The organism is Methylomonas fluvii, from assembly GCF_014850975.1.
GTDB lineage: Bacteria > Pseudomonadota > Gammaproteobacteria > Methylococcales > Methylomonadaceae > Methylomonas > Methylomonas fluvii.
Genome location: NZ_JACXST010000002.1, coordinates 115,344 through 1,038,089 on the forward strand (window position 1 = coordinate 115,344; position 922,746 = coordinate 1,038,089).

A 922,746-nucleotide genomic window follows, 5' to 3' on the forward strand; every position below is an offset into this window, starting at 1 on the left:
CATAGAAAGCACTAATAGTCTCTAGGTGCGCTATTTCTTTGTTACTCATCAAACCCTCCAATTAGGATTTCAATAGGCTATATGATATTTTTAGCACCATTTTTAGCAAAAAAGTTAAATCTTTTTACGGTAAGAATAAAATCCAATCCCTGTTTTTTTTCCAAGCTTACCTGCGCGAACGTACCTTTTTAACAAAATAGCAGGCCTATATTTTACATCACCGGTCTCTTCCATAAGTGTTTCCAATATACTCAAACAAATATCCAAACCTATCAAATCTGCAAGCTCCAACGGCCCCATTGGGTGGTTAGCTCCAAGCCGCATGCAATTATCAATAGTTTTGGCATCCGAAATACCTTCCGACAATAGAAACACAGCCTCGTTAATCATCGGAAAAAGCAACCGATTAACAATAAAGCCAGGGGTTTCAGGGATAACTACAGGATGTTTGTTAATTTTATCTAATACATTTAAAGCAAACTCCAAAGCCGCATCAGAAGTCAATTCACCCTTTATTACCTCAATCAATTTCATCGACATAGGTGGATTAAAAAAATGAATCCCTAAAAACCGACTTGGGTTTTCAGTAAAAGATGCAAGCTCCGTGATACTTAACATCGAAGTATTAGTTGCCAGCACTTTGGCTTGCCTAGCAATAGCATCTATCTGCCTTAAAACTATAGCCTTAACTTCCTTGTCTTCCTTTATAGCTTCAACAATAAAGTCGCAACCCTCCATAACGGTTATATCATTTGCATAACTTATGTGCTCTATAACTTTTTTTATATTTTCTTTATTAAAAAATCCAAGTTTTGATTGAATTGTTGCCAATCTAAAAATGTCATTTTCATAACTTGGCTGCTCCTTATGATTCCAGATTATCGTAGCAATATCATGGGACGCAAAAAGTATTGCAAGTTGCATCCCCATATTTCCAGCACCAGCAATGCCAACAACATGATTTTGCATTCACGATACCTCTATCAAATCATATTCAAAATTCAAGCATTCTTTGATTAAATCAGTAGAATTGAACATTAATACATCAATAATAGATAACCAAGGCACAAACACGGAACCGAATTGTTTGTATTCGAATGGCTTCGACTGAATGAATTTCAAATCAACGCCTCTTAGACGGAATATATATTTTGAATATAATTCAATTCCACCTATAGCATTTATGTACGTCTTCGCTCCGATATAATCGCACAACGCGAGAACTTTTTCCTGACTCTTAAGTGAATGATCAATGTCTATTTCGGATGATATTCTGATTTCAGTACTAACACCCAAATAGGCGCAGGTTTTGACAATAGAGTTGTGTAGGAAGCGAAATAAGTTTTCATCCTTAAACGACACTATATGCTCTACCAAGTGAAGTGTTTCGGAAAAATATGGCGCTCCTCGATAGGCTTCGCTGAGTTGATTTAGAAATTTGAGGCGATTAAAATCCGCCGCCACTTCTCGCTGGCAAATATCAAGAGTATCCGAATCGGATTTCAAAGGCAGTGTAAGCATAACATCTCTGCCGTTCTGCAAAATCCGGTTACGATTAATCCACCCCTTCTTTGTGTATTTTATATTATCGTAGACGATGAATACATCAACAGCGCTAATCAACTGAAAATACCCAATATACGGAAAGAAATAGGGTTGCATAATTGCGGCCCTCATTTAATACTCACCAGCATAACTATAGATTGCACGACACTCATCCTCATTGCGCAGAGATTATGCTCGTTATTTCATTGACAATAGCCATATCCAAATCTGGATAGATCGGCAGACACAGAATTTTTCTAGCTGCGTCTGTAGCGATGGGAAGATTCTCTTTATGCGCGGAACTGAAGCCTCTATACATAGGAAACTCAGATATCAACGGATAAAAATAACGGCGGGGATGTATGCCAGCGTCTTTTAACTTCTGATAAAGTTCATCTCGAGTAATAGGATAATCTATATCAACAAGAATAGGAAAATAGGAATAATTTGCTACTTTCTCCCCGGAATCACCCAAACATGTTATTCCTTTTATTCCCACCAATCTTTCCCTATAAGCAATATCAATTTTCTTTCGCGCACCAAGCGCTTGGTTTATATAGTTTAACTGCAACAAACCGAGTGCGGCATTGAATTCACTCATTTTTCCGTTAATACCAGGAGCTACCACTGTCACTTCTCCAACGTGACCGAAGTTTTTAAGCTGATCTATTCTCACTTTAGTCTTTGCATCCGGGCAAACTATCGCACCACCTTCAAAAGTATTGAACACCTTTGTGGCATGAAAACTTAATACTGACAAATCCCCGTGATTTAACACACTACCATTGGCATCTTCCACGCCAAAAGCATGAGCAGCGTCGTAAATCACCCTAAGGCCATAGTTATCAGCTATTTTTTGAATAGCATCGACATCGCAGGGATGCCCGTAACAATGTACCGGCATGATCGCTGCTGTGTGAGGATTAATAGCCGCTTCAATTTTTGACGGGTCGAGATTTAGCGTATTTGGATCAATATCTACAAATACGGGCTTAATATCATTCCATAACAGCGAGTGGGAAGTAGCAACGAAGGAAAGCGGAGTAGTTATAACCTCCCCCCTAATTCTCAAAGCTTGTAAAGCAGTAACTAAAGCAATGGTTCCATTAGCAAATAAACTAATATAATTTACACCCAGAAATTCACAGAGCGCGTCTTCTAGTTTCTGGTGAAAAGGCCCCCCATTGGTTAATATTTTATTATTCCAAATCTCTTGAAGATAGGGAATGAATTCCTCCAATGGCGGCAAAGATGGTTGCGTTACATAAATGTTTTTTTTATTCATAATTAAAATTTTTATGACATTTTATTTAAACGCCTAACAGAAATTTAATGAGTATTTAAAGGTGAAACCATTAAAGCACTTCATCAATGCCCGTTAAAATCTATCAGAGTTAAATTATTTTAAAAGGCAACCAATCATATTTTATATCACTGCATGTCGAAACAGCTCTACTCAAAACCATACATCGCAGAAAACAAAGTCTGCTTGCCTTTAAATACAGCAAAATAGTCAACAGGCAAAAAATATATACAACTCACCTATTCTAATACTCACGATCTATGGTATTCAACGATTAGCAAGCTTGAAAACATCCACATGAATAGCGCTACTAAATAAACTGTCCCATAATCGATAGATACAATATCAAATGACTTTGATGCGGGAGCCACGATTTCTGTTGGCTTCATACTCAAAATGATCAATTTTAGCTGGGAAATTGATTCAACTGCCTGACTATTGCATTCCTTCTTATCTAAAATTTTCTCCCAATAAAGTATTTCATTTTTGACACTATTGAGTTCTTTGTTCAATTTTTGCTGCTGATAATCGACAATTTTCTGACCTAAAGCCGAAACTAAGCGCTCAGCATCGTCAACAGAATCCCAATGGACTAGTATCTTTATTGCTTTATTATTATCGATAGGATGCGTCCTAATTCTTTTTGAGAGCTTATTAGGAGATACGTTATTAGCAGTCGCCACCGCAATTAAGGTTTCTGAGTTACGTAAATATTCGATGGACTCCGCCGCACCAGCAATGGGCGTATTGCTATCAAATTGGCCTAACTTAATTATAATTTGTGCCTCATATTTAATAGGCATTACTTCCAGTAAAATAAAAGCCATTAAAACCCAGAAAAGGAGATTTAAACCTATATATTTCTTATTTTTTATCAGCGCATCAACTAGGCTTTTAAATGTCATGAAAATTTCCTTAAAGATATTAAAACCGGGTAACTCATGATTATCAACATGAAGAACAGGCAAAATGGACGAATATATGCACCAAATGTCAACCCGGTTGATACATCCACGTAATGCTGCGAAAGAAAACTAAATTGATTGAACTCAATTATCGGACCAACCACAAAATCCAGAGGAATCAACAGCACAAACATGATTGCCCTTCTATATTTATTAGCATATCTTCCAATTAAAATTGCACTTAAATATGGCAGTAACAAAATAACTGCATACCCCCCTGGAGAATCAGTAGCTACCATCATACAAAGCAAAACAACTACGCTTAATTGCTCCCAAGTGAAAAAGTGAGCTTTTCGCGCTGATAAAAATAAAATATACGCCGCAACAAAAAGAACAAACCACCTTAAAAAATGCGTAGCCAAATAGAGGATTACCGGAATCCTGTCCTGATAGTAAAAGACAGCTTTCGACCAGGAGCTAAGCGAAGTTGTATACCAAACTTTTTGGAAAAAATCCGAATTAACAGCGCCAGAAAAAGAAAACATATTTTCGAAAATTTGCCTATAGTTTCCATCTTCTAACACAAGCATACTTATTTGATTAATCAATAATGATGCAAAAAAACTCATCAAAAAGTATGTATATTCCCTTTTAAAAAACGGCACAAACCAGAGCACTATCAAATACTGCTTAATATTTATAGCCAACGCGAGAAATACCGCGCCTTTCCAATTGACGCCAAAAGCCTGAGAAAAAGCCAACAACATAAAAGCAACTATAATATAGTTCCCTCTTTCTAACGCATAAAGCCCGGGAAATTGCATCAACAACGCGAGAAATATAATTATCTCAACCGAAATATATTTTATCCTCACCTGCTTTACGATTAGTTTTGTACATAAAAAAATTGCACAAAAATAAAATAAAAATAGCCAAGCGATAGAATATGGCGCGCAATCTCGTAACTCTGCAGGCAAAACAACGGAAGCACAATAATCCGGCACTAACATTTGCGCCAATGCAAATACACTTATCGGATAAATTGATTGCCATATATCATAACGCCCATCATTCAGACTCCAATAATTTGTATTATAGAAGTCCATAAATGTATCTAAAGGCGCAAAGAAAAACGGCGGTATTGCATAACCGCTGGATTCAAAATACTTGACAAAAAAGATCAGAAAAATTAGCTCTGAACAGATTATCCAGACGAACCACCAATCAATATCTTTATTTTTTAAACACACACACTATCAGCTGAAGTCATTCAATATGCCATCCATACTAGATAGTAAATTTAAGATAACTTACTTTGCACACTATTCTTTTTAAAAGAAAATCGGCGATGCAAGATATAACTGCTTATCACAGTAATGGATACTATAATTGCTTGAGCAATCAATGTATGTAGATTAAGTCTCTCGACCAAAAGAGGTAATGCTATTAAATTAAAACCAAAAGCACCAAGGTACACCATATTAAACCTAAAAAATTCTTTCAACCACCGTCCTTTCACGCGAAACACATAAATCCTATAACCCAAATATGCATTAATCACCGATACAAAATGACTTATTATTAAAAGCCCCACATAATGTAAATCATGGTGTAGAAAAAACCAAATAACTGCAAAAAAACCATACCCAAAAGCGGTATTATACAAACCTACAAATAAATAACGAATCTTTTCGTTACCCCAAAAACGTTTAGTTATTGAACCCAACTTGCTTTCTCACGATAAAATTAGGGCGATTCTTCACTTCCTCGTATATCAAACCAATATATTCTGCAACAATACCCAACATAGTAAATAATATTCCGAACATCAAAAACATAACAGTCATAATGGTTCCATATCCAGCAAACGGCACACCCCAGAATATTGCTTTTACTATTGTCCACACTAACAGGATAAAAGACGCCACAGATATGGTTATCCCCAATATAGTAATAAGCTTTAAAGGCACATAAGAATGGGCCAATATGCCTTTTAACGCCAGTTCGATAACCTTGAAAGTATGCGCCCCAGACACCCCGGCAAAGCGTTCCGCACGTTCGTGTTCGACGCCAATGGATTTGTAACCAACCCAGGCAAATAGTCCACGGATGAAGCGATTGCGCTCATGTATGGAATTGATGGTTTCGTAAACTTTTCTATCGATCAGCCTGAAGTCGCTAACATTTCTGGGGACCATGCCGTTGGTCAAACCATTCGCAACCCAATAAAATAATTGCGAGTTAAAACGGCGAATCAGGCCTGTACCATTACGTTTGGTAACGATGCCGTACACATTTTCATATCCCTCTTCCCATTTTTTGATGAATTGGGTTATTAAATGCGGCGGATCTTGCAAATCGGCGGTCATAATCACAGCAGCATCGCCAGACGCATAATTCAGGCCGGCGGTAATGCCACCATCCATTCTAAAATTACGCGCTAGTTGCACAATTTTAAACCGCGGATCTTTCTCATGTACCGCGCAGAGCTTTTCGTAGGTATTATCTTGAGAACCATTCTCTACGATAATAGCTTCAAAATCGTAAGCGCTATTTTCCGCAAATACCGCTGTTAATTGTTTAGCCAATTCATCAACATTGTCCTGCTCGTTATAGGCAGGAATAACCACGGAAATTAATTTTTTATTCATACTGGATATGTCTATTGCAAATATTGCGCTACTACGGCATACAGATTCTCATCCAAATCCGGAGTCATTTGGTGCAAAGGATTTGATTGCATAGAACCTGTTTCCGTTACCCTACTGGTAATTTTGGGAAAATAGGTTTGTTCCGGATCTATCGGCACGACAAACCCAGCAGGTTCATCGCTTGCGAATAGGCGTTGGAATTCCGGGTCTTGCTCGAAATTAGCATGGAGTTTGATACAAGGCAAATTAAAGGCTTTAAATAAAGTTAGCCAATCCGGTAAACCCAATCCCGAGGACTGGTCGCAACCAATATAGGCGCCATTAAAATAATTTCGTTGCGTCATCCGAATAGAGGCATAGCCATTATCGTTAAATATAAAAATTTTCAGATTTAACTTATTAACAGCAACCGTACCCAACTCCTGTAAATTTTGGGCAAATCCGCCATCGCCTTCGACTAGAACGGTCCTGCGCTGCGGATAGGCGAAAGCCGCGCCTATTGCTCCGCTCAATCCGTACCCCATGGATGCCAAGCCCTTGTTGGTAACGATGTGTTGGCCGCGCTGTTGAGCGAAGGTTTGCATCATCACGGTAAAGGCGCCACCGCTACTGCAGGGAATGACGTTATCAGTGTCTCGGCAGTGTACCGACAAACGGCTGACAAAATCGTAAGGCGATACATAATTCTCTGCCGTGTTATTGATCGGCTCGATCAACAGCAATTCGGCTTTCACTTTTTGGCAATAAGCCATCCATTCGGAATGATCGCCAAGGCTGGCTGCCGCTAATGCTTGTAATACTTGATTGGCATCGCCTTGCAAACCGCAATCGACGCGGGGATGGCCTTTATTAAGTTCGGTAGGGTCGCATTCCACTTGCACCACTCTGCCCTTAGGTACGAACTCCTGCCAGTTAAACCCGGTTTGTTGCAGACCCAAACGAGTTCCCAGTGCGACCAGCAAATCGGCTTGTTGCATCAACAAGTTGCTGTAACGTTGTCCCCAGGTATTCGGACGACCAAAATACAAGGGATGATCTGCCGCCACCCTGTCCGCACCATTCCATGTGGTTGCCAATGGAATACCCATGGGCTCCAAAGCCTCGTATATCTTTTCTACCGTCTGCCTGGCAACACCGGCTCCAATCAATAAAAACGGCCGTTTTGCCGTGCGAACATCCTCGATTAGACGTTGGATTTCGGCTGAATCTATAGGTGGAATTGCTTGTTTTGCGGCTGGGGCAACTTCGCATAGTGGATCGTTTACATCGACTGGCGCACCTTGAATATCCAACGGAATTTCAAGAAACACCGGACCTTTGCGGCCTGTAACCCCGGCGTCGATAATCCGGTTAAATGCCTCACAGGAAATCAAGCTATCCATCAGCACCGATTTTGAGGTGATCGGCTTGACGATATCGACACCATCAATCTCTTGAATGCCGCGCTGGCGTACTTGTTGCCGACAAAGATCGGCAGTCTTTACTTGCCCGCCAATCACCAACAATTCCCGGCTCTCCAAATAAGCACCCGCCACTGCGGTGACAATATTGGTTAAGCCGGGACCGGCGGTTACCAAAGCAAAGGCTTTGCCGTCGGCACTTATTTCATTGAAATATTCCGCTGCAATGCCTGCCGCCACCTCATGCACCACGCTAACGCATTTGAAATGACGATTCACGCTGGCGAGAATGTGCATGATATTGCCGCCCGCCACGTAAAAGCAGTGGGTATATCCTCTTTCCTTTAACCAATCGGCCAATAGATCGCTATATTTTATGGTCTTGTTTTGCATTGCTTGTTTGCCAGCTTATTGACGGATACCAAAAAAAATTTCTATTTTTTCGGCAACGAATTCCAGCATCTCTGTGGTCAAGGCCGGATAAATACCGATCCAAAAAGTTTGCCGCATAATTCTATCGGTTACATCCAGCGAGCCGGAAATTCGGTATTGCCTGCCTTTCATATACGGTTGCCGGGTTAAATTTCCGGCGAACAGCAGACGGGACCCGATTTTGTATTGATCCAGGTACTTCAACAATTCCACGCGTTCATGGCCCGAATCCTCCTTCAGCGTGATTGGAAACCCAAACCATGAGGGATCCGATCCCGGTGTCGCTTCCGGCAGAATTAAATACTGCTCGCAAGTGGCCAAACGTTGCTTCAAGAATTTAAAATTACGCTTTCTGATTTCAATCAATTCCGGCGCACGCTCTAACTGCGCTAAGCCGCAGGCCGCCTGCATATCGGTAATTTTTAAGTTATAACCCAAGTGCGAATAGGTGTACTTATGGTCGTAACCGGCCGGCAAATCGCCTAACTGCCAACCAAATCTCTTTTTACAGGTGTTATCCACACCGGGAGCGCAATAACAATCTCTTCCCCAATCCCGAAACGACTCGATGATAGTTTTCAGGCGACGACTACTGGTAAATACTGCACCGCCCTCGCCCATCGTAATGTGGTGAGCCGGGTAGAAACTAAGCGTACCAATATCCCCAAAAGTGCCGACATTGCGGCCCTTGTAGGTTGTGCCTAAGGCATCGCAGCAATCTTCTATCAGCCAAAGATTGTATCTTTTTGCAATTTCGACCACTTGATCCAGGTCAAACGGGTTGCCCAGCGTGTGGGCGATCATGATTGCCTTGGTTTTAGGCGTAATAGCCGCTTCGATTTTACTGGGATCGATGTTATAGGTTGGTATTTCCACATCGACAAATACCGGGACAAGGTCGTAAAGCAGAATGGGATTCACTGTTGTGGGAAAACCAGCCGCTACGGAAATGACTTCGTCGCCTTTTTGCAAGGCCCGGTCTCCCAGTTTTTCGGATGTCAAACAGGCAAAAGCCAGCAGATTCGCAGAGGAACCGGAATTGACCGTCAACGCGCTGCTAACGCCAATAAACTCGGCCAATTGCTTTTCAAACTGGTCGTTAAATCGTCCGGTAGTCAACCAACCGTCTAGCGACGCTTCGACCATATAACTAAGTTCTTTGGCCCCGAGAATTTTACCCGACGGCGGCACTACGGACTGTTCCGGAACGAAAGCTTTTTCGGCATAACGTTCGGCGGCGTATTGTTCAACCAAATCCAAAATCTGCGCTTTTAATGTATTTTCTGTCACTGTCTTATCTTTGTGTTCAATAAAATTAATGTTGATCAGCTGTCAAAAACTGCTCTAACTGCTCCGCGCAGACTTGCTGCATATCCTTGCCTTGTTGATAGGCCAGGTTCCAGTCGACAATCATCGCCAACGCTTGGGCCAGAGTCCAACGCGGCACCCAACCCAGAAGGGTCTTGGCTTTGGAGCAATCAAGCTTCAAATAGTGCGCTTCATGCGGCTGCTCACTAGCATCGATTTGCCAACTTGCGCCATTGCCCCATAAATCCGCCAGTTTTTCCAATATCCACGATACGGGTTGCGCATCGGCTTCGCTGGGCCCGAAATTCCAACCCTCCGCGTATCGACTACCTTTTTTGTATAGTTGTTCGGCTAACAGGACATAACCGGTCACCGGCTCCAGTACATGCTGCCAAGGCCTGATGGCTGTCGGGTTACGAATCGTCACAGCCTCCCCTGCCATGAACGCTTTCATGATGTCTGGAATTAAGCGATCCTGAGCCCAATCCCCGCCGCCAATCACATTGCCGGCACGCACCGACGCCACCGCCACCCCGTGCTCAGCGTAGCGTTCGCTGGGAAAAAACGAATTACGATAGCTGGCAGTTACCAGTTCCGAACAGCCTTTGCTATTGCTGTAAGGATCGAAGCCACCCATCGGCTCATTTTCCCGGTAGCCCCACAACCACTCCTTGTTTTCATAGCATTTGTCGCTGGTGACTATCACAACTGACTTTACCGACGCGGTGTGCCTGACAGCCTCCAGTAAATTAACCGTACCCATCACATTGGTGGCGTAGGTTTCCACCGGCTGTTGATAGGAATAACGAACAAGCGGTTGCGCGGCCAAATGAAACACAAACTCAGGTTGAAAGCTTTGCATTTCCGCCATCACGCTGGTTAAATCCCGAATATCGCCTTCAACGTGCTGCAGTACCGAAGCAATACCGGCCACTTGGAACAAACTGGGTGTGGTCGGCGCCGGTAACGCATACCCTTTGATCTCCGCACCTAACCGATGCAGATATAACGCCAACCAACCGCCTTTAAATCCCGTATGCCCGGTTATAAAAACCCGTTTGCCTCGCCAAAAATCGCTATGTTCTACCATATCTTCCACGGTGCTTTTTGCTGTTGCCAAAGCTGTTCCAAATGCTGCTTATCTCTTAATGTATCCATGGGTTGCCAGAAGCCTTTGTGGAAATAAGCGTGCAGCTGATTGCTGTTCGCCAGACGCTCCATCGGTTCTTTTTCCCATAGCGTTTCGTCGCTATCGATTAAATCGAACACTGCCGACGACAACACAAAAAAACCGCCGTTGATCCAGGCGCCGTCGCCCTGCGGTTTCTCCTGAAAACTTTTGATGCGGCTCCCCACCAATTCCAAGGCGCCAAACCGGCCGGGCGGTTGCACGGCGGTCACAGTTGCGGCGTTATTGTGGGAATGATGAAAATCGATCAGCGCATTAATATCGACATCGCCGACCCCATCTCCGTAAGTAAAACAGAATGTTTCATCGCCGATATAATCGCGAACTCTTTTTAACCGGCCACCAGTCATCGTTAATTCACCGGTATCTACTAAAGTGACTTTCCATGGCTCTGCATATTTTTGATGCACCTGCATCTCGTTATGCTCCATATCGAAGGTCACATCCGACATATGTAGAAAGTAATTAGCAAAATACTCCTTAATAATATAGCCTTTATATCCCAAACATATTATAAATTCGTTAATTCCATAATGAGAATATAACTTCATTATATGCCATAAAATAGGCCTACCACCTATTTCAATCATCGGTTTAGGCTTCACCGAGGTTTCTTCATTAATACGAGTGCCCAACCCACCCGCAAGAATAACCAACTTCATTAATATTTCCTCTTGGTTATAGACACAATCATCTATCCACTACATTTGTTCAAATTACGGATATACTCGGCAGTTTCTAAAATTTGTCGATCTAGGCCGGTTACTGGAAATTCGAACCCTTTTATAATATCTTTAATAGGCTGTTCATTTCCCAAATAGCTATCAGATTCCCCATGTATCATATTCGGACGCTCAACTGTTAAGTCAGTAGCATCCAGTAGCTTGCATACTTTTTCAGCCAACTCACCCACTTCCACCGTTTCATCACCTACGGTGTCGAAACAGACAATTTTTCCGAAACGTTCCGAGAACATCATGCGAATACAGATCAGCAGTAAATCCAGTATGTAAATATAAGACCGAAACACGGGCTTATTTGCCCGAATTAGCACATTTTCTCGGGCAATGACATTCGCAATAATCGAGGACAAGGCATAAGCATTTAGCTTATTGATATATGGCCCGCTTAGATTAAATATTCTCGGGATAAGGAGTTTTATATCGGACTTACTGCATATCTCTTGAAAGAGCAACTCATCTTCATATTTTAATCTACCGTACAGATTTGCAGACTTATCTCTATTGCTATCGTTTAAATAATCGTAGACTGCTCCGGACGACGACAATAGCACAGCTTTTACCTGTGATTGTTTCAATACCTGTATCACCAAGCCCTGAATATCTCTATTCAAGCGAATATATTCATCGTCTGTATATCCGCCAACCTTATCCTTGGTTAAAAACGCAAAGTGAAACAAATAGAGATTGTGTTGCGTATGCCGATGGGTAATTTCCGCCAAAGGTCTAACGGATACTGTACGGCCATCCGCCAATACTATCTGCTGTTCACGCGATCCATAGGCCGATACCCGCTGGTTAAATTCGCCGCCGTACAAAGCGGAAAACAACTCCAGAGTTGCCCGGCCTAACCAGCCGCTGGCGCCCGTCACAGCAATATGAGCCTGCTTACTCAGCAGACGATCCACAATAAATCGATAATCTGCGCCAAACGCTTTTTCGAAATTAAAAGCCATTATTTGTAGCTTTGACTAATAACTGAGCTAATCGCAGACTTCAAATTGACTATATTTGTCTCGGTTTTATCGATAAATAATCGCTCTAATGCTCCGGAATCATTCACACTGATAATAATAAAATGACTGGCGGAATGCTTTTTATCGGATATAAAACACTCAAAGACTTTTTCCACATCAATTCGCTGGATAATTTCTTTCAGCATCGGAATTTCATCCAATAAGCCAATGACATAATCTTTCAACTGTTGAGTATCCGCCGGAATTTGCTTCAGACCACCGCTCACTTGGGCATAGTTAATGGCAATCAGCATGCCTAATCCAACCGCTATGCCATGGCTTACTTCAAAATTGGAAGCACCTTCCAAAGCGTGCCCGAAGGTATGACCAAAATTCAACAACAAACGCTCGGCTTTATCAAATTCATCAATTTCGATAAACCATTTCTTTGCTTTTAAACTTAATTCAATTACATCCGCATACCCTTCTACATTCATATCCATTTGCGGATTTAACTGCATATACTCAGAAAAACACGAACTTCCTTTGGCATAGCAAATCTTCACGGCCTCGCACAATCCGGCGATTTTCTGTTCCGAGTTGAGGGTTTTTACTAAATTGGGATCAATTATAATGGTCTCCGGGGGATGAAAATTTCCAACCAGATTTTTATAACGTCCAACATTGATAGATGACTTACCCCCAATACAAGAATCCACCATACCCAATAGAGTGGTGGGAATATAATCCCATTTGATACCGCGCATATAAATAGAAGCACAAAAGGTAGCTATATCCTGCAGACTCCCACCACCAACAGCCGTCAACTTAGCTTGCCTTGTTAAAGCTAAATCTCGCATCTTTATAATTATATCGGGAACGGATTTCAAACTTTTGGTTTCTTCATTCGCCGGTACAGCAATAACCTTGGCATTCCCGGAAAAAGCCGTTTCAAAAAAGTTATCGCATAACACGGCACTATTCTCATTTTGCCGCTGTACTTCGACAAAAGCACCGCTTTCTATTACCACGCGATAATTTGCAATACTGGATTGAATATCAAACGATACGGACATGACTAAATCCTAAGTCTGCACTAATAAATTGACCTGTTATACCGGTATTTTCCGGAGAACACAGAAAATAAACCATATTAGCTACATCCTCCAACGTCGCTAGTCGGTTAAACTTCGTCGCATCGATTATCTTTTTTAGCTGTTCCGGTGCAAGATTTTGGTGAGTCATTGGCGTATCCAATGCACCAGGCAGAACCGCATTAATTAAATAGCCGTCACGGGCAAGATCGGTTGCCGCGGAAAGCACTAATCCATTCAATGCGGATTTAGTCATACAATACGATAACTTGTCCTGTCTGGCGATATTTTGCCATATTGAACTAATCACCGCTAAACGCGCTTTTTCAGCCAACAAGCCTTCATTTAATAAAATATTTAATGACTTAACAATAAACAAGCAATTGGCTTTATATAACTCAATATTTTTATCTATATCAAATTTATAAATGCTATCGTTACAATTCATCCCTTGCGCCCAACATACCGCATTGAATTGGCCTGCTGCTTTAAGCGCGGATAAATTCAAATTGTCATCGAATGGGTCAAATAAAATATGCTCAGGAAGCGCGCTTTGCTTTCTGGTCGCTATAACGACCTGCCATCCCTTGGTATCGAATAATTGGCAAACATGTGCACCTATTGTACCGGTACCGCCGAAGACCAGAATTTTTTGCATTGCTTCGACCAAATTAATTGCTATCTCTTAATACGTTCCAACGCCCCTCAAGCATCGCTATTCGAGACAGATCTTCCTTGGCAATAATATCGTAATAATCACGTTTATTCTGTAACCAAAGTAATTCAAAATGCACGGCGTTTAACAAGCCTTTTTCAATATCTGGCTTGTCTAGCGAATGGCCGGAAAATATGACTTTTCGAGTCTCAAATCGGGTAAGGTGGACCTGGTTAATTTCTTTCAATGCCGGCAACGCATCAATGGAAACACCACCGCCCACCACAAAGTCCAAACCTTTTTCTTTACACTCTTTGGCAGTGGCAATACAACACTCCGTTACTTGCGGCTGATTAATGGCATCTCTCGAATAGCCACGTGACAAGGAAAAATCCACACGGCCAAACACCATGCCATCGACGCCGTTATCTTGCCTCGCTTGATCGGCCAGGCTTTGCACCACTTGAAACGCTTGTTCGGTTTCAATATTGAATAAAAAATCAGTATCTTGCTGCTCGTCTTCCGTGAATACTTTATTCTTCGCGTCTATATATTTAGACAGCGCGTAAGTGCTTTCAATCATCGGCGCGATGATATGATCCACACCAATTAATTTACTCTCCAATAAATCGCGCATTGCTTCGCAGCCACCTATCTTCAAACCTACTTTCAGATCCGCCCTGCGCACAATTTCGATCAATCTCAGCAATTCGTCTGTTCTGGTTCCTTCCGCTTCAAACTCGGCTTTAATGCCTTCGTATCCATACTCCTGCTTTCCCTTCTTTAGAAGGTCGAGCATTGAGCGTTCTCTTTTATTCATATAACTTCCTCTTTTATTGAAATCAAACCAAGCGGCAGCGATAAACTTTATGCTGCAGTGCAAGCCCGGCGGATATATACATATTAAATGTCAGGCTAACAGGCATCCTTGAAAGTTGCGCCCAGCAAATCCTTGCTCGAAAGTTGCGGCACGCCCTCGAATGGCCAGGCGATTTTCAAATCTGCATCATTCCATATAATGCAACGCTCATATTCGGGTGCATAATAATCAGTGGTTTTATATAAAAACTCAGCTGTTTCGGACAGCGTTAGAAAACCGTGCGCAAATCCCTCCGGTATCCACATTTGCTGCCGATTTTCCGCAGAAAGTATCTCGCCGACCCACTTTCCAAATGTAGGGGAACTCTTACGAATGTCCACCGCCACATCGAATACCTCTCCCTGGACCACTCTCACCAACTTGCCTTGCGCCTTAGGCGGCAATTGGTAATGTAATCCGCGCAACACTCCTTTTTGAGATTTGGAGTGGTTGTCCTGAACAAAATTGACGCTTAAACCTGTCAGCTCCTGAAAGACTTTTTCGTTGAAGCTTTCAAAGAAAAAACCACGTTCATCACCGAATACTTTTGGTGAAAATAAAATGACATCGGGTATAGCAAGTCTGGTTGCTTGCATTAAAACACCTGCTTATTCAGTAGGCCCAGTAAATACTGCCCGTAGCCATTTTTCGCCAATGGCTTGGCCAATTTTTCGATTTGCTCATCTCCAACCCAGCCGCTACGCCAGGCGATTTCTTCCGGGCAGGCGATTTTCAAACCCTGGCGGGTTTCAATAGTTTCGATGAAATTGCTAGCCTCGATCAAACTGGCATGAGTACCCGTGTCCAACCAGGCATAACCGCGACCCATGATTTCGACGCTGAGCTGATTTAGGTCCAGATACATTTTATTGACGTCGGTAATCTCCAGCTCGCCGCGCGGCGACGGCTTTAAATTGGCGGCTATATCGACGACTTGATTGTCGTAAAAATACAAACCGGTCACTGCGTAATTACTTTTTGGCTGAGTCGGTTTTTCCTCTAGCGACGTTGCCCTACCCTGAGCATCAAAGCTGACGACACCATAGCGCTCCGGGTCATTGACATGATAGGCAAAAACGGTTGCACCTGAGGATTGATCGGTCGCGCGTTTCAATTGAACGTGTAAATCGTGGCCGTAAAAAATGTTGTCGCCCAATACCAAAGCGCTGGGCTGTGAACCGACAAAATCCTTACCGATGATAAATGCTTGCGCCAGCCCATCGGGACTAGGTTGCACGGCATATTGCAGATTAATACCCCAATCGCTGCCGTCACCCAGCAAATGCTGAAACAACGGCGTATCTTGCGGCGTGGAAATGATCAAAATGTCGCGAATCCCGGCTAGCATTAGCGTGCTGAGCGGGTAATAAATCATCGGCTTGTCGTAAATCGGCAGCAGTTGTTTGGAAACCGCTTTCGTCACCGGATAAAGCCGGGTGCCGGATCCTCCGGCCAGGATTATGCCTTTGCGCTGGTTCATATTTACTTTCCGTACAGTTCAGACAATATTCGCTCGACACCCTTTTGCCAAGCCGGCAGTTGTAAACCAAACACACTTTGCAACTTCTCGGTGTTCAATCTTGAGTTTAACGGCCGCTTCGCCGGGGTTTGGTAAGCGCTGGTGGGAATTGCCGTAATCGATTGTTTGTCGGTCTTCAGCTCCAGCCCGGCTTGACGAGCATAGTCAAGCACCAAGTGAGCATAGTCGTACCAACTGGTTTCGCCGCTAGCGGTTAGATGATAAACGCCAGCCACTTCCGGTGATTTCAATGCATGACGGATAGCATGGGCACTCACATCCGCCAGCAATTCCGCGCCGGTTGGCGTACCGATTTGATCGTTAATCACCGATAGCTGTTGCCGCTCTTGCGCCAAGCGCAACATGGTTTTGGCAAAGTTATTCCCTCTGGCTGCGTAGACCCAACTGGTCCGAAATATTAAATGCCGGCAATCGCTGGCTTGAATTGCTCGCTCCCCAGCCAATTTGGTTTGCCCATAGACATTCAACGGCCCGATCTGATCCTCTTCCCGCCAGGGTTTGTCGCCGCTACCGTCGAAAACGTAATCTGTCGAATAGTGCAGCAACCAGGCACCGATACGTTTGGCTTCTGCCGCCAAAACTCCCGGCACCACCGCATTGACCGTATTCGCCAAGTCACTTTCCGACTCGGCTTTATCCACTGCGGTGTAGGCAGCGGCATTGACGATGACATCAGGACGCAGCGCGCGAACCGTTTCTGCAATCCCGTTTGGATTGCTTAAATCGCCGCAATAATGCTGATCTAATCTGTCAAGCGCAGCCAATTCACCCAAAGGCGCCAAGCTGCGTTGCAGTTCCCAACCCAGCTGACCATTTTTCCCAAACAGTAAAACTTTCATTCAATCAACCATGCAAGGCACTGTTTACGCAGTGCGCCCGGCATAGTTTTTATCCAACCAGGACTGGTAATCACCGGATAACACATTGCTAACCCAGGCTTGATTATCCAGATACCACTGCACCGTTTTGCGAATGCCGGTCTCAAAGGTTTCCGCCGGTTTCCAGCCGAGCTCCCGCTCCAGCTTTCCAGCATCGATGGCATACCGCCTGTCGTGCCCAGGTCGGTCGGTGACATAAGTAATTTGTTCGGCATACGACTTACCATCGGAGCGCGGTTGCAGTTCATCAAGAATACTGCACAGCGTGTTGACTACATCCAGATTGGCTTTTTCATTCCACCCGCCGACGTTATAAACCTCGCCAAGCTCGCCGGCTTCCAGCACCCGGCGAATCGCACTGCAATGATCCTTCACATACAGCCAGTCGCGAATCTGCTGACCGTCGCCATAAATTGGCAACGGTTTGCCGGATAAAGCATTTTGGATGCACAGGGGGATGAGTTTTTCCGGAAAATGATAAGGACCGTAATTGTTCGAGCAATTGGTGGTCAACACCGGCAAACCGTAGGTATGGTGATACGCACGGACCAAATGGTCGCTGGCGGCTTTACTGGCGGAATAAGGGCTATTCGGTTGATACTGATGGGTTTCGGCAAACGGCGCGTCGGTCTTTTCCAAAGAACCGTAAACCTCGTCGGTAGACACGTGCATTAGACGGAAAGCCTGCTTGGCCGGCTGTTCCAAGTTGTTCCAGTATTGCCGTACTGCTTCCAACAAACGGAAACTTCCGACGATATTGGTTTGAATAAAATCTTCCGGTCCGTGGATGGAACGATCAACATGGGATTCGGCAGCAAAATTGACTACCACCCGAATCTGGTACTTTTGCAGCAAGCTCAGCACCAAGTCGTAATCAGCAATGTCGCCTTGAACAAATATATGTCTGTCATCGCCATGTAGCGAAGCCAAATTCTGTAAGTTACCCGCATAGGTCAATTTATCCAGATTGACGAGCAATTCGTCGCTTTGCGCCAACCAATCCAATACAAAATTGCTGCCGATAAACCCGGCCCCACCGGTGACTAAAATACTCATATTTAAAGTTTTTTTTATTTTTTCTAACCGTCTGCCCGACGAAAAACGCTAATTTTATCGGGGCCATTGTACCTTAGTACCATCCTTCAGTCTCTAATGATTCTGAATCCTTAAGGCAAAAATAGTTTAAACCTCGCCCCACCCAAACGACTTTCGTTATCGATCCGCACAAATCCGTTTTTCCCGGCATTTTTGTGCAGACCGGCCATTACCGACACAAAATACAAACCCAGGCCGGTATTTCCCGACACCCAGTCCAATTCGGCCGTATCGTTTAAGTCGGCGGTTAAAAAATGGGGCGGATAACCCGCACCGTCGTCTTCGATGGCGATGGTTAAATAGCCATCCTCCTCAGCCACGGCAATCAAAACGGTTTTGTGGGTATAGCGCAAAGCATTATTCAAGACAGCTGCCAATGCATTGCTGATGATGGCGTTATCGCAATAGCACATCTCGTCATCGCCACAATCCACTTGTAGATCGATATTGTGCAATCCAGCCAAGCGTGCCTGTTGATGAATCGCTTCATCGAGAATATCGATCACCGGACATTCTTCAATATGCAAACTAAATTTTTGCGAATCGACCTTATACATCACCAGCAATTGCATCAGGCTATGATTAATGCGAGCCGCCTCGAATTCCAACTGATTTAACTCAGCCGATGGGCCGTCTTGTTTGGCAGCAGTTTGCCTAACCAACTCCAGCAAGGTACCCAATGAATTTTTTATATCGTGAACGGTGGACGCGAGAATAGTCGGAAACAAATCGTTGTTTTTAGGATGGGTCTGCATGGTTTTAAGCCTTGACCGCTTGAGACTGTCGCAATTTCACATACTCCATTTGTAATATCCCCAGCTTATGTGGATCAACGCCAATTTGCTTGGCCTTGTTAATTAAAGCCTTGATGCGTTGATTTTTTTCTTCGCAAAACTCATTAACCTTTAAATCATGGATCATGATCTTCAGCATATTGACGATGATGGTTTTGTTATCCGGCATGGTCTGAATGGCTTGTTCGAACAGGTCCAAGGCCTCCTTGAATTTGCCTTGCTTATACAAGGCCACCCCCTTGTTGTTGGTCGCGATCAAAGCCTGCTTGGTTTTTTGAATCAGGATTTCCGAGTGATTATCCATGCCAATGCCGCTTTGCATGCGACGTAAATCATTCAAAAACTGCTCGTCGTCGATATGCGCATGAATCAGATCGTAAAGTATTTCTTCGGCTTTATCGTGTTCATCGCTCAAGAAACAAGTCTTCACCACCTCCAATTGCAAGTCCCTGGGCGCTTTATTACCCAAGCGACTGCATATATCCACGGCTTTCAGCAAAGCCTTCTGCGACAACTCGGCGTTACCCAGGGTTTTATACACATCCGCTTCCACAGTCGAGGCGCGTAATTCCGCCTCGGGATGATTGGCGTATTCCTTGCGCATTTCCTCCAGCGTTTTCAAAGCTTCGTCGGCGGCATTGGTTTTGGCATACAGCTTGGCCAATCCCGAAAAATCACTGCAGGAACGATGCACAGAATGCTTGCCCAGCTTCACCACCGATTTATAGGCTTTTTCGGCGGTTTCCAGATTGCCGTTCTTATCCGCCGCTTCAGCCAATTTTTTTTGCCTGAGTATCGATTGCGGCGACAATTGCAAAGCCTGCTGCAACACACTTTCGACGTCGCTGTACTGATCCAAAGCTTCGTAGGCCTTGCCCAACCAGTCGTAACACTCCATCAACATCGGATTGTCAGCCACCAAGCTCTGAAAACCGGCAATCGCTTGTTCGATGTTATTGTTTTGGAAATCAATCACGCCCAAACCTAAGCGCGCCCAGGGCAGTTCTCTATGCTCCAGAACTTCGTGATATATCTGCCTGGCCTTTTCAAAATCGCCCGCGGAAATCGCCAGTTCGGCACGCATTTTCAGCAAATGCAAATGCATTTTCTTGTCCCCGGACAGCAGTAAGGCATCGCATAACTGAATGGCTTTAGACAAATCGCCGCCGGCCAGCGCCTTATCGACACTAGCCATAAATTCCTTGCGGGCAAAATTACGTGTCAGCCGACTCATCAATTGTTGCGCGTTGAAGGGCTTAGTCAGATACTCATCGGGCTTGCTGTCCATAACACCCAACACCGCGCTGGTAGTCTGCTCGGCGCTGATCAATACAAATACACAGCGATAATCGATTAAATTCCGGTGTCTGGCTTCCTCCAATACCTGCTGCCCATTCTTACCCACACCCAAGTTGTAATCGCACAGCACAATATCGAAACTGCTTTTGCTCATGACATTGATCGCGGCAATGCCGTTATCCGCTTCGACGACAGTGACGGCTTGCAAGCTGTATAGCATGTCGCGCATGGCTTTGCGGAACACAGGATTGTCCTCGACAATCAGGATACTTTTGCCGGCTAAACTAAAACTCATGGCAGGAAGGCTAATAAAACGCTCAAGAAATCGGCTCCATAAAATCTACGTACCGGGCGGACTTGAAAAATAAAATTATCATCCCCAACTCGCCCGAGTCCACTTTACAACCAAATGAGTATAGACATGACTGTTGAGGCAAACAAACAAACCCTAGGTTTTCAAACCGAAGTAAAGCATTTACTGCATTTGATGATTCACTCCTTGTACAGCAACAAGGAAATCTTTTTGCGCGAGTTGATCTCCAACAGCTCCGATGCCGCCGACAAGCTGCGCTTCGAAGCCCTGGCCAACGACAGCCTGTACGAAGGCGATAGCGAGCTAAAAATCCGCGTCGATTTCGACGAAGCCAAAAAGACCATCACCATCACCGATAATGGCATCGGCATGACCCGCGAAGAAGTGCAGGACCATATCGGCACTATCGCCAAGTCCGGCACCAAACAATTCTTCGAGCGCCTGACCGGCGACCAGGCCAAAGATAGCGAACTGATCGGCCAATTCGGCGTCGGCTTTTACTCCGCGTTCATCGTCGCCGACAAAGTCACGCTGACCACCCGCAAAGCCGGCGCGCCGGTTTCGGAAGCGGTACGTTGGGAATCGGCCGGCGAAGGCGACTACACCATCGAGTCGGTCGATAAAGCCACCCGCGGCACCGAAATCGTCCTGCATCTGAAAGAAGGCGAAGAGGAATTTTTGAACAGCTGGAAACTGCGTTCCATCATCAAGAAATTCTCCGACCATATTTCTCTGCCCATCGTCATGAGCAAGGAAATCCCGGCTGAAAAGGACGAAGAAGGTAACGAAACCGCGCCAGCCCGCGTCGAAGACGAAACCGTCAACAGCGCATCGGCCCTTTGGACCCAATCGAAAGACTCGATTTCCGAAGAGGAATACGCCGAGTTTTACAAACACGTCTCGCACGATTTCCAAGACCCGTTAACCCATGTGCATAGCCGCGTGGAAGGCACCAACGAATACAGCCTGCTGTTGTACGTACCCAGCCGCGCGCCGTTTGACATGTGGGACCGCGACGCCAAACACGGCGTGAAACTGTACATCAAAAAAGTCTTCATCACCGACGACGCCGAACAACTGATGCCGCGCTTCCTGCGCTTCGTGCGCGGGGTGATCGATGCCGACAGCTTGCCGCTGAACGTCTCCCGCGAGATATTGCAACAAAGCAAGCAAATCAGCGCGATCAAAACCGGCGCGGTGAAAAAAGTCCTGGGCATGCTGGAAGACCTGGCCGAAAACGACGCCGAGAAATACCAAAAATTTTGGGAGCAATTCGGTAACGTCATCAAGGAAGGCCCGATCGAAGACCACAAAAACAAGGATAGAGTCGCCAAGTTGCTGCGTTTCGCCTCCACCCATACCGACGACAAAACCCAATACGTTTCCTTGGCCGACTATGTCAGCCGGATGAAAGAAGGCCAGGAGAAAATCTACTACGTCACCGCCGACAGCTTCGCCGCTGCCAAAAACAGCCCGCACCTGGAAATCTTCCGCAAGAAAGGCATCGAAGTGTTGCTGCTGTCCGACCGCATCGACGAATGGCTGGTATCCAGCTTGACCGACTTCGAAGACAAGCATCTGCAATCCATCGCCAAGGGCGAACTGGATCTGGAAAAATTCGATACCGAAGAAGAGAAACTTCACCAGGAAGAAATCAACAAGGATTTCGAATCGGTTCTAAAACAAATCCAGGATGTGCTGAAAGACAAAGTCAGCGAAGTGAAAGTCAGCCACCGTCTGACCGACTCCCCAGCCTGCTTGGTCACCGGCGCTTACGACATGAGCTTGAACATGGAACGCATCATGAAGGAAGCCGGCCAATCGATGAACATGATGGGCATGGGCGGCAGCAAGCCGATCTTCGAGATCAACCCGGACCACGCCATCGTCCAAGCCCTAAAAAGCGAGCAAGACGATGCACGGTTTGCGGACATCAGCCATATCCTGTTCGACCAGGCTATTTTGAGTGAAGGTGGTCAGTTGGACGATCCTTCAGCGTTTGTGCATAAGTTGAATGGGTTGTTGCAGGGGTTATTGAAATAAGCTGTTTGATTTGAGAAAGGCCGGGGAAAACCGGCCTTTTTTGTTATAGTTGGGGGTCTGTATATCATGTACTTTTGTGAGATATACAGATCTACTTAATTTCTTGTTAGCCACCACTGGCACAAACATGGCCGTCGATGAAACAAGTCAAATTAAAGCGGGAACATATATGTATTACCACGTAATAGTTGAAACCACGGACAAGAACAAAAAAGGTGACTATGAACGCTCCTATGAATTGGACTGTAAGAATCTTGACGAGATCGTTGATCTGATTATTCGGCCTTATTCAAAAAATGAACAGATTTACATTAACGGCATGTACATCGATCGGCAAAAGGTTCGGTTACTAAAGGTCAAGTCCTCCGAAAAGCCGCTAGCAGAGTTACGCGATATTGCCCAGAGCACCGTAGGTCGCGGAGTGCTTTTTGTGTATACGGAAATATCTGTTGTAAATAGCGATAAATACGTAACCGACATCACCAAGGATACACTCAAATCTGTAGGCGAAATTCGGAAATCAACCATCACCGGTGCAACATCAGTCCCGCCAGATAAAAATAAGGTTTTCATTGTTCATGGCAGAGATGAGCATGCAAAAACAGAGGCGGCACGCTTTGTTGAAAAACTAGGGTTCAGTGCAATTATTCTCCATGAGCAGGCCAATTCTGGAAAAACAATAATTGAGAAAATAGAGGCACATACAAATGTCGGCTTTGCCATTGTGTTGTATACGCCATGCGACGTTGGGTGCATCGTTGGCGAGAAGATCACCAAGCCACGAGCCAGGCAAAACGTTGTATTCGAACATGGTTACCTAATCGGGAAATTAGGACGTCATAACGTTTGCGCCTTAGTAAAAGGTGATGTTGAAATCCCAAACGATATTAGCGGCGTAGTCTATGTTCCGCTTGATAGCCATGGCGCATGGCACTTGGCAGTAGCTAAAGAAATGCGAAACTCTGGCTATGCCGTTGATATGAACAAAGTAATCTAGGCTAATCCCTCGTTCCCACGCGCCGCGTGGTAATGCAGGGCTTGGCCGCGCTGCGGCACAAATGCACCGCAGCGCGGTACATCTGAGTTCCCACGTGACACGTGGGAACTAGAGCAATTTAGCCCAATTAACGATAAATTCCGGAGTGGAGTCTCTCCCGCATGCCGCGCCGAGCACCGGAGCTTTCGGCGGGATCAGCCCGAAGGGGTGCGGCATGGATGCCGCACGTTGACGAAGGGGCAGGAAGCCCCTTTCGTCAACCCCCGGCGAAAGCTTCGGAGCGCAGGATATAAGCGGCATCCGGGCCGCCTTTTCTTTGGATACTTTCTTTTGGCGGAGCAAAAGAAAGTATCGCGCCCGTCGGTGCGAGAACCGACATTAAAATCAGCCGTCGCGCCAGCGACACAACCAACATCAAAGCTACCGAATAAAAACACAATCCCCTATAATCGAACTTACTCAAAATTAACCACCCCAACCATGCCAAGCCCCTTCCAGCGTATCGGTATCATCGGCAAATGCGGCGATCCCGGTATTGCCGCGACGCTGAACGAACTTTTCCGTTACCTAAAAACCCGTGGTCACGACATTGTCGTCGATAGCCAAAGCGCGGAGTTGATAAGCGGTGAAGATATCAACGGCGTGCATATCGAGCGCCTGCCGGAATTATGCGACTTGATTATCGCCGTGGGCGGTGACGGCACTTTTCTGGCCGCGGCCCGCGCCGCTGCCGATTTTGAAACCCCGCTGCTGGGCGTTAACCTGGGCAGGCTGGGTTTTTTGGTGGATATTTCGCCGGAGCAGTTGTCCAGCCGCCTGGATAAAATTTTGGCGGGGGAGTTCAAGAGCGAGCAGCGCCAGTTACTCAGCACCCATATCATCCGCGACCACGAAATCATCCACCAGCAAACGGCCGTCAATGAGGTGGTAGTGCATCGCTGGGTGACGCCGAGCATGATAGAAATCGTCACCAGCATCGACGGCGTTTATTTGAATACCCAGCGTTCCGACGGACTGATCGTCGCCACGCCGACTGGCTCGACCGCTTATTCGCTGTCGGCCGGCGGCCCGATTCTGCATCCTGCTTTGAACGCGCTGGTGTTGGTGCCGTTGAACCCGCATACCCTGTCCAATCGCCCCATCGTCATCGACGACAACGTGGTCATCGAAATCCGCTTCAGCCAGACCAAACAGATCAATGCCCTAGTGACGTGCGATCACATGGAGATTCCGGACGTGCGGATCAACGACAAAATCGTCATCAAAAAAGCCGCCAAACCGATTAAAATTTTGCATCCTGCGGATCACGATTTTTTCCATACCCTAAGAAGCAAACTCAACTGGAGCGGCTACCCCGCCTAAGGCCATGCTGTTAAACCTGAACATTATCGACCTAGCCGTCGTCGACGCGCTGGACCTGGACCTTGACCCCGGCATGTCGGTGCTGACCGGCGAAACCGGCGCCGGTAAATCGATATTACTGACCGCTTTGGGCCTGGCTTTAGGCGACCGCGCGGATTCCGGCTACGTGCGGCCCGGCAGCAAGCGCGCCGAAGTGAATATCGAATTTGATTTAGGCAAAGCGCCGCTGGTCAAGCAATGGCTGATCGATAACGAGTTGGACGATGACGGCCAGTGCATGATCCGCCGCACCATCAGCGATGACGGCCGCTCCAAGGCTTATATCAACAACCGCCCGGTCAACCTGCAAACCCTGCAAGGCTTGAGCCGACAGTTGGTGGAAATCCACGGCCAACACGCGCATTTGACCTTGCTGGACAGCGAAGAACAGCGCCGGCTACTGGATGCCTTCGCCGGCAATCAAGCCTTGCTGGACGATTTGAATACCTGTTACCAAAACTGGAAACACGCACACAAGCAACTGCAACAATTGTTAAAAGCCGGCAGCGATCAAGCCGAGCGCGAGGAATTGCTGCGTTATCAACTGGAAGAATTGCAGCAATTGGATTTGGAAAATTTCGATTACCAAGCCCTGGCCGACGAACATCATAAGCTGGCCAACCTCGGCAAAATTCTCGGCGTCGGCCAACAGCAGCTGGATATTTTGTACGACAACGACCAGCAATCGGTGGCTGACCTGCTGGGCCATGTGATTCATGCCATCAACGAACTGGCGCAATATGCCGGCGAGTTGAACGGCGTTGCCGAGTTATTGAGCGACGCGGAAATCCAGATCGGCGAAGCCACCCAACAATTGCGCCGCTTCCTGGAAAATCAGGAAGCCGATCCGCAACAACTGACTTGGCTGGAAAACCAGATCGGCGTGATTCAGTCGCTGAGCCGCAAGCATAAAATCCAGCCGGAAGAATTGCCGGAATTGGCCGCCCGCTTTGCCACAGAACTGGATAACCTCAGCCACAGCAGCGAACGCATCGAAAGCCTGAATGCCGATTGCGAGCGGCTATTAAGCCAATACCGCAAACTGGCTGGCGAGTTGTCCACCAGCCGCCGCCAAGCCGGCACGGAGTTGCAGCAACGCATTTCCGACGCCATCAAGGAACTGGGCATGCCGCACGGCGAGTTCATCGTCAATCTCCGCACGCCGGAAGACGCTGAGCCACAGCGCAACGGCGTCGACAGCATCGAGTTTTTAGTGAGCACCAACCCCGGCCTACCGGCCAAGCCGCTGGCGAAGGTCGCGTCCGGCGGCGAGTTGTCAAGGATCAGTTTGGCGATTCAAGTCACCACCAGCACTGACAAAACCACGCCAACGATGATCTTCGATGAAGTCGATTCCGGTATCGGCGGCGGCATCGCCGAAATCGTCGGTCAGAAATTACGGCGCTTGAGCAAGAACCGGCAGGTCTTATGCGTCACCCATTTACCGCAAGTCGCGTCGCAAGCCCATCAGCATTTATTCGTCGCCAAGAATCAAAAAGCGGCGGTGACATCGTCCACGGTTCGCCGTTTGAGCGACGACGAACGCGTGCATGAAGTCGCGCGCATGCTGGGCGGCGTCACCATTACCGAAAACACCTTGGCGCATGCGCGGGAGATGTTGGTATCGGGCGGCTTGGCGCCCGATTAACGGTCCGTCACTTCCACGACAAACTCAATACTCCGATCATCACCAAGGCCGCCCCGCCTATCTGCGCGGGCGTCAATTCTTCGCCCAACACATAACTGGCCATAAATAGTCGTCCCTGAAAAAGCCGATATTTTCCGAACACCAGCATTCAGGCCGACAATAAAAACGGCGCGCTCAATGGCCGCGCCAAAATCCGACATGGCGGTCTCCAAAAATGAGGCAAAAAAATCCTCAACTGCCTGAGGATCATACGGATATTGTGACCAGCACCGCATAAGATGGCATGCATGGCATCGCCCAGTTCGCCTTTCAGGTAATTGCGGCCCAGCAATCCGTCGTTTTTGAGGTGCCCGATGACGGGTTCGATGGCATTGCGGCGTTTGAGGGCGCGTTTGAGTCGCCGGGTGTTTATTCCTCTCTTTTGCCGGGCTTTGTAAATGGTCACGTTCGGGACCTCGACACCACGGTATCCTAAATCCACAAAAGCTTCTTTTGCGCGTGTACCGCTTAGAATCTCCGCCTGTTCCAGACACGATTCCAGGGTGTGTCCATCGTAGGGATTACCGGAAAAGCTGCGGGCGCCGAGCACAAAATTACTTTTGTTGGTGACGGTGATGCCCACTTTGACGCCGAATTCATACTTCTTGTGGACTTTGCCTTTGGAAATGCATTCGACTTCCGTGGCGTGGAAACTGTACAGCTTGTTTTTATCCTGGGGTTGTTGGTTCAAAATCCGTTGGGTTTTCTCTAGCGTCTCTTTAAAAGCCAATTTGACTGCATCGGATTGATCCGTCAATTGGCGCTCGATATCTCGGTAAACCCGACCCACCAAAGTTTTGAGCTGTTTGAGCATTTTGCGTTTGCGCTTCATTTGCTTGGCATGACTGTACCGGTTCGCCATCATCAGCAAATAGGGGGCTTTGCGGTTGTAGTTCTGCCGTAGTGTAATCTCATGCTGCTCAGCCAGACGTACCATGTGCTGGCGACAGCGTTCATACAATTTTCCATCGGTCGGATACGTGATGGCTTTCTCTTGCACCGTGCTATCAACCGTCACCGATTCAAAATCCTGTTTCTTCACGGTCTTGCTGGCTACGCCAGCCTGGATCGTCACCGATAACATCCACTCGCAACCTTCTTCTCCGATCCGTTTTCGCCAATAGGTCAGTGACGTGGGGTGGCAAGGTATCTGGTGTTGGAAATACTCTTCGCCACAAAAATATTGCCAATAGGGATTTTCAAGCCACTGTGCCACGACCGCTTCGTCCGAGCGTGCAAACGCATGTTTGAGGTAATGAAGCCCGGCAATAAGACGCGTTGGCAACGCCGGAGCGCCTTGGTTCTCGGTAAAAAATTCACCGAACGCATCATCCAGTACTTTCCAATCGATCAAATTTGCCAGTTGGTAAAGCTCATGCTTCGGATTCAACAGGTCGGCCAGTGGTGTGTTGAATAGATCGATTTGGCCGCTACTTTCTTGGGATTTTGGCTTCATTTTCGATAAAAATTTGCAAGAAATTAATATCTATTTTACTAATTTCTTGCAATTATTGCCCGTCTTTTTCTTCAATTATTTATTGTGTTTCAATGCTTTAGCCGTGAATTTGTGGCTTTTCAGGGGCGACTAAATAAGGTTGCCACCGGCCCCAGCGAGCCGATCAACGAGGTGTGGCTGGAACCTATCATCTTGATCGCTGCCGACAGCATGAACACCGGCAGCACCGTCGAGAAAATCGCCATCAGCAAGCTCAATTGATACACCCGCATCGGCAGCAGCAAAGCCTGCGGCGGATGCGTGAATAAAAATTGCAGCAGCGTCGCCGCACAAGCCACCAGCATCGCGTAAGCGGTAAAGCGTGAGGCTCCGATGCGGACCACCGTTTCGCCAGTGCCGATCAGATAAGCCGCGTAAGTCAGGGTGCTGGCAAATACAAAACCGGCTCCCAGCAATAAATGTTCCGACTGAATATTGATTTCATCAAAAAACACCACACCGATACCGGCATAACTGAGCGCTAGCGCCACGACTTCCTTGCGGCCAAACGGTTTGCCCAGCAGCAACGCCGACAGCACCACGACCATCGTCGGATACAGGAACAGAATCAGGCGCTCCAGCCCGGCGGAAATGTATTGCAAGCCGATAAAATCAAACAAACTGGACAGGTAGTAACCCAGCAAGCCCAATATTAATAGGGCCAGATAATCTCGCCGGTTTAATGGCCTCAGATCCTTTTGGCCGGCATGCCGCCACGCAACGATTAGAAAAAACGGCGCGGAAAATAGCATGCGCAGCGCTAATAGCGTCACCGCATCCACCGGCTGGTAATACGCCAGTTTTACCAAGATGGCTTTGCCGGAAAAGCCGATAGCCGCCAGGGTTGCCAGGGCAAAGCCCAACAAACGGTTGCGGTTGAATGCTGCGGTGGATTTAGTCGTTGCCATTGGGCCTCCTGAGTGATGCGGGCCTTAGGCGAGTGGCGAAGCAACTGCGGCAAGACCCGCGGTTGCTTGATTGTTTAGAAAAACGCAAACACCACGGCGGTAGGCGATGCCCACAGCCATAGGTGTCTGTTTTTTGTATCGATAGGATTACTCATATGTCGAACTATATAAGCGGGCTGATGCCACTGTCAATCGCAGCTGAACAAGACTATCGCTTAAACTGACTCACCAACTCATTCAATTGCGCGGCCAATTTCACCAATTCGTTACTAGCGGCATTGGTTTGCGCGGCATCCTGCGCGGTACGCTCGGTCAGCTGGCCGATATTGGCAATGCTTTGCCCCACGTGCTGCGCAACGCGGCTTTGGTTATCGGCCGCTTGCGACATGCGCGAGTTCAATTGGCGAATCTGCGTCACCCGTTCGGCGATTGCGCTTAAACCCTGGTCGGCGCTTTGCACTTGTTCGCGGCGCTGCTCGGCGCTGTTTTTGGCATTGTTCATCACCGTCACCGCGTCTTTGGCTTCGCGTTGCAATTGATCGATGATGCTTTGAATTTCCTCGGTTGCCTTATGCGAACGCGTCGCCAAGGTGCGGACTTCGTCGGCCACCACCGCAAACCCGCGCCCCTGCTCGCCGGCTCTGGCGGCTTCGATGGCGGCATTCAAGGCCAACAAATTGGTTTGCTCGGCCAAGCCTTTGATCACATCCAACACCGCGCCGACACCGTTACTTTTTTGATCCAGACGTTTGATCACTTCGGCAGCGCGGTCGATTTCATTCACCAGCTCGTTGATGCCGTTGATGGCATTTTTAGTGGTCGCAGCACCTTGCGCGGCTTCCTGGTCTGCTTCCACGGACGCTTGCGCGGCACCGGTCGCCCCGCCGCGCACGTCCTGCACTGAATTTTCCAGTTCGTGTATCGCTTGAATCACCGTTTCGGTTTCGCTGCGTTGTTGCGTGGCCGCTTGCGAGGTTTGCCGAGCCACACCGGATATTTGGTTGGTAGCGGACGCCAATTGCTGGCTGACCGAAGACACCTGCCCCAAGCTACCGGCAAAATTTGCCAACATGGTATTAAACGACTCGCTGACCTGGCCGATTTCATCGCCGGAATCGATTTGCAACCTTTGGCGTAAATCCGACTGTCCGGCTATAGCGTTAACCGTGTCGCGCATGGCCACTAGTGGATTGACTACAATTTTGCGCATCAACATGTTGACCAGCAACAAACCACCGGCAAACATCACCAAGGAAATAGCCGAAGCAATCACCAAATCGCGATTGATCTGCGCATCGAGATTCGCCAACGAAAAACTCACCCGCACTGCGCCCAACACTGTCCCCTCGCTCACCGTGTGACAAGTCAGACAGTTAGTGCCGCGAAAATTGGCGCTAGCCTTAACCGGCTCCAACACGGTGATCAAGCGTCCGTTTTTGTCGTTACCCGGTTGAATGATGCTTTCACCGGCCAGCGCGCGGTCATCCAAATTATCGAGGGGTCTTTGCTCGGTTTTGCCGGGACCATAAAAATCGGTAATCTGCTTGCCGCGAATTAAGCGCACTTCGGTGACATTGCCATGCGACAGGGCTTTTTCGCGCAATACTTCACCCTGCGCCATCGCGCCGGTCAGCATTAGCGTATTCACGCCGTCGAAATAACTGTTGGCAATATCCCGGGCTTTATCGGTCGCCAGAGTTTGTATCATGTCTTTTTGCCTTTCCGCCATGAACAGTGTGCTGACAAACATCAGCAACAAAAATACACTGGCGATGCTTAGCAATATTTTGGATTGGATTGTGGAGTTCTTGTTCATGAGATGAGCCAATGTATTAGAGTGTGTGGTGCTACACCTTGGGTTGTCGGCAGCTTGTGGAAAATCTATATGTAATCTTAAGCTTACCTTTAAAATCCATGCTTCAAGCATAGAACAAATCCTTACCGCACGAGCCTTATATAGCAATCTGCCCGACAAGCGGTTATTCTGAATAGTGACGCCGCTCACGAATACGAGTGCTTTTGCCGGTTGACGCTTAACCCAGCGCCTTGCCCGCGTCACGCGGAAGCCCCGGCCGTAACCTGAAAAGCTTGCTTGATAACCCTAATAACCCGCCGTTTGCCCAGCCTTGGAGAGTTGCCGTGGACGATTTCTTCGGTTTTATCGCTTTTGTCCTGATTTTGGTACCCATCGTCATCATCGCGATGTTGACCGTTTTAATGGGCCGCCAAAGACGCAACCAGGATGACCTTAATCTGACCTTGCGCAAGATAGAAGCAGAGCTGCGCGAAGACCGCAAACTGCTGCGCGAGCTGGCAAAGGCGCCAGTAATGCCCGCCAGCGAAACGCCGCCGCAACCCGCATTATTTGAGGCGCAAACGCCGGCAACGGCACAGGTGATATTCGATATTACCGACAGCCAACTGCCTGCGGAACCGGCGCCACCGAAACCCGCAACGCCGCCGACACCGGTTGCAGAGCCACCTCAGGAAAATCCCTGGAGTCAAAACACCTGCCAACCCGCCGAACCCAGCCGTTTCGAATTGGCGGCGCAGAAAATCCTCAAAGAAATCTGGAACTGGATCATCGTCGGCGAAGGCCACAGGCCGGAAGGCGTGGCCATGGAATACGCCGTGGCCAGCAATTGGTTGCTGCGCATCGGCGTATTGATTCTGGTGACCGGCATCGGCTTTTTTCTGAAATATTCCATCGACAACGGCCTGCTCGGCGAACAAGCCCGAGTAGCCTTATCGGTACTGGCCGGTGTCGGCATGATTGTCGGCGGCGTGCGTTTGGTCGGCGGCACCTACCATCTGTTCAGCCAGGGTTTGCTGGGCGGCGGCATCGCGGTGTTGTATTTCAGCGTGTTTGCCGCGCACAGTTTTTACCATCTGCTGGACGTCTACCCGACCTTTGCCTTAATGATTTTGGTAACGGCTTGCGCCGCGTTTTTGGCGATCAAACTGGATTCCATGTTGGTGGCCATTTTTGCCATCATCGGCGGCTACTGCACCCCCATCATGCTCTCCACCGGCCAAGTCAATTTCCCAGGCTTATTCAGTTACATGCTCCTGTTGGGTACCGGCATCCTGGCGATCAACTGGTACAAGCAATGGCATTTATTAAACTTCCTGAGCTTTTTCTTCAATTACCTGTTGTTCTTCGGCTCGATGCAAAATTATCAGGTCGAGTATTTCTGGCAGGTCTTGCCGTTCTTGACCGGCTTTTTTGTGCTGTATTCCACCACGGTGTTTCTATTCTGCCTGGTCAACCACAGCAAATCGACCCTGCTAGATTTGATTGGCCTGATCGTCAACGCCGCGATCTTCTTCGGCACCGCTTATCATCTAATCGACGAGGCTTACGGCCAGATCTGGACCGCCTTACTGACCGTGGCGCTGGCGGCGTTTTATGTGGGCCATGTGTATTACTGTCTGGCAAGAAAAGTGGCCGATAAAGAACTGCTGATCAGCTTCATCGGCTTGGCGGCATTTTTTGTGACCATCACCCTACCCTTGCTGCTATCCAATCAATGGATCACCGTCAGTTGGTCTTTGCAGGCCTTGGTGATGCTGTGGATGGCGGGCAAATTGCGCAGCGCGTTTTTACAGCAAGTGGCATATCTGCTGTACGCACTGGTGCTGGTGCGCTTTTGTTTCATGGACTTGCCCGGCCAATACGGCATGACAATGGACAGCCAGCAATCGTTCGGCGCCTTTTTGCTAGGCTTGCTGGAACGGGTAATCAGCTTCGGTATCCCCATCTTGTCTTTGGCTTTGGCGTATACGCTAATCGAAAAACCGGCACCCGCTTCGCCGCTGGCTTGCGATGCCGGCAACGATGTGCCGCTGTGGTTGAAAGACAATCTGCTGTTGCAAATCATCCTGTTGATCGGCGGCGGCCTGCTGTTTGTGGTACTGCAATTGGAGTTGTTCCGCAGCTTTGCCTATCTGTATCCACCCTTGCAATTGCCGGTGCTGACCCTGGTCTGGCTGGCCTTGTGCTGGCTGTTGTTGAGCCGTTACGTGGCCGGCACGGGCGATTGGCTGCTACAGGCATTAAGACTATTCCTGATCGGCGTGTTCCTGAAGATGTTGTTGTTCGATCTGCCGTCCTGGGATTTGACGCTGGGCCATATAGCGGCCGGCGACAGTCTCTGGAGCTTGCGTTACGGTGGTGCTTATTCCTTCGAACTGGCCTTGATGCGTTTACTCGATTTCGCGGCGACCATAGCCTTTTTGCTGTTCGCCTTACGCCGTCTGGCCGACCACGAAACCGACAGCGGCACTATCCGCCAGTGGCTGGGCGGCGCGGCGCTGGTGTTGTTATTTACTTTTTTAAGTCTGGAAATCAACTCGCTACTGTATCAATATGTGCCGGGTTTGCGTTCCGGCGGCGTGTCGATCTTGTGGTCGATCTTTGCGTTGACGTTGGTGTTCAATGGCATCAAGCGGCAAATTGCCGGGTTGCGTCTGGTTGGCCTGGCGCTGTTTGCCCTGGTAGCCTGGAAGGTATTTTTCATCGACCTGGCCCGACTGGAGCAAATTTACCGGATCGTCGCTTTTATCGTGCTGGGTATGCTGGCACTGGGCGGCGCGTTTTTTTACATGCGTTATCAACAAACTTTTATCGGCAATGCCGAAAACAAAACATGATCATGATCGCCAAATTTGCAGTGTTATGCAGCCTGTTTTTGACACAGGCTTGGGCTAACGAAACCCCGGCTTACCGGTTCAGCCGGCCAGTGCTGGCCCAGGATAACGGGCAACAAAGCTTGCTGGCCGTGCCGCTGGACAGCGCGGTGTATGCCAACACCGCCGCCGATTTTCGCGACTTGCGTCTGATCGATCAAAACGGCGTCGAAACCCCGTATTTACTACAAAAAATCGCCAGCCAGAAAACGGTCAGTAAGCGCGTAGCCAGCACCAGCAAGACCATCGATTTGCAAAAATTCGGCGACGAGGACGAAGGCTTCGTCGTGACCGTGCAACTGGACAAAAATGCCGCCAACGCCAATGGCCTGAGTCTGCTCACCGACCAGCGCGACTTCGAATACGCCTTGCAAATTCACGGTTCCAACGACGGCGAGAATTGGCAACTTCTGGTCGAGCGCGCGCAGATTTATGATTATTCGCGTTATATGAGTGTCGGTAATCACGATGTCGAGTTGCCGGCGAATAGCTTCCGGCAATTCAAAATCGTCGTCGCCAAAGCCAGCCAAACCCGGGTTGCCGAACTGTTGGAATTGACCCGTACCGTGCGCGGCGGCGAGGAATTGCAACGCCAGGAAACCACACAACAAATCAAAGAACCGCTGCATGTCGAGCGTATAGAGCTCTGGCACAACGTAGGTGAAACCGTGGCCGACACCGATCAGCCATTTGATTACCCAGCCAGTTTTAAAATCAAACTCGATGCCGCACATAAAGCCACTATCATCGACGTCGACACGCTGCGGCAACCGCTGAACGGTTTGAAGCTGCAAATCATGACCCCAAATTTCAGCCGCCAAGCCGAAGTACAAATCCCGCTGACGCAAGGCTTGGAAACTCAAATGCAGACCATCGGCAGCGGCATCCTGGAAGCCCTGCATTATCAAGACATCAATCGCGAACAAACCACCATCGGCTTTCCGGAGCAACGGCAAGCGCGCTACCGCATTGTGATTCGCGACCAGGACAACCCGGAACTGCATATCAACACCGTCGCCGGCACTGGCCCCGGCTATCAAATGCTGTTCTTGCCGCAAACCGGCCTGAGCTACCAACTCAAATACGGCGCCGAAACCGCCGCCGCGCCGCGCTACGACACGGCACCCATCCAAGAATTATTACGCCGCGGTTACCCAAGCAACCGAGCCGGATTGGGGCCGGAAACCGAGGCCACAATCGGCGAACAACCTTTCAATGTCGCTAAACTGCTGAACAGCTCGTGGTTTCTGGGTGTTGTCATCACGTTGATGGTGGTCGTGCTGGCTTGGAGTTTGTTTCGGGTCGGCAAGCGCGTTGCCAATCTATCTGATTCGACTGGGCGGGAATGAAATTAATGTTATAAACCGGTGATAGAAGTCACCGCGCTTTGCGAATCGCGGCTGGATTATTGGGCGCCTAAGCTTATAATGCCCGCCGACAGCGCGATGCAGACTATACAGCTGCATTGGCCGAAATGGGATGGAACGTGTTAGTGGTCTGGGAGTGTGAAACTAGGCCTCAAGAGCGGTTTAGGGAAACAATACTTGAGTTTCTTGGTTGAGGGCGTCGGGGAGTCGCTATTTTTGCCGAAAGATTTTTTCGAGCTTCCCAGCAGGAAAAAATCGGCAAAAATCACGCGACCGCTTATGCCTTCGGCGCCCCGATTCGTCCGCGTCACCTCGTTCCGACCCAACAAGGGGTCGAAACATCGGCTCTCGCATGACTTGACGCCGTGTCGCGTGCCTTGCAGGTTTTCTCCGCTTCGCTGCGAAAACCCGCCCGGCGCTACGGCTATCGGGGACTAAAAATCTTCACTTCGCTGGCGCTCCGTTTCCAAGATTTTCAGCGACAGTGTTACTTTTGGCTGGGTATTAATCAGAGCTTTAACCCGTTAAAATATACGCTGTATTTAACAGTCGTTCATAGCGTTGATGCCCCAATACTCCAAGGATTTCCATGCCTAAGGCAGTTTCCCTCTTCTCCGGATGCGGCGGCTCTGACGCCGGATTGCTTGCGGCAGGGTTTGATGTGCTGATGGCCAACGACATCTTGCCCTATGCCCGAGACGTTTACATTGCCAACCATCCCGGCACTGAATATGTGTTGGGCGATGTCAGAAAAATTGAGTTTTTCCCAAAAGCAGAACTGCTCGTAGGCTGTTACCCATGTCAAGGTTTCAGCCAGGGCGGCGTGCGAGACCCTTCCCGGAAAATCAATACCCTTTACCTTGAGTTTGCACGAGCACTCAACCAAATCAAGCCGAAAGCTTTTATTGTCGAGAATGTCTCCGGCATGGTGCGCGCAAACTTCCGCCATTTGCTGGAAGACCAGTTTAAGGTTTTTTCCGAAGCCGGCTACAACGTGAAAACCAAAGTTTTGAACGCGGCCGATTACGGTGTCCCGCAAGAACGGAGACGTATCTTTATCGTTGGCCTACGAAACGATTTAGGGTTGGAATATGGGTTCCCATTACCAACGCATGGGGAGGGAAGAGCCGAACCGACTGCGACCATAGGCGGTGCGCTTGAGGGAATGCCAGAATGGCCAGAGGGCGAGTTTTACGATTTGGATTTCCATTGGTATTACTTGTCCCGCAATCGTTGGCGCGGCTGGGACGAACCGTCAAAAACCATTGTGGCCAACCCGCGCCACATGCCATTGCACCCCATGAGCCCACATTTGGTGAAGCTTGAACACAATGTTTGGCGCTTTGCCAGTGAAAACAGAGCCAGGCGGTTTAGTTACCGGGAAGCGGCCCGCCTGCAAGGTTTTAAGCGGGGAATGGCATTTCCCGATACGCCAGCGGGCAGCTTAAACAACCGCTATACCGTCGTGGGCAACGCGGTACCGCCACCCTTGTTTGAGGCAGTGGCTAGGGCATTACCGGCGGTTTGGGATTAAGCATATTGAATTTGCAATGCTTCATTTACATAAGGCATATCCGGTAACTTCTGAAATAGGTTGTTCTGTTCGGCAAGTCTGAGCAACCTTAACCTATCAACAAAAATGGCTTGTCCAAGATCGTTTCTATAAGCCCAATCTCCATCTGGAAAGCGAAGGTCTATAGGCATAAAATAATAATTTGCCCATGGATGCATCACAGGAAATTTGGAGCCGTGTTTTGCTAAAGAGGCCTCTAAATGTTTAAATCGCCAATCATCTCTGGAGCAGCCGCATTGGGCGAAAGCAATAGGCATTCCTGCCCTATCATCTGCCATAGGGTGCCAAGCAATTAGGTCGATACCCCCGTCACCACTATCACGTTGGTTAAAATCCCGCTCTTTGAAGGTTGGAACACAACGCAGATCCTTAGCGATTGCTTTCATTTTTTCATATAACGTTCCGGTATATACGGCAGTATTACCTCCATTAGCCCAGGTTGCCCTTACTTCCGAGCCCGGCGGCATTAACGACAAAAAAATTTCAAAACATGTTTCTTCAAAGGCCCTGGCAATTTCAGCTTGCCTATTTCTGGCGATATTCCGCATACACGAGGCAATCAGTAAGCCGACATAAGCGATGTGGGGCAAGCCGCCGTCGAATTCAAAATTAATCGTGTCTTGGTCCTGAGAAATACTGAAAGGGTAAAATTGGTTAAATTCCGCCAGGCGGTTTCCGGAAAAATTCACAATCTCTCGCCATCTTTCCTCAGATTTGAAGCCAGCCATATCTAAGTCGCGGCAACGCTTTTCTATACCGCTTAAATCTCCTCGGCTAAAACATTTGTCGGGGTGGAGAATTGCCCGTAATTCTGCAAAGTCAGTCCAAATAAAGGAATCGTTTCCTCTCGGAGGCGTTTCTAAGTTTTCCAACACTCTTTTAATCCTCCAATTTATCCCGAATATAATTCCGGATCGCTTTTACTTGCTCGAAGACATTATCCGATTGATCCAAGTTGTCATTGGTTAGTGAATTTGTTTTTGGCAGCATATTCCAAACAACGGCGGTTCGTTTCGAAACTTCTTCTAATGCTTTTTCTAGCGCGATTTGCGGCCCGTCGGTATAAAGAAACGCCTCAGAAAGTTTGCCGGTGTCCTCGAGAACAGCGATAGCATCTTCACTTGTAACCACCGCCGCTAACTCTGAAAGGTTGCGAGATTCGCCAAGAACAGTCCTGCCCAATTGGTCTTTGGAGAACATCCAGCCAAGCGCGCGTTTGAGATTTTCTTCGTTAAGGCTTGGTATTTCGATATCCGACTTACCTTCCAAACCCAACCATTCAACAATTTTTTTATAACTAAGCGCGGTTGTAATTAATGAAAACGAAACGTCCTTTTGCTCAATTGGTAACCCGTAAAATTTTGAACTTTCTGCGCGAATATAAAGCGATAACGCGGTTAATAGTTGGGCCACATAATCTGGTTTGCTGCCAATATCATTCGCTAAAGAGCGTATTTGTTCTGCTTTAGCGAGGCTCGGGTAAAATTCATCTCGAAGTTGGGCTAGATATTTTGCTTTTGAAAGAGAGTCCCATTGTTGAACTCCAGTGATATGCCTATAGCCAAGATACCTAAGAATTTCTCGGCGGCTTTTGTAAATCAAGCATGGGAGTTTTTTGGGCGGAGTTACAATAGATTCTGACTTGATTGCAGCAACACTGTTTTTTCTTCGGCTTGGTGGCTGTACTTCGCCATTAAGTAGCTTGACGGCGGCAAGTCTACGGTTACCCTCGATTACGGTATACCTTTCACCTGTTTTTGTAACCAGTAATGGCTCCCCGTCGAAGTAGTATTTTTGACCAATGGACAACATAAGGTCTTGAACTCTTTCATCATCAAGCATTTCTTCAATGACAGCCGCCACTGAGTGGGCATCGTTCAGCCGGTAAAAACGCGGGTTTTCTGGATCAAAATCGATCTGATTGGTATCAATCAATTCGACTTGTTGATTTGGCATTATTTGCTCCAAATGATGTTTAGCGTAAAGCCAACTGTAGCTAAGTATTATCCGTTATCAATCCGTCAGAAAAAAGGCTTTGTTCTGGACAATTATGTTGACTGGCGCTTCTTGTTGGCACATTTGGCAACCATGCAGGACATCGAGACGAGTCAGACGTCGGTTTCAGTAAATTTCGATGAGTTGACGTTGGCAGAGATCAACGCGGCCCTAAGCACTTTGAAACGCCACTTCGCCGGCTTCACGTCGCCGTAGCCCAACCATTGACGGAATATTCTGAAAATGACCAAGGCGCAAGCCGATATAGCCAGTCTCGACCAGCTTCGCCCCAGATTACATTGACTACGGGATTTGCTATCGCGCGACGACGATACCTATATGGCATTAGGTAGCGATATTTAGAGTTTTTGCCTGGATGCCTACGAATCTTTGAAAATTGCCGGCAAAGGCTCGCGGCAGACTTTTCAGCCGACCACCCGGGCCGATCGGCCGCAGCGCCTAGGCCGCTTAGTTTGAATGCTACGATCGCCACGCTTTTTGCTCCTTTCGAATAGCTTTTAGCCTCAACCGGCAGGCGTTTCGGCTTACCCGCAAACCTCAAAACCATTCGCGCCAGGCAAATCGCTGTAAGCTCAAACCTGCCCAAGTCAACGTGCAAATCAAAGTCCTTCTCAGGAATAGCGAATTGCCTTAATCGCCAGCTTAGATAGCCGTATGCACAAGGTAAAAAGCGATTCTGGCAAGCCGAATTGGTTTAATTCCACACCTAAAACCAGCCATTTAAACACCACCTTATTCAGCCCAGGGTACGCGATGCGTACCCTGCCGGCATTTCCAAGATGTCGCTCCCAAGATCCATTGGGAACCAGAAAAAGAAGGATTTCAGACTATTAAAGATCTTTGCCAACGCACCTTATTCAGCCATCAATCCGGCGATTTGGGCTTTGGCGTTACATTGGCCGATGGCCTCGTCTATCTGAGACGACGTGAGTTTATGTTTGCCGGCAAGCGTGCCGTGCCAATCGAATGCTTGATATTCTTTTTGCGCAAAGGTGGCGATCTGGCATTTTTTAGCGGGCGAGTTTGCAAACGGCATTGGGCTATCCGGCGGCAGCGAGTCCATGCCTTCCGAGCTAGGTGCGTAAATTAAAAAATCGCCGTTGATCGCCAGGACCGCACGGTATTGCTGGGCGGTGGTGAAATACAAATCACCGATCTCAATTTCAGCTTCTTTTAGCCACAGATTCTTGTTTTTCTTGCTCTTTTTCATGAGTGATTCATTTTGAAAGGTGTTGGTCCGGCGATAGTCAGGGATTGGGATTCGCGCACAGTTTGGCCAGAATAAAATCGGTATGCGAGACGCCAAGAAGGTCGGCAATCTTCCGCACCATATACTCTTCCTGCGGGTCGATATTGCCGTCCGCATAGGCGATTTGCCAGAGGGATTTAACAAACTTTATTTTTTCCTCAGGACCAAGGCATTGGTTGATTGTTGAGGTAAATTCATAATAATCAACCGCCTGCTGACGCTTGTGTTCCGCATTGGTCATCAAGGCCTCAGCCTGTTCAGCAGAGAGCGAAAAACACTTTTGCACCAAGGACAGAATCTTGGTCCGTTCGACATCCTGACAGACATCGTCCATGGTCATCATTTCTGTCATTAAGGCCGTCAGGGCCTCCTGAAGCTTTGCTTCCGCTACAACCTCGGGTGACGGTAAGGACAGGTGTTTTTCAAAAAACAGTTTAATTTGCTCGAGCATGTTGGTGGGCTTCCTGTATACATTTCAGACAATTAAATAACCCGTTAAGGAGCCTCGGATTAATTCAGTTTTTCAAGAAAAAAAATATGCAAGTCATTGATTTAATTGGCGCAGAAATTCATGTTAACGAATTAATCAGAGGTTCCTTAACCCTATTACACGGCCCCTATTTCGAAGATTGTCATTCCGGCAGGGATTGCCAAAATCCAAGTGCCATGGTTGGTTAAGGTAGCAATAAGAAACCGGCAATAAAGTGGAGTCTCCCGATATTCACCAGCCTGAACGCAATGAACAGCAAAACCGCCAAAATCGACAATCAGAGAGCCAAATTGCCGAAAAAACTCTATATCGCAACCGATGGCTCGTTGAAGTCATGCGTTACCGGGCCATTGCTCGAACTACCCATTGATTTTCAGGCGTGGCCACCAATGGACACCAGCAACATCGTTTTGTTTGTCAGCAAAGCGGCTTAGAAGGCTGGTGAAAAACTCACGAATATTTCCCCTTACCCGCGGTAACCTTGATTTTTTTGCGCTGAAATTGACCACGAAGTCGAGTTTCAGCGGTTATGCCCCCGTTTGGAGAGCTTTTTATTCGCCTGAAGCCGTCTTTGAACGGTTTTCAGGCGTACTCCACGTAGGTAAATGAGTTTACCGCGCCTCCGATAACCGGCAAAGCCGGCGCTAAGCTTGGGCGACGGCATGCGCCGATATTTCAAACATCGCTTAACAGCGGTCGGCTTAATGTTTGGTACCACCAACCGGCCGCTTCACCTTTATTTGCGGTGCGCATTGCCAGCCACACTGGTTCCGACGGACGTGCTTCTTCAACCTGCAATTCCATCAGCGATCCGGTTTCTAGCTCGTGGGCGACTAATTGTCGCGGTAAAAAGCCAAAGCCCAACCCGGCCCGTTGAAATTGGATTTTGGTGTCGATATTCGGAACCGTAATGCGTTTTTGACCGGACAATAAACCTACTGTTTTTGCCGGCAGCGACCGGGCGCTATCGGCGACGGCGATAACGGTATGTCTATGCAGCATGTTGGTTTTAATTGGCTGATTTGATGCGGCCAACGGGTGGACGGGCGCGACGCAAAATGCAAAATCCACGGTATCGATCTGCCTGACTTGATAGCCGCTCCAATTCGGACAATCGCCGACGGCGACGACGATATCCGCCCGTTCCTCACGTAATGCCTCCCATACCCCGCTCATCACTTCCGCGGTGACGCGAATGCGGGTTCCGCATTCCAGGGTATTAAACTCATGCAAATCGTTAATAAACACCCTGCTGGGTATCAGCGAATCAAACACCAGGGTCAGTTCGGCTTCATATCCGGAAGCGATTTTATATAACCGAGATTCGAGGTCGCCAAAGGCGTGCAATAACAAACGCCCTTCGTTTAACAATGCATTTCCGGCCGGAGTTAGCGAAAGCTTGGGGCCATTGCGTTCGAATAACTTCAGATTCAATTGTTCTTCCAATTTGCCGACGGCATAGGAAATGGTGGATGGCACGCGATGCAGCTGTTCCGCCGCGCCCGACATTGATCCGGTGCGGTCGATCGCATCGATAATTTGAATAGCTTCCAGCGATAACTTCATTCGAACTCCAAAACCACTTTCGAAAAAATCGAATATTAAAAGCAAAATAACTCGTTTTAAATAAAAAAAATTCGGGAGTATTCTAATTTCACTCGCTTAAAACCCCAATATTCCATACCAAAGCTGAGTGAATGTTAATTCGAAATTTTTGAAAGGAGCTCGATCATGCTGGAAATTCGTCCCGCCCACCGCCGAGGTAGCGCTCATTTCGACTGGCTATTCTCAAGACACACTTTTTCCTTCGGCAATTACTATGATCCGCAGCAAAGTGGATTTTCCGATTTGTTAGTGATCAACGAAGATATTGTGCAGCCGGGTAAAGGCTTTGGCACGCATCCGCATCGGGATATGGAAATTTTTACCTATGTCATCGACGGTGCTTTGGCACATAAAGACTCGATGGACAACGGCTCGGTGATCGAAGCCGGCGACGTTCAGTTAATGACTGCCGGAACCGGCGTGACTCATAGCGAATTTAATCATTCGCAGAGTGAGTTGGTGCATTTTCTGCAAATTTGGCTGGTGCCGAACAGCAAAGGCGTCGAGCCGCGTTATCAGCAAAGTCATTTTAGCCCCGCGCAAAAACAAGGCCGGCTGGCGCTGATTATTTCGCCGGACGGTGCGGAAGGATCATTGTCGGTTTACCAGGATGTGCGGGTTTACGCCGGCTGTTTCGATGCTGGCGAACAGGCGCAATTAACGCTTGCGGATAACCGTTATGCTTACGTGCATCTGGTAAGCGGCGCCTTGACCGTGAACGGCACCGTATTGCACGCAGGCGATGGCGCCCGCATCCGCGGCGAGAGCCTAATCGACATACAACAGGGACACAATGCCGAAGTGTTGGTGTTTGATTTACGCCCGCATGAGAAACCCAGCCGGTAGTGCGCCATGAACGAAATCAGCCAAACGCCGCTCAACAACGAACAAGTTTTTTTTGCCATCCGCCATCGGCTGAAAAAAGGTAAGCGCAACCTTCAGCAATACGAGCGATGGCTAAGCAAAATCATGCCGATTGCGGCAAGCTTTCCGGGGCATTTGGGGGTACAAGTCGTCCGGCCGCCGGACGGTCACAATGAGTATCTGATCGTGGTGCGTTTTGCCGGTATCCAGGCCTTGGAATTCTGGCAGCTGTCTCCGGAACGCCAGCAGTTGCTTCAGGAAATTACCGGGATTCTGGACAGCGAAGAAGCGATCGACATCAAAACCGGGATCGATTACTGGTTTACCCCGCCGGCGGAGGGTAAGCATCCACGGCGTTGGAAACAATGGCTGGTCACGACGTCGGTGATCTGGCCGTTGACGATGTATGTGCCGCCGGCGATGGAACCTGTGTTTGAAAAGTATCCGCAGCTGGGGGAGTTCGGCATTCGCCAGGGTGTATTAGCTTTGGTTATCGTCGGTTTGGTGGTGTATTTGATTATGCCGCTCTATGTCCGGCTAATCGCGAAATGGTTTTTTAAAAGTTAGTGTACGGATTATGTCTTGGGCGTAAGTCAACGGCAGCGAACTGTGGCAATCGTTACCGCAGTCCTGGTAAAGCTTATTTAAATCACCTTTATTAACGGGACAGATTGAACTATGGGACAAACTACTACCAGCAAAATATTGAACTGGCAGATTGAGGGATGTCATTTTTCTCGCTTCGATATATCGCCAGAGCAGTCGGTTTCACTGGAAAAAATCTTTCACGATGAAATTTCCATTATCGGCTTTTCCGGTGCGGTTTGGAAAAGCCGGCAAAATGGTCAGAACTATCTTGAAACGCCAAATTGTCTAGTGATGCGCGATGCGGGGCAAATATTCTCCCTGAAATCGGCTTTTATAAACAAGGGCGGTGCAATTTGTCGCGAAATCAAAATAAGTCCTCGGCAACTGGTCGATTTTTGCGAAAAACATGAGTTAAGCAAATTTGTATTGGATTTTAAAAATCCGATTGTTGATAACCTATATTTAAGAAATTACTTTGCCGATACGCATAGAGTTTTAGAAGCCAGCCAATGCGCTCTGGAGCAATCGACTTGTCTGGCTCTATTCGTAAATCGGTTTTTGCAGCAAGTGACAGGCAATCATTACGGTTGCCTGCAACTATTAAAGCCTTGGAAAGTGAAAGTATCCATTGAATATTTGCGGACTTTTTATAATCGAAATATTTCGCTGAACGAGCTTTCGGAAGTCACTAAATCGAATCCTTTTGTAATATTAAGAAATTTTAAAAAGTGCTTGGGAATTACGCCCCACGAATATCTGCAAGCGTATCGAATTATTCAAGCCAAAAAGTTTATTTCTACCGGAGTCGCATTAACCGATGTTGCGATATTGTGCGGTTTTGCCGATCAAAGCCATCTAAACCGCGTGTTTAAAAGAAAGGTCGGGGTAACGCCGGGCCAATTTCGAAATGTTTAATCTGGATTGTTTACCTGCCGGATTACTGTCATAGGTTTTGTAGCGCTTTTCCTACCGGCTCAGCCATTTTTTGATTTCCATTTTGTTTACAGGAGCGATATTAAACCATTTTATTTATACGTTAATTGTTAAGAAAAAGTCAATATTGTTCAATACCCAAGTCTCAGAGCTTGGTCAAATACAAGTCCGTGAATTCTGACTTAATCAATCTGGTTTAAAGGAGCAATCAATGAGCGCAGCCACCGAAAAACTTATTACCCCCGATAATTGTGCGTTTATATTTATCGACCATCAACCGCAAATGGCTTTTGGCGTGACTAATATCGACCGCCAATTACTCAAGAACAACGTCGTCGCGATGGCCAAAACGGCCAAGTTGTTCAATATTCCCACCGTGCTCACCGCCGTCGAAACCGAATCATTCAGTGGCTATATTTGGCCCGAGTTGATGGATGTGTTGCAGCAAGACCCGATCGAACGTTCCAGCATGAATAGCTGGGAAGACGAGGCCTTCGTCGCCGCCGTTAAAAAGACCGGACGGAAAAAATTGGTGATGGCCGCGTTATGGACGGAAGCTTGTCTGATTTTCCCAACCATCTGCGCGCTGGCGGAAGGCTATGAAGTCATCATGAATACCGATGCCTCGGGCGGTACTTCGCTAGAAGCGCACAATGCCGCCATCAGGCGCGCCGAACAACATGGGGCGGAGTCGATCACCTCGCTGCAGGTACTCTTGGAATTGCAACGCGATTGGAGTCGTCAAGAAACCTATGTCGGCACAACGGATATTGCCCGCGAACATTTTGGAGCTTACGGCATGGGTATCGACTATGCGGCCAGCTTGGTACACGACTATGGGCAACGCGCCAAATATCCACACAAAATCAATCAATAAACGGCGGCGGATTGAATGCGTTTCCCTGATAAATACATTTGATGAGGTGCGTGGCATATGAAACCTTATAGCCCGGAGACCATTTTATTTAATGGCAAAATCACGACACTGGATCCAGTTCAGCCGGAGGTCAGCGCCATCGCCGTCGCCGCCGGCAAAGTCCTTGCGCTGGGCTCGGATGCACAGATCCAGGCGCTGGCGATCGCCGATACCGTCGCCATCGATTTGAACGGTAAACGGGTCCTGCCGGGCTTGAACGACTCGCACCTGCATTTGATTCGCGGCGGCCTCAATTACAACATGGAGCTGCGCTGGGAAGGCGTCGGCAGCATCGCCGATGCCTTGGCGATGCTGCAACTGCAAGCGGCCAGAACGCCGGCACCGCAATGGGTGCGGGTGGTTGGCGGCTGGAGCGAGTTTCAATTTAAGGAAAGGCGGATGCCGACCCTGGCGGAAATCAACGCGGTTTCCCCTGATACGCCGGTGTTTATCCTGCATTTATACGATCGGGCGTTATTGAACGGCGCCGCGCTACGCGCGGCCGGCATCGGTAAAGACACGCCCGATCCGCCGGGCGGCAAAATTCAGCGCGATGCCAACGGCAATCCGACCGGGATGTTGATTGCCGAACCCAATGCGATGATTTTGTATTCGACCTTGGCCAAGGGTCCGAAATTGCCGCTGGACGATCAAATCAACTCCACCCGGCATTTCATGCGCGAGTTGAATCGTTTGGGCGTGACCAGTTGCATCGATGCCGGCGGCGGTTTTCAAAATTACCCGGAAGACTATCAGGTGATTGAAAGACTGCATGCAGACGGACAGATGACCGTGCGCATCGCCTACAACTTGTTTACCCAAAATAAGGGCGGCGAGCTGGCTGATTTTCAGAAATGGGCCGGCGTTGTCAAACCCTACAGCGGCGACAGTTACTTTCGCCAGAATGGCGCGGGCGAGATGCTGGTGTTTTCCGCCGCCGACTTCGAGGATTTTCTGCAACCTCGCCCGGACATGGCGGCCAGCATGGAAAAAGAGCTGGGCGACGTGGTTCGGTTTTTGGTGGAGAATCGCTGGCCGTTCCGGCTGCATGCTACTTACGACGAAACCATAGACCGGGCGCTTGACGTGTTCGAGGCGATTAACCGCGACACCCGTTTCGACGATTTGCGCTGGTTTTTCGACCATGCCGAAACCGTCAGCGAAAAAAATCTGGCGCGGATCAAGCACTTGGGCGGGGGCATTGCGGTACAACACCGCATGGCCTTTCAAGGCGAATATTTTGTAGACCGCTACGGTAAAAAGGCAGCCGAGCATACGCCGCCGCTGCGAAAAATGTTGGAAATGGGCATCCCGGTAGGCGGCGGCACCGATGCCACGCGGGTTGCCAGCTTTAATCCCTGGGTTTCTCTGTATTGGCTGGTGACAGGCAGAACGGTCGGCGGCTTGCCGCTCTACGGCGAAAGCAATTGCCTGGAACGCGAGGAGGCCTTGCGTCTGTGGACCACCGGTAGCGCGTATAAATCGAACGAAGAGACCGTAAAAGGCGCCTTGTCGCCAGGCATGTATGCCGACCTGATCGTGACATCGCACGATTTCATGACCGTCGCCGACGAGGCCATCAAGGCCATTACTTCGCTGCTGACTATGGTAGGCGGCAGAATCGTTTACGCGGCGGATGATTTCAGCCGGTTCGACACGCCGTTGCCGCCGGCCAGCCCCGATTGGTCGCCGGTGCGCTATTTCGGCGGCCATCAAACGCCGCAAACGCATTATGCATTACCGGCCGCTTCATGCGCAGCGCACGCCTGTGCGATTCACGGTCATCACCCAGGCCAAGATGGCAAACTGTCGCGCTGGTTGGGGCTGGATAATGCTGGAAAACAAGTGCAGTTTGAAAATCCGTGGGCTCTGGGCTGCGGCTGTTTTGCCTACTAATAGCGGCTAGCCTTCATGCAAAACCGCGAATGAGGTCATTGCCAATGAAACCCGGACTCATTCCATTGGCCTTATCGCTGGTTAGCACCGCAGGGATCACGCAAGAGTCCGAGCCGGGTTTTAACAGCAACCGCTGGCAGGAAAATTATCAATACCTTGCCAAGCAAACTCGGCGAAGCAGCTACGAATCGCTCAAATACCTGCCGCTGACCGCCGACCGCGAGGACGTGTATTTATCCTTGGGCGGAAATTTTCGGGAACGTTTCAATAGCTACGACAACGATTTGTTCGGACTGAAAACGCACACCGACGGCCAGCAATTTTTGCATCGCTTTTTGCTGCACGCCGATCTGCATGCCACCGAACATGTCAGGGCCTTTGTGCAATTGGCCAGCTATCTATCTAATGACCTGGGTCTGCGGAAAGGGCCGTTGGATAACGATAGCGCGGATTTGCAGCAGGGTTTTATCGATTTGCAGTATCAAACGTTGACTGCGCGTGTCGGCCGGCAGGAGTTTGCGCTGGGTTCGTCCCGTTTGATCAGCGTACGTGAAGGCCAAAATGCGCGGCGGGCTTTCGATGGCGTTCGGCTTTCGCTAAAAAACGATTATCTAGATCTGGATGCGTTCGGTTTTGAAGAAGTGGCGATAACACCGGCGAGTTTCGACGACCGGGGAAATACCCAAGAAAAACTCTGGGGGCTGAACAGCAAATGGTCGTTCAAGCCAACCGATGTCGAGATCTATTACATCGGCCTGCAGCGCAAAGATGCCCAGTATCAAAATACGGTCGCCGATGAATCCCGCCATTCGTTCGGCAGCCGCGTCTTCGGCAAGCGGTTCGGCTGGGATTGGAATTTTGAAGGCATTTATCAACTCGGCAGCTTCGGCCCCTTAACTATCAATGCCTGGACTGCGGCATCCAACACCGGCTATACCTTTGACATTCCGAGCTGGCGCCCCCGGCTAGGTTTAAGCGCTAATGTTGCCAGTGGCGACAGGAATGCCAAAGATCGGCAGTTGAATACGTTTAATCCCTTATATCCTAATCTGACGTATTTTGAGGAAGCCGCGATACTGGCGCCGCAGAACTTTTTTAATTTGATGCCGAATCTGTCCTTGCAGCCTCTGCCCAGTGTCAGGCTATCGGTCGATTGGAATTTTTACTGGCGCTTGTCAAACAACGATGCAGTTTATGCACGTGGACTTAATCCGTTGGAACAGACGCTAGGCGCCAAAGGTCGATTTGTCACCCAAGCCCTTTCCACCAATATAGAGTGGGAAATCGATAAGCATTTTTCGCTTGGCTTTAGTTACAGCCATTTTTTTGCGGAACAGGTGATTACCGAAGCGGGAGGACGGGATACCGACTACGTCCGTACCCAATTCAACGCAGTATTCTAAAAACAGGTTCCGCTGTGGCTGGTTGATGCAATGGCCGGCGAGTTTGCCCCATAATCGGGGAAATTTCTCCGGCTTTTACGACTAAGTTAATTTATGGCTATCGATTCATCCACCTTGCTAACCCAACCATTCCTAATCTTTGAAACGCCAATATTTACGCTGGGTACGCAATCGGTCAATGTCATTTGGCTGGCTAAATTCACGTTGTGTTTAGGGTTGATGCTGTTGGTCGTCCGCTGGATACGCCATATCCTGAATACGCGCTTGTTGGTCGGCCTGGTTGTCAACGAAGGCGATCGCAAACTGATCGCCAATCTCGCTGGCTTTACGCTGGTGGCGGTTGGTATCGTAGTGATCATGCAAGTCATGGGCATCAAATTCGAGACACTGGCGCTCATTTTCGGCGGTCTGGGAGTCGCAGTCGGCTTCGGCTTACAAGACATCACCAAGAACATCGCCAGCGGCATTACCATGATGAGCGAACGCAAGCTAAAAGTGGGGGATCTTATCTATTTTGCCGGTGGCGAAGGACGCATCCGGGATATTTTTCTACGCTCGACCGTGATTACGTCGTTCCAAGGTTCGGAACTGATCATTCCCAATGTTCAGCTCACCAACAATATCGTGGAAAAGTGGGGGTATCAAGCCAAGCGTGGGCGGGTTGAAATTCCGGTTGTGGTCGAGCAGCAGAGCAATCTGGTATTGGTGACCGAGTTGTTATTGAAAGCCGCCAGCCAGGAACCCAGCGTATTAAGCGATCCGGCACCCAAAGCCTTGCTTCTGGGGTTTGGCGATATCGGATTGAATTTCGAACTTTGGGTTTGGACCGATCATATCGATCAACGTAGCCAGATCAGAAGCGCGTTAAACTTTCGGATTGAATACTTATTTCGACGGCACGCTATTAAAATTCCCTATCATCCGACGAATAACCGTAACCTCTACCCTGCCACCGATGCGGCCGCCAACCTGATCAACGGTTCGCCGGAAGCGGCGAGCATGCCGTCCATACACAATGCTCTCATTGAGCTGCCTTATTTTCAGCATTTCGATGAGCTGGAAATACGCGAACTGATAGAAAAGGGATCGCCGCGTTATTTCAATCCTGGCGAAATTTTGGTTAAACAGGACGAATACTTTCCATTTTTTTGCGTCATGCTCAAAGGCGAGGTCGATGCGATATTCGAGAATGAGAAAGTCAGTCAGCGTTTGTTTAGCCTGCGACATCGCGATTTTTTCGGCGAACTGCCCTTACTCCTAAAGATTCCCTATCCAACATTGATGCGCGCAGTCGGCGAAGTCGTTTTGTTTACAATACCCGAGGATTACTTTGGGGACCTGTTAAGCCGTTATCCGCAAATCAAGGCCGCAGTTAGCGAAGAAATGCTAAAGCGGCAGGAATACATTCAGCTCTGTCAATCGTCGTTGAAAAAAATGGGTTTGCTCCCCGAAGAATTCGACAATAATCCGGTCACATGGCTAAAAAGCCGGCTCATGAAGCTGTGGGGGAATTGATCTTATCCATTTTTGCAGACAAGCCGTAATCTCGGTTGTTGCGGAGACTCGGATCATGCAATATGCCTAACCCCCGCGCCGGATAGAAGAAGTGTTTTTTCAAGTCCGGGCCGATGCGGTTTTCGCCGAGCGCTTCGCGCGTAAAAATGAAGGCGATGCCGCGATTGCCTAATTGCTCCGCCACGTAGCCGAAAGTGTGCAAAGGTCGGAATCGCCCATGGTATGCGCGTCTCCTGGGGACAAAATGCACGCCGATTCGACCCGCACCCCATACCGAAATCACAGCATCGGTCACTTCCAGTAGTCAGCGGGGGCAATTTTCTATTGGGTCACCATAGACATCGTTTCTTTTATTGGTGTTGTCCGGTAAAAACGAGTCTAACAGATAGCCATTGGCGCCGTGAGTTTCCACGCCGTCAAAACCGGCACTTTTGGCGTTTTCCGCGTCCTTGCGTTAAGTCTCGACGATACCTGGAATTTGCCATTGAGATAATCCGGATGCGAAACCCGGCCTACATGCCAAAGCTGTAGAAAAATTCGGCCGCCGGCGGCGTGAACGGCTTGGGTGACCTTGGTCCAGCCGTCGGTTTGTTCTTCCGACCAAATGCCGAGTGTGTCGGGATAGCCAACGCCTTGCGCGGAGACGCTGGTGGACTCACTTATCATCAGTCCGGTTTTCACTAATAATCTCACCCGACACTTGGCAATAATCTTAGCGCCAATCGTCAATGGTTTAAGGAAAACCGCACTGACCCGGGTATCGTTAATAATAAGACGCCTCTATAATCCGCTCTGGCATCCATCGCCCAACCAGCGCCAGCAGCCCTTCATTGGCTTGGTTGATCCCGGCGATTCAGCATCAAGTGAGCAAGGCGATTGCCGGCTTCAATCAAGGGATGGATCACAAAATTGGCGCCCGCTTTTAATAATTGCTGCTCTTCCACACCGTGATAACAAATACTGCTGATTTGCCCCGTGAAACCGCGCTTTCTAAGCTGAGCCACCGCGGTTAAGCGCACCTCGAATGCCGGCACCGTGAGGATGATGCCTTTAACCTTATGCAAGGGTAAACCGCTCCATAACTCAGTGTCCTCGGCGTCGCCGTAGAGCACGCGGCGGCCGGCGGCAAGATGATATTCCAGCACGGTAGGGTCGGCATCCAGGCCAACCACCCGCTGCTCTTGCTGGCACAGGGTTTTATATACCACGCCACCGGTTCGGCCCATGCCTATCACCAGCCATTCGGCGGCGCCGAACGAATCCGGCAGGCGGTCCGGATGGTCGGACTTTCTTTCAAAACGCACCAGCAGTGGCTCGACCCAGGAAAACAAGCGATGGGAATAGCGGTTTAACGGTGCGGCAATTGCCAGCGAACCAGCCACCGCCAAACTGATGATAGCGTTCCATTCCGCTGGCAACAGTTGAGCTTTGACGACCGCACTGGTGGTAATCAGCGAAAATTCGCTGTAAGTCGTCAAGGCCAAAGACGATACGAAAGCAGTACGCGCCCTGAGTCCGGCGACCACAAATAGACCAAAGAACAGCGCACCTTGCAACGGCAACAACGCCAGCAATTGCAAGGCGTCCATGATTTGTGCCTGGTTCGGTAAGTCACTGACACCAATCTGCAAGAAGAACGCCACCAAAAACAGCTCTTTCAAACCCCAGAGCCTATCGCTTAACTCCTTGATCCTGGGATGATTAGCCAACATCACGCCGGTCAACAAAGCACCAATATCGGCGGCAATACCGACACTTTCCGCGGCGACGCCGCCGGCCAGCGCCAGCGTTACCCCCAACAGCAATTTCAGTTCCGAAGATCGGCTGACCGACAATACCCGATGCGCTATCGGCCGTAACAGCGGCACCAGTAACAGAGCCAATGCCCATGGCGTAGGCTGCCTACCTTCCGCCAGGGCCAGCAAACCGATTGCCACGATGTCCTGCAAAATCAGGATACTCATGACATCCCGGCCATGCAGTGACGACAATTCACCGTTATCTTCCAACACCTTAATTGCCAACACCGTGCTGGAAAATGCCAAACTAAGGCCCAGCACCAAGCCACCGGTCACTCGCTGCTCTAGCCACAGAAATACCAGCGCCGAAATCAAAGCCATCAACATTAAATGCAAGCCGCCGACGCTAAGCACTTCGCGACGAATCAGCGAACTGGGCTTGAGTTTTAAACCGACCGAAAACAACAATAATTCAATACCGATCTCCGCCAAATGGTGAAGATCCGGCAATACCGCAATCCCCAAGGCATGCAATACATAACCAGCGACCAAATAACCGACCAGCGGCGGAAAAGACAGGCGGCTGGCTACCAAACCAGCGATATATGCCGTACTAATCCAGATTAATTCCATCATATCTATCAACCAAAATAAAAACGCCGTTTAATATATCGGGATCGTAACCTGTTTTAAAAGGTTACTGGCTAATTTTTAAACAGCTACGCCACTTGAGCCTGGAATTGCCGGACGATCACCGTACTACCGTTTTCGCGGACATGGCGAGTTTTTAGCGGCCCGAGCAAGCCCATTATCTGTACAGAAGGTTGATAGGCCGATTGTTTTACCGCATCATCCCTACAGATTCGCCCCATTTACCGGTACGCACCATGAAGCATCCAGAATTTCCGTTAACCGACGAGCTGATTTATCTCAACCACGCCGCTGTGGCCCCTTGGCCGAAGCGCACAAGTACAGCGGTGATTCAATTTGCCGAACAAAACTGCCAGTTCGGCTCGCATTACTATCTGGATTGGTTGAAAAAGGAAAATGAAATCCGCCGCCAATTGCAGGCCTTACTGAACGCACCCTCGGCCAACGATATTGCGCTGGTGAAAAACACCTCGGAAGCCTTGTCGTTTGTGGCATTTGGCTTACCCTGGCAAGCCGGCGACAACATCGTCTCCAGCAACGAGGAATTTCCCTCCAACCGCCTGCCCTGGCAAGCCTTGACCGAGCGCGGCGTCGAATTTAGAGAAGCCGATTTACGCAGTGCCGCAACCCCGGAAGATGCCTTGTTTGCGCTGGTGGATAGCAACACGCGCTTGCTGACCATCAGCTCCATCCAATTCGCCTCCGGCCTGCGCATGGATCTGGAACGCATCGGCGAATTTTGCCAGCAGCGCGGCATCCTGTTTTGCATCGACGCGATTCAAAGCCTGGGCGCGGTGCAATTTGATGTACAAGCTTATCACGCCGATTTCGTGATGGCCGATGGACATAAATGGCTATTCGGCCCGGAAGGCCTGGGGGTGTTTTACACCAACCCGGCCGCACGCGACCGGCTTAAGCTCAGCCAATACGGCTGGCACATGATGAAAGACACCCACAACTACGAAAACCTGCCTTGGGAGATCCATCCCAGCGCCCGCCGCTTCGAATGCGGCAGTCCGAACATGTTGGGGATTCACGCCTTGTCGGCCAGTTTGTCTTTATTGCTGGAAACCGGCATGCCGACCGTCGAAGCCCTGGTTCTGGAACGCAGCAACTACCTCCGCGACGCCATCAGCGCCAACGCCGAGCTGATTTTGCTGTCGCAGCGGCACAGCCGTTTGCAGTCCGGCATCGTCAACTTCAAACACCGATCCATAGACAATGAGGTGCTTTATAAGCATCTGCAAAAAAATGGTGTGGTCTGTGCTTTGCGTGGCGGCGGGATTCGCTTTTCAGCGCATTTTTACAATACATTGGCGGAACTGGACCGGGCGCTAATACTGGCCGCAGCCGTTTCGGAATAGCATTCGCCGAACTGTATTTGTACGAATATTCTCGCTAACTTTTGCCTGATTAAACGGGCCGAAGGCATAGATGGCCGCTTTGCCCAGACTTCCATAGCACCCGTGCGAGTTTCCGGCCGCTGCGAGGGCATCCTAAAAAGTCCCGGCGGCATATAAAATTCTCTCGCCCACGTCCCCCAATATCCCGAATACACATCCGGCGGCCGCGAAGACACCGCCAACCGGTTCGGCGGTGCCGCTACAAGAACCGGCTGCACCGCTGGACATCTCGAGATTGCCCTCCGAATGTTTTTACAAGCCAACGGCGCCCTTTAAGATGCGGTTGCAGCCGCGGGAAGTGCGGTCTAAGTCATTTGATGAACACGCCGCGGTCGATTGCCCCAACTATTGGATGACGGCTGCTAGAACAAAGGTTTTGTTACGGCGCAGGACCCGCTCCTGATTTTTTTTGTATAAAAATCGGCTGATGCGCTTGATCAATGGGCAGATTCTGCTTGACCGGCATCATCGGTTCTACCTTTCCCCTACCCCTTTGTGCAGTTTTCGCATGTTATCGGCTTCGTTAAACTCAGCCCTTAATGCAGTCCCCCCCAAAAAACAATTAGGAGAATTGAATGAAAAAGACACTGTTTCCGGCTATCGGAATGTTGCTTGCCGGTTTGGCAAACTCGGGCCACGCTGCCGTCACCACCATCGACTTCAACAGCATTGCTTTGCATCCCACTAACCATGAGATTTCAGTGCCCAAACCCTATCTGGAAGACGGCTTCAAGTTGACAACGCTGGCCGGGGTATCATTCCAGTTAAGCGGTGGAACCCTCTACGCGATCATGCCTTCCAGCCCTTATTGGACCGGTAGTGTCGGCTTATATTCCGGAGTGGTCACCAATCACGGTAGCGCCTTTTTGCTGGAAAAACAGGATGGCGGTTCGTTTGACTTGCTCAGTATGGACGCCGCGTCGTTTTGGACAATTGCCAGCGGCCGGCAGTTCTCGGTTTATGGCTACCCGCAAGCAGGCGGTTCCGTCAGCCAGTCATTCCTGCTTGACGCGACCACAAATACGCTGGAAACCCTTTATTTCAACGATTCCTTCAAAAACCTGAATAAAATTATCTTCAGCTCGACCTATGCCCAGGTTGACAACATCAAACTGGGCCTTCCTTCGCCGATTTCGGCCGTACCAGTTCCCAGCGCGGCATGGCTGCTGCTGAGCGGCTTAGGCTTCATCAGTCGACGTAATATGGCCAAGGCATTACGCTGGTCCCGTTAAACTCGACTGTATATACGACTGATTAATTGGTCGTATTTCAAGACCGTAAGGCTAAATCTACAGGGCGGCAATAGACAAAGGCATATTTCGCCCTATGACAGCGGTTTACATGCGGCGCAATACCGTCAGGCTATTGCGCCCTTGACAACGAACCACCATCAATCGGCAAAACAATCCAGCCATCAATCCCGGATTAATCCAGCCAAAGCAATAGCAAGTCTCCCAACAGAAAAGCCTTCTTGATCAACAAATTCGATTGAGCTTTATGTTTTCTTAACGAATATCCCAAGAATTTTTACGACATTTTTACCCACCAATCTGTAGATTAAGACTCAGGCGATCAGCGGCAAAACCGCCAAAAATCTTGGACTGTTTGCCGTATTCGCCTCGTCTAAAAAATGCTTAAGCATCTTTGCAAGAGGTCTATATGAGCGGGATTTATCTATTAAGCGGCGGCTTGGCGCTGCTGGTGTTTATCTATCTGGTGGTCGCTTTGTTTTATCCGGAGAAATTCTGATGAACGAAACCGGCTTTCTACAAATTTTTATCTATCTTTTAGCCTTACTCCTGCTGAGCAAGCCATTGGGAGCTTACATGGCACGGGTGTATCAAGACGAATCCATCGTCGCCAACACCTGGTTCGCCGTGATTGAACGCGGGCTATATCGGCTCTGTGGCATCCAGGCCGAGCAAGATATGCGCTGGCAGCAATACGCAGGAGCATTGCTAGTCTTTAACTTGCTGGGTTTACTGGTGGTTTATGCCTTGCAAACCTGCCAAGACCTGTTGCCACTCAATCCGCAGGCCCTGCCGGCCATCAGCACTGACTCAGCTTTAAATACCGCCATCAGTTTTGCCACCAACACCAATTGGCAAGGTTATGCCGGTGAAGCCAGCATGAGTTACCTCACGCAAATGCTGGGTTTAACTGTGCAGAACTTTTTGTCGGCAGCCAGCGGTATGGCGGTGTTGGTGGCGCTGATACGCGGTTTCAGCCGGCGTAACACCAATAGCATTGGCAATTTCTGGGTGGATATGACCCGCTCGACCTTGTATATCTTACTGCCATTGTCGTTGCTACTGGCCGTCGTCCTGGTGGGGCAAGGCGTGGTGCAAACCTTTGATCGCTACGCTACCGTCAAGCTACAAGAACCGCAGACTTACTCGGCGCCAGCGCTTGACGCGGATGGACACGCTGTGCTGGATGCACAAGGCCAACCCCTCACTCAAACCCAACAAAGCCAGGAACAAACCCTGGCCTTGGGTCCCGCGGCCTCGCAAATCGCCATCAAGCAGCTCGGCACGAACGGCGGCGGATTTTTTAATGCCAATTCGGCTCACCCTTACGAAAATCCCACCCCGCTGAGCAATTTTTTGGAAATGCTCGCCATCCTGTTAATCCCCGCCGCACTTTGCCATACCTTTGGCTTTCTGGTCGGCGATAGCCGGCAAGGCTGGACGCTATTGGCGGCGATGACCTTGGTGTTTGTGGCTTTGATTTTCGTGACTGTGCCTGCAGAACAACACGGCAATCCGGCACTGACCAGCTTGGGTGTGGATCAAGCCGCCTCCAATCAACAGCCTGGCGGCAATATGGAAGGTAAGGAAGCTCGCCTCGGCATCGTCAATTCCGCACTATGGGCGGTAGCAACCACCGCCGCCTCCAACGGCTCCGTGAACGCGATGCACGACTCGTTCACCCCCATCGGCGGCATGATACCGATGTGGTTGATACAGCTCGGCGAAGTGATCTTCGGCGGCGTCGGCTCCGGCCTATACGGCATGCTGGTGTTCGCGCTGGTCGCCGTGTTTATCGCCGGTTTGATGATAGGCCGCACCCCGGAATATTTAGGCAAAAAAATCGAAGCCTTCGAGATGCAGATGGCGGCGGTGATTATTTTGATTCCCCCGCTCCTAGTGCTGGGCGGCACGGCATTGGCGGTGATGACCGAGGCCGGGAAAGCCTCCATCCTCAATCCCGGTGCCCACGGTTTCAGCGAAGTGTTGTATGCCTTGTCGTCTGCCGGCAATAACAACGGCAGCGCCTTCGCCGGCCTGTCGGCCAATGTGCCGTTTTATAACTACTTGCTGGGCCTGGCTATGCTGGTATCGCGTTATGGGTTGATGATCCCGGTATTAGCCATCGCCGGTTCGCTGGCCGCCAAAAAACACGTGCCGGTCGGCCCCGGCACCTTACCCACCCATACGCCCTTGTTCGCGGTATTGCTGATTATCACGGTGTTAATGGTCGGTGCGTTGACCTTTGTTCCCGCACTGGCCTTGGGCCCTATCGTTGAGCAGTTACACATGCACGCTCATCCTTGATTTCCAAACAGGTAAGCATATGACTCACAAAGCGCTCTCTTCTTCTTTATTCGACCCTGACCTGCTCAAGCAAGCGGTTTGGGAAGCCTTTAAAAAGCTAACACCGCAACAACAGTGGAAAAATCCGGTGATGTTTGTGGTGTATCTGGGCAGTTTGTTAACCACGCTGTTGTGGCTGCAAGCCTTGGCCGGTGATAGCGAAGAACCGGCTGGATTTATTTTAACCATCACTATCTGGTTATGGTTTACCGTGCTGTTCGCCAATTTCGCCGAAGCCGCCGCGGAAGGTCGCAGCAAGGCGCAGGCGGCCTTTCTGCGCACCGCCAAGCGTGATATTGCCGCCAAGAAGCTGGATGACCCGCGTTATGGCAGCAACTACACCAAAATCGCCGGCTCCAATTTGGTAAAAGGCGATGTGGTGCTGATCGAAGCCGGGGATTTCGTCCCTGGCGATGGCGATGTCATCGAAGGCGTGGCCTCGGTGGACGAGAGCGCCATCACCGGCGAAAGCGCGCCGGTGATCCGCGAATCCGGCGGCGATTTCAGCTCGGTCACCGGCGGCACCCGGGTATTATCGGATTGGCTGGTGGTGCGGATTTCCGCTAACCCCGGCGAGACCTTTCTGGACCGGATGATTTCCATGGTGGAAGGTGCGAAACGGCAGAAAACCCCGAATGAAATTGCCTTGACCATCTTGCTGGTAGCGCTAACCTTAGTGTTTTTAATGGCCACAGCAACCTTGCTGCCCTTCTCGCTGTACAGCGTGGAAACGTCTGGTGCGGGCCGCCCAATTTCGATCACCGTGCTAGTGGCCTTATTGGTGTGCTTAATTCCGACCACTATCGGCGGCTTGTTGTCCGCAATCGGCGTGGCCGGGATAGGGCGGATGATGCAGAAAAATGTCATTGCCACCTCCGGACGCGCGGTGGAAGCGGCCGGCGATGTCGATGTGTTGTTGTTGGATAAAACCGGCACCATTACTTTGGGTAATCGGCAGGCCGCGGCATTCATCCCCGCCAAGGGCATCAGCGAAAAACAGCTGGCCGATGCCGCGCAACTGGCCTCGTTGACCGACGAAACCCCGGAAGGCCGCAGCATCGTCGTGCTGGCCAAACAAAAGTTTGGTTTGCGCGAGCGCGACGTGCAATCCTTGGGCGCCACCTTTATCCACTTCAGCGCCCAGACCCGGATGAGCGGCGTCAATTTGCAAGGCCGGCAAATCCGCAAGGGTGCCGAAGATGCGATTAAGCAGTATGTGACCGAGCAAGGCGGCCGCTTTCCCGACGAAATCCAGAAAATGGTTGTCGACGTGGCCCGGCGCGGCAGTACGCCGCTGGTGGTAGCCGACGGCAAACAGGCCCTGGGCGTGATCGAATTAAAAGACATCGTCAAAGGCGGCATCAAGGAACGCTTCATCGAACTGCGGCAAATGGGCATCAAAACCATCATGATCACCGGCGATAATCGCTTGACCGCTGCGGCGATTGCCGCCGAAGCCGGCGTCGACGACTTTTTGGCCGAAGCCACGCCGGAAGCCAAGCTGGCTTTGATTAGGCAGCATCAAGCGGATGGACGCTTGGTAGCCATGACCGGCGACGGCACCAATGACGCACCGGCGCTGGCACAAGCCGATGTCGCGGTGGCAATGAATAGCGGCACCCAGGCCGCCAAGGAAGCCGGGAATATGGTCGATCTGGATTCCAACCCGACTAAACTGATCGAGATCGTCGAGACCGGCAAACAAATGCTGATGACCCGTGGAGCGCTGACTACCTTTAGCGTGGCTAACGATGTAGCGAAATATTTCGCCATCATCCCCGCAGCCTTTGCCACCACCTATCCGGCGTTGAACGTGCTGAACGTCATGGGCTTGGCGACACCGGCCAGCGCGATCTTATCGGCGGTAATATTCAATGCGTTGATTATCATTGCCCTGATCCCGCTGGCTTTAAAAGGCATTAAATACCGGCCGCTCGGCGCCGAAAAGCTATTGCAAAACAATTTGCTGGTCTACGGTGTCGGCGGCTTACTGGTACCGTTTATCGGCATCAAGGCGATTGATTTAGTCCTAGTAACGATGAATCTGGTTTAGGGAGAACAACATGACAAGCTATTTCAGACCTGCTGCCACCCTACTGCTGTTAATGACCCTCCTCACCGGTGGCCTTTATCCGGCGCTGGTCACTTTACTGGCGCAAAGCATTTTTCCAGCCCAAGCCAACGGTAGCCTGATACAAGACAAACAAGGCCAAGCCATCGGCTCTGCTTTAATCGGTCAAAGCTTCAGCCAGGCCCGCTATTTTTGGGGCCGGCCGTCGGCAACCGCGCCCTACCCTTACAATGCGGCGGCGTCGGGCGGCTCCAATCTCGGCCCCACCAATCCGGCTTTAAGCGATGCGGTCGCCCAGCGCATTCAGGCCTTGCAGCAACTTGACCCTGACAATCATGCGCAGGTGCCGGTGGATTTGGTTACCGCATCAGCTAGCGGCTTGGATCCGCACATCAGTATTGCGGCGGCCCATTACCAAATCAAGCGCGTGGCCAAAGCGCGCAAGTTGCCGGAAAGCGTCGTGATAGCATTGGTCGAATCGCATAGCGAGCCAAGGCAATGGCGGGTATTCGGCGAACCCAGGGTGAATGTCTTAGGCTTAAATCTGGCTTTGGACGCCGCTGCGCAAACTGCTCAACCATGAACGAACCACGCCTGGACCCCGACCAACTACTGGCCCGCGTCGAACGCGACAAAGCCAAGGCCAAGCGCGGCCGCCTGAAGATTTTTTTCGGCGCGGCGGCCGGGGTCGGTAAAAGCTATGCCATGTTGCTGGCGGCGCGCGAACGCCGCGCGGAAAATCTCGATGTGATTGTCGGCCTGGTGGAAACCCATGGTCGCGCGGACACCGAAGCGCTTTTGGCGGGCTTGGAAATCCTCCCAACCCGCAAGATCGACTACAAAGGCGCCGTGTTGCAGGAGTTTGATATTGATGCGGCCTTAAAACGCCGGCCGGCCATCATTCTGGTTGACGAACTGGCGCACACCAACGCCCCCGGCTCGCGCCACCCGAAACGCTGGCAAGATATTCGCGAATTGTTGGAAGCCGGGATTGATGTGTATACCGCGCTGAACGTGCAACATCTGGAAAGCCTGAACGACGATGTCGGCCAAATTGCCGGCGTCCGCATCTGGGAAACCGTGCCGGACACGGTATTCGAGGATGCCGACGAAGTCGAACTGGTGGATTTGCCGCCGGATGAATTGCTGCTACGCCTGCGAGAAGGCAAAGTTTATCTGCCGCAACAAGCCCAACACGCAATTCAGAATTTTTTCCGCAAAGGCAATCTGATTGCCCTGCGCGAACTGGCCTTGCGGCAAACCACCAATCGCGTCGATGCGCAAATGCTGGATTACCGGGAAGACAATGCCATCCGCGAAGTCTGGCAGGTCAACGAACGGCTGATGGTGTGCATAGGCCCGAATGTGCTGGCCGAGCGCCTGGTCAGAGCCGGCAAGCGCTTGGCAACCAGCCTGCGTTCAGCGTGGATTGTGGTGTATGTGGAAACCCCAGAACTGGCGCGCTTGCCCGCCGAAAAGCGCGACGGCATTTTGCGGGTATTACGGCTGGCGGAACAGCTTGGCGCCGAGACGGTGACGCTCAGCGCGCCGGAGATGAGCGAAGCGCTGATCCGTTTTGCCCGCGAGCGCAATATCAACAAAATCGTGGTCGGTAAACCCAGCCGGCGCGGCTGGCGACGCTGGCTGTTGGGTTCGGTGGTGGATGTATTGATCAGCCACGCCCACAATATCAATATTTACCTGCTGGGCAGCCCGCAACTGGGCGAACGCGAGGAACTGGAAGCCGAGCTGTCTTTATTCAAGAAAACCCCGCTGCCCGGCCTGCGGCAACGCATTCCCAGTAAGACTCGCCGACGCTATCGCGGCTATCTGTGGGCGATGGCGGTGACCTTGCTCTGCACCGCCGTGGGTAAAATGTTGTTCGGCAAGGTGGAACTAGCCAATGTGGTGATGGTGTATTTACTCGGTGTGGTGTTTGTCGCCACCCACTTCGGGCGCGGGCCGTCGGTGTTGGCGTCATTACTCAGCGTCGGCGTATTCGATGTGCTGTTCGTGCAGCCTTTCTATAGTTTGTCGGTAGCCGATAGCCAGTATTTGATCACTTTACTGGCCATGCTGGTGGTGGCTATTGTCATCAGCAATCTGATGGTCAATGTCCGCGCGCAAGCCAAGGTTGCCGCGCATCGCGAACGCCGCGCCGCGGCCTTATACGCGATGAGTAAGGAGCTGGCGGTGGCGCAAAGCGAACGGCAAATCGTCGCGACCGCCGTTAAACATTTATACGCCGAATTCAGCAGCCGCAATGTCATTTTATTTGCCAACCCGGCCGGACGTTTGATCTATCCCAAACAACACAGCCTGCCTCAATCATTGCGCGGCGCCGATTTGAGCGTGGCGCAGTGGGTCTACGATCACAACGAAATGGCCGGACACGGCACCCATACCTTACCTGGCAGCGCGGCGATTTATTTCCCAATTCAAGACGAAGACAAAGCCATCGGCGTTTTGGCGCTGTTACCGGTCAATTTACGCCGGGTGTTTTTGCCGGAACAACAAAAATTGCTGGAAACCTTTTTGCGGCAGATCGGCCAAGCCGTCGCCCGTTTACGCTTTGCCGAACAGGCCAAGTCGACGCAATTGCAAATTGAGGCCGAACGATTGCGCAACTCCTTACTCAGCGCGATTTCTCACGATTTACGCACCCCGTTATCGACGATTATCGGCTCGGCCAGCGCCTTGGTTGAGGACGACGGCCATTTACAGGCCCAGCATCGGCTGGAACTCGGCCGTGCCATCTATGATGAAGCCGAACGCATGGCCAATTTGGTGAACAACATTCTGGACATGGCCAGACTCGACGCCGGTGTGGTGGAATTAAACAAACAGTGGCATCCTGTCGAAGAAATCATCGGCACCGTGCTGACGCGTTTGCAAAAACACCTGGCCCGACGAAAGGTCAGCGTCAGCTTGCCGCCCGGGATTCCGCTGGTGTTTGTCGATGCGGTGATGATCGAGCAAGTGCTGATCAATTTATTGGAGAACGCCGTGCGCTATACCGCTGCAGGCTCCGAACTTGAAGTGTTTGCCCAAAACGTCGGCAATACCATGGAAATATCGGTCGCCGATCACGGCCCCGGTATTCCCAAAGGTCTGGAGGATAAATTGTTCGAAAAATTTTACCAAGCCCGCCATGAATCGGCACAAAGCGGCGTCGGCTTGGGGCTGGCGATTTGCCGGGCCATTGTTGAAGTGCATGGCGGCCGGATTCGTGCCAGCAATAAGCCCAGTGGCGGGGCCATATTTACCTTAACGCTACCCAACGACGAATCGCCGCCCCTTATGGAGCCGGAGGAATGAACGCAACCCCACTGGATTTGGGCCATGGCTAAAACGCATCCCGTCATTGTCGTGATCGAAGACGATCCGCCGATACGGCGCTTTTTGCGTACCAGTCTGGCAACGCACAATTTTGCGGTATTCGAAGCGGAGACCGGCAAACAAGGCCTGATTGAAGCCGGCGTGCGTAAACCGGATTTGCTGATTCTGGATTTAGGCTTGCCGGATATGGATGGCGTCGAGGTGATCAAGAGCGTGCGCGGCTGGTCGGCCATGCCTATCATCGTGCTGTCGGCTCGCAGTAACGAACAGCAAAAAATCGACGCCTTGGACGCCGGCGCGGACGATTATCTAACCAAGCCGTTTGGATTTGGCGAACTGTTGGCGCGTATCCGGGTAGCCTTGCGGCATGCCAGCCGGCCTGCGGAGCATACACAAGACGAAGTGTTTATCGTCGATGCACTGAAAGTGGACTTACGCAACCGGGTAGTCAGCGTTGATGGCAATGAAATTCATCTGACGCCGATTCAATACCGCTTGCTCTGCGTGCTGATTAAGCATGCCGGCAAAGTTTTGACGCATCAGCAAATTTTGAAGGAAGTTTGGGGGCCGTCGTATCAGGAAAATCCGCATTATTTGCGGATTTACATGAGCCAATTGCGGCAAAAGCTGGAAAGCGATCCGACTCAGCCGAAATACCTGCTGACTGAGTCGGGCGTGGGGTATCGATTTAAAGTGGGTTAAGCGAATATCGCCGTCTGATGGCCGCAGTGCGAAAGCCGAATCAATATCCCACTTCTACCCGGTTTCTACCGCGTTGTTTTGCTTGATACATCGCAGCGTCGGCACGTTTGATCAAGGATTCCGGGCTATCGCTACCTTTTAAGGCAGCAACGCCCAAACTGGCGGTCAGATTCAACACATCCATGCCATAGGCCAAGGTATGCGATTCAATATCTGCGCGGATGCGTTCGCCTATGACCATCGCACCGTCGATGTCGGTATCGCTCAGCAAGATCACAAACTCCTCGCCGCCGTAACGAAACACCGCATCACTGCCCCGCACCATATCTTTCAACCAGCCGGCCAATGAGGACAGAGCCAAGTCGCCGCAAGCATGCCCGTAATCGTCGTTGATATGCTTGAAGTGATCGACATCCACAAAAATCACCGACAAATGCTGCGAGTTGCGATGCGCACGTTTGATTTCGCGCAGCAAACAGTCGTTAAACGCCGTGCGGTTGTTGGTTTTGGTTAATGGATCGGTAAACGCCATTTTCAATGCTTGTTGGAACAAGGTGGCATTTCTTAGTGGGTAAATCAGGCAGCACAACAGGCTTTCCAGCATTTTCAGCTCATCTTTGCTGAAGCGATTGCTGCGGGTTAGTTTCAACTCGCCCAGCTGCTGCTCTTCGACTTTCAAGGCATAATTGCAAGAATGACGGGCCATCACGCCGCGTTTGAACTCCAAATCAAACTCTTCGTTGATGTATTCAACGCCGTTGTGCGGAATAGTGTTTTGAATTTTATTGCAGAAAATACTGATCAGCTCGTTGAATTCCAATGAAGTCTGCAAGGCACTACTGATATCGTAGTGATGCAAATTGACAGCGGTGGACGCTTCAAAGGTTTTGTTACTGACTATCGCTAAATCGGCTGCTTTATCTCTCATGACGGTTCCCCGAGTCTTGAATCAAACTTCAAGGAGAATAAAGCCAAGAGCGTGCCAATTATTTTAATACGATAAAATACAATAACTTAACAACAAACAATTGCAAAATATCTCAGCAAGCGGCAATTTTCCGCCGCTTAGCTGCCGCCAACTACCTTTGCCGACTTTTAAAACAAACCCAACTGCACTTGCGCGACTTCTGACATCATTTCCCGCGACCAGGGCGGGTCTAACACCACTTCGACATCAACCGAACTGACGCCGGGCAAGGCGCGGATGCATTTCTCGACATCGCTTTGGATCACCGGACCCATACCGCATCCGGGCGCAGTCAAGGTCATCTGAATATGCACATTGTTACCGCCATCGGCGTTGGGCTTGGCGCTGCAATGGTAAACCAAACCCAAATCGACGATATTGACCGGAATTTCCGGGTCGTAGACGGTTTTCATCACTTCCCAGCAATTCTTTTCGACGGCTTTGCTGTCGGTTTCCGAGACCAAGGTATGCAGATGTTGGGTTTCCTTGCCCAAGGCATCGGCATCGATACCGGCAATCCGCACCATATGGCCGTAATCGGTCACCACGGTGTAATTGCTGCCCAAAGCCTGGTGTATCGTGACTTCCTGGCCTTTACTCAAGGTGCCGTGGTTACCGTCCGGAATAGTGACGATGTTGACGTCGCGGGTTAAAAATACAACTTCTCTGTCTGCCATAAGTTTCTTAAGGTTTAAAAGTTTGGGCGTCAATAATTTGACCGGTCTTGCCGATACTGGCGTCGCTAAATAGGTAAACATACAGCGGGTCCAGACTGCTCATGCTCGGCAGTCTGGTTTTATCTTCGGCTGGGAAAGCTTTCTTCCGCAACGGTGAATCCACCGGTCCCGGTACCAAAGTATTAACACGGATTTTTCCTGCTGCTTCCAGTTCCGCGGCCAGAATACCTGCTAAGCCTTCCAGCGCAATTTTCGCTACGCCGTAGGCACCGGAATAGGCCTGGACTTTACGCGCCGAGGAATCGGAGATAAACACGATGGAAGCATGCTCGCTGCGTTGCAGCAAAGGCAACAACACCCGGCACAGCAGGAAAGGCGCACTGAGGTTGACGTTTAAGGCATGTCCCCAATCCTTGGTTTTGTAGTTGGCGATGGGGCTGTAGGCGCTGAATTCCACCGCCCCATGCAATACGCCATGCAAAGCACCATAGCGTTGTTCGATTGCCTCGGCCATTTCTTCGTATTGCGCTTCACTGGCGCCGGCCAAATCAAAGGGGTACATCACCGGTTCCGGACCGCCGGCAGCCACGATCGCATCGTAGATTTTTTCCAGCTTGGGAATGCTTTTATCCAGCAAAATGATTTGCGCGCCCTGGCCGGCTAAAGCCAGCGCCGCCGTGCCGCCCAGACCGCCGCCGGCACCGGTGATGAGTAAAACCTTATTGCTTAATGACATAAATTAGCGTGTATCCATTCCATCAATTGTGGCGGCTGTTCGATCAGCGCGTCGGCACCCCAGGTGTAGGGTTGGTCGTCGCTTTGCAAATAGCCGTACAAGGCCGCCAGAGTTTTCATATTCGCGCGCTTGCCGGCGGTAATGTCGTGTATCGCGTCGCCGATATACACGCAATTTTCCGGCGCCACGCTGGCCTGCCGACACCCGGCCAACATCGGTTCGGGATGCGGCTTGCTATTGGCGGTGGTATCACCGCTGATAATGCAGGCGGCCCGTTCCGTAAGCTGCATCGCGTCCATCAACGGCACGGTAAAACGGGATCTCTTGTTGGTCACCACACCCCATTTCAAGCCCAGTTGTTCGATCGCCGTCAGGCTTTCGGCTATACCTTGAAAGAAGCGGCTGTGTTCGGCGATATTCTGCTCGTAGCTGTCCAGCATAAAAGCCAGCATCCGCTGCGCCAGACTCTCGTCCACGCTCACGCAATGCTTGATCATCGGCATGGCGCCATGGGAAATGAAGGGCCGCACTGACTCTGTCGGCGCTTCCGGAAAACCATGGGCCAGCAGCGTCTTATTCAAACAGGCGATCAGATCGGGCGCGGTATCGACCAAAGTACCGTCCAGATCGAACAATACGCAATCCAGTTTAAATCCGCTCATGCCGCCTTACTCAGGACGCTGAAACGCAGCGATGTAATTGACGCCGATGTCTTTACCCAAACTAAAACGCTTGCTGAATGGGCTGTATTCAATACCGACCATGCCTTGTAACTCAAGCCCTACGCTTCTGGCCATCTGCCCCAATTCGGAAGGTTTGATAAAGGTTTTGTACTCGTGTGTGCCTTTGGGTACCATTTTCAGCACATGCTCGGCGGCGACGATTGCCAGCAACCAGGCTTTGGGGACCCGGTTCAAAGTCGAGAAAAACACCATGCCGCCCGGCTTAACCAGCGTTGCGCAAGCGGCGATGACGGATGCGGGGTCTGGTACGTGTTCCAGCATTTCCATACAGGTGACATGGTCGAAGCCGGCCGGTTGTTCATCGGCGAGTTGTTCTGCACTGATTTTCCGGTAACTCGCATTCACACCGGTTTCCAAGCCATGCAAATCGGCAATATCCAGCAAGTCTTCACTTAAATCCACACCCAAAGCATCCGCACCAGCTTTTGCCAAACCTTCGGTAAGAATCCCACCGCCGCAACCGACATCCACCACCCGCTTCCCAGGCAAATCAGCGTATTGCTGAATAAACTGCAAGCGCAAAGGATTGACGTCATGCAAGGTTTTAAACTCGCCGTTTGGATCCCACCAACGCTCGGCTTGCGAGCCGAACTTATGAATTTCATGGGGATGTACGTTTTCTGTCGCTGTCATAATGCCAACCTGTTCATAGGGCTATAGTTTACTGTATTACTAGGTTATTCGTCATGCGCCAACTTCCGACCCTGATTTTGAATTCAGTACCACGGCTTAAATGGCCTTTAACAAGGCCTCTCGGCGACTTCCAAAAAAGCTGTTAATTCGCTGGATGTTCTTGCAAGCGTTCTTGCCAAAGTGTGATTTTTTGTCGCAAAGCCGGAACATCAAACGAAGTCAATTCGCGCTTACGCAGTAATTGTTTGCCGTTAACCCAGACATCAGTCACCTGATGCCGGCCGGCGGCATAGACGATCTGCGCCAGCGGATTGAACAAGGGTTGAGTTTCCAGCTCGCTCAGATCTATAGCCACCACGTCGGCCGCTTTGCCGATAACGAGTGAACCGATTTCGGCGTCCAAACCCAAGGCCTTGGCGCCGTTAATGGTCGCCATTTCAAGCGCTGTCGTCGCCGATACCGCGCTGGCATCACCCGCTACGCCCTTACCCAGCAAGGCGGCGGTGCGCATTTCCGACAGCATATCCAGATCGTTATTGCTGGCCGCACCGTCGGTGCCCAAGGCCACATTGATGCCTGCCGCCAGACACTCTGCCACCGGACAAAAGCCGCTAGCCAATTTCAAATTGGATTCCGGGCAATGCACGATGTGACCGCCGGTCTGCGCGTAAAACAGGATGTCTTCACTAGATAGTTGCGTCATATGCACCGCGATGAACGACGGCGTCAGCAAACCCAATTCATGCAAACGTTGTAGCGGCGTTTGGCCGCTTTTGGCTTTTTGCTCGTCGACTTCGTGCGCGGTTTCGTGCAGGTGCATGTGCACGGTCAGATTCATCTCGTCGGCATAGGTGATGACATTACGTAACGGTCCGTCCGACACGGTGTATGGCGCATGCGGCGCAAACGAGGTGCTGATCAAGGTTTCATGCCGGAGTTGCTCATGCAGCGCCAAACCCTTGGTCAGATAGGCGTCCGCGTTTTCCGCCCAGACGGTCGGAAAATCGAACACGATCAAACCAATATTGGCACGAATGCCGTGCTGTACGGCTTGTTGCGCGACAATTTCCGGGAAAAAATACATATCATTGAAACAGGTCGTGCCACAACGCAGCATTTCGGCAATCGCCAGATCGGTACCATCCCTGACAAACGTCTCGCTGACCCATTTTTGCTCAGCCGGCCAGATATGATTTTGCAGCCAGTCCATTAGATGCAGATCGTCGGCAATTCCGCGCAGCAATGACATCGCGGCATGGGTATGGCAGTTAATCAAACCCGGAATCAGCGCATGCCGGTCCAACACTTCGACCTGTCGCGCTTGGTACTTTGACATAGCCTGCTCGATCGGTAACAAATCGACAATTCTGCCGTCATCTATCACAAGACTGGCATGCTCATGGATTGCGGAGGCCGGCTCAACCGGTATAATCCAACGGGCTTGAATGAGAAGGTCGACCAGCATGGGTTCTCCCGATATGCAAAGCGGCAATTATACCTCGTAAGCCGGCTTGCTCGCCTGCGGAGAAACTTGTTGTGGCCCAGGCTATTCATCAGCAACCTATGGACGGCCAGATCTTTATGAGCAGCAACCAAACTGTCGCACCTGCGACTATCCTGATTGTGGACGACACGCCGGAAAATATCACGACCCTTGGCGATCTCCTTAAGCCCTACTGTAACGTGCGTGTTGCCATCAATGGTCCGCGCGCGCTGGCCTTAGCCAACGCCGATCCACATCCCGATTTGATTTTACTGGACGTCATGATGCCGGAAATGGACGGTTACACGGTGCTGTCTCGCCTACGCAAAAACCCTGCGCCCCGCCATCGTGTTGGCACGGATTCGCAGCCAACGGGAAGTAAATATCCCCCGGCAGTAAGCGCAAAAACACCTTAAAATAGCTCCCGTATACCGGACTGCCGCCGCATCTGATTTGCCTTTTCAACGCAAATTGGCCACGCTTTTACCCCAAGCGCATTCGGAGAAGTATCAATTGCCGAGCATTTCAGTGCCTCCTCAAAACTTTATTCTTTAGATTTAGACGACATCATCATGACTACAACCCAAAAACTTTCCGTGCAAGCGTTGCAATGGAGCGGACATAGTTTAAAAGTGCTGGATCAACGCTTGCTGCCAGAAACCATCGCCTACGACGAATACAGCGACGCCGCCGGCGTTACCGAGGCCATTGCCTCGATGCGGGTACGCGGCGCCCCGGCCATCGGCATCGCCGCTGCTTACGGCGTAGTGCTATCGGCGATGCGGCATTATCCGCAAGCCGATTGGCAAGCTGCCGTCGCCGAAGACATTCAACAACTCGCCGCATCCCGGCCGACGGCGGTCAATCTGTTCTGGGCTCTGGATAAGATGCGCAATCTGTTAGCGCAAAATCCACCAGAACCCATCGCGGCGCTGAGTCAATTGGCCGAGCAAATTCACGCCGAAGACATCGCCGCTAATCACGCCATGGGCGAACGCGGCGCCGATGTGATCGGCAACGCCAAGGCGGTGTTGACCCACTGCAACGCCGGCGCGCTGGCCACCGGCGGTTACGGCACCGCGCTGGGGGTGATTCGCAGCTTACACAAGCGCGGCCAATTGCAAAACGTCTACGCCGACGAAACCCGGCCTTGGCTGCAAGGCGCTCGTCTGACCGTTTGGGAGCTGGCGCAAGACGGCATCCCTGCCACGCTGATCGCCGATTCGGCAGCGGCCTGGCTGATGAAATCCGGCAAAATCGACTGGATCATCGTCGGCGCCGACCGGATCGCCGCCAATGGCGACGTCGCCAACAAGATCGGCACGTATTCGCTGGCGGTGTTGGCTAAACAGCACGGGGTAAAAATGATGGTCGCTGCGCCCTCTTCCACCTTCGATTTCAGTATGGAAAATGGCGAAAGCATTGAAATAGAACAACGCAATCCCAAAGAATTGCTTCCAGATTGTTACTTAGAGGAAGGCTCGTTGGTGAACGCCTGGAACCCGGTATTCGACGTCACCCCAGCCGCCCTGATTAGCGCCATCGTCACCGAACGCGGCGTAGTTATCGATCCCGGCCTGCACGGGGTAAGGAGTTTGGCACCATGTTAAATTTACCGCGCGGCAATAACCCTGTCTTTGCGCTGAACTGCTTGTGGCAGGGCGTGAAAATGCTCACCCACCCCGAACTGCGCAAATACCTGTTGATACCCTTGTTCATCAATATGGTGTTGTACACCGGCGCCTTCGTGCTGGGCTACCATTCGGTATCGGCTTTGATTCATTCCTTTATCCCGGACTGGTTGTCCTGGCTGAACTGGATTTTATGGCCACTGTTTTTTATCAGCTTTTTGGTGATCGGCTTCTTCACCTTCACCCTGTTTGCCAATCTGATCGCCGCGCCGTATTACAGCCAGTTAGCGGCGAAGACGCTGCAACTGATCAGCGGCGGCAGTGTCGTCAAAGCCGATTTACCTTGGGATAAGGTGTTTTTCGGGGAATTGCGCAGGGTCGGATATCTGTTGTTGCGGGTACTGCCCGTGCTGCTGCTGTTTTTAATTCCGGTGGTCAATTTGATCGCACCCTTCATATGGGCGGTATTTGCCGCCTGGGGCATCGCCATGGAATTTTTAGCCTACCCGCTGGAAGAACGCGGCCTGCCGTTTCCTGAGCAAAAACAATTCATGCAGCAAACCCGTTGGGGAGTATTAAGCTTTGGTGGTTTGACTGGCTTGGGCTTGACGCTGCCTATCGTCAATTTAGTGATGGGCCAAGCGGCTGTGATAGGTGCAACGATTTACGTGTACCGGCTAGCGGAAACCGAATCCCCAGCAGCAGAGCAACCGATTACTTAGTCGTCCCTGAAAAAGCCGATATTTTCCGAACACCAGCATTCAGGCCGACAATAAAAACGGCGCGCTCAATGGCCGCGCCAAAATCCGACATGGCGGTCTCCAAAAATGAGGCAAAAAAATCCTCAACTGCCTGAGGATCATACGGATATTGTGGCCAGCACCGCATAAGATGGCATGCATGGCATCGCCCAGTTCGCCTTTCAGGTAATTGCGGCCCAGCAATCCGTCGTTTTTGAGGTGCCCGATGACGGGTTCGATGGCATTGCGGCGTTTGAGGGCGCGTTTGAGTCGCCGGGTGTTTATTCCTCTCTTTTGCCGGGCTTTGTAAATGGTCACGTTCGGGACCTCGACACCACGGTATCCTAAATCCACAAAAGCTTCTTTTGCGCGTGTACCGCTTAGAATCTCCGCCTGTTCCAGACACGATTCCAGGGTGTGTCCATCGTAGGGATTACCGGAAAAGCTGCGGGCGCCGAGCACAAAATTACTTTTGTTGGTGACGGTGATGCCCACTTTGACGCCGAATTCATACTTCTTGTGGACTTTGCCTTTGGAAATGCATTCGACTTCCGTGGCGTGGAAACTGTACAGCTTGTTTTTATCCTGGGGTTGTTGGTTCAAAATCCGTTGGGTTTTCTCTAGCGTCTCTTTAAAAGCCAATTTGACTGCATCGGATTGATCCGTCAATTGGCGCTCGATATCTCGGTAAACCCGACCCACCAAAGTTTTGAGCTGTTTGAGCATTTTGCGTTTGCGCTTCATTTGCTTGGCATGACTGTACCGGTTCGCCATCATCAGCAAATAGGGGGCTTTGCGGTTGTAGTTCTGCCGTAGTGTAATCTCATGCTGCTCAGCCAGACGTACCATGTGCTGGCGACAGCGTTCATACAATTTTCCATCGGTCGGATACGTGATGGCTTTCTCTTGCACCGTGCTATCAACCGTCACCGATTCAAAATCCTGTTTCTTCACGGTCTTGCTGGCTACGCCAGCCTGGATCGTCACCGATAACATCCACTCGCAACCTTCTTCTCCGATCCGTTTTCGCCAATAGGTCAGTGACGTGGGGTGGCAAGGTATCTGGTGTTGGAAATACTCTTCGCCACAAAAATATTGCCAATAGGGATTTTCAAGCCACTGTGCCACGACCGCTTCGTCCGAGCGTGCAAACGCATGTTTGAGGTAATGAAGCCCGGCAATAAGACGCGTTGGCAACGCCGGAGCGCCTTGGTTCTCGGTAAAAAATTCACCGAACGCATCATCCAGTACTTTCCAATCGATCAAATTTGCCAGTTGGTAAAGCTCATGCTTCGGATTCAACAGGTCGGCCAGTGGTGTGTTGAATAGATCGATTTGGCCGCTACTTTCTTGGGATTTTGGCTTCATTTTCGATAAAAATTTGCAAGAAATTAATATCTATTTTACTAATTTCTTGCAATTATTGCCCGTCTTTTTCTTCAATTATTTATTGTGTTTCAATGCTTTAGCCGTGAATTTGTGGCTTTTCAGGGGCGACTAGCTATAGGCATGGATTGGTAAATGGGCTGTTTGCGCTCATAAATCTTGCTGCAGACGCCAAAATTAAGCGCCACTCGGGCAGTCTGCCGACATCCATTGCATAACCTCGCAGCGCCTAGCTCACATCGTAATTTTCCAGCCTGCACAGGCGATATTGCAGCGTACTTTTGAATCAAATCAAAAGCCATTGCTCGGGTTATTGCAGTGGATGGCAAGTCCGCCATATCCCCCAGCATAGTGTTAAACATCCTTGTAATTTCAGCTGAGCCTTTTGGCGCTCTATGACGGCAAACATGTCCGGCTAAATATTCATCGCACAGCACGCGTACTGAATAAGCGTTTTCAGAATTTGCCGCCTCTTGTTTTAACGTTAAGGCTTTTGCCTCTAATTTCGCTGCTTGGCTTCTAATACTGAATCCTTGCCAGAATCACGCTAGTTTTTCAAAGCCTCCCAGGCGACAATAGCCAATAGAAACGAAACAGCCAGCCAATGACCAATCGATACCTGCCGAAAGCATCCATCAACAAAGCTTCTATAGCGATAAATCAGGTTCTAACCTTCGCAGACAAACGTATTCCTGGGAAAAGCCATATCCCGCCCCGGTCGCAAAGCTTTTGCGGTGCGAGCGTCGAATTGCATTTGGTATAGTTTTTTTAACGAATGATGGCGCGCGTATAACCTAAATAAACCCATACTAAAACCTACACTACCCGCTAAAGTGCAGATAAATTTTTATAAGTGTCGATAATGTTTTAATAAAAAGAAAAAATATTATTTATATATCAAATATTTAAAAAATGAATAACCAGAAAACACAAGGCACCAAACAAGACGAGAAACTGCAACACACGCCGATGATGCAGGAGCGCATGTATATTGTTTTTCAAGGGGATTATTGACATTTCAACTTAAACCTACACTAAAACCTATACCAAGCAACAACTACCGAAGGCGGGCTAAATTACTTGAAAATCGTGTTTGATTTAACCTTGTGAACCGGCGCGATCAGTTCGGCTTGTCTTCAAGATACATGCATGCGGACATGCAGCCGTTTGCACCATTCAGCAGTAACAACGAACTATTGGATTTTTTACCGGTGGGCTTCCTGCACCTAATCTGCGTGTTTTTAGGCGTTTTCGGGTTTTTTACTATCTTGCTGGTTTGGGCTTGGCACAAGTGGTCTATCGACGTTTGATCATTGATATACAGCATCTAATCCGACTGGGTCGCTAACTATTAAACCGGCCCCGAACAGATGTTGCGTTCGCCCGGAGCCCGTTGAAAGCCAGACTTGCACTACCTTTCCACAGACTCCGGGCGATTAATATCTTAGGGATCGGCTGGCCCTTAGCAGCGCTTAATCGATAGTCATCCGTTGCCCGCTTTTTTTCAGCTTTTTCGCTAGATTCAGCGTCAATATGCCATTCTCATAGCGGGCTTTGCTGGCTTCCTCGTCAATCTCGGCGGATAGTTGAAAGCTACGCGACACTTCACCAAAATAACGCTCGCTGCGCAGCAATTTATCGTCTTTGTTTTCGGTATCCAGCTGGCTGATTTGCGCGCGGATGGATACCACGTTGCCGTCGATATCCACATGGATATTCTCTTTACCCGCGCCCGGAATTTCGGCTTGGACGATAAACTCCGATGGATTTTCCTTTACATCCACTTTGATTTGCGCCGGCAAACCGTCGCCGTGCAGCGGCTTAATGTAATAACCTGGGTTAACATCGCGAAACAGTTCGTCAAACAGACCGCGACTAACAAATGGGCTTAAGTTACTCATGTCGATTCTCCTCTTTGTTGCATGTAAAAACCTGAAGGGTTCTATGCCAATATGGTGTTAGACCACAAGAAATTCAAGAGAAAGACACTTAAAAAACAACAGACAATCGCTGCAAAAAATGGCTTAAAGAAGAGTTATAACTAAATCTGGAGTACAGCCGGACTTGAAGAAAGGTGGCGCCCTCTGCTGAAATGAGATTGTCGAGATCGAATACCAGCAAAATGAGAGACGCCATGAGTAAAGATAATGCAAAAGAGTGGGATAGCGCTAGTGCGCTCAACGACCCTTTGACAGATTTGTTGAAGATGGGCGCTAAGGCCTTGATCCAACAGGCCGTTGAGGCGGAGTTACAAGCGTTTCTGGGCGAATATGCCAAGGTGACCGATTTACGGGGCCGACAAACGGTGGTGCGTAATGGCTATTTGCCGGAGCGGGAAATCGTGACGGGTGTGGGTAACGTGACGGTCAAAATCCCCAAGGTTCGAGATCGTTCTGGCGGCGGGGTCAAGTTCAACTCGTCGCTAGTGCCGCCGTATGTTCGCAAGGCCAAGCGGGTGGAAGCGGCATTGCCCTGGCTGTATTTGCGCGGTATATCGACGGGTGACATGCAGGACGCCTTGTCGGTCCTGCTGGGCACAGAGGCGAAAGGCTTGTCGCCAGCGGTGGTCAGTCGTTTGAAAGCGCAATGGGCCGAGGATTATCAAGCCTAGCATCGGCGGGATTTGTCGAATCAGCGCTATGTGTATGTGTGGGCCGACGGTATTTATTCGACCCTGCGCGGCGAAGATGACCGCTTGTGTCTGTTGGTGATCATTGGTGTCAATGAGCACGGTGAAAAGCGGCTTTTGGCGCTCTCGGATGGCTATCGAGAATCCAAGGCATCCTGGCTGAGCGTGTTGCAAGATTTGCAGACTCGCGGTTTACAGGACGCGCCGAAACTGGCCACCGGCGATGGGGCTCTGGGTTTCTGGGCGGCGGTGAATGAAACCTGGCCGCAGACACGGACGCAACGCTGCTGGGTGCATAAAACGGCGAATGTGCTGGCTGCATTACCGGATTCGATTCAGGCTAAAGCCAAGGCTGGCTTGAAAAATATCTGGCTGGCAGAAACCAAAGACCATGCCAGCAAAGCCTTTGACAGCTTCCGGCGTGACTTTGAGGCCAAATACCCCAAAGCGGTCAATATTCTGGAAAAAGACCGTGAATCGTTACTGGCGTTTTACGATTTTCCCGCTGAACACTGGGTACACATCCGCACCACCAATCCGATCGAATCGAGCTTTGCGACCATTCGCCATCGGACAACGCGGACCAAGAACTGCGTGTCACGGAATTCGCTGCTAGGCCTGGTGTTCCAGTTGGCACTGACCGCCGAAAAAAGTTGGCGCAAGATACGCGGATTTAAACAACTACCGGATGTGATCAACGGCATTCGGTTTCAGGATGGCATTGCCGTCATTACTGAGTCGGATAAAGCGGCAGAAAATCAGCAGATCGCCGCCTGATTCAATTTGCCTATACACCAGATTTGACTATTTCTCCTTAAAGAACTAACGGCGCATTAGATATTTCGTTGGGATTCTCTTTATTTAATGCCGGAAAATGCTGTTGCAATTGCGTAGTGATTTGGGCAATCCCCTCACACGCCTAATTCGAATCAACCTGCCCTAAACTGCGCTTCCATCTGTTTGCAAACCCCTGCCCAAACCGCTTCGCCGACTCTGGCATGTATAGCGCGATCAGCGATAATCTCTACATCACGGTCTGCGAGCAACAAATAAATCAGCACGCCGGAGTTATGCTCGGTATCCCAAATTCGGCATTGCGAAAATACCTCAAGCGCACGTTGTCTCGGCGTCACACCTTGCAATAACTCGCCTATCTCTAATGCACTTTCCACGACAAAACGGATTTCGCCCAAGTGCAATGCTTCGCTTTCAGTGATTGCTGCTTCGATAGCTTGCAAACTGCGCAGGGGAAACGCCAGACGCACACGCCAGGGACCGCTGACAATATGCTTTAGAAATCTAATCACTTGCATAGCCTACCATCTCCCCGACGCACCGCCGCCCCCAAAACCGCCGCCTCCGCCGGAGAATCCGCCACCCGACCCGCCGCCAAAGTCGTTATCGTCGTAAAAATTATCGTTTTGCCGGCCTCGAAAAGCGCGCCTGCCATTGCTGAGCGACACCATAAATGCAAAAAATGCCGCAAGAAATACAACCAGCCAACCTGCGTTCAATAGCCAAGCGATAATGCCGACCACACTCCCATTGATTATCCCGCCGAGAAAGCTTCCAAACAGAGTCCGTAAAATCCAAGCACCGGCCACTGCCAGAAACACCAAGAGCGGCAGTAAGCGTTGCACTCGGCCGTCGACAAACGATGCTTGAGGGGCAGGCAGTGGCACACCATCGAATATTCCAATCAGGCTATCGACGCCGGCATTTATTCCTGCCGCGTAGTCGCCCTGTCGAAAATACGGAATCATGATGTCGTCAATAATCCGCTTGGCCAATACGTCCGGCACCACGCCCTCTAAGCCGTAACCCACTTCGATACGCGTGACGCGGTCGTCCTTAGCCAGCAATATCAGTATGCCGTCATCGACGCCCTTGCGGCCCAGGCGCCATTGTTCGACCACGCGAATAGCATATTGCGCAATGTCTTCCGGCTGGGTGCTGGCAACGATCAACACCGCAATCTGGCTGCCTTTTTGTTGCTCAAAAGCCTGTAAGCGTTGTTCCAGCTTGGTTCTTTGCTGTGCGGATAAGGTGGCGGTCAGATCGGTGACACGTTGTTCAAGATTAGGCACTACTTGCTCGGCATTTAAGGCCGTCGCAAACAGACAAGTCGCCAGAAAAACGGCGCCCCAAAACCCTGAAAACCCTGAAAACCCTGAAAACCCGGCCGTCTTCCACATCTTATTTACCAAAATCAACCACCGGCGCAGTCGAAATGGCTTTTTCGTTTTCGACCGTAAACGAAGGCTTGGTTTTATAGCCGAACAGCATCGCAGTCAGATTGCTGGGGAACGAGCGCACGGTGATGTTGTACTCCTTGATCGCAGCGATATAACGATTGCGCGCCACGGTGATGCGGTTTTCGGTACCTTCCAATTGCGCTTGCAGATCGCGAAAATTGGCATCGGCCTTCAGCTGCGGATAATTTTCCGACACCACCATCAAGCGCGACAAGGCTGAACTCAATTCGCCCTGCGCCGCTTGAAACTTGGCAAAAGCCTGTTCGTCGTTCACCAATTCAGGCGTCACTTGCATGCTGCCCACTTTGGCGCGCGAAGCCGTCACCGCTTCCAATACGTCCTTTTCATGTCCGGCGTAGCCTTTCACCGTGTTCACCAGATTCGGCACCAAATCCGCGCGACGTTGATATTGATTCAGCACTTCCGCCCAACCGGCGTTGATTTGTTCGTCTTGCGTTTGAAAGGTGTTGTAACCGCAACCAGGCAACATCAATGTCGCGATTAGAAGAAAAACCGTTACTATGTATTGCATCGTCCACTCCGTGAATAGAAAAATTTTAATAGTGGCAGCAGCATAACACGCAAGCATTTGCCCCACACCAAGCGTCCTTATGCCCGCTTCCGCAACACCAATAGCCGGTTATTGGCAGGCATGGCGTGGTCGGCCTCTAAGGCCAAACCGATGGTTTCGGCCAAGGCCATGATCGCCTCGAAATCCTTGATACCGCTGCGCGCATCCCGTTCTTTCAGCCATAGGTCGAAACGGGCATTGCTCTCGCTGGTATATGCACCGGCATAATTGAACGGGCCGTAGATACACATCGTCGCTTCGGCACTCAAATGCATCGCCAGCCGCTCGAATAGCAGCCCTACTTCGTCGCTGCTCATGATGTGCAAGGTATTCGCGGTAAATACCGCCTCGACCCGTGCACAAGGCCATTGCGAATCGACCACATCCAAACTGAGCGGCGGGAGTAGATTAACCAGTTGCGCCTCGTCCCGCCATAAATCGATCCCCGGCAGATTTTCCGGCCTATCGGTAGGCTGCCAGGTCAGATGCGGCAGATTCCCGGCAAAATGGCAGGCGTGCTGGCCGGTGCCGCTGCCGATTTCCCACACTGTCATCGGTTGGTCAAAGACCGTTTTGAGAATCTGTAAAATCGGTTCCTTGTTGTTCTCGCAAGCTTGAGAACACGGCTTCTGTGTCGTCATGGGTCATGGTTTGATGGTATTTTGATTCTTTAACTCTACTAAGATTAAAAATGGAAGTAAAACAAATCGCCAGCATGGCGCAAATCGATGCCGCCGAGTGGAATCGGCTGTGCGGACCGGACTACCCATTTCTACGCCACGAGTTTTTAGCCGCACTGGAACAAAGCGCCGCCGTTTGCCCGCAGACCGGCTGGGAAACCGCGCATTTATTGGTTTTCGACAACGAGAAATTATTGGCGGCATTGCCGCTTTATTTGAAAACCCATTCCTGGGGCGAGTATGTGTTCGATCAGCAATGGGCTCAAGCTTATCAGCAGCATGGCTTGGCCTATTACCCGAAATTAATCAGCGCCATCCCGTTTACGCCCTGTCAGGGACAGCGACTGCTATTCGCACCGGATGCAGACCAAACGGCAATCTCTACCTTGTTATTCCGCTTTATCCAACAACTTGCCGAACGACACGGCATTTCTTCCTGGCATTGTTTATTTCCCGAGCCTTCCCAACTTGAGCTGCTGAAATCTTTAGGTTTAAGCGTCCGCGAGGGCGTGCAGTTTCAGTGGTTTAATCGTGGCCACTCAACTTTTACGGACTTTTTACAAACGCTAAGCGCCGACAAACGCAAGATGATCAAGCGCGAACGGCGCCGGATAGCAGAACAAGGTATTGAAATGTTGCGTGTTTCTGGGCAGGCGGTTACCGACACCCAATGGCAGATATTTTTCCGCTTTTACGCAATGACCTATTTAAAACGCAGTTCCGAACCTTATCTCAACCTGGCGTTTTTCAAACAAATTGCGCAAACCATGCCTGAGCAGTTGTTGCTGGTTCTGGCAATTAAAGACGGTACGTATGTCGGCGCGGCCTTGAGTTTTATCGGTGCAGATACCCTATACGGCCGATATTGGGGATGCGAAGCGGAGTACAACGCGCTGCATTTCGAAGCCTGCTACTATCAGGGCTTGGATTACTGTATAGAACACGGCTTGGCGCGTTTTGATTCCGGCGCGCAAGGCGAACATAAAATCTCCCGCGGCTTCGAGCCGGTCACCACCTACTCTGCGCATTGGCTGCAGGATGCCGGCTTTGCCAAGGCCGTTGCGCAATTTGTAGCCCGGGAAAAGCAGGCGATTGCGCATTACAAACAAGACGCGGCGAATTACCTGCCGTTTAAACGCGTTCAGTAAAAATAAGCTGCTTCAGCCTTTTTCCAGCTCGGTTTGACAGGACAAACAATATTTACAGGCAATTGCCTGACGCCGCGCTTCCGGAATCGGTTCGCCGCATTCCTGGCAATGGCTGGCAGATTCGCCGATGTAGATAGCTTTGCGCGTCTCGGCGACGAAAAGCTCAGTCATCTTGTCCATTCTTTCCAGAATGGCGTCGGTACCACCCGCCCAGGCCGTTGACATTATTGGGGCTCCTGAATATGCATAGTTTTGCTTTAACGATGGGCTTCGACCCACGCACCAAAATCCGCGAACGGCATCGGCTTACTGAACAAGTAACCCTGCGCCAAGTCGCACTGGTAAGTGCTGAGTTTGTCCATGATTTCCTGAGTTTCCACACCTTCGGCAGTCACCTGCAGCCCCAAGTTGTGCGCCAAATTGATGGTGGCTTTGACAATAACCGCATCGTTTTCGCTGTGCAACAAATCGACGACAAACGATTTATCGATTTTTAATTCCGTTAACGGCATGCGTTTTAAATAAGCCAGTGACGAATAACCGGTGCCAAAGTCGTCAATCGACAATTTGTAGCCCATTTCATTCAGGCGCTGAATCACTTCCATCGCCCGTTCCGGATCGGTCATGATAGAGCTCTCGGTAATCTCCAGCATCATCCAGCCGGGTTTGATATTTGCAGCCGCCGCCACACCGGCCATCACATCCGGCAGTTCCGGATCGTGTAAATCCTTGGCGGACAGATTAACTGAAATAATCAATTCCCAGCCGCGCTTGCGCCATTCCGCGCAGTGTCTGAATGATTGTTTCAGCACCCAGGCGGTCAGATGCTTGATTACCCGGGTTCTTTCCGCCATCGGAATAAACTCGTCAGGTGAGATAAAACCGTGCTTGGGATGCTGCCAACGCACCAAAGCCTCCGCGCCATACACTTGCCCGGTTTGCACCGACACTTTGGGCTGGTAATAAATATGTAATTGCTCTTTTTCGATAGCCTGACGTAGCTCGCTCATCAAGGTCAGGCGGCGCGGACTGTGATCGTCGTAAGACGGCGCGTAAGTGGTGTAACCTTCGTGCGACGGGCCGGCAACGAACAATGCCACACCGGCTTTTTGCACCAATGTATCCACATCGTCGCCATGCTCGGGAAAATTGACGATGCCGATATTGCTGTGGATTACTAGACTCAGACGCTCGACTTTAAAGGCCGGATCCAAAGCCGCCTGGATATTTTTCGCCAATGTCAGGCCGGCCGTTTCGCTATCCACCGCCGACAACAACACGCTGAAAATATTGCCGTCGATGCGGGCAACACTATCGGTGCCCAACACCACGCTTTGCAACCGCGTGGCGATCTGTTTCAAAATCAAGTCACTGCTGTTACGACCCAGGGTGTCGTAGACTTCCTTAAAATTAGCCACTTCCACCAGTAAAATAGACAGCATTTTGTTTTGATTGCCGGCGGCTAAAATCGCTTGTTCCACCCGGTCGTAGAACAATACTCGGTTCGGCAAGTCCGTTACCGAATCGTGAGTGGTGGAATAACTGACTTGTTTTTCTAATGATTCGGCGCGAGAACGCAATTCCTGGGTCTGATCCAAAATCATCGCCCCGGCTTGATAAGCGATGATCGAGCTGGAATATTGGCCCCAAAATCCGAAAATGAACGGTAGCGCTTCAAGCATCCACAGACCGTAGTTTTCGGTTTGGGCTTTAATGATGCCGTTTAAGGAGATTTCACCGACGTAGTAATAACTCAAAGCCAACAGCGCACTGAGAATGCTGGCAATCGCGATAGCCACACCTTGATAAGTGGTTTTAGATACCTCGCTTTTCAGCACGCGAACATTTTCGTTCAGTATGTTTTTGGCGGGTATCATCTTTTTCCCAGCGTCTGTTTCATGAATTCGCTATCGTCGTTTAGCTGCTGCCGACCAAGCTTTACAAGCTGTGGGCCTCGACAAAATTCACTAAATATAGTTAGCCAAAGCGTTAATTACAAACTCAAGCCCGTCAAATAACCATCTCCGCCTGCAACAATTTGATCTGATCCCTGATCCGCGCCGCATCTTCAAACTCCAGGTTCTTAGCATGCTGGTACATTTTTTCTTCCAGTTGTTTTAACGCCTTCGCAGCCTGTTTCGGTGTCATCGCCTTGTAATTCCCGGCCGGCTCGGCGACTTTTGCCCTGGCATTGGTAATCGAACCGCCGGAACCGGGAATCGCCAATTCCAGAATGTCCGTCACCGATTTGAAAATGGTTTTGGGTTGGATATTGTGTTCTGTATTGAAGGCTATCTGCTTAGTGCGGCGGCGTTCGGTTTCTTCAATAGCCAGTTGCATCGAGCGGGTGATTTTATCGCCGTACAGTATCGCCTTGCCGTTGGCATTGCGCGCCGCCCGGCCTATGGTTTGCACCAAAGACACCAACGAGCGCAGGAAACCTTCTTTATCGGCATCCAGAATCGCTACCAGCGATACTTCCGGTATATCCAAGCCTTCTCTTAGCAAGTTGATGCCGACCAGCACGTCGAACACCCCTAAGCGTAAGTCGCGGATAATTTCCACCCGCTCCACGGTTTCGATGTCCGAATGCAGATAACGCACCTTGACGCCGTGTTCCATCAAATAATCGGTCAAATCCTCCGACATGCGCTTGGTCAAAGTGGTGACCAACACCCGCTCCTGCACGGCAGTGCGTTTAGTGATTTCCGATAACAGATCATCGACCTGACTGGTCGCCGGGCGCACTTCGACAAGGGGATCGACTAAGCCGGTCGGGCGCACTACCTGCTCCACCACCGCGCCGGAATGTTCTTTCTCGTAAGTGCTGGGCGTGGCGGACACATAAATGCGCTGACCGCAGATTTGTTCGAATTCCTCGAATCTGAGCGGCCGGTTGTCCAAGGCTGAGGGCAAGCGAAAGCCATACTCCACCAAAGTTTCCTTGCGTGAGCGGTCGCCTTTATACATAGCGCCAATCTGCGGCACGGTGACATGGCTTTCGTCGATGATCACCAGCGCATCGTTGGGCAGATAATCGAACATGGTCGGCGGTGATTCGCCGTCAGCGCGATTGGACAGATGCCGGGAGTAATTTTCGATACCGGAGCAGTAGCCCACTTCCATAATCATTTCGATGTCGAACAGCGTGCGCTGTTCCAGACGCTGGGCCTCCACCAGTTTATGGTTGTCGCGCAATTGCTCCAGGCGTTCGGCCAATTCAATTTTGATTTTTTCCACCGCACTAAGCAATTGGTCGCGCGGCGTGACGTAATGGCTTTTTGGATAGAGCGTAAAGCGGGCCAGACGTTGGGTGACTTCGCCGGTCAGCGGGTCGAACATCGACAGCCGCTCGATTTCGTCGTCGAACAACTCAATCCGCAAAGCCTGTTCTTCCGATTCCGCCGGAAATACGTCGATCACCTCGCCGCGCACCCGATACGTCGCCCGCCGCAGTTCGGTGTCGTTGCGGGTGTATTGCATTTCCGCCAAGCGCCGCAATATATCGCGTTGCTTGATCATATCGCCGCGCACCAGGTGCAAAACCATCTGGAAGTAAGATTCCGGCTCACCCAAGCCGTAAATCGCCGAGACGGTGGCAACGACGATGGTATCTCGGCGCTCCAGCAAGGCTTTGGTCGCCGACAGCCGCATTTGTTCGATATGTTCGTTTAGCGAAGCATCCTTATCGATGAAGGTATCGGAGGCCGGGATATAGGCCTCGGGCTGGTAATAGTCGTAATATGAAACGAAATACTCGACGCTGTTTTCCGGGAAAAACTCCTTCATCTCGCCGTACAGCTGCGCCGCCAAGGTTTTGTTGGGCGCCATGATCATCGCCGGCCGCTGGGTTTGTTGGATCACATTAGCAACAGTAAAGGTCTTGCCCGAGCCGGTCACGCCCAGCAAGGTTTGATGCAATTCGCCGTCGTTGATGCCTTCCACCAGTTCCGCGATGGCGGTGGGCTGATCGCCGGCCGGTTGATAGCGGCTTTGAATCTTGAACGGTTTATGCGCCGGGCCTTTTTTTTGCGGCCCCGCTTCTTCTACACCCAGAATGCCCGTGATCGCAGACTGACTAATCTCCATGCGCCGTTTATCGCTCATGCCCAACCCTCTGAAATTTGGTTCAACACCGGCTTATTTACAAGCCGTTTCCGGCTGGTCGTACCCCAGGGTATCCAGCTCGGTCTTTGGATGCAAAAATCCTTCGACCGGCGCCACGCTAACCAAAGAACGCGGTGCGGCCAATAATACCGGTTGCCGCAATTGACCGTCCCAGGGACGAAACGACAAGGGGACGCCTTTGTATCCCTGCAGTGCAAACGCTTCGGAGAACACATAATCCCTGATGGCTTGGGTTTGATTCGATTTACTGCGGACGCTGGCCTCGCCTATCGCCCGCACAGCCAGATAGGCCGCATAATCTTCCTCTTCCATCCAGCGGCCGGCGGTGTCCTTGAAGCGATTTTGTAATTGCACCGCGCCCCATTGCTCATGGGTTCTGTGCCAGGCGGTGGCGATCAAACCCTGGGTACCAATCACCGGCCGCGGCTTCCAGGTCCGGTAATCCATATATTCGCCAAACAAGCCTTGCTCATCCGCCACAACCAACACATCGTAATCGTCCACTTGCGTAAAAACCGGCACGTCGGATTGCGCTGTGCGGCGGGCATCGTAAGCGTTGGTCCAGGCTTTCTCCGCGACCAGTTTGATACCAAACTTCTTGGCCGCGCGTTTAATGGCCGCTGCGTATAACTTGTCTTCCGGCGTCGGGCCTATCACCAAAAACCAGTTTTGCCAGCGCTTTTTCAGCATGTATTGCGCCAGCGCATCGGCACGCATGGCCCGGCTGGGTAATAGGTGCAGAACCTGATGGCGGCAATCCGTGTTGCGCAACTCGTCGTCGCTCGTGGCAGCATCGAACAATAATTTGTTTTTCGCGGCCGGCAAGTCGGCGAGTTTGTTTAATTGGTCAGACTGCACGTTCAACACCACCAAACCGACATCGTCGCCTAATTGATTGAAGGCCTGCTGCAAATCGCCGCCCACCGGCACCACAACGTTCTTTAACTCGTAGTGCTGGCCGGTAAATTGCCCGGTGGTATTGTTATCAGCAATGGCCAGTTCGGCACCGATCTGGCCTTTGTTCTGGATAAACGGATCAAGATTGGATAAGGCAGCCGGGGCGGCTCTTTCCTGACTGAAATAGCCGATTTTGACTATCTGCTTGACAGGCTCGGCCGGCTTGGTGATCTGCGGTTTGGCCGGTACGGCTTTCTTGGCAGGCGCGGCAATTGCGCCGCTGATTAGCAGCGCGACAAGCCAGCAAATACAAAATGAAGTAGTCGCAATTTTTCTCATAATCCGGTGCGAAACGATGCAAAAGCGTCATTTTAACGGATTCGGTTCGGCCGGGCTTGATCAATAATCGTCCAGCTCTATTGAATTTTAACGGTTTAACATCAATACTTAGCCACCTTTACATTCGCCGCGTTTGCCATGTCTGAGCCAGATTTCTCTTTAGATTTTCTCGATCAAGAGGTCACGATTGATAGCTCATGGTCTAACAAGCGCAGTGCGGTTCGCTATCGACGCAACGACATCCGTGCCGCTGTCAAAGTCAAAAGTATCTGGTTTCCGCGCTTGTTTCCGGTCGTGTTGCGCGATGTGAGTAGCCGCGGCGCGGCGATATTCAGCGAGAAAAAACTCGGCAAGAATCAGCGGATATTCCTGTATTTATTGTTCGCCGACGGCACACGTTTCGATATTCCCGCAGTTGTTGTGCATTGCGACCGGGAAAACGGCCGTTACGGCATCAAGTTCGACAACATTGAAAAACATTTGGCAGAGCATTTACTGCATACCCAAACCGATCTGCTATTCAGCTAACAGCAAAATAATATGCCGATACTCTGTGAAATTTATATATACCCGGTCAAATCGCTGGCCGGCATTCGCGTAGAACACTGGCCGGTGGACCACAAAGGCTTGCTGTTCGACAGAAAATGGATGCTGATAGACGGCGATAGACAGTTTCTCAGCCAGCGCCGTTTACCCAAAATGGCTTTGATTAAAACCCGCATTGACGATCAACAGTTGATTTTGTCGGCTCCCAATCAAGCGGATCTAACACTGCCTTTGCAATCGGAAGACGGCGACGACATTGAAGTAGTAGTCTGGCACGACGTTTGTGCCGCCAAAACCTGCGGCGCTGCAGCCGATGCCTGGCTGAGCGATTTTTTACAAACCGAGTGCCGGCTGGTATATCAAAGCGATGACGATATTCGCAAAGTCGACCCTAACTATGCGTTGGAAAGCGACCAAACCTCTTTTTCCGACGGCTTTCCATTCTTGATCGTGTCGGAGAATTCCTTAAACGCCCTCAACCAAGCCATGCCGTTGGCTATTGACATGATTCGCTTTCGGCCTAATCTAGTCGTCAGCGATTGCGACAGCTACGCCGAAGACACTTGGCGACGGCTTAGCATCAACGATATTGGTTTTAGATTGCCCAAACCCTGTTCGCGCTGTTCGGTGCCCACCATAGACCCACTGAGCGCCGAAACCGGCAAAGAACCGTTGACGACGCTGAATCGTCTGCGTAAATGGCAAAACAAAATCTATTTTGGGCAAAACGCCTTGCACGACAAACCCGGCAACTTGTCAGTCGGCCAAGCCGTGCTGATCGACGAAATCGGCGAACCGCGGCCTCCACTATCCTCAACTTAGAAAATACCGCACTTTAATTACTCCTCACCCAGCGATTGTCGGTTCGGCAATCACGCCGTCAATCGTGGTGTCCGCGCATTTGGATGCTCCCCATTTGGATGCTTTGTTTACCTGTTTGTTGAAGCTGTTTGCCTCGCTAACAGAGGCTTTTGAAGTTTTACACTAGCCTGACATACTTATTTGTAATTGGTATTTCTAAACTAAAAAGCCTACTTTCAAATACCAGCTCTATCGAGCGAACTCACAAGTCAAACCCCGCCCCGACATAAAAACGATATTTCGTACTTCATGCGACATATCGTGCCAAAACGCTTCCATATCACTCATGCATGCTGAATCCCCCAGTCAGGCATCACCATAAAACATCATAAAAAACATATAGATAAATTATTTTACCGCATGAAATTAATAACTGGCATAAGAATTGGCTATTAATTCCCGTAATACAATTTTTTTGAATAAAACAGAAACAAGTTAATTGAATTTATATAGACATTTAGAAAAGAGCATTTAGCAGAATCAGAAATTATTTTAATTGACTGCTTTTAAATAGTTACTAGACGCCTGAATTTTTTACGCAACAGGTCATTAATATAAATTTTTTTAGCAAAAAATGCCCATTAATAAATCGCCAAATCTAATCAAATATAGAGGTATCAAGATGGAATCAATTAAATTTAAAAAGAGCTTCGGTAGCGATTTTAAGACCCTACCCGCAAACCACGGTATCCGGCTTTGTAATGTCGCATTGGCTATTACATTACTGCTCGGCGCACATTCCGGATCGGTATCGGCTGCGGCTTTTGACAGCAATATTGTAATTCGCGGTTCCGCCGAGTTTGATAGCCTCAGTTCCCCCGCTGATCCTATAAACGCCATCCAGACAGGCTCGCTGACCAGCATTATCGCCGGCTCTACTTCCACCACCACGCTAGTGGGTTCCACGGTCACGGGTCCTGACCCCTTGTCAGGCACCTTAAGCCAAATCGGCGACGGTTTTGGTATCAATTTAAGCGCTAGAGGCGCTGGCGGCGCCGAGCCCTCAAGCATCAGCCCTCTGTTCGGAGACTTAACCTTTTCGATTGAAAACAAATCGGCCGTGGATAGCTTTGTAGTGAACCTGCAATTCCAATATAGTCATCAAGTTGAAGCAACCGACACACTGCCGGCGAATGATAACGGAGAATTTGCACAATCGCTGATCGCTTTTTACAAAACGGACGGCACCGAACTGGCATTTTCTAAAATCATCTCGGATACCATTTTGGGCAACGAAAAACGCATACCCAGCGATCCGAATACGAATATAGCTACCGGTAAAGGCGGCGCGCTATCTGACGTCGGTACTCTGCTGCTGTCGTTTCTGTTAAACCCGGGCGATTTGATCAGCTTTGGCGATAGCAACCCCGATCTGTTCATTTCTGGCGGCGCGGAATCCGGCAGATTTTCAATAAACGCTTCCAGCCTGATTACCGTCGATTCGGTCACCAAGCAAACCAATAACACAGTGCCGGAGCCGGAAACCCTGTGGTTGCTGGCTATCGGCTTGATCTCAGTCCTTACCAGCAAACGCCGTAACTACGCTTTCAATTAATTTTAATTCAATTCAATTTAAAGGTACTCAACATGTCAAAATCATTCAATAAACCACTCTTGAAACTGGCCATGATCGCTATCACCGGCTTACCGGTATCAGCCTCCGCTTGCGGTTCCGACCCCTTTCTCGGCGAGATTTGCACATTTAGCTTTAACTTTTGCCCTCGCGGTTATCTGGAAGCCGCCGGACAGACCCTGAGCATTGCGCAAAATACAGCCCTGTTTTCATTATTGGGAACGCAGTATGGCGGCAACGGGCAAACCACATTTATGTTACCGGATCTGCGCGGCCGTTCGCCAATCGGGGCCGGGCAAGGTGCGGGGCTATCGCCAATATCGGTCGGCGAACAAATCGGCTTAGACTTTGTAACCCTAAGACTAGACCAAATGCCTTCACACAGCCATGGCGCGCAAACTTTTTTAAGTAACGTTTTCGCTACGATGGACGCAGTAGGTACAGCCGGCAATAAGAGCACTCCCTCCGGCAATGTATTAGCGGCCTCGACATCGAGAGATAACGTCTATTCAAGCGACGCTCCCAACGCTTCCCTAAAGGCAAACATCATAAAGTTTACGGGTACGCCAACCACTAGCATTAGCCCTGCGGGAAACAGCCAGCCGTTTGATAACCGTTCACCTGCTTTGGGTATCACTTACTGTGTAGCCACTCAAGGTATTTTTCCTGGCCGAAATTAGCGGCTGGAATTGTATAAACCTGCCTTGTTGATGGCAAATAGTCTGAAGTCATATTCACAACACACCTAGTGCCCACGAAAAAAGTGGGCACTAGGTGCCTAGGCAAAACACGCTGCTGACTGCGCCACATGATCAACCCGCAGCCGGGTAAGCAATAACCGATTTACCCGAGTTTAAATCCCACAAAAAAACCGCCTGCACCACTAACACCCCGACTGGTAAACACCGCCAGCCTATCCAGCAAGAAACTGCCGGATTCTTTAGCAGCCTCCGCGGCCGAGTTAGCCGCACTTTCCAACGCCATATTGTTGATATTGATAAGGTCGTAATACTCAGCAACAAACAAAATCGACACTATTGCCCCGCCTACAAACAAGGCCGTGCGCAGCATTTTTTTAGCGAAATAGCCCACCGCCATTCCCAAAATAAACGGTGCGCCTAAATTACCCAATAAGAAAGCTTCGGAAAAAATATCGTTGGATGCGTGTGTTTCAATGGCGTTATTCATAAAATCCAGTCGTAAAATGTTTAAAAAATTTTCGACGATTTTATAACGAATCCGGCAACATAGAGCATTTACTGCTCAGCAACATCTAAGCCGCCTGCGATGCATAACACGGGCCGGCAAGCGCCTCTGCCTCTATAGCTTGTAAGTCAATCACCCTATCCACCGAGGCAATGGTTTCCGGGCGATGGGCGATAATGATGCGGGTCAATTTTAGTTGCTGCACCGCACCGTTCACCAGTTTTTCACGGGCCACGTCCAAGTGGCTGGTGGCTTCGTCCAGCACTAAAATTTTGGGGCGCTTGTATAAGGCGCGGGCCAGCAACACCCGTTGTTTCTGACCGCCGGACAACACCGTGCCCATGTCGCCTATCAGCGTGTTGTAGCCCATGGGCATGCTCATCACATCCTGATGCACCGCGGCCAGTTGCGCGCAGGTTTCGATCCAGGCTTGATCCGGCTCCGGATCGAAGAAGCAGATATTGTCGGCAATCGAGCCGGCGAACAATTGATCTTCCTGCATGACCGCCGCCACCATATTGCGGTAATCGTGACTGTCGATACGGTTTAAACGTACACCGCCGATCAGAATTTCGCCGGCACTGGGCTGCAACAATCCCAAGATTAATTTGGCCAGCGTGGTTTTGCCGTAACCGGAAGGGCCGATGACCGCCACCGACTCGCCTTCGGCAAAATCCAGGTTCAGATTTTTTAGTACCGGCGGCTCGGACGGCGCGTAACTGAAATCTAGATTGCGGATTTGGATCGATGCCGCCAGTTGCTCGTGACGGGCGCCACTAACATGGTCATCTTCGGGTTCCGCCAGTGCTATATCGGCGACCCGTTCAGTGTGCAGGCCCAGCATTTTGAATTCGATGCCTTTTTCGATGACGCTACCTACCCTATGGGTGAACTGGTCTTTAAAGGACATAAAGGCAAACAGCATCCCCACCGAAAAGCCGCCGTCCAGAATAAACAAGGCGCCCAACCAGATCACCGCGATATTTTCCACGCCAAACAACAAGCTGTTCAATGCCCGGTAAATGAGATTGAGCTTTTGCACACGAATGCCGGCGTTGAAATGATCGACCATCAGGTTTTGATAACCGTGCCGGCGTTGCAATTGCCGATTGAATAATTTCACGCTTTGCATGCCGCGCACCGTTTCCAGCAGATTGGTTTGCTGCTTGGCGGCGCGCAGAATCTGTTCTTCGCTGGCGGCCCGCAACGGCCCGAACGATACCAGACGCAACAGGCCGTAAAGCAGTGCGGCCAGGCTGACGATGGCCGCCAGCTTCCAACTATATACCAGCATCATGCCCAGGGTAACCAACGCCATCACACCGTCGATGATGGCTTCCAGAAAGCTGGTGGTCAGGGTGCGTTGAATCACATTCAACGATTCGAAGCGGGAGACAATATCGCCCAGATGACGTTTCTCGAAAAAATTCATCGGCAACTGCAGCAAATGCCCGAACAGATTGCTCATCATCTGCAAATTCACCGACGTGCTTAGCACCAGCACCACCCAGGAACGCAGCGCGGTAATACCGATCTGAATCAAGGCCAATAATAAAAAACCTAAACCCAGCACCGTCAATAGATTGGTATCCCTAGCAACCACCGCGTTATCCACCACCAGTTGCATAAAAAAAGGCGCTACGATTGCAAACACTTCTATGGTTGCAGCCAATAAAATGATTTGCAAGGTAGCGCTGGAGGCACCATTCAATCGGCCGATGAGGCGGGATAGTTTGATTTGTTGACGTTCGGTTTTGGCGGTAAAGGCTTGCGTGGGCTGCAACTCCAAGGCAATGCCGGTGAAATGTTTGGAGACCTCGGTATAGGGTAGATGCACGGTACCTTTGGCCGGATCGAGTATTGTCGCCACACCGCGTTTGACCTGGGTCAACACCACAAAATGATTGAAATCCCAATGCAAGATCGCTGGCAAGCTAAGTTTGCTGAGTTCGTTCAAATCCACCCGCACCGGCCGCGAGCCCAGATGCAGTTGGTTGGCGATCTGGATCAAATGATTCAAGGTCGAGCCTTTCAAGGACAGGGAAAACTTCTGCCGCAAACTGGCCAGATCCACCCGGTGCCCATGAAAATTAGCCACCATTGCCAGGCAGGCCAGACCGCATTCTGCCGCTTCGGTTTGCAGAATCAGCGGGGTTTTTCTGCGGCCGGAGAAATCGAGGATGTGTTGCATAGTCATGGTTAAACCCGTCCTAGAATGCTGTAAAGAGGATCGAACACCCATTCGATCAGGCGGCGATGATCCAGCCAAATATCGGCATCCAGCAGCATGCCGGATTGCAACGGAATATCCTGGCGATAGGCTTGCACTGCTTGTTTATCAATCTCTACCGTGACTCGGTACACCGGCTCTTGCAACGTCACCGGCAAATCGGCTTCTTTAGGGGTGATCAAGGTTTTGGCAATTTCAACGATACGGCCTTGATGACTACCGAAGCGTTGATAGGGAAAAGCTTGGTACCGCACCGACACCGTCTGCCCCTGCTCGACAAAGCCCACCGCGCTGGACGGCACCAATAATTGCGCTTGTAACTTGGCGCCTTGCGGCAGGATGGATAGCAAGGGATTGGCAGTCGTAGCGTTTTGCCCCTGCTCCGCCAAGATCGTAGTGACGGTGCCGTCGTGCGGCGCGGTGATTACAATATTGCGGCGCGATTCGGATTCGGTAATGTTTTGCGCCAATGTCGAGATATTGCGTTCGATAGCCGCGCGCTGGTTTTTAAATTTCATCTGGCTACTGTCCGCTTCCAGCTCGGCAGAGCGGATGTCGCGTTGCAAAGTCATTTGCACCCGTTGCAAGGCTTGCAATTTGGCTTGATGATCCAGCCATTCGTCTTGTTTTTGCTGGGCTTGCACCGCCGATACAAATTTCGTGGTCAATAGTTGTTGATAGCGCTGCGAGGTCGCGGCGGCACCGGCCAGGCGCTGTTGCTGAGTGTCTATCTCAGTATTCACTTGTTGCAACTCGCGCTGCATGCCATGCAGTCTATCCAACACGGAACGATATTGAATCTGATCAATTTGTTCTTGTTTGACGAGTTCAGTCTCCAGACTTTCCCGGCGTTGTTTCAGTTGTTCTATCGCCGCCGCCTGGGCTTGCGGGGTTTCCCGCGAACTACTCTCGGTGGATAACACGAACAGCGTATCGCCGGCTTTAACCGCTTGCCCCTCGCGTACGTGTTTTTCAATCAATGTGCCGGCCTGCGGCGCATACACTTTGATTAATCCCATGCTCGGCGACAAATAACCGTTCACATGGGCTTTACGGGTGTACTCGCCCCAAAAAGCAAAAGCCATCAGGACCAAGGCACTGCTTACGGCTAAAGCGGTGAGAAAGGCAAACGACAAGGATTCCACGTGAATAACCTCCCCTAAGGGCTTGTCTTTTTTAAAGTCCAAGGCTTGTTGTCGAAATAACTCATGTTTCATAGCGCCGTTTCCTTCTCACCCTTTTTGACATTGCGACCAAAACCCTCAGAGAACGCCGTAGTCGGCTGCTCGCCGCATGTCTTCGGTCGGCTTGAGGTTATTGGTCACCACTTGCGGACATCTAAAACACGCCGAGCGGCCTTCCTGTAGCCACCAACGACACTCGGCACGAATGGCGCACACCGGCAATTGCTCGGTGACTGTCGGCGTAAAGCGCACAACTTTTTCAGCCAGCCGGCATTTGGATTCCGCCTCCGCGTAATGCCCGCATCCACTGCAAGCGCACGGTGCGGAAAAACGAAATACTTCCGCCGGACTGACAGGGCCGGCCAGTTCGAGCAATTGCTCGGTCACCGGTTGCGGGGCATGCAGATAAGCCATTTCAGGCTTATCCGCGGTGCCGGTCATTACGCCGATGACTTGGGCTCCTTCCCATTCCGGCTGCGCGCTGGGGCATAACACTGGGTTTTCCGAGGTCATGGCCCTATCAACCCAGCAGGGTTGCTCCTTGTATACCGCTAGCCAGTCCGCCTGCAGTTGGGTTGATAATGCCGGTGTTCAAGCCCTTAAACTGATCAAACCATGGGCCGCCGGCGATAATGCCTTTGCTAAGCACAACGCTTAATCCGCCACTGACTTGATCCAACTGTTCCTGATTCAATTCCACGCCTGCAGCTTCGCGAGCTTGCAGAGCGCGTTCGATGCCTTGCGCAGCAAAGGCGGATATTTCATCAGCAGAAATTCGAGTAGTTTTATTTGACATAACAGCTCTCCAAAAAATAAAAGATGACTTAAGAGAAATGATTTAGCGAACAACCAATCCAGCAGTGGCTTTAATCACAAACGCCCCTGGATTGATTACCGGCCAGAATTTACGGGGAAACTGGCTTAAATCAGTTCCGACATCGACTAAACCGCCGGACACTTGGCTGATTTCTTCAGGTTGCAAAACCTTTAGACCTTGATCTAATTTGGATTTTTGAGACATTGTCTTTCTCCTTTTAATAAAGTTATGAGGCCGGCATATAGCTGGCCCAACGACTGCGATACCGGCAGCATTGCTTGCCGAACCACATCCCCATCTACCGGTTTGTGAACTTGAGCGGGTATTGATACTTTAGGTGTTCGCCACCCTGGAAAGCTGTGACAAATTCCACTGCGAATCGGGGTAGTTTTTCATTCGACGGGTATTTGGGCCGCTATGGCGGCTACGCTAAAAGCGGAACTTGGCTGGATGCGTAGTTTGCGAAACTTTTTCACCGGCTAAATTTAAAGATCGCCTTCAGCATCTACAATTAGTATCGCGGCCCTTAAATACCGTTGGCCTTAATGCCTTGAGGGTAATGAGTCTATCGAAGGGTCAAACCGCCTAAGGCTTCGATGAGTTCAACCCGAGCGAGGCAGCAGGGATAAATTGGGACGATTTGAATGGCAATATCTTTGATACAAATGACGGCATTTATAGAATTCGGCGACTTTCCATAGCCAAATTGCTCAGAAGCTGCCGTTTGAGCAATTGCCCAAACTCGACACGATTCCGGCTTAGCAGTGTAAGCGAAGCAGACTTCGGCATACGGGCCGGTGGCGCGCAGCCGGGAACACCGGCAGTCCGTGCTTAATTCCGGCTGCACTATCCGGGCCGCTTTTGCTTATTTAAATGCTGCGCAGCATACTGCCCAAGATACGCTAACAAGATCACTTCATAGTTATAGCCATTGACCAAACAACCATGAAAAACACGCCTTCACCCGCGGAACAAACAATGTTATCCGAGGCAGTTGCTCCCTCATTTACCCGAGTTTTAATTTCCAATATCGTGGGTTTGGTGATGTTGCTTGGTCTGGCCCTTTTAATAGGCATGACTTGGCAAAGCGTCACCAGCACTGAAGAAACCACCCGGCGGGAAGTGAAAGAAACCCTGGACCGCGCGAGCGAGCGCCTGCAGACTTTGATTCGCGCGGCGGAGATGACAGCCGAATCCGCTGAACGTGCCGCGATTGCCCCGGAGGTAACGGGCGCCACTTTACAATCGACACTGGAATATTCACTGGCTGCGTTCGAACAACGCCCGGAATTAAGCTATCTGGGCATCTCCCTGGCGGCTTCAGGCGAATACGGCGCGTTGGAACGGACTGCAAATGGCGAGATTTTACTTTGGCTATTCCCGGGTGACCGCACGGAAGGCCCGCTGGCGCGAAAGTTCATATTGACCGAGCAGGGATTCGTGCTCCATCAACAGCTGTACAACCAACACTACGATCCCCGCAGCGACGCGTTCTACGCAGCCGCTTTACGCAGCCCTAGCGGCGACACCTGGGTTCCGGCTTACCGCTGGGCGGCACCTTTCACGGGCAATGAGCCTTTGTGGGGTTTCAGCTACGGCAAAGTGCTGAAAGATGCCGGCGGTCGTTTGATCGGCGTTCTGGATGCCGACTTCGACATCCCGGCATTGAATAGCTTTCTACGCGCCATAGGTACGGAATATCACTCCCGGTTTCATGTCCTAGAGCTGGGAGCCGCCCCACGTCTAATCGGCGATCCGCAGCAAGTAGGCCGGGCACCACTGCCCTTGCCCGCCGAGTTGAACCCTTTGCTGAATTTCACCGGCGAATTATTCCTAGACCGCATGCTATTGGAAGGCGAGCAACGCTGGGTTGCCGCCCGCCGCATGCCGCTGAAAGGCGGCATGTCTTGGTTGGTCATAACCTCGCGAAAAGTGTCTTATATCGAGGACATGCTGCGCCGCCAGCTATATCAGGTGGGCGGTATGGGCGTGGCAATTACCGCAGGACTGGTGCTGGTCTCGATGCGCATGGCCAGGCGCTTTGGCAAACCGCTGGCGGTGCTGGAACGCCGGGTCGCCGGCATCGGCCATACCGAGCTGGAAGCCCCGGCGGCGGCCACTTTCGCCACCAACGAATTCCGGGAAACCCAAATTCTGGGTGAAGCCCTCGACCACATGGCCGTGGCCGTTAAACAACTGCTGGAAGCCAAAGAACAACAAGCCGCTTCTCTGGCCTTAAAAGGCGCTATTTTCGACTCCAGCCACACCGCAATCTTTAGCCTGGATCACCAACTGACCGTTATAGAATGGAACGCGGCCGCTGAACGTTTGTTTGGCCTGGCGCGTGAATACATTCTTGGTAAGACCATCACCGATACCGTGCTTGCACCCGACGGCCGCGCCGATTGGGCCGAGATTCTCAGCACCACCGATTCCGGCGCGTTTCAATTTGTCGGCGCCCAAGGCGTGTTCGACGCGGAATTGCGGGTGGCGGCTTTTAAACGCAACGGATTGGAAGTCCGCACGCTGTTTCTAAACGACATCTCGGAACGAAAACGCGCGGATGCCGCATTGCGGGAAAGCTTGGCCCGCTTCCACGCCGCAACCCGCGCGACCGGCGATGTCGTGTGGGACTGGGACTTCGCCAGCAACAACCTCTGGTGGAGCGAGAACTTTCAAATTGTGTTCGGCTACACCACCGACGAGACTTTGCCTTCATTCGATTTTTGGGCTAGCCGCATTCACCCCGACGACCGCGACCGCGTGGTTGCACATCTTCAAGCCACCGTAGCCGACAGCGAGAACACCTGGTCCGAGGAATACCGTTTTCGGCGCAAGGACGGCAGCTATGCCGACTTGTTTGATCGCGGCCAATTGCTCTGTGACGACACCGGGCGCGGCGTGCGGATGATAGGTGCCATCCAGGACATCACCGCGCGCAAACAGGCCGAACTGCAGATTCGCTATCTAGCCACCTACGATGGCCTCACCGGCCTGCCCAACCGCGACCTGATTCAAGACCGCATTGCCCAAGCCATCGCCCACGCGCGCCGCGCCGGCAACCAGTTGGCACTGTTATATCTGGATCTGGATCGCTTCAAAGTAGTCAACGACGGCTACGGCCATCCCTTTGGCGATGCGGTGCTGAGGGTCGCCGCCGAGCGGCTAGGCAGCCTAGTCAGGGACGGCGATACCGTATCTCGCCTGGGCGGTGACGAGTTTCTAATTTTGCTGACTGATCTAAATAAAGACAGCGATGCCTATTTTCTCGCCCAAAAAGTTGTCCAGCATCTTGATTGTCCACTCCTGGTTCAGGGGCGTAATATCCATTTGTCCGTGAGCATTGGCGTCAGCGTGTTCCCGCAGGACGGTGAAACCGCCGAGGCGCTGATCGACAACGCTGACGTGGCGATGTACCGCGCCAAGGACCTAGGCCGCAACACCTGTCAATTCTTCACCCGCGAGATGAGCGAGGAAACCCTGCGCCGTGTCAATATAGAGACTCGCTTGCGGGAAGCGTTGGCATTGGGACAGTTTCAGCTGGCCTACCAGCCCAAGGTCAACCTGAAAAACGGGCAAATTTCCGGCTGCGAAGCCTTATTGCGCTGGCAACACCCCGAGATGGGTGCGGTGTCCCCCACCCAGTTCATTCCCATCGCCGAGGACTCCGGGCTTATCGTACCCATAGGCGATTGGGTGTTGCGCGCGGCTTGCGCTCAGGCAAAAGCCTGGACAGACGCCGGTTTGCCGCCGATCTGTGTGGCGGTGAACATATCCGCGCGCCAGTTTCTACAACAGGATGTGATCAGCTGGGTGATGAATACGCTCGAAGACACCGGCCTGCCGGCCTCTCAACTCGAACTGGAACTGACCGAGAGTTTGATCGCTCAGGATGTCGAGAAGGTCATCGCCACTTTTAGCCAACTCCGGACCGCTGGCGTGAAGCTGTCCATCGACGATTTCGGTACTGGTTATTCCAGCCTCAGCTATTTGAAACGATTTCGGGTAGATACCCTGAAAATTGACCAATCTTTCGTGCGCGATATGCTCACCGATCCGGAAGATGCCACTATTGTGTTGGCGGTGATTGCACTCGCGCACAATCTGGCGTTCAAGGTGATCGCCGAAGGCGTGGAAACCGAACCACACTGCCAGTTCCTGCGCGAACACCACTGTGACGAAATACAAGGCTATTACTTCAGCAAGCCATTACCGGCATCGGCATTCGAGGCCTTACTGCGTACTGGCAAACGCTTGGTATAAACGGCAGGCGCTTGGCAGGATGGCTTTTGCAAAGTTGAAGCCCGCCAATGCGCTGAGCTCTATTCCCACTATCGCCGTAAAAGTGGTATGTCTGTGATTTAATTGGCCGGTAATCTGTGAAATACTTCACTATCATGACGCAAACTTAGTAAGCTAGGCGTTACATACAAACCAGACCGTTATCGAAAGCGGCACTCTACTAAACCAAGCGGTTATAGCCTCATCATGCAAGCAGAAGTCATCGCCAGTCTGAACCACATCCCCTTTCTCGCCGATCTGCCCGAGGAGGCTTTGGAAGCTTTGGCATCAAGAGCCAAGGTCATTAAATTTCCGAAAAAGGCCATGATCATCGCCGAGGGCGACCAGACCAGTTCGCTTTATATTATTTTGTCCGGCAAGGTGCGGGTGTTCAGCAGCAACGACAAAGACAAGGAAGTCACCTTGTTGATTCAGGAAGCCGGCTCTTATTTCGGCGAATTGGCCTTGCTAAGCGACGAACCCCGGTCCGCCGCTGTGGAAGCCCAGGAAAAAACCGTGTGCGCCGTCATCGCCAAAGCCGATTTCATCCACTGGTTGAAACTACACCCCGATGCGGCGATTGCCTTACTTAAAGTATTGTCGGAAAAAGTCAGATTCCTGACCGAAAAAGTCAAACAAATGGCCTTGTCGAATGTTTACGAACGTACCATTAAAGCGCTGCAAGACATGGCGGAAAAGGAAGGCGACGTCTACGTGATTCATAACCGCCCGACTCAGCAAGAGTTGGCGACAATGGTGGGTTCGTCTCGGGAAATGATTAACAAAGTGATGAAAGAACTAACCAAAGGCGGTTACATCAGCGTCGACGAAAAAACCCTCAGAATCGAAACCACCCCACCGGCCGCATGGTGAGCTGCGTATAGCGATTATCGACAACGCACTATCGCAACTGCACATTGGGCCAATTGACAAAAATAGAAAAATCCAGGGCAAAGTTAATTATTACCTTGATCAGTTAGGGTTTCAGACTTTATCATCCGAAAAAAACATCTTCCGGAGATAAAATGCGCTGCCTTGTGATTTGCTTCATGGTTTTATTTACGCCAATGTGTTTGGCGGAAACCGATGCGACCGCGACAAGCTGTAGTGTGGAAAAAGCCGCCAGACTGGTTTCGCTGCAAGGCAGCTTGTATTACGACGCCGGCGTGAAAGGGCAATGGCAACCGGCACAGTTGGAGCAAACTCTTTGTGAAGGCAGCAGGGTTCGAGTCGAAGCTTACAGCCGCGCATCCTTGTTACTACCCAACGGCATCACGCTGCGTTTGGCCGAAGGCACCGTCTTGACCTTAAACGGCATCGCCCCCAATCAAGCCACATTGGTCGATTTGTTGAAAGGCTTTGTGCATTTCATCAGCCGCACCCCCAAACAGTTACAAATCACCACCCCCATCGCCAACGCCGGTCCGGAAGGCACCGAATTTGCGCTACGCGCCGATGATGCTAGCGCCGAATTATGGGTCTACGAAGGTGCGGTGCGCTTTTTCAATACCTACGGCGATATTCACCTAAAGGCCGGCGAAGCGGGTCAAACCTTGTTGGGCCAAGCCCCGCGCGCGCAAATCGATCTTAAGCCCGCCGATGCAGTGAATTGGGCCTTATATTACCCGCCGCTATCAGCCTATGCCGAGCCGGACGCGCCGATAGCCCCGGCTCTGCGTGCCGCGATTCAGAATTATCGGCAAGGCCGGGTCGATTTGGCGTTAAGCACTTTGGAGCGGACGCCACCGACTGAACAGTCGCCAGAGTTTTTGAAAACCCGTGCAGCAATCAGGCTCACAGCCGGACAAAGCCAACTGGCGATGCAGGATATTCAAGCCCTACGCTCCGGCAACCCAAATGATGCAGAGGCTTTAGCGTTGGAGAGTATTCTGGCACTGACCCAAAATCGCAAAGCTGACGCGCTGAATCTGGCCGAGCGTGCAGTGACGGCAAATCCGCAATCGGCTACTGCTTATTCGGCATTATCGTATAGCCAACAAGCTGGATTCGAACTGGAAAAAGCCTTGGTAACGGCACAGCGTGCCAGTCAGCTAGCGCCTAACGATGCGATGACTTGGGCGCGGCTGTCCGAACTACAGTTGGCGCTGGGCTTGCGTGAAGAAAGCGCACAATCGGCGACTAAAGCCTTTATGCTCGACCCGAATCTGGAAAGAACGCAAACCGTACAGGGCTTTTCGCATCTGTTTCGAGTGGATACTGCCCAAGCCATGCGGCATTTCGAATCCGCCATTCAGTTAGACTCTACCGCGCCTTTACCGCGCCTGGGCTTAGGTTTGGCAAAAATCCGCAGCGGCGATCTGGAAGCCGGCCGCCGCGACCTGGAAATTGCCGCTATTCTCGACCCAAACAATTCCTTGTTACGCAGCTATCTGGGCAAAGCCTATTACGAAGAAAAACGCCCCGCGTTGGCCGGCGATCAATTCGATTTGGCAAAGCAACACGACCCAAAAGACCCGACGCCGTATTTTTACGATGCACTGCGCAAGCAAGCCTTGAATCGTCCAGTCGAAGCACAGCGCGACATGCAACAGGCTATAGAGTTGAACGAAAACCGTGGTGTATACCGCTCGAAACTGCTGTTAGACGAAGACGCCGCCGCCCGCACAGCCAACTTGGCACGTATCTATAACGACTTGGGCTTTGGCCGGGTAGCGTTGAAGGAAGCCTGGAAATCTCTGGGCCACGATGCTACCGATCCCTCCGCTCACCGCTTTTTGTCCGATGCTTACGTCGGTCAACCGCGCTACCGCGTCGCCCGCGCCAGCGAACTGTTACAGGCCCAATTGCTGCAACCGATCAATATTACCCCGGTACAACCGCAACTGACCGGCGAAAATATAGGCATTTTGAACAGCACCGGACCAGGCAGCTTATCGGTCAACGAATACGACTCCTTGTACACCGGCAACGGCGCACATATGGTTTTGAACGGCGCCTACGGTAGCCGCAATACCCTTACCGATAACGCCATAGTCTCCGGCGTCTACGACAAGCTGTCGATGAGTTTTGGGCAATTTCATTACCAAACCGACGGCTTTCGCCAAAACGACGACTATAAACAGGACATTTACGATGCGTTTGCCCAATATGCCATTACCGAAGATTTGAATGTTCAGGTTGAATTAAAGACCGAGGATGTGCGGAGTGGGGATACGCCTTTTCGGTTGAATGACACGCAAGCTTTAAACCAGCGACAAGCAATAGAACAGGACAGCGTGCGAGTTGGTGGACATTACCGAATCGACAACCACCAAGACATACTATTTTCATCTTTTTATACCAGCCGCAAAAATAGTATCAATGACCTTGCGCAATTCAATGTTCTCAGTTTTGGTAGGCCTATTCCTTTAAATCAGTTCACATACAATGAATCAGAAGTCAAAAGCTACCAAAGCGAATTCCAATATATATTTAATTCTGAAAAATTCGATATAACCAGCGGTGCCGGTTATATTAGTGCGGATGATGACACACTACTAAGTAGCCTGACACGCCGTCAGCTTCCACCTTTTAATCTCATCAGCAGCCCGCTCTTTACGTACTCAACGATTGGTGAACGTCAAACCGAATATTTCAATATTTATAGTTACCTGAAATATAATATATCGAGCAACTTAGCTACCACGGTGGGTCTTAGTTACGATTCATATGAAGACCCCGCATTAAAAAAGTATCAATTAAACCCAAAATTTGGTGTTATTTGGAATCCAACCCACAATCTGACACTCCGGGCTTCAGCATTTCGTAGCCTCAAAAGACCATTAGCAAATAATCAAACCATAGAGCCTACCCAGATCGCCGGCTTCACTCAGTTTTATGACGAAAGTAACGGCGCCTCCAGCTGGCAATATGCAGCCGGAATAGATTACAAGCCTATGCAAAATCTGTTTATTGGTGGCGAAGTTAGCTGGCGAGATAGCCAACAATCGGTTGCTGCTACGGTACCCAATAGCACATCTCTATTTACCCGAAATGAAGCGGCACATTTAGCTTATCTTTACTGGTCACCAAGTGATTGGCTAACCTTAAAAAGCGAATATCGCTTCGAAAAATTCAAACGCGAATTTACAAATAGCCTAGACCCGTCGAACCCGCGTAGTGTCGCCTCGCATCAGGTGCCTTTGTCCATCAACCTGTTTCATAACTCCGGGCTATTTGCCAAGTTATCCGGCACTTTTGTAGATCAGCATGCCACATCCAGTAGACTTTTAGCCGGCCTTCCCGCCAATGCGCCCAGATTTACAGGTGACAGTGAGAGTTTCTGGGTTTTCGATGCCATGCTGGGCTATCGTCTTCCCAATAGATTGGGCACGCTAGCGTTGGAAGGCCGTAATCTGTTCGACAACAACTTTGTTTATCAAAGCGTATTCGACGCCAGCGGCCCCCAACTTAGCCCTTTTATCCCTGAACGACAATTGTTCGTCAAATTGAGTTTATTTTATTAACTTGCCGGCTAATTTCGATCAGGTTTTTTTAAAAATAGGAGAAATATAATGAAAAAAATGCAAGCGGCCACTTTTCTATTAATGAGTACTTTAATCATTGCCTGCGACAAAAAAACCGAAACAAACACTCCACCGAAACCGGTCAAACAAAACTCATCAGTTCCTACTCTCCTCAAACAAACAGCCATACTGGCTGAAGGTATCAATTTTAAAACTAATCAATTTCTTGTAGTAGATTCGCTAACCGGTAAAGAAGTTAAGCCGTGCATTCAATCCACAGCTGATAAAGCCGGAGGCCAAACATGCGATACCCGCATAGGCAACGTCGACGAAGCAGTGTTAAATGCGTTAAAAATTGATAAACCTATCGATGGTGTAATCGTAAAGAATAATAAAGAAGTTAGGGCAAAATTCTTCGTCTCGGTGAAAGCCGTATTCGAAGGTTCATTCTGTAATACCTTTTTTCTAAATGGTCAGCAATACGAAACATGTTATACACAAGAACAAATCGACGCTGCGTTTGAATAAAATAAATTAACATTTAATAATTACTACCCCAAAATGTTGAAGTTAGCATTTGAAACTTATTGGATACATAAAATATATTTTCTATATTAGGAAACACACAGATTGATAATCCAATATAGCAACATGCTCAACTCATGTAGTGAATATTGGTGGGCTCGCGTATGCGTCCCACCAAACTCAGATTGATCCCCCTATCTCACGACTGGCAAACTGCTTATGGCCCGTCCGTTACGCATAGCTGTTATTACCGTTCTGGGTTTTTTGCTTAGCACGCTGGTAGATTTAGCTTTCAATACGGAAAGCGAACTGGGCTTAGACACCTTATTCAGAATCCGCGGCCCGCAAACAACACCCGAACAAGTGGTAATTGTCGCAATGGACGAAGCGTCCGAGACTCGCTTGGGCGTGGGTCAAGACTTGACCCGCTGGCGAGAGTTTCATGCAAAACTGCTTGACCAATTGCACCACCAAGGCGCGGGTTTGATCGTGTTCGATCTACAATTTATCGCCGCTAACCCCAGCGTAGACCCTACGCTAGCTAATGCAATGCGCGCGGCCGGCAAGGTCTTGATCAATGAATGTGTGCAAAAATTTCGCCGGGGTGTCGAGGATTTTTATGGGCGGGAAGAATGCTCGGACCACAATAAAATGCCCGCTATTTCCCGCGAAGGCGAACCAGCGACAACTTTATCCGAGCAGTTGGTCGTCATGCGCAAACTGGCGCCAACGCCGGCGATTGCTCAGGCGGCGTTGGATCGCGCGCCGTTTTATCTTATCAACGACTCGGAAAATGCCAGCATTCGCGAGTCCTGGACTTTTTACGATGCCCTCGCCGAAGCTCCCAGCCTGCCGGTTTTGGCCTGGTTTTATTACCAACCGGCAAGCAGCGATTATCCGGTCAACCAACCCTTGTCGGCATGGTTGACCGAGCAGCGCCGGGCGTGTGCAAACGCATCTAAACCGGACAAACCCAGCAAGCAATTGATCTGCGCAGGCGACAGCCGCTACCTGAATTATTACGGCCCGCCGCGCACGCTGAGGATGGAGTCCTACGCCGATGTTTATGAAGGCAAGGTTGAAGACTTACAAGGCAAAGTGATATTCGTGGGCCGCGCTAATCGCCAGTTTTCGCCGGGTAAATCCGACTTCTTTCAAACGCCTTATTCCGACTCGCGCACCGGCAAAATGGCCGGTGTGGAAATCATGGCCACGCAATTCGCCAATTTGTTGGAAGATAATTTTATCGAAATCCCCGTGGCGGGTTGGTTGATTTCATGCCTATTGGGCTTGCTTATCGCCCTGTTGCTGGTCGGTTTTCCCGGTTGGCCGGGCATCGTTCTCAGCCTGCTGTTTACTTTGGCTTACGCCGGCTCGGCTGTGAGCTTGTTCGCTCAGCGCCATTGGTGGTTGCCGCTCGCCGGGCCGTTGTTGATGCAATTGCCGCTGTCCTGGCTACTGAGCTTGGCTTGGTCGCGCTACGATTTAATGCTCGAACGCGGGCGCATACTTGAATTCGTCAGTAGAGTGTTTCCGCAATGGGTGGGGATACTGCCGGCGGCGCCGGGGCAATGGACGGAAGCCGGTATCGCTGGAACTGAAAAAGATGTGTCCGGTTTATGTCTGGCCACCGACATCGAAGGCTATACCAGCATCGCCGCCGAACATTCGCCGCGGGAAATGTGGGCGCTATTGAATACCTATTACCAAGTATTAGGCCGTCCAGTAGTGTCGCATGACGGTGTGATCGCCGACGTCACCGGCGACGCAATGATGGCGGTGTGGTTCGATGCGCCGGCCAACAAGCAACGCCACGCTGCCTGCTTAGCGGCGTTGGAAATGGCCACGGCAGTGGAATCGTTTAATTCATCCTCCAATTTGGCGCCACTCGCCACCCGCATCGGTTTGCATGAAGGCGAACTAACCCTTGGCAGCCTGGATGCCGGCACCTCCAGCCATTACCGGGCTATCGGTGATACGGTCAACATTGCGTCGCGGATTCAGGGGGTGAACAAGTATTTAGGTACGCGGATTCTGGCATCGCACAGCATCGCCGCTCATTTGGACGGCATCGTCTCCCGTCCGGTGGGTACGTTTCGCGTCGTTGGCCGTGCGGAGCCGCTGAGTTTAGTGGAAATCGTCGGGGTAAAACATAGCAGCGATAACCCACAGAACCCAATGCACGCTGTATTTGCCGACGGTTTAGCCGTATTCCAGGAAGGCCTGTGGCCGGAGGCTGCTCACTTATTCCAAGCGGCACTCGCTCTCGACGCCAACGACGGACCCAGCCGCTTTTATCTGCAAAAAACTTTGCACTACAGTGAAATGCCGCCGTTGGCATGGAATGGAATCGTTGTGTTGGAAAGTAAATAAGCCGTAGCAGAGACATCTAAAATACTTCCCTTACTCATTGGCGCTCCAGCAGAACGATCAGAACGTCTTAGCCGCTCAACGGCCATGCATTGAGCCCAGTCCGGCTATTTCATTCGCCAATTCCATACTAAAGCGCGTCAAGCAGCGACTTTGCGCAGCGACACTGGCTTCGGCGCCCTTACCTGCCGCTTCGCTGCATTCGAAGCGTTTGCCAAGCATAACTTGTTCGGCTTTCTTCAACTGCCATTGCACGGAGAAGCGGCTTTGGCCGCTGGCGGTTTGATGTAACTCGAGAATATCGAAGCTGATTTGGTAATCGATAGCCTGACGCGGTGCCCATGGATAGCGAACCACTTGTTCTATTCCCAGTTGCTTGGCTAAAGAAAGCCGCAAAACCCGAGCAATATTGTCATCCAGACGTTCGGCCCAGCGATGTTGGTCGTCCAATTCATACTGATGCTCGCTCAACGCCGTGATTAACTGCGGCCTATCTAAATACGCCGGCAAATGAATCGGGCCCAATCCCAACACCGTATCGGCCGGTAACAGGGCAGTCGACGGCCCGCCGGTTTCGGCGCTGAGCATATAAAACTGTATCGGCTGACTGCTGCAAGCGGCCAACAGCAGCGCTGAAAGTAGCATCGGTAAATAAATGACGTGTTTCATATTCATCCGGTTAAACCTGTTAACAACCCAATCTATTTGCCGTATAGCAAGGACTCTGGCCGCCGCTCTAAGGACTCGGTCAAATCCTTAAGCGAACGTGCGGCATTACGCATTTCCACCAAAGCTTGCCCGAGTTGCGCATCCGGCGCGGCCAAGGTTTCGACAGCATTAAGGGCATTTTGCGAACCTTCCATCATCTTGGTAGCGGCGTTCAGACTCTGTTCGGCGGCTTTCAACACCGGCAACAATTCCTGGTTGAAATCGTGCAAGGTGGTGCGGGTATCGCTTAAAGCACCATTGGCGTTGCTCATCAACGGTTCGATCTGATTGTTTAACGTCGCCATCAAACGCTGAGTTTCCTGCAAGGATTTGGCTAAAGCAGCCAGCGATTTCTTGGTGTCATCTGATTGCAGCAAGCTACGCATTTCGCTGAGCGTATCCGCCAAATTCTTCATCATCTCCTCGACCGGCAGTTGACGCGCGCGATTGAGAATTTCATCGGCGGTATTGCGGATTTCGTCAACGGTGGTCGGCACGCTGGGCAGTTCCGGCAGGTTTTTGTAATCCAGCTTAATCAGGTTGACCGGTTTATCGCTATAAAAATTGAGATCGACATATAACAAGCCGGTCAGCAAACTCTGCGTCTCTAACCGCCCCTTCAAACCGGCATCTATCAGCCGTTGCGCGTCCTGCATACGCTGTTTTTTACTGTGGCCGCTGGATTGTTGTACCGACAAGTCTTGCAACAAGGCTGGATCGATTTCGATCACCACCGGCTTGAAAATCCGACCGGTCGCGGTATCCATCACTAGCGAAATTTCGTTGACATTGCCGATCTGCACGCCTTGCAATTTAACCGGTGCGCCGACATTCAAACCATTCAACGCCGAGTCGAAAAAAATCACGAAGCGTTTTTTATCCTTAAAAAAATCGCTGCCGCCAAAGATCATCACGCCCGCCGTCAGCAGGATCAACGCGCCGACCAAAAACGCGCCGATGGCGAGTGGATTGGCTTGTTTGCTCACGCCTGACTCCTCATGTGTCGATGATTGCTATTTTGCTCGGTTTGATCGCCGCGATTTAAAAATCGAATCACGTTGGGGTGTTTGGATTCGTGCAGCAGTTTTTGCGGGGCACCACCGTCGATATTGGTACGGGTTTCGGCATCCAGAAATACCGAGTTGTTGCCAATCGCGAAAATACTGTCCAAATCGTGGGTGACCACGACGATGGTGGCCGACAAAGCGCTGCTCAGGCTCAGAATCAAATCGTCCAGCAATTTGGCAGTGATCGGGTCCAAGCCGGCGGACGGCTCGTCGAAGAACAGAATCTCCGGGTCCAGGGCCATCGCCCGTGCCAGACCAGCGCGCTTTTGCATGCCACCGCTGAGTTCGGAGGGATAATAATCTTCAAATCCGGCCAAGCCGACCAGCGCCAGTTTATACGAGACAATCTCCCGTACCTTTTTCGGTGGCAACTGGGTGGCTTCGGTAATCGGCAGCGCGACGTTTTCGGCTAAGGTCATCGAGCTGAGCAAAGCACCGCTTTGAAACAACACCCCGGTACGCGCCAGAATCTGCTGGCGAGCTTTGGGATTGGCTTGCCACAGCCCCTGCTCGCCATAACAAACGTCGCCTTTGGCCGGCGATTTCAAGCCTATCATATGCCGCAGCAAGGTGGTTTTACCGCAGCCGTTACCACCCATGATGATAAACACGTCGCCGCGATTGATCGTGAAATTCAGATCACGCTGAATCACAAAATCGCCATAAGTCATAGTCAGATCTTTGACTGTGATGCAGGCCTCGGCCATCGTTAAATCCCCAGCCGGTTGCAGATGATGGTCATGACCGAGTCGGCAACGACGATAAACACGATGGCGGTTACCACCGCCGACGTGCCGGCATCGCCGACCGCCGAGGCGCTGCGGCCGCATTGCATGCCGCGCATGCAACCCGATAGCGCAATCAAAATGCCAAACACCGAGCACTTCACGAAGCCGATTATAAAATCCTTCATCTTCACGGCATGGGCGGTGCGGTCCAGATATTCGGTCAGCGACACATCAAAAAAATTCACCGTCACAAAGCCGCCGCCGATGATGCCCATCAAATCGGCATAAAGACATAAAAGCGGCATGATGATGATCAAGGCCAACATGCGCGGCAATACCAGAAACGCCATCGGGTCCAGGTTCATGGTTTTTAAGGCATCGATTTCGCTGTTGACATGCATCGTGCCGATCTGCGCGGCATACGCGGCACCGGTGCGGCCTGACATAATAATCGCGGTCATCAAACCGCCCATTTCCCGAGTCATGCCCAGACTAACCAGGTTGGCGATGTAAATTTGCGCGCCGAACAAAGACAACTGCACCGCGCCGACGAAGGCCAGAATCAAACCCACCAACAAGCTGATCAACGTGACGATAGGCAGCGCCGATGGCCCGCACTCTTGAATATACAGCCATAAATCCTGGCGGCGAAAGTGAGCTTGACCCCGAATGGTGGCAAAAGTGCTAATGATCATTTCGCCGACAAAAATCAACATCTCCCTACCATGCTGAATGGCTTTGCCGGTGCTGACCGTCAAAGCCCGAGCCCAGGAAGTCCGAGTTTGGTCGCGGTGCGCGTCAACGCGCTCCGGCACGGCGGAAACCAATGTCAGCAAACCTTGAATCGATGCCGGCAAGGTGGTTTTATCCACGGCCACCTGTTTTTGCTCGGCGTAATCAATTAGCTTAATTAATTCAGTCACCAACATACTGTCCCAACGGCCAAGCGCTGCCGTAGAGACGACGATTTTTTCGATAGCCTGGGTTTCAATCTGCGCGAGTATGGGTTCCAAAGCGGGTAATTGCGCATCCAGCACCCAGTCTCCAGATAAGGCAATTTCCAAGGTCTTTGCCTGACGAATCGCGCTGATGGCGCAGCTTGGTGCACTATTGATGGCTGGCGGTAGGATTTTTGAAGTTTTCATCCCTGTTGATACTAATAATACTTAGCCGCAAGTATGCGCAGAACGCCGACGCATGGCAATAGCCGACAGAGAAGTATTTTTCCTAAAAATAGCCGGAAGCAACTGCTCTGACTGAATAGCCTTGCATCTTAAAAAGATGCATGTCGGCAGCAAAAAGCTTATCAGTACCTATCAAGTTTTCGCCAATTCGCGAATTTCCCAGTCGGCCTTGATTTGCAAAATTTGCGGTTGAATATCCAGAAAACAGGCCACCATCGCCGGATCGAAATGCTGCCCGGCACCGTCGCGGATAGTCGCGACCGCCTTATCGACCGGCCAAGCTTCTTTATAAGGCCGGCGCATGGTCAGCGCGTCGAACACATCGGCCACCCCGACGATACGCACCGATTCGGGAATATTTAGGTTTGCCAGCCCATTGGGGTAGCCAGTGCCATCCCATTTTTCGTGATGCGACAAGGCCACTTCGGCCGCCAGTTTAAAAATCGGTGCATCGCTTTTCGACAGAATATCGTAACCAATCTGGCAATGCCGGCGCATGATGCGCCATTCGTCTTCATTCAGCGCCCCCGGTTTACTCAGTACCGCATCAGGCACGCCGATTTTGCCCGTATCATGCATCGTCGCGGCAAACTCCAGCAATTCGGCATCGGCACACGTCCAACCGACATTTAAGGCCAAGGCTTTAGCATAAGCGGCCATCCGCCAAATATGTACCCCGGTATCGTTGTCGTTATAGTGCCCGGCTTCGCCCAACATATAGATGGCATCGCGGTGGCTTTTTTCCAACTGCGTTGCCCTTACCAGCGATAAATGGGTTTTTACCCGCGCGCGCACCAGACTGGGTACTACCGGCTTACTCAAGTAATCCACACAGCCCACCGCAAACCCTTGCTCTTCATCGCCCAAGTCCGATAAAGCCGTGACGAATATGACCGGGATGGTTTCGGTGGCTGGATCGGCTTTCAAAGCCCGACAAACTTGGTAGCCGTTCATATCCGGCATCTGAATGTCCAACAAAATTAAACTTGGCCGGTGTTTGGCAACCGCCAGCAAGGTTTCCTGACCGTTACGCGCAAATACCAAACGATAGGTAGGCTCCAGAATTTCGCGGAGTATCGCCAAATTCGCGGGTTCGTCATCCACGATCAAAATCGGATTATTAGGCATGGGTATCTTACTGTTTTGGTATTTCGAGCTGGTTTATTAACGCCAGAACTAAGCTTTCAGCTTGCCGAAAATTATAGTCACGAATTTGTGTCGCGAGCGGCGCCAATAAATCGGCATCTACCAAACCCTCCAATGTCAGCAATAGGCGCTCGGCATGACCAGGGTTATCTTCATCCAGCGCCGTTAATAATTCGCTTAACAAGGGTTTGATACTATCAGGCGCCTCGCGTTGCACACTATGGTCAAGCGGTGACATGGTGTGTGCGCTTAAGTTACCGATGCTGATAATCACCACGTCAAGCGCCTGTTGCAGCGCTGCGGCGGCCCCAGCCAGCGGCTCACTGTGATGCAAGGCCGTTTCCAGTTCGGCGCTACGTTGGGCTACCTCAGTCAGGGCCAAACCGTAAGCCGCGCCTTTTAACTTGTGCGTCAGAGCCGCAAGCCCGGCAAGCTGCCCTTGCTCGGCAGCGACACTAATGTCCCGTCCGGCTGTGCGATACTGCTCGACAAAGCGTACCAGATAGGCCTGGTACAGATCGCGCTTGTGCCACATTTTTAGGCCGGCGTTAACATCGATTCCCGGCAAATCGCCTTGGCCTGGATTTGTCGGCACAATGAGTGGGGCGGATTGGTCGCTGAAAATTACCTCGTCACACGAATCGCCGGATGCCAGCCCCGTAAGTCCGAGCAGCGATTTGCTTCCTGTCCAACGCCTGATCAACTCCAGCATTTGCGGTACGTTGAAGGGCTTGGCGATAAAATCGTTCATACCCGCTTCCAGCGCTGCATCCTGCAAATTTTTAAATGCGCCGGCCGTGAGTGCCAGGATGGGTAAATCAGACCAGGCCGGATTTTCGCGTATCCGCCGAGTGGCGGCATAACCGTCCATGCGCGGCATTTGCACATCCATCAATACCAAATCCGCGGCGCCAGGATGTTTAAACAACCAATCCACGGCGTCTTGGCCGTCGCTCGCCAGGCTGACTTGCGCGCCCTCAGACTCCAAAATGCGCCTGGCCACTTCGCGATTGATGTCGCTATCGTCCACCACCAATATCCGCAAACCTTGCAGACGCGCGCCTGCCGAATTGGACGACTTATCGGGCAAGCCTAACAGCGGCGGGGATTTCGACAATACCGCCGCGACGGCGTTATACAATGCCGAAGGTGTTACCGGTTTGCTCAATATCCCCTCGACATGCTTCATGTCGGCATCAGCCGCCAGCAGTTCCCGGGAATAAGACGAGCTGATCATCAGGATAATCGCTATGCGCGGCTGATCAGGATTAACCGCCGCCAGCGAAGCGCGAATAGCTTCGGCTGCGCTCATGCCGTCGACTCCCGGCATGGGCCAATCCAGCAACAGCGCGTCATAAGGCTCGGCACGCTCCAAACTGGCTAGCAGTTCGACGATTGCCGCATCACCCGAGGCGACGGCGTTGGCATTCCAATCAAGACTTCGTGCCGAGGTATTGACGGCTTCGCGCGTGGTCTCACAATCATCGACCACCAGCAATTTCAAATGGTGCAAATGCGGGAGAGACTGCACCGGATTGCCGTCAAGATGCCGCTGCAACCGCAGGACAAACCAAAATTCGCTGCCTTGGCCGGCCACGCTGTTTACCCGCAACTCGCCTCCCATCAAATTCACCAGCTGGCGACAAATTGCCAAGCCTAGGCCGGAGCCGCCAAAGCGGCGGCTGATCGTATTGTCTGCCTGGGTAAAGGCCGCAAACACATCGTCCAACTGCGGTTCGGCAATACCGATACCGGTATCGCGCACTGCAAAGCGCACCGCCACCGTGTCGCCGTTTTGCCAGTCATCGACAGTGACGCGCAACACAACTTCGCCGCGTTCGGTAAATTTAATCGCGTTGCCGATTAAGTTAATCAAGACTTGTTGAATGCGCAGGCCATCCCCCATCAGAGCATCGATACTGGCCGGCGGGATGATGATCAATTCCAGGTTTTTGTGGTCGGCTGCCGCCGCCATCAATGCCGCAAGGTGATCGAACATATCGCTGAGCCGGAACGGCAGGTTTTCGATCTCCAGACGTCCTACCTCGATTTTGGAAAAATCCAGAATATCGTTGATGATCGCTAACAGGGAACGCCCGGCATCGCGGATTTTCCTCACCAAACTGCGTTCTTCTTCGTTCAGCGCGTGTTGTTCCAGCAAATAACAAAACCCCAGCACCGCATTCATCGGCGTGCGGATTTCGTGGCTCATATTCGCCACAAAACTGCTTTTTACCTGCGTCAAATGCTCTGCACGTTGCAAGGCTTGGTTGAGCTGTTCCGTGCGTTGTTCGACCAGATTTTGCAAATGATCCCTATATTGCAGTAATTCCATCTCCTGCTTTTTCCGCACGCTGATGTCCTGTACCGTGGCCGCCCGGTACATCACCTTTTGCTCGGCATTTTTTACGCTGACCAAATCCACCGCCACATCAAATTCAGAACCGTCCTTGCGCCGATAAACCGATTCGTAACGTATTTTGCCGAATTGGTCGGCTTCATGCAGACGGCGTCTAGCAAACTCAACGTGTTCAGGCGCATACAGGGACAGAATGAGTTGACCTTCAAACTGATCGGCGTTGTCGTAACCCAGCATCTCGGCAAACGCCGGATTGCAGGTTACCAGCCGGCCGGTCTCGGGGTTGCCTATGGCTATGCCGTGCCCGCAATAGCGGAAAGCATCGATCCAACGCTGCTTTTCGGCGGCCGTGAGCTTGGCTTCGGTGATGTCTTGTACGGTCCCAATCAAGCGCCAGGGTTGCCCATCGGCCGTGGTTTCCAGTTTGGCTTTGGACAACACCCAACGCTGCTGTCCTTGCGGGGTGCAAATACGGTATTCCAAACCGTTACCGCTGTTACCCGCCAAACAGTCCTGATGCCAGGCGAGCCTGGCGGCACGGTCATCGGGATGCACCGTATCAAATAGCTGCTCCATGGATAAGGCTTGATCAGTGTCGGGTGATAGGCCAAACACTCTAAAGGTTTCCTCGCTCCACATCGCTTGGCCGCCAGGTAGGTAGCGGACCCATGAACCAATATGAGCCACGGCCTGGGAATCTGCCAGCAGCCGTTCTTTTTCTCTCAGATCGTGTTCGATTTTTCGGCTTTCGCTGATGTCGCTTTGGATACCTATCATGCGCAAAGGCTGACCGTCCGCATCGCGACTCACCACGACGCCTCTGGCCAAGGTCCAACGGTACTCGCCACGCCGGTCCCGCAACCTGTGCTCGTATTGGTAATGCGGCGTTTCCTGGCGAAAATGGCGTTGTATTGCCGCCAAAGCCCCAGGCAAGTCATCCGGATGCACTCGATCCGACCAATCGTGCAAACTGTCTCCCACATCCTCCTCGGCATAACCCAGCATCGACTTCCAGCAATGGGAGAAAAACACTTTGCTTTCCGCGATATTCCAATCCCAAACCCCCTGATTGCTGCCCTCCAGCGCAAACTGCCAACGCGCTTCGGATGTACGTAAATCCAGCTCGGCTTGTTTCAGATCGTGAATGTCCGTGCAAGTACCAAACCATTTATCGATACGGCCGTTGTCGGCAAACACCGGCACGCCGCGAATCAACCACCAGCGGTAAACACCGTCAGAGCGGCGTAAGCGGCATTCCTGCGAATACGTCGCCAGTTCATCCACGGCATTTTTCCAGGCCTGCACGGCCTGTGGTTTGTCATCCGGATGCAAGGGAATAGTCCAACCCTCGCCGACACTTTGCGCCAAACTCAGTCCGGTATATTCGACCCATTGCCGATTGAAATACACATGCCAACCGTCAGCCCGGGTAATCCAGACAATTTGCGGCATAGATTCCGCCAACAAGCGAAACTGTTTCTCGCTGGTCTGTAGAGCCTTTTCCGTCAGCTTGCGTGCGGTGATGTCTACCACGATACCTCGATACAGTATCGGCTGGCCTTGCTGGTCCAATTCTGGCTGGTCACGCGACATTAGCCAGCGGTCCCGGCCGTTAACTTGTGTGGCAAGCCGCCACTCCACGTTCAACTCGATATTTTGCTGTACCGCTTGATGAATCGCCGCTTGCACCATAGCGCGATCAGCCGGATGCACAGTAGACAGCCAGACGTCGTAGCACGCTTGGCAGGAAAACGGTTCCAAGCCGTACAAGCGCCATAGACCTTCATCCCATTGATTTTCGTTGGTCTGTAAATTCCACTCCCAGATTCCGGCGTTGGCAGCGCGCAGCGCTTGGTGCAAACGCCGGTGATTAACATCCGATTCCACGCTGGCAATGCGCTGTAACTCGGTTTTGGAACGGCGCAATTGTTCGAAAGCCAGATTAAACGACAGCCCCATCAAGGCAAAAATAGCCGTGGAATAGTAATAACGCACCTCCGCAAGGTTAAAACTTCCCACAGGCGGAACAAAAATATAGATACCCATTGAAACGGCGATTGCGGTAGCAAGCAGGCCGCTAAGCAACCCTCCCAAGTAGGCACTTAAAAATACCGCCGGGTAAAACAATATCCAGGTCAGTGGCGACAGCGCGGACCATAGCGACCATTGCAGTAAACCGGCGGCAATAGGTGTCGCCACTGACAGAACTGAAGTCAAGTGGATGGGAATTTGCTGAAAGCGGATCTGCCGAAAACGCTCAACATGCCGATTTCGCTCCTGGTTAACCCTGAGCTTATCGAAGAATTTAGTCAGCCTGTCCTTAATCACCGCGATAAACCCAGCAACATTCAGCGGTTGCGGACTGCATAAAAATGCAAAAGTTATCGATGCAAACAAAGCCGGCCGCCACTTTATTAGCGATGCCGCGGCAATTCAGGTGCGTAACTGCCAGTCTAAAAGCAACTAACGAACGTACTGAATCGCTGACAGTCGCAGCTTTAGACCCGCTGTCTTGCCAACGCTGCTCCGCAAGTACCACCCGGCACGTTTCGTCATCCTCTATGGAAATGTTGTGCGAACCGAAAAGCATATGCCCCCGTGCTTTAGGTGTAGTCCTCTAAAATGCTAGCTTACCAGATCAGTGTGTTTCGGCAAATATCGGGGGGTTTAAGTATCTATAGACAGCGGATGATATGCAAAGTAGGCGTTTCAGACGGCGCAGAACAAATAGATTTTGCGCGCTATAAAAAAAGCCCCTGAGCAGGGGCTTTTTGCTTCTTATCAGGTGTCCGTTAAAACGGAATATCGTCGTCGAAATCGTCATACGAAGCCGGCGCAGCTTGTGGCCCTGAAGGCCCGGACGAGCGATTGTCATAACTGCTGGCCGGCGGCGTGTTGCTGTCCGAGTAGCTGGCAGTGCCGCCGCTTTTGCTGTCCAGCATATGCATGTTGTCGGCGACAATTTCAGTGGTGTATCTATCCTGACCGTCCTGACCTTGCCATTTTTGCGTGCGAATACGGCCTTCTACATAACATTGGCTGCCTTTTTTTAAGTACTCTCCGGCGATTTTTGCCAAACCGCTGAAAAACACTACCCGATGCCATTCGGTTTCTTGCTTGCGCTCTCCGGTTTGCCTATCTTTCCAGCGTCTGTCGGTGGCCAAACGTATCGTGGTAATAGCATCGCCGCTCGGCATATAGCGGACTTCCGGATCGGCGCCTAGGCGGCCGATCAGCATAACTTTATTCAGCATGGTGTTCTCCGTGTAAAAATTGCGAGTAACAGCGGCTTACTGCCACTGCTTCAAAAAAAGACCTAATTGGTTTTTGTCGAGCTGCTGGTTATCGACTTTCAAATACGCGGCGTTTTCTTCAAAATGCAGGCGTACTTCCTCGATGCCGTTAATCGCCAACAATGCCTTGGAAAATTCCGCTCCGCGTTCGGGTATGACCGCCTGCAATGGCAACAGCAAATTGGCCCAATAGCGCGGCGGTGACATGAACAGCGCGATGACGATCCAGCTGGCGGCAATCCCCGCCGAAAACATAAATACCGCCGCAGCGCCGTATTCCCCGTACAACCAGCCGCCGGCGCCACCACCTAAAAACGCGCCGAGGAATTGGGCGCTAGAATATATGCCCATGGCTGTACCTTTTAAGTCGCCGGGTGCGGTTTTGGAAATCAGAGACGGCAAGGTGGCTTCCAGCAGATTGAACCCGCAGAAAAAGATCCACAAGCAAGCGATCAAACCGATCAACTCGCCGTGCAGCAGCACAAAGCCGATGTTGGCGATCACCAAGGTGGCAATCGCGCCGATAAACACTTTCTTCATCTGCCGCTTTTTCTCGGCAATGATCACGAAGGGGATAATCATAGCCATGGAAGTTACCAACACCGGCAGATACACCATCCAGTGACTGCCGCCTTGCAAGCCGGCGTCGCGCATCAGTAGCGGCACCACGACAAAACTGGCCATCAGGATTAAATGCAAGGCAAAAATACCGTAGTTCAGGCGCAACAAATCGGCATTCTTGATGACCGAGCCCAACTCAGACGGAATGTACTCCGCATCGCGGTGGGTGGTAATTTTTTCCGGGTTAGGCACGACGAACAGAATCACCAAAATGGCCAGAGCCGCCAGCAGGGCAATCATCCAGAAAATGCCGGCAATGCCGAAATGATGGGCAATGACAGGTCCCAGCGTAATCGCCACACCAAAGGAAACACCAATGCTGGCACCGATGGTCGCCATGGCTTTGGTGCGGTGTACTTCCTGGGTCAAGTCGGCCAGCAAGGCCATGACCGCGGCGGAAATAGCCCCGCAGCCTTGCAGCGCGCGGCCGATCAGCACGCCATAAATATCGGTCGCCAGCGCCGCCCAGACGCTGCCGGCCACGAATAAAATCAGTCCGATCACAATCACGGTCTTGCGGCTGAACCGGTCCGATAACAAACCGAACGGAATTTGCAGGATAGCCTGGGTCAGGCCGTAGATACCCATCGTCAAACCCACCAGCTTGGGCGTCGAGCCAGGCATTTGCTCGGTAAACAGCGACAAAACCGGCAGCAGCATGAACAAACCCAGCATTCTGAGCGCATAGATACTGGCCAGCGATACGGTAGCCCGCTTCTCCATGGCCGTCATCGGACTGGTAATATCCTGAACCTGTGTCAAACCAAACTCCCCTTTGCCTTGCATCGTTAAAGGTAGCTATAGTACCAGTTTATGGGCGTGGCGCTCCAGCACGGTAATAGCGATTTAGCCAATGCTCTTTGCCCAATGGCTGCCTTAGCCGTATAGTAATCGGTTGTTAAAAATCCCCAGGAATGCACAACAGTGGACACCATCAGCATACGCGGCGCCCGCACTCATAATTTAAAAAACATCGATCTGGACTTGCCGCGTGACAAGCTCATCGTCATCACCGGCCTGTCCGGCTCCGGCAAGTCGTCGCTGGCGTTCGACACGATTTACGCGGAAGGCCAGCGCCGCTACGTCGAATCCTTGTCGGCTTACGCCCGACAGTTTTTATCGATGATGGAAAAGCCGGACGTCGATCATATCGAAGGCCTGTCGCCGGCGATTTCCATCGAGCAAAAATCTACCTCGCACAACCCACGTTCCACGGTCGGCACGATTACCGAAATTTATGATTATCTTCGCTTGTTGTACGCGCGGGTCGGGATTCCGCGTTGTCCGGAGCATGGCGTGTCGCTAGAGGCGCAAACCGTCAGCCAAATGGTCGACCAGGTTCTGGCGCAACCGGAAGGCGAGCGCTGGATGCTGTTAGCGCCGGTGATCAACGATCGCAAAGGCGAGCATGTGTTGCTACTGGAAGATTTGAAAGCCCAGGGTTTTTTGCGCGCACGCATCGACGGCGAAGTCTACGAGCTGGACGAGCCCCCTGCCCTGGATTTAAAGAAAAAACACACCATCGAAGTCATCGTCGACCGTTTTAAAATCCGCGACGACATCCAACTGCGCTTGGCCGAATCCTTCGAAACCGCGCTGCGCTTATCCGAAGGCTTGGCGATTGCTGCGTCGATGGAAAGCGATCAACAATTACTGTTTTCAGAGCGTTACGCCTGCCCGCATTGCGGCTATAGCCTCAGCGAACTGGAACCGCGCATCTTTTCCTTCAACAACCCGAAAGGCGCCTGCCCCAGCTGTGACGGCCTGGGCGTGCGCCAGCATTTCGATCCGCAACTGGTGGTGCACAACCCGGAGATCAGCTTGGCCGGCGGCGCGGTGCGCGGGTGGGACCGGCGCAATGCCTATTACTATCAGATTATTTGCGCCTTGGCCGAGCATTACAAATTCGATCCAGAAGCGCCGTTCTCGCATATCCCTAAAGATGTACAGGGAGCAATTTTGTACGGCAGCGGCGAGGAAAAAATCAGCTTTACCTTTCAGATGGGCAACGGCAAGCCCAAAACCAGCCGCCACGCCTTCGAAGGCATCATTCCCAATATGCAACGCCGTTACCACGAGAGCGATTCGCAAATGGTCCGCGATGAATTGTCGAAATACCTCGCGCAACAGACTTGCTCGGTATGCGACGGTGCCCGGCTGAATATCGGTGCCCGCAACGTGTTTGTCGATGAACAACCTTTGCATCACGTCACCCGCTTACCAATTAAACAAACCTTGGGCTTTTTTCAGGGCTTGAGTATTCCCGGGCACCGTGGCGAAATCGCCGCCAAAATCAACAAGGAAATTCAAGAAAGGCTGGAGTTTTTGGTTAACGTCGGTTTGGATTATCTGACCCTAGACCGTAGCGCCGACACTCTGTCCGGCGGCGAAGCGCAACGCATCCGCCTGGCCAGCCAGATCGGCGCCGGCCTGGTCGGCGTGATGTATGTGCTGGACGAACCGTCGATAGGTTTGCATCAGCGCGACAACGAGCGCTTGCTGAACACCCTGTATCGGTTGCGCGACTTGGGCAACACGGTCATCGTGGTCGAGCACGACGAAGACGCAATCCGCGCCGCCGACCATGTGGTCGACATTGGCCCAGGCGCCGGCGTGCATGGCGGCCAAATCGTCTCGCAAGGCACGCCGGCGCATATTCTGGCCGATCCCAACTCCTTGACCGGCCAGTATTTGTCCGGCGGCTTGAGTATAGACATCCCCAAAAAAACCACGCCGCGCGACCCCAGCAAACAAGTCACTATCCGCAAAGCTAGCGGCAACAATCTGCAAAGCGTCGATGTCAGCTTCCCGGTGGGTCTGATGACTTGCGTCACCGGTGTTTCGGGTTCCGGCAAATCGACGCTGATCAACGACACTTTATACAGTCACGCTGCCCGGTTGATTAACGGCGCCAGTTGCATCCCGGCGCCGTGCGAAGCCATTGAAGGTTTGGAACACTTCGACAAAGTGGTGGACATCGACCAAAGCCCCATCGGCCGCACCCCTCGCTCCAATCCGGCCACCTATACCGGCATCTTCACACCGGTGCGCGAGCTGTTCTCCGCCACGCCGGAGGCCCGTTCGCGCGGTTACACGCCGGGCCGCTTCAGTTTCAACGTCAAAGGCGGCCGCTGCGAAGCCTGCGCCGGCGACGGCGTGATCAAGGTGGAAATGCACTTCCTGCCGGACATTTTCGTACCCTGCGACATTTGCCACGGCAAGCGCTATAACCGTGAGACTTTGGAAATCCGCTACAAAGGCAAGACCATCCACGAAGTACTGGAAATGACTGTGGAAGACGCCACCCAATTCTTCTCCGCCATTCCCAGCCTGGCCCGCAAGCTGCAAACCTTGATCGACGTCGGTTTAAGCTATATCACGCTGGGCCAAAACGCCGTGACGTTATCCGGCGGCGAGGCGCAACGCGTCAAGCTGGCGAAAGAACTATCAAAACGCGATACTGGCACCACGCTGTATATTCTGGATGAACCCACCACCGGCCTGCATTTCCACGACATTAAACAATTGCTAACCGTGCTGCACACCTTGCGCGACCACGGCAATACCGTGATCATCATCGAGCACAATCTGGACGTGATCAAAACCGCCGACTGGATTGTGGACATGGGCCCGGAAGGCGGCAGCGGCGGCGGCCTGCTGGTGGCGGAAGGCACGCCCAAACAGATTGCCAAGCATAAGAGCTCGCATACTGGGACTTATCTGAAGCGTTTTTTTGAATAGCGCCGCTTGCCGACAATCGGCGGACTTATTAGGATGCTTGAATGACGGAGAAATAGCAGGAGAACTATGATGGGGTTAGCTTTAAAAGACCGGCAACAACACACTTACGGCGATTATTTGCAATGGCCGGACGACTTACGCTACGAATTGATCGACGGCGATGCATTTTTAATGTCGCCAGCGCCGGACTTGCCGCACCAGGATGTGGCCGGGGAAATCTACCGTCAAGCAGCCAACGTTTTGCGCGGCAAACCCTGCCGCGCCTTCATCGCCCCTGTGGACGTGCGCCTGCCCAAACGCGACGAGGCAGACGAGCTGATCGACAGCGTCGTACAACCCGATGTGCTGGTAGTCTGCGACGCTAACAAACTGGACAAACGCGGCGTACGCGGCGCGCCGGATTGGGTAGTGGAAGTATTGTCGCCGTCTACCGCCAGCCACGATCAGATCAAAAAGCGCGACCTCTATCAGCGCGCCGGCGTCCGCGAATATTGGTTGGTCCACCCCATCGACCGCATGCTGACCATCTATCGCCTGCAAAACGGCGAATACGGTAAGCCCGAGCTTTATCCATTGGAAGGTGAAACCCAAGTCGGCATTCTGCCGGAGATTGTGATTGGTTGGGACGAATTGGTAGCGCGACTGCCTGACGATTATTGATAACTAACCTGCCCGCCGCGCTTCTCTGGTGACCAAACTCCTGCTTGGTCACTAAGCCTTGAAAACTCCAGCTTTCTCAAATAATTCGGGAAGCGCTAGCTTCCTGGATTGGTATCCAAGCAGGAGCTTGGATAACTGCCAAGAGTAGGCAACTCTTCTCGTTTCTGGATTCCTCCAGACCAACAAGTATATACTGACAGTATTTACATTTTACGGAGTAAGACCATGACCTACGCCCGTATTTTTCAATCCGGCAACAGCCAAGCTGTGCGCTTACCCAAGGAATTTCGTTTTAACGCCGACCGTGTGGAAATATTCCGCCGCGGCGACGAAATCGTGTTACGAGAAACCCCAATCAACGCCACCGCCATATTCGACGCACTCAGTACGTTGCCGGAAGACTTCATGGCCGAAGGCAGGGAAGACAGCCCGCCGCAGGAACGCGAGGCATTTTGATGCCAGTGCGCTATCTGCTGGACACCAACATCTGCATCTACATCGCCAAACATCGTCCGCCCGCCGTGCGCGAGCGTTTCGCTCGCCACTCGGCCAGCGAACTGGCCATGTCGGTGATCACCTTGGGCGAATTGCGCTTTGGCGCTGAGAAAAGCCAGGCACGCGAGCGCGCGATTGCCATTGCAGCCCTAGCCGAATTGACCGGCCTGATTCCAGTCTGCGAGTTACCCGAACCAGCCGGCGACCATTACGGACAGATTCGCGCCGAGCTCCAGAAAATCGGCCAACCAATCGGCAATAACGACTTATGGCTGGCCGCTCAGGCGCGATCACAAGACTGGATTTTGGTAACCAACAACGAACGGGATTTTCTTAGAGTGCCGGGCTTGTGGGTTGAAAATTGGGTAAATTAATTCCTTTTAGTCGCCGAATAACACCGTGATCATCATCGAACATAATCCGGATACGATTTGGACTGCCGACGGGATAGCCGATTGGGCCCGGAAAGCGGCAGCGGCGTCATGTTGATGGCAAAACGCACGTCGAAGCCTAAGGCTTCGCATACCGGGCGCTATCGGCAGCATTTTTTTCGTGAATCACCGCTGACAACATGAATGAACTGCAAGCGGAAATAACTCAAGCGATTTTGGCGCATGCCACAGTCGATGCGATTTATCTATATGGCTCCCGCGCCAAGAATACCGCGCGACCCGACAGCGACTGGGACATCGCGGTGATTTTCAGCGATTTCCAGACCGATCCGCTGGAACGCGCGGTGCGTCCGCAAATGCTGGAAGCCGAAGTCGAACGCGAGTTAAGACGCTACAATCAAATCAGTATCGTCGATCTGGAAACCGCGCCGGTCTTGCTGCAAGTCGGCATCTTGCAATCGGCTGTCAAATGGTACGACCGCAATGTAGCGCACGTCAGACGCATTGAGCAAAGCATCTGGTCGAAATGGGAAAAAGATTATGAGAGATATTGCTTATGAACAGGCGCTGATGCGCCACCGCCGCAAAATGCTGCGCATCCTAAACGAATACGGTCAAGAAAATCCGCATACCTGGACCGAACGTGACCTACTGGCGATTCAGCGTGCACTGCAAGTCTATATCGAAGCTTTCATCGGCATGGCGCGTTATTTCGTCCAGCAAAAATACCAACTGACAGTCAGCCAATCGCGGGAAGCGTTGGACGAATTGAAAAGCCACGGTGATTTACCGGCCGATCAGCATGCCGAATTGATGAAAATCCTCGGTTTCCGCAACGTGCTGGTGCACGACTACCTGGACCTCAACGACGTGATCGTGCAAGCCATCGTCACCGGCAAGCAGTATGCGGTTTTGGAGGAATGGATGGTGGTTTGGCAGGGGGGGCTGGATGGATGTGAGCCGAAATGAATGAATACACTCCTGTGAGCAATCTATGCCTGGTAACAGGAAAAGCACTGCGTTGCGGTAGAAGATGATGCCGCATCAGGGGCAAACCAAGCATTCCAACGTAGCGCGTTGGAATGAAGAAAACTCTCTTGTCTCCTTTCAATGACCAGGACACAACTAATAACGGAATATGACACTCTAGTCGGAAGGTTATCCCAACACAAACACAAATCTCAGGTAAAAGAGCCGATGCTATACTCCTGTTGCCAAACTCAGAGAATTTTGCGAGATGTCAAAACTTAGCCATAACGATGCCCCTATTCATATCGATGCGTTTGGTCAAGGCGAATTTATTCGGCAAATCGCGGACGTGATCAAAACCTGCGATGCGCCAAAGGGCATTGCGATAAACGGTTACTGGGGCAGTGGTAAAACCAGTGCCTTACTTCAATTACATAAGGAGCTAACTGGCGTCTTACCTAACGACACAAATAAACCTTCAAAGCCGGGAATGACTCCAATATGGTTCGAAGCTTGGCGACACCAGAACGAAGCGCTACCAATTGTTGCTTTATTACATGAAATTCGCACAAAACTCGGAGCTTGGAATAAATTCCGAAACAATGCCGAAAAGTTGAGCACCATAACCCTGACTGGAATTTTGGGCGCATTCGATGAAACGTTGAAGGCAGCCAGCGGTGGCGTGATGAGTCCCGCCCTAAGCAAAATCCCCGAGATAGCAGCACAATGGGAAAAAGACAATTACCACAACAAACTTGCTAGCCAGCATCTAAGTCAATTATTGGAAGAAGCTATCGATCAAGCGTTGGGTAAAGATAAGAATAATCCTGATCGCAAGCTAGTGATTTTCATCGACGACCTTGACCGCTGTATGCCAGATACAGCATTGAAGCTGCTGGAAGGCATCAAGGTCTATTTAAACCTACGGAACTGCGTCGTCATATTCGGCATGGATCAACGCCAGATAGAAAACTCACTACGCAAAGCCTTAAATTTAAAAGACGGCTCCAACGATGGCGATCATCATGCGAGAGAGTATTTGGAAAAGATTTGTCAGGATATTTACCATCTACCTATACCGGATAAGCAGCAAAAGTCGGCCTATCTATACGATCTGCTTAAAAACCTGGATTTATCCTGCACTCCCAAACAACAAAGAACGCATCTGGACGAGTTGAAACGAATCCTGGACAATTACGATTGTCTGCCAGCCAATCCTCGTAAGATCAAAGCTCTGGCGAATCGATTGGCAACCGTATTCAGAAAACTACCGATGTTGCCAGCCATGGTTTCGACTACAACGCCGAACGCGTTAATATCCAAAGGCTTAAAAGTCGAATACGGGCTTTTAACAGTTACCGCGATTATTTACACCTTTCATCGAAGCTTAAATGAGCAACTGGCACAAAACCCGACATACATCAGTACCCTGATTGGATACGCCAATAACCCACCACCACCATTAGCTACACCCGATCCTATTTTCGAACCAATGCGCAGCCTCGTTCCATCCTTTAACGGTACAGCGGATTTGCCGGTCAATCCCAGCGATAGCCATGTGTTTCGTCTGCATCGATTACTTATCGATTTGGGCACTGTTATCGAAGCCGAAATCAAGCCATTTCTCAATCTATAGTCATGCTGCTTCCAACATCCCAAACCCTAGCGCCTGCTCAAAAGCCGGATACCGACGCATTTATCGATATAAAGAATAACCATGCCTTACTGAGCTATTTTCAAAAACTGCAGCGGCAGTTCATGGTCGCCAATAACTTCGGCTTGGCGCTGGATGATGAAGACCGTCCAGACACTAAAACCGCACCTGCCTACTTGCGTAACCTGTTTGTGCCGCCACATCTGGGCGAGCGCCACTATGATCCGGAACAACTGATTAACCTTGAAATGCAAAGCCAAAACCAACATTGGCTGGACGCAGTAGAGGTTCTCAAACAAAATCCTAGGATGTTTCTGCTTGGCGACCCTGGTGCGGGCAAATCCACTCTGCTTAGCTGGTTGATGCTGGCGTTTAGTTACAGTGGTGAAAACCTCACAAAAATGCAGCTTGGCGATCGAGTGCCATTTTTGTTGGTATTGCGAGACTTGCCATTAAGTCAAGTTCGCGATTGGGACACCCTTTGGCAGGTGTTTTTGAATAAGCACCTCGATCACCTTGCGGCGCCGTTGCGAGAGCAAACGGCATTAATCAGCCAGCTTTTCGAAAGCGGACAGGCTTTTATATTAATCGACGGCTTGGACGAAGTCACGGAAGAAAAATCCAGAACATATCTGGGTAAGGCGGTATTGGACGGCATAAACCGCTTCCCCCGTTGCGTGTTTATGATGACATCCCGCTTGTTGGGCTTTGATCAGTTGGAATGGTTTGGTCAGAAAGTTACGCGGTATATCCCTGCTTATATTGATAGTGCAATTGAAATACAAAACACAAAAATTCAACTAGATGCGACAGAGGCAGATATGCTTCTAAAAGCATTGGAGTTAACTGAAAAAGCAATCCCGGAGACAATACCACAATATTTCGCCAAAACTATTCATGTTCGAAATACGCATTTTTTCGAATTACCGGTTTTTTATTTGGCCCCTTTCGATTTACCGCAAACTCGCCTGTTCATCGAAAACTGGTATCGGCAATATCTCAGCGCTGACCACGCCTTACCCCAGAGGATAAATGATCTACAAAAGCGGATAGAAACCAATGACGGATTGGGGCGCTTGGCTCGGATACCGGTATTGCTAAACATGATTTGCTTCATTCATTCCCGCCGTGGTCGTTTGCCGGATGGCCGTGCCGAGCTTTACCAACGCATAGCCGAAACCTATTTAACCGGTTTGGATAGAGCCAGAGGACTTAAATTTTTGGGCCGGGAATTCAATTACGACTATCTGGATTTGTCGGAATGGCTAGGTAAACTGGCTTTGCAATTACAGGATAAGCGAGGTGAAGACGATCAGGCCTTGTTGATCGAAAAACCGGACATTGAAACTCTACTTAAGGAGGAGTTACAAAGCCGAGGCATGCCCGCATCGCAAATACCCGAAGAAATCGATTTCGTCCTCCGCTATCTTGCCGAGCGGAGCGGCTTGTTCATACCGCGCGGTTTCAATGAACAAGGTGTCGAACAATACGGATTTACTCATTTAAGTTTTCTGGAATATTTTGCCGCCTACGCCTTGAAACAAGATTCACAAGTTGATAGTGATTGCTTGGCATTGCGCCAGGAAACCACCCAGCTACCGCGTTGGCATGAGTGCTGGGCTTTATTTTTTGAGCAAATCGAACATAGCCGCTTGGCGGATAAATATTTGCAGCTGTTGTTCCCAAGTATCAGCAACGAAGCAATTACCTCGAGATCAAGTCCCGAGCTAAACGAACAGGTACTGGTTGCTAAACTGCTCTGTGCCAAAATCGTAATGGATAGTGCGGTACGATTGGGTTTTCAAGTTCGTCAGAGGGCGCTAAATAGTTTATGGACTTTCTATCTGACTAAACCGATATACTTTTTTAGAGATAATGACAATTATCATGCTCTGTGTGATGTGCTATGGTCGGACCGTTTCGACTCGAAGAACATATTTATTCACCAAGTACGACAGTCGCAAGTTAACTATTTAGAATTAAGTGGAGAAGCGGTTGGCGACTTGTCACCTCTGATTAATTTTGAATTCACATCAATCGATCTTTCCAATTCGGACTCAAACTGCGATTGGTCACATATAAATTCTCGGACATTAGAAAGGCTTAAGCTAAAAAAGGTCGCCATTTCAGACCTAACCGAATTGAAGAATTATACTAGTTTAAATTTTTTAGTTTTAGATCAGCTTCCCATTAAAGACTTATCACCATTAAAGGCATTAAAGTCGCTATATTATCTATACCTATCAAACTGTCCAGAACTTGACATTTGCAGCTTGGAAAAGCTTAAACAGCTGACAAGCCTGACAATTAAAAATCAATCAATAACTGATTTTTCACCGCTCGGAAAACTAAATAAACTAGAATCTTTATCCTTACTTTCAGTACCAATCGACAGCTTTTCTCCTCTTGGAGTTTGCAAAAAACTATCGCAATTACTATTACTTAATGCTGGAGTTTCCCACTGGGCTTCACTGGCTGAATTATCGGCACTCAGAAGCCTTGATGTTTATATTCTTTCGCAAAAAGAGTTCGACCAGTGGTCACCATTGAGGAACCTAGATGAATTAAGCATAAACTCAGCGAGAATAACAGATATAACCCCACTTGTAGAATTTGTTAATCTAACTAGATTAGATTTAAGTGAAACACAAATCACTGATATAACCCCATTAAAATCCTTAAAAAAAATAACTCGACTGCGCTTACCAAGTACAAACATAAAAGGTATTGAGTTATTCGACAAAAACATACTGAAATTCCCCCAGTCTAAACTGGATAATTCAGAAAATACCGGATCGTTACCCTAACAACATAAGCTAGGGAATTAAAAAAGGCACTATCCACAGACACCCATTGAAAAATCCGTCTTTAACATGGCGGATTCAAAACTCAATGATGTTTTGCATGGGCTCAACCTCCGGTGGCGCCTTACAACACAGCCTCCTTAAATCAGCCTACTATGCCCTACCGCATCGGTATCATCTCCGACACCCACGGCTTGCTCCGCCCTGAGGCGCTGGCGGCGTTAAAGGGCTGCCAGCGGATTATCCACGCCGGCGACATCGGCAAACAGGAGGTGCTGCAGCGGCTGAACGAGTTGGCACCGGTTACGGCGGTACGTGGTAACAACGATAAAGGCGCTTGGGCTGATGAATTGCCGATCAGTGCGCGCGTTATGGTCGGACAACTTTCAATTTACGTGATTCACGATCTGGCCGAGCTGCCCATCGATCCGGTCGCGCCTGGAATTCGCGTCGTCATTTCCGGTCATTCGCATAAACCCTCGATTCAAGAACGCGATGGCGTGCTGTATCTCAACCCCGGCAGCACCGGACCGCGCCGGTTTAAATTGCCAGTAGCCGTTGCCGAACTTATCATCAGGGACACAGCAATCGAGGCGCGAATCGTCGAGCTGGCGGTTTGAAACCGATTGCAAGAATTTGTTATCGTTGTCACCTGCAGGATCCTGCTGGCGCACGATTCGTTTCCGTTTAACCGCTTTTTTACTCTACAAGTTTACCCCATGAGTTTTGATTTTAACGCTTACCTAAACCGCATCGGCATAGCCAAACCGGAGACCACCCTCGCCGGCCTCAGCCAATTGCAACAGGCGCAACTCGGCGCTATTCCATTCGAAAACATCAATCCGCTATTAGGTTTGCTGCCCGAGTTGGAAACGGCGGCGTTGATGGAAAAGATCGTCGCCAATCGACGCGGCGGCTATTGTTTTGAATTGAACGGATTATTTGGACAGGCGCTGGATGCCTTGGGATTTGACTATCAGCCGATTATGGCTAGAGTGCGGATGGGCCGCAACGAAGGTGGACCGCGCCTGCATTTGGCGTTTATCGTAGAGACTGAAGCCGAATTCTGGCTGGTGGATGCCGGCTTCGGCGGGCCCAGCCACTATCGGCCACTGCGCCTGAATACTGGGGAGGTGCAAAACCAGGAGCACAACCAGTTCCGGTTGCGCCAGGAAGAGGAATCCGGAGAAACGGTGCTGGAACGGCTACAGGACGGCGAATGGTTTGCCTTGTATAGTTTCGACCGCGCCAAAGTACAACGTTGCGATCTGGATGCGGCCAACCTGGTGTGCACGACATGGGATCAATCACTGTTGTCGCAAAACCTACTGATCTGCCGGAATACCGCCGAAGGCTGGGTGCAATTGTTCAATACCCATTTTTCAAGATACCGCGCGGATGAGAAAATCAGCCATTCAATTGAAAGCCAGGCGCAATTAAATGACTTGTTGGACGAGCAGTTTGATATAGCGCTGAACATTGAGCAATTGCGCCGCCTCGCCGAGCGCTTGGCGTTAAACCAGGATAACTAAGGTTTGTCCGGCGGGATTTATTGGCATTGCAGTGACGTATTTATTTGCACTGTTTTATCAGCACATCCGTGAGCACTTCGAAGCAGAAGAACATTTAATGAAACACCATGGCTATCCGGGTTATACCCAACATGTCGCAACGCACAACCAAATGCTTGACAGATTGAACGACATTTCCCAAACCATTTACCACAAGCGCTGGCAGCCTGCCGACATAAAAAATTTGTCAGGCAATGGGTGTTGGTACATATCCTTGAAGAAGATAAGCTGCTGGGAGAATACCTAAAAATTCTTCCAGGATAGCTCCCAGTTCAAAACCTAGTCCGCATTTGCGAGCAGATGGTCTTGAGATTGCGCCAAATCGCTTAGTAGCGATAGCTCGTCCAACGACAGTACCCGGCTAATCGCCAAAAGTATAATAAATACGTCGTCGACACGGGCCATGGCTTGAATAAAATCGGTGCGAATATCGGTACCGAAATCCGGCGCCGGCTGGATATTGGCGGGCGGAATTTCCAAAATTTCCCGGACTTCATCCACCAACATGCCGATCAGTTGCGAACCCTCGCCCGTTTCAACCGCCACCAACACAATACAACTGCGTTTGCTGACTTCCGAGCAATGCCGGCTTAATCGTGCCGATAAATCGATTACCGGCACCACACTGCCGCGCAAATTGATCACCCCGTGAATATAGTCGGGCGTCAATGGCACCCGCGTCACGTTGGCAATCTCGATAATTTCCTTCACATCCAGAATGCTGACGGCAAAACTTTCCGTCCCCACTAAAAAAGTCAGGTATTGGCCTACCTGCTCCTGAACCGCCACGGCGTGGCCGGTTTCTCTCCGAATCAGATTACTCATGGTCTGCTCTCCAGAGACTAAAAGCGCTCAAAATCTTGGTCGTTAAAATCCAAGGAGTTGTCGGCAAGGCTATTCACCGCCACGGGTTTTTTTACATAGTTTTGTGCCGCCCCGCCGCGAGACTGGTGCTTAGCGGCCGGAGGTGTTTTACCAAAAGATTGCGACCTATTACTGTTGCCATCCAGTTTGAAAAACGCCACTGCATGCTGCAGCTGGGTGGCCTGTCCGTTTAATTCCTCGGACGTAGCGGCTAATTCCTCGGCGCTGGCGGCATTTTGCTGAGTCGCTTTATCCAACTGACGCATCGCTTCGTTAATTTGATTAATGCCACTGGATTGCTCCATGGACGCCGCATTAATCTCCTGCACCAAATCGGCTGTTTTCACAATATTGGGTACTACGGCAGCAATCAAGGTGCCGGCTTTTTCGGCTATCGCTACGCTGTTGGTGGCAAGTTCGTTGATTTCTTCCGCCGTGACGCGGCTGCTTTCCGCCAGTTTTCTGACTTCGGCGGCCACCACGGCAAAGCCCTTGCCGTGTTCGCCCGCAGAGGCTGCTTCAATCGCCGCGTTTAACGACAGCAAATTGGTTTTGTAAGCTATATCCTCGATCAGACCAATTTTTTTGGCGATATTCTTCATAGCCAGAACAGTCTCGTTCACGGCCTCGCCGCCGTCACGGGCTTCGCCTGCCGACTTAGTCGCCATTTGTTCGGTGACATGGGCATTTTCGGTGTTTTGTTGTACTGATGAATTAAGCTGTTCAATCGACGAAGTGGTTTCTTCGACGCTAGCCGCCTGCTCGGTGGCCATCTGACTCATGGACTGGGCAGTAGCACTGACTTCTTGCGAAGCACTGGCCAGCGTGTCGGAATTAGAACGCACTTGCGAAACCACTTGGCTCAGCTTATCGCGCATATCGCGCAAAGCCTGGGCAAGTTGCCCGATTTCATCTTTACCATTCACTTCCAGCTTCGCGGTCAAATCACCTTCGGACAAGGATTGGGCAAATTTGACGCCGACGATAATCGGTACGGTAATCAAGTTGGCCAGGAACATGGCGATGATAACGCCCAAAACCAATGCGGCAATAATGGTACCGATAATGATTTTATTGGCCTCATCGACTAATTCGTCTGCTTGTGCCCTTGCCACCCCTAATTGGGCATAACCCGCTTCTTCCGCACTTTGCGCTTGTTTAATGACGTTATCGCCCAATTCCAGCATTTCTTTTCGGACTATATTCAGCTTGTCGTCGTTATCAATCCAGTTTTGCGCGGCTTGCTGATAATCAAGGGTACTCGCACGCGCAGTCTCAATCAGACGCAAGGCTTCTTCGGAATTAACGATTTTTTGTAAATCATCATAAGCCTTCATCAGTTCGGGCATTAAAACTTGCATCTTTTTCCACGCGATACGGTCTTTGTAATTCACTTCCTCTTTTTCCGCGCGCATGATTTCCATCGCTTTGATATAAATATTGGCGGCGCCAATATAACGCTGAACGTATGGATCCAACTCTTGTGCATTAGTGCCTTTTTTCATGGCCTCCTGATACAAACGCACTTGCCTATCCAAAAAATCATCCGCAGCTTTAGCGACTGAATTACCTTCTTTTACCATTTCTTCCACAGCCGCTTTATTTTCCTTAACCGATACCACCACAGCTCTGAATTTTTCACCAAATTTCAGTGTGCCTTCCCGGGCGGTTTTAGACTGAGTCAATAACTCGGTATTGTTATATTTCTTGGCTACCTGATCGACCTTATCGAGATACTCAAACAAAGTTTTCATGCTGTCTTCGACTTTTTGAGCATCTTCGTCTTTATTGGAAATACGATAGGCCCTCTGCGCCATGATAGTTTGCAGAGCCATTCTTTCCACGCCAGTGGCATATTCCACCGATTTGCCGTTGTTGTCGGTAATACCGAACAATGCGCCGGCGACTTCGCCAATATATATCTTGGACAATAAGCCAAAACCTATCGTAATAGCCACGAGCAGCATCGCCCCCGTCAGGATTTTTGTTTTTATTTTTAGGTCGTTAATATTCATTTGCTGTTCCCTCTAATAGGAATTTGTAACTGTGAGAAATCGTTAACTTACTGAATTCGCTGCGACGTTAAGAATGGTGCCGGTCGGCTTTTATTTTTGATGGCCGCTTGAATTAAACCTTGTACATCCAGAATGAGTGCGACATTGCCGTCGCCCAACACGGTGGCACCGGTGATCCCGTTCAATCTTTCGAACACTTTACCCAATGGCTTGATCACGGTTTGGTGCTCGCCATGCAACTCGTCGACGACAAAACCGGCTTTGGTCTGCCCGGATTTAACCACCACGACGCTTTCGCGCTTTCTGTTGGAATCGGCAATCTGATTATGGAAATAATCGCCTAAACGTAAATATGGCAAGACCTGACCGCGCAGATTGATGTAATGCTGTATGTCGTCTATCTCACATTCGTTAGCGTTCATCTCGATGCATTCGTCTACCATACTCAGCGGGATGATGTAGCGGTCATGGCCGGTGCCGACCATAAAGCCGTCGATAATCGCCAAGGTCAGCGGCAAGCGTATGGAAATGGTGGTGCCCTCGCCTTCTATGCTGTCTATCTCGACGGAACCGCGTAAGGCTTCGATATTTTTTTTCACCACATCCATACCGACACCGCGCCCGGATAAATTGGTGGCTTGATCCTTGGTACTAAGGCCGGCAGCAAATATGAGATTATAAATTTCTTGTTGGGACAAATCGTGATCGGGTTTAATCAGGCCGTTGGCCAACGCTTTGTTGAGTATTTTTTCGCTATTCAAACCGACGCCGTCATCGGCGATTTGAATGACGATATGCCCGGATTCATGATAGGCATTGAGTTGCACGGTACCTTGCGCCGGTTTGCCGGCGGCAAGCCTCTGCGCGGGACTTTCGATGCCATGATCAAGGGCGTTGCGGATCAGGTGGGTCAATGGATCGTTGATTTTTTCGACGACCGTTTTATCCAATTCCGTCTCGCCGCCGCTGATATAAAGTTCGATGTCTTTATTCAGCTCCTTACTAACATCGCGCACGACGCGCTTAAACCGGGAAAAGGTTTCGCCGATTTGTACCATGCGCAATTCCAATGCGGTATCGCGGATACTGCTGACCAAGGCATTCATGCTGGCGGCCACATCGCCGGCATCGCTGAGGCCATGCTTCTCAACAATCAAAGTCATCGCCGCACTGGAAATCACCAGCTCACCGACCAAATTGATCAAATGGCCTAATTTCGTGGCATCTACCCGGATGTAATTGGCTTCGCTTGCCAGTTTTTGTTTGGTCTGTTCTTGTTTTTTCAGCGCTTGATCGACTAAGGGCTGCTGTACAACGTGTTGCTCGACCAGTATCTCTCCCAAGGGTTTACCGGGGACAGCCTGTTCGGAATCAATATTGGCCTGCTGACTTTGCAAGGCATGATTGACATCATTCTGAGTCAGCGCCCCAACCTGCACCAGCATATCGCCCAAGCGATTAACATGATTGTCATCCTGGGCATTCAACAGATTTACATATTCCTCTAGTTTGGAATTGGGCGGCAAAATTTTGATATCGCAATCGTCCGAGGCAAAATCAAATACCGCCTCTATCGTCTGTTTATTCGCGTCGCTCTGAAAAGCAATTTTGAAATGCAAATAGCAGCTTTCCGGGTCCATATCGTCACCGGCCGGCATTTCCGAGGCTACGGTAAGAATTTGTTTGATCTCACCCAAGGTGCGCAGATAGCGAATAAACGACAAGGGATCCATGCCGTTTCTGAAGGCGTCTTTCTGAAACTCTAATGAAATTAGCCAGTTATCGTCCACCGATATTTCACCGCCACCTTCAATTTCCAGCTGGGCGCTATCGTCGCTCTGCTGCATGTCGGTAGTTTGCCGTCCGGTCAATTGCCGGATCAAACGCTCTCCGTCCGCCGCCAAACTTGCCGGTAATGCAGCGTCTTTCTGCGTCAAACAATGTTCGATCAATTTAGCGGTGTGATCCTTACTATTCAATAAGACAGAAATCAATTCCGCGTCGATACCGCGTTCGCCGTTACGCACTTTATCCAGGACCGACTCCGCTTCATGGGTAAAACCGACAATGGCGTTAAAACCAAACAATCCGGAAGAGCCTTTGATGGTGTGCATGGCCCGGAATAAACTATTGATGGTTTCGCTATCGTCCGGTTTGCTCTCCAGAGACAACAAAGCGTCTTCCATATCCGTTAACAACTCTTCAGCCTCTTGGGCGAAAACCGTTAAAGCCGCATCTAATTCGCTCATGATGATTTCCAGTCTGCGGAGATTACGATAGGGTCGCCGAAATGCTTACTCAGGTTGAGCAGTTCCAGCACTTCAACTACCGCCTCGCTGTGCTGAGTAAGACTAAAGCCGATCTCGCGGCTGACGGCTTCCTGCTTCAGAAACATCAGGAGTTGCAAACCGGCACTATCGATTTCGGTGACATTGGCAAGATCGATTTGCACGTCTTTAGCCGAGCTTAGATACTGAGATAGTGCTTGTTTATGTCCAGCACCGAGTAGATGGTCAATTCACCCTGAATGGCTAGATGGGTGACACCCTTTTTTTGTTGTTTCAGGTGGATAGCCAAGGTTTTCTCCCCTTGTGCAACGGAGTTGTTTTTAAGGCAACACCAATTTGGACACCGCGTCGAGTAAAGTGGGGGCTTGAAATGGTTTGGTCAGCCAGGCTTTCGCGCCCGCCGCCTTGCCAGCCTGTTTTTTATCGTCGGCGGCTTCGGTAGTCAGCATCATCATCGGGGTGAATTTGTAAGCCGGTAGTTTTTTGGCTTCCGTAACAAAGGTTATGCCGTCCATATTCGGCATATTCACATCGGTAATGATCAGATTGATTTTTTGTCCGGTTAATTTACTCAGCGCATCCCTGCCGTCGCTGGCTTCGATCACATCGTAGCCAGCGCCTTTAAGGGCAATGCCGACAACCTGTCGAATGGATGCCGAGTCATCAACAATCATGATGGTTTTAGCCATTAGTCAATCCTTCATTAAATTTAGAAAAATGTAATCTCATCGTTGGCGGAAGTGCTTTGGTGACTCACTGCCGTTCCGGAAGAGTGATTCAATAATTCTTCCGGCATCGTGTAACTAAGCTCCATTCTCGACAAGGTAGCACCGACATCGAGGCTATTCGCTTGGCGTTCACCGCTGTTACGTGTGGCGTCTACCGCAGTTTGCAAGCTGTTTAGATTATGTTCGACATGCGAAAGCATTTGGCTGACCCGATCCTGGAACTGGAACGCCGTCAACACCGAGAAAATCTCGTCGCGAATTTGCGCGCTATTACCGCGCAGCTGGTCCGCATCGTTTCTGAACATATCCAAAGCCACCCGTAAATCGTCCAAAGCGGTGCGGATGGCGTGTTCGGCATCGCGGATCGCTTTGTCGTCGGAAGAGCCTGATGCTTCGGACATTTTCAACGTCGAGGCCATGGCTTTGTTGATATCGGCAATCGCGTGGCTGATCTTTTCACCGGTAGATGAGGAGAATCCGGCCAGTTTTCGGACTTCGTCGGCCACAACCGCAAAACCGCGGCCGTTTTCGCCGGCGCGGGCGGCTTCGATAGCCGCATTCAGCGCCAATAAATTGATTTGTTCGGCGACCTTACGCACTTCCTGCGCCATGGTGTCCAGTTGACCGGTATGCGCGGACAGTTTACGAACCTCGTCGACTACCGCGTGCTCAACGTCTTGAATTTGACTTAAAACTTTTAAAACCGCAGTCAAGGCATCCCGGGTTTCGCCGAACAACACGTCGACACTACGGCCCTGACGGCTCTGCGCGCCGCCGGAAATCAGCCTCTCCAATTGATTGACCATAGCGGCGAAACGGCTGGTCAGCACGGTGATTTCTTGCTCGGTATGCGTTCTGGATGTTTGTACTTGTCTGAGCAGAATGGGCACTACTTGCAGAAACAACCGCTCCAGCTCGATGGCATATGCTTCAAGATCTTGCAGCTTTAAGTCTTCGTCGCCACGCCAAGCTTTATTGGCCTCATTCAGCACGGCTTGCTGTTTGTTGTACAAAGTAGACCCAATCAGGACACCGGCAAAACCAAGCGCGGCGGTGGCACCCATGCTGATCAAACTGAAACCGGTTTGCACGCAAGCCAATAATCCACCTATCACTCCCAGCCCAACAGTCAAAGCATAAAAACCAAGTGGACCGGGGCTTTTGGCTACAGGATAAGGTTTTCGAAGCATGGGAATTCCGTTTGGGTTTTGGGTATGCTAAGGATAGTAGAGAGTTTTAGAGTTGCATTCAACCCAGTACCATCTTAGGTTTTTCGTTAATGTTAAGTCCTCAGCAATTCATGTAATTAATTGCTGACATAATTACCTGGCAAATCCTTACTAACGGAGAAAATTCTATTAGCATTGCCCCTATCACGACCGAAGAATTCGAACGCTTCAGACGTCTGATTTACGACCATGCCGGCATCGCTCTGACGCCGGAAAAGAAAGTCATGGTAGCCAGCCGGCTAGCCAAAAGGCTCGACTACTATCAGCTAGAGCATTACGGCGAATACTACCAACTGGCTATCAGTCCCGATTACCCCCATGAATTTCAAACGCTGGTCAACATTCTGACCACCAATGAAACGTATTTTTTTCGGGAGCCAAAGCACTTCGAATTTTTTCAACAGCACATTCTTAAACCCTGGCGCGGCGAGCACTTCAGGGTTTGGAGCGCGGCTAGTTCGACAGGAGAAGAAGCCTATACTTTGGCAATGGTTTTAGCGGAGAACCTAGGCACGCGCAATTGGGAGATTTTCGGTTCCGATTTGAGCACGCGAGTGCTGGAAGTTGCCCGCCATGGCGTCTATCCACTGGATAGGCTGGACCACATGGATAAACGCCTATTGGAAAAATACTGTTTGCGCGGTGTGCGTAGCCAGGAAGGTTTTTTTCGCGTGGACAACAAACTGCGCAGCCGAGTCAAATTTGATCAGGTCAATTTGATGAGTTCACTGCCACCGGCATTGGGTAGATTCGAAGTGATTTTTCTGCGGAACGTTCTAATCTATTTCGACCAAGACACCAAAAAGCAGGTTGTCGAACGACTGATTGGCGCCCTGAAGCCTGGCGGGCATTTCATCATCAGTCATTCGGAAAGCCTGCACCGGGTCACCGAACAGTTACAAATGCTCAAACCTTCCATATACCGGAAACCATGAAAATCCTGCCCTTCCGAGATACCCAGCGTATCGTCATCGACCCGGGCGAGTTCTATGCCTCCCGCCAGCCGGAAGTCATTTCTACGCTGCTAGGCTCTTGCGTAGCTGCCTGCCTATACGACCCGACCAATCGGGTATTTGGCATGAATCATTTTTTGCTGGCTTATCGTTCCTACTCCAACAACATGCCTATCATCGAATCCGACGAGGGCCGTTACGGCATTTATGCGATGGAATTGCTGATCAACGAGATGATGAAACTCGGCGCCAACCGGCTCAATCTACAAGCCAAATGCTTCGGTGGCGGCAACGTGTTAAAACTGCGAGAGGACAAAAACCGCAAGGAAACCGTGGGCGAAGTGAATGTTTTATTCATCAAAGAGTTTTTAAAAAAAGAAAACATTCCTATGCTTAGTGCCTGTCTAGGCGGCAATATCGGCAGAAACGTGCATTTCGTCGGTACTGATTATTCGGTGTTTATCAAAAAAATCGACCACAATCAGCAACTGTCTCTTGAAAACGAAGAGCGCCGCTACTGGAAGAAAAATATCGACGAACATGAAAAATCCAGAAGCAGTGCCGAATTCTGGTAAACCATCCAAGACCATTAACAGGCAACCCCAAAGACACTATGACAGACACAAAAGTATTCATTGTCGACGACTCCGCCGTGGTCCGGCAGGTATTAACCGGATTGCTCGATAGCCTGCCTGGCGTCAAAGTGATCGGTGCTGCGCCGGACCCCATCTTTGCCTTAACCCGCATGGAAAAAGACTGGCCGGATGTCATCATCCTGGACATCGAAATGCCGCGCATGGACGGCATCACGTTCCTGAAGAAGCTGATGCACGAACATCCCACGCCAGTGGTGATCTGTTCGACGCTCACGGCCAAGGGCGCGGAAGTCACTATGCAGGCCATGAGTGCCGGCGCCGTTGACATCATCACCAAACCTACCGTCAACCTGAAAGGCTTTCTGCAAGATTCGAAAACACTGCTGGCGGATGCCATTAAAGGCGCTGCGCATGCCAGAATGCGAAAATCGGCAGCCCCAACCGGCAAACCTTTGGATGGCAGCCCGAAATTAACTGCGGACGCCGTCATTTCCCCTACCAGCCTGATCTCGATGACGGAAACCACCGACCGCGTCGTCGCCATCGGCACGTCAACCGGCGGCACCCAGGCTCTGGAATACGTATTGACGCGATTACCCCGCACCACACCGGGTATCGTCATCGTGCAGCACATGCCCGAGGCATTTACCGCAGCGTTTGCCAAACGACTGGACAGCCTCTGCCAGATCACCGTCAAGGAAGCCGAGCAAAACGACCGGGTCATTCCCGGCCTGGCTTTGATTGCTCCGGGTGGCAAACACATGCTGTTGCGCCGCAGCGGCGCCCAATACCGGGTGGAAATCAAGGACGGCCCGTTAGTCAGCCGCCATCGGCCATCGGTGGATGTACTATTTCGCTCGGCCGCGCAAGCTGCCGGCAAAAACGTACTAGGCATCATCATGACCGGCATGGGCGATGACGGCGCCCACGGCATGAAGGAATTGCACGATACCGGCGCGCTGTGCATCGCCCAAGACGAAGCCAGCTGCGTGGTTTACGGCATGCCCAAAGAAGCGGTGAAACTGGGCGGCACCGACGGTGAACTCCCGTTATCGGCCATCCCTAACTTGATCATTCAATCGCCGAACCGGGCAAAATTCTTGAAAGGTTAAAGGCCGGTTTTATCTACAACCGGCGACAGCGGTAGCCGTAATAAGCGATATACAAGTAGCAAAGAACAGGGATAAAAAAGGCTTGCTGTATACCGATATGATCCGCAAACGCCCCTTGCAGCAACGGTAAAATAGCCCCGCCGACAATGGCGGCGCACAATATGCCGGAGCCTTGGCCGGTATGCCGGCCCAAGCCGGTCAAAGCCAGCGAAAAGATGGTGGGAAACATGATGGAATTGCACAATCCCACTGCCAGTATCGTTATCATTGCCAGTGTGCCGCTACCCAACATCGTTGCCAATACCAAAGCCGCTGCCGCCAAGGCATTAAACGCCAGCACCTTGCCGGGATGGATTTTTTGCATCACCGCCGAACCAATAAACCGGCCGACCATCGCCCCGCCCCAATAAAACGACACGTATTTGCCGGCCTCTTGTTCCGCCAAACCGGCAATATCCGGCTCGCCGAGGAAGTTGACCAGAAAGCTGCCGATAGACACTTCGCCGCCGACGTATACAAAAATAGCCACCGCACCCAACACCAGATGGGAGTAGTGCCAGGCGCTGCCATCCTCTGCATTAGGGCCAGTTGCCTCGGCTTGCTGGTTAATCTTAGGCAACTTCAACATCGCAAACACTGCCGCCATGAAAAACAATACTGCCGCAAGAAAGAGATACGGATTCTGCACCGCCGCCGCTTCCGCCGCTTGATACGCCGTGAGTTGATCGGCATCGAGCAGTTTTATCTCATCAACGCTTTTCACCGCATTCGACAAAATAAACAAGGCACCAAAATACGGCGCCAACGTGGTCCCCAAAGAATTGAAAGCCTGGGTCAAGGTCAAGCGACTCGACGCAGTGTGCGGATCGCCCAACACCGTCACGTAAGGATTGGCAGAAACCTGTAGCAAGGTTATCCCGGACGCCAGCACAAAAAACGCCCCCAAAAACAAGGGATAGGAATGTAGACCGGCAGCCGGATAAAACAATAAACAGCCGCCACCGGCAATCGCCAAACCGACGATGATGCCGCCTTTGTAATCGATTTTTTCCACCAGATAGCCGCTGGGCACCGACATCAAAAAATACGCAGTGAAGAAACAAAACTGAATCAGCATCGCCTGGGTATAGCTCAGCGTGAACACCGCCTTCAAATGCGGAATCAGAATGTCGTTAAGACAGGTGATAAAGCCCCAAATAAAAAACAGCGAAGTCAGAATAGCTAACGAGCCCGCATTAGACTGTCTACCCAGGTGTTGTTGATCCGGCATAAGCTAATCCTGCAAATCGATTTAGGGTTTAACGACCTGGAAACGCGCAACTTCGTTTCCGACCATCACCTCAAACTCGCCCGGCTCGACGATACGCCGCATATCCACGCCGATGAAAGACATATCCTGCGGCGTTAAGCTAAATTGCAAAGTCTGCTCCGCGCCGGGTTTTAACTCGACTTTTTTAAACGCCTTTAGCTGTTTTACCGGCCTTGATACCGAGGCTGCAACATCGTGTAAATACACCATGACGGTTTCCTTACCAGTCAGCGCGCCGGTGTTTTTCAGCTTAACGGTCACGTCGATATTCTCGCCCATCCCAATCTTGTCTTGGCTCAGTTGCAGGCCGCTGGTCTGGAAAGTGGTGTAGCTTAAACCGTGTCCAAACGGATACAAAGGCCGATACTGATTGCTCTCAAACGCCTCTATCGGCTTGTGATCGTACATCACAATATCGTTAACATCGCGCGGATAGGAAATCGGCAGCTTACCGCTGGGATTGGTGTCGCCGAACAAAATATCGGCCATCGCCGCCCCGCCTTCCATGCCCGGCAGAAAGCCCAACACCACCGCCTGCGCCTTGTTGGCAATCTCGGTAATAATGCGCGGCCGCCCGCCGAACACGACTAAAACCACCGGCTTGCCGATTTCAAATATCGCTCTGGCCAATTGCAACTGCACCGGGTCCAAATGCAGGGATTCGATATTGCCTTCGGTTTCGGTATAGGTTTTTTCGCCCAGCGCCAAAATCACCACATCGTGCTGCCGGGCTTGCGTTACCGCCTGCTCGATATTGATTTCATCGCTAAAATTTTTACCGCCAACATACGTGACCTTACCGCTGGTTTTTTGCTGAATGGCTTGCAGCAAGGTGGGCTTGTCTTTGGGGTACAAATGCTCGGCGGCGCCCTGCCACGTGATAGTCCAACCGCCGTTCATTACGCTCAATAAGTTCGCGGTCGGCCCGGTGACTAGGATGCTGGCCTGCTTACTCAAGGGCAAAATATGCTGATCATTTTTCGCCAGAATGATGGCTTCCCGCGCCGCTTGCTGATTCGCGGCCACAGCGTCTTCAGTGACAAAGTTACCTTTTGCCGCCAGCGCCGGTTCGTGTCTGTCAAACAAACCGCTTTGATATTTCACCCGCAAAATACGCGACACCGCTTCGTCGATGCGGGTCATCGGCACTTCGCCGGTTTTGGCTAAATCCAGCAACAAGTCGTAAAACGAGTAATCGAACGGCACCATGCTCATGTCCACGCCGGCCATCACTGCCATTTTTACTGCTTCGCGCGGCGAAGCCGCCAGTTTGTCACGGGTATATAAACGGCTGATGTCCGCCCAATCGGAGACGGTGAAGCCCTTAAAGCCCATTTCGCCGCGCAAAATGGTGTTCAGATAATGATGATTGACGTGGCCGGGAATGCCGTCCACTTCCGAGGAGTTGATCATTACGGTCGGCGATCCGGCTTTCACGCCCGCTTCGAAGCTCGGCAGAAAATATTCACGCAAGGCTCGTTCCCCTATCCAGGCCGGGGTGCGGTCCTTGCCGTTTAAAGGATAGCTGTAGCCAACATAATGCTTCAAACAAGTCGGGGCTTTGTCGGCGTCCGCAAAATTGTCGCCTTGATGCCCTTGGATATAAGCGCTGCCCATCGTCACCGCCAAATGCACGTCCTCGCCGTAAGTTTCCCACAAGCGCGGCCACAACGGTTGCCGGCCGATGTCCATCACCGGCATGAAATTCCAGTCCAAACCCGACGCCTTGACTTCCCGCGCGGTCACTTCGCCTTCCTTGAAAGCTAAATCATGATTAAACGTCGCCGCCATGCTGATGGCTTGCGGAAACAGCACTGCGTTTTCGGTATAAGTAGCACCATGAATCGCGTCGATACCGTACAGCACCGGAATTTTCAGCCGGCTTTTTGCCGCCACCTCACGTATCGCTTGAGTCATGCGCCGCCATTTTTCGATGGGCTGAGTTTGATTATTCGGCGTCGTGGGCGTGTTCAGTATTGAACCGATATGCCGGTTTAAGATGGCGTCTTCGAGTTTGGCCTGATCGATGGGATTGTCGGCTACCTCGCCATTCACGACCGAAACCACGCTGAAGTCGATCTGCGTCATCTGCCCGACTTTTTCTTCCAGGCTCATTTGCGCCAATAAGGCCTGGACCTGCGCTTCAACATTGTCGTTTGTTTCTTCTGCACTCACGCCGGACTCCAACACCACAAATAAGGAAAGAATTAAAAAAGCTAATTTTGTTTTCAAGAGACTGATTTAAGGTTTGATCGATGCCCACGCAATCGTTGTATCAACCTGCCAGCCACACGGCAAAAGTCCGGCCAACGATAGCAAGGCACTCGCAGTTATCGGTAAAAATCGGCACAAGATAGCCGGTGACAAATTCGGTAATGTCGGCGGCACGCGCCCATCAAGCACCCGGAATAGTTTATCCAGACCTGAGGATGCTGTCTTATATTTTAAGAACAGCGGCGACATGCCGGATAAACCAATCTCAGGATTGTCATTCCGGAAACAACTTACCCCGCGCATTCTCCAAAATCGCGGTCACGGCCGGATGCTTGAGTTTACGGCGCATGGTGATAGCGTAAAAACGCTCATGCACCGAGTCGATACGGCCGATGGCTTGCACGCCATATTGGCTTTGAATTTCCGCTTCGACATTACTCGGCGCGACAAACAATCCCACCCCGCCGCCGCCAAAAGTTTTAATTAACGCACTGTCTTCAATTTCAGCCCGGATAGCCGGGCTAATGCTTTCGGCGTCGAACCATTGATCCAGCGAACGCCGCAGCGAAGTGTTGGCGGTGGGCAGCAGGAACGGTGCGCCGCTCAAGCAGCGCGGGAAATTTTGCCTATAGGTCGCGGCCAAAGCCGGCGTGCCGAACACGGTAACACCGCATTCGCCCAGCAGATGGTTAAATGCTTTGGCGCCACTGGTTGGCGTCAGCGGCGCATCGGACAAGACTATATCCATCCCTTGCATCACCATCTCACTCAAAAGTCGCTCGGTTTTGTCCTCGTAACACAGAATCTGCACCGACTCCGGTAATCGGAACGCCGGCGCCAGCAAGCGGTAAACCACCATTTTCGGTAACGCATCCGCCACGCCCACCACCAGACGCAGAGCCCTGCCGGTCGGTCGGCCTTTCAAGGTGTTACTGAGTTCTCTGCCCAGCGAGAAGATTTCTTCCGCGTAATTAAATACCACCCGCCCGGTGTCGGTGAGCACCAGTTTACGGCCTTGTTTATAAAATAGTTTTTCGCCAATTTGCTTTTCCAGCACCGCTAGTTGACCGCTGATGGTCGGTTGCGCCAAATGCAGTTTCTCGCAAGCGCGAGTGATGCTTTCTTCACGCGCGACATTCCAGAAATAAAACAAATGTTGGTAGTTGATACGTTCCATAGCACTCAATGTATAGGAATTTACGATGCATTAATTCTAAACATTCTATTTAACAATATCAAAATGCTGCGTTAGGCTATCAGGTAACCCTAACCCACCCTGAGAACTGCACATGCAAAAGCTAAAAGCACTGCACAGCGAAGACAACGCTCCAAGTACCGGATCCGCATTAGCGGAGTACGACAAGTCAGCGTTTGAATTGGATAACCTCAGCGCCAGCCAAATCCTCAGTGATCGCTTATCGGATGCTCACGGCGACGACAAAGAATTACGCAGTTCGATACGCCTGCTCGGTTCGATCTTGACTAAAGTGCTCACCGCCCAAGCCAAACCGGAAGTAGCGACCGCCGTTGCACAGTTACAACGCAAGTTTGCCAGCTTGATCCGAGAGGGCAGCGCCAATCGCCGCCGCCAGTTTATGGAGATTCTGGAAGGCCTGGATGCGGAAGAAATCGGTGAAGTGGTGCGGGTGTTTAACGGCTATTTCAGCCTGCTCAATATCGCCGAAGAATCGCATAACCTAACTTTACGCCGACAAAACCAGACCGGCCGCTATTGGCCCGGCTCGTTTCATGACACGCTGATCAAATTACGCGACAGCGGCGTCAGTGCCGATAAATTGCAGGTGTTACTGGACGAAATGCTGTATTTGCCGGTGATGACCGCTCATCCCACTGAAGCCAAACGCCGCACGGTAAAGAGCGCTTTGCGCAATGTATTCCTTAGCCAGGAGGCCTTGGACGATCCGCGCTTACGTAGCCAACAACGCAGCGAGGCCTTGGACAAACTACAAGCACAGATTCAATTGCTGTTAAAAACCGACGAAGTGCGCGCCCGTAAACTGGGCGTGGCCGACGAAATCGACGCCGGTTTGTTTTATTTTTCACTGTCACTATTTCAGGCTACCACCTTGGTTTATCGGAACTTACAACGGGCGCTTAGCGATGTGTTCGGCGCCGACGTGGCTAGCCAAATCCGCATCCCCAGCTTCCTGCGTTTTGGTTCCTGGATAGGCGGAGACCGCGACGGCAATCCGAATGTGAAGCCGGAAACTACCGAGCTGGCTTTGCGCATGCAGGCGCAAACCATCATGCAGGAATATCTCGCCCGCCTGGATCAATTGCGCGGCCAGTTGTCGCATTCTTATGGACTTTGTGACTTGACTCCGGAATTTATCGACAGCCTGCACGCCGACCGCGCCATGCTGGGTGCGGCAGTCGCGGACTTGGAAAAACCCTATTTGCAGGAACCTTACCGGCACAAACTGATATTAATGAAATATCGCATGCAATCCACCTTGCAGCGCGTACAACAACAGTTACAGGGCCAAGCGGAACAAGCCAATCGCCTTGCGTATGCCAGCGTCGCCGAGTTTTTACAAGACCTTCGATTGATCGATGCGTCTTTGCGCAGCCACGGCGACGCCAATATCGCCGAGCTGGAATTAGCCGATCTGATCCGCTTGGCCGACGTGTTCGACTTTCACTTGATGCAACTCGATGTCCGGCAAGAATCGACTCGCCACAGTGAAGCAGTCGCAGAAATCTTGGCGGCCGCATTGAACATCGACTACCTGGCACTAGACGAAGCGCAACGTATCGCCTTATTAGCCGAGGCTATTGCCGCACCGGGTGGCTTGATGTTCGATGCCACCGCGCTGACGCCAGCTAACCGCGAAACGCTGGAGTTGTTTACGGTGATGGCGAAAATGCGTCGGGAAATAGGCCCGAATTGCTTTGGTAAATATGTAATTTCGATGACCCATTCCGCAAGCCATGTCTTGGAAGTCTTGCTACTGGCCGCTCAGGCCGGCCTAGTCGGCAAAATTGGCGGACATTGGCATTGTCATATCGGCGTCAGCCCCTTGTTCGAAACCATCGACGATTTAAACCGCATTGCCGACGTGCTGACGCAATTGTTCGATACCGATTGCTATCGGGAGCTATTGCGCGTCAGTGACGACCGGCAGGAAATCATGCTGGGTTATTCGGATTCCTGCAAGGACGGCGGCATCCTGGCGTCGGCCTGGGGCTTGTCGCGCGCGCAACGGCAAATTATTGCGATCAGCGAGCGTTATGGTTTGAAATGCCGCTTATTCCATGGCCGCGGTGGCACCGTCGGTCGCGGCGGCGGCCCAACGCACGAAGCGATTCTGGCCCAGCCACCCGACACCGTGCGCGGCCAGATCAAATTTACCGAGCAAGGCGAAGTGCTATTTTATCGGTATAACAACATGGAAACCGCGGTCTACGAATTGACCATGGGCGTTACCGGCTTACTGAAAGCCAGCGTCAGCCTGGTGCAAGCCGTACCGGCGGATCATTCGGAAGATCTGGCAGTCATGGACGAATTGGCGCGGATCGGCGAGCAAAGTTATCGCGACCTGACCGAACGCACGCCCGGCTTTTTGGATTATTTCTATGAAGCCAGCCCAGTCGGCGAAATCGGCGGCTTGAATATCGGTTCCCGGCCTTCGCACCGCAAGAAACTGGATCGCTCGAAAAACTCGGTGCGGGCAATCGCCTGGGTGTTCGCCTGGGCGCAATCGCGGCAGACGTTTCCGGCTTGGTACGGCATCGGTTTCAGTTTGGCCAGCTGGTGCGCCGGCAAACCTGAACGCCTGGAAACGTTGCGCAGAATGTATCGTGACTGGCCATTTTTCCGCAACCTGCTCAGTAACGCGCAAATGGCGCTGAGCAAGTCGGACATGAACATCGCCCGCGAATACGCGCAATTGTGCAACGATCCGGAAACCGGCAAACGTGTTTACAACCTGATAGCCGGCGAGCATCAGCGCTGCGTGGAGTGGATACTTGAGATAGCCAACGCCGACCATTTGCTGGCGGAAAACCCGGCTTTGGCCGCGTCCTTGCAACGCCGCGATGCTTATCTGGGGCCGCTAAACTACCTGCAAGTATTTTTGATCCGGCGACTGCGGGAAATGAATACCGAGAATCCAGTGGACAGCCCGTGGATGAAGCCTTTGTTGCGCAGTATCAATGCAATTGCTGCAGGTATGCGCAATACCGGTTGATGTTATTAGCCCGGCCCTGAAATACCGGCCGTCCTGAACGGGTCGAAGGACGCGCCCCCTGAAAAGGGGAAAGGGCTTTTCGGCAGACTCTAAAAGGGAGGAGAACCATGCAATACGCCTACGCATTGGCACACTGGTTTAGAGTAATCATCATCAACACCGGGCGCTGGCTGTTTGAAAACAAGCCTGCTATGGCAATCTTGACCCTGATTTTTTTGTATAAATTTGGCGACACCTTGCTACCCTTTCTATGGCACATTCTGCACCTGGCCATTGAGGTGGTCGAGATGTTGTTCGAGCATTTTTTGGAACATGTGTTTGGGGTAACGCCGCGCCAAGCCGAGTTCATTGTATTTTGGACCGGTCTGACTGTGCTCGGTACTATGGTTTGGCGCTTGTCATATAAAGCTTATCTCGTGATCGTGCGAGCATGCGAAACTGCTTGGCAGAACTGGTGTGAAAAAGCCGGCCCGGCCAAATTACTTGCAACCCTTAAGCTGACGCTTTTGCTGAGCATACTCGGCAAGACCATGCTGTTATTCGTTTAAACCGATAGGATTTCGTTACGTATGAGCACCACTGCTGGAAACAAGGAACACCCGCATAGAAAACAGTCAACGCAAACCTTGCTGGGATTCTTATTCGACCTGCTGGAAATCCCCAGTCAAGTCCAAGGAATCCGGGAGCGTTTGCTGGAGTCAGCCGGCGACGACAGCCAGGCAGCGCTGAGCAGCATCGGTGACCATTTGGGTTTGAATATGGAGTGTGCACTGCTTACGCCCATTGCGGCCGCCAACGCCTCTTCCCCGCACACGCCGCTGCTAACCAGCCTCTCCGATGGCTGCGGCTGGCTGGTGTTGTGCGGATTTCGCGGCGGCAAAGTCAGAGTGGCCCTTGCCCAAGGCGAAGTTATCGAAGAGCGCCACGTCAAACCGGCTGACATCGCCGCACTACTGGGCCGAAGCGACGCCGGCATCAGCGAGTGGCTGTTAGTACAAGCCCAGGCGCCGCTGGAGAATGCCGTCAGTCAAGACCATCATGCGCACATGCCGCCATTTAGCCGCTTGCTGGAGCTGTTACGCGCTGATCGCCACGATCTCTGGTTATTGTTGGGCTTGGCTTTGGGCTCCGGATTGCTGGCGCTGGCTTCGCCGGTGGCGGTGCAAGCACTGGTCAATACCGTGGCGATGGGCGGCATGGGCCAGCCTTTAATCGTATTGGCGACCATCCTGTTTTTCTTTCTAAGCTTCGGCGGCGCGGTCTATGTGCTGGAATCTTATCTGGTTGAAATCGTGCAGCGGCGGATTTTCGTGCGCCTGGCCGCCGACCTGGCCTATCGCTTGCCCAGGGTGCGCAGCGATGCCTACGATAGTCAAAACGGCGCGGAACTGGTCAATCGCTTTTTCGATGTATTGACCTTGCAGAAAGCCGGCTCTGCGCTGCTCTTGGACGGTTTGAGCACCGTGGTGCAAACCTGCGTCGGCTTAATCATGCTGGCTTTCTATCACCCCTTCCTGCTGGCCTTCGATGTGGTGTTGCTGTTGTCTATCACTGCCATCGTATTTTTGTTGGGCCGCGGCGCGGTCACCACAGCGATTCAGGAATCGATCAGCAAATATGCCTTGGTCGCCTGGCTGGAAAGCGTTGCCGGGAATATTCAAACTTTTAAATTCGGTAACGGTGCGCTGATGGCCGCCAACCGTACCGACCGTCTGTCGCTGGACTATTTAACCGCCAAACGCCAGCATTACCGCGTGCTGCTGGGCCAAGTCATCGCCTCAGTAGCGCTGTATGCCATCGCTAGCACGGCCTTGTTGGCTATCGGCGGCTACTTGGTCATAGACGGCCATTTAACCTTGGGGCAATTGGTGGCGGCGGAACTGATCGTCTCGTCAGCTTTGCTAGCCTTGATCAAATTCGGCAAACATCTGGAGGGCTTTTACGACTTGATGGCCGGCACGGACAAAATCGGTCATTTACTGGATTTGCCCTTGGAAGAGTCAGCAGAAGTGGACGCAGAATTTAACGGCCCGGCGTCGCTGACAGTCAGCGGCTTAAAATTCGGCTTCGGCGCACAGCGGCCATTGTTCTCGGATTTTGCGCTGCAAATTCAACCCGGCGAAAAAGTCGCGATTTTCGGCGGCCCCGGTAGCGGTAAAACCGCGTTGGTCTCGCTAATCAGCGGGACGCGGCAAGCACAAGCCGGCCAAATACAAATCAACGGCCAGGCACTGGATGAATTGCGCCTGAGTACCTTGCGGCAGAACATCGCAGTAGTCAGCCGACTGGAGATTTTTCACGATAGCCTGCTGGAAAATGTCAGGCTTGGCGATGCGAACCTGAGCGTTGCCGATGTCCAGCGGGCCTTGGCCAAAGTCGGCTTAACCGACTTGGATTTGGATACCGTCATGAGTCCCGGCGGCTCCCCGCTTGCCCATAGCCAAGCCATACAAGTCATGCTGGCTAGAGCCATCATCGCCCGGCCCGCCTTGTTGATCGTGGATGGCATACTCGATGGCTTGGATAGCGGATTACAGCAGCAGTTGGCATCCGCATTATTTGCCGCTGACGTGCCCTGGACGCTATTGTTGCTCACCGGATCGAAAGAATTGGCCGCACTTTGCGGGCGCGAGATCACTTTGCCGGGAGCCGCCCATGACTGATTTACAGATTAGGCTGTCCGCGCTATCGGCGGCCCATACCCCTCGCCTGGTCAGCAGTCTAGCGCGGGCTTGCGTCTGGCTATTTCTGTTGACCCCTCCAGCCCTGCTACTGACACCGTGGCAACAAAACATCAACGGTATCGGCCGGGTCTCCGCCTTTGCACCACTGGAACGCCAACAGAATTTGGATGCGCCGGTTTCCGGCCGCATCGTCAGTTGGCATGCTAAAGAAGGCGCCAAAGTGAAGGCCGGCGATTTGCTGATGGAAATCACCGATGTCGATCCGGAATTGCTGGAACGCTTGCAACAACAACGCGCGGCAGCCGCGGCGAAATTGGCGGCCAAGGAAGACGAACTGCGGGCGTATCGCCTGCAAATCGACAATTTGATTGCGACCCGCGATTTACAAGTAGCTACCGCGCAATACCGGCTGGATGTGGCTCGGCAACGCGCGCGCTCCGCCAGTGAAGCCATTGCCTCCGCCCGTGCCACGCTGGAAACGGCCAGCGTGCAAACCCAGCGGCTGCAACGCTTGATAGGCGACGGCTTGGTCTCGCAGCGCGATTACGAGGTGGCGCAACGCGACGGCATCGTCGCGCAACGCAGTCTGAACAGCGCGCAAGCCAGTCTGGAAGGCGCGCTGGCCGAACAACGCGCCGCCGAAGCGGAAATCGGCCGAATTCGCGCCGATGCCCAGGCGCGTATCGACTCGGCGACGGCCTCTGCCAACAAAACTCAAAGCGAACTGGAAGACAGCCGCAGCAGCCTGTTAAAGAGCGAAGTGGACGTTTCCCGCCAACAATCCCAACAAATCAGAGCGCCGCGCGACAGCAGCATCCTCAGGCTGCTGGCCAATCCGCAGAGCGATATTGTCAGACAAGGCGACCCGTTGCTGGTATTGGTGCCGGATATGGATGTAAAAGCCGTGGAACTGTGGGTAGACGGCAACGATGCCGTATTGATCACCCCAGGCCGGCATGCGCGTTTGCAATTCGAGGGCTGGCCGGCCTTGCAATTCGCCGGCTGGCCGGAAGTCGCCGTCGGCACCTTCGGCGGCTTGGTCGCCTTCGTGGATTCTACCGACGACGGCAAGGGTAAATTCCGGGTGCTGATCGTGCCCGATCCCAACGACCGCCCCTGGCCGACAGAACGCTTCGCCCGCCAAGGCGTCAGAGTAAAAGGCTGGGTGTTGTTGAACCGGGTAACGATGGCTTACGAACTGTGGCGGCAACTGAATGCCTTTCCGCCGCAAATGACTATGGAAGCGCCGGCGACCGATTTGGTCAGGCAAAAACTGAAATAAGCGCTTATGAATCGTTTTGCATCCCATCAACACCCATCAGGGGCTACGGCCAAACACTTGCAAGCCTGCCGGCGGCGTATCGGCGCAATCTTGCTGATACCTTTGCTGGTCAGTTGCGGCCAATATCTCGACACCAGCCCCGACCGGAAACTGGTTAAGCGCGTGGAAGAACGCCTGAAACCTGATGAGGGTTTGCCGTTGCCGGCCATCTCGCAGCTGCCGCCGCAGACCGTCGAACAGGCCTTGCCCAAGTTTAAGGAAGGCCGGCCCAAGTCGGCGACTATTCTGCCACCGCCCAGCGCGACCAAGCCGGAATTACCCAAGGCAGCACCGGAAGCGAGCAAGCAGTTGTCCATCGCGGCGGTGCGCAGCATGGCTTTGGAAAACAATCTGGATTTAAAAATTGCCCAGGCCGACCCGAAAATTGCCGCCACTGCGGTCAGCGAGGAAGAAGCCAAGTTCGATGATTTGATCTTTGCCAAAGCCAAATACGGCAAGAAAAACACGCCGGCGCAAAATCTGGATGTCGTGAGTTTTACGCCGGTTGACCCCAGTTCGCCGCTGAAAAATGAAATCGACAAACTCACCGCCGTGCCGCAGGAAACTGAAGTGCTGGATATGGAGGCCGGGATCGTGATTCCGTTGCGTACTGGCGCCAAAGTAACGCTCAGTTCACCGTTCGACGGCAAACGGCAGTTTCGCGGCGTCGCTTCGGACCAGTATCAAAACGCGCTGCGGTTTTCCATCAGCCAGCCGTTACTGCGCGATGCCGGGATTTCCAATAACGTGGCAGGCATCCGCATCGCCCGTTACGAACAACAAGCCGTCGACGTCAAAACCCGCTTGCAGGCGATTCGGGTGTTGGCGATGGTCGAGCGGGCGTATTGGAGCCTGTATGTGGCTTGGGGCGAATTGGACGTGCGCCGCCAGCAGTACGAAAACGCCTCCAACAATCTGAGTATGGTCAGGAAGCGCGTGGCAGAAGGCTTGACCGCCAGCATCGAAATCAACCGGGCGGAAATCGGCGTGGCCGAACGCCTGGAGTCTTTGATCATCGCCGAAACCAGCTTAAAAACTCGCCAGCGCCAGTTGAAGTTGTTATTAAACGCGCCCGGCCTGGACCTGGATTCGCAAACGCTGCTGATTCCCGAGACCTCACCGACCCTGCTGGAGTTTAATCTGGACCGCGAGCAACTGGCGCAACGCGCGCTGGACGGCCGCTTGGAATTGCTGGAGCTGGAATTGAAACTGGCCGCAGACTTAACCAAAATCGACTACCTCAGCAATCAAACCCTGCCGATGTTCATGCTGGATTACAACTACGCCGCACTGGGCCGCGATACGTCATCCTACGGTGGCGCTTTTGATCAGACCTTGAGCGGCAATTATTCAGATTGGTCGGTGGGCGTGCGCATGGAAATCCCCCTCAGCAACGAGCTACGCCGCGCGCGTCTGGATCGGGCCGTGCAAGAGCGCATGCAACGCCTGACCACGCAACAACTTAGGGAATTGAGCGTACGCCGGGAAATCTACGACTCGCTGGATCAAATGAGCCAGAACTGGCAGCGGATTTTAGCCACCCGGCAGAACGTGGTGCTGGCCGGTTTGAATTACGACGCCGAACTGAAACAATTTAAAGAAGGCTTGCGGACGATGACCGAGGTATTGGAAACCCTGACCCGGCTCGGTGAAGCGCAATTACGCGAAGTACGCGCCATCGGTGATTATCAAGCGTCGATGATAGACCTGGCGTTTGCTACCGGCACCTTGCTGGGGCATAGCAGAGTGGATTTGGGCCTTAGCGCGAGTGCTCAGTAACAACGGTAGAGAGTGAATGTAAGCGATAAAAGCAGCGCGTTTATCGCTTACCGGTTTGCGGCTAGGGAAAGATTACTAGTGATGGCAGCCTGAACCGTGGATATGACCGTGAGCCACTTCGTCGGCTGTGGCAGGTCTGACATCCATCACTTCCACGTCAAACGTCAAATCTTCGCCGGCTAAAGGATGGTTGCCGTCGATGGTGACATCGTCGCCGTCGATCTCGACGATGGTAATAATGCCCGGGCCGTGGCTGACATCGGCGTGAAATTGCATACCAATTTCAATATCCATCCCGTCGAACATTTTCTTGGAAACGACTTGAATCATTTCTTCGGAGACTTCGCCGTAGGCTTGATCGGCGGCTATAGTGACGTTGAATTTGTCACCGGCTTGCTTGCCGAGTAAAGCCGCTTCCAAACCCGCAATAATGTTGCCCGCGCCATGCAAATACAACAAGGGTTCCTCACCTCTGGAGCTATCCAGCTGCTCCCCGTCTTGGTTGGTTAAGGTATAATGAATGGAAACAGCCGTTTTATCTGTGATTTGCATATGCATCTTCGCTGGATGAAAAAAAGCCGACATCATATAACCTTTTCCCCGAAAAAACATGTCACGCTGGCGACCGCCCCGCCCTAAATCTTCACCGTACATCACCGCCGAAGGCTATCGGACCCTGGAAGCCGAGTTGAAACAGCTCTGGGAACGGCGTAAAGATGTCACCATCGCATTGTCAGCCGCCGCTGCGGAAGGAGATCGGTCGGAGAACGCTGAGTACATCTACCGCAAGAAAGAATTGCGGGAAATCGACAGGCGCATTCATTATCTGCAAAAGCGCTTGCCGTCCTTGACCGTGGTGTCTGAGAAGCCGGCTAATCGCAATCAAGTATTTTTCGGCGCCTGGGTGACTTTAGAAACCATTGACGGTGAGGAAATCACTTATCGCATCGTCGGTGCCGACGAAATCGATACCACGGGCGGATTGATCAGTCTGGACTCGCCTTTGGCGACAGCCTTATTGAAGAAGATGCTGGACGACGAAGTGACAATCCGCCATGCCGAGCAGGAAACGCGGTATTACATTACCGCGATCCGTTATTAAAATGAATACGCACGCCACCTTTACTCGGTTCAAATGGTTCGTGATCATTCTGCTGCTGACCATTGTCGAAATCGGCCCCTTTCCGCTGATGGGTTTGACGCTGCTTTATATCGTCGCCTTCCGCCCACGCTGGTTCAAGGCATTGGTCGATCAGATCTATTCATGAAGCACGCGCAATACCTGTTTGTCTACGGTACGCTGTGCAGACACCCGGACGATCAAACTCAACACCCATTCCTGGACGATTGCGAGTACATGGGCCATGCGTTTATGCACGGCAATTTGTATGAAATCGACAGCTATCCAGGCGCTGTCACCAGCTGCACAACGCAGATCAAAGGCGAACTGTACTTACTTCGCGCGCCGGAACGAACGTTGTCGGTATTGGATATTTACGAAGAATGCACTGCGGATTTTCCGCAGCCACATGAATACATCCGCCGCCAACTTTTAGTAAACCTGCCCGACGGACAAAGCGTTTTTGCTTGGACCTATCTATACAACCGTCCGGCGACCGGTTTGCAGCGGATCTTAAGCGGCGACTATATTCATCATCTCAAGGACAAATCATGATCAGCATTATCCAGCGTGTGACCCAAGCCAAAGTCACGGTCAACGGCAACGACATCGGCGTGATCGGCACCGGGATTATGGCGCTGGTGGCTGTCGAGAAAGCCGACACCCCCAAGCAAGCTGACCGCTTGCTGGAGCGGATTTTGAATTACCGCATCTTTGCGGATGCAGACGACAAAATGAATTTGAGTCTGCGCGATATTCAAGGCGGCCTGTTGCTGGTGCCGCAATTTACCTTGGCGGCCAACACCGATACCGGCAACCGACCCAGTTTTGCCTCTGCCGCGCCGCCGGCAATGGGCCAGGAATTATTCGCGTATCTGCAAAAGCGCGCGCTGGAGATCTACCCGACCAGCCAGTTCGGCGAATTCGGCGCCGATATGAAGGTAGCGTTAATCAACGACGGCCCGGTGACTTTTACCTTACGTTGTCTGGAAAAGTAATCTGCATACCTTGTGGATATTTGAATCACTGCCTCACCGATCACACAGTCGAATTAGCAACCCGCCCCTCGAACATTATCGCTCCCGCAAAGGCGCAAGCCCAGCAGCTAGACTAGATTCGCCGTAACGTTCAACGGCTCAAGTCTTCGCGGGCGCGACGAACCTGAGAAAATTAAGGAACGGCTTGGCAAAAACTGTTAAACCTGTGCGCTCGCCATTAAATTATTCTGTGTTAAATAACACAATTTTATTTGCCTAACGTGCATCTTAACCCTACAATTGCGCCTCCTTTATCACCCACAGAGAAATACCTATGAAAATTCAACATTTGCTAATCGCCTTAACCTTGCCGGCTTTGCTGACCCTGACAGGCTGCGAATCCGCAAAACCGGTCGAAGCAACTGCTGAGCCTGCGGTAGTGACGCCTGTAACCGCTGCACCGGCTGAAACTGCAGCCCCCGCGCCAGCGGCACCCGCCATGTCTCCGGAACATTGCGCTAAACACAAAGCCTATGCCGCAGCACATAACTGCGTCGAGCATTGCGCCAAACACAAAGGTAAAAAAGGCAAAGCCTGCCTGAAACATTGTGCCGACAAAGCCGCAGCCGAACACGATTGCGCGAAACATTGCGCCGACCACCCAGGTGCTAAAGACAAAGTCTGCGCCCAACATTGCGCACAAGATGCCAATGCCAGCGCCCACCAATGTGGTGCCGAGCATTGCGCCCATCACGAAGCCGCCGCTGCCGCCAATTGCAGCAGCCACCATTGCGCCCATCATCAAGGCGGCGCAGCCCATGATTGCAGTGCGGATCATTGCAAAAAACACGGCGGCGACATGGCCGATTGCTGCGGCTCCGCGCATAAATGCGATAAGTAATCTGTAATTTCAGATCCGATTGGGCCAACTGCGGTCACTACATCATCCGCAGTTAGGCCCGATCACATCGCCCTCTCGAAAAGTCCAATACCGCTCGCCTTCACGCGGCTATATCCAGCCAGCTCCCCCCCATTTTATTCCGTAGCCGATAAGCGCATCTTTTAGATTGCCGAATCGCTTAAATCTGCGCTAAATTCTGAACTGTGCCACCTCAGGCGGCCGGACATTTTTATCGAGAAGTGGCAATCTGATCGGGCAAATCCTGACTTACGATTCCACCGCACAGTTCCAAAACGGCTGGGTATCGAAAGGCAATTGTTCCGGCACGGTAACGCCGAACGGCGCGAAGATTACCGCAACCTGCACCGATACCATCATGGGCACCTATGTGTCGGCAGGCGTGCGGCAGTAAGACAGGACAAGAGGCAGACAACCACCCCAGGGGATGGCGGTCTACTCTTGAACTAAAACATCTAGCGAATGGCTAACAACGCTCTTAACACATCAACGCGGCTAATCATGCCGACAAACTGATCATTTTGAAAAACCGGGAAACTCCTGGTTGGCGATTCCTGAAATTTGCTGGCGACATCCACCAGACTGGCATCGGCACTCACAAACTGCGGGTCTTTGCTCATGAACTCCCCCACTTTTCCAGCCATGCTTTGGTTGTAAGCGGATTCGACAAACACCTTCATGCCGTCTTTTTCGGAAAATATCCCCACCAACTTACCATCTTGGTCTACAACCGGCACGCTAGTCACTTTGTGGTCCAGCAAAATCTTAACTGCCTGAGAAATTTCTGTATCGGGGGTAACGGTAACGATTTTGGTCGACATGTAATCGACTACAGCTATTTTGGCTAGCATGGTGTACCTCCTGTTATTATTTTTTATTCTACGCTTGGGCAGCCACGGGACTGACCGGTTCAGGGGCCAGGCGACTTCTGCCCTATGCGATTATTATAAAAATTCCCCACACTAGCTAGCTTTATTATTCCAAAGCAGCCGCGACCGAAATACCTGATGATTTCGGCGTCGGCCACCCATTCCGGGCTAACAGATTAATGCTCAATCCCCCCACCCGCCAACTCCTTGTAACGGCCATTTTCAGGAATGTAGGAATTTTCTGCCAGGCCGTTGGGATTTGCGTTCCCGGCCGTGCGGGTACGACGACATTCAACGGCCGGCTTTGTAAGTTGCAAAATGACTATGCAACGCGCGTATCAGTCTAAACTTGTGAAACCGCACATTGACGTTTCTGCTGAAAATGGATACTGCTTATGCTTGATCTCCTTAGTAATCATTCTGGACCCCAGGATTTTTCCTTACGCAAACTGCTGACCATACTGACCGCCACGGTGGCTTTACTGCTGATAGTTGGCAATCTGTTTGTTTGGCTTAGCCATAGCAAACTGGAAACAGCGGAAGCCGAAAAACAGCGTCTGATAAACGCGACGCTGGCGTTTAAAAATGTTCGCTATCACGTCGTACAAATCCAGCAATTTCTCACCGATGCGTCAGCGGTAGGCGAAGACGATTACAGCGACGCCCTGGCGGAAAAAAACGCCGCTCACGCGGAACTGACGAGTTTACTGGCGATGATGCCGGACATGAAACCGGCAATTAAAGACGCCGATAACGCCGTGACTGAGCTTTATGCCACCGGCGAACGCATGGCCAACGCTTATTTTCAGCAAGGCCGTGAAGCCGGCAACCTGATCATGAAAGCGCCGGAAAATGGCTTCGACGCGGCTTCGGAAATTCTGGCCAACAAACTCAATCAGCTTGCCGGCACCTTGGAACAACAAGCCAACGCCGCCTCGCAGCAGCAAAATCAGATGCAAAGCCAAATGTTTACGGTCAGCGCCACGGTTGCCGGCCTAGCTTTGCTATTGATCGTGTCCGCCAATATCTGGCTGACGCGAAAATTATTTCGCGTGTTGGGTGGCGAACCCAGCTATGCGTCGAAAATTGCCGGCAGTATCGCCAAGGGCCAATTAGACATCAAAGTCACCACAGAGAAAAACGATACCAACAGCCTATTGGCAACTATGAAGCTCATGGGCCAGGAACTAACCAGCCATATGCGCGAGATCAACGCGGTTAGCAAGCAAATCGGTCAGTCTTCCTACCAAATATCCAATATTTCCGGCGGTATTTCCAATGCCAACCGCTCGGAACAGGCGAGATCTTCCGAAGTAAAAACCGCTACCGAACAATTACGTACCACCACCGAAGAAGTCGAACGCTTTTCCGTTGAGATTCGCCACCGCACCCAGGAAACGCAAAACACGGCACAAAAAGGCATCGTCGCCGTCAACGAAAATCTTGACGAAATGCGCCGGGTTGTGAAGGAAGTGGAAAACGCGGAAGCTAAAACCGTGGCGCTTCGCCAAGCCAATCGGCAAATTCAGGATATTACCACCACCATCCGCAACATCACCGAGCAAACCAATCTACTGGCCTTAAACGCTGCCATCGAAGCCGCCAGAGCCGGCGAATACGGCAGGGGTTTTGCGGTGGTAGCCGATGAAGTGCGGAAACTGGCGCAAAACGCCTCCAGCGCGACCGCCGAAATCGCCAGCATAATTGGCGAATTAACCAAAATCATCGAAGAAAATACCCTGGCGATGGGCTCGATCATCCAGACCACCAAACAAGGTATGGAAAAAGCCGAAACCACCAGCATAGTCATCAACGAGATTGTGGGTCAGATAGCAGAAAATGCGGGTACGGCGCAACAAATCTCCCAGGTGTCCAAATATCAACTTGATAACGTCAACCAATTGCAGACGCGGGTGGAAGCGTTATTCGACGCACTGGGCCAGAACGAATCCAAAGTGCACATCACTCGAACCATCAGTGATGATCTTTACGTGGTGACCGAAAAAATGCGCACTATGCTGGAACACTTCAGCTTCGATGCGCAGTGGACAGCGACACCCGCCGCCAACGAGAATCGCAAATTTCCGCGCAGCAGCCATTACTTGCTGGCCCATATCGAAATCGCTGACTTGGTTCTCGACGGCGTCACCGCTGATTTCAGCATGTCCGGCGCCTGTTTGCGTCTGCCTTTAGAACTGCCCTGCCCGCTGAACAGCTCGATTGCCATTCAGCTGCGCATTCCGTACGACAATATTCAGCAATATGAATCGCAACTACCGCTGGAACTGGTGTGCAGCATAGTGTGGTACAAGCCTATCGATGGCGAGCACCACTACGGGGTTAAATTCAACGAATTCATGCCGCCGGAAACCGCGCAGAGCTTAAAAGCCTGTTTTGCCTTTTTCAACCACTCCGCAACCTACTAGCCGCGGCTTGGAACTACTTGGCTCAAAAATTCACGCGAAGGCGTTGCAGCAAGGGCATTGCCAATCGACATCCGCTGGCCGCGTCGGGTGCACGTGATTCAGCAGTTTTTTCGAGCCGCCGAAATCATGATAGTTTTGGCAGACTTTTTCGAATGCGGCCTTGGGCGACGCGGCATAGCTAAACTTAAATTTGGGATACCTGCCGACATGTTGCTTCAAGCGGGCGTTTAGGTCGGTTTCCGAACGACCGACGTATTTGACGACAAATTTATTGGTTTTTTGATTAATAATGCCCAAGGCGTAATTGCCCTCAGCGCTTTCGGTGATTAATTCGTTGATTTTGGCATTGCTCAAATCGTAAGCCCCTTGCATATCAAGTGAAGCCATAGTTCCTCCAGTAGCGTCTAGCTATTCTTATAATCAAGTCGTAGGTCTGGCAAATATGCCTGATGACAGGATAATACTCTCATCTGGGCCAAGTATTACTTTAAATATTGCAAGTTCAGTCCGACGCATTTGTAAGGCGCTACTCGACCGGACAGAATATAGCGCTTGGGATTAGTGAATTTTACAGGTGCCCACACCAGGAGTCAGGATGCATCGCTTGATATTTTCGTGGGGTTTGATAAGTGTGGTGAGTTGGCTGCTGGCCTTTCCAGCGCAGGGCACCGAATGGCAAGTCGGCCCGCAGCGCGCGCTTAAACTGCCTAGCGCTGCTGCAAGTCTGGCCAAAGACGGCGATGTCATCAGCATTGATGCCGGGCTATATCAGGGCGACGTCGCTAGTTGGCCGCAAAAGCGGCTGACCATCCGCGGACTGGCAGGCGGCGCCCACCTGGATGCGCTCGGCAAGTCAGCAGAAGGCAAAGCAATCTGGGTGCTAAAAGGCAACGACACGGTCGTTGAAAATATCGAACTTTCGGGGGCCACCGCGCCGGCTCTAAACGGTGCCGGCATCCGCTTCGAAGGTACTCATCTGACGCTGAGAAACTGCCATTTTCATCATAACCAGATGGGTATCTTGACCGGCGTTAACCCCGACAGCGACATCCTGATCGAAAACTCGGAGTTTAACGACAACACCGTCGATTATCCGCGCTACGGTAAACTCGGCCATAACATCTACATTGGCAATATCCGCCGTTTTACCCTGCAAAATTCTTATGTGCACGATGCCAGCACCGGCCATAACGTCAAATCGCGAGCCCGGGAAAACTATATTCTTTACAATCGCATCACCGACGAGCGTAACGGCTCCAGCTATTTGGTGGATTTACCGGATGGCGGTGCCGGCTACTTGATTGGCAATCTGTTTCATCAAGGCGCCAACACCGAAAATGCCGCGATGCTGGCGTTTGCCGCCGAACACAACCAAACCCAGCCGAATCAACAGCTATATCTGGTGCACAACACTTTCGTCAACGATCACCCCGGCGGCTCGTTTCTGCATAATCACAGTATTGCCACCGCGATGTTGATCAACAATCTGTTGATAGGCCAAGCCACCGCAATGATTGGTCCCAACCTGGAAAACCACGACCTAAAGGCCACGACCAACGTGTTAAATAATCCAGCAAGTTACGATTACCGCCTGAAACCCGATGCGCAGGCAATCGATCAAGGCGTCGCCCCCGGATTCGCCGCCAACGGCTTACTGCTTAATCCGCAATTTGTCTACCGTCATCCGCGCGGCAGCGAAAAACGCCGACAACAAGGACCGCTTGATGTGGGCGCCTACGAATTTATCGCCAAACAGCCCGATTAAACTTTAGCCGAACAAAGCCAAAGCCTTTTTCAACGTAGACCACACGCCCCAACTGAGCGGGATCAGCACATAAAGCCAGAAGACCGCCAACAGCCAGGGGCTGGAAGATTTACTCGATGCGGAGTTATTCATAAAAAGTGCCCTGCCTTGCTTAATGTTCGGCTTCGTCAGCCGGATAAATACCGTCCAGCTCATCGAAATCGCCGTGTTTCATATGATGTTTCTCGTGCACCGGCCGGATCGATAGATTGGCAATAAAGCCCACTACCAAGAGTCCGGCCATGATGTACATGGTCACGTTGTAGGCATCGGCCTTAGCCACGCCCTGGCCTATTTGATATTCGCGGATGTAATTCACCAATACCGGCCCCAACACGCCGGCGGTTGACCAGGCGGTCAGCAATCGGCCATGGATGCCGCCGACAAAACGGGTGCCGAAAATGTCCGCGAGATACGCCGGAATCGTCGAAAACCCGCCGCCGTACATACTCATGATCAAAGCGTACAGCAACACGAACAGCGCCATATTGCCGGCCATGCCCATGCTTGGAATGGTCGCGTACAAACCTGCCCCAACGACGAAGAAAATAAAATAAGTATTTTTACGCCCCAGATAATCCGACGCCGACGACCAGAAAAACCGCCCGCCCATATTGAACAAACTCAACAAGCCCACGAAACCGGCCGCCGAGGCCGGGGTTACCGAGCCTTTAAACATCTCTTGTATCATCACGGAGGCTTGCCCCAAAACACCGATGCCGGCCGTCACATTCAAGCACAACACCAGCCACAGCAAATAAAATTGCGGTGTTTTTAAAGCTTGGTCGATATGTACATGCTTATCGGTGATCATTTTGTTTTGCACCAGCGGCGGCGTCCATCCCGCAGGCTGCCAATCAGGCGGCGGGATGCGGATGGTCAAGGCGCCTATCATCATCGAACAAAAATACAAGCCGCCCATCACCAAAAATGTTTGCACTACGCCAACCGATTCGGCCGATTTGAACTGGTCCATCAGCAACACCGATAAGGGTGCGCCTATCATCGCCCCGCCGCCAAAACCCATGATAGCCATACCGGTCGCCATACCGCGCCGATCCGGAAACCATTTGATCAACGTCGATACCGGCGATACATAGCCCAAACCCAAACCGATACCGCCAATCACCCCGTAACCCAGATAAATCAGCCAGATTTCGTGCAGGTGTACACCCAAGGCCGAGATCAAAAAACCGCCGCCAAAACAGCAAGCCGCGACGAACATCGTCAACCTCGGCCCGACTTTTTCCAGCCATTTGCCGCCGAACGCCGCCGACAAACCTAAAAACACAATCGCCAGGCTGAAAATCCAGCCCAGCGTCGTCAGCTTCCAATCCTCCGGCGCGGAGCTACCGACGCCTATCACCCGAGTTAATGGATCGTTGAACACACTGAACGCATAGGCTTGGCCGATGCACAGATGCACCGATAAAGCCGCCGGCGGCACCAACCAACGGCTATATCCGGGCTGCGCGACGCTATGTTGTTTGGAAAAAAATCCCGACATGCTTGAATCCATATATTTAGCTAAATTTTCGATAGTGGCGTTTTACCGCAGCGCCGGCCTGATCAACATTTTAGCATTGCCGGCCGGCAGGCTTTAAGTCCAATATCCGCTGAGGCGCATGCCGATCCTTACTGACCTGATCAGCGCCAAGCCGGCGAAACCAGCCATATACCGCGAACCGGCCCATTTAACTAACATAGATTAATTAAAAAACTCGCACCTTATAGTCCGCAACCCCCGCCGTGTTGGGACTTCCGTTCCCGGCACACTAATTGCTGTCACCGAAAAGCCTTCTAACTTCTAAATACCTGATAAAAACAATGAAAAAAACCAAGTTACAGGATTTTCCAGTTGCCCAAACCGGCCAACTAGCAGGCGTCGCCGCCTTGCTGTTTTCGCTGCACGGCATCGCACACGCCGCCGAGCCGTCGCCAACCGAGGATCTAAAAACCAGCGAAACCAACAGCAAAACCAAAACGGCCAGAACCACTAGCCAAAGCCAAACCAGCGACACCGCCACTACACTGGATACGGTCACCGTAGCGGGAACAGCTCCATTTAATCCACCCAACCAAAAACCGCAACTGGATACCGAAGCCGCTACCGGTAGCCGCTTGGGCCTGACGCCTCGCGAGACACCGGCTTCGATCACCATCATTGACCGGGCAACTTTCGAAAAACGCGGCGCACAAACTACTCAGGAAGCTTTGGAAAAAGCCCCAGGCATACTGGTATCGTCGCAACCCGGCTCGGCCGGTTCTGTATCGATGCGCGGCTTTACCGGCGCGCAAATCACGCAGCTGTTTAACGGCATTACCGTGCAATACGATGTCGTTGCCGCACGCCCCATCGACAGTTGGCTCACCGATAGGGTTGAGGTATTGGGCGGACCGTCCACATTTTTATACGGCCAAGGCGCAGTAGGCGGCTCGGTCAACTACGTCAGCAAAATCGCCCACCGCGGCCCGGATGAACATCACGGATTGGTCTCGCTGGGTGAGTACTTGAATCGCCGTGCGTCCTACGGTTTCAACGGCCAGCTAGGCAATACCGATAACTGGCTGCAAGCCGACATCAGCTATTTGGGTTCCGAGGGCTACATCGACAACACGGAAGCCGATTCCGGCGTGATGTCGTTTTCCTTGTTAAGCGACATTACTTCCAAGCTCTCGCATACAATCGCTTTTGAACACCAAATGGAAGACCGCGATTCTTACTGGGGTACCCCGGTACTGAATCCGGTGGTCAACGGTAGAATCGTCCCCTGGGGTACCGCTGGTTTAGGGCCCCAGGAAGGCCAGATAGACCCAAAAACCCGCTTTAAAAACTATAACGCCACGGGTTCGGTATTTGATCAGCAGGTGTTTTGGTTACGCGATATTGTCGATTATCAACTTTCCGATAATACCCAATTCAAAAACACCTTTTATTATTACAAGGCTGATCGACAATACTTAAACGTAGAAGGTTACGACTGGAACAACACTAATTCCTTGATCACCCGCAACCAGTCTTTCGCGGTCAATCACGACCAAGCCTTGGTTGGTAACCGCTTCGAAATCGTCCATAGCAGTAATTGGTTTAGTCTGCCGTCCAAGATATCCGCCGGCGTCGATATTGCCTACAACAAGCAGACGCGCGCGCCAAGCATGGAAAATGGGGCCACCACGGTCAGTGTCGTCAATCCTTATAATTTCAGCACCGGCACTTACTACGACAACCCTCTGGCTACCGGGCCAATCTCCAACGCCCGCAACGAGCTGTATACCGTCGCGGGCTATGCCGAAAACCGGCTGACCCTGGTTCCGGATTTGAATCTGATCACCGGCGTGCGGGTAGACGATATTCGCCTGGATGCAAAAAATCTGCGTACTTCGTTTGTGCCACCAACCGCCACCAACCCCGCCGCTTTCGGCCGCCGCTGGACCGCGGTCACTTGGCGAGCCGCGTTGATGTACGACATTACCTCCACTTTTAATGTGTACGCGCAATACAGCACGGCGGCCGATCCGCCATCCGGTATTTTGACTACAGGCACGTTTGATGCACTGCGGGACTTCGACCTGACCACAGGCCGTCAAGCCGAAGTGGGCACCAAATTCGATTTTTGGGATGGCAAAGGCTCGGCGACATTGGCCGGTTATTACATCGAACGTAAAAACCTGTCGATGACCGACCCGGAAAACCGCAACCGGCAATTGCCCATCGGCGCACAATCCTCCGGCGGTGTCGAAGCCAATATCGGCGTGCAACTCACCGATCAATGGAGCGTACAAGGCAACATGGCTTATGTAGATGCTCAATACGACAAATTCCTACAAACAGTGGCGGGCACGATAGTATCCAGAAAGGGTAACCGACCAGCCAACGTGGCAAAATGGGTGGCAAACGCCTGGCTGACCTGGGACTTTGATCCGGACTGGCAATGGAATTTCGGCTCGCGTTACGTGGGCGACCGCTATGTAGACCCCGCCAACCTAGTCAAAACCCCAGCCTATGCGGTCTTCGATACCCAACTGTCCTGGAAATTTAATCCAAAAGCCACGGTTACAGCGCGGGTTAAAAACCTGTCCGACGAGCAATACGTCGAGTGGGGTAGCGGCGGTAGCGCCCCGTTATTCTTTGTCGCGGCGCCGCGTACTTTCATGATGGAATTGAAAGTAGACTTTTAATGCTCAACGGGCTCAAGCGCTATCTATACCTGAGCCATCGCTGGCTCGGTATAGTGTTATGCCTGTTCATGGCTATGTGGTTCGTGTCCGGCGTCGTGATGATGTATGTCGGCTACCCCAAACTGACGCCACAGGAAAAGCTGAGCGCCTTGCCTGGCTTGGCGGCTGAGCGTTGCCGGGTCAGCCTGGCGCAAGCCTTGGCAGCCGGCGGCCAAGTCAAAAGCCCGGATAGCATTCGCTTGACCAGCGTAGCCGGCGCGCCGCGTTATGTATTTATTTACGGCAAAACACCAATCGCCGTGGATGCCGAAACCGGGAACCGTATCGATCAGGTGACGCCTGCCCAGGCCTTGGCGTCAGCCGACAGCTTTCTGGCGACGGCTGACGGCTATTATCTGGATCGCATCGACGAAGATGCCTGGACGCATTCCAAAGCGCTGGACGAACATCGGCCGCTGCACCGCGTGCAAATGGCCGACGAGCAAGCCACGCTGCTTTATATTTCCAACACTACCGGCGAAGTGGTGCGCGATGCCAATCGCCACGAACGCACCTGGAACTGGCTGGGCGCCTGGATTCATTGGTTGTACCCGTTTCGCGGCGGCGCATTGGATCGTTACGCGGCGGACATTGTCATTTACACCGCTCTGGCCGGTTCGGTATTAAGTTTGCTTGGCTTAATCGTCGGCATACTGCGCTGGCGTTTTCAGGGCCTTTACAAACATGGCACAAAAACCCCATACCGCGAGGCCTGGATGCGCTGGCATCACCTGCTGGGATTGGGCTTTGGCGTAATCGCCTTCACTTGGATACTCAGCGGCTTATTTTCGATGAATCCGTGGAAAATATTCGACTCCACCGCCGCCAAACCCAAGCTCCAGGCCTACATGGGCGGAGACATTTCGCCGCAGTATTTCCCCTTGTCTGTAGCGGAGGCCTTGGCGCGTTTTCAAAATACCGGGTTTCAGCCACGGGAAATCGAATGGCGCGTATTGAACGGCCAAGGCTATTACATTGCTTTTGATAGCCAGGGCCACAGCCGTATTCAGACGGCGCAGACTGATAGCCGGGTTTTCGAGACATTCGACTGGTCGGCACTGCAAACCGCAGCCGAACGGCTCATGGCTCCGAATAAAATTGCCAGGCAAAGCGTGTTAAACGAATACGACTTTTACTACTACAGCCGCGCCACGCATACCATGACCGGGCACATCGACAAACGCTTGCCTATCCTGCGTTTGGAATTCGCCGACGCAGACAGCACCTGGCTGCATCTCGATCCTTACACCGGTAACTTCAGTAAACTCGATGCCGGTAGGCGCGTCAGCCGCTGGCTATTTGCTTTTTTACACAGTTGGGACTGGCTGCATTTACTGAACAATCGGCCAGTCTGGGATGTTTTGTTGATAGTGTTCAGCACCGGCGGCTTGTTGATTAGCGCAAGCGGCATCGTCATCGGCTGGCGACGTGCGAAGCGCAAGCTGGCTATTCATTATTAACCCGGCCCCTAAATACCGACCTGAAGGGTATTGAGTTTATCGACGGGCGCACCAGCCTGGGCTTCGACGAACCCAGCGCGAACGGAGTACCCGTGACAAAAGGGCCGGGTTAATAAACCGTCCGATGAGTACCGGCGCTTCCGCGCTGGCCGGAGCTATCCATCCCTTATGAGCGCTGGCAAAGCCTGATCGGCTTAATCGTTAGAAAACTTCAGCCAAAACGCTTATTCTGTAGCGGCACGCTTAACCTCGCTGGGTAATCCCCTTCTACTGAAACGCCAAAATACTGCGGATACTAAAACCATGAACGACTCAAGAACCCGCCTGGATAAAATCAATACCCGGATTAGAAACAACCCGGTGCTGTCATTGTTGCTTGCGGTCAGCACGCTGGTTATTGGCCTTTCGACGTTTACCAACGCCACCCGCAACCTGCTGGATCTGTTCAGCGGCGCGGAGCAGCGACCGGCAATCAGCGGATTATGGCAAGCCCAAGTCAGCTATGACTGGCCCAATGCCCATTATCAAGAGCGATTCGATTTCGCCGGCAGCGATAGGCAGTTGTATGGCAGTGCTACATTTACCGGCAGCCCAAACGGCATTTTGGAAGGCGAGATTGCCGGAGATATCTTGCGTTTTATTACCAAAACCCCGGAATCGCTCGGTTCAGGCCCGGTACAAGAGACCATTCATCGTTATCAAGGCAAACTTATCGGCGATGAGATTAAATTTGTGATGCAAACCGAAGGCGGTTATTCGCCACATGTACCTGTTGAGTTTACCGCTAAAAGAACCGGCAATCCGCCGCTTCAGCCGGCAGCCAACTGAGGTTTGCACAGAACATGCTTCGCGCCGCTGACCCTGGCGACATCCCCAAGTAGACACGACGATCCGGTGTTTGTGATCTACAAAATATGATCTGCGTTGATTGGCTCGGCTCGGCAAATTTATTAACCCGGCCCTGTTTAACACTGGTTCACCGTTCGGGCTGAGCCTGTCGAAGCCTGATGTGGCGCGTCCTTCGACAGGCTCAGCCCGAACGGTATTTAAGGGCCGGATTAACAATGAGTTGGTGAAATGTAACCATAACAGTTGTGCGCTTTTTCAAGCCATACAGATTGCTTTTAGCTAATTCTGTACTTAAAAATTAGGCCATAAACTGAATCTGTTTGGCTTTTTCCTTCGTTAGTAAAGTATTCACCGTCGACCAGGCAACGCTGGCGGCCAGAAATACGTCCCTGTATCCATCCCACCGATGCAGGGCATTTTTTACTAATATCCAGGAGAGTTTCATGCCCGCAGTCACCGCACCGGCCCATCAAAAAGGCGATTGTTTTGTCGATTTCGAAGAAAAAGTATTTGAAGACGTCAAAGCCGAGCCCGGCCAGAAAGCCTTGGTCAAATTCCATACCGTCGCCTTCGAAGGATCAATCGGCTTTGTCAATTTGTTGCAAGCAACCCGATTGCAACGCAAAGGCTTCGAAACCTCCATCCTGCTGTACGGTCCTGGGGTGACATTGGGTTTGCAACGCGGTTTTCCGCGCCTGGGTGACGAATCATTTCCCGGCCATCAAAACTACGCCAATCAGATTGCCAAATTCATCGAGGAAGGCGGCAAAGTCTATGCCTGCCGCTTTGCACTGCAAGCTTTGTACGGCCATGGCGAACCGAGCCTATTGCCGGGCATTCGCCCGATCAGCCCATTGGATGTGTTAGATATTGTATTGATCCATCAGCGCGACAATGCTTTTATCTTGGACACTTGGACGCTGTAAATCCTCCAGCCATCAGCACTCGCCCGAATCCAGGTTCGGGCTTTTTTTGACTCGCAGCAGGAGATTGCGTTTTGATCACGTCCACTATCGTCAGAGCCGCCGCCGTGCAAATTGCGCCGGTGTTCGAATCCGCCACCGCCACCGGCGACAAGGTGTGCCAGGCCATCAGCGACGCCGCCGCGAAAGGTGCGCAAATCGTGGTGTTTCCGGAAACCTTCGTGCCGTATTACCCCTATTTTTCCTTCGTGCTGCCGCCGGTCAGCCAGGGCCGCGAGCATTTGAAGCTTTACGATTACGCGCCGACGGTGCCGGGACCGATTACCGAGGCTGTCGCGGCGCAAGCCAAGGCGCACGGCATTGTGGTGGTGTTGGGGGTTAATGAGCGCGACCACGGCAGCTTATATAACACCCAACTGATTTTCGACGAAACTGGCCGGCTGGCGCTGAAACGCCGGAAGATCACCCCGACCTATCACGAACGCATGATATGGGGTCAGGGCGATGCTTCGGGCTTAAAGGTCGTGGAAACCGGCATCGGCCGTATCGGTGCGCTGGCCTGCTGGGAACATTACAACCCGCTGGCCCGCTATGCGTTGATGGCCCAGCACGAACAAATCCATTGCAGTCAGTTTCCCGGCTCTTTGGTTGGGCCGATCTTTGCCGAACAAATTGAAGTGACAATCCGCCACCATGCGCTGGAATCCGGTTGCTTCGTCATCAATGCCACCGGCTGGCTTAGTGACGAGCAAATTGACTCGGTGACCACCGACCCTGGCCTGCAAAAGGCTCTGCGCGGTGGTTGCTGTACTGCCATCATTTCGCCGGAAGGTCAACATGTCGTCGAACCGTTACGGGAAGGCGAAGGCATCCTGATCGCCGATCTGGATATGAATTTAATCACCAAACGTAAACGGATGATGGATTCGGTCGGCCATTACGCCCGGCCGGAACTGCTCAGTTTGCGCATAGCCGACAGGCCGGCGGTACCGATGTTCAGCGACCTGCCAGCCGTTTCAACTCAACCCATCCAGGAGAGCGACTGCAATGACGCTGGCAACACATACTAAAACCGGTGTGGCGGAGCTGATCGCCGATCTGCAATCCTTAGGCTTACGCCTGGAAGGCAGCGAAATAGGCATCTCAGGACGCCGCGGCGGCGCCGGACCTTCCGATCACAAAGCCGTTAACGTGGCCGGCCGCACAGTGATGATACCGATTGCCACGGTTTCGGCTTGCGAATCGCCGTTCGTCGCCAGTCGGCCGAACGCACACGGCATCAGCGAGATTCGTCGCGATGGCGCTGTGGTTAGCCAGGTTCAATTCCCACGCCAACCACGCTTTTATGATTTGCAGACGGCCGACGGCATTCCGTATTCGCAGATTGCCACGCTGCATTCAAGGGATGTGCTGGCGACCACGCTGCTGCAATCGTGTATCCGTTACGGCAAGCGCAAAACCTCCTGCCAGTTCTGCGCCATCGGTCAGTCGCTGGCGGCGGGCAAAACCATCTTGCGTAAAACGCCCGCACAACTGGCCGAGGTCGCGAAAGCGGCGGTGGAACTGGATCAGGTCAAACACATGGTCATGACCACTGGCACGCCGAATCTGACCGACAGAGGCGCGGCACTGTTGTGCGAAAGCGCTGCATCCGTCAAAGCGGCTGTCGATCTGCCGATTCAAGGCCAATGCGAGCCGCCGGATGACGACCTCTGGTTTGAGCGCATGAAAGCCGCCGGCATAGACAGTTTGGGCATGCACTTGGAAGCGGTCATGCCGGCAGTACGCGCCCGCATCATGCCCGGCAAAGCCGGCGTGCCGCTGGAACGTTACATGGCTGCCTTCGACGCTGCGGTGGCGGTGTTCGGTCGCGGCCAGGTGAGTACTTATATCCTGGCAGGTTTAGGCGATACGCCGGAAGCGATTCTGTCGGTCTCCGAGCAGTTGATAGCGAAAGGCGTTTACCCCTTTGTCGTGCCGTTCGTACCCATTACCGGCACACCGTTGCAAAACCATCCGGCGCCGACACCGGCCTTCATGGCGCAAATCCTGCCGCCTTTGGGTGCGATGCTGAAGCAGGCAAATCTGCTATCCCAAGACATGAAAGCCGGCTGCGCCAAATGCGCCGCCTGTTCGGCACTGGCCAGTTATGAGGTGTGAGATGTGGAGCAACGACTTTAAACCGTTTTTTGCCAACGCTTACCTGATCAAATTCGTCACCGAGGATTGGGAACGCAAACAGATGCGGGCGCTGCGCCAAGCCGTGTTCTGTGAAGAACAAGGAATCTTCGCCGGCAACGACCTGGACGACATCGACAACATCGCCACCCCCATCGTGGCTATCGCCTGCGTTGCCGGCCTGCCGGATAGGGTTGTCGGCACCGTGCGGATTCATCAGGAACAACCCGGCATTTGGTGGGGCTCGAGATTGGCGGTGGAGCAAGACTATCGCAAACAAGGCAGTCTCGGCGCGGCGCTAATCAAGCTAGCCGTCACTTCAGCGCACGCTCAGGGTTGCACCCGCTTTCTGGCGCAGGTGCAAAGCCGCAACCAATTGCTGTTTCGCCGGCTGCACTGGAAATCGTTGCAGGAAATTTCGGTACATGGCCGGCCGCATTATCTGATGCAAGCGGACCTGGCTTGGTATCCGCCTTATGCCGATGGAGCTATCGGTTTTGTTACCACGAATCGGGTTGCCGCATGACCTGGCTGGCCGATTTGACTCTCGACATCCGCCAAGGTTTGGGATTGGCGCATAAGCGGGATATTGCCCAGGTGATGAAATACTTATCGCCGCATTCCGCTGAGAAGATTCATTGTTCCCACGGTCTCCGTGGGAACCCCGCTCTGGACGCTCCAGCGTCCCGAACCGCAGAGCGGTTCAGTCTGCATTCCCACGCGCAGCGTGGGAACGATGTACCGATCGGCGACGATTGCGCGGCGATAGCCGATGCCGACGGCTATCTGTTGTTGGCCTGTGAAGGCTACCTGAATCACTTCGTCGCCAGCCAGCCCTGGTTTGCCGGCTATTGCGGGGTGATGGTCAACGTCAGCGACATTTATGCAATGGGTGGTCGGCCTATCGCCGTGGTCGATGCGATCTGGAGCGACGGTGAACATCAAGCCAAACCGATTCTGGAAGGCATGGCGACTGCCGCGCAAGTCTACGGTGTGCCGGTGGTTGGCGGCCACAGCAATCTGCGCAACGATCGCCCGCAATTATCGGTCGCCATCCTGGGGAAGGCGCAAAAACTATTGAGCAGTTTTGCCGCCAAACCGCGACAACAACTGCTGGCAGCCATCGATTTACGCGGCCACTTCCGTGAACCTTATTTATGGTGGGACGCCAGCACTGGCGCACCACCCGAACGCTTGCGCCAGGATTTGGAAGTCCTGCCGACACTGGCGGAAACCGGCCTATGCGCGTCGGCCAAAGACATCAGCAATGCCGGAGTAATCGGCACCTTATTGATGCTGCTGGAATGCTCCGGTTTAGGGGGCGTGATCGACATTAACGCCATACCGCGTCCAGCCGACATCGATTTGGCAAGGTGGTTGCGCTGCTTTCCCAGCTACGGCTTCGTGCTGAGCGTGGATGAGATTAATAGCGAAGCGGTGATTGAACTGTTTAGCCGGCGCGACATTGGTTGCGCAGCCATCGGCAAAACGGACGACAGCGGCCGGCTGCGGCTTAAAGCAGGCGCCGAAGAACAACTGCTCTGGGATTTAAATAGCGAAGCCCTGATCGGCTGCGGCCCAAACCGGCAGGATTAGCGATGCATAGATTACGAATTGCCATGCTGACCCATTCCGTCAACCCACGCGGCGGCATGGTGCATGCGATGCAATTGGCGGAGGCTTTGCAGGATTTGGGACACGACGTGACCTTGATCGCCGCAGCGGAACCGGGCAAAAATTTCTTTCGCGACGCGCGCAGCCAGACAACGCTGATACCGCTACCCAGATTGAGCAGCGAATTGGTCGACGCTGTCGGTCAACGCATTCAGGCTTATATCGATTACTTCAACCAGCCCGATACTGAAGCATTCGATATTCACCACGCCCAAGATGCCATCAGCGGTTGCGCGATGGCCGAACTTAGCGAACGCGGCATCATCGATGGCTTTGTCCGCACCGTGCATCATCTGGATAGTTTCGACGACGCTTCATTGGCGAATTGGCAAAATCGCTCGTTCCTGGCCGCCCAACGAGTCTTGTGCGTCAGCCTTGATTGGCGGGACAAATTGCACAAGCAGCATCGGATTGCCGCCACCCAAGTCAATAACGGCGTCGATACTCAGCGCTATTCGCCCACGCCGCAAGCCCATGACGAAACCCTGCGCCAGTCGCTGGGTTTGACGCGTGGCGGGCCGATCTTCCTGGCGGTCGGCGGCATCGAGGCGCGCAAAAACACTTTGCGCATCTTCGCCGCATTCCGCCAAGTTTTGCAGCACCGCCCCAATGCGCAGTTGATCATCGTCGGCGGCGCAAGCTTGTTAAATCATCACGCATATCGTCAACACTTCAATACCGCCGTCGCCGAGAGCGGTATTCAGGATGGCCACGGCCAACCATTGATAATCACCGGCCCATTGCCCGATGCCGACATGCCGAGTTTGTTCCGTCTGGCTGACGCACTGGTGTTTCCATCATTGACCGAAGGTTTTGGCCTGGTGGTGCTGGAGGCCATTATCTCCGGCACGCCGGCCATCGTTTCGCTACGGCCGCCGTTTACCGATTATTTGCAAGATCAGGACTGCATCTGGACCGACCCGGAAGACAGCGCAGCGATCGCAAACGCGATGCTGACGGCCGTCGATGATTTCCCCACGGATAGCTTGCCAGCTATTGCTAAGCGTTTAAGAGAGCAATTTTCCTGGGCGCAGTCGGCCCATACCCATCTTGAAATTTACCGTTCATTCATCAACGCCAAAGGAACCCACTATGCCTGAAATGCGCTTCCGCGTCCGCTGGCCGGACCAAACCGAGAGCCTGTGTTATTCGCCGTCACTGGTCATTAAGGATTATTTCCAACCCGGACAAAGTTATCCCTTGCCGGAATTCGTCAAGCACAGCCGCGAAGCGTTGGAAATAGCCAGCGAGCGAGTGCGGCAAAAATACGGCTACACCTGTTCCAGCGCGATGAGCCAACTGGCGGAAATCGAAGCCAAGGCCAGCCAATTTTTGGAAAGCGACAGCCCCCAGGTCAGTGTCATCGAATTCATAGAATAAGCCAACACCCCCCACTCAAATAGACGAGGACGACATGAAAGAAAAATCAGAAAACACCCGCCTGCACTATGACACGATTATCGTCGGTGGCGGCCAGGCCGGTTTGTCCGTCAGTTACCATCTGCAAAAGCAAGGCATCAGCCATATCATCTTCGAAAAAAACCGCATCGGCCATTCCTGGCGCAACGACCGCTGGGACAGTTTTTGTTTGGTCACCCCAAACTGGCAATGCCAACTGCCGGACTTTCCCTATCAGGGCGACGATCCGCAAGGCTTTATGCTGAAAGACGAAATCGTCGACTATATCGAGGCATTCGCCAAAAAAGTGAATCCACCGATTATGGAAGGTGTCGCGGTGAATCGGGTCTGGCGTGGCGAGCAAGGCAAGCTGCATGTCAGCACCTCAGCCGGCGAGTTTTCGGCCAACCATGTCGTGGTAGCAACCGGCGGATACGATGTTCCTATCGTGCCGGACTATGCACACAGCTTGCCCAAGCACATCACCCAGATTCATTCGGTCAATTACCGCAATCCGGATCAACTGCCGGCAGGCGAAGTGCTGGTGGTCGGCACTGGCCAATCCGGCGTGCAGTTAATGGAAGACTTGCATCTGGCCGGCCGCAAGGTGCATCTGGCCGTCGGTAGCGCCCCGCGTTCGCCGCGCATGTATCGCGGCCGCGAAACCACGGAATGGTTGTTTGATCTGGGCTTTTATCAATTGACCATCGACCGCCATCCCTTGGGCGACGAAGCCAAGCACAAGACCAATCATTACCTGACCGGGCGTAGCGGCGGCCATGAAATCGACTTGCGCCAGTTTGCCTTGGAAGGCGTGAAACTTTACGGCAGCATGGCCAACATCGACGGCAGCCAATTGGAGTTTTTACCCGATTTGACCAAAAACCTGGACGATGCCGACGACATCTACGTCAATATCCGCAACGACATCGACCGCTATATCGTCGAAAATAATATAGCTGCACCGGTCGAACCGCCGTTCCGCAAAGTATGGGAACCCGAGTTCGATCCTACCCGCATTGATGCGGATGCCGAAAACATCACCAGCATTATCTGGGCAATCGGTTTTAGACCGAACTACCGTTGGATAGAACTGTCCGCCTTCGATGGCCGCGGCTTCCCGCAATATGATCGCGGTGTCAGCAACGTGGAGGGGCTGTATTTTATCGGTCTGCCCTGGCTGCATACCTGGGGGTCCGGACGGTTTCTGGGGATTGCCGACGATGCCGAGTATTTGGCGGATGTGATTCAGCGTAAATTGGCGGCTAAGGCCGTGGCTGAGGTGTAATCGTTAATCGGTGTTGCAAGACGAGCATAGGCTTCACTCTATAATGGCGGTTCTTGATCCAACCAAAACCAGCGAATGCTCGGCGCAGACGCATCGATTGACCTGGATAAATGCATGAAACACTTATACGAAACCGTCGCGGATACGGTGATTGCGCATATCGAGCAGGGTGTTTACAAGCCAGGCGAAAAACTGCCCGGTGTCAGGAAGCTGAGTCAGCAATTGAATGTCAGTATCTCAACCGCACTGGAAGCCTATCGTCTGTTGGAGGACAGCGGCAGGATTCAGGCCCGCTTGCGTTCCGGCTACTATGTCAGCAGCTTTCGCCGGCAGGCGATTGTGGAGCCAAACATTTCCGATGCGCCGGTCACGCCAGCCAAAGTCACCGGCCAGTCGCTGACCCGGCAAATCCTCCGCGCCGCCAAAGACCCGTACCAGATCAACCTGGGTTCGTCGGTACCGCACGCCGATTTCTTACCCACTCATGCGCTGCAACAAGCCACCGGCAAGGTGGCGCGCAGCTTTGGCAAACGCTGTTTTGACGCCGACGAACTATTGGGCAATCAGGAACTGCGCCGGCAAATCGCCAAGCGCATGGTGGAACTGCAATGCGCCGACAGCCCGGACGATATTGTGGTTACCCACGGCGCGCGCGAAGCGGTCAGGTTAGCGTTAATGGCTATTTGCGAACCCGGCGATTTGATTGCCATCGAATCGCCGACCTTTTACGGCTTATTGCAAGTCATCGAATCCTGCGGCATGGAAGCGCTGGAGATTCCCACGCACCCGCGCGACGGTTTGTCGTTGGATGCCTTGCAAATGGCCATCGAGCAATGGCCGATCAAAGCCTGTTTGCTTGTTTCCAATTACAACAACCCGCTGGGTTCGTGCATGAGCGACGAGCGCAAGCAAGCCTTGGTGGCCTTGCTGGAACGACATCAGATTCCTCTGGTCGAGGATGATGTTTACGGCGACTTGGGCTTTGGCTTGCGGCGGCCTTCGGTCTGCAAAGCCTGGAGCCGAAACGGTCAGGTGTTGTATTGCAACTCCTTCGCCAAGACGTTATCGCCGGGCTTGCGGGTGGGCTGGCTGGTACCGGGACGCTATATGGCGCAGGTGGAAAACTTGAAATACATGAAACACCAGGCCGTGCCGACCCTGAATCAGCTGATCGTCGCGCAGATGTTGGAGCAAGGCGGTTACGACCGCTATCTGCGGCATGTGCGTCAGGACTATGCCCGCAATGTTGCATTGACCGTGAAGGCTGTCAGCCTGTTGTTCCCGGAAGGCACCCGCGTCACTCAACCGGAGGGCGGCTTTGCCTTGTGGGTGGAATTACCGACCGGGGTCGATGCTATGGCACTGCACCGCCGGGCCAGCCAGGAAAATATTATTATCGCCCCCGGCCCCTTGTTCTCGGCCACGCAAAAGAAATACAGCAACTTCATCCGCTTGAGTTGCGCCGTGCCTTGGAACGACAGGGTAGAAAAAGCGCTGAAGACGTTGGGGGATATTGCCGGGGATTTGCTGACACAAAATCGCCAGTAACTGCTGTTAATTTTAGACTGTCGGTACAGTGTCTCGCCTATTGAAAAATTGGATAGTGACCGCGGCCGGCGGGTTTGTGCTGCTCGTAACCAATCCATTAGCTCTTGCACTCAAACAGACTAGCGCCCAGCCATATCGGCTTTGTGTGCAATCATTTTGTCGGCCAGCGCATGGGTACCGCCGCTGTCAAGAATGACTTGGCGGATTTCATGCCCGAGCTGCGGCACTTTTAGGGCTTTGAGCTCCGCGGGTTCGACTAGTGTCAACACCAGCTTTGCTCCCCAGGTGGCGATGGCGTCCAAGCGACGAGTGCGCACGCACCTCTGCAATCTGCAGCGGGTGTGTATGGCTGGTCCGCACCATTGTCATATTGCCGTCCTGACGAAATAGTTCACGATGGTTTATTGCTTGAATGCAGGTTTTAGGTATTTTTTATCTAAAGCCTATGTAGGTCGAATAAATTCGGCCTACAGTGAATTGGCTGAGTTTTTAGAATTGAGTTGTCCACACGCGGCCAATACGTCGTCGCCTTTAGTGCCTCTTATTAAAGTCGGGATTCTAAAGGTATCTAAAATTGCTTTAAAGTTTTCGACTTCATTCAGATCAGGACTCTCGTAACGTGAGCCAGGGAAAGCATTAAATGGAATTAGGTTTATATAGGCTCTTTTGCCTGCCAGTAACGCGCCCAATTTTTTAGCATCATCCGCAGTATCGTTTAAGCCTTTTATCAGAATATACTCATAAGTAATAAATTGTTTCTTTTGCAAAGGTATGGCGTCAATATAGGTTAATACTTCAGCTAGCGGATATTTTTTATTAATCGGAATAAGTTCATTCCGTTTTTCAGTGAACGGTGAATGCAACGATAAGGCCAGATTCACTCCAGGAACTTCCTGGAGCCATCTTTTCAGTCCGGGAATATAACCTGCCGTTGACACCGTAATTTTTTGTACGCCAATTGACGTACCACGTTGCGATAAAAAAATTTCACAGGCTTTTTTAACGCCGTCAAAGTTATGTAAAGGTTCGCCTTGTCCCATGAAAACAATATTTAAAATCCGTTCTTCTCCTGGCCTGTTGCTTGCCAACCAACGCCAAGCCTGCAGAAACTGCCCAACCATTTCACTGGTAGTCAAATTCCGTTTAAGCCCTTGTTCTCCGGTAAAACAAAAAGAGCAATTCATTGCGCAGCCAACCTGCGATGACAGACAAATAGAATATTTATTGTTAAACGGAATAAGGACAGTTTCGACTTTGTGCTTGTCTTTTAGCTTAAATAGAAACTTTACTGTTCGATCTTTTGACGACTCTTGCACGGTATCGATTTCCGGCAAGGAAAAATCGAAATGTTTTTCAAAAAACGCCAATGAGGATTTTGAAATATTATCGCGACATTGAATGCTTTCTTTTTTCTTATAATGCCAATTAAATAGAATGCCTGCTACCGATTGATTTAAATTATTCTGCTTTATAACTGCTTCTAAATCAGAATAATTTAAGTCGTAAAAAGATTTTTTCAAAATTTCTCCTGGCAATGCCGACATTTTACCTATCCCTATAGGCTTGAAAAATTGGGTATTATTTTCCGATTGTACGCAGGTCCGCAACGCCTCAATACCATACCCGCACCCCCACGACACCGCGCAAACTGTGTTGGTGTTCGCGGAGTGATTCTTCCTCGACATAGTCCATACCCACGTAAGGCGCAAATTCGCGTTCGATTTCGTAACGCAAGCGAAAGCCGGCTTCAAATTCGGTTATTCCGGCTTTAACGCCGCGATTTTTTATATCTTCAGCCGCTACATTTACTTCCACCCGCGGTTGCAGAATCAGGCGCTGGGTCAAGAGCATTTCGTAACCCAGCGTCAAACGCCCCAGCACGTTGCCTTTCTCGTTAATGAACATCGCACTGTCCACTTCAATAAAATACGGCGCCAGCCCTTGAAAGCCTATCACTGCATCAAAGGTGCGTTCCGGTTCTATCGCTCGCCGCGCACCGATTTGAAAGTCCCAAAACGTATCAATATTTCGGCTATACAGCACTTGCAAATCGGCGCGGCCAAAGATGTTTTGATCGGCGGAATAGTCGCCTTCCGATTTCAACCACAGTTTATTTTCGTCGGTACCGGTCCAGTTTTGCACATCCCATTTGAATAGATGCAAGTCTTGATTACCTTCGTACTCCAGTCTGTCGGCCTTGAAATGATTAAAAATCATCGAACTATCGTGCGCGGTAGCGGCAGAACAATACAGCGCCAGCAGCAGACAGAACCAAACATTTATATGTCTATCAAGCGAGACCTTAGAAGTCATCGTTCCCGTGCAGAAGCAAGCCCAGTCGTCACACTGGATTCCCGCTTTCGCGGGAATGACGACCATGGAGTACTTACGGGTCATCGTGGAGAACCAGGCCTTACTGATGCTCATGTTTCGCCTTTTCTACGATTAATTTACGAAACATGCCGGTATCCATGTGATACAGCAAATGACAATGAAAGGCCCACTCGCCTTCCGCATCTGCCGGCACATCGACGCTGACCGTCTGACCGGGCTTGACGTTGATCACATGTTTTTTCGGGTTGTACATGCCATTCCCATTGTCCAGGTACTGCCACAGACCGTGGATATGGATGGGATGATTCATCATGGTTTCGTTTATATAAGTAAAACGAATTCGCTCGCCAAATTTGACTCGAATCGGCTCTGCATCGGCAAATTTAGTGTCGTCGAACGACCAGATATAGCGCTGCATATTGCCGGTTAGCCTGAGTTTGATTTCTCGGTCCGGCGGCCCCATTAGCGCATGGTTTGGTTGCACGGCGATTAACTGGCTATAGCTCAACGGTTTGGCGGTATCGCTGGCATCCGCCACTGGCATTACATGGCCGGCATGCGGATTCGGAGGGGCATCGGCAGTGGCATGCTGATGGCCGCTGTGCTCTACCATGGTGGAGTCTGGTGCAAGCGCGCGTTCTGCGTGCGAGTGGTCAACTTCCGCAGTAACCGCTGGTTCATCCGGTGCTTGATGAGCAGAATGGCCGGCATGCTCGCCTCCCATATCCGCCAAGGTCAACAAAGTCATGGGCCGCAATGCAGGCAATTCGGCATGCAGGTCCGCGCGCGGTGTCAACGTCGCGCTGACATAACCGCTGCGATCCATCGCTTCGGCAAAAATGCTGTAAGCCTGCTCGGTTTGCGGCTGAACCAAGACGTCATAAGTTTCCGCCACGGCAATGCGGAATTCCTCTACATCTACCGGCTCAACCGGCTGACCGTCCGCGGCAATCACCGTCATTTTTAGACCCGGCAGACGCACATCAAAATGCGTCATTGCCGATGCGTTGATAAAGCGCAAACGCACTGTTTCGCCAGGCTTGAACAGATAGTGCGGTTTCGCTTCCGCAGTTTTGCCGTTGATCAAAAACCGGTAATTGGCGCCGGTCACATCGGCCAGATCGGTAGGCTCCATACGCATTTCGCCCCAGGCCAGCCGATCAGCTATGGTTTCCCAAAAACCCAAGCGTTGAATATCGGCGAAGAAATCACCCACTGTGCGTTGTTGAAAATTGTAATAGTCGCTTTGTTTTTTTAAGCGGGCCATGGTCCGCTGCGGATCGGCACGCGGCCAGTCGGACAGCATCACCACATAATCGCGATCTACCGTTTGCTGCTCCTGTTGCGGGGCGATGATCAGCGCACCGAACAAACCCTGTTGCTCCTGCATGCCGGAATGGCCGTGATACCAGTAGGTGCCGCTTTGCTTGACTTTAAACCGGTAGGTAAAGGTCTGGCCGGGTTCAATGCCGTCGAAACTGATGCCCGGCACGCCGTCCATTTGGTAAGGCAGAATGATGCCGTGCCAGTGAATTGAAGTGGATTCTTTGAGTAGATTCGTGACTTCTAAGGTCACGTCCTCGCCTTCCCGCCAATGCAAGGTGGGCGCTGGCAAAGCGGCATCCGCCAGCACGGCCTGCTGAGTTTCGCCGATTAGATTGATCGACTTTTCCGAAACCGACAAACGATAAACATCGGCCTGCGTCAGGCTGGGCAGCAAATTTGCCAGCATCAGCCATGCAATAGCATATCTATCGACCCGCCCCTTAAACTTCCTGCGCTCATGATGTCCTACGATTGCTTTAAGGGCGGGATTGATAGGGTGGGAAAATACCCAATAGCGCATAACACCCCTAAAATCCGGTTAACAGGTGTTTACTCTAACATTTTTAAAAGAATCGATACTTCTGAGCGCCAACGGGGGGATTACGGCCTTAATCGTCCAGCACAAAGTCGCGCGAATCGCGCATACCTTCCAGAAAATTAAACAAGCGTTGCGGACTGATCAGACAGCCAGCCGCCGCTTTTCGGGGCATGATTTCTACTAATACACCCTGTGCGGTCAGCTTGTTCAAGATTTGATACATGAAAAAATCCAGCGTTTCCGCCACACCTATCATATTTTCCCATTCGCCGACCGCTGCCTCGTCGGCATAACGCCGGTACGGCCAGACCGGCAAGGTTTCGTGACCGTCCACCACCCGCAAGATCCATTGCCGGCTTTCCTTCAAGCCCCAGACTTCGTCCATTTCTACGATACGATACATAAAATATTCCAACAGATCTTCATCGCTCATGGATTGAGCCGCATCATATTCTTCTTGGTAGGGTTCGTAGCGCATAGTACCGATCCGGTAATGGAAAACCACTTTGCAGCAATAATCGCACCACGCTAATCGGCCTTCGCGAGCCCACCAAATTCGGCGAATTGTTGGGTTTACGCGCAAATAAGCCCTATCGCCACGCGTTGACTAAGCGATTTATTGTCGCGTAAGCGACAAAACCTCAAGCAATTGCCGCACAGCGCGTATTTAGCAAAAAAGCCTAATCCGATAAGTTGTATAGTTGCGGGCCTTTAGCATAAACAAGTAAACCTATGAAATTACTGATACGCAATCTTCCCCGCACCACCACCGAAGCCGAATTGCGGGCCATGTTCGCGGAACACGGCAGCGTGCAGTCTTGTTCGCTGGTGATGGACAAAGACACCCATAGCTCGAAAGGCTTTGGATTTGTAGAGATGCCCAAAGCCGGCGAAGCCAAGGCCGCCATCAAAACCCTGAATGGTTTGGAAATAAACGGCAACCGGATTCGCGTGAAAAAGGCCGAAACCAACGTTGGCGAAGCTGCCGATGACTAAACCCGGCAAGCAAGATCCATTGCATGGCATCACGCTGGAAAACCTGCTGACCCGTTTGGTAGAAAAATATGGCTGGGCAGAATTGGCCAGCCGCATCGACATCAACTGCTTTGCCAAAGACCCCAGCATTAACTCCAGTCTGAAGTTTTTGCGTAAAACACCGTGGGCACGGCAAAAGGTTGAGGCGCTTTATTTGCAGAGTTCGTGGGTGGAAGATACCGATTAAGGAGAATTGCATCCCAGCAATTGCAGGCAATATTTGTTTAATGCCAATAAATACCCACCAATCCCACCCAATGATCGCCGGCATAGACATTGGGCCGCTGAACGCCCAACCCCAATCGCCAGTCGCCGACGACGGGATAAAGCAATTTGACCGTCGCCGCCCCCAAAGCATTGCTGCCGGATAAGTAATCGCCATTGATCCGCCACTTGTCGAACAACGGCGCTTCCATATTCACATGCAGACCCACGCTCTGAAAGCCCGCCAAAGCCGCATTGGCGTAATACAGACCTGTATCCAGATCCGTGTCCCAGTTCGGCAAATGTCGCTGATATTCCAGGTAGGAAAAACTCATAAATACGGTAGCTTGCGTCAACAAGCCAAGACCGCTCTGGGTACCGGCGATGATTTGCATATCGTGCGCCAGCCAATGTTTTTCCACGTTCAGCATCACGTCAGGCTGAAATGACACTGAAGACGCGGCAGTGGACGCAAATTGCCCGTTCAGCAAACTCAAGCCCAAGTCCCAACCGGATGCCAAACCGTAATTTGCCGACAGATTAGCAACGGCTGCCGAGCCGAAGATATTAGTCTCTTGTTCTATATCGATAGTCCCGACATCGGTAACATCGATGTCCGGCATATTGCGCACCGGCTTTTTATGCTGACCAGCATCGGCGCGCTCTTTTGCCGGCAGATTGGCGGCAAACACCACCGAAAGCATCAAACTTGTTACCGCGATTTTTGCTTTGCAGCCGTCGTTAACCATATTCCTAAACCCAGGGCCAAATGTTCGGCAGCTTGGCTATTTTGGAGGATTGGGCAAGCCAGAAACAGTCTAAGCTTGTTCTCGCACCACCCTCATAAAAACTATTTGCACAATAAATATTGTATCGATACTATATCGATACAATATTTATCCAGGGGAGTCAGCGATGCGCAAAATAATTATAATAACCGGCATTTTGATGTTGAATTTACTTAGTGCGAATGGCGTTAACGCTCAGCCGCAGTCATTTTCAGAAAACGGAATTCTCGCCAATACCTTGCCCGTGCTGCATACCAAAACCTCCGAGCAGTTTGACAACCTGAAAACCGAATTGAGCATATATTCCTTGATTGCCGGGATATATGCGCTGTATTGGCTCAAACAACGAGCCTAGATCAAGCGCGCCTTACCCGGGAGCCCTATCTGCCAGGTCAACGCAGATTGTCGATCTTGTCAGTGGCGTGAACAGCGGTTTGCAAGTCGATCATGCTCTGCTGGCTCACCCGGATTACGCCTCGATAGGGTCGGTCCAAATCCAGAATAATGAACACCATGACCACAATCAGCCAGACCATGATGTAAGTGACGAACGATGTGCGGTGCCCGGCCAGACCGTTGGTATAACCCACCAGCGCGCCGCTCATGACAAAGGTGATGTACAACAAGCCCAGCACCAACTCGGGTACATGCCGCTTCACCTCGGCATCGCGTTTGCCAAAATTATCGATCAAATCGTTCAAGGCGGGGATAAACAAACCGGTGGTCACCGGACTGGGTGCAAGTTCATTCGCTTGCCGGGCGTAATCCCAAAGCTTCGCTTGCATGCGTCCGGCCTCGGCGATCAGCGTTTCCCTCTGCCCACGCTGGGTTAGATCGACAGTGCCGGTTCTTACCCGCAAATCCACGTAGTCACGTATCAGACTACTGACTTCTGCACCGACCGACTTCGGCAATAATTGGGCGCGCAAATAAGCTGTACCAATGGCATTGGCTTCGTCGACCACCGCCTCGCTACGACTATCGTAACGCTGTAAGGACAAGGAGAACGTAAACCCCAGCAGCAATGCCAGAATGCCGAGTAAAGATCCGGAGATCGAATTGACATGGGCTTTGAAATTATCATCCACCTTAGGTTTAATCCGTAAACCCAAGCGATAACCGAGTTCTATAGTCAGCGCCATGGATCCCAGCAACACACAGGCGATCAATAAACTATCGATGTCGTAAGTAATCTCGTTCATGATTTGAATTGGCGAAAGCACCTGACAGAAAATTTGGGCAAACTTGCCGTTGCTTGATTATGGAGGACAGTTGAAAATTTGTCATTCCGGCATATGCCGGAAGCGAAAAAGTCCTTAAGCTATTAAACCGGCCTTGTTTAAAACGGGTACACCGTTCGGGCTGCGTCTGTCGAAGCCTGATTTGGCATGTCCTTCGACAGGGCTCTCCTGATCGCAGCCGAAAAGCTCAGATACTAAGGCGCAAGCGAAGATCGGTAAGCAGCCTCGCGAGTCCGCTGTCTGAGTTTAACCTGTCATTCAGTTGGACAACTGCTGTTGCTGGGCCTTGGCGTTGAAATGATCAATATCGGTAATCAACTCGCAGTTGCTTAAATCATTTTGCAATTGCGTGTAATAAAAATAAGCGCCGCTGCCGCCCAACCATACCTGGGTGGGCTCACTGCTGACCGAATCTATGATTAGCTGCAATTCGTCGAGAGTTAATTGCTCCGGCGGAGTCTTGACCAAGCCCATGACTATGACGTCCGGCTTTAAATGCTGGCAAGCCTCGATAATATCTTTGGCTGGCAGATCGGCACCTAAGTAGTAACAGTTGTATCCCTGGTTAGCGGCAATCAGACAGCTCACCAAAATGCCAAACTCATGCGGGTCGCCGCTCGGCGTGGCGAACAGCATGCCCGGATTGTTTTTCGAGTGGTGGTGCAAATTGTTCACCATGCTCAACACAATCCGCTTGATACAGCTGGAAAACATGTGTTCCTGGGCGATGTTCAACTTTCCGTCATGCCAAAGCTCTCCCACTGTTTGCAAGGCAGGCAACAAAATGTCTCTGGCGTAGTCCAACGGCTCGGCAGCAATCAGAGCCTTCTTCAACAACTGTTCGCAGCGTTCGATTCTGTATTGTTTCAACGAATCGATGATCTGCGCCAATAGCGGGGACTGTTCTTTCGCCGGTTGTACGCTGACTTGCTTCTGAAAGTCTTGTAGTTGCTGGTTGTCCAGGGTCGCCAGCTTGCCGATGGGATGGCCCTTTCGGGTCAGATTGACCAATAGCGTCAATTTTTCCAAATCCTGTTGCGAATAGAAACGCCGACCCGTGCTGTTCCGCGCCGGCATGATGCAGGCGTAGCGACGTTCCCAGGCTCTTAGTGTTTCCGCTGTTAATCCGGTTAAGGAGGTAATCGCTTTAATTGAGTACATTGTTCAACTTTTGTATAGAAAATACTTTGACAAACATTCTACATTCTAGTAAGTTATTTGCCAACAACTTAAATAACCAAGTGAATTGATTATGTCCAACTTAGCCGCATTGCCAATTGATAGCGAGATGGATTCGATAACAGAATCCCAACCTAACTCACTTGCCGTTCAAGTTGAACAGGCCAGGCAGACTTTGTTAGGGTTGTTACTGGAAAATAAACAAACCAACATATTGATAATTAACAGGTTCTTGAACGACCTCAACTCCGGAGTCGATAGCTCGGATTTGATCGTCGCCAAGAACTCAGACGACTACAAAAGGCTGCTGCAATTACTAGTCAACAGCCAGGCGGTATATAGAAATACCGCAGGCCTTGATGGTGAGAATAACGGACAGGACAAAGTTGTACAAGCTGAGAATGTTGTACAACTTATGGGGTCGGAGTTTGCACAACAATCCCTGATAGCCCGCTCAGTCAATCGCTTGTTGTACAGCCTGCACTTGTTACCGGTATTTTTGATGGACAGTGCGGCACAAGCAGACAGCATATTGACTGTGGACACCGAAGATGGCGCCGATTTCAAAAAACGCTTGGGCAAAGCCAAACGGGAATTGAGAAGCTTGCGCCAGGAAATGATCTCCGCTAACACAGGCTTGGTGGCGTTCGTGGCCCACAAGTACAAAACCAGTAACCTTAGCTTTGAAGATTTGATGCAAGAAGGCCTGGTCGGGCTCATTAAAGCAGTAGACAGATTCGATCCGGATCGCGGCATCTGCTTTTCCACTTACGCTATTTATTGGATCAGGCAGGCTATATCCCGTCTGATAGTCAAACAAGAAAAAATTGTGCGTTTGCCGGTGGCTTTGGCCGAAAAAGCCGCCACCGTATTCGAAGCTATGCGCAGTTGCTACCTTAGATATGAGCGCTGGCCGAGCATCGCCGAATTAAAACTGGCTTGCGATTTATCCGAGCAAGAGATTAAAACCATCAGCAGCTACTATCAGGCCACCCATTCTTTGGATGCGTCTATAGGCGATGATGACGATAACCTGGAATTGATGGCAAAAATGCAGCAGCATCAATTCAGTCTGCCACTCGATGAACTAATTGATCAGGATCTGGCTCAATATGTCGACAAAGCAGTTGCTTCGCTACCGGAAAAACAGGCGGCGATCTTAACCATGCGTTTCGGTCTGCGCGATCACACGGAAATGACCTTGCAGGCAGTAGCGGATCAGCTGCATGTTACTCGGGAGAGAGTCAGGCAAATTCAAAATGAAGCTTTAAAAAAACTGAAACAACAATTTGGCTTTGACCTTATGCTATTTCTCGAACCCAAGGACGGCTAACAATAACAATCATTGACCCAGGTCAGGCTAACACTACAAGAGGAGTGATTATGTCATCAGAAAAACAAAACACCAGTAAGCAAACGCCGCAGTCCGACTGGAAGTTGGAATTGGATAAGCAGTGGAAGCACGTCTCTACCAAAGCGGGCGACTTCTTCAACGATCATAAAAGTATGTTTTCGTTAACCAACATCGCCGCCGCCGTGGGTGGCACGTTGACCGTCGTCTGGCTGGCCAGCGGGGTTTATATCGTGGACCAAGGTAATCGAGGCGTGGTAAGCCGCTTCGGCGCCTATTCGGAAACCACCCTACCCGGCCCACACTGGCATATCCCGGCGCCTATCGAAAGCGTCGCCAATGTCAACGTAGAACAACAACGCTTCATCGAAGTCGGCTACACCGACTCCAGCCGGGTTAACAAATCGTCTGTTATTCCACAGGAATCGCTGATGCTGACCGCCGACGAAAACATTATTACCGTGCGTCTGGCAGTGCAGTATCAAATTAACAACGCTCGCGACTACCTGTTTAACGTCAAAAACAACGAAAACACGTTGAAACAACTGACTGAAAGTGTCGAGCGGGCGGTAATCGGCCGCAACAATATGGACTTCGTGTTAACCGAAGGCCGCAGCCAAATCGTCGCGGAGATTAAAGAACAAATTCAGGAAGCGATGGATGGTTACAAAGCCGGCATCAGCATTGCCAGTGTCAACTTGCAGGATGCACAACCGCCCGAAGAAGTGCAAGGCGCATTCGAAGATGCGATTCGGGCCAGAGAAGACAAGCAACGTTTGATTAACGAAGCCGAAGCCTACAGCAACGAAGTGATTCCTAAAGCACGCGGCGCGGCATCCCGGATTATTCAAGAAGCGGAAGCTTACGAAGCCGAGAAAGTAGCCAAAGCCAAAGGTGAAACCGAGCGTTTCGATCAATTGCTGGTGGAATACGAAAAAAGCCCAGCCATCACCCGTAAGCGTTTGTACCTGGAAGCCAAAGAAAAACTGTACAGCAGCACCAATAAAATCATGCTGAACGAAGATCAATCCAGCCCGATGATGTATATGCCCTTGCCGCAAACAATGACTCAACATGCGCAACCCGCCGCCAGCCATACGGAACCGGAAATTAGTGCTGAACCGCACAACGGCGACAAAAACGGCGTTCGCAAATCAACCGGCAACGAATTACGTCCTAGCAGGAGCAAACCATGAGCAGCAAAACCACCCAAGTTTTAATTCCGGCCGGTTTGACCCTGTGTGTACTGGCCTATATGTCGGTTTTTTACGTCAAAGAAAACGAAAAAGCCATTCTGTTTCGTCTCGGAGAGATGGTGACATCCGATTACACTCCCGGGCTACATTTCAAGACCCCTATCATCAATAATGTCAGCACATTTGATGCGCGTGTGCTGACCTTGGATGCCAAATCCGAGCGTTTTCTTACCTCCGAGAAGAAGAACGTTATTGTTGACTCATTCGTCAAATGGCGGATAGGTGATGTGGGTCTTTTTTACACCACGGTCGGCGGCGACGAGTTTCAAGCCAATCTGCGCCTGGACCAAATCATGAAAGACGCGATGCGTAGCGAGTTTGGTGTGCGGACCATCAAGCAATTGATCTCCGAAGACCGCAACGAACTAAGACAAACCTTGCTGGCCAAATTGGCACCCACTGCCGAAAAATTCGGTATCGAATTAATCGACATCCGCGTTAAACGCATCGATTTGCCGCCTGAGGTCAGCAGCTCGGTGTATCAACGCATGCGGGCCGAACGGGAGCGGGTCGCCAGAGAATTCCGTTCGCAAGGGGCCGAAAGTGCCGAGCAAATCAGCGCGGAAGCCGATAAGCAAAAACACGTGATAGTTGCCAATGCCCAGCGCGATGCGGAAAGCATTCGCGGTCGCGGTGATGCGCAATCAGCGGAAATTTACGCAAAAAGCTACGGTAAAAACCCCGAGTTTTATGCGTTCTACCGCAGCTTGCAGGCATATCAAACGTCATTTGAAAAAACTCAGGATACTTTGGTGTTAAAACCAAACTCAGACTTTTTCAAATACTTCTCCAGCGAAAAGTAAGTTAGGAGACAGCTATCATGAAAAAAATGTTTATTTTTCTATCCATCCTGATCGTAGCGGGGTTGGTGGTGTCGGCGGTGATGAACCGCAACATGCCGCAATACGATCCGCATTATGAAATCTCGTACTCCGACTTTATCGAAGACGTGCGTAATAAAGTGGTTACGGAAGTGGTGATTGACGGCAACTACGTCGACGGTCAGCGTCAAAACGGCACGCGCTTTGCCACCTATAACCCCAACGACTCCAGAATGATTGACGAGTTGCTGGAATACGGCGTGAAAATTAAAGTCGAGAAGCCCCAACAACCCTCCACTTTGATGAATATTCTCATCTCTTGGGCGCCTACCCTGCTGCTCATCATGGTGCTGGTATATTTCATGCGCAAGCAGGCAGCGATGGGCGGCCGCGACGGTCAGATGGGTTTCGGTAAAAGCCGCGCCAAGTTAATGGCTGAAGACCAAATCAAGGTGCGATTCACCGACGTGGCCGGCGTGGAAGAAGCCAAGGAAGACGTCGTGGAAATGGTCGACTTCCTGAGAGAACCGGGCAAATACGAAGCTTTAGGCGGCAAGATTCCGCGCGGCGTGTTGATGGTTGGACCTCCCGGTACTGGTAAAACCTTGTTAGCCAGAGCGATTGCCGGAGAAGCAGGCGTACCGTTCTTCTCCATCTCGGGTTCGGATTTCGTGGAAATGTTCGTCGGTGTCGGTGCCTCCAGGGTCAGAGACATGTTTGAACAAGCCAAAAAGCGCGCACCATGTATCATATTCATCGACGAGATCGACGCAGTTGGCCGGCAACGTGGCGGCAGCGGTATCGGCGGCGGTAACGACGAACGCGAACAAACCCTCAACCAATTGCTGGTGGAGATGGACGGTTTCAGCGGCAACGAAGGCATTATCGTCATCGCCGCTACCAACCGCGCTGATGTACTGGATAAGGCTTTGTTGAGACCGGGCCGTTTCGACCGGCAAGTTCAAGTGGGTTTGCCGGACATCAAGGGCCGCGAGCAAATTTTGAGAGTGCATGGTGCCAAAGTCCCGCTGGCCGAAGACGTCAACATCAACGATCTGGCCCGCGGCACACCCGGATTTTCCGGTGCGGAGTTGGCTAATCTGATCAACGAAGGCGCTTTGTTCGCTGCTCGTAACAAAAAGCGCATAGTCACGATGAACGACTTGGATAAAGCTCGCGACAAAATGATCATGGGTGTGGAAAAACGCACCATGGTCATGACCAAAGAAGATTTGTTGATGACTGCTTATCATGAAGCCGGTCACGCCATTGTCGGTCGCAACGTGCCTGAGCATGATCCGGTCTACAAAGTCAGCATCATGCCGCGCGGTGGCGCGTTGGGTATCACCATGTTTTTACCCGAGCGCGACCAATACAGTGCCTCCAAGGATAAGCTGGAAAGCCAGATCGCCAGCTTGTTCGGCGGCCGGGTAGCGGAAGCCTTGATTTACGGTAAAAACAAGGTTACCACCGGCGCTTCCAACGACATCATGCGAGCCACGCAATTGGCTAGAAACATGGTCACCAAGTGGGGCTTGTCGGATCGTTTAGGCCCCATGGATTACGGCGACAGCGAAGGCGGCTATATGGGCCCGCAGTCTAAACCAATGTCCGAAAAGATGGCCCAAACCATAGATGAAGAAGTACGGGCAGTCATCGACGCGAACTACAACCGCGCCGAAACCATCCTGAAAGAAAACATCGAAGTGTTACACAACATGGCTCAAGCCTTAATGGATTGGGAAACCATCGATAAATTTCAGATCGATGAATTACTACAAGGCAAAAAACTTGCACCACCGGAACCCGAAGTAGAAGAACCAAAATCGTTTGAAGAGATTGAAGACTCAATAAACGAAGAAACCGGCGGTCACCTGGATCAAGGACAAATATTGGCGTCCTAAAAGTCCTCCTCTATGTACCCTCCAAACGCTGTACTCTTGGAGGGTATCTTTTTTTCAGAGGTAGCAATATGCATACTCAATCGATAACCACAAAAACCATGAATTTCCTGCAATTGTTGTTGCAGATTAATTTTAATGCAGCAGTGATTTTATTATTGATCAGCGGTGCAGCCACCATATTCGGCAATACCCTGTTTTTTGAAGATAGCAGCGATCTGTACGGTCCATTGGCAAACAATATGCGGTTAATGATGTTTTATTTGTGCTTAATTCAAATCGCAGCGTACAGCTTTTATAAATTAAGCAACAGCCCTGAAGCATTGGCCGCGTTAGGAGTTTTTCTGCTGTTATTAATCGGTTCGCTGGAGTTTTACTGCTCGATTAATCAAATTGAAATCGACGAAAACTACCGGCAATTATTTATTTATTCGGGATTATCGCACCTGCTTTATGGCGGCTGCGCGGCCATGCGCCACCAGCAAAACTAGGGATTGGTAATTTTCCGTAACAAAGTGGTCTAGAATTAGACACTAAAGTATTTATCTCTACTATTATGGACTTTGCTTCGCACAGGTGTTAAAGCAAATTGATATTTTTTAAAACTCATTGTAATCCACTGTTTAGCTATACGACCATCTCTAAATCGACACCATCGAGGTATACTGAGTCAATACACAAAAAGCCGAACCGCCTGACAGCAATTTAATTGTCTAGATTTAAATAAGGTTTTATCGGCTTTAGGTGTCCAGAAAAATAATAACAACGCTGAGCAGAAAGCTCCGCGAGGGGGGAAACATCAAATGCACATCAAATTTCCGTTTGACTCACATAAGCCCATTGCCGGCGAGGCCTGCATCGATATAGACAAACCTGTTGACGATGTTTTTCAGTATGTTGGTGAAAATTTTTTTGAGAACTATCCGAAATGGGCTGTGGAAATAGTCGATTTTGAACCTCTCGATGGCAAGGAAGTATTCATCGGCGCCAAGGCCAAGCAAATTCGTAACGACAACAACGGCGAAATAGAGTCTGTTTTTGAAATTACTGAATATCAACCCAAATCCAAGCTGATCTTTCAAGGATTGACTCAGCCTTATAAGCACAGCTATCTGCTTGAAGCCATTCAAGAAGATCGCCGACCTACCCGCTTGACGTTTCGCTTTGAGTTTTTGGAGTTGGAGGTATTTATGCGGCCTTTTGAAAAATTAATTCGTTGCGCGATCGAAGACGGTGCGGAAAACACCGTCGAAAACATCAGGAATTTAATATTAGTTGAATGCAACTAGCATATAAAAACTCATAATTATTATAAAACCCGGAGTTTAACCATGGCTTTTATTGTTGAAAAAGATAGCGGACTGATTCCGCAAGTACTTTCCGCTATTTTGGACGAATGCGTAAACGGCGTGACGCTAGCCGACCCTGACATTGAAGATGCGCCGATTATCTACGCCAACAAGGCATTCGAACGCTTAACCGGTTACAGCCATGACGAGATAATCGGCCACAACTGCCGGTTTTTACAAGGCGAAGACAGAGAGCAAGAAGCGCGTTTTAAAATTGTTGAGGCTATGAAAAACCACGAAACTGTGGAAGTCACCTTAAGAAATTATAAAAAAGACGGCACGTTATTCCACAATCATTTGAAAATAACCCCCTTATTGGATAAGAAAAATCGAGTCATTTATTATTTGGGCGTGCAATACGATATTACAGAACAAATAAACGCCAACAACGAAATAAAGGAATTGACAACTTTGCTAAACGCTATTCAAGGGAATTAACAATCCTTACGACAAATTATTGGGGACTTCCATGAATACCACTGCAAATAGCCCGGGCGACAGTAGTCTGTTTTTTAACGAAGCCTTATTCGGCTTAGCGATACTCGCTTTCGTGTTGTTGCTGGTCATAGAGAAAACCAAACCTTATCGTCCATTCCCGGCCAAAACCTATAAAGAGTCGTTTGTTACCAATACTACGGCTTTCTTGGTCAACAATTTAATTTTAACCGCACTTAGAGCCTCATCCTTATTTCTGGTAGCCCAACAATTCGCCAGTTACGGCTTATTAAGCGGTCTGAGTAACGGTCCGCTTAAATGGGTTCTGGCATTTGCATTTTTCGATTTAGCCATTTACCTGTGGCATTACGCCAGTCATCAGTCCGAATATTTATGGCGATTTCATAAAATCCACCATAGCGATAAATGCTTTAACGTTTCCACCGGTTTTAGGTTTCATGTTTTCGATTTATTTCTTGAAATAATTTACAAATGTATATTCGTGGTGGTAATCGGGGTGGATGCTTACCTAGTGCTTTCCATCGAAATTATCGAGTTATTTTTCATCTTTTTTCATCATGGAAACATCCGCGTACCCAAGGAAGCTGCAATTTCTCAAATAATTATCACCCCTTCCCTGCACCGTACTCACCATTCCACTTTGCGCTCGGAACATGACAGCAATTACGGCATAGTTTTGGCGATTTGGGATCGGATGTTTGGTACCCGCAAGGAACTGGTACCCGCTAATATAGGATTGGACTTGATTGAAGCCGAGAATTTTATTCAATTGTTTTCTCTGGCATTTATTACCGAACGTAAAATCCGCCAATTGATGGGCTGGATTCCGAAAGGCAAAAAATAGTGGGACTTCTTCTATAAGTTACCGGTAATCAAGCCATGATTATAAAAACAATAAAAAATATCCCCGGCAGTGAAATTACCGATCCCCTGGTTTTTCAGCAACGCCGTACCCTCATCAAAGCGATGGCGGCGATGATGCTGACCGGCACCAGCATCCGCAGCGGCTGGGCTGACGACTCAAAACCAATTTGGAGCGCGGTATCCAAGAGCCCGTTCTCGGCGCCTGAGTTAACGGTGACTCCGGCGGCAGCCGCAAAAAATTACAATAACTACTACGAATTTGCCTTCAACAAAGAAGACCCGGCCAGTCTGGCCCAAAGCCTGCGCATAGATCCCTGGTCCGTGGAGATCGGCGGTGAAGTAGAAAAACCCGGCACCTACCAGTTGGAAGATATTCTGAGCCGGCACACGCTACAGGAGTACATCTATCGTTTCCGGTGCGTCGAAGCCTGGTCCATGGTGGTGCCCTGGGTGGGCTTTTCGCTGGGCGATTTGCTGAAAACCGCAAAACCTCTATCGAACGCCAAGTTCGTGAAACTCACATCGGTTCAACAACCGGACACTATGCCCAAGCAACATACTAAGGCTATGCTGGACTGGCCCTATATTGAGGGCTTGCGTATCGACGAAGCCATGCATCCCTTGACGATACTGGCTGTGGGTATGTACGGCGACATTTTGCCTAAGCAAAACGGCGCGCCGCTACGTTTGGTGGTGCCTTGGAAATACGGTTTTAAAAGCATCAAGGCCGTCGTCAAAATAGAACTGCTGAAAAGACCGCCAATTAGCAGTTGGAACAAATTTGCCCCCAATGAATACGGCTTTTACGCCAACGTCAATCCGGACGTACCGCATCCGCGTTGGAGCCAAAATAGCGAGCGACTATTGGGCAGCGGCTTCTTTACCCCGCGCCGGCAAACCGAATTATTTAATGGTTACGGGGAACAGGTGGCTCACCTGTATCATGACATGGATTTGAGGCATTTTTTCTAATGATTATGCAAATGAATAATTTGCGGCCTTTAACCATCGCGGTTTCTATTATCCCGCTGCTTTGGATAGTGTTCGATATTGCCTTCGACAATCTGGGCCCAAATCAAATGCAGGCCTTGCATATTCGTTTAGGCGATTGGGCCTTGCGATTTCTATGGATAACCTTAGCCATTACTCCCGTGCAAACCGTCACAAAATGGCGAGGCATGACCGAGTATCGGCAACTATTCGGTTTATTCGCTTTTTTTTACGCCAGCCTGCACATCCTGGTTTATTTAGCGGTAGACCAAGTTTTTGCCTGGCGAATGATAGGTATCGATATTCTCGAAAGCTCGTATATCTGGTTTGGATTAATTGCCTATATGATTGTTTTTTCATTGGGGATTACCTCCTCCAAAGCGTCCAAAAAACTCTTGGGCAAGAGCTGGAAAAAACTGCATCGATTTATTTACATAGCAGCCGGTGCGGCAATGATTCATTATTTCTGGCAGCTTAAAGGTAACCTAGCCGAGCCTTTATTCTATTTGCTCCTGATATTTATGCTGCTGGGTTTTCGCGCAGTAATCTGGATTAAAAACAAGCAGTTAAGCCAAATGATGATCCCAAAAGGCCGCACTTCCACCGATACCGAAGCCGATTAACCCTGCACTCCCAATAAGCGGGTGGAGTTGGATCTCTGTAGTTTCCGGAGCAAAACTTATGAATACAAACTCGATTTTAATCAGCGGCGGCACCGGCTTCCTGGGCAGTGCGCTGACCGAACTGCTTATACAAAAAGGCTATGCGGTGACGATCCTCAGTCGTAGCCGCGAAAAAGTCGCCGCTAGTTTCGGCAACAGCGTGCAAGCGATCAGCACCGTGGCTGATTTGCCGGATGCCGGCACGTTCAAAGCGGTGGTCAATCTGGCGGGTGCTGGCATTTTCGACCAACGCTGGACTGAAGTGCGCAAGCAGTTGCTGCGCGATAGCCGGATTAAACTGACCGAACAGCTGGTAGCCTGGATCGCCTCCTCCACGCAGCCCGCCCCGGTGCTGGTAAGCGGTTCGGCTATCGGCATCTACGGCGATCAAGGCGATAAGTTCCTCACTGAAAATAGCGCGAGCATTGCCGATTTCTCCCAATATTTGTGCGCCGATTGGGAATCGGCAGCCTTAGAAGCGGAAAAATTCGGCAGCCGGGTCTGCCTGATACGCACCGGCTTGGTGCTGGGTGATAATGGTGGCATACTGAAACGCATGTTGTTGCCGTTTCGTTTGGGATTAGGCGGCCGCATGGGGAATGGCAAGCAATGGATGTCCTGGATTCATCTGCATGACTGGCTGGCTATTGTCGAAGCGATGATAGAACAACCGGCAATGCGCGGCCCATACAACGCCACAGCCCCAGAACCGGTCAGCAACCAACAATTCAGCGCCAGCCTGGCCAGCGTACTTAAGCGGCCGCAGCTAATGCCGATGCCGGAAGCAGCCCTTAAATTATTGCTGGGCGAAATGGCGGCTCTGGTCTTGGGCAGCCAACGCGTGTTGCCGGAGCGCTTACTGGCCCAGGGCTTTGCCTTTAAATATTCACAGCTGGATACCGCATTGCGCGATATTTTGCATAAACCCTAGATTTAAAACCGGGCATCTTTATGTTGATCGACAGTCTTTCCTTGCTATTTGCCTTTACCTCTTTCGTCACCTGGTACGAAGCGCTGTTGGTGGCGCTGGCATTGGGCTGCTTGGTATTTTATCTGACACCCTCCCCCGCCCAGGAATGGGAAGAACGTACGCCGGCGACGCTGTATTTTTACCTACAATGGAGCTGGCTGGGTTATCTGCGCTTAAAAGACGCGTTCTATCCGTTTTTTATCCTGTACAACGCCGTATTATTTTTCATCGACTACCGAATTAACGAAGGCAACTTCACCGTCGCCAGCTGGGTGACCATCCACATTATCATGGCGATGCCCCTGATTTACTGGACCGGCGCCGTGTGGCGCTGCTCCGACAAAGGCGCCAGCAGAATTTGGGCCGCAGTGGCGCGCATGATGACGGTAGCGGCGTATTTCGATTTGCTGCTGCGCTGGGTGATTTATCAGTATTACCCCAATATCCTGTTTAATTGCCAACAAATGATTATTCATTGGGGCGACTGCTGAGCCAATGGCGAAAAAACGCTACAAAACCTCACTGTTCATTTTCCGCCGCGATTTACGCCTGGACGATAACACGGCTCTCAACGCCGCGCTAAACGATTCCCGGCAAGTCATCGCCTGCTTTATCTTCGATCCCAGGCAAATCCAAACGCATCCTTACCAAAGCACGCCGGGCTTGCAATTCATGTTGGAGTCGCTGAGTGATTTGCAGCAACAACTGCAACAGCAAGGCGCCCTGCTCTATATTTTCAACGACCAGCCGGCGCACCTCCTCGCGCCATTGAAGCAGGATCTAGGCATCGAAGCGGTATTTGTCAATCGCGACTACAGTCCATTCAGCCGGCAACGGGACAACGAACTGCGCGAACAATGCGAAACACTGCATCTGGCTTTTCACAGCCAAGCCGATTTGCTGCTGACCGAACCGGAGCAAGGTTTAAGAAGCAACGGCAAGCCTTACCAAGTATTCACCGCGTTTCATCGGCAAGCCCGGCTCCAGCCGGTATCGGCTCCGCAGCGCTTGGCACCCGGTAAACTATCGGCAACAGCCTATGCCGGCCACAAACCGGAGCTGCTACAGCAACTGCAACAGCCCCACCAAAACGCGTTGCCCGGTGGCCGACAAGCGGCGTTGGCCCGATTAGCCATTATCGGCAGCTGCAAAAACTACCTTGCGGTCCGCGATTTTCCGGCCATGGCCGCCACCAGCCAACTGTCGGCCTATTCAAAATTCGGCTGTTGCTCGGTACGCGAGATTTTTTACAGCATCCAAGCCGAACTCGATCCCGACCACCCCCTGCTCCGACAACTGTATTGGCGGGATTTTTTCACCCATATCGGCTTTCATTTCCCGCATGTATTCGGTCACGCCTTTGATAGACGTTACGACGGCTTGCTCTGGCGCAACGGCCAGGACGACTTTTGGGCCTGGGCCAACGGCCAAACCGGCTTTCCGATTGTGGACGCGGCCATGCGCGAATTGAACCAGACCGGCTGGATGCATAACCGCTTGCGGATGATCGTCGCCTCGTTTTTGGTGAAGGATTTACACGTATCTTGGCGCTGGGGCGAACGCTACTTCGCGCAACGCTTGCTGGATTACGACCCTTGCGTCAACAACGGCAACTGGCAATGGGCTGCTTCCACCGGCTGCGATGCGCAACCGTATTTCCGGATCTTCAATCCCTGGCTGCAGCAGAAAAAATTCGATCCACAATGTGTGTATATCAAAACTTGGATTCCGGAGTTGCAACGCTTCCCGACAGAAGTCATCCACAAATGGGAAAAGCATCCACAATCCGGCGACTACCCTCGGCCAAGAGTTGACCACGGCGCGCAAAGCCAGCTGATCAAAGCCCAATTCAAAGCCCTGGGCAATACCACGGCTACAGAGGAGTAAACCATGCGTTATCTACCCATACTCTTATTAAGCTTGCTATGCGCCTGCACCGGTATCCCGGAAGGCATCAAAGTGATAGACGGCTTCGAATTGGAACGCTATTTGGGCACCTGGTACGAAATCGCCCGCCTCGATCACAGCTTCGAACGTGGCCTGACCGACATCAGCGCCGAATACAGCCTGCGCGATGACGGCGGCGTCAAAGTGTTAAACAGCGGCTACGACGCCGAGCAAGGCCAACGAAAAATCGCCGAAGGCAAAGCTTACTTTATCGACAAACCGGACATCGGTCGCCTGAAAGTCTCCTTCTTTGGGCCGTTTTACGGGGCGTATAACATCATCGCTCTGGATAAAAACGCTTACCGCTATGTGATGATCGCCGGCCCGGATCGCGATTATTTATGGATACTGGCCCGTAGCCCGGAGCTGGAACCGAGCATCCAACAAGATCTGATTCAACAAGCCAAAAGCCTGGGTTTTGCCACTGACAAACTGATTTTTGACCAACACCCCAAGCAATAACAGGATTAAACATGCAGAAAATTTCGGTGGGCATCAGTGCCTGTTTGTTAGGCCAAGAAGTACGCTACGACGGCGCGCATAAATATCACAGCTACATCGAACGCACGCTGGGTCAATACTTCGAATTTAGAGCATTCTGTCCGGAAGTCGAAGCCGGTTTGGGCATCCCCCGCCCCTGCGTACAGTTACGGGAAACGCCGGACGGCATTCGTTGCGTCGGCGTGAAGGATCATAGTTTCGACGTGACGGAACGCTTGGAACAGGCCTCTGCCCGGCAACACGATTGGCTGGGCGGCTTATGCGGGTATATTCTGAAAAAAGATTCCCCCAGCTGCGGCATGACCCGCGTCAAGATCTATAAAAACGACATCCCCACGCGGCAAGGCACGGGCATTTTTGCCGACTATTTACAGCGCACTTTCCCTAGTCTACCGGTGGAAGAAGAAGGCCGGCTGGGTGATCCCGGCCTGCGGGAAAACTTTATCCAGCGCGTGTTTGTGATGCGCCGCTGGCAGGATTTATGCGAACAAGGTTTGACCGCGCATGGTTTGATTACCTTTCACAGCCGGCATAAATTGATCGCAATGAGCCACGAACAAAACCAGGCCCGCGAGCTGGGGCGGATTATTGCCGGTGTCACTAACGCAGACATTGAAAACACCGCCGCTGCCTATATCGGCGCCTTGATGACCTGCCTGAAAATCGTCGCCACCCGCGGCAACCATGTCAACGTCTTGCAACACATCCAGGGTTATTTAAAGCACAAGCTGGACAGCGACGACAAACAAGAATTGGTGGAAACCATCGAAAATTATCGCATCGGTTTATTGCCGCTGATCGTGCCGCTCACCCTACTCCGCCATCACTTCCGTAGAGAGCCGGATGACTTTATTGACAACTCCTATTACATGCTGCCGCATCCGGCGGAATTGTCGTTGTTGAACAGTATTTAGCCGCTACTGCAGTTGCTCCCGCTCGCGCTGATAGGCGTCGAAACTTTGCCTCCGTTCACAATCGTTGGCCATGGCTTTTTGGCACTGCAATTGTCCGGCATTCTGCAACGCATGATAACCAAGCCGCTGCGGCCAATCCGCACTGCAAGCGCTGCACAAGCCCAACACCCAGGGCACAAAGGTTATGGCTTTGATTCTTCGCATATTTCCGCCTCTACATGCTCTACCTAGTGTATGTTGGACTCAGTGACGATTGACCGATTTCGGGTTACGGGTTACGGGTTACGGGTTACAGAATTCAGAGACAGCTTTCCAGCGATGAATCTGAAGAAGTGACGGTATATGCCCCCCATCCCAAACTTTTCCAGTGAGAGAAGGCGCGGATTTACTTTTTACGACAGCCTCCTCTGGGTGGATAAGCAGGGAAGTTATTTTTTAATTATATCCATAGCGATCTGTTGTATTCGGTCCACCACATTTGGCTTGCCGACTTGACCGACCAGCCCTGCTCGGCGGAGTTTTTCGAAGACATTCGGTCTTGCGCCGCACAGGATTAGTCGGGTTTTGTGCCGTTTGCAATTATCCAGCAAATCCCACAGCGATTGCAGGCCGGTTGCGTCGATGAAAGGCACTTTTTCCAGGCGCAAGACCAGAATTTCGGTATGGCCGTGAATCACTTCCAGCGCGGATTCCAATCGTGCCGCCGCGCCAAAAAAGAAAGGCCCTTCCATGGCAAAAACCACGGTATTGGCTGGCAGCGTAAAATCCGCATCATCGAGTTCTTCCATGACGGCGTCATGCGCTTGCTGCTCTATGCCCACGGCTTCCGACATGCGTTTCATGAATAACAGCGCCGCTAGCATCACGCCGATATTGACGGCGATGACCAAATCGCTGAACACGGTGAGCAAAAAGGTAATCAGCAGCACCGCCACATCCGACTTCGGCGCGGTTCTGAGCATGTGGCCGAAACGGTGCAACTCACTCATGTTGTAGGCTACGACAAACAAAATGGCGGCCAACGCGCTCAGCGGAATCAACGACGCATAAGGGGCCAGCAACATGACGATGCCGATCAAGGTCAAAGTATGCACAATCCCCGCCAGTGGACTGTTGCCACCATTGCGCACATTGGTCGCCGTGCGGGCAATCGCCCCGGTAGAGGCAAAACCGCCGAACAATGGAGAGCATATGTTCGCAATCCCTTGACCGATCAATTCCTGATTGGCGTCATGTTTGGTGCCGGCCATGCTGTCGGCGACCACGGCGGATAGCAGCGACTCAATCGCGCCCAGCAAGGCAATCGTAAAAGCCGGGCCGATTAATTGCAGCACCTCCGATACCGAGATTGCCGGCAACTGGAATTGCGGCAACTGCTGCGGAATGCCGCCAAAGGCGCTACCTATTGTCGCCACGCCATCCCATTGCCATTGCCACTGCGCGCAGGTGGCAATCAGCATGGCGACCAGCGGGGCGGGAATGCGTTTCAGAATCCGGCCGGAAATCAGCAACACCGCCAAGGTCAAGCCGCCTAGCAAGGTGGTTTCAACGTGCAGCCCAGGAAAAGCCTGCGCCAACGACCAAAATTTTTCATGAAATTGCTCGGCACCGGCTGCGGGGCTCAAGCCAAAAAAGTCTTTCCATTGCCCCTCAAAAATGATGACGCCGATACCGCTGGTAAAGCCGACGATGACCGGATCGGGTATATATTTGATGACACCGCCCAACTTGGTGAGCCCCATCAGTAATAATATGATGCCGGCCATCAAGGAGGCTATTTGCAAGCCGCCGATGCCGTATTTGCCGGTAATGCCGGCTAGAATCACGATAAAGGCGCCGGTTGGCCCTGCGATCTGCACGCGGCTGCCGCCAAACAAGGATGTCAGCCCACCGGCCACGATGGCCGTGTATAGCCCCTGCTCGGGTTTGGCGCCAGAGGCTATCGCAAAGGCCATGGCCAGAGGCAGCGCCACTACGCCGACAATCACGCCGGCCAACAGGTTATTCAGCCAATGCGCCCTGGACAATAAACCCGCGCGACTGGCTTCAAGAATTGCAATCATTGGAAAGGTTTTAAATGTTTATCGAGGGGATCCATGATAGCACCCGGGTTGTAGCGATTGCGGCGGGAAACCAGTCGTGACAGCCGAATCGATCATAGCCCCTTGAAAATATTGTGCAGTCTGGTTGGGTACACATCGCGTCACTTGTGCTAGTCGCTACCATAATGACCCTCTATCGGTGCGCGAGCGTACCCTGTATCTGGATTTTGAAACAAACCAAATTATTGTCGGAATACAGCCGGTTTGATGCCATTGGTCTGAGCATACTCAATGGCTCAAATAGGCCGACTGCCGGAAACTACAAAAAAGCGGGAACCCAAGCGAGTCAAAACCCCTGACACTCGCTATCCCAAAAACAAGAAACTGTTCGGTCAGTTCTTTATTCCGTTTCTAACGCGGCACAAGAGTCACTACGCTATAAACAATTACTGCCGGACTGTGTGGAAAATCGCTACAATGCGGCGGAGTTCTGCACGTTTAGGCTGATACAGTGAACATGGAAACCGTCGAAAAATCCGAAAAATACGCCGCCTTTCTCAGCTTGTTAAAGAGCAAGGGCAAACTCTCCGACAGCGATTTGGGTAAAGTCCGCCGTATGCAAAAATCGGCATTGGACGACTCCGTGCCGCAGCTGCTGATCAAACTGGGTTTGTGTTCGGACAGTGACATCGCCGTCAGTTTCGCCGAAGCCAGCGGCATTCCCCGCGTGACGCCCGAGCACTATCCGCCGCAAACGCCGCTACCTGATAGCGTTTCGCAGCGTTTTTTAAAGCAATACCATGCCGTGGGTCTGGCGGCGGACGACGAACAGATCCAAGTCGCGGTGATGGACCCGGAAGATGAATATGTGACGCAAGCGCTGCAACTCGCCACCGGCAAACCCATTAAATTGCAAATCGGCCAGCTTTCGGAAATAGACGCCGCTTTGGAATTGCAATACGGCGAAGGCAAGTCGCAAATGGACAAGCTGATGGACAACCTCAATGTCGAGGAAGAAGGCAGCGAAGACCTGGAACACTTAAAAGACTTGGCCAGCGAAGCGCCCATCATCAAAATGGTGAACTTCATTCTGCAAAAAGCCGTGGAAAGCCGCGCCTCGGACGTGCATATCGAGCCCTTCGAACAAAGTCTGAAAGTGCGCCTGCGTATCGACGGTGTGTTGCAAGACATCGACTCGCCGCCGGTAGCCTCCACCGCCGCCGTGCTGTCGCGGATCAAGATCATGGCCAAGCTCAACATCGCCGAGCGCCGCCTGCCGCAGGACGGCCGGATCAAGTTGCAAATGATCGGCAAGGAGCTGGATTTGCGGGTTTCCACCATCCCGACCCTGCACGGCGAAAGCGTGGTGATCCGTTTGTTGGACAAGGAAAACGCGGTGCTGGATTTTGAAACCCTGGGCTTCGTCGGCAAACAAGCCGAACGCTTCATGGAAGTATTGGCGCAACCGCATGGCATTTTGTTGATCACCGGCCCAACCGGTAGCGGTAAATCCACTTCGTTGTATGCGGCGCTAAAAACCCTGAACACCTCGGAACGCAAAATCATCACCGTCGAAGATCCGGTGGAATACCAACTGGAAGGTATCAACCAAATTCAGGCCAAGCCGCAAATCGGCCTGACTTTCGCCTCCGCCCTGCGTTCCATCGTTCGCCAAGATCCGGATGTGATCATGATCGGCGAGATGCGCGACCTGGAAACCGCGAAAATCGCCGTACAATCGGCGCTGACCGGCCATTTGGTGCTGTCCACCCTGCACACCAACGATGCCGCCGCTGGTGTTACCCGTTTGCAGGACATGGGCCTGGAAGAATACCTACTTAGCTCGACCATCAACGGCATCTTGGCCCAGCGCCTGGTGCGCCGCCTCTGTCCGCATTGCAAACAAGCCCTTCCGGCCTCGGAAACGCTGATCGAAGAAATGAAACTGCGGCAGTGGCAACCAAGCGGCGAAATCCTGCTGCACAAACCGGCCGGCTGCCCCGCCTGCAACGGCATAGGCTATAAAGGCCGGCTGGCAATCATCGAGTTTTTGACGATGACCGACACCATCCGCAAGCAAATCATGAAACACGAAGAAGCCTTCGTGATCCAACAAACCGCCATTCAGGAAGGCATGCAAACCATGTATGAAGACGGCGTCGGCAAAGCCTTGCAAGGCATTACGACATTGGAGGAAGTATTAAGGGTAACGACCGAAGCGTGAGCCGTTTAATCGACGCTCGACAACAGACTTTCTTTGATCTGAACCTAGAAAGGCTTTGAATAACGAAGCCAACATACCGCATAACAAATAGCGTCAAGTGGAATATGACTAAAACCCACTTTTTAATCAACATCATGGATTCAAGATGTACCAAGCGCCAGCCGAGTCTGCAAATAATCCACCGATAGCCAAACGACGTTCGCGCAGCGTTGGTGCCTCTTGCGCCATCTCGGCACTGCTGTTCGGATTTTTTTCAACCGCCGACGCTGCCGTTTGTAACTGGCAAGGTGGGGATGATATTTGGTCTACGCCCGCTAACTGGTCATGTGCAGCAAGCCCAGGAGCCGCCGATGATGCGGTTATCAATGTCGGCCAAAATGTGGCTCTTGATATTTCACCCACTGTGGCAAATTTCAGTTTGGCGCATGCCGGCTCGACTTTGAGCGGTGCCGGCACATTAACCTCAAACAACGACTTTGATATGCAAGCCGGTACGGTCAGCGCCGCGCTGGGCGGCAGTGTGGGCTTGAGCAAAACTACTGCCGGCACCGTCACCCTGAGCGGGACCAATACTTACACCGGCAACACGCAAGTCAACGCCGGCACCTTAGCCTTGGGAGCCAGCGATGTGCTCGCCAATGCCTCCAGCCTGGTCGTCAACGGCGGCATCTTCGATCTGGGCAGTAATAACGACACGGTGACCGGCGTGCAATTATTGTCCGGTTCGATTACCGGCACCGGCACCCTAACCTCGACCAGCACGTTTGATGTGCAATCCGGCACGGTCAGCGCCAACTTAGGTGGCAGTGTAGGCTTGAATAAAACCACCGCCGGCACCATGACACTGAGCGGCGCGAACTCTTACACCGGCAACACGCAAGTCAACGCCGGCACGTTGGCCTTGGGTGCCAGTGACGTGCTCGCCAATACCTCCAGCTTGATCGTTAACGGCGGCACTTTCGATCTGGGCAGCCATAACGACACAGTAGATGGGGTGCAATTAACGTCCGGCTCGATTACCGGCACCGGCACCTTGACCTCGACCAGCACGTTTGATGTGCAATCCGGTACGGTCAGTGCCGCGCTGGGCGGCAGTGTGGGCTTGACCAAAACTACTGCCGGCACCGTGACACTGAGCGGGAGCAATACTTACACAGGCAACACCCAAGTCAGCACCGGCACCTTAGCCTTGGGAGCCAGTGACGTGCTCGCCAATGCCTCCAGCCTGATCGTCAACGGCGGCATCTTCGATCTGGGCAGTAATAACGACACGGTGACCGGCGTGCAATTACTGTCGGGTTCGATTACCGGCACCGGCACCCTGACCTCGACCAGCACGTTTGATGTGCAAGCCGGCACGGTCAGTGCCAATTTGGGCGGCAACAACATCGGGTTGAGCAAAATCAGCGCCGGCACCGTGACGCTAAGCGGCGCGAACTCTTACACCGGCAACACGCAAGTCAACGCCGGCACGTTGGCTTTGGGTGCCAGCGATGTGCTCGCCAATGCCTCCAGCCTGGTCGTCAACGGCGGCATCTTCGATCTGGGTAGTAATAACGACACGGTGACCGGCGTGCAATTGTTGTCCGGGTCTATCACCGGCACCGGCACGTTAACGTCTACCAGCACGTTTGATGTGCAATCAGGCACGGTCAGTACCGCGCTGGGCGGCAACAACATCGGGTTGAGCAAAATCAGCGCCGGCACCGTGACGCTAAGCGGCGCGAACTCTTACACCGGCAACACGCAAGTCAACGCCGGCACGTTGGCTTTGGGTGCCAGCGATGTGCTCGCCAATGCCTCCAGCCTGGTCGTCAACGGCGGCACCTTTGCTCTGGGCCCCCATAACGACACAGTGGCAGGCGTGCAATTGTTGTCCGGGTCTATTACCGGCACCGGCACCCTGACCTCGACCAGCACGTTTGATGTGCAAGCAGGCACGGTCAGTGCCGCGCTGGGCGGCAGTGTGGGCTTGACCAAAACCACCGCTGGCACCGTGACACTGAGCGGCAGCAATACTTACACCGGCAACACGCAAGTCAGCGCCGGCACCTTAGCCTTGGGAGCCAGCGATGTGCTCGCCAATACGTCCAGCTTGATCGTTAACGGCGGGACCTTCGATCTGGGCAGTAATAACGACACGGTGACCGGCGTGCAATTACTGTCGGGTTCGATTACCGGCACCGGCACGTTAACGTCAACCAGCGACTTTGATATGCAAGCCGGCACGGTCAGCGCCAACTTAGGTGGCAGCGTGGGTTTGAACAAAACCAGCGCTGGCACCGTAACACTGAGCGGCAGCAATACTTACACCGGCAACACGCAAGTCAATGTCGGCACGTTGGCCTTGGGAGCCAGCGATGTGCTCGCCAATGCCTCCAATCTGATCGTCAACGGCGGCATCTTCGATCTGGGCAGTAATAACGACACGGTGACCGGCGTGCAATTACTGTCGGGTTCGATTACCGGCACCGGCACCCTGACCTCAACCAGCACGTTTGATGTGCGAGCCGGTACGGTCAGTGCCGCGCTGGGCGGCAGCGTGGGCTTGACCAAAACTACTGCCGGTACCGTGACGCTAAGCGGGACGAATACCTATACCGGCAACACCCAAGTCAACGCCGGCACGTTGGCCTTGGGAGCCAGCGATGTGCTCGCCAATGCCTCCAGCCTGATCGTCAACGGCGGCACATTTGCTCTGGGCAGTAATAACGACACGGTGACCGGCGTGCAATTACTGTCGGGTTCGATTACCGGCACCGGCACGTTAACGTCAACCAGCGACTTTGATATGCAAGCCGGCACGATCAGTGCCGCGCTGGGCGGCAGCGTGGGCTTGACCAAAACTACTGCCGGCACCGTGACGCTCAGCGGGACCAATACCTACACCGGCAACACCCAAGTCAGCGCCGGCACGCTGGCCTTGGGTGCCAGTGACGTGCTAACCAACTCCTCCAGCTTGATCGTTAACAGCGGTACTTTGGATCTGGGCAGCCATAACGACACCGTCGCCGGGGTGCAATTAACGTCCGGTTCGATTACCGGCACAGGCACCTTGACCTCGAACAGTGCGTTCGATCTTCAATCCGGCACGGTCAGCGCCAATTTGGGTGGCAGTGTGGGTTTGAACAAAACCACTTCGGGTACGGTGACCTTGAGCGGCACTAACAGCTACACCGGTAACACGCTGGTAGATGCCGGCGTATTGAATTTTACCGGCAGCAATACCCACTCCGGCAATTTCACCGGTAACGGTACCTTGCAATTCGGCGCAGGCACCCACCAATTCAATGCGGGCACCAGTCTCGGCACGGCTAATATCACCTTTAGCGGTGGGACCAATCTAGTCAACGCCGGCGTTGCGCTATCGGCCACCGATGCGTTGTTCAGCGGCGGAACAACCACTATCGCCGGCGATTATTCGGTAAGCAATTCCACCACGGTATCCGGCGGCACCGTCAATTTTTCGTCCGCGGCGAACAAGCTGCTCAATCTGGGCAGCACCTTTACCATAAACAACGGCACCGTCAATTTGCAGCACACCAGCACGGAGGTCAGCCGTTACGTGCAGACTGGCGGCATATTATCGGGCCCGGGCGAATTAAGAGTACAATCGGCCGTGCTTTCCGGGGGTCAGATGCTGGGCCCCGGCAGTTTGATTATCAGCGGCTCGGGAGGCTCTGCCAGCGATTTATTGCTGAACGGCAATTTCATCCTCAACAATCAATCGACCGTCATCAATTCGGGCAATGTGCGCGTAACCAGCAACGCGACCTTTACCGGCGCGGGCACTTACCGGCAAACCGCCGGCACTACCCAGGTGGACGGCGTTTGGAGCCAGGCTTTGACCGAGATACAAGCCGGCAGCTTCGGCGGCAACGGCAACATCAGCGGTCCGGTCATCAACAATGGCACGGTCGGCATCGCCGGTTCGCACCTAACCTTGAACGGCCCGGTATCCGGCAGCGGTTCTTACGCCGGCACTGTAGACATAAACAACAGTTTCTCGCCGGGACCGGGTGCCAATGGGCAAGGGATAGCGGCTATCAATGCCACATCGGCCGATTTGATCTTCCGCCAATCCAGCAACTTGAATTTGGAATTGGGCGGGGTAAACGGGCAATTGGTGACTGATTCGATTACCGCGCGCAGTATCGATATTCAAGGCGCAAAGCTTAACTTACAACGCTTGGCCAGCCAGCCTAACTTCTCGCCGCAACAGGCCTTTTCGCAGTCTGTGCTGTTGCAAACCACCAGCGGCAGCATCACCGGAAATTTTAACCAGAGCATTACCTGTCCGGAAGGCTCCAGCGATATGTTTATATTTTCCAAACAGGAAAAGCAGTTTTTGCTGACCATGGTGCCCAGATTGCCCAATCTGGTCCCCGCCGACGTGCAGTCCCTGGCCAGTGCCTTACAACAAATAGACTGCAGTGCCACGACTCCGAGCAATCTGCAGAATCTGTTGAACGGCTTGAAGCCCTTTTTAGCAAACGGTACCGCCGACGCCAGCAAAGTAGATCAATTCATCAGCGCGTTGCGGCAAATCAGCCCTGGCCAAATCGCGGCGGAACAAACCGTGTCGAACCAAATAGCCAAACTACAAACCGGCAACATCACTCAGCGACTCATCACCCAGAGATCCGCAAGCGTCGGCGCCGGTTCTCCTTCCAGTTTCAAGTCGTCCCCCACGTTCAACACACCGGTAAGTAGTTCAATGGCTATCGGCAGCGCTTCGGGCAATGTCAGCCTACCCAGCTCAGCCAACAGTATCAGCGCACCGAATGCGTCAAGCAGCATAAACACGCCTAGTAGTGCACCCAGTGCGCCCACCAGTTCAGCCAGCGCGCCCAGTTCTAACGGTATCAGCATTCAGGCTTCAACGCCGGAAAAAGACGGTCAATCCTCATCCAACGCCCCCTCCTCGGTCAGTATTTCCTTGAGCACGGATAACGACAACGACGGCACCGATCTTATCTCCGGCTTCAGCAATTTGGGCTTATTCATTAACGGCCAATTCGAATGGGCTGATAGAACCGCGACGCTAGCTCAACGCGGTTATGCGTCCACGATGTCGGCTGTCACTGCCGGTGCCGACTATCGCTTGAGCAAACGGCTACTCTTGGGTTTGTCTGCCGGCTACGGCAGCAGCACTGCACTGATTTCCCAACAGGGCGGCAGCCAAAGCATAGACGGGTACACCTTATCAGCCTTCGGCTCGTTAAACCTGACCGATAACTGGTACGTCGACCTAGTCAACAACCTGACTTATAACCAATACGATTCCAAACGTGTCACGCTTTATAACGATGCCAACGGCACAGCGATCAATGAAACGGCATCCAGCCAAACCGATGGCTGGCAAAATCGTACCAGCCTCAGCAGCGGTTATGACATAGCGGTAAAAGAATGGACGTTTGGCCTTAGAGGCCGCACGGAATACGGTTACAACTTTGTCAACGGCCGTAAAGAACAAGGTGCCGGTTTAGGTATGAACATGATTGTCGGCGAGCTGGACAACGAGTCGTTGAGCAGCAGTATTGGCGCGATGATCTCGCACGCACTGAGCACGCCGGTGGGCGTGCTGGTTTCGCAAGTGAATGTCGAATGGGAGCATCAGTGGTTCAATAAAAACTCCTTGATTACCACCCGCTTCGTCGATTCACCTAACAATGCCTTTACCACCAACAGTTTTAGCGTCGATAAGGATTACATCAATCTACGTGCCGGTTTATCCGCCCAACTGCCCTTTGGCGGTTCGGCGTTCGTGCAATACGACACCACCTTTGGCCAGCAATACGTTTCCCGCCACGCCTTTAATGTCGGGATACGCATGGAGTTTTGAGATACGCCCGTAACTACTTTATAGTGGCGACCATGTTTTGCCGGCGGAATTGAGCCACGCCAAGCCAAATCTGCGTGATTGACATGCAATGCGATAGACATATTCACGCCACACAACGGTTACCGATTGTCTATGTATTGGCATTACAAAAACATTGCCCACTACCGAAGCGCAAACCCAGCAAAAAAAGCAAACTAACCAAATACATGCCTTTATTCTCCTACAAAGCCGTCAACAGTCAGGGTGTCGCCGAAGACGGTGTGCGTAATGCAGCCGACGAGCAGGCCTTGCTGCTGGAGTTGCAAAACCAGGGCTTGATTCCCATCCGCATTGAGTTGGCGAAAGATAAGACCTTTCTCGGGTTCAAACTAAAGTCTGCTACCGTCAAACTGTCGCAAAAAGAAATCGGTATGCTGACCGGCGAATTGGCGACCTTGCTGGAATCGGGTTTGCCGCTGGATCGGTCGTTAACCATTCTGATGCAGTTGACCGAGGAAAATCCGAAACTGAATAAACTGGTAGGCGAGGTACTGGAAAAGGTCAAAGCCGGCAAGGCACTGGCTGATGCGTTGGAAAGCCAGAGCGGAGTGTTTTCCAAGTTTTATCTGAATATGATCCGCGCCGGCGAAATGGGCGGCAATCTGGGCGGCGTGTTGCTGCGATTATCCGAGTATATGGAACGTTCGCAAGAACTGAAAGATACGGTCAGCACCGCGCTGATTTATCCGGCAATTTTGTTGGTCATGTCATTGGCGTCGCTGTTCGTGATGCTGACTTTCGTGGTCCCGCAGTTTAAGGAAATGTTCGACAGCGCCGGCCAAGCCTTGCCGGTACCAACTCAAATCGTAATCGGCCTGGCCGAGTTTCTGCAAAGTTACTGGTGGGTGCTGCTGATTGTCATTCTTGGCAGCGTGCAAACCCTAAAATCGCAGTTGGCCAATCCGGCCGGCAAGAAAGCCTGGGACGGCCGGCTACTGAAGTTTCCGTTGTTCGGCGACATCATCCTGACCATGGAAATTGCCAATTTCAGCCGCACTTTCGGTACTTTACTGGGCAACGGCGTGTCGATTTTAAAATCGCTGGGCATCGTCCGGGAAACCGTCGGCAACATGGTTTTAGCAGATCTATTGGAACATGCCGAAGCCCAGCTCAAACAAGGCCGGACGATGTCGGACGCATTGGCTCAGCAAAACCTGTTTCCCAAACTAGCCGTGCAAATGATTAAAATGGGCGAGGAAACCGGCAAGCTGGAGGAAATGCTGATGCGGGTAGCCACCATTTACGACAAGCAGCTAAAGACCACCATCCAGCGCATGCTGGCGTTGTTGGAGCCCGCCTTGATCATTTCGCTGGGCTTGATGATAGGCGGCATCATCGTTTCCATCTTACTGGCTATTTTGAGCGTGAACGATCTGGCGGCCTAGGCGCATGGGCGAATAAATTCGCCGGTACCATCCATTTTTATAGAAGGAGTTTTGCAAATGAAACACATGTTACGCCGCCACGGCGGTTTTACCTTGCTGGAACTGTTGGTGGTGTTAGGCATTATCGCCATGCTGGCCGGAATTGTCGGCCCGCAGGTGATGAAACATATGGGTGCATCCAAAACCAAGGCCGCCAGAGTACAAATCGAGGATCTGGCGGCATCGCTGGACATGTATAAGCTCGACGAAGGCCGCTACCCCACCAGCCAACAAGGCTTGACGGCTTTAGTGGAAAGACCGGCCGACACCAAGCGCTGGAACGGCCCTTACCTGCGTAAGGACAAAATCCCGCAAGACCCTTGGAATCAGGATTATCACTACGTCTTCCCCGGCCAGCACGGTAAGTTCGATTTGTTCAGCTATGGCGCCGATGAAAAAGAAGGCGGCGAAGGCGAAGACCAGGACATCAACAGCTGGGAATAAATGATTGCCCTGCCCGCCCGCCACCGCATGCAAGGCTTTACGCTGATCGAGTTGATCATCGTATTGCTGATCAGCGTGCTGGCTTTTGCGGTGGTCGGCAGCAATATCGGCTCCGGCAACCGCAGCACCAAGCTGCAAGCCGTCGCCAGGGATATGGCCTCGGCCCTGCGTTACGCCCGCGGCCAGGCCCTGATGACGCAAAAACCGGTTAGCGTGGCCATCGACCTGCAAGACAATAGTTACAGCATCAGTAACCGCGACAAAACTTACCCGTTTGCCGAAGAGATTGACGTGTCGCTAGTGGTCGCGGAGGAAGAGTTTAGCGAGGGCGAACAAGGCCATATTCGGTTCTTCGGCGACGGCTCGTCGACCGGCGGCCGGATCACGCTGGAATGGGGCAATCAATTGCGCCGCATCGATGTCAACTGGATTACCGGCCAGGTCAGTATTTCCGATGCAGCGGCATAAAGGCTTTTCCCTGCTGGAAATACTGGTCGCCTTTTCCATCATGGCGATAGCGTTGACGGTACTGCTGCGCATCTTCGGCACTGGCGTCAACAATGCGGTTATTTCTGAGGAATACACTATCGCGGTGCAAATTGCCGAATCGCTGATGGCCCGTACCGGCGTGGAGACAGAGCTGACAGCCGGCGAAAGCCAGGGCACGGAAGGCGATAAATACGACTGGCAAATCACGGTCAGTCCGGCGACGCCAGTGCAATCCCGAGCCAGTCTGAGAGATACGGAGCCCGATCAACAAAAGCCGGCGCCGGTGCTGATGTCGGTACGGGTAGTGGTGGCGTGGGGTGAGGATGAACAACCGCGTGCTGTGGAATTGCATACCTTAAAACTACAACAACCAGGTCCGGGCTAGTGTTGCATCGTTCATCGGTAAAAGGATTTACGCTGATCGAAATGTTGATTGCCATCAGCCTGCTAGGGATCATGGTGGTCTTGCTATTCGCCAGTTTACGGATAGCCGCGGAAAGCTGGAACAGCGGCGAAGCTAAAATCAGCGAAGTGAATAAAAAGGCCGTGGTTTACCAGTTCTTCAAACGACATTTAAGCAATACCAAACCCTTCCCTATCATCCAGGAAAATCAAGCACAAAACGCTCAACAACTAGGATCGCAAGAACTGCCGAAACTGGCTTTCGAAGGCTTGCCGCAGAGCATCAGCTTTGTCTCTGCGCTACCGGCCGCATCGGCACGCAAGGGCTTGCAGGTGTTTCATGTCGGCCTGGACCCACAGCAGCCGTCGACCCTGAAAGTCGCATTAACCCCTTACCGGCAAACCGAATCGATACCCGCCGACGCCGAACCGGTCGTGTTGTTGGAAAGTTTACGGCATTTCAAAATCAGTTACTTTGGCGCATCGGCTGACAGCGTTGACGGTAATGGTGCTTGGCTGGACGAATGGCAAGGACAAGCCACCGGCCAGTTACCCAAACTGGTAAAAGTCAGCATCGCGCTAAACGACGACAGTTTTTGGCCGGACATGATATTTGCATTAAAAATCAACGGCCAGCCGAATGCGGAAGCCTTGCTTGGCGAGCAAAACCAGCAGCCCGGCATTGCGAATGAATAGCATGCTCCGTGCGCAGGCAGTCCATCGGCAACGCGGCCTGGCGCTGGTGATCGTCATTTGGATTTTGACGCTGCTGAGCCTGATGGCCGGCAGTTTTGCGCTAAGTATGCGCCGGGAAAGCAGCGTCGCCGCCGCGTTGAAAAACAACGCCCAAGCCCAAGCACTGGCGGAAACCGGTTTAAACATTGCCCAATTCATGCTGCAACAGGCCGATCCCGACCAGCGTTGGCACGCGGATGGCAGCATCTATCGGATACCGGGCAACGATAGCGAAATTCGGATCCGAATTATCGCCGAATCCGGCAAAGTCGATATCAACGCCGCCGAGGAACCTTTACTAAAGGCCTTGCTTAGTTCGGTAAGCGACGACGAAAAGCTAAAGCAGAATTTGTTGGATGCCCTGCTGGATTGGCGGGACGCCGACGATGATCCGCGTCCGCAAGGCGCCGAAAAAAAACAATATCGGCAGGCCGGGCTGGCTTACCAGCCCAGCAATCAACCTTTTCAATCCCTGGAAGAATTGCAATTAGTGCTGGGATTCAACGCCGATATTTTCGAGCAGCTGCAACCCTGGATTACCATCTACTCCGGACAAGCGGAATTAAACTTGCGGCTGGCACCGCCGGAGCTCCTGCAAATGGTGGGTGACAACCTGAAGGAACAGAATATTCATGATGTATACTTGGACAAACGCTTGTCTGAATCGGCTGCGGCGGACGATAACACGGGCGATCAGACCGACCCGGCATTGGCGGATGAAGAGCAAACGTATACTATTATGGTGCAAACCCTGCTGGATGATCAGGCGACGGCCGCTATCGAAGCAGTGGTAAGAATCCAGAACCAAGACCCCAGCCAAGCGCCCTACCAAATCCTGGATTGGAAACAAGGTCAGCAAGTATTGGCCTTATTCGACTCGGCCAAGGAATCCCAGCTCATTACCGTTCAATATGAATTTACAAACCAGCATTGATTTCGATCTGAAACGTTTCTTCCAGTGGTGGGGGCGAGAATTGGCGTTTTTGGTACCGAATCGTCTCAGATCCTTGCTGACAGACCGGAGTGGCGCACTCGTAGTTAGCGCGGCCGACGCGGATTTTCAAATCAGTTTTTACCGCGAGGCCGAACAGCCAACTCCGATGGCATGGCGACTGGACAGCAACCTCGCGGATAGTTATCAATCCTTGAAGGCCCAACATCCGGACTTTGAAAAAGCCGAATGTATCTTACGTCTGGACCCTACACAGGCGCTAAAAAAAATCGTCTATTTGCCCGCTGCGGCGCAAGAGAATCTGCAGCAAGTTGTCGGGTTTGAATTAGACCGTTATACGCCGTTCAAGGCCGAGCAAGTCTATTTTGCCGCCATACCGCTCGGCAAAACAGAGCATGGTCAAATTGAAGTATTACTGGTATTTACACCCAAAACCGTACTGGACGAGCAACTGATCAAACTACAGGCTTTGGGGATACAACCGGTGCGGGTGGATTTTTGCCATGCCAGCACCGTCTGCCCTGCCGATGCGCCCGCCTACAATTTACTCCCGGAACGCTACCGGCCACGCGGCAACGCCTTGGCTCAAGCCATGCACTGGCTGCTGAATAGCTTACTGTTGCTGTTGTTTCTGGCAGTATTGATCTGGCCGGCATGGCAGGAAGGCCAAGCCGTCGATGTATTGAAAAATCACATCAAAACCCTGGAAAAAGAAACTCGCGTAATAGAAGAACAACAGCATGAAATCGATGCCTTACGCCAGCAAACCCAACGTTTGATAGACATTAAAACCCAGTCTCCCGCTCTGGTTGCGGTATTGAATGAACTCAGCACCTTATTAAAAGATGACAGCTGGTTGACGCATTTTCAATTTGCGGACAAACGTCTGCAAATCCAGGGTCAATCGCCGGCCGCGTCTTCCTTGATCGGTTTGTTGGAAAGTTCCGGATATTTCAGCAATGTCAGTTTCGTCTCGCCCTTAACCCAGGATAAATCGACCGGCCGAGAGCGCTTTCAAATTAGTATGGATGTCAGCCCGCCACCGGCCGAGCCTGCTCAGGATGCCGAGGCGACGACCACCAGCGACCCCACCCCAGCTGAGCCTGAGGCAAATGGAGAGTCCAAGCAATGAATGAAGTACGCTATCAGCGCTGGCTGGCGCTGGCTTTGCTGGGATTGGTGTTGTTTACCGTGATATTTTTGGTGCTGCTGCCTTTATTCAGCAGCTGGTTGGATTACCGTGAGCAAAAAAACGACCTGCTGTTTCGTTTGCAACGCCAACAAGCCATTGTCGCCCGCCGCGACAGCGTTGCACAAAACCTGGAATCATTGAATCAGCAATACCAGCAACAAGGTTATCTGAGCGACAGCGACACCGAAGCCCTGGCGTCGGCGGAGCTGCAAAACATCGTCAAAACCGCGGTAACGGAAGCCGGCGGCCAACTGACCAGCACGCAAGGTTTGCCGGGCAAGGCCGAAGAGGATTTTGTGCGCATCGCCGTAAAAGTACGCATGAGCGGCAGCATCGAAGCATTGCGCGCGGTGTTGCATAGTCTGGATACCAATATGCCCTTGCTGCTGGTCGATCAATTGGACATTTCGCCGGTACGCGGCGCGCGTAACCGCAGCACCAATAAAATGGACCCCAGTTCTCAGTTGAATGTCAGTTTTGAAGTGATCAGCTTTATGCGAGCCAAAGCCTCATGAATCAGAAGCTGATCAGATGGCAATTACTGGGTTGCGGCGCCTTGAGCCTGCTGTTGGCAGTAGAATGGACTTATAGTCAATTTACCTTAAAGCAATTGCAAACGCTGCTTGAGCGGCGCCCGCAAACCGAATCCTCGGCTGAGCAACTGCCTAATATCGCCGATAATAGCGGCTCTGCGGAAACCTACAGCGATATTGTCGACAGACCTTTGTTTGTCGAAGGCCGAAAGCCTGTCGCCGAAACCAATCCGACCGATAATTTGCAAACTCAAGATTCCGGGCAAATCGACGATTGGGAGTTAATCGGCGTTTACGATAAAAATAACAAGCCGACCGCCTTGTTTAGAAAGCGCAACGAAGCCAAAAAGTTTTTAAAAATAACCGAAGAACAAAGCATATCCGGCTGGCTGCTCAAGCAAATACAAGCCGACCATGTGCTGCTTCAGCAAGGCGGCCAGGAAAAATCGGTCGTATTGAGAAAACCGCGTGCGCAAGTTAAGCCTCCGGTACCCGGCAAGCCAGCCGTACCGCCCAGACCGCAGCACCCCAACGCCGTTGCCAAACCTATAGAACCAGTACCTAATGAAAATCCCGAGAACATCAATGACAACTAAAAAAATCAACATTTCCCCAATGTTGGCGTTGGCGCTGTCCATGACCGGCTGTGAATTTATCGGCCCGCAATTGCATGAAAAACTGGCTATTGCCGATAACAAACCAGCTCAAGCAGACACCTTGTTGATTCCGGAACTGGCTAACGACGCCAATAAAAACGCCGAAAATAGAATCACCAAGGTCGAAATGTACCCTAGCGGCGATGCGAGCATCGTCCCGCAAGCCAGCCACCAAGGCGGCGGCAAAAGCAGCGGTAAGGGCGAATACAGTTTGAATTTCGATGACGCCGATCTGGGCGAAGTCGCGAAAGTAATACTCAGCGATATTCTCGGCCGGAACTACACCATCAGTCCACAAGTGGTGGGCAAAGTTACTTTGCAAACCTCCAAACCTTTAAGCAAGGACGAGCTGATTCCAACCCTGGATATGCTGCTGAGCTTGAATAATGCCGCCCTGACCGAACAAGGCGGCATGTATCTGATTAAACCGTCCAACGAAGCCTTGTACAGCAGTTCCATCAGCTCGCTGTCCGGCGCCAAAATGCCCAATGGTTATCAGGTGCGGGTGATTCCGGTCAAAAATGTCGCGGCCTCGGAACTGGCCGAGATATTGAAACCGTTATTGCCGGAAAAATCGTTGCTGCATGTCGATCCGAACCGTAATCTGATATTGGTCGCCGGTTCCGGCGCGGAAATCTCCAGGGCGTTGGATGTGGTCAATACCTTTGATGTCGATATTTTAAAAGGCCGCTCCTTTGCTTTGTTTACACCGGCTAACGTCAGCGCCGGCAAAATCATTGAAGAGCTGGAGCAAATCTTCAACACCAAAAAATCCAAAGACGACGAAGCCAGCTTTTTCCGGTTTATCGAAATAGAAAGGCTTAACGCGGTATTAGCCGTCACCCATCAAGCCGGTTATCTGAAGGACATTGAAAACTGGGTATTTAGGCTGGATCGCATTAACACAGCAGCAGCCGGCGGCGTGAATGTGTACCGGGCGCAACATGTCAGCGCCACCGATTTGGCCGAAACTTTAAGCAATATTTTCGGTAGCGGCAATTCCGGAAAATCCAGCAAGGCTTCTATCGCGTCCGGCCGCAAATCATTATCGGCCACCAATAAAAAGTCGGACAGTTCATCCAGCAGCAGTTCAGGCGGCGCCAACCGGCAGCAGGATTCGATGAGCGATAGAACGCTCAGCGACCGAACCAAAGATAAAAGCAGCAGCGGCGCACTCGGCGGCAGCTTAAGCGGCAGTTCGGGCGGCAGCAATAACAACGACATGCCGAATGTGAAAATCATCGCCGACGAAGGCAATAACGCTTTGATTATCGTCGCGACCGCCCAGGAATACGCGGTAATCGAGCGCGTATTAAAACAACTGGATGTGCTGCCTTTACAAGTGATGATCGATGCCACGATTGTGGAAGTTACGCTGAAAGACGATTTAAAGTACGGTTTGCAATGGTACTTTAGCCACAATAACGGAGGAAATAACGATTCAGCAGGAGGCTCGGCACAAGGCTTGAGTCTCACAAATGTTGCTAAAGATGCCATGAAGGCATTTGGCACAAGTGGCTTCTCCTACGCTTTTTCTAGCGGCTCTAAGGACATTCAGGCCGTACTAAATGCCAGTGCTGTCAATAATAACGTCAATGTCATCTCATCCCCTTCGCTGATGGTGTTGAACAACCAGGAAGCCACGATAAAAGTCGGCGACTCGGTGCCGATACGTTCCTCGGTTTCCAGCAATTTGAGCAGCACAAACACCAATAACGGTATCGTGCAAACCAGTTCGATCCAAATGATCGATACCGGTGTGAATTTGTCGGTTAGACCCCGAGTTAACGCCGGTGGATTGGTGCTGATGGACATATTGCAAAGCGTTAACCAGGCTATCAAAACCACGACCAGCGACACCATCGACTCCCCGACCATTCAAAAAAGGGAAATTGAAAGCAGCGTTGCGGTACAAAGCGGTGAAACCATTGTTTTGGGCGGTTTGATCAAGGAAAACAACGATTATTTGCGTGACGGCGTGCCGCTGCTGCACGAGATACCCTTAATCGGGCCGCTTTTCGGCGGTACGACGCGTAACAAGGACAAAACCGAGCTGGTGGTACTGCTTACCCCGCGCGTGATGAAAAGCCGCCAGGATGCTCGGGATATCACCGACGAATTCAAACGAAAACTATCGGGCATCTATTATCAAAAACCTGTTGAAATCAATGTTGAAGTGGAAACGGTGCCTTAGGCCCAAACCTGTAGCCCTTATCTGCCAAAAAACCGGACGATAAACATGAATCCAATCTCGCCGGATCGGCTGATCTCGTTTTGGTCGCTTGCCCAATTGGAAGCCAGCGTGGTGATTCTGATGAATATCGTCGGCGCTCTGTTTTTGGGCATGGTGGTGGGCTACGAACGTTCCTACCACGGCCGAGCCGCCGGCATGCGCACCTATGGTCTGGTGTGTATGGCTTCCGCGGCGGTAACGGTTATCGTCGGTTACCCGCAGTTCTGGTTTGGCGGCTTATTGCCACTCACCACTACCGCAGACCCCACTCGGGTTATTCAAGGCATCGTGACGGGTATCGGTTTCTTGGGTGCCGGCGTAATCATGAAGGAAGGTCTGAACATCAGCGGCTTGACGACCGCCGCATCGATTTGGGCATCTTCGGCCATCGGTATTTTATGCGGCGCCGGGTTTTATTTTGCGGCCATTGTGTTGGCTTTAATTGCGTCGGCGACGATGATCTGGGGCGGGCGAATCGAATCTGCCTTGCCTTCCCGTCATGCAGTGTCGGTCATTTTGCGTTTTCAAACCGGCTATCGACCGAATCAAACCGAGATTAACGATTTGGCAAATGCCTTGGGGTATCGATTGGCCGAAGGCTCGATTAGCGTTATCAGCAACAATAAACACGAAGAATGGCATCTGGTTTTTATTGCAACCGGTAATCATAAAATATCGATTCCGGCGATTGCGGAAAGCCTGGAACGCTGCGATTTTCTCAGCGGTTATCAAGTCGCCTTTGCCCGAAACTGAGCCTCAGGAAACAGGGAATCGATAAGGTACCCTGCTTCCTCGCCGATTTTCTTAATTGAATTACCGGATTATTCCAATACGTTCTTAACACACTGTCTGGCGAAAGTATTAATCGACAGCGTGTCGCTTAAGTATTGGTTGAATAAACCGTTGATATCGACCGGGTTGAGATAGACATAAACTCCGCAGCCGGTTAGCGCGATAAATTGCTGACTCAGCGTTTCAACGAATAAAGTGCGTGTGTTGCTGAGTTGTGTGATTTCGTTGCTTGAGGTTTTCATGACATCCACCTAATTTGCTGGTTAAACCCAACAACCAAGCAGCATGATCCACGCCAAATCGCTCAACGATTAAGCTTCATTCGTCTGAACGCAAACGGGAATCCGTCCAAGTACCGCAAAATCCTGCTTTCTCTAAAACAAAAGAAATCCAGACTGATTCTTTCCCTGGGTTGATGCTTTAAAGGGAACCGCTTTTTCCATGAGCTACAGTTGAAAAACTGTGTACTGACATGGCAATTTTGTCGCAAAAACTGCCAGAGTTGTCACAGAACCGGCATTTTCACTCCACCCCGTCACAGTCGTTTGGCAGGCATTATTTAAGCTGGCAGACAAGTTTCTACCAATCTCACCCAATAGGTCGCGCCCAGGGTCAAAATATCATCATTAAAATCGTAACTGGTGTTATGCAGGGTACACGGACCGGCCCCATGCCCAACACTACGATGATCACCGGAGCCGTTGCCGATGAAGCAGTAGCTGCCGGGTAACTTTTGCAGCATAAACGCAAAATCTTCTGCGCCCATCGTGGCTTTTTGCTCCAAAACATGCCGGTCGCCAACAATAGAGGCCATGACGCTACGCGACGTTTCGACTGCCTCACGGTGATTAACCGTCGGCGGATAGCTACGTTTAAATTCAAAATCACATTCCATCCCATGTGCCAGACAAGTATGACGGGCTACTTCCCGCATACGGGTTTCGATCAAATCCAGCATTTGATTGGTGAATGTACGCACCGTACCGGCCAATTCGCAGGTATCGGCAATAATATTGGTTGCCTCGCCGGCATGCACCATTGTGACTGAAATCAAACCGTTATCCAAGGGATTGGCGTTGCGGGTCAAGATGGTTTGAAACGCCATAATCATTTGCGCAGCTACCGGCAGAGGATCCAACCCCAAGTGCGGCAATGCTGCATGACAGCCTTTGCCCCGAATCACGATGCGAAAAGTATTCAAGGATGCCATCACCGGTCCGGGACTAACGGCAAACTGTCCGGCCGGCAACTCCGGCCAATTGTGCATGCCGTAAACGGCTTGCATCGGAAACAATTTCAACAGGCCGTCCTTGATCATCTCATCGGCGCCGCCACCGCCCTCTTCCGCCGGTTGGAATATTAGATAGACGGTCCCGTCAAAATGATGGAGGGTTGCCAGATATTGCGCCGCAGCCAACAGCATAGCGGTATGGCCGTCATGCCCGCAGCCGTGCATTTTGCCTGGGTACCGCGAGGCATGTGCAAAGCTGTTTTGTTCATGCATCGGCAAGGCGTCCATGTCGGCGCGCAAGCCGATAGCCTTATCCGAACTCCCTGCTTTGATAATCCCGACTACACCGGTTTTACCCAAGCCGCGATGAACGGAAATCCCCCATTCGCTCAATTTTGCCGCGACCAAATCCGCGGTACGAATCTCTTCGAAGCACAATTCCGGATGTGCATGTATATCGCGGCGCAATTGACGAATACCGGCAATATTGGCGACAATTTCCGGTATCAGGACGGCTGACGACAATTCAGCATCGAGTGTATTCATGGGAAGGCAGTGTGCGGTCTAAGCCGTATCGGTTTTGCGCAGTTTTTCCACAAGAGTGGTTCTGCGCATATTTAGCAGTTTGGCGGCATGAGCAACCACACCATTGCATTCTTCAAGAGCCTGCCGTATCAATTCGTTCTCGAGATCGGTCAGATATTCCTTAAGATCGATACCTTGTTCGGGTAAGTGTACGGTCGCGACTGCACCGGGTGTCGGCATCGCCAGCGCCTCCCGCTCAGCCGGCCGCACGATGTGAATATCTTGCTCCGGCAATGCAACCTGCACGCCTTCCGGCACTTCATAGCCCTGAAATTTCTCCGGTAAATCACTGACATCAACACTAGCATCCGGACTAATGATAGCTAAACGCTCGATCAAATTTGACAGCTCTCGCACGTTACCGGGCCAACTGTGCTGCATCAAGGTGGCGATTGCGCGAGGTAATAAACTAACGGTACCGCGGTTGGCGGCTTCCATGCGGGCAACCAAATCGTTGATTAGATAAGGAATATCCTCGGCTCTTTCCCGCAAGGCAGGCACTTCGATCGGAAACACGTTCAGACGGTAAAACAAATCCTCTCGAAAGCGCTTTTCGGCGATTTCTTGTTCCAGGTGGCGATGCGTCGCGGCAATAATCCGCACATCGCAATGGATGGTTTTATTGCTACCGACGCGCTCGAAAGTGCGTTCCTGCAGTACTCTTAACAACTTAACCTGCATCGGCATCGGCATGTCGCCGATTTCATCCAAAAACAGCGTACCGCCTTCCGCCATTTCGAAACGACCTTGCCGCGAAGTCAAAGCGCCGGTAAATGCACCCTTCTCGTGGCCGAACAATTCGCTTTCCAGCAATTCACCGGGAATAGCGCCGCAATTGACCGGCACGAAAGGCCTGTCTCGCCGCGCAGAGGCACGATGTAGCGCTTGCGCCACCACTTCCTTGCCTGTGCCGGATTCGCCCAGTATAAGCACTGTAGCGTCGGATTTGGCAACTTGATCGATTTGAGCACGAGTTTTTTGTATGGCTTTGCTTTTACCCGCCAAGCCCTTATCCGGTGGGGATTTCTTACTGGCTTGAGCGGGCTGCGGCAAACTGTCCAATAATTGAATCAATAGCGGGTAGACAGTCGGCCACTCCAAGGTTTTGTTGACCATTTGCTGAATGGCACTAACCACTTGCGGCCCACCTGCGTCCACGAGTAAAACCACAGGAATATCGCCAACGCTTTCGGTGACCGTTTTGATCAAGCTGGCTTGCTTGTCTCCACCACAGCCGACAAATACCGCATCGAAACTACCATGCTCTCTAAACGCCACTTCAAAATCGCTACTGGCAACCGCCTCCACCCGATATTCCAAAAACTGGAGTATGCCTTCCACTTGCTGACTGCGGTGGGTGTTGTCATCAATGAGCAAAATTTCTGGCAAAGCCATGCGTATAATCTCTGCAAACTACGTTGTTTTAAGGCGGAAGAGGGTTGCTGATTTTAAGTTAAGCATCGAATCCGATTATTGTCAAAATGGCCCCATTTCAAGCTATTGGATAGTTTAGTTCATGTTGTTTACATCGATTGGCTAATCAGCAATCCAATTTTGCGGCTTGACAAATTTTCCACAACATAGAAACTAGCTTGATGTTTAACAGCCAAGAGCCCTGTTGCCTTGAACGACATATCCTTGAGTATACTGTTCGGTATACTGGCAGCCCTACTGATTATTTCAGCTTTTTTTTCCGGCTCTGAAACCGCCTTGATGACGCTGAACCGTTATCGATTGCAGCATTTGGTGAAAAAAAATCATAAGGGCGCGATTAAAGCCCATCAACTCCTAAAAAGGCCGGACCGTTTGCTGGGCCTGATCCTGCTGGGCAACAATTTTGTCAATATCCTGGCATCGTCACTAACAACCTTGATTGCCATCCGCGTCAGCGGAGATAACGCCATAGCCCCGGCTATCGGTCTGCTGACTTTCGGCATGCTGGTATTTTCCGAAGTAACCCCAAAAACCCTGGGCGCCCTCAAACCGGAGTTGCTGGCGTTACTGTCCTCCTGGATTTACATTCCGTTATTAAAGATATTTTATCCCTTGGTATGGGTGATTAATGCTATATCCAGCCTGTTATTGTGGCCGTTCGGCATTAAAAGTACGAATAATACGGCTATCGAATCGCTGAATAAAGACGAGTTAAAAAGTATCGTTTCGGATGCCAATCATTTGCCGACGCGCTATCAAAACATGCTGTTGAGTATTTTAGATTTGGAATCCGCCAGCGTTACCGACATCATGACCCATCGCAATGAAATTGTCGGTATCGATCTGGAAGAATCGGTCGAAGACATTATCGAACAACTACAAAATAGCCCGCATACTCGCCTGCCCGTATACAAAAAAAATATAGACCGGGTGATAGGTTTTCTACATTTACGTACGATTTTGGCGCAAATTAGCGACCCTGATTTCGATAAACACAATATCACCAATAGCCTGTCCAAGCCTTTTTTCATTCCGGCCAGCACCTCGATTCACAAGCAAATGCAAATATTTAAAGCCGAAAAACTCCGTATCGGCTTGGTGGTGGACGAATATGGCGATGTGCAGGGCTTAGTGACGCTGGATGATTTATTACAGGAAATCGTCGGTGAACTGGTCTCGGAAGAACCGGATATAAAAATGCAAAAAGACGGTAGCTATCTGGTAGATGCTGGCGTAACCATCCGCGAACTCAATCGCATCACGCATTGGGATTTGCCCACCGAAGGCCCGAAAACCTTGAATGGCTTGGTAATCGAGTACATGGAGACCATTCCTGAACCGGGCACCAGCGTGAAGTTGCATGGGCATATCATTGAAATAATTAAGCGCGATGAAAACGCGATCAAGCTGATTAAATTCAATCCCAAACGCTGACCAAAATTTATTTTAGGCAAAAAAAAGGCAGTTATTTTTAATAACCGCCTTGGAAGCAATAGGAAGAAATATAACGCAACTTTAAACTATCAAACCGAACGAAAAAGTTAGGTTAATCATAGTGGCGAAAATTTCAAATTTAAATGTGACATATTGTCGCAGGCTGAATTTGGGCTTTAAACAGGTCAAAGGTGGTAAATCAGCTTACCTCAACCATCCCTTCCTTTTAAAGAAAATAAACGGCAATAATACCGAGACAGTCATCAATCCGAGTGCAAAAGGATAGCCAAGCATCCACTGCAATTCCGGCATATTCTCAAAGTTCATACCGTAAATACTGGCAATCAAGGTGGGCGGCAACATTGCCACCGAAGCTACCGAGAAAATTTTAATCACTTTATTTTGATTAATATTGATAAAACCGACGGTGGCATCCATCAGGAAGTTGATCTTGTCGAACAAAAACGCTGTATGGCTATTCAGTGATTCTATATCGCGCAAAATTTGCTGCGCATCTTCCAACTGCGTGGTATTCAGCAGTTTGCGGCGAATCAAAAACGACACGGCGCGCTGAGTATCCAGCATATTCCGGCGGATTCGGCCATTTAAATCCTCCTCTTCGGCAATATCGGTCAAAATATCCGCCGCTTCTTCGTCGCTAATATCCTGGCTCAAAACTTTTTTGCTGACAATTTCCAACTGCTCGTAAATATTCTCCAGCGCATCCGCAGAATACTCGGCTTCGGCACCGTATAAATCCAGCAACATATCTTTACAATCGGAGACAAAGCCTGGCTGCGTGCGCGCCCGTAAACGCTGTAAACGAAACACCGGCAATTCTTCGCTACGTACCGAAAACAACATGTCGCCGCGCAGTATGAACGCGACAGGTACACTGCGCGATTTGCCTTCGCGATCCAGTAAAAAATCCGAATGTATATGAATTTCGTGCTGATCCTCGACGTAGAAGCGGGCGCTAGCTTCCAAATCGGTCAAGTCCAGCGGGTCAGGTAACTCCAGGCCGTAATGTTGCCCAATAAGCAACCTTTGCGCTTTGCTTGGTGCCAACAAATCGATCCAGATCGGCTTGATGGCGTACAAATCGTGGCGGCAGGTGATCGCCACTTTGGCAAGGCGACCTTCAAGCAACTCGAATGCACTCATTTGCCCCACACCACAATGCGGTTCTCGATCACCTACCAATGCTTCGCGTAAGGTATCGGACAATTCCCAAAGTACATCGTCCTGCCTGGATTCCTCGACCTGCTGCCATACCAAGCTCGCATCTTCCAGGTCCAAAGCATGCAAAATTTGCCCTATTTCGATAGCAGACAGCCGCGCCAACAGACTACGCAGTTCCACCATATGCTGCTTTTGTACCAAAGCAGTGATTAACTTGCGGCGCGGCATGGGCTGGTTATTCAGCATGCCTTCGACAAGCTTATGTTTTTTCAACAAATCGTTGATTGTTTGTAGCGACAAGAGCAACTCCGGAATAAAGCAAGCACCGAATTTTTTATTCGGCGGGTATAAAACGGCTAACTTTAAACCAAAACGCTGACAAAAAATCCGTCGCCACTCTTGATCGAACGGCGAACTTCAGTAAATTTAGACAAAAACACTTAATTGTGATGACACATCAAACGTCAGATTTATGCAAACCATTTGTTAGAAATGGCCGAGAATTACTGTCCTGCAAATGATTTACACGATAAACCGTCGCCAAACTGCATACTTGTAGTGAATGTTAGATACGACCGTATTGGTCTTCGTAACGAACGATATCGTCTTCGCCTAAATAGCTGCCGGATTGGACTTCCACCATTTCCAATGGAATCACCCCAGGATTTTCCAAACTGTGAATAACGCCCAAAGGGATATAAATCGATTCGTTCTCGGTGACTAAAATTTTCTCACCGTTTTTATCCACCCAGGCAGTACCTTTGACAACTACCCAATGTTCAGCACGGTGATGATGCTTTTGTACCGATAATTTCGCACCAGGCTTCACAACAATACGCTTGGTTTGATGGCGTTCACCGGCATCGACCAAATCGTAATGTCCCCAAGGCCTGTATACTTTACGATGCACGCTGGCTTCACTGCGTTTCAATTTTTTTAGTTGATCGACTACTTCCTTAACGTCTTGCACCCTATCCTTAGCGGCGATCATGACCGCATCGTCGGTTTCCACCACCACCAAATTATCGACACCGATCACCGCTACCAGCTTATTAGCCGAGTGAATATAGGAATTGCACGTATCTACCGTCAACACATCACCTTTGATGGCATTGCCCGCAGCGTCTTTGTCGGTCACATCCCAAAGCGCAGACCAGGAACCGACGTCGTTCCATTCCGCATCCAACGGAATCACCACGGCTTTATCGGTTTTTTCCATCACCGCATAATCGATGGAATCTGATGGGCAAGTCGAAAAAATCTGTTTATCCAAACGCACAAAATCCAGATCCGGTTTTGCTGCCCGCAACGCCTCTCTACAAACTTCCAGCATTTCCGGGTTGAATTTTTCCAGCTCCCGCAAAAAACAACCCGCTTTAAAAGCGAACATGCCGCTGTTCCAGAAATATTCGCCACTTTCCAGATAGCGCTGCGCGGTTTGCAAATCGGGCTTTTCAACAAATGCGGCAACTTTATAAGCTTCACCATGGCGGGTATCGCCGCGCTTGATGTAACCATAGCCGGTTTCCGGCTCGGTCGCGACGATGCCAAACGTCACCAAAAGATCCTGTTTCGCCAACAGTTCAGCTTGAACCACCGCACGATGAAAAGCGGGGCGATTACCGACCACATGGTCAGCCGGCAAAATCAACAACACATCGTCCTCGGAGCGTGCGCTCAATGCTGCCATCGCTACGGCCGGCGCGGTATTTTTGCCGACAGGCTCCAAAATAATAGCGGCAGGTTTGATGCCGATTTCCCGCATTTGCTCTGCGAGCATAAATCGATGGTCTTCGTTACAAACCGCAATGGGCGCTTGTAAGCCGGCGACGCCATCAAGCCTTAAAATGGTTTCCTGAAGCATGGTGTCTCCGGACACCAAGGGTAAAAACTGCTTTGGGTACTGACCACGAGATAAAGGCCATAGCCGAGTTCCTGAACCACCTGATAATACTACCGGGATCATAATGTCGTTTTCCTTACGGGCTGAATGAAAATGGGTTGGTCTAGTCTAACACTTAGGTAACTGCTGGGGTCAAGCCTTGGATCAGGCAACTTAAGCCGAAAATTTACCTGTTCGTTTTCATTGAATTGTCACAATAAGCTCGGCGCAGCCTTTTAATGACAACAAGCTACCGCAAGCTGTTTCAATTTTTGCCGGGCCAAATCGTAATCTCCAGCCGGGGCTTCGGTATACAACACGACAAGCAATTCAGCGGATGCGTCACCAGACAATCGTTTCAGCAATTGCCACCATTTAGCCAGATAGGCATTGGCGGTATTCTTGTCACCAACCCGGTACCAACGCTCAACTAACAAGCTCCGATGCTTACTGTTTAATACCGCTTCTTCAATATCGCCGCTTTTATCGGCTGCCCACTGCATGGCAATGACGTCGTCATGCAGCATCCGCCATATCGGATGTTTTTGCGGCACCAGATAATTTTGCGAATTGACCAATTCACCGCCTTGGGTTTCATCGCCAAAATTGGCAAAATACATACCGACTATCGTTTGACCATCGCTTAAATAAACTTTGGCATCCGCCACCACGCCCTTAAAATTAGGCTCCCAACCCCAATCAGGCGCTGCAACCGGCTGCCAATCAGGCAAAGACGGCCGGCTAAAGCGCTCGGGTACCTCCACGTGGGCGGCCTGTAGTGCAGATAAGCCATGTGACACAAAGGGCCAAATGAAAACACATAAAGCGGTTATCGTTAAGGCCGGCCAATAATGTTTGTAAATCGTTGCAGCATCAGCAAGGTTGGAGTCGCCAGCCAAATCTGGGGTCGATGCCGCCGCCCCTGCATCCTTATCGTGCCAAAAAGAGCCAAAATAAAACAACGCAAACATGACCATCCCAAAAAACACCCAGCCGTAAACGATGTGATCGACTCCCGCAGCCAGTTTCATGTTACTGAAATGGCCTATCATCACAATCAAATAGGCGCGCAGACCGTTAGCTAGTATCGGGACCAAGAAGGAGAGCGTAATGAAGATGGTCCGCTTCTTATAGCTGCTGTAATTTAGATACGCATATACCGAACCCAGTGTTAACGATGAAATCAAATAACGTAAACCACTGCATCCCTCTACCACCGACCAATTTCCCGAAGTGAGCGTAAAAAACAAGCCTTCCCGGTAAACACTCATTCCCGTCAGCCGTATCAGCGTAACGACAAAGGTGGCGGTGTATTCCATTAAAGGCGGAATAAACGCTTCCCCGAATGGCACCATCAAAAATAAAAACACTATCGGAAATAACATTTGCGCGATGACATGGCTGCCAAGCGCGGCCCAAAAACCACCGACCAAAACTCCAACCACGGCCCATTGCTGAATCACCGCCACATGCACCAAATCGGCAATTAACCAGCCAAATCCGCTAACGATAATAAACAGCAAACCTAATACGCTAAAAGCCGGCCGTAAATCTCGATAGTGTTCCCGGCGCGACCAAATCAACCAAAGACTAACCGGAGCCACTAAAAAACCGTGCGTAAATGTGTCCGACCGAGACCAAATAGCGACAATTGCTGCCCAAGTCTCGAAAAAAGCCGCTACTGAAACCAGTGTAACCAACACGACGCCCAGCAGCGGTTTACGCCAGTGATCAGGCAGTCTTAAAGCTTTTAACATTCTATTTCCTCTGCTATTTAGAGTTTTGTTATGGTTACTCAACTACGGACGCCCGTGTCGTCTGTCTGTTATTGAGCCTAGACTCATTCCAAAGTTTAGCGAATGGCTATTTCCCGCTGCTATCATAGGCCTGCTGATATATCGACCACGTCTAAAGTTTGTGCTGTGTTTTTCAGCTAGTTCACTAATCTCTGCTACGATAAAAGTTCAGTCCGTTGGTCGACACAATATTCAGGCTTTTTAATTATTAAACAAAATCTATGGTAGTTCTGTTTTTTTTAGGTTTCTGGCTGGCCTGCCTTACCGGTTTATGGCTGTGGAAAAAACCCCTATTTATCGCTACCTGGCGTGAGCCCTATTTTGCCGATACGCCGGTTTTAATCGAAAGCGACGACTGGGGTCCAGGTGGCGACTTCCACGCAGCACGATTAACACAGCTTCTCTCCATGCTGGCTCAACACAAAGACTCTGTGAACCGCTCTGCAATACTTACCGCCGATATGGTCTTGGCCGTTCCAGATTTAGCAAAGATCGAATCCACGGGCCAGTATCACAGACGCATGCTGGACAAAGACTTCCCTGCCATTTTTGAAGCCTTGCAACAAGGCATACAACAAGACACTTTAGTGCCGCAACTACATGGTATGGAACACCTGAACGGCAAGGCTTTCGCCGAATTATGTCAGCGGCAAGACCCCCGCCTCGCGACCGCCCGTGCAAGCAAGGATTGGTGGGACTGGGAAAAACTGGATTCACCGCTACAAGGCCACTATGTAGACGGACGCAATTTACCTACCCAGGCCATGGACGCTGCGGAGGCCAATTCACTGGTCGCAAATGCAATGCAATGTTTTACCAGCATGTTCGGCTATCCCAGCCTCAGCACAGTCGCCCCTTGCTATTTATGGAACGATGAGATTGAACAAAGTTGGCAACAGCAAAATATCATCGCCATTCAAACCGCCGGCTACCGCTGTACCGGACGCGATGAAACCGGACATTATTTTCAGGATCCTCCGCTGATTCGGGCCGGCAATACCAATCGCTTTGCACAACTGTACCTCGTTCGCAACGTGATGTACGAACCTGTTGACGGTAAAAACACACCGGCTAGCGCGTTTGCAGAAGCTGAAATGGCTTGTCGCCAAGCCCTGCCTGTGACTATTTCTACGCATCGCTACAATTACACGCGCTCGGAGGAAGAATGCCAACAGGCTATACGTGGATTAGACTATCTTTTAGGGCAAATCAGGGCAAATTTGCCGAATGTTCGCTTCTTGGCGTCCCCGGAACTTGGCGAATTCCTGCAAAACAAAACCGACAATATCGTTAATCGTTTCAATCAGCGTCAATGGCCATCCATTAGGTTAGCGGCTACTTACCGTAAAACCGGTGCATTTCTATACCGTTTATACTATAGGCATAGAAAATTAGCGCTGATCGGTTATTGCACCGGATTAATTGTACCGGCGTGGTTGATCTGCAAAACCAGTTCATAACCATTCTAAAGTATCGAAAACTTTGATTAGCCCAAAATGAAAATCAGCGCCGTCATTCCAGCGTATAACAGCGCGAAATTCATTCGTGCCGCCATCGAAAGCATTCAGGCGCAAAGCCGCAAAGTTGACGAAATCATCGTGGTGGATGATGGCTCAACGGACAACACCGAACAAGTCGTTAAGGAGTTTGCCCATACTGTCATCTATCACAAACAATCCAATCAAGGCCCGTCCGCCGCGCGCAATAAGGGCATAGAATTAGCAAGTGGTGATTGGATTGCATTTCTGGATGCCGATGATCAATGGACTGTGGACAAAACCACCAAGCAAATCCAAGCATTGCAAAGTAATCCGGAACTCCACCTGATAGCCGGCGACATGACGGAAATCGACAACGACGACCAACTGCTAACCCAATCGGTTTTAGCCAAACATCAAATGTTGGAATATTTCCAACAGCTGGCCGGAAAACCAGTTCCCAACGCCCTTGCCGCGTTAGCGAAAAAAAATTTTATACCGACAGGTACCGTTTTGGTGAAGCGCCAAACCTTGCTTGAAGCAGGCATGTTCAATACCGAGATTCGTTATGGAGAGGACTTGGAATTGTGGGCAAAAATTGCCACCTTTCACGCAGTAACGTGCCTTCCCGACATTTTGATGTTGCGCCGTCAGCACGGCAACAATGCCACGCAAGCCGGCGAAGGTATGTTAATAGACTTGACCAAGGTCACGGAGTCTATTCGGAACTTTGCCTCGCCCCAACTAATTGCTCAAGGCATTTCGCCGAATAGTCTGGTGGCGGAGGCGCAATGGACGCTTGGCTACTGGTATTTTAGCGGCGGCAATAATGCCAAAGCCAGAGAGGCATTTAAAAGAAGCCTCTCCCAGAATTTCACACTTAACAATCTACTCTATCTGATTTTCAGTACCATGCCAGCCAGCTTAATTAATGCGCTACGTGTCACTAAACAAAAATTCGCAAAATCCTGAGTATATGAGAATATTCCTTAACGCTTTCTACGCTGATATTGCCAAATTCTGATTCCATGCCGACCAATAACCTCCCAAAAAGAATCATCTATGTCGAAAACGGAATTGGTTATGGTGGCGCCATTATCTGTTTGAGGCATTTAGTCAGAAATCTTGATCGGGATCGCTTTCTACCTCTAGTTGTTACAGGACGCAACGGTCCGCAATATCAGGAGATTGCCGATGAAGCCTTATGGAAACACATCCCGGACCGCCATATAGACATCGTGGCATGGCGTGCAAAAGCCGAATCGGCACAATGGTTAAACAAACTGCCACTACTTAGGTTTTGCGTTAACCAGTTAATAGCCAGAAGCGATGACTTATTTAATTTTTTACCGTTTTTTCTCGACTTGCTTTGGACTGCATGGCGGTTCAAAGCCGACCTGATCCATGCCAATAACGAGCCGCTTTGTAACAGAGCCGCACTCTTGGTAGCCAAGATTTTGCGTATCCCCAGTATTTGCCATGTCCGTGGCAACCCTGACGGACCGCATTCAGCGCGCTGGGCTTATTCTCTACCCGATCATTTTGTGTCCGTCTCCCATTGGGTTGCCAACAGCATGCGTGAAAAATTAGCCGTACCGGAAGATAAAATTAGCGTGGTCTATGATGGCATCGCTTTGGATAAGCTGAACAACCAAGCAAGCGACTCCTTATTCAAACAACGATTCGATTTACCGGAAAATGTCTTTATCGTAGGTTTAGTGGGCTTACTTATTCCTTGGAAAGGGCAGCAACTATTTATCGATGCAGCTAAAATACTGCAAGACCAAATACCACATTTAAAAATGCTGATTGTTGGTGGAACGCCGGACGATTGCATCCCTTACGAACGAGAGCTTAGAGAACGTGTGAGACGGGAATCATTATCAGATACCGTCAACTTTATCGGCCACGTCAGCGACATGATAGAAGCCTACAAAGCTCTCGATATTGTGGTCTCAGCATCCACTAGCCCCGAACCGTTAGGTACGGTCGTCATCGAAGCGATGGCGTTAGGCCGGCCTTTAATCGTACCAAACCATGGCGGTGGCGCGGAAATGGTTGAAGATAATCAAACCGGGCTGTTATTTAACAGCGGTGATGCGGAAAGTTTGGCAGCGTCTATCCTTAAGTTTTACCGATCCAGCGAGTTGATGAATCTGTTAGCCAATAACGCCCGGTCCAAAGCATTAGCAACCTTCGACGTCCGGCAGCACACAGAAGCGATACAGTCCATATATCAAAAGTTTTTATAAAACAGTATTCAAGCAAATTCATGCCCCAGAAAAAAGTCAGATTACTTACATTGCTATTTATTGCCTGTATCCGGAATGTGGCAGCCGACTACCCGAAAACCGACGCCGATTACGCTTTCCTACCACCCTACTGCAAGGCGCGCGCATCCGATCAAAAATCGCCTGACTACCAAAGCTGGAACCGAAAACTCGGCGACGACTTCATTCATATCCACCACTATTGCGCAGGCTTACACACCATGAATTTGGCCTTCAGAACCCATGACGAGGCTGAAAAACAGTATAAATACCGCACGGCAGTGGGAGATCTTCTATATGTACCGGATCACGCCTCGCCTACTTTTAAGTTAATGCCAAAAATATTTTACGATGTCGGTCAAGCCTACCAATTCATGGGCGAAATCGATGAAGCAATTGCTGCCAACTTAAAGAGTATTTCGCTTGATAAAAACAACTCTTTTCCTTATGCCGCCTTGAGTAGTTTGTATCAAAGAAAAAATATGAAAGCAGAAGCTAAAAGCATTTTAGAAAAAGGCTTGGAACACAACCCTAACTCGAAAATCTTGCTTAAACGCATGAAGAATTTCAAATAATCCCCATCTCTAATTAAAAGCTTAACCGCTATCGATTGGATTATTCAGTTAAAATAAATACCCATGTTACGAATCGCCAAAAACTTATACACCTACAGAGAGCTGATAGCCGCACTCACTTGGAAAAACATCGTTATCCGCTATAAACAAGCATACCTCGGAATTTTATGGGCCGTATTAAAGCCTATTATGCTAATGCTGGTATTTACCTTGGTTAAAGGTTTTGTGGGCATAGAAACCGGTGGCTTACCTTATCCGCTTATTACGTTTGCAGCACTAATACCTTGGGTATTTTTTCAGGAATCGGTTTCTGAAGGCGTCAATAGCGTGACTTCTAATGCCAATTTGATCAAAAAAATATATTTCCCGCGTGAAGTGTTTCCGTTAACCGCGATGGTTACCAAACTAGTGGAATTAGTTATCAGCTTTGCTATTTTAGCTGCCATGATGATTTATTATCATGTCATGCCCACTCTGCATGCAGTCTGGATACCTGTTTTCGTGCTGTACACCATGATAGCCGCATTAACAATCAGCTTCTTTGGCGCAGCGATGAATGTATACTACCGCGATATAGCTCAGGCAATACCAATAGCATTATCTTTATTGATGTATGGTTCCCCAGTCATCTATCCGTTGAGCTTGGTGCAAAAGAAATTAGTTATCGAACAAGCAGCCGGCGCGTGGTCTAACGATTTATATTTCTTATACACCCTTAATCCTTTAGTGGGCATTATAGATGGATTTCAAAGTGTTTTAATTCGAGCAACCGAGCCCGATTTAAATGTAATTTATCCGGGGTTAATTTTGATTTTGGTAATACTGCCGTTCAGCTATTGGTTTTTTAAGCGCGCGGAAAGTTGGTTTGCCGATGTCATATAATATTCGGCAAAAAACTTCAAAATTACATCATTAATTAACATATATGGCCATCATAGAAGTCAACCACCTCACCAAGGAATATCAACTCGGTCACCTCACCAGTCTGAAGGAAACCGCTTTAAATACCATGAGACGCCTCGCCTTCCAACCGGTCCACGAGCGCGAGCGCTTCAAAGCACTTGACGATGTCAATTTTCACATCAACGAAGGCGAAGTGGTCGGTATCATCGGCCATAACGGCGCAGGTAAAAGCACTCTGCTCAAGCACTTGGCCAATATCAGCAAGCCGACGAAAGGTAGCGTTGCGGTAAGAGGCAGCATTGCCCCCCTGATTGAAGTAGGGGCTGGAGTAAACCCTGAATTAACCGGGCGCGAAAATATTTTTTTAAATGGCGCAATTTTAGGCATCCCCAAAAAAATAATTCAGAAAAAGCTAGATGACATTATAAGTTTTTCTGAACTGGAGCAATTTATAGACACACCAGTTAAACGTTACAGCTCAGGAATGACAGTAAAACTTGGATTTTCCATCGCTACTAGTCTAGATGCTGATATTTTGATAATCGACGAAGTTCTAGCTGTTGGCGATCTAGCCTTTCAAAGGAAGTGTTTCGATAAAATGGAAAGTATGATTGTTCATCAAGGAAAAACAGTTTTACTTGTTAGCCACAACATTCGGCAAATCGAGAGAATTTGCAAACGAGTCATTTTAATGGACCACGGAAAAATATTGTCTGACGGAAATCCTTCGAAAGTGTGCGGACTATTTTATACTCAAAGTGACGATAAAATAAAAACACAGAGCGGGGGAGGTAATATAAGCTCACGAAAGGAACAGTCAGGAGAAATAGAGTTAATTTCGGTAGAATTAACCAACCAACAAGGCAACATTGTTGACAAAATAGCTTACAATGAAGACGTTACTTTCAATTTAAAATTTAAAATCAATAATATTTTAGAGCATCCTAATTTTGGATTTGGAATTCACACTACTGATTTCCTTTATCTTGCTACTGAAATCACTGAAGAAAAATACAAGGATCAAATTCTATCTCCAGGAAATTATACGCTATCTATAAGGATCCCTAACTTCCCTTTTCTACCCGGAGTTTTTTCAATTCGTGTAGGGGTGCAGGCTGGAAAGATAGCGAGGAATATTTTTTATCAAGAAAACATACTACCATTTCAAGTAAAAAATACCACAGAAGAGCGCACTCAAAGTATGTCAGAAGGCTTTATTCATTTAAATGGGAATTGGAATTTATTTCATAATCTTGGAGATACCCAATGTATTGGAGAATAGAAAAGCTCAAGCACTCAATCATGAGCTTTAGCCTTGAACTAGCAATAAAACTTAGAGCCATATTGTGGAAGATAAAAGAAAAGAATTATCCAAAGTCTAAAGATGGAAAGATTCTTTTCCACATCGGATGTGGCGATATTAATTCACCTGAATTTATTAATATAGACGCACGAAAAGACAAGCACGTTCACATAGTTACGCACAATATTTCCAGATTATGGATGATTCCCTCCGACACTGCTGATCTTATTTACATGTGTCACATTTTAGAACATGTACCGAGGTATCATGTAGCAACAGTACTAAAAGAAATGTACAGGATATTAAAACCTAACGGAAAGTTAAGACTATCTGTACCAGATTTCGACTGTATAGTTGCCATATATCAAGATACAAATAATGATATACAGTTGATTTCACCTCCTCTGATGGGCGGACAAGATTACCCAGAGAACTTCCATTTTGAAGTATACAATAAATCTCATTTGGAAAAAACGCTGCAATTAAATGGATTTTGTAATATTTTACCCTGGGACCCCAACAAAGTAGAACATCACAATTTCAACGACTGGGCATCTAAGACGATTACGATCAGTGATAAAGAATACGTAATCAGTCTCAACCTAGAAGCATCTAAAATTGCATAGCAAACTTACAATGACCCAAAACACAGAGTATTGGCCAAAAATCTCAGTTATAACTCCTTCCTTTAATCAAGGGGGATTTATTGAAAAAACCATAACTTCGGTTTTGTCTCAAAGCTATCCAAATTTGGAATTTATCATAGTTGATGGCGGAAGCTCTGATAACACAGTTGAAGTTATTAAGAAATATGAAAACAGCTTGCATTATTGGGTCAGCGAACCTGACCGCGGCCAGAGCCACGCCATTAACAAAGGAATGGCTATAGCCACAGGTGAAATACTAACTTGGTTAAACTCCGACGACATATATTTACCTGGAGCTCTTCATCGCTTCGCTAGTGCGTTTCAAGAAAACCCAGATATCGGCATTGTGGTCGGTGAAGGAAGAATCGTTGATTTGCAAGGCAAAGAAATCTATTATGCCAGACCGAATGCCGAAATAAACCTAACTAGTTTGTACGGATGGCTGAACGATGGGGATTTCCTTCAACCGTCAAGTGCTTTTTCGCGTACAGCTTGGTATCAGTCAGGGCCAATTGACGAATCAGTTCATATAGCTTTGGATGTTGATTTATGGCTTAGGATGGCAAAAAACGGAGTCATATTCAAGAGTGTCAACGAGCTACTCTCCGAAGCATTAAGCCATCCAAACGCCAAAACCACAGCCTTTGAAAAGCTAATGTTTTTAGACTGCTCCATGGTCATTATCCAGCACGGTGGCAGAAAATATGTAGAAAAACAACTAATTGATTTAGTTAACAAATACTCCTGGTATGACAAAAATTATCAGATTATTGTTAATAATCCAATAATCAAAATCCTTAGACCAATCATAAAACGTATAGCAAGAAATGAAGACCAGTATTGGAGTGAGTTTATTCCGCCTTGGCTAAAGAAATAGATTTATTTAATTAAAACCGAAATTTTAAATAAGTTTAAATATCAATAAAATCTTACTAAATAAATATGCCCAAGTTAAAAACCACAACAAATTATCGAATTCCCTATGCACCAGAGCCTAAAATTTTAGCCTCTAAAACATTTTACTTGGGATTCCCTTACAGCTAAATTCCTTCCCAATATTAAAACCCATCCTTTAGAGATTAAAATCACCAAAAAAGCCTGTTATAATAGAATATGAATATTCAAATAATCAGCATGTGGTTGCCAATGCCCGACCGAGCATCCGCCGATCTTCGTTTTTATACTTTTCTAAAAATTTTATCCAAGTCGCATCAAATTACCATCTGTCCATTTAATTTAAACGAACAAGTTGAAGAAATTGGAGAAGAAGCAGTTCAAGGCTATCTAAATATACTCAAGAACCTTAACATTCGTCTCGGTACTACAGATGTATTAACAACTCTTAGAATCGAAAAATTCGACATTGTTATTTTTGAATATTTTCATTACGTTAATCGCTATATTGACTTTGTTAGATTTTTTCAACCGAAGGCCCGTATTTTAGTTGATTCAGTTGACATTACTTATAATCGATTCTTCTCTAAGGCCAACTTAACCAAAGACCCTGCTGATTTTAAATACGCTGAAACTATAAAAAATGAAGAACTTTCAGCCTATGCTAGATCTGACATGACTATCACAGTAACAATTGATGATGATTTACTGCTTAAAAAAGATATTTCCAATATAAAAACCTGTATTCTTCCTAATATCCATAAGATTCCTGAACGGTTCTCGCGCACTCCACCTTATACCAAATTATTGTTTGTTGGTGCTTTCAAACACGAACCGAATATTGATGCCATTCATTATTTCTGCAACGAGATTTTTCCAAAAATATTAGAAGTCAATCCTAATTTCCAACTGGAGGTAGTCGGACCCAATCCACCAGAATCGGTTCTACAGCTACAATCTGAAAATATTTTTATTCGTGGATTTATTGAAGATCTGGAAGAGCATTACCGTAACGCTCACATATCTATTGCCCCACTACGCTTTGGCGGAGGGATGAAGGGTAAAATAGGTGAGGCATTGAGTTACGGCATACCTGTAGTGACCACCCAAATAGGTGCCGAAGGGTTCGGGCTATCGAATAATGAAAATATTCTAGTCGCAGAAACTCCAAATCAATTTGCCGAACTTGTCTTAAAAATTAGTAGCGATGAAGCGCTTTACGAAAAGCTATCAATCAATGGATATAACTTCATTAAAGACAGATATTCCGAAGATGCAACCACCAAAAGAATCACAGAGATAATAGACTCTATCCCGCTAATTACACCAAAAAAACTAGACTTCATTAAAAGGATAATAATGTTTGCAAAGTTCAGTTACAACCGACATTTTGGTTGGCGGCTAAACAATATTAAATAAATTTAACTTGATCATACTCCGACACTTTTCGTGATTCGACCGCCCCCAAAATGATTACGCCGTACAAACCCAAAAAAATTCTCTTCGTACAACACGGTGCTACCGTGATGGGTGGCGTCGAGCGGCTGTTATTACAAATCTCGGACTCCTACCGAGACAGAGGTATCGAATCCATCGTGGTATTGCCCGAAGACGGGGAGCTAGTGACCCGTTTAAATGCTATCGGCATAAAAACCCATATTGTCCCCAGCATTTTATTCCCTGGCTCAAACAATACCGGCATCAATCTATACCTTGCAGGCACTATCGAACGAGCGCAAGCGGTATTGCAGATCATTAAAGACGAAACAATCGATATAGTTCATACCAATACTGTCTATCCCTTCGACGGCGCTTTAGCGGCAAAAATGGCCAATATTCCGCATATCTGGCATGTGCATAGTAACTTCGATATCGATACCACTCCTACGCTGCTAAGGGCTTATGACTTATCCGATCAATCGATTAAAGCGCTTTACGCCGCTCTCAGCGATACTTTGGTAGGGGTAAGCAGCCGCACGTTGAAATTTTTTGAAGGAGATCACCAAATTTCCTCGCGTGTCATTTTGAACGCAATCAAGATAGACGAGTTTGATCAGAAAACCTTATGGCACAGCGGCGAATCAGACTTACGCAATTTATTGAAACTTAATAGCAATGAACCGATAGTCGGCTTCGTTGGCAGGATATGCGATCAGAAAGACCCTTTAACATTTGTGCGCGCGGCCAAAATTATTTCCGAAAAGAATCCGAAAGCGCATTTTGTAATCATTGGCCCCCCAGATGATAAAACTCTAAAAAAACTAGTCGAGGACGAAATAAGCAGTTCTAGGAATCCAAGCCATTTCCATTTCCTGGGCGAAAGAGAGGATGTTCCTGCGCTGTTGCCGCAATTCAGCGTGATACTCATCACATCGATATTCGAGGGACTTGCCGGCGTCTGCCTTGAGGCCCTTGCAGCACGCTGCCCCACCGTGTCAACACGTTGTGGAGGTTCTGAGGATGTGATTGTTGACGGTGAATACGGTTTTTTGGTCGATATAGGAGATTATGAAACTATCGCGCAAAAGGCTCTGATAATTATTGAAAACCCTGAACTCTCCACTAACTTAAAGATTTCCGGCAGAAAAATAGTTGAAGAAAACTTTTCCTGGGAATGCTTTATCGATAATTTTATAGCTTTATATTCTGAATTACTGAAAAAGAATAATGATCGGCAAAAATCCGGCCCGGCTTTGGAGCTCTGCTTTCATCTCATTGCACAAAATGCTGAGCTTAACTTAAAGCTCGAAGCTCACAATTCTAGACTTATTGAATTAGAAGGTTTTTTTGAGCGGCTGCAAAACACCAATGTATACCGCCTCACCAAGTATATTTATAAAATACTTGGTGGGCATGTAAGATCATAAAAACCAACCATGCATATTAGGCCAAACTAAATGGTGCCGCCATCCATCAGCGTCATAATGGCCGTTTACAATACCGAACGGTATTTAGCTGAAGCCATTCAGAGTATTCTGTCGCAATCCTTCACGGACTTTGAATTGGTGATTGTCGATGACGGGAGCACCGATGGCAGCCCGGAGATTTTGAGAAAACTCGCCCAACAAGATTCGCGTATCAAACTCATCACTCAAGTCAATGCCGGCATAGGCGCAGCAACCCAAAGAGGCATTACCGAAAGCCAAGGCGAATATATCGCCATTATGGACTCCGACGATATTTCCCTCCCCAAACGTCTGGTTTTGCAAAAACAGTTTCTCGATCAGCATCGGGACATCGACGCGGTAGGCAGCCAATGGCGAATGTTGCACGCCGACGGTCGAGATATTGGTATCGATACGCATCCTATTGATTCGGAGAGAATTTCGGTGTTGATGTACGCATTTTTTTCGCTGCATCACCCGACCACGATGATTAGACGACGCGCATTGGAAAAAGTGGGCGGATACTCCTTAGACCGCAGTTGTCTGGTACCCGACTACGACGTATTTATGCGCATGCAATTGGCCGGATCCCGCTTCGCCAATCTGCCGGAAATTCTGTTCATCTGGCGCTTAAATCCAGCCAGTACTACACACCACAAAGCGCGTGCACAGGGTGCCTCAGTAGCGGAGGTTCGCGATGCGGGATTTAACCGACTGCTGTTAAATAATCCTCGGCAAGCAGCGGACACTGCAAAAACGGTTGTTTGTTCTTTTCCAACCGGCACATGGCAAGACGAACGAATCAAGCAACTATTACCCGCGCGCGGGCCGTCCTTGTTGTATCGCACCTGGCTGAATCTGCCAGACGATACGTCGGGAGACCGTCTTAACAAGGCGCTGGTCTTTTGGCTGGAAAAGCCGGAGCTCTATTGCGAAACTTTGCGCGAACAACTGCTCGCCAACGACAAGCCTTGGTGGGCGGCACTACTCAATGCTTACCGCGGCATCGACAACCTAGACCCAACCCTGAACGCCACTATACTGGCGATTATCCCCAGCAATCAGACAGCGGTAAGTTTATTCGTCACTTATGACCAAGCTAGCGAAGATTTCAATCAACGTCTGCAACAAGCCTTCGCCTTGAAGGCTCAAGCCAAGTTTTCGATAGAAATTATTGTAGTTTCGGTCAAACCAGAACTTAGTCTGAAACCTTTTATCCCGTTACTTGCCACTCATGATTGTATCTTCGATGAAAACGGCCTTGCGTGGCACACGGCATTGCATAAAGCTAAAGGTGCTTATTTTGCATATTTGGAAGACCACTTTAGATTCAATATCGATGTAATATTGAAACTCCTTGCACATCACATCCAGCACAAAACATCTATTTCATTTATGCTGGATACTCGCTACTTTAGCGAAGCATGTGATGAAAAAGGTCAGCCGGCTCTAGACAATCAATTTCATCCAGTTTGGACACGTAGCACTCTACTTGGAAATAATCGTGTCCAGTCTAGTCACTTTATTCATCATCGCTCTTTATTAGACAACTTAAAAGGCAATTTAGCAGAGCTGGGTGTGGCAACAGGGCGATACTTGGGTAGATATTTGGCAATTAGAAACGAATTTAACATTATTGATGGAGCTGTTAGCTATTTTATACCTGGAATAATTTTAAATGCCAACCCATTACCTTTATTTCAACAAACTATTGGCGATTGGTATCTGGATTATGGCATGACAAATTTTCCTGATCTTGCATACCATGACAACTTGTCAAAATCTGAAATTGCGTATTATGCTCAAACCCTTTCAACAGCTTGGCTCAACAACAATTTACTTGTATACCCAGGCAATATATCGGTACTGGAAAGCTTCTACCTCAATCGCGTCAATTTAGCGATCAGGATACCATTATTTAGATATTTACTGGCACACAACAAGAAAACTTATTTACTCGCGCTCTGGCGGAAGAAGGATTATCTAAATGCAGCTTTGGCTTTATTTTATTGTGTTTATCAGGCCATAGCCCTTCGTTTGTTTGCTCCGCACAAAAAATGAAAACTCTACATATTTTCCATAATAGTGATTTAAAAAACGGGGTTGATAAAACCACCTGCACCTTGATGGTCGCTTTAAAAAAACTAGGCGTTGAACCTATCGCGGCGGTGCCGAAAGTGGGTAATGTCACTGAATACTTGCAGTCTCATGCGATTCGTTACTCGCTGATCCCATATTCCTGCTGCTTAAGCCGAACAGAGCGGGCGCAATTTAAGTTTTACGGAGATTCTTTCGCACAATTAGACAGTTTAATTACGGTGATACGCCAGGAAATCCCGGACATTATTCATATTAACACCGGTCATTTACTGCATGCCGGTATTGCCGCCGCGCGTCAAAGAGTACCAGCCATTTGGCATATTCATGCACCGTTTGCGGAAGATTTGTCCCGCTATGAAACCAGCATTGGCGCCGGCGGCTATATTCACCTTTTAAGTCAATTGAGCAGCCGCATCATCGGCGTATCAGACGACGTTGCTAAATCGCTATCGGAACATTTGCCGCCAGACAGAATAAATACTCTCTACAACGGCATCGATATAGAAGAATTGGATAGTTCTGCGAAGTCATCTTCAACTGATATTCGCGCCGAATTGGGCCTTCCGGCAGACGCAAAATTGGTAATCGGTGTGGGCCGCATCTCTGCGCAAAAGGACTTTGCTGCCTTTGCCAGAGTAGCCGCCAAGGTCGTTACGCTTAAATCCGATTGTTATTTCCTTATCGCCGGCCCAAAACAGGAACCGGAAGCGGTCCGCCTGTTGGAAGACGAATTAGAGCGTGGCCAATTAAACAACAAGTTATTTATACTCGGACCTCGAGATGACATTTCCGCCCTACTGGCGCAAAGCACTATATTTCTCTCCACGGCAATTTTTGAAGGCCAGGGTATTGCGGCGCTGGAGGCGATGGCTTTGGGTACGCCACCGGTAGCGATGGCGTGTTCTGGACTACGCGAGTGCATCGTTAACGAACACGACGGCATTTTAGTAGAGCCGGGGGATGAACGTTCCGCCGCCACGGCCATTTTGCATCTGCTGGACACCCCAAAATTCGCTCAAAAACTCACCGCCAACGCCCGCATCTCCGTGGCTGAAAAATTTTCCAGCCACGAATACGCTAAGCAATTTCTGAGCATCGCCAACGCTGCGTTGGCCTACGGCCCGGCGGCAATCTCGGATCAAGAACTTGATCTGCTATCGGGATTATTGGGGCAAATTAACAACGCTCATATGCGTTTGCTAGGCTTTGAACAACAAACCTTAAATCAACGTATAAAAGGCATTCTCTGGGAATGGCGCCAACAGTTAAAGGCAATAATCCAATAAAAACTCTAATAGCCACAATTTCATTTAAAATAAATTTCGCACAATCAACGGCCTGATTCAGGCGAATTCAGCATGCGACAAACTACTGATATATCTCAAGCTAAACCACTCATTTCCGTGATTATGCCTTGCTATAACTCGGCACATATCATTGGCAAAACCATCGCCAATCTGTATCAACAAACTTTCAAAAATTTCGAATTGATAGTGGTCGACGACGGCTCCACGGATAACTCGCTAGAGGTTTTGCAGGTAATAACAACGCTGTATCAAAATATAAAAATTATTTCCCAACAGAATAAAGGCCCCGGTCCCGCCCGAAATCGGGGATTGAAAGCCGCATCAGGAAAATTTATCGCCTTTCTGGACTCCGACGACAGTTGGCACCCTGAGTTTCTGGCAAAGCTTCATCATATACTTGAAGAAAAACCGGATTGCGTACTCGCATACTGCGGCTGGCAAAATATTGGTCTGAGCGCCGAACAATGCCAACCTTATATTCCGCCTGATTATGAAGGAAACGATAAGTTTGCCGTTTTGTTGCGCAGTTGCCCTTGGCCAATTCACGCGGCGTTGACGCGAAAATTGGCCATCGATCAAGTTGGAGGTTTTAACGAACACTGGCTAACTGCTGAAGATTTCGATATGTGGATCAGGATTGCAATGTTCGCCAATATTGTCCGCGCTCCTGAAGTATTGGCTTATTATCACCATCAACAAGGCGAACAAATTTCCAGCAACCGACTTAGGGCGATACTAAATCATTGGGGCGTGCAAAAAGGCTTGCTGAGAGACTTTCCGGTAATATCGCTAACGCTGGGTAAAGCTAAAACCAATCTTTTGACAAAAGGCCAGTTATTGCAAAGAGCTTATGAGTTTTATTGGAAAAACGATTTACCGAGCGCACATCATTTATTTAGAAAAACCTTGGGTTTGGGATATTTTGGCATGAACGACTTAAAATATATTCTACCCAGCTTACTGCCACTAACGCTTTACTTGGCTCTAATAAAAAAAATACGGCGATAAAATCCGATTAGCCGCCGCTTATCACTTTCAAGCCGACAAAGATTAATCTTGAGTCCAACATCCTTATTTCGCTTCCCATTCCAGGCTATGGGTACCCAATGCGAAATCCAATTGATTGCCAGGGAGCATAAACAGGCCAAGCGTATTGCCGATATAGTAACAGCCGACGTGCAACGCTTGGAGGGATTGTATTCCCGGTATAAACCCGACAGCCTGCTCTCAAGCATCAATCAAGTCGCAGCCAAAGGCGGCCGCATTACCGTGGATGAGGAAACGGCTGGATTACTGAATTATGCTGCAACCTGTTACCAACAAAGCGACGGCCTTTTCGACATCACGTCCGGAATTTTACGGCAGGCATGGCGTTTTGAATCCGGCCAGTTGCCGGATGAACAACTTATTAAAACATTATTGAAAAAAGTTGGATGGCACAAGCTACGCTGGCAGGCGCCGCTATTGGAGTTTCCACTAGCCGGCATGGAGCTGGATTTTGGCGGCATCGTCAAAGAGTATGCCGTAGACCGGGCTGCGGTTATTGCATGGAATGCCGGCGCTCGCCACGGCTTTATCAATTTGGGCGGCGACATCAAATTGATAGGCCCACGGCCGGACGGCGCCGCCTGGCATGTCGGCATCCATCATCCCCGTCAAAAACAGACATTAGCCAGTACTTTGGCACTACATAGCGGCGCCGTCGCCAGCAGCGGGGACTATGAGCGCTGCATTATCGTCAACGGCCAGCGCTACGGACACATCCTCAATCCGAAAACAGGCTGGCCGGTTCGGCACCTGGCATCTGTCAGCGTCATCGGCGAATTCTGCGTAGTGGCCGGCAGCGCGTCAACCATCGCCATGCTCAAGGAAGAACAAGGCCCAAGCTGGCTGGAACAGTTGGCATTGCCGTACTTGTGGATAGACGTACACGGCAATTCTGGAGGTTCGTTAGCCGTTGCAGACTCAACAACACGCTGAGCTTATTCCCTTACCGATGCGGCACAAATTCAATGTGTCCAAAAATACGGCATATCCCTTGTTCTTGCGGCATAAGCCTCAAAACCGGTACTTTGGCATTACTCATACCCCCGTGCACACCCCGTTGAATGGGAATTTACAATTGGCACATCTATTGCTTTGTATAAATAATAAAGCACTATTTTGTTGCCTGTCCCACCCAATCAATTTCCGGGGTATCAACTAAAGCCCCCGACCAATTCAAGATTTTAAGGACGCGCTAAAGCTCCCTATCGTTGGATGAGGGATAGAGTGCTTTTTACCAGTCGTTAACAAGCTGCCACGGATGGCGGCGCCTTACGAATCGGCAAACCGAGAAACCCGCGACGCAAATTCAAGAAAACATCAGAACAAATAATGGCGCGGTAGTTATTACGCTATATCGCGATAGTGATGTCCGATAAGCCCAGCCGCGCTGAATAGCCTCTGAGCTCCCGCACTCGGACAATTAAAGTAGATGTTTAATGGCTTGTCGTTCTTCTTTTAACTCTACTTCGTTTTGACGCAATCTTGCCAAGCTGAACTCGTTAAGATCCAAGCCCTTAACGATGCCGATCTGCCCATCCACCACCGTCACCGGGAAGGAATAAACCAATCCTTCCTCAACACCATAGCTACCGTCGGATGCGACCGCCATACTCACCCAGTCTCCTTGATCGGTGCCGAAGGCCCAAACCCGCATATGCTCAATCGCCGCATGCGCTGCAGACGCCGCACTGGACTGGCCGCGTACCTTGATAATTTCCGTACCTCGGTACTGCACAGTGGGGATAAATTCATCAACAAACCAGGATTGCTCAACCAATGACAATACATCCATGCCCTTGACTTTGGCATGATGTAAATCAGGATATTGAGTGCAGGAATGGTTACCCCAAACCGCCACGTTTTTCACGTCTCTGCTCAGCACCCCGCATTTCTCGGCCACCTGACTTATCGCACGTTTATGATCGAGCATGGTCATGGCCGTAAAACACTCCGGCGCTAAATCCGGTGCGTTATGAATAGCGATTAGAGCGTTGGTGTTGGCCGGGTTGCCGGTCACTAACACCTTGACATTCCGGTTGGCTACCTCATTCAGCGCCCGACCTTGAGTGATAAAAATCTGCGCGTTATCCAATAATAAATCGCTGCGCAACATCCCCGGTCCGCGCGGCTTTGCCCCCACCAAAAATGCATAATCGACGTTATCGAATGCCACTTTCGGATCATCGGTGATGATAATTTTGTTGATCAACGGAAACGCGCAATCGTTCAACTCCATCACCACGCCTTGTAACTGCTTCATAGCGGGTGGAATTTCCAACAGACGCAATACGATAGGCTGATCCAGCCCTAGCAATTCGCCAGACGCCAAATGAAATAACAAGGAATAACTAATCTGACCAGCTGCACCTGTTACAGCAATATCGACGGGCGTTTTCATCTGCGTTCCTCTTTAATGAATGGATTCTTCCACACCCGACCCAACGGCAGGCTTTTCCAATATGACATAAAGTTTTTAAGCAAACAATCACTAATTCCAGCTTGCCAAAACAGGCTTGGATTCTGCGGCGAGGTAAATATTATTCTGTATAATGCCGCCGGCTAACCTTATCCCACCAGGCCACCATTATTCATATCAGGTAGCTTAATGAAAAAATTGTTATTCCAGTTCGACACCGACACTCATCCCTCGACTTTCGATACCGTAGTCGCTTACGACGGCGGCGCGGACCATGTCATTGGTTACGGCAACATTACCCCCGATATCGTCGGTGGCTTGGTTGACGGCACGATCTTCACTCGCGCCCCCAAGGACAAAAAAAATACTGCGATTTTTATCGGTGGCAGCAATATCGAAGCTGGCCAGCGTTTACTGATAGCAGTGCAAAAGCATTTTTTTCCCGGTTTCCAAGTCTCGGTAATGTTGGACAGTAATGGCAGCAATACCACAGCCGCCGCCGCCGTTGCCAAACTGGGCAGCAGCGCTAGCCTGGCCGGCAAGAAAGCAGTGGTATTAGCGGGTACAGGCCCGGTCGGTCAACGCGCGGCGGCGATGATGGCACTGGAAGGCGCGCAAGTCAGTATCACTTCCCGACACATATTTAACGCGGAAAAAGCCTGCTTCGCGATGAAGGAGCGTTTCGGCGTAGATCTGACACCCGTAGAAGCCGCCGATTACGACAGTCGCGCCGCCGCCATCCAAGACGCCAACATCGTGTTAGCGACCGGTGCTGCCGGTGTCCAATTGTTAAAGCCGGAACATTGGCAAAACAATCCAAATCTGCAATTGTTGGCGGACGCCAACGCCACACCGCCTGTCGGCATTGGCGGCACCGATGTACTGGATCGCGGCGAACAGCGGCACGGCAAAATCGTCTGGGGCGCCATCGGCTTCGGCGCGCTAAAACTAGCCTTACACCGCGCCTGTATCACCAAGCTATTTGAAAGCAACAAGCAAGTGTTCGACGCGGAAATCATCTTCGCACTCGCTAAAGCCATGGCTTAAGGCCCTGCCGGATCGATATGTCCGCAGTCCAGCCAAGTTATCGTGAACACGCAGCCGCCATTTTTCGCACCGGCGTCGCGGCGGCTGATCCGTATCTTGCCGTAAAGCGTTTTCTCAGAGCCGATAGCGAACTGCTGCATATTGGTTCGGAACAAACCGGCTACCGCAGCGGCGACTGGCGGCGCATTCATTTAATATCTTTCGGCAAAGCAGCTTGCGCAATGGCCGATGCGGCACAAACGATAATTCCCGAGGCCTGGCTTGCGGCTAAAGGCATTGTCGTGACCAATTACGACAACATTGATGTCGTCGAAAACTGCCATGTATTCGGCGCCGGCCATCCGCTGCCGGACGCGGCCGGTTTGCACGCGGCAAAGACCATCGCCAGCCGCCTGAGCGACACTAATCCCGGCGAGTTGGTTTTGGTGTTGATTTCCGGCGGCGGCTCGGCATTGCTGCCCTATCCCGTCCCCGGCATCAATCTGGCGGATAAAATCGCCACCACCCGTCTACTGCTAGCCTCCGGCGCAACCATCAACCAGATCAATTGCGTCCGTAAACATCTGTCTCAACTCAAAGGCGGCGGCTTAGCCAGGCTTGCCGCACCCGCCGATTTGCACGCACTGATTTTATCCGACGTACTGGATAACGATTTAAGCGCCATCGCCAGTGGTCCCACCGTCCCCGACGACACCACTTTCGTAGACGCCGTCGCTGTGTTGGAATCGTTCGGCATCTGGCAAAAAATACCATCCAGCGTGCAAAACCATTTACAACAAGGCGCTCAAGGCTTGCAAATCGAAACGCCTAAAGGCAGTGACCCACTCTTCAAAAAGACAAGCCACAGCTTGGTCGGCAGCAATGCCATTAGCGTTGACGCTGCAATTGATCAAGCACGCCAATTGGGCTACGAAACCCAGCTTTACAGCAAACAGTTGTGCGGCGAAGCGCGCTTGGTTGCCGAGCAACTGACGCTGCATGCGCTAACCGTAACAGCAGACATGACGCGACCGACAGCCGTTATCGCCGGCGGAGAAACCACCGTTACGCTAAAGGGCAATGGCAAAGGCGGCCGCAATCAGGAAATGGCTCTTGCCTTCGCGCTGGCTGCCGAAAAATTCGGCCTGAATGGCGCGTGGACTTTTCTTAGCGCCGGCACCGACGGCCGCGACGGCCCTACCGATGCCGCCGGAGGCATCATCGATAGCCAAACGTTGCCACGTATCCGCGCCGCCGGACTCGACCCGGCGGCCCTGCTAGACGATAATGACTCATACCCTGCCTTGCAAGCGGCGAACGATTTACTGCTCAGCGGCGCAACCGGCACCAATGTCGCCGATTTGCAAATACTGTTACTGCATCCCCACGAATAACCCGAACTCACTTTAGGAGACCCCATGTTTAGCGAATCGATGACCATCAAAGGTTTTGATGACGAACTGTTTCAAGCGATGGAACAAGAACGCCAACGCCAGGAAGACCATATCGAACTGATAGCCTCGGAAAACTATGCCAGCCCCCGGGTTCTGGAAGCCCAGGGCACGGTGCTGACCAACAAATACGCCGAAGGCTATCCGGAAAAACGTTATTACGGCGGCTGCGAATACGTCGACATCGTCGAGCAATTGGCGATTGACCGCGCCAAAGAATTGTTCGGCGCCGATTACGCCAACGTCCAGGCCCACTCCGGTTCGCAAGCCAATATGGCAGTGTTCATGTCCCTAATTCAACCCGGCGACACCATCCTGGGCTTGAGCCTGGCCGACGGCGGCCACTTGACTCACGGCGCCAAACCCAATTTCTCCGGCAAAATCTACAACGCCATCCAGTACGGCTTGAACAAAGACACCGGCGAAATCGATTACGAACAAGTCGAAGCGCTGGCCCTGGAACACAAACCCAAACTGATCATTGCCGGCTTCTCTGCTTACTCGCGCATTTGGGACTGGCAACGCTTCCGCGACATCGCCGATAAAGTCGGCGCTTATTTTGTCGTGGACATGGCCCATGTCGCCGGCCTGGTCGCGGCAGGCATATACCCCAATCCGGTGCCGATTGCCGACGTAGTCACCAGCACCACCCACAAATCCCTGCGCGGCCCACGCGGCGGCTTGATTTTGTGCAAAAGCAATCCGGATCTGGAGAAAAAGATCAATTCCAACATCTTCCCCGGCATTCAAGGCGGGCCGTTGATGCACGTGATCGCCGCCAAAGCCGTCGCTTTTAAAGAAGCCCTGACCCCGGAATTTAAAACCTACCAACAACAAGTGGTGAAAAACGCCCGGGCCATGGCCGAAGTGTTTATCAAACGCGGCTTTGATGTGGTTTCCGGCGGCACCGACAACCACTTGATGCTGGTGTCCTTAATTCCCAAAGGCATCACCGGCAAAGCCGCCGACGCCGCCTTGGGCCGGGCCCATATCACCGTCAACAAAAACGCCGTGCCGAACGACCCGCAATCACCGTTCGTCACCAGCGGCATCCGGGTGGGCACGCCAGCACCTACTTCGCGCGGCTTCAAGGAAGACGAAGTTCGCCAAGTGGCGGAATGGATGTGCGATGTGATGGATAACCTTGAGGACGAGAGCGTGATTGATGCGGTTAGGGAGAAGGTGCATTTGTTGTGTGCTAGGTTTCCGGTTTATTCAGCGGGATAGGATTTAGCTGGAACGGATAGACTGCTGTGCAATAGCTTAAGCTAGATATTGTGTCGCTATCGCGATGGGTGTTTTTGAAGTCGGGTCTCGGCCCGACAGCCGAGATACTTTCTTTTGCTCCGCCAAAAGAAAGTATCCAAAGAAAAGGCGGCCCGGATGCCGCTTATTCCCTGCGCTCCTCGCTTTTGAACGGGGTTGCCGAAAGGGGCTTCCTGCCCCTTCGGCAACGCGATGCATCCCTGCATCGCCCCTAACGGGCTGATCTATTCAAAAGCTCCGGTGCTCGGCGCGGCATACGGGAACCAAAACCGTCGCTGAATGTTATGTTTTGGCTGGGCGTTTCAAATTTAGCCATGTATTTCCGAATAGGGAAGCATATTCGCAGGGACCGAGAGATTTAGTTTAAACATAAGTCCGATTACGCTGAGCTAATCGGAACTAAAAATTCTTAAATATTAAAATATCAGGTAGGCATTAAAAATGATGCTCACCTTAGACTAACAGCCTTATCGGCCATCTATTTAGTAAGCAAATGTCTACCCTTCGCACAGTCACCAAGCAACGCTTCGTAGAAGCTCTAGAGGAAAGTTACTTTACGGCAGCGAACTATAAGGTCATTTATCCTGATGAAGATGAAATAGAAATAGTCATCACATTTATACCGAAACCTGAATTCCAATTCTCAGTCACAAAACTCGGGCAAAAACTCAAAACACTGGCAAGCCCGGGGGAGTATTTTCTCACCGAAGACACTCAATTCAGAGACGAAATTGGCGAATGCATTTTTGCCGTAACAGAGTGGACTCAAAGAATTGAAGATGAATACCGCAACAGTAACCCCGTAGTGGACGAGTTCGAAGAATTTCGAAGAATTATTGCTGATCGATTGTATGAACATGTTTTGGACGAGCATGTCCACTTCACCCGAGAAGAGGCAGACATACTCCGCGAAAAGATTGACGGCTTGACGAATAAACTAGCTGGAAACATTGAAAAAACCGAAGTTCTGGAGCGAAGGCTATCTGAAGCAACTTCAGAATTAGAAAAACTTAAATCTGATTTAACAGATATGCCTAAGGGCGCGTGGTATCGCAAAGCAAGCAACAAAATTCTCAGCTTTATTAAAGCAGTGTCCACCTCTAGAGAGGGTAGAGAATTTGCACTTGAAGCCGCAAAGAAATTTCTATTGCCTCCCCCATAGCTTTCAAAATGCATCGCGGATAAATTAAGAACGGAGGACACCCTGAACAACTGATAAGTAGCCTGGACGAAGCGCAGCGGAATTCGGGAAATCGAAGCCATCAAAACCTCGATTTCGTTTCACTCCATCAAGGCTACATCATTTGTTCACTAACTACCTTTCAGTGCCGGGACGGTTTTCTCCCGTATGCCGCGCCGAGCACCGAAGCTTTTGGCGAGAATAGCCCGAAGGGGTGCGGCAGGGATGCCGCACGTCGGCGGAGGGGCAGGAAGCCCCTTCCGCCGACCCTCGTCAAAAGCGAGGAGCGCAGGGAATAAGCGGCATCCGGGTGGCCTTTTCTTTGGATACTTTCTTTTGGCCAAGCAAAAGAAAGTATCTCGGCCGTCGGGCCGAGACCCGACTTTAGAACAATCTGTCGCGATAGCGACACCAAATCGGTAGGTCAAGACTAATCTGAATCAACCCAAGATTTTGATTTTTTTGGGTTACGCTACGCTTTTATGTCCTGTGGGTAAACCCAACCTACATTTAGCTTTTGCTTCAGCATCATAATTTGCAGGCAAAAGTTATAAGACTATTTAAATGTGGTGAATCCTTTCCGGCACAATCAACCCATCTTCCATATAAAGCACATGATCCATCCGTCCCGCCAATTCCGGATCATGCGTCACCACCAAAAAACTCACCTGTAATTCCTGATTCAATTCCAGCATCAGCTGATAAATCTGCTCAGCGGTTTTGCTGTCGAGATTACCGGTCGGTTCGTCGGCCAGAACGCATTTAGGCTTGTTGATCAAGGCGCGCGCCACGGCGGCACGTTGTCTTTCCCCGCCGGAAAGTTCGCCGGGTTTATGCAGCATTCTATGCCCCAACCCGACCCGCTTCAGCAACTCGGCCGCCTGTTGCTGTGCCTGTTTGATCGATTGCTTACCAATCAACAGCGGCATCGCCACATTTTCCAGAATGGTGAATTCGCCCAACAGATGATGGAACTGGTAGATGAACCCCAGTGAGCGATTGCGTAGCTGGCTAAGTTTGCCGGCGCTAATCTTGTTCAAATCTGCGCCATCCAGCATCACTGAGCCGGAGCTGGGTTTTTCCAGACCGCCTAACAGATGCAGCAAGGTGCTTTTGCCGGAGCCGGAAGCACCCATGATGGCGACTCGCTGGCCGGCATGAATCGCCAGATCGACGCCGCGTAACACTTCGACATTCAAATCGCCCTGTTCGTAGCGTTTGGTTAACTGCTGGCACTGCAATACGATGGCATTATTCATAACGCAGCACCTCGGCCGGATTGATGCGTGCCGCCTGCCAAGCTGGATACAGCGTCGCCAGCAAGGACAATAAAAACGCCACGCAGGCTATCCAATACACATCGGTCCAGATCAGTTTTGACGGTACTTCGCTGATGTAATACACGTCGGCAGCCATGAATTGCACACCAAAGGCTTTTTCGATGGCCGGCACGATGGTTTCCACATTCAGAGCCAGTAACACGCCGCCGACGGTTCCCAATAAGGTACCTATGCTGCCGATGATGCAACCCAAAACAATGAAAATACCCATCACCGAACCATTGGATAAGCCCTGGGTTTTCAGAATGGCTATGTCGCCGCGCTTGTCGGTGACGACCATGACCAGCGTCGAAACGATGTTGAACGCCGCCACCGCGACGATCAGCAGTAAGATGATAAACATCGCCCGCTTTTCGGTTTGCACGGCGCGGAAGAAGTTGCTGTGGGCCTTGGTCCAGTCGCTGACCCTAAACTCATCGCCCAGCGTATCGGCCAAGCCTTGAGTGATGCGCGGGGCGTTGAACAAATCATCCAGTTTTAGACGCAAACCCGATACGGCTTGCTCCAGGCGGAACAATTTGCCGGCATCATCGAGATGCATCAAAGCCATGTTGCGGTCGTATTCGTACATACCGACTTTGAATACCCCAACCACGGTAAAGCGTTTCATGCGCGGCAGAATCCCGGCCGGCGTGGAGTTAATTTGCGGCGTTATCACGGTGACTTTGTCACCCATCATTACACCCAGGTAACTGGCCAACTCCGCGCCCAGGACAATACCGAACTCGCCGGGGACTAAATCCTTCAAACTACCGAACATCATTTTGTTGGCAACTTCCGACACTTTGGCTTCGTATTCCGGCAACACACCTTGCAGCAAAGTGCCGCTGACTTGGCGGTCTGCATTCACCATCACTTGACCATGGATAAACGGCGCGGCACCTTCGACATGCGGCATGCTGCGAGTACGTTGCTCTAAAGCCTGCCAATCATCCAGCTGCCCGAAGCGGCCGGTTATAGTGCTGTGCGCGGTCATACCCAGGATGCGTTCGCGCAATTCGGCTTCGAAACCGTTCATTACCGACAGCACGGTAATTAAGGCCGTGACACCTAGGGCAATACCAAGCACGGATGTTAAGGTGATGAACGAGATAAATTGAGTGCGTTTTTTAGCACGGGTATAGCGCAACCCGATATACAGGATGAGAGGTTTAAACATGCTTAGGGTTTTGAGGGTTTACAAGCGGCGCAATAACCGTAAAGGTAAAGGCTGTGATCGGTCAGCGTGTAGCCCAGTCTTAGGGCAATTTCCGATTGGCGTTTTTCTATGACTTCATCGGTAAATTCATCGACTTTTCCACACTTCATGCAGACGACGTGATCATGATGGCCGCCGCTGTTTAATTCGAATATCGAGTTGCCGCCCTCGAAATGATGACGGTTAACCAAGCCGGCAGCTTCGAATTGGGTCAACACTCGGTAAACCGTCGCCAGGCCAATTTCCTCGCCTTCCGCCAACAGAATTTTGTAGACCTTCTCAGCCGACAAATGCCTATCGTCCTGTTGTTTTTCCAGAATCTCCAGAATTTTGATTCTGGGCAAGGTCACCTTTAAGCCCGCATTACGCAAATCCTGAGTTTCCACAAGCCCCCTCCTTTAAACCGATAATCCGCAACATTGTATCGTTTTTTGCGCCAAGCCGCTGACAGAATTATGGGATAATGGCCCATCGTTTGTCGTCAGACTCCATTCTCTTCTCATGAAAAAATCGACTTTTTTGCTAGCGGCCGTCACCAGTTTATCGATTAGCGCTTGCAGCACCATCCTTACTAACTTGCCTGGCGTTTATACCCTGGATATTGAGCAAGGCAATATCATCGATCAAAGCATGATTAACCAATTGCGGCCTAATATGACCAAGCGTCAAGTCTTGTATATCATGGGTTCGCCTATGTTGTCCGATGCTTTTCATGAAAAGCGCTGGGACTATTTATACTCTGAGCAACCGGGCGGCGAAGACCGAGTGCAAAAACGGGTGTCTTTATTTTTCAATGGTGACAATTTGATGGGCGTGCAAGGCGACTTCAGACCCAGCTCGATGCCGGTTGCCAAGGAATCCACGGAAACCAGCGTCGACGTACCAAAACGCGACCTGGAACGCTCGATGTGGGAAAAAATCAGCGGTTTATTCGGTAGCGACGAACCCGATACCTTTGCTCGCAGAAACAATCAAAACGCTACCGAACCCAAAGAAGCCGCCAGTTCCGCAGAGAAAGGCAAAGAATTGGTAGAAGAAGACGCCGATAAAAAATAGGTAAAACGCCCAAACGTCTTACAGCAATAATGCGCCGGCAATGGCAATAAAATTGTCGGCGGCTTGAATCAAGGCCGGCGCGGTTAAACTATGAATGCCATAAACATCGCTGGCAGTACCAAAATCGTTGCGCACCTTTTGCAATAACAACTCGAAATCGCCGTCCCCGGACAATAGAATAATTCGGTCAGCCTGCGCAGCGTAATCAATCACATCCAGCGTAATCCCCACATCCCAATCGCCCTTGCTCGTGCCGTCACGGCGCTGGATATAGGGTTTTAGTTTCACGGTAAAACCAATATTTTTCAGGATTTGTTGAAAACCCTGTTGTTTGCTATCGCCGCGATCAGTGGCGTAAGCAATAGCAGCGACAACCTGTTTACCTGCGGTTGCCTGCTGCCAAAACGCGCTGTAATTGAAATGTTTCTGGTAGCGTTGCCGGGTGGTGTAGTAAATATTCTGCACATCGACAAAAATCGCTACCTTTTCCATCCGGCGCTTACTTCAAAAAAGAACAGCAGTAATCGCTGGCAACACTTACCTTCATGGTGAAGGCGGCATTGCCAGGCACATTAAAAGATTCGCCGCCTTTCACGGTTTGCCAGGCATCGCTGCCAGGCAACAACACTTGCAGTTCGCCCGCCAGTATTTCCATCAATTCAGGATCGGCCGTGTTAAAGGTATATTCGCCAGGCTGCATAAAACCCAAGGTTTTTGAAGAGCCGTCGGCAAACTTAATGGTGCGGCTATTCACTTTGCCATCGAAATAGACATTGGCCTGTTTGACAATGGTGACGTTATTGAATTCTGACATGATGCACATCTATTGCTAGTAAAAAAAGGAGCGCAATCATAGCAGATCGGTTGTTTGCGAATAACAAAAAGCCGCGGCGCACTGGGCTTGTCGTGACTGCTAAGAACAACTTCCGTAGTAAAACGACTTCCATCCAACTGCCTACACCATGCCGCCAACTGCTGGGTTTCCAGATCACCACCATCGTGACCGGGATACGCCAACACCGTCATCACGGCGCGCGGCGCCAACAAGCCAGACGAAGTATTTAAGGCGGCCAACGTCGAATCGATTTGGGTAATCACGGTTTTGTCGGCGCCGGGTAAATAACCCAGATTGAACATCACCGCCCTCACCCGCCCATGCCATTGCTCGGGCACATGCGACAACATATCGGCATGACTGGCCAGGCTTAACGTCACTCGGCGCTGTAAATCATGCTGGAGTAATCGCCGAAAACTGTTGATCAGCGCTTGCCGCTGAATATCGAATCCAAACACATGACCGCTCGCCCCGACGCTCTGCGCCAGAAACACGGTATCGTGGCCGTTACCCAGTGTCGCGTCGAGCGCCACGTCGCCCGGCTCAAGGTAAGAACCGACGACATTGTGGGCAATTTCAAGCAGGGATATAGGTTTTGTCATAGCGGCGTATGTCGCAACCGAGCGGCAAGCCGGCGTGCTGTTGCAAGTAATCGGCAAATCGGGCAGCGTACCAGGGAATCGCCAAGCTGCCCTTGGCGCCAAAGCCATTGAATATATGCAGTTGCGGATATTTAAGATGCGTGCCGATAAACGGCTGTTTATCGAGTGTGGCCGGCCGGATTCCTGCCCGATGTTGATAAACATCAAGGGTTTGATGTTGCGGGCAGACCGCACGCAAGCTCGCCAATAAAGCGGTTTTCGCTGCTTCGGTCGGCACATGATCTACTAGATCTGTTTCGAAAGTCGCACCGGTCTTAAAGCGCCCGGACTCCACTGGAATCAGCCAATGACCGTAATTCAAAATCTGTTGTGGAATATCTTGCCTACTTTCGCAACCCAGTATTTCACCTTTTGCCAATTGAAACGGTAAATACTTGAACCATGGATTGGTAAGCGCCTGATAACCTTCGCAGAAAACGATATGCCGAGGATAAACTTCCTGCCATCGCAGTACCGGCTCGAGATTAATTTCTTCGTATTGCAGAGTGTGTCGCCGATAACAGTGCTTGTTCCGTAAAAAATCACGCAACCGATTCAGCAGAGCCTCGGTCCGCAAATAGCCGGTCTGACCTTGTTGTAACACACCGTAAGGCGCGTTAATTCCCTTGGGGACGGACGTCAATCCCGACAAATAGTCGCGATAATCCGATCGGCTCAAGCGGCGTTCGGCAATTTCAAGCTCTTTGGCGGTGCGCAGAATTTTCAACATCGGCATTTGCTGATAAAAGGCTTGTCCAAACTGCCTCTCAAGCTGCCGATAAGCATGCATCGCGGCCGGCAGCAGATTTTCCACATCCACCTGCTTTACCAAGCGCTGACCGGTAACCGGATTGATTAAACCGGCCGCGACTTGCGAGGCGTTTTCAGCACCATCATCTACCACCACGACGCGTAATTGCCGTTGCCATAACTCCCAAGCCAATAAACTACCAGCCAAGCCCTGACCGATCAGCAGTACATCGATTTTCACCGCAATTATTTGGCTTGCAAGGCCTCGCTTTTAAAAACAATGCCTTCCCAACCATCACGCATAAAGTGTCTGATATTTTGATGATCGTCGCCGGACGGGTTACCCAATACATCTTGGCGATAGTAATCACCGAATAGCGCCAGAGTTTGTTCGACAGTCAGTTGATGCAATTTGGCGAATGCAAAAATCTTGCAGGAACCCTCGTTACGGCCCGGTTCGTTCACCAGAGGCTGTTGCAAGCCGTTACTAAACTCGGTGGGTTGGTAGTGATAGTGCTCGGCAATAAGCGCAATGGCTTCCTGAAATTCGACCGCTTGCCCGGACTTAACACGTTGTAAAAAATCGTTCACTATCACCGCCTTACTCCCAAAGTTTTATTAATTTTTGGTTAATTTACTGTTTGATTCGAACAAAACACACTCATTCCCGGTTATAATCTCATGAAATGTCTGGGTGTTTCTTACCCAAGACTGCGTTTGGGATCGTCTTATTCTTGTTATATTCCGTTATTAAAATCCGGCCCTGCTTTGGCGTTTGGCTCGGAAAGTGCGGATTGCAACCTCAATAACATCATAAAGGAATACATTTTGAAACAGATAATTACTCTTTTCTCGTTTTGTCTGCTTTGCTCTACCACTGCCCTGGCAGAACCGGAAACCCAGATCCCGCCCGCACCGCCAACAGAACCCATTAACGCTACTACAATCAGCCCGGCACCTACGGTGACTATCGAGCAGACCAATTATGCGGCTTATCAACTATCGCCGGGTGACGCACTGGAAATCACGGTCTGGAAAGAAGAAGGTCTACAACAATTGCAAATCCTGATTTCCCCTGACGGCACTATTATTTTCCCTTTGATAGGTACCGTCGGCGCCGCCGGCAAAACCATTACCGAGCTGAAAGATAATTTGACCAGCAGGCTGGCCGATTACATATCCGACCCATCGATTTCGGTTAAATTACTCAACAACCAAGGCAACTCCATTTTCGTGATCGGTAAAGTCAACAAACCCGGACAAGTGTTTTCCGGCAGACGCCTGGATGTGCTGCAAGCGCTAAGCCTGGCCGGCGGCCTGACCGTGTTTGCCAAGGAAGGTTCGATCAGCATTATTCGCCGCACCGGCGATCAAGTTAAAGTGTTTCCTTTCGACTATAGCGATGTGATAGATGGCGAAGATCTGGAACAAAACATCCTGCTGGAACCGGGAGATACGGTTACCGTACCCTAAGCGGAATTAGATAGAAGCACTATCTATGAAGATAAAAACGGATTTTTTGCTACCTGCGTTGGTTTTATTCAGCACCGATGGCTATGCGCTGGATTTGTTGTTCAAACCAGAGTTCAGCTTTAAGGAACGCTTTGACGATAATGTACGCATGCAGCTTCATCCAAAGCATAGCAATTTTATCAGCACCATTTCTCCTGGTGTGATGTTCGGCTATCTTGCGGACGACAATGAGTTGAATACTCGATTCAGATGGAACGAATTAATTTACAGTAGCGATTCGGCGTTGGATTTTTCCGAAAAACTGGTCAATCTTAGCCATAAATACCAGGGCGAACATTTCAAAACCGATCTTGCGGCAAGCTACGCGGAAGAATCCTCGATCAACACCCAATTGGATCCAACCACAATAGACCCTACTCAGATAAATGAAGCAGGTGGTGTGCAGCTTCTCGTCCCACGCAACACCAAATCAGTATCTCCAACTGTCACTTACAACCTGAGCGAAAAAAGCTCCCTTCAATTGGGCTATAGCTACCAGGATGTGACATTTAACAGAGCACAAAACCTGACAAACATCTTCAATTACTCGGATTATAGTTTCCAGCAATATTCGGCAACGGCCAGTCATGCCTACACCGAACGTTTGTCGTTTAACCTGACAGGGGCTTACACTGAATATGAATCGGCTAACCAAAGACCGGGAACTGCGTTTGGTTTCCCCGTGACATCTGGTTTTAGCCAAAAGTCGACAACTATTACCTATCAAGCCGGCCTGCAATACCTGTTTAACGAGCAAACCCAGTTAGCTCTATCAGCGGGTATCCGCGACACAACAACTGACAGTACGCAATTCACTTATTTCAGAGACACCACAATTCCGTTCCCACTTTCTCAACAGTCCTCACTATCTAAAAACACCGTGGGAAACGTGTTTTCGGCAAGTCTGGCCCGTAAAAGCGACTGGGGGACTTTAGCTTAAGTGCCGGACAACAGCTCAGCCCTGCAAGTACTGGCAACCAGCAAACGTCAACCACATTTTCAGCTCGAGGCCGTTACAATCTCACCGAACGCTTGTCTACCGGCATCAACGCCAATTACTTGTTATCTGAATCGATATCCACATTTAGCAACGATACCACCAGAAGCAATAACCGTACTTTCATTACCCTGTCTCCCAATGTTCAGTGGCACTGGACGCCGGAAATCAATTTGAATCTGTCTTATAGCTATCGCCAGCAGGTGCTTGAGTCCATCAACCAGACCATCACCGGCGATAGCGTACAACTACAATTCTCTTATCAACCTCAAATCAATCGTCAGGTGAAATAGCGTGGAAAATCAAGCCATCGACATCAAGGACTATCTAAAAATCATCAAACGACGTAGAAGGTTTTTAGTTATTCCGTTTCTAATCATCGCGCTGATCAGCATCGTTTTGGCAGTACTGTTACCGGCAGTTTACCGCTCTAGTTCCACTATTTTGATCGAAGCCCAAGAAATCCCCGCCGAACTGGTGCATTCGACAGTCACCACCTTCGCGGACCAACGGATTCAGATGATCAGCCAACGGATCATGACCCGACCGAATTTGACCGAGATTATCAAGAAATACGATCTCTACGCCGAAGAACGGCAAAAAAAACCGGAAGAAGTCATTCTGGAAAAAATGCGTAAAAGCATCAAAGTCGAGACCATCAGTGCCGACGTCGCCAATAACAAAAGCGGCCCCGCCCAACAAGCTACCATTGCCTTTACGCTAACATTTGATGATAAATCGCCAGAGCTTGCGCAAAAAGTCGCTAACGAATTGACTTCCTTGTTCCTGAAAGAAAACATCAAATCGCGCACCGAATCTGCGGAAAATGCGGCATTGTTTTTGAGTGAGGAATCCAAACGCCTGAAAGCCAAAATCCAGGAAATTCAACAAAACCTGGCTACGTTCAAGGAAAAGAACCTGAACCAACTGCCGCAAATCAGTGCCATGAACCAGCAAGAACTGACCTCCTTGAGCAATCAGTTATTGCAATTGGATAGCCAAGAACGGACACTGCAAGATAGGCGTTATTATCTTGAAGGTGAATTGGCGCAAATCGATCCCAACACCATGGCTACCAACGCCGTGGGCAATCGGGTGTTCGACATGAAAGACCGTTTGAAGGAACTGCAATCGCAATATCCATCGGTGTTATCTAACCATTCTGCCAACCATCCGGATGTAATTAAAATCAAACGGGAAATCGACTCATTACAAAAAGAAATCGGCTCCAACACCGATCTAAATGCGATGAACGGCGAACTAACCGACAGAAAAGCAGAACTGGCCTTGTTGTTGAAACAGTATTCCGACAAACACCCGGACGTGGTGAAACTGCAAAAACAAATCAGTGCCTTGCAACAGAGCCTGGCTACCGCGAAACAAAGCGACTACAGCAACGCCAGCATTCAACCGGATAACCCAGCCTATATCACCTTGAAATCGCAGTTGGCTTCCGTGAATACAGAAATCGAATCGTTGAATTTCACTCGTGGCCGTGTACAGAGCAAAATGGAAGAGTTACGCTCCAGCCTACGCCAATCGCCATTGGTTGAAAAAGAATACATGGATTTGATCCAGGATCTGGACAATACCAATCTGCGCTACCGGGAAGTGAGCGCGCGAGAAATGGAAGCGCAAATCTCGCAGCAATTGGAAATGGAAAGAAAAGGCGAGCGTTTTACCTTAATCGACCCTCCACAAGAACCGTTAGAGCCGGTTAGCCCGAATCGAATTGCGATTATGGTATTGGGCATGGTGTTGGCTTTGGCGAGCGGTTTGGGCGCGGTCGCGTTGACCGAAATGCTGGATTCGACCGTTAATAGCCCAAAAGCGGTCGCGGCGATTCTGGGTGTGGAACCTTTGGCGTCGATACCTTATTTTGAAAGCCAGAAGGAACATCAAGCTCATAGGAACGAACGACGGATGTTGTTGATAGGCATGGCAATAGCCGGCATTCTGGCTATCGTTGCATTTCATTTTATCGTCATGCCGCTAGATGTATTTTGGTACAAATTACTACGTGTCGTGGGCAATTAATCATTTAAGGGAAAATTCATGAACCCCATTGAAAACCTCGTGGAAAAAAGCAATCCAGCCGCAGCCGGATTGGCCACTCAACCCGGCGACAAAGTCAGCATCGCTTACACCCAAACTCGGGTGCATAGTCCGGATCAAAACTTACTGAAGCAAAACCGGATTATTTCCGCGGCGTTACCTGGAAAATGGCTGGAATCCTACCGCATGCTGCGCACCCGCTGCTTGCAGCAAATGGATGCGATGGAATGGAAGACCATGGCTATCACCAGCCCCAGCGACGGGACCGGCAATAGCTTAACAGCCGCGAATTTAGCCATCAGCATGGCGATGGAACTTGACCGCACTGCCTTGCTGGTGGATGCCAATTTCCAAAATCCCAGCATTAATCAATTGTTCGGCATTCAGCCGGGCGCGGGTCTTAGCGATTATTTGTTGAACGACACCGAATTAAGCTCCATGCTGATTAATCCGGGCATCGAGCGTCTGGTAGTGCTGCCGGCCGGCAAACCTTTATTCAACTCAACTGAGATGTTGCGCTCACCGAAAATGGTACGACTAGTTAACGAACTGAAAAGCCGTTACCCATCGCGTATCATTATTTTCGATATGCCGCCGATTTTGTCGCACGACGATACGCTGGGTTTTTCGCCTTATGTGGATTGCGTGTTGTTGGTGATCGACGAGGGGCATACCAAGACGGATCAATTGAAGCACGCGGCCTCTTTGTTAAAAGACACCAACGTACTGGGGACAGTATTCAATAAAGCCACCGACATTAAAATCGGCTATACCGGCGTTTAAGCCGGTTTGACGTGGCTACCTGCGGTAGCCACGTGCCTACATTTCCTATCAGAGTTTACTCAAAACGTCCTTCGCTTCACTCAAGCCATCGAATTCCACTTTTTTATCGACCGCTTTTTGCAAATATTCGCGGGCTTTAACCGGATCGTTTTGCTTGAAATACACCATACCCAAATGATAATTGCTGATCGGCGATTGCGGATCGCGTTCAATCACTTTCAACAATATCTCTTTAGCCTTATCGTAATTGTTTTGTTTATAGGCAACCCAAGCAACCGTATCCATCATATTAGGATTATTGGTCTGCAATAAAGGCTCGGCCAATTTGGCTGCACGTTCCAAACTATCTGGACTGGCTGAAAAATCCGACAAGTAACTGGCCAGATTATTGACCGCGACCACCGAATCCGGATGCTGTTTGTAAGACTCTTCGTAAAGCGCCAACACCTGCTCATGCTGGCCGTTGCGATGATACAATCGCGCCAAGTCGTCGACCAGCTCCAATGCACCTTTAGTTTTCTCAATCCCTTTTTGGTAGATATTGATGGCTTCGGCTTGGTTTTTTTGTGCCAACTCGATCAAGGCCAAGTTCCGATAAGGGCTATACCACTCAGGTTTGATATTCAAAGCCTTTGTGTAAGCTGTTTTTGCTTCGGCAAATTTCTGTTCGTTCAAATAAGCACCGCCCAGCAAATTGTAAGCAATGAAATGATCCGGCTGCTGTTTAATGACTTGCTGCAATTTGCTGATCGCCTTATCCGACTGCTTCAATACCAAATAGCTTTTGACCATCTCGGTCAAAGGCTCAATCGCATCCGGCTTACGTGCCAAGGCCTGTTGAAACGCTTCTGTGCTGGCTTCCAGCTTGCCTTCCGCCTGATAGCCCAAGCCGGACATGTAAAAGCCGGTGGCGTCCTTATCGGATAACTGCTGCACCTGCTTGGCAATCTCTTGGGCTTTATCCCAATGTTTTTGCGACAACTCCGTTTTAAACAACGCTTCCAAGCCTTTCAGACTTTTCGGATTGGCTTTCATCAGCGCCTCAAGCTGCTGCTTGGCTTGATCTTGGTGCCCAGCTTTCATATGCAAGCTGACCAGATCCAACCTGGCGGTCTCATCACCCGGCGCGATCGCAACCACTTTTTCCATGTTTTCTCTAGCCAGTTCTTCCTCGCTATTGCGAAGATGAGCCGCGGCCAGCATTTTCAATACGCCGACGTTATTGGGTTGATCAACCAATACCGAGCGAAAATCGGCAATTGCGTCGGGAATTTTGTTTTCACCCAAGGCAAACTGGCCACGTAGCGTCAAAGCCTCGGCATCGCGCGGATTGTTATCCAACACTTCCTTGATCAAGGCTTTAGCCTCGTCACCGCGCTTGGTCATTGCGAACAAGGCCGCTAATTTATTTCGTGCGGTGATGCCGCTGGGTCCCAATTTATCCTGATCGACGACTTCTTTCATAGTCGCTTCGGCCTTATCGATTTCCTTTTTGGAAAGCTGGATATTAGCCAGTTTGAATTTCAACTCATACGCTTGCGGCTTTTGCTCTATCATCGGCAACAGCTCGGCAATGGCCACTTCCGGACTGCGCTTTTCCAACAGGAAGTCGACCAAATAAGTTTTGGCGGTATCGTTGTCCGGCAATTTACTGACCGCATCGCGTAGAGTCGCTTCGGCTTTATCGACTTGTTTGGTACCGACCTGGAACAAAGCTAACGTACGGTAATGCTGTAATTGCTGCGGCTCCAGTTTGACAATTTCCACCAGCATGGCCTCTGAATCGGCGATCTGATTGTTTTTAGCGTACAGACCAGCCAGCATGCTGCGCAACGCAACATTATCCGGCTTCTTTTCGATAGTTTGCTTCAATAAAGCAATCGCTTCGCCTACTTTATCCAAACGCGTTTTAATCGAGGCCATCATCAACGTCGCCGGCACATCGTCCGGACTGTTTTTCAAAGCGCGCTCCACCGTCATAATCGCGCCGTCGCTGTTATTTTTGGCTGCTTGGACGCCGGCGAACAATACCAAAGCCTCGACATTATCCGGTTCCTTAGCCAGCGCTTCGCCGACCATTTTTTCCGCATCATCTACCGCTCGATTCAACAATAACAACTGACCAACCCGCACCCGAGCCATCACGTGGTTTTCATTGCCGGCAACCACGGTGCTGTATTCCTTAAAGGCATTTTCGATTTTGCCCTGCTTACTCAGCGCTTCCGCAATCTGGAAGTGAGTTTCCCAATCCTTAGGATCGATTTGCAGCACATTTTTATAGGCAAGCAATGCTTTGTCATAATCACCCGCTTGATATAGCTGTTTGCCTTCTTCCATGTATTTCGCTTTCCGTTCATCGGCGCCGTTACAGGCCACCAAGCCGGTCGATAACACAACAATGCCTAGATTTTTTAAAAAATTTTGTTTCGTTGTCATTAGTCTCTCGATAATTCGTGCGTTTGATTATTTAGCCGCCATGATGGAGCGCCGCTTTTTAGGATTTTAACTTATTTACGCGACCAAGCCTTAAGGCTTTCGGTAAATCGGCGAGGGTCGAGGTGCGGCATGTTGCCGCACCTGAGTACAGAAACTATTGGACGCCAGCCGGCGCTGTGCCGCTATCCGCAGCAGATTGTTTTTGATATTTACCGGCGTTCAACTTGTCCTCATATTCCTGGACGATAGCTTCCATCTCGACGCTGTTGAATTGCAGCAAGGCTTCATTCTGGAACACACTGGCCAGTGCGCCTTTGTTTTCGTAGCGTGCCAGCAATTCCTTCGCGGCCTCGTAAAGCTTCACATTATGAGTATCGCAAACCCCCAATTGCTGCTCGGTTGCTTGCTGCTTGGCAATTAATGCCGTTAATTGCGCTTGCAAATCGGCTTTAGCCTGACTCACTTCCTTATGCTTTTCCATCACGTCTGAGAGTCTGGCATTGGTTTTCTCCAAACGCTCGCGCACTTCGCCGTTGGAGTTTCGCTGCGCCGACAACTCACTGCTGATTTGCTCCTTGGCCGCCACCGCTGCCGAATGGGCTTTTTTCAACTGTTCAAGCTCCTGCAACTCCTCAGTCAATTTGGCAGATTCGGCCTTTGTCGCATCGCGTTCAGCCGTCAGGCTTTTGACCATGGCTTGCAGCTTTAACACGGCGCCGTCGTTCTTGGCGGCCTCACGCGGCGCGGCCTGACTGGCGGACCAGCCGCTGCTGATAAGCACAAACAATACGGCCACTTTGGGAAATGTATTCATCGACAACCTACCTAGAATTGCGTATTGACGTCGATCTGCAACACATCGATACCAAGAGGAGGTCCGGTGATGATGTCCGCACTTAACCAGCGGCCGGTCAACCAGACATTTTTCATCAAGCCATAGTTACCGCCGATGAACCAGCCTTTACTGTTGGTACCGCCGAGGTGGAAGTCAGAATCGGTGAATGCATCCAATACTGCATCGCGCTCCACGTACTTATATGCAGCAAACACATTCCAATGGCCGGCCACTTCGGCTCTTGGCCAACCGAAATCCGCCCTAAACTGCCAGGCGTTGGTTTTACCCTCAACCACAGTGCCGTTCAGCATCCGGCTGACCGCGGCTTTATTAAAGCCGACGTTTTTAGCGTAGTCACCGCTTAGGCGCAGATGATAAGGAGCAAATAGGGTCATTTCATAGGAAACATTGGCGTTGACGATATTGTAATCAGACGCCAAACCGACCATGCCCGGATTGGAGGCCAAAGCGCCGGTACCTTCTCGGCAAATCGACGCCAAGGTATTGCCGCCCTGCATGAATTCGGGCCGCGAAGCGGTGTTGCCGCGCGTATTGAGATCGCAAGTACCTAAAACGCTGGTATTTTGCTTAGCTTCGACGTTGACGTAATCGAAATAAGCCAACGCTGCCTTTAAATTGTCTTGATTGACAAAGCCCCAATCCACGCCAACTTGACCGCCGAACAACCATTTATCGCTGCTCAGCGCTGATTCTTGTAATGGAAACGCCCCGGCTGTCGCAAAAACGGAATGCGTGTGATCGTCGTTAGCCATCAAGCTGTCGGACCCGCCCAAACGGTGGCGCACGGTCCCGGCAAAACCTTCGAAAGATAAATCCGTATCCCATACCAATTCGCTACCGCCGGTAAACTCGCCACCGCCGGTGTACCACGGATTCTTGATCCGCCCGCCCGACAAGGTCAGCCATTTAAATTTATTATCGTCGAGCGCATCGTATTGCAGGTAAGCCCGATCCACGGTGAAATCGTATTTTTGCCCGGTAAATCCTAAAGACTGGTTGGTGGATACCGGATCACGTTGATTACCCGTTGCCAAACGTACACCGGCTTTCATACCATCGGTAATCGCCGCATCAATGCCCAAGCGCAATCGCTCGCGAAAATGCTGTCTGTCGGTAGTGGTATTCAAGAATTGATCCACACCCGCCGCGTTAAGCCCACCTCTTTCGTTAACCGCCTGCCAGTCGATATAAGAATTGGCGATGTTTTCCTTGGCCATCATCTCATGCTGGGAACGTAAACGAATATCGCCAGACAGCTTGAACCGCTTGGTCCACTCCGGCAGCGCATTCGGCATGCCCCATTGCTCATTCTTAGCTTTTTGCATCACATCGCCGACTACTTCTTCGCGCAGCTCACTGCGGACCTGCTGACGAATTTCGTCTTTGACGAAATCAGGCACATAAGCCACCCGCACTTCATCGGCCGGCACCGCTTCCTTGACACCGGCTGCCTTGGCTTCGGCCACTTGCTGGCCGGCTTCGACTTCGGCTTGCTTGATCATCTCGTTGGCAGCCTTGTCGGTAATCACGCCTTGCTTGACCAATTGCTTGATCAAATTAGTGGTGGTATTGCGCAGTTTCAGCAACTCTTCCTTTTCTCCGGCCTGCACGGTGCCGATCAGCCCTGATAGCGCCAGGGCCATCAGCTGTTTCTTATTCGCCATTGTTTTACCTGTGGATACTTAAATACGTGATGAAATTTTTAACTTGATAGGTTGCTGCATACCCGGTGGCGGCGCTTCGGCCACCCGGTCGAACTTGTTCAGCAAGCGACCCAGCAATTCGTCGATGTCAGCATCGTTACTGCCCTTGGCCAGTTCGATGCGCTCTACCGAACCGTCGGCTTTCAGCCAGACCTTGACGATGGCGGTATAGCCCTTGCGGCGCAATTCTTCGTGGCTGCTGAGAATGTTCAGAATGCCGTTCTTGACCAAACCGCCATACCAGGCAAACGGGTTACCGGTCCCACCGCCGAACAGCCCGGTCCCACCCTTGCGGGCCGCCAGACCAAAACCGTCCGATCCGGCCGTGCCCTCGGCATCCAGGCCAAGATCGCGCGGCGGCGCCTGTTCTGGCTCGGGTTCCGGCTCAGGCTCGGGTTCCGGATCGGGTTCCTTGATTTTTTCCTTGATCTCCGGCTCGGGCGGCTTTTCTACTTTCGGCGGTGGCGGCGGAGGGGGCGGCGGTTTAAATAAGGTCACCGGCTGAATTTTTTTCTCGCTTTTCGTCGGCTTTTTGTCGACGAACTCCATAATGATTTTAACGACGTAAAAAATCGCGATAGCGGCGATTACGGCAGCGATGACCATCGGAATATAAACCCGCCAATGTTTCTTGTTTGACATGTCGCAAGGCTTTATTTGGTCAGATTTTGGGTAACCAGACCGACCTGGGTGATTTCCAGTTTGCCAAGCAAAGCCAAAATATCGACGACGCTTTGGTATTGGACCGTGGCGTCCCCCTTAACCACCACCGGCAATTCCGGATTGGCGGCCTTGTATTGCATCAGCGTCGACTCCAGTTGTTCCATTGTCACCGGAAAGGTATCCAAAAACAGGGTGCCGTCCGCCGTCACGGTAATGGCTTTGGTTTGCGGCTTAGCCAGACTGGGCGTATTACTAGCCTTGGGCAGATTGACCTGCACGCCTTGCACGGCCGCCGTGGTCATCAAAATAAACACCACCAGCAACACATAAGCCAAATCCAGCATCGGCGTGACGTTGATTTCGTCGTACGCTGCGTTTTCTTCTTGAACTTTCATTGAATCTTCTCGGGTTTTCGTAGGGTACGCAGCGCGTACCGGCAGACTTTGGCAAGGTACGCATTGCGTACCCTACGCATGTTTGATTAGCTGTGTTGCTCGGCCAGTTTGGCGACGAATTCGTCAACGAACACGTGCATGTCGGCGGTCACGGCCTTGATCATGCTGCCCAAATAGTTGTACGCAAACAGCGCCGGAATCGCCACGCCCAAGCCGGCAACGGTCGCCGCCAAAGCCGCAGCGATACCCGGTGCGATGGCATTAACGTTGACCTCGCCGCTGGCGGCAATCGCCGCAAAGGTGATCATCACCCCGACCACGGTGCCGAGCAGCCCCAGGAACGGCCCACCGGAAATCGCGATAGTCAATAACACCATTTGCGAATTAAGTTTTTGCAGTTCCCGGACCAACACGCCATCCATCGAGGCCTTTACCGCATTCAAAGCCTGGGCGGACAAGCCCTGGTCGGCCGCTTCAGCGCCCACGCTTTTGGCCAGACGTTTGTTCATTTCTTGCACGCCGACGTGGTAGATACGGTAAATGGAAGAACCCGCAAAAGCCGCATGATTGCCGGTCAAGGACAGCAGTAAAGGCGATTCGTCGTAATCCGCTTGGTCTTCTTCGTCCTGGTGATCCAGATTGGTAATATTTTTGGCGCCAAGTTGGCTGAAAGCCTCTTCGAATTTTTTGTTTTCACTAAGCGTGCGATTCAACACAATCGCCTTGCTGACGATCACCAGCGTACTGATGACAAACATCACCCCCAGAATCCCGATGATGACCCAGCCGTCCACGGTGACGTTATCCAGCGTCGACATCAAATAAGACTCACCACCCTCTTCGCTGTCTGGCGTGCTGTCTTCGCCGTAGTTCAACAATGCCGACGACTGGCCCTGCATCAGCGCGGCGAATTGCAGGTAATTTTGATCGCGAGCGACCTTGGCGATGCCGAATTCGTCGATCGCGCCGACCAAGCCGCGCGAACCATCCACCGCCGCGCCGATACTCATATCACCCAACAGCGACGGCACGCTGGCCGGTAAGATACCAACCGGTTTACCATCCACATACAAGGTAAAACCGTCCTTATTACCGGCGACCGACAAATACTGCCAAGTAGCCAAATTCAGATCGGCGGAACTGACCAACTGCTTGCGATTAACCTCCAAAACCGGGGTTTGACCTCTAACAGATAAAATCAGCCCATCGCGCGCAAATATCACCCCGTCAGTTTGCGCCTGATCGATTTTTACCCATGTCGAAACGGTCCAGCCGAATTCGACAGCCATTTGAATCGCAGGCGTTGCCGTGATGCGTATCGATTGACTGCCGTTAAAACCACCCGCTTCGCCAATGGCCCCGCCTTCCAAAACCGTTTGAGTAGCGGTGGCCGGTTGATTGGCGTAGGCCGTAGCGTCTTTCACCGGACCAGCCTCGAAGTGATAAGCAACCGCCTGTGCCACATCGAATATCCCCGCAGATTCCTGAGCATCCACAGCCTTGGGATTGCCGTAATACATCCAGAACATCGGCTCATCAGCACTTGCAATGTCTTTAGGCAACTTCACCCAAATCAGCGCCATCTCGTTGACCGTATCGATCTTTTCGATATAGAACTTCAGCGGGGTTTTATCGTCGCCGGCCATGAAGCGCAGATCTTTGCCGTTTTCACCCAAATCGGCGAAGAAGCTGAAATTGCCGGTATGCAGACGCACCAGCACCAAGCCTTCCGCTACCGGCGTCACGCCGCCCTGCTGCAATTGCTGGGCATCTATGGTTATTTTTTTTCTATAACCCCAGTCGTCGTTCCACCAGGCTTGTGCCAGGCCTGGCATCATCAACAGGGTGATCACTAAAAAACCGATTCGTCTCATGCTTACTCTCAGATCAAAATTTATACGGCAATTATCACAAGGGTTTTTTACATGATTATGACGAGGCGAAAGCTATCGAAAAATTCGCAAAAAAAATGCTTGGCCGCTTTATCTCTAAGCAGCCAAGCAGATTCAAAACCGCGACATTGATAGACGTGTGCTTAGTTCTACTTTGTCAGATTTAAGCAAATGCCGTCATGCCCGCCTGGAATCGGGCATCCAATAACATGGACGGCAAGCTTCGATACATCCATGAGGTCTGGATTCGCTACGCGGTCTAACGGCTCCGGCAATCCCGACGAGATGACGAGCATCCTTGAGAATCTGACAAAGTAGAATTAGGACTATCTTCACCAAAACCCAAAATATCCACGCTCAAGATACCCAGCACATTGGCCGCTGCCTTGGCCAGCTTTTCGGCTGCTTCATTGCCAACGTTGCCGGTGCTATCCAGTGACTTACCGACTGCCGCCGCCACGTTGCTGACGCCGGTCAAACCGGCGGCGATGCTGCCGGTCGCAGCCACCGGTACGCCCACGGCAGAGCCACCAACATCAATATTATCCGCGCCCACAATGGCGGTTGCCGCCAGCGTGATGTTATTGCCTCTAATACCGGCCTCGCCAGCATCAATGATGCCGCGCGGCGCGAACAACAACACGTCGCCTGCTCCCACCGTTCGGATACCGCCGCCCTGCAACACCGGCGATACTTCCAGTACCGGCATCCCCGCCGCGTCGTAACTGACTTTAAGCGGCGGAGCCGCCAACGCGGTTTGCGCGCTCCGGCCGGCATCGACATCACCCTCGGTAGAACCGCCAGTAATATCGCCGTTACCCAATGTCACCACGCGCTGGATGTTCACATCGATGTCGTTGCGGGCCAGCAGATTGGCCTGGCCCTGTTTTTTTACGATCACGCCCAACTCATCGTCTTCCTTTGCCAAACCAATATCGGCGGTCGCCAAGCCGACGGTAATGCCGCCGTTGGGGGTAAACAGATTGGCGTCGCCGCCGTCCTTAGTTTGTATCGAACTTAAAAACAGCGATATGTTGCCTAGCTTGGGTCTGACCAACTCACGGGCGTCGTCTTTCTCCCGGTCGCTGGCGCTGGCAAAGGTTTTGCCCTGCCGCGCCAACTCTGTCTCGATCTTTTGCTGTAATGCGGCATTCAAACTATTCAAGATATTACTGGCGCTGGTATCGGCGTTGACCAATATCCCGTTGGCGGCATCAACGGTGTAATCACTGTTACCCGCCAATAAAGTGGTGCCAGGGAACAGCGATTCGATGGTAGCCAGCAATTTTAGCTCGGCTAGATCCTGCGCCTGTTTGGTGGTGGCTTTGGCCAGCGTGCTTGCATTGGCTTTGACTTCCTGCAAAAACACGGATTGCACGACGCTTAACAGCTTGCTGTCCAGCCGCGCCTTATCCACCGTGGATAGACCGCTAAATGCCAGTTTGGCCGCATCGGCGCTTAACGACGAGTCGCCGGTGATGCTGCGCATTTCCTGTACGAACAGATTCAGGAAGCGCTGATGTTCCAGAGCGTATTTACCGGAATTGGCCATAAACCCTTCGGCAAAACCATTGCTGTTCAGCGCACCGCCGGCCAATCCGGCAATCACGGTGATATTCGCGCCGTCATCGGCCAAAGCGGCGTTGGATTGATCACCCGAAGAAGTAATACCGATGGACGATCCCAGATTCACATCCCGGCCCGCCAGCGCGGTTAATTGTCCGGGACCGGCTACGTCTATGCCTTGATCCGCTTCGATAATATTACCGGTATCGGGGTGAATATTAATCGTGTAACGAATATCCCGGCCGGCATTAAAGATACTGACCGCGTCTGCGTTGTTATGTTGAATGTTGAACGTGGCGCGGACAATATCCTTACCGGCGCTGACCTCGGCCGGCTTGGCTAATACGAATACGATGTCGTCGTCGATACGGCCGATGTTGCCGGTGCCAGTGCTGATCAACACCGGATTCGGATCATTAACGTGCAGCGGTGTGCTGGCATGAATCGCGGTAGGCGATTGCGGCTGCTGAATATCCAGAACCTTCAGCACATTGTCCAAGTCGGTTAAGGAAGTGCCGACGAAGGGCAATGCCGCGCTCGGTAATGCCGCGGGTTCCGCATCGCTCAGAATAATCCGTGGATTGCCCTTACCGGTTAAATTTTCAGCCGCGAATAATTCCAAGCCACCCTGCGCCGAAGGATACAAGGTAAAACTCTTGTCTACCGCAATATTGCCATTCAGTGCGTAAGCGTGCAGGCCGGCAGGATAAACCAAAAATCCCTCGGAAATTTGGGTATTGGTGGCCTTCTTCAAACTGGCGATGTCGTTTTCCAGGTTGATGTCGCCGGATAGCGTGGTCAATGTCACATTACTATCAGGACTGTAGCGGAAAAACCGATTCGATGAGCCATTGATCAAATCGACCGAATCCGGCAAGGTCACGAACATCGGATCGACAATCGCTTCCAGCGCGATGGCCTTGCCGGCACGGATATTAAACTGCGCATCGCCCAAGGCCAATATCGGATTCAAACCCTTGTTGGTACCGGCTTTCAGAGAGCCTTGCGCATAAATGTCCGCCGCACCGCCGTCCACGTAGAACACGCCGCCGGCTATGTCGCCACCTGCCTGCAATTGCAAATTTCCGCCGCCATTCACTTCCACCACATTGGTTTTGAACGTGATGATAGTAGCGTCCGCCACCGGCGCATCCCTCTCGCCGACCTGTTTACCGGTGGTGGGTATCATCACCGACAAGTCTTCGACATTTCCCCCCGCACTGATGCGGACATTACCGCCGCCGAAGGCTGTAACGCTTTGCTGATGCTGACGAGAAAAGCCGCTGGAATCGCTGACACCCAAGGCAACGCCCCAAGCTGTAGGGCGTTCCGAGTTAAATTCCGTGCTGTGCTGATTACTATTAGACCAATCGCCGGTGCGCACCAACGCATCGCTGAGCAATTGCGTGCTCGGTTTGGCGTCTATATCGCGCCCCACCTGAATGCTGATATCGCCGCCGTCCAAGGGATATTCTGCGTAGAACAGCGCGGCCAAATCCGGTCCACCGCTACCCCAGCGTTTGGCATCATCCACATCCGCCCGGCCCGCCGTGTAGATCGCCGAGTTTTGATTACCGTACACCAGGTCACGCGCCGCGCGAATATCAATATCGCCGGTACCGGTCCTAACGCTGACATCGTTGGCTAAACTGACGTCACCACTGCCTGCATTGCTCAACAAACTGGCGGAGGCCATTACTGTCATCGCGTTCGCCGAGTTCAGATCAGCGCCGCCGATCAGTTGGTAACTCCACGAAGCTCCGGTTTGCAAATAATCGCTGACGTTGATTGGTCCAAAATTGGCGGAATTCAAAACGCCGGTGGAAAAACCGTCACTCAAATTCGCATTAATCAACAAATTGCCTCGGGCTCTAAGCGTTAACACCCCCACTAAATCGTTATTCGCGCCATAGCGCCAGGCTTCTCCGCTGTCGAGTTTCCCCAAATCCCAGGTTTCGGCGATGGTCAAATTGCCGCTGCTGCGAACTTCCACACCGGGGATGATGGTAAAACCAGCACCAAAGCGGCTGTTAGCCATATTGGCCGCCGCCAAATCGGCCATATAAGCCAGATTATCGTTATGCATCGCCAGTTGTTCGGCGGCGGCGATACGGCTGTTGTTATAAATGTGCGCGCCTTCAACGGTGACGTCGCTATCGCCAACGATAGTGCCTGCGGCAATGGTCTTGACGTTAATATCCGCCAAACCGTCGCTGTCGGTATCCTCGCGGTCGGCACGTAAATACACGTCGCCCGCCGCGCCGGCTCCAGCCGCTGCGACGTTGATGCGCGCGCCGGGCTGGATGTCAATGCCGGCGCCATCAGCGGATGCATCGATAGACGACAAACTCACCTTGCCGCCGTTGCCGTTCGCCGCTTGCGCGTTCGCCAGAATCAGCGCCGAGCTATTCAGCGTCAGCAGATCTTCCGCCGCCAATGTCACCGAACCGCCATTCGCCCCCGCAGCATCCAAGGTGCCGGCAATGCTGATACTGCCGGTGTCGGCGCTCAGGTTGATCGCATTAGTATTCACGGTTTGCCCGGCATCAACGACGATATCGCCGCTGCGGGTTCTCAGTTCGACAGCGCCGCTAAAACCGGCGGCGGTAAACACCGTATTCAAAGCACTAAAGCCGCCCGCGCTCAAACTGCCGGTATCGATGGCGATTCGGCCACCGTTTTCCTTACCGATGCCATGAGCATCGATAAAACCGTTGAATTGCACCTGGCCGGTGCCGGCTTGCGCGGATAATAATCCGGCCAGCATCTCGGCGTTACTGGCGTTTAACAGCAGCTTGCTGCCCGCTTCGGCGCTGACATTGCCATGCTGAGAACTCAGACTGATTTTGCCGCCGGACAGATTCAGCGGCTTGCTTAAGCCCGCATAAGCAACTGCGCCGGATACGTCAATCAATGCATTCCCGCCCAAGCTCAGATTGCCCTGCAAAGCGTTCATGAACACGTTACCGGTTTGATACAACAATGCGGTATTCAAACCGATGCTATCGGCTTCCAACAGCAATTGCGCGGCGATACCCTGGGTGCCGGCGGTGAGCGTCTGGCTACCACCCGTGAGTAACAAATTATGCCCACTGGCGTTAATGATGGTTTTGGCGCCGTTCTCAGCACTGACGTATGGCGTGCTGACACTTAAGTCGGCCAATGCGGTCAAGGTGCTGTCGCCCTTGCCCATCATGCGCTCACCGGCATTCACATTAACTGCGCTAAAACCGGACAGCTGGAATTTACCTTGGTCCAGCAGCAGCTCTTGCACATTGACGTTCAACACCCCGCTGCCGTCGCCCGGCAATACACTACCCTTCAATTTGCTGTTGGCAATACTCAGGGTTTTTGCATTCAAAGACAGGGTTTTCCCGGCATTAGCTTTACCGGCCAGACCCAAGGCATCAATGCGTAGATTACCAAATTGAAATGGCTGACCCAGCGCATCGGTTTGCAACAACTCTCCGTACAAATTGACCATACCCCGGCTGCTTAATGCCAGATCGCCAACCGCCAAGTGCGCCAGCTGATTGTTATCCAGCGACAAGCCGTTCGTTACGCCGGCGGTCTCACCCAGATTGATGGTTTCCGCACCCAAATATAAAGAACCGCCGACCAAGTTCAGTTCGCCGGCCATTTTGGTTAGCCGAGTCGAATCCAGCGCCACAGAACCCGCGCCGGCCGAAATGACCGCACCGGCATTTATAGTCAAATCGCCTTTCAAGCCGTTGGTGCCGGTACGGTTGATCGTTGCCTGTTTACCTGCCGACGCGCGCAGTAACGCACCGTCGCCGCTCAGCTCCAGCACAGTTTCGCTGTCGGTATCGGCGACCACGCCGCTGGCTTCGATTTTGGCCCCCCGTTCAAGCGTGACCTTTTCGCTGGCAGCCAGCAAGGCCTCCGGCGCTTTCAAGGTCGTGTTTTGGGCTAGCGTCACTGATTTGGCAATGACATCCAGTTTGGTGTGGCCGGTCGTCGCGTCAAAGCTTCTCACCGCACCCAGCAACAAGCTATCCACTCTAAACTTATCCAGATCGCTCACCAACAACTCGACATCGTCGGTGGCGGCAGTAACGCCCAAAGCCAATTTATCCGCCACGATGTCTACCAAACCGCCCCGCCCGCCCTCAACCACATCGGCAACCACGGTAGGTAACTCCAGACGGGTTTTGGCGTTCAAGACCAGTTGTCCGGCGTCTTGCGGCAACCGCGGAATCGCCAGTTCTTTGTTTACCGCCCTATCCGCGAAAAACTGGTTGGCCGAGCTGATGTTGTATTCGCTGCGGGTTTTGGCAATGCTGCCGGCTTCGACGACAAACTCCGACCAATATTGGTCGCGGATGTCGGTTCCGGTAACGCTCCGGTAGCCACTGACGATAGACGCACCATCCACCCGGGTTCTGCTGGCTCCGGGAATTGCATTGGCGCTGCCGGCGACCGGTGACACCAAGTAGGCATTCGGCAATAGCGCGTAACGAGCCGGCAACAGTGCATAGTAACCGGCAGCAAGGCCGCTACCAGCCCCGATATAAATACTGTCGCCAGTTTTCAGGCCGGATTCGGGAAACGATTTGGGGTCGAACGGCGAATAACCGGACATACCCGGCACTACCGCAAAGCGTTGATCCGTATCAAGAACATCTACCGAGCCACCGTCACCGGGAATAAATTCGAAGCCCAATAAATCGCCGCCGCCGGATAAATCCACCAAAGCACCGTCTTCCCGAAGGATTTGCGCGGCTTTAACGGTTATTTTTTTCTCGGGGCTTTCAAACACCCGCTTTTTATCCGTTTCAGCCGGTTTCAGATCAGGGTTGACCACGTTCAGGTTGTTGCCGGTGCCGGCCAAAGGCAACAGCCATTCCATGCCGCCCTGCGTCACGCCCAAAGGAATGATTTGCCCTTTGGCCGAAACCGAAGTCACGCTCTCGGCGCCGAAGGTCACCGATTTTGTCGCATCCAAAACAATCTCGCCCAAGGGTGCGGCCAGTACGCCGTTTTGGACGATATTCGGTGCCTGCACAGTCAAACTGCCCAAGGCGGACAACACCGGTGCAGCCTTACCGCTTTTGTTGAAAGTCAGCGTGCCGTTCGGATCGCCGGCGACCGCCAGGGTAAATTCGGTCAAGGAGGTAGGGTAAACCTGCGCCGCAGTGAGATTAAGCTTGGAAAAGGTTTTAAATTCGCCGACAAAATCCAGTTCCTTACTGTCGATCCGTATGCCTTTCAGGCGAATATCGCCGTCTGCGGCGAGATCGACCGTATTAAAACCGGTCGTTACCGAGCCGCCGACCAAATCGATCAAATCGGCCTTGACCGCTAGCCGGCCAGCGCCGTTGGTGGCTTTTAATACCGGCGCTCGATAGGTGTCCGAACCCAAGGTCACAGAGGTGGCGCTGATTTGCACCTTACCTGTATCGGCAGCGGTGTTCCGCTCCCAACCGAAATTGACCGCGTCCAGCGCGATAGCGTTATTCAGTTTTAGATCGACATCGCCTGTAAAGCGTATTTCGCCTTTTTCGCCGGACACGGCCAGATCCAGCGAGCTAAAACCACCTTCGCTAAGCTGCTCAGCGGCCAGATAACCAAAACCGGTCAACCGGTCGCCGGGCGAATCTTTCCTGGGTAAAGAATCACCAGGTTTAGAAAAAACGGCGGAAAACGGTACATTCCGTTCCTGAGAGATTTTCAAAATACGCGGTGCGCGCGAAAAGATCGAGTTTTCGATGTCCGAGTCGCGGCGATTATCGACGTTCAGAAACACCGACAGTTTACCGCCCGAGGTGCCGGGCGCATCGCCCCCCAAGGCCTGCATATCGCCGTCCAGAAACGCACCCTCGGCAGCGGTAATATTGATGCTGCCGGCGTGCGAACCCACTAAAGTAGCCGCAAAACCCGCGCCTATCGAGGCAGAATTATTAACCGGCAAATCCAGCGTGGCCTGGCTACCGGAAACATTAATCAAGGAGCCGGCCTGGGAAGCAAAAAAGCCGCGCTGTGCATCAACGATTACCTTGCCGCCGTCGAAGACCCTGCCGATACGCCGGCCCATGCCGTCCACGGTAATTTGGCTACCACCCGATACGTCGATGCCGGCAGTTCTTCCTAGCCAAATACCTTGATCCTGGCGGTATTGCGGGTCTACGTCGCTTTGATCGGGAATGAGTTTCAGGGTCACGGTACCACCCGGCGCGACGATTCGACCGTCCATAACCAGGGACGAATCAGATTCCAGCTTAACGCTGCTTAAATCGTCGGCGTTAATCGTCGCGGTAGCCGCCACCAGCAAATTGCTGTTGGCATTAATCCCGGCAGCATGATCGGCTCGTAGCGTCAGTTTGCTGGGTGAACGCAATTCCGGCAACAAAGTCGTCAAATCAGAGAACGTTTCGATACCGTCGGCATTAGCCTGTTGCAGATAGGTGTTGTTCAATACTCTGTTCTGTTGGCGCAACTGAATAATGGCGCCGTCTTCCACCGTCAATCCGTTCAGGTTTGCGCCTATATCGAACTCGGCAAAACCGCCTTCGCCGAAAAACGCAGTGGCAATTTGCAAAGGCTGTACGCCGCCATCGCCTCTGCTTGGCGTCTCTTCTCGGCGAATGGCTACCGCGTTGGCTTTGACGGTAAAACCACCGCCTTGCTGCATGGCATAAGCGTGCATGACGCCTTCCAGCAACACGTTGGCTCCGGCGTTGTCTATGGCAGGTTCGGCGACCAGCACAATGCCGCCTTCCTGCTCTTCATTGCCAACCTTCTTGCTTGTTTGTGCAATACCGGCCTCCAGCCTGCGGTCTTCGTGCAACCAAGCCCCGGCGCTGATGTCGATCAAGCTGCCGGCGCGCAAATTCACGCCGCCGCCATTACCCATGGCCTTGGCAATAAAGCTACCGCCGTCTATCGCCACCGTCTTGCCATCCAAATTTGCCGGCTGGGCGAAATCGTTCACCCATTCCCCGCGCAAATCTATCGTGGCGCCGGAAGCCAGATTAATCTCACCTTGCAGCCCCGGCACGTTGGTTTCGGCGGTTTCCAGTTTTACCGTGGCACCGGCACCGACGATATTGCCGCGCACATCAACCGCGCCGCCTTGCAAAGTCAGATTACCGCCGGCCACCAAGCGCAAGGTCGCATTATCGGCAATACTGATTTTGGCGTTGGTTTTAAACACCGCAGTATGCACGCCGCCGTCAATCAGCTTGTTGGCATCCACGGCCAAGGCCATAGCCAAGCCGTCATTGCCGACCGGCAGAGCCTCGTCGATATCCACATTGATGCTGTTTTGCACACCGGCGGAGAAAATCAATGCCTGCGCATTACTCAGGGTAAACGCGGTATCGACCGTCAGACGGCTGCCCTTGGCCTGCTCGGCCAGCGTCCGTTGCCGCCTGCCGTTGGTGGTTTTGCCTAATAGTTCACCGTCTAAAATGGCGCTGTTGGCTCTAATCATCAGGCTACCGGCGTCCTGGCCTTCCACATAACCCGGCTCGAATCGCGCCAGCGTAAACGGACCGTCGATTTTCCAAACTTTGGTGATACCCCATTTTTGGTATTTTTTGACCACCTCACCGTAAATAGCCTCGTATGGCACCAAAGGATCGGCTTCGCTAATATCCACCAAGCGGCCATTGGCTAGCAGTTTACTGGTGGTAATAAAGCCATCCAGATACGTAATCTCGCCACCGGAAAAGTCCAAAACCGCACCTTTTTCCAGGATGACATCGCCTTCGGAGTTCAGCTCTATCTCGCCGCCTTTCGCCATCCGTTCGGCAACCGTGCGGCCGATACCCGCCACGGTGGGCGCAATATCGGTTAACGGCGTGCCTTCGCGGATGTCCACCAGGACGGTCTTACCTTTTAATATGCCGGTTTTTTGCAGCGGTGCATCTTTCAATTCGAAGTTACGCAACTCGACTTCCAGGACATTGCTTTCCATAGTACGAACGACTTTGTCGGTGCCGGATACGTCGATTTTCGCGCCGGAATCAATCAGGATGCGGCTATCGTTTTTGGGGCTGTTGTCGGCAACCGGATTTAACGGTGACTTGGTCGCGGTAATGGCTACCTTGCCTGAGGGCGCGTTGATTTCCGAACCGGCTTGCAAATGCACTTTATCGGCCATAATCTCGACGCGAGACTGCGGCTGCGCCTGGCCGGATACGGCGGTTTTTTCCACCAATACCTTGACGGTTTCGCCCGATTCCAGGGTTTGCGTTTCCTCAATGTATTCCACCTCCGGCAGAATCTCGGTGGTGCTGCCTTCACCCAAAATCACCTGCGCGGAACGCCCCAAACCATCGCCTTTATCTGTCGTGCGGGTGGTGGCTTTTGCGGCTATTACTGTCTCGCCGCCTTCGGTTTTGGTCGTATATCCTTCCCTAGCCAACAGGCGGATAGTGCCGTTGACGTTGGTGGAAGTCGTTGCCGACACCTTGCCGCTTTGTTTGACGGCAAAACCCATCAGAGTGACATTGCCGCGATTGGCGGCGATGTTACCCAAGTTTTCCACCTTGCCGCCGGTTTCGACTTCCACCAGCAAGCCGCGCACATCGTTGTTGGTTCTATCATCGGCGGTGGGGGCTTCCTGCAAGTACACCTTGTCGGTTGCTGCCGCCATGATCACCTGACCGCCAGGGGACTCCACATCGCCTTTGTTCATGATGCTCGGGGCAATCACCAGAATGCGGCCGCCTTCGCTGGACTTAATCCGCGCCCCGCTTTCCACTTTGATTTCGATGGGAACTTTTTGGCCCTCGGCATCCAGCTTAAAACTGCCGTCGGTATTTTTTTGATAATAATCGCCGGAACCTACAAAAGCGGCGCGACCATCCTTGGAGACAGTGCCGATGGTTTCTTTATCAAAGGTTTTTTCGAAACTGACATCCATCGTCGAAGCCACCAACCCGCGGGCATTGACCACGGAATCCTTGCCGAACACGAAACCGTTTTTATTGACCAGATATATCTGACCATTGGCGGTCACCGAACCCAAAATTTGGCTGGGATTTTTGCTGGGATCAACGATTTTATTTAGCGCGATGGCACTGGCGCTAGGCTGTTTGAACTCGACGGAACTGTCGGCACTGACGTTGAATTTATCCCAATTCAGAATAACCCGGTCGGTCTCCTGATTAATGGTCATATTATTGCCGATGACGGAACGACTGGCGCCGCCCATACTGGCCCAAACCGCGCTGGGCACCGGTAATTCGGCGCAGACCGGCGAGACGAAAGCGATCAGCATACTGCCCGCGACTGCCGACTTTACGCAAGCCGCAATAGGATTTAATCTGAAAAATACCGCGTCGCCATGCTGGTGCTGTTGTCTATTAGTCATAATTCGCCTGTGCCAATCCAAGAAACAACCGCGGAAAAATCGGTTGGCAACCCGGCTGTCTTGATTGACAAGACCCGCGGCTTTCCGCCCCCGCTTCGCAACGGGTTTAGCAATATTTAAATAAAATGGTAAAAATTATAAAAATAATTTTTAACTACCTTAATAAGCATAAAATGCTGAATAAATACTAATTTAAAACCGTCGCATAATAACTGTACGAAAGTAGTATCAAGGCAATATAAAATATTACAAATTTATTACATAGCAGCGTATTTTTAATAAATGTGTAATATTAATTATTAAATAACTAATATCCCGAATCGAATAACCGGAAAATCACTAGTCAATTTGATGCGAATGCCACCAGCCATTCATGGTTCGACAAGCTCACCACCAACGCTGATCAGCAAACTTAACTAGCACGGCTACGGCATCCCCATCGGGAAAGACTCTTCCACCTCGAAAGCGAGCGGCTCGCTCACCGCTACCCGTTTTGTGCCACCGGGTATAACAAGTTACAAATCACTTAGCGATTGCGGCTGAGCGGGATTTTCCCGTTCGTCCTGAGCCTGGCGAAGGATGGACGGGAAAATCCGGGGAATCTCAGCTCACCAACGCCTAAAATTGCGTAGCAATCCTAAAGTCCACTCTATTCTCGCCGCGCCTGACAGTGCCTTGATCCAGTAACGGAATACCGAAATCAAACTCGCCTTGCACATGCTTGAACATATCGAAACGTAAACCCACCCCGGTGCTGGCCAGTGCCATTTCGTTGGCGTTACCCGGCAAGGCATCGACAATCCAGCCTTTCCCGGCATCGACAAACACCAGCGCCCGCATTTTGTCGAACTCATCCCATTCGTCCGGTACCAAGCGGGGGCTATACCATTCCAGCGAGGCGGTCACACCGTCATCCGACAGCGCATTGGTTTCCAAATAACCGCGCACAGTTTGATAGCCGCCCATCGAAAACTGCTCGTTACTGATCAACGGCGAATCGGTGATCTGTCCGGACATGCGCGCAGCTACTTCCATACCCCATGGCAAGTTATGCCGGTAGTCCATGCCACCGCTCAGATAGATAAAGTTGGATCGGGCTAAAAAGCGCTTGTCGGCAAACTGCTGTTCATCGCTGCCCAAGCCGCGTATCGCAAAATTGACGCCCACATTGAACGACAGCAAAGACTCGGCATCGCGGAAATTGCCGCTGTACTGGGCCATGAACGGCAAATAACTGATAGGGGTTTTTAAGGTATCCGAACCTAATAAATTCAAATCTTCCTTAAAGTCTTTGTAATCGACGCCCAGCGTCGCTGTGTGCGTGTAATTATTTAGGGTCTTCAGCGGCGACACAAAACGCGCGCCGTAAATATCACCAGTACCAATCACCGATAACGCGCCGGCGCTGGCAATTTGCGACGTTGAAGACGAACTGACCGCATATAAGGCCAGGCGCTTATCGTCATCAATGACCGGCAGCACATAACTGCCCACCAAAACCTCCACTTCGTCTGGATTTTCCGGCGAGGTTTGATACATAAACGAAGCGCTGTGAAATTTTTGCCAGAGATTGTCGTAACGCAGCGATACCAAGGTCCGTAAGCGGCTGGTGTTTTGCGTATTGTGGGAATTCACTTCCACCTTGCCGTGCAAAGGCAGTTCGTCTTTCACTTTGAGATCCACTTCCAGCGTGCCCGGCGTTTCACCGGCGCGCAGCACCGGCACCACCGTCCGGTCCTGGCTTTCGCCGGCCAAAGTGGTCAATTGCTCCTGCATTTTTTGTAGATTAGGAACATTACCCTCTGCCAGCTCGGGTACTTTGGCTTTAATGGCACCCAACGAGAAATAACGGGAATCGGTGACCCGCAAGCGCGACACCTTACCTTCCGTCACTTGTAAATACACGACGCCGCCGACCACGTTCTGTTCGGGAATATCCACAGAGACGGTTTGATAACCTTTACTGCGATACAGTTCTTCCAGTGCGCTACGCGCTTCTTCCACGGTATCGATGGTTTTTTTCGGGCCCAAAAACCGGTAAACAGTGCGTTCAACCAGTTTTCGGTCCAATAAGGTGCTGCCCTTCATACGCAGCTCCAGTAAATCGAATTGATTGCCAGCTTCTTCCGCCTGGCCAAGCGTGCTGGCTGTTAATAACATCGCCGCGAGACCGAAACGGACCGAGCCTAAAAACAAATGTTGTTTCATTTCACCCATCGCAAAAAAAGACAGCCTCCGCAAGCGAAGGCTGTTTGTATCGAATGCGCATCCTTGCGCGAACCTCCAGCTATTACACTAAAGGTTTGTTACATGCTGATTACATCGGTTTGCTGGTGTTGGTAGATGATTTGATAACCGGCACTTGGCAGTTGCTCAAAGAACCTGAGGCAGCATGCGAGTAAGGCATAACCGGCGCATTGATGTTCAATGTGTCGGTAAAGTTGTTGCCGTTACCGATAGCCAGATAACCTGATTGACCGAATGGGTGAACGAAACCAATGTTCAACTCGGTAGCCAGAATGGTTGGTGAAGCCGCATCCGCAGCGATTTTAGCGATAACAGTGGATTTATCGGCGCTGATACCTTTACGCCATTGGAAAGTTTGCTCAACCCAATCCAGGTATTTTCCTCTGAAGGCTTGTTCCAGAGTCGGTGCTACACCGTCAACTTTAATAAAGCGGTAATGCTTGGCGTGCGTGGCGTTGTTTTCCAAGCTTTGGTGACCGATGGCCCAGCCTCTGTTACCGGCAGTGTTAACCGCAGTGTTGAACACGTCTGGGTTAGTCGTGGTGATTTGTTTGGACACAGCTTCGCCGTCAGCAAAGTCTTCCAGGCACAATTCCATATCACCGGAACCGCTAACTTCATGCTTAACAGGACCCGCTAAATTAGAACCCGTCCAATCAGGTGACAAACCGGCAGAACTGCAGGGGTTGTTCAGGAATTTGACGTATTGTTGTGCGCCGGTACCGGAACCGTCGATACGTTTGCAAAAGTGCACTTTAGTATCGTTAGGCGTAACGTTTCTGACAGTGCCGTCGGAATCGGTGTAAGTCAAACCGGCAGTCAAGCTGGTTAAGGCCGTGCCGTTTACTTTAAACTCGGACCATCTTTTGATTTGACCGGAAATCAATTCAGCGACTTGTTGTTTGCTCAAGCTCGGCATACAGGCTTCGGTGTAATCGCCCGGTGCGCAGCTGCCGCCAAAACCGGCCAGCAGGTTTTGCGCTCTTTGCAAAGCCACATACAAGTTATCGGAAACGGGCACACCAAATACCAAGGCCGCCGCAGGCACCACGTTCAGCGCGGCGTCAGCAGCAACTGGATCAACCGCAGAGGCGTTTGAAGGTTTGTTAGGACCGACGAACAATTTTGGCTCGACATCGGAAATACCGGCATCGGACAGCACGTTGGTCAGGTTAGCGCCGCTGGCGTTGCAAAACCAGGTGTTGGTCGCGCCTTGTTGGGTGCAGTTACCGTTGTCGATACGCATAGCCGCAATCGCCACGCCGTCGATCAGCGGGTTAACGCCTTGCGCAGAACCGCCGGCAGAACGTTTGTGGAACAGGACTTTAGCCGTGGTTGCCGCAGAACCGTTGACGGTCAGGCCGGGCACGTTAGTAGAGTTCAGTGTGCAGAAATAAGCACTATGGTTTTTACCTTCGGAACCCGCTGTACCGTTGTCTTTAAATACATCCAAAGTACCAGCGTCGCACAAATTAACGAACAATGCCGCCAGGGCTTTGTCTTGCGCGCTAGCGCCGGACATGAAGATTTCGATATCCGGCGTGACGCTTGGCGCATGTGCGGATGCACCTTGCGAAAAACCTGCCAGAGAAGCCACTGCGATAGCAGCAGACAATAATTGCTTTTTCATTGTATATCTCTCAATTGATTGAATTTAAAGTTTGAGCCGACCCGTTCATGAAGGGGGAACCAACGAAACAGAATCCGGCCGGCTCAAGCCGCTTGCGGAATTAAACCGCCAGCGATTTACGGCGAGTGGCGCGCAGTACACCCATCAAACCGGCGCCGAACATCCAAACTGCGGCAGGCAGCGGCACAGCAGCAGGCGCAGCTGTGTAGGTCAATGAACCGACATTGCCGTTAATTGCAAAATTCCATGTACCTGGAAAAGTGACTAATTCGCCGGTGTCGAAGTCGCCATCATTGACTTTTTCATGAACAAAGGCCAAAGCCGTGCCCAATTGGCCTTGACCTGTGAATGGCAATGCGGTTTGCAAATCATTACCGTAAACAGCAGTGTAGCCTTGTTGGCCGACTGTTTTGAAGGTGCTCAGGTTGTTGGCATTAGCATCTTGAGTTTGGATATAGCTGACCAAATCATTCCATTTACTCATGGTGTTGCTAATGTCTGCTGCGTTGGTATCGAAAGCAGCAGGTGCAGGAACTACTGAAGTTGTATAGAAACCATACTTAGCAGTATCTGAAGGGTCGTTCAGTAATCCATGTCCACCCGAAACGCCCCAAGCAACGTTATTGCCTGCAGTGTAAGCAGCAGCGAACGATTGGAAGTTGTTGTCGCTCAGCGTGAATGACAATGGTTGGCTGGGGTTAGCCAAAAATTGTTCAACAGTGATGCCCAAATCCAGCGTGTAAGAGTTTTGTGCTGTGTAGTTAACCACGTTAAACAAAAACTCACTACCGTCTGCTGTCGCATCGCCGATAGCTTGGATACGCGCTTCCGCGGCGCCTGAAGCGGCCGCTGCCAATACTGCAACTGCCAACAATTTTTTAGACAATTTCATTTTTAAAACCTCATGTTTAAATTTCGATTAATGACATAAGGTGACAGCCCAGCCGTCTTGACCTGCAAGACCCGTGACTTTCCGTCCCCGCTTCACAACGAGTTTGGCTTTTACACGCTTTAGATTGCACTCGACACCATCTAACATCCTGACAGCGCCGCTTTATTGCCCCCGCTACCATGTTCCGTCTAGCCTCCTCCCTATCCTCTTCCTTCGCCGCTCCTTGTCCGTGCCGTCCGTGTTCCCTAGTTGCTCCCGAATCTTTGTTGAACGGCCGTTCCTCAAACCCTCAACTTGGCGCGAATTATTCCAGAGCAATAGCGGCGTTTCGGTTACAGCATTGTTAAATTCACGTGACATGTAATACATCTGTATTACAAAACCGGCCGCTAACACGGATATTCAGCGGATGCTCGACGAGGGGGCTATGAAATTTAAGACTCTGTTGGCGGGCGAGGCTTCTGGGTATAAATTGTCGTGAGCTCTGATCGGCAGAGCCTTGCTGACTATTGAGTTAATCCAACAATTAGATGCAGGCATCCAGCGCCATGGCAGGCAAGCTTTGAACTATGCGTGCACTTAAAGGCAGGTCAAATAATTGCCAACCTGTTAAACAACGCCCAACAAGACTTTGGCGTTAACGATACCGTCAGCATCTGCCGGTTTTTCCACGTCAATTTGCAGCACCTGCAAACGGTGTTTGGTTTCCAGAATCGCCAGCCAGTACATCAGCTTATCGAAAGGCAAATGCTCCAGCCAGACGCTGACTTTGTCCTCGCCTTCCGGCGACAGATGCTTAATCGCCGCTTTTATCTCTAGCTGCTGGCTACTGAAATCGACTAGCGCCAGCGGCGATTGCTTACTGCCATCTAAAGCCGGAGCATCAACCGTCGCTTGCTGCCGCAGGACCGTCGCTTCGTTGCCAACTTGCTGTAAATAGCTATAGATTTGCCTTTGCGCCTGAATTTTTAGCGTCAGCAAGCGGCTCTGCTCCGCCAGCGGTTGGTAAAACAGCAGGTACGCACCATAAACCAGCACGACCAACAAACCACCCAACCCCAGCACTCGCTCTCTGGGCGATAGTTCGGCAAAGCGTTGGATTAAGTCATTTTTCGCGAATCTCAAGTTGCGCCTCCACACCGTTCGCGCCGCTATCGGCGGATTGAAGTTTCACCTGCATGCTGCTTTGCAACTGCTGTTTAAATTGCTCCAGCTGGCCGATGTCGTCGGCAACTACATGTAGCTGCAAACCACCGTTCAGGAAATTGAGTTTTTGCAAATGCACGGCCGGCGTGTCTTTCAATACCAAGCCGGAACGGTAAAGCAAGCGCATAAAGCCACTACCGACGACGTCGTGTTGCTTTCTCAGCTGCGCCAATTGTTGCTCGGCTTGGGCTTTAACATTGACGATGCGCTTCACCTCGGGAAAGCTTTGTTTGAACAGTGCTTGGGTTTTAGCCTCCAACTCGCTCAGCTCGGCTTGCTGTTGCCAGTAGGTGTGCAATAAGGCGTAGCTCTGCACCGCCAAGGCCACACCCAGAAAAATGGCTGCCGGCAGCCATTGCTGCCAGCGACCTACCTTTTGGCTACTAACGGCATAGGCACCGCTCAACACATTCAGCTCAGCCGGCAACGACTCAACGGCGCTCGCCATGAATGACAAAGGTGCTTGGATAATTGTTTCCAAACCGGTACCAGCCAAACCATCCGGTAGCTTGCTGTCTTCGCTGGCTTTGCATATCAGTAAAGTCTGAAAATCAGCACCTTCGGCACGGGCTTTTTCCAGCAGTGGCAGCAGAAACAGCGCATCCACCCCCCCACCCAAAAAGGCAGCGCTGCGCAAAATAGCGTTGCTGCCGTCGAGCAACAAAGTGGCTTGTCCGGGCTGATACGGCAAGCATAAGGTTTCGGGATATGCGCCATCCAGCAACAAACCAGCTTCCCGAAACGGCGTAAGCCACGCAGATAATGTTTCATGGGTAATCGCCGCGACGGCGAGCTTATCCCGGTCCTGTTTTAGCCAAACCAGATGATAATTTTCCACGTCCTCGGCCAACAGGTCTTCCAAGGCAAACGGCAAGGCTTTTTTCAGTTGCGCCGTGTTTTTTACCGCCAGCTCGATTTCCAATAACAACACCGAGGCAGCCGGCAATAACAGCAGCACGGACTTACCCTCCGCAGCCGCCGCTAACTCGGCCATCGTGCCGGATGCCGGCTGACTATCCGGCTCGGCAAGATTTAACCATTCCAGTTTATCGGCCGATTCGGCGCTGAATCTAACCAGCAGTTTTTCAGCCATGTACCAAGCCCTGGCGCTGCCGCTTCAAGACTTGCGCACCGCCACTGTCGCGTTGCAATTGCGACTGAAACTGCAAATGGGTTTTGCCCATATCGATTTGCCCTTGTAATAAAAAGTTTTGCGAACTGACACCCAAGCCGTATTTACCGATGCCGGCATCGACAACCGCGTCGTCCTTTAAAAACTCGGCGACTTTGGCGAAAGGCTTGCCTCTGGCTCTGAAGATGGATGCCGCCTGATCGGCGCTGATGTCGTCGGCCAAACAGCGCAGCACGGTAGCGCTAGCGGTATTAACATTCAGCGGCGCGTAGCCGTCCACCACATACACATACGGCAATAATTTCGAATAAATCTCGCGCGTCATGCCTTGCACCAGCAATAACTCGCTGACATCGGCAAATTGCCGGTTCGCGGCGCGGTAGCCCGGCTTGGATCGGGTATAGGAGTCGTCTTCCGCACCGTGCGGATAGATAGCGTCCATATCCGCATCGACCCAATCCGTGATTGCCTGGACCAGTTCGGTTTTCAGTTTCAGCACCGCCAGTAAGCGTTCCAGGCGTTTCACATCCGGCGCGGACACTTTACCCTCGACCAATAAGTTGTTCAGATTGAGCCGGCCTTGCAAATCCTCAATCTGTGCTTGCATCGTGCCACCGGTCACCACTGTCGTTGCCAGCGGTTTGGACCAGGCGTCATCCACACCATCGACATCACCCGCCCTGGCATCAGCCGCCAACCGGCCAATCGCCCAGCTTTCCAGGCCATAGGCATATTCCCAGGCTTGCATGCTGCGCAGTTGATTTTCGGTGCGGCGAATATCCATCTGCCGCGCACTGGACATGGACACGACCGCGACAGTGGCGATGGCCAGTATCAGCATCACCGTGATCAACGCTATGCCGTGCTGCACCCATTCTAGCGACTTCATTCCCGCACCAGAAACAGCCGGCGCATGTCGCCCAGGCCAGCCAAGTTAAAATTCGCTTCCACCGCTTTGGGTAAGCCGGTGCCTTCCGCCGGCCAATGCGTCATCCATTCGCTGCCATAAAACCGCAATTCAAGCGCCGCAACGTTCAATAGCTTTTTCCGGCGAAACTGCGTTTGCTGAGTACGATCCAACACGGTCCAGACTTGCCGGTACAAGCTGCCATTTTCCAGGCGATAACTGATACGTTGCAATTGGCTGCGCATCGCCAACGCCGACCATTCCGGCACGCTGCGGGTCAAGGTCAGCAAATCCTCGCCATTGCCACCGGAAAACGCCGGCTGCTCGCTGCCGAATTCGTCCCGTACAGAGCGCGGCAAAGCCTGGGCCAAATCTTCGTTCAGCAAGTACATCGTTTGCTGCAACGCGGCAATGCTGTCCGAGCGTTTTTCGGTGCCGGCCCTGGCATCCAATACCGCACTCAAGCCGGCGTAAGCCATCGCCGCCATGATGGCAAACACGGCCATCGCGATCAGGATTTCCAGCAAGGTAAAACCGCGACTGGCGCTATTGTTCATGGCCGGCCGAAACATAACTAAGCAGACCGGCGTAAGGCGACTTGTCGCCTTCCAGGAACACCTCAATCCGGTAATCCCAGACCGTGCCGCCGAGACTCGGCGTCATGCCGCGCTTGGCCTGCCAATACCAGCGCCGTCCGGCCATGGTTTCCCACCCGTCCAGGTTCTCCGGTTTTTCGGTATCCAGGCGCAATTGCACCGCACGATTGGCGGCTATCGTCGCCGCTATGGTTTTGTTTTCCAGATACCAAAGGTTCTTGGTATTGTCGGCGGTAATTTTGATCAAGCCGGCCATCAGGATGGCTAACAGGGCCAGCGCAATCAGCACTTCCAACAGAGTAAAGCCAGAGTTGCCGGAATATTTCATGGCTTAATGGCGACGCTGGACACCGCTAAGCCCTCTTCCGCCGTATTACTCAGCCAAAACCGGAGATCGCTTTTGGCTAAATCCAAAGCAATTTGGAACACCGCGGAGGCCCCGTCCGGGGTGAAGACAATCTGCGGTTCAGGATGTACTTGGCCGCCAAAACGGTTAGGCAAATACACCGGCTTTTCGTCCATGCTTAAAGCCAAGCGCATACCGGCCGGCAAATCCCGCTGCCTGAATAGCGCGTCGCCGGTCTCCGGCTGCCACTTGCCTTGGTTCGGCGACAGAAACCTATACCCTTGACCGACCAACTCCAGGCCAATAGTTTCGCCGCGTATCATGGCTTCCTGCTCGGCCAGCGCCAGCAGCTTTTCCAGGCGCTGGATTTCCAGTTGTTGCTGCTGACTATGATCGGCATTGCCCATTGCCAGCATCGCCATGCTGCTCATCACACCGATTAAAACCATAGCGATTAACAGTTCTATCAGCGTAAAACCGCGTGCGTTCAAGCTGGGATACGACCTTATTTTTGCGCCCAATTGGTGATGTCCGCGCCAGCTTCGCTGCCGCCTTCCACGCCGTCCGCACCGAAGGAATACAAATCAAATTCGCCGTGCGCGCCGGGCTGCATATAAAAATACGCTTTGCCCCAAGCGTCGACCGGCAACTGATCCAGATAACCGCCCTGCTTCCAATGCGCCCCGGCCGGCAGATTGGCGGGTTTATGCACTAAAGCTTCCAGACCCTGATCGGTGCTGGGATAGCTGAAGTTATCCAGTCTGTACAAATCCAGCGCGGCGCTGATAGCTCTGATGTCTTGCAAGGTGCGCGTAGCGCGGGCCTCGTCCGGTCTACCCATGATTTTCGGGACGACGATGGACGCCAAAATACCCAAAATCACCACCACGATCATCACTTCAATCAGGGTAAAGCCTTGCTGTTTTTTATTGCTCATAACGGTTTAAAGTCGGATTGGTTTAAACACGTCCCGGCGTGCGGGACAACGGGGAGAAGATTAGAAAGCCAACGTGACAGGCGTATGACAAAACCGCTATCTAATCAGCTGGTTCATTTCAAATATCGGTAACAGAATCGCCAGCACGATGGTTAGCACCACCAGACCCATGAACAAAATCAAGGCCGGTTCGAATAAACCCATAGTCAACTCTGTGAGCGCCTGAATATCGCGTTCCTGGTCGTCGGCGGCGCTTTCCAGCATGCGCGGCAATTGACCGCTGGCCTCGCCGCTGGCTACCAAATGTATCGTCACCGGCGGGAAGAAACCGCTGGCTTCCAGCGCTTTGTTCAGGCTCTGGCCTTCGCGAACCTGAATCGCAGTATGCGCCACCGCCTGCCGCATCGCTTCGTTCGCCAACACCTGGCTGGAGATTTTCAAAGCTTCCAGCAACTCTACGCCGCTATTGGTCAAAATTGCCAACGTGCGGGTAAAACGGGCCGTGTTTAAGCCTTTGGAGAACCTAGCGGTAATCGGCATGGTCAGCAACCAACGGTGAAACAGCATGCGCGCCCGCTCCCTGCGCAAAATCAGCTTGGCGGCCACGGATAAAGCCACACCAATAGCCAGCAGCAGCAAACCATTGCTCTGTAAAAAATCGCTGCAAGTAATCAGCGCTTGGGTAATAGCCGGCAACTCGTGGCCCATTTTGTCGAACACACCGGTGATTTCCGGCACCACGTAAGCCAACAGGCCAATCACCACCAATATCGATACCGACGACAGAAGCACCGGATAAATCATCGCCATTTGTAACTTACGATGCAGCTGACCTTTGTCGCTGAGATAGTCGGCGAGTTTTTCCAATACCTGATCCAACTTACCCGAGGACTCGCCGGCTTCGATGGTGGCGCGGTACAAGGGCGGAAAGGTACTGGGAAATGCCTGACAGGCCACGGCTAGGCTTTGTCCTTCCAGAATCCGGCTTCTGATCGCCAATAAAATCCGCCTGGCGCGATTGGATTCCAATTGCCGGGCAATGATGCCAAGCGCTTCGTCTATCGCCAACCCGGACTTCAGCAAAGCCGCCAATTGCCGGGTGATATGCGCCAGCGCGCGCATGCCGATGTTTTGCGCCAATAATGGCGACTGGCCGCTGCGTTCTTTTTTATGAACTTCCTGAATGTCCAGCAGGGTGAAGTCGTTGGCTTTTAATTGCTGACGTGCCGTTTTTATCGTGTCGCTCTCAAGCGTACCTTTAACCGACTTGCCCTTGCCGTTCAGCGCTTGATATTCGAATACCGCCATGGCCGATTTTTAATCTTTTAAGGTGATGCGGATGGCTTCGTCGATGCTGGTATCGCCGTTCAGGACTTTTTCCAGCGCGCTTTGTTGGATGCTGCGCGAGCTAAGTCGCGCATACCGTTCCAATTCCAAATCGCCGGCGCCGTCATGTATCAGCTGTTGCATCGCGCTATCCAGCATGATCATTTCAAAGATCCCGGCTCGGCCTTTGTAACCGTGGTTATGGCATTGCGGACAACCTTGGGCTTGATACACCGTCACCCATTGCTCGGCATCGCCGCTATAACCCAGCTTGGCTAAATCCCGCGCCGGCACTTGCTCTGGTGTTTTGCAATGCGGGCACAATTTGCGCAACAAGCGCTGGGCGATCACCCCAACCAGACTGGACGCCAACAAGAACGGTTCTATGCCCATATCGCGCAACCGGGTGATGGCACCCACGGCGGTATTGGTATGCAAAGTCGATAGCACTAAATGGCCGGTCAAGCTGGCTTGTACCGCGATTTCGGCGGTTTCGCGATCACGAATTTCGCCGACCATCACAATGTCCGGGTCCTGCCTTAAAATCGCCCGCAAGCCTTTGGCGAAGGTCATATCCACCTTGGCATTGACTTGGGTTTGGCCGACGCCATCCAGGTAATATTCGATAGGGTCTTCGACGGTGAGAATATTGCGGCTGCGTTGATTCAACTGATTGACCACCGCATACAAGCTGGTGGTTTTGCCCGAGCCGGTTGGCCCGGTCACCAGAATGATGCCGTGCGGCCGGGCTATCATCTGCTGAATGCTGTTCAGCTCGTAATCCGACATGCCAACTTGCTTCAAGCTCAATTGGTTGGCCTGTTTGTCCAGCAAACGTAGCACCACCCGCTCGCCATGGCCGGAAGGCAAAGTCGATACCCGCACGTCCACAGTTCGGCCGCCGATATTTAAGGAAATGCGGCCATCCTGCGGCAAGCGCTTCTCGGCGATGTCCAGCTTGGCCATGACTTTCAGCCGAGAAATCACCATAGGCGCAAATTCGCGTTGCGGTTCGATAATCTCCCGTAAAGTGCCGTCCACCCGAAACCGCACCACCATGCGTTTTTCGTAGGATTCGATATGAATGTCGGAGGCGTTTTCCTTGATGGCCTCGGTCAGCAGCGCATTGATCAAGCGGATGATGGGCGCTTCGTCCTCGCTTTCCAGCAAGTCTTCCGGCTTTGGCAGATGCTGGGCCATCTCAGACAAATCCAGATTGTCCTGCATATCGGCCACCATTTGCTGGGCATGGCCGGTTTTGTGTTCGTAAACTGCTTGCAACAGACGCTCGAATTCTTCCACACCGACCGCTTCGTAACTAGCCGGCCGGTCCACAAAGCGGCGGATTTCCAACAACGCCGTTACCGTGGCTTTGGGCTGGTAAACGATACGCGCCTGCTGCGCCGAATATTCCGCAACCAGCACGCCGTGGCGCTTGGCAAAACCGTATGACGGCAGCCTGATGTCGGTTGGCGCTGTTGGTTCAGCGCTGGCCATTGCCACTGGCCTCGCCGTTATCTTGCGCGGCCGCATTGTCGTCCGCTAAGTTATCCAGCAGAGGCTGTTTCTGCTCCGGCATCAACAGCACGCCGTCTTCGTTAAACTCTTGCTGCTTGTCGCGAATATAGTTGTATTTGTCGTGGGTTAAGCCGCTGGATTTACCCGCATCCCGGATGATTTGCGGCCGCAAAAACACCATCAGATTCTTCTTGGTGATGGTCGTCGAATTGGTTTGAAACAAGTAGCCCAGATAAGGAATATCACCCAACAGCGGCACTTTATCTACGGTTTCGGTGATGTCGTCTTCGATCAAGCCACCCAATACCAGCACCTTGCCGTCATCGACCAATACGCTAGTTTCGATCTTGCGCTTATTGGTCTGCAAATCCGCCCCGGTAGTGCCTTGCACCACGCTGGAGACCTCTTGCGCCACTTTCAATTTAACCGCATTGCCTTCGTTGATCTGCGGCAACACTTTGAGCTTGATACCGATGTCTTCGCGCTGGATGGTTTGAAACGGCGTGCTCAGGCTGCCGCCGACCGACGGCGTGTATTGGCCGGTGGTTAGCGGGATGTTGCGGCCGACTATCATGCTGGCTTCTTCGTTATCCATCGTCACCAGCGACGGCGTGGATAACACGTTGACGTCGGTATCGCTGGCAAAGGCGGTGAGCAAGGCTTTTAGTTCGCTGCCGGCCAGATAACCGATGCTTAAGCCCTTGCCGGCGGAGGTAATGAATTGCGACAGATTCAAGGAATTGCCTTCACCTTTTCTGCTGGCCGCAAACACGCTGCCATCGTCCTTGGTTTGCCATTCGACGCCGATATTCTGTGATTTGTCGTAGCTGACTTCAGCAATAATCGCTTCGATATGCACTTGCGCGCGGCGCACATCCAATTGCCGGACCACTGATTTCAAGGTCAGCATTAAATCGTGCGGCGCGGTGATTATCAGCGCATTGGCGGCTTCGTCAGCCCGAATATCAAAGTCCTTGGCGGTGGTAGCTTTGGTTTTGGCTTGATCGGCTTTTTCATCCTTCAAAGATCCCACCCCGGTCAGCGTTTCCACCAATTCCTTGGCTACCGCATAACGCATATAAATCACTTCGGTATTGCCGGCTTTTTCGATCGGCGTATCCAGGTTGGCGATCAGGGCGCGCATCTGCAAGCGCATCTCCGGGTCGCCACCCAGAATAATGGAATTGGAGCGTTCGTCGGCCACCATCGGCGGCGGAACGGCGGTGGTTTTACCGGCATTATTGCTGGTCATCAGCGTATTCAGCGGCTGAATCAAATCCGCGGCGTTGGCATGCCGTAGATTGATGATTTCAATGTTTTGTAAATCGCTTTTATCGATTTGCTTGATCATCGCCGCCAAGCGCTTAACATTCGCGGCGGTGTCGGACAGGATGACGGTGTTACTTTCCGGGACCGCGCCGATAAAGGCATATTGCGGCATCAACGGTAACAAAGTCTGCACCAGCTGCGCCGCATCGACGTGATGTACCTGTAACACCCGGGTCAGTTGCTCGTCGCCGTTCTGCGAATTGCCGCGCAACTCGCTTTCCTCGCCGTCCTGCTTGGCGGTGACATTGGGAATAATCTTCACCACATTGCCGTTCGGAATCGCCGAGTAGCCATGTACCTTTAATATGGACAGGAATACATCGTAAACCTGGGCAGATTTCATCGGCGTGGAAGTTACCACCGAGATATTGCCGGTAATGCGCGGATCGATAATAAAGTTTTTACCGGTGACATCGGCCACCGTTTCGATCAGGGCGCGAATATCGACATCTTTCAGATTCAGGGAAAATTCGTCTTTTTCCGCCAGTACCATCGGGCAGAACATGGCCAGCAGCAAGCCGATCAACAAGCGTGTTTTCATTTGCAGTTTACAAGGGAGGGATTATTCGGTGGCGGTTGGTACGCGGACGCTATCTTTTTTTAATAACAAGGATTCCCGGCGTTCGCCACGCTTCAGCAACACCCGGTCAGCTTCGACAGACTGCAACACCGCGCCGCCGGGCAGTTCTTCGCCTAATTTATATTTCTTTTGCTGCCCGTCGTCTGTTTGAATGATGCCGCTGGCATTTTCCGGATTCTTGGATAAAAACATGATGCCCAGCAGTTTGAGTTGCGATTGCGTCTGCATCACGGCGTCGTTATCCAATTCGCTATTCGGGCTTTGTCCAAACAAATGCCAAGTACCAATTTCCGACAAATCCATCGGCGGATTTTGTGTGGCCGTTTCGGTTGAGATGGGCGCTGCTGACTCTGCCGGCATCTGCCCTACATCCGCCAACGCATCAGTCAGATTGGCATACAACACCGCAAGTAAATAAACCGTAGCCAGCGCTGTGGCAAGCCATTGCAGAGAAGCGCCGCCGCCTAATCCACGCGCCGCTGCTTTGCAATCGAAAGCAAATCTTGAAAATCCCGCAAATTTCATCATGCTAGGATTATGCTGGGAAAACATGACTGTTTTATGACAAAGCCGACTAGGCCGATAGCGCCCCATACGCGCCAACGGCTGACTTGCCGACAGCCATCAAGCGCTGATAAAGTCGGCCGAAAAACTGAACCCACCCACATCAACTAAGCATGAATGGATTATCAACCCTGGCACAGGCCTTTGGCAGCGCAGCGAGCCGCATCGAGGGAATCGATAAATTAGCCAGCGATTTAAATCGCTGGTATTTGCAACAGCCGCTGGACCGCAACTTCCTGCATCCCTGCTTAATCGGTGGCAAACCGGCCTTGGTGTGTCAAGCCGGCCTGAGCCGCGATGCCGCTGCGGCTTATGCCGAGTTGGCAGCAATCGCCCGGCGCTACGGTATCTCTCTAAAAGAAGACAGCCGGCAGCGAGACGATAGCGCTATCTTGCATAACCGCCGCCGTGAAGTCAGCCTGGTGTTGAGTTTTTGCATAGGCATGATGGGCTCTTCGCGCATGGTAACCGCCAGCGATTTGCAGCCGGTCAATGCCGTGCAAGCAGCCGCCAGCCAACTGGCCGAGCCGGTCAACCCTATGCAGGCCAAGCTGTCGGTCGATGAGGACGGCGCCGCGACGATACGCTTGCGCCTGCGTAAACCGCCCAGCGCGGCGGAAGTGATGACCGCATACAGCCAAAAGCAGGCCACGCTGAACAGCGATCCGTTGGCGAAAACGGAAATATCCCATTTCCTCAGCGCTATCTATCAGGCCGAGTCCGCCGATCCCGCTAATATCGCCGCAGACTTGGCGGTGATGGCCGATTATTTTTCACACTACCCGCAAGCAGTGAATTTGCTCAGCGAACTGCGCGGCCAAAAGCTGACACTCAAATACCGGCAAAATACCTGGCAAACTCAGGCTTTTGGCAACGAATTTGGCGTGGATAGCGTGACGATTTATTTCGATACCCGCTTGGGTGCGCAATTGCTGAACGATCCGGGCTGCGATAGTACACCCGCCTGTAGCATCTCGCCCGCCGACGCCTTATTGCATGAGTTGCTGCATGCCAAATTGATGTTGCTGGACAGCCAGCATTTTATCGACGGCGGCGGCATGGCCCAGACCCTGTATCCTTTCGAGCACGAACGCGAAGTGATCAATCACGAAAACCGGCTGTACCAAGACATGAACCAATTGGACGGCCGCGCCCGGCCTTTAAGGCACAGACACAGCGGCGAGTTATTGCAAGTCTCCTGCCCCGCCTGCAACCCGATAAAGCAAGTTGCGTCACGCGACCCAAGCCTGTAAAACTAGCGAAATTCCGTGATAAGCATAACAAAAACCACTCAACACAGGAGACACACAATGACGCCCACATCCAGCCGTAATGTTGCCGAAAAATGGCGGTTTGCCCGACTCGGCGGTTTCGATCAGGTTGAATTGAAACGCGGTAGCGATTTAATCGGACTGCCGGAACTGGATCAGAAATTATGGGCGGCGCTGAGTTGTCCGACCCACGGCTTATTCTTCGACAACCAAACCCTGGCGCTGCTGGATACCGATAACGACGGCCGCATCAGAGCCAACGAAGTCATCGAAGCGGTGCGTTGGGTGAGTAAAGTGCTGAAAAACCCGGCCGATTTGATTCAACAAAACACCACCCTGCCGCTGGCGGCGATTAACGACCAGGACCCTGAAGGGCAACAACTACTGGCTTCCGCGATTGAGATTTTAAAAAATCTGGGCAAGGCGGATGCGACCGAAATCACTACCGACGATCTGGCCGACATGACCAAGGTCTTCGCCAACACCCAATTCAACGGCGACGGCATCATTCCAGTTAAAGCCGCCGGCGACGAGGCCGGCCAGCAAGCCATCACCGACATCATCGCTTGCTTGGGCGAAGTTGAGGATCGCTGCGGCGAGCCGGGCATTAATCTGGAAAAAATCGAACAATTTTTTAAAGACGCCGCCGCATACTTCGATTGGTGGCAACAGAGCGACGCCGAAGCTTTGCGGATACGCAATCAAATCGCCGATACCGAAGCGGCGGCGGCCTTGCTGGCGCAAGTAAAACCCAAAATCGACGACTTTTTTACCCGCTGCCAATTGGCGGAATTCGACACCGGCGCGACCGAGTTGTTGAACCCAGCCGACAGCCGCTACGAGCAACTGGCCGACATCGACCTGTCCGCAGGCAACGAAGAACTGGCTAAATTGCCGCTGGCCGCTATCGCCGCCGGCGCTAACTTGCCGTTAAATGCCGGCTTGAATCCGGCTTGGCGGGCTGCGATAGATCAGCTAAAAACTCAGGTGCTGACACCGCTGCTGGGCGCTTTGGATAGCTTGTCCGACGCACAATGGCAAAGCGTGATCGGCCAATTCGCCGATTACCAAGCTTGGTTGCAGAAAAAGCCTGCCAATGCCGTCGAAAGCTTGGGGCTGGAGCGCATCAAAACGCTGCTGCAAAGCGATGCCCAAGCCAAATTGACCGGCTTAGTCGAACAGGATCTAGCGTTGGAACCGCAAGCCACAGCCATCGATTCGGTCGTACGCTTGCTGCATTACTACCGCGATCTTTACACCTTATTAAACAACTTCGTGTCGTTTCGCGATTTTTACAGCCCGGAACCGCACGCTATTTTCCAGGCCGGTACCTTGTACCTTGACGGCAGAAGCTGCCAATTGTGCGTGAAAGTGGACGATGTGGACGGCCACAGTAAACTGGCGGAACTGAGCAAAATCTTTCTGGCCTATTGCGTCTGCCGCCGGCAAGGCAGCAACGAAACGCTGACCATTGCCGCCGCCGTTACCGGCGGCGACAGCGACAATTTGCGCGTCGGCCGCAACGGCGTGTTTTACGACCGCAACGGCGTGGATTGGGACGCAACCATCGTCAAAATCATCGAAAATCCGATCAGCATCAAACAAGCATTCTGGGCACCTTATAAACGCGTCGCGCGGATGATTAACGAGCAATTGGAGAAAAGCGCGTCGGCCCGCGACAAAGCGGCGCACGAAAATACTTTTAAAGGCATTTCCGATGCCGGTGCCAATGCCGGACAAGGCAAGGAACCGCCGGCGCCGTTCGACGTTGGCAAATTCGCCGGGATTTTCGCTGCCATCGGTTTGGCAATTGGCGCGATCGGCACCGCGCTGGCTGCCGTGATAAGCAGCTTCATGGGCCTAGTCTGGTGGCAAATGCCGCTGGCCATCATCGGCGTGATGCTAGCGATTTCCGGCCCGTCCATGTTCATCGCTTATTTGAAACTGCGCCAACGCAATCTGGCACCGGTATTGGATGCCTGCGGCTGGGCGGTGAATGCCAAAGCCTTTATCAACATCCCCTTCGGCCGCTTGTTAACCGGCGTCGCCAAATTACCGAAAGACGCGGAAATGCAAATGGTCGATCCGTTCGGCGAAAAGCAAAGCCATTGGAAAAGCTACTTGTTTTTACTGATCTTGCTGGGTGGCGCGGCCTATGCCTGGCATAAAGGCTATATCGGACCCAAGCAAGAACCGGAACAAGCGGCCCAGGTGGAGGAAAAAGCGGCGCCAGCTAAAGTTGATGCGCCTGCTCCGGCAGCAGCTCCAGCCAAACCAGCGGAACCGGCCAAGTAAACCTTTCTTTGCAAACCACCGGAGCGGCGGCGCTTATCGGCTGTTGCTCCGATCCCGTCTAATATTGGAAATGTAGCGTGTCAATAGGCTTAGCCGTATTGCGCCGCATGTTGGCCTTAAATCTACGCGGACTGGTAATCTATTCGTTTAATATCAGTGGCAGGTTTATCAAATCGGCGTAATGCTCGTTGGTTATTGCGCCTTACGATCTTTGGCGGGACCGGTTTTGTAAACCCCGTCTGAAATTTTGAAACCGATTTTTTAAGCGGAAAAAACTTTCGGGCGGATTGAATAATCCGCCCTGCCCAATAATGCTTCGGCTACATAATGCGGCAAATATCTTTCAGCAACTCAGAGTTGCTTGTGCTTGACATAGTCAAATTACCGCCTAAGTGAGGCGCTTAATGTTTAGCATGCCTTCGCTTTGTGTGTCAGACATAATCAAAATTATTGAAATTTTATGATGAAATTTTTAACCAAACTAACAAAAATCAGCTGCGCACTTATCATGAGTACAATCGTCCTATGTGAATGCGCATATGCGAATGGTAATAACCCTAAAATAAACGAAGACAGCATAAATTTGCAGGCAAAGATATTTCTTGATGAGTTTGTAAGCTCAGATAGCAATACTCGAAAAGCGGCTAGGCTTTATTTGCTTGGCGTTTTAGACGCCACGGAAGGTAAGGTGTGGTGTGGCTTCAAGACGCTAAAAACTGCCACATTAAATGAATTTATATTTGAATATATGAAAAAACTTGAGCCAACTCAATTGGAACGTCGTGCATCCGAGATAATTGAAGAATCACTGAAAAAATCATTTCCTTGTAGAGAAAAGCCATGAAGCCAACATTTCAGACACTTAAAAGCAATCATTACTCATCTGAACCTAGCAGTACAAACTATAAATCTGCCGCAGATGTGTATGCGGAAATTGGCCACAAGCTAAATGACTTATTAGCCCAGAATGCTGGTTATGCTAACACTTGCGCCACTCGAATGAGTATTGCACTTCTTCACTCTGGCGTTTCCTTCACGGGACGATTATCGGTAAAAGCAGGATATTTAAAAGGCAAAAAGATTGAACCAGGGGCAAAGTTATTAGCGGATCAGTTAATGTTAGCGCACATTTTCGGCAGACCAGAAATTATTGATCCGGCAAAAGCTAAAACGTTACTTACAAATAAACGAGGACTCATATTTTTTTGGAAAATCACCGGATATGATGGCGGGCACATTGATCTGATTGAAACAAGCAATAATATCCAGCTATGCAATTCTCACTGTTACTTTAACTGCAAAGAAATATGGTTTTGGGCGCTAACCTAAAAACTTAATATGTTTAAAATTTTTTCCTCGCTCTTTTTTGCCACGACTTTTTGAAACACCTTCACCGGTTGATATTTTTCTGGAAAAACACCCTTTCAATAAATTTCATCGCATTGAATAATCGCCATCATCTGGCGGCAACGTCCAAATGCAATGCAAATGATCGGGCATGATCACCACGGCATTAATATAAAATGGTTTTCGGATTTTTACATACCGAAAGGCTTGGCTTAATACGTCAATTTTCTCAATCAATAATCGATTGTTCTTGCGTTCCGCAAGATTGACGGTGAAAAACCACAAGGCTTTGGGTATATAAAAACGTCGATATTCGGTCATGACTTTTGGCTACTCGATCGATGCGCATCCTAACGTCGGTAGTCGTCCCTGAAAAAGCCGATATTTTCCGAACACCAGCATTCAGGCCGACAATAAAAACGGCGCGCTCAATGGCCGCGCCAAAATCCGACATGGCGGTCTCCAAAAATGAGGCAAAAAAATCCTCAACTGCCTGAGGATCATACGGATATTGTGGCCAGCACCGCATAAGATGGCATGCATGGCATCGCCCAGTTCGCCTTTCAGGTAATTGCGGCCCAGCAATCCGTCGTTTTTGAGGTGCCCGATGACGGGTTCGATGGCATTGCGGCGTTTGAGGGCGCGTTTGAGTCGCCGGGTGTTTATTCCTCTCTTTTGCCGGGCTTTGTAAATGGTCACGTTCGGGACCTCGACACCACGGTATCCTAAATCCACAAAAGCTTCTTTTGCGCGTGTACCGCTTAGAATCTCCGCCTGTTCCAGACACGATTCCAGGGTGTGTCCATCGTAGGGATTACCGGAAAAGCTGCGGGCGCCGAGCACAAAATTACTTTTGTTGGTGACGGTGATGCCCACTTTGACGCCGAATTCATACTTCTTGTGGACTTTGCCTTTGGAAATGCATTCGACTTCCGTGGCGTGGAAACTGTACAGCTTGTTTTTATCCTGGGGTTGTTGGTTCAAAATCCGTTGGGTTTTCTCTAGCGTCTCTTTAAAAGCCAATTTGACTGCATCGGATTGATCCGTCAATTGGCGCTCGATATCTCGGTAAACCCGACCCACCAAAGTTTTGAGCTGTTTGAGCATTTTGCGTTTGCGCTTCATTTGCTTGGCATGACTGTACCGGTTCGCCATCATCAGCAAATAGGGGGCTTTGCGGTTGTAGTTCTGCCGTAGTGTAATCTCATGCTGCTCAGCCAGACGTACCATGTGCTGGCGACAGCGTTCATACAATTTTCCATCGGTCGGATACGTGATGGCTTTCTCTTGCACCGTGCTATCAACCGTCACCGATTCAAAATCCTGTTTCTTCACGGTCTTGCTGGCTACGCCAGCCTGGATCGTCACCGATAACATCCACTCGCAACCTTCTTCTCCGATCCGTTTTCGCCAATAGGTCAGTGACGTGGGGTGGCAAGGTATCTGGTGTTGGAAATACTCTTCGCCACAAAAATATTGCCAATAGGGATTTTCAAGCCACTGTGCCACGACCGCTTCGTCCGAGCGTGCAAACGCATGTTTGAGGTAATGAAGCCCGGCAATAAGACGCGTTGGCAACGCCGGAGCGCCTTGGTTCTCGGTAAAAAATTCACCGAACGCATCATCCAGTACTTTCCAATCGATCAAATTTGCCAGTTGGTAAAGCTCATGCTTCGGATTCAACAGGTCGGCCAGTGGTGTGTTGAATAGATCGATTTGGCCGCTACTTTCTTGGGATTTTGGCTTCATTTTCGATAAAAATTTGCAAGAAATTAATATCTATTTTACTAATTTCTTGCAATTATTGCCCGTCTTTTTCTTCAATTATTTATTGTGTTTCAATGCTTTAGCCGTGAATTTGTGGCTTTTCAGGGGCGACTAAGTAAGGATGAACACGATTTTTTTGTCCAAGCAGAATTAAGGCCGTAAGGCGTGAATAGGCGTAGCAGTATTGCGCCGTATGTTGGTCATAAATCATTCGGCGCATGCGCTTAAGCTAATACGCCCTGCGCGGGCTATTAGCGCACCTTATCGGGTTCAAAATATATGAATAACTTGTGTTTATCGTTTAAGACCAAACCCAACGAACATACCGACAACCAGGGTAATATAAAACACATAACGCATCGCTTTATATCTTTGAAACAACATTGTTTTTAAATTACAAGAAATTAACATAGAAACAGGCATTAAAATCACTAACTCAATGAGGATATTGCGCCAAAGATAAATGTTTTTTATATCGATATGCCCCGCGCTTGGCAAAATTCCAAAAGGTAACTTTATTAAACTCGAATTTATTGGCCAAAACAGCGGCATAGGATGAACGCCCACCAGTAAATCCAATATCAAGTGAGAAAAGCTAGCCATATAAAACAATCCATGAGGAACCGAGATAAAAGTATTTTTTAATAAAAATTTCTTGGCACATGAGGCAATCAAACCAATGACGAAACAAAATAATATTGAATGCGTTACTCTTGGCTCTATTTGATAGTCAAATACCCAATAAACCAAGTAATCCATATCTGGACTTATACCCAGTCCGATAAAAAATATACACATAAAAGCAGCGCCGCCAGATTTAATTTCGTGCTTTCTGGCAAAAATGGCTGAACTGATCAAAGCATGCCCGACAATTGATGACATGTAATGTTTCCCATTTTTAAAGTCAGGTAGGATGGACACAATCTTTGTGCCCACGCGGAATTAAAGCAATCACGTGAAATGGTGGGCAGAAAAGCGTTGCCCACCACATTTGAATATGGCTTGATCAACTGTCTATTCAGACTGGTGTATACAGGTATTTACCCACCACCCAACTTCTTTCCTGCCGAATCCTCACGGCGCAATCATGCCATTGTGCAAATAGCTTTCTTCGTAATTAAACACGATATTCGCATCCGGCAAGACCAGCGATTCGTCCTTGCCTTTGTAATCCAAACGAAACAATAAATCCTTGATGATATTGATCCGTGCGGCTTGTTTATCGTCGGATCTAACGACCGTCCAGGGCGCGGATAAATGGTGGGTTCTGGCGAACATGATGTTGCGGGCTTCACTGTATTGCTGCCAGTGTTTCTGTGCTTCCTTGTCGATGGGGCTGATTTTCCATTGTTTCAGCGGATCTTTTTGGCGTTGTTTTAAGCGTTCTTTTTGTTCGGCTTTGCTGATGTCCAGATAGTATTTCAGCAGCTTGATGCCGGAGCGCACCAGCAGCTGTTCGTAATGCGAGACGGTTTCGATGAACTCGTGGTATTCGTCATCGTTGCAAAAGCCCATCACCCGCTCCACACCGGCCCGGTTATACCAACTGCGGTTGAACAACACCATTTCCTGGGCGGCCGGCAAATGGTGGGTATAGCGTTGGAAATACCAGGTGCTGAGGTCGCGGTCGGACGGTTTGCCCAGTGCCACCACCCGGATTTCCCGAGGACTAAGATGTTGAATGATGCGCTTGATAGTGCCGTCTTTGCCGCCGGCGTCGCGGCCTTCCAGGATGATCAGAATTTTGTCACCATGCTTGATGATGTGATTCTGCAACTTCACCAGCTCCACCTGCAGTAGCTGTAAAGTGTCTTTATAACCTTGCTTGTCGGCTTTGGGTGGGTGCTTTTTGCTCATAGTTACCTACCTATCTAAAATGGTTTCCGCCGTTCCGGCTTATTCAACCGCGTTGTCGCTCACTGCCCATTCTCACCCGCAAAATCAGATTTTTCTTTTGCTTCCTGAGTTCAAGAATGTCTTCGACGTTTTTTTCGTTGAGAATCTGATTCTTTAAATACAAGACGTCGTTACAAATAATCTCGGCAGCTTCCATGCCTGCTTGCAACTGGGTCCAGGAAATTTCGATAATCGGCCGTTCATCGACGGTTTCCGATTCGGCGAGCAGCGCCAGAAAGGTATCGACTACCAGTGGGTCGTAGTCCTTGGCTTTTTTGCTCAGCAACCGCACTTTCACTTGCTCGGTCGTCATCGCGGTGCCGGTGATAGAGCCGTCCAGATAATTGATATAGTCGCGCACCAGGGTCAATATCCTGGCCCCCAAGGGTATCTCCGCGCCAGCCCAACCCAAAGGCTGCCCAGAACCGTCGAAATGTTCGTATTGGGCGGCGATGAGTTCGGCGGCGTTATGCAAGGGTTCCAATCCTTTTAATAGCGTTTGCCCTTCCAAAGCGTGGTTTAGATAGCGTTTGCGTTGCAGGCTATTCATGCTTAACAAAGCCTGGGTCAGCAAACTGTCCGGTAAGCTCATTTTGCCGATTTGCAGCAACAGGCCGGCATAAACCAAATCCTTCAGCTCGGCGGCATCCATGCCCAGCCGCCGTCCAACTTCCCGGGCATTTTCCGCCACATATTTGGCATGACCGCTTTTGATACCCGGCCGCATTTCGATAGTTTTGGCGAACACCTTAACCGAGTCGGCATACTGTCTTTTCAAGGCATCGTGGGCTTGATCGATCATCTGCAAGGACTTTCTCAGCTGCTCGGTGCGCTTTTCGACCTTGTCTTCCAAGCCGGCATTTAGCTCTTTCAGCTCCTGATTTTGCCGGTTGATAATATCGAACAGCTGCCGACGTTCGTCGCGCAAGCGCTTTTGTTCCAGCGCGTTGTTCACCAGAATTTTCAGCTCGTTGTCTTCCCAAGGCTTGCTGCAATAACTGTAGATCTTGCCTTTGTTGACGGCGGCGATGGTCGATTCAATGTCGGCATAGCCGGTCAGTAAAATTCGCACGATATTCGGCCAGCGTTCGGCCGCTCTGGTGAGAAACTCGGCGCCATCCATCTGCGGCATCCGCATGTCGGAGATAATCAGATCGATAGGGTGTTGCGCCAAAATTTCCAGGCCGTCGGCTCCGCCCTCCGCCATATAGACTTGATATTCCGCGCCGCGAAACAAGCGTCGCAGGGCCTTTAAGACATTGGGCTCGTCATCGACGAATAACAAATTGGCAACGGTTTGGGGGTCTGGGGAAAATTCGGTCATGGCGCGGCTGCGATAATCGTTAACTGGCAGGGGTACGGGTCGGCAAATAAATCCGGAAGCGCGTCCCGCGGCCTATTTCCGAATCTATCTCGATACGACCATGATGGTCCTGGATGATTTTGTACGATAGCGACAAGCCCAGGCCGGTGCCTTTACCGACCGGCTTGGTGGTAAAAAATGGATCGAATATCCGCATTCGGGTCGCCTCGCTCATACCTTGGCCGGTATCCTCCACGTCCACCCAAACCCAATCGGCATCCTGATAACCGGTACGCACCGTGATTTTGCCGAAATCTTCAATGGCTTGCGCGGCGTTGACCAATAGATTCATGAATACCTGATTGAGCTGAGCGCCGACGCATTCGAAAGGTTTGATACCGCCGTATTCCTTCACCACTTCGGCCTTGTATTTCAGTTCGTTGTTGACGATATTCAAGGTCGCATCAATACCGGCTTCCAAATCAAACATTTCCCGGCCCTGCTTATCGATCCGGGAAAAATCGCGTAAATCCTGGACGATTTTCTTCGCGCGAGTCGCGCCTTCCATCGACTCTTCCACCAGATCGGCGGCGTCATCTTTCAGAAAATCCAGATCGACCGCATTTTTAAACTGTTTAAACGCTTGCACGTCTGGGTGGTTATCCGCCAATTGCCCGGCCAGACGCTCAGCCAATTCGGCGGCCTTGGTGAGTTCTTGGATGTATTGTTTAAGGCTGTTCAGGTTGGAATAAATATAGCCGAGCGGATTATTGATCTCGTGCGCCACCCCGGCGGCCAATTGGCCGATCGAGGCCATTTTTTCCGATTGCACCAGATGGGCCTGGGTTTCCTGGAGTTTCTGATTGAGCAGGGTTTGCTGGTTTTTTTCCATCTGCAGCGTCTGATTCGCCTCTGTCAGCGCTTGGGTGCGCTCGCGAACCCGTTCTTCCAGTTGTTGGTTCAGTTTCAGCAAAACGGTTTCCGCCTGCTTTTGCGTGCTGATGTCCATCCCGCAGCCCATCAAGCCGGCAAATTTACCGTTCTTGCGCATCCTGGGCACGGCGGTTTCCAGAATCCAGATTTCCTTGGCATCCGCCGTACACAGCCGGTACTGAATCTTGAACTTGGTCAATTCCTGCGCGGCTTGCTGATAGGTCTGCACCACCTTGTCTCTATCGTCCGGGTGTATCGTGTTCAGCCATTGTCGGCGATCGACGAAACCGCGTTCGATGTGAAAGGTTTTAAACCAGAAACGATTGCAAAAAATCGGTAGGTTTTTGGCGTTGGTGATCCAGATCAGGGCCGGCAGATGGTCGGCAAGTTCCTTGAAACGCTCTTCGCTTTCCCGCAAAGCCGAATACAAATTGCTGTGCAAAATATCGACATGTTCATCCTTATCGATACTGACTTGCTCGGCGTCGATGCCCTGATTAAGGCTGATCGCCATCAACTTGTCGGTTTTTAAAATATGGTGGCAAAGCCAATCCACCAAAAAATCCAACAAATCCTTGGAAATGACCGAAACATCGGATTGCGCCTCGACATGCACTTGCTGCATTTTATCGATAAATTCTTGATGTTGCTGGCAATGCTGGTCCTGCATCCGCGGATTGAAGCCTGCCTCCATCATCAGTTGCTCTTCGTGTTGGAAGTGCTCGACGGTGTACTCGACCAACTGCTTGACGGTTTCCAGCACGGTTTGCAGGTCTGCGCCCAAGGCGTTTAGTTCATCCAGGCGATTAATCAGCGCGACCAGATGCCGATGCTGATTATCCACACTGTCTATGCCGACCAGCAGTTGGTCGTTCCACGTTAAAATACTCATCCGCGATCCATTCTCAGGAGGGTCAAGTCTGATTACCGACCATTGGCATTATGGCACAATGCATTTACGCTGTCGGTTATTTCAAAACTCAGGTTTATTGGTATGGATATTCAAGATTTCGACGGTTTACAAGCCTTGCTGGATTCAACGTTTCCGAAAACCTGTCGCAGTTGCGGTTACGTGTATATCTCGGCCGAGCAGTTTTTTATCGAAACCCAAGACATGCCCCATGGTCGTTCATCGTTACGGTCGGCCATCGAGGACGACGGCTTAATTCTAGTGGAAGTATTCAGAAACTGCCGCTGCGGCTCTACGCTGATGGATGAATTCGGTTGTCGGCGCGACCAAAACCAGAACGGCCTGCAGCAGCGTCTGGCTTTTGAGAAGATGTTGCAGGCCATGCAAGCCCGAAACATTCCCGCAGACGTTGCTCGCATGGAGATTATCAAATTTTTACAAGGCCACCCCAATACGCTGGTGGCGCTGCTGAATATTGAACTGTTGCTCTAAGCAGCAACCCGCTCAACCCTGCAGGGCTTCCAATTCATCCCAACGCTGATAGGCCTGGCTTAGATCGGCCTCGGCGGTCTGCAATTGCGCCAGCTTGGCGGCCACCGCCTCCGGACTTTGCTTATAAAAATTGGCCTCGTTCATTTCCGCAGTCAGCTGGGTTTGCAATGTTTCCAGTTGTTCGATCAGCGCCGGCAGTTGTTCCAATTCCCGCTGCTCTTTAAAGCTCAGCTTTTTGGCCGGGCTGGTTTTGGGCTTTTCCTTTTTAACCGCTTGCTCAGCAATTTTTACCGCTTCGGCTTTTTTATTCTGCTCCATCAGGGCAAACCAGTCGGCGTAACCGCCGATGTATTCTTCCACCCTGCCCTCGCCTTCAAACACCAGTACGCTGGTGACGACGTTATCCAGAAACGCCCGGTCATGGCTGACTAATAACAGCGTGCCTTGGTAATCAACCAGTTTTTCTTCCAAAATTTCCAGGGTTTCCAAATCCAGGTCATTGGTCGGTTCGTCCATCACGATCAGGTTGGCAGTTTTGGTGAACAAGCGCGCCAGCAGCAGGCGATTTTTCTCGCCGCCGGACAGGCTTTTCACCGGCGAGCGGGCCCGGGCCGGCGCGAATAAAAAGTCGGCCAGATACGACATCACATGGCGCTTGCCATCCGGCGTATCGACAAACTCGCCGCCGTCCAGTACGCTGTCGGCCACCGAGATTTCCGGGTCGAGCTGTTCGCGCAATTGGTCGAAATAGGCGATTTGCAGATTGGTGCCCAGCTCGATGCTGCCGGTGGTCGGTTGCAATTGGCCGAGCAACAACTTCAACAAGGTGGATTTGCCGGCGCCGTTGTTGCCGATTAAACCGATCTTGTCGCCGCGTTCGATGCGTAGCGAAAAGTCCTTGATGATGGGTTTGTCCTGATATTGAAAATTGACATCGATGGCTTCGACGACTTTTTTGCCGGAGGCTTCGCCTTTATTCAAACTGAGTTTGGCGGTGCCTTGGGTATTGCGGCGTTCCGAGCGCTCGGCGCGCAATTTTTTTAAGGCTCTGACTCGTCCTTCGTTACGGGTCCGCCTGGCCTTGACGCCTTGCCGGATCCAGACTTCTTCCTTGGCCAGTTTTTTGTCGAACTCGGCGTTTTGATTGGCTTCGTCTTCCAAAGCCGCCGCCTTGCGCGCTAGGTAATCCTGATAATTACCGGCCCAGGAAGTCAATTGGCCGCGATCCAGATCGATAATCCGCGTCGCCAGTTTTTGTAAAAATGCCCGGTCATGGGTGACAAACATCACCGCGCCCTGGAAGGCCAGAATTTGTTCTTCCAACCAGGCGATGCTTTCGAAATCCAAATGGTTGGTCGGCTCGTCCAGCAACAACACTTCCGGCTCGATCACCAAAGCGCGCGCTAGTGCGACTCGGCGCTTCCAGCCGCCGGACAGGCTGCCGACCAGCACGTCTGCCGGCAATTGCAGTTTGCTCAATACCGCTTCGACCCGGGTTTGAAATTCCCAGCCATTGTCGGCTTCCAGCTTATGTTGCACATCGCCCAAGGCTTGCAGGGATTGCTCGCTGCCGTCCATATGGCTCAACAATTCATGGTAACGGGCGATTACCCGGCCCAATTCGCCAAGTCCACCAGCGACGGCTTCGTAGATCGTGTCGTTTTCGTCCAGATTGGGCGATTGCTCCAGCCAAGCCAGGCGCAGTTCCGGCTGTTTCCAAATTTCGCCATGATCGGCATGAATATCGCCGGCGATGATTTTCATTAATGTGGATTTGCCCTCGCCATTGCGGCCCAGCAGGCCGACCCGCTCGCCAGCGTCGAGTTGAAAGGCGGCGTTATCGAGCAGCGCGTGGGTGCCGAAGGCGATGGAAACATTGGTTAAACGGATTAAAGGCATTTGTTTTGTAGGTAACGTCTGAGTAAGTCCAGCGCGAATAAAGCCGCCTGGTTTTGTTTGGTTTTAAGGGCGCCATAGGCACTAAGCTGGGTCGAGACCACGCCGCTGGGCGTGGCTAGGGCATTGTAAAGGACTATGGCTTTATCTTTATCCCGGTAATCTTCGGCGCTGCCGCTAAAAAGCTGGATTAAGGCAAAATCGGTTTGCTCGCGGGCTTTCAGTTGTTCAGCCCAAATTTTGGCGATGGGCAGTAAATCACCGCCTCCGACTTCGCCTGCGCCGGTGTTGCGTCCCCAATCCAGATTGATTTCAACGCGCCTCAGCCAGTCGCACCCCAAGCATTTGGCGGCTAACTGGCCCTGACTGGCGGTTTCCAGCAAGGCTAGCGAATAGGATTTCCGGCTCATGGCTTTGCTCACGACGTCCAGCAGATCGCCCTGCGCTTCGTCCAGGCCATCGTTGGCAAACACGTAATCGCCGATTCTGTCAGCCACGGCGGCCACGCAATCACGTTTTTCTTGCTCGGGAAAACTGCTGGCAAACAATAGTTTGGTCTGCACCTCATCGGGCGCTGCACGAAACCCCAGTTGCACACCCGCGGGCACATCAAAATCCGCCAAGCATTGCTGAATCGCCGATTCGCCTATGCCTATGCTGCGCAAGCTAACCAAACACGCCGGCTGCAGCTCAAAACCCTGCAACAATTGCGGCCTGACTAGCGAGGTAAACATATTCTTCATTTCCGACGGCACACCCGGCAAACACACGAACCAGCAGCGTTTGAATCGCAAAGCAAAACCCGGCGCGGTGCCGTAAGCGTTGTCGATACGTATTGCCGACTGCGGCAGCATGGCTTGCTTGCGATTTGCAGGCGGCATGACGCGATTGCGGCGGGCGTAATACTGTTGAATGTCGGCAAAGGCCTGATCGTCGAATCGTAAAGGCTGACCGCTGGCGATACTAACTGCTTCGGCGGTTAAGTCGTCGATAGTCGGCCCTAAACCGCCAGTGCAAATACAGCAATCGGCGCGCTCGGCGATTTCCGTGAACAATGCCACCAAATCGTCCACGTCATCGCCCACGGCGGTGTGGCGTTTCAGCGTAAAGCCCAACTCAACCAATTGCTGGGAGAGCCAGGCGGCGTTGCTGTCCACGGTTTGCCCGCAGACAATTTCCTCGCCTTGCGAGAATATTTCGGCAATCTGTTTCATAACACCCGATACCAGAGCGGTAAGCTCACTAAACTCAAAGCCGTCGTCACCGTCACGGCCATTGCATATAAGCCGCTATCCAGTTTATAGCGGTCGCACAGGACGATGCCCATCACCATACTCGGCATGGCTATATCCATCACGGCCGCCGCCCTGGGCTGACCAGTCAAATTGAGCAGGTTTGCCAGCCACAAGGCAATCAGCGGCATCAACCCTAGTTTAACTAATGCAGTAGGGGCGATGAACGGTAAGTTGGGCAGGCGTATATCCCGCCAGCTAAGCGCCAGACCTAACGAAAAAATCATCAACGGTGCGACCGCTCCAGAACATTTTTGCAGTAAGCCGGCCACCCAGAACGGGATCGGCACCTGATTGAGGTTTAACACGACCGCGACAAACGCGGCCCAGAACGGCGGCGCATTGAAAAATGCCAACACCGATTTTGGTTTGGGTTCGCCGCTAGCGCCGTAATGGCGGGCCAGCATGATGCCCAGGGTATACACTAGGGGCGCTTCGGCAAACAAATCAATTTGGATGACCAAAGACCGGGTCCAGTCGCCGAAAATCTGCTCCAACACCGGCAAGCCCAGATAGGTGACGTTTGGAAAAGCCGCCGCCAAAATCACCGCCCCGGTTTGCGGGTTTTTAAATCTAAACAGCTTAGCAAGCAGCCAAGTCGCCAAAATCGACAACAAGATGCTGATAAAACCCAACGCGGAGTACTGTAGCGATTGCCAACCAATATCGGCCCGCCACAGCACCTCCAGCACCATAACCGGCATAAAAAAATAGTACACCACACTGGTCAATACCAACCGGGTCTGGTCCGCCGTCAAACGGTTAGGGGTTAATACTCGCCAACCGGCACCGCACAGCATCAGCACGGTCATTTGCATCAAGGTTGTATTCATGACGCGCATTTTATCAGGCTGGCGACGCTGCCACGCGGCTAAAGCATGCCGATCAACCAAGGCCCTTAAATTTTCCGGGTGGGTGATTCCCTCAAGAGCGGGGCTACGATAGTTAAAGGCCGGGTATTAATTCCAGTATTGTGACTAATATCGCTCATCGCCGGACGGCGCTTGGGCAAAGGCCTTATCGAGCAACTGTTCGAATTGGTCGGCCGGGACCGGTTTGGAAATTAAATAGCCTTGTCCGTAATCACAGCCCATTCGGTTTAATAGATCGTATTGTTCCTGGGTCTCTATGCCTTCGGCGACGACCTTAATGCCCAATTTGTGCGCCATCACGACGATGGCTTCGCATAAGGCCATATCGCTGGAGCCGGCCACCAGACTCCGGACAAACGCCTGGTCTATCTTGATGTAATCGATGTCGAATTTCTTCAAATACGCCAGGGACGAATACCCGGTGCCGAAATCGTCCAAAGCCACCTGCATCCCGCCATCGCGAAACGCCGACAGTTGCTCGCGCGTACTGTTGCTGGCATCCAATATCAAGCCTTCGGTTATTTCGACGATCACGCTCTGGCCCGGCAAATCCAGCTCTTGCAATAAGGCAAGCCATTGATTGGCTTCCATGGCTTGCCGGCGGAACTGCACCGGCGATTTGTTGACGCTGATCTGGAAATCCGGATGATAGGTTTGCCGCCACTGCTTAGCCTGGCGCGCGGCAGTGTCAAAAACCCAATCTCCAATATCAACGATAACCCCGGTATCTTCGGCGACGGGTATAAATTCGGCCGGGCTGACCATGCCCAGCGTCGGATGCAGCCAACGCAGCAGGGCTTCGGCTTTGGCGATGGTGCCGCTGGCAAATTCGATGATGGGTTGGTAATGCAGTAAAAACTGCTGACGGGCCAGCGCGCCGTGCAAATCGTTGGCTAGCCGCATGCGCAGTTGGGCGTTCTGCTGCATCAAGGCAGTGAAATATTGGTAGCGGTCGCGGCCCTGATTTTTGGCGGCGTACATCGCCTGATCGGCATTTTTTAATAAGGAATCGGTGTCCAACGCATCGTCCGGATACAGGGCAATCCCTATACTCCCTGAGATATAGGCGGTCTCATTGCCCAAACGAAACGGTTCCGCCAAGCCCTGCAAGATATTCCGGGCGATCCGGTTGACGCCATCCACTTGATCCAATTCGCCGAGAATCACGGTGAATTCATCGCCGCCCAACCTGGCGATGCTGTCGCAATCGCGCACGCAGCCGCTGATGCGCCGCGCCGCTTCCTTCAACAAGATGTCACCCATGAAGTGGCCCATGCTGTCATTGACGTCCTTGAAGCGGTCCAAGTCCAGAAACATCAATGCCACATGCCGACCATGCCGAAAAGCCTTTTTGATTTCCTGATTGAGCCGGTCTAAAAACATATTGCGATTCGGCAAACCGGTCAGCGGATCGAAATTGGCTTGCCGCCAAATCAATTCCTCGGATTTTTTGCGTTCGGTAATATCCGCGATCAAGGCCACCCGCCTGTGCACACCGCCGCTCTCATTCAGAATGGAGTTGATGGTGACCCACTGGATGCAATCCTCGCCGTTCTTACGGCGGCCGCTGATTTCGCCTGCCCACTGTCCGTGGGTATTGATCACCCGCAAGACGGTTTTATAGAAAGCCTGATCATGCGGCTCTGCGGTGGTACCGACAAAGGCCCGGCCTATCACTTCGTCCGCCAAATAACCGGTTACCGTAGTAAATGCCGGGTTGACTGTGATGATAGTACCCGTGGCATCGGTAACCATCATCGCTTCGCTACTGTTCAAATACACCAAGGCCGCCAGTTGCATTTCCTCTTCGGCGCTTTTCCGCGCGGTGATGTCCTCGTACACCCCCAACACGCCAATGGTCTGTTGCTGCAAATTACGTAAGGGCACTCTTGAGGTTCTCAAATGCATGGTTTTACCTGCCGGACCCATTAGCGTTTCTTCGTAATTCAATTTTGCTGTATTACTCTCGAGTACCTGCTTATCGTCTGCTCGATATAAGTGCGCTAGATCTCGCCAAACCAATTGCTCATCGGATTTACCGATCAATTCGGCGGGGCTCTCTAGCCCGGCATCTTTACTGAAGGCTAAGTTGGCGCCCAGATAACGGTAATTCAGGTCTTTCCAGAATACGCGGCTGGGGATGGTGTTGATGACGGTTTGCAGCATGTTTACCGAATCGGCCAGTTTGTGCATCGCTTCCAAGCGTTCGGAAATATCGCGCAAAATCAGCAATTGATTGCCTGCCAAGCTATCGCCTAATAAGACGATGTCGACCAACACCATCCGGCACCTGCCATCCTTGCAACAGACTTTCAATTCCGCGGTTTGGCTGGACTCGGTAGCGGACTGGGGAACACGCTGATAAGTATGCCAATTAGCGATGACCTGCTGCCGATATTCAGCGTCGGGATGGGCATGCCACCACCATTCCGCCAAAGTCGGAATATCGCTTAGCGCATAACCGAAGGTTTTCACGAAAGCCGAGTTCAAATAATTAATATTGCCTTGGCTATCATGCAAAGCATAGGCAATCGGCGACTCTTCGATAATGGCGTGAAATTTGGCCTCACTAACGGACAGCGCCTGATGCGCTTGATAGAGCCGCTGGTAAGGCAGTTGGATGCTGTTGAGGAAAACCGAACGGTAAATCAACCCATAGGCGATCAACTTATAGGCATGCCCGAGCAAAATATACAAATCGGTGACGCTGGCATAAAAGGTCGCGAACAACTCGCTCATGGCCATGATCGCAGCAGCCGCAGCCAAACCGGCGGGATCGTAGGTATGTTGACGGCGGGTTTGGAGTAAATAGGCGATGGCGCTGGCAGCATAGACGCCGGCCAATACATATTCGCAGGATTTTTTAAAAGGCGTTAAACCATCAACTGCATTAAAGGTGCGCGGCAACCAATCTTGATGGAAAAACACCAGCCAGCAACTGAGGACAATATAGACCAGCACACCGCTCAGCATCAACGCACGCGATACCGGTGTTATTGGCCGGTTTGGCAGCAACCATCCCATCACCAGACCTATCGCTGCAACCCCACGGGCCATTAGCCAAAAAGCGATGGCTTTTTCCGGATCGCTCTCGGTGATAAAAGCCGGCATGCCGCTGAAAGACAGGGTATGCATTAAATCGAGGACCGCCACCCCCAAGAAGCAGCAGGCCAGCATCAGGAATCCGGCGGAGTTTTCCTTTTGATAAACGCTCCAACCCACCGCGAAAACCAATGCAGAAATCACGATGGAAAAACCTTCCATCAAGGTATGCACGCCCAAGGTGTGGCTGACGAACGGCCATAAGTGGTCTGCTAGCGGAAAATACAAGCTAAGCAACTGCGCAAGTAAAAGTAGTAGCACCGTCCAAAGCAGAGGCCTGGCCTGGTTTTGTTCGCTATATTGCTCCACAGTGTTCCCTTGCTGTTTGCCGGTCTGCCAACATTATGTAGACTTAAGTCTGTTGGCGGCTAGTGTTATTGTTATGTTTTGTCGATGCTGCTATGGGTACTGTAAATTCATCAGCGGGCTCATTCAATACGCTAAAGCTCGCCAATGTTGCCTAAGTTTGTCGATTTGCCCAACGTCCAGTTGCGCGGTGCGGGAATGCTCCCGGCATAAGGCTCCGCGAAAGCCCAAATAATCCGGACCTAACTGCACTAAACCCGGGACATCGTCGACGCGCAAGGAACCGGCCAAGCCACTCAGCAACCCCAGGCTAGCGACTGTATCGACAAAAAGTTGCAATTCGTCCAGCGTCATCAACCGCGTCAATGAACCGAGTTGTTTATTGGCGGTATCCAGCATCACGCCGCGAAAACCGGCCTGGGCTAAAGCATCAATCATCGCAAAATCCGGGCGCGTATCGGCAAACAATACCGCCACCAGGGCCACGCCCCGCGTGGCAATCGCCTGTAAACCATCAAGGCAGGCCTGCCAGTCGCCGCCGGGAAAAAACCCGATTTTCACGTAATTCACCCCGGTAGCCGCCATGGCTTGCACGGCCGGCAGGACCAATTCCGGCTGCATCGGTAAATCGCCGATAGTGGCACTAACGCAGCTACCCGGTTGCAACTGGCGGACAATCTCGGCAACCTCGGCTACATCCAAAGCACCCAAAGCACCGCGAGCCGGTTGTTTTAAATCGATAATATCGACGGCGGCGGCTTCGACCAACAGCGCTTCCGCCAAACTATTCACGCTTGCCAGCATCGCGGTCATACTTGCGCTCCCCGGCGATGTTGTTCAATTGCCGCCATCAACCAATCCCAAGCCTGACGCTCCCGCTCACCGGCGGTTTTATCCAGGCCGATGCGCAAATAATCCAGCTCGGCTTGAATTTTCTCCCAGGGCAATCTATCCAGCCGGCTGATCAAAATCGCCGCTTCCAGCACTGAATATTGCGCCCGATTAAAGCCTTGAAATGGTTTGTGGTTGACCTTATGCACGGCCCGGCAAAACAATTTCGGCCGAGTGTCGTCGTTTTCGATTCGAACCAATTTCAGTTCGGTATGCGCCAAAGTGTCGGCCAAATAATACCCCGCGATTTGCTGGGCCGGCAATAAGGGCCAATCTCGACGGCCGGTCAGGCAACCGGCAAAAATCCGCACATCGTCGCAATAATTGATGACGGCGGTTTCGGTTGCCAGCAGATTATCCAGTGTGGTCGAGGGCCGAAACGGCAAGATAATGTATTGATCTTGTTCAACATGCACCCCCATCGGCGCGATGTGCGTATCGCCTTGCAGATTGACGGTGGTGACGAGGGTTTCTTGAATCATGGTGGTTTAGGTCTATCCTGAAGCGTGAAATGTTGCCGGTTTACCGGCAAACCAACGCGCAATTTTAATCTCGCCGGCTACCCTTGGGGATTTTTTTTCCAGCCGGCGCCTGCAGGATGCAACTTCGATCAACATTAACCAGGCCACACGCTTATGCACGCCATAGATATTGCCGACTTATCGATTTTGCTGATTGAACCTTCGACCACGCAATTAAAAGTCATCATGCAGCATTTACGCGACGAAGGCATTGCCAAAATCGAAGGGGTGTCCAATGCCGCGGCGGCGCTGGAAAGCTTGCATAATCACCGCCCGGATTTGATTATCAGCAGCCTATATCTGCCGGATATGATGGCTACCGAACTGGTCGAGCATCTGCGCGGTGACGAAGCCCTGAGTCATGTCCCCTTCATGCTGATTTCCAGCGAATCGAGTTTCGCGGTACTCGACACCATCCGCCAAGCCGGCGTAGTGGCTATTTTGCCCAAGCCGTTTGCGCATGACGATTTAAAAAACGCCTTACGGGCGACCATCGAGTTCATCGATCCGCAAGAAATCAGCCTGGAACATTACGACATCGAAAATGTGCGGGTATTGGTGGTTGACGACAGTCCGCTGGCCCGCAAGCATATCAGCCGGGTGTTGAACAATATGGGTATCGTCAAAATCACCCAAGCCCATGACGGTAAGGAAGGCGTGGACATATTCAGCCGGGATCAGAACGCGTTCGAGCTGATCGTCACCGACTACAATATGCCGGTGATGGACGGTCAGCAATTGATCAAAACCATACGCCAGGATTTGGGCAATTCCATCGTGCCGATCTTGATGGTCACCAGCGAAGAAAACGAAACCCGCCTCAGCAATGTCCATAAAGCCGGCGTCTCGGCGATTTGCGACAAACCCTTCGACCCGCAAACCGTGAAGGAAATGCTGTTTCGGGTGCTGGAACCGGATTGAAGCTTGCATGCACCAGCTTGCTGAAGCTTTATCTTGTTTAACCGTTCCGCCCGCTAGTAATTAACAGCCCTTGCCATAACTCCTCTTTACCTGCGCGTCTGGCAAGTGTTTGCTCCGGGCAATCGCTTGCCCAGCCTAAGTTTGAACACATAAAACCCGCCTAACCGCTCAAAGCCGCTAGCGTGCAAGCGGCAGTTTTTATAGCTGCCGGATAGTTGCGCTAATCCCATCAAGCGCACTATACTGCTTATAAAAGCAGTAACCATAAAGACAGCATGAAACCACTCACCGACCGCCAACAAGACATCCTGACCTTTATCGAGCGTAGCCTATTACAGGATGGCTTTCCGCCGACCATCGCCGAAATCGCCGCTGCCTTTGGTGTGCGCTCCACCAATAGTATTCGCGGCCATTTGCAGGCTCTGGCGCGCAAGGGCGCGATCGAACTGGTGCCTGCCGCTTCGCGCGGCATCCGCTTGCTGAAAGCGACACCCAGTCCCGAGCAAGGCCTGCCCCTGGTTGGCCGAGTGGCGGCGGGTCAGCCGATTCTGGCCGAAGAACATATCGAGGGTTATTGCCGGCTGGGACCGGAGTTGTTCGATCACCGCGCCGATTATCTGCTGCGAGTGCAAGGCATGAGCATGCGCGATGCAGGCATTTTGGACGGCGACTTATTAGCCGTGCAACGCACGCCGGAAGCCCGCAACGGCCAGATCGTCGTGGCGCGAATTCACGATGAGGCTACGGTAAAACGGCTACGCCTGGAAGGTGTCAAAGCTTTTCTGGAACCGGCTAATCCGGATTTCGCCATCATTGAAGTCGATTTACAGCGCGAGCAATTGGTAATCGAAGGCGTGGTGGTCGGCGTGATTCGCAGCGGGCTATGAATGCAACTTCCCTGGATCAGCTGTTACGCGCCCAGACCGGGATTTGGCGCGGATTGCATTCGCAAAATCAAAACTGGCGAACAATTGCCAGCGGTTTTGCGGAGTTGGATGCCTTGCTGCCCGGTGGCGGCTGGCCGCTGGGCGGTGTACTGGAAATTCTATCGCCCTTGGGCATCGGCGAACTAAGCCTGTTGCTGCCGGCTATGGCCTCCCTGTCTCAAAGCAAGCGCTGGATAGCCTGGATCGCGCCGCCGCAGCAAGTCTATGCACCCGCCTTATTACAGGCAGGCATTGATGCAAGCTATGTTCTGGTAGCGGATTGCCGGCAAGAAGCGGACATTCCCTGGAGTCTGGAAAAACTGCTGCGCAGCGGCCGCTGCGGTATGGCCTTGGCCTGGCCTCGCCGGCTCAGCGACCATCAAATCCGCCGCTTACAACTGGCCGCAGAAGCCGGCTCGGCGCTGGCAGTGCTATTTCCAAAACAGCGCAGCGGCAGCGGTTACACGGCATTGCGCCTGGAAGTCAGACCCGCAAAAACCGGTCTGGCCTTGCACATTTTAAAGGCGCGCGGCAGCTTGCAACGCGCCTCCTTAACCTTGGCACTATAAGACCGGCATGGCCGCCACTGCCAGAGCATTATCGCCAACGCCGCAGAAGCCGGCCGCACTTGGCGTCAAACCCAACGCAGCCGATAAGCAACTTTGGCTATGCGCGTATTTTCCTGACTTGACTTTGACCGCACTACATCTGGATTTAGGTCAGGCCGTCGCCAGTGCGATGCCGTACAAAGGCCAGACTCGCCTGCATACGGTCTCGGCGCCGGCCCGGCAAGCCGGCGTCGAGTCAGGCATGACACCCGCCGCCGCTTTAGCCCTGTGTCCCGGCGTGAGCATTCATAACCGCGACCCATTCGCCGAACGCCAGGTATTACAACAACTCGCCGAAATTGCCCTGGATTTCAGCCCCTGGGTCAGTTTGGATCAGCCGGACTGCCTGCTGCTGGAAATTCGCTCCTGTCTAACCCTGTTCGGCGGTATAGAGCGCTTACAAGATAAGCTAAGAACGGCATGGCAAACCACCAGGCATCGTCCACTCATTGCCATTAGCCCGACCCCCACCGCCAGCAACTTGCTGGCAAGACTCAGCCTGGAAACCACCATCACCGCCCCCCAGGCCTTGTGCTCGGCACTGGGCCCGCTGCCCATCGCCGCTCTGGCGTTGGACGATAGACTCTTACATCGGCTATTGCGCACCGGCATTCGCCAACTCACCGATCTGTGGCGACTGCCGCGCGACGGTTTAGCCAAGCGCTATGGTGCCGGGTTATTGCAACAACTGGACAGACTCGCCGGCCAGCAGACTCAAATATTACAGGCATTCCATAGTCCGCCGTGCTTCCAGGCCAGTCGAGAAATGCCTATCGAGCTGGAACGCATCGAACATTTTTTCCCGGCCATCGAACAACTGGCCGGCGAATTTGCCGCGTTTCTAAAAACCCGCGATGCCACTACATTAGGCATCACGCTGGAACTGCAGCATCACGGCCGCCCGGCCACGTGTTTGGCATTGGATTTTCGCGCCGGTAACCGCGATCCCAAACACTGGTGCGGTTTGCTGTCCGAAAAACTGGAACGCTCGCCGTTGCCGGCCCCGGTGCTGGCTATCGGCCTTCTCAGCGCAGCCATAGTGCCGTTTCAGCCGGAACGCTTCAGCCTATTCCACGACCACGAGAAGCCGGACAGTAACGCCGAATGGCAAGCCGTTTTGGATCAGTTACAGGCCAGACTGGGCCATAAAGCCTTGAAATTTCCCGGTACGCAAGCCGACCACCGCCCGGAACGTGCCATGATCGACCAGCCAAACTGGCTGACCGCCAATCCCGATTTAGCGCCACGGCCTTTGTGGCTGCTGGCTAATCCCGAACCGGTGCGGCTAAACGGCCTTAGCCTGCTATCGTCGGCGGAACGCATCGAGTCCGGCTGGTGGGACGACCAGCCGATCCGCCGCGACTATCACAGCGCCCAAGATCAACGCGGTCGCAAGCTGTGGGTGTATCGCGATTTAAACGCCAGACACCAGTGGTTTCTACATGGCCTGTTCGGATGAGGCCCTCACGCCAAACCTCGGCTTTGCGGAATTACACTGCCTGTCCAACTTTAGCTTCCTGCGCGGTGCCTCGCATCCGGAAGAACTGGTCGAGGAAGCCGCCCGGCTGGGTTACCAGGCGCTAGCGCTGACCGACGAATGCTCGCTGGCCGGCGTGGTACGCGCGCATCTGGCAGCCAAGAAACACAATATCAAGCTCATCATCGGCAGCGAGTTTGTCTTGGACGACGGCCTGAAACTGGTCTTGCTGGCGACCGACAGAAGTAGCTACGGCAACCTGTCCGCGCTAATCACCCTGGCCCGCCGCCAAGCCGAAAAAGGCCGCTATCGGCTAACCCGATCCGATTTAACCGAACACTTTCCGCAAGGCTGTCTGGCCATCTGGTTAGCCAACGATCAATTCCAGACAGATGACGGCCGATGGTTGCAACAGCTGTTTGCCAACGATCTATGGCTGGGAATCGGCCTATTTCTATCCGGCCGCGACGAAATCCATTGCCAACAAGCGACAGCCGTAGCCCGGCAACTCGATATTCCAATTGTCGCCTGCAACGACGTGCATATGCACCATCGCTCGCGCCGCGCCTTACAGGACACGCTCACCGCGATTCGCCTAAGCCAGCCTTTATCGCAACTGGGCTACGCCTTGTTCGCCAACGGTGAACGGCATCTACACCCCCTGCCCCGGCTAGCCGAGCTTTATCCAGCGGCATGGTTGCAACAATCGTTAATCATTGCCGAACGCTGCCAATTTTCGCTGGACGAATTGCGCTACGAATATCCGCAAGAACTGGTGCCGGATGGGTATACGCCCACTTCCTGGCTGCGGCATTTGACCGAAACCGGCATACAAAACCGCTGGCCGCTTGGCGAGCCGGCAAAAGTTCGTGAACAAATCGAGCACGAGTTAGCGCTGATTGCCGAGCTGGCTTACGAGCCGTATTTCCTGACCGTACACGACATCGTCAGATATGCCCGCGCACAAGGCATCCTCTGCCAAGGCCGTGGTTCGGCGGCCAATTCGGCGGTGTGCTTTTGTTTAGGCATCACAGAAGTCGATCCGGGCCGGATGAATCTGTTGTTCGAACGCTTCTTGTCTCGCGAGCGTAACGAACCGCCGGACATTGATGTCGATTTTGAACACGAACGCCGCGAGCAAGTGATTCAATATATCTACCAAAAATACGGCCGGCATCGCGCCGCGCTGGCTGCCACGGTGATTACCTACCGCACCCGCAGCGCGGTGCGCGACGTCGGTAAAGCCTTGGGACTGAACCCGGCACAAGTAGAACGCCTGGCCGATAGCGTGGATAGATGGGACGGCTATCAATTGATGCCGGAATCTTTAAAAGCATGCGGTTTCGATCCGGACAGCCCCATCGTGCAACGTCTGGCCTTACTGGTTCAGCAAATCAAAGGCTTTCCGCGCCATCTCTCGCAACACGTCGGCGGCTTCGTGATCGCCCGCGATGATTTATCCCGATTAGTGCCAGTGGAAAATGCCGCGATGGCCGATCGCACCGTGATCCAATGGGAAAAGGACGATCTGGAAGCGATGGGCCTGTTGAAGGTGGACGTACTGGCATTGGGCATGCTCAGCGCGATACGTAAAGCGCTGGAATATCTCGGCCAATATACCGGCCGGGCCTGGACCCTGGCCGACATTCCCGCCGAAGACCCCGCGGTTTACGCGATGCTGCAACAAGCCGACAGCATCGGCGTGTTTCAAGTCGAGTCGCGTGCACAAATGACCATGTTGCCACGCCTGAAGCCGGCCAATTATTACGATCTGGTCATCGAAATCGCCATCGTCCGTCCGGGGCCGATTCAGGGCGAAATGGTGCATCCTTACCTGGCCCGGCGCAAAGGCTTGGAGCCCGTGGAGTACCCTAGCCCGGAAGTTAAAGCCGTTTTAGAACGCACGCTGGGCATCCCTATTTTTCAGGAGCAAGTCATGCAACTAGCGATGGTCGCCGCCGGTTTCACTGCCGACGAAGCCGATCAACTACGGCGAGCGATGGCGGCCTGGAAGCGTAAAGGCGGTCTGGAACCTTTCGAGCGCAAATTGCTGGACGGCATGCGGGCACGCGGTTACAGCGCTGAATTCGCCCAGCGGATATTTCAACAGATCAAGGGCTTTGGCGATTACGGCTTTCCGGAATCGCATTCCGCCAGCTTCGCCTTGCTGGCTTATGTGTCGGCCTGGTTGAAACGCCATCATCCGGCGGCGTTTTGCTGCGCCTTGCTGAACAGCCAGCCGATGGGCTTTTACGGGCCGTCGCAACTGGTGCAGGATGCGCGGCGGCATGGTGTGGAGGTCAGGCCGGTAGATGTGCAAACCAGCCAGGTAGAGTGCTCACTGGAATTTCCCGCATACGCCGCGCCCGCCTTACGTTTGGGTTTTAATCAGGTCAAAGGTTTATCGGCAATCGCAGCAAGCAAGATTGTCCAACCCCGCAGCGCTAAACCGTTTACCAGTGTCACCGATCTGGCCGCGCGCGCCGGTCTGGATCGGCAAGATTTGGAACACCTAGCGGCGGCCGATGCGTTAAAAACCCTGGCCGGTAACCGGCATCGGGCCTTTTGGGCCGCTGGCGGTGTGGAAATCGCCACGCCGGTATTTGGCGTAGCGGAGATTGCCGAAGCCACGCCGCTACTAAAAGCGCCCAAGCCGGGCCAGGAGGTATTGGCCGATTACGCCAGCACCCGGCTCAGCCTGCGCGAACACCCGCTGGGTCTGCTGCGCGAGCGCTTGCGCCGCCGCGGCGTCACCACTGCCGCCTCTTTATGGCAACGCCGTAACGGCAGCATCGCTCAAGTCGCCGGTCTGGTGATCTGCCGGCAACGGCCGATGACCGCCGCCGGCGTGACTTTTGTCACCCTGGAAGACGAAACCGGACAGGTCAATCTGGTAGTCTGGCCCGCCACTGCCCTCGCTCAACGTAAACCCTTGCTGAAAGCTCGCCTGTTATCGGTGACCGGCACCATTCAGCAGGAAGACGGTGTACTGCATCTGGTGGCCGGCAAGCTGGAGGATTGGAGCAGTTGGATAGGCGATTTGGAAACTAAATCCAGGGATTTTCATTGAAATCTTGAGCAACTCCCAGGACCTTCCCCCCGTTGCGCGGCTCAGGGCTATTCTTCAAGTTCAAGCTGTTTGGCTATTCGTGCTTCGAAAGCGGCAAAACGTTTATCCAATTCCCGTAGCGCCTCCGCCTTTTCCTGGTCATGCAAAAAAGCGTAATCGATACTGTTGTAAACCACGGCCTTCAATTCCTCGTAAGAAGGTTTGTAACGACTGGTAAACAACAGATATTCGTTGCTTAAATTGTTGCGCGACACCCCGGCGTCATCGGTGGAAATCACATAAGGCACGTGATAGCGCCGATATAACAGCAAGGGATGAGCCTCGTATTCCACCCCCAAAATAAACGCATTGCTGGTCAGATTGATCTCGACCGCCACGTCGCCGGTTTTCATCTGTTCCAACAATGGGTAGGCATCGGCTTCATGCACAATGTCCACCGCGTGGCCGATGCGCCGCGCGCCAGCAATGTTTAGCGCTTCGTTGATATGGCTCTTCAAGCCTTCCGGCGGCACCATACCCAACACCAACTCACCGGCATGCAGGGACAGCTTGGTTTCGGGAAAGTGCTGCCGCAAAAAACGTAGCATTTTCATATGCAAGCTATAGTCGCGCATCGCGATATAGCCGTTTTCCGGTCCCACCAAATTAACGCCAACAATTAAAGCCGAATGCTTGGTGGCGGCGAAAGCGGCATACAAACCGGAAAACACCTTGGCCGGAGCACTGTTGCGCGAGACATAGGTCTGAAAGCGCAGCGTAAAGTTGCCATCGTTGATACCGGCGGCCGCTTGTGCATGGGAGACGGCATACTCCTCGACGGCGGCCTTGGCTGCCGGGTCGCTTGCCAGAAAATCGAAATAAGCCTGAAAGGCCGCTTCCATTTCCAGATCGGTGCTGTCGGCGTTTAGGGCATTGAGTGTCTTTGCCAGCGCCGGGTTATCGATGGCCGGCGCGCTTTTCAGCATGGTTTCCAAATACAACACGTTTTCGGCTATAGCCCGTTCCTTAAGCGCCTGCAAACCTGCTTGATAGGAATAGTCCGACACCGAACCAAAGAAACCGAATGTGTCGAAAAACTGTTGGTCCGGCGGGGATTGTTCGTGAAAGTGGTTGGCAAAATCTTTATCCGACCAGCGCTTCAGCAGATCGCGGTAGAAAGCCGAATATTTTTTTTGGGTCCGCAGTTCGCCCGCGCTGACACACGTGCCTGACTTCCAATGCTTGACCACCTCGTATTTAGCCACCGAATCCGGCTCCGCTTTGGTGCCGCCTTGGCAGGCATTGTCCAAGCAAATACAAAAACGGCTTTTATCCACCCAATCCAGATAAGTCTCGGCATACAGCGCACCCGAATAATGGTGGTGAAGATCGCCGCCCTTGGGCAATTGATTGGTAAACAGGGTCAATTCGGCGATGCTGGGTATCGCGCCGGAGATCAGCTCGTGATAGTAATCACGCGTTGCCTGATAATTCAAATCCGGCACGGATTGGACAACCAGGCTTTCGCCGGGAGCCTCCGCCAAATCGGCATGATTGGCACACCCGGAAACCAGAAAAACAGCTGCCAGAAAGGTAAACTTTAGGGTTGAGATCATCCGCCAAATTGCCATTTTTCTAACCGCCCCGGTATAAAAACCTGCTGGAATTGGAACAAACATCGAAAATCGGCCCATGGTAAGCCATCCTGATTTCCAAAGACTAGCCAATTGTTTCAAAGGGTGTTTTACCAAGCCGGACAAAGGGGCACTAATCCGAGTAGCCAGTGAAATCGGTTTGGGAACAAAAACCGCCCTTATTGGCCCACGAACCCAAATCTTTGCGCCGGGGTGCTTTTCAATCAGGTACTTACAGGAACAACGCTTATGCTTAGCTGCTAAGCATCAACTAATCTTTAATTTCATAACCTTAGCAAATCCGACAACCGGTAACACAAGTTTGTTAGACTGCACACTCAATCAACCAATCCCCGCGCGGGAGGACTGTGCCATGACCAAAGATGAACTGCTAGCGAAAATTAATACTTCGATTGACGAACAGCAAGTGAAATTGGAAGAGCTAAAGCAAAAAGCCCTAGACGAATCCCACGAGGCGCTGGATGATGTCCGCGCGGCAATCGCCGAGCTAGAGCCAAAATTGGACCAAGCCAAGGCTAAAGCCGAAGAAATCGCTGCCGTCGCCGACGAAACCTGGGACGATGTTAAAGAAAGTTTTGAAAGTGGCTGGAAAGAATCCGCCGCAAAACTGGAAGAAGGCTGGCACAGTTTCACGGACAAGTTGAAATCCTTCCTGTCTTGATCCGCGCTTAATGCACTACCCCAAAAATGCCGTTCTTCGTTAGGTTAGAGACCTTTAAGCTGGGTTTCCGCTATCGCTCCTACCCAGCCTACGCAATATAAATTTGCGGACGGTTTGTCCCGTATGCCGCGCCGAGTACCGCAGCTTTTGATAGGAATAGCCCGTAGGGGTGCGGCATGGATGCCGCACGTTGCCGAAGGGGCAGGAAGCCCCTTCGGCAACCCCTAGCAAAAGCGAGGAACGCAGGAGTTAAACGGCATCCGGGCCGCCTTTTCTTTGGATACTTTCTTTTGGCGGAGCGAAAGAAAGTATCTCGCCCGCCGGTGCGAGAACCGGCATTCAAAATAAACCTCGCGATAGCGAAACATTGTTTACGTAATCCGCCAATCGCGTGAGGACATGCGCATCGACCGAAAAACAAGACACTTTATTCTTCGGAATAGAGTGGCATTGTTTTTGACTTTCAAAAACTACCAACTATAGTGAGTTGCGAGCAACCTTTGCAGCAACTTTGCTGGTAATCGTTTTGCAAGTGCCGACCGAGCTCCCATCAGCAATTCAATGCCGTGTAAGCATAATCTCAAGCCATTTAGAGCAGAAAAATGTTGAAGAATTTTTTTAAGAAAAAAGTTACGACAATTGAGACGGAAACTAACTATCCAGCGGTCAATCTCACACCAACCGACTTAGAAGAACTCAAAAAGATATTAAGAGCGGCACTTCCGAATATCCAAGCAGAAAATAACCCGCTTGCTTGGTCTTGGGATCCGGACTTATGGGTGTCCGGCAAATTGCATTACCTAATCCCGCACGAGGTCGCTACTACAAAGGATATTGCCGAATTTCTAAGATATATCCGTACCGCTTCACTGATTTTTCCAGGAGGACCATTCATTTGGGATCTCAATTCGCTGGACAATTTAGTGTTTCTACCAACGAGCCACGCGGAACGAAAGCAAAAAACCGGTATCTTTGCCGCAATTTATTCGGCTAGCGACGAACCATACCAAGCCTACTGCCAATTCGTGGCAGAAATTCTAAGAAACATCAAGAACAACCATGACGAAACCTTAGCCAATACCGAGAACAGCGTGCAAAGACGAGCATTGGCCGCTATGAGATCGGCGGCTCAAATTTTGGATTTTCAACGTAGTTTGCGTGCAGGACTTGTCAGCACAAGTCCCGAAAACGTCAAATACTTCCTAAGCGATACCGACGAACTCTTGTTCGGCAGGCCTGATAGGCCGGCAACCGTAAAGGTCAAATTCCAACAAGAATCGGTATCTGTGGTGCTCCCGCACTACGTGCGTATTTCTAAAACGCCCGCCGACCAGATCGAGGCAACCTTTGGCGAGGATTACATCTGTAGGCTTGAAATTTCGAGAGTCCACTCAGATGGTCCGGAATATCCCGAAGAATTTGGAGTATATCTGGTCAAACAATCTGCGGAAAAGCAAGGGATGACGGTCAACTACTCTGCCGACGGCAAGGCGATAATTCCCGTCCCGCCTTTAATAAAACAAGTACGCGACCAACTGCTTCAGGTTTTTCACTTCACTATTGGCACAAAGCGAAGCGTATTCACCATGACCCTGACGTGTCCTCCGCTACAAAATCTTCCAGAACAAGAAAAGACTCGAATCAACCAAATCATTAATGGGGTGATCGCAACGCTGACCGAAGAGAATCCGACCTCAAAACTCCACTGAACTATTAAGATCATCGCGTCGCAGCGGACACGGCTTCCGATTGCAGCATCGATTAGTTCAACGCGACTACAACCCCACAAACTCCATCAAAGCCGCCAATTCCTTAGCCTCCAATTCATAAAACGAATGCGCCCTAACCCGCTCCGGCAAGGTAACATCGCCGTAGCGAACCCGGATCAAGCGGCTGACTTTAACCCCCTGCGATTCCCATAAACGCCGCACCAAACGATTCCGCCCTTGCTTCACCGTGGCATAAAACCATTTATTGGCACCTTCGCCGGCGTAGAAGCTGACGTCTTCGAAATGCGCGGGGCCGTCGTCCAGTTCCACGCCTTGTTTCAGGCGCGCCAGCATCGCATCGTCGACTTCGCCCAATATCCGCACCGCATATTCGCGCTCGACCTCCTGGGACGGGTGCATCAAGCGGTTGGCCAATTCGCCGTTATTGGTAACTAAAATCATACCGGAGGTATTGATGTCCAGACGGCCAACCGCTATCCAGCGGCCGACTTGCAGGCGCGGTAGTTGGGTGAAGATCACCGGGCGGCCTTCCGGGTCGCGGCGGGTAACCAACTCGCCTACCGGTTTGTGGTACACCAGCACCCTGGTCGGTTGCTCAGCGTATTTTTCCCATTTCACGACCCGGCCATTGATTTGCAGATGGTCGTCCGGCTTTAAGTGGTAACCCGGTTGCACCGGGTTGCCGTTGACGGTGAGCTTGCCCTCTTCTATCCAGCGCTCGATTTCCCGACGCGAGCCGACGCCGGCCCGCGCCAGTAGTTTCTGGATGCGCTCGCCGCCGGCTGGCGCGGCTTTAGTGGAGGGTAAGCTTTTCGGTGCCGAGGCCGGCTTCGGCTTGTGGGTCGAACTCGGTTTCCGCGGCTGCGGTTTCTGGCTCCGTTTGTCCTGCGGGGCTGACGGGTTGTTCGATCTCGGCGGTTTGCGGTCTTTCACTGTGGTCCTGCTCGGGTTGCGGTTGAGGCGAGTTGCCGAAATCGAAATTGACGATTTCTTCCAGCGTCGGTAATTCGCTCAATGAGGTTAAATTGAAATAATCCAGAAATTGCTTGGTGGTGCCGAATAAAGCCGGCCGGCCCGGTACTTCCTTATGGGCGATGACGCGAATCCACTCCCGTTCCAACAGGGTTTGAATGATGGAACTGCTGACGCTGACACCGCGAATATCCTCGATTTCGCCGCGCGTCACCGGCTGGCGGTAGGCGATAATCGCCAAGGTTTCTAAAAGCGCGCGCGAATAACGGGCCGGCTTTTCCTCGAATAAGCGGGTGACATAAGGCGAGAGGCCCTCGCGCACCTGAAACCGGTAGCCGCTGGCCAATTGCCGCAGGCCGATGGGTCGGTCAGCGTAGTCGCGGGCGATTTCATCCAGGGCCATTTGTACCGACAAGGTATCGGGTTGTTCCAACTCCGGAAAGGTTTCCTGAATCTGCCTGATCGTCATCGGCCGATTAGCGGCAAACAAAATGGCTTCCACGATGCGCTTGGTGTTCATGTCGCACTCTTTAGTTATTTCAGGCAGTAGACGGTGGCGTTCGACCACGATGGGTTGGTAAGTACTGGCGCGAATAATCTCGGCCCAACGCCGCGGTAAGCGGCTTGCGCGCCTAGACTCGCTAACGGCCGCAGCCTCCGGCATGGGCAGTTGCCAGCTACTCTGCCAACCCGACTGCAAGCGCACCGCGTGCCTAGGGGACGTTGGCAAAACCACCGGCTTGCTTGGTTCTTGGATGTGAACAACCGCGACGCGCGGCTCGCTGGACCAGTTAGCCGGCAAACGCACGGCTCGACGCTTGACCGGCACGAATATCGTAACCGGCTCGGGCTTGATGCGAGGCTTGCGGGGCGCTCTGGGTTTGGCCGTGGGAATAACATCATCAACGACGGTTTCGGCTAGCTGCGGATCAGTCCCCGGTGCCGCTATCGACGCGGATTCTGACGTGGATGCCGGCGTAGGGTTCGGACTGGAAGATGTCGATGATGCGTTCCTTGGAGAGTTCAAGGATGGCAAGAAACGCGACAACCACTCCGTTTTTTCCTTCACTTCGGGTAAAACACGCTGCGAAAGGGAGCTGATTTGCTCCGTTAAGTTTTTCCAAAATGGCTGCCATTCGTTCACGGACTGATAGGGGTTCTTTGGTTATTTGATGGTGGGTAAGCCTCTCGGCGCGCTTCAGTATGTCCTGGAAGGCCAGCAGCAGTTCCTTGAGTTGCACATCCGGCAAAATTTGCTGTACATCCACGGTCGAAGTGTCAACGCCAAATTCAAAGGTGTCGCGCTCGTTTCGCGGCAGCTGGTCGATTTCTTCCGCCACTTTTTTGATCGCTTCGTATTCCTGCAACTTGCGGATCAAAAACGCTCGCGGGTCTTCCTCTTCTTCCTCGCTTTCCGGCTGTCTAGGCAACAACATCCGCGATTTGATCTCCGCCAGCAATGCGGCCATTACCAGATATTCTGCGGCCAGCTCCAGACGCAGATTTTCCATCATGTCGATATAGGCAATATATTGCCGGGTAATCTGGGCGATGGGGATGTCGAGAATATCCAGATTCTGCCGGCGAATCAAATACAACAGCAAATCCAGCGGCCCTTCGAACGCGTCCAAAAATACTTCCAACGCATCCGGGGGAATATAAAGGTCTTCCGGTAAATCCTGATAAGGCTGGCCTTGCACCAACGCCAGAGGCGGCAGCGCGGCTTCAACCGGTAATGCTACTTCGTTCAAAACTACATGCCCGCCAAACTAAAAAATAATTGTTGGGCGTAGTACATCGGATAAGCCAGCAAATATTGCAACACGTCGGTAGCGAGTAATATCAACAAAAAAATAAAACCAAACCGTTCCAAACGATTGTATTGCCAGGCCCAATAATCCGATAGCACCCCGGACAAAATCCGGCTGCCGTCCAACGGCGGAATCGGCAAAAGATTGATCAAAGCCAAAACCAAATTGATGCTGATGCCGGCGACACCGCTGTAAATTAACGGGAAGGAGATATATTCGATTTCCAACATCACACCGATTCTAGCCAGCAAAGCCCAGGCCATCGCCATCAATAGATTGGAAAGGGGGCCGGCTACCGCCACAATCGCCATCGCTTGGCGCGGCTTTTTAAACGCGCGCGGATCGACCGGCACCGGCTTGGCCCAACCGAACACGAAGCCAGTAAAGGTAAGCAATAACAAACCGGGGATAATCAGCGTACCCAGCACATCGATATGTTTGAGAGGATTCAGCGTTAAGCGGCCTTGATCGGCAGCGGTGTTATCGCCCAATTTCTTCGCGACCCAACCGTGTGCCACCTCGTGACCGGTGATCGCAAAAATCACCGGCAGAATCCACACCACGATCCTTTGTATCAGAGTTAATTCGTCCATCATGGCTTTTACTCCAACATCGGCGCAATACCGATACCTTGCCGAACAATGTCAATCGACTTGTCGCCGCAAGCGATGACGGTCGTGGGTTGATATTCGATCACGCCCACGTCTATCACCAGGGCCAACTCTTTTTCCAGCCGCTTTCTGATTTCGTAAGGATCGGCCAAAGGCTCGTCATCACCGGGCATCATCAACGTGGAGGTCAATAATGGTTCGCCCAGCTGCTCGACCAAGGCTTGCGCCACCGGATGGTCGGTGATTCTGACGCCTATGGTTTTCTTTTTCGGATGTTGTAAACGGCGCGGCACTTCGCGCGTGGCATCCAGCAAAAACGTAAATGGACCGGGCGTCAGTTTTTTGATCAAGCGATGAGCTTCGTTACCCATTTTGGTAAAGTTGGAAACCTGCGACAAGTCGGTGCACAACAGCGTGAAGTTATGATTATCGTCCAGCCGGCGAAGGCTGCGAATTTGATCCATCGCCGCCTTATCGCCGATCTGGCAACCCAGCGCGTAGGAAGCTTCCGTGGGGTAGGCTATTACACCGCCTTCGCGCAGGATATTGACCGCTTGTTGAATCAAACGCGGCTGCGGGTTCTTCGGATGAATTTCGAAATATTGCGCCATTGGCTAGAAATATCGGCTTGGGTAAAACGACATTGTACCTTAGAAGAGATTAAAAACGTCGCGAGGCAGTTTTAGTAGCGGGTTAGCGGCGCAAATCTTGCTGTCTTTCCGATTGTTTTTTCGCGACTTTATCACGCAGATAAACCGGCATGGCCTGCTCGACCGGCACAGCCAAACCGCTAGCAAATCCATAAGCGCCCAACTGAGCAATACACGCGGCATGCGGCCAAACCTCAACCTCGACACCCAGCACCCGCTCGGCTAAACGCTGGCCCAACTGCTCCGCATAAACGCCCCAGCCGGAGCCTACGCCAAAGCCGGCAAGATCGGGAAAGATCACTTCGCTGGCTGGCGTCACGGCTTCCGCGCCGATCAACTCCGCCAAGCCTAATTCGTTACGTTGATACACACCCCAAAAAATTTCATCCATCCTTGCGTCCATTGCGGTAAAACTCAACTCGGCATCGGCGCGACGATTAAAAAAATCTTGGGCGATGGCCGCCAACGTCGAAACCGGCACCACCGGCAAGTCCGCACCATAGGCAATGCCCTGCACCACGCCGCCGGCTATTCTGACGCCGGTAAACGAACCGGGTCCGCGACTCAAACCGATGGCGTCCAGTTGTTGCGGTTTAAGCTGGGCGTCGGCCATTAATTGATCGATCATCGGCAAAATCAGCTTGGTGTGCTCGCGCGGAGCGACGGCAAATTTTTCGGCGATCTCGCCATCGACAAACAAGGCCGCCGAACAAGCGTCGGTGGAGGTTTCTACTGCCAATAATTTCAACTACTTTCCTCGCTTGCAAAAAACTGCCGCACGTCGGCTATCTCGCGGCTGCGCTTCATCGCCGGCACGCTATCTAGAAACATCTGGCCGTATGAACGCTTTAATAACCTGGGGTCGCAGACCATTAGCACACCGCGGTCGTTGACGTCGCGAATCAACCGGCCCACACCCTGGCGCAACATGATGATGGCGCTGGGTAGCTGATGCTCGAAAAACGGGTTGCGGCCCTGTTTTTCCATTGCATTCATCCGCGCCTTCAACACTGGATCGCCGGGCGAGGCAAACGGCAGTTTGTCGATGATGACGCAGGACAAGGCGTCGCCGCGCACGTCCACGCCCTCCCAGAAGCTGGCCGTCGCCAACAATACCGCGTTGCCCAGTTCCTTGAACTGATCCAGCAACACGCCTTTTGAGCGAGTACCTTGTACCAATATCGGATGATCGAGCTTACCTTCCAGCAATTGCGCGGCGCGCTGCAAGGCTCGATGACTGGTAAACAGGAAGAACGCCCTGCCCCGGCTGGCTTCCAGCACCGGCAAGGCGAACTCGACAATCTTATCGGTAAAGTCCGGGTCACTGGGCTGCGGCAGGCCTTTGGGATGGTAGAACAGGGCCTGGTTTGGGTAATCAAACGGACTCTCCCAACTCTGGCTGAGCGCGCTACTCAAGCCCAAATTCTTGGAAAAATGCACGAAATTGTTGGCCACGCTCAGGGTCGCGGAAGTGAAAATCCAGGTAGCTTTATGCCGGGCCATGAAACCGCGAAATTCCTTGGCAATATCCAGCGGCGTGCGACTGAGCGTGAAAGACTTGCTATAAGTCTCGTACCATTTGATCCACTGCCCGTCCTTATCGTTGATCAGCGTTTCCAGTTGCGCGTCCAGCGCTTCGGCCCTATCGAAGCATGATTCCAAACCCTTGCTGCGCACCGAGGCGCGTTCCAGTTGATCGGTTAAGCGCGCCAATTGCTTTTGCAAGGATTCCAGTGCACCGGCAATTTTCGGATTGGTTTCGATGTCTTGCCAATCGCCGCGGCGCAATTCCAGACCAAACGCCAAGCGCAAATCCTTGACTTCGTGCTGCAGGTCCTCGCAGGCGGTGCGCAGGTCAGGCATATCCTTGGCGTCGGTAAAATACTCGGCTAGGCTGTCTTCGGCCAGATCGACCAATTGTTTGCCGCTAATCGTCACGCCCAAAAAATTGGACGCAGTGTCGGCCAGTTGATGCGCTTCGTCGATGATAACCACCTCGGCATCCGGCAACAGTTCGCCGAAGCCGGTTTCGCGGATCGACCAATCGGCGCACAGCAGATGATGATTGACCACCACGATCTCGGCTTCCTGCGCCTGCTTGCGGGCTTTGGTCAGAAAGCAATCGGCGTAATCGGGGCAGTTTTGCCCCAGGCAGTTGTCGGTGGTGGAGGTGGCGTGAAACCAGACCGGATCGCCATCGTGTACGTCGGCGACTTCCGAGACATCGCCGGCCTTGGTGCGCTTCGACCAAGCCTTGATCTGCGCCAACGCCGCCGCGTCTTCCTGGCTGTAGCCGAATGCGGAATTCAAGGCCTGCTCCAAACGGTAAGTGCAAAGGTAGTTGGCGCGGCCTTTTAACAAGCTGGCTTTGAACGGCCGTCTGCTCAAGGCTTTGCGGATTACCGGCAAATCCTTGTTGAATAGCTGGTCTTGCAGATTTTTGGTGCCGGTGGAGACGATGACTTTTTTGCCGGACAGTATGGCCGGAATCAGATAGGCAAAGGTCTTGCCGGTACCGGTGCCGGCCTCGGCAATCAGGTTTTGCTGCGACTCGATGGCGTAGGCGATTTTTTCGGCCATCTCGATCTGCGCGGCACGCGGCGAATAACCGCTAATAACCTCGGCTAAGGCACCGCCGTCGCCAAAAACATCGGCCAATTTGCTAGCGGCGCCGGCAAGCGCCGTCGTAGAACCCTCAGCCACTAGCGACCGAAAAAGCTATCCGCCTTGGCTTTAGCTTCTCTGGCCCCTTGGGAGTTTTGCTGCATTTGCCGGGCTTCGGCGATCAGCAACCAGCTTTTGCGTTTCAGATCCAGATCACCACCCGCCAGCAGCGCCGCCTTGCCGGCCAATTCTTCCGCGAGTTGCGGTTTGTTCTGTTTGATTCTGAGCTGCGCCAATTTATACGTCAGCGTGGGGTTGCGCGAATCGATGCGTAGCGCCCGTTCCATGACTACCACTGCTGCATCAAGATCTCCGCTATTGCGGCTGCGGTCGGACTCGCTAATTAAAGCTACCACCGCCGGAGGTGTGCCACTGGGGATACGTGCGTCTTCTATGACAAACCTCGGTGCCGGCGCAGTTGCTGTAGCCACCGCCGCGGGAGCCGGTGCCGACAGAGCCGAACTGGCTGGCGCAGGTGGCGGAATATCGGCCGGCGGCATCAAGGGCTCGGCGCGAAAGGTCGGCAGATTCGGTTCATCTTTAAAGTTATTGCTGACACTTTCGATGGGATAGGTGGCAGTATCGGGAGTAGACACCGGTTTTTTAGCCGTGGTTGCGGGTGCTTTGTTTGCCGCCGATTTTTTAGACGGGGCTTTTTTGGCCGGTACGCTGCCGGCCACCGGCGGTTCTGAGCCGGGATTACTACACGCCGTTAATATCAGTAACAGAGGGCACAAAATTAACAGAGATTTTTTTTTCATTTACGATTTGAGTAGCCAAGTAAAAATTAAAACAGTTCGATTTCATCGTCGTCGCTTTGCCGATTTGCTTGCTGAAACAAGGCTAGCGCTTCATCGACGCTTTTGCCCTGATGGATAGCATCAAACATGACTTTTTCAGATTCCATAGTGTACTGGTTGCGAATGCTTTCCTGAAACTTATACCATTCGGCAGGATTATATAACCTCTGCGGGGTATCGATGATGTCCGACAAGCCTTTTAGATTGTTGGACACGTGTTGCAGGCATTGCTGCAGGCGATCATAAAACTGGAACGCCACAATCGCCGAATAGATTTTATCCTGGGTCGCCACGCAATGCGTAAGAGCCTGGTCGCGGCTCCCGCTCTGCTGAAAACTGCTCAGTAATTGATGAATATTTTTCATATCTTCAACCATACCGGTAAAAGAGTCGGCCAAGGCTGAGACCGACTCGTCGCCGGCTTTCATACTGCCTTCAACCTGAGCAACCGAAACGGTCAACAGTTTGATGGTTTCCCTAATCTGGCTCCAACCCAAGTCTGGCTGGTTTGATGGTGAAAATGTCATAAATAACTATCCTAAAAATACCGATACAAATTAAGTTGTCGCGACATATGCGCTCTATTGTAACCGACTATACAAAAGCAATGACGACGGCTTAAGTATAGAGAAACTGAAGAGTAGTCGATTATTGACGCCAGTATTTTTAAAAAAAGCCGGAATTGACGGTGAAATCGCACTACTCTTTTGCATAGGGTAGCAGCGCTTATCGGGCACAGGCCAAGCGATAGCTCGGTTGACGATAACTCTACAGATAGAGTAGAAATACCTTTAGCGCAGCACCGGGTTTGCATTGAAACCGCCTTTCCACGCTTTTTACAAGGATAATATGAATATTCAATCCGCCGGCAAAAAATTGTTCGTGTTGGACACCAACGTGCTGATGCACGACCCAACGTCCATTTTTCGCTTTCAAGAACACAATGTTTTCATTCCGATGGTGGTGCTGGAGGAATTGGATCACGCCAAAAAAGGCTTATCCGATGTATCGCGCAACGTCCGCCAAGTTAGCCGATTTTTGGACGAATTAATCCGCGATGCCGATCAACAAACCATCAACGCCGGCTTACCGCTGTCGCGCATCGATTATGCTCGGAACGGCGAGCGAGAATTCGACGGCCGTCTGTACTTTCAAACCCGGCAATTGTCGCACCTACTCCCCGCCGACCTACCCGGGCAGATTGCCGATAATTCCATCTTGAGTATCGTATTGGCCTTGGGTAAGGAATACCCGGATGTGAAGGTAATCCTGGTCTCCAAAGACATCAATATGCGCATCAAAGCAGCCGCGCTACAGATCAGTGCCGAGGATTACCATAACGATCAAACCATTGAAGATATAGACCTGCTCTACACCGGCACGATGCCGCTGGACAGCGACTTCTGGGAGGAACACGGCGGCAAGATGGAATCGTGGCAGGAAAACGACCACACATACTACCGCGTAAATGGTCCGCTGGTTGCCGAATGGTATCCCAACCAATATCTGTATATGGAAGGCGAAGATAATTTCGAAGCTATTGTAAAAAGCCGCGAAGGCGACACGGCGGTGTTGCAATTGGCCCGCGATTACCGTACCAAGCACAATAGCATCTGGGGAATTTCCGCCAAAAACCGCGAGCAAAATTTTGCGTTGAATGCCCTACTCGACCCGAACGTGGACTTTGTGACGCTAATAGGCTCGGCCGGCACCGGCAAAACCTTGCTGGCACTGGCAGCCGGCCTGTCTTTGACACTGGAAAGCAAAGCTTATCTGGAAATTATCATGACGCGGGAGACCATGCCGGTTGGCGAAGACATCGGTTTCTTACCCGGCACGGAGGAAGAAAAAATGGCGCCGTGGATGGGAGCGTTGATGGACAACCTGGAATTGCTGGGCAGCCGCTCCGGTACGACCGAATGGGAACAAGGCGCGTCGCAAAACGTCATGATGAACCGGGTAAAAATTCGTTCACTGAACTTTATGCGCGGACGGACTTTTCTAAACCGCTACCTGATTATCGACGAGGCACAAAACTTGACGCCCAAACAGATGAAAACCTTGATTACCCGCGCGGGGCCCGGCACTAAGATCATCTGTATCGGCAATCTGGCACAAATCGATACACCGTATCTAACCGCCACCAGTTCGGGTTTGACCTATGTGGTTGATCGTTTCAAATCTTGGCCGAATAGCGCCCACATTACTTTGCGGCGTGGCGAGCGTTCGCGCCTGGCGGATTTTGCATCCGATAATTTGTAAAGCCATCAAACCAATGATTGACTGATTTCAGCCTTTGGCCACGCCATCAACACCGCTTTAACCAGCGTGGCCAAGGGTATCGCAAAAAACACCCCCCAAAACCCCCACAAGCCGCCAAAAAACAGGATGGCAACAATAATTGCAATAGGATGCAAATTCACTGCTTCAGAAAACAGCAGCGGCACCAATATGACGCCATCCAATGCCTGAATCACCGAATAGGCGATAAATACGTACATAAAGTGATCATTGCCACCAACGCCCCACTGCACATAAGCCACCGCCAATACCGGAAAAGTGACTAATGTCGCGCCAACATAAGGAATCACCACAGACAAGCCCATCAGTACCGCAAGCAACATCGCATAATTCAAACCCAACAACCAGAAGACTATGTAACTGATCGCCCACAGGATAAACACTTCAAGAAATTTGCCCCTAACGTAATTGGCTATTTGCCTATCGACTTCATGCCACACTCGCAGACTAAGGCTGGTATCTCTTGGCAGAAACTGCACAAACCAGCCCAATAAAACCTGTTTATCTTTCAGAAAGAAAAACACCATCAACGGCACCAAAAACAAGTAAATGATCACCGCAACCAATCCGACAAACGATTGGGCAGAGCCGGAGATCAAATCTTGACCATACTTGAGCAAGTCTTGTTGAATGGAAAACATGATTTCGCGAATCCGGACTTCCGAAATCAGTTCCGGGTGGCGTTCAGGGAAGCGCATGATCTCGGCTTGGGTGCTGGAGACAATCTCCGGTATGTGTTGCACCAGTTGCACGGTTTGCTCGGACACTATCGGCACCAGCACGAACAACACAAACCCCAGTACAGCCATAAACGCAAAGAATACGAGATGCACCGAAATCAAACGACCGAGTTGGCGCTGTTCGGCTTTAACCACCAGCCCTTCCAGTAGATACGCCAACACAATCGCCACAAAAACCGGCATCAGCAAATCCAGCAAGCCGTATATCAATAAAAAGCCGCCCAGCAAAACTATGGCTAGGGAAACAACTTGGGAATTGGGTAGAAATCGCTGGAAAAAATTTCTAATGAAATCGGAACTGGAAAAGTCAGTCTGCTGGTTCATGGAGTGTTGGCGGCTAGGCAAACCGTTGCCGGTTTGATCGCGCCATTAGGTTATATAAAAAAGCGGGATTGCTCAGGACAGTGTAAATAATTTATCAAAATTAGCGATTTCCAAAATTTTTTTTACTTCGGTACGCGAATTTTTAATCCGTATTGCCGACTTATCGCCAGCCATCTTATCTCGCAGAACTAACAGCATACCAAGGGCTGAGCTATCTAAGTATTCTGTACCGATCAAATCGACTTCTATCAACTTCACGCCGCTTTCAACAAGCTTGGTGGCTTCGCGAAACTCATTGTGTACACCGAAATCGAACCGGCCGCTTATTTTAATCGACAACACTCCCGCATCAACGCGTGCATCAATACCCATATTTTTTAACCTCACGAATTATCATGTCATCTCTTACCTTTAGACTAAAACAGATCCACATCACCTTCCTCCATGGAAGATTGCGAAACAATATGCGACTTTCTTACTTGCCACTGCTGCTTCATGATTTTCAAGCGATCCGAGCCTTGCCGTAATTGGTCGCGCCAATTAGCATCACTACCGGTTTTGAATACCCCCAAACCTATACTTACCTCGTCGGATAGCGAACCGAAATGCTGTAAATTGAATTGCAAGTATTCGATCAATTGCCGGGCCATATCCTCAAATTGCAGGCCTCTCACCGCATTACCCACATTGAATTCGATTTTATTGGTCAATTGGGAAATTTCGCCAACATTGCTGGAGATATTGGCATTAATGATGGCGATATCATCCATCATCTTGTCGATACTGGCCTTGGAACTAATCGCCACGTTCATGTCTTTGGAGGCCATTACTTCAATCATGGTTTGCGCTTCGCGGATATTATCCTTGGAGGCCTTCACCACGCGCTTAATTTCTTCGCTGAACTTATCGGAGTTTTTTGAAAGATTCCTCACCTCTCCCGCAACCACCGCAAAGCCTCGACCCGCTTCTCCCGCCCTGGCGGCTTCTATGGCGGCATTCAGCGCCAACAAATTGGTTTGATCGGCAATCTTCTGCACGTCGCCCAATAGTTTCTCGACATGAGCCATATGGCCCCCAACGTCATTGATGACCGCGACCATTTCCATGCTCTGCTTACTGATTTGCAGAATATGGTCGATAAAAAACTGCAGGACATCATCGGTTTCCTGAGCAAAACTCGTGAAATTGAGAGTACTACGCCCTTTGTCAGTACTTCCTTCCAGATCAGCTACCAACGAATATACTATCGATGACTGCCCGGACGTCAGACTAGCCAAACTATTGAAGCTGTTGGACATCGTAGTCACCGCATCAGCAAGCATGGATTTAAGCTGTTCCAATTCCGCGCGAAAATAGGAGGCTTCTTGGTCGATACAATCTTTCAAATGTAACAAATAGTCATCAATCGCGCGCACCAATTCCGCGTCACTTAGATCCTTGCTGTTTGTCGAGGCTGACACTTGCGCACGTTGAACACGAAATGCTTTGACCATCCACAATATCGTTGCGATGGGGGGGCTAGCCAATAAACCAGCGCATTGGACGAAAACAACGGCAATAACAAAACTACCAGCGTGAATAAAACCAGGAGCGCGTTGTCTTTTAGGAACTGCAACATATTTTCAATCTACCAGGGCCAGGATTTTTTCCGCTATTTTCCCCAAGGATAACACATGATGCGCGGCCCCCAGTTTGTAAGCTTCGCCGGGCATGCCCCAAACGATACTGGATGCTTCATCCTGCACTATATTGACGGCTCCGGCCTCGCGCATCTCAAGCATAGCTCTGGCACCATCCGCCCCCATACCCGTCAACATAACCCCAACAGCATTGCTACCCACATTCTCGGCAACTGATCGAAACAGGACATCCACGGAGGGCTTATGTCTGTTGACAGGTGGACCATCATCCAGGCGGCACGCGTAACGAGCGCCATCTCTCACAACCATGAGATGTTGATCACCTGGCGCTATATAGATATTTCCGGGCAATATCAGCTGCCCATCGCTAGCCACGCAAGCAGTCATCTCCGAGGCCTCGTTTACATGTTTGGCAAACGAAGCACTGAAGGCGAGTGGTAAATGTTGAGTAATGACAATCGCCGGTGCCGTTCTGGGCAAGCTTTTAACCAGTTCCTTGACCGCTTCGGTGCCGCCCGTTGAAGAACCCAACGCCACAATTTTATGAGTCGTTTTGAAATGCTTTTTCATCGTACCGGTTGCATTTTCATTCACTGAACTAAGGACTGGAACATTAACCCGATTGGTTTCCAAGGCTTTGACTTTTGCCTGAGCGGCCATCCTGATTTTACCAATAATCTCATCGGCATAGGCTCGTAAGCCATGAGAGACATCGATTTTTGGTTTTGCCACAAAATCAACCGCACCGAGCGCCAACGCGTCGAGAGTCACTTCGGCACCTTTTTCGGTCAACGTTGAAATCATGACCACCGGCATCGGCCGTAAGCGCATCAAATTACGTAAAAATGTCAGCCCATCCATACGCGGCATTTCTACATCCAGTGTTAATACGTCGGGATTCAACGCCTTTATTTTTTCCCTGGCAATAATCGGATCACTGGCCGTGCCGACTACTTCAATATCGCCTGCCTCATTAAAAATTTGTGTCAGCATTTGGCGAATTAATGCCGAGTCGTCAACAATCAATAGCTTAATTTTTGTCATCCTGGTTTCCTAAAATAGCTCTACGCTACCTTCAACCGGTGCGTCCTTGATACTGGAACTATATTGCTTCTCGCGCAGGAAGATAGTTTGGTTGTGTAAATCTTTAATTTTTTTCATTCTGACCCGTCCGGTATGCGGAAAGAAATTCACCTTACGCGGGTAAATATCGCCCAAATCATGAGAAACCAGATTCAACGCTTCAGTATCCACATAGTCCAAAACGAATTGAATGTTTCTAGCCCCCACATCACCGAGGGTAGCGATGATTTTGCCACCGCCGAACAACTTAACTTCCAAGTTTTTGCGCTTACCGCCATTTTGCAAAATAGCGTTTATCAAATGTTCCATCGCGTAATTGCCATAGCGTGAGGCATTGCCAACGACGGCTTCGTCTCTGTCGTTCAAGCGACTTTTACTAGTCTCCGGCAACATGAAATGATTCATACCCCCCACGCCGGTCACCACATCCCTTATACAGGCTGCCACGCAAGAACCCAGCACAGTCGTAATCATTTCATCCTGTTTGGTGACGTAGTAGTCACCGGGCATCAATTTTGCCGCCACTATTTGATTTTCTTGATCCCAATACCGATTAACATTTTCGAAGCCGGCGATAAGAGGTCTTTCCACATACGGCTTATGACTCACTTACTCGACTTCCTGTAGATGGTGTTACCTATCAAACTGAATCCGGTATCGAGTTGATGCAAGGACTCTGAATGTCCAATGAACAAATATGAGCCCTCTTCCAATAAGCCGCAGTAACGATTCGCTAACATCGCCTTGGTTTCCCGATCAAAATAGATCAAAACATTTCGGCAAAAAATAAAATCAAAATACCCTTTCAAGGGCCACTCCTGCATCAAATTCAATTGTTTAAACTCTATCAATTCTTTCAATTCCGGTTTAACGCGTACCTTATTCGCTTGTCCACCCATACCTTTTTGAAACCAGCGCTTAAGGCGTTGCTCGGCTATTCCTGTCACGCGATCAGCCATGTAAATACCGGCTGCGGCGGTAGCCAAAACATTCGTATCAAGATCGGTAGCCAGAATACTGATGTTCCAATCAGCCGGGACGCTTTCCTTCAAAGTCATCGCCAAAGAATAAGGCTCCTCACCTGTCGAGCAACCTGCGGACCAAACTTTAATCTGTTTAGTCCCGGCATGTTTTTTAAGCAACCCCGGCACAACCGTCTTGCTTAAATATTCAAAGTGGTGATTTTCGCGAAAAAAAGAAGTAAGGTTAGTAGTAACCGCGTTGATAAACTCAGTAAATTCTGTATCAGGGTTGTCTTTCAGATACTGACAATACTGTTTGAAGGTGGTGAATCCCAGCATGCGGACCCGTTTCGACAATCTCGAATAAAACATGTCGAATTTATCGTCCGGCACCAATATCCCGGAATATTGGTTGGATATTTTCCTTAGAACATCAAAATCTGCTTGGGTATATTCAAACTCGCGCGTTTTTTCTTTCATTTTGTATATTCGGGTCGTACCCCATCAAAAGAAGCCGGATGCAGCTTGATCAACTTCCAGCATTTCGGCAATCCCCAATAATTCCGATGCTTCAATAAATTTATCGGAAGGAAAGTCGATAGAAATGGATTTCTGCAAGCCAATTGCGGTTTGCTTTAAAATCAATAACAGTTGCAAATTGGCCGTATCTATCATCGTCACGCCGGAAGCGTCGATATCGATAGCCTCAAAATTGCTGAGCATCTGCATCAGGTGTTGGTGGAGAACCGACACATTTTGAATATTCAGTACTGGCTCCAACACCAAAACCGCTCTTTCACCTTGAGAGGCGTATGGCTCAGAGGCGTCGGCCGGCGCTTGATCCAAGTCTATCTCAAGGTTTGACGCTGTTTCTGTCGAGCTCGCAAGCTCTGTCGAACTGTCCACTTCCGATTCGCCAACTTCGGCTTTTCGTGAGTCTTGATTGAAATCTGATCGATGCATCCAGGCCAGAGGGTCATAACCGATCAAACTATCTTCATCTTGTTCCGCCATTACATCATCCTCCCTTGTAAAAAGTCTTCAGCAAGTGCCATAAAATCTCGTGCAGAACGGCAGCCGGGGCGATATTCAAAAATGGTTTTACCAAAACTAGGGCACTCTGCGAGTAAAGCCGTTTCCCGAATGGCCGTCGCCAAAATTTGCCCAGGGAAGTATTTTTGTATGACACTCAACACCTCCTTTGAAATACGTCTGGTCGGTATATACCTGGACATGACCAGAGAAAATTTGTAGGGCCTTTTCAAAGCGCTTTCAAATTTCTTAATGGTTCCCACCAAATGCGACAGCCCTTGTAATGCCAAATAATCACTGGTCATCGGCACCAATATTTCGTCGGCGGCAAACAAGGCATTGGCTACCAATACACCGGAAGAAGGGGGGCAATCGATAAAGATAAAATCTTCATCGCGATTGCCGTCAAGCAAAGCTCTGCGAAGCAGATCACCACGTCTGGCTCCACCATCCGTCAATTGCTCAATTTCCTGCAATCTAGGACCGGCAACCACCAAATTCAGATTCTTTCTAACCGGAATTGATTGCTCCGCGAGACTTACCCCTTCCAACAAAACCTTATCAATCCCACTTTTTTGCGGATCTACCGAACCTAGTGAAACGGCCAAATGACTCTGAGGATCAAAGTCTATCACTGTAATTTTCTTACCGAGTTTAGCTAGAGCGTGGGTCAAATTGACCGAAGTGGTGGTTTTTCCTACCCCGCCTTTCTGGTTAAGGACCGCTACAATCCTCGCGCTCATTTACCCTCGGCAATAGCAGCAAGCCCGGCAATATCGACAAACTCTTCCGGATTTAAAAGCTTATCGACATCCAATAACATCACCATATTTTTCTTGCCGACGAACATTCCGCGCATATATTGAGTATTGATTCTCGACCCCAAATTCGGCGCTTCTTTTATATCGGACAGCTTAATATCCAACACATCGGATACTGCATCAGCGACGATGCCCATCACCGAAGTACCAGAAGCAGTATTGACACTCATCACAATAACGACCGTCACCGGCGTATATTCAACTTTTTGCATCTGAAAGCGTTCGCGCAGATCGACAATCGGCACGATGGAACCGCGTAAATTCAACGCGCCTTTAACAAAATCAGGCGTATTGGGAATTTTTCTGATGGGCTCCCAGCCTCTGATTTCTTGGACTTTCAAAATTTCGATGCCATATGCTTCGCCTTCCAACTCGAAAGTCAAAAATTGCTCAACGTGCTGATTGGATTCTAAATCGGCTGTCATGGCGGCTATTCCCTATCTAATGGTTTGGTCAATCAAGCAACTCCGCTAAAAATCCTGCCATTCGTCGTCAGCTTGTGAGGTTTGTTTAAAACTACTCGGCTGACGAATCGGTTGCGATAATGTCGCTCTATTGGCCTCTGCACGAACAACGCTAGAACTATCGGCATGATGAACAACTTTTTGCTGCCCGGATTTTTTTTCTGTTTTGAAAAACGCCAACATCTCGACCATATTCGTCGACAAGTCGCTCATTGAAACACTGGCGGCAGATGCTTCTTCGGCTAAAGCCGCGTTTTGTTGGGTAATTTCGTCCATTTGCGCAACGGCCTGATTCACCTGCCCTATACCCGCAGATTGCTCAACACTTGCGTCGGCAATCTGGGCGACGATTTCACCCACCTTCTGCACGCCTGCCACAATTTCGTTCAGAGCTTTACCGGTTTCGTTCACAAACTCGGTGCCTGCTCTGACTTTTTGCACACTGGTTTGAATCAGCTCTTTACTCTCCCTAGCCGCGGTGGCACTGCGTTGTGCCAGATTTCTCACCTCTGTGGCAACCACGGAAAAGCCTCTACCTTGCTCGCCAGCTCTGGCTGCTTCCACTGACGCATTCAAAGCCAACAAATTGGTTTGGAAGGCAATTTCATCAATCACGCTAATGATGTCAGCGATTTTATTACTGCTCTCGTTGATTTCCTGCATGGCGGAAACCGCCGCCTTGACGACATTCCCACCTTTTTCAGCCAACTCTTTGGCGTTATTGGCCACTGTGTTAGCTTGCTGAGCGTTATCGGCATTATTTTTTACAGTACTAGTCAACTCTTCCATGCTGGCGGCAGTTTGCTGCAAATTCGCAGCCTGTTGTTCGGCGCGTTGCGATAGATTGTTATTACCGCTGGCTATTTCTTGAGACGAGTTGTTAATAAAATGAGCAGACTCGCTAACCTGGCCGAAAATCTCGTTCAGCTTATCGATGGTGGTATTAATGTCGTTCTTGCAGTTTAAATAAACACCTTGGTAATCACTGGTGATTCGATTGGTCAAATCTCCAGCGGCCATACTTTGCATGGTACTGCCAACATCTCTGAATACATTTTCGATCACATCGGTCAGTTCGTTGATGCCTTCGCTGAGCGTTTCAAAAAAGCCTTGCTTATCGGCCATCTCGATCCGGCTGGACAATTCACCGACTTTAACAGCTTCCACTATGCTGGCAATTTCCTGCTCGATTTTTACTTCATGCGTTCTATCCAACCACTCGACCACGATACCGATACGCTCGTTTTCGTCGTTCTTAACCGGATTGGCAACGATATTCATGTGTCTGTCGCCAATCACTAAGGCCGAACTAAACGTGCTGGATAGGTTTGCCAACAGGCCGCGTTGGTGAGCTGGTTTTTTATGGAATTGATCGATGTTGGCGCCCATCAGCTTGCTAGCATTGAAATCAGGCAATTGCTTGCGAATGTCTGCTTCCGCATTTTGGAACATATCGGCCACTGTCTTGTTCATGTATATGATGTCTAAATCGTTGTTAGCCACCATGACACAAGACTGCACATTGTCGAGAGCCTGTTTGATGCGCATCGCCTCCGATGCTACTTGTTTGGAATACGCCAAATCGGAATTCAACTTAACTTGCATGCCGTATAAGGCCCGATAGAAATCGCCGATCTCATCACCACGATCCAAATCTATAGTATTCCGGAATTGCTCGTCCGCCATCCGATAGGAAATCCTAATAGACTTCTCTAATGCATTTACGACACTACGAATCACCGAATATCCCAATATTGAGGCAAATCCCGCCAAGCCCAAAAACAGGAACATCTCCGGGTATTTTTGTTCCATGTAATGGTCGTAAATGGAATTGATCGTCGGCAACAAAAAGATCAGGTAGATAATCCCAACTTTTTTCCACAAGCCCAATTCCAGTAATTTCTTGATGAGCGCATTAATTCCCGTCGGCCGTATTGTGGCTTTATTGGCATTTAGTTTTTCATACAAAGATTCTGCTTGCTGAATTTGCTCCCGGGATGGCGCGTAACGAACCGACAGGTATTCGTGTACTTTGCCATTCTTGAACACCGGTGTTACATTTGCTTCCACCCAATAATAATCTCCGGTCTTGGTCCTATTTTTGACGGGTGCGGTCCAAGGGCGTCCAGCCTTCAAACAATTCCATAAATCTTCAAATGCCGCTGGCGGCATGTCAGGATGACGAACCATATTATGATTCGCCCCCACAAGTTCATCCTTGCTAAAGCCGCTGATTTCGATAAAAGCGTCGTTTGCATAAGTAATAATGCCTTTCAAATTGGTGCGCGTGACCAAAATGGTGCCTGGCTTCATTAAGACTTCGCGATCGGTCACAGGGTGATTGAGTTTCATTGCATATCCTCCGTTACAACCCAGCCATAAACAGCTCTTTTTTCAACTTTCATCTTCACCATCCAGGCCATCAAGTTTTAATAATTTATCTACATCCAACAGCATCACCATTCGGCCGTTTACTGAAACCAGGCCATTGATAAATTCAGTACTGACTTTTGCACCAAAATTCGGCGCGCTTTGGATACTTTTTTTATTGACATCGACAACATCTGAAACAGAATCCACCACAACCCCGATGATCCTGGTTTTATCGGCCATACGCGCTTGCAAAACCACAACTACCGTTAAGGGCGAGTAATCACTGTGTCCCAGTTGAAATCGTTCGCGTAAATCAATGATAGGCACAATCGCACCGCGCAGATTGACCACACCTTTTTCATAAGCCGGCACATTGGGAATTCGCGATACCGGCTCCCAACTGCGAATTTCCTGAACTCGCAGAATATCTACCCCATATTCTTCCTGGCCCAAGGTAAAGCTTAAAAACTGCAAACTAGTATCCAACCGTTTTGCATCTTGCTGGTCTGTAATGCTGAGTTCGATTATTTCCGACATGACACGCTTTAGATTAGGTTTATTGGTTAGCTAAACGCACGAGACCGGGGATATCAAGAATCAGGGCCACCGAACCATCGCCCAGAATAGTTGCGCCAGATACCCCTTCAATCCGCCGATAATTCGCCTCGAGCGACTTAATTACTACTTGCTGCTGACCAAGCAGATCATCCACGAACAAGCCGCAACGCAAACCTTGCCCTTCGACAACCACAATTAAACCTTCGGTTAGCTTGGTGGTTTTCGCGGTAGGCACGTTAAAAATTTGATGCATCCTGATAATCGGTAAATATTGGCCGCGCAACAGGAAAGTTTCCCCTTTGCCCGCCACTCTATTGAGCCTGTCTTCCTTGACGTGAAGTGACTCGATAATAGAACCCAAGGGTAATATGTAGGTTTCATCGCCAACCGCAATCGACTGACCATCCAGAATAGCCAGAGTAAGCGGAAGATGAATGGAAATGGTGGACCCTTTGCCCAACTCGGAAAGAATTTCTATGTTGCCGCCCAAGGCCTGGATATTACGTCGGACCACATCCATCCCCACACCGCGACCGGAAATATCGGTAAGTTTTTCTGCGGTAGAAAACCCCGGCATAAAAATCAGCTCGTATGTTTGCTTATCGCTTAAGATTGCCTCGGGATCGATCAAACCTTTTTCAATTGCTTTGGCCCTTAATTTATCTTTGTCGAGGCCTTTACCATCATCAGTGACTTCAATCACGATATTGCCGCCGCGATGATAAGCTTCAAGGGTAACCGTACCCGTTTCGGGTTTGCCGGCCGCGAGCCTGACATTGGGCATTTCAATGCCATGGTCCAAGCTGTTTCTGACTAAATGAACCAAGGGATCACTGAGCAGTTCGACGACTGTCTTATCCACTTCGGTGTGTTCACCCACCAATTTAAGTTCGATTTTTTTACCTAGTTTGCTGCTGATATCATGCGCCAGCCGTGGGAAACGGCTGAACACGAAACTGATAGGCAGCATACGAATGTTCATCACGCTTTCCTGCAGTTCTCGGGTATGCCGCTCAAGCTGAGAAAGTCCGTTTTTCAATTGATCAAGTTTATTCAATTCGAAATGTTCGCCTAATAAACTGAGCATGGATTGGGTGATGACCAACTCCCCTACCATATTAATCAAGGTATCGATTTTGCTGGTATCCACGCGAATGGAACTTGAACCTTTGGGAGCGGCTTTTACTTCCTCTTTTTTACCGCTTTTACGCTCCGGCGCATTGGACTCAGATTCTGAGGTACTTGCAAACTCAGAGCTTATTTCTCTAGGAACAATGTTTGTAACGGGCTTTATAGCGATGTCTGCTGAGACCTGGGTTTGTGCAGAAGAAGTGGACGTTTTGTAGATCGGTTGTTTAGCCAAATCGCAATCGTCCTCGACCCAGTCGAAAATCTCGTCAATTTCCGCCTCCGGAATATCGCCCAAAACACGCAATTTCCAGGACAAATGACACTCTTCCGGATCCAAATCGTCAAGATCGGGTACACCTTGTAAATCCACGGTTGTCGTCAACTGGCCCAGGGCTGCCAACTCCCTGAACATCCGTACCGGTTCGTTACCGGTCTTCAACAAATGTAAATGCGGACTGAAGGCTATTACCCAGCCGGCGATTTGTTCAGCTTCTTCAGCGGGCAAAACCGCAGCACTTTTTGGCGCTGAAGCTTCCGGAGCGTGTCTCCCAGTCGGGGAACTCGGCACTGCATTATTTAGCTCGTTATCCAAGGCTAATTTATGCTCAGCGACATCAGACTGATCCACTTCGCTGCCGTTTTGTATCGATTGCAGCATATCTCTCAGGCAATCGACTGACCCCAGTAACACATCAACCGCCGGTTGGGTGATTTTTCTACGGCCGTCGCGCATTTCATCGAGCAAGGTCTCCATGACATGGGTAAAGTCGGAAACAGCAGTAAAACCGAAAGTTCCGCTACCGCCTTTTATTGAATGCGCCGCGCGGAAAATTGTGTTGATGTCTTCGACGTTAACATCCCCCAAATCAAGATTGAGCAATCCCGATTCCATCGCGTCAAGTCCTTCGAAACTTTCTTCGAAAAAAACCTGATGAAATTGCGCCATATCGATTGACATAGAATTACCCGGTGCTGATGTCTCTGAAAATGCGGATATTTAGCCCATCACTTTTTTGATCGTTTTCAAGAGCTGGTCTGGATTGAATGGTTTGACTATCCAGCCCGTTGCACCGGCATCTTTGCCCTGCTGCTTTTTGTCCGTTCCCGCCTCAGTGGTCAGCATCAACATTGGCGTAAACTTGTAGTTCGGCAAAGCGCGTAAGTCTCTAATTAATTCAATTCCGTCCTTGTTTGGCATATTGACATCGGTAACCACGCAATCGAAAGCTTGCGCTTTAGCTTTGTTTAAAGCGTCCGCTCCATCAACGGCTTCTACCACGTTATAACCCGCGCCCTTTAAGGTAAACGCCACCATCTGCCTCATTGATGCGGAATCGTCTACAGCAAGAATTGTTGCCACAATTTTCTCCTCAAAAATTTATCGAACATAATTTAAAACTGTTAAATCAGTACAAACTGCGATTATCAGTTCAACTGATTAGAATTTTACATTGCTCAGATTGTAGCTAAGCTCAGCTAAGATTGTAGTTAGAGAAAGCTGATCTTGCCGAAAAACACTCATTTTAAAAATCTAAGACGCCTCGTTGCAGGGATCGCCATTTTGGCGAAAATCTGTAAACACTCACATTGCGATTGTGGTTTAACTCGCATAACTTTGTTGAATCCTGTGCTATCTTCAAATGCGATTCCGATACTTCAATGGCTCCTCCCCAAAATCCATGATTTCATATTTACAGTTTTTTGAGGTTGATGCAGCCATCTGATTTGAATGTAAATTCAAACCAGCAACCCAATTCGAAATGAGCTTATGAAGACTGTACCTTCCGATTATCTAGATGGTTTCACCTTAATAGAATTGATGGTTACCATCACAATTGCGGGAGTTTTATTGGGCGTGGCAATACCAAGCTTTACTTCGATTATCAGCAGCAATCGACTCAGCACATCGACGAATGAGCTTGTAACGGCTCTCAACTTGGCGCGTAGTGAGTCCGTAAAGCGTAGCCAATCTGTGACTGTGCGCAAAGTTGATGATAATTCCTTTACTCACTTGGGCGACACAGCCAATTGGGGGGGGGCTAACTGGGAAAATGGTTGGGATGTGTTTACCGATGCCGACAACGATGGCAATTACGAGACTGGCGATCTATTGATTAGATCTTTTCCCGGATTACATACTAATTTGTCTCTGAGGGGGAATAATAATTTTGCCAATTTCATTCGATTTACACCCAACGGCTTTATCAGCAACTCAGGAGGCGGTAGCTTTGCATTATGTGAAAGCAGCACTATTTCCAAAGCTAAACTAATTATCGTCAAAGGTACAGGTAGGGCACGAATTGCTCCAGATCAAGACCAGGACGGCATTCCAGAAAAAGAAGATGGTACTGAAATTAGTTCTTGCACATCGGGGTTTTAACTTATGATCAAAAGCCACGGATTCACGCTTATAGAAGTATTAATAGCAATATTGGTATTAGCACTTGGCTTACTTGGCATGGCTGGCTTACAAGCTACTTCGTTGAGAAATAATGTGAGCGCCTACAATCGCAGTCAGGCCACGGAACTAGCCTATGACTTAGCTGACAGAGTACGTACCAATATAGCGGGCTTAAACACCTACACGTCCGTACTGCCAACAAGCGCGACTGCCCAGTCAGATTGCTTGGCTGTTAGCACTACCTGTACAGCTGCCGATATGGCTCAAAACGATTTGTATGAATGGAATGGTAACGTGACGACAACCCTTCCAGGGGGAGCGGGTACCATCAGCGTCAACAGCGGCGTCTACACAATTGCTATTAACTGGGACGATAACCGCGACGGTAGCGTAAACAGCAGCGACCCAAACTTTCAGACGACTTTCCGCTTATGAAAACCATCAAACCTCAGCGAGGTATGACCTTAATAGAGATCATGATCGCTTTGCTAATCGGCGCATTTTTACTTACGGGCATCATACAAATCTTTATAGGCAGTAGGCAAAGCTATCGAATGCAAGAAAGCATGTCCAGGCTCCAAGAAAACGGTCGATTTGCCCTGGAGTTTCTTGCTCATGATATCCGTATGGCCGGTTTTTGGGGCTGCCGCAATCCAACCAGTCCTGATATAGATATTGCTGGAACCAATAATAACGCAACAAATGGTGACAACATTGACGATGGCACTGACACATTAACGCTGAAAGGCGCATTCGTGCAAACACCAACTGGAACCTGCGGCGATGCAGTCTTGAGCACTGACGCCTTTTACACCCACGCCACGTCTACCATTACTTACAAAATCAATAATGGTGTTCTACAGCAGGACACAAACGGCTTAAACAATCCTTTGGTTGAAGGGATTGAGAATATGCAAATCCTATACGGCGCTGATACCAACAGCGACAATTCCCCAGATTACTACGTCGCAGCCGGAACTACAGGCCTTAACATGGCTCAAGTCGTGAGCATACGGATAAGTTTATTGGCTGCAACAATTGAGGATAACCTAACCTCGCAATCAACACCTTACACTTACAATGGCGCCACTACAACCCCGTCTGATCTAAAAATCAGGCGAGTTTTCAGTTCAACGATTGCCGTACGAAACAGATTACCCTAAATAGCGCATGCGATGAAGACACTATCAACCTCATTGGCAAAAAACACATATAGCAAGCTATCTGTAAAGCAAAAAAGAATATCGCGTCAATCCGGTGCCGTATTGGTAGTCAGTTTAATCATGCTACTTCTGTTAACTCTAATTGGAGTTACAGGCATGCAAACCACTTCCATGGAAGAAAAAATGGCCGGTAATACTCGAGATCGGAGCATTGCTTTTCAGGCAGCTGAGTCTGCCCTTCGCGATGCTGAAAGGGATATAACACATTCTCGTAACTTGATTGGATATACCGGATTTTCAGTTGGCTGTGGTGGATCTACTGCAAGTACTGGAGACGATGGGCTTTGTTATAACGGAGGCACTGCGTACTCTACCGACATCTGGACAACTATCAGTATGACAGCAGCGCCCAGTGTAGCGTACGGTCAAATTACCCATGCCACAGCCATATCTAATCTATCAGCTCAACCTCGCTATATTATCGAAGGTTTACCGAGCGGCACGGATACTTACTACCGTATCACCGTTCGGGCTCAAGGAGTACTCGCAACAACGGTCGTATGGTTACAAGCGATATATAGGCAATCATGAATATGTTTAATCCCAAGAGGCAACCATGAACATAATACGCATTCTGCTTATTCTGTTATTAAGCAATTTACCGACAGCAGGCAGGGCATTGACGCTCGCCCAGAGTCCTCTGTTCATTGCGTCCACAGAGCCTAGGGTTATGCTGCTGCTATCCAGAGACCACGAATTATCGAAAAAGGCATATACCGACTATACAGATCTAAATAACGATGGATTGCTTGACACTAGTTATAACGACTCAGTTTCATACTACGGCTATTTCGATGCCAATAAATGTTACACATATATAACCGTAAATAACCGGTTTGAACCAACAACAACCGTAATTACTGGCACGCATCAGTGCAACGGAAGTACCTGGAGTGGCAACTTTCTAAACTGGGCCACCATGACACGATTAGACGTGGTCCGTAAAGTATTATATGGCGGTTTTCGATCCACCGATAATACCGGAACATCATTAGGCAGCACAGTACTTGAAAGAGCCTTCCTGCCACCCGATGTACACGCATTTGCTAAGGTCTACGCCCCAAATGGCACAACCGGCAATGGAACCGCAGTGAATCTATATACCCCATATTCTTCGGACTCAGGGATTACTCTATGTAATGTAACCGACATGGCGGCTGGTGTTCAAACTGGTTCTATAAATACCATAAACGGTGTAGGCACCTCTCCAGCTCCATTAATAAAAGTTGCCGCCGGCGGTTGGCCGCAGTGGGCAATGACGGAGATTTTGCAGTGTCAATGGAAAGAACAAACAGTCGAACCTTCACCTCGCCCCAGCACCGCAACTCATAGATTGACTGGCTCTAGCGACTTAACAGCGCGTGTTGCGGTTTGTGTTCCGGGCATGTTAGAGGATCAATGTAAGTCATATTTTACGCGCGCTAGCACACCGGTAGAATCTGTTAAGCCCACAGGTCTACTTCAAAAATATGGCGACGTAGATGCGGAACGCAGAACCCGTTTTGGCCTAATAACAGGAAGTTACAAAAAAAATACTTCAGGTGGGGTATTGCGGAAAAATATTAGACTATTGACGAATAACGCCAATACTTCTTTGACTAGCAGCGCGGTATGCGGTGATAACAATTCTGAGGATGAAATTGACGTTTGCACGGGTCAGTTCATAAATCAAGATGCTGCTGATAACGGCATTGTCGATACGCTCAACCGTATTCATATTGCGGGCTACAAAACGCCTACTGCCGGATCAATCACGAGCACTCAAGTATGCTCTAGTGGATACAACAACAGCGCTCCGTTTGCATGTAACGCAGGCAGCTCAACAGGTGGCTTACTCTCAGGCACTAACGGTACTTGCGTTGACTGGGGCAACCCGTTGTCTGAGATGTATCACGAAGCTCTACGATATTTTGCTGGCAAAACATCAGCTTCCACAGCATATGCTACCGATGATAGTTCGTCCACAGCAGTGATTGCGGGACTTGGGCAAGCCACATGGGATGCTAGCTCTGATCCATTACCGTCAACTGAATGGTGCGCTTTGTCTAACGTTATTGTGCTATCTACGGGTTTGACGTCTCTGGATAACGCCACAATTACCACCGACATTTCAGGACTGGATCCTGCCAATCTGACCAACGCAGTCGGCACAGACGAAGGGGTCGATGGCACGGCACAATTTCTGATAGGCTACAAAGGAAGTGCTTCATCGCCAACTTCTCTGGACTATTTGTGTACAGCCAAAACTTTACCCAACTTGTCATCGGCCAGTGGGATTTGTCCGGAATTGCCACATATGAGGGGGGGATACCTAATAACCGGCCTTGCCAGATCCAACCGTTCCCTTGATCTCCGTCCGGGATATGCTACCAATAGAACTAACCGATGGACGGGAATTAATTCTGACTGGGTAGCTCGGCAACCAATAGGCACCTATACAGTCGGTTTAGCCGAAAACTTGCCAAGCTTCGAAATTTCCGTTGATTCTGGCAAAATCAACTTGGTCCCTGCTTGCCGATCCAACGGTTCAACTACCTGCAGTATGACCGATTTACGCGTAGAGAATTATTCCCCGACCGCTGCCAGTTTCCTTGTGTCCTGGGAAGATGGTTCTGCAGGTAGCGACTACGACATGGATACTATAGGACGCATACAATACTGTGTAGGTAGCGCTTGTTCACCAACAGTCCCCTCTAACCAAATTAAAGTCACCGTATCCTTGGCTCAGTCTGCGACTGGTTCCGGCATGGAACTGGGTTACACCATTTCAGGGTCAAGTACTGATGGAACCACTTTCCCCATTAAAATACCAGGAACCGCAACCTGCGACCCCTCTACAGGGACTGGGGCAAACGCCAATTTTTTTAGCCTACTTACCACACCATTCTCTTCTCGTCCTGCTACTGCATATTTAACTTGGTCAACATGCCCAGCGCCATTTGACACAACGAAACTTCCTAGCGGAATTGTCACTGCCACAGGCTGTCCTAGTGGCAGTAATTGTGGCTGCCCAAAAGCTACAATTTACACACATACAAGTACCCCAGCGGCTGGTTTACTAAAAAACCCTCTCTGGTATTCGGCAAAATATGGAGCGCCGCTAAGTTCTTGGGACTTGCATAATAATATCACTCAGGCTTTGACTCCTGATGGTGAGCCAGATAATTTCTTCGATGTGCGAAATCCAGCTACGCTTTACAACTCTTTGGCAACTGTTTTTGACAGAGCCTCTCAACCGGACGCGTCAGCCGCATCTGTTGCGACCAACTCCACCAGCCTACAGATCGAAAGTAGAGTATTCCAAGCCAAATTTTCCAGTGCAGATTGGAGCGGGCAATTATTGTCTTACCGGATCAATACCAGTGGTACGCTTAGTACTACCGCCGAATGGGATGCAGGAACAATTATCAACTCTCAAGACCCTTTTACTGGAAGAACTATTATCACCAAAGGCGCAAGTGATGGTGTCGCGTTTACTTATGCTAATCTTACCGGACCCTCGACAACTGTAGGAACCGAGCAAAATTACCTCGACAAAAACTACACTGGCATTACAGTTGATAATTGCGGCCTTGAGCGGGTGGATTATTTGCGTGGCGATGCTACCAACGAGGGAGAAACTGGTACTTTGACCTGCGCATCTACCTCTTCAATCAGCAAGTTTCGCCCGCGCGATACCAGTAAATTAGGAGATTTTATTAATTCTAACCCCTGGTACGTAGGACCGCCGGCAGCAGGCTATTCAGATATCCTCCACCCAGGCTATAGTGCATTTAGAACTAGCAAATTAAACCGTAAACCCATGGTTTACGTAGGTGCAAATGACGGCATGTTACATGCGTTTGACGCATCCTTAGATTTTAGTAGTGTGACGGCAGGTGTTCCAACCGCCACATCCGGTAAAGAATTATTAGCTTACATTCCATCAGCTGTATACCCTAATTTGAGTAGACTGACCGCAACGAATTACCGATCTGATCACCGATATTTCGTCGATGGATCACCAATGACCGCAGATGCGGACGTTGGCACAACTTCTACCCCCGATTGGCGGACAGTTCTAATCGGTGGCTTGGGTGCTGGGGGCAAGGGTTATTACGCGCTCGATATATCCGATCCAAGCAGTTTCAGCGAAGCCGAAACCGCACCGGCAAACACTTTGCTTTGGGAATTCGATGATAACGACATGGGTTACACTTTTAATACTCCACCTACCAGCCTTAGCACTAATCAAGCAAAGCAAATCGTTAAACTGGCAAACGGCAAATGGGCGACTATTTTAGGAAATGGTTATAACAGCAGCGCGGGCAAGGCAGTTTTATACGTGTTGTTTATTACAGACGGCATTGATGGTAGTTGGGGTACAACTGATTTCGTCAAAATCATTGCCGATAGCCCTACCGCCGCAGATAATGGGCTTTCAACACCAGTGCCAGTCGATACAGACTTCGATGGATACGCCGACACTGTGTACGCTGGCGATATCAAAGGCAACATGTGGAAGTTCCTTATTGGCCCCAACAGCAGTGACAACACGGTGACCAGCAACACTTCAACTTGGAAAATAGCTTTTTCCAGTGCATCCTGCGCCAACGCAACGCCAAGCACCTGCACTCCACTATTCAGCGCTATGAACAGTAGCAGCCAAACTCAACCGATCTTTTGGCCTCCTGAAGTAACCTCGCATCGTGGCGGACAGCTTGTCATGTTTGGTACCGGCAAGTATTTGGAAACTTCTGATAACACTAGCAACTCGACACAGACCTTCTATGGCATATGGGATAGAAACAACGGTACGACAACGATAGGCACCCGAACAACTGATTTACTACAGCAAACAATAACCAGCAGTTCAACAACTACGGCGGGAACCTTTCGAGTACCAAGCACCAACTCAATCAACTGGCGCCCCAGCACCGGCGGCAGTGCGGCAAATTGTTCAGGAGTCTGTACTCCAACGCACATGGGCTGGTACATAGACTTACCCAGTACTGGAGAACGTGGGACTGGAATCCCAAAATTAATTAATAACGTTATTTTTTTCAACACGTTAATACCTTCGACAGCGGTCTGCGACTCTGGTGGAACAGGATGGCTGATGTCATTGGATTATTTAACCGGAGGAAAAGTCACTACACACAGAATATTCGACACTAACGCTAGCGGCACAATCGATAGCAGCGATATTGAAGTAGGTGGTTTTCAAATTGGCGCTGTTGTAGGTGGCACAACCTTGATTCAAAATCAATTAACCACCAGCAATATCGGTGTTGGCGTGTCAGCGAAAACATCAGGAGCTTTAGCCAGTACACTCATTAACTTTGGTACTAGCGGCTCCGGCGCAAGCAGTACTTTGAATCGCTCAAGTTGGCGCGAGCTTTTTCGATGAATAAGCATTACCAATTAAATATCTATGGGGTAAATAAAAACACCCAAATAACTTAATTAAGGCTTTGCAGGAAACCGACTATGAAACAAACACAAACTGGAGTTACACTTGTTGAGCTAATGATCGCGGTAGCCATCGTGGGTATTCTGGCTGCAGTAGCTTTACCAAGCTATCAAGACAGCATGCGAAAATCGCGCAGAACCGATGTAAAAGCAGTTTTGCTTGGATTATCAAATGCTATGGAACGCCGCTTTACTGAGACAAACAGCTATTGTGACGCATCAAGCACTGGTACTGCAGCAACTGGCTGTGGAACAGCTACCGGCGATACCGGCACACCGTCGATCTACACAATTCCAACGGGAACTGCTGGCTTTTACACTGTAACAATCAGTGCGGCCAGCTCTAGTAGCTACACCCTAAGTGCCACACCGACCGGAGCTCAGACTGGAAACGGCATACTCGAATTGACGAATACTGGAGTAAGGCGCTGGGATAGAAATAATGATGGAGACTTTTTGGATACGAATGAAGCCACTTGGGACTAATTGTTAATACCGCGTTTCGATAACTAGATCATTAACATCGCATCCCCATAGCTAAAAAACCTATACCTTTGCTCAATAGCATGCCGATAAGCATTCATTACCGCTTCATAGCCGGCAAACGCCGAAACCAACATTAATAAAGTCGACTCCGGCAAATGAAAGTTGGTCAGCAGCGCATCTACAGATTTGAACGAATAACCCGGCGTAATAAATAAATCGGTATCGCCGAATCCAGCCTGCAACACACCACTACGTGATGCTGACTCCAACGCTCTTACCGCTGTGGTACCTATAGCCACAACTCTGCCTCCCCTGGCCCTTGCCTGATTAACTGCATCTACACAATCTTGCGAGATGCTATAAGATTCCTTATGCATCACGTGCTCGGATAAGTTTTCGACGCGTACAGGGCGAAATGTGCCGCTGCCGACATGCAAAGTCACGAAATTAAGCGCGACTCCTTTTTTTTCTAAGCGATCCATGGTTAGCTGATCGAAATGTAACCCGGCTGTAGGTGCCGCCACGGCCCCCAGTTGCTCGGCAAATACCGTTTGATAACGATCCAAATCACTCGCTTCGTCAACACGGCTAATATAGGGCGGCAGCGGAATATGCCCCACTTCATCCAATAGCGCCAACACGCCGGCTTCCGTTTCAAACCGCAACCTGAATAAATCGTTATGTCTACCCATAACCCTGCATACCGCGCCATTCTCCAAGGTCAACAAGGCATCGGTCTTTGGCGACTTACTTGCTTTAACATGAGCAAGCGCTGTATGGGCATCCTCGATACGCTCAATCAAGATTTCGACTTTACCGCCGCTTGACTTATGCGCGAACAAGCGAGCAGGCATGACCTTGGTATTGTTAAAAACCAATAAATCGTTGCTACTTATCATGTCGACAAAATCGGCAAACTGACAGTCTGCAATTGCCGCACTTTGTCTATCCAGATGCAGCAATCGACTGGCGCTCCGTTCCGGCAGCGGATACTGGGCAATAAGTTGCTCCGGCAACTGGTAATTGAAGTCGCTCTTTTTCATTCCGAATAGTATTTAAATGACTTTTGAACAATCTTGGGGCTTTATCAGCCGCCAGATTCGTAAAGGAGAGTTTATTTGAAGTTTTTTAATACGTTAGATCAGTTTGTATTGTGAGAAGCATCGATTTTGCAGCCAAATTTTAGCAAAACTTAAACCGGCAAAGCTCTGATTACCAAGACCAGGCTTTTCATACTCTGTTCGCTCGGCAATTGTTCACCCATCAAGTATCGCATCAGTTCCGTGTCTTCAAGTTCCAACATTTGCAAAAACGTCTGTTGTTCCGTAGTGTCGGCGGAGAGGTAACGATTTTCCAAGTACCTGATCAGCATCAAATCAAGCTCAAGGGTACCGCGCCGGCAACGCCAGCGCAGTTTATTGATGTTTTCGTTCACAGATGGTCGCGTTCTACCAAGAGCTTCTTGATTTCGGCAATCGCCTTGGCGGGGTTAAGTCCTTTAGGACAAGTATCCGTGCAGTTCATGATGGTGTGACAACGATACAATTTAAACGATTCATCGAGCTCGTCCAAACGTTCTTTATCGTTTTCATCGCGGCTGTCGGCTAACCAACGGTAGGCTTGTAACAGGATCGCCGGTCCGAGATATTTGTCGCTGTTCCACCAATAGCTCGGACAACTGGTTGAACAACATGCGCAGAGCACGCATTCGTAAAGACCGTCGAGTTTTGCACGATCTTCCCTACTTTGCAGGCGTTCGGTTTCGGCAGGCGCCTCTGATTCGTTGATTAACCAGGGTTTTATCGACGTATATTGTTCGAAGAAATGCGTCATATCCGCGACCAAATCCTTGACCACGGACATATGCGGCAACGGGAATATTTTCACGGTGCCTTTGTAGTCGCTAATCGCTTTGGTGCACGCCAAGGTATTTTTACCGTTGATGTTCATCGCACATGAGCCGCAGACGCCTTCGCGACAGGAGCGGCGAAACGTCAGACTGCTGTCGATTTCATTTTTAATTTTGAGAATCGCATCCAGCACCATCGGTCCGCATTGGTCCATATCGATCTCATAGGTATCGATGCGCGGATTTTCCCCGGAATCCGGATCCCAACGATAAACTTCAAAATTGCGAATGTTGGTAGCGCCATCGGCTTTAAAAGTTTTACCCTTTTTAATCACCGAGTTTTTGGGCAGTGTAAATTCAACCATTAGTAAACCCTCTCTTTAGGCGCAACGACTTCGACTTCGTCGGTGAGCGTATACAGGTGGACGGGGCGGTAATCGATTTTGACTTTGTTGCCTTCCCGCCAGGTCAGAGTGTGCTTCATCCAATTCTTGTCATCGCGTTTCGGGAAGTCCTCGCGCGCATGACCACCGCGACTTTCTTGACGATTACCGGCGGCAGTAATCGTAACTTGCGCTTGGCCAAGCAAATTATCCAGTTCCAGAGTTTCAACTAAATCAGTATTCCAGATCAGCGATTTATCACCCACTTTGACATCGTCAAACGATGCGGCAATTTCGCCTATAGCCTTGATACCTTCGTTTAGCGTGGCCTCAGTTCTGAATACCGCCGCCTTAGACTGCATGGTCGTTTGCATATCCATGCGAATTTCCGCCGTTTTACGGCTGCCGTTGGCATGGCGGATTTTATCGAAACGAGATAACGCTTGATCCGTAGCGTCTTTTGCCAACTGCTTATGCGGCATACCAGGCTTGATCAGCTCTGTGCAACGAATCGCCGCCGCCCGACCAAATACCACTAAATCCAACAAGGAGTTGGAACCTAAACGATTAGCGCCATGCACCGAAACGCAGGCCGTTTCGCCGATGGCCATCAAGCCAGGAACCACATAATCGGGATTACCGTCTTTCAGTGTGACGACTTCGGCCTTGTAATTGGTCGGAATGCCACCCATGTTGTAATGCACGGTCGGCAAAACCGGAATAGGTTGTTTGGTCGCATCGACACCGGCAAAAATCCTTGCGGTTTCGGTGATGCCGGGCAAGCGTTCATGGATGATAGCCGGATCAAGATGCTCCAAATGCAAATGCACGTGGTCTTTCTTAGGACCTATCCCGCGTCCTTCGTTAATCTCAACCGTAATCGCCCGACTAACTACGTCGCGAGACGCTAAATCTTTAGCATGCGGCGCGTATCGGGCCATGAAATGCTCACCTTCGGAGTTGGTCAAATACCCCCCCTCACCGCGCGCGCCTTCGGTCATCAAACAGCCGGAACCATAAATACCGGTTGGGTGGAATTGCACGAACTCCATGTCTTGTAAAGGCAAACCGGCTCTCAAGACCATACCGTTGCCGTCGCCGGTAACCGTGTGCGCCGAGGTGCACGATAAAAAGGTACGACCGTAGCCACCGGTTGCCATTACTGTTTGATGGCCGCGAAACAGATGAATGGAACCGTCATCCAAACACCAAGCCAAGACACCACGGCACTCACCCTCTTCCATGATCAAATCCAGCGCGATGTACTCGACGAAGAACTCAGCATTGTGCTTCAAAGCCTGTTGATACAAGGTATGTAAAATGGCATGACCGGTCACGTCAGCAGCCGCACAGGTTCTCTGCGCCTGGCCTTTGCCGTAATGCGTAGACATGCCGCCGAAAGCCCGCTGGTAAATTTTACCTTCGGCAGTCCTCGAAAATGGCACGCCATAGTGTTCCAGCTCGATGATGGCCGGAATCGCTTCCCGGCACATGTATTCGATGGCATCCTGATCGCCCAGCCAGTCTGAACCTTTCACCGTGTCGTACATGTGAAAACGCCAGTCATCCTCACCCATATTACCCAGTGCCGCACTAATACCGCCTTGCGCCGCCACGGTATGGCTGCGGGTAGGAAATACTTTACTGATACAAGCGGTTTTTAGACCTTTTTCCACCATGCCGAAAGTAGCCCGCAAGCCGGCTCCGCCGGCGCCAACCACCACGACGTCATGTTGGTGTTCGATGATGTTATATGCTGAGGCCATGAGTTACCTTGCGAAAAAAATGATGATAATCGCGAGTAATGCCGCGACACCCAAAACTAAAAAAATCAGATTAGTGGCGCGTATCGCCAAGTGTCTGACCGGGATAGTAGACACATAGTCTTCAATCACCACCTGCACTCCCAAAGCAGCGTGGTAAACCACGGCCACGGTCCAGGCGATAATCGCCAAGGTATTTAGCGGGGAAGATAACCACTCGACTGTATCCGCATACGGCGCGGTCAAGGCTTTATTCAGTAACACAATCAACCAGATCGACAACGGCACCAGAGCCACGGCAGTGACGCGTTGGTACCAAAAATGACCGGAGCCGCTGTGTACCGAGAAAAAATCAGCAGCTTTTTCCAATGTTGCTTTGTAATCCATATCCAGCCCTCTTTTAAGAAACCACGAAGGTAATCAATGTCAACGATGCGGAAGCGATCAGCTCGTAAACCGCATACTTATCCAAGGCCATCCGCTCGAATGTCTTGCAAAAATCCCAAATCAGATGCCGAATGCCATGCACCAGATGAAAAAATAGCGCGTAAATAAAGCCCCAATACACCAGCTTAAACAACCAGTACGACATAAAGGCCTGCATAGCGCCATACGCACCTTCACCAGCGGCAATGGCGAACAGCAAATAAACGAACAACACTAGGCCCATGGAAAGGAACACCCCGGTCATGCGGTGGGTGATTGACACCAAGCCGGTTAAGGGCAATCGATAGACTTGCAGATGGGGCGAAAGTGGTCTGTTTGCTGACATGATTTACCCTGTATTTAAAGTTGAAAAAAAATTTGTTATTAAAAATCGACGCAACGGCCTTTGCGCTCCCAATCGCCAAAGCGAGTAGGCTCCGGCCCTTTCGGGCCATTAATTTCTGTCGGAATGGCAGGATCTTGCTCCGCAGACGGCGTCTTCGCAGATTCTGTCTTAGCGTTCTCAGGCGGTTCTTGCGTATTAGTTTGTGCCGACTTCATGTCGATTTTCTGCATAATTTAGCGATTATTCACAGCTGTATAGTCACGCCGCGGCGGCCCGACGTATAACTGTCTCGGCCTGCTGATCGGCGTACCCGGCTCCTCCATCATCTCCAGCCAATGTGAAATCCAGCCGGCGGTTCGGGCTATTGCAAACATCACGGTGAACATTTCGACGGGGATGTGCAACGCTTTATAGATAATGCCAGAATAGAAATCGACATTGGGGTAGAGTTTTTTCTCGATGAAATATTCGTCTTTCAACGCATATTCTTCCAAGGCCAAGGCCAGTTCAAACAGCGGATCGTTGGTGTTGGTTCTGCTCAACACCTCGTAGCAGGTTTTGCGGATGATGGTGGCGCGCGGATCGAAGTTTTTATAAACCCGATGCCCAAAGCCCATCAAGCGGAACGGGTCGTCGTGATCCTTGGCTTTAGCGATATATTTGGGTACGTTTTCGACGCTACCGATTTGCGCCAACATATTCAAAACCGCTTCGTTGGCACCGCCGTGAGCCGGTCCCCACAACGCCGCTATGCCGGCTGCCACGCAGGCATAAGGATTAGCGCCGGTACTGCCCGCCATGCGTACCGTAGAGGTACTGGCGTTTTGCTCGTGGTCGGCATGCAGAATAAACAACAGATTCAGTGCTTGGACCAGATTGGGATCGATGTAATGTTCTTGATCGATATAGTTTTGCGAGGAACGGGAGAACATCATGTTCAGGAAGTTCTCGCAATAACTCAGATCCATGCGAGGGTAAACAAAAGGCCGACCGATGGAATGCCGGTAAGACGCGGCTGCTATGGTGGGCATCTTGCCTATCAGCCGAGTCGCACAGATCATGCGGCTGGCAGGGTCTTTGATGTTCAGATCACTATGATAGAACGCCGACAAGGACCCCACCACCCCCACCAGCATCGCCATGGGGTGGGCATCGTAATGAAAACCGTCAAAGAATTTGCGTAAAGCTTCATGGATGATGGCCCTATCGCTGATTTCCTCGTTAAAGTCACGCAACTGCACGGCATTGGGCAGTTCGCCGTTCATCAGCAAATAGGCAACTTCAGTAAATTCGCAGTTTTCGGCTAATTGCTCGATGGGATAACCGCGATACAACAAAATCCCGTTATCGCCATCAATGTATGTGATTTTGCTTTTGCAAGCAGCCGTGGCAATGAAGCCCGGATCGTAAGTAAAACACCCAAGATCTTTGTTTAAAGAGCGAATATCGACAGTATCTGCACCCAAAGACCCCTTCAACAACGGATATTCAACTTCTTTTCCGGTGGCGTTGTGCCTGACCAGTAAAGTATCGTTTGACATGGTTTCCTCAGTTTTCTGTTAGCAGAAGCTTAGCAGTTGAAACCGATTATCACACAGGCAATGTGAATAGGCCAAACGCTTATGGCATGAACCCGGCCAAGCTTAAGCCACTACCCATTACTCAAACATACTGTCCCGCACACCACCCGGAAGACCAAGCCCATTGAAAGTTATATCCCCTAGCCAACCGGTTACATCCAACACTTCCCCAACAAAATACAGCCCCGGCACTTGCAAACTCTGCATGGTTTTCGAAGAAATCGCATCGCAATCCACGCCGCCGACGGTTACTTCGGCGGTGCGATAGCCTTCGGTGGCATTCGGTTTGATGGTCCAGTTATGTAGATTTTCCGCGATCGCGTTCAGATCTTTGTCGGCGCAATTGGCAACGGTTGTATCCAACTGCCGCTCGTCCAATAGAGCTTGCAACAAGCGTTTGGGTAAGTAGTCAGCCAGTAGATTTTGGATTTTTAGCTTGCTGCCTTGGCGCCGTTTTTCTTTCAATGTCTCCGCCAGGTCCATATCCGGCAGTAGGTCCACATGCAGAGCTTCGCCGGGATGCCAATACGAGGAAATTTGCAGGATAGCCGGCCCGCTTAGACCACGATGGGTGAATAAAATATTTTCTGTAAACGACTGCTGTTGATTGCTTACTCTGCAAGGTACCGCAATACCGGTCAGCGGGGTAAAGCGCTGTGAGTCCTCCGGCTGCAGAGTCAACGGCACCAATCCGGCGCGCGTAGGCCAAACTTTGATGCCGAATTGTTCCGCGACTTTATAACCAAACGGCGTGGCGCCCATTTTCGGTATCGATAAGCCGCCGCTGGCAATGACCAAGGCCGATGCAGACATAACACCGTTGCTGGTGTGCAGTAAAAAATCGCCGTCGCTAAGTTTCTCCAATCGCTCCACCCGACAATTTAACGCCAGCGTCACGCCAACTTGGCCGCATTCTTTTAACAGCGCATCCAGAATATCCTTGGCACTATTGTCGCAAAACAATTGCCCGTGCAGACGTTCGTGAAACGCTATTTGGTGACGCTGAATAAAGCTCAAAAAATCCCACTGCGTGAAGCGGCTAAGCGCCGACTTGCAAAAATGCGGGTTATTGGAAATGTAATTTTCCGGCGCTATGCTGTAGTTGGTGAAATTACAACGGCCGCCACCGGACATCAGAATCTTTTTGCCCGGCTTATTGGCATGTTCCACTATTTTCACCCGCCGGCCGCGTTTGGCGGCTTCGATGGCGCACATTAAGCCAGACGCGCCGGCTCCGACGATGATGACATCAAATTTATCCATGGCGCGTAACTTGTAATGACTCGAAAAAATAGGTAAAAAGTGGGGTATTCTAACCGCAATACCCGGCATCACGAGACGCCAACAAGGTACCCAAGGCGTTTCCCGCAGCCATCATCTAACATCAACACTTCGACAAGGCCATAATGACTCCAAAATACAGCTATTCATTCAATACGGGCGACGGCAAAAACAAGGCATTACTGGGCGGCAAAGGCGCAAACCTCTGCGAAATGACGCAAATGGGCTTTAACGTACCGCCGGGCTTTGTCATCACCACCCAAACCTGTCTGACTTACCTGGAAAACAAACAGTTACCCGTCGATCTGATGGACGAAGTTCGTCAGCAAATCGCCGAAATCGAGCAACTGAGCGGTAAGTCATTTGGCGGCGCCAACGACCCGCTACTGGTTTCGGTACGTTCCGGCTCGGCCATCTCGATGCCGGGCATGATGGACACCATTCTGAACTTGGGCTTGAACAAGCAAACCCTGGCCGGTTTAATCGAAATGACCGATGACCCGCGCTTTGCTTACGACGCCTATCGGCGTTTCATCCAATTATTCGGCAAGGTGGCGTTGGGTATCGACGACGAAAAATTCGACGTGCATTTCAACAATGTCAAGCGTGCGGCCGGCATCAAAGCCGATGTGGCGTTGACCGCCGACCAACTCCAGGAAATCAGCGAACTGTTCCTGACCGTAGTCCATGAAGAAACCGGCCGGCCGTTTCCGGAAGACGTTTACCAACAATTGGAAATTGCCATTCGTGCGGTCTTCAATTCCTGGTTGGGAAAACGTGCGGTGGATTACCGCCGCGAGTTTCACATCACTCCCGATATTGCCAACGGCACTGCCGTCAATATCGTCACGATGGTATTCGGCAATATGGGCGACGACTGCGCAACTGGCGTCGGTTTCACCCGTAATCCTGGCACCGGTGTCAACGAGATGTACGGCGAATACCTGGTCAACGCGCAAGGCGAAGACGTGGTCGCCGGTATTCGTACCCCCAAACCGGTTCACGAAATGGCGAAGGAAATGCCGGAGCAATATCGGCAACTCGTAGAACTGCGCAATAAACTGGAAGCGCATTATCACGAAGTGCAGGATTACGAGTACACCATAGAGCGTGGCATTCTGTATTGCTTGCAAACCCGAAACGGCAAAATGAACGCGACCGCGATGGTGAAAACCTCCATCGACATGGTAGCGGAAGGCCTGATCAGCAAAGAACAAGCGCTGCTCCGGATCAATCCGGATATGTTGGAACAATTGCTGCATCCGCAATTGGCCCCCAATCACGAAGTCAAAGCCATTGCCCAAGGCCTGCCGGCTTCGCCTGGCGCCGCTTGCGGCCATTGCGTCTTCGATGCAGATACCGCCGTTCGACTGGGTAAAACCGGCCAAGACTTGATTTTGCTGCGCGAAGAAACCAAACCGGAAGACATCCACGGCTTTTTCGCCGCACAAGGCGTCTTGACCAGCCGGGGCGGCAAAACCTCGCACGCGGCCGTGGTGGCACGCGGTATGGGCAAAGCCTGCGTGGCTGGCGCGGAAGACATTAAAGTCGATGTACGCGCCCGCTTGGCTATCGTCGGCGACATCCACATCAAGGAAGGCGACCTGATTACGATAGACGGCAGCAACGGCAATATCTATTTGGGCCGGATTCCGACCATTCCGCCGTCCTTTTCTGAGGAATTAAAAACCTTGCTGGGCTGGGCCGACAGCATTGCCCGCCTACGTGTACATGCCAATGTCGATACGCCGGAAACCGCGAGACTGGCAGTCAGCTACGGCGCCAAAGGCATAGGCCTATGCCGTACCGAACGCATGTTTAATGCTGCAGACCGTTTGCCCTTGGTGGTAGACATGATTCTGGCGCACAACACCGAAGAACGCGAAGCCGCTTTAGCCAAACTGTTCCCGATTCAACGCGACGACTTCCAACAGTTGTTCGAAGCCATGTCGCCGCACCCGGTGACCGTGCGCTTGCTGGATCCACCTATGCACGAGTTTTTGCCTAACGAGCATCAATTGATCGACGAGCTGGATGCGCTGAAACACTACCTGACCATCGTCAAAGGCCAACGCGTCACACTGGATACCCTGGCACATCCGGCGGAAATGCCGGCACCGTTCAACATGTTGAACGAAGACGTAATTTTGGAAGCGATCAGCAAAAAACAGATGATGCTGGATAAAGTGCTGGAGCTTTACGAAGTCAATCCGATGCTGGGTCATCGTGGCGTTCGTTTAGGCATGAGCTATCCGGAAATCTACAAAATGCAGATCCGCTCGATTCTGGAAGCAGCGGCATTATGCGTCAAACAGCGGATTTCGGTCGAACCGGAAATCATGGTGCCGCAAGTGATCACCGCGCAGGAGCTGAAAACCGTTAAGACTTACGTGGACGAAATTCAAGCGGAAGTGGAAGCGCAATACAAGCTCAAGCTCAACTTCAAGTTCGGCACAATGATCGAAACGGTAAGAGCTTGCACCCGTGCCGACCGTCTGGCCGCGACTGCTGCTTTCTTTTCATTCGGCACCAACGATTTAACCCAAGCCACTTTCTCCTTCTCCCGCGAGGACGCCGAAAACAAATTCCTGCCGCTGTACGAAGAATCAGGATTGCTGGAAGACAACCCGTTCGAAACACTGGATGTCGAAGGTTTGGGCAAATTGATGAAAATGGCCGTGGAACTCGGACGTCAGCAACGCCCGGACTTGAAAATTGGCATTTGCGGCGAGCACGGCGGGCATCCGCGTTCGATTAAATTCGTTCATGACTTAGGCTTGAACTATGTATCGTGTTCGGCGCCGCGCATTCCCGTGGCTCGCTTGGCAGCGGCTCATGCCAAACTATTGGAAAAACATTCGTAACTAGACACATGGCAAGGGCCGATCAAACACTGGCCCTTGCCATCATTTCAAACCCGGCGTTTGCCAACCCGGTTTCTACCGGAGGCCTTGGCATCGTATAGCGCCTGATCCGCCGCGTGCAGCAGACTTTCGAAAGACAGGTCGTCACTCGGAACGATACTGGCAACACCAAGACTGATCGTCACAAATTCGGAAATTTTGGAAGCCGGATGCGGCAACCGCATATTCTCGACGGCTTTACGCAGAATTTCGGCCAATACCATGATTTGGTCGGTATCACAGGCCGCTACCACGCAAAACTCTTCGCCGCCGTAACGTGCAATCAAATCGCCCGGCCGTCTAAAGAAACGCTTCAAGGTTTTAGCCACTTGCCGTAAGCAATGATCGCCCTCGATATGTCCAAGATTGTCGTTGTATAGCTTAAAGAAATCGATGTCTATCATGATCATCGAGATAGGGTATTTATGCCGCAAGGCCCGCTTCCATTCCCTTTTTACAAAGGCATCGTAGTAACGACGATTCGGTAACAGGGTCAACGAATCCAGATACGCCAGTTGCATGCGGCTTTTGGCTTTATCCAGGCGCTGGCTCAGTCTGGCTTGCGCCAAATAAGACAACAGCAATACGATCAAACCGATAACTGCCACGATTGCATGAGTGATCATCAAATGCTCCAGGCGCTCGCTCACAAAAGCATCGATACTGGCGCTGGGAATACTGACACTAATACCGCCGCGAATATCGCCGTCTTTGTAGCCTTGCCGCTGATGGCAAACCAGGCAACTCTGATCGACATGCAGCGGCGCCATGTAACGATAAAAAGATTGCCCGTTGATAGTACCGATACTGCTTACGCTTTTTTGACCTTGCTGGAACGCCAACAATGCCTCTGACTCCCATTGGTCCGGCCGATTTTCCGGGCGAAGCGGATTAAAACCGGTAATATGAAAGGCAATACCCGATTCGCCGCCCATTTCCGAGAGCTGCCGAGTCATATAGGCTGGGTTAATCAAAGTCAGGCGCTTGCCATCGGTGGTCTCTACATCGCGATGTGGAACTTCCAGGTAAGGATTGGGCTGAGTAGCCTCGGTGATAGGTACGTAAACGCCGCCGTGCAACGCATTCCATTTTCTGATCAAGACGATATGATCGAAAAACATCTCTGCCTGCCGCGTGGCAATTTTTTGCGCGTACTGTTTGGTATCCGTGACTTGCTGGTAAAGGTTCAGGCTAATCAACAAAATCCATAGCACTGCATAAACCAGGAATGTAATCCTTCTCATTTATTGCCTCAAAATTACTTATAGCCGCTTCGCAAAAGTCCGCCGAGAAACCGCCAAACAACCATACTATGGCGCTTAACCGCGCGCCTTAAAAACACACAAACTCTATTTGATAATCCGATTTGAAATGGGTTGTTTATGCTGGCACTATAACTTACCGCATCCACAAAATGAATGAACCTAATCACCCTTTGTAAAATGACCGACCAAGCAACTTTTCCGGCACCAGAGCATGACCATAACGTATGCATCCACAGGGCGATAAGTGTAGCCGAACAACTTTGCTTAACACGCGGCGTGCAACTGACCCCCATCCGCCATAAGATTTTGGAACTGATCTGGAACAGCCATAAGGCCGTTAAAGCCTACGACTTGCTGGATCAAATCAGGCCGGTAAACGATGCCGCAAAACCTTCGACAGTCTACCGGGCCTTGGATTTTCTGTTGGAACAAGGCCTGATTCATCGGGTGGAGAGTTTAAATGCGTTCGTCGGCTGCCACTGCTCCGGCACCCAACACGATCAACTACTGTTAATCTGCACCGCGTGCCATACGGTTCAGGAACGCGCCGCGCCCTCGGTACTCAACGCGTTATCCAAAGAACTTGGCGATGCCGGCTTCGTACCGCAGCGTAAAACCATTGAAATTCATGGCTTGTGTAAAACCTGCCACCCCGCCACCAATACGGCTGAAGAACAGGCTATTCAATAACCCGCCAAATATTGACCTAGATCAACGCTTATTCCCTATAAAACTTTATATTAAGCCCATGTCACGCGATTTCCTACCGTTGACATGATCCTCTTGAAAGATAGATGCTTCGGCGGGCGAGTTCTCTCTCCCGCCTTTTTTTTGCGATATTATCCTCTATAATCGCCGCCCTACCCGACACATCTATCCCCGGCATGCTTACCGACAGTCAAAAAGCTATTCTTTTACAGACCACCCTAGATCCGAACGATCTTGGTGAGAAACGCTTTTGCGAATTGTGCGCACGCGCGGATTTGCTGCATACCGTCACGGACACTGAATTAGTGACGTTCCTGGAGATTGCCAATACTTTGTATCGCGGCGGCGAACCGATCATCAGCGATGCCGATTACGACTTCGTTTATCTGGCTGAACTGAAAAAACGTCAGCCCGAGCATCCACTGCTGCACACAGTCGAGCCGGAACCCGCTTTCGCCGGCAAAACCGTCGATCTGCCGACCGTGATGCTGTCCACCGACAAAGCGTATAGCCGCGAAGAAGTGGAGCGCTGGGCTGGACGCATCGAAAAAGTCGCTGGCGATCTCGACAAAAACTTTGCCAAACTGATTTTTAAAGTCACGCCCAAATTGGATGGCTACGCCGCCTATGACGACGGCCAAATGCTGTATACCCGCGGCGATGGCCGCAAGGGCACCGACATTACCCGCGTATTCGAGCGCGGCTTGCAAGTCGCCAATCAAGGCCCGCGCGGCCTGGGCGCCGGCGAGATCGTGGTCAGCCGCAGTTATTTCGACTCCAATCTGGCCGACTTTTTCGACAACGCCCGTAACTTCCAAGCCAGTGTGATCAAGGAAAAGGAGCTGGACGAGCACGCCGAACGCGCTATTGCCGACCATGCCGCGGTGTTTTATCCATTTGCGATATTGCCGACCTGGACAGGCGTCTGGCAGGACCTGATCAATAACTTCGACACCATCGTCAAAGACATCTGGCATAAACTGGATTACGACGTGGACGGCGTGATTCTGGAAATCGTCGACGATCAGCTCAAGCAAGCAATGGGCGCCACCCGCCACCACCACCGCTGGCAACTGGCTTACAAGGAAAACCTGGAAACCGCCGAAGTCACCGTCATCGGCGTTACCCCGCAAACCTCGCGTTCGGGCCGCATCACCCCGGTTGCCGAACTGGAGCCGGTGCGACTCAGTGGCGCCCTGCTGTCCAGAGCCACCGCCCATCATTACAAAATGGTGCTGGATAAGGGCATTGGTCCGGGCGCCTTGATCCGCCTAGCCCGCTCCGGGGAAGTGATCCCCAAAATCGAGGAAGTGCTGCGTCCGGCCGAGCCGCAAGTGCCCAGTGCCTGTCCCAGCTGCGGCCACGACTTGATATGGGATAACGACTATTTGATCTGCCCCAACAACCTGGAATGCCCGGCGCAAATCAGCAACAGCATGGAGCATTTCTTCCGGGTGCTGAAAAACAACGACGGCTTTGGGGCAGCGACGATCAAAAAGCTTTACGAATATGGCATCCGCCGCGTTGACCAGATTTACGCCTTAAGCGCCGAACAATTCGAAAACATGGGCTTCGGACCCAAGCAATCGCAAAACCTGGTCGATCAATTAGTGCGCAGCCGCAACGAAGCCATCGAAGACTGGCGTTTTCTCTCTGCGTTCGGCGTTTTTCGAATGGGTTTGGGCAACTGCGAACGGCTGTTGGCGCATTACACCTTGGCGGAGATTTTTAATCTCAGCGAAGCCGAGATCGTCGCTATCGAAGGTTTTGCGGAAAAAACAGCAGCGGTGATCACGGAAGGCTTTGCGAAAATCAAACCCCTTTTCGACAGCCTGATGTCACTGGGTTTTAATCTCACCTCGACGCAAAACCAAACCACTGACAATGCTCATCCGCTGGCCGGCAAAACTTTGGTATTCACCGGCACCCTGCACAGTGGCAGTCGCGACGACTTGAGCAAACTCGCCAAGGGCAAAGGTGCTAAAGTCGGTAGCTCGGTATCGGCGAAGACTGACTATCTGGTAGCCGGCGACAATGTCGGCGCCAATAAAACCAATGCCGCTCGCGAGAAAGGCGTCAGCGTGATTACCGAGCAGGAATTTCTTAAATTACTGGAAGGAGCAGACACATGAGCCGCAATCGCCCAGTGGTACTGTGTTTTTCCGGCCACGATCCTAGCGGCGGCGCAGGTGTGCAAGCCGACATCGAAGCCATCGTCAGCCACCAATGCCATGCGGCTAGTGTGATTACTGCGTTAACCGAACAGGACAGCCGCAACGTCAACAAGTTGATTCCGCAACAGCCCGCAGACATTCTCAGCCAGGCACAAACTCTGTTGGCGGATTTTAAAGTCTCCGCTTTCAAAATCGGCCTGATCGGCGATGCCGACGTGGCCGAAGCGATTGCGCAAATTTTGCGGCAACATCCGGCTATTCCGGTAGTACTGGACCCGGTACTGGCAGCCGGCGGCGGCACCGCATTGGCCGGCCAGCAATTAATTGACGTGATCGTCGAGCAACTGCTGCCGCTGACCACCCTATTAACCCCCAATAGCGAAGAAGCCCGCCGCCTTTCGAGGCAAAGCGATCTAGGCGACTGCGGCCGATTGTTGCAAAGCAAAGGCGCCGAATACGTGCTGATCACCGGCACCCACGAAAGCTCCGAGCTAGTGCATAACCGTTTGTACATGCCCGACAATTTACATGAAACATTTAACTGGGAACGCTTGCCGCACAGCTATCATGGCTCGGGCTGCACGCTGGCCAGCGCTAGCGCCGCGCTGCTGGCTCAAGGTCTTGATGTATTTACTGCTGTCAGTGAAGCTCAGGAGTTTACCTGGCAATCGCTGGCCGCCGCCTACCGCCCCGGACAAGGCCAATACAATCCGGACCGGCTATTTTGGGTAGAAGCATGAAATTTCCGCGCCAAGGCTTGTACGCCATCACCCAACCCGAAAACAAAACTATTACCCAAGTGGTAAAAGACGTAGAAGCGGCTTTGCGCGGCGGTGCAACCGTAATTCAATATCGAGACAAAGATCCGCTGGATGCACCGCAATTAGCGAACCTTTTATTGGACGTCTGCCACGCCTACGATGCTCCACTGTTGATTAACGATAGCGTCGAACTGGCGTTGACAGTTGGTGCTGACGGTGTGCATCTAGGTCGCGACGATGGCGAAATCGCTGCAGCGCGGCGCCTGTTAGGTGCGGACGCCATCATCGGCGTATCGTGTTATAACGATGTGAAAAAAGCGCAGGCCATGGCCGCGGCCGGCGCGGATTACGTAGCATTCGGCCGTTTTTTCCCTTCCGGTTCGAAACCGTTGGCCGCAGCCGCCGAAATTATCAGCCTGCAACGCGCCAAACAATCGATAAACGTGCCCATAGTCGCCATCGGCGGCATTCTGCCGGAAAACGGTGGACAGCTATTGGCTGCTGGCGCAGACTTATTGGCGGTGATAGGTGGCGTATTTGACCATGAACCGGAATCGGCTGCGCGCGCCTACCAAGCCCTATTCAACCATCAACGGGAGTAAACCTCATGCCAGAACATGTCTATCAAAAAGTCGAACTGACCGGCTCATCCAGCCTAGGTATTCAACAAGCCATCGAAAACGCCGTCGCCAAAGCCGGCGAAACCATCCAGAATATGCGTTGGTTTGAAGTGGTGGAAACCCGCGGCCATATCGAGAATGGCAAGGTTGCGCATTGGCAGGTCACCATTAAAGTGGGTTACACGCTGCCGCATTAGGCCTAAACGCCGCTAAAGCGAATATAACGCCTTAGCGGCGAGCCGGCCGCCCAGACGAACGCCTCAGTGTAATAATGCATCAGGGCCAAATAACCAAGAAAACCCAAAGTGACGGCTTTATAAATTTGCGTGGAAAACAAGGTTTGCAGCAATAAATTGACCAGATCGTCGCCATAGGCCTGTAACAGATAAGTCAAAACAAACGACAACAGCGGCAATACCAACCAAACTGGTAATCGAATCGCCGTTGCCGCCCGGAACAAGTTATTTTGCGGCTGTTCGCCATGACGGTTCACGTCGTGAGTCACGTAAAAACTATACGCGGTAATATCGTGCACCAAGCGCGGCATCAAGATCGCCAGAAAATAATACTGCTGGCTGTAAACATACCAACTGCTGGCGACCAGCAGAGTATTGGCCCACAGAAAATACAGCCCAAACCGACTGGGTACATGGCGTTGGCATACCAAGGTACTAATCAACAAACCTGCCGTCAGCACGCTAGCAACCTGCAACACTAACGCCGCTTGCTCCGGCTCCAGGCTATTTTTTAGAAATATCCCCATATAAATAAAAATCCCGGCACTAACGCTGAGCCACAATTGCAGATAAAACGCCCAACTCGGCAATCGACACACCGCCTTGGCGATGCCCTGCTGTTGCTTTAAAACATGATATACCGTCCAGCACGCGGTAATGATGTATAGCGCCCGGTAAGGAATAAACAAACTGCCGATGCCGAAAAAAACCATGATGAACAAAGTCATGGCGATTAATTTGCTTTTAAAGGCTTGCAGATAGTCATGGTGGCTGGCCAACAGAAGATTGCTGGCGATGATATGCGGGGTACCGAACAAAATTTGAAACAACAAAAAATGGGTCGGGCTACTCGGCAGCATATCGCGTAGCGCGAAATTAAAGCCGAATTTGTCTAGCCAAAGCACCAATAAACACAGCGGCACAATGGCGTACAAACTCAGTAAAAAGCGGAAAGACACCGCCAGTTTATTGCTACTTTTTTGCTCGGGGAATGAAATGATCTGTGCAACCACGGTGCCACCTTTTTATTATTTTTTAGGCCGTGGCTATTATCACCATTTTGCGTAATGACTCAATATCTATTTGATTTTTAACCGGTAAAACCGCCAGGAATGCTAGTTGCGCTTGCCTTGCAAACCACCGGTATGGATTGCCACTATCCGCTGCCCAGCCGGGAAATATCTCTTCCGGATTAAATCGCAGAGCGCGAACAACAGCTTCCCGGTGTAAATCGGCTCCAGCTCGATACCGTGCCGCTGCTGAAAATCCTGCATAAACGCCAACAAAGCCGGTGTCGTTTTGGCGAAACCGCCGAAATGGTAATCCACTAGAATTCGCCGGTCCGCATGACTGGTTATTCCCTGTTTATTCAGCAATTGCTCGACATCGTCGATTAGAAAGTCGCCACCCTTCAGCGCGGCCACGCCGATAGCCTGTTGAGTTAGCGGCGAGGCCAGCAAACCTGCCAGAGTGGTACCGGTACCGCAGGCTACGGCCACTATGTCGAAATCGATTTCGATTTCATCGACCAGTTCGGCAACGCCTTGCAAAGCCAAGTCCGTGGCGCCGCCTTCCGGCAACCAGTATTGACCAGCCTGAAGACCAGGCAAGCTGTCATGTGCTTTATAGTCGCGCAATTGCCGATAGTCGTTACGCGACACAAAGCGCAGCTCCATGCCCCAGTCAAGCAGGTCATGCAGCGTCGCGTTGAGTTGCGGGGGCCTCTCACCGCGAATATAGCCTATGGTTTTCAACCCCAAAGCTTTACCGCTAAAAGCCAAGGCATGGAGATGATTGGAATAGGCCCCGCCCATGCTGACTATGCAATCGGCGCCAGCGCATAAGGCATGATTGAGGATATATTTAAGTTTGCGCCATTTATTGCCCGAGATAATCGGATGCAGCAAGTCGTCGCGTTTGATCCACAATTCCAACTGCCGGCCTGCTAATTCCGGGTCGTTAATCCTGGTCAGCGGCGATGCAGCCAATTTCGCCTGCAATACCTGTAGCCGCGGATGGAGTTCGGTCACTGCACCTGCTTGATGGCCCACGCCACATCGGCAGCCTGCCGGTTGGCTTTGACATCATGTACCCGAAACATTTTTACACCCGCCATCACCCCCAGTGCCGTGGTCACGGCTGTTGCGGTTACCAATTCGGAGGGTTCGTTTACATTGCAGATACTACCCATAAAACGCTTGCGGCTGGTTCCCAATAACACGGGATAACCCAAGTCGACGAAGCAGGATAAATGCGCTAAAAGATCAATATTGTCTTGTTTACCTTTGCCAAAACCAATGCCGGGGTCTATCGCGATATTTTCCGCCAACACGCCTGCCGCTAACGCTTCGGCAATACGTTGTTGCAAAGCGGCCAGCACATCAGCCAGTACATCGTCGTAATGCGGCCGGTCTTGCATAGTTTTAGGCGTGCCCTGCATATGCATCAGGATGATGGGAACTTGGGCTGTCGCCGCAAAAGCCAACATTCTAGGGTCGCTCTGCCCGGCAGAGACATCGTTGATGATACTCGCCCCCGCCGCCACCGCCGCTGAAGCAACCTGGCTTAAGGTGGTATCTATACTGATTTGAACGTGGGGATGGCTCGCACGGATTGCGCTAATCACCGGCACCACTCGGCGAATTTGTTCATCCGCCGTGACGGGATCCGAGCCTGGCCGAGTCGACTCACCGCCGACATCAATAATATCGGCACCTTCAGCGATCATTTTTTCAGCTTGTGCTATCGCTGCAGCCACGCCGGTAAACTTACCGCCATCGGAAAAACTATCAGGAGTGACATTGAGTATCCCCATCAGTTGGGGAGCGTTGATAGCATTGAACATGTTTGAAAACTCCTCGATAGCCGCAAACGCGTAGTTTACCGTTGTCGAGTCGTTTTTAGAATTTACCGGTCGTTTTACACCATACCGATAATTGGGCTGCCATCCCGCCGGGCGGCAGGATGGCACTCAGTCGTTAAACTCTTAGCAGAGCTTTTGCGAGTTTTTCTGAAAGCTGCTCTTCAACGAATTGTGGTTCGTTGGGTGGATACAGTTCGTCTTCTTCGATTTCAAACCCGCTTTCCTTAGCCAATAACAGCATTTCCTTGATTTTGACGCAGGCTTTCAGCTTTTCTTTCAGCCCCTCATCGCCTTTGGCTTTTTCAGAAAATTCTTTGATGACCTTAATTGACATTGATAACTCCGTGATAACTCTGAAGGTTGGATAAAACTCAAAGTTACCTAAGCAAAATAACGGCCATTTTTTCAAAAACCGTTATTTTGTTTGTAGTTCAAGGTATTACAAAAAAAGGTATCGCCAAAAACAACAGCTATTCACCTACAGTTCATGCGGCATTTGTCGCAAATACAACAATTGTCGGAGCGTATAGACATAACAAGCGACAGAAAATCTTCAGCCTTGTGTAGCAACCGTTCGATAGGCAGAATGGTAATACAGCAATGGATCACCTTCCCGACAAACTACGTTATCCACTTCACCAATAATCACCCAGTGGCTACCGGCCTGCACCTGTTGCACTACCCGACACTCCAGCGCCGCCAAGGCTTCGCTCAAAATCGGCGCCCCATTCTCACCGACTTGCCAGGCGATACTAGCAAAGCGCTGTTCTTGGGTGGTACTGCCGGCAAATTGATTGGAAACGTCCTCTTGTGCATTATTCAAAATATTCACCGCAAAGCGGCGGCTTTCCAACAAAGCAGCACCAGTATCGGTCGCTTGGTTGAGGCAAACCAATATTTGCGGCGGCTCCACTGACACGCTACTAAACGCCGTGGCGGTCATCCCTCTGGGCTGATTATCGCGCCCTTGGGTTGTCACCACCGTCACACCGCTGGCCCATAATTTAAGGGCATTTTTAAATTCTTTGGCTTCAACGCTCATAATTTTCTCTTAGATCCTATAGCGATAACACGACATAGTCGTCTGATTGTGACATCAGTTTTTGGGACGCATGTGCGGGAACAACAGCACGTCGCGAATGCTAGGCGAGTTGGTAAACAGCATCACCAAACGGTCGATCCCGATGCCCTCACCCGCCGTGGGCGGCATGCCGTGTTCCAGTGCAGTAATGTAGTCGGCATCGAAATGCATCGCTTCGTTGTCGCCAGCCTCTTTTTCCTCGACTTGCTTCTGAAAGCGCTCAGCCTGATCCTCGGCGTCGTTCAACTCGGTAAAGCCATTGGCAATCTCACGGCCGCCGACGAAAAACTCGAAACGGTCAGTCACGTGCGAATCATTGTCGTTGCGACGCGCCAACGGCGACACTTCCACCGGATAAGCGGTAATAAAAGTCGGGTTCATCAAGCGATGTTCGACAGTTTTTTCAAAAATCTCGATCTGTACCTTGCCCAAGCCATAACTGTCTTTAACCGGAATCTTTAAATTCTCGGCGACTTTCACGGCAGCTTCGCGAGTCGTCAGGTCAGCCAGGGTTAATTCCGGATTGAAATGAAGAATGGATTCCAACACCGTCATCCTGGCAAAAGGCTTGCCGAAATCGTATTGATCACCCTGATATTCAATGATGCTGTTGCCAACCACATCTTCAGCAATACCTTTTAGCAAGGCCTCGGTCAAATCCATCAAGTCGCCGTATTCGGCGTAAGCTTGGTAGAACTCCATCATCGTGAATTCGGGGTTGTGGCGGGTCGACAAGCCTTCGTTACGAAAATTACGATTGATCTCGAACACCCGCTCGAAGCCCCCCACTACCAATCGCTTCAGATACAGCTCCGGCGCGATACGCAGATAAAGCTCCATATCCAGCGCATTGTGGAAGGTGGTAAACGGCCGGGCGGTGGCGCCGCCGGGGATGACTTGCATCATCGGCGTTTCCACTTCCAAGAAGTCGCGGGCGATCAAAAATTCGCGGATGTAATTGACGATTTTCGAGCGCATCAGAAAAGTCTTGCGCGTCTCGTCACTCATGATCAAATCCAGATAACGCTGACGGTATTTGATCTCTTGATCGGCGATACCATGAAATTTTTCCGGTAGCGGCCGTAAGGCTTTGGTCAGCAAACGAATATCGTCAAGCCTGACGCTCAGTTCACCCACCTTGGTTTTAAACAAAGTACCCTCGGCACCAACGATGTCGCCGATGTCCCATTTTTTAAACTGGTCGTTGTATACGCCTTCCGGCAAATTATCGCGGGCCACATAGACCTGAATCTGTCCGGACATGTCCTGCAAATGGCAGAAACTGGCCTTGCCCATGATGCGACGCGTCATCATCCGTCCGGCAATCTTCACTCGTACCGGTTCGGCTAATAATTCCTCTTCAGATTTATCGCCATATTCGGCCAACAATTCACCGGCCACCACGTTGCGCCGAAAATCGGTCGGGAATGCGATACCTTCTTCGCGCAGAGCGTTAAGTTTTTCGCGGCGTTGTTTGATCTGTTCTTGTTCGTCGTGTTCGAGTTCTGACATTTTCAAAAATTATTAATAGAGATAAATTAGGCTTAAATTTAGCGACTTAAGGGCAACAACCTTACTCTTTCGCGCAATTCGTCGGCAACGATCAAAGCACCATTATCAAGCTCCGTTTTGAAGCGGTGCAACAATTCAATAGCTCTCGGTCCGAGCACTTGTGGTGAAATATTTTGGGTACGAATTTGAAACACGCTCGGTGCTTCCACACCGGTCAACGCTAACAGCGCGCCAAAATCCAAATCGTGGGTAAATACCACGGCTTCATTTTCCCTGGCCCATTTAAATAACTGGACGTCTGGAGCATCCGCAGGGCCGACTGTGGACCAGTGTACGGCATCGAACCCGGCTTGGTTTAGCACACCTGTCCAAGCAGGGGATAAATTCATGTCCAATAATATTTTCACGCGGCATTCAATGGTAACTCAATCTCCTCGGCCCTCCACGCGGCGAAACGAAGGGCTTCCGTAACATCATCGGCTTCCAAATACGGGTACAACTCCAGTATCTGTTCGGTCGAATAGCCACTGGCTACCAAACCAACGAGCATTCCCGCTGTCACCCTTAGTCCTCGCAGACAGGGTTTTCCGCCCATCACCGTAGCGTCAAACGTAATCCGTGAAAAACCTTTCATAGTCCCTCCAACAGTAAATTCAGAGCTTGAAGTAAAGCGGGAGCGTTTCCCTTTGAATGCCCAGTGTGCGTCAATCAGTTTTAAGTAATGCGATAATCGCAACAATTAGGCTTGCAAATGCTATCACCAAAGAAGCGATTGCGATTTTGTCGCTTGAGCTAAAGCACGCTCGGCCACGCGCCGACGCTCTTCTGCTCTAATCATTTCATGAACCCAAGGGTCTCCAGAATGCCCATACGCATCCACGAGCTCATGATCAGATAAAGATGAAAATTCGTTGTTATTTTGTGTCATTCAAACTCACCAATCATGCTTTGGCGACGACGTAACTAATGATTATCAAACTTACAACCCACTCTTCAAACTAGCCTCAATAAACTGATCCAGCGCCCCATCCAATACCGCCTGGGTATTGCCGGTTTCGACGTTGGTACGTAGGTCCTTGATACGAGATTGATCCAAGACATAAGAACGAATCTGGCTGCCCCAGCCGATGTCCGATTTGGAGTCTTCAATCGCCTGCAAGCCTTCGCTACGTTTCAGCATTTCCATCTCGTAGAGTTTGGCTTTCAGCTGCTTCATCGCCGTGTCTTTGTTTTTATGCTGCGATCTGTCGCTTTGGCATTGGGTCACAATACCGCTAGGGCCATGGGTAATCCGCACCGCTGATTCGGTTCGGTTGACGTGCTGACCACCGGCACCACTGGCGCGGTAAACGTCGATACGCAAATCCGCTGGATTGATGTCCACTTCAATGTCATCATCGATTTCCGGTGAAACAAACACCGAAGCAAACGAAGTATGCCGGCGGTTGCCGGAATCGAACGGCGATTTGCGCACCAGACGATGCACCCCGGTTTCGGTACGCAACCAGCCAAACGCATACGGGCCTTCAAATTTGATGGTCGCGCTCTTGATGCCGGCCACATCGCCAGGTGATTCCTCGATTAACTCAGTTTTAAAGCCTTTGGCCTCGCCCCAACGCAAATACATACGTTCGATCATGGATGCCCAATCCTGCGCCTCCGTGCCACCGGAACCCGCCTGAATATCCAAAAACGCATTATTCGGGTCCATTTCCCCGGCGAACATGCGTTGAAATTCCAACGCCGCGACTTTCTTTTCGTACTCTTCAAGATCGGCGGCCACGGTATCGACGGTGTCCTCGTCGTTTTCTTCCACCGCCATCAACAGCAATTCTTCAGCGTCAGACAGACCTTGTTCCAGTTCTAGGATAGTGTTGACGATGCCTTCCAGCATCGCCCGTTCCTTGCCCATGGCTTGCGCTTGTTCCGGTTTGTTCCAGATCGCCGGATCTTCCAGCTCGCGCAGCACTTCCACCAAACGCTCACTTTTTGTATCGAAATCCAGATAGCTTTTCAGACCGGCGCTACGCTCACGCAGGTCGGCTATCTTGTATTTAATGGGATTAATTTCTTGCATGAACTCTCAAAACCGAAACGGATACCCCAACGGGGCAGCATACGCCGGGCGGCCCCGGCGATTGAAAGTCGGGGATTATAAACGATTAAGCGACAGGCTTGGGCTGATGGTTTTTCATAGCCCAAACGATACAACCAATGCCGGCCAGCACAAACGGTACACTGAGTAACTGGCCGGTGGTGAACATCACCCCGGTGTCGTACATGGCTTGCTCGGTTTTAAAGTATTCCAGGACAAACCGCACGCTGAACAGCATGCTGATGAAACAGCCAAACACAAAACCGGGTTTATCCGCGTGTTTTTTATAAATCGCCAGCGAAATCCCATAAATCAGCAGATAACACGCCGCTTCGTAAAGCTGTACCGGATGGCGCGGCAGCGGATCGATCCGCGCAAACACCACCGCCCAGGGTTGTTCTGACGGAATCCCCAAAATCTCCGAGTTGAAAAAATTACCGATGCGAATCAGCGCGCCGGCCAGGGCTGTGGGAATACTGACGCGATCCAATAACCAAAAATACCCGTCGCCGTATTTACGCCGATATAGGTACAGGGCCAAAATGATACCCAGCGTCGCGCCGTGGCTGGCCAACCCGCCCTCCCAGACTGCCAGGATTTTCAGGGGGTGAGACAAATAATAAGCAGGATCGTAGAGCATGGTATGACCCAGGCGCGCACCGGAGATGGTGGCTATTACCATGTACCAAAGCAAGGTATCCAACTCTTCGATATTTTTGCCTTCGCGCTGATAAATCCATTGCATGGTCAAAAAACTGCCGACGAAGCCGGATGCGAACATCAAGCCATACCAACGGATTTTCAAGAAGCCGAAGTCGACGAGAATAGGGTCTATATTCCAGATGAAGTGTTCCATGATGATGCGGGAGTGGTTACCGTTGAATCGGGAAAGAGCGGGAATTCTAACGCCGACTGGTTTTTTTCGCCGTTTATCTTTTGCCTAGCGCCGTTTTAGTTCGGATTCTCGACTTGTATCCTGCCGTCCACTATCCGCACCGCAAAGGTGGTCACATCTTCATAGGCCGGCGCGCATTTTACCGCGCCGGTTTTCACGCAAAACCGGGCGCCGTGGCGTGGACAGATGATTTCATCGCCGTCCAGCTCGCCACTGGCGATTTCAGCACCATCGTGGGTGCAGACATCTTCGATCGCGTAACATTGATCGTCGATTTTAAAAATCGCCACATCGGTGCCATCGACATCGACCACGACATGCTCACCGTTTGCCAGCGCCGCTTCGGCTACCACATCAATCCAATCACTCATGCTTGCCTCGTTTCGCTTGGGCTGCGTCTGCCCATTTATTTTAGATATACGTCGTATCGGAGCAATTTGCCCTGATAAGTTTCGCTAGGCTTGCCGCCCAGCGGCTCCGCATAATCGGGACTTTTAACGACCACCCGCTTGCCGGTCGCCTGCCAGGCCGCCTCGAACAAATCGGCCCTATCCAGGTCATCACCCAAAATATCGCGCAGTATGGCCATGGATTTACGCGTTGCTGCCGTTTGCTTGCGCTTGGCTGGAAACATCGGGTCCAGGTAAATACAATCCGGCTTATCCGATAAACCTGCTAGTAATTCGATGGCATTTCCCAGCATTAACTTTGGGGTTTGCAACTGCCGGTTTAGCACCCAATCCTTCTGTGCCAAGCGCTGAAAACCATCGGCAATCAGCTCGGCCATCACCGGCGAGCGCTCAATACAGCTCACCTCGTACCCCATACGAAACAAGGCCAAACTATCTTGAGCCCAGCCCGTGGTAGCATCGATGACGCTTTTGGTTTTCTTGCCGATGGCCTGCGCCAACAAGTCTTTTTTAGGGGCTGGGTAGGAATGCTGCTCGCCGGGGCGCGGATCGACATCGACCGCCAAACCGCCTTTTTTCAGGGTTTGTTTATCCAATAACTTCAGACAACCATCCCGATAACAAAGGAAGAACGTTTGCGGGACTTCAGTCGGCGGATTTTGCAAAGCCCAGATGGGCCAACCCAAACGCTCGGCTAGTGCCCGACTAGCGGACAACACCGAGTCATCGGCATAAACTACCGCCCCCTGTTCGGACAAACTCGTCACTCGGGATAGCTTACTCGGTGGAAATCGACTGAGCTTCGTTTTTCAAAGCGGCATCCAAGGTATGCCAAGCCAAAGTCGCGCATTTCACCCTGGCAGGATATTCGCGCACGCCGGCCAACACCGCCAGTTTACCGATGGCTTCCAGATTGATTTCCTCGGTTTTGCCGGTGGTCATTTCGTGGAATTGCTTGAACAAGGCTTCCGCTTCGTCCTCGGTTTTACCCTTGACGATTTCAGTCATCAAGGACACTGAGGCCGTGGAAATCGCGCAGCCGGAGCCTTGGAAACTGGCATCGCTGATCACGTGATCGTCGATTTTCAAAAACAGCGTCAGCCTATCGCCGCACAAAGGATTGAAACCTTCCACTTGGCGATTGGCATTATCCATCACCCGAAAATTGCGCGGATTGCGGTTGTGGTCGAATATGACCTCTTGGTATAGATCGCGTAAATCTTCAAACATTAGCCGAACACCTCTATTAGGGACTTGATGCCTTGCATCAACACATCGATTTCTTGGCGGGTATTGTACATGGCAAACGAGGCCCGCGCCGTGGCGGGTACGCCGTAAAAATCCATCACCGGCATCGCGCAATGGTGACCGGCGCGGATGGCGATGCCCAAACTGTCCAGCATGGTGCCTATGTCGTGTGGGTGAATCCGGTCTAGCGTGAACGACAGGATGCCGCCCTTGTGGGCCGCCTGACCGATGATATTGAGACTCTTGATCTGCTCGGCTTGCTGCGTCGCGTAATCCAGTAATTCAGCTTCATAGGCGGCGATTTTATCCATACCAATCGCGGTGACGTAATCGATAGCCGCACCCAAACCGATAATTTCGGCGATGGCCGGCGTGCCGGCTTCGAACTTATGCGGCAGACCGGCGTACTCGGTTTTTTCGAAGGTCACCTGCCGAATCATATCGCCACCGCCCTGGTAGGGCGGCATGGCTTCCAGCAAAGCCTGCTTGCCGTAAAGCACACCAGTGCCGGACGGTCCGTAAATCTTGTGGCCGGAAAACACGTAAAAATCGCAATCCAAGGCTTGTACATCCACCGCCATATGCGGAATCGCCTGGGCACCATCCAATAACACCGGAATGTTTTTGGCATGGGCCGCGGCAATAATCTGCTCTACCGGATTGATCGTACCCAGCGCATTGGACATTTGAGTGATCGCCACTAGCTTGGTTTTGGCGTTCAACAATTGTTCAAACTCGTCAAACAACAACTCCCCTTGCTGATTCATCGGAGCAACTCTTAGAAACGCGCCGATCTGCTGGCAAAGCATTTGCCAAGGCACGATATTGGCGTGATGCTCCATCGCGCTGATGACAATTTCATCGCCGGCTTTGAGTTGCGATTTGCCGTAGCTTTGCGCGACCAGATTGATCGCCTCGGTGGCACCGCGCACGAAGATGATTTCCTTCGTGCTGGCGGCATTGATGAACGCCCTGACCTTTTCCCGCGCCCCTTCAAACTTATCCGTGGCGCGAACGCTTAAGGTGTGCACGCCGCGATGGATGTTGGCGTATTCATGGCTATAGGTGTGCACGATGCTGTCGATGACCGCTTGCGGCTTCTGGCAACTGGCGGCGTTATCCAAATAAACCAAGGGCTTGTTACGGATGGTTTCGCCGAGAATGGGGAAATCGGCGCGGATTTGTTCGATTGGAAATGTGCTCATCGCTAACTATTTGGTTTAATTGATTTGGTCTGTACTAAACATTAGAATCGAGTAAGTCGATTCGTTAATTGGATAAAACTATGGTTGCCGTCTTTCCGCAGAAACACCTCACGGACATTGCCGAGTGGCATCGCATGGGCGAGGCCGGAATTTTTCCGCCCGAAAGCCGCTTGGAACTCATCGAAGGAGAAATTCTCACTATGTCACCGATAGGGTTTAATCATGCCAGTCACGTCAGTCGTTTAACTCGCTATTTCATCCGGTTACTGGATGACGGCGTATCGGTTCGCATACAAAGCCCCATTCAATTGGGCGACTTATCCGAACCGGAACCTGATTTAGTGTTAGCCAAAGCGGATACCGCCGACTACACCACCCGCCACCCTAGCGCTGCCGACGTCTTGCTACTGGTAGAAGTCTCCGACAGCACGCTGCGCTTCGACCGCACTCAAAAACTGCGGCTGTATGCCACCCACGGCATTACCGAATACTGGATCGTCAACCTGATCGACCAGTGCCTGGAAGTGTATCGGCAACCGCAAGACGGCGACTATCTGGATAAATCGGTACTGACAAAAGCCGATAGCATCGATCTATTGGCGTTACCGGCGCTTCAGGTCTCGGTCGCGGCTATCTTATAAACTGATCGCCGGAAACCGCTCTAATAACTCTTTCAGCAGCAAGGCTTTCAATTCGGCGTTCTCGACCTTATCCACCATCTCATTGGCAAACGCAAACGTCAGAATGTTTCTCGCCGTGGCTTCATCAATGCCGCGCGATTGCAGATAAAACACCGACTTTTCTTCCAACTGCCCTACCGTCACGCCGTGCGAACATTTCACATCGTCGGCATAAATCTCCAACTGCGGTTTGGTGTCCACTTCGGCATCCGCCGATAACAGCAGGTTGCGGTTGTTCATTTCCGAATCGGTACGCTGCGCATCCTCGGCGACGATCACCCGACCTTGAAACACCCCGCGCGCCTTGTTATCCAACACGCCTTTATAAAATTCGCGGCTAATGCCGTGCGGTTTTAGATGGTTAATGCGAGTGTGGTTATCGATATGCTGGCGCTTGCCGGCCACAAACAAACCGTTCAAGGAACATTCCGCGGCGGTATCCAGATCGCTATGAATATCGCTGCGCGCCAAGCCACTGCCCAGCGCAAAATTATGATGCATAAAACGGCTATCCCGCGCCTGTTTCACGTAAGTACCGCCAAAATGTTGGGCTTTTTCAGCTTCGAGTTGCACTTTATACAGCGTCAACGCGGCATTGCCAGCCAGCAAGCACTCGTTAACCGAGGCGGTGAAATAGCTATCGACGCTACCGACATAGGTTTCGATAATTTCTGCTTCCGCCTGCTCATTCAGGACAAACAAATTACGGGTTGCCGCCAGCGCATCGGCTTGGGTCACCAAATGCAGAATCTGCAATGGCCGATCCAACTGCTGCTTGGCCGCCACGTCAATCACCACGCCGTCGGTAAACCAGGCGTTATTGAACGCCACCAAATTGTGTTCGGCGCTAGTCACAGCCTGACCCAAGCGGCTTTCCAGCCATGCCGGATTATCTTGCAAAGCTTGTTTCAGACTCGACACAGACACTTTGCCAGCCAGGTCTTGCAGTCGCGACAAGGATGCGGAAAATTGGCCATTAACCAACACCACACTGGCAGCATCGTCCAAACGATAGCGGTTCAACCAATCTTCATCGACAAGCTGGTTGGCACTGGGTACAAACACGGTTTTATTCAGCGCAGACAGATTGGTATAGCGCCATTCTTCCTCACGATTGCCGGGAAAACCGTTGACCGCGAAAGTCTGCAAGGCCTGATTTCTGAAACCTTGCAACCAAGGCAAATCAAATCCCGGCAGACTCGCCGCCAACTCGGGATACGATGTCAAATATGCCGCGCCACTCATGCCGCTTGCCCTTCCAGCCAGCTGTAGCCGCGCTCTTCCAATTCCAGCGCCAGTTCCGGGCCACCGGATTTGACGATTTTGCCGTCCGCCAATACATGCACCACATCGGGTTTGATGTAATCCAACAGCCGTTGGTAATGGGTAATCATCAGGAACGAGCGCTCAGCATTGCGCAAGGAGTTGACGCCTTCGGAGACTATACGCAAGGCATCGATGTCCAGGCCAGAATCGGTCTCGTCCAAAATGCACAATTTGGGCTCCAATATGGCCGCTTGCAAGATTTCATTACGTTTCTTTTCGCCACCGGAAAAGCCTTCGTTAACCGCGCGGTACAAAAACTTTTCGTCCATTTGCAACAGTTTGACCTTGCTTTTGACGATGGTCAGAAAATCCATCGCATCCACTTCAGGTAGGCCGTGATGCTTGCGCATCGCATTCAACGCGGCTTTTAAAAGGTAGATATTGCTGACGCCGGGAATTTCCACCGGATATTGAAAGGCCAGAAACACGCCTTCGCGAGCGCGGATTTCCGGGGCCAATTCCAGCAAGTCTTTGCCTTGGTAAGTCACGCTGCCTTCGGTGACGGTATACCCGGCCTTGCCGGACAACACATGCGATAAGGTACTCTTGCCGGCGCCGTTGGGGCCCATGATGGCGTGGACTTCGCCTGGGTTTATGTCCAGAGTTAGGCCTTTTAATATGGGTTTGTCGTTGATGGATACGTGGAGATTTTTGATGCTGAGCATACGTTTGGTCACCTAAGTTTTTTAAATAATTCCGAACCTTATCGTTCCCACGCTCCGGCGTGGGAATGCAGTTGTCGACGCTCCAGCGTCAGCGCAAGCTAGTTTTTAAACCACGCTTTTAAATTCGTTAATAAATAGGTTTCGCTAACGCGAAGCTTATTTAAAGTCGGGTCTCGGCCCGACAGCCGAGATACTTTTCTTTGCTTGTCCAAAGAAAAGTATCCAAAAGAAAAGACCCCCGGATGCCGCTTTGATCCTGCGCTCCGAAGCTTTTGAACGGGGTTGCCGAAAGGGGCTTCCTGCCCCTTCGGCAACGCGATGCATCCATGCATCGCCCCTACGGGCTATTCCGCTCAAAAGCTCCGGTGCTCGGCGCGGCATACGGGAAGAAAACCATCCCGAAAGTTAAAGCTATAAATCGAACAAGGTAGGTTCGATTAGCGAAGCGTAATCGGAAGTATGTTTAAAATTGGAGCTATTAATTAAATACCTAAAAAATTATTTCCAAAACAGAAAAACAAATCCTTTATTCAAATTCATTCTTCCGATTACACTTCGCTAATCGAACCTACGCTGCTGGCTATAAAACTCCTAGCCATTGAATTTTTTAGCTGCGTAATAACTAACAGAAATAGCTAAATTCATTCCAAAGCGAGCGAACTCCTTATCCGTAAAACCCAAAGGCTTATGTGCACCCGGACTGATAAAGGTATAAATAGAAGTAATGGCGTCCTCTTCTTTTTTATCAAAAAAAGCATATTCTTTCAAAAAACGTATCGAGTTCCCCCATACCTTTGTATCATTATCACTAACGATAAGACCTCTTTGAATCGCAAGCTCTTTACATAACGTTTCAAGGGCAACGCGCGAATAAGTCAAACACCCATTATAATAATCAGGCGCTGGTTTTCTGAACTCTTCTGCCGACCTTTTTATAAGATCTATAATTTCCTCGGAGGATGGTAAATTTGTTCTACGCAATTCTTTAGCTAAATCATCCTCTATCGGCTCGCTTGACTCGATAAACGGTTCAATTTTAATTATTCTATTACGCTCAACTCGATAGCCATCAAGCATTAAACAGCTTTCAAAATCTTCCCATCTTTCATCAAATGCTGTAGCTGTAGACGTTTTTCTATCTCTGAGCGCCTTTTTTGTAATCACAACCTCAGAGATTAAGCAAGATATTTTGTCATCAGCTACACCAAGTAAAGCTCCTTTAATATTTTCTAGGTTTATATATTCAGCAAAGACATCATGCTTTTCTAGTAAAATAGATATTTGATCCCTTCCAATAAGATCAAGTAACTGACAAAAAGACAATTTCGTTCTCTTTGAAATAACCACTATTTATCCAAAACTTTAAACCATTAATACAAAGCTTGTAGGATGTGCTGAACAGGGTGAAGCGCATCTGTCGCGAACGATGCGCCTCCTTTCTTCGGCACATCCTACAAATTCTTTCCACATCAAAAAACATCCAATCACTTTAAATCCACGGCGGGGGTTATTCCCGTTATTCCGCCCTGAGCATCGCAGTTTTTGGCGAGATCGGCCCGCAGGGGAGCGGCAGGGATGCCGCTCGTTTTCGGAGGGCCAGGGATGGCCCTTCCGAAAACCCTCGCCAAAAGCAAGACGCGCAGGATTAAGGCGGAATTCCGGGTGGCCTTTTCTTTGGATACTTTCTTTTGGCCAAGCAAAAGAAAGTATCTCGGCTGTCGGGCCGAGACCCGACTTTAAAACAACCCGTCGCGACAGCGACACAACCCCTAAAGACGCTGGAGCGTCTAACCCCGCAACCTACAAAAACCAATAATTACGCATACAGCAACCGCCCCTTGGGTTCAGGAATCACTCTACCAAGCTCCAAAGCCGTATCGATCCACTCCTGAATCACCACCTCGGCATTTTTTACAGCCTCTTGGTAACTCTTGCCATCCGCCATACAACCAGACAGCTCCGGCACTTCCACCAGATAGGCTTGATCCGGCTCGCTCCAATAAAGAATCATTTCGTATTTATTCATCGATTTGCCCTAATTGATATTTGACGATAACCTGCCGTACCTGTTTGATTTGATAAGGTTTTGCCTTTGAACCTACAGGTTGCAAATTTAAAATTTCCGAGATGTCTTGCCGAGTAAAAATATGATGATCGCCGCGAATTCTCAAATCAAAATCCATTCGCTGCAATAATTGCACGAGTTCCGCAAAGGTGATATTGCCATCCGATCTGCCGCCGAGAATCTTATACAGCAGCTTATCGTATTTGCCCATTACCCAACCGCCCCTTCCAAACTAATCCCCAACAACGCCTGCGCCTCTACCGCAAACTCCATCGGCAATTCCTTAAACACTTCCTTACAAAAGCCATTCACTATCATCGACACCGCATCTTCCGCAGACAAGCCGCGCTGCTGGCAGAAGAACAATTGGTCTTCGCTGATTTTAGAGGTGGTCGCCTCATGTTCAATCTGCGCGGTCGGCTGTTTCACTTCCACATAAGGAAAGGTATGCGCACCGCATTTATCGCCCACCAAGAGTGAATCGCACTGGGTGTGGTTACGAGCGTTTTCAGCGGATTTGGCCACTTTCACTAAACCACGATAGGTGTTCTGCGCCCGGCCGGCGGAGATTCCTTTCGACACGATAGTGCTGCGGGTATTTTTGCCGATATGAATCATTTTGGTGCCGGTGTCGGCTTGTTGCAGGTTGTTGGTCAAAGCCACCGAATAAAATTCGCCGACCGAGTCATTGCCCAACAACACGCAACTGGGGTATTTCCAGGTGATGGCCGAGCCGGTTTCGACTTGGGTCCAGGATACTTTGGAGTTGTGCCCGCGGCATTCCGCGCGCTTGGTCACGAAGTTATAAATACCGCCTTTGCCGTCTTTGTCGCCCGGATACCAGTTCTGCACGGTGGAATATTTGATTTGCGCATTGTCCAGCGCCACCAGCTCCACTACCGCAGCATGCAACTGGTTTTCGTCGCGCATCGGTGCGGTGCAGCCTTCCAGATAGGACACATGCGAGCCTTCATCGGCGATGATCAAAGTCCGTTCGAACTGGCCGGTGTTGGCGGCGTTGATTCTGAAATACGTCGACAACTCCATCGGGCAGCGCACACCTTTGGGGATGTAGACGAAGGAACCGTCGGTAAATACCGCGGCATTCAGCGCGGCGAAGAAGTTGTCGCCGGTCGGCACTACGCTACCGAGGTATTGCTTCACTAATTCAGGGTGTTCTTGCAAAGCTTCGGAAATCGGACAGAAAATCACGCCGGCATCCTTGAGCTTGCCTTTAAAAGTGGTAGCAACCGACACGCTATCGAATACCGCATCGACCGCAATACCTGCCAGCCGCTCCTGCTCGTCCAGCGGAATGCCCAATTTTTTATAGGTATCCAATAATTCCGGATCGACTTCGTCCAAACTTTTCGGGCCGGCTTTTTTCGACTTAGGGGCCGAGTAATAGCTAATGGCTTGATAATCGATAGGATCGATCTTGAGTTGCGCCCAGTCCGGCGACGGCATGGTTTGCCAATGCCGAAAGGCTTTGAGCCGGTATTCCAACATGAATTCCGGCTCGTTTTTGACTTTGGACAGCCGGCGAATCACGTCTTCGTCCAAGCCGGGCGGAAACGTATCGACTTCCAGCTCGGTCACAAAGCCTTGCTTGTATTCCTGGCTGATCAGATGTTCAATTTCTTGGGCGCTGGTAGACATAATCTTTTCAATAATTAGCGAAACAACTGGTTCACCGGAATCGAGACTTCTTCCGGCGGCTTAAACGGCAAAATCAAATCAGCCAAGGTTACCGACTCGAGCGCGTTGGCAATTTTTTGGTTGATCAAGTGCCAATTGCCTTGTATCCGACAGCCGCTGGCTTGATCGCAACTTTTGTGTGAAACGGTGCATTCGGTCAGCGCTATCGGGCCTTCGAGAGCGGAAATCACCGTGGCCACACTGATCCTATTTGGGTCTTTAGCTAACGCATAACCGCCTTTAGCACCACGCATGGACACCAACACCCCAGCTTTGAGCAAAATTTTCAAGATCTTGCTCACTGTCGGCTGGGCGATACCCGTGGCTTCGGCAATTTCTAAAGCACCATGCACCCGACTCCTGTCCCTGGCCATATAGCTCAAGATCACCGTGGCATAGTCTGTTAGCTTGCTTAACCTTAACATCGCACTCCTTTTACATTTAGGACTATTTTAGTCTTATTTAAATCCTTAGTAAATAGCTTGGTTATTAAAAATCTTACTTTCGCGTGAACATCACTTTTTTGAGTTTTCGCGCACTGCGCTATCTGGCTTAGCATCGCGGAAAAACAGCTTGCGACAACTTTTCCCTGAAAATCTTGGTTTTTTGCAATACACTTCTTTTAAAGAACGAAACATACGCCATTTGATAAAAGCCATGTCCCAAACTCGCAGCCCTATTGTTTTGATGTATCACGGTACGCCCGACGCTCAACCCGAGTCGCATTACTCGATAAGCGCGGACTTGTTTGCGAAGCATTTGCGGTATCTACAGCAAGAAGGTTGGACAACGGTTTTGTTCAAAGACTTGCAAAATACCAAATCGCTACCTGAAAAAAGTGTGGTCATTACTTTTGATGATGGCTACGAAGACAACTATCCGGGGGCTTTTTTGCCTCTGATGGCACTTGGGATGAAGGCCACATGGTTTATCGCCACCGATTGCATCGGCGGCCATGCGCATTGGCTAGGCAAACCATCCACTCAGACACGGATGCTAACGGCGGAACGCCTGCTTGAAATGCATGCAGCCGGAATGGAAATTGCCTCGCACACCTGCTCTCATCCAGACCTATCGGTACTCAGCACAGACCAACAACAATTCGAACTTTCAAAAGCCAAAGCTGTTCTTGAAGATTTATTGTCAACCCAAGTAAGCAGCCTGGCTTATCCCTTTGGCAGATTCAACTCTGATTCAATCACCATAGCCGAACAGACAGGCTATAGCATGGCTTGCACCACCCGTCCCGGCTGGTTCGATAGCGAACCCAACCCTTACCTGGTTAGACGTATTGCCATATTCTCCGGCGACAGCGCCAGCACACTAGCCCGCAAATTAAACTTTGCGGACAACGATGTATCGTGGAAAAAAATGACTCGCTACTATGCGAACCGTGTTTGGGATAAACTGCGTCATACGAGTTGATTGCAAATACCAATGCAGATTTTAGCGTCGCAATGAATCAACAGCGATAAACAGCCCAGAAATTCGTCCCCACCAGAATTCAGAACCTTTACGCCGAGCCCAAAAACCCAGAAGCCTAAGAACATGACTCTGCCCGGCAACTCTTTACCACTCTCTGCATTTAGATATCGAAAATGAGCCTGGAAAAAGCCTCTAAAAAGCTCACATTCGCTTTTTGCACTTACAACCGCGCGGAAAGGCTAGAGAATCTGGTCTTTGCCATGCGCGCGCAATCTTGTCCGATTCCATTTGAAATTCTTGCTGTAGATAATAACAGTAGCGACACGACAAGCGAGGTATTGAAACAACTTCAGCAACTACCCGGCCCGACGCTCCGCTGGGTGCATGAGCCCAACCAAGGCATAGTCGCAGCGCGCAACAGAGCCATACAAGAGGCAATCAATTCAGACATTCTGGTGTTTATCGACGACGATGAACTACCTTTATGCGGACTGTTGGAAACGGTTGCACACGCATATCTTAGCGAAGGCGCAGAATGTGTTGGCGGACGAATCGATATAGACTTTACAGACCATAAGCGTCCAGAATGGCTTGATGACGAATTGCTGGGATTTCTAGGCGCGCTGGATCACGGCAAACAAGCTTTCTGGATAGAAGACAACACTACACCGGTGTGGGCCGGCAACATCGCATATGACATGGCGATATTCCGAAACGATCCGGCATTGCGCTTTGATCGCAGGTATGACCGCAAAGGTAAAACCATAGGAGGAGGCGAAGACGTGATGATGTTTAATGTGCTCCTGCAGCAAAAGCGCCGAATACGTTACCGCCCGGACATGGCCATACTTCACGCCGTGGAACCATGGCGACTCCGGCGGCGCTACTTTTTAGATGTTCATTTTCTGGCCGGCTATCGCGGAGCGATTAATGACTTTCCGGTCTATCATCGCACCTACTTGGGCATACCGCCATTCTTAATCTCGCAAATTGTCCGCCAAACTTGGCAATGGCTTGGGTTGGCGTTCACCGCAAAACATAGCCTGCGCCAGGCAATGAATGTCAGTTATTCTCTCGGGCAAATATGTGGCTGTTTTTCACGCTGGAAAAACAAACTATTAATAAATAATTAAATTAAGCTGACCATTAAAAGCTTAGTTAAGTGCATTAAAACCTACTAAATTAAACTCCGTGCGCGACATAGTTGTTCTTATTTTTCTGATATGCTGCATAGTTGCCGCAATAAAAAAACCATGGTGGGGGGTGCTATCGTTAGCAATATTCAGTTACTTGAATCCGCATGCCTATGCCTGGGGTGCAGTACGTTCGCTACCGGTATACTATGTGTTATTTTTGGTAGTTGTTGTCAGCACGTTCAACACCAAAGATAAACAGCCCATCCCTAAAGATTGGCGAATTTCCGTTTTTATAACACTTTGGTTCTATTTTATATTTACCACAACCCAATCGCCTTTACAGGATATTGCCTGGGAAAAATTTTTGTTCGTCTCTAAAGTATTTGTGCCATTCTATTTCACATGGGTACTCATCAATACCAGAGAAAAACTCTATTATTTAATTTCCACCATAGGTGCCTCTATAGGCATTGTTGCAGTTAAAGGTGGTATATTTGCTATCTTAACCGGCTTTGGTCACCGCGTATACGGACCCCCCAATACGCAATTCGAGGACAACAATTTATTTGCCGTTGCGATGTTGATTGCCGTGCCATTGCTACTAGTATGGGAAAAAGAAGTACAGAAGAGTTGGCTTAAAAAAGGAATATTGCTATCCATTCCTATCATTTATGCCGCTTCATTATCATCATGGTCTAGAGGCGCATTACTTACCATGATCGCTCTAACGTTTACACTGATTTCAAACAGCAAACGTAAATACTTGATGATCCCTCTAGTAATTGGCGGTACATTTTTTGTAATACCCTATTTGCCTGAAGAATGGTTTGGACGTATGCACACCATGGAAACTTACGAGGAAGACCTTTCCGCCATGTCACGAATAGAGGCATGGACAGATGGCTGGAATCATGCGCTGAGCCACCCGTTTACCGGCGCGGGATTCGATGGCTGGATTCATGTCACGATGCGGGATTGGCACAGTTCTTACGTAGAAATGCTTGCTGAACATGGCTTTATAGCATTCGGATTATGGATTTCGCTGATACTGGGTAGTGTCTTTGGCTTAACCCGTTTATCAAGACAAGCGAAACAAGTAGAAGGCATGGAATGGGTGCGCCACTACAGCCTAATGGTCAGAACCTCGATCATTTGCTATATGGTTGGCACCGCTTTCCTCGGCTTATCCTACTGGGATTTGATTTATCATTTAGTATTTATATCGATGTTAATTAAAAAATTCGCACTGCAAGAGTTTTCGGAAAAAGCACGCATAAATGAACAGCAGTACAAAAAAAATCGAAATATAATAATTTAGCCACCAATCATACTTATCCAATCGAATAAAATAGAGATGGAAAAAATACTGGTGTCCCTCTACTGCTCATCTGCTGCCGCACTGCTTTTTACTATTACATTAATCATACTTACCTTACACAACTATTCTCGTACCGGACCCGGCATCCAAAAAGAAATAGAAAAAAAGTTTGGGTATTATGTGGTTTTCGCCCTAACCAGGTTAGCCGCTTGGTTATTTGTCATATTTTTTCTGACATCCTTGCCAGGCTCTATTGCAGCTTATTCAATATCAAAGCTTACTGCATTGATGGAATTTAATTTCATCACAGGTTTAACCTACTGCTTAATATCAACCACGTTAATTACTACCTACTTTTTTTTACACCAGCTCCTGTATACACCGGGCACCATTCAATTATCTTTCCAGTATAGATTTTCCAGATTGTTTGTTATATGGAAGATATTATCTCCCAAAATAATAAGTAGCATAAAGTTTTCATTAATTTTATTACTGTCTATAACATCGGCAATCGCTCTGTTTTTCGCTATCCAAGAAAATAATACGCCGCTAGTGCTATATATACTAGCCTTGGCTGGTTTATATGCTTACATCTATTACGCAACGATAGTTAACGAACCAGCTATCGCTAAAGCATCGCCTCAAACAAAACCCAATGTGATTATGATAGGTTCCGATACATTGCGCCATGACAGACTTGGCGGCAGCAACTATCATAGGAACCTTACCCCCAACATTGATAAATTAAGCGCGAACGGCTTACGACTCTATAAATGCATAACCCCTGTCGCCAGAACCGCACCAAGTATTGCATCCCTATTTACCGGATTATGGCCGCATAACCATAAAATTCGCGATAATTATCCATCCCTGGCAGACTGTAAATTACCGCAACCGTCTTTAATCGATATATTGAACGAACATGGTTACTTGACTGCATGCATCTCCGATTGGTGCGGAGCCGATTTCGCAAAATTAAGTTTTAACTTCAAGGAAATCTCGGTCGCTGAAGATCAATGGAATATCAAACTGCTACTAAGGCAAGGCCCGTCTTTAATCCGAAACGTATTATCGCTATTCACCAATAACGCATTAGGAAAACGCTTCTTACCCGAGTTCTATTATCTGGCCGGCGTGCCCTTGATAAAAAGCTTGAGCCGCGAATGCCGCCAATTAATTGCCCGTTCGGCGAAAAACTCGCAGCCCTTTTTTATTAATTTGTTCACTTCGGCCACTCACGTCCCATTCAATTCGGAGTATCCCTATTACAACTTATTTACTCCAAAAGACTATAAAGGTGAGTCACGGTTTATTATGACCAGACTCGCCTCGGCGGAAGAAATTATCAAAAAACAGGAAAAAACCTCGGAGTTTTTCGACATCCCGCAAATTATTAATTTATATGACAGCTGCGTCAAACAGTTCGACGATGAAGTGGGGAAAATAATAGATTATATTGAAAAGTCGGATTTATCCAATAATACCATCGTAATCATATATAGCGATCATGGTGCGGATTTTTTTGAAACCGGATGCTGGGGCCAGGGCAATACCTTGGTAGGAAACGACCCCAGCGGCAGAATTCCATTGGTGATGAAAGGCCCAGGAGTGCCTAGTGGCGTAAACTTTAAGCCGACTACCCGCTCTATTGACGTAATGCCAACTTTGTTAGATTTGTTGAATATACCTATTCCAACAACGCTCGACGGTATTAATTTGATTCCTTATGTAAAAACACAGACATCACCAGAGCTTTTTGCTTTTCAAGAAACAGGGATTTGGCTAGGAAAAATACCTGGCTTACATCCTGAACAAATCTTATATCCCAATATTGTTGAATTACTGGATATTCCTGATAAAAAATCCGGCACGCTGGTAGTCAACGAAAAACATTATCCCACGGTTATCCGCGCGAAAAGCCGCTCTATACAGAATGAAAAGTGGAAACTAATATATATAGCGACTTATACAAAGCCTGTGTATCAGCTATACAACTTAGAAAAAGACCCATATCGGGATGTGATAGACTCTCATCCCGATATATTTTTGGAGCTTAAAAAGCTATTGGATAGCCATATTCAAAGTGACACTTTATTTGAATCTGCTAATTAAAATACAAAGCTGTTGCACATTTTAAAACTGTGCAATCGGGGTATCAAAAATTATTCACTGATAGTAATCAAGATACCAAGCAACAAACTGTTCAATCCCCTGCTCAATAGTCGTGTTTGGTTTATAACCAACATCCGCCACCAAGGCCTCTACATCGGCAAACGTATCCGGGACATCACCAGGCTGCAACGGCAATAAATTTTTCTCGGCAGTTTTACCGAGAAAACGTTCCAAGGTTTCGATATAAGACAGCAGTTCTACCGGATTCTGGTTACCAATGTTATAAACCCGCCAAGGTGCTCTACTGGTGCCTGGATCGGGTTTTTCTCCACTCCAGTCCGGATTCGGCGAAGCGTTATGATCCATGGTCCGAATCACGCCCTCAACAATATCGTCTATGTAAGTAAAGTCGCGGCGGTGCTTACCGTAATTAAATACATTGATTTTCTCGCCATTCAAAATAGCTTTGGTAAATAAAAACAACGCCATGTCTGGTCGGCCCCACGGCCCATATACGGTAAAAAAGCGCAAACCTGTGGTAGGCAATTTATACAAGTTGCTGTAGGTGTGCGCCATCAGCTCATTGGCTTTTTTTGACGCCGCATACAAGCTCAAGGGATGATCGACATTGTCATGCACGGAAAACGGCATGGATTCGTTCGCGCCGTAAACCGAACTGCTGGAGGCATACACCAAGTGCTCCACCTGATTATGCCGACAGCCTTCCAATATATTGATAAAACCAACGATATTGCTATCGATGTAGGCATGCGGATTCTCGATTGAATAACGCACACCAGCCTGAGCAGCCAGATTAACCACTTTTTGCGGCTGATGCTTTTTAAATAAAGCCTCCATGCCGTCTCTATCGGCAATATCCAATCTGACATCGGTATAGCCGGCAAAATCCTTGATCCGATCCAAGCGACTCAATTTCAGGTTAACATCGTAATAGTCGTTGAGATTATCGACACCAATGACTTCGTCACCACGCTCCAATAATCTCAGCGCCAAATGATTGCCTATAAAACCGGCAGTGCCGGTCACCATAATCTTCATTCTTAAAGCCTTGCGTCTGTTTGATCCGTGGGAAACAAGTATTTCAGATCATATACAATAGCTTGCGGCGTACCTAAAGCTCTGATGTCTGAAATCGCCATTTTTCTGAACTCATCATGGGCCACAGCCAGAATAATCGCGTCGTATTTTCCCGCAACCGGTTTCACTACCGGCGTTATAGCGTATTCGTGTTTCGCTTCCTCGGCATTAACCCAGGGATCGTAAACCTCGACATTGACGCCATAAGTCTTCAATTCGGCAATGATGTCCACCACCCGAGTGTTACGAATGTCCGGACAGTTTTCTTTAAAGGTCAAGCCCATGATCAGGACATTAGCTTCCTGGACATGCACACGCTTCTTCAGCATCAACTTTACTAATTGCGACACGACGTATACCCCCATGCCATCGTTGATTCGACGGCCAGAAAGTATCACTTCCGGGTTATAGCCGATAGCTTGAGCTTTATGGGTTAAGTAGTAAGGATCCACTCCGATACAGTGTCCACCGACCAACCCAGGGCGAAACGGCAGGAAATTCCATTTGGTCCCTGCAGCCAACAAAACCTCTTCAGTATCTATTCCGAGTTTGTTGAAGATCAATGCCAATTCGTTGATCAAAGCGATGTTGACATCGCGCTGAGTATTTTCAATGACTTTAGCAGCCTCGGCGACTTTGATGCTGCTGGCTTTGTGTGTGCCCGCAGCGATGATGCTTTTATACAAAGCATCTACTTTTTCGGCTATTTCAGGCGTAGAGCCCGAGGTAACCTTCAGAATATTGGTTACGCGGTGTTGTTTATCGCCGGGATTAATGCGCTCAGGACTATAACCGACATAAAAATCCCGATTAAAAGTCAAACCCGATACTTTCTCCAGAATCGGTACGCAAACCTCTTCGGTTGCACCAGGGTAAACAGTGGATTCGTAAATGACGATGTCGCCGGACTTTATCACCTTACCCAACAAATCGCTGGCTTTTTGCAGCGGCGTCAAATCAGGTTGTTTATGTTCGTTGATTGGCGTGGGGACTGTGACTATATAAACCGAACAATCGGCTATATCTTGTAAATCAGCGCTGTAAGTCAGCAATTTGGCGCCGGCGAGTTCTTCTTCACTAACTTCCAGGGTATGGTCTCGACCTGCGCGTAATTCCTGAATCCGATGCTGGTTAATATCGAAACCTACGGTTTGATATTTTCGTCCAAACTCGACGGCTAGCGGCAACCCCACGTAACCAAGCCCAATCATACCGATTTTAATGTTATCTAACATCTAGTAAATCCTCCTCCGCCCCGCTCTGAGTTTTAATGACTTGAATTACTTTTTGACTATACAGCCCCATGCCGTCAGCCAGGCTTGTGCCTGATAGCTTTCCGCCGTTTTCGGCAAGTTGCCGCTCAACACCATCGCCAAGGTATGATTGATAATGCCGAAGAAATAAGTGTAGGCCAATAACGGATCCAGTGCCTTCATCTCGCCGTCTTTGACGCCGTTCTGAAAAATCCGTTTTATTTTAATAAATGCGGGCGTTTCCAGCAGGGGCTTAGGTTGAGCCAAAAACTCTTCGCTCTTTACAAATAACAAAAACTCGACGATTTCCGGGGCGTCATCGGTTAATTTGAAGAGTAAATCGACTATTTCCCGCAATTGTTCGGCAGCTTTACGATTCCGGCGGCGAATATCATCAATCGATATGCTCAGACTATCCAGAATATTTTCGTACAAGGCTTGCGCGATGGCTTGCTTGGTTTTGAAATACTGACTAATGCCGGTACTGGTTGTTATACCAGCCGCATCTTTTATATCGGTTAATGAGGTATTGAAATATCCCTTCTTGGCAAACAGCTTTAAAGCGGCCTGCAACACTTCATCCTGACTAATCGTTTTATTCGGTGTATTTTCTAATTCTAATTCTTGTTCCATGCTCTTATATACAGCTTTACCTGCTGTTTACTCTCTGTTGTGGCAGTATCGATACTGCTTTTATTATTCGTTGATGGTGGAGAACGCCGCGACCAGATAATTAACCATAGACCATAAGGTTAAAATCGCCGACAAGTATAACAACCAGTAACCCATGGTATTGATAGGCAGGCCTAATAAATCATCCCGATAAAGCAACAAACTAACTGCCGTCATTTGCGCCGTGGTTTTCCATTTTCCCAATTGCGAAACCTTGACCTTGGCTCGCTGGCCGATTTCGGCCATCCATTCTCTCAGCGACGCAATCGCAATTTCCCTACCGATAATGATAGCCGCAGGTACTGCAAGATAAGGATTGCCTTGAGCCTGCACCACCAATACCAGTACAAACGCCACCATCAATTTATCAGCCACCGGATCCAGGAAGGCGCCGAATGCAGTTTGCATATTCATTTTTCTGGCAAGATAACCGTCCAGCCAATCGGTGAAGCCGGCAACCAAAAATATCGCCGTGCATGCCAGGTTGGAATACTGCCAAGGCAAATAAAACACAACGGCCAACAAAGGAATGAGGGCGATCCGTAACAGGGTTAAGTAGGTCGGAATGGTAAATCTAATGGCCATCTTGATGGTGAAATGTATCGTAAATTCGCTGCGCTAATTGTCGGCTAATGCCATCTATACTGGCTAAAGCATCCACACCCGCGCTGGACACACCCTGTAACCCGCCAAACTGTTTCAGCAAAACCTGTCGTCTTTTCGGCCCCAGTCCGGCAATATCTTCCAGTACCGATTGCTTGTTAACCTTGCCGCGTCGCTGCCTGTGTCCGGTTATCGCGAAACGATGCGCTTCATCGCGAATCTGTTGAATCAATAGCAAGGCGGAAGCACCTGGTGTCACATCCAAAGGTTGCCGATTGCCGACCAGAATGATTTTCTCCATTCCGGCTTTGCGATCAGGCCCTTTGGCGACGCCGACTATCATAACATCGTTTATCTCCAATTCAGCCAAAGCCTTTTCGGCCTCCGCGACTTGGCCTTTGCCGCCGTCTATTAAAAGGATGTCCGGCGCCGGATGCTCACCATTCTTCAAGCGACTGAAGCGTCTAAAAACCGCCTGATGAATCGCCGCATAGTCATCGCCGCCAGCAATGCCATCGATATTAAAGCGTCGATACTCGGATTTCACCGGCCCTTCTCTATCAAACACCACACAAGACGCCACAGTCTGTTCGCCTTGGGTATGACTAATATCAAAACACTCCAGGCGACTGGGGGTGATGTCGCAGTCCAATTCTTGCTGCAAACTGATAAAGCGCCCTTGCAAACCCTGTCGATCAGCCAGCCTAGCGCTAAGCGCACTGCGGGCATTGGTGATAGCCATTTGCAACCACTTCATCCGTTCGCCGCGCACATTATTGGCAATCGCTACCGAATGTTTGGCCTGTTCGGTCAATACCTCGGCCACCAAAGCCGATTCCGGCAAGGCATGGCTGACGATCAATTCGTGAGGTACGGTTTTGTCCAAATAATATTGGGCGATGAAAGCCTGCAAGATTTCCTCGGGCTGATTTTCATCGCCCACTTTCGGAAAAAACTGCCGGTTGCCCAAATGCTGGCCGTTGCGGATAAAAAATACCTGTACGCAAGCCGCGCCGTTTTTAGCCGCGCAAGCGACAATATCCACATCGCCTTTTTCGCCTTCCACACAATGCTTTTCCAACACCGCCCGCAAGCGGGCGATTTGGTCGCGATAGGCGGCGGCTTGCTCAAATTCCAATTGCGCGGCCGCAGCTTCCATCTTCGCTACCAAGCGATCGATTAGTAAGCCACCCTGCCCCTCCAAAAACAAAATGGTATTCTCCACATCGGCGGCATAGATATCCTTACTGACCAGCCCAACACACGGCGCGGTGCAGCGCTCAATCTGATGTTGCAGACAAGGCCGAGAGCGGGCACTGTAATAGGAATCTTCACATTGCCGCACGGGGAAAATTTTTTGTAATAACTTCAAGGTTTCTTTCACCGCACTGGCGCTGGGATACGGCCCGAAATACTTGCCCCGCCGCTTCTTGGCGCCGCGATGAAAGGTCAGTTGCGGAAAATCGTGGAAACTGGAGATGAACACATAGGGATAGGATTTATCGTCGCGCAAACTGATGTTGTAGCGCGGCTTGTGGCGTTTGATCTGCTGGCTTTCCAGCAATAAGGCTTCGCCCTCCGTGTGGGTAACGGTTACTTCTATCCCGGCAACCTTGGCCACCATCGCCTGCTGTTTGGGCGAGGCATTTTGAGTTCTGAAATAACTGGAAACCCGATTTTTCAGATTCTTGGCTTTGCCGATGTAAATAATCTCGCCTTTCTCGTCCAACATCTTGTAAATGCCGGGACGCTGGGTTAGCGTCTTCAAAAAGGCTTTGGCGTCGAATTCGCCCGGATGAGTTTCAGTCACGGGCAGCCAGCAAATTTTGAATGGTTACAAACACCGCCGCCAGCATCTCCATGCTCAGGCGCTTGGTCTGCACGTTATAGCGACTGCAATGGTAAGAACTGACCAGCGTGTTACCGTCCGGCAATTGAAAGCTGACATGATGAGCGAATTTAGCCGCACTACTCTTTAAACCATAAGCACGCAATACTGCCTGATGGGCGATATTGCCCAAGGCCAATATCACCGAATGTTTCGGTAGGGTTTTAATTTCCGCAGTCAGATAAGGATTGCATTGTTTAATTTCATCGCCGGTAGGTTTGTTTTGCGGCGGCAAACATTTCACGGCATTGGTAATCCGGCAATTGCTAAGCTGCAAACCATCGGCCAAATTTGTCGATGCCAATTGATTGCTGTAACCGAAATCATACAAAGCCTGATACAGCAACAAGCCTGCATAGTCACCGGTAAACGGTCTGCCGGTGGCGTTCGCGCCATGCATACCCGGCGCTAAGCCAACGACTAGCAAGCGCGCTTCCGGATCGCCGAACGGCGCCACCGGTAAGGCATGATAATCGGGATACTTAGCCCGCACCTCGCCGAGAAATTCGCTTAGGCGCGGGCATGCCCGGCAGTCTTGCTTGAAATAGGATGAATAAGTCATAAAACGATAAACACTCAAATTAGCGGAATTTTACCTGAGCCCAAGATTTCTTGCGTCGCTCGCTTTGCTTATTAATTAGTCTGTAAAACATCCTTACTTCCGTCTTCGCCGGAATGACCTTCTCTGGAGAGAACAAGCGACGGCTTGACCGTAAGCAGTCCGAGTCCGGACTTTCAAATCCAAATTAACCAAGTCTGGAAACATCTGGACCGGAATACCGCAAATACCGGCACCGGATAAACCTAAACGTTTGCTAATTGATAAAATTGTGGTATTTTTACAACATGCTGAGCAGAATCTGCAATTCTCTTTGATTTTTAAAGCCTAATTTTTCTAACCATGGCTTTATTAGTCCCTCTCAAAAGCAACCAATTATCTATTTTTACAAATAACAAAGGAGTCTTTATGTTGAAGAAAAGTTTACTGGCAATCGCCACGATGGCGACGCTCGGTTCCGTGTCGACGGCACAAGCCGACGAGTTCCTTGACGATAGATGGTACGCCGCGCCCTTCGGCACTTTCGTACAACCGGGCGGTGATCGTAATGCACATAGCGGTTGGGGTGGCGGCCTGGGCTTGGGTAAGATCATCAACGAACATCTGAACATCGAAATCAGAGGCTTATACCAAAATCTGGAAGGCGCCAAAACCAATGGCAACTGGGATTTGACCGGCGGTACTGTCGATGCGCAGTATTATTTGTTTAGGGATAAATTCTCGCCTTATGCAGTAATCGGTGTGGGCGGTATAAACACTACGCACAATGGCGACAGCGGCGCAGGCTTCATCGGCGAAGCGGGTGCGGGTTTTACCTATGAACTGCACGATAACTTCCTGATTCGCAGCGACGTCCGCTATCGTTACAACAACAACTTCAACGCCAAGTTACAACCTGGTACTGAAGAGTTTCACGACATGACGGTTAACCTGGGTTTCGTGATCCCGTTCGGCGAAAAACCTAAAGCCACTGTGGTCGCTAAAGCCGAGCCGACTCCGCCTCCAGCACCGATGCCGGCTAAACTCGATTGTTCAAAAATGGATGACGACAAAGACGGCGTGAACAATTGCGTCGATAAGTGCCCAACGACACTACCGGGTGTTGAAGTCAGTATCTATGGTTGCTGGATTGTCGATGTGAAATTCGATAACGACAAAGATATTATCAAACCGCAGTACTTCCCAAAACTGGATAAAGTCGTTGACCGCATCAAACAGTATCCTGACATGGCGTTTGAAGTTCAAGGCCATACCAGCAATACCGGTTCGTACAAACACAACCTGGACTTGTCGGAGCGCCGGGCATTGGCGGTTAAGAAATACCTGACCAAAGGCAGCCACTCTCCCAATATCACTTCACACGGTTACAGCTGGGATAGACCTATCGATACCAACGAAACCGAAGAAGGCCGCGCCAATAACCGCCGGGTGCAGTTGGAAGTGGATGGTAAAGCCCAACATACTGTGAAATAGTCAGCAAACCTGGTCAAGTCAATTGATTCAGCGCAAAAACCCGCCGTAAGGCGGGTTTTTTATGCGCGCGAGAGGAAAAGCAAAAAATTACAAACTCAAGGCCCTAAATTCCGCGCATGCGCTTGAACGCTGCCAGACCCGCTCAAACTCTTCGCGCAACGGCCGGTGACGCGCCGGCAAATTAGGACTCCAAAGCCCTTCGTAGCGATTACCCAGCAAACGAAATAAATAGCCGTCGCTATCGTTGACGACAAAAGCAGACGCATATTGCAAATCTTCGGTTTCATCGGGCACACGAATCAGAAAATATGACGGCAAGCGCTGAGCCAATTCCACGACAGGATGAACCTGATTACGCAGGCTGGTTGGATCCTGGACAATGATCTGCACACTGGCGTTACGATTGCTGAGAGCAAATTGTTTCAGAGCCTCGACAAGGTCTTTTTGTCCATATAAAGCAAAATCCAGATCCCGGCTGTAGATATAAATCTGCCGACGAGCCGCCATCACCAATTGCCGGGTAGCGATTAAGGTCGATTCGACTGTCTCCAGCCGGACAGCGTCAACAGAAACTTCTCGGGTCTGAGGTACTGATCGCACCGTTTGCTCAGGCGGCTGCAATATAAGCCGCATAGCCTGGTGCGGAATGCCGGCTTTAGCAAACACTTCGCCTTCCGCGGCAAAACCGAATTTTTGGTAGAACCCCAATGCACTAAGTTGCGCGTTGGCGGTAACGTTGGTTAGCCCCAAGTTACGGGCTTTGTCGATTGCTGCACGCAATAAAGACTCGCCGACGCCTTGACAACGCCATTCGCGCAGAACCGCCATTCGTCCAACCTTGCCCTCCGGCGAAAGTCGACACGTAGCAATTGGCCGATAATCCGCATCCCGCACCAGAAAATGATGGCAATCCGCATCAAGTTCGTCGAACTCTACCTCTAACGGTATTTGCTGTTCGACGACGAACACCAAATGCCGCACATAACGTATATCCTCAAAATCAACGGCGTAGCTGGCTGGCTCGAGATAACAGTTGGCAATTTGCATAGCGCGATGGATGAGTAGTAAGTGAGTGAATCAGTTTAGATCCACTCTGCTGAAAATTCGACTCGGGAAGCCGATTCTATTGCCTACCCGACGGAACGGATGACAAAGAACACAAACCTAGCTTCAAACCTCCCTTTTGATCTTCGACTGCAAATGCTCGGCAAGACGCTTCATCGCTTCCGACGAATCGTTGGCTGCCAGATGGACATTGATGATACTGGGCATACTTTGGTTATTCAGGGCATTGAACAGAGCCTCTTCAAATTCAGCTTCCGTTCTCGCATCGTAGCCGGCTAAGGGCCCGAAGAGCTCTCCTAAGCGATCGAAGCGCCATGGATTAATATCGTTGAATGGGCCCTCGAGAATACAACGCTCCGTACTGTAACCATCGTTGTTAAATACCACCACAATGGGATTCAAACCCAGGCGGGCATGAGTCGACAGCTCGGTACCAGTCATTTGAAACGCCCCATCGCCAGCTAAAATCAATGCTCGGCGATCCGGACGCGCGATTTGCGCACCTAACGCAGCCGGCACAGCAAAACCCATCGTGGTGTAAAAAGCCGAAGCCAAAAATTCACTTTGCTCGTGTACGCGTAAATCGATAGCTGCAAACAGACAATCACCGACATCGCACACCACGATCATGTCGTTACTTAACGCACTATTCAGCCGCTCGACCAATCTGGCAGTTGTGATTGGCCGGTCGGATTCCGGAAAAGCATAGTTTTTGGGCGGTTCCGGAATGGATACGTAACTTGTGGCGGATTTATTAACCGAGCCGGCTAAAGCCCCGAGAAAATCTTCCAAGGCGATGCCAGGGTAACGATGCGCACTGATCACCACCTCATTCAAGGCCGCGCGGATGGTCGAATGTGAGTTCAGTTTTGCCGTGTAGATGCCGGTATCGATTTCATTCAATGTCACGCCCAACATCAACAGTAAATCGGACTTTTCGACTCTGTCGCGCACAGCCTCAGAACTCATCGCGCCTTCGTAAATCCCCAGATACGCCGGATGCCGTTCGGACATCACCGATTTACCGGTTAGCGTGGCTACTACGGGCAAGCCGGTACGTTCGACAAACTCGGCCAAAGCCGCTTGCAGCCCGCGTCTATGTAATTCAACGCCCGCGACGATCATAGGCGACTTGGCGTGTGCTAACAGCGCCATGGTTTCCGCAATCGCTTCGGATAAAGCCGCTTGGTCACTGGTAAATCTTTCCACCGTCTCGGTCGGCATGGGATAGCCTTCCGCCATCACCAAATCACGGGGAAGCTCAATGTACACCGGTTTACAACAGCGGCGCGCGGCTTCGATGGCATGGTCGATTTGCCGAAAGGCGATTACCGGGTCGTTTAGCACCACTGACGCACAGCTAATGCGTTCAAAAATTTCCCGCTGGAATGTAAATGGCCCAAAACGATGGTGAATTAACGGATCGTCTTTTTGCTCGCTGACGCCGGGTGCCCCGCTGATAAGTACCACCGGGGACGATTCCGCGTAAGCACCGGCAATCGCATTGACTGTGTTTAAGGCGCCGACGCCGTATGTCACTGCCAGCGCGCCCATACCTACGCAACGCGCGTAGCCGTCGGCCGCGAAGGCTGCGGAATCCTCCCGAGTGGTGCCGATATGCCGCACCTGACTTTTTATCATCAGATCATAAAATCCCAGCACGTAGTCACCAGGCACACCAAAGATGTCTTTTACGCCAGCCTGATATAGGCGTTTGAGGAGGTATTGTCCAATCGTGTCGAATTTGGCAGTGCTCATAGCGCTTTGAAACCTCCGAATAGAATTAAACCGTGAGCACTGATTCGCAAAAGACCAATGTTGCTCAACCGTTTTAACAGGATGCTTAGGGGTCAATACTGCTAAGCCCCGCCTAAAAAGTCAACAGACATTCAAAGTCCCCAGAAATTAAGATTCAAAAGCATCACAATCGCGGCGACATAAGATTCCGAATTTCAGCCACAAAAAAAGGGCCTTGCGGCCCTTTTCGTTGCGGAGTCGAACCGAATTTATTCGCTATCGACTTCTTTCATGCTCAAGCGCACGCGGCCTTGACGGTCGATTTCCAGCACTTTGACTTTGACGACATCGCCTTCCGACAGTTTGTCGCTAACTTTTTCCACACGCTCGTCGGAGATTTGCGAAATATGCACCAAACCGTCTTTGCCCGGCAGAATGGTCACGAACGCGCCGAAGTCCATCAAGCGCACCACTTTGCCTTCGTAGACTTTGCCTACTTCGACTTCAGCGGTAATCTCTTCGATCATGCGTCGAGCTTCTTCGCCGGCGGCTCTATCGACAGAGGCAACATTCACCACGCCGTCGTCGGTCAAATCAATGCTGGCGCCGGTTTGCTCGGTAATAGCACGGATGGTAACCCCGCCTTTGCCGATAACTTCGCGGATTTTAGCCGGATCGATTTTAAAGGTAATGATGCGCGGCGCGAAGTCGGACATTTCAGAACGGGTGCTGGACAAGGCTTTGTTCATCTCGCCCAAAATGTGCAGACGGCCTTGTTTAGCTTGTTCCAAAGCGACTTTCATAATTTCGGCAGTGATACCGTCGATTTTGATGTCCATTTGCAGCGCTGTGACGCCATTTTCGGAACCAGCTACTTTAAAGTCCATGTCACCCAAATGATCTTCATCACCCAGGATGTCGGACAGTACTGCAAATTTATCGCCTTCTTTGATCAGACCCATGGCAATCCCGGCCACAGGGGCTTTGATCGGCACACCGGCATCCATCAAGGCCAAACTGCTACCGCAGACTGAAGCCATTGAACTGGAGCCGTTGGATTCGGTGATTTCCGAAACCACGCGAATCACGTAAGGAAACTCCGCCATGTTAGGCAATACTGCCGCCACACCGCGTTTTGCTAAACGGCCGTGACCGATTTCCCGACGTTTTGGCGAGCCGACGAAACCGGTTTCACCCACGCTGTAAGGAGGGAAGTTGTAATGCAGCATAAACGGGTCTTTATATTCGCCCGATAATGCGTCGATGATTTGCGCATCGCGTTCGGTACCCAGAGTCGCGACAACCAAGGCTTGGGTTTCACCACGAGTGAACAATGCCGAACCGTGGGTTCTAGGCAGCACACCGGTTCTAACCATGATAGGTCTGACCGTGGTCAAATCGCGACCGTCAATACGTTTGCGGTCGTTCAGAATCGCGCCGCGCACCACGTCATATTCTAGGTGTTCGATGACGTTACGGATGTCTTTTTCGTTATACAGACCATCAACTGTCAGTTTTTCAACTACCGCGCTTCTGATTGCACTCAGTGTGTCTTGTCTGACCAGTTTTTCCGCAATCTGGTAAGCCGCTTTGATGCTTTGCTCGGCTTCGGCAGCCACTGCTGCTTTTAATGCTGTGTTGGTTTCAGCTGGTGTCCAGGTCACAGCAGGCGTGCCAACCGCAGCGGCAAAATCGTTTATCGCGTTGATCGCTACTTGCATTTGTTCGTGACCGAACAATACCGCGCCTAGCATCACTTCTTCGGACAACAAATCGGCTTCCGATTCAACCATTAATACCGCATGCTGAGTACCGGCAACCACCAATTGCAATTGCGATTCTTTCAGTGAGGGTTTGTCTGGGTTCAGTAAATAAGCGCCGTCTTTATAACCGACGCAAGCCGCGCCCAACGGGCCGTTAAAAGGCAAACCGGATACTGCCAAAGCAGCAGAGGCACCCAATAGCGCTGGAATTTCGGTATCCACGTCAGGATTCAGCGACACGACAGTAGCAATAATCTGTACTTCGTTAGTGAAACCTTCCGGAAACAGCGGACGAATCGGTCTGTCGATCAGGCGGGAAATCAGGGTTTCTGTTTCGCTAGGACGGCCTTCACGTTTGAAAAATCCGCCGGGGATTTTACCGGCCGCAAATGCTTTTTCCTGGTAGTTAACGGTAAGCGGAAAAAAATCGCCGCCGCTAGCTTCTTTTTTACCCACAACCGTCACCAGCAGCGAGGTGCCTTCGACATCGATCATCACCGCGCCATTGGCTTGACGGGCAATTTCACCGGTGGATAAGGTGACGAGACGATCGCCGTACTGAAATTCTTTCCTGATAGGATTCACTATAAGGTTCCTTTGTTTAAAGGTTATGCTGAAATGTGCCTTAAAGCAGAAACGGCGCCCGATGCGCCGTTTCCAGTTTTGGTGCTACTTACGGATGCCCAAACGCTCAATCAATGAGCGGTAACGCGCAACCTCGGTGTTTTTCAAGTAATCCAACAGTTTACGGCGTTGGTTTACCATGCGCAGCAAGCCGCGGCGCGAGTGATTGTCTTTTTTGTGCGTAGCAAAATGCGGAGTCAGTTGATTAATGTTGGCGGTCAACAAGGCCACTTGGACTTCGGTTGAACCGGTATCGGTGTCTGACAAACGATATTCTTCAACGATGGCTTTCTTTTGTTCTGCGGTTAATGACATTCTTAATCCCTATCGATTAATTTTGATTGAATAAAGGTCACCGTGTGATGACCGTGTAGCCGCTGTTTCCACAATAGGGTGTAGATACTTTGCGGTTTTTTCCTGAAAAATCAAGTTGCTTGATCTTCCAAAAGAAATAGTTTTTTCGGCGCTAGTTTACCATCCAATAGGATTTCCCCCAACCCCAAAAAGGCCTGCGGCGAGTATATTCTGACCTGTCCGGCCATACCGCCGTTAAAGGCTATGCGCTGCCCCAGCTTGATTTTTTCTGCCTGTTCAGCGGACAAAGATACCTCCGGGATGGCTTTCAGGGGTACATCTAGCGCGATCAAGGTAGTCTGCAATTCTGCAACGTCCATGGCCTGCAACTGCTGCAAGGTATGAGCCTGATCAAAATCGAACATGCCCGCCTTGGTTCTGCGTAGCGCGGTTACCGTACCGCAAGTCCCCAGCCACTGACCAATATCTTCGGCCAGCGAACGGATATAAGTACCCTTGGAGCAAAATACATCCAGTTTCAATTGCCCTAATTCGGCATCGAAATTTAACAGCTGCAATTCATAAATAGTGATCGCCCTGGGCTGCCGATCTACGGTTTTACCTTCCCTGGCCAATTCGTAAAGCTTCTTGCCTTGATGCTTGAGCGCCGAATACATCGGCGGCACCTGCTCAATCGGGCCAGTAAAGTGTTGCAAACAAGCTTGTAAGCGCGCGCCATCCAGTGCCGGCACCGGCATTTCAGCGACGATTTTACCTTCGCTATCGCCGGTATCGGTCATTACGCCTAACTGTATCGTTACTTGATAACGCTTATCGTCATCCAGCATTAAGGCCGATACCTTGGTCGCCTCGCCGAAGCATAATGGCAACAAACCGGTCGCCAGGGGATCCAGCGCCCCGGTATGCCCAGCCTTGTTGGCATTGAATAATCGTCTGACTTCCTGCAAGGCCTGATTGGACGACGCACCTAAACGTTTATCGAGCAGCACGATGCCATGCACATCGCGCCCGGACTTACGTTTTGCCATCAATCGTCCTGTTGTGGTTTATCGGCCCCAGCTTCCGGCGCAGCACCAGCATCCTTAACTTCTTCGTGATGCAAATCACCCAGTAACTCGGCGACGCGCATCCCGGTGTCGAAGGAGTGGTCATAGTAAAAATGCAACTCCGAGATATGCCGCAAACGCATGCGCCTGGCCAGCTCATGCCGGATAAACGGCGAGATTTCGTTCAACACCTTCACATTCGCGCGCTTAGCGGCATCATCCTGGGCATCCAACACTGTCACGAATATCTTGGCAACCGCCAAATCCTTGGACAATTCGACGTCGTTAATCGTGACAAAACCCAAGCGGCTGTCATCGACATCACGTTGTAATATCGACGCCAACTCTTTCTGCATTTCCGATGCAACCCGCTGACTGCGGCCGAACTCTCTTGCCATTAGATTTCCCGTCTGACTTCGATACGTTCAAACACTTCGATCTGATCACCGTTTTGTACATCGTTGTAGTTTTTCACACCGATACCGCATTCCATGCCCATTTTCACTTCATTGACATCGTCTTTGAAGCGGCGCAAGGATTCCAGCTGGCCTTCGTAAATCACCACGTTGTTGCGCAATACGCGAATCGGCAGATTGCGTTTGACGAAGCCGTCGATAACCATACAACCGGCCACCGCACCGAACTTCGGCGAACGGAATACGTCCCGCACCTCGGCCAGACCGACGATTTTTTCCTGAATCTCCGGCGCCAACATACCGCTGATCGCGCGTTTCACCTCGTCGATCGCTTCGTAGATGATGCTGTAGTAATGCAGATCGATGTCTTTTTCTTCAATCAATTTCCGCGCTACCGCATCGGCACGCACGTTGAAACCGATCAAAATCGCGCTGGATGCCAAAGCCAGGTTGGCGTCGCCTTCGTTAATACCACCGACACCACCGTAGATGCATTTAACTTGTACTTCTTCGGTGGACAAACCGACCAACGACTCACGCAAGGCTTCCAAACTGCCTTGCACGTCGGTTTTGATAACGACGTTAAGTGTGGAAGTTTCGCCGGCGGACATCCGCGAGAACACATCGTCCAATTTTGACGCATGCTGTGCTGCGTGACGGGTGGAACGCTTACGATCTTCCCGGTGAGCGGCAAGCTCTCTAGCAACCCGTTCATTCTGAACCACCAGGAATTCATCACCCGCGTCCGGGGTACCGGACAAGCCGAGAATTTCCACCGGCATACTAGGCCCAGCCGACTTAATAGCGTGCGCATTTTCGTCGAACATCGCCCTTATCCGGCCATATTCGTGGCCGCAAAGGACGAACTCGCCTTTGCTCAGCGTACCTTTTTGAATCAAGATGGTGGCGACCGCACCACGGCCTCTATCCAGACGTGATTCAATACAAATACCGGAAGCAATACCATCCACCGGCGCTTTCAATTCCAGCACTTCCGCCTGGACAATCAAAGCCTCGATCAATTCGTCGATACCGGTACCCACTTTCGCAGATACCTTCAGGAATTGCACATCGCCGCCCCACTCTTCCGGCACTACATTCAGCGTAGCCAGTTCCTGCATGACGCGATCGGGATTAGCTTCCGGCTTGTCGATTTTGTTCAAGGCCACGATGATGGGCACATTCGCGGCGCGCGCATGATCGATGGCTTCCCTGGTTTGCGGCATCACACCGTCGTCAGCAGCCACCACCACGATCACGATGTCGGTTACTTCCGCACCACGAGCCCGCATCGCGGTAAACGCGGCATGGCCTGGCGTATCCAGGAATGTGACCGCACCGTGGTCGGTTTTGACCTGATACGCACCAATGTGCTGAGTAATCCCGCCCGCTTCGCCGGCAGCCACACGAGTTTTGCGGATGTAATCCAACAAAGAGGTTTTACCGTGGTCGACGTGGCCCATGATGGTAACGATAGGTGCTCTCAGCTGAACTTTACGTTCATCGCTGTCACCTTGCACTTCGGCCAGCATTTCCTGTTCGAAGTCATCCTCGCTCTGCATGATGGCTTTGTGGCCCATCTCTTCAACCAAAATCACCGCCGTTTCCTGGTCGATGGTTTGATTGATCGTGGACATGATGCCCAGCTTCATCAAATGCTTGATGACTTCGGCAGCCTTGATGTTCATTTTTGCAGCCAAATCCGAAACCACGATGGTTTCCGGAATGGTGACGTCATACACAGTCGGCGCCAGCGGCTTTTCGAACTTATGTCGACCTTGATTAAGATCCGGTTCGAACTCCGGTTTTTCCCGACGCGATGGTGCCTTGCCTTTTTTGCCTTTGCCGCCGCGACGCGCGGCATCCCCGCCACCACCGATATCGCCATCGGTAGTCGGGCCGCGAGTGGGCTTGAATTCGGCCTTTTTCTTATGCAGCGTGGTTTGCTGCTGCTTGGCTTCGGCTTTTTGTTTGACTTTTTCCGCGGTTCTTTGCACCGCAGCTTCCAACCTTTCTTTCTTTTCTTTTTCCAGACGCTGCTCTTCGGTCAGCTCCGGCGCCGCAATCGGGGCGGGTGCTTCAGCCTTAGCAACCAGCTCAGTCTGCGCTTCGGCAACAACCGGCAACTCCTCAGTCACCTGCTGCTCTGCCGCAATCGGTTCTGCGGTTGCCGTCACAGCCGGCACGGACACCTCAACCGGCTGAGCAATTTCCGCACTGACTACTTGCTCTTCCTGTACAGATTGAGCAGCCTTCTGCTCATGCAAGTGCTTACGCTTTTCTTCTTCGATAGCTTGTTGCCGTCTCTGTTCTTCCAAAGCTTGTTTGGCTAATTCGGCCTGTCTTAGCTCGTCGTTTACAGAGGAGGCATCGCTGCGTTTGATATATGTCTTTTGCTTGCGCACCTCGACACTGACGGTTTTCACAGCTGTACCCGGCGGTGAGGATTGTCTTAACTCAGTTTTGGTACTGCGTTTCAAGGTAATGCGTTTGGGGGCGGCGGCTTCCTGATCGGCGTCCGACTTGCCGTGGCGCTTGCGCAAGTGCGCGAGTAATTTGACTTTCTCTTCATCGTTTATCACATCGTCGGGCGCGCTGGCGGTCAAGCCGGCTTCCTTCAATTGTTCTAAAAAACGTTCCAAGGGGATGCCAACAACCTCTGCCAATTCCTGTACTGTTTTATCGCTCATAATATCCTCCTGCCTCAGCCCTTATCCTCTGCGAACCAAGATTCGCGGGCTTTCATGATTAGTTTACCAGCACGCTCCTCGGTCATGCCGGTAAATTCGATAATGTCGTCTATCGCCTGCTCCGCCAAGTCGTCCAAGGTCACAATACCCTTGGCCGCCATTTGGTGCGCCAACTCTTCGTCCATGCCTTCCATCGCCAACAATTCCTCGCTAGGCACGGCGGTTTCAATTTTTTCTTCGGATGCGATAGCACTGATCAACAAAGCATCCTTGGCGCGAGTGCGCAAAGCTTCCACCAACTCTTCGTCGAAGCCTTCGATTTCCAACATTTCGTCGACGGGAATGTACGCAATTTCCTCGATATTATTTAATCCCACATCAACCAAAATGCTGGCGATTTCTTCATCGACATCCAGCAACTCCATGAACTGCTGCTTGGATTTGGCTGCTGCTTCGTCGTGGTTTTTATCTACCTGCGCGGCGTCTTGAATATTTAGCTCCCAACCTGTCAATTCGGTCGCCAAGCGCACGTTTTGACCACCGCGACCGATAGCTTGCGACAAACTGTCGGTGGCAACGGCCACGTCCATGCTGTGCTTATCTTCATCGACCACAATCGATTGAATTTCCGCCGGCGACATTGCATTAATCACGAATTGCGCGTCGTTGCCGTTCCATAAAATAATATCGACCCGCTCGCCCGCCAATTCATTCGAGATAGCTTGTACTCGGGAGCCGCGCATACCGACACAGGCACCAATGGGGTCCAGGCGCGGGTCGTTGGCTCTGACGGCAATTTTCGCGCGGGAACCGGGATCGCGAGCCGCCGCCAAAATGTCGATCAAACCTTCACCGACTTCCGGCACTTCCAAACGAAACAGTGCGATCAATAATTCAGGCGCGGTGCGGCTGACAAACAATTGCGGACCGCGCGGCTCGGAGCGCACCGCTTTCAAATAACCGCGCACCCTGTCACCCATTCTGACCGGCTCTTTCGGGATCATATCTTCCCGGGCAATATAGGCTTCGACATGACCACCCAAATCCAGGTAAACACTGCCTTTTTCCAAGCGCTTGACGACGCCGGTGACCAACTCGCCGACGCGATCTTGATAGGCTTCGACAATTTTCTTGCGCTCGGCTTCGCGAACTTTCTGAATGATGACTTGCTTGGCGGTTTGCGCGGCAATCCGGCAAAAATCGACCGATTCGATTTCTTCTTCCACATAATCACCAACTTGAATATTGGGATTGTCGAATTGCGCAACTTCCAGCAACACCTGCCAGCCAGGATGCTCGACATCACCATTGATTTCCGGATTGGCATCAACCACCAGCCATCGACGATAGGTCGAATAATCGCCGGTATGGCGATCAATGGCTACTCTGGCCTTAATCGGGTTTTCGTAACGCTTGACGGTCGCCGCTTCCAAAGCGGACTCAATGGCCTGAAAGATAATTTCCTTGTCTATTTCCTTTTCGTTAGCAAAAACGTCTGCTACTAATAAAATCTCTTTATTTGCCACTGCGACCTCCTTTAGTGAGTAAGTAATCCGGCACCAAGCGTGCCTTGCTCATTGCCTGAAACGGGATGTTTAATAATTGTTCGCCATCCTGCAACAGAACAGTCTCGCCTTCGACGGCCTTAATCTGCCCGGTAATTTTGCGGCGTTTATCGATGGGTTTAAATAAACTCACCAGTACAGTGCTCCCCAAAAAACGTTGAAATTGGCTGAGCTTGAAAAACGGCCGATCCGCACCAGGCGAAGAAACTTCCAACTGATATTCGCCTTGAATCGGATCTTCGACATCCAAAGCTCCGCTGAGCTGATGACTGACCTTGGTGCAATCTTCCAGCAAAATACCGTTTTCGCTGTCGATATAAATGCGCAACATGCCGTGTGTCGGATGCGGGTTGTACTCTATCCCCACACACTCATAGCCAAGACCTTCCACAATTGGCTCGATCAAATCCACCAAATGTTCAGGAGCCTGTTTCATTAACGCCTCGCCTTTTCAAACCCAAAAAAAAAGAGCCTCAGGCTCTTCCATAAACAACCAAAACCCGTAGGCTTCGCGTTTTCGAAAGCCCACAAAAGAAAAAACCCCTTATAGGGGCTTTCTTAGCAAAACCACGCCTGAAACAGCATTAAGGGTAATACACTCGTTTATCGAGACGATAATCTCAAAAAAACCACGCTTGTCAGGAAATAATTTACCGCCTCAAAAACTGCGGCGAAAAATTAAAGACCGAATTATAACCATATCTTTCAAGGATGTAAATCGGCATTACACGCCACCGTATAATGAACTTGGCCAAATACTGAAACCTGCACTCTCGACAGAATTGTGTTCGCACCGAAATTTACAAGGTTGACATTGGAGACGAAGCCTGCAAGCTCGCGCGCCGGCAAAATCTCAAAAAGAAATAGCATTGAATTGAGGCGCTACGCCAGCTGCTTGCTAACTGAAACGAGGGAAATCATGGATTTGAGAGGCTTCAGCCGATCAAACGCTATTGCGAGGAGAATATTTGTGTTTAGGTGGTGCCCAGGGACAGAATCGAACTGTCGACACGAGGATTTTCAGTCCTCTGCTCTACCGACTGAGCTACCTGGGCAGCGTCTTAACCTAAAACCAGAATGAATGGTGCCCAGGGACAGAATCGAACTGTCGACACGAGGATTTTCAGTCCTCTGCTCTACCGACTGAGCTACCTGGGCGTCAAGAGCCGCGCATTAAACTAGGTTACAAACAATTAGTCAAGGAAAATACCGCTATTCCCGGCTAACTGGACAGCAAGCGGTGATGTATGCAATTCTTGCGCACCGCAAATTCCTGACATTTTTAGCGCTAAATATCAGACTTTGCAGACACAAACCCCATTTAAACAACCCAAGCAACCGAGACCGTTTATGCAAGCTTTCACCGACATCCGCGCCCTAATCATAGACATGGATGGCGTACTTTGGCACGGCGACCGCGCTCAAGCCGGACTTGTTGAGTTTTTTCAGACCTTGCGCGATTTAGAACTACCTTTCATCCTGGCTACCAATAACGCCAGCCTGACAGCAGAACAATACGTCGACAAGCTGGCAAAAATGGGCGTGACAGTAGCCTTGAATGAGATACTGACGTCGGGGATGGCCACCGCGCTGTATTTGTCTGAACGCTACGATCCACAAACTACTCGGGTATTTGTGATTGGCGGCATCGGAGCCAGGCAACCGCTGCTGGATTTAGGCTTTAAACTTACCGGACTTTACGAGACCGAGCCAGACCAGCGCGCGCATCTGGTTGTTTGCGGCATGGACAAAGAATTAAGCTGGGACAAACTAGCCACCGCCACTCTGAATCTGCGAGCCGGCGCGCACTTCATCGGCACCAACGGCGACCTTTCGCTACCGACCGAACGCGGCGAAACGCACGGCAACGGCGCCATTTTGGCGGGCTTGACCGCTTCCACCGGCATTAAGCCGATGATTATCGGCAAACCGGAGCCTATCATTTACCGACAAGCATTGAGCCTGCTGAATGTCGAGCCCGCCTATACTGTCGCCATCGGCGACCGGCTGGACACCGACATTCTCGGCGCAGTGCGCACCGGTATCCGCAGCCTGATGGTACTCAGCGGCGTATCCACCGAACAAGATGTCGCCGCAGCCGATTTCGGTCCAACCTGGATTGTGCCAGACATACGCGACATCACCGAAAGCTTGCGCAACAGTAAACTCTAAGCTCATTCCACACCCTAACAGCGGAGGCGAATCATGAAAAAATTTATCGACAGCCCGGACACCTTATTACAAACCAGCCTGCAGGGCTTTGCCAAAGCCCATGCCGACATCGTGCAATTCAATCCGGAACCAAGATTCGTATACCGAAACGTACGCAAAACCGGCAAGGTCGCGCTGATTTCTGGCGGCGGCTCCGGTCATGAGCCTTTGCACAGTGGTTTCGTCGGCGTCGGCATGCTCGATGCCGCCTGCCCCGGCCAAGTATTTACCTCGCCAACACCAGACCAGATGCTGGCAGCGGCGCAAGCCGTGGATGGCGGCACTGGCGTTCTGTTTATCGTTAAAAATTATGCCGGCGATGTGATGAATTTTGAAATGGCCGCCGAGATGCTGGACCTCCCCAACGCCAGCGTTTTGATTGACGACGACATCTCCTTACCCAAAACCCACAGCATCGGCCGTAGAGGCGTGGCCGGCACCGCCATCGTCGAGAAAATCGTCGGCGCCGCCGCCGAATCCGGCGCTGACTTAGCCACCTGCAAGGCGCTGGGCGAGCGCGTCAATCAAGCCACCGCGTCGATGGGCGTCGCCTTAAGCAGCTGCACGGTGCCGGCCTTGGGCCATCCAACTTTTGCTATTGCCGACGACGAAATCGAGTTGGGTGTCGGCATCCACGGCGAACGCGGCCGCGAAACGGTGAAACTGGTGAGCGCCAGCGAGATTGTCGACCAATTAGCCGGACATATTTTCGATGAATTGCAACCCGCCGCCGGCCAAGCCGTGCTGCTGCATGTGAACGGCTTCGGCGCAACACCATTGATAGAACTACATTTGATTTACGAATTGGCCTGGCAATATTTCAGCAAACGCGGCGTGATCGTCCAGCGCTCTTTGGTCGGCAACTTCACCACATCACTGGATATGGCCGGTTGTTCGCTAACGCTGACGCTACTGGACGAGGAAATGCTGGGTTTTTGGGATGCACCAGTTAATACCGCTGCGTTGCGCTGGGGTTGTTGAAGCAGGCAACAAGCTAAGCGGGTTGAACCTGAGCGTTTTTCAACACCTCGGCAATCGCCGCGATCATCAACTGCGCAGTCTTGGCACCGGCATCGATATGGCCCTTGCTGCGCTCGCCTAAAAACGAAGCGCGACCCTTGGTAGCCAACATTTCGCGCGTGGCTTCCACACCTTCGGCCGCCACAGCGCAAAGCCGATCCAGTATCTCCCCCAGTCCTGTACCGGCAGCCGCCTCATCTCGCAAAGCCAAAGCCACCGGCACCAGCACATCCAACATGGTCTTTTCGCCGACATCGGCCTTGCCGCGCTGCTTCACGGCTTCCACCGCCTGTTGGAATATTTCAGAGAAGCCGGATAAATCAATGACTTTATCTTTACTGTTCTTTGCCAGCGCGATAAACAAGGTCGCATACAAAGAGCCGGAAGCACCGCCGACAGCAGCCATCACCGTCATGCCGATTTTCTGCCAGGCCGCCACCCAGTCGAGTGGCGCAATCTCGCTGGCATGCTCGCGCAAGGCCTGCAAACCACGCTGTAAATTAAACACATGATCGCCGTCACCTATCGCTTGATCCAGTTCGGTTACTTCCTCGGCATGCGCATCGATGGTATCAATCAGTGCTTGAATTAATTCCGGAAACAAAGATGGGGTCAATGACATGCAGCCTCCGCGCAACAAAACAGTAAGTCTGCTGAGCATAGCTAAAACGCCCTAGCACTGTCCAGCTATACGCATTCTCAGGGACACGACGCTAGAGAAATACGTTGCAAGCTCTCAGCTTCAGCTGAACCGATGACGACCGAGATAATTGAAATGGCTGACGATTTATCTATTTTCCAGCGCTAGCGAATCCAGAAACGGCAACTCCACATCCGCGTCATACACGCTGAAGTGATATTTATCCTTCAAATATTCCAAAAGCCAGGCGTTGGTATCGGCTCGACGCTGCCCGGCGGCCTCATTCATTTGTTGCAAGCGCTGACGCACCGCATGCTGCGGCAATAGCAACAGCTCAATATCGGCCATTGATACGAATTTTTCCGGATCGGGGTTCTTGCCATTAAAAATCTTGAATAGCTGATGCTTTTTTAAGCCTAAATGCGTGTTGAGCTCATCTTTAAACTCGATGAATAACGGTAATAAATCGCTGCCGACGCACGTGTCTTCATGCAGTTTGTGTAAACGATTTAGCAAATGGTAGACCGCAAACCGGTACAATTCCGACTCACGCACAAACAGCCGAGCGGCCATGGCACGTACGGCAATCCGGTCGGAATTGTTCAACCGGATCGAAACGATGTGCTTTTTATCGTCTAAAAGATGTTCGTTGTCGTTCAACGCAAGTCCTTTGTGAGTAATCGCCGGCAATCTCAAACCGGTCGAAACAGCTTAATTTGCGAGAATTTAAAGCATCAATGTTACAGATTTATAACAAACGCCCCGACACGCGAAAATTTCCTCTAAGCCGCTCCGATAGGGGTTACAAGTCGAGCAAACTACCGGATTTTCCGGAAAAACTATTTATTGCTTATATGAGATGAAAAAAATATAATCGCGCGCTTTTTTCGAGCGAATAGCGTTTTTCAAAACACTTTCAGAGTCTTAGCACAATGACCAGTCACATCATGCCTACCTATGCCCGCCAGTCGGTCACTTTTGCACGCGGCGAAGGCGCGTGGCTGTGGGATACCGATGGCCGTCGCTATCTTGACTCAGTCGCCGGCATTGCCGTGTGCAACCTCGGCCACGCCCATCCGGCCGTGCACGAAGCACTGTGCCGGCAAAGCAAAACCTTGCTGCATACCTCCAATCTCTACGGCGTGGAACTCCAGTCGCAACTCGCGGATAAATTGATCGAATTGAGCGGCATGGATAATGTGTTTTTCGGCAATTCCGGCGCCGAAGCCAACGAAGCGGCGATAAAAATCGCTCGCAAATACGGGCATCAACAAGGCATAGACAATCCGGTGGTGCTGACCATGGAAAAAAGCTTCCATGGCCGGACTATGGGCACGCTGAGCGCCACCGGCAACACCAAGATCAAGCAAGGCTTTGCGCCGCTGCTGGCCGGATTTACTCATGTGCCGTACAACGATATTCCGGCTATCGAAGCAGCTCTCGCCGCCGATAAAAACATCGTCGCAATCTTGGTCGAACCGGTGCAAGGCGAAGGTGGGGTGAATATTCCGGCCGCGGATTACTTAAATCAAATTCGCGCTCTATGCGACCGGCACAATCTGCTGATGATGCTGGACGAAATTCAAACCGGCACCGGCCGTACCGGGCGCTTTCTGGCTTTTCAACATAATGGCATTCTGCCAGATGTATGTACGATGGCTAAAGCCTTGGGAAACGGCGTGCCAATTGGCGCGTGTCTGGCACGAGGCAAAGCGGCGGACGTGTTACAAGCCGGCAATCACGGCTCGACATTTGGCGGCAATCCACTGGCGTGCAGCGCGGCCTTAGCGGTACTAGAAACTTTATCAAGCAGCACCTTGATCACCGATGCGCAATCAAAAGGCGAGCAAATTTGCCAACGCTTCAAAAACGCACTGGCTAACAACCCGCACATCGTCGATATTCGCCACAAGGGCTTGATGATAGGCATCGAATTAGACCGGCCTTGCGGCGAGTTAGTCAGCAAAGCCTTGGCACAAGGCTTGTTGATTAACGTCACCGCCGACAGCACCATCCGTTTGTTGCCACCGCTGATCATCGACGACGCACAAATAACAACGCTGACAGAAACTTTGACAGCGCTCATTCAGGAATTTAGCAGACAATAACCATGCAACCCAGACACTTCATCAGTCTGCTGGATTTGTCCAGCGCCGAATTACACACCCTGATCCAAAGGGCGATTCAACTCAAAACCCATCGCGATCCGAACTATCAGCCTTTGAAAGGCAAAGTGCTGGCGATGATTTTCGAAAAATCCTCGACCCGCACCCGTATCTCCTTCGAAGCCGGCATGGCTCAATTCGGCGGCAGTGCGCTGTTTCTATCCCCTCGCGACACGCAACTCGGTCGCGGCGAACCCCTGGAAGACAGCGCCAAGGTGATTTCCAGCATGGTGGACTGCATTATGCTGCGCACCAACAATCACGAAACGGTCACCACCTTTGCCCAGCACTCGCGGGTACCGGTTATCAATGGCCTGACCGATTTGCTGCACCCGTGCCAACTGTTAGCTGATATGCAAACCTATTTCGAATTGCGCGGCGACATCGCCGGCAAAACCGTAGCCTGGATCGGCGACGGCAATAATATGTGTCATTCCTATATCAATGCGGCTCGCCAATTCGATTTTAAATTGAACATCGCCTGCCCTGTCGATTACCGTCCGCAGCAAAGTATCGTCGATGCCGCCGGACATAGAGTGGCGTTTTTCAATACGCCGGAGCAAGCCGCACAGCAAGCCGATTTGGTGGTGACCGATGTCTGGGCCAGCATGGGCCAGGAAGAGGAACAGAAAAAACGCGAATTCGTATTTAAGGATTTTCAGGTCAACGCCAAAACCATGGCTGCCGCCAAAGCCGATGCGCTGTTCATGCATTGTCTGCCGGCTCATCGCGGCGAAGAAGTGACGGCTGAGGTTATCGACGGCCCACAAAGCGTGATATTTCCGGAAGCCGAGAATCGCCTGCACGCTCAGAAAGCGCTGCTGGAATTTCTCATCTGCCGATAATTTCGCTAGAATCGCCGCTTTCTTTACGCCGAACGAAGAGTGATACTGTGAAAAAAACTTTTGCCTACATGTTTGCCTGTCTGCTGATTAGCCCGCTTGCCATGGCAAGGACCGCCTACGTCACCGACAAAGTCGAGGTGCCACTACGCAGCGGCGAAAGCGAGCGCACCAAGATCGTCAAAATGTTGGAAAACGGCATTCCGGTCAGCGTATTGCAAGAAAGTACCGAAAACGGCTACACCTATATACAAACCAGCAACGGCGCGGAGGGCTTCATTCTCAGCCGCTACTTGACAGGCGAACCCAGCGCCCGCAATCAGCTGGAAGCCGCCAGCAAAAAACTCGAAGCGCTGCAGGAAGAAAATAAACAACTTAAAGCCGGACAAGCCAACAGCCAGGAAATTGGCAAAGAACGCGATAAGCTCAGCGCAGACCTCAGCGAACTTCAGCAAACCGCCGCCAATGCGATACAACTCAAGCAACAGCGCGACCAATTGCAGGAACGCGTCATCTCCGTCGAGCGCGAACTACAGCAATTGAAACGCGAAAATCAGGCATTGACCGACAGCAGTAACCAGGATTGGTTTTTGTACGGCGGCGGCTTGGCTTTATTCGGTGTATTGCTGGGCTTTATTCTGCCCAAACTCAGCTGGCGCCGCCGCTCCAGCGGCTGGGACAGTTTTTAATTTTTAAACTATTTATCCGCAGTACCAGTCTGCGGTAAATGACGCCCCTTCCCGCGGCAGTTTGAGCGCCGCTTTTGCTTTCAGTTGGAATCATCATGCCTGCATACCGTTCTCATACTACCACTCAGGGCCGCAACATGGCGGGAGCGCGCGCGTTGTGGCGCGCCACCGGCATGAAAGACGGCGATTTCAATAAACCGATTATCGCTGTAGCTAATTCCTTCACCCAGTTCGTGCCGGGCCACGTACACTTAAAAGATCTTGGTCAATTGGTAGCGCGCGAGATTGAACTGGCCGGCGGCGTTGCCAAGGAATTCAACACCATCGCCGTTGACGACGGCATTGCCATGGGGCACGACGGCATGCTGTATAGCCTGCCCAGCCGGGATTTGATTGCCGACAGCGTCGAGTACATGGTCAATGCGCATTGCGCTGATGCCATAGTCTGCATTTCCAATTGCGACAAAATCACCCCAGGCATGTTGATGGCGGCCATGCGCATCAATATCCCGGTGATTTTTGTTTCCGGCGGCCCGATGGAAGCCGGTAAAGTACGGTTGGCCGAAAGCGCTGACATCAAGAGGCTGGACTTGGTCGACGCGATGGTCATGGCCGCAGACAGCAACGTATCGGATACCGATCTGGCGGCTGTCGAACGCTCGGCCTGCCCGACCTGCGGCTCCTGCTCCGGCATGTTCACCGCCAATTCGATGAACTGTCTAACCGAAGCCCTCGGCCTGTCGCTGCCGGGCAACGGCACCGTATTAGCCACCCATGCCGACCGCGAACAATTGTTCAAACAAGCCGGTCGCCGTATCGTCGAGCTCGCTAAACAATATTACGAGCAAAATGACGCATCGGTGCTGCCGCGTGCGGTCGGTTTTAAAGCCTTTGAAAATGCGATTGCGCTGGACATCGCCATGGGCGGCTCCACCAACACCATCTTGCATCTATTGGCGATTGCTCAAGAAGCCGGCATCGATTTCACCATGGCGGATATTGACCGCATGTCCAGAGTAGTGCCGCAATTGTGCAAGGTCGCGCCCAACACCAACAAATATCATATCGAAGACGTGCATCGCGCCGGCGGCATCATGGCAATTCTGGCCGAACTTAACCGGGCTGGCCGCTTGCACACCGATGTACCGACCGTGCACGCCAAAACTCTCGGCGATGCCCTGGCGCAATGGGACATCACTGCCACCCCCAGCGATGCCGTAAAAACATTTTATATGGCTGGCCCCGCCGGCATTCCGACTCAGGTAGCATTCAGTCAGAACACCCGTTGGCCCAGCCTGGACACCGATCGTGCCGAAGGCTGTATCCGCTCGATTGACCATGCCTTCAGCCAAGAAGGCGGGTTAGCGGTATTACATGGCAATATTGCTTTGGATGGCTGCGTGATCAAAACAGCCGGCGTCGATGACAGCCTACTGGTATTTGAAGGCAACGCCCATGTGGTCGAATCGCAAGACGAAGCGGTGGAGAACATCCTCAACAACAAAGTCAAAGCGGGCGATGTGGTGGTGGTGCGTTACGAAGGCCCCAAAGGCGGGCCCGGCATGCAGGAAATGCTCTACCCAACCAGCTATATCAAATCCAAAGGCTTAGGCAAAGCTTGCGCGCTATTGACCGACGGCCGTTTTTCCGGCGGCACCTCCGGCTTATCGATTGGTCACTGTTCGCCGGAAGCGGCGGCAGGCGGCGCGATTGGTTTAGTGAAAAATGGCGACCGCATTCGTATCGATATTCCCAATCGCACGATCAACGTCTTGCTCAGCGACGAAGAACTGGCCCAACGCCGCACCGAGCAGGACAAATTGGGCTGGAAACCGGCCAAGCTGCGTCCCCGCAAAGTGTCAGTGGCGCTGAAAGCGTATGCCTTTTTTGCCACATCCGCCGACAAGGGTGCGGTGCGGGATTTGTCCAGGCTCGAAGATCAGTAAGTCGACGATGCCCTATAAAGGCTTGATGGTTTAGGCTGTTAAAACGCCATCAAGTCTTTAACTTTGGATATCAACGAACACGTGGTCATCTGCTGCTTCCAAAATGTCTGAAAGCCGCCTCACAATTCCGGTTAACGCCTGACAAACTTCGCCAAAATTTTCAGCGCCGTACCCCACAAGGGGCCAGTGCATAATTTTTGGTACAGATTGCGGCTGAAGTGATCAAACCGGCTCAACTGTGTAATTGATCCATTACCGCCCCAACTTCGCCTTAATCCAAATCGCTGATGAAACGCTTCCTTCTCCAACTGCTCTACATCTGGAAACAAAAGCTGAAAATCTATTTCGTAGCCGGCTGGATAGGTGCTGGAATGGGAATATTTTTATTGGCGCCCAGTTACGACTACATCAGTTCGCGCGAGCGCAACGCCGACCCGCTTTCCTCGGTCGAATTCGTTTTGAGTCAGTTTAAAGAGGTGATGACCGGCCAAATTAATCAGAATAACCTGATCCTGTTTTACGCCGAAATTGGCGCGCTACTGGGCTTGCTATCACTAGGCTTTTATCAGATTTTGCATAAACGACTGGTGGATCTGGACGCATTGAAAACCGAGCTGGAAAAGGATTTGCCGACCATCATCCGCCAAGGCGAAGGACCGTTGCTGGAGTTTAAATCGTCGCTGCGCTGGGATATTCAGGAGCAACGCGTCAATAAGGCCCTGGAAGGCGTGATTATGAAAACCCTGGCGGGTTTCTTTAATAGTCCGGTTGGCGGCACCTTGCTGATCGGCGTGGCCGACAATGGTGAAGTCCTCGGCCTGGAATCGGATTTCCAAACGCTGAAAAAGCCTGACCACGACGGTTTCGAGCAAACTTTGATGACAGCAGTCTCCACCCATCTGGGCGCCGATTTATGTCCGCTGATACACGTGCTGTTTCATAAGCTGACCGACCGCGATGTCTGCCGGGTTATTGTTTCCCCCTCACATCGGCCCGTATTTCTGACTCAGAGCAACGCACCCAAATTCTTCGTACGAACCGGCGGTGGCACTCGGGACCTCAACATTCAAGAAGCGCTGGATTATGTGGCCAGCCGTTGGAAAAAAACCAAATAACCCGCCCTGATTGGGTTTTACCGCCGGCAAAGTTAAACTAAGCAGCCAGCAAACCCGCAACCGATTTGTAAACACACCATGGAACATCAATCAACTTTCGTTAATTGGTTCAGAAATTCTTCGCCCTACATCCACGCCCACCGCAACCGTACGTTTGTGCTCTTTTTTGGCGGCAATGCGGTAACAGAGCCGGATTTCGATAATCTGATTCACGATTTCGCCTTGTTGAGGAGTCTGGGTGTCAGGCTGGTGCTGGTGCACGGCATTCGTCCGCAAATCGACGAACAGGTGAACGTTCACGGCAACACGCCGCAGTTTCATCACCATTTGCGGATTACCGATACCACCACGCTGCAATACGTCAAACAAGCCGCAGGTTTAGTGCGGGTGGAAATCGAAGCGTTATTGTCTATGGGCGTTTCCGGCTCGCCGATGGCCGGCGCCAAGATTCGTGTGGCGTCCGGCAATTTCGTCACCGCCAAACCCTTGGGCGTACTGGATGGCATCGACTATAGCCACACCGGCAAGGTCCGGCGTATCGATGCACAAGCCATTCATCAGCAACTGGATCAACACAATGTGGTATTGATTTCACCTATCGGTTATTCGCCCAGCGGCGAAATCTTTAATCTGTCGGCCGAGGAAGTGGCAACCGAAGTAGCCATCGCCTTGCAAGCCGAAAAGTTGATTTTGTTGACCGAACAAAATTGCGTATCGCCTGGCGATAATCACCCCATCCAACAGCTCACCACGGCTCAAGTATCATCACTATTGCAAGAGACGCCAACGGTCCCGGATGAAGTCGCCCGTTCATTACGCGCCGCGATGCAAAGCTGCGAAAAAGGCGTACAGCGCGCGCACTTGATCAATCGGCATGTGGATGGCGCCCTGCTTCTTGAACTATTTACCCGCGACGGTATCGGTACGTTGATCAGCTCCAACGCGTTCGAAACCATACGCGCGGCGACATTGGACGACATCGGCGGCATTATGGAGCTGATCAAACCTTTGGAGCAGCAAGGTATCCTGGTCAAGCGTTCGCGGGAAAAGCTGGAGATGGAAATTGGCGACTATATAGTCATCGAGCGTGATGGCTTGATCATCGGTTGCACGGCTTTTCATGTGATGGCCGACGGCAACAGCGCAGAGATTGCTTGTCTGGCTGTGCATGCCGACTATCAAAAAGGCGCGCGTGGTAATAGCTTATTGGACTATCTAAGCAACAAAGCCAAATCCGAAACTATTCGCCGTTTGTTCGTACGTTCCACGCAAACCGTGCATTGGTTTGTCGAGCGCGGTTTTGCGCCCTGCGAAATCGACGATTTGCCCGAACCGATGAAAAGCGCTTACAACTATCAGCGCAATGCCAAGGTATTGTATAAAGACGTCTAATCCCATTCTCCATTTACTCAGCCTTCAGGATTTCGGATGCTTGATAAGCAGGACTTTCTTACAGTCGTAAAAAACACCCCTCTAGTCGCTATTGACTTGATTGTGCGCTCCAGCAGGGATGAAATATTGATGGGCTTGCGCATGAATGAACCGGCGGCCGGCTATTGGTTCGTGCCAGGCGGCAGAATTTATAAATCAGAAACATTGGCAGCCGCGTTTCAAAGAATCACAGAAACCGAATTAGGCACTGCCTACAACATCGAAAACGCTGATTTACTGGGCGCCTTCACCCATTTGTATGAGACTAATTTTGCCAAACAGCCGGGCATCACTACCCATTACGTGGTTTTAGGCTATCAATTGCAGTTGGATCTGGATATTAATCAGCTACCGGCACAACAGCACTCTAATTACCGCTGGATTGGTAAAAACGAAGACTTGAGTGAGGTTCACCCTAACAGCCAAGCCTACTATCCCTGTCTGCGCTGACCAATGCGCGCTTTAAAAGTCTTGCAAATAACCGACCTACATATATTGCCGCATGCCGGCGACAGGATGCTTGGTATAGATACCGAACAGTATTTCCAGCAAACCCTAGCCCACGCGCATGCCACTCTCGGCCCATTCGATCTGATTTTATTGACCGGCGATTTGGGCCAAGACCCTAGCGCTGACAGCTACCGGCGAATTTGCCGGCATCTGCAAACTTATCAAACACCTTGCCTGTGTTTGCCCGGCAACCATGACGACCTGGAACTGATGGCAATTGAGCTGAATGAAGGTCTCGTCAGTTGCCGTAACCATGTGCTGCTAAAGAATTGGCAGATTATTGCCCTAAACAGCCAAAAACCCGGAAGCCCCGCTGGGTTTTTATCACCGGAAGAACTGGCATTTTTACAGCAAACGCTAAGCGCACATGACATGCCTGCCCTGCTGGCGGTACATCATCATTGTGTTGCCAGCGGGAGCAGTTGGATGGATACGATGCAAATTGAGAATGGCGAGGCATTGCTGGCAATAGCGGAACAATTTCCGCAGGTTAAGGCCATCACTTGCGGACATTTGCATCAAGAAATGCAAACTAATCATAAACAAATAGCGATATTCGCTACGCCGGCCAGCTGTTTTCAGTTCAAGCCGTTTGCTACCGAGTTTGAACTGGACACGCTAGCACCAGGATACAGGGTCTTCGAATTGGGCGATGACGGTGACTTGCGTTCCAGGTGCTATCGCTTGCCCATCAACATGAACGACTTACAAACCAACCAGCACAGTTACTAACCAAACGCCAATCTTCCTGATAAATAACTCTCGGCGTTGACACCCACATCGTTGGCAATCAGCAAAGCCCCTAGTTCGTCCATCGCTTTGCGGTACACCCGGCGCTTGAAGTAGACCACGTCTTTCAGCGGGTACCAGTATTCCACCCACTTCCAGTTATCGAACTCCTGTTTGTGCCCGCAATCGAACCTGACATTCGACTCATCGGTCATTAAACGCAAAATAAACCAAATCTGTTTCTGACCGATGCATAACGGCGTGGAGTTTTTGCGAATATACCGATCCGGCAATTTATAACGCAACCAATAACGGGTGCGTCCCAGCAGTTGCACATGTTCCGCGCACAAGCCGGTTTCCTCCCACAACTCCCGATACATCGCGGTTTCCGGATCCTCGTCGCCATCGATTCCGCCCTGCGGAAACTGCCAAGAATTAGCGCCCTTGCGCTTTGCCCAAAACACACGACCCTCGTCATTGCAAAGGATAATGCCGACATTAGGCCGGTATCCTTTCGAGTCTATCATGTAAAAACCTGTATTATTTGCCGCCCTGTTGCTAATGCCTGGATGTTAAAATTAACAACGGCACGGCCATTAAAATGAATGGCGCAATTGTTCCACAAATAACCGGCGGACGCCACAGGCCGCTACTTTTTTCTTTATGACGACGGATTTGCCGTGAGCTTAGCGATTTTTGATCTGGATAACACGCTGATCGCCGATGATAGCGATTTTTTATGGGGCCAATTTTTAGTCGACCGTGGCATTGTCGACAAAGACCAGTATGAACAAGCCAATAAAAAATTTTACGAGGATTACAAACACGGCACTCTGGATATTGTCGAGTTTTTGCATTTTTCACTGGCGCCACTAGCCCAATACGACGCCGAACAACTGTATCGCTGGCGCGCTGAATTCGTCGAAACGCTGATCGAGCCGATCATGCTGGAGGCGGCCCAGGCATTGGTAGAAAAGCATCGCGCAGCCGGTGACACCTTGCTGGTGATCACCGCCACCAATCGCTTCGTCACCGAACCGATCGTAAAACTCTATGGTATCGACAACCTACTGGCCACCACACCGGAATTTATCGATGGTCGCTACACCGGTAAATTCAACGGTACGCCCTGCTTTCAGCAAGGAAAAGTCGCGCAGCTAAACGACTGGCTGGCAAATTCCACGGAAACGCTGGCAGGCAGTTGGTTCTACAGCGATTCGCATAACGATTTGCCGCTATTAAGCTTGGTGGATAAACCGGTTGCCGTCGATCCTGACGAAAAACTAAGGGAAGTTGCTCAAAAAGCAAACTGGCCGATTATTAGCTTGAGGAAATAAACGCTGAGGATAAGGTTCAAAAGCAGGTTATTTTGAACCTTTATAATATTGAATCGCTTCTATTTTTTCTGTATAAAGAACACTTGTTTATCGGCTTCCTTGAATATCTTCAGCGGAATATGACCCGCCTGATCGATATAGACACCAAAGTCCAGATGAGCCGCCGGATCGGTAGCAATCACTTTGACTACCCTACCGCTTTCCACTTCCATAATCGCCTTTTTCAAACGCAGCAACGGTAACGGACATTGCAATCCGCTGGCATCGACTTCCAAATCAAATTCGATCATAGTGGTGTTCACTCAACTGTTCTTTAGACAACCCTTATAATAACACCAACCCCAGACCACGAAAATCAAGCACCATGGATTACTTCCCGCTTTTCTTGAAACTAAAAGACCAGCCATGCCTGGTTGTCGGCGCCGGCGAAATCGCCTCGCGTAAAATCGAACTCTTGGCAAAAACCGGGGCGAGAATTACCGTGGTGGCTCTGGAAATTGGCGCTAGCGTCGCGGAAATGGGCCGAGATAATCGCGTACTTATCCAAGAAAAAGCCTTTGCAGCGGATGATGTGAAGGGCATGCGCGTGGTCATATCCGCCACCAACCAGCGCACGATCAACGAAGCGGTCGCTCAGGCTGCTACAGCGCAAAATATTCCAGTGAATGTGGTCGATAATCCCGATTTGTGCAGTTTTATCTTTCCGGCGATTGTTGATCGCTCGCCATTGATCGTAGCCGTGTCTTCCGGCGGCGTGTCACCGGTACTGGCGCGTTTACTGCGTTCCAAGGTGGAAAGTACCATTCCCGGCGCGTTCGGGCTGCTGGCACAGTTTGCCGAGGATTTTCGGGCATTGGTTAAGGAACGACTCAAAGAACCGAACCGCCGCCGGGTATTTTGGGAAGACGCCTTGCAAGGCCATATCGCCGAGTTGGTGTTTTCCGGCCGCCGCGAGCAAGCTGCAATAGAATTGCAAGCCAAACTCGATGCGGCTGAGCAGACACAAAATCGTGGCGAAGTGTATTTGATCGGCGCCGGCCCCGGCGATCCCGATTTACTCACTTTCCGAGCCCTACGCTTGATGCAGCAAGCGGATGTGATCGTTTATGATCGCCTGGTTTCCGAGGAGATATTGGAGATGGTGCGCCGCGACGCCGAAAAAATCTACGTCGGCAAACAACGCAGCAATCACAGCCTGCCGCAGGAATCGATCAACGAGTTGCTGGCGAATCTGGCTTTGTCGGGCAAGCGCGTCGCACGCCTGAAAGGCGGCGATCCGTTTATTTTCGGCCGTGGCGGGGAAGAAATCGAAACCCTGATGCAGCAAGGCATTCAGTTTCAAGTCGTACCAGGCATTACCGCTGCCGCCGGCTGCGCTAGCTACGCCGGCATACCGCTGACTCATCGCGATCATGCGCAGTCCTGTACCTTCGTCACCGGGCATTTGAAGGACGGCAACATCAACCTCAACTGGAGCCAGTTAGCCTCTCCTAACCAAACCGTCGTAATTTATATGGGCCTGGTGGGATTGGAGACGATCTGCCAATCGCTGATCGAACATGGCTGCCCGGTTGATCAACCAATTGCGTTAATTCAGCAAGGCACCACTCGCCATCAACGGGTGATTACCGGCACCTTGGGCGACATGCCTAAACGCGTCGAAAACGCGGACATTAAACCACCGACCTTGATCATAGTGGGCACGGTAGTACGTCTACGCAAACAGCTGGAATGGTTTCAACCCAGCCAAAACTAAGCGCACATGAATTTTTCCCTATTTCAGACGATGTTAAGTTTTACTTGGAAAAATCAGCCCGCAAACCCGGTAAAGGCGCGAACCACAGAGAAAATCGATTGAATTTTTCGCTAAAGTTCCCTATCCTTTACCCGCTTAATTTCCCAATGAACTGCCTATGCAAAATAACAATATGCAGTTCTTTTTTTTAAACACAACGAGAGAATCATATGAAAAAATCATTCGGTTTATTAGTAGGCGCAGCTTTGATCGCTATCAGCGGACAAGTTGCAGCTAACGAAGCGGAAGAAATCGGCGCGAAAATTTATGAGCGTGCTTTCGGTCGTGGCTGCGGCGCTTGCCATGACATCGCTTCCAACCCACAATTATCGGCTTTGATCAGCGCCGGTAAACTGCCTAAAGACCAGTTCGCTAAAGTTCTGAAAGAAGGCAAAAACGGTATGCCTAAAGCTGTTGCAGCTATCATGGAAGTCGGTCCTGTGAAAAAAGCAGGTTACACCGAAGACCAAGCTATCGATGCAGTTTACGAATATTTGAAAAAATAATCGTAGCCTTTCGGGGCAAAGAAAAAGCCGCTACCCTTTCGGATAGCGGCTTTTTTATGTCGTCAAGAATACGCCGTATTAGTCTTGTTTGCCGAGATAGGCCTGTTGGCTAGGTTGATGGGTCAACCGGTAACGGTTGCGCAGCCAAACACCGGCAATCGCTGCTATCATTAAACCGCAAGACACAAAGGTCAAATAGACCAAATCCTTAATGTCATTCAGCTCTTTGATCAGAATCTGGTTGACAGCCGCACCTTCAACCTTAGCCGGCGAATCGACAGAATAGGTCGTTAGTATCTTCACATCGCCCTTCAAATCCTGAATAGTCTCCAGGGAATCGGCCACGCTACCCTTTTTGATATTCTCTTCCAGGGCTCTTAGTTTGCTGTCGATAGACCCGCTTAACAAGCCGAACAACTGGCCTTTCAAGGCGCTGATTTCGGCGGATAGCGCAGGATTCTGCGTCGCGTATGCTGTCGAAATAGGCTGGTGCTTTTGTATTTCGGTCAACAGATTTTGTTTAGGCAGTAATACAAAACCCAACAAAAAAACCGCCGCCATCAACGCCAGAACCAGCATTAACAAAAAGCGATTAGCCTTCATCAGCGCCTGATGCTGATGGGCGCGCAGATAGACTATCTCATGCTTATCGGTATTGACATCATCCAGATTAATCTCAGGCATATCGCTCATTATTCTTTTAGTGTTGCTAATCGGGAAGCTTTATAGATATTACCTTGGGCATGCGCTGCCTAAACGGCACCCCATACCCAACGGAAATACATCGGCGCATTATACAAGCTAAATCAAAAATGTCCTGTTTTATACAAACCGCAACTAGCGGCCTTTTTTTGCGGCAATCCGCATTCTCAGGGCGTTCAGTTTGATAAAACCTTCGGCATCTTTTTGGTTGTAAGCGCCGCCATCTTCTTCAAAAGTCGCGATATTTTCATCGAACAAACTATTGGTTTCCGAGGCCCGACCGACTACGACCACATTGCCTTTATACAGTTTGACCCGTACCTTACCGTTGACGTTGACCTGCGAGGCATCAATCATGGTTTGCAACAGCGCCCGCTCCGGACTCCACCAGTAACCGTTGTAAATCAAGGACGCATAACGCGGCATCAACTCATCTTTCAAATGCGCCACTTCACGGTCCAATGTCAGCGATTCGATGGCTCGGTGCGCTTTCAACATCACAGTGCCAGCAGGCGTTTCATAGCAGCCTCTGGACTTCATACCGACATAGCGGTTCTCGACGATATCCAGACGTCCAACGCCATTGGCACCGGCAACTTTGTTCAATTTTTCCATCACCTGATGCGGCGTGTGCGGCACATCGTCGATGGCGACGATATCGCCATTCTGATACGTCAGCTCGACGTAGGTGGCTTGATCCGGGGCATTTTCCGGCGATACGGTCCAGCGCCACATATCTTCTTCAGGTTCAGTCCAGGGATTTTCCAAAATCCGGCCTTCGTAAGAAATATGCAGCGAGTTGGCATCCATGGAATAAGGCGAGGTTTTACCCTTTTTCATTTCCACGGAAATGCTATGCTGTTCGGCATAATCCAGCAGTTTTTGCCGGGAATTCAAATCCCATTCCCGCCAAGGGGCGATGATTTTAATATCCGGACGCAAAGCATAAGCGCCCAACTCAAAGCGCACTTGGTCGTTGCCCTTGCCGGTCGCGCCGTGAGAGACCGCGTCTGCGCCGGTTTCATTAGCAATTTCGATCAAGCGTTTGGCAATCAAGGGGCGGGCAATCGAAGTACCCAGCAAATATTCGCCTTCGTAAATAGTATTGGCGCGGAACATCGGAAATACGAAATCGCGGGCAAACTCTTCACGCAAATCGTCGATATAAATTTCCTTGATGCCTGCTGCCGTAGCTTTTGCCCTGGCCGGTTCCAGTTCTTCACCCTGGCCGATGTCGGCGGTAAATGTCACCACTTCGCAGTCGTAGACATCTTGCAGCCATTTCAAAATAACCGAGGTATCCAAACCACCGGAATAGGCCAACACCACTTTTTTAATATCGGACATAATGCGCTTCACACCTTTTACAAATTAAAAAACGGGCGAATTATAACGGAAAACCTCAACGAATTGCCCGCTAACCGCCCTAATCCACACGTAAAACTTACAGGTACTGCGCCAACAAACCCACCACCCGTTTTGTAGCGCCTTGGTTATTTTGTACAAACGACCTGCCGTTATCGATCAATCTATTTCTAAACGCTACATCGCGATAGAGACGCAACACAGCATCGGTTAGGCTTTGGCTATCACGGCACTGCATCGCCCCTTCCAAGGCTAAAATGCGCTCGGCAATTTCCTGAAAATTAAACATTTCCGAGCCAAATAACACTGGCACGCCAATGGCGGCCGGTTCCAATACATTGTGCCCTCCGACCGGCACCAGACTACCGCCGACAAAAGCCAGATCTGCTGCGGCGTACAACATTTTTAACTCGCCCATGCTGTCAGCGATATAAACGTCGGTTTGCTCATGATGCTGCTGTTGCTCGCTACGCATCGCCACCGCCAAACCCTGCTGTTCGCAGAGCTTTTTAACTGCTTGAAAGCGCTCGGGATGGCGTGGCACTATCAACAACAGCAATTCGGGTATCGATGCTTTAAGAACCGGGTAAAGCGCCAGAAATATCTCTTCTTCGCCCTGATGAGTGCTGGCTATGATCCAAACCCAGCGCCGGGCAAATAATTGTTGTTTCAATAGCTGCCCAGCCGCGACCGTAGCCGCATCTATCGTTACATCAAACTTGATATTCCCGAGGACCTGTACTTGCGCCGATTCAGCGCCAATCTCGATAAACCTCGAACGATCTTCCTCAGTTTGCACTGCAAGCGTCTGCACACAAGCCAGCGCAGGTTTAACCAACCGCGGGATTTTTCGATAAGAACGCGCAGATCGCTCGGACAATCGCGCATTTATCACAAATAGTGGAATCGCCTGTATTGCACAGGCGGCAAACAAATTCGGCCAGATCTCTTTTTCCATGATCACCGCCAGCCTTGGCCGAAAATGCTTAAGAAAGCGCTCGACTATAAATGGCAAATCGTAAGGCAGATAGACATGTTCGACTTGGTCAGCCAGCACAGCTTGAACTCGCGCCGAACCGGTAGGAGTGGTAGTGGTGACCAAAACCGGTATTTCCGGATATTCAGCCTGTAATAGCTTAAGCAACGGAAAAGCCGCTTCCGCTTCGCCCACCGACACGGCGTGCAACCAGATGACATCGCGCTTTGACGAAGCAGAATAGATTCCTAAGCGTTCGCGCCAACGCTGCCGGTACGCCGGCGCTTTGATGCCGCGCCAGTAAAGCCGGAACAAAACGGTAGGTAAAATTAAACCGAAAAGCAGAGTATAGAGATGACGCATCCGCTTTTAAAACCTGTAAGCCAGCTGCGAAACAAAGCGTTTTAAAGCCAGCATTGCGTCATTGGACATTGGCACACCCTCAAAAATACCAGGGAGTATATCAAAGGGTAAATCTAAAATTTAACTACCAACTGTGATTAGAACTCGACACACAATAGCGGCGAGTCTATGACGAGAACGGTCGACCACATCCTTAGCAGCCCCGTAAAAAGACGCCATCCCTGGCGAATCTTCCTGATTAATCCTAAAACCACATTTCCCTGCGCTACAAACCGTCAGACTTGCAGCATGCTTTCACCCTTACGCCGCGACGGCAGATTTACGGCGACTGCCAAAACCGATCATACCGACCATCGCGCTGCCGAATAACCAAACGGCGCCAGGAACTGGCACAGCGGCGATTGATAACTCATAGCCGGAGACGTTTGCATTCCATCTGCCGACGCCGTTACCGCCCAGCGCAATGGTATAAACTTGGCCTGCCTCTGCGAAAAACTCAAGATAATTCACTGCATCGACGCTAGCGTCATGAGTCAGGTACTCCATGCCGGAACCAACGCCTGTGTTGTAGAAAGGGTTGCTGGTATTTTCCGGCTTGCCGGTGTTATTCCAACTACCGTGGTGGCTGTAAGCTACCGAGTTGGTAGTATCCATACCTTTAAACACGGTAACGCCAAAATTACCGTTAATTGTGCCCAGCGAGGTCAGGTTCAACCTCAATACAGTAGAGATGTCGGATTTAATCAAACCCATGTCAATTTGGTGTTTCCAACCGGTAGGGCCTGTTGCGGTAGGTACGCCATTAGCATCGAGACCATTATCTTTCCAAGCACCGGCGCCGGTATCAATTTCCGCTGCCACGCCATAATCAGCCAGTGCGTCGGCGGCCGACACTTCCAAGGTTCCTGGTCCGTGAATCGCGGCAGCCCAGTTCAAATGCGCGCGACCGGTATATCCGAACGGCAACGCACCACCTGCTGTACCAAGCCAAGGCACTTGAGTACCTTGGTAGCCGCCGCTTTCAGGGCCGGTAGCAATTGTATCGACATCGGGACCGTCAAACGTGTAATTCCAACCATCGGTTGCACTGGCCGCCGTTGTTGTAAAGGTGTTGTACATGACATGCGCCGACGCGGTAGATGCGCCTGCTGAAAGCGCGACGCCAGCGACCGCCATGGAAACAGCTTTGGCCAATTTTGTTTTGATCATACGTTTTTACCTTAAATCTTAAGTTATGGGGAGAAAGCACCTTGAGCCCAGGACTTAACAATTTTGTAAGCCATAACTGACAGGCGCCTGCTTCCATAACGCAATCCTTATGCCACCTATAAAACGTATTAATTACAAACAATTAGAGTTTACTTATTCTCAACCCTTAATCAAAGTCCGTGATTTAGCTCACAAAAAACAGGTGAAATAACATAATTTAGATTTTCCCCTTACTCGAGCAATTCTTTCGGTCCAAAGTTCGAGAGCAAGACCGATTTAGGTGTCATGCTGTATTGAAAAAATCAGCCACAAGTCACACAGCCAATCAAAACCCAGAGTAGCTATCGTCTTAACCTACGCTCCACATCCAGCAGACGCTGGGTAGTCTGCAACACCGTATCCGGGTTCAAACTCATCGAATCAATGCCGATTTCGACTAAATATTCAGCCATTTCCGGGTAATCGGACGGCGCTTGACCGCAAAGACCGGAATGGCGGCCGTTGCGGCGGGCGCCTTCGACCGCCAGGCGAATCATGGTCTTCACGCCGGCATCCCTCTCGTCGAAATCATTGGCGACGATTTCCGAATCGCGGTCCACACCCAGCGTCAATTGGGTCAAGTCGTTGGAGCCGATCGAAAAGCCGTCGAACAATTTAGCGAACTCGTCGATCAGGATGACGTTATTCGGTATCTCGCACATCACGTAAATTTCCAGGCCATCATCACCACGTCTTAAACCCTGCTCCGCCATGTAAGCCAATACTCGCTCGGCTTCGTCTATCCGCCGACAAAATGGGATCATCAACACTACGTTTTTCAAGCCCATCTGCTCACGCACCCGTTTCATTGCCGCGCATTCCAGGGCAAACCCCTCGGCATAAGCCGGGTGCACATATCGGGAAGCGCCGCGAAAACCGATCATCGGATTAGCCTCGTCACGCTCGAACCAACGTCCTCCCAACAAGGTGGCATATTCGTTGGTTTTGAAATCCGACATTCGCACCACCACCGGCTTCGGATAAAACGCCGCGCCGATCGTGCCAACGCCTTCCGCCAGGCGTTGAATAAAGAACTCTTCCGGCCGGGTATAGCCTTCGGTCAACTGCTTAAGTTGCTCCAGTTCGCCGGCGTCTGCGACTTTTTCCGGGTGAATCAAAGCCATCGGATGGGCCTTGATATATTCGGTGATGATGAATTCCATCCGCGCCAGGCCGACGCCGTCGCTGGGCAGGAAGCTGAGTTTAAACGCCAACTCCGGAGTACCCAGATTGAGCATGATCTTGGTTTTTGGCCGCTGCAGTTGCGACAAATCCGTCTGCGTCACGTCAAAATCCAGCCGGCCAGCATAGACCTTGCCGACATCGCCTTCCGCGCACGACACCGTCACCAGACTGCCGCTCGCTATCGCAGCCGTCGCGTTCTCACAACCTATCACGGCCGGCACACCCAGTTCGCGGGCAATGATGGCTGCGTGGCAAGTGCGCCCGCCGCGATTGGTGACGATGGCGGCGGCGGTTTTCATCACCGGCTCCCAATCCGGCGTCGTCATGTCGGCCACCAAGACTTCGCCGGGCTTGAAACTACCGAGCTTGGCGACGTTGTCTATCACCCGCGCCTGCCCGACCGCAATCTTGCTGCCCACGGCATGGCCTTTGACGATGACTTCGCCTGCTTGTTTAAGCTGGTATTGTTCCAACACGTTACCCAGCTTTTGTGAGGCCACGGTTTCCGGACGGGCCTGCACGATATACAACTTGCCGTCCAAACCGTCCTTGGCCCACTCCATATCCATAGGCCGGCCGTAGTGGCGCTCGATTTTTAAGGCGTAATCGGCCAATTGCAGCACTTCCGCATCGTCGATACAAAATTGCCGGCGCTCCTGATTTGAGGTGGCGACGTTGCGAATCGGTTCGCGGGTGCGGCCATCGCTATAGATCATCTTGATTTTTTTTGCGCCCAGCGTGCGCCGTAATACCGCGCGATAGCCTTGCGCGAACGTGGGTTTATGCACATAAAATTCGTCCGGATCGACCGCGCCTTGCACCACGTTTTCACCCAAGCCATAAGCCCCGGTGATAAACACGGCATCGCTGAAGCCCGACTCGGTATCCAGCGAAAACATCACGCCGCTGGCCGCCAAATCAGAGCGCACCATTTTCATTACGCCTATCGACAAACCGATTTTGAAATGATCGAAGCCCTGATCCAGCCGGTAATGAATCGCCCGGTCGGTAAATAGACTGGCAAAACAACGCTTGCAAGCATCCAGCAAGGCTTGGCCGCCGCGAATATTCAGATAAGTATCTTGCTGGCCGGCAAAGCTGGCGGTCGGCAAATCCTCGGCGGTGGCGGAGCTGCGCACCGCGACGGTTACATCGTCTTGATATTGCTGCTGTAATTGCCCGAAAGCATCCAGAATTTGCTGCTGCAAATCGGCCGGCAAGGGGGCTGCATACACCAAGTCACGCGCCTGTTGCGCACGGTGCGCCAAGCCTGCAACATCGTCGGCATCGACGTCGTCGAGTAAGGCGTGCAAACGCGGCCAAGCGTCGGCCTGATCGAGCATATAACGATAAGCTTCGGCGGTAATCGCAAAACCATTGGGGACAATCACGCCCTCCGCGGCCAACTCGCGATACATCTCGCCGAGCGAGGCATTTTTACCGCCGACCAGCGGAATATCATTGATGGTAAGTTCTGCAAACCAGCGGATGTATTGATTGTGCGTGGACATGTTGCGCTCCTTGGCTGTAGTTATGCTTATCCTTATAAGCATACGCCGTTGGCAGTAATCGGCAAGGGTCTGGAGCTGTCGCCTGGGGCGGGTGTAATCGCGGCACGCAAGGCTTTGGCTGAATTTTAAAGCGGGTTAATTGTTAAGGTCGGGGTTAGCTCCCAATGCCGTTAACTTAAGGACTAGGGTTTCGGGCAGGGTTTGAAACGGGTTTTAAACCATCGGGCCGGAAGCCAATCTGTTGCGCTTAGGAACTAAAACTTAATCGTGCGGGTACGGTAATTTCGTGCCGCAGCGCGGCGGAGTTTGGAATTTCCACACAGCGTGAGGGAATGAGCACAAAGCTCTTTATTTCCCTAGCCCCTCTTGTTCCCAAGCTCTCGCTTGGAAATCAAACACTTGGAAGCTGTTGCTTCCTGTAGAGTTAGGAAGCTGGAGCTTCCAAGGCCAAGGTTCCCAACCTAGAGGTTGGGAACCAGAAAGACTAATACTCCACTCTTACTGATCCCATAAATGTCCTCGGTGTGCCGACTTCGATAGCGTTACGGCTGAAAGCCGCGCTGGGAAAATATTCCTTGTCGAGCAGGTTGTTGACATTCAACTGCGTGGTCACTTTACTGCCGCCAACTTTCCAAGAATAACTGGTCAATAGATTTACCGTCACATAGCCTGGCAGTACGACGTCAGTGTTACTTGTTTCAGTAGTTTGGGAGCCGCGAACCAGTACTCCACCACCGAACTTCAAGCCTCGCAATGTACCGGCTTGTAGCTCGTAAGTGGTAAACAAACTGCCTCCATGTTTGGGAACTCCTGGCAAGCGTTGACCATTTTCGCCCGGATAACCTTTAATAACTTTCGCATCGGGTGTATAAGCATAAGCACCGATCATGTTCCATCCAGGCAGAATTTCGCCCTTAATATCGAATTCCAGGCCAGCTGTTTTAGCCTCTCCTATCGCTCTTGCGTCGATAAAAGTCGGTGGCTGATAAATTGCCATATTTTGCTTGGTCAGATCGAACCAAGCCAACGTAGCCATCAATTTTTTGTCGAAGAGTTCTGTCTTGGCTCCAAACTCCCACTGCTGTGCAGTTTCAGGGCGTAATAACGAACCGCCAATTGATCTACCGGATTGAACACCAACAAAGTTTTCAGTGTAACTGCCGTACACACTAAATTCAGGAATAGGTTGCCAGACCAAGCCGCCGCGAGGTGTCAAGCTATCCTGCATGGGATTTTCAGTAACCGTCCCACTGACAAGATCGACATATTCATTTTCCGCACCGTCATAGCGAAAACCCGCCAGCATAGAAAAGTTAAATGGCAATTTGATTTGATCTTGGAGATAAAGCCCGAACCATTGCTCCAATGCTGAGCTATTAACAACGGGGGCATTGGCTATTTGACCTTGGATGGCATTAGCTCCAAGATAGGTAGGATTATAAATATCTGTGGCATTGAAATAATATTGCTCGGTACCTTGCCTAAAGGTACGAAAATAGTCCCCGCCTAATAGTAACGTATGTTGTAATCCCCATGTATCGAAATGCCCCGTCAAATTGATCGCATTAAAATAGCTGGCATCATCTCCCGGCGGACGATGTCCGACCACGCCGAATATATTTAACATTCTATTGTCAGCATTTAACCCTGTCGGATTAGCTGCGTAAGTCTCTATACCATTGTAGACCGCAGTAAAACGATGGCTCAGCGTCCAATTGTCGTTAAAGGCATGAGACCAATTCATTCCCACCAGAACCCGTTCGAACGTACTTTGCGGGTCTGCTTCACCTAAAAATCGACTGCGTGGTACATCGGCTGGCCGATTGCCAATTGCAGGTATGCCCCGGTCAAATACCACATGACCGTAATCGTATTCCAATTCAAAATTCACCTGGGTTTTAGGGCTAATGATCCAAGTAACCGTCGGTGCGATAAAAATACGGTCACTGCTTACCATGTCACGAAACGAGTTGGCATCCTTATAAGCCAGGTTAATACGGTACAGTAACGATTTGTCGTCGGTAATCGGCCCGGTGGCGTCCACGGTGGTACGATAGAAGTCGTAAGAACCGAATTGTTGTTGCAAGGAATAATACGGCGTTGCCAACGGTTGTTTGGTGACGTAATTGACCACGCCACCAGGCGCAGTCAGACCATAAAGCAATGATGCCGGCCCTTTCAGAGCTTCGACGCGTTCCACATTGGCCAAATCCCGTCCTCCCCAGGCACTGGCCAACGGAAATGCCGCTCCATTGCGATAATCGCCTGCGGGGTAATTATCAAAACCTCGTCGTCTCGACCAGTCCAGCCAATCACCGGAATTTGCAGTGCCTTGATAGATACCGCTGACATAATTGAGCGCATCGCCCGGGCGGACAGCTTGCGTGTCTTCCAAAACCTGTTTTGGCACGACCTGTATCGAATACGGCGTTTCCATAATCGGCGTATCGGTTTTAGTGGCCGTGGTTGCATTGGGCAAACTGTAATCCGGGTTATAAGGATCAGTCGAATCATAAACCGCCTTCCCCATCACCGTCACCGCCGGCATCGTCGCCGCCGTGCGCGGCTCGACAGCCGCCGCTTGCTCAACCGTAAACGTATCGTTCGCCGTTTTTCGCACAGTCAAGCCGGAATCCTGCAACATCCGCTGCATGGCCTGCTCCGGGGTGTATTGGCCGGACACTGGGCTGGAGCGGAGTTTGCCGACCAGTTCCGCCGGATAGAGCAGGCGCAGGTTGGTCTGGTAGGCGAGTTCGGTCAAGGCGCTGTCCAGGGCTTGCGCCGGGATGTTGAAGGCTTGCGCAGCGTCGCCGGCCATCGCAGTCAGGCTGACAGTGCCTAGCAGGAATAATGCGGCAATAGGCCTGGGTTTAAACATACGGGCCTGGCCGGGGTGGACGCTGCCGGTATTGAGTGATTTTTTCATCTGTAGTCCTTAACGTGGCGGCGGCACCATTGCCGCGTACCGGTTAAGACGGACGGCTGGAAAAATCTTGTAATGGCGGTGGAATTTTTTTTGCGCTAACCGTGCAGCACGGTCAACCACGGCGTGATTTGACTGATTTTTACCGAGAGGATTTGTTGCAGCATCGCCAGCGTGGCGGCGCGGTCCGCCAGCGGAAAAACGCCGCTGACCCTTAGCGCCGCCAGTTTGGCGTCGCTGATGACTGTCTTTCCAGGGAAATAGCGGTCCAGTTCCGCAACCACCTCGGCCAGGGCTTGATTTTTAAAGACCAGTTTACCGCGCTGCCAGGCGGCGCTTTGCTGCGGATCGGCCGCCACTGCGGCTTGCAAGCCGTTGGCGGCAGTGTAAACCGCTTGCTGGCCTTCTTGAATGCGAGCGTCGGGCGGGTAATCCGAGGCGTACAGACCTTTGACGCCAACCGCGTGTTCCTGCACCGTGATGCGGGCGGCGTGGTCTTGCTGCAGCACCTCAAAAACCGTCCCCAGCGCTTTGACCACCGCGGTATCGGTGGCCACTTCAAACGGCCGATTGCGGTCGGCGGCGACCTTGAATAAGGCCTGGCCGTGTTTCAATGTCAGTTTGCGGCCGGTATCCGAATAGGCAACCGTCAATGCGGTATCGGTATTCAACAGCACCTGGCTGCCGTCAGCCAACGTCACGGTTTTTTGTTCGCCGACAGCGGTGTAATGGTCGCTGAACCAGCGGTCGCCAAGGCCGGAAAACGGCAAAACCAGCGCCAAAGCCACAGCCGCCGCTGCCAAGCCGCGCCAGAGGGGCCGGCTAAATCGGCGGCCCATGGCTTGCGCCGGTATCGGCAGATCCGTTACCGACCAGACATCGCCCATGTCCAGCCATAGTTGTTCGGCTTCGGCAAAGGCGCGACGGTGCGAGGGGCTGCGATTTTGCCATTCGGCGGCCGCGCGCCGCTCCTGCTCGCTGGCGTTTCCGGCGCGCAGCCGTATCACCCAATCAATAGCCTGATCGGACAAGGTGGTGATTTCGGAAACGGGTGCGTTACTCATCGGCATAAGGTTTGGACGGTTGAAACTATTATGACGGATGACGCGGCGGTTCTTGCTGATATTTTCCGGCCGGCCGGCATGTGCCTCAATGTTGTTTGAGCCTGTCCCGGCAATGCCGCATGGCTCGCGCCAGATGCTTGGCGACCATGCTGTCCGAAATACGCAGGCGGGCCGCGACTTCGGTATGACTAAGACCTTCGACCCGGTTCCAATAAAAAGCCAGGCGGCAGTCTTCGGGCAATTCCGCCAAGGCCTGATGAATGGCTTGCAAGCGCTGGTTCTGCTGATAACGCTGCTCGGGGCCTGGGGACTGTTCGGGAATGGCGTTGAAGGTGTCGTCGTCGACATCCTGCTTGAGCCGATTGGCGCTAAGCCGCTGGTAGTCGATCACCAGATTGCCGACAACCCGAAACACGAAAGCCCGCGGATTTTCGATAGTTTCCTGAGTTTGCTGGCGGCTTAGCCGTAAATAAGCATCTTGCAGTATGTCTGCGGACAGGTCCTCCGACCCCAGTTTACGCACGATAAAACGACTGAGTTCATCGCGATGTTTATCGATGAATGCCGCAAACTGTTCGGCGCTGAGTTCGGCTTGCGCGCTGCTGTCGGAAGGTTTTGCGGAAAATACTTGGTCGGACATATGCCATCGCTGCGTGTTTGTCCGGATGTTACCAGCACGATACGCGCCCAATCGCACAAGCAAATAGAAATCAGGCTATTAAGCTTTTTCGCCGGCGAATATCGGAAATCACTGGTGGAGAAAATAAGTGATATGCCACAGCAGATTGCGGCAAAGCCCCTATTGGCAATGTCATTCTAGGTTTGGTTCCGACCCGTGCGACGTATCGAGAATTTGTTTATGTAAATCAGCGGGCAATGTGCCGGGCACACCAAATCGCACGCTTGCTGAACGCGTTGAGCCGAATCTGTCACCACATCGGCATCTACCGCTCGAGTCAGGCTTTCCAATACGCCTAAAGCGAGGGCTGGGCAGCTGCGACGACCTGATTGCGACCGGCGTCCTTGGCTAGATAGAGCGCTTTATCCGCCGCTCCGATCAAGGCCACTGAAGATAGACCGTTTGTCGGATAGGTAGCTACGCCAAATGATGCGGTGACATGAACACTGATGTCGTCAACCGCAATGGGCTGCGCAAGCAACGCCAAACGTATCGATTCGGCACGTTCAGTCGCTGTTTGTAACGAGGTATCCGGCAATACCAGAAAGAATTCTTCCCCGCCATAGCGGCAATCCAAATCGCTGGCGCGAGCATGGCGCTTCAGGATGTCGGCAAAAGCTTTCAGAACAGCATCACCGGCCTGGTGTCCATAACAATCATTGATCATTTTAAAATGATCCAGATCGCTCATCACCACGCTCACCTCATAGCCTTGCCGCTCAGCCAAACGCAATTCACGTTCCAAATTTTCGTTAAGGAACAAGCGGTTATACAGTCCTGTCAACGGATCATGAATCGCCTGGTATTGGAGCTGCTCGTGCAGGGCTTTAACTTGGCGTTCGGAACGCAAGCGCTCGCTAATATCCGCCAATACGGCTATCAATGCCGGTTTGCCACCAATATCTATGGCCGGACTCACCGATACCTCCACCGTGATCATTTGGCCATTCCTATGTAAGGCGTTGGCGATAAAATTAATTTTGCTAAGCTCTTGGTTCAGCGCTTTCTGCATCGCTTCACGCACGAGAGGCTGATCGGCATCGCTGACGAGTTCCATCATGTCCATCGTCATGAGGTGATCGACCGGGTAATCGAAGATTTCCGCGAACTTGGGGTTCACATAATGGAAACGGCCATCGATAATCATGGTGATACCAACCAAGGACTGATCCAGCACCCGGTGAAACTTCTCCTCGGCTTCCTGCAGCGCCCGATTGATTTTCTCGTTCTCCCGCAACGCCGCATCCAGTTCTTTTGTCCGCGCCCGCACCAAATTCTCCAGCATGATGGTGGTTTGAAACTGATCAAAATCCGAATAGTGTTGAGTGGAACTATGCTCTACTCGATTCATTAAGGCTTCCACAACCTTATTCAGGCGAACGATTTCCGCCCTTAATTCGCTCTCTATATCGAGTGTATCTGTATCAATCATCCTCACCACACCTATCAACTGCGCCGATGGCAACCGCGGCGAAGGTTTGATTTACATGCACGCCGCGAAACTGTTCGCCATAAGTATTGAAACCTATCACCTTGTTATCACTCAGTATTTTCTCTGCTTGGGCCGTCAACCCGCGCTGCACCAGCTCAAGCTTTCTAAGGATACAATCGCAAGCGACAACAACCTGAGGCTGGCCTATCTCGTCCCGAACTTCGGCAAAAACCTGTTGTAGACTTTCGATAGGATCAACCCCCTGCGCCACTCTCAATACCAAGCCTTCCTCAATCGCACAGTAAAAAGTCAGGCTTTGATCTTGGTTAGCACTACGAATCGCCCGCACATAATAGTTTCCATCGATAGATACCACGACCGGCGCCGCGGCGAAGTGCGCAGGGCTTAATGCGTCTGTCGAAACTCCAATGAGCCTGGCGTATTCCGGCGCCGCTGGTAGGCCGTTGATTTCATATACGACGCGGCGTCTGGCATCGGCGAGGGTGACCACCAATCTTTCCGCGGTCGGTTCAAAATGTTGCGCTTTGAATATTTTGAACGGCAACGAGGTATGCACCAGCAACAACAAGGCACTGTCCGTATGAAAGTCACCATCGTAATAGACGTATGTTTTATGGAACAGCAAGTCGTCGGCCGCCGAGCCGCCAATCATGGCGATATTACCTAACGCGTCTTGTATCGCATGGGTGACCTGCTCTTCGCGTACCGATAAGCCGTCGATCAACAAAAAACCGAAGCAATTTTCGGCGTTAAGATGCGTAACCCTATCTTGCAAGCCATACAATAGGTCGCTGGCAAGCGTATGCCCTTCCGCGATGCGAAACTGTTGCAAATTTGGGATTAGTCCACTGGTCGCCATAAAATCCGGCGTGGAAAAACCGACACCTACCAGGCTTTGTTGACTCAGTCCTGCACCACCTATTTCTCCGGCGGTCGTGCAGCCAAGCACTTGGATACCTTGAAAGCAACGTCTTACTTCGGAAGCCAGCACAGTTCGGTCATATCTATTCGAACAAAAGAAAATGACCAAGGTGGTATCGGTGTGCAGCAAACCTAAAGCAAGCTCTTCGACCGCCCGCTGGGGGTCAGATAAACAGGAGTGGGCAATGCGAATTGCCGTGGGGCGACTCATCTGCGTTCTCGGCAGTTACTGTTGACGAAATAGAAAAATATTCTACAACCGGGTTCCAGACTATGCTGTAGAAAAAATGGAAATATATCGGAATTTACTTACAAAAATCATCGTGATCGATGATAGAAATTGACCTGACTAGCCGTTCAACCATTCCATATAAAGTTGTACACCTTGCTCGACGGTTTGGAACGAGTGCTTGCAGCCAGCGGCGCGTAATTTGTCCAAATTGGCTTCGGTAAAGCTTTGGTAGCAGCCTTTCAGGTGCTCGGGGAAGGGAATATATTTGATATGGCCCCGCTGGTGAAATTTGATCACCGCATTCGCCACGTCATTAAAGGTTTGGCTACGCCCGGTACCGCAGTTATAGATGCCGGATGCTTGGGGGTTATCAAGAAACCAAAGGTTAATAGCCACCACATCGCCGACATAAACAAAATCGCGGCGCTGCTCGCCGTTGCCATAGCCGTCGCAACCTTCGAATAAGCGTAATTCGTCGGAGTCTTTGATCTGATTGTTCAAATGAAAGGCCACACTGGCCATGCTGCCTTTGTGGGCTTCGCGCGGACCGTAGACATTGAAATAGCGTAAACCTACCACTTGCGCGGTCAGATTTTGCTGTCTGCGCAAATATTGGTCGAACTGAAACTTGGAATAACCGTAGACATTCAGCGGACCTTCGTAAGCCAATTCTTCCTTAAAGGTTAAATCGGCACCGTAGGTCGCGGCGCTGGAAGCGTAAATGAACGGGATTTTATGGCTTTGGCAATAATGAAACAGCGTTTTGCTGTATTCATAATTGTTGTCCATCATGTAACGGCCGTCCCACTCAGTCGTGCTGGAGCAGGCGCCCTGGTGAAAAATGGCTTCTATCGTTTCTGCTTGGAAAGCACCTTGTTGCAGTCGTTCCAAAAAGGTGCTTCTGTCCAGATAATCCGCTATCTTGCAGTCGACCAAGTTCCGGTATTTGATACCGTTGCTTAAATGGTCGACTACTAAAATATCATCATAACCGCGGGTATTCAGGCCCAATACCAGATTGCTGCCGATGAAGCCGGCGCCACCGGTTACGATGATCACGGACTTTACTCGGCTACCACTTTTACCGGCAGCATGATAACGACGTCGGTATGCAGATTGATAGCAATGTCGTATTCGCCGATGTTACGGATGACGCCGTTAGGCATACGTATTTCGTGTTTCTCGACTTTAATGCCGGCAGCAGTGATGGCATCGGCAATGTTTTGCGTACCAACCGAACCGAACAAACGGCCTTCGTCGCCGGTTTTATGGGCGATGGACACATTCAATTTGCTAAGGGCTTCGCCACGAGCGGTGGCAGCAGCCAACTTTTCAGCGGCTTGTTTTTCCAACTCGGCGCGACGCTCTTCAAACTCTCTGATTTTTTTAGGCGTAGCAGGAACTGCTTTGCCTTGAGGAATCAAATAGTTTCTGCCGTAACCCGCTTTGATGGTTACTTTATCGCCCAGGTTACCCAGGTTCGCCGTTTTTTCCAGAAGAATGACTTCCATCGTTTTTTACCTCTTAGATCGACTTGATTGTCGAAAAATCGGGAGCTTACGCCCCATTTGGTTTTAGTTTATTTCGTAAGTCCAGCCAGGTATCGGTAAGCCCGCACAGTACAATCACCAGCATCACATGCGGGATCAACATCAACGTCACGTATAAAAAAGGCACCATGAAACGACTACCCTTCATCACCGAGAACGCCGCGTGCAATACTGCGGTGCCTATCATCGTGTAGGTCACCAGCAGCACCAGTAGCACGTTCCAGCACAGTTCCGCGGTTTTGCCGGAAGTCAACATTGCTATGCCTGCCACCAGCAAGGTCACTAATGTCAGGTGCACATGCCCTTTCAAGGCCAAAAACTCGGCCCTGAAACCGCCCGGATTGTATAGCGCTGCTTGCCACCATCTGGCCAAAAACAAACCGAACAGCAAGCCGTAAACGCTGCCTGCCGCGGCAACCCCAGACATGAAATGCGCCAACAATTCCGCAGACTGCTTAATTTGCTCCAGCGGCACATCGGTTTTACCGTCAAGCATGGGCTGCAGCATAAAGCTCAACACTTCGCGCCAAAGCTGTACCGGCTGCTCCTGAATCGTATAAATACCCAGCACCACCGCAACACCCAGCAATACGGCAATTTCAATTGCCAGCGTCAGATAACGGCCTTCGCGCAGCACTATCGAAATCAGCCAAACCGGCAGCCAAAAGGCCAGACCGTAAAGCAATGCGTACTGGTAATTGCCGATCAATAAGGTGCTTAATACGGCGGCAGCCAGGCATGAGCAAATCAGCACATACAAGCCTTCGCTAGCCCCGCGCCTCAATGTTACCAATGAGACAGCGGCTGAACTTACGATACTGACAGGAGGAAACAGCAGCGATAGCAAGGCCAAGCTGGATGCAACCGTCATGGCCTGCATCCGTCCTTTCATAATGAAAGTGGCCAGAAATTGCACGCGCTACTCCCCTCGTGCTAAATCACTTGTGTGCGTCGCAGAACGGCAGCAAAGCCAGGAACCGCGCTTGTTTAATCGCAGAAGTCAACTGTCTTTGATATTTCGCGCTGGTACCGGTAATGCGGCTAGGAATGATTTTGCCGGTTTCGGTAACGTACTCGCTCAATAAGTCCAAATCTTTATAATCGATTTTGATCGCGTCTTCGCCGCTAAAACGGCAACCTTTTTTGCGTCTAATGTTATTACGTGCCATCACAATTCTCTTGGTTCTATGTTGATTATTCGGAATCCGCTACGACTTCAGTCTCGACGACTTCTACTTCAGCTTCTTCGGTTTCTTCTTCGACTTCTTCCTTAACGCGGTTACCGGCTTTTTGACCGTCGTTACCGCTGACAGCAATCGCAGAAGGCTCGGTTACGGCCGCTTTTTGCGCCAGGGTTTGGCTGCGCAAAATAGCGTCGTTGAAACGAAAACCGCTTTCCAGTTCTTCAAGAGTGGCTTGGTCGCATTCGATATTCATCAACACGTAATGTGCTTTATGAATTTTTTTGATAGGGTAGGCCAAATGTCTACGGCCCCAATCTTCCAAACGGTGAATTTTGCCTGCGGCTTCTTCAACGGTGGATTTATAACGTTCTATCATAGCCGGCACCTGAGCACTTTGGTCAGGGTGGACTAAGAAGACAATTTCATAATGTCGCATGATTTCTCCTTACGGGTTTAAAAGCCTCCCATCCGTCTGAACAGTGAGGCAAGGGGTGGGGATAAATTCCCCAAAAAGCTGGGCATTATAGAAATAGGCGCTGTTTTTGCAAAGCAATTTTTCAACAGCGCCCAAAGTTGACTAGGCAAACAGACTCAATAAGCCATTACTGGCGATTGCGCGGCCTGCTTCAATTTCGTCGAGAATAGTGTTGGAGGCATCGGTTGCCGCACTATCGGCATGGCCTTGGCCTTGACTATTGCCGCCGCGATTCTGCTCGCCGGCCATTTGAAAGGACTCGCGCCCCGGTCTTTGTTCTGATTGTTGCTGGGAAACGTTAACATCCGCCAAGTTCAAGTTTTGCCCGCCCAACATTTCCCGCAACTTGGGGATTGCCGCCTCGATGGCGTCCCTGACCGCCGCGTGCTGGGCAGTGAAGACCACATTGGCTTGGTCTTGATTGACATCGATCTTGATGGAAATAGGACCGAGATGTTCGGGATTCAGCCGAATTTCCGCGGAAGGCACCGCTTGTTTATGCATCCACAACAATTTCTCGCCCAGCTCGGTGTTCCATTCAGGATGAGTCAAATGTTTTTCTATCGTCGGCGCTGCCGTTTGCCCGACGCTATTTACCGATTTATTCAGTTGATTGATGTCGGCCGTCATTCTCGACAACCCCACATCAGCCTCGCTACCGCCAATTTGCTGCTTCGGCACATCGCGCTGCTCGGTTTGAAAAGTATCAGCTGCGCTGTCTTGCGCAAATTGCCGGGACGTGCCGTCTTCGGCGGCAAGCGTTTTGGCAAAACCGCTCTCCGCTGCCATGGCCTTCCGCCCTTCATCCGCGCCGCTTAATGTCGTCAACGCCTCTTTTTTGGCATCCATACCCAAAAGCTCCGGACTGTTTTTGATCGCAGACATCGCCTCGCTGGTTGCTACTGCGGATTTCAATGTGTCGTTAACAACACTCACGCTATCTGCGACCGGCAAGGGCTGAGCTTGCGTCCCTGCAAACATCGCAGCATTCACCGCCTGCTCATCATTTGCGGCCTCGGTATTTTCCGCCACTATATCGGCAAGATTCTCTTGCTTGGCCGCTGTAACCGGTAAGGCCGGAGCTTGCGGTGCGGCACCGGTCGCCTCCAAGCCTTGCAAGTATTGCAAGACATCCGCTAAGGCTTGCATGGTATCGTCGAGATTAATATCCTGATCCAGTTTGGTTGCCGTCGGCAAACTCTTGCCGAACAGAGCGGTAAAATCCTGCAAGCTTTGACTGTTCAGAGCATCCGCCCCCAATCCGCCCAGCTGCTGTAAATTCGCCAAGCCGGCGTCACCGGCCGCCCCTTTACTCAATAAACTGTTTTGCAATTGTGCCAGCTGCTCCAGCAGCGTCGCCGAAAACACACCGGCACCGCCACCTTCGCCCAATAGACCTGTCGTCGCAGCACCAACGCCATCGGTAGAGGCTAATAGAGACAGCGGATTTAAACCTTGGATATTCATGGCATTTCTCCTGACATTTTTATTTAATCAAGCACTTCCCGTGCCATCCTTGCGTCCTGATCGCGCCGCCCGGTCGTCTTGCTCGGCCTGTTCGCGCTTTTGTTCGATTTTCATTTCTTCGACCAAAGCCAGTTCACTGACTTTTTGCAAACTTTTGGTACGTTGATGCGCCTCTTCCCAGCGCTTACGGGCCCGCTGCACCTCGCGTTCATGGTTGCTTACCGTCTGCTGCTGGCTTTCGATAGCCTGATCGAGCTTATCGGCAAAAGCCCTGAATTCCATCAACTGACTGATGTTGATCCCCGCCTGCTGCCTAACGGCGAACTTACCTAAATAATCCAAACGGTAACTTTGTAAATTTTCCAGCTGGGCCTGCTGCTCTTGGAGTTTTTGCTGACAGATACCCAAAGCCTGCAAAGCGTCATGTTCCTGACGCGCATGTAAGTCGATAATAACTTTCAGTCGCTGCGATTTTTTCATCAGCTCGCCAACAATTGCGCCAACTCGCTCAGACTCCGGCTCAAGTCCACCGATTCGTCCATGCTTTGTTGCAGAAAATCCATGATCGCCGGATTTTTTTCTATCGCTTTGTCAATGCGCGGATCGGCTCCCGGCCGATAAGCACCAACGCTGATCAAATCCTTGTTCTGTTGATAGATGGAATACAAACGCCGCAAATCCCGCGCCATTTGCAGATGTTCCGGTTCGATAATATCCGGCATCACCCGGCTGATCGAGGCTTCGATATCGATTGCCGGGTAGTGTCCCGATTCGGCCAAGGAGCGGGACAGCACTACATGGCCGTCCAAAACACCCCGCGCCGCGTCGGCGATCGGATCGTTGGTGTCGTCGCCTTCCGCCAATACCGTATAAAACGCGGTAATCGAACCGCCGCCTTCATCGCCGTTACCGGCGCGCTCCACCAATTGCGGCAATTTCGCAAACACCGAGGGCGGATAGCCCTTGGTCGCCGGCGGCTCGTCTATCGCCAAGGCGATTTCCCGGTACGCCTGGGCATATCGGGTCAAAGAGTCCATCAGCAACAACACATCCAGGCCCTGATCACGAAAATACTCGGCGATACTGGTCGCCAGCAAGGCGCCATGCACCCGCATCAATGGCGAATCGTCAGCCGGCGACGCGACGACTACGGCTCGACGCAAACCTTCTTCACCGAGGATCTTCAGTACAAATTCGTTGACCTCCCTGCCCCGCTCGCCAACCAGTCCCACCACGACTACGTCGGCATTGGTAAACTTGGTCATCATCCCCAGCAACACGCTCTTGCCCACACCAGTACCGGCAAACAAACCCATACGCTGCCCGCGGCCGACACTGAGAATCGCATTGATCGCCCGCACACCAACGTCCAGGGCCTCGCGGATCGGTTTGCGACTGAGCGGATTGATGGTGACGCCGGATAACGAGACCTTGGCATCGGTATCCAGCGGCCCCTTACTATCCAAGGGCTTGCCGGCACCGTCGAGCACCCGGCCCAATAGACCAAAACCGACGTTGGCCAGACTGTTCTTGCCCATGGGAATGACACGACAGCCCGGTTCCAGGCCGTGCGTATCGCCGGTCGGCATCAAAAACAAGCGGGATCCGCCAAAACCGACGACCTCAGCCGTAATAATCTTGCCGGATTTGGTAATCACTTGACACAATGAACCGATTGCCGCCCGACAACCTTCCGCTTCCAAGGTTAAACCCACCATCCGCGACAATTTACCTTCAACCACCAACTCCAGCGGGTCCGCAACCAATCTTTCCCGATATGGCTGCAAGCGCTCCAACCACAAATCGGAACGATCAACACTGGGGATCATCGCCCAAAATCCTCGCGGCGCTCGCCGCCCAATACAGTGGCAATCACTGCAGCCACCCGGCTTTCGACGCTGGCGTCGATTCTGGACACTTCGGTTTCGACGGTGCAGCCGCCACGGCTCAACAAAGGATTTTCCTGCAAGCGCCAGGGTGGCATGTTTTCATCGAGTTTCAGCGCAGTGCGCACCAAAGCTGCATCTTCGGGATGTAAATTGACGGTGACTTTCTGAGATGCCAGCGGCAAGGCATTGATCGCCTCCCTGACTACGCCGACGATTTCGCCGGGTTCTAACTTCAACTCCCGGCGAATCAATTGACTGGCAATGGCAATGGTTAATTTCACCAACTCCTGCTCGACCGACTCGTCGAGTTGCTTGAAGGGTTCGCTGAGCGCTTCCAGCAAACTGGTGAACTCGGCCGCCTGCTTTTGCAGCAAATGCACGCTTTCTTCATAGCCTTGTTTACGCCCGGCTTCAAAGCCTTCCTTTTGCCCGTCCGCATACCCTTGCTGCTTACCTTGTTCGAAGGCTTCTGCGTAGGCCTGCTTCTGAATTTCTTCAATCTGCTCGGCGGTCAGAACCTCGGTGACCTCTTCCAATTCGACCGCTTCGGAGCGCGGCGTACTGAAATCCTGTAGATTGGTCCACCGGTCCAGGGCCTGAAGTTCGGCCTCGGAAAACTTATTGCTCTTAGACGAACTCATCGCCACCGCCACCGCCGCCCAAAGCTATTTCACCCGCATCGGACAAGCGTTTGGCTATCGCCAGAATATCTTTTTGCGCGGCCTCGACTTCGCTTAAGCGCGCAGGCGGTGCTGCTTCCAAGTCGTCACGCAACATTTCCGCCGCGCGTCTGGACATATTGGCAAACACTTTATCGCGTAAACCGGTTTCCACGCCGCGCAGAGCCAACAGTAGCTGATCGGTGGATACTTCGCGCAACAGCGTTTGGATACCGCGATCATCGACGTTGATCAAGTCGCCGAATACAAACATTTTATCTTGGATGCGTTGTCCCAGGTCGGCGTTGGCTTCGTTGATGTCTTGCATCATCGGATCGCTTACGCCGCTTTCGATGAAGTTGAGGATGTTGGCTGCCGCGTCGATACCACCAATTTGCGAAGATTTCACGCCGTCGCTGCCGGTCAGCTGTTTCTCCATGATGTCGTCCAGCTCACGCAAAGCCGCGGGTTGCACGCCTTCCAGGGTGGCGATGCGCATCAAAATATCCGAACGCATGTTTTGCGGCAACAAGGTCAGTACGTCAGCGGCCTGATCGGCATCCAGCAATGACAAAATAATGGAGATGATTTGCGGATGTTCCAGACGAATCAAATCGGCGATCGAGCGGGTATCCATCCACTTCAACTGTTCGATACCCTTGCTGTTGGCACCCAACAGAATCCGATCGATGATGCTGCCGGCTTTATCCGCGCCCAGCGCGTTAGTCAGCATATTGCGGATGTATTCGTCGGAGTCCAGACCCAGACCCGTTTCGTTTTTGATTTCGATGATGAATTCTTCCAATACCTCATCAACCATGCCCGAACTAATCGGCCCGAGCTGCGCCATATTCGAACCGATCAATTGCACTTCTTTCGGTCCCATATGCCGCAATACCGAGGCTGCTCTATCCTGCCCCACTGCCAATAACAGCAGCGAAGCCCGTTGCGCATGCGTTAATTTCTCTTGCTCAGCCATCGTCTTTCAACCAGGTTTTTATCACTTGCGCAACCAATTTAGGATCTTCGTCGATCAGTTTTTGGACATATTCCAAACGTTTTTCATAGCTTTGCGGCGCTTCGAGTAACAACAAATCTTCCACGCCAGTGGTGATGGTGCGCACTTCGCCGGTTTCTTCATCGACCGACACCGCCACAGCCACCGGCTTGCCAGTCTCGTCGAAACGCACCACACCACCCGTAGCTTCCGCGATTGCTTTGGCTTGCTCAAGCGCTTCTAACTGTTCTTCTTTGGCCACCAAGGTGCGCAGACCTGGACGCAATACCCCCATGATCAGCAACACCACCACAGCTACCGCAGCCAACTGTTTCAGCGCGCTGGCAAACCAGGGCTGTTGCCAGATGGGTTCGGAAGGGACTTCTTCTAGCGCGTCGGGCAATCTGAACGCGACATTGGTGACCGTTACCTGATCGCCGCGGCTATTATCATAACCCACCGCCTGTTTGACCAAGTCGCGAAGTTGATTCAGATCTTCTTGCGAGTAAGCCACTAGGGTCGCTTTACCGTCGGCTTGCACCACTTTTTTATCGTCCACCACTACCGCCACCGACAAGCGTCTTAAGGCACCCGTGGCGAGTCTAGTATGAGTAATGGTTTTATCCAGTTCGTAATTGCGCGTCGCCGTTTTATTTGAAGAGCCGGAACCGGATTCTGCGGCAGCTTGTTTTTCCTGGCCGCTAGCGACTTCCGGCGCGGTACCGGTGGGTGGGGGCTGATTGGATAAAGCGCCGGGCACACCTTGCACTTTGGATAAGGAGTTATTTTCTTCCTGAGTTTGCTCGCTACGCAGGGCAGGCAAATCCGGGTTAAACATTTCTTGCGTTTTTTCGGTGACGGTAAAATCAACGTCCGCGGAAATTTGCGCCCGCATGCCGTCACCACCTACCAGTGGTGTCAGGATGTTTTCGATCCGGCCACGCAGATGCTCTTCTATATTTTTTTTGTATTCAAACTGCTTGCTGGACAAGGACATATCTTCGCCGCCCTCCTTGCTGTTCAACAAGCGGCCTTTCTGATCGACAACGGTCACCTGGCTGGCTTCCATCAATGGCACGCTGGAAGCGACCAAATGCACAATGGATTCAATTTGTTCTTTTTCCAGGGTGCGGCCTTGATACAGCTCGACGACTACTGAAGCGCTGGGTTTTTTGCGTTCGCGGACAAATACAGATTGCACCGGAATAGCCAACAGCACTTTCGCGGATTTGACGTTTTGAATAGTTTGAATAGTCAGGGCGATTTCGCCTTCCAGTGCACGCTGAAAGCGCATTTGCTCGACATTTTTGCTGGCGCCGAAGCCGTTATCTTTATCCAGCAGTTCGTAGCCCAGGCTGGCGCTGCGCGGCAAGCCTTGCGCGGCCAATTTTAATTTCAGCTCCCGGATATTATCGGCTGGCACCATGATCGCGCCGGAGCCGGTTTCGACCTTGTAATCGACATTTAACTTGGTCAATGCATCGAGAATTTCCGCGGAATCTTTTTCGGCCACGCCGGAAAACAGTAAATCGTAAGATGGGGCCTGCGACCACAACACCACCGCCACGCCTATTGCCACGCTGAGCGCCAAGCCCAGCATCAGACCCAGCTGGCGCACCATCGGCATTTTGCTCAGGCTTTTCAAAGCAGGGTGCATTTTGTCGGCGTTTGCCATACTTGATTGGGTATGGGCCTCCATCGGTAGATTTCTGTCTAGTTCGCTCATGGCTTATCTTCCGCTGCCTACATTGACATGCCCATCACGTCCTTATAAGCATCCACCAGTTTATTACGCACCTGGAGCATGGCCTGAAAAGAAACGCTGGCTTTTTGCGAGGCAATCATCACTTCCGCCAAACTGACGTCACTCTGACCCATCTCAAAGGATTTAGCCAGGCCGCTAGCGTTTTGCTGGGTATTATTCACGGCGTCGATGGATTGCTTCAACATGGCGGCAAAATCGCCGGACGTGTCGCTAGGCTGTGGCTTGGCACCGGCCTCTATGGACATTGCCCGCATCTGGGCGAGCACTTGGTTAACATTCATATCTGACATGATAATGACTCTTTTAGGTTGCCTTGCTTAGCATAAGCATTTTTCAAGCCAAGATTCAACCTGGTACCATCACTCCCGCCTCTTTCATCCGCGCAATTTTGTAACGCAGAGTGCGCGGACTGATACCCAGCTTGGCGGCTGTGGTTTTCCGGCTGCCGCTGACGTCGCGTAACATTTGCAAAATGATTTTTTCCTCAGCCGAACGCACGCCGTCGCCCAAGCTGCCGAGCTCGAAAGGGCTAGTCTCGCCGTCGGTTTGCCGCGATTCTACGGCAAGACTTTGCACAGCAGCGGGCAAACTCGGCAAAATCAACATATCTTCCTCAAAAATTAGGTCGTCGGCGCCGATTTGATGCCGGCTTTGCAGGATCAGCGCCCGCTGTACCACGTTTTCCAACTCTCTGACATTACCCGGCCAACTGTATTCAGACAACTTGATCATGGCCGCCTCGTCAAAGCCGCCAACCGCTTTCCCAGACGGACTATGTTTGTGCAACAACTCCAGCGCCAGCGGCAAAATATCGCCCGGCCGCTCCCGGAGCGGCGGAATTTTGAGCGGAAATACGCTCAAGCGAAAATATAGATCTTCGCGAAACCGGCCATCCTGCACATACTCTTTTAATTTGCGATTGGTAGTCGCCAAAATTCTGACGTTCAGCGCGATTTTGCGATGGCTACCTAAGCGTTCGACCTCTTTTTCCTGCAACACCCTTAGCAATTTGGCTTGCAGCGAAATATCCATCTCAGAAATCTCGTCCAGCAATAAGGTGCCGCCTTGCGCCAGTTCGAATTTGCCGGGCGCTGATTGAATCGCGCCGGTAAATGCGCCTTTTTCATAACCGAACAACATCGCTTCCAGCATGTTTTCCGGAATCGCCGCGCAATTAATGGCTTCGAACGGGCCGGCATGATAATGCGAGTTCCTATGAACATAACGGGCCAGCACTTCCTTACCGGTACCGCTCTCGCCTTCCAGCAACATGGTCACGTCGGTTTTGGCGACTTTGCTGGCCAATGCATAAAGCTTTTTCATACTCTCGTCAGCCACTACCCTTTCGTTAATCACCGGCGCTTGCAGCGTAATCAACGACGCCACCTTATCGACCAACATCCCGGCTTCGAACGGCTTGATCAGATAGTCGGCTGCACCGGACTGCATAGCTTCCACTGCCTTGGGTATAGTGCCGTATGCCGTCATGAGCAAAACCGGCAACTGTTCGAATTTTTGCTGAATATTCTGCAACAGCTGAAAACCGTCCATCACCGGCATTTGCACGTCGCTGACCACTAGCCTGACCGGGTATTTTGCTAATTGGCTCAAAGCCTCGATACCGTTTTTAGCGGAGACAACCCGATAGCCTTCGATTTCCAGGGTATCGCATAAGGCCTCGCATAAAGCCATGTCGTCTTCGACGATAAGTACATCATACTGTTTCATCATTTTGCTCCATTTTGGCATGACCGACGGATAAGCCGAGGGTGTATTGACTGACACAAGGCAGACTCAAACTAAAACTCGTCCCCAATCCCGGCGTCGAACGACATATGACACTGCCGCCATGGGCCCGTGCCACACTGTCCACCACCGCCAACCCCAGGCCGGTGCCATTGGATTTGGTGGTGTAGAACGGTTCGAATAATTTAGTTTGCTGGGCTTGGGCTATACCAGGCCCATCATCCGTCACCGTTATGTCGATACAGCCTAAATCGTTGCGCCGGACCGTTAATGCAATTTTGCGCCCCCCCGCCTCGGCCGCGTTATTGATTAAGTTCAGCAGAGCCCCTCGCAGCGCATCTTCATTGCCAAGCAACTCATCGGTGCTGATGCGGTTTTCGATGCTAAATTCGCCCGCAAAACTATCGGCCGCTTCGGCAAGATGCGCCAGCAGCCGCCGTAATGAAAAACTTTGCATGGCCATTCGACCCTGTTTGGCAAAGATCAGCATGTCGTTCACTTGGCGCTCCAGGTGATGCAGACGCTCTAAAATTTTCTCGGAGAACTGTTGGCGCTTTTCGTCACTTATCGCGGGTTTGCTCATTTGCGACGCATACAAAATCGCGGTCGCCAGCGGCGTGCGCACCTGATGCGCCAGCCCTGCCACCATTTCGCCCATCGCGCTTAGCTGCTTATGCTGGGCTAACGTGTCTTGCAAAGAGCGCAATTCGCTGACATCCGATAACAGAATAATTTGTTCGGCATCGTTACCCAACGAGCTGTGGGTGATATTCACTTTGCGGCCATCTCTGAGTTGGCGTTCATGCGGCGATTCGAAAACCGGTTGCAGACTGCACGCAGCCACACTCGACCATAAGTGGCCCAGCAAGGGCTCGCCTAAAAAATCCACGGAATGGACATTGCAATCGACAATCATGCCGTGCGCATTCAGCACCACCACCGCCGCTGGCAAGGCCGCCAAAATCTGTTGTAAGCGGCTGGCGAGCTTTTCCTTCTCGATCAGCGTATTCAGCCGTTCGCTGCGCGCGGCCTGCAATTCGCGGTTAAGCTTGGTCACTTGCCCTTCCAAACCCTGATAGGAATGCGCCAGATTTTCCGAAAGTTCGTTGAATATCCGAAAGGCATCGGTCAAACGCTCGGTTTTTTGTTGTTGATGCAACTCTAAAGTACCCATATTTAGTCGCCTAATTGATTGTCCAGACGCTAAAAGCAAAATTTAGACCACTTAAATTTATATTTAGAAACAGATGCTTAACAAAGCCTTGTCAAGTTTTTGACGACAAGAAGCCTGCTGTTAGTTCCGGACTGGTGGCGAGTTGGCTTTGCGACTATGCTATGTGCATACTTGAGCAACCCCATCTTCGTTATGCGCAAAAATCCGATTAAATCCAATTTCCCGTTAAATAAACTGCTGCTGATTCTGGCGCTCAACCCCGTACAGATAAGCTTTGCCGATGACATCCAGGCCGGCAAGTTTTACGAAGAGGCGTTACAGTCCTACAGAAATCAAAACAACGCCGAAGCGATCATCCAGTTAAAGAATGCGCTGCAACAAAACGAAAGATATGTTTCGGCTCACATGCTGCTTGGCGAAATTTACTTGCAACAGAAATCGTTGACGGAAGCAGAAGTTCAGCTCGGCTTAGCCAAACAATTAGGCGCGGACCCATCTTTAATAGTGGAAAACCTGGCCAAGCTATATACCTACCAAATCCGTTACAACGACTTGCTGAAGGAAATCGATCCGGCGCAGTTCAATAGCGGTTTGCGTCCGGTTTTGCATGTTTACCGCGGTAACGCATATCTGCAACTCAATTTAATCAGCGAAGCGCTGAATGAATTCGACATTGCCTTGCAAATTGCTCCCAACCAGGTGAATGCCGCAATCGGGCGCGCGAATGCCCTGTTAAAGCGTGGTGACATTAAAGGCGCCGATCAAGCTGCCGAGAAAGCCATACAAATGCAAGCCAGCGATGCCGGCGTTTGGTATACAAAAGGCTCGATCAAGCATGCCAACATGGAACTGGATGAAGCTTTAAAATTTTACGACAAGGCGATTGAGTTAAACCCCGATCACGTAGACACACGACTTGCCAGAGCGGGCCTTTTAATGGATTTGAAGCAAGACGAGCGGGCACGGCAAGATTTGGAATATGTACGCCGGGCTTACCCCTTCGAACCGAAAGCAGCCTATCTACATGCGGTTTTACTCGAGCGCAATAACCAGAAAGAAGCGGCGACCAAAGAATTGGAAGTGGCGGCAGACATCATCACCGGCATCAAACCGGAATATTTATCGGCGCATGGTCCGACTTTAATGCTATCTGGCTTAGTTAACTACAGCCTGCAACGATTCGACTTGGCAGCAGAATATTTGCGTCTATATGTTAAGCAATACCCGGAACAATCGGGCACGTATAAATTGCTGGCCACCATACTTTTAGAAAAAAACGAACCCGAACAAGCTATCGATCTGCTCCGCCCTATGCAAATCCGCAATCCTCAGGATCAGCGTCTGGCATTTTTATTGGGAAGCGCTTTCATGCAGGCCGGCAAACACGATATGGCCAATAATATGTTTGGAAAAGCCGCTGCGTTAGGCAATGACAGCGGTAGCCTGCAAACCGAAATAGGCCTTAACCGATTAGCAATGGGCCAGGAACAGGCAGCAGTTCAAGACCTTGAAGTGGCATTCAAAAAAAATCCGGATGCGGTCAAGGCCGGCATTCCTCTCGTGGCACTTTACATGAGCCGTGGTGAACCGGAAAAAGCGTTAAAAACCGCACAAGCCCTGCATGAAAAAGCGTCGAAAAACTTTACACTACTAAATTTACTGGGGACTGCTCAAGTCAATACCGGGCAATATAAGCTGGCCCGGCAAAGTTTCGAGAAGGCGATTGAACTGAACCCCAATTTTCTCGACGCGCAAATCAACCTAAGTAAACTGGACGTCGGCGAGAACAAACTTGATCAAGCCAGACAGCGCCTGCAAACCTTGCAGCAGAATCATCCGGGCGACATCGATATTCTTATCGAGTTGGCCAAAGTCGAGCAAAGTGCCGGACGCTATGAGATAGCCAATGACTGGCTGGCAAAAGCGAAGATGGCTGATCAAAAGTCATTACCGACACTTTTGGCTTTGGTTGAGCTGAACCTGAAGATGGGCAAAGCTGCTGAGGCTAATGCCGCCGCACAAGCAGCGGAAGTGATCGACAAGAACAACCCGCAGGTTATGGACGCCCTGGCTCGAAGTTACTTGGCTAATAACAATAAGGACAAAGCCTTAGGTGTATTTATCCGCATGGCGGACCAAGCCCGATTTAATGTCAAACAACTTTACAAAGCTGCTCGTTATCAAATAGATGCAGGCGATTATTTTGAAGCCATAAAGACCTTGAAAAAAGCAGTTTTGGTTGACGAAAATCATATACCTTCGCAAATTGCCTTGGTGGAAATGGAGCTGCTCCATGGGAAACCGGTATTTGCATTGAGCCGCGCAGAAAGCCTGTTAAAACAATATCCCAAACGCGCCTTTCCCCACCGACTATTGGGAAACATTGCCGATCATGACAAAAACCTTAGTTTGGCCAACAGCCATTACCAAGCCGCTTTCGAGCTGGAGCCGGATACAGCGTCATTGATGCTGCTTTATGAAAACTTGAAAAAAATCGATCAGCCGGACAAAGCTTACAATTTACTGGATCAGTGGGTCAAAAAGCATCCTCAAGACCAGCTACCGATGGCTGCCTTTGCGAACGAATTACTGAAAAGCGGAAAGTTTAAAGAGGCGGAAAAGTACTACGTCGAGCTATTGAAACAATTCCCCAACGAACCGCAATTTCTGAACAACCTTGCTTATGTGTATCTCAATAACGGCAGCAACAAAGCCTTGTCCATTGCCGAACAGGCCCATAAATTGGCCCCTGACCAGCCGGCAACGAACGACACCTTGGGCTGGATTCTCGTTAACACGGGACAAACAGAGCAGGGGCTTCATTACTTACGAAACGCACACTCACTACTCTCGCAAGACCCTGAGATACGCTACCATATCGCTGTTGCCCTCAATCAGTTGCAACGCCAGGAAGAGGCTAAGCAAGAATTGCAAGAAGCGCTAAAAGGCGAAGCTATTTTCAATGGCCGCGAACAAGCCAAAGCACTGCTTGAAAAGCTGAGCAAGTAGTCGATTTTTCAAAATATGTCGTAATTTTTTACACCATGCGTAATCGCCGACCTTATTTATTCATCCATAAGCAATTAAAGCATTGTATTCGAATAATAATTTTTATCATGGCCCAATAAGTGCTTACATATAGACAGACCGTAAAACTTCGTTCATGACCAATAGTACAATGGTTATTTTAAGACCGGCGAAGATAATAGCGGAAGGTAATATTTAAAAAAAATGCGAGGACATTATGACCCCAAAACTCTTGGCTATAGCAGCTCTGCTGCTGTCCCCATGGTCGGTTAACGCCACGATATGGACTATAAACGGTACTAGTTCAGTGACACCGGCGGGTGTTCAGAGTATGGGTGCATACTCAGTCGGGACTACAAGTACTTCAACTTTTTCGGCAGCCACCCTGGCTTGGTACGGTAGTGCTAACGGCCTGGGTGTATTAAGCGGCTCGGAGACGACAAATAGCTATCCAGACCATGCAGTTGATAACAACGGCAGGATCGAAGCCGTACTATTTCGGTTTGATGGCAGCACTATTTTAGACAAACTCACTGTCGGCTGGCCGGATACCACAGGCTACGATTCAGATATATCGGTTCTCAGGTACACCGGCGCAGTACCTGCTACCGGTGCGCTTACTGGCGCAGCGGATATTTCCGGAAAAAGTATTTCCGGTCTTCTTAGCAACAGCTGGGAATTCGTAGGTAGCTACAATACCGTCGGCGACGTGGCTGAAGACATCAACCCAAACAGCCTATCTTCAAGTCTTTGGTTGATTAGTGCCTACAGCAGCAGTTGGGGTTCAGGCAAAGGCGATCCCTCAAACCAGCTGACTAACAGCAACGACTACTTCAAGCTCACCCAGCTTGAAGGCACATCAGGAACGCCAGGCGGTGGCGGTGGCGCAGGCAGCGTTCCAGAGCCAACCAGCTTGTTGTTACTGGCTGGCGGCATGTTGGGCTGGAGAATGAATCGCAAAAGCCAAGCCTTGGCAGCATAAGCACACCGAAGCTCTCAACAAAAAACCGTCTTCCAGAGCAAACTGGAAGACGGTTTTTTTATGCGCCACGTTTTTTAATAGATATTAAGGATACAAAGCGACCGCTTCTAAAGACTGATACTCGGGCAACCCGAACATCAGATTCATATTTTGCACCGCCTGCCCCGACGCGCCTTTCACCAAGTTATCAATCACAGACAAAATCACTACCGTATCGCCGCCTTGCGGTTGATACACTGCAATTTGACAGCGATTACTGCCGCGCACATTGCGAGTGTCGGCATGACTGCCGCTTGGCAACACATCGACAAATCTTTCTTCGCGATACTTCTCTTCAAACAAACTCTGCAAATCCAACTTCCGATTTAAACGTGCATACAGCGTGGCGTGAATGCCGCGTATCATCGGCGTCAGATGCGGCACGAAAGTTAAACCAACCGCCTGCCTGGCGACATTTTGTAAACCCTGCCTGATTTCCGGCAAATGTCTGTGCCCGGCGACTGCATAAGCCTTAAAACTCTCACCTGCCTCACTCATCAACGACGATATTTCCGCCTTGCGCCCCGCGCCGCTGACACCGGATTTCACATCGGCGATCAAATGCTGCTCATCAATCGCTCCGACCTCCAATAACGGCAAAAACCCCAATTGCACGGCAGTGGGATAGCATCCTGGGCATGCGATCAAGCGCGCCTGTTTGATCTGTTCCCGATTAACTTCCGGCAAACCGTAGACCGCTTCGGCGATGAGATCCGGGCTGGCGTGCTGCATGCCGTACCACTTTTCCCATTCCTGCCGGTCCTTAATCCGAAAATCGGCAGACAAATCGATGACTTTGACACCAAGTTCCAACAGCGCTTCAGCCATTAACATAGCGGTGCCGTTTGGCGTCGCGAAAAACACCACATCGCAGTCTTTTAAATTGTCCAACTCAGGCAGACTAAATATCACATCGCAGTAGCCTCTAAGACTTGGATACAACTGATCCACTCGCAGCCCGGCATCCGCGCGAGAAGTTACCACACTCACTTCGACCTGGGGATGCAATAGCAAAATTCTTAACAATTCGACGCCGGTGTACCCGGTGCCGCCGACAATACCTGCACGTATCATGAATGCTCTCGTTGAAAAAATACTGTTAGTCCAATGCGGCGCATATAATACGCCACTCTCCCCGCAAAGCTTAACACCATGCGCGCCATCGAGATTTATCGCTCCGCTGAGTTGACCGATTTAATCGTCGCCGATCAAGCTCTACCCTTACCCGCCCCACATCAAGTATTGATAAAAGTGGCCGCAGCCGGGGTAAACCGCCCAGACCTGATGCAGCGCAAAGGTCTGTATCCCCCGCCACCCGGCGCATCCTCAGTTCTAGGCCTGGAAGTAGCGGGCACTATCGCCGAACTCGGTAGCCAAGTAAAACACCTCAATATTGGCGACCCGGTTTGCGCATTGCTGACCGGCGGCGGTTATGCGGAATACTGCCTGGCAAGTGCCTGTTGCTGCCTGCCGATACCGCAAGGCTTAAGCTTTATTCAGGCCGCCGCGCTGCCGGAAACTTTTTTTACGGTGTGGAGCAATATATTTGATCGCGCGAAACTGCAAGCCGGCGAAAGTTTATTAGTTCATGGTGGGACCAGCGGCATCGGCACCAGCACAATTCAACTCGGCAAAGCCTTCGCTAGCCAGGTGATTGTAACGGCAGGCAGCGATGACAAATGCCAGTTTTGTCGAGAGCTCGGCGCGGACCTGTCGATAAATTACCGGCAGCAGGACTTTGTAGAAGCCGTTATGCATCAGACAGACGGCAAAGGCGTTAATGTCGTTTTAGACATGATCGGCGGCGACTACTTGCCCCGTAACTTGAAATGCCTGGCTATCGATGGCCGACTCCAACAGATTGCCATCCAAAACGGCGGCAAGAGCGAAATCAATCTGGCATCCGTGCTGATGAAACGTCTGACCATCGCCGGCACGACTTTGCGTCCCCGCAACGATGATTTCAAAGCTAAAATAGCCCAACAACTTTTTGCAAAAGTTTGGCCACTACTGGAATCCGGCCAAATCAAACCCATCATCGATTCGGTTTTTCCACTAGCTAGGGCCTCGCAAGCCCACGAGCGTATGGAAAGCAGCCAACATATCGGTAAAATTATTTTGGAGGTATAAACATGCCCTACACCACGCAGGTTTCCACAGACACTCTAGCTGCTAATTTGGACAATCCGGATTGGCGAATATTCGACTGCCGTTTCTCGCTCGCCGATGTGACAGCCGGTTATAAATCCTATCGACAAGGCCATATCCCCGGCGCGCGCTATGCTGATTTAAACCAGGATTTGTCTTCGCCTGTGCGATCCTACACCGGTCGCCATCCGTTACCGGACTTTACATTATTAGGCAAAAAACTGGGCGACTGGGGCGTTAACAATCGTAGCCAACTCGTAGTGTATGACGATGCCGGCGGCGCGTTTGCTGGCCGAATGTGGTGGCTGCTACGCACCATGGGCCATACTCAGGTCGCTGTGTTGGATGGCGGATTTGCACGTTGGCAAAAGCAAGATTTTCCAATCACTACAGTGCTTCCGAAAATTACCGCCAGCCAATTCCGCGTCTATCTGGACAACAAACAATGGCTGGACGCCGATCAAGTGGCAAGCGGTTTGGCGACACGAAAAATCACCTTGATAGATGCCAGAACACCTGAACGCTTCCGCGGCCGACAAGAGCCTATAGACCCTGTAGCCGGCCATGTACCCAAAGCGCTGAATAGGCCCTTGCAAACCAATCTGGACAAATCGGGAGTATTTTTACCCGCCGCTCAATTACACCAGCAATTTAGCGCGCTAGTAGCCCCTTCTCCAGCCGAGCAAGTAGTACACATGTGCGGATCGGGTGTGACCGCCTGCCACAACCTGTTAGCGATGGAAATTGCAGGACTAAATGGTTCGAAACTTTACGCCGGCTCATGGAGCGACTGGATTACCGACCGGAACAGAGTTGTTGCTAGAGATTGACCCCAGCATAAACCGAAACAGCGGTGGTGTATTTCCTGAACGATTAAAACTGTAAAGACGCTGAATATATTCAGCGTCTTAAACGCAGGTTTATTGCTTGAGCATTAAGCCTGGAACGGATTTTCCAAGACTATGGTTTCGTTCCTATCTGGGCCTGTAGACAAGATCGTGACTTTTACGCCGACCAGTTGTTCCAACCTAGCAATATAGGCTTTGGCATTTTCCGGCAATTCCGCAAAATCAGTGACGCCAGCAGTCGTACCTGTCCAACCTGGCATTTCCTCAATCACTGCTTCACACGCCGCATATTGATCAGCACCCAGCGGGGCGGTTTCCGTAATTTCGCCGTTGATTTTGTAAGCGGTGCAGATACCAATTTTATCCAGGCCGTCCAGCACATCGAGCTTGGTCAGGCAGATACCGCTCAAGCTATTTAATTGAGCCGATTTACGCATCGATACCGCGTCGAACCAGCCGCAACGGCGTTTACGACCCGTAGTAGCGCCAAACTCGTGGCCTTTCACGCCTAGATGCTCGCCGTAATGATCCAGCAACTCAGTGGGGAACGGGCCGTTACCGACGCGGGTGGAATAAGCTTTGGTGATGCCCAATACATAATCCAGCGCCAAAGGTCCCACTCCGGTGCCGGTAGCCGCACCGCCAGCAGTGGTATTGGATGAAGTGACATAGGGATAAGTACCATGGTCTATATCCAGCAGCGCGCCCTGCGCGCCCTCGAAAAGCACGTTCTCACCTTGGTTTTGATAGCTGTAGATAGCCTCACCAACATCGGTCAGCATCGGCTTTATGATCTCGCCCAAGCGCAAGGTATTCGCCAGTACTTCGTCATAATTGACCGGCTCGGCATGATAATAATTAATCAACATGAAGTTGTGGTATTCGACCAACTCTTTTAAGCGCGATGCAAATTCCTCGCTATTGCGCAAATCGCCGGCTCGCAAGCCGCGTCTGGCGACCTTATCTTCATAAGCAGGGCCAATGCCGCGGCCAGTCGTGCCGATGGCCTTGCTGCCTCTAGCCTTTTCACGGGCCTGATCGATAGCGACGTGTATCGGTAAAATCAATGCGCAGGCTTCGCTGATCTGCAACCTATGTCGGACCGGTACGCCGGATTTTTCCAGAATCTCGATTTCCTTCAACAACGCTTCCGGACACAACACAACACCATTGCCTATCATGCATTGCACGCCTTCCCGCAAAACACCAGACGGAATCAGATGCAACACGGTTTTTTCGCCGTTAATCACCAAGGTGTGACCAGCATTGTGGCCGCCTTGAAAGCGCACCACCGCAGCAGCTTGTTCGGTTAAAAGATCGACCAGCTTACCTTTACCTTCATCGCCCCATTGCGTGCCGATAACAACAACATTCTTTCCCATATTATCTAACCTTAAACTAGTGGTTTAACGACAGCTTAGTGATCTAACGACCCACTGTTGATTGTGTTTTTCTAAAATAGCATTGCAGCCCTGCTGTTCAGCGCCACCCTGTTGTTCCGGCAGATGTTGAATCACTGCCACGCCTTGCGCGCGCAAATCTCTAACAGCTTCCCGCAAATCAGCATCTTCCGCAAAGGGTGCAAACACCACCTGCGCAGCCTCGTCATCGGCTTTATACATATCAGCCAATACTTTTAAGTCTGCACTAAAACCGGTAGCGGCCCGCGCTCGGCCGAATACTTCACCGATATTATCGTAACGACCACCGCGGGCAATTTCTTTGCCCAAAGCAGGCACAAAAGCCGCGAATACCATGCCGGTATGATAGTGATAACCCCGTAACTCGGCTAAATCGAAACTCACCGTCAACGCCGGAAAATCCCGCCGTAATTTATCGGCTATGCCCTGCAAATCTGCCAAGGCGCCGGCAATCTCATCGGCACCGGCAACTCCGGTTAACAAGGCTTTGGCTTTATCAAGTACATCCCTGCCGCCATTCAGTTTAGGCAAAGCATTGAAGACGTCTTTATAGCGCGTGTCTATATTAAACTCGGCAAGCATTTCCGCCAGTTCGGTTCTGGCCTTACGTTGCAGAACATCGAACAATTCAGCTTCCTGCTGCGGATCAAGACCGGCATGTTCAGCCAAAGCTCGGTAGATAGCCACATGCCCTAAATCCAAATGCACGTTTTGCAAACCGCTAATCGCCAACATTTCCAGCATCAACTGGATGACTTCGTAATCGCTTTCCAGGCCTGCATGCCCGTATAGTTCAGCACCAATTTGCATCGGGCTGCGGCTTTTTTCCAAGGGATCGCCCAATGTGTGCAACACGGTACCGGCATAGCATAAGCGAGTCGGACCGTCGTGCTGGAAGTGATGAGCATCGATTCTCGCCACTTGCGGCGTCATATCCGCGCGCACCCCCAACATTTCGCCACTCAATTGATCGGTCAGCTTAAACGTCTGTAAATCCAGGTCATGTCCTGAACCGATCAGCAAGGAGTGGAGAAAGTCCACAAACGGCGGAATGACCAACTGGTAACCCCAGCAGGCAAAAGTATCCAGTAGCTTTCTACGCAACTTCTCGAGATGCGCGGCCTGTTCCGGCAATACTTCGCTAATTCCTTCCGGCAATAGCCAGGTGTCTTTTTTTTGCATTTTGTCTGTCTCAAACACAGCAAACGCCCCGCATAGCGGGGCGTTTGACTACACATAATTTCAAATGGGGTTTACTTCTGATTCTTGAAATATTTGAAGAAGTCGGAGTTGGGTTCCAAAACCATAATATTACCGGATTTGCCCAGACTTTCCTTATAAGCGATCAAGCTGCGATAGAAAGCAAAGAAATCGCTGTCCTCGCTGTAGGCTTTAGCGAAAATATCAGCGGCTTTGGCATCCCCTTCGCCGCGCATCACTTCAGAGTCACGGTAAGCATTCGCCAAAATGATCTCGCGCTGCTTGTCTGCATCAGCGCGAATCCGCTCGGCGGCTTCGGAGCCTTGCGAACGAAACTCACGAGCAACCCGCGCTCGTTCGGCTTCCATTCTTTGATAAACCGAGGTACTCACTTCGGCAGGCAAGTCGATACGCTTGACTTGTACATCGACAATGGTAATGCCCAGTTTCGCGGCATGCGGCGACACATTGGTAATCAGCGCATCGCGAATCGCACTGCGATCTGTGGATACCAATTGTTTGATCTCGCGTTTACTGAATTCGCTACGCGCGGAATCTTTGATGATTTGATCGAGACGAATGTTGGCCTGATTCACATCACCAGCAACCGTGGTGTAAAAGGTTTTAACATCGCCTATCCGCCATTTCACAAACGAATCAACGATAACGTTTTTCTTTTCCGCTGTTAAAAAGCGCTCAGGCGTGGAATCCATAGTCAGAATACGCGCGTCGAACTTTTTAACATTATTGATAAACGGCAGTTTGAAATGCATGCCAGGTTGGAAATCTGCACCGACAATCTCGCCCAATTGAAACTTAATTACCCGCTCGGTCTCGGCCACGGTAAATACCGACATCGAGAGCAAGATGACTACTGCGCCAACGGCGACTAAAATCTTATTTCCCATCTTAGCGTCCTCTCACATCGCGTTCACGGCTTGACGCGCGCACATCGGTTTTAATTTCTTTCACAGGTTGGGACGTTAAAGAAACCGGTTCGTGGCTGACTACCGGTGCCGGCGCTGCATCCTCAACTGCCTTATTCGCCAACTTCTCCAACGGCAGATACATAATGTTATTACCACCTTTCACATCCACCAGCACGTTATTGGAACGGCCCAGGACCAATTCCATCGCTTCGATATACATCCGCTGCTTGGTTACCGCCGGTGCTTTTTTGTATTCGGCCAGCAATTGCGAGAAGCGGCTGACATCACCGTTTGCGCGGGCAATCACTTTCTCTTTATAACCCTCGGATTCCTGCACGATACGTGAAGCCGCACCGCGGGCTTTAGGCACCACGTCATTGGAATACGCCTCGGCTTCGTTGATCAAGCGCTGCTTGTCTTCCCGCGCCTTGATGGCATCTTCGAAAGAACCTTGCACTTGTTCGGGCGGCTGGGCATCTTGCAAATTGACACTGGTAATCAATATACCGGTTTTGTAAGCATCCATGACCGCTTGAATTTCTGACTTAACTGCCAAAACAATGTCGCTACGGCCTTCGGTCAGCACAAAGTCCATATCACTGCGGCCGATCACGCCACGCTGGACGCTTTCGGTGACTTGTTTCAGCGTTGAGGCGGGATCTAGTACGTTAAACGCATAGTCCTTGGCATCCTTGACTTGGTATTGGACTGCTAAACGGACGTCGACGATATTTTCGTCTTTCGTCAGCATCATCGCTTCCTTAGGCACTGAACCCATACCCTGCCCGCCACCGGAACGGTAACCCACTTCTATAAAGCGTTGCTGCTCGACATTGATGACCGCCACTTGCTCTACAGGCGACGGAATATGCCAGTTCAGACCCGGCTGTGTCGTGTTGACGTAGGCGCCAAAGCGAGTAACCACCCCTCGCGTACCTTCGTCGACTGTATAGAACCCGCTCAAACCCCATAGAACGATTGCGCCGGCAGCCAGCAAACCGACACCTTTCATTGACGGGCCATTGCCGATGCCGCCCTTAGAGCCTCCACCGAAAATACCGCCCAGTTTGTCCTGTAGAGAACGAATTACCTCGTCCAAATCGGGTGGATCATTCTTATCATTACGACCACTCCAGGGGTCTTTTTTACCACCGCCGGGTTCATTCCAAGACATACCAAACACTCCAAAAATTGGATTTGAAAACTCTAAAGCTGCATTTCGTAATGACCGCCTGTTCGATGAATCGAAGCACTGGCTTGTCTATCCGAAAAGTCGCCATTCTATCGTAACTTAACCATTTCCGAGCAAATAACTAGGTGATTGTTCCAGCGAACGGCCGATTAAACCTGCTCATGAACGTCAATCCCCCTCAACAAGCCCAAATGCTTTTTATCGATTTCTATCGTCAATTCGCAATCGCCGCTATCGTTATTGACCTCGTCGATTATTTTCACAAAAGTGAATAACTTTGCTTTTAATCCGGCTTGGCTGGCTGGCAAATAGCATTTTCGAATCACCTTGCTACTCGCGAATAACTCGGACAACGCATGTTGCAACAAATCACAGCCTACCCCGTTTTGCGCGGAAATCCAGACGCTGAAAGGCTTACCGTCAGCATCGTAATCAATATGCGGCGCCACATCCTCCAGCAAATCGATTTTGTTGAACACCATCAACTGGGGGATTTTAGCGGCGTCAATGTCGCTCAAGACTTGGTTTACCTGATAGATCGTGTCTTCGCGATCTTCGGCGGCCGCATCGATCACATGCAACAACAAATCCGCCTCGCTGGCTTCCTGCAACGTAGATTTGAATGCCGCCACCAATTCATGCGGTAAATGCCGAATAAAGCCCACGGTATCCGCCAAAATGATTTCGCCGCCATTACTCAACGACAATTGCCGCAAAGTCGGATCCAAGGTAGCAAATAGTTGATCGGCGGCGTAAATACCGGCACCGGTTAGAGTATTGAACAGAGTCGACTTGCCGGCGTTGGTGTAACCCACCAAAGACACGGTGGGGATTTCAGCCTTTTTACGCTTACTTCGGCCTTGATGACGCTGCTTTTCAACCTTACCCAGGCGCTGTTGAATCTGCTTGATACGTACCGCCAACAATCGTCTATCGGTTTCCAACTGGGTTTCGCCAGGACCACGCAAACCGATACCGCCTTTCTGCCGTTCCAAGTGCGTCCAGCCGCGAATCAATCGAGTCGACAAATGTTTAAGCTGCGCGAGTTCGACCTGTAATTTACCTTCGAAGGTTTGCGCCCGCTGCGCAAAAATATCCAGAATCAGACCGTTGCGATCCACTACCCTGACTTCCAGCGCTTTCTCCAGATTGCGTTCTTGGCTGGGTGTTAGCGGATGATTGACGATAACGATATTGGCTTCATGTTCGATGATCGCCGACCTGATTTCTTCAACCTTACCCGTGCCAACGAAATATTTGGGATCAGGCCGATACCGGCTACCGGTGACTACATGAGTGGGTTGGGCGCCTGCGGATTTGGTTAGTTCTTTCAGCTCGTCGAGGTCTTCTTGGCCAGCTTGCAAATTGAGGTGAACGAGAATGGCTCGTTCACCCGCATCGGGACGTTCAAACAAAAAATAACCTCTTAGCTTTCATCGCTAACGTCGGGATCACGGTGCATCGTGACATTTTTGCCAGGAACGATAGTGGATATGGCATGCTTGTAAACCATTTGATTCACAGTGTTTTTCAGCATCACCACGTATTGGTCGAAAGAATCGACGCGGCCTTGCAGTTTGATACCGTTAACCAAAAAAATCGACACGGGAGTGTGTTCTTTTCTGAGGGCATTCAAAAAGTTGTCCTGCAAGTTTTGTGCTTTCGACATCCTATTTCTCCTTATTATTGTTCGGTGCGCTATTAATACATTACCCGCTACACCCACCAATTTCAACACGCGGGCTGCGGATCAATAAAAAACTGTTAGTGACTTTGGGACTGCTCGCCGCTATTTCAAGTTCAATCGAATCTTTATTAGCAAAGCCGTTGCGAAAATAACAACGGCTGCTTAAGTTCAGCTTAGCCGATTTTTTTATATTTGAGGCGATGCGGGTTATCCGCATCGGTACCCAAGCGACGATGCCGATCGGCTTCGTAGTCGGCATAATTACCTTCAAACCAAACGACTTCGCTATCACCTTCAAATGCCAGCATATGCGTAGCGATACGATCCAGAAACCAGCGATCATGCGAAATGACCACCGCGCAACCTGGGAAAGCCAACAAGGCTTCTTCCAGGGCTCGCAAAGTTTCCACGTCCAAATCGTTGGTCGGTTCGTCGAGCAGCAACACGTTGCCGCCGCTTTTCAACAACTTGGCCAAATGCACGCGATTCCGCTCGCCGCCGGACAATTCGCCAATGCGTTTTTGCTGATCCCCGCCCTTGAAGTTGAAACGGCCGATATATGCGCGCGACGGCGTTTCATATTTGCCGACAGTAATCATGTCCAAACCGTCGGAGATTTCTTCCCAAACCGTTTTATTGTTGTCCATGTCGTCGCGCATCTGATCGACATAGGCCATCTGCACGGTTTGACCGAATTTGATGTCGCCGGCATCCGGTTTTTCAAATCCCGCCATCATCCGGAACAAGGTGGTTTTACCGGCACCGTTCGGGCCGATGATGCCGACGATACCGCCCGGCGGCAACTTGAAACTCAAGTTATTGATCAACAACCTGTCGCCAAAACCCTTGCTGATGTTCTCAACGTCGATCACCACATCGCCCAGACGTGGACCGGGTGGAATATAAATTTCCTGGGTCTCGTTACGTTTCTGCGTTTCGACCGACGACAACTCTTCAAAGCGCGCCAGACGCGCCTTGCTCTTGGCGTGCCGGCCTTTTTGATTGGATCGCACCCACTCCAGTTCGGCTTTCATGGCTTTCTGCCGAGAAGACTCCTGTTTCTCCTCCAACTCCAGGCGTTTTTCCTTTTGTTCCAGCCAAGAGGAATAATTGCCTTCCCATGGAATCCCCATACCTCTATCCAGCTCCAAAATCCAGCCAGCCACGTTATCGAGGAAATACCTATCATGGGTGACCGCGACGACGGTGCCCGGATAGTCATGGAGGAAACGCTCCAACCAAGCCACCGATTCGGCATCCAAATGGTTGGTGGGCTCGTCCAGCAACAACATATCAGGCTTGGACAGCAACAACCGGCACAGCGCTACCCGGCGCTTTTCACCACCGGACAATTTGGTGACATCGGCATCCCAGTCCGGCAGGCGCAACGCATCGGCAGCCACTTCCAGCGTGCGATCCAGATTATGCCCGTCACAAGCATTGATAATGTCTTCCAGCTTGGCCTGTTCGGCGGCCAGCGCGTCGAAATCGGCGTCGGCATCCGCATAAGCGGCGTAAACTGCGTCCAATCGGGCCAGCACGTCTTTGATTTCCGCAACCGCTTCTTCGATATTGCCGCGTACGGTTTTATTCGGATCCAGTTGCGGTTCTTGCGGCAGATAGCCGATCTTGGTGCCTTTCAGCGGAATCGCTTCGCCTTCAATTTCCTTGTCGATGCCAGCCATGATGCGCAGCAACGTCGATTTACCGGAGCCGTTTAAACCGAGCACACCAATTTTGGCGCCCGGAAAAAACGATAAAGAAATGTCTTTAAGGATGTACTTTTTGGGCGGTACGATCTTGCCGACCCGGTTCATCGAGAAAATATATTGCGCCATTGTTTTTCTGCTGAAGAAATAAAATAGCATTATACCGTGCGATAACGGTTTTTTAAGGGTGTTAATTTTTATCGAGTATAAGGTGGTAATTCAGTGATTATTGAAACAGCTAACGACACGCTGAGCTTGGCCGATACCTACATTGACATCCATTGCCACCAAACCGGCAGCCATCAGGCCATTGAAATGATCAGCATCGCCACCCAGGATTTCGACGTCACGGCAACACACAACGGTTTTTACAGCTTGGGTTTACATCCCTGGCATCTCGATAAAGAAGACGCCGAAACAGCTTTATGGAAAATCAGCGCAGCAAGCCAGGATCCACACCTATTGGCAATTGGCGAATGCGGACTGGACAAAGCTATTGCCACACCATTGACCACGCAAATCCCCGCATTCATGAGCCAAATCAAGCTCGCCAACCAACTGGGTAAACCGTTGATCATTCATTGCGTGCGCGCCTTTAACGAGCTGATCCAGATTAAAAAATCCACACTAAACACCAAGATACCCTGGATCATTCACGGCTTTAACGGCAAACCCGCACTTGCGGACCAATTAACTAGACACGGGTTTTATCTATCCTTTGGCGCCGCGTTGTTAGATCCCCGCTGCCACGCCGGCAAAGCGCTCAGCCGCACGCCAGCCGATCGCTTGTTCCTGGAAACCGACACTGCAAACGTATCCATTGACGCAATATACGCCGCTGCAGCTAAAATGCTGGGTTTGGACATCGCGACCTTGCGCCAACAAATCCTGAGCAATTTCAAACGAGTATTTCTGCATGACTGATTTAAGCTGGCTTTCCCGCACCGAACTACTGATCGGCAAGCCCAAACTGGACAAGCTCCAACAATCCCATGTCTTGGTAGTGGGCATGGGCGGCGTGGGCTCGTTTGCAGCCGAATTTATCTGTCGGGCCGGAGTCGGCGAAATGACCATCGTCGATGGCGACGTGGTGGACCCGAGCAATCGCAACCGACAGTTGCCGGCGCTGGCCACCACCCACGGCCAATCCAAAGCCGACATCATGGGTGAGCGCTTGCTGGCGATTAACCCCGACTTAAAACTAACTATCAAACACGAATTCATCACGCCCGATACTGCCGACGAGCTATTAAGTCAGCATTACGACTATGTGGTCGATGCGATCGACAGCCTGACACCAAAAATCACGCTGATACGCGCCGCCAAGGCCCGCAACATGAAAATCGTCAGCTCCATGGGCGCCGGCGGCAAGATGGACCCGACCCATCTCAAGGTCGTGGACATCTCCAAAACCTACAACTGCCCGTTTGCGCAATTCATTCGCACGCGTTTACGCAAACATGGCATCAGCCGGGGCGTGAAGGTAGTGTTTTCGCCAGAAGTGGTGAATAAAGATTCGTTGATGTTTACCGACGGCAGCAATTATAAAAAGTCCGCTTACGGCACGATTTCCTATTTGCCGGCTGCATTCGGCGGCGTCTGCGCTTCGGTAGTCATCTGCAACTTGATTCACGATCCCGCACATTCGCACCACAACAAACATCATGGATAAATTACCCAACCGTCCAGCGGATTCCTTGCTGATCAATCCGGGCAAAAGTTCACGTTTGCAGGAGATGAGGCAGCGCGCAGCCACGGCAAATCAGCCGGCTCCCGCGCCTGCTCAACCCAGTTTTCAAGCGAAAGACGAAAACATGAGTCCGGAGTTGGCCTTGGCTCGACAATTGATCGATCAGCGTTTAAGCGAAATTCTGGCGTCGCTACCGGTCGGTAAACAGCGGCGCTTGTTCAAGATCCGCTTTGGCATGGAACCTGCGCAAATCAAAGACTTAGCAATAAAAAAAATATTTGTGCTGCTGGAAATCAATCACCCGCAACTCAACAATCTGTCGGCTAGCATGAAGCGAATCGCCGATCTGAATTATAATGGCCGGCAACCCAACTAATCCGGCCGTTTACCTTGCCTTACGCTCAGTCGTCCCGTTCCTCGATTCCCGCTACGATGTACAACCTAGAACCCAATCAAGATTACCGCGACCAAAGCCTGCGCGATAACGCCGAATTATCCAGCACCGAACTGCACGCCGACGCCGCCAAACACTACGATGACTGCTACAACGATTATCTGGTGGCTTGGTGCAACCGCGACAATCTGGCCTTGCATTACGGCTATTGGGACGAGGCCAAGCCTTACGATCAGCATCAAGCCTTGCTGAACAAAAATCAGGTGCTCTATGAAAAGGCCGGGATTCAGGCCAGCGACAAAGTCCTGGACGCCGGCTGCGGCATCGGCGGCAGTACGATCTGGATGGCGAAACAGCACGGCAATCGGGTAACCGGCATCACCATCAGCGCCAAGCAAGCCAACTATGCCCGTCAGTACGCCCAGCGCCACGGCGTTGCAGAATTAGTCAATTTCGAAGTCGCGGATTTTTGCGCCACGCCCTTCCCCGACGCCTCGTTTGATGTGGTTTGGGCTTTGGAAAGCTCTTGCCATGCGCTTAAAAAAGGCGACTTTTTGCGCGAAGCCTGGCGGGTGTTGCGTCCAGGCGGTCGGATTGTGGTTTGCGACGGCTTTGTGTTGCAGCGGCAATTTAACCAACAGCAGTGGCAGGCAGTGGTGACCTGCTTGAACGGCTGGGCCGTGCCGAATCTGTGCGCGCGCGACGAATTTACCGGCTTGTTGGAACAGCAAGATTTTCAAACGATTATTTGCCACGACATCACCACACAAACCCAGGCCTCCGTCGAACATATGTACAAAGTCGCCAAGCGCTTAAAACCGGTACAAACCATCAGTCAATGGCTGGGGCTGCGTTCCAAGGCACAAACCGCCAACTATTTGGTCGGCCTGGCCCAACATCAGTTGTTTACCGAAAAACTCACCGAATATTGCATTTTTACTGCGCAAAAGGCTTAAACACGATGCCGATCGTTTTACCGCGTTTGAAGTTTCTGACTCTGTTTACACTGATGGTAGGCGGCGCAATCGGTTGCGCCAGCGTGCCGGCCAATAGCCAGCACGACAGCTTTGCCGACTACGCCGAATCGGTATTCCGCCACCAGAGCACAGTATTAAGCCGACTGATGATGCTCAGTGAAGCCGAACAATTGCCGGATAACGAGGCCTTCGAAAATGCCGAACAAACTATGCACGATGCCTGTCAGCTGTTGAACGAATATGCGGAACGGGAAAGCGATGGCGAACACATGGGCTTACGCTTTAAAGCCAAGGTACAAGCCAGCATCGAAGGCTGCGATGCCAGTATTCAGAAGATGGAAGCATTAATGAGCGGCCTGGACCAAGAGCAAGCGCCGCCGCACGCCCACCCTTAAACGTAAAACCCGCTACTAAACGCTAGTCGCCGCTATTCGCCCATTGCCGGCGATAATCGGCATAACTATCACGCTTTTGCAGCAGCCAGCGGGCCGGATTGACGCTGTAAACATCCGGCAGCTGATAACCGTTAAACCGGTTAGCCTTGATCAGCGAATACGCCCCCACATCGGCAAATACTAAACGCTCGCCAACCTCCGGAATCCGCCTAAACCGATATTCGCCGAACACATCGCCGGCCAGACAGGTCGAGCCGGCCAAAATTGCCGACTGTTCACCGCCACCGGCTTCTTCCAGCAAACGCGGTTTGATCTGATATTCGAACACTTCCGGGTGGTGATTCACCGAGGTGTCCAAGATCAACACCTGCTTGCCGTCACTGACAAACCGATCCAGCACGGTGGTCAACAAATAACCGGCATTACCGACCAGCCCCTTACCCGGCTCCACATACACATCGACGCCAAATTCGGCTCGTACATCCCGGATCAATTCGGCAAGATCCTGCTGTTCGGCGATGGCGTGATACAAATAGCCGCCGCCCACATTCAGCCATTTAAGCCGGTTGCGTTTTAGAATAGGCCGCAGCTTTTCCAGCGTCTGTTGCAAGGGTCTAAAGTCCCGGCAGGCAAACACCGTGTGAAAATGTAGTCCTTCCACATTGGCCGGCAAACCATCCCGTAGCAGTTCGATATCGACCCCCAGTTTGGAATGCGGCCGGCAAGGGTCATAGCGTTGATCATCGGCAAAAGACAGCTTGGGATTAACTCGCAAACCTTGCGAATAATCGCTGACAGACGCCTTTAGCCGCTGATGCTGCGGCAAGGAATTGAAACTGATATGACTACAAAGCCGGCTCAACTCTGCGAACTCGTCGGGGCGCAAGCCCGGCGTGGTCAAATGGATGCTACCGTCCGCCTCTGCCAACACTTCGCTCGCCAAGCGTGCCTCGAACAAGGAACTGACCGAAAAGCCGTCGACTTGATCTTTTATCAACGTCAGCAATGCCGCCAGAGGCAAGGCCTTCATCGAATACAAAATCTTGCAGCCGCTTGCCTGCTTCAGCGCTTGCAGCCGTTTTAGATTGGCAAGAATTTGCGCTTCGTCCAACACCAAGGCGGGGCTGGTGGGAATTTGTTGCTTTAACTCGAGCCAATTCATCGTCGAACATGCCTGTTGCCCGAATAAATCGCGCGCTCGGTAAGCACATAGTCCATGAACACATCGTGTGTATCCATCGCCACCTGCGGCAAAAGTTGGGCTTTATAACAAATCGCCGCTAACACCGCGTTGGGCCGCACTTTTTGCAGTAGCCTGTCGTAATAACCGGCGCCGTTGCCCAAGCGCCCGCCTTGCTTGTCAAAAGCCACACCGGGCACGATGACGACATCCAGTTCATCGACACGCACTTGTTTTGCCGGCTCCAGCCAACGTGCGCGCGGCGGTTCGAGAATATTCCACATGCCCGCTTGCAATTCGTCGAGTGATTCCAACTGCCACAAACCCAGTTGCTTATGGCCCGTAGTATCGACCGTACAATAAGGCACAACAATGCGCTTACCCGAATTTAGTTCTGCGGCTACGGTAGGCAGCGTCCGCACCTCTGAACGGCAATGCAAATACCACATCACTGTCTTGGCGGCTTGATACCAGGCTTGCTCGACGACACGCCGGCAAATGTCGGCGCTGATCGCATCCTTATCAGCCTGCGCATGACGCGCTGCGTAGGCGGTTTGGCGTTGTTCGGCTTTATTCATAGGCACGGCAATAGGCCAGGGCTTGGCCGACTAGGTCTTTAGAACCGGTAATTAAATGATGGGCATCCTGCTCCTTGCGTAGCCAGGTAAATTGGCGTTTGGCCAACTGACGAGTCGCGATAATGGCTTTGTCCCGCATGGTTGCCAGGTCGTATTCGCCGCTTAGATAGGACCAAGCCTGCCGATACCCGACGCAGCGTATCGATGGCATGCTCTCGTCCAGATCGCCGCGTTGCCATAAAGCCTGCACTTCGTCGAGAAAACCTTGTTTCAACATCAGATCGAAGCGCTCGGCTATCTTGTCGTGCAAGGTACTACGCTGCTCAGGCGCAATAATCAATTTGATAAACCGATACGGCTGCTCGACATGCTGGTCGGCGTCGAAGAAACTGGATAACGGCCGGCCGCTGATTTCAAAGACCTCCAGCGCCCTTTGAATACGTTGTGGGTCGTTGACATGGATCCGCGCCGCGGCTTGCGGGTCGACTTGCGCCAGACGGGCATGTAAGGCGTCCTTTCCCAAGGTTTGCAATTCCTCGTCCAATCGCTGACGAATTTCCGGATCAGCGGCCGGCAATTGCGCCAAACCTTGGGTCAAGGCGCTGAAGTACAACATCGTCCCTCCCACCAAAATCGGCAACTTGCCACGTTCAGTAATATCAGTCATCAACGCCAATGCGCGGTCACGGAACTGGCCGGTGGAAAAACTCTCACGGGGATCGAGAATGTCGATTAAATGATGCGGCACGCCACCGCGCTCGGCCAGGGTCGGTTTGGCGGTGCCTATGTCCATGCTTTTATAAACCAAGGCCGAATCGACGCTAATGATTTCGGTGTCCAAGGCGTGCGCCAGCGCCGCGCCCAGCGCGGTTTTGCCGGATGCAGTCGGCCCCATCAACAGGATTGCCAACGGTTTTTGCAACTCGCTCATTTATTGCCCACGCATGAAAAACCGGTCCAAATCCTGATGGCTTAGCGCCACCCAGGTCGGTCGGCCGTGGTTACACTGGCCGATGCGCTCGGTTTGCTCCATGTCGCGCAGCAAAGCGTTCATTTCTTCGATGCTGAGTTTGCGCTTGGCCCGCACCGAACTGTGACAAGCCATGGTCGCCAAAATCGCATTGATACTTTCCTGGGCTTTATGGCTGACGCCGTGAGTGGCCAGATCGGCCAGAATGTCGCGCACCAACTGATCGACATCGGCTTTTGCCAGCAGAGCCGGCGTGGCTCTGAGCACCACCGTTTCCGGGCCGGAACGGTTGATTTCAAAACCCAGATTCATAAAAAACTCGTGCTCTTGCTCCGCCAGATCGGCCTCGGCGGCGGTAACTTGCAACTTGATCGGCAACAGTAAGGGCTGGGAGACTATCGCTCGCTGGTGGTAATGCTGTTTCAGCCGTTCATACGTCACCCGCTCATGGGCGGCGTGGGCATCCACCAAAATAATGCCGTTGGCCGTTTCCGCCAGAATGTAAATATTGTGGATGTGCGCCAAGGCAAAACCCAGCGGCGGTATCGCCGACTCGCCGACCGGCTGGGTTGAGCTGACGTGCTCGGTCTGCGGATACAGCTTGCCGTAGACTTTAATTTGCTCGGCCACATCCGACATATTGGCTCGTTCGGACGGGTAGCGATAAGCGCCGAATGCTTCAGGTGAAGATCGTCGCGGCATGCTATCCACACCCGACTCCGGCATCGTCAGCGGTAAAGAGGTTTGTTGATTCAAGGGCGTCCGCAGTGGCGTTTGCGCCGCCGAAACTTCGCCTACAGTTTCGATTTGCTGCGCCACCACAGCCGCGCCGGGCCGTTGATCGGCCAAACTGCGATGCAAGGCCTGAAACAGAAAATCATGCACCATCCGTCCTTCCCGAAAACGTACTTCCAATTTGGTCGGATGCGCGTTGACGTCAACCAGCGCGGGGTCGAGCTCCAGGTACAACACAAACACCGGATGCCGGCCGTGGTAAAGCACATCCTGATAGGCCTGCTTCACCGCATGGGCCACCAAGCGATCTTTGATCAAGCGACCGTTGACGTAGAAAAACTGCATATCCTGCTGGCTGCGGGAAAAGGTCGGTAAGCCGACCCAACCGTGTAAATGCAAACCGGATGCGGCAAAATCGATCGTCACGCAATTCTCGACAAAGGCCGAGCCGCAAATCGCGGCGATACGTTTTTCCTGGGCAGCCTGCGTCGCCGCGGGTTTGAGATTCAGCACTTCGCGTTGATTGTGATTCAACAGAAAACCCACATCAAAACGCGCCAAGGCCAATCTTTGAATGAGGTTTTCGATGTGAGAAAACTCGGTCTTCTCGGCTTTTAAAAATTTACGCCGCGCCGGGGTGTTGTAGAACAGGTCGCGGACATCCACCGTGGTACCAGGCGGATGCGGATCGGGTTGCGGATCGAAATTTTGCTCGGTGCCGTCGGCGCTGACTTGCCAAGCGCATTCGGCATCGGCACTACGGGAGATCAAAGTCAATCGCGCCACCGAACTGATGCTGGGCAAGGCTTCGCCGCGAAAGCCCATGCTGATCACATGCTCCAAATCATCCAACGAGGCAATCTTGCTGGTGGCATGCCGGGATAAAGCCAACGCCAAATCGTCTTTGACGATGCCGCAACCGTTATCGCGGATTCGGATTTGCCGGGTGCCGCCATGCTCCACATCAATTTGTATCTGGGTGGCTCCAGCATCGAAACAATTTTCGACCAGTTCCTTGACCACGGACGCCGGCCGCTCGACCACCTCGCCGGCGGCGATTTGATTGACTAATTGGGTAGGTAAAGCATGAATCCGCATTGGCCGCGCTCAAACAAAAGCGCGTATTTTAGCGGATGGAAATGAAACGGGGCGAAATGATTCGCCCCGCTTTAAGATAGTTTAATCAGCTGTCATGTGGAATCTGCAACACCTGACCAACGCGCACATTACCGTCATTCATCGCATTGGCCATCCGCAAGGCCCGCATGCTTATGCCGTATTGCTGGGCAATGCCGGACAGGGTTTCGCCGCGATTAATCACATGATGCGTACCGGCACTATTACTCGCGATTGTGGCTGGAGCGGCATCCGGCTCTCTAGCAGCCAACACCGGTTTTTGCTCTGGCTTCGCTTTAGCCACCGGTTCTTTGTCATCCAGATCCACTGCCGCCAATTGCACGGCTTTAGATTTGCCGGAACGATTCAACTGCGCCATCATCGTATCGGCCGGCGCATATTGTTTAAAGTGGCCGACAATGCCGCTAAATACGGCTGATGCCATCTTGTTTTGATAAGCCTTGGTGTTTAAACGGCGCTCTTCTTCCGGATTGGAAATGAAAGCAGTTTCCACCAGAATCGACGGAATTTCCGCCGACTTTAACACCACAAACCCGGCTTTTTGTACCGCGCTTCTGTGTAAATGGCCGACATTTTTAACACTTTTTAACACCTTGTTGCCGACATTCTGACTGGCTTCTTTCGCCGCTTTGTTGGATAAATCCATCAACACCGAGGTCAAGGTGTCATCGCGGTCCTCAGCGGCACCGCCATCCACCGCGTTTTCACTATTAGCCAACCACGTGGCGCCAGCACTGGACGCGCCCTTATTGGCCAACGTATAAACCGACGCACCATGCGCCTGGCTATCGCTAAACGCGTCGGCATGAATCGACACAAACAAATCGGCCTTGGCCGCGCGGGCAATGCGGCGGCGTTCGTTTAATTTCACAAAATAGTCACCATCGCGAATCATCACCGCTTTCATGCCCGGCTGACTGTTGACCATGCCTTGCAGGCTCTTGGCAATCGCAAACACCACGTCTTTTTCCTGTGTGCCGTTCGCGCCCTGCGCACCAATATCTTTACCGCCGTGACCAGCGTCGATGGCCACAATGATGTGACGGCCTTTGGCTTTGGCGACTGATTTAACCGCGACAGGCTTGGCAGTGGCCTCGGATTTCTTGGTAGATTTATCGGCTTTTTCGGCAACAGCGGCCTCTGATGTGGCTGTCGGTTTTTCTGTTTTAACCGCCGTGACTGGAGTGAACGCTCTTTCAGCTGGCTTAGCCGCTAAAGGCGGCGTCACTGGCTGCTCTTTTGCCGCCAAATCGATTTGCAAATTCTTACCAACCATCGCGACTTTGGCGTCCGCATCAGATTTCAATTCGACGACGATACGCAAATCTTTGTTGTTACGCATTGCACTGCGGGCAAAACCAAACAACGGATGATCCGCAACCGGTTGAATCAAATCCTGCGCCATTTTGGCATCGCTAAAATCCATAACCAGACGATTGGGACTTTTCAACACAAAGGCATGATGCTTGACCGTGCTCGGTAAATTGACCAACAGTTGATTGGTGGATGAATAACTGATAGGACCCAGTTCAGTCTGAGCCGCGAGCACCGAAAACGTGGGTAATAACAATCCCCATATCCAGAAAGTTTTAGACATCTGCTGCATACCCCACATTTCCACTAGTGACAACTTCGTTGAAATTATAGCAGTAGGTTATTGTTTTTCCAGTTTAGTTTTATATCGCCAAGCCGATTTTTTGCTAACACATTGATTTCAGCGGTACGTTGCTGTTGAAAATAATTCAACCTTACTTCCAGATCGGCCGTAGGCAAAAATCCCGCGCCCATTTGCGGCCATTCGATGCAGCACAATGCGTTTTGGTTGAGATAATCGTCCATGCCCATCCATTCCAGTTCTTCCGGATCCTTCAGTCGATACAAATCAAAATGAAACAAGCGCCGGCCATCGACTTCGTATTCCTCGACCAAGGTGTAAGTAGGGCTTTTCACCGCGCCTTGATGGCCGGCGGCACGCAACAAGCCGCGCACCAGCGTCGTCTTGCCGGCACCCAAATCGCCGTACAAAAACAGCAGACATTTTGCCGGCAGGGCTTGCCAGAGCGCGGCGCCCAGCGCTTCGGTATCTTCGGGGGTTTCCAGTGTGATGTTCATTAATTCAATAACTTCCTGATTCGCTCCGGCAAATCGCCGGCCAGCAAGCCGCGCTCGCCAAATTCCGCAGCCAAGCTATCCGCTGCTTCGCCATGCACATAGACGCCAAGCCGGGTGGCATCTTCCAGACTCAACCCCTGCGCCAGCAAACTGCCAATCAAGCCCGACAACACGTCACCCATGCCGCCGCTAGCCATGCCGGGGTTGCCGGTGGTGCCGACATAGATCGTTTCGCCGCCGGTAATCAAGGTACCGGCGCCTTTTAATAGACAGGTGCCGCCGTACTGACTGTGCAAATCCGTCAACGCGGCAAAGCGGTCAGCGGAGATTTGCCCGGCGCTACAGCCCAGCAAGCGCGCGGCTTCGCCGGGGTGTGGCGTTAATATCCAATTCGCGCGCCGCTTGGGTTGCAAGGACAACAGATTCAAGGCGTCGGCATCGATCACGCACTGCTTGTCAATGGCCAGCGCCGCGCCGAACATCTCCCTGGCCCAATCGTCCTGCCCCAGACCAGGCCCGATGACGATGACGCTGGCCTTCTCCAACAAGGCATGTAGCGCTTCGCCGCATTCCAGGCCGTGGCACATTAACTCCGGCCGGCCAATATTGATCAGCCCGCTATGCGCGGCGCGGGTGGCGATACTAACCAGACCGGCCCCGGAACGCAAGGCCGCCTCGCCGGCCAAACGAATCGCCCCGGTATAACCCAGATTACCGCCGATCAACAACACGTGACCAAAATCGCCTTTATGCGCCGTCCGTGGACGACGCGGCAACGCTAACTTATCCAACAATTCGGCGAACGGCGGCATTGCCGCCAACACTGCGGCGTCGATATCCAAGGTGTTGCAAATAATCTCACCGCAATACTCCGACGCTTCGCCGGTAAACAAGCCGCACTTCAAACCGATAAAAGTCACCGTCACATCTGCCTTGACCGCGCAGCCCAATACCGAGCCGGTGTAGGCGTGTAAGCCGGACGGCACATCCACGGCAAGCACCGGGCCATATGCAGCATTAATCGCCGAGATGGCTAACGCGAAATCTTGCCCGACTTCCCGACTCAAACCAATTCCGAACAAGGCATCGACGATCACCCCTTGCAACTTGGATTGCCCGGCTTCGAAACCGCTGACACTGCCACCGGCCTTTAAAAAATCTTGATACGCAGCAAGCGCATCGCCCGGCAACCCATGCGGATCGGTCAAGGCATAAACGGTTACCTGATAATTAGCCTGCAAGGCCAGCGTCGCCACTTCATAACCATCGCCGCCGTTATTACCGCCGCCGCAAAACACCGTGACTGCTTGTTGTTCCGGCCAGCACCGTCTTATCTGCTCGAACAGCGCATATCCGGCCCGCCGCATCAATTCCCGGCCAGGAATTCCCAACTCGTCGATCGCGTATCGCTCGGCTTCGCGGATTTGGGCGGTGCAATAGAGTTTGTTTGAGGGTGTTTGCATGGGGTGACCTTGGGAAAGTCGATAGGATTTTTGTCGCGGATCTTGCCGAAATTGGTTAGCTGGATTGCCCCGGTACCTGTCGGCAAAACTAACTTAAATCAAACTCTCGGCCGTTTCGAAAAATCAATTCCGCGTTCATGGTTGATTTTCGCGGTACACGGTTAATATCTCGATGGCATCGCCGTTTAAACGGTAAACAAAGCTGTATTGTTGATAGACCACCCCGCGAATGTTTTCGCCAAACTCCGGCATCGGCGTACCCGACTCCGGAAACTGAGCCATATATAGGGTACGCACCGCGTACCATTGGAGCCATCATGGTGGCAAAAGCCCGAAGGTACGCGGTGCGTACACTACCGAGCTATTTCCGCCAAGCGCTGTCCGGCGCGCGGCGAAAAGACAATGCGGTACTCACTCATATTTCCGGCGAATGTCCTTCATCACCTGTTGCAACGACAGGCCCTCGCCGGCAGCCAATTGAGTAATCGACACACCGATGTCCTGCTTGATCTTGCGCTGCTGCCCAAACTCGGCGAAGGCACTGGCAATGGACTGCTGATTATTGCCAAACAACTGCTGCAAGCTGGCTTCCAGCTCAGGCTTATCGATTTCGATGTTTAACATGACGAATTCCAAAGATTTAGTTAGCTTGTAATTTTTCAAACCTCTTTAAGTCCGAAGCCGGCCAAGCAAGTTTGTAAAGCATAACGCCAAACCATTGCATAGCCAATTCGAACCAAAGCGAGGAGGGTTCAACCAACTCCAAAGGTTTTGTCATTCAAGTTATAGCCAAGCGCCTTACACCTATCAAAAAAATCTATTCTAAATTTTTGCACATTAAATCCGCCAAGTTTCTTTTGCTTGACATTTAATATGGCTGTCGACTCAAAGATAACTTGTAATGCGTAGGTAACCACATCCGGTACTTCAAGTAAAACAACAAAATCAGGGCGGACGCTATAGTGCCCAACGTTGAAACTGTCAGGCAAGTCAAAACCCGTGAGTTTTGAATATCCAGAAACCCTCTTTTGATACCTGAAAGGATACGGCGGTCGAAGGTCTGCATGACAGGCAATTAGCTCGAAGTCGATCCAAAGATGTTCAATGTCACCACCATATTCTTGGGAAAGATATTTACTAATTTCATTAAACGGATCCCGAAGGCAGTCACTTATAGCCAATGTTTGCTGATCACAACCGTTGGCATTAATCAAAACTTGCATATTTTTATGCTTTAGGAGAATTTTGCGGCTAATACTGTAGGCTGGGTAGAGCAACGCGAAACCCAGCAATGGCTTGAAATAATGAAGTTCCTTTACATTCAAACTGCTCTTTGGTTTAGAAAACTTCTCAGCTGTAAAGCTGGGTTTCATTATCATTCAACCCAGCCTACTTCTGCAAACCCAACCTTGGCGTATCATCAATTTGCGGACATTGGCAAAACCAGAGCAATTGTTGAATTTGGATCGGTTTTTGTTTGATCGTCATAAGCTCCGCCCCTCCGCAGAACAAGGCTTCCGGAAAATGCTTTACCCAACCTCGTCGGAGGTAATTTTACGGACAATCCATCACACCTCTTATGTCACAATTGCCCAATAAACCGACACGGAGCAAAACCATGCGCCAATTTCTATTAATCATCATGGCACTGCTTGCGCTGAGCGGCTGCGCATCGGAATCCTGCGAGAAAGATGTGGTGGGCATCCTCAACCCCAATCAAACCAGCGCGAAATTGTTGATGGATTACGCCAAAACCGCCGTCTGTAAGACGGATTCAACGGGCACGGCAAAGCCTACAACTGTAGACGAAGAACGCAAGCTGGTGTTGATTTACGATTTGTACGTTAAAGCCAGAAGTTATGCGATTTTAAACAAAGTGTTTTTCTGGCTGTCGCTGATTTCGGCGGTGGCGGTGTTTTTGTGGCCATCGCTAGGGGTGCTGTTGAAAGACCGGCTGGGCGAGCGCGAATGGTATAAGTCCGCGATCGTGCAAACCACGGTGACCGGCGTCGCGGCGTTGATGTTTGCGTTTTACAGCCAATACAAAGACAAGCAAACCTACACGGAAAACCTGATGCGCTATGCGGTGTTTTCCGATAAGCCGGTGGCTGAGTTGAGCCAGAAAGTGATTGAGGAAATCGGCAAAATCGACATTGGCTTTAGTTTCAGCGGCGTGTTTGACAAGAAGGAAGAAAAATAACCGGAAGGCGCTAACAGCTACTTTGTCCAAGTCGAAAAAATCCGCTAGCCCCTACGCTATTTGAGCCCACCATAGCCTTGTGGTTTAAGTTAGCGGCGAGCGGTTCGCTGCTATCGTAAGACGGGCTGTTGGCCTCGTAACTTATCCTTGCCTTGTGCGCAGCTTTTAACCGATAGTGCACTCAACACCCGCGCTACATCCTTAGAGCCACGCGCTAAACCATGAACTCGGAAAACCTCAGCAAACCACTATTGTCACAAGCAGGCAGCCCCTCCGCCCGGCTTTATCTATGGGTTCTAATGGCTATCGTTGCCGGCGGCCTGTTCGGTTATCTGGACGCTGAACATGCCGTGACGCTCAAACCCATAGGCGACGGATTCATCAACCTGATCAAAATGCTGATCGGCCCGGTGGTGTTTTGCACTATCGTGCTGGGCATCGCCGGCGCCGACGATATGAAAAAAGCCGGGCGGGTTGGCGTCAAAGCCTTGCTGTATTTTGAAATTGTCTCGACCTTCGCACTGGCGCTGGGCGTGTTGGTCGCCAACGTGCTAAAGCCCGGCCAAGGCTTTAATGTCGATCCGGCCACGCTGGACACTCAAGCCGTCTCCGGTTATGTGAAACACGCCAGCCAGCAAAGCACCGCCGACTTTTTGCTGCACATCATCCCCAAAACCTTTACCGACGCCTTCACCGGCTCCGGCGATTTGCTGCAAGTGTTATTGGTGGCGGTGTTGTTTGGTTTTGCCTTGCAACAAATGGGTAGCGCCGGCAGATCGGTATATGTGTTTATCGAGGAATGCTCGCACATCTTTTTCGCGATGATGAATGTCATCATGAAGCTGGCGCCGTTCGGAGCCGGCGCGGCGATGGCGTTTACCATCGGTAAATACGGCGTGGCCGCATTGAAACCGCTGGCGGCATTGATGGGTAGTTTTTATCTGACCTGCGGCTTGTTCATCGTGTTGATCCTGGGCAGTATCGCTGCGTTAACCGGCTTCAATATTTTCCGCCTGCTGCGCTATATCAAGGAAGAAATGTTACTGGTGTTGGGTACCTCGTCGTCGGAATCGGCGCTGGTGCCGTTGATGAATAAGCTGGAAAAACTGGGCTGCTCGCGTTCGGTAGTGGGTTTGGTGATACCGTCCGGCTATTCGTTCAATCTGGACGGCACCAATATTTATCTGACCATGGCCGCGCTGTTTGTCGCCCAGGCCTTGAACGTCGATTTAAGCCTGACGCAGCAATTGACCTTACTATTGGTAGCGATGCTGACCAGCAAAGGTGCTTCGGGCGTCACCGGCGCCGGCTTTATCACGTTGGCGGCAACCTTGGCGGTAGTGCCGGCGGTACCGGTCGCGGCGCTTTCGCTGATCCTGGGCATAGACCGCTTTATGTCGGAAGCGCGCGCCTTGACCAACATCGTCGGCAATGCGGTAGCGACGATAGTGGTGTCGCACTCCGAAGGCGAACTGGACCGGGAAAAAATGCAGGCGCAGCTAAGTCCGGCCCCATCAACTCAAGGTGTCTAAACCCAACAAGCGCAGGCCTTGGCGCTGCCGATAGCCGATGACCGGCATGATGTTTTGCGCCAACAGATTATTCGCCTGCGCTTCGTTCAACACCACTTGGGTAGCCGGCTGCAATATCTGCTCGCCGTCCAACTCGTAGCTAAACGCCGGTACATCGGCAAAAAAGAACTGCTCCGCAGTGGCGTCATCCTGAGCAGCTCGCAACAATACTCTGGCCGCTAAAAAGGCAGGATTGCCCCACAACAGCTCGTCGGTCTGAGGAATCTCGGCGCACTCTTCAAAGGCAAACGTGTCCAGTGGATCGCGTTTGCTGCCATAAGGCAAACGCATCAGCACGCGCGGATAGGTCAAGATCACGCTGTCGGCTTGGATCTGCTGGCGATATGCCAACCAATCCGGCGCATTCTGCAATGCCTCAACCACCAAACCGTTCCCCGCACCCGCCAGAAAACCCGCCCCGCATTGGGCGGCTAAATCCGCACAATACCCGAGCAAGGCCTTATCGTCAGAGTTATCGGCAAACAGATAATCGGCAACGAACAACACATCCTGCTCGCCGTCACCGGTTTGAATATGTTGTTGCAAACGCTGGACCACGCTCTCGCCGCCCTTTTCCAACTCCACCAGCAACTGGGCTTGGCTAATATCCAGCAAATAGAGCTGTTGCGCGTCGGCGGCTTCTTCATGCGCCAATTCATACGTCGCCCGCCACAAAGCTTCCAACGCTTGAAAATCCTGCCGATGCAACAAGGCTTTCACAAACTGCGCGGTGGCGGCGTCGATCACATCGATTAACGCCCGATGCTGCGGGTTGGCGTCTTTGGCGACATGCGGCTCCACAATCTGCTTCAACAAACTAGCCAAAGAATCGTCGGCAGCAACCGCGCCTTCCGGTTTTTTCCCCAGCAGACGTTCCAACATATCGTCCTGGCTTTCCGTTTCCGCCACAGGCGCTGCTGCCTGGCTGGCGGCTACTCCAGGAAAAAAGGCCTGAATTTTCGCCGCTGCCTGCGCGGCAGTATTGGGATTGCCCAGTTCGGATTTTAAAGTCCGCAAATCGGCCAGCAGTTTGATTTTTCTTATCCAGGCGTCGGGATGAAAATCCTCCAACGCCGGAAATTGCAGCGTGATACCCGAGCTGACTTCCAGTGTGGGTGTGACTTGCGCCTGCACTTGCTCAAAGTTATCGACATCGATTTTGCGGATTTTGCTTTGCTCCCAAGGCACGGCGGCACCGGAAAAATTGCCGAAAGCATAAACTCGGTAGCCACTGCCGCCGCCGGCCTTGGCCGTTTTTCCGGCATTAAAACCCATCGTAAAATCAATTCTGCCTGGCATATAGTCTCCTCGCGTGTTCAACGCTTTACCATCAACAGTAGCAGAGCAAACCCGCTCCAACAAGCCAGCCGGTTTTTCCGGATAGCGGTATGCTTATGGGTGTCAGTCCAACAGGTGATAGCCATGAGCAACGCCAACCGTTTAGCCGAACTGCGCCAGCGCATCAATCAAGCATTTACCCAAGCTGAACCGCAAGCCATCTCCGGCCTAATCGCCAGGTTGCGAGATTACGATAGACAAACCATCGGCGCCTGTTCGCAGGCGATGATCGAAGCAGTACGCGCCAAGCATAAACAGCCGGGCCTTTTCGACGCCTTCTTACACGAATACAGCCTGAACAGCGACGAAGGCATCGTCTTGATGAGTATCGCCGAAGCCTTGCTGCGCATACCGGACAGCGACACCCAAAACCTGTTCTTGCGCGACAAACTGGCCGATGCCGACTGGTATAGCCACTGGCTGCACAGTGATTCGCTGCCAGTCAATCTGGCTAGCGGCGGTTTATGGATCAGCGGCAAAATGGAAGCGTTGGTTCAACAACGGGTTTTCGAAGGCGTATTAAGCCGGCTGGGAGAGCCGCTGATCCGCGCGGCGATCAAGCAAGCCATGCGGCAAATGGCCGAACATTTCGTCATTGCAGAAAATATAACGGCAGCTATCGAACACGCCGGCAGCAATCCGGCCTACCGCTATTCCTTCGATATGCTCGGCGAAGCGGCCTTGACCCAAGACGATGCGGAACGCTATTTCGCTGCCTATCGGCATGCCATTGAAACGCTGGCCGAATCAGCGAACGCCGAGTTATTAGACAACCCCGGTATTTCCATCAAGCTATCGGCACTATATCCACGTTACGAGCCATTACAGCAGCGTTATGCGGTGCCGGCCATCAGCGACAAGCTGTTAGCTTTGGTTAAGCTGGCCCGCGCGGCGAATATTTCCGTGACTGTCGATGCGGAAGAAGCCGAACGGCTGGATATGTCTTTGGATATTTTTGCGACTGTATTTAACGACCCGGCGCTGGCCGGCTGGCCGGGCTTTGGTCTGGCCGTGCAGGCTTATCAAAAACGCACTTTAGCGGTGATCGATTGGCTAGCAGCTTTGGCCGAATCGCAGCAACGCCTGATTCCCGTCCGTTTGGTGAAAGGCGCTTACTGGGATAGCGAGATCAAACGCGCCCAGGAAAATGGCTGGGACGACTACCCGGTGTTCACCCGTAAAGCCGCCACCGACTTGTCATATCTGACTTGCGCGAAGCTGATTCTGTCGCGCCAGCAGGCTTTTTATCCGCAATTTGCCACGCACAACGCCCACAGCGTGGCGGCCATTTGCGAATTTGGCAAAGACCATCCGGGATTTGAGTTCCAGCGCCTGCATGGGATGGGGAGCGATTTGTATGCCGAGTTATTGAATCAGCGCTCGATCAACTGCCGCGTCTATGCGCCGGTCGGCAATTACCGGGATTTGCTGCCGTATCTGGTCCGGCGCTTACTGGAGAACGGTGCGAATACCTCGTTTATCAATCAAATCGAAAATCCGGCGATTGGCGCTGCCATGCTATCCGCCGATCCATTGGTCCAGTTAAACGAAGTTGAGACTAAACCGCTTGCGGTTCCCGCTGACTTATTCGGCGCGCAACGTAAGAACTCGCAGGGGCTGAATTTAAGCGATCCCGAGAAATTACAGCAGTTGCAAAAGGCATTGGCTGCCATGACGGACCAGACTTGGCAAGCCGCACCATTGATTGCTGGTCAACAAATTCGTGGCAAACCGCATCTGGTTTATAGCCCGCACGACCAGCTCAGCCTTGTTGGCGAGGTCGTGTTCAGTTCCGAAAATGACATAGAACAAGCCTTGCAACAAGCCACGCGCGCGTTCGATGACTGGCGTTTATGCCCGGTCGCAACTCGCGCCAGGTATCTGCAAAAAGCGGCGGATTTATTGGAACAGCAGCGCCTGGAATTGGTGGTGCTGTGCATTCGCGAAGGCGGCCGAACGATGCGCGACGCGCTGGCGGAAGTACGGGAAGCAGTCGATCTATGCCGGTATTACGCGACCTGCGCAGTCGAACAATTTGCGCAACCACTGCGCTTACCGGGTCCAACCGGTGAAGACAACCAATTGTTTCATTTTGGGCGCGGGGTGTTTGTCTGCATCAGCCCATGGAATTTTCCGATTGCCATCTTCATCGGCCAAATCGCCGCCGCACTGGTGGCCGGCAATACAGTGATCGCCAAACCGGCGCTACAAACATCATTAACGGCCATGGCCTGTTTGCGCCTGTTGCATAGCGCCGGTGTACCGGACAATGTATTGCAGTTTTTACCCGGCGACGGCGCCGAGATTGGTCGGCACTTGTTGAGCGACGAGCGCGTTGCCGGTGTGGCGTTTACCGGCTCCGGCGCCACCGCACAGCTGATCAATCGGCAACTGGCAAATCGCCAGGGCGCCATTGCCAGCTTGATTGCCGAAACCGGCGGTCAAAACGTCATGATCGCAGACAGCTCGGCGCATCAGGAACAACTGGTCGCGGACGCAATGCTATCGGCATTTAATAGCGCTGGGCAACGCTGCTCGGCATTGCGGGTATTGTTTCTACCGGAGGCTATCGCCGACAGCGTCATCGCTCGTTTGATCGGTGCGATGGGCTTGCTACGGCTTGGCTCGCCGCTGGATATAGCCACAGACTTAGGCCCTATCATCGATCAACAGGCGTTAGCCAAGTTACTGAACCACATCGAAAAACTTAAACACGACGCCAAATTGTTGTATCAACTGCCCTTGCCTGCCGACCTGGCAGACGGCTGCTTTTTTCCACTCACGATAGCGGAAATACCGGCCCTATCCTTCCTTGACCACGAAGTGTTCGGCCCCATTCTGCATATTGTCCGTTACCCAGCCAAGGAGCTGGCAAAAGTGGTCGAGGCCATCAATGCCAGCGGCTATGGCTTGACGCTGGGCATTCACAGCCGCATCAACGCCAATATGCGTTACATCCAGCAACACGCGCGCGTCGGTAACATTTACATCAACCGCAACATGATAGGCGCGGTAGTCGGCGTGCAGCCCTTCGGCGGCATGGGTTTATCCGGTACGGGTCCTAAAGCCGGCGGCCCCCACTACTTGCAACGCTTCGCCAACGAACAAGCCGTCACCACCAACCTTACCGCCATCGGCGGCAATCCTTGGTTGTTGCGAAAATAAGTTGTAGGCTAGACACAGCAAGCCCAATGCTTAGAAATACATTGAAATTATCGTCTAGTCGGCGTTACTATTTTTTTCCTCATCGGCGATAACGCTGATTATCCCGCCTTCCAGTTTCCTACCACCCAGAGAAACCAATATGCTCGCCACCAAACGCTACGAATATTTACCTATTGATCAAATCGAATTTCATCACACGCTCACCAACCACAGAGAACTGGATCGGGCCAAGGTCGCGCATCTGGAAAAAGACATCGTGGTCAACGGCTTGTTCGAACCGTTAGTGGTATGGGAGCGCAACAACCGCGAATATTATCTGGTCGGTGGCTTTCATCGTATGGAGGCCATTCAGGGCATTCGCCGCGCCAATCCGGGCTATTTCGACAGAGTGGATGTCAGAATCGTCACCGGCGATCCGGATGAAATCAAGGCCTTGAATCTAAAACTGAATTCTGACCGCGTCGACACCCGCATCACCGATTATTTCCAAACGGTGATTTACTTGAACAATGCCAACTGGTCCAAGGAGCGCATCGCCGAATTCTTCGACAAAAGCGTCAGCTGGATCGACGACATCATTCGTTACGCGCCGCTGACGACGGAAGCCATGCGCGAAAAACTGGCGGGTGGAGAATTATCCTGGGCCAGGGCGCGCGACATCCTGCGCAAAGCCTTGAATGCACCGCCCGGCAACGAAAAACAGATCATCGAAAGTGAGCTGTCGCGGCCCGTGCAAGCAGTCGCCAAACCCCTGCCCTTTCCCACCACAATCAAGCGCTTGTCCAGCTCCGTAAAAACCGATCCCAAACGCACGTTTAAGGTCAGCACCCAGGATATTTATGCCTTGGTATTGACCTTGCGCGGCAAAAATGTCGATCCAGACGCCATCGAGCGGGTGCGTAAAGCGTTTCCCATTTTATGGGACGAGGAATAGTTCGATAACAGGAAATTAGTCATTCCTGAATTGTCACAAAATTGGCAACCTGCGTCAGCTAAGATAAGTTTGACTGGAACAATTCCCCGCTTTGTGCATCCTACGCGGGGATATTTCGGAACATTCAATACTGAAATCATGTGTTAGCGATGAACAATCTTGTTTTAAAAATACTGAACACTCGCAGACCCTATCGACAACGCATGCCACACGCCGGCAAGTTGGCCGGCTTGCTGGTGCTGCTCACGCTGAACGGCTGTATGCCGATGAGCTATCCGCCCGGCGCCAAGACCAATAGCGCGCAGTTGGGCGACAATACGTTTCTAACCGAAGACGGGGCGACGCTACCGCTCAGGCGTTGGCTGCCCGAGGCCGAACCCCATGCCGTGATCATTGCGCTACACGGCTTTAATGATTACAGCCACTTTTTCGATGCGCCGGGCAATTATTTCAGCAAACTCGGCATCGCTTGTTTTGCTTATGACCAACGCGGTTTCGGCGCGGCGCCAAAGCGCGGTTTGTGGGCCGGCAGTGACGCTTACGCACAAGATTTAAAACAATTAACCCAACTGCTGAAACAGCGTTACCCAAACAAACCGCTTTACCTGCTGGGCGAAAGCATGGGCGGCGCCATTGTGATTACGGCCGTGCAACAGAAAGATATGCCGGATGTCGCCGGCATCATCCTCGCGGCGCCGGCGCTGTGGGCCAGATCGACCATGCCTTGGTATCAAACCAGCTTGTTATGGACGCTGGCGCACAGCATGCCCTGGTTGACCTTGACCGGCAGCGGACTGGAGATCATGCCGTCGGATAATATTGATATGTTGCGGGCGATGGGCCGCGATCCGATGGTGATCAAGGCCACCCGCGTAGAAACGGTCTACGGCTTAACTAACTTGATGGATGCGGCGTTCGATAGTGCAAACTCGCTAAGGGCTCATACCTTGATGCTGTACGGCGAGAAAGATGAAGTCATCCCCAAAGAACCGACCTACGCTTTCTTACAGCAAATGCTGACTAACGATACCGCGGAAAAAACCGTGGCCATTTACCAAAATGGTTACCACATGCTGCTCCGCGATCTGCAAGCCCCCACCGCCTGGCAGGACATCGTCGCTTGGATCAAATCCGGCCCAAACCAGCTGCCTTCCGGCGCGGACGCACGCGCTCGGCAATTGTTGAGTAAGGGCTAAAGCCTTTTTCCCGGCAGACGCGCGGAGTATCGGCCAAGCGAGCGTAATTGCGATTGGGGCGGTGGCGCTTGGAACTGTTAAACTGCAGCACCATTGCTGACTTAGCCCTTAAAGCCCAACCACTATTCATGCTCCGCATCATTTCTGCCAATCTAAACGGCATTCGTTCCGCAGCCCGCAAAGGGTTCTACGAATGGTTGGACACCCAAACCCCGGACTTCGTCTGCTTACAGGAACTGAAAGCCCAGGCCGGCGATATGACAGCCGGGATGCTGGCACCGAAAGGCCTGCACGGCTATTTTCATTATGCCCAAAAGAAGGGTTACAGCGGCGTAGGCATCTACAGCAAACAGCCTGCAGATAAGGTAATAGCAGGCTTGGGGCATACCGACATCGATAGTGAGGGCCGCTATCTGGAAGTGCAAGTCGGTAATCTATCGGTCATTTCCCTGTATCTGCCTTCCGGCTCCAGTAGCGAGGAGCGACAAACTGTCAAATACAGCGTAATGGAACGCTTCTATCCGCGTCTTGCCGAACTGAAAGCCAGTGGCCGGGAAGTAGTGATTTGCGGCGACTGGAATATCGCCCATAAGGAAGCCGATTTGAAAAACTGGCGCGGTAACCAGAAAAACTCCGGGTTTTTGCCAGCGGAACGGGCCTGGATGACCCAAGTATATGATGCGTTGGGCTGGGTAGATGTTTATCGCCGCCTACATCCGGACGCTACCGATGCATGCTACACTTGGTGGAGCAACCGTGGTCAGGCTTGGGCCAAAAATGTCGGTTGGCGTATCGATTATCAAGTTGCTACGCCGGGCATCGCCAGTCGCGCACAGTCAACCAGCATTTTTAAAGAGCAACGCTTCAGCGACCACGCGCCATTGATCGTTGATTACGCTGACTAGCCGCAAATCGACAAACGCACCGAATTAGCGAAACAGCTGTTCGATTAACGCACCAGACTGGTTACCCATGCTGACAGGCGCACCAATTCAGATCAAAGTGTGTCACTGCCAGAGAATTACCCTATGAAAAAATCTCATCGCCTAAGAGCGCCAACCGGTTTATTCGCCAGCCCCTCAACCCATGGCGCCCTCATCCCGCGGAAACAGCAGCCAGCATACTCGATGCAAACGGCTTGAATGGATCACTATCACCTCGGAACTTCGCTTGACTCAATTCAATTCTATATGCACCAATATTGTGCAATCATATGCCGCATCACCGCGTATCCGAGCTGCTGATAGGGTTCCCAAACATTTTAGCCGCCTTAATCGATATTGATCGTATTCCTAGGTACAAGGCTTAAAGCCAGGATAGCGATAAAAATCCCGCTCCGCACTCACCATTGCACCAACATTAACCACAAACTTGGGCGAACGCACTAATATTGTGCATTAGAGCTGTTTTTTATCAGGCAAATGAAGCAATAAGGCAATTTCACGATTGGCGTACAAATTGCTTGTTCACTACAACTCTTAAAACTTAAATTAACCCGTGCACAAAAAGATACTGGATCATTTAAACGAAGCAATCCTGCTATTCGACAAGGACTTGCGCCTGACCTATATCAATCCCGCCGGCGAGATGCTGCTTGCCGACAGCGCCAAGCATTTGCTCGGCCAGACCGCGCACAAGCTTTTCAAAACCGCGCACAACACCCTATTTAACGATTTATTACCGCGTTTGTATTTGCTCGAGCCGCTGGTCGATAGAGAATTAATCCTAGAGCGGCTCAGCCAATCGATTACGGTTAACCTCAGCGCTACGCCCTTGCTCGAAGATGGGAAATTAAGCGAAATCCTGATCGAACTGCAACAGGTAGACCGGCATTTACGCATTACCAAAGAAGAACAATTGCTGGCCCAGCAAAACACCAGCCGCATGCTGGTGCGCGGCCTGGCGCATGAAATCAAGAACCCGCTAGGTGGTTTGCGCGGCGCGGCACAATTGCTGGACCTGGAATTGCAAGATCCGGAGTTAAAGGAATATACGCAAATCATTATCGCCGAATCCGACCGCTTGCAGGATCTGATGGACAAAATGCTCGGCCCCAACAAACCTGCACATAAAAGCCAGCTTAACATCCACGAAGTACTGGAACGGGTCCGGCATTTAGTTACGGTGGAGGCCGCCCATGGCATTATGCTGCATACCAATTACGACCCCAGCATCCCGGAGATTTTCGCCGACAAAAACCAGCTGATCCAAGCCATACTCAATATCGTCCGCAATGCCGTGCAAGCCGTGCAAAACCACGGTGTGATTACGATAAAAACCCGGGTGCAACGGCATATGACCATAGGCCGCAAACGCTACAAGCTGACCGTGAAAATCGACATTATCGATAACGGTCCGGGCATCAAACCCGAGCTGATGGGACAGATTTTTTATCCGATGATCACCGGCCGAGCCGAGGGTACCGGACTTGGCCTGTCGATTGCCCAATCATTGATCAACCAGCATAACGGCTTGATTGAATGCGAAAGCGAGCCGGGCAATACCGTATTTTCCATCTACCTACCTTTGGAGACGAATCATGCAAATACCTGACAAGGTCTGGATTGTCGATGATGACAAATCCATCCGCTGGGTACTTGAAAAAGCCTTGCAAAAAGCCGGCGTGCATACGCAAAGCTTCGCCAGCGCCAACGAGTTGCTGAAATCGCTGCCCGGCGGACTACCACAAGTGCTGATCACCGATATTCGCATGCCGGGCATGGACGGCTTCGAGTTACTGCGCAATATTCAAAACAGTTATCCGGATTTACCGGTAATTGTCATGACCGCGCATTCCGATCTGGAAAGCGCAGTGTCGGCGTTTCACGGCGGTGCGTTCGAATACCTGCCCAAACCCTTTGACGTCACCGAAGTGGTCGAAACCGTGCAACGTGCCTGCGCGCACAGCAAACAGCGGCAAAGCGATATGGTGCAAGCACCGCCTACCGTAGAGGAAACTCCGGAAATCATCGGTGAAGCGCCGGCCATGCAGGAAGTGTTTCGGGCGATAGGCCGTCTGGCGCGCTCGCACATTACCGTATTGATAAATGGCGAATCGGGGACCGGTAAGGAACTGGTCGCCAAGGCCCTGCATCGTCACAGTCCGCGCGCGGACCAGCCGTTCATTGCCTTGAATATGGCGGCCATCCCCAAAGACTTGATGGAATCGGAACTGTTCGGCCACGAAAAAGGCGCATTTACCGGCGCTCAAGCCAGGCGAATCGGCCGTTTCGAACAAGCCAACAACGGTACGCTGTTTCTGGATGAAATCGGCGACATGCCCGCCGAATTACAAACCCGCTTACTGCGGGTGCTGGCAGACAACGAGTTTTATCCGGTCGGCGCGCATACCTCAGTGCGAGTCAACGTACGCATCATTGCCGCCACCCACCAGGATCTGGAAGCGTTGGTGGCGCAAGGCCGGTTTCGGGAAGATTTGTTTCACCGCCTGAACGTGATTCGGATTCATATCCCGCCCTTACGCGAACGCCGGCAGGATATAGGCTTGTTGATGCGGCATTATCTGTATCAAAGCGCGAAGGAGCTGAATACCGAAATCAAACTGTTAAAACCGGAAACCGAGGCATTTTTAAGCGGCTTGAGGTGGCCCGGCAACGTGCGGCAATTGGAGAATATCTGCCGCTGGCTGACGGTGATGGCCTCGGGCCGGGAAATTCATCTGGAAGATTTACCGCCGGAACTGACCCACAATACCGGCGATTCCGCATCCGGCGAAACGACACCGGGAGATTGGGAAAGCCAGTTTAAAAACTGGGTCAAGCAACAATTAACGACCGGCAAAGTGGACATCGCCAAACAGGCTATCCCCACCTTGGAAACCCTGTTGATCGAGGCGGCTTTGAATCATACACACGGCCGCAAACACGAAGCGGCACTATTGCTGGGCTATGGCCGTAATACCTTGACCCGCAAAATCAAGGAGCTGGATATTAGAGAATAAGCGCGGCCGGAAAGCCGCCATTTCCCGCGCAGCTCGGTAGCTGCGACAGCCGTTTGCGAGAGCATCTTGGCGGGCAAAAACCGGCAGGTTTTTTTATCCGTTTAAATGCCATCGGTGTATACTCCCGCCGTCTGATTAACCTCAATAACAAGCAAAGAAGGTTTATATCTAATGGCGGATAAAACGGTAAGTAAACACCTGAGCAATCTTGAACGACAGTTCGCGGCGAACGATCCGGTTTTGCAAAAAACCGCCAAGATATTCCAGGACCTGGATGAAATCGAGTTTGAACTGGGGTTGATCGATGACGACGAGACCACCGCGCGCAAAAGCAGTTGGTGGCCAATTGTCAGCACCTTGGGCGGTTACTCGCCCGCCAAATCAGACTTTGTTAATCGTTACCTCGGCGTACAACTGCACACCGCCCGCCATAAATTCACCGTACTGCAATATACGCCGCAAACCAATACCGCTACCCTGCCCGGCACCGCACTGGACGCCGACCACCGCTTACCTTTCTATCAAATCAGCCGTCAAATCGACTTGGTCGCCAACGGCGAAGGCAGCAAACTGAACGGTTATCTGGAACTGGTCACCGTCAATAGCGGCAAATTAAAAAACAAGCTGTTGATCGACACGCCCGTATTAAATCCGGCGGCGGAAAATCCAGTCTCCGGCCTACTGCGGAAATACGTGATAGGCATCTCCGATCTGGTATTGGTATTTAACGACTTGTTTGAAGCCGATGCCGATTTAATCAAGGACACCCTGGCAGAGATCGTTGCTCAGCAGGATGCCAATAAATTTATCTTCGTCATCGATCATTCGGAAATAACTATCGATGCGCTGAAAAGCCAGGAAATCGCCGCGTCCTGGCAACGCCGACTGGCCGAACTGGGCATCCACACCGGCCAGTTTATTGTATTATCGCAATCGGGCGATACCTCGCTGTTCGATCAGCGCTTCAACAACATTAGCAATGATCGCTCGTACCGCATACTCGGCACGCTGGAAAACAGCATCCGCGCCATTGACGACACCATTTTCCAGGAAGTGGAAGAAGCGTTAACCATCTGGAAGGACAGATGCAACGCCTCCACCCTCATTGTGCTGGGCTTTATCGCGATGCTGATGTTATTTGCGGAAATTGCGGTAGGGATACTCGAACTACTGATCGACCCGATTATCGGCCCAGCCATCCTCGCTGCACTGATTGCCTTATTGACACCACTACATATAGTCGTCAGCCGCGTGCACGCCAAATTTCTGATCAAACACTTGCACAAACGGCAGAAACAATTGAATCTCAGTGAAGATTTGGCGGGTTTGTTTGAAAAAAGCCTGAGTTTCTGGCGGATTATAATGCCCATCACCGACCCAGTCGGTAAAAACAAGAAAAACCGCAAAAAACTGAACGGTCTTATCGAGCAAACCAAAGATCTGGTACAAGCATTGAACGACCAGTTCAGCCACAGTCAGCAACCGGAATATCGCAGTCAATACGACGCGTATTCTTATGCCGACTCTGAGGAAAACTGATTAAGTAGCGGGCATCGTGATGGAAATCTTCAGACATTATTTCCCGCTGTGCTGGTTCAATGTCTCGGTCTTGGACCTGCCCAGATCGACGCGCTTTTTTAAAAACAATGCGATTTTTTATTTTATCGCCGTGTTTTTTATTCAATTCAACATGTCGGATGACATTGATTCGGTCTTTGAAGTATTGCTGGAGACCTTGCTAACCCTGGGCTTTATCGCACTGGTGTTACTGCTGAACGGAACCTTTAACACCTTCATACAAGTCGCGTCGGCTATTTTGTTTTGTGAAAATGTCGTCGCGATCTTTCTGATTCCTATCGTGTTTTGGGTGACCGTAGCGGAAGATACGCCCAGCTATGCAACCCTGGCTTTGTTTTTTCTATGGGACATGGCAATCGTCGCGCGGATCTTTAAGGATGTATTGCAAGTGAATACCCCGGCCAGTCTAGTGGTGTCTTTATTTTATTTTTTAACCACTTACGGCGGCGCTTACGGCATCTACAGCCTAGTGGGCGGCTGAGGCCTCCGGTTTAACACCGTAATAATTGGACAGCACATCGTAGGCGCCTTGCACGCCGGCAACCATTGCCGCTTTCAAAGGCAAACAAGCACCGCTCCATTGCTTGATCTTGCCATCGAAATAAAACGCCCATTCGCCCTGCCAGCAATCACCCTTCTTAGCAATGCGACCCGCCATCACCGACGTCACCTCATAGCGGGCCGACACGGCCAATAAATTGCGTGAATCAGCTCCCAGCACTTCACTTAGTGAGATTTTTTGCTGTTCTTCCAAATCCAGCATCGGAAATATCATCGGTACGCCCTTAATTTTCGACGCAAACGCCAATGCACTTTCCAACTCAGGCATGCTGTCAGCGTTGTAAAACCGCCGCCCCTCTTCGTCATCGACAACCAGCCACACCAGGGTTTCCGGCCGAATTTCACTCCAGATACCCACTTGGCTTTTGCGCATGACTTCCATCAATTGATCTTCATCAAACTGCACTCTAAGCAAGCGCGCGTCGGTATCAGGCAGTTCATCGGCGGAAATCAAGGAAAATTGCGATTGCTTGACGTAGTTCTGCGCACTGGACAAAGCCTGCTGCACTACCGGAATTTTGGAAATATCCTCTGACACCAAGACCCGACTGAGAACGGCATACATGGCCTGCTTGATTGCTTGCGTCCTATCCTCCGCGGATTGGCTGTTGGCGATCAGTTCAATCTCATACAAACCTTTTACTTCGACAGCCTCCGCTATTGGGCAATTGCACAACAACCCCCACAAACACAGGCTAAAAAAACCCGATTTACCCTTCATAAAAACCTTGACCACAAGCCTACCCTGACAGTGCATTAATGGGAACTATAGTACAATATCGGTCGTTTCAACCTTAACTTTAACGAGAGACTGACATTGAGCGAACAACAACAAGACCGCCTGAATTATAAAAGCGCGGGCGTCGATATTGAAGCCGGCAACGCTTTAGTCGAACGCATCAAACCCATCGCGGCCAAAACCCGTAATGCGGGCGTCATGGCCGGTTTAGGCGGCTTCGGTTCACTGTTCGAATTACCGCTGGATCGCTATAAACAGCCGGTGCTGGTCTCCGGCACCGACGGCGTCGGCACCAAATTGAAATTGGCTTTGGATTTAAACATCCACAATAGCGTCGGAATAGATCTGGTGGCCATGTGTGTGAACGACATCATCGTCCAGGGCGCTGAACCGCTGTTTTTCCTGGATTATTTCGCCACCGGTAAACTGGAAGTCGATACTGCCGCCAGCGTCATCGAAGGCATAGGCAAAGGTTGCGAGCAATCCGGCGCGGCGTTGGTTGGTGGTGAAACGGCGGAAATGCCCGGCATGTATGCCGATGGCGATTACGACTTGGCCGGCTTTTGCGTCGGCATCGTCGAAAAAGACCGCATCATCGACGGCAGCCAGGTCAAAGCCGGCGACAAACTGATCGCCCTCGCCTCGTCCGGCCCGCATTCCAACGGTTATTCGCTGATTCGGAAAATCGTCGCGCGCAGCGGCTTGGCTTGGTCTGATGATGTCAACGGCAAACCACTCGGCAAAACTTTGCTGACTCCAACCCGTATTTACGTCAAGCCCTTACTGGAACTCCTGAAAACCGTGCCGGTACACGCAATGGCCCATATCACCGGCGGCGGCATTACCGAAAACCTGCCGCGCGTGCTGCCCAACGGCCTGAATGCCAGTGTCCAGCTTTCCGCCTGGCAATTGCCGGAGATTTTCGTTTGGCTACAACAACAAGGTAACGTGGAACTAGCGGACATGCTGGTCACCTTCAACTGCGGCATCGGCATGATTGTCTGCGTCGCCGCAGAAGACGAAGCCGCTACGCTGGAAATCTTGGCACAGCAAGGCGAAACTGCCTTCAGCATCGGCGACATAATCGCCGGCGACGGCAAACCACACGTAATCTACTCCTGACTCTGAAAATCCTCCGCCATGTCTGAATCCACAGGCATGGCGTTAAAAATTCTCCCGTTTCACCAACGATCAAGTCAACACCAATAAAGTCATTTCCTGATCAGTCAGTTGCCAACTGCTTTAAAGCAAGCCACCTCATGTCGCCATTCCCAAAGAAATTACTAAGATATTGAACTACGGTGATTAAGTTCTGCGACAAACGCAGCCCCCACTAGAGCATAAAAAGAGAGGTATGTTGTTGATTCCATTCTTGGTGAGTTTGCTTATCCAAGATCGGAATCAACTGGTTCAGAGCTTCCTTAGATCCGCTGATAAATTAAGCTTTGCGACGAACACCCAAAAAACCTAACAATCCGGAACCGAACAACCAAACCGCGCCAGGGACTGGCACAGCCGCTACCGCAGCGCCTGATACCGTTACCATATCAAAACGCCAAGTGCCGGTAGAGCCATAAGTACCAGTTGGAGAAGATGCCGCGTATGCACTTGTTGAAGGCGCGAATGCCGCTAAGACACGAAAGCCGAAATTCGCATTGTTGGCTACCCCTGCGATACTGCTTAAATCGACTGAACGGCCGTTGAACCAAGTATCGCCTGTTGCGCCGCTAAACAAGGCAAAATCAGTCCAGGTACTACCGTCCGTAGTGTATTGCACTTGCTCATATTTAGAAGACGTATTGCTGTGGCGTAAGTCGTAACTAACCTGAATGTTATTGAAACCCACAGTGCTAACCAGATACCGCGTACCGCGGGTTTTATTGCCGGCACCTTGAGCGGCGTAACTGGTGGTATTCCAACCACTGTCATCGCCTATCGCCGGGTCGGATGAACCGCCACTCGCATCGCCGCTAGCAAAAGTTGCTGTGGTGCCTCCTACCAGCGAAGCCGAGCCGCTACCGATGCTAGGGGCGCCTGTGCCGGTACCGGTGGCAGCATCAGCAGGATTCGAGTTGAAATTCCATTGCGTAATTACAGCCGCTTCCGCGCCGGCGCTTACAGATAGAGCCACTAGCGCGCTAGCCATCATCATTTTTTTGTTCATGTTTGGATTCTCTTAATTATTGGTGGTCAAGAAGACATTTCCGGACTGCTTATGTGGCCCGGAAGACTGCCCATCACAAAAAAGCCCGACATGAAGCCGGGCTTTTGATCAATCAATTTGGGAACAATCCCTGTCCCCCTAAGCAATCAGGCTTTACGGCGACGCAGACCGATCATGCCGGCAATTGCTGAACCGAACAACCACACCGCGCCAGGTACCGGTACTGGCGCAGCGGTCAACTCAATAGTGCGATCAATGCCATCAGCTGGATGCTGCACGTTGATATACGCTTTGTTTGGATTGAATTTGTCGAAATACAAACCGGTGCTTTCAGCACCTTGAGTAGTCAAACTGATCCATTTGGCGATGGACTCGGCAACCCCGTCACGATCTGCATCCTTGGCAAACCATACATCTTCCACACCACCATCTTGATCTTCAATGATGTAAATATTGCCTTCGGCATCAATAGCCAAGTTATCGGCATTTTTGAATTCGCCGCCTGCCGCCAAACCAGTCGCCAAATCGATAGTGTTGCTGTCGGCAAACAGTTTGACTTCGCTAGTGCCCAGGTCAATAGAATAAACGCGGCTGCGGCCGGTGCCTTGGTTGCCGTCGGTGTCTGAATCAGTAGTAGTGAAGTACAAAAATTGGTTACCGTTGTCCAAATTTTGAATTTCCATGTCTTCAGGGCGATTAAAGCCTGTACCTTTTACGGCGGCATTATCGGCGCTGACGCGGCCGTCGATAGTGCCGTCGCCAAGCTGCGCGGAAATGCCGGCTAAAACACCACCGTTGACATCGGTAATAGCTTCCCATGTTGATGCGCCGGTGATAGCAGGGCCGGTAGTACCTTCAAACTGGGCTCCTGCACCCACTTTTAAAGCAAATGTTTGCCCAGCGGCAAAAAAGCTGTCGCCGCTAGTTGCAAATGGATTGGCCGATACGTATTTGTATACAGACCCACCGTTCAATTCGTCAACAAAATACAAGTTGTTGTTTTTGTCGAACGCCAAACCTTCGTGAGAAACGCGCGGCAGAATGGAACGTTGGATAAATGTACCGCCATTCGCCGCCGCAGTGGTGGCATTGGTCACTTCAAACAAACGGCCTTTGCTGCTGCTTGCACCCCAAGACTCTTCAGCCGTCAAATAACCGCCCCATGGTGTCCACAAAGAAGCATCGCCGGAAACAAAACCTTGTGTACCTAGCGCCACGATAGTGGTCGTGCGCGAGTTGTAGTTATTATTCCAGAGATCGATACGTTGGACGCCCGCGGAACCGGTTTCGAACGGCATGAACAAATAGCGGCCGGCGTCAGGACCGGTTTCGTTGGCGGCTATCATGTCCCAGCTACCTGAGTTAGAACCTGGCACCAAGGTGTTTTGGGTCTTACGGTCGGCGATGGTTTGTTGAGTAAAATTGGGCGAAGACAATTTATAAGGTGTTGCTGAACCAGGGTTAACAGGAATCGTATTGCCTGTCATTGGCGTAAAATTGTCGAATTCGGTAGAAGCCGCTTGCGCAGTCAAAGGTGAAACGACAGCGGTAACAGCTGCGGCAATCAGAGTTAATTTAAAAGCTTTCATAAAAAAGTCATTCCTAAAGCAAAGTCGGTTAATTGTTTTTGGTCTTGCGCAAAAATCTGCCTCACAGAATTTGCAGAAAGAATGTTAACCAGCGCTCAAGAAATTAAAGTTGCAGTTCTGTTAAGTTTTCATGACATGTAATACGCCGCTAGTACCCATTCTGGTGCGACTAAAATTACCTTGTCTACTCTCCCTGGCAGCCACTCCTGCTCTTCAACCTAGGGGCTGTTGCCATTTTGGATCGATAACCTTGAAATTGAGCTGCTCTGCCTGATTGATTGAGCTTTTCAATCAAAAGACAAGCAAACTATGCCGCGACAAATGTTTACGGATGAATACTGGAATAAATTCAAAGCCATCCTGTTGAGCGTGAGGATTTACGACAAGCCGACGCTTCGGCAAACGGTAGAAGGTATTTTTTATCGCATGCGAATCGGCTGTCCTTGGCGAGATCTGCCGGCAACATTTGGCAAGTGGAATGCCGTGTATAAGCGATTCAATGCCTGGTCGCTTCAAGAAAAACTGATGGGTATCTTTCAGGAGCTGGTTGTGGATCCGGATTTGGAGTGGACATTCATTGATGGCAGTATTGTGAAAGCACATCAGCATAGTAGCGGCGCAGCCCATGAACGGGAAACGGCGATCGGAAAATCGGTAGCGGGTAACACCACCAAAATCCATATGGCCGTGGATGCCTGCGGACTGCCCATTCATTTCTCGGTCACGGGCGGCGAAGTCCACGATTGTAAAGAAGCACCCGAATTAGTGGCGAAGCTTCCCTTAGCTATATGATTGCTGACAAAGGCTATGACAGCGAACCCTTACGGATTCAAATTCGTGAGAAAGGTGCTGAGCCAATCATACCAAGAAAGCAGAATTCAACCATTGGCAATGATGCTGTGGATTGGTGCCTCTACAAGTATCGCCACCTAGTTGAAAATGTGTTTGCGCGGCTGAAACATTTCAGAGCCATCGCGACGCGGTATGACAAACTGAAACGCAATTTTGAAAGCGTCATCGCTTTGGCTTGCGCTTTTATATGGTTGCCCATGTAAAACGGCAACAGCCCCTAGCAGATACCAAATTCCCGCGATGCCTAGCGACAAAAGCCGTGCCCACCACGGACTCAGCATGGCCATTAGGCTACAAGACGCTCAAGAGCGGATATTCGCAGTCATGTCCCTAACAAAAGTTTGGCGTAACAAATCCGAACTGACGAAAACTACTTATTTTCTCTGTTTTGCCCAAGAAACAGAAGTGGTCCCATTGGTTTGAACAGGAAATCGGCGATTTAAAGTGAAATCCCTGCCATGGTTTAGGCGGCCAACTTGAGGGTTTGCAAGCCATCGTTATACGCTTGATGCGGCGTTTTTCGTTTCAAACTGGAATGTGGTCGCTCGTGGTTATACCACTCGAAATAATCCAGGATTGAAACGCGGGCTTGGCCGACGGAATCGTAAGCATGCAGGTAAACCCGCTCGTATTTGACCGATCGCCATAGCCGCTCGACAAACACATTATCCCGCCAAGCGCCCCGACCATCCATACTGAGCAGGCAGCCCTGGCCTTTCACGGTATCGACAAACGCCTTGGCGGTAAACTGGCTGCCTTGGTCGGTATTGACGATGTCCGGCCTGCCGTAGTGCTTGAAAGTCTGTTCCAGCACGTCCACCGCATGGCAGGCTTCCAGGGTAATCGCGACCTTGGCAGCCAAGACTTTGCGAGTGGCCCAGTCGATGACGGCCGTTAAATACGCGAAGCCTTTGGCCAGCGGAATGTAGGTCGTATCCAGGGCCCAGACTTGATTGGCACGGTTGATGGTCATGCCGCGCAGTAAGTAGGGATGGATTTCGTGACCTGGCATCTTCTTACTGGTATTGGGCTTGCAGTACACCGCTTCGATGCCCATTGTCTTCATCAAGGTTTTCACCTGCTTGTGGCCGACCTGGACGCCTCGCAGATTCAGCTGATCCCGTAACTGGCGTGCCCCCATGAACGGGTGTTTCAGGTGCAGCTCGTCGAGTCGGCGCATGATGTCCAAATCGCGTTCCGAAACCGGCTTAGGCAGGTAGTACACACTGCCGCGACTGATGCCCAATAGCGTGGCCTGCCGACCAATCGGTAACTTGGCTTGACGGTCGATCATCGCTTTGCGCTCAGCAATCCCGCCTTGTTGAGCGCGCCCTCTACCCCGCAGGGCACAAGTAAAAAATCGTTTTCCAACGTCAGTTGGCCGATTTTCGCATGTAGGGCTTGCAGATCGACCGGCGGCGACTCTGGCTCCGTGGACTTCCCAAACACCTCGGCAGCCCGCTCGCTCAGCTGTTTCTTCCAATCGACAATCTAATTTTGATGAACCTCGAATTCCTGGGTCAATTGGGCCAGGGTTTTATCCCCAGCCAAGGCCGCCAGGGCCACTTTGGCCTTGAAGGCCGGTGAATGTTTTCTTCTCGGTTTTTTGGACATCTTCTGCTCCATTGCTTTGTCCTCGCGGACGTTCAAAAGTAGCAGGGTTTTTCACTTAACCGGTTGTTCAATTTTTCGGCACCACCTCTAAACCTCCGCGAGTTGGCATGTGCAGAACGGCACATCATCAAATATTTCCGGAATACAGAACTGCTTTAGTTGCCTTGCGGCTTTCAGAATGCGGTAGAAGGTCGATTCTGACGCCAGATAAATGCCTTGGTCGGCCAGGCGCGGGACAATCTGGCTGGGCGGCAGATCGGCAAACTCAGCCGAATTCGCGACGGCCAAGAGGTGACTCCGCTCGGCATCGTTCAAGGCATGCGACGGCGTATCGTGCCGTTGCGGCCGGCGGTCTTCCGTCAATGTTTCACCGGCCTGCCAACGTTGCAAGGTGCGCGGGCTCAGGCCCAGTACGGCACAGGCTTGATCTTGGCGAGCACCGGCCGCCGTGGCCTCGGTGACCGAGTCGATCAGTTGCTGGCGCTGCGGAAGGGAGGTCATTCGACCTCGCCCCCCAACAGCGCCCGCACCTTTTCTTGTGCCCTGTGGGTATTTGCAGGATCAACAAGGCAGCGGCTTCGGCCAATGCTTTCTCCTTACGCTGGAGTTCGCGTGCCAGACGCTGGTTCTCGGCCTTGAGGCTACGCAGATTCTGGCTTTCTTCGCGATCAGGACGCATACTGGCTGAGGCGCAAAACTCGCTTTGCCACTGCGCCAGTTGATGGGTAAATACGCCACGCTCCCGGGGTAATCCCCCCATTTTGAATTCAAATAGGTATTGGGCAAGCCATTCGTAACGCACCGTTCGGTTGTAACGTTCAACGTAGGCATTCTGTTGCGGCTTGCCCGGTTGGATATAGTTAATCTGGATACCCTGTTGCTCGGCCCAGGTTTTTAGAATCTCGCTGATATATTCCGGTCCATTGTCACAGCGAATGGCGTCAGGCTTTCCACGCCACTCGATGATGCGATCCAATGTGCGGGTGACCCGCACAGCCGGTAACGAGAAATCCACTTCAATGCCTAAACCTTCCCGATTAAAGTCATCAATGACGTTGAGCAAACGGAAAGCCCGCCCGTCAGCCAGTTGATCATGCATGAAATCCATCGACCACACGGCATTGATGTGATCCGGGACCGTCAAGGGTTGCGGGGTTTCCCGTACCAAGCGCTTCTTGGGCTTGATGCGCAGGTTGAGTGCCAGGTCCCGGTAAATCCGATAGACCCGTTTGTGATTCCAACGAAAGCCTTTCACGTTGCGCAAATATAAAAAACATAATCCAAATCCCCAGGTACGGTGCGTGGCGGTCAGGCGTAGCAGCCAGTCGGCAATTTCGGCGTTTTCAGTCGAGCGCTTTGACCGATAGCGATAACCGCTCGGGCTGATGCCTAAAGCCGCACACACCAACCGAAGACTGGCCCGCTTGGCCTGAATCAGGGGTTGCGCCATCTCGCGGAGGCAAGATGGCGTTAGGCCTTTTTTTCCAGGGCTTCCTTGATGATTTCGGCCTTCAGCCGTTCTTCGGCATACATTTTCTTCAGCCGCCGGTTTTCGTCTTCCAACTCTTTTAGGCGAGCCATCAGGGACGCATCCATGCCGCCATATTTGGAGCGCCATTTGTAAAACGTGGCAGAGCTAACGCCGTGTTCACGACAGATCTCCGGTACGGGCGTGCCGGCTTCCGCTTGCTTCAATATCGCCAGAATCTGGCTGTCACTAAATCGTGAGGTCTTCATGTAAAACTTCCTTCGTCTGTTACGAGAAAATTCTACTTTTAAACGCTGCTTTTTTCAGGGGGGATTACCGTTGCTCCATGTAAAAAATCGGGGCTAAGTATAAACGCTAATCAAAACTACGCTGGATCAAAAATATGCTGGCAATTAAGGGTTGGCACGATAAGCGTGCCAACCTCCAACGTCAATTCTAGTCGGATTCCTTAAACCCTACCGTCTTAAACATCCCGCGAACATCGTCCAAAATTGCCTTGTCCCGCTCGATGATCGGGTCGATGATGTAGGACAGTTCCAAGGGTACATTGCCGTACCACCATCCAAATTGATCAGACATAGAAACCCAGTTCCGACCGTATTTCACAGCGCTACACCACCGACTGGCGCGAGTTGGCCTGCGTCAGCTGCAAATAAACCTAGCGTATATCAACTCGGAAACTTTCACTAAAACCAGCTTTCCCGCGTGTTTCAATTTCCCTTCATCCTAAAAATGCGGGAAAACCATGCAACCGGCGAGCGACCGATTCCAATTCCAAGAAAAAGCAGACATTGTTAAAACATTTGGTCAGCGCATGACCATAGCCCGCGAAATGTGCGGGTTGACCGGACTGGAAGCCGCCGAATTACTTGGTTACGCCAATTCTTCCAAGCTCAGCAAGATCGAACATGCCAGCGACCCGGAGACAATTCCGGCTTTCCTGCCATACAAGGCCGCAATCGTATATCAGGTCAGTCTTGATTATTTGTTCGGTCTGTCGTCCGACTGGCAGCGCGACCCGGTGATTGCCCAAGAGCAGCAGATTAGGCGAGCGCTTGAAAAGGTCTCCACGGACGAGAGCAACGCTATCCGGGATCTGTTTGAGCAGCTGACGATTGTCGAACAGGCAGCCACGGTCGCATTTAACCGATTTGGGGAAATCAAGCGAATCGTCAACCGCTTCCGCGAAATCAATCCGGAGTTCGACGAACTGAAACTGGGCGCCAAACTGCTCAGAGTCGTCGAAGAAACCCATTCGGAAGTCCTCGCAATTGGGCGGAAATTGGCGGGTTATCATTCATCAACCCAATACAAAACGTAGTTTCTTCAGCCCCTAAAGGGTAACCCCATGCCAAATACCAAAAAAAACGCGGGCGGCCGGCCTACCGCATTCAAACCGGAATTCATCGACTAGGCGTACAACTATTGCCTCCTGGGCGCCACCGATGCGCAACTAGCCGGATTTTTCGGCGTGAGCGAGAAGACAATCAACGCCTGGAAAAAGCAGGCGCCGGAGTTTGCGGATTCCCTCAAGCGAGGCAAAACGCTGGCAGATGCGCAAGTCGCCAATTCGTTGTTCCAGCGCGCGACCGGCTACAGCTGCCCTGAAACCAAAGTCAACATTGCAGATGGCCAAGTCATCTTGACCGATGTTACGAAGCATTTCCCACCGGATACAACAGCGGCAATATTCTGGCTGAAAAACCGTCAGCCCGATAAATGGCGCGACAAGGTCGAGGTCAACGGTTCACTGAAGCTGGATAAAGAAACGCTGGACATGATCGAAACCCAGTTTGTCACCAAAATGGCGGCCGCACACGAACGCCAAAAAGCGGTATTGGCTGAACGTGAGGCAAGGCCCGAAGCAGAGTAACCAGGCTTATGGCGAAGGCTTCGATCTTCCAAGATCCCCGATACCTCGAATTTGTTGAACGCTTCCACGCCGACCCGCTTAGATTTGCGGTCAGTGTTTGCGGCATGTCGCCATCGTTCGACCAGGAGGACCTGCTTTACGCTATTTCCCCACCCAATGCCAAGGTGTCGGTGGTGTCCGGCACCTCGACCGGCAAGACGGCGGCATTCGGACGGATAGCCTTATGGCACCTTCTGTGCCACCCGGTCGCGGTGTATGAGGGAAAGGTCGAAATTGGCTCGAACACCTACATCGGCGCGCCAAGAATCAATCAGGTTGCGGACGGTGTTTGGAAGGAGATGAACGACGTTTATCTCGCCATCGCCAACGGGCCATATGGCTGGATAAACGACTACTACGAGATTACCAAAACTCGAGTAGCGGTCAAGGGCTTTGAAGATCAGTGGTTTATTACCCAAGTCGCCATGCAGCAAGGTCAAGCCATTGGCGTGGCCGGCAAGCACCGCTACTGGCAGCTGATCATCATTGACGAGGCGGCCGGCGTATCGGACGACCACTTCGACGTTATTGATGGTACTCAAACCCAGCCTGGAAACCGCACGTTGATGGCGTCTCAGGGCGTGCGCAATGCCGGCCGGTTTTATGAGTCGCACCACAACCTATCGCGGGAAAATGGTGGATCGTGGACTGCCTTACGCTTCCGTTCCGAGCGGTCGCCATTTGTCACATTGCAATGGCTCAAGGATCGTGCAGACGAAACGGGCGGGCGAGAGTCAATTGAGTATCGCATTCGGGTACTGGGCCTGTTCGCCGAGGATTCTGGCAGCAACCTGCTTACTCGGGTTGAACTGGAGAGAGCGTTCGACCGCGGGCAGATTATCCGCGACGATGAAGCCTATGGATTAATGGTGTTGTCAGACGTTGGCTTAGGCGAATACCGCGACGAGTCGGTCGCCATTATTGCCAAGGTCATTGGGTATGCTGACTTTGGCCCGGACGCGCGCCGAGTCGAATACATTGAAATCCCATACTGCACCAACAGCAAGAACGAAATCATTTTTGCTGGGGATCTTGCCAATCTGGTCGGTAAGATGTCGAACGCTACGCTGATGGTCGATAACGGCGGCGTGGGCGCGACGGTGAATAAGCTGATCGAGTTGATGGGTGTGCCGGTGGTGAAGGTTAACTGGGGCAAGCCTTGCTTCAAGAAGGAATACCAGGACCGGTTTTATAACCAGCGGGCTTGCGCCATGGTCCGTATGCGAGACGCCATCAAGGCGGGCCGGGTATCGTTCCGGATGAACGTCGACCGAAAGTTGAAAGAGAAGATACTGCTACAGGGCGCCAGGTTGCCTTACCACTTTGCCGAGGCCGGTGGACTTCGGTACGTGATGGAGAAAAAGGAAGTGATGCGCAAGAACGGAATCAAGTCGCCCGACATATTCGACGCCAAGTCGTTTGCATTTCTGGAGGACGCGGTTTACATGGTGTCGGAGAATGCCGGCAGCGGCGTTACTTCGGCGGTTGAGAGCGCCAAGGCTGCGGCCGAGGCGATGTTTGCGGATGTGGAGTGATGATGCTTTGACCGAGCTGCTCTTCGCAGCCTAAAAACGTAAATCCCGGAGTTGATAAACGTAAAGCAGAATCAGCAATCGACCAGTTCATGGCGCCTCGTGTGTTGATATGTCCCTGGATTATGGTAAATTGGAGTTCTGCTAGGCGCTCTTTCCTTCACCACTGGCTTCATGGTGCTCGGATTGCAAGGCAGGCTGTATGCCAGAATCAGCGGGATGTGAGTGCGCAGTATCCCAAAAAAGACGTTTACCGGCTAATTCGTCCGTGGCTCTTGACCACGGTAGCGGGTTAGCCGGTTTCTTAATCTGATTTAGCAGGTTCGAGCAGTTCTTGACCGCTCGCTAACAATCCTGGCCTTTTATCATTTCAATCATTACGCGGTGTTTGATGTCATGGCAATGGTTTTCAAGGGCTACCGCCCACGTATCGCGATGCAGATGGCAAACGGTGACAAGGAGCTATCAAGGTGGCTCGGTTCCGCTACTTACGCCAAAACTAGCAATGGTTACTGGATGGCTTGGCATGCGAACGCGACAGATCGTTTTTTGGTACTGCCGCCCGAAGGCTCAGACGACAAGGAATGTCACTGGATTGAAAGCTGGGAGGGCGATTATACCGTTGACATGGCCTTCGACTACGTTGAATCCGGTCGCTTTGATCGAGATGAGCCAGCGGTCCTTAATCTATTCATCGAAGACCCGGTAACGGGCGAGTGGCGTTAAGTCACAACTGGTGACATTGTTGAAGGCCGCGCACCGCCGCGGCTTTTTGCTGTCTGCTCTTCCCGCCGATTGCAAAGTTTCTGAATCGTTACAGCCGGATTTCTGGTCATTAGGAATGCGAACTACCGGCCAAAACCCGCCGCTCGGAGTAGCTATCCAATTTTAATAATTAAGGCATCATGTAACCCAATCGGCTGTCCGGTATTCGGCTAGCAAATTGACATTATCAATGCCCCATCACCTGGAGCCAATCCGTTGTTCAGCCGTTTTAGGCCGCCAGCTCTCAATGCGAGCCGAGTCGGTTGCCAGCCAACTATTCAGCCGCTAAAAGGGGCAGACCCGAGATGGAATCCGGGTCATCCGTTTGCTTTTAGGTTTACCTTTATTCCCACTACGACTCATATAGAGCCCATTTCACTTTGCCTCCCGTGGGCTAACTTGAGACGCTGACACAAAAAACTCGATGATATCCTGAGTACGCTCGGGCCAATGTGAATGGATTTGATCACCTTCACAGTACAACGTTTTTACGCCCCCGGCACACCCTGAATAAGAGGAGCAACCATTTGCGATTTTATCCGGAATAGGATCACATTTATTGCAAGCCGCCCACCAACCCACCGCTTGCTGACCATAACCAGGAAACAGGCGATCCTTGCTGCTGTGCATAACCATAACCGGCAAGGGTTCAGGGCATCTGCGGTCGCGTAAATCATCATACGCAACCCCGGCTGCGCTCGGCGCAATGGCACGTGGGATGTGTCCTGTGCCAGTCATAAATGCTAATGCCATCGCCGAAGTTCCTCCATCGGAATGTCCGGTAACATAGACTTGTTTTTCATCAATACACCATTTTTTAGCCATTAAACTGGGAATGGTGCCTAATTCTACGGTAGTGCTGGGCGATAATTCCGGATGATCCGCATAGGCCACGATGAAACCGGCTTGGGTCGCAGGAAAAGTGAACCCTGTTGTTTTTTCGGTTTTAGCCCGATTCGATCCCGCCGGAGAAAATACCAGTAATAGTGGGTGGGCAACGGATGCATCATAATTGGCTGGTGCGCGGACATTGTATTTGATGCCGTTTTCGGTTTCTTCGCCATAAGTCTCTCCAGCGTCTCCACTGAGTTGATCGGCTTTGCAAAGACGTTGCAGCATCTCAGGCCGATACACGGCTTGCCCCAATTCTACCGAGTCGCCACTATGATCCATCAAAAGCATGACAACCATAATTAATATCGGTAACCCGAATAGCACTTTCTGCCAAGAATTAATTCTTAAAAGATAAACCCTTAATTGAGTCATATTCATAATAATATTCCCCCTAAGTTCGTTTGACTCGCCTGTACCATTCGATCATGCCTCAGGTGAGTGATTGAGTGCTTCCTTATTCGCTAACTTCAGTAATATATAAGCCAGCAACAGCAAGCTTCCGATCATCACAATCTGCAGCATATAGCTTTTTCCCGGAACCGATTCTAGGCCAACAGAGAACGGAATATGAGTATCAAGACGCTTATCCTTGTCGACAATAGCAATGTGAGCCAAATAATTACCAGCACCATACTGACTAAAATCGACCAAACTATCGAAAGTGCCGTTTTTAACTTTTTTCGGCTGCTGATAAAAAACCCTTTGCCCTTCAGGTTCTTTGGTGATTTCGAATTCCACGCTGACATTGCGCAGACTTTTACCTTCGTAGTCGAACACCAAATTAGTTGGGCCGATCTCGGGAATGATGCTGCAATATTCCCGATCCCCTGACAGAGTGGGGGTATAGGCCGTGAAATGGACTCGTTCAAAACCAACCCTCGTAACGCAAGTATCGGCCTCGTCAGGCGCACCGCGATGCGCTTGGGCAATAGTCGGCATTAATCCGATCCAAAAGACAACAGGCAGCAAACGCAGCCACCTAATGCGCTTATGAACCATCTTCTTTAGTCTGTTGATAGAGTTAGACATTGATTTGCTCCCTCTGTGATTATGTTAAATCCGATGGTCGGTTTAGAAATCAAAGGTTTCCACCTCGGAGATCAGAAACAACGGCTCACCACCGCTAGAAATCTCAACGGCATGCTGAGCTGTTTCTTGACCGCCTGGTGAATTCAGACAAGCCTTTAATTCAGCGAGTGATGGAAAATAAACCTCGGCAATCCGATGAAAATGCGCTGCGGATTTGTCTGCATTGGAAAGAATCAATGAGGCGACAAATCGTGTTTTGCCGACCAGCTTTTCCACAGCCATCGGCACATGCTCATCAGCATATCGACGTTCAAACGTTTTTAAATCTGTTGGCGTAGGGTACATTACGATTAATTTTGCGGATTTCATAGGAATTTTGAATATTTATGTGACTGGGTGACTATATTAAATAATGAGTTATGGCAACTGTAAAATACATATTTTCTATAGAATAATAGGTTTTTCCTATGTGAAAAGGAGCAAACTATGGAAATGCAACAAATTCGCTATTTTCTGGCCGTCTGCGATAACGGTTCGTTCACTCGCGCTGCACAAGCAACCTATGTGGCCCAACCCTCGCTGACGCAAGCAATTAAGAAATTGGAAGATGAACTTGGCGGTGAGCTATTTAGCCGAGACCGTAGCGGATGTCGGTTGACGGCTTTAGGACGTTTGATCGAACCTTCGATACGCGAAATAGTGCGCAAGACGCAAGCCGTCAAAGCAGAGGCTGTGCGTTTCAGCCGCTTAAATACTGTTCCACTTCGCATCGGAGTGATGACGACAATTGCCGCACACCATTTAAGTCCATTCTTCGCTGACTTTCAGCAAGAACGCCCACATGTAGAACTGGAATTAGTCGTCGACAGTGAATGCAATCTATTGAATCAACTTGATGAAGATGGCTTGGATTTAGTTATCAGCGCACCAACATCCTTACCGGCAGGGCATTACCAGTCTTTAAAGCTTTACGAAGAACGCTATGTCGTTGCCTTCAACGACAAACACCGTTTCAATCAAATGCAACACATTGATTTAGCAATCATACAAACTGAACCTTACTTGGATCGCCTGAACTGTGAATTGCGTGAAACACTGAGGAGTGTGTGTCAGGGTCGGCAGGTCAACCTTTATGCTGCCTATAGAAGTAATAGCGAAGAGTGGATACTGAGTATGGTACGCGCCGGCATCGGTGTTGCGCTAATGCCGGAATTCACCATTACCAAAAATGCAGATAAGATTCGAGTTCGTTATCTGTCAGATCCGGAAATTCGTCGCACAATCTGCGCTATATTCCCACCCTCATCGGCCGCAAAACCCGAAGTGGCAGAAGTATTGAAAAGTCTGCGGATGGGTTTTTAAAAAATCACAAGTTAGATCAGTTTGAAATGGGCAATTTGCAGTTTCGCACGCTCCTCACCAATAACGGCCCACTCTTCACTCCAATCAAATTGAAAGGCTTCGCCGGGGGGCAAACTGCAAGGGAATGTAGGTGTGCCTGCTGGCCTGTTGCTGACGCGCGAGCTGCGTCCTCCTGCTTAAAATAAACAGGATAGTGATTAAACGTGGGTCAATTTTCGACGCAAATTAGGCCGATTGTGTGAGGTCACCAACGGCTGCTTTGTAGTCCTCCAGTTTGCAAAATCTGGCTTTGGCTGAGTGGCCGGTTTGGAGAAGCGTGACAGGCCGTTTTGGGTCGTTAGCACCAGTTCACCACCCCGGAATAGCACCGACTTGGTAAGGTCTGATTGTCACGGACTCAGGTATTGCACGACCAATAGCGAGCAATACCAGAAGCCATGTCAGAAACGTTTAATTTATCCTTAGTTGATGCCACCCTCCCTTGCTTAATCTTTGATAAACCAGCCGCTTATATTGCTCTGGCTCCGGCGGGTCTTTCCGTTTATGCCGTCCTTGGTTGCAATACAAACACGCGGCAACGATATTACTCTGATCGGCCTTGCCACCTTCATGGTGAGCCTTTAAATGCTCTCCGGTGCATTGAAGTAGCTTCGCTTGAGCAGACGTTATTTTGTGTTTCGCGGCGAATTCTTCGACGCTGCTGGTCCACATCGGTTGACCACAATAAAGACAGTGGCCTGATTGACGGGAAAAAGCGATTGAGCGGGGTTTTATAAGTGATTTGCGACGTTGTGCCATGGGAGTCTCCGAGTTAACAAAAGGTTGCCCCCTGTCGCTCAAATGAGCACCCATGGGGAACCAGTCGAACTCTCGAACTGGCACAATAGGTATCCGCTTCGGTCTACCCACGCGAAAATTCTACAACTGTTGGCTTTAAGGATTCAATACTTTTTATTGCCAACACACGTCACTAAATAAATCTGATCGGGCCAAAATCCCAATTGAACATATTAGGGTTCAGAAGCCTTCCGGCGGGTTCAAGATCGGAAAACCGGGCAAAAACCGATATTCCCCACGCATAGTATGAGCACTCCTAATACAAATTGCGGAGTAGCTTATGTCGAAGAGAATATTGAAACAGCCGGAAGTGCTGGGAAAAACCAAACTCGGGGAATCATCCCTGAAGCGAATGGTTAAATCCGGCGCGTTTCCGGCACCAATAAGGTTGGGTGATGGTCGCTCGATTGGTTGGATCGAGTCTGAGATTGACGGCTGGATCGATCAAAAGGCTATTGAGCGCGATGCGGCCAATGCCGAGGCTGGTGCAGAATGAGTGCGTTAATCAATGAAAATCCTCTGTTCCAGCCGGTCCATTACGCGGGACAGATTTATTTCACTTCACAATACTTCCACCAGCAGTATCAAGCGAATAAATCGGTGGGAGGAAAGTACTCACAGCTTCAGCATTTCAACAGACTGATTCGTAACATTGAAACATATCCGGACTATGTGGTTCGTCGCGATATTGTCGAATTAACCAAAGAATCCGAAGCTGGTCCTGATTTTGGACCAGTTTTTAAAGCCAGTTATGGCAAGCCAATCATGCTGATAAACGCCACCGCTCAGGTAGCGCTGACTCACCATCTCGATGACGAGGTCAGTAAATTGATTTCTATTGGCGTGAACGCTAAAACAGCTCAAGACGGTTCAGCATTAGCGCCTCCGGCTTCGCCGCGAGACTACATCGCAGCAAACGAGGTGTTCACATCCAATTTGAGCGTTGCAAAGCTTATCTTCGATGGCAACCAAGCTATCCTGTCTGCAAACCGGGCAACCGCGAAGACCACCGGTGTGGATGTTTTGAGTAACCTTGGCGCGACCGAGCTAATTGCCGACACCAAGGAAGTTCTGCTTACCTCTACCGACATCGGCAAACAGCTCGGGTTGTCAGCCCAAAAGGTCAACAAACTGCTTGAGGATGCCGGGTTACAACAGCACTTACAATGTGCCAAGAATAAAAAGATCTGGGATTTAACCGCAGCGGGCGCCAAGTATGCCGAAGTGCTCGACACCGGCAAAAAACATGGTAACGGAACACCGATCAAGCAAAATAAGTGGTATAGCTCGGTGATCGGCTTAATTGCCCCCAGCAATGGCTAAGATGTTCGCAGCGGTGAACGTCACCATCATGGCGCGTGTAGCGGCGCGCCAGTTTTTTCGGTACATCGGTATTAAGCACCCTATCTTTCAGTCTGGTGAAGACGCGCCGGGCCGGCAACCACCAACTGGGGGATATTCATTCCAGCTGAAGGTTAAGCATCCGTAGTGGTCGGGTGCTAGTGTCTCGATTTATAGTGACCGGACTCCACCGACATATCCATAAACACCTGGTAGTGTTGTTCGGCCAGTGCTGCGTATTGCTGCGCTTGATTAACCAATTTCTGGCGCTTACAAGCCGAGCTCATTTGGTCGTATATCTGGAAATAATTCAGGTGCGCAAACTTTTGCCGGATAGCCGGGCTTTGACGGGGAGCCTCATTCTTGACGCGCTCTTCAACTTCATCCAGAAGCCGGTGAAATTCATTGATCGCTTCGTCAAATTGCCCGGCCTTGCTTAATGCGAGTGGCAGTCTTAGCCAACGCTCCATTGGGTAGATTCCGGGGTGCTCCCGTAACCATTCGGCATCCGCACGCAAGCGAGCTAAGTTAGTGGCAATATGGCTATTTCCCTTCGCCATCCTGCAGCCGTTCCCAAAGCGCCCGGATAATAACGCCACTTGCATCATCCGGATGAATGTCGGTGCCGCAAGCCGCCGCCAATTCACTGCCGGGGTTGTGTAGCCCAAACGCATTCCGGATCGCTACGCCGAGGCAAAAGTGGAACCCGACCAGTTCGTCTTCCTCCGCGCTGGCAACTGCCCGGCGCTCGGTATCGTTCATGATGAGCAAAAGCCGGTTAACGGCCTCGTAAACCGTGCGCGGCGTTCGCAATATCTCGTTATTGAGTGCTGACCAAATTTCAGTCAATTTGACCTTCCTTGTTGCCTGGCGGCTACTTAGGTTAAGTTGTCACGGCTTTGTCACAGGGTTTTCCACAGATGCTGGGGAGATAACCGACCAATCAAAGACCATTACGTCAGAAAATAAACTCAACCAAAGAAATATCTATTAATCGAAATAAATCAATTAATTGTAGCGTTTTGGAACATATCTTTAAACCTACCATCGATTGAATGATCTATTAGGATAGTCAGAAGAGAATAAAAGTAATGGGCCGTTTCGTCATTACTAAATGTAATTTCGTTACGGTCTAAAGCCAATACCAAGGCTTTAGTTACAACTTTTAGAGTCTCTTTAAATTCAAACGGATTTGTTGTGTCTAGTGTCATTTGCTTTGATAACTCATGTAATCTCGAAAGAGTTAAGCTCGTTAATAGATCCTGTGTTTCTGAATCTTTTGTATCCGTCATTTGATTTATCTCTTGTGATTGAAAAAATAGGAATAAAAGTAAATAGAGTAGCTATATCATTACCTACCGAAAGTCTCTAGGCAATATCCTCATTCACTTATTTGGTAAAAAAATTCCTTGACACCACACCAATACCCAGCCTAAGCTTTAACCGTGCCGACACATTCGGCGCCGGGCGTGGAAACCCGTTTATCGAGGCGTAAAAAACGCCACTGACCTTAGTGGTTTTTTTATGCGCGTCATTTTTGCATGGCTTTGCTATGCCTCTTTTATGGCGGGATTGTATGGGCGGCCGAAAGGCTGGCCGCGCCTCGATGCGGTATTTCCACCCCACTCAATCCCGTCGCCCGTGTTGTGGAAAACATCGGCGGCGGTTTTCATCTTTTCGAGGAATGCCGCTATGACCACCAAATTTTTCAACGAGGGCGAAACCGCCCGAGAAGCCACCGCCTTTGCCGCCGCTTTCAATGCTTTTTGCGATATTCAGCGCGCACAGGCTGTCCTTACACTGATCTTAGAAAGTTACGTCGAAGATATTTCAGACGAGAACGTCCGTAACTCGTTGTTTGTTGTGCAGAATGAGATGAATAGCGGGTTCCGCACCTTAGAGCTGTTTATCTGGCCCAAAGACAACCGCACCACCGATAAACCGCAAGAATTCACCGAGGTTGAGCGCTGGGCAGACAACCACCTGCAAGCCGCCGGCAACCTATACCGATTGTACGACAATGCCACCAAGGCAATGCTGGTCGAATTCGAGGCTGAATCGCTGGCAGACGCCAAAGTCAAAGCCGGCCTATTCCTTCGCGACAGTGCTAAAGGCGGTGCAGCATGAGTGCAAATACAGCAACCCCAAGGCTGGACAGTGTTTTTGAGTCAGCGCAACGCGCCCACGCCGTTGTGGAGCTGTTAATCGATGCCTGTTCCGCTCCCGCGTATGGAGAAGCAATCGTTTATTCGTTATGGGCGGTGGAACGTGAGATTAGAGAAATCAAAGCGGCTACGGACGCCATATTGCGGGACGAACCCCAAGACAGTTCAACGAAGCGCGAGATGGGAGGTACAACATGAATAACAACAAATTAGCGCTAGATCGAGAAGAATTCGCAGCTGCAATTTCAGTCAGCTTGAGAACTCTTGATCAAATGATAAAAGACGGGAAGGTTCCACCGCATTCTAGCAAAATACCAAAACATGTATGGCCAATCGCAGTGATAGATAAATGGTTACTCGAAGAGTACAACATGACCGTCAATGCAGTTGAGCCGGAAAAGAAACGCGGTCGTAAGAGGTTAGCACTATGAGCACCCTGACCATTGTAAGACAGATCCGTACCGGTGAAACCGTGATTGATGTGATTATGCAAGCTGCCGAGCGCGCGAGCGGTGTACTTGAGATGGTATTGCAGCACCTAATAAACGACCCCGAAACCGATCTGGATCTGTACCACGCCCTGTGCGCGGCCAATCGTGAAATGATGGATATTCAGGCGATCACCGAGGCGCATCAAAACGGCGAGTATGACCAGTTGGAGAGGCACTAGGCCGAGGAAAAACCGACTTATGCCGCCAATCCCGCTGAGGCCTACCCGGAAGTTGCCATATTGGCGAAGCTAATCGACTTTGCCAGAATCACTGCCGAACAAGCCGCGGGAATCGACGCCGAGTTGAAGAAATACCGGGCCGCAGCGGCAGTCAATGATTCTGCCACTGTTGGGGCGGGCCAGCCGGGCAAAGGATGTGTGAAATGAACTGGTATATACGATTTAAGCTTTGCATGATCGTTTTCAGGATTCGCGCGGCTATCATGAGGCGATATAGCCATACGCAACCTAAAATCATTAGGCGGCTAAGCTTGGCAGCGTTCGAGGTGGTGACTGGTCTTTATATATTCATGCGCTGGACGCGGGCCTAAGCTAAGCACCCCAGAATCAAGAGCCGGGAACCCCCCGGCTTTTTTGTGCCTACCCTACCGTCGAAAGATGATGGAAATTTCCACCATGATGAAAGATGGTTCAAATCTGAGCCATGTAAAACGCAGCATCGAAAGGCTTGCAGCGCGTAGCGTTATCGGTCCCGGGCCGGCATGACTGAACTGGCGTTGCCGGAAGGATGGAGTGTGGCATTAGTAGCGGTCCTGCGCGGAAACGTGCGGGTAAACGGCAAAGCGACCGCACGAGAGGCGCAATTGGTGGTGCTGGGCCAGTCAGGGCAAAAGTTCGCCATTGAGGCAACACCGATGCCGTCGTGTTACTGTTGAGCGACGAAGCGATAAACGAGCCCGTTGTCGGTCAGGGTCCGTTGGTGATGAACCGTCAACAAGAAATCATGCAAGCCATAGACGATTTCAACAGCGGCCATTTCGGCCAAATGTAAAAGATACCGTTCAACCACCTCAGGGTGGCTGAGCGTCTCAACCAGTGCCCGGGCACCTAATCAACCGTTAAGGAGCAATACCATGACTACACCTTATGTCCGTCTCGACAAAAATAACACCGCCGTACTGTTAGTAGACCATCAGGCAGGCTTGCTGTCTCTGGTGCGTGACATCGACCCAGACAAATTCAAGAACAATGTCCTAGCGCTGGCCAATTCCGCCAAGTATTTCAATCTACCCACGATCATGACCACCAGTTTCGAATCAGGACCGAATGGGCCGCTAGTGCCCGAGCTGAAAGAAATCTTCCCCGATGCGCCATATATCGCTCGCCCTGGCCAGATCAATGCCTGGGATAACGAAGATTTCGTCAAGGCCGTCAAGGCGACGGGCAAGAAGCAGTTGATCATTGCCGGCGTGGTGACCGAGGTTTGCGTGGCCTTCCCGGTGCTATCGGCATTGGCAGAGGGGTTCGAAGTGTTTGTGGTAACCGATGCCTCAGGCACCTTCAACGAAATCACCCGGCATGCGGCTTGGGATCGGATGTCGGCGGCGGGTGCTCAGTTGATGACCTGGTTCGGCGCCGCCTGCGAACTGCATCGCGACTGGCGTAACGACATCGAAGGATTGGGTGCGCTATTCTCCAATCACATTCCCGACTATCGCAACCTGATCTCGAGTTACACCACACTAACAGGCATGAAGTAGTCTTTATTGCACTAAAGCAAAATGCCGGACGAAACGGCATCTGTGTTCGACAAAATGGAAGGGATGGGGATACAACACAAACCACTTAATAAGCATCCCCATCCCTTTTCGTCCCGATCGGGTTTGAGCAGGAATAAGGCAGGACACGTCCGCTGCCATATCCAGCATGATAAGCATCGTCACAGCTAGGTTGGTGCGCCCCAAACTTTGCAGCGCGAACGACTCGTAACCTACCAAAGACGGACCTTCAGGAAATTATTTTTCAGTTTGGCGAAAGACTGGGGATGACCGAACAGGAGCATTCACCCCCTGCTTGTGTGGATTGGGGCGTCGTGTACACATTCACCCATCAGGTTTCAACCTGAATCGGTGGTTTGTCCACATCAGGAACATTGCCGCGGTAACTCCCAAATCCAAGGCATAAACTATCAGCTTTGAAACTCGAAATATCGCCATGATGACCATGCCAAAGCCCCGCACACCGCCGCCGCCTCGACCAGGCTGGAACTACGACGCCTATTTTCAGGCGCAGTTGGCTAAGGCCAAGGAACAAAATCGGTAGTATTGGAGGGATAAGGTTTCGTTCCTCATCACCTGCCAAAACGGAACCAGGAGTTCCGATTTGCAAGCTCATCAATACCGCTCGCTCCGCGAATTTACTGGCCTTGAGCGGTTTTGTATCATCCCGCATTGATACAATTACCAGCCCAATATCGGGAATTCCCGGTGTTGAGTCAAAACAAGGGCTTGATTGGTGCCCTGAAATTCTAGGGCAACTCGCCCGCCCGCAAATTTGCTAGGTTTTTTTGAAAACTGCGTATGGTCATTATGACCATGCGCAACCATGTCCGTTTTGATGGCGTAGGAATTGCCAACATCATGTAGACGCCGGCAAATTTGCGTTCGCCCGATTTAGGATTGCTATTGCCGGCTCCAAGGGGCGCGTTTCAAACGCGAACCGTTGATTGTATTCAACTCGCCACCACCTTGCGACATTGAAAGGGTCCGATTTTAATTCGTACCCCTTTCACATCTGAACGCGAAGGCGTAAATCCGCCTTTGGTCTTGAAGGGTGGGTTCATGGCAAGGCATTGATTGTATTCAACTCACCATTGTGGCGAGCGCCAGATATTCAATTCGGAAAAGCGGGCAAAAACGCTAATTTTCAGCAAATAGAATCAGTTCTACATTAATTGATTCGGATAGTTGAAATGAAAAAAGCGATGAAGCGCGCTCAAACGGCGCAAATGGCTGGCGTGTGTTCCAACATGCTGAAGGTGCTGATTGAAACCGATGGGTTCCCAAGCCCGATAAAAGTTGGAAAGGCGGACGCCTGGATTGATACCGAGGTGCAGGCTTGGCTAGACGCGAAGATAGCTGAGCGTGATGCTGTGGTTGCTGCTGGGGGTGTGCAATGAGTGAATTAATAGCAATCAATTCGCGGGAATTGGCTGGTGTAACAATTCAGACCTGTAATGCTCGTGATTTATGGGTATTCGTCGAAAGCAAGCAGGAGTTTTCGAACTGGATCAAGGACAGGATCGAGCAGTACGGATTCACTCAAGCTATTGATTTTGTCGTTATTGATAATTTTATCAACGACGACACTGCCTTTGGCGGAAGGCGCAAAGTCACTGATTACCATATCGCCTTGGACATGGCTAAAGAAATAGCGATGGTAGAAAGAAACGCAAAGGGTAAAGAAGTTCGTCAATATTTCATTGATTGCGAGCTGCAAGCCACAGCGGCAGCAGCCGCAAAGCCCAAAACGCGACTTGAACTTGCGAGAGAACAGGTAGCATTGCTTGAGCACATCGAGCACCTGGAACAAGAACGTAACCACGCCATAGCCACAAAGGCTGAAATCGGCTCACGCCGCGAAGCTACATCAATGAACACGGCAAGTCAAGCCGTTAAACTGGTCAACAAGCTATCTGTCGAATTGGATCGGTCAAAAGCATACTGCACTATCAAACGCATGCAGATGATCCACCACGGCCAAAAATTCAACTGGCGATTGCTCAAGTCAGCGGGTATCGAAATGGGTATGGAGCCTATTGACGTGTTCGATGCGAACTATGGCACGGTTAAGGCGTATCACGTCGATGTTTGGCGCGAAGCCTACGCTATCGGTCTTGATGACGCTGGGATGCAGGAGGTTTACAGTGGTGAAGCATAGATCTATTTGCGAGTGCGGCAACCCTAGATTGAATCTAGGCCGCGTCGATAATGAAATATCGCGCAAAAAGCAAAGGACACGAATAATAATCGCATCCTTTGCTTACGCCGACATCGAACCCAGCAGCCAAAGCTGGGGTTGCCGACGGCTTGAATATAGCCCAAATGCCCAATCGATACAATCGGCCGCAAAAAGCAAAGGCCACGACGAATCGCAGCCTTTTCTTGCAACTACTTCCAATGACCGGGGAACGAGTCCTTCCGGTTTAGCCAGTTACCAACTTGAGAAAATTGTGCCATCAAAAATTCATCAGCCATAAAAAAGCCGGCGGCCTCACCCAAAGACCGCCGGCTCGATGCATCCTTGCAATTTCATGAGCTAACAAGATGCCGACTCCAACATATTTGTACGCGGGGCCGGCTGCACTAGGCTCGCCAACCTAACGCAAAGCCAGTATATCGGCTCGGTTCGGCTGGATCGTGGTGAGTTTCCGATACGGAGACTTTCGTCAACGGTGTGAATTTTGATTTGCGTAATGCCTGTTGGCGTCGACACCGGGGCGGCTGGAAATATCGGGTGCCAGCTATTCAACGCTCTACCCTTTGACTCAGATCGACCGCCAGGAAGCCGAAAGTTGCTTAGGAATAGCCGAAGATACGGCTCCAGGGACACCGCAATTGAGATGCGGCAGAGTAGAATCGTGAAAAAAGCCGCCTATCTGTTACCACCCTTTTCTATTTCGCGTGGTGACTCTATGGTGACTCAAAATAAAAAAGGCCTAGGTGAAAAACACCTAAGCCTTTGATATATATGGAGCTGGCGATGGGACTCGAACCCGCGACCGGCTGATTACAAATCAGCTGCTCTACCAACTGAGCTACACCAGCAATTCATTGGTGCATTATACCTGTAATTTCGAACTTTTCCAGCACTAAGTTCGGTCAGCTCGCCGAATTGCAATCACACTCCTTGAATACTGCTCAGCATGCTGCCAATGTAATTGAAAGTTTCGTGCAGAAAAACGATTAGTTCATCAAGTTTATCCTGCACAAACACCAGAAAATGACTGTGGTTGAAGTTTTGATCTTTGTAAAAACTCAAACCGTTGTTAATGGTATTGGCTCCCATCAACAGCATGATGAACGCCGCCGCTTTCAACATTAAACCGCGTAATTTCACACTCATTTTGCCGAAGGCGACGCTGATAAACAGCATCATCGGTAAAGTCCCTGCGCCAAATGCCAACATTAACGCCCCACCCTCAAGCAACGTAGCAGCCGTGGTGGCTTTCACAGCCATGGCAAACGTCAACATACAGGGCATCAACCCATTCAAAAGGCCAGCGATAACCGAACCTAGCAACGGCCCTTTTTGATTCGCCGCAGCATAGCCTTTGCGTAACATTTGCATCGGAATCAAGCGTATCGAGCCTTGCCAAGGTATCCAGCCCAATACGCCCAGCGCCAGGACAATGACGACTGCGCCCATCAACATTTGCAGGATACTTTGGATCTTGCCGAACAAACCGCTGGATACCAGCACCACGCCCAAAGAAGCAGCCAATACGCCGATCATCGTATACACGGAAATTCGAGCGGCTTGATAGGCAATATAAGGTAGATAACTGCGGCTTTTCCCAGCCCGCATGAAGTAACCGGATACTAGCGCCCCACACATCCCCAGGCAGTGACCGCTGCCCAAGAATCCGGCAACGAACGCCAGGGAGTAATCAAATCCCGTGGCCGCAGCCATTTCGGTCATGCCGTGCATGGCATGATCCATACCTTCCATATTGTGTTCCATTTATTTGTTCAATCGAAGTGAATTGACGATGACAGACACCGAGCTCAAGGCCATCGCCGCGGACGCAATCATCGGATTGAGTTTACCCAACGCCGCCACCGGAACCGCTATGGTGTTGTAACCGAACGCCCAGAATAGATTTTGTTTAATAACCCGGATGGTAAATGCGCTAAGTTCGATCGTATCGGTGACTTTACCAATATCACCCTGCACCAGCGTCAGATCGGCTGATTCGATGGCAATGTCCGTGCCGCTGCCTACTGCAAAGCCGACATTGGCCGCGGCCAGCGCCGGCGCATCATTGATACCATCCCCTATCATGCCGACATTGTGTCCTTCGTCCTGCAACTGACGAATGATTTGCAACTTTTGCTCGGGCTTGGCGTTAGCGACCACATCGGCTATGCCGACTGTATCCGCGATGCGATACGCGGTTCTTTCAGTGTCGCCAGTGACCATCATGGTTTTAATACCCAAGTCGTGCAGCCGCGCAATAGCGGCTGCAGCTTCCGGGCGCGGATTATCGGCAATCGCGAATATGGCCGCTTCCTTGCCGTTGATCGCCATGTAAACCGGGGTTTGCCCTTGATCAGCAAAATTGTCGGCTTGCTCCACTAGGCGGCTTACATCAACTTGCTGATTTTCCAGCCAAGCCCGATTGCCCAGCAATAATTTATAACCGTCCACCTCGGCGCGAATACCATGGCCAGTTTCGCTATAAAAATAAGCGCAATCCTGTAACTCGACACCAGCGTCGCGGGCATAGGCCACCACGGCTTTGCCGAGAAAATGCTCGGAGTTGTTTTCGGCGGATGCCGCCAACATAACTAACTTGCTTTCAGCCAGACGGGATAATTTATAGACCTTGCTCACTCGGGGTTTACCCTCGGTGATCGTGCCAGTCTTATCGAAGACTATCGCGTTCAGTTTACTGGCTATTTCCAGACTTTCGCCGTTGCGGATATATACACCCTGCTTAGCCGCCTGACCGGTGCCGACCATGATTGCCGCCGGCGTCGCCAGACCCAAGGCGCAAGGACAAGCAATCAACAAAACGGTGATGGCATTGCCGAAAGCAAACGCAAATGGGGCGCCAGCCAGCAGCCACCCTACCAGCGTTGCACCGGAAATCGCCATCACCGCCGGCACGAACACTGCCGAGATTTTATCCACCTGTTTTTGAATCGGCAGCTTGGCAGCCTGAGCTTGATCGACCATATGCACGATGCCCGCCAACACAGTATCCATGCCTATCGCCGTGGCCTTGATATGCAATACGCCGTTGCCGTTGACACAACCGCCGATGACGGCGTGGCCGACACTTTTCACCACCGGCATGCTTTCGCCAGTGATCATTGCTTCATCGACGGTGGAAAGACCGACAATCACCAGGCCGTCGGTCGGAATTTTTTCACCCGGCCTGACCAGCATCACATCGTCGATCTTGATTTCGTCTACATCAACGCTGCGCTCGCTGCCGTCGCTCATCAACAAGGTCGCGACTTGCGGTTGCAGATCGACCAACTTGCGAATCGCTTCACCGGCCTTGCCTCTGGCCCTTTCCTCCAGATAACGCCCCAACAGCACAAAAGTAATGATGGCTGCGGCTGCTTCAAAATAGACATGGCCGCGCCGCCTGAATAGAGACGGAATGCTGTAGCCGTAAGCGGAACCCACGCCCAGCGCGATCAAGCTATCCATGTTGGCCGCGCGTTGTTTGGCCAGGCGATACGCCTTGCTGAAAAACTGGCTACCGGTGCCGAATACGACTTGCGTGGTCAGCGCAAACTGCAACCAATGCATCCAGGTTCGGCCGCCCATCATCATGGCTATCGTCACCACGGGTGTGGTTAACAGCCCTGCCCATACAAATCGACGCCGGGCTACGTCAATTCGTTGCAACTCCTTTTCGATAAGCTTCTTCCGCTGCGACAGCGTGTCGATGGGCATCGCGCTGTATCCCAGCTTTTCGATTTTATCGATCACCTCCGCCTTGCTGATCTGGCCCTGCACCGTAACGGTTTCGGTGGCAAAATTGACGCCGGCTTTTTTAACCCGTTCGTCGCGGTTTAACACCATTTCGATCAACAGCGCGCAGGATGCGCAACTCATGCCTTGTACGGCCAAATCAACTTCTTGCAACGACCCGTCGAAGGCTTTTTTCTTGTCTTTTTTTAACTCAGTCTGCTTTAACGCGATATTACCCAACACCGCGTCCAACATGATCAGCAAGTTTTTTGCCGGCAAACGATTAGAATCGAATTCTATGACTACCGAACCAATTTCAAACACCGAGCGTGCACTTTTAATTTCCGGGCGCTTTTTCAGCAGGATTTCCAGGATATAGCCGCGCTCGGGGTCGTTAAGCAACACCGGCGTAATTATCCTGATCCGATTTTTTAGCTGATGTCGAACGGAAAAATGCACGTAGTTTAGAGTATCGGTTTCCATGGGCGACTGAGGATTTGATGGGCTAGCGAGCCCATCCTATGGAAATCATAGGATGGGCGTTGACAATCTCTACTTGGGCCGGCGCGAACGCACTAATAAGAAAAACATATAAAACACCGCCATCCACTCGTAACGATGCACAATGGGTTTGACTAACCACTCTTGCGTGATGCGGGTCCAGTGGGTTTTTATCAAATACAAGACCAGCACATCGTTCAAGAAATCTATCGTGGCTTTTTCGGGATCTTTAAACAGGGCTTTCGGGCCTTTGGTACTGACTTTGCCGATAATTTTGGCCGCCTGTACCGTTTCCTTGCCAGCTTGATATTTATCACTGAACCAGCCGCCAATCCGGGTGCCTTTCAAGCGCTTTTTAATGCCGAGAACAGATTTTTTAGCCTTCTCCGCTAGCGGCTTACTGTCGAAATAACCGTGCTGCTCCAATTCCGCAAGAATTTGAAACAACTGTGCCGCCACACTGCTAAACCCACAGACAGCCTCATCGTATCTGATAGACAATTTGCCCTGCCCACGATAAAGCTGCACCGATTGCACGCCGCTAATTGCAGCAAGCTTGGTGCTGATTAAGTTCGCCGCCGTCGGTTGACAAGCTTGCGCAGGCACCTGAAAACGCACATGACCGTCATGGCGGTAACGTAGTACAAATTCTTTTTGGATAGCCATAGTCAACAGAGAAAAGTAAAACGGGCGGTCCTGCCATTGCAACGACCACCCGTTTCAAGTTACAGCCAAATGTCCAAGAATCGAACGGGATTAATTGCCTTCTTTCGCTTCGGCAACGATGTCTTCGAGGTTTTCTTTTTGATGCAACACAAAATCCTTGCCGGCATCAATCGTTTTTGTGGCGCTGGAAATAATTTCCTTTCGGTATTTGTATACAAAATAGCCCGCCACCATGCCTGCACCGAACACCAATAGAGGGTGTTTCGCTAATTTAGTCATCAATTTTCCTCCAGTGTTTACAGTTGCAGTGGCTAGTGTACCAGCCACCACCTGCTTAGTCATGGATGAATCGTTGGAGCTCTTCTTTGGGTTGTGAACATGTGCCATATGCGTCCTCGTTGCTGGTTAAGACTGGGGCTGGGTTGAATCGTCGGCGTCTTCAGGTAAAACCTGTGCCTCGTGCAACATTTGATAGATTCCCTTGCAGCCCTCGCAGCAAAAGCGCTTGTCGCCTTGCAGGGTTTTTAATCTAAACCCTTCCACTTCAACGGCTAGCCCGCAAAGATCGCAGCTTTTCTTATTATCATCCATTGTTACACGAACTCACTTATTACCTGTGCACATGTGCGGATTATAGCGCCTAAATAACCTTGGTAAACACGGCACGAGCGAAAACAAAATCACACGCTGACAAGGCCAGCGCAAGTAGGAAATGATCGATCACTCTGAAGCTGACAAATCAATACATCCGCTGAGGTAGCGTCTGCGATCATCGTTTGCCGTGCGCCGCTCGGCTGGATGCCTTCATCAACGCAATTCTCAGGGCGCCAGTCAAACTCGCGCTCAAACCAAGACGCATCGCCAAGGCAGGTACCAAGATCATTGACGCCACCGCCAAACCCGCCCCCAGCATCAAGCCGGCAGTATTGATTTGCTGTGCCACGACTTCTTGATTTACAACAATTAATTCTTGAGCCATTAAGATACCTCACGCAGAATAAATTTAAAATCCACCGGAGGTAAAGAGCATAAAGAATGCCAAAATATAATCGTTTGATTATATTGACTAAAAGCAAATACCTTATAAAAAATCAGAAAAAACAAGGGAAATGCCTCGTTATTTTTAAGTTATTTAACACAGTTTTTGCAAAGGACATTCAAAAAAAATCCCCAGCCTTGTATCTGAATACGATACAGAAAGCTGGGGATTTATTGACTGCCTAGCGCTCGCAACGAGCAAACACCAGCCTGTCGGAACTACTCCTGATCCAGACCAAACGCTTTGTGTAACGCACGCACCGCCAATTCCAGGTACTTCTCATCAACCACCACAGAAATTTTGATTTCGGATGTCGAGATCATCTGGATATTGATCCCTTCGTCGGCCAATACCTTAAACATGGTGCTGGCGATACCCGCGTGCGAACGCATACCGACGCCGACGATCGACACTTTGACGATACTGTTATCGCCGATCACCGTGGTATTGCCGCCCAGGTCGGCGCGCAAACCTTCCAACACTTTCTGCGCGCGGGCGAAGTCGTTGCGGTTAACGGTAAAGGTAAAATCCGTGGTGCCATGCGCGGAGATGTTCTGCACGATCATGTCCACTTCGATATTCTCGGCGGCAATCGGCCCCAGAATTTTCGACGCCACGCCCGGCAGATCAGGCACGCCGGTCAAGGTCAACTTGGCCTCATCCCGGTTAAACGCGATGCCTGAAATTAACGCTCTTTCCATTTCTGATTCCTCGTAGGTAATTAGGGTGCCGTTGCCTTCCATGAACGAAGACAATACGCGCAATTTGACATTGTATTTACCGGCGAACTCGACCGAGCGGATTTGCAAGACTTTGGAACCCAGGCTGGCCATTTCCAGCATTTCTTCAAAAGTAATGCGGTCCAGGCGGCGGGCTTTTGGCACCACGCGCGGGTCGGTGGTATACACGCCATCAACGTCGGTATAGATATGGCATTCGTCGGCCTTCAAGGCCGCCGCTAATGCCACACCGGTGGTATCCGAACCACCCCGACCCAGCGTCGTGATATTGCCGTGCTCGTCCACGCCCTGGAATCCGGCTACAACGACGACTCGACCAGCATCCAAATCAGCACGCATATTGGCTTCGTCGATCTCCCGTATCCGCGCCTTGGTATGTGCGCTATCGGTGAGTATCCGCACTTGGGCGCCGGTATAGGAGCGCGCCTCGCAACCGCTCTGATGCAAGGCCATCGACAGCAAAGCGATAGTGACTTGCTCGCCGGTGGACAGCAACACGTCCAGTTCCCGGTCGGTCGGCTGCGGCTGCAACTCTTTTGCCAAGGCTACGAGGCGATTGGTTTCGCCGCTCATCGCGGACACCACCACCACAATCTGATCGCCCGCATCGCGGGCTTTTTTCACTTTCTCGGCGACCGCCTTGATACGTTCGACCGTACCAACGGAAGTGCCGCCAAATTTATAGACGTACAATGCCATGTTGTTATTGACCTTTTGGCTTTTTAATGACCCCAACCCCTCCCCCAAGGAAGAGCGCAAGGACGAGTAGATGGATTATTTTACTGCGGCTCTCTCACCGGCAGACGAGGTAGACTTATTCGCTTTACCCCGGCAACAACCGTAACAGCAACGCTGTTATCAATGTAATTTGCAACATTCCGACACCGACAACCCAGCGGACCATCTCGGCTTTACTTTCTGACATTTTGGCTTGGAGCAGCAATTCAGATTGCTTGATTTCACGACGCAAATTGGTTTCGAGTTCAAGCAAATCGTGTTTGGTAGCCAATTGATCTTCGATCAATCGAGCTTGTTCGGCGGCGAAAACCTCCGCTTGCTCTTCGGTAAAACCGACAGCTTTCAGTTTCTTGACAAAAACATGAGTATCGAATGTGATCGTGGCCATTCTGCTTGTTTCCTTTATTTTGCAATTACAGGGAAATTTATTGATGTTGACATGATTTTGCAAAAAATTAGTTATTTAATGACCAAAACGATCTTCACGCTGGAATTTTTCAGCTTTATAACGGCCGCGATATTAGCCAACGTAGACAACGCATTTTCCCGACGCAAGCGATGTTCGGCGGCTTGTTTGGCTTTCAAACTTTGCGCAAAATTCAATACCTCGCAGGCGATTTGTTCGGGCAAGGTTTTGACGGTTTCGTAAATTTGTTCGGCAATGTTCATCGGTTTCAACCATCTGTGTTGATGATCGACATAAGTGTGTCGCTATCGCGACGGATTATTTTAACGTCGGTTCTCGGACCGACAACCGAGATACTTTTCTTTGCTTGTCCAAAGAAAAGTATCCAAAAGAAAAGACACCCGGATGCCGCTTATTTCCTGCGCTCCTCGCTTTTGCCGGGGGTTGCCGAAAGGGGGCTTCCTGCCCCTTCGTCAACGCGATGCATCCCTGCATCGCCCCTGCGGGCTAATCCCGCCAAAAGCTCCGGTGCTCGGGGCAGCATACGGTATATAAACCATCCCAAAACTCAAGATCTAAAATGAATGCAATTTACGTTTGTTTATTTGATCATCTCAATCAAGTTGAGTGGCCTTACTAGCACTTCCATGCCTTGCGGCGTTCTGCCAGTCTCAAAAACGGTCTTCCAGAAACTATTGTTTTGTTTTCCACCAAATACTGTAGCGGAAAGATCACTATTCACCCAAAGCGGAAGGGAAGCCAAGTTCTGTAGAAACTTGCGCATATTTTCCCAAACCTGCTCTGGAAACGGATATTGAAAAAGTCGTCCTTGCGGATCGGGACGATCTTGCATAATAAAATACTGTCTAGCAATCTGACCAGAATATTGCAACCAGTTATATACGATCTCCTCCTTGCTCATTCGAAAAGCACGCAAATGATCATGGTTAAATGATTCACCATTTTGCAATCGGTTTTCGATTTTATCTGTACCAATCTCTGGATCAAATTTATCAACGTAAACTTCCTCAGCTGCGAGATTCATCAATCTGAGTATTTGCTCTCGCTCCAGTTGTCGTGGATTGGAACCTTCTTCAAGATGAAAATTTATAGGTGTCTCTAATACTTCCTGATAAACGAAGAACGAGTAAAAGGTCTTCTCGATGGTACTGTATGACAGTGGACGCTCTTTTCCTCGACCGCCAAAATCGATGTAATCTCGTAGCTTATTATCTGGATCAGAAATTACACCATCCCGCAACGCATCAAGGATATAGCGTTTAATTTCCCTAGACTGTCCTTTGAAGTGATTCACTAGGTCCCGTTCCGAAAATCCAAGATCATCTTCACTACGCCCCGTTTCCTTTTGAAAACGGGCTATGCGGTCGTGATATAGCGAACTACCAAGATGTCTTTGTACTGATTTATCAAATGCTACTTGCTTGAGAGTTGTTCCCGCGTTGGTGTTCGTCGTAATCAGCGTGTCTGGATCAGGGTCGATGAATACTCGAACGGGTAAATATCGTGCACCCAGCATGATTTGAGCAGCGGCCTTATGTTGACCATCAAAGATGTGGATTGCACATTTGTTGTCATCTGACCGAATCCAACCCAATGGCACATGTAATTGCGGACGCTTCTGATAAAACTCTTCTATAAGTTTTGAGATGTTAGGACCAATTGACCGTGGATTGATATGGTTGTCATGTGCAAGATATTCAATTGGGATTCTGGCGAAGAAATACCGAAAACCACTCATCTCATCTTCATACACTGGCACGTTGAAGAGGGTATTATTTCCTAATTCACTCAGACTGTAGGTAAAGCCCCCATCAGCTAGGTTGAAACCCAGCTCATGACATCCTCCCCCAACCTGTTTAAGAATATCGCCAAGGTTTGGGCTACGATTTTCTGGCTCCAAAGCTTCTTTTAATCGCGCGAAACGTTGAAGCACTCTCGCAACTTTGAGGTTAGAAGCTTGTTTACTTCTATTGCAACTTGCGTGAGCTAAAGCAAAATTATCTTCATCGTCTTTACCACCAAGTTTCAAAGGAACAACATGGTCAATATCTACCGCTCCTTTGTGTACTTGCAAATCGATTGCCTGCTCACAAATAAAGCAATTCCCTCCTTGGATGCGATGCAGTTTAATTTCTAATACTTGCCTGTCTTCTGAACTCAATCGATTTAAAAATAAAGACGCCACTAGATTTTCCCTTCCAAATTATTTTTGTTGATACTGACAGTTCGACGAATACTCAAAATTAGTCTTATCGGTTGGATTAGATATTAGCCATAACCAAACTACTGCTGCTCCGAAATATTTGGTTACTGTATCGCTACTCCAACCTAAATTGTGGCTAGTTTTGTCCCGTATGCCGCACCGAGCACCGGAGCTTTTGGCGGGAACAGCCCGAAGGGGTGCGGCAGGAATGCCGCACGTTGCCGAAGGGGCAGGAAGCCCCTTTCGGCAACCCCCGCCAAAAGCGAGGAGCGCAGGAAAAAAGCGGCATCCGGGTGTCTTTTTTTTGGATACTTTTCTTTGGACAAGCAAAGAAAAGTATCTCGGTTGTCGGTCCGAGAACCGACATTAAATTAACCGTCGCGTCAGCGACACACCACCACCAAATTCAACGGCGGGTAATGACCAACTAGCCTAATTTAGCCCTCACCCACTCCGGCACCGCCGCCAACGCCGCCGGCAATCCGGCAGGATCGTTACCGCCAGCCTGCGCCATGTCCGGCCTACCGCCGCCTTTGCCACCGACTTGAGTGGCGACGAAATTGACTAGTTCGCCGGCTTTGACCTTGTCCATTGCATCCTTGGACACACTGGCGATCAGACTGACTTTTTCACCTCTGACCGCCGCCAAGACCAAAGCTGCACTGCCCAGTTTGTTTTTCAGTTGATCGGCCAAATCGCGCAAGGCTTTCGGATCGACATCGTCCAGTTTCACGGCCAGCACTTTCACGCCGTTGACATCGACCGCCTGGCTGGTCATCTCGTCGCCGGCCGAGCTAGCCAATTTGGCTTTGAGTTTTTCCAGTTCCTTTTCCAGGCCGCGGGTTTTTTCCATCAACTGATGGACTTTGTCGGCGGCTTTGTCCGGTGCGGCTTTCAGCAAGCCGGCGATGCTGAGCAAGGCTTTTTCGCGCTGGTCGATCCAATCCAGCGCGCCTTGACCAGTCACCGCTTCCAGACGTCTGACGCCGGCCGCAACCCCGGTTTCGCCGACAATTTTAAACAAACCAATGTCACCGGTACGTTGCACGTGGGTGCCTCCGCAAAGCTCGGTGGAAAATTCACCCATCGTCAATACCCGCACTTCATCGCCGTATTTCTCGCCAAACAAGGCCATCGCCCCGGCTTTCACCGCATCGTCCTTGGCCATGATTTCGGCGGCAACCGCGTTGTTTAAACGAATCTGTTCGTTGACCAAGCGTTCGACGGTAGCAATTTCCGCTGGCGTCATCGGTTCGAAATGCGAAAAGTCGAAACGCAAGCGTTCGGAATTGACCTGCGAACCTTTTTGCTGAACATGCTCGCCCAAGGTCGCCCGCAGCGCGGCGTGCAATAAATGCGTCGTCGAGTGATTGCGTTCGGTGGCTTTGCGGATTTCAGCGTCAACGCTGACTTCGCAAGCCTGGCCTTCGCTGAGCGTACCGCGCAACACTTTACCTTTGTGCAGGAACAATTTACCGCCCTGCTTTTGGGTATCGTGAACCTCGAACACCGCGTCACCGCATTCGATTCGGCCGGTATCACCGACTTGACCGCCCGACTCGGCATAGAATGGGGTTTGATCCAGAATCACCACGCCTTCGTCACCGGCTTCCAACGCATCAACCGGCTGGCCTTGTTTGAATAAGCCCAGAATCTGCACAGAACCGTCCAGATGAAAATAACCGGTAAATTCGGTGTTGCTGTCGTGTTTGATGTCTTGATCGTAATCAGCGGCAAACGTACCGCCGGCGCGAGCCCGGTCACGCTGCGCAGCCATTTCCACTTCGAAACCAGCGTGATCGACGCTGAGCTTATGTTCGCGGGCGAAGTCGGCGGTCAAATCCACCGGGAAGCCGTAGGTGTCGTACAACAAAAACACCACATCGCCGGGGATGACATGGCCGTCCATTTTGGCGACGCAGGCTTCCAAAATTTTCATGCCCTGTTCGAGGGTTTCCGCAAAGCGCTCTTCTTCTTTTTTCAGTATCCGCTCGACTTGTTCCTGGGCATTCGCCAGTTCTGGATAAGCCTCGCCCATTTCCGCCACTAGCGGCGCGACCAGTTTATAGAAGAAGGTATCCTGAATACCTAAGCGGTAACCGTGACGAATCGCCCGGCGGATAATTCGGCGCAACACGTAACCACGACCTTCATTCGACGGCAACACGCCATCGGCCACCATGAAGGCGCAGGAACGAATGTGATCGGCGATGACCCGCAACGAGCTGTTGCTCAAGTCGCTGGTACCGGCCAATTGCGCCGCCACTTTTAACAGGTTTTGGAACAGGTCGATTTCGTAGTTGCTATGCACGCCCTGCATCACCGCCGAAATCCGCTCCAAGCCCATGCCGGTATCGACCGATGGCGCCGGCAGCGGCGTCAGGTTGCCGTCCTTGTCGCGGTCGTATTGCATGAACACCAAATTCCAGATTTCGATGTAACGGTCGCCGTCTTCGTCCGGGCTGCCGGGAGGGCCGCCGGCCACGTGTTCGCCGTGATCGTAGAAAATCTCGGTGCAGGGACCACATGGGCCAACATCGCCCATCGACCAGAAATTGTCTTTGGCGCCAATCCGCGAGAAACGGTTCGGATCGTGCTTGACGTCTTCCAGCCAGATCGCTTCGGCTTCGGAATCTTCGTCAAACACCGTTACCCATAGTCTTTCCTTGGGAATGCCCAATTCCTTGGTCAGAAAATCCCAGGCAAAGTGGATGGCATCACGCTTGAAATAATCGCCGAAGCTGAAATTACCGAGCATCTCGAAGAAGGTGTGATGGCGCGCTGTATAACCGACGTTTTCCAAATCATTATGCTTGCCGCCGGCTCGCACGCAGCGTTGGCTGGTGGCGGCGCGGGTGAAGTCGAGCTTTTCCCGCCCCAAGAATACGTCTTTGAATTGCACCATCCCGGCGTTGGTAAACAACAAGGTCGGATCGTTACCCGGCACCAGCGAACTGGAGGGACGCACGGCGTGGCCGTGTTGGCGAAAGAATTCCAAAAAGGCGGCCCGCAATTCGGCGCTAGTCATTTTTTTCATTGTGGTTACTTCAATGTTTTTGTTTTAACAAATTGTTTGTAGGATGTGCCGATGCCAGAGGTGCATCAATCGCGATCGATGCGCTTCACTTCGTTCAGCACATCCTATGGGCTCCGAGAATCTCAAAGCTATTAGAGTCAATCACCCCATCGCCTAATTCGCTCATTTTCCAAACGAGCTTTAATATTTATAGGGTCTTGCCGACAATCCATCACGGCATAAACAGAAACAAATTCATCATCGACAGTGTAATAAATCGCATACGGAAAGCTTCTTGCCAACAGCCGATGAAAGTCAGCAAACTTTTGGGGATGAATGCCGGCATAAAGGGTCAGCGAATCAATATCCGCATAAAGAGAGTCCAAAAAATAACGGCCGACGCCCTCTTGTTGCCGCTCGTAAAACTCAAAGCCATCCAGCAAATCAAATTTCGCGCTGTCAAAAATTCGAATTTTCATCGAATCCTATCTTGAATTTCCCGCTTTGCTGCTTCCCAATCGGTAAAACCAATCTCACCCGACTCCGCCAGGCGCTTTCTTTCCACCAACAAATGACCATGCCAATCAGGTGATGAATAGTCAGCTGCTCGAGTGGATAAATCGTTCCATAGCTCTTCCATCATGCCAATTTTCTCGGCAACCGACATTTCTTTTAGCGGCAGTGTAACTTTCATAAATTCGCTCCCGAAAGGCCTAGCAGGAAACCGAGGCGGACCGCGGAATGCACGATTGGATCCGCCAGATGCCAACTTAGTTTACTTTGCATGCTTATTGGCATCAGCTCTAGCCAATTTTATTTTCAATTCCGCAAACAAGCGCTTGATCATCTCGCCGCTGAAACCGCGTTGCTGTAAAAAACGGCTGCGCTTTAGCCATTCGTTTTGGGTCAGCGATTTTTCGTCGTCGTATTTACGCGAATACACATCCAGCAGCACATTTTGCCAGCCGCCTTGCTCCTCGGCTTGCGCATCCAGATCGGCGTCGTTGATACCGCGCTGTTGCAGTTCATAGCGAATTCGCATCAGACCATAGCCATTCTGGATACGTTGTCGAACATAGGCTTCGGCATAGCGTGCATCGTTTTGCCAGTTCTGCTCGGCTATCTGATCGATAACCGGTTCAACTTCGTCGCGGTCAAAACCGCGCAAGGCCAATTTATCCAGCAACTCTCGGCGGCTATGTTCGCGCCGGGCCAACAACCTCAGGCAGACCGCTTCGATCTGTTGCCGGCGCTCAATCGCCGTCGACAAACTCGGCGTCGTCGTCTTCACTGACTGCGGCCGGCGCGCTGGCTAACTTGGCAAAGGCTTTCTCACGAATCGCTTTTTCCAATTCGGCGGCTTTCTCCGGGTTATCGCGTAAAAACTGCTTAGCGTTATCCTTGCCCTGGCCGATTTTCTCGTTATTGTAGGCATACCAGGAACCGGATTTTTGGACGAAGCCGAATTCCACGCCCAAGTCGACCAACTCGCCGAAGAAGGACACGCCTTCGCCATAGAGGATTTCGAAATCGGCTTGCTTGAACGGCGGCGCCACTTTGTTTTTGACCACTTTAACGCGGGTCTCGTTGCCGATCACCTCGTCGCCTTTCTTGATCGAACCGATGCGGCGAATATCCAGACGTACCGAGGCGTAAAACTTCAGTGCATTACCGCCAGTGGTGGTTTCCGGGTTGCCGAACATCACGCCAATTTTCATCCGCAACTGGTTGATAAAAATCACCAAGGTATTGGAACGTTTGATGTTGGCAGTGAGTTTACGCAAGGCTTGCGACATCAATCGGGCTTGCAAGCCCATATGCGAGTCTCCCATGTCGCCTTCGATTTCGGCTTTTGGGGTCAAGGCCGCCACCGAATCGACCACCACGATGTCGACCGCGCCGGAACGCACCAGCATGTCGGTGATTTCCAGGGCTTGTTCGCCGGTATCCGGCTGCGACACCAACAAATCGTCGATATTGACACCGATTTTTTGCGCATAGATCGGATCCAGCGCGTGTTCGGCATCGACGAATGCCGCCGTGCCGCCCAGTTTCTGCATCTGGGCGATGGTTTGCAACGTCAAGGTGGTTTTACCGGACGACTCAGGCCCGTAAATTTCGACAATCCGGCCGCGCGGCAAACCGCCGACACCCAGCGCAATATCCAAGGACAGCGAGCCGGTTGATACGACTTCGATGTCGCGGCTGGCGGCGACATCGCCCATCCGCATCACGGAGCCCTTGCCGAATTGCTTTTCGATCTGCATCAACGCGGCGCCCAGCGCCTTTTTTTTGTTTTCGTCCATTTGAGTACCTGCTGTTGTCTGGCCGGTGAAAGCGGCACATTATCCCATAGACCCTGGCTGTGAAACAGTTTTAATCGTTCTGCAAAGCCTAGAAAAAACCAGCAGCAAGTTGCGGGTTGAAAGGAAAATACAAGTGCAGATAGGAGGCTTGTAAGGAGCCGTTGCGGAAAAAGCCCTCCCCATGACCAAAGCTGCGTTGCGGCGAGGAAACCGCAATCGGCTCCAGCGTGGTTTCCAGCTTGGAAAAATGAAAACTGTGACCGCGAATCTCGCCGCGCTCCAATTGCAAACTGTGCATGCCAAGATTGGCTAGCCGAGTTTGCATGACTGCACTGCCGGGTAACAAGCCTACCATCGCTGCTCGCTGACCGTCTTTGTCCGCCAGACTATCCAGCAAATACAAGAAGCCGCCACATTCGGCATAGATCGCTTTGCCGGCTTGATGATGGGCGGTTAAAGCCTGCTTCATAGCCAAGTTATCGGCCAGCGCTTGTAAATGCAATTCCGGATAACCGCCCGGCAAATAGACGCTATCGGTCTCCGGCAAGGCACTATCGGCCAACGGCGAGAAGAACAACAGTTCGGCACCCATCGCTTGCAGGCAATCCAGATTGGCTTGATAAATAAACGAAAATGCCGCGTCGCTCGCCACCGCGATGCGTTTACCCTGCAACAAGCGCGGCAGAGGATGGGCCGAAACGGCGGCAAAGGCGACTGGCTCGGGTAAAACACAGGGCGTAAAGCTATTCAATAATTCCGCGGCCCGCGCCAACCGGGCATCCAGATCGCCGATTTCATCGGCCTGCAGCAAGCCCAAATGCCGCGAAGGCAAGCCGACTGCCTCGTCACGACTCATGACCGCCAGTAAAGGCATGTCGGCCGGCAAAGCCTCCTGCAACAGTTTCGCATGCCCGGCACTACCGACTTTATTGGCAATCACGCCCGCGAACGCCAAATCCGGCCTATAGTTCGCCAAACCAAATGCGACTGCAGCAAAGGTTTGCGCCATGCCCTGGGCGTCGATCACCGCCGCCACCGGCACGGCCAAGGCTTGGGCCAAATCAGCGCTGCTGCTGTCGCCGTCGAACAAGCCCATCACACCTTCGATCAAGATCAGATCGGCTTCGGCGGCGGCGCGGTACAGCAATTCTCGGCAATGGGCTTCGCCCATCATCCATAAATCCAGTTGATAAACGGGCTGCCCGCTGGCGTAAGCCAATATTTGTGGATCGATGAAATCCGGGCCGGTCTTGAATGCCCGAACCCGGCGGCCTTGTTGTCTATGGTAGTAAGCCAGCGCGGCGGTGACGGTGGTTTTGCCTTGCCCGGAAGCCGGGGCGCTGATCAACATCGCCGGACAACTGCGCGGGTTTGTCGTCAGGGATGAAACGGGAGAAACAGTCAAAATATCAGTCCTTTTGGTAAAACCACATTTGATAAACACTCATTAATATTTGTACGCCCATCGACAGGCCCATCAACGCACCGCTGAGCACCACCACATAGGCAAATTCGGAAATATGTTTGGTGACAAACCATGACACTACGTCCAATAGCATCGCAAAAAACGGAATCACCAGCGCCACACGTTTGACGTAGATATTCATATCGCAAAGCAAAAATATCTTGCCAATAAAAAACAGGATGAAGGCGATGCCGAATAAATGAATATGCGACACCCTGACCAGTGCCGGCGTTGACGCCCCGCCTTTATGCGCGACTTCGGCCACACCTGCATAGTGGGTCAAATTGGGCAGGCTCGGGTTGGCTGCGGGGTTATGACAGTGGATGCAATCGCGGTTCAAAATCGGCGCGATCTGTTGCTCGTAAGCGGGTTGCTCCGCGCCATCCTGAATCCATTTCAAAATAACTTCCTTATCGCTTTTGTATTTCAGATTCGGCTCCATGATGCCGTTGATCGCCGCACCCAGCCGCGATTGCGTGGTCGAACCATGGTACATAATAACGATATCGTCGATAGACAAGCCACGCTTACCGTCACGGCCTTGATGGGTGTAATACAAATTCACCAGGGCCATCAGATAGCCGAGACCTATGGTCAACAGGAATACGGTATTTAATATTTTCTCACTGGTGGAAATATCTCGAAAACGGCGATATTGCTTCGGCATAGGTAATTAAGAAAAAGGCAAAGTGGGCACGATCCATGGCGCTAGACCGGTGCTGCGGAAGCTTCTGACAAGCCAAATCGGCTTCCCAGCGACTCAATGGCATCAAACGGCTTTTAGAATAATCGATATGCAATTATTGATCTATGCCAAGTTCGCGGAAAAATCCTACCGGCGATATTTATTTTTATCGCATAATCGACCACGGTTAAGCGCCAAGAATGCTTCAAGCCATCAGAGGGAGCAGGTTCTGGTTTTGAATGAATTTTCCAACGTCCACCTTTTGCTAATGCCGCAAAAACAACGATGAAACTATCCCCAGCGATTTAAGTCATTGGGACACCCAACACAGCAGGAGATCACATGCGTACTTTATTACTTTCCTTACTTGCCGCTACCGCCTTTTACAGCAGCTTATCAACCGCGCAAGCCCAAGATTCCGCTAGCGTGGCAGTCCCGGATAAAGTCAGGGCCAATATCTTGAAACGACACCCGCAAGCGCAGGACCTGAAAGCAACTCAGGAAACCCACTTTGGCCAACAGCTGCTGGAAGTCAGCTTTAAAGATGCGGAAGACGAACTGAAGCATGAGCTATTTAGAACCGACGGCGCGTTGTTTGCGAACGAAATCCTGCTGGCAAACGGCCTGGAAATATCGCCTGATGTGACTAAAGTGCTGGCCGATAACTTCCCTGGTTATAAGCTGCATAAGGCGGAATTGGTGATTAATCCGAACGGCGTGGGCGAAGAATATGAATTGTTTATTGAGGTGGGCGGCAGCAAATGGAAAGTGGCGGTCAACGACAAAGGCAAAATCACGGATAAAGATGCCTATTAAAGATTCGCTCTCTACGCATGTTATTCCGGAAACCTAGACCTTCCGGCCCATTAACCGGGCTCTTAAATCCCCGGGTTCCGTTATTCCCGCACAACCGGGAATCGAACGTGAAAACTGGTCTCCCGCCCACGCGGGAGCGATGATATTGGGGGCCCGGTTAATAAATTCCGGCTATTCTGATCAGTGCTTTTCTTATCCCTAAGCCGACTACCTTTGCCGACACCCGGTAGCAATCGCCGTAACGACGTCGGCAATTCCACTATTTTCCGCCCCACCTCGCTAGTCTTACAATATCGGTATGACTCAAAATAATTCTTCCGTCACCAAACTGTTTCCCGGCTTTTCAGACGCAGATAGCTTACAGATAGGCCAAGCGCTGAAGCTGGTCGAGCAACTTTCGCTGGAATGCAACAAAACTCTCCGCCCCAAAGGCGTCGATGTCGCGGCAATTTTAATGAGTGTGCATATCGACCTGGAAACCATTCTGGCGGCGCTGCTCAGCGATTCACGCGTTGCCGGCAAACTCAGCGACTCGGCAATACGCGAGCAATTCGGGCCGATGGTCGCCGACTTGGTTAAGGACGTGAGCTGGCTGAATAATGTCAGCATTTACAGTACCGAGATGGCAAACCAGCCCAATCAAGCCGAGATCTTGCGGCGCATGCTGCTGGCAATGACCCACGACGTGCGGGCGGTGCTAATTAAATTGGCTTTCCGCATCCAACGGCTGCGCGGACTACAGCACGAGCAAGACAATATCCGCCGCTTTATTGCCAGGGAAACTCTGGATATTTATGCGCCACTCGCCAATCGCCTGGGTATCAATCAATTCAAATGGGAATTGGAAGACCTGGCGTTTCGTTATGCCAATCCTGAGCATTACCGCTTTGTCACCGAATCATTGGCCGTCAATCGCGAACAACGCCAAGCCTTTATTGAGCGGTTTTTAGCGGCACTTCAAGACCGTTTAAAGCAGGAAGGCATACAGGCCAAGGTCTACGGTAGGCCCAAGCACATCTACAGCATCTGGAACAAGATGCACCGCAAGCAACTAGCGATAAACGAACTCTACGACTTATTGGCAGTGCGAGTGGTGGTGGACAGTTTATCGGCCTGCTACATGGTACTGGGCTTGGCGCACAGCCACTGGCAACATATTCCGCGCGAATTCGACGATTACATCGCCAACCCCAAGGAAAACGGCTATCAATCCCTGCATACCGTGGTTTTGGATGAAGACGGCAACCGTATCGAAATTCAAATCCGTACTAAAGCCATGCATGACTTCGCCGAGCTGGGTGTGGCCGCCCACTGGCGCTATAAGGAAGGCAGCAAGTTCAATGCCGCGACCGAAAAAAACATCGCCTCGCTCCGGCAACTGCTGGAAGACAAGGATAACGCCGACAGCTTGTTGGAAAACTTTCATACCGAGCTGTTCTCGGACCGAGTATTCGTGCTCACACCGGCCGGCAAATTGATCGACTTGGTCAAGGGCGCTACGCCGCTGGATTTTGCTTATGCGATTCATACCGAAGTTGGCCATAGCTGCCGTGGCGCCAAGGTTAACGGCCAGATCAAGCCCTTGACTTACAAACTGTGCTCTGGAGAGCAGGTGGAAATTATCACCGTCAAGAATGGTCAGCCCAATCACAATTGGCTCAATCCCAACCTCGGTTACTTAAAAACCCCGCGAGCCATCAGCAAGGTAAAAAGTTGGTTCAAGCAACAGCAGCAGGCCGAAAACATCGCCGCCGGCAAATTGCTGTTGGAAAAGGAAAGCAAGCGACTGGGTTTGAAATCAGTTGATATCAACGAACTTTTAAGACATTTTAAATTCGCGGATATAGAACACTTTTACGAAGCGCTGGGTCACGGCGATATCAACAACCGGCAACTGGCCGGCGCGCTGAAAATTCCGGAATTGGAGCCTACGCCGATTAAGTTGGTGCCCAGCAAATCCTCGACGCAATCGGCGATTACTATCGATGACATTGATAATGTGGTGACCACGCTTGCACATTGTTGCTCGCCGGTAAAAGGCGACGAGATTATCGGATTTATCTCGCATAAACGCGGTATCACTATTCACCGCCGCGATTGCGAAAATATTCGGCATTTATCCCCCGACCAACAATTGCAATTGTTGAAAGCCGATTGGAGCGGCCAGCAAACCGTACATCACAGCGTACCGATTTTAATTCATGCCTTTAACGCGCAAAATTTGTTGAATGACGTTTCTCAGGTTCTGGCTGCAGGAAAAGTGCATATCAGCAACGCTTCGTTGAAGACTCACGACGATTTATCAGCCATTTTGAATATGACTATTCAAATCGAAAATACCGAGCAGCTTAGCCTGGTGCTGACACGCATAAGCCATTTACCGAATATTATCGAAGTGCGGAGGAAAGTCTGAACCCGCCCTTTATCAGAGTTAGTTCAGCTATTGACAAGACTTTTTTAGCGGCTCGGCAGAGTATTCATGCTAACATAGCGGTTTTAAATTTAGAGTTTTAACTATGGCAAAAGAAGATCAGATTGAAATGGATGGTAAGGTCATCGACACCCTGCCCAACACTATGTTTCGCGTCGAACTGGAAAACGGTCACATCGTTACCGCCCACATCTCCGGCAAAATGCGCAAACACTATATCCGCATCCTGACTGGCGATAAAGTCCGCGTAGAAATGACACCTTACGACTTGACCAAAGGCCGCATTACCTTCCGCAATCGCTAGCCCGTCTTTCGGGAAAGCGATTGCTTCCCTCGCTTTATACGACTTGATTCAATTCCGAAACGATTAGTTGTTTGCTCTCGATGGCAAAAGCCAACGCATCATTCTCGACATGCACTCGCACATGACCGCCATTCGCTAAACGACCGAACAATAAATCTTCTGCCAGCGGCTTTTTGACCTTCTCTTGAATCAATCGCGCCATTGGCCGTGCGCCCATTTTCGGATCGCAGCCGTGTTCCGCCAGCCAGGCTCGCGCTGCTGGCTCCAAAGTCAGCGTGACGTTTTTATCCGCCAGCACGGCTTCAAGCTCGAAAATAAATTTGTCAACAACACTACCGACCACCGCCATATCCAGCGGCTTGAATTGGACGATCGCATCCAGCCGATTCCTGAATTCCGGCGAAAAACCGCGTTCGATCACTTTCATACTATCGGAAGCATGATTTTGCTGGGTGAAACCTATAGACGCCCGGCTGCTTTCCTCGGCACCGGCGTTGGTGGTCATAATCAGGATGATGTTTCTAAAATCGGCTTTACGGCCGTTGTTGTCGGTCAGAGTGCCGTGATCCATCACCTGCAACAACAGGTTGAACACATCCGGATGTGCTTTTTCCAACTCGTCCAGCAGCAACACGGCATGCGGATGCTTGGTCACGGCTTCAGTTAATAAACCGCCTTGGTCGAACCCAACATAACCAGGAGGCGCGCCGATCAAGCGTGATACGGTATGCCGCTCCATGTACTCGGACATATCGAAGCGAATCAACTCTATGCCCAATACTTTAGCAAGCTGCCGAGTCACTTCGGTTTTACCGACACCGGTAGGGCCGGCAAACAGGAACGAACCGATCGTTTTAGTGGTATCGCGCAAACCCGCTCGCGATAGTTTGATAGCCGACGCCAGCTCTGAAATAGCCTCGTCTTGACCAAATACCAGCATTTTCAGATTTTTTTCCAAGCTGGACAGCTTGTCAATATCGTTGGCCGAAACCGATTGCGCCGGCACCCTGGCAATTTTGGCGACAATTTCTTCAATCTCGGCAGTATCGATCAGGTCTTTACGCTCGATACCGGCAAATAACCGCTGCCTGGCCCCGGCTTCGTCGATCACATCAATGGCCTTGTCAGGCAAATGCCTGTCGGTGATATAGCGTGCCGATAATTCAACCGCCAGACGCAATGCTTCTTGCGTATATTTCAAGCCATGATGTTCTTCAAAGCGCGATTTCAGTCCTTTCAGAATCAGCACTGTATCTTCGATCGACGGCTCGACCACATCGATCTTCTGGAAACGCCGCGCTAGAGCATGGTCTTTTTCGAAAATACCCCGATATTCTTGATACGTAGTGGACCCAATGCAACGCAATTGTCCGGACGCCAATACCGGTTTAATCAAGTTGGATGCATCCATCACGCCACCGGACGCAGAACCTGCGCCGATAATGGTATGAATTTCGTCGATGAATAAAATCGAGTCGGGTTCTTTTTTAAGCTGACTAATTAAAGCCTTCAGCCGTTTTTCAAAGTCGCCGCGATACTTGGTACCTGCCACCAGCGCGCCCATATCCAAGGAATAAATGACGCTATTCAACAAAATATCCGGCACTTGTTCTTCAACAATTCTTTTCGCCAAACCTTCGGCTATAGCGGTTTTACCGACACCCGCCTCCCCAACCAATAGCGGATTATTTTTGCGGCGACGGCAAAGCACCTGAATCGTTCTTTCGACTTCCAGCTCGCGGCCAATTAAAGGGTCGATGTTGCCTTTCAGGGCTTCTTCGTTCAAGTTGGTTGCGTATTTTTCCAAAGGGCTGGACAAAGCTTCATTGCTGCCGCGCTCGGATTCGGGTTCTTCGTTATTTTCTTTTCTGAACTGCTCGATTTTGGAAACCCCGTGCGCCAGATAATTCACGACATCCAGACGAGTAATATCTTGCTTGTTCAACAGATAAACCGCGTGCGAATCCTGTTCACTAAACAAGGCGACAAATAAATTCGCGCCGGTGACTTCTTTTTTATCGGAAGCCTGCACATGAAACACCGCACGCTGTAAAACGCGCTGAAAACCCAAAGTGGGTTGCGTTTCGCGCTGTATGCCTTCCGGAATCAAGGAAATGGTTTCGTCTATAAACCGGGTTAGTTCGGCCCGCAATGCATTAACATTGCAGCCGCAAGCGATCAAAATCGGTATGGTCGTAACGTTGTCCAACAAGGCGAGCAACAAATGCTCGACCGTGATGAATTCGTGTCTTTTGGCATGAGCTCCGGTAAAAGCAGCATTCAATGTCACTTCAAGTTCTTTACTTAGCATGGTTACCCCTCACGCCTCTTCCATCGTGCACATCAGCGGGTGATGATGCTCGCGGGAATATTCATTAACAATATGTACTTTGGTTTCAGCCACGTCTTTGGTGTAGGTACCACAAACGCCGACACCCTGCGTATGCACTTGCAACATCACCTGCGTTGCTTTCTCTTGGCTCATGTTAAAAAAATCAGTCAATATTTCGACGACAAAATCCATCGGCGTAAAGTCGTCATTAAGCAACATAACCTTATATAGCGGCGGTCTTTTTAGCTGCGGTTTGGCTTCTTGCAGCGCGGTGCTACCGTCACTATCTTTCAAGGGTTCAAAATCTGACATAATCTTTGGTGCTGTGAATCATTGTGGTCTTAAAAATAGCGTCTTAAACATTAAATTTCAATCTTTACGCATATAAAAAACATTTCTAGTAAAATACGCGCCTTTTACCGTTTTCTATCAACATCATGGTTTGGAAACCTCACGTCACCGTCGCCGCCGTGATCGAAAAAGACGGGCGCTTTCTGCTGGTTGAGGAGACAACGGCACGAGGCCTTGCGTTCAATCAGCCCGCCGGTCATTTGGAAGAAGGTGAAGATTTAATCAGTGCCGTCAAACGCGAAGTTTGGGAGGAAACAGCTTGGCAATTTGAACCGGAGGCGTTAATCGCCACGCAGTTATGGCGCAGAAATCCGCATATGCCCAGCTTTGTTCGCTTCTGTTTTTCCGGCACAGTCAACAACCACAATCCAGAACAAGCTCTCGATGACGGCATTATCGACACTCACTGGCTAAGCCGCAATGAAATTTACGCAAAACGCCAGCAATTACGCAGCCCTTTGGTATTGACCACTGTGGACGAATACCTGAAAGGTCACCGCTACCCGCTTAGCATCTTACAGTCTTTTATCGATTTAGAATGAGCAAACACATCATCGTCGGCATGTCCGGCGGCGTCGATTCTTCCGTTACCGCTCTAGCCTTGCAAGAACAAGGCCATAAAGTCACCGGCTTGTTCATGAAAAACTGGGAGGAAGACGACGGCACCGAGTATTGCACGGCAATGCAAGACTTAGCCGACGCACAGCAGGTTTGCGACAAGCTCGGCATAGAGCTTAAGACTGTCAACTTCGCCGCCGAATATTGGGACGAGGTATTTGAAGTGTTTTTGTCGGAGTTTAAGGCCGGCCGTACCCCCAATCCCGACATACTTTGTAACAAACACGTCAAATTCAAAGCGTTTTTGGATTACGCCATCGAAGATTTGGGCGCCGAATATATTGCTACCGGCCATTATGCCCGCGTTCGCGAACAAGAAGGCGAATTCCAGCTATTAAAAGGCCTGGATCCCAACAAAGAGCAAAGCTATTTTCTCTACGCGATGGGACAGAAAGCCCTGTCTCGCACCCTGTTTCCAATCGGCCACCTGCACAAGCCGGAAATCCGTGCGATGGCCGACAGAGCCGGTTTTGCCAACAGCCGGAAGAAAGATAGCACCGGCATCTGCTTCATCGGCGAACGCAAATTCAAGGAATTTCTGCAACGCTACTTGCCGCACCAACCTGGTGAAATGCGCACCCCGGAAGGGCAATATATCGGCAAGCATCATGGCTTGATGTATTACACGCTCGGCCAGCGCCAGGGCCTCGGCATAGGCGGCGTCAAGGATGCGCCGGACGAACCTTGGTTCGTACTAGAGAAAGACCTGGAGAACAATGTACTAATCGTCGGCCAAGGCCACGACCATCCCTTAATGCTGCACAATACCCTTGAAGCCGGCCAACTTGACTGGTGCGGCAGCCAGCCTTTGACTGAAACCATTCGTTGCGCAGCCAAGACCCGCTACCGCCAGCCTGACCAGGAATGCATAGTCGAACCGATCAACGACGGTAACCGCGTCAAAGTCTGCTTCGACCAAGCCCAACGCGCCATAACACCCGGGCAGTCGGTAGTGTTTTATTTCGGGGAGGTTTGTTTGGGTGGTGGGATTATTGAGACTAAGTACAACGAAACATAAGGATCAACAATGCTAACCAATCTACGCATTAAAAATTTCCGCATGTTAGAGGATTTGGAAATCCCAAAACTTGGCCGCGTGAATTTGATTGTCGGAAAAAACAATAGTGGCAAAAGCTCAATTTTAGAGGCCATTCGAATTTACACAGAAAAAGCTGACAGGGAGTTTCTGCGTGAAATTTTAATAAACCATGACGAATCAGTTACCTTTGACCATGAGACAGACAATCAGAATCAAAGTAATTGGTATGGCTTAAAAAATCTATTTTATAACCGAGAGTTTCCAGAGAAAGAAAATTCTTTTATATCTATTTCTTCAGATGAAAATAATTTAATTCGGCTTGAGCATGTTTTTTATTATCAGGAAGAAGAAACAAAATTTGACAATGATGGTAACGAGATAAGCAAATCCAGAAAAAGAATCCCTATACATCAATCAGAACTTTCAAGTTTCCTAGAACAATCAGATACTGAACTTATCCCTGCGCTAAGCATAACTATTGGTGAAGCTCGTAACACCTTATTTAATTTAACAGCAAATAGCCAAAGAATTGGATTTTCTCCACCACTATGGGGATTATTTCCTCCCGAGACACCAAATTCAAGCTTTGTACCTACCAGACTTTTATCCTCAGAGAAACTTGCCGAATTATGGGATAAAATTGCCGCAAAATCAGAAGAACAAGTACTTTTACAGACATTAAAAGTTATTGATCCATCTATTGAAAGATTAGTTTTTATTAAAAACATTGAACGAGCTTCACGACAAAAAAATGATCGAATACCCGTAGTAACACAACAAGGCTCTGATACGCGCATCCCTCTAAACAGCATGGGTGATGGTATATCCAGGTTATTACAACTTATACTTTCTATATTCCCGGCAAGGGATGGAATTCTACTGATTGACGAATTTGAAAACGGCCTCCACTACAGCGTTCAAGAAGAAGTCTGGCGTATCATTTTTCAACTAGCCAAAGAGCTAAAAATTCAAGTCTTTGCAACAACTCATAGCTGGGATTGTATCGAGAGTTTTACTAAAGCAGCAGTTGAAAGCCCCGAAGAAGGCGTTTTGCTAAAAGTATCCAGAAGTAAACTTATCAGCGACAATGGAAAAGTTATTGCCACTGTTTATGATGAAGAAGCACTAAAAACAGTTACTGCCTCCGCTCTTGAGGTTCGCTAATGAGTAGTTGGAAACTATTAGTAGAAGGCAAAGACGACCAAGATTTTTTTAATGCTTTCTGCAACTTAGTTATTGGGGAAAATAAAATTGATATTTTTCCACCTAAAGCGCTTAACGAGAATTCAGGAGATGGCTGGTCTAACTTAATCAGTAACCTTCCGCTACTTCTGAGTCAACTAAAAAATGGCGACACCGAGAAACTTGGAATTATTTTAGATGCCGACTATCCGCCTGAGAATTCGGGTGGTTTTCATGAGCGTTACAAAAAAGTAACGGAAAAACTAGCAGAAGTCGGCTACAAAATCCCCACCAAACCAAAACTTCAGAAAGGTGACATTTTTAACCACTCAGACGGATTACCTAATATTGGCTTATGGATCATGCCAGACCATAAAAACAATGACATGCTCGAAAGTTTCGTCGAAAGCCTAATTACGGATACTACTCAAGCTTCGCTTCTACAACATGCTGATAAATCCATAAATAAGCTGCCAGTCAAACTATTTAATACTCAGTTGCACACATCAAAAGCAAAAGTATTTACATGGCGCGCTTGGCAAGAAAAACCGGGCTCTTCGCTAGCAGGCGCTTTATATAAGAATATTTTAGACCGCAGCAAAGCATCGGACTTTGAAGCTTGGCTGACTCATACATTCAAATAAATATTATTTTAGGTTAATTCAATTATGACACTCACCTCCATCTCCCCAATAGACGGCCGCTATGCCAGCAAAGTCGACGCCTTGCGCCCCATCTTCAGCGAATACGGCCTGATCCGTTACCGGGTCGAAGTGGAAGTGCGCTGGCTGCAAGCCCTGGCCGCTGAAGCCAAAATCGCCGAAGTGCCGGCCTTGTCCGCCGACGCGACCGCCGCGCTAGATAAAATCGTCAGCAATTTTTCCGAAGCTGACGCCCAGGCCGTCAAAGACATCGAGAAAACCACCAACCATGACGTCAAGGCAGTAGAGTATTTCTTGAAAGAAAAGATCAAGGACAATACCGAACTGCATGCCGTCAGCGAATTCATTCACTTCGCCTGCACCTCGGAAGACATCAACAACCTGTCTTACGCATTGATGCTGAAGGAAGGTCGCGATCTGATCCTGGCCGAAATCAACGCCACCATTGCAGCCATAAAGCAACTGGCGCTGGCTAGCGCCGATCAGCCTATGTTGTCCAGAACTCACGGCCAATCGGCGACACCGACCACAGTGGGCAAGGAATTCGCCAACGTCGTCGCCCGCATGAGGCGTCAGCGCCAACAACTTGCCAAGGTCGAATTGCTAGGCAAAATCAACGGCGCAGTCGGCAATTACAACGCGCACAGCGTCGCCTATCCAGATGTCGATTGGGCTGCTTTCGCACAAAACTTCGTTGAATCTTTGGACCTTACATTCAACCCTTACACTATCCAGATCGAACCGCACGATTACATGGCCGAGTTTTTCCACGCCCTGTCGCGCTTCAACACCATCCTGCTGGATTTCGACCGTGACGTCTGGGGCTACATCTCGCTTGGTTATTTCAAGCAAAAAACCGTCGCCGGCGAAGTCGGCTCCTCGACCATGCCGCACAAGGTCAACCCGATAGATTTCGAAAACTCCGAAGGCAACCTTGGATTGGCGAACGCCATTTTCGGCTTTTTGGCCGATAAATTGCCGGTCTCGCGCTGGCAGCGCGACCTGACCGACTCCACCGTGTTGCGCAACATCGGCGTCGGCATCGCCCACACCAGCATCGCCATTCAATCGTCCTTGAAAGGCATTTCCAAACTGGAAATCAACCCGGCCTTGCTCGACCAGGATTTGGATCAAAACTGGGAAGTGTTGGCAGAACCGATTCAAACCGTGATGCGCCGCTACGGCATCGAAAAGCCTTACGAGAAATTGAAGGAGCTGACCCGAGGCAATCGCGTCACCGGCGACGGCATGCGCGCCTTCGTCGAGAAACTGGAAATTCCGGCCGATGCCAAGGCCGAATTGCTGAAATTGACGCCGCACAGCTACACCGGTTACGCAGCTGATTTAGCCAAAAAAATCGGTTAAGCACCAGGACAGGTTTGTTGCTGAACTTCATCTGGATATTCTTCTTCCTGAGCGCTTTCGCCACCGCCGCTTTCAAGCTGTTGGTGTTGGGCGATACCCAGGTGTTTTCCGAATTGATGAATGCGATGTTCAGCCTGTCCAAGACTGCATTCGAGATCTCGCTGGGCTTGAGCGGCGTGCTGGCCTTGTGGCTGGGGATCATGAAAATCGGCGAGCATAGCGGCTTCATCGATTTGTTGACCAAGGCGCTCAATCCATTGTTCAGCCGCTTGATGCCGGAGATCCCCAGGGATCATCCGGCGCTCGGTGCGATGGTGATGAACATCGCCGCCAATATGTTGGGTTTGGACAATGCCGCGACGCCGATGGGCATCAAGGCCATGCAGGAAATGCAGACCTTGAATCCCCACCCAGAGAGGGCCAGCGATGCGCAGATTTTGTTTTTGGTGATCAATACTTCGTCGGTGACGCTGTTTCCGGTGACGATTTTCGCTTACCGGGCTCAGCTCGGCGCCGCCAACCCCACCGACGTGTTCATTCCGATTCTGATCGCGACCTACATGTCGACGCTGATCGGCTTGCTGGCCGTCGCGGCGGCGCAGAAAATCAATCTGCTGGACAAGGTGGTGTTGAGTTATCTGGGCGGCATTACCGTGTTGGTCGGCGGCATACTGGCTTATTTCGCAGGATTGGATCAGGCCGAGATGCTGAAACAATCGGCTTTGGTTAGCCATGTCATATTATTCAGTCTGGTGATTTCCTTCATTGCCGCTGCGGCATACAAGCAACTGAATGCTTACGAGTTGTTCGTCGAAGGCGCCAAGCACGGCTTTCAGACCGCGATCACCATCATCCCTTATCTGGTGGCGATGCTGGTGGCGTTTGGTGTATTCCGGGCCAGCGGCGCGCTGGAATTGATCACCGATGGCGTGCGGCTATTGGTCAATGTTGCCAGCATCGACAACCGTTTCATCGACGGCCTGCCTACGGCGCTGATGAAGCCGTTCAGCGGTAGCGGCGCGCGGGCGATGATGATAGACACCATGCAGACCCACGGCGCCGACTCGTTCGCCGGCCGACTGGCGTCGGTGGTGCAAGGCAGTACCGAGACAACTTTTTATGTGTTGGCGGTGTATTTCGGCGCGGTGAACATCAAGCAGATACGCCATGCCGCCGCCTGCGGCATCGTCGCCGACCTCGGCGGGATAGTTTCCGCGATTTTGGTGACTTATTGGTTTTTTGGTTAATTTTTCAAGTTGCCGGTGCATTGCTTCGCGAATGCACCCTAGACCTTCGATTTTACGTTTTTCGATAACATGCAAATACATTTAAAAACCCTGGGCTGCCGCCTCAACGAAGCAGAACTGGAAACCTGGGCGCAAGCCTTTCAGGCCAAGGGCCACGACATCACCCGCAACTTGAGCGACGCACAATTGGTGGTCATCAATTCCTGCGCGGTCACCCAAGACGCGGTGAAAAAATCCAAGCAAATGATACGCCGCATCCACCGCGACAATCCGCAAGCCAAGCTGGTGGTCAGCGGCTGTTATGCGACGCTGAATGAGGAAGAAGCCGCGCAATTGATGGGTGTGGATTTGATCGTCGGCAACCAGGATAAAAACCAATTGGTCGAAAAAACCCTGGCCGAATTGAATCTGAACAGCATGCCGGCGATGTCGACCGAACCGGGTGAAGTGTCGTTATTCAGCCGTGGCCGCCAGCGTGCTTTCGTCAAGGTTCAGGACGGCTGCCGTTACCGCTGCACCTTTTGTATCGTCACCGTCGCCCGCGGGGAGGAAAGCAGCCGGCCCATTCAAACGGTCATTGACGAGATCAACGCGTTGCACGCTCAAGGTATCCAGGAAGTCATCATCACCGGCGTGCATCTGGGCGGTTACGGCAGCGATATCAATAGTAATCTGGTCGAATTGATCACCAAAATTTTGGATAAAACCCAGATTCCACGCCTGCGCATGGGCTCATTGGAACCTTGGGAACTGCCGGACGGTTTTTTCGAACTGTTCAAAAATCCAAGGCTAATGCCTCACCTACATCTGCCATTACAAAGTGGTAGCGACAGCGTGCTACGGCGCATGGCCAGACGCTGTAAAACGGAGGAGTTCGGCCAGATCGTTAAACTGGCCCGAGCAACGATTCCGCATTTCAACATCACCACCGACATTATCGTCGGCTTTCCGGGCGAAACCGAATTGGAATGGCAGGAAAGTTTTGATTACATCAAAAGCCTGGGTTTTGGCCATATTCACATTTTTAGCTACTCGCCTCGTGAGGGCACCAAAGCTGCGGGCTTGCCGGATCAAGTCGATCAGAACACAAAGAAACAGCGAAGCAAGCAATTGCATGAATTAGCCGACACAATGAAGCATAAGTTCATTGCCGAAAACATCGGCGAGCAGACCAATATTTTATGGGAAGGACAAAAAGAAGCTCAGAAAGATGGCTCGATACGCCATTTCGGCTACACACCGAACTATCTAAGGGTAGCCTGCGATGTGGCACCCGGCCTCATTCTGGAAAATAGGATAGTGGCGGGAGTACTGATAGAAGCGAAAACGGATTTCGTGCTCGCCCGCTTGACTTGAAGCCATAAAAAAGCCGCAAAGCTGTTTGCTTTACGGCCTTTTTACATAAGAGCGGTACTGTTAAATCAATACGGATTCGGATCGAGCGGTCCACGCCCACCGCCCTGCATGTCGTCGAATTTCAACACATCTTCATCTGGAACCTTACCATCGTGAACCAGGTAATTACGTCTGGAAAGATAGGCATTTTTGAAAAATTCGTAACGATCCAGTGCCGCTTCAGTAGCGACTTTTTCCATGCCTAGCAGATCTGAACGGGCATCGATGACTTTCAATGCACCAGGGCCAATCGAAACCGCCGCACCAATCCAATTTGGATTTATATAGATGCCGGCATAAGTAAACGGATTCATCGCGGCATCACCAACCAACCCGAACACGCCACGTGGCGAACTGGGTCCGAAAAACGGCAGGACCAAGTAAGGACCGGTAGGTATTCCCCAATAGCCTAAAGTTTGATCAAAGTCTTCATTATGCTTCGGCAAATCGATCATCGTCCCAACATCTATAAGACCGGCAACACCAATGGTGGTGTTCACCAAGAAACGCGCGCCGTCCTGACCCGATTGCAGGAGTTTTCCTTGCAAAACATCGTTGGTACAAACACCTATGTCATCGACATTGCTGAAAAAATTAGTAACGGCTTGGTCCGCAAAATCGGGCATAACCCAATCGTAGCCTTTGGCAACCGGTTTCATGACATAATCATCCACGCCGTCATTAAATGATTGCACGCCTCTATTCCAGCCCTCCCAAGGATCTTTAGGATCGACACCGCGGGTTGTGGCGCAACCGCTTAATACAGTCAGTAACCCTAAGATAACCCAACCTTTTTTCCGATCTTGCATAACTTCACCTCACCAATTGAATATTGTTTATACCTATCCAAAACTCACGTAACATAACGCCCAACCGACTTTTTTAGCCAATCAAACTCAATGGAAATAAACCTAAATCCGTTAGGCAACCGTTTCAGAGGTTACCTTCCTGTTATTGTCGATATAGAGACAGCCGGTTTTAATTCGAAAAAAAACCCACTTTTGGAAATCGCCGCCGTAATAGTCGAACCAGACACTGATGGTTGGTTGCATGTCACCGAAAAACATCACTGCAACATCATTCCTTTCAAAAACTCCGAACTAGATGACGCAGCGCTCAAATTTACCGGTATCGATCCATACCATCCTTTCCGCATGGCTATAGAAGAGAAGGATGCACTTACCAAGCTGTTTACCCCTATCAAAGCCGCTGTAAAACGTAACGAATGCAAGCGAGCCATTTTGGTTGGTCACAACCCAGCTTTCGATATCAATTTTTTAAACGCCGCTATTGAACGAACCAACTACAAAAGAAGCCCTTTTCATCCATTCAGTAGTTTCGATACCGCCACACTCGGAGGGCTCATGTACGGCCAAACGGTTTTAGCAAAAATTGCTCAAGCTGCCGGGATTATCTGGGATAACGAAAAAGCACATTCTGCACTTTACGACGCCGAACAAACCGCCGAATTATTTTGTCTGATTATCAACCGATGGAAAAAATTAAGCGAGTACGAAGCGACATAAATTTACCCAATTAGCGACTTAGAACACATTAGATTCAAACATACTCTTAAGAAACGGCAGAAGAATATTGTCGCTACGGGCTGAATCTGGGATGTTCTTTAAACTAAGATTTGGCGTCAATATTAGCCAGCAAATTAATGAGCTCACCTTTATTGAATAGATCGATAACGATGTCGCAGCCGCCGACTAATTCGCCGTTGATATACAGCTGGGGATAAGTGGGCCAGTGCGAGTATTCTTTTAAGGCTTCGCGCACTTCAGGATCTTCGAAGATATTGACGTGGGCATAATCCGCGTTGCAGGCTTGCAAAACTTGCACCACCCGGCTGGAAAATCCACACTGGGGAAAATCCGGGGTGCCTTTCATGTATAAGACCACGGGATGACTGGCTAATTGGGCTTGGATTCTGTCTATTGCACTCATGCGTTTTCTCGCTAAACATTGTGTGAGGGGATTCTAACAACCCCATTCGCAAAAGAGAAGGGTGTTGGTATATGGATGATTTGGGGTCAAAAAAAAAGCCCGGCTATTGCTAGCGGGGCTTTCGTATTAAGAGCTTGGCGATGACCTACTTTCACATGGCAACCTGCCACACTATCATCGGCGCTAAGCGGTTTCACTTCCGAGTTCGGGATGGGATCGGGTGGTTCACGCTTGCTATGTTCACCAAGCAAACTGGTTTGGCTGGTTTTAGTCAGCCGTCATAAACAGGTTATAAGCCTTTGGCTTTTAGGAAAATACCTTTGGGTCATGCGTTCGCAATTAACTTAGGTTGTTTCCGGTCCTGTTTTTCATGGAAATCTGTATCGAGTGTGTCGTTTTCTTACGTTTATCAGCGTGTCAGTGACACCCAAACGCATTGGGTGTTATATGGTCAAGCCTCACGGGCAATTAGTACACGTTAGCTTCACACATTACTGCGCTTCCACACCGTGCCTATCAACGTCGTAGTCTCCGACGGCCCTTCAGGGGACTTAAAGTCCCAGTGAGATCTCATCTTGGGAGGGGCTTCCCGCTTAGATGCTTTCAGCGGTTATCCTGTCCGAACGTGGCTACCCGGCAATGCCATTGGCATGACAACCGGAACACCAGAGGTTCGTCCACTCCGGTCCTCTCGTACTAGGAGCAGCTTCCCTCAAATCTCAAACGCCCACGGCAGATAGGGACCGAACTGTCTCACGACGTTCTGAACCCAGCTCGCGTACCACTTTAAATGGCGAACAGCCATACCCTTGGGACCTGCTTCAGCCCCAGGATGTGATGAGCCGACATCGAGGTGCCAAACACCGCCGTCGATATGAACTCTTGGGCGGTATCAGCCTGTTATCCCCGGCGTACCTTTTATCCGTTGAGCGATGGCCCTTCCATACAGAACCACCGGATCACTAAGACCTACTTTCGTACCTGCTCGACTTGTCCGTCTCGCAGTCAAGCACCCTTATGCCTTTGCACTCATTGCCTGATTTCCGACCAGGCTGAGGGTACCTTCGTGCTCCTCCGTTACTCTTTAGGAGGAGACCGCCCCAGTCAAACTACCCACCAGACACTGTCCCTAACCCGGATAACGGGTCGAGGTTAGAACTCCAAACATACCAGGGTGGTATTTCAAGGTTGGCTCCACGAGAACTGGCGTTCCCGCTTCAAAGCCTCCCACCTATCCTACACAAGTAGGTTCAAAGTCCAGTGTCAAGCTATAGTAAAGGTGCACGGGGTCTTTCCGTCTAGCCGCGGGTACACTGCATCTTCACAGCGATTTCAATTTCACTGAGTCCCAGGTGGAGACAGTGTGGCCATCGTTACGCCATTCGTGCAGGTCGGAACTTACCCGACAAGGAATTTCGCTACCTTAGGACCGTTATAGTTACGGCCGCCGTTTACTGGGGCTTCGATCAAGAGCTTCTCCGAAGATAACCCCATCAATTAACCTTCCAGCACCGGGCAGGCGTCACACCCTATACGTCCACTTTCGTGTTTGCAGAGTGCTATGTTTTTGCTAAACAGTCGCAGCCACCGATTTTTTGCAACCCCCTTCCGCTCCAGTCGCGAGGACCTTCACGTAATGAGGGCATACCTTCTCCCGAAGTTACGGTATCATTTTGCCTAGTTCCTTCACCTGGGTTCTCTCAAGCGCCTTAGAATTTTCATCCCACCCACCTGTGTCGGTTTGGGGTACGGCCACTAGTAACCTTAAGCTTAGAGGTTTTTCCTGGAAGCAGGGCATCTATCACTTCGCTGTTCTTTCGAACCGCTCGTCATCACGTCTCAGCATAGAGCACCCCGGATTTGCCTAAGATGCATGCCTACCTGCTTAAACTGCCACTTCCAACCGACAGCTGATATAGCCTTCTCCGTCACCCCATCGCAGTTACTACTGGTACAGGAATATTAACCTGTTTTCCATCGACTACGCTTTTCAGCCTCGCCTTAGGTGCCGACTAACCCTGCGTCGATTAACGTTGCGCAGGAAACCTTGGGTTTTCGGCGAGGGGGTTTTTCACCCCCTTTATCGTTACTTATGTCAGCATTCGCACTTCCGATACCTCCAGCCCACTTCTCAATGAACCTTCGCAGGCGTACGGAACGCTCCTCTACCACTCACGCTTAACGCGTAAATCCGTAGCTTCGGTACTATGCTTAGCCCCGGTAAATCTTCCGCGCAGACCGACTCGACCAGTGAGCTATTACGCTTTCTTTAAAGGATGGCTGCTTCTAAGCCAACCTCCTGGCTGTCTGTGCCTTTCCACATCGTTTCCCACTGAGCATAGATTTGGGGACCTTAGCTGACGGTCTGGGCTGTTTCCCTTTTCACGACGGACCTTATCACCCGCCGTGTGTCTCCCGTGCTTGCACTTGCTGGTATTCGGAGTTTGCATCGGGTTGGTAAGTCGGGATGACCCCCTAGCCGAAACAGTGCTCTACCCCAGCAGTGATACACGAGGCGCTACCTAAATAGCTTTCGAGGAGAACCAGCTATCTCCGAGCTTGATTAGCCTTTCACTCCGATCCACAACTCATCCCCGTATTTTTCAACAGACGTGGGTTCGGCCCTCCAGTTAGTATTACCCAACCTTCAGCCTGGTCATGGATAGATCGCCCGGTTTCGGGTCTACACCTTGCGACTAAACGCCCTATTAAGACTCGCTTTCGCTACGCCTCCCCTATTCGGTTAAGCTTGCCACAAAATGTAAGTCGCTGACCCATTATACAAAAGGTACGCAGTCACCCCACGAAGGGGCTCCCACTGCTTGTACGCATACGGTTTCAGGTTCTATTTCACTCCGCTCTCCGCGGTTCTTTTCGCCTTTCCCTCACGGTACTAGTTCACTATCGGTCAGTAAGGAGTATTTAGCCTTGGAGGATGGTCCCCCCATATTCAGTCAAAGTTTCACGTGCTCCGACCTACTCGATTTCACTAGAAAAAGGTTTTCGTGTACGGGGCTATCACCCTGTATCGCCGGACTTTCCAGACCGTTCCACTAACCTTATCCTAGCTTAAGGGCTAGTCCCCGTTCGCTCGCCACTACTTAGGGAATCTCGGTTGATTTCTTTTCCTCCGGGTACTTAGATGTTTCAGTTCTCCGGGTTCGCTTCAGTGAGCTATGTATTCACTCAAAGATGACGTGCTTATGCACGCCGGGTTTCCCCATTCGGACATCTCTGGATCACAGCCGGTTTGCAGGCTCCCCAAAGCTTTTCGCATGCTACAACGTCCTTCATCGCCTCTTACTGCCTAGGCATTCACCGTATGCGCTTATTCACTTGACCATATAACCCGAATACGTCTGTATTTTGGTTATACTGTCAGCTGACATTTTCGCTGATTTTTTCTGCTTGAGAACGACATGCTGCTTGTATTCCACCTGCCTCATTCGAGCCAGACTTCATCCAAACCGCAACTCGTTTTAGTTTTGATCATTGCTGATCGTTACTATAGTTACAGATTTCCATATTGTTAAAGAGCTATCGGTACGAATACCAATGCTATAAAGTCTTTATCTATTAACGAAGATAAAACCTCATAGCGTTGATGTTCTAACATCGACTATCTATTGGCGACGAACTGGTTGACCCTCAGCATTCAGCGTGATGGTGGAGCCAGGGAGGATCGAACTCCCGACCTCCTGCGTGCAAGGCAGGCGCTCTCCCAGCTGAGCTATGGCCCCTAAAACAGACTAAAGACCAAGACTCAAGCAGAAACCCAACTATTCGCAACCCTATCTATCTAAGCAGGAGTGTTGCTTGATCGTTTTCCGCCTTATTGCTTTCGCCTTTTATGCGTTGGTGGGTCTGGGAGGAGTTGAACCTCCGACCTCACCCTTATCAGGGGTGCGCTCTAACCAACTGAGCTACAGACCCAGGTGCGTCTTTCAATCGAAATAATTTGTTGTGAGTACGTGCAACGGTGTGCCGTCTTTGTAAGGAGGTGATCCAGCCCCAGGTTCCCCTAGGGCTACCTTGTTACGACTTCACCCCAGTCATGAATCACAAAGTGGTAAGCGCCCTCCCGAAGGTTAAACTACCTACTTCTTTTGCAACCCACTCCCATGGTGTGACGGGCGGTGTGTACAAGGCCCGGGAACGTATTCACCGCGGCATTCTGATCCGCGATTACTAGCGATTCCGACTTCACGCAGTCGAGTTGCAGACTGCGATCCGGACTGGGACCGGCTTTTTGGGATTCGCTTACTCTCGCGAGTTCGCAGCCCTCTGTACCGGCCATTGTAGCACGTGTGTAGCCCTACCCATAAGGGCCATGATGACTTGACGTCGTCCCCACCTTCCTCCGGTTTATCACCGGCAGTCTCCCTAGAGTTCCCGGCATGACCCGCTGGCAACTAAGGATAAGGGTTGCGCTCGTTACGGGACTTAACCCAACATTTCACAACACGAGCTGACGACAGCCATGCAGCACCTGTCTCAGAGTTCCCGAAGGCACTCCGCTATCTCTAACAGATTCTCTGGATGTCAAGGGTAGGTAAGGTTCTTCGCGTTGCATCGAATTAAACCACATGCTCCACCGCTTGTGCGGGCCCCCGTCAATTCATTTGAGTTTTAGCCTTGCGGCCGTACTCCCCAGGCGGTCAACTTAATACGTTAGCTCCACTACTAAGTTCTTTAAGAACCCAACAGTTAGTTGACATCGTTTACGGCGTGGACTACCAGGGTATCTAATCCTGTTTGCTACCCACGCTTTCGTACCTCAGCGTCAGTTTTAGTCCAGGGAGCCGCCTTCGCCACTGGTGTTCCTTCAGATCTCTACGCATTTCACCGCTACACCTGAAATTCCACTCCCCTCTACTAAACTCTAGTTGCCCAGTATCAAATGCAGTTCCCAGGTTAAGCCCAGGGCTTTCACATCTGACTTAAACAACCGCCTACGCACGCTTTACGCCCAGTAATTCCGATTAACGCTTGCACCCTCCGTATTACCGCGGCTGCTGGCACGGAGTTAGCCGGTGCTTCTTGTATAGGTAATGTCAGTCTACCGGGTATTAACCGGCAGGTATTCCTTCCTATTGAAAGTGCTTTACAACCCTCAGGCCTTCTTCACACACGCGGTATTGCTGGATCAGGCTTTCGCCCATTGTCCAATATTCCCCACTGCTGCCTCCCGTAGGAGTCTGGGCCGTGTCTCAGTCCCAGTGTGGCTGATCATCCTCTCAGACCAGCTATGGATCGTCGCCTTGGTAGGCCTTTACCCTACCAACTAGCTAATCCAACATAGGCTCATCTATTAGCGCCAGGCCCGAAGGTCCCCAGCTTTCCCCCGTAGGGCGTATGCGGTATTAGCGTGAGTTTCCCCACGTTGTCCCCCACTAATAGGCAGATTCCTATGCATTACTCACCCGTCCGCCACTCGTCAGCGCCCGAAGGCCTGCTACCGTTCGACTTGCATGTGTTAAGCATACCGCCAGCGTTCAATCTGAGCCATGATCAAACTCTTCAGTTTAATTTTAACTTGTTACTAAATAAGATTAGTAACCAATCTTGGCTCGACTACAGAACATCTTTTCTTGCGAATTGACGTGGTTTCTGTGTCGACTATTTTTAAACAGCACATAGTCGCTACACATACCCACACAAATTATTTCGATTTCGTTTGTTAAAGAGCTAGAGCATTTCGCCCTGTTGAGCCGACATATTCTACAGCGTTTTCAATGTTTGTCAAATTTATTTTTAAGTCATTTCAAAAACCGAAACCCAAAAAACAAACCCGCCAATCAACCACCTCAAACCCACCGAACTAAGCCGACCGCTTCACCGCTAAAACTTAAAGACCGGAGCAGTGAAGAGCCGCTCATTATACATCCCATTCAGATTGAGTCAAGCATTAATTCTATCCGGGCAAATTTCCGTTTGCCTACTTGATAAACATGCGCGCCAGACGCTGGGATTTGGACAACACTATTCCACCTTAAACTGGCCTTGATGCTCTATAAACCAACGATAAGTAAGCTCCAGACCTTTTTTCAGAGGTACCTTTGGTTGCCAACCCAAAGATTTAAGCTTTGAGACATCCATCAATTTTCGCGGAGTACCATCCGGCTTGGTACTGTCCCAGCTAATTTGCCCTTGATAACCAACGATATCTTGGATGGTTTCAGCCAATTCACGCACCGTTACATCTTCACCAGTCCCAACATTTAAATGCGACAACATGGGTTCAGTGCAGGATTGATATTGCTCTTTGTCCAAGGCCATCACGTGCAGACAAGCAGCCGCCATATCCTCGACGTGCAAAAATTCGCGCATAGCCTTACCTGTTCCCCACACGCTGACAGTCGGAGAATTACTAACCTTGGCATCATGAAACTTTCTAATTAATGCCGGGATAACATGGCTATTTTGCAAGTGAAAATTATCGTTTTCACCATACAAATTGGTCGGCATCACCGACCGATAATCTACGCCGTACTGCCTATTATAGGATTCGCATAACTTAATCCCAGCAATCTTAGAAATTGCGTAGGGTTCATTGGTCGACTCCAATACCCCGGTCAACAGCGCGCTTTCTCGCATAGGCTGCTCAGCGAATTTTGGATAAATACAAGAACTGCCCAAAAATAGCAGTTGCTTACATCCAACCCGCCAAGCCTGATGGACCACATTGGCTTCCATCATCAGATTTTGATAGATAAACTCAGCCGGATATTCGTTGTTTGCATGAATACCGCCAACCTTGGCCGCAGCCAGAATCACCTGATTCGGGCGCTCTTGTTGCATAAAGTCCCGCACAGCCGCTTGATCGGTCAAATCCAATTCAGCATGCGTACGCACTACAATGTTTTGATAACCCGCCCCAGTCAATTGCCGATAAATTGCTGAGCCGACCATACCTCTGTGGCCCGCCAGATAAATCTTACCTTTCTTATCTAACATGCTGTTACTCCCGACTAACCGCCACGTTATAACCTTGTTCTTTCAGCAGAGCATGTTTTTGCGCTTGCTCAAGATCATAAGCCACCATTTCGGATACCATTTCCTGCAAGGTAATTTGCGGCACCCAACCTAATTTGTTCTTGGCATTAGTAGGATCACCCAACAGCGTTTCCACTTCGGCCGGTCTAAAATAGCGCGGATCGATAGCGACGATGTTTTGACCAACCGCCATACCAGGTGCTTTGTCTCCGGCAATAGCATCGACATAACCTTTTTCGTCAACGCCCGCACCTTCCCAACGAATAGTCACACCCAATTCTTTAGCCGACATTTCGATAAATTGTCTTACCGAATACTGCACGCCAGTGGCTATCACAAAATCCTCGGGCTGTTCTTGCTGCAACATCATCCATTGCATCCGCACATAGTCCTTAGCATGCCCCCAGTCTCGAAGAGAATCCATATTGCCCATATATAGACACTTATCCAGACCAATTGCGATGTTACTGAGGCCGCGAGTAATTTTACGCGTCACGAAAGTTTCGCCTCGGCGCGGCGATTCGTGGTTGAACAAAATACCGTTACACGCATACATACCGTAAGCTTCACGATAATTGACAGTGATCCAATAGGCGTAGAGTTTGGCTACCGCATAAGGCGAACGGGGATAAAACGGTGTGGTTTCTTTCTGCGGAATTTCTTGGACCAGCCCATACAACTCAGAAGTGGATGCCTGGTAAAAACGCGTAGTTTTCTCCATCCCGAGGAAACGAATAGCTTCCAACAGCCGTAATGTCCCCATACCGTCTACATCGGCCGTGTATTCAGGAGACTCAAATGATACAGCGACATGACTCATCGCGCCCAAGTTGTAGACTTCATCCGGACGAATTTCGCTAAGGATACGGGTGAGGTTCGAACTATCCGTCAAATCGCCGTAATGAAGAAAAAATTTCGGATCTTTGATATGCGGGTCTTGATAGATATGATCAACGCGTTCGGTATTAAATAATGACGAACGCCGTTTGATGCCATGTACTTCATAGCCTTTTTCCAACAAAAACTCGGCAAGATAGGATCCGTCTTGCCCGGTTATGCCAGTGATCAATGCTTTTTTTCTACTCATTTACAGCTCCTTTTCTTTTGAGTCAAATCGACGTAAAACAGTCTTAAAATCGCTAGGCAATTAAGCCCACGTCTTGATTCATTAGCCTGGTATAGCCGACTAAACAGGCTCAATGACCTTACCCGGCAAATAGGCGGGTAACTCAGGCAATAAATCTTTTAAAAATAGATGAAGGCGATTGTCGGCAACGGCAATATCTTCCACCTTATCCACAGGAGTCACCAAGCGAATCAAGGCCCCGTCGGTGCGATTCATAGTGATGGCATCATAAAATAAATACCATTTGACCATATATTCATTAGTTATCATCCGTCCGCGCTGTTGAAACCAAAAATACACTAATTGCCTACTTTCGCCTTTTTGGATAATGGCCCGATTTACCTGCAATGCCTGCCCGCCCAGTTGCAAATCTGTGAACTCGCGCTGCTCGAAACTACTTATCTGCCAACCATCCCCAGGAATACAACTGCGCGGCGAATGCACTACGGCGCCCTTACGTTGCGACTGGTAATACGCGCTGTAAAAATTAACGCTGTTCCGAGTTTCAGGTTGAACGAAATTGACAATAACATAGTCCGTCAATTTCAACTCGTTTAGATAAAACTGGGTTAAATAGTCATTGCGTCCTTGCCAACTTCCCAACGTCGTCGGAAATGTTAAAAACGCTTTTCGCGTCGGAATAATGTCTTCTCGCCCCTTAAAGACCTCTGAAGCGCCTGCACCTATACAAAGCAATAGCAACACCGCGAAAACCGATTTGTTCAATATCGCGGCAATATCTCGACGCGCCGTGTGGCTCCATTCTTCCGGAATCTGCACCAGTTCGCCCATTGCCAGTTTCCTACCGCTAATTCGACTAAAAACCCACATTTCAATAAATAGCAGCAGCATGCAAAGTAAAAACACCGCCCAGCCTTCAAAATCATGCAGGAAGCCTTCAGCCATCTCAGTACCCCAGTTATCGACCAGGACCCCGATGACGCCTATCCTAAAACTGTTCATAAAAATAGTCAGGGGCATCGAAGACAGAAAAATCAGCAATTTCTGCCAGAATGGGCCTTTAAACAAATAAGCGCATAGGAAAGCCAGACTGGCCAAAGGAAACAAATAACGCAATCCGCTACAAGCATCGACCACTTGCAACTTATAACTGCCTAGATCGATAACATTCCCTTCCAGGTAAACCATGATGTCGCAAGCGCGTATAAATTCCACACCCAACCAGGAAGAAATCAATTGCAGCTTTGACGACAGGTTATTCAGTATGAAAGAAGGAAACGGCACCATGAAGACTAAAAACAACAGGGGGATAGCCCCAACCCGCAACCCGCGCAGCCCGAAAGCACTGGCAAACATCCCCGTCAACACCACCAGAAACGCATACTGCTCCATGGTTTTTATGGTTGCCAATCCGCCCAGAATAAAAAGAATCAATCCTAAGCAGATAATTGTGATACCGGGCAGCGACGCTTTAAATACTTGAACCAAGACTAGCTCGCCGCGCCGTACCCAAAGCAGGTAAATAGTGATGATAGGTATAAAAAACCCGTGACTGTATTCCTCGACGTTCGTCCATGTCGTCGCCATTTCGATAAGGCTATCTCTGAACACCACGCACAGCAGCAATAAAGCCGCACCCCATAATGACCAAACAATGGCCGGTTTCGTATTCTCTGTATTCATTCCGTGTCGAAAATAAGAATTGATGTTTAAATTTCTCCCATACCGGCACTATTTGTTAGTGCGGTATGGAAATTTAGTCCTACTTACTAACCTAACCCGAGCAATTGCAATCGCGCCGACCGGTAAATCCAACCATTATCCCCGAGCTTTATTAAAGCGAAGTGACACATCATGACAGACAAATAACACTTTTAAGCTTCGGGATCAGCTGTGAAAATTGGGTTTGTTTTGTCTTCTTCATGCAATTTAGCTTTTTCTTCAGGATAAATATGCCAAAAAGATTGATCGATAGCACCGTCGGTATAGCTGTTTTTACGATCATGGGTAAATGGACACCACCAGTTTTCCACCACTTTCACCAAGTAAGCATGCCATTCGAATAAGCCCACACTGACCGGACAATACCAAGTGCAATTCAAAATCCAGAATAATTTCGATTGCGCCATGCTGAATTTGAATGACCCGTCCATAGTAATCTGATTTTTTAAATCATACCGATGGCTCGCCCTGGCCGGTAAAAAATCACCCCATTTTTTAACATTTTCCGCACCGACCAATTTCAGGCTGAAATAAGTCAAATAAGCGCTGGTAATCACAAACGGCAAGGTCAAAATCGGCAAATAGATAAACAGCAAACCGATGGCTCTGGCTATAACCGGCATCTGTTTATGATGGCAACCGATATTGACGCGGTCTGCACAAGATTCGCAGGCTTTCATGTTTATTTCTCCTCTGGAGTCGTTATTATTATTTGCTCGCTATGGAGCAGTTGAAAAATGCTGCGACAACCTTCGCAGCAGAATTTTTTTTCGCCCAGCAAAGTATTGAGCTCAAAACCGGGAATCAACACCCGCTGACCGCACAGACCGCATTGAGGCTTGGAATCCACCATGATTGACTATAGCCGGCTGGATACTGCACAAAAAAAGGTTTTCAAATAATCGGTCTCGGGCAAGGCCGGATGAATCGGATGATCAGGACCTTGACTACCGGAACCGAAAAACACCAAGTGCCGGTCAATGTGCCGCGCCGAAGAACGCAGTATTTCATGCAGATTATCTTTACTCAAATGATGGGAGCATGATGCCGAGACCAAAATACCATTATTCGACAAAACCTGTAGCGCCAAATGATTCAAGCGCCGATAGGCTTCGTACCCTGCTTTGAAATCTTTTTTACGTTTAATCAGCGCCGGCGGATCCAGGATGATCGCATCGTAATGTTGTTGCTGTTCACGGGCTTGCTTCAAAAACTCGAACACGTCACTGCGTACGAATTGCATTTTGCCCCGCACCTGATTCAATTCGGCACTAGCTGAAGCTAAAGCCAACGCGCTCTCAGAGCTATCCACACAACACACCTCCGCAGCGCCCGCCAATGCGGCAGGAATACCCCAAGCACCGGCATAGCTGAATAAATCCAGCACCTTTAAGCCATGGCAAGCTTGAGCAAACTGCGCCCTACTATTGCGATGATCGTAAAACCAACCGGTTTTTTGGCCCTCGGCCACATTTACGAGAAAACGCACGTTGTTTTCTTCAATCAGCAATTGCTCAGGCAACTCGCCGTAAACCAACTCAGGCTCCAAGGAAAGGCTCTCCAACTGCCGCTGACTATTGTCGTTTTTTAGCAGAATAGCCGTTGGCTCCAGCAACTCAAGTAGAACCTTGACCAGCACATCCTTATACCGCTCCATTCCGGCAGTGGTAATTTGCACGGAAAGCACAGCACCGAAGCGATCAATCACCAAGCCCGGTAGACCATCGCTTTCGCCAAATACCAAGCGATAATAGGGCTTATCGAACAAACGCTCGCGCAACCCTAAAGCTTGGGCCAAGCGCGCTTTAAAAAAACTTTCATTGATTTTGATATTGGTTTTACGCGTCAACAAGCGCGCGCAAATGAGTGCATGAGGATTCAGATACGCTATCCCCAAAGCTTTACCGCTAGAATCGTGAACAAGGACTAAGTCGCCGGCAGCAAACTGCTCCAACGGGCTGCGCTGGTTATCGACCTCGTTGCTGAACACCCACAAATGCCCTTGCCGCAGGCGTTTGTCTTCGTTTTTTTTCAGGAACAGTTCGGGGTAGCTCATATTGCCCTAAAGTAAGGTAAAGGTATAACCGCCAATGGGTGCAGCAGGCGCCACAACAGACAAGCGGATTTCGACCGTTTGCTCTGGTGCTAGTATTGTTGGTTTTAGAAGGTACTCCGCAGAACTAAACACCCGTTCCGCAATTGCCTGTCCATTAAAATTCAAGACGCTTAGCTTGAAATCGGGCGCCGCTTGCGCAAAAGGCGCCTGATTGCTAAGTGCGGCGCTAAATAAATAACTGCTATCGCTTCTGACTCGCAAATCGCTATGGGAAACGCTCAATTCCTCAAGATTTTTATATGGCGGTAACTGGCAAGATAATGTCGCACAAACTTTATCTAAACTCGCCCTGAGCTGAGGCTGCAAAGTTAAACGATAGCCCTCGAAATACAGTATTTGTGCCACCAATAACAATGCCACTAAGCTGGTGGCGGCAAACCAAACCCGCCGAGTCTGCGGCCGCTGGTCTAAAGTTTGGTGGTCCGGATACGGCAAGCTGTCATTCAGTAGCGCATCTTTATCTTCACTAAGGTATCGCAGCGCATCGAAAGATTTACCGCAAACCGAACAATCTAATAAGCCTCGCGATTGCCGCAAATGCTCCACGGTAACTTCGTGCTGCTCAGCGCAATCCGGACACCGGCTAAACATCTATTCAGTCGGGTTTATAGGCATCCAATCGACACCAGTCTTCCTGACTGACTGGCGGCGCCACAACAAACCCCTGCTCTCGATAAGCTGCCGCTACAGACTCGGCTTGTTCGTTCAAAATGCCGGACAAAATCAACTGCCCGCCCGGCCTGACCAATGCACCAATCGTTGCGGCTAGCTCAATCAGCGGTTTAGCTAGAATATTGGCAAGTACCAAATCAGCTGCAAACGCGGAAAACTGTTCGGGCAGATAATAATCGATCCGTTGCTGAACCTGATTTTTTTCGGCGTTGTATTGACTGGCGGTCAACGCCTGCGGATCAATATCCACCGCATGCGCCCGCTTGGCACCAAGTAACAACGCTGCGACGGCAAGAATCCCTGATCCACAACCGTAGTCGATTAACACTTTATCCTTAATATCGTTACCGGCCAACCACTCCAAACATAATGCAGTCGTCGGATGGGTTCCCGTGCCGAATGCCAAGCCGGGATCCAAAGTCATGCAAACCGTGCCCGGCTCGTGCTGTTCCTGGCCGCTGGGGCAAATCCACAAACGATTGGCAAACTTCATCGCCTGGAAATGCTCCATCCACGCCCGCTCCCAGGCCTGATCTTGCAAAACCTCGGCCACCCATTCCTGCAAGGGCTGACCGATAAATTGATTGAACAGCAAGTTGCGAACAATATCCGGATCGGTATCGAGCTCGAACAAAGCCGTGACCCGAGTACGAGTCCAGATTTTGGTTTGATCAATCGCCGGTTCGTAAACCGGCTCATCATCGGCATCGCTGTAAGTCACCGAAACCGCGCCCAATTCGCTGAAAAACTCCGATACGTCGGGAGCAGTGGTTTCGTCGGTGATAACGGAAAGCTGATGCCAGGCCATAGTTATATAAAGCGTTTAGCGTGGAAAGGAAACGCCATTTTCGTCATCTTCTCGCCCATGCCGAATTAATGGATACCCAATTTCTTTTCGAGATAATGGATATTTTGCCCACCTTGGGCGAACGCCGCGTCTGCCATAATGCTTTGTTGCAAAGGGATGTTGGTTTTGATGCCGTCTATCACCATTTCACTCAGCGCGGTCTTCATCCGGGCAATCGCGCTGGCTCTATCGTCACCGTGAGCAATCAGCTTGCCAATCATGGAATCGTAATACGGCGGCACTTTATAGCCATTATAGATATGCGTCTCGCAACGGATACCAGGGCCACCCGGCATATGGAATTGATCGATTACACCAGGGCTGGGCATAAAGGTTTTCGGATCTTCCGCATTCAAACGGCATTCGATGGCATGACCGGTAAACTTCACCTGCTCTTGCGTGATCGACAAAGGCTCGCCGGCAGCGATACGCAGTTGTTCCTTCACAATATCGAAACCGGTAATCATCTCGGTGACCGGATGCTCGACCTGCACCCGCGTATTCATTTCGATGAAATAAAACTGGCCCTTCTCATAAAGAAACTCGAAAGTACCGGCACCTAGATAACCAATTTCCTGACAAGCCAACGCGCAACGCTCGCCCATCTGTTTGCGTTGCTCTTCGGTAATGCCTGGAGCGGGCGCTTCTTCCACAACCTTTTGATGGCGGCGCTGCATGGAACAATCGCGTTCACCCAAATGTATCGCATTGCCGTGCGAGTCTGCCAACACCTGAAACTCGATATGGCGCGGATCTTCCAGAAACTTTTCCATGTAGACGGTGCTATTGCCAAACGCGGTACCGGCTTCGGCCTTGGTCATCGCAATCGCATTCAGCAACGCGCTTTCTGTATGTACGGTGCGCATGCCGCGACCGCCACCCCCCCCGGCAGCCTTAATAATCACAGGATAACCAATTTCCCGCGCCATTTTCAGATTGGTTTCTTCGTCTTCCCCCAAAGGATCACCGTTACCCGGCACGCAAGGGATACCCGCAGCCTGCATGGCTTTTTTTGCGGCGATCTTGTCACCCATCATCCGAATGGTATCAGGCCTTGGACCAATAAAGACAAAGCCGCTTTGACTCACTTTCTCAGAAAAATCAGCATTCTCGGATAAAAAACCGTAACCGGGATGGATGGCTTCGGCATCCGTCACTTCGGCGGCGCTGATAATCGCCGGGATATTCAAATAGCTGCCGGCGGATGCCGCGGGACCGATACAGACCGCTTCATCAGCCAGTCTTACGTGTTTTAAGTCGCGATCCGCTTCGGAATACACGGCCACGGTTTTAATGCCCAATTCGCGACATGCTCGCAAAATGCGCAAAGCAATCTCGCCGCGATTGGCGATAACAATTTTCTCAAACATTAGTCCAGCCCCTTTGTCCGTTATTCGATGATGAACAAAGGTTGGCCATATTCGACCGGATGGCCGTTTTCAACCAGAATTTGTTTGATTTTGCCGCTTTTATCCGCTTCGATCTGATTCAAAATCTTCATCGCTTCGATAATGCACAAGGTTTGACCATTGCTAACCGACTGCCCAATCTCGACAAATGCCGCTGAACCAGGCGATGCAGAGCGATAAAAAGTCCCAACCATAGGCGATTTCACCACATGTCCGCTGACTTTCTCTTCAGCCGGCGCCACCGCGGCGGGAGCCGCGGCAACCGCTACCGGGGCCGAAGCCAACGGGGCAGCATACTGTATAGGTGCCGCTGAATAACGGCTGATTTTCACTGATTCTTCGCCTTCGCGAATCTCTATTTCAGCAATATCGGATTCCTCGATAAGATCAATCAGTTTTTTTATTTTTCTAATATCCATTGTTCTGAGTTCTCTCTAGTAATATCTGATGAGCGGCTTGCAAAGCCAATTCGTAACCGTTCGCCCCCAATCCGCAGATAACGCCAACGGCAATATCCGAAAAATAGGAATGCTTCCTGAAAGGCTCACGGGCATGCACGTTCGATAAATGTACTTCTATGAATGCAATCTTGGTTGCCAGCAAGGCATCGCGAATCGCCACGCTGGTATGAGTAAATGCAGCAGGATTGATAATGATAAAATCAACACCCTGCCGATACGCTTGATGTATGTGTTCAATAATTTCGTGCTCGGCATTACTTTGCAGAAAATTCAATTGATGCCCAAGGGCTTCAGCCAATTGCTCCATTGCCTGCTGTATGCTCTGCAATGTTTTACTGCCGTACAATCCTGGTTCTCGAACACCTAACAGATTTAAATTGGGTCCATTGAGAACAGTGAGGTTTGCCATTGCCGGTGCTGAACAAAAATACTAAATAAATAGGAATTCTGCCTAATTTGTAGGTTTTTGTCCAGATAAACCGCTTTTCACTTCATTAGCCCGCGTTTTAGCGATTTTTCAGTCATTTTGCCGTCAACAACGGCGCAATCACTTCCAACACTTTTTCTCGGGTCAATTCGCCTAATTGATGATGCACAATTTGCCCTTGTTGATTAATGATCACCGTGAACGGCACGGTATTGATGACATTGCCCAGCTGCTGAGCCAGCATCGTTGCACCTTCGCCGCCAATCAACACCGGATAATTGATCTTGATACGCTTAAGGTAGTCTTCTACCGGTTGCTTATCTTCAATGGCTATACCGACAAATTGCACGCCTTTGTCTTTATACTCGTCCTGCAGCTTGATGAACTCGGGAATTTCCTTCAAACAGGGCGGACACCAGGTTGCCCAGAAGTTGATAATCAATATTTTGCCTTGCCATTGCGTGACCGATTGCGGCGTATCCGCCAAATCAGGCAGACTGAAATTGATTTGCGGAGTCGATTTACCGGCTTCGGGGACTGCGAAATATTGTCTGGCAAACAGACCGGCCGCCAGCGCAATAAAGGCAATAGCGGCGACTATCAGTATGATTTTTTTATTCATAGTTGTTGCAAGGTTCTTAAAAAAGTAGCGGCATCCTGGTAGCCGATCACGCGCTGCGCCACCTGTTCACGACCATCGGCACCGAAAAATATGATGCCCGGCGGCCCAACTAGCTCGAAGCGCTTTAACAAGGCTTTATCCGCCTCATTGTTATCGGTCACGTCAGCCTGGAGCAGCACGAAATCAGCCAATTGTCGCTTAACCTGCGGATCGGTGAAGGTGTAAGCCTCCATCTCTTTACAGGAAATACACCAGTCAGCGTAGAAATCCAGCATCACTGATTTACCGCTGGCGGAGGCCTGCTGAATCCGCTGATCCAATTCCGCTACCGATGCCACCCGCTGAAAACTAAGCCCCTGAACCGATTCCTGCGCTTGCGCATTGAAACCCACACCTTGCAGGGGCTGCAGGGGATTGCCATTTCCGGCGCTCAAGCCGATCAACTGGAGAATGCCGAATACAAGCATGATAATGCCCAAACCTTTCCACAGTTTACGCCAACCGGAAGCCGCTTCCGGCAAAGAATCGATTGCCCCCAGAAATATGGCCGGAATAACCAACAGCAAAGCCCACAAAAACATGGTCACCGCAGCCGGCAAAATCCGCGATAGCATCCACACCGCTACGGCCAGCATCGCCACGCCGAATACGGCTTTGGTGGCATTGAGCCACTCACCGGCCTTGGGCAGCAGTTTTCCAGCTGATGCACCCAGCAGTAATAACGGTGCGCCCATACCCAATCCCATCATGAACAATGCCAAACCGCCCAACACCACATCGCCGGTTTGACCGATGTAAATCAACGCCGCTGCCAGCGGAGCCGCCACGCAAGGCCCGACGATCAGCGACGACAGCGCCCCCATGATCCCGGCGCCAAGATAAGAACCATCGCGATGTTTATCGCTGGAGTGATGCAAGGCCGATTGCAGCGATTTAGGCAGCTCCAAATGGTAAAAACCGAACATCGACAGCGATAACAGTACGAATAACCCTGAAAACACGGCGATTACCCAAGGCTCTTGAAAAGTCGCCTGCAGATTGCTGCCGAACAAAGCCGCCAAGATACCGAACAGCGTATACATCAACGCTGAAGCGAACACATAACTCAAAGACAGCAAAAAGGCCTTACGCGTACCGATTTGATCACCATGACCGACGATGATGCCGGATAAAATCGGAATCATCGGAAACACGCACGGGGTAAAGGCCAGCAACAAGCCGAATCCGAAGAAGCTGAATAAAGTCAGCGCCAAGCTATCATGCCGCAAAGCATTGACGATTTTGTCCTGCTCCGATAACCCGGCAACCCCGACCGGCTTGGCTTGCGGCAAAGCATCAGTGAGCGGCAAGTCAAGGCTCACCTTAGATTGCATGGGCGGATAGCAAACGCCGCGGTCAGCGCAACCTTGAAACTTTGCCAGCAACTCAATGGTTTCGGCGGCCTTGCTATCTCGTAACAGCGGTATATCGACGCTGATCTGGTTTCGGTAGATTTGCACCTGACCAAACTCAGCGTCGTGGTAAGCAGCCCCTTCCGGAAGCTGCAACGGCGTCAGCCGCGTCTGGCTAGAGCCCTCCGCTTTAACCGACAACTTATCCTTATAAAGGTAATAGCCCTCGGCAATTTGCCAAGTTGCTTGCAAAGTATGCGGATCCTTCAAAGTTGCGAAAAACTGAAAAGCTTGTTCCGCCGGCAATAACTCTTCGGAAAACAAACCGGGCGACAAGCCCTTTAGACCTTTGACAAACTGGTTAAGCGCCCCACTGTTTGCAGCTTGCGGAGCTGCAGGGAGCGCCACATCCAGCAGCACTTTTTGCGGCGGATAACAAACTCCGACATCCGCACAACCTTGGTATTTAACCAGCAGCTTTAATTGGGTTTCACGACCTTGATTAATCAGCGGCAACACGACATCCAAGGTATTGCGATACACCACCACGTCACCCAGACTCGGGTCATGCTCGGTAACGCCTTCCGGCATACTTGCCTGACCCAACTGAATCGCTTCGGTTTGCGACTGGAACTTGGTCTTATCCCGATACAGGTGATAGCCTTCGACTATCTGCCAGTGCAGTTCAACTTTATCGGTGGTTTCAGCCGTGGCAGTTAATTTGAACGCCTGCTCCGGGGGCAAAAAATCCTGACTGTCCAGCGCCGCCGCAGTGCGCCCAAAAACAGCGAATAAACATAATAAAATCAGTCGATGCCAAGGCATGAGTCTATCCATTTCAAATAATCCAGCGAGCCGCATTCTATCGCGACCGCAATAATTTCCGGGAGTTGGTAAGGGTGTAGGCTTTTCAGCGTCGCTTCAATGGCCGCATAGCGGTCTTGATGACTTTTGATGAGCAGCAAATGTTCCTGAGCGGTTTCAATTTCACCTTGCCATTCGTAGACTGAGCGCACACCCGGCAGGATGTTCACGCAGGCTGCTAATTTTTGGGTTATCAGAGTGCCGGCCAGTTTGTCAGCAACCTCTAGGTCCGGGCAGGTACAAAGAATCAATTGATACATCGCGATATTATCCTGGAATTTGCACCAAGATGCTCTTAGTATTAGCGGCTTTTTACCGCAACCGGACTCACCATGAAAACCATGCAAATTCTGTTTATCGCTTTTTTGATCGTGCCGTTTGTGGAAATATACGTGCTACTGCAAGTCGGTGGCTTGATCGGCGCCTTTCCCACTATTTTGCTAGTGGTTTTTACTGCTGTACTAGGCGCTTGGCTACTACGTCGGCAAGGTTTCGCCACCTGGCAGCGCTTTCAGTCCGGGTTGGCACAAGGGGAAATTCCGGCGTATGAAATGATCGAGGGCCCGATATTGCTGGTAGGTGGAGCGTTGTTATTGACGCCGGGATTTTTTACCGACCTGTTGGGTTTCGCTTGTCTGATTCCGACCTTACGCAGAAAGATTGCTCAGTACATTATCGAGCACCATTTGCTGCAAACTCAGGTGGGCTCTGTGTTTAAACAGGCACGAAACTCGCAAACCATTATCGAAGGCGAGTACAACAAACAAGATTAATAAGCTTTTCTTGAATCCGAATCCGCGCCAAAGGCGCGGATTCGGAGCTGGTCACTAGCGCTTATTGACCGGTGGAACCTGCATCGGCACCCAAAGTATTTTTTTCCATACCGGAATATACCGGGCACCAGCCGGAATAACTGGTCGCAACCAAGACCAAGCCAACCAACAACATCAGGATGCTGGCGGTAAACAGCGATACGCTCAGCAGCACCACGCCAGAAACCATGCGAACTTTCTTATCTTTCTCACCGATGTTGTGCTCAAATTTGATCAAACGTTTATAATCGAAGCTCATTTCCAATCCTCTCTGTGTTGTAGTTATTAGTCCCGACGCACGGCTTTCCTTTAAAGGCAAGCAAATATACACAGCTCCTCAAAATCTGCAAGTTATAAAAAATGGACGTCTCTTCTATCATCACCTCGCTAAACGACGACCAACGTCTGGCCGTTTCCGCCCCCATGCAAGCCATGCTGGTGCTGGCCGGCGCCGGTAGCGGCAAAACCCGGGTACTGGTCCATCGCATCGCCTGGCATATTCAAGTCAACCACATTTCGCCCTACAACATCCTGGCGGTGACCTTTACCAACAAAGCCGCCAACGAAATGCGCAACCGCATCGAAGAGCTACTGGAAACTCCGGCCCGCGCGATGTGGATAGGCACCTTCCACGGCTTGGCGCACCGCCTACTGCGACAACACGCCAAACAAGCCAAGCTGCCCGACACCTTTCAGGTGATGGATAGCGACGATCAGTTGCGCATCATCAAGCGCCTAATGAAAAACCTGAATCTGGATGACAGCAAGTGGCCGCCCAAGCAGGCGCAATGGTTTATCAATGCGCAAAAAGACGAAGGCATCCGCGCCAAGCATATGCAGGACAGCGGCGATTTTTATAACCGGCAGATGAAGGAAGTTTACCTAGCATATGAAGACGTGTGCCAACGCTCCGGCTTGGTGGATTTTGCCGAATTGTTACTTAGGGCTCATGAACTGCTGCGCGATAACGACGACTTACTGGCCTTTTACCGGCAACGTTTCCAACAAGTCCATGTCGATGAATTTCAGGATACCAACACCATTCAATACGCTTGGCTGCGCCTGCTTACCGAAGGCAATAACAATTTATTCGTGGTCGGCGACGATGATCAATCGATCTACGGCTGGCGCGGCGCCAAAATCGAGAATATTTTCAATTTCCAAAAGCACTATCCCGAGCACGGCATCGTGCGTCTGGAGCAAAACTACCGTTCCACCGGCCACATTCTGAAAGCTGCCAACACCCTGATTGCCAATAACGACAATCGGATGGGCAAGGAATTGTGGACAGCTGCCGGCGAAGGCCAGGCCATTTCCTTGTATTCCGCATTTAACGAGCAAGACGAAGCCTATTTCGTGGTCGAGAAAATCCGGCAATGGGTGAAAGACGGCGGCTTACGCAGCGAGACGGCGATTTTGTATCGCTCCAACGCCCAATCGCGGCAGTTTGAAGAACGCTTGATGACCACCGCCACACCCTACCGGGTATATGGCGGCCTGCGCTTTTTTGAGCGCATGGAAATCAAAAACGCCCTCGCCTATTTACGACTGTCCACCAACCCGCACGACGACCCTTCGTTTGAACGAGTCGTCAACACACCGACGCGCGGCATTGGGGCCAAAACCCTGGATGACATGCGTATTCTGGCCCGCGAACAACAGCTATCACTGTGGCAAGCGGCCCTGGCAATGCTGGAAAGCAATCAACTACCTGCCCGCGCCAGCAATGCCCTACGCGGCTTTTTAAACCTGATTATCGCGCTCGGCGAAACGACTAAAGATTTGAGCTTGCATGAAACGGTCAAACAAGTCGTAGAGACCAGCGGCTTGATCGAGCTGTATAAAAAAGAAAAGCAAGACAAAGGCGAAGCCAGAGTGGAAAACCTGGAGGAGTTGGTCAACGCCGCCAGACTATTTGATTACGACAGCGAAAACGCCGAAAACCTGGGTGAGCTGGACATGTTCTTAGCACACGCCGCTTTGGAAGCCGGCGAAATGCAAGGCGAAGTCGATGAAGATTGCGTACAGTTGATGACGCTGCATTCGGCCAAGGGTTTGGAATTTAAACTGGTGTTTCTAGTGGGTTTGGAGGAAGGCCTGTTTCCCTCGCAACAAGCGTTGGACGATGCGGGCCGCTTACAGGAAGAACGCCGCCTGTGTTACGTGGGTATCACCCGAGCCATGCAACAGCTATATCTAACCCACGCCGAATCCCGGCGCCTATATGGTAAAGACAGTTATCCGCGCGCGTCGCGGTTTTTGCGGGAACTGCCGCCGGAATCGATTCAGGAAATCAGGTTACGCGCCAATGTCAGCAGACCGGCTACTAATAGCGTACCGCAGGCCAAAGGTTTGGGCAGCAAGGGTACTTACAAACTGGGCCAGCCTGTCAGGCACGAAAAATTCGGCGAAGGCGTAGTGCTACAAATGGAAGGCGAAGGCGAACAAGAGCGGGTACAAATCAATTTCCGCAATGCGGGCATCAAATGGCTGATGCTGGCTTACGCCAAACTGGATGCTGCTTAAAATATGTTGAAAACGCGGCGTGCGGATAAACCGAACGCCGCGAAACAGGGCAAGCCGACTAAAAAATTAGTCGGTGACTGTGATAACTTTCATGGAGTTTGTACCGCCACTGGCGCCGGTCAAGTCGCCTTTGGTGCGAATCAGCGCATCGCCCGCTTTTACCACACCCCGCGCTTTCAAGGCCTGAATCAGGGATTCAGTGACACTAGGTGACTCCATCTTTTCCTTGGCGAACGGAATGGGGAATACACCTTTGTAGAGAGTCACGCGACCCAAGGTACGCTCCTGGCTGCTGAAGGCATAGATAGGAATATCAGAGCTAATCCGTGACATCCATAGCGGCGTGGAGCCAGACTCGGTCAACGAGGCTATACCGGCGATTTTGGTATGGTTGGCCATGTACATCGCAGACATCGCAACCGCTTCGTCCATCCGTTCGAACTTGTCGGTCATCCGGTGCATGGATTTGGTCACGCTCGGTTGCTTTTCCGTTTCCAGACAGATACGCACCATGGCTTGCACGGTTTTCACCGGATGCTTGCCTGAAGCGGTTTCGGCCGACAACATGATCGCATCGGTACCGTCAACGATGGCGTTGGCCACGTCGAATACTTCCGCACGAGTCGGGATCGGATTTTCGATCATCGATTCCATCATCTGCGTCGCGGTAATCACGGCCCGGTTCAGCTCGCGCGAACGGCTGATCAGCAGTTTTTGCGCGGCAGGCAGATTGGCGTCGCCGATTTCCACACCCAAGTCGCCACGGGCGACCATGATCGCGTCGGAGGCCAAGATGATTTCGTCGATGACTTCCATCGCTTCCGCACGTTCTACCTTGGCAACCAAGCCGGCGTAGGAACCGGCTGCTTGCAACAGCTCACGAGCTTCATGCATGTCAGCTGCAGTGCGTGGGAAAGAAATTGCCACGTAATCGGCTTGAATCACCGCGATAGTTTTGATGTCTTCTTTGTCCTTGTCGGTCAAAGCCGCCGCAGACAAACCGCCACCCAACAAGTTGATACCTTTGTTGTTGGACAAATCGCCGCCCACCACCACTTTCGTGTTGACGCGGGTGTTATCGATAACATCGACTACATCCAGCACTACCCGGCCATCGTCCAGCAACAAACGGGTACCGGGTTTAACTTCGCGAGCCAAAGGTTCGTAGCTGATACCCACTTGGGTATTATCGCCGTCCAGTTTGCCCAGATTGATATCCAAAGCAAAATCCTGTCCTTCTTCCAGCCAGACTTTGTTGTCTTTGAAGCGTTCGATACGGATTTTCGGACCTTGCAAATCAGCCAGAATACCGACCCTGCGGCCGGTTTTCTTGCTTAATTCGCGAACGCGGTTGGCGCGATCGATATGATCCTGCGCCGAACCGTGCGAGAAATTAAGCCTGACAACGTCGATTCCAGCCTCGAACAACTCTTCAAGTACACCGGGCTTGTCCGTAGCAGGTCCCAGCGTAGCCAGGATTTTCGTTCTTCGTAACAGCATGTAAACCCTTATTTAGCGTTAAACAAAGCAACCGTGGTATCGAGCATACGGTTTGAGAAACCCCACTCGTTGTCATACCAGGACAAGACTTTCACGAAATTGCCGCCGGTAACTTTGGTCAGACCTGCTTCGTAAATAGAAGAATGAGGGTTGTGGTTAAAGTCCATGGACACCAAAGGTTCGTCGTTGATGGCCAAAATACCTTTCAATGGGCCGGCAGCCGCTTCGCGCAGAACGCTGTCGATTTCTTCTTTGGTGGTGTTGCGTGAGGCTTGGAAGCACAAATCCACGACAGACACGTTGATGGTCGGAACACGCATTGCAAAGCCGTCCAGCTTGCCTTTCATTTCAGGCAATACCAAACCTACTGCGGCAGCAGCACCGGTTTTGGTGGGGATCATGGATTGCGTGGCAGAACGAGCACGATGCAAGTCGCTGTGGTACACGTCGGTCAACACTTGGTCGTTGGTGTACGAGTGAATGGTAGTCATCAAACCGTGATCGACACCGATGCTGTCCATCAAAGGTTTAACCAGCGGCGCCAAGCAGTTGGTGGTGCAAGAAGCATTGGAGATAACGGTGTCGGACGCTTTCAAGGTTTGGTGGTTAACACCGTAAACAATCGTGGCATCGACATCATTGCCGCCAGGCGCAGAGATAATGACTTTTTTCGCACCAGCAGAGATATGCGCGGACGCTTTGGCTTTGCTGGTGAAGAAGCCGGTGCACTCGTGAACCACATCAATGCCCAACTCAGCCCAAGGCAGTTTAGCGGGATCTCTTTCAGCAAATACGCGAATTTTATCGCCATTGATCACGATGTAATCGCCGTCTACAGACACATCAAATGGAAATTTACCATGTACAGTGTCGTATTTGGTCAAGTGTGCGTTGGTTTTGGAATCGCCCAAATCGTTAATAGCGACGACTTGGATCTCGTTGGTGCGACCTGATTCGTACAAAGCGCGCATGACATTGCGACCAATACGACCATAACCGTTAATTGCAACTTTAATTGCCATAGAGTTTTCTCCGGGATGAGTGTGAAAGACTTGCGTCGAGATGTGCCAAAAACACCAAAAATAGGCTGGATTGTAGCAACAACCGGCCCTCTACGTCTACCGCCGCGGCGCGCTACGGCGCGCAGAAATCCCGCCTTAAACATATCAGGGCGCTGCCCCTGTTGAAGGGCGCTTACCATCCGGCACCTACAAGCCCTAAAAGCAAACCAGTAATCAATAGCGCCGGCCCGATAAAAGGTACAATTCTATTTTTTCCACTCACCGCAGCACAACCCATGCAAATTCAATGGTATCCCGGCCACATGCACAAGGCCAGCAAGGAAATCAAGCACGCCTTGCCCGACATCGATTTGCTGATTGAAATACTCGACGCCCGCATTCCTTACAGCAGTCAAAACCCGATGCTGGCGAGCCTGCGCGGCGACAAACCCACCATCCGCGTCCTCAGCAAAACCGATTTGGCCGATCCGGAACTGACTAAAACCTGGCAAGCCTATCTGGAACGGGAACAGGCCGTCAAAACCCTGGCCGTCACTACCCAACAACCGGACAAGATCAAACAGATTATCGACTTGTGCGCGAAGATGCTGCCGGAGAAAACCGCCGCCAACAAGGTCATCCGCACCATGATCGTGGGCATCCCTAACGTGGGCAAATCCACCATTATCAATGTGCTGGCCGGCCGTACTATCGCCAAGACCGGCAACGAACCTGCAGTTACCAAGCAGCAGCAAAAAATCAATCTAGGCAATAATATCGTCCTTTCCGACACGCCCGGCGTGCTGTGGCCGAACGTCGAAAACCGTCACAGCGGCTACCGGTTGGCAGTGACCGGCGCAATCAAAGACACCGCCTTCCAACACGACGACATTGCCCTGTATGCACTGGGCTACCTTGGTAAAGCCTACCCGGACCGGCTCGTCCAACGTTATCGTTTGGAATCGTTGCCCGAAGAATCGCTTGCTTTGTTAAAAGCCATCGGCGCCAAACGCGGCTGTTTGCGTAGCGGCGGCATCGTCGAACTGGACAAAGCCGCCAAGCTATTGATGAATGAATTGCGCGCCGGTACTTTGGGCCAAATTACCCTGGAAACTCCCGAGATGATAGAAGCGGAAATGCTGGAACTGGCCGCCATCCGCGAGCAAAAGGCCGCTAGACAAGCAGCCAGGCGGCGCGGAGCCCCATCATTTAGCCCCACCGACATAGAATCACCGAAAAAATAGACCACAAGATGTTCAACGCCGAGAACAGGAACTATCCATCTCGAATCCACAAGCCGCATATTTTGGATACCGGCACCTTAGAAGATAAGCTGGTCAGCAGAGGTTATATTGAAGAGCAACGGACGATGATCGGGCGCCTCCATATCATAAACTCTCGGATCGAGCGGAATCGGCTCAATCCGCACCAAATTGCTGGCCAAAACCCAGTCTAAGGTGTTAACCAATCCGCTATTGGCTTTATGCGTACCTTGCCCCTGCCAGACATCGTGCGAATGAGATCCCTGAATGTCCAAATTCGCGTGGTTACCGATTTCCCAATTCAAATCCCCGGTGATCGCCCAGGTTGCATCCTGCATACTTGCGGCTGATTTCAATTGATACTTTGTCAATCCGGTTTGACCGGACTTGAAGTGACCAAAATGAAGGTAACCGTTATAGTGAGCGAATGCATGCGCGTGGACCGAAAACAACCCTCGGTTCAGGCCTAGAAAATCCCCCTGAAAACCAAAGTCCAGGCCAGGTTTACGGCGAATCGCCACAACATAGCTATTGCTATGCCCACCGTGTAAGCACTGTACACAATAACTAGGCCAATCGGTCTGGTTGTATACTTTATCGAGGAAATTAACATAAGCATCTTCACGAGCCCCGTGTACCTCGCATATAAAAAGCACATCCACTATGGCAGGTTTGAGCATATTGTCGATAAAACTTGAAACCAAAGCCTGCTTCTCTATGGCCGAGCCCTGCCCGTTTTTTTCGATGTTCCAGCTAGCGACAATCATTACTCCACCATTAGTTAAAAAGACGTTAAGAGAATTCCTAAAAGCACCTAGCAAACCGTTATCGCTAAATGCAGGACCCGTGCCATCGAAAATGACATGACAGATGCCACAAAAATTACGCTTTCATGACCTTATAAATGTGATGCGCGCCGGCATGATTAACGGTGCTTTCTTCCACGGTAACCGAAAAACCGAACTCTGGGCCGATGTTTTTCGGATCGTGTTCCTCGCCGACAAATTCCGAGTAGGGAATATAAATCCGCGTGTGCTCGGTGATGTAGTCTTTCACTTGATGGAAAAACCGTTTCAATATATCGCGCCCACCGTCTTCGTTCAGCCCGAAGGTACCGTCGGACGGATAATAATTGAAATTAAAAACGATCAGGTCGAACAGGGTGTGCGGCACATCGGCAAATAAATCGCTGTGCAGAAAATCGATAGGCGCCAAGTCAGGATTCAAGCGCGTGTTCTCCAAGGTGCAATGCACCGCATCCCGATTAAAGTCCACACCCATTACACTTTCGCAGCCTATTTTTTTTAACAAAAATGCGAAGTAGCCGCTGCCGCAGCCCATATCCAAAGCCATTTCAGCGGGCGGCTGTTGCAGAATAAAATTCCCAAAAAAAGAGCTGGTCAATCCAAAATCGGACGGAAACACATTTTTAGCAATTTTCAAGCTTATGCCGTCCAACTCCGTCATATAGGGTTGTTTATCCAAATAGTGGGCTAATTCCTGCTTGCGAGCATCGATGCTCATTTCCGGCTGTTTCATAATTTACGATAGAGTTGAGTTGCGCCACGCTTTTGGACGCCTTTGTTTTAGGAGCCTGCCGTAAACGGCGGGCCGGTTCATACTTGAATCCTACAACAAACAGCGGCTGGCAACCAAACCCTATGCAGTTATTGCCTACCGTGCCTGGTCAGCATCATTGGCCAACTGCCCGCCTTTGATGTCGACCACTCGGTTCGGCTGCCATATAAGCGCGGGCAATTTGCCCGCCATTTTCGGGCAAATACCAGCTTACCCAAACCGCCACCTCACCTACACTGCATCTGTCCGCGATACTCGGAGCCCAAACATCAGCCTGTGTATCAGTTGCACGCCCAACCACTATCAAATAGAAAAACATCACCATGAACACATATCTTTTCGACGACCGCCGTATCAATTGGCAAACCCTCGAGGGATTCGAGCATTTACACTATTTCATTCTAAACATCGACACCGACGCCAACATTATCGACGTCTTGTTCAAATTTGCCGCCGGCCAACAAATAGTGCTGCACCGGCACAAAGCGCCAAACCACATTTTCGTCATCCAAGGTGAACATAGAATCTACCACGCCGACGGTATCTTGAAAGAGATCAAGCCGGTCGGCAGCTACACCCTCAGCCCAGCCAGCGAGGTACCGCACCGGGAAGGCGGCGGCGACATTGACGTCATCCTGTTGTTCAGCATCCGCAGCACCGGGGTGCTGTACGACATACTGGACAACGATGCCAACGTTATTGCTAGACTGGCAATGTCCGACTTCGTGGCACTACACCAAGCGCAGTCCGGGCAAACGGGATAAAAATCACGCAATGCCGGTCATTTTGAACGGGTGCAATGAAAACCTCGCTCTCCGCTCTGTTACTGCTTGCTCAGGAATTGAGCTGTACCGGCAATATCCAGTTGCGCCAGACTTTACTGCTATCATCTAGTCTCGGCCATTTATTCATGGCTTGGGGTTTGACTATTTATTAACCCTGCCCTATTTGTCAAGGATATGCCGCTTGAGCTCAGATTCTATGGTTATTTGTCAAGCAGCGCCTTTGCAGAATAAGCCTCACAGGGGCGTCATCATCAACAAAATCAAGTTTAGTCTCTTCCCCTTTTAAAAAGCGGATCGATGGGGCTTTATAAGGCATGCCCTAAGCTGAATTTAACGGCATTGCGCTTATCATCAGAACCAAGCACTGATTTATCTATTGTGGAATATTGTTGTAAGGTTTAACCCAACCCTTACGACTTAGAGCATATAACCGATTCGATTCCGGGGAGTCGCTATTTTTGCCGAAAGATTTTTTCGAGCTTCCCAGCAGGAAAAAATCGGCAAAAATTACGCGACCGCTTATGCCTTCGGCGCCCCGATTCGTCCGCGTCACCTCGTTCCGACCCAACAAGGGGTCGAAACATCGGCTCTCGCATGACTTAACGCCGTGTCGCGATGCCTTGCAGGTTTTCTCCGCTTCGCTGCGAAAACCCGCCCGGCGCTACGGCTATCGGGGACTAAAAATCTTCACTTCGCTGACGCTCCGTTTCCAAGATTTTCAGCGGAGGAAATTTCCCATGCTCTCCCGTATTCTATTCAGCAGCGGCACCGCCAATTTCCCGGACACACAAACAAATTCGGTATCGACTTGGCGGCGGCAAGGCCGATAGTGGAGTGATTGCGTCGATTGCCTTATCCTGGGGCTATCTGTGCCGCTGCCATTTCATACGCCCTGAGCACTTATCTTCAATAATAAAAACACGAGGCTTTTCATGACTACCAGTATCGAAATCAGCGAATCGGTCCGCCATTACTATGGTCAGGTTTTGCAATCCAGCAACGATCTGAAAACCAGCGCCTGTTGCAGCATCGACACGATGCCAAGCTATTTAAAAGCCTTGCTGGCCAGCCTGCATCCCGAAGTGTTGGAACGGTTTTACGGCTGCGGATCACCTTTACCGCCCGCATTGACAGGTAAAACTGTGCTGGATTTGGGCTGCGGCACCGGCCGTGACTGCTATCTGCTCTCGAAACTGGTCGGCGCGAAGGGACGGGTAATCGGCGTGGATATGACCCCCGAACAATTGGAAGTGGCCGTGCGTCATCGCGACTGGCATGCCGAGCGCTTTGGATTTGCCAATGTTGAGTTTTTGCACGGTCACATCGAAAACCTGCACACTGTGGGAATTGCCGACAACAGTATCGACGTCGTGGTCTCCAACTGCGTGATCAACCTATCGCCGGAAAAACCCAGCGTGCTGGCGGAAATATTCCGGGTATTGAAACCCGGCGGCGAACTGTATTTTTCCGATGTGTTTGCCGACCGCCGCATCCCGTTCGCACTGCGCCAGGACCCGGTGCTATTGGGCGAATGCCTGGGCGGCGCTTTGTATTGGGAAGACTTCCGGCGCATATTGCAGGACTTAGGCTGCCCAGATGTCCGCAAGGCCAAGCAAAACCCCATCAGCATCGACGACCCGGACGTGTTCGCCAAAATCGGCATGGTCAAGTTCGATTCGGTGACGGTGCGCGCCTTTAAAATGCCCTTGGAAGACCGTTGCGAGGACTTCGGCCAAGTCGCGACTTACTTGGGCACTATAGAACAACACCCGCACAGTTTTGATTTGGATGACCACCATCATTTCGAAACCGGTCGGCCGTTAAGAGTCTGCGGAAACACCGCCGATATGCTGGCAGGCAGCCGTTATGGCGAGCATTTCCAAATATTGGGCGACAAAACCCGGCATTTCGGCTTATTCGACTGCTCGCCAGGACCCGGCAGCGAATCAGCCAAGGCTGACAGCGCCTGTTGCTGAGATGGACTGATCTCGTCAATTGAGCGAACGACAGGTGATAGTTGCCCATTTGATGATGGGTTCAAGTTGCCGCAATACAGCAGCGCATCGTTATACCGACAGCGGCAAAACCGGTTGGATAAAGAACCTGAAAAGAATCAAAAAATTGCCAGTTATCGACTAAACGCAGCCAACCCCCAAAGCTGTCACAGGGAAATGTGCAGCCAACACTGATACATGATGGTTAATCCGACCCGACCGCCCTTTTTAATAGCGGTTTGAACGCCCATATAGCTAAGCCGGTAGCGCCTCCCATCACGGCCAACAGCAGAAAGAAATTCTGCTTGGGCATTTGCTCGTAAAAACTGCCGATGTAGCCGGATAAATAATTGCCAAAAAACGTCGACAGAAACCACATGCCCATCATCATCCCCACCAAGCGCGGTGGTGAGACTTTACTAACCAGCGACAAGCCAACTGGCGACAGATAAAGTTCGCCGAGCGTGTAGATCAAAGTACACAAGGCCAGCCACAGAAAGCTGATTTTTTCGCTGGATTGCACACCGCTGATCGCGAAAATCAGTACCAAAAACGATGCGCCCAACAAGATCGAGCCAAATGCCATTTTACCCACACTGGAACTTTGCCGGCCCTGGCTCGCGCGGTAGCGGGATATGCGGTCGATTAACGGCACCAACAAGAATATAAAGGCCGGATTCAGCGATTGAAACCAGGTGGAAGGCATTGCCCAACCGAGGATATGCCAATCGGTGTTGTGCTCGGCGAACAGTTGCAGCGTGTTGCCTTGTTGCTCGTAAACTGCCCAGAACAAAATATTCAGCACGGCTAAAGCCATTAATCCGCCTAGTGCCTGCCATTCCTTGAGGGTCAACGGTTCAGGCTTGATGACGTGAGCAGCCGGTTTAACAAATTGATCCGCGCCCAGATATTTCAGCCCAAACAGATAGACCAGCAAACCCAGCAACATCCCGACGCCGGCGGCGCCAAAGCCATAATGCCAACCGTAGCGCTGGCCCAAGGTGCCGCAGATTAAAGGCGAGAAAAACGCACCCAGGTTGATGCCCATATAAAAAATCGTAAACGCGCCGTCGCGGCGCTGATCGCCAGACGGATATAAACTGCCCACTTGAGCCGAAATATTGGGCTTGAAACAGCCATTTCCCAAAATCAAGAACAGCAGCGCCAACAAGAAAAACGCTTCGGCAGCCATCAAAAAATGGCCGACAGCCATCAACACGCTGCCCACTATCACACATTTGCGCGGCCCCAACACCCGGTCGGCCAAAATGCCGCCGAACAATGGGGTGAAGTACACCAGACCGGTATATAAACCATAAATCTGCGAAGCCAGAGCTTGCGTGGACAAAGGCCCGAACAATCCTTGCAAACCAGTCTGAAGCGGCGCAAATCCGAATACCAAGGTATCGGTTTGCGCGGCTTGAATTAAATGTTGGGTCATATACAACACCAGCAGGGCGCGCATGCCGTAATAAGAAAAGCGCTCCCACATTTCAGTGAAAAACAGCACGAATAAGCCGATAGGATGACCAAACAGGTTTTTTTGATTCACGTGGGAAGTCTTGTTAAGTTTCTTTGCAAAGCCTGCTGAACATCATCTCACAAGCGCCAATCTGGGGCATTTTTACGGTAAACACTCACTAATTGCACCGCCTTGAAACACGGCAACTGTAAGCGACAAAAAAAGTGCCCATTCAGCATGTTTTCGGCTACCGCATCGCCGGTTAGGCTGTTATAAAGGGAACACGCGCCATCGTTTGTGCTATTCGAGCTCCTGGTTAGCTCCCGGATTTCGATTAAATATTTTCAAGGAAACTTAATGACAACGCTAAGCGATTATTTCGACTACCGGCTAGATGCCGACGGTAATAAATATGTAGAAGTTTCGATTCGGGGCGTGACCTTACTCAGGCTACCGGCCACCAATAAAGGCACGGCGTTTAGTGTGCAGGAACGTATAGAACTGGGCTTGGATGGCATGCTGCCGCCACAAGTCACGGATATGGAACAGCAACTCGACCGCTTGTACGTCAATTATCAAAAACAAGCGAACGATATTTCCAAGTATCAATTTCTCAGGGCTCTGCAGGACCGTAACGAGGTGCTGTTTTATGCGCTGTTGGCGCAGCATCTGGAGGAAATGGTGCCTGTTGTCTACACCCCGACCATAGGCTTGGCGGTGCAACAATTCAGCTCTAACTTTACCAGCACGCGCGGTTTGACTTTGTCGGCAGCCAACATCGATCGGGCCGAAACGATTTTACAAAACTACCCGTTGAACGATATTCGTATGATTGTCGTGACCGATTCTTCGTCGATTTTGGGTATCGGCGACCAAGGTATGGGCGGTTTGGCGATTTGCATTGGCAAACTGGGGCTGTATACCGTTGGCGGCGGCATGTGCCCGTTTCAAACCTTGCCGGTCAATCTGGATGTGGGCACCAACCGCGCCGAATTGCTGGACGATCCGTTCTATCTGGGCGCGCATAGCAAGCGTTTACACGACCAGCCTTATTTCGAATTGGTCGATAAATTTGTTAACGCGGTACAAAAAGTCTGGCCCAAAGCCATTATCCAATGGGAAGATTTTGCGAAAAACATCGCCTTCGATTTGTTGGCCAAATACAAAGACCTGCTGCCCTGTTTTAACGACGACATCCAGGGTACGGGAGCGATGGCCTTGGCCGGTCTGCTCTCGGCTTGCCATAAGAAAGGCGAAACCCTCGCAGAACAAACCGTAGTGGTGGTGGGCGCCGGTGCCGGTGGATTCGGCGTGGCCAGTACCATTAAAAAAGGCATGCTGCGCGAAGGTTTAACCATGGAGCAAATTCTGCAGCGGATTTTCGTGGTCGACGCGCATGGTCTGGTGGTCAAAGAAGCCACTACCGAGGCCTACAAATTGCCGCTATCGCATACTCAGGAAAGTTACCACGACTGGGATATTCCGGATGATAGAGTGCCCAATCTGCTGGAGGTGGTCACTCACGCCAAGCCGACGGTATTGCTCGGGCTAACCGGTGTGCCGGGTTTGTTCACCGAGACTGTGATCAAAACCATGGCGGCAAACCACGCTCAGCCGATTATTTTCCCTTTATCCAACCCCACCGCCAATTGCGAAGCCACGCCGGAAGACATCTTGGTGTGGACGCATGGCACAGCTATGCTCGCGACCGGCAGCCCATTCGCCGACGTAGAATATCAAGGCCGGCGTTATCCTATTGGGCAGGGCAATAATGCCTTTATTTTTCCGGGCTTGGGCTTTGCCGCGGTGCTAGGCGAGTGCAGCCGGATTAGCGACGCGATGGTTTTGGAGTCTGCCTATGCTTTGGCCGACTACATCGCGGAGAAATATTCGACTACCGACCTGATTTTTCCTCCGGTGGGCGATCTGAAACAAGTCAGTTTATTTGTGGCTAAACGGGTATTGGCTAAAGCGCTGGAAGATGGCTCCGCGACGCGGCAGGATTTAGTGGGTATCGATCTGGAAGCTTACGTTAAAGCCAATCTCTGGAAAGCCGCGTATCTGCCTTTCAAATATGCCGGGGCAACGGCAACGCATTAATCGAATTTCCCCGCTTACAAAGCTCAGCAGCATGGCTTAGCAATTGCTACTGGATTTGAATCTGCTGCATCTCGCCTACCTGATAGGCGGGATTGGCATTCTGTTGGAATGGCGGGCTTATTGTCTGCCGGATGGCGTGGCGTTTCGGCGTTGGTCCGCGGCCGGGGCCGTGCTGTGGGCCGCTCAATACCTGTTGCTGGATGCCTGGACCGCAGGCTTGACCATGGCCAGCACCGCCCTGCGCACCATGCTGTCCGGCCGGTTGGAGACAGGTATGCACAAGCACTGGGCGGCAGCGAGCTTCGTGGCTTTGTTTAGCGGACTTACGGCATGCTCTTGGCAAGGCCCGGTTTCTTTATTGCCGGCCTTTGCGGTGATCAACACCACACTGGCTTTGTTTTACCTGAACAATCGTCACATGCGCGTTGCGCTGTTGGCTTCCAGTCTTGCATGGATAAGCAACGATTACATCTGGCAGGCCTGGCCGGCATTTGTAGCCGAGACCGTGGCGATGGGCCTAAATCTGCGGACCATAAGCAAGCTGTTGGCCCGATAGTAGCGCGCTACAGCGTTTCTGAAATAGCTTTATACCGTTGCTTCCGCAATCGGTTCTTCCAGGACTTTCCAGTTACTTTCAAGCAAGGTGCAATACGGGCGTAGCGAGACCATCAGCGTTTGATAAAGCGTAAATGCATCGCTGGGGTCTTTTTGCTTAAGCTCAGAGACCTCGGTCAGAAACCGATACAGCATTTTTACCAAATTCTCGATGGACATCGCCAGCCAGGCATCGTTGGTTATCCATTTGTCGATAAACTCATCCAGGCGTGCAAAGGTCAGTTTTAGCAGCGGATAAGCGGTTTGGGTTTCTTTAAATTCCCGGAGCAGCATGTAATCAAGGTATGCCCGCTCCGATGCCACCCGTGGCCGGTTGGTAATACTCAGGTAAGTGGCTTTGTGGTGGGCATAGGCGGCATCGAATTTTTCGCAAAACTCGGTTTCGGTGGTCATCGCCAGCCAAGTCTGTAGACTCGCGGTGCTTACGCCGTAACACTCCTTGATCGAGTTTGCCATTTTGTCGAATTGCTGAATGAATGTCGGCTTGGTCAGTTCGCCTTTAAGCAGATTTTCAATCGCCACCAGTTCGCTTGCAGTAACACACACCGTGGCCAACTCTCGAACAATTTTTAGCTCGACACCCATATTGTCTTTACCTAATTTCGCTATTTGAAAAAATAAAGCCGCGCTTTCAGCTCACGTTTACAGCGTCAGATCGACGATTTCGGCAACGCAGGCATTGTCTTTAACCGTGTGCAGCGCATTGTCGAATACCATGTTCGAGTTGAATAAAACGCTTTTGACAATAATGGCGCCGGCTGCATCTTTGATCACAAAAAAAGTATCGCCTTCAGAAACCTTGCTGGCGGCAATCTGGTTGCTCATTAAGGAGCCGGTTCGCACTTCTTTAATGCCCTGCAGAGCTTCTTCTTTGTTGTCGTAATCGCCGCTGATCAGAATCAGCTCGCCCTTACTGTTCACAAACGAAAAGGAATATTGATTGTCGTCGTTGGTTTTAAGTTGAAAAGTGGCTGGCATATTCTGTCCCGGAAGTTAACAGTTGACGTTCATCGCCGACCAAGTTTCAGCTTCCCGACTATAGAGAAACCAGAGCGCGACCGGCAGAGGCTATTAATCCCAAAGCAAGCGTTATGCCAATAAAAAGTCGTTAAAAATCAGCAAGACACAGCTCAGCAGATGTTCAATTGTCGGTTTTGCTACACGACATTGACGGCGAGCGGATAGTCTTTGAACTGTTCTCGCAATCATCGGCCCAGTCGGTTTGCAGCCTATACCTAAATTCCGACAAATCCCGCTTGGAAATGATGCGACTCAAGCGGGGAGCCGCCCGTTATTCTTGGTTAGCCGAATAGCGCAGCCAATCGGAGTAAGTATCCACATCCCATTGGCTGTCCAGTTCGTAAAGGTTCAAACCCATTTCATTTGCCCGGCTGCGAGTGGCGGCCATGACCTCATCATGGCCCCAGCTCATGTCACTGAACAGTCCCGGTTGCGTTTTGTTTAAGCCGATCAGCACATAACCGCCGTCGTCGGCCGGCGCGATAACCGCATCGTGGCCTTCGCGTAACACCGCTAATGCGCGAAGCAGATCGTCACTCGACAGACTGGGGCAATCGCACCCCATCAGCAAGGCGTGGCGGTATCTGCTTAACGCATCAGCAAAGGCGTGGTGCATGCGTTCACCCAAGTCGGCGCCGGATTGCCCTTTGAGCGTCAACGGATAACGCCACGCACAATCCTGAAAAAAGCTATGGCCGGCGTCTGGCGCGCAATGCAGTTCAACCTCACACAAAGGCTGCTGGAAGGCACGGTCCAGGGTCATGTAAGTTAATTGCCGGTGTGCTGCGGCAGCCTGTTCCGCACTTAAGGCCGGTTGTAGCCGGGTTTTGACTTGGCCGGGAATCGGTGCTTTGCAAAAAATCAGCAGCACGCTGTCGGGATAGAGCGTTGGCATGACTTAAACCCTGCGCCGCCAGGCGTGATAGCGGCCCAGCCATTCCAGCAGGCCTTGGGGAGCGTGATTGCGTTTCCAGACGCCCGCCACATATTTATTGGCTTCCGCCAGGGTGGGATAGATATGAATAGTGCCCAGGATTTTATTCAAGCCGATACCGTGTTTCATCGCCAACACAAATTCAGCCAGTAAGTCGCCGGCATGTTCACCAACGATGGTGACGCCGAGGATTTTGTCCTTGCCGGGCACGGTCAGCACTTTGACGAAACCGTGTGCTTCGCCGTCGGCTATTGCCCTATCCAGGTCATCGATACCATAGGTAGAGACTTCATACGCGATATTCTGAACTTGTGCTTCCTGTTCGTTCAAACCCACGCGGGCCACTTCCGGATCGGTAAAGGTCGACCAGGGAATCACTGAATAGTCGGTACGAAACTTTTTGAAGGGGGCAAACAGCGCATTCACCGCCGCATACCAAGCTTGATGCGCCGCGGTGTGGGTAAACTGGTAAGGCCCGGCCACGTCGCCAACCGCATAGATGTTGGAATAATTGGTTTGCTGGAATGGATTGGTAGCCAAGGTAAGGCGCGGCGATAGCGTGATGCCCAGTTCTTCCACGCCGTAACCTTGCACATTGGCCGCGCGGCCAAGCGCCACCAGGACCTTATCAAAGGCAATCCTGACCGTCTGGCCGTCATGTTCAGCCAGCAGAATGTGTTCGCCGTTTTCGACGATGAATTCCTTGGTGGTGTGATTGGTTCGCACATCCACGCCTTCCGACTGGAAACGGGCCTGGACAATCTCAGATACCGCCGGATCCTCCCTTAGCATGATGCGCGGAGCCATTTCCACCTGCGTGACCTGACTACCCAGGCGATTAAAGGTTTGCGCCAGTTCGCAGCCTATCGGCCCGCCGCCCAGCACCAGCCGGCGCTTGGGCAATTCGCGCAAGTCCCAGACGTTATCCGAGGTTAGATAATCGATGTTTTCCAGTCCGGGAATCGGCGGCACGAAAGGCCTAGCGCCAGCGGCGATGACAATGGCGCGGCTGGTGAGGGTTTTAACGCCGTCGGCTGTGCTGACTTCCACCGCCCAGGGCGAGACGATTCTGGCCGAGCCTTCGATCACATCCACGCCCAGCGCGGTATAACGTTCCACGGAATCGTGCGGCGCTACGGTTTTGATCACCTGTTGTACTCGCTCCATCACTTCGGCGAAATCAAACTCGGCTTCGGCTTTGGCGATGCCGAATTCCTTGGCGCGCTTGATATGCGACAACAACCTGGCGGAGCGAATCAGTGCCTTGGACGGCACGCAACCGGTGTTCAGGCAGTCGCCGCCCATTTTATGCTTTTCGATCAGCGTCACTTTTGCCTTAACGGCCGCGGCGATATAGGCCGACACCAAACCGCCGGCACCAGCGCCGATGACGATCAGGTTGTTGTCGAAACGCGCCGGTTTGCTCCAACGCGCGTAGACTTTGCGCTGTTGAATGACTTCGAGCATTTTCTTTGCCGCTAATGGAAATACGCCGAGCAAGGCGAACGAACCCAACAGAGCCGGAGAGAGAATAGCGGATAGGGAGTCGATTTTCGCCAACTGGGTGCCGGCATTGACGTACACCAAAGTGCCGGCCAACATGCCTAGCTGGCTGACCCAGTAAAACGTCCTGGTCTTGATGGGCGTCAAACCCATTGCCAGATTTATCATGAAGAACGGGAACAATGGCACCAAACGCAAGGTAAATAGATAGAAAGCACCGTCGCGTCTCACGCCGTCTTCGATGGCCTGCAAACGGGGGCCGAAGTGGAATTTGACCCAGTCGCGAAATAGAAACCGCGCGGCCAGAAATGCCAGCGTTGCACCAATGCTGGAAGCAAACGAGACGATCAGCGTCCCCCAGAGCAAACCGAACACCGCGCCGCCGGCCAGCGTCAATATCGTCGCCCCAGGTAATGACAACGCAGTAACCGCGATGTACAGCAAAGCATACAGGGCAAGCGCTGATAGCGGATTGTTGTTGCGATACTCCGCTATAACCGCTTGCTGTAATTTTAGGTTGTTCAGACTCAGCTCATGCTCGAGATCAAAGCTGAAAAACAGCCCAATCAATCCCGCCATTATCAGCAGTAAGATGAGTCTTGACGGTTTCATGCGCGGGTGGGCATACCCTTGGATTACCCTAAAGCCCCGCCACAACTGCTGCCTTGGCCGGCCGTACAACCGTAACAATGGGCGGCGGTGGTGATGGGGGCGCCTTGCAGTTGATCCAGTCGCAACTCGCTGATATGCGTTTTCGGTTTGGCTGCGGCGCCCAATGGCAAATCCAGCATCTGATTGAAATCGCAATCATAGACATAGCCTTGCCAGTCGATGCTGAGGGTATTCAAGCACATCAGGTTTTCAAGGTTGTCCGCACGGAAACTGTCCTTCAGTAATGTCAGATAAGCTTCGAAACAGCCGTGACTTACCAAGGTGCTGCCGAAGCGCTGAATCGGCATATTGGCGATGGCAAACAGGCGGTTGAAGACAATACCGTAATGTTGCTGCAAGTGCTGTTTATAAGCCCGTTCCAGATTATGTTGATCGGGCGGCAACACCGCCTCTTGCGGGTTGAACACCAAATTCAATTCCAGTCCGCTGTCCTGCTGGCCATAACCCAACCTATTCAAGTGCTGTAAGGCCGCCAGACTATCCTTGAACACGCCCTTGCCGCGTTGTTTGTCGACATTTTCTTCCAGATAACACGGCAGGGAGGCGACGATGTTCACCTGCTGCGCGGCCAGAAACGCCGCGAGATCGGCGTATTCAGGTTCTTCCAGAATGGTCAGATTGCAACGGTCGATCACTTCGATGCCACGATCCCGAGCTGCTCGCACCAAATAACGAAAATCGGCATGCATTTCCGGCGCGCCGCCGGTCAGATCCAGCGTGTGAATGTTGGCGGCGTCGGCCAGTGCCAAAATGTCATCGATAGTCTCCCGACTCATCATTTCAGTGCGTTTGGGGCCGGCGTTGACATGGCAATGCACGCAGCTCAAGTTGCACCGATAGCCCAGATTGATTTGCAAAATCTCCAACGGCTTGCGAAAAATGGCCGGAAAATCGCTGTTGGCCAGTAATGGTTTGGTGTCGTGCATACTTAATCCTTGGAAAACCAGATGTCGCCATACACGGCGGAAACGTGGCCGCCACTGTTGTCGGTATCGGTCATGATGGCGACGGCATCGATGCTGCGAATATCTTCACCGAATAGTTGCTTGAAGTCGGCCCGGACATTTCTTTTTTCATGTTCCCAGACATTCATCGGTGCTTCCCGGTCGCGTAAAGCCATCATCATCGCATGATCGCCGGCAAAAGCATTCGGCCAGACGCTATCCCGTTTGCTGTTGCCTACCCAGACATAATTAACGGCCTTAGTTTGCCAAAACGCCAGCCCGCCTTTGACCACCACATACACCCTCGCCGCGTAATCATCGCCAGCCTTGCTTTGCTCGTTCAAGCCGGATAAACGATTGCCGATGCGCCACGACCAGTTCAGGATCGGGGTTTGGTTTAGATCGATGCGTTGCTCTTTGAATAGGCCGGAACCGGCGGCGTGGCTATCGGCTACCAACGCTGTCGCGCCGTCGATTGCTTGCAATCGGTATTGGGTTTCGCCTTTGAAGCTTTTATGCTCCCAACCGTCCAGGCGGTTTTGGCTGAACTCGCCGATAGGCAATTTGTTATCGGCAAGCACTGGGTGATGCGGCAACCACATAGCCAGGCACAGCAATAGCGTATGCTTCACCATGGTCGATCTGCCGCTGGTATGAGCCGGATACAGGGGAATTGTCATAATCGGTCGTCCAAGTTTTGCTTGTAAGGATGTCGCCACGCTTTTTCTGTCGATAATAAAACGCCCCGCTTTGCTTTTCTAGGCAATCCGTCGTGACTGGCAGGGATTTCTTACCAGTGACTTGAACAGCGGAACGGTTGATCTTCATGGTTGATAGCGTTAGCTTATCAAGCTATTCGGGAGCCATTCATTACTAGGCCACGACAATTTCCCCTACTATTTCCCAAGGTTCCGTAAATTGCACACTCCTTTAACCCCAACCGAAGATCTTAACGCACTTGCCCAACGCATCAAGCACTGGGGCGAGGAATTGGGCTTTCAGCAGATAGGCATCAGCGACACGGATTTAAGCGATGCCGAACAGCATCTGTATGGCTGGTTGGACAAGGGATTTAACGGCGAAATGCAATACATGGCCGCACACGGTTTAAAACGCAGCCGGCCGGGATTATTGCAGGAAGGCACACGCAGTATTATCTCGGCGCGAATGGATTATTTGCCGGAACCGTCGGCAATCAGCAAACAATTATTAGACGACCCGGCCGCCGCCTTCGTATCGCGGTATGCCTTGGGGCGCGATTACCACAAACTGCTGCGCAATCGTTTGCAAAAACTGGCGGACAAAATCTCCGAAGAAATTGGTCCGTTCGGCTATCGGGCGTTTGTCGACAGCGCACCGGTGTTGGAAAAAGCTATCGCCGAGAAAGCCGGCTTGGGCTGGATAGGCAAGCACAGCAATCTGATCAATCGCCGGGCCGGTTCTTGGTTTTTTCTTGGGGAAATTTATACCGACCTAGCCTTACCTAGCGATCAGCCCGTCAGCAACCACTGCGGACAATGCCAAGCTTGTCTGGACATTTGCCCGACGCAAGCCATCGTCGGCCCTTATCAGGTCGATGCCCGCCGTTGCGTCTCTTACTTAACTATCGAGTTGCATGGCAGTATTCCAGTAGCATTACGGCCCTTGCTGGGTAATCGAATTTACGGTTGCGACGATTGCCAATTGGTGTGCCCGTGGAATCGCTTCGCCAAACTTAGCGCGGAAAGCGATTTCAAACCCCGCCATCGCTTGGACCAGGCAACTTTGCTTGAATTGTTTGCCTGGACCGAAACCGAGTTTCTGCAAAAAACCGAAGGTTCGGCGATTCGCCGCATCGGTCATCAGCGTTGGCTACGCAATATCGCCGTCGCGCTGGGCAATGGCGGAGCAACTGACGCAGCTAAGACGGCATTGGCCGGCAGATTGAGTGATGAGTCGGAGATGGTGCGCGAGCATACACAATGGGCTTTGCAGAAACTGGCAAGTTTGAACATTTAGCCGGAACTTCTGACAATTTAGAAGCGTCTTTCCCATCGCAAGCCGGAGCCGAGTGGCATTAACAAGCGGGATCCCCGCAGCCGTGGCAATGGCGAGTACAAGGGATTTAATAAGCCAGACTGCGATAGCCGCCCCTACCGCGAAAACTCAGGCTAAATATGCTTTGATTACTTGAACTCATATGAAGTCAAGGTGTATTCTTAGACTCAGTTAACAGAATCCGTTTGAGGCCCAACATGCTGGTCACCGCCTCTTCCAATCAAACTTCGCTATATCGGCTGACAGGCCGCAGTCTAGCCGCGACCGGCGAACAAGCATCTGTCGAACCCATCACCCAAACCGCGAAAAGCGCAAGCGCCCAATCCGGCCAATACAGTCCTGAACAGCTGAGCCAAATTGCCGAGCTTAAAGCCCGCGACCAGGAAGTTCGGGCTCACGAACAAGCTCATTTAAGTGCCGCCGGCGGTATCGCTGTCAGTGGTGCGCGTTTTACTTTTGTGACGGGGCCGGATGGCCAACGTTATGCCACCGGCGGTGAAGTGAATATCGATGTCTCGGAGGTTGCCGGTGACCCGGAAGCGACTCTGCGTAAAGCCGACACTATCCGCCGTGCTGCATTAGCGCCGGCCAGTCCCTCAGGCCCGGATCAAAGCATCGCCGCCAAGGCTGCGGCGATGGCTAATAAAGCTCGCGGAGAATTGTTAAATTCGCAAAAACAACCCAGCCGTAACGGCGAACTGCTAGACCTGACAGCCTGATCAACGCGGCGCAAACTCCAGACCAAAGCCTACGTCCGGCTCTACCCTCACCACAATCGCGGTTTGTACCGGCGCATCGTCGAATTCGGTGGTTTGCACTTCCACTAGCGCGCCAATCGGCGGGATTAATTCATTAGCACACAGTAAAAACAATCCCGTCTCGGAAAAATCCCGCATGTCTACCACAACAGGTTCAGACGATGCCGGCACCGTCATCCTGATTTTGGCACGGTGCTTCAGGCGCGGATGCCTGCGCTTGTTATCAATCACGAATTCTCCTATCTCGTTTTGGTTTTATCGCACGTGTAGTGATAAAGGAAACCGATGTTAATCAGCAGCCCACGCCAACTTGGCATCTACTCGCCTAAACCACGCAATATTAAATACAACCCTAAACTTACCATTGCCAAGCCGCTGAGCAATTTCAGCCAACGACCTTCTTTTTCCTGCAAACGACGCTGACTCAGGGTCACGACTCCCACACCCAGCACAACGACGTCATCCAGCATATAAGCCAGATTGTACAACATTAAATAACCGTAATAGTCCCAACCGCTTAATTCCCGCAAGGTGAGTATGCGTGTGTAAAGGGCCGGGAATCCGGAGGTACACAACAATTCGACGATCTGAACCAGCAGAGCCAGCACCACGGCCCCCAACATCGCCCCCGCCAGATTGTCGGCTTGCAGGATGCGCCGAATCCGGTTGTAGATACTAGGTTTGGCGGCAGCAGGAATCGACAGGGAAATACCCCGGCCAAACGCCCAAAAATCTTTCAGATTGATCGCGCCGGCCAACACGGCAATGCCGGCGATAGCCAATTCCGAAGCTCGCGATAAGCCTATCAATAAAAACAGATTCAACCAGGCGGCCATAAACACGAAGTAAGCCATCCCTTCGACGACAACAAACGTGCCGGCCACCGCCAACATCCGGGGGCGATTATTCATGGGCACCAGCATCGAAATCATCAGAATCAACACCCACATCGAACAGGGATTGAAGCCATCCAGCAAGCCCATGGCTAGCGTAAAAGCCGGCAAACCGACCTCGTCAAGACCGATGCGCCTGCCGAACAAATTCACGGCAAACACCTCTGGTTCGGGTGCGGCTGGCTGGCTAACCGGCACATCGCAGGACTCGCTGACCTGCACTTCGCAGCTCCCAGCCTCCGCATCGGAGGCTTCAGTCGGCTGCGTACCGGCAAGCAAGGCATTCCTAATCAAACCGCTACTACCGGCTTCTTCGGAATAACCGACGATGTATTCGCCACGCACCAGAAATGTTGGCAATCTGATTGGCCCGGCTTGCCGGGATTCGGTAATCTGCTGCAATCGCTCCAAGGCGGCTGGCTCTGCAGAGATGTTGCGAATAATGATCCTTAAACCCGGTTGCTCGCCTTGCAGCGCCGCCAAAAATTGTTCGGCTTGTTGGCAATGCGGACAACCGTTACGAACAAAGGCTTCGATGTCGATCCGGTTTTCGACCGCGCCGACCGCCGGCATTGTTGCCAGCGCAAACCCCAGCAGCAAACCGAAACGCATCAGTGTCAACGGTAGCTGGGCCAAGCATTCCGGAAACAGTTTCAGTATCAACACTCGCCTACCCTCCTCAATAACGCCAGCAATCTGTGCGGAAGTACGCATTTTATTAGATAATAACCAGTTAAATGAACTGCGCCGAACCAGCAGGCGCCATTTTTGCCCCATTCACACAGCCGCCGCTAACTGCCGCTGGCGAGATCAGATACCGACTTAATGCCTAGACGACCCAGAAGCAGAAAATCCAACGTTAGACGCAGAAAATCGCAACGCCAGGCATCGTGGCTGAAACGCTCGCTTGCTTCGCTGCTGCTAATCGGCGCTTTCGTATTGGCGGTGTATGTCAGCTACCTAGATTACACGGTACGCCAGCAATTCGAGGGTAAGCGTTGGTCCATTCCGGCCCGCGTCTATGCCAGCCCTGTCGAGCTTTACGCCGGCTACGAAATCTCCAGCAAAAATCTGGAAGACTTGCTGCTGGAACTGCATTACCGCCAAGATAATCAACTGGCCGGCGAAGGCTCCTATTACATCAAGGGCGGCCAAATCAATATCCGCACCCGCGCCTTCAATTTTGGCAATACGCCTCAGGAAAGCCGCAAAATCAGCGTGAGTTTCACGAGCGGCGGCATCGCCGGCATTACCGACGCCGGCACCGGCGAGAGCTTGGCCATCGTCCGCATGGACCCAGTGCAAATCGGCAGCTTTTACCCCACCCGCAAAGAAGACCGGATTCTGATCAAGCTCGACGAAGCGCCGCAAACCCTGGTGCAAGGTCTGCTGTCTACCGAAGACAAAGACTTTTACAACCATTTCGGCATCTCACCCAAAGGCATAGTCCGTGCCATGTGGTCCAACGTGAAAGCCGGCGGCATGGTGCAAGGCGGCAGCACAATCACCCAGCAGTTGGTGAAAAACTTTTTCCTGAATCCCAAACGCACGCTACGCCGCAAGCTTAAAGAAGCCTTGATGTCCTTTATTTTGGAATATCGGTATAGCAAGGATGAAATTCTGGAAGCCTATCTCAACGAAATCTTCCTGGGCCAAGACGGTGCCAGCGCCGTACATGGCTTTGGTTTGGCCAGCGAATTTTATTTTGGGCAATCGTTAAAAACTCTGAATCTGCATCAAGTCGCCACGCTGGTGGCCTTGGTACGCGGGCCGTCCGAATATGACCCACGCCGCAATCCTGAACACACTTTAGAGCGCCGCAACATCGTGCTGGATGCGATGCATACGGAAGGTTTTATCGACGCCCAACAGCTGAGCGAAGCCAAAAAACAACCGTTAGGGGTGGCCACGGTGATTCATCGCTCCGCCAACCGCTATCCGGGCTTTATCGATCTGGTGAAACGCCAACTGAAACAGGAATATAAAGAAGACGATCTGACCTCGGAAGGCTTGCGCATCGTTACGACCTTGGATACCCGCATCCAGGACACACTAGAAAAATCTATCGCCAGCAAGCTGAAACACCTGGAGAAAAGTCCGAAAAGTAACGATTTGGAAACCGCCGCCATTGTTACCCGCCGTGACAGTGGTGAAATTGTCGCCCTCGCCGGCGGCCGCGACGCCGAGGACACCGGCTTCAATCGCGCTTTGGACGCGGTGCGGCCGATCGGTTCGCTGATTAAACCGGTCGTTTATTTGACCGCACTGGAATACCCGGACCGCTACACCATCGCCACACCGATCAGCGATACCCGCCTGGAAATTCCAGCCGAAAGAGGCAAAACCTGGTCGCCGGACAACTACGACAATCAGGAACACGGCGTCGTGCCGCTGCATAGCGCCCTGGCCCACTCCTACAATATGGCGACGGTGCGGATTGGCATGGACATCGGCCTGGCCAAAGTCGCCAACACCTTAAAAAGCATGGGTGTCAGCCGGCCGGTGGATTTATTCCCCTCCTTCCTGTTGGGCGCGCAACCTTTAACGCCGTTGGAAGTCACTCAGCTGTATCAAACCCTGGCCGGTGATGGTTTTGCCACACCGCTACGCTCCATCCGCGCGGTCAATGCCGCCGACGGCAAGGCCCTGCAAAGCTATCCGTTTACCGTGCGGCAAGCGGTTGACCCGGCCGCCACCTTTATCACCAACACCATTTTGCAGGAAGTGATGTACGCCGGCACCGGCCATTCTGCGTATAACTATCTACCGCAAAACATGGCATTAGTCGGCAAAACCGGCACCACCAACCAATTACGCGACAGCTGGTTTGCCGGTTTTAGCGGCGATTTTCTATCCGTGGTCTGGGTGGGCCGCGACGACAATAAACCAACCGGTTTGACCGGTGGAACCGGCGCCTTGCAAATCTGGTCCGAGCTGATGCGGCAAGTGTCGAAGAAGCCGGTCAGCCTGGTACCACCCGATAATGTACAGATGACCTGGATAGATGCTGCCAGCGGTTTGCTTAGCAATGAAGGCTGCCCCGGCGCTAAATTGATGCCGTTCGTGGATGGCTCCGGACCCAGCCAATTTGCCGACTGCGGAGCAAGCCCGGAATCCGGCGAAAGCTGGCTTAATAACCTGAACCCTTTTTAACTATGTTGCTTAAACACATTTTTGCTCTGATTTTCCTGATCGCCACCACCCCGTCAGCCTGGGCCGACGATGCGCCGATTGCCCGATTGAAAAGCTTTTTAGCCAGCAGCTCATCCTTGACCGCGGATTTCAAGCAAACCAGCTTCGATAAAAGCGGCCGGCCCGCGCAAAACAGCCTCGGCAAATTTTATCTGAGCCGACCCGGCAAATTTCGCTGGAATTACCAAAAGCCCTTTGTGCAAGAGATTGTGTCCAATGCCGGCAAAGTCTGGTTTTACGATGCCGACCTGGAGCAAGTGACGGTCAAACAGTTGGACGACTCGCTAGGTTCCACTCCGGCCCTGTTGTTGACCGGCGAAGTGGATATAGAGGAAAAATTCATCCTGCAGGAACAAGGCAAGGAAGACGATGGCATGAACTGGGTGAAACTATCGCCCAAGAATGAAGAAAGCGGGTTTAAGTACATTTTGATCGGCCTGAACGGCAACCAATTAGGCGGTATGGAACTGAGCGACAATTTCGGACAATTAACCCGAATTTATTTTTCCAACATCCAGCTCAATCCCAAGTTGGACGACGCCTTGTTTAATTTCAAAGCGCCGAAAGGCGTGGATGTGTTTGAAAACTAGCCGCCATCAGGCCGGTTTACTAATCCCCAGCTTTTCCATCCGCGACCGCAAAGTCGTGGATGGCACCCCCAAAATCTTCGCCGCTCCCTGATTACCGGCGATTCGCCAGGACGTCGCTTCCAACGCTTTCAGGATATGCGCGCGCTCGGCTTCGTCCAGCGTGACGATAGGCGCAGCGGTAGGCGCGCCGGCACCCATCACATTCACGCAATCGACGGCGGCCAGTTGACTGCCCTTGGTTAAAATCACTGCTCGTTCGATGATATGTTGCAACTCGCGAATATTACCGGGCCAGAAATAACTTTGTAGATCGGCCATCATCCGTTCCGGAATAGACTGGATTTTCTTGCCGAATTTGGCTGCGTACTTATCAATGAAATGTTTCACCAAAAACGGCACGTCTTCCTTGCGCTCGCGCAGCGGCGGCAAATTGATGGGGAAAACATTCAAGCGGTAATACAAGTCGGCCCGAAATTTACCCTGCTGCGAAAACTGCGCCAAATCCCGGTGGGTAGCGGCGATGACCCGCACGTCGCAAGTCAGCGTTTGCGTGCCGCCCACCCGTTCGAATTCGCCCTCCTGTAGCACCCGCAATAATTTGGCCTGCATCTCCAACGGTAATTCGCCGATTTCATCCAGAAATAAGGTGCCGCCGTTAGCCAGTTCAAAACGCCCCAGCTTGCGGGCAATCGCCCCGGTAAACGAGCCTTTTTCGTGACCGAACAACTCGCTCTCGGCCAGATTTTCCGGGATCGTCGCGCAATTCAATTTCACCAGAGTCTTGTCTTTGCGGGCACTGAGATTGTGAATCGCTCGGGCGATCAATTCCTTGCCGGTACCGGTCTCGCCGGTGATCAATACTGTCGCGTCGGTATTGGCTACCTGCCTGACCAAATCCATGGCTTGATGCAATGCCGGGGAGTTGCCGATCAGTTCCTCGCCATCGCGGCTGGCCAAGACCTCTTCTTGTAGATAAAGATTGATGCCGCGCAAGGTGTTGCATTCCGCTTCCGCCTGTTGCCGGGCTTTACGTTCATTGATGTCGCGCAAAATCAGGATGTAAAGCTTCTGCCCGACAGCTTCCACGCGGGAAATGGTGGCTTCAATCGGGAAAGTGCTCTCATCCGCGCGTACCGCACTCATGCCTTCAGAAACCCAGATGGCCTGGTCGGCCGGCACGCCGTTACGAAAATTGGTTAAGGTCTTGTAAAGCTCGGGCGACAAAAATCGATCCACTGCCCGGCCAATGCTGTCGGCGGCTTTACAGCGAAACATCTGTTCCGCCGCCGCGTTGAATAAGGTAATCCGCCCGGCTTCGTCCAGCGTCAGAATGGCATCCATCGCGTTTTCGAAAATCCGCGACAGGCGCTGCTCTTTTTCTTGCAACTCCAGCTTCAGCTTTTGCAGCGTCAGATGGGTTTGCACGCGGGCCAGCACTTCTTCGTATTGAAACGGCTTGGTGATGTAATCCACCGCCCCGACTTGAAAACCTTTTAATTTATCGGCGGTATCCGCCAAGGCCGTCATGAATAACACCGGAATATCGCGCGTCGTCGGAATGGTTTTCAAGGTCTGGCAGACGGTAAAACCGTCCATGCCCGGCATGAGGACATCCAGCAGAATCAGGTCGGGCAATTGGGCCACGGCTTGGACCAAGGCAATTTCTCCCGTTTCCGCGCGCAACACGTCAAAGCCGGCTTCATCGACCAAGCCTGCCAACTCTTCCAAGTTGACCGGATTGTCGTCCAGCATCAAGATTAACGGTTTTTCGCGCTGGCGCTTATGAGTCATGCCTATCTCCTTAACTTAACCTATCCCAAACATCGGCAGCAACATCATTCCTGAAACTCGTGCAAATATTCCTGAATAGCCGGCTCTAGCCGGATGCTGGCTTGTTGCAATAACTCGTAACTGGCGGCCGCATCAGTAAAGGCAGCCTCGTGGCCCATCGTCTCTAGCTGCTGGGCTATCTTGCCAAACGGGAAGGCGCCGATGCTGTTAGCCGAGCTTTTTAGCGTATGCGCGGATAACCGTAATAAATCGGCATCCTGCCGCTGTATCGCATCGGCCATGTCATTCAGCAGCGGCGCTGACTGTTCCTGAAATAAGGTCATCATTTTGCACAACATCTGCTGTCTACCGCGTACCCGGCTTAAGGCTTGTTGCCAATCCAGCGCCGGCTCGGCCAATAGAGCCGAGGCCATGCTGTGGTTATCCGCTTGCTCCGTTCCTGCCATGTTCCAACACTCCACCATTGCCAACAAATCCTGCTCCTGCACGGGTTTGGCGATGTAATCGTCCATACCAACGGCTAAACAACGCTCCCTATCACCTTTCAGCGCATGTGCGGTCATCGCGATAATCCGCATATGTTTACCAGTCTCGCGTTCGCCGGCCCGAATCGCTTCAGTAGCCTGAAAACCATCCATTACCGGCATCTGCACGTCCATTAAGATCAGATCGAACAAAATATCCGTAGCCAATATATCCAGCACCTCCTGGCCGTTGTTGGCCACCTTGACGGTATGACCGCGCTCTTCCAGCAACACCACCGCCATGTATTGGTTAACCGGATTATCTTCCGCCAACAAAATTCTTAATTTACGCGGCGGCTCGGCCAATACTGTCAGCGCGGCTTCTGCAGCTTTGGCGGATTTACCCAACGCCGATTGAATGGCATTCCACAATTCCGAATGTTTGACCGGTTTACGCACATACAAATTGATGCCCAAATCGTGGCAACGTTCACAATCATCAGGACGGTCGGCTGACGACAACATCATAATGGTTACCGGCTCGAAGCGTTGATCCTCTCTGATGGCTTGCGCCACCATAAAGCCGTCCATGATCGGCATCATCGCATCCAGTAAAATCAAAGCGTAGGCTTCCCCGGTTTCCGCCATATTCCGCAATGCGGTGATAGCCGCCTCGCCACTATCCACCGTGGTGGGCCGCATGCCCCAATGATTCAAGATTTCCGAGAACACGCGTAAATTGATAGCGTTGTCGTCCACAATCAACACCGGCAGGTTTTTGACGTCTATCAGGGGTTGAAAAGGCGCATCCAGCTCACTTTTAGTGTGCCGGTCAAACACGGCGGTAAAGAAAAAAGTGCTGCCTTTATGTTCTTCGCTTTCCAACGATAAATGCCCGCCCATCAACTCGACCAGGCGCGAAGAAATCGATAAACCCAGGCCGGTGCCGCCGAATTTGCGCGTGGAGGAAGCGTCTATCTGCGCGAAGGCTTCGAAAATAAGCTGTTGTTTATCCGGGGAAATACCCATACCGGTGTCGCTGACCGCAATCTGCAAACAAACCTTGTTTTCATCGACTGATTCCGGTTTCACTTGCACCACGATTTCGCCGTGTTGGGTAAATTTGATGGCATTGCCGACCAAATTGATAATAACCTGATTCAAGCGGCCAACATCGCCAAGCAAGTCGTCCGGGGTTGCCGGATCGATACGCAGCATTAGCTCCAGGTCTTTTTCGTGGGCATGACCAGCCAGCAGTTTTAAGGTGTCGCCGAGGCTTTCGCGGACTTTAAACGGTGCATGATCGAGTTCGAGCTTACGCGCCTCAATCTTGGAGAAATCCAGAATGTCATTGACGATACGCAGCAAAGCATCCGCCGAACTGTTCGCCATCCCCAAAAACTCGCGCTGCTGCGGGGTAAGTTCGGTGCGCAAGGCCAAGCCTATCATGCCGATGATGCCGTTCATCGGCGTGCGGATCTCGTGGCTCATGTTGGCCAGAAACTCGCTCTTGGCACCGGCGGCCTGCAATGCCGCATCGCGGGCGGAAAGCAAGGCTTGGCGCATTTTTTCCAGATGCTCGGCCAACGCCGCCACTTCGGTAATCTTGGTACCGGAATTAAATTGGCCGGTGTGATTACCAGCAGCGATTTGTTCGGCTTCATCGCGCAAGCGCTCCAGCGGCATAACCAGTTTGCGCCCAAACAACCCCACCACCAACAGCGTCAAGCCCATGTAAACCGCGACAAAATAGGCGCTACGCTGGTAGATGGTCGCGATGTCGCGTTGAATCTGCCGCTCGTCGTAACCCAGCCTTAACATCGCCAGCGAGCCGTCTTCCGGATTCAGAATCGGTACGGCCAGAAAATAAATATCGTCGTCGTGCTCGCCGAAGAAAAAATCTTCCTGAAATTGCTGCTGGGCGTTCAGTTCGATGTCGGCGCGAATATTGCCACGCTCGGTGGCGATTTCCGCAAAGGCCAAACGACCATTCAACAGAAACTCGCCTAACAAACCTTGCAATTCGCCGGCCTTGCTATGCTGCAACCGCGGTGTAACCAGGTTACTGAACAGCAAGGCATCGGAGCGGACGTAATTGACAAACTGCGCTTCCAAACTGGGTTTAATCACCCGATAAATGCCGAACAACAACACCGGCACCAGCAGTAAATGAATGCCGACGACAGCCAGAATCATTCGGCCGTTAAAACTATGAAAAAATCGACTCATTCCAGGGCTCCCTGCCATAACACATTAACCGCTTTAAGGCCTTGATTGGCCCGGACTTGATCTTCCCACAAATAGGTCACCGTACCCGGATTCTGTTGCAGCGTATCGACTAGGCTCTTCAGATCGTTAAAACTCTCCGGACGCTTACCGCCGAGGCGGAAAACTACCGATATGGTTTGGCTTTCATAGGCATTAGCCGACATGAAGGCCACTTTTTGCAGAAATACTTCGAAAATTAGCGGATCGCTGATATTCAATAAAGGTACTGGGTGTTCGCCGCCCTTCTCCAACGGTACGCCCAAGAACAATTTTCTGGCTTCTTGCACGGTTAAAGCCGGCATCGACGAATTGGCGCTGGTGGCCAATACCAGAGAATGGCGCGTGATAGCCCATAGACTCTGCGCCCCAAGCAGCAATAGCAAACCAACGATACAAAGACCGCGCAGCAGTTTCATGGGAACACTGCGCTCCATTGAAACATCACTTGCCCGAAATGATCGTCGCGCAAATGATCGCGGGAGGCTTCTAGCTTTAGGGCATTCGTATGGTTGAGTTTGTAGCGTATGCCACCGAGAAACCTGTCCTCGACATATTTAGGAAACATCGCCAGGTAGGGATCGTCCCTACCGCCAAAAGTGCCTTCTACGCGCCCAACCACAGTCCAGGCCGGGTTGAGATCCCACTCCACTTGTCCGTAAGCGTTGAGAAAATCGTCGTGGGTTTTACCACCCAACGGACTCTCCAGCGTATTGTTCACATAGACAATTTCGCTTAATAGCCTCAGCGATTGTATCTGCTTAGCGGCATAAGCACTGGCGACAAACTGATTAACGTTTTTAACGGCCAGTTCGTCGGAGTGAATTTGATTGTAGGCCCCGGAAATCCCGAATTCGTCAACCCCGTAACTGATAGGTTGGTAGCCCAGCCGAAACGACACACCGGGCCGGCGGGATCCGCCCGGCTCGATCAAATTGAAAGCTTCCAAGCCTTTGTTGATTTGCGGACCCGCACCCGCTCCGACAGTGTAATACAGTCCACCTTCGCCCAATTCGTGGACGCCTTCCCATAAGAAACCGGTCAAATGATTGGGGATTACGCCGCCGGCCGTCTCGAAAGCCATAATACCGGGACGGGTAATAGTGGTTTGCAGAAACGCGCCGTGGTGGAACTGCATGTTCCAATAACCGATCGGGTTATGAAAGCGCCCCAACCAGAGCGTGGCTTCGTCGCCGACATGCATGCCTAATTGGAAGCGTTCCAGGTTATGGGTTTTGGTGCTGACCAGCCATTCGCCGAGAAAGCGAAAGCGCTGATAGTCGGTGGTGTAAAACACGTTAATCTCGGGGATAACGTCACCGGTACTGAGTTTTTTGCGCGGCTCTTGATCGAAACGCTCGATGCCGGTCACAGCCGGAAACAATAACAAATCGCCCGGCAGACCTGTGCCACCATGACTGGACATATGTCCCATATGCCCTTCGGCAACGGAACTGACAGGCACTAGGGTGGCAACTGCGCAGACACCGGAAACGATAGCAGCGTTTAGCGTTTTGAATATGGCCGGATAGTATCGTTGCCGCATGCGGACTCTCAAGCATTTCATCGGTAGGACACTCATACTACCTAGTTAATTGGGAATATTCTCCCGATACGTTTAAAGCGAAATGTATCACAGTTTATTAAATGGTTGACGATATTTCGTCAAAAACTAACCGACGGTAAAACGCCTGAGCAGCAGCGTTTAAGACTGGGCTAGATTGTATAAAACCAGCTTATTAAGCCGCAGATTTCAAATCGTCGCGCCAGTGCTGGAGATACCGCATTAAAGACAGCCATTAACCCAAAAATTGATACCCACTTTTAAACCTGCAAAAGGTTCTAACGCCCCCGGATCGTCGACTGGCCCAGACACCTTGTACGACATTTCGTAAGCGATACGATATTTAGTGCTGAAATCAACAATTTCTTGTGCATTTTTTCACTGTTTTCCAGCATTGCCAGCCCATAAAATAACGCATAAACAATTACTTAGAATAATTAAGGCGTACGCAGTTTTTTAGTGGCATTGGATTTGCGCTGTATAGCGTAGCTCTGCAATGACGAAGAGCCGAATACCCAACAAACCCATAGCGCATTATTTTCACACATTCCGATTACGAGGCGATCATCATGAAAACACTCCAGCAGATTACTCGTTGCAAAAGGTGCGGCGACTTATTGTCAGCCCATGAAAAATCATACGCCGCCCACGAAGGCCTCTGTGCATTTTGCGCCCAGATGCGTAGTGAAGCACTGGAAATTCACCAAGAGATACAGGCAAAAAATCGCGTGGCAAAAATTCACTTCAGATTGGTTTAAGCATGGCCTTGTTATAAAGCTGGCCGCGCCACAATAAAAGACTGCCGATAACTATCCGCTAGGTTTTAGGCCACGTTCAACCGGGTCGCGAAATAGCGTCGTTATTCAGAACCTTAGCTGACCACAGCGAACCGATTGGCGCGAATGTCTAAAACATGCGCATCAAAAAGGTCAGCTCACTAAGTTTTTATAACCCCTACATAAGGAGACAAATTATGAATTCCGAAGACATCCTGAAAACTTGTATACGCGAACTGAAGCGTTGCGGCATAAGCTTCGTGCTGATCATAATCGGCGTATTTCTGGCCACTCAAAACGCCCCCGCCGCAACCATGCCAAAACACAAGCAATGCATAGGCAGCATGGAAACGATTAGCGCGCTTGCCTCTCGTCCTCTAAAACCCGGCACTCGCGCTTTGGTCCAGCCGGTTAGTAATTCGCTCCATCAGTTTCATACCAAGCAAACTTACAGTAAATGCGTTGGCAGTTTGGCCGAAAACAAAGCTAGCAAACAATACAAATGAGCGTATATCGGCAATCTGTGTAGTAGTGAATCGTCCGCGCGGACAATCCAAATGCCATCCCGAATCCCAAGCAACTCGACGAGGCTATATCAAAACGCCACCGAGGATTTTTTCTCTGAACAGCAGCATTTAGAGGTAAGGTGTTAGCTTTTAGCTTTATCTAATAGCATCGGGCCAATATGCATCCGACAAGCGTGACCAGAATCAAATGTGCGATCGTGTTTATCCTTTTCATGCTGTTTAGCGTCGGCCCCATTTGTACGTAGTGATTTTCAGGCCGCGCTGGTTTGAAGAACTGGTCAACAAAATCTACGCCGATAAAGCAGACTGATATTTTCCTACCTTATAGTCTCGCTCTTTCAGCCTTCATCTCAGGCTGATTTCCTACTGCCGTTTTTATTCACCCCGGCGCAGTATAATAAAGCCACCAAATTTAAATCCTGCTTCCCAACTACCAGAATCACCAATGACCGCTGACCGCGACCATGCCCACGCCGACAAACACCTAGCCTACAGATTCTCCGTAGCCCCCATGCTGGATTGGACTGACCGACACTGTCGGTATTTCCACCGTACCTTATCTCGTCATGCCTTGCTATATACGGAAATGGTCACCACCGGCGCCATCTTGCATGGCAACCGTGACCGGCATTTACAGTTCAGCTCAGAGGAACACCCACTGGCATTACAACTAGGCGGCAGCAATCCAGCGGATTTAGCGGAATGCGCAAAAATTGCCGCCGATTATGGTTATGACGAGATCAATTTAAACGTCGGCTGTCCCAGTGACCGCGTGCAGAATGGCCGCTTCGGTGCCTGTTTGATGGCAGAACCCGAACTGGTAGCCGAATGCGTGGCAGCCATGCGCCAGGCAGTATCGATGCCGGTGACGGTGAAATCGCGGATTGGTATCGATGATCGCGATTCTTACGCAGAGCTGACACAGTTCATACAGCCTTTGGCGGCAGCCGGTTGCGACACCTTTATCGTGCATGCCCGCAAAGCCTGGCTATCCGGGCTGTCACCCAAGCAAAATCGCGACGTGCCGCCGCTACGTTATGACGTGGTGTTGCAATTGAAGCACGATTTTCCGATGCTCAATATTGTCATCAACGGCGGTATCGAATCCTTAGAGAGCTCGCAGGAACTATTGAAGCATGTCGATGGCGTCATGCTAGGCCGGGAGGTTTATCACAACCCGTATTTATTAGCGGAGGTAGACCGGCGCTTGTTTAACGACGAGCATGCCATTCCGTCGCGGCAAGAAACGGTATTAGCCCTGTTGCCTTACATAGAGCAGCAATTACAGCAAGGCGTGAGACTGCATTGCATCACCCGACACATGCTGGGGCTGTTTCATGGTGTCGATGGCGCGCGGGCCTGGCGCCGCCATCTCAGCGAAAACGCCACCCGTTTTGGCGCCGGTAGCCAGGTGGTTTTGGACGCCTTAGAATTTACAGTTTGATGCTGTATACTCACGACATTTTTTTACTCGAGGGCGGCAATGGAAGAATATTTCTCCAAAATCATTCAAGCAATAGGCGAAGATGTGAATCGGGAAGGTTTGCGGGACACGCCCAAACGTGCCGCTAAAGCCTTCAAATTCCTGAATAACGGTTACGAAAAAACCCTGGAAGAGGTATTGAACGGCGCGATATTTGAAGCCGACACCGAAGACATGGTGATTGTAAAAGACATCGAGCTTTACTCCTTATGCGAGCATCATCTCCTGCCCTTCATTGGCAAATGCCACATCGGTTATCTGCCTAAAGGTAAAGTCTTGGGTTTGTCCAAACTGGCCCGTATCGTTGATATGTACGGTCGCCGCCTGCAAATTCAAGAACAACTGACTCGGCAAATCGCCAAGGCAGTGGAAACTGCCATCGACGCCCGCGGCGTAGCCGTGGTCATCGAAGCCAAGCATTTGTGCATGATGATGCGCGGCGTGGAAAAACAAAACTCGGTAATGACCACATCGGTCATGCTGGGCATCTTCAGGGAGGAAATCAGTACCCGCTCCGAATTTTTAAACTTGATCAACCGTAAATAATCATGACCGAAACCGGCGCAAAAAAGACCGGGGTATTACTGGTCAATCTGGGCTCGCCCGCCTCTCCCAAAACCGGTGATGTACGCCGTTTTTTGCGCGAATTTCTCGGCGACCCGCGGGTGGTCAATCTGCCCAGACCCTTGTGGTGGCTGATTCTGAATCTGTTCGTGCTGCCGTTTCGCCCCAAAAAATCGGCACATGCCTATCAATCGATCTGGACCGAGCAAGGCTCGCCCTTGATCGTATTCACCGAAAAGCTGACCTCCAAATTGCAAGGTTTTACGGGTGTAGACGGCACCCATTTAGTCATCGATTGCGCGATGCGCTACGGCAAGCCGGCTTTGCGGGAAAAACTGCAAAACTTTCAGAAACAAGGCGTCCACGACATCGTCATCCTGCCACTGTACCCGCAGTACTCATCCACCACGACCGCCTCGATTTTCGACGTGGTGGCCGAGGAATTTGTCAGTTGGCGGCACATGCCCGGCCTGCACTTCATCAGCGACTTTCATGCACACCCCAGTTACATCGAAGCCCTGGCGCAATCGGTGCGACAACATTGGCAAGCCAACGGCCAAGCGGAATTGCTGTTGTTGTCATTTCACGGCTTGCCGGCCAAGCTGACCGAATGGGGCGATCCGTATTTCTACCAATGCCAAACCACCGGCCGCCTGCTTGCTGAGCAATTGGGGCTAAACGACCAACAATGGAAACTGGTGTTTCAATCGCGCTTCGGCAAGGCCGAGTGGTTGAAGCCTTATTGCGTGGAAGTGTTGCAGGAATTGCCGCAACAAGGCATCAAACACGTGGACGTGATTTGTCCGGGATTTTCGGTAGACTGTCTGGAAACGCTGGAAGAGATCGCCATCGCTAACCAGGAGATATTTCTGGAAGCGGGCGGCGAGACGTATCGCTATATTCCGTGTTTAAACGACAGCGACGCTCATGTCGAGGTGATGCTTGATTTAATCAAAACCGTGCACTAAATAAAGCGCGGCTACTAAAAACCGGGGGTAATATGCAACAAAACATCTTACAAAGCTGGAACGACGAATGGCCGACAGTGCGCTCAAGCCAACCCTTGCCTACCGGTGAAGGCGTGATTGATCAAGGCGCGTTTAACACCATAGAAGTGGACGAATTGTTCGATTACGTCAACTACGCCAGCACCACCGCCGGCAAATCGGTGCTGTATCGTTCGCTAAGCCAACCCTTGGATAATCTGGAGGCGATAGCCGCCAAACAAGCCGCAGTGCGGGAAATTCAAGACAATCCCGATGTCCGCGCCAATGTGGAAAACATTATCGCCAATGCCGCCGCGGCGGAAAACCGGCTTTACTTGCTATTGTTCGGCGAGTTTCTCGGCGGTTTCGGCACCGCTCGCGAGGATAATCAAATCGAAGGCTACGGCTACAAGCAGTATGTGCGCGGCGTCCGCGTGGTTTTGAATTTGGTCGGCGCCATCTACAATTCCGGCAAGCCGCAAAGCCTTTATCTGCAAAGCGTGTTCGAGAAAATCGGCAATTTTTCGCATAGCAACGAATACTCGCTGATGGTCGGCCCGGTTTACAACAGCGAAAAAGGCCTGCAAAGCAAGGAAAAGCGCAAAAATTCCTTCTCGCCGGCGACGATTTTCCGTCCCACCCTGTTCAAACCGATGTTGATCGCTCTACTGATCGCCGCCATCTGGGGCTTGATGCAGATTTTCCCGACCGATATGTTCCAGGTCACGCGCGACGGCTTGTCGGTGGCCTCGGTGTTTTTCCTGCCCTTGGCCTTGGCTTATATTCCGGTCATCGGCGGCTACGATAGAGACAACTGCATCTTACCCCTGCGTAACATCTATAAAAACTCCCAGGCGCTCGGCGACATGCTGGACGGCCTCGGACAGTTGGATGAGTTATTGGCTTTTATTAAATACGCAGAAGACTTCGGCAGCGAGATGGTGTTGCCGGAACTGAACGCCAGCGAACGGCATAACATCAAATTAGTCGCCGCAAAAAACCCGGTATTGGGCCAGAAAAACCCCACCTATGTCGGTAACGATTTCAGCATGAACGAAGAACGTCTGGTGTGCGTGACCGGCCCGAACAGCGGCGGCAAAACCGCATTTTGCAAAACCATCACGCAAATTCAATTGTTGGCGCAGATCGGCTGCTTCGTACCGGCCCAGGCTGCCAATTTAAGCGTGGCGGACCACATTTTCTATCAATGCCCAGAAATCAGCCATCTCGATGACGGCGAAGGCCGTTTCGGTACGGAACTGAAACGTACCCGCGATATTTTCTTGGCCAGCAGTGCAAAAAGCTTGGTGGTGCTTGACGAAATGGCGGAAGGCACTACTTTTGAAGAGAAGATGCAGTCGTCTATCGACGTATTGGACGGTTTTTACCGAAAAGGCAACAGTACTATTTTGATTACCCACAACCATCAATTGGTGGATGAATTCGTGAAACGAAAAATCGCCGTGCCTAAACAAGTGGAATTTGCCGAGGACTTGCCGACTTTTAAATTAATCGCCGGCATTTCCAGAGTCAGCCACGCCGACCGGGTCGCGAAGAAAATTGGCTTCTCCAAACAAGACATCGATAACTATTTAGCAAAATCATGAAAATCGGCACCCCTGACAGCGGCAGCGCCACCAAAGCTTTATTGTTGGGTAGCGGCGAATTAGGCAAAGAAATTGCCATTTCGCTGCAACGCTATGGCGTGGAAGTGATTGCCGTCGATCGCTATGCCGGAGCGCCGGCGATGCAATTGGCGCATCGCAGCCACGTTATTGATATGACCGACGCAACCGCGGTAAAAACCCTGATTGCCCGCGAACAGCCGCATTACATCATCCCCGAAATCGAAGCGATTGCCACTGAGGCGTTGGCAGAGATTGAAGCGCAAGGTAAAACCACTGTCGTCCCTAACGCCAGGGCGATTCAATTGACTATGAATCGTGAAGGTATCCGCGAACTGGCAGCCGCTGAACTCGGCCTTCCCACCTCAAAATACGCTTTTGCCGAAACCTTCGAGCAACTAAAAGCCGCAGTAGATGGCGGGATAGGCTACCCCTGCTTTATCAAACCGACCATGTCGTCGTCGGGCAAAGGCCAGTCGATGGTACAAAACGCCGATCAACTGCAAGCCGCCTGGGATTACGCCAAGGCCGGCGGCCGCGCCGATACGGGTAAGGTGATCGTCGAAGCGAAGATCGATTTTGATTTTGAAATCACCTTGCTCACCGTGCGCGCCCTGGACAGCGACGGCCAAGTAAAAACTTATTTCTGCGAACCCATCGGTCATCGCCAGGAGAACGGCGACTATCGGGAAAGCTGGCAACCACAGACGATGAGCAGCAAGGCCGTTGCGTTATCTCAGCAAATCGCCGACAAAGTGACGACCGCACTAGGCGGATTGGGTTTGTTTGGCGTGGAATTATTCATCGCTGGCGATCAAGTCTGGTTTAGCGAAGTCAGCCCCAGACCGCACGATACCGGTATGGTCACTATGGCCAGCCAGCGGCAAAGCGAATTTGACTTACATGCTAGGGCCATTCTTGGACTGCCGGTCAATACCTCATTGGATAAAACCGCCGCCAGCGCAGTGATTTTAGGCGGCATAGACGCCAAAGCCGTGAGCTATGCAGGCTTGGCACAAGCATTGGCGGTCTCCGACACCGACATTCGCCTGTTCGGCAAACCGGAAGCATTTGTAACGAGGCGTATGGGTGTCGCACTGGCTACAGCCAGCAACGTCAGCGATGCTCGAGTCAAAGCGGTCCAGGCTGCCAGCCTAATTCGCGTGACTGAATGAGTCCAATCGGTAAAAGGTGACGCGATGAAACCCCTGTTGATTGCCACACTATCGATAGCGCTAATCACCGATGCGGGGGCAGACATTTTCAAATACACCGATCCTAGCGGTCGGGTGTATTACACCGACGAACCGAAAAAAGGCTTCGATTACCGCTTGATCATCCGTACCCGGCCGCGTACTTATAAACACGACCTGAAGTTCATGTCCGGCAACAAGCTCAAATTCAATGATCTAGTCGCCAAAGCAGCAGCCAAACATCAAATGGACCCCAAACTGCTGCACGCAGTAATTCAAGCCGAATCGGCCTATAACCCCAATGCCGTATCATCGGCCGGGGCGGTGGGCTTGATGCAGTTAATGCCCGATACCGCGCGGCGTTACGGCGTCACCGACCGGCGCGATGCCGAACAAAATGTCGATGGCGGCACCCGCTATTTGAAAGACTTGCTAGCCATGTTCAACTCCAATCTGACCTTGGCGGTAGCCGGTTACAACGCCGGCGAAGGAGCGGTGATGAAATACAATAACAGCGTGCCGCCCTACCCCGAAACCCGTAATTATGTGCAGCACGTGATGGCGCTGTATCGGAAGAGTTAATTGAAAGCCTCCGCTATCAAGCAATTGATTGCCGGCTCTACCGAACTGTTTTCCCTGCCCGATATTTATTTTCAACTCAGCGAGATGATCCGCGATTCACGGTATTCGCTGGCGGACATCGGCAAGGTTATCGCCAAGGATCCGGCTCTGAGCGCAAGGTTGCTGCGGGTAGTGAATAGCCCTTTCTACGGTTTTCAAGCCAAAATCGACACGATTTCCCGGGCCGTTACCGTGATAGGCATCGACGACTTGAGTAATCTGGTATTGGCAACCACGGTCGTTGATCGCTTCGGGAAAATTCCCGACGAACTGATCGACATGACCTCGTTTTGGATGCGTAGCATACATTGCGCGGTAATTGCCCGGATGCTAGCTAAAGCCAGCGCCGTACTGCATACCGAAAGACTGTTTCTGGCGGGTCTATTGCATGACATAGGCTCGCTATTACTCAGTCAAAAAATGCCTGAGCAATATCTAAGAGTATTGCTTGCCGCAGACCACAACCGCTTATTGTTAGCCGGCTTCGAACAAGAATTGATTGGTTTCACTCACGCAGAGGTCGGCGGGGAATTACTCAAAACCTGGGGCTTACCGGAATCCCTTTACGAAACCATAGGCTGTTATCTGAGCCCTGCCGATGCCCAAATACACAAACTGGACGCTCATTTGCTGCATATGGCGGCGCGCTTGGTCGATAGCGGCCAGCAACCCGACGGTGTGGAAATAGCCGTTGCGGCATTTTCTAATCAATCGTTAACACTCGTGCGTCTAACAAGAGAGCAAATCGTCTCGTTGATGGAGCAGGTAGAAGAGGAATTTTTGCAGATGTTTGAATTACTCGGACCGAACAAAAAATTTCACTAAACGGTATTGGTGAGTAATTTTAGCCATCTTAACTCGCACCAAATCAGATAATATTGACCCCAAACTTTTCGAGCAAGGCCACCAATTTTATCAAGGGCAAACCCACCAAAGCATTAGGATCTTCGCCGACAATTTTACTAAATAGCGCGATACCCAAGCCCTCGGATTTGAAGCTGCCGGCACAATCGAAGGGCCGATCCAAATCAATATATTTTTCAATCTGCGGCGTGTTCAGCGTTTTGAAATACACACTACACACATCCATATCACTCAGGTACAGGCCCGTTGCGCTATTAAAAACGCAAACTCCCGTATAAAATTGCACCGTCCGGCCGGATTGCTTGGCAAGTTGTTGAATTACCGCGTCGCGTCCGCCGGGTTTTCCCAATATCCCTTGGTCCAGCACGGCAACCTGATCGGAACCGATGATTAAATGATTAGGGTATGTTTTGCCGACTTCTTCAGCCTTCGCCAGCGATAATCTGTGTACTAAGGCGTCGGGCGATTCTCCCGATTGCGGGCTCTCATCGACGTCGCTGCTGCAACTTAGAAAAACAAGACCCAGTTTTTCCAACAACTGGCGGCGATATTTCGAACTCGAGGCAAGGACTATGGCGGTCATCGGCTAGGTAGTGGTTTGAGTCGGTGTGCGTTTGACGCAACAGTTAGTTATCTGTATCATTGTACAGTTATGTCAGACAAGTTTCCCGACCTTATCGATCCCTTATTGTTCGCCGAAAGACGCGGCGCGTTTTCCGGGGATATAAAAATCGCTGCGCTCGAGCGCTTGTCTGGTAGCGTGATCGATCATGGTGGCAGCGTTAGCGCCAAGATCGAATTTGGTAAGGAAGGTAAACGCATTGTCGTTGCCGGCCATATCGAGGGTGTTGTGGAATTGGCATGTCAGTCTTGTTTGCAAGCACTGACCTGGCCGCTGAATATCGATTTTAAATTGGCTGTTGTCTCTTCGCTACAAGAAGCAAAGCAACTGGACGATTGCGAACCGCTATTGCTGGACGGCGACACCCTATCATTAAACGCGGTGATCGAAGACGAAATCCTGCTGGCATTGCCCGACTACCCTCGGCATGAACACGATTGTCTCGCGCACAACCGTTCGGAAGATGCCGATTACAGCGCAATAGATAGTCAGACTAAGGCTAACAACCCTTTTTCTGTTTTAGCAAAACTTAAAAAAACTGGAGATTGAAATGGCAGTACAAAAGAGCAAAGTATCGCGTTCCAGACGCGGTCAACGTCGTTCACACGATGCATTAGTCGGTAAAACCCTGTCTCAGGATCCGTTGACCGGCGAAACCCATCTGCGTCATCACATGACGCCGGACGGTTTCTTCAAAGGCCGTCAAATCATTGCCGGCAACGACGAAGATTAATCGCTTTAAACTGCCATTGGCCGACTCGCAGCTCATTCGCAAGGCGAGTCGAGCAGCCCTCAATCCAAGACGGGCCGCAAGCATCGCGTTTTCCCGCGCAATCGTCAGCACGACGGGCAGTAATATTTGATTTATTGATAGTCTCTGGGTAAGCCAACGCGTCGCTTGACAGCTGTTGGCTCCTTTCAACTTCTGGAGTTAGTCCTAAGCGTGAGCTCAACTCTCTCAATTGATGCCATGGGCGGGGATTTCGGTCCTCAAGTTACCGTGCCTGCCTCACTGGCCTGTTTACGAAAAAATCCGGACTTAAATCTGATCATGGTCGGCGATGAAGCGGTTCTTGGCAACCTGCTATCCCAAGCACTGGTCGAGTTCAAAGGTCGGATCAGTATTCAACACGCCTCGCAAGTGGTCGAAATGGACGAAGCGCCGCAAAAAGCCTTGAAGAACAAAAAAGATTCTTCCATGCGCGTGGCGATTAACCTGGTCCAGGAAGGCAAGGCCGACGCCTGCGTCAGCGCCGGTAACACCGGAGCGCTGATGGCAACAGCCCGTTTCGTGCTGAAAATGATTCCCGGCATCGAACGCCCAGCGATTATTTCCACATTGCCGTCTACTTTCGGCCACACCCACATGCTCGATTTAGGCGCCAATGTCGATTCCAGCGCCGAACAACTCTACCAATTTGCCGTGATGGGCGAAGAGGTGGTCAAGGCCGTGGAAAAAATCGAACGCCCGCGTATCGGTTTGTTGAACATCGGCGAAGAAGACATGAAAGGCAACGAACAAGTCAAAGCCGCCGCTAAATTGCTGGAAAGTTCCGGACTGAATTACATCGGTTACGTGGAAGGCAATTCGATCAACGCCGGCAGCGTCAAAGTCGATTTAATCGTCTCCGACGGTTTCGTCGGCAACATCGCCCTAAAATCTATCGAAGGCGCGGCAAAAATGATAGGCAGCAAACTGAAAGACAGTTTTTCGCAAAACTGGCTGACCAAATTAGCCGGATTGATCGCTTATCCTGTTCTGAAACGCTTCAAAGACAGCATAGACCCGCGCCTGTATAACGGCGCCAGTTTCATCGGCCTGCGCGGCTTGGTGATCAAAAGTCACGGCGGCGCAGACGCTCTGGCTTTCGAAACCGCCATTCATCTGGCGGAAGTCGAAGTCGCACAGGGCGTTATTCGTAAAATCAGCGAAAAACTAGAACTCGCGCTGGCCCAAAAGGTTGATGAATGACACGCTGGACACATGTTATCGGTACGGGCGGCTATCTGCCCGAAACCATACGCACCAATGAAGATATATCCGCCACGGTGGACACATCCGACAGTTGGATCTACGAAAGAACCGGCATCAAAAGCCGCCGCATAGCCGGACCCGACGAAACCGCTTCCAGCATGGCGGAAATCGCCGCCAGACAAGCCATTGAGGCGGCCGGAATTGCAGCAGACGATATCGACATGATCATCGTCGCCACCGGCACGCCGGATCGCGTCTATCCCAGCACCGCCTGCCTGTTGCAGGAACGTCTGGGTATCAAGCAATGCGTCGGCTTCGACATCCAAGCAGCCTGTTCCGGCTCGGTTTACGGGCTCAGCATTGCCGATCAATACTTGAAAACCGGTTTTGCCAAAAACGTGTTAGTGGTAGGCACGGAAATTTGCTCACGCATCGTCGATTGGACCGACCGCGGCACCTGCATCCTGTTCGGCGACGGTGCCGGCGCGATTTTGTTAACCTCCAACGATAAGCCGGGCATCTTGTCCACGCATATCCACTCGGATGGCGGCTACGAAGATTTATTGTATTGCCCCAACCCGCAGGTAGCGGCAGTCGCCAAACAAAACGAACCCGCTTACATCAGCATGCGCGGCAACGAAGTGTTCAAAGTCGCGGTCAATACGCTGGGCCGGATTGTCGATGAAACCCTGGAGGCCAACGGCTTACAGCAAAGCGACATCGATTGGCTGGTGCCGCATCAGGCCAATACGCGCATCATCGCCGCCACCGCCAAGAAGCTGGGCATGTCCATGGATCAAGTGATTCTGACCCTGGAAAACCAAGGCAACACCTCCTCCGCCTCCGTGTTATTGGCGTTTAACGAAGGTGTGCGCGACGGCCGCATTCAACGCGGACAAACCGTATTAATGGAAGCTTTTGGAGCCGGTTTTACCTGGGGTTCCGCATTAATCAGGTACTAAACATGACGACGATAGAACAAAGTTACAATCTGGCATTCGTATTTCCCGGACAAGGCTCGCAAGCCGTCGGCATGCTGGGCACGCTGGCCGCCGCCAATCCCCTGGTCAAGCAAACTTTCGAACAAGCTTCCGACGTGCTGGGATTCGATTTGTGGAATATGGTCGCCAACGGCCCGGACACCGATTTGAACCAAACCCATAACACCCAGCCGGCGATGTTAGCTGCCGGCGTCGCGGTATGGCGGGCCTGGTGCGAAAAGACCGATATCAAGCCCGCCTGGATGGCCGGCCATAGCTTGGGTGAATACACCGCCCTGGTCTGTTCCGGTGCGCTGGGTTATGAAGACGCCATTCGTCTGGTCGCCGAGCGTGGCCGCCTGATGCAAGAAGCGGTACCGGCTGGAAAAGGCGCGATGGCGGCAATTCTGGGCCTGGAAGATCATCAAGTCGTTAACACCTGCGCCGAAGTCGCCAATGGCGAAATCGTCGCCGCTGCCAATTTCAACGCCCCAGGCCAAGTCGTAATTGCTGGCGAAACCGCCGCAGTGGAAAGAGCGATGGAAGCCTTGAAAGCGCTGGGTGCCAAACGGGCATTAAAGTTACCGGTTAGCGTGCCTTCCCACTGTGCCTTGATGGAAGCGGCCTCCGACAAGCTAAACGACATACTGCAAGACCTTAACGTCGAGATGCCCAATAGCACGCTAATCCACAACGCCGACGTCAAATCGCACGGCTCACCCGAAGTGATTCGCTACGCGCTAAAAGAACAATTGTTCAAACCGGTCCGTTGGGTGGAAAGCGTCAAATTCATGCACGAACAAGGCGTTACCGCCTTTGTTGAATGCGGACCCGGCAAAGTATTAGTCGGTTTAAACAAACGCATAGCGCCGGATGCAGCGCATTACACAATTTACGACCTCGAAACCATCAACAATGTTGTGGAGCAACTCCGTGGATAAAAAACTCGCCATCGTTACCGGCGCCAGCCGCGGCATAGGCCGGGCCATAGCCGAAAAATTAGTCGCAGACGGCTTTTTTGTAGTCGGCACTGCCACCTCCGATAGCGGCGCCGACGCGATCTCCGCTTATCTGGGCGACAACGGCAAAGGCTACAAATTAAACGTCGCCGATTCCGCCGACATCGACAGCTTTATCAAAACCACCGGCGACGCTTACGGCACCCCAGCAGTATTGGTCAACAACGCCGGCATCACCCGCGACAATCTGTTGATGCGGATGAAAGACGAGGAATGGAACGACATCATCACCACCAACCTGACCTCAATTTTTAGAATGAGCAAAGCCGTGTTGCGCGGCATGATGAAAGTCCGTTACGGCCGCATCATCAATATCTCTTCCGTAGTCGGCTCGACCGGTAACGCCGGCCAAACCAACTATGCGGCGGCCAAAGCCGGCATGATCGGCTTTGCCAAATCCATGGCCAAAGAAGTGGGTTCACGCGGCATTACCGTCAATACAGTATCGCCCGGCTTTATCGATACCGACATGACCAAGGAACTGTCGGAAGACATCAAGAATGCACTGCTGGGTTCGATTGCCTTAGGCCGCCTGGGCCAACCGGAAGAAATCGCCCACGCTGTGTCTTTCCTGGCATCCGAGCAAGCCTCTTACATCACCGGCGAAACCTTGCATGTCAATGGCGGCATGTATATGCCTTAAAGCCTGGCAGATTGCTTTAAACAAAAAAGGCCGGCAACCATTAGAGTTACCGGCCTTTTTTATTACTTGATCACCCCCGCTGCAACACCATAGCCACTGCCGCCGCCCGCGTCGAAACGCCCAGCTTTTCAAAAATATGCTCCAGATGTTTGTTCACGGTTCTGGGGCTGGTGGTCAGGATGATGCCGATCTCTTTATTGGTTTTACCGCGGGCAATCCACATCAAAATCTCGGCCTCACGAAAAGTCAGCTTGAGTTTGTCCCGCAAGGTTTCCGGCGTCCATTGCGCATCTTCTCGCTGCAATAACAGCAGATATTCATCCGGATTTTGAGACGGGCTGACTCTCAATACAAATCCAGGGGCCAGCCGATGTGCTTCCGCTTCCGGCTCTGGGGTCGTGCGCTCTGTTTGCCGCAGCCACCGTTGAAACCAGCCGTTGAGTGTTTCCGGCAAGACCGTATCGGCTAAGTGCGCCAAGCCCTGTAGTTCGGCGAAATCCGCCAGCCACTCACTAGCAGCCGGCGTCAGCCAGACGATACGCCCGGAGACATCAGTGGCCAAAGCCGCGAACTCATGATGATCCAGTAAACTCTGGGCACGCCGCAAATTTCGGGTTTGGGTTAAATGTACCTCGATACGCGCTAACACTTCGGCTGGCCGAATCGGCTTGACGATGTAATCCAGCGCCCCTTCACCGAAGCCTCTCAGCAAGTTCTCCAACTCGCTTAAACCGGTCATGAACAGGACCGGGATCGGCGCGGTATCGGGATCGGCTTTTAAGCGGTTGCAGGTTTCAAAACCATCAATACCGGGCATCATCACATCCAGCAGAATAATATCCGGCTTGATATATTGAATCTGCTCTATTGCCGAACAACCATCGGTCGCCACTAGCACCCGATAGTTGGCCTCAGACAAGGTATCGGACAACAAAGCCAAATTGCCTGGCGTGTCATCGACAATCAATACCGTACCGTTTATGGCAGATGCTTCCATCATCGAGACACCTCCTGTTTCTGCATATTTAACAGCTTTCTGATCTCACCGATGCGGAATTGGCTGGCCAAGGCCGTCAACTTCGCAAAAAAGGCGCTGTAACTCGGTTCGGTCTCGGCGAGTTGTTCCAATACCTTTTTCAAGCCCAATAAATCGCCAATCCTGACACACTCCACGCAAGCCGTTAGCAATTCCGGCGGCGGCACTTGCAAAGGCTCAGCACTTATTTGCGGCGCTGCTGGCGCCACTTCATTTTGGTATAACCAGGTCAGTGCCAGGTATAGCTTCAGCTTCTTCATCAACTGCGCGACTTGAATCGGTTTGGATAAAAAGTCGTTACAACCGGCATTCAAAGCCGCCAATCGATCACTAGGGTAGGCATTGGCGCTTAGCACCAAGATCGGCATGGCCCATTTCTGTTCGCGTAACTGCATCGCGGTTTCGATACCACTAATCCCGATCATGGAAATATCCAACAAAATGATGTCGGGCGGATTTTCCGGCACCTTGAGCAAACACTCTTCCCCGGAACAGGCTTCACTCAGATAAAAGCCTAAAGGCTCCAGCATCGATAACAATAACTCACGATGATCTCGTTGGTCATCTACCACCAATATTTTCCGGCGCCCCCCCTGATAGCCAATAATGGCGGCTTTCGGATCCGTTTCTGCTTCCGCCCCCAAACTGGGCAGCAACAAACGCACGGTAAAGGTGGAACCCTGGCCAATTTGACTTTTCACTGTCAATTCTCCACCCATGACCTCGGTGAGAATCTTGCTGATCGTCAATCCCAAGCCGCTACCTGCCACCGCATTGCCGGTAGGATTATGCAAGCGGGTGAAAGGCTGAAAAATATCCTGCAACTGCTCTTCGTCGATACCGCTACCGGTGTCGCTGACCTGAAAATTTGCCACACCACCGCTGTAGCCGATCCGCAAGACAATTTCTCCGGTCGAGGTAAATTTCACAGCGTTACTCAGTAAGTTGATTAAGATCTGCCCTACCCGCTTTTCGTCGCCACGAATGCGCTGCGGCAGTGTATGCGAAATCTGACACACAAAATTCAGGCCCTTGTCTTCGGCCTGCAATTTGTAGGTGTGTACCAGATGCTCGATGAAATCCGGAAAATGGATGGGCTGGTATTTCAGCTCGAACTTTCGAGCTTCGATCCGGGCAATATCCAATATATCTTCAATCAATGCGCACAAATGCTCACCACTGCGCTTCAAGGTTTCCACGGCTTGCTGGCGGTGCGCGGGAATACTCGGGTCTTGATGTAAAATATGCGCATAACCGATGATGCTATTCAGCGGCGAGCGTATCTCGTGGCTCATATTACTCAAGAACCGACTCTTGGCTTGATTGGCGGTATCGGCCATTTTCATCGCGCGCTGCAGTTTGCTATCGGTATGTTTGTGCTCTTCGATTTCCGTCAGCAGAAGCTGCGTTTGTTTGGCAGTCTCCTCATGCGCCACCCGTCGGCTTTCTGCGTTCAGAATTAACCACCAGGTGCAAAGCCCGATAAACACCAGCAATGAAGCATAGATCTTCAGAAAATTATTCAGTAATAGCTGAAACGCCCCGGCGTCCCCCTGCACACTGAGTAAATCCTGATAATAAATAATGCTGATAAAAATACCGCTCAGCACCGATAAAAACAAAAACATCAAGGTAAAGCGCAGCAAACGCAGACGGGCGTCCAGGCTCATCGCGCCCGGCAAGCAACATTTCGCCAATTTTTCCAAATAGTCTTCAAAGCGGAAGCCCACCTTGCAGCCATCGAGGCAGCGCGCATCCAGCGTGCAACACAAGGAGCAAATACTACCCGAGTAAGCGGGGCAATAGGCAATGTCTTCGTACTCAAACTCGTTCTCGCAAATCGAACATTTGTTATACGATTTGCGATTATTTTCTTCCCGATTCCGCGCTAAATAATGTTTGCCGCCGGATAAATAAGCAATGGTCGGCGCCAGCACAAACGCCACTCCCAAAGCAATAAAGGCAGAAAATGCCTGCGCATAGACACCGAACAATCCGGCGTAGGCCAAAATCGACACCAACGACGCGCAGAAGGTGGAAATGATGCCCACCGGGTTTAAGTCCGCGAGATAAGCACGTTTGAACTCCACCACTTTGGGGCTCAAGCCAAAGGGCTTATTGATCATTAATTCTGCGGCAATGGAACTGATCCAGGCAATCGACATGTGCGAGAACAAACCCAAGACTTTTTCAAGCGCACCGAATACGCCGAATTCCATCAACAACAGCGCAATCAACACATTGAAAAACAACCAGACCACGCGACCGGGATGACTATGGGTTAATCTGGAAAAAAAGTTGGACCAAGCCAGGGAGCCGGCATAGGCATTGGTCACGTTGATTTTAATTTGGCTGACAATCACAAATAAAGTGGTGGCCGCCAGCGCCCATTTCGGGTCGCCAAACAATTCGTTATATGCCACCAGATACATCTGGGTGGGCTCGTGCGCGTGCTCTGGGCTTACCCCGTGCCGAATTGCCAAATGTGCCAACAACGCGCCCAGCAGCTGCCTTAAGGCGCCAAACACGATCCAGCCCGGACCGGCCGCCAACATGGCCAGCCACCAACGGGTTTTATTACCCCGATGCTTTTGGGGCATGAAGCGCAGAAAGTCGACTTGTTCACCGATCTGCGCCACCATGGAAAACGCTACCGTTGCGGCGGTGCCAAACAATAACCAATCGAAACCTTGGCCACTGCCGGCAATCCAGAAATAAGCGCCTAAAGTCTCCAACGCCTCCGGCTCACGCATCGCGACAGCGACGTACGGCGATATCAGCAATAGTAACCATACGGGTTGCGTCCACAATTGCATCCGACTGATGGTGGTAATACCAAAGGTCACCAATGGAATCACCACCACCGCACTTATCACATAGGCAATCTCCAGCGGCACATTGAAGTAAAGCTCGATCGCCAAGGACATGATCGAGGCTTCCAAGGCAAACAGGGTAAAGGTATAGGACGCGTAAATCAGCGAGGTTACCGTGGACCCGATATAGCCAAAACCGGCCGCCCGAGTCAACAGATCGATATCAATGTGGTAGCGAGCGGCGTAATAGCCAATGGGCAGGCTAACTACAAATATGACGACAGCTACAATGATGATCGCCCAAAAAGCGTTGGTAAAACCGTAATTGATGGAGAGGAAGCCTCCGATGGCTTCGAGTACCAAAAAAGACGTGGAGCCAAAAGCGGTATTGGCCACTTCAAATTCCGACCATTTCCGAAACCGGCGCGGCGCAAAGCGCAGGGCATAGTCTTCCAGGGTCTCGTTAGCAACCAGGCCGTTGTACTCACGGCGAATTTTGGTAATGCTTTGATGGGTGGTTTTCATTGTCTAAGTCTATCCGCCGCTAGCGCTTAGTGATAGGTCGGCGGCAAACCGCCCATCAGCCAAAGCACCGCGCTAGCGACATGTCCGAAATAGCTGGCAAGCCGACATTCCCGCATCGTTAACCAAGCTCGCCATGAGCGACGGCCATAGCCTTGCCCATCACTTCCGCTCGTAACCAAATTCAAGTATCACGGGTGATCCCTGATTGTGAATAATCAGCTGCTTCTTGGTCTCCACGGTGGACTCCTCGATCCGCGTGGTCGAAGAACCCTCAGGCTTGACCAGGGCCGGCACCTGCTTCACTTCCACTTGCACATCGGGCATCCAACTCGGCTTGAAGGTATGGGTATCCATAAGGTGCCCGGTGGCCGGCAGTTTCAGTTCACCCAACAGATCAAAACACACGGTACTGACATGATCGACCACTTTGTCAGTGACTTTGGTTTGGTTGGGTTCATCGATGAGCTGATGAGCGCTGACGGTCGCCTTGTTTTCGATACTCGCCGTATCACTGCCAATTTTTTTTAAGTGGCAACTGATCGGCAACACCCGGGCTTTTTGAAACCCCAAACCGCGCGGGTCAGAATCACCACTACTCCAGGAAAAACCCACCGGGGTATCGCCAGTGGACGCTTTGCCCAACCTGATCTCTAGGGTGTGCGAGCTATCGACACGGCTAGCTTTGACCGGATAGTGCCACTCCGCAAGATTCTTACCGACACGCTCGGCAATCAAGCTTGGCGCCAGTTTAAAACCAAATTGGCCGAGGTTCTCATCAGCCACGTCCAGCACAATCCCGGTGATCGACGCCCGGTCGATCACTTCCACACCCGGCTGCGCCACTGCCGGACCCAGCAAACACCAGGACAATAAGCAAAGTCCAATGCGGACATGTTTCAACGACAGCTCATACCTACTCACAATTATCTCCTAACGGTTCAAGTTCACTCTACGTAAGCCCTGCTTGGCCTGCCATACGTCAAATGACTGATGAGTCATTTGACGAATTGTGGGAACGGCCGGCGAATTTAACAATGAATCCCGGCAGAACTGCTAACAAGCCTGACAAAAGACTGCCTTTATTTCCATCGAGATTACGCACAACAAGGGGATTTTATATGAATGGTGTTATCGCAAGGGCTTTAACCGCAGCATTAATTTCTTGTCATTGAAATTCACCGTTGAGGAGGCCGCATGAAAACGTTAATTAAGTTAGATTTAGACAAAAAGCCCTGGGAACAGGATGGTCTGATCCACAACCGCTGGCATCCGGACTTGCCGATGGTCGCCATGGTTAAACCCGGCGACGAATTTCGGGTGGAATGCATGGACTGGACCGGCGGCCAGATCGGCAATAACGACAGCGCCAACGACGTCCGCGATGTGGATTTGACCCAGGTTCATTATTTAAGTGGGCCGATAGGTGTGGAAGGCGCCGAGCCGGGCGACTTAATGGTCGTGGAAATTCTTGATGTCGGCACCCTGGACGACTATCAATGGGGCTTCAACGGCCTGTTCGCCAAGGAAAACGGCGGCGGCTTTCTGACCGATCATTACCCGGATGCGCGCAAATCCATATGGGATTTTCACGGCATCTACACCACCTCCCGGCACATTCCCAATGTCAAATTCGCCGGCATCATGCATCCGGGTTTGATCGGCTGCTTACCGTCCCGCGAATTGCTGGAAAACTGGAATGCGCGCGAAGCCGCACTGATTGCCACCGATCCGGACCGGGTTCCGGCATTGGCGCTCCCCCCAACCCGCAATCGGCAGTGATGGGCCGTTTAACCGGCGAAGCCGCGGCCGCCGCCGCTGCGGAAGGCGCTAGAACCGTGCCACCGCGCGACCATGGCGGCAACTGCGACATTAAAAACCTCACCAAGGGCTCTAAAGTATTTTTCCCGGTTTACGTCAAAGATGGCGGTCTGTCGATGGGCGACTTGCATTTCTCGCAAGGCGACGGCGAAATCACCTTCTGCGGCGCTATCGAAATGGCCGGCTATCTGGACATCAAAGTCAGCTTGATTAAAGAAGGCGTCCAAAAATACGGCATCAAAAACCCGATCTTCCAACCCAGCCCGCTGTCACCGGCGTATCGCGATTACCTAATTTTCGAAGGGATTTCGGTCGACGAACAAGGCAAGCAGCATTACCTGGACGTGCATGTGGCTTACCGTCAAGCCTGCCTAAACGCCATCGAATATCTGAAAAAATTCGGTTACAGCGGCGCTCAAGCCTTGTCGATTCTCGGTACCGCACCTGTGGAAGGCCACATAAGCGGCATCGTCGACATCCCCAATGCCTGCGCAACTTTATGGCTGCCGACCGAAATCTTCGACTTTGACCTGAAACCGAATGCCGATGGGCCGACCAAAATCATCACAGGCCCCACCGACATGGCGTTCACCAGTTAATTCGGCAATCGATCAGGAGTTTGGCCATGCCTTTGTACGAGTATCAGTGTCACGATTGCGGCCCGTTTACCGCAATCCGGAAGATGAGTGAATCCGCTAGTCCAGCCCTTTGCGCGCAGTGTGGAGCAGTCAGTGAGCGAGTGATTTCCGCGCCGCATTTTGCCTTATTGGGCAAATTGCAACGCCAGGCTCACGAAACCAACGAACGATCGGCGCACGAACCCAAATCGGTACGCCGCTCCAGTTGCGGCTGCAGCGGCACTCATACCTGTAAGCCAAACAATGAGCAGGCGAAGGCTGCTAAAAAAGCTGACCAAGGCCAAGCAAATGGCTTCCAGATGCAAACCAAGAAAACGGCGAGACCTTGGATGCTGGGACATTAGCGGCTTCAAGTTTGGAGAATTAGCGAATTAAAAGTGTGTAACGCGGTAAATGGATTTGTGTATTCGGCAAATCCGGAGAGTTTGATTTATCAATCTGGAGAAACTAAATGAGTAATTCCGATAGACGACAATTTATGAAAAAGACCACGGCCTTAGTCGCCGTATCGCTGGCACTGGGTTTACCCATCGGCATCAATAGTGCCGTGGCGGCAGACTTCCCTACTGCCACGGTCAATACCACCGGTCTGGCAGTCGACGACACCACGGTTAAGGTGGGAATTTTGCATTCCGCCACTGGCACCATGGCCATCAGTGAAACCGGCTCCATTCAGGCGGAAAAGCTGGCGATTGCCCAAATCAATGAGATGGGCGGCGTTTTGGGCAGAAAAATCGAGGTCATCCAGGAAGACGGCGCCAGCGACTGGCCCACCTTCGCGGAAAAATCCAAAAAGCTGCTGGAAAACGACAAAGTAGCCACCGTATTCGGCTGCTGGACCTCGGCGTCAAGGAAGGCGGCGTTACCGGTGTTTGAAAAAGATAACGGTCTGCTGTTCTACCCTACTTTCTATGAAGGCTTGGAGCAATCCAAAAACGTGTTTTACACCGGCCAGGAAGCCACCCAACAAATTCTCGCGGGTTTGGATTGGATCGCCAAAGAGAAAAAAGCCAAAACCTTTTATCTGATTGGTTCGGATTACATCTGGCCGCGGACTTCCATGAAAATTGCCCGGAAACACATCGAGCAACATTTGGGCGGCACCGTGGTGGGTGAGGAATACATCGCCTTGGGCGACACTCAATTCGGTTCGGTAATCAACAAAATCAAACTGAAAAAACCGGATGTAATTTACGCAGCGGTGGTAGGCGGCAGTAACGTGGCTTGGTTCAAGCAATTGAACGCTGCTGGTCTGAACGCCAAAAAGCAAAACATGCTGACCATCTCCGTGACCGAGGACGAAGTCCTAGGTATCGGCGGTGAGAACTTGGAAGGCTTTTATTCAGCGATGAAATACTTCCAATCCCTGAAAAATCCTAACAACGAAAAGTTTGTAGCTGACTTCAAGAAAGCTTATGGCGACAACGCCGTCATTGGTGATGTCACCCAAGCGGCTTACCTGGGACCTTGGCTATGGAAGGCTGCGGTAGAGCGCGCCGGCAGCTTTGATGTTGATAAAGCGGTCGTAGCATTACCCGGTTATGAATTAACCACAGCACCGGAAGGTTACGTCAAAGTCGATCCTAACCACCATTTGCACAGCAAGCTGCGGATCGGTCAATGGCGTAAAGACGGTCAAGCCGATGTGGTTTACGAATCCGACTTGATCGCTCCCGATCCATTCCCTAAAGGTTACCAATAAGCGCTAGTCAGCAAAACCGTGGCAACTCTGCCGTTGCCACGGTGTTTCAAATGAGTGTGTGTTTAATGAAAGTAAGTTAGCCGGAGGCCTTATGTTTGGATATTCGATGGAGGAAGTGGGCAACATCGTGGTGATGCAAGGCTTTTCTGGATTAAGCCTGTTTAGCGTCTTGCTGTTAATGGCCTTGGGCCTGGCCATTATTTTCGGGCAGATGGGTGTTATCAATATGGCCCACGGCGAATTCATGGCAGTTGGGGCCTACACAACCGTATTCCTGTCAAAAATTGCGGTGTCCTACGACATCGTCAACTCCTATTTTGTATTTGCTATCGTCGCAGCCTTTATCCTCGCCTTTTTTATTGGTTATTTCATAGAGTTTTTATTGATACGCCATCTCTATAAAAGGCCCTTGGATACGCTGTTGGCGACATGGGGCTTAAGTCTGGTGATGCAACAGATTTTTCGCTCCACCTTTGGTGCCAAGGAAGTCAGCGCCGAATTGCCGGAATGGCTGTTGGGCTCCTTCAAACCCACCGAGGATATCGACATTCCGATTAACGGCGTGTTCGTCATGGGCCTGGCCTTGATCGTCACCGTCGGCGTCTACCTGTTTATGTACCGCTCACGCTGGGGTCTGCGCGTCCGGGCCACCATGCAAAACCGGGTAATGGCCGGTGCGGTGGGCATCAACACCAAAAAAGTGGATAGGCTGACTTTTGCTTTGGGTTGCGGCATTGCCGGCGTGGCAGGCGCAGCATTTACCACCATCGCTTCGACCGGACCGACAACCGGCTCTTTATACATCGTCGACAGTTTCATGGTGGTGGTTTTCGGCGGCGCAGCCAGCCTGATGGGCACCATCGCTTCTGCGTTTGGCATCGCTCAGGCGCAATCGATCCTGCAATTTTTCATGACCAGCTCGATGGGCAAAGTGGCGACCTTGATGACCATCGTCATCATCTTGATGATGCGTCCGGAAGGCTTGTTTGCATCCAAAGTACGTAAATAGAGGGAAATATCATGAAGGTACTATCAGAGAAATTATTCGGCGGCAAACAAGGGGCAATTGGGCTAGCGATATTGTCTCTGTTGCTGTTTGTCGTCTTCCCCTTATGGCTGGATTTGTTCCGACTGGGCTTGATTGGCAAATACGTCACTTACGCCTTTGTCGCCATCAGCTTGGTTTTACTATGGGGTAACGGCGGCATTTTAAGCCTCGGCCAAGGCATGTTTTTTGGCTTGGGAGGCTATTGCATGGCCATGTTTTTAAAGCTGGAAGCCTCCGATCCCATCAGCACCAAAATCCAAACTACCCCCGGCATCCCCGACTTCATGGACTGGAATCAGCTCACCGCCCTGCCCTGGTTCTGGGAACCGTTTAAAAGCCTGACCTTGACGATTTTATTGGTGTTGATCGTGCCGACTCTGCTGGCCTTCATTATCGGTTTTGCGATGTTCAAACGCCGCGTGGGCGGCGTGTACTTTGCCATCATCACCCAGGCCATCGCCCTGATCTTGAGCATTCTGATCGTCGGCCAGCAAGGTTATACCGGCGGGGTTAACGGCATCACCGACCTGAAAACCATGCTGGGATGGGACATCAGAACCGATAGCGCCAAATATATTCTCTATTTTGCCAACGCCGGCCTGTTGATCGCCTGCATGCTGTTGGCCCGTTACATTCTCACCTCCAAGTTCGGCATGCTGTTGCTGGCGATGCGTGACAAAGAAGAGCGGGTGCGCTTTTCCGGTTACGACGTCTCCAATTTCAAAATTTTCATCTTCTGCATTGCCGCGATGATCTCGGCGATTGGTGGCGCCATGTTCACCCTGCAAATCGGCTTTATGTCGCCCAGTTTTGTGGGCATCGTCCCGTCGATCGAAATGGTGATTTTCGCAGCGGTCGGCGGGCGGATGTCCTTGATCGGTGCAGTGTATGGCACCCTGTTGGTCAACTTCGGTAAAACCATGTTTTCGGAAACCTACCCGGAATTGTGGCTGTTCTTGATGGGCGGCTTGTTCATCGCCGTGGTAATGTTCTTCCCGGATGGTTTGGCCGGCGTTTACGAGAAGTATGCAACCAAATTTAACCTGACCGGCAAACTCAGCAAACTGATGATCAAATTCAATAAATCAGCTTCGGTGACCGACGAATTGGTGGGAGAAAAACCATGAGCTCTACTGACTTCGTCCTCGCCATTGAAGACCTGACGGTTTCCTTCGATGGTTTCAAAGCCGTCGATGCCTTGAATATGTATATCGACAACAATGAACTGCGGGTGGTGATCGGCCCCAACGGTGCCGGCAAAACCACCGTGTTGGATCTGATCTGCGGCAAAACCAAATCCACCTCCGGGTCCATCAAGTTCAAAAACAAGGAACTGACCAAGTTACCGGAGCACGAAATCGTCCGTGCCGGCGTGGGCAGAAAGTTTCAAACCCCGTCCATTTACGAAAACCTGACGGTTTATCAAAACCTGGAAGTGTCCTATCCGGTGGGGAGATCGGTGTGGGGCAGTTTGACCTTCAAGCGCACCCCGGAAGTCATCGAACAAGTGCATAAAATCGCCGCCGAAGTGCTATTGACCGAGCAATTACAAATGGAAGCCGCCCTGCTCAGCCATGGTCAAAAGCAATGGTTGGAAATCGGCATGCTGTTGATGCAAGACCCGGAATTGCTGATGCTGGACGAACCGGTGGCCGGCATGAGCGCCAAGGAACGCGACCAGACCGCCGATTTGTTAAATCGAATTTGCAAAAACCGCTCGGTGCTGGTGATTGAACACGATATGGAATTCGTGAAAAAGATCGCCCATAAAGTCACCGTGCTGCATCAAGGCAAAATCTTAGCCGAAGGTCCGATGGAGAAAGTACAGGCCGACGAAAAAGTCATAGAGGTCTATTTGGGCCATTAGCTCAATCCATTTGCGCAGTGAGCAAAAACAAGAGGAATTAGACAATGTTTGAAATTTCGGATCTGCAAGTCAGTTACGGGCAAAGCCAAGTGATACATGGCTTAAGCTTTACCGCGGCCAAAAACGAAACCCTGGCCATCATGGGCCGTAACGGCATGGGTAAAACCACCTTATTTAAATCCTTGATGGGCATACTGCCCAGTAAAGCGGCCAAAGCGACCGTGGATGGCGAAAACCTGAATGGTGTGGACACTTACCAACGCGTTGCCAAAGGCCTAGCCTACGTCCCGCAGGGCCGGATGATTTTCTCGACGATGACCGTGCAAGAAAATATCGAAACCGGCTTGGAAAACTCCAAATTTCGGGAGATCCCGGAAGACATCTACGCCCTATTTCCGGTGTTATACGATATGCGCAAACGCAAAGGCGGCAATCTGTCCGGTGGTCAGCAGCAGCAACTGGCGATTGCCCGGGCACTGGTCACCAATCCCAAAGTATTGTTGCTGGATGAACCCACCGAAGGTATTCAACCCTCCATCATCAAAGACATTGCCAATGTGTTGAATGAAATCCGCAAAATGCGCGAAATCACCATCATCGTCTCCGAGCAAGTGCTGAGCTTTACCATGGAGGTGGCCGACCGTATCATCGTTATCGACAAAGGCAACTTTATTCACGAAGACAAACGGGACGACGTCGACGCGGCGAAAATCAAAAGCTATCTCTCAGTTTAAACATCAAAGCCAGCCTCCATCTCCCTTTTCCCCTCGCCTGCCGCTGATAGCTTTGCCAACCCAAAGCTATCAAAACACGCCTCGCTTCTCTTGCTATGGCGTTGAGGTTGAAACCACGTGCGCCCCCTCCTCGCCAGCGCACGTACGCCACTAACTAAGCCATTTTTTGCCCTCACTGCAACCGCGCTTGGTTAATTGTGGTATCGCCGATTACAGCGCATCGACTTGCGCACCGCCGACACCCCAACATAGCTTATTTATTATCAATAGCTTACCCATCTGAAATCCGTCAGTAACGCCCGTATACGTCAAATGACTGATGAGTCATCTGACGGATTGTTGAAAACCGCCACAAATTTAACAATCGTCCTCGCTAGATATTGCCGCATCGCTCGCCAGGGCATGCTTACTGAATTTGCTTTTAGACTAGGGGACTTTACATGAAAGCTTATATTGAACATCCTGCAAGCTCGCTCAATACGCGACTCTTCCTAACTTCCGCTGTTGCTGCACTCGCTATCGGCTATGGGGCGGAGAGCCAGGCAGGGGCCACCTTTAAAATCGACGATACCAAATGGGTCAGCGTCGGTGCGGGTTTACGTTCCAGTTTCCGGGCTCAGGAAGGCAACGCCGGCGCCACCGGCGACAAATGGAACAACTCTTTCAACCTGGACAACATTCGTTTGTATTTGAATGGGCAAATTCATAAATATTTAAAAATAGAATTCAACACTGAGTGCCCTACCTGCAATAGCGGTGGCCAAATCCACGTATTGGACGCGATCGGAAAATTCGAGATCACCCCTTACGCCAATTTGTGGGTAGGTCGTATGTTAGTGCCAGCCGAACGCCGGGAGTTGAACGGTCCGTTTTACAGCGCGGTCTACAACATTTTCTCTGCCGGCACCCCTTTCCAACCCTCTGATTACAACCTGACCATCCAAAACAACGGCAGCTCCGCCGGCTCCATCGGTCGTGACGACGGTGCGACGTTTTGGGGTGCGGTACTGGACGGTCGCTTGCAATATTCTGTCGGTTTCTTCCGCGGTCTTAGAGGCGGCGCCAACGTCGACGACAACATTTTGTACGCACAACGCGTCTCCTATAACTTTTGGGACGTAGAGAAAAACCCTGGCTATTACACCTCTGGTACCTATCACGGCAAAGGCGGCGACATCCTGACCGTCGGTATCGCCAATCAATATCAGGAAGACGGTGCAGGCACCACAGCGAGCCCCGCTAACTTCCGTGGCACGACTGCTGACGTATTGATGGAAAAAGTATTGCCCAACGGCGGCGTGGTGACCTTTAACGGTGAGTACAAAAACTATGGTCTATCTAACGGCTTTGGCCAGGTAGAGCGCGATGCGGCCACCCCTTTTGCTCCGGGCGTTTTTGGCATGTTTGAAGGTAATGCCTACGACGTCAGCGGCATGTATCTGTTTCCGCAAAAAGTCGGCATAGGCCAGTTCCAGCCCTACCTGCGTTACGTCAATGTGATGCCGAGCACCAGTAGCGGTCGCGAAGTCTATGAGGGCGGTGTTAACTACGTCATCGACGGCCACAACGCGAAAATTTTTGCGGCGTACCAATACGGAGACTTGCTGACCAAAGGTCTAGCCACCAACTTCAAATCGACCGATGCCGGCGAGAACGCCAGCCAAGTCATGGTCGGTTTCCAATGGCAAATCTAAAATACTAATAACAGAGGACGATCAAGATGAAATTACTGCGTAACACATTCCGCAAACTGGCACTGGGGGCGGCGCTGTCTTCGCTGTTGCTCGGTGGTCAGGCAGCCAACGCCGAAGACACCATCAAAGTCGGCGTGCTGCACTCCCTGTCCGGCACCATGGCGATCAGCGAAACCACGCTAAAAGACACCATGCTGATGCTGATCGACGAGCAAAACAAAAAAGGCGGCTTGCTGGGCAAGAAGCTGGAAGCGGTGGTCGTCGACCCGGCTTCCAACTGGCCGCTGTTTGCGGAAAAAGCTCGCGAGCTGATCACCAAAGACAAAGTGGCGTCCATCTTCGGCTGCTGGACTTCGGTTTCCCGGAAATCGGTATTGCCGGTTATCGAGGAGCTGAACAGCATCCTGTTCTACCCGGTGCAATACGAAGGTGAAGAGTCGTCTAAAAACGTGTTCTACACCGGCGCGGCGCCAAATCAGCAAGCGATTCCAGCGGTCGATTACCTGATGAACGACCTGAAAGTGCAACGCTGGGTGTTGGCCGGTACCGACTACGTCTATCCGCGCACCACCAACAAAATCCTGGAAGCGTATCTGAAATCCAAAGGGGTTAAACCGGCGGACATCATGATCAACTACACCCCATTCGGTCATTCTGACTGGCAAAGCATCGTCGCCGACATTAAAAAATTCGGCTCTACCGGCAAGAAAACCGCAGTGGTTTCCACCATCAACGGCGACGCCAACATCCCCTTCTATAAAGAATTGGGCAACCAAGGCATCTCCGCGGAAAAAATTCCGGTTATCGCTTTCTCAGTGGGTGAAGAAGAACTCTCCGGTATGGACACCAAACCACTGGTGGGTCACTTGGCGGCCTGGAACTACTTCATGAGCGTGGATACCACCAAAAACGCGGCCTTTATTCAACAATGGAAGGACTACATCAAAAACCCGAAACGCGTCACCAACGACCCGATGGAAGCGCATTACATCGGTTTCAACATGTGGGTGAAAGCGGTCGAGAAAGCCGGCACCACCGACCCTGATGCGGTACAAAAAGCCATCATCGGCGTCGAGTACCCCAACCTGACCGGCGGTATGTCAAAAATGCTGCCTAACCACCACATCAGCAAACCGGTGTTGATTGGCGAAATTCAAGACGACGGTCAGTTCGTCACCGTCTGGCAGACCAACAAACTGGTCGATGGCGACGCTTGGTCTGACTTCCTGCCTGACAGCAAACCGATCATTGCCGACTGGACCGCACCGATCAGTTGCGGCAACTACAACACTAAAACCAAAAAGTGTTCAGGACAGAACTATTAACAGCGGATGTTACCCGCGAGGCTCTCGGCAGGATGCCGCGGGTCTCGCACCCCAAAAGAGGACAGACGATGCACACACTCCGTTTTAGAACCCGTTTAAAAACGCCGCCCGGTTCGCGCCCGGCCAACCGTTCCCCAAGGACAACTGCTTGAGCATGATGACTACCACTTCTACTCAGGCCGGAATTAGAGCCGGCGGCGTTTTTAAACGGCTTCCAAAACTTGCCGGCTGCTTGCTGGCGATGATATTTCTCGCCGCGCAACCCGCCCTGGCCCAAGACGCCGGCAGTGCGTTGGAGCAACTACGCACCGGCAGCATGGCCGAGCGAGAGCAAGCCATCGAAACCCTGGGCAGCGACAGCAATAACCTGAAACTGCTGCAAACCCTGCAAGACGGCAAACTGTTCGACTTCAAAGCCGAAGGCAAATTGGTGTTTGCGCAGGAAAACGCCACCGGTTACCAACTCAGTGATCCGCTCAGCGGCGCGGTATTAGCAGAAGTCGAGCGCGGCGCGGTAGGCAAAATCAGCTTGAACAACAAACTACGCGGCGTGCTGCGTAAAACCATCGCGCAATTGCAGTTAAACGATACCGATCCGGTGCTGCGCCTAATCGCGGTACAAGCATTGGCCAACGACATAGACGACAAAGCGGTGATTTTGCTACGCGATCATCTGGCCAGCGAAACCGATGCCGAGATCAAAACCGCCATCAACAAAATGCTGTTATTGCAGGACATCAACAGCCCGGAAAAAGACCAACGCATCGCCGCTATCGCCGCGTTAAAGGATCTGGACAGTCAGGACGTGGTCAACAAACTGCAAGCGTTGATTGAGAAAGACGGTGATGGCAATTTCCTGGAAGCCGACAGTGACGTGCGCAACCTAGCCGAAGCGGCCCTAATTAAAATCCGCGACCGTATGCAAGCCTACGCAGCCCTTGAAACCGTGTTCTTCGGTTTAAGTCTAGGCGCGGTGCTGGTGTTGTCCGCGATTGGTTTGGCAATTACCTTTGGGGTGATGGGCGTCATCAACATGGCCCACGGCGAACTGATGATGCTGGGCGCTTACACCACTTATGTGATGCAACAAATCATGCCGAATTATTTGGGCACGGCGTTGATCTTGTCCATCCCGATGGCGTTTTTGGTCGCCGCCTTGGTAGGCATCGCCATCGAGCGCGGCATCATCCGCTTCCTTTACGGCCGGCCGCTGGAAACTTTGTTAGCCACCTTCGGCGTCAGTTTATTCCTGCAACAAGCCGTGCGCTCGATCTTTTCGCCGCTGAATCGCAGCGTTTCCACGCCGGAATGGATGAGTGGCTCTTGGCAAATCAACGATTTTTTATCGCTGACCTGGAACCGGTTTTACATCCTGATCTTCTGCCTGCTGGTGTTTACTGCCCTGCTGCAAATTTTGAAACGCACCAAGCTTGGCCTGGAAGTAAGAGCCGTCGCGCAAAATCGCGGCATGGCTAGAGCGATGGGCATCCCCACCGCGCGGGTCGATGCGATGACCTTTGGTTTAGGTTCCGGGATTGCCGGCGTGGCCGGGGTAGCCTTGAGTCAGATCACCAACGTTGGACCGAACTTGGGCCAAGCCTACATCGTCGATTCGTTCATGGTGGTGGTGTTTGGTGGGGTCGGCAACTTGTTCGGAACACTGGTGGCCGGATTTTCGTTGGGTATTGCCAATAAGGTGTTGGAGCCTTATGCGGGGGCGGTGTTGGCGAAGATTTTAGTGTTGGTGTTCATTATTTTGTTTATTCAGAAGAAGCCGAGAGGATTGTTTCCGCAGAAAGGGCGGGCAGCGGAATCGTAATTCCAAAAAATGTAGGTTGGGTTAGGCGTCAGCCGTAACCCAACACGAAGGCTTTTGAATTATTTAACGGCTTTTGTTTTTGTTGTGTCGCTGCCGCGACGGGGGTTTATTTGAAGTCGGGTCTCGGCCCGACAGCCGAGATACTTTCTTTTGCTTGGCCAAAAGAAAGTAACCAAAGAAAAGGCCGCCCCACCGCCGCTTAATCCCTGCGCTCCTCGGGTTTGAACGGGGTTGCCTGAAGGGGCTTCCCAGCCCCTGCATGCAACGCGCCGCATCCATGCGACGCCCCTAACGGGCTATTCCGTTCAAACCCTCCGGTGCTCGGCGCGGCAGAGGGGATAGTCCTCTACCGTAATTGATGTATCGTTATGGAACCTGAAACTAGATGAGGCGCTTTAAACATGGACAAAGATCAATTGGAACGGAATTTGAACTCTGTTGGAAAGGCATGTTTTGTAGAGTTTTATGACATATTTTTTAATCTCCAAAAATATTCTCATTCTGAAGCTGCGGAAATCCTAATAAAGAATACCAACTACACCGATAAATCATGCAATTCAAGAGTGTCCCATGCGAGAGCAATAATTAGAGCGAATTTAGGAAAACGCGCTCTTGAGCTTATTGTAAATTCTCGTGCTGCGGACCCCGTTATAGAAAAAGCTCGTGAACTCATTCGAACACAAAATGGGTCGTAAGCCGGCGTAAATTCGGAAAGTCGTAGGGTGGGCACTTAATCGTGCCCACGCGGAACCAACCGCCAACGGTGGGCAAAGTTGCCCACCCTACGCAATTTTGGGCGGCGGATGGTTTTAACCCCGTATGCCGCGCCGAGCACCGGAGTTTTTGAATGGAATAGCCCGCAGGGGCGATGCAAGGATGCATCGCGTTGACGGAGGGGCAGGAAGCCCCTTCCGTCAACCCCATTCAAAAACTTCGGCGCGCAGGATCAAAGCGGCATCCGGGCCGCCTTTCTTTTGGATACTTTTCTTTGGCGGAGCAAAGAAAAGTATCGCGGCTGCCGGTCCGCGAACCGGCATTAAAAAAATCGTCGCGACAGCGACACCAAACCAGGCAGTCACATGAAACTACAAGATCTGACTAAAGACAAAACCTACACCACCGTGCTACTCGCCCTAGCAAGCGTTACCCTATTAATCCCCCTCTGCAACCTAATCTTCCCCGAAGACTCCGCGTTGCATTTCTCGGCTTATAGCGTGTCCCTCATCGGCAAATACCTAACCTTCGCCCTGCTCGGCCTGTCGCTGGACATGGTCTGGGGCTACGCCGGCATTCTGGTCCTTGGCCAAGGCGCGTTCTTCGCCTTGGGCGGCTATGCCATGGGCATGTATCTGATGCGGCAGATCGGCACGCGAGGCGTGTACGGCAACGCCGAGCTGCCCGACTTCATGGTGTTCCTGAACTGGACCGAGCTACCCTGGTATTGGTACGGCTTCGAGAATTTCGGCTTTGCGATGCTGATGGTACTACTGGCGCCGGGCTTGCTGGCCTTTGTGTTCGGTTGGCTGGCCTTCCGTTCGCGGGTCACCGGCGTGTACTTGTCCATCATCACCCAAGCGCTGACTTACGCCTTGTTGCTGGCCTTTTTCCGCAACGAAATGGGTTTCGGCGGCAATAACGGCCTGACCGATTTCAAAGACATCCTGGGCTTCAACATTCAATCCGAAGCCGTCCGCTCCGTCTTATTAATGATGACCGGCCTCAGCCTGATCGGCGCCTTGCTGCTGTGCCGCTGGATTGTGAATAGCAAACTGGGCCGCGTCGTCACGGCGATTCGCGATCAGGAATCGCGGGTGCGCTTCCTGGGCTACCGGGTGGAATTGTTCAAGCTGTGGGTGTTCGTATTCGCGGCGATGCTGGCCGGTCTGGCCGGGGCGTTGTACGTGCCGCAAGTCGGCATCATCAACCCCAGCGAATTTTCGCCGCTCAACTCTTTGGAAATCGTCATCTGGGTCGCGGTCGGTGGCCGCGGCACCTTGTACGGCGCCATTATCGGCGCGGTGCTGGTGAATTACGCCAAAACCGTCTTGACCGGCTTGATGCCGGACGCTTGGCTGTTTTGCCTGGGCGGCGCCTTCATTCTGGTGACCTTGTTAATGCCCGACGGCATCGTCGGATTACTGCGCCGCCGCGCCAAACCTAAACCTACTCTTAACGCTACCGGAGGACAACCGGCATGATGATCTCGGCTGCAACTACCACCGAAGGCGGCGCCAGCCTGCCGCTGGACGGCGAAGTCGACGCCCGCCACGGCCCGATTTTGTACATGGAAGACGTCAGCGTCAGCTTCGACGGCTTCCGGGCGCTGAACCATCTGTCGCTGTACATCGACGACGGCGAACTGCGCTGCCTGATCGGCCCCAACGGCGCCGGCAAAACCACGTTGATGGACGTCATCACCGGCAAAACCAAGCCCGACAGCGGTTCGGTATTCTTCGGCCAGACCATCGACTTGCTGGAACTGGACGAACCAGCCATCGCCCAGGCCGGAATTTGCCGCAAGTTTCAAAAGCCTAGCGTGTTCGATGCTTTGACCGTGTTCGAGAATCTGGAATTGGCCTTGAAAACCGACAAACGCACCTGGCCGACCTTGTTTCACCGTTTAAACAACGAACAGCGCGACCGCATCCAGGACGTGCTGGAAACCATCGCCTTGTCCGGCCAACAACGCCAGTTGGCCGGCGCGCTGTCGCACGGCCAGAAACAATGGCTGGAAATCGGTATGCTGCTGATGCAGGACCCGAAAGTGATGCTGGTCGACGAACCTATCGCCGGCATGACCCATCAGGAAGTTGAACGCACCGCCGAGTTGCTGCTGTCTTTGCAAGGCCAGCATTCCATCGTTGTCGTCGAGCATGACATGGAGTTTGTGCGCAGCATCGCCCGCAAAGTTACCGTGCTGCACGAAGGCTCGGTGCTCACCGAAGGCACGATGGACGAGGTGCAAAACGATACTCGCGTGATACAAGTTTACCTGGGGGGATGATGTTAAACATTAGCGCACTGCAACAATACTACGGCGCCAGCCACACCCTGTGGGACCTGGATTTGAGCGTGCCACAAGGCGCGTGCGTCTGTCTGATGGGCCGTAACGGCGTCGGTAAAACCACGTTACTTAAAGCCATCATGGGCCTGCTGCCGGTGGCCGACGGCAGCATCCAATTCGACGGCGTGGAACTGGCCAAAGCCAAAGCCGAATCCCGCGCCGAGTTGGGCATCGGTTACGTTCCGCAGGGCCGGGAAATCTTTCCATTGCTGACCGTGGAAGAAAACCTGAAAACCGGCCTGCGCGCCGCTAACAAACACGGCATAAAGAAAGTCCCAGACAGCATTTTCGAAATCTTTCCGGTGCTGAAACAAATGCTGAAACGCCGCGGCGGCGACTTGTCCGGCGGCCAGCAACAGCAATTGGCGATTGGTCGGGCCTTGGTTTTGAATCCACGTTTATTGATCCTGGACGAACCCACCGAAGGCATCCAGCCCAACATCGTCAGTGAAATTGGCGACGTGATTATCCGCTTGAACAAATCGCGCGGAGTCACCACGCCAAGCCCCAAACCGGAAACCGGCGAAATCCATCAAGCCATCGACCGCATCCACAAAGAACTGGGCGTAACCGTGTTGTTGGTGGAACAAAAACTGCCGTTCGCCCGCAAAGTGGCCAATCAGTTTTGCATCATGGACCGGGGCCGGCATGTAGCCGTGGGGGCAATGAATGAGTTGGCCGACGATATGGTCAAACGTTACCTCACAGTCTGAAAATTCCCCGCTTTGCAAAAGCGGGGCTAGAGGAGATTTTTCAAAACGGGCTTAGCCCACCGTGTTAATTCAACGCAGGATCAGGGAGAAACGAAGATGAAATCCGAACAATTTATGCTGGCGGCGGGTGCTTTGTTGTTGGTGTGGTCAATGCGCAGCGAGGCACATAGCAGTTACGAAGCGATGCTGGAAGGCGGCAACCTGTTGCAATTGACCCGCGCCGCCCTGCATCCCTTTTTTGAAGTACCGGATCTACCGACTCTACTAATCAGCGTTTTAATTTTGGGATTCGTGTTCGGCCCGGTTATATTGCACCTTATCCGCCAGCGCGACGCGCACAAAGCGCAGCATTCGCACCTGTCGGAAAAATCGGCAATCGCGCCTAAGACCAAAAACTTGTAACCCCACTAAACCATGCCAGCCAACTGCGCCGCTGCAGCCCATCCCACTGTCTCAACCGATACCGCGGCGTGGGAAGCCGAATTAACGCTGGGCTTTAGCCAACGCGGCGACAAAACCGCCTTGGTCAAGCGCCAGCATCGCGGCCCGCTCACCGTGCAGCGCCCATTTTATCCGGAAGGCGAAGTCTGCCACGTCTACCTGCTGCATCCACCCGGTGGCGTAGTGGCCGGCGACCGCTTGACCATCAACGCCAGCGCCGAACCTAGCGCACATGCTCTGATCACCACGCCCGCCGCCGGCAAGTTTTATCGCAGTGGCGGCGGCAAAGCCCAGCAAACCGTCAACCTGACAGTCGCCGACAACGCCAGTCTGGAATGGCTGCCTCAGGAAACCATTGTTTACCAAGGCGCCCGCTTAAATTCCAGTATGAATATCGATCTGGCCGAGCGCGGCCGTTTTATCGGCTGGGAATTATTAGCCTTAGGCCGCCCCGCCGCCGGTGAAGGCTTTGAAAATGGCTCTGCCAACCTGAACTGGCGCATCAGTCGTGCCGGGCGTTTGCTGTACCTGGAACGCTTGCGCCTGGATGCAGCCGCCTTCCAAGCCCGCTGGGGTTTGTTTGGACATTCGGCGTGCGGGACGCTGTTTGCTTATCCCGCTACGGCTTTGCAGCTGGCTGCGGTGCAGGCATTGATAGGCGAGGAACCGAATCGCGGGGTAACCTTGATTGAGGGCTTGTTGATTTGTCGGGGATTGGATAGGCGGGCGGATTTGTTGAAGGGGTTTTTTGAGCGGGTTTGGGGATTGGTCAGGGGGGATGTGGTTGGTAAAGAGGTTTGTGCGCCTAGGATTTGGGCGACATAAGACGGTTTGATTTTTCTCTAGTGGATGGGTATCGTGACCACTGACATTTCCTGGGAGACCGTTATGGAATTTAAAAGGCAATATATTGTTAATGAAGACAGCCAAAGAGTCGCCGTGCAACTGGATATCCATACTTTCGAAAAGATTGAAAATGTTTTGGAAAATTATGCCTTGGTGCAGTTGATAAGCGCTGATGATAGCGAGACTTTGAGTGTCGAAGAGGCCAAAAAGTATTACGCGGGCCTGGATAAGGCCTGATGCAGGTTGAATATCGTAAGAGGTTTTTAAAACAATTGGCCGAGTTGCCGGTTACGGTGCGACCGAAAATTGAGCAATTTGTATTTGAGGATTTAATAAAAGCCAATAGCATTTTTGAATTGGGGAAAATCGAGAAAATGCAGGGGTATGATGGTTTTTATAAAGTACGGTTTGGTGATTATCGGGTGGGGTTGGTTGTTAAGGATGATTTGGTGGTTTTGGCAACAGTGATGCATAGGAAGGAAATATATAAATTCTTTCCGTAAGCCTTTTAGCTCCCTCTCCCTTTTGGGAAAGGGTTGGGGTGAGGGAATATGGTGTCGCTGCCGCGACGGTTGTTTTTGATGTCGGGTCTCGGCCCGACAGCCGAGATACTTTCTTTTGCTTGGCCAAAAGAAAGTATCCAAAGAAAAGGCCACCCCATGCTGCTTGTTTCCTGCGCTCCGAAGGGTTTGAACGGGGTTTTCGGAAGGGCTATCCCTAGCCCTCCGAAAACGAGCGGCATCCCTGCCGCTCCCCTGCGGGCTGATCCGTCCAAACCCTCCGGTGCTCGGCGCGGCATCAGGGGATTAACCCATCCCGAAAAGAAAAGTCAGCAGAGAATTTTGTAAGCTAACATGAATGGTCTGTTGTAGGATGCTATCGAATCAGGTGACGCTCCGATCATGGAACTGTGCGCCTCCTTTATTCTACATATTTACGCGCCAACGGACTAAAAAATGAATAATAAGCGAACAGAACTTATTGAATATATCAGGATTTTATATGCTAGACAGAGCGACAGAGATACTAAAGCAGGTATAACTTACTGGGCCGTTATGGCAGGAATAATTTATTTAGTTTTTCAGTTAATTGGGATAATTTCTCAGATTTCTGATACAGAACAAATGAAGCTGAATTTTTATTATGCTTTTAGCCAAATACATTTATTAATACTGTCTGGCTTTATTGTTTTATCATCTGATGTAAAAAAGCATAGAAAATGAATATTTGACTATCGAATAGAAAGAGGCGAGTCTGTTTCGACCCAGCTGAAAATAATCGGTTTTGCCAATATAGGATTACCACTTTACTGTGCGAATATTTCTCAAAATATCGACATTAATGATGGCCTAGGGGAAATCCACAGGCAAATCAATTACTGGACTTTACTTCTCCTGCTTATCCTTATATTCCTGGGCTCTGCTATTAATAGCATTAAGTATAAAGAATTAAATATATCGCCTCCAGCAACAATCGTGCCTTTCAACTCTGCATGGTTTACGATTTTTACTTTATTTGCAAACACATTATTGTGGAGCTTATTCTTTGTCAATATTTATTACACCGCCAAGGAAATATACGGAAACAAACTAAATGGGCAAATTTATTCCGCAGCTTTAGATGCCTCACTTATATTATTTGGAATAACTATTTTGACCATAAAGAGCTATTCAAGGAAATATTTAAACCGTCTGTCAACACTCGAAAGAGACATAATCATTCATGAGATAGGCGAAAAGGAAATAGCGGAAAGGCTCCAGCATGAGCTCTTAGGTAGCTATGTTGGCGATTGGATAGAAAAACTTGTTAAAGAAGCTCAGGGACAAGCAGACAAAATAATAGAATTTTCCAAAGATGTAGAAAGCCTATTAAATGATATAAATCAAATTGATGAAAAATACATTCATGAACGAAAAGGCAGAGCCAAAGAATATATTGAATCGTTAAAATCATCCATGGAATCATATAAAAAATCTCTCAACCCTCTTATTCCCTGGCTAAAAGAGGCTGGACTTCAGGCATCTGTTAATAAAGATGAGTTTATACAATCTTTAGTATCCTCAAGCTTGAATGAAATAGAATTAACTTTTAGCTCCGTACATCAACAGGTAAATAAGGCCGTAGATAGGCTAGAGGAATTAGTCAAGTAACACGGCTGCGCAAATCTAATTAGCGAAACATAATTGGACCTACCGAGCTTAATTTGTCGACTTTTATTCCGGGACGGTTTGCCCCTTTTGCCGCGCCGAGCACCGAAGGGTTTGGACGGATCAGCCCGCAGGGGCGATGCAGGGATGCATCGCGTTTTCGGAGGGCTATGGATAGCCCTTCCGAAAACCCCGTTCAAATCCTTCGGAGCGCAGGATCAAAGCGGCATGGGGTGGCCTTTTCTTTAGATACTTTCTTTTGGCCACGCAAAAGAAAGTATCGCGGTTGTCGGTCCGCGAACCGACATTTAAAAAAGCCGTCGCGCTAGCGACACAAACAAACTAAGCCAAACACGAACAAACAAAAAGCACCGCCATGCAACTAACACCCAGAGAAAAAGACAAACTCCTCCTCTTCACTGCCGCCCTCCTCGCCGAGCGCCGCAAAGCCAGAGGCTTGAAACTCAACTACCCGGAAGCGGTGGCGTATATCTCCGCCGCCATCATGGAGGGCGCGCGCGACGGCCAGACCGTTGCCGAGTTGATGGCGTATGGCCGAACGCTATTAAGCATCGACGATGTGATGGACGGCATCGCCGATATGTTGACCGAGGTACAGGTCGAGGCAACGTTTCCCGATGGCACTAAATTGGTAACGGTACATGAGCCCATCGTTTGATGTACCCGTGGGCACAAAAAGCCTGTGCCCAGCCTACGAAAATCCGCCAGAAAGCCCAGTAAACTCAACAGCTAGGGTGGACACGATGGTTCGTGCCCATGCGGAAAAAAAATTTAAAAGGAGCCCCACATGATCCCCGGAGAAATCTTCCCCGCCGACGGCGACGGCGACATCGAACTCAACGCCGGCCGCGCCACGGTCAAAGTCCTGGTCGCCAATAGCGGCGACCGGCCGATTCAAGTCGGCTCGCATTACCATTTTTACGAAACCAACCCGGCCTTGCATTTCGACCGCAGCCTGGCCCTGGGTTATCGCTTGGACATCCCGGCCGGCACGGCAGTGCGCTTCGAGCCCGGCCAGCAGCGCGAGGTGCAGTTGGTGGCTTTCGCCGGCACCCGCAAGGTCTACGGCTTTAGAGGCGAAGTGATGGGCGCACTGGAGAAACACGCATGAGCAAAATCAGCCGACACGCCTACGCCGACATGTTCGGCCCCACCACCGGCGACCGCTTGCGGTTGGCCGACACCGATTTGATCCTGCAAGTGGAAGCCGATTACACCGTGTACGGCGACGAGGTGAAATTCGGCGGCGGCAAGGTGATCCGCGACGGCATGGGCCAAAGCCAGCTGGGTAGCGAACACGCGGTGGATTTGGTGATTACCAACGCCTTGATCATCGATTATTGGGGCATCGTTAAAGCCGATGTCGGCGTCAAAGACGGCCGCATTTTCAAGATCGGCAAGGCCGGCAATCCGGACGTGCAAGCCGGCGTGGACATCATCGTCGGCCCCGGCACCGAAGTCATCGCCGGCGAAGGCCAGATCCTGACCGCCGGCGGCATCGACGCCCACATCCATTTCATCTGCCCGCAACAGATCGAGGAAGCGCTGTGCTCCGGCGTCACCACCATGATAGGCGGCGGCACCGGCCCGGCCACCGGTACCAACGCCACCACCTGCACGCCGGGGCCGTGGCATATCCAGCAGATGTTGAAAGCGCTGGACGGCTTGCCGATGAACTTTGGCTTGCTCGGCAAGGGCAACGCCAGTTTGCCCGACGCGTTGGAAGAACAAGTCCAAGCCGGGGTAATGGGCCTGAAACTGCACGAAGACTGGGGCACCACGCCAGCATCGATTGATTGCTGTCTAAGCGTCGCGGAGAAATACGACGTGCAAGTGGCGATCCACACCGACACCTTGAACGAGTCGGGCTTTGTCGAAGACACCTTCGCTGCCTTCAAGGGCCGCACCATCCATACGTACCACACCGAAGGTGCCGGCGGCGGCCACGCCCCGGACATCATCAAGGCTTGCGGTTTGAGCAACGTGCTGCCGTCGTCAACCAACCCCACCCGGCCTTATACGATCAACACCGTCGACGAGCATTTGGACATGTTGATGGTCTGCCATCATCTTGACCCGAGCATCCCGGAAGACGTGGCCTTTGCCGAATCGCGCATCCGCCGCGAAACCATTGCTGCCGAAGACATCCTGCATGACTTAGGCGCGTTTTCGATGATTTCTTCGGATTCGCAGGCCATGGGCCGGGTCGGCGAAGTGGTGATCCGCACTTGGCAGACCGCGCACAAAATGAAGACTCAACGCGGCGCGTTGGCCGGCGACCCTGCCAGCAGCGACAACCAGCGCATCAAACGCTACATCGCCAAATACACCATCAACCCGGCCATCAGCCACGGCATCAGCCATGAAGTGGGTTCCATCGAAGCCGGCAAACTGGCTGACCTGGTGTTGTGGCAACCGGCGTTTTTTGGCGTCAAACCCAGTTTGATCCTAAAAGGCGGCCTAATCGCCGCCGCGCCGATGGGCGACGCCAACGCCTCCATCCCCACCCCGCAACCGGTGCATTACCGGCCGATGTTCGGCAGCTTCGGCCGCACCGCCGCCAACACCTCGATGATTTTCCTGCCGCAAGCGGCGGTGTCAACTGGTGTGGCCGGACAATTGGGCTTGCAAAAACGGGTCGGGGTGGTTCGCAATACTCGGAACATTGGTAAGGCGGATATGAAGTTGAACGACTACCAGCCGGTGATGGAGGTTTGTCCGCAGACTTATAAGGTCAAGGCGGATGGAGTGTTGTTGACGTGCGAGCCGGCGGTGGTGTTGCCGATGGCGCAGCGGTATTTTTTATTTTGAGAAGGGTCAGGGTTTTCGGTAGAGCCATCCTTGGCCCTGCCGAAAACAAACTGTATGCAGCGGAAGTGATGGCGGCATTTGCCATCCGTTAAAACTAGGAACCGGGGATATTGTTTTTGTGCGGTAGAACCGGTTCGTCCGTGGTGGTTGCGCCGGCTTCGAGTGGCTGAGCCATGGCATTGATGATTTCGGGTGGAGCACCGGATTGCTTTAGGCTTTCGCGTAGCTCGGCGCTCAATTCCGCGTTGGTCCGTTCGGATACCGGTTCTTCAGGCTGAACGGCCGGGGCGGACTCTTGATCTTTCAGAGTCTGTTCCAATTGAGCGACCTGCTCTTCCGGTAAGTGGTTGGCTCGCATCGACGCAATCAACTCGGCATTGGCTTCGCTACGCGCCGCCTCATCCTCGGGCGACAAGCTATTGGCGAGCGCCTGCCCTTGCTGCTCATGGGGGGGCAACCGAATTTCCTTAGAGATTGGGACGTTTGTCCGCGGAATATCGAGCTTTCTGTTCGCGCCGACCGCGATAACAGGCGCGGAAACTGAAGCGGTATTCGCCGGCAGCGCAGTTGGATGGTTATCGCCGCGACCGGAAAATTGCTGACCGGTAAAATATCCACTCGCAAAAACGCTAGCCACACCCAGTATTGAGACAAGTTTATTCATGATCTTGACCTAGGTTGAGTTGGTACAAAGCGGAATCCCGGCCGGATGAATCAGACCAAAGATTCCGCATGATCGGCTGCAGCGATTAATACTCGTACAGGTAGGATAAAGTACCCAAGTAGCGATAAGAGCCGGAGGTTGGGCAGGCAGCAGTGCCTGAGTCACCGTACAAATAGTAGGTTTGATGGTTTTGCATCGCCAGTTTGGCCTGGCTCAAGGCGTTTTGATTATAGGTGACGAAATAATTGGTATAGGTCGGTAACACACTGTGCTCCGGTACGGTGTAGATATAGCCATATGTCGTACCGTTAACGTTATATTCGTAAACACCGGTGACATTCACCCAGCCGGCGGAACAAGTCGCCGCGTTGGCGGCACCGGCGCCAAACATTGAAGCAGCAATGACAGACAGCATTAGAAACAGATTTTTGATAGTTTTCATGACCTTCACCTTTTGTAAATTAAACACGAGATTGGATGAGTTAACGCTGTACTTGCTTCTGGGGTAAAAAATTGGCCTACCTGAAAATTCAAGGGCAGCGTGTCCTTAGGCATTTACGCTGTGGTTTTACTGGCGGCGTAATTAGCGGGGACGGTGATAATTTAGGGAAACTGAAGGGTTTTCTCTGTTAACTTTCTGGCTGGAGAAGTGTGAGGTTTTTCACAGTTTTATGTGGATATAGCTTTGCTGGGTTTTGGGATTTTGTGTCGCTGTCGCGACGGGTTTGTTTGAAGTCGGGTCTCGGCCCGACGGCCGAGATACTTTCGCTACGAAAACCATCCGTGGTTTTCGCCCTGCGGGCCAGCCTATCGGCTGTTCAAATTCGTTCCAGACGAATTTGTGCGTGGCCAAAAGAAAGTATCCAAAGAAAAAGCCACCCGACATTCCGCCTTAATCCTGCGCTTCTCGCTTTTGGCGAGGGTTTTCGGAAGGGCCATCCCTGGCCCTCCGAAAACGAGCGGCATCCCTGCAGCTCCCCTGCGGGCTGATCTCGCCAAAAGCTGCGATGCTCGGGGCGGAATAACGGGAATACTTCACACCAACGGTTATTGCGTGTAGCAAAGGTGATTTGTCTGGGGTTGGAACGACAGCGTAAACTTAGCCTACGGGCTAAAATTCTTTAGTTTTATAGCGATATTTTTTTGGAGGTAATATGTCAGAATCCAGTAGTCTTGGCGGTGAACTCAAGCAGTGGTCTAAAGACCATTGGATTGCTATAGCAGGAATATTATCAGGCGTTATTGTAGGTATAACCATTCCAATTTGGCAAATATACTGGGTTGAAAGATCAAATTTGAGCATTGAAATTAACTCCATTAACCGGGAAATATCCAGTGACGCCGGGATAATTTTAAATGATCAGGCAGAATTAAAATTACTAACACCTTATAGAGCTGGTAGCGATTCAAGAAATATAATTAGATTACTTGGAAAAAGAATTGGCGATGAATCAATAACAGCAAAAAAAGATAGATTATTGCCAGACGAACTAAAGGATTTATTATCGTACGCAAAAGCTGATTTAAATAGACTGCCGGAAAAAATTGAATCTTTTCGAAAGGAGATTCAAGGCATCGACTTAATAAGCCCTGAATCAATAACAATCAGAGAAATTAGTAGATTAAACAGACCGTTAGAGCAAGAGATTGAGGTTAATGTAGAAGAGTTTTACGAGAAGAAGAAAGCAATAGGCGAAAATAAAAATTACTTCTCCACAATAATTAATGGATTTCACGATGCATACACTCAAAAGCTTAAGGACGCAGAAAAACAATATGGCGAATTACAAGGAGGAATACCGTTAGCAGAGAGAAAAATTGAGTTACTTGCTGGAAATTTAGCCGAAAAAAATTCCTACTTTAAATTATCTGCGATCTTACTTAACTCTGGTAGATCGACTACGTCTATTAAACGCCCAGCTTTACTAAGAGTTTACATTGGAGAAGGAAATTACGTCGATTTAAAACTGAAGCTAAAGGACTACGAAAAAACATCGGAAATCGCAGAACACGGCACCAAGATTGCAAACTTTGAATCAGATGAAATATCTCGCTTGCCGGAGGAAGATCAAAAATTAATAAATACTTATTGGGGTCAAAGTGTTCAGGCACTTCTGTTTATGGAAGACATTTCCGGCACAGTTACTCAATCAAACCCTATAGCCTTTTCGGAGGGATTGTATGAAAAAATCATATATGACAGATTAAAAAATCAAGCATCGATAATAAAGCTCAAATAATTCCCCATGCTATGAGTGGAAAGTTTCGGTTAAACACGGAGCCCGCGTAGGTTCGATTAGCGTAGCGTAATCGGACGAATGTAATATTTCAGGAAACACGTATGACCAATTTTTGATAGGTATTCATTTGCAGGGAAGATTGGTTAGGTAACTCTTTTAATTGAAAGCAGTTGCGGAACATACGTCCGATTACGCTAATCGGACCTACTGAGTTTTCCTTCATGGACACAAGAAACGTCCACGTTAGTTTTTGGATTGTCATTTAAATTTTGGGAGGGTTTTCTCCCGTTATTCCGCCCCGAGCATCGCAGCTTTTGGCGAGATCAGCCCGTAGGGGAGCGGCAGGGATGCCGCTCGTTTTCGGAGGGGCAGGAAGCCCCTTCCGAAAACCCTCGGCAAAAGCGAGACGCGCAGGAGTAAGGCGGAATTCCGGGTGGCCTTTCTTTTGGTGACTTTTCTTTGGCCAAACAAAGAAAAGTCACTCGGCTGTCGGGCCGAGACCCGACGTCCAAATAACCCGTCGCGGCAACGACACTTTATTAAACGAAAGCTAGAGCTTTCGAGACATCGTTCCCAAGCTGGAGCTTGGGAACCAGCCTGAAACAAAACCAAAAGACATCAAATAATCTAAAAGCCGACGTGTTGGGTTACGCTTCGCTAACCCAACCTACACAAAATACAAAATGCTAAAACTCACTGAAACCAGCACAACCGAAGAAACCCCCGACGACACCCTCACCCTCCCCTTCGAGGCGCGGCAAAAATCCCGACAACCGGCCACCACGCAGGGCGGCATCCAAGTCGGCGTATTTTTACCCAGGGGCCAAACCCTGAGACATGGCGCAATTCTCACCAACGGCCAAGGCTTCAAAGTGCGCATCGACGCGGCACCGGAATCCTTGTCCGTGGTGAAATGCAGTGATCCACTGTTGTTCGCCCGTGCCTGCTACCACCTGGGCAACCGACATATTGCCCTACAAATCCTCCCGGACGAACTGCGCTATCTGGCCGATCATGTGCTGGACCAAATGCTGGTGGGCTTAGGGTTGACGGTTGAACATCACACCCTGCCCTTCGAACCGGAAAGCGGCGCGTATCATAGCCATGGTCACTGATTTATCGCTGTTAAGGCTGTTGCAATTGGTCAGCCCCGGCCTGCCGATTGGCATGTACAGTTATTCGCAAGGGCTGGAGAGGGCGGTAGACGACGGTTGGATTACCGATGCCGAACAAACCGCCGACTGGCTGCGCGGCTTGCTGCAAAACGGTTTAGGCTTGGTCGATGCGCCGATTCTGGCCCGGCTTTACGAGGCCTGGCGCGCGAACGATATGGCTGCGGTAGACCATTGGAGCCAAACCCTGACAGCCTGCCGGGAAACAGCGGAACTGCGCTCAGAGGATAAACAAACCGGCCAGGCATTGGCGCGCTTGCTGGTAAATCTGGAATTATCGGAGGCCGAGGCTTGGCAAAAACGGCAAGATGCCACACTGGCCACCTTATTTGCCCTGGCCGCTGCCCGCTGGCAAATTGGTAAAACCGACGCCGTCACCGGTTATTTGTGGGGCTGGCTGGAAAATCAGGTGTTGTGCGCGGTGAAATTGGTCCCGTTGGGGCAAGTGGCCGGGCAACGGCTATTAAAAAATCTGGCCGGCGAATTGCCGGCTTTGGTTGATCGGGCTTTGCGAATGACGGACGATGACATCGGCGGCAGTTGTTTCGGCTTGGCACTGGCCAGCAGCCGGCATGAGATGCAGTATTCGCGGCTGTTCCGATCCTGAGATAACGATAACCTGGCCTCGACGCAGCGCAAGCAGCGCGAGGTTTGAGCAACCTTCCCCCCGGATGGCATCCGGGCTACCTTGGATGAAAACATGAGCGACAAACAAGTATTACGAGTAGGCATCGGCGGCCCGGTCGGCTCCGGCAAAACCGCGTTAGTAGATGCCTTGTGCAAGAAAATGCGCGACGATTACGAAATCGGCGTGGTCACCAACGATATTTACACCCGCGAGGATCAGCAGTTTTTGATCCGCAGCCAGGCGCTGCCGGAAGAGCGCATCCTGGGCGTGGAAACCGGCGGTTGTCCGCATACCGCCATCCGCGAGGATGCCTCGATGAATCTGGCCGCGGTTGACGATTTGATCGAACGCTGGCCTGAGCTGGATTTCGTGATGGTGGAAAGCGGCGGCGACAACCTCAGTGCCACTTTCAGTCCGGAATTGGCTGACCTGACCATCTACGTCATCGACGTATCCGCCGGTGACAAGATTCCGCGCAAAGGCGGCCCCGGCATCACCCGTTCGGATTTGCTGGTGATCAATAAAATTGATTTGGCGCCTTACGTCGGCGCTTCGCTGGAGGTGATGGACCGCGACGCGAAGAAAATGCGCGGCGAGCGGCCGTTTGTGTTTACCAACATCAAAACCGGTAATGGTTTGGAGGCGGTCGCGGATTTTATTGTCAAGCAAGGCATGTTGCGTGTGCATTGATAGCGTTGGTCGGCGTTCAAGTTTCCAGTGACAGGCATTCCCTTAAACCCAAACTCGTTTGAAATCCTAAAGCATATTTTGAACGGCAACATAAACCCGGCCTTTAAATACCGTTCGTCCTGAAATTCGAAGGAAGCGCCACATCAGGCTTCGACAGGCTCAGCCCGAACGGTGTACCTGCGTTAAATAAGGCCGGGTTTATAATCTCCCGCCCACGCGGGAGTGACGATTGTTGATAACGGGCGAGTGATGCGTACCGCCCCAAAATGTATTGAGCATCTGCAACGCCCGCCCCCGTTTGACTTTTAGCCAGTGCTGGTAAGCTGAATGTCAAACAATCAGGAGGAACAATGATGAAAACCGCGTTTTTAATTGCCAGCTTGTTGGCTTCTTCTATGTCTGTCGCGGCTGCGGATCAGTGCTCTACGTTGCTGAATTACAAAATGACCAAACTCCGTTCCAGCGAGCAAATCGATTTTTGCCAGTCGTTTCAAGGCAAGGTCATTCTGGCCGTCAATACCGCCAGTAACTGCGGCTACACCCCTCAATTCAAGGGCCTAGAAGCCTTATATCAAAAATATAAGGATCAGGGTTTGGTGGTAGTTGGCTTTCCGTCCAATGATTTTAATCAGGAGTTCGCCGAAGCGGAAAAAACTGCCAACGTCTGTTATATCAACTACGGCGTCACGTTCCCCATGCTGGAAAAAAGCCAGGTGAAAGGCGCGGCAGCGAACGGTTTCTTCCAAAAATTGATTAAAGCCACCGGTCAGGCGCCGGCATGGAATTTTCACAAATATTTGATTGATCATAGCGGCAACAGCGTGGCGGCCTTCCCCAGCGATGTGACGCCGGAACAGCTGGATTCTAAGATCAGCGCCTTGTTATCAGCTAAATAGTGTTGTAAACCTCAGCTCTCGCCGGCGGCACGCCGGCATTTTTTATCAGGACGAGACGGCAATGCGCAGAATAGGGCTTTACTGGTTTGGTAATGATTTGCGGGTGCATGACAACCCCAACCTTCAACAAGCCAGCGCGGTCGTGGATCAGTTGCTTTGCGTCTATTGTCTGGACCCAGCCTGGTTGGCGCCCAACCCATACGGGATGGCTAATTTGTCGGCGCAGCGTTGGCGGTTTTTGAAAGAAGCCTTACAGGATCTGGATAGAAATCTTCAGCAAGTCGGACAACATCTGCTGGTTTGTTACGAAATACCGCTTGCGGCCATCGGTGGGCTAGTCGCCAAGCATGGCGTATCGGTGATTTATCGCAGCCGCCATGCTGGTTTTCAGGAGCGGCAACAATGGCTGGCGCTGCAAAAGCATTTGCCGGGCTTGCGTTTTGTCGAATCCGACACGCAAACCCTGTTCAATCTGCACGAATTGCCTTTTACCCAATTACCGAAGTCCTTCACGCCATTCAAGGATAACGTCGAGCAGTTGCGGGTCGATCATCCTTTGCTGCCGCCCGATGCGCTGCCCCCCAGCCCTGAACCCAAATCGGATTGGTTATTGAATTTTCCGGTGTATTTGCCGGCCATTTCCGCACTCGATGCGGAGTTGGCGTTTCATGGCGGCGAGACTGCCGGTAAAAAACAGCTTAAAGCGTATTTCCGCAGCAGTTACCCCAGCCGTTATAAAGACCTGCGTAACAAACTGGACGGTTGGGAAAACTCAACCAAGTTTTCGCCTTGGCTGGCTCACGGCAATCTGTCGGTACGAAAAATCTATTCCAGTTTACGCCGCTACGAAGCAGAGAATGGCGCCAATGAATCCACCTATTGGCTGTATTTTGAATTGCTCTGGCGGGAGTATTTTCAATGGTATGCCCACCAGCACGGCAAGCGACTGTTTGGGTTTCGAGGCATTAAAGCACGCAAACCTTTAACCTGCTTTTATCCGGAACGCTTTCAAAAATGGTGTCACGGTTACACGCCCTATCCATTAGTAAACGCTTGCATGAAGCAACTGAACGCCACAGGTTATATGTCCAATCGCGGCCGGCAAATCGTCGCCAGCTGTTTGGTCAACGAACTGGCGGTGGATTGGCGCTTCGGCGCAGCTTATTTTGAACAACAGTTGCTGGACTACGATGTGGCCAGCAATTGGGGGAATTGGCAATATCTAGCCGGGGTGGGCGCTGATCCGCGCGGCCAGCGGCATTTTGATCTGGAAAAACAAACCCGGCTGTATGATCCGGACGGCAAGTTTATCCGCAAGTGGCAGGCTGAAATCCGCAATTTGCCATTGGATTCGGTTGATGCGGCCGATTGGCCGGTGGACCCAACGGCCGCGAAATTGGCATCCATATTATCGGCTTAGGCTAACAATTAAACGCCGCAGTTTACTGAAGACCCTAACGGCCTGTGCCAAAACTTTTCGCGCAGGATTTGCACCCCAAATAAAATTCCGCCCCATCATTTTGGGTGACGGAAATATTACCGCCGGCGCGGATCTTCCATTGACTGGGGCGTCCGTGAAAATTAGCAGTTCCTTTCACATAACAAGGTAGATAGAGATAGCCCTCCAGATATTCCTCCGAAGTTATCGGTCTGGCTTTGCGCAAAACGCTTTTGGCTTGCGGTGTGGAAAGTTTAAAGTCCTCGCAGAACGCCCCAGGCTGATCGGAACCTGCCATCGCCACCCTCACCTGCGTAAACCCATCAATCGCAAAGGCATTTAACGGGCACATGGCCGCGTAAAACCAAAAAGCGGTGTGTACCATGCTTGCCAAAACCGAGTGCATCACATTTACCACTTTACCCATTCGCTAGCGTCTTATACCCCCATCAGACCGCCACTTACCTAGCGTTGATGCAACAAGCGAAACAACCAAAACCCAACAAACATCGCCGCAACAAACGCATAATTCCCCAATACTCCGGCACTCAATCCCAATAAAGCCGGCCCCGGACAAAAACCGGATAAGCCCCAACCGACGCCAAATATCGCCGCACCGCTCATTAGTTTGGCATCGACGCCGGCCGGCACGATAGCCGAAGGTTCTTGCTCGCGATCAGCCGTATCGTTATTGCGATGCATCAAATAGCGCGCCAGTCCCAGCGTCAATAAGGCACTGGCCATCACCAAGGCCAAACTGGGGTCCCACTCTCCAGTCACATCCAGAAACGCCAGTACTTTGGCCGGATTGCTCATGCCTGCCACGATCAAGCCTAGCCCGAACAACAGCCCGTAGGCAAATAAATAAACGGTATTTTTCATCGAGAATTTCCGGTTTAGAGCAGGTGTCGAACGATAAATACCGTAATGCCGGCTGTCAGCATGAAAGTCAACGTCGCGACGATGGATCGCACGGACAAACGGGCGATACCGCAAACGCCATGCCCACTGGTGCAGCCGCCACCCAGCCGGGTGCCGTAACCCACCAGCAGGCCGGCAATTGCCAGCAAACCAGGCGAGGCTGCCAGATCTAACGCAATGTCTGCACCGCTTAAGCGATAAAGAGGCCCACTCGCCAGCAGTCCGGCCAGAAACCAGCCGCGCCAGACACTGCTCTCGCTCCAGGGCGGTAACATGCCTGCGGCGATGCCCGAAATCCCGGCGGTATGCTTATGGGTAAACAACAGCAAAGCGGCAGCCATCCCAATCATGGCTCCCCCAGCCAGCGCGGATAAAATCGTCAAATAATTCATGCGTCATTCTTGCCAAAAATCGGCTATTGAAGCAGAAACCGGAACACCAAACCAGATTTACTAGCTTTAACGCCCAATTTAAGTAAACCAGCCCAGCCACTTTCAGCGATTCGCTTGTCCACACTGACTGCCGGCTCTCGTTAGTCACCAAACAACGACGAACTCAAATAGCGCTCGCCGGAATCCGGCAGCACAGCCACGATGACTTTACCCGCGTGTTCCTGACGCTTGGCCAGCCGCACCGCAACCGCAAGCGCCGCACCACTGGAAATACCGGCCATAATCCCTTCCTCCTTGGCGAGGCGTCGGGTATAGGCGATGGCTTCAGCGTCTTCTACCGGCTCGATCAGGTCAATCAACGACAAATCCAAATTCTGCGGCACAAAGCCGGCGCCTATACCTTGAATGCCATGCGGCGCGGCTTGCAACGGCAACCCGGAGCGAGTCTGGCTTAATACGGGGCTGCCCGCCGGCTCGACCGCGACACTGAGCACCGGCCTGCCGCAATGCTTTTTCAGGTAGCGCGACACACCGGTAATCGTGCCGCCGGTGCCGACGCCGGCTACGAAAATATCGACCTGGCCGCCGCTATCGCGCCAAATTTCCGGACCGGTGGTTTGTTCATGTATCGCCGGATTGGCCGGGTTTTTAAACTGTTCCAGCAATAGATAATGCTCAGGGTCGGCTGCGGCAATCGCCTCGGCCTGCTCCACCGCCGCGCGCATGCCGAGCGCGCCATCGGTCAGCCGCAGCTTCGCGCCATACGCCAATAACAAGGTGCGGCGCTCCTGGCTCATGTTGTCCGGCATCGTCAATGTGATAGGGATACCACGCGCGGCGGCCACCGCAGCCAACGCAATACCGGAATTGCCGCTGGTAGCTTCCAGTAAAGTCTTGCCCGGCGTCAATAGGCCTTGACGCTCCGCAGCCCAGACCATCGCCGCACCGACCCGGCATTTCACCGAATAGGACGGATTACGGCCTTCAATTTTCACCAGCAAGGTCGCGTTCAATCCTTGGCTAATATGATTGATCCGCACCAAAGGCGTTCGGCCTATCGATTGGGAATTATCTGCGTACCAAGCGGGCATCAAGGGTTTCCTGTGGGATAAGGGTTTTGCTGTGCGTGGGAAAAAATGATCCGGGCTATTGTGACGGATTCTAAGACGATCAACGGATAGTTTTTCAAACAAAAAGGCTGCGGTTGCGTTGGTGTTTTGTAGCACCGCCAAATTTCCTGGCTTCGTCATTCCGCCCCTAGGGATGCTATTAAGGGCCGATTTAACAACAATACCAGCAATCGCCAAGACCAAGTCGCCACCGACACCTTGGGAAATCATTAATTGGCCCAGAACACCCGGTGTAGAGATTCCAACGATTCAGTGTATCGTCGATCATTTGCTTTTTACAACAAACTGATTTTACTGAAAACTTTCGGTTATCAATCTCCCCACGACTTCTGGCGAGCATTTTCCAGAAAATCCTGTAGAAGCAGGATGCTATTTTTTGAACATTCCACTCACGCTTGAAATAAGCTCTGGTTCAGACGATGTGTGCTCTCCATTGCGACTACACTAAAAGTCTATTCCGGGAGTTTCAGTAATAGAACTGTAATTTGTGTTGGATCACAAAATCGGCTATAACCGCACTTTAGTGGGGATACAATCTAATTTTTATGAGGTACAGCAATGAGCGGTAAAACTTTAATGAAGCATCTCAAGCGTAATGCAATTTTAACGGCAGGACTGGTTATTGCCGCCCCTGCTGCGATGGCGAGTACACAATGGATTGGTACTGCAGATTATAAGTTAGCACCAGGCGCTACCGGTGATGAAGGGCCCGCAATTGGACAGTTTGACAGCTACGATTTTGCCCCTGGCGCTGCTATGATAAAATTTACGCCCGATAGTGCCACCTCTGGAACAGTAGAGGGCTGGTATCAATCCTATGTGAGGTCGCACGACCTAGGCTTCGTCGGCGTCTCAAACGGTAGCCTTGGATCAACGTATGAATTGACTGCGGTTGCTCATTTTTTTGGTAACTATTCCAACAGCATCGACGGTAATACCCAGTCGGTGGATAACATGACAGGCGACGTAGCACTGTATTTTGACACTACTCCTGATCACAGCTTCATCAGCGACACCGGTTTTTCTGACGTTAACTCACAACGAATTCTTTGGGGAAGTATAAACTCAGGAAACGGCAGTTTGTTCAAAGGTACTGGAGGCCAAGAACTAACCCTGAATTTTGCTGGTGCTGCATCGGGTTCCGACCAGGCTGTGTATAGTCCAAATACAATCGGCGGTGCAGACGCATTCTTTTCCATTACCACTAAAGGATTGCAAAGTGTTAACTTTAACAGCGTTCAGGGACATGCAGACGGACAAAAATTCGTTTCCGACGGTTACATGCAACTGACAGCGGTACCCGTGCCAGCCGCCGTATGGTTATTTGGTACCGGTTTGCTTGGTTTAATCAGTACCGGCAAACGTAAAAAAGTCGCTGGTTAAGGCATTCAATTTCACCTTAAAGCTGCCGCTCAAATTTCTTTTGGGCGGTAGACTTAATATTTGACTGCCTGGATACCTGAGCCTTTCGAAAACAACAAACAAATCCTAAACAAGCCTTCCCATTCGTCTCCGGCCATCTGGCCTTTGATTTGGCAATCTACATTGGCACTGGCTTGCAAAATACCCTGTAGCTCCTTGCTCTTCAACCTCTGCAAGGCCTCATGCACCAACTGCTTGCGCTTGTCCCATATCTGATATTTTTTGTAGAGAACTTCTGGGTTACCACCGCGTTTCAATTCCGTTTTGATACTGACCAAGGTTCGGGCTTCGCGGCTGATAGCCCACAACACCACCGGCGCTGCGACGCCCTCCGCTTTGAGCCCGGCAAGAATTTTAATGGATCGATTCACCTTGCCAGATAACAAAGCATCCATCAACTTAAAAACGTCAAACCTGGCGCTGTCAGCCACATCGCCCTCAACCATGGCTTTGTTGATACGGTTAGCCCCGTGCAAGATATACAGTTTTTCAAGCTCCTGAGCCGCGGCCAGCAAATTGCCCTCAACTCGCACGGCCAGGCTTTTTAGCGCATCCGCCTCCAAATGCATGCCCTTCCGTTCCGCGCGGCGCTGCAGCCAGTGCAACAACTCCGGCCCTTGTAACGGCCAGACCAGGATGACTGTCGCAATTTTATCCAAGGCCTGAAACCATTGCGATTTCTGGGCGGCACTATCCAGCTTGCCGGACGTGATCAGCAATACGGTATCTTCGGGCGGACGCTGACAATACGCGCTTAGGGCTTTACTGCCTTCCAAACCCGGTTTGCCGGAAGGCAAGCGTAAATCGATGAGTTTTTTGTCGGAAAAGATAGAAAGGGATTCGGCTTCGAGCGTCAATTGCGGCCACTCGTTGCCGTTATCGATAGCAATCACTTCACGGGTTGCATAGCCTGCAGTACGAGCCGCGCGCCGGATGTCGTCGGCCGCTTCGCCAAGCTGTAAAGGCTCGTCACCGCTTACCAAATAAACCGGCGCTAGCTCTTTTTGCAAGGCAGCCGTCAACTGGTCAAGCTTTAAACGCATACCTATTTTTTCTGCGTATCGACGGCTATCCTGGCTCTAGCCAATATCATCCGCGCCACTTGTTTATAGATTTCGTTGCGAATCAATTGTTCTTCGTTGCCTTTCGCCAGCACCGCAGTTTGATCGTTGAAAAACTCCCGGGAAATTTCGATTAGTTGTTCGTCCATCAGGGCATTCTCCTTGCTGTCGAAAAATTGAAAGCGCAGATAATATTCCAGCTCGGACTCGCTGGACTTACCGGTTGAACCGATGGTCAGCACCCGGTTACGCATGTCTTCCCTAAGCACCTTGACCACCACGCCGGCATCATTGGGAGAACCCACTATTTTGCCTTTCGAGGCTTTCATGATGGCTTGCAGTTCACCCTGTAAGGGCACGGAAGCACCAAACACATACACGTTTTTCAGCACTTCGGGCATCTCTATCGAACCGCGCAGATGGTATCCACAGCCAAGCAGCAGCGCCAAAGTTCCAAACAAAACCATCCGGCTCAAGTGATTCATCCTCTGCTTCTCGAAAACCCAGCGTTTAAACAACAATATTCACCAGTTTCTGCGGCACGACAATCAGCTTTTTCACCGGCTTACCTTCCAGATAACGCTGCACATTTTCGTCGGCCAAGGCCAAGGCTTCGACTTGCTCCTTGGACCCCGTCGCCGCAACGGATAATTTACCCCGCAGTTTACCGTTGACTTGCACGACCATCTCGATGGCATCCTGTTGTAACGCCGATTCATCAATCGCGGGCCAAGCGGCAAGCACGATGTCATTGTCATGTCCCAACTGATTCCACAGCTCTTGAGCCGCATGCGGAATAATCGGCGCCAACATCAAGACGATGGCGTCCAGCACTTCCTGACGAGTTGCCCTGCCATTCGCGCTGTTATCTTCGAATTTATTCAACGCGTTGACCAACTCCATGTTGGCGGCAATCGCAGTATTGAAAGTATGGCGGCGGGCCATGTCGTCGCTGACTTTTTGCAAAGCCTGATGCAATTGGCGACGCAATACTTTTTGATCGTCGCTCAAGGCCGCCTTGTCTAGCGCTTGATCCGGCAAACCGGCTTCGACATGCAAATAGACTTGCCGCCAGAGGCGTTTCAGGAAGCGGAAAGCGCCTTCCACACCGGCGTCATTCCATTCCAGCGACTGGTCCGGCGGCGACGTAAACATGGTGTACAAACGCACGGTGTCGGCACCGTATTTGTCGATCAACACTTGTGGATCGACGCCGTTGTTCTTGGACTTCGACATTTTTTCCACGGCGCCGACGATGACCGGCGAACCATCTTCCAGCAATTTGGCGCCAATGATTTTGCCTTTGGCATCTCGTTCGACATCGATTTGGGTCAGATTGAAATAGCGTTTGTGGCCGTGATCGTCAATTTGATAGAAAGTCTCGGCGATCACCATGCCTTGCGTCAGCAAGTTTTTGAACGGCTCATCGCAGACCACCAAACCTTCATCGCGCAACAATTTGGTGAAAAAACGCGCATACAGCAAATGTAAAATCGCATGTTCGATGCCGCCGATGTAATGATCGACCGGCAGCCAATAATTGGCGCGCTGGTCCAGCATCGCGGTGTCGCAATCCTGGCTGGCGTAACGCGCGAAATACCAGGACGATTCCATAAAGGTGTCGAAGGTATCAGTCTCGCGGCGGGCCGGCTTGCCACATTTTGGACAATCGGTATGCGGAAAGTTCGGATGCGCGGCCAACGGCGATTGCGAGCCGTCCAGCACCACGTCGCGCGGCAATGTGACCGGCAATTGCTCGTCAGGCACCGGCACCGTGCCGCAATCGTCGCAGTAAATCACCGGAATCGGCGCGCCCCAGTAACGCTGACGGGATACGCCCCAGTCGCGCAGACGGAAATTGGTTTTGCGCTCGCCTTTGCCCATACCGGCCAGTTTGGCAGCAATTGCATCGAAGGCTTGTTTGAAATTTAGGCCATCAAATTCGCCGGAGTTTTTCAACACACCTTTATCGGTAAAGGCTTTTTCGGCAACGCTGTCGTCAGAGCCATCCGCAGCGGCAATCACTTCCTTGATGGCAATACCATATCGCTTAGCGAATTCGTAATCGCGCTGATCGTGTGCAGGCACGGACATGACTGCGCCCGTGCCATAACTCATCAACACGAAGTTGGCGATCCATACCGGTACGGATTCCCCGGTCAAAGGATGAATGGCGTGGAAACCGGAAGCAATACCGCGTTTTTCCATGGTTTCCATCGCCGCTTCGGAAGTTTCCATCTGCTTGCAGGATTCGATGAAGGCGGCGATGTCGGCGTTATTTTCAGCCGCTTTCAAAGCCAACGGATGTTCGGCGGCGACCGCAACGTAGGTCACGCCGATCACGGTATCGGGACGGGTGGTATAGATGCGGATCGACGACTCGAAACCATCGACGGCAAAATCCATCTCAACGCCTTCGGAACGGCCTATCCAATTGGCCTGCATGGTTCTGACCTGTTCCGGCCAGCCGGGGAGTTTATCCAGCGAGGTCAGCAATTCGTCCGCATAAGCGGTGATTTTTAAAAACCACTGCGAAATTTCTTTTTTCTCAACCTGGGTATCGCAGCGCCAGCAGCAACCGTCGATGACTTGCTCGTTAGCCAGCACGGTTTGGTCGTGCGGGCACCAGTTGACCGGCGCGGTTTTTTTATAAACTAGGCCTTTTTCCAGCAAGCGGATGAAAAACCATTGTTCCCAACGGTAATAGCTCGGATCGCAGGTCGCCAGTTCGCGGCTCCAGTCGTAACCAAAACCCAAGCGTTTTAGCTGGTCGCGCATGTAATCGATATTCGAATAGGTCCAGTCGGCCGGATGCACCTTGTTTTGCATCGCCGCATTTTCCGCGGGCAAACCAAACGCATCCCAACCCATCGGTTGCAACACATGTTTACCCTGCATCCTTTGAAAACGGCTGATCACGTCGCCTATCGTATAGTTACGGACGTGGCCCATGTGCAGCTTGCCGCTGGGATACGGAAACATCGACAGGCAATAGTATTTTTCTTTGCCGGTGTCTTCAGAAGCGGTAAACACCCCGGATTTTTCCCAGTCGGCCTGTACTTTTTGCTCTATTTCCGACGGCTTGTAATGCTCTTCCATCCTATTCGTCTTTTGCTGTAAAAAGGCGCTAGAATACCTTAGAGACGCTTAAAGCTAAAGCGTGAAAATTAAAACAACACAAGGAGCAGCCATGGGCGAAAACAAACTGATCAAAGCGTATGACGATCTGATGGGCCATCTTTACGAGGCACTGGACGACACGTTACACACCGTCGCCGACGCATTGGAAATAGCCAAGGAAAAAACCAGCGCGCTGGGCGGCCACACTCAAGAAGAAATCAATAAAATCGCCGACTATGTGATGCGCGACGTCGAACACGTCGCCACCGCGCCGTCGCAACAAAACGACAGCAATTCGTTGTCCGAATGGTTGAAGTTTGACATCGATTTAATCGAGAACTTTGCCTTGGACGCCTTCATGGACATCGCCGACAAAACCAAGGTCAAGCTGGCAGCGCTGGAAATGGAAGCCAAGCTCTACCATCCTTATAAAAGCGGTGAAGTAGCCGGCCCCGGCACTTTTGTCTGCGATGCCTGCGGCAAACAAATCGCCTTCAAATCCACCAGCGTGATACCGGCCTGCCCGGAATGCAAGGGCGACAGTTTCTCACGCGTTTGATATTGCAGGCTTTAACCTTATAATGCGGGCTTTTATTTTTTAAGAATCGAGGGCGATTATGCGCAGGGTGATTTTCAATCAGAAAGGCGGCGTGGGTAAATCTACCATTACCTGCAACCTGGCAGCCATCAGCGCCGTGGAGGGTAAAAAAACCCTGGTGATCGATCTCGATGTGCAAGGCAACTCCACCCAATATTTGTTGGGCAATAAGGTTGCCGATTCAGACAAGACCATTGCCCATTTTTTCAAAGACAGTCTAGGCCTAGGCCTGTTCGGCGGCGGGAAGGAAGGTCTGGACGGCTTAATTCATGAAACCCCCTTCCCTAACCTTTTCGTGTTGCCATCTCATAGCGATCTGGAAGGTTTGCAAAGCCGGTTGGAATCGCGGCATAAAATCTACAAATTAAAAGAGGCACTGGAAAAACTGGAAGGCTTCGAGCAAATCTATATCGACACCCCGCCCATCCTGAATTTTTACAGCCTGTCAGCGCTGATCGCCGCCGAAAAATGCCTGATTCCGTTCGACTGCGACACCTTCGCCCGCGAGGCCTTGTACACACTGATGAGAGCCATCGCTGAAGTCAAAGCCGATCATAACGACAGATTGGAAGTAGAAGGCGTCATCGTCAATCAATATCAAAAACAAGCCAACCTGCCCCGGCAACTGGTTGATGAATTAATCGCCGAAGGTTTGCCTGTGCTGGAAACCAAGATTTCCACCTCGGTGAAAGTCCGCGAATCGCACAGCGACGCCCAGCCTTTGATTCACTATGCGCCAACCCACAAATTGACCGAAGAATACCGGGCCTTGCATTTGGAAATCCACAAATAACGGTTTAGCATTTACCCACATTAAAAAGCCGGCAATGCCGGCTTTTTTGATTTCAGATGACAGCAAATACCAAAGAAGCGCCCGCGCGTACCATGGCTTAACCGGCAAGCGTACTCTGCATCACCAGACCGCCATGCCGCACATCAATGCCGTCCAACATGAAAATGGCGTGCTCGGCAATGTTCCGGCAGTGCTCGCCGCAACGCTCCAAGGCTTTCATCATTTGCATCACATCCAGGGCTCTGCGAATCATTCGGGCGTCGTGCAATACCAAAGTCAATTGGTGCTTGATACCGTCCTGTAACTCCGACTCGCAATCCCTGTCGCATTGCAACAAGGCGTATGCCTGCTTGGAATCCCGACTTTCGAAAACCACCATCAGCTTATCCAAAATCAGCTTGATTAAACCGCCAATTTTCACGATGTCGGCCAACAGCTTTTGATTAGGGTCACTGGTGTTAGGGTCGAACAACACCGTAACCAGTTTGGCGAACTCAACAATCTCGACACCGGTTTTTTCCAGCTCCACGGCGATTTTCGACGTTGCCAACACATAGCGTAGATCATTTGCCACCGGACTATGCCGGGCAATGATGTTCAAAACCTCGCCGTCAATCTTGCTTTCGAAGTGCTTGACCTTTTTATGCCTTGATACGACTTTTTGCGCCAGTTCGGCATCGCCGTAGTCCAGCGCCTGCATCGCCTGTTCCAATTGGTAAACCAAAAGGTCCGTCATATCCAGCAACAAACTGTGCATATGCCCTAAATCGGTGTCATACGCATGCAAGGTATGCACATTATTGGGAGTGTCTGTTTGATTCGTCATCGGCGGTTCTCTTGCTTGTTTGGCCAGGGTCTCGGTAATAAGCAAACCTTAGAACAAGCAGATTACAGGAATGTGACACAACCCGGCAGACACACAAAACCTGGCGCGTTAGCCATTGTTTTTAAACAAGATATTTATAAGAACCACAATCTACAGTCTGCACAAAACGCCAAAAAAGAATCCGTGGCCTGCATTTCTCGGCAAAGAAGCGACAAGCCGGCTCTGTCATGCTGCTGTCATAAATGCAGACAAGAATAGCTCTCGTCCGATACCAATATTTGGCGTTTGCTTATGAATACCTCTTTCTATCGCACCATCTGGATTTCCGACCTGCACATTGGCTCGACCCAATGCCAGGCCGATGCCCTGCTGGATTTTTTAAAACATAACGATAGCGAAAAACTCTATCTGGTCGGCGACATCATCGACTTTTGGGCCTTGTCCAAAAAAATGTACTGGCCGCGCGATCACAACACCATCATCCAAAAAATCCTGCGTAAAGCCAGACACGGCACGCAAATTATCTACGTCCCCGGCAACCACGACGAAAACGTCCGCGACTACGACGATTACGTGTTCGGCGACATCGTCGTCAAAAACTCGGATATTCATACCACGGCCCAAGGCAAACGTTTCCTGATCGTCCACGGTGACGAATACGACACCATCGCCAAGCATCACAAGTGGTTGGCCAAAATCGGCAGTGTGGGCTACGACTGGCTGATCGAAATAAACCGATTTTTGCGGATGTTCCGTAAATTAATTGGCCGACAATCGCATTTTTCCTTGGCAGCATTCGTTAAATTCAAGGTTAAAAATGCGGTGCAGTTTATCTCCGACTACGAAGAAAGCATGGTCCGCACCCTGAAAAACGAAAACCTGGACGGCGTGATTTGCGGGCATATTCATCACGCGGAAATCAAGGAAATAGCAGGCTTCTTATACGTCAATACCGGCGATTTCGTGGAAAGCTGCACCGCAATTGTCGAACATCAAGACGGCAGACTGGAATTGATCCGCTGGCTGGCTCAGGAAACGCCGCAATTGACGCAGCAGCACGAAGGACAAATGCCGCATCCTGGCTAACTGCCCAACCCTTGCCGGAACTGGCCCGCTGGGCTTTGTATTACATGTCACAAAAACTTCGCCAAACCGTCACGGTATCTTAACCCTCCTCCAAGCGTAATCCCGGAAAATGTGAGCGGGCTTGCAGAATTTTGGGAAGTTACCCAATGACGCGCTCGTCGTCTTTCCCCCTTAAGCCGATGAGTGCGTCTTTCTGCGAGTCAGCTCAGGCTCATAAAAGCCTGCTTACTGATTTTCAAGCACAGAGACCATCCGACCATGATCGCAAAGCATATCCGCAGCTACCCGCTGCTGGCCGCAGTGAGCGCCCTCAGTTTCTTCGGCAACGCCCAGGCAGCCACGCCGGTGTTTATCAACGAAATTCACTACGACAATGCCGGCACCGATAGCGGCGAGGCCATCGAAATCGCCGGCCCGGCCGGCACTGACCTCAACGGCTGGTCGTTGGTACTTTACAACGGTAACGGTGGCGCCAGCTATAACAGCAAAGCCTTAAGCGGCGTGATTGCCGATCAAACCGGCACCGGATTCGGCACCCTGAGTTTCAGCTATCCGACAGACGGCATTCAAAACGGTGCGCCGGACGGCATTGCCTTGGTCAACGGCAGCACAGTGGTGCAGTTTTTAAGTTACGAACCCTCACCTTTTACAGCGGTGGTTGGTCCGGCTAATGGCATGACTAGTGTGGACATTGGTGTATCCGAAACCAATTCGACTCCCGTCGGCCAATCCCTGCAACTGAAAGGCACCGGCAACAGCTACGAAAACTTTACCTGGAACGCCCCAGCCACAAATTCATTTGGCGCGGTCAACAGCGGCCAAAACTTCGGCGGCGTCACCCCACCGCCACCGCCCGTTTCCCAATGCGGCCAAGCGGCAACCCTAATCAGTGCCATCCAAGGCAGTAGCGGCGTCAGTCCGTTGAGCGGCAGCGTGCAACACGTTGAAGCGGTGGTCAGCGCCGACTTCCAAGGCAGCGGCAACTTGAACGGCTTTTTCGTGCAGCAAGTCGATGGCGCCGACACCAATCCGGCCACGTCCGAAGGCTTGTTCGTCTCGTCCAGCTTACCGGTTAATGTCGGCGACAAAGTGCACATCGTCGGCACCGTTACCGAAACCTTCTTTATGACTCGCCTGGAAAGTGTCAGCTCGGTCGATGTCTGTTCCTCTGGAAATGCCTTGCCAGCCGCCGTTGAAGTTAATCTGCCCTTCGACAACGCCAATAACGATCCTGAACACTGGGAAGGCATGCTGATTAGTCTGCCGCAAACCCTGACGGTCACCGAAAACTTCAACCTGGGTCGTTTCGGCGAATTCTTGCTGTCGTCCGGCGGCCGCTTATTCACACCCACGCAAGTAGCCACGCCTGGCCAGGCCGCTATCGATGTTGCCGCGCAAAACTTGGCTAACCAATTGTTGGTAGACGACGGTATCAACGTACAAAATCCGGATCCGGTGATTTATCCGCAACCGTCCGGCCTCAGCGCGGCCACGCCATTGCGTAGCGGCGACTCGGTAGTTGGCGCTACCGGTGTATTGGCTTACGATTTTGGCGTCTATCGCCTGCAACCGACCCAGCCATTGACCTTTGTCGCCGACAACAGCCGCGGCCCGGCTCCCACCTTATCAAGCATAGGGTCTCTGAAAGTCGCGAGCTTCAACGTGCTGAATTACTTCAACGGTAACGGTGTCGGCGGTGGCTTCCCCACGGCTCGCGGCGCTAATACCCTGGTCGAATTCAATCGTCAGCGCGGCAAAATCATTCCGGCCATCCACGCCTTAAATGCCGATGTAGTGGGCTTGATGGAAATCGAAAACGACGGTTACGGCAGCAGCAGCGCGATTGCGGATCTGGTGAATGGTTTGAACCAACTGGCCGGCGCCGGCGCTTATGCCTACATCAATCCGGGCTTGAGCAAAGTCGGCACCGACGAGATCGCCGTGGGCATCATCTACAAACCGGCTAAAACTACGCCGGTCGGCGCGGTGGCGATATTGGACTCCTCAGTCAATCCGCAGTTTATCGATACCAAAAACCGCCCAGCCCTGGCCCAAACCTTTTTGGATAAAGCCTCCAACAAGTTGCTGACCGTGGCCGTCAACCATCTTAAATCCAAAGGCTCGGCTTGCGACGATGTGAATGATCCCGACACCGGCGACGGCCAGGGCAATTGCAACCAAACCCGCACCAATGCTGCGCAAGCCTTGGCCACCTGGTTGGCTGGCGATCCGACCCACAACGGCGCCAACAATGCCCTGATCATCGGCGACCTGAACAGCTATGCCCAGGAAGACCCGATCACTGCCTTGAAAAACGCCGGCTATCAAAACCTGCTGGAGATCTTCGTCGGCAATCAGGCCGCGTACAGCTATGTGTTCGACGGCGCAGCCGGCTATCTGGACCACGGCCTGGCTAACGCCGCGCTGGCACCGCAAGTTAAAAGTGCCGCTGAATGGCATATCAACGCCGACGAACCACGCTCTCTGGATTACAACACCGAGTTCAAATCAGCCAATCAAGTAAGCAGCTTCTACGCGGCCGATGCCTATCGTTCATCGGATCACGACCCGTTGTTGATCAAGTTGTTCGTGCCGGGTGATTTGGATAACGACGGCGATGTGGATGCCGGCGATGCCAATTTGATTAAGGCGCAAATCGGTAAATGCAGCGGCAAAGTGGGTTTTAACCGCGAAGCGGATTATGACGTGACCGGCTGTGTCAGCATGGCGGACTACCGGACTTGGTACGGCTATTTCAATAACTACACAGCGATCAGCAAGCCGTAACGGCCGCGAACGTTGCCGATTACTTTTTATTTGTTAAAGAAGGTTTTATGAAAAATATGACATGGCGTCATTGCCTATTGCTGGTTAGTTTGTTCTGGTCAGGTGTGAATCAAGCGAGCGGTATTTCGATACCGGAGAGTCAGGACTTAACCACAGGGACGGTCTCGATAGTCAGGCCCCCAAGAGAAAATACTGCGCGCCCACCATTGCAAACAGGTGACATCGTTATTTTACCGGGCGGCAATATTCAGGTTGAGGCAAACCAACAAAATCAGGATTTAACCGCAGGGACGGTATCTACAACGAAACCACCTATAGATATAACGACACGCCCACCGCTTCGAGGGGGTGACATCGTTATTTTGCCGGAGGGTAATATTCAGCTCAACGCTACTCAACCCGTCATAAATACCGGATCAATCCTATCCCTAGCCACCGTGCTGCCTAACGAACCCACTTTTTTGGCGCTGCCGCAGACCTCAGGAGTTACCCATATTGGCGATCATTTTGATATTGAAGTGCTGGCTCTCGCGCCTTTGGCTAACGCCAGCCCGGACGAACTGGTGTTGGGCTTTGGTTTCAACACGCTATTAGGCGGCACTGGAGCGGCGCAATTCTTGGGTAGCAGCATTAACCCGTTATTCACCGACGTTTCAACACAGGATGGCGTGAATTTGGCCGCTGCCGGCCTGGCCTTTCCCGGCTTGAGTGCAAATGACGTGGGCTCCTGGATTTCTCTGGCGGTTTTGCATTTTCAGGCAGTCGCGACAGGTGACTTGAATATCGCGATTACCAGCGATTTGCATGATCTCAACCAAGGTTTGATCTTTTTAAATCAAGGGCCGTTGGCAATTAATACCAGCGTCGGCTTCAACATTACTGCTGTGCCGTTACCGCCCTCTTTTTTGCTGTTTGTGAGTGGGTTGTTGGTGGGGTTGGGGGGAATTCGGAAGCGCTGCTAATTTTGCTGTAACCTAAAAACTTTGTGTCGCTAACGCGACGGTTTTTTAATGTCGGTTCGCGGACCGACAACCGCGATAATTTCGCTACGAAAACCATCCCTGGTTTTCGCCCTGCGGGCCAGCCTATCGGCTGTTCAAATTTGCTCCCGGCAAATTTGTCGCTTTTGTCGAGGGTTTTCGGAAGGGCCATCCCTGGCCCTCCGAAAACGCGCGGCACCCCTGCCGCTCCCCTACCGGGCTATTCTCGCCAAATACCCACAGGGCACAAGAGCTGAGGTTCTCGGGGCGGAATAACGGGAGAAAACCACTCCCGAAATCTGATGAAAAATCAAAAAAACGTAGGCAGGGCAACGCTTTTCTGCCCACCGACTATCGGTATAGGTTTATGCCCGCAGGATCGGAACGTTCTTTTGTTTTTGGGGTTCCGCGCGTTGCGAGGGAACGAGCCCAAATATTTGCTACCTCCCGGCTTAAAACTCCACCTTTACCGATCCCAGCAGCGTTCTCGGTGTACCGATATTGACCCGTGAGTTCGGCCCCAGGCCTGGAATCACGTCTTGCAGATAATTTTTGTCCAGTAGGTTGTTCACATTCAGCTGGAAGGTGATTTTGGATTTGCTGACTTTCAGATTGTAGGCCGCCATTAAATCAACCGTGACAAACCCAGGCACGTTATAGGTATTCGGCACATTGGTGGAGCCATCGCGCATAGTGATGCCGCCGCCGACTTTAAAACCTTTCAACGCATCCTGTTGAAAGTCGTAAGTATTCCAAAACGTGCCGACGTTTCGGGGGATCGCGAACATCCGCCGACCTTCTCGGCCGTCGTTGTCTTTGGTAACGCGGGTGTCCAGGTTGGCGTAGGTGGCAATCATATTCCAGCCCGGCAGGATTTCGCCCTTGATGTCCAGCTCCGGTCCACGGCTACGCACCTCGCCAACCGCGATGGAAAACAACGGATTGTTGGGATCGGTGGTGGCGACGTTTTGTTTGGTCAAATCGAAATAGGCCAGCGTGGCGCTCAGCCGGCCATCGAAAAACTCGCTCTTGGCGCCCAATTCCCATTGCTGCGCGCTCTCGGGCGGCAGCGGCTTGCCGCCCTGGCCCAGACCATTGGTGGCGCCGAAATTTTCGACATAATTGCCGTAAAGGCTCAACCAGTCTTGCGCTTGCCACAATACCCCTACGCGAGGCGTCACGGCGTCGGCGGAAAGCTTGGATTGCGCGACTTTGTCGGCTTGATCGACTACCTGGTAACGTAAACCGCCCATCACGCGAATCCCGTAAGGCAGTTGGATTTGATCCTGGGCGTACAAGCCGTAGAAGTCGGTGTCGGTGTCGTAGCGGTCAAATCCGGTCGGAAAGCTGTAGCCGGTGTGGATAGGATTATAGATGTCGATGCCGGCAGCGGGATCGCCGTAATAATATTGGCCGGTCGAACGGTTGTTGTAATAGTCGCCGCCGACCAACAGTGTGTGCTTTAACCCAAAAGTATTGAAATGGCCGGTTACGTCCAGCGTGGTGTAATAAGTATTGATGTCGGCCGGATTGGCGACCACTATTCGATTTAGCTGGCTACCCGTCAGTCCGTCTCCCAGCATCGCTACGCTGTTCGGGGTATCCCTGCGTTCGGTGGCGAAGCGATGGCTAATGCTCCAATCGTCGTTGAATTGATGCGACCAATTGAAGCCCAACAAAATGTCGTCGTGATTCTCCGGGGTCTTTTCCATTAAATTGCGCCCGCGCGGCATGTCGATGAAGCGGCCGTCGACGTATGGCCAAACCATGGTGTCGTTGACCAGATTGTCGTGTTTGTATTCCATCTCGAAGGTAATTTGCGTTCGAGCGCTGATGTTCCATTTCAGCACCGGCGCCAGAAAGATGCGTTCGCTATCGACCAATTCCCGATACGACCCGCTATTTTCGTAAGAGGCATTCATCCGGTACAACAAGGTATCGTCGTCCGTCAACGGACCGGTGGCATCGATTGTGGTGCGGTAAAAATCGAACGAACCGAACTGCTGCTGCAGGGCGTAATAAGGGGTATTCAGCGGCTGCTTGGTCACCACATTGACCATCCCGCCCGGCTCCATCCGCCCGTAAAGAATGGAAGCCGGGCCTTTCACTACTTCAACCCGTTCCACATTGGCCATCTGCCGCTTGCCCCAAGAACTGAACTCGGAGTCGTAACGAAAGCCGTTCCGAAAGATCGCCGAACTGCGAAAGCCGCGTAGGTACAGGTCGTCCGACAGGCCGCCGGAGCCCGCGCTGGCGGTGACGCCGCTGACATTTTTCAACGCGGTATCGATGGTGACGGCCTGCTGATCGCTCAATACTGCTTTCGGCACGATTTGAATATTTACCGGCGTTTCCATCAACGGCGTATCGGTTTTGGTAGCCGTCGCGGAATCGCGCAGCGCATAGTCCTTGTTATACGGATCGTTCGCGTCATAAGCCGCCTTACCCAGCACCGTTACCGCCGGCATCGTAGCCGCCGACTGTGGCTCGTTGTTATTGGTCGCCGGTTTGGCTTCAATAATCGCCGTACCGTTGCCCACCAAGCGATAACCCAGCCCGCTGTCCTTCAGCAATTTGTTCAGCCCTTGTTCGACGGTGACCGTCTCATGCAAGGCCGGCGCGCTCAGGCCGCGCGTCAATTCGGCGTTGAATACCAGTTTTAGATTGGCCTGATCGGCGAAAGCCGTCAGGGCTTCGGTCAAACCGCCGGCGGCTATGGCATAAGTTCGTGCTTCCTGTTGCATGGGCTCGGCATAGGCAGTGTGACTGGCAATGCTCAGCGCCAGCGCCGTGATGGCAAATGGCGCGCTTAGGGGCGCGAATGCGGGTGTCCTCATAAAATCTCCTGATTGCGTGAATGGCGGCGCCGATAGCCGGCGTTACTCTTCACAACGTTTCAGGGAAGAAATCATGAACACTGCTTTGAAAATTTTTCAAAATATCGCCGGTATTGCCGAAGGGCACGCCAACCAGGGCTTCGACGAGATCACCACAAACGGAATAACAGTGATAAATATGGCCGGGAAGATTTTCCGAATAAATGCGCTCCGCATCCTCTTATGCCCCGGATGCTTTGAAAAATAGCGAGTGGCGGCCTTCAGTCCATTGGGCAGAGCAATATTGGCCTGCTTGCAGTGCGTCATATCACGACTTATAAGGCATTTCACACAGCTCCATTGGTGCTGATGCAGGCCCAAACAGGCATTTGACGCATCCCGGCGGCGGTCAAATGCTGGGTTTTGGAAGACGCTCAAGCCGCATAAATAGCGCCTATCGCGGCCGTTTTTGTCCGGCAGTGTGCCTAAATTGATACGGCATAAACGCCATTGGCGCCGATTTTGCTTCGTCAAACGTCTTGGTAGATAACGCCCTTATATCTCTTTCAAAAACTACTGATGAATGCTGTTTCGGACACGCTGGATCATTTCTTTAGGGAAAACCGGGACGATTTAATCGGTTTTTTTCTGCGCCGCCTGCATTGCCCCGATACCGCCAAGGATTTGGCCCAGGAAACCTTTTTGCGGCTATTGTTCTCTGAGCAGCGTGCCCCGACTCAGGATAGGCGGGCGTTGGCGTTTTTTATCGCCGGCAATTTGGTGGTCGATCATATTCGCAAGGAATCGGTGCGCGCCCGCTATGCACCAAGCCAGGATGTGCCGGCCGAATTGCTGGAGGCAGTTGCCAGCAATGACCCGGACTCCGAAAAACAATTAATGGTCTGGCAGGATCTGGACACGGTCAATACGGCTCTGAATGAATTGCCGGAAGAGTGCCGGGCGGCGTTTTACTTAAGCGCCATCGAAGGCCTGACTTACGCGCAAATTGGCGAATGTTTGGGGGTGTCGGAACGGGCGATTGCTAAACGCATTGCCAAAACCTTGAAGCATTGCCGTGACCGTCGCGAGCAGAGTTGAATTGGCCCGCGGTTTATTTTCCGGCGGCATTGTTTTATCGTTTGCCCATTACTTCCTCGTTTCAGCGGCCTTGATGAACACCGACCCCGACAATTCCAACGAAAGCTTGGCTGACCAGGCGATAGACTGGCTGGTGCTGATGCGTTCCGGGTCGGTTACAGACGCCGCGCGCCGCCAATTCCAGGCTTGGTATCGTCAAGACGACGCCAACCGTCAAGCCTACGCCGAGGCCGAAGCACTGTGGGGTTCCGTCGCGCAAGCCGTTAAAACCGCGCCGCCCGCCAATTCCCAGCCAAAGCAAACTCATGCCGTTCCGCGCCTGCCGCGGCGAGCCGGTTTGGCGATAGCCGCGTCGCTGGTTTTAGGATTGTTGCTTGGCCGGGATAGGCTACACGATTGGTTGCTCAGCGATTACGCAACCGCCGTTGGCGAACAAAAGCAGATTCAATTGGCCGACGGCAGCAGCGTGTTGCTGAATACCGATACCGCGTTGGACATAGACTGGTCGGCGGAAAAACGGCGCGTCGTATTGCTTAGAGGCCAGGCCGAGTTCAAGGTTGCTAGCAATGTTAATCGGCCCTTCGAAGTGGAAGCTGGCGATGCAGCGGTGCGGGCTTTGGGGACGGTGTTTGATGTGGCGCGCCCTGCCGCCGATAAAGTCGAAGTCAATGTCACGGAGCATGCGGTAGCCGTGCGCTTGACCGGTCAAGCCGATGTTGCCCCGATACGGGTGGAGGAAGGCCAGCAATTGACGTATTCCGCTGGTGGTGGTTTGGATAAGCCGGCATCGGCCAATCTCAACCAGTTAAATGCCTGGAAACGCGGCAAACTGATTTTTCACGATCAGGCGCTGGCCGACGTGGTGGCAGAGTTAAACCGCTATTCCAAAGCCAAAATCATACTAAAGGGTGAGAATGTCAAGCAATTACGGGTTAGCGGGGTATTTCCGACCGACGGCCTGGCCATGCTGGATGCCTTGCAAAAATCTTTGGCGCTGCGTCAGACCGCATTGGGGCCGTGGTTGGTGATCTTGCATTCTTGATGCGAAAGCAGAATCGGCCGGACAGTATTAAGGAGCCGCCGCTACAGCAAGGCTTTTGTCACAATTAATTGTTAACTTGGCGAATTTATTAACCCGGCCCTTAAATACTACTCGCCGAGGATATTGAGTTTATCGAAGCCCTCACCCGCCTGGGCTTCGACGAACTGAGGACGAACGAAATACCCGTGATAAATAGGGCCTATTTGGAAGAATGACGCCAGCTCAGGGACGCCGCCGCATGTTTAACCGCCAATCCTAAAAACCCGTGCCATTTATTAGAGCGAATCGAATCGGACTTGTTATTGCTCAAAATCCGGCAGCATCTTTTCTTGATGCATCCGTCGGCGTCGAAGCCGGCCGCGCCGTGTTGCTAAAACCAACCCGCAACAAAGAACGTTCGGTCAACATCTCCGTGCTATTTTTGATGTTGGTTACCGTTATGTTGCTGCACTTGGCCGGGGTCAGCTGCTTCTTGTGCCCCGACCTGCCGGAGGCAAAAGCCAGTCCGCTTAAAATGGAAGTGTCGACGATCACGGTTCCGGCCAGCAAGCCAACCCTTGAGCAAACCCAACCACCGCCACCCAGCGTTGTTCAACCCAAACCTAAAAAGCCGCAACTCAAACCCCGGTTGAAAAAAGTGACGCCGCAGGCACCGCCGTCCGACTTTTCGGTGCAGGAACAAGTCTTCGATCAACAGCCGCAGCCGGTTGACGATGCCACTCGCCCGGCGATTGCCGAGAAAGTAACCGCCGAAAATCCAAGTCCGACGTTTACCGAGGCGTATCTGAATGCCGCTTACCAACACAACCCCAAGCCGGAGTATCCCAGTATCGCCCGCAGCCGGGGCTGGCAGGGCAAAGTGGTTTTGCGCGTGGAAGTCAGCGAGGAAGGCCAGGTAGTGGGCGTTGCCGTCGAACAAAGCTGTGACCACGAAGCGCTGGACGAATCGGCGGTCGAAGCCGTCCGGCAATGGCGCTTCGTGCCGGCCAAACGCGCGGAAATCAATGTCGCCAGCACGGTATTGGTGCCGATCATTTTTACGCTGCAAGACCAAGCCCCGGATTTTTAGGTTTTCCGCCCGTCTTCCCGCCCGCTGGAAATAGCTGGGCGGTTGCGTGTTTTCCAGAAAATACCGCACTTGCCAAAGCCGCACGCAGTGCTTCCAGTCAAATTGATTAATCTTAAAGACGGCGGATTCAAAACCGAAGGAGTGGACCGCTTAGCAGCGTTTTATCTCAAATCAGGAAATTTTGTTTTACCCACACGTTTACCATTCATTTCGAGAACACACGTGTCATTCAAAAAAATATTTATCGCGTTCACCCTGCTTTTTAATGGGGGGAGAAAACCACTCCCGAAATCTAATGAAAAATAAAAATACTAGGGCGGACAACTCTTTCTGCCCAAAGTGAGCTGTATATGATTAATGCCGCGTGGGCACAAAAACCGTGCCCATCCTACCAGACTATAACCATTAATCATCAAACTCCAAATCAGGCCGGTAATCCCCCCATTTTGAGCAGAGTCTAAAAGTAGAGGTTAAGCGGCGAGTGCCGACTTTTGTTTTGGAGTGATGCCGCCAATAGCCATGTTGGGCCGTTCATGATTGTAGATCCATAACCAGTGCGCCGCAAAATCTTGAACCTGCCCGATCGATTCAAATAGGTATTGGGCAAGCCATTCGTAACGCACCGTTCGGTTGTAACGTTCAACGTAGGCATTCTGTTGCGGGTTGCCCGGTTGGATATAGTTGATCTGGATACCCTGTTGCTCGGCCCAGGTTTTTAGAGTCTCGCTGATATATTCCGGTCCATTGTCACAGCGAATGGCGTCAGGCTTTCCCCGCCACTCGATGATGCGATCCAACGTTCGGGTGACCCGCAGAGCCGGTAACGAGAAATCCACTTCAATGCCTAAACCTTCCCGATTAAAGTCATCAATGACGTTGAGCAAACGGAAAGCCCGCCCGTCAGCCAGTTGATCATGCATGAAATCCATCGACCACACGGCATTGATGTGATCCGGGACCGTCAAGGGTTGCGGGGTTTCCCGTACCAAGCGCTTCTTGGGCTTGATGCGCAGGTTGAGTTCCAGGTCCCGGTAAATCCGATAGACCCGTTTGTGATTCCAACGAAAGCCTTTCACGTTGCGCAAATATAAAAAACATAATCCAAATCCCCAGGTACGGTGCGTGGCGGTCAGGCGTAGCAGCCAGTCGGCAATTTCGGCGTTTTCAGTCGAGCGCTTTGACCGATAGCGATAACCGCTCGGGCTGATGCCTAAAGCCGCACACACCAACCGAAGACTGGCCCGCTTGGCCTGAATCAGGGGTTGCGCCATCTCGCGGAGGCAAGATGGCGTTAGGCCTTTTTTTCCAGGGCTTCCTTGATGATTTCGGCCTTCAGCCGTTCTTCGGCATACATTTTCTTCAGCCGCCGGTTTTCGTCTTCCAACTCTTTTAGGCGAGCCATCAGGGACGCATCCATGCCGCCATATTTGGAGCGCCATTTGTAAAACGTGGCAGAGCTAACGCCGTGTTCACGACAGATCTCCGGTACGGGCGTGCCGGCTTCCGCTTGCTTCAATATCGCCAGAATCTGGCTGTCACTAAATCGTGAGGTCTTCATGTAAAACTTCCTTCGTCTGTTACGAGAAAATTCTACTTTTAAACGCTGCTTTTTTCAGGGGGGATTACCGGCCTAATTCTATAAATAATGCGATTTCCACCTTTTTCAGTTGGTTCTTCTCGTATATCAAAATATTCAGACCTTTGAGCAATTTCCTTGAGCGTTTTACAGTTGTACTTTTCCTTTAAACTAGCTAACTCACTCACCAGAAGATCCCCAGAAATATTTTCACGAAGATAAGTTCCTGCGCTACTTAGTCGCCCCTGAAAAGCCACAAATTCACGGCTAAAGCATTGAAACACAATAAATAATTGAAGAAAAAGACGGGCAATAATTGCAAGAAATTAGTAAAATAGATATTAATTTCTTGCAAATTTTTATCGAAAATGAAGCCAAAATCCCAAGAAAGTAGCGGCCAAATCGATCTATTCAACACACCACTGGCCGACCTGTTGAATCCGAAGCATGAGCTTTACCAACTGGCAAATTTGATCGATTGGAAAGTACTGGATGATGCGTTCGGTGAATTTTTTACCGAGAACCAAGGCGCTCCGGCGTTGCCAACGCGTCTTATTGCCGGGCTTCATTACCTCAAACATGCGTTTGCACGCTCGGACGAAGCGGTCGTGGCACAGTGGCTTGAAAATCCCTATTGGCAATATTTTTGTGGCGAAGAGTATTTCCAACACCAGATACCTTGCCACCCCACGTCACTGACCTATTGGCGAAAACGGATCGGAGAAGAAGGTTGCGAGTGGATGTTATCGGTGACGATCCAGGCTGGCGTAGCCAGCAAGACCGTGAAGAAACAGGATTTTGAATCGGTGACGGTTGATAGCACGGTGCAAGAGAAAGCCATCACGTATCCGACCGATGGAAAATTGTATGAACGCTGTCGCCAGCACATGGTACGTCTGGCTGAGCAGCATGAGATTACACTACGGCAGAACTACAACCGCAAAGCCCCCTATTTGCTGATGATGGCGAACCGGTACAGTCATGCCAAGCAAATGAAGCGCAAACGCAAAATGCTCAAACAGCTCAAAACTTTGGTGGGTCGGGTTTACCGAGATATCGAGCGCCAATTGACGGATCAATCCGATGCAGTCAAATTGGCTTTTAAAGAGACGCTAGAGAAAACCCAACGGATTTTGAACCAACAACCCCAGGATAAAAACAAGCTGTACAGTTTCCACGCCACGGAAGTCGAATGCATTTCCAAAGGCAAAGTCCACAAGAAGTATGAATTCGGCGTCAAAGTGGGCATCACCGTCACCAACAAAAGTAATTTTGTGCTCGGCGCCCGCAGCTTTTCCGGTAATCCCTACGATGGACACACCCTGGAATCGTGTCTGGAACAGGCGGAGATTCTAAGCGGTACACGCGCAAAAGAAGCTTTTGTGGATTTAGGATACCGTGGTGTCGAGGTCCCGAACGTGACCATTTACAAAGCCCGGCAAAAGAGAGGAATAAACACCCGGCGACTCAAACGCGCCCTCAAACGCCGCAATGCCATCGAACCCGTCATCGGGCACCTCAAAAACGACGGATTGCTGGGCCGCAATTACCTGAAAGGCGAACTGGGCGATGCCATGCATGCCATCTTATGCGGTGCTGGCCACAATATCCGTATGATCCTCAGGCAGTTGAGGATTTTTTTGCCTCATTTTTGGAGACCGCCATGTCGGATTTTGGCGCGGCCATTGAGCGCGCCGTTTTTATTGTCGGCCTGAATGCTGGTGTTCGGAAAATATCGGCTTTTTCAGGGACGACTACTTAACATGGCCCATCCATCCTCTCGATTATTTATAGTTGCAAATTCGAATAAACGTGCAACATGCTGGCTATTCCGTAAATAATCAAGCTCTAATACCCTTGTAAACTCATCAGATCGAATATATTCAACTAATTCCTCTCTGGAAGAGTGAAAAGATTCAACCACTGACTTTAGAAGTTCATACTCGGGAAAAACTCTTTCTCGCTGCTGATCCAAGTATATTTCCGCCTTGGATAAACTTGCATAGTCTTCCCAGTTCCACTTCGGCAGAAAGTGGTGAATCAATTCATTTCGCTCATCAATCAAAGCAGCCAATTCATTCTTCCTTTCATTAAAAAAATCAATATCGCAAACAAATGGACTGTTTCTGATTCGTGCAAAAACCCTATAATAATTCAGCTCAGCTTCTTCTTCGCCTGAGTCACTTTCAAGTGAAAAAGTGCTATCAATGAATTGTTTTGCAATTTGACCTAAACTAAGCTTAGAAAAGCGTTGTTTTTGCTCTTCTAAGTTGCTCTTTAATCCATCACCGCTATTCCAAACTGACAAATCACTATATATCAAAATATATTTCAAAATATATTCAATTTGTTGAAAAAGTAAAACGTTTCTTCCGAGTTTTCGTTGCACTTCTTTATTTAAATTTTCAAGATTAATATCAACCCCCCAAGAAAAATCCCAAGACCATAAGTTGCAATTCGTAAGGCCGTAAGGTGCAATTCGTAGGGCGTCAATAGGCGTAGCCGTATTGCGCCTCATGATGGCCTTAAAGCATTCGGCGCATTACGCTATCGCTAATGCGCCCTACAAAACTGCGTAAATATTAGCTGGATTTCAAACTTCGCGGCGGGGTTTTCTCCCGTATGCCGCGCCGAGCACCGGAGGGTTTGAACGGATCAGCCCGTAGGGGCGCCGCAGGGATGCGGCGCGTTGCATGCAGGGGCTGGGAAGCCCCTTCAGGCAACCCCGTTCAAACCCGAGGAGCGCAGGATCAAAGCGGCATCCGGGCCGCCTTTTCTTTGGATACTTTCTTTTGGCGGAGCAAAAGAAAGTATCTCGGCCGTCGGTCCGAGAACCGACATTTAAAACACCCGTCGCGCTAGCGACACTGCATCGCTCAGCGAAAAAATACGCCATCGGAATTCATACCTCTTACAGCCAATCTCAGAGCCAGACTATTGGAGTTATTTTGTCCAATGATCGAGAAAATATCTCGGTTGTTCGAGCTCGCAGCTTGGTCATTCAAGAAATTTTCTTGGCCGTTCCGCTTCAGAACTCAATCAGCCAAGCTCAGAACCTCATCACTGGATTTATTTTGTCCAGCAGCCGGGCTCTGAGCTCAAACAGTCGAAAACCAAGCCGGACTAACCACATCCCGAAATACCCGATTCCTCGAATTTCATCGCTTGCATTCTAGTCTCCCAAGCCAAAGTCACTGCCCGGATAAAACCCGCAACACTCGTGTATTACATTTCACGAAATCTTCATCTAGCAATCACAAGTTCATCACAAAATTTCTTTAGGCTGTACTTGCTTTACCCATAGCGATGGAAATTTCTCAACCCCATATGAACGAGCAGCCAGCGGCCTATAACAAAAACGCCCGCGCTGTCTTTATCGGAGCACTCTAAATGATTAAACAATCTGTTCTTGCCATGGCCTTACTGTCGGCAATTTGCGCACAAGCCGAGGCGGTTACCCTCAATGCCGACGGTGCTTGGCATGCGTTTGACGTCGACAACTCAGTCTCTAACTCGGGTGGTTTGGATTGGATAGATCTCAACAATGATGCCTTGAGTTTTGACTTTTCTTTAACGCAAACCGCCATATTGCAAGTAGTGGATGGCGGCTATGCTGGCGATCAATTCCTGGTAATCAGTAACGGCATCCCGTTTAACAATAAAACGCCATATGGGTCTTCATCATCGGATATTTGGGTTAGGAACATGTCCATGCCAACCAACAGCTACCCGAACAATTTGGGTACCAATTTTGATGCTGCCTTCAACGATTTCAGCTACAGCCGGGGCATATTTAAACTCGACCCCGGAACTTACAGCATCACCGGCTTACTAGTCCAATCGGCTCTGGATAACGACGGAACCCCGCTTAACGCCACTGTCGGTGCCATCCGATTACAAACTTTTACCGCCGTACCTCTGCCTGCCGCCGCAGGCCTGTATGCAGCCGGCGCCGGCCTGCTGGGCTTGGTCTCTCGCCGCCGCCAATCCACTAAATAAGGGTTAAACCAATGAAATTAAACAAACTTGCCATCGGCATTGCCTTGGGTTTGGGCACACTGGGTGCAGCTCATGCCGTGACCAGCATTCCCACCACTACCATTAAAATCGTCGCGTTCAACGACTTTCACGGCCAACTGGAATCTCCCGGCACATTCCGGCAAACGCCCAGCAGCGCGGCATCTACGAATATTCCGGTCGGCGGCGTGGACTGGATGGCCGGCTATATTAACGAATTGAAAAACCAAAACCCCAGCACGGTAGTAGTCTCGGCTGGCGACATCATCGGCGCCACTCCGCTGGTGTCCGCGCTGTTTCATGACGAACCGACCATCGAAACCATGAACCGCCTGGGCTTGGAATTCAACGCGGTCGGTAATCACGAATTCGATGAAGGCAAGGACGAGCTGAAACGCATGCAAAACGGCGGCTGCCACCCCACCGATCCGAACTCCTGCCAAGGTGCGTCAGTCGGCACGCCGGTGCCTTTTGAAGGCGCGGATTTCAAATTCCTGGCCGCGAACGTAGTCGAAACCGCTACCGGGAAAACCTTGTTTCCGCAATACGCGATCAAAGTCATCGGCGGCGTGCGGGTCGGCTTTATCGGCATGACCTTAAAAGAAACCCCCACCATCGTCACCCCTACCGGCGTGGCCGGCCTGGCGTTTAAAGACGAGGCGGCGACAGTGAATGCCTTGATCCCCAAATTGCGGGCGCGCGGCGTCGAAGCGGTGGTGGTATTGATTCATCAAGGCGGCACGATACCAGTCACGCAAAGTGCTTCGACCATCAATAACTGCGACGGCGGCTTGGATGGCTCGCCGATTAAAACCATCGTCAACCAATTGGACGACGAAGTGGATTTGGTGATTTCCGGCCACACACACCAAGCCTATAACTGCCAAATCGCCAACAAAGCCGGCCGCTTGATTTCGGTGACCAGCGCCAATTCGCAAGGCCGAGTCTTGACTGATATTGATGTCGCCATCAGCACCGTTAACGGTGAAGTCAGCAGCGTCAGCGCCGAAAACATTGTGGTTGATCGGAGCAACACAGCCATCACCCCGAACACGGCGATTAAAACTATCGTTGACAATTACAAAGCCCTGTCCACCCCCATCGCTAACCGAGTGATAGGTAGCATCAGCGCGGCGATTACCCGAACCGCGACCACGGCCGGCGAATCGGCGCTGGGTGACGTGATTGCCGATGCGCAATTGCTGGCCACCCAAAACCCAGGTTTCGGCGAAGCGGTGGTGTCATTCATGAACCCCGGCGGCATCCGCGCCGATTTGACCTTCCCCTCCAGCACTGCAGCCGAAGGCGACGGCAGGGTTACCTATGCGGAAGCCTTCACCGTGCAACCCTTTGGCAATACTTTGGTGACCTTGACCTTGACCGGCGCGCAGATCCACACCTTGCTGGAGCAACAATTCACCGGTTGCACAGTCGGTTATCCAGCCAGCGCACCGGCGGCTGGCCAAGCGTTCAACCGCATCATGCAAGTCTCCAGCGGCTTTAGCTACGCATGGCGCGAAAAAGGCACACCGTGCGATAACGTCGATCCAACCAGTATCACGATCAATGGTGTGGTAGTCGATCCCGCCGCCAGCTATCGGGTTACGGTAAATAACTTCATGGCCGACGGCGGCGATCAATATTATGTGTTGACGCAAGGCACTAATCGTCTGGGCGGTGCCTTGGATCTGGATGCGCTGGAAAACTACTTCACCGTCAACGGTACAGTAGCCCCTGGCTCGCAAAACCGGATTTTGCCGGCACCTTAAGTTTTAGGGATTAGTTGTAAGCTCTGTAGTGGTACTCGGGCCCGCTGGTACGCGATACAGCGGGCTTTTTTTTGCCTGTTCAGTCAAGCAGAAAACAGCATCGATACTCGATTATTAATTCGGCCCCCAAATATCGTCGCTCCCGCGCAGGCGGGTGCCTAGCAGCTATACTGGATTCCCGCCTCCGCGGGAATGACGAACCCAGGAGTTTTAAGGACGTGCTTAATGATGATGCTCATGCCCCATTTGCGCTTGCACCTTGATCACGAACGGGTCAGATTCCTTGTCGCCCAAATCGGCGAAATCGATCACGTCGTAGCCGTCAATGGACGTCGGTTGCCAGGGCGCGGCATTTAAAGAATACGCCTGCAACAGTTCGGTGCGCTCGGAAAATTCGCCCTGTTGCCGTTCGATCAAGGCCGGTAACGCGACGTCCAGGCGCATCACCACATGCCATTCGGTCTCCGCGACTTTACCGCTATATTCGCGGGTCGGGAAGCCATCGGTCCATTCGATTTCTTCGGCAGTCAGTTTATCAAGCAACTGGCTATCCAACAGCAACGCCAGTTTTTGCCAGGACGGCGTGATGTCCAGCATCCGAAGATCGCCGGCCTGAAATTCGATTGCCCGCTGGTCTTGATGATAGAGCTTACGGTGAATCAGTTCCTGGCCGTCACGCTGCCAAAGCTCACCCAAGCCTAGTTGCGGCCGTTCTATTGTGATCTGCCGGCTATCGCGCCAGAAGCGCCAGCTCACCTCGGCGGGCAATGCCTGGTGCTCTTCGTGTTCGTGCTCTGCGCCGCTGCGGGTGGTGACAAACTCGGCGGCCACGGCGGGCAAGTTTGCCGAAGATAAATCGATGATGTTAGCGGCATGCTTGGCCGGCGCATGGCTGCAAGCCGCCAAAACGATTAATAAGCTGAGAGCAAGCAGTTTGGGTAAAAATTTGAAATGGTTGTTGAACATGGAACCTGCACATTACGGTATTCAAAAAAAATCAGGGACGGCCAGCGTCCCTGATTCGCTTTCGGGAAAAGGCTCCCGGACTATTTACGCATGCCTAGCGCATCAGCCATTACATGATAAATCACATTTTGTTCCAGCGTACCGCGTACCAAGTAAGCGCCAGGGCCGTCGGCATAGATCGCTACGTCTTCGCCGGCGTGGGTTTCCGCGCTCATCGGTACAGTGGCTTCCTGCATGTAGTTAGGATTGGCGGTATCGACCGCTGTCAAATCAGGACGCAATTTGCTGCCTGCATAAGCAGCAGCCACGGTGCCTTCGTTGGCAGGATTAAATTCCTTGCGTTGCAAGCCGCCGGTCCAGCCCGGGCCGTTGGCATAGGTCAAGGTGGTGTAAGGCAAACCTAAAGAATCTTTAGTAACAACGCCGTCTACCGCAGTTTTACCCAGGATAGGATTGCCGCGTGACGGATAGCCGGCAATAGTGAAGACATGGCTATGATCGGCAGTAACCAATATCAAAGTATCTTCGTCGCGGGTCAGTTGTTTGGCTTTTTTCACTGCATCCGACAGCGCCACGGTATCGGTTAGCGCCCGGTAGGCATTGCCGGCATGGTGCGCGTGGTCGATCCGGCCGGCTTCCACCATCAGATAATAACCTTTGCGGTTTTTTTCCAGAATTTTGATGGCTTTTTCGGTCATCTCGGTCAAGGACGGTTCGCCGGCGGCGTCTTGTGCGCGGTCGGCTTCATAGCGCATGTGCGAACGCTCGAACAAGCCCAATAAATGATCGGTAGACGCTGTATTTACCGCGTCGAACTGGGCTTTGTTCCAGACATAGTCGGAATTATTGTATTGAGATGTCCACTCCAAAGTCAGGTCGCGACCATCGGCGCGGCGGCCTTTTTGGGTTGGGTATTCAGGGTCGGCAACGTTATTAGGCATGAAGTAGCTGCGGCCGCCGCCCAATGCCACTTCCAGGCCGTCGCCGTAAGGAAATTCCAGCAGCTGGCGAGCGATGTCCTTCACGGTAGCGCCGGCAGGCAGGTTGCTGTCGGCTTCCCAATCGCGGTCAGCAATGTGGGCGTAATTCACAGCTGGCGTAGCGTGGGTAAAACGGGCGGTTGTGACGACGCCCGTCGACATGCCGCGTTCTTCGGCGCGCTCCAGGATAGTTTTAACGCTGTGTGCCGCAGTGACTTCCGCGCTTTTTTCGGTACGCAAAATACCTTGCTCGACGGAAATAGCGCCGTCATTGGCTTTGATACCGGCGACCATGGCAGTAGCAGTAGGTGCGGAATCCGAGGTTTGTTGGTTGGCGCTGGCAGTAACCGAATGAGCGATATTGTTGAATTTTTCAAAACCCAAACGGTTGAATTCGCCGTCGCGTCCAGCCATTTGGCCTTCCAAAATCCGCGCGGCGGTGACAGTAGATACGCCCATGCCGTCGCCGACGAACAAAATGACGTTTTTGGCTTTGCGCAGTTGTTCCACATCTCTTTTGTTGACCAACACCGCAGCTTCACCGGCTTTGAACCATTCAACGCCCGATGTCGGTACTTGGCTGGTTTGCGCAGGTTTATGAGAATCGTGATGATCGCGGTCGGCATGGTCGTGGGCGACTGCGGCGACCGACAAGGTAAAACCGAAGGCGCCGACAGCGACTGCCGCCAGTTTTTGTGGATGTGTTTTTTTCATGTGTTGCCCCGAGAGCGGTTTATGGAGCGGCAACATTAGCGATTGAATATGACAAGCGCATTACGGGATAAAACGCGAAAAACCGGGTTAGCCGATATAGCTCGGCTAAGCTGGCGTATTAACCCGGCCCTTAAATACCGAAGGGCTCAGCCCGAACGGTGTACCCGCGTTAAATAGGGCCGGGTTAATCACTGCGGATATTATTGTTTACGGCCGCGTTTCATCCCCATAAAGCCCACCAGCGCGGAGCCGAACAGCCAAACCGCGCCCGGCACCGGCACGGCCGATACTTTGTACAGCGATGTGGTTTCGCTTACCTCGTTGGCCACCGCCAGATAACTGCCTTGGGCATTGCTGAAGAAACTCAGCCCCTCGGGACCGATGTCGCCGCCGGTGAACAACATGTCCAAAAACTTCGGACTGTTCAGGTCGGTCAAATCCCAGACCATCACTGCATTAGAACGCTCCAAACCCAAGAACAACAAGTCACGGCCGTCCACTTTACCTACCACCGCAGTTTCCGGCTCAGGACCTTTGTTATCGCTACGGCCATCGTCCCACAAGGCCTCGTAAGCAGCATTACCGGGGTTCGCCGCGATCAGCGCTTTGATGGTTTGTTCCAGTTTGTCGCCGGAATCGAACACCATCGTGCCATTGGCATCCAAAATCGAGAACGAGCGCGCGCCGAAGACTTGCAATTGGTCCAAGTCGCCGTCGTTGTCCAAATCGCCGCTCCTGGAGACCGTCAGTCGATTCAGCTTGTCATTGTTCGTGGCCCAATCAGGGCCATGCAAGGCTGTCATGGTGGCATTTAACGCAGGATCGATAGTTGCTGCGCCCACCCGCACTTCTTCCGAACCACCCGGCCAATCTTCGCGAGAGTCGCCTTCGTTAGCGGTCACGTAATATTGATTGCCGTCTTTGCTAAAGCTGGCGATGCCGTCGGGCATGTACATACCCATCACATTCCAATTCTGGATGTTGCCTTTCAACGCTGCAGTGCCGGCACCGTCGCGATCCGAGACATCCAGACCGTTGCCGGCTAAATTGTGATCCTTCAAACCCAGGGCTTTAATGTCGGTGACTGTGGCGCTGGCGATGTCGATGACCGCAACCGAATTGGCCTCTTGCAGCGTCGCAAAAGCTTTGCTGCCGTCCTGGCTAACCGCAATGTATTCCGGCTCCAGATCTTGCGCGACGCTGGCGTTTGGGCCGGTCAGACGCACGCCGCTGGCTTTCAAAGCCGCCGCCGCACCATTGAAAGTAGAAAATCCGGCCGTTTGGACGGCAAAGGTGTTGGTGTTGATAATACTGACCGAGCCTTCCGGATCGCCGCTTGGCCCCAGCAAATAGCTGCTGGGTTCGCCTTCGTTAGCCACCAGCAAGCGGCTACCATCGGGCGTGTAAGTCACTGCGTCAGGGTTGGCGCCCACGGTAACACTTTGTTGCAATGTGTAATTGGCGGCATTGTAGAAACGCACCAAACCCGCATCGGTTTTAGTGGGCGCTGTCAAAGCAATGGCCGCTTGGCCGTTTTTCACCGCCACGCTGTTGATCCCGCCGAGCGCGCTCGTGGAAATGCTTTGCAGCAAATTGCCGTTCATATCCAGCACATCGACGCCACCTTGGCCAATATTGGCCTGATTGGCATCGGTTCCCGCAACCCATAAGCGGTTGTTGACTGCATCGAAAGAGACGATTTCCGAACCCATGGCACTGGAGCCATTGGCGGCTGTATGGTTAAACGTCCATTGATGCGCCCATTGGAAATCCGCGGCCGCGCTGACATTGGTAGAAGCCAGCACAGCCGCGATGGCGGCGGCGATTGCGGTGTGTTTCATAAACATGCTCCGGAGACTCGAGTTGATTGCTATTGAAGGTAAAGATTTGCCGACTGCATCACAGCCAACATGGCGAAAATGTAATTTCGCGCATAGTAGATAGCCTTTATGACAGTAGCGTTACGCTTGTATGAATTGCCAAAGCCCCAAGCATTGACTCGATTCCATATTTCAATTATTGTTGAAATATGGAAAATAAAACTGCTGTTATCGCACTGGCCGCGTTGGCCCAAGAATCCCGTCTGGCAATTTACCGCGCGCTGGTGCAAGCTGGCCCGGAAGGGTTGGCCGCCGGCAAAATCAGTGAAGCGACCGGGATTGCCCCCTCGTCCCTGTCGTTCCATTTAAAAGAACTGACTTACGCCAACTTGGTGAGCTCGCGCAACGAAAGCCGCTTCGTGATTTATACCGCCCACTTTGCGGTGATGAACGAACTGCTGGGCTTCCTGACCGAGAACTGTTGCAACGGCAATGCCTGCTTGTCGCTTTCCGCCTGTTCCGGCAATCCCGATTCTTTACCCTCAAACCCGACCGACACTCCCTCATGAACGTATTATTTCTGTGTACCGGCAATTCCTGCCGTTCCGTCCTTGGCGAAGCCACTTTCAATCATTTGGCACCGGCAGGCTGGCGAGGCCTGAGCGCCGGCAGCAAGCCCACCGGCAAAATCCACCCGCGCTCCTTGGCTTTGCTGACCAGAGAAGGCATATCCACCGAAGGTTATTACAGCAAGTCCTGGAATGACCTGCCGGTGACGCCGGACATCGTCCTCAGCGTGTGCGGCAATGCCGCCAACGAAACCTGCCCGGCCTATCTCGGCCCGGTCATGCGCAGCCATTGGGGCGTTGAAGACCCGGCGCATGTTGAGGGTACCGACGAGGAAATCGATGCGGCCTTCATGACGGCTTATCGGATTCTGCGCCATCGCATCGAGCAGTTTTTTGCTTTACCGTTGGACCAATTAAAAAACGATCCCGAGCGTCTAAAAGCCGAACTGGATCGCATCGGCACGTTGTTGCCTTAATAATTAAGGAGTTACCTCATGACTACTATTCAGGTGTTTGACCCTGCTTTGTGTTGCAGCACCGGCGTTTGCGGTGTGGAAGTTGATCAGCAGTTGGTGGGGTTTGCAGCCGATGTCGATTGGGCCAAGCAAAACGGTGCCGACATTGAGCGCTTTAACCTAGCCCAAACTCCGCTGGCGTTTGCCGAAAACCCGCAGGTAAAAGCCTTTCTGGAACGTTCCGGCGCCGAAGCCCTGCCCTTGATCCTGGTCGATGGTGAGGTCGCATTGGCTGGTCGTTATCCCAATCGAGCCGAATTGGCGCGTTGGGCAGCGATTAAGGTAGCGGAAGAGCAAGCCGCGTCGGGCTGTTGCAGCGGAAGCAGCTGTTGTTAACTTGTACTGATAGCGCTATGAACAGCAACCGCAAATTCCTCGACCAAGCGCCGCGCTTTCTATTTTTTACCGGCAAAGGTGGCGTGGGCAAGACTTCTATCGCTTGCGCCTCGGCCGTGCAATTGGCGGATGCCGGCCGACAGGTGTTGTTGGTGAGTACCGATCCGGCCTCGAATGTCGGCCAAGTATTTGGTATCGACATCGGCAATCAGATCACTGCCATTCCGGCCGTATCCGGCCTGGCGGCTTTGGAAATCGATCCGCAAGCAGCGGCGCAAGCCTATCGCGACCGCATCGTCGGCCCGGTGCGCGGCGTGTTGCCGGACAGCATCGTTAAAGGCATAGAAGAACAATTGTCCGGTGCTTGTACCACGGAAATCGCGGCATTCGACGAATTCACCGCACTATTAATCGACTCTGATTTGACCGTCGGCTACGACCATATCGTGTTCGACACCGCGCCGACCGGCCACACCATCCGCCTGTTGCAACTGCCCGGCGCCTGGAGCGGTTTTCTGGAACAAGGCAAAGGCGACGCCTCTTGCCTGGGACCCTTGGCTGGTTTGGAAAAACAGCGCAGCCAATATAAAGCTGCTGTCGACGCACTAGCAGATCCGCAGCGCAGCCGGTTGATCCTGGTTGCCCGCGCCCAATCATCGACCTTGCGCGAAGTGGCCCGCACCCACGAGGAGTTAAACGCCATCGGCTTGTCGCAACAATATTTGGTTGTCAACGGCATCTTGCCGGAAAGCGAAACCGCGCAAGACCAGCTGGCCAGCGCGATCTACCGGCGCGAGCAAAACGCCTTAACCGATATACCGGCGGCGCTGAGCGGCTTACCGACGGATCGCATTGAATTAAAGCCCTTCAATCTGGTTGGACTGATGGCTCTTAGGCAATTGCTGAGCAAATCCGCGCCGCTCTCGACAGCTGACAATGACGTGATGCCGGCCATACCCGCAGCCAATCTCTCGAAACTAGTGGACGAGATTGCCGCCGATGGTCATGGCTTGGTGATGCTGATGGGTAAAGGCGGCGTTGGCAAAACCACCCTGGCCGCCGCGTTGGCGGTGGATCTGGCGCGACGCGGTTTGCCAGTGCATCTCACCACCTCCGACCCAGCCGCCAATTTAACGGACACGCTAAACGGCGCTTTGCCTGACCTGAAAGTCAGCAAAATCGATCCGCATGCGGAAACCGAACGCTACCGCCAACATGTGCTGGCTACAAAAGGCGCCAATCTGGATGAACAAGGCCGCGCTTTGCTGGAAGAAGACCTGCGCTCGCCGTGTACCGAAGAAATTGCCGTGTTCCAAGCCTTTTCCCGCATCATCCGCGAGGCCGGCAAGAAATTCGTGGTGATGGACACCGCCCCGACCGGGCATACCTTGCTGCTCTTGGACGCTACCGGCGCTTACCACCGCGAGGTGGCGCGGCAGATGGGCGGTTCCAATCAGCATTTCACCACGCCGATGATGCAGTTGCAGGACCCGCGTCAAACCAAGGTGCTGATCGTCACTTTAGCGGAAACCACGCCAGTGTTGGAAGCAGCCCATTTGCAAGACGATTTACGCCGGGCCGGCATCGAACCCTGGGCGTGGGTGATCAATAATAGCGTGGCCGCAAGCGCCGTGCATTCAGCGCTATTGCAGCAACGCGCCGCCAATGAATGGCCGGAAATCGCTGCCGTTGCCAATCGTTATGCCCGCCGCTATGCACTGGTACCTTTGCTGCAGGACGAGCCGACCGGCGTCGAACGCTTGCTAGCACTAGCCGGCGGCCATAGCCAATAAACACGAGTAAACGACACTCACAAAACAGCACACCTTTACCCACTTTCACTCGGAGTAACCGCGATGAAACGCCTGCATATCCATCTAGCCGTCGATGATCTGACGAAAAATATCGACTTTTACAGTGCGCTGTTTCAAAGTGCACCGAGCGTACGCGAAGCCGATTACGCCAAGTGGTTGCTGGACGATCCGCGCGTCAATTTCGCGATTTCCAGCCGGGGCCGCCAGCCAGGGTTGGATCATTTGGGCATACAAGTCGAATCCGGTGAGGAATTGGAAGCAGTCCAGGAAAACCTGGCTGCCGCCGAGCTGCCGGTCGCGGCGCAAAAGCAAGCCAACTGCTGCTACGCCCAGTCCGATAAATACTGGACTGTCGATCCGCAAGGCATCGCTTGGGAAGCCTTCCACTCCTTGCGAACCATTCCCTTATTTGGCGAGGATCAAGTGTTGCAACTTGAACCCGCCAGCAGTTGCTGCAAACCACCGGCAGCCGATAACGCTGCACAATAAATAGCTGACTTGGAGATTTAAATGAGCACCCCGCATTGCCCCAACGCCCGCTTATCCTTTCTCGACCGTTTTCTGACCTTATGGATTTTTATCGCCATGGCGCTTGGCGTCGGCATCGGCTTTCTATTTCCCACGGAAGTCTCCGATTTCAACGCAGCGGTGTCGGTCGGCACCACCAATATCCCGATAGCCATCGGCTTGATCGTGATGATGTATCCACCGCTAGCCAAAGTCCGTTACGAAGAACTTGGCGACGTGTTTCGCAACTGGCGGATATTGGCCGTGTCCTTGCTGCAAAACTGGTTGCTCGGCCCGGCGTTAATGTTCGTGCTGGCTATCGTGTGTCTGCGCGATTATCCCGACTACATGGTGGGCCTGATTTTGATCGGCCTGGCGCGCTGCATCGCGATGGTCATCGTCTGGAACGAATTGGCAGAAGGCGACAACGACTACACAGCGGGCTTGGTGGCATTTAACAGCGTGTTCCAGGTGTTATTTTACAGCGTCTATGCCTGGTTGTTCATCACCGTGCTGCCTCCCTTATTCGGCATGCAAGGCAGTCTGGTTGCCATCACCATCGGCGAAATCGCCAAAAGCGTTTTTATCTATCTGGGCATCCCGTTTCTGGCCGGTTTTAGCACGCGCTTTCTGTTGGTCAAAGCCAAGGGCAAGGATTGGTATCAGCAAACTTTCGTCCCGAGGATCAGCCCACTGACCTTAATCGCGCTGCTGTTTACCATAGTGGTGATGTTCTCGCTGAAAGGCGATTTAATCGTGCAATTGCCAATGGATGTGGTGCGGATTGCGATACCGCTATTGATTTATTTTGTGGTGATGTTTTTGCTCAGCTTTTTAATGGGCAGAGCCATCGGCGCCGGTTACGGCAAAACCACCACATTGGCATTTACCGCCGCCAGCAATAATTTTGAATTGGCGATTGCGGTGGCGGTGGCCGTATTCGGCATTAACAGTGGCGCGGCTTTTGCCGCAGTGATTGGGCCCTTGATCGAAGTACCGGTGATGATCGCCCTGGTCAATGTGGCTTTGTATTTCCGCAAGCGCGAACTGATTTAAAATTGAACTTCGTTTACCCAACGACTCGTTTAACCAACCTTAACCTTACCAAGGAACACGCTCATGGCTGCCGATAAATCGAAAAACGATAGAAAGAAAATTGCGGTGGAAGAACCCACCTACGACCAACTGAAAAATTTTTCCCGCTTTAACGGCTTAAAAACCCGCGTGGTGGTGGCAGCCATGGTGGATATCGTCTTGCAAGACCCGGTTTTGAGCGCACGCGTCATCGAACAATGTCGGCAGGCCGACACGGTTGAAACCATTTAGCCGCCGTCGCCGCCACTAACAATATCTATCTGTGTTGACGAAAATCAACACGCGCTCCACAAACAAGCGGAATAATGGTTCCCGGCGTGTGCCACGGTGCACGCCAAACCGGTGATTGCAAATCGTTCAGTGTGTAAGTCAGGTGATGACGATGGACAACGACATTTTAATTAATCAAGCCCGCCAACTTTACGCCGCATTACATGCTAGTCAGCTCCGATTAATGCCGCTCAACCCCGGCGCGTGGGCGCGCCTGGAACGCCTGCTGTCCAGCGCCTACTGCCGTTACCAGCGCCGCCTGAACCGTTGCGTGCTGTGTTATCAGTATCGCAAACACGACTGTATCCGCGAACCCGGTGAAAAATCCATGCCTTGCCGGCGACGCCAGCCCTTGAACTCACTAGCGACGTTTTAAGCGGCAAGATTTTGCTGTCCACTACCCGCGAATTTGTTTAGTATTGCGGCGTAGATGACGGCAAATCGACAGTTCCTCCGTCTCACCGGCATCTTGCGCTAGCGGTGGACTTTCACCGCTAAGCATTGGGAGCTAGGACAGGCGGTTGCGCTGCGCAGACGGGAGCCAAACCACTCGGACAAACAATGTTGCAGTGGCGATTTTCCGGGTAAACTGCCAGCGGACACTTTGAAAAATCTCACGCCAATTTGGTCATAACTTTGAGAGTGACTCATGATTTTTCAGCAGGCATGAGACACGGCGATGCAACCCAACGGCCCAGCAATTCGACGATGAACAGCTTCATAGAGTCCGTATTAGCAGAGGCGGACTATAAACCCGAACGGCTGCTGCCAATCCTCCGCGCGGTGCAGGCGCAGTATCTGCATATTCCCCAGGCGGCTATCGAACAATTGGCCGCTGCTTTGCATATTCCCCGCACCCAGATTATTGCCGTCGCGGAATTCTACAGTTTCCTGCACCTGACGCCGCAGGGCCGTTACGACATTCATATCAGCGACTCGATTACCGACCGAATGCTGGGCAAGGAAAAACTGCTGAATTACCTGGCAGAAAAGTTGCGCGTCAAAGTGGGTGAAGTCCGCGCGGACGGCCTGGTCAGTTTGAATAATACCTCCTGCACCGGCATGTGCGACCAAGGCCCAGCCGGCTTGGTGAATGGCTATGCGTTGACCCGTCTGGACCATGCCAGAATCGATGTCATCGCCAAACTGATCGAACAACAAGCGCCGTTAAGCGATTGGCCGCCGGAGTTCTTTGCGGTGGAAGAGCCGATCCGCAAACCCGGCCTGTTGCTCAACCAACCATTCGAAAACGGCGCGGCGATAACGGCGACGTTCGCGCGCGGCCTAACGGAAACCCTGGCGGAAGTGGACAGTTCCAATTTGCGCGGCCGCGGCGGTGCCGGCTTTAAAACCGCGTTGAAATGGCGGACTTGCGCTCAACAAACTACCACGCCGCACTACGTGATTTGCAACGCCGACGAGGGCGAACCCGGTACGTTTAAAGACCGGATGCTGCTCGACCTGTATGCCGACCAAGTCTTTGAAGGCATGACCTTGTGCGCGGCGATTATTGGTTCGGTTCAGGGCTTGCTGTATCTGCGCGCGGAATACTTGTTCCTCTACGAGCAGTTGCAGCGCGTGTTGAAACGCCGCCGCGACAGCGGATTGCTAGGGCGCAATATTCTCGGTCACAGCGGCTTTGATTTTGACATCGAAATCCGCATGGGTGCCGGTGCCTACATCTGCGGCGAAGCCTCTGCGCAAATCGAGTCCTTGGAAGGCAAGCCCGGCATACCTCGGGTTAAGCCGCCCAATTCGGTGATCTGCGGCTATCAACGCAAACCCACCGTGGTGGACAACGTCGAGACTTTTTTTGCTGCCACCCACATCGCCGTTCAAGGCGGGCCATGGTTTGCGGAAGTCGGTACTGCGCAATCGACCGGCAGCAAACTGCTCAGCATCAGCGGCGACTGCGCGCGGCCTGGCATTTACGAATACCCATTCGGCACGTCAATTGAAGAGATTTTGCGGGACTGCGGCGCGGACGACGTGCTGGGTGTGCAAGTGGGCGGCCCTTCCGGCACTTTTATTTCCAATCGGGAACTGCAACGCCGCATAGCCTTCGAAGACCTGTCCACCGCCGGTTCGTTTATGGTGTTCAACAATAGCCGCAGTATTTTCGACATAGTGCAAAACTTTACCGATTTCTTCGCCCATGAAAGTTGCGGCTTTTGTACGCCTTGCCGGGTCGGCACCACGCTGTTGAAAAATCAGCTGCGGAAAATTATCGAAGGTAACGGCGCCGCAGTCGATCTGGAAGAACTCAACGAGATATGCCTGGTCGTCAAAAACAACAGCCATTGCGGCCTGGGCGATTCAGCCGCCAATCCGATTTTAAGCACCCTGGCCAGCCATCCGGAGCTGTATCTTAAGCAATTAAAGCAGAGTAATTTTACCCCGGGGTTTGATTTGGACGCTACCCTGGCCGTGGCTCGCCGTATGGCGCAGCGCGACGACGACGCGGCGCATTTATCGCAAGTGGAGAACTGACATGAGCGGCACTCTTTGCATCGACGGCATCGCCGTGCCGTTCAGCGACGGCCAAACCATTATCGAGGCGGCGCGCACTGCCGGCGTGTACATTCCTTATCTGTGCCACCGGCTAGGTTACGCCCCGTACGGCAGTTGCAAACTGTGTACGGTCAAAGTCAATGGCCGGACCAATACCGCCTGCACCATGCCGGCTGCCGACGGCCAGACCGTCATCAGCAACAGCCCAGACCTGCAACATGACCGCCAGCGCATCACCCAGATGCTGTTCGTGGAAGGCAACCATTTCTGCCCGTCCTGCGAAAAATCCGGTAATTGTCAGTTACAGGCCGTGGCCTATCACCAGAACATGCTGGATAACCACTACCCGCATTTTTATGCCCAACGGGAAATGGACGCCTCGCACCCGGATATATTGATCGACCACGACCGCTGCATTTTCTGCAATCTGTGCGTGCGCGCCAGCAAGGAAAAAGACGGCAAGGAAGTGTTCGGCATCGCCGGACGCGGCATCCACAAACGCCTGGTCATCAACTCACCCAGCGGCAAACTGAAAGACAGCGAGATTAGTGTCAACGACGAGGCCGCCCATGTCTGCCCGACCGGGGCGATTCTGGTCAAACGCAGCGCCTACCTAGCGCCGATTGGCGAACGCATCTACGACGGGCATCCCATCAGCGAAGTCGCCTGCGAAAAAGCAGTTATCAGGGCGGGCGAGGCAAGCGGCTACCCAAGCTGCGACCCGACCAAGCTGACGGATGCGCCTCAGCAGAACGGAGGCCCGGACTCCCACTACGCGGCGACCATGCCGCCCGCGCCGGACATCAAACATGGCCGCTAAGATCAAAATCGCCACCACTTCGCTGGCCGGCTGCTTCGGTTGCCATATGTCGTTTCTGGATATAGACGAGCGCTTGCTGAAACTGGCCGACATCGTCGAATTCGACCGTTCGCCTCTCACCGACATCGAACACTGCGGCCCGTGTGATATTGGTCTGATCGAAGGCGGGGTTTGCAACTCCGAAAACGTGCATGTGCTGCGCGAGTTTCGCGCTAACTGTAAAATTCTGATCGCCGTAGGTGCTTGCGCCATCAACGGCGGCCTACCGGCGCTGCGCAACTTTTTCAAGCTGGAAGATTGCCTGCTGGAAGCCTATCAGGACGGCATCGGCGTGGACAACCCACAAATCCCCAGCGATCCGGAATTGCCGTTGCTACTAGACAAGGTGCGACCTGTCCACGAGATCGTCAAGATCGATTATTTTATGCCCGGCTGTCCACCATCCGCCGATGTGTTTTGGCACTACCTCAACGCATTGATCGAAGGCCGCGACCCGACTTTACCTTACGAGTTAGTCCATTACGACTAACGGAGGAACCCCGTGTACGAATATCTTGAAACCGCCGATCCGGCATTAGTCGAGGCCGGCAAGCTAAAACGGGTCGCGGTCGATCCGGTGTCCCGCGTGGAAGGCCACGGCAAAGTCACGCTGCTACTCGACGAAAACAATCAGGTCCAGCAAGCCCGCCTGCACATCGTCGAGTTTCGCGGCTTCGAAAAATTTATTCAGGGCCGCCCGTATTGGGAACTGCCGGTGATGGTGCAGCGTTTGTGCGGCATCTGCCCGGTCAGTCACCATCTGGCCGCCGCCAAAGCCATCGACCAGTTAGTCGGCGTTGATCCGGCCAACCTACCGCCAGCAGCGGATAAATTACGGCGATTGCTGCATTTCGGCCAGGTCTTGCAATCACATGCCTTGCATTTTTTCCACCTGTCCAGCCCGGATTTGCTGTTTGGGTTTGAAAGCGAGATCGGCAAACGCAACATCGTCGCGGTGTTGGCGGATTATCCGGATATTGGCCTGCAAGGCGTGAAACTGCGCAAATACGGCCAGGAAGTTATCCGCATGGTCTGCGGCAAGCGCATTCACGGTACCGGCGCAATTCCCGGCGGCATGAACAAAGCGCTGAGCAAAGACGAGCGCGATTATCTGAAACAAGACATCGGCCAAATCGTGAGTTGGGCGCAAGGCGCTTTGCAACTGGTCACAAAAGTCCACACCTCCAACCTGCCCTATTACGACGACTTTGCCACCATCCGCAGCAACTACCTGAGTTTGACCAAACCTGACGGTGCGTTGGAGCTTTATCACGGCGGGATTAGGGTGAAAAACCCGCAAGGCGAAACCCTGGTCGACCACTACGATTACTGCGATTATCCGGAGTTGATCCGCGAAGAAGTCCGTTCCTGGACCTATATGAAATTCCCCTACCTGACTGCGCTGGGCAAAGCCGATGGCTGGTATCGGGTGGGGCCGTTGGCGCGGGTCAACAATTGCGATTTCATCGACACGCCACTGGCGGAAGCCGCGCGCGTCGAATTCAAGCAACACGGCGGCGCAGCCATGGTACACAGCACGTTGGCCTTTCACTGGACGCGGATGATCGAATTACTGCATTGTGCGGAAAGCATCCAAATCTTGCTGGATGACCCGGACTTGCTGAGTCACGACTTGGTCGCGAAAGGCGAAAAACGCTACGAAGGCATAGGTGTGATCGAAGCCCCGCGCGGCACGCTGTTTCATCATTATCAAATTGACGAAAACGACATTGTCACCAAAGCCAATCTGATCGTTTCCACCACCAGCAACAATACGGCGATGAACGAGTCGGTGCGGCAAGTCGCGGCGGAATATTTGTCCGGCCGGGAGCTGACCGAACCCTTGCTGAATAATCTGGAAGTGGCGATTCGTGCCTACGACCCTTGCCTGTCCTGCGCCACGCATGCGGTTGGCAAAATGCCCTTGCAGTTGGAACTGGTCGACGTGGACGGCAAGTTGGTGGATAAACTGGTTCGGCACAGCAGCGGCGAATTTATTCACGGCAGCGAATGACTAAACCCATCCTGGTGTTCGGTTACGGCAATCCCAGCCGTGGCGACGACGCAGTTGGCCCTTTGCTATTAGATTATCTGGCCGAGCATCTGGACCTGAGCCATATCGAACTGCTCAGTGACTTTCAATTACAAATCGAACACGCGTTGGATTTGCAAGATCGCGAGTTAGTGGTGTTTGTCGATGCTGCGGTCAATTGTCCCGACAGCTTTGCCTTTACCCCATTAACCCCAACCCAGGACCACAGTTATAGCAGCCATGCGCTGAGCCCGGCCGCGCTGTTGTCGGTCTATGACACCCTCGGCAAACAAGCGCTGCCACACTGCTATTTATTAAGCATTCAAGCCGAAGCATTCGAACTCGGCAGCGGGTTAAGCGAACGCTGCTCGGCCAATTTAATTGCGGCTTGTCGATTTATAGCCGAGTTTCTGAAACAAAGGCCGTCTCGCTAGCTCCCCTCTGTTGCAAAGCGGGGAATGAACAGCTCCAACGCTTAACTTATAGACATCGAAGCTTGTAACCGCCAGCAGCGGCTCTATGGCAATCAGTCCATTTGTTATCGCCAAACACATAAAAAACGGCTGTTTCGAATCGTTAAACTGCTTCAAACGCAATGGGTACAGCTCGTCCTTACAAGGTACGCTCCGAATCTGTTTAATCGTGGATTTTTAGGGATTCCCATACGCCATTCGGGTTTCAACTATACTTACGAGACACCGCCGATAACGCAATACCGGGCGTGAGGCCCGCCCGTTTGCCCTCCGGGACAGCGGAGAGCGAGGCGCTTACAATTGCCAAAAATCAAACTCTAGAGGGTACAACCATGCTGGTGGAAGAAGGCGAGAAAATCAAGGTTCTAGTCAGAGAGTTCTTTAAAAAAGGCCATAAATCCAGTAATAAGCTATACGACGTGGATCTTGCCGGTTCTGCCGTTTTGGCGAATATGAGCGCTAAAGGCATGACCCGATGGCTGGAAGCCGACGAGTCTGCCAAACACAGGCTCAACGGCGCTACGTCACACTTGGAGTTGGCCGAGAAATTGGTGAAGATGACTATTGCGGACCGCTCGGGCAACTGCGGAGAGATGGCAGCCTTGAGCGCTTACTACGCTAAGAAAATCTACAATATCAAGCGCGACTTACTCTATATCGGCATCGTTTACGGCAAAGGCGACCACGCTTTTTGCTTGGTTTCGCAGGAAGCGATCCCGGATACAGCACGTAAGTATGCGTCTACAGCCGATTTCACCAGCCGCAAGATCGCCCAATCCTGGCTAATCATCGACCCTTGGCTAAATACAGTTTGTTACGCATCCGACTACCTGACCAAAAGCGGCGAGAAGCTCGATAAATGGGCGACGGACGGCAAGCGCGTGTCCTGGCATGGCGGGTCTCAAGGCTCCGGTTGGTACGTGCCTAACGGCGAATATAAAACCGAGTTCGGCAAAGCGCCGGTGTTTTTGGACGCTTTCTAGCCGGCCCGCTCTAAATGCAATAGCGGCCAAGCGTATTGCGACGAAATCAACACGTCGTTGAGCTGAATCACCGGTTCTAAATCGGTGTAATTCGGGGGCATGCGGCATGAAAGCGGCCAAAAAATCTTCCGCCGATTCGAACAGAAAATGGCACATCGTGTCGACCGCAAGGATGCGGGACCCGTTGCCGAGAGCTTGCCGAGCCGCTTTTGCCTTGGCGTAATGAACCGATTCAGAGTTTCTTTAACAACGCCGCGCCGCCAATCTCGGTAAACCACTGTGCCGGCATATCATCCTTAAGGGCCACGCCTGACAAGCCGCGTTGCAAGGCCTGTTCACTCAAGTAAGCCAGCTTGGCTGCGGCCGCGTTATAAGATAGACCCGCCGGCGGGCGAATATTGGAGATGCAGTTGCGTTCGGCGTCGGTATTGCCTGGCTTGGGGGCGTAGGTTAAATACATCCCCAAACTATCGGCGGCACTGAGGCCGGGCCGCTCGCCAACGATAATCACAGCCAGCCGCGCGTTCAGTAATGCGCCAATTTCATCCGCCAAGGCTACTCGAGCGTTAGCTACCAGACAAATCGGCCCTATCCGCAATCCGCGCTCGGCATATCCGGCAACCACCGTTTGCAGTAATGCCAAACCGTGATCGTCCACAGCGGTCGAGGACAGGCCGTTGCTGACAATCAAAGCCACGTCGATAGCCTGGGATGCCCGCGCTTCAAGTATTTCATGACTGGATTTTGTCAAACAACGACCAAGATCGGGACGCTGTAAATACTGGGGCCGACTGCTTACGGGGGTCGTCAGAATCAGCGATTCCAACCCCAGCTTTTCCACTTCCCCAGCAAAGATCTTCACATCCCAGACTTGTTGTACCGCATCGCGAGCGCTGGCATGCGCGAGTTGAAAATCCAGTAGTGCCTTGGTCGGTAAGCTACACCCTACCCGGCCTTGCGCAATTCTGGCCTGGGTAAATTGCCGTAAGGTAATCCACGGATCGTTCATTTTTAAGCGCTCGGAAGGCCGTGAAAGTTAGTCAGCAATGGCGTGGCGTTACGCGCCGCGGCCAAGCGGTTTTGACCATCGAATATGCCCATACGCTGCAACCAGGCCTCGAATTCCGGTGCCGGCCGCAAGCCCAATACTTGCCGCAGATACAGCGCATCGTGAAACGAGGTACTTTGATACGCCAGCATCACATCGTCGGCTCCGGGTATGCCCATGATGAAGTTGCAGCCGGCCACGCCCAACAGCGTCAGCAGGGTATCCATATCGTTCTGATCGGCCTCGGCATGGTTGGTGTAACAAATATCGCAGCCCATCGGCACACCCAGTAGCTTGCCGCAAAAATGATCCTCCAAACCGGCGCGGATGATTTGTTTGCCATCGTATAAATATTCCGGGCCGATGAAGCCGACCACGGTGTTGACCAGCAAAGGATCGAACTCCTTGGCGACCGCATAAGCCCGCGCTTCACAGGTTTGCGCATCGATACCGTGATGCGCGTTGGCGGATAAAGCACTGCCCTGCCCGGTTTCGAAATACATCAACTGCTGGCCGGCACTCGCACGGCCCAAGTTTTCCGCCATGGCCTTGGCTTCGCGGAGCATTGCCAGGTCGATACCGAAACTGCGATTGGCCGCTTCGGTGCCGGCGATGGATTGAAACAGCAAATCCACCGGCGCACCGCGCTGCATCAGCTCCATGCTTGTGGTCACGTGGGCCAGTACGCAAGACTGGGTGGGAATTTGGTATTGAGCAATGATCTCGTCCAGCAAATTCAACAAGGTGTGGACGTTGTGCAGATTATCGGTGGCGGGATTGATGCCGATCACCGCATCGCCGCTGCCGTAGAGCAAACCATCCAGAATACTGGCGGCGATACCGCGCGGATCGTCGGTTGGATGATTGGGTTGCAGACGAGTGGCCAAGCGGCCCGGCAAGCCGATGGTGCTGCGAAAGCGAGTAACAACGCGGCAACGGCGCGCCACGGCGATCAAATCCTGGTTGCGCATAATTTTGCTGACCGCGGCCACCATTTCCGGCATCAGCCCGGCCGAGATTGCCGCCACATCACTCTGCTCGGTTAACAGCCAATCGCGAAACTCGCCCACGCTTAAATTCGCAATCGGCGCAAACGCTTGCGCATCGTGCCGTTCCAGAATCAAGCGCGAGACCTCATCCTGTTCCGGCGCAATCAAAGGCTCTTCGATAAACTGCCGCAAGGGCACATCGGCCAAAACTTGCTGAGCAACAGCACGCTCGACTTCGGAATCCGCCGCCAAACCGGCCAACTCATCCGCTGCCCGGCGCGGCGTAGCCTTGGCCAGCAAGGTACGCAAATCGCGAAAATGAACGCTTTTGCCTTGTGCGGTTGCGGAATAATTCATCAGTCAGGCAGCTTACGAACGGGTAAAACCCGAGAATACGACAAGTTTGTGACTATTATGTGACATAGCCGGTGGCAGACCTGCAGTTATGATCGAGTCATTTGCCTGCAATATTTGGCTCGTACCCTAGCGAGAATTCGCTGCCGATCCGAATGGAGAACCGGCTGGCAATCCATAAACACGTCGAGACAACACAGATGACTAGCCTATCCCTCAAGCAACTCAACCGTGCCCTCTATTTTAGTGTTTTGGCGCTGTCGCTGAGCCTGCGCTCCGCTACCTTAGCCGCCGAACCGCTTACCGCCGATGTGTTGATCGTCGGCGCCGGCCTATCGGGTTTGAGCGCCGCCTATCATTTAAAGAAAGCCGGTAAAAGCGCCGTGATTTTGGAAATGAGTCCGCGTGTTGGCGGCCGCATCCGCACCGCTACTTACCCGGACGGCACGCATGCCGAAGTGGGTTTGGAAGAGTTTTGGGAAAATAACCCGGCTATCGAGATTTTCCGGGATTTGCATGTGCCGATGGAAACGGCTTACAGCAGTTTTTCCAGTTTTTATTACCAGGGCAAGCTGTATCCGTTTACGCAAAATACCAATGCGGAGTTTCTGGCATCGGTGCTGGATACCGACGAATTGCAAGCCTATACACGCTGGGACGCAAAAATGGCCGAGCTTTACCGGCAATTGGATTTGCGGCCTTTGCCCGAGGCTATGCTGGCGCTGCAAGAGATTTCCTTCGCCGACTGGATCGAAAGCACCAGCGGCCTGTCGCCCAAGGCCCAAGAATTGGTGCGCATCGAAACCGAACCGGAATACGCCACCTCCTGGCGAAAAATCAGCGCGCTGGACGGCATTGCCGAATGGCATTATTTTTCCGGCGATGGTTTGGCGCCCCGTCATGTGGTTGGCGGCAATCAACGCGCCGTGCGGGCGCTGGCTAATTTTATCGGCCGGGACCGCATCTCGCTGAACCAACAGGTCACCCACATCACTTCCACCGACAAGGATGTGGAAGTACTTACGTCCGACCAAGGCAGTTTGCGGCAAAAGATATTCCGCGCCAAATACGTGATCACTGCCATTCCATTGTTCCGGCTCCAGGACATTCAGTTCATTCCGCCGTTGAGCGCCGAGCGAAAACAGGCTATCCAAACGCAATCGGCCGGCGCCTACTTTACCGCGCACGTCACGGTGGATAAAGCCGCCAGCAGCTTCTGGACCCGCGACGGCGAGAGTATATTGCCGATTATGACCGACAGTCCGCTGGGGGTTATTTATGAGGGCGGATCAAAATCCGGCGCCGATGCGCTGTTGAATTTATTGGTCAGCGGTGCGGACGCGGAGCGGTTTAACTCGCGGATGAGCGATCCGGACCAGATTCAGGAAGCTTTGCTGGCGGCGTTTGACAAACAGTGGCCGGGTTTCCGGCAATCGGTCAAACGGATGAGTTTTTACCGTTACCATCCGCGCGCGATAGCGTCTTGGCCAGTCGGCCGGTCGCGCTTCGATAGTCTGTCTGAGTCGTTAAGAAAACCGCAGGGCCGCGTCTATTTTGCCGGAGATTTTACCGAGGACAGCCACTCCAACGGCGCCAGCCTATCGGCAATACGCGCGGTTAAGGACATTTTGCAAAAACCCGATTAACCCGCGTTTGGCAGTGTAGCGCCGGATCACATCCGCTGCGCATGCGGTCGGTAAATTGCCGACAGTTTCTGCACTTGCCGCCACGCTGTTATACAATATGCAACAAAACCGTCACAATTAAGGTACACCATGTTCTCTCTACAAACCATCTTTGGCAAAGGCGATAAATTTTATGGCTTGCTTGAAGCTAGTGCAGAATCGGCACACGCCTCGGCCAAGGCCTTGATAGAACTGCTAAGCACACCCACCACCCAACAGACATTAGAAAAATTTAAACAGGCGCGGCGCCGGGAAAAGAATTTATTCGGCCAAATCAGCGAGGAATTGGTCAATACCTTCGTGACCGTCCTGGATCGCGAAGATATCGAAGCCCTAAACGGCGCGCTGTACAAGATCCCCAAAGTCGTCGAAAAATTTGCCGAGCGTTATACGCTGGCATCGGAGCGGATCGGCGATGTCGATTTCAACAGCCGCGCTGTCATGCTGGAACAAGCCTGCCAAGTTTTGGAACAAATGGTTGGTCAGCTGCGCAAAGGCATGGATTTGGACGAAGTCAAAAAACTCAACGATCAACTGCAAACGATTGAAGCGGAAGCCGACGAACAGATACTTGAGCTGTATCGCGACGTCTACGCCAACGAAACCGATCCGATCCGCTATCTGGTGAAAACCAATTTGTTCGAGATCCTGGAAAAAGCCATTGACCGCTGTCGCGATGCCGGCAACGTGGTTTACCACATCGTATTAAAAAATTCTTAGTGGCTCCGTCATGCTGACATTGCTTTTGCTGGTCATTCTGGCGGCACTGATATTCGAGTTCGTCAACGGTTTCCACGACACCGCCAACTCGATTGCCACGGTAGTTGCCACCAAAGTATTAACCCCCACCCAAGCGGTGATCCTGGCTGCCGTGACCAATCTGGTCGGCGCCTTATCCGGCACGGCCGTGGCTAAAACCATTTCCTCAGGGCTGGTCGATACCGGCATGGTGACGATTACCTCTGAAGTGTTGATTTGCGCACTGACCGGCGCGATTATCTGGAATCTGATCACCTGGGCCTTGGGCTTGCCCTCTTCTTCCAGCCACGCCTTGATTGGCGGCTTATGCGGCGCAGCCCTGGCCGCGGGGCACAACAATCCCGATGTGTTGATATGGTCGAAAACCGCATTAGTGTGGACCGAAAACAAAGGCCTGCTGTGGAAAGTGGTGATTCCGATGATCAGTTCGCCGATTGCCGGCTTTACCTTGGGCATTTTGATCATGGGTTTGCTGATGGCGATCATCAGCGGCATGAATAGTGCCGGAGGCCTGTTGGGGCAAATTTCGCGGCCGAAATGGATCAATGCTTTGTTCGGAAAGGCACAATTGGTATCCGCCGGTTATATGGGCTTTGCCCACGGCAGCAACGATGCGCAAAAAACCATGGGTATCATTGCATTAGCGATTTTTACCGCGAACAACGCCGGCACGCTGGATCAGTTACCGGGTTGGGCGGAATTCCTGCGTCCGGATGGCGGCGAAAAGGACATCGACACCTGGATCGTTTTTAGCTGTGCTTTGATCATGGCGCTCGGCACGTCGGTAGGCGGCTGGCGCATTATCAAGACCCTTGGCCACAAAATGGTCAAGCTGCATCCGATAAACGGCTTCGCGGCGGAAACCAGCTCCGCAACCATTCTATTGGCCGCCGCACATTTCGGCATGCCGGTTTCCACCACGCATAGTATCTCCACGGCGATCATGGGTGTCGGTTTTGCCAAAAATCCCTATACCCTGAAACTTTCCGTGATCGAACGGATTGTGTGGGCCTGGGTTCTGACGATTCCCGCCGCCGGCGGCATAGCCTGGGGTATGGTGAGTTTATTGCCACTGTTGCAGTAAACCGCTAATTTGACCATCAGCTTCATCATTGACTATGCAAATTCTCCGGGTAATCTGTCGGACGAGGGAAACTAATGTCGTAGAAACCTATTCTTGTAGCCCAGCCAAAAAATCATTAGTCACCCCATAGAAGTAACAAGGCGTTTTCCTAAATGAAAGGTGGCTGAAATGATGAGAGAAATACTGGAAGTCGTAATGCTGTTGGGCTTGATGGGAGGCTTGTTTTTCGTGAAACATGAGTTCGAGAAAGATAAGCAGGAAAGACTGAGTAGCGGCAAACCCGAACCGAGAGAATGAGTTAAGTTAGGGCCAACAGGAAAACACGCTGCCAGGTAACTTAAAGGCAGAGTTAATTCAAAAATGATGAATGCCTGGCTTGCATAACAGATACAGCGTTTTGATAACGAGTTATCTGCGCTTGATCCGGATACTTGCAACGCATCGTCCCGAATCCCAAGTAGCGACTCAGCGATAAGACTGAGACTCATGGCGAAAGTCGTTGAGTTGCCGTTCGTGGTAGTAAAGATCATCCCGAGCCCGGTCTCTGTTACGCCGCAACTGACTTATATCGTTACGAATTCTGGCCCGGTCTTTGTCGTTTAACTTGTTATCCCCCAAGCTGATTTCTTTGCTGGAAAGTTCGTTATCTATCCTATCCAGTTCGGCGCGATCTTTATGCACAGCGTAAGCCGCTGAATGGTAACGGCTGAATACACCGTCAATCGATGGCGGGCAAACATGGCGGTAATCATGTCCTTGCAAACCCTCTTCAAAAGCATTATCGATCCGACAGTATTCTCTTATACCCTGTTCGCGGCCAGCAAAATACTGCGAATCATTCACCGCAACACCGTATTCGGCGCATGCTTTTCGATGATCACTTAGCCGCTCACTGGTCTCTCCAGAACGACCGTCTTGAACCCCTAAACCAAACCAGTCGCCCCGCTTGCAGTCTTGTTGGCTAAGCGTTGCACAGCCGGTAAAAAACACAACACATAAATACCCCGTTAAGCGCTTCACCATGATTTTGCCTTCCCAATAAAGATTCACCCCACCGCCATAACAGCCGCAATTGCTTGAAGCCCCCAAACATCCTGAAACCATTTCAATTAGAACTGGAATCGCTGGAAATTATAGTCAACGTTGAAAATTAGACGAACAGATGCCGGTAATCATCAGCCAAACTAAATCTGTTCATACCGGACTGATTAGGATGGCATGTCGGCCCACAACAAAATCGATTCAGGCCAAAATGCCAATGACTACTACCGGGAAAGTTTGGATGGGTAAGCCGGTCAAAACCATCAACTGAACCCCGTATTAAGAACTGCAACACGCCATGGCCTCTACGTGATGTGTCAGAGGCTGTGCAGTGCGCTATATAAGATTATTTCCAACGGCGGTTGAATGTCCGACCGTAAATAGATAAGCGTAATCGATGCAGCGTGATCATTACCACCCCGGATTCATCGCGATGGCAACCGAATCCAGGGTGCGAAAGATCTTCAAAAAAGACATGGTAACGTTTAAGTTGTAGCTCTGCCGTCATCGTATTTCTGATCCTATTGCTGTGAAGACGTAGCCACTATAGTCTCTAAAATAAAGGACTATTTGATCTACAACAAACATTAGCATAATCCTATATTCTACGCGCCAGCCACTCCCAAACCGGGCATTTTACTTCCGGTGTGAGCATGGTCGATGACCGTCGAGCTCTCAGATCGTTCTAATGAGAAGCCCAGTGCTGGCGAATAGTGTCCGCATGTGCCATCAAATCATTAAACGCTTGAACACAATCTCGATGGTAAGGATGTCTTTTGTTATTCAGCGGGTGGCTCAGGTCTTCCATCAATTCGTTAACCACTTGTTCAATCTCCAAAAGCTCCATCGGCTTCTTATTGAAAAATTCGCTCATTTTTCCTGACTCATGTTTTTATTTATTTGAAGCTTTAGCTTACAAATAGGTTATGACATCAATGTGACAAAAAGCGAGTTCAACTTTTATGCAGAGCATGGCGTATGCAAAAGCCCACCGTAAGCGGGCTCTCGTGTGACGCTATTGTTGTTTTTTCAGACAACCCATAGGACTCAACCCCAGCATTTACAAGGCTTCCGGTTGCCGGTTTGCGCTCCATGTTCAGCCAGTTTTCATCAATCAGGATATTGCAGGCCGCGTCGACTTCGTGCCGGTCTTTCAGTCCGTGCCAGCCCTTGTCATAGACCGCCTTGCAGGTAAACGGACTAGGCAAAGCCTTTGCTTTTATCTTGTCGGCCAATCTTACCGCTGCTTCATGCTCTGGACTCTCAGCCATGGCATAAATCCGCCTTGCGTGGCTTTCCAGATATTTGCACCAATCAACCGCCAGCCGTGCCGCTGCTGCCGATACGTTGCCGCTTGCTTTACCGTCGGCAATGTCGATGCAATGGAATATCAAGGCAAGGCCGGGCATCAATGAACGAAACTTGCCGAAGTGTTCCACCATCAGCGGAAAATTTCAAGCTAGTTGTCGCCTCAATGCAAAAACTCATGCGGCTATATTGCCCTAGCTGGCGGCCTCCTGGATTGTGGTGTTGGACGTGTGTTGCGTATCGGCCCGATCGGGATTGAGATACACAGTATGGACGCGGTTCCAGCGGCGGGTCTGTCGGCTCCAGCGCCGGGGGGTTTGAGCCTTGGCTTGTTCGTACAACGCCTGGCGTTGAGCAAGCAGGGCCTGGTCCAAGCCGGCATGGCGTTGCGCCGGGGTCACGAAGCCGATGGCGCTGTGGCGGTGTTCGTGGTTGTAACCTGAAGGTCATAAATACCACTGCACGAGATCAGCCACCCAGTGCCGGGCGGACGTTAAGTCGGCAAACGGTTGCAACGGGTATGGCGGACGGTATTTCAAGGTTTTGAACAACGATTCCGAATAGGGGTTGTCGTTGCTGACCGCCGGTCTGCTAAAGGACGGCATGATGCCGAGCCGTTGCAGGGTGGCCAGCATCGTGGCGCCTTTCATTGGGCCGCCATTATCCGAATGCAGGACGACCTGTTGGGGCCGCAGGTCTTCGCGCTGATAGATGTCCCGTAACAGCTCGCTGGCCAATTGGCCGCTTTCTGCCTCGAACACCTGCCAACCCACGACCTGCCGACTGAAAATATCCAGGAACAGGTAGAGATAGTAGAACCGGCCTTTGACCGCCGCCGGCAGATAGGTGATATCCCCGCTATAGAGCTGATTCGGCGCGGTGGCCGTCAGCGCCTTGGGCTGGGTACGGGGCTGGCTGGGGCGCTCGCTACGGCGGTGCTTCAGTTGCCTTGCGGCTTTCAGAATGCGGTAGAAGGTCGATTCGGACGCCAGATAAATCCCTTGGTCGGCCAGGCGCGGCACGATTTGGCTGGGCGGTAAATCGGCAAACTCAGCCGAATTCGCGACGACCAAGAGGTGACTCCGCTCCGCATCGCTCAAGGCATGCGACGGCGTATAGTGCCGTTGCGGCCGGCGGTCTTCCGTCAATGTTTCCCCGGCCTGCCAACGTTGCAAGGTGCGCGGGCTCAGGCCCAGTACGGCACAGGCTTGGTCCTGGCGAGCACCGGCCGCCGTGGCTTCGGCGACTGAGTCGACCAGCTGCTGGCGCTGCGGAAGGGAGGTCATTCGACCGCGCCCACCCAACAGCGCCCGCACCTTTTCTTGTGCCCTGTGGGTATTTGCAGGATCAACAAGGCAGCGGCTTCGGCTAGTGCTTTCTCCTTACGCTGGAGTTCGCGTGCCAGACGCTGGTTCTCGGCCTTGAGGCTACGCAGATTCTGGCTTTCTTCGCGATCAGGACGCAACCTGGCTGAGGCGCAAAACTCGCTTTTCCACTGCGCCAGTTGATGGGTAAATACGCCACGCTCCCGGCACCAGGCATTCAGCGCCTCGCCGCTCAAACTATGGCTTTCCTGGAGGGCCAGCAAACGTTCTTCGGGCCGCCAATCTTGAGGCCGCTGGGCGGACTTGGCTGTGACAGGACGGTGATCGGTCGAGGAGGTGTGGCTCATCCAGGTTTTTAGGGTATGTATGCTCAGGTTTCATTCATCGGCAACCGTTTGAATGGATCGGTTGCCCCGGCTGTAGACTTTCGCCAACGCTTGGTCTTTGAATGCATCAGAATACTGCTTTTTGGAACGGCTCATGGTTCATCTCAAATTTCAAAAGGAATGGAAATTTGAGGCGACAACTATTCTGACTCAGGGGGGGTGTATTTCTCCACACCATGTAACGCATTTCAATTTGTCCTGATTGTCTAAATAATCATGTAAAGATTCTGGTAAGGCCAAATTATTAGACCTTGCTAGGCTGAAAAAATTAAGCGGGGCAATATTCTTATACTCAACCGAACCGTTATTATTTATCTTTCTGGCTTTTAGCTCGTTGCTTTCAAACCATTGCACGGCTTCCGTTTGTCGCTCCCGGTATTCATCCCCGCTTAAATCTTGCCACCATTTCGTATTTATATCGGCGGTGTTTGGATTTTCGCCCATTGCCAACAGCAAGCAATCATCAAGGGTAATTTGCTCACGGGATAGCCAGTCATTCCATTTAATGTCACCCATCACATGCCCCCGAAAATCTTGGCGTTCATACTGGCAACCACATTGCTTACATGGCCGTCTGATAAGTGAGCGTACCGCTTCACCATGGCTAGGGTTTTATGCCCTAAGACTACGGCAATCTCGGCCAAACTAGCGCCGTTCATGGCTAAGTAAGACGCGGTGCAGTGTCTTAGGTCATGCCAATGAAAGTCATTAATTTCTGCGGTTTTTAAGGCATTTTCGAAGGGTTTTCTAAGGTCTATCGGCTTGTCGGCGTGAATGGTGCCAGGGAATAGCAAATCTGTATCGAGGCGCCTAATCTTGGCATGTTCCCGTAACAGTTCCAGACCATGACCGGCTAGAGGAACCCGCCGCCGTTCGCCGTTTTTGGTTTCATGAAGAATAATGAAGCCGTCCTTTAGGTTCACGTCCTGCCATTTTAGGCCCATCAATTCACCTTGGCGCATACCAGTAGACAGCGCCAAAATGACACACAGATAAAGCCATTCGTTGCTTGATTGCTGGCAAGCAGTCAAAAACCGCTGGCGCTCGTTGTCATCCAAAAAGCGAACCCGCCCGCGTGACTCTTTCGGCTTTTTAACGTTCCGCATTGGTGAGTCTTCAAGCCATTGCCATTCATTCACAGCAATAGTGAAAGCATGGGACAGGGCCGCCATGTATCGAACAACCGTGGCCGGGCTTCGTGGAGTTCCTCGGTAGGTTTCGCCGCTGGCCAGTTCGTCCCGATACTGCACAATCATGGCCGGGGTTATGTCGGATAGAGTGTAAGCGCCGATTTTGTCTTTCCACCATTCAAGCTGTTGTTTTTGCTTGTCGGCCTGCTTGGGCTTGGTAGGCAATACGTCCTTAACGTATCTTTCAACCATTTCGGCCAAGGTATGCTTTTTGGCTTCGGCTGTTTTGAAGTGGCGTCCTTCCCTAATTGCTGATTCAGTAGCCGCCGCCCATTTCTTGGCATCGGTCAGTCGCTCAAAGGTTGCAGATTGCGCCGGGTAACCTTTCAACCGGACTTTAACGCGATAGGATTTATCGCCGGTGTCAGTGGTGCGTGTTTCGATGGTTGCCATATAACCCCCCCTTGGGGCAATGGCGGTATAATTTGCGGTAGCCATTGCTTAACCCGTTCTGTTAAGTGGTGGTTAGGGTCTGGCGGTGTTGGCAGCACTTCCAGGCCCGTTTTTTTTGCTTCGGTGAAATACTACAACAACACGCAAAAAACAGAAACATATGATAGATAATCACCCGTCCCTATATATAAATCCAATTTAAACAAAATGTTAAAAACAATGAATAAATTAAAGGGACACTATTGGGACAATTACAAATAAAAAGTGGTCAGTTTGGCGACTTTTAACCGGTCTGCAAGTGGTTTGTTTCAGGTGAATTTAGCGGTTTTAGCTGGTGCTAGGTAGGCGCGTTCTTAAGTAGAAATTCGGCCTTTTGTTTTGCGGTTTGTTGTGGCTTTTTATTTTTAAGTGTCCCGCCAGTGTCCCGAACAGGCAAAAAAAAGGGCCTGTATCGCTGCAAGCCCTTGATTTATTTGGCTCCCCCGGACGGGCTCGAACCGCCGACCTAGTGATTAACAGTCGCTAAAGACCATGTTTCCATGTATTTCTGCAGGTTGCAGAATATTCCTAAATGCCCGATTATATTGAACTTTATCACATCTTCCGTTCATGGTTGTTTCATTCTGTGACCTTATGTTGCGGAATTCAAGTGACCACAAAGTGACCACGAAATTATGTTTACTGACAAATCGATCAAAGGACTTAAGGCAAAACCGTCGGCATATAGACTTTATGAAAAAGGGCCCGATAAAGGCTTTGGCGTCAAAGTGACGCCAGCTGGAAGCGTAACCTTTTTTATTCAGTATGCAGGTCCAGATGGTAAACAAAAATTCGCAAGCCTGGGCCGGTATCCATCGATTAGTCTATCTGAGGCAAGAGATAAGTGTCGTGAACTGAGACGGGAGATCGATCGCGGAGTTGACCCACAATCCCGCATTGAGCTGAGACTTGGCAGCGTAGCTGATTTGTTTGATTACTACATCAAGCACATGGTTGATTCAGGAAAGCGAACTTTTGAAAAAGTCGAGGCCGATCTTCATTACAACTGTAAAGACATTTTGGACTTACAAGCTAAAGACGTAACTCCAGCCCATATAAGGAAAATACTTTACACCATTATTTCGCGAGGCTCGAATGTTCAGGCTAATCGGATTCGGTCTTACTTAAGAAGAGCTTTTGAATTAGGGGTTTATCATGATAACGACCCCAAAAACCTATCAAATGATTTTACCTTTCAAATACAAGCCAACCCGGTTGATGCAATTCCAAAGGATACCAGTGCCGAAGTTGCAGGAGAAAGAGCCTTATCATTTGCCGAAATTAAAGTCCTTTGGAACGAAACATGCCTTCATGAGCAATTCCATCTAGCTACAAAACTACTACTCCTATATGGCTGCCGTTCTTGGGAGCTCTGCGGCGCAATGAAACATGAGTTTGATTTTGAAGCCATGATTTGGAGTGCCCCGCCAGAACGCGTGAAAAACGAACGCTGGCTGATATTGCCTATTACTCCGTTGGCTAAAAAATTACTTAATGAATTATGGCCATATTCTGGAAACTCTGACTATCTTTTTCCAAGCCGATATAATGAAGAAAAACCGATACACAAAACATCTTTGGCGCACGCAATAACTCGAATAAACAGCATAGATACTTTTACACCGAGAGATTTAAGAAGAACAGTAAAAACTCGTATGGGAGAAATTGGCATAGAAAAAAGCATTAGAGATAGGATACAAAATCATGCTCTAAATGACGTAAGCTCAAAACATTATGATAGATATGATTATCTACAAGAAAAACGAAGCGCTTTATTAAAATGGGAAAATCACTTAATCGAGTTGAATACTCATAAAAATACGTTCAGTTGATTTTTATTAGATCGACAATAAATTAGCCATTAATTATTTTTTGATTTAATTCAATCAATGAATTTTATTCTTTTTTCCTGCCATACCGAAAACTCCAGAGGACGCAAGCCAAAACGGATAGCATTTCCTGCATGTAACGTTTTGAGTTCGTTTTGTATCAAAATAATGAATTTCTGCTTGTCTTCCTGGGACACAGAATTTGGAATGCCTGCCAAGATTGATGCTGCATCTGTCGCCAGTCCATCCCGGACAATGGCTCTTATAACCTCGGCCAGTTCGTTTCGGTAACGTAATCTAACGATGTCCGGCGGCACGAGCTGCTGTTGCACGGCGACGTATTGCTGACAGGAACGCTCGTACGCCCAGATATAGACATCTCTTAACAATTCAATTCGATTCAGCTCGTAGACGCCGAGGACTGCATCCACATAAGCCTGTTGCGGCACGTCGATAAAGGACAGAGGACAGAGATTGTGTTGAATCAGCGGAATATTGGCTGCCAACCGCGAAACCCGTTTGTTGACATCTTCGAAAGGCTGCAAATAGGGCAAATGCACCATCAGGAAAAACGATTGTTCAAATGGATCGGCAATTTCCGCCGCCATGCTTATGACAATCCCGAACAATTCCTCAATCCGCTGCGGCATCGCAATCGGCAAATAAACACTGCCGCCGATATCGACCGCCCGATTACGCAGGCGACCACAACTCATTGGGTCCGCCAACAAACCATCCGATAAAAAAGCATGTAAGGCAACGATGGTTTCGGCCGTAACACCGGCATGCTCGGTATCGCGTACCAAATATTCAATGGCCGACTTATGATTGAGGATCATCTGGGTTTCCATGACATCCTTGCCTTCAGCCGCCTGACCGAACTCAATCAAGCGTTCAGTATCCAGTCGACTGTAGGTATTGTCTTCCAAGCGGGAAGAAGCCCAAGAAAGGTCGATGAGCAGGCGATTCAGAATGTCACGGGCAAACGTTCCTGCCGGGGTTTGCTCAGACGGCGACCTGCCCAAGGTATGTAATTGTTCGCGTAAACCAGCTGATAAGTAATAGGTGTGGTTTGGATAGTACTGCCCCAGGAAATCCGGTTGGTAGCTGACGGGTAAAGTGGACCCCGAAATCCGGACAGTAGTTTAAGCTATGCCCTGACGGAAAATAATAGGCAGGAAATGAGCGAAAGCAAACGGAAGATATTTACCGGGGCCCAAAAAGCCAAGGTTGCCTTGGAAGCGGTTAGAGGCACGAAGACGATCAATGAAATTGCCCAAGAGCACGGCGTGCATCCCACCCAGGTCAGTCAATGGAAAAAAGAATTGCTGGATAATGCGGGCAGCCTGTTTGAAGGTAAGCGCGGGCCGAAACCGGTCAATGCGCAGAATGATCCGGACCGATTGTATGCGAAGATCGGGCAACTGAATATGGAACTGGACTGGCTTAAAAAAAAGTCTGGGATCAGCCTGTAGAAGAGCGTCGGACCTGGATAGCACCCGCTGACGAGCTAGCGTTATCCACGCAATGCCAGTTGCTCAAGGTCACGCGTTCTGTGGTGTACGAGCAGAAAAATCGTTTGCTGAAAGCCGTAGATGAAGATGAATGTCTGTTGCTGCGCTTACTTGATGAGGAATATACGCGGCACCCTTTTTATGGTTCTCGGCGGATGACGAAGTACCTTTGTGGCTGCGGACAGGTGGTGAATCGCAAGCGGGTTCAGCGCTTGATGCAAACCCTCGGATTGGCGGGGATGGTTCCCGGCCCCAATACCAGCAAGCCACATCCGCAGCACAAGATTTATCCGTACCTGTTGAGGGGCGTCGACATCATCCGCCCCAATCAGGTGTGGAGTACCGACATCACCTATATTCGGTTGCCTCGCGGCTTTGTCTATCTAGTGGCGATCATCGACTGGTACAGCCGCAAGGTGCTGTCATGGCGATTGTCGAATACCATGGATGCCGGGTTTTGCGTGGACTGTTTGGCAGAAGCCATCAAGGCCTACGGAACGCCAGAGATATTCAATAGTGATCAGGGATCGCAATTCACCAGTGACGCTTTCACCGGCGTACTGATCGAGCACGGCGTCACGATCAGCATGGACGGACGAGGCCGGGCCCTGGACAATATTTTTGTCGAACGGCTATGGCGAACGGTGAAATACGAAGAGGTGTATTTGAAACAGCACGGTAGCCTGCAGGAATTGTTGATGGGCTTGACTCGCTACTTCATGTTTTACAACGAAGAGCGGCTGCATCAATCGTTGGGTTACGAAACGCCAGAAGTGGTGTATCGGACGGCTGCGGGCGGTGGCGCCAAGATTGTGGATAAATTTAACGAGGCGATGGAAGCGTCAGCTCTTGTGTAGAAGTATTGGGACAGCGCCATTCAGCTGGAGTGTGAACAGGGCTCTATCTTAAACTCAGTCATAATTTGTCTGGACAATGGGGTCCACTTTAGGGAGGCCTTTGAGTTCGTGGTTGACGAATAAAGAACTTGATCTCTTCGCCTTCAAGCGAAATGGGAATGTAAACTTCGTCAACGCCTGCCGGTTTGAGTCATCCACACCATCAACTGTGGCGATACCCGTACCAGGCTTTACGACTTTATACTTCAGTGCTCGTCCATCACCTTCGCTAACAATGCGACGCTCTGCCACCAATGTGGCCAATCGACGTTGTAAAGTGCGGCCCTTAATTTCGAAATCTAGCCATTGCGCAATGTCTTTCGCGCCAATACCTTCGGGATATTGAGCAATCAGCTTTTCGATTCGTTCCAGCTCTTCTGATGGCACTATTTTTGGCATGATTTGATTTTTGGTGTCGCGATTAGTTTTAATGCGCCATTTAATATGTCATTAAACCAAAAATCGCGCCATAAAAACATCCTGGTTGCACATTTAAACTTAATCCAACTTCAGTCCGCTCCAGTCATCACGCTCCGTACCGACCGCAAGATCAAGCAAGGCCAAATTCAGAGGACCAGCGAAAAACCACGAAAAGAGCGGTTTTTCGAGCGTATAGAATTTTTGGCAACGTCGTAAACTCGCATCAAGACCATTACGGCGAGCTTGCGATGTGCAATATTCCTTCAAAAAATCTTAAGCTTCAGTTTCCATTTCAAAATGTTGTTAAGCATTTTCGGATTGGCATGATTGTCGGCTTTTGCATCATCAGCCAACCCATGGAATCAATGGCTAATGGAGCCATTCAAATAAACAGCAGCAACCAACAGTCTCCTGGTTCAAAAACCACATTACGGAACACGCTGTGGGGCCAAGTTGCTCGGAGACATGGCATTGACCCCTACATTCTCTATGCCGTTGCGCTCACCGAATCGCGAAAAAACGATGACCAGAATAAAGTCATACCCTCGCCCTGGGCCATCAATAACGCTGGCAACGCCTATATTCCTGGCAGCCAGCAGGAAGCCGAAGCATTGCTCAATCAATTGATGGATCAAGGTAAACGCAATATCGACGTTGGCATGATGCAAGTCAATCTTCGGTGGCATGGCCACCGTGTTGCGAAACCAGAGCAACTCTTGATACCAAGCACCAATCTCGAAATCGGTGCAAGTGTACTCTCCGAGGCCATCCAATCAGTGCCTGGCAATCTTGCACATGGCATAGGCCGATATTTCAGTTGGAAAAATGAGCCGGCAGCCATCCAGTACGGACGGAAAGTTATTGCCCTGGCAAATCAAATTCGCGCAATTCTTTAGCCAATCGAGGATTGCAGAATGGATGAGAATCTCTACAAACTCAATCTCGACTACCTCATTGTCGCTCAATCCTTAATTTTTTCCGGCAGCGAACAGAAAGCCATGTTCTGCTTAGGCTTAACGACCGAAGCGGTTTCGTTACTCCGAAAGATGCCACTCGCACAATTAAAAAGCTTGGCTAGAAGTGATTGCCTGACCTTTGTCCCCCGTTTCAATCCTCATAAATGGAGCAAATTTCTAAACGTCGAAAAAAATGAAGATCCCAATGCACTCGACGCACGAACCATCGACCTTCTGATGCTCTTGTCTGCCCACCCACCTGAGTCATGAGCAACCATTGCCCATTTGCTACTCGGCTTAAAGATCAGTATTGGGCTTATCAATTGCTGAAACGAAGATTACGCACAAAATTTGCCGGCCGGGTCATCAAAACCCTTCGACAGAAAGACTTATGTAATCTCTACTTTTCCCTACACGGAGAAAGTCCGGTCGCTGGCCTAGTCCCTAGCATCCTAGCAATGCCACAGTCACGTGAGTCGTTTCTTTACATGGCGCTATTTGCATCAATCTATCGAAGCGCTTGCTCAAGTGCTATCTCCGCCGAAATGGACCTAAACGCCCTAGTGTTTGCCTGGGATACTTTTTGTGCATTCTATCCAAGCCATATTCAAGAACGCCGACCGTTTGGCCGCATACGGCCAGCAAATTTCGATGAAGCCTGGATTATCACCGAAGCACTGAGAGACGGACTTGCCGAATTGCCTTACTGTACGACCTGCCATACGCCCTATCTAATCATTCATGGCTGCAAATACCCGCAGATCTGTCAAATGTGCGTGCTAAACCAAATCCCTAAGACCAGAATGATTACCTAAGAATTGATCCTAAAAACAGCGTTGTCGTGGCCGCATTGGGGGCGATTCATTATCCGGGCAGCTCATCATCCAGGGAGATAACTTTATGCACCCATTTCAATTCAGAGGACTATAATCCACCCATTCAATCTTCCTATGAAATCAGGCTATGAAAACAGTGAATGTCAGCGGTCTAAAGAACAACCCTAGCGAAGCGTTGCGTATGGCTCACGAGGATATGGTTCTGGTCATGAATAGAAACGAACCGGATGCCGTGATGGTTGGCCTCAAATCCGCCAAAATCATTGGTATGCCGGGTGTGCGTAAAGCCTTGGCAACTGCCCTTTTTAAAGACGGTAACTTGTCACTTGCCCGATCCGCCAAACTGGCCGACATCCCTTTGGCCAGTTTTATTACACACGTCTCGCGTCTGGGCATTCCCGTCATCGATCAAACGGCCGACGAAGTTGAGGACGATTTGGATACCCTGGACCAGTGGCTAAACCAAGCCTGAACGCTGATGGTCAAAGAGTGATTGTCGATGCCAGTCCATTGATCGGACTGGCGTTGGTGGAGGGTTTAATCTGGCTGCCCCAGTTATTTGGCCAGGTTTTCGTACCCGAATCGGTTAAACAAGAAGTTTTACCCGGCAAATCGGCACCTGGTGAACAATCGCTGGCTCACGCATTCGATTCAGGTTGGTTAACGGTATGGCATGAATCCATTACACCTTGTTTAGACATTGATCTGGACGCTGGTGAAACGGATTGCATCAACATCGCACTATCGTCACCCGAAAACTATTTGCTGATCATGGACGAACGTGCCGGCCGGGCTGTGGCCAAAGAATATCAACTGCAGGTCGTCGGTACGGCCGCCGTCATTGGCTTAGCCAAGAAACGAGGTTTGATTGTGTCGGCTCGAGCCGCTTTTGAAGTCCTGCACCGTTCGGATTTTCGAATTTCGGCTACGGTAATCAACAAAATTCTGGCGAGTGTCGGCGAGTAATCGAATCGATATGCAGGCTAATTTTCTTTGCCTTATGAAAATGGCTTTGATTTAAAACCGACTTGGAGTGTTAGTTCATTCGCGGTAGGATTATCAAAGCGTTTTAAGCATGGAGAACACTATGCCGACACAGTCATCACTCTCAGATCGGTTCAAACGACCCAGCCAGTCGATTCAAACCCGGTCAAATCACTCGATGTTTAATGGCCATCATGCAACGGTGGATTGTCCTGAATGCCACCGGATCATGGTGCCGCGCGTCATTACCTATTACGGACAACCAACAAAATCGATTTGCCCATTTTGCGGAAGCACTTTTGCATCGTTCCCATCAGGTTTTACACGATTTATCCAATCCAGATACTCAGATGTTCTTTCCTTTTCAGTTCTTCAAAAACTGGTAACCATAACGATATGTCTTGTAGCGCTATGGTTTGTTGCTGACTGGGGAAACCTCTCAGATAACGTCAGTTTGTTTGCAGCATTTGGGACTGCGTTCTTTCTTGCCATGACATTGGCTGAATTAGTATTTCAGGGAATTGAGCGTACGGCGGCCAAGTTTTTTCATCGAAGTAATTATTATTGGGCGATATTGGTACTAGTTTCGATGTTTATTACCCATGAGTATCCATCGGTAGCTGGCTATGTCGCTCTATTTTTCTTTATGATTATTGCTCGTGGTTTTGTTGCTGCCTTTATCCTAGCTCGGAAAAAAACAGTAAAATCCACGTTTCAATAATTGATCAGCCCACGGGCTCGATTATATTGTCCTATCTGGTCAATCAGATCCTGTCTGTTTTGCCCAGCAGCACTTCTCAATAAGTTAGCGATATTATTGCCATCATTTTCACCTTCTTCATTTATCATCCGCTGCTTCGCCTCTCCCAATCCACCAGTGTTTTCACTACTCACAGCGATCCCATCAAAGGCTTCAAACATAGCAGCGCGATAATAAGCTTGTTGACTCGATGTCAGCTTGTCGGCAACTTCATTGACTCTTTGATCAGCCCAGGCTTGCGTAGCTTGAGCAAATCCAGGATAGGACTGGGATGCTGCGTGTTTAAAAGCATCCCATTTTTCAGCGCCTCTTGACCGCGCTTCATCATAACTATTATTGAATTGCTTCAAGTACTCCTGCCCAGCAGCACCCATTGCTTCAAGATTTTTAGCAGTACTGTAGACCCCACCACCAATGTAGTTGTAAGACAACTCTGCGGCAGAAGGCATGTCATTGGCAGTTGCGGCAATTGATTGCCTAAAGTGAGCTGCTTTGACATTCGCCAATTGCCCAAACCCTTCACTTGAATTTTGTTCACGCTCTGCCAGATTGCGATCATGTTGCGCTTCGATACTTGCTTCACCGCCGGCAATTCTCCCCGCTGCAGAGTGAATCTGTATTTGTGCTCGTTGATTTAGCGATTCGGTTTCAACGCGTGGGTCTTTAAGCTGAGCCTGTTCGACTGATGCCCGAACCTTGCCTGTTTCCGGTGCATTGGACTTCAGGGATTCGTTCTGGCTGGCATTCCAGCTTTGATCAGCTTGTGGCGCATTAAATGCATCACCGAGCAGTTGATAACCCGATATTTGCGCCTGGTGCGATTGTTGATCATCCAGCGTGCGGTAACTGGGTGACGAAAAACCGGTCAATAACGACATCCCGGCGGCGGCATAGGCTTGATCGGCATCGCTAATCCAACTCGCCGCTTTCCATTGCGAGGCCAACCGCTGCGTATCGCCGCGCAAGCCGTATTGATCCAGCGTGCGATCCAGACGTTCCATCAAGCCAAGATCATGCGCGATTTTGTATCCCGTTTCCGCCGCGCCGAAACTGGCTTGAATTCCGAATCGTTGTTGAGCCGATAGAGTTTGTTGATAGGATTCACTGGCCGATACCGCATCGGTTGCGCTGTGTTGCAGCGAAGACAATGATTGATGTTGCAAGCCCATGGATGCCACATTCCGGGTTCCGGTTTGCGCATCCAGTGCCAGGCTTTTCGCCAACCCCGCTTGATAGCCCTGACTGTCGTTGACGGTTTGACTGATGTCGGCGGCAATGGCGTCAGACTTGTCCTGACTGACTTTGAAGTCGTTTTGCAAGCGGCCAGAAATTGCGCCGCTGAGTTGGTCGTTACCGAGTTTGGCGCCGGCGTTGGCACTGCCGGCCACCAACGCCGAGAACTGATCGGCGGAAATCCCGGTATCGGCATGTTTCTTGGCAAAGGCTTCACCGAACTGACGGTTATAAGCATCGGTATAACTGGAACTGCTGGCAATTTGATTACCCAGCGAACGGCTGTCAAATGCATCGCTGGTGATGCTGGCTGACTTCGAAGCCGTCGACGACACGCTGTGCATGAAGTTACTGGTGGCTTGTTCAGAAGCGCTATAAGCCGACGATACCGCAGCACTCATGTCTTTGCCTGCGGTAAAGGTCGGCAGCACTTTGTCGACGCCGGTTTGCGTGACCGCAGACAACGGACTGTATTGATGCTGCGCTTGGGCATTCAATACCGGCGCTGGGCTGATCATATCCGGCGTGGCGATTTTTTCGTTTACATAATCGCCGCCGTCCATTCGTCCCAGGAAATGAGTCGCTGTCACCGCGCCTCGGTAGATCAGCATCAAAGTGATCGCCGGCGTGGATGCCGCCAGCATGCCGCCGATCGACAGCCATTGCTGCAACTCCATGTCCAGCTGGTAAATGCCCATCATCGACGGCAGGTTGTAGGTGGCCGTGGTCAGTGCAGCCATTTTGCCTGCGGCCGACATCTGGATGAACAAATTGATTACTGCCAGAATCGGCATCCACAATTGGATCCACAGCAGCATCAAGAAGTAGCCGATATTCATCCGGATACCGACATTGCCCAGCATCACCACAAACGCCATGATCGGTGCGATGGCATAACTCAAACCTTCGATAAACGCCATCATGGGCCGGACGATCTTGGCAAACAGGGTTTGTTCGGCCGCCCACTGGGTATTGCGTTGCTGAATGGCTTGCTCGACCATGGCCGCTTTGTTCCAGTGCAATCCGTCTTCATGCCGGCCGATCACGCCTTTCTCGAACATCGGCATGATGGCCGACATCAGCATGTAATCGGCGGCATCGACCACGCCGGGACCCGCCAGTGCATCAAACGCATCCTGGATTTTCGGCACCGTGTCGGCTGCCGCCGGCACACCCAAAGTCGGTTGCAACAACCCTTCCAGCGCCGTCGCGAAATTACCGGTGGCCACCACGCTCAAATCCGCCCAGGCATCCGTGCAGGTTTTGGTTTGCGGTTGGCCGCCGACATAGATTTGGGTCATGTAGATGTCGGAATCAAACCTTATCGCATTCAACGGATCGGCATCACGCAAAATGGCATCTACTGATTTCTGGTTTAGATCGACACCTGTTAAGGTGCATTCGCGCACGTAATTAGCAAATGAGGTTTCCATATCGCTGCCAACATTCGGCACATTGGCCGCGCCTAAATTCACCCGCGACAACAGATTCTTCCGCACTGCCGTCAAAGTCTGCAAACTGTCGGCAAAGCCATTGCCGGTCATCGACGGTGTGCCAAAGCCTTGTTCGAACAAGCGTGTGGTGCGATAGCCCATGTTCGACATGACGCTACCGACCACCGCCGGTCCAATCGGTACGTTGTCGACCACCACCACGCTGCCCGTATAGGCATCCTCAATCGACACCCGCACCGACGGCGCATACAACATCAGCCACAAAACATACGCCAACAATAAATCCTGATAACGAATGCCGCGACCGTCCCATTGCAACAAGGCTCTAAGCATGACGATGATCACACCAATCAAACCACCCACGGCAGCGGCGGTGCGGTAATCGCCGGTACCGGAAATCATCGCCACGGCATTCAGTACGGCTTGCAGATAGGCGGAATCGCCTACGGAAAAGATTTCAAACATAGGAGATGGCCTTCAGATAAATGAGATGGACTAAGGTGTCGGCCAAGCTGTACCAGAAGCCGGTAATTGCGCCACGGTGCCGTAATGTTTGGGCTTCACGGTATTCATCAATTGCTGATAGAACGCCATCAGGGTTTGCGGATTGCCATAACGGCCGGCGATGGTGACGTACTCGTCTTGAATCTGCTCTCGGGCATCCTTCAAGGCATCCATCAGCAACTTAGCGTACGCATGGTCGTTCATGTGCGCCGCGGTTTGTACGGCATTCAGTAAATCGTTGACGATTAGCTGCGCCAGTTCCAGGGCAATCACCGGCGCCGCTTCTTCAGCCCACAGTTTGGCAATGCCGGCGTCTTCCCGTGCCAAGTTATGGATCATACCGCCGATGGCATCTGGTACGGTTTGCATGAAGGCTTTTTCGCTGTCGGTGATCTGGCCGCTGTTGGTGGAGAATTTGTAGATCAAGCCATTGCCGGTATTGGCAGACCCAAGCAGAATCTCCATCACCCGCTGCTTCAAGCCGACCAGATTGACGTTCTGGACAATGGGTTTCAGACACTGATCGGCATCATGGCCATCACTGCAGGTGTACATCCTGACGGTTTGATAGCTGTTACCAGCGTCGTTGCCGTGCATCAAATCCTTGATCCGCAACACCGGCGGCGGCGCGCTGATGGCATTGTTCTCGCCTTTGCCGTCGGGCGCGGCTTGCGGGGCATCGACGATCACCGTACCGGAAATACTCATCGCCGCTTCCAAAAGGCTATTGCCGCCGAAACGGAACCAGCCGCCGGCATTCTGATTGACCAAGGCCCGCCAGACTAAATTGCCCTGGATGATCTTGGTCATATCCGTCGGGTCATTCTGTTTGATCTGCTGTAACGGATCGCCCAAGGTACTGGTATTGGTCCAACTGGAAAACACATCCGAAATGCCTTGGGTAAACGAGGCATTGGACAGATTGGTTTTGCTTTGCAGATCGAAGGCTTTGACCGTGTCATTGACCAGGCCCTGCGCCAAACGACAGGAGTTGCTGAACATCTGGTTCATTTCCTGGATTTTCTTTTGCAGGTCGGTCATCACCGACGCACACCAGGGACACATGGCACCCACGGCCAACTGAAATGCATAACCCGCCGCATTGCCGGCCACGTTGCGCATCAATTGCACAAACTGGTTAAAGTTGATGAAACTGAAACTGCCGGCGAACAAATCGATACCCCCGCAGCCGGCACTGAACGACGGCGGCACAAACGACACCAGATTGGTGTTGGTGATGCCATTGCGCGCCACCAAACTGCCGCCGGTAATCACGCCGCGGCGCTGTCCCAAGTGCGCGGTTGGGGCCGTGAAGTTGGTCATGGTACCGAACATGCTGTCCATTTCCTGTTGCAGGTCGGCATAGGCTGGAACGGCACTCTCAACCAACAGAATCAACACTACGATCTGACGATAGCGTAATCGAAACGTAAACGACGTCATGGCGTGTTCCCCCTTTGCGCACTGCGTTGCAATGCCTGGATCAGTGACAGTGGATCTTGAGTGACCGCAGGGCTGATGCTACCGGCGGCCGGTAACAACATCGGTGTGTTACGGATGCCCTGAGTGGTTTGGTATTGCGAGGCATCGATCCAACCGGCTTCCTTGGCGGCCAGCAAAATCCGTCCGGTGACTTCTTCCAACGACAACGCGCCTTGCGCCAACGGCACAATTTGCTTGGGCGGTTTCATCAGGAACAGCGCCGGGGTTTGCTCGACACCCAACATCGCAGCCTGACCGTTATCCCGTTTGAACTGACTGAAAAAGCCATTCGGCATCGGCGAACCATCCAGCGATACCGGATAGATTTTGAAACCGTAGGCGTTTTCCAGCATGGCCAGAATCGGCGCTTGCACATGGCAATAAGGACAATCGGAACGAAAGAAAAACAAAATGCCGGCTTGAGCAGCAATCGCTTTCAAGGCTCGTTCGGCCACCACGCTGGCCTGATGATTGGCTTCATTGGCCGCATAGGTAGCCACCGGACGGCGCACGGTTTCATCGAGTTGCGGATCTGACATCACCACGTAGCGGGCGGCATTGGTAAAGCGCTCTGCTTTGTCCATCATCACCCGTTGCAGGTAATAAAACGCGGCCACATTCTCGAGACTCGGATCGTCAATGGCCTGGTTCAGGTAATGCTCAAGGTTTTGCTTCAACCAGGCCGAGGATAGCGGTTGGGGTTCTGCAGAAGTCGGTGCTTGATTTTGGGTTTCAATTTCAGCCTGAACGACGCTGGGCGGTTTGATGTCAGGTTTGGGCTTTTGCTGATCGTCTTGAATTTCGGGTTGGGCATTTTTAACCGGCTCAGGCAACACCTCATACCAAAACCAGCCGCGCTGTTTGTCGGCGAAATAGGAAACTTCGGACGTGTCGTCCTTACCCATCGCCAGAGAGGCTCTGAGACACAAGCTCAAGATGATCGGTAAAGAAATGGCATTTCGGTTCATCGCGCCATTGTCCGTCAGATCTTCCCAGCGACTTTTGCAGCTGACGACGAAAACGCCATCAGCTGCAAGATGGCTCGAAAAGCGATCGCAGAACGTGACCGTAACGGCAGACGATCGCAAATTCGGCGTCAACTGCAATCGGCATCCCATATCGGTTGCCTAAAATGCCGGCGTTATTGCGAACGGGCGATGGCCCGCAAATACTAATAGGAAATCGACTTTCGATTTGCCTACGCTAGTAGGGAAACATGGCAACGGTAATCGGCCTGAAAACCGAAGTTATTTCCTAGGTAGGCATGAGTCACGCCGTTTTGCCAAGGCAATGCCTAAATGAACCATTCAGAAAATGACAGTGATATGCCTACTTCGGTAGGCATTTAAGGTGCAAAACCTATGCACTAAGGCGCTTTCCATGGCTCGCAATGAACAGAAAATCCCGTTAGGCATTGTTCATGCCTATCCCTACAGTTAAGTAATAGGAAAATTCATGTCCAGCGAACAACCTGTCAACAGTCAGCTCAATCTTACTGAACAACACCTGCTGCATTGGATCGAAACCCGGTGCGATCATCTCCAGGCGCAAGCCAAAGTATTGGTCGATGATTATTGGCGCCAAATGAAAAGCCAGCGCCAGAAACACAGCAAAAGCGAATCGGGCCGAATCGGCGTCCGCATCCGCTGCCGAGAAAACCAACGCGCATTCAGCATTGAGTGGTATCGCATGGCCACGTTGCGGCAAAACGGTCAAACCAAGCCAATTGCGCAGTACGTTAAGAAAGGCCGTGGCTATCGTTATCCGCTCGGCAACCTGCTGAAGGGCGAACCCGCCTGGGAGACGGATTTAGTCGAAGAACTGGAAACCGAGTTTGCCCATATCCGGCAACAGCTCGATCGATTGGGAAAAATTCGCGATGCGGTGCAGCGTTATTGCAAGGTACTCGATGCCAATGACAAATTCATGGGTTGAGATGGCTAAATGACAATCTTTGCCCCGATAAACCAGAGAGCATCATGTTCCCCGATTGTTAAGGGTTGTCGGATGCCTTCTCATCATTTGATGATAAACCTGTGACCACAAACCTTGGTGGGCAGGCGTCGGACAACCCTTAACAGATTTGCTCCTTCGGTTTGCACCTTGATTAAACGTCAGCTATCGAATAAGACGAACTCACAGTATCGGCCACAAGCGGTCATTCCCATGAAGCCGAAAATTTTTTTGGCATCGCTCTAAAGCGGCCATTCATGTTTTTGGCCGTCAAGCATCAATCTGCTCAGAAATTTCCAAAGCATCATCTACTTCGATCCCCAAATATCTAACGGTATTTTCCAGTTTGCTATATCCGAGCAGTAATTGCACCGCCCGCAGGTTTTTAGTTTTTCGGTAAATCAGCTGCATGACGATTGCTCTCGACTGCACACGAGAACCTTGAAAAACATCCGGTAAACCTTGTGCCGTTTGCATAAACGTTCGCACATTGGCGGTTTGAGTAATCGAATGCCACATACCCAACTTCACCGTCCACCCGACAGATTAAGATTGGGCGTTTCACTGTCCTGAGATGCACTATGACCAGCCGTCAGGCGTTCCATCGGACTCATAGCTCGCGTATCGATGCGGATACCCTGGCCTGAGCGCGACAGACGACTTTCAAGTTGCTGCATTTGCTGCTGCAGTGTTTCCTGGTTACGAAGAATCAATTGCAATTGCTCCCCCAAAAACTCGAAATGAATTTGGAAATAACGTACTGCAGGAAACACCTCGGCGGCCTGTTCGGCAGAGCCCCTCATCGGAGGTTCAAGCTGAGTTTTTTTATTGGGTTTGCGCATGCGTGTTCTCCCTGATTTTTATTATGGATACTACGAGATCGGTTGCGGCGAGCTGGTGTCACGTTGTCGCCTATCAACACCCATCCGGTGGCGGCTTGCAAATCTTCCGCAGCCAATCTCAAGCTGAGAAAATCAGAACCGGTCAGCTTCGCCTTGATCGGTGCGCCTTGCGGACCGCCGCTGGATTGTCCGTAAATTGATACCTCCGAAGGGCCTATGACCTGACGTAACGATGGTTCAATGAGCGACAATATGTCAGGCAACTTCCGGCCATTCGGAGTGAGATAGACCCGCATTTCACTTGGAGGAATTGCCACGACAGTCTGAAGTTCATTAGCCGTCAACGATGCGCGCACCCGTGCATCCATGGTGCAGAGGGGAAAAAGGATGGTTTCTCATTTGAATTGACGAGCTGCATTATTATGTTTAGCACTGCGTTCCACCTTTACCTTCCGTTTTTGCAACCAGCGGATAGCACCGGTGACATAAAGCAGCAATGGTACCAATCCGGTAATTGCGATTATGGAACGTCCGATGACTCCGAACGCTTCACCGTTATGCAAAGGGTAAAGCCACTGCAAAAAAACATCTCCCGCTGCATCGTTTACCGGATCACGTTCCAGCATTATCTTGCCGCTGTATTGATCGAGCCACAGCATTCGTCTCGAGCGCGTCCGGTTAATCTCCTGCGGCGCCCGCTTAACAACACGATAGAAACCGTGCAGGTCTTGCGGGAAAATAATCATTTTGTATTCACCATCCGGAAAATACTTATCCGTGATAGCGGCGACTTGATCCAAGCCAATAGGCGATAGTTTCTCGCCGGGTTCCGAAATTACTTTCGCTGTGTCGGGCTTTATTGGCGAAAATAGTTCAACCAATCCAGCCACATGAATGGGAAACACCAAATAAAGGCCGGAAAACAGTATGACTATCAGCGGAATAGAAAAATAGAAGCCAAACGTTTTATGTAGATCAAAATTGAAACGTTCGGCACTGGCCTTACGTTTGATGGTTAATGCCTGTCTAAGTTTCCCTGGACTCGGCCACCAGAGAATCAGGCCGGTCAATAATGAGAACAGTAAAAAAAGCGCGACAATGCCGACAAACGTGCGCCCCACTTCACCTAAAGCCAGTGTGTAATGAAAACGCACAAAAAAACTCATCAAACTGCCTCGCCAGGGATCGCCTGTATCGAACATCAGACGTTGCCCGAGGACGTTGGCATTGTAGGGATTCACGGATACCTGATGCCATTCGGTTTGTCCCGGCGCCTGTGCAGGTAGGCTGTAGGTAACAGCAAACGCTTCATTCGGTTGACTTGGAAATACAAAAGCATAGGGTTTGCCCTGCCTAGGAATAACTGACTTGGCTGCCGTCGCAATTGCCTCCAAAGGCCGATAAGTTGTTTGCCCGGCATCGCTGTGCAGTTTCATAAGAGTCGGATTGAGCATGGCATCGATTTCCGGCTTGAATACCGCCAGACTACCCGCCAAGCCACTCAACACAAATACCACGCCGGCGAACAAGCCGATATAAAGATGCACCTTCAGCCAGAGCTTACGGCGGGTTTTAATGCCGGGTAAGAAATTGTGATTGGATTTTGAAATCATGATTACTCTGAAAGTCACGCGTCAACCGCTTGAGACCCTAACAACAAAACAGCGTTGACTTTTATTGGCCGGGGCGATTGCTCTGCCTTCATGAACGTTACGGTAGAAATCCAACATGCTGAACGGGATATTCTCGTCCAGCATATTCAAATTTTCTAATGGAAAAAGGTTGCAAGCTCAGTCCGGCTGACAGCTTAAAATTCGACCCTCACCGATCCCATATACGTACGTGGTACGCCGGGCATGGTTTGATGGATGAACGCGAAACCACCGTTACTGGAAGCAATGTATTCCTTATCCAGCAGGTTCTGTATATTAAATTGCAAGGTTACATTGGATGGACCGACTTTTTGTTGATATTTCAATAGCGTATCGACGCGCGCATAACCCGGCATATTGAAGCTGTTATCGATATTTCCGGCGCGTTCGCTGGCTAGAAAAACGCCTGCGCCGGCACTAAAACCTTGCGCCCCCAATCCCGAGAAGTCATAAGTTGACCAAAGACTGCCGGAATTTCTAGGCACATTGGCTAAACGATGGCCTTTGTTACCAGGACCGCTAGAACCGAGAGTAGTGTCAAATGCACCCGAATCCTTGGTGACTTCGGCATCGGTATAAGCATAGGTGGCTATCAGATTCCAGGCGTCGGTCAGTTGTCCGCGCAAATCCAATTCGATGCCGCGGCTACGCTGTTCTCCGGTCACGGCAACTCTATTGGTAAAGGGTGCTGGCAAAGGTGTCTGAACATTACCTTTGGTCAACTGATAGAACGCAAGATTGGCCGAAAATTTACCGTCCAGCCATTCGCCTTTCAAACCGGCTTCATATTCCTCGGATTTTTCCGGATCGGGTAAGTCACCTGAAATTGTCGTACCTTGGTTGACAGCATTAAAGGTTTTCACATAATCGGCATAGATACCCAGCCAGGACACCGGATGATACATCAGGCCAGCCCTGGGGCTGAATTCATCCACCTGTTTTGTTCTACTGGACGTAGGGTTAGCTGTTCCAAATTCGGCATGATCGAAACGGCTGCCGAATAACAATTGCCATTTATCCCAAAGCTCAATCTGATCCTGCACATAAATACCGTACCATTCATTTTTATTGTTGGTAACAGGGCCAAGCGGGTCGTTCAGAAAGTTGCTGAAACCATAGACAGGATTAAATACATTGATAGTCGGAACATTGGTTCGATATGGACTGCTGCTGCCGGCATTATTGGATCGATAATAATCCGTTCCGATAAGCAAGGTATGATTCAATGCCAAGGTTGAAAAATGGCCGGTCAAATCAACCGTACCATATTCACTTTCAAAGTCGTCATTGGTTTTTAAAAATCCTCTACCTATATCGCCCAAAAGATTCGTGTTAGCGTTGGCGGCGGTTTGCGCAGTTGCATTGTTATTTCTGATGATTGAGAACTTGCCTCGGATCTTCCAGTCTTCATTAAACTGGTGGGTCAAAGTGGCGTCGCCCTGGTAAAACTCCGAATTTGCGTAATCGGTGGGTTCGTTCCTGAAAAAATTGAGGGGGATTTTTCCCGGAATTGCCCCGGAAAGTTGAAGATCGTAAGGAATACCGGAGTCGTTAATGCTTCTCCGGTTTTGATACATAAAATCCAAGTCGAGCTGAGTGTCTTTACTAATCAGCCAAGTCAGTGATGGGGCAATAAAATCTTTGTTATCGTATACATAATCTCTGAACGAGTTACTATCCAGATGCTCGTAATTCAACCGATACATTAATGAACCATCCTGATTAACGGCGCCGGTCGCATCGGCCAATGTGCGGTAGGTGTCGTAGGAGCCGAATTGCTGTTGCAAGGAATAGTACGATTCTTTTTGAGGACGCTTTGTAACGATATTCACCAAACCGCCCGGCTGGGTGCGGCCAAACAGCATACCGGCCGGGCCTTTCAATACTTCGACCCGCTCAGCATTGGCCAGTGACATATTGATGTTGTTTGGTGTCAAAACGCCGTCCCGATATATTGAATTGTTGGAAAAACCCCGGATTTGGAGAGATTCATTAGCAGCAGCGCCAAAACCCCAGCCTTTAGATACACCGCTGACATTTTGCAGTACATCCCCTAACCCTATCGCCTGCTGATCGTTTATGACCGCTTTCGATACGACTTGCACAGTCACGGGTGTATCAAAAATCGGCGTATCGGTCTTGGTGCCAGTGGTGGCATTACGTAAGGTATAATCCTTGTTGTAAGGATCGTTAGAATCATAAATCGTCTTACCCAACACTTTCACCGCCGGCAAAGTCGATGCCGCATCGCTTCCTGTCTCAGCAACTTTCAAAGTTACTGTCTTTTCGTCGGTGAAGGTATGAGCCAATCCTGTGCCCGACAGTAATTTCTGAAATCCTTCTTCGACGGTATATTCGCCCTCTAAGCCTTTGCTGGTTTTTCCATCGGTCAATGTGGCATCGGCGGACAACAAAATTCCAGCATTGGCTGCAAACTGGCTTAATGCATGGCTCAGTGAACCGCTGTTGATGTGATAGCTTCTTTTGTCTGCTGTATCGATACTATCTGCATGACCGCTGACGGAAACAGTCAGTGCCGAAGCTAACAGAATTCCTTTTACAGCTTGATGCAATTTCGATGGTTGTAAGCCAGGATCGCGAGGGTGACTCATTTTAGACATCGGGGTTTCTCCTTTTATAAAGTGTTGTTCTCACTTCCTATGAAACTTGAAAACCCAAAAAGGGAACTTTTTTTGAAAAAAATTTTCACAAAATCATAAGTCTATGTATTAAATAGGTATTTTTTCAAAGAAATTAGACAAAGGAATGGCGCTGAGCGTCAGCCGACGACTGGTGGAATTGATTTTGAGCCTGGTAGTTGAGTGCGAAAAAGTTGAAAGTCGAGTCAGATGGCCGACTTTAAGTCGCTAAGGATAGGGTATTAACGCGGCAGGACTTTTGTCCAGAATGGAAGTGGACTGGATAATTTAACCGGCAAAGTGGTTTGCAGGGATGCGAGAATTTTGTTGGTATCGTTGAGCGGAAAGGAACCGACGATTCGTAAATTGGCTATTTCAGGAGCGCAGCTGACGTAGCCACGGCGGTATCGGTTTAATTGCAGCAGAAATTCGCTAAGCGGCATGCTGTCTGCGACGATCATGCCTTGAGTCCAGGCAGGACGGTCCAGCGAGTTGTGCTGCATCGGTTCGACCTGGTCGTGATTGAAACGCGCTTGTTGTCCAGCACGCAATATTTGTTTGGCGCTGTATGAGCCAGCCGGCTGAATTTCAACCGCATCGGCGAACACAGTGACTTCGCAGGTATTGGCTTCTTGAGCAATGCTAAAACGTGTTCCCAGAGCACGTACTCGGCCATGATGCGTATCGACGACAAATGGCCGATGCCTACCCAGGCTATCTGGCGCCGTTTCGATATAAATTTCACCCGAAACCAGCTGTAAACGGCGTAGTTCGGTTGTGAATTCGACATTCAAAGCGCTATCGCTATCTAATATGACGGTCGAGCCATCGGCTAAGGTGATGGTTTTGCTTGCGCCGAAATCCGCTCGATAATCGGCTGTCCAGTCTTGCCAATACTGACCATGCGTCACTTGCCAGCCGGAGAATCCAACGATGGCTAATCCTGACAATGTGACCAGCATCCGTCGCCGATATAGATCGGGCGCATTCAGTACTGCTGATGCCGACTGTGCTGGAAGCGCACTGAATTTACCGGTAAAAAACTCAACTCTTTCCCAAGCGGCACGATGATCGGGATGGGCTTTAAGCCAAGCTTGCCATTTTGCGGTTTCAGTGAGCTGGACATTACCGGAACTTAACACCGCAAACCAATCGGCGGCTTGCGCCAGTATGCGAGGATCAATGGTCAAGGAGTGATTTTTTGGCATTTCAACTTAAAGATTCGCGCTCAAACAGTGCAGCATGGCACGGGCGACATATTTTTTTACCATACGGTCGCTGACACCCAGTTTTTGAGCAATTTCAACATGGGTAAGTCCATCTAGTTGCACCATCAAAAAGGCTTTGCGCACCTTTTCCGGTAGTTGTCGCAGCAGGTCGTCGATTTCCTGTAAGGTTGTCAGAATAATGGCATTTTCTTCAAGCGAAGGCGTTACAGCTTCAGAATAGGCGCCAAGGCTTTCCAGATAGGCTTGTTCGATGGCTGAATGTCGCCAGTGGTTGAGCAGCAAGCGTTTGGCTACGATAACCAAAAATGCCCGAGGCTCACGAAGATCAGTGGGTGGGTCTGAGGTAATAACACGTAAAAAGGTATCGTGCGCATGGTCTTCCGCCTGCAAGCGGCAGGAGACTTTGCGCTCTATCCATTTTAAAAGCCAATCATGGTGTTCGGTATATAACTGGCTGATGAAGAGATTGTCCGATAATCCTTTTGATGTCATACCATACATGACCTAAACAAAAATTAATTAAATATTTTAATCAAGCAATTTTTGCGCCTATTCGTGAATCTGCGTATCTTGAGTCTTATTTGTTAGGTGTTTTTTAAGCAAAAACATATGATGCGAAAATTTATGTTAATGAAGCATTGCTTTGGTGGCTGAGTCAATGGATCGTGTTTTCGAGAAAAGTGAGTGATTTGATGCAATTTACTGTATTAAATGACATAGTTAAATTAAATTTGCACATACACCTTTCGCCCTGGGGCATTAAAAATTCAGCTTAATAATTTCCCTTTGCATGGCAAAATTTGAAAATGCTGGGGCTTCGCTATTAAAGGACAATGCTAATTGACTGAATGTAACTTGGTCGGTCAACGTCAGCAACCGAAGAAAAACAACCTTGAGCGTCCGCTTTTCATCAAATTTGCCCATTCAATACGTTTGAAACTAACATCTCTGAATGTCGCCTTGGGGTCGTCACAAGACGACCAAGGGCGTTCCAAATAAGCCCAGTGACAAACTCCTCACTAGCATTCGTTTCAAAAAAGAAATCCTTGCTGTCGGATCTCATAATTCATGAAATATCGGCTTCTATTGTTTTCAATGAGTTACATTAATTATGAGATTTCTGTTTTCGTAAAAAATCTCATAACAAAAGGTAAAAACCCGATGAAATCTCACAATTAATGCTAATGTTGATTAGCAAGTCTCGGCTAGGGACGGGTTAGGTTGACGCCGTTCGAGTCTTTCTCGTCATTCCAGTTACTGCCGACAAGCTTTCCCAAGATCCCATACAGTTCCGGCATAGTCTGGCGCCACTCTTCGAATCTAGCGCCCTTCCAAAGTCCATAGAGCCGAGGCGCCTCTTTCAAAGGATGCAGTATGTACAGTACGCCAGCCACTGAGTCGAACTGCGGATTGACCAAAACTCCCTGCCTGTCGAGCACCCCTTCGATGTTCGTGTCCCCCTCAAAGTGAGGCTCGCCTCGAATCTCTTGATCAAGTTGACCAAACCCCACTGTCCATAGGACGCCTGTGTGCTCAGAGTAATCCTGCGGCCAGGATGTAACGAGTGGGCGCAACTCCATGTTACCTGTGTAGTATGAGTCAATGAGCAAAAGATTGGCTACCAAGAATGTGGGCGCAGTGGTGTACTGATCTTCCTTAATGTTGTTCTCGACCTTCTTGATGAGGTTAAGACACATCGTGGTCTGCACCTTGCTCTGCGGTACGTTCCCATGCGGCGAAATGATTTGGCCGCCCATTGCCACCTTCTTGCCGCTTGCAACCAGCTGGTGAATATTTAGCGCACCTTCGAATCTGTCCTCGTCCATCTGTTTAATGGCTTCAGTTCCACCAACGACCGAGAATGTTTTCACTTCGAAACACGGTGCCTGCGGGTTCTCGCTCTTCAGTCGAAAGTCTGGCGTTTTGCCTTTGCTCGATCCATCAGGAATTCGCTCTAGGGGCACACCCTTTTCAGAGGCAAGTAGCCAGAACTGCGCCTCTCCTAGTAATTGAAAAACATTTTCTTTGACCGCTGCATTTCCCGCCCAATTGGGATCTTTGAAGTTTCGACGAAGTTCGTTCTCGATGTACTTGGCCTCTTGCGTTGACTCGACAAACTTGAGTGCTGCCGACAACTGTTCGCGCCGGAACAACAAGACATGGTCTTGCCCGATACTCGCCCAAGTTTGAATCCCTTCGAGCAACAGTTCATCAAGATGCTTCGTCATTTTTTTCCTCGGTAATTGATCAATTTCATGGTTGCACCAATCTCTGCAGTGCTAAAGTGGTGTTCGAATTACTTCTAAGGGTTGCACCAGTCAATCAGAACACCTTACGGCGCAGTCAAATGAAAACTAGGGTCGCTTTACGTGAACCAGGCTGGGAGCTCTCCGTCGAAAGCTTTATTCAAGAAGATCTTCAGAGCCTGTTGATCGGCCACGCATAGGTTGCTCGCCAGATCCAGCAGCACTGAACGTTTCTCATCCTTGTTGGTGGCGAACATGGTTTGAAAATGTACAACGTTAGGAAAGCGCTCCAGTGGATAGTTATAGATGCCTGATTTCATTTCATCTGAGTAGACAGTGAACAGGCTGTTTAATAGACTTCGCCAAAGTTGTAGGGGAACATCCAATTGCTCCATAGACTGGATATTTGCGTCGTCATCGTAGACCAAAAAGCCCTCAGGGGAATCGAATGATCTAGTTAGGTGTTCCCAGTAGATAGCCTCGTCTAGATCCGAGATATAGGCCAGATAATCACCAATGTAGGCGTGTTGAAATTGACGCATATTGACGATGCTTGAAATATCTTCGGGCCGTAGCAAGCCTAAAACCTCCTTGGCGATCTCTGGGGAGAGGCTCTCGAGAAAAAAATGGCGATCCTCTGTCCAGTGGTAACTGATGAACTGCCTATAATAATCGTTCAGACAAGCCAAGTCCTCCTTCAATACTGCTATTCGATGTCCGATGTCGGCAGGGTCATATATCTGACTACGCGTTGCAGATTCCTCTAAGGCGCGAAACGCCTGAATGATCACATTTTTTGTTGGCTTTCCCACCCATTTGCGCACTGCAGTACTTAGGGCTACAGCAGGTGCGCCCAGTGCTGCCAAGGCTGATAGTAATGGTTGGCCCACGAGAACTACTGATGCAGATGCTAGAACGAACGCCGCGGTGGCATCTACTCCGTCGGCGACATAATCAGTCAGTGCAGAATTACGCTTGCCAAAGAGCTCAAACAAGTCATCTATGAGCGCGCGAATTTCCTGACTCGCTTGCTGTGACGAAAGGCCTCCTAATGCAGGCAAGAAGAGATGCCTGATTGCCCGGCGAAGCGTGCCATGCTCCGATAACACGTCGAGATACGCCTCTATGGGTACATTCTCGAGATATGCCACACGCTCATCCTGTAACAGGACGGTGAGGCACTGCTGGAATCTAAAGTTCTCGCGCGAGAAGAGCTCGTGATCAGCCTCTTCAACTGCCATGGCTAGTTGTGGACTAGAGCTGTCCGACAACAATGTATAGGGATGGAGCACTAGACCTTCTTCGATTGCTGCAAAAGCCATCGAAAGACCAAAACTAGCAGTGGGTATAGGCCCATTTGCGCGTAGCTCGTCGTCGACTTCCGCCGCAATCAAACTCCAAGCAATCGGATGTGCCAACAGTACAACGCTGCCACGTTCGACCACGGCCTTCAGCATCAGTAATTCGCAAGCAATCTGTGCTATCAAGCTCTTGCGGCTTTTGTACTGCTTGCCTGCCATGATTCGGCTGTAAATCACATCCCATAACACCACTCGGTCGCCGTAAACGAGACCGAGTTTGATGAACTGGTCAAAATCAGGAGCCAAACCAAATCCGACAGTTTGTACATGGTCTACACCATATTCAGCCACTGCTTTACGCGCACCGCATTCCAGCTCGCCTGTCATCAGTTCTGCCAAGTCAGTACGTAGGTTGGCTATTGATTCATCAGTAATCCAGTCGAGTAGGCAGATAGGTATGCCTGCGTCATTCCATGTGACCTTAAGATGCCGTTCGAGTAGCTGCAGGTATGCCAATGTAAATAATATGGCCGGATCATAATTCGTCATATTTGATCTCAGGGACGTTAAAATGTGTCTCGCTATTTGGTATTCGGGCCACAGTAATGCAAAACGGCTTCGAAATTTTTCCATTTTTTTGCTGAAAATGATCCAATTTTTTCCAGTCGACTGAGAGAGTTATTGTATTACAATGACTTACAAGATTTTTCATAGTGCCGATTTCTGGAAAATGTTCTACGCCGGTTAGCATTCATAACCGAGTGTCCGCTACTGATGTTGGCGTCGAAGCCAGAATTTAAGGTTGCTATCAATCTCATCAGGCAGTATTGGACAACTCTATGAAAAGGAGTGATTTAGCGATGCTACTTGGTTGATCCTGGGAAGTAAGATGACTTGTTGTATGCCGTGATTAAGCCAATGGATTAATTACAGCGGTAGTTGAACACACTATCAGCCGGCGAGCACCTCGGGTGAGTGCGACGTAGAGGTTCGTTGCGTTCATTAGTTCTGGATAGAGGATGATTGCAACATCTGCCTCGAGCCCTTTCAGGAGTAACGTGCTGCCCACCGCGCGACGCGACACCGGCCGCCCAAAGTGGCGATTTCGCTCGCGAGCCTGAAGCACCCCATCTAGAAATGTGACACCACTAGAAGCAGCGGTATGCATTGCGGACCTGAAACAGTGCAGCATCTCAGGGCGAAATACGCGGGCATGCGCTTGGTCCTCCAACTGCTGGATTAGGTGCAGTGCCGCACTTATGCTTGGAGCAGTGGCAAAATCTACAGCCGCTACTTCGGCAAGTGTCGGCGGCGTGCGTGCTCGCCCTTGTCGAATAGTTTCAACTCGAGCCAACAGGTTCGCCGCACCAACCTGTGTCATGATCTCCGCCGCAAAGTTGACAAGCTGGCCGAGTGCGTCGGCTCTGGTGATGTTGAAGCGGCGAGCAAAGCTCACTAGGTCGCTAAGGTCTACGGCCTCGACTGACGTGGCTCCAGGAGTCTGGCTAGTGAACTGATGTCTGCCTCTCGGATTGCGGGCATCTCCAATGATCAGTACTGTCTCTTCTTGGTCCGCAGTACGGGTCTGTGCTGCCGCGCGTCTCTGCTGGGCTGCGTTCGCGGCATTCATTTGCACCCATTGAACCTCGCCAGGCGCACCTCGTAGGTCGACGCCTTGTCCACCTTGCAGTTGGGCCCTCGTCTTCAAGAGCCAGCGGCCGAGTGGCTCAGTGCCGGCATTCCGCCAGCGCCAAGGTATTCCAAGTGCACCAGCGGCAGGAAACTGAGCTTCGACATGAGTCTGCCATTCGACGAGTTGGTTTCCTGAAAACCCGAAGATAGCCTGCATGGGGTCGCCGAGTACCACTGTTGGCAACACCATCGCGAGCGCATCGACAATGGCATGCTGAATCAAGTTGCAGTCTTGGTACTCGTCAACAATCACTTGAGAGTAGGTTGCTCGCAACACGTCACTAATGTGTCCAGCGTGCAAAAGTTGTGAGGTGGCTGTTCGTATGGCGGGATAGTCGTTCCGCGCGTCGTTGATCTCCAGGATTCGCGGGTTGTGTCCGCTCCGTAGCGGAAACGTCCCGATGAGTCGCATCGCAAATCCGTCTAGGGTCGCGACACGGTAAGACGAACTTCGAACGCGATTTCGTTGAAGGCGTGCTCGCAAAGCGGCAGCACCCGCATTGGTGTGTGTGAGAATGAGGATGGGCTTTGGGCCATTATGAAGGCCAAGCGTGTCCGCGATAAGCTGAGTCTTACCGCAACCAGCCGGTGCTGTCACGGACCCCCTATCAAGGACTAACAGGTTGAGTTCAGGCGGCATGTGTCCAACTGCGAAGCTGTTCAACGATGTCCTGAAACCCGGCCTCAGCCGTAGCCAGGTGAGGCCCGACGATGTCCCTTGCGACTTCCTGATAAGTGGAAACGGACTTGAACCATCCACTACCTCGAATCTTAGAAGCCATTCCAAGTAGCGCTTTGGTTTCATCCGTATACCCTTCCAACAGACTCTCGTTTTCGACAGCATCCAACGTACGCCGCCCATTCGATTTAGAAGTAATGTGCTCTGAGACCAAGTCTCGTCCCACAACCTCGGATGCCTTTCTCAGTAGTGCGTCGATTGCATCGTCGCCCAGACTGCAAAAGAGTTCATCTTCGAGTGCGCGTCCTGCACGCCAAGTGAGTGATTGGCCACCTGCTGTATGGAAGGCCTCTGCGACCTCTGGGGTTGGCTCCTTATCCGCGTCTACAAGCACAAGTACCCGGTAGCCAAGCCGTAGGAGCGCCGCCCCACGAACGTAGCATCTGTTGGGGTTACTGCCTCCGACATCTACATAGGCTCCGCCTAATGCAAAGAACGATGTTGCCCCTAGGCCGACCCAGTACTGGCCCAATCCCCTCGCTAGACCAACCTCACTGGCCCCTTCACACACGATTACTGACTTGGCGAGAAATGCCTCTGGGTCCGCACGAAGGGTACTTTGAACGTCATCAGACACACCGACTTGGCAAATATCGTGCCGGTCCGTCTTAGTCCGGACGACAAATACCTGATTGCCAGAAAGTTCTCGGATTGCAACCGGAGAGTGGCTCGTCATGAAGACTTGCAGCGGGAGTGCAGCATCCTTCGCACCGAGCGAGTCCAGAAGCCTAGTAAGGCGATGGGGCTCTAGGCCGAACTCGATTTCGTCGACCAACGCAATGGTTGCAGTTTCCGCTGCCATGCGTTGCAATCCAGAGATGAGCAGACGTGCGGAACCAGTTCCCAGTAATCGCAGAGGAACACCTACGTCGTTGTGAAGAGCAATAGCCCCATCGCCAATAGAAACCGAGTGCGCGTCTAACAGGGCCTGGGCAGAAGTTCCGACAGGCACACCGAGGCAAGTGGCTGTCTCAGTGACTACTCGAAGTGTCTCGGCGAACTGCGTGCCGGTCTGATTCCCAAAGCTGGCCCGTGCATCCCTCGCTGCATTGGCCAGCTCTGCCCCAAGATTGACACTGTCGTTGGTGAGGCGATTCAGCACCGAGCCGCGAGTCCACGAGAGATTCGTGTTCGCAAAGCTACCGATACGCGAAGGTGCAATAGCGGTCCGATCCTTCCAGGCGAGGTTACGTTCTAGTCCCTGCTGCTCCGCACGCCTTGAATACAAAGACCAAACTGGCTCAAGGTCGCTCATCACAGTTAAGCGCAACGTCAACACGATTTCAATACCGGCGCGGGGCTCTTCTTCAACCAGCCCAGTTGCGGCGTCATAACCACGCAAGAACTCGCCGTAACCTTCGAGATTCAACATGGTGTTCGGCAATGCACCCAACGTCACAGCAATAACAATTGGCTGGCCAACATTTAACCTATGGAAGTCAGTATCACCGAAGGGAGCACTTCGTCGCGCCCCTAAGCAGAGGTCAATCGCGTCGAGGATGCTTGACTTTCCGCTATCGCCTGGTCCAATGAGGCAATTGATCCCTGCCGATGGAATCCAATCAAGAAACTGAATCGAGCGAAAGTTTTGGATTTCGAGTCGGCGTATTCGTGCCACGGTTTACCCTCTTATTATTTGGGAATTCAGTTTTGAGTATCTCGGTACCTCCGGGTGTATGCCAGCGGCTGTATGACTGAAAGCATATATTATAGACAGTTGGCTTGCTACTAGAACGACAGCTTTCCGTGTGCAAAAACTCTGCGGACGAAAATCTGCTTATGGTCGGGTACCGACTTTCGCGGACAGTATCACTCGCCCAAATTCAGGAAATCAACATCTTCAATGATCCAATCACTTAGCCATAGTCATTTCATAAATTATGAGATTTTTTTCAGAAATTATGAGATCTGACACTTGCTATCACCAGTCCCTATATATAGATTAAATAAAGATTATATATAGATTAGCACCCTCAAATTTCTGTACAAGAAAATCGCCACAGCCCACGAATAGCATAGCCTGCAGCGATTTTACAATTTACTCGAAGCGTCGGTCTAATGCCGTGTCAAACGTCGGCCTAATGCCGTGCTTTTTGTCGGTCTAATGCCGTGCCCGTCGGTCTAATGCCGTTACGTTGTCGGCCGAATGCCGTGCCTCCGTCGGTCTAATGCCGTATCCGCGTCGGCCTAATGCCGTATCGAGAGGCTTCGACCGACCCAAAATAGCGTCGGTCTAATGCCGTGCTTTTTTAGTGCTGCTGGTCGTCCAGAAAACGCTGTTGACTGGGCGTCGGCTGGCGTTTGATCTTCACGATATCATCGGCGAATTCAAAGCTAGCCAAAGTACCAATACTCACCAAGGCCTCCAACGCTTTTCCCAACCGATATTTGAAATCGCGCAGGGTTTTCGAGCCACTGCCGCTCAGTCGGTGAATGGTGGCAATTTTCATCGGAAACGGGGCCGCATGGGACGACAGGAAACCGTGTAACCATAATGCCAAGGGCTGTTTGCGCAATTTCTGCCGCTGCTCGAATTCGATATAGGTGTAGCCCTCCTCAAACAGGCGCAGCATAGATTCGGTCAATTCCACTACGTAGCGCTGCGTCCGTTCATCACGGTAATAACGCAAGAAGCCTTTTTCACCGAAGGCATCCCGGCCGTGAAAGGTGATTTCGACAAAGGCGCCGCCCAAGCGCGCCATCGATTCTTTCAACCATTCATGTTGGCTTTTGCCGCTTCCGCGCCCCAATGCCGTCAACAGGGCATGGGCGCTGAAGGTCACGCTAAATCCCGGTAATTGTTGCCGGGACAAGTGCACGATCTGCATCCAGACATCAAGGTCCGATTGATTGAGCTGTATGCCGAGGTAACGCACCTCAATGCCATCAACCGCGGCCAACAGTGTTCGTTTTTTGTAGGCAATGCGTTCCTTACCCTGGATGCCGGCGAACAACGCACTCCGCAAACAGGCATTGGGCGTACCGCGAATTGCCGACGGCCAATTGGGCAAGGTGGTCAAGGGTTCGACGACCCGCAATTTGGCCTTTTTCCGCTCCGTCAGAGATTGAAAACGTTCGGTGAGATTATCGAGCGAATGGTTGGTGGTATTTCTGTCCATGACGACCACCTCACTTCTTCAAGCTGCCTGGATGACAACCATGACTCAAAACGTTGTGCGGAATTGGCATGGTTTTGACTAACGCCTGCTCCTCCGATGTCATATCGAGCTGATGATGGCAATATTTTCGCCAAGCACGTTCAATGACCAGTGTATCGTCATCCTGGCGATCGGGAATGTGCGACGCGCTGACATCGAGAACGCGATCCGATGAGTCGTCGCTTGCCACGTAAATGCCAAGCGGCTGATCGACTTGCCTGACAACGTGTTCAATCGATGCAGACCGTACTACCGAACCGCCCAATCCTTCTGTCTGCCAAGCATTATCCAGGCGCCAGGGTTGTTCGGGTTGAATCGGCACAATCGATTCGATGACGGTCTCGCTCACGGCGGCATCAGGCCGATTCAGCGAAGTACAGGCCGTGCCGCACAGTACGGACACAAGACAATGGATTGCGAGCGATTTGGATTTCATGAGAGCTCCAGGGGTAATTAAAGGGAGCTCGTTACACTAAACACTCTTTTGCGAAGCCTGCTTGCAGCTGACGTCGAATTCGTCGTCAGCTGCAAGCAACGATTGAAAAATTCCCGGCAAGATGCGGCGTTATGGAAAATACGCCTTCGACGCTCATTACCCGCATCGGCCAACGTCTGTTTGGAGTCGAGTCCGCGCCTATAGGTCCGGTTGCGACAACGATTGATGAGGACGTGCCGCGTTATCCGCCCTTCATGAAGGGTCTGCCGGCTGCGCCTGTGGAACGCATCCTGTCCAGTCAAACGGAATTGATTGCGGCCATTGAACAGGCGCTTGCCATGCCGGATAGTCTTTATCAAACCATAGCCGCGCCGGTCATACGCCGTTATGCCGCCTACAGCCACTTGTTGCCGGCGTCGGAGTCGCATCATCATCGCGGCGCCGGTGGCTTATTTCGGCACGGATTGGAAGTCGCCCATTGGGCCACTTTGGCTTCTCAAGGCAGTTTGTTTGCCACATCAGCATCACCCAAGGAACGAAAAGCACAAGAATTACGCTGGCGTCTGGCGGTCTGTTTTGCCGGGCTGTTGCATGACATCGGCAAACCGGTCGCCGATATCGCCGTGGTCGACGCACAGGGGCAACATACATGGAACCCTTGCGATGAAAACATCACCGACTGGGCTTTGCGAAATGAGATCGACCGATACTTTCTGCGCTGGCGGGATAACCGCCATAAACGCCACGAACAGTTTTCGGCCTTGGTGATCGAGCGCGTCCTGACCCGCGAAGCCCGCACATTCATTCTGGAGTCTGGCCCCGACATCATGCAGGCCATGCTGGAAACCATTAACGGTTTGGACCGCGGCTCCAAAGTTTACGCACTGGTGATAACCGCCGACTGCAAAAGTGTGGAACGGGATTTAAAAGCGCATTATCAAAACATCGACTCGGCCTTGGGCATGCCGGTGGAAAAGTACTTGTTCGACGCCATGCGCCGATTGGTCAAGTCCGGACAATGGACCGTCAACGAAAAAGGCGCTCGGCTATGGCGTTTTGAGGATGGCCTGCATATCGTCTGGCGTGCCGGTGCGCAAGATATCGTCACATTGCTGGCCAAGGACAAAGTTCCCGGCATTCCGCGTGACGAAGACACCTTGGCGGACATTCTGATCGAACGCGGCTTGGCAATCCCTAAGTCCTGGCCGGATGGCCGGCAATACCGTTATTGGCAGATGCAGCCTGAAGGCTTGGAAAATACGCTGTATCTGTTGCGCCTGAAATCCGCAGAACTGATTTTCAGCGGCGAGTCGCCGCCCGTGGTTGCAGCGCTCGAAATCAACGAATCGGATGCGACCATCGTAAAAACCGAACCCGTTACCAATCCGGTACAACAAATCAGCAAACCAGCAAAAACCAAGAGTGTCGCGGCTCTGAAGCAATCCCAACGCACAGATAATCCGAAGCCAGTTGAGCCAGAAGAACCCCAGATAGAACCTGCTCATGACACGAGCGCTGAACTCGAGCTACCGATCCTCGAATCGGCGCCAGGCATTTTGAATTCCTTGCCATCAGATCCCGATCAAGGACTGTCGCAATCCAAATCAACCGATGACGCCTCTTCGTTGTGTCAGACAAAACAACCGAAAAACAAAACGCCAGCCAAAACGCCCATCACAGAAAAATCTGATTCAGCGGCAAAACCCGATCTCGCCACGACGGATACGAAAAGCGTCTCTAATCCGGTCGACAGCGCCAAATGCTGGCTGGAAAACCACGGCGATGCCGGCCAATGGTTAATGGATGTCGCCTCAATGCTCAATCAAGGCCAATGGCAGTTAGGCAGCGATCTATTGGAAGTCCAAGACAAATACTTGCTGCCGTTTCCGGCGACGGCTGAAAAACTCGCCGTCGATCCGCCCCAGTTCATCAAAACCCTGGAGGACAGAGGTTGGCTGGTGACCGACGTCCTATCCCCAATGCGCAAGGTACAAACCATCCAATCGTTCCGCGGCGTACTGCTGGCATTGGAACCGAGTTTGGCTTTGAAGGCATTATTGAAATTCCAAGGCAAAGCCAAGCTGACACCGCCATCCGCGCAATCTTCAAACAGCAATCCTAACAAGACCGTGGATCAAGTTAGGTCTTCTCAGCCCCAAGACGCGGCGCCTCAGAAGCCCAAGCCTGTCCAGCCCAAATCAAAATCGACCGGCAATCAAAAATCCATAAGCGGCAACGCGTCAGACAGTTCGGTCAATTCCGAGCCTGATAAGACAAGTGATCCCGTAACAACCCCACCGGCAAAACCCGGAACGATCGATTTGCTGATCACGCATGTGCGGCAACAAAACATTCCGTCCGATGAATCATCGCCAGACGGTCACTGGCACACGGTGTCCAATACCGCGCTGGAACAATTTCTAACGCAACATCCTACGATCAAGCGCACTCGCCTGATGCTGGATATTGCCAACCATCCAGATTGTCGATCGGTCAGTGCCATGGAAGGCATTCAGGTTCGGTTACGCCCATGAAATCCGATTACGACTACCAGTTTCCCTGGCGCCCCATCTTCGAAGTCTATGCCATCTCGGGCTGGCTAGGCGGTGCCGGTTTGGCGTATTTGACCAGTCGCTGGTCGGGCTTGCCGCGCGAACCCTTCGACTGGTTGATGACGGCGTGCGGGGTCATGACGTGTTGGCGGTTATCTCCGGCATTGAGTCTCTGGTACCGCAAACGCCGGTTGCGTCAGTTTCGATTCCAATACCTGGATGCCGAAAAGCTTGTAACCATGGTGAAGCGCGACCCCGAGTCCTTGTGGTTCGGCTGGGGATTCGATTGGGTACAAAAGCATGCGCAATTGGCCTATGAGATTTTGAAACGCGATGTCTCGACGCTGATTCCCAGCGATCATCAACGTATGGGTTCGGCCTGGATTCACGGCTTGGAAGTGTCCGAAAGCGACATTCGTCAGCCTTTGCAGCATACCGCCGGCCATACGCTTTTGGTCGGTACCACCGGCGCCGGCAAAACCCGCGCCTTTGACGTGTTGGTCACCCAAGCCGTCTTGCGTGGCGAGGCGGTGATCATCATCGATCCCAAAGGTGATAAGGATCTGATGGCCTGCGCCAAACGGGCCTGCGCCTTGGCCAAGCGTCCGGATCGTTTCGTGTATTTCCACCCGGCGTTTCCGGAAGACAGCGTGCGCCTGGATCCTTTACATAACTTCAATCGGCCTTCGGAAATCGCCAGCCGCATCAGCGCCATTTCGCCCAGCGAAAGCAGTAACGATCCGTTCAAAGCCTTTGGCCAAAAATCACTGGACAACGTCATCCAAGGCTTGATGGTGATCGAGGAGCGCCCTACCCTGGTTAAGCTTCGCCGTTATCTGGAAGGCGGCCCTTCGACGTTGGTGATTCAAGCCCTGGAACGCTATTTCGATAATAACCTGGGCCATTGGCGGCAAGAGGCGCGGCCTTACCTGAAGAATGCCAAGGACATCGATTCCAAAGCGGTTGGCTTGGTGCGGTTTTACCGGGAGGTCGTGCAGTATCAACTGCCCAATTTGGATTTGGAAGGCTTGTTGTCCTTGTTCGAACATGACCGGGCGCATTTCAGCAAGATGGTCGCCTCCTTGATTCCGATCATGAACATGCTGACCTCGGGCTCCTTGGGGCCTTTGCTGTCGCCCAACCCGCACGACGTGGATGATCTGCGGCCGATCACCAATACCGGCCACATCATCGAAAAGGCCCAGGTCGCTTATATCGGCCTGGACTCATTATCGGATGGCATGGTGGGCAGTGCGATTGGCTCGATTCTGTTGGCCGATTTGGCGGCCGTAGCCGGCGATCGCTACAACTACGGTGTCTCGGAGCGACCGGTGAATGTGTTCGTCGACGAGGCGGCCGAAGTCATCAACGATCCCTTCATTCAGGTCTTGAACAAAGGCCGCGGCGCCAAGATTCGCTTGTTCATCGCCACGCAAACCTTTGCCGATTTTGCCGCCCGTACCGGGTCTCAGGACAAAGCCCGGCAAGTGCTGGGCAACGTCAACAACCTGATCGCACTGAGGATCATGGACAGCGAGACCCAGCAGTACATCACCGACAACCTGCCAAAAACCCGTTTGAAATACATTATGCGCACCCAAGGTGTGGCCACCAGTGCGACCAATCCCACGGTGTTCTCCGGCAATGTCGGTGAACGCCTGATGGAAGAAGAAGGTGATTTATTTGCACCCCAGTTACTTGGACAACTGCCTGACTTACATTACATCGCCAAGTTATCCGGCGGCCGGATCGTCAAAGGCCGATTGCCGATCCTACGGTCGGAACTGGATCGCCAGCGGGATCGCCAAGGTGCCGGCTCATGACGCGTAATCTGTTGTTCAGCCTGATGCTGTGGCTGCTGGAAGTGATCCTGGTGGCCAGTTTCGTGTCCGACCGATGGACGCGCGAGCTGCAGCGCGCCGAAGACCGGATGATGATTGGCTATTTTGGCGCCGATAAAGAATCTCAGATCAGCCACACCGCACAACGCTGGTTTGATCGCCTGTTCGTAACTACCGGCATCCGCGACAGTGTATTCCGCTACTTCATCCCCACCGAGCGCGAACGGCAGATGTCCAAAGGCTTCGAGGATGTGGGGCGCCACGATTTGTTTCCCTTTATCGAAAGCCGGCTCAACGTGCTGTGGGACACGATCTTTCAAATGATCAAGCGCCTGACCACGGCCTGCATCTGGTTACCTTACCTGGCGGCTGCCTTGCTGCCGTTTGTCGTCGACGGACTGGTGCGGCGCAAAATCAGCCAGACCAATTTCGATTACCCCAGCCCCATGGCGCATCGCTACAGCCTTTACCTGATTCTGGGTGCGCTGTATCTGCTGCTGGTCAGCTTGACCCTACCATTTCCGATTCCGCCGCAAGCCGTGCCAGTGGGCGTTTTTATTGTGGCCTATGCCGTCAACGTGTTGCTCGCCAATACACAGAAAAGAATTTAGACTAAAATAGTCGGTTACTATTCAGCGTCTAGCAGCATTAAAAGCCGACATGAATAGTCACTCTTATTTAAGTTACTCTGAATAAATACCACTGCTATTACTCTATTGTCACAAACGACAACTTACTGACTCCCGAACGTTGCGCACTAGCCATTACCTTGGCCACCGACTCAAACACTGCGGCTTTGTCGGCTTGTAATTGCACGCTGATGTCGGGGTCGCGTTCTTGCAAGGTTTTCAGTTCGGTTTCCAGACTGGTTAATGGCACAGCCTTGTCGTCCAGCAAGGCTTCACCACTGGCAGTGACGGCCAGAATGGCGACGTGTTTGTCCGGCGTCGGCTCGGTCTGTTCGGTTTTGGGCAGTTTGACTTTGATCACTTGCGTCAGTAAAGGCGCGGTGACGATAAACACCACCAGCAGTACCAACATCACATCCACTAACGGCGTGACGTTGATTTCACTCATTTCGCCGCCTTCATCTTCGCTGGGAAATTGCATGGACATGATCAGACCTCCTGAGGTTGTGGTTGTTGACTTAAGTCGTTTTCGATACAACTGCGCAAAAAGTCGGTAGCGATATGCTCCAGGCTGGCTAGGACTTGGCGGTTTTGGCGCAGGAAGAAGTTGTAAGCAATCACCGCCGGAATGGCGACGGCAATGCCCAGCGCGGTAGCGATCAAGGCTTCACCGATGGGACCGGCCACCACTTCCAGGCTAGCCGTGCCTTGGGCGCCGATGTCTTTCAGGGCGTGCATGATGCCCCAGACGGTGCCGAACAAACCGATAAACGGCGAGGTACTGCCAATACTGGCTAACCAGCCCAAGCCAGAATCCAGCAAGGCTTTCTCTTTTTGCAATTGCTGACGCAAGGCGCGCTCGATCAGTTCGTGCCAAGCAGCGTGTTGGGTTTGGCGGTCATGCGGCAGGCTTTGGGCGCGGGCGTAAGTCAGACGACCGACGGTCAACACTCGTCCGGCCTGAATCGCTAAGGGGTTTTCTGGGTGGTTGTCGATCGCATCCATGGCTTCCAAAGACACGGCACCACTCAAACGTTGCAACAACTTATGGTTACGGTAACGGTGCCAAGCGATTTCACCGGCCTTAAGCAAAATTACGCTCCAGGTGACGAGTGAAAAGCAACCCAGCATACACAGGGTGCCATCGACGATGGCGGTTTCGGAAAAGCTAAACAGGTGGTCCATAAGGTTCTCGTTATTGTTTTAGGTTTTTAAAATCGTGGCTTGCTCCGTCATCCTTGTGGTACCAGGATCATTCTTAATCCAGGCCTATCTACGTCCAAGTTGTCCGCCCTCCATAGCCTGGGGGTTGCAAACCCTCTTGGGGGAGCTGTTCAATCCAGTTCAAAGGTAATCGGTACGGTTACCCAGCAGGGTTCTGCCGTATCGCCACGCTTGGCCGGTACAAAGCGCCATTGCTTTACTGCATCCAACGCGGACTCATCCAGCGTGTCGTAATTGCTGGAACGCTGAATGTTGACTTGCAGGGCTTTGCCATCCGCTCCGACATAGACCCGCAGAAGCACCGTGCCTTGCCAATGGCGTTGCCGGGCTACCATGGGGTATTCCGGTTTGGGGTTATTCAGATACGCGGCATTGCTGTCGGCGGGCACATAGGTATCATTGCGTGGTGCTGCCAAGGCGTTGTTGTTTAAGGTTGGCGGCGCAGCCGCAGCGGGCATCGCCGGTGCAACCGGTTCCGGTTCCACGGATTTGCGCTCTTCCACCTGCTTGACCAGCCGTTCCGACGGTTTGGGCTTAGGCTTGGGTTTGACCTTGGGCTTATCCAGCTTGGGCGGAGTTATGGGTTTCGGTGGTTGCGGCGGCGCAATCGGTTGATTGGCGACCGGCGACGGCGGGGCCGACAGTTCCATGGAAATCATCGGCAACGGTGCTGCCGCCGTAAACGGCAGCGGTGCCGGACGGCTGACATACCAGAACAGCAAACCGGCGTGGAGTAAGGCCGCAACCAGCACGGCTGAGGTCACGGCCGCCGAACGCCGATAGCGGTTGCCGGGTATCGGCGCCGACAGCAAAAACGGCTGCGGGTCCGGTAAGCCTTGCGCCGTTTGGATAAACGAACGCTGGGTAGTAGCCAGCCCCGCCGTTTGCGTGATCGAATGCCACAGTGCCAACGTCACCGTCCCCCCGTCAGATTTAGATTGGGTGTGTCAGAGTCCTTGGTAGCGTTACGATTGGCGGTGAGGCGATCAAGCGGACTCAAGGTTTTACTATTCAGACGAATATCTTGAGTTGATCGCGATAGCTGATTTTCCAGTTGCAGGATCTGCTGTTGCAACACCTCCTGGTTACGCAAAATCAGCTGAAGCTGCTCTTGCAGATACTCAAAATGAATCTGGAAATAACGCGCGGACGGAAACACATTCGCGGCTTGTTCAGCGGGTACCACCATCGGCGGATCGAGTCTGGATTTTTTGCGGGATTTACTTAACATGCAACGTCTCCTTCCTTAGTACTTTTTAGGATATTGGGCATGACACTCCGCTGGCTGAGCAAGCGACGGACTGGAATCAGTGATATTCCTGGCATGTTGCTGGGGATCGCGACGGGCGATAATCGCGTAACAGACCGGCGTCAAAATCAGGCTGGCCGTCATGCCGATCAGCAAACCGGCTGACAGCGACAAGGTCATCGGAATCAGGAACTGTGCTTGCGGGCTGGTTTCCAGCAGCGTCGGCAGGAAGCCGGCAAAGTTTGTCAGAAATGCCAGCAGGATGGCCCGAAATCGTGAGCTACAAGCATCGATGATCAGGTGTTCAAGCGGTTGGTCGTCCTCGCCATGCTGGCGGATGTAATCTAGTAACACCAAGCTGTCATTGACGACGACCCCGCTGGCAGCGATCATGCCGACCAAGGATTCCATCGACAGCGGCAAGCCAAATGCCCAATGCGCCAACACCGCCCCGCACCACGCCACCGGCGCAGCCAACAAAAAGATCAAGGGTTTTGAATACGATTTAAACGGCACGGCGATGAGCGCATAAATCACCAGCAAGGCAATCAAGGTGTTTTTGGCAAAGGCTGCCAGTATGGCTTCCTGTTCCTGACGTTGTTGACCGATTTGGACGGTCAGGCCGGGCAAGGCTTGCTGCAAAGCCGGTATCTGGTTTGTTTCCAGTTGCGCATACAAGGCATTGGCATCGGCCAACGCCGGATTAACGCGGGCTTGAACTTTAAGCACCCGTTGCCGATCCTCCCGCACCAAACGAGAATAACCCGGCGCCAGTTGAATATCCGCTAATTCACCCAGTGGCGCAGTCGACCCATTCGGCAAGCGGATGGGTTGCTGTTTCAGGGTTTCCAACGATTGCCGTTGACCCAATGGATAACGCACCATGACTTTGACTTCGCTGCGGCCACGCAAAAACCGATGCACTTCATCGCCGTAATAGCCGTGATGGACTTGCTCGGCCAGTTGTTCCAGGCGCAGCCCCAAGCGTTCGGCATTGGGTTTGAGGCTGAGTTTGATTTCCGGTTTGCCGGGTTCGCTGGAATCGACCACATCGTAAACGCCGGGTAGCACTTGCAATTGTTGTTTGAGGTGTGCGGCGGCAGTGGGCAGCAGCTCAGAATCGGTGGCACCTAGCAGCAATTCGATGTCATACGGCACATCACCTTCCTTGTAGATAAAATCCACCTTGCCGCGGCCAATGTCGCCGATGCGCTCACGCCATTGGCGGATAAAGTCTTCGACTTTGATGCGTTGCCGGCCTACCGGCGAGAACTCCAGCCAAATCCCGGCACCGTGTTCCCAGATGATGGTTTCGACGCCGACGATGACACTGTTTTCATCGGCGTGAGCGGCTTTGACCGTGGGACTTGTTGGTAGGTTGTTCTGCTGTAGCCCATCCAACTCATCACGCAAACTGAATAAGGCCTGTTCCACTTTGGTCGCTAAGGCTTTGGCTTCGCTATACGGCGCACTTTGCGGCAACTGCATGGATACCCAGAAGCTATCCTTGGTCACGTCGGGATTGATCGATTGCCGAACCGTATCGCTGGCGACCAGTGCCGCACAAAACACGATCAGCCCCAAAAACAAAGACGCCGTTAAATAGCGCCAAGCGATGGCGGATTCCAGAAACGGGCGGTAGACCTGCTCGACAAAACGATCCAGTCGGTGGTTCAAGCGTTGGCGGATGCGTTGCAGGCGACTGGGATTAACTGTTGACTCCACATCACTAACCAGATGCGATGGCAGAATCAGCAAGGCCTCGACCAAGGAAAATACCAAGGTCAAAATCATCACCAGACAAATCGGCTTCATCATTTGTCCGCCCCAGCCGGGCAGGAACAAGCCGGGCAGAAAGGCCACCAGAACAATTAATACCGACAGAGTTACCGGCAAGGCCACGTCTTGCACGCCTTGGATGGTGGCTTGTAGAGGGGAACGTGGTTTTTTTCCTGGCTCCGGATTTTGGCATTGACGTTGATGGACGCTTTCACCAATGATGATGGCGTCATCCACCAGAATGCCCATCGCCAGCAGAAAGCCGAACAGGGACAGCATATTCAGCGACACATCCAAAGCAGGCATCAGCCAGAACGCTCCCAACACCGAGGTAAAAATCCCCACCCCCGCCCAGAGTGCCACCCGTACCCGCAAGAACAGCGACAACACCAAACACACTAGCAAGAAGCCACTCAGACCGTCTTCCAATAGGGTATCGATGCGTTCATCGTAGGCTTGTGAATCATCCCACCAGGTAATCAGTCGCAGACCAGCGGGGAGTTGTTGGCGAAGCCGTTCAACGGTCGCTTTCACTTGCCGCGCCACGGCCACGCTATCCTGGGTGGTATGCACTTCCCAACCTTGGGCGATTTCGCCGTTGTGATGCCACTCGGACAAGCGTTCTTCCAAGCCGTCCTTAATGTTGGCGATTTGATTGAGCCGGACGCGATTACCGTCCGGTAAAGTTTTGATGATTAACGCACCGACCGCATCGGCATCTTTAGCCCGTTGATTGACCCGTAACAGCAACTCGCCATTGGGGTTCTTGATCAAACCGCCGGGTAAATCCACTGAGGCCTTGCGCACCGCTTGCGCGACTTCATCCAGCGTCATCTGGTATTGGCGCAGTTTGTCGGGTGAGATTTCAATCGCCAGCTCATAAGCCATTTCCCCATAATTGCGGGCTTTGCTGACGCCGGGAATTGCCGCCAATTGCTGCTGAATGTGCTCACCGAAGCTTTGCAGGGTGAAGGCGTCGGTGTTGCCGTGCAAAGCCACCCAAATCACACCGTCGTCCTCAGTGCGATTGCCCGGCAGCACCTGAATTTTTTCCAGTTGCTTGGGTAATTTAGGGATGGCTTGCACCTTACTTTGCACACTGGCCATGACTTGTTCGCGCGATACCTCGGGCAATATCTCGACGTCAATCTTGCAGTAATCGCCGCGAATCTCGCTGTGCAAATGCTTGACACCGGGAATATCGTGAATCGCTTCTTCAATGGGCACACATACCGATTCTTCAACTTCTGCGGTACCGGCGCCAGGGTATTGGGTGTTGACCACAATCTGATGCGGACTAAAGCGCGGAAACACTTCCTTATCCACATCGGCAATGCCCATTAAGCCGCCACTCATGATTAAAAGCATCAGCAAGTTGGCGGCAACAGGATTGGCGGCAAACCAAGCCAGTAAATTTCCGGAGCGCAGGCGTTTAGTCATTCAGCACCTTGAGCGTTGTGCCGGCAATGGCAATGGGCAATTCAGAAACAATCACCCGATCACCCGGATTTAAACCGGCTTGAATCACCACCGCATTGGTTTCGCTGCGGACGATCTCCACAGGACGAATCTCCAGCTTTTGCTCGATATTGACCAATTTGACGGTCTGCGTCGGACTAATGGCATTGCGCGGCAAGCGATAAACACCGGCGCGTTCGGCGCCTTCAATCTCGGCATGTACAAACAGGCCTTTTACCAACGGCGGTCGATTGGCGATGGCTTGAAAAGGTTGGTTGACCTGTGCAACTAGGTACCATTGGCCACTGTCTTCGGACACGGCCGCTTCGCTGCGGACAATCTGGCCCAGCCATTGGTGCTGGCTGCCACTCAATTCGGCAGTCAAGGTCACCTTAGGCCATAGACTGGCATCACGCTGCGGCAAGGCTAAGGGCAAATTCAAAAACCCCAGTTGGTCACTGCTGATCGGTAAACGTACTTCGGCTTTATCGCTAGCGTAAATCCGCGCCACTACCGCACCCGATGCTAAAAACTGGCCAACGCCAGCCTGTTTAGTCAGAATGCGCCCGGCAAACGGTGCGTGTAGCTCACAGCGGCTGCGATTGAGTTGGGCTTTCGCTAGATCGGCTTGCGCGGCTAGCAGTTTGGCGTGGGCTTCGGCCAATTGCGGTTTGCGCAAGGCCAGTTCGCTGGCGTCGCCTTCGCCCAGGGCCTGCCATTCGCTGTGGGCTTGTGCCACTTGTGCCTGTTCGGCGATCAACACCCGCTTAGCTTCGGCAACGCGGGCTTGGGCTGCGGTAATGGCGTAGTCGTAATCGCGAGGATCGATGGTGAGCAGTAACTCACCGGCTGTGAAGAAGCCACCCGCGACCAACGCCGGATGCATCTGCACCACTTTGCCCGCCACTTCGCTGACCAGATCGATTTCCTCGCGCGGCGTGACGACACCTTGCGACACCACATTCAGGCGCAGGGTTTGCGGCTCAACGCGCATTACGCTGACTTCGGGAATGGTCGCAACAGTCGCTTGAGATTCAGTCTTGGGACGCAAGGCAAATACCGCCCAACTGGCAGCGGCAGTGGTCAGCAACACGGCGACCGGTAACACGATTTTGAGTGACGCAGCCGACCACTTCATACCGCACCGCCCAACGCTAGATACAGACTAATCCGGTTGGTGAGCAATTGCCGCTGCACCGCCAGATGGGCGCTTTGCGCATTCAGCGTACTGCGATAACTGTCCAGCAAAGTCAAAATCTCGATCAGACCTTGCCGGTAGGAATACACCGCCAGTTTGCGGCTGGCTTCGGTTTGTGAAACGGCTTCGCGCAAGGCTTGCTCCTGTTCACGCAAGTGGCTTTCGGCGGCCAAGGTCTGTTCCACTTCGCGGAAGGCTTTCAAGGCTACGCTTTGGTACTGGTTATACGCGTCTTCGACGTTGGCTTGTTTGAGGCGAATATCGGCTTGTAAACGATCGCCGGTGAACAAGGGTTGTGCCAAGCCAGCCGCTAGATTCCAAGCGGCGGCACGGGGATCGATGATTTCGGTCAGGGCCGGGCTGCTGGTGCCACCGATGGCAGTTAAAGTGACGCGCGGCAGCAAAGCCTTCTCGCTGCTGGCCAAGCGTTGATCGGCAGCTTGTAAGCGCTTAAAGGCTGCCACCACGTCCGGCCGGCGGTTGAGCAGTTCGGACGGTAAACCGGCGGCCAGGGTTACAGGCGGCTCTGGCAAATGCTGCGCTTTGGTAGGGGCAAACTCATTCGCCGGATAGTCAACCGTCGTAACATCAAAACTAGGATAACGCCCCAGCAAGGTCTGCAACTGCTTATGCAGCAATTGCACATCATTGTGCATCTGGGCTGATTGTGCTTCTGCATTCGCCAAGTCAGTCAATGCCAGCCGTAAATCCAGACCACGGGTCAAGCCTTTATTGAAGCGACCACGCACCAACTCGACAATCACGCTGCGGTCTTTGACAGACTGCGCCGCCACTTGGGCCTGCAATCGAGCCTCTAGCCATTGAAAGTACACCTGAGCAAGCCCTGCCGCTAACGACAAACGCGCGGCCTGATAGTCTTCGCTCACCGCCACTGCTTCTTCCAGCGCGGCTTGTTGGGACGCTTTGATACGGCCCCATACATCCAGCTCCCAACTTAAATTGAACAAAGCCAAAAGCTGGCCGGACTCACTGCTCAAAGCATCTTTGCCACGTTGATAGCCCGGTGTGAAATACAGTTGCGGCAAACGTCCAGCGCCGGCAATTGTGGCTTGTTCCTTGGCGGCATCGACCCGCGCGGCGGCGGCTTGCAAATCAAAATTATGGATTAAACCATCCTCTATCAAAGAGGTTAACGTGTGGTCGTTGAAGGTGGTCAGCCAATCGGTAACTGATTGGTCCCTGGGCAGTGCCGGACTTTGCCATTGCGCTGGCAAAGCAATATCCAACGTGTTCGGGTCGCGCTCTGGAATCGAATGGCAAGCGGGCAGCACAATAAACGCCAACAGGGGAAACATCGCTAACCTTGATGCGTGGCTTTTTTTCGCAGTGCACTTTGCGTAGTCGATGATTGACACCCAAGACTGCGGGCTCGATTTTTGTGTGGGTAATCGTGGTATGGACATTAACGGCGTTTCTTTGACCAGATGACGACGCCTGTTACCGATAACATCACAATGACCAAGCCCAATACACAAACAAACAGTCTATACGGCAGACCAAAAACATTAGCCATATGCAAGGCCATTAACCAGGAAGTGATGGTATTGCCGTTATATTGACCGGTGGGGAGCAGCAACATTTTTTGTTGTCCGTTATTGGCGTCAATCACCACTCGCGTTTGACCTTCATGATCCTGAATATCAAGACTGCTGCGTACGCAATAGACGTAGAACCCTTTGGCTTGATTAAACCAAATGGCCACAGGTGCTTCGATTTGGAATCCGTGTTCGACAGCAGCATGGCTCATGGCCTGATGAGCCATGCGATAAGCCGCGCGTAAATCGATTGCAGGATGAACTAAGGGTTCCGGTAAATCTTCAATTTCAGTCCAGGGTTGGTGATAATCACTAACTGATTGCATGACCTTTTGATAAACAGTATCACCCAGGTTCATATAGACGCTCGACCAGGCAAATACTAATAAAGCCAACCATAGCCACAGTCCGCCAGCGCGGTGCAAATCGTAATTGATTCGAAAAGACGAGCCACGCCATTTGATCAGCCAAGCACGACGCCAGCGTTGCCAAAACGACGAGGCACTGGACTTATTGTCTTGAGCGACAAACACCTTAGCCGGTAAAGTTAAGTAAAAACCAACAAAACAGTCGATGGTCCAGATCAAGGCGGTGATACCTAAAATCCACATCCCGACATCATCCAATGCCAGGTTGAAGTGCAGCTTATAGAGAAAAGGCATGAGATTGGTCATGCCTTCAGAAATGACTCCCCAACGCCGCCGCCCCAGTTCCGATCCAGTGTAAGGATCGAGAATCAATTGATCGTAATTCAACTCAAACAATTGACCGGTTTGCTCATTTTGATGCGGTGATACCGAAAATTGTACGGCAGAGGCACTCATCCATAAGGATTGCACACTAGCCTGCGGCTCAATGCATTTATCAGCGTTATCAATGAGAGTATCAAAAGCTATAGGCGCACGGCCATTAGCTGCAACATAAAACTGGGGATTGAACGCGCCATCCAGCTCCTTGTAAAACGCCAGTAAACTGCCGGTCAATCCTACAACGACTAAGAAAATGGTCATCGCTAAACCGGTATAGCGATGAACAAGCACCCATAATGGGCGGATCTTCATAAAAACTCCAAAATCTTTATCGTTCAAATAAGCTGCAATCAGTATTAATGAGAAGACGATTTAGTCATGAAAATACCGCCTACTGACCATAGGAATTCAACGCTGAGTAACTTAAGGGCAATAATCGTCTCCCTTATAAAGTAAAGTCTTAGCGGCTTACATCATTACTCACATTATTATTGATTGGATTCATGCGCATGGAATATGGCAAAAACATTGTCTGGCATCATTCTCAAATATCACGATCTCACCGGGAAGCCCTGAACGGGGCATCGGTCGGTCATTTTGTGGTTCACTGGGTTGTCTGGAGCAGGGAAGTCAAGCCTGGCACACGCTGTAGAGGCTCAGTTGCATCAGCGAAGTTGCCGTACGTTTGTATTGGATGGTGATAACATCCGCCACGGTCTTTCGAAAGATTTAGGCTTTGAAGACGCTGATAGACGAGAGAATATCCGCCGCATTGCGGAGGTGGCCAAGTTAATGCTTGATGCAGGAAATATCACCCTAACGGCGTTTATATCACCTTTCAGATTGGAAAGAGAGCTCGCTCGGCATACCGTAGCGGATGGCGATTTTATAGAAATTTACTGCAACTGCGATTTGAAGGTCTGCGAGCAGCGAGACGTCAAAGGACTCTATCGAAAGGCAAGACTCGGTGAAATAGCACACTTCACCGGTATTTCATCCCCCTACGAGCCACCAGAAAACCCGGAGATAGTGGTTGATACCGATCAGATGAGTATTGAGGAATGTTTAGACCACATATTCAATCACTTGCAAAAAATGGGCATTTTGTCTCCCATCCCAGCCTTACCTAAAGCCTTAAAACGGTCATCGACAAAATGACTAAAGTTAGTGGAGTCGATAGTGAAATCAAAAAGATAATGGCTTAACCCACAATAACTACCCAGTCGGTTACATAAGTCATTTTAATATCCATGGTACTTTGCAATACTTTTAGCATATCGTGTGAGTCTCTAATACTTAGGCGACCATTCACTTTTAGTTGCCGCAATGAATCATCTCTAAAGAAAACCATTCCTGGATGATACCGATTGATAGCATCAATAACCGACTCCAAGGTTTCATTTTCGTACGCCAAAAATCCGTTAATCCAAGAAGTAGCCAGTTTTGAATCCAATTTTTTAGGTTGACCGATCTTGGTGTCGTAAACGGCTACCATTTCATCCTCGCCTAAAACAACAGGATCTTTCCAAATTTGATTGTCAGAGACTTCGACACGACCGGAGAGTACTTTGATCTCGTCACGCTCTTTCCGATGATTGACAAAAAATCGAGTGCCCAATACGCGCGTCGTTGAATGATCCGCATGGACTAAAAATGGGCGACTGGGGTCAGGTTTAACATCAAAAAAAACCTCCCCCTTAAATAACTCAACAGATCGTTTGCCGTCTTTCATATTGACGGCGATCGCGCTGTCTGTGTTAAGCATGGCCGTGGAGCCATCCTCTAATAGAACAGTTTTACGCTCCCCTATGGCCGACGAATAATCCGCTTTGAATAAAATCCGCATTTGACCACTAAGCGACACTGCCAGTACCAAGCACGCGGCAAGAGCCAATGGCATTCTGGTGTTGATATAACGCTTTTTAGAGTGCTTGGGGGCAATGCCATGTACTTTAGCGCTGATGCTTAGGCTTTTTAACAGATCCGTATCGCCCCACATGGCGCATACTTCATTAAAGGCGTCACGGTGCTCAGCCGCTAGATTAAGCCAATGTTCGAAAGATGTCCTATCCTCGGTATTTACGTTATCGGCGCGCAAACGGATAAACCATGCCACGGCCTGCTCGTCTATATTGTCGTTCAGATCGGAGTCCAAAATATTCTACAGATAGTGAGTTAAAAAACGGTTTATCATTTTAACGAATTCTAATTTCATTGATTCAGTTATATCGTCTTCTGCCAGGTTATTCCGGTTTTAACACCAGTTTATGTTGGGGTTTGCCAGTCACCAAGGGCATTGGTAAGCCTTCTACCCAAAAAGATTGCTGATCCTTGTAATAGCCAGATAGCGGATGCCCGGATTGTCCGCCAGGCATATGTAAAATGCCTTCAGATAAGTGACCGGGGGATGCCACCAAGCGCTCGCTAGCCCCAAAATCTGGGCCAGTTACCCGCACGCAGAATCCGCCGCATCCAGCTAACGGTTGACGTGGCATATCTAATGCAAAGGAAAGCAAAGGCAACGCCCTGGAGAACGGGTGGGCGTGGCCGACGATGTTTTGCTTACCCCAGGTAAGATCAGTCAAGCTGACATCAGGATGACGAGACATTACCGTTGACGCGCTAACCTCCAGTTGCGCCAGGATAAATTGATCCCAAGTCTTATGACGCCCAGCTTCCGGCAATAATTGCGTCGGGTTTTCCGTTAACAATGCTTGCAACGGTGTGTCGACATAATTCCAGTTATAAACAAAATTTTTGTCGGCTTGCTTGCTTGCATTTAGAAAAGGCGTAAACACCGAATCAATCAATTGCTTGCGGAATTCCACCAATATCGGTAATCCCAAACTTGCAATATCAGCTCTACCGTTCCAACTTATCAAATAATCTCTTAACGCGATTAACTCCGGCTTTTGCGCTAAAACGTCTGGCGACAATGCTTTCAATGCTAATTGCTGGTAATAGTCATAAAATTCAGTTTGGGTATCTTGCTGAAGATTGAACAACGACCATTCGCTATGGGCTGTCGCTTGCTTGATTTGTTGAGTGATACGGTACGCTCGGTAGCCATTAACAAATTGATGACCAATGACGAATGGAAAGTCTGCAGCGAATCGCCGATCATTGGCCGACACTAAAAAACCTTCGGTGGGATCAACGGATTGCGGCATTTCATTGGGTTGAATGTAGCCTTGCCATCCTGTTTTACCATCGGCCCACGAATGACTGATTGCCCCATCGCCGCCCAATCGGCGAGGAATCTTACCTGTCAATGTCCAGGCAATGTGCCCATACTCATCTGCCAATAAAACGTTCAATTGCGGTCCGCCGGCGCGTTTAGCAATAGCTAACGACTCATTCAAGGATTTGCTTCCTTCCAAATCAGCAATACCGATATTAACCGCATCCGTATCCAAAGCCACCCAATGAATGGCAACCGGCTGCCCCAATAACGGTTGCGCCGCGACCGGCCCCCATTGCGTTTCTCTAATCGTTAATGCTTTGGGCTCTGAGCTTTTGATCTGTATCGTTTCATGCCGTTCTTGGAAGTCTTGCCAATGATCGCCAACTCGGTATTGCCCGGCGTTGTCAGGATTGATTTCAAGTTTGACCAAATCCAAAAAGTCTCCGCTGAGGTTGGTTACTCCCCAAGCCACATGCTGGTTACTACCTGAAACAAGAAAGGGAGTGCCAGGCAAATTTAGGCCGACCGCCCGTACCTCGGGATATTGAAGCTCAACGCGATACCAAATGTTCGGGACACTAATCCCCAAATGCATATCATTTGCCAGTATCGCGCGACCATCGCTTGTTTTGCTGCCACTAACTGCCCAGGCATTGGAGCCTGCTAGCGTTTCATCGGGAGCCTTAGCTAAGCTTTCCAAACTAGGTGACTGTCCTGCCAGCAGTGTTTGCATGGCAGGCACGGGAATACTTTGCGGCGGCCTGAGGGATTTGGTGTATCCCATCAAGTCGTCTGTGAACCGGTCACTATCCGGTGTCAAGAATGCCATGACATCAGGTGGTAAGGTCTGATCCATAATACTAAGCGTCCGTTCGCTATGCTCAGCCCAAGCGGTCAAGTTTTCAAACATCCCTAACACAACCAGTAAGCAATCTTCGGCCCGCCACGGCTCAGGCTGGTAACCCAACACTTTAAACTCAAAGGGAAGAGCAGGGTTTTGCTGCAGATAGCTGTTGATGCCATCCGCATACGCCTCTAAATACTGACGATGAACTGCAGGCTGCTTAGATAAAATTTGCTGAACTCTGACATTGAAACCATAGGTTCTTGATAGCAAGTCGCTCTTGATAGCCATTTCGCCAAATATCTCAGCTAATCGTCCAGCGCTCTTGCGGCGCATCAAATCCATTTGAAACAAACGATCACGAGCTGTGACATAACCTAGCGCGCGCGCCGCATCGAGTCGATTACTAGCGCTGATAAGCGGAATACCGTAAGCATCCGTGTCAACAGTGACTGATGAAGACAACTTGGCCAATTTGAATTCGCCGTCCAGCGCAGGCAGTGATTGCAACCACCAGCGATAACCAAAGCCACTTGCAGCAACAACTAATAGTCCAATTGAGCCAAGCCCAACACCCAGCCATTTTTTAGGTTTAGCCATGGTCGCTCACCCGCATCATGAAATTGACGTTTCAGTTTGAGCCGAACGCAGCCAGTCAGCGCTTGCTGTTGCGTGTTCGGGGAACCCCTGGGGGTATTCAATCGCAGCAATATTGCCTTCATCGAGCTTGATACATCGATCAGCCAAATAGAAATACTTTTCATCGTGGGTAATCGCCAAAACCGTTTTGCCGCGGGTTTTTAGTGCAGGCAACAGCTCGGTGTAGAACAAGTGTTTAAACTCAGGATCTTGATCGGCGGCCCATTCGTCAAACACGTAAAAAGGCCGATCCTCCAAATAAGCCACCAGCAATGCCAGACGTTTTCGTTGCCCTTGGGAAAGACTTACTGAAGAAAACCGGCCATTGATAATCTCCACCTTATGACTAAGGTGTAAACGCTGTATATAGTTCTCCAAGGCGTCTCTATGCTGTTCCACATCAACACCGTACAACTCGTCAAATAGATAAAAATCTGAAAAAATCACTGAAAAATTTTGCATATACGCATCGCGATTGCACGCATCAACAGGGCAGTCGTTCCAGGAAATCGTGCCGCGCTCAGGATGATAAAGACCGATCAACAACATTGCTAATGTCGTTTTGCCGCTGCCATTGCCACCCACGAGAAAGACCAACTCCCCCGGATGAAATTCAAGGTCTATTGGGCCTAATGTGAAATTCCGGTTTTCCTTTTCACGATGAAAGCTATGGGTAACACCGGTAAGGGTCAACGACGTAAAGCTTTTCTGTACTGCTAATTTGGACAGACGTTCAGCAGGGCTTTGTTCAACCAGTTTTTCTTCTAACTTCAGGACGCTATCTAACGAAACTTTCGCTCGACTAAAAGCAGGTAAGCTACTCGTCACAATAGTAAGAGGCGACATCATGAATAAAAAAACTAAAACATAGCCGCTGATGATTTCTTGAGTCAGGGTTTGCCAAATTGGAAAGGCGTATAAAATCGCCCCAATGGTCAGATAATAAAGAAATTGAACCCATTGGTTTATCCACAGGTAGGCGACCGTCGCGCGAAATGAATGTTGCCGGTAAGCTTCAGCACTACTGGAAAGCGATTGGGTCACAAATGCTTCGCTTCTAAGGCGATGAAGTTTTAATTCACGAACCCCTTCCGTCAAGGCAGTGAACCCGCGGCTGAGCACATCATATTCATCGCGTGCGGTTCGAACGGACCTGATGGGTATATCTTTTAAGAAGTTAAACGTCGTCACGCCAAATAATATGATGCCAGCAAGAACCAAAGCTAATTGCCAAGACAACCAACTTAAATAAGCCATGCAGCCAATGAGAATGGCAAAATTAATACAGAGCACAGGAAAAAGCTCGCTGGCGCTTGCTATAGCGCTAACATCCTCAGTCAGATGGCTAAGTAAGGCCGATTTACCCATTTTTTGCAAATTTGGGTATGGCGCATTCAAAATTAACCGGCTAATGCGGAGTCGTAGATCCCGGACCAACTGCGTGCTGAATTGATTCAACAAATAATGCGATACCGTTCGACTGACCAATACCGTAAATGCTAATCCGGAGAACCACCAAATTGCATGTGCTATGTTTATTTGGCTAACTAAACTGGTATTGATAAACGCAATTAATGCAGCGTTACTCAGGCCGCTGATAACACCTGTCAGTAACACACCAGCAATAGTGATCCATGAAGAGCGCCATAAAAAAAGCAGCATAGTGACTCCGTTATATAGTTAAACCAGTTGACAGAGCGTAATTGTTACCAAAACACCTACTCATATTGAACACGACGAACTGCCAAGCAGTTTTGCATTGCCTAAAATAAATGCTCAGTTTATAGAAGACGGTAGGTTTCGATCATTCCGCCATGATTACAGTAACCAAGTTGAATAATAAGAACTTGTTCCCATGATTGGATTGGATTTTCACATCCATACCATATAGAAGACGCCGCGAACGTAAAAAAACCCCAGCCATATTCGTTGATCAGCCCCCCCTGTTAACAATATGGCTTTTGAATTCAGCATACTACGCAATACCCTCAAAAGATATCAAATCAAGCAATCTATGCTATGCACGGCGGCGCTACTTAATAGCCGTAATAACCCACTCACTCTTAGGGTCCAAAGCTTTTATTAGCACTGAAAATTGAATACGGCCTATCTGGGTTAAACCTAGAGAAGCAAGTTAATGGTAATAACTAAGCTGTGTTATATGACACATATTAATCGGGCATTACACTTATCCGCACGCCAAACTTGCCAAGCAAATAAACGCAACTTATTGATACGCATTAGCATTAACGATAGGCCTAATTATTGCTGTGATCAACAGATTATTGTTTTAATTTTGATGCAAAGCTTCCGCTTAAAAGATTGCTGCTGTTAACCCTGGAAAATTATGAAATTCACATACGCTTAGCCTAACAATCGAGCCATATAACCCTTTGCGCCCCATGTCAATGCAGTTGACTAAGTCGGCAAAACAACCAATAGGAACTTGAGCATGAACTTTGAAACTGTGTACATCGACCATCAATCGGAGCTACAACTTCATTTATCACGTATTGTTGATTGTCCGGATATCGCCGCAGAACTTGTTCAAGAATGTTTTATTATATTTTCCAGGGAAGCTCGTAAGCAGATTATCGAACACCCACGGGGCTTCCTATTTCAAACAGCTAAAAACTTAGCTTATGACCATATCAAACACCGTAAAGTCATTGAGAAACATCTAAACAACACAGACCCAACGCAAGCTTTTTGTGACGAACTACCTTCAACAGAGCACTTGGCAATCATCAATGAAAAACTATCGATTTTTTCCAATATCGTTGACGAACTTCCCGATCGTGCCAGAGAGGCATTTATTTTGAATCGTGTTTATGGCATGACCTATGCCGAGATTGCCATTGAGATGAATATTACTGATAGTGCAGTCGAAAAACTTTTAGCTCGGGCGCTATTGCATTGCCGCAAACAATTTAAAATTCATCAGTCCGATTTTAGCAACGACTGAGGACAAAGAGGATTCAGATCGTCCTCCTGATTGAAGAATTTAACTTGTGAAGCAAACTACTTCACTTCTTTTATACTGTGAACCACGGAGAACGAAATGACTTGGGACGAAGAAGATACAACGATTTATCAGGTTGTTGTAAATGATGAAGAACAATACTCTATCTGGCCAGACTATAAAGAGATTCCCGGTGGTTGGCGAGCCATTGGCCCCAAAGGACCTAAACAAGAATGCTTGGACTATATCAAAGAGGTCTGGACAGATATGCGTCCGCTGAGCCTGCGGCAGCATATGCGAGAGGCGGGGCTGGAATAAAGAAAAAAGGGCATATGGAGGTGCCCTTTTTCTAAACGTCCACTTATTTTTGCTTACGGTGCCGGCGCCTCTAAAGAGGCAATTTAGCAAGAATCTCACATCCCTGTGAGTAACGGCGACCGCCCCTTAACCAATCGCCCGTGGATTCAGGATAATTAACCGATCCGACCACAAATCCGGCAACTCTTCGAATACCAGACTCCGATGCTCGTTAGAAAAACTCAAGCTGGACATCAGTTGCGCCAAAGTTTGTTTTCCATCCGCCGCCCGCAACAGGCGGTACCAAGGCTCCGACAACACATGACGCCGAGCAGCATCGTAGTTCCAAACCAAAAAATAACTAAACCCGCGCTCGGTATTGCTAATGTACTTATCTTCGCGATTAAGTACGGCTGCTTTCGGCAGCGACACAAACAAGTCGGCTAATTCGCTATTACCCCATCTTCTTTTAGTTACCAGATGGTCTCCAACCACCAAGTAATCCAAACCGGATGTTAGATAACACACCACGGCGTCGTCGATACTATCGACTATCGGCTCGGCGTTGTTGTTGAACGACGTATTCAACAGTATAGGAACCCCGGTTTTACGACCGAAGGTTTCAATCAACTCCCAATAGCGGGGATTATTCTCCCGGCTCACCGTTTGCAATCTGGCCGTACCGTCGACATGGGTAATTGCCTGCAATTGCTCCCTCCACTCCGGCTTGACATTTAACACGAACGACATAAACGGAAAATCTTCCTGCTTGCCCGGCACTTCGAAGAAATCGCGCACCCGCTCCGCCAATACCGATGGTGCAAACGGCCGGTAGCTTTCTCGCATTTTGATCATCGCATTGATAGTTTCTTTATGCGACGCGACCCGGGGTCCGCGATAATACTACGGTTACCTAATGCTCTTGGGCCAAACTCCGAGCGACCTTGCACCCATCCGATTACCGCGCCGTCGATAATCAAATTCGACACCTGTTCCGAACGTTGCTCCATTTTTTCAATCGATACAAACCCTTGCCACGGGGTAAGAATATCTGCCACCTCGATATCGTCAATCAGTGTTCCCCAATACGCATGAGTGGCTTTTTTATAGGGTAGATTGGGTTGCAACTGGTGTGCGACAAACGCGGCCGCTCCATAGGCACAACCTGAATCGCCGGCAAACGAAGGTACAAAAACTTCTTCGAATAAGCCCGAATAAAGAATCTTTCCGTTCATGCTACTGTTTTGACCGACGCCACCACTAATTACCAAGCGGGTGTGGCCGGTCAATTTTTGATAATGACCAAGCACATGAAAAACAATAGCCTCCAGCGCATCTTGTAATGCCGCCGCTATATCCATGTGAATTTGGGTAAATGGTGTATCTTTACTACGAGGAGTAAGTATATTAAACAGTTCTGGTATTCTTTCTCTATGCAGCGAATAGTCGCCACTAGGCAACAAAGTATATAATCGCTGAAATTCCTCTTTGTAAGTCTCGCTGGCCCCATAAGGAGACAAGCCCATGACCTTATATTCATCAAAGTGGCTATAACCAAGAAATCGTATAACTTCCCAGTATAGAAGTCCTAATGAATCACTCGCCGGCTTACTCAATAAATAATCAAATCTTTTATTTCTAACGTCAATGACATTAGTTGCCACCTCATCTCCGAGTCCGTCTATGGTCAACACTAGGCTATCACTGAATCCTGACATATAATAAGCAGTGGCAGCATGCGTAGTGTGGTGATCTACAAACACAAGCTGATTTTCTTTTAAGCAAAACTCAAACTCACGAAAAATAAATGCTCGAAAAGTTTATGAGGGTTTCCTATCTCAATCAATAATGGATTATTTAGTTGCTCTTGCTTTAATATTCTGTTCAAAACATCCTGATTAAAATAGACAACAATATAATCAATATCTGTTAGGCTTTTATTTGCTTCCTCTAAGCAAAACCGTACAGATAATACCCAAGCTTTATTGGTATGCTTTATACGATTTAATCTCTCTTCTTCAATACCAACAATAACAGATCCGTCTTGAATTAGTACCGATGCTGTATCATGGTATGCATTTTTAGAAAGCCCAAAGCTCGAATCAAATACTGAATCGGCGCCACCATTTAAACCTAGAATAAGCATTAGACCTCCATGAGTAATATATAAAACTGCTGTTTTTTTTGGGTTCTAGCTCAGAAATAGAAAGCATATACTTGCCAAGTAATCCCAATAATTCTGAAATATTTTATTGATCTATAAATTCCTCTATTAACTTAATACTCGGCATCTCTTCTTCAGTTTTTATGAAGGATTTTTGCATCAAACGTACTTGTTCGATATATTTAGTATTAGTGGTTACTTCGGTTATGAGTTCCCGGAGTTTATTACCATTGATTGTCTTAAAGTCACCTTTTAGGCCTAAGCCGTGATAAGTTACTCTTGCTACATTGCCTGGCTGATCAAACCATAAAGGAAAAACTATCATTGGAACACCAAAAAATATACACTCCTTAATAGAGTTAGGTCCACCATGGGTAATCATTAATGATGATTTTTTAATATTTCTAATTGTGGCGCATGGTTAACAATAATTACATTGGAGGCGGCGTTATTAAAATATTTTGTATCAAAATTGTTGCCGATTGATAGTATCCAATTCCATGTTGGCCAATTATTTGACACTTCTATAACTGTGCGAAAAAATCTTTCATAATCGTTTTTTGCCAGTAGAGGGAGAGTGCCAAGCGCCACATACACTATAGGTTGCGACTCAGCAACTCTATTCCAAGGAAAATGCGATTGTTCTCTATGTAAATCAATTGAGGCTTCTACATAATATCTTCCTTCTTTTTTAGAGATAGGATACTCAAAACTAGGAGGACAAAGAACTAACTCCGGCAGCTTCAGTTGAGGGTTAGGCATATCAGTCCAAAAACAAATATCAGTGTACGAATAACTACAATATTTAGCGATTTTTTTTATTTGGCTTGGTGGTAATATATTTAAACCATTACGAGTCAAATAGGCTTCGTGTTGAATCCGTTTGACTCTATATATTAGCCATGAAAAAATTATTTTGATTGGCGACCAAAGTGATTGGCTTGGAGATAAGTCACATTGGACAGGAGGTGTTATATAATTAACCCTCCCTCCCAGAACACTAAAAGAATAAATTGACTTAAGTTTCATTTTGTGAAACATCAGCGCCCATATGATTGAATCAACTCCCGAGGTGGATATTAAAACTATATCAGGATTTATTTCCCGCACAGTCATTTCAAGCTCCCTCGCCCCCCCGCAACGAGATAATTGATGAAATTATGAAAATGACTGGTAAGTTCTTTTGCAGATTCAAGATTAAAATCCTGAGATGTCGCTTTTAAAAAGACTTTATCAAACCAGCCGCTAGGAAACCATTGCTCATAAACTGAAACAAATTTAAACCCATTTTCATATATAGTAGGTTTGCAATCTGCAATGCCAAGATAACTGATGATATGACCTTTATCTCTCAGATTCCGGGCCAATAGCAAGCTCGAGTTAATAGTACTCACTATCGGTGGATAGCAAAAAACGATGTTGGCCATGTAAAATTACAATTAAATTGTATAGTCAATATTACTTTCAAATTCAGACAATTTAAGTTTTTATTTTAAATAGCCAAAAAGAAAGGCTGGGATAAATAGGCGTTACAACATTAGCAGAAGAGTTATTAATGCCAAATTATTAGATCATAACTTCCTAAGTCATTTGCTTACCGGCCCGGTATAATAATATATTCAAATATTCTCGCCGTAATACAAAACATCAATCGATTAATATTGATCTTTGGAGCCGATCAATCAACTGCCTTACAAACTAAAGAAAAATGTAGTCTATAATTTAAAAACAGAATGTATTGATAATACTACTTCCTGCATTTAATCTATCAGCTTCTTCGAATTTTTTTTGCATAATTTTTATTTGCATTCTGTAATATGGGTTTTTTTGTATTTGCATAATCATAAAAGTTAATTTTGAACTAGTTAACTTACTCATATTTCCCTTTAAACCCAACCCCTGATATGCAACCCTTGCGGCATTCCCATAATGGTCGAAAGCTAAAGGAAAAACTATCATCGGAACGCCAAACAAAATACATTCCTTAATAGTATTTGTGCCGCCATGATTAATCATGATTGCCGTTTTTTTTAACACGTTCAACTGCGGTGCAGTTTTGACCAAAACAACATTGTCCGAAATATCAATGAAACTCTTATCATCTAACTGATCTCCCACAGCCACAATCCAACTCCATTCCTGATGTTGCTTTGCTGTATCAAGGATTATCTGAAAGAAACCTATTCGTTCTTGCTTGCTGAGAAAGTTTAACGACCCTAGTGCACAGTAAATTAGAGGTTTACCTGTATCAACCTTTTCCCAAGAAAAAGACGGTTGTTTACGATGCAAATCAATAGATGCTCCAACATAATAGCGCCCAACTCGCTCTACGTCATAAAAATCGAATTCTTTTGGGCATAGTACTAATTCGGGCAGCTTTAATTTTGGTGCAAGCATGTCTGTAGATATATCAATCAATTTAAGTGGATATTTATAATGTTTACAAAGCTTTACTAGGCCTGTTTTAACACTTAGTTGTGACTTCAAAACTGATGAGTAAATAACATCCTTTGCAAGCCTATTAAATAAATATTTTTTCCATGAAAGAATTATTTTGAATTGCTCAATAATTGACTCTCCAGGAATAATGCCTGTGGTAATTGGCGGTACCCGTGTTGACTGAGTACCGCATAATGTATCGTGCAAATAAATTGTATTTATGCCGGTCGTATATGCAAGTAATGCCCAAATAAAAGAGTCATAATGTGTAGCAACCACCACCATTATTTTTGGGTTTATCTGGCGAACAACATCATAAAACTCTTTATCCTCGCCTGCGATAAGAGCATCAAGGAACATCTCAATATGTTTTATATTTTTTCTACGCTGACCTATTTTTCGCCAAAAAACAAATGATTCTTCCTCTTTGATTTTGTCTTCCCCAGGAAACCAGCTCTCAAATAAAGGTATAAAGTTAAAGTCGTTGATCGGTACAAATTTCTTACAGCGACTTAATCCCAAGAAATAAATATCATGTCCTAGTAATTTTAATTCTCTAGCTGTTCTTAAACTTGCATTTACAGATCCTGCTATGGGGTGAACAAAAAATATAATTGCAGCCATCAACGCCTCCCATTGCATAGTAACCCATTGTTTTTTAAACTAAAAACTAACATTGTGAATTATCATTACCTAGCGGGCTTGTTCCTTTGACTCTTCTGATACCACCTGATAACACCAGTGACATAAAGGGATAATGGAACTAGTCCTGATATTAAAATGATGACTTGCCCCGTAACTCCAAAAGCCTCGCCAGTGTGTAATGGATAAAGCCATTTAACTAAAATATCGCCCACGCTTTGCGTATTTCTATCCTGAACATGAACGATTTTTCCACTATATTGATCTATCCAAAGGCGGCGATAAGAATGTTTTTGGTTAGGATCGTCAAGTTCCCGCTTATGCACAAGATAAACATCTTGCTCGTTTTGCGGAAAATCAATCCGTCGGTACTCCCCATCTGGACATTGAGTATCAGTAACAGCCATAACCTGAGAAAATCTAATCGGCTCTTTATTATGATTTGGTATAACACTAAGAAAAATGGGCCATGGCTGAGAGACGGGGGAAAAGACGTTAATTAACCTACGACCGTATTCCGGAAAAATTAAATACACTCCCGATAAAATCAAAAAAAGAAGAACAATTACGCTATAAAAACCAAAAGTCTTATGCAAATCGAAATTTAATCGTTCAATGCTCGAGTTTTTCTTGATTGTCAGTGCGTTTCTAAGTTTACCGGGAGTGGGCCACCACAAAATCAAACCTGTCAATACAGAAAATAATAAACCCAAGCCTATAAAGCCCACGATATTCATCCCTGCTTTCGCCAGGCCCAATGAATAATGTAAGCGCAAAATAAAATCCTTAAACGGATCGCGCCATATCCGTTCAAAATCGATTAATAAACGCTGCCCTGTTACTTCTGCCGTATAGGGATTGATAAAAATTTGATGTCTTTCCAGATAGCTCGCATTGGGTGATGGCTGTTCAAACCACAGAGCAAACGCAAGTCCGTCGTGTCGCGGGAAATCAAGGCTTATCGCTTTACCAATGCTCGGCAAAGCACTAATACCCGATACGACAATCTTATCGATTGGCTGGTAACTTTCATGCCCGGTTTTAACGGAAACGGTCATAAGGTTAGAATTAAGCCACTCGTCTAATGGAAGTTCAAATGCCAACAAACTCCCAGTTAAGCCGATAATGACGAAGATCGCCCCCGCAAATAGGCCAAGATACAAATGTAGTTTTAGCCATAGTTTGCGGCGATTTTTGCGTGCCATATCCATTGCAGTCATTTAACTAAATTCACAGATTAAGCCTGAAAATTTTCAGGCTATTTAAGGCCTGACTGTATTAGAAATTGGTTGGTTAAAACTCCACTCGAACCGATCCCATAAAAGTTCGGGGGTTCCGATGGTGATAAAACTTCCACTATTAGTGCCTGCGTAGTAGTTTTTATCCAGCAAGTTATCAACATTGAATTGGGTCGTTAGTTTTGTATTCCCAACTTTCATTTGGTAGCTTGCCATTAGGTTTGCTGTAACAAAGCCAGGCAACTCATAAGTATTTCCTGCGTTGCCCTCTTTTTGACCCTGCGCGATGGCTCCCGCACCGAACTTAAGTCCTCGCAAAGCACTGGTTTGAAATTCGTAAGTACTCCAAAAGCTTCCGGAATGTTTTGGGGCTAAAAACAATCTATTTCCCTGGTTACCAATTCCCCCTGTAGGATCAACATCTTTAGTTATTTTTGCAAAAGGTGTGTAAGCGTAAGTTGCGATAACATTCCAACCGGGAATGATTTCTCCCGTAGTATCAAACTCTATCCCCTTACTTATAGCTTCGCCAATCGCACGGCCATTTCCATTTGGGTCTCCTGGAATTGCAGTAAAAAGATTCTGTTTAGTTAATTCGAAATAAGATACTGTCGTTCTTAACCTCCCATCCCAAAATTCGGTTTTAAAACCTGTTTCCCATTGTTGAGCACTTTCTGGTGGGAGAGAAGTTCCATCAGTATTAAATAAACTATTGGTGCCACCAAAGTTTTCGGTATAGCTTCCATAAAGTGAAAGCCAATTGACTGGCTGCCATAATAAACCACCACGAGGACTAATATGATCAACTGATTCGGTGACGCGTCCAAGAATATTGTTTATCCCTTCGGCATTGTCGTAACGAAGTCCACCAAGTGCATGGAAATGGTAAGGAAGCTCAATTTGGTCTTGAAAATACAACCCGTGCCAGGACTGGGTATATCCTTGATCATCCCGTTTCGTTAAAGCAGGGGATGTTGTTAAATAAACCGGGTTGAAAATATTAAATCCCGAAACCGATCCACCATATCTATTCGTTATCTGGTCATCGATAACAAAATAATCGTAGCCCCACAATAGCTTATGCTTAAGTACACCGGTTGAAATATTCCCAATCAAATTAAGCGAAGTAAAATATCGTTGTGAGCTAGGTGTTGCATTGTTGAAATTGCGAGTAAGCAAACCATTAGCTCCGGCTGCACCAAAGTTTAACGTTTTGCTTTCTTTTTCCATGAATTCAGATGTAAATCTATGAGTTAGCTTCCAGTTGTCATTGAACTCATGTGACCAATTGAATCCAACTAGCACTCTATCGCCGACATTCTTATTGTTTAGTGACTCATGTAACGCTCTGTCCAATGGAACATTCGCAGGACGATCACCTATCCGAGTGATACCTGGATCAGGTTTATCGTTGTAGTGTTGATATTCAAGCTCTAGGGTCGCTTGGGTTCTCGGACTAATATTCCACTTGAGAACTGGGGCGACAAAAACCCGCTCCCCTTCTATAAAATCTCGGAAAGAGCCTGCGTTTTCATAGGACACGTTAAGTCTATAGAGCAGAGTGTCATCCTTTGTAATTGGTGCAGTCGCATCCAAGGTGGTTCGGTAGAAATCATATGACCCAAACTGTTGCTGTAGGGCATAATAGGGAGTTGTAAGCGGCTGTTTAGTGACAATATTAACAATCCCCCCGGCTCTGCTCGACCAAACAATATAGACCCCGGCCCTTTGAGAACTTCCACTCGCTCTATATTGGTAGTGTCTCGCTTAGTTCCGGCGCTACCGCCGACAATGGTAGGAATTAAAACTCCATCCCGATAAGTAATATTATTTTGGAAACCTCGGATTTGGTAACCATCTGTCGCGCCTTGATTAATTGCTCCAAGCGTTACCCCGCTTACGTTTTGCACCGCTTTGTCGATACGTGTCACTTGTTGGTCTTGCAATACTTGTTTGGTCACTACCTGTACCGAGAACGGCGTTTCCATAATCGGCGTATCGGTCTTAGTTGCTGTAGAAGCGTTGGGCAAACGATAATCTGAGTTATACGGATCTGTTGAATCATAAACCGCCTTGCCGACCACATGTACCGCCGGCATAGCCGTAGCATCTCTCTCCTTTAAAGTGGGCACTTTTTCCACCGTAATCGAATTCCCCCCAGCCACACGATAGCTCAACCCACTTCCTTTCAATAATTGTTGCAACGCTTGTTCCGCTGTATAGCTGCCTTTCAAACCATTCGATTTAACATCGCTTGCTATCGCAGCCGGATAGCTGAGCTCCACATTGGCAGTTTCAGCCAAGTTATTCAGTGCCGTGGATATGTCGCCGGCAGAAATGTTGAATTCGTAGATTTCACCGTTGCTGGCGCTATCTGCAAACACTGGTGAATTTGCTAATGCGCACAGCAACGCGACCGTTTTTAAGGCATGCGGTTGGTCACATCTTACTAACTTACCCAAATAGAGATAGTTGTGGTTCCGTATATAACGCATGCTGTCCCTCTTAATAATTGATATTGAATGTCCAGTTTCTAGACTATTAATTCGACAAGTTAATTTTTGAACCCTTCGTACCGGTTTATATAGCTAACAAGGACGAACTGATTTTAAAAACTTAACGAGGCTGTATTAATAGAACTGGGGGAGATATTTGAAAAATAGCATTAAACGATACTCTTCTCAGCTAAGAAGACGATTGCTTGACGTATTTTCCCCACTCACTGTCGACACGGTATTGGAAGTACGGTCGCAAGCTGAGCCGGGGCGGAGACACTTGGCAGGAGAATGTCATTGTCTAACGCATATGGCGACCGGTAAACTACGGGTAGGGGGATTGCTGGGACAATTCGCCGACCGAACGAATTATTCGCAGTTTGAAGCATGAGCAACTCAACTACGAAAAACTCAAAACCCAAATCGCGGCAAAACTGAGCGTGATCGATTATTTGGCTTTTATAACGACCGCCGGTCACACTCAACATTGTGAGCTATCAGTCCCCTCTCGAATTCGATAGGGGATTTTATAGAAACGCTGCCAAAACAGGTGTCCGGTTTTTATTGACCATTACAGTTTATAGCGACCTGTCGCCACCGATCGAAGCAGCTGCAGGGCTCCACTTTAAATCCAATGCTTACAGACAGCACACAAACAAACTTATCCAACCCACCTGAAAAGTCATTTCTTGTGGTAATGCTCCGGCTCAGAAATAAAGCCGCTCCGTTTAAAATAAGCTTGATAACGCGTCAATAACTCGCTGTCCAACAAGACACACTCGATCCCTATCTTCGACAAGAAGCTTTGTGTCTCGCGGCAATCGTAACGAACGCTGTTTTCTTCCAATGATTCCGTACCATCATCCTGACTTTGATCGGAAAACAGCGACAGCAACGGCAACAAAGCAAAGTCCGTTAGCTTGCCCGCTTCGGCAATCTCAAAGACTTTTTTCACCCAGTCTCGATAAGGCATACGATCCAGGCGATAACCTAATCGGTTAAAGCTGTCGATTAATTCATCGGAATAAGGCGGGGTAGGATGATTTAAATGAAAATATGCGCCAGCAGAATCCGGCTGTAATGATAACGCGACAATAGACCGGCTTATATAGTCGACCGGCGCCATATCCATGCGGACGCGTTCGGCAGGCGCGCAACCCATTTGTATGCAAGCCTTGATCACCCGGCACAGAAAATCCTCAGTATTCCAATTACCGCTACGGCTGTCACCGGCAACGGTAGCGGGCCGGTAAACCGTCACCTGAAAGCCCCTCCTCGCGGCTGATCTAAGCAGTTTTTCCGCAACCCATTTACTCTGGGCATAGCCATTGGCTAAAGCTGTACAGAGCATCGGTTCATCGCGTTCCCGATGGTCTTGCGGATTGGTGGATACTTCGTTAAACACCGACAAAGTCGAAACATAATGAAGCGCTTTAGCTTTGCGATAACAAGCAAGACGCAACGCAGCTTCTGTACCCAAAACATTGGCGGCCTTTAACGCCTGATAAGGTTGAATAAAGTTAACCAGTGCGCCGTTGTGATAAATGACTTCGACCTGCTCGGCAATTTCTTGGTACCGCAGTTCGGATAGGCCAAATCGAGGCTCCGCTAAGTCCCCGCACACCGCAACAACCCGGCGCCAATCGATACCGTCTTGCAGTTCGTAATGGACGATTTGGCGTTGCAATCGGGTTAAAGCTTGTTGCTCATCAACCGCCCTGACCAAGCAATAGATTTTGGCATCCGTTTGCTCAAGTAACTCAGCCAGCAAAAACGCACCCAAAAAACCGGTCGCGCCGGTCAAAAACAGCGTTTGAGCTGCCACTACATTGATAGGTGCGAACGGTAAAGGAATAATGGCAGGATCAAGTTCTGCTTCGGCTTCAAAATCGATTTTGGCGGCCTCGCTTTCACCAGTATCGATTAACCGCGCTTGCGCTGCGACAGTCGTCATCTCGAAAAAGCTTTTCAGCGGCAATTGAATATTGAATTGTTTTCGCACTGCAACCGACAACTGCGCCGCCAGCAAAGAGTGCCCACCCAGCCTGAAAAAATCGTCATATCTTCCGGCTCGCCCAATACCGAGTATTCCGCACCAAATCGCCGCCACGGCTTTTTCGGTCCGGGTCTCCGGCTCCACATAGCGGCTGCTTAGAGTATTAGTCATATCGGGAGCCGGCAACGCCTTGCGGTCGATTTTGCCGTTTGCGGTCAACGGCATCCGCGCCAAAAATATTACGGCTCCCGGCGCCATATAGCCTGGCAATGAGGCTTTAAGAGTCTCCAGTAGCGCTTCCGCCGTAAGCTGATCGCCACCGACAACATAAGCGATCAACAGCTTGTTGTCGGGCGAGTTTTCTCTGACCAAAACAACAGCCTCATCGACATCGGGATGTTCTAAAAGCCTTGCCTCGATTTCTCCCAACTCGATCCTGAAGCCGCGTATTTTCACTTGGTCGTCGATACGGCCCGAAAACTCGATATTGCCGTCCGGGCGGTAACGCGCCAGGTCTCCGGTTTTATACAGCCTGCCACCGTCATTCAGGAACAGATCGGGGATGAACTTTTCCGCTGTCAGTTCAGGGCGCCGCCAATAACCTCGCACCATGCCTTCGCCGCCTATATACAGTTCGCCCGGCACACCGACCGGAACTGGGGTGCTGCTGCGGTCCAGGATATAAATCCGTACGTTATCGATAGGTCGGCCTATCGATAACGACCTGTTCAAATCGTCCCGATCAGCCAAGTAAACGCTGCTCCAAACCGAGCCTTCGGTAGGGCCGTATTCATTGTATAGAGGTACGTCCGGCAATATCGCATAATGTCGCTTGACGACCTCGGTTGAACACGTCTCTCCGGCAACGATCACTGTTTTCAAAGTTTGCAGCTTAGTTCGTTCTTGTTTCAGCAACAACGCGTAAAAAGACGGCAGAGCCAAGAGATGCGATACCCGCCGCTTGGCGATGATATCGGCCAGCACCGCCGGATCTTTGGCGGCGTCATCCGTCGGCAAGCATAGGCAACCGCCCTGCCCCAGCGTCCAGAACAACCCGGCCACCGAACTGTCGAACGCAAACGACGATAACAATAAATAGGCGTCCACCGGCTCCCGATAACAGTCAACGCGCGCTGTCGTCGAATGCACGGCATTGCGATGCGAGACCATCACACCTTTGGGCAACCCCGTAGAACCTGAGGTATAAATGATATAAGCAAGATTGAGCGGATGATTGCACGGCTCCGGATTAACGTCCGGCCATTGCGAAATCGTTCGCCAATCGCTATCCAGGCAAATCTTGTATTTCGCGTTGTGCGGCAATGCCTCTGCCAGCGCTTGCTGGGTCAGCAGCACGTCAATCCGGGCATCGTTAAGCATGTAGGCGATTCGCTGTTCCGGATACTGTGGATCGATAGGTACATAAGCCCCACCGGCCTTGATGATGCCCAACATGCCGACCGCCATTTCTGGCGAGCGAGCGACACAAAGACCCACTGCCACATCGGGCCCGACGCTTATTGAGCGCAGATAATGAGCCACTTGATTGGCTTTCCCGTTGAGTTCTGCATAGCTTAAAGTCAATCCTGCAAACGCCAGCGCATCGGCGCACGGCGCTTTTTGGGCTTGCATTTCAAACAGCTGGTGCAGGCAGCTATTCGCTGGATAAGCAGCTTGCGTGGCATTCCAATCGAACAGGATTTGCTTGCGTTCCGTCAAAGTCAGCAGTGGCAATTGGTAAAGACGGCTTTGCGGAGCATCGGCAATACCTTGAAGCAACATGACATACTGCTGTGCCAGCCGCGCTATCGTAGCTGAGTCAAATAGGTTGGTGTTGTATTCCAGACTAGTGCAAAGTGCCCCAGTGTCTTCGCGAATATGTAAAGTTAAATCGAATTTAGACACCTTGTTTTCATCGTCGATAGCATCGATTGCCAAATCCGGCAATTTCAGTATCTGCCCCGTTTGATTTTGCAAAACGAACATAACCTGGAACAAAGGGCTGTAACTCAAATTACGTTCGGGATGCAGTACTTCAACCAACTGTTCGAACGGCAAATCCTGATGATTTTGAGCATCTAAAACAGTATTTCTAACTTGAGCCAACAACTCATCGAATTGCGGATTGCCTGACAGATCGGAACGCAATATCAAAGTATTGACGAAGAAACCGATCAAACCTTCTATTTCCAAGCGATTGCGATTGGCAATCGGTACGCCGACGCAAATATCCTGTATACGGGTATAGCGGAATAGCAAGATTTTGAACGCCGTCAGTAATAGCATGAATAAAGTCGCATCGTATCGACGGCTTAATTGATGGACTTGCTCCGCCAGAGCCGCCGGAATTTCAAAGCGATGCAAGGCTCCACAATGATTCATCACCGCAGGCCTTGGTCGGTCGGTTGGCAACTCCAGCAAGCCGGGCGCGCCATCCAATTTATTTCGCCAATAATCGATATGTTGCTGCAACACATTTCCGGAAAGCTTTCGTCGCTGCCAGCAGGCAAAATCGGCGTATTGAACCTGCAACACCGCTAACGGCGAGCATTCACCGCTGCTAAATGCTTGATAAAGCGTTACGAATTCGCGCATCAATATCGCCGCCGACCAACCGTCGAAAACGATATGGTGAAAAGTAACCAACAATATTTTTTCCTGTCTCCCGCCAGTGCCGGACAAGGCGAGCAGCGTTATCCGAAACAAAGGCCCGGACTCCAGACAAAAAGGCTTTGCCGCCTCCTGCCGGGAAAGATCGGCCGCTACTGTCCGGCATAGCGGTTCAGGCAAACCCTTTAAATCGACATCGGCGACAGAAAGCGCGCTTTCCGGTGAAACAGCTTGTGCCGGTACAATGTCATTAACGAAAACGGTGCGCAAATTTTCATGCCGCCGCACGATCTCATTAAAACTTTGCGCCAACGCCGCTTCATTCAAAGACCCGGTCAAACTGAACGCATACGGCATGTTATACAGAGAACTGTCCGGCTCCAACCGGTCCAAAAACCATAAGCGGTGCTGGGCGTAAGATAGCGGTAGCGGTTCCATGCGGCGGCCGGGCATTATCGATACGGATTCTTGCCCGGCTTGGGAAAGCGCTTCGATTAACTCCGCTTTCCTGGATTTGAGCTGGGATTTAATTTCTTCGCTCAGCACATGTTTCGGCGCTTTGCATTTTAAGTTACCTTGTTCGACATAAAGATGCACATGCAAATCGCGTAGCGTCGCGAGCAATTGCTCCAACATCATAGCTCAATGTCCTCAAGCTCGATTTCGGCACTGCTTTCTGCAGCTTTTTGCTGATCTTTGGCCCAAACCAGCAGGTCGACTTTGGCAGCCAACTGGGCAAGACTGGCCGTATCAAACAGGGCCTTTAACTGCAACTGGATCTCGAATCGCATACAAATCCGGGATACCAATTGGGTCGCCAACAGGGAATGCCCACCCAATTCAAAAAAGTTATCCTCGACGCCGACGTTTTCGACACCCAGCACATCCGCCCAGATTCCGGACAAAATTTCCTGTGTGGTGCTTCGCGGCGCGACATACTGTTTAGCATTCGTCACGGTGTTGTCCGGCTGCCGTAAGCGCTTACGATCCAGCTTGCCATTGGCGCTGAGCGGCATACTATCCAGCAAGACAAAAGCGCCGGGAAGCATATAGTCCGGCAAAGTTTCCTGAAGGTGGTGTTTTAGCTGTTCGACGTCGGCCGCCTCCTTGTTGACAACAACTAGATAAGCCACAAGTCGTTTGTCGCCAGGCGTGTCTTCACGGGCAAGGACAGCGGCTTCTTTGATGTTAGGGTGTTTCAGCAGCCTGGCCTCGATCTCGCCTAATTCGATCCTGAACCCCCTAATTTTGACCTGATAGTCGATACGTCCTAGATAATCGATATTGCCATCAATCCGGTAACGCGCCAAATCGCCGGTTTTGTACAGCCGGCTACCCTCTGGTCCGAACGGACTGAGGATAAATTTTTCCGCTGTCAGTTCGGGACGGTTGAGATAACCGCGCCCCAAACCGATACCGGCGATATGCAACTCGCCCGGGGTTCCGAGCGGCACCGGATTAAGCTGCCGATCCAGAATATAAAGCCTAATGTTGGCTATCGGGCGGCCTATCGGAATCGCGGTTTCAGGGCAGTCCGGCAAACAGGCCCAATAACTGACATCTACCGAAGCTTCGGTGGGGCCGTAAAGGTTATGTAATTCTGTCGGCAATTTATTCTGGAAGCGCACCACCAAATCGGCCGGTAAAGCTTCACCGCTGCAAATAACGCGTTTTAACGACGTGCAGGATTCTACGCCCGGAGTGTCGATAAAGGCTTGCAGCATCGACGGCACGAAATGGATCGTGGTGATTTGCTCTCTGATGATGGTATCGACCAATACCCCGTTGTCCTTGTGCTCGTCAGGCTTGGCGACAACTAGTTGCGCTCCCGTCATCAGCGGCCAGAAAAATTCCCAGACCGACACATCAAAGCTGTACGGAGTCTTTTGCAATACGCAGTCACGGCCATTCAGCCGATATTGTTCCTGCATCCACTGCAGTCGGTTGAGGATGCCTTGATGCGTTATGCAGGCAGCTTTTGGTTGTCCGGTGGAACCGGAAGTGTAGATGCAATAGGCCAGGTTTTCAGGCATGAGTTGGATGTCGGGGTTATTGTCCTTAACTTTAGCTATCATGTCCCAATCACCATCCAAACACAGCACAGTCGCGCTAGAGGCCTTGAGTTTCTCTCGGCAGGCTGTTTGGGTCAGCACAACTGCCGCGCCAACATCGCGCAACATGAAATCTAATCGCTCTTGCGGATAGCCGGGGTCAAGCGGCACATAAGCTCCACCGGCTTTGAGTATGCCCAACAAACCAATCACCATCTCTAGCGAACGCTCAAGGCAAATGCTTACCAACACATCCGGCCCAATGCCATGAGCGCCCAGATAATGAGCTAGTTGGTTGGCTTTGCTATTCAGTTCGGCATAGGTTAGTGATTGCCCTTCGAACACCACAGCAACCGCATTCGGTAGTTTTTCCGCCTGGGCTTCGAAGAGGTGTTGGATATATCGGTTTGCAGGATAATCGACTTCAGTTGCATTCCAGTCGATCAGGATTTGTTGACTTTCCCTCTGCGTAAGCAGGGGCAATTCGGATAAGCGACTTTCGGGAGTATCAACAATGCCTTGCAATAAGGTCAGATAGTGTTCTGCAAATCGAGCAATAGTAGTTGAATCATATAAGTCAGTATTATATTCAAAAGTTCCATTTAACACTTCTGATTCATCTTCTTCAATATTTAATGTCAAATCAAATTTTGAAGTAGCACTTTCATTTTCTACAGAACTTATATTTAAATCTGGTAGTTTTAAAAGATACTGCGCTTTGTTTTGTAAAACAAACATTACCTGAAAAAGTAAATTGTAACTTGTGTTTCGTTGAGGATTCAAAACCTCAATCAATTTATCAAAAGGTAAATCCTGATAACTTTGAGCATTGAGTACGGTATGCTTAACTTGGGCAAGCAAGGCGCTGAATCGAGGATTGTTTGACAAATCCGAACGAATAACAAGGGTGTTCACAAAGAAGCCTATCAAACCTTGAATTTCAATTCGATTCCGGTTGGCCGCCGGTGTTCCAACACACAAATCTGTTTGATGGCTGTGACGGAATAATAACACGTTAAATGCAGCCACTAAATAAACGTATAAAGTAACGCCATGTGTCCTGCATAATATCTGGATATTTCTAACCAATAATTTAGGTATTGAAAAACAAAAGCTTCTACCACAATATCGCATTACTGCAGGTCTAGGTCGATCTGTAGGTAATTCAATAATGTTTGAGGCGCCTTCTAATTTTTTACGCCAATAATCAATTTGTTTTTTCAGATTGTTTCCTGTCAACCATTTCTGTTGCCAATAGGCAAAATCCGCATATTGAATAGATAATTCCGGTAAAGAAGCCATGCCTCCCTGATGGAATGCACCATAAAGTGCAACGAATTCACGAATTAAAACTCCGGAAGACCATCCATCAGAAATAATATGATGTAACACAATAAGCAAAATAGCTTCTTTTTTACTTGTATCTCGAGATAGATTTAGTATTGTAGCCCGTGCTAAAGGCGCTTCTGTTAAGTCAAAAACCCTCAGCTTTTCCTTAACAATCAAATTATCCATTGCTGTTTGACGTGTAATACTTGGTAATTCGGCCAAATTAACATAGGCAACAGAAAATGCAGATTTGTCTGAAATTAACTGATGTACTTGCTCATTCTCTGTCACAAAACTAGTTCGTAATACTTCATGTCGACGAATTATTTCATTAAAGCTTTGTTCCAAAGCAATGGTATTTAAATTACCCGCCAGTTTCAACGTTATTGGTATGTTGTAAAAAGAGCTATCCGGCTCTAGTTGATTAAGAAACCATAATCGTTGCTGAGCGTAAGATAGCGGAATTAAACCTGTCCGACTTACTGGAGCTAGATGTGAATTGTCAACCTTTCTCTCATTAGCTAACAATTCAATTAACTCATTCTTTCTATAGCGAAGTTGATCTATTATCTCTGAACTCAATACACTTTCAGGTGCCTTACATTTTAAATACCCATCGTCCAGATAAATATAAATATCCAAATCTTTCAGTTTCTTCAGCAAGTCAGCGGCACTCATAGTTTAATTTCCTTATATTGAATATTGCTAGCTGTCCCTGATTTGTTATTGTTATCCAGAATCCATGCAGCCAAATCAATTTCTTCAGCCATTTTTCTGACCGACTTAACTTCAAATATAGTTTTTAGCGGAAAATCTATATTAAAATAATTACATATCTTTGACATCAACTGAGTCGCTAATAAAGAATGCCCTCCTAAGTCAAAAAAACTATCTTCCACGCTTATCTTATTAACTTTCAGAACTTCCTCAAATATTCTTACCAAAGCCTTTTCGGTTTCTGACAAAGGCGCAATGTATCCTTTTGTAAATTGATTACAAAAATCGGGGACTGGTAAAGCTTCCCGATCAAGCTTTCCATTTGCTGTTAATGGTAATCTTTCAAGAAAAACATACGAACTTGGACACATATAGTCAGGCAACTCAGCTCTCATGAACTCCATCAAATCAGCAATATTAAAATCATCTTTTTCTATAGTAACTAAATAGCCTACAAGCCGCCTATCTCCAGTCATATCTTCTTTAGCTACTACTACGGAATCTACAACCTTATGATGCCTTAACAGGTGCATTCTTATTTCTTCTAATTCGATTCTGAATCCACGGATTTTTAATTGATCATCAAATCGACCCAAGAACTCTATATTCCCATCAGGTCGATAACGAACCCAGTCACCGGTTCTATATAAACGGCTACCATCACATTTGAATGGATTAGGAACAAACTTATCGGCTGTTAAATCGGGCCTATTTATATAACCACGCGCCAATCCAAAACCACCAATATAAAGTTCCCCTATAACTCCTATTGGAACAGGTAATAACCGTTTATCTAGAACATATACATACACATTGTCAATAGGTCTGCCAATAGGTATTGAATGGATTATAGTATAATTATCAATATATTCATTTACATCAAGCGTCAACGAACCGATAGTGGCTTCAGTTGGACCATAATGATTTATTAGTTTACAGCATCCAATATCATTGATAATCTTTTCAGACAGCCCGACGGACATAGTTTCACCACCCACAACAAGGCAATCGCCAATCTGCATATTTATTTTATTCGATCCATCTAGTAAAGAATTTAAATGAGTTGGAACCATTTTAATAATATCAATCTTTGTGTCTGATAGGGACTGATAAAACTTACTACTATCCATTACATTTTCATAACTTAGGACATTAAGACACCCTCCTGATAATAATGAAATAAATATTGAAGTATTGCCTAAATCAGCACTTATGGTCGAAACAATCGCAAAACGTAACCCTGGTTTTACGCCAATTTTTCTTATCATTGAGAAAACGTAATTTACTAAACCATGATTAGTTATTGACACGCCTTTAGGTTTGCCAGTCGACCCAGAAGTAAAAATAACATACACCAAGCTACCAATATAATTCTTAGCGTTTAAATTATCTATCCAGTTTATGTTATAAAATAACGAATAATTATCCAAGCAGATAGCATCGCCTTTCCAGCCTGTGAACTTTGAAAGAATTTCTTCTTGAGTTAAAAGAATAGATACCTTAGTTTCATTTAATAAAAATTCTAAACGTTTCGAAGGAAAGTATGGATCTATGGGAACATAAGCTCCGCCCGCTTTTAAAATACCCAACAACCCAATAATCATTTCCAACGAACGGTCAACGCAAAGACCCACAAGCATCTCTGCTCCTACGCCTTTTGAACGCAAATAATGGGCTACCTGATTAGCCCTAATATTGAGTTCTTTATAGGTTAAAGAGCGGTCTTCAAAAATAACTGCGATAGCGTTTGGAGTTTTTTCAACCTGTTCTTCGAACAATTGAAAAATGCATTTTTTTTCTTCAAATATAATCCTGGTTTGGTTCCAGTCTTCCAATATTAATCGATTTTCATCAGCTGTCAGCAGAGGCAAATCAGAAATTGGAGTATCTGGACAATCGAGTACACTTTCCAATAACTTTTTTAGATTATTGGCCATTCTATATATAGTCGATTCGACGAATAATTCTGTACTATATTTAAAAGTACAACGTATATTTTTCTCTAATTTAGATATACTCAAAGTCAAATCGAACTTGGCGGAATTCATTTCCGCATCGACTATATTAAGCTTCAATTCCGAAACACTTAGCGTATCCATTGGCGCATTCTGGTAAACCAGCATCGCCTGGAACAAAGGAGTCCGGTTTGGCTCTCGTTCCAGTTTCAATTCTTCGACTAATCGCTCGAATGGCAAATCTTGGTTGTTTTGTGCATCCAGGCTATTTTTTCTGACATTATTTAGCAATTCGATAAAGGTCGGATTACCGGATAAATCGCTTTTCAGCACCAGAGTATTGACGAAAAACCCGATCAGGCTTTCGATATCCCGACGGTTGCGATTGGCAATTGGATAACCGACACAGATAGTGCTCTGGCCGGAATAACGCGACAATAAAATAATGAATGTCGCCATCATCACCACAAACAAAGTCGTATCGGCTTGACGGCTTAATCGGATCAATGCTGCGGTTGTTTCGTCATTCAACTCGAACTCATGGCTCGCACCGTGATATGACATTACCAACGGTCTGGGCCGGTCGGTCGGCAACTCCAACGCTCTAGGCGCATTCTCCAGGTATTGCCGCCAATAAGCGATTTGTTTGGCGTATAGCTCACCTTGCAGGCGATTACGTTGCCAGTCGGCAAAATCTGCATATTGAATCATCAACTCCGGTTCGGATGACGGATTGCCGCTTTTAAAGGTCTGGTAATACGCCCCAATCTCCTTGATAAGCAACCTTAGCGACCATTCGTCAGCAACGATATGATGCAAGGTCATCAATAATGCATAACGTTCGCCGTCCAGTTTTAGCAAAGTAGTTCTTAACAGCGGCGGCTGCTTAAGATCGAAAACACGATGCGCTTCCTGCACTTCAAGGGTTTTGACGATGCTTTTCTGTTGCAATTCGTCCATCCCGGTTAAATCTATATGGTTAATGGTTATTGCGCTATTTACCTCTACGGCTTGCCGAACTTCGTTTTCGATTGTCACAAACGAAGTTCTTAACGCTTCATGCCGACGAACGACTTCATTCAACGCTTGTTCCAATATCGATATGTTCAGGTTGCCTTGCAATTGCACCAGCCCGGCTATGTTGTAAAAAGGGCTATCCGGTTCCATTTGCGCTAAAAACCATAGCCTTTCTTGTGCAAACGATAACGGGCACAGCGAGAAATTCGCTCGTTTACTGATGGTCTGGTTAACAAAAACCGATCTGTCCTTGATGCGTTTTAACAGCAACGCTTGTTTTTCTTTGGAAAGATCGGCGATTCGGGCGGTGTGACTGGGCATGTTTAAAAAATCCTGTTCTTTAGTAAGTAGGAGAGAGCCATGCCCGCGACGGCTACCATCATCGCGGGTATATCGCTGGCATGGTCAGTTCCTACAGTATCGTAAGCAAATGACCGGCTTCTTCGTCTGAAAGCTGATCGAGTTCATGCAGTAACTCGTCCAAAGAACGGCTATCTTGCTGCTGAATTTGCAGCTGGGCTATATCGGCAGCCAGCAATTCGATAGTCGACGATTCAAATAACATCTCTGTCGGAACATCTACATTGAAAGCGCATTGAATACGGGACAGAACCTGAATGGCCGCCAACGAATGACCGCCTTGCTCAAAAAAATCCGTGTCTACGCTAACCGTTTCGAGACCCAGCACTTCCCGCCAAATATCGGCCAGCGCCGCCTCAATCGAATTTGATGCTAGTTTCAATTTTTGGGATTGCAAAGCCGGTTCCCTGATATTCAACAGCGCCAATCGATCCCGTTTCCCATTAGGCATTAACGGCAATTCATCCAATCCTATATAGTTCGACGGCAGCATATAATCCGGCAGCATTTGTTTAAGATAAGCCTGCAAAACAGGTGGTTCAGGTACAGCGGTCGATGGCTGCCCAACCAAATAAGCAACCAGTCTTTTACTGCCGGATGCTTCGTCTCTTACCAGAACGGCGGCATCCTTAATGGCGGGATGCTGTTGCAAGCGCTCTTCGATTTCGCCCAACTCGATCCGATAGCCGCGAATTTTGACTTGGTTGTCTATGCGGCCCAGACATTCAATTTCGCCATCGGCGCTAAAGCGCGTCAGATCGCCGGTTTTGTAGAGCCGCTCGCCATTTGAACTGAACGGATTGGGAATAAATTTTTCCGCAGTCAGCGCAGCTTGATTCACATAGCCTTGCGCCAAACCGGCCCCGCCTATGCACAATTCGCCGTTAACACCTATCGGCACCGGTTGGCATTGCCGATCAAGAATATAAATCCGCACATTATCAATGGCCCGGCCTATCGGCAGCGTGACCCCGGAATCAGTTTTTTTGCTGCGATAAACGCTGCTCCAAACAGTGCCTTCCGTAGGGCCGTATTCGTTGTAAAAAGAAACATCGGGCAGCTTGCGGTGATGTTCCACGGCGATGACGACCGAACAAGCCTCTCCGGCAACGATAACCGCTCGTAGGGTTTTTAATTGGGCAAGATTCCTGTCATTGATAATAGCTGTGTAAAATGAAGGGAGGGCCAGCAGATGACTAACCCGGTGTTGCTTAACCAGTCCGGTCAAGGCTGCGGCATCGGTTAACTCTTCCTGTTGCGGCAGACACAGGCATCCACCTTGGCTTAAGGTCCAAAATATCCCGGCAACCGAGCTGTCGAATGCAAACGAGGACAGCAGTAGAAAGCACTCTAGCGGCTCGCGGTAATAATCAGCCCTGACCAATGTCGAGTTCAGCAAATTGCGATGGCTGACCGCTACGCCTTTAGGCTTTCCGGTGGAACCGGAGGTATAAATGATATAGGCGGTATTGCCTAGTGAAATGGGGCAATACGACGTGTGCGTTGTTTTGCCTTCAGCCGAATCTTCATCCAAGCAAAGTATCTTGATCGCGCGATGCTGAAACTTGTCGGCCAACGCGCTTTGCGTCAGCAATAATTCGATACCGGCATCGTCCATCATATATTCCAAGCGTTCTTCGGGATAACTGGGATCCAATGGGACGTAAGCGGCGCTGGCCTTGAGCACGGCCAGCAATCCGACAATCAGCTCTATGGAACGCTCGGCACAGACGCCAACCCGGCATTCCGGGCCGATTCCCAAATCCAGTAATTGTTTGGCCCATAATTCCGCGCGACTGTTAAGTTCGCCGTAACCGATACTTTGACCTGCGAAAACCAGCGCTGTTTTATCCGGCGTCATTTGCGCCTGCGCTTCAAAAAGCTGGTGAATTAAAAGTTTATCCGCCGTAGAGCACGCCGAGCGCGCCACACCACTCCATTCGTCAAGCAACAGCCTGGTTTCCGCTTCAGTCAGTAGCGGTAATTGTTTCAGCGGTAATTCGGGGCTGCTGACTATGCCCGCCAGCAGCATTTGCAAATGTCCAGACATTCTGTCGATGGTTGTAGCGTCGAATAAATCGGTGCTGTATTCGAAGTTTCCGAACAGCTTGCCGTCACATTCATTGATAAGTAAAGTCAGGTCGAATTGGGCCATACGGTTATTCATTGCCAACGGCACGACCGACAAATCCTGCATCCGGAAATCAGGCATCGGCACATTCAGCACTGTCAGCATCACCTGAAACAATGGCGTATGGCCGGCATTACGAACCGGATTTAGCGCATCCAGCACTTGACCGAAGGAAAGTTCCTGGTGGCTTTGATCCTGCAAGGCCTGTTCACGCAGTTGCAACAGCAGTTCGGAGAACGGCATATTCGGTTCCAGCTGGCAGCGTAGCACCAGCGTATTTACAAAAAAACCGATTAAAGCCGCGGTTTGAGTTTGATTGCGTCCAGCCACCGGATAACCAATACACAGATCCTTATTGCCTGTATAGCGATACAGTAGCGTATTGAAGGCGGCGGCCATGACCATGAAAAGTGTGGCATGGTATTGTTTACCCAGTTCCTTGACCGCACCACTTAACTCCGCGGAAAGTTCAAACCTGTATATATTGCCGCAGTAGCTGGAGCGCGGCGACCGTGGCCGGTCCGTAGGCAACTCCAGAAGCGGTGGCGCGCCGGTCAATTTCTGCCGCCAATATTCCAAATGCCTGGCCCAATTTTCCTGCTGCTGGCGTTGCCATACGCAAAAGTCTCCGTATTGGATTGGCAATTCCGGCAAGGACGACGGCTTGCCGTGGCCGTATGCAGCGTACAGCGCGGCAACCTCTTGCATCAACACACCGACCGACCAGCGATCGGAAACGATGTGATGTAGTGCTAGCAATAGAATATGCCGCTGCTCGCTCAATACTACCAGCAGCGCCCGTAACGGCAGCTGGCAGGTAAGTAGAAACGGTTGATGGATAAAATCGTCGGCGCGTTGCTGAAATAATTCCATCGCACTATCGTGGCTAAAGCCTGTGAAATCCAGACACGACAGTGGCATCCGGCTGTCAGGCAAGACTTGCTGACCCTCGGCGACAAACAGGCTGCGTAAAATTTCGTGGCGCCTGAGCACTTCGTCCAGACTATGTTGCAAAGCTTGCACATTCAGCAAACCGTCGTATTGCACGGCTCCGGCAACGTTGTAAACCGGATTGTCCGGCTCCAGCTGCGACATGATCCACAAGCGTTCCTGCGAATACGACAAGGGAACTGGTTGATCCTTATTACGTTTTGTAATAGCGCTTTTAGCCGGAATATTGGTTTTGTTGAGTCTGGTTATCAGTTGTGTGTGATTGGCTGACTGTTGTTTTTCCGATTCTTTAGTCTTGATCATGATTTTTCCATAGTGAAGTGGTACATAGCCTTAAATACAGCTATATCCATCCAGGTTATCAACAGCAGCAGCGTTAAATGGAGCAGCAAAAGTATGTCCGACTGCGTTCTTAACGGTTTCTTCGGGACGGACAAACCCTCGCCTAACAACTGTTAAGGTTATACTGAGCGGGCTCCCAACAAGATTGGCTTTTGACTTGCTGCCACGATTAGGCTTTCTGACATCTTGACGCATAGTCAGCGGCCAGTTCTAAGTCTGTTGGTACATGAAACCCCAACCGGTTTCGACAGTAATCTCGCCAATCATCTGAGTCTGAATCAAACACTACATTCTCATTCGGCCACATTGATGCAGTAACGCTAAAATCCTGGTGCAAGTAGACCACTGCGTCGTCAGACAATGATTGTTTAATCTGCCACTCTGGAAATTCACAGAATGCGTTGACGGGATAGGCCTTGCAAAAGGGCCTTGCAGGTTTTTCTGAATCAATTTCGCTTTCTTGTTCTGCTTTTTGCAGTAAAGTTGCGGTTTCTACTCGTGCAGCAGCCAAGGCAATTTGATAAGGTGTCCTCAGATCACGACCGCTATTGATTGGATTGGCTCCTGCTTCGAGTAATAGCTTCACTATTTCTGTGTCGCCGCGGCCCGCAGCCCAATTTAATGCTGTCCAGCCATAATCGTCTTTTTGTTCCAAGTCTTCGCCATTTTTAATCAAGGCTTGTACTCGTTTAATGTCACCGGCCTCAGTCGCTTCAATCAGTTGTGGTTTGTTCATAGATCGTTTCCTTAATAGAGAATGATTTGAATTGGTTATGACCTGGCAATAAATCAGCTTTTATAGGATGCCGAATAGTTTCGTGGAATCATTTATCTGGTCTTGGATTCATTGCTAATTAGGACGGTTGTTTATCATTTTTTTTCCTCATTGATTTATTGCACTTTCTTTGCTTATCGGTTGGATATCTCTTACATAAAAATTTCGTCTCGCCCGTACAAACGCCGGGCATCGCTAAAGCCAAGCTCATGACAAACCGCTAACATTTTGTTGATTTCGCGAATATAGGCATCGTCATCTTCAGGCTCCAGCGCCATAAAATATTGCAGCCACGGCTCGCGACCAATGGCGTAGACGTAGACCCGACAGGCGCCGACGGCATCCAGTAACTGCAATGCGCCTTCGGCATTGCTACCGTTGGAGCGTCTGGCCTGACAGTGCTTGTGATCCGGCAGCTTAGGTAATAAAGCGCCGTAAACCCAGGAGAGCGGTGCGCCAATGCATTCCATGCCTAAAAACACAGTGTCGATAGGCCCGTATTCAGCACATAGATTCTGGTACATGTGCTTATCGAGGCAGTTCGAATCGGCAGCAAATAATAATTTTCGATTCCCGACACGAACTAAATAGGCGCTTTTAGCAAAAGGCAAATCATTGTGTTCGCCCAGGAAAGGTACAGCGACGATCTCACCACCGGTAAACGAGATGCTGTCTAACGGATCAACTTCAACGACCTGCTGAAAGCCTAACTCCCTAGCCAGCAGTTTCATCGAGATATCGGCATAAAAAATGCCCGAGCTTTTAGGTACAACCAGGCAACCAATTTTATGCCGTAACCGCAATAGGGTTTCGAAGACATAATGGTCGTGATGAACATGTGTAATTAGCACGTAGTCGATATGTGCCGGCAAATCCTGAAAACTATAACGGTCTATTCCACCCTGACTGGGTTTTACAGCAATGAAGGGATCAACCAGCACGGCAATACCAGCGGTTTCGATTAAAACGCCGGCATGACCAAGGTATCGGACGCGCGCACCTTGTCCTTGCCAGGATTCGGCACTGCGAGCCGATTGCTCGGTCAATAAACGGATCAGTTTATCTTCGTCGCAAGCATCCAAACCCAGAACCTCCCGGATATAGCCCAAGGATTGAGGCTGACTATCCAGTTTGAATAATTCATCGACAGCCGACTCGGCAAACGGAATCTGCCAAGATACGCTATCGTCATCGGGCAGGCGTGGCGTACTCATGTAATACGCACGGGCTCTGTCGTGGGTTTGGGTAAAAAGCCGTAACGATTGCAAGTGCTTTTTATAATGCCGGCTTTTGTAAAACAGGCTCTCGATACAGCGGACAATAGGGCGGTTGTTATAGTCATAGAGTAATTCGACGTAACCGCGTAAGGACTTAGGCAATAGAGGGTAATAAACTTCCAGACTTTGCCCGATAGCCTCTCGATCCAGCAAATTCTGAAATGCGATGAGATCTTCGGCCATTTGCAGGCTTTCCGCATGCTCACCACCCATACGGTCCAACATTTTCGCAATATCAGCGACCCTGTCGATCGGTACGTTGACAAAAGGCCCACCCAGCAGTTTTGGATTAGCGCTGGATTTAAGATGAATTTCCGGATTTTGCAGGTACGAGGTCAGATTTTTCTTCTGATAATTCAGCATATGCAAGCTGTAGGGGACCGGCGAAAAAGTGTGCGGCCAGGCAACCCAGTGATCAACCAGAGCTTCTACTGCAGTGGAATCGGCAAGTCGGTATAGGGCTCTGTCGTTCATGGTTTCCGTTTCCTATTCATTAATTTGTTATCAAGCCATGGGAAACGAACCAATTCGCCCCAAAAGCCTATGCAATTCGTCATCATTCCTCACTCTGACATTCAGCCATGCGATCAACGAATTTGGCTAGCGTCGTTGCCTCGAACAACACGTTGACGGGTAGATCGATTGCAAACATGTCCTGTATCTTTGCCATCACTTGCACGCCGGCGAGTGAATGTCCTCCCAGTTCGAAAAAGTCGTCGTGAATGCTCAAGCGGTCAATACCCAACACTTCACACCAAATAGACGCCACAGCTTCCTCGGCCTCATCGCGCGGCGCCACAAAGGCGTATTGATCGTCGGTCCGAATTTCCGGCATTGGCAGCGCTTTGCGATCCAGCTTGCCATTGGCATTCAACGGCATGGATTCAAGCCATACCCAGGTCGATGGCTGCATGTAGTCCGGCAATCTATCCCTAACCAAAGATTTCAGTGCATCTTGAATAGCGGCCTCACCACTCCAATAGGCGACTAGCCGCTTCATACCTGGTGTATCTTCTCGAACGATGACTGCAGCACTAGACACGGCCTGATGTCGAAGTAAGCACGCTTCGATTTCGCCGAGTTCAATGCGATAGCCTCTGATTTTGACTTGCTGATCGAAACGCCCTAAAAACTCGATATTGCCGTCCGCACGATATCTCACCCGATCGCCAGTTCGGTATAAGCGCCCGCCGTTGTGCGCGAACGGATCCGGTACAAAGCGCTCAGCCGTCAAACCAGGCTGGCCAATATACCCGCGGCTAATACCATCACCACCAACCAGTAATTCACCTGCCACACCGATCGCAACGGGATGCATCGCTGCATCAACGATGTGGATACGCATATTAGTAATAGGGGTGCCGATCGGTAGCGTTGCATCACAATCAGTTGGTTGAACGCGATAAACACTGCACCAAACGGTGGCTTCGGTCGGGCCATATTCATTGAATAACCCGATGGTCGGTAAACGCGCGTGATGCAGTTCAGCCAAAACACCTGGACAGGCTTCGCCGGCGACAATAATGGTACGTAGGCTTTGCAAAGCGACGCTGGGAACATGTTCCAGCAAGAGCTGATATAACGATGGCAAGGTTAAAAGGTGTGTGACCTGGTTGCGCTCAATCAAGGCCCCCAATCCCAGCGGCTCTTTCAGCAGGTTGTCGTCAGGCAAACACAGAGAGGCTCCCTGGCTTAGGCTCCAGAAAATGCCAGCCACCGAGCTATCGAATGCAAACGACGGTAATAGCAGGTAACAATCAAGCGGTTCGCGATAGTAAGTGCTTCTCGCCAATGTTGAATGCAACAAATTGGCATGGCTGACCACCACTCCTTTGGGTTGGCCGGTCGAACCGGAGGTGTAAATCAGGTAGGCAGCGGATGTTGGAAATCGCTTAACTGATGGGTTAGTCGCACTGTATGCACCGAACCAATGCGGTTCGTCGACGCAGATTTTCACCAAGTGACCGCAATCCAGAGCCGGTGCCAAGGACATCACGGTCAACAGCCAATCGACCCCGGCATCCTGAAACAAATACGTTTGTCGTTCTTGAGGATAGCTTGGGTCAACAGGAACATACACCGCACCTGCTTTCAAGATGGCCAACATGCCAATCAATAAGGCAGAACCACGGGGCATACTTAACGCGATGCGACGCTCCGGACCGGCACTCTGTGCGATCAGATAATGCGCCAGCCGGTTAGATCGCTCATTTAATTCAGCATAAGAAAGCCGCTGCTCGCCATATATCAACGCCGTTGTCTGGGGCTGGTTATCTACAACCGCTTCAAATAGATCAACGATACTCCGGTGCTCCGGATAATAAGTCGTTGTGGTATTCCAGGCAGCCAGCTGCTGTTTTTCCGGTACAGTCAAAAACGGTAATTGACTCAAACGGGTGTTGGGTTCCGCCAATATACCGTTCAGCAGACATTGAAAATGTCCCAGCATACGCAGTACCGACAATTGGCTTACGACGTCACAACGATAGCTGATCACTGCGGTCAAACCCTCACGGACTTCCGCGCACAGCAGGGCCAAATCGAACTCTTCCGATCTTTCCGGCAAGGCAACCGTTTCAACCGTAATATCGCTCCACTGGCCGGCAATACCCGATTGTCCCAAGGCCAGCGCCGCCGCCAATGGATCATCTGCGGACTGCAACACAAACCAAGTCCGAAATGGCGCTATATCGTTGGCTGTGCGATGCAATACTTTCTCCACCAACAAAGCATAGGGATAATGCTGATGTTCGAGCGCTTCCAACACAGTGGTATTGACATGAGCCAAGTAATCGCAGAATGGCTGTTCGCCATGAGGTCGACTACGCAATGCGACTGGATTGACAAAATAACCGACTAAATCGGCAAATTCACGTCTGGGTCGTCCTAAGGTTGGACTGCCGACGATCAGATCGGTTTGACCGCTGTAGCGGTACAGCAGGGTCTTAAAGATACTCAATAACAGCGTATACAGCGTGGTGTGATGGGTGGCGGCCAAGCGCTTAAGTTTATTCAACGTTTCAGTCGAAATATGTAGCGTTTCCGCGGCGCTTTGGTATGAATCGGCACCGGCTGATGAACGTTCACCTGGCAGCTCCAACCTTGGTAACTCAGCAGCCAGCTGCTGCCGCCAATAGTTCAAGTCTTGTTCTGCGGCAGTGCTGTCCAGATAATTCCGTTGCCATGCGACATAATCCGAGTAAACCGAAGTAGAGGATGACAATAGAGATGTCTGACCGGCGCTTTGAGCTAAATAGAGTGTTTGTAACTCCGTCAGCAATACTTGCAGAGAACGAAAATCGACGATCAAATGATGCGCACAAAATGCCAGAACAGGATTGGCATCATCACAACTGAATACCCCGCATCTCAGTAGCGGCCCATGCTCTAGGTCAAACGGCTTGTTGACAAAAAGTTGCAGATTCTTCATTTGCTGCGAGTGATCGCAACAATCAACCTGCTCCAGCCATGGCTCTAGTTGGTCAAGAGGTAGACAAACCGGATGTTGATCGGTGCCCAGCTTAAACCCAACACGTAATTGCGAATGTCGCTGATGTAATTCAATCAGTGCGCGACCCAGAGCTTCGCGGTTTAATTTGCCCCTGATTTGCAATGCAATGAGTATGTGGTGCAAGGCTTTGCCCGATGCTAATTGCGCTTGGGTCCACAATGCCTGCTGGTTGTAAGACATCACGGAGTTCAAAGCCCTATCTATGTCGGCGCTGGCAATAGAAACAGGCGCGTTGGCGGCAAGTTTGGCCAGACTCAGCGCGGTTACAGCACAAGCAGATAAGGTTGAGCTACCGAGTAAGTCAATGATGGGTAGATCGATGCCCAGCAAGTCATCGATGAAATATTTCATTTCCACGGCTTTCAACGAATCCAAACCCAGTTGCGATAGTGTATGGGTTGATTCGACAGTGCCAGCAGCCAATCCGGATAACGCTGCGGCTTTCAGTGAAAGATGTTCTGCCAATAAATCGGCGGCATTGCCGCTATCCATCGTGAGTAAAGCTTGGCGCAATAAGCGGTGTTCGTTCGCCCCCGGATCAACATTCACTAAAGACTGTGATATCTCGCTCGACACTTGCAAGTTGTCTATGGCGATAAATTCAAACCCCTGCTGAATAAAAAGCTCACGGCAAGCATTTCGCCGAAGTTTTCCGCTACTGGTTTTTAAAATAGTGCCGGGCTTTAGAAACAAAATCTGGTCGGCCTGGATACCGCATTCTTCGGTTAATCGGGTACGGATGGCAGAGAATTCGCTTCGATAATCTTCTTGTCTGACGCGATTGCGCTTTAATTCGGCTAATACAATCAACTGTTCGCCATCGCCTTCATCAACCGAAAACGCGACTGTTGAGGCAGGATTCAACGCATCGGTTGCTGCTTCGACAGCATACTCAAGATCGTGCGGATAATAATTACGGCCACGAATAATGATTAAGTCTTTTAACCGCCCAGAAACGAACAATTCTCCGCCGTCGATAAATCCCAAGTCACCAGTGCGTAACCAGGATTGGCCATGGGCATCGTTAACAAATGCTTTTCCGCTAACTTCAGGGTTCTGCCAATAGCCCTGGGCGATACTGGGACCGCTCAGCCAGATTTCTCCGATTCGACCATTCTGGCAACAAGTCGCGTTATCAGGATCGACAATACGTAAGTCTTGTCCATCATGAATATCGATGGTTCCGCATCCTACAAGGCTTCTGGCATTTAATTGATTGCCATCTACTGAATCGACTATACGGTGCTCCAAAGCAGCCTTATCAAATGCTGCAATCCTTGGAAGGGATTGTTTAGCACCGCCAGTCGCCAAGAGCGTTGCTTCGGCCAGGCCATAACAGGGATAGAATGCTCGCCGCTGAAATCCACATGCCTTAAATGCGTCGCTGAATCGCTGCAGGGTCAGCGGATTGATAGGTTCGGCGCCATTGAATGCCAGTTGCCAACTGCTGAGATCAATCCCCATCAACTCATCGCGACTGATTTTTTGGACGCACAAATCGTAAGCAAAGTTAGGACCGCCACTGGTATGCGCACGGTAATCGCTAATGGCTTGCAACCAGCGTAGAGGTTTTTCCAAAAAGGCCATCGGGGACATCAAAACGGCGCTAGCCCCGCAATACAATGGCTGCATGACATTGCCGATCAGGCCCATATCGTGATATAGCGGTAGCCAACCAACCACGGTCGAGCGTTCGTCGTGGCCAAATCGGCGTTTGATTAACTGTTGATTAGCCATCAGGTTACCGTGGCTAATCATCACCCCTTTTGCATCACCGGTAGAGCCCGATGTGTATTGTAGAAAGGCCAAATCCTTGGCTTGTAAGATAGGGGACTGCCATGAGCTTGCATCGACACTGTGTTCGACCACATCAGTTTGCACCCAATGCTTGTCTAACAAATCACCCGTGGCGCCGGGGAAGTGACGAATATTGTTGGCAACTTGCCGGGTGGTAAGAATTATTTTGGCTTTGCTGTCAACAAGAATGGCCTGTAGCCTGGGCATATGCCGATTATTACTCGGCGGATAGGCCGGAACAGCAATCGCCCCCGCATAAAGGCAAGCAAAAAAGGCTACGATGTAATCCAGGCCGGGTGGATAGAGTAATAATGCTCTTTCACCTTGCATATCCTTCTGTTGCAACGCAGCTGCCAATTGCCTGGCTTTTGAATTGAGTTCGTCGTAGGTCAGCGGATGCTCGCCCAATACCCCATAATCCAAGAATGTATACGCGATCCGGTGAGGGTTGCACTCTGCGCGTTGTTGCAACACATCCGTCAGAGAAGTGGCTCCTTCAAGCACTAGAGCATCATCGGTGGAATTTTCTAAATCACGTCGTTCGTTTAACACATACCCTCCATCCTATCCAACACGATGCTGCATGAAATGTCGTCTTTAACTTGCCATCTCTAATTTTCAACTGCAGGCAACTCATATATCTGCGCACTGCCTTTATTCATTCCTGATAGAACTTGAACGTTTTGACGATAGCGTCTTGAGCCGAATAACAAAGCAAACCCAAACGATCAAGGCCACTTATGTATAAAGAAGACGACTAATGGAAATAATTTCCCCACCAAAATGTTGGCCCAGCAACAGCCCCAAACCCCTTTGAAGTCAATTGGTATTCGGCCAAGCGCTGCAGCTGAGCGCAAATTCGTCGTCAGCTGCAAAAACTCTCTTCAAATATCCCTTCACAATAATGACCATCCCAACCGGAGGTCATTATGGAACCCGTTGCCATTCCCCAGTCGATTGACGATCCGATCCACATTTTATTGTGGAGTGCGGACGAGATCGTACCCTTCATGGTCAGCATGCTTACCGGCATGTTGATCGATCAGTTCATTCCTGGCTTAGTACTGGGATTCATCGCAGTCAAGTTTTACCGGCGTTTCCGCGACAACCGGCCTGACGGCTACACCTTGCATGCGTTGTATTGGCTAGGCCTGTTGCCGAGTCGCGCTCAGACCATCCCCAATCCCTACATTCGCCGGTTCCTGCCATGAGATGGTCGGAATTTCTGCAAACCTGGGACGGGCACGAGACTGAGAATCGGTTTAGCCGCGTCATCATTATTGGCTTGCTGGTGATTTGCGTGATTACTTCGCTGGCCGCCTGGCGCACCGAACGCAGCATCATTCTGGTGCCACCGACCTTGACGCAGGAAGTCGAAGTCACCCGCAGCCAAGCATCCAGTGAGTTCAAGGAGTCCTGGGGCTTGTTCCTGGCCGAATTGCTCGGCAACACTACGCCGGCCAATGCCGACTTTTTGAAAACCGCAGTCGAGCCGCTATTGGCGCCGGATATTTACCGCAGTGTCCTGGATGCCATGAGCGATCAAATCAAGGCCATCAAAATGGACCGGGTCGCGATCAGTTTCACTCCGCGTCACGTCGATTACGAAGCCGAGACCAACAAAGTCTTTGTCAGCGGCGAACTGAAAAGCCAAGGCCCCAGTTCCAAGTCGGACGTTAAACCCCGTACCTACGAATTCATCATCGCCATCAAAAACTATCGGCCCCGCCTGGAATACATCGACGTGTATCCGGATTCCCCCAGAACCCTGGCCCGTTTGAAAGCCACCCAAGGCCAACCTAATGAGGCTCAACCATGAAACGATTGATGCACCCCTGGTTATTACTTTCGCTCGCCAACGGTGCTTGGGCCAGCGATGATTTACCGGTGACTGTGTTACCACCGGTCACCACAGTAGCCGAAGATTCATCCGTATCGCCATCAAAGACCGTTGTTCCGTCGCAGCTCGACTTAGGTATCGAGTTGCCACCAGTTGATGCCAGTGTCTTGAAAGCCGCAAAACAACAAGCGGCGGCGTCAAACGCAGTGTTAGCCACTTCCATCGGTCCACAGCACATTGCCGTCAAACCCGGTATCAACGAACTGATGCCAATTGCCGTCGGCCACTTGAATCGCCTGGTCACACCGTTCGAACATCCGGTGGTCACGACCACCAGTCAGGCGACTACCAGTACCAAAGGCAAAATCGTTTATGTCGCCACCGCCGACGAAACGCCGGTCACGTTATACATCACGCCCGGCGACAACCAGGACATTGCCTTGTCTCTTACCCTGATCCCCAAACGCATTCCGGCGCGGGAAATCCACCTCGATCTGGACAAGGACAGTTACCAGTTGTTGAACCAATGGCAGCGCGCCGATACGGCAAATCGAACCTCGAGCCAACAGGAACAAGCTTACATCAGCCAACTGAAAGCACTGTTTCGGGATTTGGGTTTGCAAAAGACCCCGGCCGGATATTCACTACGCGAACCCAAGTCCCAGGAACAGATTCGCTGCCTGCAAGACCGCGTGCAGATCAAAACCGGCCAAGTTCTGGAAAGCCAGGATCGATTGATTTTGGTGGGGCTTGCCAAGAATACCGGCAGCGAGATGCTCGAGTTCGACGAACGCAGTTGCTCGACGACGCAACAGGACGTGCTCGCCGTTTCGGTCTGGCCCAACGTGGTATTGAAGCCACAGGAAGCGACCGAATTGTATGTCGTGGTCCGACAATCGCCTGAGGCGTCATCCAGTTTGCGGCCTTCGTTACTGAACGGAGGTCAACAGTAATGGCCAGCGTCGATACTTGGTGGACACGCTTGAGTCCGACCGCCAAACGTAATTTAGCTGTCGGCAGCATCGGTACAGTGGTATTGGCCGTCATCATCGCGCTGGCCACCGTCACCCCGGAAGTCAGCAAGCCGCTGAGTAAACAGGCCACCATCCAACACATCCTGACCGATAGCGATCCTCGCTCGCTCGGTATCGACGGCATTTCTGCGCAATTGCGCGATCTGCTGCAGAAAAACGACGAACAAGCCCGCCGACTAGCCTCAATCGAAGAACAGCAACGGCGCGAACAGCAATCCGACGAAACGCGTTTCAAACAATGGACCACCGCTGAGCGGGAAGCCTATGAAGCCAAGCTTCAAGCGGTCACCGGTGAAGTTGAGACGTTGAAGAACAAAGCGTCTACAACGGCAGTGGCTGGCAACCCTGGCGACGCCAATCAACCTGCTGTGGAGCCAACGGCACCGGGAAGACCGTCATACCGCCGCCCGAGCAATCCGCCGTTCGACAACGGGCAAGACGATCTCAACCGCGTGTTCGAGCAAGCCGCTATTCCCGCACCGACTGCTAGCAATACCGGCGTCTCAGGAGCACGAGCCAATAACCAAGCGCCGGCGGCGATGCAAATTCGCGTCATCCAGGAAAGCACTGAGCAGTCCAATGGTAAAGACAAAGACGCAGCCCCTAGCGAGGGTCGAGGCCGCTCGAACCGTGATCACGCCAGCAGCGATGTCTTCATCCCCGCAGGCAGTATTTTGACCGGCGTGTTGTTGAATGGCCTCGATGCCCCGACCGGCAAAAAAGCCAAGAAAGAACCCATGCCGGTGCTGTTCAGGATCAAAAAAGAAGCCATCTTGCCCAATCGCTTCCACGCCGATGTGCGGGAGTGCTTTCTGCTGGCAGCCGGCTTTGGCGATTTGAGTGCTGAGCGCGCTTACTTTCGCGGCGAGACTTTTTCCTGTGTCCGTCAGGACGGTGGCGTGATCGAAGTACCCATGAATGCCTATGCCACTGGCGAAGACGGCAAAAACGGGGTGCGTGGCCGCGTCGTTTCCAAACAAGGCGCGCTACTCGCCCAATCCATGATGGCGGGCTTTTTACGCGGCTTTTCCGATGCCTTCGGTCGCAACCAGATTCCGATGCTGATGACCGGCGGTCTGGGGGCGCTTTCCGGTACTACACCGTTTCAAAGCGCGTTTTCCTCGCAGTCGATGGAAGGCGGTGCCCTGAAAGGCGCCGGTTACGCCATGGAACGCCTGTCGCATTTTTACATGGACATGGCCGAAGAGATTTACCCGGTCATCGAAGTCGATGCGACTCGCCAGGTCAACTTCATCGTGCAAAAAGGCACGGCGCTGAAGCTGAAGTCACCGAGCTGATTCGTTAACCCAAACCCAAAGGTCGTTATGACGCCACGCCAAATTTCTCTATTGATAGCCACGCTACTCGGTACATCCATCGCCCTGGCCGCCAATCCGCAAAAGCAGCCGGTCTCGGACATTGCCGCCGGCTTGCTGTCGATCAAAATCGACGGCATGCAAGACTTGCCGATCTCGGGCCTGAAGATGGTCAAAACCGGCGATCAAACCGTGTTTATTTCCAGCAATGGTCGTTTTGCCTTTTACGGCGGCAAATTGATGGACATCTGGACCCAACAGGAGATCAAGGAATTGGCCGATATCGACAAAATCGCCAACCGCATCGATCTATCGCGGATGAAACTCAAGGCTGACGATCTCGGCGCCGTGACGGTTGGCCACGGCAAAGGCCAGGTGTTGGTATTCATCGATCCGCGTTGCCCATATTGCGGCAAGGTCATGAAAGACCTGCAAGCCTTGCAAGACCAATACACCTTCAAACTGGTGATGGTCCCCATCCTCGGCCCTGAATCGCAAAACATCGTCGTGCAACTGGCGTGTCAGTTGGAAACCAACGAGACAAAAGCCAAAGACACCGTGCGCGACCGACTGTTGAAACAGGATTACGCGGGCTTGCCGACCGAACCACCGGTTCAGTGCAACAAAGAGCCGCTGCAAAAAGCCGTGGTCACCGCCAAGTTATTCGATTTGAAGGGTGTGCCATTTCTGATTGCTCCTGACGGCCGCACTCACAGTGGCGCACCCGAGGTGTTAGCCGATTGGTTGGCCGATAAACCGAAACCGTCGCCCAGTCTGGCAACAACGCCCGATACAAACGCACAAAACACAAACGCCACGGAGAAAAAGCCATGACCCGCTTTCATCAGTTTTCTATTTATAGCCTCAGTGTACTGCTGATCGCCATCACCACCGGCTGCGCCACCGACTACGGCTGTAAAGGCATGCCGGACGAACCCAGCTGTCTGTCGACGACGCAGGCCTACCAGGTGACCAATACGGCGATAAAGGAAGCGCCTCCCGAAACCAGCCAGGAATCAGAGCCAATGTCAAAACCGGCACTCGCACCACCGATACAGCAACCCGTGCCCAAGATCGAAGATCCCACGCCGATTCGGACGCCATCCCAGGTGATGCGCATCTGGATCGCGCCTTGGGAAGATGCCGAGGGCGATTTGATGGTGTCCAACTACGTCTACACCGAACTGGAACCCCGGCGTTGGATGATCGGCAAGGCGGCTTCGACAGCCAGTTCGTCGTTGATTCCTTTACAAGTCGAGCAACGCCCACCGGAGAAACGATCCAGCGTCGATACCCCTGATGACGAGAGTCCAGTGAATCGATTAGGCAATAAATTGCCCTGATCCTTGATCCCATTTCACCGCAGGTACCACACCCCCTGCGAGAGTGAGCGGGCAACCGCTTAAAACCTGCCGGACTGAACGTCCGAGATTCGACGGGCAACCGTCCTTTAACTTTTATGAGGACATCTTTGATGAAAACATCGCATCGAACCGGGGTACTGGTGACCCTGGCATCGCTATTTTTTATGTTGATGGCATCCGACGCCATGGCCGGTGCTGGCGGTACCGAGTTCAACAACGTCTGGACCTTGCTGACCGGCTGGGTTGAAGGCTTGCTCGGCCGCATCATCGCCATCGTGTTCGTCATCGTCGGCCTGGTCGCCGGTGTCGTGCGTGGCAGCATCATGGGCTTCGTGCTGGGAATTGCCAGCGGGGTCGGCCTGTTTGCGGCACCGACCATTATCACCAACATCGTGACGGCCACGATTTAGGCCTGGAATAACGATGACCGGTTCAACTATTGATACCGAGAACGCGGCGGGCAACCGCCGCCCTTGCACATTGGCGAAGGATAAGCGGACCGTCAAGGTCCAAGCCGCCAATGGTCAGCCGATCAACCCCTGTCATCCGGCTAGAGCCCGGCAGTTGAAACGCGAAAAGCGTGCGGTTCGCGTTTGTCGACATCCCTTTACGATTCGCCTGCGTGCCGAGCATCAAACCGAAGCCATGCAACACCTGTATTTCGAGGATCAGACCCCATGACCACCGCGCAACGCCAACGTGCCGATCAGTTATTCACGGTACTGGCTTATGAATATGACCATCATCTGTTTCTGATGGCTGATAGCAGCATTGGCTTTGGCTTTCTGTGCCGACCGCTGACCGGCGCCGATGCCAGCGTTTCCGCGCGCGTCAACGTGTTGCTAAACCAGGACTGGCCGACTGACACCTTGTTGCAGGTGAGCCTTTGGACTTCGCCTGACATCGAAGAATCGCTGGCAATCATGCAGACCCGGCGCTTGAAACAGCAAAAGCCAACCTATAAAACCATGACTCAAGCCAGTATCGAGTTTCTGCGACAAGGCACCACCAAACCGCCGGAATCGATCTCGGGGGCTCGCTTGCGTCGCAGTCACATTTTCGTGACCGTGAAATTGCCCATGGCGCATCCCCGGCCCAGTGAAAGTGACATCCGCCGAGCAACTGAATTGCAACTCGCTACGCAACAGTCGTTATCGACCATTGGCTTGTATCCAGAGATATTGGGGGCCGATCAATATGTGCGCATCCTGAACACACTACTCAACTGGCAGCCCGATGCCGGCTGGAAAGACCGGGTGGTACCCGAGTGCGATCCTACCCAATTGATACGGGATCAATTGCTGGATTTCGACAATGCGATTCGGACCGACGAAAAAGGCATTTGGCTAGGACAAAAACGCGTTAAGACCTTATCCGCCAAACGCACGCCCGATCATTTTTACTTCGGCAGCGCCAAGAGTTATCTGGGCGACATTTTGTCCGGCACCCGCGGCATTCGTCAAAACACCTTGCTCAGTTTGACCCTGCATTACCCGGACGCTGAATCGACCCGTACCCACCAGGAAGGTGTGCGGCAATTCATCACCAATCAGGTCAATACGCCGATAGCCCGATTCTTACCGGTATTGGTGCAACGCAAACATAACTTTGATGTGCTGTTTGACGCCTACCGTGACGGTGATCGGCCAATTCGCAGTTATTTTGGCGTGCTGTTGTTCTGCGATGAACAGGACGAAGCGGCGGCCGTCTCCAATGCCCGCGTCTATTTTCGGGAGCTGGGTTTTCAACTCTTGGAAGACAAGTATTTCTGCATGCCGTTTTTCCTGAATTGTTTGCCATTTGGCCCTGAGCGTTCGGCGATAGCCGATTTAAAACGCTATTGCACCTTGGCCACGCGCCATGCCATTCCATTATTGCCTCTGTTCGGCGATTGGGCCGGCACCGGAACGCCGACCTTGAATTTCGTCTCCCGTAACGGCGAACACATGGCTGTGTCGTTGTTCGATACCACCGGCAACTACAACCTGTGTATCGCCGCCGAATCCGGTAAAGGCAAATCCTTCCTGACCAACGAGATCATCGTCAGCTACCTGACCGAAGGCGCGCAAATCTGGGCGATTGATGTCGGCCGCTCTTACGAAAACCTCTGCGAAGTGCTGGAAGGCGATTTCGTCAAATTCACCCACGGCTCCGGCATCTGTATGAACCCGTTTGAAATCGTGCAAAACTTCGAGGAAGAAGCCGACATGTTAGCCGGATTGGTCAGTCAGATGGCGGCGCCCACCGAGAAGTTGACCGACTTTCAAACAGCCGGTCTCAAGCGGATATTGAAGCAACTGTGGACCGAAAAGGCTCAGGCCATGTCCGTCGACGACATCGCCCGGCAACTCTGCGCCGAAACAGATCAACGCTTGAAGGATGTCGGCGAGCAGTTGTTTCCGTTTACCACGAAAGGCGAATACGGTCGCTACTTCAATGGCCGCAACAACGCCAAATTCACCAATGACTTTACCGTGCTGGAACTGGAAGAACTCAAAGGCCGCAAACATCTGCAGCAGGTGGTGTTGCTGCAACTGATCTACCAAATCCAGCAGGAAATGTATCTGGGCGAACGCAACCGCCCCAAGATCGTCATCATCGACGAAGCCTGGGATTTGCTCACCGAAGGCGATGTGGCCAAGTTCATGGAGCACGGCTACCGCCGGTTTCGGAAATACGGCGGTGCTGCAGTCACCATCACCCAATCGGTGAACGACTTGTACCGCAATGCCGCAGGGCGAGCCATCGTTGAGAACTCCGCCAATATGTACTTGCTCGGTCAAAAAGCCGAAGTCATCGAGGGCATGAAGCAGGATCGTCGCTTGCCGTTGTCGGATGGCGGCTACGAACTGTTAAAGACTGTGCACACCTTACCTGGCGCCTATTCGGAAATCTTCTTCATCACTGAAATGGGCTCCGGCATCGGCCGACTGATCGTCGACCCGTTTAAACGCATTCTGTTCTCCACCAAACCCGAAGACGTCAACGCCTTGAAGCAATTGCGCCGGCAAGGTTTGAGTCTGGGCGATGCCATTCAACAACTCATCGACAGTCGCCAGTCTAAAACACGGGAGTTGAATCATGGACGCTAAATCACAATGGCTCAGCACTGTTTTAATCGCTGTCTGTCTGGGATGTCTCGGTGGCTGGTTGGCTGCGCAACAGCAATTACAACAGCCCTTAGAACGCTTGAATTTGGTGACGCCGGTATTCGTGTTCGACAGAGCCAAATTGATTCAATCGATACCGCCCAATGCCAGTCAGGAGCAGATGGCCAAGATCGTCGATGACTGGCAGGGTCAAGCCAAAAAGCTCAGTGACGCAGGCTATCTGGTGATCGATTCAACAGCGGTGGTGGCCGCACCGGAGGATGTCTATGTTCGACAAGTCGGACGCTAAACCGATGAATAATCCACGGTTCCAGACGCCATCCTCGCCCCGTGTCGCTCGTCCTCGTTTAGGTGTCTTCCTGCTGAAGGCGATACCGATTTTGTTGCTCGTATTAACCGTGGAGCGTTACCTCGGTCAACGATTTCTGATTGGCGGCGACGACCAGGTTGATCGCTGCTTGCCGGATAAATGGGTATACCTGATCGACACCCACAAGAAAGACATCTGGCGTGGCGATTTAATTGCGTTTCGCGCCGAGCGCATGGCACCATTTTTTAAGGATGGCCAGATTATCGTCAAAATCGCCGCCGGGGTAACCGGCGACACCATTCACGTCGATCCGCAGCACACCACTATAAACGGTGAACCAGTTATCGACGGGCTACCCTTGACAGAGAAACTCAAGAAGCCGGCTACCCGTTTTAACCGCCATGAAACGATCCCACCCGCCGCCTATTGGGTAACCGGGCAAACCGACAAAAGCTTCGATTCGCGTTACTGGGGCTATGTCTACGACCATCAAGTGATTGGACGGGCCTATGCGTTGTTTTGATCGGTTACAGCGTCCTTGGCGTCAATCGGCGGTTTGTTTTCTCTGCTGGTTCAGTGTGCATACGGTTCAGGCTGAAGAAGCCTGGCTAGATCGTTCTCAGGCCATCTTGCAAGCCTTGGAAGGCCAGCCTCGACCTGAGTGGTTGAACGGTCAGACTGATCAACAGGACATGAAACACCAGGCGCGACAAGTCTTGGAAGCTTCGCAGGCGATCCAAGCAGAGGCGCTATCGACGGGATCGGAAAACGTCCACCCGACAAATCCTTCGAACAAACCAGTCACACTGCTGTTTGTCTCGTTTTCACTCGGCGATACGGCGCTGAAAGGCATCTTTGAAGAAGCGGCCGGCCGAGATGATGTGTTACTGGTGTTTCGTGGCCCTAAACCCGGCCAAAAACTGCCGGCTTTGATGGCTGACCTCAAACGTTTGCTGAAAGGCATCGATCCACTGCCCAACATCATCATCGATCCCACCCGTTTTCAGCGCTGGTCGGTGACGTCGGTGCCTGACATTATCGTCGAACAGGATGGGAAATCCCGTTTACACGTTCATGGCGTCAGTAGTTTGTCCTGGCTGGACGAGCAACTCAAAGCCGGCAAGCAGGGTGATTTGGGAACCTTGGGCGATATCGGCGAGATTGCCGAAATCGACTTGCTGGAAGAACTCAAACGCCGGATGGCCGCCATCGACTGGAAACAAAAGCAGCGACAGGCTATCGCTCGGTTCTGGGAACAGCAAAAATTTGAAGACTTACCTATTGCTCAGGAGGATCACGATCGGTCCGTGGATCTGACCATTACCGCACCGCGCGATCTAGCAGCGCCCAACGGTCAGCTGATCATCCGAGCCGGACAAACTGTCAATCCGTTGGACAAGATGCCGTTTGGCTTATGCCTGATGGTATTCGATGCCACGGTGCCAGCACAAGTTGAGCTGATTCAGCATCAATCCTGCCAGGACAAAAAGGCCCACATGATGTATTTGGCCACGTCTCTGTCGCGTCAGGATGGTTGGGACAACTTGCAGCGTTTGGAAACTGCGCTTCAGGCACCGGTGTATTTACTGACTCCGGATGTGCGAAGTCGTTTTCAATTACAGCAGGTACCGGCGATTGTCGAACAAGTCGGCAACCGTCTGATTGTTCATGAACGAAAACTGCCTGTTTCATCGGGAGAGCGGTCATGAAACGATTCGTTTTCCCTTGGGTTTTGGGAGGCTTGATAACACTGGCAACCCCGCTTTATGCCGACACCACAACCAATAGCGTCGATCCGTTGTGCTCCGACGCCGAGCTGTGGTCCGGCAAGTTGGTCACCGATATTTGCTGGAGCTGTTTGTTTCCGATTCGGGCGGCAGGAGCTTCGCTGGGCGGTGGCAACGTACCGAGCATCGCGACTGATGAGAAGTTCTGTTTCTGTACCGATCCGATGGGTATTCCGGAACTGGGCATGACCATGGGGCTTTGGAATCCGGCGAGGCTGATCGAGATTGTCCGCAATCCCTGGTGCTCGCCGGCTTTGGGAGGCCATAAATTCAGTGCCTCGAACGTGCGTCTGATCGCCACCACCGGCAAAGCCGACTTCGATGCCAGCGAGATGTCGTTTTTCAATTACCACTATTTCGCGTTTCCGTTGACCATTTTGCTGGATCTGTTCTGGGATGGTCGCTGCAACAGTGATGGCTATCGGGATTTCGATTTGCTGTATGTCTCGGAACTGGATCCGACCTGGAATAACGATTTGCTAGCGTTCTTCACCAGCCCGGAAACGGCGTTGTTCGCCAATCCGGTGGCCATTTCCGCTTGTGTCGCCGATGCCGCAGCGGCCGCCACCGGCAATCCCTTGGAAGCCTTGTTCTGGTGTGCCGGCGCCTGGGGTCATATGTATCCCTTATCCGGGATTTCGCCGACCAGTTACGGGACCGATCCCAGGATTACCAGCTTGTTGGCAACGCGCGCCACGGCCTCCTTGCATCGACGCGGGCTGGCCTGGAAAACCTCCGGCAACGATGCTTTGTGCGGCGGCTATATCTACCCCTTTATCCCCAAATCGCAATACCGGCTATCGATGTTTTATCCGGTCGCGGAAACCGAATCCAATCACGTCATTGGCGAGACGACGTTTAAATGGGGTGTGGGGCGCACCTATCCTGGGCCGGGTGAAGACCATCTCTACCTGCTGTGGAGGTGGGTTGACTGCTGCTCAGGATATTAGTCATTATGAAACAAGCATTTAACTCTCATTCAGTAATAAATCAAAGTCTGTCTGCCGTGTTGTGCGTGACGATGGCTTGGACACCGTTTGGTGTGTCCTGGGCCGATGCGATTCAGGCGGCCGGGCGTGATGGCCAACAACTCGGTCAGCAAGTCCTCGATGGTTTTGCTTTTCCGCTGGATACCAGCAATGGCACGCTGACCTTGAATCCGGGGACTGCTCAGGAAAGTGCCATATCGATTGGCACCTTGTTTCCGGATACCAACAGTGCTACAACCACGACCCAGGACTTTGCCGATCTCTATGGCAACAACCCCGGCACACTGGCAGCGGGGTTGAACGCGCAGACCGCCTTGAACGGCGAAACCAGCTTCACCGGCGAAGCCTATCGCACCCTGATTGACAACGCCCACCAGTCGCATCCGGATTTACACAACGATGCAGTCTGGACTGCCGGTGATCAGGTGTTTGCTAATTTCACGCCCTGGGCGCAGTCGTTTTCGGACTGTACCACCGTGACCACGCAAACCGAGACCAGCCATTCGGTCCGTATCCCCGACTATCAATTGTGTCTGCGCCAACCGACGGTACCGCAAAGTTGTACCGCCACCCATCAAGTTAACGTCGAAACATTGCTCAGCTTTGTCTCCGGAAACGGAGGCATGTCCAGCTGTGGATCTGGCTGCATGGATTTGTATGTGGGCCGCGTTGGCGATAACTATTGGTCAGCCGGTTGCGGCATATTCAACTGGGAAGTCACATACAACGTCCTGCATCCTGAAGCCATCATCAGCGCCACGCTGGAAGACGTCGAATTCGATGATCATGCCCGCGTCTATTACGGCGGGAATCTGATCTATACCGGTTCCACCGGCTGGGGTGGCTCATGTGAGCTCAGCAATAGCTGGGTCGACCATCCCAATCGCGACGTCACCTATGCCTTCAACAGTACGGGCAACAAAGTCTTCAAACAGGAAACCATGGTTGGTGGTAATGGTGAAGGTTATTCCAGGATTCGACTTCGCTACGATTTGTCGAAACTGATCACCCAGGATCAATGGAGTTGGAGTGGCCCGAATTGCCAAAACTTAGCCAATGCGATTACTGACGGCATTTGTCAGGCCGGCAGCCAATTGAGTTGTACTAGCGATCCTGCCAATGCTTCGGGTTGTTACGTCGATCCAACTTCGCAGGTGATGGTTTGCGGCACGGATTTGGCACAAGCCCCGGTGGCCAGTTCGACCGGGATTCGCAATACCTGTATGAATATCCAGTCCTCTGGACACTGCGATTTGAATCAGTATGGCCAATGTTGGACCGACACCGCCGGCACCCATTGCTTGGAGCCTCCGGCCAATGGTACGCCCACGAATAGTTGTTCGACTTTGGAGACGCAAGGCTGCTCGTTCATCAAAAGCCAATGCACCAGTGTACTCGCCTCCGGCACCTGCTGGGACAGCGTCGATACTTATGACTGCGGGCAAACGGTGGGCATTCCCGGCATTCAAAGCAATTCCCAACAGCAATGCGCCGGGCCGATTCGCTGCATGGGCGAAGATTGCATTACCGTGAATCGCACCCAGAGTCAGGATTTCAGCAAGGCGGTCGCCTTACTCAACAGCGCTCAGCAAATGGCGATGGACTTGCATTGCGACTACGCCAACGCCGATCTGCAGCAGAAGGATCCGACCACCTGTCAGGTATTCCAGGGTAAACCCGCCAGTTGCAAAATGGTCGGCGGCGCTCTCAGTCTGGTGGATTGCTGCGAAACACCTTCGGGTGCGATGGGGCTAGGCCGCTACATTGATTTGCTGATCGCTACCAGTCAGATGGACAGCGCAGTCATGGCTATGGACAGTACCTCGGCGATTCGGGGCGCTTGGGAAACCATGCGAACTCCGTTTACTTTAGCCGGCGATGCCTGGAACAGTTTTCAGGCGGATTTTGCCTCGACGGTGAATGACTTGGTTGGTACCGACATGCTCAGTACCAGCGATATTGCGTCGCAAGGCTTGCTCGATTCTCTCAAAGGCGAATTGATGAAATCGGTGGCGGAATGGATCGGCCAGACCTTTGGCGAAGCGGCCGGCAATGCCTTGTTCAGCGCTGGCGGCCAGGCTGCCTTCGATTCGGCGGGCAATTTAACCCCGGCGGCGGAATCGGGTGGCGTCGAGTTGGGCGGCGGTGCCGCGGTCGCCGGCGAACTGCTCAGTACGCTGATGACGGCCTACACCGTGGTGATGATCATCATCATGATTATCCAGATCGTCTATTCCTGCGAAGAACCGGAGTACGAACTCGCAGCCAAGAAACAACTGAAAGTCTGCACGGACCTCGGCACCTATTGCGAGAGCAAGGTAGCTGGCGTGTGTTGGGTGCGCAAGGAAAGTTACTGCTGCTACAACTCGCCGCTAGCGCGCATTCTCAACGAACAAATCAAACCGCAGTTGGGCATGGATTTTGGCACGCCGGAAAGTCCCAGTTGTACCGGCATCAAAGTCGCGGACCTGGACCGGGTGGACTGGACCCAAGTCTATCTGGACGAATGGTTGGCGATCCTGGCGCAGACGGGGCATTTGCCGACCGCCGCCAATGCCGCAGCCATGCTGAATCTGGATCAACTCACCGGCACAGGCAGCCGACTCAATCCGCAGAAATACGGCGCAGCCTCCAGCGGCCGCCAAGACACCTTAACCCGTACTCAAGGCCGGATGACCGATTTGGATGTACCCACGGTCAAACGGCAGTCGGAACTGGAAGGCTGGGGTATGGGGCCGCAATGATGCGGCCTAAAATTTACTGAACCGTGTCTTTCAGGCCTTTGCCGGCTTTGAAGGATGGCAATTTGGCGGCAGCAATCGTAATGGCTTCGCCTGTTTGTGGATTGCGTCCAGCGCGTTCGGCACGTTCTTTTACTTCAAAGGTACCAAAGCCTACCAAAGCCACGGAATCACCGGATTTCAACGCGGCTTGAATGGATTGAGTAATGCCATCCAATGCGCGACTGGCGTCGGCTTTGGTCAGGTTGGAGTGGCTGGCGATGGCGTCGATGAGGTCGGATTTGTTCATTGAATAATTTCCTAAGGGGTATAAAAATAGATTTGTTCTGCCATTAATTTGATTGGAATTTTTTTACCAAAATTTGCAGTATCGACCAAACAAAAAAGTGCAAAAGAGCAAAACTCCCGCTATCAAAACTTCCACAAATAACAAGGCATTTTTCTGTTGTTTATAGCGTTTGTCGAGTTCGCCATACATTGGCATCAATTTGGTAGCTAACGCGGCATGTTCAACGGTCAATTTTTCTTTCAACTCACTTATTTCATCATTAATCGCTTTCAAGCTATGACGCTGATTTCTTAAAAGCATATTCATGAAGCCCGTGAATATTAAGGCTCCAAACCAAAGAGCCCAGTTTTTTAAAGAATCTCCCGCTTTCTCGTCCATCTGAGACCCAACTAACAACAGCGCCGCAGGGACGGCTAATAGCTGATTTTGAATCTCCGCAAACACCTTGTTCAATTTTAAGGTGTATTCCAAGCGGTTTTCCTGAACTTCCTCTCGCACTTTCTCAAAAGAAAACCCGGCAACATAAAGTTGATAATTATCGCGAGCCCGCCGTTTGAGTTCGTCAAACACGGAAAGTAGATGCTTAAATCTCTCATCGCCGGGTACATTTTTTAGCATTTCCATCAGCGCAGACTTGAGAATGCTTTTACGCTGCTCTGTATAAGCATCGTCAACGATAAATTCGTTACGCAAGCTGTTTAACTCAGAAAGCGCTCTAAGGTCGGCAGCCCCATAGTCGATAGTTAACTCGAATTTCTCCTTGACCATGAAAACTAACGCAAGACGACCTGCACTAGGCTGAGAAACATCGGCTATCTCTTCCAGTAATTTTATTAAATCGACAACTTGGGAATATCGATCGGCAAATTGATCCTGAGTAGCGTCGGCAGAATAGAAATTTGTTTCTATGACAAAATATGACCTCGGTTTAGCAAAACGAAAGTTATGATGTTGTAAAAACTCATCCCAAGTACTCGCAAAAAACATCTCGGGTAAACGTGGAATCGCAACGTCTCTAACTTTAAATGGCTGACCAAGCGCTCGCTGTTCATCAAACGCTGTTGGCAGCATGTAATGGCCGTCAGCATCTAATTTCCTCAGAACTGTAAGTGTTTCGGCCGTAAGACTATCGATGTAACCATGAAGTAACGCGTCCTCCACAAAGGGAGCCGTCAATTCTCGGCATAGTCTTACAACCAAATCAAGTTGGGTCATCGCTTTCAGTTGATGTTGGTTTCAAGCGTTGTTTAAATTCCAAAGGCAAGTCTTTGATAATCAGTGTTTCGGTAAGGTCATCATAGATGACACGTGAGCCTAGAATCGACTCTTCGAAATCCAATGTCAACTTTGAATCCTTAATCCGATGGCGGCGCAAACCGCGGTAGATTCGACTATTCGGCTCAAAGCCATCTCCAAGCGGATAATCTTTACTCGTGACAAATTCAGAGAAGCTAGCAGGCTGTTGATCGTCAAGACGCATAGACAATGCATCCAGACTAATGCCTTTCTTTTCCTTGGTACATTCGACACAGTAGGCATGAACTCTTTGGCGCATTTCTCGCGCTTTGTCGACATCAAATTGCTTTTCTTCACAATAGTCCCTGACTACCTGGAGTAAAAGCTTGGTTTGCTCTGCCGATTCGGTTAATTCCGTAAAGTGGACCCCAAAAACCGGACAGTAGTTTAAGCTAAGCCCTGGCGAGAAATAGTAGGCAGGACATGAGCGAAAGCAAACGGAAGATATTTACCGGGGACCAAAAAGCCAAGGTTGCTTTGGAAGCAGTGAGAGGGACGAAGACGATCAATGAAATTGCCCAAGAGCACGGCGTGCATCCCACCCAGGTCAGTCAATGGAAAAAGGAATTGCTGGATCATGCGGGCAGTCTGTTTGAAGGCAAGCGCGGGCCGAAACCGGTTAATGTGCAGAATGATCCGGACCGATTGTATGCGAAGATCGGGCAGTTGAATATGGAACTGGACTGGCTTAAAAAAAAGTCTGGGATCAGCCTGTAGAGCGGCGTCAAACCTGGGTAGCAGCCGATGACGAGCTAGCGTTATCCACACAATGTCAATTGCTCAACGTCACGCGTTCTGTGGTGTACGCGCAAAAAATGCGATTACTGAAAGCCGTTGACGAGGATGAAGGCCTGTTGTTGCGTCTGCTCGATGAGGAATATACGCGGCACCCTTTTTATGGCTCTCGGCGGATGACGGAATATCTGCGTAGCTGCGGACATGTGGTTAATCGCAAGCGGGTTCAGCGCTTGATGCGAACCCTCGGATTGGCAGGCATGGCGCCCGGCCCCAATACCAGCAAGCCGCATCCGCAACACAAGCTTTATCCGTACCTGTTGAGAGGCGTCGACATCATCCGGCCCAACCAGGTGTGGAGTACCGACATCACCTATATTCGGTTACCACGCGGCTTTGTCTATCTGGTGGCGATCATCGACTGGTACAGTCGCAGGGTGTTGTCATGGCGATTATCGAACACGATGGATGCCGGGTTTTGCGTGGACTGTTTGGAACAAGCCATCAAGGCCCACGGCACGCCCGAGATCTTCAATAGTGATCAGGGATCACAATTTACCAGCGACGCTTTCACCGGTGTATTGATCGAGCACGACATCACGATCAGCATGGATGGACGAGGCCGGGCCCTGGACAATATCTTTGTCGAGCGGCTATGGCGAACGGTGAAATACGAAGAGGTGTATTTGAAACAACATGCCAGCCTACAAGACTTGTTGCTGGGCTTGACTCGCTACTTCATGTTTTACAACGAGGAGCGGTTGCATCAATCGTTGGATTATAAAACGCCAGAGATGGTATATCGAACGGCGACGGGGGGCGGCGCCAAAATTGTGGATAAATTTAACGAGGCGACGGATGCGTCAGCTCTTGTGTAGAAGAATTGGGACAGCGCCATTCAGCTGGAGTGTGAACTGGGCTCTATCTTAAACTGAGCAATAATTTGCGGTATTATGTAGCATCCGCACAAAGCAATTCCTCGCATAAGCTTCTAACATAACACCTGTTTCTTAACTTAAAAAACAGGTGCCACATGGCAGATTCCCACGTTATTTCCGGTCTTCTCACCAAGCGTTCCGAACTGGCAGGATTGGTTCAGCACTATCAAGCGGAGATTAGCCGGATCACTGGTAATCTTAACCACATTGACGCTACCATCAAATTGTTTGCTCCTGAGTTCGACCTGCGCACAGTCCGCGTCAAGGAACACCGGAAGCGCAATCAATATTTCAAACATGGGGAAAGTCACCGGATAGTTTTGGATGTTCTGCGAGAGAGCGGCGGCGCATTGACTAGTCGACAGGTCGTAGAAAATATTCTACGACAAAAAGGGTTGGAATTGAGTGCGGACATGATAGATCAGTTCCAAAAAAGCGCCCTAAATGTACTAAAACGCCTAGAAAATAAAGGACTGATTGTACAAGCCGTTCCTAATGGCGCATCGCGCACATGGCAAATCATCTAACCTTATACTCATCATAATTTAACATTACGATTAGGCTGATTCTGCGACAAATTGACTCATCATCAACGTTAGTCTATCGGCTATACTCTTCTGCGGACAAAATCTATTGTCCATAAACTGAAGTACATTTTGGAGTTATTTTTTAGGAGTGTAATGGTATGGTTACCAAATCAATCGGCAGGAAAATTCTTCTCAGTATAAGCTTGATGGCGCTAATGCAGTCTGCACTGGCTCAGACAGGGTCTGTGACAGCCACTGTTCAGCTTATACCGGCATCAGAAATTATGTCAGCTCCAATGGGAACACCATCTGATCCTGTTGAAAGTTTAGGCATTGTCCCACTTGCCAGCGGCGGCGCTTGGGCGAATAGCGCCGGAGGCCCGACATTATAATCTATTACTATCTGCAACTGAATCCAGTTGGTAGTATTCCTGCTACAGCTACCATTACGTCCGTTGTTTGGTCTTGGGGACTATCCCGTTATCCGACTGGCTTGATAGTCTACCTGTGCCACAATACAACAAGTGCATGTATAAATGTAACTAGTACTGGAAGTGGCTCTACTTCAAGCTTCAATGGACTTCCTGCGAACAAGAAAATGATTTATGCGTTCGGCGTTGCTGGTTCTGGTTCTGTATCTCCGCCCGCTTATGGCCAAGTCGATCAGGTCATTGTGAACTACCAATATTAAGCAAAATATGACCGCCTCTATATTTTTAAATATTTAGGCGGTCTTTGGAGTCATCATGCCGATTTTAAATATTTGCTATATTTATCAAGGCCAGTTTTTGCTTGGTAATCTTCCGGCAGACTTTTATTAAACTGCATAATCTTGTTAAATATATCTGAGTCACTAGCCCCACTGCCCTTCATCTCTGTATAAATCTGAATTCGCTGGTCTCTAATTTTATCTGCTTCATTTTCAAAGTTCTTGACTTGCTGAGTATATGCGGACATGGCTGATGTGTCGCTTAGGCTAGGCAAATCATTCAAATCTACAAGCTCAAAATCTCTAGAGTACGTATATACGTTAGCCATCTCCTTTGCGAACTCAGGATCGCTATTTACTCGATCAAAAATGAGCTTCACGCCATCTGATGTTGTGGCTTTTGAGTCGTTTAATGCCTTATAAGCGGAGCCACTGATTTGCACGTTATCACCAGCACTAACAGCGTTGTCAGCGGTGATATTGTTGGCTGAGTTAGATTGATAATTGCGGGCAATGGATGAAGTGCCGTAGGTCGGGTACGTATTCGATGTTGTGTTTATAAACATGCTCTATCTCCTTATTAAACCTGAAATTCAAACAGTCAAGATCAGTTTTTAATTAAAAAGCATGATTTATGCCAACGCATTTTGACTACTTTATGGCGTTCTGATGGCTTTTTGGCATCGGCTTGCCGCCATTCTAGGCTAGCACCAATAATAAGCGGCAACTTTTTGCCGCTTCCCATACTCATGTGTTTTGACGCGATTTCGCATAATGTAACGCAGAGGCCGTGCAACTTACACGGCTGCGAGTGTGCAAATAGAAGGCTCTTTGCGTCATGTTAATACTAGGACTGCTATCTACAATAAAAGACCTAAGAAGCCAGTCGTTCAGCCTGGCGCTTGTTGCCTTGCCAGTAACCGCACCAATCACGATTTACGCGAGTCTGAGCGCATTTTTTTGTAATATCCATAAAGATGTCACCATTGGGCAAACGCCGGGTATCTTCCCGATAAGCGGCTTCATTGGCATAATTCGCCAGATACAGGTTGCCGAACTTATGTGTTTGGCCGTACTGCATCCGGCGGAACCGTGAGAAATAGGATTCGGCCAAGTTGTTGGTGATGCCTGCATCACTACGATACTCCAGGGCATGATTCACGCGACGGGTGTCAAATTTAGCGTGGAGCACATCATAGGCGTTGGATTCATCGGCGCAGATCATTGATCCCTTTTTTAAAAACTCTGTAGCCAGCTTGCTTACGTCGGCCTGATTCTCGGATTTGATGACAAACGTCAGTGTCTTGTCAGCCCCTTTGATTTCATTATCTATCGTTTCCGCTCGTTGGCGCATTACGAACACACAACGCTTATCCGGGCGTTGGTTTTCGGCCAAACGCCGATCTATGCGGTCTTCTTTCTTATTTTTGGGGCGGATATAGCCATTGACATAAGCGCCGTCCATGTGAATTTCTCCCGCCAGTGCTTCACCGTTACGTTGTTCCATCAGTGATTCTCTTATCTTATGCGCTAATACGAAAGCGGTTTTGTATTGAACACCAAGATCACGAGAGAGCTGCAACGCAGAAATCCCTTTCACGGCATTGGAATAGATAGCTATTGCGCCCAAATAAACTTTCAGAGGTAACTTATGAAAAGCGAAGATCGTACCTGAAGTCACTGAAAAAGTATGGTTGCAATCTCTACAGCGCCATTGGCGACGACTTCTGATGAAGTAATGCTTCGCTAAACTGGCACACATCGGACAACCGGTTTCATCGCCATCTCCCCAGCGCAGTTCCCGGAACAGTGAAAAGGCTTGGTCGTCGGTCATGGCGAAAACTTGGCGGACCGACAGGGTGCGAGCTTTGGCTGAAAGCAGGAAGTGTTGAGACATGGTAGAACTCCAAATATCTACGAATATGTGGATATTGTATCCTATATGTGGAAATACGCAAGATTTATTTGTAGAATTATCCATGTATATGTAGACTATTCATTGGAATTGACATTAGGGGGATGCCATGCATGAAGAATGGAGCCAAAGGGCTACCAACATTCTTAAATCCGAACTCGCTCGCGCAGGAATTGGGTATGAGGAATTGATACGCCGCCTGGGCGAAATCGGCGTTGAAGAAAGCTATAAGGGGATTGCCAATAAAATTAATCGTGGCGCATTCAGCTTTGCTTTTTTTATGCAGTGTATGAAGGCTATGAAGATTGAAAACATTAGGCTGTAAGAATTCAATACTATTATGGGGTTACAGAAAGCATGAGCAATATAAATAATGATGTACTTAAATTGTTAGCCTTTATACTTTTGGCGACTCTGCTGGGAATCGGCGCTTTGTTTTCTAAAATAGTCGGGCTCGATTTCGCAACAGGCATGGATGTTTTTACAAGAATTATTATGTGGCTAGCATTATTGGGTGTAGTAATTTATTTTATAAATGATTTCGGATTTAGATTCGTTTCAATTTTGCCAGCTAGTATTGTAAGCTTTTTACTTTGCTGGCTTCCGGCATTTGATTATTGGTCCAGCCAGGATTTTCGAAATTTTAGTTTTAATGGAAGTATAAATTATGCTTGGTATGCGACTGGCTGGATTCAGGCGCTGATCGGCCTAGCAATTATCACAGGTGGACATGGGTTAATACATTATCTTGATTCGCGCAGTAGCTATTGATGCCTCAAAAAAGTCTGTGCAGAGTCGACTTTTATTTATTTAACGAAAACATTACTACAGTAGCGGTAATAGATAAAAGTACTCCAAATAAGTAAATTGAAAGAGCGCTACATAGAATAGATAAGTTAGTGTTTAACATAATAGGCGTTAATCCCACAAAGCTCAATATCAAGCCGCACCCCCTATTCTGATTATGTACGGTTTAATCCCGCTAATGTCGGCGGATGTGCGTTGACTTTTATGATATTTCACAATTTTAAAATTGAGTATCACTTCTTTCTGCGCTGTTGTTAACGCATCCATCCAGTTAAAGTTGCGCTTTATAAGCTCAAACCTTAAAAAAATTGGTGCCACAATAATTGTGGCAGCAAAGCAGCATATGAATGCTATCATTTTATCGCGTATAGCTGGATTAAATTCTTCTCCGAATAGTATTCCAATTACAGGCAGGCTTATTAAAAAATAGAAAATGGCGATTTTCTGATGTATATTTATTTTTTTCAACATGCTACACCTCAACATGTTGATTTATATGGCTTTGTGCGATTGCTACATAATATCGATAATTTGTCTGGACAATGGGGTCCACTTTACCGTGACACCAAGAAAATCCCGAAAATAATCTGTAGCACTTTTACTATCTTCACCACTACGCCGCTTTTTAATAAAGGTCACGTATCGATCGTTTCCGGCCTTCCATGCTGTCAGATTAATTCTGGCCGCTTCGTGAAGGTGATCAATATCGAAATTGACCGTTTTATTGATTGTTAGCGTGGTGTCGTCGATGCCTGTACCAGCCTTTAATTTGAGCGATACAACAAACATGAAATCCTGCCCATTTTCCTGGTAACGAGCAAAAAACAAATAGCCCCCAGTGGCGAGAGACGCACCGTCGATAGCTTTCTGATAGCAGGTTTTCAGTCCCAGAGTGTATACCCCAAGTCCTTGTTGGTCTGTCAGGTATTTGTCGAGCAAATCTGAAAAGGGGTAAGCAACATCCTCACTTTTAAAGGCCCCATAGCCACGAGTCATAGTTCGATTAAAAACATCACGAATCCCACCCACCAAATTTTGTAAATTATCTTCGTTTGGCAAGACCTCATCCCGCATTTTGGCTACCGACGGTTTGTGTCTATCCTTATCAAACCGATGGACGATTGCTTCCTGAATAATCATTTCTATGCTCCAACGAATATAAATTCCATTAACGGGATATTGTGTAAGTCTGCCAAAAAGCCACTATTGTCTTAATTTCGCAGACACGTCTGCGAATTTGCCCGACACTGTCTGGCGAATTTTATCGAAGTAAAACCGATCCCTGACGATTGCAACGCTTCACAACCCAGCACCAGACTGTGGCGGCACATTGGGCGGTATCAATCCAGGCTGATAAGTCGTATCAAAAACAGTATCGGTCAGCCACCGCTTAAAGTTTGGATTATCGCTAAACTGTTTGAACAGTTCGGTGTGATCGGCCAGCAACTCAAGAATGACTCGGTTTAGTGCCTTGTCATGCTCTAGGCGTGCATTCTGTTTGTCGGAGTGCTGCACGGCATTTTGATAAGCCTTATCCTGAGAAACCCGATTCGGAATTTCCTCGGCAATCACCTTGCGAATCTTGTCGCCATCCTTCCATTCGATATTGCCGAACAAGTCGTTAAAGGCTTTGATGATGTTGGATAGCTTGTCGATTTCGGTAATCTTGCCTCCGCCGCCAGCACTGGTCGGTGCCGGCTCTACACTGCCATCCTCATCTTCCATGCCCATGCTCAACGCGGCTTTCACTTCCGGCCGATAGCTGTCCATGTCGATGGCGTCGAGCACGCCCTTGGAAAGATCTTCTTCCTTAGGCGCAGGCATCTTTGGAATCAGGAAATTCAGGAAGATCGCCAGTTTTTCCCAAGCCGGATGACCATAGGTCAATATAGCTCCCAGGAATCCATAGCTGCGTACGAAGGCCTTGGCTTTGCCTTTAAACTCGACTTGGGCATTTTCATCCAATTGCTGTTTGTACGCTTCGACGCAAACATCCAGAATCGGGTCCAACTTGTCGCGTTCCGCACCTTTGATGTACAGCGCCACCAAGTCTTCCACCTGCTGCCAGGCATACACTTGATGGCCGTCCAGATCGTTTTTCAGGTCATGCAGTTTGTTCGGGTCGGTTTCGCCGACTTGCACCGTGGCGCGGTAATATTCCTGAAACGCCGCCTGTACCGCTTCGGCGTTGTCGGCAAAGTCCAGCACAAAGGTATCGTGTTTTTGCGGATGGGCGCGATTCAGTCGTGACAAAGTCTGCACGGCCTGCACCCCAGCCAGTGCTTTATCGACATACATGGTATGCAGCAATGGCTCGTCGAAGCCGGTGACGAATTTGTTGGCGACAATCAAAATCCGATACGGATCCTGCTTCAGCTTGGCCGGAATGTCCTTACTGGGAAAACCATTCATGTCAGCTTCGGTCACATTCTTGCCGCCCACCTCATGCTCGCCGGAAAACGCCACGATGGCCTTATACGGACTCTTGATTTCCCGCAAGTAATCGCCGATCTCGCGATGATAATCGATGGCCCGCGCGATGCCGTTGCAGACCACCATCGCCCTCGCCTGGCCGCCGATCTTGCGTTTGCCGATCACCTGCGCCGTAAAATGGTCGATCATGATTTCAGCCTTGCGGCGAATGGCTTTGTCGTGCGATTCGACGTAATGGCGGATTTTCTTCAGCGCCTTGACCTTGTCAAAATCCGGATCGTCTTCCACGGTCTTGGCGACGCGGTAAAAGCTGTCCACCGGCGTGTAATTTTTGATGACATCCAGGATGAAGCCTTCCTGAATCGCCTGCTTGGTGGTGTAAGTCAATTCCGGCGGCGAACGGAAATGTACCTCGTCGCCTTCCTGGTAGCGCTCGCCGAACAGCTCCAGGGTTTTATTCTTCGGCGTTGCGGTAAAGGCAAAGTAACTGGCGTTGGCCAGCATCTTGCACGACTCGATCAGCTTGTTCACCGCGTCCTCGACCGACTCTTCGTCGTCCTCGTCGTCACCGGGCGCGGCGGACAAGGCAATGTGCATTTTGGCGGTGGTCTTGCCGCCCTGGCTGGAATGCGCCTCGTCGATCAGCAACGCAAAGCGGCGGGAACCCAGATCGTCCAGTTCATCCAGAATAAACGGAAATTTCTGCACCGTGGTGACGATGATTTTCTTGCCCTTGCGCAGAAAGCCGCGTAATTCCTCGGCGCTATCGGAATGGCCAAAGATCGAGGCGACATGGTCATAGCCCTTGATGGTCTTGGCAATTTGCGTATCCAGGGCGCGGCGGTCGGTGATAACAATCACCGAATCGAACTGGGCGCTATTGGCATCGTTGGCTTGCTTCAACTCCACCAGCTGATGCGCCAACCAGGCTATGGTGTTGCTCTTGCCACTGCCGGCCGAATGCTGAATCAGGTAACGGCGGCCCACGCCTTCGGTTCCGCAGCGGCGCAACAAGGCCCGCACCGTGCGCAGTTGATGGAAGCGCGGGAACACCTGTTTGCGTTTTTTCTTGCTGCGCTCGTCTTCCTCCTCGACGATCTGGGCGAAGTTTTCGATGATGTTAGCCAGCGATTCCTTGGCCAGCACCTGTTTCCACAGGTAATCGGTTTTCAGACCGTCCGGATTGGGCGGATTGCCGGCGCCGCTGTTCCAGCCCTGATTAAAGGGCAAAAACCACGAGGTCTTGCCGGTTAGATGCGTGCAAAACGCCACCTCGCTGTCGTCCACCGCAAAATGCACGATGCAGCGGCCCATTTGAAACAGCAACTCGCGCGGGTCGCGGTCGGTTTGGTATTGGGTGATGGCGTCGGCGACGGTTTGTTTGGTCAGCGAGTTTTTCAATTCAAAGGTCGCCACCGGCAGGCCGTTGATGAAAATCGCCATATCCAGCGAACGCGCGGCTTCGTCGTTGCTGTAGCGCAGTTGGCGGGTGACGCTGAACAGGTTTTTGGCGAAATTTTCCGCCGAACTGGCATTACCCGGCGTCGGCAGGAATTTATACAAATCGACATGCGCCGGGCCGTGGCTGACGCCCTTGCGCAACACATCCACCACGCCGCGTTTGGCAATCTCGCCCTGGATGCGATGCAGAAACTGGCTGCGTTTGATGCCCTCCCGAGCCAGTTCCAAAGTTTCAACTTTTTCGGGCTGAGTCGCCTGCAAAAAGGCTAATAATTTGACGACATCCAGCGCCACGTCGCGGTTGTAATCGTGCGGCTGACCTGGCTGATAACCGCCAATGCCGTAGGAACCCACACTGGATTGAACCGCGTTACCGGCGGCAACGTCCAGTGTCGGTTGACCGGTGAGATGTTTAACGATCAGGGCTTCCAGGCCCTTTTCGCTGGTGTCGGTGGGCTTCATGCGTTGTCTCCCTTTTTCTTGTTCCGGGGCTTGGGCGCTTGATTCGCTGTCTCGGCAATGGCCGCCGGTAGCGGCAAAGTGACCTGTGCGGCTCGTTCGCGCGCCAGTTCCACGGCGCGGTGCAGCTGTGCCTGCAAAACTTTCATATCCGGGATGTGTGCCAGATATTCGGCCACGCGGATATTGGAAGCATCCATATCCATCAGCTTGACCTGCTCCGCATCCTTGGTAGCGCACAGAATCAGCCCGATGGGCGCCTCCTCGCCCACGGCGCGGTCGTGCTGGTTCAGCCAGCGCAGGTACAACTCCATCTGGCCCTTGTGCGCGGGCTGGAACTTCTCCAGCTTCAGTTCCACCGCGACCAGCCGTTTCAGATGGCGGTGGTAGAACAGCAGGTCGAGGTAGAAATCGTCCGCACCGACGCTGATGCGCTTTTGCCGCGCCACGAAAGTGAAGCCCACGCCCAGTTCCAGCAGGAAGCGCTCCATTTCGCGCAAGATGGCATTTTCCAGGTCGCGTTCGCTATAGTCGTGCGGCAGGCCCAGAAAGTCCAGCATGTACGGGTCGCGGAACACCAGTTCGGGCGTCATCTGCCCACCCGCGCGCAGGTGGCTGATTTCCGCCTTCACCACAGCTTCCGGCTGCTTGGCGATGGCCGTGCGCAGGTACAACTGGCTGGCGATGCGCTCGCGCAGGGTTCGCACGCTCCAGCGCTCCACGCGGCACAGCTCGGCGTAATACTCGCGTTCCAGTGGCTGCTTGAGCGGCAGGATTTCAATGAAATGGCTCCAGCTCAATTGTGTCGCCAGCGGCGACACAATGGTTTCGTCGGGGAATACCTCGGCAAACCGGATCATACGCGCCAGATTACGCGCACTGAAACCTTGGCCGTAGTCCTGCACCAATTTTGCCGACAGTGTCGGCAAAATCTCCTCGCCGTACTCCGCACGGCCATCGCGCAGCACTTCACTACGGATGCGTTTACCCACATACCAATACAGCATCGTCAGCGTGGCATTGGCGGTCTGCGCGACGTGCTGGCGGGCAGAGTCGATCAGGCCGCGCAACTCCAGCAGTAAGGTGTCGGCCGGTTTGGGTGCGGCGGGTTTATTCTTCGCCATCCTCGTCCTCCCCATCGGCTTCGATGTCTTCGTCGCCGCCCAGTGCCGCTAAAGCCTCATCGGCTACCTCGTCATCCGGGCCGGGCAGCCAGTCGCGCACGTCGATTTGGCCGGTGACGACATCGGCAATCAGACGGTCGCGGTATTCGAGGATAAGAGATATTTCATGATTAGTCCTACTTATTGCGATTTCTATGTCCTGTGTTTCAAGTTCAATAGTGTTAGCAATATAACCTTGCTCATCTAATGGAGGAACCGGAGCATATAAGTTCAGTAGCCTCTCAACCGATAGACCGGGCTGAGCCGCAGAAATAGAATATTGATTTAGATTCATGGCCGACAATAATTTTCTTAGCCATTGGATGTCATGTTGTGGTCGAACCGTGACCACAACAGCGTGCTCAGATGGCCAAAACCGACCAGAAACGTGGTGTACATTTCCACATAATGCACCTTGACGCCCAATCAGGATAAACTCACCATCATGAGTAAATCCAGAGGTATAGCCTCGAATTCCATTACCTCCGTATACAGGATATTCACCAGTTTCATCTATTGAAAAGCTTGTAATTCCATCTCCACTCTTCATAGCGCATAAAGTCTTTAAACGGTTGACCTGCCAATGCTCGGGCACATCCCCGAGCCACTCGATACCGGAGGGCTTCAACGCGACCGAAGCATCAAGCCCGCGCGTTACGGCGTGGTCGATGATGCGCAGCTTTTGCTCATTGAGCAAGTTAATCAACTCACGCTTAGCCTTGATGAAACGGGCAATATGAGCATCTTGCACCCGCAGATAGGCGACGATTTGATCTTGCTCTGCTCGCGGCGGCAACAGCGACGGCATTTGCTTGAATTCGTCCCAATACAGCCGGTTACGATCCGAGACGATGCCGCGCGAAAACTTGTTCACCTCGCGCATATAGGCTGCCGTGCGGAACAGGTAACTGAAATAAGCACTATTGGCTTCCGGAAACGGACTGGCCACCACATAAGCCGGGCTGACCAGGCCATCAACCGGCGCCGCGCCAAGCGCGCCTTGCCACATCCGCATCATGTTATAGGCAATGTCGCCCTTGGCCGCGCGTTTGTACTTTTCCTTCTGGCTCATCACCTGCTTGCGCTTCAAGTTCTCCATGTCGCGCACGCGCACACCGGTACGCAATGACACTTCCAAAATCGGCAAGTCCGGAAAGCCAGTTTGCACCCGATGGGCAAACAGTCGGCCATTGCGAAGCACCTGCCAACCTTCCGGAATTTCAGGCACCCAAGGCAAGCCGGAGTCTCGATAAGACGGATATCGAACCGTATCCATTACGCAACTCCCGCAGCTTTGCAAGGGCTATAAGTCAATTGTCTACTCAGTGCGTAGACAAAACCGTTCATGCCGCCCCCACGATTTTATGCAACAAGCCCTCGGTCTGCTGTTCCAGGGCCAGAATGTCGGCGCGGATTTGCTCCAGCGTCCTGAGCGGCGCGGGCCGGTAGAAATATCGGGCAAACGAGATTTCATAGCCGATTTTGGTGGCGTCCATCGCAATCCAGGCGTCGGGCGCATGCGGCAGCACTTCGCGGACAAAAAACGCTTCGATGCCGCCGGGTTCGGTCAGCGGCACTTGTTCGGTGTCGCGCAAATCGCTGTCGGCTTCGTATTCCAGCATGTAGCGGTCTTTGCCGTCTTGCTCCAGATAGGCTCCGTCGTAGCCGGGTTCGAAGAAGTCATTGGCTTTGAGTTTGGTGCGTTTGGCGATCACTGGCGGCGCGGTTTCGTCACGCCAGCTCACGGCTTTGTAGATGATTTTTTTATCGGAAGCACTGGGTTTCTTGTCGAGCTGTTTCATGGCCGCATCGAAACGAGCGCGGAACTGGTTGTGATCGTCAAAGATGTCTTCGCCGAGTTCCTGTTGTGCCAAACTGGCCAGTTCGACCAGGGCTTTGTCGCGCAGCCAAGTGGCTGGGTCGAGCAGTTTTTTGCGCTTTTGAGACGATACGTTCCTGTATCGTCCCCCTTCGGGGTCGCCATGCGATCCAAATCCGTTCCCGACGGATTTGTCCGGCACTGATTTCTTGGCGGGTTTGCTGTCTTCCTCATCGCCGTCCTCCGCATCTTCGTCGCTATCGTCGCCTTTCAGCCAGGCCTCAATCTCAGGCCGTAGTTTGGCGAATTGATCGTACAGCGCATCGCCCCAGCGACTGTAAATCTCGCTACGCAAGGCTTCATCACCGGAGGCAAAGCGCAGGGTTTCGATGGCGCTGCGTTTGAGCTGGCTCTTCAGGCGTAACGGCCGTTCGACGGTGATTTTCCAATAGCCGAAATCGGCATTATTAAACCACTTGGATTCCGGCGTTATCTTTGGCGCATCGTCATCGGCTGGTGGCGATTGCAGGTAATGCTCCAGAATGCGTTCGATGTCGGCTTCACCAAGGGCGCAGTTTTTCTTGCCCATGTTCCGGCGCAAGGGCTGGAACCATTGGCTGGCGTCGATTAGTTGCACTTTGCCCTTGCGGTATTCGGCCTTGCGGTTGGTGAGCACCCAAATGTAGGTGGCGATGCCGGTGTTGTAAAAGATATTCAACGGCAAGGCGATGATGGCTTCCAGCCAGTCGTTTTCGATGGCCCAGCGGCGGATGTTGCTTTCGCCCTGGCCGGCGTCGCCGGTGAACAGCGCCGAACCGTTATGCACCAAGGCGATGCGGCTACCCAGCGGGGTGTTGTGCTTCATCTTCTGCAGTTTGTTGACCAGGAACATCAGCTGGCCGTCGCTGGAACGTGTGATGAGTTTGTATTCCGGGTCGCCGTTGTGGGTAACCATGAAGCGCGGGTCATTAAAACCGGCTTTGCCGCCCATGCGTTCCAGGTCGGTTTTCCAGCTTTTGCCGTACGGCGGATTGGACAACATGAAGTCGAATTCGCGCGCCGGAAACTGGTCGGCCGACAAAGTGGATTTATCCGCGCCGCCGACGATGTTTTCGGCTTCTTCGCCTTCGCCCTTTAGCAGCAAATCGGCTTTGCAGATGGCGTAGGTTTCCGGGTTGATCTCTTGCCCGAACAAATGAATCGAAACTTCCTTGCCATGACTGGCGGCCAGTTCCAGCAGCGTTTCCTCGGCCACGGTCAGCATGCCGCCGGTGCCGCAAGCGCCGTCATACAAGGTATAGGTGCCGGATTCGATCCGGTCGGCAATCGGCACGAACAGCAACTTGGCCATCAGTTTAACCACGTCGCGGGGTGTCCAGTGTTCGCCGGCTTCTTCGTTGTTGTCTTCGTTGAATCGGCGGATCAATTCCTCGAATGCCGTGCCCATGCCGTGGTTGTCCAGCCCCGGCAGTTTGATGCGGCCGTCGCCATCCAGCACCGGTTGCGGCGACAGATTCACATCGGGATTAAGAAAATCTTCGATCAGGTAGCCCAGGACATTGGCATCGACCAGGGTCTGAATCTGATCGCGGAATTTGAATTTGGCCAGGATTTCCTGGACGTTGTGGGAGAAGCCATCGAGATAATCGATGAAGTTATCGCGCAATCTTTGGCCTTGGCTACTGGCTGCCAGACGCGACAGGGTAAATTCCGAGGTGTTGTAAAAAGCCTGGCCGGCGGCCATGCGTAAGGCGCCTTCCTGATCGACAACGCCATGTTGATCGAGGAACTTTTTACGTTCCAACACCGCGTCTTTGCTGGATTCCAGCACGGCATCAAGGCGACGCAACACGGTGAACGGCAGAATCACATCGCGGTATTTGCCGCGCACATACACGTCGCGCAGACGGTCATCGGCGATGTTCCAGATGAAGTCTGCAATCCATTTGAGTTGGCTTTGGTCCATGGTTTCCTATCGCCGTTTGTCCGGCTTAATCGTTATATTCGGGTTGATTCAATTCCGATGCGCCCATCCAGTAGCACAGCAACGGTGCTGGCAGACGCATGATCTGGCTGGCAGTATCGCCAGTTTGCGGCAGACCGGTCATCAAACCAAAGTCATCGAGCGACTTGGTGACAACGTAGCCGCGGGCAATTTTCTTTTGCTCGCACAGTTCGATCAAACCTTTCAATTCACGCGCGCCGGTGTGTTGGGCGCGGTATTTCACTTCGAAGGGGATCAATTGGCCGCCGATTTCTGCGACTAAATCGACCTCGCGGTCTTGTTTGCCGTGCCAGTAGGTAAAACGCACATTCTGGGAATAATAGCGCGCGAACAGATGTTTAAACACTGCCGTTTCGGTCGCCACGCCCAAGGCTGCGGGATCGTCGATGATGCTTTTGCCCTTCAGCAAAACAGCGGGCGCGATCGCGGCATCGGCCAGGTAAATTTTGAAGCGCCCCTTGAGTACGTCTTTGCCATAACCGAACGGCGGCAGGCGATAAATCAGGTGGCAGGCTTCCAGGAGTTCGATGAAATGCTGGGCGGTGGGACGTTTGACTTCCAGATTGCTGGATAAGTCTGTGATATTCAGCAAACCGCCGTCGTGCATGCACAAATACAGAAAGGTGTGTTCAAGATCGAGAATCCGGCGCACACCAAACAGCGCGGTCATATCGCGCTTGAGCGCCTTATCGATAATGTCTTCACGCAGCAAGCGCTGAGCCTGGGTGATGCTTTCCACTTGGGCTGTTTGCGGGAAGCCGCCGCGAATCAGATACTCGTGAAAATGGCCGACATAGGGCACGGCGATTTCCTGCGCCCGGTAAAATTGTGGCGGCGTCCAGTCGAACAGCTCGGTCAAGCTTTTTAAAGGGGGCAACGGTGGCAGTTGCACTTGTTTGATTTGCAGGTACTCGTAGAACGATAGTGTGGTCAGCCGAATGGTATGCCAGCGACCGACGCCGGACTCCTGGTCGGCTTCTACCAAGGGCATGGCGGAACCGGTAAAGACGATGCGGCGCTGTTTATTGAAATCGATCTGGTGTTTTACCCAAGTCCCCCAATCACGAATAAACTGGGCTTCGTCGAGAAATAGGTATTCAGGCCCATCGACGCGCGGCTCGCGCTCGCGCCACGCTTCCAACACGGCTTCGATGCCCGCCAGTTTGAGCACCGGATGGTCAAAAGTGGCGTAAAGGATGTTGGCTGCTGGGATACCTTGCTTTAATAAAGCGTCGATTTGTTGTTGTAAAAGTGTCGTCTTGCCGACCTGGCGAGCGCCGGACAGCAGAATGGCGCGATGGACCGGTGGATGATTAATCCAGCGGTTTAACTCGCGCGAAGCAGCCCGCTGCCAATCCGGTAAGTCCGCAATTGGCTCACCTCGCCACCAGGGATTGAATTGGGCCAGTACGGCAATTAGTTCTTCTTTTGAGACTCTCATGAAGAAATCTTAGCATTTGACTGATATTATTGTCATGTATAGATAGCAATAAAATACTATTTAAGGCTTATTGGCTAAAATTCATCCGCTTTTACATATCTTTTGTAATTGGCATCACTCTGCAAGCAAGATAGTGTTTAACAAATTGAGCTCATTGGATGCTGCTAAGTATCTATCATCAAAAATCAGCTCCAGTCTTGCCGGATCTTGCTCACCAATCACCGCAGCATAAGGGATATCCGCATAGCGTGGAATGACGGGCAATATTTCAGCGGTGGTGGGTATGCAGGCACCAAGCGAATCCCTCCAAGCGATTTCATCATCGCCAAGCGAAGGAAGTCTGCCACTGGCATCTTTTTTCCAGAATCTTGGGTAATCCAATGGCACAACAACCCAAGTTGAAGATGATTGAAGCGCTTTGACCGTTGAAAATTCGCGTGTTGCCTCGTCTTTTTTGCGTGCCAGTATGCGAAATAGTTCTTCAGCGGAATGTCTCAATTTAAAAGGCAAAGTTTCATCCTTATAAATATGGCTCAGTTCTCCAAATAACTTTTCGCTTTGATGACCGACATCGGTTGACCAACCTTCAACGTTAAACCGCTCTTGTTTCTCAAGGCTTTCCCAATGCTCCAGCCAAAAGGGACCGATACAATAGAGATGATCTGGCAGCAAACAATCGGGATCGTCATTCGGCGAAATCAATAAAGGTGCATTGTCAGCACTCGCACGTCTGGAAAATTTCTGAATATCCTCCAGTCGAACAACGCTTTTAAAGTCTTTAGATCGCGCTGTCGCGTCCAACGAAAACTTCGAAAACAAGTGTTGCGTATTTCTTTGGGCATTGGCGACCAAACCACGCCGATTCACATCCGCCGAGTAATCCCTCAAAAAAACGTCTGCTTCTCTCAAAAACGCTCTAACATGTGTACTCATTAGTGACAGCATTTCTTCGCTACCAATGCCGCCCACCGGAACCATGGCAAGATTCTGTTTATCCAGGCCTGCATCACCGATAATGCGGGTATAAATAGTCGATCGAAGCATGACCAGATAGGTCAAGAGATCGCTGACCAGCCTTAGCCATTGTCGAGGCTCCGGAACCTCATCCTGTGGCAGAAAATCTTGCAGGAGCATGACTAAGCGGCGATCCTTCCAATCTCCGTCATCGCAGAGCACGCCGTCATCCGACGTGTAGTATTTTCCACGGCCCCGATAAATCAACTGAGCCACTTCCATCAACGCTGCTTCAATGCCAAAGCGGGGAATCATTGCGATGATCCAATCGGTTTTCGGAAAAGAGACTCCGCGAGCGCCACTCGAGGTCATCAAAAATACTTTTACGGTATCCCGCCTATCATCTGCAATCAGAGCCTTGCGTTTGGCGGCGATCACACTCGAATCCAAAATCGCCACCTGCGAAGCATTCAATAAAGGCTCACCATCCTCACTGGTGACTAACAGTGTTTGGACCGAACGTAGAAAGGCCTTGTCCTGCGCGAAAAAAATAACCTGGTCTGCGCCTGAATCCAGCGCCCGCCTAATTTCCTGGATGACATTACCGATAATCGCTTCACCTTGTTGCTCGGCAATGGCCTGCCGCACGGTTTGTATTCTTCCGTCGAATAATTCACCTGGCTTGATCAAATCCAGCCTAACACGATAATCGATGGACAACTTGGTTGCCGGGTAGCTGTTCGTCATGATGTGCAGAACCGGCAGGCGTTTTCCACCAATCCTGACCGGCATGGCGGACAATCGAAATGGTCTTTTCCCTGCACTTTTGGAAACAAGGACTTTATCCGGGGTGCGTTTGCCACTATTGAGATAACGATCAAGGACTATCTCATTACCCAAAGAAGCATCGGATACAATCAGAATCACGCGAAACAACGGCTCTTGATCAAAAGGCCGAATGAACTGCTGATCCAACCAACGGGCGACAGTATGAATAAACGGTGCGCCCGCCCCGTCACCGGTCAATTCATCGACCATGACCACAATGGTTTGGATACGCTGCGCAAACTCCCGTCGCTCCAGCTTTCCAGCCTGTTTGTTAGTCGGATTTTTAAATAGATAATCCAGGGCGGACAAAGTACTCTTATCACCGCCCAATTCCCGGTAACCCTGGATAGCCGCTGTCAGCACAACGCGATTGATATCGGGGTTTTCAGCCAGAAGGTTGCGAGTGGCAAGAGACAACACCTTTAAGACGCCCGGCCGTTTATCATCTTCCATTCTGTCCTGTCGTTCGGTTTCAGCTCGTTTCCGATTACTAGAACCAATATGGGTCAATTCCAGCGCCTCTTTTGTGGCAGGCGAAAGAATCAGAGTACTGTTGTCTGGGTGTTTAAGATTTTCAACCCCGTCGGCTACTACAGCACTATCGACCATTCGCTTGGCTACCGTGCCATCCTGCACTTGTTTTTCATACCAGGCCTTGGCAGCACCGATGAGTTTTGAGTTAGTGGTAACCGTCAGAATGCCGCTGGATTGATTGGTAGCTTTATCCCTTGCCAGATTTTCGGTGACATCGTCATTGATAATAACCCTGGGACTCACGTAGAGAAACAAAAAGCCTTCGCTGGATTCCTTAAGGAAACTGACAACGGCAGTGGTTTTTCCGATACCCGGATTGCCTTCAAGACCCAACACAGTCATTTGACCTAATACTGACGATCGCATGCCGGCAACGACGGCTGCTGAGTGTAAATCACGTAATGGCACAGATTGGCCGTATTTGACTCGCTCTGCAAGGGTTTCGGAAATTGAAGTTTGAGGATTGGCTTTGAGGAAATCGGCTATGCTCGAATCTGAATCTACCCAAGACAAGGCCTCTTGCCAGGGCATGGTAGCCATAGGATTCAAAAACTCCTCGACGTCTTCAGAAAAATTAAATGCCAGGCTTTTGCCGGGTTCTGGCAGTTCGCGCATGTCGACAAACTGCTTGCTGATTGCCTTGGGTAAAGCCTTACGAATTTTGTCAAACGCATGTCTGATATGATCGTTCAACGCATCTTCATCGCAATCCGGCACTTTTTCGGTGTCGCGATAGGCCCGACCCAGACTTTCTAGCAGGGAAACTCTGGGATCGACTTCATGCCTGGAAAAGAATCTGGCAGCCAAACTTTCAAAGCCATTTTGGGTGATGGAAAGTGCACGAGCATTACAAGGCTTGTCATCAAGCCCTTGGCTCTTCAGCCATCGCATAGTGGTGTGTAGGTAGGAAGCTGCTTGACATAATTTGTACAGGGGCTTGTCGCGGCCGGTAAATGCAGGTAAGTGATTTTTGATGTCGGGAGACAGCACAAATTCTTCCCCGGAAACTTCAGCACATACTCTGGAAAATACGCTGCGAGTATCCATGAACCATGCAAAACGCCGGAGTTCTTCCAAGTGGGCATCGGGTTTGCTGTAGTCAGCCGTTTCAGGCAAACCGTTTAGCGAAAACTCCAGACACAGAAATTCGCGGCCCAAGGAATCGTAACTTGGCTCCAACCATAGCAAGAAATCAGCTCTGGCTGGAAAGCCTTTATTCGCCAAAGCAGATTCAATCCGCTCTTGTCCAAAGGCAGCAGCCCATGCCAGCAAAGCTTCTTCTCTTTCGGCATCGAAGTCGCCCTGTAACCGAGGCAGTTGTAACGGACACCACAACGCTTTGATGCGGTAATCCTCAGCGTCAGGCTTTAATTTTCGCAAATATTCGCGCATGGCGGTTTGGCCCAGTCCCATTCCCAACTCGAAAAGATGCCGCGCGGATTCACGGGTTCTGAATTTCAGGTTTTGATCGACTTCTCGAAGTTCATTGGCCAGCGCGGCATACACATCAGCCGCATCCAATGCCTTCCAGGGTGTCAAATCAATACTATCCAGATCCTGAACGGCACTCGCCATTAAAGCTGTCAGCACACCTCTTTTGACGGCAATTTCGAATGTCTGGCCCCACAGAGAATGTCGTTGGATAGGATCAAGCAAGGCCATCACCCACTATGAAGGCTTTCTGTAACATGAGACAACAATGCCGGTAATGACAGCAAAACGTTGCCTTTACGTCGGCTAGAAGGCTGGACTTCAATTTCCCCTGCTGCACCACTAGAAGATGGTTGCACCCAGCCAAAGGGATCCAATACCGGTTTAAAGACGCCGCCTTCAGGTTGCTTTTCAGCTTCGAGAAAATGCAATCCTCGTAGAACCGCCAATAGACAATCACGGACGCTATTGCCAGACCCTAGCAGATTTGAACGAACCCGTTCCCTCCACTCGCTGTTTTTCACCTGATAATCGGCGTCCCAAAAATAGGTGCAAAAGCCTGATTGCGGCCTAGCGGCATCGTCATTGCCAACAATTGCCAAGGTTGCAAAGGTATAAACCGGGATAAGTTGCTTGAGCACGCCATCGCCTTGATCAAAGGCAAATTCGTCGTGGTCCGAAATGCGCACAGCCTCAAACGCCGATTCGGCTTTACTACGTGTGCGAAGTCGGGTGGCAGGAAAGACGTCTCGCCGCAGCATGTACAGACTAACATGGGGGAACTTACTAGCTACCTCGTCAAGAAATGCCGTTTGAGTATGTGGTGAATGCCGCTGTGCCGAACGATTGATACGCCGATTACCGAAATGGCTCGACACCAGAATTATGTGCTCATAACCCTGGGCTTGTAGCCTGGAGACTTCTTCAACGATGAGTTTTGGACTTTTAAATGAATCGCGTGTTTCTACAACATGGGTTTGCATGCGGTCAAAAGACAAGCGATAACCGATTGATACTTCACTAACGGCTTCCGCAAGATAAGTTTTTGCTCGAAATATAAAGCCATCGGTATCATTGGTTTGCGGGTGATCGTCGCAAGGTCGAGTGCTATAAACCAATGCAGCAATCTTATTAACCGACGGTATGCGGTTGGTTGCAACAATCAGGGGAAATGCGGCCGATAATGCAAAAGCCGCCCCTCTGGCTTTGTAATGATGATTTAACCCATCCGCCACGAAACCTTGCATTCGCACGGGAAGATCGCGCATCAATGCGGATTCGACGGCTTGTGAAATGGCATATATCCAATGATCTCCCTCATCCTTGGCCGCAGTTTTACCCTGCTGTTGAAAACGAATCATCAGCGCAGGCATCCGTTTTTCGGCCTGGGACACCAGTTTTTCACTCAATACCTGAAGCACCACATAAATCAGAACAGTCATTGCTGTAGCCGCGGCGGCACGATACTGCCGACTGTCTTCTTCGGAATATTTTGGATGGTTGCGGTATTTCAAACGCTCGGGATCGTACCAAATGTCGATCCCCGCGGGCATGAGCCACTGGGGCTCAATCTTGACTCGAGACTGCTTAGTTATAGGATTTTGATTTTCATCAACCCGAAACGGTCTCCAGGTAATATTCAACAGTTGACGGGGTAGCTCCCTGTGAATTTGAAAAATACTATTTTCATCGCCCCTTTCGGCCAGAGTCCTTTCGTTTAACTCCGTCCGAACACGAACCGAAAATAAGGCATCGGGCACTTCATCCGGTTTTCGAGCAATTTGAATATGTCTGAACCACTCGATATTTTCGGGTTGGCCTGATGCTGGCTTGATTAACGGATCGCGTACTCTACCCTTGGATCGCTCTATGGAAGACCAGTCCACCAGGGTCTGCTGAACGACCAAATATAAATCATCAACTGATCGCTGCGCGTGAGCAATGACATTATTAGATTTGGTACGTAACAGGGCAACCAGTGTTTTGCTCAATTCCTTGACGTTGGGACTCCATAGGCTTAAATCATCCAGCATCGCAACAATTGCCGATTGGCCTTGCTCTCTCAATTGAATAGACAGTTGCTGGGCTTCCGTTATCAGGTCGGATGATTGAATGGTGGGATTCAAAACCAGCCATAAAACGACAAGCTCGCAAAGATTTCTGCGCAATACAAACGGCGATATTTCATTACCGGAGTCATCAATTAGAATGTCACGCAGGCGATTTAGCCTGGCATCAAAAGCCGGCTCCATCTCACTACGCGGATCTTTACCGTTCACGCGAAACCGATAACTCACTTCACGAAAAACAGAAACGCCACGTGATTGTGGATCGACCCGACGCGACTCAAATAGTTGAGTATTCCACTCTGCCCAAACTGGCAGGCAGTTGTAGAACAACGCTTTAATCAGTTCGTCTGCAATGGAAAATTCCGCAGTCAACCCAAATGTACGTGTAAGATCAAAGTGCAGTGAATGGGGCGATTCTGGAGTTCCGTAATGCTCGAATAGCTGATTGACCCTATGAATATAATCAACAAATCGCCGATCATTGGCATGCTCTGATTTTGATTTTTGGGCAGCCAAACTATCCATAATCGCGAAGCTGACTCGCAATCGCACGCGAGACAACGCTTCGTCCTCAAGGAAATTCAAGAATCGAGTCACTTGGCTATCTTGTTTATCAAAGTCCTGCCGAAGCGTTTCAATTAATTTTTCTTGTTGAACACTATCAAACTCGTCGTCTCGATAAGCATGGGCATTTGAAATGCTGGATGCCATGCGATCCAGCCAATCTTCAGCTTGAATTTCTTCCTGGGCAGAGATCACACGTGCAACATCTTTTTCGCGATCTTGTGCTGACCGGTCAGTTTTAGCAAATTCCATTGCTACTATTTGTGCCGGCAGTTCTTTAAGAAAATCTTTAATCCCAGTTAGTTTGGATAATGCCTCGAATGCCATCTCGGGGTTTTTAATCAACAGGCTATCGGCCGAAAGTTCGAGCTTGACAATATCATCAACTATCAGGCGTTTTAATTTTGTGGTGGCCTGAGAGAGACCAGTGATATTGTCATGAAAAATCCGGCCGCCGAGTTTCGCAGTAAAGTTTTTAGGTGGATTAACTAAATCACGCAGAAATCCACTATCGGGTGTTTGGCGGAATGCCTCACGAAATTCTTTTAGAGCAAGAAGCCGCCGAAGTATTCCGTATGTATTAATGCTGAATCGGTGTTTTTCAGGATCAAACTTTAAAACAGACCAACCGAGTGGGTGAGCGGAATCTTCACCAGACGGCGGAAAGACTTTCACCAAAAAATGAATGAGCGAACTGAGATCGGTGGAGGGAATTTGCCCGCGCGCATGCACGGACGCTCCACCTTGTTGGGCGGTTTGTGACATCGGCATTCTCCAAAATAGATTGACCGTTACTGGTCACATCGCCCTCTATGTCTGCCGAACAAATAGAGAACGGGATTATCTTTCTATATTTTGGAGTTTATAGCACAAAGGGTGAGTTGCCCTAATAATTAAGAGCAAAACGTTAATTAGGTAGCGATTAAAGATTCGTATCCAAATAAGCATCCGTAGCTTTGACTAATTCCTTGATGAAACGAATGACTTTTTCGAGTTCGTCACGTCGTATCAAATGCGCTTGCGGTGAGCCGTTGTTAATGGGTTTCGACCGATGGACGGCATCACCTCTTTTAGAGATCCAGTCATTCAGGGACTTTCGAGCTCGCTCAGGATCGGTATTGGCCCACGTCCAACCCAAGGTTACATCGATGCCGACATACTCTAGGAAAAGTCGTTTGGTTTTGTCTGAGCTAGGATTATGGAATTGCTTGAGGTCTTGATGGAGCTTTTTGTGTATGAAGTCGCCGACATAGCTGCCTGCCACAGCTCCCAAACGAATATTCATCGCTTCGGTTATGCGATCTTCGACGTAGGTTTCCCAGGCAGTAAGCGCCATCACCAGACCTGCTCGTTTTAAAACCTCAGCGTTTGCCGGTGGCGGGTTGGTGTTGATTGCGTCGAAATGAGCTAGAAGCTCCTCAGCATCCTTAATTGAATAATCGAAAGCCAGCTTTGCTTGGGACATCCTTGATCTCGAGAATAAAAATAAAGCACTGATAGTACTGTATTGGTCGAAACTCTAACAACAAAGGAATTACGGATATGGCTTGCTAGCGTGGGCTATAGCCAATTACCGCCAAGTTACTTTTGAGCTTTTCCGCAACAACCATCATGCGATAGGCCTCCTCATCATCGACTGCCTGACTGCGATAATCAGCAAATCCAGTTCGCTTTAGAAATTGCGCTAAATCCCAAGCCTCCTTTTCGGATAGTGAAACGCTCAAGTATATTTCATCCGAACTAATTGTCATTGCCCACCCGCCTTATCCGAGTCGATCTCATCGACCACTGAATCCTCACCCTCGGTAAGCTTCGCTGCCTCATCCAACAACCCTGATTCCTGCCGGGCCAGTCGCACTTCCTCTCCATGTCCCTGTTCATACGCTGCCTGATGCGCGCGTCTTTCCATCGTCACAATTTTATTCGCTAGCCTCTGCAACCGCTGCTGCCACTGATAACGGGCCTCAATGCAATGCTTGTTGGAGATGACCTGGCATAGCCACAAGGTGTCCATTACGATCATCAATTGGTCCAGTAAACGAATCAACTCGACGAATTGCGCAATCTGCGGCGAAGCGATTTTCGCCACAAATTCCCGAGGGTGGGTATAGGTAGGCGTTTCGGTGATGCCATTGTCAGCTTTGAGTTTTTCCAGCCGCATCTTTTCCTGCTGCAGTTGCTCCGCGCACTCGGCAATCATCTGGCCGACGATGCTTTCTATTTCATCAACGGTTTCTTCCCGGCCGATGATGCGCAGGATCACGTCAATCGCATACAAGGACACCATCAGTCGGTGATAGCTATCACGAATGACCCGAATGGCTTGTTCGCTGTTGATGCTAAACGTACGCTCAAATATCGGCCGACTGATGGCGCGACGCAAGGCTGATTTTGGCTGTGAAGCTGTTTCGGACATGACCGTTTCCTGATGTGGACGAATGGTTCATGATCGTATGTCAAATTCTTTAAAGCCTTTCCGCAGACGACGGCGAATTCGTCATCAGCTGCAAGAACACTTCAAAAAATCTCTGCTTCAATACCCGCCAACGGAATCGGTCGGCCATCGGCCTTTCGCTTCTTCCCAGACTTTCTCGGCTGGTCTTTCATGATCACCTTGATCCGACCTCGGTCGGCGTTCCGTTTTTAAACGGCGACGGTGGATTTCCATCGGCGTGTCAGGTGCGTCAAGCCTGATGTGTATTTTTTATTGTCTAACCCTGCCGGGCGTCTCGATTCCCAGCCGGGGTTCGACGGCCGGTATGCCCATCGCCGCGCCGCTGGGTATTGTTTTCGTTGAGTCGGGCGCGGCCGACAGGAGGAATGTCATCATGGCCAATCGCGGCGTGAACAAAGTCATCTTGCTGGGCCGGCTCGGCGCCGATCCGGATATTCGCTTTATGCCCAATAACGGCGGCAAAGTCGTCGCTGTCCGTTTGGCAACCAGTGAAGTCTGGAACGATCCTAAAAACGGCAAACAGGAGCGGACGGAATGGCATCGGGTGGTGTTTTTCAAAAAACTCGCCGATACCGCCGAGCAGTATTTGCACAAAGGTAGCCAGATCTACATCGAAGGCCGTTTGCGTACCCAGCAATGGGGCCAAGCAAATAACAAGCGGTACCGTACCGAAATCGCCGCCTTTGAATTGCAGATGCTGGATCGCCCAAACGCATCGGCAGCCGCCAACGGTTCGTCATCATCGCCAGCGGCACCCGAGGACAACGATTGGGATGACGAATACAGCGATATGCCCATCCATTAAACCCCGGCGCGCCGATTATAGGCGTTCATTGGTTTAACGGTTACACCGCCGACCCTTTTCAGGTTTCGGTATTTCAACCCCCTGGGGAACTCCATTCCCCGGCGGGCGATGGCGTTCCCTTTTTTATTGAAGGATACCCACCATGAGCCAAAATAACCGCAACACCTTACCCAAAACCCGCGACCTGCCGATGCCGGTCACGGCGCAACAAAGCTACGGCCTGTCGGAGCAGTCCTGGAAAGTACTAACCGAAGTCACTTTTCCCACGGCGAAAACCCCGGAAGCCATTCTGATGGCCCTGGATTATTGCAAGGCCCGCAAGCTCGACATCTTCAAAAAGCCGGTGCATATCGTGCCGATGTGGAGTGCCGCTTTAGGCCGCAATGTCGAAACTGTCTGGCCGTCCATCATGGAAATCCAGACTACCGCGTCCAGAACCGGTGTTTGGGCCGGCATGGATAGGCCCGTCTGGGGTCCTGATGTCACCAAGACCTTTACCGGTCGCTACAAAGACGACAACGAGCAATGGCAGGAATCCAGTGTCACCGTGACTTTTCCCGAATGGGTAGCCGTCACCGTGTATCGGATCGTTGCGGGAAAACGTTGCGCCTTTACTGAGGAAGTGTACTGGCTGGAAGCCTACAGCACCGCCGGTGGTAAAAACTCGCAAGTGCCGACCGCGATGTGGATCAAACGCCCCAAGGGGCAATTGGCCAAATGCGGTAAAGCGGCATCCTTGCGTTCAGCCTTTCCGGAGGAATGCGGTTATGCCGCCGAGGAGATGGATGGCAAAACGCTCGACGACATCGTCGACGCTACCGTAATTGATGGCGAAGCGACTGTGTGGGATGGCGATGCAGACGATCGGTTTCCCGAATCACCCGAGCACACGTCTCAGGTGATCAACTTGTCGCAAATCCATCCCAAGGTGCAAAAGGCCGTAGCGGAATTGGTACGTCGTACCAAGGCGGCAGGTGCCTGGAAAGCAGCCTACGACTATGCCCACCAGAAGTTCAAAGGCATCGACCTGACCTTTGCGTTGGCCGAGTTGGACAAGGTATCGCAAGTTGAACCCAAGGCAACACAAGCCCTGGAACAAACCGAAAACACTGGCATGCCACCCTTGTCCGCGAAAGACATGGCGATGAATCAGGCCCGTCAAACCCTGGGGCACGCGGCGTAGAAACGCTGCAATCCTAAATTCTTTAACCACCCACGAGGGCGTCATGATTCGCCCACGGGGTAGGACATGGCGCTCTTCATTTATCAGGAGAGGTCATGAACACAAACGATCAATCATTAAACCGCGTGCCCTGTCATACCGACTGGCAACGTTACGATTCACCAACGGTGTTACGCCGTCACGGTCGTGGTTTTCTGGAACGCCTGTGGCGACCCCAGGCCAACGAACCGAACCCGCAGCCCTTGAGCCAACCGGAACTGACAACGCTGGCCGAGAGTTTTGGCGGTGTGTGTCTGCCGGCGCAAGACGAACTGCTGTTGCTGTTCGGCGATGGCCATTGGGCCCGGCGTTGCCAGACCCAGTTGCACAAGCTCGGTATCGAGTCGGTGCGCTTCGGTTGCCAAGTGCAGTTGACCGGATTTTCGCGATGAAGGTCATCGACGTTTCGCAACGTTCAGCCGCCTGGCGGCAATGGCGTTCACAAGGCGTCAGTGCCAGCGAAGCGGCCATTGTCATGAACCGCTCGCCGTATAAAACCCTGTGGCGGCTCTGGGCCGAGAAAATCGGCCTGGTGCTGGAAGCCAGTCTGGACAACAACCCGTTGATCCGCGCCGGCATCCAGCAAGAGCCCGAGGCTTTGCAACGCTTCGAGGACAAACACGATCTGATGTTGTTGCCGCTGTGCGGCGTGTCGGAACAGTATCCCTTGATGCGCGCCTCGTTCGACGGTTTGTCCGACGCGAATGAGCCCGCGGAAATCAAATGCCCGCACGAGACCACGTTTTTGGATGTGGTGTTGAATCGGGAAGCATCCCAGACCTATCAACTGTATTGGTGCCAAGTCCAGCAACAACTGCTGGTTTCCGAAGCGCAACGCGGTTTTCTATTCTTCTACCACCAAGGCCAGGACATCGAGTTCGAAATTCAGCGCGATGAGACCTTTCTCACTGAACTGGTCGCTGCCGCGATGGACTTCTGGTCGGCGGTCAAATCCAAAAAGGAGCCGATCAAGGATCCCGAGCGTGATTTGTACTTGCCGTACGGCGAGTCGGAACGGCAATGGCAACAACTGGCGGCGACGTATCGGCAACGGGCGTTGACCATTTTGGACCTCAAAAGCCAACTCAGCCAGTTGGATGAGGAGCAGTCGCGCATTGAAGACACCTTGGTGGCGTTGATGGGCGATTACGTGGCCGCAGAGCATTCCGGGTTGCGGATCAGCCGTTTTCAAAGCCAGGGTGCCATCGATTACAAGGCGGCACTTCAAACCTTGCAACCGGATGTTCAGGCTTCGGCGCTGGAAGTCTATCGAAAACCGTCTGCCACGCGAGTCCGTGTGACCTGCCGGGACGACGACGGTAAGCACGCCGAAGTCCCGTTCGATGCCCAAGCCTTGAAAGACCTGGCTGGCGTGGACTTTTGGTTTTGAGTTTGATGGTTCGTTTCACGACATCCTGTAACCCTGGCGGTTGCAGGGTGTCGCTTGATGGACAGGAACATACATTCGGTGCCGGCGTGTCGGTTTTAGGCTGGATTTTCAAAAAAGTCCAACCCAAAACCCGCATCGTTCAGGCATTCCCTTCGTGGAATCCCGAATCCGGTTTCGACCGGCGTTCCGTTATTAAGCGGCATGAGCGTTTGCCTCGTGTGCCAGGTGCGTCAAGCCTGGTGTTTTTGTTTGTCCCGTTGGGGTTCATCACCTTTGCGGGATTCGGTGACCCCTTTTTTTGATTGAAGGAGGTCATTATGAATCACGACTTTTGGAAAACATTGCATGGCTGGTTGAACGTTGCCCACAGCAACGACATTCAGGCCAAAAAGCGTTTGCTGCTGGAGATGCATCGTCAAATCTCGGACCCCGGTTTGAGAAGCGACATTCAGCGTATTGTCCGTTTGATGGATCGGGAGCTGTTGGCCCGCGCCGAATGGGCGATGTACTGCGTGATGCAGTTGCGTTAACTTTTTATCCACCCTGGTTTGCCAGGGTTTAAATCACCCGTTGGGGCTCATTACCCCTCGGGGCGGTGTGCCCCTTGTCATTTGAGGCTTTACCTCAAGGAGCGCATCATGTATCAACAATATTCGATTGCCGATACCTTCGGCATTGCAGCCCCGGCGTCCATGAAAGTGGAAGGCTTTGTCCCAGGCAAAAATGCTTATGTACCGGCGCAAAAAACCTATGTGTTTCGCAAGGATCACTTGCGAGATGTATTGGCGTTTTTAGGTGCCCACAATGGCGACGGCTTATACCTGACCGGGCCGACCGGTTCCGGTAAAACCTCGTTGTTGGAGCAAGTCGCGGCGCGCCTTAATTGGGGCGTGCATTCGGTCACCGGCCATGGTCGGCTGGAACTCAACGATCTGTTGGGTCAGTACATGCTGGTCGACGGCGGTGCGATGAAGTGGATCGATGGTCCATTAACCCTGGCGGTTCGCCTGGGTCATGTGCTATTGATCAACGAAATTGATGCCATCGACCCGGCAGAACTGATCGGTCTGAATGAAATCGTCGAAGGCAAGCCGTTGACGATTCCGCAGACCGGCGATGTGATCACACCGCACCCCAAATTTCGTTTGGTCGCCACCGGCAATAGTGCAGGTAGCGGCGATCAATCGGGCTTGTACCAAGGCGTGTTACGTCAGAACTTGGCGTTTCTGGATCGATTTCGGCTGATGGAAGTCGGTTACCCCGAACCCGAAGACGAAATGAAACTATTGGCCGATGTGGTGCCGAGCATGCCGGAAACGGTACGCGAAAGCATGATCAAAGTGGCCAACCAGATTCGCAAGGTGTTTATCGGCGGTGCGGATGGCGGCGGCATGTTATCGGTGACCTTATCGACACGCGGTTTAGTGCGTTGGGCGTCATTGGTGGCCACTTTCAAAAGTGCGCCCAATGCCTTGGCCTATTCGCTGGATCGGGCATTGACCTTTCGGGCTGAACCCGCCGAACGCGAAGCGATTCATCGCATCGCCAAGGACGTGTTTGGCGATGACTGGCAGGTGTGATCATGGCCGCCTGGAATCTCTATCGTCATCGTAACAGTGACGGCAGTTCCAAAGACTGGGCAGTCAGGAGTAATTCGGATGGTTCGATCACCACTCGTTGGGGGAAAACGGCAGATAGTTTGCCGGGCGTTAGCAACCGATACGGCGTTAAGCAGCTCGACATCGAACGACAAAAGCAGGCCAAAGGCTATGTGTTGGTCGGCGAAGTTGATATTGATGTGAACGGCAATGTGACGTTTCCTGGTAAGACTTTGCCGGCAACCCAACCACAAATCCGAGATCCTGAGCCAATGCCAACACCACCGGTAGAGGCGCTGTATTGGACCATCGAATGTCGGGCAAAACAGGCTGTCCGAGTGGACTTGGGTATCGAGGTCAGGCGACTGATCGGCGCTATTCAAGCCTTGTCGGATAGTCATGCTACGCCTGATCAGGAGTGGAATGGCTGGCAACAACTGATTGATGCGACGCTTAATGCTGAAGCCTTTGAACTGAGCGGTCAGATTAAACAAGTGCACGGTGTTTTGCCTTGGCTGTTTTTACTGGCGCTGAAAGCAAAAGGCTTCAAAGGTGTGGACATTGATATTGCCACCGAAACCGCCCGAGACCTCTCGGTCGATCTGAAAGCTGAACAGGACGTGCTGGCATTTTTCGGCACAGATCTGGACAGTATTCGCGAAACCGCCGAAGTTTTAGGCCTACTTAAACCCCGTATAAATCTAGCTGCGGCCATGTCCGACACGGACGACTGCTGGTTTTAAGCGTATTGTTATTTTTCATTTATCCCGAAAGGGGCACATCTGCCCCAGCGGGATGGGTGTGCCTCTTTTCTTTAGGAGGTTCCCATGTCGCATGAAACACAAGTGATATTAGATCGCGTGGTCTTGGTGAAAGTCGAAGCCAATATCTACGGCGCCCGCAAGAAACTGAAAAAAGAAGACCTGGTGCTGGCCGATGGTAGCAAATTGCCGCCGGAGGACTTAGCCAGCTTAGGATCCAAACGTTTGCTCGATCCCGATAAGCTGACGGTGTTTAACCGCCTGAAGAAGGAAGCCGAACGCATTTGTTTGCGCGTCGGCACCCGCTTTCTCGGTGGTTTTGCCGTGCCGGTTGAATCCGCGGCCAGTATTACTGCGGAACTCGAGCGTATCGCGCTGGATTTTGCAGCGGCTAAAACCGAGTTTATTGCCGGTTACGATGCGGCGGTGACTGACTGGGTGGTTCGCCATCCGGAGTTTGCCGGCATCATCGAGCAAGCGGTGGATTCGGTGGAGTTTGTCTCGACGCGCTTGTCGTTTGATTTTCTGGTGGTCAGTGTTGGTTTGCCCGATAGTTTGCCGCCGGCGGATGTCGCGCGACTGGAAAGCAAAATCGGTTCGCTCAGTGAGCAGATGTTCTACGAAATTTCCGTAGAAGCCAATCAACTCATCGAGCAATCTTTGCTGGGCAAAGAGCAAGTAACGCGTAATGCGTTACGGCCGATCCGCCGCATGCGGGATAAACTCGATGGTTTGGGCTTTCTGGATCATCGGGTCGCACCAGTCGTCAGCACCATTGACGATCTATTGGCGAGAATTCCCACCAAAGGCGCCATTGAAGGCAGCGTTTTGCAGGAGATTCTGGCCACGGCGATGCTGTTGTCCGATCCGGATAAAACCCGGCGGCACGGTGAAGGCTTGTTGGCGACTCAACTGCCCGTTGTTGATGAGACTGAAGAAGTCATCGAACATGCGGAGCCAGAGCTACCAGCAGTAGCAACACCCGTCATCGCTGAAATCGTTTCAGACAGCCCCGATTTTACCGATCTGTTTGACGGCATCTTTGACGATGAAATCGAACCTGAATCGGTATCGGAGGACTGGGCGCTTGGGGTCTTGCTAGATAAAAGCCAAGCCGATGCTGCTACTAATGATTCTGATGAAGACATCAAACCGGATGATCAATCCGATTTGGTAGCAGTCACTGCTGATGGCGATGATGATGAGGATGCTGCGGAGCATTCTGACCAGGACTACTGGTTCTGAATGATCTGACGCCATTTAACTATTCACCCACTGGGGCAAATTGATGTCCCTTTGGGGCCGTGGTTTGCCCTGAATTTTGGAGCACACCATGAAAAATAGAACCTTACACAACGCGTTCCCCATAGTTGCGGCGGCCATAGGCAATCGCTTTGGCATTAAGGTCAGCGTCGGTGGCGATCAAGCCTATACCGATGGTAAGTCGATTCAGCTCCCGGCCTATGAGGGTGATGACCCTGATTACCAGGATTACGCCTGGGGCCTTTTGGCTCATGAAGCGGCGCATATTCGTTATTCGGATTTTTCGCTGCGCTATGGCAGTTCGGTATTACGCCGGCGCTTATGCGGTGCCATCGAAGATGTCCGCATTGAGCATGAACTGGCGAAAGACTTTCCAGGTACGCGGCTGACGATAGGCACGGTGATCGAAAAAATGATTGCCAAAGGCGACTTTGTGGCCACTCGTATCGACGATCATCCGGCCAATATTTTGTACAGCTTTGTTTTGAAGAGTTTAAGGGCCAGGGTACTGGGTCAAACGGCCTTACTACCGTTGGTCGCGCAAACGGAAGTGGCACTGAAAGCGAAATTTCCGAAAGGTGCCGTAACGCGAATGAAAGGCTTGTTGTCCGAAGTGCCGCAGGGTTTGCAGTCAGAAAGCGATTGTCTGCACTTGACCGACCGTATCCTGACGATGATCGAGCAGGAGTTCGAGCAACAACGGCAGCGTAATCAGGCGCAGCCAGCGGCAGATGAGGACACACGGCCTGAACCGTATGATACCGATCAGGCCGCTGTATCAGCAGATTCGGACGGTTCAAACGGCTCGGATTCCGAGGATGATATGGAACACGATCAACGTTTACCTGCCGATAATGACGACGAACAGTCTTCAGAATCCGGTGGTAACGATGATTCCAATCCGGAAAATCCTGACGATGAACCCAGTGCGCAGGCAGAAAATTCTTCATCCGACCCGCAAGGTGATGACGAAGAGAGCACGGTGATTGCCGATCCTGTAGGCGTCTTGCAAACCCTCTTATCGGCTGGCGACATTGACATTGACCAGGATCTGTTCGAATCCCTGAAATCATCGTTATCGTTGGCCGCAGAAAACGTATCGGAACTGTTGATGCCGAGCGGCAACGAGCCGCCTATGGACGAGCGAGCCGGTGCGTTTTTGCTGCGCAAGGTGCAAAGCGAATCAGGAAAAATCCGCGCCGCTTTGCAAGGCTTGGTGCAATCGCAAACTCTCAACCGCTCGCAACGCGCCTGTCGTGGTCGGCGGATAGATGGCAAGCGCTTACACCGCCTGCCGCTCGGTGAAACCAAGTTGTTTCAGCGTAAGCAGGTCAAAGCAGCACCCAATACGGCGATTCATCTGTTACTGGATAAATCCGAAAGTATGGGATATCAGGTCAACGATAGCCAAGGCCAGTCCGTTGGATCGCGAATGCCGATTGCGTTGGAAGCCACTTTGGCGCTGGCGTTGGCCTTTGAAGGTATTCCGGGGGTTAATCCTGGCGTCACTGCGTTTCCAGGTCATCAAGACGATTCGGTGTTCAGATTGCTTGAGCATGGTCAACGGGTGAATGTCCGCACCGGTGCCTTCTCGCTGGCAGCCACCGGCAGTACGCCGATGACCGAAGCGATTTGGTTTGGTGCTGCGTCGCTATTGCGTTGTCGAGAACCGCGCAAGGTGCTGATGGTCATGACCGATGGTCAACCCAACGATACGCTGAGCACGCTGGATATTTTGCAGCGCTGCCGGGATAGCGGTATCGAAACGGTGGGCATTGGTTTGGGACTGGATGTCAGTCATCTATTCCCGATTGCCATCACCATTAACGATCTATCAGAGCTGAGAGCACAATTGTTCGAACTCTCGAAAGCGGTGTTGTTGGCGGCTTAAATCTCGGCCAGTCAATTATCCGTAGCCCAATCCTTAGGTCATAACCTAAGCGATTGTGGCTATGGGTCGCTGATTGCAAACGCAGTTTGTCGAATGCACTCACTTCCTGGAGCCCATTCGACAAACAGACATTTCATGCGTTCTTTTCAAAGAATGCTGAATCCGACTTCGGTCGGCGTTCCGTCTTTAGACGGCGAGCACGTTAATCCGTGATCGTGTCGGGTGCGTTAAGCCCGATGTAAATCGCAGTGGTACGACCCTCTGCAAATCCTAATCCCGCTTCGGGCGACCATCGCCCGGCCGGGTGCTGTTCATTCGAAGTGTTTTCTTAAATTTTATAAAGGAGAACTTCAATGAACTTTATTTTCGGCATCATTATTTTGGCGCTGTTCATCCTCGCCTTGCGGGTCATATGGGCAACGGCGTTGCAACTGCTGAGCGTATTGAAACATGCGTCTCAAACGGTTCACAGCTATCGTGCAAAGCGCCTAGCCCGAAACCGATTACCGGTGATCTTGCCCCAAATCCGTCATGAAGTGGATTGGTTGGCGATGTCAGATTCGGTGCGTCAGGAAATTCATAGTCGCAATCGTGAAACGAATCGCGAGCTGGATCGCTTGGAACTCCAATATCAAGCCAAACAGAAAACGATCAAACTCTACGAGGCGGATATTGAAATCGCCAAACTAGAGCGGGATTTATTGAAAATCAAACCGACTATCGTCTCGGCGGAAACCGAGGCTAAACCCCGTCGGCGGTCTAAAAAAGTGGGCGATTCAGCCCTGGTGGACGACAAGTCCGCTAAGACTGCCCAACAGGTATTTCAATTGAGGGAAGCGCTGAAAGGAAATGCCAACGCACCGGCTAATCAGCAAGCCCGCCATTGAATACACGTAGCGTGATTCCGGTTCCAGTATTGATGCTGCGAACCGGAATCACGCGTTGCTTGGATTCATCAGCAAACACCCAGCTACCTTCGGGCAATAACGACAACAGGTCGTTCTGGGTTTCCCGACGTATTTGGCGAATTTTGTTTAGAAACGGCCAGGCTTGTTCAGGATCGTCAACCCGATTGAGCACGTCGGCTTCCAAAACATCCAATTTTTGGAAAATTTGTTGGCAATGTCGAACGACTTTTAGTGGTTCGTCGACAGGAATAGCCATCGGTTTTTTCGTTGGAATCAGCTCCTCTGTCCGCTTCGGACTGAGGAAGTCAAAAATGCGCAAAATATCGTCAATCATGGCTTTTTCTCTGTTTTTTAATGAGTTTTAGCCACCATATACCGATTTTTACGTGAATTCAACCCCGCTGCATAAGCCAGTTTTAGGCATTTTCAGCGTTTTTAACCCTGCAGGAACCTCATCCTGCCGGGTGGTCGTTCCTGCGATTTTTTGGAGGAAATGACCATGTCATCAACATTAGTAAATGGCGTTAGCCATTCGCATTCTGAAATTGAAGGTGTACGGTATTTGAATCATTACCGCTGCCCTTACTGCAAAAGCGAATGGGAGGATGTATGGGATTGCGGCTGTAATGATCGCTGCCCGGACTGTAACAAGGAGATCGAGCCTTATGAAAGCGCATTGATCGAGGGTGAATCGGCGGAAACCGACTCGCCAGTCCAAGAACCAGCCTTAGCCAATGCCACGCCAGAAGGCATGAATCGACGTTTCGTAGTGTCCTACGAGATCGACTATGTCCATCGCGTGTCGGTAGGCATCACCGCGGAGTGTCCCGAATCGGCACAACAGATTGCCGAACAGGCATTCAATGACGCCACCATTTGGGATGACACCGCCGCCATACCGTTATTGTCGGATGAATACCTTGAGTCGGGCGATGAAAGCTTGGTATGGGAATGCGTGGCCGTTGAACAACTGCCGGAACCGGATTATTCGGTACGACAATTGAAGCAGGAACAAGCGGCCATGCGGGTTTGCCGCAGATTGGTTGAAGCCTATCCCCAAGGTGAAACCAACGGCGGCAGTATCGATTGGGACGACTTGGATCAGTTAATCCCGCTGGCATTACAAGCCTTGGGAAAAACAGCGCTCGAAATCAAATCCTAAACAAATAGCGCGCGTTGTTCAGACGCGTAATTCGTAAAAGCCTGAGTTAGCCAAGTCATTCGATGCGGCGCTCATTTTTTTCCACCAAAACGGGAATGTCCTATTCCCGCTGGGGAATTGTGATGTTTCCGTGTTTTTTGAGGACAACATCATGAATCAAGTCTTTGAACACACGTTCGGCACGGGTCATTGCATCCAGTACCAGCGTTTGCCATCCGGCACCTGTTATCACGCCGACACACCGGAACCGGTGGTCGAGTTGTTGGAACAGCTTCGCCATAGCCGACGCAAAATCCGGCTGTATTACGGCGATCCAGCTACCGGTCAATCGTGGCTCGATGAACACGATGTCATCGGCTGGGTCGGTCGCTCAATGGGATCCATCAAAGTCCCATTGCTAATCGAACCCGGCGATATCGGCGGTCCGGCCTTGCTGGACCACTGCATCGTTCGCATCGATAGTCCGCGCCATGTGCTCTACCAACACGATGAATTTCGCGTTGGCGAGGTAGATCTGGTCAGAGGCGAGCTTAACCGCTTGCCTTGGGAAATCTGGATCGACGGCAGCGTGCATGCCCGATTCAAAGCAAAAACCGAAGCCCGGCAGTATCAGGACTTCATTCAAGGTAAGCGGTTTGCGTTGATCTGACGCGCCGTTTTCATTGTTGACACTCGGTTAAGCCGAGTTTTTCACACTACCCCTGCGGGATGATTCTATCCCGCCAGGGTTGAATCGGTCGTCAGGGGCTTTTTTGGAGAATACCATGACAGACCCTTATCAATATTACCCCACGCCAGAAGCACTGAGCCGTAAAGCTTGGGCTATGTTCAAGAACCAGCAATTCGCGCGGGTATTGGAGCCTTCAGCAGGCGAAGGACATTTGCTTCGTCCAGGACCCCACCAGTACGGTAAACGTTTGCCGATCGATTGCATTGAAATCGATATCCGCAAACACGCGGCTCTGCGCGATGAAGGCTTTGCTGTGGTGGGGATGGATTTTCTGCAGTTTCAAAGCGGCAGTGTCTATTCGCACATCATCATGAATCCGCCGTTTTCCGACGGCGCCAAACACGTGTTGAAGGCTTGGGAGATCTTGTTTGACGGTGAAATCGTCGCCATTCTCAATGCCGAAACTGTGCGCAATCCGTTTTCGAAAGAACGCCAGTTGTTATTAAGGTTGATCGAGCAGCACGGCGAGGTCGAGTTTCTGCAAGAAATGTTCGCCGGCGAGGATGCCGAACGCAAAACGCCGGTCGACGTGGCCCTGGTCTGGTTGAAAAAAACTTCGACGTTCGAACAGGACATCCTCGGCAGTATTCTGGACGATTTGCGCCAGGATCGTCGGGAGGCCGACGATTTAGCGGGCGAGTTTCAACTGCCCCATGAGTTGGCCTTGCCGAATGCCTTCATCGATAACGCGGTATTGATGTTCAACGCCGCAGTCGAAGCAGCGCGACAGGCCGTGGTCAGTGAAGCCCGTGCCAGCCGTTATCGGACCATGCTGGGCAAAACCCTCGGCGAACTAAGCGGTGGCGGTATCAGCAGTGAAGACGACTCGTCATCGGATGCGGTGAAGCGGATGCTGTTCAAACGCTATCACGATCTGAAGAATCGGGCCTGGGCCAGCATTTTACGCTCTACGCAGGTGACTTCACGCTTGTCATCGACGGCGCAGAAACGCTTGGAGTCGGATTTTGAAGCGGTGAAGTCCTTGGAATTTACCGTGCCGAATATCTATGGCTTTCTGCAAGGCATCATCGATCAGCAAGGTGAAATTCAACTGAGCATGGTGTGCGATGTGTTTGATCTGATCACCCGCTATTACAGCGATAACGCAGTGTTTTACATGGGCTGGAAAAGCAATGACAAACACCGCACGCTGGGCATGCGGATCAAAACCACTCGGTTCGTTCTGCCAGGGCACAAAGTCGAGTCCTATCACAATAGCCTGAACTGGGAGTCAGAACGTCTGTTAGCGGATTTCGACAAGGTGTTTGCCTTGCTCGATGGCAAGACCGAAGCGGACGTGAGTTTGGTGTCGGTGTTTCGGCAGCATTTTCACGCGCTTCGGGTTGGAAAACGGATCGGCGGCAGTTATTTTGACGTTCGCTATTATCCGGGCGTTGGCACCATCCACTTTTTTCCGAAAAGCAAAACCTTGATCGACCGGATGAACCGTTGGGTCGGTCGCCAGCGCCGCTGGTTGCCGCCGGTGGAAAGCCAAGCCGGACAAGGTTTCTGGCAGCAGTTCGAACAGGCAGAGAACTTAGATCGGGCGTTTCACACCGAAGTGAACAAGAAGTGTCCACGCAGTAGCCGGCATGTCCATTTCGATCCCTTTTGGGCGATCAAGCACGGCGGCGAGTCGGAACGGGAAAAAGGTCATCGTCTGTTAGCCCAGGCGATGAGCACGGTACTTGCCAGCCGGGGCATCGATCCCGATGCGGTATTGGAAAACGAACAATCCAGCTTGCTGGAATGGACGGGCTCATTACCCTCTTCTACAGACCTGGCTTTGGCATCGTAATCCGGTGTTATACAGGTCTTTAACTTAACCACTGGCCTAGCCAGTATCACCCGCCTCGGGGAGATGATCCGTTCTCCCCGTCGGGGTTGGACTGTGTCGTTTCCTCGGGGCTTTTTATTTGAGGAACTCACATGAAAACCACACAATTATCGGTAAACCCCGAAAAATTGATTAACAACTTACGCTTCAGCTTTACCCAGTCCACCACGGTACTGGGCGAACTGATGCAAAATGCCCGCCGCGCCGGCGCCAGGTTCATCAGCTTCGAGTATTCGGAAGATGCTCGAACCTTGACGGTGTGTGACGATGGCTGCGGCATCGCCTGTTTGAAAACGTTACTCACCGTAGCAGAGTCCGGCTGGGATGTTGAGGTCATCGAACGGGAACATCCGTTTGGACTTGGATTTTTGTCAGCCATTTTTGCCTGCGATGCCATCAGCGTCGACAGCAAAGGCGGTCGCTTTTCGGTGGATACGGCTGAGCTTTTGGCCTTCCAACCGATTGTGATCGAACCCGCGGACTGGCAAGGCATCACGCGTTTGACGTTGACCCAGTTCAAACCGGAAGCGGATCAGATCGAATCCCAGTTGCGTCGCTTGGCGCGGGGATTTCCGATTGAAGTGCGCTTTAACGGTGTCAGCCTGGATCGGCCGCGAGCGATCACATCAACATTACCGTTCATCAAGACCGAACTGGGCGATCTTTACTTGTATGGCTTGTCCCAGGGCGAAGACTGGTTGCGACAGTCGGAGTATTTTCATCTGTATCTGCAAGGTTTACCGATCTATCACAGTCACCACGAACGAGACCCCGGTCATGTCATCCACTTGGATTCAAGCCGGTTTTTCGCTCGGTTGCCCGACCGGGATAAATTGATCGATGAAGCACAGGTGATTGCTGAGGTTAAGCACGTTCTGCAAGGGGAAGCCAGGCAACGACTGGACGTGATCAAGAACCAGCTATCGGCGGAGGACTTTGTACAGGGCTATGACACCCTGAAAACATACCGCTGCCTGGATTTACTGAATGACTTGCCGTTATTGCCCAAACAGGTATTGGCGATCATTCAGGATTATCCGATCAAGGAAGGTTGCAGCAACGTTAATTTGGCTGTGGATTCGCAACCGGTCAGCCGAAGCGATGTGGAAAAAGGCCTTGTCAAAGTTGCCGACTTGGATGATCTCGATGAGGTCGGTGCGCTGCGCTGGATGTTCGCCTGGCACCGCGATTATCGGGTATTTCGGCCGGGGTTGGATGCTAGGCATTGGCTGTTTACATACTTGGTCGATTTGAACGGGCCGGCCATCACCTTAGACATCGTCAACGAAACGCACCGCGCTTTTTTTGAAGGGCAACGGGTGAGTGGTCCGGCGGTATTTTGTGAAAAATATCGGTTAACCCTTAATGGCGAGTCTGTCGACATCGATCACGATGCCGTCTATGACGAGGATCAGGACTGCTTCATCGTACCCACTCGGGGGGCATCCGGATTAGTGGTTTGCCAGGCATCGTCGTACTACGACGAATGGGATACGTTCATGGAATCCGCCAAGGAAGCCGATGAATGGGATTTTCAGAACTTCGTGGTGGCCAATACGGCGGATAAACCCGCGGATGCATTGCAACGACTGCTGCCGAAATTTGGTAGTTGTCCGGCGCTGTTTTCCAGGACCTTTCAAATCGTGCTTGGCAATAGTGGCGATGTCGTCACCGTTGCGGAAATGTAGTCGAAACCCAATCGGGCCGATGGTCGCGGCTGTGTTAGCCCGTGGCTTTTGGCTGGTTTTCTGGCGAACGACCATTTAACAAGCACGCATTCCAAAACACCTGACGCAGTACTGGCGTCAGCTCAAGCGTCTTTAGCGAAATGTGTTCTGCCGACGGTCAACGCCTGCAGACATCGCTGACGATGCTTTGAATATTCTTACAACCCTTCCGGAGAAAGTCCACTCCGCAAGGGGCTGCTTTCTCCAAATTTTATGATTACGGGAGAAAGCCCATGTTATACATTCGAGGAACCAATAATCGTTACCGTATGGCCGATGATCAGGATGTCATCTTAGAGGCCATTCAGATCTACAACCGCACTTTTAGTAGAGGCGAAGCCTTGACCAGTCCGGACAAGGCGAAGGACTGTATCAAGTTAAAATTGGCGCCGTATGAGCACGAAGTATTTGTGTGTCTGTTCTTGGACAATCAACACCGCGTCATCGCTTGCGATGAATTATTCCGGGGGACGATTGATGGCGCTAGCGTGTATCCGCGCGAAGTGGTCAAGGCCTCGTTGCACTATAATGCTGCGGCGCTAATCATGGCCCATAACCACCCATCCGGGATTAGCGAGCCCAGTCAGGCGGACCGCGTAATTACAGCAAAACTTAAAGAAGCCTTGGCCTTGATTGACGTTCGCGTACTTGATCACTTCATCGTCGGCGAGACCGTGTATTCCTTCGCAGAGCATGGCTTGTTGTGAAAAGGTATTGGCGCCGAGACTATTCGTTGGTATCCAAGGCAACCGTATGTATAAACGAAGTTGAGCAATGGATTCGCCATTGGTAACCATGAAGGCGGCGTCGATACGACTGCATAAAATGATATAAAACCACGTCTCCCCAAAATCAGAAGCTAAGCATTGTTCTGAATTCCGGGGAGACTAACTCGTGGCGGTCAGGATACGGCCAATTGTCGCGGTAGAGATACCCATCACATCATTTACCAGCCACTGGTTTTGGGTACGAAGCTGACCTCTATGTTCGTACCCTTCCGTAAATACATGGATTTGAATTCACATCCCACCTCGCTAGCAAGGGTTATATTTTCTCCTCCCATGCTTACCTCAAAAAGCCTGAAGTCCGCAAAAGCAAACCTTGCAGTTCTTACAATTATTATAATAAATCATACCTTTCCTTGCCGGTCGCGCGATGCAGACAAGGAGCAACATCGCTCTCGCTAACTAGTGCCAGTGGCCTATCCTTGAGGCTCAGGCTTCTTTCGAGCATGGCTATCCTAATTTAAGCCTGAAAATTGAGCTAGACATCAAACCTTGCTTTGTATGAAAATAAATAAAATATTTCATACTGATGGTGTCGGATGTCCTTACGTAGCCAGAGTGAAATTCAGTAAAACAATATTAGTGGCTAGCTGTGCGGATGAAAATGAGCATGATGAGCGAAATGAAGTGCGGCGACCTTCACAGGAATTAGATTTAGAGAGCTATGCCTAATGCCTGTTTCAACGGATAGCTTCTGAGCAAAATTACGGATTTGTTGCGTTAAGCCCCGTAGAAATAGGGTTTCTAAACAATCATCGTGATCCAGATGGACATGCGTTGATGAGACAACCAAATCATGCACTTCATGCTGAAGGGTAGTGACGCGTTCGGCCAGATTACGTTCATGATGGTTGTAAACAAATGAAAAGGTAGCAACGCTGTAGATGGTCTGGTCTTGATCCGCGCTTTTTGTTGAGATTTCTTTTCGGAGTAGATCACGAATGGCTTCGGAACGATTGCTATAACCGCGAGCTTCAATCCACTGATCGAAATCCGTGGCTAATTCGTCACTGAGAGAGATAGTAAAACGTTCCAAGGCATGGCTCCATTCTTTTGTTTTTTGATAGTGGATTAAAAATTATAACTCAATGCTGTAAAGCACTCGGGTGGGGTTACAAGCACAGAGGTGTTTGTTTTTGATTTCAATTTTGTTTTTTGAGAATGCTATGCACACCGGGGAATATATTCACGATCATTTCAGCAAAATCGTTATCCGCACCCAAGTGGCAGTGGCCTTAACCTTATTGCTGCTTTTGCCTGCTGCCAATTTTTTCTATCCGACTGATTACAGTATGAAAGCAGGTATCCATGGTGTCAGCGCTATTCTGGCCATCATCATTGGTACCTATCTTACCCATCGCTCCATACCCTTGATTAAAGGCATGCATGTCAGGCTGGAATCTTTACGACTCTGGGTGCTTGGGGCGACGTTGCTGAATTTGGCCGGCGCGATCAGCGGTAACTGGATTTATATGCGCTATCGCGGCCAAGAAGGACCGCGCGATTGGATACTGGCCCATGTACCGACATTTCATAACGTACTGATGGAATTCAAGGAATTCGTTTCTTTGTTCCCCTTTCCATTGATGCTGACTGCTACTTTCACCCTCTACTACTACGGCATGCCCATCCAGCATCGGCGTGATATTACACGTTTTGTTGGCATCACCATCTTGATTTCATGGAGCTTCTTGATACTAGGTTTCGTGGCGGGTTTGGTGTTGGCTAAGTTGCGCTTTGTTTAAAAGGAAAATCCCCGATGATCAATGAAACCGATGATCAAAAACTGCATTCCGGACCAGTAGTGGCCGCCAGCTTGCCGCTGTTGCTGGCATTTTTAACACTGATGGTCAGTCACCATATTTCCAGATTGACCAAAGAACTAGACAACGTTGTGCACTCGTACGGTCACTGGATACCGGGCTCTACAGGCAGCGGCCCAACTGGAAGCATCGGCTCGTATTCGGGTAAAGAGACATTGGCTCTAGGTGTCTGGCTAGTCAGCTGGCTAATTTTTCATCTGTTATGGCGCAAACAGGATTTTCCCTTGCAAGCCTGGACCAGAATTTTTGTGATCGGTTTGCTAATCATCACGCTTGGCTTTTTCCACCCATTGGCAGATCCCATCGTGTTGTTCATTGCGGATTTAGTCGGAGCTCGTTAGTAGTCTATGAATAAGCGAATATTTCAATCCTTGACCGCACTTTCGCTGTTGATCACTAGTTCGCTTAGTTATGCGGAGGGCATACTCATTAAATCCGAGCCAAAAAACAATGCCGCGCTTACTAATTTCGACGGCAACATCAAATTGTGGTTTAGCGGCAATGTCAGTGGACGCTCTCCATCGTTGGTGGTGGTAGACAACAAGGGTAATCGGGTCGACAACAGCGATAGCCGTTTGGTGTTGGGCGAACGCCACCGCCTGACAGCAACAACCAAGCCCTTAACACCCGGCGCTTACGCGGTGCGTTATCGCGTGATTACCGAAGACGGCTTGATTGTCAGCGGTGTGTCGAAGTTTTCCGTTACCGATAGACCGGTCTCCACTGAGGTGAATCCGTGAAAACCGTTCAGATTTTACTGGCGTTCGTCGTGCTGTTCGTTGCCATCGCTCAGTGCCATGCCTCTGTACCTTTGGGCGCTAGTCGTAAAGGTGTGGGGGGCAGTTACGACATGTACGGTTGTATGCACACCAATGATTACTATGTGGTCAATTTCGCTGCGTATCAGTTAGGCGCAAACCAGACAATAGATCCTAAAAATCTGCCGGCGGCGGAATGTAACGATCTGCCAAACATAGGTAAAACTCAAATTTCCATTGATTTGCTTGATTTGGATGTGCGCAAAAAGCCGGTGGCATTAAAGATTCTGCGCGAAGACGGGCAGACCATTGCCGAATTGCCCATGTCCGTCGTGAAACAGGGCGTGCTGTCTTTGACAGTCAATTTTAAAAACGCGGGGAAATATCAGGCCGTTATCAGTGTAGACGACACCGATTTGCATACGCCGCTTGACGTTAGCGCCTTACACATCCCACTGACCGTAGCATTGGTTACAGAACAGTCTGGTGGAAATCACGGGCTGATGATCTTGATTGCCATCTTTGGTGTCATTGTTGCCGCCGCTGCTTTCTTCATACCTCGTTTGCTCAATAGGCAATCTATTGAGTCATAACCTAACCAATATATCTTTCCATCCAAGGGATTCAGTATGAAATTTCCATTTATTCGGATCAGCCAAACCTTTGCTGCGGCCGTTCTTTTGACAGCCTGTGCCAGCCATCATCCACCTGTATCTGAACTGACTCAGTTCACACCAGGCTTGGGTGAAATCATGGCTCAAAGCGCAGTACGTCATGCGAAGCTGTGGTTTGCTGGACGTGCGCAAAATTGGGAATTGGCTGCGTATGAAATAGATGAATTGCATGAAGGCTTTGAAGATGCAAGTAAATTCCACCCCACCCACAAAGACATCAAACAACCGATTCCAGAGTTGATTGCTCGATATATGGACCAACCGCTGGCCGAACTGGAACAAGCCATCAAAGACAAAAATACGCAGGCATTTTCCGAGCGTTACGATCACTTAACAGCATCTTGCAACGCCTGCCATCAGGCAACGGATTTTGGATTCAACAAGGTGATCCAGCCAAGCTTTAATCCTTTTGCCAATCAGTCGTTTTAATTATCGAGTGAAAGATCGAATATCGGATTGATTAGTGGAATGGAAAACAATGGTTTTATCCATAGGCAGGTTTTAAACATGAAAATTTCATCCGGATTTTTAGCTGTATTGATTTGCGTCATGCTCAATGCTTGTGGCAACACAAACCAAATCAATGGCAAGACTATGAAAACCGCTCATAAATCGGTGGCTTTCATCAAAGAACACCTGCCGGCTAATCAGCGCGTCGAATTTGAAGTGGCTTACTGGGGGCTACGCAATCAAATAAAAGACGATGCTGAGTTTCTCAAAACTATTAATAACAAAACCTCACTCGATATTATCGAGCTTGGAAAGGCGAGTTTTACCAAGAGTAAGGCGGCAGGTGTGGTCGAGGTTGCCGGCTATGATAATTGGGATCAAATGATTGCCAAGCAGATTGAACAACGTACCGAACAAGATCGCTCTGCCGTCGATTCTAAAGATAAAAAGGGCTATCCAAGCGTCGATTACAAAATGCACGCGATGTAACGTCAATTCTTTCAGTGAGTTTCAGAAACATAGTGAGGATATAGCGATGAAAAGCAAGGCAAGATATTTTCAAAAATTTAGTTTGGCGGGTTTGGCATTGGCGCAACCCATTGTGGCAACGGCTCATCCTATGCATTGGGCAAGTGAATCGATAGGTTTTCTTAGTGGTTTCATTCATCCAATCACCAGTTCAGATCATATTTTTACTATGTTGGCGGTCGGATTATTAGTATCCAAGGTGAGTAAGAAAGCAATTTGTCTCATGTTTTTATTTTTTGTAACTTTAATGCTGATTGGTGGCGTGTTAACTCTGATTCCTGTTGAAATTGTATACGCTGAGAATGTAATGCATTTTTCCGCTTTATTACTAGGCTTGACTATTATTTCCGGTCACAAGGTTTCGTCGCTTATAGCAATGCCTCTTGTTGCTAATTTTGCATTATTTCACGGCTATGTACATGCCTACGATATTTGGCTTGATGCCGATGCCTTCAGCTATACAGTTGGTTTTGCGTTGGCAACAGCGACATTGATCCTAGTAGGCATAGGCATAAGATCGTTGATTGATCGGTTAGTCCCAGAAGATGATACGCATGTTTTTGGCGGTTCGTTTCATAGGTAAGAGTTTTAGACACCTAGGAATATAGCTTACATATTAATAATATTAATTCATACAAAATCACTCAATTCAAAGGAGTTCACAAAAATCTAAAGTCAATAATTACAACATCAGAAATATTAACCAACGAATACATCAATTAACAAAGAGTTAAATTATGTCGCTAAAGAAAATTTTTATCACTTTCATCCTGTTTTTTTCGATGCTGGGCCTGTCCGGAACTTCCTTTGCAAAGGAAGCAAAGGTAGATAACGCTGCAGTTTTGAAAGATATTGATGCAAAAATCCAGGCAGCTCTGGATTCATTTCCTGCTGCAAATGCTGACAAGACAGCAACCCTGATCAAAGATATTTCCGAGAGTGCTAGTGAATTGAGTGCAAATTATAAATTCGAGTTCGAGCGTGATAAAGCTGTTATCAAATTGAAAAAAGCAAGAGAGTTGACAAAAAAATCTGATTTTGCAGGGGCGGAACAAGAGTTAAAAAGCGCCAGAGAAAGTTTTGCAAATTTGCCAAAATTCCAATAATAGAAATTAAGGTGCCTATATGCAGCCATGAGCGTGGTTTTATGGCTGTATTTGTCTGCACAGCCATGAGCTGTTTAGTTGATGTATGGTTATCCAAAAACGTTACTAATAAATATATTTTTAGTTATTAAAAGTTTTTGAGAGCCTATTATGGGTCTCAATAATATAAACAAAGTTAAATTTAATGAGACTGCTGGTCATTGAAGACGATTTAAATTTATCCTTGTCATTAAAGATGGATTTAGGGAATGCCGGCTACGTGGTGGAGACTACACATGATGGCGAATTAGGTGAATTTCTAGGAGCGACTGAACACTACGACGCCGTGATACTTGATTTAGGTCTGCCGAGGATGTCCGGACTTGAGGTTCTAAGGCAATGGCGTCAAGCAGACAATCATACTCCCGTTATTGTGATCACTGCACGCGATGCCTGGTTTGAGAAAGTCGATGGTTTCAAAGCCGGTGCCGATGATTACCTCTGCAAACCTTTCCATCCCCAGGAATTGCTCGCCAGACTACAGGCTGTCTTGAAACGGGTACACAACCTGAATCAAGCCAAGTTAAGAGTTTATGGCATCGAGCTTGATGAAGATGAGCAAACCGTCACGGTGGATGGCAGCAATATCCAAGAGTTGACCGCGATTGAGTTCCGCCTGTTGCGTTACTTTATGCTGAACGCTGGCAAGGTGCTGAGTAAGACGCAACTAGGCGAACACGTCTACAGCGAATCTACTGAACCCGATAGCAACGTCCTTGAAGTATACGTTAAGCGCCTACGCAAAATTGTTGGAAACGATTTGATTCATACCCGCCGCAGCCAAGGTTATTTCTTCGGGCTCAAATCATGATGTCTCTGCGTAAACGCCTGGGCCGCGGCCTGATGGCGGTGCTGTGCGTGATATTCATCGCACACTGGATTGCCGCGGACTGGATCATCCGCACCGCAGCCGAAAAGCAAATGGCCAACCGTTTGGCCGATGACGGCTACTCGCTGTTGGAAACATTAGCCTATAGCGATAACGACCAGGTCACCTTCAATAATTTTCACATCAGTTCGGTTTACGACCGCCGGCTGTCCGGCCATTACTATTTGGTCAAAGTGGATACCAGGGCCTACCCCTCGCCGTCTTTATTGGACTTCCCTCTAGCTGTTGAACCGGTTGCCCCGGATCAGTCCAGGCTTTACCACCTAACCGGTCCAAATCAAAGCCCGTTACTGGTATTGGGCCTGGGAGCCGTCAGATTCGGGCATAGAGTTAACATCAGTATTGCCGAAGACCTGTCGGCGGTTGATCATGACATTACCTCGATTCGGGCGGCTTATTTCGGCCTAACCTTGCTGATTTTGTTCAGCGCAATCGGTTTGCTGCGCTGGGACATCCAACGTTCACTGCGACCGCTGAATGCGGTTGGTAGCGAATTGGAACAGGTTACCAGCGGCACTAGGCAAAAAATCGAGTCGGATGTGCCGGAGGAAATCCAACCACTGGTGCAAGAGATCAATCATCTACTGGAAGTGCTGGCACGGCGGCTGCAACAGTCTCGAACGGCGATGGGCAATCTGGCCCATGCACTAAAATCGCCGATGACTCTCCTACTCAGAACAACAGAAGATCCACTATTCGATACCCGCATCGATCTACGATTGCAAGTTAACACGCAAGCCGAAACCATCCAGCGCTATATTGAACGTGAACTGAAACGCGCTCGAATAGCGGGCGACCAACAGGCTTCAGCCGCGTTTAACCCGCGTCAGGAAGTCATTGCGCTAAAAAAGACCTTGCGCACTATTTACGCCGATAAGCCTTTGGATATTCAAGTCACCGTACCAAACTATCTCATCCATTTTGATCGCGAAGACATGATGGAGATACTGGGCAATCTGCTGGATAACGCCTGCAAATGGGCGAACAAGCGGATTGATGTTGAAATCACGCTGTCTGACTTAGCGGTTATCCGTGTCGCCGATGATGGCCCCGGCTGCCTCACCGAGGATTTGACGCACCTAACCCAACGCGGCCAACGCTTAGACGAATCGGTTCAAGGGCATGGCCTCGGCTTGGGTATCGTCTTGGACATCGTCGACACTTACCACGGCTCTTTGCAATTTGGACGCAGTAAAACCTTAGGCGGTTTTCTGGCGACGGTAAGCTTGCCTATACGCCAATAGCCACTGAGTTCATCCTCAGGGATTTTCAGCTTCGATTCAGTCGAGTTCGTTACATTAAGGACCGGCGCGTTCCCTATCGGCTTGTCAGGCAATGGGAATGCAGGTATTCCCAATTTCAAATTGAAGCGAATCAAATGCATAAACAACCTGGATTTCTGCCCGCTTTGCTGCTGAGTTTAATGAACCAAAGCGTGGCAGCCATTGAACCTGATCAGCATATCAACCAAGCTGACAATAGCGTAGAAGCTCTGTCAGCCGTTGAGGTAGTGGAAAGCGTTGAAAAAGCCGCGACATTTTCCGGTTCGACTTCGGTGATTGATAAGCAAACCTTGGAACGTGATCAGGTATTTACCGTCAATGAAGCGTTGCGTAAGGTACCGGGCGTTTACGTCCGCGATGAGGAAGGATTTGGTCTGCGGCCCAATATTGCCTTCCGAGGCCAAAATCCTTTCCGTTCCACGAAAGTGTTGTTTCTGGAAGACGGTATTCCGTTCAACTTTGCGCCCTACGGCGACAATGACATTTACTACCATCCGCCGGTGGAGCGCTACGATGGCATCGAAATCTACAAAGGTGCCGACTTGACCCAATTCGGCCCGCAAACCATCAACGGCGCAATCAATTACTTGACACCCAAAGTGCCGACTACGCCCGGCGGTTTCGTCAGCTTTACCGGCGGCAACCGGGATTATTTGAACGGCCACGCTCGCTACGGCGGCATGACCAAGAATGTCCAAGGCCTGGACGCTGTAGGCGGAGTGGTCGATTACGTTCACAAGGAAGGCATGGAAAACCGCGACAATACCTTTGCCGTGGTGGACGACGCCAACCTGAAAAGCATCGTCGATTTCGATGCCCGTAACCGCTTGACCCTGCGCGGCGACTTCTACCACCAGGACGAACAAGGAGCGACCTTCGGCATGACGGATGCCGAATATCGCAATCTGGGCGCTCGTTACAATCCGGACAAGAATGCCAGCTTCATTAACGACCGCTGGTCCACCTCTGCAACCTACGAACATAGCTTCAATAACGACGTAACGCTGGAAACCAGTTTTTACTGGTCGGCCTACGAACGCAACTGGTGGCGGCAGCAGAACCAGTTTCCGACCGAAAACCAATGCGGAGCAACGTATGTGCAAAACCGGCAGAACGGCATTCCGGTCGATATGGATACCTGTAATTATGACATCGGCCGCAAGCGTAATTACGAAACCTGGGGTATCGCGCCGACATTACACGCCAAACACGATTTGTTCGGGATCGAAAGCCATTTGGATGCCGGTTTTCGTGCGCACTTCGAGAATCAATACCGGCAGCAAATTAGAGGGAGTACGCCCACCGCTCGTAGCGGTACTGTATTAGAAAACAATGAGCGTTTCGCGGATGCTTACTCTGGTTTCGTGCAAAACAAATTTGTCTGGAGCGATTGGACGTTTACGCCCGGTGTGCGAGTGGAGTCGGTTGGTTACGAACGCAAGAATTTATTGAACGGCGCGCAAGGCCAAAGCAGCATGACGGAAATCCTGCCGTCATTCGCTATGACGTTCAGTCCCATTGAGGAAGCTACTTTATTCTTCGGCATTCATCGCGGCTTCGCGCCGCCGAGAGTCGAGGACAGCGTCAACAATAGCAACGGTGCATCAGTGGAAGTCGGGCCGGAAATCAGTTGGAATGCCGAATTCGGTATCAGGGCCAGACCGACACGTGGCGTCAAAACCGAATTGACTTACTTCCACAACAATTTCGATACACTGACGGTATTGGGTACAGTCGGTGGTGCGGATACGCCGGTGGCACAGGGCCAAGCGTTATACGAAGGCATCGAGCTGATGGCGCGGACCGATCTCGGCGACGTATTCAATTGGTCGCATAATCCCTACGCGCAAATTGCCTATACCTGGCTGCCGACTGCCGAAACTACGTCGCCGTTCCATTGTTTGCCCGATAGCGGCCAGACTGCGTCCAGTCAGAGTGCAAGCTACACTGGATTTTGTCCGGGCGGCAACGTGTTCGGTTCGGCGGCAGGCAAACGCGCGCCCTATGCGCCGGAAAGCCTGTTGACCGCTACACTCGGGTATTCAAACCAATCGGGTTTTGATGCACATTTGGAAGCGGTATTCGTCAGCGAACAGTTCTCCGATTTTATGAACCTTGATAGCGCTAACGATATGCCGACCGTGACTGGGGGTAATCGCGATGCCTTAATCAAATCCGGGCAGTTCGGCAAAATCAACGATTACGTGGTGGTTAACTTCGCCACGTCGTACAAGATTCACAAGGACTTGACCTTGTTCGTGTCGATGAAAAACATGCTGGACAACACCTACATCGTAGACCGCGTGCGCGGCATTCAACCCGGCGCACCTCGCCTGGTGCAGGCGGGATTCAAATATGAATTCTGATCGCAATATAGCGACTGATGACACGACCGCTTGTTTTACCCCAAATTCGTAAAATCGCTGTTGTGCACAGACGTAGACTTATTTTTGGTCAGAATTATTTGAAATATTAGATGGACCGGCTTCTTCGTTCTGACCGCTGCCGCGTATGAGGGTGTAGAGGGTTTTACAGCCTAAACAACAAAAAATCTTTTGCCCTTCTGCGGTTTTAAGCTCAAACCCCGCAACCTTTACCGGTAAACCGCATAGATCACAGGGCGTATCGTCTGCAACGATTTCAGGCATTCACCGCTTCTTTCAGCACTTTCCCAGCTTTAAACCCAGGTAGTTTTGCCGAAGCAATGGTCAGTTCAGCGCCGGTTTGCGGGTTGCGGCCCTGACGCTCGGCACGTTCCTTGACTTCGAAATTGCCAAACCCCACTAACGATACCGAATCGCCGTTTTTCAAGGTATTTTGAATGGCACTGAGGATGCCATCCAAGCCCCGCCCGGCATCGGCTTTACTGAGGTTCGCATGGCTGGCAATAGCGTCAATGAGTTCGGATTTATTCATAAGGTCCTCGCTGGGCTTAGGGTTGATGATCGTCAATTCCACAGATAATGGTCTTTCGTTTATTCAAATTTGGTAATGCAACAAAGAGGATTAAATCTTGACATCCATCACCTCCAGTATAGGGTTTGGTAGCCCATGAATGACGAAAAAAATCCGGCATGAAGCCGGATAAAGGGAAGTCACTGCATTGCTTCGCATACAAGCAACGTCTCCTAGGCTACCTATTCCAAGCCAAACTGAAAATGTGACCGATTGCCGCATGATGGTTTGTCACAGATTTACGATAATTCACAAACCCTTTCAAAACCAAGCAAAAGAATTCCTTTATGGCTTGGCTTTTAGAATTACCGAATTGATTGGATGTTTGCTATGAGCCCGTAACCAGACGATCGGTTAGTTGAATGCCGAATGGTCGCGGTAGGAATACCGGTTGCCCGGCACCCCCCGCGCAGGTCCCAGCGTGCGCTACTAACGCACTGGGCTCCTCCCTTGAGTACGAACGTCAAAGCGGTAACAAGGATGGGGATGTAATAATCGAACCCTGGGGAAGAAACGCGACGTAATGCGGACAAAACGGTCCCAGCTCATAAAACCCTTTTGGCTACGCCTTCTAATACGGTGCAACCATAGGCGGCGAACTTCATTGAAGAACAGCCAGATACTGGAATCATTGCCTGACACGGAAAAGTAATTCATATGTCCTTGCAGAACTTTCTGAATCCACTCGCCGGTTTTTGGCAGCGGATCATGCCAGCGCTTTCGCAGCTCGCTTTTGATCGCATGCAATGTTGCTCGCATGCGCTTCTTGATGGTTTGGCGCCCGATCACAAAGGCTCCGTTTTTCTTGGACTGCGTACAGAAATGCGTAAAGCCCAGAAAGTCAAAAGTCTCCGGCTTCCTTTCGCCCAGCCGCTTCCTGTCGCTAATTGCATGCCTTCCAAAACGGATCAGCTGTGTTTTGTCGGGGTGCAAAGTCAAACCAAACGCTTGCAAACGTTCCTGCATGTCCTGCAAGAAGCGTTTTGCCTCCTGCTCGTATTCAAAACCGAGCACCGTATCATCCGCGTAACGGATAATAATCATGTCACCCTGAGCTTTTTGTCGTCGCCATTGCTGACTCCATAGATCGAAAACGTAGTGCAGGTAGATATTTGCCAAGATCGGCGAAACCACTGCCCCTTGCGGGGCACCCTGAACACTAGCCTCCCTATGGGAGCCGTTCATGACGCCAATTTTTAGCCATTTGGCGATGAGACGCAGCAAACGTTTATCCGCGATTCGGTGTTGAAGAAATCGCAGCAGCCAGTCATGGTTCATGGCATCAAAGAACTTCTGGATATCAGCGTCCAACACCCAGTTCACCTTCTTTCTGTAAATCCCGGCACTGAGGGCATCCAGCGCATCATGTTGGCCGCGCCCCGGTCGAAATCCATAGGAAAAGCCCATGAAACTCTCTTCATAGATGGCTTCCAGCACGTAGACTATGGCCTGTTGGACTATTTTGTCTTCCAGGCACAAGATACTCAGTGGCCGCTCTGTGCCGTCCGCTTTCGGGATCATCGTCCGTCTGGCGGGTTGGGCTCGATAGCTGCCTTGGTGTATCAGGCCATGTAATGCCGTTAACTTCTCAAGGAGATTGTCGCCATAGGTGTGCCACGTCACACCATCGAGTCCGGGTGCCGAGTTTCGCTTTAACGCAAAATAACTCTGCTCCAGGAGCTCAATAGTAATGTGATGCAGTAAGGCGGTGAACTGTACATCCTTCTTTTGTCGCGCCGCTTGGCGCACACCAGCCAATCCATTCGACGCAGTGCCCCGGCTCTGTGTCCGGACTGCGGTTGCCTGACCGGTGTTCCTCTTGGGCAAAGCCCTTCCCTCCACAACCTCCGCCAAGGGTAAACCCTCTTTGTTCGATTGCTTCATCGGTACTACGGCTTTGTCCGACTTCTCATCTGCGTGCATATTTATCGTTCAGTTTCTACCTTAATAAACCGGCTCGACATGCCTATCGAGCACAGATGAGACCTCCCAGGTTCCGTACAAAGGACTTCTCCACATGCATGGGGTCTACGACTGCGCGAGGTTTGGACTCATGCTGGCCAAAACGCATGAACCAATATTGCCTTCTCATTAGCGAACGGGATCGGCACCTCGAAGTTAGACCCATTTCGCAGCTCAATACCCAGCCTGTGGTCTCCCCTGTGAACGCTTCACGTTTACCCTCACGAGTACCCGCGCATCACTCGGGGCCGAGACGGTGGGCTAGACCTTATCTCGTAGAGGACTTTCACCTCCTATCCTTTGCCAGCTTATCCTGGCGCACTCGCCTTGGGGTCGTTGTTGCACTTTCATAAAAATTAACGATCAACCAGTAGTCGCCCGCAACGCGTGATTCGATCGAAACTAAACACATGCTCTCGAGGGCTTTCATAACACCGCCCCACCAACCTTCGCCGATAATCCGGTTCGCCTTTTTCAAGATAAACGGTGGCGCCACAAATTGGGCATGCCGCTGAATACCGAACCAACCGCACCACTCGTAAATCCCCGTCACGAAGCAACTCAAACTGAGCTGATTGCACATGAATTTTTATGAACAATTCATGTGCCAAAACAATTCGATCATCGAACAACAATATCCAAGGCTTGATGACAGTTACCCAAGCACCATAAGGAATGACAAAAACACTTATCAATAATGTCAAATCGCGCGTTGTCACGGACCTGGGTGCCGATAACGATAGCCATCCACCATAGGCAATTAACACAGCGAGTCCGCCAATTGTCAGCAACCAACCTAATACAACCCATACATGCCACCGACGCAATTCGATTTGTCCGTTCCGAAACAACCACCTCACTATCCAACTAGGTTGTACCTCACCCAATTCAGTCATCTGATAGTTGGCTTTCAACTCGGCTGCGATGCTGTTGTCTACCCAATCCTTATCGATAGCGCTATCATCTTCCATGACTTCTGGTACCCGCTCGGCTTTGATATAAAACGTGGTGAGTTTTCCCGGACCGCCCTTTGTACTTTTTCGTTCCGGTTTCGGGTAATGCGGTAGCCCGCGTTTACGAGCAAACTCTATAATTTGCCCCTCGCGAGTTTCGCAATATTTTTTCAAGAAACCCGGCCAATCAATCCACTTTTTCGGATCCGTACTTCCTATCGAGTCTCCAACGGCAGCGACGATTTCTTCGGCTGTGAACCGTCGTTTCGACTCATCGAAATCCGCCTTCTTTAACGATTCCTGGGCTAACGCACGCAATATGCGGTGGCCTTTTTCATCGCTTGGCTCGCTATTCAACCAATCGATCAAGCATTGAATTACCTCGCGCATAAACCACCCCAAACCAGGTAACCGGTAGTTGCAGTCTGGTTTGCGCTTTGTCGATTCATAACAATGTCCTCCATAACAATTCAAGCTTTGGGTAATACCGAAATGATTTTTAACTATCTGAATTTTATTGGTGTACCAGAAAAAGCACCTTCAGCAACAGCAAGCAACGCTGGAAGCCGGAACGAGAGTATAAGAGTTTCGGAATCATTCAATGGATTCATGTACTCGTTTTACGTTTCCGCATTGATCTGGCGGTCCAGTTCGGAAAAAAGAACGTTACGACCATTAATCATTAACTGCTGCAATAAAGTGCCATCAAGGCTTCCAGAGGTTTGTGACCCAAAACAGGTCACCTTGCGAACGGGACATTTGTGCTTTGACCTCCTAGCATATCGACAACAGCCATTAATCAACTAAGAGGCGTCTATGTCAACACTGGATGAAGATCTTGCCCGGTTAAATTTCGAATATCTCATGCTAGCCCGGGAATGCGCCCGTAGCAACCCGGCAGAAACAGCATGGCGATTTGGCTTGGATAAAAACCGTATAGAAAAACTGGCGGACATGACACTGGAACACCTTCGAGATCAAGCTGAAAGTAGCCGAGCGGTTATTCAACTGTTGCCGGTCTTCGTTCCAAGTGGCGTCTCCATGAGCACCTACGTGGATTTACTTCAACCCTTCATGCCGGAGTGGACCGATGAAAACAGTGCGATTTAAAAAGGCATCGAATTTTGCCAACCACTTGGTTTTAGCTGAGCAATTGATCCAGCTTGGCGCTCGCCCTCCTATTGTGAGTCAACTTTGTCGATTGTCTCGGCAGCAGAGTATCGACTTGTATAAATCAGTAAAAGGATGCCCACCCAAACAAGGCATGCTTCCTCATGATCACCAATGGGTTATTCAGTCCACCTGCCGTAATATTCACGCGTCGCTATTTTTAGGCATTCTCGATGATATTCGGCGTCGATTATCAATTCAGCAATCTTCAGCACAGGTATTGGTTGACGCCTATAGCATTTATAAAAACATCGTATCAAACATATTCATCGAGCCTAAAGGAATATCTCTTGGAGCAAAACAGTTCTCGTTAGACATAAACAGAGCATGGTCTTTAATCAGCATGCTCTTGGCCGGCGATTTGATATTCACTGTTTGCGCATGTTGCAGAGCACGCTTTCTCAGCATGATTCACCCTAATGCAACCTTTAGCCAGTGCCCAATCTGCACTGTTTGGACTGATCGTTCGGGACGACGACGCTGGGTTTCTGCAAAGTCCAAAAAACCGATTTGATTACATCACTCAGCCTGGAGACCATCCATACGCTACTAAGGAGAAGTCGCATGCATATTGCTGTCATTACAGCCACTGAATCCCAAATACCTCAGCCCGTTCATGGCAAAAATCTGGCTCGGCTCGCACGCGAGTGCTTTGCCAATCAGCAGATATTGACCATTGATTTTAAGGACGTCAAGACAATTACCCAGGGATTCTTTCAGGAATTATTTTTTCCTTTGATTACTGAGTTTGGCGCCGATTATTTGAAATCGAAACTTATAGTCATTAACTTGAGTGACACAAATAAAATCCAAATGCAATCTGCATTCAAAAGCTTGGACGACTATTTCGATAAACTTTCATCGATCAATCACCAAGGGTGCGACGAAGAGATTTACACGATGAATCAAACTTGGTTGATCAAGGCCAGAGAAATCGCGCGGGAAAATCCAGTATTGACAGAGTTAGTGCTGGGGATAACGGATGACACCATGCGAACAGCACTCGGTCATTTGTCCTTGGAGGACATTCAGTTCATCGCTCGCTCCAATTGGCTTTGCTTCACTCCTCGGTTTTCCAGTCAGTTCCTGATGAACATAAATAAGGAACAACCGCCGATAGTGGAGGCCATGCTCGGTTTAACCGGTTCTATATGCTGAGAGGGTGGTCTATGCTGAAAAAATATCAACAGCAAACGTTAGCCATTGAATTGCTGAAACGCCATGCCAGGGTGAAAATCGTGCATCAAGTGACCGGCATTCCCATCAAGCCATTAAGGCAAACCTATCGACAATTGCATGGTCGTTCTCCTACCCCAGGTTCAATCAAGTTTTCAACACGCGGGTTGACTGGAAGTAGACGCAAATATAAAGACGTTACGCTGTTTGCGGTTTGCTATCGGGTGGCCGCGAGTAAGTTGGCCGATGATCAAATTCAAGCAGTGATAACCGCCTTTGATGCCTATAAACATTCCTACCCATTCGGAAACCTTGATTTTTCAGCGGCGTGGGTTGTGTCTGAGGACATTAAGGATAAAAAAGTGCAGGTCTCAATATGTCCACATTGTCGTGCTTGGGTACTGTTGAATGCAAGAGAAGACCTGGTTGAACGATGTGGCGTATGTAACAACTATTTGTAATCAGGTTATCCAGTGAATATTGAATCCGAGCAAAATTCGACGGCAAAAGAAAAGGAATTCCTGAAAATTAACGACATGGTTGAAAAATTGGGCGTGACTCGGACCCAATTTTGGCGAATGAGGAAGGCAGGTGAGGTTCCTCCACCGGTAATTCGAAATCCACAAATGTGGCTTGCAAGCCAAATTAAAGAATTTTATGAAAGGAGGGTAAAAAAAGAAGATGTCGGAACACTTTGATGCTTTACAACTGCATTCAAACCTTATTTGTCGTTTGGTGCCGTATATTTTTCGATCAAACACGAAATTTTTTTAGGATTTGAGTGAAAAACAAAGTGACCATAAAAGTGACCACGCAATAAAAAAGGGCTTAGACATTTCTGTCTAAGCCCTTGATTTATTTGGCTCCCCCGGACGGGCTCGAACCGCCGACCTAGTGATTAACAGTCACCCGCTCTACCGACTGAGCTACAGGGGATTAATTTCGGTAATTTACTCAAATGGCGCGCCCGGAGAGATTCGAACTCCCGACCGCACGGTTCGTAGCCGTGTACTCTATCCAGCTGAGCTACGGGCGCTTATCTGAGCCGCTTATTGTCTTATTTTTGCTATTCTTTGTCAAACTTTAATTTAGTGGCGGAGAGAGAGGGATTCGAACCCTCGATGCGCTTTTGGCACATACTCCCTTAGCAGGGGAGCGCCTTCGGCCTCTCGGCCATCTCTCCTATAACTTATTCAGCCTTCCGTACTCCCTGCTTCAGACTGCTCTTTCTTAATTCTCTCGTAGATTTCTTCCCTATGAACAGATATATCTTTTGGTGCGTTTACACCAATTCTAACTTGATTTCCTTTTACCCCGAGAACTGTAACAGTCACATCGTCACCAATCATCAAGGTCTCTCCTACTCTACGAGTCAAGATAAGCATACTATCTCCCTACACTATTAATGCGCTTTGTTACTGCAACATACTCGAACCGACGATTATATCCGTTTTTGAGAAAAAATAAAGATATATTTGCTATCCGTAAAGAAAAGCACACGAACAGCTACGACGTCAGAATAAACAAATTCGTGCCTTTTTCTGGACTATCCCTTAGACAACCACTCGTGGCGCATTGCATCCAGACTCTGCATCAACTCATCTAATGCTTTAACCGATTCCTTGTGCAAAGGATGAGCATGGTTGTGAACCGGGTGCTTGGTGTCGTTCATTAGTTCATCAATGAAACGCTCTGCCTCCATAATATCTTGTGGAAGCGAATCTGATTTTTCGGCCATCTGAATAACAAACAGGTTTATGGTAATTTGCGCATAAAAAAGCCCACGATTAAGTGGGCTTCGTCCGGTGTTATTTTTATGTTTTTTGGACGCCTGATATCTGTGATAGCAGGTTAATAGCTTGCGCTTTTATTATTGTTGTACCGTTACACGGTCGCATTCCCTCCCCCAAAAGATACGAAGCTTTTCGGCTCGTATTGACCTAAGTCAAGGTGGGCGCATTCTAGTGCACTTAAATCGCTTTGTCCAGAAAAAGTGCGACGATTTGTCGCAACCTTAAAACACCGACATATCAAGGCTTTCGGCAATCGGCCAAACAGATGGGTTTTTAGCGTTATCATTCTCCGCGCCGTCACCTTCTGGCTGGTCGGCCAGTCGCGTTTCGATGAGTTAGGGTTCCGCAAAAAAGCAACATAGCCCGCATCCGGCTTCCAAACACTAAATCGACGCGAGATACCAATAATCCCTAAAGCCGGGTTATGATTTGTCGTCGAATCCCGATATTGAGCAAAGTACATATTCGGCAACACAAAGCCAGCGGGTTCCAACACCGGACTGAACGTCCGGATACTCGTCGCTTTAGCTTAAATCCCCAGGATTCGTCATTCCAGAAAATGGCAGCCGCTAGACCGCGCAGCGAACTCGTTACAGCCGCTTGCTTTATAAACCCACCTTTCGTAAGTCGGAATAGCTCGAAAATAGTGATCACTGCCTGTCGATGCTCTTATCCCGGCAGGCATGATGGAGTTTGTGATTTAAGGGATGTGGCTAATCTGGATTTTTTACATTAAACCTGCTGTCTCGCAGCTTATTAAAACAACGGAACAACCATGAACGATTTACCTAACTGCCCAAAATGCGGCTCCGAATACACCTACAACGACGGCACCATGAATATTTGCCCGGATTGCGCCCACGAATGGTCAGCCGATGCCGCTGGTGACAGCGAAGAGGAGACGAAAGTAGTCAAGGACGCCAACGGCAACCTGCTGCAAGACGGCGACACCGTCACCGTGATTAAAGACTTGAAAGTGAAAGGATCTTCACTCGTTGTCAAAGTCGGCACCCGCGTTAAAAACATTCGCCTGGTGGACGGCGACCACGATATAGACTGCAAAATCGACGGCATCGGCGCGATGAAGTTGAAATCCGAATTTGTGAAAAAAGTCTGATCCCGTCTACTAATCGCAAGGCGCATGTGGCTCTATTAACCCGGCCCTAAATACCGTTCGCCTTAATAGTTCATCGAAGGGCGCACCCGCCAGGGCTTCGTCGCGCTCAGGACGAACGGAACACCCTTGGTAAAAAGGGCCGGCTTGCTAAGATGATTGAACGTCAGCCACCCGCGACTCACAGACATCCGCCGAAGCGGCCTGAAACCGCTTCGGCGGCTCATTCTGCATTCCCGGCAAACAGCGGGATTGAATACTTTCACATAATGGGTGCTATCATATGGCCCGTGCAACGCTGCACCTTCTGCCCCCTTCAACAACGACGTTGGAAATAGGCTGATTCAACTTCAGCTAAGCGATTTACTCGTCTGTTGTGCCTTGCCTTCGCTCGTTTCAGGACACCCACACTTCATGAGTAAATAAGCCCTTTCAAGGGGAGCAATAGCTTGTGCATGCAAGCTACTTGATACGAATTTCCGGCGCTCAACACCGCAATCGAAATTCATTTTGTCCTCCACTTTTCAAAGGTAAGTTATGTCCTCGAGCAAACTCAATCTTTTTAGCTTTACCGGCAAAATGCAGATTTTGCACATGAGCTGGCTGGCGTTTTTTATTAGCTTTGTGGTGTGGTTCAACCATGCACCGCTCATGTTGGCGATTGCCGAGAGCCTTAAACTCAGCCAAGCCGAAATTAAAACCATCTTGATATTAAACGTGGCGTTGACCATCCCGTCGCGGATTGCGATTGGGATTTTGGTGGATAAATTTGGCCCCAAACGCACCTACTCAAGCTTATTGGCAATCGGCAGCATTCCCTGCTTCATGTTCGCCACCGCCGATGACTTTCAACAATTGGCCCTGGCGAGATTTTTAATGGGTTTCGTCGGCGCCGGCTTTGTCATCGGAATCCGTATGGTCGGCGAATGGTTCCCGGCCAGACAACTGGGTGTTGCCGAAGGCATCTACGGCGGCTGGGGCAATTTCGGCTCAGCCGCTGCCGCCATCGCCTTACCGTCCTTGGCCTTGGCAATTGGTGGCGAAAACGGCTGGCGTTATGCGATTGCCTGCACCGGCATCGTGGCTTTGCTCTATTCGGTGATTTATTTTTTCAGCGTCAGCGATACGCCCAAAGGTTCGACGTATTTCAAACCCAAGAAAGCCGGCGCCATGGAAGTCACCAGCATCTGGGATCTGTTTTTCTACATCCTGATGACCATTCCCTTGTATGCAGCGTTAAGTTTGCTGACCTGGAAACTGTCGCCAACCGGCATGAAGCTGTTATCCGGTGATGCCACCATCGGCCTTTACATCGGGATCTGGCTATTGTTTCTCTACAACTTGTACAAAATCGTGCACGTTAATCAGGAACATCTCACCCAACCTATTGAGCCGATACACCAATACAAGTTTAAGCAAGTCGCCATTCTGGATCTGGCATACCTGGTGACCTTTGGCTCAGAACTCGCAGTCGTCTCCATGCTGCCGCTGTTTTTCCACGAAACCTTCAAACAGACCGGCATCACCCCAGTGCAAGCAGGCCTGTTGGCATCCAGCTTCGCGTTCATGAATCTAGTCGCCCGGCCTGGCGGCGGCTGGCTGAGCGATAAGTACGGGCGCAAATTGTCGCTGAGTGTTTGCGTGATCGGTTGCGCACTAGGCTATGCCGCCATGTCGCAAATCAATTCGGCATGGCCGATTGCCCTGGCGTTTGCCGTGACCTTTTTGTGTTCATTTTTCGTGCAAGCGGGATGCGGTGCAGTGTACGCGATGGTGCCATTGATCAAACGCCGCATGACCGGGCAAATCGCCGGCATGGTCGGCGCTTACGGCAATGTGGGCGGGGTCACCTTTCTGACGGTCTTGTCTTTCGTCACACCGGAAGCCTTTTTTCTCACCATCGCCGGTACCGCTGTGGTTGTCGCACTGGCAGTGCAATTTATCGAGGAACCCGCCGGCCACATGGCCGAAGTGATGGAAGACGGCACCGTAGCCATGATCGAAGTGGTTTAACCAAAAGAGCATCCCTTCTGGCGTCTGCCGAAGTATTGTTGTAGCAATTTTTAATATTTAGTTATTTAGAGGAATACCGATGATCGAAGCATTATTAGCCGTCTTAGCCCTGACTTTAATCGTTTGCTGGCGTTGCGCTTGCCAGACATCCGGCGGAGAACACCACTTCGTCCAGTCCCAAAGCCACCTTTTTTTGCCGGAAGATGCCGTTCTGAGACGGCATGTCATTTCCCTGGTCCACCACGAAATCGAAGCCACCCTGCCCCCGCGCCCCAGCGACTCAGTGTTACTACGTCATCACCAAGCTTTGCTGATGACTAAACTGGAACAGCGCTTGGCGGAATTGCGCCATTACCGCGCCTGCTGAGCCACGCAACATCCGTTATCCGCAGATTATGGGCAAAACCTTATCAGTCAAGCTTGGTTCGCACAGCGACAAAGGTGTGAAACCCGAAAACGAAGATTGCTGGGGGGCGGTCGTCCCTGAGGAACCGCAACTCACCCTAAAAGGCATCGTGGCGGGCATTGCGGACGGCATGAGCGGCAGTGAAGCCGGCAAGGAAGCCAGCCATTGCTGTATCACCGCGTTTCTGGAGGATTACTACAGCACGCCTGATTCCTGGTCGGTCGCCAAAGCCGGACAAAAAATCCTGTCGGCTACCAACTCCTGGCTGCACAGCCAAGGGCAAATCCGCTATGCCTCGGTTAAAGGCATGGTGAGCACACTCAGCGTACTGGTGCTTAAGTCCAACACCGCCCATATTCTGCACGTCGGCGATTCGCGGATTTATTTATGGCGACAACATGGGCTGGAACAACTCACGCGCGACCACAGACTTTGGGTGTCCAACGACAAAAGCTATCTGAATCGGGCGATGGGTATCGAACCGCATTTGGAGGTGGATTACAAATCGCTGACCATCGAAAAAAACGACTTGTTCTTAATGACCACAGACGGGCTCCACGATTTTATTAGCGAGCACCAACTAAAAGCGCTGCTCTCGCAAGATTCCGATCTGCAAACTCTTGCCGAAACCTTGGTAACAACCGCCTTGGCTAACGGGAGTGACGACAATGTGACCTGCCAACTGGTTCGCATCGACGACTTGCCGCAGCTGCGCGAAGACGAAATATTGCGCCACTATGGACATTTGCCCTTTCCACCTCTGCTGGCACCCGGCATGCTGCTGGATGGCTACCGGGTCGAAGCGGAATTGCATGCCAGCAAGCGCACGCAAATTTACCAAGCCTTCGATACGCTGCATACGCGCTGGGTGATTTTGAAGACGCCATCGGTGCTGTATAACGACGACACCCATTATATCGAGCATTTTTTGCACGAAGAATGGGCCGGCAAACGCATCAACCATCCCAACGTCTTGACGGTGCTCGAATCCGACCGCGCCAAAAGCTGTCTTTACTACGTAACCGAATTTATCGAAGGGCAAACCTTAAGAGAATGGATCAGTCAGAACCCCAAGCCGGAGATCAAGCGGGTTCGCGCCCTGATCGAACAAATCGCCAAAGGGCTGCGCGCTTTTCATCGGATGGAAATGCTGCATCAGGATTTGAAGCCGGAAAACATCATGATCACCGAGCAAGGCAGCGTTAAGATCATCGACTTTGGTTCGGTAAAAATCGCCGGCATCGCCGAGATCACCCCGCTCGACCGGCATCAGACCGAGAACATTCTCGGCACGCTGAACTACACCGCGCCGGAGTATCACCTGGGGCAATCCGGCACGGTGAAGTCGGATTTGTTCTCCTTAGGCGTCATCTGTTACGAAATGCTCAACGGCAGTTTGCCATTCGCCAACATGCCGGAAAAACCCAACCGCCACAATCTCGAGTGCCTGGTTTACATCCCCAGCATCCGCCGCAACGAAATGGTGCCGATCTGGATAGACGGCGCCTTGAAAAAGGCCACGGCCGTTTCGCCACGATCCCGCTACGACGAATTGTCCGAGTTCCTGCACGACCTATCCACCCCCAACCCGCAATTTCTGAAAACGGAAGACAAGATTCCGCTTATAGAACGTAATCCACTGTTGTTTTGGAAATGCGCGACAGCGCTGTTCTTTCTGAGCAACGTGGTTTTACTCTTCTTGCTGACCCGGAAATAAGGGCCTGGACAAAAAACTTAGGTTGAATGAACGGCTGGAATTGGCGTGCATGTCTTGATCTATTCCGACTACCGTTTTGTGCTACAACAGGATGGTTGAGACGAATGGGAGCTGGGCATTATGGGATTTTTACAGTGCGTTGAGTGTTGAATTTCAACCTGTTTCTGACGGATAAAATTAACTTTGCGGCGACAGGAAAAGGCAAATACGCTGCCATTCAAAATGTAGATACTGTTATAGCTTGCGTAGTCGCACATTTCAAAGTTAAGTTCTCCATGCGCATCGCCAAACGGCACGGGCTTGACATAAAACACCTACCTGATAAAGTCAGTTGCGCATCAATACGTAGGCAAGATTGCTTGATATACCGGCTAATAGCAAGTTATCGAGGCAACATGCCCACTTTTCAAAAGTGCCTGAAAAGGCGGTTAATATCAACTTATCTGGGCATATTTGCCTGATAATCAATAGTTATGCCTTGGAGGTAATACATGCCTGAACCGCTCACTGCTGTTGGGCTTGGTGCCGTTGCTGCGTATTTAGGCAAGGACGGAATTCAAAAGCTGCTTGGTCCGACCGCCGATTACTTAGGTCAAGGGCTTCGAGACTACACACAAAAACGTGCCCAGACCATTGGCCAAATCTTTCAAAAGGCCGAAGCAAAGCTTGGGGAAAAGCTCGACACGCCTGGCGAAGTACCTCCAAAGGTTCTAAAGGCCGTCCTTGATGAGGGTTCGTTTTCCAATGACTCCTTAGCGGTCGAATATCTTGGGGGGATTCTTGCCTCCTCAAGAACCGAACGCGGTCGAGATGACCGGGGCGCACGCATAGCAAAAGTTGTAGATAACCTTTCGACATATCAGCTCCGAACACACTACTTGGTCTATTCAACAGTTCGCAAATTGTTTGCGGATTCCGGACTTCTACTGAACATGGAAGGTAGGCCAAAGATGCAAATCTTCATTCCCTACTCGGGTTATCTTTCCGCAATGGATTTCTCTGAGTCCGAGCTACATCAGCTAAATTCACTTTTTAGTCATATTTTTTTTGGCTTGCATGGCGACAATCTGTTGGAAGGGCAATGGCGGTATGGAGAAAAAGAACACATTGTGAAGATTTATCCCGCCGCATCAGAAGGAGGCATTGTCTGTCAACCATCTTCACTTGGCGTGGAGTTGTTCCTGTGGGCATTTGGCCATGCTGACAAGGGGCTTAACTACCTATTTAGCCCAGAGTTCTCGCCAGTCGCCGACGGATTGCCAATATCGATTGACGACGCCTGTGCGACAACGGCATAACACGGCAGCAAGTAGCCTCGATGGAATCGTGGGTTCGAAGGCCGACACCCTCGATTCCATCGAGGCTACAAAAACCCGCCCTGGTAGTACAATCTCATAACAACCTCAAGCGGCTATCCATTCCACTGCGGTCACTAAAGCCGAAGCGCGATGGTCCGTTTTTAGCCGCTCTCGTAGATCCAACCTCATTGATTTTGAGCACCAACAAACCTCAAACCGCCCCTCTCAGTTCCACCGGCCGCCCCATGCAAAGCCTTAAATACACTCTGGCGATGGCAATGCCGTTGATCACAAACGATACGGTAATCGGCGCGGCGAACCAGGGATGCTGACTGCTGGCATGCGACAGCAGCAAATCCTCGCCCAAGAATGCCGGCGTGATCGGAAAGCCGACCAAGCCCAGGAAGCTCAGAAACAACATTAAAGACCAACCGGGCTGGGTTTCGGCGAAGGCGCGAAACACAAAAGGTTCGTCGGCGAAATGGTAATGTCTCAACAAAACGCTAAGCGCAACAATACCCAAAGCCCATGAGGGGATGATGCCGCTGAAAAACAACGCGACATCGTACCAAGCGGCAGGCACCATCAACCACACCGCCACGCCAGCCAAAATACTGCTCAAGGCCACGCTATGCCAAACCTGGAACGGGCTGCGTTTGTTGCTGAACGCGCTCAAAGACACGACCGCCATCGCCAGCGAAATCGGCATCGACAAATAAATTCTGGCCACGCTGCTGACGCCGGATGCAGCGATGGCGATAATCGCCAACAGCGCTAGGCCCGCCAAAATTTTGATCCACAGGCTCACCCCGTTCAGTTGCCGACCCACGTTTTTCAGAGGTTCCCACAAAATCTTCTTCACCAACAGCTCCAACAGCCCTTCCTGCAGGGCAAACACATACAAGGTGTTTTGCAATACGTCAGGCAAGGAATCGCGAATCGAGGTTGGCAAAAACGTCATTTGATCATTGTTTTTGATATAAAAATCGCTATCGACATTGCCTTCCACGCGCAGTAAATGTGCCACGATGGATGGCGACACCAACAACTGATAGCAACGCAAAAAGGCATTACCGGTAAAGTGCAGCAACACCAAATCTTCCAGGCCCAATGCCAACTCGACGAACATAATCCCTACTTGCGCGATAGAGGCGTAAGCCACTTGACCTTTGATATTGGATTGGGTCTTTTCGGCCAGCGTGGCGACAAACACCGTCAACACACCGATGCTTAGGACAATCAAACGCGGCAGGTAGTGATAACTCCAGATCGGCATGGTCCGCAATAACAGAAACACGCCCAGATGAATCGATAGCGCGCCATAAAAAATCGCGCTGGACGGCGTCGGCCCTTCCATGGCCCTAGGCAGCCAGAAGCTAAACGGAAACTGCGCCGATTTACCGGAAGCAGCCAAAATGATCAGCCAGGATAAAATCGACAAGGAGGCATAGCCGGCGGGCGGAATATTGTTGGGATCGAACATAGTCAACAACTGGCTAAAATGCTGACTTTCGTGAAACAGCAGATGGCTCATCCAGGTCCCGACCAGCAAACCGACATCGCAAAAGCGGTAAATGGTGTAGGCGCGTAAAGCATTGCGTACCGGCTGTGGCCGATGCCGATAAAAGGCAATCAGCAAAAATGAGGATATACCGACGATCTCCCAACCGGCAAACAGCATGTCGATACTGCCGGACAGCACTATCAGGTTTAACCCAAACGCAAACCCGAAAATAGCTTGGAAAAAGCGTTTGTAGCCCGCTTCCCGGTGCAAATAAACCCGGCAATATTTGACAATGGCCGAGAACACCGCCCACACCACAAACAAATACACGGCGCCGACCCTATCCAGAAAAAACAGCAAGGGGAATTGATAATCGTCGTGTTGATACAGCACCAGCCATTGATATTCAAAGTTGGCAAAGCCATGGGCGGCCCATGCCGCCAGTAAACCTAGCACAGCCACCCCTTTGATTCGGGTCATCCACAGGCTGATCGCGGCAATTCGATGTTCGTTGTCCGGGCTGAAAAAAATCAGCAAAAATCCAAGCAATGGCAATAACACACACGCCAATAATAAAGCACTCACGCCTGTCTCCTTTCCAATTGGTGAACCGGAATCGTCCGGTTTTGTCCGACAATAATTTTTTCCGAGTGGCTGGCAGTCGGCAACGGTCTGCCAGCCGCGGGTTCAGCCACCTTCCAACCATCGCTGCTGTACAAATACAGGGCGCGGCTCACCGGATCGCAAGCCACCAAACGTATCCACTCGTTATCCAGCCATTCCCGCCAGCCGCCCAACATAGCAATGGCCTGATCGGCAATCGCGGTCGTTTGCTCCACTACCATTAACAAGCGCGCCGGCTCGTGCACCTCCACCATTTGCGACGGCAAGCCGGTGCGTAAATCGCCTTCCACGCCGTTGGCCACGCCCAACAGACCGATCACGTTGTGCGGCAGCTTGGTGCCGGCGCCGTAGACCGAATTGTCGATGCGCGAAAACAGGTACTCCAGATTGATACCGCCGCATACCGGAATCACCGCCGACAACACCTTGACCAAAATCGAACCGTCGCTATCGCTGTTGGGATCGTAGGATTGCAAAAACGCCCGCCGGTCCAAGAATAAATGCCGGGTCAAGTCGCGCCGCCCCACCACGCAATACAGATTATTGGAGTGGTTCAGTTCAGGACGCGGCTCGAAAATCGACGAGGCCCGCGCCACCACATGATTATGCGCTTCTGCGTTGTTATGCGATTTTGGCCCCAACTCAAACCAACGGCAGCGTTCGCGCGCATTGCGCTGCAAGGCATGTTGCATGCTATGCTGAAAATTGTGCAGTTGCTGGCGCGCGGTTTTATCCAGTTCCTGTTGATCGAAATAACTGATCTCGTCACGGCTAGTGTTGTGTAAGGCCGGCACAAAATGCGTACCGGCAGGAATGTCTATCCCCCGCTCACGCAAAATATCGCGAACCTGCGGATGATTCGCCATCCAGGCAAAAGCCCGCGCATTCGGCGCACCGGGCTTACCGGAGCAAGCACCGCAATCATAAGCAGCGAAATGCGGATTGTTGACGCTGCTGGAACCATGCGCCACCACCACGATTAACGGCGCAAACTGCTTGGTTAGACCAATATTACGCAGTAGCCCCCCTACCCGATCAGCCATTTCCGGCAACGAAAAACCCAACAGATAGCCGTCTTCGTTGAGTTCCTCGCTCTCGCGCAGCAGATGCAAATGACTGTGCGCTTCCACTTCGCTCAAGCTTTGGATGCCCGGTAATTGGCCGCCGGGGCGCAATACGCTCCAGCCCAAGCGCAACGCATATGCCAGCCCCAGCGTTTGCGTGTACAGCCACCCGCGCAGCATGGAATGCGCGCCAAAATGCATAGTCGACAGCGATTCGCCCTTATCGGATTTGTCAGGCTGCGGCGTATCGGTCGATTCCAATATCAGATGTTTGGGTTTAATCACCACCGGACACTGCGCCACCGGATACACATCGTCCAAGCCTTGGTAGAGAAAATCGATACCAAAAAATCCCGGTGCGCCGAAGGTTTCGATACCCGGATCCATTTCTTCCAAATAGCGCCGCAGCGAACACTCTCTATCGTCAATGCAAAATAGCGCCTGCACTTTGGGCGCATGCTCCGCTGACGGATTAATGGGCGCTTGCTGGTGCAAGGCTATTAGTAATTCAGAATGCAGCGACCACTCCATTGCCTCGTGCCACACCCGCATTTTCAACGGCACCTGGGGCTGGGTCGCATCGCGCTCCAGTAAAGGAATAGCGTGTAAATTCGGTAGCTGGGCGATCTGTAAAAATCGATGCCCGTGTTTTTTATCGATAAACGCCAACTCGCAAGCCAGTTCCACCGCTAACAATTCTTTCAGCGAAATAGCCCGTGGCGCTAGCAACACGTTGGGCTGGGTTTCGATAATCCGCACCATCCCGGACCAACCGGGATGCGCCAGCAATACTTCCAAGAGATATTGGCCGTATAAGCTTTCATCGCCAACAATTTTGCCTAAACAGTTCAAAATCACCTGGTCCGGCCCGGCGTCCAGCATTTGCCGCACCACCGGCTGATGAAACGGATACAGAGGTAAAAGGCTGTTTTGCACCAAACGTAACACGCAATCCCAAAAACGCTCGTCCGGTTTGGGCATGGCCCAACGGCTGATGCCCTGATCAAGAAAATTGCTTAACAATCTGAACATCACCGGATGCACCATCCCGTTCAAGTCGATTTCCAGGTGATTGAGCCAAGCAATACGGATACCGTGGTTAGCCAACGACTGTGGCGGATAATGGCTATGATCATCCGGCTCAAACAAAGACGACCGCAATGACTGTTCTTGATAGACGCTGCAATTGGCCTGCGCAATCGCCCATTCCAGCGCCTGATCGCTGATCCGGCCTTCGTGATAGCGTTTCAGGTAATCGGCCAAAGGCAAATAGCTTTTCGCGCCATACACTTGAGCCGCCACCGCCACACCCTCGTGAAACGGATAGTCCTGCACGGCGTGCAAGGTGTTGTGATGAATAAAATCCTTGATAGGCCCCTGGCTGGGCAGCCAATGGGCGATGTGGTCGATAGCCGCATTGAGATCGAACGCAGCCTTGTGAACATTGTGATGGGCGGAAGCAGACATCTGTAACTTAAACCTCGCTAGTCAAACAGAAATTGAGGCCAACAGCCTCTTATGCTTCACTTTGCATAGTGCGTGCCAAATCCCTAAACACCGGCATACCAACGCTTCCCGACTATTACTTAAACCCCAAGCCAAGCCACCTCGGTGCAAATAAACCACCCGTTTGGTTGAAGCTGACGAATCAACCAGACCAACCCATCAAATCAACAACCATTTTCCGGGCAACCACGTCCACAACCCTTGATATATCTGCACTGACGCAGTTCGTGAAAAATTGGCATGTTTCTCGCTGCACTTTGGTTTTCCTAGGCTTCTTGAGAAAAACCATGACCACATCCTTTTCGGCCACCTTGCCTAAAACCGGGCTCCCCGGTTTAATCGAAAACTGGCGTAGCGATCTGCTATCCGGGTTTTTAGTGTTTTTGATTGCCCTGCCTTTGTGCCTGGGTATCGCCATGGCGTCGGGCTTTCCGCCCATGTCCGGCATCATCACCGCGATTATCGGCGGCGTGGTGGTTTCCCGAATCAATGGCTCGTATGTCACTATCAACGGCCCGGCGGCAGGTTTAATCGTGGTGATCGTCGATGCCGTACAAGCGCTGGGCCAAGGCGATGCGATGGCCGGCTACCGTTACACACTGGCCGCCATCGTCATCGCCAGCGTGTTGCAAGTGCTGCTGGGCGTGTTCAAGGCCGGCAAACTCAGCGCCTTTTTCCCCTCATCCGTGGTACACGGCATGCTGGCCGCCATCGGCATCATCATCATGGCTAAGCAAATTCATACCTTGCTGGGGGTTAAACCGGAAGCGAAGAGCCTGTTGGGGACCATCGCCGAAATCCCACACTCGCTGATGGACATGAATCCGGAAGTCTCGCTGATCGGCTTGCTCGGCTTGTTGCTGTTGATACTCTGGTCGGTGATCAAACACCCTACTTTAAAAATGATTCCCGCCCCGCTGCTGGTGGTATTGCTGGGCTTGGCCTTGGGTCAGTATTTTGATTTGGACCATATCCACCAATACCTGTTTTTGCCGGATGCCGCGATTCTGCCGCACCATGAATTCAGCGTCGGCCCGTCATTTTTGGTCGCAGTGCCCGAACATTTTCTAGCGGGTTTCTATTTGCCCGACTTTGGCAAGATCGCCACCGGCGAATTCTGGCTGGCGGTATTGACCATCTGGCTGGTCGGTAGCCTGGAAAGTTTGTTAAGCGCATCGGCCGTAGACAAACTCGACCCGTATAAGCGCAGTTCCAACCTGAATCGCGATTTAACCGCAGTCGGTATCGGCAATGTGATTGCCGGCATGTGCGGCGGTTTACCGATGATTGCCGAGATTGTCCGTAGCTCCGCCAACATCAATAACGGCGCGAAAACCGGCTGGGCCAACTTCTTTCATGGTTTATTCCTGCTGATTTTCGTCGCGCTGTTTCCCAAACTGATTCACGAAATCCCGTTGTCGGCTCTGGCCGCACTGTTAGTGTTCACCGGTTTTCGCTTGGCCTCACCCAAAGAATTTGCAAAAACCCTAGCCGTGGGTGTGGATAATTTCGCCGTCTTCGTCATCACGATTCTCGGTGTGTTGGCGACCGATTTGCTGGTTGGCGTGGCGATCGGCATCGCCGTTGAACTGGCGATTCATGTCAGCCGTGGCCTCAAGCTACGCAACGCCTTTTCGATGGCTTTTCATGTGCATCAAACCGACGCCGATACGCACCATATCGAAGTATCCGGCGCGGCAGTGTTTTCTAACTTTATTACGCTGAAAAGCTTGCTGGCTGACTTTCCGGCTCGCAAAACCGTATTTTTTGATTTGACCGAAGCCAATTTGATCGACCATACGGTCATGGAATTCATCCACCACTTTGCCGAAGATTACAACCAAGCCGGCGGCCGCTGCCAAATTGTCGGCTTGGACGATCACGAAAGCTACTCCGACCATCATCTCGCGGCGCGTCGAAAAATTGCACTCTGACCCGGCTTAGGCTCACGCGACGGCAACAACAGTCGCGTGACGGCCCAGCCGTCTGCACCACACTTTAACAACCTCGCCAAAAGCCCATTCCTCTCCCGATAAAACCGGGAGATACAGGAGCTTTTGCTTAAATTTTGGAGAATCGTCATGCCCACACTATCGCGAACATTCTTTTATTCATGCTGCGCATGCTCGCTGCTGGCCATTTCGGCTTCTGTAAACGCCGATGAATTGGTAGAGGACTCCGGCGCTTGGTTGCAAGCCGTAGCCGAAGGCAGCATGGGTTTTATCGATCCCAGCCTGAAAAACGGCCGGGTCTGGCTCGAAGGCCAATCGCGCTTCGATGGCGATTGGGGCCATTGGTATCAAGGCATGGTGCGCACGGCGGCCGGTTATTCCTTGAGCGACCGCGCCACTATCTGGGCCGGTTACACTTGGCTACCGACTCAAAACATCGGTAAATCTTATGTCGCGCAACAGGATATTTGGCCGGCGTTTAGGTATGTATTGCCCACGGAAATAGGCACTTTTACCTTCCGCACCATGTGGGAAACCAACTTTTTAAACGGCAGCCAACTACGCGAACGTCCCCGGCAGATGATCAAATTCATGCATCCCCTCGAGTTCGAACCGCGCTTGAGCTTGATTGCTTGGGACGAAGCCTTTTACCGGGTCAATTCCACCACGTTTGGCGGCAAGTCCGGATTTGATCAAAACCGCGCGTTTGCCGGTTTCGGTTGGAGCTTCAACAAAAATGTCAGAACCGAATTGGGTTACATGAACCAATATCTCGATAACGCCAATCACAGTGCGGCGACGATGCGACATTTGGGCATGGCGTCGGTGTTTGTTAACTTTTAAGCGGCAGACGTTAAACACGATCCCCACTAAAACGATTGTCAAGGTCGCAGATGCCCAGCAAAGTCATACCAAAACCCGCAAAACCGTTTTGGCATAATCCGATTTCGGAATTATTCCAACAGTTGCAAACCGATGAACGCGGCCTAACCCAGCCGGAAGCGGCTTCGCGTCTGAAACGCTATGGCGATAACCGTTTACAAAATCACAAACCGCCCAGCACTATCAGCTTATTTTTCGGGCAATTCAAAAGCTCGATTATTCTGATCCTGCTGTTTGCCACCGGCCTGTCCTTTTACCTGCACGACAAACTCGACGCGGCCATCATCCTGAGCATCATTCTGATGAGCGCGCTGCTGGGCTTTTGGCAGGAAAAAGGCGCCGCCGACGCCGTCAGCAACTTACTGGCGATGGTGCAAATCCGGGTCGCCGTATTGCGCGACGGCACTTTCCAAGAATTGCCCGCGGAACAAATCGTCCCCGGTGACATCGTTCAGTTAAAGGCCGGCGACGTGATTCCAGCCGACTGCCGGCTGCTAAGTTCCGACAACCTGTTCGTCGACGAAGCCATTCTCACCGGCGAAAGCTACCCCGCGGAGAAATACGTCACCGACCTGCCGATCAACACAGGCCTCAACCAGCGCCAAAACTGCCTGTGGATGGGCTCGCACGTACAAAGCGGCAGCGCCACGGCCCTGGCGGTCGCGACCGGTTCCGGCAGCGAATTTGGCAAACTCTCCGAACGCATCAAACTAAAAGCGCCGGAAACCGAATTCGAACACGGCGTGCGCCGCTTCGGTTATCTACTGATGGAAGTCACATTGATCCTGGTCATCATGATCTTTGCGGTCAACGTCTATCTGGACAAACCGATCATGGACTCGTTTCTGTTCGCGCTGGCCCTGGCGGTGGGCTTGACGCCGCAGCTGTTACCGGCGGTGATCAGCATCAATCTCGCGCACGGCGCCAAACGCATGGCCGAACAAAAAGTCATCGTCAAACAACTGGCTGCTATCGAAAATTTCGGCAGCATGAACGTGTTGTGTTCCGACAAAACTGGCACGCTGACCGAGGGCACGGTGCAACTGAAAGACACGCTGGATATTGGCGGCCAGACCAGCGACAAGGTGGCACGCTACGCTTACCTTAATTCCATATTCGAAACCGGCTTCAACAACCCTATCGATCAGGCCATCCGCCAGTTCAAAACTTTTGCTGTCGCCGAGAACGGCAAGCTCGACGAAATCCCTTACGACTTTCATCGCAAGCGGCTAAGTATGCTGGTGCTAGATCAAGGCGAAACCTTGATGATCTGCAAAGGCGCGTTGAACAATATCCTGGAAATTTGCGACACGGTGGAAAACGCCGACGGCGAGCTGCAGCCGATCATGACCGCTGCGGATGCCATTCAGCAACGCTACCGGGACTATAGCCATCAGGGCTTCAGAACCCTGGGCGTCGCTTACAAACCCATGCCTGGTAAAACCAAATTTGCTAAGGATGACGAAACCGACTTGCGCTTCCTGGGCTTTTTAACCTTCTTCGACCCGCCAAAAGCCGATTGCGCGGAAACCATCGCCTTGTTACGCGAACAAGGCGTGACCTTAAAAATCATCACCGGCGATAACCGTTTAGTGGCAGAAACCGTGGCAGTTCAGTTGGGCTTAGAGTCTCCGGCCATTCTGACCGGAACCGATCTGGCCGGCATGAGTGAAAGAGCCTTGATCAATCGAGTCGCCCAGGTGAATCTGTTCGCCGAAATCGAACCCAATCAGAAAGAGCGCATCATCGTTGCTTTAAAGAAAGCCGGCTTCGTGGTCGGTTACATGGGCGACGGCATTAACGATGTCTCGGCATTGCACGCCGCGGATGTAGGCATTTCGGTGGACAGCGCCGCCGATGTCGCCAAGCAAACCGCGCAAATCGTACTGCTGGAAAAAAATCTGCGGGTCTTGCTGGCAGGGATTCGCGAAGGCCGCACGACCTTTGCCAATACCCTTAAGTATGTGTTCATGGCTACCAGCGCCAACTTCGGCAATATGTTCAGCATGGCCGGCGCGTCGCTGTTCTTGCCCTTTCTGCCGTTACTCCCCAAACAAATCTTGCTGACCAATCTACTGACCGATTTTCCGGAAATGACCATCGCGTCGGACAACGTCGATCCGGAAATGCTCGGCAAGCCGCACCGTTGGGATATAGCCTTTATCCGTAAATTTATGATTACCTTCGGCATTATCAGCTCGGTGTTCGATTATCTGACCTTCGGCCTGTTGTTGTGGCTGCAGGTGCCGGTCGAGCAATTTCGCACCGGCTGGTTTAGCGAATCGGTGATTTCCGCTGCGCTGATCGTGTTCGTGGTACGCAGCCAAAACAGCTTGTTCAGCAATCGTCCGGGCAAGTATTTGATCATCACCACCGCCACCATCGTCGCGCTGACTATGGCACTGCCTTATACGCCCTTGGCGCCGTTTATTGGCTTTCAGCCCCTGGCTCCGGCTATTTGCGGCTGGCTAGGTTTGATCGTATTGCTTTACATCCTGACTGCAGAATTGGCGAAACGGATTTTCTATCGTCACGTAAGCTTATAGTCACCATATTTCTTAAAAAACACCGGCGTTGTTGCATAAATCGAGGCAAAGGTAAATTACCCCTACCCCAGTCTGCCAGACGGATTTAGGGCATGACCACGGTGATCGGCGTTCCCAACTGGGTAAACCGATTTAATAGCGCCGCACGGATTTGAAGTTCGGCGACTTGGCTAGTAAAGATACGCGCATTGACCCGTTCGCCCAGTAGTTTGAAGCAACGCATTTTGGTTTCCACCAGGCTGCGACGATGATAACCACTCCATTTCTTCCAGATGGCTCTGCCTAACCGTTGCGTGGCACGTAGCGTTTCATTTCGGACTTGAGCCCCTGGCGTATTTCTTTCCAGGGTTTACCGTTCTTGCGGACGGGAATAATCGCCTCGGCATCGCGCTCAACGATTGAGGTGTGCGCGTTCTTGGTGTCATATGCGCCGTCACCGCTGACTGAATCGATGCGTTCGTCGCGAGTTATCTGATTCAGCATATCGGGCAACACCTGCGCGTCACCGACACGATTCGATGTCACTTCAATCGCCCGAATTTCCAAGGTTTCAGCATCAATACCCAAATGAACCTTGCGCCATTGCCGACGGTACTCGGCGCCATGCTTCTTAGTTTTCCATTCGCCTTAGCCCAGCATTTTCACGCCCGTACTGTCCACCAACAGATGTAAGCCATTCAGGTTGGGACGATAGGAAATACAGACTTGCAGATGCTGTTGGCGACGGCAGAGTGTCGTGTAATCAGGCGTGGGCCAATCCAGTCCCGACAGCTTCAACAAACTGGCCACCATGCCACTGGCTTGTCGTAATGCCACTCCGAATAGATTCTTAACCATCAAGCAAAACTGGATGGCGGCATCAGAAAACTTCTCAGATCGACCTCGCTTACCGCTACCAGGGGATAACCAATCCATCTTTTTATCAATCCACAACAGCATCGCGCCACGTTGCTTCAGAGATTGATTATAGTCACGCCAGTTCGTGGTTCGATATTTCTTCGGTTGCGGCTTGGACATTCCAGTTGTGGGTCAATAAATTCACCCCCAACATGGGGTCGGCAGTCGATTTATGCAACAAAGCCACATCGCCATCAAAACTACGTTAAGACGGCCTGCAACTGGTTTCAAATCAACGCGTGCTTTTAGCCAATTCGAGGGCGTAGGGACATGTCCGAGTATGCGTAAACATCACAAACTTCGGACAAAGTATTTTGGAGTTTTGGCTACCCAAGCAAACGGGATAATTGTGTAACAACTATTAAAATTCCGGACGTCCGCTTAGCACAGAATTGCAGTCACAGCCTAGATGCTGACCTAAGAATGGAAATGCCCCATCCCAACGCTTCTAACCTCCAATAACTGTCACTCAATACCGGCGTCATTAGGTCGCAACCGATGGCCGATTTCGCGAGGAATATACTCACAGCGCCGACTAAACAGCCTTTTGATGTGCGGTGCGGTTACCGGCTAAGCGGTAAGCCACACGCATACCCAGCAGCAAAGCCAATACAAGCGCAAACATTATGGGTCTGGTTAGATCTTTTTTTACCAACCAGCCGAAATGCACCACGCCGGCAATCGCGCAGGGATAGGTTAAGCGATGTAATGCCCGCCAGCGTTTGCCGCCCAGGCGGCGGATAATGGCGTCATTTGAAGTCAATGCCAGCGGAATCAGCACTACAAATGCGCTAAAGCCGATGGTGATGTAGGGCCGTTTCAGGATGTCTTTAGCGATTGCCGGCCAATCGAAAAATTGATCCAAAACCAAATAGGTCGCAAAGTGCAAAGCAGCATAAAAGAATGCAAATACGCCCAACATGCGCCGCAAGCGCATCAGCCATAAGCAACCCGATAGACGCCGCAGCGGGGTGATTGTTAAAGTAATCAGCAAAAAACTCAAAGCCCAAAACCCGGTAACGTGGGTCATTTTTTCAATGGGATTGGCACCCAACTCATCCGCATAAGCGGCTACGGCCAATTTGGCGAACGGCAGCAAAGCCGTCAGAAATACAGCCGCTTTCACCCGGACCAGCCCACGGTTGTCGAGATTTTTGATCGTCATGGCTTAAAAATTCCGCTGCAAGTCCATGCCGGCGTACAGTGCCGCGACTTCGTCGGTGTAGCCGTTGAACATCAGGGTTTTGCGTTTCAGAAACTCGCCGATGCGCCGCTCCTTGGCCTGGCTCCAGCGCGGATGATCGACCTCGGGATTGACGTTGGCATAAAAGCCGTATTCGCCGGGCCCGGCTTTCATCCAACTGGTCAAGGGCTGCTGTTCAACCAGCCGGATTTTGACGATGGATTTGGCACTTTTAAACCCGTATTTCCAGGGCGTCACGATGCGGACCGGCGCGCCGTTTTGCTTGGGCAACACCTCCCCATACAAGCCAAAGGTCAACAAAGTCAAGGGATGCATGGCTTCGTCCATCCGCAAGCCCTCGCGATAGGGCCAATCCAGCACCGCGGCTTTTTGTCCCGGCATTTGGGCCGGATCGTGTAGGCTGACAAATTCGACAAACTTGGCATTGCCGGTCGGTTCCACCCGCTTGAGCAATTCCGCCAGCGAATAACCAACCCACGGCACCACCATCGACCAGGCTTCCACGCAGCGCAGGCGATAAACCCGTTCTTCCAACGCCGCCATTTTCAATAACTTGTCAATATCAAACACCTGGGCTTTTTTCACTTCGCCTTCTACCGTGATGGTCCAGGGCCGGGTTTGCAGGGTGCCGGCATTGATGGCGGGCTGATCTTTACTGGTGCCGAACTCATAAAAGTTGTTGTATTGGGTAACATCCCGCCGTGGCGTGAGTTCATCCGCCGCGCTGTATTTAGATTTTCCAAGCTCGCCCAAATTATCCATCGCCCATAGTGCCTGCGGCCAAACCGCCGCCAGCGCGGCACCGCCTGCCGTTTGCATAAATTTTCGCCGTGCCTGGAACAGGGCTTGCGGCGTGATTTCCGAGGAAGGGATAGCGGGTGGTTTGTAGGGTTTCATTTCAATGAGCCTCTGCTCTAATAATAAGGGTGATTCGCCAGCCGAATTAATCTGCGCGCGTAGCCAAGTCGACGGCGGTTTCTGCTATTCGGTCCTGATCGGGCGATACCAGCGCTACGGAGTCCGGCGCCAATCCTGGTACTGGCTGGCCGTTCCAAGTGTCAATCAAGCGTTTCGCCGTCAGTAAACCAACAGGGCTGTCCGCATTTTCTTGGTCATGCGCAGAAACCCAAGCATTGCATAATCCGGCCGTATCGACCTTGCCGACTGCATAGTAGATTTGCTCGCTGCAGCCTGATCCGCCCAACAAAGTGGATACGCAGATAATGTGGGTCGGTGCGACTGCTGTAGCGGCTTGCGCACCGCCTAGTGAAAACTCGCGCAGCGCCTGTCTGACGCATAAAAGCTGCCCGACCAGGTTTTGCCGCAAAATTTCCCGCCATTGCTCCCGATCTATACCACCAGTCGGCACAGCAATCTCCAGGTCGGTATTCGTCACCAGCACATTCAAGCGGCCCCAATAGGCGGCAAGTACATCAAACATACTGTTGACCTGGCTTTCCCGGCTAAGATCCGCCTGAAATATCATGGCTTGTCCCTGTTTGGCCCGAATCCGCTGAGCAATGCGGTCCGCTGCCGCGCTTTCGTGCCAATAATTGATCAACACCTTGGCACCGGCGGCAGCAAACGCTTCCGCCACCACGGCGCCGATGCCGCAGTCGCCGCGAATCACCAATGCTGTTTGCCCCGATAGCGGCGCTTCGCCGTTCAGAATGTTCATGCGTTCTCCCGTTTTAGCGCCGACCTGATTGCGCCGACATTCACCGGGAAAAAGTAGCGGCTTATCCAGGCATCGAGCGACAGTTTGCCCGGCCCCTGCAAGCAACAAACTAACAACATGACGCCCCATTCTTTATGTTGCTCAATGCCGGCGCCGCCCAAATCAGGGTAAGAAATCACCGCGACGATATTGAGTAAAAACAGCAATACTGCCGCAACGCGCCCGCAAAGACCCAGTGCCAGTAAGACTGGACCGATAAGCTCGATTGCGGTCGCCAGCACTGCTGCCAAGTCGGCAGGCAATAGCGGCACGGCGTATTCGTTTTCGAAGAGATATAAGGTGCTGTCCCAGCTTTGGATTTTCAGCAGACCGGAAATCCAGAACGCATAAGCAACCCAGCAGCGCAGCAGCAAACTGCTCCACGGGGTTAAACTGCCCAGTAACAGACCGCAGCGGCTGCCCCAGCCTTGCGGCTGATAAAACGGCGCTAATAATTTGGCAATCATGTGTGTATGCATGGGTTAGGCATCCGCAAGATAAAAATCGGTTAACAGGCCTTTAAGCAAGCAGCGTTGCAACAGGATAGGCAGGTTTGCATCGGGGTGATCGGTAAGTAAGGTCTCGACGGCTTCACTTAGCGCAGTGCCAACGGCCAACAGCTGTAGAAATTGATATTCCGCCTGATCCAGATAATCGATTTCGACGTGCCGACCCGGACGGTACAGCAGTAAGCGGCAAGCACCGATACGCAAATCGATGTATTCCCGGCCTGCGTCATCGGCCTGGTTACTGGCCCAGATCCGGGCTATCGGATAGTCCGAGGCGATGAAGCGTGCGCTGGGATGCAGTCTGAAAACCAATCGGCCGTAGGCAGCGGGATCGATCTGCGCTAACGCTGCCGCGGACAGTATCGGCGCATCGGCAGCGTGATAGGCTTCGTGCCACAGCCACTCCAACTTGGCGACATCGGCTAAATAAACCAAACCTTGCGCCGCGGCAAACCCGCTTATCAGCTCGGAAAAATGCGCGCCGTATGCCGATAGACACGCCGATTGTGGCGGATAGCTTTTGATGTAAGCAGCGGCCAGCCCGGCAAAAAAGCTATCGCCGACCAGACGGTTTACGACCGGATAGCTGTCGCGCAATGCGGCTGTTAAACCAAGCCGGGTATTATTTCGATAAATAGCCAGCCGTTGCTCGGCACTCAGGCCTATCGACTTGACGCCCGCCGGCACCTGTTGGGATTCTTGCAACACATAGCTGGAAAAATCCCGCTGTAACTCACGCAGCCTGTGCATAAGCCTGCTCCATATAACAATCGGCAGTCGCGGCTTCCGCCACTAATACCGACCAGGGCGGCAGATCGGCATCCCATTCGATCAAGGTTGGACGGCAACCGAAACGTTGTATGGCTGTTTGATAGAGTTGCCAGACCGCTTCGCAGACCGGCGCATTGTGCGTGTCGATCAGAATGCTCTGCCCGCCGAATTGATTGACGGTATGCCCTGCCAGATGAATTTCGCCAACTTTGTCTGCGGCTATGTCGTTTAAATACGCCAGCGCCTGCCAACCATGGTTTACGCAAGACACGTAAAGGTTATTCACGTCTAACAAAATCCCGCAGCCGCAACGCCGGGCAAGTTCGTTGAGAAATTCGCTTTCCGAATAGCTGGAAAAGCCGTATTCCAGATAGCTGGAAGGATTCTCGATCAACAGCGGCCTGCGCAGGTAATCCTGCACCTGCGAGATGCGCGCAGCGACATGGGCCAGTGTTTCGTCGGTATACGGTAACGGCAACAGATCGTTCAAGTACCTGCCGCCGAAGGCACTCCAGCTTAAATGCTCGGACACCAGTCCCGGTTCGATCCGCTGAATCAGATCGCGCAGTTGCCGCAAGTGTTGCCAATTCAACGGGTCGACGGAACCCAACGACATGCCGACCCCATGCAAACTAATCGGATAATCGGCTCGGATGGCTTCCAAGTCGCGTAACGGAATACCGCCGTTGCTGAAGTAGTTTTCGCTATGGACTTCCAACCATCCAGGCCTAACGGGGTTGTTTAAGGCATCCCAATGATGTTGCGAGCGAAGTCCGATTCCGGCTCGCGCCGGAATCGCCGAGCTCACTGTTGCATGTCTAGCGTGTTGCTTAGTGAGAGTCATGTCTTACTCGATTTAATGGTGAAACGGTGTTGTCTATACGCCGCAGAACCTTGTGAGCGGGATGCCGGCAATCACTGCCGGCATGACTACGCACTTTAATGGTTCGCGCGGCCCAGTAACCGGCATCTGTGCCGTTATTTCATGTCCGCCGGCGCTTCCATACTGCCGCCGACGATCCTCTCGCAAGTACCGGCAGGCACGGCGATAAACGCGTCTTTTTGATTGTCGGCAGTGGAGTGTCCGGCACAGGCATTGGAGAGTGTTTTACAGTCGTTCTTGCCGGCTTTGGCTACGCCGTAACATTTCTCCATGTCTTTTTTGTCGGCGGCAAAGGCTGCCGATGGCAAGCCTGACGCCCCTAAAGCAATCAGAGAGGCCAAAGCGGTCGATACAACAGTGTTTACGTTTTTCATCAGTTTTTTCCTAGTCGTTAATTAATTTAGTGGAGCCCACCGATTTGCCGGCAGACGCTTAACTAATGGCAAACGGCATGCCAAAACGCTTTCAAATAAAATATTTAAATAAAAACAAACTCTTATAAATTATCAAGCAAATTCAAGCCGCATCGCGCCCGCCCAAAATCCACCAATAGTTGTGGCTGCCGCGAATAGTTGCGGCTTGGTGTTGTGGCGGCCGCTGGTTAGAATGCTGCTTTACGCAAGCAACCGGGCCACTTCACTCATGCAAACTGTCGATTCGTCGGAACTGACCATACTGCGGGCGTTGGTGGAAGGTACCGTGCAAACCACCGGCGAAGACTTCTTACGGTCTCTGGTGCGGAATCTGTGCATTGCCACCAATGTGGCGAACGGCTTCATTGCCGAATTCACCGTTGATAAAACCCGGATAAGGTCCTTGGCTTATTGGACGCAAGGCGAATTTATCGACAACCAAGAGTGGGAACTGGCGGGGACGCCCTGTGTGGACGTATTGGCCGGCAAGCTGTGTCATTACCCGTCGGACCTTTCAAAGATATTTCCCAAAGAAGAAGGCGTAGAGAGTTATCTTGGCGTACCGCTACAAGATGCCGACGGTCATATCCTCGGGCATTTGGCGATATATGATGAGCGGGCGATGCCCGAAGAACCGAGATTGCTCTATACGTTCAAGATTTTCGCGGCCAGGGCGGCGGCGGAGCTTAATCGGATTCGCATCGAAGAGCTGCGAAAGCAAAGCGAACAGCGCTATAAGGATTTATTCGATGAAGCGCCGATTGCTTATGTGCATGAGGATACCGATACCCGTTTTCTGGCTGCCAACCAGGCCGCCATGCGCATCCTGGGCATTACCCCGGAACAGGTGCCGGGCCTGGTTGGCAGCTCATTCATACCCGATACTTTGGAAGCCCAACAGCGATTACAGCTGGCACTCAAGTCCATCGAAGACGGTACGAATAGTGATGGCGTCGTTCTGGAATTGCGCCGCAGGGATAACGATCAGCCGATTTGGATACAGTGGTGGTCCAAACTCGACCCGAGCCGTCAATACATGCGCACCATGTTTATCGACATTACCGAACGGGTGTTGATGGAACGGGAACAGGCCAGACTGCAAGCGCAAAACCTGTATTTACAGGAAGAAATTAAATCGACGCATAATTTTGACGACATCATAGGCCGCAGTCCGGCGCTGCAATCCTTGTTACACCAAGTCCAACGCGTGGCGCAGACTGACGCCTCGGTATTGATCCAAGGCGAATCGGGTACCGGTAAAGAACTGATCGCCCGCGCCATTCACGCCGCCAGTCCCCGGAAAAACCGGCCCTTGATTAAAGTCAATTGCGCAGCATTGCCTTCCAGCTTGATTGAAAGCGAATTATTCGGTCACGAAAAAGGCGCATTTACCGGCGCTATCAACAAACGTATCGGCCGCTTCGAATTGGCTGAAGGTGGCACGCTGTTCCTGGATGAAGTCGGCGAAATTCCGCTGGATGTGCAGGTCAAATTATTGCGGGTGATTCAGGAACGGGAATTCGAACGGGTGGGCGGGCAAATACCCATCAAGATGGATGTGCGGGTGATTACCGCGACGAATCGGGATTTGCTGACGGAAGTGGCGGAAAAGAATTTTCGCGAAGACCTGTTTTATCGGCTGAATGTGTTTCCACTGCGGACACCGCCGCTACGCGAACGGCTGGAAGATATTCCGCTGTTGGTAAATTTTTTGGTCGGCAAATTCGCGCCGAAAATCGGTAAAAAAATCACCGGGGTCAGCGCCCAATCGATGCAACGTTTGCAGAACTATCGCTGGCCGGGCAATATCCGCGAGCTGGAAAATATCATTGAACGGGCCGTGATTCTGACCGATACGCCGATATTGGACATCGGCCCAGAGCAGTTGCCCGCGGCGGCCGACGCCGGCGTAAAAAGCGCGGCAGCCGAAGACACCAGCCTGGATAGCGTAGCCAAAGAGCATATCCTCAGCGTCCTGGAACAAACCCGCTGGGTCATTGAAGGCCCCAATGGCGCCGCGCAACGCCTCAATTTAAAACCGAGTACCCTGCGTTACCGCATGCAAAAATTGGGGATCACCAAGACCAGTCGCTAGCGATGGCCATTTCGACAAAACGCTATCACCCTGGCCTTTCGGGCTGAGCCGCGTCGGCCTCCAAACAGCAGGAACGCTAAATAGGGCTGATAAAAATCTTGCAACGGTGTATCAGCAACATTTCGGCATCCCCTGCTTGCCGGCAATCCGCAGCTTCGGCTAACGTGCCGCCCGACCGCGAAGGCATAACAGACTTAGAACTTTTTCGGCCACGCACCGACATAAATTGGTTTATATAAACCAGTTCCAATCAATAGAACCGCTAGCATCCTAATTCCCACCGGCAAATAAGGTTGAAATAAGCCGAATTTCCCGGCCTCTCGATCTCACATTGGCTTTGGCAGACTACTTGCTTTGAGTGCTTACCAAGCACGATCAATTGCACAACTCCGGGATCGACCATGCAAACCAAACGTTTCATCCATAGCGCGGCATTCGGCTTACTGGGTGCTATGCTGACTTTCCAGGTCCACGCCCAAAATGTCCCCATATCCCTGGATGAGGCGCTGACGCTGTTTTACCGGCGCAACCTGGATTTGATTGCCGCGCAATACAATATCGACCAATCCCGTGCCGATGCGGTGATTGCCGCAGCGATACCCAATCCGACCCTGGGCGTGCAGATTTCCGAAATCAGCAACCGGCCCAATATGGGCTCCAATGCCACAGGCTGCAATCACGATGTCAACGTCTCCTGCGGCCCTGCCGAATATTTTTCCTTCAGCCAACTAATTGAAGTAGCCGGCAAACGCGGCCTGCGCATCCAAAGCAGTGGTTTCGCCACCCAGGCGGCGGAAAGCGACTTCCGCGATGCGGTGCGTATCTTCTCCAACATGGTCGAAGACGCCTATTACGACCTGCTGCTGGCGCAAAAGAACCGCTGGTTGGCGCAGGAAATAGTCGATCATTACCAAACCATTGCCAAAGCCAACCAACTGCGGATGAACAGCGGCGATATAGCCGAATCCGATTTTCTGCGGGTCAAAATGGAAGCAATGCGCGCCCAATCGGATCTGGATACCGCGCAAACAGCCGTAGAACAGGCCCAAGCCGCTTTGGCAGTGATCTTGCGCTGGCCGAGCGACGGTCTGCATTTCGAAGCCAAGGAGCAATGGCCGGACATTAAAGACATCGGCCAAAATCTGTCCAAAGACGAGCTGATGAACAAAGCTTTGCAACAGCGACCGGATTTATTGGCCGACAAACAGCGGGCTGCTCAAGCCGAGAAAGAACTGGAATTGGCCAGGCGCCTGAAATACCCGGATGTCACCGTCAATGCTGGCTACGCCCGCGACCCCAGCAATAACGCACTCAATTCGTTTTTTGTCGGCGTCAGCGTGCCGGTGCCGGTGTTCGATCAATATCAAGGCCAATCGGACAAGGCGGCGGTGGCTTTAAACCAAAACCAACTGGCAGTCGAACAAACCGAGCTGAGCATTCGTAACGATGTCGCTAATGCCTTGGCCGTCTGGAATAGCGCGGACAAAATCGTACAGCGTTTTCACAGCGGTTTGCTCGATGACGCGTTGGCGGTACGGAACAGCGCCGAATTAGCCTACAGCAAGGGCGCTACCAGCGTGCTGGATTTTATCGAAGCGCAACGCAGTTATAAAAATGTGATGCACGATTACAGCCAGGCCATGATCAACCGCGCCAATGCCTATTACGATCTGGCTAAAGCCCTGGGCGAGGAAGTCGGTAACGACAATACCGCCAACAAGGCGCAGACACCTACTCAATTACCATAGCAGGCTCGAACGAATAACCGACATGAATACTTCCATACCACCTTTCACCCAAAATTCGCTGGTCTGCTGTTGTGCGCTGGCCGCTATTCTATTATCGGGTTGTTCGGACGCCACCGACCCTAAACCTGCTCCGCCCAAACCACCCACACCCGTCGGCGAAGTGGTCCTGGCGCCGGACTCGCCGAAAAAAGCCTATGTTAAAACCGCGCACTTGACCTTGTCGCAACATCCTTTGCTGGAACCTTTGGCCGGCAAAATCGTGTACGACGAAAGCATGACTTCGCGCATCAGCTCACCCGTCGCCGGTCGTGTTGTCACCGCGCCGATTGCACTGGGCTCGCCGGTGCAGACTGGTTCGACTTTATTGGAACTCGACAGCCCGGATGTCGCCGACGCGGAAGCCGATTTCGCCAAGGCACAAGCAGCAGTCACGCTCGCCAGCCATGCTTTCAATCGGCAACAGGAACTGTACGCCGGCAAAGCCATTTCCCGCAAAGAACTGGAACAGGCGCAGAGCGATTTGAGCAGCGCCCGCAGCGACCTGCAACGCGCTACCGACCGCTTGAAAAACTTGCACTTGTCCGCTCGCCAAGCCGACGGCCGCTTCGCGCTGCGGGCGACACTGCCCGGTATCGTCGTGGAACGCAACGTCAATCCGGGCATGGAAGTACGGCCGGATTTGGACCCCCCTTGTTTGTGGTTTCCGATCTCAAACATTTGACCGTGCTGATGGAGGTGTTTGAAGTCAACATCGGCAAAATCAAACTGGGGCAGCAAGTCGCCGTGTCGGTACCCGCCTACCCCGGCGAGACCTTTCCGGCGACGGTGCAGTACATCGGTCAAGTGCTGGACGAAACCACCCGCACCGTGCAAGTCAGATGCAAATTAGACAATTCGGATGGCCGCTTAATGCCGGGGATGTACGCCACCATCAACGTGGAAAGCACTACGGACGACAAGGCTTTCGTGATTCCATTGACCGCAGTATTTACCGAAGGCGACGCCGATTATGTGTTCATTGCCCTGGATGACAACCGCTACCGCCAGCGCCGGGTCGACATCGGATTGCGTTTGAAAGACCGAGCGGTCGTCACGCAAGGACTGGATGCCAACGAGCAGTTGGTGACAGAAGGTGCGCTAATGCTGCGCGCGGAAGAAGAAGTCGAAACCGAAAGCACCCACCAGCCCTAACGCCTTAACCAGGACACTGACATGATCGAGCGCCTTATCGCGTTTTGTTTGCAACAACGACTGATGGTCATCGGCGCCACGCTGGCGATTGCCGTTTCCGGCATCATCGCCTTCGAAAATCTGCCGGTGCAGGCCTTTCCTGACGTGCAAAACGTCTTTGTGCAAGTGGTCACCCAATTTCCCGGCCAAGCACCGGAGGAAGTGGAAAAACAGATTTCATTGCCGATCGAACGGGAAATGAACGGCTTGCCGCATTTGCTGAATATGCGTTCGGTATCCATCTTCGGCCTGTCGGTGGTGACTCTAACTTTCGACGATAAGGCCGAGGATTATTTCTCACGCCAGCAAGTGCTGGAGCGCCTGCAATATGCCGATATTCCCGACGAAGCCAAACCGCAACTAGGTCCGCTATCCACTGGCGTCGGCGAAATATTGCGTTACGTAATCGATGCCAAAAATCTGCCCTTGATAGAGCAACGGGCCTTGCAGGATTGGGTCATAGAACCGCGCTTGCGCTCGGTCCAAGGCGTCGCCGACGTGGTCGGTTTCGGCGGCGGGGTGAAAGAATATAAAGTTGCCGCCAAGCCGGATCGCTTAAAAAATTATCGCATCGACCTGAACCAGGTGTTTCAGGCGATTGCCGCCAACAACACTAATACCGGCGGCGGCTATATCGAGCACGGCGACGAAGCCTTGGTCGTGCGCGGCACCGGCTTGTTAAAGTCCGCGGAAGAAATCGGCGAAATCGTCGTCACTACCAACGACGGCGTACCGGTACGTATCAAAGACGTGGCCGAGATCAGCGTCGGACCGCAACCGCGTAACGGCATGGTGGGTATGAATCAGCGCGACGATGTGGTGGAAGGCATTGTGTTGTTGATCAAAGGCCGCGATGCGGTCAACGTGCTGGATGGCGTGAAACAGAAAATCAAGGAACTCAACGAGTTTGGTTTACCGCCGGGGGTAAAAATCACGCCGTTCTACGACAGGACCGAGCTGGTGGGCCACACCATCCATACCGTCGAACATAATATGATCGAAGGCGCGGTGTTGATCCTGATTATCCTGCTGGTATTTTTACGGCGCTTTGTCGCGGCGCTGCTGGTGACGCTGATTATCCCGCTCTCCTTGCTGTTCGCGTTCATTTTGGTGGATCTGGGCGGCATTTCTGCTAACCTGATTTCCTTGGGCGCCATCGACTTCGGGATCATCGTTGACGGCGCAGTGGTATTGGTGGAAGCCGTGATGGTGCAAGTCACGCTGGATTTGCAACGCAATGCCGACATTCGCCACCTGCGGCAATCGCTACTCACCACCGCCACCGAAATGGGCCGGCCCATCCTGTTTTCCAAGGCCATTATCATTATCGCCTTCTTGCCGATTTTCACGTTCCAGCGCGTGGAAGCCAAAATATTCTCGCCAATGGCCTATACCCTGAGCTTTGCACTGGTGGCATCCATGCTGTTCAGCCTGACTTTTATGCCGGCGATGCTGACCTATCTCCTGGGCCCTAAGTTGGCCGAGCAACACAATCCGCTGGTACATGCGATGGAACATCGTTACCGTCAAGTGCTGGAGTGGGTGTTACGGCATGGGCGGGCGGTATTTATTAGCGCGATCACCGCGCTGGTGCTGAGCTTCATGTCTGTAAAACTAATCGGCACCGAGTTTATGCCCAAACTCGATGAAGGCAATATCTGGCTGACCATTACCCTGCCGACGCCGGTATCGCTCACCACCGCCAAACAACTGGAACGGCAAGTGCGCGAAACCCTGGAAGCATTTCCGGAAGCCAAAACCATCATCACCCAATTGGGCCGCCCGGAAGACGGCACCGACCCCAAAGGCTTTAACAACCTGGAAGTGCTGATCGATCTGAAGCCCAAGGATACCTGGCGCTATCAGCGTAAAGACGATCTGGTACAAGCCATGGACAAGGCACTGGCAATTTTCCCCGGGATTCTCACCAATTTCTCCCAGGTAATTCAGGACAATGTCGAAGAGGCCATTTCCGGCGTGAAAGGCGAGATTGCCATCAAAATCTTCGGCAGCGATTTACAAACCTTGCAAGACAGAGCCGATCAAGTCACGCATATCCTGGCCGGCATTCAAGGCGCCACGGATGTCGCGGCCGAGCAGCAGGCCGGCTTGGCGCAAGTGATCGTGGACATCGACCGCGCTAAGGTATCGCGTTACGGCATCAATGTCGCCGATGTGGAGCGGGTGATGGAAATCGGCATGGGCGGCAAGGCGGCGTCGCAGTTTTTGGAAGGCGAACGCCGGTTCGACATCACCTTGCGTTACGAGGACAGCGCCCGCAATTCGGTGGCCAATCTGGAAAGTTTGACGGTGCAAACCCCAACCGGCCAACGCATTCCGCTCTCCGAGCTGGCCACCATCAAAATCAACCAAGGTGCGTCCCGTATCAGCCGCGAAGACAATATGCGGCGAATTGCCATCAAATGTAACCTAATTGACCGCGATCAAGGCAGCTTCGTGGCCGAGGCCCAACAAAAAGTCGCTGCGCAAGTCGATTTGCCGCCCGGCTATCACATCGTCTGGAGCGGCCAGTTCGAAAACCAGCAACGGGCGATGAAGCGTCTGGCCATCATCGTGCCGATCAGCTTAGGCTTAATTTTTGTATTGTTGTTTTGGGCGTTCATGTCAGTTAAAAATGCCTTGCTGATCGTGATGAACGTGCCGTTCGCGATGATAGGCGGCTTACTGATTTTATTAGCAACCGGCATTAACTTGAGCGTATCGGCCGCGGTCGGCTTTATTGCCTTATTTGGGATTGCGGTACAGAACGGTGTGATTTTGGTCTCGCAATTGAACAAATTGCGTCGGGACGGCCAGAAACTGCATGATGCCATCGTCAACGGCTCCGTAAGCCGCTTACGGCCGGTGGTGATGACCGCCTTGATGGCGATGCTGGGCTTGTTTCCGGCCGCGCTGTCCACCAGCGTGGGTTCGGAAACCGCCAAACCGTTTGCCATCGTCATTATCGGCGGCTTGATCACCGCTACGATTTTGACCTTAACCCTGCTACCCGCGCTATACCGCTATTTTGCCGAACCTGACGAGCTTTAGGGGACTACTATGAAAGAAATTCGCGCCTACGTGCAGCCGCACAAGCTCAGCCAGATCACGATGGCATTACTGGAAATACCGGGTTTTCCGGGGATGTCGATCATGGATTGCGAAGGTTTCGGTCGCGAGCGCACTGAGCACAGCCAAGATTACAAGCCGTTTCTCTTGAAAAAACGCCTGGAGATCTTCGCACCCGACGACTTGGTGGAGATTATTTTCGAGACTATCCTGCGCACGGCCCATAGCGGGCACCATGGCGACGGCAAGGTGTATATCCTCGACGCGCAAGAAGGTGGCCGGGTCAGCAGCGGCGAACGGGATAAGGATTTGGGCTGAACCCCATGAGCCAGCAATCTCTCTCGGCATTTTTCTACGGCACACTGCTGGCACTAACGCTTAGTTTTGCCAACGCGGAAGCCGAGGAATCACAGTCTGCTGCCGAAGACGGAAATTTTTCGTTTATGCAGTTGCTGGCGGATCATGACTGGCACGATATGGCCGAGGAACGCTGGAATGCCTACGGCCAAGCTACCTACATTTCCAGCTGGAAACCGGCCTTCCCTGCTCAATACACCAATCTGAATGGCACTCCTCACTCGTTGCTGCCCAATGCCGAGCGCAGTTTCACCGGCACTGTCACCGCTTACTTTGGCCTAAAGGCCTGGCAAGGTGGCGAAATCTATCTGGCCCCGGAAATGATTTCCGAACTGCCCTTATCGGATTTAAAAGGTCTGGGCGGCAGCATCCAAAACTTTGAGTTGCAAAAGTCCGGTTCGGTCAGCGCCACTTGGTATAAATCGCGTTTCTACTTAAAGCAGACCTTTAATCTGGGCGGCGACAGCCATGCGGTCAGCTCCGGCCCGCTGCAATTGGCAGGCAGCGCCGACAGTCGGCGCTTGGTGATCACCGGCGGCAACCTTAGTGTCCTGGATATTTTCGATAAAAACAGCTACGCCGCCGACTTGCGCCAGCAGTTTCTGAACATGGCCTTTCTAACCAATGCCGCATACGATTTTGCCGCCGACGCCCGGGGCTACAGCGTCGGTCTGGCGGCCGAATATTATTTCGACGACTGGACCTTCCGCCTCGGCCGCTTCGCCACGCCGCAAAACCCCAACGACTTGCCGTTGGATTTTCGGCTGTTTAAATATTACGGCGATCAAATGGAAATCGAGCATCGCCACAGCCTATTTAAACAGCCGGGTGCGGTCAGGCTATTGGCCTACCGGAACCGGGAACGGATGGGTCGTTGGGACGATGCCATCGCTGCCTACCAAGCCAATCCCGCGCAAAACGCCGCCAATTGCACAAGCTTCAATTACGACTCTGAGAACAGCAACGCCCCGGATCTGTGCTGGGTACGCAAAGCCAACATCAAAACCGGCATAGGCATTAATCTGGAACAACAGGTAATCGACGGCGTCGGGGTGTTTTTACGCGGGATGTATAGTGATGGTAAAACCGAAGTGTATTCCTAGACCTCCGCGGATCGCTCACTATCGTTCGGCACCTTAATCGGCGGCGACAGTTGGGGCCGGCATTACGACGCACTCGGTATCGGGTATGCAAGCAGCTGGATTTCCGCCGGGCATGTCGCGTATTTACGCCTGGGCGGGGTGGACGGTTTTATCGGCGACGGCAATCTGCGTTACCGGCCCGAACAAGTGGTGGATATTTATTACAAACTGCGCCTGCTGCCTTCGGCCTGGATGACCCTGGATTATCAACACATCGCCAATCCCGCCTACAACGCGGATCGCGGACCGGTTGATGTGTATGGCGTCAGAGCGCATTTTGAGTTCTAGGCAAAAATTCAGGAGTTCCCATGCAAGCCTCTTTAAAGCATCTAAGCATTTGTCTGCTGTTAATGCTTACTCCGGACATTAGCGTCGCGGAACAATCTTTGGCAATTGCCGAGGGCGAACGCTTGCTGGTGCTGGCGCCGCATCCCGACGACGAAAGTTTAAGCGCTGCCGGACTCAGCCAACAGGTTCTCGCTCAAGGCGGCACGGTGCGCAGCACAGTCGTCACCGCCGGCGATGCTTACGTCGGCGCGGTGATGCTGGACAGCGGTAAACGCAACCCGTCGGCAGCGGATTATCTGGACTTTGGCGAAAAGCGGCTGGAAGAGTCGCGGCGCGCAGCCCAGCTACTCGGCAATGGCTTTATCCATCTGGATTTACTCGGATTCTCGGATGGCAGCATCTATTCGGCGTTGATCTCGCATTGGCGGCGTAATCAGCCGATGCGATCCGAATATACCGGCTTTGACCACGTCCCCTACCGGGAAGCCGAAGACCGGGGACTGGCCCAAGACGGCCATGACCTGCTCAACGAGCTGGTAGCCATTCTGCGCGATACCAATCCGACAATTATCGCCTTCCCGGATGTGATGGAAAACGATTCTGACCATGCCGGTCTGGGCATGTTTACCTTACTGGCCGTCCATCAGTGGCTATTGGAAGGCCCCACTCCGCACCCACAACCCAAATTACTGGCCTATCTGATTCACTGGCAAGCCGGCTGGCCGACCGGCTCCAATTGGGGCATTCCACAGGACTGGAGCGATCAACCGCTGGTATTGCCCGCTGATTTGCCGCTGCGCGGCCATAGCCGGGCTTGCGTCAATCTATCGCCTGCGCAAATCAACTTAAAGCGGGCTGCGCTGGCCGAATACAAAACCCAACAACGCATCATGGGCGACTTTTTATCGGCCTTCGTGCGCAGCAGCGAGTGCTTTACGCTACTGAAGCCCAACGACGGTAATCGTATCGAACAGGTTTTGGCGCATTGGCGGCAGGTACGCAAGACATTTGATAATCATCCCTTGAGTCGGCGTAAAATTTGAACGGACCTGCCCGCAAACTGGCGCTACGCTTGGCCGTCAACAACCTGAGATCTCGAATATGCTAAAACTTTTGCTACGTCCGGTCATTTTCGTCACGATCGTGATGAGCATATTGGTGATAGGCGAACTGCTGGCCATTGGCCGCCTGACCTGGCGCAATCATCAACGCATCCAGACCATAGAAACCGACATCGGCAAAGGCCACCACCTGGAAGAAACAATCTTCGAATTGCTGGAGCTGCAATCGCAACTGGCCTTGCATCGCAGCAATCCTGACCTGTCCGCCGAACACCTTAATGACATACAAGACCGCCTGCTGGATTTGCTGCAAGCCCACAACAACGGCACTGACTTCACGATCTCGGTAGATTTGAACACCTTGCAAGCCAAATTCGCCGCCGCCAGCAACGGCGACCCGCAGGCGCTGATCGATTCCGTGAATATGATCCGGCAAGTCCTGGATCGGCAAACCAACGAAGAAGAGAAAATGCTGATCGGCGTTGAGGACGACAGCCAGTTGGAACTGCAACTTGCGGTCATTTTGCCGCTGCTGCTGTTTTGGATAGGCCATTATTTTTTTCGCAACAATGTATTGGAGCCGCTGGATGCGCTACGCGATTTATTGTCCGGCCTGGCGGAAGGCGTTAAGCAGCCGATCACCCGCGAAACGGCCGATCCAATTTTGCGCGACTTGTTCGACCGCTACAATCACTTGGTCGAGCACTTGATCGAACTGGAACAGGAGCATCTGCATTACACCAATCGCCTGGAGCAGCAAGTGCGGCAGACCAGTCACGCTTTACTCGAACAAAGCCAGCGCCTGGCTAAAGCAGAGCGCTTGGCAGCCTTGACCGAAATGGCCGCCAGCACCGCCCACGAATTGCGCAATCCGCTGGCGATTATTCAATTTGCGCTGGAAAATTTGTTGTCCGAAGCCATCGCCCCGGACCTGCGCCAACGTATCGGTCTATTACATAGCGAAGTGCAACGCTTGACCAACCACCTGAATGACCTGCTGAGCTCGGCGCGCCATGGCAATAAAATTGCCCAGCCTACCGATGTGAATGCAGTGGTCAACGACTTGATCACGCTATTCAAATACCAAGCCACCGATAAAATCCAATTTACGGTGCAGGGAAAAGCCGACAGTTCCTTGATGCTGCCGGAAATCGAATTCCGCCAAGCACTGTTAAATTTGTTGCAAAACGCTGTGCAAGCCATCGGCAACCGCAACGGTAGCGTAGAGGTACATATTGCCCAAGATGCCCAACACCTCTCGGTGACGGTGATTGATAGCGGCGACGGCTTCGATGAGGCCTTTTTGCGGCAAGGCATTCGTCCGTTTGTCAGCTTGAAGGAAAAAGGCAGCGGCTTAGGGCTGGTGATGGTGCAACGCTTCGCCAAAGACTTGAGCGGCCAACTCAAACTCGACAACGATGCCGCCGGCCACGGCCGAGCAAGCCTGAGCTTACCTTTGACTTGAAACGACACCCCCGAACAAATTCCAGCAATGCGCCGGCGAATACCCGTCAGTCGCATACAATGCCGTAACTCGCAAACCAGCCATAACCATGATGACCAATACCCTGTTAATTATCGAAGATGAAGCCCTGTTAGCCTCCGAATTGGCGCGTTACTTTAGCAAGGGTGGCTGGGAAGTCAGCATTGCCCACTCCCTGCAACAAGCCGAACAGTTTCTCAGCGGACAAGCGCTGGACCCGCTGGTGGTGTTATCGGACATGAACCTGCCGGACGGGAACGCCCTGGATTTGCTGGAAAAACTCAAACCGGAAATCGGCAGCAGCGAATGGGTGTTTCTGACTGGCTACGGCAGCGTTGCGGATTCGGTGCGCGCGGTGCGCCTGGGGGCTTACGACTTTATCGAAAAACCTTGTTCGCTGGACCGGTTGAATCTGTTAGTGGAAGGCGCAGCCCGCAGCGCCCGGGCGCAACGCCGCCTGGAACAACAAACCGCATCGCAAAACCATCAATACAGCATCGACAGCTTGATCGGCTCCAGCCCGGCTATGAACCAGTTGCGGGCCATGCTGAAACAAATCGCCAACGTGCCGTTCTCCAGCCTGATCGTCAGCGGTGAAACCGGCACCGGCAAAGGCATGATCGCCCGGATTCTGCACTATTCCGGCAGCCGCGCCGCTGCACCGCTGGTGGAAATCAACTGCGCCGCCCTGCCCCGCGAATTATTGGAAGCCGAATTATTCGGTTACGAAGCCGGCGCCTTTACCGGCGCGAAAAAACGCCATCGCGGCCTGTTTGAGCAGGCGCACACCGGCACGCTGTTTCTGGACGAAATCGGCGAAATGGACCTGGACTTGCAAAGCAAGCTGTTAAAAGCCGTGGAAGATCTACGCATCCGCCGGGTCGGCGGCGAAGCCGAGATCAGCATTGACGTGCAAATCATCGCCGCCACCAACCTGGACTTGGTGGAAAAAGTAGCTGAAGGCTTATTCCGCCGCGATTTGTACCATCGTTTAAACGTGATCAATATCCGCATGCCGGCCCTGCGCGAACATAAGCAGGATTTGGATCAATTGGTGCCGCAATTTATCGGCGAATGCAATCGCAAATCGGCCAAGGCGGTCAGCCACATTCCGGAGCAAGCCTGGCAGATGCTGAAAAGCTACGATTGGCCCGGCAATATCCGTGAATTGCACAATGTACTGGAGAGGTGCGTATTGCTGTCCAACGATCATAATTTGCCGGTGGAATGGTTGCAGTTACAAGCCCCGCAAGCGACGACCGCCACGCACAACGCCAAAGTCAATCAGGAAGGCGTATTCATCCCGCTGGACGGCAGCATCAGCCTGCACGAAATGGAAAAATTCATCATTCAGGAAGCCCTGAACCGCAACGACGCCAACGTCACCGGCGCGGCCCGCATGCTGGGCACCACCCGCGAAACTCTGCGCTACCGGGTACAGAAATATCATCTTAAATGTAAGTTTTAAGCGGAACAGATGTTGGCTGGCTGATACGCGAGGGATTTATCTCGGGCAAAAAAAATGCGCTCTGCCTGTCCAAAGAACTTCGACCAAGTAGAGCGCCACGTCCACACATGAGAACAGGTAGGAGTAACAACACAAGCTAAGTGTTGCAAAGTTGATGCCAAATAGCCTATTCCTTGATTTTCCTGGATTTAGAGAGTTATCAGCCGACTTAGAGCCGGTAAATTTGCACCAGACACAACCAAAATCCGGCTGTTTTGCACCAGGATGGTTCAATTGACGAGTCAAAGCCGATGATTCTCCTCATGAATCGCAGCATTCGATAAATTTTGTGGATCGTTCTCGCTCGGAACTCAACGATTGTACAAAATTACGCCAATCAACGAGCTCCCGGCGAGAATGATCGAGAAAAAAGCTCGGCGGTTTAAACGAAGAACCTCATCGTTCTACAAAAGTTGCCAATCGCTCACGCTCGGAACTCAACGATTGCACAAAATTACACCAATGAACGAGCTCGCGGCGAGAATGGCTGAGTTATTTTGGAGATCCGTGGAGAAAAAGGCTCGACGCTTTTAGCAGAAAGCCTGGATAACCAAGTAGGGTTTCCCGCCAACGAATTCGAACAACCAAGCCACCAAAGTCCGACATCTGGCGCTCAAACAATCAAACCGCGTAGGTACAAAAACTGTGTCCACCCTCGGCTTTATTGAAGCTTCCTTTTAAGGTACTTTTGAGCTGGAATTTCAATATAACGATAGGTTATAAATGAGAGCACGAATATTATGAACATCAAAGAAAAATACTTTAATATTGAAACATTCATAGGACTATAGTTACTTGACAGCGCGCCAAAAACATAAACACCATAAAACAAGTATGCCTTATAAATAATCCAATGATTGAGGTAAATCGAATAAGACAGCGTACCAAGAAGTACAAATATTCGTGTATTTAACAGTTTCGCTAGGAAGCCACAATCACTCGCTGTTGAATACAATAACAAGCCAAAGGAAACAATAACCACCGAGTGGCTCAAGCTAAAATGCATCGCAAACAATACGCCACTCCCGCCTATTAACTGCAAGCTCGTAGCAACCCCATAGTCAGTAACCGGCATTTCCTTATATACTATAAAAATAAAAATACCCAACATAAAGCCTGCAAAACAACGAATAACAACAAAACCGTCTTTCTCACCATAATATATTAAATACAACGCGATAGATAAACCAACAACTATCATGCCAACAAAAAATATATTGAACCGTAGCCATTTTATTATAAAAGGAAACACTAAATAGCAAGCCATCTCCGTACTAATACTCCAGGCAGGACTGTTCAAGGGTGCCAAGGTCAAATCAGATAAGCTCCAGCCCTGAATTAAAAGCAAACTCGCAATTAAGCTTTCAAAACTTACACCAGGCATACCAACCACTTCACGCCGATAAAAGTAAAAAGAGAACTCTAAAAAAAGGTATAAAATAAGTGTAAAAAGATGAAGAGGATAAACTCTAGAAAAGCGTGCAACGTAAAAAGATTTAATCAAACTACTCTTATAATCATACAAAAACAATGAAGCGTATACATACGAAATAATATACCCGCTCAAAATAAAAAAGAAATCTACCCATAAGTACCCCATACTAAAAAAAGACGTTACCGAATCAAGAGCCACACCTTTATCGTAAGATATTTCCCTAATATGAAAAAACACAACCAATACCGCAGCAACCCCTCTCAGAGAGTGATGAGAAACAATAGTTTTTCGATACCGATTATCCATTCTTAAATAAGCACCTTACAAAAAGTTAACATGTATTTTTAGCCAAACCCATGTCCAATTTCATCTATAGCGTTTTCAACGCTCATCGGGAGTAAATATTTTGCAAGGCAGGCATTCATATTTGATTTTATATCATAGTAATTCATTCCGGTTTAGCTCTGGGCTGTAGGACGACCAACAAATCCCAATACGCTTTTGTTTTCTTGGCGTTGTGAATCGATGCGTTATCCAAAATCGCCACCAAGGGCTTGTTAAAACCTTCGATCAAGGCCACCAGAAAACCAAAGAACCAGAAATATTCACTTAATGCCACAGTTTAATCAGCATGGCCCGGTCGGATGAAAGTAAATGACTTATGACATCCATCCACTGCGCGTGCGTGGCGCTCACTGTATGAACATCACCGCTTTTCGCCCAAGCAGAATGATTCGGCGGTTGTGGCGCAAATCCGGCGGCATCCCCGTAGGCCAACTCGATGTATCCGGCTTCCGTATTCGGCAATTTACGACGTTTTATAGGGCGCGTTTACAATGGCGTAATGGGCCACATGATTTAATGCCAACATACGGCGCAATACGGCTACGCCTATTGACGTCCTACGAATTGCGCCTTACGGCCTCGTTCTTAAACTTACCCCGGATTACAACCATGAGAAAATTGGTTTTTAGTACACTACTGGTCGCCATCACCCAGTTTAGCCACGCCAAGCCTCCGGAAGCCCGCTCCCTGCCACTGGAGCAGATCAGTATCGAACACATCGACCTTCAAGGCCAGATCCGGACCTGGAAACTGAATAAGGTGTGTATCGACCAGCAAGCTTACCTACTGCTGATGAAAGGTTTGACCGAACCGATCAGCATCTCGCCGTCCTTCAAAGACGGGAAACCGGAGCAATGCCGGGTTGCAGACTAAAACCGGAAATGATTTAAGGCCAAAATACGGCGCAATACGGCTACGCCTATTGACGCCCTACGAATTGCGCTTTCAGGCCTTTGGGTTTGGAACAGTTTTGCTCCCGTATGCCGCGCCGAGCACCGGAGCTTTTGAACGGATCAGCCCTTTAGGGGCGCCGCAGGGATGCGGCGCGTTGCCGAAGGGGCAGGAAGCCCCTTTCGGCAACCCCGTTCAAAAGCGAGGAGCGCAGGGAATAAGCGGCATCCGGGTGTCTTTTCTTTTGGATACTTTTCTTTGGACAAGCAAAGAAAAGTATCTCGGCTGTCGGGCCGAGACCCGACATTAAAATAAGCCGTGGCATATTCCAAAACATGCGTACGATTACGCTATCGCTAATCGTACCTACGCGGGCTGAGCTGCATCTTCCAGGCTGAACCCTAATGCAAGCACAGAATCGTTACTAATCCTTTGATTCTCCTCAATGGGAAGATCGTACTTTTCTGTAAGTTCATTGAGATGGAGAAAATTGAGCATTATGATTTCGGCAAGCGGTTTTGTTTCGTACTCAATTTTTAATTTGTTTTTATTTGTTTTATCAACTTCTACGCTAATGACATTAGTTAAGCAAGTTAGAAGCCACGTAAGAGTTGTGTTATTTTCTGGATTTGCACAAAAAAAGAACCAATATTTTATTTTTGGTTCAGCTTTTTTCGCCCATCTCCTAACTTCTCTGATTTCCCATAACTCCCTTTTATCGAAGAAATATCCTTCTACAGAAACAACTATCTTACCTTGAAGGCGGATTGATAGCTCATCATTAGAAAGAATACGTTTAATAAACTCCGCCAATGGCTTTACATTGAGCGACTCAATATCTTTCCGTGATACCGAGTAATGAACGTAATCGGCCACCTTTAGAGCTTTAATCATTTCCCAGTGCTCACTTGCTTTGCCTAAAAAATCAACCGGATCACCAACAAGCTCTAAGAGTGCATCCTTACTATGAGACGAAAATTTGTTTCGTCTAGGAATATTAATTTTCCAGTTTTTATCAGTCTTTTCTGTTTTTTCTATTAAAAATTGATCCCAGTAGCATTCCCTGCTTTCTGGGTCACAGATTATTATGATTACTGGAAAAGGTGCGTTGCAGTAATAATTTAGATGCTTGTTTTCTCCATAAAAAGTAAATCCGGTTTTGGTCTTTGTCTTGAAAAACGATTCTCCGCATTTTATTTGGGCCGCAATAACCTGACCCGTGACAGATCCATTTTCAGTAACAATCTCAATGTATGCATCTATTCCAAAATCATATTCCCCATTATTTCGCTTGAATATGAACTTCATATCGTCATTTACAACTTTGGATACCAAATTCACCCCTATATCCCCTGTGTTACTTGAGCGTAAATAGGTAGGAAATATATTACTCATAATTTTATTGCTCGCAAATCCTAACAGGGAATAAAAAGCTTCTGAATATCATCCCAACAATCTCCCTACACCACTAACCTCGGCACCGCCGACAACAACTTCTGAGTATACGGATGCTCCGGCGCCCCACAAACTTTCGCAGTCAAACCTTCCTCCACAATCGTCCCCTTATACATCACCACAGTCCGATCACTCAAATACTCCACCACCCCAATGTTATGCGTAATAAACAACAAGGTTAGATTCCGCCGCCGACGAATATCCAGCAGCAATTGCAGAATTTCCGCCTGCACCGACACGTCCAGCGCACTGGTAATTTCGTCGCACACCACAAACTCCGGATTCAAGGCCAAAGCCCGCGCCAAGCCGATCCGTTGCCGCTGGCCGCCGGAAAATTCGTGCGGGTAGCGCCAAAGTGATTCGCGACTGAGTTGCATGTCTTCCAGCAGTTGCCCGGCCAGTTCGATGCGCTGTTCATGACTGGCACCGATGCCATGCACCTTCAT

820 protein-coding genes, 8 tRNA genes, 3 rRNA genes, 10 pseudogenes and 2 riboswitches (2 of these 843 running past the window's edge) are annotated in these 922,746 nt (G+C 51.0%); of the genes and pseudogenes, 397 read left to right on the plus strand and 444 right to left on the minus strand.

Annotated features, from left to right (window positions below):
* From EBB_RS10110 to EBB_RS10215, 22 genes are all read right to left on the minus strand, one after another.
* Nucleotides 1–49, minus strand: the beginning of a protein-coding gene (locus tag EBB_RS10110; protein ID WP_192393763.1) for a class I SAM-dependent methyltransferase. 671 nt of this gene lie to the left of the window's left edge; only the first 49 of its 720 coding nucleotides appear in the window; the start codon lies at nt 47–49; its stop codon lies beyond the left edge, outside the window.
* A gap of 65 nt (nt 50–114) precedes the next feature.
* Nucleotides 115–969, minus strand: coding sequence for a 3-hydroxyacyl-CoA dehydrogenase family protein (locus EBB_RS10115; RefSeq protein ID WP_192393764.1), 855 nt, complete (start codon nt 967–969; stop codon nt 115–117).
* A complete protein-coding gene (locus EBB_RS10120) occupies nt 970–1,662 on the minus strand; it encodes a WbqC family protein (protein WP_225587379.1) in 693 nt (230 codons plus the stop codon).
* A 58-nt stretch (nt 1,663–1,720) separates the two neighbouring features.
* Nucleotides 1,721–2,830, minus strand: a complete 1,110-nt coding sequence (locus EBB_RS10125) for a DegT/DnrJ/EryC1/StrS family aminotransferase (protein ID WP_192393766.1) — start codon at nt 2,828–2,830, stop codon at nt 1,721–1,723.
* A gap of 269 nt (nt 2,831–3,099) precedes the next feature.
* On the minus strand, nt 3,100–3,753 hold the full coding sequence (locus tag EBB_RS10130) for a GumC domain-containing protein (protein WP_192393767.1): 654 nt from the start codon (nt 3,751–3,753) through the stop codon (nt 3,100–3,102).
* Nucleotides 3,750–5,003 carry a glycosyltransferase 87 family protein gene (locus tag EBB_RS10135; RefSeq protein WP_192393768.1) on the minus strand — a complete coding sequence of 418 codons (1,254 nt, stop codon included), beginning with the start codon at nt 5,001–5,003 and terminating at the stop codon, nt 3,750–3,752. Before EBB_RS10135 ends, EBB_RS10130 begins: the two co-directional genes overlap by 4 nt.
* 50 nt (nt 5,004–5,053) lie before the next feature.
* Nucleotides 5,054–5,479: a GtrA family protein gene (locus tag EBB_RS26690; protein WP_192393769.1), complete on the minus strand. Its 426-nt coding sequence runs from the start codon at nt 5,477–5,479 to the stop codon at nt 5,054–5,056.
* Nucleotides 5,463–6,404, minus strand: coding sequence for a glycosyltransferase family 2 protein (locus tag EBB_RS10145; RefSeq protein ID WP_192393770.1), 942 nt, complete (start codon nt 6,402–6,404; stop codon nt 5,463–5,465). The genes EBB_RS26690 and EBB_RS10145 overlap by 17 nt, the downstream gene beginning before the upstream one ends.
* 11 nt (nt 6,405–6,415) lie before the next feature.
* The gene (locus tag EBB_RS10150; RefSeq protein ID WP_192393771.1) at nt 6,416–8,197 is read right to left on the minus strand and encodes a thiamine pyrophosphate-binding protein; all 1,782 of its coding nucleotides are present in this window, start codon (nt 8,195–8,197) and stop codon (nt 6,416–6,418) included.
* A 15-nt stretch (nt 8,198–8,212) separates the two neighbouring features.
* A complete protein-coding gene (gene rfbH / locus EBB_RS10155; protein ID WP_192393772.1) occupies nt 8,213–9,526 on the minus strand; it encodes a lipopolysaccharide biosynthesis protein RfbH in 1,314 nt (437 codons plus the stop codon).
* Nucleotides 9,527–9,551: 25 nt separating this feature from the next.
* Nucleotides 9,552–10,664: a CDP-glucose 4,6-dehydratase gene (gene rfbG / locus EBB_RS10160; protein WP_225587380.1), complete on the minus strand. Its 1,113-nt coding sequence runs from the start codon at nt 10,662–10,664 to the stop codon at nt 9,552–9,554.
* On the minus strand, nt 10,628–11,395 hold the full coding sequence (gene rfbF, locus EBB_RS10165; RefSeq protein ID WP_192393773.1) for a glucose-1-phosphate cytidylyltransferase: 768 nt from the start codon (nt 11,393–11,395) through the stop codon (nt 10,628–10,630). Before rfbF ends, rfbG begins: the two co-directional genes overlap by 37 nt.
* A gap of 32 nt (nt 11,396–11,427) precedes the next feature.
* Complete coding sequence (locus EBB_RS10170; RefSeq protein ID WP_192393774.1) at nt 11,428–12,429, minus strand: NAD-dependent epimerase/dehydratase family protein; 1,002 nt, start codon at nt 12,427–12,429, stop codon at nt 11,428–11,430.
* Complete coding sequence (locus EBB_RS10175; RefSeq protein ID WP_192393775.1) at nt 12,429–13,505, minus strand: 3-dehydroquinate synthase; 1,077 nt, start codon at nt 13,503–13,505, stop codon at nt 12,429–12,431. The genes EBB_RS10170 and EBB_RS10175 overlap by 1 nt, the downstream gene beginning before the upstream one ends.
* Nucleotides 13,489–14,181, minus strand: coding sequence for an SDR family oxidoreductase (locus tag EBB_RS10180; protein ID WP_192393776.1), 693 nt, complete (start codon nt 14,179–14,181; stop codon nt 13,489–13,491). The genes EBB_RS10175 and EBB_RS10180 overlap by 17 nt, the downstream gene beginning before the upstream one ends.
* Before the next feature lie 13 nt (nt 14,182–14,194).
* Nucleotides 14,195–14,998, minus strand: a complete 804-nt coding sequence (locus EBB_RS10185; protein WP_033155744.1) for an aldolase/citrate lyase/malate synthase family protein — start codon at nt 14,996–14,998, stop codon at nt 14,195–14,197.
* Nucleotides 14,999–15,093: 95 nt separating this feature from the next.
* A complete protein-coding gene (gene rfbC / locus EBB_RS10190) occupies nt 15,094–15,633 on the minus strand; it encodes a dTDP-4-dehydrorhamnose 3,5-epimerase (protein ID WP_192393777.1) in 540 nt (179 codons plus the stop codon).
* On the minus strand, nt 15,633–16,517 hold the full coding sequence (rfbA, locus tag EBB_RS10195; RefSeq protein ID WP_192393778.1) for a glucose-1-phosphate thymidylyltransferase RfbA: 885 nt from the start codon (nt 16,515–16,517) through the stop codon (nt 15,633–15,635). The genes rfbC and rfbA overlap by 1 nt, the downstream gene beginning before the upstream one ends.
* Before the next feature lie 2 nt (nt 16,518–16,519).
* Entirely contained in the window at nt 16,520–17,416 is an 897-nt protein-coding gene (gene rfbD / locus EBB_RS10200) for a dTDP-4-dehydrorhamnose reductase (RefSeq protein ID WP_192393779.1), read from the minus strand.
* Nucleotides 17,417–17,440: 24 nt separating this feature from the next.
* Entirely contained in the window at nt 17,441–18,511 is a 1,071-nt protein-coding gene (gene rfbB, locus EBB_RS10205; RefSeq protein ID WP_192393780.1) for a dTDP-glucose 4,6-dehydratase, read from the minus strand.
* 110 nt (nt 18,512–18,621) lie between these two features.
* A complete protein-coding gene (locus EBB_RS10210; RefSeq protein ID WP_192393781.1) occupies nt 18,622–19,305 on the minus strand; it encodes a sensor histidine kinase in 684 nt (227 codons plus the stop codon).
* A 4-nt stretch (nt 19,306–19,309) separates the two neighbouring features.
* On the minus strand, nt 19,310–20,938 hold the full coding sequence (locus tag EBB_RS10215; protein WP_192393782.1) for a tetratricopeptide repeat protein: 1,629 nt from the start codon (nt 20,936–20,938) through the stop codon (nt 19,310–19,312).
* Between the two features lie 126 nt (nt 20,939–21,064).
* Here EBB_RS10215 and htpG point away from each other — a divergent pair, with 126 nt between their 5' ends.
* Entirely contained in the window at nt 21,065–22,999 is a 1,935-nt protein-coding gene (htpG, locus tag EBB_RS10220) for a molecular chaperone HtpG (protein ID WP_192393783.1), read from the plus strand.
* A gap of 127 nt (nt 23,000–23,126) precedes the next feature.
* Entirely contained in the window at nt 23,127–23,996 is an 870-nt protein-coding gene (locus EBB_RS10225) for a TIR domain-containing protein (RefSeq protein WP_223146826.1), read from the plus strand.
* 256 nt (nt 23,997–24,252) lie between these two features.
* Here the strand turns inward: EBB_RS10225 and EBB_RS10230 are convergent, their stop codons facing one another.
* On the minus strand, nt 24,253–24,459 hold the full coding sequence (locus EBB_RS10230; RefSeq protein WP_192393784.1) for a hypothetical protein: 207 nt from the start codon (nt 24,457–24,459) through the stop codon (nt 24,253–24,255).
* Nucleotides 24,460–24,476: 17 nt separating this feature from the next.
* Between EBB_RS10230 and EBB_RS10235 the strand changes: the two genes are divergently transcribed.
* Nucleotides 24,477–25,358 (plus strand): NAD(+) kinase, encoded by an 882-nt coding sequence (locus tag EBB_RS10235; RefSeq protein ID WP_192393785.1) that lies wholly within the window; start codon nt 24,477–24,479, stop codon nt 25,356–25,358.
* Nucleotides 25,359–25,362: 4 nt separating this feature from the next.
* Entirely contained in the window at nt 25,363–27,045 is a 1,683-nt protein-coding gene (recN, locus tag EBB_RS10240) for a DNA repair protein RecN (RefSeq protein ID WP_192393786.1), read from the plus strand.
* Between the two features lie 148 nt (nt 27,046–27,193).
* Here the strand turns inward: recN and EBB_RS10250 are convergent, their stop codons facing one another.
* From EBB_RS10250 to EBB_RS10260, 3 genes are all read right to left on the minus strand, one after another.
* Nucleotides 27,194–28,540 (minus strand): IS5 family transposase, encoded by a 1,347-nt coding sequence (locus tag EBB_RS10250; RefSeq protein ID WP_225587194.1) that lies wholly within the window; start codon nt 28,538–28,540, stop codon nt 27,194–27,196.
* Between the two features lie 119 nt (nt 28,541–28,659).
* Nucleotides 28,660–29,487, minus strand: coding sequence for a DMT family transporter (locus tag EBB_RS10255; RefSeq protein WP_225587381.1), 828 nt, complete (start codon nt 29,485–29,487; stop codon nt 28,660–28,662).
* Between the two features lie 208 nt (nt 29,488–29,695).
* Nucleotides 29,696–31,303, minus strand: a complete 1,608-nt coding sequence (locus EBB_RS10260) for a methyl-accepting chemotaxis protein (RefSeq protein ID WP_192393787.1) — start codon at nt 31,301–31,303, stop codon at nt 29,696–29,698.
* Between the two features lie 323 nt (nt 31,304–31,626).
* Here EBB_RS10260 and EBB_RS10265 point away from each other — a divergent pair, with 323 nt between their 5' ends.
* From EBB_RS10265 to EBB_RS10275, 3 genes are all read left to right on the plus strand, one after another.
* Complete coding sequence (locus EBB_RS10265; protein ID WP_192393788.1) at nt 31,627–34,140, plus strand: DUF2339 domain-containing protein; 2,514 nt, start codon at nt 31,627–31,629, stop codon at nt 34,138–34,140.
* Nucleotides 34,141–34,142: 2 nt separating this feature from the next.
* Nucleotides 34,143–35,525, plus strand: a complete 1,383-nt coding sequence (locus EBB_RS10270) for a hypothetical protein (protein WP_225587382.1) — start codon at nt 34,143–34,145, stop codon at nt 35,523–35,525.
* A gap of 607 nt (nt 35,526–36,132) precedes the next feature.
* Nucleotides 36,133–37,077, plus strand: coding sequence for a DNA cytosine methyltransferase (locus EBB_RS10275; RefSeq protein WP_192393790.1), 945 nt, complete (start codon nt 36,133–36,135; stop codon nt 37,075–37,077).
* On the opposite strand, the gene EBB_RS10280 is transcribed toward EBB_RS10275, so the two are convergent.
* Both EBB_RS10280 and EBB_RS10285 read right to left on the minus strand, forming a co-directional pair.
* A complete protein-coding gene (locus EBB_RS10280) occupies nt 37,074–37,991 on the minus strand; it encodes a hypothetical protein (protein ID WP_192393791.1) in 918 nt (305 codons plus the stop codon). The two genes, EBB_RS10275 and EBB_RS10280, sit on opposite strands and share 4 nt — an antisense overlap.
* Nucleotides 37,992–37,995: 4 nt before the next feature.
* The gene (locus EBB_RS10285; RefSeq protein WP_192393792.1) at nt 37,996–39,072 is read right to left on the minus strand and encodes a ParB N-terminal domain-containing protein; all 1,077 of its coding nucleotides are present in this window, start codon (nt 39,070–39,072) and stop codon (nt 37,996–37,998) included.
* 12 nt (nt 39,073–39,084) lie between these two features.
* On the opposite strand from EBB_RS10285, the gene EBB_RS10290 reads away from it, so the two are divergent.
* The gene (locus EBB_RS10290) at nt 39,085–39,327 is read left to right on the plus strand and encodes a hypothetical protein (protein WP_195880870.1); all 243 of its coding nucleotides are present in this window, start codon (nt 39,085–39,087) and stop codon (nt 39,325–39,327) included.
* A 658-nt stretch (nt 39,328–39,985) separates the two neighbouring features.
* On the opposite strand, the gene EBB_RS10295 is transcribed toward EBB_RS10290, so the two are convergent.
* Together EBB_RS10295 and EBB_RS10300 are read right to left on the minus strand one after the other, a co-directional pair.
* Complete coding sequence (locus EBB_RS10295; RefSeq protein WP_192393794.1) at nt 39,986–40,342, minus strand: hypothetical protein; 357 nt, start codon at nt 40,340–40,342, stop codon at nt 39,986–39,988.
* A 37-nt stretch (nt 40,343–40,379) separates the two neighbouring features.
* Complete coding sequence (locus tag EBB_RS10300) at nt 40,380–40,832, minus strand: tellurite resistance TerB family protein (RefSeq protein ID WP_192393795.1); 453 nt, start codon at nt 40,830–40,832, stop codon at nt 40,380–40,382.
* Between the two features lie 287 nt (nt 40,833–41,119).
* Here EBB_RS10300 and EBB_RS10305 point away from each other — a divergent pair, with 287 nt between their 5' ends.
* On the plus strand, nt 41,120–41,305 hold the full coding sequence (locus EBB_RS10305) for a hypothetical protein (protein WP_192393796.1): 186 nt from the start codon (nt 41,120–41,122) through the stop codon (nt 41,303–41,305).
* Nucleotides 41,306–41,546: 241 nt separating this feature from the next.
* Here the strand turns inward: EBB_RS10305 and EBB_RS10310 are convergent, their stop codons facing one another.
* Nucleotides 41,547–42,437, minus strand: coding sequence for a LysR family transcriptional regulator (locus EBB_RS10310; RefSeq protein WP_192393797.1), 891 nt, complete (start codon nt 42,435–42,437; stop codon nt 41,547–41,549).
* Nucleotides 42,438–42,602: 165 nt separating this feature from the next.
* Here EBB_RS10310 and EBB_RS10315 point away from each other — a divergent pair, with 165 nt between their 5' ends.
* The 7 genes from EBB_RS10315 to EBB_RS10345 all read left to right on the plus strand — a co-directional run bounded on the left by EBB_RS10315 (nt 42,603) and on the right by EBB_RS10345 (nt 50,591).
* A complete protein-coding gene (locus tag EBB_RS10315) occupies nt 42,603–43,322 on the plus strand; it encodes a pirin family protein (RefSeq protein ID WP_192393798.1) in 720 nt (239 codons plus the stop codon).
* A 6-nt stretch (nt 43,323–43,328) separates the two neighbouring features.
* Nucleotides 43,329–43,907: an antibiotic biosynthesis monooxygenase gene (locus EBB_RS10320; RefSeq protein WP_192393799.1), complete on the plus strand. Its 579-nt coding sequence runs from the start codon at nt 43,329–43,331 to the stop codon at nt 43,905–43,907.
* Nucleotides 43,908–44,018: 111 nt separating this feature from the next.
* Nucleotides 44,019–44,843 (plus strand): helix-turn-helix transcriptional regulator, encoded by an 825-nt coding sequence (locus EBB_RS10325; RefSeq protein WP_225587383.1) that lies wholly within the window; start codon nt 44,019–44,021, stop codon nt 44,841–44,843.
* 229 nt (nt 44,844–45,072) lie between these two features.
* The gene (locus EBB_RS10330) at nt 45,073–45,738 is read left to right on the plus strand and encodes a hydrolase (protein ID WP_192393801.1); all 666 of its coding nucleotides are present in this window, start codon (nt 45,073–45,075) and stop codon (nt 45,736–45,738) included.
* Between the two features lie 57 nt (nt 45,739–45,795).
* The gene (locus tag EBB_RS10335) at nt 45,796–47,673 is read left to right on the plus strand and encodes an amidohydrolase (RefSeq protein WP_192393802.1); all 1,878 of its coding nucleotides are present in this window, start codon (nt 45,796–45,798) and stop codon (nt 47,671–47,673) included.
* A 44-nt stretch (nt 47,674–47,717) separates the two neighbouring features.
* Nucleotides 47,718–49,076, plus strand: a complete 1,359-nt coding sequence (locus EBB_RS10340; protein ID WP_192393803.1) for an alginate export family protein — start codon at nt 47,718–47,720, stop codon at nt 49,074–49,076.
* Between the two features lie 93 nt (nt 49,077–49,169).
* Nucleotides 49,170–50,591: a mechanosensitive ion channel domain-containing protein gene (locus EBB_RS10345; protein WP_192393804.1), complete on the plus strand. Its 1,422-nt coding sequence runs from the start codon at nt 49,170–49,172 to the stop codon at nt 50,589–50,591.
* On the opposite strand, the gene EBB_RS25875 is transcribed toward EBB_RS10345, so the two are convergent.
* From EBB_RS25875 to EBB_RS10355, 4 genes are all read right to left on the minus strand, one after another.
* Entirely contained in the window at nt 50,569–50,793 is a 225-nt protein-coding gene (locus EBB_RS25875) for a hypothetical protein (protein WP_225587384.1), read from the minus strand. The genes EBB_RS10345 and EBB_RS25875 overlap by 23 nt on opposite strands.
* 102 nt (nt 50,794–50,895) lie before the next feature.
* Complete coding sequence (locus EBB_RS26450) at nt 50,896–51,003, minus strand: oxidoreductase (RefSeq protein WP_306789997.1); 108 nt, start codon at nt 51,001–51,003, stop codon at nt 50,896–50,898.
* Nucleotides 50,970–51,272 (minus strand): oxidoreductase, encoded by a 303-nt coding sequence (locus EBB_RS25885; RefSeq protein WP_229427569.1) that lies wholly within the window; start codon nt 51,270–51,272, stop codon nt 50,970–50,972. The genes EBB_RS26450 and EBB_RS25885 overlap by 34 nt, the downstream gene beginning before the upstream one ends.
* 146 nt (nt 51,273–51,418) lie before the next feature.
* Nucleotides 51,419–52,966, minus strand: coding sequence for a cation:proton antiporter domain-containing protein (locus EBB_RS10355; RefSeq protein WP_192393805.1), 1,548 nt, complete (start codon nt 52,964–52,966; stop codon nt 51,419–51,421).
* 251 nt (nt 52,967–53,217) lie between these two features.
* Between EBB_RS10355 and EBB_RS10360 the strand changes: the two genes are divergently transcribed.
* The 8 genes from EBB_RS10360 to EBB_RS10395 all read left to right on the plus strand — a co-directional run bounded on the left by EBB_RS10360 (nt 53,218) and on the right by EBB_RS10395 (nt 64,092).
* Nucleotides 53,218–54,345, plus strand: a complete 1,128-nt coding sequence (locus tag EBB_RS10360) for an aminotransferase class V-fold PLP-dependent enzyme (protein WP_192393806.1) — start codon at nt 53,218–53,220, stop codon at nt 54,343–54,345.
* A gap of 614 nt (nt 54,346–54,959) precedes the next feature.
* Nucleotides 54,960–55,616, plus strand: coding sequence for a hypothetical protein (locus tag EBB_RS10365; RefSeq protein ID WP_192393807.1), 657 nt, complete (start codon nt 54,960–54,962; stop codon nt 55,614–55,616).
* Between the two features lie 427 nt (nt 55,617–56,043).
* Entirely contained in the window at nt 56,044–56,133 is a 90-nt protein-coding gene (locus EBB_RS10370) for a potassium-transporting ATPase subunit F (RefSeq protein WP_033155269.1), read from the plus strand.
* Nucleotides 56,133–57,941, plus strand: a complete 1,809-nt coding sequence (gene kdpA, locus EBB_RS10375) for a potassium-transporting ATPase subunit KdpA (RefSeq protein ID WP_192393808.1) — start codon at nt 56,133–56,135, stop codon at nt 57,939–57,941. The genes EBB_RS10370 and kdpA overlap by 1 nt, the downstream gene beginning before the upstream one ends.
* Nucleotides 57,942–57,960: 19 nt before the next feature.
* Nucleotides 57,961–60,033, plus strand: a complete 2,073-nt coding sequence (gene kdpB / locus EBB_RS10380; RefSeq protein WP_192393809.1) for a potassium-transporting ATPase subunit KdpB — start codon at nt 57,961–57,963, stop codon at nt 60,031–60,033.
* A gap of 10 nt (nt 60,034–60,043) precedes the next feature.
* Nucleotides 60,044–60,634 carry a potassium-transporting ATPase subunit KdpC gene (gene kdpC, locus EBB_RS10385; protein WP_192393810.1) on the plus strand — a complete coding sequence of 197 codons (591 nt, stop codon included), beginning with the start codon at nt 60,044–60,046 and terminating at the stop codon, nt 60,632–60,634.
* Entirely contained in the window at nt 60,631–63,369 is a 2,739-nt protein-coding gene (locus tag EBB_RS10390; protein ID WP_192393811.1) for a DUF4118 domain-containing protein, read from the plus strand. The genes kdpC and EBB_RS10390 overlap by 4 nt, the downstream gene beginning before the upstream one ends.
* A gap of 24 nt (nt 63,370–63,393) precedes the next feature.
* The gene (locus tag EBB_RS10395) at nt 63,394–64,092 is read left to right on the plus strand and encodes a response regulator (RefSeq protein WP_192393812.1); all 699 of its coding nucleotides are present in this window, start codon (nt 63,394–63,396) and stop codon (nt 64,090–64,092) included.
* A 40-nt stretch (nt 64,093–64,132) separates the two neighbouring features.
* On the opposite strand, the gene EBB_RS10400 is transcribed toward EBB_RS10395, so the two are convergent.
* From EBB_RS10400 to EBB_RS10425, 6 genes are all read right to left on the minus strand, one after another.
* Nucleotides 64,133–65,020: a GGDEF domain-containing protein gene (locus EBB_RS10400; protein ID WP_192393813.1), complete on the minus strand. Its 888-nt coding sequence runs from the start codon at nt 65,018–65,020 to the stop codon at nt 64,133–64,135.
* A gap of 167 nt (nt 65,021–65,187) precedes the next feature.
* Complete coding sequence (gene sufT / locus EBB_RS10405) at nt 65,188–65,736, minus strand: putative Fe-S cluster assembly protein SufT (protein ID WP_192393814.1); 549 nt, start codon at nt 65,734–65,736, stop codon at nt 65,188–65,190.
* Nucleotides 65,737–65,743: 7 nt separating this feature from the next.
* Entirely contained in the window at nt 65,744–66,472 is a 729-nt protein-coding gene (locus tag EBB_RS10410; protein WP_192393815.1) for an SDR family NAD(P)-dependent oxidoreductase, read from the minus strand.
* Entirely contained in the window at nt 66,463–67,134 is a 672-nt protein-coding gene (locus tag EBB_RS10415; protein WP_192393816.1) for an HAD family hydrolase, read from the minus strand. The genes EBB_RS10410 and EBB_RS10415 overlap by 10 nt, the downstream gene beginning before the upstream one ends.
* Before the next feature lie 6 nt (nt 67,135–67,140).
* Nucleotides 67,141–67,848, minus strand: coding sequence for a bifunctional 2-polyprenyl-6-hydroxyphenol methylase/3-demethylubiquinol 3-O-methyltransferase UbiG (ubiG, locus tag EBB_RS10420; protein ID WP_192393817.1), 708 nt, complete (start codon nt 67,846–67,848; stop codon nt 67,141–67,143).
* A gap of 142 nt (nt 67,849–67,990) precedes the next feature.
* Entirely contained in the window at nt 67,991–69,313 is a 1,323-nt protein-coding gene (locus EBB_RS10425) for a TRZ/ATZ family hydrolase (protein WP_192393818.1), read from the minus strand.
* A gap of 98 nt (nt 69,314–69,411) precedes the next feature.
* Between EBB_RS10425 and EBB_RS10430 the strand changes: the two genes are divergently transcribed.
* From EBB_RS10430 to cysZ, 3 genes are all read left to right on the plus strand, one after another.
* Nucleotides 69,412–69,747: a response regulator gene (locus tag EBB_RS10430; RefSeq protein ID WP_225587385.1), complete on the plus strand. Its 336-nt coding sequence runs from the start codon at nt 69,412–69,414 to the stop codon at nt 69,745–69,747.
* A 156-nt stretch (nt 69,748–69,903) separates the two neighbouring features.
* Nucleotides 69,904–70,941, plus strand: coding sequence for an S-methyl-5-thioribose-1-phosphate isomerase (gene mtnA / locus EBB_RS10435; protein ID WP_192393819.1), 1,038 nt, complete (start codon nt 69,904–69,906; stop codon nt 70,939–70,941).
* Nucleotides 70,935–71,684, plus strand: a complete 750-nt coding sequence (gene cysZ, locus EBB_RS10440) for a sulfate transporter CysZ (RefSeq protein ID WP_192393820.1) — start codon at nt 70,935–70,937, stop codon at nt 71,682–71,684. Before mtnA ends, cysZ begins: the two co-directional genes overlap by 7 nt.
* 39 nt (nt 71,685–71,723) lie before the next feature.
* Here the strand turns inward: cysZ and EBB_RS10445 are convergent, their stop codons facing one another.
* Nucleotides 71,724–73,070, minus strand: a complete 1,347-nt coding sequence (locus EBB_RS10445) for an IS5 family transposase (protein WP_225587194.1) — start codon at nt 73,068–73,070, stop codon at nt 71,724–71,726.
* 1,490 nt (nt 73,071–74,560) lie between these two features.
* Nucleotides 74,561–74,989 carry an Hsp20/alpha crystallin family protein gene (locus EBB_RS10450; protein WP_192393821.1) on the minus strand — a complete coding sequence of 143 codons (429 nt, stop codon included), beginning with the start codon at nt 74,987–74,989 and terminating at the stop codon, nt 74,561–74,563.
* A 233-nt stretch (nt 74,990–75,222) separates the two neighbouring features.
* Here EBB_RS10450 and EBB_RS10455 point away from each other — a divergent pair.
* Nucleotides 75,223–76,494, plus strand: a pseudogene (locus EBB_RS10455) (IS256 family transposase).
* Between the two features lie 152 nt (nt 76,495–76,646).
* Here EBB_RS10455 and EBB_RS10460 read toward each other — a convergent pair.
* The 4 genes from EBB_RS10460 to EBB_RS10475 form a co-directional block, all read right to left on the minus strand.
* Complete coding sequence (locus tag EBB_RS10460; protein ID WP_225587386.1) at nt 76,647–77,030, minus strand: TPM domain-containing protein; 384 nt, start codon at nt 77,028–77,030, stop codon at nt 76,647–76,649.
* A gap of 3 nt (nt 77,031–77,033) precedes the next feature.
* Nucleotides 77,034–77,912, minus strand: coding sequence for a TPM domain-containing protein (locus EBB_RS10465; RefSeq protein WP_192393822.1), 879 nt, complete (start codon nt 77,910–77,912; stop codon nt 77,034–77,036).
* Nucleotide 77,913: 1 nt separating this feature from the next.
* A complete protein-coding gene (locus tag EBB_RS10470; RefSeq protein ID WP_192393823.1) occupies nt 77,914–78,504 on the minus strand; it encodes a LemA family protein in 591 nt (196 codons plus the stop codon).
* A gap of 77 nt (nt 78,505–78,581) precedes the next feature.
* Nucleotides 78,582–79,184, minus strand: coding sequence for a DUF938 domain-containing protein (locus EBB_RS10475; RefSeq protein ID WP_192393824.1), 603 nt, complete (start codon nt 79,182–79,184; stop codon nt 78,582–78,584).
* Nucleotides 79,185–79,234: 50 nt separating this feature from the next.
* On the opposite strand from EBB_RS10475, the gene EBB_RS10480 reads away from it, so the two are divergent.
* Nucleotides 79,235–80,371: a GNAT family N-acetyltransferase gene (locus tag EBB_RS10480; RefSeq protein ID WP_192393825.1), complete on the plus strand. Its 1,137-nt coding sequence runs from the start codon at nt 79,235–79,237 to the stop codon at nt 80,369–80,371.
* 12 nt (nt 80,372–80,383) lie between these two features.
* Here the strand turns inward: EBB_RS10480 and EBB_RS10485 are convergent, their stop codons facing one another.
* The 4 genes from EBB_RS10485 to EBB_RS10500 all read right to left on the minus strand — a co-directional run bounded on the left by EBB_RS10485 (nt 80,384) and on the right by EBB_RS10500 (nt 85,735).
* Nucleotides 80,384–80,596, minus strand: coding sequence for a TraR/DksA C4-type zinc finger protein (locus EBB_RS10485; RefSeq protein WP_192393826.1), 213 nt, complete (start codon nt 80,594–80,596; stop codon nt 80,384–80,386).
* A gap of 32 nt (nt 80,597–80,628) precedes the next feature.
* Nucleotides 80,629–82,248 (minus strand): putative bifunctional diguanylate cyclase/phosphodiesterase, encoded by a 1,620-nt coding sequence (locus tag EBB_RS10490; RefSeq protein ID WP_192393827.1) that lies wholly within the window; start codon nt 82,246–82,248, stop codon nt 80,629–80,631.
* Between the two features lie 133 nt (nt 82,249–82,381).
* Nucleotides 82,382–84,478: an excinuclease ABC subunit UvrB gene (uvrB, locus tag EBB_RS10495; RefSeq protein ID WP_225587387.1), complete on the minus strand. Its 2,097-nt coding sequence runs from the start codon at nt 84,476–84,478 to the stop codon at nt 82,382–82,384.
* A gap of 33 nt (nt 84,479–84,511) precedes the next feature.
* Entirely contained in the window at nt 84,512–85,735 is a 1,224-nt protein-coding gene (locus tag EBB_RS10500) for a lanthanide ABC transporter ABC transporter substrate-binding protein PedA1 (protein WP_192393828.1), read from the minus strand.
* 138 nt (nt 85,736–85,873) lie between these two features.
* Between EBB_RS10500 and EBB_RS10505 the strand changes: the two genes are divergently transcribed.
* The 4 genes from EBB_RS10505 to EBB_RS10520 all read left to right on the plus strand — a co-directional run bounded on the left by EBB_RS10505 (nt 85,874) and on the right by EBB_RS10520 (nt 89,395).
* A complete protein-coding gene (locus tag EBB_RS10505; protein WP_192393829.1) occupies nt 85,874–86,263 on the plus strand; it encodes a PilZ domain-containing protein in 390 nt (129 codons plus the stop codon).
* A 12-nt stretch (nt 86,264–86,275) separates the two neighbouring features.
* The gene (locus EBB_RS10510) at nt 86,276–87,103 is read left to right on the plus strand and encodes an MOSC domain-containing protein (RefSeq protein ID WP_192393830.1); all 828 of its coding nucleotides are present in this window, start codon (nt 86,276–86,278) and stop codon (nt 87,101–87,103) included.
* A 661-nt stretch (nt 87,104–87,764) separates the two neighbouring features.
* Nucleotides 87,765–88,697, plus strand: coding sequence for a PEP-CTERM sorting domain-containing protein (locus tag EBB_RS10515; protein WP_192393831.1), 933 nt, complete (start codon nt 87,765–87,767; stop codon nt 88,695–88,697).
* 32 nt (nt 88,698–88,729) lie between these two features.
* Nucleotides 88,730–89,395: a phage tail protein gene (locus EBB_RS10520; RefSeq protein ID WP_223146827.1), complete on the plus strand. Its 666-nt coding sequence runs from the start codon at nt 88,730–88,732 to the stop codon at nt 89,393–89,395.
* Between the two features lie 163 nt (nt 89,396–89,558).
* On the opposite strand, the gene EBB_RS10525 is transcribed toward EBB_RS10520, so the two are convergent.
* From EBB_RS10525 to EBB_RS10550, 6 genes are all read right to left on the minus strand, one after another.
* A complete protein-coding gene (locus tag EBB_RS10525; protein WP_192393832.1) occupies nt 89,559–89,903 on the minus strand; it encodes an FUN14 domain-containing protein in 345 nt (114 codons plus the stop codon).
* Between the two features lie 85 nt (nt 89,904–89,988).
* Entirely contained in the window at nt 89,989–92,118 is a 2,130-nt protein-coding gene (locus tag EBB_RS10530) for a peptidase domain-containing ABC transporter (protein WP_225587388.1), read from the minus strand.
* A gap of 2 nt (nt 92,119–92,120) precedes the next feature.
* Entirely contained in the window at nt 92,121–93,368 is a 1,248-nt protein-coding gene (locus EBB_RS10535; RefSeq protein WP_192393833.1) for an HlyD family secretion protein, read from the minus strand.
* A 45-nt stretch (nt 93,369–93,413) separates the two neighbouring features.
* The gene (locus tag EBB_RS10540; RefSeq protein ID WP_192393834.1) at nt 93,414–93,848 is read right to left on the minus strand and encodes a nitrogen fixation protein; all 435 of its coding nucleotides are present in this window, start codon (nt 93,846–93,848) and stop codon (nt 93,414–93,416) included.
* Nucleotides 93,849–93,855: 7 nt separating this feature from the next.
* Nucleotides 93,856–94,131 carry a hypothetical protein gene (locus tag EBB_RS10545; RefSeq protein WP_192393835.1) on the minus strand — a complete coding sequence of 92 codons (276 nt, stop codon included), beginning with the start codon at nt 94,129–94,131 and terminating at the stop codon, nt 93,856–93,858.
* Between the two features lie 42 nt (nt 94,132–94,173).
* Nucleotides 94,174–94,356, minus strand: a complete 183-nt coding sequence (locus EBB_RS10550) for a hypothetical protein (protein ID WP_192393836.1) — start codon at nt 94,354–94,356, stop codon at nt 94,174–94,176.
* Between the two features lie 774 nt (nt 94,357–95,130).
* Here EBB_RS10550 and EBB_RS10555 point away from each other — a divergent pair.
* The 5 genes from EBB_RS10555 (at nt 95,131) to EBB_RS10575 (ending at nt 105,797) form a co-directional block, all read left to right on the plus strand.
* The gene (locus EBB_RS10555) at nt 95,131–98,415 is read left to right on the plus strand and encodes a bifunctional diguanylate cyclase/phosphodiesterase (protein ID WP_225587389.1); all 3,285 of its coding nucleotides are present in this window, start codon (nt 95,131–95,133) and stop codon (nt 98,413–98,415) included.
* A 225-nt stretch (nt 98,416–98,640) separates the two neighbouring features.
* Nucleotides 98,641–99,306: a Crp/Fnr family transcriptional regulator gene (locus EBB_RS10560; protein ID WP_192393838.1), complete on the plus strand. Its 666-nt coding sequence runs from the start codon at nt 98,641–98,643 to the stop codon at nt 99,304–99,306.
* Nucleotides 99,307–99,458: 152 nt separating this feature from the next.
* On the plus strand, nt 99,459–102,899 hold the full coding sequence (locus EBB_RS10565; protein WP_192393839.1) for a TonB-dependent receptor domain-containing protein: 3,441 nt from the start codon (nt 99,459–99,461) through the stop codon (nt 102,897–102,899).
* 48 nt (nt 102,900–102,947) lie between these two features.
* Entirely contained in the window at nt 102,948–103,427 is a 480-nt protein-coding gene (locus EBB_RS10570) for a hypothetical protein (RefSeq protein WP_192393840.1), read from the plus strand.
* Nucleotides 103,428–103,643: 216 nt separating this feature from the next.
* Complete coding sequence (locus EBB_RS10575) at nt 103,644–105,797, plus strand: CHASE2 domain-containing protein (RefSeq protein ID WP_192393841.1); 2,154 nt, start codon at nt 103,644–103,646, stop codon at nt 105,795–105,797.
* Nucleotides 105,798–105,872: 75 nt separating this feature from the next.
* Here the strand turns inward: EBB_RS10575 and EBB_RS10580 are convergent, their stop codons facing one another.
* From EBB_RS10580 to EBB_RS10615, 8 genes are all read right to left on the minus strand, one after another.
* Nucleotides 105,873–106,463, minus strand: coding sequence for a PqiC family protein (locus EBB_RS10580; protein WP_195880871.1), 591 nt, complete (start codon nt 106,461–106,463; stop codon nt 105,873–105,875).
* Between the two features lie 32 nt (nt 106,464–106,495).
* Nucleotides 106,496–107,488, minus strand: coding sequence for an MlaD family protein (locus tag EBB_RS10585; protein WP_192393843.1), 993 nt, complete (start codon nt 107,486–107,488; stop codon nt 106,496–106,498).
* A complete protein-coding gene (locus EBB_RS10590; protein ID WP_192393844.1) occupies nt 107,485–108,276 on the minus strand; it encodes an ABC transporter ATP-binding protein in 792 nt (263 codons plus the stop codon). The genes EBB_RS10585 and EBB_RS10590 overlap by 4 nt, the downstream gene beginning before the upstream one ends.
* Before the next feature lie 2 nt (nt 108,277–108,278).
* The gene (locus EBB_RS10595) at nt 108,279–109,442 is read right to left on the minus strand and encodes an MlaE family ABC transporter permease (protein ID WP_192393845.1); all 1,164 of its coding nucleotides are present in this window, start codon (nt 109,440–109,442) and stop codon (nt 108,279–108,281) included.
* Between the two features lie 171 nt (nt 109,443–109,613).
* Nucleotides 109,614–110,609, minus strand: coding sequence for a response regulator (locus EBB_RS10600; protein WP_192393846.1), 996 nt, complete (start codon nt 110,607–110,609; stop codon nt 109,614–109,616).
* Between the two features lie 7 nt (nt 110,610–110,616).
* Nucleotides 110,617–115,383, minus strand: a complete 4,767-nt coding sequence (locus EBB_RS10605; protein WP_192393847.1) for a PAS domain-containing protein — start codon at nt 115,381–115,383, stop codon at nt 110,617–110,619.
* Nucleotides 115,384–115,778: 395 nt separating this feature from the next.
* Nucleotides 115,779–116,240, minus strand: coding sequence for a single-stranded DNA-binding protein (locus EBB_RS10610; RefSeq protein ID WP_192393848.1), 462 nt, complete (start codon nt 116,238–116,240; stop codon nt 115,779–115,781).
* Between the two features lie 36 nt (nt 116,241–116,276).
* Nucleotides 116,277–117,662 carry an MFS transporter gene (locus tag EBB_RS10615; RefSeq protein ID WP_225587390.1) on the minus strand — a complete coding sequence of 462 codons (1,386 nt, stop codon included), beginning with the start codon at nt 117,660–117,662 and terminating at the stop codon, nt 116,277–116,279.
* A 162-nt stretch (nt 117,663–117,824) separates the two neighbouring features.
* On the opposite strand from EBB_RS10615, the gene uvrA reads away from it, so the two are divergent.
* The 10 genes from uvrA (at nt 117,825) to EBB_RS10665 (ending at nt 129,147) form a co-directional block, all read left to right on the plus strand.
* Nucleotides 117,825–120,641, plus strand: coding sequence for an excinuclease ABC subunit UvrA (uvrA, locus tag EBB_RS10620; protein ID WP_192393849.1), 2,817 nt, complete (start codon nt 117,825–117,827; stop codon nt 120,639–120,641).
* Between the two features lie 66 nt (nt 120,642–120,707).
* On the plus strand, nt 120,708–121,301 hold the full coding sequence (locus EBB_RS10625; RefSeq protein ID WP_371741559.1) for a Uma2 family endonuclease: 594 nt from the start codon (nt 120,708–120,710) through the stop codon (nt 121,299–121,301).
* 225 nt (nt 121,302–121,526) lie between these two features.
* Nucleotides 121,527–121,757 carry an antitoxin gene (locus tag EBB_RS10630; RefSeq protein ID WP_192393850.1) on the plus strand — a complete coding sequence of 77 codons (231 nt, stop codon included), beginning with the start codon at nt 121,527–121,529 and terminating at the stop codon, nt 121,755–121,757.
* On the plus strand, nt 121,757–122,170 hold the full coding sequence (gene vapC / locus EBB_RS10635; RefSeq protein ID WP_192393851.1) for a type II toxin-antitoxin system tRNA(fMet)-specific endonuclease VapC: 414 nt from the start codon (nt 121,757–121,759) through the stop codon (nt 122,168–122,170). The genes EBB_RS10630 and vapC overlap by 1 nt, the downstream gene beginning before the upstream one ends.
* 197 nt (nt 122,171–122,367) lie before the next feature.
* Complete coding sequence (gene mntA, locus EBB_RS10640; RefSeq protein WP_192393852.1) at nt 122,368–122,748, plus strand: type VII toxin-antitoxin system MntA family adenylyltransferase antitoxin; 381 nt, start codon at nt 122,368–122,370, stop codon at nt 122,746–122,748.
* Complete coding sequence (hepT, locus tag EBB_RS10645) at nt 122,729–123,157, plus strand: type VII toxin-antitoxin system HepT family RNase toxin (RefSeq protein WP_192393853.1); 429 nt, start codon at nt 122,729–122,731, stop codon at nt 123,155–123,157. The genes mntA and hepT overlap by 20 nt, the downstream gene beginning before the upstream one ends.
* Before the next feature lie 268 nt (nt 123,158–123,425).
* Entirely contained in the window at nt 123,426–124,793 is a 1,368-nt protein-coding gene (locus EBB_RS10650) for a KAP family P-loop NTPase fold protein (protein ID WP_225587391.1), read from the plus strand.
* 2 nt (nt 124,794–124,795) lie between these two features.
* The gene (locus EBB_RS10655; RefSeq protein WP_192393855.1) at nt 124,796–127,618 is read left to right on the plus strand and encodes a leucine-rich repeat domain-containing protein; all 2,823 of its coding nucleotides are present in this window, start codon (nt 124,796–124,798) and stop codon (nt 127,616–127,618) included.
* Between the two features lie 152 nt (nt 127,619–127,770).
* A complete protein-coding gene (locus EBB_RS10660; protein ID WP_192393856.1) occupies nt 127,771–128,235 on the plus strand; it encodes a metallophosphoesterase family protein in 465 nt (154 codons plus the stop codon).
* A 99-nt stretch (nt 128,236–128,334) separates the two neighbouring features.
* Nucleotides 128,335–129,147: an arylamine N-acetyltransferase family protein gene (locus EBB_RS10665; protein WP_192393857.1), complete on the plus strand. Its 813-nt coding sequence runs from the start codon at nt 128,335–128,337 to the stop codon at nt 129,145–129,147.
* A gap of 318 nt (nt 129,148–129,465) precedes the next feature.
* Here the strand turns inward: EBB_RS10665 and EBB_RS10670 are convergent, their stop codons facing one another.
* The 6 genes from EBB_RS10670 to EBB_RS10695 form a co-directional block, all read right to left on the minus strand.
* Nucleotides 129,466–130,011, minus strand: coding sequence for a chemotaxis protein CheW (locus EBB_RS10670; protein WP_192393858.1), 546 nt, complete (start codon nt 130,009–130,011; stop codon nt 129,466–129,468).
* A gap of 17 nt (nt 130,012–130,028) precedes the next feature.
* Nucleotides 130,029–132,065 (minus strand): methyl-accepting chemotaxis protein, encoded by a 2,037-nt coding sequence (locus tag EBB_RS10675; RefSeq protein WP_192393859.1) that lies wholly within the window; start codon nt 132,063–132,065, stop codon nt 130,029–130,031.
* A gap of 47 nt (nt 132,066–132,112) precedes the next feature.
* Nucleotides 132,113–134,314 (minus strand): chemotaxis protein CheA, encoded by a 2,202-nt coding sequence (locus tag EBB_RS10680; RefSeq protein WP_192393860.1) that lies wholly within the window; start codon nt 134,312–134,314, stop codon nt 132,113–132,115.
* Nucleotides 134,311–134,517 (minus strand): STAS domain-containing protein, encoded by a 207-nt coding sequence (locus EBB_RS10685; RefSeq protein WP_229427571.1) that lies wholly within the window; start codon nt 134,515–134,517, stop codon nt 134,311–134,313. Before EBB_RS10685 ends, EBB_RS10680 begins: the two co-directional genes overlap by 4 nt.
* A 156-nt stretch (nt 134,518–134,673) precedes the next feature.
* Nucleotides 134,674–135,042 carry a response regulator gene (locus tag EBB_RS10690; protein ID WP_192393861.1) on the minus strand — a complete coding sequence of 123 codons (369 nt, stop codon included), beginning with the start codon at nt 135,040–135,042 and terminating at the stop codon, nt 134,674–134,676.
* A 20-nt stretch (nt 135,043–135,062) separates the two neighbouring features.
* Nucleotides 135,063–136,271, minus strand: coding sequence for a methyl-accepting chemotaxis protein (locus EBB_RS10695; protein ID WP_192393862.1), 1,209 nt, complete (start codon nt 136,269–136,271; stop codon nt 135,063–135,065).
* Between the two features lie 182 nt (nt 136,272–136,453).
* On the opposite strand from EBB_RS10695, the gene EBB_RS10700 reads away from it, so the two are divergent.
* From EBB_RS10700 to EBB_RS10710, 3 genes are read left to right on the plus strand one after another with little or no spacing between them, the layout of a single operon-like run.
* Entirely contained in the window at nt 136,454–137,245 is a 792-nt protein-coding gene (locus tag EBB_RS10700) for a CheR family methyltransferase (RefSeq protein WP_306790018.1), read from the plus strand.
* On the plus strand, nt 137,242–137,838 hold the full coding sequence (locus tag EBB_RS10705) for a chemotaxis protein CheD (RefSeq protein ID WP_192393863.1): 597 nt from the start codon (nt 137,242–137,244) through the stop codon (nt 137,836–137,838). The genes EBB_RS10700 and EBB_RS10705 overlap by 4 nt, the downstream gene beginning before the upstream one ends.
* A 38-nt stretch (nt 137,839–137,876) precedes the next feature.
* Nucleotides 137,877–138,971 carry a protein-glutamate methylesterase/protein-glutamine glutaminase gene (locus EBB_RS10710; protein ID WP_192393864.1) on the plus strand — a complete coding sequence of 365 codons (1,095 nt, stop codon included), beginning with the start codon at nt 137,877–137,879 and terminating at the stop codon, nt 138,969–138,971.
* A gap of 13 nt (nt 138,972–138,984) precedes the next feature.
* On the opposite strand, the gene fucP is transcribed toward EBB_RS10710, so the two are convergent.
* The 3 genes from fucP to nhaR form a co-directional block, all read right to left on the minus strand.
* Nucleotides 138,985–140,241: an L-fucose:H+ symporter permease gene (gene fucP, locus EBB_RS10715; RefSeq protein ID WP_192393865.1), complete on the minus strand. Its 1,257-nt coding sequence runs from the start codon at nt 140,239–140,241 to the stop codon at nt 138,985–138,987.
* A gap of 21 nt (nt 140,242–140,262) precedes the next feature.
* Complete coding sequence (locus EBB_RS10720; RefSeq protein ID WP_229427572.1) at nt 140,263–142,455, minus strand: glycoside hydrolase family 3 N-terminal domain-containing protein; 2,193 nt, start codon at nt 142,453–142,455, stop codon at nt 140,263–140,265.
* Between the two features lie 313 nt (nt 142,456–142,768).
* The gene (nhaR, locus tag EBB_RS10725; RefSeq protein WP_192393867.1) at nt 142,769–143,671 is read right to left on the minus strand and encodes a transcriptional activator NhaR; all 903 of its coding nucleotides are present in this window, start codon (nt 143,669–143,671) and stop codon (nt 142,769–142,771) included.
* 112 nt (nt 143,672–143,783) lie between these two features.
* On the opposite strand from nhaR, the gene ppc reads away from it, so the two are divergent.
* From ppc to EBB_RS10750, 5 genes are all read left to right on the plus strand, one after another.
* The gene (gene ppc / locus EBB_RS10730; protein ID WP_223146828.1) at nt 143,784–146,705 is read left to right on the plus strand and encodes a phosphoenolpyruvate carboxylase; all 2,922 of its coding nucleotides are present in this window, start codon (nt 143,784–143,786) and stop codon (nt 146,703–146,705) included.
* A gap of 107 nt (nt 146,706–146,812) precedes the next feature.
* Nucleotides 146,813–147,253 carry a hypothetical protein gene (locus EBB_RS10735; protein ID WP_192393868.1) on the plus strand — a complete coding sequence of 147 codons (441 nt, stop codon included), beginning with the start codon at nt 146,813–146,815 and terminating at the stop codon, nt 147,251–147,253.
* A 21-nt stretch (nt 147,254–147,274) separates the two neighbouring features.
* Complete coding sequence (locus EBB_RS10740) at nt 147,275–149,368, plus strand: peptidase domain-containing ABC transporter (RefSeq protein WP_192393869.1); 2,094 nt, start codon at nt 147,275–147,277, stop codon at nt 149,366–149,368.
* A complete protein-coding gene (locus EBB_RS10745; RefSeq protein ID WP_192393870.1) occupies nt 149,361–150,671 on the plus strand; it encodes an HlyD family secretion protein in 1,311 nt (436 codons plus the stop codon). The genes EBB_RS10740 and EBB_RS10745 overlap by 8 nt, the downstream gene beginning before the upstream one ends.
* Before the next feature lie 6 nt (nt 150,672–150,677).
* On the plus strand, nt 150,678–152,489 hold the full coding sequence (locus tag EBB_RS10750; protein WP_225587392.1) for a TolC family protein: 1,812 nt from the start codon (nt 150,678–150,680) through the stop codon (nt 152,487–152,489).
* 75 nt (nt 152,490–152,564) lie between these two features.
* Here the strand turns inward: EBB_RS10750 and EBB_RS10755 are convergent, their stop codons facing one another.
* Entirely contained in the window at nt 152,565–153,041 is a 477-nt protein-coding gene (locus tag EBB_RS10755; RefSeq protein ID WP_192393871.1) for an FKBP-type peptidyl-prolyl cis-trans isomerase, read from the minus strand.
* Nucleotides 153,042–153,099: 58 nt separating this feature from the next.
* Between EBB_RS10755 and greB the strand changes: the two genes are divergently transcribed.
* The 5 genes from greB to EBB_RS10780 all read left to right on the plus strand — a co-directional run bounded on the left by greB (nt 153,100) and on the right by EBB_RS10780 (nt 155,487).
* Complete coding sequence (greB, locus tag EBB_RS10760; protein WP_192393872.1) at nt 153,100–153,591, plus strand: transcription elongation factor GreB; 492 nt, start codon at nt 153,100–153,102, stop codon at nt 153,589–153,591.
* Between the two features lies 1 nt (nt 153,592).
* Nucleotides 153,593–153,757 carry a hypothetical protein gene (locus tag EBB_RS10765; RefSeq protein WP_192393873.1) on the plus strand — a complete coding sequence of 55 codons (165 nt, stop codon included), beginning with the start codon at nt 153,593–153,595 and terminating at the stop codon, nt 153,755–153,757.
* Nucleotides 153,754–154,164 (plus strand): gamma-glutamylcyclotransferase family protein, encoded by a 411-nt coding sequence (locus EBB_RS10770; protein WP_192393874.1) that lies wholly within the window; start codon nt 153,754–153,756, stop codon nt 154,162–154,164. Before EBB_RS10765 ends, EBB_RS10770 begins: the two co-directional genes overlap by 4 nt.
* A complete protein-coding gene (gene dtd / locus EBB_RS10775; protein WP_192393875.1) occupies nt 154,161–154,607 on the plus strand; it encodes a D-aminoacyl-tRNA deacylase in 447 nt (148 codons plus the stop codon). The genes EBB_RS10770 and dtd overlap by 4 nt, the downstream gene beginning before the upstream one ends.
* A 313-nt stretch (nt 154,608–154,920) precedes the next feature.
* Complete coding sequence (locus EBB_RS10780) at nt 154,921–155,487, plus strand: hypothetical protein (protein WP_192393876.1); 567 nt, start codon at nt 154,921–154,923, stop codon at nt 155,485–155,487.
* A gap of 473 nt (nt 155,488–155,960) precedes the next feature.
* Here EBB_RS10780 and EBB_RS10785 read toward each other — a convergent pair whose 3' ends face one another.
* Nucleotides 155,961–156,356 carry a CBS domain-containing protein gene (locus tag EBB_RS10785; RefSeq protein ID WP_192393877.1) on the minus strand — a complete coding sequence of 132 codons (396 nt, stop codon included), beginning with the start codon at nt 156,354–156,356 and terminating at the stop codon, nt 155,961–155,963.
* Between the two features lie 413 nt (nt 156,357–156,769).
* On the opposite strand from EBB_RS10785, the gene EBB_RS10790 reads away from it, so the two are divergent.
* Nucleotides 156,770–158,800 carry a methyl-accepting chemotaxis protein gene (locus tag EBB_RS10790; RefSeq protein ID WP_192393878.1) on the plus strand — a complete coding sequence of 677 codons (2,031 nt, stop codon included), beginning with the start codon at nt 156,770–156,772 and terminating at the stop codon, nt 158,798–158,800.
* Between the two features lie 30 nt (nt 158,801–158,830).
* Here EBB_RS10790 and EBB_RS10795 read toward each other — a convergent pair whose 3' ends face one another.
* On the minus strand, nt 158,831–159,187 hold the full coding sequence (locus tag EBB_RS10795; protein ID WP_192393879.1) for a hypothetical protein: 357 nt from the start codon (nt 159,185–159,187) through the stop codon (nt 158,831–158,833).
* Nucleotides 159,188–159,395: 208 nt separating this feature from the next.
* Here EBB_RS10795 and EBB_RS10800 point away from each other — a divergent pair, with 208 nt between their 5' ends.
* On the plus strand, nt 159,396–160,565 hold the full coding sequence (locus tag EBB_RS10800; protein WP_192393880.1) for a right-handed parallel beta-helix repeat-containing protein: 1,170 nt from the start codon (nt 159,396–159,398) through the stop codon (nt 160,563–160,565).
* Between the two features lie 3 nt (nt 160,566–160,568).
* Here the strand turns inward: EBB_RS10800 and EBB_RS26460 are convergent, their stop codons facing one another.
* Both EBB_RS26460 and EBB_RS10805 read right to left on the minus strand, forming a co-directional pair.
* The gene (locus EBB_RS26460) at nt 160,569–160,697 is read right to left on the minus strand and encodes an MFS transporter small subunit (protein WP_301539340.1); all 129 of its coding nucleotides are present in this window, start codon (nt 160,695–160,697) and stop codon (nt 160,569–160,571) included.
* Nucleotides 160,698–160,716: 19 nt separating this feature from the next.
* Nucleotides 160,717–162,111, minus strand: coding sequence for an L-lactate MFS transporter (locus EBB_RS10805; protein WP_192393881.1), 1,395 nt, complete (start codon nt 162,109–162,111; stop codon nt 160,717–160,719).
* A 320-nt stretch (nt 162,112–162,431) separates the two neighbouring features.
* Between EBB_RS10805 and EBB_RS10810 the strand changes: the two genes are divergently transcribed.
* The 12 genes from EBB_RS10810 to EBB_RS10865 all read left to right on the plus strand — a co-directional run bounded on the left by EBB_RS10810 (nt 162,432) and on the right by EBB_RS10865 (nt 176,140).
* Nucleotides 162,432–164,783 (plus strand): TonB-dependent receptor, encoded by a 2,352-nt coding sequence (locus EBB_RS10810; protein ID WP_192393882.1) that lies wholly within the window; start codon nt 162,432–162,434, stop codon nt 164,781–164,783.
* The gene (locus EBB_RS10815) at nt 164,783–166,282 is read left to right on the plus strand and encodes a PepSY domain-containing protein (protein WP_192393883.1); all 1,500 of its coding nucleotides are present in this window, start codon (nt 164,783–164,785) and stop codon (nt 166,280–166,282) included. Before EBB_RS10810 ends, EBB_RS10815 begins: the two co-directional genes overlap by 1 nt.
* A gap of 303 nt (nt 166,283–166,585) precedes the next feature.
* Entirely contained in the window at nt 166,586–167,110 is a 525-nt protein-coding gene (locus tag EBB_RS10820) for a hypothetical protein (RefSeq protein WP_192393884.1), read from the plus strand.
* A gap of 464 nt (nt 167,111–167,574) precedes the next feature.
* Nucleotides 167,575–168,057: an MSMEG_0572/Sll0783 family nitrogen starvation response protein gene (locus tag EBB_RS10825; RefSeq protein ID WP_192393885.1), complete on the plus strand. Its 483-nt coding sequence runs from the start codon at nt 167,575–167,577 to the stop codon at nt 168,055–168,057.
* A gap of 71 nt (nt 168,058–168,128) precedes the next feature.
* Entirely contained in the window at nt 168,129–169,124 is a 996-nt protein-coding gene (locus EBB_RS10830; RefSeq protein ID WP_192393886.1) for a Nit6803 family nitrilase, read from the plus strand.
* On the plus strand, nt 169,102–170,214 hold the full coding sequence (locus EBB_RS10835; RefSeq protein WP_192393887.1) for an MSMEG_0568 family radical SAM protein: 1,113 nt from the start codon (nt 169,102–169,104) through the stop codon (nt 170,212–170,214). Before EBB_RS10830 ends, EBB_RS10835 begins: the two co-directional genes overlap by 23 nt.
* A 1-nt stretch (nt 170,215) precedes the next feature.
* Nucleotides 170,216–170,758: an MSMEG_0567/Sll0786 family nitrogen starvation N-acetyltransferase gene (locus EBB_RS10840; protein ID WP_192393888.1), complete on the plus strand. Its 543-nt coding sequence runs from the start codon at nt 170,216–170,218 to the stop codon at nt 170,756–170,758.
* The gene (locus EBB_RS10845; RefSeq protein WP_225587393.1) at nt 170,755–171,828 is read left to right on the plus strand and encodes a sll0787 family AIR synthase-like protein; all 1,074 of its coding nucleotides are present in this window, start codon (nt 170,755–170,757) and stop codon (nt 171,826–171,828) included. Before EBB_RS10840 ends, EBB_RS10845 begins: the two co-directional genes overlap by 4 nt.
* 2 nt (nt 171,829–171,830) lie before the next feature.
* The gene (locus EBB_RS10850; protein WP_192393889.1) at nt 171,831–173,006 is read left to right on the plus strand and encodes an MSMEG_0565 family glycosyltransferase; all 1,176 of its coding nucleotides are present in this window, start codon (nt 171,831–171,833) and stop codon (nt 173,004–173,006) included.
* Nucleotides 172,999–173,286, plus strand: coding sequence for an MSMEG_0570 family nitrogen starvation response protein (locus EBB_RS10855; RefSeq protein WP_192393890.1), 288 nt, complete (start codon nt 172,999–173,001; stop codon nt 173,284–173,286). The genes EBB_RS10850 and EBB_RS10855 overlap by 8 nt, the downstream gene beginning before the upstream one ends.
* Nucleotides 173,287–173,320: 34 nt before the next feature.
* Nucleotides 173,321–174,592, plus strand: coding sequence for an MSMEG_0569 family flavin-dependent oxidoreductase (locus tag EBB_RS10860; RefSeq protein ID WP_192393891.1), 1,272 nt, complete (start codon nt 173,321–173,323; stop codon nt 174,590–174,592).
* A 114-nt stretch (nt 174,593–174,706) separates the two neighbouring features.
* Complete coding sequence (locus EBB_RS10865) at nt 174,707–176,140, plus strand: aminotransferase-like domain-containing protein (protein ID WP_192393892.1); 1,434 nt, start codon at nt 174,707–174,709, stop codon at nt 176,138–176,140.
* Nucleotides 176,141–176,259: 119 nt separating this feature from the next.
* Here EBB_RS10865 and EBB_RS25890 read toward each other — a convergent pair whose 3' ends face one another.
* The 5 genes from EBB_RS25890 to EBB_RS10890 form a co-directional block, all read right to left on the minus strand.
* Complete coding sequence (locus tag EBB_RS25890; RefSeq protein ID WP_225587394.1) at nt 176,260–176,457, minus strand: protein-tyrosine phosphatase family protein; 198 nt, start codon at nt 176,455–176,457, stop codon at nt 176,260–176,262.
* 150 nt (nt 176,458–176,607) lie between these two features.
* Nucleotides 176,608–177,684: a dual-specificity RNA methyltransferase RlmN gene (gene rlmN, locus EBB_RS10875; protein ID WP_225587395.1), complete on the minus strand. Its 1,077-nt coding sequence runs from the start codon at nt 177,682–177,684 to the stop codon at nt 176,608–176,610.
* A gap of 67 nt (nt 177,685–177,751) precedes the next feature.
* On the minus strand, nt 177,752–178,567 hold the full coding sequence (locus EBB_RS10880) for a copper resistance protein B (RefSeq protein ID WP_225587396.1): 816 nt from the start codon (nt 178,565–178,567) through the stop codon (nt 177,752–177,754).
* A complete protein-coding gene (locus EBB_RS10885) occupies nt 178,554–180,206 on the minus strand; it encodes a copper resistance system multicopper oxidase (protein WP_192393893.1) in 1,653 nt (550 codons plus the stop codon). The genes EBB_RS10880 and EBB_RS10885 overlap by 14 nt, the downstream gene beginning before the upstream one ends.
* Before the next feature lie 202 nt (nt 180,207–180,408).
* The gene (locus EBB_RS10890; protein WP_225587397.1) at nt 180,409–180,816 is read right to left on the minus strand and encodes a DUF2750 domain-containing protein; all 408 of its coding nucleotides are present in this window, start codon (nt 180,814–180,816) and stop codon (nt 180,409–180,411) included.
* A 254-nt stretch (nt 180,817–181,070) separates the two neighbouring features.
* Between EBB_RS10890 and EBB_RS10895 the strand changes: the two genes are divergently transcribed.
* Together EBB_RS10895 and EBB_RS10900 are read left to right on the plus strand one after the other, a co-directional pair.
* Nucleotides 181,071–181,334, plus strand: coding sequence for an RNA recognition motif domain-containing protein (locus EBB_RS10895; RefSeq protein WP_192393894.1), 264 nt, complete (start codon nt 181,071–181,073; stop codon nt 181,332–181,334).
* Nucleotides 181,327–181,560 carry a VF530 family protein gene (locus EBB_RS10900; RefSeq protein ID WP_192393895.1) on the plus strand — a complete coding sequence of 78 codons (234 nt, stop codon included), beginning with the start codon at nt 181,327–181,329 and terminating at the stop codon, nt 181,558–181,560. Before EBB_RS10895 ends, EBB_RS10900 begins: the two co-directional genes overlap by 8 nt.
* A 37-nt stretch (nt 181,561–181,597) precedes the next feature.
* Here EBB_RS10900 and EBB_RS10905 read toward each other — a convergent pair whose 3' ends face one another.
* Complete coding sequence (locus tag EBB_RS10905; protein WP_192393896.1) at nt 181,598–182,326, minus strand: hypothetical protein; 729 nt, start codon at nt 182,324–182,326, stop codon at nt 181,598–181,600.
* Nucleotides 182,327–182,492: 166 nt separating this feature from the next.
* On the opposite strand from EBB_RS10905, the gene EBB_RS10910 reads away from it, so the two are divergent.
* A complete protein-coding gene (locus tag EBB_RS10910; protein ID WP_192393897.1) occupies nt 182,493–182,720 on the plus strand; it encodes a hypothetical protein in 228 nt (75 codons plus the stop codon).
* 37 nt (nt 182,721–182,757) lie between these two features.
* Here EBB_RS10910 and EBB_RS10915 read toward each other — a convergent pair whose 3' ends face one another.
* Together EBB_RS10915 and EBB_RS10920 are read right to left on the minus strand one after the other, a co-directional pair.
* Nucleotides 182,758–183,567, minus strand: coding sequence for a bestrophin-like domain (locus tag EBB_RS10915; protein ID WP_192393898.1), 810 nt, complete (start codon nt 183,565–183,567; stop codon nt 182,758–182,760).
* Between the two features lie 297 nt (nt 183,568–183,864).
* Nucleotides 183,865–184,767 (minus strand): MerR family transcriptional regulator, encoded by a 903-nt coding sequence (locus EBB_RS10920; RefSeq protein WP_192393899.1) that lies wholly within the window; start codon nt 184,765–184,767, stop codon nt 183,865–183,867.
* Nucleotides 184,768–184,858: 91 nt separating this feature from the next.
* Here EBB_RS10920 and EBB_RS10925 point away from each other — a divergent pair, with 91 nt between their 5' ends.
* From EBB_RS10925 to EBB_RS10995, 15 genes are all read left to right on the plus strand, one after another.
* Entirely contained in the window at nt 184,859–186,118 is a 1,260-nt protein-coding gene (locus EBB_RS10925) for a sigma-70 family RNA polymerase sigma factor (RefSeq protein ID WP_192393900.1), read from the plus strand.
* Nucleotides 186,119–186,168: 50 nt separating this feature from the next.
* Entirely contained in the window at nt 186,169–187,332 is a 1,164-nt protein-coding gene (gene hflK / locus EBB_RS10930) for an FtsH protease activity modulator HflK (protein ID WP_192393901.1), read from the plus strand.
* Entirely contained in the window at nt 187,329–188,195 is an 867-nt protein-coding gene (gene hflC, locus EBB_RS10935; protein ID WP_036272710.1) for a protease modulator HflC, read from the plus strand. The genes hflK (EBB_RS10930) and hflC (EBB_RS10935) overlap by 4 nt, the downstream gene beginning before the upstream one ends.
* Nucleotides 188,196–188,212: 17 nt before the next feature.
* On the plus strand, nt 188,213–190,117 hold the full coding sequence (gene ftsH / locus EBB_RS10940; RefSeq protein ID WP_192393902.1) for an ATP-dependent zinc metalloprotease FtsH: 1,905 nt from the start codon (nt 188,213–188,215) through the stop codon (nt 190,115–190,117).
* Between the two features lie 68 nt (nt 190,118–190,185).
* Nucleotides 190,186–190,605, plus strand: a complete 420-nt coding sequence (locus EBB_RS10945; protein WP_225587398.1) for a hypothetical protein — start codon at nt 190,186–190,188, stop codon at nt 190,603–190,605.
* A gap of 312 nt (nt 190,606–190,917) precedes the next feature.
* Nucleotides 190,918–191,403, plus strand: a complete 486-nt coding sequence (locus EBB_RS10950) for an SRPBCC family protein (RefSeq protein ID WP_192393903.1) — start codon at nt 190,918–190,920, stop codon at nt 191,401–191,403.
* Between the two features lie 42 nt (nt 191,404–191,445).
* Nucleotides 191,446–191,901, plus strand: coding sequence for a PAS domain-containing protein (locus EBB_RS10955; protein WP_192393904.1), 456 nt, complete (start codon nt 191,446–191,448; stop codon nt 191,899–191,901).
* A gap of 31 nt (nt 191,902–191,932) precedes the next feature.
* Nucleotides 191,933–192,763, plus strand: coding sequence for a sterol desaturase family protein (locus EBB_RS10960; protein WP_192393905.1), 831 nt, complete (start codon nt 191,933–191,935; stop codon nt 192,761–192,763).
* Between the two features lie 35 nt (nt 192,764–192,798).
* Nucleotides 192,799–193,755, plus strand: coding sequence for a protein-methionine-sulfoxide reductase catalytic subunit MsrP (gene msrP / locus EBB_RS10965; protein ID WP_192393906.1), 957 nt, complete (start codon nt 192,799–192,801; stop codon nt 193,753–193,755).
* 5 nt (nt 193,756–193,760) lie between these two features.
* Nucleotides 193,761–194,396 (plus strand): protein-methionine-sulfoxide reductase heme-binding subunit MsrQ, encoded by a 636-nt coding sequence (msrQ, locus tag EBB_RS10970; protein ID WP_225587399.1) that lies wholly within the window; start codon nt 193,761–193,763, stop codon nt 194,394–194,396.
* A 58-nt stretch (nt 194,397–194,454) separates the two neighbouring features.
* Complete coding sequence (locus tag EBB_RS10975; protein WP_192393908.1) at nt 194,455–195,366, plus strand: TIGR01777 family oxidoreductase; 912 nt, start codon at nt 194,455–194,457, stop codon at nt 195,364–195,366.
* A gap of 20 nt (nt 195,367–195,386) precedes the next feature.
* A complete protein-coding gene (locus EBB_RS10980; protein WP_192393909.1) occupies nt 195,387–195,896 on the plus strand; it encodes a hypothetical protein in 510 nt (169 codons plus the stop codon).
* Between the two features lie 4 nt (nt 195,897–195,900).
* Nucleotides 195,901–197,292 carry a cryptochrome/photolyase family protein gene (locus EBB_RS10985; RefSeq protein WP_192393910.1) on the plus strand — a complete coding sequence of 464 codons (1,392 nt, stop codon included), beginning with the start codon at nt 195,901–195,903 and terminating at the stop codon, nt 197,290–197,292.
* Nucleotides 197,293–197,295: 3 nt separating this feature from the next.
* Complete coding sequence (locus EBB_RS10990; protein ID WP_192393911.1) at nt 197,296–197,814, plus strand: lipocalin family protein; 519 nt, start codon at nt 197,296–197,298, stop codon at nt 197,812–197,814.
* A gap of 11 nt (nt 197,815–197,825) precedes the next feature.
* The gene (locus tag EBB_RS10995) at nt 197,826–198,767 is read left to right on the plus strand and encodes a YbgA family protein (protein ID WP_192393912.1); all 942 of its coding nucleotides are present in this window, start codon (nt 197,826–197,828) and stop codon (nt 198,765–198,767) included.
* Between the two features lie 3 nt (nt 198,768–198,770).
* Here EBB_RS10995 and EBB_RS11000 read toward each other — a convergent pair whose 3' ends face one another.
* A complete protein-coding gene (locus tag EBB_RS11000) occupies nt 198,771–198,971 on the minus strand; it encodes a hypothetical protein (RefSeq protein ID WP_192393913.1) in 201 nt (66 codons plus the stop codon).
* A gap of 224 nt (nt 198,972–199,195) precedes the next feature.
* Nucleotides 199,196–200,830, minus strand: a complete 1,635-nt coding sequence (locus EBB_RS11005; RefSeq protein WP_192393914.1) for a SulP family inorganic anion transporter — start codon at nt 200,828–200,830, stop codon at nt 199,196–199,198.
* Nucleotides 200,831–201,326: 496 nt separating this feature from the next.
* On the opposite strand from EBB_RS11005, the gene gspE (EBB_RS11010) reads away from it, so the two are divergent.
* From gspE (EBB_RS11010) to EBB_RS11070, 13 genes are all read left to right on the plus strand, one after another.
* Nucleotides 201,327–203,033 (plus strand): type II secretion system ATPase GspE, encoded by a 1,707-nt coding sequence (gspE, locus tag EBB_RS11010; RefSeq protein WP_192394996.1) that lies wholly within the window; start codon nt 201,327–201,329, stop codon nt 203,031–203,033.
* Between the two features lie 145 nt (nt 203,034–203,178).
* Nucleotides 203,179–208,878 (plus strand): autotransporter-associated beta strand repeat-containing protein, encoded by a 5,700-nt coding sequence (locus tag EBB_RS11015; protein ID WP_192393915.1) that lies wholly within the window; start codon nt 203,179–203,181, stop codon nt 208,876–208,878.
* Nucleotides 208,879–209,084: 206 nt separating this feature from the next.
* Nucleotides 209,085–210,302: a type II secretion system F family protein gene (locus EBB_RS11020; protein ID WP_192394997.1), complete on the plus strand. Its 1,218-nt coding sequence runs from the start codon at nt 209,085–209,087 to the stop codon at nt 210,300–210,302.
* A 57-nt stretch (nt 210,303–210,359) separates the two neighbouring features.
* Nucleotides 210,360–210,785, plus strand: coding sequence for a type II secretion system major pseudopilin GspG (gene gspG / locus EBB_RS11025; protein ID WP_192393916.1), 426 nt, complete (start codon nt 210,360–210,362; stop codon nt 210,783–210,785).
* A complete protein-coding gene (locus EBB_RS11030) occupies nt 210,786–211,253 on the plus strand; it encodes a GspH/FimT family pseudopilin (RefSeq protein ID WP_192393917.1) in 468 nt (155 codons plus the stop codon).
* Complete coding sequence (locus EBB_RS11035; protein ID WP_192393918.1) at nt 211,240–211,659, plus strand: type IV pilus modification PilV family protein; 420 nt, start codon at nt 211,240–211,242, stop codon at nt 211,657–211,659. The genes EBB_RS11030 and EBB_RS11035 overlap by 14 nt, the downstream gene beginning before the upstream one ends.
* Complete coding sequence (locus EBB_RS11040) at nt 211,659–212,372, plus strand: prepilin-type N-terminal cleavage/methylation domain-containing protein (RefSeq protein WP_192393919.1); 714 nt, start codon at nt 211,659–211,661, stop codon at nt 212,370–212,372. Before EBB_RS11035 ends, EBB_RS11040 begins: the two co-directional genes overlap by 1 nt.
* Complete coding sequence (locus tag EBB_RS11045; protein WP_192393920.1) at nt 212,365–213,345, plus strand: type II secretion system minor pseudopilin; 981 nt, start codon at nt 212,365–212,367, stop codon at nt 213,343–213,345. Before EBB_RS11040 ends, EBB_RS11045 begins: the two co-directional genes overlap by 8 nt.
* Nucleotides 213,323–214,495 carry a PilN domain-containing protein gene (locus EBB_RS11050; protein ID WP_192393921.1) on the plus strand — a complete coding sequence of 391 codons (1,173 nt, stop codon included), beginning with the start codon at nt 213,323–213,325 and terminating at the stop codon, nt 214,493–214,495. The genes EBB_RS11045 and EBB_RS11050 overlap by 23 nt, the downstream gene beginning before the upstream one ends.
* The gene (gene gspM / locus EBB_RS11055; protein ID WP_192393922.1) at nt 214,492–215,070 is read left to right on the plus strand and encodes a type II secretion system protein GspM; all 579 of its coding nucleotides are present in this window, start codon (nt 214,492–214,494) and stop codon (nt 215,068–215,070) included. Before EBB_RS11050 ends, gspM begins: the two co-directional genes overlap by 4 nt.
* The gene (locus EBB_RS11060; protein ID WP_192393923.1) at nt 215,067–215,684 is read left to right on the plus strand and encodes a hypothetical protein; all 618 of its coding nucleotides are present in this window, start codon (nt 215,067–215,069) and stop codon (nt 215,682–215,684) included. The genes gspM and EBB_RS11060 overlap by 4 nt, the downstream gene beginning before the upstream one ends.
* Entirely contained in the window at nt 215,674–217,938 is a 2,265-nt protein-coding gene (gspD, locus tag EBB_RS11065; protein ID WP_192393924.1) for a type II secretion system secretin GspD, read from the plus strand. Before EBB_RS11060 ends, gspD (EBB_RS11065) begins: the two co-directional genes overlap by 11 nt.
* 45 nt (nt 217,939–217,983) lie before the next feature.
* Nucleotides 217,984–218,730 (plus strand): MgtC/SapB family protein, encoded by a 747-nt coding sequence (locus EBB_RS11070; protein WP_192393925.1) that lies wholly within the window; start codon nt 217,984–217,986, stop codon nt 218,728–218,730.
* A 68-nt stretch (nt 218,731–218,798) separates the two neighbouring features.
* On the opposite strand, the gene EBB_RS11075 is transcribed toward EBB_RS11070, so the two are convergent.
* From EBB_RS11075 to EBB_RS11085, 3 genes are all read right to left on the minus strand, one after another.
* Complete coding sequence (locus tag EBB_RS11075) at nt 218,799–219,011, minus strand: hypothetical protein (protein WP_026601140.1); 213 nt, start codon at nt 219,009–219,011, stop codon at nt 218,799–218,801.
* A 317-nt stretch (nt 219,012–219,328) separates the two neighbouring features.
* On the minus strand, nt 219,329–220,546 hold the full coding sequence (locus EBB_RS11080) for a M20 aminoacylase family protein (protein ID WP_223146829.1): 1,218 nt from the start codon (nt 220,544–220,546) through the stop codon (nt 219,329–219,331).
* An 18-nt stretch (nt 220,547–220,564) separates the two neighbouring features.
* Nucleotides 220,565–221,980, minus strand: coding sequence for a sigma-54 dependent transcriptional regulator (locus tag EBB_RS11085; protein ID WP_192393926.1), 1,416 nt, complete (start codon nt 221,978–221,980; stop codon nt 220,565–220,567).
* A gap of 228 nt (nt 221,981–222,208) precedes the next feature.
* Here EBB_RS11085 and EBB_RS11090 point away from each other — a divergent pair, with 228 nt between their 5' ends.
* A complete protein-coding gene (locus tag EBB_RS11090; RefSeq protein ID WP_192393927.1) occupies nt 222,209–223,453 on the plus strand; it encodes an HlyC/CorC family transporter in 1,245 nt (414 codons plus the stop codon).
* A 204-nt stretch (nt 223,454–223,657) separates the two neighbouring features.
* On the opposite strand, the gene corA is transcribed toward EBB_RS11090, so the two are convergent.
* The 3 genes from corA to xrtA form a co-directional block, all read right to left on the minus strand.
* Nucleotides 223,658–224,935 (minus strand): magnesium/cobalt transporter CorA, encoded by a 1,278-nt coding sequence (gene corA, locus EBB_RS11095; protein WP_192393928.1) that lies wholly within the window; start codon nt 224,933–224,935, stop codon nt 223,658–223,660.
* Between the two features lie 265 nt (nt 224,936–225,200).
* Nucleotides 225,201–226,601: a mannose-1-phosphate guanylyltransferase/mannose-6-phosphate isomerase gene (locus EBB_RS11100; protein WP_192393929.1), complete on the minus strand. Its 1,401-nt coding sequence runs from the start codon at nt 226,599–226,601 to the stop codon at nt 225,201–225,203.
* Between the two features lie 152 nt (nt 226,602–226,753).
* Entirely contained in the window at nt 226,754–228,274 is a 1,521-nt protein-coding gene (gene xrtA / locus EBB_RS11105) for an exosortase A (protein WP_192393930.1), read from the minus strand.
* A gap of 260 nt (nt 228,275–228,534) precedes the next feature.
* On the opposite strand from xrtA, the gene EBB_RS11110 reads away from it, so the two are divergent.
* The 14 genes from EBB_RS11110 (at nt 228,535) to EBB_RS11175 (ending at nt 244,655) form a co-directional block, all read left to right on the plus strand.
* The gene (locus EBB_RS11110; RefSeq protein ID WP_192393931.1) at nt 228,535–229,773 is read left to right on the plus strand and encodes a hypothetical protein; all 1,239 of its coding nucleotides are present in this window, start codon (nt 228,535–228,537) and stop codon (nt 229,771–229,773) included.
* A gap of 36 nt (nt 229,774–229,809) precedes the next feature.
* A complete protein-coding gene (locus tag EBB_RS11115) occupies nt 229,810–230,763 on the plus strand; it encodes a glycosyltransferase family 2 protein (protein ID WP_192393932.1) in 954 nt (317 codons plus the stop codon).
* A 56-nt stretch (nt 230,764–230,819) separates the two neighbouring features.
* Entirely contained in the window at nt 230,820–232,043 is a 1,224-nt protein-coding gene (locus EBB_RS11120) for a glycosyltransferase family 4 protein (protein WP_192393933.1), read from the plus strand.
* A 77-nt stretch (nt 232,044–232,120) separates the two neighbouring features.
* Complete coding sequence (locus tag EBB_RS26695; RefSeq protein ID WP_371741561.1) at nt 232,121–232,636, plus strand: tetratricopeptide repeat protein; 516 nt, start codon at nt 232,121–232,123, stop codon at nt 232,634–232,636.
* Between the two features lie 63 nt (nt 232,637–232,699).
* Entirely contained in the window at nt 232,700–233,518 is an 819-nt protein-coding gene (locus tag EBB_RS11130) for an ABC transporter permease (RefSeq protein WP_192393935.1), read from the plus strand.
* A 43-nt stretch (nt 233,519–233,561) separates the two neighbouring features.
* A complete protein-coding gene (locus EBB_RS11135; RefSeq protein WP_225587400.1) occupies nt 233,562–234,821 on the plus strand; it encodes an ABC transporter ATP-binding protein in 1,260 nt (419 codons plus the stop codon).
* Nucleotides 234,806–235,468 (plus strand): class I SAM-dependent methyltransferase, encoded by a 663-nt coding sequence (locus tag EBB_RS11140; RefSeq protein WP_192393936.1) that lies wholly within the window; start codon nt 234,806–234,808, stop codon nt 235,466–235,468. Before EBB_RS11135 ends, EBB_RS11140 begins: the two co-directional genes overlap by 16 nt.
* A 10-nt stretch (nt 235,469–235,478) precedes the next feature.
* Nucleotides 235,479–236,366, plus strand: a complete 888-nt coding sequence (locus EBB_RS11145; protein ID WP_192393937.1) for a glycosyltransferase family 2 protein — start codon at nt 235,479–235,481, stop codon at nt 236,364–236,366.
* 236 nt (nt 236,367–236,602) lie between these two features.
* Nucleotides 236,603–237,802 carry a glycosyltransferase gene (locus EBB_RS11150; protein WP_192393938.1) on the plus strand — a complete coding sequence of 400 codons (1,200 nt, stop codon included), beginning with the start codon at nt 236,603–236,605 and terminating at the stop codon, nt 237,800–237,802.
* 50 nt (nt 237,803–237,852) lie between these two features.
* A complete protein-coding gene (locus tag EBB_RS11155; RefSeq protein WP_192393939.1) occupies nt 237,853–239,250 on the plus strand; it encodes a glycosyltransferase family 4 protein in 1,398 nt (465 codons plus the stop codon).
* 30 nt (nt 239,251–239,280) lie between these two features.
* A complete protein-coding gene (locus tag EBB_RS11160) occupies nt 239,281–241,329 on the plus strand; it encodes a glycosyltransferase family 2 protein (protein WP_192393940.1) in 2,049 nt (682 codons plus the stop codon).
* Nucleotides 241,326–242,654 (plus strand): glycosyltransferase, encoded by a 1,329-nt coding sequence (locus tag EBB_RS11165; RefSeq protein ID WP_192393941.1) that lies wholly within the window; start codon nt 241,326–241,328, stop codon nt 242,652–242,654. The genes EBB_RS11160 and EBB_RS11165 overlap by 4 nt, the downstream gene beginning before the upstream one ends.
* A gap of 72 nt (nt 242,655–242,726) precedes the next feature.
* The gene (locus EBB_RS11170; RefSeq protein WP_225587401.1) at nt 242,727–243,683 is read left to right on the plus strand and encodes a glycosyltransferase family 2 protein; all 957 of its coding nucleotides are present in this window, start codon (nt 242,727–242,729) and stop codon (nt 243,681–243,683) included.
* Nucleotides 243,684–243,770: 87 nt separating this feature from the next.
* Complete coding sequence (locus tag EBB_RS11175) at nt 243,771–244,655, plus strand: FAD:protein FMN transferase (protein ID WP_192395001.1); 885 nt, start codon at nt 243,771–243,773, stop codon at nt 244,653–244,655.
* Nucleotides 244,656–245,142: 487 nt separating this feature from the next.
* On the opposite strand, the gene EBB_RS11180 is transcribed toward EBB_RS11175, so the two are convergent.
* Complete coding sequence (locus EBB_RS11180) at nt 245,143–246,120, minus strand: malate dehydrogenase (RefSeq protein ID WP_192393942.1); 978 nt, start codon at nt 246,118–246,120, stop codon at nt 245,143–245,145.
* 207 nt (nt 246,121–246,327) lie between these two features.
* Between EBB_RS11180 and EBB_RS11185 the strand changes: the two genes are divergently transcribed.
* From EBB_RS11185 to EBB_RS11200, 4 genes are all read left to right on the plus strand, one after another.
* A complete protein-coding gene (locus tag EBB_RS11185) occupies nt 246,328–247,185 on the plus strand; it encodes an NADP-dependent methylenetetrahydromethanopterin/methylenetetrahydrofolate dehydrogenase (protein ID WP_192393943.1) in 858 nt (285 codons plus the stop codon).
* Between the two features lie 17 nt (nt 247,186–247,202).
* Nucleotides 247,203–248,558, plus strand: coding sequence for a glycerate kinase type-2 family protein (locus tag EBB_RS11190; RefSeq protein ID WP_192393944.1), 1,356 nt, complete (start codon nt 247,203–247,205; stop codon nt 248,556–248,558).
* Between the two features lie 24 nt (nt 248,559–248,582).
* On the plus strand, nt 248,583–249,842 hold the full coding sequence (gene glyA / locus EBB_RS11195) for a serine hydroxymethyltransferase (protein WP_192393945.1): 1,260 nt from the start codon (nt 248,583–248,585) through the stop codon (nt 249,840–249,842).
* Between the two features lie 532 nt (nt 249,843–250,374).
* Complete coding sequence (locus EBB_RS11200) at nt 250,375–251,043, plus strand: hypothetical protein (protein WP_192393946.1); 669 nt, start codon at nt 250,375–250,377, stop codon at nt 251,041–251,043.
* A gap of 578 nt (nt 251,044–251,621) precedes the next feature.
* On the opposite strand, the gene lolD is transcribed toward EBB_RS11200, so the two are convergent.
* Genes lolD through fur form a run of 3 tightly spaced genes read right to left on the minus strand, consistent with a single transcriptional unit; the run spans nt 251,622 to nt 253,985 of the window.
* Nucleotides 251,622–252,320: a lipoprotein-releasing ABC transporter ATP-binding protein LolD gene (lolD, locus tag EBB_RS11205; protein WP_192393947.1), complete on the minus strand. Its 699-nt coding sequence runs from the start codon at nt 252,318–252,320 to the stop codon at nt 251,622–251,624.
* Nucleotides 252,313–253,560 (minus strand): lipoprotein-releasing ABC transporter permease subunit, encoded by a 1,248-nt coding sequence (locus tag EBB_RS11210; protein WP_192393948.1) that lies wholly within the window; start codon nt 253,558–253,560, stop codon nt 252,313–252,315. The genes lolD and EBB_RS11210 overlap by 8 nt, the downstream gene beginning before the upstream one ends.
* 2 nt (nt 253,561–253,562) lie before the next feature.
* Nucleotides 253,563–253,985 carry a ferric iron uptake transcriptional regulator gene (fur, locus tag EBB_RS11215; protein WP_192393949.1) on the minus strand — a complete coding sequence of 141 codons (423 nt, stop codon included), beginning with the start codon at nt 253,983–253,985 and terminating at the stop codon, nt 253,563–253,565.
* A 115-nt stretch (nt 253,986–254,100) separates the two neighbouring features.
* On the opposite strand from fur, the gene EBB_RS11220 reads away from it, so the two are divergent.
* Nucleotides 254,101–254,655 carry an outer membrane protein assembly factor BamE gene (locus EBB_RS11220; RefSeq protein ID WP_192393950.1) on the plus strand — a complete coding sequence of 185 codons (555 nt, stop codon included), beginning with the start codon at nt 254,101–254,103 and terminating at the stop codon, nt 254,653–254,655.
* Between the two features lie 18 nt (nt 254,656–254,673).
* On the opposite strand, the gene EBB_RS11225 is transcribed toward EBB_RS11220, so the two are convergent.
* The 5 genes from EBB_RS11225 to EBB_RS11245 are packed head-to-tail and all read right to left on the minus strand — an operon-like array spanning nt 254,674 to nt 257,478.
* Nucleotides 254,674–255,147 (minus strand): LabA-like NYN domain-containing protein, encoded by a 474-nt coding sequence (locus EBB_RS11225; RefSeq protein ID WP_192393951.1) that lies wholly within the window; start codon nt 255,145–255,147, stop codon nt 254,674–254,676.
* 7 nt (nt 255,148–255,154) lie between these two features.
* Complete coding sequence (gene ppnP, locus EBB_RS11230) at nt 255,155–255,469, minus strand: pyrimidine/purine nucleoside phosphorylase (protein WP_192393952.1); 315 nt, start codon at nt 255,467–255,469, stop codon at nt 255,155–255,157.
* The gene (gene mnmM / locus EBB_RS11235; RefSeq protein WP_192393953.1) at nt 255,406–256,092 is read right to left on the minus strand and encodes a tRNA 5-(aminomethyl)-2-thiouridylate-methyltransferase MnmM; all 687 of its coding nucleotides are present in this window, start codon (nt 256,090–256,092) and stop codon (nt 255,406–255,408) included. Before mnmM ends, ppnP begins: the two co-directional genes overlap by 64 nt.
* Nucleotides 256,067–257,122: an NAD(P)/FAD-dependent oxidoreductase gene (locus EBB_RS11240; protein ID WP_306789998.1), complete on the minus strand. Its 1,056-nt coding sequence runs from the start codon at nt 257,120–257,122 to the stop codon at nt 256,067–256,069. The genes mnmM and EBB_RS11240 overlap by 26 nt, the downstream gene beginning before the upstream one ends.
* 5 nt (nt 257,123–257,127) lie before the next feature.
* A complete protein-coding gene (locus tag EBB_RS11245; RefSeq protein WP_192393954.1) occupies nt 257,128–257,478 on the minus strand; it encodes a HopJ type III effector protein in 351 nt (116 codons plus the stop codon).
* Between the two features lie 231 nt (nt 257,479–257,709).
* Between EBB_RS11245 and EBB_RS11250 the strand changes: the two genes are divergently transcribed.
* The 5 genes from EBB_RS11250 to EBB_RS11265 all read left to right on the plus strand — a co-directional run bounded on the left by EBB_RS11250 (nt 257,710) and on the right by EBB_RS11265 (nt 262,228).
* Nucleotides 257,710–258,354, plus strand: a complete 645-nt coding sequence (locus EBB_RS11250) for a polysaccharide biosynthesis/export family protein (RefSeq protein ID WP_225587402.1) — start codon at nt 257,710–257,712, stop codon at nt 258,352–258,354.
* Between the two features lie 25 nt (nt 258,355–258,379).
* Nucleotides 258,380–259,333 carry a porin family protein gene (locus EBB_RS11255; protein ID WP_225587403.1) on the plus strand — a complete coding sequence of 318 codons (954 nt, stop codon included), beginning with the start codon at nt 258,380–258,382 and terminating at the stop codon, nt 259,331–259,333.
* A gap of 92 nt (nt 259,334–259,425) precedes the next feature.
* Nucleotides 259,426–259,683 carry a hypothetical protein gene (locus EBB_RS25900; protein WP_225587404.1) on the plus strand — a complete coding sequence of 86 codons (258 nt, stop codon included), beginning with the start codon at nt 259,426–259,428 and terminating at the stop codon, nt 259,681–259,683.
* A gap of 1 nt (nt 259,684) precedes the next feature.
* Nucleotides 259,685–261,427 (plus strand): lipopolysaccharide biosynthesis protein, encoded by a 1,743-nt coding sequence (locus tag EBB_RS11260; protein ID WP_192393955.1) that lies wholly within the window; start codon nt 259,685–259,687, stop codon nt 261,425–261,427.
* 18 nt (nt 261,428–261,445) lie between these two features.
* Nucleotides 261,446–262,228, plus strand: coding sequence for a CpsD/CapB family tyrosine-protein kinase (locus tag EBB_RS11265; protein ID WP_192393956.1), 783 nt, complete (start codon nt 261,446–261,448; stop codon nt 262,226–262,228).
* Nucleotides 262,229–262,276: 48 nt separating this feature from the next.
* On the opposite strand, the gene EBB_RS11270 is transcribed toward EBB_RS11265, so the two are convergent.
* From EBB_RS11270 to EBB_RS11370, 21 genes are all read right to left on the minus strand, one after another.
* Complete coding sequence (locus EBB_RS11270; protein ID WP_192393957.1) at nt 262,277–264,664, minus strand: tetratricopeptide repeat protein; 2,388 nt, start codon at nt 264,662–264,664, stop codon at nt 262,277–262,279.
* 154 nt (nt 264,665–264,818) lie between these two features.
* Nucleotides 264,819–265,478: a hypothetical protein gene (locus tag EBB_RS11275; RefSeq protein ID WP_192393958.1), complete on the minus strand. Its 660-nt coding sequence runs from the start codon at nt 265,476–265,478 to the stop codon at nt 264,819–264,821.
* Between the two features lie 11 nt (nt 265,479–265,489).
* The gene (locus tag EBB_RS11280; RefSeq protein ID WP_192393959.1) at nt 265,490–267,184 is read right to left on the minus strand and encodes a putative porin; all 1,695 of its coding nucleotides are present in this window, start codon (nt 267,182–267,184) and stop codon (nt 265,490–265,492) included.
* An 18-nt stretch (nt 267,185–267,202) separates the two neighbouring features.
* Nucleotides 267,203–267,865, minus strand: coding sequence for an energy transducer TonB (locus tag EBB_RS11285; protein WP_225587405.1), 663 nt, complete (start codon nt 267,863–267,865; stop codon nt 267,203–267,205).
* Nucleotides 267,866–267,876: 11 nt separating this feature from the next.
* Nucleotides 267,877–268,281 (minus strand): ExbD/TolR family protein, encoded by a 405-nt coding sequence (locus tag EBB_RS11290; protein WP_020482301.1) that lies wholly within the window; start codon nt 268,279–268,281, stop codon nt 267,877–267,879.
* A gap of 86 nt (nt 268,282–268,367) precedes the next feature.
* Complete coding sequence (locus EBB_RS11295) at nt 268,368–270,155, minus strand: DUF2341 domain-containing protein (protein WP_192393960.1); 1,788 nt, start codon at nt 270,153–270,155, stop codon at nt 268,368–268,370.
* Nucleotides 270,156–270,432: 277 nt separating this feature from the next.
* Nucleotides 270,433–281,079 carry a filamentous hemagglutinin family protein gene (locus EBB_RS11300; protein ID WP_225587406.1) on the minus strand — a complete coding sequence of 3,549 codons (10,647 nt, stop codon included), beginning with the start codon at nt 281,077–281,079 and terminating at the stop codon, nt 270,433–270,435.
* Between the two features lie 42 nt (nt 281,080–281,121).
* A riboswitch (cyclic di-GMP riboswitch) is annotated at nt 281,122–281,200 on the minus strand.
* 497 nt (nt 281,201–281,697) lie between these two features.
* Nucleotides 281,698–283,287 carry a ShlB/FhaC/HecB family hemolysin secretion/activation protein gene (locus tag EBB_RS11305; RefSeq protein ID WP_225587407.1) on the minus strand — a complete coding sequence of 530 codons (1,590 nt, stop codon included), beginning with the start codon at nt 283,285–283,287 and terminating at the stop codon, nt 281,698–281,700.
* Nucleotides 283,288–283,396: 109 nt separating this feature from the next.
* Nucleotides 283,397–284,956 carry a hypothetical protein gene (locus tag EBB_RS11310; RefSeq protein WP_192393962.1) on the minus strand — a complete coding sequence of 520 codons (1,560 nt, stop codon included), beginning with the start codon at nt 284,954–284,956 and terminating at the stop codon, nt 283,397–283,399.
* A 100-nt stretch (nt 284,957–285,056) separates the two neighbouring features.
* Nucleotides 285,057–285,848 (minus strand): hypothetical protein, encoded by a 792-nt coding sequence (locus tag EBB_RS11315; RefSeq protein ID WP_192393963.1) that lies wholly within the window; start codon nt 285,846–285,848, stop codon nt 285,057–285,059.
* 39 nt (nt 285,849–285,887) lie between these two features.
* Nucleotides 285,888–285,966: riboswitch (cyclic di-GMP riboswitch) on the minus strand.
* A 491-nt stretch (nt 285,967–286,457) separates the two neighbouring features.
* Nucleotides 286,458–286,973: a type II secretion system protein M gene (locus tag EBB_RS11320; RefSeq protein WP_192393964.1), complete on the minus strand. Its 516-nt coding sequence runs from the start codon at nt 286,971–286,973 to the stop codon at nt 286,458–286,460.
* A complete protein-coding gene (gene gspL / locus EBB_RS11325) occupies nt 286,954–288,147 on the minus strand; it encodes a type II secretion system protein GspL (protein ID WP_192393965.1) in 1,194 nt (397 codons plus the stop codon). Before gspL ends, EBB_RS11320 begins: the two co-directional genes overlap by 20 nt.
* A complete protein-coding gene (gene gspK, locus EBB_RS11330) occupies nt 288,140–289,075 on the minus strand; it encodes a type II secretion system minor pseudopilin GspK (RefSeq protein WP_192393966.1) in 936 nt (311 codons plus the stop codon). Before gspK ends, gspL begins: the two co-directional genes overlap by 8 nt.
* Nucleotides 289,072–289,650 carry a type II secretion system minor pseudopilin GspJ gene (gene gspJ / locus EBB_RS11335; protein WP_192393967.1) on the minus strand — a complete coding sequence of 193 codons (579 nt, stop codon included), beginning with the start codon at nt 289,648–289,650 and terminating at the stop codon, nt 289,072–289,074. Before gspJ ends, gspK begins: the two co-directional genes overlap by 4 nt.
* Nucleotides 289,640–290,017, minus strand: a complete 378-nt coding sequence (gspI, locus tag EBB_RS11340; protein WP_192393968.1) for a type II secretion system minor pseudopilin GspI — start codon at nt 290,015–290,017, stop codon at nt 289,640–289,642. Before gspI ends, gspJ begins: the two co-directional genes overlap by 11 nt.
* Nucleotides 290,014–290,526 carry a type II secretion system minor pseudopilin GspH gene (gene gspH / locus EBB_RS11345; RefSeq protein WP_192393969.1) on the minus strand — a complete coding sequence of 171 codons (513 nt, stop codon included), beginning with the start codon at nt 290,524–290,526 and terminating at the stop codon, nt 290,014–290,016. Before gspH ends, gspI begins: the two co-directional genes overlap by 4 nt.
* 14 nt (nt 290,527–290,540) lie before the next feature.
* Entirely contained in the window at nt 290,541–290,972 is a 432-nt protein-coding gene (gene gspG / locus EBB_RS11350; protein ID WP_192393970.1) for a type II secretion system major pseudopilin GspG, read from the minus strand.
* A 96-nt stretch (nt 290,973–291,068) separates the two neighbouring features.
* A complete protein-coding gene (gspF, locus tag EBB_RS11355) occupies nt 291,069–292,280 on the minus strand; it encodes a type II secretion system inner membrane protein GspF (protein ID WP_192393971.1) in 1,212 nt (403 codons plus the stop codon).
* Between the two features lie 9 nt (nt 292,281–292,289).
* On the minus strand, nt 292,290–293,795 hold the full coding sequence (gene gspE / locus EBB_RS11360; protein ID WP_192393972.1) for a type II secretion system ATPase GspE: 1,506 nt from the start codon (nt 293,793–293,795) through the stop codon (nt 292,290–292,292).
* Nucleotides 293,782–295,686, minus strand: a complete 1,905-nt coding sequence (gene gspD / locus EBB_RS11365; RefSeq protein WP_192393973.1) for a type II secretion system secretin GspD — start codon at nt 295,684–295,686, stop codon at nt 293,782–293,784. The genes gspE (EBB_RS11360) and gspD (EBB_RS11365) overlap by 14 nt, the downstream gene beginning before the upstream one ends.
* A gap of 21 nt (nt 295,687–295,707) precedes the next feature.
* Nucleotides 295,708–296,253: a type II secretion system protein N gene (locus tag EBB_RS11370; protein WP_192393974.1), complete on the minus strand. Its 546-nt coding sequence runs from the start codon at nt 296,251–296,253 to the stop codon at nt 295,708–295,710.
* Between the two features lie 149 nt (nt 296,254–296,402).
* Between EBB_RS11370 and EBB_RS11375 the strand changes: the two genes are divergently transcribed.
* The 4 genes from EBB_RS11375 (at nt 296,403) to EBB_RS11390 (ending at nt 301,184) form a co-directional block, all read left to right on the plus strand.
* Complete coding sequence (locus tag EBB_RS11375; protein ID WP_192393975.1) at nt 296,403–297,542, plus strand: hypothetical protein; 1,140 nt, start codon at nt 296,403–296,405, stop codon at nt 297,540–297,542.
* 57 nt (nt 297,543–297,599) lie between these two features.
* Nucleotides 297,600–299,855 (plus strand): hypothetical protein, encoded by a 2,256-nt coding sequence (locus tag EBB_RS11380; protein WP_192393976.1) that lies wholly within the window; start codon nt 297,600–297,602, stop codon nt 299,853–299,855.
* Between the two features lie 460 nt (nt 299,856–300,315).
* The gene (locus tag EBB_RS11385; protein WP_192393977.1) at nt 300,316–300,699 is read left to right on the plus strand and encodes a Rap1a/Tai family immunity protein; all 384 of its coding nucleotides are present in this window, start codon (nt 300,316–300,318) and stop codon (nt 300,697–300,699) included.
* Nucleotides 300,696–301,184: a T6SS effector amidase Tae4 family protein gene (locus EBB_RS11390; protein WP_192393978.1), complete on the plus strand. Its 489-nt coding sequence runs from the start codon at nt 300,696–300,698 to the stop codon at nt 301,182–301,184. Before EBB_RS11385 ends, EBB_RS11390 begins: the two co-directional genes overlap by 4 nt.
* Nucleotides 301,185–301,289: 105 nt before the next feature.
* Here EBB_RS11390 and EBB_RS11395 read toward each other — a convergent pair whose 3' ends face one another.
* The 6 genes from EBB_RS11395 to EBB_RS11420 all read right to left on the minus strand — a co-directional run bounded on the left by EBB_RS11395 (nt 301,290) and on the right by EBB_RS11420 (nt 307,993).
* Nucleotides 301,290–301,523, minus strand: coding sequence for an REP-associated tyrosine transposase (locus tag EBB_RS11395; RefSeq protein WP_225587408.1), 234 nt, complete (start codon nt 301,521–301,523; stop codon nt 301,290–301,292).
* Nucleotides 301,524–301,604: 81 nt separating this feature from the next.
* On the minus strand, nt 301,605–302,951 hold the full coding sequence (locus EBB_RS11400) for an IS5 family transposase (protein WP_225587194.1): 1,347 nt from the start codon (nt 302,949–302,951) through the stop codon (nt 301,605–301,607).
* Between the two features lie 312 nt (nt 302,952–303,263).
* Nucleotides 303,264–303,851: a metal-dependent hydrolase gene (locus EBB_RS11405; RefSeq protein WP_192393979.1), complete on the minus strand. Its 588-nt coding sequence runs from the start codon at nt 303,849–303,851 to the stop codon at nt 303,264–303,266.
* Nucleotides 303,852–304,043: 192 nt separating this feature from the next.
* The gene (ppk2, locus tag EBB_RS11410) at nt 304,044–304,826 is read right to left on the minus strand and encodes a polyphosphate kinase 2 (protein WP_192393980.1); all 783 of its coding nucleotides are present in this window, start codon (nt 304,824–304,826) and stop codon (nt 304,044–304,046) included.
* Between the two features lie 43 nt (nt 304,827–304,869).
* Nucleotides 304,870–306,189 carry a response regulator c-di-GMP phosphodiesterase, NosR family gene (gene nosR / locus EBB_RS11415; RefSeq protein ID WP_192393981.1) on the minus strand — a complete coding sequence of 440 codons (1,320 nt, stop codon included), beginning with the start codon at nt 306,187–306,189 and terminating at the stop codon, nt 304,870–304,872.
* Between the two features lie 19 nt (nt 306,190–306,208).
* A complete protein-coding gene (locus EBB_RS11420; protein ID WP_192393982.1) occupies nt 306,209–307,993 on the minus strand; it encodes a bacteriohemerythrin in 1,785 nt (594 codons plus the stop codon).
* A 102-nt stretch (nt 307,994–308,095) separates the two neighbouring features.
* On the opposite strand from EBB_RS11420, the gene EBB_RS11425 reads away from it, so the two are divergent.
* Nucleotides 308,096–308,503: an oxidoreductase gene (locus EBB_RS11425; RefSeq protein WP_192393983.1), complete on the plus strand. Its 408-nt coding sequence runs from the start codon at nt 308,096–308,098 to the stop codon at nt 308,501–308,503.
* 12 nt (nt 308,504–308,515) lie between these two features.
* Here EBB_RS11425 and EBB_RS11430 read toward each other — a convergent pair whose 3' ends face one another.
* The 6 genes from EBB_RS11430 to EBB_RS11455 form a co-directional block, all read right to left on the minus strand.
* Nucleotides 308,516–310,402 (minus strand): ATP-binding cassette domain-containing protein, encoded by a 1,887-nt coding sequence (locus EBB_RS11430; protein ID WP_192393984.1) that lies wholly within the window; start codon nt 310,400–310,402, stop codon nt 308,516–308,518.
* Complete coding sequence (locus EBB_RS11435; RefSeq protein ID WP_192393985.1) at nt 310,393–311,613, minus strand: competence/damage-inducible protein A; 1,221 nt, start codon at nt 311,611–311,613, stop codon at nt 310,393–310,395. Before EBB_RS11435 ends, EBB_RS11430 begins: the two co-directional genes overlap by 10 nt.
* On the minus strand, nt 311,610–312,524 hold the full coding sequence (locus EBB_RS11440) for an AEC family transporter (protein WP_192393986.1): 915 nt from the start codon (nt 312,522–312,524) through the stop codon (nt 311,610–311,612). Before EBB_RS11440 ends, EBB_RS11435 begins: the two co-directional genes overlap by 4 nt.
* A 144-nt stretch (nt 312,525–312,668) precedes the next feature.
* Nucleotides 312,669–315,974: a bifunctional diguanylate cyclase/phosphodiesterase gene (locus tag EBB_RS11445; protein ID WP_192393987.1), complete on the minus strand. Its 3,306-nt coding sequence runs from the start codon at nt 315,972–315,974 to the stop codon at nt 312,669–312,671.
* Between the two features lie 123 nt (nt 315,975–316,097).
* Nucleotides 316,098–316,784, minus strand: coding sequence for a (5-formylfuran-3-yl)methyl phosphate synthase (locus EBB_RS11450; protein ID WP_192393988.1), 687 nt, complete (start codon nt 316,782–316,784; stop codon nt 316,098–316,100).
* Nucleotides 316,781–317,344, minus strand: a complete 564-nt coding sequence (locus EBB_RS11455; protein ID WP_192393989.1) for a DUF447 domain-containing protein — start codon at nt 317,342–317,344, stop codon at nt 316,781–316,783. The genes EBB_RS11450 and EBB_RS11455 overlap by 4 nt, the downstream gene beginning before the upstream one ends.
* Before the next feature lie 153 nt (nt 317,345–317,497).
* Here EBB_RS11455 and EBB_RS11460 point away from each other — a divergent pair, with 153 nt between their 5' ends.
* From EBB_RS11460 to EBB_RS11480, 5 genes are all read left to right on the plus strand, one after another.
* Nucleotides 317,498–318,304 (plus strand): response regulator, encoded by an 807-nt coding sequence (locus EBB_RS11460; protein WP_192393990.1) that lies wholly within the window; start codon nt 317,498–317,500, stop codon nt 318,302–318,304.
* A gap of 275 nt (nt 318,305–318,579) precedes the next feature.
* The gene (lexA, locus tag EBB_RS11465) at nt 318,580–319,191 is read left to right on the plus strand and encodes a transcriptional repressor LexA (RefSeq protein ID WP_192393991.1); all 612 of its coding nucleotides are present in this window, start codon (nt 318,580–318,582) and stop codon (nt 319,189–319,191) included.
* Nucleotides 319,188–319,799: a translesion DNA synthesis-associated protein ImuA gene (gene imuA, locus EBB_RS11470; RefSeq protein WP_192393992.1), complete on the plus strand. Its 612-nt coding sequence runs from the start codon at nt 319,188–319,190 to the stop codon at nt 319,797–319,799. Before lexA ends, imuA begins: the two co-directional genes overlap by 4 nt.
* 7 nt (nt 319,800–319,806) lie before the next feature.
* Complete coding sequence (locus EBB_RS11475) at nt 319,807–321,297, plus strand: Y-family DNA polymerase (protein WP_192393993.1); 1,491 nt, start codon at nt 319,807–319,809, stop codon at nt 321,295–321,297.
* Nucleotides 321,281–324,385: an error-prone DNA polymerase gene (locus EBB_RS11480; RefSeq protein ID WP_192393994.1), complete on the plus strand. Its 3,105-nt coding sequence runs from the start codon at nt 321,281–321,283 to the stop codon at nt 324,383–324,385. The genes EBB_RS11475 and EBB_RS11480 overlap by 17 nt, the downstream gene beginning before the upstream one ends.
* Before the next feature lie 47 nt (nt 324,386–324,432).
* Here the strand turns inward: EBB_RS11480 and EBB_RS11485 are convergent, their stop codons facing one another.
* Nucleotides 324,433–325,980 carry an amidohydrolase family protein gene (locus tag EBB_RS11485; protein ID WP_192393995.1) on the minus strand — a complete coding sequence of 516 codons (1,548 nt, stop codon included), beginning with the start codon at nt 325,978–325,980 and terminating at the stop codon, nt 324,433–324,435.
* Nucleotides 325,981–326,371: 391 nt separating this feature from the next.
* Here EBB_RS11485 and EBB_RS11490 point away from each other — a divergent pair, with 391 nt between their 5' ends.
* Complete coding sequence (locus EBB_RS11490; RefSeq protein ID WP_192393996.1) at nt 326,372–326,680, plus strand: sll1863 family stress response protein; 309 nt, start codon at nt 326,372–326,374, stop codon at nt 326,678–326,680.
* Between the two features lie 602 nt (nt 326,681–327,282).
* Entirely contained in the window at nt 327,283–328,389 is a 1,107-nt protein-coding gene (locus tag EBB_RS11495) for a hypothetical protein (protein WP_192393997.1), read from the plus strand.
* A 66-nt stretch (nt 328,390–328,455) separates the two neighbouring features.
* Here EBB_RS11495 and rluB read toward each other — a convergent pair whose 3' ends face one another.
* From rluB to EBB_RS11540, 9 genes are all read right to left on the minus strand, one after another.
* Nucleotides 328,456–329,178 (minus strand): 23S rRNA pseudouridine(2605) synthase RluB, encoded by a 723-nt coding sequence (rluB, locus tag EBB_RS11500; RefSeq protein WP_192395004.1) that lies wholly within the window; start codon nt 329,176–329,178, stop codon nt 328,456–328,458.
* Nucleotides 329,179–329,203: 25 nt separating this feature from the next.
* Entirely contained in the window at nt 329,204–330,088 is an 885-nt protein-coding gene (scpB, locus tag EBB_RS11505; RefSeq protein WP_371741565.1) for an SMC-Scp complex subunit ScpB, read from the minus strand.
* Between the two features lie 223 nt (nt 330,089–330,311).
* Nucleotides 330,312–331,133: a segregation and condensation protein A gene (locus EBB_RS11510; protein WP_192393998.1), complete on the minus strand. Its 822-nt coding sequence runs from the start codon at nt 331,131–331,133 to the stop codon at nt 330,312–330,314.
* Between the two features lie 2 nt (nt 331,134–331,135).
* The gene (locus EBB_RS11515) at nt 331,136–331,789 is read right to left on the minus strand and encodes a site-2 protease family protein (RefSeq protein ID WP_192393999.1); all 654 of its coding nucleotides are present in this window, start codon (nt 331,787–331,789) and stop codon (nt 331,136–331,138) included.
* Between the two features lie 5 nt (nt 331,790–331,794).
* Complete coding sequence (locus EBB_RS11520) at nt 331,795–332,415, minus strand: L-threonylcarbamoyladenylate synthase (protein ID WP_192394000.1); 621 nt, start codon at nt 332,413–332,415, stop codon at nt 331,795–331,797.
* An 82-nt stretch (nt 332,416–332,497) separates the two neighbouring features.
* Nucleotides 332,498–333,202, minus strand: a complete 705-nt coding sequence (gene tsaB, locus EBB_RS11525) for a tRNA (adenosine(37)-N6)-threonylcarbamoyltransferase complex dimerization subunit type 1 TsaB (protein ID WP_192394001.1) — start codon at nt 333,200–333,202, stop codon at nt 332,498–332,500.
* Complete coding sequence (gene yoaA, locus EBB_RS11530) at nt 333,199–335,157, minus strand: DNA repair helicase YoaA (protein ID WP_306790000.1); 1,959 nt, start codon at nt 335,155–335,157, stop codon at nt 333,199–333,201. Before yoaA ends, tsaB begins: the two co-directional genes overlap by 4 nt.
* Nucleotides 335,157–335,879, minus strand: coding sequence for a tetratricopeptide repeat protein (locus EBB_RS11535; protein WP_192394002.1), 723 nt, complete (start codon nt 335,877–335,879; stop codon nt 335,157–335,159). Before EBB_RS11535 ends, yoaA begins: the two co-directional genes overlap by 1 nt.
* Nucleotides 335,880–335,905: 26 nt before the next feature.
* Complete coding sequence (locus EBB_RS11540) at nt 335,906–336,445, minus strand: hypothetical protein (RefSeq protein WP_192394003.1); 540 nt, start codon at nt 336,443–336,445, stop codon at nt 335,906–335,908.
* A 322-nt stretch (nt 336,446–336,767) separates the two neighbouring features.
* On the opposite strand from EBB_RS11540, the gene EBB_RS11545 reads away from it, so the two are divergent.
* Complete coding sequence (locus EBB_RS11545) at nt 336,768–338,180, plus strand: PhoH family protein (RefSeq protein WP_192394004.1); 1,413 nt, start codon at nt 336,768–336,770, stop codon at nt 338,178–338,180.
* Nucleotides 338,181–338,185: 5 nt separating this feature from the next.
* Here the strand turns inward: EBB_RS11545 and EBB_RS11550 are convergent, their stop codons facing one another.
* The 13 genes from EBB_RS11550 to EBB_RS11610 form a co-directional block, all read right to left on the minus strand.
* Entirely contained in the window at nt 338,186–339,283 is a 1,098-nt protein-coding gene (locus EBB_RS11550; RefSeq protein ID WP_192394005.1) for an AI-2E family transporter, read from the minus strand.
* 72 nt (nt 339,284–339,355) lie between these two features.
* Nucleotides 339,356–339,655 carry an STAS domain-containing protein gene (locus tag EBB_RS11555; protein WP_033157434.1) on the minus strand — a complete coding sequence of 100 codons (300 nt, stop codon included), beginning with the start codon at nt 339,653–339,655 and terminating at the stop codon, nt 339,356–339,358.
* 44 nt (nt 339,656–339,699) lie between these two features.
* On the minus strand, nt 339,700–340,776 hold the full coding sequence (locus EBB_RS11560; protein ID WP_225587409.1) for a methyl-accepting chemotaxis protein: 1,077 nt from the start codon (nt 340,774–340,776) through the stop codon (nt 339,700–339,702).
* Between the two features lie 129 nt (nt 340,777–340,905).
* Nucleotides 340,906–341,967 (minus strand): protein-glutamate methylesterase/protein-glutamine glutaminase, encoded by a 1,062-nt coding sequence (locus tag EBB_RS11565; protein WP_192394006.1) that lies wholly within the window; start codon nt 341,965–341,967, stop codon nt 340,906–340,908.
* 9 nt (nt 341,968–341,976) lie between these two features.
* Complete coding sequence (cheD, locus tag EBB_RS11570) at nt 341,977–342,615, minus strand: chemoreceptor glutamine deamidase CheD (RefSeq protein WP_192394007.1); 639 nt, start codon at nt 342,613–342,615, stop codon at nt 341,977–341,979.
* The gene (locus EBB_RS11575; RefSeq protein ID WP_192394008.1) at nt 342,612–343,448 is read right to left on the minus strand and encodes a CheR family methyltransferase; all 837 of its coding nucleotides are present in this window, start codon (nt 343,446–343,448) and stop codon (nt 342,612–342,614) included. Before EBB_RS11575 ends, cheD begins: the two co-directional genes overlap by 4 nt.
* A gap of 24 nt (nt 343,449–343,472) precedes the next feature.
* Nucleotides 343,473–343,982 carry an STAS domain-containing protein gene (locus EBB_RS11580; RefSeq protein ID WP_192394009.1) on the minus strand — a complete coding sequence of 170 codons (510 nt, stop codon included), beginning with the start codon at nt 343,980–343,982 and terminating at the stop codon, nt 343,473–343,475.
* Nucleotides 343,982–344,743, minus strand: coding sequence for a ParA family protein (locus EBB_RS11585; RefSeq protein ID WP_192394010.1), 762 nt, complete (start codon nt 344,741–344,743; stop codon nt 343,982–343,984). Before EBB_RS11585 ends, EBB_RS11580 begins: the two co-directional genes overlap by 1 nt.
* The gene (locus EBB_RS11590; RefSeq protein WP_192394011.1) at nt 344,740–345,246 is read right to left on the minus strand and encodes a chemotaxis protein CheW; all 507 of its coding nucleotides are present in this window, start codon (nt 345,244–345,246) and stop codon (nt 344,740–344,742) included. The genes EBB_RS11585 and EBB_RS11590 overlap by 4 nt, the downstream gene beginning before the upstream one ends.
* 45 nt (nt 345,247–345,291) lie before the next feature.
* Entirely contained in the window at nt 345,292–347,637 is a 2,346-nt protein-coding gene (locus EBB_RS11595; RefSeq protein ID WP_192394012.1) for a methyl-accepting chemotaxis protein, read from the minus strand.
* A gap of 42 nt (nt 347,638–347,679) precedes the next feature.
* Nucleotides 347,680–348,195: a chemotaxis protein CheW gene (locus tag EBB_RS11600; RefSeq protein WP_192394013.1), complete on the minus strand. Its 516-nt coding sequence runs from the start codon at nt 348,193–348,195 to the stop codon at nt 347,680–347,682.
* 19 nt (nt 348,196–348,214) lie between these two features.
* Nucleotides 348,215–350,305 carry a chemotaxis protein CheA gene (locus EBB_RS11605; protein WP_192394014.1) on the minus strand — a complete coding sequence of 697 codons (2,091 nt, stop codon included), beginning with the start codon at nt 350,303–350,305 and terminating at the stop codon, nt 348,215–348,217.
* Between the two features lie 39 nt (nt 350,306–350,344).
* Nucleotides 350,345–350,707, minus strand: coding sequence for a response regulator (locus EBB_RS11610; RefSeq protein ID WP_026146892.1), 363 nt, complete (start codon nt 350,705–350,707; stop codon nt 350,345–350,347).
* 408 nt (nt 350,708–351,115) lie between these two features.
* On the opposite strand from EBB_RS11610, the gene EBB_RS11615 reads away from it, so the two are divergent.
* The 6 genes from EBB_RS11615 (at nt 351,116) to EBB_RS11640 (ending at nt 358,908) form a co-directional block, all read left to right on the plus strand.
* On the plus strand, nt 351,116–351,727 hold the full coding sequence (locus EBB_RS11615; RefSeq protein ID WP_192394015.1) for a GspH/FimT family pseudopilin: 612 nt from the start codon (nt 351,116–351,118) through the stop codon (nt 351,725–351,727).
* A 3-nt stretch (nt 351,728–351,730) separates the two neighbouring features.
* On the plus strand, nt 351,731–352,183 hold the full coding sequence (gene pilV / locus EBB_RS11620) for a type IV pilus modification protein PilV (protein WP_192394016.1): 453 nt from the start codon (nt 351,731–351,733) through the stop codon (nt 352,181–352,183).
* Nucleotides 352,180–352,911 (plus strand): PilW family protein, encoded by a 732-nt coding sequence (locus EBB_RS11625; protein WP_225587410.1) that lies wholly within the window; start codon nt 352,180–352,182, stop codon nt 352,909–352,911. Before pilV ends, EBB_RS11625 begins: the two co-directional genes overlap by 4 nt.
* A gap of 12 nt (nt 352,912–352,923) precedes the next feature.
* Nucleotides 352,924–353,502, plus strand: a complete 579-nt coding sequence (locus tag EBB_RS11630) for a pilus assembly PilX family protein (protein WP_192394017.1) — start codon at nt 352,924–352,926, stop codon at nt 353,500–353,502.
* Nucleotides 353,503–353,527: 25 nt separating this feature from the next.
* On the plus strand, nt 353,528–358,360 hold the full coding sequence (locus EBB_RS11635) for a pilus assembly protein (protein ID WP_192394018.1): 4,833 nt from the start codon (nt 353,528–353,530) through the stop codon (nt 358,358–358,360).
* 80 nt (nt 358,361–358,440) lie between these two features.
* Nucleotides 358,441–358,908 (plus strand): type IV pilin protein, encoded by a 468-nt coding sequence (locus EBB_RS11640; protein WP_192394019.1) that lies wholly within the window; start codon nt 358,441–358,443, stop codon nt 358,906–358,908.
* Nucleotides 358,909–358,931: 23 nt separating this feature from the next.
* On the opposite strand, the gene queA is transcribed toward EBB_RS11640, so the two are convergent.
* The 9 genes from queA to EBB_RS11685 form a co-directional block, all read right to left on the minus strand.
* Nucleotides 358,932–359,951, minus strand: a complete 1,020-nt coding sequence (gene queA, locus EBB_RS11645; RefSeq protein ID WP_192394020.1) for a tRNA preQ1(34) S-adenosylmethionine ribosyltransferase-isomerase QueA — start codon at nt 359,949–359,951, stop codon at nt 358,932–358,934.
* Between the two features lie 149 nt (nt 359,952–360,100).
* Nucleotides 360,101–360,343: an FAD assembly factor SdhE gene (locus EBB_RS11650; protein ID WP_192394021.1), complete on the minus strand. Its 243-nt coding sequence runs from the start codon at nt 360,341–360,343 to the stop codon at nt 360,101–360,103.
* The gene (locus tag EBB_RS11655; RefSeq protein WP_225587411.1) at nt 360,340–361,122 is read right to left on the minus strand and encodes a succinate dehydrogenase iron-sulfur subunit; all 783 of its coding nucleotides are present in this window, start codon (nt 361,120–361,122) and stop codon (nt 360,340–360,342) included. Before EBB_RS11655 ends, EBB_RS11650 begins: the two co-directional genes overlap by 4 nt.
* The gene (gene sdhA, locus EBB_RS11660) at nt 361,122–362,906 is read right to left on the minus strand and encodes a succinate dehydrogenase flavoprotein subunit (RefSeq protein ID WP_192394022.1); all 1,785 of its coding nucleotides are present in this window, start codon (nt 362,904–362,906) and stop codon (nt 361,122–361,124) included. Before sdhA ends, EBB_RS11655 begins: the two co-directional genes overlap by 1 nt.
* 3 nt (nt 362,907–362,909) lie before the next feature.
* A complete protein-coding gene (gene sdhD / locus EBB_RS11665) occupies nt 362,910–363,290 on the minus strand; it encodes a succinate dehydrogenase, hydrophobic membrane anchor protein (protein WP_192394023.1) in 381 nt (126 codons plus the stop codon).
* A 13-nt stretch (nt 363,291–363,303) separates the two neighbouring features.
* Nucleotides 363,304–363,675 carry a succinate dehydrogenase, cytochrome b556 subunit gene (gene sdhC / locus EBB_RS11670; RefSeq protein ID WP_192394024.1) on the minus strand — a complete coding sequence of 124 codons (372 nt, stop codon included), beginning with the start codon at nt 363,673–363,675 and terminating at the stop codon, nt 363,304–363,306.
* Between the two features lie 38 nt (nt 363,676–363,713).
* Nucleotides 363,714–363,905, minus strand: coding sequence for a DUF1674 domain-containing protein (locus EBB_RS11675; RefSeq protein ID WP_192394025.1), 192 nt, complete (start codon nt 363,903–363,905; stop codon nt 363,714–363,716).
* A gap of 3 nt (nt 363,906–363,908) precedes the next feature.
* The gene (locus EBB_RS11680) at nt 363,909–365,216 is read right to left on the minus strand and encodes a citrate synthase (protein WP_192394026.1); all 1,308 of its coding nucleotides are present in this window, start codon (nt 365,214–365,216) and stop codon (nt 363,909–363,911) included.
* A gap of 117 nt (nt 365,217–365,333) precedes the next feature.
* Nucleotides 365,334–366,518, minus strand: a complete 1,185-nt coding sequence (locus EBB_RS11685) for a BaiN/RdsA family NAD(P)/FAD-dependent oxidoreductase (protein WP_225587412.1) — start codon at nt 366,516–366,518, stop codon at nt 365,334–365,336.
* 143 nt (nt 366,519–366,661) lie between these two features.
* On the opposite strand from EBB_RS11685, the gene ppdK reads away from it, so the two are divergent.
* Nucleotides 366,662–369,400 carry a pyruvate, phosphate dikinase gene (ppdK, locus tag EBB_RS11690; RefSeq protein WP_192394027.1) on the plus strand — a complete coding sequence of 913 codons (2,739 nt, stop codon included), beginning with the start codon at nt 366,662–366,664 and terminating at the stop codon, nt 369,398–369,400.
* Nucleotides 369,401–369,447: 47 nt separating this feature from the next.
* Here the strand turns inward: ppdK and EBB_RS11695 are convergent, their stop codons facing one another.
* Entirely contained in the window at nt 369,448–370,683 is a 1,236-nt protein-coding gene (locus tag EBB_RS11695; RefSeq protein ID WP_225587413.1) for a diguanylate cyclase domain-containing protein, read from the minus strand.
* Nucleotides 370,684–370,881: 198 nt separating this feature from the next.
* On the opposite strand from EBB_RS11695, the gene EBB_RS11700 reads away from it, so the two are divergent.
* From EBB_RS11700 to EBB_RS11720, 5 genes are all read left to right on the plus strand, one after another.
* Nucleotides 370,882–371,394, plus strand: a complete 513-nt coding sequence (locus EBB_RS11700) for a transcriptional repressor (RefSeq protein ID WP_225587414.1) — start codon at nt 370,882–370,884, stop codon at nt 371,392–371,394.
* A gap of 194 nt (nt 371,395–371,588) precedes the next feature.
* Entirely contained in the window at nt 371,589–373,544 is a 1,956-nt protein-coding gene (locus tag EBB_RS11705; RefSeq protein WP_192394029.1) for a BRCT domain-containing protein, read from the plus strand.
* Nucleotides 373,541–374,326, plus strand: a complete 786-nt coding sequence (gene thiD, locus EBB_RS11710; RefSeq protein WP_192394030.1) for a bifunctional hydroxymethylpyrimidine kinase/phosphomethylpyrimidine kinase — start codon at nt 373,541–373,543, stop codon at nt 374,324–374,326. Before EBB_RS11705 ends, thiD begins: the two co-directional genes overlap by 4 nt.
* Nucleotides 374,323–374,949: a thiamine phosphate synthase gene (thiE, locus tag EBB_RS11715; RefSeq protein ID WP_192394031.1), complete on the plus strand. Its 627-nt coding sequence runs from the start codon at nt 374,323–374,325 to the stop codon at nt 374,947–374,949. Before thiD ends, thiE begins: the two co-directional genes overlap by 4 nt.
* Before the next feature lie 5 nt (nt 374,950–374,954).
* A complete protein-coding gene (locus EBB_RS11720; protein WP_192394032.1) occupies nt 374,955–375,164 on the plus strand; it encodes a dodecin in 210 nt (69 codons plus the stop codon).
* Nucleotides 375,165–375,166: 2 nt separating this feature from the next.
* Here EBB_RS11720 and EBB_RS11725 read toward each other — a convergent pair whose 3' ends face one another.
* From EBB_RS11725 to EBB_RS11795, 15 genes are all read right to left on the minus strand, one after another.
* Nucleotides 375,167–376,216 (minus strand): hypothetical protein, encoded by a 1,050-nt coding sequence (locus tag EBB_RS11725; protein WP_192394033.1) that lies wholly within the window; start codon nt 376,214–376,216, stop codon nt 375,167–375,169.
* A gap of 102 nt (nt 376,217–376,318) precedes the next feature.
* A complete protein-coding gene (locus EBB_RS11730) occupies nt 376,319–377,233 on the minus strand; it encodes a 1-aminocyclopropane-1-carboxylate deaminase/D-cysteine desulfhydrase (protein ID WP_229427574.1) in 915 nt (304 codons plus the stop codon).
* Nucleotides 377,230–378,048, minus strand: coding sequence for a dihydropteroate synthase (gene folP, locus EBB_RS11735; RefSeq protein ID WP_192394035.1), 819 nt, complete (start codon nt 378,046–378,048; stop codon nt 377,230–377,232). The genes EBB_RS11730 and folP overlap by 4 nt, the downstream gene beginning before the upstream one ends.
* Nucleotides 378,049–378,181: 133 nt before the next feature.
* Entirely contained in the window at nt 378,182–378,400 is a 219-nt protein-coding gene (locus EBB_RS11740) for a Nif11-like leader peptide family natural product precursor (protein WP_020482391.1), read from the minus strand.
* A 219-nt stretch (nt 378,401–378,619) separates the two neighbouring features.
* Nucleotides 378,620–379,108: a flavin reductase family protein gene (locus EBB_RS11745; protein WP_192394036.1), complete on the minus strand. Its 489-nt coding sequence runs from the start codon at nt 379,106–379,108 to the stop codon at nt 378,620–378,622.
* 54 nt (nt 379,109–379,162) lie between these two features.
* Nucleotides 379,163–380,659, minus strand: coding sequence for a lysine--tRNA ligase (lysS, locus tag EBB_RS11750; RefSeq protein WP_192394037.1), 1,497 nt, complete (start codon nt 380,657–380,659; stop codon nt 379,163–379,165).
* 38 nt (nt 380,660–380,697) lie between these two features.
* Nucleotides 380,698–381,066, minus strand: a complete 369-nt coding sequence (locus EBB_RS11755) for a DUF5615 family PIN-like protein (RefSeq protein ID WP_192394038.1) — start codon at nt 381,064–381,066, stop codon at nt 380,698–380,700.
* Entirely contained in the window at nt 381,063–381,293 is a 231-nt protein-coding gene (locus EBB_RS11760; RefSeq protein ID WP_033157397.1) for a DUF433 domain-containing protein, read from the minus strand. Before EBB_RS11760 ends, EBB_RS11755 begins: the two co-directional genes overlap by 4 nt.
* Nucleotides 381,294–381,416: 123 nt before the next feature.
* Entirely contained in the window at nt 381,417–381,587 is a 171-nt protein-coding gene (locus EBB_RS11765) for a hypothetical protein (protein ID WP_192394039.1), read from the minus strand.
* 51 nt (nt 381,588–381,638) lie between these two features.
* Nucleotides 381,639–382,736 carry a peptide chain release factor 2 gene (prfB, locus tag EBB_RS11770; protein ID WP_192394040.1) on the minus strand — a complete coding sequence of 366 codons (1,098 nt, stop codon included), beginning with the start codon at nt 382,734–382,736 and terminating at the stop codon, nt 381,639–381,641.
* An 85-nt stretch (nt 382,737–382,821) separates the two neighbouring features.
* A complete protein-coding gene (lgt, locus tag EBB_RS11775; RefSeq protein WP_192394041.1) occupies nt 382,822–383,610 on the minus strand; it encodes a prolipoprotein diacylglyceryl transferase in 789 nt (262 codons plus the stop codon).
* A 95-nt stretch (nt 383,611–383,705) separates the two neighbouring features.
* Entirely contained in the window at nt 383,706–384,020 is a 315-nt protein-coding gene (locus EBB_RS11780) for a non-heme iron oxygenase ferredoxin subunit (RefSeq protein WP_192394042.1), read from the minus strand.
* A 35-nt stretch (nt 384,021–384,055) separates the two neighbouring features.
* Nucleotides 384,056–384,817: a class I SAM-dependent methyltransferase gene (locus EBB_RS11785; protein ID WP_225587416.1), complete on the minus strand. Its 762-nt coding sequence runs from the start codon at nt 384,815–384,817 to the stop codon at nt 384,056–384,058.
* Nucleotides 384,818–384,836: 19 nt separating this feature from the next.
* Nucleotides 384,837–385,289, minus strand: a complete 453-nt coding sequence (sufU, locus tag EBB_RS11790) for a Fe-S cluster assembly sulfur transfer protein SufU (RefSeq protein ID WP_192394043.1) — start codon at nt 385,287–385,289, stop codon at nt 384,837–384,839.
* Nucleotides 385,289–386,512 carry a cysteine desulfurase gene (locus EBB_RS11795; RefSeq protein ID WP_192394044.1) on the minus strand — a complete coding sequence of 408 codons (1,224 nt, stop codon included), beginning with the start codon at nt 386,510–386,512 and terminating at the stop codon, nt 385,289–385,291. Before EBB_RS11795 ends, sufU begins: the two co-directional genes overlap by 1 nt.
* Nucleotides 386,513–386,592: 80 nt before the next feature.
* On the opposite strand from EBB_RS11795, the gene EBB_RS11800 reads away from it, so the two are divergent.
* Entirely contained in the window at nt 386,593–387,153 is a 561-nt protein-coding gene (locus EBB_RS11800) for a Uma2 family endonuclease (protein ID WP_192394045.1), read from the plus strand.
* Here EBB_RS11800 and sufD read toward each other — a convergent pair.
* The 7 genes from sufD to EBB_RS11835 form a co-directional block, all read right to left on the minus strand.
* Nucleotides 387,148–388,437: a Fe-S cluster assembly protein SufD gene (gene sufD / locus EBB_RS11805; RefSeq protein ID WP_192394046.1), complete on the minus strand. Its 1,290-nt coding sequence runs from the start codon at nt 388,435–388,437 to the stop codon at nt 387,148–387,150. The two genes, EBB_RS11800 and sufD, sit on opposite strands and share 6 nt — an antisense overlap.
* Nucleotides 388,434–389,183 carry a Fe-S cluster assembly ATPase SufC gene (sufC, locus tag EBB_RS11810; protein WP_192394047.1) on the minus strand — a complete coding sequence of 250 codons (750 nt, stop codon included), beginning with the start codon at nt 389,181–389,183 and terminating at the stop codon, nt 388,434–388,436. The genes sufD and sufC overlap by 4 nt, the downstream gene beginning before the upstream one ends.
* Before the next feature lie 591 nt (nt 389,184–389,774).
* Nucleotides 389,775–390,506 (minus strand): hypothetical protein, encoded by a 732-nt coding sequence (locus EBB_RS11815; protein WP_192394048.1) that lies wholly within the window; start codon nt 390,504–390,506, stop codon nt 389,775–389,777.
* A gap of 493 nt (nt 390,507–390,999) precedes the next feature.
* Entirely contained in the window at nt 391,000–391,209 is a 210-nt protein-coding gene (locus tag EBB_RS11820; RefSeq protein ID WP_192394049.1) for a type II toxin-antitoxin system HicB family antitoxin, read from the minus strand.
* Entirely contained in the window at nt 391,202–391,459 is a 258-nt protein-coding gene (locus EBB_RS11825) for a type II toxin-antitoxin system HicA family toxin (RefSeq protein ID WP_192394050.1), read from the minus strand. The genes EBB_RS11820 and EBB_RS11825 overlap by 8 nt, the downstream gene beginning before the upstream one ends.
* The gene (sufB, locus tag EBB_RS11830; RefSeq protein WP_192394051.1) at nt 391,459–392,907 is read right to left on the minus strand and encodes a Fe-S cluster assembly protein SufB; all 1,449 of its coding nucleotides are present in this window, start codon (nt 392,905–392,907) and stop codon (nt 391,459–391,461) included. The genes EBB_RS11825 and sufB overlap by 1 nt, the downstream gene beginning before the upstream one ends.
* 14 nt (nt 392,908–392,921) lie before the next feature.
* Entirely contained in the window at nt 392,922–393,371 is a 450-nt protein-coding gene (locus EBB_RS11835) for an SUF system Fe-S cluster assembly regulator (protein WP_192394052.1), read from the minus strand.
* Between the two features lie 370 nt (nt 393,372–393,741).
* On the opposite strand from EBB_RS11835, the gene EBB_RS11840 reads away from it, so the two are divergent.
* From EBB_RS11840 to EBB_RS11855, 4 genes are all read left to right on the plus strand, one after another.
* Entirely contained in the window at nt 393,742–394,371 is a 630-nt protein-coding gene (locus EBB_RS11840; RefSeq protein ID WP_225587417.1) for a polysaccharide deacetylase family protein, read from the plus strand.
* A 173-nt stretch (nt 394,372–394,544) separates the two neighbouring features.
* A complete protein-coding gene (locus EBB_RS11845; RefSeq protein ID WP_192394054.1) occupies nt 394,545–395,504 on the plus strand; it encodes a glycosyltransferase in 960 nt (319 codons plus the stop codon).
* Nucleotides 395,505–395,562: 58 nt separating this feature from the next.
* The gene (locus EBB_RS11850; RefSeq protein WP_192394055.1) at nt 395,563–396,825 is read left to right on the plus strand and encodes a putative O-glycosylation ligase, exosortase A system-associated; all 1,263 of its coding nucleotides are present in this window, start codon (nt 395,563–395,565) and stop codon (nt 396,823–396,825) included.
* Nucleotides 396,826–396,861: 36 nt separating this feature from the next.
* On the plus strand, nt 396,862–398,937 hold the full coding sequence (locus EBB_RS11855; RefSeq protein ID WP_192394056.1) for a sulfatase-like hydrolase/transferase: 2,076 nt from the start codon (nt 396,862–396,864) through the stop codon (nt 398,935–398,937).
* A 54-nt stretch (nt 398,938–398,991) separates the two neighbouring features.
* Here EBB_RS11855 and EBB_RS11860 read toward each other — a convergent pair whose 3' ends face one another.
* From EBB_RS11860 to EBB_RS11885, 6 genes are all read right to left on the minus strand, one after another.
* Nucleotides 398,992–399,996 (minus strand): NAD-dependent epimerase, encoded by a 1,005-nt coding sequence (locus tag EBB_RS11860; RefSeq protein WP_192394057.1) that lies wholly within the window; start codon nt 399,994–399,996, stop codon nt 398,992–398,994.
* A 2-nt stretch (nt 399,997–399,998) separates the two neighbouring features.
* Nucleotides 399,999–401,270: a Vi polysaccharide biosynthesis UDP-N-acetylglucosamine C-6 dehydrogenase TviB gene (gene tviB, locus EBB_RS11865; RefSeq protein ID WP_192394058.1), complete on the minus strand. Its 1,272-nt coding sequence runs from the start codon at nt 401,268–401,270 to the stop codon at nt 399,999–400,001.
* 45 nt (nt 401,271–401,315) lie between these two features.
* Complete coding sequence (locus EBB_RS11870) at nt 401,316–401,921, minus strand: TetR/AcrR family transcriptional regulator (protein WP_192394059.1); 606 nt, start codon at nt 401,919–401,921, stop codon at nt 401,316–401,318.
* 63 nt (nt 401,922–401,984) lie between these two features.
* Complete coding sequence (gene pgsA / locus EBB_RS11875) at nt 401,985–402,545, minus strand: CDP-diacylglycerol--glycerol-3-phosphate 3-phosphatidyltransferase (protein ID WP_020482416.1); 561 nt, start codon at nt 402,543–402,545, stop codon at nt 401,985–401,987.
* Nucleotides 402,535–404,373, minus strand: a complete 1,839-nt coding sequence (uvrC, locus tag EBB_RS11880) for an excinuclease ABC subunit UvrC (RefSeq protein WP_192394060.1) — start codon at nt 404,371–404,373, stop codon at nt 402,535–402,537. Before uvrC ends, pgsA begins: the two co-directional genes overlap by 11 nt.
* Entirely contained in the window at nt 404,366–405,013 is a 648-nt protein-coding gene (locus EBB_RS11885; RefSeq protein WP_192394061.1) for a uracil-DNA glycosylase, read from the minus strand. The genes uvrC and EBB_RS11885 overlap by 8 nt, the downstream gene beginning before the upstream one ends.
* A 405-nt stretch (nt 405,014–405,418) precedes the next feature.
* Here EBB_RS11885 and EBB_RS11890 point away from each other — a divergent pair, with 405 nt between their 5' ends.
* Nucleotides 405,419–406,483, plus strand: a complete 1,065-nt coding sequence (locus tag EBB_RS11890) for an OmpA family protein (protein WP_192394062.1) — start codon at nt 405,419–405,421, stop codon at nt 406,481–406,483.
* 87 nt (nt 406,484–406,570) lie between these two features.
* Here the strand turns inward: EBB_RS11890 and EBB_RS11895 are convergent, their stop codons facing one another.
* From EBB_RS11895 to EBB_RS11945, 11 genes are all read right to left on the minus strand, one after another.
* Entirely contained in the window at nt 406,571–407,530 is a 960-nt protein-coding gene (locus EBB_RS11895; RefSeq protein ID WP_192394063.1) for a GNAT family N-acetyltransferase, read from the minus strand.
* A 123-nt stretch (nt 407,531–407,653) separates the two neighbouring features.
* Nucleotides 407,654–409,306, minus strand: coding sequence for an alpha-keto acid decarboxylase family protein (locus EBB_RS11900; RefSeq protein WP_192394064.1), 1,653 nt, complete (start codon nt 409,304–409,306; stop codon nt 407,654–407,656).
* Nucleotides 409,307–409,554: 248 nt separating this feature from the next.
* Nucleotides 409,555–411,633, minus strand: coding sequence for a polyribonucleotide nucleotidyltransferase (gene pnp, locus EBB_RS11905; protein ID WP_192394065.1), 2,079 nt, complete (start codon nt 411,631–411,633; stop codon nt 409,555–409,557).
* An 84-nt stretch (nt 411,634–411,717) separates the two neighbouring features.
* Entirely contained in the window at nt 411,718–411,987 is a 270-nt protein-coding gene (rpsO, locus tag EBB_RS11910) for a 30S ribosomal protein S15 (RefSeq protein ID WP_020482423.1), read from the minus strand.
* 110 nt (nt 411,988–412,097) lie between these two features.
* Nucleotides 412,098–413,015: a tRNA pseudouridine(55) synthase TruB gene (truB, locus tag EBB_RS11915; RefSeq protein WP_192394066.1), complete on the minus strand. Its 918-nt coding sequence runs from the start codon at nt 413,013–413,015 to the stop codon at nt 412,098–412,100.
* Nucleotides 413,015–413,431, minus strand: coding sequence for a 30S ribosome-binding factor RbfA (rbfA, locus tag EBB_RS11920; protein ID WP_192394067.1), 417 nt, complete (start codon nt 413,429–413,431; stop codon nt 413,015–413,017). Before rbfA ends, truB begins: the two co-directional genes overlap by 1 nt.
* Nucleotides 413,431–416,139 carry a translation initiation factor IF-2 gene (gene infB / locus EBB_RS11925; protein ID WP_192394068.1) on the minus strand — a complete coding sequence of 903 codons (2,709 nt, stop codon included), beginning with the start codon at nt 416,137–416,139 and terminating at the stop codon, nt 413,431–413,433. Before infB ends, rbfA begins: the two co-directional genes overlap by 1 nt.
* 14 nt (nt 416,140–416,153) lie before the next feature.
* Complete coding sequence (gene nusA / locus EBB_RS11930; protein ID WP_192394069.1) at nt 416,154–417,665, minus strand: transcription termination factor NusA; 1,512 nt, start codon at nt 417,663–417,665, stop codon at nt 416,154–416,156.
* The gene (rimP, locus tag EBB_RS11935; protein WP_020482428.1) at nt 417,655–418,140 is read right to left on the minus strand and encodes a ribosome maturation factor RimP; all 486 of its coding nucleotides are present in this window, start codon (nt 418,138–418,140) and stop codon (nt 417,655–417,657) included. Before rimP ends, nusA begins: the two co-directional genes overlap by 11 nt.
* Before the next feature lie 543 nt (nt 418,141–418,683).
* Nucleotides 418,684–418,759, minus strand: a tRNA-Phe gene (locus EBB_RS11940).
* Between the two features lie 27 nt (nt 418,760–418,786).
* A tRNA-Phe gene (locus EBB_RS11945) sits at nt 418,787–418,862 on the minus strand.
* Nucleotides 418,863–419,054: 192 nt separating this feature from the next.
* On the opposite strand from EBB_RS11945, the gene EBB_RS11950 reads away from it, so the two are divergent.
* Together EBB_RS11950 and dhaK are read left to right on the plus strand one after the other, a co-directional pair.
* Nucleotides 419,055–419,876 carry an HAD-IIA family hydrolase gene (locus EBB_RS11950; protein ID WP_192394070.1) on the plus strand — a complete coding sequence of 274 codons (822 nt, stop codon included), beginning with the start codon at nt 419,055–419,057 and terminating at the stop codon, nt 419,874–419,876.
* Between the two features lie 33 nt (nt 419,877–419,909).
* A complete protein-coding gene (gene dhaK, locus EBB_RS11955) occupies nt 419,910–420,896 on the plus strand; it encodes a dihydroxyacetone kinase subunit DhaK (protein ID WP_192394071.1) in 987 nt (328 codons plus the stop codon).
* Between the two features lie 13 nt (nt 420,897–420,909).
* Here the strand turns inward: dhaK and dhaL are convergent, their stop codons facing one another.
* Nucleotides 420,910–421,557, minus strand: a complete 648-nt coding sequence (gene dhaL / locus EBB_RS11960) for a dihydroxyacetone kinase subunit DhaL (protein ID WP_192394072.1) — start codon at nt 421,555–421,557, stop codon at nt 420,910–420,912.
* Nucleotides 421,558–421,722: 165 nt separating this feature from the next.
* Entirely contained in the window at nt 421,723–422,235 is a 513-nt protein-coding gene (locus EBB_RS11965) for a hypothetical protein (protein ID WP_225587418.1), read from the minus strand.
* Nucleotides 422,236–422,507: 272 nt separating this feature from the next.
* Between EBB_RS11965 and EBB_RS11970 the strand changes: the two genes are divergently transcribed.
* From EBB_RS11970 to cpdA, 8 genes are all read left to right on the plus strand, one after another.
* Nucleotides 422,508–423,683, plus strand: a complete 1,176-nt coding sequence (locus EBB_RS11970) for an acetylornithine transaminase (RefSeq protein WP_192394074.1) — start codon at nt 422,508–422,510, stop codon at nt 423,681–423,683.
* Between the two features lie 2 nt (nt 423,684–423,685).
* The gene (gene argF, locus EBB_RS11975; RefSeq protein ID WP_192394075.1) at nt 423,686–424,585 is read left to right on the plus strand and encodes an ornithine carbamoyltransferase; all 900 of its coding nucleotides are present in this window, start codon (nt 423,686–423,688) and stop codon (nt 424,583–424,585) included.
* A gap of 47 nt (nt 424,586–424,632) precedes the next feature.
* Nucleotides 424,633–425,271 (plus strand): TIGR04211 family SH3 domain-containing protein, encoded by a 639-nt coding sequence (locus EBB_RS11980; protein ID WP_229427575.1) that lies wholly within the window; start codon nt 424,633–424,635, stop codon nt 425,269–425,271.
* A 95-nt stretch (nt 425,272–425,366) separates the two neighbouring features.
* Nucleotides 425,367–427,217, plus strand: coding sequence for a dihydroxy-acid dehydratase (ilvD, locus tag EBB_RS11985; protein ID WP_192394076.1), 1,851 nt, complete (start codon nt 425,367–425,369; stop codon nt 427,215–427,217).
* A 287-nt stretch (nt 427,218–427,504) separates the two neighbouring features.
* Nucleotides 427,505–428,332 carry an AlbA family DNA-binding domain-containing protein gene (locus EBB_RS11990; protein WP_192394077.1) on the plus strand — a complete coding sequence of 276 codons (828 nt, stop codon included), beginning with the start codon at nt 427,505–427,507 and terminating at the stop codon, nt 428,330–428,332.
* A 78-nt stretch (nt 428,333–428,410) separates the two neighbouring features.
* Complete coding sequence (argA, locus tag EBB_RS11995; protein WP_192394078.1) at nt 428,411–429,724, plus strand: amino-acid N-acetyltransferase; 1,314 nt, start codon at nt 428,411–428,413, stop codon at nt 429,722–429,724.
* A gap of 36 nt (nt 429,725–429,760) precedes the next feature.
* The gene (locus tag EBB_RS12000) at nt 429,761–430,213 is read left to right on the plus strand and encodes a GDP-mannose mannosyl hydrolase (protein ID WP_192394079.1); all 453 of its coding nucleotides are present in this window, start codon (nt 429,761–429,763) and stop codon (nt 430,211–430,213) included.
* A gap of 3 nt (nt 430,214–430,216) precedes the next feature.
* On the plus strand, nt 430,217–431,005 hold the full coding sequence (gene cpdA, locus EBB_RS12005) for a 3',5'-cyclic-AMP phosphodiesterase (RefSeq protein ID WP_192394080.1): 789 nt from the start codon (nt 430,217–430,219) through the stop codon (nt 431,003–431,005).
* Here cpdA and EBB_RS12010 read toward each other — a convergent pair.
* Nucleotides 431,002–431,529, minus strand: coding sequence for an RNA pyrophosphohydrolase (locus EBB_RS12010; RefSeq protein ID WP_020482442.1), 528 nt, complete (start codon nt 431,527–431,529; stop codon nt 431,002–431,004). The two genes, cpdA and EBB_RS12010, sit on opposite strands and share 4 nt — an antisense overlap.
* 153 nt (nt 431,530–431,682) lie before the next feature.
* Between EBB_RS12010 and EBB_RS12015 the strand changes: the two genes are divergently transcribed.
* Complete coding sequence (locus tag EBB_RS12015) at nt 431,683–432,339, plus strand: histidinol-phosphatase (RefSeq protein WP_192394081.1); 657 nt, start codon at nt 431,683–431,685, stop codon at nt 432,337–432,339.
* A gap of 59 nt (nt 432,340–432,398) precedes the next feature.
* Here the strand turns inward: EBB_RS12015 and EBB_RS12020 are convergent, their stop codons facing one another.
* Nucleotides 432,399–432,629: a sulfurtransferase TusA family protein gene (locus tag EBB_RS12020; protein ID WP_020482444.1), complete on the minus strand. Its 231-nt coding sequence runs from the start codon at nt 432,627–432,629 to the stop codon at nt 432,399–432,401.
* A 74-nt stretch (nt 432,630–432,703) separates the two neighbouring features.
* Here EBB_RS12020 and cysG point away from each other — a divergent pair, with 74 nt between their 5' ends.
* Both cysG and EBB_RS12030 read left to right on the plus strand, forming a co-directional pair.
* Entirely contained in the window at nt 432,704–434,095 is a 1,392-nt protein-coding gene (gene cysG, locus EBB_RS12025; RefSeq protein ID WP_192394082.1) for a siroheme synthase CysG, read from the plus strand.
* Nucleotides 434,096–434,304: 209 nt separating this feature from the next.
* Entirely contained in the window at nt 434,305–434,640 is a 336-nt protein-coding gene (locus tag EBB_RS12030) for a c-type cytochrome (RefSeq protein WP_020482446.1), read from the plus strand.
* A 78-nt stretch (nt 434,641–434,718) separates the two neighbouring features.
* Here EBB_RS12030 and EBB_RS12035 read toward each other — a convergent pair whose 3' ends face one another.
* The 24 genes from EBB_RS12035 to EBB_RS12150 form a co-directional block, all read right to left on the minus strand.
* Nucleotides 434,719–435,333 (minus strand): hypothetical protein, encoded by a 615-nt coding sequence (locus EBB_RS12035; RefSeq protein WP_192394083.1) that lies wholly within the window; start codon nt 435,331–435,333, stop codon nt 434,719–434,721.
* 144 nt (nt 435,334–435,477) lie between these two features.
* Nucleotides 435,478–436,689, minus strand: coding sequence for an argininosuccinate synthase (locus EBB_RS12040; protein WP_192394084.1), 1,212 nt, complete (start codon nt 436,687–436,689; stop codon nt 435,478–435,480).
* A gap of 97 nt (nt 436,690–436,786) precedes the next feature.
* A complete protein-coding gene (gene waaA / locus EBB_RS12045; RefSeq protein ID WP_192394085.1) occupies nt 436,787–438,046 on the minus strand; it encodes a lipid IV(A) 3-deoxy-D-manno-octulosonic acid transferase in 1,260 nt (419 codons plus the stop codon).
* Between the two features lie 300 nt (nt 438,047–438,346).
* Entirely contained in the window at nt 438,347–439,255 is a 909-nt protein-coding gene (locus EBB_RS12050) for a hypothetical protein (protein WP_192394086.1), read from the minus strand.
* Between the two features lie 341 nt (nt 439,256–439,596).
* Nucleotides 439,597–441,990 carry a phosphoenolpyruvate synthase gene (gene ppsA, locus EBB_RS12055; protein WP_192394087.1) on the minus strand — a complete coding sequence of 798 codons (2,394 nt, stop codon included), beginning with the start codon at nt 441,988–441,990 and terminating at the stop codon, nt 439,597–439,599.
* 484 nt (nt 441,991–442,474) lie between these two features.
* On the minus strand, nt 442,475–444,916 hold the full coding sequence (locus tag EBB_RS12060) for a TonB-dependent siderophore receptor (protein WP_192394088.1): 2,442 nt from the start codon (nt 444,914–444,916) through the stop codon (nt 442,475–442,477).
* Nucleotides 444,917–445,011: 95 nt separating this feature from the next.
* A complete protein-coding gene (locus EBB_RS12065; protein WP_225587419.1) occupies nt 445,012–445,977 on the minus strand; it encodes a FecR family protein in 966 nt (321 codons plus the stop codon).
* A gap of 85 nt (nt 445,978–446,062) precedes the next feature.
* Nucleotides 446,063–446,617 (minus strand): RNA polymerase sigma factor, encoded by a 555-nt coding sequence (locus EBB_RS12070; RefSeq protein WP_192394089.1) that lies wholly within the window; start codon nt 446,615–446,617, stop codon nt 446,063–446,065.
* 334 nt (nt 446,618–446,951) lie between these two features.
* Nucleotides 446,952–448,088: a GGDEF domain-containing protein gene (locus EBB_RS12075; RefSeq protein ID WP_192394090.1), complete on the minus strand. Its 1,137-nt coding sequence runs from the start codon at nt 448,086–448,088 to the stop codon at nt 446,952–446,954.
* Nucleotides 448,081–449,241 carry a nitric oxide-sensing protein NosP gene (nosP, locus tag EBB_RS12080; RefSeq protein WP_192394091.1) on the minus strand — a complete coding sequence of 387 codons (1,161 nt, stop codon included), beginning with the start codon at nt 449,239–449,241 and terminating at the stop codon, nt 448,081–448,083. The genes EBB_RS12075 and nosP overlap by 8 nt, the downstream gene beginning before the upstream one ends.
* A 138-nt stretch (nt 449,242–449,379) precedes the next feature.
* Nucleotides 449,380–450,321 (minus strand): ADP-glyceromanno-heptose 6-epimerase, encoded by a 942-nt coding sequence (gene rfaD, locus EBB_RS12085; protein WP_192394092.1) that lies wholly within the window; start codon nt 450,319–450,321, stop codon nt 449,380–449,382.
* A 5-nt stretch (nt 450,322–450,326) separates the two neighbouring features.
* A complete protein-coding gene (gene rplI, locus EBB_RS12090; RefSeq protein ID WP_192394093.1) occupies nt 450,327–450,773 on the minus strand; it encodes a 50S ribosomal protein L9 in 447 nt (148 codons plus the stop codon).
* Between the two features lie 46 nt (nt 450,774–450,819).
* Nucleotides 450,820–451,728, minus strand: a complete 909-nt coding sequence (locus tag EBB_RS12095; RefSeq protein ID WP_192394094.1) for a hypothetical protein — start codon at nt 451,726–451,728, stop codon at nt 450,820–450,822.
* A gap of 22 nt (nt 451,729–451,750) precedes the next feature.
* Nucleotides 451,751–451,981, minus strand: a complete 231-nt coding sequence (rpsR, locus tag EBB_RS12100; RefSeq protein WP_020482464.1) for a 30S ribosomal protein S18 — start codon at nt 451,979–451,981, stop codon at nt 451,751–451,753.
* 25 nt (nt 451,982–452,006) lie between these two features.
* Nucleotides 452,007–452,432 carry a 30S ribosomal protein S6 gene (rpsF, locus tag EBB_RS12105; protein WP_036274688.1) on the minus strand — a complete coding sequence of 142 codons (426 nt, stop codon included), beginning with the start codon at nt 452,430–452,432 and terminating at the stop codon, nt 452,007–452,009.
* A 141-nt stretch (nt 452,433–452,573) separates the two neighbouring features.
* A complete protein-coding gene (locus tag EBB_RS25905) occupies nt 452,574–453,938 on the minus strand; it encodes a flagellar hook-length control protein FliK (protein WP_223146830.1) in 1,365 nt (454 codons plus the stop codon).
* Nucleotides 453,939–453,965: 27 nt separating this feature from the next.
* Nucleotides 453,966–454,418, minus strand: a complete 453-nt coding sequence (gene fliJ, locus EBB_RS12115; protein WP_192394095.1) for a flagellar export protein FliJ — start codon at nt 454,416–454,418, stop codon at nt 453,966–453,968.
* The gene (fliI, locus tag EBB_RS12120) at nt 454,418–455,767 is read right to left on the minus strand and encodes a flagellar protein export ATPase FliI (protein WP_192394096.1); all 1,350 of its coding nucleotides are present in this window, start codon (nt 455,765–455,767) and stop codon (nt 454,418–454,420) included. Before fliI ends, fliJ begins: the two co-directional genes overlap by 1 nt.
* Nucleotides 455,764–456,468: a flagellar assembly protein FliH gene (locus tag EBB_RS12125; RefSeq protein ID WP_192394097.1), complete on the minus strand. Its 705-nt coding sequence runs from the start codon at nt 456,466–456,468 to the stop codon at nt 455,764–455,766. Before EBB_RS12125 ends, fliI begins: the two co-directional genes overlap by 4 nt.
* A complete protein-coding gene (gene fliG, locus EBB_RS12130) occupies nt 456,455–457,465 on the minus strand; it encodes a flagellar motor switch protein FliG (protein ID WP_192394098.1) in 1,011 nt (336 codons plus the stop codon). Before fliG ends, EBB_RS12125 begins: the two co-directional genes overlap by 14 nt.
* Entirely contained in the window at nt 457,458–459,209 is a 1,752-nt protein-coding gene (gene fliF, locus EBB_RS12135; RefSeq protein WP_192394099.1) for a flagellar basal-body MS-ring/collar protein FliF, read from the minus strand. The genes fliG and fliF overlap by 8 nt, the downstream gene beginning before the upstream one ends.
* 17 nt (nt 459,210–459,226) lie before the next feature.
* Nucleotides 459,227–459,538, minus strand: a complete 312-nt coding sequence (fliE, locus tag EBB_RS12140) for a flagellar hook-basal body complex protein FliE (protein ID WP_192394100.1) — start codon at nt 459,536–459,538, stop codon at nt 459,227–459,229.
* A gap of 55 nt (nt 459,539–459,593) precedes the next feature.
* Nucleotides 459,594–460,976 (minus strand): sigma-54-dependent transcriptional regulator, encoded by a 1,383-nt coding sequence (locus EBB_RS12145; protein WP_192394101.1) that lies wholly within the window; start codon nt 460,974–460,976, stop codon nt 459,594–459,596.
* Nucleotides 460,963–462,168, minus strand: a complete 1,206-nt coding sequence (locus EBB_RS12150; protein ID WP_192394102.1) for a sensor histidine kinase — start codon at nt 462,166–462,168, stop codon at nt 460,963–460,965. The genes EBB_RS12145 and EBB_RS12150 overlap by 14 nt, the downstream gene beginning before the upstream one ends.
* 171 nt (nt 462,169–462,339) lie before the next feature.
* Here EBB_RS12150 and prsT point away from each other — a divergent pair, with 171 nt between their 5' ends.
* Both prsT and xdp1 read left to right on the plus strand, forming a co-directional pair.
* Nucleotides 462,340–465,177 carry an XrtA/PEP-CTERM system TPR-repeat protein PrsT gene (gene prsT, locus EBB_RS12155; RefSeq protein ID WP_225587420.1) on the plus strand — a complete coding sequence of 946 codons (2,838 nt, stop codon included), beginning with the start codon at nt 462,340–462,342 and terminating at the stop codon, nt 465,175–465,177.
* 235 nt (nt 465,178–465,412) lie between these two features.
* Nucleotides 465,413–466,177 carry an exosortase-dependent surface protein XDP1 gene (gene xdp1 / locus EBB_RS12160; RefSeq protein ID WP_192394103.1) on the plus strand — a complete coding sequence of 255 codons (765 nt, stop codon included), beginning with the start codon at nt 465,413–465,415 and terminating at the stop codon, nt 466,175–466,177.
* A gap of 84 nt (nt 466,178–466,261) precedes the next feature.
* On the opposite strand, the gene argC is transcribed toward xdp1, so the two are convergent.
* The gene (argC, locus tag EBB_RS12165; RefSeq protein ID WP_192394104.1) at nt 466,262–467,290 is read right to left on the minus strand and encodes an N-acetyl-gamma-glutamyl-phosphate reductase; all 1,029 of its coding nucleotides are present in this window, start codon (nt 467,288–467,290) and stop codon (nt 466,262–466,264) included.
* Between the two features lie 78 nt (nt 467,291–467,368).
* Between argC and EBB_RS12170 the strand changes: the two genes are divergently transcribed.
* Nucleotides 467,369–468,346 (plus strand): NAD(P)H-quinone oxidoreductase, encoded by a 978-nt coding sequence (locus EBB_RS12170; protein WP_192394105.1) that lies wholly within the window; start codon nt 467,369–467,371, stop codon nt 468,344–468,346.
* 2 nt (nt 468,347–468,348) lie between these two features.
* Nucleotides 468,349–469,194, plus strand: a complete 846-nt coding sequence (locus EBB_RS12175; protein ID WP_192394106.1) for a sulfurtransferase — start codon at nt 468,349–468,351, stop codon at nt 469,192–469,194.
* 104 nt (nt 469,195–469,298) lie between these two features.
* Here EBB_RS12175 and EBB_RS12180 read toward each other — a convergent pair whose 3' ends face one another.
* From EBB_RS12180 to ettA, 7 genes are all read right to left on the minus strand, one after another.
* Nucleotides 469,299–470,594 carry an adenylosuccinate synthase gene (locus EBB_RS12180; RefSeq protein WP_192394107.1) on the minus strand — a complete coding sequence of 432 codons (1,296 nt, stop codon included), beginning with the start codon at nt 470,592–470,594 and terminating at the stop codon, nt 469,299–469,301.
* 24 nt (nt 470,595–470,618) lie between these two features.
* Nucleotides 470,619–471,815: an ATP phosphoribosyltransferase regulatory subunit gene (locus EBB_RS12185; protein WP_192394108.1), complete on the minus strand. Its 1,197-nt coding sequence runs from the start codon at nt 471,813–471,815 to the stop codon at nt 470,619–470,621.
* Nucleotides 471,816–471,886: 71 nt separating this feature from the next.
* Complete coding sequence (gene hflC / locus EBB_RS12190; protein WP_192394109.1) at nt 471,887–472,741, minus strand: protease modulator HflC; 855 nt, start codon at nt 472,739–472,741, stop codon at nt 471,887–471,889.
* Nucleotide 472,742: 1 nt separating this feature from the next.
* Nucleotides 472,743–473,936 (minus strand): FtsH protease activity modulator HflK, encoded by a 1,194-nt coding sequence (gene hflK, locus EBB_RS12195; protein WP_192394110.1) that lies wholly within the window; start codon nt 473,934–473,936, stop codon nt 472,743–472,745.
* A gap of 167 nt (nt 473,937–474,103) precedes the next feature.
* On the minus strand, nt 474,104–475,369 hold the full coding sequence (hflX, locus tag EBB_RS12200; protein ID WP_192394111.1) for a ribosome rescue GTPase HflX: 1,266 nt from the start codon (nt 475,367–475,369) through the stop codon (nt 474,104–474,106).
* A gap of 11 nt (nt 475,370–475,380) precedes the next feature.
* Complete coding sequence (hfq, locus tag EBB_RS12205; protein WP_020482487.1) at nt 475,381–475,623, minus strand: RNA chaperone Hfq; 243 nt, start codon at nt 475,621–475,623, stop codon at nt 475,381–475,383.
* A 191-nt stretch (nt 475,624–475,814) separates the two neighbouring features.
* A complete protein-coding gene (ettA, locus tag EBB_RS12210; protein WP_192394112.1) occupies nt 475,815–477,479 on the minus strand; it encodes an energy-dependent translational throttle protein EttA in 1,665 nt (554 codons plus the stop codon).
* A 93-nt stretch (nt 477,480–477,572) separates the two neighbouring features.
* Between ettA and EBB_RS12215 the strand changes: the two genes are divergently transcribed.
* From EBB_RS12215 to EBB_RS12235, 5 genes are read left to right on the plus strand one after another with little or no spacing between them, the layout of a single operon-like run.
* Entirely contained in the window at nt 477,573–478,274 is a 702-nt protein-coding gene (locus EBB_RS12215) for a TatD family hydrolase (protein WP_192394113.1), read from the plus strand.
* The gene (locus tag EBB_RS12220) at nt 478,267–479,022 is read left to right on the plus strand and encodes a tRNA threonylcarbamoyladenosine dehydratase (RefSeq protein ID WP_192394114.1); all 756 of its coding nucleotides are present in this window, start codon (nt 478,267–478,269) and stop codon (nt 479,020–479,022) included. Before EBB_RS12215 ends, EBB_RS12220 begins: the two co-directional genes overlap by 8 nt.
* On the plus strand, nt 479,015–479,416 hold the full coding sequence (locus EBB_RS12225; protein ID WP_192394115.1) for a polyadenylate binding domain-containing protein: 402 nt from the start codon (nt 479,015–479,017) through the stop codon (nt 479,414–479,416). Before EBB_RS12220 ends, EBB_RS12225 begins: the two co-directional genes overlap by 8 nt.
* A gap of 56 nt (nt 479,417–479,472) precedes the next feature.
* Nucleotides 479,473–480,390: an SAM-dependent methyltransferase gene (locus EBB_RS12230; RefSeq protein WP_192394116.1), complete on the plus strand. Its 918-nt coding sequence runs from the start codon at nt 479,473–479,475 to the stop codon at nt 480,388–480,390.
* A 5-nt stretch (nt 480,391–480,395) separates the two neighbouring features.
* Nucleotides 480,396–480,806, plus strand: coding sequence for a hypothetical protein (locus EBB_RS12235; protein ID WP_192394117.1), 411 nt, complete (start codon nt 480,396–480,398; stop codon nt 480,804–480,806).
* Nucleotides 480,807–480,828: 22 nt separating this feature from the next.
* Here the strand turns inward: EBB_RS12235 and EBB_RS12240 are convergent, their stop codons facing one another.
* The 10 genes from EBB_RS12240 to EBB_RS12285 form a co-directional block, all read right to left on the minus strand.
* Nucleotides 480,829–481,968, minus strand: a complete 1,140-nt coding sequence (locus EBB_RS12240; protein ID WP_192394118.1) for a type III PLP-dependent enzyme domain-containing protein — start codon at nt 481,966–481,968, stop codon at nt 480,829–480,831.
* Nucleotides 481,965–482,564, minus strand: coding sequence for a 5-formyltetrahydrofolate cyclo-ligase (locus EBB_RS12245; RefSeq protein WP_192394119.1), 600 nt, complete (start codon nt 482,562–482,564; stop codon nt 481,965–481,967). Before EBB_RS12245 ends, EBB_RS12240 begins: the two co-directional genes overlap by 4 nt.
* Nucleotides 482,557–483,495 (minus strand): tRNA (adenosine(37)-N6)-dimethylallyltransferase MiaA, encoded by a 939-nt coding sequence (gene miaA, locus EBB_RS12250; protein WP_192394120.1) that lies wholly within the window; start codon nt 483,493–483,495, stop codon nt 482,557–482,559. Before miaA ends, EBB_RS12245 begins: the two co-directional genes overlap by 8 nt.
* Nucleotides 483,496–485,367 carry a DNA mismatch repair endonuclease MutL gene (gene mutL, locus EBB_RS12255; protein ID WP_192394121.1) on the minus strand — a complete coding sequence of 624 codons (1,872 nt, stop codon included), beginning with the start codon at nt 485,365–485,367 and terminating at the stop codon, nt 483,496–483,498.
* Nucleotides 485,368–485,452: 85 nt separating this feature from the next.
* Nucleotides 485,453–487,003, minus strand: a complete 1,551-nt coding sequence (locus tag EBB_RS12260; RefSeq protein WP_225587421.1) for an N-acetylmuramoyl-L-alanine amidase — start codon at nt 487,001–487,003, stop codon at nt 485,453–485,455.
* A 44-nt stretch (nt 487,004–487,047) separates the two neighbouring features.
* Nucleotides 487,048–487,518: a tRNA (adenosine(37)-N6)-threonylcarbamoyltransferase complex ATPase subunit type 1 TsaE gene (gene tsaE, locus EBB_RS12265; protein WP_192394123.1), complete on the minus strand. Its 471-nt coding sequence runs from the start codon at nt 487,516–487,518 to the stop codon at nt 487,048–487,050.
* Nucleotides 487,518–488,981: an NAD(P)H-hydrate dehydratase gene (locus EBB_RS12270; protein WP_192394124.1), complete on the minus strand. Its 1,464-nt coding sequence runs from the start codon at nt 488,979–488,981 to the stop codon at nt 487,518–487,520. The genes tsaE and EBB_RS12270 overlap by 1 nt, the downstream gene beginning before the upstream one ends.
* 135 nt (nt 488,982–489,116) lie before the next feature.
* Complete coding sequence (locus tag EBB_RS12275) at nt 489,117–489,263, minus strand: type II toxin-antitoxin system RelE/ParE family toxin (RefSeq protein WP_225587422.1); 147 nt, start codon at nt 489,261–489,263, stop codon at nt 489,117–489,119.
* 129 nt (nt 489,264–489,392) lie between these two features.
* Entirely contained in the window at nt 489,393–489,605 is a 213-nt protein-coding gene (locus tag EBB_RS12280; RefSeq protein WP_192394126.1) for a hypothetical protein, read from the minus strand.
* 128 nt (nt 489,606–489,733) lie between these two features.
* Nucleotides 489,734–490,354, minus strand: a complete 621-nt coding sequence (locus EBB_RS12285) for a hypothetical protein (protein WP_192394127.1) — start codon at nt 490,352–490,354, stop codon at nt 489,734–489,736.
* A gap of 245 nt (nt 490,355–490,599) precedes the next feature.
* Here EBB_RS12285 and EBB_RS12290 point away from each other — a divergent pair, with 245 nt between their 5' ends.
* Both EBB_RS12290 and dctA read left to right on the plus strand, forming a co-directional pair.
* Nucleotides 490,600–491,181 carry a hypothetical protein gene (locus EBB_RS12290; RefSeq protein WP_192394128.1) on the plus strand — a complete coding sequence of 194 codons (582 nt, stop codon included), beginning with the start codon at nt 490,600–490,602 and terminating at the stop codon, nt 491,179–491,181.
* 221 nt (nt 491,182–491,402) lie between these two features.
* Nucleotides 491,403–492,713: a C4-dicarboxylate transporter DctA gene (dctA, locus tag EBB_RS12295; protein ID WP_192394129.1), complete on the plus strand. Its 1,311-nt coding sequence runs from the start codon at nt 491,403–491,405 to the stop codon at nt 492,711–492,713.
* Here dctA and EBB_RS12300 read toward each other — a convergent pair.
* Nucleotides 492,696–494,051, minus strand: coding sequence for a type VI secretion system contractile sheath domain-containing protein (locus EBB_RS12300; RefSeq protein ID WP_192394130.1), 1,356 nt, complete (start codon nt 494,049–494,051; stop codon nt 492,696–492,698). The two genes, dctA and EBB_RS12300, sit on opposite strands and share 18 nt — an antisense overlap.
* Before the next feature lie 123 nt (nt 494,052–494,174).
* Here EBB_RS12300 and putA point away from each other — a divergent pair, with 123 nt between their 5' ends.
* The 8 genes from putA to EBB_RS12340 all read left to right on the plus strand — a co-directional run bounded on the left by putA (nt 494,175) and on the right by EBB_RS12340 (nt 505,405).
* Nucleotides 494,175–497,255, plus strand: a complete 3,081-nt coding sequence (putA, locus tag EBB_RS12305; RefSeq protein WP_192394131.1) for a bifunctional proline dehydrogenase/L-glutamate gamma-semialdehyde dehydrogenase PutA — start codon at nt 494,175–494,177, stop codon at nt 497,253–497,255.
* A 139-nt stretch (nt 497,256–497,394) separates the two neighbouring features.
* Nucleotides 497,395–498,189 (plus strand): ParB/RepB/Spo0J family partition protein, encoded by a 795-nt coding sequence (locus EBB_RS12310; protein WP_192394132.1) that lies wholly within the window; start codon nt 497,395–497,397, stop codon nt 498,187–498,189.
* Between the two features lie 203 nt (nt 498,190–498,392).
* The gene (locus EBB_RS12315) at nt 498,393–499,385 is read left to right on the plus strand and encodes an alpha/beta hydrolase (protein ID WP_192395015.1); all 993 of its coding nucleotides are present in this window, start codon (nt 498,393–498,395) and stop codon (nt 499,383–499,385) included.
* Between the two features lie 128 nt (nt 499,386–499,513).
* Nucleotides 499,514–500,290 carry an exodeoxyribonuclease III gene (locus EBB_RS12320; protein WP_192395016.1) on the plus strand — a complete coding sequence of 259 codons (777 nt, stop codon included), beginning with the start codon at nt 499,514–499,516 and terminating at the stop codon, nt 500,288–500,290.
* Between the two features lie 592 nt (nt 500,291–500,882).
* Entirely contained in the window at nt 500,883–501,938 is a 1,056-nt protein-coding gene (gene glnL, locus EBB_RS12325; RefSeq protein ID WP_192394133.1) for a nitrogen regulation protein NR(II), read from the plus strand.
* Nucleotides 501,925–503,346, plus strand: a complete 1,422-nt coding sequence (ntrC, locus tag EBB_RS12330) for a nitrogen regulation protein NR(I) (protein WP_192394134.1) — start codon at nt 501,925–501,927, stop codon at nt 503,344–503,346. Before glnL ends, ntrC begins: the two co-directional genes overlap by 14 nt.
* Before the next feature lie 171 nt (nt 503,347–503,517).
* A complete protein-coding gene (locus tag EBB_RS12335) occupies nt 503,518–504,885 on the plus strand; it encodes a P-loop NTPase family protein (protein ID WP_192394135.1) in 1,368 nt (455 codons plus the stop codon).
* Nucleotides 504,886–504,904: 19 nt separating this feature from the next.
* Nucleotides 504,905–505,405 (plus strand): hypothetical protein, encoded by a 501-nt coding sequence (locus EBB_RS12340; RefSeq protein WP_192394136.1) that lies wholly within the window; start codon nt 504,905–504,907, stop codon nt 505,403–505,405.
* Here EBB_RS12340 and EBB_RS12345 read toward each other — a convergent pair.
* Nucleotides 505,391–506,206, minus strand: coding sequence for a DUF2066 domain-containing protein (locus EBB_RS12345; RefSeq protein ID WP_225587424.1), 816 nt, complete (start codon nt 506,204–506,206; stop codon nt 505,391–505,393). The genes EBB_RS12340 and EBB_RS12345 overlap by 15 nt on opposite strands.
* A 96-nt stretch (nt 506,207–506,302) precedes the next feature.
* Here EBB_RS12345 and purM point away from each other — a divergent pair, with 96 nt between their 5' ends.
* Nucleotides 506,303–507,346: a phosphoribosylformylglycinamidine cyclo-ligase gene (purM, locus tag EBB_RS12350; protein ID WP_192394138.1), complete on the plus strand. Its 1,044-nt coding sequence runs from the start codon at nt 506,303–506,305 to the stop codon at nt 507,344–507,346.
* 316 nt (nt 507,347–507,662) lie between these two features.
* On the opposite strand, the gene EBB_RS12355 is transcribed toward purM, so the two are convergent.
* Together EBB_RS12355 and EBB_RS12360 are read right to left on the minus strand one after the other, a co-directional pair.
* Nucleotides 507,663–508,388 (minus strand): PEP-CTERM sorting domain-containing protein, encoded by a 726-nt coding sequence (locus tag EBB_RS12355; protein WP_192394139.1) that lies wholly within the window; start codon nt 508,386–508,388, stop codon nt 507,663–507,665.
* 146 nt (nt 508,389–508,534) lie between these two features.
* On the minus strand, nt 508,535–509,977 hold the full coding sequence (locus EBB_RS12360) for an alkaline phosphatase PhoX (RefSeq protein ID WP_192394140.1): 1,443 nt from the start codon (nt 509,975–509,977) through the stop codon (nt 508,535–508,537).
* A gap of 309 nt (nt 509,978–510,286) precedes the next feature.
* On the opposite strand from EBB_RS12360, the pseudogene EBB_RS12365 reads away from it, so the two are divergent.
* A pseudogene (locus EBB_RS12365) lies at nt 510,287–511,032 on the plus strand (IS5 family transposase).
* 260 nt (nt 511,033–511,292) lie between these two features.
* Here EBB_RS12365 and EBB_RS12370 read toward each other — a convergent pair.
* The 4 genes and pseudogenes from EBB_RS12370 to EBB_RS12385 all read right to left on the minus strand — a co-directional run bounded on the left by EBB_RS12370 (nt 511,293) and on the right by EBB_RS12385 (nt 514,511).
* Nucleotides 511,293–512,443 (minus strand): annotated as a pseudogene (locus tag EBB_RS12370) (IS3 family transposase).
* 87 nt (nt 512,444–512,530) lie between these two features.
* Nucleotides 512,531–512,833 (minus strand): helix-turn-helix domain-containing protein, encoded by a 303-nt coding sequence (locus EBB_RS12375; protein ID WP_192394141.1) that lies wholly within the window; start codon nt 512,831–512,833, stop codon nt 512,531–512,533.
* Nucleotides 512,834–513,209: 376 nt separating this feature from the next.
* Nucleotides 513,210–514,180: pseudogene (locus EBB_RS12380) on the minus strand (IS3 family transposase); the annotation flags it as partial.
* A gap of 187 nt (nt 514,181–514,367) precedes the next feature.
* Complete coding sequence (locus tag EBB_RS12385; RefSeq protein ID WP_192394142.1) at nt 514,368–514,511, minus strand: hypothetical protein; 144 nt, start codon at nt 514,509–514,511, stop codon at nt 514,368–514,370.
* Between the two features lie 235 nt (nt 514,512–514,746).
* Here EBB_RS12385 and EBB_RS12390 point away from each other — a divergent pair, with 235 nt between their 5' ends.
* The 4 genes from EBB_RS12390 (at nt 514,747) to EBB_RS12405 (ending at nt 518,102) form a co-directional block, all read left to right on the plus strand.
* The gene (locus tag EBB_RS12390; protein WP_192394143.1) at nt 514,747–515,253 is read left to right on the plus strand and encodes a hypothetical protein; all 507 of its coding nucleotides are present in this window, start codon (nt 514,747–514,749) and stop codon (nt 515,251–515,253) included.
* A 150-nt stretch (nt 515,254–515,403) separates the two neighbouring features.
* A complete protein-coding gene (locus tag EBB_RS12395) occupies nt 515,404–515,805 on the plus strand; it encodes a helix-turn-helix domain-containing protein (RefSeq protein WP_223146832.1) in 402 nt (133 codons plus the stop codon).
* Between the two features lie 8 nt (nt 515,806–515,813).
* Nucleotides 515,814–517,379 carry a hypothetical protein gene (locus tag EBB_RS12400; protein WP_192394144.1) on the plus strand — a complete coding sequence of 522 codons (1,566 nt, stop codon included), beginning with the start codon at nt 515,814–515,816 and terminating at the stop codon, nt 517,377–517,379.
* A gap of 381 nt (nt 517,380–517,760) precedes the next feature.
* On the plus strand, nt 517,761–518,102 hold the full coding sequence (locus tag EBB_RS12405) for a hypothetical protein (protein WP_192394145.1): 342 nt from the start codon (nt 517,761–517,763) through the stop codon (nt 518,100–518,102).
* A 414-nt stretch (nt 518,103–518,516) separates the two neighbouring features.
* On the opposite strand, the gene EBB_RS12410 is transcribed toward EBB_RS12405, so the two are convergent.
* The 3 genes from EBB_RS12410 to EBB_RS12420 are packed head-to-tail and all read right to left on the minus strand — an operon-like array spanning nt 518,517 to nt 520,433.
* Nucleotides 518,517–519,413, minus strand: coding sequence for a CE1 family esterase (locus EBB_RS12410; RefSeq protein ID WP_192394146.1), 897 nt, complete (start codon nt 519,411–519,413; stop codon nt 518,517–518,519).
* Nucleotides 519,414–519,458: 45 nt separating this feature from the next.
* Entirely contained in the window at nt 519,459–520,064 is a 606-nt protein-coding gene (locus EBB_RS12415; RefSeq protein WP_192394147.1) for a hypothetical protein, read from the minus strand.
* Nucleotides 520,065–520,106: 42 nt separating this feature from the next.
* The gene (locus EBB_RS12420; RefSeq protein ID WP_192394148.1) at nt 520,107–520,433 is read right to left on the minus strand and encodes an EthD family reductase; all 327 of its coding nucleotides are present in this window, start codon (nt 520,431–520,433) and stop codon (nt 520,107–520,109) included.
* Nucleotides 520,434–520,550: 117 nt separating this feature from the next.
* Here EBB_RS12420 and EBB_RS12425 point away from each other — a divergent pair, with 117 nt between their 5' ends.
* Complete coding sequence (locus EBB_RS12425; protein WP_192394149.1) at nt 520,551–521,426, plus strand: LysR family transcriptional regulator; 876 nt, start codon at nt 520,551–520,553, stop codon at nt 521,424–521,426.
* A gap of 450 nt (nt 521,427–521,876) precedes the next feature.
* Here the strand turns inward: EBB_RS12425 and EBB_RS12430 are convergent, their stop codons facing one another.
* Nucleotides 521,877–522,224, minus strand: a complete 348-nt coding sequence (locus tag EBB_RS12430; RefSeq protein ID WP_192394150.1) for an HNH endonuclease — start codon at nt 522,222–522,224, stop codon at nt 521,877–521,879.
* Nucleotides 522,225–522,543: 319 nt separating this feature from the next.
* On the opposite strand from EBB_RS12430, the gene EBB_RS12435 reads away from it, so the two are divergent.
* A complete protein-coding gene (locus EBB_RS12435) occupies nt 522,544–522,759 on the plus strand; it encodes a helix-turn-helix transcriptional regulator (protein WP_192394151.1) in 216 nt (71 codons plus the stop codon).
* Nucleotides 522,756–523,586 (plus strand): hypothetical protein, encoded by an 831-nt coding sequence (locus tag EBB_RS12440; RefSeq protein WP_192394152.1) that lies wholly within the window; start codon nt 522,756–522,758, stop codon nt 523,584–523,586. Before EBB_RS12435 ends, EBB_RS12440 begins: the two co-directional genes overlap by 4 nt.
* Before the next feature lie 176 nt (nt 523,587–523,762).
* Here the strand turns inward: EBB_RS12440 and EBB_RS12445 are convergent, their stop codons facing one another.
* From EBB_RS12445 to EBB_RS12455, 3 genes are all read right to left on the minus strand, one after another.
* Nucleotides 523,763–524,164, minus strand: coding sequence for a hypothetical protein (locus EBB_RS12445; protein ID WP_192394153.1), 402 nt, complete (start codon nt 524,162–524,164; stop codon nt 523,763–523,765).
* The gene (locus tag EBB_RS12450) at nt 524,148–524,453 is read right to left on the minus strand and encodes a DUF6794 domain-containing protein (RefSeq protein WP_192394154.1); all 306 of its coding nucleotides are present in this window, start codon (nt 524,451–524,453) and stop codon (nt 524,148–524,150) included. Before EBB_RS12450 ends, EBB_RS12445 begins: the two co-directional genes overlap by 17 nt.
* Before the next feature lie 155 nt (nt 524,454–524,608).
* Nucleotides 524,609–524,896: a hypothetical protein gene (locus tag EBB_RS12455; protein ID WP_192394155.1), complete on the minus strand. Its 288-nt coding sequence runs from the start codon at nt 524,894–524,896 to the stop codon at nt 524,609–524,611.
* Between the two features lie 232 nt (nt 524,897–525,128).
* On the opposite strand from EBB_RS12455, the gene EBB_RS12460 reads away from it, so the two are divergent.
* The 10 genes from EBB_RS12460 to EBB_RS12495 all read left to right on the plus strand — a co-directional run bounded on the left by EBB_RS12460 (nt 525,129) and on the right by EBB_RS12495 (nt 530,159).
* On the plus strand, nt 525,129–525,731 hold the full coding sequence (locus tag EBB_RS12460; protein WP_192394156.1) for a hypothetical protein: 603 nt from the start codon (nt 525,129–525,131) through the stop codon (nt 525,729–525,731).
* Entirely contained in the window at nt 525,728–525,967 is a 240-nt protein-coding gene (locus tag EBB_RS25910) for a hypothetical protein (RefSeq protein WP_225587425.1), read from the plus strand. The genes EBB_RS12460 and EBB_RS25910 overlap by 4 nt, the downstream gene beginning before the upstream one ends.
* Nucleotides 525,964–526,200 carry a hypothetical protein gene (locus tag EBB_RS12465; protein ID WP_192394157.1) on the plus strand — a complete coding sequence of 79 codons (237 nt, stop codon included), beginning with the start codon at nt 525,964–525,966 and terminating at the stop codon, nt 526,198–526,200. The genes EBB_RS25910 and EBB_RS12465 overlap by 4 nt, the downstream gene beginning before the upstream one ends.
* Entirely contained in the window at nt 526,197–526,439 is a 243-nt protein-coding gene (locus EBB_RS12470) for a hypothetical protein (protein WP_192394158.1), read from the plus strand. Before EBB_RS12465 ends, EBB_RS12470 begins: the two co-directional genes overlap by 4 nt.
* Nucleotides 526,440–526,499: 60 nt before the next feature.
* Entirely contained in the window at nt 526,500–526,646 is a 147-nt protein-coding gene (locus tag EBB_RS12475) for a hypothetical protein (protein WP_192394159.1), read from the plus strand.
* Nucleotides 526,647–526,981: 335 nt separating this feature from the next.
* Entirely contained in the window at nt 526,982–527,155 is a 174-nt protein-coding gene (locus EBB_RS26465) for a pirin-like C-terminal cupin domain-containing protein (protein WP_223146833.1), read from the plus strand.
* Nucleotides 527,143–527,271 carry a pirin-like C-terminal cupin domain-containing protein gene (locus tag EBB_RS26470; protein ID WP_223146834.1) on the plus strand — a complete coding sequence of 43 codons (129 nt, stop codon included), beginning with the start codon at nt 527,143–527,145 and terminating at the stop codon, nt 527,269–527,271. Before EBB_RS26465 ends, EBB_RS26470 begins: the two co-directional genes overlap by 13 nt.
* An 82-nt stretch (nt 527,272–527,353) precedes the next feature.
* A complete protein-coding gene (ycaC, locus tag EBB_RS12485; RefSeq protein ID WP_192394160.1) occupies nt 527,354–527,980 on the plus strand; it encodes an isochorismate family cysteine hydrolase YcaC in 627 nt (208 codons plus the stop codon).
* A 1,211-nt stretch (nt 527,981–529,191) separates the two neighbouring features.
* A complete protein-coding gene (locus EBB_RS12490; protein ID WP_192394161.1) occupies nt 529,192–529,398 on the plus strand; it encodes a helix-turn-helix transcriptional regulator in 207 nt (68 codons plus the stop codon).
* Nucleotides 529,395–530,159, plus strand: coding sequence for an antA/AntB antirepressor family protein (locus tag EBB_RS12495; RefSeq protein ID WP_192394162.1), 765 nt, complete (start codon nt 529,395–529,397; stop codon nt 530,157–530,159). Before EBB_RS12490 ends, EBB_RS12495 begins: the two co-directional genes overlap by 4 nt.
* Before the next feature lie 811 nt (nt 530,160–530,970).
* Here EBB_RS12495 and EBB_RS12500 read toward each other — a convergent pair.
* From EBB_RS12500 to EBB_RS12585, 18 genes are all read right to left on the minus strand, one after another.
* Nucleotides 530,971–531,046: transfer RNA gene (locus tag EBB_RS12500), tRNA-Thr, on the minus strand.
* A 73-nt stretch (nt 531,047–531,119) separates the two neighbouring features.
* Complete coding sequence (locus EBB_RS12505) at nt 531,120–531,962, minus strand: sulfite exporter TauE/SafE family protein (protein ID WP_225587426.1); 843 nt, start codon at nt 531,960–531,962, stop codon at nt 531,120–531,122.
* Nucleotides 531,963–534,413, minus strand: a complete 2,451-nt coding sequence (locus EBB_RS12510; protein ID WP_192394163.1) for a heavy metal translocating P-type ATPase — start codon at nt 534,411–534,413, stop codon at nt 531,963–531,965.
* 69 nt (nt 534,414–534,482) lie between these two features.
* A complete protein-coding gene (locus EBB_RS12515) occupies nt 534,483–535,097 on the minus strand; it encodes a hypothetical protein (RefSeq protein WP_192394164.1) in 615 nt (204 codons plus the stop codon).
* 90 nt (nt 535,098–535,187) lie between these two features.
* The gene (locus tag EBB_RS12520; protein ID WP_225587427.1) at nt 535,188–535,439 is read right to left on the minus strand and encodes a hypothetical protein; all 252 of its coding nucleotides are present in this window, start codon (nt 535,437–535,439) and stop codon (nt 535,188–535,190) included.
* Between the two features lie 63 nt (nt 535,440–535,502).
* Nucleotides 535,503–535,688, minus strand: a complete 186-nt coding sequence (locus EBB_RS12525) for a heavy metal translocating P-type ATPase metal-binding domain-containing protein (protein ID WP_033157280.1) — start codon at nt 535,686–535,688, stop codon at nt 535,503–535,505.
* A 178-nt stretch (nt 535,689–535,866) separates the two neighbouring features.
* On the minus strand, nt 535,867–536,076 hold the full coding sequence (locus EBB_RS12530; RefSeq protein ID WP_064009365.1) for a hypothetical protein: 210 nt from the start codon (nt 536,074–536,076) through the stop codon (nt 535,867–535,869).
* Nucleotides 536,077–536,354: 278 nt separating this feature from the next.
* On the minus strand, nt 536,355–537,575 hold the full coding sequence (locus EBB_RS12535) for an aspartate kinase (RefSeq protein WP_192394165.1): 1,221 nt from the start codon (nt 537,573–537,575) through the stop codon (nt 536,355–536,357).
* A 124-nt stretch (nt 537,576–537,699) separates the two neighbouring features.
* Entirely contained in the window at nt 537,700–538,002 is a 303-nt protein-coding gene (locus tag EBB_RS12540; protein ID WP_192394166.1) for a CCDC90 family protein, read from the minus strand.
* A gap of 71 nt (nt 538,003–538,073) precedes the next feature.
* Nucleotides 538,074–538,283 carry a DUF2281 domain-containing protein gene (locus EBB_RS12545; RefSeq protein WP_225587428.1) on the minus strand — a complete coding sequence of 70 codons (210 nt, stop codon included), beginning with the start codon at nt 538,281–538,283 and terminating at the stop codon, nt 538,074–538,076.
* 338 nt (nt 538,284–538,621) lie between these two features.
* On the minus strand, nt 538,622–540,226 hold the full coding sequence (locus tag EBB_RS12550) for an HNH endonuclease (protein ID WP_192394167.1): 1,605 nt from the start codon (nt 540,224–540,226) through the stop codon (nt 538,622–538,624).
* Nucleotides 540,227–540,671: 445 nt separating this feature from the next.
* Nucleotides 540,672–543,281 carry an alanine--tRNA ligase gene (gene alaS, locus EBB_RS12555; protein WP_192394168.1) on the minus strand — a complete coding sequence of 870 codons (2,610 nt, stop codon included), beginning with the start codon at nt 543,279–543,281 and terminating at the stop codon, nt 540,672–540,674.
* Nucleotides 543,282–543,418: 137 nt separating this feature from the next.
* Nucleotides 543,419–543,739, minus strand: coding sequence for a type II toxin-antitoxin system RelE/ParE family toxin (locus EBB_RS12560; RefSeq protein WP_192394169.1), 321 nt, complete (start codon nt 543,737–543,739; stop codon nt 543,419–543,421).
* Nucleotides 543,736–543,954: an addiction module protein gene (locus tag EBB_RS12565; protein ID WP_192394170.1), complete on the minus strand. Its 219-nt coding sequence runs from the start codon at nt 543,952–543,954 to the stop codon at nt 543,736–543,738. Before EBB_RS12565 ends, EBB_RS12560 begins: the two co-directional genes overlap by 4 nt.
* A gap of 81 nt (nt 543,955–544,035) precedes the next feature.
* Entirely contained in the window at nt 544,036–544,530 is a 495-nt protein-coding gene (locus EBB_RS12570; RefSeq protein WP_225587429.1) for a regulatory protein RecX, read from the minus strand.
* Nucleotides 544,514–545,566 (minus strand): recombinase RecA, encoded by a 1,053-nt coding sequence (recA, locus tag EBB_RS12575; protein WP_192394172.1) that lies wholly within the window; start codon nt 545,564–545,566, stop codon nt 544,514–544,516. The genes EBB_RS12570 and recA overlap by 17 nt, the downstream gene beginning before the upstream one ends.
* 88 nt (nt 545,567–545,654) lie before the next feature.
* Complete coding sequence (locus EBB_RS12580) at nt 545,655–546,971, minus strand: cobyrinic acid a,c-diamide synthase CobB (protein WP_371741572.1); 1,317 nt, start codon at nt 546,969–546,971, stop codon at nt 545,655–545,657.
* A gap of 4 nt (nt 546,972–546,975) precedes the next feature.
* A complete protein-coding gene (locus EBB_RS12585; protein ID WP_192394173.1) occupies nt 546,976–547,698 on the minus strand; it encodes an Aq_1264-related membrane protein in 723 nt (240 codons plus the stop codon).
* Between the two features lie 360 nt (nt 547,699–548,058).
* On the opposite strand from EBB_RS12585, the gene EBB_RS12590 reads away from it, so the two are divergent.
* The 3 genes from EBB_RS12590 (at nt 548,059) to infA (ending at nt 551,267) form a co-directional block, all read left to right on the plus strand.
* Nucleotides 548,059–548,532, plus strand: coding sequence for a hypothetical protein (locus EBB_RS12590; protein ID WP_192394174.1), 474 nt, complete (start codon nt 548,059–548,061; stop codon nt 548,530–548,532).
* 298 nt (nt 548,533–548,830) lie between these two features.
* Complete coding sequence (locus EBB_RS12595; protein ID WP_192394175.1) at nt 548,831–550,945, plus strand: RelA/SpoT family protein; 2,115 nt, start codon at nt 548,831–548,833, stop codon at nt 550,943–550,945.
* A 103-nt stretch (nt 550,946–551,048) separates the two neighbouring features.
* Nucleotides 551,049–551,267 (plus strand): translation initiation factor IF-1, encoded by a 219-nt coding sequence (infA, locus tag EBB_RS12600; protein ID WP_013819653.1) that lies wholly within the window; start codon nt 551,049–551,051, stop codon nt 551,265–551,267.
* A gap of 34 nt (nt 551,268–551,301) precedes the next feature.
* Here the strand turns inward: infA and clpA are convergent, their stop codons facing one another.
* Both clpA and clpS read right to left on the minus strand, forming a co-directional pair.
* Nucleotides 551,302–553,578 carry an ATP-dependent Clp protease ATP-binding subunit ClpA gene (clpA, locus tag EBB_RS12605; protein ID WP_192394176.1) on the minus strand — a complete coding sequence of 759 codons (2,277 nt, stop codon included), beginning with the start codon at nt 553,576–553,578 and terminating at the stop codon, nt 551,302–551,304.
* 9 nt (nt 553,579–553,587) lie between these two features.
* A complete protein-coding gene (clpS, locus tag EBB_RS12610; RefSeq protein ID WP_192394177.1) occupies nt 553,588–553,911 on the minus strand; it encodes an ATP-dependent Clp protease adapter ClpS in 324 nt (107 codons plus the stop codon).
* A 125-nt stretch (nt 553,912–554,036) separates the two neighbouring features.
* Here clpS and EBB_RS12615 point away from each other — a divergent pair, with 125 nt between their 5' ends.
* The 7 genes from EBB_RS12615 (at nt 554,037) to mtaB (ending at nt 561,419) form a co-directional block, all read left to right on the plus strand.
* The gene (locus EBB_RS12615) at nt 554,037–554,492 is read left to right on the plus strand and encodes an NUDIX hydrolase (protein WP_192394178.1); all 456 of its coding nucleotides are present in this window, start codon (nt 554,037–554,039) and stop codon (nt 554,490–554,492) included.
* On the plus strand, nt 554,489–555,586 hold the full coding sequence (mnmA, locus tag EBB_RS12620) for a tRNA 2-thiouridine(34) synthase MnmA (RefSeq protein ID WP_192394179.1): 1,098 nt from the start codon (nt 554,489–554,491) through the stop codon (nt 555,584–555,586). Before EBB_RS12615 ends, mnmA begins: the two co-directional genes overlap by 4 nt.
* Before the next feature lie 9 nt (nt 555,587–555,595).
* Nucleotides 555,596–556,771, plus strand: coding sequence for an AAA family ATPase (locus tag EBB_RS12625; protein WP_192394180.1), 1,176 nt, complete (start codon nt 555,596–555,598; stop codon nt 556,769–556,771).
* Nucleotides 556,771–557,433, plus strand: coding sequence for a DUF3226 domain-containing protein (locus tag EBB_RS12630; RefSeq protein WP_192394181.1), 663 nt, complete (start codon nt 556,771–556,773; stop codon nt 557,431–557,433). Before EBB_RS12625 ends, EBB_RS12630 begins: the two co-directional genes overlap by 1 nt.
* A gap of 24 nt (nt 557,434–557,457) precedes the next feature.
* Nucleotides 557,458–558,816, plus strand: a complete 1,359-nt coding sequence (purB, locus tag EBB_RS12635) for an adenylosuccinate lyase (protein WP_192394182.1) — start codon at nt 557,458–557,460, stop codon at nt 558,814–558,816.
* A 17-nt stretch (nt 558,817–558,833) separates the two neighbouring features.
* The gene (locus EBB_RS12640; RefSeq protein WP_192394183.1) at nt 558,834–560,063 is read left to right on the plus strand and encodes a spore maturation protein; all 1,230 of its coding nucleotides are present in this window, start codon (nt 558,834–558,836) and stop codon (nt 560,061–560,063) included.
* A 69-nt stretch (nt 560,064–560,132) separates the two neighbouring features.
* Nucleotides 560,133–561,419, plus strand: a complete 1,287-nt coding sequence (gene mtaB / locus EBB_RS12645; protein WP_192394184.1) for a tRNA (N(6)-L-threonylcarbamoyladenosine(37)-C(2))-methylthiotransferase MtaB — start codon at nt 560,133–560,135, stop codon at nt 561,417–561,419.
* A 65-nt stretch (nt 561,420–561,484) separates the two neighbouring features.
* Here the strand turns inward: mtaB and EBB_RS12650 are convergent, their stop codons facing one another.
* On the minus strand, nt 561,485–562,267 hold the full coding sequence (locus tag EBB_RS12650) for an MlaA family lipoprotein (RefSeq protein WP_192394185.1): 783 nt from the start codon (nt 562,265–562,267) through the stop codon (nt 561,485–561,487).
* Nucleotides 562,268–562,357: 90 nt separating this feature from the next.
* On the opposite strand from EBB_RS12650, the gene rnt reads away from it, so the two are divergent.
* A complete protein-coding gene (rnt, locus tag EBB_RS12655) occupies nt 562,358–562,984 on the plus strand; it encodes a ribonuclease T (RefSeq protein ID WP_192394186.1) in 627 nt (208 codons plus the stop codon).
* A gap of 103 nt (nt 562,985–563,087) precedes the next feature.
* Here rnt and grxD read toward each other — a convergent pair whose 3' ends face one another.
* The 19 genes from grxD to cutA form a co-directional block, all read right to left on the minus strand.
* Nucleotides 563,088–563,408: a Grx4 family monothiol glutaredoxin gene (gene grxD / locus EBB_RS12660; RefSeq protein ID WP_192394187.1), complete on the minus strand. Its 321-nt coding sequence runs from the start codon at nt 563,406–563,408 to the stop codon at nt 563,088–563,090.
* 132 nt (nt 563,409–563,540) lie between these two features.
* Nucleotides 563,541–563,656: ribosomal RNA gene (gene rrf / locus EBB_RS12665) — 5S ribosomal RNA — on the minus strand.
* 199 nt (nt 563,657–563,855) lie between these two features.
* A 23S ribosomal RNA gene (locus EBB_RS12670) occupies nt 563,856–566,750 on the minus strand.
* Nucleotides 566,751–567,072: 322 nt separating this feature from the next.
* Nucleotides 567,073–567,148: transfer RNA gene (locus tag EBB_RS12675), tRNA-Ala, on the minus strand.
* A 116-nt stretch (nt 567,149–567,264) separates the two neighbouring features.
* Nucleotides 567,265–567,341 (minus strand) — tRNA-Ile (locus EBB_RS12680).
* Nucleotides 567,342–567,401: 60 nt separating this feature from the next.
* Nucleotides 567,402–568,935 (minus strand): 16S ribosomal RNA (locus tag EBB_RS12685).
* The 16S, 23S and 5S rRNA genes sit together here with 2 tRNA genes alongside, the layout of an rRNA operon.
* Nucleotides 568,936–569,390: 455 nt before the next feature.
* Nucleotides 569,391–570,365: a GDP-L-fucose synthase gene (gene fcl / locus EBB_RS12690; protein ID WP_192394188.1), complete on the minus strand. Its 975-nt coding sequence runs from the start codon at nt 570,363–570,365 to the stop codon at nt 569,391–569,393.
* A gap of 4 nt (nt 570,366–570,369) precedes the next feature.
* On the minus strand, nt 570,370–571,491 hold the full coding sequence (gmd, locus tag EBB_RS12695) for a GDP-mannose 4,6-dehydratase (protein ID WP_192394189.1): 1,122 nt from the start codon (nt 571,489–571,491) through the stop codon (nt 570,370–570,372).
* Nucleotides 571,492–571,590: 99 nt separating this feature from the next.
* A complete protein-coding gene (gene xrtD / locus EBB_RS12700; protein WP_192394190.1) occupies nt 571,591–573,174 on the minus strand; it encodes a VPLPA-CTERM-specific exosortase XrtD in 1,584 nt (527 codons plus the stop codon).
* Nucleotides 573,175–573,365: 191 nt separating this feature from the next.
* On the minus strand, nt 573,366–573,893 hold the full coding sequence (locus EBB_RS12705; RefSeq protein ID WP_192394191.1) for a hypothetical protein: 528 nt from the start codon (nt 573,891–573,893) through the stop codon (nt 573,366–573,368).
* A 179-nt stretch (nt 573,894–574,072) separates the two neighbouring features.
* Nucleotides 574,073–575,269, minus strand: coding sequence for a class I SAM-dependent rRNA methyltransferase (locus EBB_RS12710; RefSeq protein WP_192394192.1), 1,197 nt, complete (start codon nt 575,267–575,269; stop codon nt 574,073–574,075).
* Nucleotides 575,270–575,275: 6 nt separating this feature from the next.
* Nucleotides 575,276–575,920 carry a DUF3426 domain-containing protein gene (locus EBB_RS12715; protein WP_192394193.1) on the minus strand — a complete coding sequence of 215 codons (645 nt, stop codon included), beginning with the start codon at nt 575,918–575,920 and terminating at the stop codon, nt 575,276–575,278.
* Between the two features lie 4 nt (nt 575,921–575,924).
* On the minus strand, nt 575,925–576,809 hold the full coding sequence (gene prmA, locus EBB_RS12720) for a 50S ribosomal protein L11 methyltransferase (protein ID WP_192394194.1): 885 nt from the start codon (nt 576,807–576,809) through the stop codon (nt 575,925–575,927).
* A 65-nt stretch (nt 576,810–576,874) separates the two neighbouring features.
* Nucleotides 576,875–578,218 (minus strand): acetyl-CoA carboxylase biotin carboxylase subunit, encoded by a 1,344-nt coding sequence (accC, locus tag EBB_RS12725; RefSeq protein WP_192394195.1) that lies wholly within the window; start codon nt 578,216–578,218, stop codon nt 576,875–576,877.
* A 20-nt stretch (nt 578,219–578,238) separates the two neighbouring features.
* Nucleotides 578,239–578,676, minus strand: coding sequence for an acetyl-CoA carboxylase biotin carboxyl carrier protein (gene accB, locus EBB_RS12730; protein WP_192394196.1), 438 nt, complete (start codon nt 578,674–578,676; stop codon nt 578,239–578,241).
* On the minus strand, nt 578,666–579,127 hold the full coding sequence (gene aroQ / locus EBB_RS12735; RefSeq protein ID WP_192394197.1) for a type II 3-dehydroquinate dehydratase: 462 nt from the start codon (nt 579,125–579,127) through the stop codon (nt 578,666–578,668). Before aroQ ends, accB begins: the two co-directional genes overlap by 11 nt.
* Before the next feature lie 112 nt (nt 579,128–579,239).
* Nucleotides 579,240–579,767, minus strand: a complete 528-nt coding sequence (locus tag EBB_RS12740) for a TlpA family protein disulfide reductase (protein WP_192394198.1) — start codon at nt 579,765–579,767, stop codon at nt 579,240–579,242.
* Complete coding sequence (locus tag EBB_RS12745; RefSeq protein ID WP_192394199.1) at nt 579,764–581,983, minus strand: protein-disulfide reductase DsbD; 2,220 nt, start codon at nt 581,981–581,983, stop codon at nt 579,764–579,766. Before EBB_RS12745 ends, EBB_RS12740 begins: the two co-directional genes overlap by 4 nt.
* The gene (gene cutA, locus EBB_RS12750) at nt 581,965–582,282 is read right to left on the minus strand and encodes a divalent-cation tolerance protein CutA (RefSeq protein ID WP_192394200.1); all 318 of its coding nucleotides are present in this window, start codon (nt 582,280–582,282) and stop codon (nt 581,965–581,967) included. The genes EBB_RS12745 and cutA overlap by 19 nt, the downstream gene beginning before the upstream one ends.
* Nucleotides 582,283–582,354: 72 nt before the next feature.
* On the opposite strand from cutA, the gene EBB_RS12755 reads away from it, so the two are divergent.
* Nucleotides 582,355–582,795, plus strand: coding sequence for an FxsA family protein (locus EBB_RS12755; protein WP_192394201.1), 441 nt, complete (start codon nt 582,355–582,357; stop codon nt 582,793–582,795).
* Between the two features lie 61 nt (nt 582,796–582,856).
* Here EBB_RS12755 and EBB_RS12760 read toward each other — a convergent pair whose 3' ends face one another.
* Nucleotides 582,857–583,093: a YgaP family membrane protein gene (locus EBB_RS12760; RefSeq protein ID WP_192394202.1), complete on the minus strand. Its 237-nt coding sequence runs from the start codon at nt 583,091–583,093 to the stop codon at nt 582,857–582,859.
* A gap of 101 nt (nt 583,094–583,194) precedes the next feature.
* Here EBB_RS12760 and uvrD point away from each other — a divergent pair, with 101 nt between their 5' ends.
* Nucleotides 583,195–585,360: a DNA helicase II gene (gene uvrD, locus EBB_RS12765; protein ID WP_192394203.1), complete on the plus strand. Its 2,166-nt coding sequence runs from the start codon at nt 583,195–583,197 to the stop codon at nt 585,358–585,360.
* A gap of 66 nt (nt 585,361–585,426) precedes the next feature.
* Here uvrD and pyk read toward each other — a convergent pair whose 3' ends face one another.
* Nucleotides 585,427–586,860 (minus strand): pyruvate kinase, encoded by a 1,434-nt coding sequence (pyk, locus tag EBB_RS12770; protein WP_192394204.1) that lies wholly within the window; start codon nt 586,858–586,860, stop codon nt 585,427–585,429.
* An 8-nt stretch (nt 586,861–586,868) separates the two neighbouring features.
* Complete coding sequence (gene gap / locus EBB_RS12775) at nt 586,869–587,882, minus strand: type I glyceraldehyde-3-phosphate dehydrogenase (protein WP_192394205.1); 1,014 nt, start codon at nt 587,880–587,882, stop codon at nt 586,869–586,871.
* A gap of 275 nt (nt 587,883–588,157) precedes the next feature.
* On the opposite strand from gap, the gene ylqF reads away from it, so the two are divergent.
* Complete coding sequence (gene ylqF / locus EBB_RS12780; RefSeq protein WP_192394206.1) at nt 588,158–589,105, plus strand: ribosome biogenesis GTPase YlqF; 948 nt, start codon at nt 588,158–588,160, stop codon at nt 589,103–589,105.
* A gap of 77 nt (nt 589,106–589,182) precedes the next feature.
* Here ylqF and EBB_RS12785 read toward each other — a convergent pair whose 3' ends face one another.
* Nucleotides 589,183–589,890: an endonuclease/exonuclease/phosphatase family protein gene (locus EBB_RS12785; protein WP_192394207.1), complete on the minus strand. Its 708-nt coding sequence runs from the start codon at nt 589,888–589,890 to the stop codon at nt 589,183–589,185.
* 115 nt (nt 589,891–590,005) lie between these two features.
* The gene (locus EBB_RS12790; protein WP_192394208.1) at nt 590,006–590,662 is read right to left on the minus strand and encodes a methyltransferase; all 657 of its coding nucleotides are present in this window, start codon (nt 590,660–590,662) and stop codon (nt 590,006–590,008) included.
* A gap of 362 nt (nt 590,663–591,024) precedes the next feature.
* On the opposite strand from EBB_RS12790, the gene EBB_RS12795 reads away from it, so the two are divergent.
* From EBB_RS12795 to EBB_RS12805, 3 genes are all read left to right on the plus strand, one after another.
* On the plus strand, nt 591,025–591,465 hold the full coding sequence (locus tag EBB_RS12795) for a cupin domain-containing protein (protein ID WP_192394209.1): 441 nt from the start codon (nt 591,025–591,027) through the stop codon (nt 591,463–591,465).
* A gap of 35 nt (nt 591,466–591,500) precedes the next feature.
* Nucleotides 591,501–591,638, plus strand: a complete 138-nt coding sequence (locus tag EBB_RS12800; RefSeq protein WP_192394210.1) for a hypothetical protein — start codon at nt 591,501–591,503, stop codon at nt 591,636–591,638.
* Nucleotides 591,639–592,418: 780 nt separating this feature from the next.
* On the plus strand, nt 592,419–593,462 hold the full coding sequence (locus EBB_RS12805; protein ID WP_192394211.1) for a methyltransferase domain-containing protein: 1,044 nt from the start codon (nt 592,419–592,421) through the stop codon (nt 593,460–593,462).
* Between the two features lie 223 nt (nt 593,463–593,685).
* On the opposite strand, the gene EBB_RS12810 is transcribed toward EBB_RS12805, so the two are convergent.
* Complete coding sequence (locus EBB_RS12810; protein WP_192394212.1) at nt 593,686–595,032, minus strand: peptide MFS transporter; 1,347 nt, start codon at nt 595,030–595,032, stop codon at nt 593,686–593,688.
* 267 nt (nt 595,033–595,299) lie between these two features.
* On the opposite strand from EBB_RS12810, the gene EBB_RS12815 reads away from it, so the two are divergent.
* The gene (locus tag EBB_RS12815) at nt 595,300–597,042 is read left to right on the plus strand and encodes an NAD-dependent malic enzyme (RefSeq protein WP_192394213.1); all 1,743 of its coding nucleotides are present in this window, start codon (nt 595,300–595,302) and stop codon (nt 597,040–597,042) included.
* 43 nt (nt 597,043–597,085) lie between these two features.
* The gene (locus tag EBB_RS12820; RefSeq protein WP_192394214.1) at nt 597,086–597,598 is read left to right on the plus strand and encodes a YgjV family protein; all 513 of its coding nucleotides are present in this window, start codon (nt 597,086–597,088) and stop codon (nt 597,596–597,598) included.
* Nucleotides 597,599–597,627: 29 nt separating this feature from the next.
* Here the strand turns inward: EBB_RS12820 and EBB_RS12825 are convergent, their stop codons facing one another.
* From EBB_RS12825 to EBB_RS12850, 6 genes are all read right to left on the minus strand, one after another.
* On the minus strand, nt 597,628–598,242 hold the full coding sequence (locus EBB_RS12825) for a hypothetical protein (protein WP_192394215.1): 615 nt from the start codon (nt 598,240–598,242) through the stop codon (nt 597,628–597,630).
* A gap of 57 nt (nt 598,243–598,299) precedes the next feature.
* Nucleotides 598,300–598,635 carry a DUF1508 domain-containing protein gene (locus EBB_RS12830; RefSeq protein ID WP_192394216.1) on the minus strand — a complete coding sequence of 112 codons (336 nt, stop codon included), beginning with the start codon at nt 598,633–598,635 and terminating at the stop codon, nt 598,300–598,302.
* Between the two features lie 313 nt (nt 598,636–598,948).
* Nucleotides 598,949–599,572 carry a TIGR04282 family arsenosugar biosynthesis glycosyltransferase gene (locus tag EBB_RS12835; RefSeq protein WP_192394217.1) on the minus strand — a complete coding sequence of 208 codons (624 nt, stop codon included), beginning with the start codon at nt 599,570–599,572 and terminating at the stop codon, nt 598,949–598,951.
* 3 nt (nt 599,573–599,575) lie between these two features.
* Nucleotides 599,576–601,726 (minus strand): dihydrolipoyl dehydrogenase family protein, encoded by a 2,151-nt coding sequence (locus EBB_RS12840; RefSeq protein ID WP_192394218.1) that lies wholly within the window; start codon nt 601,724–601,726, stop codon nt 599,576–599,578.
* A 23-nt stretch (nt 601,727–601,749) separates the two neighbouring features.
* On the minus strand, nt 601,750–602,712 hold the full coding sequence (gene arsS / locus EBB_RS12845; protein ID WP_192394219.1) for an arsenosugar biosynthesis radical SAM (seleno)protein ArsS: 963 nt from the start codon (nt 602,710–602,712) through the stop codon (nt 601,750–601,752).
* Between the two features lie 2 nt (nt 602,713–602,714).
* Nucleotides 602,715–603,410 (minus strand): DUF3047 domain-containing protein, encoded by a 696-nt coding sequence (locus tag EBB_RS12850; protein ID WP_192394220.1) that lies wholly within the window; start codon nt 603,408–603,410, stop codon nt 602,715–602,717.
* A gap of 238 nt (nt 603,411–603,648) precedes the next feature.
* Here EBB_RS12850 and queG point away from each other — a divergent pair, with 238 nt between their 5' ends.
* Both queG and EBB_RS12860 read left to right on the plus strand, forming a co-directional pair.
* Nucleotides 603,649–604,728: a tRNA epoxyqueuosine(34) reductase QueG gene (queG, locus tag EBB_RS12855; protein WP_192394221.1), complete on the plus strand. Its 1,080-nt coding sequence runs from the start codon at nt 603,649–603,651 to the stop codon at nt 604,726–604,728.
* 236 nt (nt 604,729–604,964) lie between these two features.
* On the plus strand, nt 604,965–605,486 hold the full coding sequence (locus tag EBB_RS12860; protein WP_192394222.1) for a putative metalloprotease CJM1_0395 family protein: 522 nt from the start codon (nt 604,965–604,967) through the stop codon (nt 605,484–605,486).
* Here the strand turns inward: EBB_RS12860 and EBB_RS12865 are convergent, their stop codons facing one another.
* Together EBB_RS12865 and EBB_RS12870 are read right to left on the minus strand one after the other, a co-directional pair.
* Nucleotides 605,487–605,756: a PilZ domain-containing protein gene (locus tag EBB_RS12865; RefSeq protein WP_192394223.1), complete on the minus strand. Its 270-nt coding sequence runs from the start codon at nt 605,754–605,756 to the stop codon at nt 605,487–605,489.
* Nucleotides 605,757–605,842: 86 nt separating this feature from the next.
* Nucleotides 605,843–607,132 carry a glutaredoxin family protein gene (locus EBB_RS12870; RefSeq protein WP_225587430.1) on the minus strand — a complete coding sequence of 430 codons (1,290 nt, stop codon included), beginning with the start codon at nt 607,130–607,132 and terminating at the stop codon, nt 605,843–605,845.
* A 111-nt stretch (nt 607,133–607,243) separates the two neighbouring features.
* On the opposite strand from EBB_RS12870, the gene mrcB reads away from it, so the two are divergent.
* A complete protein-coding gene (gene mrcB, locus EBB_RS12875; RefSeq protein WP_192394224.1) occupies nt 607,244–609,571 on the plus strand; it encodes a penicillin-binding protein 1B in 2,328 nt (775 codons plus the stop codon).
* Nucleotides 609,572–609,573: 2 nt separating this feature from the next.
* The gene (gene lolA / locus EBB_RS12880) at nt 609,574–610,200 is read left to right on the plus strand and encodes an outer membrane lipoprotein periplasmic chaperone LolA (RefSeq protein ID WP_192394225.1); all 627 of its coding nucleotides are present in this window, start codon (nt 609,574–609,576) and stop codon (nt 610,198–610,200) included.
* Nucleotides 610,201–610,206: 6 nt separating this feature from the next.
* Here the strand turns inward: lolA and EBB_RS12885 are convergent, their stop codons facing one another.
* The 4 genes from EBB_RS12885 to EBB_RS12900 are packed head-to-tail and all read right to left on the minus strand — an operon-like array spanning nt 610,207 to nt 616,266.
* Nucleotides 610,207–611,991 (minus strand): sigma-54-dependent Fis family transcriptional regulator, encoded by a 1,785-nt coding sequence (locus EBB_RS12885; protein ID WP_192394226.1) that lies wholly within the window; start codon nt 611,989–611,991, stop codon nt 610,207–610,209.
* A gap of 44 nt (nt 611,992–612,035) precedes the next feature.
* On the minus strand, nt 612,036–614,684 hold the full coding sequence (locus tag EBB_RS12890) for a response regulator (RefSeq protein ID WP_192394227.1): 2,649 nt from the start codon (nt 614,682–614,684) through the stop codon (nt 612,036–612,038).
* Complete coding sequence (locus EBB_RS12895) at nt 614,681–615,139, minus strand: hypothetical protein (protein ID WP_192394228.1); 459 nt, start codon at nt 615,137–615,139, stop codon at nt 614,681–614,683. Before EBB_RS12895 ends, EBB_RS12890 begins: the two co-directional genes overlap by 4 nt.
* Complete coding sequence (locus tag EBB_RS12900; protein WP_192394229.1) at nt 615,136–616,266, minus strand: hypothetical protein; 1,131 nt, start codon at nt 616,264–616,266, stop codon at nt 615,136–615,138. Before EBB_RS12900 ends, EBB_RS12895 begins: the two co-directional genes overlap by 4 nt.
* A 587-nt stretch (nt 616,267–616,853) precedes the next feature.
* Between EBB_RS12900 and EBB_RS12905 the strand changes: the two genes are divergently transcribed.
* The 9 genes from EBB_RS12905 (at nt 616,854) to EBB_RS12945 (ending at nt 624,884) form a co-directional block, all read left to right on the plus strand.
* Nucleotides 616,854–617,042 (plus strand): hypothetical protein, encoded by a 189-nt coding sequence (locus tag EBB_RS12905; protein ID WP_192394230.1) that lies wholly within the window; start codon nt 616,854–616,856, stop codon nt 617,040–617,042.
* Between the two features lie 215 nt (nt 617,043–617,257).
* Complete coding sequence (locus EBB_RS12910) at nt 617,258–617,566, plus strand: hypothetical protein (RefSeq protein WP_192394231.1); 309 nt, start codon at nt 617,258–617,260, stop codon at nt 617,564–617,566.
* Nucleotides 617,567–618,032: 466 nt separating this feature from the next.
* Complete coding sequence (gene dusA, locus EBB_RS12915; protein WP_192394232.1) at nt 618,033–619,031, plus strand: tRNA dihydrouridine(20/20a) synthase DusA; 999 nt, start codon at nt 618,033–618,035, stop codon at nt 619,029–619,031.
* Between the two features lie 39 nt (nt 619,032–619,070).
* The gene (folE, locus tag EBB_RS12920; RefSeq protein ID WP_033158934.1) at nt 619,071–619,616 is read left to right on the plus strand and encodes a GTP cyclohydrolase I FolE; all 546 of its coding nucleotides are present in this window, start codon (nt 619,071–619,073) and stop codon (nt 619,614–619,616) included.
* A 2-nt stretch (nt 619,617–619,618) separates the two neighbouring features.
* A complete protein-coding gene (gene hemH, locus EBB_RS12925) occupies nt 619,619–620,602 on the plus strand; it encodes a ferrochelatase (RefSeq protein ID WP_192394233.1) in 984 nt (327 codons plus the stop codon).
* Between the two features lie 32 nt (nt 620,603–620,634).
* Nucleotides 620,635–622,227: a MutS-related protein gene (locus EBB_RS12930; protein WP_192394234.1), complete on the plus strand. Its 1,593-nt coding sequence runs from the start codon at nt 620,635–620,637 to the stop codon at nt 622,225–622,227.
* On the plus strand, nt 622,224–623,420 hold the full coding sequence (gene purT, locus EBB_RS12935) for a formate-dependent phosphoribosylglycinamide formyltransferase (RefSeq protein ID WP_192394235.1): 1,197 nt from the start codon (nt 622,224–622,226) through the stop codon (nt 623,418–623,420). Before EBB_RS12930 ends, purT begins: the two co-directional genes overlap by 4 nt.
* A 24-nt stretch (nt 623,421–623,444) precedes the next feature.
* Entirely contained in the window at nt 623,445–624,020 is a 576-nt protein-coding gene (locus tag EBB_RS12940) for a lytic transglycosylase domain-containing protein (protein WP_033158930.1), read from the plus strand.
* Nucleotides 624,021–624,884 carry an HDOD domain-containing protein gene (locus EBB_RS12945; protein ID WP_192394236.1) on the plus strand — a complete coding sequence of 288 codons (864 nt, stop codon included), beginning with the start codon at nt 624,021–624,023 and terminating at the stop codon, nt 624,882–624,884.
* A gap of 43 nt (nt 624,885–624,927) precedes the next feature.
* Here EBB_RS12945 and EBB_RS12950 read toward each other — a convergent pair whose 3' ends face one another.
* Nucleotides 624,928–625,506, minus strand: a complete 579-nt coding sequence (locus EBB_RS12950; RefSeq protein WP_192394237.1) for a Maf family protein — start codon at nt 625,504–625,506, stop codon at nt 624,928–624,930.
* 69 nt (nt 625,507–625,575) lie between these two features.
* Here EBB_RS12950 and EBB_RS12955 point away from each other — a divergent pair, with 69 nt between their 5' ends.
* From EBB_RS12955 to fabG, 6 genes are all read left to right on the plus strand, one after another.
* On the plus strand, nt 625,576–626,094 hold the full coding sequence (locus EBB_RS12955) for a YceD family protein (protein ID WP_192394238.1): 519 nt from the start codon (nt 625,576–625,578) through the stop codon (nt 626,092–626,094).
* A 1-nt stretch (nt 626,095) separates the two neighbouring features.
* Nucleotides 626,096–626,278, plus strand: coding sequence for a 50S ribosomal protein L32 (gene rpmF / locus EBB_RS12960; RefSeq protein ID WP_033158926.1), 183 nt, complete (start codon nt 626,096–626,098; stop codon nt 626,276–626,278).
* A gap of 210 nt (nt 626,279–626,488) precedes the next feature.
* Nucleotides 626,489–627,517 (plus strand): phosphate acyltransferase PlsX, encoded by a 1,029-nt coding sequence (plsX, locus tag EBB_RS12965; protein WP_192394239.1) that lies wholly within the window; start codon nt 626,489–626,491, stop codon nt 627,515–627,517.
* Nucleotides 627,514–628,482: a beta-ketoacyl-ACP synthase III gene (locus EBB_RS12970; protein ID WP_192394240.1), complete on the plus strand. Its 969-nt coding sequence runs from the start codon at nt 627,514–627,516 to the stop codon at nt 628,480–628,482. The genes plsX and EBB_RS12970 overlap by 4 nt, the downstream gene beginning before the upstream one ends.
* Before the next feature lie 2 nt (nt 628,483–628,484).
* The gene (gene fabD / locus EBB_RS12975; protein ID WP_192394241.1) at nt 628,485–629,441 is read left to right on the plus strand and encodes an ACP S-malonyltransferase; all 957 of its coding nucleotides are present in this window, start codon (nt 628,485–628,487) and stop codon (nt 629,439–629,441) included.
* Nucleotides 629,434–630,162: a 3-oxoacyl-ACP reductase FabG gene (gene fabG, locus EBB_RS12980; protein ID WP_192394242.1), complete on the plus strand. Its 729-nt coding sequence runs from the start codon at nt 629,434–629,436 to the stop codon at nt 630,160–630,162. Before fabD ends, fabG begins: the two co-directional genes overlap by 8 nt.
* A gap of 70 nt (nt 630,163–630,232) precedes the next feature.
* On the opposite strand, the gene EBB_RS12985 is transcribed toward fabG, so the two are convergent.
* The 3 genes from EBB_RS12985 to EBB_RS12995 form a co-directional block, all read right to left on the minus strand.
* Nucleotides 630,233–631,162 carry a response regulator transcription factor gene (locus tag EBB_RS12985; RefSeq protein ID WP_192394243.1) on the minus strand — a complete coding sequence of 310 codons (930 nt, stop codon included), beginning with the start codon at nt 631,160–631,162 and terminating at the stop codon, nt 630,233–630,235.
* Complete coding sequence (locus EBB_RS12990) at nt 631,159–634,536, minus strand: hybrid sensor histidine kinase/response regulator (RefSeq protein ID WP_192394244.1); 3,378 nt, start codon at nt 634,534–634,536, stop codon at nt 631,159–631,161. Before EBB_RS12990 ends, EBB_RS12985 begins: the two co-directional genes overlap by 4 nt.
* 159 nt (nt 634,537–634,695) lie before the next feature.
* Nucleotides 634,696–635,457 (minus strand): hypothetical protein, encoded by a 762-nt coding sequence (locus EBB_RS12995; RefSeq protein WP_192394245.1) that lies wholly within the window; start codon nt 635,455–635,457, stop codon nt 634,696–634,698.
* Nucleotides 635,458–635,730: 273 nt separating this feature from the next.
* Between EBB_RS12995 and fmdA the strand changes: the two are divergent.
* The 23 genes and pseudogenes from fmdA to ureC all read left to right on the plus strand — a co-directional run bounded on the left by fmdA (nt 635,731) and on the right by ureC (nt 657,224).
* Nucleotides 635,731–636,953, plus strand: a pseudogene (gene fmdA / locus EBB_RS13000) (formamidase).
* Between the two features lie 26 nt (nt 636,954–636,979).
* Nucleotides 636,980–637,336: an FmdB family zinc ribbon protein gene (locus tag EBB_RS13005; RefSeq protein ID WP_192394246.1), complete on the plus strand. Its 357-nt coding sequence runs from the start codon at nt 636,980–636,982 to the stop codon at nt 637,334–637,336.
* A 107-nt stretch (nt 637,337–637,443) separates the two neighbouring features.
* Nucleotides 637,444–638,694, plus strand: a complete 1,251-nt coding sequence (gene urtA, locus EBB_RS13010) for an urea ABC transporter substrate-binding protein (protein ID WP_192394247.1) — start codon at nt 637,444–637,446, stop codon at nt 638,692–638,694.
* Between the two features lie 91 nt (nt 638,695–638,785).
* Nucleotides 638,786–639,703: an urea ABC transporter permease subunit UrtB gene (gene urtB / locus EBB_RS13015; RefSeq protein WP_192394248.1), complete on the plus strand. Its 918-nt coding sequence runs from the start codon at nt 638,786–638,788 to the stop codon at nt 639,701–639,703.
* Nucleotides 639,704–639,714: 11 nt separating this feature from the next.
* Nucleotides 639,715–640,869 carry an urea ABC transporter permease subunit UrtC gene (urtC, locus tag EBB_RS13020; protein WP_192394249.1) on the plus strand — a complete coding sequence of 385 codons (1,155 nt, stop codon included), beginning with the start codon at nt 639,715–639,717 and terminating at the stop codon, nt 640,867–640,869.
* On the plus strand, nt 640,866–641,609 hold the full coding sequence (gene urtD, locus EBB_RS13025; protein WP_192394250.1) for an urea ABC transporter ATP-binding protein UrtD: 744 nt from the start codon (nt 640,866–640,868) through the stop codon (nt 641,607–641,609). Before urtC (EBB_RS13020) ends, urtD (EBB_RS13025) begins: the two co-directional genes overlap by 4 nt.
* A 44-nt stretch (nt 641,610–641,653) precedes the next feature.
* The gene (gene urtE, locus EBB_RS13030) at nt 641,654–642,343 is read left to right on the plus strand and encodes an urea ABC transporter ATP-binding subunit UrtE (RefSeq protein WP_192394251.1); all 690 of its coding nucleotides are present in this window, start codon (nt 641,654–641,656) and stop codon (nt 642,341–642,343) included.
* 440 nt (nt 642,344–642,783) lie between these two features.
* Nucleotides 642,784–644,037 (plus strand): putative porin, encoded by a 1,254-nt coding sequence (locus EBB_RS13035; RefSeq protein ID WP_192394252.1) that lies wholly within the window; start codon nt 642,784–642,786, stop codon nt 644,035–644,037.
* A 26-nt stretch (nt 644,038–644,063) separates the two neighbouring features.
* Nucleotides 644,064–645,362, plus strand: a complete 1,299-nt coding sequence (gene urtA / locus EBB_RS13040) for an urea ABC transporter substrate-binding protein (protein WP_192394253.1) — start codon at nt 644,064–644,066, stop codon at nt 645,360–645,362.
* 157 nt (nt 645,363–645,519) lie between these two features.
* Nucleotides 645,520–647,181, plus strand: a complete 1,662-nt coding sequence (gene urtB, locus EBB_RS13045; protein WP_503467088.1) for an urea ABC transporter permease subunit UrtB — start codon at nt 645,520–645,522, stop codon at nt 647,179–647,181.
* A 401-nt stretch (nt 647,182–647,582) separates the two neighbouring features.
* Nucleotides 647,583–647,876: a hypothetical protein gene (locus EBB_RS13050; protein WP_192394255.1), complete on the plus strand. Its 294-nt coding sequence runs from the start codon at nt 647,583–647,585 to the stop codon at nt 647,874–647,876.
* Nucleotides 647,877–648,260: 384 nt separating this feature from the next.
* Complete coding sequence (gene urtC, locus EBB_RS13055) at nt 648,261–649,379, plus strand: urea ABC transporter permease subunit UrtC (RefSeq protein WP_192394256.1); 1,119 nt, start codon at nt 648,261–648,263, stop codon at nt 649,377–649,379.
* Nucleotides 649,376–650,185: an urea ABC transporter ATP-binding protein UrtD gene (gene urtD, locus EBB_RS13060; protein WP_192394257.1), complete on the plus strand. Its 810-nt coding sequence runs from the start codon at nt 649,376–649,378 to the stop codon at nt 650,183–650,185. The genes urtC (EBB_RS13055) and urtD (EBB_RS13060) overlap by 4 nt, the downstream gene beginning before the upstream one ends.
* The gene (locus EBB_RS13065; protein WP_192394258.1) at nt 650,185–650,958 is read left to right on the plus strand and encodes an ABC transporter ATP-binding protein; all 774 of its coding nucleotides are present in this window, start codon (nt 650,185–650,187) and stop codon (nt 650,956–650,958) included. Before urtD (EBB_RS13060) ends, EBB_RS13065 begins: the two co-directional genes overlap by 1 nt.
* A gap of 96 nt (nt 650,959–651,054) precedes the next feature.
* Nucleotides 651,055–651,360 carry a hypothetical protein gene (locus EBB_RS13070; RefSeq protein WP_192394259.1) on the plus strand — a complete coding sequence of 102 codons (306 nt, stop codon included), beginning with the start codon at nt 651,055–651,057 and terminating at the stop codon, nt 651,358–651,360.
* Between the two features lie 12 nt (nt 651,361–651,372).
* A complete protein-coding gene (locus EBB_RS13075; RefSeq protein WP_192394260.1) occupies nt 651,373–652,224 on the plus strand; it encodes an urease accessory protein UreD in 852 nt (283 codons plus the stop codon).
* 63 nt (nt 652,225–652,287) lie between these two features.
* Nucleotides 652,288–652,482 (plus strand): RelB antitoxin-like protein, encoded by a 195-nt coding sequence (locus EBB_RS13080; protein ID WP_192394261.1) that lies wholly within the window; start codon nt 652,288–652,290, stop codon nt 652,480–652,482.
* Nucleotides 652,482–652,748, plus strand: a complete 267-nt coding sequence (locus EBB_RS13085; protein WP_223146836.1) for a type II toxin-antitoxin system RelE family toxin — start codon at nt 652,482–652,484, stop codon at nt 652,746–652,748. Before EBB_RS13080 ends, EBB_RS13085 begins: the two co-directional genes overlap by 1 nt.
* Before the next feature lie 453 nt (nt 652,749–653,201).
* Nucleotides 653,202–653,468: a hypothetical protein gene (locus EBB_RS13090; protein ID WP_192394262.1), complete on the plus strand. Its 267-nt coding sequence runs from the start codon at nt 653,202–653,204 to the stop codon at nt 653,466–653,468.
* A gap of 252 nt (nt 653,469–653,720) precedes the next feature.
* Nucleotides 653,721–654,395: a hypothetical protein gene (locus EBB_RS13095; RefSeq protein ID WP_192394263.1), complete on the plus strand. Its 675-nt coding sequence runs from the start codon at nt 653,721–653,723 to the stop codon at nt 654,393–654,395.
* A gap of 373 nt (nt 654,396–654,768) precedes the next feature.
* Nucleotides 654,769–655,071, plus strand: a complete 303-nt coding sequence (gene ureA, locus EBB_RS13100) for an urease subunit gamma (protein ID WP_192373865.1) — start codon at nt 654,769–654,771, stop codon at nt 655,069–655,071.
* A gap of 129 nt (nt 655,072–655,200) precedes the next feature.
* Nucleotides 655,201–655,524 (plus strand): urease subunit beta, encoded by a 324-nt coding sequence (locus EBB_RS13105; RefSeq protein ID WP_192394264.1) that lies wholly within the window; start codon nt 655,201–655,203, stop codon nt 655,522–655,524.
* Nucleotides 655,521–657,224, plus strand: coding sequence for an urease subunit alpha (gene ureC, locus EBB_RS13110; protein WP_192394265.1), 1,704 nt, complete (start codon nt 655,521–655,523; stop codon nt 657,222–657,224). The genes EBB_RS13105 and ureC overlap by 4 nt, the downstream gene beginning before the upstream one ends.
* 94 nt (nt 657,225–657,318) lie before the next feature.
* On the opposite strand, the gene EBB_RS13115 is transcribed toward ureC, so the two are convergent.
* Together EBB_RS13115 and EBB_RS13120 are read right to left on the minus strand one after the other, a co-directional pair.
* A complete protein-coding gene (locus tag EBB_RS13115) occupies nt 657,319–657,888 on the minus strand; it encodes a hypothetical protein (protein WP_192394266.1) in 570 nt (189 codons plus the stop codon).
* 85 nt (nt 657,889–657,973) lie between these two features.
* Entirely contained in the window at nt 657,974–658,330 is a 357-nt protein-coding gene (locus EBB_RS13120; RefSeq protein ID WP_192394267.1) for a hypothetical protein, read from the minus strand.
* A 712-nt stretch (nt 658,331–659,042) separates the two neighbouring features.
* Between EBB_RS13120 and EBB_RS13125 the strand changes: the two genes are divergently transcribed.
* From EBB_RS13125 to EBB_RS13150, 6 genes are all read left to right on the plus strand, one after another.
* Nucleotides 659,043–660,128, plus strand: coding sequence for a hypothetical protein (locus EBB_RS13125; protein WP_192394268.1), 1,086 nt, complete (start codon nt 659,043–659,045; stop codon nt 660,126–660,128).
* A 683-nt stretch (nt 660,129–660,811) separates the two neighbouring features.
* Nucleotides 660,812–661,243, plus strand: coding sequence for an urease accessory protein UreE (gene ureE, locus EBB_RS13130; protein ID WP_192394269.1), 432 nt, complete (start codon nt 660,812–660,814; stop codon nt 661,241–661,243).
* A complete protein-coding gene (locus EBB_RS13135; protein WP_192394270.1) occupies nt 661,233–661,907 on the plus strand; it encodes an urease accessory protein UreF in 675 nt (224 codons plus the stop codon). Before ureE ends, EBB_RS13135 begins: the two co-directional genes overlap by 11 nt.
* 93 nt (nt 661,908–662,000) lie before the next feature.
* On the plus strand, nt 662,001–662,618 hold the full coding sequence (gene ureG, locus EBB_RS13140; RefSeq protein ID WP_192394271.1) for an urease accessory protein UreG: 618 nt from the start codon (nt 662,001–662,003) through the stop codon (nt 662,616–662,618).
* Nucleotides 662,619–662,971: 353 nt separating this feature from the next.
* Nucleotides 662,972–663,514, plus strand: coding sequence for a glutathione peroxidase (locus tag EBB_RS13145; RefSeq protein WP_192394272.1), 543 nt, complete (start codon nt 662,972–662,974; stop codon nt 663,512–663,514).
* 61 nt (nt 663,515–663,575) lie between these two features.
* Entirely contained in the window at nt 663,576–664,934 is a 1,359-nt protein-coding gene (locus EBB_RS13150; protein ID WP_192394273.1) for a DASH family cryptochrome, read from the plus strand.
* A gap of 34 nt (nt 664,935–664,968) precedes the next feature.
* Here EBB_RS13150 and EBB_RS13155 read toward each other — a convergent pair whose 3' ends face one another.
* From EBB_RS13155 to cysK, 4 genes are all read right to left on the minus strand, one after another.
* The gene (locus EBB_RS13155; RefSeq protein WP_192394274.1) at nt 664,969–665,379 is read right to left on the minus strand and encodes a hypothetical protein; all 411 of its coding nucleotides are present in this window, start codon (nt 665,377–665,379) and stop codon (nt 664,969–664,971) included.
* 38 nt (nt 665,380–665,417) lie between these two features.
* Nucleotides 665,418–665,834 carry a DUF6691 family protein gene (locus EBB_RS13160; RefSeq protein WP_192394275.1) on the minus strand — a complete coding sequence of 139 codons (417 nt, stop codon included), beginning with the start codon at nt 665,832–665,834 and terminating at the stop codon, nt 665,418–665,420.
* Between the two features lie 14 nt (nt 665,835–665,848).
* Nucleotides 665,849–666,265 (minus strand): YeeE/YedE family protein, encoded by a 417-nt coding sequence (locus EBB_RS13165; protein WP_192394276.1) that lies wholly within the window; start codon nt 666,263–666,265, stop codon nt 665,849–665,851.
* 140 nt (nt 666,266–666,405) lie between these two features.
* On the minus strand, nt 666,406–667,356 hold the full coding sequence (gene cysK / locus EBB_RS13170) for a cysteine synthase A (RefSeq protein ID WP_192394277.1): 951 nt from the start codon (nt 667,354–667,356) through the stop codon (nt 666,406–666,408).
* Between the two features lie 597 nt (nt 667,357–667,953).
* Between cysK and pepA the strand changes: the two genes are divergently transcribed.
* On the plus strand, nt 667,954–668,778 hold the full coding sequence (pepA, locus tag EBB_RS13175; protein WP_192394278.1) for a flocculation-associated PEP-CTERM protein PepA: 825 nt from the start codon (nt 667,954–667,956) through the stop codon (nt 668,776–668,778).
* A gap of 53 nt (nt 668,779–668,831) precedes the next feature.
* Here pepA and holA read toward each other — a convergent pair whose 3' ends face one another.
* From holA to leuS, 3 genes are read right to left on the minus strand one after another with little or no spacing between them, the layout of a single operon-like run.
* Entirely contained in the window at nt 668,832–669,860 is a 1,029-nt protein-coding gene (gene holA, locus EBB_RS13180; protein ID WP_192394279.1) for a DNA polymerase III subunit delta, read from the minus strand.
* A 2-nt stretch (nt 669,861–669,862) separates the two neighbouring features.
* Nucleotides 669,863–670,363 carry an LPS-assembly lipoprotein LptE gene (locus tag EBB_RS13185; protein WP_225587432.1) on the minus strand — a complete coding sequence of 167 codons (501 nt, stop codon included), beginning with the start codon at nt 670,361–670,363 and terminating at the stop codon, nt 669,863–669,865.
* A 25-nt stretch (nt 670,364–670,388) separates the two neighbouring features.
* Complete coding sequence (leuS, locus tag EBB_RS13190; protein WP_192394281.1) at nt 670,389–672,977, minus strand: leucine--tRNA ligase; 2,589 nt, start codon at nt 672,975–672,977, stop codon at nt 670,389–670,391.
* Nucleotides 672,978–673,068: 91 nt separating this feature from the next.
* Here leuS and EBB_RS13195 point away from each other — a divergent pair, with 91 nt between their 5' ends.
* Both EBB_RS13195 and EBB_RS13200 read left to right on the plus strand, forming a co-directional pair.
* Complete coding sequence (locus tag EBB_RS13195; RefSeq protein ID WP_020482673.1) at nt 673,069–673,557, plus strand: zinc ribbon-containing protein; 489 nt, start codon at nt 673,069–673,071, stop codon at nt 673,555–673,557.
* A gap of 58 nt (nt 673,558–673,615) precedes the next feature.
* Nucleotides 673,616–674,389, plus strand: coding sequence for a ParA family protein (locus EBB_RS13200; RefSeq protein ID WP_192394282.1), 774 nt, complete (start codon nt 673,616–673,618; stop codon nt 674,387–674,389).
* A gap of 97 nt (nt 674,390–674,486) precedes the next feature.
* Here EBB_RS13200 and phoU read toward each other — a convergent pair whose 3' ends face one another.
* Nucleotides 674,487–675,215, minus strand: a complete 729-nt coding sequence (gene phoU / locus EBB_RS13205) for a phosphate signaling complex protein PhoU (protein ID WP_192394283.1) — start codon at nt 675,213–675,215, stop codon at nt 674,487–674,489.
* A gap of 291 nt (nt 675,216–675,506) precedes the next feature.
* Here phoU and EBB_RS13210 point away from each other — a divergent pair, with 291 nt between their 5' ends.
* The 3 genes from EBB_RS13210 (at nt 675,507) to EBB_RS13220 (ending at nt 680,050) form a co-directional block, all read left to right on the plus strand.
* The gene (locus EBB_RS13210) at nt 675,507–676,301 is read left to right on the plus strand and encodes a UDP-2,3-diacylglucosamine diphosphatase (protein ID WP_192394284.1); all 795 of its coding nucleotides are present in this window, start codon (nt 675,507–675,509) and stop codon (nt 676,299–676,301) included.
* A gap of 258 nt (nt 676,302–676,559) precedes the next feature.
* On the plus strand, nt 676,560–679,088 hold the full coding sequence (locus EBB_RS13215) for an ExeM/NucH family extracellular endonuclease (protein WP_192394285.1): 2,529 nt from the start codon (nt 676,560–676,562) through the stop codon (nt 679,086–679,088).
* A gap of 47 nt (nt 679,089–679,135) precedes the next feature.
* A complete protein-coding gene (locus tag EBB_RS13220; protein WP_192394286.1) occupies nt 679,136–680,050 on the plus strand; it encodes a hypothetical protein in 915 nt (304 codons plus the stop codon).
* A gap of 470 nt (nt 680,051–680,520) precedes the next feature.
* On the opposite strand, the gene EBB_RS13225 is transcribed toward EBB_RS13220, so the two are convergent.
* Nucleotides 680,521–682,905 carry a TonB-dependent siderophore receptor gene (locus tag EBB_RS13225; RefSeq protein WP_192394287.1) on the minus strand — a complete coding sequence of 795 codons (2,385 nt, stop codon included), beginning with the start codon at nt 682,903–682,905 and terminating at the stop codon, nt 680,521–680,523.
* A gap of 73 nt (nt 682,906–682,978) precedes the next feature.
* Here EBB_RS13225 and EBB_RS13230 point away from each other — a divergent pair, with 73 nt between their 5' ends.
* From EBB_RS13230 to EBB_RS13245, 4 genes are all read left to right on the plus strand, one after another.
* Nucleotides 682,979–683,152 carry a hypothetical protein gene (locus EBB_RS13230; RefSeq protein ID WP_192394288.1) on the plus strand — a complete coding sequence of 58 codons (174 nt, stop codon included), beginning with the start codon at nt 682,979–682,981 and terminating at the stop codon, nt 683,150–683,152.
* A 311-nt stretch (nt 683,153–683,463) separates the two neighbouring features.
* Nucleotides 683,464–683,982, plus strand: a complete 519-nt coding sequence (locus EBB_RS13235) for an RNA polymerase sigma factor (RefSeq protein WP_192394289.1) — start codon at nt 683,464–683,466, stop codon at nt 683,980–683,982.
* Between the two features lies 1 nt (nt 683,983).
* The gene (locus tag EBB_RS13240) at nt 683,984–685,024 is read left to right on the plus strand and encodes a FecR family protein (RefSeq protein ID WP_225587433.1); all 1,041 of its coding nucleotides are present in this window, start codon (nt 683,984–683,986) and stop codon (nt 685,022–685,024) included.
* Nucleotides 685,025–685,388: 364 nt separating this feature from the next.
* Entirely contained in the window at nt 685,389–686,093 is a 705-nt protein-coding gene (locus EBB_RS13245) for an energy transducer TonB (protein WP_192394290.1), read from the plus strand.
* 470 nt (nt 686,094–686,563) lie between these two features.
* On the opposite strand, the gene EBB_RS13250 is transcribed toward EBB_RS13245, so the two are convergent.
* Together EBB_RS13250 and EBB_RS13255 are read right to left on the minus strand one after the other, a co-directional pair.
* A protein-coding gene (locus EBB_RS13250) for an IS3 family transposase (protein WP_192394291.1) occupies nt 686,564–687,651 on the minus strand; the annotation gives its coding sequence in 2 pieces (ribosomal slippage) (nt 686,564–687,390 and nt 687,390–687,651; 1,089 coding nt in all).
* Nucleotides 687,652–687,689: 38 nt separating this feature from the next.
* A complete protein-coding gene (locus EBB_RS13255) occupies nt 687,690–687,926 on the minus strand; it encodes a hypothetical protein (RefSeq protein WP_192394292.1) in 237 nt (78 codons plus the stop codon).
* Between the two features lie 111 nt (nt 687,927–688,037).
* On the opposite strand from EBB_RS13255, the gene EBB_RS13260 reads away from it, so the two are divergent.
* Complete coding sequence (locus EBB_RS13260) at nt 688,038–689,384, plus strand: IS5 family transposase (protein WP_225587194.1); 1,347 nt, start codon at nt 688,038–688,040, stop codon at nt 689,382–689,384.
* Nucleotides 689,385–689,413: 29 nt separating this feature from the next.
* On the opposite strand, the gene EBB_RS13265 is transcribed toward EBB_RS13260, so the two are convergent.
* Nucleotides 689,414–690,187: a hypothetical protein gene (locus tag EBB_RS13265; RefSeq protein WP_192394293.1), complete on the minus strand. Its 774-nt coding sequence runs from the start codon at nt 690,185–690,187 to the stop codon at nt 689,414–689,416.
* An 872-nt stretch (nt 690,188–691,059) separates the two neighbouring features.
* Between EBB_RS13265 and EBB_RS13270 the strand changes: the two genes are divergently transcribed.
* The gene (locus tag EBB_RS13270; RefSeq protein WP_192394294.1) at nt 691,060–691,668 is read left to right on the plus strand and encodes a hypothetical protein; all 609 of its coding nucleotides are present in this window, start codon (nt 691,060–691,062) and stop codon (nt 691,666–691,668) included.
* Between the two features lie 11 nt (nt 691,669–691,679).
* Nucleotides 691,680–693,455, plus strand: coding sequence for a bifunctional metallophosphatase/5'-nucleotidase (locus EBB_RS13275; protein ID WP_192394295.1), 1,776 nt, complete (start codon nt 691,680–691,682; stop codon nt 693,453–693,455).
* A gap of 222 nt (nt 693,456–693,677) precedes the next feature.
* Here EBB_RS13275 and EBB_RS13280 read toward each other — a convergent pair whose 3' ends face one another.
* The 3 genes from EBB_RS13280 to EBB_RS13290 all read right to left on the minus strand — a co-directional run bounded on the left by EBB_RS13280 (nt 693,678) and on the right by EBB_RS13290 (nt 697,956).
* Nucleotides 693,678–694,421 (minus strand): hypothetical protein, encoded by a 744-nt coding sequence (locus tag EBB_RS13280; protein WP_192394296.1) that lies wholly within the window; start codon nt 694,419–694,421, stop codon nt 693,678–693,680.
* 80 nt (nt 694,422–694,501) lie between these two features.
* Nucleotides 694,502–696,115, minus strand: a complete 1,614-nt coding sequence (locus EBB_RS13285; protein ID WP_192394297.1) for an alkaline phosphatase — start codon at nt 696,113–696,115, stop codon at nt 694,502–694,504.
* Nucleotides 696,116–696,315: 200 nt separating this feature from the next.
* Nucleotides 696,316–697,956 carry a choice-of-anchor I family protein gene (locus EBB_RS13290; RefSeq protein ID WP_192394298.1) on the minus strand — a complete coding sequence of 547 codons (1,641 nt, stop codon included), beginning with the start codon at nt 697,954–697,956 and terminating at the stop codon, nt 696,316–696,318.
* Nucleotides 697,957–698,144: 188 nt separating this feature from the next.
* On the opposite strand from EBB_RS13290, the gene EBB_RS13295 reads away from it, so the two are divergent.
* From EBB_RS13295 to EBB_RS13360, 14 genes are all read left to right on the plus strand, one after another.
* Nucleotides 698,145–698,504 (plus strand): ArsR/SmtB family transcription factor, encoded by a 360-nt coding sequence (locus tag EBB_RS13295; RefSeq protein WP_192394299.1) that lies wholly within the window; start codon nt 698,145–698,147, stop codon nt 698,502–698,504.
* Entirely contained in the window at nt 698,501–698,980 is a 480-nt protein-coding gene (locus EBB_RS13300) for an arsenate reductase ArsC (protein ID WP_192394300.1), read from the plus strand. Before EBB_RS13295 ends, EBB_RS13300 begins: the two co-directional genes overlap by 4 nt.
* Before the next feature lie 18 nt (nt 698,981–698,998).
* Entirely contained in the window at nt 698,999–699,355 is a 357-nt protein-coding gene (gene arsD, locus EBB_RS13305) for an arsenite efflux transporter metallochaperone ArsD (RefSeq protein ID WP_192394301.1), read from the plus strand.
* A 17-nt stretch (nt 699,356–699,372) separates the two neighbouring features.
* A complete protein-coding gene (gene arsA, locus EBB_RS13310; RefSeq protein WP_192394302.1) occupies nt 699,373–701,148 on the plus strand; it encodes an arsenical pump-driving ATPase in 1,776 nt (591 codons plus the stop codon).
* A 63-nt stretch (nt 701,149–701,211) separates the two neighbouring features.
* A complete protein-coding gene (locus EBB_RS13315) occupies nt 701,212–701,658 on the plus strand; it encodes an ArsI/CadI family heavy metal resistance metalloenzyme (protein WP_192394303.1) in 447 nt (148 codons plus the stop codon).
* Nucleotides 701,659–701,679: 21 nt separating this feature from the next.
* A complete protein-coding gene (gene arsB / locus EBB_RS13320; protein ID WP_192394304.1) occupies nt 701,680–702,732 on the plus strand; it encodes an ACR3 family arsenite efflux transporter in 1,053 nt (350 codons plus the stop codon).
* A gap of 63 nt (nt 702,733–702,795) precedes the next feature.
* Nucleotides 702,796–703,002 (plus strand): hypothetical protein, encoded by a 207-nt coding sequence (locus EBB_RS13325; RefSeq protein WP_192394305.1) that lies wholly within the window; start codon nt 702,796–702,798, stop codon nt 703,000–703,002.
* Between the two features lie 151 nt (nt 703,003–703,153).
* Entirely contained in the window at nt 703,154–703,417 is a 264-nt protein-coding gene (locus EBB_RS13330; RefSeq protein WP_192394306.1) for a hypothetical protein, read from the plus strand.
* A 332-nt stretch (nt 703,418–703,749) separates the two neighbouring features.
* On the plus strand, nt 703,750–705,531 hold the full coding sequence (locus EBB_RS13335; protein ID WP_192394307.1) for an NAD(P)H-dependent oxidoreductase subunit E: 1,782 nt from the start codon (nt 703,750–703,752) through the stop codon (nt 705,529–705,531).
* 1 nt (nt 705,532) lies between these two features.
* The gene (locus EBB_RS13340; RefSeq protein ID WP_192394308.1) at nt 705,533–706,372 is read left to right on the plus strand and encodes a 2Fe-2S iron-sulfur cluster-binding protein; all 840 of its coding nucleotides are present in this window, start codon (nt 705,533–705,535) and stop codon (nt 706,370–706,372) included.
* A complete protein-coding gene (locus EBB_RS13345; protein ID WP_192394309.1) occupies nt 706,362–706,901 on the plus strand; it encodes an NADH-quinone oxidoreductase subunit B family protein in 540 nt (179 codons plus the stop codon). The genes EBB_RS13340 and EBB_RS13345 overlap by 11 nt, the downstream gene beginning before the upstream one ends.
* A 12-nt stretch (nt 706,902–706,913) precedes the next feature.
* Nucleotides 706,914–708,425 carry a Ni/Fe hydrogenase subunit alpha gene (locus EBB_RS13350; RefSeq protein ID WP_192394310.1) on the plus strand — a complete coding sequence of 504 codons (1,512 nt, stop codon included), beginning with the start codon at nt 706,914–706,916 and terminating at the stop codon, nt 708,423–708,425.
* Nucleotides 708,422–708,877, plus strand: coding sequence for a hydrogenase maturation protease (locus tag EBB_RS13355; protein ID WP_192394311.1), 456 nt, complete (start codon nt 708,422–708,424; stop codon nt 708,875–708,877). Before EBB_RS13350 ends, EBB_RS13355 begins: the two co-directional genes overlap by 4 nt.
* A 371-nt stretch (nt 708,878–709,248) precedes the next feature.
* Nucleotides 709,249–709,899 carry a hypothetical protein gene (locus EBB_RS13360; RefSeq protein ID WP_192394312.1) on the plus strand — a complete coding sequence of 217 codons (651 nt, stop codon included), beginning with the start codon at nt 709,249–709,251 and terminating at the stop codon, nt 709,897–709,899.
* A 232-nt stretch (nt 709,900–710,131) separates the two neighbouring features.
* On the opposite strand, the gene eutC is transcribed toward EBB_RS13360, so the two are convergent.
* Entirely contained in the window at nt 710,132–710,908 is a 777-nt protein-coding gene (gene eutC, locus EBB_RS13365; protein ID WP_192394313.1) for an ethanolamine ammonia-lyase subunit EutC, read from the minus strand.
* Between the two features lie 2 nt (nt 710,909–710,910).
* Complete coding sequence (locus tag EBB_RS13370; protein ID WP_192394314.1) at nt 710,911–712,293, minus strand: ethanolamine ammonia-lyase subunit EutB; 1,383 nt, start codon at nt 712,291–712,293, stop codon at nt 710,911–710,913.
* 197 nt (nt 712,294–712,490) lie between these two features.
* Here EBB_RS13370 and EBB_RS13375 point away from each other — a divergent pair, with 197 nt between their 5' ends.
* From EBB_RS13375 to EBB_RS26475, 4 genes are all read left to right on the plus strand, one after another.
* Nucleotides 712,491–713,936 (plus strand): flavin monoamine oxidase family protein, encoded by a 1,446-nt coding sequence (locus EBB_RS13375; RefSeq protein WP_225587434.1) that lies wholly within the window; start codon nt 712,491–712,493, stop codon nt 713,934–713,936.
* 129 nt (nt 713,937–714,065) lie between these two features.
* Complete coding sequence (locus EBB_RS13380; protein WP_192394316.1) at nt 714,066–714,695, plus strand: DUF47 domain-containing protein; 630 nt, start codon at nt 714,066–714,068, stop codon at nt 714,693–714,695.
* 10 nt (nt 714,696–714,705) lie between these two features.
* Entirely contained in the window at nt 714,706–715,818 is a 1,113-nt protein-coding gene (locus EBB_RS13385; protein ID WP_192394317.1) for an inorganic phosphate transporter, read from the plus strand.
* Nucleotides 715,819–715,986: 168 nt separating this feature from the next.
* Nucleotides 715,987–716,115 carry a hypothetical protein gene (locus EBB_RS26475; protein ID WP_306790002.1) on the plus strand — a complete coding sequence of 43 codons (129 nt, stop codon included), beginning with the start codon at nt 715,987–715,989 and terminating at the stop codon, nt 716,113–716,115.
* Between the two features lie 168 nt (nt 716,116–716,283).
* Here EBB_RS26475 and EBB_RS13390 read toward each other — a convergent pair whose 3' ends face one another.
* The 6 genes and pseudogenes from EBB_RS13390 to EBB_RS13415 form a co-directional block, all read right to left on the minus strand.
* Nucleotides 716,284–716,868 carry a DUF2799 domain-containing protein gene (locus EBB_RS13390; RefSeq protein WP_195880878.1) on the minus strand — a complete coding sequence of 195 codons (585 nt, stop codon included), beginning with the start codon at nt 716,866–716,868 and terminating at the stop codon, nt 716,284–716,286.
* Between the two features lie 676 nt (nt 716,869–717,544).
* On the minus strand, nt 717,545–717,733 hold the full coding sequence (locus EBB_RS13395) for a hypothetical protein (protein WP_192394319.1): 189 nt from the start codon (nt 717,731–717,733) through the stop codon (nt 717,545–717,547).
* Nucleotides 717,734–717,812: 79 nt separating this feature from the next.
* Nucleotides 717,813–718,301: a DUF3987 domain-containing protein gene (locus EBB_RS13400; protein ID WP_192394320.1), complete on the minus strand. Its 489-nt coding sequence runs from the start codon at nt 718,299–718,301 to the stop codon at nt 717,813–717,815.
* 60 nt (nt 718,302–718,361) lie between these two features.
* A pseudogene (locus tag EBB_RS13405) lies at nt 718,362–719,974 on the minus strand (IS3 family transposase).
* Nucleotides 719,975–720,028: 54 nt separating this feature from the next.
* A complete protein-coding gene (locus EBB_RS13410) occupies nt 720,029–720,394 on the minus strand; it encodes a hypothetical protein (RefSeq protein WP_192394321.1) in 366 nt (121 codons plus the stop codon).
* A complete protein-coding gene (locus EBB_RS13415; protein ID WP_192394322.1) occupies nt 720,394–721,461 on the minus strand; it encodes a tyrosine-type recombinase/integrase in 1,068 nt (355 codons plus the stop codon). The genes EBB_RS13410 and EBB_RS13415 overlap by 1 nt, the downstream gene beginning before the upstream one ends.
* A gap of 674 nt (nt 721,462–722,135) precedes the next feature.
* Between EBB_RS13415 and EBB_RS13420 the strand changes: the two genes are divergently transcribed.
* On the plus strand, nt 722,136–723,332 hold the full coding sequence (locus EBB_RS13420; protein WP_192394323.1) for a tyrosine-type recombinase/integrase: 1,197 nt from the start codon (nt 722,136–722,138) through the stop codon (nt 723,330–723,332).
* A gap of 50 nt (nt 723,333–723,382) precedes the next feature.
* Here EBB_RS13420 and EBB_RS13425 read toward each other — a convergent pair whose 3' ends face one another.
* Complete coding sequence (locus EBB_RS13425) at nt 723,383–724,354, minus strand: Fic family protein (RefSeq protein ID WP_225587435.1); 972 nt, start codon at nt 724,352–724,354, stop codon at nt 723,383–723,385.
* A 156-nt stretch (nt 724,355–724,510) separates the two neighbouring features.
* On the opposite strand from EBB_RS13425, the gene EBB_RS13430 reads away from it, so the two are divergent.
* Nucleotides 724,511–725,700, plus strand: a protein-coding gene (locus EBB_RS13430; RefSeq protein WP_192394324.1) for an IS3 family transposase whose coding sequence is annotated in 2 segments (ribosomal slippage) — nt 724,511–724,790 and nt 724,790–725,700 — 1,191 coding nt in all. Because the reading frame shifts where the segments join, the coding sequence is not laid out codon by codon here.
* A gap of 54 nt (nt 725,701–725,754) precedes the next feature.
* On the opposite strand, the gene EBB_RS13435 is transcribed toward EBB_RS13430, so the two are convergent.
* Nucleotides 725,755–726,138, minus strand: coding sequence for a hypothetical protein (locus EBB_RS13435; RefSeq protein ID WP_192394325.1), 384 nt, complete (start codon nt 726,136–726,138; stop codon nt 725,755–725,757).
* Between the two features lie 269 nt (nt 726,139–726,407).
* Between EBB_RS13435 and EBB_RS13440 the strand changes: the two genes are divergently transcribed.
* The 5 genes from EBB_RS13440 to EBB_RS13465 all read left to right on the plus strand — a co-directional run bounded on the left by EBB_RS13440 (nt 726,408) and on the right by EBB_RS13465 (nt 729,656).
* On the plus strand, nt 726,408–727,055 hold the full coding sequence (locus tag EBB_RS13440; RefSeq protein WP_020482759.1) for a transglycosylase SLT domain-containing protein: 648 nt from the start codon (nt 726,408–726,410) through the stop codon (nt 727,053–727,055).
* Nucleotides 727,056–727,073: 18 nt separating this feature from the next.
* Nucleotides 727,074–727,385, plus strand: coding sequence for a flagellar transcriptional regulator FlhD (locus tag EBB_RS13445; RefSeq protein ID WP_064007904.1), 312 nt, complete (start codon nt 727,074–727,076; stop codon nt 727,383–727,385).
* Nucleotides 727,386–728,078: 693 nt separating this feature from the next.
* Nucleotides 728,079–728,423, plus strand: a complete 345-nt coding sequence (locus EBB_RS13455) for a UPF0175 family protein (RefSeq protein ID WP_064007906.1) — start codon at nt 728,079–728,081, stop codon at nt 728,421–728,423.
* Entirely contained in the window at nt 728,405–728,917 is a 513-nt protein-coding gene (locus tag EBB_RS13460; protein WP_229427577.1) for a PIN domain-containing protein, read from the plus strand. The genes EBB_RS13455 and EBB_RS13460 overlap by 19 nt, the downstream gene beginning before the upstream one ends.
* 121 nt (nt 728,918–729,038) lie before the next feature.
* Nucleotides 729,039–729,656 carry a hypothetical protein gene (locus EBB_RS13465; protein ID WP_192394327.1) on the plus strand — a complete coding sequence of 206 codons (618 nt, stop codon included), beginning with the start codon at nt 729,039–729,041 and terminating at the stop codon, nt 729,654–729,656.
* Here EBB_RS13465 and EBB_RS13470 read toward each other — a convergent pair.
* Genes EBB_RS13470 through EBB_RS13480 form a run of 3 tightly spaced genes read right to left on the minus strand, consistent with a single transcriptional unit; the run spans nt 729,650 to nt 735,336 of the window.
* The gene (locus tag EBB_RS13470) at nt 729,650–732,847 is read right to left on the minus strand and encodes a conjugal transfer protein TraG N-terminal domain-containing protein (protein WP_192394328.1); all 3,198 of its coding nucleotides are present in this window, start codon (nt 732,845–732,847) and stop codon (nt 729,650–729,652) included. The genes EBB_RS13465 and EBB_RS13470 overlap by 7 nt on opposite strands.
* Nucleotides 732,848–732,877: 30 nt before the next feature.
* Entirely contained in the window at nt 732,878–734,329 is a 1,452-nt protein-coding gene (locus EBB_RS13475; protein WP_192394329.1) for a conjugal transfer protein TraH, read from the minus strand.
* Nucleotides 734,326–735,336 carry a conjugal transfer protein TraF gene (locus EBB_RS13480; RefSeq protein WP_225587436.1) on the minus strand — a complete coding sequence of 337 codons (1,011 nt, stop codon included), beginning with the start codon at nt 735,334–735,336 and terminating at the stop codon, nt 734,326–734,328. Before EBB_RS13480 ends, EBB_RS13475 begins: the two co-directional genes overlap by 4 nt.
* A 487-nt stretch (nt 735,337–735,823) precedes the next feature.
* On the opposite strand from EBB_RS13480, the gene mobI reads away from it, so the two are divergent.
* Nucleotides 735,824–736,303 carry a conjugative transfer protein MobI(A/C) gene (gene mobI, locus EBB_RS13485; protein ID WP_192394331.1) on the plus strand — a complete coding sequence of 160 codons (480 nt, stop codon included), beginning with the start codon at nt 735,824–735,826 and terminating at the stop codon, nt 736,301–736,303.
* A 288-nt stretch (nt 736,304–736,591) separates the two neighbouring features.
* Here mobI and EBB_RS26700 read toward each other — a convergent pair whose 3' ends face one another.
* Nucleotides 736,592–736,840 (minus strand): site-specific integrase, encoded by a 249-nt coding sequence (locus EBB_RS26700; protein WP_371741576.1) that lies wholly within the window; start codon nt 736,838–736,840, stop codon nt 736,592–736,594.
* A gap of 8 nt (nt 736,841–736,848) precedes the next feature.
* Nucleotides 736,849–737,163 (minus strand): hypothetical protein, encoded by a 315-nt coding sequence (locus EBB_RS13495; protein WP_192394332.1) that lies wholly within the window; start codon nt 737,161–737,163, stop codon nt 736,849–736,851.
* 63 nt (nt 737,164–737,226) lie between these two features.
* On the opposite strand from EBB_RS13495, the gene EBB_RS26480 reads away from it, so the two are divergent.
* Nucleotides 737,227–737,358, plus strand: coding sequence for a hypothetical protein (locus EBB_RS26480; protein WP_306790071.1), 132 nt, complete (start codon nt 737,227–737,229; stop codon nt 737,356–737,358).
* 200 nt (nt 737,359–737,558) lie between these two features.
* Here EBB_RS26480 and EBB_RS13500 read toward each other — a convergent pair whose 3' ends face one another.
* The 10 genes from EBB_RS13500 to EBB_RS13545 all read right to left on the minus strand — a co-directional run bounded on the left by EBB_RS13500 (nt 737,559) and on the right by EBB_RS13545 (nt 752,255).
* Nucleotides 737,559–738,776 (minus strand): PepSY-associated TM helix domain-containing protein, encoded by a 1,218-nt coding sequence (locus tag EBB_RS13500; RefSeq protein ID WP_192394333.1) that lies wholly within the window; start codon nt 738,774–738,776, stop codon nt 737,559–737,561.
* 194 nt (nt 738,777–738,970) lie between these two features.
* Nucleotides 738,971–741,436 (minus strand): TonB-dependent siderophore receptor, encoded by a 2,466-nt coding sequence (locus EBB_RS13505; protein WP_192394334.1) that lies wholly within the window; start codon nt 741,434–741,436, stop codon nt 738,971–738,973.
* Nucleotides 741,437–741,696: 260 nt separating this feature from the next.
* Complete coding sequence (locus EBB_RS13510; RefSeq protein WP_192394335.1) at nt 741,697–742,662, minus strand: FecR domain-containing protein; 966 nt, start codon at nt 742,660–742,662, stop codon at nt 741,697–741,699.
* Between the two features lie 6 nt (nt 742,663–742,668).
* Nucleotides 742,669–743,184 carry a sigma-70 family RNA polymerase sigma factor gene (locus EBB_RS13515; protein WP_225587437.1) on the minus strand — a complete coding sequence of 172 codons (516 nt, stop codon included), beginning with the start codon at nt 743,182–743,184 and terminating at the stop codon, nt 742,669–742,671.
* 704 nt (nt 743,185–743,888) lie between these two features.
* Complete coding sequence (locus EBB_RS13520; RefSeq protein ID WP_192394336.1) at nt 743,889–744,911, minus strand: hypothetical protein; 1,023 nt, start codon at nt 744,909–744,911, stop codon at nt 743,889–743,891.
* Between the two features lie 137 nt (nt 744,912–745,048).
* Entirely contained in the window at nt 745,049–746,779 is a 1,731-nt protein-coding gene (locus tag EBB_RS13525; protein ID WP_192394337.1) for a hypothetical protein, read from the minus strand.
* A gap of 361 nt (nt 746,780–747,140) precedes the next feature.
* Complete coding sequence (locus tag EBB_RS13530) at nt 747,141–748,562, minus strand: UvrD-helicase domain-containing protein (RefSeq protein ID WP_192394338.1); 1,422 nt, start codon at nt 748,560–748,562, stop codon at nt 747,141–747,143.
* Nucleotides 748,552–750,279 (minus strand): ATP-dependent nuclease, encoded by a 1,728-nt coding sequence (locus tag EBB_RS13535; protein ID WP_192394339.1) that lies wholly within the window; start codon nt 750,277–750,279, stop codon nt 748,552–748,554. The genes EBB_RS13530 and EBB_RS13535 overlap by 11 nt, the downstream gene beginning before the upstream one ends.
* Before the next feature lie 631 nt (nt 750,280–750,910).
* Complete coding sequence (gene trfA, locus EBB_RS13540) at nt 750,911–751,780, minus strand: plasmid replication initiator TrfA (protein ID WP_192394340.1); 870 nt, start codon at nt 751,778–751,780, stop codon at nt 750,911–750,913.
* Nucleotides 751,781–751,790: 10 nt separating this feature from the next.
* On the minus strand, nt 751,791–752,255 hold the full coding sequence (locus EBB_RS13545; RefSeq protein WP_192394341.1) for a hypothetical protein: 465 nt from the start codon (nt 752,253–752,255) through the stop codon (nt 751,791–751,793).
* Between the two features lie 131 nt (nt 752,256–752,386).
* Here EBB_RS13545 and mobH point away from each other — a divergent pair, with 131 nt between their 5' ends.
* The 3 genes from mobH to EBB_RS13560 are packed head-to-tail and all read left to right on the plus strand — an operon-like array spanning nt 752,387 to nt 757,259.
* On the plus strand, nt 752,387–754,789 hold the full coding sequence (gene mobH / locus EBB_RS13550; RefSeq protein WP_192394342.1) for a MobH family relaxase: 2,403 nt from the start codon (nt 752,387–752,389) through the stop codon (nt 754,787–754,789).
* Nucleotides 754,786–756,630 carry a conjugative transfer system coupling protein TraD gene (traD, locus tag EBB_RS13555; protein WP_192394343.1) on the plus strand — a complete coding sequence of 615 codons (1,845 nt, stop codon included), beginning with the start codon at nt 754,786–754,788 and terminating at the stop codon, nt 756,628–756,630. Before mobH ends, traD begins: the two co-directional genes overlap by 4 nt.
* Nucleotides 756,627–757,259 (plus strand): IncC plasmid conjugative DNA transfer DtrJ family protein, encoded by a 633-nt coding sequence (locus tag EBB_RS13560; RefSeq protein WP_192394344.1) that lies wholly within the window; start codon nt 756,627–756,629, stop codon nt 757,257–757,259. Before traD ends, EBB_RS13560 begins: the two co-directional genes overlap by 4 nt.
* A gap of 97 nt (nt 757,260–757,356) precedes the next feature.
* On the opposite strand, the gene EBB_RS13565 is transcribed toward EBB_RS13560, so the two are convergent.
* The 8 genes from EBB_RS13565 to EBB_RS13600 all read right to left on the minus strand — a co-directional run bounded on the left by EBB_RS13565 (nt 757,357) and on the right by EBB_RS13600 (nt 766,829).
* Nucleotides 757,357–757,764 carry an ExbD/TolR family protein gene (locus tag EBB_RS13565; protein ID WP_192394345.1) on the minus strand — a complete coding sequence of 136 codons (408 nt, stop codon included), beginning with the start codon at nt 757,762–757,764 and terminating at the stop codon, nt 757,357–757,359.
* A gap of 2 nt (nt 757,765–757,766) precedes the next feature.
* Nucleotides 757,767–758,462, minus strand: a complete 696-nt coding sequence (locus EBB_RS13570) for a MotA/TolQ/ExbB proton channel family protein (protein ID WP_192394346.1) — start codon at nt 758,460–758,462, stop codon at nt 757,767–757,769.
* A 149-nt stretch (nt 758,463–758,611) separates the two neighbouring features.
* Nucleotides 758,612–759,418, minus strand: coding sequence for an energy transducer TonB (locus tag EBB_RS13575; RefSeq protein ID WP_192394347.1), 807 nt, complete (start codon nt 759,416–759,418; stop codon nt 758,612–758,614).
* Nucleotides 759,415–759,732, minus strand: a complete 318-nt coding sequence (locus EBB_RS13580; RefSeq protein WP_192394348.1) for a hypothetical protein — start codon at nt 759,730–759,732, stop codon at nt 759,415–759,417. The genes EBB_RS13575 and EBB_RS13580 overlap by 4 nt, the downstream gene beginning before the upstream one ends.
* Before the next feature lie 15 nt (nt 759,733–759,747).
* Nucleotides 759,748–762,969: an efflux RND transporter permease subunit gene (locus EBB_RS13585; protein WP_192394349.1), complete on the minus strand. Its 3,222-nt coding sequence runs from the start codon at nt 762,967–762,969 to the stop codon at nt 759,748–759,750.
* Nucleotides 762,962–764,125 carry an efflux RND transporter periplasmic adaptor subunit gene (locus tag EBB_RS13590; RefSeq protein WP_192394350.1) on the minus strand — a complete coding sequence of 388 codons (1,164 nt, stop codon included), beginning with the start codon at nt 764,123–764,125 and terminating at the stop codon, nt 762,962–762,964. Before EBB_RS13590 ends, EBB_RS13585 begins: the two co-directional genes overlap by 8 nt.
* Entirely contained in the window at nt 764,122–765,501 is a 1,380-nt protein-coding gene (locus EBB_RS13595) for an efflux transporter outer membrane subunit (protein WP_192394351.1), read from the minus strand. Before EBB_RS13595 ends, EBB_RS13590 begins: the two co-directional genes overlap by 4 nt.
* A gap of 107 nt (nt 765,502–765,608) precedes the next feature.
* Nucleotides 765,609–766,829 carry a PepSY-associated TM helix domain-containing protein gene (locus EBB_RS13600; RefSeq protein WP_225587438.1) on the minus strand — a complete coding sequence of 407 codons (1,221 nt, stop codon included), beginning with the start codon at nt 766,827–766,829 and terminating at the stop codon, nt 765,609–765,611.
* Nucleotides 766,830–767,102: 273 nt separating this feature from the next.
* On the opposite strand from EBB_RS13600, the gene cysC reads away from it, so the two are divergent.
* On the plus strand, nt 767,103–767,648 hold the full coding sequence (gene cysC / locus EBB_RS13605; RefSeq protein WP_442785863.1) for an adenylyl-sulfate kinase: 546 nt from the start codon (nt 767,103–767,105) through the stop codon (nt 767,646–767,648).
* 43 nt (nt 767,649–767,691) lie between these two features.
* On the opposite strand, the gene EBB_RS13610 is transcribed toward cysC, so the two are convergent.
* The 3 genes from EBB_RS13610 to EBB_RS13620 form a co-directional block, all read right to left on the minus strand.
* Nucleotides 767,692–768,645 (minus strand): FecR family protein, encoded by a 954-nt coding sequence (locus tag EBB_RS13610; RefSeq protein WP_192394352.1) that lies wholly within the window; start codon nt 768,643–768,645, stop codon nt 767,692–767,694.
* Nucleotides 768,646–768,733: 88 nt separating this feature from the next.
* Nucleotides 768,734–771,118 carry a penicillin acylase family protein gene (locus EBB_RS13615; protein ID WP_192394353.1) on the minus strand — a complete coding sequence of 795 codons (2,385 nt, stop codon included), beginning with the start codon at nt 771,116–771,118 and terminating at the stop codon, nt 768,734–768,736.
* A gap of 15 nt (nt 771,119–771,133) precedes the next feature.
* Complete coding sequence (locus EBB_RS13620) at nt 771,134–772,819, minus strand: cyclic peptide export ABC transporter (protein WP_192394354.1); 1,686 nt, start codon at nt 772,817–772,819, stop codon at nt 771,134–771,136.
* Nucleotides 772,820–773,609: 790 nt separating this feature from the next.
* Here EBB_RS13620 and EBB_RS13625 point away from each other — a divergent pair.
* The gene (locus EBB_RS13625) at nt 773,610–774,122 is read left to right on the plus strand and encodes an RNA polymerase sigma factor (protein WP_192394355.1); all 513 of its coding nucleotides are present in this window, start codon (nt 773,610–773,612) and stop codon (nt 774,120–774,122) included.
* Between the two features lie 96 nt (nt 774,123–774,218).
* Nucleotides 774,219–774,437, plus strand: a complete 219-nt coding sequence (locus EBB_RS13630) for an MbtH family protein (protein WP_192394356.1) — start codon at nt 774,219–774,221, stop codon at nt 774,435–774,437.
* Nucleotides 774,438–774,563: 126 nt separating this feature from the next.
* Here EBB_RS13630 and EBB_RS26705 read toward each other — a convergent pair.
* The 16 genes and pseudogenes from EBB_RS26705 to EBB_RS13690 all read right to left on the minus strand — a co-directional run bounded on the left by EBB_RS26705 (nt 774,564) and on the right by EBB_RS13690 (nt 806,765).
* Nucleotides 774,564–776,134, minus strand: a pseudogene (locus EBB_RS26705) (carbamoyltransferase family protein).
* A gap of 59 nt (nt 776,135–776,193) precedes the next feature.
* Nucleotides 776,194–776,562, minus strand: coding sequence for a carbamoyltransferase N-terminal domain-containing protein (locus EBB_RS26485; protein ID WP_306790003.1), 369 nt, complete (start codon nt 776,560–776,562; stop codon nt 776,194–776,196).
* Between the two features lie 103 nt (nt 776,563–776,665).
* Entirely contained in the window at nt 776,666–776,962 is a 297-nt protein-coding gene (locus EBB_RS25915) for a glycosyltransferase (protein WP_225587439.1), read from the minus strand.
* Nucleotides 776,962–777,696, minus strand: coding sequence for a glycosyltransferase (locus tag EBB_RS25920; RefSeq protein WP_225587440.1), 735 nt, complete (start codon nt 777,694–777,696; stop codon nt 776,962–776,964). The genes EBB_RS25915 and EBB_RS25920 overlap by 1 nt, the downstream gene beginning before the upstream one ends.
* Nucleotides 777,693–778,007: a hypothetical protein gene (locus EBB_RS25925; RefSeq protein ID WP_225587441.1), complete on the minus strand. Its 315-nt coding sequence runs from the start codon at nt 778,005–778,007 to the stop codon at nt 777,693–777,695. Before EBB_RS25925 ends, EBB_RS25920 begins: the two co-directional genes overlap by 4 nt.
* 295 nt (nt 778,008–778,302) lie before the next feature.
* Complete coding sequence (locus tag EBB_RS13645; RefSeq protein WP_192394357.1) at nt 778,303–779,643, minus strand: nucleotide disphospho-sugar-binding domain-containing protein; 1,341 nt, start codon at nt 779,641–779,643, stop codon at nt 778,303–778,305.
* A 65-nt stretch (nt 779,644–779,708) separates the two neighbouring features.
* Nucleotides 779,709–780,881: a PepSY-associated TM helix domain-containing protein gene (locus EBB_RS13650; protein WP_225587442.1), complete on the minus strand. Its 1,173-nt coding sequence runs from the start codon at nt 780,879–780,881 to the stop codon at nt 779,709–779,711.
* Nucleotides 780,882–780,923: 42 nt separating this feature from the next.
* Nucleotides 780,924–782,612, minus strand: coding sequence for a TonB-dependent siderophore receptor (locus EBB_RS25930; RefSeq protein ID WP_306790021.1), 1,689 nt, complete (start codon nt 782,610–782,612; stop codon nt 780,924–780,926).
* Nucleotides 782,613–782,644: 32 nt separating this feature from the next.
* Nucleotides 782,645–783,394, minus strand: a pseudogene (locus EBB_RS25935) (STN domain-containing protein); the annotation flags it as partial.
* 682 nt (nt 783,395–784,076) lie between these two features.
* Nucleotides 784,077–788,639 (minus strand): non-ribosomal peptide synthetase, encoded by a 4,563-nt coding sequence (locus EBB_RS13660; RefSeq protein WP_192394358.1) that lies wholly within the window; start codon nt 788,637–788,639, stop codon nt 784,077–784,079.
* Nucleotides 788,636–792,058: a non-ribosomal peptide synthetase gene (locus EBB_RS13665; RefSeq protein WP_192394359.1), complete on the minus strand. Its 3,423-nt coding sequence runs from the start codon at nt 792,056–792,058 to the stop codon at nt 788,636–788,638. Before EBB_RS13665 ends, EBB_RS13660 begins: the two co-directional genes overlap by 4 nt.
* Complete coding sequence (locus EBB_RS13670; protein WP_192394360.1) at nt 792,055–795,390, minus strand: non-ribosomal peptide synthetase; 3,336 nt, start codon at nt 795,388–795,390, stop codon at nt 792,055–792,057. The genes EBB_RS13665 and EBB_RS13670 overlap by 4 nt, the downstream gene beginning before the upstream one ends.
* 91 nt (nt 795,391–795,481) lie before the next feature.
* Nucleotides 795,482–798,814, minus strand: a complete 3,333-nt coding sequence (locus EBB_RS13675; protein WP_192394361.1) for a non-ribosomal peptide synthetase — start codon at nt 798,812–798,814, stop codon at nt 795,482–795,484.
* Between the two features lie 208 nt (nt 798,815–799,022).
* A complete protein-coding gene (locus EBB_RS13680) occupies nt 799,023–799,589 on the minus strand; it encodes an ankyrin repeat domain-containing protein (RefSeq protein ID WP_192394362.1) in 567 nt (188 codons plus the stop codon).
* A 191-nt stretch (nt 799,590–799,780) separates the two neighbouring features.
* Nucleotides 799,781–801,379, minus strand: coding sequence for an MBL fold metallo-hydrolase (locus EBB_RS13685; RefSeq protein ID WP_192394363.1), 1,599 nt, complete (start codon nt 801,377–801,379; stop codon nt 799,781–799,783).
* Between the two features lie 82 nt (nt 801,380–801,461).
* Complete coding sequence (locus EBB_RS13690; RefSeq protein ID WP_192394364.1) at nt 801,462–806,765, minus strand: non-ribosomal peptide synthetase; 5,304 nt, start codon at nt 806,763–806,765, stop codon at nt 801,462–801,464.
* A gap of 377 nt (nt 806,766–807,142) precedes the next feature.
* Here EBB_RS13690 and traL point away from each other — a divergent pair, with 377 nt between their 5' ends.
* The 14 genes from traL to traN all read left to right on the plus strand — a co-directional run bounded on the left by traL (nt 807,143) and on the right by traN (nt 820,707).
* On the plus strand, nt 807,143–807,424 hold the full coding sequence (traL, locus tag EBB_RS13695) for a type IV conjugative transfer system protein TraL (protein WP_192394365.1): 282 nt from the start codon (nt 807,143–807,145) through the stop codon (nt 807,422–807,424).
* Nucleotides 807,421–808,032: a TraE/TraK family type IV conjugative transfer system protein gene (locus tag EBB_RS13700; protein WP_192394366.1), complete on the plus strand. Its 612-nt coding sequence runs from the start codon at nt 807,421–807,423 to the stop codon at nt 808,030–808,032. Before traL ends, EBB_RS13700 begins: the two co-directional genes overlap by 4 nt.
* Nucleotides 808,029–809,006, plus strand: coding sequence for a TraK domain-containing protein (locus EBB_RS13705; protein WP_192394367.1), 978 nt, complete (start codon nt 808,029–808,031; stop codon nt 809,004–809,006). The genes EBB_RS13700 and EBB_RS13705 overlap by 4 nt, the downstream gene beginning before the upstream one ends.
* The gene (locus EBB_RS13710; RefSeq protein WP_192394368.1) at nt 809,006–810,385 is read left to right on the plus strand and encodes a TraB/VirB10 family protein; all 1,380 of its coding nucleotides are present in this window, start codon (nt 809,006–809,008) and stop codon (nt 810,383–810,385) included. Before EBB_RS13705 ends, EBB_RS13710 begins: the two co-directional genes overlap by 1 nt.
* Nucleotides 810,386–810,412: 27 nt before the next feature.
* On the plus strand, nt 810,413–811,237 hold the full coding sequence (locus EBB_RS13715) for a DsbC family protein (protein WP_192394369.1): 825 nt from the start codon (nt 810,413–810,415) through the stop codon (nt 811,235–811,237).
* Complete coding sequence (locus EBB_RS13720; RefSeq protein WP_192394370.1) at nt 811,234–811,746, plus strand: TraV family lipoprotein; 513 nt, start codon at nt 811,234–811,236, stop codon at nt 811,744–811,746. Before EBB_RS13715 ends, EBB_RS13720 begins: the two co-directional genes overlap by 4 nt.
* Before the next feature lie 131 nt (nt 811,747–811,877).
* Nucleotides 811,878–812,177, plus strand: coding sequence for a TraA family conjugative transfer protein (traA, locus tag EBB_RS13725; RefSeq protein WP_064007116.1), 300 nt, complete (start codon nt 811,878–811,880; stop codon nt 812,175–812,177).
* A gap of 13 nt (nt 812,178–812,190) precedes the next feature.
* Nucleotides 812,191–812,448, plus strand: coding sequence for an RRXRR domain-containing protein (locus EBB_RS13730; RefSeq protein ID WP_192394371.1), 258 nt, complete (start codon nt 812,191–812,193; stop codon nt 812,446–812,448).
* A complete protein-coding gene (gene traC, locus EBB_RS13735; RefSeq protein ID WP_192394372.1) occupies nt 812,445–814,859 on the plus strand; it encodes a type IV secretion system protein TraC in 2,415 nt (804 codons plus the stop codon). Before EBB_RS13730 ends, traC begins: the two co-directional genes overlap by 4 nt.
* Nucleotides 814,849–815,166 (plus strand): hypothetical protein, encoded by a 318-nt coding sequence (locus EBB_RS13740; RefSeq protein WP_192394373.1) that lies wholly within the window; start codon nt 814,849–814,851, stop codon nt 815,164–815,166. Before traC ends, EBB_RS13740 begins: the two co-directional genes overlap by 11 nt.
* Nucleotides 815,144–815,710, plus strand: coding sequence for a signal peptidase I (gene lepB, locus EBB_RS13745; RefSeq protein WP_192394374.1), 567 nt, complete (start codon nt 815,144–815,146; stop codon nt 815,708–815,710). The genes EBB_RS13740 and lepB overlap by 23 nt, the downstream gene beginning before the upstream one ends.
* A complete protein-coding gene (locus EBB_RS13750) occupies nt 815,697–816,896 on the plus strand; it encodes a TrbC family F-type conjugative pilus assembly protein (protein WP_192394375.1) in 1,200 nt (399 codons plus the stop codon). Before lepB ends, EBB_RS13750 begins: the two co-directional genes overlap by 14 nt.
* Nucleotides 816,893–817,924 carry a TraU family protein gene (locus EBB_RS13755; protein WP_192394376.1) on the plus strand — a complete coding sequence of 344 codons (1,032 nt, stop codon included), beginning with the start codon at nt 816,893–816,895 and terminating at the stop codon, nt 817,922–817,924. The genes EBB_RS13750 and EBB_RS13755 overlap by 4 nt, the downstream gene beginning before the upstream one ends.
* 5 nt (nt 817,925–817,929) lie before the next feature.
* The gene (traN, locus tag EBB_RS13760) at nt 817,930–820,707 is read left to right on the plus strand and encodes a conjugal transfer mating pair stabilization protein TraN (protein ID WP_192394377.1); all 2,778 of its coding nucleotides are present in this window, start codon (nt 817,930–817,932) and stop codon (nt 820,705–820,707) included.
* Nucleotides 820,708–820,720: 13 nt separating this feature from the next.
* On the opposite strand, the gene EBB_RS13765 is transcribed toward traN, so the two are convergent.
* From EBB_RS13765 to EBB_RS13775, 3 genes are read right to left on the minus strand one after another with little or no spacing between them, the layout of a single operon-like run.
* A complete protein-coding gene (locus EBB_RS13765; RefSeq protein ID WP_306790022.1) occupies nt 820,721–821,041 on the minus strand; it encodes an HU family DNA-binding protein in 321 nt (106 codons plus the stop codon).
* Nucleotides 821,042–821,056: 15 nt separating this feature from the next.
* Nucleotides 821,057–822,208 carry a hypothetical protein gene (locus EBB_RS13770; RefSeq protein WP_192394379.1) on the minus strand — a complete coding sequence of 384 codons (1,152 nt, stop codon included), beginning with the start codon at nt 822,206–822,208 and terminating at the stop codon, nt 821,057–821,059.
* Complete coding sequence (locus EBB_RS13775; protein ID WP_192395027.1) at nt 822,195–822,737, minus strand: nucleoid-associated protein; 543 nt, start codon at nt 822,735–822,737, stop codon at nt 822,195–822,197. Before EBB_RS13775 ends, EBB_RS13770 begins: the two co-directional genes overlap by 14 nt.
* Between EBB_RS13775 and EBB_RS13780 the strand changes: the two genes are divergently transcribed.
* From EBB_RS13780 to EBB_RS26710, 3 genes are all read left to right on the plus strand, one after another.
* Nucleotides 822,713–823,902 (plus strand): IS3 family transposase gene (locus EBB_RS13780; RefSeq protein WP_225587443.1). Its coding sequence is split into 2 segments (ribosomal slippage): nt 822,713–822,992 and nt 822,992–823,902, totalling 1,191 coding nucleotides; the frame shifts between segments, so codons are not numbered across the junction. The two genes, EBB_RS13775 and EBB_RS13780, sit on opposite strands and share 25 nt — an antisense overlap.
* A gap of 155 nt (nt 823,903–824,057) precedes the next feature.
* The gene (locus EBB_RS13785; protein WP_192394380.1) at nt 824,058–824,489 is read left to right on the plus strand and encodes a hypothetical protein; all 432 of its coding nucleotides are present in this window, start codon (nt 824,058–824,060) and stop codon (nt 824,487–824,489) included.
* Nucleotides 824,490–824,898: 409 nt separating this feature from the next.
* Nucleotides 824,899–825,180 carry a flagellar protein FlhE gene (locus EBB_RS26710; RefSeq protein ID WP_225587531.1) on the plus strand — a complete coding sequence of 94 codons (282 nt, stop codon included), beginning with the start codon at nt 824,899–824,901 and terminating at the stop codon, nt 825,178–825,180.
* Nucleotides 825,181–825,233: 53 nt separating this feature from the next.
* Here EBB_RS26710 and EBB_RS13795 read toward each other — a convergent pair whose 3' ends face one another.
* The 3 genes from EBB_RS13795 to EBB_RS13805 all read right to left on the minus strand — a co-directional run bounded on the left by EBB_RS13795 (nt 825,234) and on the right by EBB_RS13805 (nt 827,095).
* Nucleotides 825,234–825,764, minus strand: a complete 531-nt coding sequence (locus tag EBB_RS13795) for a hypothetical protein (RefSeq protein WP_192394381.1) — start codon at nt 825,762–825,764, stop codon at nt 825,234–825,236.
* Between the two features lie 41 nt (nt 825,765–825,805).
* Entirely contained in the window at nt 825,806–825,949 is a 144-nt protein-coding gene (locus EBB_RS13800) for a hypothetical protein (RefSeq protein ID WP_192394382.1), read from the minus strand.
* A 123-nt stretch (nt 825,950–826,072) separates the two neighbouring features.
* Complete coding sequence (locus EBB_RS13805; RefSeq protein ID WP_192394383.1) at nt 826,073–827,095, minus strand: IS1595 family transposase; 1,023 nt, start codon at nt 827,093–827,095, stop codon at nt 826,073–826,075.
* 127 nt (nt 827,096–827,222) lie between these two features.
* Between EBB_RS13805 and EBB_RS13810 the strand changes: the two genes are divergently transcribed.
* Together EBB_RS13810 and EBB_RS13815 are read left to right on the plus strand one after the other, a co-directional pair.
* Entirely contained in the window at nt 827,223–827,438 is a 216-nt protein-coding gene (locus tag EBB_RS13810) for a DUF6471 domain-containing protein (protein WP_192394384.1), read from the plus strand.
* A 32-nt stretch (nt 827,439–827,470) separates the two neighbouring features.
* Nucleotides 827,471–827,884 (plus strand): hypothetical protein, encoded by a 414-nt coding sequence (locus EBB_RS13815; protein WP_192394385.1) that lies wholly within the window; start codon nt 827,471–827,473, stop codon nt 827,882–827,884.
* Nucleotides 827,885–828,052: 168 nt separating this feature from the next.
* Here the strand turns inward: EBB_RS13815 and EBB_RS13820 are convergent, their stop codons facing one another.
* From EBB_RS13820 to EBB_RS13875, 12 genes are all read right to left on the minus strand, one after another.
* Nucleotides 828,053–828,391, minus strand: coding sequence for a hypothetical protein (locus EBB_RS13820; RefSeq protein WP_192394386.1), 339 nt, complete (start codon nt 828,389–828,391; stop codon nt 828,053–828,055).
* A 42-nt stretch (nt 828,392–828,433) separates the two neighbouring features.
* On the minus strand, nt 828,434–829,060 hold the full coding sequence (locus tag EBB_RS13825) for a nucleoid-associated protein (RefSeq protein ID WP_192394387.1): 627 nt from the start codon (nt 829,058–829,060) through the stop codon (nt 828,434–828,436).
* Between the two features lie 159 nt (nt 829,061–829,219).
* Nucleotides 829,220–832,276, minus strand: coding sequence for a type I restriction endonuclease subunit R (locus tag EBB_RS13830; protein ID WP_192394388.1), 3,057 nt, complete (start codon nt 832,274–832,276; stop codon nt 829,220–829,222).
* The gene (locus EBB_RS13835; RefSeq protein WP_192394389.1) at nt 832,273–833,397 is read right to left on the minus strand and encodes a PDDEXK nuclease domain-containing protein; all 1,125 of its coding nucleotides are present in this window, start codon (nt 833,395–833,397) and stop codon (nt 832,273–832,275) included. Before EBB_RS13835 ends, EBB_RS13830 begins: the two co-directional genes overlap by 4 nt.
* Nucleotides 833,384–834,712, minus strand: coding sequence for a restriction endonuclease subunit S (locus EBB_RS13840; RefSeq protein ID WP_192394390.1), 1,329 nt, complete (start codon nt 834,710–834,712; stop codon nt 833,384–833,386). The genes EBB_RS13835 and EBB_RS13840 overlap by 14 nt, the downstream gene beginning before the upstream one ends.
* Before the next feature lie 67 nt (nt 834,713–834,779).
* Nucleotides 834,780–837,221 (minus strand): type I restriction-modification system subunit M, encoded by a 2,442-nt coding sequence (locus EBB_RS13845; protein WP_192394391.1) that lies wholly within the window; start codon nt 837,219–837,221, stop codon nt 834,780–834,782.
* Between the two features lie 25 nt (nt 837,222–837,246).
* Complete coding sequence (locus tag EBB_RS13850) at nt 837,247–838,701, minus strand: ATP-binding protein (protein ID WP_192394392.1); 1,455 nt, start codon at nt 838,699–838,701, stop codon at nt 837,247–837,249.
* 114 nt (nt 838,702–838,815) lie between these two features.
* A complete protein-coding gene (locus tag EBB_RS13855; RefSeq protein ID WP_192394393.1) occupies nt 838,816–842,673 on the minus strand; it encodes a helicase in 3,858 nt (1,285 codons plus the stop codon).
* Between the two features lie 5 nt (nt 842,674–842,678).
* Nucleotides 842,679–845,846: a hypothetical protein gene (locus tag EBB_RS13860; protein WP_192394394.1), complete on the minus strand. Its 3,168-nt coding sequence runs from the start codon at nt 845,844–845,846 to the stop codon at nt 842,679–842,681.
* A gap of 157 nt (nt 845,847–846,003) precedes the next feature.
* Entirely contained in the window at nt 846,004–846,546 is a 543-nt protein-coding gene (locus tag EBB_RS13865) for a HEPN domain-containing protein (RefSeq protein WP_192394395.1), read from the minus strand.
* Between the two features lie 85 nt (nt 846,547–846,631).
* Entirely contained in the window at nt 846,632–846,832 is a 201-nt protein-coding gene (locus tag EBB_RS13870) for a DUF7706 family protein (protein WP_192394396.1), read from the minus strand.
* Nucleotides 846,829–847,497, minus strand: coding sequence for a hypothetical protein (locus tag EBB_RS13875; protein WP_192394397.1), 669 nt, complete (start codon nt 847,495–847,497; stop codon nt 846,829–846,831). The genes EBB_RS13870 and EBB_RS13875 overlap by 4 nt, the downstream gene beginning before the upstream one ends.
* Nucleotides 847,498–847,774: 277 nt before the next feature.
* Between EBB_RS13875 and ssb the strand changes: the two genes are divergently transcribed.
* The 10 genes from ssb to EBB_RS13925 all read left to right on the plus strand — a co-directional run bounded on the left by ssb (nt 847,775) and on the right by EBB_RS13925 (nt 857,353).
* On the plus strand, nt 847,775–848,341 hold the full coding sequence (gene ssb, locus EBB_RS13880) for a single-stranded DNA-binding protein (protein WP_306790004.1): 567 nt from the start codon (nt 847,775–847,777) through the stop codon (nt 848,339–848,341).
* 142 nt (nt 848,342–848,483) lie between these two features.
* Nucleotides 848,484–849,524, plus strand: a complete 1,041-nt coding sequence (gene bet, locus EBB_RS13885) for a phage recombination protein Bet (protein WP_192394398.1) — start codon at nt 848,484–848,486, stop codon at nt 849,522–849,524.
* 95 nt (nt 849,525–849,619) lie between these two features.
* On the plus strand, nt 849,620–849,955 hold the full coding sequence (locus tag EBB_RS13890) for a hypothetical protein (protein ID WP_033159582.1): 336 nt from the start codon (nt 849,620–849,622) through the stop codon (nt 849,953–849,955).
* Nucleotides 849,952–850,953, plus strand: coding sequence for a YqaJ viral recombinase family nuclease (locus EBB_RS13895; RefSeq protein ID WP_192394399.1), 1,002 nt, complete (start codon nt 849,952–849,954; stop codon nt 850,951–850,953). Before EBB_RS13890 ends, EBB_RS13895 begins: the two co-directional genes overlap by 4 nt.
* Nucleotides 850,954–851,270: 317 nt before the next feature.
* Nucleotides 851,271–851,483 carry a hypothetical protein gene (locus tag EBB_RS13900; protein WP_020482868.1) on the plus strand — a complete coding sequence of 71 codons (213 nt, stop codon included), beginning with the start codon at nt 851,271–851,273 and terminating at the stop codon, nt 851,481–851,483.
* Nucleotides 851,484–851,591: 108 nt separating this feature from the next.
* Nucleotides 851,592–852,533, plus strand: coding sequence for an AAA family ATPase (locus EBB_RS13905; protein ID WP_192394400.1), 942 nt, complete (start codon nt 851,592–851,594; stop codon nt 852,531–852,533).
* A 2-nt stretch (nt 852,534–852,535) separates the two neighbouring features.
* Nucleotides 852,536–853,294 (plus strand): hypothetical protein, encoded by a 759-nt coding sequence (locus EBB_RS13910; RefSeq protein ID WP_192394401.1) that lies wholly within the window; start codon nt 852,536–852,538, stop codon nt 853,292–853,294.
* A gap of 84 nt (nt 853,295–853,378) precedes the next feature.
* On the plus strand, nt 853,379–854,557 hold the full coding sequence (locus EBB_RS13915; RefSeq protein ID WP_192394402.1) for a DUF3150 domain-containing protein: 1,179 nt from the start codon (nt 853,379–853,381) through the stop codon (nt 854,555–854,557).
* A gap of 88 nt (nt 854,558–854,645) precedes the next feature.
* Complete coding sequence (locus EBB_RS13920; protein ID WP_192394403.1) at nt 854,646–856,466, plus strand: VWA domain-containing protein; 1,821 nt, start codon at nt 854,646–854,648, stop codon at nt 856,464–856,466.
* A gap of 353 nt (nt 856,467–856,819) precedes the next feature.
* A complete protein-coding gene (locus tag EBB_RS13925; RefSeq protein ID WP_192394404.1) occupies nt 856,820–857,353 on the plus strand; it encodes a hypothetical protein in 534 nt (177 codons plus the stop codon).
* Here EBB_RS13925 and EBB_RS13930 read toward each other — a convergent pair.
* The gene (locus tag EBB_RS13930) at nt 857,331–857,708 is read right to left on the minus strand and encodes a hypothetical protein (RefSeq protein ID WP_192394405.1); all 378 of its coding nucleotides are present in this window, start codon (nt 857,706–857,708) and stop codon (nt 857,331–857,333) included. The genes EBB_RS13925 and EBB_RS13930 overlap by 23 nt on opposite strands.
* Nucleotides 857,709–857,873: 165 nt before the next feature.
* Here EBB_RS13930 and EBB_RS13935 point away from each other — a divergent pair, with 165 nt between their 5' ends.
* From EBB_RS13935 to radC, 5 genes are all read left to right on the plus strand, one after another.
* Complete coding sequence (locus EBB_RS13935) at nt 857,874–858,536, plus strand: hypothetical protein (RefSeq protein WP_192394406.1); 663 nt, start codon at nt 857,874–857,876, stop codon at nt 858,534–858,536.
* Nucleotides 858,537–858,687: 151 nt separating this feature from the next.
* A complete protein-coding gene (locus EBB_RS13940) occupies nt 858,688–859,185 on the plus strand; it encodes a hypothetical protein (RefSeq protein ID WP_192394407.1) in 498 nt (165 codons plus the stop codon).
* A gap of 115 nt (nt 859,186–859,300) precedes the next feature.
* On the plus strand, nt 859,301–861,064 hold the full coding sequence (locus EBB_RS13945) for a DUF4942 domain-containing protein (RefSeq protein ID WP_192394408.1): 1,764 nt from the start codon (nt 859,301–859,303) through the stop codon (nt 861,062–861,064).
* A gap of 131 nt (nt 861,065–861,195) precedes the next feature.
* Nucleotides 861,196–862,791 (plus strand): ATP-binding protein, encoded by a 1,596-nt coding sequence (locus EBB_RS13950; protein ID WP_192394409.1) that lies wholly within the window; start codon nt 861,196–861,198, stop codon nt 862,789–862,791.
* A gap of 272 nt (nt 862,792–863,063) precedes the next feature.
* Nucleotides 863,064–863,537: a RadC family protein gene (gene radC / locus EBB_RS13955; RefSeq protein ID WP_192394410.1), complete on the plus strand. Its 474-nt coding sequence runs from the start codon at nt 863,064–863,066 to the stop codon at nt 863,535–863,537.
* Nucleotides 863,538–864,201: 664 nt separating this feature from the next.
* Here the strand turns inward: radC and nikR are convergent.
* Nucleotides 864,202–864,651 (minus strand): nickel-responsive transcriptional regulator NikR, encoded by a 450-nt coding sequence (gene nikR / locus EBB_RS13960; protein WP_192394411.1) that lies wholly within the window; start codon nt 864,649–864,651, stop codon nt 864,202–864,204.
* Between the two features lie 130 nt (nt 864,652–864,781).
* On the opposite strand from nikR, the gene EBB_RS13965 reads away from it, so the two are divergent.
* The 11 genes from EBB_RS13965 to EBB_RS14015 all read left to right on the plus strand — a co-directional run bounded on the left by EBB_RS13965 (nt 864,782) and on the right by EBB_RS14015 (nt 873,531).
* On the plus strand, nt 864,782–865,360 hold the full coding sequence (locus tag EBB_RS13965; RefSeq protein ID WP_192394412.1) for a hypothetical protein: 579 nt from the start codon (nt 864,782–864,784) through the stop codon (nt 865,358–865,360).
* 14 nt (nt 865,361–865,374) lie between these two features.
* On the plus strand, nt 865,375–865,779 hold the full coding sequence (locus tag EBB_RS13970; RefSeq protein ID WP_192394413.1) for a hypothetical protein: 405 nt from the start codon (nt 865,375–865,377) through the stop codon (nt 865,777–865,779).
* 6 nt (nt 865,780–865,785) lie between these two features.
* Nucleotides 865,786–866,178 carry a copper resistance CopC family protein gene (locus EBB_RS13975; RefSeq protein WP_192394414.1) on the plus strand — a complete coding sequence of 131 codons (393 nt, stop codon included), beginning with the start codon at nt 865,786–865,788 and terminating at the stop codon, nt 866,176–866,178.
* Entirely contained in the window at nt 866,175–866,789 is a 615-nt protein-coding gene (locus EBB_RS13980; protein ID WP_192394415.1) for a hypothetical protein, read from the plus strand. The genes EBB_RS13975 and EBB_RS13980 overlap by 4 nt, the downstream gene beginning before the upstream one ends.
* A gap of 36 nt (nt 866,790–866,825) precedes the next feature.
* Nucleotides 866,826–867,299 carry a hypothetical protein gene (locus tag EBB_RS13985; RefSeq protein WP_225587444.1) on the plus strand — a complete coding sequence of 158 codons (474 nt, stop codon included), beginning with the start codon at nt 866,826–866,828 and terminating at the stop codon, nt 867,297–867,299.
* Nucleotides 867,300–867,377: 78 nt separating this feature from the next.
* Nucleotides 867,378–867,809, plus strand: coding sequence for a hypothetical protein (locus EBB_RS13990; protein ID WP_225587445.1), 432 nt, complete (start codon nt 867,378–867,380; stop codon nt 867,807–867,809).
* 46 nt (nt 867,810–867,855) lie between these two features.
* On the plus strand, nt 867,856–868,431 hold the full coding sequence (locus tag EBB_RS13995; RefSeq protein WP_192394416.1) for a HupE/UreJ family protein: 576 nt from the start codon (nt 867,856–867,858) through the stop codon (nt 868,429–868,431).
* Nucleotides 868,432–868,585: 154 nt separating this feature from the next.
* A complete protein-coding gene (locus EBB_RS14000; protein ID WP_192394417.1) occupies nt 868,586–868,954 on the plus strand; it encodes a hypothetical protein in 369 nt (122 codons plus the stop codon).
* A 184-nt stretch (nt 868,955–869,138) separates the two neighbouring features.
* On the plus strand, nt 869,139–869,804 hold the full coding sequence (locus EBB_RS14005) for a response regulator transcription factor (protein ID WP_192394418.1): 666 nt from the start codon (nt 869,139–869,141) through the stop codon (nt 869,802–869,804).
* Nucleotides 869,801–871,126, plus strand: a complete 1,326-nt coding sequence (locus EBB_RS14010; protein ID WP_192394419.1) for a sensor histidine kinase — start codon at nt 869,801–869,803, stop codon at nt 871,124–871,126. The genes EBB_RS14005 and EBB_RS14010 overlap by 4 nt, the downstream gene beginning before the upstream one ends.
* Before the next feature lie 134 nt (nt 871,127–871,260).
* The gene (locus EBB_RS14015) at nt 871,261–873,531 is read left to right on the plus strand and encodes a TonB-dependent receptor family protein (protein ID WP_225587446.1); all 2,271 of its coding nucleotides are present in this window, start codon (nt 871,261–871,263) and stop codon (nt 873,529–873,531) included.
* Nucleotides 873,532–873,609: 78 nt separating this feature from the next.
* Here the strand turns inward: EBB_RS14015 and EBB_RS14020 are convergent, their stop codons facing one another.
* The 4 genes from EBB_RS14020 to EBB_RS14035 all read right to left on the minus strand — a co-directional run bounded on the left by EBB_RS14020 (nt 873,610) and on the right by EBB_RS14035 (nt 877,425).
* On the minus strand, nt 873,610–873,813 hold the full coding sequence (locus EBB_RS14020) for a heavy metal translocating P-type ATPase metal-binding domain-containing protein (RefSeq protein ID WP_192394420.1): 204 nt from the start codon (nt 873,811–873,813) through the stop codon (nt 873,610–873,612).
* A complete protein-coding gene (locus tag EBB_RS14025; RefSeq protein ID WP_192394421.1) occupies nt 873,806–874,081 on the minus strand; it encodes an HU family DNA-binding protein in 276 nt (91 codons plus the stop codon). Before EBB_RS14025 ends, EBB_RS14020 begins: the two co-directional genes overlap by 8 nt.
* Nucleotides 874,082–874,549: 468 nt before the next feature.
* The gene (ltrA, locus tag EBB_RS14030) at nt 874,550–876,043 is read right to left on the minus strand and encodes a group II intron reverse transcriptase/maturase (protein ID WP_192394422.1); all 1,494 of its coding nucleotides are present in this window, start codon (nt 876,041–876,043) and stop codon (nt 874,550–874,552) included.
* A 395-nt stretch (nt 876,044–876,438) separates the two neighbouring features.
* On the minus strand, nt 876,439–877,425 hold the full coding sequence (locus EBB_RS14035; RefSeq protein WP_192394423.1) for a hypothetical protein: 987 nt from the start codon (nt 877,423–877,425) through the stop codon (nt 876,439–876,441).
* Between the two features lie 426 nt (nt 877,426–877,851).
* Between EBB_RS14035 and EBB_RS14040 the strand changes: the two genes are divergently transcribed.
* The 5 genes from EBB_RS14040 to EBB_RS14060 are packed head-to-tail and all read left to right on the plus strand — an operon-like array spanning nt 877,852 to nt 880,079.
* Nucleotides 877,852–878,145 carry a flagellar transcriptional regulator FlhD gene (locus EBB_RS14040; RefSeq protein WP_192394424.1) on the plus strand — a complete coding sequence of 98 codons (294 nt, stop codon included), beginning with the start codon at nt 877,852–877,854 and terminating at the stop codon, nt 878,143–878,145.
* Nucleotides 878,126–878,719, plus strand: a complete 594-nt coding sequence (locus EBB_RS14045; RefSeq protein WP_192394425.1) for a FlhC family transcriptional regulator — start codon at nt 878,126–878,128, stop codon at nt 878,717–878,719. Before EBB_RS14040 ends, EBB_RS14045 begins: the two co-directional genes overlap by 20 nt.
* Before the next feature lie 50 nt (nt 878,720–878,769).
* Nucleotides 878,770–879,363, plus strand: coding sequence for an STAS-like domain-containing protein (locus EBB_RS14050; RefSeq protein WP_192394426.1), 594 nt, complete (start codon nt 878,770–878,772; stop codon nt 879,361–879,363).
* An 11-nt stretch (nt 879,364–879,374) separates the two neighbouring features.
* Nucleotides 879,375–879,842, plus strand: a complete 468-nt coding sequence (locus EBB_RS14055; RefSeq protein ID WP_020482889.1) for a FlhC family transcriptional regulator — start codon at nt 879,375–879,377, stop codon at nt 879,840–879,842.
* 12 nt (nt 879,843–879,854) lie between these two features.
* Nucleotides 879,855–880,079, plus strand: a complete 225-nt coding sequence (locus tag EBB_RS14060; RefSeq protein WP_020482890.1) for a helix-turn-helix transcriptional regulator — start codon at nt 879,855–879,857, stop codon at nt 880,077–880,079.
* Nucleotides 880,080–880,241: 162 nt separating this feature from the next.
* On the opposite strand, the gene EBB_RS14065 is transcribed toward EBB_RS14060, so the two are convergent.
* From EBB_RS14065 to EBB_RS14085, 5 genes are all read right to left on the minus strand, one after another.
* Nucleotides 880,242–880,317 (minus strand) — tRNA-Asn (locus EBB_RS14065).
* Between the two features lie 23 nt (nt 880,318–880,340).
* Nucleotides 880,341–880,417 (minus strand) — tRNA-Arg (locus EBB_RS14070).
* A 56-nt stretch (nt 880,418–880,473) separates the two neighbouring features.
* Nucleotides 880,474–880,564: transfer RNA gene (locus EBB_RS14075), tRNA-Ser, on the minus strand.
* A 10-nt stretch (nt 880,565–880,574) separates the two neighbouring features.
* Nucleotides 880,575–880,766 carry a carbon storage regulator CsrA gene (gene csrA / locus EBB_RS14080; protein WP_020482891.1) on the minus strand — a complete coding sequence of 64 codons (192 nt, stop codon included), beginning with the start codon at nt 880,764–880,766 and terminating at the stop codon, nt 880,575–880,577.
* A 161-nt stretch (nt 880,767–880,927) separates the two neighbouring features.
* On the minus strand, nt 880,928–881,119 hold the full coding sequence (locus EBB_RS14085) for a hypothetical protein (protein ID WP_033157950.1): 192 nt from the start codon (nt 881,117–881,119) through the stop codon (nt 880,928–880,930).
* Nucleotides 881,120–881,949: 830 nt separating this feature from the next.
* On the opposite strand from EBB_RS14085, the gene EBB_RS14090 reads away from it, so the two are divergent.
* From EBB_RS14090 to EBB_RS14110, 5 genes are all read left to right on the plus strand, one after another.
* Nucleotides 881,950–882,291, plus strand: a complete 342-nt coding sequence (locus EBB_RS14090) for a zinc ribbon domain-containing protein YjdM (protein WP_192394427.1) — start codon at nt 881,950–881,952, stop codon at nt 882,289–882,291.
* A gap of 534 nt (nt 882,292–882,825) precedes the next feature.
* On the plus strand, nt 882,826–884,301 hold the full coding sequence (locus tag EBB_RS14095) for a NarK family nitrate/nitrite MFS transporter (RefSeq protein ID WP_192394428.1): 1,476 nt from the start codon (nt 882,826–882,828) through the stop codon (nt 884,299–884,301).
* Between the two features lie 79 nt (nt 884,302–884,380).
* The gene (locus EBB_RS14100) at nt 884,381–884,668 is read left to right on the plus strand and encodes a hypothetical protein (RefSeq protein ID WP_192394429.1); all 288 of its coding nucleotides are present in this window, start codon (nt 884,381–884,383) and stop codon (nt 884,666–884,668) included.
* A gap of 28 nt (nt 884,669–884,696) precedes the next feature.
* The gene (locus EBB_RS14105; RefSeq protein ID WP_192394430.1) at nt 884,697–886,424 is read left to right on the plus strand and encodes a bifunctional protein-serine/threonine kinase/phosphatase; all 1,728 of its coding nucleotides are present in this window, start codon (nt 884,697–884,699) and stop codon (nt 886,422–886,424) included.
* A 491-nt stretch (nt 886,425–886,915) separates the two neighbouring features.
* A complete protein-coding gene (locus EBB_RS14110) occupies nt 886,916–887,722 on the plus strand; it encodes a hypothetical protein (protein ID WP_192394431.1) in 807 nt (268 codons plus the stop codon).
* A gap of 211 nt (nt 887,723–887,933) precedes the next feature.
* Here the strand turns inward: EBB_RS14110 and EBB_RS14115 are convergent, their stop codons facing one another.
* The gene (locus EBB_RS14115) at nt 887,934–889,811 is read right to left on the minus strand and encodes a proton-conducting transporter transmembrane domain-containing protein (RefSeq protein WP_192394432.1); all 1,878 of its coding nucleotides are present in this window, start codon (nt 889,809–889,811) and stop codon (nt 887,934–887,936) included.
* Nucleotides 889,808–892,381, minus strand: a complete 2,574-nt coding sequence (locus EBB_RS14120; RefSeq protein ID WP_192394433.1) for a YbcC family protein — start codon at nt 892,379–892,381, stop codon at nt 889,808–889,810. Before EBB_RS14120 ends, EBB_RS14115 begins: the two co-directional genes overlap by 4 nt.
* 326 nt (nt 892,382–892,707) lie before the next feature.
* Here EBB_RS14120 and EBB_RS14125 point away from each other — a divergent pair, with 326 nt between their 5' ends.
* The 3 genes from EBB_RS14125 to mgtA all read left to right on the plus strand — a co-directional run bounded on the left by EBB_RS14125 (nt 892,708) and on the right by mgtA (nt 897,800).
* A complete protein-coding gene (locus EBB_RS14125) occupies nt 892,708–894,354 on the plus strand; it encodes a SulP family inorganic anion transporter (protein ID WP_192394434.1) in 1,647 nt (548 codons plus the stop codon).
* A 147-nt stretch (nt 894,355–894,501) separates the two neighbouring features.
* On the plus strand, nt 894,502–895,215 hold the full coding sequence (locus EBB_RS14130; RefSeq protein ID WP_192394435.1) for a DUF2490 domain-containing protein: 714 nt from the start codon (nt 894,502–894,504) through the stop codon (nt 895,213–895,215).
* Between the two features lie 50 nt (nt 895,216–895,265).
* Nucleotides 895,266–897,800 carry a magnesium-translocating P-type ATPase gene (gene mgtA / locus EBB_RS14135; RefSeq protein ID WP_192394436.1) on the plus strand — a complete coding sequence of 845 codons (2,535 nt, stop codon included), beginning with the start codon at nt 895,266–895,268 and terminating at the stop codon, nt 897,798–897,800.
* 85 nt (nt 897,801–897,885) lie between these two features.
* Here mgtA and EBB_RS14140 read toward each other — a convergent pair.
* The 8 genes and pseudogenes from EBB_RS14140 to EBB_RS14175 form a co-directional block, all read right to left on the minus strand.
* Nucleotides 897,886–898,817: pseudogene (locus EBB_RS14140) on the minus strand (IS5 family transposase).
* Nucleotides 898,818–899,232: 415 nt separating this feature from the next.
* Nucleotides 899,233–899,862, minus strand: a complete 630-nt coding sequence (msrQ, locus tag EBB_RS14145) for a protein-methionine-sulfoxide reductase heme-binding subunit MsrQ (RefSeq protein ID WP_192394437.1) — start codon at nt 899,860–899,862, stop codon at nt 899,233–899,235.
* 3 nt (nt 899,863–899,865) lie between these two features.
* Nucleotides 899,866–900,798: a protein-methionine-sulfoxide reductase catalytic subunit MsrP gene (gene msrP / locus EBB_RS14150; RefSeq protein ID WP_192394438.1), complete on the minus strand. Its 933-nt coding sequence runs from the start codon at nt 900,796–900,798 to the stop codon at nt 899,866–899,868.
* 46 nt (nt 900,799–900,844) lie between these two features.
* Complete coding sequence (locus EBB_RS14155; protein ID WP_192394439.1) at nt 900,845–901,579, minus strand: SDR family NAD(P)-dependent oxidoreductase; 735 nt, start codon at nt 901,577–901,579, stop codon at nt 900,845–900,847.
* On the minus strand, nt 901,576–902,097 hold the full coding sequence (locus EBB_RS14160; protein ID WP_225587447.1) for a DoxX family protein: 522 nt from the start codon (nt 902,095–902,097) through the stop codon (nt 901,576–901,578). The genes EBB_RS14155 and EBB_RS14160 overlap by 4 nt, the downstream gene beginning before the upstream one ends.
* Before the next feature lie 3 nt (nt 902,098–902,100).
* Nucleotides 902,101–902,877, minus strand: coding sequence for an HvfC/BufC N-terminal domain-containing protein (locus EBB_RS14165; protein ID WP_192394440.1), 777 nt, complete (start codon nt 902,875–902,877; stop codon nt 902,101–902,103).
* Nucleotides 902,861–903,742 (minus strand): MNIO family bufferin maturase, encoded by an 882-nt coding sequence (gene bufB, locus EBB_RS14170; protein ID WP_192394441.1) that lies wholly within the window; start codon nt 903,740–903,742, stop codon nt 902,861–902,863. Before bufB ends, EBB_RS14165 begins: the two co-directional genes overlap by 17 nt.
* Before the next feature lie 134 nt (nt 903,743–903,876).
* A complete protein-coding gene (locus EBB_RS14175) occupies nt 903,877–904,155 on the minus strand; it encodes a BufA1 family periplasmic bufferin-type metallophore (RefSeq protein ID WP_192394442.1) in 279 nt (92 codons plus the stop codon).
* 181 nt (nt 904,156–904,336) lie between these two features.
* On the opposite strand from EBB_RS14175, the gene EBB_RS14180 reads away from it, so the two are divergent.
* The 11 genes and pseudogenes from EBB_RS14180 (at nt 904,337) to EBB_RS14220 (ending at nt 918,135) form a co-directional block, all read left to right on the plus strand.
* Complete coding sequence (locus EBB_RS14180; protein WP_371741578.1) at nt 904,337–906,289, plus strand: sigma-54-dependent Fis family transcriptional regulator; 1,953 nt, start codon at nt 904,337–904,339, stop codon at nt 906,287–906,289.
* Nucleotides 906,290–906,690: 401 nt separating this feature from the next.
* The gene (locus tag EBB_RS14185; protein WP_192394444.1) at nt 906,691–908,037 is read left to right on the plus strand and encodes a TolC family protein; all 1,347 of its coding nucleotides are present in this window, start codon (nt 906,691–906,693) and stop codon (nt 908,035–908,037) included.
* 22 nt (nt 908,038–908,059) lie between these two features.
* Complete coding sequence (locus tag EBB_RS26490; RefSeq protein ID WP_306790005.1) at nt 908,060–908,758, plus strand: efflux RND transporter periplasmic adaptor subunit; 699 nt, start codon at nt 908,060–908,062, stop codon at nt 908,756–908,758.
* On the plus strand, nt 908,734–909,228 hold the full coding sequence (locus tag EBB_RS26495) for an efflux RND transporter periplasmic adaptor subunit (RefSeq protein WP_306790023.1): 495 nt from the start codon (nt 908,734–908,736) through the stop codon (nt 909,226–909,228). The genes EBB_RS26490 and EBB_RS26495 overlap by 25 nt, the downstream gene beginning before the upstream one ends.
* Nucleotides 909,229–909,249: 21 nt before the next feature.
* Nucleotides 909,250–912,318: an efflux RND transporter permease subunit gene (locus EBB_RS14195; protein WP_192394445.1), complete on the plus strand. Its 3,069-nt coding sequence runs from the start codon at nt 909,250–909,252 to the stop codon at nt 912,316–912,318.
* Between the two features lie 9 nt (nt 912,319–912,327).
* Nucleotides 912,328–912,654, plus strand: a complete 327-nt coding sequence (locus EBB_RS14200) for a P-II family nitrogen regulator (protein ID WP_192394446.1) — start codon at nt 912,328–912,330, stop codon at nt 912,652–912,654.
* 5 nt (nt 912,655–912,659) lie between these two features.
* On the plus strand, nt 912,660–913,796 hold the full coding sequence (locus EBB_RS14205) for a carbohydrate porin (protein ID WP_223146838.1): 1,137 nt from the start codon (nt 912,660–912,662) through the stop codon (nt 913,794–913,796).
* Nucleotides 913,797–913,817: 21 nt separating this feature from the next.
* Nucleotides 913,818–914,123, plus strand: a pseudogene (locus tag EBB_RS26715) (carbohydrate porin); the annotation flags it as partial.
* 20 nt (nt 914,124–914,143) lie between these two features.
* The gene (locus tag EBB_RS14210) at nt 914,144–915,166 is read left to right on the plus strand and encodes a PIG-L deacetylase family protein (RefSeq protein WP_192394447.1); all 1,023 of its coding nucleotides are present in this window, start codon (nt 914,144–914,146) and stop codon (nt 915,164–915,166) included.
* 58 nt (nt 915,167–915,224) lie between these two features.
* Complete coding sequence (locus EBB_RS14215) at nt 915,225–916,649, plus strand: sensor histidine kinase (protein WP_192394448.1); 1,425 nt, start codon at nt 915,225–915,227, stop codon at nt 916,647–916,649.
* Between the two features lie 91 nt (nt 916,650–916,740).
* Nucleotides 916,741–918,135 (plus strand): sigma-54-dependent transcriptional regulator, encoded by a 1,395-nt coding sequence (locus tag EBB_RS14220; protein WP_192395033.1) that lies wholly within the window; start codon nt 916,741–916,743, stop codon nt 918,133–918,135.
* A 700-nt stretch (nt 918,136–918,835) separates the two neighbouring features.
* Here EBB_RS14220 and EBB_RS14225 read toward each other — a convergent pair.
* Entirely contained in the window at nt 918,836–919,915 is a 1,080-nt protein-coding gene (locus tag EBB_RS14225) for an acyltransferase family protein (protein WP_192394449.1), read from the minus strand.
* 142 nt (nt 919,916–920,057) lie between these two features.
* Nucleotides 920,058–920,228 carry a hypothetical protein gene (locus tag EBB_RS14230; protein WP_192394450.1) on the minus strand — a complete coding sequence of 57 codons (171 nt, stop codon included), beginning with the start codon at nt 920,226–920,228 and terminating at the stop codon, nt 920,058–920,060.
* Between the two features lie 335 nt (nt 920,229–920,563).
* Between EBB_RS14230 and EBB_RS14235 the strand changes: the two genes are divergently transcribed.
* Both EBB_RS14235 and EBB_RS14240 read left to right on the plus strand, forming a co-directional pair.
* Nucleotides 920,564–920,827: a hypothetical protein gene (locus tag EBB_RS14235; protein ID WP_192394451.1), complete on the plus strand. Its 264-nt coding sequence runs from the start codon at nt 920,564–920,566 to the stop codon at nt 920,825–920,827.
* A gap of 49 nt (nt 920,828–920,876) precedes the next feature.
* Entirely contained in the window at nt 920,877–921,155 is a 279-nt protein-coding gene (locus tag EBB_RS14240; RefSeq protein ID WP_225587448.1) for a hypothetical protein, read from the plus strand.
* Nucleotides 921,156–921,211: 56 nt separating this feature from the next.
* On the opposite strand, the gene EBB_RS14245 is transcribed toward EBB_RS14240, so the two are convergent.
* Together EBB_RS14245 and EBB_RS14250 are read right to left on the minus strand one after the other, a co-directional pair.
* Nucleotides 921,212–922,240: a DUF4365 domain-containing protein gene (locus tag EBB_RS14245; protein ID WP_192394452.1), complete on the minus strand. Its 1,029-nt coding sequence runs from the start codon at nt 922,238–922,240 to the stop codon at nt 921,212–921,214.
* 65 nt (nt 922,241–922,305) lie between these two features.
* Nucleotides 922,306–922,746: the 3' end of an ABC transporter ATP-binding protein gene (locus EBB_RS14250; RefSeq protein WP_192394453.1), read on the minus strand. The gene runs 1,329 nt beyond the window's last position; the window shows 441 of its 1,770 coding nt (coding positions 1,330–1,770); its start codon lies off the right edge, out of view; its stop codon occupies nt 922,306–922,308.

Excerpts from the sequence above, each read along its gene's own strand:
- EBB_RS10115 (WP_192393764.1), bottom strand. The coding sequence starts at position 969 with ATGCAAAATCATGTTGTTGGCATTGCTGGTGCTGGAAATATGGGGATG.
- EBB_RS10120 (WP_225587379.1), bottom strand. The coding sequence starts at position 1,662 with ATGCAACCCTATTTCTTTCCGTATATTGGGTATTTTCAGTTGATTAGC.
- EBB_RS10125 (WP_192393766.1), bottom strand. The coding sequence starts at position 2,830 with ATGAATAAAAAAAACATTTATGTAACGCAACCATCTTTGCCGCCATTG.
- EBB_RS10130 (WP_192393767.1), bottom strand. The coding sequence starts at position 3,753 with ATGACATTTAAAAGCCTAGTTGATGCGCTGATAAAAAATAAGAAATAT.
- EBB_RS10145 (WP_192393770.1), bottom strand. The coding sequence starts at position 6,404 with ATGAATAAAAAATTAATTTCCGTGGTTATTCCTGCCTATAACGAGCAG.
- EBB_RS10150 (WP_192393771.1), bottom strand. The coding sequence starts at position 8,197 with ATGCAAAACAAGACCATAAAATATAGCGATCTATTGGCCGATTGGTTA.
- rfbF (WP_192393773.1), bottom strand. The coding sequence starts at position 11,395 with ATGAAGTTGGTTATTCTTGCGGGTGGGTTGGGCACTCGTATTAATGAA.
- EBB_RS10170 (WP_192393774.1), bottom strand. The coding sequence starts at position 12,429 with ATGGCTTTTAATTTCGAAAAAGCGTTTGGCGCAGATTATCGATTTATT.
- EBB_RS10175 (WP_192393775.1), bottom strand. The coding sequence starts at position 13,505 with ATGTCCGTATCGTTTGATATTCAATCCAGTATTGCAAATTATCGCGTG.
- EBB_RS10180 (WP_192393776.1), bottom strand. The coding sequence starts at position 14,181 with ATGCAAAAAATTCTGGTCTTCGGCGGTACCGGTACAATAGGTGCACAT.
- EBB_RS10185 (WP_033155744.1), bottom strand. The coding sequence starts at position 14,998 with ATGAATAAAAGAGAACGCTCAATGCTCGACCTTCTAAAGAAGGGAAAG.
- rfbC (WP_192393777.1), bottom strand. The coding sequence starts at position 15,633 with ATGCAAGCAACCAGACTTGCTATACCCGATGTCATTTTATTTTCACCA.
- rfbA (WP_192393778.1), bottom strand. The coding sequence starts at position 16,517 with ATGAACCAGCGCAAAGGCATAATCCTGGCCGGAGGATCCGGCACCCGG.
- rfbD (WP_192393779.1), bottom strand. The coding sequence starts at position 17,416 with ATGAAAGTTTTACTGTTTGGGAAAAATGGTCAGCTGGGTTGGGAACTG.
- rfbB (WP_192393780.1), bottom strand. The coding sequence starts at position 18,511 with ATGAGTATTTTAGTCACCGGTGGGGCCGGGTTTATCGGCAGCAATTTT.
- EBB_RS10210 (WP_192393781.1), bottom strand. The coding sequence starts at position 19,305 with ATGCAGACCCATCCTAAAAACAACGATTTGTTTCCGACTATTCTCGCG.
- EBB_RS10215 (WP_192393782.1), bottom strand. The coding sequence starts at position 20,938 with ATGAGTTTTAGTTTAGCCGGCAAAAGTATCCTGATTGTCGAGGACAAT.
- htpG (WP_192393783.1), top strand. The coding sequence starts at position 21,065 with ATGACTGTTGAGGCAAACAAACAAACCCTAGGTTTTCAAACCGAAGTA.
- EBB_RS10225 (WP_223146826.1), top strand. The coding sequence starts at position 23,127 with ATGGCCGTCGATGAAACAAGTCAAATTAAAGCGGGAACATATATGTAT.
- EBB_RS10235 (WP_192393785.1), top strand. The coding sequence starts at position 24,477 with ATGCCAAGCCCCTTCCAGCGTATCGGTATCATCGGCAAATGCGGCGAT.
- recN (WP_192393786.1), top strand. The coding sequence starts at position 25,363 with ATGCTGTTAAACCTGAACATTATCGACCTAGCCGTCGTCGACGCGCTG.
- EBB_RS10250 (WP_225587194.1), bottom strand. The coding sequence starts at position 28,540 with ATGAAGCCAAAATCCCAAGAAAGTAGCGGCCAAATCGATCTATTCAAC.
- EBB_RS10255 (WP_225587381.1), bottom strand. The coding sequence starts at position 29,487 with ATGGCAACGACTAAATCCACCGCAGCATTCAACCGCAACCGTTTGTTG.
- EBB_RS10260 (WP_192393787.1), bottom strand. The coding sequence starts at position 31,303 with ATGAACAAGAACTCCACAATCCAATCCAAAATATTGCTAAGCATCGCC.
- EBB_RS10270 (WP_225587382.1), top strand. The coding sequence starts at position 34,143 with ATGATCGCCAAATTTGCAGTGTTATGCAGCCTGTTTTTGACACAGGCT.
- EBB_RS10275 (WP_192393790.1), top strand. The coding sequence starts at position 36,133 with ATGCCTAAGGCAGTTTCCCTCTTCTCCGGATGCGGCGGCTCTGACGCC.
- EBB_RS10285 (WP_192393792.1), bottom strand. The coding sequence starts at position 39,072 with ATGCCAAATCAACAAGTCGAATTGATTGATACCAATCAGATCGATTTT.
- EBB_RS10290 (WP_195880870.1), top strand. The coding sequence starts at position 39,085 with ATGATGTTTAGCGTAAAGCCAACTGTAGCTAAGTATTATCCGTTATCA.
- EBB_RS10295 (WP_192393794.1), bottom strand. The coding sequence starts at position 40,342 with ATGAAAAAGAGCAAGAAAAACAAGAATCTGTGGCTAAAAGAAGCTGAA.
- EBB_RS10300 (WP_192393795.1), bottom strand. The coding sequence starts at position 40,832 with ATGCTCGAGCAAATTAAACTGTTTTTTGAAAAACACCTGTCCTTACCG.
- EBB_RS10305 (WP_192393796.1), top strand. The coding sequence starts at position 41,120 with ATGAACAGCAAAACCGCCAAAATCGACAATCAGAGAGCCAAATTGCCG.
- EBB_RS10310 (WP_192393797.1), bottom strand. The coding sequence starts at position 42,437 with ATGAAGTTATCGCTGGAAGCTATTCAAATTATCGATGCGATCGACCGC.
- EBB_RS10315 (WP_192393798.1), top strand. The coding sequence starts at position 42,603 with ATGCTGGAAATTCGTCCCGCCCACCGCCGAGGTAGCGCTCATTTCGAC.
- EBB_RS10320 (WP_192393799.1), top strand. The coding sequence starts at position 43,329 with ATGAACGAAATCAGCCAAACGCCGCTCAACAACGAACAAGTTTTTTTT.
- EBB_RS10325 (WP_225587383.1), top strand. The coding sequence starts at position 44,019 with ATGGGACAAACTACTACCAGCAAAATATTGAACTGGCAGATTGAGGGA.
- EBB_RS10330 (WP_192393801.1), top strand. The coding sequence starts at position 45,073 with ATGAGCGCAGCCACCGAAAAACTTATTACCCCCGATAATTGTGCGTTT.
- EBB_RS10335 (WP_192393802.1), top strand. The coding sequence starts at position 45,796 with ATGAAACCTTATAGCCCGGAGACCATTTTATTTAATGGCAAAATCACG.
- EBB_RS10340 (WP_192393803.1), top strand. The coding sequence starts at position 47,718 with ATGAAACCCGGACTCATTCCATTGGCCTTATCGCTGGTTAGCACCGCA.
- EBB_RS10345 (WP_192393804.1), top strand. The coding sequence starts at position 49,170 with ATGGCTATCGATTCATCCACCTTGCTAACCCAACCATTCCTAATCTTT.
- EBB_RS10355 (WP_192393805.1), bottom strand. The coding sequence starts at position 52,966 with ATGATGGAATTAATCTGGATTAGTACGGCATATATCGCTGGTTTGGTA.
- EBB_RS10360 (WP_192393806.1), top strand. The coding sequence starts at position 53,218 with ATGAAGCATCCAGAATTTCCGTTAACCGACGAGCTGATTTATCTCAAC.
- EBB_RS10365 (WP_192393807.1), top strand. The coding sequence starts at position 54,960 with ATGAAAAAGACACTGTTTCCGGCTATCGGAATGTTGCTTGCCGGTTTG.
- EBB_RS10370 (WP_033155269.1), top strand. The coding sequence starts at position 56,044 with ATGAGCGGGATTTATCTATTAAGCGGCGGCTTGGCGCTGCTGGTGTTT.
- kdpA (WP_192393808.1), top strand. The coding sequence starts at position 56,133 with ATGAACGAAACCGGCTTTCTACAAATTTTTATCTATCTTTTAGCCTTA.
- kdpB (WP_192393809.1), top strand. The coding sequence starts at position 57,961 with ATGACTCACAAAGCGCTCTCTTCTTCTTTATTCGACCCTGACCTGCTC.
- kdpC (WP_192393810.1), top strand. The coding sequence starts at position 60,044 with ATGACAAGCTATTTCAGACCTGCTGCCACCCTACTGCTGTTAATGACC.
- EBB_RS10390 (WP_192393811.1), top strand. The coding sequence starts at position 60,631 with ATGAACGAACCACGCCTGGACCCCGACCAACTACTGGCCCGCGTCGAA.
- EBB_RS10395 (WP_192393812.1), top strand. The coding sequence starts at position 63,394 with ATGGCTAAAACGCATCCCGTCATTGTCGTGATCGAAGACGATCCGCCG.
- EBB_RS10400 (WP_192393813.1), bottom strand. The coding sequence starts at position 65,020 with ATGAGAGATAAAGCAGCCGATTTAGCGATAGTCAGTAACAAAACCTTT.
- sufT (WP_192393814.1), bottom strand. The coding sequence starts at position 65,736 with ATGGCAGACAGAGAAGTTGTATTTTTAACCCGCGACGTCAACATCGTC.
- EBB_RS10410 (WP_192393815.1), bottom strand. The coding sequence starts at position 66,472 with ATGTCATTAAGCAATAAGGTTTTACTCATCACCGGTGCCGGCGGCGGT.
- EBB_RS10415 (WP_192393816.1), bottom strand. The coding sequence starts at position 67,134 with ATGAGCGGATTTAAACTGGATTGCGTATTGTTCGATCTGGACGGTACT.
- ubiG (WP_192393817.1), bottom strand. The coding sequence starts at position 67,848 with ATGACAGCGACAGAAAACGTACATCCCCATGAAATTCATAAGTTCGGC.
- EBB_RS10425 (WP_192393818.1), bottom strand. The coding sequence starts at position 69,313 with ATGCTGGTCGACCTTCTCATTCAAGCCCGTTGGATTATACCGGTTGAG.
- EBB_RS10430 (WP_225587385.1), top strand. The coding sequence starts at position 69,412 with ATGGACGGCCAGATCTTTATGAGCAGCAACCAAACTGTCGCACCTGCG.
- mtnA (WP_192393819.1), top strand. The coding sequence starts at position 69,904 with ATGACTACAACCCAAAAACTTTCCGTGCAAGCGTTGCAATGGAGCGGA.
- cysZ (WP_192393820.1), top strand. The coding sequence starts at position 70,935 with ATGTTAAATTTACCGCGCGGCAATAACCCTGTCTTTGCGCTGAACTGC.
- EBB_RS10445 (WP_225587194.1), bottom strand. The coding sequence starts at position 73,070 with ATGAAGCCAAAATCCCAAGAAAGTAGCGGCCAAATCGATCTATTCAAC.
- EBB_RS10450 (WP_192393821.1), bottom strand. The coding sequence starts at position 74,989 with ATGAGTAACTTAAGCCCATTTGTTAGTCGCGGTCTGTTTGACGAACTG.
- EBB_RS10460 (WP_225587386.1), bottom strand. The coding sequence starts at position 77,030 with ATGCAAGTGATTAGATTTCTAAAGCATATTGTCAGCGGTCCCTGGCGT.
- EBB_RS10465 (WP_192393822.1), bottom strand. The coding sequence starts at position 77,912 with ATGTGGAAGACGGCCGGGTTTTCAGGGTTTTCAGGGTTTTCAGGGTTT.
- EBB_RS10470 (WP_192393823.1), bottom strand. The coding sequence starts at position 78,504 with ATGCAATACATAGTAACGGTTTTTCTTCTAATCGCGACATTGATGTTG.
- EBB_RS10475 (WP_192393824.1), bottom strand. The coding sequence starts at position 79,184 with ATGACGACACAGAAGCCGTGTTCTCAAGCTTGCGAGAACAACAAGGAA.
- EBB_RS10480 (WP_192393825.1), top strand. The coding sequence starts at position 79,235 with ATGGAAGTAAAACAAATCGCCAGCATGGCGCAAATCGATGCCGCCGAG.
- EBB_RS10485 (WP_192393826.1), bottom strand. The coding sequence starts at position 80,596 with ATGTCAACGGCCTGGGCGGGTGGTACCGACGCCATTCTGGAAAGAATG.
- EBB_RS10490 (WP_192393827.1), bottom strand. The coding sequence starts at position 82,248 with ATGATACCCGCCAAAAACATACTGAACGAAAATGTTCGCGTGCTGAAA.
- uvrB (WP_225587387.1), bottom strand. The coding sequence starts at position 84,478 with ATGAGCGATAAACGGCGCATGGAGATTAGTCAGTCTGCGATCACGGGC.
- EBB_RS10500 (WP_192393828.1), bottom strand. The coding sequence starts at position 85,735 with ATGAGAAAAATTGCGACTACTTCATTTTGTATTTGCTGGCTTGTCGCG.
- EBB_RS10505 (WP_192393829.1), top strand. The coding sequence starts at position 85,874 with ATGTCTGAGCCAGATTTCTCTTTAGATTTTCTCGATCAAGAGGTCACG.
- EBB_RS10510 (WP_192393830.1), top strand. The coding sequence starts at position 86,276 with ATGCCGATACTCTGTGAAATTTATATATACCCGGTCAAATCGCTGGCC.
- EBB_RS10515 (WP_192393831.1), top strand. The coding sequence starts at position 87,765 with ATGGAATCAATTAAATTTAAAAAGAGCTTCGGTAGCGATTTTAAGACC.
- EBB_RS10520 (WP_223146827.1), top strand. The coding sequence starts at position 88,730 with ATGTCAAAATCATTCAATAAACCACTCTTGAAACTGGCCATGATCGCT.
- EBB_RS10525 (WP_192393832.1), bottom strand. The coding sequence starts at position 89,903 with ATGAATAACGCCATTGAAACACACGCATCCAACGATATTTTTTCCGAA.
- EBB_RS10530 (WP_225587388.1), bottom strand. The coding sequence starts at position 92,118 with ATGACTATGCAACACATCCTCGATTTCTCCGGCCGCAGAAAAACCCCG.
- EBB_RS10535 (WP_192393833.1), bottom strand. The coding sequence starts at position 93,368 with ATGAAACATGAGTTATTTCGACAACAAGCCTTGGACTTTAAAAAAGAC.
- EBB_RS10540 (WP_192393834.1), bottom strand. The coding sequence starts at position 93,848 with ATGACCTCGGAAAACCCAGTGTTATGCCCCAGCGCGCAGCCGGAATGG.
- EBB_RS10545 (WP_192393835.1), bottom strand. The coding sequence starts at position 94,131 with ATGTCAAATAAAACTACTCGAATTTCTGCTGATGAAATATCCGCCTTT.
- EBB_RS10550 (WP_192393836.1), bottom strand. The coding sequence starts at position 94,356 with ATGTCTCAAAAATCCAAATTAGATCAAGGTCTAAAGGTTTTGCAACCT.
- EBB_RS10555 (WP_225587389.1), top strand. The coding sequence starts at position 95,131 with ATGTTATCCGAGGCAGTTGCTCCCTCATTTACCCGAGTTTTAATTTCC.
- EBB_RS10560 (WP_192393838.1), top strand. The coding sequence starts at position 98,641 with ATGCAAGCAGAAGTCATCGCCAGTCTGAACCACATCCCCTTTCTCGCC.
- EBB_RS10565 (WP_192393839.1), top strand. The coding sequence starts at position 99,459 with ATGCGCTGCCTTGTGATTTGCTTCATGGTTTTATTTACGCCAATGTGT.
- EBB_RS10570 (WP_192393840.1), top strand. The coding sequence starts at position 102,948 with ATGAAAAAAATGCAAGCGGCCACTTTTCTATTAATGAGTACTTTAATC.
- EBB_RS10575 (WP_192393841.1), top strand. The coding sequence starts at position 103,644 with ATGGCCCGTCCGTTACGCATAGCTGTTATTACCGTTCTGGGTTTTTTG.
- EBB_RS10580 (WP_195880871.1), bottom strand. The coding sequence starts at position 106,463 with ATGAAACACGTCATTTATTTACCGATGCTACTTTCAGCGCTGCTGTTG.
- EBB_RS10590 (WP_192393844.1), bottom strand. The coding sequence starts at position 108,276 with ATGGCCGAGGCCTGCATCACAGTCAAAGATCTGACTATGACTTATGGC.
- EBB_RS10595 (WP_192393845.1), bottom strand. The coding sequence starts at position 109,442 with ATGAAAACTTCAAAAATCCTACCGCCAGCCATCAATAGTGCACCAAGC.
- EBB_RS10600 (WP_192393846.1), bottom strand. The coding sequence starts at position 110,609 with ATGCCTAATAATCCGATTTTGATCGTGGATGACGAACCCGCGAATTTG.
- EBB_RS10610 (WP_192393848.1), bottom strand. The coding sequence starts at position 116,240 with ATGCTGAATAAAGTTATGCTGATCGGCCGCCTAGGCGCCGATCCGGAA.
- EBB_RS10625 (WP_371741559.1), top strand. The coding sequence starts at position 120,708 with ATGATGGGGTTAGCTTTAAAAGACCGGCAACAACACACTTACGGCGAT.
- EBB_RS10630 (WP_192393850.1), top strand. The coding sequence starts at position 121,527 with ATGACCTACGCCCGTATTTTTCAATCCGGCAACAGCCAAGCTGTGCGC.
- vapC (WP_192393851.1), top strand. The coding sequence starts at position 121,757 with ATGCCAGTGCGCTATCTGCTGGACACCAACATCTGCATCTACATCGCC.
- mntA (WP_192393852.1), top strand. The coding sequence starts at position 122,368 with ATGAATGAACTGCAAGCGGAAATAACTCAAGCGATTTTGGCGCATGCC.
- hepT (WP_192393853.1), top strand. The coding sequence starts at position 122,729 with ATGAGAGATATTGCTTATGAACAGGCGCTGATGCGCCACCGCCGCAAA.
- EBB_RS10650 (WP_225587391.1), top strand. The coding sequence starts at position 123,426 with ATGTCAAAACTTAGCCATAACGATGCCCCTATTCATATCGATGCGTTT.
- EBB_RS10655 (WP_192393855.1), top strand. The coding sequence starts at position 124,796 with ATGCTGCTTCCAACATCCCAAACCCTAGCGCCTGCTCAAAAGCCGGAT.
- EBB_RS10660 (WP_192393856.1), top strand. The coding sequence starts at position 127,771 with ATGCCCTACCGCATCGGTATCATCTCCGACACCCACGGCTTGCTCCGC.
- EBB_RS10665 (WP_192393857.1), top strand. The coding sequence starts at position 128,335 with ATGAGTTTTGATTTTAACGCTTACCTAAACCGCATCGGCATAGCCAAA.
- EBB_RS10670 (WP_192393858.1), bottom strand. The coding sequence starts at position 130,011 with ATGAGTAATCTGATTCGGAGAGAAACCGGCCACGCCGTGGCGGTTCAG.
- EBB_RS10675 (WP_192393859.1), bottom strand. The coding sequence starts at position 132,065 with ATGAATATTAACGACCTAAAAATAAAAACAAAAATCCTGACGGGGGCG.
- EBB_RS10680 (WP_192393860.1), bottom strand. The coding sequence starts at position 134,314 with ATGAGCGAATTAGATGCGGCTTTAACGGTTTTCGCCCAAGAGGCTGAA.
- EBB_RS10690 (WP_192393861.1), bottom strand. The coding sequence starts at position 135,042 with ATGGCTAAAACCATCATGATTGTTGATGACTCGGCATCCATTCGACAG.
- EBB_RS10695 (WP_192393862.1), bottom strand. The coding sequence starts at position 136,271 with ATGCTTCGAAAACCTTATCCTGTAGCCAAAAGCCCCGGTCCACTTGGT.
- EBB_RS10705 (WP_192393863.1), top strand. The coding sequence starts at position 137,242 with ATGAAAATCCTGCCCTTCCGAGATACCCAGCGTATCGTCATCGACCCG.
- EBB_RS10710 (WP_192393864.1), top strand. The coding sequence starts at position 137,877 with ATGACAGACACAAAAGTATTCATTGTCGACGACTCCGCCGTGGTCCGG.
- fucP (WP_192393865.1), bottom strand. The coding sequence starts at position 140,241 with ATGCCGGATCAACAACACCTGGGTAGACAGTCTAATGCGGGCTCGTTA.
- nhaR (WP_192393867.1), bottom strand. The coding sequence starts at position 143,671 with ATGGAACGTATCAACTACCAACATTTGTTTTATTTCTGGAATGTCGCG.
- ppc (WP_223146828.1), top strand. The coding sequence starts at position 143,784 with ATGCAAAAGCTAAAAGCACTGCACAGCGAAGACAACGCTCCAAGTACC.
- EBB_RS10735 (WP_192393868.1), top strand. The coding sequence starts at position 146,813 with ATGCAATACGCCTACGCATTGGCACACTGGTTTAGAGTAATCATCATC.
- EBB_RS10740 (WP_192393869.1), top strand. The coding sequence starts at position 147,275 with ATGAGCACCACTGCTGGAAACAAGGAACACCCGCATAGAAAACAGTCA.
- EBB_RS10745 (WP_192393870.1), top strand. The coding sequence starts at position 149,361 with ATGACTGATTTACAGATTAGGCTGTCCGCGCTATCGGCGGCCCATACC.
- EBB_RS10750 (WP_225587392.1), top strand. The coding sequence starts at position 150,678 with ATGAATCGTTTTGCATCCCATCAACACCCATCAGGGGCTACGGCCAAA.
- EBB_RS10755 (WP_192393871.1), bottom strand. The coding sequence starts at position 153,041 with ATGCAAATCACAGATAAAACGGCTGTTTCCATTCATTATACCTTAACC.
- greB (WP_192393872.1), top strand. The coding sequence starts at position 153,100 with ATGTCACGCTGGCGACCGCCCCGCCCTAAATCTTCACCGTACATCACC.
- EBB_RS10765 (WP_192393873.1), top strand. The coding sequence starts at position 153,593 with ATGAATACGCACGCCACCTTTACTCGGTTCAAATGGTTCGTGATCATT.
- EBB_RS10770 (WP_192393874.1), top strand. The coding sequence starts at position 153,754 with ATGAAGCACGCGCAATACCTGTTTGTCTACGGTACGCTGTGCAGACAC.
- dtd (WP_192393875.1), top strand. The coding sequence starts at position 154,161 with ATGATCAGCATTATCCAGCGTGTGACCCAAGCCAAAGTCACGGTCAAC.
- EBB_RS10780 (WP_192393876.1), top strand. The coding sequence starts at position 154,921 with ATGAAAATTCAACATTTGCTAATCGCCTTAACCTTGCCGGCTTTGCTG.
- EBB_RS10785 (WP_192393877.1), bottom strand. The coding sequence starts at position 156,356 with ATGCTAGCCAAAATAGCTGTAGTCGATTACATGTCGACCAAAATCGTT.
- EBB_RS10790 (WP_192393878.1), top strand. The coding sequence starts at position 156,770 with ATGCTTGATCTCCTTAGTAATCATTCTGGACCCCAGGATTTTTCCTTA.
- EBB_RS10795 (WP_192393879.1), bottom strand. The coding sequence starts at position 159,187 with ATGGCTTCACTTGATATGCAAGGGGCTTACGATTTGAGCAATGCCAAA.
- EBB_RS10800 (WP_192393880.1), top strand. The coding sequence starts at position 159,396 with ATGCATCGCTTGATATTTTCGTGGGGTTTGATAAGTGTGGTGAGTTGG.
- EBB_RS26460 (WP_301539340.1), bottom strand. The coding sequence starts at position 160,697 with ATGAATAACTCCGCATCGAGTAAATCTTCCAGCCCCTGGCTGTTGGCG.
- EBB_RS10805 (WP_192393881.1), bottom strand. The coding sequence starts at position 162,111 with ATGTCGGGATTTTTTTCCAAACAACATAGCGTCGCGCAGCCCGGATAT.
- EBB_RS10810 (WP_192393882.1), top strand. The coding sequence starts at position 162,432 with ATGAAAAAAACCAAGTTACAGGATTTTCCAGTTGCCCAAACCGGCCAA.
- EBB_RS10815 (WP_192393883.1), top strand. The coding sequence starts at position 164,783 with ATGCTCAACGGGCTCAAGCGCTATCTATACCTGAGCCATCGCTGGCTC.
- EBB_RS10820 (WP_192393884.1), top strand. The coding sequence starts at position 166,586 with ATGAACGACTCAAGAACCCGCCTGGATAAAATCAATACCCGGATTAGA.
- EBB_RS10825 (WP_192393885.1), top strand. The coding sequence starts at position 167,575 with ATGCCCGCAGTCACCGCACCGGCCCATCAAAAAGGCGATTGTTTTGTC.
- EBB_RS10835 (WP_192393887.1), top strand. The coding sequence starts at position 169,102 with ATGACGCTGGCAACACATACTAAAACCGGTGTGGCGGAGCTGATCGCC.
- EBB_RS10840 (WP_192393888.1), top strand. The coding sequence starts at position 170,216 with ATGTGGAGCAACGACTTTAAACCGTTTTTTGCCAACGCTTACCTGATC.
- EBB_RS10845 (WP_225587393.1), top strand. The coding sequence starts at position 170,755 with ATGACCTGGCTGGCCGATTTGACTCTCGACATCCGCCAAGGTTTGGGA.
- EBB_RS10850 (WP_192393889.1), top strand. The coding sequence starts at position 171,831 with ATGCATAGATTACGAATTGCCATGCTGACCCATTCCGTCAACCCACGC.
- EBB_RS10855 (WP_192393890.1), top strand. The coding sequence starts at position 172,999 with ATGCCTGAAATGCGCTTCCGCGTCCGCTGGCCGGACCAAACCGAGAGC.
- EBB_RS10860 (WP_192393891.1), top strand. The coding sequence starts at position 173,321 with ATGAAAGAAAAATCAGAAAACACCCGCCTGCACTATGACACGATTATC.
- EBB_RS10865 (WP_192393892.1), top strand. The coding sequence starts at position 174,707 with ATGAAACACTTATACGAAACCGTCGCGGATACGGTGATTGCGCATATC.
- rlmN (WP_225587395.1), bottom strand. The coding sequence starts at position 177,684 with ATGTCGGCATTGCCAGGAGAAATTTTGAAAAAATCTTTTTACGACTTA.
- EBB_RS10880 (WP_225587396.1), bottom strand. The coding sequence starts at position 178,567 with ATGAGCATCAGTAAGGCCTGGTTCTCCACGATGACCCGTAAGTACTCC.
- EBB_RS10885 (WP_192393893.1), bottom strand. The coding sequence starts at position 180,206 with ATGCTGGCAAATTTGCTGCCCAGCCTGACGCAGGCCGATGTTTATCGT.
- EBB_RS10890 (WP_225587397.1), bottom strand. The coding sequence starts at position 180,816 with ATGCGCTACGAACCCTACCAAGAAGAATATGATGCGGCTCAATCCATG.
- EBB_RS10895 (WP_192393894.1), top strand. The coding sequence starts at position 181,071 with ATGAAATTACTGATACGCAATCTTCCCCGCACCACCACCGAAGCCGAA.
- EBB_RS10900 (WP_192393895.1), top strand. The coding sequence starts at position 181,327 with ATGACTAAACCCGGCAAGCAAGATCCATTGCATGGCATCACGCTGGAA.
- EBB_RS10905 (WP_192393896.1), bottom strand. The coding sequence starts at position 182,326 with ATGGTTAACGACGGCTGCAAAGCAAAAATCGCGGTAACAAGTTTGATG.
- EBB_RS10910 (WP_192393897.1), top strand. The coding sequence starts at position 182,493 with ATGCGCAAAATAATTATAATAACCGGCATTTTGATGTTGAATTTACTT.
- EBB_RS10915 (WP_192393898.1), bottom strand. The coding sequence starts at position 183,567 with ATGAACGAGATTACTTACGACATCGATAGTTTATTGATCGCCTGTGTG.
- EBB_RS10920 (WP_192393899.1), bottom strand. The coding sequence starts at position 184,767 with ATGTACTCAATTAAAGCGATTACCTCCTTAACCGGATTAACAGCGGAA.
- EBB_RS10925 (WP_192393900.1), top strand. The coding sequence starts at position 184,859 with ATGTCCAACTTAGCCGCATTGCCAATTGATAGCGAGATGGATTCGATA.
- hflK (WP_192393901.1), top strand. The coding sequence starts at position 186,169 with ATGTCATCAGAAAAACAAAACACCAGTAAGCAAACGCCGCAGTCCGAC.
- hflC (WP_036272710.1), top strand. The coding sequence starts at position 187,329 with ATGAGCAGCAAAACCACCCAAGTTTTAATTCCGGCCGGTTTGACCCTG.
- ftsH (WP_192393902.1), top strand. The coding sequence starts at position 188,213 with ATGAAAAAAATGTTTATTTTTCTATCCATCCTGATCGTAGCGGGGTTG.
- EBB_RS10945 (WP_225587398.1), top strand. The coding sequence starts at position 190,186 with ATGCATACTCAATCGATAACCACAAAAACCATGAATTTCCTGCAATTG.
- EBB_RS10950 (WP_192393903.1), top strand. The coding sequence starts at position 190,918 with ATGCACATCAAATTTCCGTTTGACTCACATAAGCCCATTGCCGGCGAG.
- EBB_RS10955 (WP_192393904.1), top strand. The coding sequence starts at position 191,446 with ATGGCTTTTATTGTTGAAAAAGATAGCGGACTGATTCCGCAAGTACTT.
- EBB_RS10960 (WP_192393905.1), top strand. The coding sequence starts at position 191,933 with ATGAATACCACTGCAAATAGCCCGGGCGACAGTAGTCTGTTTTTTAAC.
- msrP (WP_192393906.1), top strand. The coding sequence starts at position 192,799 with ATGATTATAAAAACAATAAAAAATATCCCCGGCAGTGAAATTACCGAT.
- msrQ (WP_225587399.1), top strand. The coding sequence starts at position 193,761 with ATGCAAATGAATAATTTGCGGCCTTTAACCATCGCGGTTTCTATTATC.
- EBB_RS10975 (WP_192393908.1), top strand. The coding sequence starts at position 194,455 with ATGAATACAAACTCGATTTTAATCAGCGGCGGCACCGGCTTCCTGGGC.
- EBB_RS10980 (WP_192393909.1), top strand. The coding sequence starts at position 195,387 with ATGTTGATCGACAGTCTTTCCTTGCTATTTGCCTTTACCTCTTTCGTC.
- EBB_RS10985 (WP_192393910.1), top strand. The coding sequence starts at position 195,901 with ATGGCGAAAAAACGCTACAAAACCTCACTGTTCATTTTCCGCCGCGAT.
- EBB_RS10990 (WP_192393911.1), top strand. The coding sequence starts at position 197,296 with ATGCGTTATCTACCCATACTCTTATTAAGCTTGCTATGCGCCTGCACC.
- EBB_RS10995 (WP_192393912.1), top strand. The coding sequence starts at position 197,826 with ATGCAGAAAATTTCGGTGGGCATCAGTGCCTGTTTGTTAGGCCAAGAA.
- EBB_RS11000 (WP_192393913.1), bottom strand. The coding sequence starts at position 198,971 with ATGCGAAGAATCAAAGCCATAACCTTTGTGCCCTGGGTGTTGGGCTTG.
- EBB_RS11005 (WP_192393914.1), bottom strand. The coding sequence starts at position 200,830 with ATGATTGCAATTCTTGAAGCCAGTCGCGCGGGTTTATTGTCCAGGGCG.
- gspE (WP_192394996.1), top strand. The coding sequence starts at position 201,327 with ATGGAAACCGTCGAAAAATCCGAAAAATACGCCGCCTTTCTCAGCTTG.
- EBB_RS11015 (WP_192393915.1), top strand. The coding sequence starts at position 203,179 with ATGTACCAAGCGCCAGCCGAGTCTGCAAATAATCCACCGATAGCCAAA.
- EBB_RS11020 (WP_192394997.1), top strand. The coding sequence starts at position 209,085 with ATGCCTTTATTCTCCTACAAAGCCGTCAACAGTCAGGGTGTCGCCGAA.
- gspG (WP_192393916.1), top strand. The coding sequence starts at position 210,360 with ATGAAACACATGTTACGCCGCCACGGCGGTTTTACCTTGCTGGAACTG.
- EBB_RS11030 (WP_192393917.1), top strand. The coding sequence starts at position 210,786 with ATGATTGCCCTGCCCGCCCGCCACCGCATGCAAGGCTTTACGCTGATC.
- EBB_RS11035 (WP_192393918.1), top strand. The coding sequence starts at position 211,240 with ATGCAGCGGCATAAAGGCTTTTCCCTGCTGGAAATACTGGTCGCCTTT.
- EBB_RS11045 (WP_192393920.1), top strand. The coding sequence starts at position 212,365 with ATGAATAGCATGCTCCGTGCGCAGGCAGTCCATCGGCAACGCGGCCTG.
- EBB_RS11050 (WP_192393921.1), top strand. The coding sequence starts at position 213,323 with ATGAATTTACAAACCAGCATTGATTTCGATCTGAAACGTTTCTTCCAG.
- gspM (WP_192393922.1), top strand. The coding sequence starts at position 214,492 with ATGAATGAAGTACGCTATCAGCGCTGGCTGGCGCTGGCTTTGCTGGGA.
- EBB_RS11060 (WP_192393923.1), top strand. The coding sequence starts at position 215,067 with ATGAATCAGAAGCTGATCAGATGGCAATTACTGGGTTGCGGCGCCTTG.
- gspD (WP_192393924.1), top strand. The coding sequence starts at position 215,674 with ATGACAACTAAAAAAATCAACATTTCCCCAATGTTGGCGTTGGCGCTG.
- EBB_RS11070 (WP_192393925.1), top strand. The coding sequence starts at position 217,984 with ATGAATCCAATCTCGCCGGATCGGCTGATCTCGTTTTGGTCGCTTGCC.
- EBB_RS11075 (WP_026601140.1), bottom strand. The coding sequence starts at position 219,011 with ATGAAAACCTCAAGCAACGAAATCACACAACTCAGCAACACACGCACT.
- EBB_RS11080 (WP_223146829.1), bottom strand. The coding sequence starts at position 220,546 with ATGAATACACTCGATGCTGAATTGTCGTCAGCCGTCCTGATACCGGAA.
- EBB_RS11085 (WP_192393926.1), bottom strand. The coding sequence starts at position 221,980 with ATGGCTTTGCCAGAAATTTTGCTCATTGATGACAACACCCACCGCAGT.
- EBB_RS11100 (WP_192393929.1), bottom strand. The coding sequence starts at position 226,601 with ATGATCCCGGTAGTATTATCAGGTGGTTCAGGAACTCGGCTATGGCCT.
- xrtA (WP_192393930.1), bottom strand. The coding sequence starts at position 228,274 with ATGTTAAAAGCTTTAAGACTGCCTGATCACTGGCGTAAACCGCTGCTG.
- EBB_RS11110 (WP_192393931.1), top strand. The coding sequence starts at position 228,535 with ATGGTAGTTCTGTTTTTTTTAGGTTTCTGGCTGGCCTGCCTTACCGGT.
- EBB_RS11115 (WP_192393932.1), top strand. The coding sequence starts at position 229,810 with ATGAAAATCAGCGCCGTCATTCCAGCGTATAACAGCGCGAAATTCATT.
- EBB_RS11120 (WP_192393933.1), top strand. The coding sequence starts at position 230,820 with ATGCCGACCAATAACCTCCCAAAAAGAATCATCTATGTCGAAAACGGA.
- EBB_RS11130 (WP_192393935.1), top strand. The coding sequence starts at position 232,700 with ATGTTACGAATCGCCAAAAACTTATACACCTACAGAGAGCTGATAGCC.
- EBB_RS11135 (WP_225587400.1), top strand. The coding sequence starts at position 233,562 with ATGGCCATCATAGAAGTCAACCACCTCACCAAGGAATATCAACTCGGT.
- EBB_RS11140 (WP_192393936.1), top strand. The coding sequence starts at position 234,806 with ATGTATTGGAGAATAGAAAAGCTCAAGCACTCAATCATGAGCTTTAGC.
- EBB_RS11145 (WP_192393937.1), top strand. The coding sequence starts at position 235,479 with ATGACCCAAAACACAGAGTATTGGCCAAAAATCTCAGTTATAACTCCT.
- EBB_RS11150 (WP_192393938.1), top strand. The coding sequence starts at position 236,603 with ATGAATATTCAAATAATCAGCATGTGGTTGCCAATGCCCGACCGAGCA.
- EBB_RS11155 (WP_192393939.1), top strand. The coding sequence starts at position 237,853 with ATGATTACGCCGTACAAACCCAAAAAAATTCTCTTCGTACAACACGGT.
- EBB_RS11160 (WP_192393940.1), top strand. The coding sequence starts at position 239,281 with ATGGTGCCGCCATCCATCAGCGTCATAATGGCCGTTTACAATACCGAA.
- EBB_RS11165 (WP_192393941.1), top strand. The coding sequence starts at position 241,326 with ATGAAAACTCTACATATTTTCCATAATAGTGATTTAAAAAACGGGGTT.
- EBB_RS11170 (WP_225587401.1), top strand. The coding sequence starts at position 242,727 with ATGCGACAAACTACTGATATATCTCAAGCTAAACCACTCATTTCCGTG.
- EBB_RS11175 (WP_192395001.1), top strand. The coding sequence starts at position 243,771 with ATGGGTACCCAATGCGAAATCCAATTGATTGCCAGGGAGCATAAACAG.
- EBB_RS11180 (WP_192393942.1), bottom strand. The coding sequence starts at position 246,120 with ATGAAAACGCCCGTCGATATTGCTGTAACAGGTGCAGCTGGTCAGATT.
- EBB_RS11185 (WP_192393943.1), top strand. The coding sequence starts at position 246,328 with ATGAAAAAATTGTTATTCCAGTTCGACACCGACACTCATCCCTCGACT.
- EBB_RS11190 (WP_192393944.1), top strand. The coding sequence starts at position 247,203 with ATGTCCGCAGTCCAGCCAAGTTATCGTGAACACGCAGCCGCCATTTTT.
- glyA (WP_192393945.1), top strand. The coding sequence starts at position 248,583 with ATGTTTAGCGAATCGATGACCATCAAAGGTTTTGATGACGAACTGTTT.
- EBB_RS11200 (WP_192393946.1), top strand. The coding sequence starts at position 250,375 with ATGTCTACCCTTCGCACAGTCACCAAGCAACGCTTCGTAGAAGCTCTA.
- lolD (WP_192393947.1), bottom strand. The coding sequence starts at position 252,320 with ATGAATAATGCCATCGTATTGCAGTGCCAGCAGTTAACCAAACGCTAC.
- EBB_RS11210 (WP_192393948.1), bottom strand. The coding sequence starts at position 253,560 with ATGTTTAAACCTCTCATCCTGTATATCGGGTTGCGCTATACCCGTGCT.
- EBB_RS11220 (WP_192393950.1), top strand. The coding sequence starts at position 254,101 with ATGAAAAAATCGACTTTTTTGCTAGCGGCCGTCACCAGTTTATCGATT.
- EBB_RS11225 (WP_192393951.1), bottom strand. The coding sequence starts at position 255,147 with ATGGAAAAGGTAGCGATTTTTGTCGATGTGCAGAATATTTACTACACC.
- ppnP (WP_192393952.1), bottom strand. The coding sequence starts at position 255,469 with ATGTCAGAATTCAATAACGTCACCATTGTCAAACAGGCCAATGTCTAT.
- mnmM (WP_192393953.1), bottom strand. The coding sequence starts at position 256,092 with ATGACAAAACCTATATCCCTGCTTGAAATTGCCCACAATGTCGTCGGT.
- EBB_RS11255 (WP_225587403.1), top strand. The coding sequence starts at position 258,380 with ATGAAGATAAAAACGGATTTTTTGCTACCTGCGTTGGTTTTATTCAGC.
- EBB_RS11265 (WP_192393956.1), top strand. The coding sequence starts at position 261,446 with ATGAACCCCATTGAAAACCTCGTGGAAAAAAGCAATCCAGCCGCAGCC.
- EBB_RS11270 (WP_192393957.1), bottom strand. The coding sequence starts at position 264,664 with ATGACAACGAAACAAAATTTTTTAAAAAATCTAGGCATTGTTGTGTTA.
- EBB_RS11275 (WP_192393958.1), bottom strand. The coding sequence starts at position 265,478 with ATGAATACATTTCCCAAAGTGGCCGTATTGTTTGTGCTTATCAGCAGC.
- EBB_RS11280 (WP_192393959.1), bottom strand. The coding sequence starts at position 267,184 with ATGGCGAATAAGAAACAGCTGATGGCCCTGGCGCTATCAGGGCTGATC.
- EBB_RS11285 (WP_225587405.1), bottom strand. The coding sequence starts at position 267,865 with ATGTCAAACAAGAAACATTGGCGGGTTTATATTCCGATGGTCATCGCT.
- EBB_RS11290 (WP_020482301.1), bottom strand. The coding sequence starts at position 268,281 with ATGAAAGTTCAAGAAGAAAACGCAGCGTACGACGAAATCAACGTCACG.
- EBB_RS11295 (WP_192393960.1), bottom strand. The coding sequence starts at position 270,155 with ATGAGACGAATCGGTTTTTTAGTGATCACCCTGTTGATGATGCCAGGC.
- EBB_RS11300 (WP_225587406.1), bottom strand. The coding sequence starts at position 281,079 with ATGACTAATAGACAACAGCACCAGCATGGCGACGCGGTATTTTTCAGA.
- EBB_RS11305 (WP_225587407.1), bottom strand. The coding sequence starts at position 283,287 with ATGAAACAACATTTGTTTTTAGGCTCGGTCCGTTTCGGTCTCGCGGCG.
- EBB_RS11310 (WP_192393962.1), bottom strand. The coding sequence starts at position 284,956 with ATGAAAAAGCAATTATTGTCTGCTGCTATCGCAGTGGCTTCTCTGGCA.
- EBB_RS11315 (WP_192393963.1), bottom strand. The coding sequence starts at position 285,848 with ATGAAATTGTCTAAAAAATTGTTGGCAGTTGCAGTATTGGCAGCGGCC.
- gspL (WP_192393965.1), bottom strand. The coding sequence starts at position 288,147 with ATGGCTGAAAAACTGCTGGTTAGATTCAGCGCCGAATCGGCCGATAAA.
- gspK (WP_192393966.1), bottom strand. The coding sequence starts at position 289,075 with ATGAAGTCGCTAGAATGGGTGCAGCACGGCATAGCGTTGATCACGGTG.
- gspJ (WP_192393967.1), bottom strand. The coding sequence starts at position 289,650 with ATGAACAATAGCGCCAGTCGCGGTTTTACCTTGCTGGAAATCCTGATC.
- gspI (WP_192393968.1), bottom strand. The coding sequence starts at position 290,017 with ATGAAATATTCCGGCAACTCTGGCTTTACTCTGTTGGAAGTGCTGATT.
- gspG (WP_192393970.1), bottom strand. The coding sequence starts at position 290,972 with ATGAGCAATAAAAAACAGCAAGGCTTTACCCTGATTGAAGTGATGATC.
- gspF (WP_192393971.1), bottom strand. The coding sequence starts at position 292,280 with ATGGCGGTATTCGAATATCAAGCGCTGAACGGCAAGGGCAAGTCGGTT.
- gspE (WP_192393972.1), bottom strand. The coding sequence starts at position 293,795 with ATGGCCAGCGCTGAACCAACAGCGCCAACCGACATCAGGCTGCCGTCA.
- gspD (WP_192393973.1), bottom strand. The coding sequence starts at position 295,686 with ATGAAAACACGCTTGTTGATCGGCTTGCTGCTGGCCATGTTCTGCCCG.
- EBB_RS11370 (WP_192393974.1), bottom strand. The coding sequence starts at position 296,253 with ATGATGAAATTTGCGGGATTTTCAAGATTTGCTTTCGATTGCAAAGCA.
- EBB_RS11375 (WP_192393975.1), top strand. The coding sequence starts at position 296,403 with ATGAATGGATTATCAACCCTGGCACAGGCCTTTGGCAGCGCAGCGAGC.
- EBB_RS11380 (WP_192393976.1), top strand. The coding sequence starts at position 297,600 with ATGACGCCCACATCCAGCCGTAATGTTGCCGAAAAATGGCGGTTTGCC.
- EBB_RS11385 (WP_192393977.1), top strand. The coding sequence starts at position 300,316 with ATGATGAAATTTTTAACCAAACTAACAAAAATCAGCTGCGCACTTATC.
- EBB_RS11390 (WP_192393978.1), top strand. The coding sequence starts at position 300,696 with ATGAAGCCAACATTTCAGACACTTAAAAGCAATCATTACTCATCTGAA.
- EBB_RS11395 (WP_225587408.1), bottom strand. The coding sequence starts at position 301,523 with ATGACCGAATATCGACGTTTTTATATACCCAAAGCCTTGTGGTTTTTC.
- EBB_RS11400 (WP_225587194.1), bottom strand. The coding sequence starts at position 302,951 with ATGAAGCCAAAATCCCAAGAAAGTAGCGGCCAAATCGATCTATTCAAC.
- EBB_RS11405 (WP_192393979.1), bottom strand. The coding sequence starts at position 303,851 with ATGTCATCAATTGTCGGGCATGCTTTGATCAGTTCAGCCATTTTTGCC.
- ppk2 (WP_192393980.1), bottom strand. The coding sequence starts at position 304,826 with ATGAGCAAAAAGCACCCACCCAAAGCCGACAAGCAAGGTTATAAAGAC.
- nosR (WP_192393981.1), bottom strand. The coding sequence starts at position 306,189 with ATGACCGAATTTTCCCCAGACCCCCAAACCGTTGCCAATTTGTTATTC.
- EBB_RS11420 (WP_192393982.1), bottom strand. The coding sequence starts at position 307,993 with ATGAGTATTTTAACGTGGAACGACCAACTGCTGGTCGGCATAGACAGT.
- EBB_RS11425 (WP_192393983.1), top strand. The coding sequence starts at position 308,096 with ATGGATATTCAAGATTTCGACGGTTTACAAGCCTTGCTGGATTCAACG.
- EBB_RS11430 (WP_192393984.1), bottom strand. The coding sequence starts at position 310,402 with ATGCCTTTAATCCGTTTAACCAATGTTTCCATCGCCTTCGGCACCCAC.
- EBB_RS11435 (WP_192393985.1), bottom strand. The coding sequence starts at position 311,613 with ATGAAACAGATTGCCGAAATATTCTCGCAAGGCGAGGAAATTGTCTGC.
- EBB_RS11440 (WP_192393986.1), bottom strand. The coding sequence starts at position 312,524 with ATGAATACAACCTTGATGCAAATGACCGTGCTGATGCTGTGCGGTGCC.
- EBB_RS11450 (WP_192393988.1), bottom strand. The coding sequence starts at position 316,784 with ATGACCGCGATGCTGGCAAGCGTGAATAGTTTGGCGGAAGCGCTGTTG.
- EBB_RS11455 (WP_192393989.1), bottom strand. The coding sequence starts at position 317,344 with ATGATTCAAGAAACCCTCGTCACCACCGTCAATCTGCAAGGCGATACG.
- EBB_RS11460 (WP_192393990.1), top strand. The coding sequence starts at position 317,498 with ATGCACGCCATAGATATTGCCGACTTATCGATTTTGCTGATTGAACCT.
- lexA (WP_192393991.1), top strand. The coding sequence starts at position 318,580 with ATGAAACCACTCACCGACCGCCAACAAGACATCCTGACCTTTATCGAG.
- imuA (WP_192393992.1), top strand. The coding sequence starts at position 319,188 with ATGAATGCAACTTCCCTGGATCAGCTGTTACGCGCCCAGACCGGGATT.
- EBB_RS11475 (WP_192393993.1), top strand. The coding sequence starts at position 319,807 with ATGGCCGCCACTGCCAGAGCATTATCGCCAACGCCGCAGAAGCCGGCC.
- EBB_RS11480 (WP_192393994.1), top strand. The coding sequence starts at position 321,281 with ATGGCCTGTTCGGATGAGGCCCTCACGCCAAACCTCGGCTTTGCGGAA.
- EBB_RS11485 (WP_192393995.1), bottom strand. The coding sequence starts at position 325,980 with ATGATCTCAACCCTAAAGTTTACCTTTCTGGCAGCTGTTTTTCTGGTT.
- EBB_RS11490 (WP_192393996.1), top strand. The coding sequence starts at position 326,372 with ATGACCAAAGATGAACTGCTAGCGAAAATTAATACTTCGATTGACGAA.
- EBB_RS11495 (WP_192393997.1), top strand. The coding sequence starts at position 327,283 with ATGTTGAAGAATTTTTTTAAGAAAAAAGTTACGACAATTGAGACGGAA.
- EBB_RS11515 (WP_192393999.1), bottom strand. The coding sequence starts at position 331,789 with ATGATGGACGAATTAACTCTGATACAAAGGATCGTGGTGTGGATTCTG.
- EBB_RS11520 (WP_192394000.1), bottom strand. The coding sequence starts at position 332,415 with ATGGCGCAATATTTCGAAATTCATCCGAAGAACCCGCAGCCGCGTTTG.
- EBB_RS11535 (WP_192394002.1), bottom strand. The coding sequence starts at position 335,879 with ATGAAAAAAAAATCTCTGTTAATTTTGTGCCCTCTGTTACTGATATTA.
- EBB_RS11540 (WP_192394003.1), bottom strand. The coding sequence starts at position 336,445 with ATGACATTTTCACCATCAAACCAGCCAGACTTGGGTTGGAGCCAGATT.
- EBB_RS11545 (WP_192394004.1), top strand. The coding sequence starts at position 336,768 with ATGAATATTCAATCCGCCGGCAAAAAATTGTTCGTGTTGGACACCAAC.
- EBB_RS11550 (WP_192394005.1), bottom strand. The coding sequence starts at position 339,283 with ATGAACCAGCAGACTGACTTTTCCAGTTCCGATTTCATTAGAAATTTT.
- EBB_RS11555 (WP_033157434.1), bottom strand. The coding sequence starts at position 339,655 with ATGGGTATTGATGCACGCGTTGATGCGGGAGTGTTGTCGATTAAAATA.
- EBB_RS11560 (WP_225587409.1), bottom strand. The coding sequence starts at position 340,776 with ATGGTCAAAGCATTTCGTGTTCAACGTGCGCAAGTGTCAGCCTCGACA.
- EBB_RS11565 (WP_192394006.1), bottom strand. The coding sequence starts at position 341,967 with ATGACAAAAATTAAGCTATTGATTGTTGACGACTCGGCATTAATTCGC.
- EBB_RS11575 (WP_192394008.1), bottom strand. The coding sequence starts at position 343,448 with ATGAAAGAAAAAACGCGCGAGTTTGAATATACCCAAGCAGATTTTGAT.
- EBB_RS11580 (WP_192394009.1), bottom strand. The coding sequence starts at position 343,982 with ATGGCGGAACAAGATGAAGATAGTTTGATCGGTTATGACCCTCTGGCC.
- EBB_RS11585 (WP_192394010.1), bottom strand. The coding sequence starts at position 344,743 with ATGAGCGCGAGGATTGTAGCGGTCCTTAACCAGAAAGGCGGGGTAGGA.
- EBB_RS11590 (WP_192394011.1), bottom strand. The coding sequence starts at position 345,246 with ATGACAGCCGATTTAGAATCCAATCAGCACGTTGAGCAATTTTTGACT.
- EBB_RS11595 (WP_192394012.1), bottom strand. The coding sequence starts at position 347,637 with ATGAAACTCAATCACCCTGTGACCGATCGCGAAGTCTTAATGAAGCCA.
- EBB_RS11600 (WP_192394013.1), bottom strand. The coding sequence starts at position 348,195 with ATGTCGGAAATAATCGAACTCAGCATTACAGACCAGCAAGATGCAAAA.
- EBB_RS11605 (WP_192394014.1), bottom strand. The coding sequence starts at position 350,305 with ATGTCAATCGATATGGCGCAATTTCATCAGGTTTTTTTCGAAGAAAGT.
- EBB_RS11615 (WP_192394015.1), top strand. The coding sequence starts at position 351,116 with ATGAAGACTGTACCTTCCGATTATCTAGATGGTTTCACCTTAATAGAA.
- pilV (WP_192394016.1), top strand. The coding sequence starts at position 351,731 with ATGATCAAAAGCCACGGATTCACGCTTATAGAAGTATTAATAGCAATA.
- EBB_RS11625 (WP_225587410.1), top strand. The coding sequence starts at position 352,180 with ATGAAAACCATCAAACCTCAGCGAGGTATGACCTTAATAGAGATCATG.
- EBB_RS11630 (WP_192394017.1), top strand. The coding sequence starts at position 352,924 with ATGAAGACACTATCAACCTCATTGGCAAAAAACACATATAGCAAGCTA.
- EBB_RS11635 (WP_192394018.1), top strand. The coding sequence starts at position 353,528 with ATGAACATAATACGCATTCTGCTTATTCTGTTATTAAGCAATTTACCG.
- EBB_RS11640 (WP_192394019.1), top strand. The coding sequence starts at position 358,441 with ATGAAACAAACACAAACTGGAGTTACACTTGTTGAGCTAATGATCGCG.
- queA (WP_192394020.1), bottom strand. The coding sequence starts at position 359,951 with ATGAAAAAGAGCGACTTCAATTACCAGTTGCCGGAGCAACTTATTGCC.
- EBB_RS11655 (WP_225587411.1), bottom strand. The coding sequence starts at position 361,122 with ATGGTTGAATTTACACTGCCCAAAAACTCGGTGATTAAAAAGGGTAAA.
- sdhA (WP_192394022.1), bottom strand. The coding sequence starts at position 362,906 with ATGGCCTCAGCATATAACATCATCGAACACCAACATGACGTCGTGGTG.
- sdhD (WP_192394023.1), bottom strand. The coding sequence starts at position 363,290 with ATGGATTACAAAGCAACATTGGAAAAAGCTGCTGATTTTTTCTCGGTA.
- sdhC (WP_192394024.1), bottom strand. The coding sequence starts at position 363,675 with ATGTCAGCAAACAGACCACTTTCGCCCCATCTGCAAGTCTATCGATTG.
- EBB_RS11675 (WP_192394025.1), bottom strand. The coding sequence starts at position 363,905 with ATGCAGAAAATCGACATGAAGTCGGCACAAACTAATACGCAAGAACCG.
- EBB_RS11680 (WP_192394026.1), bottom strand. The coding sequence starts at position 365,216 with ATGTCAAACGATACTTTACTGGTCAGGCACAACGCCACCGGAAAAGAA.
- EBB_RS11685 (WP_225587412.1), bottom strand. The coding sequence starts at position 366,518 with ATGGATAAATTTGATGTCATCATCGTCGGAGCCGGCGCGTCTGGCTTA.
- ppdK (WP_192394027.1), top strand. The coding sequence starts at position 366,662 with ATGACTCCAAAATACAGCTATTCATTCAATACGGGCGACGGCAAAAAC.
- EBB_RS11695 (WP_225587413.1), bottom strand. The coding sequence starts at position 370,683 with ATGAGAAGGATTACATTCCTGGTTTATGCAGTGCTATGGATTTTGTTG.
- EBB_RS11700 (WP_225587414.1), top strand. The coding sequence starts at position 370,882 with ATGACCGACCAAGCAACTTTTCCGGCACCAGAGCATGACCATAACGTA.
- EBB_RS11705 (WP_192394029.1), top strand. The coding sequence starts at position 371,589 with ATGCTTACCGACAGTCAAAAAGCTATTCTTTTACAGACCACCCTAGAT.
- thiD (WP_192394030.1), top strand. The coding sequence starts at position 373,541 with ATGAGCCGCAATCGCCCAGTGGTACTGTGTTTTTCCGGCCACGATCCT.
- thiE (WP_192394031.1), top strand. The coding sequence starts at position 374,323 with ATGAAATTTCCGCGCCAAGGCTTGTACGCCATCACCCAACCCGAAAAC.
- EBB_RS11720 (WP_192394032.1), top strand. The coding sequence starts at position 374,955 with ATGCCAGAACATGTCTATCAAAAAGTCGAACTGACCGGCTCATCCAGC.
- folP (WP_192394035.1), bottom strand. The coding sequence starts at position 378,048 with ATGTTCAATGCTATCAACGCTCCCCAACTGATGGGGATACTCAATGTC.
- EBB_RS11740 (WP_020482391.1), bottom strand. The coding sequence starts at position 378,400 with ATGTCAATTAAGGTCATCAAAGAATTTTCTGAAAAAGCCAAAGGCGAT.
- EBB_RS11745 (WP_192394036.1), bottom strand. The coding sequence starts at position 379,108 with ATGAGCGTTGAAGCCAAAGAATTTAAAAATGCCCTTAAATTATGGGCC.
- lysS (WP_192394037.1), bottom strand. The coding sequence starts at position 380,659 with ATGTCAGAACTCGAACACGACGAACAAGAACAGATCAAACAACGCCGC.
- EBB_RS11760 (WP_033157397.1), bottom strand. The coding sequence starts at position 381,293 with ATGAAAGGTTTTTCACGGATTACGTTTGACGCTACGGTGATGGGCGGA.
- EBB_RS11765 (WP_192394039.1), bottom strand. The coding sequence starts at position 381,587 with ATGACACAAAATAACAACGAATTTTCATCTTTATCTGATCATGAGCTC.
- prfB (WP_192394040.1), bottom strand. The coding sequence starts at position 382,736 with ATGCAAGAAATTAATCCCATTAAATACAAGATAGCCGACCTGCGTGAG.
- lgt (WP_192394041.1), bottom strand. The coding sequence starts at position 383,610 with ATGGAACACTTCATCTGGAATATAGACCCTATTCTCGTCGACTTCGGC.
- EBB_RS11780 (WP_192394042.1), bottom strand. The coding sequence starts at position 384,020 with ATGAGTGATTGGATTGATGTGGTAGCCGAAGCGGCGCTGGCAAACGGT.
- sufU (WP_192394043.1), bottom strand. The coding sequence starts at position 385,289 with ATGTTTGAAGATTTACGCGATCTATACCAAGAGGTCATATTCGACCAC.
- EBB_RS11795 (WP_192394044.1), bottom strand. The coding sequence starts at position 386,512 with ATGAGCACATTTCCAATCGAACAAATCCGCGCCGATTTCCCCATTCTC.
- EBB_RS11800 (WP_192394045.1), top strand. The coding sequence starts at position 386,593 with ATGGTTGCCGTCTTTCCGCAGAAACACCTCACGGACATTGCCGAGTGG.
- sufD (WP_192394046.1), bottom strand. The coding sequence starts at position 388,437 with ATGAGTGGCGCGGCATATTTGACATCGTATCCCGAGTTGGCGGCGAGT.
- sufC (WP_192394047.1), bottom strand. The coding sequence starts at position 389,183 with ATGCTCAGCATCAAAAATCTCCACGTATCCATCAACGACAAACCCATA.
- EBB_RS11820 (WP_192394049.1), bottom strand. The coding sequence starts at position 391,209 with ATGAATAAATACGAAATGATTCTTTATTGGAGCGAGCCGGATCAAGCC.
- EBB_RS11825 (WP_192394050.1), bottom strand. The coding sequence starts at position 391,459 with ATGGGCAAATACGATAAGCTGCTGTATAAGATTCTCGGCGGCAGATCG.
- sufB (WP_192394051.1), bottom strand. The coding sequence starts at position 392,907 with ATGTCTACCAGCGCCCAAGAAATTGAACATCTGATCAGCCAGGAATAC.
- EBB_RS11835 (WP_192394052.1), bottom strand. The coding sequence starts at position 393,371 with ATGTTAAGGTTAAGCAAGCTAACAGACTATGCCACGGTGATCTTGAGC.
- EBB_RS11845 (WP_192394054.1), top strand. The coding sequence starts at position 394,545 with ATGAGCCTGGAAAAAGCCTCTAAAAAGCTCACATTCGCTTTTTGCACT.
- EBB_RS11855 (WP_192394056.1), top strand. The coding sequence starts at position 396,862 with ATGGAAAAAATACTGGTGTCCCTCTACTGCTCATCTGCTGCCGCACTG.
- EBB_RS11860 (WP_192394057.1), bottom strand. The coding sequence starts at position 399,996 with ATGAAGATTATGGTGACCGGCACTGCCGGTTTTATAGGCAATCATTTG.
- tviB (WP_192394058.1), bottom strand. The coding sequence starts at position 401,270 with ATGTTAGATAACATTAAAATCGGTATGATTGGGCTTGGTTACGTGGGG.
- EBB_RS11870 (WP_192394059.1), bottom strand. The coding sequence starts at position 401,921 with ATGGAACAAGAATTAGAATTAGAAAATACACCGAATAAAACGATTAGT.
- pgsA (WP_020482416.1), bottom strand. The coding sequence starts at position 402,545 with ATGGCCATTAGATTTACCATTCCGACCTACTTAACCCTGTTACGGATC.
- EBB_RS11885 (WP_192394061.1), bottom strand. The coding sequence starts at position 405,013 with ATGACTTATTCATCCTATTTCAAGCAAGACTGCCGGGCATGCCCGCGC.
- EBB_RS11890 (WP_192394062.1), top strand. The coding sequence starts at position 405,419 with ATGTTGAAGAAAAGTTTACTGGCAATCGCCACGATGGCGACGCTCGGT.
- EBB_RS11895 (WP_192394063.1), bottom strand. The coding sequence starts at position 407,530 with ATGCAAATTGCCAACTGTTATCTCGAGCCAGCCAGCTACGCCGTTGAT.
- EBB_RS11900 (WP_192394064.1), bottom strand. The coding sequence starts at position 409,306 with ATGAGCACTGCCAAATTCGACACGATTGGACAATACCTCCTCAAACGC.
- rpsO (WP_020482423.1), bottom strand. The coding sequence starts at position 411,987 with ATGTCATTAACCGCAGAACAAAAGAAAGCCATCGTTGAAGAATATCGT.
- truB (WP_192394066.1), bottom strand. The coding sequence starts at position 413,015 with ATGGCAAAACGTAAGTCCGGGCGCGATGTGCATGGCATCGTGCTGCTC.
- rbfA (WP_192394067.1), bottom strand. The coding sequence starts at position 413,431 with ATGGCAAGAGAGTTCGGCCGCAGTCAGCGGGTTGCATCGGAAATGCAG.
- infB (WP_192394068.1), bottom strand. The coding sequence starts at position 416,139 with ATGAGCGATAAAACAGTACAGGAATTGGCAGAGGTTGTTGGCATCCCC.
- rimP (WP_020482428.1), bottom strand. The coding sequence starts at position 418,140 with ATGAAACAGGCTCCTGAACATTTGGTGGATTTGATCGAGCCAATTGTG.
- EBB_RS11950 (WP_192394070.1), top strand. The coding sequence starts at position 419,055 with ATGCAAGCTTTCACCGACATCCGCGCCCTAATCATAGACATGGATGGC.
- dhaK (WP_192394071.1), top strand. The coding sequence starts at position 419,910 with ATGAAAAAATTTATCGACAGCCCGGACACCTTATTACAAACCAGCCTG.
- dhaL (WP_192394072.1), bottom strand. The coding sequence starts at position 421,557 with ATGTCATTGACCCCATCTTTGTTTCCGGAATTAATTCAAGCACTGATT.
- EBB_RS11970 (WP_192394074.1), top strand. The coding sequence starts at position 422,508 with ATGACCAGTCACATCATGCCTACCTATGCCCGCCAGTCGGTCACTTTT.
- argF (WP_192394075.1), top strand. The coding sequence starts at position 423,686 with ATGCAACCCAGACACTTCATCAGTCTGCTGGATTTGTCCAGCGCCGAA.
- ilvD (WP_192394076.1), top strand. The coding sequence starts at position 425,367 with ATGCCTGCATACCGTTCTCATACTACCACTCAGGGCCGCAACATGGCG.
- EBB_RS11990 (WP_192394077.1), top strand. The coding sequence starts at position 427,505 with ATGAAACGCTTCCTTCTCCAACTGCTCTACATCTGGAAACAAAAGCTG.
- argA (WP_192394078.1), top strand. The coding sequence starts at position 428,411 with ATGGAACATCAATCAACTTTCGTTAATTGGTTCAGAAATTCTTCGCCC.
- EBB_RS12000 (WP_192394079.1), top strand. The coding sequence starts at position 429,761 with ATGCTTGATAAGCAGGACTTTCTTACAGTCGTAAAAAACACCCCTCTA.
- cpdA (WP_192394080.1), top strand. The coding sequence starts at position 430,217 with ATGCGCGCTTTAAAAGTCTTGCAAATAACCGACCTACATATATTGCCG.
- EBB_RS12010 (WP_020482442.1), bottom strand. The coding sequence starts at position 431,529 with ATGATAGACTCGAAAGGATACCGGCCTAATGTCGGCATTATCCTTTGC.
- EBB_RS12020 (WP_020482444.1), bottom strand. The coding sequence starts at position 432,629 with ATGATCGAATTTGATTTGGAAGTCGATGCCAGCGGATTGCAATGTCCG.
- cysG (WP_192394082.1), top strand. The coding sequence starts at position 432,704 with ATGGATTACTTCCCGCTTTTCTTGAAACTAAAAGACCAGCCATGCCTG.
- EBB_RS12030 (WP_020482446.1), top strand. The coding sequence starts at position 434,305 with ATGAAAAAATCATTCGGTTTATTAGTAGGCGCAGCTTTGATCGCTATC.
- EBB_RS12035 (WP_192394083.1), bottom strand. The coding sequence starts at position 435,333 with ATGAGCGATATGCCTGAGATTAATCTGGATGATGTCAATACCGATAAG.
- EBB_RS12040 (WP_192394084.1), bottom strand. The coding sequence starts at position 436,689 with ATGTCCGATATTAAAAAAGTGGTGTTGGCCTATTCCGGTGGTTTGGAT.
- waaA (WP_192394085.1), bottom strand. The coding sequence starts at position 438,046 with ATGCGTCATCTCTATACTCTGCTTTTCGGTTTAATTTTACCTACCGTT.
- EBB_RS12050 (WP_192394086.1), bottom strand. The coding sequence starts at position 439,255 with ATGATCAAAACAAAATTGGCCAAAGCTGTTTCCATGGCGGTCGCTGGC.
- ppsA (WP_192394087.1), bottom strand. The coding sequence starts at position 441,990 with ATGTCCACGCACAATCAATACATCCGCTGGTTTGCAGAACTTACCATC.
- EBB_RS12060 (WP_192394088.1), bottom strand. The coding sequence starts at position 444,916 with ATGAAAAAATCACTCAATACCGGCAGCGTCCACCCCGGCCAGGCCCGT.
- EBB_RS12065 (WP_225587419.1), bottom strand. The coding sequence starts at position 445,977 with ATGAGTAACGCACCCGTTTCCGAAATCACCACCTTGTCCGATCAGGCT.
- EBB_RS12070 (WP_192394089.1), bottom strand. The coding sequence starts at position 446,617 with ATGTCCGACCAAGTATTTTCCGCAAAACCTTCCGACAGCAGCGCGCAA.
- EBB_RS12075 (WP_192394090.1), bottom strand. The coding sequence starts at position 448,088 with ATGATTGATACAGATACACTCGATATAGAGAGCGAATTAAGGGCGGAA.
- nosP (WP_192394091.1), bottom strand. The coding sequence starts at position 449,241 with ATGAGTCGCCCCACGGCAATTCGCATTGCCCACTCCTGTTTATCTGAC.
- rplI (WP_192394093.1), bottom strand. The coding sequence starts at position 450,773 with ATGGAAGTCATTCTTCTGGAAAAAACGGCGAACCTGGGTAACCTGGGC.
- rpsR (WP_020482464.1), bottom strand. The coding sequence starts at position 451,981 with ATGGCACGTAATAACATTAGACGCAAAAAAGGTTGCCGTTTTAGCGGC.
- rpsF (WP_036274688.1), bottom strand. The coding sequence starts at position 452,432 with ATGCGACATTATGAAATTGTCTTCTTAGTCCACCCTGACCAAAGTGCT.
- EBB_RS25905 (WP_223146830.1), bottom strand. The coding sequence starts at position 453,938 with ATGAATATCCAAGGTTTAAATCCGCTGTCTCTATTAGCCTCTACCGAT.
- fliJ (WP_192394095.1), bottom strand. The coding sequence starts at position 454,418 with ATGAAAAAATCGCAGCGACTGAAAGTTATTATCGACTTACATGCGCGT.
- fliI (WP_192394096.1), bottom strand. The coding sequence starts at position 455,767 with ATGATCCCCAGTGTTGATCGTTCCGATTTGTGGTTGGAGCGCTTGCAG.
- EBB_RS12125 (WP_192394097.1), bottom strand. The coding sequence starts at position 456,468 with ATGAGTTCGTCTAAGAGCAATAAGTTTTCCGAGGCCGAACTTCAGGCC.
- fliG (WP_192394098.1), bottom strand. The coding sequence starts at position 457,465 with ATGGCTGAGCAAGAGAAATTAACGCATGCGCAACGGGCTTCGCTGCTG.
- fliF (WP_192394099.1), bottom strand. The coding sequence starts at position 459,209 with ATGAGCGAACTAGACAGAAATCTACCGATGGAGGCCCATACCCAATCA.
- fliE (WP_192394100.1), bottom strand. The coding sequence starts at position 459,538 with ATGTCAGATATGAATGTTAACCAAGTGCTCGCCCAGATGCGGGCAATG.
- EBB_RS12145 (WP_192394101.1), bottom strand. The coding sequence starts at position 460,976 with ATGAAACAGTATGATGTACTTATCGTCGAAGACGACATGGCTTTATGC.
- EBB_RS12150 (WP_192394102.1), bottom strand. The coding sequence starts at position 462,168 with ATGGGTACTTTAGAGTTGCATCAACAACAAAAAACCGAGCGTTTGACC.
- xdp1 (WP_192394103.1), top strand. The coding sequence starts at position 465,413 with ATGACCCCAAAACTCTTGGCTATAGCAGCTCTGCTGCTGTCCCCATGG.
- argC (WP_192394104.1), bottom strand. The coding sequence starts at position 467,290 with ATGATACGTGCAGGTATTGTCGGCGGCACCGGGTACACCGGCGTCGAA.
- EBB_RS12170 (WP_192394105.1), top strand. The coding sequence starts at position 467,369 with ATGCGCGCCATCGAGATTTATCGCTCCGCTGAGTTGACCGATTTAATC.
- EBB_RS12175 (WP_192394106.1), top strand. The coding sequence starts at position 468,349 with ATGCCCTACACCACGCAGGTTTCCACAGACACTCTAGCTGCTAATTTG.
- EBB_RS12180 (WP_192394107.1), bottom strand. The coding sequence starts at position 470,594 with ATGGGAAAGAATGTTGTTGTTATCGGCACGCAATGGGGCGATGAAGGT.
- EBB_RS12185 (WP_192394108.1), bottom strand. The coding sequence starts at position 471,815 with ATGCAAAAAAAAGACACCTGGCTATTGCCGGAAGGAATTAGCGAAGTA.
- hflC (WP_192394109.1), bottom strand. The coding sequence starts at position 472,741 with ATGGGAAATAAGATTTTAGTCGCCGTTGGCGCAGTAGTCATCTTGCTC.
- hflK (WP_192394110.1), bottom strand. The coding sequence starts at position 473,936 with ATGTCTTGGAATGAACCCGGCGGTGGTAAAAAAGACCCCTGGAGTGGT.
- hfq (WP_020482487.1), bottom strand. The coding sequence starts at position 475,623 with ATGTCGAAAGCACAAAACTTGCAGGACAACTTTTTGAATGCCCTCAGA.
- ettA (WP_192394112.1), bottom strand. The coding sequence starts at position 477,479 with ATGGCGCAATATATTTTCTCGATGAACCGGGTCGGCAAGATCGTACCG.
- EBB_RS12220 (WP_192394114.1), top strand. The coding sequence starts at position 478,267 with ATGACTGATTTAAGCTGGCTTTCCCGCACCGAACTACTGATCGGCAAG.
- EBB_RS12225 (WP_192394115.1), top strand. The coding sequence starts at position 479,015 with ATGGATAAATTACCCAACCGTCCAGCGGATTCCTTGCTGATCAATCCG.
- EBB_RS12230 (WP_192394116.1), top strand. The coding sequence starts at position 479,473 with ATGTACAACCTAGAACCCAATCAAGATTACCGCGACCAAAGCCTGCGC.
- EBB_RS12235 (WP_192394117.1), top strand. The coding sequence starts at position 480,396 with ATGCCGATCGTTTTACCGCGTTTGAAGTTTCTGACTCTGTTTACACTG.
- EBB_RS12240 (WP_192394118.1), bottom strand. The coding sequence starts at position 481,968 with ATGAATTGGCTCGAGTTAAAGCAACAAATTCCCACCAGCCCCGCCTTG.
- EBB_RS12245 (WP_192394119.1), bottom strand. The coding sequence starts at position 482,564 with ATGAATAAAGCCGAACAACGCCAAACCGCCTACGCAGCGCGTCATGCG.
- miaA (WP_192394120.1), bottom strand. The coding sequence starts at position 483,495 with ATGAGCGAGTTGCAAAAACCGTTGGCAATCCTGTTGATGGGGCCGACT.
- mutL (WP_192394121.1), bottom strand. The coding sequence starts at position 485,367 with ATGCGGATTCATGCTTTACCTACCCAATTAGTCAATCAAATCGCCGCC.
- EBB_RS12260 (WP_225587421.1), bottom strand. The coding sequence starts at position 487,003 with ATGTCTAAAACTTTCTGGATATGGGGATTGTTATTACCCACGTTTTCG.
- tsaE (WP_192394123.1), bottom strand. The coding sequence starts at position 487,518 with ATGAACATCACACTGGAAACCCCCGAAGATACCGAAGCGCTGGGCGCC.
- EBB_RS12270 (WP_192394124.1), bottom strand. The coding sequence starts at position 488,981 with ATGCAAACACCCTCAAACAAACTCTATTGCACCGCCCAAATCCGCGAA.
- EBB_RS12275 (WP_225587422.1), bottom strand. The coding sequence starts at position 489,263 with ATGGCTCAGTTTCCGGAGTCGGGTACGCCGATGCCGGAGTTTGGCGAA.
- EBB_RS12280 (WP_192394126.1), bottom strand. The coding sequence starts at position 489,605 with ATGTTAAACATCGAAATCGATAAGCCTGAGCTGGAAGCCAGCTTGCAG.
- EBB_RS12285 (WP_192394127.1), bottom strand. The coding sequence starts at position 490,354 with ATGAAACCCAGCTTTACAGCTGAGAAGTTTTCTAAACCAAAGAGCAGT.
- EBB_RS12290 (WP_192394128.1), top strand. The coding sequence starts at position 490,600 with ATGCGCCAATTTCTATTAATCATCATGGCACTGCTTGCGCTGAGCGGC.
- dctA (WP_192394129.1), top strand. The coding sequence starts at position 491,403 with ATGAACTCGGAAAACCTCAGCAAACCACTATTGTCACAAGCAGGCAGC.
- EBB_RS12300 (WP_192394130.1), bottom strand. The coding sequence starts at position 494,051 with ATGCCAGGCAGAATTGATTTTACGATGGGTTTTAATGCCGGAAAAACG.
- putA (WP_192394131.1), top strand. The coding sequence starts at position 494,175 with ATGAGCAACGCCAACCGTTTAGCCGAACTGCGCCAGCGCATCAATCAA.
- EBB_RS12310 (WP_192394132.1), top strand. The coding sequence starts at position 497,395 with ATGCTCGCCACCAAACGCTACGAATATTTACCTATTGATCAAATCGAA.
- EBB_RS12315 (WP_192395015.1), top strand. The coding sequence starts at position 498,393 with ATGCCACACGCCGGCAAGTTGGCCGGCTTGCTGGTGCTGCTCACGCTG.
- EBB_RS12320 (WP_192395016.1), top strand. The coding sequence starts at position 499,514 with ATGCTCCGCATCATTTCTGCCAATCTAAACGGCATTCGTTCCGCAGCC.
- ntrC (WP_192394134.1), top strand. The coding sequence starts at position 501,925 with ATGCAAATACCTGACAAGGTCTGGATTGTCGATGATGACAAATCCATC.
- EBB_RS12335 (WP_192394135.1), top strand. The coding sequence starts at position 503,518 with ATGGCGGATAAAACGGTAAGTAAACACCTGAGCAATCTTGAACGACAG.
- EBB_RS12340 (WP_192394136.1), top strand. The coding sequence starts at position 504,905 with ATGGAAATCTTCAGACATTATTTCCCGCTGTGCTGGTTCAATGTCTCG.
- EBB_RS12345 (WP_225587424.1), bottom strand. The coding sequence starts at position 506,206 with ATGAAGGGTAAATCGGGTTTTTTTAGCCTGTGTTTGTGGGGGTTGTTG.
- EBB_RS12355 (WP_192394139.1), bottom strand. The coding sequence starts at position 508,388 with ATGAACAAAAAAATGATGATGGCTAGCGCGCTAGTGGCTCTATCTGTA.
- EBB_RS12360 (WP_192394140.1), bottom strand. The coding sequence starts at position 509,977 with ATGAAAGCTTTTAAATTAACTCTGATTGCCGCAGCTGTTACCGCTGTC.
- EBB_RS12385 (WP_192394142.1), bottom strand. The coding sequence starts at position 514,511 with ATGTCTGATCAATTTGGATGGTGGTACGGCAATGTACCCTTGGAACTG.
- EBB_RS12390 (WP_192394143.1), top strand. The coding sequence starts at position 514,747 with ATGACCATAGCCCGCGAAATGTGCGGGTTGACCGGACTGGAAGCCGCC.
- EBB_RS12400 (WP_192394144.1), top strand. The coding sequence starts at position 515,814 with ATGGCGAAGGCTTCGATCTTCCAAGATCCCCGATACCTCGAATTTGTT.
- EBB_RS12410 (WP_192394146.1), bottom strand. The coding sequence starts at position 519,413 with ATGAATATGACTCAATTAAGGGTTTATCTTTTAAGAATTAATTCTTGG.
- EBB_RS12415 (WP_192394147.1), bottom strand. The coding sequence starts at position 520,064 with ATGTCTAACTCTATCAACAGACTAAAGAAGATGGTTCATAAGCGCATT.
- EBB_RS12420 (WP_192394148.1), bottom strand. The coding sequence starts at position 520,433 with ATGAAATCCGCAAAATTAATCGTAATGTACCCTACGCCAACAGATTTA.
- EBB_RS12425 (WP_192394149.1), top strand. The coding sequence starts at position 520,551 with ATGGAAATGCAACAAATTCGCTATTTTCTGGCCGTCTGCGATAACGGT.
- EBB_RS12430 (WP_192394150.1), bottom strand. The coding sequence starts at position 522,224 with ATGGCACAACGTCGCAAATCACTTATAAAACCCCGCTCAATCGCTTTT.
- EBB_RS12435 (WP_192394151.1), top strand. The coding sequence starts at position 522,544 with ATGTCGAAGAGAATATTGAAACAGCCGGAAGTGCTGGGAAAAACCAAA.
- EBB_RS12440 (WP_192394152.1), top strand. The coding sequence starts at position 522,756 with ATGAGTGCGTTAATCAATGAAAATCCTCTGTTCCAGCCGGTCCATTAC.
- EBB_RS12445 (WP_192394153.1), bottom strand. The coding sequence starts at position 524,164 with ATGGCGAAGGGAAATAGCCATATTGCCACTAACTTAGCTCGCTTGCGT.
- EBB_RS12455 (WP_192394155.1), bottom strand. The coding sequence starts at position 524,896 with ATGACGGATACAAAAGATTCAGAAACACAGGATCTATTAACGAGCTTA.
- EBB_RS12460 (WP_192394156.1), top strand. The coding sequence starts at position 525,129 with ATGCGCGTCATTTTTGCATGGCTTTGCTATGCCTCTTTTATGGCGGGA.
- EBB_RS25910 (WP_225587425.1), top strand. The coding sequence starts at position 525,728 with ATGAGTGCAAATACAGCAACCCCAAGGCTGGACAGTGTTTTTGAGTCA.
- EBB_RS12465 (WP_192394157.1), top strand. The coding sequence starts at position 525,964 with ATGAATAACAACAAATTAGCGCTAGATCGAGAAGAATTCGCAGCTGCA.
- EBB_RS12470 (WP_192394158.1), top strand. The coding sequence starts at position 526,197 with ATGAGCACCCTGACCATTGTAAGACAGATCCGTACCGGTGAAACCGTG.
- EBB_RS26465 (WP_223146833.1), top strand. The coding sequence starts at position 526,982 with ATGACTGAACTGGCGTTGCCGGAAGGATGGAGTGTGGCATTAGTAGCG.
- ycaC (WP_192394160.1), top strand. The coding sequence starts at position 527,354 with ATGACTACACCTTATGTCCGTCTCGACAAAAATAACACCGCCGTACTG.
- EBB_RS12490 (WP_192394161.1), top strand. The coding sequence starts at position 529,192 with ATGAAAAAAGCGATGAAGCGCGCTCAAACGGCGCAAATGGCTGGCGTG.
- EBB_RS12495 (WP_192394162.1), top strand. The coding sequence starts at position 529,395 with ATGAGTGAATTAATAGCAATCAATTCGCGGGAATTGGCTGGTGTAACA.
- EBB_RS12505 (WP_225587426.1), bottom strand. The coding sequence starts at position 531,962 with ATGGAACACAATATGGAAGGTATGGATCATGCCATGCACGGCATGACC.
- EBB_RS12510 (WP_192394163.1), bottom strand. The coding sequence starts at position 534,413 with ATGGAAACCGATACTCTAAACTACGTGCATTTTTCCGTTCGACATCAG.
- EBB_RS12515 (WP_192394164.1), bottom strand. The coding sequence starts at position 535,097 with ATGGCTATCCAAAAAGAATTTGTACTACGTTACCGCCATGACGGTCAT.
- EBB_RS12520 (WP_225587427.1), bottom strand. The coding sequence starts at position 535,439 with ATGACTAAGCAGGTGGTGGCTGGTACACTAGCCACTGCAACTGTAAAC.
- EBB_RS12525 (WP_033157280.1), bottom strand. The coding sequence starts at position 535,688 with ATGGATGATAATAAGAAAAGCTGCGATCTTTGCGGGCTAGCCGTTGAA.
- EBB_RS12530 (WP_064009365.1), bottom strand. The coding sequence starts at position 536,076 with ATGGCTCAAGAATTAATTGTTGTAAATCAAGAAGTCGTGGCACAGCAA.
- EBB_RS12535 (WP_192394165.1), bottom strand. The coding sequence starts at position 537,575 with ATGGCATTGTACGTCTATAAATTTGGCGGCACTTCCGTTGGTACGGTC.
- EBB_RS12540 (WP_192394166.1), bottom strand. The coding sequence starts at position 538,002 with ATGGCCACGATCACATTCGATACTCATGTTTTTGTCAAGAAACTGAAA.
- EBB_RS12545 (WP_225587428.1), bottom strand. The coding sequence starts at position 538,283 with ATGAACATTGCCGAACAAATTTACGAAACCGTCAAAACCTTGCCCGAA.
- alaS (WP_192394168.1), bottom strand. The coding sequence starts at position 543,281 with ATGAAAAAAATGACTAGCGCCGAATTGCGGGCCGCCTTTTTGGAATTC.
- EBB_RS12560 (WP_192394169.1), bottom strand. The coding sequence starts at position 543,739 with ATGAAAATTCGAATTTTTGACAGCGCGAAATTTGATTTGCTGGATGGC.
- EBB_RS12565 (WP_192394170.1), bottom strand. The coding sequence starts at position 543,954 with ATGAAAGTTACACTGCCGCTAAAAGAAATGTCGGTTGCCGAGAAAATT.
- recA (WP_192394172.1), bottom strand. The coding sequence starts at position 545,566 with ATGGACGAAAACAAAAAAAAGGCGCTGGGCGCCGCGTTGATGCAGATC.
- EBB_RS12585 (WP_192394173.1), bottom strand. The coding sequence starts at position 547,698 with ATGCCGAAGCAATATCGCCGTTTTCGAGATATTTCCACCAGTGAGAAA.
- EBB_RS12590 (WP_192394174.1), top strand. The coding sequence starts at position 548,059 with ATGCGTACTTTATTACTTTCCTTACTTGCCGCTACCGCCTTTTACAGC.
- EBB_RS12595 (WP_192394175.1), top strand. The coding sequence starts at position 548,831 with ATGACTCAAAATAATTCTTCCGTCACCAAACTGTTTCCCGGCTTTTCA.
- infA (WP_013819653.1), top strand. The coding sequence starts at position 551,049 with ATGGCAAAAGAAGATCAGATTGAAATGGATGGTAAGGTCATCGACACC.
- clpA (WP_192394176.1), bottom strand. The coding sequence starts at position 553,578 with ATGCTAAGTAAAGAACTTGAAGTGACATTGAATGCTGCTTTTACCGGA.
- clpS (WP_192394177.1), bottom strand. The coding sequence starts at position 553,911 with ATGTCAGATTTTGAACCCTTGAAAGATAGTGACGGTAGCACCGCGCTG.
- EBB_RS12615 (WP_192394178.1), top strand. The coding sequence starts at position 554,037 with ATGGTTTGGAAACCTCACGTCACCGTCGCCGCCGTGATCGAAAAAGAC.
- mnmA (WP_192394179.1), top strand. The coding sequence starts at position 554,489 with ATGAGCAAACACATCATCGTCGGCATGTCCGGCGGCGTCGATTCTTCC.
- EBB_RS12625 (WP_192394180.1), top strand. The coding sequence starts at position 555,596 with ATGCTAACCAATCTACGCATTAAAAATTTCCGCATGTTAGAGGATTTG.
- EBB_RS12630 (WP_192394181.1), top strand. The coding sequence starts at position 556,771 with ATGAGTAGTTGGAAACTATTAGTAGAAGGCAAAGACGACCAAGATTTT.
- purB (WP_192394182.1), top strand. The coding sequence starts at position 557,458 with ATGACACTCACCTCCATCTCCCCAATAGACGGCCGCTATGCCAGCAAA.
- mtaB (WP_192394184.1), top strand. The coding sequence starts at position 560,133 with ATGCAAATACATTTAAAAACCCTGGGCTGCCGCCTCAACGAAGCAGAA.
- EBB_RS12650 (WP_192394185.1), bottom strand. The coding sequence starts at position 562,267 with ATGCAAGATCGGAAAAAAGGTTGGGTTATCTTAGGGTTACTGACTGTA.
- rnt (WP_192394186.1), top strand. The coding sequence starts at position 562,358 with ATGGAAATAAACCTAAATCCGTTAGGCAACCGTTTCAGAGGTTACCTT.
- grxD (WP_192394187.1), bottom strand. The coding sequence starts at position 563,408 with ATGAGTGCAATAGACAGAATCCAAGCCCAATTAGCCAGTCATCCCGTG.
- fcl (WP_192394188.1), bottom strand. The coding sequence starts at position 570,365 with ATGTTAGATAAGAAAGGTAAGATTTATCTGGCGGGCCACAGAGGTATG.
- gmd (WP_192394189.1), bottom strand. The coding sequence starts at position 571,491 with ATGAGTAGAAAAAAAGCATTGATCACTGGCATAACCGGGCAAGACGGA.
- xrtD (WP_192394190.1), bottom strand. The coding sequence starts at position 573,174 with ATGAATACAGAGAATACGAAACCGGCCATTGTTTGGTCATTATGGGGT.
- EBB_RS12705 (WP_192394191.1), bottom strand. The coding sequence starts at position 573,893 with ATGAAAGCCTGCGAATCTTGTGCAGACCGCGTCAATATCGGTTGCCAT.
- EBB_RS12710 (WP_192394192.1), bottom strand. The coding sequence starts at position 575,269 with ATGAGCTACCCCGAACTGTTCCTGAAAAAAAACGAAGACAAACGCCTG.
- EBB_RS12715 (WP_192394193.1), bottom strand. The coding sequence starts at position 575,920 with ATGTTTAGCCGGTGTCCGGATTGCGCTGAGCAGCACGAAGTTACCGTG.
- prmA (WP_192394194.1), bottom strand. The coding sequence starts at position 576,809 with ATGGCCTGGCATCAGCTTTCCGTTATCACCGACGAAACCACTGCTCCC.
- accC (WP_192394195.1), bottom strand. The coding sequence starts at position 578,218 with ATGTTTGAGAAAATTGTTATCGCCAATCGCGGCGAGATTGCTTTGCGC.
- accB (WP_192394196.1), bottom strand. The coding sequence starts at position 578,676 with ATGGATATTAGAAAAATAAAAAAACTGATTGATCTTATCGAGGAATCC.
- aroQ (WP_192394197.1), bottom strand. The coding sequence starts at position 579,127 with ATGGCAAACCTCACTGTTCTCAATGGACCCAATTTAAATCTGTTAGGT.
- EBB_RS12740 (WP_192394198.1), bottom strand. The coding sequence starts at position 579,767 with ATGAATAAAAAAATCATACTGATAGTCGCCGCTATTGCCTTTATTGCG.
- EBB_RS12745 (WP_192394199.1), bottom strand. The coding sequence starts at position 581,983 with ATGCCTTGGCATCGACTGATTTTATTATGTTTATTCGCTGTTTTTGGG.
- cutA (WP_192394200.1), bottom strand. The coding sequence starts at position 582,282 with ATGTATCAATTGATTCTTTGTACCTGCCCGGACCTAGAGGTTGCTGAC.
- EBB_RS12755 (WP_192394201.1), top strand. The coding sequence starts at position 582,355 with ATGAAAACCATGCAAATTCTGTTTATCGCTTTTTTGATCGTGCCGTTT.
- EBB_RS12760 (WP_192394202.1), bottom strand. The coding sequence starts at position 583,093 with ATGAGCTTCGATTATAAACGTTTGATCAAATTTGAGCACAACATCGGT.
- uvrD (WP_192394203.1), top strand. The coding sequence starts at position 583,195 with ATGGACGTCTCTTCTATCATCACCTCGCTAAACGACGACCAACGTCTG.
- pyk (WP_192394204.1), bottom strand. The coding sequence starts at position 586,860 with ATGCTGTTACGAAGAACGAAAATCCTGGCTACGCTGGGACCTGCTACG.
- gap (WP_192394205.1), bottom strand. The coding sequence starts at position 587,882 with ATGGCAATTAAAGTTGCAATTAACGGTTATGGTCGTATTGGTCGCAAT.
- ylqF (WP_192394206.1), top strand. The coding sequence starts at position 588,158 with ATGCAAATTCAATGGTATCCCGGCCACATGCACAAGGCCAGCAAGGAA.
- EBB_RS12785 (WP_192394207.1), bottom strand. The coding sequence starts at position 589,890 with ATGATTGTCGCTAGCTGGAACATCGAAAAAAACGGGCAGGGCTCGGCC.
- EBB_RS12790 (WP_192394208.1), bottom strand. The coding sequence starts at position 590,662 with ATGAAACAGCCGGAAATGAGCATCGATGCTCGCAAGCAGGAATTAGCC.
- EBB_RS12795 (WP_192394209.1), top strand. The coding sequence starts at position 591,025 with ATGAACACATATCTTTTCGACGACCGCCGTATCAATTGGCAAACCCTC.
- EBB_RS12800 (WP_192394210.1), top strand. The coding sequence starts at position 591,501 with ATGAAAACCTCGCTCTCCGCTCTGTTACTGCTTGCTCAGGAATTGAGC.
- EBB_RS12805 (WP_192394211.1), top strand. The coding sequence starts at position 592,419 with ATGACTACCAGTATCGAAATCAGCGAATCGGTCCGCCATTACTATGGT.
- EBB_RS12815 (WP_192394213.1), top strand. The coding sequence starts at position 595,300 with ATGACAACGCTAAGCGATTATTTCGACTACCGGCTAGATGCCGACGGT.
- EBB_RS12825 (WP_192394215.1), bottom strand. The coding sequence starts at position 598,242 with ATGGGTGTCGAGCTAAAAATTGTTCGAGAGTTGGCCACGGTGTGTGTT.
- EBB_RS12830 (WP_192394216.1), bottom strand. The coding sequence starts at position 598,635 with ATGCCAGCCACTTTTCAACTTAAAACCAACGACGACAATCAATATTCC.
- EBB_RS12835 (WP_192394217.1), bottom strand. The coding sequence starts at position 599,572 with ATGCCAACGCTCTATCCCGACAGCGTGCTGCTGATTTTTTGCAAAGCA.
- EBB_RS12840 (WP_192394218.1), bottom strand. The coding sequence starts at position 601,726 with ATGAAACCGTCAAGACTCATCTTACTGCTGATAATGGCGGGATTGATT.
- arsS (WP_192394219.1), bottom strand. The coding sequence starts at position 602,712 with ATGCACGACACCAAACCATTACTGGCCAACAGCGATTTTCCGGCCATT.
- EBB_RS12850 (WP_192394220.1), bottom strand. The coding sequence starts at position 603,410 with ATGACAATTCCCCTGTATCCGGCTCATACCAGCGGCAGATCGACCATG.
- EBB_RS12860 (WP_192394222.1), top strand. The coding sequence starts at position 604,965 with ATGCTGGTCACCGCCTCTTCCAATCAAACTTCGCTATATCGGCTGACA.
- EBB_RS12870 (WP_225587430.1), bottom strand. The coding sequence starts at position 607,132 with ATGCGTACTTCCGCACAGATTGCTGGCGTTATTGAGGAGGGTAGGCGA.
- mrcB (WP_192394224.1), top strand. The coding sequence starts at position 607,244 with ATGCCTAGACGACCCAGAAGCAGAAAATCCAACGTTAGACGCAGAAAA.
- lolA (WP_192394225.1), top strand. The coding sequence starts at position 609,574 with ATGTTGCTTAAACACATTTTTGCTCTGATTTTCCTGATCGCCACCACC.
- EBB_RS12885 (WP_192394226.1), bottom strand. The coding sequence starts at position 611,991 with ATGACTCATAAGCGCCAGCGCGAAAAACCGTTAATCTTGATGCTGGAC.
- EBB_RS12890 (WP_192394227.1), bottom strand. The coding sequence starts at position 614,684 with ATGAGTCGATTTTTTCATAGTTTTAACGGCCGAATGATTCTGGCTGTC.
- EBB_RS12895 (WP_192394228.1), bottom strand. The coding sequence starts at position 615,139 with ATGAAACTGCTGCGCGGTCTTTGTATCGTTGGTTTGCTATTGCTGCTT.
- EBB_RS12900 (WP_192394229.1), bottom strand. The coding sequence starts at position 616,266 with ATGCGGCAACGATACTATCCGGCCATATTCAAAACGCTAAACGCTGCT.
- EBB_RS12905 (WP_192394230.1), top strand. The coding sequence starts at position 616,854 with ATGAAAACACTCCAGCAGATTACTCGTTGCAAAAGGTGCGGCGACTTA.
- EBB_RS12910 (WP_192394231.1), top strand. The coding sequence starts at position 617,258 with ATGAATTCCGAAGACATCCTGAAAACTTGTATACGCGAACTGAAGCGT.
- dusA (WP_192394232.1), top strand. The coding sequence starts at position 618,033 with ATGACCGCTGACCGCGACCATGCCCACGCCGACAAACACCTAGCCTAC.
- folE (WP_033158934.1), top strand. The coding sequence starts at position 619,071 with ATGGAAGAATATTTCTCCAAAATCATTCAAGCAATAGGCGAAGATGTG.
- hemH (WP_192394233.1), top strand. The coding sequence starts at position 619,619 with ATGACCGAAACCGGCGCAAAAAAGACCGGGGTATTACTGGTCAATCTG.
- EBB_RS12930 (WP_192394234.1), top strand. The coding sequence starts at position 620,635 with ATGCAACAAAACATCTTACAAAGCTGGAACGACGAATGGCCGACAGTG.
- purT (WP_192394235.1), top strand. The coding sequence starts at position 622,224 with ATGAAAATCGGCACCCCTGACAGCGGCAGCGCCACCAAAGCTTTATTG.
- EBB_RS12940 (WP_033158930.1), top strand. The coding sequence starts at position 623,445 with ATGAAACCCCTGTTGATTGCCACACTATCGATAGCGCTAATCACCGAT.
- EBB_RS12950 (WP_192394237.1), bottom strand. The coding sequence starts at position 625,506 with ATGACCGCCATAGTCCTTGCCTCGAGTTCGAAATATCGCCGCCAGTTG.
- EBB_RS12955 (WP_192394238.1), top strand. The coding sequence starts at position 625,576 with ATGTCAGACAAGTTTCCCGACCTTATCGATCCCTTATTGTTCGCCGAA.
- rpmF (WP_033158926.1), top strand. The coding sequence starts at position 626,096 with ATGGCAGTACAAAAGAGCAAAGTATCGCGTTCCAGACGCGGTCAACGT.
- EBB_RS12970 (WP_192394240.1), top strand. The coding sequence starts at position 627,514 with ATGACACGCTGGACACATGTTATCGGTACGGGCGGCTATCTGCCCGAA.
- fabD (WP_192394241.1), top strand. The coding sequence starts at position 628,485 with ATGACGACGATAGAACAAAGTTACAATCTGGCATTCGTATTTCCCGGA.
- EBB_RS12985 (WP_192394243.1), bottom strand. The coding sequence starts at position 631,162 with ATGATGGAAGCATCTGCCATAAACGGTACGGTATTGATTGTCGATGAC.
- EBB_RS12990 (WP_192394244.1), bottom strand. The coding sequence starts at position 634,536 with ATGAAAACCACCCATCAAAGCATTACCAAAATTCGCCGTGAGTACAAC.
- EBB_RS13005 (WP_192394246.1), top strand. The coding sequence starts at position 636,980 with ATGCCTTTGTACGAGTATCAGTGTCACGATTGCGGCCCGTTTACCGCA.
- urtA (WP_192394247.1), top strand. The coding sequence starts at position 637,444 with ATGAGTAATTCCGATAGACGACAATTTATGAAAAAGACCACGGCCTTA.
- urtB (WP_192394248.1), top strand. The coding sequence starts at position 638,786 with ATGTTTGGATATTCGATGGAGGAAGTGGGCAACATCGTGGTGATGCAA.
- urtC (WP_192394249.1), top strand. The coding sequence starts at position 639,715 with ATGAAGGTACTATCAGAGAAATTATTCGGCGGCAAACAAGGGGCAATT.
- urtD (WP_192394250.1), top strand. The coding sequence starts at position 640,866 with ATGAGCTCTACTGACTTCGTCCTCGCCATTGAAGACCTGACGGTTTCC.
- urtE (WP_192394251.1), top strand. The coding sequence starts at position 641,654 with ATGTTTGAAATTTCGGATCTGCAAGTCAGTTACGGGCAAAGCCAAGTG.
- EBB_RS13035 (WP_192394252.1), top strand. The coding sequence starts at position 642,784 with ATGAAAGCTTATATTGAACATCCTGCAAGCTCGCTCAATACGCGACTC.
- urtA (WP_192394253.1), top strand. The coding sequence starts at position 644,064 with ATGAAATTACTGCGTAACACATTCCGCAAACTGGCACTGGGGGCGGCG.
- urtB (WP_503467088.1), top strand. The coding sequence starts at position 645,520 with ATGACTACCACTTCTACTCAGGCCGGAATTAGAGCCGGCGGCGTTTTT.
- EBB_RS13050 (WP_192394255.1), top strand. The coding sequence starts at position 647,583 with ATGGACAAAGATCAATTGGAACGGAATTTGAACTCTGTTGGAAAGGCA.
- urtC (WP_192394256.1), top strand. The coding sequence starts at position 648,261 with ATGAAACTACAAGATCTGACTAAAGACAAAACCTACACCACCGTGCTA.
- urtD (WP_192394257.1), top strand. The coding sequence starts at position 649,376 with ATGATGATCTCGGCTGCAACTACCACCGAAGGCGGCGCCAGCCTGCCG.
- EBB_RS13065 (WP_192394258.1), top strand. The coding sequence starts at position 650,185 with ATGTTAAACATTAGCGCACTGCAACAATACTACGGCGCCAGCCACACC.
- EBB_RS13070 (WP_192394259.1), top strand. The coding sequence starts at position 651,055 with ATGAAATCCGAACAATTTATGCTGGCGGCGGGTGCTTTGTTGTTGGTG.
- EBB_RS13075 (WP_192394260.1), top strand. The coding sequence starts at position 651,373 with ATGCCAGCCAACTGCGCCGCTGCAGCCCATCCCACTGTCTCAACCGAT.
- EBB_RS13080 (WP_192394261.1), top strand. The coding sequence starts at position 652,288 with ATGGAATTTAAAAGGCAATATATTGTTAATGAAGACAGCCAAAGAGTC.
- EBB_RS13085 (WP_223146836.1), top strand. The coding sequence starts at position 652,482 with ATGCAGGTTGAATATCGTAAGAGGTTTTTAAAACAATTGGCCGAGTTG.
- EBB_RS13090 (WP_192394262.1), top strand. The coding sequence starts at position 653,202 with ATGAATAATAAGCGAACAGAACTTATTGAATATATCAGGATTTTATAT.
- ureA (WP_192373865.1), top strand. The coding sequence starts at position 654,769 with ATGCAACTAACACCCAGAGAAAAAGACAAACTCCTCCTCTTCACTGCC.
- EBB_RS13105 (WP_192394264.1), top strand. The coding sequence starts at position 655,201 with ATGATCCCCGGAGAAATCTTCCCCGCCGACGGCGACGGCGACATCGAA.
- ureC (WP_192394265.1), top strand. The coding sequence starts at position 655,521 with ATGAGCAAAATCAGCCGACACGCCTACGCCGACATGTTCGGCCCCACC.
- EBB_RS13115 (WP_192394266.1), bottom strand. The coding sequence starts at position 657,888 with ATGAATAAACTTGTCTCAATACTGGGTGTGGCTAGCGTTTTTGCGAGT.
- EBB_RS13120 (WP_192394267.1), bottom strand. The coding sequence starts at position 658,330 with ATGAAAACTATCAAAAATCTGTTTCTAATGCTGTCTGTCATTGCTGCT.
- EBB_RS13125 (WP_192394268.1), top strand. The coding sequence starts at position 659,043 with ATGTCAGAATCCAGTAGTCTTGGCGGTGAACTCAAGCAGTGGTCTAAA.
- ureE (WP_192394269.1), top strand. The coding sequence starts at position 660,812 with ATGCTAAAACTCACTGAAACCAGCACAACCGAAGAAACCCCCGACGAC.
- EBB_RS13135 (WP_192394270.1), top strand. The coding sequence starts at position 661,233 with ATGGTCACTGATTTATCGCTGTTAAGGCTGTTGCAATTGGTCAGCCCC.
- ureG (WP_192394271.1), top strand. The coding sequence starts at position 662,001 with ATGAGCGACAAACAAGTATTACGAGTAGGCATCGGCGGCCCGGTCGGC.
- EBB_RS13145 (WP_192394272.1), top strand. The coding sequence starts at position 662,972 with ATGAAAACCGCGTTTTTAATTGCCAGCTTGTTGGCTTCTTCTATGTCT.
- EBB_RS13150 (WP_192394273.1), top strand. The coding sequence starts at position 663,576 with ATGCGCAGAATAGGGCTTTACTGGTTTGGTAATGATTTGCGGGTGCAT.
- EBB_RS13155 (WP_192394274.1), bottom strand. The coding sequence starts at position 665,379 with ATGGGTAAAGTGGTAAATGTGATGCACTCGGTTTTGGCAAGCATGGTA.
- EBB_RS13160 (WP_192394275.1), bottom strand. The coding sequence starts at position 665,834 with ATGAAAAATACCGTTTATTTATTTGCCTACGGGCTGTTGTTCGGGCTA.
- EBB_RS13165 (WP_192394276.1), bottom strand. The coding sequence starts at position 666,265 with ATGAATTATTTGACGATTTTATCCGCGCTGGCTGGGGGAGCCATGATT.
- cysK (WP_192394277.1), bottom strand. The coding sequence starts at position 667,356 with ATGCCCGCTTGGTACGCAGATAATTCCCAATCGATAGGCCGAACGCCT.
- pepA (WP_192394278.1), top strand. The coding sequence starts at position 667,954 with ATGAGCGGTAAAACTTTAATGAAGCATCTCAAGCGTAATGCAATTTTA.
- holA (WP_192394279.1), bottom strand. The coding sequence starts at position 669,860 with ATGCGTTTAAAGCTTGACCAGTTGACGGCTGCCTTGCAAAAAGAGCTA.
- EBB_RS13185 (WP_225587432.1), bottom strand. The coding sequence starts at position 670,363 with ATGAATCACTTGAGCCGGATGGTTTTGTTTGGAACTTTGGCGCTGCTG.
- leuS (WP_192394281.1), bottom strand. The coding sequence starts at position 672,977 with ATGGAAGAGCATTACAAGCCGTCGGAAATAGAGCAAAAAGTACAGGCC.
- EBB_RS13195 (WP_020482673.1), top strand. The coding sequence starts at position 673,069 with ATGGGCGAAAACAAACTGATCAAAGCGTATGACGATCTGATGGGCCAT.
- EBB_RS13200 (WP_192394282.1), top strand. The coding sequence starts at position 673,616 with ATGCGCAGGGTGATTTTCAATCAGAAAGGCGGCGTGGGTAAATCTACC.
- phoU (WP_192394283.1), bottom strand. The coding sequence starts at position 675,215 with ATGACGAATCAAACAGACACTCCCAATAATGTGCATACCTTGCATGCG.
- EBB_RS13210 (WP_192394284.1), top strand. The coding sequence starts at position 675,507 with ATGAATACCTCTTTCTATCGCACCATCTGGATTTCCGACCTGCACATT.
- EBB_RS13215 (WP_192394285.1), top strand. The coding sequence starts at position 676,560 with ATGATCGCAAAGCATATCCGCAGCTACCCGCTGCTGGCCGCAGTGAGC.
- EBB_RS13220 (WP_192394286.1), top strand. The coding sequence starts at position 679,136 with ATGAAAAATATGACATGGCGTCATTGCCTATTGCTGGTTAGTTTGTTC.
- EBB_RS13225 (WP_192394287.1), bottom strand. The coding sequence starts at position 682,905 with ATGAGGACACCCGCATTCGCGCCCCTAAGCGCGCCATTTGCCATCACG.
- EBB_RS13230 (WP_192394288.1), top strand. The coding sequence starts at position 682,979 with ATGAACACTGCTTTGAAAATTTTTCAAAATATCGCCGGTATTGCCGAA.
- EBB_RS13235 (WP_192394289.1), top strand. The coding sequence starts at position 683,464 with ATGAATGCTGTTTCGGACACGCTGGATCATTTCTTTAGGGAAAACCGG.
- EBB_RS13260 (WP_225587194.1), top strand. The coding sequence starts at position 688,038 with ATGAAGCCAAAATCCCAAGAAAGTAGCGGCCAAATCGATCTATTCAAC.
- EBB_RS13265 (WP_192394293.1), bottom strand. The coding sequence starts at position 690,187 with ATGAGGCGCAATACGGCTACGCCTATTGACGCCCTACGAATTGCACCT.
- EBB_RS13270 (WP_192394294.1), top strand. The coding sequence starts at position 691,060 with ATGATTAAACAATCTGTTCTTGCCATGGCCTTACTGTCGGCAATTTGC.
- EBB_RS13275 (WP_192394295.1), top strand. The coding sequence starts at position 691,680 with ATGAAATTAAACAAACTTGCCATCGGCATTGCCTTGGGTTTGGGCACA.
- EBB_RS13280 (WP_192394296.1), bottom strand. The coding sequence starts at position 694,421 with ATGTTCAACAACCATTTCAAATTTTTACCCAAACTGCTTGCTCTCAGC.
- EBB_RS13285 (WP_192394297.1), bottom strand. The coding sequence starts at position 696,115 with ATGAAAAAAACACATCCACAAAAACTGGCGGCAGTCGCTGTCGGCGCC.
- EBB_RS13290 (WP_192394298.1), bottom strand. The coding sequence starts at position 697,956 with ATGAAACACACCGCAATCGCCGCCGCCATCGCGGCTGTGCTGGCTTCT.
- EBB_RS13295 (WP_192394299.1), top strand. The coding sequence starts at position 698,145 with ATGGAAAATAAAACTGCTGTTATCGCACTGGCCGCGTTGGCCCAAGAA.
- EBB_RS13300 (WP_192394300.1), top strand. The coding sequence starts at position 698,501 with ATGAACGTATTATTTCTGTGTACCGGCAATTCCTGCCGTTCCGTCCTT.
- arsD (WP_192394301.1), top strand. The coding sequence starts at position 698,999 with ATGACTACTATTCAGGTGTTTGACCCTGCTTTGTGTTGCAGCACCGGC.
- arsA (WP_192394302.1), top strand. The coding sequence starts at position 699,373 with ATGAACAGCAACCGCAAATTCCTCGACCAAGCGCCGCGCTTTCTATTT.
- EBB_RS13315 (WP_192394303.1), top strand. The coding sequence starts at position 701,212 with ATGAAACGCCTGCATATCCATCTAGCCGTCGATGATCTGACGAAAAAT.
- arsB (WP_192394304.1), top strand. The coding sequence starts at position 701,680 with ATGAGCACCCCGCATTGCCCCAACGCCCGCTTATCCTTTCTCGACCGT.
- EBB_RS13325 (WP_192394305.1), top strand. The coding sequence starts at position 702,796 with ATGGCTGCCGATAAATCGAAAAACGATAGAAAGAAAATTGCGGTGGAA.
- EBB_RS13330 (WP_192394306.1), top strand. The coding sequence starts at position 703,154 with ATGGACAACGACATTTTAATTAATCAAGCCCGCCAACTTTACGCCGCA.
- EBB_RS13335 (WP_192394307.1), top strand. The coding sequence starts at position 703,750 with ATGAACAGCTTCATAGAGTCCGTATTAGCAGAGGCGGACTATAAACCC.
- EBB_RS13340 (WP_192394308.1), top strand. The coding sequence starts at position 705,533 with ATGAGCGGCACTCTTTGCATCGACGGCATCGCCGTGCCGTTCAGCGAC.
- EBB_RS13345 (WP_192394309.1), top strand. The coding sequence starts at position 706,362 with ATGGCCGCTAAGATCAAAATCGCCACCACTTCGCTGGCCGGCTGCTTC.
- EBB_RS13355 (WP_192394311.1), top strand. The coding sequence starts at position 708,422 with ATGACTAAACCCATCCTGGTGTTCGGTTACGGCAATCCCAGCCGTGGC.
- EBB_RS13360 (WP_192394312.1), top strand. The coding sequence starts at position 709,249 with ATGCTGGTGGAAGAAGGCGAGAAAATCAAGGTTCTAGTCAGAGAGTTC.
- eutC (WP_192394313.1), bottom strand. The coding sequence starts at position 710,908 with ATGAACGATCCGTGGATTACCTTACGGCAATTTACCCAGGCCAGAATT.
- EBB_RS13370 (WP_192394314.1), bottom strand. The coding sequence starts at position 712,293 with ATGAATTATTCCGCAACCGCACAAGGCAAAAGCGTTCATTTTCGCGAT.
- EBB_RS13375 (WP_225587434.1), top strand. The coding sequence starts at position 712,491 with ATGACTAGCCTATCCCTCAAGCAACTCAACCGTGCCCTCTATTTTAGT.
- EBB_RS13380 (WP_192394316.1), top strand. The coding sequence starts at position 714,066 with ATGTTCTCTCTACAAACCATCTTTGGCAAAGGCGATAAATTTTATGGC.
- EBB_RS13385 (WP_192394317.1), top strand. The coding sequence starts at position 714,706 with ATGCTGACATTGCTTTTGCTGGTCATTCTGGCGGCACTGATATTCGAG.
- EBB_RS26475 (WP_306790002.1), top strand. The coding sequence starts at position 715,987 with ATGATGAGAGAAATACTGGAAGTCGTAATGCTGTTGGGCTTGATGGGA.
- EBB_RS13395 (WP_192394319.1), bottom strand. The coding sequence starts at position 717,733 with ATGAGCGAATTTTTCAATAAGAAGCCGATGGAGCTTTTGGAGATTGAA.
- EBB_RS13400 (WP_192394320.1), bottom strand. The coding sequence starts at position 718,301 with ATGGTGGAACACTTCGGCAAGTTTCGTTCATTGATGCCCGGCCTTGCC.
- EBB_RS13410 (WP_192394321.1), bottom strand. The coding sequence starts at position 720,394 with ATGGGTGACATTAAATGGAATGACTGGCTATCCCGTGAGCAAATTACC.
- EBB_RS13415 (WP_192394322.1), bottom strand. The coding sequence starts at position 721,461 with ATGGCAACCATCGAAACACGCACCACTGACACCGGCGATAAATCCTAT.
- EBB_RS13420 (WP_192394323.1), top strand. The coding sequence starts at position 722,136 with ATGTTTACTGACAAATCGATCAAAGGACTTAAGGCAAAACCGTCGGCA.
- EBB_RS13435 (WP_192394325.1), bottom strand. The coding sequence starts at position 726,138 with ATGCCAAAAATAGTGCCATCAGAAGAGCTGGAACGAATCGAAAAGCTG.
- EBB_RS13440 (WP_020482759.1), top strand. The coding sequence starts at position 726,408 with ATGTGCAATATTCCTTCAAAAAATCTTAAGCTTCAGTTTCCATTTCAA.
- EBB_RS13445 (WP_064007904.1), top strand. The coding sequence starts at position 727,074 with ATGGATGAGAATCTCTACAAACTCAATCTCGACTACCTCATTGTCGCT.
- EBB_RS13455 (WP_064007906.1), top strand. The coding sequence starts at position 728,079 with ATGAAAACAGTGAATGTCAGCGGTCTAAAGAACAACCCTAGCGAAGCG.
- EBB_RS13465 (WP_192394327.1), top strand. The coding sequence starts at position 729,039 with ATGCCGACACAGTCATCACTCTCAGATCGGTTCAAACGACCCAGCCAG.
- EBB_RS13470 (WP_192394328.1), bottom strand. The coding sequence starts at position 732,847 with ATGTTTGAAATCTTTTCCGTAGGCGATTCCGCCTATCTGCAAGCCGTA.
- EBB_RS13475 (WP_192394329.1), bottom strand. The coding sequence starts at position 734,329 with ATGACGTCGTTTACGTTTCGATTACGCTATCGTCAGATCGTAGTGTTG.
- EBB_RS13480 (WP_225587436.1), bottom strand. The coding sequence starts at position 735,336 with ATGAACCGAAATGCCATTTCTTTACCGATCATCTTGAGCTTGTGTCTC.
- mobI (WP_192394331.1), top strand. The coding sequence starts at position 735,824 with ATGTCCAGCGAACAACCTGTCAACAGTCAGCTCAATCTTACTGAACAA.
- EBB_RS26700 (WP_371741576.1), bottom strand. The coding sequence starts at position 736,840 with ATGTGGCATTCGATTACTCAAACCGCCAATGTGCGAACGTTTATGCAA.
- EBB_RS13495 (WP_192394332.1), bottom strand. The coding sequence starts at position 737,163 with ATGCGCAAACCCAATAAAAAAACTCAGCTTGAACCTCCGATGAGGGGC.
- EBB_RS13500 (WP_192394333.1), bottom strand. The coding sequence starts at position 738,776 with ATGATTTCAAAATCCAATCACAATTTCTTACCCGGCATTAAAACCCGC.
- EBB_RS13505 (WP_192394334.1), bottom strand. The coding sequence starts at position 741,436 with ATGTCTAAAATGAGTCACCCTCGCGATCCTGGCTTACAACCATCGAAA.
- EBB_RS13510 (WP_192394335.1), bottom strand. The coding sequence starts at position 742,662 with ATGCCAAAAAATCACTCCTTGACCATTGATCCTCGCATACTGGCGCAA.
- EBB_RS13515 (WP_225587437.1), bottom strand. The coding sequence starts at position 743,184 with ATGTATGGTATGACATCAAAAGGATTATCGGACAATCTCTTCATCAGC.
- EBB_RS13520 (WP_192394336.1), bottom strand. The coding sequence starts at position 744,911 with ATGACGAAGCATCTTGATGAACTGTTGCTCGAAGGGATTCAAACTTGG.
- EBB_RS13525 (WP_192394337.1), bottom strand. The coding sequence starts at position 746,779 with ATGACGAATTATGATCCGGCCATATTATTTACATTGGCATACCTGCAG.
- EBB_RS13530 (WP_192394338.1), bottom strand. The coding sequence starts at position 748,562 with ATGCCGCCTGAACTCAACCTGTTAGTCCTTGATAGGGGGTCCGTGACA.
- trfA (WP_192394340.1), bottom strand. The coding sequence starts at position 751,780 with ATGGACAGAAATACCACCAACCATTCGCTCGATAATCTCACCGAACGT.
- EBB_RS13545 (WP_192394341.1), bottom strand. The coding sequence starts at position 752,255 with ATGAAATCCAAATCGCTCGCAATCCATTGTCTTGTGTCCGTACTGTGC.
- mobH (WP_192394342.1), top strand. The coding sequence starts at position 752,387 with ATGGAAAATACGCCTTCGACGCTCATTACCCGCATCGGCCAACGTCTG.
- traD (WP_192394343.1), top strand. The coding sequence starts at position 754,786 with ATGAAATCCGATTACGACTACCAGTTTCCCTGGCGCCCCATCTTCGAA.
- EBB_RS13560 (WP_192394344.1), top strand. The coding sequence starts at position 756,627 with ATGACGCGTAATCTGTTGTTCAGCCTGATGCTGTGGCTGCTGGAAGTG.
- EBB_RS13565 (WP_192394345.1), bottom strand. The coding sequence starts at position 757,764 with ATGTCCATGCAATTTCCCAGCGAAGATGAAGGCGGCGAAATGAGTGAA.
- EBB_RS13570 (WP_192394346.1), bottom strand. The coding sequence starts at position 758,462 with ATGGACCACCTGTTTAGCTTTTCCGAAACCGCCATCGTCGATGGCACC.
- EBB_RS13580 (WP_192394348.1), bottom strand. The coding sequence starts at position 759,732 with ATGTTAAGTAAATCCCGCAAAAAATCCAGACTCGATCCGCCGATGGTG.
- EBB_RS13585 (WP_192394349.1), bottom strand. The coding sequence starts at position 762,969 with ATGACTAAACGCCTGCGCTCCGGAAATTTACTGGCTTGGTTTGCCGCC.
- EBB_RS13590 (WP_192394350.1), bottom strand. The coding sequence starts at position 764,125 with ATGAAGTGGTCGGCTGCGTCACTCAAAATCGTGTTACCGGTCGCCGTG.
- EBB_RS13595 (WP_192394351.1), bottom strand. The coding sequence starts at position 765,501 with ATGTTTCCCCTGTTGGCGTTTATTGTGCTGCCCGCTTGCCATTCGATT.
- EBB_RS13615 (WP_192394353.1), bottom strand. The coding sequence starts at position 771,118 with ATGGCTAAACCTAAAAAATGGCTGGGTGTTGGGCTTGGCTCAATTGGA.
- EBB_RS13620 (WP_192394354.1), bottom strand. The coding sequence starts at position 772,819 with ATGCTGCTTTTTTTATGGCGCTCTTCATGGATCACTATTGCTGGTGTG.
- EBB_RS13625 (WP_192394355.1), top strand. The coding sequence starts at position 773,610 with ATGAACTTTGAAACTGTGTACATCGACCATCAATCGGAGCTACAACTT.
- EBB_RS13630 (WP_192394356.1), top strand. The coding sequence starts at position 774,219 with ATGACTTGGGACGAAGAAGATACAACGATTTATCAGGTTGTTGTAAAT.
- EBB_RS26485 (WP_306790003.1), bottom strand. The coding sequence starts at position 776,562 with ATGCTTATTCTAGGTTTAAATGGTGGCGCCGATTCAGTATTTGATTCG.
- EBB_RS25915 (WP_225587439.1), bottom strand. The coding sequence starts at position 776,962 with ATGATTACCCATGGTGGACCTAACTCTATTAAGGAGTGTATATTTTTT.
- EBB_RS25920 (WP_225587440.1), bottom strand. The coding sequence starts at position 777,696 with ATGACTGTGCGGGAAATAAATCCTGATATAGTTTTAATATCCACCTCG.
- EBB_RS25925 (WP_225587441.1), bottom strand. The coding sequence starts at position 778,007 with ATGGCCAACATCGTTTTTTGCTATCCACCGATAGTGAGTACTATTAAC.
- EBB_RS13645 (WP_192394357.1), bottom strand. The coding sequence starts at position 779,643 with ATGGCTGCAATTATATTTTTTGTTCACCCCATAGCAGGATCTGTAAAT.
- EBB_RS13650 (WP_225587442.1), bottom strand. The coding sequence starts at position 780,881 with ATGACTGCAATGGATATGGCACGCAAAAATCGCCGCAAACTATGGCTA.
- EBB_RS13660 (WP_192394358.1), bottom strand. The coding sequence starts at position 788,639 with ATGATGTTGGAGCAATTGCTCGCGACGCTACGCGATTTGCATGTGCAT.
- EBB_RS13665 (WP_192394359.1), bottom strand. The coding sequence starts at position 792,058 with ATGAGTGCCGCTGACTTGCTGAAGAAACTGAAAGATTTGGATATTTAT.
- EBB_RS13670 (WP_192394360.1), bottom strand. The coding sequence starts at position 795,390 with ATGCCCAGTCACACCGCCCGAATCGCCGATCTTTCCAAAGAAAAACAA.
- EBB_RS13675 (WP_192394361.1), bottom strand. The coding sequence starts at position 798,814 with ATGATCAAGACTAAAGAATCGGAAAAACAACAGTCAGCCAATCACACA.
- EBB_RS13680 (WP_192394362.1), bottom strand. The coding sequence starts at position 799,589 with ATGAACAAACCACAACTGATTGAAGCGACTGAGGCCGGTGACATTAAA.
- EBB_RS13685 (WP_192394363.1), bottom strand. The coding sequence starts at position 801,379 with ATGAACGACAGAGCCCTATACCGACTTGCCGATTCCACTGCAGTAGAA.
- traL (WP_192394365.1), top strand. The coding sequence starts at position 807,143 with ATGGAACCCGTTGCCATTCCCCAGTCGATTGACGATCCGATCCACATT.
- EBB_RS13700 (WP_192394366.1), top strand. The coding sequence starts at position 807,421 with ATGAGATGGTCGGAATTTCTGCAAACCTGGGACGGGCACGAGACTGAG.
- EBB_RS13705 (WP_192394367.1), top strand. The coding sequence starts at position 808,029 with ATGAAACGATTGATGCACCCCTGGTTATTACTTTCGCTCGCCAACGGT.
- EBB_RS13710 (WP_192394368.1), top strand. The coding sequence starts at position 809,006 with ATGGCCAGCGTCGATACTTGGTGGACACGCTTGAGTCCGACCGCCAAA.
- EBB_RS13715 (WP_192394369.1), top strand. The coding sequence starts at position 810,413 with ATGACGCCACGCCAAATTTCTCTATTGATAGCCACGCTACTCGGTACA.
- EBB_RS13720 (WP_192394370.1), top strand. The coding sequence starts at position 811,234 with ATGACCCGCTTTCATCAGTTTTCTATTTATAGCCTCAGTGTACTGCTG.
- traA (WP_064007116.1), top strand. The coding sequence starts at position 811,878 with ATGAAAACATCGCATCGAACCGGGGTACTGGTGACCCTGGCATCGCTA.
- EBB_RS13730 (WP_192394371.1), top strand. The coding sequence starts at position 812,191 with ATGACCGGTTCAACTATTGATACCGAGAACGCGGCGGGCAACCGCCGC.
- traC (WP_192394372.1), top strand. The coding sequence starts at position 812,445 with ATGACCACCGCGCAACGCCAACGTGCCGATCAGTTATTCACGGTACTG.
- EBB_RS13740 (WP_192394373.1), top strand. The coding sequence starts at position 814,849 with ATGGACGCTAAATCACAATGGCTCAGCACTGTTTTAATCGCTGTCTGT.
- lepB (WP_192394374.1), top strand. The coding sequence starts at position 815,144 with ATGTTCGACAAGTCGGACGCTAAACCGATGAATAATCCACGGTTCCAG.
- EBB_RS13750 (WP_192394375.1), top strand. The coding sequence starts at position 815,697 with ATGCGTTGTTTTGATCGGTTACAGCGTCCTTGGCGTCAATCGGCGGTT.
- EBB_RS13755 (WP_192394376.1), top strand. The coding sequence starts at position 816,893 with ATGAAACGATTCGTTTTCCCTTGGGTTTTGGGAGGCTTGATAACACTG.
- traN (WP_192394377.1), top strand. The coding sequence starts at position 817,930 with ATGAAACAAGCATTTAACTCTCATTCAGTAATAAATCAAAGTCTGTCT.
- EBB_RS13770 (WP_192394379.1), bottom strand. The coding sequence starts at position 822,208 with ATGACCCAACTTGATTTGGTTGTAAGACTATGCCGAGAATTGACGGCT.
- EBB_RS13785 (WP_192394380.1), top strand. The coding sequence starts at position 824,058 with ATGGCAGATTCCCACGTTATTTCCGGTCTTCTCACCAAGCGTTCCGAA.
- EBB_RS13795 (WP_192394381.1), bottom strand. The coding sequence starts at position 825,764 with ATGTTTATAAACACAACATCGAATACGTACCCGACCTACGGCACTTCA.
- EBB_RS13800 (WP_192394382.1), bottom strand. The coding sequence starts at position 825,949 with ATGAGTATGGGAAGCGGCAAAAAGTTGCCGCTTATTATTGGTGCTAGC.
- EBB_RS13805 (WP_192394383.1), bottom strand. The coding sequence starts at position 827,095 with ATGTCTCAACACTTCCTGCTTTCAGCCAAAGCTCGCACCCTGTCGGTC.
- EBB_RS13810 (WP_192394384.1), top strand. The coding sequence starts at position 827,223 with ATGCATGAAGAATGGAGCCAAAGGGCTACCAACATTCTTAAATCCGAA.
- EBB_RS13815 (WP_192394385.1), top strand. The coding sequence starts at position 827,471 with ATGAGCAATATAAATAATGATGTACTTAAATTGTTAGCCTTTATACTT.
- EBB_RS13820 (WP_192394386.1), bottom strand. The coding sequence starts at position 828,391 with ATGTTGAAAAAAATAAATATACATCAGAAAATCGCCATTTTCTATTTT.
- EBB_RS13825 (WP_192394387.1), bottom strand. The coding sequence starts at position 829,060 with ATGATTATTCAGGAAGCAATCGTCCATCGGTTTGATAAGGATAGACAC.
- EBB_RS13830 (WP_192394388.1), bottom strand. The coding sequence starts at position 832,276 with ATGAAGCCCACCGACACCAGCGAAAAGGGCCTGGAAGCCCTGATCGTT.
- EBB_RS13835 (WP_192394389.1), bottom strand. The coding sequence starts at position 833,397 with ATGGCGAAGAATAAACCCGCCGCACCCAAACCGGCCGACACCTTACTG.
- EBB_RS13840 (WP_192394390.1), bottom strand. The coding sequence starts at position 834,712 with ATGGATACGGTTCGATATCCGTCTTATCGAGACTCCGGCTTGCCTTGG.
- EBB_RS13845 (WP_192394391.1), bottom strand. The coding sequence starts at position 837,221 with ATGGACCAAAGCCAACTCAAATGGATTGCAGACTTCATCTGGAACATC.
- EBB_RS13850 (WP_192394392.1), bottom strand. The coding sequence starts at position 838,701 with ATGAGAGTCTCAAAAGAAGAACTAATTGCCGTACTGGCCCAATTCAAT.
- EBB_RS13860 (WP_192394394.1), bottom strand. The coding sequence starts at position 845,846 with ATGTCACAAACCGCCCAACAAGGTGGAGCGTCCGTGCATGCGCGCGGG.
- EBB_RS13865 (WP_192394395.1), bottom strand. The coding sequence starts at position 846,546 with ATGTCCCAAGCAAAGCTGGCTTTCGATTATTCAATTAAGGATGCTGAG.
- EBB_RS13870 (WP_192394396.1), bottom strand. The coding sequence starts at position 846,832 with ATGACAATTAGTTCGGATGAAATATACTTGAGCGTTTCACTATCCGAA.
- EBB_RS13875 (WP_192394397.1), bottom strand. The coding sequence starts at position 847,497 with ATGTCCGAAACAGCTTCACAGCCAAAATCAGCCTTGCGTCGCGCCATC.
- ssb (WP_306790004.1), top strand. The coding sequence starts at position 847,775 with ATGTGTATTTTTTATTGTCTAACCCTGCCGGGCGTCTCGATTCCCAGC.
- bet (WP_192394398.1), top strand. The coding sequence starts at position 848,484 with ATGAGCCAAAATAACCGCAACACCTTACCCAAAACCCGCGACCTGCCG.
- EBB_RS13890 (WP_033159582.1), top strand. The coding sequence starts at position 849,620 with ATGAACACAAACGATCAATCATTAAACCGCGTGCCCTGTCATACCGAC.
- EBB_RS13895 (WP_192394399.1), top strand. The coding sequence starts at position 849,952 with ATGAAGGTCATCGACGTTTCGCAACGTTCAGCCGCCTGGCGGCAATGG.
- EBB_RS13900 (WP_020482868.1), top strand. The coding sequence starts at position 851,271 with ATGAATCACGACTTTTGGAAAACATTGCATGGCTGGTTGAACGTTGCC.
- EBB_RS13905 (WP_192394400.1), top strand. The coding sequence starts at position 851,592 with ATGTATCAACAATATTCGATTGCCGATACCTTCGGCATTGCAGCCCCG.
- EBB_RS13910 (WP_192394401.1), top strand. The coding sequence starts at position 852,536 with ATGGCCGCCTGGAATCTCTATCGTCATCGTAACAGTGACGGCAGTTCC.
- EBB_RS13915 (WP_192394402.1), top strand. The coding sequence starts at position 853,379 with ATGTCGCATGAAACACAAGTGATATTAGATCGCGTGGTCTTGGTGAAA.
- EBB_RS13920 (WP_192394403.1), top strand. The coding sequence starts at position 854,646 with ATGAAAAATAGAACCTTACACAACGCGTTCCCCATAGTTGCGGCGGCC.
- EBB_RS13925 (WP_192394404.1), top strand. The coding sequence starts at position 856,820 with ATGAACTTTATTTTCGGCATCATTATTTTGGCGCTGTTCATCCTCGCC.
- EBB_RS13930 (WP_192394405.1), bottom strand. The coding sequence starts at position 857,708 with ATGATTGACGATATTTTGCGCATTTTTGACTTCCTCAGTCCGAAGCGG.
- EBB_RS13935 (WP_192394406.1), top strand. The coding sequence starts at position 857,874 with ATGTCATCAACATTAGTAAATGGCGTTAGCCATTCGCATTCTGAAATT.
- EBB_RS13940 (WP_192394407.1), top strand. The coding sequence starts at position 858,688 with ATGAATCAAGTCTTTGAACACACGTTCGGCACGGGTCATTGCATCCAG.
- EBB_RS13945 (WP_192394408.1), top strand. The coding sequence starts at position 859,301 with ATGACAGACCCTTATCAATATTACCCCACGCCAGAAGCACTGAGCCGT.
- EBB_RS13950 (WP_192394409.1), top strand. The coding sequence starts at position 861,196 with ATGAAAACCACACAATTATCGGTAAACCCCGAAAAATTGATTAACAAC.
- radC (WP_192394410.1), top strand. The coding sequence starts at position 863,064 with ATGTTATACATTCGAGGAACCAATAATCGTTACCGTATGGCCGATGAT.
- EBB_RS13965 (WP_192394412.1), top strand. The coding sequence starts at position 864,782 with ATGCACACCGGGGAATATATTCACGATCATTTCAGCAAAATCGTTATC.
- EBB_RS13970 (WP_192394413.1), top strand. The coding sequence starts at position 865,375 with ATGATCAATGAAACCGATGATCAAAAACTGCATTCCGGACCAGTAGTG.
- EBB_RS13975 (WP_192394414.1), top strand. The coding sequence starts at position 865,786 with ATGAATAAGCGAATATTTCAATCCTTGACCGCACTTTCGCTGTTGATC.
- EBB_RS13985 (WP_225587444.1), top strand. The coding sequence starts at position 866,826 with ATGAAATTTCCATTTATTCGGATCAGCCAAACCTTTGCTGCGGCCGTT.
- EBB_RS13990 (WP_225587445.1), top strand. The coding sequence starts at position 867,378 with ATGAAAATTTCATCCGGATTTTTAGCTGTATTGATTTGCGTCATGCTC.
- EBB_RS13995 (WP_192394416.1), top strand. The coding sequence starts at position 867,856 with ATGAAAAGCAAGGCAAGATATTTTCAAAAATTTAGTTTGGCGGGTTTG.
- EBB_RS14000 (WP_192394417.1), top strand. The coding sequence starts at position 868,586 with ATGTCGCTAAAGAAAATTTTTATCACTTTCATCCTGTTTTTTTCGATG.
- EBB_RS14005 (WP_192394418.1), top strand. The coding sequence starts at position 869,139 with ATGAGACTGCTGGTCATTGAAGACGATTTAAATTTATCCTTGTCATTA.
- EBB_RS14010 (WP_192394419.1), top strand. The coding sequence starts at position 869,801 with ATGATGTCTCTGCGTAAACGCCTGGGCCGCGGCCTGATGGCGGTGCTG.
- EBB_RS14015 (WP_225587446.1), top strand. The coding sequence starts at position 871,261 with ATGCATAAACAACCTGGATTTCTGCCCGCTTTGCTGCTGAGTTTAATG.
- EBB_RS14020 (WP_192394420.1), bottom strand. The coding sequence starts at position 873,813 with ATGCCTGAAATCGTTGCAGACGATACGCCCTGTGATCTATGCGGTTTA.
- EBB_RS14025 (WP_192394421.1), bottom strand. The coding sequence starts at position 874,081 with ATGAATAAATCCGAACTCATTGACGCTATTGCCAGCCATGCGAACCTC.
- ltrA (WP_192394422.1), bottom strand. The coding sequence starts at position 876,043 with ATGCACGCAGATGAGAAGTCGGACAAAGCCGTAGTACCGATGAAGCAA.
- EBB_RS14035 (WP_192394423.1), bottom strand. The coding sequence starts at position 877,425 with ATGCGCGAGGTAATTCAATGCTTGATCGATTGGTTGAATAGCGAGCCA.
- EBB_RS14040 (WP_192394424.1), top strand. The coding sequence starts at position 877,852 with ATGTCAACACTGGATGAAGATCTTGCCCGGTTAAATTTCGAATATCTC.
- EBB_RS14045 (WP_192394425.1), top strand. The coding sequence starts at position 878,126 with ATGAAAACAGTGCGATTTAAAAAGGCATCGAATTTTGCCAACCACTTG.
- EBB_RS14050 (WP_192394426.1), top strand. The coding sequence starts at position 878,770 with ATGCATATTGCTGTCATTACAGCCACTGAATCCCAAATACCTCAGCCC.
- EBB_RS14055 (WP_020482889.1), top strand. The coding sequence starts at position 879,375 with ATGCTGAAAAAATATCAACAGCAAACGTTAGCCATTGAATTGCTGAAA.
- csrA (WP_020482891.1), bottom strand. The coding sequence starts at position 880,766 with ATGCTTATCTTGACTCGTAGAGTAGGAGAGACCTTGATGATTGGTGAC.
- EBB_RS14085 (WP_033157950.1), bottom strand. The coding sequence starts at position 881,119 with ATGGCCGAAAAATCAGATTCGCTTCCACAAGATATTATGGAGGCAGAG.
- EBB_RS14090 (WP_192394427.1), top strand. The coding sequence starts at position 881,950 with ATGAACGATTTACCTAACTGCCCAAAATGCGGCTCCGAATACACCTAC.
- EBB_RS14095 (WP_192394428.1), top strand. The coding sequence starts at position 882,826 with ATGTCCTCGAGCAAACTCAATCTTTTTAGCTTTACCGGCAAAATGCAG.
- EBB_RS14100 (WP_192394429.1), top strand. The coding sequence starts at position 884,381 with ATGATCGAAGCATTATTAGCCGTCTTAGCCCTGACTTTAATCGTTTGC.
- EBB_RS14105 (WP_192394430.1), top strand. The coding sequence starts at position 884,697 with ATGGGCAAAACCTTATCAGTCAAGCTTGGTTCGCACAGCGACAAAGGT.
- EBB_RS14110 (WP_192394431.1), top strand. The coding sequence starts at position 886,916 with ATGCCTGAACCGCTCACTGCTGTTGGGCTTGGTGCCGTTGCTGCGTAT.
- EBB_RS14120 (WP_192394433.1), bottom strand. The coding sequence starts at position 892,381 with ATGTCTGCTTCCGCCCATCACAATGTTCACAAGGCTGCGTTCGATCTC.
- EBB_RS14125 (WP_192394434.1), top strand. The coding sequence starts at position 892,708 with ATGACCACATCCTTTTCGGCCACCTTGCCTAAAACCGGGCTCCCCGGT.
- EBB_RS14130 (WP_192394435.1), top strand. The coding sequence starts at position 894,502 with ATGCCCACACTATCGCGAACATTCTTTTATTCATGCTGCGCATGCTCG.
- mgtA (WP_192394436.1), top strand. The coding sequence starts at position 895,266 with ATGCCCAGCAAAGTCATACCAAAACCCGCAAAACCGTTTTGGCATAAT.
- msrQ (WP_192394437.1), bottom strand. The coding sequence starts at position 899,862 with ATGACGATCAAAAATCTCGACAACCGTGGGCTGGTCCGGGTGAAAGCG.
- msrP (WP_192394438.1), bottom strand. The coding sequence starts at position 900,798 with ATGAAACCCTACAAACCACCCGCTATCCCTTCCTCGGAAATCACGCCG.
- EBB_RS14155 (WP_192394439.1), bottom strand. The coding sequence starts at position 901,579 with ATGAACATTCTGAACGGCGAAGCGCCGCTATCGGGGCAAACAGCATTG.
- EBB_RS14160 (WP_225587447.1), bottom strand. The coding sequence starts at position 902,097 with ATGCATACACACATGATTGCCAAATTATTAGCGCCGTTTTATCAGCCG.
- EBB_RS14165 (WP_192394440.1), bottom strand. The coding sequence starts at position 902,877 with ATGCACAGGCTGCGTGAGTTACAGCGGGATTTTTCCAGCTATGTGTTG.
- bufB (WP_192394441.1), bottom strand. The coding sequence starts at position 903,742 with ATGACTCTCACTAAGCAACACGCTAGACATGCAACAGTGAGCTCGGCG.
- EBB_RS14175 (WP_192394442.1), bottom strand. The coding sequence starts at position 904,155 with ATGAAAAACGTAAACACTGTTGTATCGACCGCTTTGGCCTCTCTGATT.
- EBB_RS14185 (WP_192394444.1), top strand. The coding sequence starts at position 906,691 with ATGCAAACCAAACGTTTCATCCATAGCGCGGCATTCGGCTTACTGGGT.
- EBB_RS26490 (WP_306790005.1), top strand. The coding sequence starts at position 908,060 with ATGAATACTTCCATACCACCTTTCACCCAAAATTCGCTGGTCTGCTGT.
- EBB_RS14195 (WP_192394445.1), top strand. The coding sequence starts at position 909,250 with ATGATCGAGCGCCTTATCGCGTTTTGTTTGCAACAACGACTGATGGTC.
- EBB_RS14200 (WP_192394446.1), top strand. The coding sequence starts at position 912,328 with ATGAAAGAAATTCGCGCCTACGTGCAGCCGCACAAGCTCAGCCAGATC.
- EBB_RS14205 (WP_223146838.1), top strand. The coding sequence starts at position 912,660 with ATGAGCCAGCAATCTCTCTCGGCATTTTTCTACGGCACACTGCTGGCA.
- EBB_RS14210 (WP_192394447.1), top strand. The coding sequence starts at position 914,144 with ATGCAAGCCTCTTTAAAGCATCTAAGCATTTGTCTGCTGTTAATGCTT.
- EBB_RS14215 (WP_192394448.1), top strand. The coding sequence starts at position 915,225 with ATGCTAAAACTTTTGCTACGTCCGGTCATTTTCGTCACGATCGTGATG.
- EBB_RS14220 (WP_192395033.1), top strand. The coding sequence starts at position 916,741 with ATGACCAATACCCTGTTAATTATCGAAGATGAAGCCCTGTTAGCCTCC.
- EBB_RS14225 (WP_192394449.1), bottom strand. The coding sequence starts at position 919,915 with ATGGATAATCGGTATCGAAAAACTATTGTTTCTCATCACTCTCTGAGA.
- EBB_RS14235 (WP_192394451.1), top strand. The coding sequence starts at position 920,564 with ATGAGAAAATTGGTTTTTAGTACACTACTGGTCGCCATCACCCAGTTT.
- EBB_RS14245 (WP_192394452.1), bottom strand. The coding sequence starts at position 922,240 with ATGAGTAATATATTTCCTACCTATTTACGCTCAAGTAACACAGGGGAT.